Annotated in this window: 844 protein-coding genes, 16 tRNA genes, 3 rRNA genes, 1 other RNA gene, 14 pseudogenes and 2 riboswitches (2 of these 880 running past the window's edge); of the genes and pseudogenes, 459 read left to right on the top strand and 419 right to left on the bottom strand. The window is 70.6% G+C overall.

The genetic code is table 11. The annotated features are described in order from the left end of the window. A protein-coding gene (locus tag JOD64_RS12290; protein WP_204942352.1) for an ROK family protein crosses the window boundary here: on the top strand, positions 1-636 show its 3' portion. The gene continues 336 nt to the left of window position 1, outside the view; only the last 636 of its 972 coding nucleotides appear in the window; its start codon lies beyond the left edge, outside the window; its stop codon occupies positions 634-636. Further along, positions 633-1,742 (top strand): N-acetylglucosamine-6-phosphate deacetylase, encoded by a 1,110-nt coding sequence (gene nagA / locus JOD64_RS12295; RefSeq protein ID WP_204942353.1) that lies wholly within the window; start codon positions 633-635, stop codon positions 1,740-1,742. Before JOD64_RS12290 ends, nagA begins: the two co-directional genes overlap by 4 nt. A 731-nt stretch (positions 1,743-2,473) precedes the next feature. Here the strand turns inward: nagA and JOD64_RS12300 are convergent. Then, complete coding sequence (locus tag JOD64_RS12300) at positions 2,474-3,697, bottom strand: DUF4032 domain-containing protein (RefSeq protein ID WP_204942354.1); 1,224 nt, start codon at positions 3,695-3,697, stop codon at positions 2,474-2,476. A 90-nt stretch (positions 3,698-3,787) separates the two neighbouring features. Here JOD64_RS12300 and JOD64_RS12305 point away from each other — a divergent pair, with 90 nt between their 5' ends. Both JOD64_RS12305 and JOD64_RS12310 read left to right on the top strand, forming a co-directional pair. Further along, positions 3,788-4,534: a phosphatase PAP2 family protein gene (locus tag JOD64_RS12305; protein WP_307813350.1), complete on the top strand. Its 747-nt coding sequence runs from the start codon at positions 3,788-3,790 to the stop codon at positions 4,532-4,534. An 11-nt stretch (positions 4,535-4,545) separates the two neighbouring features. Beyond that, positions 4,546-5,781: an APC family permease gene (locus JOD64_RS12310; RefSeq protein WP_204942355.1), complete on the top strand. Its 1,236-nt coding sequence runs from the start codon at positions 4,546-4,548 to the stop codon at positions 5,779-5,781. 19 nt (positions 5,782-5,800) lie between these two features. Here the strand turns inward: JOD64_RS12310 and JOD64_RS12315 are convergent, their stop codons facing one another. From JOD64_RS12315 to JOD64_RS12330, 4 genes are all read right to left on the bottom strand, one after another. Next, a complete protein-coding gene (locus JOD64_RS12315; protein ID WP_204942356.1) occupies positions 5,801-6,586 on the bottom strand; it encodes an ABC transporter permease in 786 nt (261 codons plus the stop codon). Then, entirely contained in the window at positions 6,583-7,572 is a 990-nt protein-coding gene (locus JOD64_RS12320; RefSeq protein WP_204942357.1) for an ATP-binding cassette domain-containing protein, read from the bottom strand. Before JOD64_RS12320 ends, JOD64_RS12315 begins: the two co-directional genes overlap by 4 nt. A gap of 30 nt (positions 7,573-7,602) precedes the next feature. Further along, positions 7,603-10,455, bottom strand: coding sequence for an AfsR/SARP family transcriptional regulator (locus JOD64_RS12325; protein ID WP_204942358.1), 2,853 nt, complete (start codon positions 10,453-10,455; stop codon positions 7,603-7,605). A gap of 85 nt (positions 10,456-10,540) precedes the next feature. After that, positions 10,541-12,526 (bottom strand): potassium channel family protein, encoded by a 1,986-nt coding sequence (locus JOD64_RS12330; RefSeq protein ID WP_239559489.1) that lies wholly within the window; start codon positions 12,524-12,526, stop codon positions 10,541-10,543. Between the two features lie 95 nt (positions 12,527-12,621). Between JOD64_RS12330 and JOD64_RS12335 the strand changes: the two genes are divergently transcribed. The 3 genes from JOD64_RS12335 to JOD64_RS12345 all read left to right on the top strand — a co-directional run bounded on the left by JOD64_RS12335 (position 12,622) and on the right by JOD64_RS12345 (position 15,968). Then, a complete protein-coding gene (locus JOD64_RS12335) occupies positions 12,622-13,110 on the top strand; it encodes an MSMEG_6728 family protein (RefSeq protein ID WP_204942359.1) in 489 nt (162 codons plus the stop codon). A 26-nt stretch (positions 13,111-13,136) separates the two neighbouring features. Continuing rightward, positions 13,137-14,690: an FAD-dependent oxidoreductase gene (locus tag JOD64_RS12340; RefSeq protein ID WP_204942360.1), complete on the top strand. Its 1,554-nt coding sequence runs from the start codon at positions 13,137-13,139 to the stop codon at positions 14,688-14,690. A gap of 66 nt (positions 14,691-14,756) precedes the next feature. After that, positions 14,757-15,968 (top strand): hypothetical protein, encoded by a 1,212-nt coding sequence (locus JOD64_RS12345; protein ID WP_204942361.1) that lies wholly within the window; start codon positions 14,757-14,759, stop codon positions 15,966-15,968. 27 nt (positions 15,969-15,995) lie between these two features. On the opposite strand, the gene JOD64_RS12350 is transcribed toward JOD64_RS12345, so the two are convergent. Together JOD64_RS12350 and JOD64_RS12355 are read right to left on the bottom strand one after the other, a co-directional pair. Further along, a complete protein-coding gene (locus tag JOD64_RS12350; RefSeq protein ID WP_204942362.1) occupies positions 15,996-17,576 on the bottom strand; it encodes a serine/threonine-protein kinase in 1,581 nt (526 codons plus the stop codon). Positions 17,577-17,716: 140 nt separating this feature from the next. Further along, a complete protein-coding gene (locus JOD64_RS12355) occupies positions 17,717-18,484 on the bottom strand; it encodes an enoyl-CoA hydratase/isomerase family protein (protein WP_204942363.1) in 768 nt (255 codons plus the stop codon). A 163-nt stretch (positions 18,485-18,647) separates the two neighbouring features. On the opposite strand from JOD64_RS12355, the gene JOD64_RS12360 reads away from it, so the two are divergent. Beyond that, positions 18,648-19,217 carry a hypothetical protein gene (locus tag JOD64_RS12360; RefSeq protein WP_204942364.1) on the top strand — a complete coding sequence of 190 codons (570 nt, stop codon included), beginning with the start codon at positions 18,648-18,650 and terminating at the stop codon, positions 19,215-19,217. A gap of 27 nt (positions 19,218-19,244) precedes the next feature. Here JOD64_RS12360 and JOD64_RS12365 read toward each other — a convergent pair whose 3' ends face one another. The 3 genes from JOD64_RS12365 to JOD64_RS12375 all read right to left on the bottom strand — a co-directional run bounded on the left by JOD64_RS12365 (position 19,245) and on the right by JOD64_RS12375 (position 20,729). Then, the gene (locus tag JOD64_RS12365) at positions 19,245-19,667 is read right to left on the bottom strand and encodes a VOC family protein (RefSeq protein WP_204942365.1); all 423 of its coding nucleotides are present in this window, start codon (positions 19,665-19,667) and stop codon (positions 19,245-19,247) included. A gap of 34 nt (positions 19,668-19,701) precedes the next feature. Beyond that, positions 19,702-20,103: a helix-turn-helix domain-containing protein gene (locus JOD64_RS12370; RefSeq protein WP_204942366.1), complete on the bottom strand. Its 402-nt coding sequence runs from the start codon at positions 20,101-20,103 to the stop codon at positions 19,702-19,704. 122 nt (positions 20,104-20,225) lie between these two features. After that, positions 20,226-20,729 carry an SRPBCC family protein gene (locus JOD64_RS12375; RefSeq protein WP_204942367.1) on the bottom strand — a complete coding sequence of 168 codons (504 nt, stop codon included), beginning with the start codon at positions 20,727-20,729 and terminating at the stop codon, positions 20,226-20,228. A gap of 395 nt (positions 20,730-21,124) precedes the next feature. Between JOD64_RS12375 and JOD64_RS12380 the strand changes: the two genes are divergently transcribed. Both JOD64_RS12380 and JOD64_RS12385 read left to right on the top strand, forming a co-directional pair. Next, entirely contained in the window at positions 21,125-21,643 is a 519-nt protein-coding gene (locus JOD64_RS12380) for a TetR/AcrR family transcriptional regulator (protein ID WP_307813352.1), read from the top strand. A gap of 9 nt (positions 21,644-21,652) precedes the next feature. Beyond that, complete coding sequence (locus JOD64_RS12385; protein ID WP_204942369.1) at positions 21,653-22,015, top strand: hypothetical protein; 363 nt, start codon at positions 21,653-21,655, stop codon at positions 22,013-22,015. A 75-nt stretch (positions 22,016-22,090) separates the two neighbouring features. Here the strand turns inward: JOD64_RS12385 and JOD64_RS12390 are convergent. Further along, positions 22,091-22,167: transfer RNA gene (locus JOD64_RS12390), tRNA-Thr, on the bottom strand. A gap of 341 nt (positions 22,168-22,508) precedes the next feature. Between JOD64_RS12390 and JOD64_RS12395 the strand changes: the two genes are divergently transcribed. Together JOD64_RS12395 and JOD64_RS12400 are read left to right on the top strand one after the other, a co-directional pair. Beyond that, positions 22,509-23,600, top strand: a complete 1,092-nt coding sequence (locus JOD64_RS12395) for an ABC transporter ATP-binding protein (RefSeq protein WP_204942370.1) — start codon at positions 22,509-22,511, stop codon at positions 23,598-23,600. Between the two features lie 167 nt (positions 23,601-23,767). After that, positions 23,768-24,373: a hypothetical protein gene (locus JOD64_RS12400; protein ID WP_204942371.1), complete on the top strand. Its 606-nt coding sequence runs from the start codon at positions 23,768-23,770 to the stop codon at positions 24,371-24,373. A 49-nt stretch (positions 24,374-24,422) separates the two neighbouring features. Here the strand turns inward: JOD64_RS12400 and rlmB are convergent, their stop codons facing one another. Further along, complete coding sequence (rlmB, locus tag JOD64_RS12405) at positions 24,423-25,586, bottom strand: 23S rRNA (guanosine(2251)-2'-O)-methyltransferase RlmB (protein ID WP_204942372.1); 1,164 nt, start codon at positions 25,584-25,586, stop codon at positions 24,423-24,425. Further along, the gene (gene cysS, locus JOD64_RS12410) at positions 25,586-27,001 is read right to left on the bottom strand and encodes a cysteine--tRNA ligase (protein ID WP_204942373.1); all 1,416 of its coding nucleotides are present in this window, start codon (positions 26,999-27,001) and stop codon (positions 25,586-25,588) included. The genes rlmB and cysS overlap by 1 nt, the downstream gene beginning before the upstream one ends. Positions 27,002-27,250: 249 nt before the next feature. Between cysS and JOD64_RS12415 the strand changes: the two genes are divergently transcribed. Next, a complete protein-coding gene (locus JOD64_RS12415; RefSeq protein WP_204946029.1) occupies positions 27,251-27,871 on the top strand; it encodes an IclR family transcriptional regulator in 621 nt (206 codons plus the stop codon). 311 nt (positions 27,872-28,182) lie between these two features. Beyond that, positions 28,183-29,142: a DUF559 domain-containing protein gene (locus JOD64_RS12420; RefSeq protein WP_204942374.1), complete on the top strand. Its 960-nt coding sequence runs from the start codon at positions 28,183-28,185 to the stop codon at positions 29,140-29,142. 201 nt (positions 29,143-29,343) lie between these two features. Here JOD64_RS12420 and JOD64_RS12425 read toward each other — a convergent pair whose 3' ends face one another. Beyond that, on the bottom strand, positions 29,344-30,309 hold the full coding sequence (locus JOD64_RS12425) for an EamA family transporter (RefSeq protein WP_204942375.1): 966 nt from the start codon (positions 30,307-30,309) through the stop codon (positions 29,344-29,346). An 85-nt stretch (positions 30,310-30,394) separates the two neighbouring features. On the opposite strand from JOD64_RS12425, the gene JOD64_RS12430 reads away from it, so the two are divergent. Further along, entirely contained in the window at positions 30,395-30,940 is a 546-nt protein-coding gene (locus tag JOD64_RS12430; RefSeq protein WP_204942376.1) for a CGNR zinc finger domain-containing protein, read from the top strand. Here the strand turns inward: JOD64_RS12430 and JOD64_RS12435 are convergent. From JOD64_RS12435 to JOD64_RS12460, 6 genes are all read right to left on the bottom strand, one after another. Then, positions 30,907-31,500, bottom strand: coding sequence for a GNAT family N-acetyltransferase (locus JOD64_RS12435; protein ID WP_204942377.1), 594 nt, complete (start codon positions 31,498-31,500; stop codon positions 30,907-30,909). The two genes, JOD64_RS12430 and JOD64_RS12435, sit on opposite strands and share 34 nt — an antisense overlap. A gap of 255 nt (positions 31,501-31,755) precedes the next feature. After that, positions 31,756-33,165, bottom strand: coding sequence for a class II fumarate hydratase (locus JOD64_RS12440; RefSeq protein WP_204942378.1), 1,410 nt, complete (start codon positions 33,163-33,165; stop codon positions 31,756-31,758). Positions 33,166-33,200: 35 nt separating this feature from the next. Next, entirely contained in the window at positions 33,201-36,179 is a 2,979-nt protein-coding gene (locus JOD64_RS12445; RefSeq protein ID WP_204942379.1) for an AfsR/SARP family transcriptional regulator, read from the bottom strand. A gap of 262 nt (positions 36,180-36,441) precedes the next feature. Further along, positions 36,442-38,109 carry a fumarate hydratase gene (locus tag JOD64_RS12450; protein WP_204942380.1) on the bottom strand — a complete coding sequence of 556 codons (1,668 nt, stop codon included), beginning with the start codon at positions 38,107-38,109 and terminating at the stop codon, positions 36,442-36,444. Between the two features lie 199 nt (positions 38,110-38,308). Then, entirely contained in the window at positions 38,309-39,757 is a 1,449-nt protein-coding gene (locus JOD64_RS12455; RefSeq protein WP_372434241.1) for an outer membrane protein assembly factor BamB family protein, read from the bottom strand. A 70-nt stretch (positions 39,758-39,827) separates the two neighbouring features. Further along, positions 39,828-40,331: an Lrp/AsnC family transcriptional regulator gene (locus JOD64_RS12460; protein ID WP_204942381.1), complete on the bottom strand. Its 504-nt coding sequence runs from the start codon at positions 40,329-40,331 to the stop codon at positions 39,828-39,830. A gap of 139 nt (positions 40,332-40,470) precedes the next feature. On the opposite strand from JOD64_RS12460, the gene hppD reads away from it, so the two are divergent. From hppD to JOD64_RS12490, 6 genes are all read left to right on the top strand, one after another. Further along, positions 40,471-41,676 carry a 4-hydroxyphenylpyruvate dioxygenase gene (gene hppD, locus JOD64_RS12465; RefSeq protein WP_204942382.1) on the top strand — a complete coding sequence of 402 codons (1,206 nt, stop codon included), beginning with the start codon at positions 40,471-40,473 and terminating at the stop codon, positions 41,674-41,676. Between the two features lie 11 nt (positions 41,677-41,687). Then, the gene (locus JOD64_RS32960) at positions 41,688-42,395 is read left to right on the top strand and encodes an RDD family protein (RefSeq protein WP_204942383.1); all 708 of its coding nucleotides are present in this window, start codon (positions 41,688-41,690) and stop codon (positions 42,393-42,395) included. A 67-nt stretch (positions 42,396-42,462) separates the two neighbouring features. Beyond that, the gene (locus JOD64_RS12475) at positions 42,463-43,536 is read left to right on the top strand and encodes an RDD family protein (RefSeq protein ID WP_204942384.1); all 1,074 of its coding nucleotides are present in this window, start codon (positions 42,463-42,465) and stop codon (positions 43,534-43,536) included. Then, entirely contained in the window at positions 43,533-44,636 is a 1,104-nt protein-coding gene (gene hisC, locus JOD64_RS12480; protein WP_204942385.1) for a histidinol-phosphate transaminase, read from the top strand. The genes JOD64_RS12475 and hisC overlap by 4 nt, the downstream gene beginning before the upstream one ends. 140 nt (positions 44,637-44,776) lie before the next feature. Beyond that, positions 44,777-45,340 (top strand): hypothetical protein, encoded by a 564-nt coding sequence (locus tag JOD64_RS12485; protein WP_307813355.1) that lies wholly within the window; start codon positions 44,777-44,779, stop codon positions 45,338-45,340. Between the two features lie 160 nt (positions 45,341-45,500). Then, entirely contained in the window at positions 45,501-46,400 is a 900-nt protein-coding gene (locus tag JOD64_RS12490; protein WP_204942386.1) for a hypothetical protein, read from the top strand. A gap of 407 nt (positions 46,401-46,807) precedes the next feature. On the opposite strand, the gene JOD64_RS12495 is transcribed toward JOD64_RS12490, so the two are convergent. The 5 genes from JOD64_RS12495 to JOD64_RS12515 all read right to left on the bottom strand — a co-directional run bounded on the left by JOD64_RS12495 (position 46,808) and on the right by JOD64_RS12515 (position 51,238). Next, positions 46,808-48,064 (bottom strand): outer membrane protein assembly factor BamB family protein, encoded by a 1,257-nt coding sequence (locus JOD64_RS12495; protein WP_204942387.1) that lies wholly within the window; start codon positions 48,062-48,064, stop codon positions 46,808-46,810. A gap of 101 nt (positions 48,065-48,165) precedes the next feature. Continuing rightward, positions 48,166-48,648, bottom strand: coding sequence for an SRPBCC family protein (locus tag JOD64_RS12500; protein WP_204942388.1), 483 nt, complete (start codon positions 48,646-48,648; stop codon positions 48,166-48,168). A gap of 142 nt (positions 48,649-48,790) precedes the next feature. Next, positions 48,791-49,000, bottom strand: coding sequence for a DUF397 domain-containing protein (locus JOD64_RS12505; protein ID WP_204942389.1), 210 nt, complete (start codon positions 48,998-49,000; stop codon positions 48,791-48,793). A 175-nt stretch (positions 49,001-49,175) separates the two neighbouring features. Continuing rightward, positions 49,176-50,372, bottom strand: coding sequence for a fumarylacetoacetase (gene fahA, locus JOD64_RS12510; protein ID WP_204942390.1), 1,197 nt, complete (start codon positions 50,370-50,372; stop codon positions 49,176-49,178). After that, the gene (locus JOD64_RS12515) at positions 50,369-51,238 is read right to left on the bottom strand and encodes a hypothetical protein (RefSeq protein WP_204942391.1); all 870 of its coding nucleotides are present in this window, start codon (positions 51,236-51,238) and stop codon (positions 50,369-50,371) included. Before JOD64_RS12515 ends, fahA begins: the two co-directional genes overlap by 4 nt. Before the next feature lie 94 nt (positions 51,239-51,332). Here JOD64_RS12515 and JOD64_RS12520 point away from each other — a divergent pair, with 94 nt between their 5' ends. Next, entirely contained in the window at positions 51,333-52,499 is a 1,167-nt protein-coding gene (locus JOD64_RS12520; protein WP_204942392.1) for a homogentisate 1,2-dioxygenase, read from the top strand. Positions 52,500-52,654: 155 nt separating this feature from the next. On the opposite strand, the gene JOD64_RS12525 is transcribed toward JOD64_RS12520, so the two are convergent. Genes JOD64_RS12525 through JOD64_RS12540 form a run of 4 tightly spaced genes read right to left on the bottom strand, consistent with a single transcriptional unit; the run spans position 52,655 to position 55,430 of the window. After that, the gene (locus JOD64_RS12525) at positions 52,655-53,683 is read right to left on the bottom strand and encodes a tetratricopeptide repeat protein (protein ID WP_204942393.1); all 1,029 of its coding nucleotides are present in this window, start codon (positions 53,681-53,683) and stop codon (positions 52,655-52,657) included. Between the two features lie 10 nt (positions 53,684-53,693). Next, the gene (ispF, locus tag JOD64_RS12530; RefSeq protein WP_204946032.1) at positions 53,694-54,179 is read right to left on the bottom strand and encodes a 2-C-methyl-D-erythritol 2,4-cyclodiphosphate synthase; all 486 of its coding nucleotides are present in this window, start codon (positions 54,177-54,179) and stop codon (positions 53,694-53,696) included. 13 nt (positions 54,180-54,192) lie between these two features. Beyond that, a complete protein-coding gene (gene ispD, locus JOD64_RS12535; RefSeq protein ID WP_204942394.1) occupies positions 54,193-54,888 on the bottom strand; it encodes a 2-C-methyl-D-erythritol 4-phosphate cytidylyltransferase in 696 nt (231 codons plus the stop codon). Positions 54,889-54,944: 56 nt separating this feature from the next. Further along, entirely contained in the window at positions 54,945-55,430 is a 486-nt protein-coding gene (locus JOD64_RS12540) for a CarD family transcriptional regulator (RefSeq protein ID WP_007073334.1), read from the bottom strand. A 327-nt stretch (positions 55,431-55,757) separates the two neighbouring features. On the opposite strand from JOD64_RS12540, the gene JOD64_RS12545 reads away from it, so the two are divergent. Then, positions 55,758-56,450 (top strand): hypothetical protein, encoded by a 693-nt coding sequence (locus tag JOD64_RS12545; protein WP_204942395.1) that lies wholly within the window; start codon positions 55,758-55,760, stop codon positions 56,448-56,450. Positions 56,451-56,634: 184 nt separating this feature from the next. On the opposite strand, the gene JOD64_RS12550 is transcribed toward JOD64_RS12545, so the two are convergent. The 4 genes from JOD64_RS12550 to JOD64_RS12565 all read right to left on the bottom strand — a co-directional run bounded on the left by JOD64_RS12550 (position 56,635) and on the right by JOD64_RS12565 (position 60,402). After that, a complete protein-coding gene (locus tag JOD64_RS12550; RefSeq protein WP_204942396.1) occupies positions 56,635-57,255 on the bottom strand; it encodes a hypothetical protein in 621 nt (206 codons plus the stop codon). 24 nt (positions 57,256-57,279) lie between these two features. Beyond that, the gene (locus tag JOD64_RS12555; protein WP_204942397.1) at positions 57,280-58,329 is read right to left on the bottom strand and encodes a type III polyketide synthase; all 1,050 of its coding nucleotides are present in this window, start codon (positions 58,327-58,329) and stop codon (positions 57,280-57,282) included. 94 nt (positions 58,330-58,423) lie between these two features. After that, positions 58,424-59,590, bottom strand: coding sequence for an acyl-CoA dehydrogenase family protein (locus JOD64_RS12560; RefSeq protein ID WP_204942398.1), 1,167 nt, complete (start codon positions 59,588-59,590; stop codon positions 58,424-58,426). 41 nt (positions 59,591-59,631) lie between these two features. Further along, on the bottom strand, positions 59,632-60,402 hold the full coding sequence (locus tag JOD64_RS12565; RefSeq protein ID WP_204942399.1) for a methyltransferase domain-containing protein: 771 nt from the start codon (positions 60,400-60,402) through the stop codon (positions 59,632-59,634). A gap of 46 nt (positions 60,403-60,448) precedes the next feature. On the opposite strand from JOD64_RS12565, the gene JOD64_RS12570 reads away from it, so the two are divergent. The 4 genes from JOD64_RS12570 to disA all read left to right on the top strand — a co-directional run bounded on the left by JOD64_RS12570 (position 60,449) and on the right by disA (position 65,057). After that, positions 60,449-61,288, top strand: a complete 840-nt coding sequence (locus JOD64_RS12570; protein ID WP_239559491.1) for a UbiA family prenyltransferase — start codon at positions 60,449-60,451, stop codon at positions 61,286-61,288. Positions 61,289-61,429: 141 nt separating this feature from the next. Then, a complete protein-coding gene (locus tag JOD64_RS12575; RefSeq protein WP_204942401.1) occupies positions 61,430-62,197 on the top strand; it encodes a hypothetical protein in 768 nt (255 codons plus the stop codon). 85 nt (positions 62,198-62,282) lie between these two features. After that, a complete protein-coding gene (gene radA / locus JOD64_RS12580) occupies positions 62,283-63,740 on the top strand; it encodes a DNA repair protein RadA (protein ID WP_204942402.1) in 1,458 nt (485 codons plus the stop codon). Between the two features lie 132 nt (positions 63,741-63,872). Continuing rightward, on the top strand, positions 63,873-65,057 hold the full coding sequence (gene disA, locus JOD64_RS12585) for a DNA integrity scanning diadenylate cyclase DisA (RefSeq protein ID WP_184179279.1): 1,185 nt from the start codon (positions 63,873-63,875) through the stop codon (positions 65,055-65,057). Positions 65,058-65,064: 7 nt separating this feature from the next. On the opposite strand, the gene JOD64_RS12590 is transcribed toward disA, so the two are convergent. The 3 genes from JOD64_RS12590 to JOD64_RS12600 form a co-directional block, all read right to left on the bottom strand. Next, positions 65,065-65,790 carry a hypothetical protein gene (locus JOD64_RS12590; RefSeq protein WP_204942403.1) on the bottom strand — a complete coding sequence of 242 codons (726 nt, stop codon included), beginning with the start codon at positions 65,788-65,790 and terminating at the stop codon, positions 65,065-65,067. A 106-nt stretch (positions 65,791-65,896) separates the two neighbouring features. Next, complete coding sequence (locus JOD64_RS12595) at positions 65,897-66,481, bottom strand: peptide deformylase (RefSeq protein ID WP_204942404.1); 585 nt, start codon at positions 66,479-66,481, stop codon at positions 65,897-65,899. Then, a complete protein-coding gene (locus JOD64_RS12600; RefSeq protein ID WP_204942405.1) occupies positions 66,478-66,990 on the bottom strand; it encodes a glycine cleavage system transcriptional repressor in 513 nt (170 codons plus the stop codon). The genes JOD64_RS12595 and JOD64_RS12600 overlap by 4 nt, the downstream gene beginning before the upstream one ends. A gap of 96 nt (positions 66,991-67,086) precedes the next feature. Between JOD64_RS12600 and JOD64_RS12605 the strand changes: the two genes are divergently transcribed. Beyond that, a complete protein-coding gene (locus JOD64_RS12605) occupies positions 67,087-68,004 on the top strand; it encodes an iron-sulfur binding domain-containing protein (protein ID WP_204942406.1) in 918 nt (305 codons plus the stop codon). Between the two features lie 229 nt (positions 68,005-68,233). Here JOD64_RS12605 and JOD64_RS12610 read toward each other — a convergent pair whose 3' ends face one another. The 3 genes from JOD64_RS12610 to lysS form a co-directional block, all read right to left on the bottom strand. Then, a complete protein-coding gene (locus JOD64_RS12610; protein ID WP_204942407.1) occupies positions 68,234-70,777 on the bottom strand; it encodes an ATP-dependent Clp protease ATP-binding subunit in 2,544 nt (847 codons plus the stop codon). Between the two features lie 548 nt (positions 70,778-71,325). Then, positions 71,326-71,670 (bottom strand): histone-like nucleoid-structuring protein Lsr2, encoded by a 345-nt coding sequence (locus tag JOD64_RS12615; protein ID WP_110563841.1) that lies wholly within the window; start codon positions 71,668-71,670, stop codon positions 71,326-71,328. Between the two features lie 111 nt (positions 71,671-71,781). Beyond that, entirely contained in the window at positions 71,782-73,290 is a 1,509-nt protein-coding gene (lysS, locus tag JOD64_RS12620; protein WP_204942408.1) for a lysine--tRNA ligase, read from the bottom strand. Positions 73,291-73,379: 89 nt separating this feature from the next. Between lysS and JOD64_RS12625 the strand changes: the two genes are divergently transcribed. Beyond that, positions 73,380-74,123 (top strand): class I SAM-dependent methyltransferase, encoded by a 744-nt coding sequence (locus JOD64_RS12625; protein ID WP_204942409.1) that lies wholly within the window; start codon positions 73,380-73,382, stop codon positions 74,121-74,123. A gap of 36 nt (positions 74,124-74,159) precedes the next feature. Here JOD64_RS12625 and JOD64_RS12630 read toward each other — a convergent pair whose 3' ends face one another. Next, on the bottom strand, positions 74,160-74,918 hold the full coding sequence (locus tag JOD64_RS12630) for a type III pantothenate kinase (RefSeq protein ID WP_204942410.1): 759 nt from the start codon (positions 74,916-74,918) through the stop codon (positions 74,160-74,162). 118 nt (positions 74,919-75,036) lie between these two features. Here JOD64_RS12630 and JOD64_RS12635 point away from each other — a divergent pair, with 118 nt between their 5' ends. After that, positions 75,037-76,128, top strand: coding sequence for a hypothetical protein (locus JOD64_RS12635; protein WP_204942411.1), 1,092 nt, complete (start codon positions 75,037-75,039; stop codon positions 76,126-76,128). 16 nt (positions 76,129-76,144) lie between these two features. On the opposite strand, the gene nadC is transcribed toward JOD64_RS12635, so the two are convergent. The 6 genes from nadC to JOD64_RS12665 all read right to left on the bottom strand — a co-directional run bounded on the left by nadC (position 76,145) and on the right by JOD64_RS12665 (position 82,110). Beyond that, positions 76,145-77,041 (bottom strand): carboxylating nicotinate-nucleotide diphosphorylase, encoded by an 897-nt coding sequence (gene nadC, locus JOD64_RS12640; RefSeq protein ID WP_204942412.1) that lies wholly within the window; start codon positions 77,039-77,041, stop codon positions 76,145-76,147. Beyond that, positions 77,038-78,735, bottom strand: a complete 1,698-nt coding sequence (locus JOD64_RS12645; protein WP_204942413.1) for an L-aspartate oxidase — start codon at positions 78,733-78,735, stop codon at positions 77,038-77,040. Before JOD64_RS12645 ends, nadC begins: the two co-directional genes overlap by 4 nt. Positions 78,736-78,843: 108 nt before the next feature. Continuing rightward, a complete protein-coding gene (locus JOD64_RS12650) occupies positions 78,844-79,740 on the bottom strand; it encodes a septum formation family protein (protein ID WP_204942414.1) in 897 nt (298 codons plus the stop codon). 95 nt (positions 79,741-79,835) lie between these two features. Continuing rightward, positions 79,836-80,264, bottom strand: a complete 429-nt coding sequence (gene panD / locus JOD64_RS12655; RefSeq protein ID WP_204942415.1) for an aspartate 1-decarboxylase — start codon at positions 80,262-80,264, stop codon at positions 79,836-79,838. A 44-nt stretch (positions 80,265-80,308) separates the two neighbouring features. Continuing rightward, a complete protein-coding gene (gene panC, locus JOD64_RS12660; RefSeq protein ID WP_204942416.1) occupies positions 80,309-81,157 on the bottom strand; it encodes a pantoate--beta-alanine ligase in 849 nt (282 codons plus the stop codon). Next, positions 81,154-82,110: a Rossmann-like and DUF2520 domain-containing protein gene (locus JOD64_RS12665; RefSeq protein ID WP_204942417.1), complete on the bottom strand. Its 957-nt coding sequence runs from the start codon at positions 82,108-82,110 to the stop codon at positions 81,154-81,156. The genes panC and JOD64_RS12665 overlap by 4 nt, the downstream gene beginning before the upstream one ends. A gap of 327 nt (positions 82,111-82,437) precedes the next feature. Between JOD64_RS12665 and JOD64_RS12675 the strand changes: the two genes are divergently transcribed. After that, on the top strand, positions 82,438-83,724 hold the full coding sequence (locus JOD64_RS12675) for an SAM-dependent methyltransferase (protein ID WP_239559493.1): 1,287 nt from the start codon (positions 82,438-82,440) through the stop codon (positions 83,722-83,724). Continuing rightward, positions 83,721-84,908, top strand: coding sequence for an NADH-quinone oxidoreductase subunit D (locus JOD64_RS12680; RefSeq protein WP_204942418.1), 1,188 nt, complete (start codon positions 83,721-83,723; stop codon positions 84,906-84,908). The genes JOD64_RS12675 and JOD64_RS12680 overlap by 4 nt, the downstream gene beginning before the upstream one ends. Positions 84,909-84,926: 18 nt before the next feature. On the opposite strand, the gene JOD64_RS12685 is transcribed toward JOD64_RS12680, so the two are convergent. The 4 genes from JOD64_RS12685 to JOD64_RS12700 all read right to left on the bottom strand — a co-directional run bounded on the left by JOD64_RS12685 (position 84,927) and on the right by JOD64_RS12700 (position 89,373). Further along, positions 84,927-86,639, bottom strand: coding sequence for a hypothetical protein (locus JOD64_RS12685; protein WP_204942419.1), 1,713 nt, complete (start codon positions 86,637-86,639; stop codon positions 84,927-84,929). 105 nt (positions 86,640-86,744) lie between these two features. Next, positions 86,745-87,749: a glycine betaine ABC transporter substrate-binding protein gene (locus JOD64_RS12690; protein WP_204942420.1), complete on the bottom strand. Its 1,005-nt coding sequence runs from the start codon at positions 87,747-87,749 to the stop codon at positions 86,745-86,747. 200 nt (positions 87,750-87,949) lie between these two features. Beyond that, entirely contained in the window at positions 87,950-88,690 is a 741-nt protein-coding gene (locus tag JOD64_RS12695; RefSeq protein ID WP_184179316.1) for an ABC transporter permease, read from the bottom strand. Further along, positions 88,687-89,373: an ABC transporter permease gene (locus JOD64_RS12700; protein ID WP_204942421.1), complete on the bottom strand. Its 687-nt coding sequence runs from the start codon at positions 89,371-89,373 to the stop codon at positions 88,687-88,689. The genes JOD64_RS12695 and JOD64_RS12700 overlap by 4 nt, the downstream gene beginning before the upstream one ends. Positions 89,374-89,375: 2 nt before the next feature. Between JOD64_RS12700 and JOD64_RS12705 the strand changes: the two genes are divergently transcribed. Beyond that, complete coding sequence (locus JOD64_RS12705; protein ID WP_204942422.1) at positions 89,376-90,380, top strand: ABC transporter ATP-binding protein; 1,005 nt, start codon at positions 89,376-89,378, stop codon at positions 90,378-90,380. A 15-nt stretch (positions 90,381-90,395) separates the two neighbouring features. Here the strand turns inward: JOD64_RS12705 and JOD64_RS12710 are convergent, their stop codons facing one another. The 7 genes from JOD64_RS12710 to folP all read right to left on the bottom strand — a co-directional run bounded on the left by JOD64_RS12710 (position 90,396) and on the right by folP (position 94,990). Then, positions 90,396-90,887, bottom strand: coding sequence for a hypothetical protein (locus JOD64_RS12710; protein ID WP_204942423.1), 492 nt, complete (start codon positions 90,885-90,887; stop codon positions 90,396-90,398). 65 nt (positions 90,888-90,952) lie between these two features. Beyond that, complete coding sequence (locus JOD64_RS12715; protein WP_204942424.1) at positions 90,953-91,261, bottom strand: hypothetical protein; 309 nt, start codon at positions 91,259-91,261, stop codon at positions 90,953-90,955. Between the two features lie 53 nt (positions 91,262-91,314). After that, positions 91,315-92,529, bottom strand: coding sequence for an ABC transporter permease (locus JOD64_RS12720; protein WP_204942425.1), 1,215 nt, complete (start codon positions 92,527-92,529; stop codon positions 91,315-91,317). A gap of 119 nt (positions 92,530-92,648) precedes the next feature. Continuing rightward, positions 92,649-93,188 (bottom strand): DUF3180 domain-containing protein, encoded by a 540-nt coding sequence (locus JOD64_RS12725; RefSeq protein ID WP_204942426.1) that lies wholly within the window; start codon positions 93,186-93,188, stop codon positions 92,649-92,651. A gap of 16 nt (positions 93,189-93,204) precedes the next feature. Next, positions 93,205-93,732 (bottom strand): 2-amino-4-hydroxy-6-hydroxymethyldihydropteridine diphosphokinase, encoded by a 528-nt coding sequence (gene folK, locus JOD64_RS12730; protein WP_204942427.1) that lies wholly within the window; start codon positions 93,730-93,732, stop codon positions 93,205-93,207. Continuing rightward, on the bottom strand, positions 93,729-94,097 hold the full coding sequence (gene folB / locus JOD64_RS12735; RefSeq protein ID WP_204942428.1) for a dihydroneopterin aldolase: 369 nt from the start codon (positions 94,095-94,097) through the stop codon (positions 93,729-93,731). The genes folK and folB overlap by 4 nt, the downstream gene beginning before the upstream one ends. Further along, the gene (folP, locus tag JOD64_RS12740) at positions 94,094-94,990 is read right to left on the bottom strand and encodes a dihydropteroate synthase (protein ID WP_204942429.1); all 897 of its coding nucleotides are present in this window, start codon (positions 94,988-94,990) and stop codon (positions 94,094-94,096) included. The genes folB and folP overlap by 4 nt, the downstream gene beginning before the upstream one ends. A gap of 357 nt (positions 94,991-95,347) precedes the next feature. On the opposite strand from folP, the gene JOD64_RS12745 reads away from it, so the two are divergent. The 7 genes from JOD64_RS12745 (at position 95,348) to JOD64_RS12775 (ending at position 103,947) form a co-directional block, all read left to right on the top strand. Beyond that, a complete protein-coding gene (locus JOD64_RS12745) occupies positions 95,348-95,662 on the top strand; it encodes a hypothetical protein (RefSeq protein ID WP_074315118.1) in 315 nt (104 codons plus the stop codon). Positions 95,663-95,675: 13 nt separating this feature from the next. Beyond that, the gene (locus tag JOD64_RS12750; RefSeq protein ID WP_204942430.1) at positions 95,676-96,038 is read left to right on the top strand and encodes a hypothetical protein; all 363 of its coding nucleotides are present in this window, start codon (positions 95,676-95,678) and stop codon (positions 96,036-96,038) included. Positions 96,039-96,108: 70 nt separating this feature from the next. Further along, on the top strand, positions 96,109-99,558 hold the full coding sequence (locus tag JOD64_RS12755; protein ID WP_204942431.1) for an ATP-binding protein: 3,450 nt from the start codon (positions 96,109-96,111) through the stop codon (positions 99,556-99,558). Position 99,559: 1 nt separating this feature from the next. Then, positions 99,560-101,608: an MFS transporter gene (locus tag JOD64_RS12760; RefSeq protein ID WP_239559494.1), complete on the top strand. Its 2,049-nt coding sequence runs from the start codon at positions 99,560-99,562 to the stop codon at positions 101,606-101,608. Further along, a complete protein-coding gene (locus JOD64_RS12765; protein ID WP_204942432.1) occupies positions 101,605-102,162 on the top strand; it encodes a hypothetical protein in 558 nt (185 codons plus the stop codon). Before JOD64_RS12760 ends, JOD64_RS12765 begins: the two co-directional genes overlap by 4 nt. A gap of 71 nt (positions 102,163-102,233) precedes the next feature. Next, positions 102,234-103,334 carry a M23 family metallopeptidase gene (locus tag JOD64_RS12770; protein ID WP_239560735.1) on the top strand — a complete coding sequence of 367 codons (1,101 nt, stop codon included), beginning with the start codon at positions 102,234-102,236 and terminating at the stop codon, positions 103,332-103,334. 13 nt (positions 103,335-103,347) lie between these two features. Further along, positions 103,348-103,947, top strand: a complete 600-nt coding sequence (locus tag JOD64_RS12775) for a hypothetical protein (protein WP_204942433.1) — start codon at positions 103,348-103,350, stop codon at positions 103,945-103,947. A gap of 6 nt (positions 103,948-103,953) precedes the next feature. Here JOD64_RS12775 and JOD64_RS12780 read toward each other — a convergent pair whose 3' ends face one another. Next, a complete protein-coding gene (locus tag JOD64_RS12780) occupies positions 103,954-104,508 on the bottom strand; it encodes a hypothetical protein (protein ID WP_307813931.1) in 555 nt (184 codons plus the stop codon). 192 nt (positions 104,509-104,700) lie between these two features. Here JOD64_RS12780 and JOD64_RS12785 point away from each other — a divergent pair, with 192 nt between their 5' ends. Both JOD64_RS12785 and JOD64_RS12790 read left to right on the top strand, forming a co-directional pair. Further along, positions 104,701-107,262, top strand: a complete 2,562-nt coding sequence (locus JOD64_RS12785) for an FtsK/SpoIIIE domain-containing protein (protein ID WP_204942435.1) — start codon at positions 104,701-104,703, stop codon at positions 107,260-107,262. 28 nt (positions 107,263-107,290) lie between these two features. Continuing rightward, on the top strand, positions 107,291-108,010 hold the full coding sequence (locus tag JOD64_RS12790) for a hypothetical protein (protein WP_204942436.1): 720 nt from the start codon (positions 107,291-107,293) through the stop codon (positions 108,008-108,010). A gap of 87 nt (positions 108,011-108,097) precedes the next feature. Here the strand turns inward: JOD64_RS12790 and folE are convergent, their stop codons facing one another. The 4 genes from folE to JOD64_RS12810 all read right to left on the bottom strand — a co-directional run bounded on the left by folE (position 108,098) and on the right by JOD64_RS12810 (position 112,266). Next, positions 108,098-108,763, bottom strand: a complete 666-nt coding sequence (gene folE, locus JOD64_RS12795) for a GTP cyclohydrolase I FolE (RefSeq protein ID WP_110563700.1) — start codon at positions 108,761-108,763, stop codon at positions 108,098-108,100. Between the two features lie 35 nt (positions 108,764-108,798). Continuing rightward, positions 108,799-110,814, bottom strand: coding sequence for an ATP-dependent zinc metalloprotease FtsH (gene ftsH, locus JOD64_RS12800; protein ID WP_204942437.1), 2,016 nt, complete (start codon positions 110,812-110,814; stop codon positions 108,799-108,801). Between the two features lie 530 nt (positions 110,815-111,344). Continuing rightward, positions 111,345-111,920 carry a hypoxanthine phosphoribosyltransferase gene (gene hpt, locus JOD64_RS12805; protein ID WP_204942438.1) on the bottom strand — a complete coding sequence of 192 codons (576 nt, stop codon included), beginning with the start codon at positions 111,918-111,920 and terminating at the stop codon, positions 111,345-111,347. Between the two features lie 100 nt (positions 111,921-112,020). After that, the gene (locus JOD64_RS12810; protein ID WP_204946373.1) at positions 112,021-112,266 is read right to left on the bottom strand and encodes a hypothetical protein; all 246 of its coding nucleotides are present in this window, start codon (positions 112,264-112,266) and stop codon (positions 112,021-112,023) included. A 42-nt stretch (positions 112,267-112,308) separates the two neighbouring features. Here JOD64_RS12810 and JOD64_RS12815 point away from each other — a divergent pair, with 42 nt between their 5' ends. Then, on the top strand, positions 112,309-113,271 hold the full coding sequence (locus JOD64_RS12815; protein ID WP_204942439.1) for a GlxA family transcriptional regulator: 963 nt from the start codon (positions 112,309-112,311) through the stop codon (positions 113,269-113,271). Between the two features lie 23 nt (positions 113,272-113,294). On the opposite strand, the gene tilS is transcribed toward JOD64_RS12815, so the two are convergent. The 3 genes from tilS to dacB form a co-directional block, all read right to left on the bottom strand. Beyond that, positions 113,295-114,287: a tRNA lysidine(34) synthetase TilS gene (gene tilS / locus JOD64_RS12820; protein WP_204942440.1), complete on the bottom strand. Its 993-nt coding sequence runs from the start codon at positions 114,285-114,287 to the stop codon at positions 113,295-113,297. A gap of 10 nt (positions 114,288-114,297) precedes the next feature. Then, entirely contained in the window at positions 114,298-115,368 is a 1,071-nt protein-coding gene (locus JOD64_RS12825) for an Rv3626c family coenzyme F420 biosynthesis-associated protein (protein WP_204942441.1), read from the bottom strand. An 81-nt stretch (positions 115,369-115,449) separates the two neighbouring features. Then, positions 115,450-116,928: a D-alanyl-D-alanine carboxypeptidase/D-alanyl-D-alanine endopeptidase gene (dacB, locus tag JOD64_RS12830; RefSeq protein ID WP_372434242.1), complete on the bottom strand. Its 1,479-nt coding sequence runs from the start codon at positions 116,926-116,928 to the stop codon at positions 115,450-115,452. Positions 116,929-117,540: 612 nt separating this feature from the next. Between dacB and JOD64_RS12835 the strand changes: the two genes are divergently transcribed. After that, a complete protein-coding gene (locus JOD64_RS12835) occupies positions 117,541-118,047 on the top strand; it encodes an inorganic diphosphatase (protein WP_109816465.1) in 507 nt (168 codons plus the stop codon). 31 nt (positions 118,048-118,078) lie between these two features. On the opposite strand, the gene eccD is transcribed toward JOD64_RS12835, so the two are convergent. Then, positions 118,079-119,482: a type VII secretion integral membrane protein EccD gene (eccD, locus tag JOD64_RS12840; protein ID WP_204942442.1), complete on the bottom strand. Its 1,404-nt coding sequence runs from the start codon at positions 119,480-119,482 to the stop codon at positions 118,079-118,081. 100 nt (positions 119,483-119,582) lie between these two features. Between eccD and eccCa the strand changes: the two genes are divergently transcribed. The 4 genes from eccCa (at position 119,583) to JOD64_RS12860 (ending at position 126,567) form a co-directional block, all read left to right on the top strand. Beyond that, positions 119,583-123,566 carry a type VII secretion protein EccCa gene (gene eccCa, locus JOD64_RS12845; protein ID WP_204942443.1) on the top strand — a complete coding sequence of 1,328 codons (3,984 nt, stop codon included), beginning with the start codon at positions 119,583-119,585 and terminating at the stop codon, positions 123,564-123,566. Positions 123,567-123,640: 74 nt separating this feature from the next. Next, positions 123,641-124,981: a type VII secretion-associated serine protease mycosin gene (gene mycP / locus JOD64_RS12850; RefSeq protein ID WP_204942444.1), complete on the top strand. Its 1,341-nt coding sequence runs from the start codon at positions 123,641-123,643 to the stop codon at positions 124,979-124,981. Between the two features lie 52 nt (positions 124,982-125,033). After that, positions 125,034-125,825 carry a phosphatase PAP2 family protein gene (locus tag JOD64_RS12855; protein ID WP_204942445.1) on the top strand — a complete coding sequence of 264 codons (792 nt, stop codon included), beginning with the start codon at positions 125,034-125,036 and terminating at the stop codon, positions 125,823-125,825. Between the two features lie 37 nt (positions 125,826-125,862). Then, positions 125,863-126,567, top strand: coding sequence for a phosphatase PAP2 family protein (locus tag JOD64_RS12860; protein ID WP_204942446.1), 705 nt, complete (start codon positions 125,863-125,865; stop codon positions 126,565-126,567). 15 nt (positions 126,568-126,582) lie between these two features. Here JOD64_RS12860 and JOD64_RS12865 read toward each other — a convergent pair whose 3' ends face one another. The 6 genes from JOD64_RS12865 to JOD64_RS12890 all read right to left on the bottom strand — a co-directional run bounded on the left by JOD64_RS12865 (position 126,583) and on the right by JOD64_RS12890 (position 131,867). After that, complete coding sequence (locus JOD64_RS12865) at positions 126,583-127,761, bottom strand: MarP family serine protease (RefSeq protein ID WP_204942447.1); 1,179 nt, start codon at positions 127,759-127,761, stop codon at positions 126,583-126,585. Positions 127,762-127,824: 63 nt separating this feature from the next. Further along, positions 127,825-128,517, bottom strand: coding sequence for an NUDIX hydrolase (locus JOD64_RS12870; protein WP_204942448.1), 693 nt, complete (start codon positions 128,515-128,517; stop codon positions 127,825-127,827). Then, positions 128,514-129,143: a TlpA family protein disulfide reductase gene (locus tag JOD64_RS12875; RefSeq protein WP_204942449.1), complete on the bottom strand. Its 630-nt coding sequence runs from the start codon at positions 129,141-129,143 to the stop codon at positions 128,514-128,516. The genes JOD64_RS12870 and JOD64_RS12875 overlap by 4 nt, the downstream gene beginning before the upstream one ends. Then, positions 129,140-129,928: an endonuclease III gene (nth, locus tag JOD64_RS12880; protein WP_204942450.1), complete on the bottom strand. Its 789-nt coding sequence runs from the start codon at positions 129,926-129,928 to the stop codon at positions 129,140-129,142. Before nth ends, JOD64_RS12875 begins: the two co-directional genes overlap by 4 nt. Positions 129,929-129,969: 41 nt before the next feature. Further along, positions 129,970-131,148: a CapA family protein gene (locus JOD64_RS12885; RefSeq protein ID WP_204942451.1), complete on the bottom strand. Its 1,179-nt coding sequence runs from the start codon at positions 131,146-131,148 to the stop codon at positions 129,970-129,972. 56 nt (positions 131,149-131,204) lie between these two features. Then, positions 131,205-131,867 (bottom strand): adenosylcobinamide amidohydrolase, encoded by a 663-nt coding sequence (locus JOD64_RS12890; RefSeq protein ID WP_204942452.1) that lies wholly within the window; start codon positions 131,865-131,867, stop codon positions 131,205-131,207. 143 nt (positions 131,868-132,010) lie between these two features. Here JOD64_RS12890 and JOD64_RS12895 point away from each other — a divergent pair, with 143 nt between their 5' ends. The 9 genes from JOD64_RS12895 (at position 132,011) to JOD64_RS12935 (ending at position 143,155) form a co-directional block, all read left to right on the top strand. Continuing rightward, positions 132,011-132,688, top strand: a complete 678-nt coding sequence (locus JOD64_RS12895) for a Crp/Fnr family transcriptional regulator (protein WP_110563686.1) — start codon at positions 132,011-132,013, stop codon at positions 132,686-132,688. Positions 132,689-132,797: 109 nt separating this feature from the next. Beyond that, complete coding sequence (locus JOD64_RS12900) at positions 132,798-133,541, top strand: metallophosphoesterase family protein (RefSeq protein WP_204942453.1); 744 nt, start codon at positions 132,798-132,800, stop codon at positions 133,539-133,541. 453 nt (positions 133,542-133,994) lie between these two features. Beyond that, the gene (locus JOD64_RS12905) at positions 133,995-134,600 is read left to right on the top strand and encodes a TetR/AcrR family transcriptional regulator (protein WP_204942454.1); all 606 of its coding nucleotides are present in this window, start codon (positions 133,995-133,997) and stop codon (positions 134,598-134,600) included. 37 nt (positions 134,601-134,637) lie between these two features. Then, positions 134,638-135,435: a TIGR03084 family metal-binding protein gene (locus JOD64_RS12910; protein ID WP_204942455.1), complete on the top strand. Its 798-nt coding sequence runs from the start codon at positions 134,638-134,640 to the stop codon at positions 135,433-135,435. Further along, the gene (locus JOD64_RS12915; RefSeq protein ID WP_204942456.1) at positions 135,432-137,144 is read left to right on the top strand and encodes an acyclic terpene utilization AtuA family protein; all 1,713 of its coding nucleotides are present in this window, start codon (positions 135,432-135,434) and stop codon (positions 137,142-137,144) included. The genes JOD64_RS12910 and JOD64_RS12915 overlap by 4 nt, the downstream gene beginning before the upstream one ends. Further along, complete coding sequence (locus JOD64_RS12920; protein ID WP_204942457.1) at positions 137,141-138,337, top strand: acyl-CoA dehydrogenase family protein; 1,197 nt, start codon at positions 137,141-137,143, stop codon at positions 138,335-138,337. Before JOD64_RS12915 ends, JOD64_RS12920 begins: the two co-directional genes overlap by 4 nt. Then, the gene (locus JOD64_RS12925; RefSeq protein ID WP_204942458.1) at positions 138,334-139,935 is read left to right on the top strand and encodes an acyl-CoA carboxylase subunit beta; all 1,602 of its coding nucleotides are present in this window, start codon (positions 138,334-138,336) and stop codon (positions 139,933-139,935) included. The genes JOD64_RS12920 and JOD64_RS12925 overlap by 4 nt, the downstream gene beginning before the upstream one ends. A gap of 68 nt (positions 139,936-140,003) precedes the next feature. Then, positions 140,004-141,995, top strand: coding sequence for an ATP-binding protein (locus JOD64_RS12930; RefSeq protein ID WP_204942459.1), 1,992 nt, complete (start codon positions 140,004-140,006; stop codon positions 141,993-141,995). Then, positions 141,992-143,155 carry an acyl-CoA dehydrogenase family protein gene (locus JOD64_RS12935; protein WP_204942460.1) on the top strand — a complete coding sequence of 388 codons (1,164 nt, stop codon included), beginning with the start codon at positions 141,992-141,994 and terminating at the stop codon, positions 143,153-143,155. The genes JOD64_RS12930 and JOD64_RS12935 overlap by 4 nt, the downstream gene beginning before the upstream one ends. A 45-nt stretch (positions 143,156-143,200) precedes the next feature. Here JOD64_RS12935 and JOD64_RS12940 read toward each other — a convergent pair whose 3' ends face one another. Together JOD64_RS12940 and JOD64_RS12945 are read right to left on the bottom strand one after the other, a co-directional pair. Beyond that, positions 143,201-144,214 (bottom strand): hypothetical protein, encoded by a 1,014-nt coding sequence (locus tag JOD64_RS12940; RefSeq protein ID WP_204942461.1) that lies wholly within the window; start codon positions 144,212-144,214, stop codon positions 143,201-143,203. Beyond that, positions 144,211-144,558 carry a PadR family transcriptional regulator gene (locus JOD64_RS12945; protein WP_204942462.1) on the bottom strand — a complete coding sequence of 116 codons (348 nt, stop codon included), beginning with the start codon at positions 144,556-144,558 and terminating at the stop codon, positions 144,211-144,213. The genes JOD64_RS12940 and JOD64_RS12945 overlap by 4 nt, the downstream gene beginning before the upstream one ends. Positions 144,559-144,645: 87 nt before the next feature. On the opposite strand from JOD64_RS12945, the gene JOD64_RS12950 reads away from it, so the two are divergent. From JOD64_RS12950 to JOD64_RS12975, 6 genes are all read left to right on the top strand, one after another. Next, a complete protein-coding gene (locus tag JOD64_RS12950; protein WP_204942463.1) occupies positions 144,646-145,338 on the top strand; it encodes a hypothetical protein in 693 nt (230 codons plus the stop codon). Between the two features lie 83 nt (positions 145,339-145,421). After that, a complete protein-coding gene (locus JOD64_RS12955) occupies positions 145,422-146,174 on the top strand; it encodes an ABC transporter ATP-binding protein (protein ID WP_204942464.1) in 753 nt (250 codons plus the stop codon). After that, positions 146,171-148,708 carry an ABC transporter permease gene (locus tag JOD64_RS12960; protein WP_204942465.1) on the top strand — a complete coding sequence of 846 codons (2,538 nt, stop codon included), beginning with the start codon at positions 146,171-146,173 and terminating at the stop codon, positions 148,706-148,708. The genes JOD64_RS12955 and JOD64_RS12960 overlap by 4 nt, the downstream gene beginning before the upstream one ends. Before the next feature lie 110 nt (positions 148,709-148,818). Then, positions 148,819-150,036 (top strand): sensor histidine kinase, encoded by a 1,218-nt coding sequence (locus tag JOD64_RS12965; RefSeq protein WP_204942466.1) that lies wholly within the window; start codon positions 148,819-148,821, stop codon positions 150,034-150,036. Continuing rightward, a complete protein-coding gene (locus tag JOD64_RS12970) occupies positions 150,036-150,680 on the top strand; it encodes a response regulator transcription factor (RefSeq protein ID WP_204942467.1) in 645 nt (214 codons plus the stop codon). The genes JOD64_RS12965 and JOD64_RS12970 overlap by 1 nt, the downstream gene beginning before the upstream one ends. A 111-nt stretch (positions 150,681-150,791) precedes the next feature. Further along, positions 150,792-151,124, top strand: a complete 333-nt coding sequence (locus tag JOD64_RS12975; protein WP_204942468.1) for a hypothetical protein — start codon at positions 150,792-150,794, stop codon at positions 151,122-151,124. Here the strand turns inward: JOD64_RS12975 and JOD64_RS12980 are convergent. The 8 genes and pseudogenes from JOD64_RS12980 to JOD64_RS13010 all read right to left on the bottom strand — a co-directional run bounded on the left by JOD64_RS12980 (position 151,111) and on the right by JOD64_RS13010 (position 159,158). Then, positions 151,111-152,610: a serine/threonine-protein kinase gene (locus JOD64_RS12980; RefSeq protein WP_204942469.1), complete on the bottom strand. Its 1,500-nt coding sequence runs from the start codon at positions 152,608-152,610 to the stop codon at positions 151,111-151,113. The genes JOD64_RS12975 and JOD64_RS12980 overlap by 14 nt on opposite strands. A 30-nt stretch (positions 152,611-152,640) precedes the next feature. Next, a complete protein-coding gene (locus JOD64_RS12985) occupies positions 152,641-153,144 on the bottom strand; it encodes a hypothetical protein (protein WP_204942470.1) in 504 nt (167 codons plus the stop codon). A 177-nt stretch (positions 153,145-153,321) separates the two neighbouring features. Next, positions 153,322-155,325, bottom strand: a pseudogene (locus tag JOD64_RS33940) (ATP-binding protein); the annotation flags it as partial. 95 nt (positions 155,326-155,420) lie between these two features. Beyond that, positions 155,421-156,990 (bottom strand): annotated as a pseudogene (locus JOD64_RS33945) (adenylate/guanylate cyclase domain-containing protein); the annotation flags it as partial. Further along, complete coding sequence (locus tag JOD64_RS12995) at positions 156,987-157,823, bottom strand: MBL fold metallo-hydrolase (RefSeq protein WP_204942472.1); 837 nt, start codon at positions 157,821-157,823, stop codon at positions 156,987-156,989. The gene JOD64_RS12995 and the pseudogene JOD64_RS33945, both read right to left, overlap by 4 nt. A gap of 135 nt (positions 157,824-157,958) precedes the next feature. Continuing rightward, on the bottom strand, positions 157,959-158,420 hold the full coding sequence (locus JOD64_RS13000) for a RidA family protein (protein ID WP_110563671.1): 462 nt from the start codon (positions 158,418-158,420) through the stop codon (positions 157,959-157,961). A 55-nt stretch (positions 158,421-158,475) separates the two neighbouring features. Further along, on the bottom strand, positions 158,476-158,631 hold the full coding sequence (sp36, locus tag JOD64_RS13005; protein ID WP_007466198.1) for a Sp36 family protein: 156 nt from the start codon (positions 158,629-158,631) through the stop codon (positions 158,476-158,478). Between the two features lie 44 nt (positions 158,632-158,675). Beyond that, positions 158,676-159,158 carry a hypothetical protein gene (locus JOD64_RS13010; protein ID WP_204942473.1) on the bottom strand — a complete coding sequence of 161 codons (483 nt, stop codon included), beginning with the start codon at positions 159,156-159,158 and terminating at the stop codon, positions 158,676-158,678. A gap of 605 nt (positions 159,159-159,763) precedes the next feature. Between JOD64_RS13010 and JOD64_RS13015 the strand changes: the two genes are divergently transcribed. From JOD64_RS13015 to bagB, 3 genes are read left to right on the top strand one after another with little or no spacing between them, the layout of a single operon-like run. Next, positions 159,764-160,303: an Rv0361 family membrane protein gene (locus JOD64_RS13015; protein WP_239560766.1), complete on the top strand. Its 540-nt coding sequence runs from the start codon at positions 159,764-159,766 to the stop codon at positions 160,301-160,303. Positions 160,304-160,329: 26 nt separating this feature from the next. After that, positions 160,330-161,307, top strand: a complete 978-nt coding sequence (bagA, locus tag JOD64_RS13020) for an ATPase BagA (RefSeq protein ID WP_204942475.1) — start codon at positions 160,330-160,332, stop codon at positions 161,305-161,307. A 54-nt stretch (positions 161,308-161,361) separates the two neighbouring features. Then, the gene (gene bagB, locus JOD64_RS13025) at positions 161,362-162,513 is read left to right on the top strand and encodes an ArsA family ATPase (protein ID WP_204942476.1); all 1,152 of its coding nucleotides are present in this window, start codon (positions 161,362-161,364) and stop codon (positions 162,511-162,513) included. A gap of 6 nt (positions 162,514-162,519) precedes the next feature. Here the strand turns inward: bagB and JOD64_RS13030 are convergent, their stop codons facing one another. Beyond that, on the bottom strand, positions 162,520-162,840 hold the full coding sequence (locus JOD64_RS13030; RefSeq protein ID WP_204942477.1) for a WhiB family transcriptional regulator: 321 nt from the start codon (positions 162,838-162,840) through the stop codon (positions 162,520-162,522). A 406-nt stretch (positions 162,841-163,246) separates the two neighbouring features. Here JOD64_RS13030 and JOD64_RS13035 point away from each other — a divergent pair, with 406 nt between their 5' ends. Then, complete coding sequence (locus JOD64_RS13035) at positions 163,247-165,679, top strand: penicillin-binding protein (protein ID WP_204942478.1); 2,433 nt, start codon at positions 163,247-163,249, stop codon at positions 165,677-165,679. Positions 165,680-165,820: 141 nt separating this feature from the next. Here JOD64_RS13035 and JOD64_RS13040 read toward each other — a convergent pair whose 3' ends face one another. After that, positions 165,821-166,276, bottom strand: a complete 456-nt coding sequence (locus JOD64_RS13040; RefSeq protein WP_184179445.1) for a GatB/YqeY domain-containing protein — start codon at positions 166,274-166,276, stop codon at positions 165,821-165,823. A gap of 25 nt (positions 166,277-166,301) precedes the next feature. On the opposite strand from JOD64_RS13040, the gene JOD64_RS13045 reads away from it, so the two are divergent. The 3 genes from JOD64_RS13045 to JOD64_RS13055 all read left to right on the top strand — a co-directional run bounded on the left by JOD64_RS13045 (position 166,302) and on the right by JOD64_RS13055 (position 168,346). Then, entirely contained in the window at positions 166,302-167,195 is an 894-nt protein-coding gene (locus JOD64_RS13045; protein ID WP_204942479.1) for a metallophosphoesterase, read from the top strand. 253 nt (positions 167,196-167,448) lie between these two features. Further along, a tRNA-Pro gene (locus JOD64_RS13050) sits at positions 167,449-167,522 on the top strand. 209 nt (positions 167,523-167,731) lie between these two features. Further along, positions 167,732-168,346, top strand: coding sequence for a DUF6058 family natural product biosynthesis protein (locus tag JOD64_RS13055; RefSeq protein WP_204942480.1), 615 nt, complete (start codon positions 167,732-167,734; stop codon positions 168,344-168,346). A 28-nt stretch (positions 168,347-168,374) separates the two neighbouring features. Here JOD64_RS13055 and JOD64_RS13060 read toward each other — a convergent pair whose 3' ends face one another. Further along, positions 168,375-168,797 (bottom strand): nuclear transport factor 2 family protein, encoded by a 423-nt coding sequence (locus JOD64_RS13060; protein ID WP_204942481.1) that lies wholly within the window; start codon positions 168,795-168,797, stop codon positions 168,375-168,377. A 327-nt stretch (positions 168,798-169,124) separates the two neighbouring features. Here JOD64_RS13060 and JOD64_RS13065 point away from each other — a divergent pair, with 327 nt between their 5' ends. From JOD64_RS13065 to JOD64_RS13080, 4 genes are all read left to right on the top strand, one after another. Next, positions 169,125-169,691, top strand: coding sequence for a SigE family RNA polymerase sigma factor (locus JOD64_RS13065; RefSeq protein ID WP_204942482.1), 567 nt, complete (start codon positions 169,125-169,127; stop codon positions 169,689-169,691). Then, on the top strand, positions 169,688-171,142 hold the full coding sequence (locus JOD64_RS13070) for a hypothetical protein (protein ID WP_204942483.1): 1,455 nt from the start codon (positions 169,688-169,690) through the stop codon (positions 171,140-171,142). The genes JOD64_RS13065 and JOD64_RS13070 overlap by 4 nt, the downstream gene beginning before the upstream one ends. A 54-nt stretch (positions 171,143-171,196) precedes the next feature. Further along, entirely contained in the window at positions 171,197-173,779 is a 2,583-nt protein-coding gene (locus tag JOD64_RS13075; RefSeq protein WP_204942484.1) for an ATP-binding protein, read from the top strand. Positions 173,780-173,855: 76 nt separating this feature from the next. Further along, the gene (locus JOD64_RS13080; RefSeq protein WP_204942485.1) at positions 173,856-174,680 is read left to right on the top strand and encodes a class I SAM-dependent methyltransferase; all 825 of its coding nucleotides are present in this window, start codon (positions 173,856-173,858) and stop codon (positions 174,678-174,680) included. A 79-nt stretch (positions 174,681-174,759) separates the two neighbouring features. Here the strand turns inward: JOD64_RS13080 and JOD64_RS13085 are convergent, their stop codons facing one another. Then, on the bottom strand, positions 174,760-175,233 hold the full coding sequence (locus tag JOD64_RS13085) for a hypothetical protein (protein WP_204942486.1): 474 nt from the start codon (positions 175,231-175,233) through the stop codon (positions 174,760-174,762). Positions 175,234-175,424: 191 nt separating this feature from the next. Between JOD64_RS13085 and JOD64_RS13090 the strand changes: the two genes are divergently transcribed. After that, on the top strand, positions 175,425-176,708 hold the full coding sequence (locus JOD64_RS13090) for an MFS transporter (RefSeq protein ID WP_239559497.1): 1,284 nt from the start codon (positions 175,425-175,427) through the stop codon (positions 176,706-176,708). A 551-nt stretch (positions 176,709-177,259) separates the two neighbouring features. On the opposite strand, the gene JOD64_RS13095 is transcribed toward JOD64_RS13090, so the two are convergent. Then, positions 177,260-178,966 carry a bifunctional metallophosphatase/5'-nucleotidase gene (locus tag JOD64_RS13095; RefSeq protein ID WP_204942488.1) on the bottom strand — a complete coding sequence of 569 codons (1,707 nt, stop codon included), beginning with the start codon at positions 178,964-178,966 and terminating at the stop codon, positions 177,260-177,262. A 279-nt stretch (positions 178,967-179,245) separates the two neighbouring features. On the opposite strand from JOD64_RS13095, the gene JOD64_RS13100 reads away from it, so the two are divergent. Further along, positions 179,246-180,043, top strand: a complete 798-nt coding sequence (locus JOD64_RS13100) for an alpha/beta fold hydrolase (protein ID WP_204942489.1) — start codon at positions 179,246-179,248, stop codon at positions 180,041-180,043. Between the two features lie 37 nt (positions 180,044-180,080). Here JOD64_RS13100 and JOD64_RS13105 read toward each other — a convergent pair whose 3' ends face one another. Then, positions 180,081-180,860, bottom strand: a complete 780-nt coding sequence (locus JOD64_RS13105; RefSeq protein WP_204942490.1) for a phosphodiesterase — start codon at positions 180,858-180,860, stop codon at positions 180,081-180,083. A 196-nt stretch (positions 180,861-181,056) separates the two neighbouring features. Between JOD64_RS13105 and JOD64_RS13110 the strand changes: the two genes are divergently transcribed. Further along, positions 181,057-182,466 carry a sensor domain-containing diguanylate cyclase gene (locus JOD64_RS13110; protein ID WP_204942491.1) on the top strand — a complete coding sequence of 470 codons (1,410 nt, stop codon included), beginning with the start codon at positions 181,057-181,059 and terminating at the stop codon, positions 182,464-182,466. A 354-nt stretch (positions 182,467-182,820) separates the two neighbouring features. Here JOD64_RS13110 and JOD64_RS13115 read toward each other — a convergent pair whose 3' ends face one another. Together JOD64_RS13115 and JOD64_RS13120 are read right to left on the bottom strand one after the other, a co-directional pair. Beyond that, positions 182,821-183,882, bottom strand: a complete 1,062-nt coding sequence (locus JOD64_RS13115; protein ID WP_204942492.1) for an aspartate-semialdehyde dehydrogenase — start codon at positions 183,880-183,882, stop codon at positions 182,821-182,823. Between the two features lie 5 nt (positions 183,883-183,887). After that, positions 183,888-185,153 (bottom strand): aspartate kinase, encoded by a 1,266-nt coding sequence (locus JOD64_RS13120; RefSeq protein ID WP_204942493.1) that lies wholly within the window; start codon positions 185,151-185,153, stop codon positions 183,888-183,890. Positions 185,154-185,413: 260 nt separating this feature from the next. Here JOD64_RS13120 and JOD64_RS13125 point away from each other — a divergent pair, with 260 nt between their 5' ends. Both JOD64_RS13125 and JOD64_RS13130 read left to right on the top strand, forming a co-directional pair. Beyond that, positions 185,414-186,202, top strand: coding sequence for a hypothetical protein (locus JOD64_RS13125; protein ID WP_307813368.1), 789 nt, complete (start codon positions 185,414-185,416; stop codon positions 186,200-186,202). Positions 186,203-186,287: 85 nt separating this feature from the next. Further along, positions 186,288-186,818, top strand: a complete 531-nt coding sequence (locus JOD64_RS13130) for a nitroreductase family protein (RefSeq protein WP_204942494.1) — start codon at positions 186,288-186,290, stop codon at positions 186,816-186,818. Between the two features lie 13 nt (positions 186,819-186,831). On the opposite strand, the gene JOD64_RS13135 is transcribed toward JOD64_RS13130, so the two are convergent. Beyond that, entirely contained in the window at positions 186,832-187,824 is a 993-nt protein-coding gene (locus tag JOD64_RS13135; protein WP_204942495.1) for an ArsR/SmtB family transcription factor, read from the bottom strand. A 71-nt stretch (positions 187,825-187,895) separates the two neighbouring features. On the opposite strand from JOD64_RS13135, the gene JOD64_RS13140 reads away from it, so the two are divergent. Then, positions 187,896-189,167 (top strand): MFS transporter, encoded by a 1,272-nt coding sequence (locus JOD64_RS13140; protein ID WP_204942496.1) that lies wholly within the window; start codon positions 187,896-187,898, stop codon positions 189,165-189,167. A gap of 238 nt (positions 189,168-189,405) precedes the next feature. Beyond that, positions 189,406-191,157 carry a 2-isopropylmalate synthase gene (gene leuA / locus JOD64_RS13145; protein WP_204942497.1) on the top strand — a complete coding sequence of 584 codons (1,752 nt, stop codon included), beginning with the start codon at positions 189,406-189,408 and terminating at the stop codon, positions 191,155-191,157. A 25-nt stretch (positions 191,158-191,182) separates the two neighbouring features. On the opposite strand, the gene JOD64_RS13150 is transcribed toward leuA, so the two are convergent. After that, positions 191,183-192,676: an MFS transporter gene (locus JOD64_RS13150; protein WP_204942498.1), complete on the bottom strand. Its 1,494-nt coding sequence runs from the start codon at positions 192,674-192,676 to the stop codon at positions 191,183-191,185. Positions 192,677-192,783: 107 nt separating this feature from the next. On the opposite strand from JOD64_RS13150, the gene JOD64_RS13155 reads away from it, so the two are divergent. Next, complete coding sequence (locus JOD64_RS13155) at positions 192,784-193,440, top strand: HNH endonuclease family protein (protein WP_204942499.1); 657 nt, start codon at positions 192,784-192,786, stop codon at positions 193,438-193,440. After that, entirely contained in the window at positions 193,416-193,805 is a 390-nt protein-coding gene (locus JOD64_RS13160; protein WP_204946038.1) for a hypothetical protein, read from the top strand. The genes JOD64_RS13155 and JOD64_RS13160 overlap by 25 nt, the downstream gene beginning before the upstream one ends. A gap of 78 nt (positions 193,806-193,883) precedes the next feature. On the opposite strand, the gene JOD64_RS13165 is transcribed toward JOD64_RS13160, so the two are convergent. From JOD64_RS13165 to JOD64_RS13200, 8 genes are all read right to left on the bottom strand, one after another. Continuing rightward, entirely contained in the window at positions 193,884-194,984 is a 1,101-nt protein-coding gene (locus JOD64_RS13165) for an ABC transporter ATP-binding protein (protein WP_204942500.1), read from the bottom strand. Beyond that, on the bottom strand, positions 194,981-195,967 hold the full coding sequence (locus JOD64_RS13170) for an ABC transporter ATP-binding protein (RefSeq protein WP_110563644.1): 987 nt from the start codon (positions 195,965-195,967) through the stop codon (positions 194,981-194,983). The genes JOD64_RS13165 and JOD64_RS13170 overlap by 4 nt, the downstream gene beginning before the upstream one ends. 112 nt (positions 195,968-196,079) lie before the next feature. Further along, entirely contained in the window at positions 196,080-197,039 is a 960-nt protein-coding gene (locus tag JOD64_RS13175; protein ID WP_204946039.1) for an ABC transporter permease, read from the bottom strand. 65 nt (positions 197,040-197,104) lie between these two features. Further along, on the bottom strand, positions 197,105-198,112 hold the full coding sequence (locus JOD64_RS13180) for an ABC transporter permease (RefSeq protein ID WP_204942501.1): 1,008 nt from the start codon (positions 198,110-198,112) through the stop codon (positions 197,105-197,107). A 98-nt stretch (positions 198,113-198,210) separates the two neighbouring features. Then, positions 198,211-199,884 carry an ABC transporter substrate-binding protein gene (locus JOD64_RS13185; protein ID WP_204942502.1) on the bottom strand — a complete coding sequence of 558 codons (1,674 nt, stop codon included), beginning with the start codon at positions 199,882-199,884 and terminating at the stop codon, positions 198,211-198,213. Between the two features lie 245 nt (positions 199,885-200,129). After that, a complete protein-coding gene (gene recR, locus JOD64_RS13190) occupies positions 200,130-200,723 on the bottom strand; it encodes a recombination mediator RecR (RefSeq protein WP_030328135.1) in 594 nt (197 codons plus the stop codon). 8 nt (positions 200,724-200,731) lie between these two features. Beyond that, a complete protein-coding gene (locus JOD64_RS13195; RefSeq protein WP_239560778.1) occupies positions 200,732-201,040 on the bottom strand; it encodes a YbaB/EbfC family nucleoid-associated protein in 309 nt (102 codons plus the stop codon). A gap of 133 nt (positions 201,041-201,173) precedes the next feature. Continuing rightward, positions 201,174-202,379 (bottom strand): hypothetical protein, encoded by a 1,206-nt coding sequence (locus JOD64_RS13200; protein WP_204942504.1) that lies wholly within the window; start codon positions 202,377-202,379, stop codon positions 201,174-201,176. A gap of 127 nt (positions 202,380-202,506) precedes the next feature. On the opposite strand from JOD64_RS13200, the gene JOD64_RS13205 reads away from it, so the two are divergent. Further along, the gene (locus JOD64_RS13205; RefSeq protein WP_239559498.1) at positions 202,507-203,208 is read left to right on the top strand and encodes a DUF998 domain-containing protein; all 702 of its coding nucleotides are present in this window, start codon (positions 202,507-202,509) and stop codon (positions 203,206-203,208) included. Here JOD64_RS13205 and JOD64_RS13210 read toward each other — a convergent pair. Both JOD64_RS13210 and ffs read right to left on the bottom strand, forming a co-directional pair. Then, positions 203,205-206,357, bottom strand: a complete 3,153-nt coding sequence (locus JOD64_RS13210; protein WP_204946041.1) for a DNA polymerase III subunit gamma and tau — start codon at positions 206,355-206,357, stop codon at positions 203,205-203,207. The genes JOD64_RS13205 and JOD64_RS13210 overlap by 4 nt on opposite strands. 199 nt (positions 206,358-206,556) lie before the next feature. Continuing rightward, positions 206,557-206,646: signal recognition particle sRNA small type (gene ffs, locus JOD64_RS13215), an RNA gene on the bottom strand. 82 nt (positions 206,647-206,728) lie between these two features. Between ffs and JOD64_RS13220 the strand changes: the two genes are divergently transcribed. Beyond that, a tRNA-Ser gene (locus JOD64_RS13220) sits at positions 206,729-206,813 on the top strand. A gap of 219 nt (positions 206,814-207,032) precedes the next feature. Then, entirely contained in the window at positions 207,033-207,626 is a 594-nt protein-coding gene (locus JOD64_RS13225; protein WP_204942505.1) for a hypothetical protein, read from the top strand. An 18-nt stretch (positions 207,627-207,644) separates the two neighbouring features. Here the strand turns inward: JOD64_RS13225 and JOD64_RS13230 are convergent, their stop codons facing one another. Then, positions 207,645-207,932 carry a pentapeptide repeat-containing protein gene (locus tag JOD64_RS13230; protein WP_204942506.1) on the bottom strand — a complete coding sequence of 96 codons (288 nt, stop codon included), beginning with the start codon at positions 207,930-207,932 and terminating at the stop codon, positions 207,645-207,647. Positions 207,933-207,971: 39 nt separating this feature from the next. On the opposite strand from JOD64_RS13230, the gene JOD64_RS13235 reads away from it, so the two are divergent. Further along, positions 207,972-208,808 carry a class I SAM-dependent methyltransferase gene (locus tag JOD64_RS13235; protein WP_204942507.1) on the top strand — a complete coding sequence of 279 codons (837 nt, stop codon included), beginning with the start codon at positions 207,972-207,974 and terminating at the stop codon, positions 208,806-208,808. A 36-nt stretch (positions 208,809-208,844) separates the two neighbouring features. Here JOD64_RS13235 and JOD64_RS13240 read toward each other — a convergent pair whose 3' ends face one another. Beyond that, a complete protein-coding gene (locus tag JOD64_RS13240; protein ID WP_204942508.1) occupies positions 208,845-209,087 on the bottom strand; it encodes a flavin reductase in 243 nt (80 codons plus the stop codon). Between the two features lie 199 nt (positions 209,088-209,286). Between JOD64_RS13240 and JOD64_RS13245 the strand changes: the two genes are divergently transcribed. From JOD64_RS13245 to JOD64_RS13260, 4 genes are all read left to right on the top strand, one after another. Then, on the top strand, positions 209,287-210,054 hold the full coding sequence (locus JOD64_RS13245) for a helix-turn-helix domain-containing protein (protein WP_204942509.1): 768 nt from the start codon (positions 209,287-209,289) through the stop codon (positions 210,052-210,054). Beyond that, on the top strand, positions 210,045-210,236 hold the full coding sequence (locus JOD64_RS13250; RefSeq protein ID WP_204942510.1) for a DUF397 domain-containing protein: 192 nt from the start codon (positions 210,045-210,047) through the stop codon (positions 210,234-210,236). The genes JOD64_RS13245 and JOD64_RS13250 overlap by 10 nt, the downstream gene beginning before the upstream one ends. 211 nt (positions 210,237-210,447) lie before the next feature. Continuing rightward, on the top strand, positions 210,448-211,002 hold the full coding sequence (locus JOD64_RS13255; protein ID WP_204942511.1) for a hypothetical protein: 555 nt from the start codon (positions 210,448-210,450) through the stop codon (positions 211,000-211,002). 92 nt (positions 211,003-211,094) lie between these two features. Continuing rightward, complete coding sequence (locus JOD64_RS13260; protein WP_204942512.1) at positions 211,095-211,589, top strand: hypothetical protein; 495 nt, start codon at positions 211,095-211,097, stop codon at positions 211,587-211,589. Positions 211,590-211,684: 95 nt separating this feature from the next. On the opposite strand, the gene JOD64_RS13265 is transcribed toward JOD64_RS13260, so the two are convergent. Then, positions 211,685-212,851 (bottom strand): NYN domain-containing protein, encoded by a 1,167-nt coding sequence (locus JOD64_RS13265; protein ID WP_239560784.1) that lies wholly within the window; start codon positions 212,849-212,851, stop codon positions 211,685-211,687. Positions 212,852-212,853: 2 nt separating this feature from the next. After that, a complete protein-coding gene (locus JOD64_RS13270; protein ID WP_204942513.1) occupies positions 212,854-213,465 on the bottom strand; it encodes a hypothetical protein in 612 nt (203 codons plus the stop codon). Positions 213,466-213,691: 226 nt separating this feature from the next. Between JOD64_RS13270 and JOD64_RS13275 the strand changes: the two genes are divergently transcribed. Both JOD64_RS13275 and JOD64_RS13280 read left to right on the top strand, forming a co-directional pair. Then, positions 213,692-214,165 carry an SUKH-4 family immunity protein gene (locus JOD64_RS13275; RefSeq protein ID WP_204942514.1) on the top strand — a complete coding sequence of 158 codons (474 nt, stop codon included), beginning with the start codon at positions 213,692-213,694 and terminating at the stop codon, positions 214,163-214,165. 207 nt (positions 214,166-214,372) lie between these two features. Next, on the top strand, positions 214,373-216,292 hold the full coding sequence (locus JOD64_RS13280; protein ID WP_204942515.1) for a hypothetical protein: 1,920 nt from the start codon (positions 214,373-214,375) through the stop codon (positions 216,290-216,292). A gap of 124 nt (positions 216,293-216,416) precedes the next feature. On the opposite strand, the gene JOD64_RS13285 is transcribed toward JOD64_RS13280, so the two are convergent. Further along, complete coding sequence (locus JOD64_RS13285; RefSeq protein ID WP_307813371.1) at positions 216,417-217,145, bottom strand: TetR/AcrR family transcriptional regulator; 729 nt, start codon at positions 217,143-217,145, stop codon at positions 216,417-216,419. On the opposite strand from JOD64_RS13285, the gene JOD64_RS13290 reads away from it, so the two are divergent. Then, positions 217,087-218,418, top strand: a complete 1,332-nt coding sequence (locus tag JOD64_RS13290; protein ID WP_204942516.1) for an alpha/beta hydrolase — start codon at positions 217,087-217,089, stop codon at positions 218,416-218,418. The genes JOD64_RS13285 and JOD64_RS13290 overlap by 59 nt on opposite strands. A gap of 358 nt (positions 218,419-218,776) precedes the next feature. On the opposite strand, the gene JOD64_RS13295 is transcribed toward JOD64_RS13290, so the two are convergent. Next, entirely contained in the window at positions 218,777-220,177 is a 1,401-nt protein-coding gene (locus tag JOD64_RS13295) for an alkaline phosphatase family protein (RefSeq protein ID WP_239559500.1), read from the bottom strand. A 222-nt stretch (positions 220,178-220,399) separates the two neighbouring features. Here JOD64_RS13295 and JOD64_RS13300 point away from each other — a divergent pair. Continuing rightward, positions 220,400-220,719: pseudogene (locus tag JOD64_RS13300) on the top strand (tyrosine-type recombinase/integrase); the annotation flags it as partial. A gap of 907 nt (positions 220,720-221,626) precedes the next feature. Here JOD64_RS13300 and JOD64_RS13305 read toward each other — a convergent pair. After that, entirely contained in the window at positions 221,627-223,591 is a 1,965-nt protein-coding gene (locus JOD64_RS13305; RefSeq protein WP_204942518.1) for a hypothetical protein, read from the bottom strand. Between the two features lie 897 nt (positions 223,592-224,488). Here JOD64_RS13305 and JOD64_RS13310 point away from each other — a divergent pair. Continuing rightward, positions 224,489-224,626 carry a hypothetical protein gene (locus JOD64_RS13310; protein WP_204942519.1) on the top strand — a complete coding sequence of 46 codons (138 nt, stop codon included), beginning with the start codon at positions 224,489-224,491 and terminating at the stop codon, positions 224,624-224,626. 83 nt (positions 224,627-224,709) lie between these two features. Here the strand turns inward: JOD64_RS13310 and JOD64_RS13315 are convergent. Next, positions 224,710-224,796 (bottom strand) — tRNA-Ser (locus JOD64_RS13315). 75 nt (positions 224,797-224,871) lie between these two features. Between JOD64_RS13315 and deoD the strand changes: the two genes are divergently transcribed. The 3 genes from deoD to JOD64_RS13330 all read left to right on the top strand — a co-directional run bounded on the left by deoD (position 224,872) and on the right by JOD64_RS13330 (position 226,802). Beyond that, positions 224,872-225,579: a purine-nucleoside phosphorylase gene (deoD, locus tag JOD64_RS13320; RefSeq protein ID WP_074315244.1), complete on the top strand. Its 708-nt coding sequence runs from the start codon at positions 224,872-224,874 to the stop codon at positions 225,577-225,579. A 132-nt stretch (positions 225,580-225,711) separates the two neighbouring features. Further along, complete coding sequence (locus JOD64_RS13325) at positions 225,712-226,350, top strand: TetR family transcriptional regulator C-terminal domain-containing protein (RefSeq protein WP_204942520.1); 639 nt, start codon at positions 225,712-225,714, stop codon at positions 226,348-226,350. Then, positions 226,347-226,802 carry an acyl-CoA thioesterase gene (locus JOD64_RS13330; protein ID WP_204942521.1) on the top strand — a complete coding sequence of 152 codons (456 nt, stop codon included), beginning with the start codon at positions 226,347-226,349 and terminating at the stop codon, positions 226,800-226,802. The genes JOD64_RS13325 and JOD64_RS13330 overlap by 4 nt, the downstream gene beginning before the upstream one ends. 90 nt (positions 226,803-226,892) lie before the next feature. On the opposite strand, the gene JOD64_RS13335 is transcribed toward JOD64_RS13330, so the two are convergent. From JOD64_RS13335 to JOD64_RS13350, 4 genes are all read right to left on the bottom strand, one after another. Continuing rightward, on the bottom strand, positions 226,893-227,339 hold the full coding sequence (locus tag JOD64_RS13335; RefSeq protein ID WP_204946043.1) for a nucleoside deaminase: 447 nt from the start codon (positions 227,337-227,339) through the stop codon (positions 226,893-226,895). 145 nt (positions 227,340-227,484) lie between these two features. Next, a complete protein-coding gene (locus JOD64_RS13340; RefSeq protein ID WP_204942522.1) occupies positions 227,485-228,012 on the bottom strand; it encodes a tRNA adenosine deaminase-associated protein in 528 nt (175 codons plus the stop codon). A gap of 117 nt (positions 228,013-228,129) precedes the next feature. Next, the gene (locus tag JOD64_RS13345; protein ID WP_204942523.1) at positions 228,130-228,297 is read right to left on the bottom strand and encodes a hypothetical protein; all 168 of its coding nucleotides are present in this window, start codon (positions 228,295-228,297) and stop codon (positions 228,130-228,132) included. Between the two features lie 123 nt (positions 228,298-228,420). Further along, a complete protein-coding gene (locus tag JOD64_RS13350) occupies positions 228,421-228,759 on the bottom strand; it encodes a hypothetical protein (RefSeq protein ID WP_204946044.1) in 339 nt (112 codons plus the stop codon). 118 nt (positions 228,760-228,877) lie between these two features. Here JOD64_RS13350 and JOD64_RS13355 point away from each other — a divergent pair, with 118 nt between their 5' ends. Both JOD64_RS13355 and JOD64_RS13360 read left to right on the top strand, forming a co-directional pair. After that, positions 228,878-229,639 carry a M23 family metallopeptidase gene (locus JOD64_RS13355; protein WP_204942524.1) on the top strand — a complete coding sequence of 254 codons (762 nt, stop codon included), beginning with the start codon at positions 228,878-228,880 and terminating at the stop codon, positions 229,637-229,639. 1 nt (position 229,640) lies between these two features. Next, positions 229,641-230,714: a PHP domain-containing protein gene (locus JOD64_RS13360; RefSeq protein WP_204942525.1), complete on the top strand. Its 1,074-nt coding sequence runs from the start codon at positions 229,641-229,643 to the stop codon at positions 230,712-230,714. 12 nt (positions 230,715-230,726) lie between these two features. On the opposite strand, the gene JOD64_RS13365 is transcribed toward JOD64_RS13360, so the two are convergent. Then, positions 230,727-231,707: a DMT family transporter gene (locus JOD64_RS13365; protein ID WP_204942526.1), complete on the bottom strand. Its 981-nt coding sequence runs from the start codon at positions 231,705-231,707 to the stop codon at positions 230,727-230,729. 130 nt (positions 231,708-231,837) lie between these two features. On the opposite strand from JOD64_RS13365, the gene JOD64_RS13370 reads away from it, so the two are divergent. Further along, complete coding sequence (locus JOD64_RS13370; protein WP_204942527.1) at positions 231,838-233,508, top strand: DUF885 domain-containing protein; 1,671 nt, start codon at positions 231,838-231,840, stop codon at positions 233,506-233,508. A 72-nt stretch (positions 233,509-233,580) separates the two neighbouring features. Here the strand turns inward: JOD64_RS13370 and JOD64_RS13375 are convergent, their stop codons facing one another. The 3 genes from JOD64_RS13375 to nudC form a co-directional block, all read right to left on the bottom strand. Then, on the bottom strand, positions 233,581-235,149 hold the full coding sequence (locus JOD64_RS13375; RefSeq protein WP_204942528.1) for a DUF6114 domain-containing protein: 1,569 nt from the start codon (positions 235,147-235,149) through the stop codon (positions 233,581-233,583). Positions 235,150-235,567: 418 nt separating this feature from the next. After that, the gene (locus tag JOD64_RS13380) at positions 235,568-236,191 is read right to left on the bottom strand and encodes a DUF6230 family protein (RefSeq protein WP_204942529.1); all 624 of its coding nucleotides are present in this window, start codon (positions 236,189-236,191) and stop codon (positions 235,568-235,570) included. Between the two features lie 423 nt (positions 236,192-236,614). Beyond that, positions 236,615-237,535: an NAD(+) diphosphatase gene (nudC, locus tag JOD64_RS13385; RefSeq protein ID WP_204942530.1), complete on the bottom strand. Its 921-nt coding sequence runs from the start codon at positions 237,533-237,535 to the stop codon at positions 236,615-236,617. 182 nt (positions 237,536-237,717) lie between these two features. Between nudC and JOD64_RS13390 the strand changes: the two genes are divergently transcribed. Next, a complete protein-coding gene (locus JOD64_RS13390; RefSeq protein WP_204942531.1) occupies positions 237,718-239,538 on the top strand; it encodes a VanW family protein in 1,821 nt (606 codons plus the stop codon). On the opposite strand, the gene JOD64_RS13395 is transcribed toward JOD64_RS13390, so the two are convergent. The 5 genes from JOD64_RS13395 to JOD64_RS13415 form a co-directional block, all read right to left on the bottom strand. After that, positions 239,511-240,137 (bottom strand): hypothetical protein, encoded by a 627-nt coding sequence (locus JOD64_RS13395; protein ID WP_204942532.1) that lies wholly within the window; start codon positions 240,135-240,137, stop codon positions 239,511-239,513. The two genes, JOD64_RS13390 and JOD64_RS13395, sit on opposite strands and share 28 nt — an antisense overlap. Before the next feature lie 137 nt (positions 240,138-240,274). Next, positions 240,275-240,391: ribosomal RNA gene (gene rrf / locus JOD64_RS13400) — 5S ribosomal RNA — on the bottom strand. An 86-nt stretch (positions 240,392-240,477) separates the two neighbouring features. Then, positions 240,478-243,586, bottom strand: a 23S ribosomal RNA gene (locus JOD64_RS13405). Positions 243,587-243,970: 384 nt separating this feature from the next. Then, a 16S ribosomal RNA gene (locus tag JOD64_RS13410) occupies positions 243,971-245,487 on the bottom strand. The 16S, 23S and 5S rRNA genes sit together here, the layout of an rRNA operon. An 892-nt stretch (positions 245,488-246,379) precedes the next feature. Then, on the bottom strand, positions 246,380-246,634 hold the full coding sequence (locus tag JOD64_RS13415; RefSeq protein ID WP_204942533.1) for an SCO4848 family membrane protein: 255 nt from the start codon (positions 246,632-246,634) through the stop codon (positions 246,380-246,382). Positions 246,635-247,067: 433 nt separating this feature from the next. Between JOD64_RS13415 and JOD64_RS13420 the strand changes: the two genes are divergently transcribed. After that, positions 247,068-247,538, top strand: coding sequence for a PRC-barrel domain-containing protein (locus JOD64_RS13420; protein ID WP_204942534.1), 471 nt, complete (start codon positions 247,068-247,070; stop codon positions 247,536-247,538). A gap of 271 nt (positions 247,539-247,809) precedes the next feature. After that, positions 247,810-248,868 carry a tryptophan--tRNA ligase gene (gene trpS / locus JOD64_RS13425; RefSeq protein WP_204942535.1) on the top strand — a complete coding sequence of 353 codons (1,059 nt, stop codon included), beginning with the start codon at positions 247,810-247,812 and terminating at the stop codon, positions 248,866-248,868. Positions 248,869-248,924: 56 nt separating this feature from the next. Here trpS and JOD64_RS33475 read toward each other — a convergent pair whose 3' ends face one another. Continuing rightward, entirely contained in the window at positions 248,925-249,059 is a 135-nt protein-coding gene (locus tag JOD64_RS33475) for a hypothetical protein (protein ID WP_275581444.1), read from the bottom strand. A 25-nt stretch (positions 249,060-249,084) separates the two neighbouring features. Between JOD64_RS33475 and JOD64_RS13430 the strand changes: the two genes are divergently transcribed. Both JOD64_RS13430 and JOD64_RS13435 read left to right on the top strand, forming a co-directional pair. Next, entirely contained in the window at positions 249,085-250,284 is a 1,200-nt protein-coding gene (locus JOD64_RS13430) for a low temperature requirement protein A (RefSeq protein WP_204942536.1), read from the top strand. 119 nt (positions 250,285-250,403) lie between these two features. Beyond that, positions 250,404-250,994, top strand: a complete 591-nt coding sequence (locus tag JOD64_RS13435; RefSeq protein ID WP_204942537.1) for an HAD family hydrolase — start codon at positions 250,404-250,406, stop codon at positions 250,992-250,994. A 3-nt stretch (positions 250,995-250,997) separates the two neighbouring features. Here JOD64_RS13435 and JOD64_RS13440 read toward each other — a convergent pair whose 3' ends face one another. Then, a complete protein-coding gene (locus JOD64_RS13440) occupies positions 250,998-251,969 on the bottom strand; it encodes a quinone oxidoreductase family protein (protein ID WP_204942538.1) in 972 nt (323 codons plus the stop codon). 222 nt (positions 251,970-252,191) lie between these two features. Between JOD64_RS13440 and JOD64_RS13445 the strand changes: the two genes are divergently transcribed. Then, complete coding sequence (locus tag JOD64_RS13445; protein WP_204942539.1) at positions 252,192-252,887, top strand: YoaK family protein; 696 nt, start codon at positions 252,192-252,194, stop codon at positions 252,885-252,887. Between the two features lie 12 nt (positions 252,888-252,899). On the opposite strand, the gene JOD64_RS13450 is transcribed toward JOD64_RS13445, so the two are convergent. The 3 genes from JOD64_RS13450 to JOD64_RS13460 form a co-directional block, all read right to left on the bottom strand. Then, the gene (locus JOD64_RS13450; RefSeq protein ID WP_204942540.1) at positions 252,900-253,979 is read right to left on the bottom strand and encodes a WxL protein peptidoglycan domain-containing protein; all 1,080 of its coding nucleotides are present in this window, start codon (positions 253,977-253,979) and stop codon (positions 252,900-252,902) included. 91 nt (positions 253,980-254,070) lie between these two features. After that, a complete protein-coding gene (locus JOD64_RS13455; protein WP_239559502.1) occupies positions 254,071-255,936 on the bottom strand; it encodes a purple acid phosphatase family protein in 1,866 nt (621 codons plus the stop codon). Positions 255,937-256,187: 251 nt separating this feature from the next. Then, complete coding sequence (locus tag JOD64_RS13460) at positions 256,188-257,465, bottom strand: HupE/UreJ family protein (protein ID WP_307813373.1); 1,278 nt, start codon at positions 257,463-257,465, stop codon at positions 256,188-256,190. 122 nt (positions 257,466-257,587) lie between these two features. Between JOD64_RS13460 and JOD64_RS13465 the strand changes: the two genes are divergently transcribed. Then, positions 257,588-258,250, top strand: coding sequence for a type 1 periplasmic-binding domain-containing protein (locus tag JOD64_RS13465; RefSeq protein WP_204942542.1), 663 nt, complete (start codon positions 257,588-257,590; stop codon positions 258,248-258,250). A 74-nt stretch (positions 258,251-258,324) separates the two neighbouring features. On the opposite strand, the gene JOD64_RS32965 is transcribed toward JOD64_RS13465, so the two are convergent. From JOD64_RS32965 to JOD64_RS13480, 3 genes are all read right to left on the bottom strand, one after another. Beyond that, positions 258,325-260,001, bottom strand: a complete 1,677-nt coding sequence (locus tag JOD64_RS32965; RefSeq protein ID WP_307813374.1) for a glucuronyl esterase domain-containing protein — start codon at positions 259,999-260,001, stop codon at positions 258,325-258,327. A 298-nt stretch (positions 260,002-260,299) separates the two neighbouring features. Further along, entirely contained in the window at positions 260,300-261,004 is a 705-nt protein-coding gene (locus JOD64_RS13475) for a hypothetical protein (protein ID WP_204942543.1), read from the bottom strand. Further along, entirely contained in the window at positions 260,997-261,497 is a 501-nt protein-coding gene (locus JOD64_RS13480; protein ID WP_204942544.1) for a sigma-70 family RNA polymerase sigma factor, read from the bottom strand. The genes JOD64_RS13475 and JOD64_RS13480 overlap by 8 nt, the downstream gene beginning before the upstream one ends. Before the next feature lie 181 nt (positions 261,498-261,678). On the opposite strand from JOD64_RS13480, the gene JOD64_RS13485 reads away from it, so the two are divergent. Both JOD64_RS13485 and JOD64_RS13490 read left to right on the top strand, forming a co-directional pair. Further along, positions 261,679-264,909, top strand: a complete 3,231-nt coding sequence (locus tag JOD64_RS13485; protein WP_204942545.1) for a S8 family peptidase — start codon at positions 261,679-261,681, stop codon at positions 264,907-264,909. Between the two features lie 338 nt (positions 264,910-265,247). After that, positions 265,248-265,880 (top strand): class I SAM-dependent methyltransferase, encoded by a 633-nt coding sequence (locus JOD64_RS13490; RefSeq protein ID WP_204942546.1) that lies wholly within the window; start codon positions 265,248-265,250, stop codon positions 265,878-265,880. A 141-nt stretch (positions 265,881-266,021) separates the two neighbouring features. Here JOD64_RS13490 and JOD64_RS13495 read toward each other — a convergent pair whose 3' ends face one another. Beyond that, a complete protein-coding gene (locus tag JOD64_RS13495) occupies positions 266,022-267,560 on the bottom strand; it encodes a non-reducing end alpha-L-arabinofuranosidase family hydrolase (protein ID WP_204942547.1) in 1,539 nt (512 codons plus the stop codon). A 633-nt stretch (positions 267,561-268,193) separates the two neighbouring features. Between JOD64_RS13495 and JOD64_RS13500 the strand changes: the two genes are divergently transcribed. From JOD64_RS13500 to JOD64_RS13525, 6 genes are all read left to right on the top strand, one after another. Then, positions 268,194-270,842, top strand: a complete 2,649-nt coding sequence (locus tag JOD64_RS13500; protein WP_204942548.1) for an ATP-binding protein — start codon at positions 268,194-268,196, stop codon at positions 270,840-270,842. A 42-nt stretch (positions 270,843-270,884) separates the two neighbouring features. After that, positions 270,885-272,039: a sensor histidine kinase gene (locus JOD64_RS32970; protein ID WP_443673902.1), complete on the top strand. Its 1,155-nt coding sequence runs from the start codon at positions 270,885-270,887 to the stop codon at positions 272,037-272,039. After that, on the top strand, positions 272,036-272,698 hold the full coding sequence (locus JOD64_RS13510) for a response regulator (RefSeq protein ID WP_307813376.1): 663 nt from the start codon (positions 272,036-272,038) through the stop codon (positions 272,696-272,698). The genes JOD64_RS32970 and JOD64_RS13510 overlap by 4 nt, the downstream gene beginning before the upstream one ends. A gap of 100 nt (positions 272,699-272,798) precedes the next feature. After that, entirely contained in the window at positions 272,799-274,172 is a 1,374-nt protein-coding gene (locus tag JOD64_RS13515; RefSeq protein WP_204942550.1) for an alpha/beta hydrolase family protein, read from the top strand. 48 nt (positions 274,173-274,220) lie between these two features. Next, a complete protein-coding gene (locus tag JOD64_RS13520) occupies positions 274,221-274,859 on the top strand; it encodes a hypothetical protein (protein WP_204942551.1) in 639 nt (212 codons plus the stop codon). A 114-nt stretch (positions 274,860-274,973) separates the two neighbouring features. Then, the gene (locus tag JOD64_RS13525; protein ID WP_204942552.1) at positions 274,974-275,507 is read left to right on the top strand and encodes a hypothetical protein; all 534 of its coding nucleotides are present in this window, start codon (positions 274,974-274,976) and stop codon (positions 275,505-275,507) included. Positions 275,508-275,591: 84 nt separating this feature from the next. Here JOD64_RS13525 and ileS read toward each other — a convergent pair. Then, positions 275,592-278,713, bottom strand: a pseudogene (ileS, locus tag JOD64_RS13530) (isoleucine--tRNA ligase). A gap of 352 nt (positions 278,714-279,065) precedes the next feature. On the opposite strand from ileS, the gene JOD64_RS13535 reads away from it, so the two are divergent. After that, positions 279,066-280,433 (top strand): FAD-dependent monooxygenase, encoded by a 1,368-nt coding sequence (locus JOD64_RS13535; protein ID WP_204942553.1) that lies wholly within the window; start codon positions 279,066-279,068, stop codon positions 280,431-280,433. A 561-nt stretch (positions 280,434-280,994) separates the two neighbouring features. Here JOD64_RS13535 and JOD64_RS13540 read toward each other — a convergent pair. Together JOD64_RS13540 and JOD64_RS13545 are read right to left on the bottom strand one after the other, a co-directional pair. After that, positions 280,995-281,067 (bottom strand) — tRNA-Arg (locus JOD64_RS13540). A 35-nt stretch (positions 281,068-281,102) separates the two neighbouring features. Beyond that, positions 281,103-281,193 (bottom strand) — tRNA-Ser (locus tag JOD64_RS13545). Positions 281,194-281,956: 763 nt separating this feature from the next. Between JOD64_RS13545 and JOD64_RS13550 the strand changes: the two genes are divergently transcribed. Continuing rightward, positions 281,957-282,703, top strand: a complete 747-nt coding sequence (locus JOD64_RS13550) for a hypothetical protein (RefSeq protein WP_204942554.1) — start codon at positions 281,957-281,959, stop codon at positions 282,701-282,703. Here JOD64_RS13550 and JOD64_RS13555 read toward each other — a convergent pair. Continuing rightward, positions 282,664-283,434, bottom strand: a complete 771-nt coding sequence (locus JOD64_RS13555) for a CPBP family intramembrane glutamic endopeptidase (protein WP_204942555.1) — start codon at positions 283,432-283,434, stop codon at positions 282,664-282,666. The genes JOD64_RS13550 and JOD64_RS13555 overlap by 40 nt on opposite strands. 145 nt (positions 283,435-283,579) lie before the next feature. Between JOD64_RS13555 and JOD64_RS13560 the strand changes: the two genes are divergently transcribed. Beyond that, on the top strand, positions 283,580-284,695 hold the full coding sequence (locus JOD64_RS13560) for a globin domain-containing protein (RefSeq protein WP_204942556.1): 1,116 nt from the start codon (positions 283,580-283,582) through the stop codon (positions 284,693-284,695). A 69-nt stretch (positions 284,696-284,764) separates the two neighbouring features. Here JOD64_RS13560 and JOD64_RS13565 read toward each other — a convergent pair whose 3' ends face one another. Beyond that, positions 284,765-286,294 carry a peptide deformylase gene (locus JOD64_RS13565; protein WP_204942558.1) on the bottom strand — a complete coding sequence of 510 codons (1,530 nt, stop codon included), beginning with the start codon at positions 286,292-286,294 and terminating at the stop codon, positions 284,765-284,767. A 331-nt stretch (positions 286,295-286,625) separates the two neighbouring features. On the opposite strand from JOD64_RS13565, the gene JOD64_RS13570 reads away from it, so the two are divergent. Next, a complete protein-coding gene (locus JOD64_RS13570) occupies positions 286,626-287,402 on the top strand; it encodes an IucA/IucC family C-terminal-domain containing protein (protein WP_204942560.1) in 777 nt (258 codons plus the stop codon). A gap of 24 nt (positions 287,403-287,426) precedes the next feature. Here the strand turns inward: JOD64_RS13570 and JOD64_RS13575 are convergent, their stop codons facing one another. Further along, positions 287,427-289,262, bottom strand: a complete 1,836-nt coding sequence (locus tag JOD64_RS13575) for a DUF6311 domain-containing protein (protein ID WP_239559503.1) — start codon at positions 289,260-289,262, stop codon at positions 287,427-287,429. Between the two features lie 213 nt (positions 289,263-289,475). Here JOD64_RS13575 and JOD64_RS13580 point away from each other — a divergent pair, with 213 nt between their 5' ends. Continuing rightward, entirely contained in the window at positions 289,476-290,186 is a 711-nt protein-coding gene (locus JOD64_RS13580) for a class I SAM-dependent methyltransferase (RefSeq protein WP_204942561.1), read from the top strand. 55 nt (positions 290,187-290,241) lie between these two features. Here the strand turns inward: JOD64_RS13580 and JOD64_RS13585 are convergent, their stop codons facing one another. Further along, the gene (locus JOD64_RS13585) at positions 290,242-290,784 is read right to left on the bottom strand and encodes a YbhB/YbcL family Raf kinase inhibitor-like protein (protein WP_204942562.1); all 543 of its coding nucleotides are present in this window, start codon (positions 290,782-290,784) and stop codon (positions 290,242-290,244) included. 140 nt (positions 290,785-290,924) lie between these two features. On the opposite strand from JOD64_RS13585, the gene JOD64_RS13590 reads away from it, so the two are divergent. Next, positions 290,925-291,080 (top strand): hypothetical protein, encoded by a 156-nt coding sequence (locus JOD64_RS13590; protein WP_204942563.1) that lies wholly within the window; start codon positions 290,925-290,927, stop codon positions 291,078-291,080. 29 nt (positions 291,081-291,109) lie between these two features. Here JOD64_RS13590 and JOD64_RS13595 read toward each other — a convergent pair whose 3' ends face one another. Further along, positions 291,110-291,526, bottom strand: coding sequence for a hypothetical protein (locus JOD64_RS13595; protein WP_204942564.1), 417 nt, complete (start codon positions 291,524-291,526; stop codon positions 291,110-291,112). Positions 291,527-291,619: 93 nt separating this feature from the next. Between JOD64_RS13595 and JOD64_RS13600 the strand changes: the two genes are divergently transcribed. Further along, positions 291,620-292,303, top strand: coding sequence for a MerR family transcriptional regulator (locus tag JOD64_RS13600; protein WP_204942566.1), 684 nt, complete (start codon positions 291,620-291,622; stop codon positions 292,301-292,303). Positions 292,304-292,313: 10 nt separating this feature from the next. Beyond that, on the top strand, positions 292,314-293,057 hold the full coding sequence (locus JOD64_RS13605) for a class I SAM-dependent methyltransferase (RefSeq protein WP_204942567.1): 744 nt from the start codon (positions 292,314-292,316) through the stop codon (positions 293,055-293,057). A gap of 45 nt (positions 293,058-293,102) precedes the next feature. Here JOD64_RS13605 and JOD64_RS13610 read toward each other — a convergent pair. Continuing rightward, positions 293,103-293,189: transfer RNA gene (locus tag JOD64_RS13610), tRNA-Ser, on the bottom strand. A 161-nt stretch (positions 293,190-293,350) separates the two neighbouring features. On the opposite strand from JOD64_RS13610, the gene JOD64_RS13615 reads away from it, so the two are divergent. Next, positions 293,351-294,325 carry an NAD(P)H-quinone oxidoreductase gene (locus JOD64_RS13615; RefSeq protein ID WP_204942568.1) on the top strand — a complete coding sequence of 325 codons (975 nt, stop codon included), beginning with the start codon at positions 293,351-293,353 and terminating at the stop codon, positions 294,323-294,325. A gap of 10 nt (positions 294,326-294,335) precedes the next feature. Here the strand turns inward: JOD64_RS13615 and soxR are convergent, their stop codons facing one another. Together soxR and JOD64_RS13625 are read right to left on the bottom strand one after the other, a co-directional pair. After that, positions 294,336-294,809 (bottom strand): redox-sensitive transcriptional activator SoxR, encoded by a 474-nt coding sequence (gene soxR / locus JOD64_RS13620; RefSeq protein WP_204942569.1) that lies wholly within the window; start codon positions 294,807-294,809, stop codon positions 294,336-294,338. A 122-nt stretch (positions 294,810-294,931) separates the two neighbouring features. After that, entirely contained in the window at positions 294,932-295,639 is a 708-nt protein-coding gene (locus JOD64_RS13625; protein ID WP_184179714.1) for a glycosyltransferase family 2 protein, read from the bottom strand. 124 nt (positions 295,640-295,763) lie between these two features. Between JOD64_RS13625 and JOD64_RS13630 the strand changes: the two genes are divergently transcribed. Then, complete coding sequence (locus JOD64_RS13630) at positions 295,764-298,025, top strand: glycosyltransferase family 39 protein (RefSeq protein WP_204942570.1); 2,262 nt, start codon at positions 295,764-295,766, stop codon at positions 298,023-298,025. A gap of 162 nt (positions 298,026-298,187) precedes the next feature. Continuing rightward, positions 298,188-299,789 (top strand): ricin-type beta-trefoil lectin domain protein, encoded by a 1,602-nt coding sequence (locus JOD64_RS13635; protein WP_204942571.1) that lies wholly within the window; start codon positions 298,188-298,190, stop codon positions 299,787-299,789. A 69-nt stretch (positions 299,790-299,858) separates the two neighbouring features. Here the strand turns inward: JOD64_RS13635 and JOD64_RS13640 are convergent, their stop codons facing one another. The 6 genes from JOD64_RS13640 to JOD64_RS13665 all read right to left on the bottom strand — a co-directional run bounded on the left by JOD64_RS13640 (position 299,859) and on the right by JOD64_RS13665 (position 305,620). Continuing rightward, positions 299,859-300,458 (bottom strand): hypothetical protein, encoded by a 600-nt coding sequence (locus JOD64_RS13640; RefSeq protein WP_204942572.1) that lies wholly within the window; start codon positions 300,456-300,458, stop codon positions 299,859-299,861. Between the two features lie 56 nt (positions 300,459-300,514). Next, positions 300,515-301,981 (bottom strand): sensor histidine kinase, encoded by a 1,467-nt coding sequence (locus JOD64_RS13645; RefSeq protein ID WP_204942573.1) that lies wholly within the window; start codon positions 301,979-301,981, stop codon positions 300,515-300,517. Further along, entirely contained in the window at positions 301,974-302,666 is a 693-nt protein-coding gene (locus tag JOD64_RS13650) for a response regulator transcription factor (protein ID WP_204942575.1), read from the bottom strand. Before JOD64_RS13650 ends, JOD64_RS13645 begins: the two co-directional genes overlap by 8 nt. Before the next feature lie 85 nt (positions 302,667-302,751). Beyond that, complete coding sequence (locus JOD64_RS13655) at positions 302,752-303,264, bottom strand: hypothetical protein (RefSeq protein WP_204946049.1); 513 nt, start codon at positions 303,262-303,264, stop codon at positions 302,752-302,754. A 106-nt stretch (positions 303,265-303,370) separates the two neighbouring features. Further along, positions 303,371-304,390 (bottom strand): phosphotransferase family protein, encoded by a 1,020-nt coding sequence (locus JOD64_RS13660; RefSeq protein WP_204942576.1) that lies wholly within the window; start codon positions 304,388-304,390, stop codon positions 303,371-303,373. 57 nt (positions 304,391-304,447) lie between these two features. Beyond that, entirely contained in the window at positions 304,448-305,620 is a 1,173-nt protein-coding gene (locus tag JOD64_RS13665) for a thiolase family protein (RefSeq protein ID WP_204942577.1), read from the bottom strand. Between the two features lie 98 nt (positions 305,621-305,718). On the opposite strand from JOD64_RS13665, the gene JOD64_RS13670 reads away from it, so the two are divergent. After that, positions 305,719-306,153 carry a PH domain-containing protein gene (locus JOD64_RS13670; protein WP_204942578.1) on the top strand — a complete coding sequence of 145 codons (435 nt, stop codon included), beginning with the start codon at positions 305,719-305,721 and terminating at the stop codon, positions 306,151-306,153. Between the two features lie 12 nt (positions 306,154-306,165). Here JOD64_RS13670 and JOD64_RS13675 read toward each other — a convergent pair whose 3' ends face one another. Together JOD64_RS13675 and JOD64_RS13680 are read right to left on the bottom strand one after the other, a co-directional pair. Next, positions 306,166-307,077, bottom strand: a complete 912-nt coding sequence (locus JOD64_RS13675; protein WP_204942579.1) for a rhomboid family intramembrane serine protease — start codon at positions 307,075-307,077, stop codon at positions 306,166-306,168. Between the two features lie 100 nt (positions 307,078-307,177). Next, a complete protein-coding gene (locus JOD64_RS13680; RefSeq protein WP_204942580.1) occupies positions 307,178-307,708 on the bottom strand; it encodes a peptidylprolyl isomerase in 531 nt (176 codons plus the stop codon). An 84-nt stretch (positions 307,709-307,792) separates the two neighbouring features. Here JOD64_RS13680 and JOD64_RS13685 point away from each other — a divergent pair, with 84 nt between their 5' ends. Continuing rightward, positions 307,793-308,569 carry a hypothetical protein gene (locus JOD64_RS13685; RefSeq protein WP_204942582.1) on the top strand — a complete coding sequence of 259 codons (777 nt, stop codon included), beginning with the start codon at positions 307,793-307,795 and terminating at the stop codon, positions 308,567-308,569. A gap of 117 nt (positions 308,570-308,686) precedes the next feature. Here JOD64_RS13685 and corA read toward each other — a convergent pair whose 3' ends face one another. The 4 genes from corA to JOD64_RS13705 all read right to left on the bottom strand — a co-directional run bounded on the left by corA (position 308,687) and on the right by JOD64_RS13705 (position 312,325). After that, the gene (gene corA, locus JOD64_RS13690) at positions 308,687-309,835 is read right to left on the bottom strand and encodes a magnesium/cobalt transporter CorA (protein WP_204942583.1); all 1,149 of its coding nucleotides are present in this window, start codon (positions 309,833-309,835) and stop codon (positions 308,687-308,689) included. 331 nt (positions 309,836-310,166) lie between these two features. After that, positions 310,167-311,261, bottom strand: a complete 1,095-nt coding sequence (locus JOD64_RS13695) for an aminotransferase-like domain-containing protein (RefSeq protein ID WP_204942584.1) — start codon at positions 311,259-311,261, stop codon at positions 310,167-310,169. Positions 311,262-311,367: 106 nt separating this feature from the next. Beyond that, positions 311,368-311,826, bottom strand: coding sequence for an ester cyclase (locus JOD64_RS13700; RefSeq protein WP_204942585.1), 459 nt, complete (start codon positions 311,824-311,826; stop codon positions 311,368-311,370). 103 nt (positions 311,827-311,929) lie between these two features. Continuing rightward, a complete protein-coding gene (locus JOD64_RS13705) occupies positions 311,930-312,325 on the bottom strand; it encodes a CBS domain-containing protein (protein WP_204942586.1) in 396 nt (131 codons plus the stop codon). Between the two features lie 112 nt (positions 312,326-312,437). Here JOD64_RS13705 and JOD64_RS13710 point away from each other — a divergent pair, with 112 nt between their 5' ends. The 4 genes from JOD64_RS13710 (at position 312,438) to JOD64_RS13725 (ending at position 315,819) form a co-directional block, all read left to right on the top strand. Further along, the gene (locus tag JOD64_RS13710) at positions 312,438-313,256 is read left to right on the top strand and encodes a hypothetical protein (protein WP_307813378.1); all 819 of its coding nucleotides are present in this window, start codon (positions 312,438-312,440) and stop codon (positions 313,254-313,256) included. A 79-nt stretch (positions 313,257-313,335) separates the two neighbouring features. Next, entirely contained in the window at positions 313,336-314,067 is a 732-nt protein-coding gene (locus JOD64_RS13715) for a phosphocholine cytidylyltransferase family protein (RefSeq protein ID WP_204942587.1), read from the top strand. Continuing rightward, the gene (locus JOD64_RS13720) at positions 314,055-315,122 is read left to right on the top strand and encodes an iron-containing alcohol dehydrogenase family protein (RefSeq protein ID WP_204942588.1); all 1,068 of its coding nucleotides are present in this window, start codon (positions 314,055-314,057) and stop codon (positions 315,120-315,122) included. Before JOD64_RS13715 ends, JOD64_RS13720 begins: the two co-directional genes overlap by 13 nt. Next, a complete protein-coding gene (locus JOD64_RS13725; protein WP_204942589.1) occupies positions 315,097-315,819 on the top strand; it encodes a CDP-alcohol phosphatidyltransferase family protein in 723 nt (240 codons plus the stop codon). The genes JOD64_RS13720 and JOD64_RS13725 overlap by 26 nt, the downstream gene beginning before the upstream one ends. A 58-nt stretch (positions 315,820-315,877) precedes the next feature. Here the strand turns inward: JOD64_RS13725 and JOD64_RS13730 are convergent, their stop codons facing one another. Then, positions 315,878-317,146: a glycosyltransferase gene (locus tag JOD64_RS13730; protein ID WP_204942590.1), complete on the bottom strand. Its 1,269-nt coding sequence runs from the start codon at positions 317,144-317,146 to the stop codon at positions 315,878-315,880. A gap of 136 nt (positions 317,147-317,282) precedes the next feature. On the opposite strand from JOD64_RS13730, the gene JOD64_RS13735 reads away from it, so the two are divergent. From JOD64_RS13735 to JOD64_RS13760, 6 genes are all read left to right on the top strand, one after another. Beyond that, complete coding sequence (locus tag JOD64_RS13735; RefSeq protein WP_204942591.1) at positions 317,283-318,143, top strand: Fpg/Nei family DNA glycosylase; 861 nt, start codon at positions 317,283-317,285, stop codon at positions 318,141-318,143. Between the two features lie 263 nt (positions 318,144-318,406). Next, the gene (locus JOD64_RS13740; RefSeq protein WP_204946051.1) at positions 318,407-319,978 is read left to right on the top strand and encodes a sugar transferase; all 1,572 of its coding nucleotides are present in this window, start codon (positions 318,407-318,409) and stop codon (positions 319,976-319,978) included. Positions 319,979-320,017: 39 nt separating this feature from the next. Beyond that, positions 320,018-321,244 (top strand): sensor histidine kinase, encoded by a 1,227-nt coding sequence (locus tag JOD64_RS13745; RefSeq protein WP_204942592.1) that lies wholly within the window; start codon positions 320,018-320,020, stop codon positions 321,242-321,244. A 64-nt stretch (positions 321,245-321,308) separates the two neighbouring features. Then, positions 321,309-322,070: a LytR/AlgR family response regulator transcription factor gene (locus JOD64_RS13750; protein ID WP_204942593.1), complete on the top strand. Its 762-nt coding sequence runs from the start codon at positions 321,309-321,311 to the stop codon at positions 322,068-322,070. 65 nt (positions 322,071-322,135) lie between these two features. Beyond that, a complete protein-coding gene (locus tag JOD64_RS13755; RefSeq protein ID WP_307813380.1) occupies positions 322,136-322,798 on the top strand; it encodes a DUF5701 family protein in 663 nt (220 codons plus the stop codon). 163 nt (positions 322,799-322,961) lie between these two features. Then, complete coding sequence (locus JOD64_RS13760) at positions 322,962-325,031, top strand: carboxypeptidase-like regulatory domain-containing protein (RefSeq protein ID WP_204942595.1); 2,070 nt, start codon at positions 322,962-322,964, stop codon at positions 325,029-325,031. Between the two features lie 57 nt (positions 325,032-325,088). Here JOD64_RS13760 and JOD64_RS13765 read toward each other — a convergent pair whose 3' ends face one another. Continuing rightward, positions 325,089-325,640, bottom strand: a complete 552-nt coding sequence (locus tag JOD64_RS13765) for a Uma2 family endonuclease (RefSeq protein WP_204942596.1) — start codon at positions 325,638-325,640, stop codon at positions 325,089-325,091. A 183-nt stretch (positions 325,641-325,823) separates the two neighbouring features. On the opposite strand from JOD64_RS13765, the gene JOD64_RS13770 reads away from it, so the two are divergent. The 18 genes from JOD64_RS13770 to JOD64_RS13855 all read left to right on the top strand — a co-directional run bounded on the left by JOD64_RS13770 (position 325,824) and on the right by JOD64_RS13855 (position 344,932). Further along, positions 325,824-326,501 (top strand): response regulator transcription factor, encoded by a 678-nt coding sequence (locus JOD64_RS13770; RefSeq protein WP_204942597.1) that lies wholly within the window; start codon positions 325,824-325,826, stop codon positions 326,499-326,501. Continuing rightward, positions 326,498-327,580: a sensor histidine kinase gene (locus JOD64_RS13775; protein WP_204942598.1), complete on the top strand. Its 1,083-nt coding sequence runs from the start codon at positions 326,498-326,500 to the stop codon at positions 327,578-327,580. Before JOD64_RS13770 ends, JOD64_RS13775 begins: the two co-directional genes overlap by 4 nt. Continuing rightward, complete coding sequence (locus tag JOD64_RS13780) at positions 327,577-329,361, top strand: DUF4153 domain-containing protein (RefSeq protein WP_204942599.1); 1,785 nt, start codon at positions 327,577-327,579, stop codon at positions 329,359-329,361. Before JOD64_RS13775 ends, JOD64_RS13780 begins: the two co-directional genes overlap by 4 nt. Positions 329,362-329,405: 44 nt before the next feature. After that, positions 329,406-329,819: a DUF485 domain-containing protein gene (locus tag JOD64_RS13785; protein ID WP_307813382.1), complete on the top strand. Its 414-nt coding sequence runs from the start codon at positions 329,406-329,408 to the stop codon at positions 329,817-329,819. Between the two features lies 1 nt (position 329,820). Then, the gene (locus JOD64_RS13790) at positions 329,821-331,461 is read left to right on the top strand and encodes a sodium/solute symporter (protein ID WP_204942600.1); all 1,641 of its coding nucleotides are present in this window, start codon (positions 329,821-329,823) and stop codon (positions 331,459-331,461) included. Positions 331,462-331,563: 102 nt separating this feature from the next. Then, entirely contained in the window at positions 331,564-332,328 is a 765-nt protein-coding gene (locus JOD64_RS13795; protein ID WP_204942601.1) for an ABC transporter ATP-binding protein, read from the top strand. Beyond that, positions 332,313-334,016 (top strand): ABC transporter permease, encoded by a 1,704-nt coding sequence (locus JOD64_RS13800; RefSeq protein ID WP_204942602.1) that lies wholly within the window; start codon positions 332,313-332,315, stop codon positions 334,014-334,016. The genes JOD64_RS13795 and JOD64_RS13800 overlap by 16 nt, the downstream gene beginning before the upstream one ends. Further along, the gene (locus JOD64_RS13805) at positions 334,013-334,597 is read left to right on the top strand and encodes a flavin reductase family protein (RefSeq protein ID WP_372434243.1); all 585 of its coding nucleotides are present in this window, start codon (positions 334,013-334,015) and stop codon (positions 334,595-334,597) included. The genes JOD64_RS13800 and JOD64_RS13805 overlap by 4 nt, the downstream gene beginning before the upstream one ends. Before the next feature lie 164 nt (positions 334,598-334,761). Continuing rightward, positions 334,762-335,127 (top strand): DUF485 domain-containing protein, encoded by a 366-nt coding sequence (locus JOD64_RS13810; protein WP_110564755.1) that lies wholly within the window; start codon positions 334,762-334,764, stop codon positions 335,125-335,127. Then, complete coding sequence (locus tag JOD64_RS13815; protein WP_204942604.1) at positions 335,105-336,796, top strand: monocarboxylic acid transporter; 1,692 nt, start codon at positions 335,105-335,107, stop codon at positions 336,794-336,796. Before JOD64_RS13810 ends, JOD64_RS13815 begins: the two co-directional genes overlap by 23 nt. A gap of 91 nt (positions 336,797-336,887) precedes the next feature. Then, complete coding sequence (locus tag JOD64_RS13820; protein WP_204942605.1) at positions 336,888-337,865, top strand: NAD-dependent epimerase/dehydratase family protein; 978 nt, start codon at positions 336,888-336,890, stop codon at positions 337,863-337,865. A 76-nt stretch (positions 337,866-337,941) separates the two neighbouring features. Next, positions 337,942-339,168, top strand: coding sequence for an LCP family protein (locus tag JOD64_RS13825; protein WP_204942606.1), 1,227 nt, complete (start codon positions 337,942-337,944; stop codon positions 339,166-339,168). A gap of 194 nt (positions 339,169-339,362) precedes the next feature. Continuing rightward, on the top strand, positions 339,363-340,625 hold the full coding sequence (locus JOD64_RS13830) for an LCP family protein (protein WP_204942607.1): 1,263 nt from the start codon (positions 339,363-339,365) through the stop codon (positions 340,623-340,625). Positions 340,626-340,857: 232 nt separating this feature from the next. Then, positions 340,858-341,766 (top strand): LCP family protein, encoded by a 909-nt coding sequence (locus tag JOD64_RS13835; protein WP_204942608.1) that lies wholly within the window; start codon positions 340,858-340,860, stop codon positions 341,764-341,766. A gap of 58 nt (positions 341,767-341,824) precedes the next feature. Continuing rightward, positions 341,825-342,160, top strand: coding sequence for a rhodanese-like domain-containing protein (locus tag JOD64_RS13840; protein ID WP_110564760.1), 336 nt, complete (start codon positions 341,825-341,827; stop codon positions 342,158-342,160). A gap of 10 nt (positions 342,161-342,170) precedes the next feature. Beyond that, complete coding sequence (locus JOD64_RS13845; protein WP_204942609.1) at positions 342,171-342,959, top strand: glycerophosphodiester phosphodiesterase; 789 nt, start codon at positions 342,171-342,173, stop codon at positions 342,957-342,959. Positions 342,960-343,005: 46 nt separating this feature from the next. Next, positions 343,006-344,460: a PAS domain-containing sensor histidine kinase gene (locus JOD64_RS13850; RefSeq protein WP_204942610.1), complete on the top strand. Its 1,455-nt coding sequence runs from the start codon at positions 343,006-343,008 to the stop codon at positions 344,458-344,460. Positions 344,461-344,515: 55 nt separating this feature from the next. Continuing rightward, positions 344,516-344,932: an ATP-binding protein gene (locus JOD64_RS13855; protein ID WP_307813933.1), complete on the top strand. Its 417-nt coding sequence runs from the start codon at positions 344,516-344,518 to the stop codon at positions 344,930-344,932. A 42-nt stretch (positions 344,933-344,974) separates the two neighbouring features. Here JOD64_RS13855 and JOD64_RS13860 read toward each other — a convergent pair whose 3' ends face one another. Next, positions 344,975-345,619 carry a hypothetical protein gene (locus JOD64_RS13860; RefSeq protein ID WP_204942612.1) on the bottom strand — a complete coding sequence of 215 codons (645 nt, stop codon included), beginning with the start codon at positions 345,617-345,619 and terminating at the stop codon, positions 344,975-344,977. A 158-nt stretch (positions 345,620-345,777) separates the two neighbouring features. On the opposite strand from JOD64_RS13860, the gene JOD64_RS13865 reads away from it, so the two are divergent. Further along, positions 345,778-346,665: a DUF5926 family protein gene (locus JOD64_RS13865; RefSeq protein WP_204942613.1), complete on the top strand. Its 888-nt coding sequence runs from the start codon at positions 345,778-345,780 to the stop codon at positions 346,663-346,665. Positions 346,666-346,667: 2 nt separating this feature from the next. On the opposite strand, the gene JOD64_RS13870 is transcribed toward JOD64_RS13865, so the two are convergent. Then, positions 346,668-347,909 (bottom strand): arginine deiminase, encoded by a 1,242-nt coding sequence (locus JOD64_RS13870; RefSeq protein WP_204942614.1) that lies wholly within the window; start codon positions 347,907-347,909, stop codon positions 346,668-346,670. A 163-nt stretch (positions 347,910-348,072) separates the two neighbouring features. Between JOD64_RS13870 and JOD64_RS13875 the strand changes: the two genes are divergently transcribed. From JOD64_RS13875 to pheA, 5 genes are all read left to right on the top strand, one after another. Beyond that, positions 348,073-348,810, top strand: a complete 738-nt coding sequence (locus JOD64_RS13875; RefSeq protein WP_204942615.1) for a hypothetical protein — start codon at positions 348,073-348,075, stop codon at positions 348,808-348,810. A 169-nt stretch (positions 348,811-348,979) separates the two neighbouring features. Beyond that, positions 348,980-349,438 carry a hypothetical protein gene (locus JOD64_RS13880; protein WP_204942616.1) on the top strand — a complete coding sequence of 153 codons (459 nt, stop codon included), beginning with the start codon at positions 348,980-348,982 and terminating at the stop codon, positions 349,436-349,438. 66 nt (positions 349,439-349,504) lie between these two features. Beyond that, positions 349,505-349,894, top strand: coding sequence for an ACT domain-containing protein (locus JOD64_RS13885; protein ID WP_204942617.1), 390 nt, complete (start codon positions 349,505-349,507; stop codon positions 349,892-349,894). A gap of 84 nt (positions 349,895-349,978) precedes the next feature. Then, positions 349,979-350,602 carry a hypothetical protein gene (locus tag JOD64_RS13890; RefSeq protein ID WP_372434138.1) on the top strand — a complete coding sequence of 208 codons (624 nt, stop codon included), beginning with the start codon at positions 349,979-349,981 and terminating at the stop codon, positions 350,600-350,602. Positions 350,603-350,612: 10 nt separating this feature from the next. Beyond that, positions 350,613-351,569: a prephenate dehydratase gene (gene pheA, locus JOD64_RS13895; protein ID WP_204942618.1), complete on the top strand. Its 957-nt coding sequence runs from the start codon at positions 350,613-350,615 to the stop codon at positions 351,567-351,569. A gap of 46 nt (positions 351,570-351,615) precedes the next feature. Here the strand turns inward: pheA and JOD64_RS13900 are convergent, their stop codons facing one another. The 3 genes from JOD64_RS13900 to JOD64_RS13910 all read right to left on the bottom strand — a co-directional run bounded on the left by JOD64_RS13900 (position 351,616) and on the right by JOD64_RS13910 (position 353,415). After that, complete coding sequence (locus JOD64_RS13900) at positions 351,616-352,338, bottom strand: AIM24 family protein (protein ID WP_204942619.1); 723 nt, start codon at positions 352,336-352,338, stop codon at positions 351,616-351,618. A gap of 117 nt (positions 352,339-352,455) precedes the next feature. Then, positions 352,456-352,803: a metallopeptidase family protein gene (locus JOD64_RS13905; protein WP_204946054.1), complete on the bottom strand. Its 348-nt coding sequence runs from the start codon at positions 352,801-352,803 to the stop codon at positions 352,456-352,458. 180 nt (positions 352,804-352,983) lie between these two features. Further along, positions 352,984-353,415: an OsmC family protein gene (locus JOD64_RS13910; RefSeq protein ID WP_204942620.1), complete on the bottom strand. Its 432-nt coding sequence runs from the start codon at positions 353,413-353,415 to the stop codon at positions 352,984-352,986. A gap of 131 nt (positions 353,416-353,546) precedes the next feature. On the opposite strand from JOD64_RS13910, the gene JOD64_RS13915 reads away from it, so the two are divergent. The 3 genes from JOD64_RS13915 to JOD64_RS13925 all read left to right on the top strand — a co-directional run bounded on the left by JOD64_RS13915 (position 353,547) and on the right by JOD64_RS13925 (position 356,183). Then, positions 353,547-354,284: a hypothetical protein gene (locus tag JOD64_RS13915; RefSeq protein ID WP_204942621.1), complete on the top strand. Its 738-nt coding sequence runs from the start codon at positions 353,547-353,549 to the stop codon at positions 354,282-354,284. Between the two features lie 265 nt (positions 354,285-354,549). Then, entirely contained in the window at positions 354,550-355,371 is an 822-nt protein-coding gene (locus JOD64_RS13920; RefSeq protein WP_204942622.1) for an HAD family hydrolase, read from the top strand. Further along, positions 355,371-356,183, top strand: coding sequence for a Cof-type HAD-IIB family hydrolase (locus tag JOD64_RS13925; protein WP_204942623.1), 813 nt, complete (start codon positions 355,371-355,373; stop codon positions 356,181-356,183). Before JOD64_RS13920 ends, JOD64_RS13925 begins: the two co-directional genes overlap by 1 nt. A gap of 2 nt (positions 356,184-356,185) precedes the next feature. Here the strand turns inward: JOD64_RS13925 and JOD64_RS13930 are convergent, their stop codons facing one another. Further along, positions 356,186-356,788, bottom strand: a complete 603-nt coding sequence (locus tag JOD64_RS13930; protein ID WP_204942624.1) for a bacterial proteasome activator family protein — start codon at positions 356,786-356,788, stop codon at positions 356,186-356,188. Positions 356,789-356,871: 83 nt separating this feature from the next. On the opposite strand from JOD64_RS13930, the gene JOD64_RS13935 reads away from it, so the two are divergent. Both JOD64_RS13935 and JOD64_RS13940 read left to right on the top strand, forming a co-directional pair. Next, complete coding sequence (locus JOD64_RS13935) at positions 356,872-357,669, top strand: alpha/beta hydrolase family protein (protein WP_204942625.1); 798 nt, start codon at positions 356,872-356,874, stop codon at positions 357,667-357,669. Between the two features lie 80 nt (positions 357,670-357,749). Continuing rightward, positions 357,750-358,937: an ABC transporter substrate-binding protein gene (locus JOD64_RS13940; RefSeq protein ID WP_204942626.1), complete on the top strand. Its 1,188-nt coding sequence runs from the start codon at positions 357,750-357,752 to the stop codon at positions 358,935-358,937. 76 nt (positions 358,938-359,013) lie between these two features. Here JOD64_RS13940 and ddaH read toward each other — a convergent pair whose 3' ends face one another. Then, complete coding sequence (ddaH, locus tag JOD64_RS13945; RefSeq protein ID WP_355385473.1) at positions 359,014-359,847, bottom strand: dimethylargininase; 834 nt, start codon at positions 359,845-359,847, stop codon at positions 359,014-359,016. Positions 359,848-359,906: 59 nt separating this feature from the next. Here ddaH and JOD64_RS13950 point away from each other — a divergent pair, with 59 nt between their 5' ends. Together JOD64_RS13950 and JOD64_RS13955 are read left to right on the top strand one after the other, a co-directional pair. Beyond that, a complete protein-coding gene (locus tag JOD64_RS13950; RefSeq protein ID WP_204942628.1) occupies positions 359,907-360,371 on the top strand; it encodes an Lrp/AsnC family transcriptional regulator in 465 nt (154 codons plus the stop codon). Positions 360,372-360,414: 43 nt separating this feature from the next. Beyond that, a complete protein-coding gene (locus JOD64_RS13955; RefSeq protein WP_307813388.1) occupies positions 360,415-361,398 on the top strand; it encodes a zinc-binding dehydrogenase in 984 nt (327 codons plus the stop codon). Between the two features lie 161 nt (positions 361,399-361,559). Here the strand turns inward: JOD64_RS13955 and JOD64_RS13960 are convergent, their stop codons facing one another. From JOD64_RS13960 to mobA, 3 genes are all read right to left on the bottom strand, one after another. Continuing rightward, on the bottom strand, positions 361,560-362,666 hold the full coding sequence (locus tag JOD64_RS13960) for a T3SS (YopN, CesT) and YbjN peptide-binding chaperone 1 (RefSeq protein ID WP_204942629.1): 1,107 nt from the start codon (positions 362,664-362,666) through the stop codon (positions 361,560-361,562). 81 nt (positions 362,667-362,747) lie between these two features. Further along, positions 362,748-363,014: a DUF6457 domain-containing protein gene (locus JOD64_RS13965; protein WP_204942630.1), complete on the bottom strand. Its 267-nt coding sequence runs from the start codon at positions 363,012-363,014 to the stop codon at positions 362,748-362,750. Then, positions 363,011-363,637 (bottom strand): molybdenum cofactor guanylyltransferase, encoded by a 627-nt coding sequence (mobA, locus tag JOD64_RS13970; RefSeq protein ID WP_204942631.1) that lies wholly within the window; start codon positions 363,635-363,637, stop codon positions 363,011-363,013. The genes JOD64_RS13965 and mobA overlap by 4 nt, the downstream gene beginning before the upstream one ends. A gap of 101 nt (positions 363,638-363,738) precedes the next feature. On the opposite strand from mobA, the gene fdhD reads away from it, so the two are divergent. Next, positions 363,739-364,605, top strand: coding sequence for a formate dehydrogenase accessory sulfurtransferase FdhD (fdhD, locus tag JOD64_RS13975; protein ID WP_204942632.1), 867 nt, complete (start codon positions 363,739-363,741; stop codon positions 364,603-364,605). Between the two features lie 15 nt (positions 364,606-364,620). Here fdhD and JOD64_RS13980 read toward each other — a convergent pair whose 3' ends face one another. From JOD64_RS13980 to JOD64_RS13995, 4 genes are all read right to left on the bottom strand, one after another. After that, positions 364,621-365,328 (bottom strand): GAP family protein, encoded by a 708-nt coding sequence (locus JOD64_RS13980; protein ID WP_204942633.1) that lies wholly within the window; start codon positions 365,326-365,328, stop codon positions 364,621-364,623. Positions 365,329-365,559: 231 nt separating this feature from the next. After that, entirely contained in the window at positions 365,560-365,958 is a 399-nt protein-coding gene (locus JOD64_RS13985) for a hypothetical protein (protein ID WP_204942634.1), read from the bottom strand. Further along, a complete protein-coding gene (locus JOD64_RS13990) occupies positions 365,955-366,206 on the bottom strand; it encodes a hypothetical protein (RefSeq protein WP_204942635.1) in 252 nt (83 codons plus the stop codon). Before JOD64_RS13990 ends, JOD64_RS13985 begins: the two co-directional genes overlap by 4 nt. Positions 366,207-366,267: 61 nt before the next feature. Beyond that, positions 366,268-367,314, bottom strand: a complete 1,047-nt coding sequence (locus JOD64_RS13995; protein ID WP_204942636.1) for a DUF4192 domain-containing protein — start codon at positions 367,312-367,314, stop codon at positions 366,268-366,270. Positions 367,315-367,487: 173 nt separating this feature from the next. Here JOD64_RS13995 and JOD64_RS14000 point away from each other — a divergent pair, with 173 nt between their 5' ends. The 5 genes from JOD64_RS14000 to JOD64_RS14020 all read left to right on the top strand — a co-directional run bounded on the left by JOD64_RS14000 (position 367,488) and on the right by JOD64_RS14020 (position 374,182). Then, positions 367,488-368,402 carry a fructosamine kinase family protein gene (locus tag JOD64_RS14000; protein WP_204942637.1) on the top strand — a complete coding sequence of 305 codons (915 nt, stop codon included), beginning with the start codon at positions 367,488-367,490 and terminating at the stop codon, positions 368,400-368,402. Next, the gene (moaA, locus tag JOD64_RS14005; RefSeq protein ID WP_204942638.1) at positions 368,399-369,412 is read left to right on the top strand and encodes a GTP 3',8-cyclase MoaA; all 1,014 of its coding nucleotides are present in this window, start codon (positions 368,399-368,401) and stop codon (positions 369,410-369,412) included. Before JOD64_RS14000 ends, moaA begins: the two co-directional genes overlap by 4 nt. Positions 369,413-369,415: 3 nt before the next feature. Then, entirely contained in the window at positions 369,416-369,670 is a 255-nt protein-coding gene (locus tag JOD64_RS14010) for a MoaD/ThiS family protein (protein WP_204942639.1), read from the top strand. 11 nt (positions 369,671-369,681) lie between these two features. Then, entirely contained in the window at positions 369,682-370,929 is a 1,248-nt protein-coding gene (locus tag JOD64_RS14015; protein WP_204942640.1) for a metallophosphoesterase, read from the top strand. A gap of 61 nt (positions 370,930-370,990) precedes the next feature. Next, positions 370,991-374,182: a UvrD-helicase domain-containing protein gene (locus JOD64_RS14020; RefSeq protein WP_204942641.1), complete on the top strand. Its 3,192-nt coding sequence runs from the start codon at positions 370,991-370,993 to the stop codon at positions 374,180-374,182. A 48-nt stretch (positions 374,183-374,230) separates the two neighbouring features. Here JOD64_RS14020 and JOD64_RS14025 read toward each other — a convergent pair whose 3' ends face one another. Both JOD64_RS14025 and JOD64_RS14030 read right to left on the bottom strand, forming a co-directional pair. After that, on the bottom strand, positions 374,231-374,884 hold the full coding sequence (locus JOD64_RS14025; RefSeq protein WP_204942642.1) for a prepilin peptidase: 654 nt from the start codon (positions 374,882-374,884) through the stop codon (positions 374,231-374,233). A gap of 10 nt (positions 374,885-374,894) precedes the next feature. Continuing rightward, positions 374,895-375,899: an EamA family transporter gene (locus JOD64_RS14030; RefSeq protein ID WP_204942643.1), complete on the bottom strand. Its 1,005-nt coding sequence runs from the start codon at positions 375,897-375,899 to the stop codon at positions 374,895-374,897. Positions 375,900-376,286: 387 nt separating this feature from the next. Between JOD64_RS14030 and JOD64_RS32975 the strand changes: the two are divergent. The 3 genes and pseudogenes from JOD64_RS32975 to JOD64_RS14045 all read left to right on the top strand — a co-directional run. After that, a pseudogene (locus JOD64_RS32975) lies at positions 376,287-376,784 on the top strand (LppU/SCO3897 family protein); the annotation flags it as partial. Positions 376,785-376,807: 23 nt separating this feature from the next. Continuing rightward, a complete protein-coding gene (locus JOD64_RS33950) occupies positions 376,808-377,584 on the top strand; it encodes an LppU/SCO3897 family protein (protein ID WP_239562046.1) in 777 nt (258 codons plus the stop codon). 136 nt (positions 377,585-377,720) lie between these two features. Then, positions 377,721-378,962, top strand: coding sequence for an ATP-binding protein (locus JOD64_RS14045; protein WP_204942645.1), 1,242 nt, complete (start codon positions 377,721-377,723; stop codon positions 378,960-378,962). A 24-nt stretch (positions 378,963-378,986) separates the two neighbouring features. On the opposite strand, the gene JOD64_RS14050 is transcribed toward JOD64_RS14045, so the two are convergent. Further along, positions 378,987-379,535, bottom strand: a complete 549-nt coding sequence (locus JOD64_RS14050; protein ID WP_204942646.1) for a GNAT family N-acetyltransferase — start codon at positions 379,533-379,535, stop codon at positions 378,987-378,989. A gap of 134 nt (positions 379,536-379,669) precedes the next feature. Between JOD64_RS14050 and JOD64_RS14055 the strand changes: the two genes are divergently transcribed. Together JOD64_RS14055 and JOD64_RS14060 are read left to right on the top strand one after the other, a co-directional pair. Next, positions 379,670-380,215 (top strand): DoxX family protein, encoded by a 546-nt coding sequence (locus tag JOD64_RS14055; RefSeq protein ID WP_204942647.1) that lies wholly within the window; start codon positions 379,670-379,672, stop codon positions 380,213-380,215. Positions 380,216-380,430: 215 nt separating this feature from the next. Further along, positions 380,431-381,876, top strand: coding sequence for a glycosyltransferase 87 family protein (locus tag JOD64_RS14060; RefSeq protein WP_204942648.1), 1,446 nt, complete (start codon positions 380,431-380,433; stop codon positions 381,874-381,876). Positions 381,877-381,882: 6 nt separating this feature from the next. On the opposite strand, the gene JOD64_RS14065 is transcribed toward JOD64_RS14060, so the two are convergent. From JOD64_RS14065 to JOD64_RS14085, 5 genes are all read right to left on the bottom strand, one after another. Beyond that, positions 381,883-382,311, bottom strand: a complete 429-nt coding sequence (locus tag JOD64_RS14065) for a molybdenum cofactor biosynthesis protein MoaE (protein WP_204942649.1) — start codon at positions 382,309-382,311, stop codon at positions 381,883-381,885. After that, complete coding sequence (locus JOD64_RS14070; RefSeq protein ID WP_204942650.1) at positions 382,308-383,567, bottom strand: molybdopterin molybdotransferase MoeA; 1,260 nt, start codon at positions 383,565-383,567, stop codon at positions 382,308-382,310. Before JOD64_RS14070 ends, JOD64_RS14065 begins: the two co-directional genes overlap by 4 nt. 53 nt (positions 383,568-383,620) lie before the next feature. Beyond that, on the bottom strand, positions 383,621-384,091 hold the full coding sequence (locus tag JOD64_RS14075) for a MogA/MoaB family molybdenum cofactor biosynthesis protein (protein WP_204942651.1): 471 nt from the start codon (positions 384,089-384,091) through the stop codon (positions 383,621-383,623). Further along, positions 384,088-384,579, bottom strand: coding sequence for a cyclic pyranopterin monophosphate synthase MoaC (moaC, locus tag JOD64_RS14080; protein ID WP_204942652.1), 492 nt, complete (start codon positions 384,577-384,579; stop codon positions 384,088-384,090). Before moaC ends, JOD64_RS14075 begins: the two co-directional genes overlap by 4 nt. Before the next feature lie 263 nt (positions 384,580-384,842). After that, positions 384,843-387,698, bottom strand: coding sequence for an AfsR/SARP family transcriptional regulator (locus JOD64_RS14085; RefSeq protein ID WP_204942653.1), 2,856 nt, complete (start codon positions 387,696-387,698; stop codon positions 384,843-384,845). A gap of 858 nt (positions 387,699-388,556) precedes the next feature. On the opposite strand from JOD64_RS14085, the gene JOD64_RS14090 reads away from it, so the two are divergent. The 5 genes from JOD64_RS14090 to JOD64_RS14110 all read left to right on the top strand — a co-directional run bounded on the left by JOD64_RS14090 (position 388,557) and on the right by JOD64_RS14110 (position 394,371). Next, complete coding sequence (locus JOD64_RS14090) at positions 388,557-391,076, top strand: putative bifunctional diguanylate cyclase/phosphodiesterase (protein ID WP_372434139.1); 2,520 nt, start codon at positions 388,557-388,559, stop codon at positions 391,074-391,076. 68 nt (positions 391,077-391,144) lie between these two features. After that, positions 391,145-392,515 carry a glycosyltransferase 87 family protein gene (locus JOD64_RS14095; RefSeq protein WP_204942654.1) on the top strand — a complete coding sequence of 457 codons (1,371 nt, stop codon included), beginning with the start codon at positions 391,145-391,147 and terminating at the stop codon, positions 392,513-392,515. A 41-nt stretch (positions 392,516-392,556) separates the two neighbouring features. Next, positions 392,557-393,189: a phosphoribosyltransferase gene (locus tag JOD64_RS14100; RefSeq protein WP_204942655.1), complete on the top strand. Its 633-nt coding sequence runs from the start codon at positions 392,557-392,559 to the stop codon at positions 393,187-393,189. Between the two features lie 22 nt (positions 393,190-393,211). After that, the gene (locus tag JOD64_RS14105; protein ID WP_204942656.1) at positions 393,212-393,586 is read left to right on the top strand and encodes a TFIIB-type zinc ribbon-containing protein; all 375 of its coding nucleotides are present in this window, start codon (positions 393,212-393,214) and stop codon (positions 393,584-393,586) included. A 104-nt stretch (positions 393,587-393,690) separates the two neighbouring features. Further along, a complete protein-coding gene (locus tag JOD64_RS14110) occupies positions 393,691-394,371 on the top strand; it encodes a maleylpyruvate isomerase N-terminal domain-containing protein (RefSeq protein ID WP_204942657.1) in 681 nt (226 codons plus the stop codon). 22 nt (positions 394,372-394,393) lie between these two features. On the opposite strand, the gene dnaB is transcribed toward JOD64_RS14110, so the two are convergent. Then, complete coding sequence (gene dnaB, locus JOD64_RS14115) at positions 394,394-395,797, bottom strand: replicative DNA helicase (RefSeq protein ID WP_204942658.1); 1,404 nt, start codon at positions 395,795-395,797, stop codon at positions 394,394-394,396. Positions 395,798-396,194: 397 nt separating this feature from the next. Here dnaB and JOD64_RS14120 point away from each other — a divergent pair, with 397 nt between their 5' ends. After that, a complete protein-coding gene (locus JOD64_RS14120) occupies positions 396,195-397,745 on the top strand; it encodes a hypothetical protein (protein ID WP_204942659.1) in 1,551 nt (516 codons plus the stop codon). A 212-nt stretch (positions 397,746-397,957) separates the two neighbouring features. Here the strand turns inward: JOD64_RS14120 and JOD64_RS33480 are convergent, their stop codons facing one another. The 5 genes from JOD64_RS33480 to rpsF form a co-directional block, all read right to left on the bottom strand. After that, positions 397,958-398,083 (bottom strand): hypothetical protein, encoded by a 126-nt coding sequence (locus JOD64_RS33480; RefSeq protein ID WP_275581447.1) that lies wholly within the window; start codon positions 398,081-398,083, stop codon positions 397,958-397,960. Positions 398,084-398,123: 40 nt separating this feature from the next. Then, a complete protein-coding gene (rplI, locus tag JOD64_RS14125; RefSeq protein WP_204942660.1) occupies positions 398,124-398,570 on the bottom strand; it encodes a 50S ribosomal protein L9 in 447 nt (148 codons plus the stop codon). A gap of 14 nt (positions 398,571-398,584) precedes the next feature. After that, the gene (gene rpsR, locus JOD64_RS14130) at positions 398,585-398,866 is read right to left on the bottom strand and encodes a 30S ribosomal protein S18 (protein ID WP_051723758.1); all 282 of its coding nucleotides are present in this window, start codon (positions 398,864-398,866) and stop codon (positions 398,585-398,587) included. Further along, on the bottom strand, positions 398,866-399,402 hold the full coding sequence (locus JOD64_RS14135) for a single-stranded DNA-binding protein (RefSeq protein ID WP_184179965.1): 537 nt from the start codon (positions 399,400-399,402) through the stop codon (positions 398,866-398,868). The genes rpsR and JOD64_RS14135 overlap by 1 nt, the downstream gene beginning before the upstream one ends. A gap of 91 nt (positions 399,403-399,493) precedes the next feature. Further along, entirely contained in the window at positions 399,494-399,784 is a 291-nt protein-coding gene (gene rpsF, locus JOD64_RS14140) for a 30S ribosomal protein S6 (RefSeq protein ID WP_007073791.1), read from the bottom strand. Positions 399,785-400,422: 638 nt separating this feature from the next. Here rpsF and JOD64_RS14145 point away from each other — a divergent pair. Next, positions 400,423-401,214: a deoxyribonuclease IV gene (locus JOD64_RS14145; RefSeq protein ID WP_204942661.1), complete on the top strand. Its 792-nt coding sequence runs from the start codon at positions 400,423-400,425 to the stop codon at positions 401,212-401,214. After that, positions 401,211-403,805: a putative glycosyltransferase family protein gene (locus tag JOD64_RS14150; RefSeq protein WP_239559512.1), complete on the top strand. Its 2,595-nt coding sequence runs from the start codon at positions 401,211-401,213 to the stop codon at positions 403,803-403,805. The genes JOD64_RS14145 and JOD64_RS14150 overlap by 4 nt, the downstream gene beginning before the upstream one ends. 280 nt (positions 403,806-404,085) lie before the next feature. Here the strand turns inward: JOD64_RS14150 and JOD64_RS14155 are convergent, their stop codons facing one another. The 3 genes from JOD64_RS14155 to JOD64_RS14165 form a co-directional block, all read right to left on the bottom strand. Further along, positions 404,086-405,594, bottom strand: a complete 1,509-nt coding sequence (locus JOD64_RS14155; RefSeq protein ID WP_204942662.1) for a glycosyltransferase family 87 protein — start codon at positions 405,592-405,594, stop codon at positions 404,086-404,088. A gap of 126 nt (positions 405,595-405,720) precedes the next feature. Continuing rightward, the gene (locus tag JOD64_RS14160) at positions 405,721-408,588 is read right to left on the bottom strand and encodes a transglycosylase domain-containing protein (protein WP_204942663.1); all 2,868 of its coding nucleotides are present in this window, start codon (positions 408,586-408,588) and stop codon (positions 405,721-405,723) included. A gap of 197 nt (positions 408,589-408,785) precedes the next feature. Continuing rightward, the gene (locus JOD64_RS14165; RefSeq protein WP_204942664.1) at positions 408,786-409,235 is read right to left on the bottom strand and encodes a DUF5318 domain-containing protein; all 450 of its coding nucleotides are present in this window, start codon (positions 409,233-409,235) and stop codon (positions 408,786-408,788) included. Between the two features lie 175 nt (positions 409,236-409,410). On the opposite strand from JOD64_RS14165, the gene JOD64_RS14170 reads away from it, so the two are divergent. Then, on the top strand, positions 409,411-410,049 hold the full coding sequence (locus JOD64_RS14170; RefSeq protein WP_110564821.1) for a PadR family transcriptional regulator: 639 nt from the start codon (positions 409,411-409,413) through the stop codon (positions 410,047-410,049). A 23-nt stretch (positions 410,050-410,072) separates the two neighbouring features. Continuing rightward, entirely contained in the window at positions 410,073-411,152 is a 1,080-nt protein-coding gene (locus JOD64_RS14175; RefSeq protein WP_184179985.1) for an inositol-3-phosphate synthase, read from the top strand. 231 nt (positions 411,153-411,383) lie between these two features. Here the strand turns inward: JOD64_RS14175 and JOD64_RS14180 are convergent, their stop codons facing one another. Next, complete coding sequence (locus tag JOD64_RS14180) at positions 411,384-411,863, bottom strand: methylated-DNA--[protein]-cysteine S-methyltransferase (RefSeq protein ID WP_204942665.1); 480 nt, start codon at positions 411,861-411,863, stop codon at positions 411,384-411,386. Between the two features lie 34 nt (positions 411,864-411,897). Further along, the gene (locus JOD64_RS14185; RefSeq protein ID WP_204942666.1) at positions 411,898-412,248 is read right to left on the bottom strand and encodes a hypothetical protein; all 351 of its coding nucleotides are present in this window, start codon (positions 412,246-412,248) and stop codon (positions 411,898-411,900) included. 137 nt (positions 412,249-412,385) lie between these two features. On the opposite strand from JOD64_RS14185, the gene JOD64_RS14190 reads away from it, so the two are divergent. Together JOD64_RS14190 and JOD64_RS14195 are read left to right on the top strand one after the other, a co-directional pair. Then, positions 412,386-412,928, top strand: a complete 543-nt coding sequence (locus tag JOD64_RS14190) for an NfeD C-terminal domain-containing protein (RefSeq protein WP_204942667.1) — start codon at positions 412,386-412,388, stop codon at positions 412,926-412,928. Between the two features lie 27 nt (positions 412,929-412,955). After that, the gene (locus JOD64_RS14195; RefSeq protein WP_204942668.1) at positions 412,956-414,491 is read left to right on the top strand and encodes a flotillin family protein; all 1,536 of its coding nucleotides are present in this window, start codon (positions 412,956-412,958) and stop codon (positions 414,489-414,491) included. A 49-nt stretch (positions 414,492-414,540) separates the two neighbouring features. On the opposite strand, the gene JOD64_RS14200 is transcribed toward JOD64_RS14195, so the two are convergent. After that, positions 414,541-416,001, bottom strand: coding sequence for a CCA tRNA nucleotidyltransferase (locus JOD64_RS14200; RefSeq protein WP_204942669.1), 1,461 nt, complete (start codon positions 415,999-416,001; stop codon positions 414,541-414,543). A gap of 127 nt (positions 416,002-416,128) precedes the next feature. Here JOD64_RS14200 and murJ point away from each other — a divergent pair, with 127 nt between their 5' ends. From murJ to JOD64_RS14235, 7 genes are all read left to right on the top strand, one after another. Then, a complete protein-coding gene (gene murJ, locus JOD64_RS14205) occupies positions 416,129-417,883 on the top strand; it encodes a murein biosynthesis integral membrane protein MurJ (protein WP_204942670.1) in 1,755 nt (584 codons plus the stop codon). 444 nt (positions 417,884-418,327) lie between these two features. Beyond that, positions 418,328-419,935 carry a protein kinase family protein gene (locus JOD64_RS14210; protein ID WP_204942671.1) on the top strand — a complete coding sequence of 536 codons (1,608 nt, stop codon included), beginning with the start codon at positions 418,328-418,330 and terminating at the stop codon, positions 419,933-419,935. Between the two features lie 43 nt (positions 419,936-419,978). Next, positions 419,979-420,695: an RNA polymerase sigma factor SigM gene (gene sigM / locus JOD64_RS14215; RefSeq protein ID WP_204946058.1), complete on the top strand. Its 717-nt coding sequence runs from the start codon at positions 419,979-419,981 to the stop codon at positions 420,693-420,695. After that, positions 420,692-421,708: an RsmA family anti-sigma factor gene (locus tag JOD64_RS14220; RefSeq protein ID WP_204942672.1), complete on the top strand. Its 1,017-nt coding sequence runs from the start codon at positions 420,692-420,694 to the stop codon at positions 421,706-421,708. The genes sigM and JOD64_RS14220 overlap by 4 nt, the downstream gene beginning before the upstream one ends. 183 nt (positions 421,709-421,891) lie before the next feature. After that, a complete protein-coding gene (trxB, locus tag JOD64_RS14225) occupies positions 421,892-422,842 on the top strand; it encodes a thioredoxin-disulfide reductase (protein WP_204942673.1) in 951 nt (316 codons plus the stop codon). A gap of 32 nt (positions 422,843-422,874) precedes the next feature. Further along, the gene (gene trxA, locus JOD64_RS14230; RefSeq protein WP_204942674.1) at positions 422,875-423,198 is read left to right on the top strand and encodes a thioredoxin; all 324 of its coding nucleotides are present in this window, start codon (positions 422,875-422,877) and stop codon (positions 423,196-423,198) included. Between the two features lie 161 nt (positions 423,199-423,359). Next, the gene (locus tag JOD64_RS14235; protein ID WP_204942675.1) at positions 423,360-424,523 is read left to right on the top strand and encodes an N-acetylmuramoyl-L-alanine amidase; all 1,164 of its coding nucleotides are present in this window, start codon (positions 423,360-423,362) and stop codon (positions 424,521-424,523) included. 37 nt (positions 424,524-424,560) lie between these two features. On the opposite strand, the gene JOD64_RS14240 is transcribed toward JOD64_RS14235, so the two are convergent. Continuing rightward, positions 424,561-425,226 (bottom strand): GNAT family N-acetyltransferase, encoded by a 666-nt coding sequence (locus JOD64_RS14240; protein WP_110564833.1) that lies wholly within the window; start codon positions 425,224-425,226, stop codon positions 424,561-424,563. A 296-nt stretch (positions 425,227-425,522) separates the two neighbouring features. On the opposite strand from JOD64_RS14240, the gene JOD64_RS14245 reads away from it, so the two are divergent. Together JOD64_RS14245 and JOD64_RS14250 are read left to right on the top strand one after the other, a co-directional pair. Next, positions 425,523-426,836 (top strand): aminotransferase-like domain-containing protein, encoded by a 1,314-nt coding sequence (locus tag JOD64_RS14245; protein ID WP_204942676.1) that lies wholly within the window; start codon positions 425,523-425,525, stop codon positions 426,834-426,836. A 7-nt stretch (positions 426,837-426,843) separates the two neighbouring features. Further along, positions 426,844-427,848, top strand: a complete 1,005-nt coding sequence (locus JOD64_RS14250; RefSeq protein WP_204942677.1) for a D-alanine--D-alanine ligase family protein — start codon at positions 426,844-426,846, stop codon at positions 427,846-427,848. Positions 427,849-427,945: 97 nt separating this feature from the next. Here JOD64_RS14250 and JOD64_RS32990 read toward each other — a convergent pair whose 3' ends face one another. The 9 genes from JOD64_RS32990 to rpmH form a co-directional block, all read right to left on the bottom strand. After that, positions 427,946-428,914 (bottom strand): hypothetical protein, encoded by a 969-nt coding sequence (locus JOD64_RS32990; RefSeq protein ID WP_239560899.1) that lies wholly within the window; start codon positions 428,912-428,914, stop codon positions 427,946-427,948. 1,669 nt (positions 428,915-430,583) lie between these two features. Next, a complete protein-coding gene (locus JOD64_RS14260) occupies positions 430,584-431,597 on the bottom strand; it encodes a ParB/RepB/Spo0J family partition protein (RefSeq protein ID WP_204942678.1) in 1,014 nt (337 codons plus the stop codon). A gap of 27 nt (positions 431,598-431,624) precedes the next feature. Beyond that, on the bottom strand, positions 431,625-432,938 hold the full coding sequence (locus JOD64_RS14265) for a ParA family protein (protein WP_307813401.1): 1,314 nt from the start codon (positions 432,936-432,938) through the stop codon (positions 431,625-431,627). Between the two features lie 256 nt (positions 432,939-433,194). Beyond that, positions 433,195-434,049: a 16S rRNA (guanine(527)-N(7))-methyltransferase RsmG gene (gene rsmG / locus JOD64_RS14270; RefSeq protein ID WP_204942679.1), complete on the bottom strand. Its 855-nt coding sequence runs from the start codon at positions 434,047-434,049 to the stop codon at positions 433,195-433,197. Between the two features lie 4 nt (positions 434,050-434,053). Next, positions 434,054-434,671: a Jag family protein gene (locus tag JOD64_RS14275; protein WP_204942680.1), complete on the bottom strand. Its 618-nt coding sequence runs from the start codon at positions 434,669-434,671 to the stop codon at positions 434,054-434,056. A 212-nt stretch (positions 434,672-434,883) separates the two neighbouring features. Beyond that, positions 434,884-435,879, bottom strand: a complete 996-nt coding sequence (gene yidC / locus JOD64_RS14280; protein ID WP_204946059.1) for a membrane protein insertase YidC — start codon at positions 435,877-435,879, stop codon at positions 434,884-434,886. Between the two features lie 2 nt (positions 435,880-435,881). Beyond that, on the bottom strand, positions 435,882-436,178 hold the full coding sequence (gene yidD / locus JOD64_RS14285; RefSeq protein WP_204942681.1) for a membrane protein insertion efficiency factor YidD: 297 nt from the start codon (positions 436,176-436,178) through the stop codon (positions 435,882-435,884). Continuing rightward, positions 436,175-436,591 carry a ribonuclease P protein component gene (gene rnpA, locus JOD64_RS14290; protein ID WP_204942682.1) on the bottom strand — a complete coding sequence of 139 codons (417 nt, stop codon included), beginning with the start codon at positions 436,589-436,591 and terminating at the stop codon, positions 436,175-436,177. The genes yidD and rnpA overlap by 4 nt, the downstream gene beginning before the upstream one ends. Before the next feature lie 34 nt (positions 436,592-436,625). Beyond that, a complete protein-coding gene (rpmH, locus tag JOD64_RS14295; protein ID WP_007453904.1) occupies positions 436,626-436,763 on the bottom strand; it encodes a 50S ribosomal protein L34 in 138 nt (45 codons plus the stop codon). Positions 436,764-437,398: 635 nt separating this feature from the next. Here rpmH and dnaA point away from each other — a divergent pair. The 5 genes from dnaA to JOD64_RS14320 all read left to right on the top strand — a co-directional run bounded on the left by dnaA (position 437,399) and on the right by JOD64_RS14320 (position 443,805). Beyond that, complete coding sequence (gene dnaA, locus JOD64_RS14300; RefSeq protein WP_204942683.1) at positions 437,399-439,228, top strand: chromosomal replication initiator protein DnaA; 1,830 nt, start codon at positions 437,399-437,401, stop codon at positions 439,226-439,228. A 776-nt stretch (positions 439,229-440,004) separates the two neighbouring features. Further along, the gene (gene dnaN / locus JOD64_RS14305) at positions 440,005-441,138 is read left to right on the top strand and encodes a DNA polymerase III subunit beta (protein WP_110564842.1); all 1,134 of its coding nucleotides are present in this window, start codon (positions 440,005-440,007) and stop codon (positions 441,136-441,138) included. 40 nt (positions 441,139-441,178) lie between these two features. Further along, positions 441,179-442,051 (top strand): phosphogluconate dehydrogenase (NAD(+)-dependent, decarboxylating), encoded by an 873-nt coding sequence (gnd, locus tag JOD64_RS14310; protein WP_204942684.1) that lies wholly within the window; start codon positions 441,179-441,181, stop codon positions 442,049-442,051. Positions 442,052-442,067: 16 nt separating this feature from the next. Continuing rightward, positions 442,068-443,201 carry a DNA replication/repair protein RecF gene (recF, locus tag JOD64_RS14315; RefSeq protein ID WP_184180044.1) on the top strand — a complete coding sequence of 378 codons (1,134 nt, stop codon included), beginning with the start codon at positions 442,068-442,070 and terminating at the stop codon, positions 443,199-443,201. Then, positions 443,191-443,805 carry a DciA family protein gene (locus JOD64_RS14320; protein ID WP_372434141.1) on the top strand — a complete coding sequence of 205 codons (615 nt, stop codon included), beginning with the start codon at positions 443,191-443,193 and terminating at the stop codon, positions 443,803-443,805. The genes recF and JOD64_RS14320 overlap by 11 nt, the downstream gene beginning before the upstream one ends. Positions 443,806-443,815: 10 nt before the next feature. Here JOD64_RS14320 and JOD64_RS14325 read toward each other — a convergent pair whose 3' ends face one another. Continuing rightward, positions 443,816-444,043, bottom strand: coding sequence for a hypothetical protein (locus JOD64_RS14325; protein WP_204942685.1), 228 nt, complete (start codon positions 444,041-444,043; stop codon positions 443,816-443,818). Positions 444,044-444,165: 122 nt separating this feature from the next. Between JOD64_RS14325 and JOD64_RS14330 the strand changes: the two genes are divergently transcribed. After that, a complete protein-coding gene (locus JOD64_RS14330) occupies positions 444,166-444,666 on the top strand; it encodes a MarR family winged helix-turn-helix transcriptional regulator (RefSeq protein WP_204942686.1) in 501 nt (166 codons plus the stop codon). On the opposite strand, the gene JOD64_RS14335 is transcribed toward JOD64_RS14330, so the two are convergent. Next, positions 444,651-445,205, bottom strand: a complete 555-nt coding sequence (locus tag JOD64_RS14335; protein ID WP_184180053.1) for a hypothetical protein — start codon at positions 445,203-445,205, stop codon at positions 444,651-444,653. The genes JOD64_RS14330 and JOD64_RS14335 overlap by 16 nt on opposite strands. A gap of 522 nt (positions 445,206-445,727) precedes the next feature. On the opposite strand from JOD64_RS14335, the gene gyrB reads away from it, so the two are divergent. The 6 genes from gyrB (at position 445,728) to JOD64_RS14360 (ending at position 451,755) form a co-directional block, all read left to right on the top strand. Next, positions 445,728-447,674, top strand: coding sequence for a DNA topoisomerase (ATP-hydrolyzing) subunit B (gyrB, locus tag JOD64_RS14340; protein ID WP_204942687.1), 1,947 nt, complete (start codon positions 445,728-445,730; stop codon positions 447,672-447,674). 130 nt (positions 447,675-447,804) lie between these two features. Beyond that, on the top strand, positions 447,805-450,327 hold the full coding sequence (gene gyrA, locus JOD64_RS14345) for a DNA gyrase subunit A (protein ID WP_204942688.1): 2,523 nt from the start codon (positions 447,805-447,807) through the stop codon (positions 450,325-450,327). A 4-nt stretch (positions 450,328-450,331) separates the two neighbouring features. Next, positions 450,332-451,243, top strand: coding sequence for a DUF3566 domain-containing protein (locus JOD64_RS14350; RefSeq protein WP_204942689.1), 912 nt, complete (start codon positions 450,332-450,334; stop codon positions 451,241-451,243). A gap of 149 nt (positions 451,244-451,392) precedes the next feature. Continuing rightward, a tRNA-Ile gene (locus JOD64_RS14355) sits at positions 451,393-451,466 on the top strand. Positions 451,467-451,509: 43 nt separating this feature from the next. Then, positions 451,510-451,638 carry a DLW-39 family protein gene (locus JOD64_RS32995; protein ID WP_239559515.1) on the top strand — a complete coding sequence of 43 codons (129 nt, stop codon included), beginning with the start codon at positions 451,510-451,512 and terminating at the stop codon, positions 451,636-451,638. A 41-nt stretch (positions 451,639-451,679) separates the two neighbouring features. Next, positions 451,680-451,755, top strand: a tRNA-Ala gene (locus tag JOD64_RS14360). Positions 451,756-452,322: 567 nt separating this feature from the next. Here JOD64_RS14360 and JOD64_RS14365 read toward each other — a convergent pair. Further along, entirely contained in the window at positions 452,323-452,643 is a 321-nt protein-coding gene (locus tag JOD64_RS14365; RefSeq protein ID WP_204942690.1) for a hypothetical protein, read from the bottom strand. Between the two features lie 500 nt (positions 452,644-453,143). Then, on the bottom strand, positions 453,144-453,464 hold the full coding sequence (locus JOD64_RS14370; protein WP_204942691.1) for a hypothetical protein: 321 nt from the start codon (positions 453,462-453,464) through the stop codon (positions 453,144-453,146). A 594-nt stretch (positions 453,465-454,058) separates the two neighbouring features. On the opposite strand from JOD64_RS14370, the gene JOD64_RS14375 reads away from it, so the two are divergent. Next, the gene (locus JOD64_RS14375) at positions 454,059-454,622 is read left to right on the top strand and encodes a DUF6228 family protein (protein WP_204942692.1); all 564 of its coding nucleotides are present in this window, start codon (positions 454,059-454,061) and stop codon (positions 454,620-454,622) included. Between the two features lie 90 nt (positions 454,623-454,712). Here JOD64_RS14375 and JOD64_RS14380 read toward each other — a convergent pair whose 3' ends face one another. The 4 genes from JOD64_RS14380 to JOD64_RS14395 all read right to left on the bottom strand — a co-directional run bounded on the left by JOD64_RS14380 (position 454,713) and on the right by JOD64_RS14395 (position 458,005). Beyond that, positions 454,713-454,961, bottom strand: coding sequence for a hypothetical protein (locus JOD64_RS14380; RefSeq protein ID WP_204942693.1), 249 nt, complete (start codon positions 454,959-454,961; stop codon positions 454,713-454,715). A 195-nt stretch (positions 454,962-455,156) separates the two neighbouring features. Continuing rightward, positions 455,157-456,332, bottom strand: a complete 1,176-nt coding sequence (locus JOD64_RS14385) for an epoxide hydrolase family protein (protein ID WP_204946061.1) — start codon at positions 456,330-456,332, stop codon at positions 455,157-455,159. 260 nt (positions 456,333-456,592) lie between these two features. Continuing rightward, positions 456,593-456,973: a VOC family protein gene (locus JOD64_RS14390; RefSeq protein WP_204942694.1), complete on the bottom strand. Its 381-nt coding sequence runs from the start codon at positions 456,971-456,973 to the stop codon at positions 456,593-456,595. 243 nt (positions 456,974-457,216) lie between these two features. Beyond that, entirely contained in the window at positions 457,217-458,005 is a 789-nt protein-coding gene (locus JOD64_RS14395) for a GNAT family N-acetyltransferase (RefSeq protein WP_204942695.1), read from the bottom strand. A gap of 105 nt (positions 458,006-458,110) precedes the next feature. On the opposite strand from JOD64_RS14395, the gene JOD64_RS14400 reads away from it, so the two are divergent. Beyond that, complete coding sequence (locus tag JOD64_RS14400; protein WP_239559517.1) at positions 458,111-458,419, top strand: hypothetical protein; 309 nt, start codon at positions 458,111-458,113, stop codon at positions 458,417-458,419. A gap of 81 nt (positions 458,420-458,500) precedes the next feature. Further along, positions 458,501-458,920, top strand: a complete 420-nt coding sequence (locus JOD64_RS14405) for a CBS domain-containing protein (RefSeq protein WP_204942696.1) — start codon at positions 458,501-458,503, stop codon at positions 458,918-458,920. A gap of 110 nt (positions 458,921-459,030) precedes the next feature. Here JOD64_RS14405 and JOD64_RS14410 read toward each other — a convergent pair whose 3' ends face one another. Further along, on the bottom strand, positions 459,031-459,831 hold the full coding sequence (locus JOD64_RS14410; protein ID WP_204942697.1) for an MBL fold metallo-hydrolase: 801 nt from the start codon (positions 459,829-459,831) through the stop codon (positions 459,031-459,033). A 51-nt stretch (positions 459,832-459,882) separates the two neighbouring features. Beyond that, on the bottom strand, positions 459,883-464,334 hold the full coding sequence (locus JOD64_RS14415) for a cation-translocating P-type ATPase (RefSeq protein WP_204942698.1): 4,452 nt from the start codon (positions 464,332-464,334) through the stop codon (positions 459,883-459,885). A gap of 217 nt (positions 464,335-464,551) precedes the next feature. Here JOD64_RS14415 and JOD64_RS14420 point away from each other — a divergent pair, with 217 nt between their 5' ends. The 5 genes from JOD64_RS14420 to JOD64_RS14440 all read left to right on the top strand — a co-directional run bounded on the left by JOD64_RS14420 (position 464,552) and on the right by JOD64_RS14440 (position 467,905). After that, positions 464,552-464,812, top strand: a complete 261-nt coding sequence (locus JOD64_RS14420) for a hypothetical protein (protein WP_204942699.1) — start codon at positions 464,552-464,554, stop codon at positions 464,810-464,812. A 58-nt stretch (positions 464,813-464,870) separates the two neighbouring features. Beyond that, positions 464,871-466,262 carry an MFS transporter gene (locus JOD64_RS14425; protein ID WP_204942700.1) on the top strand — a complete coding sequence of 464 codons (1,392 nt, stop codon included), beginning with the start codon at positions 464,871-464,873 and terminating at the stop codon, positions 466,260-466,262. A gap of 51 nt (positions 466,263-466,313) precedes the next feature. Continuing rightward, positions 466,314-466,967 (top strand): GAP family protein, encoded by a 654-nt coding sequence (locus JOD64_RS14430; RefSeq protein WP_204942701.1) that lies wholly within the window; start codon positions 466,314-466,316, stop codon positions 466,965-466,967. Positions 466,968-467,066: 99 nt separating this feature from the next. After that, positions 467,067-467,261 carry a hypothetical protein gene (locus tag JOD64_RS14435; RefSeq protein WP_204942702.1) on the top strand — a complete coding sequence of 65 codons (195 nt, stop codon included), beginning with the start codon at positions 467,067-467,069 and terminating at the stop codon, positions 467,259-467,261. 95 nt (positions 467,262-467,356) lie between these two features. Continuing rightward, the gene (locus tag JOD64_RS14440) at positions 467,357-467,905 is read left to right on the top strand and encodes a YbaK/EbsC family protein (protein WP_204942703.1); all 549 of its coding nucleotides are present in this window, start codon (positions 467,357-467,359) and stop codon (positions 467,903-467,905) included. Positions 467,906-467,978: 73 nt separating this feature from the next. Here JOD64_RS14440 and JOD64_RS14445 read toward each other — a convergent pair whose 3' ends face one another. The 4 genes from JOD64_RS14445 to JOD64_RS14460 are packed head-to-tail and all read right to left on the bottom strand — an operon-like array spanning position 467,979 to position 471,354. Continuing rightward, a complete protein-coding gene (locus tag JOD64_RS14445; RefSeq protein ID WP_204942704.1) occupies positions 467,979-468,620 on the bottom strand; it encodes a DsbA family oxidoreductase in 642 nt (213 codons plus the stop codon). Positions 468,621-468,640: 20 nt separating this feature from the next. Continuing rightward, positions 468,641-469,069, bottom strand: a complete 429-nt coding sequence (locus tag JOD64_RS14450) for a SufE family protein (RefSeq protein ID WP_204942705.1) — start codon at positions 469,067-469,069, stop codon at positions 468,641-468,643. A gap of 32 nt (positions 469,070-469,101) precedes the next feature. Continuing rightward, the gene (locus JOD64_RS14455; RefSeq protein WP_204942706.1) at positions 469,102-469,527 is read right to left on the bottom strand and encodes a CBS domain-containing protein; all 426 of its coding nucleotides are present in this window, start codon (positions 469,525-469,527) and stop codon (positions 469,102-469,104) included. Positions 469,528-469,584: 57 nt separating this feature from the next. Then, a complete protein-coding gene (locus tag JOD64_RS14460) occupies positions 469,585-471,354 on the bottom strand; it encodes a proline--tRNA ligase (RefSeq protein WP_204942707.1) in 1,770 nt (589 codons plus the stop codon). Between the two features lie 226 nt (positions 471,355-471,580). Here JOD64_RS14460 and JOD64_RS14465 point away from each other — a divergent pair, with 226 nt between their 5' ends. From JOD64_RS14465 to JOD64_RS14475, 3 genes are all read left to right on the top strand, one after another. After that, positions 471,581-472,348, top strand: coding sequence for an SGNH/GDSL hydrolase family protein (locus JOD64_RS14465; protein WP_204942708.1), 768 nt, complete (start codon positions 471,581-471,583; stop codon positions 472,346-472,348). A 2-nt stretch (positions 472,349-472,350) separates the two neighbouring features. Next, positions 472,351-472,797 (top strand): imidazolonepropionase-like domain-containing protein, encoded by a 447-nt coding sequence (locus JOD64_RS14470; RefSeq protein ID WP_204942709.1) that lies wholly within the window; start codon positions 472,351-472,353, stop codon positions 472,795-472,797. 73 nt (positions 472,798-472,870) lie between these two features. Then, positions 472,871-473,773, top strand: coding sequence for a sulfurtransferase (locus tag JOD64_RS14475; protein ID WP_204942710.1), 903 nt, complete (start codon positions 472,871-472,873; stop codon positions 473,771-473,773). Positions 473,774-473,894: 121 nt separating this feature from the next. On the opposite strand, the gene JOD64_RS14480 is transcribed toward JOD64_RS14475, so the two are convergent. The 3 genes from JOD64_RS14480 to JOD64_RS14490 all read right to left on the bottom strand — a co-directional run bounded on the left by JOD64_RS14480 (position 473,895) and on the right by JOD64_RS14490 (position 476,277). After that, the gene (locus tag JOD64_RS14480; RefSeq protein WP_204942711.1) at positions 473,895-475,082 is read right to left on the bottom strand and encodes a hypothetical protein; all 1,188 of its coding nucleotides are present in this window, start codon (positions 475,080-475,082) and stop codon (positions 473,895-473,897) included. Further along, positions 475,079-475,627, bottom strand: a complete 549-nt coding sequence (locus tag JOD64_RS14485) for a SigE family RNA polymerase sigma factor (RefSeq protein ID WP_204942712.1) — start codon at positions 475,625-475,627, stop codon at positions 475,079-475,081. The genes JOD64_RS14480 and JOD64_RS14485 overlap by 4 nt, the downstream gene beginning before the upstream one ends. Positions 475,628-475,695: 68 nt before the next feature. Then, positions 475,696-476,277: a TetR/AcrR family transcriptional regulator gene (locus tag JOD64_RS14490; RefSeq protein WP_204942713.1), complete on the bottom strand. Its 582-nt coding sequence runs from the start codon at positions 476,275-476,277 to the stop codon at positions 475,696-475,698. Between the two features lie 103 nt (positions 476,278-476,380). On the opposite strand from JOD64_RS14490, the gene JOD64_RS14495 reads away from it, so the two are divergent. Further along, positions 476,381-477,544 carry an FAD-dependent oxidoreductase gene (locus JOD64_RS14495; protein ID WP_204942714.1) on the top strand — a complete coding sequence of 388 codons (1,164 nt, stop codon included), beginning with the start codon at positions 476,381-476,383 and terminating at the stop codon, positions 477,542-477,544. A 38-nt stretch (positions 477,545-477,582) separates the two neighbouring features. On the opposite strand, the gene JOD64_RS14500 is transcribed toward JOD64_RS14495, so the two are convergent. After that, a complete protein-coding gene (locus tag JOD64_RS14500; RefSeq protein ID WP_204942715.1) occupies positions 477,583-478,812 on the bottom strand; it encodes an MFS transporter in 1,230 nt (409 codons plus the stop codon). A 96-nt stretch (positions 478,813-478,908) separates the two neighbouring features. Between JOD64_RS14500 and JOD64_RS14505 the strand changes: the two genes are divergently transcribed. The 3 genes from JOD64_RS14505 (at position 478,909) to JOD64_RS14515 (ending at position 481,991) form a co-directional block, all read left to right on the top strand. Continuing rightward, positions 478,909-479,508 carry a TetR/AcrR family transcriptional regulator gene (locus tag JOD64_RS14505; RefSeq protein ID WP_204942716.1) on the top strand — a complete coding sequence of 200 codons (600 nt, stop codon included), beginning with the start codon at positions 478,909-478,911 and terminating at the stop codon, positions 479,506-479,508. A gap of 74 nt (positions 479,509-479,582) precedes the next feature. Continuing rightward, on the top strand, positions 479,583-480,920 hold the full coding sequence (locus JOD64_RS14510; RefSeq protein WP_204942717.1) for an acetyl-CoA carboxylase biotin carboxylase subunit: 1,338 nt from the start codon (positions 479,583-479,585) through the stop codon (positions 480,918-480,920). 150 nt (positions 480,921-481,070) lie between these two features. Then, positions 481,071-481,991: a hydroxymethylglutaryl-CoA lyase gene (locus JOD64_RS14515; protein WP_204942718.1), complete on the top strand. Its 921-nt coding sequence runs from the start codon at positions 481,071-481,073 to the stop codon at positions 481,989-481,991. Positions 481,992-482,052: 61 nt separating this feature from the next. Here JOD64_RS14515 and JOD64_RS14520 read toward each other — a convergent pair whose 3' ends face one another. Beyond that, on the bottom strand, positions 482,053-482,628 hold the full coding sequence (locus JOD64_RS14520; RefSeq protein ID WP_204942719.1) for a snapalysin family zinc-dependent metalloprotease: 576 nt from the start codon (positions 482,626-482,628) through the stop codon (positions 482,053-482,055). Positions 482,629-482,797: 169 nt separating this feature from the next. Here JOD64_RS14520 and JOD64_RS14525 point away from each other — a divergent pair, with 169 nt between their 5' ends. From JOD64_RS14525 to JOD64_RS14535, 3 genes are all read left to right on the top strand, one after another. Next, on the top strand, positions 482,798-484,330 hold the full coding sequence (locus JOD64_RS14525) for an acyl-CoA carboxylase subunit beta (protein ID WP_204942720.1): 1,533 nt from the start codon (positions 482,798-482,800) through the stop codon (positions 484,328-484,330). 77 nt (positions 484,331-484,407) lie between these two features. Further along, the gene (locus tag JOD64_RS14530) at positions 484,408-485,556 is read left to right on the top strand and encodes an acyl-CoA dehydrogenase family protein (RefSeq protein ID WP_204942721.1); all 1,149 of its coding nucleotides are present in this window, start codon (positions 484,408-484,410) and stop codon (positions 485,554-485,556) included. Between the two features lie 133 nt (positions 485,557-485,689). Continuing rightward, the gene (locus JOD64_RS14535) at positions 485,690-488,404 is read left to right on the top strand and encodes an ATP-binding protein (RefSeq protein WP_204942722.1); all 2,715 of its coding nucleotides are present in this window, start codon (positions 485,690-485,692) and stop codon (positions 488,402-488,404) included. A gap of 216 nt (positions 488,405-488,620) precedes the next feature. Here the strand turns inward: JOD64_RS14535 and JOD64_RS14540 are convergent, their stop codons facing one another. Then, positions 488,621-489,139, bottom strand: a complete 519-nt coding sequence (locus JOD64_RS14540) for a MarR family winged helix-turn-helix transcriptional regulator (protein ID WP_204942723.1) — start codon at positions 489,137-489,139, stop codon at positions 488,621-488,623. A 99-nt stretch (positions 489,140-489,238) separates the two neighbouring features. Between JOD64_RS14540 and JOD64_RS14545 the strand changes: the two genes are divergently transcribed. Then, positions 489,239-489,820, top strand: a complete 582-nt coding sequence (locus JOD64_RS14545; RefSeq protein WP_204942724.1) for a YceI family protein — start codon at positions 489,239-489,241, stop codon at positions 489,818-489,820. Positions 489,821-490,115: 295 nt separating this feature from the next. Next, positions 490,116-491,594 (top strand): glutamate-cysteine ligase family protein, encoded by a 1,479-nt coding sequence (locus tag JOD64_RS14550; protein ID WP_204942725.1) that lies wholly within the window; start codon positions 490,116-490,118, stop codon positions 491,592-491,594. Positions 491,595-491,778: 184 nt separating this feature from the next. On the opposite strand, the gene JOD64_RS14555 is transcribed toward JOD64_RS14550, so the two are convergent. Beyond that, the gene (locus JOD64_RS14555; RefSeq protein WP_204942726.1) at positions 491,779-493,293 is read right to left on the bottom strand and encodes a hypothetical protein; all 1,515 of its coding nucleotides are present in this window, start codon (positions 493,291-493,293) and stop codon (positions 491,779-491,781) included. A gap of 122 nt (positions 493,294-493,415) precedes the next feature. On the opposite strand from JOD64_RS14555, the gene JOD64_RS33000 reads away from it, so the two are divergent. The 3 genes from JOD64_RS33000 (at position 493,416) to JOD64_RS14565 (ending at position 495,137) form a co-directional block, all read left to right on the top strand. Further along, a complete protein-coding gene (locus tag JOD64_RS33000; protein WP_239559518.1) occupies positions 493,416-493,784 on the top strand; it encodes a hypothetical protein in 369 nt (122 codons plus the stop codon). Positions 493,785-493,868: 84 nt separating this feature from the next. Beyond that, positions 493,869-494,114 carry a PASTA domain-containing protein gene (locus JOD64_RS33005; protein ID WP_307813404.1) on the top strand — a complete coding sequence of 82 codons (246 nt, stop codon included), beginning with the start codon at positions 493,869-493,871 and terminating at the stop codon, positions 494,112-494,114. 183 nt (positions 494,115-494,297) lie between these two features. Continuing rightward, positions 494,298-495,137: a PASTA domain-containing protein gene (locus JOD64_RS14565; protein WP_204942727.1), complete on the top strand. Its 840-nt coding sequence runs from the start codon at positions 494,298-494,300 to the stop codon at positions 495,135-495,137. A 9-nt stretch (positions 495,138-495,146) separates the two neighbouring features. Here the strand turns inward: JOD64_RS14565 and JOD64_RS14570 are convergent, their stop codons facing one another. Together JOD64_RS14570 and JOD64_RS14575 are read right to left on the bottom strand one after the other, a co-directional pair. Continuing rightward, positions 495,147-495,608 carry a hypothetical protein gene (locus JOD64_RS14570; RefSeq protein ID WP_204942728.1) on the bottom strand — a complete coding sequence of 154 codons (462 nt, stop codon included), beginning with the start codon at positions 495,606-495,608 and terminating at the stop codon, positions 495,147-495,149. A 98-nt stretch (positions 495,609-495,706) separates the two neighbouring features. Then, on the bottom strand, positions 495,707-495,991 hold the full coding sequence (locus tag JOD64_RS14575; RefSeq protein WP_204942729.1) for a hypothetical protein: 285 nt from the start codon (positions 495,989-495,991) through the stop codon (positions 495,707-495,709). 627 nt (positions 495,992-496,618) lie between these two features. Between JOD64_RS14575 and JOD64_RS14580 the strand changes: the two genes are divergently transcribed. The 3 genes from JOD64_RS14580 (at position 496,619) to JOD64_RS14590 (ending at position 498,308) form a co-directional block, all read left to right on the top strand. After that, positions 496,619-497,500: a helix-turn-helix domain-containing protein gene (locus tag JOD64_RS14580; RefSeq protein WP_110562910.1), complete on the top strand. Its 882-nt coding sequence runs from the start codon at positions 496,619-496,621 to the stop codon at positions 497,498-497,500. After that, positions 497,470-497,691: a DUF397 domain-containing protein gene (locus tag JOD64_RS14585; RefSeq protein ID WP_204942730.1), complete on the top strand. Its 222-nt coding sequence runs from the start codon at positions 497,470-497,472 to the stop codon at positions 497,689-497,691. Before JOD64_RS14580 ends, JOD64_RS14585 begins: the two co-directional genes overlap by 31 nt. A 215-nt stretch (positions 497,692-497,906) precedes the next feature. Continuing rightward, positions 497,907-498,308 (top strand): hypothetical protein, encoded by a 402-nt coding sequence (locus JOD64_RS14590; protein WP_204942731.1) that lies wholly within the window; start codon positions 497,907-497,909, stop codon positions 498,306-498,308. On the opposite strand, the gene JOD64_RS14595 is transcribed toward JOD64_RS14590, so the two are convergent. Continuing rightward, the gene (locus tag JOD64_RS14595; RefSeq protein WP_204942732.1) at positions 498,276-498,875 is read right to left on the bottom strand and encodes a hypothetical protein; all 600 of its coding nucleotides are present in this window, start codon (positions 498,873-498,875) and stop codon (positions 498,276-498,278) included. The genes JOD64_RS14590 and JOD64_RS14595 overlap by 33 nt on opposite strands. Before the next feature lie 217 nt (positions 498,876-499,092). On the opposite strand from JOD64_RS14595, the gene JOD64_RS14600 reads away from it, so the two are divergent. Then, on the top strand, positions 499,093-500,964 hold the full coding sequence (locus JOD64_RS14600; RefSeq protein WP_204942733.1) for a S8 family peptidase: 1,872 nt from the start codon (positions 499,093-499,095) through the stop codon (positions 500,962-500,964). A 66-nt stretch (positions 500,965-501,030) separates the two neighbouring features. On the opposite strand, the gene JOD64_RS14605 is transcribed toward JOD64_RS14600, so the two are convergent. The 3 genes from JOD64_RS14605 to JOD64_RS14615 form a co-directional block, all read right to left on the bottom strand. Further along, the gene (locus JOD64_RS14605; RefSeq protein ID WP_204942734.1) at positions 501,031-501,852 is read right to left on the bottom strand and encodes a WecB/TagA/CpsF family glycosyltransferase; all 822 of its coding nucleotides are present in this window, start codon (positions 501,850-501,852) and stop codon (positions 501,031-501,033) included. After that, positions 501,834-502,949, bottom strand: coding sequence for an NAD-dependent epimerase/dehydratase family protein (locus tag JOD64_RS14610; protein WP_204942735.1), 1,116 nt, complete (start codon positions 502,947-502,949; stop codon positions 501,834-501,836). The genes JOD64_RS14605 and JOD64_RS14610 overlap by 19 nt, the downstream gene beginning before the upstream one ends. Positions 502,950-503,013: 64 nt before the next feature. Beyond that, positions 503,014-503,099, bottom strand: a tRNA-Leu gene (locus JOD64_RS14615). A gap of 206 nt (positions 503,100-503,305) precedes the next feature. Here JOD64_RS14615 and JOD64_RS14620 point away from each other — a divergent pair. The 8 genes from JOD64_RS14620 to JOD64_RS14655 all read left to right on the top strand — a co-directional run bounded on the left by JOD64_RS14620 (position 503,306) and on the right by JOD64_RS14655 (position 513,011). Continuing rightward, positions 503,306-504,094, top strand: a complete 789-nt coding sequence (locus JOD64_RS14620) for an FHA domain-containing protein (RefSeq protein WP_007454122.1) — start codon at positions 503,306-503,308, stop codon at positions 504,092-504,094. A gap of 6 nt (positions 504,095-504,100) precedes the next feature. After that, the gene (locus JOD64_RS14625) at positions 504,101-504,586 is read left to right on the top strand and encodes an FHA domain-containing protein FhaB/FipA (protein ID WP_110562905.1); all 486 of its coding nucleotides are present in this window, start codon (positions 504,101-504,103) and stop codon (positions 504,584-504,586) included. After that, positions 504,583-506,049 carry a PP2C family protein-serine/threonine phosphatase gene (locus JOD64_RS14630; protein ID WP_204942736.1) on the top strand — a complete coding sequence of 489 codons (1,467 nt, stop codon included), beginning with the start codon at positions 504,583-504,585 and terminating at the stop codon, positions 506,047-506,049. The genes JOD64_RS14625 and JOD64_RS14630 overlap by 4 nt, the downstream gene beginning before the upstream one ends. Before the next feature lie 30 nt (positions 506,050-506,079). Further along, positions 506,080-507,570, top strand: a complete 1,491-nt coding sequence (locus JOD64_RS14635) for an FtsW/RodA/SpoVE family cell cycle protein (protein WP_204942737.1) — start codon at positions 506,080-506,082, stop codon at positions 507,568-507,570. Next, entirely contained in the window at positions 507,567-509,072 is a 1,506-nt protein-coding gene (locus tag JOD64_RS14640; RefSeq protein WP_204942738.1) for a peptidoglycan D,D-transpeptidase FtsI family protein, read from the top strand. Before JOD64_RS14635 ends, JOD64_RS14640 begins: the two co-directional genes overlap by 4 nt. 1 nt (position 509,073) lies before the next feature. Then, complete coding sequence (locus JOD64_RS14645) at positions 509,074-510,471, top strand: serine/threonine-protein kinase (RefSeq protein ID WP_204942739.1); 1,398 nt, start codon at positions 509,074-509,076, stop codon at positions 510,469-510,471. Next, on the top strand, positions 510,468-512,285 hold the full coding sequence (gene pknB, locus JOD64_RS14650; RefSeq protein ID WP_204942740.1) for a Stk1 family PASTA domain-containing Ser/Thr kinase: 1,818 nt from the start codon (positions 510,468-510,470) through the stop codon (positions 512,283-512,285). Before JOD64_RS14645 ends, pknB begins: the two co-directional genes overlap by 4 nt. Before the next feature lie 93 nt (positions 512,286-512,378). After that, entirely contained in the window at positions 512,379-513,011 is a 633-nt protein-coding gene (locus JOD64_RS14655) for a SanA/YdcF family protein (protein WP_307813407.1), read from the top strand. Positions 513,012-513,057: 46 nt separating this feature from the next. Here JOD64_RS14655 and JOD64_RS14660 read toward each other — a convergent pair whose 3' ends face one another. From JOD64_RS14660 to JOD64_RS14675, 4 genes are read right to left on the bottom strand one after another with little or no spacing between them, the layout of a single operon-like run. Beyond that, positions 513,058-513,708 carry an aminodeoxychorismate/anthranilate synthase component II gene (locus tag JOD64_RS14660; protein ID WP_204942742.1) on the bottom strand — a complete coding sequence of 217 codons (651 nt, stop codon included), beginning with the start codon at positions 513,706-513,708 and terminating at the stop codon, positions 513,058-513,060. Between the two features lie 2 nt (positions 513,709-513,710). Continuing rightward, a complete protein-coding gene (locus JOD64_RS14665) occupies positions 513,711-513,989 on the bottom strand; it encodes a hypothetical protein (RefSeq protein WP_204942743.1) in 279 nt (92 codons plus the stop codon). 4 nt (positions 513,990-513,993) lie between these two features. After that, positions 513,994-515,553, bottom strand: coding sequence for a class E sortase (locus tag JOD64_RS14670; RefSeq protein ID WP_204942744.1), 1,560 nt, complete (start codon positions 515,551-515,553; stop codon positions 513,994-513,996). Continuing rightward, positions 515,550-516,350 (bottom strand): DUF881 domain-containing protein, encoded by an 801-nt coding sequence (locus JOD64_RS14675; protein WP_204942745.1) that lies wholly within the window; start codon positions 516,348-516,350, stop codon positions 515,550-515,552. Before JOD64_RS14675 ends, JOD64_RS14670 begins: the two co-directional genes overlap by 4 nt. Positions 516,351-516,571: 221 nt before the next feature. On the opposite strand from JOD64_RS14675, the gene JOD64_RS14680 reads away from it, so the two are divergent. The 5 genes from JOD64_RS14680 to JOD64_RS14700 all read left to right on the top strand — a co-directional run bounded on the left by JOD64_RS14680 (position 516,572) and on the right by JOD64_RS14700 (position 522,844). After that, positions 516,572-516,835 (top strand): cell division protein CrgA, encoded by a 264-nt coding sequence (locus tag JOD64_RS14680; RefSeq protein ID WP_030331997.1) that lies wholly within the window; start codon positions 516,572-516,574, stop codon positions 516,833-516,835. A gap of 206 nt (positions 516,836-517,041) precedes the next feature. Continuing rightward, on the top strand, positions 517,042-519,240 hold the full coding sequence (locus JOD64_RS14685; RefSeq protein WP_204946063.1) for a (Fe-S)-binding protein: 2,199 nt from the start codon (positions 517,042-517,044) through the stop codon (positions 519,238-519,240). Between the two features lie 103 nt (positions 519,241-519,343). Beyond that, positions 519,344-520,669 (top strand): hemolysin family protein, encoded by a 1,326-nt coding sequence (locus JOD64_RS14690; protein ID WP_239559519.1) that lies wholly within the window; start codon positions 519,344-519,346, stop codon positions 520,667-520,669. Further along, positions 520,662-521,663 carry a hemolysin family protein gene (locus JOD64_RS14695; RefSeq protein WP_204942746.1) on the top strand — a complete coding sequence of 334 codons (1,002 nt, stop codon included), beginning with the start codon at positions 520,662-520,664 and terminating at the stop codon, positions 521,661-521,663. The genes JOD64_RS14690 and JOD64_RS14695 overlap by 8 nt, the downstream gene beginning before the upstream one ends. 167 nt (positions 521,664-521,830) lie before the next feature. Further along, positions 521,831-522,844: a C40 family peptidase gene (locus JOD64_RS14700; RefSeq protein ID WP_204942747.1), complete on the top strand. Its 1,014-nt coding sequence runs from the start codon at positions 521,831-521,833 to the stop codon at positions 522,842-522,844. A gap of 54 nt (positions 522,845-522,898) precedes the next feature. Here the strand turns inward: JOD64_RS14700 and JOD64_RS14705 are convergent, their stop codons facing one another. Continuing rightward, positions 522,899-524,878 (bottom strand): N-acetylmuramoyl-L-alanine amidase, encoded by a 1,980-nt coding sequence (locus JOD64_RS14705; protein ID WP_204942748.1) that lies wholly within the window; start codon positions 524,876-524,878, stop codon positions 522,899-522,901. A gap of 234 nt (positions 524,879-525,112) precedes the next feature. Continuing rightward, positions 525,113-525,248, top strand: a riboswitch (cyclic di-AMP (ydaO/yuaA leader). 12 nt (positions 525,249-525,260) lie between these two features. Here JOD64_RS14705 and JOD64_RS33775 point away from each other — a divergent pair. After that, positions 525,261-526,301, top strand: a complete 1,041-nt coding sequence (locus JOD64_RS33775; RefSeq protein ID WP_204942749.1) for a C40 family peptidase — start codon at positions 525,261-525,263, stop codon at positions 526,299-526,301. Between the two features lie 59 nt (positions 526,302-526,360). Here JOD64_RS33775 and dcd read toward each other — a convergent pair whose 3' ends face one another. Continuing rightward, positions 526,361-526,939: a dCTP deaminase gene (dcd, locus tag JOD64_RS14715; RefSeq protein ID WP_030332009.1), complete on the bottom strand. Its 579-nt coding sequence runs from the start codon at positions 526,937-526,939 to the stop codon at positions 526,361-526,363. A gap of 99 nt (positions 526,940-527,038) precedes the next feature. Here dcd and JOD64_RS14720 point away from each other — a divergent pair, with 99 nt between their 5' ends. Continuing rightward, positions 527,039-527,599: a pyridoxamine 5'-phosphate oxidase family protein gene (locus JOD64_RS14720; protein WP_204942750.1), complete on the top strand. Its 561-nt coding sequence runs from the start codon at positions 527,039-527,041 to the stop codon at positions 527,597-527,599. A gap of 138 nt (positions 527,600-527,737) precedes the next feature. Next, a tRNA-Gly gene (locus tag JOD64_RS14725) sits at positions 527,738-527,811 on the top strand. An 89-nt stretch (positions 527,812-527,900) separates the two neighbouring features. Here the strand turns inward: JOD64_RS14725 and JOD64_RS14730 are convergent. Beyond that, positions 527,901-528,239: pseudogene (locus JOD64_RS14730) on the bottom strand (tyrosine-type recombinase/integrase); the annotation flags it as partial. Positions 528,240-529,133: 894 nt separating this feature from the next. On the opposite strand from JOD64_RS14730, the gene JOD64_RS14735 reads away from it, so the two are divergent. Continuing rightward, complete coding sequence (locus tag JOD64_RS14735) at positions 529,134-529,595, top strand: hypothetical protein (RefSeq protein WP_204942751.1); 462 nt, start codon at positions 529,134-529,136, stop codon at positions 529,593-529,595. A gap of 614 nt (positions 529,596-530,209) precedes the next feature. Then, entirely contained in the window at positions 530,210-531,352 is a 1,143-nt protein-coding gene (locus JOD64_RS14740) for a carboxypeptidase-like regulatory domain-containing protein (protein WP_204942752.1), read from the top strand. 401 nt (positions 531,353-531,753) lie between these two features. Here JOD64_RS14740 and JOD64_RS14745 read toward each other — a convergent pair whose 3' ends face one another. Next, positions 531,754-532,698, bottom strand: a complete 945-nt coding sequence (locus JOD64_RS14745) for an AraC family transcriptional regulator (protein WP_204942753.1) — start codon at positions 532,696-532,698, stop codon at positions 531,754-531,756. A gap of 73 nt (positions 532,699-532,771) precedes the next feature. Here JOD64_RS14745 and JOD64_RS14750 point away from each other — a divergent pair, with 73 nt between their 5' ends. Next, positions 532,772-533,806, top strand: coding sequence for an SDR family NAD(P)-dependent oxidoreductase (locus JOD64_RS14750; RefSeq protein ID WP_239559522.1), 1,035 nt, complete (start codon positions 532,772-532,774; stop codon positions 533,804-533,806). A 67-nt stretch (positions 533,807-533,873) separates the two neighbouring features. Here the strand turns inward: JOD64_RS14750 and JOD64_RS14755 are convergent, their stop codons facing one another. After that, entirely contained in the window at positions 533,874-534,485 is a 612-nt protein-coding gene (locus tag JOD64_RS14755; protein ID WP_204942754.1) for a maleylpyruvate isomerase family mycothiol-dependent enzyme, read from the bottom strand. Between the two features lie 162 nt (positions 534,486-534,647). Continuing rightward, positions 534,648-535,535, bottom strand: coding sequence for a DUF1963 domain-containing protein (locus JOD64_RS14760; RefSeq protein ID WP_204942755.1), 888 nt, complete (start codon positions 535,533-535,535; stop codon positions 534,648-534,650). Positions 535,536-535,754: 219 nt separating this feature from the next. On the opposite strand from JOD64_RS14760, the gene JOD64_RS14765 reads away from it, so the two are divergent. Next, a complete protein-coding gene (locus JOD64_RS14765; RefSeq protein WP_307813408.1) occupies positions 535,755-536,279 on the top strand; it encodes an RNA polymerase sigma factor in 525 nt (174 codons plus the stop codon). Beyond that, a complete protein-coding gene (locus JOD64_RS14770) occupies positions 536,276-537,079 on the top strand; it encodes a hypothetical protein (protein WP_204942757.1) in 804 nt (267 codons plus the stop codon). Before JOD64_RS14765 ends, JOD64_RS14770 begins: the two co-directional genes overlap by 4 nt. Before the next feature lie 26 nt (positions 537,080-537,105). Here JOD64_RS14770 and JOD64_RS14775 read toward each other — a convergent pair whose 3' ends face one another. The 3 genes from JOD64_RS14775 to JOD64_RS14785 are packed head-to-tail and all read right to left on the bottom strand — an operon-like array spanning position 537,106 to position 538,713. Then, on the bottom strand, positions 537,106-537,543 hold the full coding sequence (locus JOD64_RS14775) for a GyrI-like domain-containing protein (RefSeq protein ID WP_204942758.1): 438 nt from the start codon (positions 537,541-537,543) through the stop codon (positions 537,106-537,108). Positions 537,544-537,574: 31 nt separating this feature from the next. Further along, on the bottom strand, positions 537,575-537,961 hold the full coding sequence (locus JOD64_RS14780) for a transcriptional regulator (protein WP_204942759.1): 387 nt from the start codon (positions 537,959-537,961) through the stop codon (positions 537,575-537,577). Then, positions 537,958-538,713 (bottom strand): hypothetical protein, encoded by a 756-nt coding sequence (locus JOD64_RS14785; RefSeq protein WP_307813410.1) that lies wholly within the window; start codon positions 538,711-538,713, stop codon positions 537,958-537,960. Before JOD64_RS14785 ends, JOD64_RS14780 begins: the two co-directional genes overlap by 4 nt. A gap of 178 nt (positions 538,714-538,891) precedes the next feature. Here JOD64_RS14785 and JOD64_RS14790 point away from each other — a divergent pair, with 178 nt between their 5' ends. Next, positions 538,892-539,233 carry a VOC family protein gene (locus JOD64_RS14790; RefSeq protein ID WP_307813411.1) on the top strand — a complete coding sequence of 114 codons (342 nt, stop codon included), beginning with the start codon at positions 538,892-538,894 and terminating at the stop codon, positions 539,231-539,233. A 25-nt stretch (positions 539,234-539,258) separates the two neighbouring features. On the opposite strand, the gene JOD64_RS14795 is transcribed toward JOD64_RS14790, so the two are convergent. The 3 genes from JOD64_RS14795 to JOD64_RS14805 all read right to left on the bottom strand — a co-directional run bounded on the left by JOD64_RS14795 (position 539,259) and on the right by JOD64_RS14805 (position 541,001). After that, positions 539,259-539,903, bottom strand: coding sequence for a dihydrofolate reductase family protein (locus JOD64_RS14795; RefSeq protein WP_204942761.1), 645 nt, complete (start codon positions 539,901-539,903; stop codon positions 539,259-539,261). Positions 539,904-539,935: 32 nt separating this feature from the next. Continuing rightward, positions 539,936-540,640 (bottom strand): dihydrofolate reductase family protein, encoded by a 705-nt coding sequence (locus tag JOD64_RS14800; protein ID WP_204942762.1) that lies wholly within the window; start codon positions 540,638-540,640, stop codon positions 539,936-539,938. A gap of 166 nt (positions 540,641-540,806) precedes the next feature. Continuing rightward, the gene (locus JOD64_RS14805; RefSeq protein WP_204946374.1) at positions 540,807-541,001 is read right to left on the bottom strand and encodes a hypothetical protein; all 195 of its coding nucleotides are present in this window, start codon (positions 540,999-541,001) and stop codon (positions 540,807-540,809) included. A gap of 56 nt (positions 541,002-541,057) precedes the next feature. On the opposite strand from JOD64_RS14805, the gene JOD64_RS14810 reads away from it, so the two are divergent. After that, positions 541,058-541,939: an LLM class flavin-dependent oxidoreductase gene (locus JOD64_RS14810; RefSeq protein WP_204942763.1), complete on the top strand. Its 882-nt coding sequence runs from the start codon at positions 541,058-541,060 to the stop codon at positions 541,937-541,939. Positions 541,940-541,970: 31 nt separating this feature from the next. On the opposite strand, the gene JOD64_RS14815 is transcribed toward JOD64_RS14810, so the two are convergent. The 3 genes from JOD64_RS14815 to JOD64_RS14825 are packed head-to-tail and all read right to left on the bottom strand — an operon-like array spanning position 541,971 to position 544,103. Next, on the bottom strand, positions 541,971-542,402 hold the full coding sequence (locus tag JOD64_RS14815; protein WP_204942764.1) for an ASCH domain-containing protein: 432 nt from the start codon (positions 542,400-542,402) through the stop codon (positions 541,971-541,973). A 57-nt stretch (positions 542,403-542,459) separates the two neighbouring features. After that, complete coding sequence (locus tag JOD64_RS14820; protein WP_204942765.1) at positions 542,460-543,518, bottom strand: questin oxidase family protein; 1,059 nt, start codon at positions 543,516-543,518, stop codon at positions 542,460-542,462. A 33-nt stretch (positions 543,519-543,551) separates the two neighbouring features. Next, positions 543,552-544,103, bottom strand: a complete 552-nt coding sequence (locus tag JOD64_RS14825) for a phosphoribosyltransferase family protein (RefSeq protein WP_204942766.1) — start codon at positions 544,101-544,103, stop codon at positions 543,552-543,554. A 188-nt stretch (positions 544,104-544,291) separates the two neighbouring features. Between JOD64_RS14825 and JOD64_RS14830 the strand changes: the two genes are divergently transcribed. The 4 genes from JOD64_RS14830 (at position 544,292) to JOD64_RS14845 (ending at position 548,652) form a co-directional block, all read left to right on the top strand. Further along, positions 544,292-544,924 (top strand): septal ring lytic transglycosylase RlpA family protein, encoded by a 633-nt coding sequence (locus JOD64_RS14830; protein WP_204942767.1) that lies wholly within the window; start codon positions 544,292-544,294, stop codon positions 544,922-544,924. A gap of 104 nt (positions 544,925-545,028) precedes the next feature. Next, entirely contained in the window at positions 545,029-546,153 is a 1,125-nt protein-coding gene (locus JOD64_RS14835; RefSeq protein ID WP_204946068.1) for a PP2C family protein-serine/threonine phosphatase, read from the top strand. A 129-nt stretch (positions 546,154-546,282) separates the two neighbouring features. Then, the gene (locus JOD64_RS14840; RefSeq protein WP_204946069.1) at positions 546,283-548,139 is read left to right on the top strand and encodes an acyl-CoA dehydrogenase; all 1,857 of its coding nucleotides are present in this window, start codon (positions 546,283-546,285) and stop codon (positions 548,137-548,139) included. Positions 548,140-548,382: 243 nt separating this feature from the next. Next, the gene (locus tag JOD64_RS14845) at positions 548,383-548,652 is read left to right on the top strand and encodes a DUF6458 family protein (protein WP_030332052.1); all 270 of its coding nucleotides are present in this window, start codon (positions 548,383-548,385) and stop codon (positions 548,650-548,652) included. Positions 548,653-548,709: 57 nt separating this feature from the next. On the opposite strand, the gene JOD64_RS14850 is transcribed toward JOD64_RS14845, so the two are convergent. Further along, entirely contained in the window at positions 548,710-549,249 is a 540-nt protein-coding gene (locus JOD64_RS14850; protein ID WP_204942768.1) for a SixA phosphatase family protein, read from the bottom strand. Between the two features lie 112 nt (positions 549,250-549,361). On the opposite strand from JOD64_RS14850, the gene JOD64_RS14855 reads away from it, so the two are divergent. Then, positions 549,362-549,649 carry a DUF6458 family protein gene (locus tag JOD64_RS14855; protein ID WP_204942769.1) on the top strand — a complete coding sequence of 96 codons (288 nt, stop codon included), beginning with the start codon at positions 549,362-549,364 and terminating at the stop codon, positions 549,647-549,649. Between the two features lie 103 nt (positions 549,650-549,752). Here JOD64_RS14855 and trhA read toward each other — a convergent pair whose 3' ends face one another. Next, a complete protein-coding gene (gene trhA, locus JOD64_RS14860; RefSeq protein ID WP_204942770.1) occupies positions 549,753-550,430 on the bottom strand; it encodes a PAQR family membrane homeostasis protein TrhA in 678 nt (225 codons plus the stop codon). A 107-nt stretch (positions 550,431-550,537) separates the two neighbouring features. Here trhA and JOD64_RS14865 point away from each other — a divergent pair, with 107 nt between their 5' ends. From JOD64_RS14865 to JOD64_RS14875, 3 genes are read left to right on the top strand one after another with little or no spacing between them, the layout of a single operon-like run. Further along, on the top strand, positions 550,538-551,194 hold the full coding sequence (locus JOD64_RS14865) for a 5-oxoprolinase subunit B family protein (RefSeq protein WP_204942771.1): 657 nt from the start codon (positions 550,538-550,540) through the stop codon (positions 551,192-551,194). Then, on the top strand, positions 551,191-552,054 hold the full coding sequence (locus tag JOD64_RS14870) for a 5-oxoprolinase subunit C family protein (RefSeq protein WP_204942772.1): 864 nt from the start codon (positions 551,191-551,193) through the stop codon (positions 552,052-552,054). The genes JOD64_RS14865 and JOD64_RS14870 overlap by 4 nt, the downstream gene beginning before the upstream one ends. Beyond that, positions 552,038-552,787, top strand: a complete 750-nt coding sequence (locus tag JOD64_RS14875; RefSeq protein WP_204942773.1) for a LamB/YcsF family protein — start codon at positions 552,038-552,040, stop codon at positions 552,785-552,787. The genes JOD64_RS14870 and JOD64_RS14875 overlap by 17 nt, the downstream gene beginning before the upstream one ends. A 33-nt stretch (positions 552,788-552,820) precedes the next feature. Here the strand turns inward: JOD64_RS14875 and JOD64_RS14880 are convergent, their stop codons facing one another. From JOD64_RS14880 to JOD64_RS14915, 8 genes are all read right to left on the bottom strand, one after another. Continuing rightward, complete coding sequence (locus tag JOD64_RS14880) at positions 552,821-554,659, bottom strand: NHL domain-containing thioredoxin family protein (RefSeq protein WP_204942774.1); 1,839 nt, start codon at positions 554,657-554,659, stop codon at positions 552,821-552,823. Between the two features lie 302 nt (positions 554,660-554,961). Then, positions 554,962-555,348, bottom strand: coding sequence for a hypothetical protein (locus tag JOD64_RS14885; protein WP_204942775.1), 387 nt, complete (start codon positions 555,346-555,348; stop codon positions 554,962-554,964). Between the two features lie 85 nt (positions 555,349-555,433). After that, entirely contained in the window at positions 555,434-558,178 is a 2,745-nt protein-coding gene (locus JOD64_RS14890; RefSeq protein WP_204942776.1) for an LppU/SCO3897 family protein, read from the bottom strand. A 343-nt stretch (positions 558,179-558,521) separates the two neighbouring features. Beyond that, a complete protein-coding gene (locus tag JOD64_RS14895; protein WP_167454674.1) occupies positions 558,522-558,659 on the bottom strand; it encodes a hypothetical protein in 138 nt (45 codons plus the stop codon). A 218-nt stretch (positions 558,660-558,877) separates the two neighbouring features. Continuing rightward, complete coding sequence (locus JOD64_RS14900) at positions 558,878-560,344, bottom strand: dihydrolipoamide acetyltransferase family protein (protein ID WP_204942777.1); 1,467 nt, start codon at positions 560,342-560,344, stop codon at positions 558,878-558,880. Then, positions 560,341-561,330, bottom strand: a complete 990-nt coding sequence (locus JOD64_RS14905; protein WP_204942778.1) for an alpha-ketoacid dehydrogenase subunit beta — start codon at positions 561,328-561,330, stop codon at positions 560,341-560,343. Before JOD64_RS14905 ends, JOD64_RS14900 begins: the two co-directional genes overlap by 4 nt. Beyond that, the gene (gene pdhA / locus JOD64_RS14910) at positions 561,330-562,505 is read right to left on the bottom strand and encodes a pyruvate dehydrogenase (acetyl-transferring) E1 component subunit alpha (protein ID WP_204942779.1); all 1,176 of its coding nucleotides are present in this window, start codon (positions 562,503-562,505) and stop codon (positions 561,330-561,332) included. The genes JOD64_RS14905 and pdhA overlap by 1 nt, the downstream gene beginning before the upstream one ends. 453 nt (positions 562,506-562,958) lie before the next feature. Beyond that, a complete protein-coding gene (locus JOD64_RS14915; protein WP_204942780.1) occupies positions 562,959-563,114 on the bottom strand; it encodes a hypothetical protein in 156 nt (51 codons plus the stop codon). A gap of 963 nt (positions 563,115-564,077) precedes the next feature. Here JOD64_RS14915 and JOD64_RS14920 point away from each other — a divergent pair. Beyond that, positions 564,078-564,701 (top strand): phosphatase PAP2 family protein, encoded by a 624-nt coding sequence (locus tag JOD64_RS14920; RefSeq protein WP_204942781.1) that lies wholly within the window; start codon positions 564,078-564,080, stop codon positions 564,699-564,701. Positions 564,702-564,783: 82 nt separating this feature from the next. Here JOD64_RS14920 and JOD64_RS14925 read toward each other — a convergent pair whose 3' ends face one another. Genes JOD64_RS14925 through JOD64_RS14935 form a run of 3 tightly spaced genes read right to left on the bottom strand, consistent with a single transcriptional unit; the run spans position 564,784 to position 569,585 of the window. Next, positions 564,784-566,007, bottom strand: coding sequence for a hypothetical protein (locus JOD64_RS14925; protein ID WP_204942782.1), 1,224 nt, complete (start codon positions 566,005-566,007; stop codon positions 564,784-564,786). 54 nt (positions 566,008-566,061) lie between these two features. Next, entirely contained in the window at positions 566,062-567,747 is a 1,686-nt protein-coding gene (locus JOD64_RS14930; protein ID WP_204942783.1) for a GTPase, read from the bottom strand. Then, entirely contained in the window at positions 567,744-569,585 is a 1,842-nt protein-coding gene (locus JOD64_RS14935; protein WP_204942784.1) for a GTPase family protein, read from the bottom strand. The genes JOD64_RS14930 and JOD64_RS14935 overlap by 4 nt, the downstream gene beginning before the upstream one ends. A gap of 219 nt (positions 569,586-569,804) precedes the next feature. Here JOD64_RS14935 and dnaK point away from each other — a divergent pair, with 219 nt between their 5' ends. The 5 genes from dnaK (at position 569,805) to JOD64_RS14960 (ending at position 574,540) form a co-directional block, all read left to right on the top strand. Then, positions 569,805-571,667 carry a molecular chaperone DnaK gene (gene dnaK, locus JOD64_RS14940; RefSeq protein WP_204942785.1) on the top strand — a complete coding sequence of 621 codons (1,863 nt, stop codon included), beginning with the start codon at positions 569,805-569,807 and terminating at the stop codon, positions 571,665-571,667. Between the two features lie 48 nt (positions 571,668-571,715). Next, a complete protein-coding gene (grpE, locus tag JOD64_RS14945; RefSeq protein ID WP_204942786.1) occupies positions 571,716-572,474 on the top strand; it encodes a nucleotide exchange factor GrpE in 759 nt (252 codons plus the stop codon). A gap of 85 nt (positions 572,475-572,559) precedes the next feature. After that, the gene (gene dnaJ, locus JOD64_RS14950) at positions 572,560-573,738 is read left to right on the top strand and encodes a molecular chaperone DnaJ (RefSeq protein ID WP_204942787.1); all 1,179 of its coding nucleotides are present in this window, start codon (positions 572,560-572,562) and stop codon (positions 573,736-573,738) included. 30 nt (positions 573,739-573,768) lie between these two features. Then, positions 573,769-574,209 carry a heat shock protein transcriptional repressor HspR gene (locus tag JOD64_RS14955; RefSeq protein WP_030332087.1) on the top strand — a complete coding sequence of 147 codons (441 nt, stop codon included), beginning with the start codon at positions 573,769-573,771 and terminating at the stop codon, positions 574,207-574,209. Between the two features lie 136 nt (positions 574,210-574,345). Continuing rightward, positions 574,346-574,540 (top strand): hypothetical protein, encoded by a 195-nt coding sequence (locus JOD64_RS14960; RefSeq protein WP_204942788.1) that lies wholly within the window; start codon positions 574,346-574,348, stop codon positions 574,538-574,540. A 106-nt stretch (positions 574,541-574,646) separates the two neighbouring features. Here JOD64_RS14960 and JOD64_RS14965 read toward each other — a convergent pair whose 3' ends face one another. From JOD64_RS14965 to JOD64_RS14975, 3 genes are all read right to left on the bottom strand, one after another. Further along, positions 574,647-575,078 carry a hypothetical protein gene (locus tag JOD64_RS14965; protein ID WP_204942789.1) on the bottom strand — a complete coding sequence of 144 codons (432 nt, stop codon included), beginning with the start codon at positions 575,076-575,078 and terminating at the stop codon, positions 574,647-574,649. 141 nt (positions 575,079-575,219) lie between these two features. Beyond that, the gene (locus JOD64_RS14970) at positions 575,220-576,425 is read right to left on the bottom strand and encodes a cation:proton antiporter (protein ID WP_204942790.1); all 1,206 of its coding nucleotides are present in this window, start codon (positions 576,423-576,425) and stop codon (positions 575,220-575,222) included. Between the two features lie 5 nt (positions 576,426-576,430). Continuing rightward, positions 576,431-576,931, bottom strand: a complete 501-nt coding sequence (locus JOD64_RS14975; RefSeq protein ID WP_124815967.1) for a cation:proton antiporter regulatory subunit — start codon at positions 576,929-576,931, stop codon at positions 576,431-576,433. 363 nt (positions 576,932-577,294) lie between these two features. On the opposite strand from JOD64_RS14975, the gene JOD64_RS14980 reads away from it, so the two are divergent. Continuing rightward, complete coding sequence (locus tag JOD64_RS14980; RefSeq protein WP_204942791.1) at positions 577,295-577,831, top strand: hypothetical protein; 537 nt, start codon at positions 577,295-577,297, stop codon at positions 577,829-577,831. Between the two features lie 108 nt (positions 577,832-577,939). Then, positions 577,940-578,464, top strand: coding sequence for an SRPBCC family protein (locus JOD64_RS14985; RefSeq protein ID WP_204942792.1), 525 nt, complete (start codon positions 577,940-577,942; stop codon positions 578,462-578,464). 60 nt (positions 578,465-578,524) lie between these two features. On the opposite strand, the gene JOD64_RS14990 is transcribed toward JOD64_RS14985, so the two are convergent. Then, positions 578,525-579,232 (bottom strand): DUF2786 domain-containing protein, encoded by a 708-nt coding sequence (locus JOD64_RS14990; RefSeq protein ID WP_204942793.1) that lies wholly within the window; start codon positions 579,230-579,232, stop codon positions 578,525-578,527. 126 nt (positions 579,233-579,358) lie between these two features. Between JOD64_RS14990 and JOD64_RS14995 the strand changes: the two genes are divergently transcribed. Beyond that, positions 579,359-579,799 carry a hypothetical protein gene (locus tag JOD64_RS14995; RefSeq protein WP_204942794.1) on the top strand — a complete coding sequence of 147 codons (441 nt, stop codon included), beginning with the start codon at positions 579,359-579,361 and terminating at the stop codon, positions 579,797-579,799. A 57-nt stretch (positions 579,800-579,856) separates the two neighbouring features. Here the strand turns inward: JOD64_RS14995 and JOD64_RS15000 are convergent, their stop codons facing one another. Then, a complete protein-coding gene (locus JOD64_RS15000) occupies positions 579,857-580,246 on the bottom strand; it encodes a hypothetical protein (protein ID WP_184180434.1) in 390 nt (129 codons plus the stop codon). A 156-nt stretch (positions 580,247-580,402) separates the two neighbouring features. Between JOD64_RS15000 and JOD64_RS15005 the strand changes: the two genes are divergently transcribed. Continuing rightward, positions 580,403-581,746 carry an ABC transporter substrate-binding protein gene (locus JOD64_RS15005; protein WP_204942795.1) on the top strand — a complete coding sequence of 448 codons (1,344 nt, stop codon included), beginning with the start codon at positions 580,403-580,405 and terminating at the stop codon, positions 581,744-581,746. A 64-nt stretch (positions 581,747-581,810) separates the two neighbouring features. On the opposite strand, the gene JOD64_RS15010 is transcribed toward JOD64_RS15005, so the two are convergent. Then, positions 581,811-582,563 carry an enoyl-CoA hydratase/isomerase family protein gene (locus JOD64_RS15010; protein WP_204942796.1) on the bottom strand — a complete coding sequence of 251 codons (753 nt, stop codon included), beginning with the start codon at positions 582,561-582,563 and terminating at the stop codon, positions 581,811-581,813. After that, positions 582,560-583,417: a 3-hydroxyacyl-CoA dehydrogenase family protein gene (locus JOD64_RS15015; RefSeq protein WP_204942797.1), complete on the bottom strand. Its 858-nt coding sequence runs from the start codon at positions 583,415-583,417 to the stop codon at positions 582,560-582,562. The genes JOD64_RS15010 and JOD64_RS15015 overlap by 4 nt, the downstream gene beginning before the upstream one ends. Positions 583,418-583,592: 175 nt before the next feature. Between JOD64_RS15015 and JOD64_RS15020 the strand changes: the two genes are divergently transcribed. Further along, positions 583,593-583,880: a hypothetical protein gene (locus JOD64_RS15020; protein WP_091396025.1), complete on the top strand. Its 288-nt coding sequence runs from the start codon at positions 583,593-583,595 to the stop codon at positions 583,878-583,880. Positions 583,881-583,930: 50 nt separating this feature from the next. Here the strand turns inward: JOD64_RS15020 and JOD64_RS15025 are convergent, their stop codons facing one another. Then, positions 583,931-584,710 (bottom strand): class I SAM-dependent methyltransferase, encoded by a 780-nt coding sequence (locus JOD64_RS15025; protein ID WP_204942798.1) that lies wholly within the window; start codon positions 584,708-584,710, stop codon positions 583,931-583,933. 54 nt (positions 584,711-584,764) lie between these two features. Here JOD64_RS15025 and JOD64_RS15030 point away from each other — a divergent pair, with 54 nt between their 5' ends. Beyond that, positions 584,765-585,154 (top strand): PPOX class F420-dependent oxidoreductase, encoded by a 390-nt coding sequence (locus JOD64_RS15030; RefSeq protein ID WP_204942799.1) that lies wholly within the window; start codon positions 584,765-584,767, stop codon positions 585,152-585,154. A 107-nt stretch (positions 585,155-585,261) separates the two neighbouring features. On the opposite strand, the gene JOD64_RS15035 is transcribed toward JOD64_RS15030, so the two are convergent. Further along, on the bottom strand, positions 585,262-585,471 hold the full coding sequence (locus JOD64_RS15035; protein ID WP_007073996.1) for a BldC family transcriptional regulator: 210 nt from the start codon (positions 585,469-585,471) through the stop codon (positions 585,262-585,264). Between the two features lie 251 nt (positions 585,472-585,722). Beyond that, positions 585,723-586,562 (bottom strand): DUF8083 family protein, encoded by an 840-nt coding sequence (locus JOD64_RS15040; RefSeq protein WP_204946070.1) that lies wholly within the window; start codon positions 586,560-586,562, stop codon positions 585,723-585,725. 193 nt (positions 586,563-586,755) lie between these two features. Between JOD64_RS15040 and JOD64_RS15045 the strand changes: the two genes are divergently transcribed. Continuing rightward, entirely contained in the window at positions 586,756-587,838 is a 1,083-nt protein-coding gene (locus JOD64_RS15045) for a Glu/Leu/Phe/Val family dehydrogenase (RefSeq protein WP_204942800.1), read from the top strand. Between the two features lie 300 nt (positions 587,839-588,138). Next, positions 588,139-588,354, top strand: a complete 216-nt coding sequence (locus JOD64_RS15050; RefSeq protein ID WP_030332207.1) for a DUF3073 domain-containing protein — start codon at positions 588,139-588,141, stop codon at positions 588,352-588,354. 134 nt (positions 588,355-588,488) lie between these two features. Here the strand turns inward: JOD64_RS15050 and amcA are convergent, their stop codons facing one another. The 5 genes from amcA to JOD64_RS15075 all read right to left on the bottom strand — a co-directional run bounded on the left by amcA (position 588,489) and on the right by JOD64_RS15075 (position 593,191). Further along, positions 588,489-588,716, bottom strand: coding sequence for a multiple cyclophane-containing RiPP AmcA (gene amcA, locus JOD64_RS15055; RefSeq protein ID WP_204942801.1), 228 nt, complete (start codon positions 588,714-588,716; stop codon positions 588,489-588,491). Beyond that, positions 588,685-589,791, bottom strand: a complete 1,107-nt coding sequence (gene amcB / locus JOD64_RS15060; protein ID WP_307813939.1) for a cyclophane-forming radical SAM peptide maturase AmcB — start codon at positions 589,789-589,791, stop codon at positions 588,685-588,687. The genes amcA and amcB overlap by 32 nt, the downstream gene beginning before the upstream one ends. A 126-nt stretch (positions 589,792-589,917) precedes the next feature. Next, on the bottom strand, positions 589,918-591,072 hold the full coding sequence (gene purM / locus JOD64_RS15065; protein ID WP_204942803.1) for a phosphoribosylformylglycinamidine cyclo-ligase: 1,155 nt from the start codon (positions 591,070-591,072) through the stop codon (positions 589,918-589,920). A gap of 59 nt (positions 591,073-591,131) precedes the next feature. Beyond that, entirely contained in the window at positions 591,132-592,670 is a 1,539-nt protein-coding gene (gene purF, locus JOD64_RS15070) for an amidophosphoribosyltransferase (RefSeq protein WP_204942804.1), read from the bottom strand. Positions 592,671-592,837: 167 nt separating this feature from the next. Beyond that, positions 592,838-593,191, bottom strand: a complete 354-nt coding sequence (locus JOD64_RS15075) for a sterol carrier family protein (protein ID WP_307813419.1) — start codon at positions 593,189-593,191, stop codon at positions 592,838-592,840. Between the two features lie 160 nt (positions 593,192-593,351). On the opposite strand from JOD64_RS15075, the gene JOD64_RS15080 reads away from it, so the two are divergent. Beyond that, entirely contained in the window at positions 593,352-595,454 is a 2,103-nt protein-coding gene (locus JOD64_RS15080) for a hypothetical protein (protein WP_307813420.1), read from the top strand. Positions 595,455-595,592: 138 nt separating this feature from the next. Here the strand turns inward: JOD64_RS15080 and JOD64_RS15085 are convergent, their stop codons facing one another. Genes JOD64_RS15085 through purS form a run of 4 tightly spaced genes read right to left on the bottom strand, consistent with a single transcriptional unit; the run spans position 595,593 to position 599,994 of the window. Further along, positions 595,593-596,384, bottom strand: a complete 792-nt coding sequence (locus JOD64_RS15085; protein ID WP_372434144.1) for a 2-phosphosulfolactate phosphatase — start codon at positions 596,382-596,384, stop codon at positions 595,593-595,595. Then, positions 596,353-599,028, bottom strand: a complete 2,676-nt coding sequence (gene purL / locus JOD64_RS15090) for a phosphoribosylformylglycinamidine synthase subunit PurL (RefSeq protein WP_204942807.1) — start codon at positions 599,026-599,028, stop codon at positions 596,353-596,355. Before purL ends, JOD64_RS15085 begins: the two co-directional genes overlap by 32 nt. A gap of 22 nt (positions 599,029-599,050) precedes the next feature. Then, positions 599,051-599,734: a phosphoribosylformylglycinamidine synthase subunit PurQ gene (gene purQ / locus JOD64_RS15095; protein ID WP_184180402.1), complete on the bottom strand. Its 684-nt coding sequence runs from the start codon at positions 599,732-599,734 to the stop codon at positions 599,051-599,053. Next, complete coding sequence (purS, locus tag JOD64_RS15100; protein ID WP_204942808.1) at positions 599,731-599,994, bottom strand: phosphoribosylformylglycinamidine synthase subunit PurS; 264 nt, start codon at positions 599,992-599,994, stop codon at positions 599,731-599,733. Before purS ends, purQ begins: the two co-directional genes overlap by 4 nt. 355 nt (positions 599,995-600,349) lie before the next feature. Between purS and JOD64_RS15105 the strand changes: the two genes are divergently transcribed. Both JOD64_RS15105 and JOD64_RS15110 read left to right on the top strand, forming a co-directional pair. Further along, positions 600,350-601,033 carry a S1 family peptidase gene (locus JOD64_RS15105; protein WP_204942809.1) on the top strand — a complete coding sequence of 228 codons (684 nt, stop codon included), beginning with the start codon at positions 600,350-600,352 and terminating at the stop codon, positions 601,031-601,033. A 36-nt stretch (positions 601,034-601,069) separates the two neighbouring features. Then, positions 601,070-601,621 carry a YbjQ family protein gene (locus JOD64_RS15110; RefSeq protein ID WP_307813422.1) on the top strand — a complete coding sequence of 184 codons (552 nt, stop codon included), beginning with the start codon at positions 601,070-601,072 and terminating at the stop codon, positions 601,619-601,621. Between the two features lie 152 nt (positions 601,622-601,773). On the opposite strand, the gene purB is transcribed toward JOD64_RS15110, so the two are convergent. From purB to JOD64_RS15130, 4 genes and pseudogenes are all read right to left on the bottom strand, one after another. After that, a complete protein-coding gene (gene purB / locus JOD64_RS15115) occupies positions 601,774-603,198 on the bottom strand; it encodes an adenylosuccinate lyase (RefSeq protein ID WP_204942811.1) in 1,425 nt (474 codons plus the stop codon). Between the two features lie 60 nt (positions 603,199-603,258). After that, positions 603,259-605,634 carry a hypothetical protein gene (locus JOD64_RS15120; RefSeq protein ID WP_204942812.1) on the bottom strand — a complete coding sequence of 792 codons (2,376 nt, stop codon included), beginning with the start codon at positions 605,632-605,634 and terminating at the stop codon, positions 603,259-603,261. Further along, positions 605,627-606,643 carry a glycosyltransferase family 2 protein gene (locus JOD64_RS15125; protein WP_239559525.1) on the bottom strand — a complete coding sequence of 339 codons (1,017 nt, stop codon included), beginning with the start codon at positions 606,641-606,643 and terminating at the stop codon, positions 605,627-605,629. The genes JOD64_RS15120 and JOD64_RS15125 overlap by 8 nt, the downstream gene beginning before the upstream one ends. A 179-nt stretch (positions 606,644-606,822) precedes the next feature. Then, positions 606,823-608,114 (bottom strand): annotated as a pseudogene (locus tag JOD64_RS15130) (acetyl-CoA C-acetyltransferase). A gap of 55 nt (positions 608,115-608,169) precedes the next feature. Between JOD64_RS15130 and JOD64_RS15135 the strand changes: the two are divergent. The 6 genes from JOD64_RS15135 to JOD64_RS15160 all read left to right on the top strand — a co-directional run bounded on the left by JOD64_RS15135 (position 608,170) and on the right by JOD64_RS15160 (position 614,518). Beyond that, a complete protein-coding gene (locus tag JOD64_RS15135; RefSeq protein ID WP_204942814.1) occupies positions 608,170-609,534 on the top strand; it encodes a 3-oxoacyl-ACP reductase in 1,365 nt (454 codons plus the stop codon). Positions 609,535-609,674: 140 nt separating this feature from the next. Further along, positions 609,675-610,490 carry a MaoC/PaaZ C-terminal domain-containing protein gene (locus JOD64_RS15140; RefSeq protein WP_239560983.1) on the top strand — a complete coding sequence of 272 codons (816 nt, stop codon included), beginning with the start codon at positions 609,675-609,677 and terminating at the stop codon, positions 610,488-610,490. 76 nt (positions 610,491-610,566) lie between these two features. After that, positions 610,567-611,319, top strand: coding sequence for an NUDIX hydrolase (locus JOD64_RS15145; protein ID WP_204942816.1), 753 nt, complete (start codon positions 610,567-610,569; stop codon positions 611,317-611,319). Beyond that, positions 611,316-612,290, top strand: a complete 975-nt coding sequence (locus tag JOD64_RS15150) for a BUD32 family EKC/KEOPS complex subunit (RefSeq protein ID WP_204942817.1) — start codon at positions 611,316-611,318, stop codon at positions 612,288-612,290. The genes JOD64_RS15145 and JOD64_RS15150 overlap by 4 nt, the downstream gene beginning before the upstream one ends. Positions 612,291-612,299: 9 nt before the next feature. Next, on the top strand, positions 612,300-613,259 hold the full coding sequence (locus JOD64_RS15155; protein WP_204942818.1) for a hypothetical protein: 960 nt from the start codon (positions 612,300-612,302) through the stop codon (positions 613,257-613,259). Further along, positions 613,256-614,518 carry an adenylosuccinate synthetase gene (locus JOD64_RS15160; protein WP_204942819.1) on the top strand — a complete coding sequence of 421 codons (1,263 nt, stop codon included), beginning with the start codon at positions 613,256-613,258 and terminating at the stop codon, positions 614,516-614,518. Before JOD64_RS15155 ends, JOD64_RS15160 begins: the two co-directional genes overlap by 4 nt. Positions 614,519-614,529: 11 nt before the next feature. Here the strand turns inward: JOD64_RS15160 and JOD64_RS15165 are convergent, their stop codons facing one another. Continuing rightward, the gene (locus JOD64_RS15165) at positions 614,530-615,024 is read right to left on the bottom strand and encodes an Lrp/AsnC family transcriptional regulator (protein WP_204942820.1); all 495 of its coding nucleotides are present in this window, start codon (positions 615,022-615,024) and stop codon (positions 614,530-614,532) included. A 104-nt stretch (positions 615,025-615,128) separates the two neighbouring features. Between JOD64_RS15165 and JOD64_RS15170 the strand changes: the two genes are divergently transcribed. Beyond that, the gene (locus JOD64_RS15170; RefSeq protein ID WP_204942821.1) at positions 615,129-616,052 is read left to right on the top strand and encodes an SMP-30/gluconolactonase/LRE family protein; all 924 of its coding nucleotides are present in this window, start codon (positions 615,129-615,131) and stop codon (positions 616,050-616,052) included. Between the two features lie 61 nt (positions 616,053-616,113). Further along, complete coding sequence (locus JOD64_RS15175; protein ID WP_204942822.1) at positions 616,114-616,734, top strand: DedA family protein; 621 nt, start codon at positions 616,114-616,116, stop codon at positions 616,732-616,734. Positions 616,735-616,754: 20 nt separating this feature from the next. Here the strand turns inward: JOD64_RS15175 and JOD64_RS15180 are convergent, their stop codons facing one another. Further along, positions 616,755-617,396, bottom strand: a complete 642-nt coding sequence (locus JOD64_RS15180) for a response regulator (RefSeq protein ID WP_204942823.1) — start codon at positions 617,394-617,396, stop codon at positions 616,755-616,757. Continuing rightward, positions 617,393-618,544, bottom strand: coding sequence for a sensor histidine kinase (locus tag JOD64_RS33780; RefSeq protein WP_204942824.1), 1,152 nt, complete (start codon positions 618,542-618,544; stop codon positions 617,393-617,395). The genes JOD64_RS15180 and JOD64_RS33780 overlap by 4 nt, the downstream gene beginning before the upstream one ends. A gap of 170 nt (positions 618,545-618,714) precedes the next feature. On the opposite strand from JOD64_RS33780, the gene JOD64_RS15190 reads away from it, so the two are divergent. Next, positions 618,715-619,374 carry a DedA family protein gene (locus JOD64_RS15190; RefSeq protein ID WP_204942825.1) on the top strand — a complete coding sequence of 220 codons (660 nt, stop codon included), beginning with the start codon at positions 618,715-618,717 and terminating at the stop codon, positions 619,372-619,374. Here the strand turns inward: JOD64_RS15190 and JOD64_RS15195 are convergent. Continuing rightward, entirely contained in the window at positions 619,349-619,933 is a 585-nt protein-coding gene (locus JOD64_RS15195) for a TetR/AcrR family transcriptional regulator (RefSeq protein WP_239560997.1), read from the bottom strand. The genes JOD64_RS15190 and JOD64_RS15195 overlap by 26 nt on opposite strands. A 121-nt stretch (positions 619,934-620,054) precedes the next feature. Between JOD64_RS15195 and JOD64_RS15200 the strand changes: the two genes are divergently transcribed. The 3 genes from JOD64_RS15200 to JOD64_RS15210 all read left to right on the top strand — a co-directional run bounded on the left by JOD64_RS15200 (position 620,055) and on the right by JOD64_RS15210 (position 623,463). Beyond that, a complete protein-coding gene (locus JOD64_RS15200; RefSeq protein WP_204942827.1) occupies positions 620,055-620,507 on the top strand; it encodes an SCP2 sterol-binding domain-containing protein in 453 nt (150 codons plus the stop codon). Position 620,508: 1 nt separating this feature from the next. Then, the gene (locus JOD64_RS15205; protein WP_204942828.1) at positions 620,509-621,723 is read left to right on the top strand and encodes an acyl-CoA dehydrogenase family protein; all 1,215 of its coding nucleotides are present in this window, start codon (positions 620,509-620,511) and stop codon (positions 621,721-621,723) included. Positions 621,724-621,900: 177 nt separating this feature from the next. Next, the gene (locus JOD64_RS15210; protein ID WP_204942829.1) at positions 621,901-623,463 is read left to right on the top strand and encodes an AMP-binding protein; all 1,563 of its coding nucleotides are present in this window, start codon (positions 621,901-621,903) and stop codon (positions 623,461-623,463) included. Between the two features lie 24 nt (positions 623,464-623,487). Here JOD64_RS15210 and JOD64_RS15215 read toward each other — a convergent pair whose 3' ends face one another. Next, a complete protein-coding gene (locus tag JOD64_RS15215) occupies positions 623,488-623,865 on the bottom strand; it encodes an alpha/beta fold hydrolase (protein ID WP_204942830.1) in 378 nt (125 codons plus the stop codon). A gap of 152 nt (positions 623,866-624,017) precedes the next feature. On the opposite strand from JOD64_RS15215, the pseudogene JOD64_RS33020 reads away from it, so the two are divergent. After that, positions 624,018-624,243 (top strand): annotated as a pseudogene (locus JOD64_RS33020) (IS630 family transposase); the annotation flags it as partial. A 48-nt stretch (positions 624,244-624,291) separates the two neighbouring features. Here the strand turns inward: JOD64_RS33020 and JOD64_RS15220 are convergent. From JOD64_RS15220 to JOD64_RS15245, 7 genes and pseudogenes are all read right to left on the bottom strand, one after another. After that, positions 624,292-624,611 (bottom strand): annotated as a pseudogene (locus JOD64_RS15220) (phosphoribosylglycinamide synthetase C domain-containing protein); the annotation flags it as partial. 59 nt (positions 624,612-624,670) lie between these two features. Then, entirely contained in the window at positions 624,671-625,870 is a 1,200-nt protein-coding gene (locus tag JOD64_RS15225; protein WP_204942831.1) for a hypothetical protein, read from the bottom strand. Positions 625,871-625,872: 2 nt separating this feature from the next. Then, positions 625,873-626,457 carry a SigE family RNA polymerase sigma factor gene (locus tag JOD64_RS15230; RefSeq protein ID WP_204942832.1) on the bottom strand — a complete coding sequence of 195 codons (585 nt, stop codon included), beginning with the start codon at positions 626,455-626,457 and terminating at the stop codon, positions 625,873-625,875. Between the two features lie 411 nt (positions 626,458-626,868). Then, on the bottom strand, positions 626,869-628,119 hold the full coding sequence (gene purD / locus JOD64_RS15235) for a phosphoribosylamine--glycine ligase (protein ID WP_204942833.1): 1,251 nt from the start codon (positions 628,117-628,119) through the stop codon (positions 626,869-626,871). A 126-nt stretch (positions 628,120-628,245) separates the two neighbouring features. Continuing rightward, on the bottom strand, positions 628,246-628,434 hold the full coding sequence (locus tag JOD64_RS33025; protein ID WP_307813941.1) for a putative endonuclease domain-containing protein: 189 nt from the start codon (positions 628,432-628,434) through the stop codon (positions 628,246-628,248). A gap of 12 nt (positions 628,435-628,446) precedes the next feature. Continuing rightward, complete coding sequence (locus JOD64_RS15240) at positions 628,447-629,175, bottom strand: type IV toxin-antitoxin system AbiEi family antitoxin domain-containing protein (protein ID WP_307813423.1); 729 nt, start codon at positions 629,173-629,175, stop codon at positions 628,447-628,449. 199 nt (positions 629,176-629,374) lie between these two features. Beyond that, complete coding sequence (locus tag JOD64_RS15245) at positions 629,375-630,664, bottom strand: adenylosuccinate synthase (RefSeq protein ID WP_204942834.1); 1,290 nt, start codon at positions 630,662-630,664, stop codon at positions 629,375-629,377. Between the two features lie 124 nt (positions 630,665-630,788). Between JOD64_RS15245 and JOD64_RS15250 the strand changes: the two genes are divergently transcribed. After that, complete coding sequence (locus JOD64_RS15250) at positions 630,789-631,844, top strand: diacylglycerol kinase family protein (RefSeq protein WP_204942835.1); 1,056 nt, start codon at positions 630,789-630,791, stop codon at positions 631,842-631,844. Positions 631,845-631,941: 97 nt separating this feature from the next. Then, entirely contained in the window at positions 631,942-634,182 is a 2,241-nt protein-coding gene (locus JOD64_RS15255; RefSeq protein WP_204942836.1) for a MinD/ParA family ATP-binding protein, read from the top strand. A gap of 45 nt (positions 634,183-634,227) precedes the next feature. Here JOD64_RS15255 and JOD64_RS15260 read toward each other — a convergent pair whose 3' ends face one another. Next, positions 634,228-634,656 carry a DUF3151 domain-containing protein gene (locus JOD64_RS15260; RefSeq protein WP_204942837.1) on the bottom strand — a complete coding sequence of 143 codons (429 nt, stop codon included), beginning with the start codon at positions 634,654-634,656 and terminating at the stop codon, positions 634,228-634,230. Positions 634,657-634,904: 248 nt separating this feature from the next. On the opposite strand from JOD64_RS15260, the gene JOD64_RS15265 reads away from it, so the two are divergent. Beyond that, entirely contained in the window at positions 634,905-636,098 is a 1,194-nt protein-coding gene (locus JOD64_RS15265; protein ID WP_204942838.1) for an LOG family protein, read from the top strand. Positions 636,099-636,152: 54 nt separating this feature from the next. On the opposite strand, the gene fbaA is transcribed toward JOD64_RS15265, so the two are convergent. Further along, positions 636,153-637,178, bottom strand: coding sequence for a class II fructose-bisphosphate aldolase (gene fbaA, locus JOD64_RS15270; RefSeq protein ID WP_112668513.1), 1,026 nt, complete (start codon positions 637,176-637,178; stop codon positions 636,153-636,155). 143 nt (positions 637,179-637,321) lie between these two features. Then, positions 637,322-637,696: a phage holin family protein gene (locus JOD64_RS15275; protein WP_204942839.1), complete on the bottom strand. Its 375-nt coding sequence runs from the start codon at positions 637,694-637,696 to the stop codon at positions 637,322-637,324. Between the two features lie 124 nt (positions 637,697-637,820). Here JOD64_RS15275 and JOD64_RS15280 point away from each other — a divergent pair, with 124 nt between their 5' ends. Continuing rightward, positions 637,821-638,033, top strand: coding sequence for a hypothetical protein (locus tag JOD64_RS15280; protein WP_204942840.1), 213 nt, complete (start codon positions 637,821-637,823; stop codon positions 638,031-638,033). Between the two features lie 33 nt (positions 638,034-638,066). On the opposite strand, the gene JOD64_RS15285 is transcribed toward JOD64_RS15280, so the two are convergent. Beyond that, a complete protein-coding gene (locus JOD64_RS15285) occupies positions 638,067-639,140 on the bottom strand; it encodes an LCP family protein (protein WP_204942841.1) in 1,074 nt (357 codons plus the stop codon). A gap of 2 nt (positions 639,141-639,142) precedes the next feature. Next, on the bottom strand, positions 639,143-639,622 hold the full coding sequence (locus JOD64_RS15290) for a SigE family RNA polymerase sigma factor (protein ID WP_204942842.1): 480 nt from the start codon (positions 639,620-639,622) through the stop codon (positions 639,143-639,145). A 161-nt stretch (positions 639,623-639,783) separates the two neighbouring features. Between JOD64_RS15290 and JOD64_RS15295 the strand changes: the two genes are divergently transcribed. Next, positions 639,784-640,569 carry a DedA family protein gene (locus tag JOD64_RS15295; RefSeq protein WP_204946072.1) on the top strand — a complete coding sequence of 262 codons (786 nt, stop codon included), beginning with the start codon at positions 639,784-639,786 and terminating at the stop codon, positions 640,567-640,569. Between the two features lie 169 nt (positions 640,570-640,738). On the opposite strand, the gene JOD64_RS15300 is transcribed toward JOD64_RS15295, so the two are convergent. From JOD64_RS15300 to JOD64_RS15370, 15 genes are all read right to left on the bottom strand, one after another. Then, a complete protein-coding gene (locus tag JOD64_RS15300) occupies positions 640,739-641,116 on the bottom strand; it encodes an ArsR/SmtB family transcription factor (RefSeq protein ID WP_030332125.1) in 378 nt (125 codons plus the stop codon). A 57-nt stretch (positions 641,117-641,173) separates the two neighbouring features. Then, a complete protein-coding gene (gene pyrE / locus JOD64_RS15305) occupies positions 641,174-641,713 on the bottom strand; it encodes an orotate phosphoribosyltransferase (RefSeq protein WP_204942843.1) in 540 nt (179 codons plus the stop codon). A gap of 169 nt (positions 641,714-641,882) precedes the next feature. Then, positions 641,883-642,692 carry an SDR family NAD(P)-dependent oxidoreductase gene (locus tag JOD64_RS15310; RefSeq protein ID WP_204942844.1) on the bottom strand — a complete coding sequence of 270 codons (810 nt, stop codon included), beginning with the start codon at positions 642,690-642,692 and terminating at the stop codon, positions 641,883-641,885. Between the two features lie 10 nt (positions 642,693-642,702). Further along, entirely contained in the window at positions 642,703-643,368 is a 666-nt protein-coding gene (locus JOD64_RS15315; protein ID WP_204942845.1) for a hypothetical protein, read from the bottom strand. Between the two features lie 72 nt (positions 643,369-643,440). Next, a complete protein-coding gene (locus JOD64_RS15320; protein ID WP_204942846.1) occupies positions 643,441-644,211 on the bottom strand; it encodes a hypothetical protein in 771 nt (256 codons plus the stop codon). A 93-nt stretch (positions 644,212-644,304) separates the two neighbouring features. Beyond that, complete coding sequence (locus JOD64_RS15325) at positions 644,305-644,889, bottom strand: DUF4178 domain-containing protein (protein ID WP_204942847.1); 585 nt, start codon at positions 644,887-644,889, stop codon at positions 644,305-644,307. Between the two features lie 82 nt (positions 644,890-644,971). Then, the gene (locus JOD64_RS15330; RefSeq protein ID WP_204942848.1) at positions 644,972-645,826 is read right to left on the bottom strand and encodes a hypothetical protein; all 855 of its coding nucleotides are present in this window, start codon (positions 645,824-645,826) and stop codon (positions 644,972-644,974) included. A gap of 69 nt (positions 645,827-645,895) precedes the next feature. Further along, positions 645,896-646,267, bottom strand: a complete 372-nt coding sequence (locus JOD64_RS15335) for a hypothetical protein (protein ID WP_239559527.1) — start codon at positions 646,265-646,267, stop codon at positions 645,896-645,898. A 122-nt stretch (positions 646,268-646,389) separates the two neighbouring features. Continuing rightward, the gene (locus JOD64_RS15340) at positions 646,390-647,982 is read right to left on the bottom strand and encodes a polyamine aminopropyltransferase (protein WP_204942850.1); all 1,593 of its coding nucleotides are present in this window, start codon (positions 647,980-647,982) and stop codon (positions 646,390-646,392) included. 52 nt (positions 647,983-648,034) lie between these two features. Further along, positions 648,035-648,457: a DUF350 domain-containing protein gene (locus JOD64_RS15345; protein WP_124815985.1), complete on the bottom strand. Its 423-nt coding sequence runs from the start codon at positions 648,455-648,457 to the stop codon at positions 648,035-648,037. 33 nt (positions 648,458-648,490) lie between these two features. Next, the gene (locus tag JOD64_RS15350) at positions 648,491-648,916 is read right to left on the bottom strand and encodes a DUF4247 domain-containing protein (RefSeq protein ID WP_204942851.1); all 426 of its coding nucleotides are present in this window, start codon (positions 648,914-648,916) and stop codon (positions 648,491-648,493) included. Next, positions 648,913-649,425, bottom strand: coding sequence for a DUF2617 family protein (locus tag JOD64_RS15355; protein WP_204942852.1), 513 nt, complete (start codon positions 649,423-649,425; stop codon positions 648,913-648,915). The genes JOD64_RS15350 and JOD64_RS15355 overlap by 4 nt, the downstream gene beginning before the upstream one ends. 1 nt (position 649,426) lies before the next feature. Next, entirely contained in the window at positions 649,427-650,053 is a 627-nt protein-coding gene (locus JOD64_RS15360; protein WP_204942853.1) for a DUF4178 domain-containing protein, read from the bottom strand. A 177-nt stretch (positions 650,054-650,230) separates the two neighbouring features. After that, positions 650,231-652,822 (bottom strand): ATP-dependent chaperone ClpB, encoded by a 2,592-nt coding sequence (gene clpB, locus JOD64_RS15365; protein WP_204942854.1) that lies wholly within the window; start codon positions 652,820-652,822, stop codon positions 650,231-650,233. Between the two features lie 85 nt (positions 652,823-652,907). Beyond that, on the bottom strand, positions 652,908-653,552 hold the full coding sequence (locus tag JOD64_RS15370) for a TetR/AcrR family transcriptional regulator (RefSeq protein WP_204942855.1): 645 nt from the start codon (positions 653,550-653,552) through the stop codon (positions 652,908-652,910). Between the two features lie 84 nt (positions 653,553-653,636). On the opposite strand from JOD64_RS15370, the gene JOD64_RS15375 reads away from it, so the two are divergent. Then, positions 653,637-654,770 carry an epoxide hydrolase family protein gene (locus JOD64_RS15375; protein WP_204942856.1) on the top strand — a complete coding sequence of 378 codons (1,134 nt, stop codon included), beginning with the start codon at positions 653,637-653,639 and terminating at the stop codon, positions 654,768-654,770. A 675-nt stretch (positions 654,771-655,445) separates the two neighbouring features. Here JOD64_RS15375 and JOD64_RS15380 read toward each other — a convergent pair. From JOD64_RS15380 to JOD64_RS15415, 8 genes are all read right to left on the bottom strand, one after another. Next, positions 655,446-655,519: transfer RNA gene (locus JOD64_RS15380), tRNA-Phe, on the bottom strand. A 99-nt stretch (positions 655,520-655,618) separates the two neighbouring features. Then, positions 655,619-655,692: transfer RNA gene (locus JOD64_RS15385), tRNA-Asp, on the bottom strand. A 73-nt stretch (positions 655,693-655,765) separates the two neighbouring features. After that, positions 655,766-655,838 (bottom strand) — tRNA-Glu (locus JOD64_RS15390). A 153-nt stretch (positions 655,839-655,991) separates the two neighbouring features. After that, positions 655,992-656,771 carry a polysaccharide deacetylase family protein gene (locus tag JOD64_RS15395; protein WP_204942857.1) on the bottom strand — a complete coding sequence of 260 codons (780 nt, stop codon included), beginning with the start codon at positions 656,769-656,771 and terminating at the stop codon, positions 655,992-655,994. Positions 656,772-656,844: 73 nt separating this feature from the next. Next, positions 656,845-657,789 (bottom strand): MerR family transcriptional regulator, encoded by a 945-nt coding sequence (locus JOD64_RS15400; RefSeq protein ID WP_204946073.1) that lies wholly within the window; start codon positions 657,787-657,789, stop codon positions 656,845-656,847. Further along, positions 657,779-658,399: an isopentenyl-diphosphate Delta-isomerase gene (idi, locus tag JOD64_RS15405; protein WP_204942858.1), complete on the bottom strand. Its 621-nt coding sequence runs from the start codon at positions 658,397-658,399 to the stop codon at positions 657,779-657,781. The genes JOD64_RS15400 and idi overlap by 11 nt, the downstream gene beginning before the upstream one ends. Then, on the bottom strand, positions 658,396-659,877 hold the full coding sequence (gene crtI, locus JOD64_RS15410) for a phytoene desaturase family protein (protein WP_204942859.1): 1,482 nt from the start codon (positions 659,875-659,877) through the stop codon (positions 658,396-658,398). The genes idi and crtI overlap by 4 nt, the downstream gene beginning before the upstream one ends. A gap of 28 nt (positions 659,878-659,905) precedes the next feature. Beyond that, positions 659,906-661,048, bottom strand: coding sequence for a polyprenyl synthetase family protein (locus tag JOD64_RS15415; RefSeq protein ID WP_204942860.1), 1,143 nt, complete (start codon positions 661,046-661,048; stop codon positions 659,906-659,908). A 64-nt stretch (positions 661,049-661,112) separates the two neighbouring features. Between JOD64_RS15415 and JOD64_RS15420 the strand changes: the two genes are divergently transcribed. Then, positions 661,113-662,036 (top strand): phytoene/squalene synthase family protein, encoded by a 924-nt coding sequence (locus JOD64_RS15420; RefSeq protein ID WP_204942861.1) that lies wholly within the window; start codon positions 661,113-661,115, stop codon positions 662,034-662,036. Next, positions 662,033-662,185: pseudogene (locus tag JOD64_RS15425) on the top strand (deoxyribodipyrimidine photo-lyase); the annotation flags it as partial. The gene JOD64_RS15420 and the pseudogene JOD64_RS15425, both read left to right, overlap by 4 nt. Positions 662,186-662,297: 112 nt before the next feature. On the opposite strand, the gene JOD64_RS15430 reads toward JOD64_RS15425, so the two are convergent. Continuing rightward, positions 662,298-663,374, bottom strand: coding sequence for a serine hydrolase domain-containing protein (locus JOD64_RS15430; protein WP_204942862.1), 1,077 nt, complete (start codon positions 663,372-663,374; stop codon positions 662,298-662,300). 92 nt (positions 663,375-663,466) lie between these two features. Between JOD64_RS15430 and JOD64_RS15435 the strand changes: the two genes are divergently transcribed. From JOD64_RS15435 to JOD64_RS15470, 8 genes are all read left to right on the top strand, one after another. After that, complete coding sequence (locus tag JOD64_RS15435; protein WP_204942863.1) at positions 663,467-664,942, top strand: dihydrolipoyl dehydrogenase family protein; 1,476 nt, start codon at positions 663,467-663,469, stop codon at positions 664,940-664,942. Between the two features lie 92 nt (positions 664,943-665,034). Beyond that, on the top strand, positions 665,035-666,039 hold the full coding sequence (locus JOD64_RS15440; protein WP_204942864.1) for a LacI family DNA-binding transcriptional regulator: 1,005 nt from the start codon (positions 665,035-665,037) through the stop codon (positions 666,037-666,039). A gap of 332 nt (positions 666,040-666,371) precedes the next feature. Beyond that, on the top strand, positions 666,372-667,751 hold the full coding sequence (locus JOD64_RS15445) for an ABC transporter substrate-binding protein (RefSeq protein ID WP_204942865.1): 1,380 nt from the start codon (positions 666,372-666,374) through the stop codon (positions 667,749-667,751). 84 nt (positions 667,752-667,835) lie between these two features. Further along, the gene (locus tag JOD64_RS15450) at positions 667,836-668,792 is read left to right on the top strand and encodes a carbohydrate ABC transporter permease (RefSeq protein ID WP_204942866.1); all 957 of its coding nucleotides are present in this window, start codon (positions 667,836-667,838) and stop codon (positions 668,790-668,792) included. Between the two features lie 11 nt (positions 668,793-668,803). Beyond that, entirely contained in the window at positions 668,804-669,691 is an 888-nt protein-coding gene (locus JOD64_RS15455; RefSeq protein ID WP_204942867.1) for a carbohydrate ABC transporter permease, read from the top strand. Positions 669,692-669,790: 99 nt separating this feature from the next. Continuing rightward, the gene (locus JOD64_RS15460) at positions 669,791-671,452 is read left to right on the top strand and encodes a glycoside hydrolase family 13 protein (protein ID WP_204942868.1); all 1,662 of its coding nucleotides are present in this window, start codon (positions 669,791-669,793) and stop codon (positions 671,450-671,452) included. A 141-nt stretch (positions 671,453-671,593) separates the two neighbouring features. Next, a complete protein-coding gene (locus JOD64_RS15465) occupies positions 671,594-674,494 on the top strand; it encodes a galactose-binding domain-containing protein (protein ID WP_204942869.1) in 2,901 nt (966 codons plus the stop codon). A 187-nt stretch (positions 674,495-674,681) separates the two neighbouring features. Continuing rightward, positions 674,682-678,383 (top strand): discoidin domain-containing protein, encoded by a 3,702-nt coding sequence (locus JOD64_RS15470; RefSeq protein ID WP_204942870.1) that lies wholly within the window; start codon positions 674,682-674,684, stop codon positions 678,381-678,383. Between the two features lies 1 nt (position 678,384). Here the strand turns inward: JOD64_RS15470 and JOD64_RS15475 are convergent, their stop codons facing one another. Next, entirely contained in the window at positions 678,385-679,185 is an 801-nt protein-coding gene (locus JOD64_RS15475) for a crotonase/enoyl-CoA hydratase family protein (RefSeq protein ID WP_204942871.1), read from the bottom strand. A 190-nt stretch (positions 679,186-679,375) separates the two neighbouring features. Between JOD64_RS15475 and JOD64_RS15480 the strand changes: the two genes are divergently transcribed. Next, positions 679,376-680,230, top strand: a complete 855-nt coding sequence (locus JOD64_RS15480) for a Rieske (2Fe-2S) protein (protein ID WP_204942872.1) — start codon at positions 679,376-679,378, stop codon at positions 680,228-680,230. Positions 680,231-680,536: 306 nt separating this feature from the next. Here the strand turns inward: JOD64_RS15480 and JOD64_RS15485 are convergent, their stop codons facing one another. From JOD64_RS15485 to JOD64_RS15540, 12 genes are read right to left on the bottom strand one after another with little or no spacing between them, the layout of a single operon-like run. Next, entirely contained in the window at positions 680,537-682,000 is a 1,464-nt protein-coding gene (locus JOD64_RS15485) for a LysM peptidoglycan-binding domain-containing protein (RefSeq protein WP_239559530.1), read from the bottom strand. A gap of 14 nt (positions 682,001-682,014) precedes the next feature. Further along, on the bottom strand, positions 682,015-682,473 hold the full coding sequence (locus JOD64_RS15490) for a pilus assembly protein TadG-related protein (RefSeq protein WP_204942873.1): 459 nt from the start codon (positions 682,471-682,473) through the stop codon (positions 682,015-682,017). Beyond that, positions 682,470-682,937: a TadE/TadG family type IV pilus assembly protein gene (locus JOD64_RS15495; RefSeq protein ID WP_204942874.1), complete on the bottom strand. Its 468-nt coding sequence runs from the start codon at positions 682,935-682,937 to the stop codon at positions 682,470-682,472. The genes JOD64_RS15490 and JOD64_RS15495 overlap by 4 nt, the downstream gene beginning before the upstream one ends. After that, positions 682,934-683,377, bottom strand: a complete 444-nt coding sequence (locus JOD64_RS15500; protein ID WP_204942875.1) for a TadE family protein — start codon at positions 683,375-683,377, stop codon at positions 682,934-682,936. Before JOD64_RS15500 ends, JOD64_RS15495 begins: the two co-directional genes overlap by 4 nt. Before the next feature lie 8 nt (positions 683,378-683,385). Continuing rightward, on the bottom strand, positions 683,386-683,592 hold the full coding sequence (locus tag JOD64_RS15505) for a hypothetical protein (RefSeq protein WP_204942876.1): 207 nt from the start codon (positions 683,590-683,592) through the stop codon (positions 683,386-683,388). A gap of 24 nt (positions 683,593-683,616) precedes the next feature. Further along, on the bottom strand, positions 683,617-684,489 hold the full coding sequence (locus JOD64_RS15510; RefSeq protein ID WP_372434244.1) for a type II secretion system F family protein: 873 nt from the start codon (positions 684,487-684,489) through the stop codon (positions 683,617-683,619). A gap of 58 nt (positions 684,490-684,547) precedes the next feature. Further along, positions 684,548-685,450: a type II secretion system F family protein gene (locus tag JOD64_RS15515; protein WP_204942878.1), complete on the bottom strand. Its 903-nt coding sequence runs from the start codon at positions 685,448-685,450 to the stop codon at positions 684,548-684,550. 4 nt (positions 685,451-685,454) lie between these two features. Continuing rightward, a complete protein-coding gene (locus JOD64_RS15520; protein ID WP_204942879.1) occupies positions 685,455-686,996 on the bottom strand; it encodes a TadA family conjugal transfer-associated ATPase in 1,542 nt (513 codons plus the stop codon). Further along, positions 686,986-687,786, bottom strand: coding sequence for a CpaE/TadZ family protein (locus JOD64_RS15525; RefSeq protein ID WP_204942880.1), 801 nt, complete (start codon positions 687,784-687,786; stop codon positions 686,986-686,988). The genes JOD64_RS15520 and JOD64_RS15525 overlap by 11 nt, the downstream gene beginning before the upstream one ends. A gap of 2 nt (positions 687,787-687,788) precedes the next feature. Beyond that, a complete protein-coding gene (locus JOD64_RS15530; protein ID WP_204942881.1) occupies positions 687,789-688,448 on the bottom strand; it encodes an SAF domain-containing protein in 660 nt (219 codons plus the stop codon). After that, on the bottom strand, positions 688,445-689,407 hold the full coding sequence (locus JOD64_RS15535; protein WP_204942882.1) for a hypothetical protein: 963 nt from the start codon (positions 689,405-689,407) through the stop codon (positions 688,445-688,447). The genes JOD64_RS15530 and JOD64_RS15535 overlap by 4 nt, the downstream gene beginning before the upstream one ends. Next, the gene (locus tag JOD64_RS15540; protein WP_204942883.1) at positions 689,401-689,967 is read right to left on the bottom strand and encodes a hypothetical protein; all 567 of its coding nucleotides are present in this window, start codon (positions 689,965-689,967) and stop codon (positions 689,401-689,403) included. Before JOD64_RS15540 ends, JOD64_RS15535 begins: the two co-directional genes overlap by 7 nt. A 797-nt stretch (positions 689,968-690,764) precedes the next feature. Between JOD64_RS15540 and JOD64_RS15545 the strand changes: the two genes are divergently transcribed. Continuing rightward, positions 690,765-691,442, top strand: coding sequence for a prepilin peptidase (locus tag JOD64_RS15545; RefSeq protein ID WP_239561042.1), 678 nt, complete (start codon positions 690,765-690,767; stop codon positions 691,440-691,442). A 46-nt stretch (positions 691,443-691,488) separates the two neighbouring features. On the opposite strand, the gene JOD64_RS15550 is transcribed toward JOD64_RS15545, so the two are convergent. Continuing rightward, positions 691,489-692,124, bottom strand: a complete 636-nt coding sequence (locus JOD64_RS15550) for a phosphatase PAP2 family protein (RefSeq protein ID WP_204942885.1) — start codon at positions 692,122-692,124, stop codon at positions 691,489-691,491. A 131-nt stretch (positions 692,125-692,255) separates the two neighbouring features. Continuing rightward, entirely contained in the window at positions 692,256-692,729 is a 474-nt protein-coding gene (locus JOD64_RS15555) for a DUF8243 domain-containing protein (protein ID WP_204942886.1), read from the bottom strand. 227 nt (positions 692,730-692,956) lie between these two features. Here JOD64_RS15555 and JOD64_RS15560 point away from each other — a divergent pair, with 227 nt between their 5' ends. Together JOD64_RS15560 and JOD64_RS15565 are read left to right on the top strand one after the other, a co-directional pair. Next, complete coding sequence (locus tag JOD64_RS15560; protein ID WP_204942887.1) at positions 692,957-694,117, top strand: low temperature requirement protein A; 1,161 nt, start codon at positions 692,957-692,959, stop codon at positions 694,115-694,117. A gap of 14 nt (positions 694,118-694,131) precedes the next feature. After that, on the top strand, positions 694,132-695,049 hold the full coding sequence (locus tag JOD64_RS15565; protein ID WP_204942888.1) for a bifunctional helix-turn-helix transcriptional regulator/GNAT family N-acetyltransferase: 918 nt from the start codon (positions 694,132-694,134) through the stop codon (positions 695,047-695,049). Between the two features lie 65 nt (positions 695,050-695,114). On the opposite strand, the gene JOD64_RS15570 is transcribed toward JOD64_RS15565, so the two are convergent. From JOD64_RS15570 to JOD64_RS15580, 3 genes are all read right to left on the bottom strand, one after another. After that, on the bottom strand, positions 695,115-696,239 hold the full coding sequence (locus JOD64_RS15570; RefSeq protein WP_204942889.1) for a hypothetical protein: 1,125 nt from the start codon (positions 696,237-696,239) through the stop codon (positions 695,115-695,117). 150 nt (positions 696,240-696,389) lie between these two features. Next, the gene (locus JOD64_RS15575) at positions 696,390-697,571 is read right to left on the bottom strand and encodes a low temperature requirement protein A (RefSeq protein WP_204942890.1); all 1,182 of its coding nucleotides are present in this window, start codon (positions 697,569-697,571) and stop codon (positions 696,390-696,392) included. Positions 697,572-697,710: 139 nt separating this feature from the next. After that, positions 697,711-698,613, bottom strand: a complete 903-nt coding sequence (locus JOD64_RS15580) for a LysR family transcriptional regulator (RefSeq protein ID WP_239559531.1) — start codon at positions 698,611-698,613, stop codon at positions 697,711-697,713. Positions 698,614-698,730: 117 nt separating this feature from the next. Between JOD64_RS15580 and JOD64_RS15585 the strand changes: the two genes are divergently transcribed. The 7 genes from JOD64_RS15585 to JOD64_RS15615 all read left to right on the top strand — a co-directional run bounded on the left by JOD64_RS15585 (position 698,731) and on the right by JOD64_RS15615 (position 704,124). Beyond that, on the top strand, positions 698,731-699,342 hold the full coding sequence (locus JOD64_RS15585; RefSeq protein WP_204942891.1) for a dihydrofolate reductase family protein: 612 nt from the start codon (positions 698,731-698,733) through the stop codon (positions 699,340-699,342). Continuing rightward, positions 699,339-700,292, top strand: a complete 954-nt coding sequence (locus JOD64_RS15590; protein ID WP_204942892.1) for a GNAT family N-acetyltransferase — start codon at positions 699,339-699,341, stop codon at positions 700,290-700,292. The genes JOD64_RS15585 and JOD64_RS15590 overlap by 4 nt, the downstream gene beginning before the upstream one ends. Positions 700,293-700,443: 151 nt before the next feature. Beyond that, positions 700,444-701,001 carry a GNAT family N-acetyltransferase gene (locus JOD64_RS15595; protein WP_204942893.1) on the top strand — a complete coding sequence of 186 codons (558 nt, stop codon included), beginning with the start codon at positions 700,444-700,446 and terminating at the stop codon, positions 700,999-701,001. A gap of 211 nt (positions 701,002-701,212) precedes the next feature. Beyond that, on the top strand, positions 701,213-701,653 hold the full coding sequence (locus JOD64_RS15600; protein WP_204942894.1) for a YbaB/EbfC family nucleoid-associated protein: 441 nt from the start codon (positions 701,213-701,215) through the stop codon (positions 701,651-701,653). Further along, positions 701,640-701,960 carry a hypothetical protein gene (locus JOD64_RS15605; RefSeq protein ID WP_204942895.1) on the top strand — a complete coding sequence of 107 codons (321 nt, stop codon included), beginning with the start codon at positions 701,640-701,642 and terminating at the stop codon, positions 701,958-701,960. The genes JOD64_RS15600 and JOD64_RS15605 overlap by 14 nt, the downstream gene beginning before the upstream one ends. Continuing rightward, complete coding sequence (locus tag JOD64_RS33490; RefSeq protein ID WP_204942896.1) at positions 701,957-703,720, top strand: ADP-ribosyltransferase; 1,764 nt, start codon at positions 701,957-701,959, stop codon at positions 703,718-703,720. The genes JOD64_RS15605 and JOD64_RS33490 overlap by 4 nt, the downstream gene beginning before the upstream one ends. 23 nt (positions 703,721-703,743) lie before the next feature. Continuing rightward, positions 703,744-704,124: a hypothetical protein gene (locus JOD64_RS15615; RefSeq protein WP_204942897.1), complete on the top strand. Its 381-nt coding sequence runs from the start codon at positions 703,744-703,746 to the stop codon at positions 704,122-704,124. 84 nt (positions 704,125-704,208) lie between these two features. On the opposite strand, the gene JOD64_RS15620 is transcribed toward JOD64_RS15615, so the two are convergent. From JOD64_RS15620 to JOD64_RS15635, 4 genes are all read right to left on the bottom strand, one after another. Continuing rightward, the gene (locus JOD64_RS15620; RefSeq protein ID WP_204942898.1) at positions 704,209-705,135 is read right to left on the bottom strand and encodes a peptidase inhibitor family I36 protein; all 927 of its coding nucleotides are present in this window, start codon (positions 705,133-705,135) and stop codon (positions 704,209-704,211) included. A gap of 6 nt (positions 705,136-705,141) precedes the next feature. Beyond that, positions 705,142-706,026 carry a peptidase inhibitor family I36 protein gene (locus JOD64_RS15625; protein ID WP_204942899.1) on the bottom strand — a complete coding sequence of 295 codons (885 nt, stop codon included), beginning with the start codon at positions 706,024-706,026 and terminating at the stop codon, positions 705,142-705,144. 53 nt (positions 706,027-706,079) lie between these two features. Beyond that, on the bottom strand, positions 706,080-706,943 hold the full coding sequence (locus tag JOD64_RS15630) for a peptidoglycan-binding domain-containing protein (protein ID WP_204942900.1): 864 nt from the start codon (positions 706,941-706,943) through the stop codon (positions 706,080-706,082). Positions 706,944-707,203: 260 nt separating this feature from the next. Beyond that, positions 707,204-708,214, bottom strand: a complete 1,011-nt coding sequence (locus tag JOD64_RS15635) for an NBR1-Ig-like domain-containing protein (RefSeq protein ID WP_204942901.1) — start codon at positions 708,212-708,214, stop codon at positions 707,204-707,206. 136 nt (positions 708,215-708,350) lie between these two features. On the opposite strand from JOD64_RS15635, the gene JOD64_RS15640 reads away from it, so the two are divergent. After that, positions 708,351-708,767, top strand: a complete 417-nt coding sequence (locus JOD64_RS15640) for a hypothetical protein (protein ID WP_204942902.1) — start codon at positions 708,351-708,353, stop codon at positions 708,765-708,767. 166 nt (positions 708,768-708,933) lie between these two features. Here JOD64_RS15640 and JOD64_RS15645 read toward each other — a convergent pair whose 3' ends face one another. Continuing rightward, positions 708,934-709,491: a hypothetical protein gene (locus JOD64_RS15645; RefSeq protein WP_204942903.1), complete on the bottom strand. Its 558-nt coding sequence runs from the start codon at positions 709,489-709,491 to the stop codon at positions 708,934-708,936. A 258-nt stretch (positions 709,492-709,749) separates the two neighbouring features. Between JOD64_RS15645 and JOD64_RS15650 the strand changes: the two genes are divergently transcribed. The 3 genes from JOD64_RS15650 to JOD64_RS15660 all read left to right on the top strand — a co-directional run bounded on the left by JOD64_RS15650 (position 709,750) and on the right by JOD64_RS15660 (position 712,377). Then, the gene (locus tag JOD64_RS15650) at positions 709,750-710,097 is read left to right on the top strand and encodes a hypothetical protein (protein WP_204942904.1); all 348 of its coding nucleotides are present in this window, start codon (positions 709,750-709,752) and stop codon (positions 710,095-710,097) included. Between the two features lie 529 nt (positions 710,098-710,626). Further along, positions 710,627-711,355, top strand: a complete 729-nt coding sequence (locus tag JOD64_RS33495) for a DUF4396 domain-containing protein (protein WP_204942905.1) — start codon at positions 710,627-710,629, stop codon at positions 711,353-711,355. Between the two features lie 383 nt (positions 711,356-711,738). Beyond that, positions 711,739-712,377 (top strand): hypothetical protein, encoded by a 639-nt coding sequence (locus JOD64_RS15660; protein ID WP_204942906.1) that lies wholly within the window; start codon positions 711,739-711,741, stop codon positions 712,375-712,377. Between the two features lie 809 nt (positions 712,378-713,186). Here the strand turns inward: JOD64_RS15660 and JOD64_RS15665 are convergent. After that, positions 713,187-713,360 (bottom strand): hypothetical protein, encoded by a 174-nt coding sequence (locus JOD64_RS15665; RefSeq protein ID WP_204942907.1) that lies wholly within the window; start codon positions 713,358-713,360, stop codon positions 713,187-713,189. After that, positions 713,357-713,575, bottom strand: coding sequence for a flavin reductase (locus tag JOD64_RS33785; protein WP_204942908.1), 219 nt, complete (start codon positions 713,573-713,575; stop codon positions 713,357-713,359). Before JOD64_RS33785 ends, JOD64_RS15665 begins: the two co-directional genes overlap by 4 nt. Before the next feature lie 499 nt (positions 713,576-714,074). Between JOD64_RS33785 and JOD64_RS15675 the strand changes: the two genes are divergently transcribed. Next, complete coding sequence (locus JOD64_RS15675; protein WP_204942909.1) at positions 714,075-714,299, top strand: winged helix-turn-helix domain-containing protein; 225 nt, start codon at positions 714,075-714,077, stop codon at positions 714,297-714,299. Positions 714,300-714,817: 518 nt separating this feature from the next. Continuing rightward, positions 714,818-716,035: a DNA sulfur modification protein DndB gene (locus tag JOD64_RS15680; RefSeq protein WP_204942910.1), complete on the top strand. Its 1,218-nt coding sequence runs from the start codon at positions 714,818-714,820 to the stop codon at positions 716,033-716,035. Between the two features lie 650 nt (positions 716,036-716,685). Here the strand turns inward: JOD64_RS15680 and JOD64_RS15685 are convergent. Further along, positions 716,686-717,561, bottom strand: coding sequence for a hypothetical protein (locus tag JOD64_RS15685; RefSeq protein ID WP_204942911.1), 876 nt, complete (start codon positions 717,559-717,561; stop codon positions 716,686-716,688). 306 nt (positions 717,562-717,867) lie between these two features. On the opposite strand from JOD64_RS15685, the pseudogene JOD64_RS33790 reads away from it, so the two are divergent. After that, positions 717,868-718,022: pseudogene (locus JOD64_RS33790) on the top strand (excisionase family DNA-binding protein); the annotation flags it as partial. 179 nt (positions 718,023-718,201) lie between these two features. Here JOD64_RS33790 and JOD64_RS15690 read toward each other — a convergent pair. Further along, a complete protein-coding gene (locus JOD64_RS15690) occupies positions 718,202-719,035 on the bottom strand; it encodes a hypothetical protein (RefSeq protein ID WP_204942912.1) in 834 nt (277 codons plus the stop codon). Positions 719,036-720,081: 1,046 nt separating this feature from the next. On the opposite strand from JOD64_RS15690, the gene JOD64_RS15695 reads away from it, so the two are divergent. Next, positions 720,082-720,279 carry an excisionase family DNA-binding protein gene (locus tag JOD64_RS15695; RefSeq protein WP_110562740.1) on the top strand — a complete coding sequence of 66 codons (198 nt, stop codon included), beginning with the start codon at positions 720,082-720,084 and terminating at the stop codon, positions 720,277-720,279. Continuing rightward, a complete protein-coding gene (locus JOD64_RS15700; protein ID WP_204942913.1) occupies positions 720,279-721,499 on the top strand; it encodes a tyrosine-type recombinase/integrase in 1,221 nt (406 codons plus the stop codon). The genes JOD64_RS15695 and JOD64_RS15700 overlap by 1 nt, the downstream gene beginning before the upstream one ends. Positions 721,500-721,583: 84 nt before the next feature. On the opposite strand, the gene JOD64_RS15705 is transcribed toward JOD64_RS15700, so the two are convergent. Beyond that, positions 721,584-721,655: transfer RNA gene (locus JOD64_RS15705), tRNA-Lys, on the bottom strand. 93 nt (positions 721,656-721,748) lie between these two features. Further along, positions 721,749-722,237: a MarR family transcriptional regulator gene (locus tag JOD64_RS15710; RefSeq protein WP_204942914.1), complete on the bottom strand. Its 489-nt coding sequence runs from the start codon at positions 722,235-722,237 to the stop codon at positions 721,749-721,751. Positions 722,238-722,359: 122 nt separating this feature from the next. Between JOD64_RS15710 and JOD64_RS15715 the strand changes: the two genes are divergently transcribed. Both JOD64_RS15715 and JOD64_RS15720 read left to right on the top strand, forming a co-directional pair. Beyond that, on the top strand, positions 722,360-723,799 hold the full coding sequence (locus JOD64_RS15715; protein WP_204942915.1) for an MFS transporter: 1,440 nt from the start codon (positions 722,360-722,362) through the stop codon (positions 723,797-723,799). A gap of 407 nt (positions 723,800-724,206) precedes the next feature. Then, positions 724,207-725,289: an NAD-dependent epimerase/dehydratase family protein gene (locus JOD64_RS15720; protein ID WP_204942916.1), complete on the top strand. Its 1,083-nt coding sequence runs from the start codon at positions 724,207-724,209 to the stop codon at positions 725,287-725,289. A gap of 11 nt (positions 725,290-725,300) precedes the next feature. Here JOD64_RS15720 and JOD64_RS15725 read toward each other — a convergent pair whose 3' ends face one another. The 6 genes from JOD64_RS15725 to JOD64_RS33500 all read right to left on the bottom strand — a co-directional run bounded on the left by JOD64_RS15725 (position 725,301) and on the right by JOD64_RS33500 (position 730,695). Continuing rightward, positions 725,301-726,500 carry a hypothetical protein gene (locus JOD64_RS15725; RefSeq protein WP_204946075.1) on the bottom strand — a complete coding sequence of 400 codons (1,200 nt, stop codon included), beginning with the start codon at positions 726,498-726,500 and terminating at the stop codon, positions 725,301-725,303. An 87-nt stretch (positions 726,501-726,587) separates the two neighbouring features. Then, a complete protein-coding gene (locus JOD64_RS15730; RefSeq protein WP_204942917.1) occupies positions 726,588-727,334 on the bottom strand; it encodes a ZIP family metal transporter in 747 nt (248 codons plus the stop codon). A 49-nt stretch (positions 727,335-727,383) separates the two neighbouring features. Further along, positions 727,384-728,574: a GNAT family N-acetyltransferase gene (locus JOD64_RS15735; protein ID WP_204942918.1), complete on the bottom strand. Its 1,191-nt coding sequence runs from the start codon at positions 728,572-728,574 to the stop codon at positions 727,384-727,386. A 284-nt stretch (positions 728,575-728,858) separates the two neighbouring features. Beyond that, complete coding sequence (locus tag JOD64_RS15740; protein ID WP_204942919.1) at positions 728,859-729,197, bottom strand: PadR family transcriptional regulator; 339 nt, start codon at positions 729,195-729,197, stop codon at positions 728,859-728,861. A gap of 101 nt (positions 729,198-729,298) precedes the next feature. Beyond that, a complete protein-coding gene (locus tag JOD64_RS15745; protein ID WP_204942920.1) occupies positions 729,299-730,018 on the bottom strand; it encodes a PP2C family protein-serine/threonine phosphatase in 720 nt (239 codons plus the stop codon). A 116-nt stretch (positions 730,019-730,134) separates the two neighbouring features. Then, a complete protein-coding gene (locus JOD64_RS33500) occupies positions 730,135-730,695 on the bottom strand; it encodes a helix-turn-helix domain-containing protein (RefSeq protein ID WP_307813426.1) in 561 nt (186 codons plus the stop codon). A 56-nt stretch (positions 730,696-730,751) separates the two neighbouring features. Between JOD64_RS33500 and JOD64_RS15755 the strand changes: the two genes are divergently transcribed. Then, positions 730,752-731,993, top strand: coding sequence for a benzoate/H(+) symporter BenE family transporter (locus tag JOD64_RS15755; protein WP_239559533.1), 1,242 nt, complete (start codon positions 730,752-730,754; stop codon positions 731,991-731,993). 237 nt (positions 731,994-732,230) lie between these two features. Here JOD64_RS15755 and JOD64_RS15760 read toward each other — a convergent pair whose 3' ends face one another. From JOD64_RS15760 to JOD64_RS15775, 4 genes are all read right to left on the bottom strand, one after another. Continuing rightward, positions 732,231-732,602 carry a hypothetical protein gene (locus JOD64_RS15760; RefSeq protein ID WP_204942921.1) on the bottom strand — a complete coding sequence of 124 codons (372 nt, stop codon included), beginning with the start codon at positions 732,600-732,602 and terminating at the stop codon, positions 732,231-732,233. Positions 732,603-732,786: 184 nt separating this feature from the next. After that, the gene (locus JOD64_RS15765) at positions 732,787-733,038 is read right to left on the bottom strand and encodes a hypothetical protein (RefSeq protein ID WP_088951051.1); all 252 of its coding nucleotides are present in this window, start codon (positions 733,036-733,038) and stop codon (positions 732,787-732,789) included. 80 nt (positions 733,039-733,118) lie between these two features. Then, positions 733,119-733,592: a large conductance mechanosensitive channel protein MscL gene (gene mscL, locus JOD64_RS15770; protein WP_204942922.1), complete on the bottom strand. Its 474-nt coding sequence runs from the start codon at positions 733,590-733,592 to the stop codon at positions 733,119-733,121. A gap of 39 nt (positions 733,593-733,631) precedes the next feature. Continuing rightward, the gene (locus tag JOD64_RS15775; protein WP_204942923.1) at positions 733,632-734,324 is read right to left on the bottom strand and encodes a FadR/GntR family transcriptional regulator; all 693 of its coding nucleotides are present in this window, start codon (positions 734,322-734,324) and stop codon (positions 733,632-733,634) included. Between the two features lie 50 nt (positions 734,325-734,374). Here JOD64_RS15775 and JOD64_RS15780 point away from each other — a divergent pair, with 50 nt between their 5' ends. Then, on the top strand, positions 734,375-735,655 hold the full coding sequence (locus tag JOD64_RS15780; RefSeq protein WP_204942924.1) for an MFS transporter: 1,281 nt from the start codon (positions 734,375-734,377) through the stop codon (positions 735,653-735,655). 13 nt (positions 735,656-735,668) lie between these two features. Here JOD64_RS15780 and JOD64_RS15785 read toward each other — a convergent pair whose 3' ends face one another. Beyond that, positions 735,669-736,025: an STAS domain-containing protein gene (locus JOD64_RS15785; protein WP_007454464.1), complete on the bottom strand. Its 357-nt coding sequence runs from the start codon at positions 736,023-736,025 to the stop codon at positions 735,669-735,671. A gap of 163 nt (positions 736,026-736,188) precedes the next feature. Here JOD64_RS15785 and JOD64_RS15790 point away from each other — a divergent pair, with 163 nt between their 5' ends. The 6 genes from JOD64_RS15790 to JOD64_RS15815 are packed head-to-tail and all read left to right on the top strand — an operon-like array spanning position 736,189 to position 741,786. Next, on the top strand, positions 736,189-737,049 hold the full coding sequence (locus tag JOD64_RS15790; RefSeq protein ID WP_204942925.1) for an STAS domain-containing protein: 861 nt from the start codon (positions 736,189-736,191) through the stop codon (positions 737,047-737,049). Beyond that, complete coding sequence (locus JOD64_RS15795; protein ID WP_204942926.1) at positions 737,049-737,459, top strand: STAS domain-containing protein; 411 nt, start codon at positions 737,049-737,051, stop codon at positions 737,457-737,459. Before JOD64_RS15790 ends, JOD64_RS15795 begins: the two co-directional genes overlap by 1 nt. Continuing rightward, entirely contained in the window at positions 737,456-737,875 is a 420-nt protein-coding gene (locus JOD64_RS15800) for an anti-sigma regulatory factor (protein WP_204942927.1), read from the top strand. The genes JOD64_RS15795 and JOD64_RS15800 overlap by 4 nt, the downstream gene beginning before the upstream one ends. Next, entirely contained in the window at positions 737,872-738,885 is a 1,014-nt protein-coding gene (locus tag JOD64_RS15805) for a SpoIIE family protein phosphatase (RefSeq protein ID WP_204942928.1), read from the top strand. Before JOD64_RS15800 ends, JOD64_RS15805 begins: the two co-directional genes overlap by 4 nt. Beyond that, positions 738,882-740,243 (top strand): ATP-binding protein, encoded by a 1,362-nt coding sequence (locus JOD64_RS15810; RefSeq protein ID WP_204942929.1) that lies wholly within the window; start codon positions 738,882-738,884, stop codon positions 740,241-740,243. The genes JOD64_RS15805 and JOD64_RS15810 overlap by 4 nt, the downstream gene beginning before the upstream one ends. 13 nt (positions 740,244-740,256) lie before the next feature. Then, the gene (locus tag JOD64_RS15815) at positions 740,257-741,786 is read left to right on the top strand and encodes a SpoIIE family protein phosphatase (RefSeq protein ID WP_204942930.1); all 1,530 of its coding nucleotides are present in this window, start codon (positions 740,257-740,259) and stop codon (positions 741,784-741,786) included. 100 nt (positions 741,787-741,886) lie between these two features. On the opposite strand, the gene JOD64_RS15820 is transcribed toward JOD64_RS15815, so the two are convergent. Next, positions 741,887-742,684 carry a helix-turn-helix domain-containing protein gene (locus JOD64_RS15820; RefSeq protein WP_204942931.1) on the bottom strand — a complete coding sequence of 266 codons (798 nt, stop codon included), beginning with the start codon at positions 742,682-742,684 and terminating at the stop codon, positions 741,887-741,889. A 31-nt stretch (positions 742,685-742,715) separates the two neighbouring features. On the opposite strand from JOD64_RS15820, the gene JOD64_RS15825 reads away from it, so the two are divergent. From JOD64_RS15825 to JOD64_RS15835, 3 genes are all read left to right on the top strand, one after another. Next, positions 742,716-743,300 carry a TIGR03086 family metal-binding protein gene (locus JOD64_RS15825; protein ID WP_204942932.1) on the top strand — a complete coding sequence of 195 codons (585 nt, stop codon included), beginning with the start codon at positions 742,716-742,718 and terminating at the stop codon, positions 743,298-743,300. Between the two features lie 210 nt (positions 743,301-743,510). Then, on the top strand, positions 743,511-743,939 hold the full coding sequence (locus tag JOD64_RS15830; RefSeq protein WP_204942933.1) for a hypothetical protein: 429 nt from the start codon (positions 743,511-743,513) through the stop codon (positions 743,937-743,939). After that, positions 743,939-746,065, top strand: coding sequence for a bifunctional polysaccharide deacetylase/glycosyltransferase family 2 protein (locus JOD64_RS15835; protein ID WP_239559534.1), 2,127 nt, complete (start codon positions 743,939-743,941; stop codon positions 746,063-746,065). Before JOD64_RS15830 ends, JOD64_RS15835 begins: the two co-directional genes overlap by 1 nt. 32 nt (positions 746,066-746,097) lie before the next feature. Here the strand turns inward: JOD64_RS15835 and JOD64_RS15840 are convergent, their stop codons facing one another. Beyond that, positions 746,098-746,250: a hypothetical protein gene (locus JOD64_RS15840; RefSeq protein WP_204942934.1), complete on the bottom strand. Its 153-nt coding sequence runs from the start codon at positions 746,248-746,250 to the stop codon at positions 746,098-746,100. A gap of 19 nt (positions 746,251-746,269) precedes the next feature. Continuing rightward, positions 746,270-748,366 carry a S9 family peptidase gene (locus tag JOD64_RS15845; RefSeq protein WP_204942935.1) on the bottom strand — a complete coding sequence of 699 codons (2,097 nt, stop codon included), beginning with the start codon at positions 748,364-748,366 and terminating at the stop codon, positions 746,270-746,272. Between the two features lie 95 nt (positions 748,367-748,461). Between JOD64_RS15845 and JOD64_RS15850 the strand changes: the two genes are divergently transcribed. Further along, the gene (locus JOD64_RS15850) at positions 748,462-749,820 is read left to right on the top strand and encodes an FAD-binding oxidoreductase (RefSeq protein WP_204942936.1); all 1,359 of its coding nucleotides are present in this window, start codon (positions 748,462-748,464) and stop codon (positions 749,818-749,820) included. Between the two features lie 168 nt (positions 749,821-749,988). On the opposite strand, the gene JOD64_RS15855 is transcribed toward JOD64_RS15850, so the two are convergent. After that, entirely contained in the window at positions 749,989-752,043 is a 2,055-nt protein-coding gene (locus tag JOD64_RS15855; RefSeq protein WP_204942937.1) for a SpoIIE family protein phosphatase, read from the bottom strand. Between the two features lie 304 nt (positions 752,044-752,347). Here JOD64_RS15855 and JOD64_RS15860 point away from each other — a divergent pair, with 304 nt between their 5' ends. Both JOD64_RS15860 and JOD64_RS15865 read left to right on the top strand, forming a co-directional pair. Continuing rightward, positions 752,348-756,715 carry a HAMP domain-containing protein gene (locus tag JOD64_RS15860; RefSeq protein ID WP_204942938.1) on the top strand — a complete coding sequence of 1,456 codons (4,368 nt, stop codon included), beginning with the start codon at positions 752,348-752,350 and terminating at the stop codon, positions 756,713-756,715. Next, on the top strand, positions 756,712-757,266 hold the full coding sequence (locus JOD64_RS15865) for a response regulator (protein WP_110568316.1): 555 nt from the start codon (positions 756,712-756,714) through the stop codon (positions 757,264-757,266). The genes JOD64_RS15860 and JOD64_RS15865 overlap by 4 nt, the downstream gene beginning before the upstream one ends. A gap of 3 nt (positions 757,267-757,269) precedes the next feature. Here the strand turns inward: JOD64_RS15865 and JOD64_RS15870 are convergent, their stop codons facing one another. Continuing rightward, on the bottom strand, positions 757,270-757,764 hold the full coding sequence (locus tag JOD64_RS15870; RefSeq protein WP_204942939.1) for a GbsR/MarR family transcriptional regulator: 495 nt from the start codon (positions 757,762-757,764) through the stop codon (positions 757,270-757,272). A gap of 91 nt (positions 757,765-757,855) precedes the next feature. Here JOD64_RS15870 and JOD64_RS15875 point away from each other — a divergent pair, with 91 nt between their 5' ends. Together JOD64_RS15875 and JOD64_RS15880 are read left to right on the top strand one after the other, a co-directional pair. After that, positions 757,856-758,755: an ABC transporter ATP-binding protein gene (locus JOD64_RS15875; RefSeq protein WP_204942940.1), complete on the top strand. Its 900-nt coding sequence runs from the start codon at positions 757,856-757,858 to the stop codon at positions 758,753-758,755. Between the two features lie 86 nt (positions 758,756-758,841). After that, positions 758,842-760,425, top strand: a complete 1,584-nt coding sequence (locus JOD64_RS15880; protein ID WP_204942941.1) for an ABC transporter permease — start codon at positions 758,842-758,844, stop codon at positions 760,423-760,425. Between the two features lie 152 nt (positions 760,426-760,577). Here the strand turns inward: JOD64_RS15880 and JOD64_RS15885 are convergent, their stop codons facing one another. After that, the gene (locus JOD64_RS15885; RefSeq protein ID WP_088951070.1) at positions 760,578-760,913 is read right to left on the bottom strand and encodes an STAS domain-containing protein; all 336 of its coding nucleotides are present in this window, start codon (positions 760,911-760,913) and stop codon (positions 760,578-760,580) included. A gap of 211 nt (positions 760,914-761,124) precedes the next feature. On the opposite strand from JOD64_RS15885, the gene hemL reads away from it, so the two are divergent. The 6 genes from hemL to ccsB are packed head-to-tail and all read left to right on the top strand — an operon-like array spanning position 761,125 to position 767,144. Further along, the gene (hemL, locus tag JOD64_RS15890) at positions 761,125-762,462 is read left to right on the top strand and encodes a glutamate-1-semialdehyde 2,1-aminomutase (protein ID WP_204942942.1); all 1,338 of its coding nucleotides are present in this window, start codon (positions 761,125-761,127) and stop codon (positions 762,460-762,462) included. Between the two features lie 6 nt (positions 762,463-762,468). Further along, on the top strand, positions 762,469-763,116 hold the full coding sequence (locus JOD64_RS15895; protein WP_239559536.1) for a histidine phosphatase family protein: 648 nt from the start codon (positions 762,469-762,471) through the stop codon (positions 763,114-763,116). Further along, the gene (locus JOD64_RS15900; protein ID WP_204942943.1) at positions 763,116-763,682 is read left to right on the top strand and encodes a TlpA family protein disulfide reductase; all 567 of its coding nucleotides are present in this window, start codon (positions 763,116-763,118) and stop codon (positions 763,680-763,682) included. The genes JOD64_RS15895 and JOD64_RS15900 overlap by 1 nt, the downstream gene beginning before the upstream one ends. Continuing rightward, positions 763,682-764,533, top strand: coding sequence for a cytochrome c biogenesis CcdA family protein (locus tag JOD64_RS15905; protein WP_204942944.1), 852 nt, complete (start codon positions 763,682-763,684; stop codon positions 764,531-764,533). The genes JOD64_RS15900 and JOD64_RS15905 overlap by 1 nt, the downstream gene beginning before the upstream one ends. Next, positions 764,533-766,176: a cytochrome c biogenesis protein ResB gene (resB, locus tag JOD64_RS15910; protein WP_204942945.1), complete on the top strand. Its 1,644-nt coding sequence runs from the start codon at positions 764,533-764,535 to the stop codon at positions 766,174-766,176. Before JOD64_RS15905 ends, resB begins: the two co-directional genes overlap by 1 nt. Then, positions 766,176-767,144 carry a c-type cytochrome biogenesis protein CcsB gene (gene ccsB, locus JOD64_RS15915; RefSeq protein ID WP_204942946.1) on the top strand — a complete coding sequence of 323 codons (969 nt, stop codon included), beginning with the start codon at positions 766,176-766,178 and terminating at the stop codon, positions 767,142-767,144. Before resB ends, ccsB begins: the two co-directional genes overlap by 1 nt. A 185-nt stretch (positions 767,145-767,329) precedes the next feature. Here the strand turns inward: ccsB and JOD64_RS15920 are convergent, their stop codons facing one another. Beyond that, positions 767,330-767,806 carry a MarR family winged helix-turn-helix transcriptional regulator gene (locus JOD64_RS15920; protein WP_204942947.1) on the bottom strand — a complete coding sequence of 159 codons (477 nt, stop codon included), beginning with the start codon at positions 767,804-767,806 and terminating at the stop codon, positions 767,330-767,332. A gap of 88 nt (positions 767,807-767,894) precedes the next feature. Between JOD64_RS15920 and JOD64_RS15925 the strand changes: the two genes are divergently transcribed. Beyond that, a complete protein-coding gene (locus JOD64_RS15925) occupies positions 767,895-768,449 on the top strand; it encodes a carboxymuconolactone decarboxylase family protein (protein WP_204942948.1) in 555 nt (184 codons plus the stop codon). Positions 768,450-768,479: 30 nt separating this feature from the next. Here JOD64_RS15925 and JOD64_RS15930 read toward each other — a convergent pair whose 3' ends face one another. Further along, positions 768,480-769,355: an alpha/beta fold hydrolase gene (locus JOD64_RS15930; protein WP_204942949.1), complete on the bottom strand. Its 876-nt coding sequence runs from the start codon at positions 769,353-769,355 to the stop codon at positions 768,480-768,482. A gap of 140 nt (positions 769,356-769,495) precedes the next feature. Here JOD64_RS15930 and JOD64_RS15935 point away from each other — a divergent pair, with 140 nt between their 5' ends. Both JOD64_RS15935 and mqnP read left to right on the top strand, forming a co-directional pair. After that, positions 769,496-770,956: a menaquinone biosynthesis decarboxylase gene (locus JOD64_RS15935; RefSeq protein ID WP_204942950.1), complete on the top strand. Its 1,461-nt coding sequence runs from the start codon at positions 769,496-769,498 to the stop codon at positions 770,954-770,956. After that, positions 770,956-771,930, top strand: coding sequence for a menaquinone biosynthesis prenyltransferase MqnP (gene mqnP, locus JOD64_RS15940; RefSeq protein WP_204942951.1), 975 nt, complete (start codon positions 770,956-770,958; stop codon positions 771,928-771,930). The genes JOD64_RS15935 and mqnP overlap by 1 nt, the downstream gene beginning before the upstream one ends. On the opposite strand, the gene JOD64_RS15945 is transcribed toward mqnP, so the two are convergent. Next, positions 771,919-772,902 carry a terpene synthase family protein gene (locus JOD64_RS15945; RefSeq protein ID WP_204942952.1) on the bottom strand — a complete coding sequence of 328 codons (984 nt, stop codon included), beginning with the start codon at positions 772,900-772,902 and terminating at the stop codon, positions 771,919-771,921. The two genes, mqnP and JOD64_RS15945, sit on opposite strands and share 12 nt — an antisense overlap. Before the next feature lie 149 nt (positions 772,903-773,051). On the opposite strand from JOD64_RS15945, the gene JOD64_RS15950 reads away from it, so the two are divergent. Next, positions 773,052-773,681 (top strand): UbiX family flavin prenyltransferase, encoded by a 630-nt coding sequence (locus JOD64_RS15950; RefSeq protein ID WP_204942953.1) that lies wholly within the window; start codon positions 773,052-773,054, stop codon positions 773,679-773,681. Positions 773,682-773,805: 124 nt separating this feature from the next. Here JOD64_RS15950 and JOD64_RS15955 read toward each other — a convergent pair whose 3' ends face one another. Continuing rightward, positions 773,806-774,072 carry a BldC family transcriptional regulator gene (locus JOD64_RS15955; protein ID WP_204942954.1) on the bottom strand — a complete coding sequence of 89 codons (267 nt, stop codon included), beginning with the start codon at positions 774,070-774,072 and terminating at the stop codon, positions 773,806-773,808. A gap of 269 nt (positions 774,073-774,341) precedes the next feature. Here JOD64_RS15955 and JOD64_RS15960 point away from each other — a divergent pair, with 269 nt between their 5' ends. The 3 genes from JOD64_RS15960 to cds1 are packed head-to-tail and all read left to right on the top strand — an operon-like array spanning position 774,342 to position 776,804. Further along, a complete protein-coding gene (locus JOD64_RS15960; RefSeq protein ID WP_110566671.1) occupies positions 774,342-774,800 on the top strand; it encodes an Lrp/AsnC family transcriptional regulator in 459 nt (152 codons plus the stop codon). A gap of 50 nt (positions 774,801-774,850) precedes the next feature. Then, the gene (locus JOD64_RS15965; protein ID WP_204942955.1) at positions 774,851-775,681 is read left to right on the top strand and encodes an SDR family oxidoreductase; all 831 of its coding nucleotides are present in this window, start codon (positions 774,851-774,853) and stop codon (positions 775,679-775,681) included. Between the two features lie 31 nt (positions 775,682-775,712). Further along, a complete protein-coding gene (gene cds1 / locus JOD64_RS15970) occupies positions 775,713-776,804 on the top strand; it encodes an L-cysteine desulfhydrase Cds1 (protein ID WP_204942956.1) in 1,092 nt (363 codons plus the stop codon). A 16-nt stretch (positions 776,805-776,820) separates the two neighbouring features. On the opposite strand, the gene JOD64_RS15975 is transcribed toward cds1, so the two are convergent. The 4 genes from JOD64_RS15975 to JOD64_RS15990 all read right to left on the bottom strand — a co-directional run bounded on the left by JOD64_RS15975 (position 776,821) and on the right by JOD64_RS15990 (position 783,131). After that, positions 776,821-777,441 carry a putative glycolipid-binding domain-containing protein gene (locus JOD64_RS15975; RefSeq protein WP_204946079.1) on the bottom strand — a complete coding sequence of 207 codons (621 nt, stop codon included), beginning with the start codon at positions 777,439-777,441 and terminating at the stop codon, positions 776,821-776,823. 114 nt (positions 777,442-777,555) lie between these two features. Then, positions 777,556-779,403 (bottom strand): DEAD/DEAH box helicase, encoded by a 1,848-nt coding sequence (locus tag JOD64_RS15980; protein ID WP_204946080.1) that lies wholly within the window; start codon positions 779,401-779,403, stop codon positions 777,556-777,558. Between the two features lie 365 nt (positions 779,404-779,768). Next, positions 779,769-781,454, bottom strand: a complete 1,686-nt coding sequence (locus JOD64_RS33050) for a hypothetical protein (RefSeq protein ID WP_239562047.1) — start codon at positions 781,452-781,454, stop codon at positions 779,769-779,771. A 96-nt stretch (positions 781,455-781,550) separates the two neighbouring features. After that, positions 781,551-783,131, bottom strand: a complete 1,581-nt coding sequence (locus JOD64_RS15990) for a C40 family peptidase (RefSeq protein ID WP_204942957.1) — start codon at positions 783,129-783,131, stop codon at positions 781,551-781,553. A gap of 239 nt (positions 783,132-783,370) precedes the next feature. Here JOD64_RS15990 and mqnE point away from each other — a divergent pair, with 239 nt between their 5' ends. The 3 genes from mqnE (at position 783,371) to JOD64_RS16005 (ending at position 785,371) form a co-directional block, all read left to right on the top strand. Next, the gene (gene mqnE / locus JOD64_RS15995; RefSeq protein ID WP_204942958.1) at positions 783,371-784,540 is read left to right on the top strand and encodes an aminofutalosine synthase MqnE; all 1,170 of its coding nucleotides are present in this window, start codon (positions 783,371-783,373) and stop codon (positions 784,538-784,540) included. A gap of 23 nt (positions 784,541-784,563) precedes the next feature. Beyond that, positions 784,564-785,001 carry a hypothetical protein gene (locus tag JOD64_RS16000; protein WP_204942959.1) on the top strand — a complete coding sequence of 146 codons (438 nt, stop codon included), beginning with the start codon at positions 784,564-784,566 and terminating at the stop codon, positions 784,999-785,001. Positions 785,002-785,074: 73 nt separating this feature from the next. Then, positions 785,075-785,371, top strand: a complete 297-nt coding sequence (locus JOD64_RS16005; RefSeq protein WP_204942960.1) for a DUF4229 domain-containing protein — start codon at positions 785,075-785,077, stop codon at positions 785,369-785,371. Between the two features lie 102 nt (positions 785,372-785,473). Here JOD64_RS16005 and JOD64_RS16010 read toward each other — a convergent pair whose 3' ends face one another. After that, the gene (locus tag JOD64_RS16010; protein WP_204942961.1) at positions 785,474-786,811 is read right to left on the bottom strand and encodes a C39 family peptidase; all 1,338 of its coding nucleotides are present in this window, start codon (positions 786,809-786,811) and stop codon (positions 785,474-785,476) included. 211 nt (positions 786,812-787,022) lie between these two features. On the opposite strand from JOD64_RS16010, the gene JOD64_RS16015 reads away from it, so the two are divergent. The 4 genes from JOD64_RS16015 to JOD64_RS16030 all read left to right on the top strand — a co-directional run bounded on the left by JOD64_RS16015 (position 787,023) and on the right by JOD64_RS16030 (position 792,271). Then, complete coding sequence (locus JOD64_RS16015) at positions 787,023-788,903, top strand: M14 family metallopeptidase (protein WP_204942962.1); 1,881 nt, start codon at positions 787,023-787,025, stop codon at positions 788,901-788,903. 187 nt (positions 788,904-789,090) lie between these two features. After that, positions 789,091-789,156, top strand: a riboswitch (cobalamin riboswitch). A gap of 111 nt (positions 789,157-789,267) precedes the next feature. Then, the gene (locus JOD64_RS16020) at positions 789,268-790,197 is read left to right on the top strand and encodes an ABC transporter substrate-binding protein (protein WP_204942963.1); all 930 of its coding nucleotides are present in this window, start codon (positions 789,268-789,270) and stop codon (positions 790,195-790,197) included. Positions 790,198-790,352: 155 nt separating this feature from the next. Continuing rightward, positions 790,353-791,432 carry a FecCD family ABC transporter permease gene (locus JOD64_RS16025; protein WP_204946082.1) on the top strand — a complete coding sequence of 360 codons (1,080 nt, stop codon included), beginning with the start codon at positions 790,353-790,355 and terminating at the stop codon, positions 791,430-791,432. Continuing rightward, positions 791,429-792,271, top strand: coding sequence for an ABC transporter ATP-binding protein (locus JOD64_RS16030; RefSeq protein WP_204942964.1), 843 nt, complete (start codon positions 791,429-791,431; stop codon positions 792,269-792,271). Before JOD64_RS16025 ends, JOD64_RS16030 begins: the two co-directional genes overlap by 4 nt. Positions 792,272-792,308: 37 nt before the next feature. Here the strand turns inward: JOD64_RS16030 and JOD64_RS16035 are convergent, their stop codons facing one another. The 5 genes from JOD64_RS16035 to JOD64_RS16055 form a co-directional block, all read right to left on the bottom strand. Next, complete coding sequence (locus JOD64_RS16035; protein ID WP_204942965.1) at positions 792,309-793,073, bottom strand: VOC family protein; 765 nt, start codon at positions 793,071-793,073, stop codon at positions 792,309-792,311. A gap of 95 nt (positions 793,074-793,168) precedes the next feature. Next, on the bottom strand, positions 793,169-793,906 hold the full coding sequence (locus JOD64_RS16040) for an ABC transporter permease (protein WP_204942966.1): 738 nt from the start codon (positions 793,904-793,906) through the stop codon (positions 793,169-793,171). A 10-nt stretch (positions 793,907-793,916) separates the two neighbouring features. Next, complete coding sequence (locus JOD64_RS16045) at positions 793,917-794,855, bottom strand: ABC transporter ATP-binding protein (RefSeq protein WP_204942967.1); 939 nt, start codon at positions 794,853-794,855, stop codon at positions 793,917-793,919. 2 nt (positions 794,856-794,857) lie between these two features. Further along, the gene (locus JOD64_RS16050) at positions 794,858-795,163 is read right to left on the bottom strand and encodes a transcriptional regulator (protein ID WP_204942968.1); all 306 of its coding nucleotides are present in this window, start codon (positions 795,161-795,163) and stop codon (positions 794,858-794,860) included. Next, positions 795,160-795,798, bottom strand: a complete 639-nt coding sequence (locus JOD64_RS16055) for a transporter (protein ID WP_204942969.1) — start codon at positions 795,796-795,798, stop codon at positions 795,160-795,162. Before JOD64_RS16055 ends, JOD64_RS16050 begins: the two co-directional genes overlap by 4 nt. 135 nt (positions 795,799-795,933) lie before the next feature. On the opposite strand from JOD64_RS16055, the gene JOD64_RS16060 reads away from it, so the two are divergent. Genes JOD64_RS16060 through JOD64_RS16075 form a run of 4 tightly spaced genes read left to right on the top strand, consistent with a single transcriptional unit; the run spans position 795,934 to position 798,260 of the window. Then, positions 795,934-796,329 (top strand): WXG100 family type VII secretion target, encoded by a 396-nt coding sequence (locus JOD64_RS16060; RefSeq protein WP_204942970.1) that lies wholly within the window; start codon positions 795,934-795,936, stop codon positions 796,327-796,329. Then, positions 796,326-797,252, top strand: a complete 927-nt coding sequence (locus tag JOD64_RS16065) for a WXG100 family type VII secretion target (RefSeq protein WP_204942971.1) — start codon at positions 796,326-796,328, stop codon at positions 797,250-797,252. The genes JOD64_RS16060 and JOD64_RS16065 overlap by 4 nt, the downstream gene beginning before the upstream one ends. Positions 797,253-797,263: 11 nt before the next feature. Beyond that, on the top strand, positions 797,264-797,644 hold the full coding sequence (locus tag JOD64_RS16070; RefSeq protein WP_204942972.1) for a YbaB/EbfC family nucleoid-associated protein: 381 nt from the start codon (positions 797,264-797,266) through the stop codon (positions 797,642-797,644). A gap of 4 nt (positions 797,645-797,648) precedes the next feature. Further along, positions 797,649-798,260, top strand: a complete 612-nt coding sequence (locus tag JOD64_RS16075; RefSeq protein ID WP_204942973.1) for a hypothetical protein — start codon at positions 797,649-797,651, stop codon at positions 798,258-798,260. On the opposite strand, the gene JOD64_RS16080 is transcribed toward JOD64_RS16075, so the two are convergent. Together JOD64_RS16080 and JOD64_RS16085 are read right to left on the bottom strand one after the other, a co-directional pair. Further along, the gene (locus JOD64_RS16080; RefSeq protein ID WP_204942974.1) at positions 798,257-800,422 is read right to left on the bottom strand and encodes a HelD family protein; all 2,166 of its coding nucleotides are present in this window, start codon (positions 800,420-800,422) and stop codon (positions 798,257-798,259) included. The two genes, JOD64_RS16075 and JOD64_RS16080, sit on opposite strands and share 4 nt — an antisense overlap. A 270-nt stretch (positions 800,423-800,692) precedes the next feature. Continuing rightward, entirely contained in the window at positions 800,693-801,943 is a 1,251-nt protein-coding gene (locus JOD64_RS16085) for an HNH endonuclease signature motif containing protein (protein ID WP_204942975.1), read from the bottom strand. A 170-nt stretch (positions 801,944-802,113) separates the two neighbouring features. Between JOD64_RS16085 and JOD64_RS16090 the strand changes: the two genes are divergently transcribed. Genes JOD64_RS16090 through JOD64_RS16100 form a run of 3 tightly spaced genes read left to right on the top strand, consistent with a single transcriptional unit; the run spans position 802,114 to position 804,987 of the window. Further along, positions 802,114-802,698 carry a winged helix-turn-helix domain-containing protein gene (locus JOD64_RS16090; protein ID WP_204942976.1) on the top strand — a complete coding sequence of 195 codons (585 nt, stop codon included), beginning with the start codon at positions 802,114-802,116 and terminating at the stop codon, positions 802,696-802,698. A 43-nt stretch (positions 802,699-802,741) separates the two neighbouring features. Then, the gene (locus tag JOD64_RS16095) at positions 802,742-804,184 is read left to right on the top strand and encodes an MFS transporter (RefSeq protein WP_204942977.1); all 1,443 of its coding nucleotides are present in this window, start codon (positions 802,742-802,744) and stop codon (positions 804,182-804,184) included. Then, positions 804,136-804,987, top strand: a complete 852-nt coding sequence (locus tag JOD64_RS16100) for a menaquinone biosynthetic enzyme MqnA/MqnD family protein (RefSeq protein WP_204942978.1) — start codon at positions 804,136-804,138, stop codon at positions 804,985-804,987. The genes JOD64_RS16095 and JOD64_RS16100 overlap by 49 nt, the downstream gene beginning before the upstream one ends. 53 nt (positions 804,988-805,040) lie before the next feature. On the opposite strand, the gene JOD64_RS16105 is transcribed toward JOD64_RS16100, so the two are convergent. After that, positions 805,041-806,003 carry a serine hydrolase gene (locus JOD64_RS16105; protein ID WP_204942979.1) on the bottom strand — a complete coding sequence of 321 codons (963 nt, stop codon included), beginning with the start codon at positions 806,001-806,003 and terminating at the stop codon, positions 805,041-805,043. After that, positions 806,003-806,992, bottom strand: coding sequence for a hypothetical protein (locus tag JOD64_RS16110; RefSeq protein WP_204942980.1), 990 nt, complete (start codon positions 806,990-806,992; stop codon positions 806,003-806,005). Before JOD64_RS16110 ends, JOD64_RS16105 begins: the two co-directional genes overlap by 1 nt. A 367-nt stretch (positions 806,993-807,359) precedes the next feature. Here JOD64_RS16110 and paaA point away from each other — a divergent pair, with 367 nt between their 5' ends. The 28 genes and pseudogenes from paaA to JOD64_RS16250 all read left to right on the top strand — a co-directional run bounded on the left by paaA (position 807,360) and on the right by JOD64_RS16250 (position 837,126). Beyond that, positions 807,360-808,430, top strand: coding sequence for a 1,2-phenylacetyl-CoA epoxidase subunit PaaA (gene paaA / locus JOD64_RS16115; protein WP_204942981.1), 1,071 nt, complete (start codon positions 807,360-807,362; stop codon positions 808,428-808,430). Then, positions 808,427-808,714, top strand: coding sequence for a 1,2-phenylacetyl-CoA epoxidase subunit PaaB (gene paaB / locus JOD64_RS16120; RefSeq protein WP_184180661.1), 288 nt, complete (start codon positions 808,427-808,429; stop codon positions 808,712-808,714). Before paaA ends, paaB begins: the two co-directional genes overlap by 4 nt. Next, positions 808,711-809,436, top strand: coding sequence for a 1,2-phenylacetyl-CoA epoxidase subunit PaaC (gene paaC / locus JOD64_RS16125; protein WP_204942982.1), 726 nt, complete (start codon positions 808,711-808,713; stop codon positions 809,434-809,436). The genes paaB and paaC overlap by 4 nt, the downstream gene beginning before the upstream one ends. A 98-nt stretch (positions 809,437-809,534) precedes the next feature. After that, a complete protein-coding gene (gene paaD, locus JOD64_RS16130) occupies positions 809,535-810,008 on the top strand; it encodes a 1,2-phenylacetyl-CoA epoxidase subunit PaaD (protein ID WP_204946083.1) in 474 nt (157 codons plus the stop codon). Beyond that, on the top strand, positions 810,005-811,141 hold the full coding sequence (paaE, locus tag JOD64_RS16135) for a 1,2-phenylacetyl-CoA epoxidase subunit PaaE (RefSeq protein WP_204942983.1): 1,137 nt from the start codon (positions 810,005-810,007) through the stop codon (positions 811,139-811,141). Before paaD ends, paaE begins: the two co-directional genes overlap by 4 nt. Before the next feature lie 133 nt (positions 811,142-811,274). Next, positions 811,275-811,442, top strand: a pseudogene (locus JOD64_RS16140) (transposase family protein); the annotation flags it as partial. Positions 811,443-811,676: 234 nt separating this feature from the next. Next, a complete protein-coding gene (locus JOD64_RS16145) occupies positions 811,677-812,249 on the top strand; it encodes an RNA polymerase sigma factor (RefSeq protein WP_204942984.1) in 573 nt (190 codons plus the stop codon). Beyond that, the gene (locus JOD64_RS16150; RefSeq protein WP_204942985.1) at positions 812,246-813,391 is read left to right on the top strand and encodes a hypothetical protein; all 1,146 of its coding nucleotides are present in this window, start codon (positions 812,246-812,248) and stop codon (positions 813,389-813,391) included. The genes JOD64_RS16145 and JOD64_RS16150 overlap by 4 nt, the downstream gene beginning before the upstream one ends. A gap of 306 nt (positions 813,392-813,697) precedes the next feature. Continuing rightward, positions 813,698-814,888 carry a cyclic dehypoxanthinyl futalosine synthase gene (gene mqnC / locus JOD64_RS16155; protein WP_204942986.1) on the top strand — a complete coding sequence of 397 codons (1,191 nt, stop codon included), beginning with the start codon at positions 813,698-813,700 and terminating at the stop codon, positions 814,886-814,888. Positions 814,889-815,315: 427 nt separating this feature from the next. Then, the gene (locus JOD64_RS16160; protein ID WP_204942987.1) at positions 815,316-816,653 is read left to right on the top strand and encodes a cell wall anchor protein; all 1,338 of its coding nucleotides are present in this window, start codon (positions 815,316-815,318) and stop codon (positions 816,651-816,653) included. Between the two features lie 114 nt (positions 816,654-816,767). Then, positions 816,768-817,478, top strand: coding sequence for a demethylmenaquinone methyltransferase (locus JOD64_RS16165; protein ID WP_204942988.1), 711 nt, complete (start codon positions 816,768-816,770; stop codon positions 817,476-817,478). Positions 817,479-817,570: 92 nt separating this feature from the next. Next, complete coding sequence (locus tag JOD64_RS16170; protein ID WP_110565035.1) at positions 817,571-817,795, top strand: hypothetical protein; 225 nt, start codon at positions 817,571-817,573, stop codon at positions 817,793-817,795. Between the two features lie 139 nt (positions 817,796-817,934). Next, a complete protein-coding gene (locus JOD64_RS16175; RefSeq protein WP_204942989.1) occupies positions 817,935-819,212 on the top strand; it encodes a geranylgeranyl reductase family protein in 1,278 nt (425 codons plus the stop codon). A gap of 190 nt (positions 819,213-819,402) precedes the next feature. Further along, positions 819,403-819,768 carry an NADH-quinone oxidoreductase subunit A gene (locus JOD64_RS16180; RefSeq protein ID WP_007454588.1) on the top strand — a complete coding sequence of 122 codons (366 nt, stop codon included), beginning with the start codon at positions 819,403-819,405 and terminating at the stop codon, positions 819,766-819,768. 14 nt (positions 819,769-819,782) lie between these two features. Further along, positions 819,783-820,460 (top strand): NuoB/complex I 20 kDa subunit family protein, encoded by a 678-nt coding sequence (locus JOD64_RS16185; RefSeq protein ID WP_030486262.1) that lies wholly within the window; start codon positions 819,783-819,785, stop codon positions 820,458-820,460. Beyond that, positions 820,457-821,185 carry an NADH-quinone oxidoreductase subunit C gene (locus JOD64_RS16190; protein WP_204942990.1) on the top strand — a complete coding sequence of 243 codons (729 nt, stop codon included), beginning with the start codon at positions 820,457-820,459 and terminating at the stop codon, positions 821,183-821,185. Before JOD64_RS16185 ends, JOD64_RS16190 begins: the two co-directional genes overlap by 4 nt. A 55-nt stretch (positions 821,186-821,240) precedes the next feature. Beyond that, complete coding sequence (locus tag JOD64_RS16195) at positions 821,241-822,566, top strand: NADH-quinone oxidoreductase subunit D (protein WP_204942991.1); 1,326 nt, start codon at positions 821,241-821,243, stop codon at positions 822,564-822,566. Positions 822,567-822,619: 53 nt separating this feature from the next. Next, on the top strand, positions 822,620-823,843 hold the full coding sequence (gene nuoE / locus JOD64_RS16200; RefSeq protein ID WP_204942992.1) for an NADH-quinone oxidoreductase subunit NuoE: 1,224 nt from the start codon (positions 822,620-822,622) through the stop codon (positions 823,841-823,843). After that, positions 823,840-825,156, top strand: a complete 1,317-nt coding sequence (gene nuoF, locus JOD64_RS16205) for an NADH-quinone oxidoreductase subunit NuoF (RefSeq protein WP_204942993.1) — start codon at positions 823,840-823,842, stop codon at positions 825,154-825,156. The genes nuoE and nuoF overlap by 4 nt, the downstream gene beginning before the upstream one ends. Further along, entirely contained in the window at positions 825,156-827,663 is a 2,508-nt protein-coding gene (locus tag JOD64_RS16210) for an NADH-quinone oxidoreductase subunit G (protein WP_204942994.1), read from the top strand. The genes nuoF and JOD64_RS16210 overlap by 1 nt, the downstream gene beginning before the upstream one ends. A gap of 61 nt (positions 827,664-827,724) precedes the next feature. Further along, on the top strand, positions 827,725-829,077 hold the full coding sequence (gene nuoH, locus JOD64_RS16215; RefSeq protein WP_204942995.1) for an NADH-quinone oxidoreductase subunit NuoH: 1,353 nt from the start codon (positions 827,725-827,727) through the stop codon (positions 829,075-829,077). A gap of 1 nt (position 829,078) precedes the next feature. Then, on the top strand, positions 829,079-829,720 hold the full coding sequence (nuoI, locus tag JOD64_RS16220) for an NADH-quinone oxidoreductase subunit NuoI (RefSeq protein ID WP_204942996.1): 642 nt from the start codon (positions 829,079-829,081) through the stop codon (positions 829,718-829,720). Further along, entirely contained in the window at positions 829,717-830,487 is a 771-nt protein-coding gene (locus JOD64_RS16225; RefSeq protein ID WP_204942997.1) for an NADH-quinone oxidoreductase subunit J, read from the top strand. The genes nuoI and JOD64_RS16225 overlap by 4 nt, the downstream gene beginning before the upstream one ends. Then, positions 830,487-830,804 carry an NADH-quinone oxidoreductase subunit NuoK gene (gene nuoK, locus JOD64_RS16230; protein ID WP_204942998.1) on the top strand — a complete coding sequence of 106 codons (318 nt, stop codon included), beginning with the start codon at positions 830,487-830,489 and terminating at the stop codon, positions 830,802-830,804. The genes JOD64_RS16225 and nuoK overlap by 1 nt, the downstream gene beginning before the upstream one ends. 11 nt (positions 830,805-830,815) lie before the next feature. Further along, positions 830,816-832,744: an NADH-quinone oxidoreductase subunit L gene (gene nuoL / locus JOD64_RS16235; protein ID WP_204942999.1), complete on the top strand. Its 1,929-nt coding sequence runs from the start codon at positions 830,816-830,818 to the stop codon at positions 832,742-832,744. A gap of 64 nt (positions 832,745-832,808) precedes the next feature. After that, complete coding sequence (locus JOD64_RS16240; protein ID WP_204943000.1) at positions 832,809-834,344, top strand: NADH-quinone oxidoreductase subunit M; 1,536 nt, start codon at positions 832,809-832,811, stop codon at positions 834,342-834,344. A gap of 52 nt (positions 834,345-834,396) precedes the next feature. Beyond that, complete coding sequence (nuoN, locus tag JOD64_RS16245) at positions 834,397-835,950, top strand: NADH-quinone oxidoreductase subunit NuoN (RefSeq protein WP_204943001.1); 1,554 nt, start codon at positions 834,397-834,399, stop codon at positions 835,948-835,950. A gap of 90 nt (positions 835,951-836,040) precedes the next feature. After that, a complete protein-coding gene (locus tag JOD64_RS16250; protein WP_204943002.1) occupies positions 836,041-837,126 on the top strand; it encodes a polyprenyl synthetase family protein in 1,086 nt (361 codons plus the stop codon). On the opposite strand, the gene JOD64_RS16255 is transcribed toward JOD64_RS16250, so the two are convergent. After that, positions 837,102-838,331: an MFS transporter gene (locus JOD64_RS16255; RefSeq protein WP_204943003.1), complete on the bottom strand. Its 1,230-nt coding sequence runs from the start codon at positions 838,329-838,331 to the stop codon at positions 837,102-837,104. The two genes, JOD64_RS16250 and JOD64_RS16255, sit on opposite strands and share 25 nt — an antisense overlap. A gap of 154 nt (positions 838,332-838,485) precedes the next feature. Here JOD64_RS16255 and JOD64_RS16260 point away from each other — a divergent pair, with 154 nt between their 5' ends. Next, on the top strand, positions 838,486-839,268 hold the full coding sequence (locus JOD64_RS16260) for an IclR family transcriptional regulator (RefSeq protein WP_204943004.1): 783 nt from the start codon (positions 838,486-838,488) through the stop codon (positions 839,266-839,268). A gap of 139 nt (positions 839,269-839,407) precedes the next feature. Here JOD64_RS16260 and JOD64_RS16265 read toward each other — a convergent pair whose 3' ends face one another. Continuing rightward, positions 839,408-841,534 carry a PhoX family protein gene (locus JOD64_RS16265; protein ID WP_204943005.1) on the bottom strand — a complete coding sequence of 709 codons (2,127 nt, stop codon included), beginning with the start codon at positions 841,532-841,534 and terminating at the stop codon, positions 839,408-839,410. Positions 841,535-841,761: 227 nt separating this feature from the next. Between JOD64_RS16265 and JOD64_RS16270 the strand changes: the two genes are divergently transcribed. Both JOD64_RS16270 and JOD64_RS16275 read left to right on the top strand, forming a co-directional pair. Further along, positions 841,762-842,277 (top strand): sigma-70 family RNA polymerase sigma factor, encoded by a 516-nt coding sequence (locus JOD64_RS16270; protein ID WP_051708644.1) that lies wholly within the window; start codon positions 841,762-841,764, stop codon positions 842,275-842,277. Next, a complete protein-coding gene (locus tag JOD64_RS16275; RefSeq protein ID WP_204943006.1) occupies positions 842,274-842,993 on the top strand; it encodes an anti-sigma factor family protein in 720 nt (239 codons plus the stop codon). The genes JOD64_RS16270 and JOD64_RS16275 overlap by 4 nt, the downstream gene beginning before the upstream one ends. A 142-nt stretch (positions 842,994-843,135) precedes the next feature. On the opposite strand, the gene rarD is transcribed toward JOD64_RS16275, so the two are convergent. The 4 genes and pseudogenes from rarD to eccE all read right to left on the bottom strand — a co-directional run bounded on the left by rarD (position 843,136) and on the right by eccE (position 846,955). Continuing rightward, positions 843,136-844,074, bottom strand: a complete 939-nt coding sequence (rarD, locus tag JOD64_RS16280; protein WP_372434148.1) for an EamA family transporter RarD — start codon at positions 844,072-844,074, stop codon at positions 843,136-843,138. Positions 844,075-844,083: 9 nt separating this feature from the next. Next, positions 844,084-844,403 (bottom strand): annotated as a pseudogene (locus JOD64_RS16285) (GNAT family N-acetyltransferase). Between the two features lie 128 nt (positions 844,404-844,531). After that, a complete protein-coding gene (locus tag JOD64_RS16290) occupies positions 844,532-844,918 on the bottom strand; it encodes a phage holin family protein (RefSeq protein ID WP_110565056.1) in 387 nt (128 codons plus the stop codon). A gap of 63 nt (positions 844,919-844,981) precedes the next feature. Continuing rightward, positions 844,982-846,955: a type VII secretion protein EccE gene (gene eccE / locus JOD64_RS16295; protein WP_204946084.1), complete on the bottom strand. Its 1,974-nt coding sequence runs from the start codon at positions 846,953-846,955 to the stop codon at positions 844,982-844,984. A gap of 256 nt (positions 846,956-847,211) precedes the next feature. Between eccE and JOD64_RS16300 the strand changes: the two genes are divergently transcribed. Both JOD64_RS16300 and JOD64_RS16305 read left to right on the top strand, forming a co-directional pair. After that, positions 847,212-847,532 (top strand): WXG100 family type VII secretion target, encoded by a 321-nt coding sequence (locus tag JOD64_RS16300; RefSeq protein WP_110565058.1) that lies wholly within the window; start codon positions 847,212-847,214, stop codon positions 847,530-847,532. 22 nt (positions 847,533-847,554) lie between these two features. Continuing rightward, complete coding sequence (locus JOD64_RS16305; protein ID WP_204943008.1) at positions 847,555-847,848, top strand: WXG100 family type VII secretion target; 294 nt, start codon at positions 847,555-847,557, stop codon at positions 847,846-847,848. 85 nt (positions 847,849-847,933) lie between these two features. Here the strand turns inward: JOD64_RS16305 and mycP (JOD64_RS16310) are convergent, their stop codons facing one another. Next, positions 847,934-849,157 carry a type VII secretion-associated serine protease mycosin gene (gene mycP, locus JOD64_RS16310; RefSeq protein WP_204943009.1) on the bottom strand — a complete coding sequence of 408 codons (1,224 nt, stop codon included), beginning with the start codon at positions 849,155-849,157 and terminating at the stop codon, positions 847,934-847,936. 152 nt (positions 849,158-849,309) lie between these two features. On the opposite strand from mycP (JOD64_RS16310), the gene JOD64_RS16315 reads away from it, so the two are divergent. Further along, the gene (locus JOD64_RS16315; protein WP_204943010.1) at positions 849,310-852,351 is read left to right on the top strand and encodes an SseB family protein; all 3,042 of its coding nucleotides are present in this window, start codon (positions 849,310-849,312) and stop codon (positions 852,349-852,351) included. Next, positions 852,348-852,713 (top strand): UCP033725 family protein, encoded by a 366-nt coding sequence (locus JOD64_RS16320; protein ID WP_204943011.1) that lies wholly within the window; start codon positions 852,348-852,350, stop codon positions 852,711-852,713. Before JOD64_RS16315 ends, JOD64_RS16320 begins: the two co-directional genes overlap by 4 nt. A gap of 4 nt (positions 852,714-852,717) precedes the next feature. Here the strand turns inward: JOD64_RS16320 and JOD64_RS16325 are convergent, their stop codons facing one another. The 6 genes from JOD64_RS16325 to acs all read right to left on the bottom strand — a co-directional run bounded on the left by JOD64_RS16325 (position 852,718) and on the right by acs (position 864,759). Further along, positions 852,718-853,650: an alpha/beta fold hydrolase gene (locus JOD64_RS16325; protein ID WP_204943012.1), complete on the bottom strand. Its 933-nt coding sequence runs from the start codon at positions 853,648-853,650 to the stop codon at positions 852,718-852,720. A gap of 76 nt (positions 853,651-853,726) precedes the next feature. Continuing rightward, positions 853,727-854,221, bottom strand: coding sequence for a hypothetical protein (locus tag JOD64_RS16330; RefSeq protein ID WP_239559539.1), 495 nt, complete (start codon positions 854,219-854,221; stop codon positions 853,727-853,729). Positions 854,222-854,327: 106 nt separating this feature from the next. After that, a complete protein-coding gene (locus tag JOD64_RS16335; RefSeq protein ID WP_204946086.1) occupies positions 854,328-856,772 on the bottom strand; it encodes an immune inhibitor A domain-containing protein in 2,445 nt (814 codons plus the stop codon). 321 nt (positions 856,773-857,093) lie between these two features. Then, the gene (locus JOD64_RS16340; RefSeq protein WP_239559540.1) at positions 857,094-859,400 is read right to left on the bottom strand and encodes an immune inhibitor A domain-containing protein; all 2,307 of its coding nucleotides are present in this window, start codon (positions 859,398-859,400) and stop codon (positions 857,094-857,096) included. A 374-nt stretch (positions 859,401-859,774) separates the two neighbouring features. Then, positions 859,775-862,570 carry an immune inhibitor A domain-containing protein gene (locus JOD64_RS16345; RefSeq protein WP_204943013.1) on the bottom strand — a complete coding sequence of 932 codons (2,796 nt, stop codon included), beginning with the start codon at positions 862,568-862,570 and terminating at the stop codon, positions 859,775-859,777. Between the two features lie 224 nt (positions 862,571-862,794). Continuing rightward, positions 862,795-864,759 (bottom strand): acetate--CoA ligase, encoded by a 1,965-nt coding sequence (acs, locus tag JOD64_RS16350; RefSeq protein WP_204943014.1) that lies wholly within the window; start codon positions 864,757-864,759, stop codon positions 862,795-862,797. Positions 864,760-865,237: 478 nt separating this feature from the next. On the opposite strand from acs, the gene JOD64_RS16355 reads away from it, so the two are divergent. After that, on the top strand, positions 865,238-865,984 hold the full coding sequence (locus JOD64_RS16355) for a Fic family protein (RefSeq protein WP_204943015.1): 747 nt from the start codon (positions 865,238-865,240) through the stop codon (positions 865,982-865,984). 9 nt (positions 865,985-865,993) lie between these two features. Here JOD64_RS16355 and JOD64_RS16360 read toward each other — a convergent pair whose 3' ends face one another. Then, complete coding sequence (locus tag JOD64_RS16360; protein ID WP_110565067.1) at positions 865,994-866,797, bottom strand: HAD family hydrolase; 804 nt, start codon at positions 866,795-866,797, stop codon at positions 865,994-865,996. Positions 866,798-867,147: 350 nt separating this feature from the next. Then, positions 867,148-867,396, bottom strand: coding sequence for a tyrosine-type recombinase/integrase (locus JOD64_RS33055; protein WP_239559541.1), 249 nt, complete (start codon positions 867,394-867,396; stop codon positions 867,148-867,150). 274 nt (positions 867,397-867,670) lie between these two features. On the opposite strand from JOD64_RS33055, the gene JOD64_RS16370 reads away from it, so the two are divergent. Next, positions 867,671-868,303: a hypothetical protein gene (locus tag JOD64_RS16370; RefSeq protein WP_204943016.1), complete on the top strand. Its 633-nt coding sequence runs from the start codon at positions 867,671-867,673 to the stop codon at positions 868,301-868,303. Positions 868,304-868,313: 10 nt separating this feature from the next. Here the strand turns inward: JOD64_RS16370 and JOD64_RS16375 are convergent, their stop codons facing one another. Both JOD64_RS16375 and JOD64_RS16380 read right to left on the bottom strand, forming a co-directional pair. Further along, positions 868,314-869,012, bottom strand: coding sequence for an AAA family ATPase (locus tag JOD64_RS16375; RefSeq protein WP_307813432.1), 699 nt, complete (start codon positions 869,010-869,012; stop codon positions 868,314-868,316). Positions 869,013-869,703: 691 nt separating this feature from the next. Then, positions 869,704-870,177, bottom strand: a complete 474-nt coding sequence (locus JOD64_RS16380; protein WP_204943017.1) for a hypothetical protein — start codon at positions 870,175-870,177, stop codon at positions 869,704-869,706. Between the two features lie 188 nt (positions 870,178-870,365). Here JOD64_RS16380 and JOD64_RS16385 point away from each other — a divergent pair, with 188 nt between their 5' ends. The 9 genes from JOD64_RS16385 (at position 870,366) to JOD64_RS16425 (ending at position 877,474) form a co-directional block, all read left to right on the top strand. After that, positions 870,366-870,917, top strand: coding sequence for an RNA polymerase sigma factor (locus tag JOD64_RS16385; RefSeq protein WP_307813433.1), 552 nt, complete (start codon positions 870,366-870,368; stop codon positions 870,915-870,917). Beyond that, positions 870,917-871,927 (top strand): CU044_5270 family protein, encoded by a 1,011-nt coding sequence (locus tag JOD64_RS16390; RefSeq protein WP_204943019.1) that lies wholly within the window; start codon positions 870,917-870,919, stop codon positions 871,925-871,927. Before JOD64_RS16385 ends, JOD64_RS16390 begins: the two co-directional genes overlap by 1 nt. Positions 871,928-872,147: 220 nt before the next feature. Beyond that, complete coding sequence (ssd, locus tag JOD64_RS16395) at positions 872,148-873,251, top strand: septum site-determining protein Ssd (RefSeq protein ID WP_204943020.1); 1,104 nt, start codon at positions 872,148-872,150, stop codon at positions 873,249-873,251. Next, a complete protein-coding gene (locus JOD64_RS16400; RefSeq protein WP_204943021.1) occupies positions 873,248-874,459 on the top strand; it encodes a TadA family conjugal transfer-associated ATPase in 1,212 nt (403 codons plus the stop codon). Before ssd ends, JOD64_RS16400 begins: the two co-directional genes overlap by 4 nt. Beyond that, positions 874,456-875,700, top strand: coding sequence for a hypothetical protein (locus tag JOD64_RS33795; RefSeq protein ID WP_307813435.1), 1,245 nt, complete (start codon positions 874,456-874,458; stop codon positions 875,698-875,700). Before JOD64_RS16400 ends, JOD64_RS33795 begins: the two co-directional genes overlap by 4 nt. Further along, positions 875,697-876,338 (top strand): type II secretion system F family protein, encoded by a 642-nt coding sequence (locus tag JOD64_RS16410; protein WP_204943022.1) that lies wholly within the window; start codon positions 875,697-875,699, stop codon positions 876,336-876,338. The genes JOD64_RS33795 and JOD64_RS16410 overlap by 4 nt, the downstream gene beginning before the upstream one ends. A gap of 22 nt (positions 876,339-876,360) precedes the next feature. After that, positions 876,361-876,528: a DUF4244 domain-containing protein gene (locus JOD64_RS16415; RefSeq protein ID WP_081883916.1), complete on the top strand. Its 168-nt coding sequence runs from the start codon at positions 876,361-876,363 to the stop codon at positions 876,526-876,528. Between the two features lie 89 nt (positions 876,529-876,617). Beyond that, positions 876,618-877,025 carry a TadE family type IV pilus minor pilin gene (locus tag JOD64_RS16420; RefSeq protein ID WP_204946089.1) on the top strand — a complete coding sequence of 136 codons (408 nt, stop codon included), beginning with the start codon at positions 876,618-876,620 and terminating at the stop codon, positions 877,023-877,025. Continuing rightward, positions 877,025-877,474 carry an Rv3654c family TadE-like protein gene (locus JOD64_RS16425; protein WP_204943023.1) on the top strand — a complete coding sequence of 150 codons (450 nt, stop codon included), beginning with the start codon at positions 877,025-877,027 and terminating at the stop codon, positions 877,472-877,474. The genes JOD64_RS16420 and JOD64_RS16425 overlap by 1 nt, the downstream gene beginning before the upstream one ends. A gap of 19 nt (positions 877,475-877,493) precedes the next feature. Here JOD64_RS16425 and JOD64_RS16430 read toward each other — a convergent pair whose 3' ends face one another. From JOD64_RS16430 to sftH, 4 genes are all read right to left on the bottom strand, one after another. Continuing rightward, complete coding sequence (locus JOD64_RS16430) at positions 877,494-878,342, bottom strand: phosphotransferase (protein ID WP_204943024.1); 849 nt, start codon at positions 878,340-878,342, stop codon at positions 877,494-877,496. Positions 878,343-878,602: 260 nt separating this feature from the next. After that, complete coding sequence (locus tag JOD64_RS16435; protein ID WP_204943025.1) at positions 878,603-879,181, bottom strand: LURP-one-related family protein; 579 nt, start codon at positions 879,179-879,181, stop codon at positions 878,603-878,605. Positions 879,182-879,270: 89 nt separating this feature from the next. Continuing rightward, positions 879,271-879,474, bottom strand: a complete 204-nt coding sequence (locus JOD64_RS16440; RefSeq protein ID WP_204943026.1) for a hypothetical protein — start codon at positions 879,472-879,474, stop codon at positions 879,271-879,273. A 99-nt stretch (positions 879,475-879,573) separates the two neighbouring features. Continuing rightward, positions 879,574-881,883 carry a DEAD/DEAH box helicase gene (gene sftH / locus JOD64_RS16445; protein WP_239561190.1) on the bottom strand — a complete coding sequence of 770 codons (2,310 nt, stop codon included), beginning with the start codon at positions 881,881-881,883 and terminating at the stop codon, positions 879,574-879,576. 316 nt (positions 881,884-882,199) lie between these two features. Between sftH and JOD64_RS16450 the strand changes: the two genes are divergently transcribed. The 10 genes from JOD64_RS16450 (at position 882,200) to JOD64_RS16495 (ending at position 892,555) form a co-directional block, all read left to right on the top strand. After that, on the top strand, positions 882,200-882,556 hold the full coding sequence (locus JOD64_RS16450) for an STAS domain-containing protein (RefSeq protein WP_088986718.1): 357 nt from the start codon (positions 882,200-882,202) through the stop codon (positions 882,554-882,556). After that, positions 882,553-882,990: an ATP-binding protein gene (locus JOD64_RS16455; RefSeq protein ID WP_204943028.1), complete on the top strand. Its 438-nt coding sequence runs from the start codon at positions 882,553-882,555 to the stop codon at positions 882,988-882,990. Before JOD64_RS16450 ends, JOD64_RS16455 begins: the two co-directional genes overlap by 4 nt. 317 nt (positions 882,991-883,307) lie before the next feature. Further along, the gene (locus JOD64_RS16460) at positions 883,308-885,668 is read left to right on the top strand and encodes a sodium-translocating pyrophosphatase (RefSeq protein WP_204943029.1); all 2,361 of its coding nucleotides are present in this window, start codon (positions 883,308-883,310) and stop codon (positions 885,666-885,668) included. A gap of 101 nt (positions 885,669-885,769) precedes the next feature. Then, positions 885,770-886,312, top strand: coding sequence for a hypothetical protein (locus JOD64_RS16465; RefSeq protein ID WP_204943030.1), 543 nt, complete (start codon positions 885,770-885,772; stop codon positions 886,310-886,312). Then, positions 886,303-887,043 carry a hypothetical protein gene (locus JOD64_RS16470; protein ID WP_204943031.1) on the top strand — a complete coding sequence of 247 codons (741 nt, stop codon included), beginning with the start codon at positions 886,303-886,305 and terminating at the stop codon, positions 887,041-887,043. The genes JOD64_RS16465 and JOD64_RS16470 overlap by 10 nt, the downstream gene beginning before the upstream one ends. A 361-nt stretch (positions 887,044-887,404) precedes the next feature. Continuing rightward, on the top strand, positions 887,405-890,248 hold the full coding sequence (topA, locus tag JOD64_RS16475; RefSeq protein ID WP_204943032.1) for a type I DNA topoisomerase: 2,844 nt from the start codon (positions 887,405-887,407) through the stop codon (positions 890,246-890,248). A gap of 143 nt (positions 890,249-890,391) precedes the next feature. After that, positions 890,392-890,535 (top strand): hypothetical protein, encoded by a 144-nt coding sequence (locus JOD64_RS16480; RefSeq protein ID WP_204943033.1) that lies wholly within the window; start codon positions 890,392-890,394, stop codon positions 890,533-890,535. Continuing rightward, the gene (locus JOD64_RS16485) at positions 890,529-891,152 is read left to right on the top strand and encodes a TetR/AcrR family transcriptional regulator (RefSeq protein ID WP_204943034.1); all 624 of its coding nucleotides are present in this window, start codon (positions 890,529-890,531) and stop codon (positions 891,150-891,152) included. Before JOD64_RS16480 ends, JOD64_RS16485 begins: the two co-directional genes overlap by 7 nt. Before the next feature lie 6 nt (positions 891,153-891,158). Next, positions 891,159-891,458 (top strand): antibiotic biosynthesis monooxygenase family protein, encoded by a 300-nt coding sequence (locus JOD64_RS16490; RefSeq protein WP_204943035.1) that lies wholly within the window; start codon positions 891,159-891,161, stop codon positions 891,456-891,458. Between the two features lie 26 nt (positions 891,459-891,484). Then, positions 891,485-892,555 (top strand): SGNH/GDSL hydrolase family protein, encoded by a 1,071-nt coding sequence (locus JOD64_RS16495; RefSeq protein WP_204943036.1) that lies wholly within the window; start codon positions 891,485-891,487, stop codon positions 892,553-892,555. Between the two features lie 61 nt (positions 892,556-892,616). Here JOD64_RS16495 and JOD64_RS16500 read toward each other — a convergent pair whose 3' ends face one another. Next, a complete protein-coding gene (locus JOD64_RS16500; protein ID WP_204943037.1) occupies positions 892,617-893,933 on the bottom strand; it encodes a D-arabinono-1,4-lactone oxidase in 1,317 nt (438 codons plus the stop codon). Positions 893,934-894,160: 227 nt separating this feature from the next. On the opposite strand from JOD64_RS16500, the gene JOD64_RS16505 reads away from it, so the two are divergent. Next, positions 894,161-894,763, top strand: coding sequence for a TetR/AcrR family transcriptional regulator (locus JOD64_RS16505; RefSeq protein ID WP_204946090.1), 603 nt, complete (start codon positions 894,161-894,163; stop codon positions 894,761-894,763). A gap of 31 nt (positions 894,764-894,794) precedes the next feature. Here JOD64_RS16505 and JOD64_RS16510 read toward each other — a convergent pair whose 3' ends face one another. After that, on the bottom strand, positions 894,795-896,003 hold the full coding sequence (locus JOD64_RS16510) for an amino acid deaminase/aldolase (RefSeq protein ID WP_204943038.1): 1,209 nt from the start codon (positions 896,001-896,003) through the stop codon (positions 894,795-894,797). A gap of 344 nt (positions 896,004-896,347) precedes the next feature. Between JOD64_RS16510 and tmk the strand changes: the two genes are divergently transcribed. From tmk to JOD64_RS16540, 6 genes are all read left to right on the top strand, one after another. Then, a complete protein-coding gene (gene tmk / locus JOD64_RS16515; protein WP_372434245.1) occupies positions 896,348-898,411 on the top strand; it encodes a dTMP kinase in 2,064 nt (687 codons plus the stop codon). Further along, on the top strand, positions 898,411-899,676 hold the full coding sequence (locus JOD64_RS16520) for a DNA polymerase III subunit delta' (RefSeq protein WP_204943039.1): 1,266 nt from the start codon (positions 898,411-898,413) through the stop codon (positions 899,674-899,676). Before tmk ends, JOD64_RS16520 begins: the two co-directional genes overlap by 1 nt. A 123-nt stretch (positions 899,677-899,799) precedes the next feature. Further along, a complete protein-coding gene (locus JOD64_RS16525; protein WP_007454690.1) occupies positions 899,800-900,129 on the top strand; it encodes a YbaB/EbfC family nucleoid-associated protein in 330 nt (109 codons plus the stop codon). 1 nt (position 900,130) lies between these two features. Continuing rightward, positions 900,131-900,436, top strand: coding sequence for a type VII secretion target (locus JOD64_RS16530; protein WP_204943040.1), 306 nt, complete (start codon positions 900,131-900,133; stop codon positions 900,434-900,436). Next, positions 900,436-901,116 (top strand): hypothetical protein, encoded by a 681-nt coding sequence (locus JOD64_RS16535; RefSeq protein WP_204943041.1) that lies wholly within the window; start codon positions 900,436-900,438, stop codon positions 901,114-901,116. Before JOD64_RS16530 ends, JOD64_RS16535 begins: the two co-directional genes overlap by 1 nt. Before the next feature lie 362 nt (positions 901,117-901,478). Beyond that, positions 901,479-902,318 (top strand): PSP1 domain-containing protein, encoded by an 840-nt coding sequence (locus JOD64_RS16540; protein WP_204943042.1) that lies wholly within the window; start codon positions 901,479-901,481, stop codon positions 902,316-902,318. Positions 902,319-902,478: 160 nt separating this feature from the next. Here the strand turns inward: JOD64_RS16540 and JOD64_RS16545 are convergent, their stop codons facing one another. Next, positions 902,479-904,173 (bottom strand): metallophosphoesterase family protein, encoded by a 1,695-nt coding sequence (locus tag JOD64_RS16545; RefSeq protein ID WP_307813947.1) that lies wholly within the window; start codon positions 904,171-904,173, stop codon positions 902,479-902,481. 194 nt (positions 904,174-904,367) lie between these two features. Here JOD64_RS16545 and JOD64_RS16550 point away from each other — a divergent pair. Next, a tRNA-Thr gene (locus tag JOD64_RS16550) sits at positions 904,368-904,441 on the top strand. Positions 904,442-904,513: 72 nt separating this feature from the next. Here JOD64_RS16550 and JOD64_RS33505 read toward each other — a convergent pair. Beyond that, positions 904,514-904,636 carry a hypothetical protein gene (locus tag JOD64_RS33505; protein WP_275581467.1) on the bottom strand — a complete coding sequence of 41 codons (123 nt, stop codon included), beginning with the start codon at positions 904,634-904,636 and terminating at the stop codon, positions 904,514-904,516. Between the two features lie 69 nt (positions 904,637-904,705). Here JOD64_RS33505 and JOD64_RS16555 point away from each other — a divergent pair, with 69 nt between their 5' ends. The 3 genes from JOD64_RS16555 to JOD64_RS16565 all read left to right on the top strand — a co-directional run bounded on the left by JOD64_RS16555 (position 904,706) and on the right by JOD64_RS16565 (position 905,906). After that, a complete protein-coding gene (locus tag JOD64_RS16555; protein WP_204943044.1) occupies positions 904,706-905,218 on the top strand; it encodes a hypothetical protein in 513 nt (170 codons plus the stop codon). Between the two features lie 63 nt (positions 905,219-905,281). Then, positions 905,282-905,614: a hypothetical protein gene (locus JOD64_RS33060; RefSeq protein ID WP_239559544.1), complete on the top strand. Its 333-nt coding sequence runs from the start codon at positions 905,282-905,284 to the stop codon at positions 905,612-905,614. A 4-nt stretch (positions 905,615-905,618) separates the two neighbouring features. Continuing rightward, positions 905,619-905,906, top strand: a complete 288-nt coding sequence (locus tag JOD64_RS16565; protein ID WP_204943045.1) for a hypothetical protein — start codon at positions 905,619-905,621, stop codon at positions 905,904-905,906. Positions 905,907-906,080: 174 nt separating this feature from the next. Here the strand turns inward: JOD64_RS16565 and JOD64_RS33065 are convergent. From JOD64_RS33065 to JOD64_RS16590, 5 genes and pseudogenes are all read right to left on the bottom strand, one after another. Next, a pseudogene (locus tag JOD64_RS33065) lies at positions 906,081-906,296 on the bottom strand (LPXTG cell wall anchor domain-containing protein); the annotation flags it as partial. 1 nt (position 906,297) lies between these two features. After that, positions 906,298-906,765, bottom strand: coding sequence for a pantetheine-phosphate adenylyltransferase (gene coaD / locus JOD64_RS16575; RefSeq protein WP_307813437.1), 468 nt, complete (start codon positions 906,763-906,765; stop codon positions 906,298-906,300). Next, positions 906,762-907,295, bottom strand: a complete 534-nt coding sequence (locus tag JOD64_RS16580; RefSeq protein ID WP_204943046.1) for a DUF6817 domain-containing protein — start codon at positions 907,293-907,295, stop codon at positions 906,762-906,764. Before JOD64_RS16580 ends, coaD begins: the two co-directional genes overlap by 4 nt. 90 nt (positions 907,296-907,385) lie before the next feature. Next, complete coding sequence (locus JOD64_RS16585; protein WP_307813439.1) at positions 907,386-907,949, bottom strand: GNAT family N-acetyltransferase; 564 nt, start codon at positions 907,947-907,949, stop codon at positions 907,386-907,388. 38 nt (positions 907,950-907,987) lie between these two features. Continuing rightward, positions 907,988-908,383: a helix-turn-helix domain-containing protein gene (locus JOD64_RS16590; RefSeq protein ID WP_204943047.1), complete on the bottom strand. Its 396-nt coding sequence runs from the start codon at positions 908,381-908,383 to the stop codon at positions 907,988-907,990. A 220-nt stretch (positions 908,384-908,603) separates the two neighbouring features. Between JOD64_RS16590 and JOD64_RS16595 the strand changes: the two genes are divergently transcribed. From JOD64_RS16595 to JOD64_RS16615, 5 genes are all read left to right on the top strand, one after another. After that, on the top strand, positions 908,604-908,798 hold the full coding sequence (locus JOD64_RS16595) for a hypothetical protein (protein WP_204943048.1): 195 nt from the start codon (positions 908,604-908,606) through the stop codon (positions 908,796-908,798). 11 nt (positions 908,799-908,809) lie between these two features. Next, positions 908,810-909,640, top strand: coding sequence for an SGNH/GDSL hydrolase family protein (locus JOD64_RS16600; RefSeq protein ID WP_204943049.1), 831 nt, complete (start codon positions 908,810-908,812; stop codon positions 909,638-909,640). 271 nt (positions 909,641-909,911) lie between these two features. Then, complete coding sequence (locus JOD64_RS16605; protein ID WP_204943050.1) at positions 909,912-910,076, top strand: hypothetical protein; 165 nt, start codon at positions 909,912-909,914, stop codon at positions 910,074-910,076. A 158-nt stretch (positions 910,077-910,234) separates the two neighbouring features. Next, the gene (locus JOD64_RS16610) at positions 910,235-910,567 is read left to right on the top strand and encodes a hypothetical protein (RefSeq protein WP_204943051.1); all 333 of its coding nucleotides are present in this window, start codon (positions 910,235-910,237) and stop codon (positions 910,565-910,567) included. A 46-nt stretch (positions 910,568-910,613) separates the two neighbouring features. After that, the gene (locus tag JOD64_RS16615) at positions 910,614-911,198 is read left to right on the top strand and encodes a DUF4240 domain-containing protein (protein WP_307813440.1); all 585 of its coding nucleotides are present in this window, start codon (positions 910,614-910,616) and stop codon (positions 911,196-911,198) included. On the opposite strand, the gene JOD64_RS16620 is transcribed toward JOD64_RS16615, so the two are convergent. Further along, on the bottom strand, positions 911,189-911,806 hold the full coding sequence (locus JOD64_RS16620) for a pyridoxamine 5'-phosphate oxidase family protein (RefSeq protein ID WP_204943052.1): 618 nt from the start codon (positions 911,804-911,806) through the stop codon (positions 911,189-911,191). The genes JOD64_RS16615 and JOD64_RS16620 overlap by 10 nt on opposite strands. 167 nt (positions 911,807-911,973) lie before the next feature. Between JOD64_RS16620 and JOD64_RS16625 the strand changes: the two genes are divergently transcribed. The 3 genes in view from JOD64_RS16625 to JOD64_RS16635 are tightly spaced (at most 8 nt apart) and all read left to right on the top strand, a layout consistent with a single transcriptional unit that may run on beyond the window. After that, complete coding sequence (locus JOD64_RS16625) at positions 911,974-912,477, top strand: DUF2231 domain-containing protein (protein ID WP_204943053.1); 504 nt, start codon at positions 911,974-911,976, stop codon at positions 912,475-912,477. Beyond that, positions 912,477-913,028, top strand: coding sequence for an Hsp20/alpha crystallin family protein (locus tag JOD64_RS16630; RefSeq protein WP_204943054.1), 552 nt, complete (start codon positions 912,477-912,479; stop codon positions 913,026-913,028). Before JOD64_RS16625 ends, JOD64_RS16630 begins: the two co-directional genes overlap by 1 nt. Positions 913,029-913,036: 8 nt before the next feature. Further along, positions 913,037-913,092, top strand: partial view of a glycosyltransferase family 9 protein gene (locus JOD64_RS16635; RefSeq protein WP_204943055.1) — the 5' portion only. Its footprint extends 1,054 nt past the window's final position; only the first 56 of its 1,110 coding nucleotides appear in the window; it begins with the start codon at positions 913,037-913,039; the stop codon falls past the right edge of the window.

Consider the following 913,092-nt stretch of genomic DNA (forward strand, 5'->3'; position numbering starts at 1 on the left):
GGTCTGCCGACGGCGATCGGCCACGACGTGCGCGTGGGTGGTCTGGCCGAGGCCCGTCTCGGCGCCGGCCGCGGCGCCGGGCACGTGTTGTTCGTGGCGATCGGCACCGGCATCGCCGCCGCGCACGTCGTCGACGGCACGGCCGCCGTGGGTGCCCACGGCGCCGCCGGGGAGATCGGCCACATCCTGGTGCGGCCCGACGGCCCGCGCTGCGGGTGCGGTCGACCCGGCTGCCTGGAGGCGGTCGCCTCGGCCGCCGCGATCGGCCGCCGCTACGCCGAACTTTCCGGCGTGACAGCCGACCCTCCGGTGACAGCGGCCGAGGTGGCCGAGCGGGCCGCGGCCGGCGAGGCGCTCGCCAACCAGGTTTGGCAGGAGGCGGTCGAGGCCCTCGCCGACGGCCTCGCCACCGGGCAGGCGCTGTTCGACGTGGCGACGATCGTGCTCGGTGGCGGCCTGGCCCAGGCCGGGGACCGGCTGCTGATCCCACTGCGGGCAGCACTGCACGAACGGATGACCTTCCACCGGGAGCCGCAGCTGGTCGCGGCGGCCCTCGGCGACGAGGCCGGATGCCTCGGCGCCGCCCTGCTCGCCCTGGACGCGGTACGCGTCCGTGACCTTCAGGAGAAACGATGACCGCGCGGGTGAACGGCCGAGTGGTGACCCCGAACGGTGTCATCCGACAGGGCTGCGTCGAGTGGGACGGGGACCGCATCACCGCGGTCGCCGAGTACCCGTCGGTCCGCGACGGGCACTGGATCCTGCCCGGCTTCGTCGACATGCACACACACGGTGGTGGTGGGCACACCTTCACCACCGGGGACGCCGACGAAGCCCGGGCGGCGGCCGACTTCCACCTCGCGCACGGCACGACCACCCTGCTGGCCAGCCTGGTCAGCGCGCCCTTCCCGCTGATGCGCGCGGCCACCGAGGCGTTCGCCCCGCTGGTCGACGAGGGTGTGCTGGCGGGAGTCCACTTCGAAGGGCCCTACCTTTCCGCTGCCCGGTGTGGGGCGCAGAACCCGGAGTACCTGCGCGACCCGTCGACCGACGAGCTTTCCGAGCTGATCGAGCTGGGTCGGGGCGCGATCCGGATGGTCACCCTCGCTCCGGAGCGCGACGGCGCACTGGAGGCGATCAAGCTGCTCACCGCGCAGCGGGTGGTGGCTGCGGTGGGCCACACCGACGCGACGTACGAGCAGACCCGCGCCGCGGTCGCCGCCGGCGCCAGTGTCGGCACTCACCTGTTCAACGGCATGCGGCCTGTGCACCACCGCGAGCCGGGCCCGGTGGTGGCTCTGCTCGACGCGCCGACCGTGATCTGCGAGTTGGTCGCCGACGGGGTGCACCTGCACGACGGCATGCTGACCTTCGTCGCCGCGACCGCGGGCCCGGACCGCGCGGCGCTGATCACCGACGCGATGGCCGCCGCGGGCATGGCCGACGGCGAGTACGAGTTGGGCGGCCAGGCCGTCACCGTGACCGACGGGGTGGCCCGGCTCGCCCGCGACGGCGCGATCGCCGGCAGCACGCTGACCATGGACGCCGCGCTGCGGCACGCCGTCGGTGTCGGGATCCCGATCGCCGACGCGGCGCGGATGGTGGCCACCACCCCGGCGCGGGCCATCGGCCTGGGCAACCGGGTGGGTTCCCTCCAGGTGGGCCTCCGCGCCGACCTGGTGGTGCTCGACGCCGACCTGAACGTGGTCCGGGTCCTCCGCAACGGCTCCTGGAGGGAGTGAAGCCGGCCCGGCCGCGCCTGCCCCGCGCCCCCGACCCTGCGCCCCAAGCCTGCCCGCGCCCGACCTTGCCGCACGCCCGAGCCTGCCCCGCCCCGCGACGACCCGCGACGACCCGCGCCCCGCCCCGCCCCGCCCCGCAGCCGAGCCTGCCGCACCCCCGCGCCCAGCAGCCAGCAGCCAGCAGCCAGCAGCCAGCAGCCGAGCCTGCCGCGCAGCCTGTAGACCTGCCCCAGATTTGGGGCAGGCAAGTCGGGCTGCGCACGGTCGATGGCCACACAGGGCTCGTCGTCGCGGCGCGCGGGGCGACGCGGGGCGACGCGGGGCGACGCGGGGCGACGCGGGGCGACGCGGGGCGACGCGGGGCGACGCGGGGCGACGCGGGGCGACGCGGGGCGACGCGGGGCGACGCGGGGCGACGCGGGGCGACGCGGGGCGACGCGGGGCGACGCGGGGCGACGCGGGGCGACGCGGCGACGCGGGGCGACGCGGGGCGACGCGGGGCGACGCGGGGCGACGCGGGGCGACGCGGGGCGACGCGGGGCGACGCGGGGCGACGCGGGGCGACGCGGGCGACGCGGGGCGACGCGGCGACGCGGTTCAGAAGTCGGCACACAAGGTGGCAGGCGGGGCTGCCCCACATCTGGGGCAGCTCTACAGGGCGCCAACAACGACCTGCCATCTCCAGCGCGCCTCGTGAGAACGCAGGTCAGGCCGTTCGGTGGGGCGGAAGGTCAGCTGAGGGTGGGGACTTCCACACCGAGCACAGCCTGCTCGTCGGGGCGGTGCACGAGCACGTCGACCAGGTACGACTGGACCGCGTGGCGCATCCCGACGTCCCGGCCGGCCTGCTCGGAGAGCAGCCACTTGTGCTCGATGATCTGCGCGAACAGCTCCTGCGGCTCCAGCTTCTGACGAAGGTGCGCGGGAACGGCCCGGACCACCGGCTCGAAGACCTCGGTGAGCCAGCGGTGCGCGGCCTGCTGCTCGTCGACCAGGTCACTTTCCGCCCGGTAGGCGTCCAGGTCGTTGAGCAACTTGCGGGCCTGGTTCTCCTCAGCGTCCAACCCGGTAAGCCGCAGCAGCCGCCGGGTGTGGTACCCGGCGTCGACCACCTTCGGCCGAACCAGGTAACGCCCATCGTCGATCGATGACATGGCAACCTCGGCCACGTCGAAGCCCAGTTCGTTGAGGCGGCGGATCCGGCCCTCGATGTCGTGCCGGGCCTCCCTCTCGACGGCCTGCTCGTAGGTGATCTCGTGCCAGAGCCGCTCGTAGCGCTGCACGACCTCCTCGCAGACCACCTCCGGGTCGATGGACTCGTGCAGCAGGCCGGCGGCCTGCAGGTCCAGCGCCTCGCCGAAGATGTTCACCCGGGCGATCTCCAGGTCCTCACCGCGCTGCCCATTGGAGAGTGAGTTGTGCAGCGCGCCCGTCTCCGCGTCCACCAGGTAGGCGGCGAAGGCACCCGCGTCCCGCCGGAACAGGGTGTTCGACAGCGAGCAGTCGCCCCAGAAGAAGCCGGTCAGGTGCATCCGCACGATCAGGGCGGCGAGCGCGTCGAGCAGCCGGCTCATCGTCTCCGGACGCAGGGTGTGCGAGAAGAGCGCCCGGTACGGCAGCGAGAACTGCAGGTGCCGCGTGATCAGCACCGATTCGAGGGGCTCCCCGTCCTCGGTCTGCCGGTCGGCGACGACCGCCACCGCCTCGACCGACGGAAAGTCGATCCGTTCCAGGGCCCGGAGCAGGTCGTACTCGCGCTCGGCGATCCGCTCGCGGGTCTCCTTGAACGCGTACACGTAGTCGCCCAACCGGACGAACCGGACGATGTGCCGGGAGATGCCCTGCGGCAACGCCACCAGATGTTGGGCAGGCCACTCCTCCAGCGGTGTCGACCAGGGAAGGTCGAGCAGCGCCGGGTCCACGAGGGCAGACGTGATCCGCACGGGCACAAGCATGACTGGTCGTCCCCCGTATCCGCCCCTGATCGTGGTTGGGCCCACAGCGCCGCACACCCCGGCCTCGCGCCGGGCCGGTAGCGTGGTCGCGTGCTCAAACCCACAGCGGTACGACGTGACCTGCGGCTACGGCCCGTCCGCCCGGCCGGCTGGTGGTTCGACGCGCTCCTGCTGGTCGGGTTCGGCGCGTTGACCCTCGCCCTCGCCGGGGGTGCGTTGCTCGGTCTGGACCTCGCGGTCCGGGAGTGGGCCTACGCCCATCACCCAGCGCCGATCTACTGGACGGCCCGGGTGTTCAACTTCCTCGGGCAGGGTGGTTGGCTGCTGATGCCGCTCGCCGGGGCGCTCGCCGTCGCGGTGGCCTGGCGGAGCCGCACCGTCCGGCCACTGCTGCTGCTGGCGGGGGCGTTCGTCCTCCTTTATCTGACGGTCGGGCCGCTCAAGGTCCTGACCGACCGGGCCGCGCCCAGCTCCGACCTGCCGCCGACCCAGTCGGTTCGGATCTTCAACAACCTGCCGCCCACCGAGTACGACCTGTCCTACCCGTCCGGGCATGTCGCCAACGCGATCGTTTGGTACGGGGTGATGGCCGTCCTGCTGACCGCGCTGACGGCGGGGCGACTGCACCCGAACGTGCACCGACTGATCCGATTCGCTCCGCCGGCGATCCTGCTCGTCACCACGACCTACCTGAACTTCCACTGGCTCACCGACGGCGTGGCGGCCCTGCTGCTCGGGGTCTTCCTGGACCGGCTGCTGCACCGGGTGCCCTGGGACGACATCCCGCTCCCCCGACGGCTACGCGATTGGGACCGGCCGTTCACCTCGTACCCCTAGGGTTTCAGTCCGTGAATCAACTGGCGCGGCGGCTGGGCGTACCCGATGCGGTTGTCATCGGGTTGGGCTCGATGCTCGGCGCGGGCGTCTTCGTGGTCTTCGGCCCGGCGGTGGCGGCGGCCGGCGGCGCCGGCCTGCTGCCCGCGCTGGTGCTGGCCGGCTTCGTCGCCTTCTGCAACGCGACCAGCTCGGCGCGGCTCGCGGCCCGTTACCCGGAGTCCGGCGGCACCTACGTCTACGGCCGGGAGCGCCTCGGGCCGTTCGCCGGGTTCCTGGCCGGCTGGGGCTTCGTGGTCGGGAAGACGGCGAGCTGCGCGGCGATGGCGTTGACCATCGGGGCGTACCTCTGGCCGGGCCAGGCCCGGCTGCTCGCCGCCGGCGCGGTGCTCGCGGTGACCGCGGTGAACCTGCGCGGCATCGGCAAGACCGCCACCGTGACCAGGGCGTTGGTCGCGCTGGTGCTCGCGGTCCTCGTCCTCGTCACGGTTGTCGGCGTGGTGGGCGGGCCGGTGCACCTGGACCGGCTCGGCGCACCCGGCGGTTCGGCGCGGGGCGTGCTCACCGCTGCCGGGTTGCTGTTCTTCGCCTTCGCCGGGTACGCCCGGATCGCCACGCTCGGCGAGGAGGTCCGCGACCCGCAGCGGACCATCCCGCGTGCGGTGCCGCTGGCGCTCGGGGTGGTGCTCGTGATCTATCTGGTGCTGGCCGTGGTCGCCCTCGGCGTGCTCGGTGCCGACCGGCTGGCCGACTCCGCCGCGCCCCTGGTCGACGTGGTGACCGCCGCCGGGCTCCCCGGCCTGGCGTGGGTGGTCCGCGCCGGTGCCACCATCGCGGTCGTCGGGGTGCTGCTGTCCCTGGTCGCCGGGGTCGGCCGGACCACCCTCGCGATGGCCCGCCGCCGTGATCTGCCCAGCGCGCTGGCCGTCGTGCACCCCGTGCACCAGGTGCCGCACCGCGCCGAAGTGGCGGTCGCCGCCGTGGTGATCGTGGTGGTGCTGCTCGGCGACGTACGCGACGCGATCGGCTTCTCCAGCTGCACGGTGCTCGTCTACTACGCGATCACCAACGCGGCGGCGCTCACCCTGGGCCGAGACCCGGACCGGCGGTTGCCGGTCCGGGTGCTCGCCGGTCTGGGGCTGGTCGGCTGCCTGCTACTGGCGGTCAACCTGCCGCTGGGCAGCGTTCTCGCCGGCTTCGGTGTGCTCGCCGTCGGTGCCGCCTTCTACGCCCTGCGGGCTCGCCACTGACCCTGGCAGGCGGCCGGAGTCAGCGACTCAGCCGCCGGTAGCGGCGCACCGCCAACGGGGCGAACGTCGCGATCAGCAGCACCGGCCACAGGACCGCCAACAGCATCGCGTGCTCCGCCGGCCAGGAGGTGCCACCGAGGCCCGGATTGCCGAACAGTTCGCGGATCGCCGCGACGGTGGCCGACAACGGATTCCACTCCGAGATCGTCCCGATGACCGACGGCATCAGCTCGGGCGACACGAAGACATTGGAGATCGCGGTGAACGGGAACGCCGCCGGAAAGACGATCACACCGACCGTGTCCGGGTTGCGGACCAGTAACGCCAGGTAGATCCCGACCCAGGTGATCGCGATTCGCAGCAGCAGGAGGAGACCGACGGCGAGCAACGCCTTGCCGACACCCTGTCGCCACTGCCACCCGACGAGCAGGCCACAGATCAAGAGGGTGGACATCTCCAGCAGGGCACGCAGCAGGTCGGCGGCACTGCGACCGGTCATCAGGGCGGACCGTGCCATCGGCATCGACCGGAACCGGTCGACCACGCCCCGGCTGAGGTCCAGCGCCACGCCGGTCGCGGTGGCCCCCAGCCCGTACAGCATCGTCATCACGAACACCCCCGGCAGCAGGAACTCGCGGTAGCTGCCGCCACCGGACACCTGCATACCGCTGCCGAACACGTACCCGAAGACCAGCACGAACATGATCGGCAGTGAGAAGTAGAGGATCAGCTCCTCCGGCGCGCGTACCACGTGGGTCATGTTCCGCCTGGTCATCGTCCAGCCGTCAGCGATCACAGCGGTCATGCCACGTCCGCCTTTCGTCCCGCGGCGACGGGCTCGCGGGCCTCGTCCGGCCGGTGTCCGGTCAGGTGCAGAAACGCCTCGTCCAACGTTGCGCGCCGCAGACCGATGTCCTCGACCGCGATCCCGGCGTCGTCCAGCGCGCGTACCACGTCGACCAGGCCAGCGACGCGATCGACCACCGGCACGCTGAGCCGGCGGAGCTCCGGGTCGAGTTCGGGCTCCGCGCCGCAGATCGGCGCGACGAGGCGGGCAGCGCGGCTCAGCTCGGCCGCGTCGCGTACCACCACCTCGATCCGGTCGCCACCGGTCATCGACTTCAGCTCGTCCGGCGTGCCCTCGGCCACCACCCGGCCGGCGTCGATCACCGAGATCCGGTCGGCGAGCTGATCGGCCTCCTCCAGGTACTGCGTGGTGAGCAGCACCGTGGTCCCGTCCGCGACGAGACCACGGACCAGGTCCCACACCTGGTTGCGGCTGCGCGGGTCCAGGCCGGTCGTCGGCTCGTCCAGGAAGAGCACGCGCGGCGTACGGATCAGGCTGGCGGCGAGGTCCAGTCGTCGGCGCATCCCACCCGAGTACTCACCGGCGGACCGGCTCGCCGCCTCGTCGAGCCCGAACCGTTCCAGCAGGTCGCCAGCGCGTCGACGGGCCTCCCGTCGATCGAGCCGGAACAGTCGGCCGAACAACTCCAGGTTCTGCCGGCCGCTGAGGATCTCGTCGACCGCTGCGTACTGCCCGGTCAGCCCGATCCGGGCGCGCACCTCGTCCGGCTGGCGCAGCACGTCGTACCCGGCCACCGTGGCCCTTCCCGTGTCGAAGCGCAGCAGCGTGGTGAGGATCCGTACGGCCGTCGTCTTGCCCGCGCCGTTCGGTCCCAGCAATCCGTGGACCGTGCCGGTCGGCACGGCCAGGTCAAATGCCTCCAGCGCGCGGGTCGGGCCGTACCGCTTGCCCAGACCCTCGGCGACCACCTCGAATGTCGTCATGCCCCCACGGTGCGGTGCGACGCTGACGGATCACGCACCGTCCGCTGACGGCGGCGCACCGGCCTTCTCCGCCTCGGTGATCTCCTCAAGTGCGAGAAGGATCTCCGCGCGGGCGGCCTCACCGACGTACCAGCCGGTGAGCCCGCCGGCCAACGCCTCCTCGCAGAACCGTCTCGCGGCGGCCAGGTCCCCGCGCAGCCGGGCCACCTGGGCGAGACCGAGCCGGGCGCTGGCCACGAACTCGGGCGCGCCGCTGCGCTGCGCGAGGAGCAGCGCACCGGCGAAGTCGTCGTGCGCCGCCGCGAGGTCACCGGCGCGCAGCCTTATCTCGCCCCGGGTACGCAGCATGTCGGCCTGGTCGACGGCCGAGCCGAGCGCCTCGACCAATCCCATGGCCTCATCCATGTGGGTGCCCGCCGTCTCCGGGTCGCCCTGCCAGGCAGCCAGTTCGCCCAGTGCACCGAGGGTGATCATGCAACCCCACCGGTCCCCGGCACTCCGGAAGCCCTCGAGTCCGGAGGCCAGCGCCGCCCTGGCCTGGTCCCACTGGCCGCCCCACATCAACGCCGAGCCGCTCCCCATCGCGCCGAGCGCGTTGATCCACACGTCCGGGCCGACCAGCCGCCGCAACTCCCGCATCAGTTCGTCGACGTGCTCGGCGCCGCCGGACGGTGGCCCGGTCGAGATCCCCGACAGATACAGCAGGAACGGTTGTCGAGGCGGCCGGTCGAGGCTACGGATCACGGACCGTTGCGTTCCGAGAGAGGGCAGCGGACCGGAGCCAGCGAGCGAGGCGTTGTAGACGCAGAGGGCGAATTCCTCGGTCAGCCCCGGCGGTGCTTCGGGGCCGAGTAGTTCGAGGACGTCGGCGGCCAGCCGGGCACCTTCCCCGCGCATACCGCGCAGCCACCAGTAGAACGACAGGGCCGCCACCAGCCCAGCCGCATCGGACGCGTCACCGGCGGCCGTGGCTCGGCGCAACGCCGCGTGCAGGTTGTCCCGCTCCGCGTCGAGCAGCCGCAACCAGTGCAGCTGTTCGGCGCGTCGGAGGTGGTCGCTGGCGGTCCAGGCGAACTCCAGGAAGTACTCGGTGTGCGCGCGACGTAGCCGGTCGGCCTCGTCGGCCTCGGCGAGACGCTCGGCGCAGAAGGCCCGCACCGTTTCGAGCATCCGGTACCGGCCACCGGTCATCTCCACGAAGGACTTGTCGACCAGACCGGTGAGCGCGTCGACGAACTCGGAGGCGGGCAGGCCGCAGACCCGCCCGGCCGCCTCCAGCGTGGCCCCACCGGCGAAGACGGTCAGCCGTCGGGCCACTCTCCGTTCGGCGTCGTCGAGCAGATCCCAGCTCCACTCGACCACGGCCCGGAGGGTGCGGTGTCGCGGCGACACGGCCCGACTGCCCGTGGACAGCAGCCGGAACCGGTCGTCGAGACGGGCGGCCACCTCGGCGACGGACAGCGCCCGCAGTCGCGCGGCGGCCAACTCGATCGCCAACGGCAGGCCGTCGAGGCTGCGGCAGATCCGCAGCACCATCTCGACGTTGCTCGGCGTGACGGTGAAGTCGGGCGCCACGTCGACGGCCCGCTGGGCGAAGAGCCCGACCGCCGCGTACTCGTCGGTGTCCAGCGCGGACGCGCCGAGCGGCGGCAGGGTGAGCCCGGACAGCGGGCACAACGCCTCACCGGCCAACCCGAGCGGCTCCCGACTCGTGGCCAGGACGCGCAATGCCGGGCACGCGCTCAGCAACCGGGCAGCCAGCCGGGCCGCGTCGACGAGGACGTGCTCGCAGTTGTCGAGCACCAGCAGCAGTCGCCGCTCGGCGAGCGCCTCGACCAACCGGTCGGTGGTCAGCCGGCCCGGCTCGGCCGGGGCGCGCAGGCCCGCGTCGCGCAGCCCGAGCGCGCTCAGCACCGCCTGCGGTACGTCCGATCCGTCGGCCAGCCCCGCCAGCTCGACGAAACGAACCTCCCCGTCGACGTGGCCGGCAGCCTCGATCGCCAGGCGGGTCTTACCCGCACCTCCGGGGCCGGTGAGGGTGACGAGCCGGCGCTCGCCGAGCAGGTCGCCGACACGCTTGAGCTCCTCCTCGCGCCCGACGAACGTGGTGAGTTGACTCGGCAGCGCCGGTTCGGCCGACCCGCGTTCCTCACCACGCAGCACCGCCAGGTGAATCGCGGCCAGCTCCGCCGATGGATCAACGCCGAGTTGCTCGGCCAACGTGTGCCGGGCGTCCTCGAACTCGGCCAGCGCCTCCGCCGACCGCCCCAGGGCGGCCAGGGCGCGCATGAGCTGGCCGCGCAAGCGCTCCCGCAACGGATGCGCGGCGACCAACTCCCGTAGCTCCGCGATCAGCGCGCCGTGTGCGCCCAACGCCAGGTCCGCCTCGACCCGATCCGCGATGGCGGCCAGCCGCAGTTCGTCCAGCCGGGCCGCCTGCGCGAGCGCATCGGCTGCGCCGAGGGCGTCGGCCAGGGCAGGACCACGCCACAACTCCAGCGCCTCGCGCAACACCGCCGCCGCCCGGGTCCAGTCTCCATCGACGAGCGCCCGGCGTCCCGCCTCGGCGAGCCGTTCAAACCGGTACGCGTCGACGTCGTCGGGATCCACAGCGAGGCGATAACCGGCCGGGTGGAACTCGACCGGGTTGTGCTCGGCGGGCAGCGCCTGGCGCAGCCGCGACACCTGGGACTGGAGCGCGTTTGCCGCGCCCCGCGGCGGATGCTCCCCGTACAGACCATCGATCAGCCGCTCGGCGGAGACCACCCGACCCGCGTCGATCAGCAGGAGCGCCAGCAGCGCGCGCAGCCGCGGACCGCCCACGGGGACCTCACGCCCGTCGGCCAGCAACACCTGGGTCGGCCCCAGGATGCGGAAACGCATGACATGGATTGTCGCTCAGTGCCGGCCGGTTCCTGCTCACCGATCCGCCGGCGTTGCTGATCTTCACCGGCTGTGCCGGGTGGCGTCAGCTCACCTTGCCGGTCCCGTCATGCCGACGCGTCAGCTCGAATTCGTCAGGTGGGCCGCCTGTGGTCGTCGAAGAAGCGCCCTCGGTGGGGGGAACGGGATGCGCCGCGCCGGGCGCAGCCGCGGCGACCCTGGAGTCAGTCGGGCCCGGCACCGAGGAGGGCACCACCGTCGGGATGTGCACCCCGCTGTGGACCGCCCCGGCCGGCTGGGGGACTGGGCCCGGTCGGGCCGGCGGGGCGCACTGCCGCGTCAGCCAGTCCAACCCGCGCCGCCGGGCGACCACGGTCAGCCGGTCACCGGGGAAGATCACCTGTCGGGGGTCGAGATCCTTCCACCAGATCGTCTTGGCGCCGCCGGCCGGGGTACGGGCGATCAGCCGGACCTGCCCGTCCCGGTTGACCACCTCCAGCGGTCGGCCGTCCAGCTCGGAGCCGGCGGCCACCGGCACCTCGGCGACCGGCAGCGCGTGCCGGTCGACCGGAATGGTGGTGATCACCGCGCGTTCGGTGAGCGCGCCGATGAAGGCCGGGGCGGCCAGGTAGGAGACCGACCGGGACACCCCGAGGGCGAAGGTCTCCTCCACCCGTTCAGCGAGGTCACCGTCGAAGAGCCGCAGCACCACCCGCAGGTCGGGGTTGAGGTCACGGGCGGCGAGCGCCGCCTCCAGGTTGGCCACGTCGTCGGTGGATGCCACCACCAGCGCCTGGCAGTCGGCCACCGACGCGGCGACAAGCGTCTCGGACAGCGCGGCGTCGCCGACGATCACCGGCACCTCCAACTGACGGGCGAGGGCACCGCCGCGCGGCTCCGGATCCTTGTCGATCGCCACCACCTCGACGTCGTACTCGCGCAGCTGCGCCATGACGCGGGTGCCGACGTTGCCCAGGCCGATCAGCACGACGTGCCCGACCCGCGCGGGTTGCAACTGGCCGGTGTGCAGGGCCAGTCGTGCGTTGACGATGCCGTCCACCACGACGGCGGTGATCAGCGGAATCAGCGCCAACCCGGCCAGGTTGAGCACCACCTGCATGATCTGGGCGCCGGCTGGCTTGGTGGTGTCCGGGTCGGCGCCGCTGAGCGTGGTGACCAGCGTCAGGTACAGGGCTTCCAGTGGGGAGGCGCTCTCGGTGCGGGAGATCAGCGCCCCCAACACCGCGATCACCGCGAGCACCAGCATCACCGCGACGCCGATCTTGCGGGTCGCGAAGCCGCGTACCGCTCCCAGCAGCACCGTGACCGGGCGACGTCGCCGGCGGGCCCGGACCAACCGACGGGCGGCGACCTCGGTGCCCGGCGGCTGCCCGGTCGCCTCGGCCAGCACCAGGTCCGCGCCAGCCTGCTCGGCCGGAAGCAGCTCCACCCCCTGCGCCTCGGTGAGGTGGGCCAGGGCGCAGACCACGTCCTGCGGGCGGACGTCGACCCGCCGCGCCACCCGCAGCGTCTTGTCCCGATGCTGGAAGGAACTCGGGTCGACCTCGCCGAGCGCGGCGGCCACGAAGGCCGGCGCGGCCATCTCGGCGTCGGAGAGCACCTCGACCGGCGCCTTGAGCAGCTTGCGCACGCCGTCGGCGAGGGTGCCGTTGAACATCCGCAGCACCTGACGGACCCGCTGATCCACGGCCTGCGCGCAGAGCGCCGCGTGCAGGTTGCCGACGTCGTCCTGGTGCAGCAGGGCCAGCCCGGTCGCCCCGGCCAGGCCGGCGGCCTCGAAGGTGGCCACGTCCAGCCGATCCGAGCGGACCACCCGAACACCGCGCAGCCCCGCCACGTCCGGGCCGTTGCTGCGGTAACGCTCCGGCACCACGACTGTCACCCGGGCCCCACCCGCCGGCAGTTCGGATTCGAGCATCGCCCGGGCCACGTAGTAGGCGAGCGCGTCCTTCCCACAGATCACGTAGTGCGGGCGCGGATCACCGACGGACCGCAGCCGCCAGTTCCACTCGACCGCCCGTCGCGCCCGGTCCCGCCACGGCTCCGCCATGCCCGGATCGTAATCAGCACGACCATGATGGGCGACCCCGTCCGGATCATCCCAGCGCCAGGCATGCCCGCCCGGGCGACGGGTAGAGCAGCGGCATGCAGACGTTCCTCCCGTACCCGGACTTCCTGGCCAGCGCCCGCACGCTGGACCAGAAGCGGCTGGGCAAGCAGCGGGTGGAGGCCATCCAGGTGCTGCGCGGGCTCACCCGACCCGGGTACGGCTGGCGCAATCATCCGGCGGTGAAGATGTGGGCTGGTTACGAGGAGGCGCTCACCCGCTACGGGCTGGACATGTGCGCGGTCTGGACCGAACCGGGGCGGGCGGACACCTGCGCCACCACGATGACCGTCGACCTCGCCGCCGCCTGCGGGGCCGGCGTCGTACGGACCCAGGACGAGCTGGCCCAGGCTGGTGAGCTGCCACCGTGGCTGGGGCGCGACGACCTGCACCTGAGCCACCGCTCGTCGCTGCTGCGCAAGGACCCCACGCACTACCGCCCCATCTTCGGTGACGACGTGCCCGGGGACCTGGAGTACGTCTGGCCCGCCTCGGACCGCCCCCGCCGCTGCTTACCGCCCGACTGAGCCGCAGGTGCGGCAGACTGGTGCCCATGGCGCTGTCGCAAGTGGCGGGTCGACTCATCGGCGTACGCCGACATGAGGTGGACCCGGGCGGCGGTGGCGCCGACCGCGTGCCGCGACCGACCGCGGCGGTGGTGGTGGGTGGCGGCATCGCCGGCATGTCGGCGGCGGTGGTGCTGGCCGAGCGGGGTGTGACGGTCACGGTGCTGGAGGCTGCGCCGACGCTCGGCGGCCGACTGGGTGCCTGGCCGGAGGCGCTCGCCGATGGGCACCAGCAGAACGAGCACGGCTTCCACGCGTTCTTCCGGCAGTACTACAACTGGCGGTCGATCCTCCGCCGGGTCGATCCTGACCTGGGCTTCCTCAGGCCCATTGCGGGGTACCCGATCCTCAGTGCACAGTGGCCGACCGAGGAGTTCGGCAGGCTGCCGCCCGCCCCACCGGCGAACCTGCTGGCGCTGCTGTTGCGCAGCCCCAGCCTGCGCCTTTCCGACCTGCGACTGATGGACCGCGACGCCGCGTTGCCGTTGCTCAGCTACGACCCGGTGCGGACCTACGCCGAGCTGGACGACACCACCGCCGACGAGCTGTTGGCGTCGCTGCGGCTGCCGGACCGGGCGCGGGCGATGCTGTTCGAGGTCTTCTCGCACTCGTTCTTCAACCACGAGGCGGAGATGTCGGCCGCGGAGATGGTCGCCCAGTTCCATTTCTATTTGCTCGGCAACCCGGAGGGGTTGGCGTTCGACTGCCCGGACGAGGACTACGCGACGGCGATCTGGGAGCCGTTGACCCGGCACGTGGAGAAGCACGGCGGCCGGGTGCGCACCGGCTCCGCCGCGACCGGGGTGCACCGCGACGCCGACGGGTGGCGGGTGACGACCGCCGACGGCGGCAGCCACCCGGCGGGCCACGTCGTGCTTGCCGTGGATCCGCCGGCACTCGCCGCTCTGGTCGCGGCCTCCCACGACCTGGCCGAGCAGGCACCCGAGCTGGCGGCACGGATGCCGGCCTTCGGCGTTCCCGGCCCGCCGTACGCGGTGGCGCGGTACTGGTGCGACGGAGACGTGGGCGCCGAGCGGGCGGTGTTCAACGGCGTGTCCCGGCAGCCCACTCTGGACTCGGTGACGCTCTACCACCGGTTGGAGAACGAGCCGCGGCGTTGGGCTCGGCAGACCGGTGGATCGGTCATCGAGCTGCACGCGTACGCCTGCGATCCCGGCGTGCCGGCCGAGGAGCTGGCCGAGCGGATGCGCCGCGAGTTGGTCGCGCTCTGGCCGGAGGTCGGCGACCTGCGGGTCCGCGAGCTGCGGGCCCGCGTCCAGGCGCAGGCGCCGGCGTTCACGCCGGGCAGCCACGCCTGGCGACCGGGGGTATGCACCGACGCGACCGGCCTCTACCTGGCCGGCGACGGCATCACCACGGACTTTCCGAGCGCGCTGATGGAACGCTCCGCGGCGACGGGGATCATCGCCGCGAACCACATCCTGCGCGCCGAGGGCGGCGCGGCCGAGCCGGTGCGCTCGATCCGGCCGCGTGGGCTGCTGGCCGGTCGCGGCCGTTCAAACCGACAAAACACAACATAAGCATCGGTACGCGCCGTACGCTTGATTGATCAACCGTCGATCGGCCGGGCGGGAGGGCAGCGGGGGATGTCACCACTGCACCGCGCCGGCGCGGAGAACGCTCCACCAATCGGCGAGATCGGCCGCGACGACGCGTACCCACTGATCCGCGACGAACGCGCCTGCATCGTCACGGCGCTGCGGCTGGGCTGGTGGATGGCGGACGCCTATCACCACGGGCAGCACGCCGAACTCGGCGTCCCGGTCGAGGCGCGACCAGCCGTACCGCCAGCCAAGCTCTCCAACCTCACCGAGATGTCCCCCCACCGGCGGATGCGGATGTACCTCGACGGCGTGGACGTCGCCCTGGCTCAGATCGCCGAACTCACCCGGCACACCGGGCCGGTGCCGGACACGTCTGCCGCCCGGGCGCTGCTGCCCGACCTGGCCCAGCCCGACCCCGCCGACCCGGTGCCGCTGCTGCTCGCCCTCGACGAACTCAACGTGGAGGTGCTGCGCTGGGCGATGGCCACCAACCACCGGGTCGGGCTGGCCTACCGGCTGGGCCGATCAGTGGCCGACACCGTCCGAGCCGGTGACTCCGCCCAGTTGCTGCGACAGTTCGGCGGCCGGCAGATCCAGATCAGCCGGTGGCTGGACGAGTTGGCCAGCGTGCTGCCGCCGTACTCGGCTGCGGTGGTGCGCCGGTCGCTGGCCACCTGGGCGACCGCGGTCGAACGGGCCGGCCACGGGGACCCGACCGAGCCGGCGCCCGCCGAGCTGAGCCGGGCACTGCGTGGCCAGGGTGACCTCTGGCGGGACGTGCTGACCGGCGGCCTGCACCCGCGCGACCTGCTCGACGAGGAGGACTACGCGGTGATCGCCAGAAATCTGATCATCCGGGACCGGCGACTGGTGGCGCAGGCGGCACGGGGCATCTTCTGGCCGGTGCTCGTACCCCTGCTGTTGGTGCTCTTCGCGGTGGTCGGGGTGAGCGCCGCCGCGGCCGCCGGATCACCCACCACCCGGGCCACCGTCGCCCTGGTGGGCCTCGGCGCCGGGCTGGCCGCGATCTGGCGGTCGGTGTCCGGGCCGGCACTCGCGGTCGCCGGCGAGGTCAACCGGCCCCTGCTGGACAGCGAACTCACCGCGCGGATGGCGCTGCGGCTGAACCGGCCGCTGACCAACGCCCGGCGCTCGACGGTCGTCGCTCCCCGGACCCGCCGTCAGCGCCGTCCGGAACCGCCGGGCGGTCGATCGAAATACGTTGCCCCTCTCTCCCGCCCCGACCTACCGTGATCGCGCAAGGTCAACCACCGGCCCCGGTCAGCCGGCACGTTCCTTGACCTTCGGCATCGGACGCCCGTTCGGGCAGTGCACCCGGAACTCACTGCGGTGCTCGACCGAGGTCAACTCGACCTGGACCTGCTTCGCGGGGCCGGGGTCGTACGCCTCGGCCAGAAAGCCGGGCGCGAGCGTCACCGCGAGCACCTCGGCCGACTTTCCGACGCAGCGAACGGTGATCGTCCCGCCCCGCGCGTCCACCCGTACGCCCGAGGAAGGAGAGGGCGTCGGCGCGCCCCTGGTCGGGGTCGGTCCCGGGGCGTCAGCGGTTGGGCTCGCGGCAGCCGGATCACTCGGAGCGGTCCGAGGGCCGCTCTGCGGGTTAACCGAGGTGTACCTGGCCGACGGCGCAGCGGGCGGTGCGGAGTCGACCGCAGCGAGCGACGTGGCCGTGCCCGGCAGCCCCACCGTGGTGGCGTCATCCGGCCCGATACGGGTCGACGGCGCCCCCTGCACCGGTCGGCGATTGGCTGAGTCGCCGAGCGACCCGGCCATCGCCACGACAGCGATCACCGCGCCGCCGACCGTCAGCATGACCCGCCGCCGACGCCACTGCCCCCGCTGCGAGGTCGGCCCCGCCTCCGTACCGCGCGTCGGCCCTACGGCCGCCGCGTCGGCCTGGCCCGCGTCGCTCTGGCCCACGTCGCTCTGGCCCACGTCGCTCTGGTTCGCGTCGGTCTGGTTCGCGTCGGCTGCCGCTGGTCCTGCAACTGGGGCGGCCGGCCCGGCGGTGGCACCGCTGACGGCAGCCGTTGCGCCGGAGGCGGCGAGCAGGATGCGGGCCGCCTCGGCGGCCGGTGGCCGGTCGGCGGGTTCGGGGGACAGGCACCAGCGGTAGAGCCGGTGGACCTCGGGCGGTACGCCGTCGATCCGGGGCAGCGGCTGCGGCTCGCCATGCGTGTGAGCGCGGGACATGTCGGTCTGCGCCTCGGCGTGCCACGGCAACCGACCGGTGAGCACCCGGTACAGGAGCAGGCCGAGGGCATACACGTCGCTGGCCGGCAACACCTCGCCGGCCTCCAGCCGTTCCGGGGCGAGATAGGCAGGGGTGCCCAGCAGCCGTCCCTCGAAGTCGACTTCGGACGCACCGGCGACCGCCGCGATGCCGAAGTCGAGCACCTTGGCACCGGTGGGGGCGAGCATCACATTTCCCGGCTTGATGTCGCGGTGCACCAGGTCTTCGGCGTGCGCGGCCGCGAGGGCGGCAGCCACCTCGGCGCAGACCCGCAAACCCGCGCGGGGCGGCAACGGCCCGGCCGCCAGCCGTTGTTCGAGAGTGTGACCGCCGAGCAACTCCATCACCACGAACGGGACCGGGGAACCGTCCAGCGACGACTCGCCGTAGTCGTACACGCTTGTGACATGCGGGTGCGACAAGCGCGCAGCGGCCTTGGCCTCGGCCCGGATCCGCTGCCGAGCGTTGGCGTCCGAGGCGACCAGCACCTTCACCGCGACATCCCGTTCGAGCACCTCGTCGTACGCCCGGTGCACCCTCGACATGCCGCCACTGCCAAGGCGCTCCAGGAGCCGGTAGCGGCCCGCAAGCAACCGATCACGCTGCATGACCGACAGCCTGCCCTACCGACCCGGCGTGAACCACCCCGGATCGAGGTACCGCAATGCTTGCTGCGCCGACGCCACCGCCCGGTCGGGTCACAGTGAAGGCGCAGAAGGCACCCAGCGGCGGCGACGGTCGAAGATGGTCAGTCGCCGACCGGGCGCTGCCAGGCGAAGTGGGGCGTACGCCGTTCGGCGATCGCCGCGACCCCTTCCCGGGCCTCGCCGGTGATCACCACTTTTCGGTGCCACCAGGCGATCCGGGCAGGCCCGGCCCGGTCGTCGATGATTTCCTTGGCGGCGGCGACGCTCAGCGACGACCGCTGGGCAATCGTTGCCGTCAGTTCGTCCACCCGCGCGGCGAGCCGACCGGACGGCAGCACCTCGTCGACCAGACCGATCCGCAGGGCGCGCTCGACATCGATCAGCTCCGCGGTGAACAGCAGATGCTTGGCGGCGGACGGGCCGATCAGCCGGGCCAGCCGACGGGTCGTCGGCGCCGGGTAGACCAGTCCGAGCCGGGCCGGAGGTACGCCGAAACGGGCGTCGTCCGCGGCGATCCGCAGGTCGCAGGCGACGGCGAGTTGAGCTCCACCACCGACGCAGGCACCCCGGATCGCCGCGACGGTCGGCTTGGCGAAGCGGGCCAGCCGTTCCTCGGCGGCCACCGCGATGCTGGTGTCACCGGCGTCCAACAGCTCCGCCAGATCACCGAGATCCGCACCTGCGCAGAAGGCGTCGCCCGCGCCGGTGAGCACCAACGCCCGTACGTCGGGGTCGGGCTCCAGCCGATCGAGCAGCTCGGGGAGCTGACGCCACATGGCGGCGGTCATCGCATTGCGCCGAGCCGGGTTGTGGATCACCACGGTCGCGACCGGTCCGGCCACCTCGACGGTCAACTTCGCGTCCGACACGTCCGCTCCCTCCCGCGCCAACCGTCCTGGGCCGCCGATCTGGTCCCTCGGCGTCGCCCACCCATGCGGCGACCATAACGGCGCGAGCGGGACGGCCACCGGCGAGGGGTGAACCGTGGGCGTGGCAGTGGAACCGGCGGACCGGGCCGAGCGTCCGACGGACATGAGACCCGCATCGACGGCCGCCGTCACGATCGCACTCCTGGTCGCGTCGCTGACCGGCTGCACCAGCGTCGACCGAGCCCCGATCACCTCGGACCAGCCTCAGGTCACCACGTCCACGGGACCAGCCGGCACCGCCACCGGACCGGCCGGCGCGACCACCGGCATCCCGCAGCCGACCATCATCGCCACCGTCGCCCCGAAGACCGGAGGCGTGGCCGCCCGGGTGATGTTGCGAACCTCCGGCGGCTTCACCGGCCGCGGTGACGCCGTGACCGTCGAGCCGGACGGTAAGTGGACCGCGGTGGACCAGGCCGGCAGCCGGCGCGACGGCCGGCTCACCCCCGCCGATCTCGGCCGCCTGACGGGACTGGCCGCGGACCCCCGGCTGGCCGTCGAGGCGCGGCAGCCGACCAGCCCGACCGTCTGCGCGGACGCGTTCCGCTACCGGCTCACCGTGGGCAGCATCGAAACCGGGTACGTCGACTGTCCGGCCGACGGGCCGCCGCCGCCGACCACGCAAGCGCTGGTCAAACTGCTGCTGCGGGCCACCGCCACGCACACCAGGTAGTCCGGGCCTGGCTCGTCGTCGGCTCCCTTACGCCGTCCGCGGGAACATCTGGCCGATGCGGATCCGGTTGCCGAACGGGTCCCGGATGCCGAAGTCGATCCCGTACGGACGCTCCGTCGGCTCGTCGGTGATCTCGACGCCCTTCGCCACGAGATCCTCGTGCGTCTTGTGGGCGTCGTCGGTGGTCATGAAGAGGTATCCACCCAGGGCACCCTTGGTGAGCAGCTCGCGGACCTGCTCGGCGGTGGCCGGGTCCAGCGCCGGTGCGCCCGGCTTCTCCAGCAGGATCTCCCGCTCCGGGTCGCCGGGCAGGTTGACCGTCAGCCACCGCATGAAGCCGAGATCCTGGTCGGTGTTGACCTCCATGCCGAGCTTGTTCACGTAGAAATCGAGCGCCTCGTCCTGGTCGAGGACGTAGATCTGGGAGCGGCTGATCGCGTTCATCGTCATGCCGACAACGGTAGAGGGCGGCGTGACCTGCTGCTTATCCAAAACTGCTGGGTCGCGTCCAGGCTTTGGTGAAGCACGACGGCACATTGGTCGGCGCGACGCGGTGACGGCGGAAATCCGAGGGCGACTCCCCGACGATCTGCCGAAATGTCCGGCTGAACGTACCCAGACTGCCGAAGCCGACGGCGTAGCAGATGTCGGTCACGTCCCGGGCGGTCTCCACCAGCAACGACATCGCCCGCTCCACACGGCGGCGTTGCAGGTAGCGGTGCGGGGTCTCACCGAACGTGGCCCGGAAGGTACGGATGAAGTGCGCCTCGGAGACGTGCGCGATCCGGGCCAGCGCGGGGATGTCCAAAGGCTCGGCGTACGCCCGGTCCATGGCGTCCCGGGCACGCAGCATCGCCCGGTTCGACTCCTCCACCGCGCGACTCATCGGCCCCCGTCCCGCTCCGCTCGCTAACCGGGCCCCAGGCTACCGCCGGGCACTCGTCGTCCGGTCGCGCGCTTCCCGGGTACGTCGTGGTCCACCACATGCCGGCACCATCCAGATGACCGTTACGCCGGAAATTTTCCGGCCACGGCGTGCCTGTCGTACGTCACCTTTCCCTCTTCCAGCAACTCCTTCAGCCTTTGCAGATTTGACTGCACCTCGTCGGCCGGGGGTTTCCCGATCAGCGCGAGACCGGTGCGGCCCAGCCTGCCGAAGGGCGTCGTCATCACCTCACGAACCTCCGTCTGCCCAGCCTCAGGTCCAGGCCGGAAGAAGACCTCCCAGCAGGTGCTCAGACCGGTCGCTGCCACCGTCTCGTAGCGAATCAGCTCGTTCGCGCGCTCCTCGGTCAGCCGCACCGTCCACCTGATGTGCATACCCAGCGGGCCCTGAATCGTCCACCGCGAGGTCTCCGGCCCGATCTGCTCCACAGCCATCACGTCGCCCAGGAAACGCGGCATGTTCGTGAAGTCTCGATAGAACCTGAAGGTGTCCGCAACGGTGCGGTTGATCGTGATGCACGCATCGACGGCATCGAGGCGCCGCAGTAGACGCCGGCTCCCATGCATAGTGGTCTCCGGTTGGCTGGAGTGACTCGGTCGGGTGGCTGACGCCCCGCCTCCCCGTCGGAATGCGTCGCGCCAGCCCCAGGCAGACGGCCGCCGGTCATCGTGCTGCCAGTCGTCCCTGTGCCGAAGGGGCGAGTACCCCGCGTGTTGCTGTCGACCCTCCCGCTGCCCCGGTCTTTCTCATGCTCGCGCACCCTCGCTACGAGGTTGGCAAAGGGCTGTCCGTCGACCAGGTACGAAAGATCCTGGCCGCGCCGCCAGGGCTCGTGCTGCCAACGCTGCTGCCGTCCGGCTGACCGCCATCCAGGATTCAGGAACGATTGTTCTTGACTGGACGTTCCTTTTGAAATTACGGTACTGCCATGGGCCGACCGAGAGCATTCGACGAGGCCGAGGTGATCAAGACGGCGGCGGGCCTTTTCGCAGGCCGAGCCTACGACGGCATCTCCGTCGACGACCTTGTCTCACACCTCGGCGTGCACCGCAACAGTCTGTACAAAGTCTTCGGCAGCAAGCGGGGGCTTTACCTTGCCGCCCTGCGCTGGCACTTGGAGCATCAGGTCCGGCCTCTGCTCACCAAGGTGAGCACGGCGCCTGATCCGGCACAGATGTTGCGGGACACGCTCGTGGCTGACGACGCAAATTCCGAGCTGGACCTGCTGCTGATGGCTGCGGTCGAACGCGCCCCGGTGGATCCCGAGGTGGCCGATGAGATCGCCCGCACTTTGCGGGGCTGCGACGCCGCCGTGGATCTCGCCCTGCGTGGGGCGGCGATCGGCGGCGACGCACCATCTGAACTGGCCTACACGCTCGTCGCCACGATCCTCGGCCTGCGCCTGCGGTCCCGGACCAGCGCCGACCTCAGCGGTGCCGGCATCGCTCTCTTCAACCACCTTCACCAAACCCGACGCTAAGGAACTCCCATGGCTCAGGTAAGCATCCACCGCGACACTCTGGTCGTCGAAATCGAAGGACTCGACAAGCTCTGGGCGCTCAAGAGCCGCCTGGAGATCCCAATGGTCAACGTCCGTGGCGCTACCGACGACCCCGGCGTAATCAAGGAACCGAAGGGCATCCGCTCGCCCGGCGCGCATGTGCCCGGCGTCATCACCGCCGGCACCTTTCGCATCGACGGCGAGCGCATTTTCTGGGACGTCCGCGACGCGGCGAAGGCCATCGTCATCGAACTACGCGACGAACGCTACGCCCGGCTCATCGTCGAAGTCGCCGACCCCCGGGCCACCGTCGCACTCATCGAGCACGCAATCGTCCGCTCGACCAACTGATCTCCATCGGACCGAAGGAGATGCTGTCAGCCGGTCGACTCGCGGCAGAGCCGATCGGGAAAAGCCTGGTGGATATGGAGCCCCCGGCCGGGATCGAACCGGCGACATCTCGCTTACAAGGCGAGTGCTCTGGCCAGCTGAGCTACAGGGGCGCGTGCGTCGACGTCAGCATAGCGAGTGACGTCCGGATATCCCGCTCGCGAGGCCTCCCGAGCACGGGAAACGTCAACAACCCGACGCGCGCCGCGTCGGTGGGGCGCCGATTGATGTCTGAGCGTGCCCGAGTGCCCGGAATGAGTAGGCCGTGGGCCAGGTTAGGCGGTCCCCCGCCTTGGCAGCGCGGGGAAACCCGTTTACGGTTCAGTCACACGGACGACCAACTCGGCGCCCCCGCGATCGAGTCGCCGTCCGCTGACCGGCACGGACACGTGCCGGTCGCTCCTTCACTCGGATCGTCCGGCACGTTCCTGCCGGTGAAAGGAAGCGCTTCACCATGGCTACGGTCACTTATTCCAAGGCGTCCCGGGTCTACCCGGGCCAAGAGCGTCCCGCCGTCAACGAGCTGGACCTCGAGATCGGCGACGGCGAGTTCCTCGTCCTGGTCGGCCCCTCCGGTTGTGGCAAGTCCACCAGCCTGCGGATGCTCGCCGGCCTGGAGGACGTGGACGCCGGCTCGATCTACATCGACCAGCGTGACGTGACCCACCTTCCTCCGAAGGCCCGCGACATCGCGATGGTCTTCCAGAACTACGCGCTCTACCCGCACATGACGGTGTACGAGAACATGGCGTTCGCCCTCAAGCTGCGTAAGACCTCGAAGTCGGAGATCGACCGGCGGGTCAAGGAGGCGGCTGGGCTGCTCCAGCTGGAGGAATACCTCAGCCGCAAGCCGAAGGCGCTCTCCGGTGGTCAGCGTCAGCGTGTCGCGATGGGCCGGGCGATCGTCCGCGAGCCGCAGGTCTTCCTCATGGACGAGCCGCTGTCGAACCTCGACGCCAAGCTGCGTGTGCAGACCCGTACCCAGATCGCGTCCCTGCAGGCCAAGCTGGGCGTCACCACGGTCTACGTCACGCACGACCAGGTCGAGGCCATGACCATGGGTCACCGGGTCGCGGTGCTGCTCGACGGTGTCCTGCAGCAGGTGGACACCCCGCGGGCGCTCTACGACACCCCGGCCAACGTGTTCGTCGCCGGCTTCATGGGCTCTCCCGCCATGAACATCAAGACCGTTCCGCTGAACGAGAAGGGCGCCGAGTTCGCCGAGCTGCACATCCCGCTGACCCGGGAGCAGGTCGAGGCGGCCCGCGCCGAGGGTGGCGACGGCAAGGTCACCGTGGGCTTCCGCCCGGAGGACTGCGACCTGGTCAGCCCGACCGAGGGCGGCATGCCGGTCGTGGTCGAGCTCGTCGAGGACCTCGGCTCGGACGCCAACGTCTACGGCCACGCCGCTCTGGGTGGCAACTCGGAGCGCTTCGTCGTCCGCACCGACCGGCGCAACATGCCGAACATGGGTGACACCGTGTTCGTCCGGCCGAGTGCCGGTCGCAGCCACGTCTTCCACGCCGCCACCGGCAGCCGGATCTGACGTAACGCGCAACTGACAGGGGCGGTCCGCTTCGGCGGGCCGCCCCTGTCGGCGTACCCCGGCGGGTGTCTCACCCCTCGGAGCCAGCGCGGGGATGGCTCTCCGGGGTGACTCGGCACGGCGGGCCGCGCTCGTACGGTCACGGTGACCCGAACCGAGGAGACGCCGTGCCAGCCGTTACCGCCACCCCCGCCAATTCCGCCGCCCAGTCGACCGGGCGCTCGCTGCCGTACCGGATGGGTCGCCGGGCGGGCCGTAGCCTCGCCTACTGCGCGACGCTGATCCCGGTCGCCCTGCTCGCGCTGATGACGGCCCCGGTGGGCGGGGCCGGTGCGGCCGCCGCCCGTTGGCGGGCCCTGCGCACCGGTCTGCTCGGGGCCGCACCGACCGCCACGCCCAGCCGGCGACCCGGCCCGCTCGCGGTGCTCGGCCACGCGCTGCTCAGCCTGCTCCTCGGAGCCGTGGCCCTGCTCCCGCTCGGCGTCGAACTGCTGATGGTGCTACGCGGCGTGCTGTACGGCGTGGTGGACTCCGGGCCGTACAACCATTCTTGGGGTGGTCCGACCCGGGCCGGCGCGTGGCTGGCGCACTTCCTCGTCGGCCTGCCGTTGTCCGCCGCCGGGCTGGCCGCGCTGATCGGCATCGCGGCCGTGCACCAGCGGCTGACCCGACGTCTCGACGGGGAGCGGGGTCCGCTCTGGCTGATCCCGACCGCCCTGCTGATGGCGCTGGCCGGTGCGTTGCTCTTCGTCGCCTGGACCCACCAGATCTAGACACACGACGAGGCCCCCCCGGAGCCGGGAAGGGGCCTCGTCGACGTGGTTACAGCTCGACGGCGCGCCGGCGGGCGACCTCGGCCAGGGTGACCGCGGCAGCCACGCTGGCGTTGAGCGACTCCACCTCGGAGATCATCGGAATGCTGACGGTCAGGTCGCAGGTCTCCCCGACCAGGCGGGACAGCCCACGCCCCTCGGAACCGACCACCACCACCAGCGGACCGACCGCGGCCTCCAGGTCGTAGAGGTCGGTGTCGCCGTCGGCGTCCAGGCCGACCACCATGAAGCCGGCGTCCCGGCACGCCTTCAGCGACCGGGTCAGGTTGGTCACCTGCGCCACCGGCACCCGCGCGGCCGCGCCGGCACTGGTCCGCCAGGCGGTCGCGGTGATCCCGGCGGCCCTCCGCTCGGGTACGAAGACACCCTGCGCGCCGAACGCGGCAGCCGACCGGATCACGGCACCCAGGTTGCGGGGGTCGGTGACACCGTCCAGCGCGACCAGCAGCGGGGCCTGCTGCTCCAGGGCAGCGGCGACCAGGTCCTCGAACGGCTGGTACGCGAATGGCGGCACCTGCAGCCCGACACCCTGGTGCAGCACCCCACCGGTCATCCGGTCCAGCTCGGCCCGGCTGATCTCCAGGTTGGCGATGCCCCGGTCGGCGGCGGTCCGGATGATCTCGTTGATCCGGTCGTCCATGTCGATGCCCTGGGCGACGTAGAGCGCCGTCGCCGGCACCTGGGCGCGCAGCGCCTCCAGCACGGGGTTGCGCCCGACCAGCAGCTCCGGGGTGTCCTTGCTCGGGTTGGACTTGCGCCCCGGCGAGACCCGAGGGCCGCCCCGGCCGCCCGTGGCACCCCGGCCGCCGGTGGCACCCCGGCCGCCGGTCGCGCCCCTACCGGCGGCGGCACCCCGGCCGCCCGGCACGCCCCGACCGCCGCCCCGACCCCAGGTGGTGTCCTTGCTGCCGGGCTCACCGATCTTGGGGGCGCGCCCCTCCTCGGCCGCCGCGCGGCGCTCCTTGTCCTGCTTCCAGGCGGTGCGCTGGGGCAGCTTCTCGGTGCCCGAGTAGCCCTTGTGCCACGGCCGCTCGTCCGCGGGCAGGGTGCGCCCCCGCCCGGCCAACGAGTCCTTGTTCTTGCCGCCGGTGCCCTTGGGGGCGCCTGCCTTCGACGTCAGTCGCCGGCCACGGCGCTGCGAGTTGCCGGCCATCAGTCCTGCTCTCCAATAGTCCAACGGGGCCCCTGGGGGGTGTCCTCGACCACCACACCGGCCAGCTTGAGCTGGTCACGTACCGCATCGGCGGCAGCCCAGTCCTTCCGGCCCCGGGCCTGCGCGCGCTGCTCCAGGGCCAGCGCGATCAGGGAGTCCACCACGGCACGCAGATCATCCGAGCGGCCGCCACCGGTCCAGGCCGGGCTGAGGGGGTCGATCCCGAGGATATCCAGCATCGCCCGCACCACGGCCAGAGTGGTGCGGACGGTCACATCGTCGCCGGCGCTCAGCGCGGTGTTGCCGTCCCGTAGGTGCTGTTGCAGCACAGCCAGCGCGGCGGACGTGTTGAGGTCGTCGTTCATCGCCGCGACGAAGCCGGCGGGCAGCTCACCGACCTGCCCGGCACCGACCCGCTCGGCCGCCCGCTGCACGAAACCCTCGATCCGGCGGTACGCGGTCGCCGCGTCGCGCAGCGAATCCTCCGAGTAGTCGATCACCGAGCGGTAGTGCGCGGCGGCGTAGTAGTAACGCAGCTCCACCGGCCGCACACCGAGCGAGGCCACGTACGCCAGGTCGAGGGCGTTGCCGGCGGACTTGCCCATCTTGGCCCCGCCGATGCTGAGCAGCCCGTGATGCACCCAGAAGCGGGCGAACGGCAACCCGGCCGCCTGGGACTGGGCGATCTCGTTCTCGTGGTGCGGGAACGTCAGATCCAGCCCTCCGCCGTGGATGTCGAACTCCGGGCCGAGATACCGCCAGCACATCGCCGAGCACTCGATGTGCCAACCCGGGCGACCCAGCCCCCACGGCGACGGCCAGTAGGCGTCCGCAGGCTCGTCCGATTTGGCGCCCTTCCAGAGGGCGAAGTCGCGCGGGTCCCGCTTGCCCCGGTCGGGCGCGTCCCCGGCGGACTGCATCGCGTCCGGGGACTGACCCGACAGCGACCCGTACGCCGGCCAGGACGCCACATCGAAGTAGACGTCGCCGGAACCGTCGGTGGCCGGGTACGCGTGCCCGTCGGCGATCAACTTCGTGATCAGCTCGTGCATCTCCGGGATGTGCCCGGTGGCGCGCGGCTCATAGGTGGGGGGCAGCACGTTCAATGCCCGGTAGGACTCGGCGAGCAGCAACTCGTTGGCGTACGCGATCGACCAGAACGGTCGGCCCTGCTCGCCTGCCTTGACCAGAATCTTGTCGTCGATGTCGGTCAGGTTGCGAATGAAGGTGACCTCGTAGCCGGCGGCCAGCAGCCAGCGACGCAGGACGTCATAGTTGACGCCGGAGCGAAGGTGACCGATGTGCGGCGGTGACTGGAGGGTGAGACCACACAGGTAGACCCCCACCTTGCCGGTTTCCCGCGGGACGAAGTCCCGCACCGATCGGGTGGCAGTGTCATACAGGCGAAGCGTCACCGTACCAGGGTAGCTGTCCGTGCCTGTCCGAGTCGGCCGGTGCCGGGTCGTACGCTGCCAGGCGTGGACGCGACCGCACATGCCGGTGAGCCGCCGGCCAGCCCCCGAGCCCCCGCGGACGGGGTTGCCGGGCGGGGTGACGCCGTCGCCGGGCAGCCCGACGGGGTTACCGGGCAAGCCGACCCGGTCGCCGGGCGGGCCGACGCCGCCGCCGGGCAGGGTGACTTCGTCGCGGGGCGGGGCGCGGAGATGTCGCAGACCCTCGACCGGGGGTTGCGGCTGCTGCACCTGGTTGCCGACGCCTCGGCCGGTCTGACCGTCACCGAGGCCGCGAACCGCCTCGGCATCGGCCGGGCCGCCGTCTACCGGCTGGTCGGCCCGCTGACCGGGCACGGCATGCTGCGCCGCGACGGCGACGGCCGGCTGCGCCTCGGCGCCGGGCTGCTGCACCTGGCCCGACGCGCCCAGCCGTTACTCGCCGAAGGTGCGCTGCCCGCACTACGCCGCCTCGCCGAGCAGGCCGGCGCGACCGCGCACCTGACCGTCGTCGAGGGTGGCGAGGGCGTCGCCCTGGCCGTGGTCGAGCCGAGCTGGACGTCGTTCCACGTCGCGTACCGGGCCGGGGCGCGGCACCCGCTGGACCGGGGGGCGGCGGGCCGAGCCATCCTGGCTGGTCGAGCCGGGGTGGCGGAGCCGATAAGCAGCAGCGGCGAGTTGCAGGCCGGAGCGTACGGGGTGGCCGCACCGGTGCTCGGCGTACCTGGCCTGGAGGCCAGCGTCGGCGTGGTCGCGCTCGCCCCGCTGGACGTCGACACGATCGGCCCTCAGGTGCTGGCCGCCGCCACAGCCATCACCACCGCCCTCAGCTGACCCCCAGCCTGCCCACCCGACCAGAGTCGACCGCCTACCCCGACCCGCGACCGCCCACCCCGAGGCGCCACCGCCCACCGGCCCGCGACCGAACGCCCCACCTCGGCGTGCGGCGGCTTGATCAAAACCAGATCGGCGATGTTGCGGCATCCTCGTCGATTGATAGCGCCATATCGCCGACATGGTGATGATCTCGCTGTATAGCACTCTGATTCGGCGGCTGGCGGTCATCCACAGGCGCGCGCCGAGTGCTCTCCCGGCGCTGTCCACAGGGGTATCGGTCGCCCCGCCGGGAGTCCGAGTCTGGGCGCATGCCTCCTCACCCCCACCGACCTCCTGCCCTGGCCTGGCAGGTCTTCCGCGGTTCCGACGTGATCCGACGAGGCCTGGTCACCAGACATCAGCTACGCGGATCGTCCTGGGTCCGCCTTCGGCACGACGTGTACGCCGACGCCCGCCTCGATCGTGACCACGAGCTTGCCTGCCGCGCCGCGATGTTGCGGCTGCCGCCCGGAGCGATGATCGCTGGGCCTTCGTCGGCCTACCTGCACGGCATCGAGCACGCCGCAGACTTCGACGATGACGTGCACGTTCTGGTGCCGAGGGTCGGCCGCGTCGACTCGCAACGCGGCCTGCGCGTACACCTGGCGGGAGCCGACACCCCTACACCGACCCCTGGGGTGGTTGCCGACGCGCAGCCATCTGCCTCGATCACTGCTCAGCCGAGCATGCGGAGCAGCCCTCCGCTTCGCCGAACGGACCCGTCCTCGGCGGCTTGGGAGGCAGCAGCCTGGTTGGACCCGCTCCGCGCCGTCCCGATCGTCGACTCGCTGCTCGCGAGCGGTTTGACCACCCGGGCGGCGCTGGCCAGCGTCCGCACCGCCTACGCGGACCGGCCGGGTGGTCGGCGAGCGTGCTGGATCTTCGATCTGGCCGATCCGGGGGCGCAATCGCCGCCCGAGTCGCAGCTACGGGTACGTCTGGTGCTGGGCGGGCTACCTCGGCCGGTTGCCCAGCACCCGATCCAGTTGGCCGGCGGGCTCGTGCTCCACCCCGATCTGGCCTGGCCCGAGTTTCGGGTGGCCGTGGAGTACGACGGCCGATGGCATTCTGACCCTGAGCAACTGCACCGGGACCGTCGAAGGCTCAACCTCCTCGTCGGTGCGGGCTGGCTGGTGCTGCACGTGACCAGCCGACGGCTGCAGAACGACTTCCCGGCCGTACTGAGCGAGGTCCGGGCGGCCCTGATCTCTCGCGGCTGGCGCCGTTGATCACCGCCAGCCTTGATCGACACCAGTTCGCCGACATGGGGGCATCCGCCGAACCGGAAACCACCACATCGGCGACCTGGAGTCGATCAAAGCCGCGCACGAAAAAGATCCGGCCCGCCACAAGACCCGGGCACGCCGGGAGCCCACGAACGCCACAAGACCGCCCAGGCGCCGATAGGGCACCGACCATCCGGCACCAGCTCATCGACCGTCGAGCGCCAGCGCGGGCTCGGGCGAAACCGGTGCGGACGTCGACGGAGTCCCGCGCAGTTCGTCGAGGCGCACCAGCGCGACCCCGGCGATGATCATCGCGCCGCCGAACAGCTGCCAGCCCGTGGGCAGTTCGTCCAGGAACAGCCAGGCGATCAGCACCGCGAAGAGCACCTCGGTCAGCCCGACGAACGACGACAGCCGGGGGCCGAGGATCCGCGTGCCGGCGATCCCGGCCAGATACGCGATGACGGCGGCCACCAGCGAGAGCCCGGCGATGGGCAACAGCCAGGTGGTGGGCTGCCCGGCGAAGGTGACCTCGCCGAAGGTGGCGTGCAGCGGCAGCAGGCCGGTCAGCCCGATGAGGAGCAGTACGGCGGCGCCGACGGCCATTCCCCCGCTGGCCAGGGCGACCGAGGGCAGCCGGGGATCGACCCGGCCGGCGAGCACGAAGTAGCCGGCCAGGCCGAATGCCGCGCCCAGCCCCCAGAGCACGCCGACCGGGTGGAAGTCGGCGGTCCCGGCGAGATCCAGCACGAACGTGAGCCCGGCCAGGGCGGCTACCGATCCGGCCACGGTGAGTCGACGGGGGCGCTGCCCGTGCCGCAGCCACATCCAACCCACGACGAGGATGATGCCGAGGTATTCCAGCAGCAGCGCGACACCGACCGGCAGGTAGCGCACGGCGTTGAAGAAGCAGACCTGGGCCAGCGCCACTCCGAGGAGCCCGAAGAGCCCGATGGCCGTGGCGTTGCTCCGCAGCACCTGCCACCTGCCCCGCAGCGACAGCAGGGCGGGGATCGCCAGCACCAGGGCGGCGATGCCGACCCGGGCGATCACTGCGGCCTCCGCCGACCAGCCAGCGTCGATGAGCGACCGCGCGAAGGTGCCCGAGGTGGCGAAGGTGACTGCGGAGAGCAGTGCCAACGCGGCGCCGGCGGCAGGTCGTGAGTGCATGTCGCGCTCCTCGGGACGGCACCGTGTCATGAGCAAACTATCCTTGTACCGATGACGGTAGGCGGCACCTGTGACAGGAGTCAAGTTGCTATTCGCTCATGACACCGAATGCTCGCTGATCGCCGCCGCCGCACTGGTCAACACGGCGGGGCGGGACGGCGAGTTGCTGCCCGACATCGCGGCGCTGGACGCGTTCTTCGTCCGGCACGCCTACAGCGGGCGGCACGAACACACCGACGCCGAGTTGCGCGACGTCCGGGAGTTGCGGCCCCAACTGCGCCGCATCTGGTACGGCGAGCCACCCGAGATCGTCGCGCTGGTAAACGGTCTGCTGCTCGAACACCGGGCGCTGCCTCAGCTCATCGAACACGACGACGAGCCGTACCACCTGCATGCCGTGCCCCGCGACGCACCGCTGGCCACCCGGATCGCGGTGGAGACGGCCATGGCCATGGCCGACCTTGTCCGTGCGGGTGAGCTGAGCCGGCTGCGGATCTGCGAGTACCCGAACTGCGACAACGTGGTCGTCGACCTGTCTCGCAACCGGTCACGACGGTTCTGCGAGGCCGGCTGCGGCAACCGCGCAGCGGTGACCGCCTACCGCGCCCGTCGGGCGGCCGGCCGCTCCTGACCGGCTGCCCACTCCTCGGCCCGCAACTCGTACTCCACCTCGCCGTGCTCGGTGCCCGGGATCGGGTCGTCCCACTGCAGGTGGAAGGTACGCACGTGGTGCAGCCCGGCCTTGGCCATCACCCGCCGGGAGCGTTCGTTGACCGCCATCGTCTCGGCCCAGACCCGACGCACCCCGACACTGTCGAAGGCGTAGCGGACCAGCGCCCGGGAACCCTCGGTGGCCAGGCCCCGCCCCCACGTCGAGCGGCGCAGCCGGTAACCCAGCTCGGCCTCGGTGCCGTCCGCCGACGGGTCGAGCGCGAACCAGCCCAGGAATTCGCCGGTCTCCCGGTCGAGCGCTGCCCAGCGGCCCAGCGCGGGGTGCCGGTCGTACCCGGCCAGCAGCCTCGGCATCTGCTCATCGCGGACCGTGGCGAGCGGGGTGGCGACACCACCGCTGAGGAAACGCATCACCTCGGGATCGCTGTCCAGCTCGACCAGCGCGCCCACGTCACCCATGGTCAGCCGCCGCAACCGCAACCGCCGCGTCGAAGGCAGGCCGATGTCATCCACCCCCATGACCGGATGATCCCGCCCCCACACACCACCGTCGAGCCGTTTACCGCGCGGCCAACAGTGAAGATCGCGGACGAGGCAGCGGGTTGATCCACTCCAGTTAGGCGATGTGGAAGTAACCCGGCGGGTGCGATACCGCCATGTCGCCGACCCGGTGTCGATCAACCGGGCCGTGCCCGGTCGGCCGGCTCGACCCGCTCGACGGCCCCGCCCCTCCCCCGGCGCTCTTCACCCGCTGCCTCGGCTGGGCGGCACCGGTCAGGGGTGGGTCATCCGGAGCAGGTCCAGCGTCTCGTCGAGCTGGGTCTCGGTGAGCTTTCCGGAGTCGACGTGGCCCCGGGAGATCACCACCTCGCGGATGGAGGCCTGCTTGGCCAGCGCCTCCTTGGCGATCGACGCGGCCTCGTCGTACCCCAGGTAGCGGTTCAGCGGGGTGACGATCGACGGCGAACCTTCGGCGTACGCCAGGCAGACCTCGGCGTCCGCGACCAGGCCGACCACCAGCCGGTCGGCGAACAGCCGGCTCGCCGCGGAGAGCAGCCGGATCGACTCCAGCAGGTTGCGGCCCATCACGGGGAGCATGACGTTCAGCTCGAAGTCGCCCTGCGAACCGGCGAAACCGACTGTCGCGTCGTTGCCGATCACCTGTGCGCACACCTGCCGCATCGCCTCGGCGACCACCGGGTTGACCTTGCCCGGCATGATCGACGAGCCGGGTTGCAGGTCTGGGATGCGCAGCTCGCGTAGACCGGCGCGGGGGCCGGAACCCATCCAGCGGATGTCGTTGGCGATCTTGTAGAGGCCGACGGCCACGGTACGCAACTGCCCTGAGGTCTCCACCAGCGCGTCCCGGGCGCCCTGCGCCTCGAAGTGGTTGCGCGCCTCGGACAACGGCAGCCCGGTCGATTCACGCAGCTTGCCGATCACTGCGGCGGCGAAACCGAGCGGGGTGTTGATCCCGGTGCCCACGGCGGTGCCGCCCAGTGGCAGTTCGGCCAGCCGGGGCAGCGCGCCCTCCAGCCGGTCCACGCCGTAGCGGACCTGGGCCGCGTACCCGCCGAACTCCTGCCCGAGGGTGACCGGGGTGGCGTCCATCAGGTGGGTACGCCCGGCCTTGACCACCGTCTCGAACTCGGCTGATTTGGCCTCCAACGCCGACGCCAGGTGGGCGAGCGACGGCAGCAGGTCTTCCACGATGAACTGGGTGGCAGCCAGGTGGATCGAGGACGGGAAGATGTCGTTGCTGGACTGGGAGGCGTTGACGTGATCGTTGGGGTGCACGTCCTGGCCCAGTTCCCGGGTCGCCAGGGTGGCGATCACCTCGTTGGCGTTCATGTTCGACGACGTGCCCGAACCCGTCTGGAAGACGTCCACCGGAAACTGGTCGTCGTAGCCGCCGTCGGCCACGTGTGCGGCGGCGGCGGCGATGGCGGCGGCCACGTTGGCGTCGATCACGCCCAGCTCACCGTTGACCTCGGCCGCAGCGCCCTTGATCTGTGCGAGAGCCTTGATCTGGGCCGGCTCGAGGCCTCGGCCGGAGATCGGGAAATTCTGTACCGCACGCTGGGTCTGTGCCCGCCACAGCGCCTCGGCGGGCACCTCCACCTCGCCCATCGAGTCACGTTCGATGCGGTAACCGGTCGCCTCTGGAGTCGTCACGCGTACCATCCTGCCGCGCCCGCCGCCGCCTCGCAGATGATCCGTCAGCCCAAATCGGCGAGCAGGCGTTCCACCTCGTGCTGGTCCGGCGACTCGACCTGGCGAAACAGGAACAGCGCCCGGGTCAGGTGAGTGCGCGCCGCTGCCGGGTCGGTGGGGCGCAGGCAGCGGGCGAGGCCCAGCAGGGCCTGGGCCTGCTCGTAGCGGGCACCCAACCGGTCGGCGTCGGCGAGCACCCGGCGATGCAGGTCGAGCGCGCTGGTCACGTCCCCCTGATCGAGGATCGCCCGGGCCAGCAGGTTGCGCGACCTGCACTGCGCCATGCGGTCCCCCACCTCGGTCATCACGACGAGCGCCGCGCGGTGCAGGTCGGCGGCCCGTTCCGGACGGCCATCCTCCCGCTCCATCGTCGCGATCTCGTTGAGCACCTCGCCCTCGCCGAAGCGGGTGCCTACCTGTTGCTTGAAGCGCAATGCCACCCGCAGCAACCGGCGGGCCGGGCCCACGTCACCCATCCGGTGCCGAACCATGCCCAGGTGCCCGAGGGCGTTGCCGATCCGGCGTGGATCGCCGATCTCCCGGGCGAGCCCCAGGTGCCGCCGGGCGGTGCGCAGCGCCTCGTCGTGCCGTCCCCAGAGAAGGAAGGTGATCGACAGGTTGTTGAGGACGTTCGCGAGTGCCTCCTTGTCGCGCACCTGCCTCGCCAGGGCTGCACCGGCGTCGTAGCACTCCTGGGCACGGCGGAATTCGAAGTTGGCGGCGTACGAGGTGCCCAGGTTGCCCAGCGTGTTGCGGATGTCGTTGCGCAGCCCGAGACGGCGGACGATGTCGAGCGACCTCTCCATCAGCCGGATCGACTCGGGAAAATTGCCCAGCCGGTAGTGGGCCGAGGCGAGATAGTTGAGCATCGTCGCCACCGCCCGGTCGTCGCCCAACTCCTCGGCGGCGCGCAGGCCGACGGTGTGCGTCTCGATCAACTCGTCCAGGCGACCGCCCTCGAACTGGGCGTGCCAGCAGGCCCTCGCCAACTGCCAGCTCTGACTGAGGAACCCCTCGGCCTCCGCCAGACGCACCAGGTTGGTCCACACCGCCAGGTTCTCGTCGAGCCAGGCGCGACCCTGCTGAGCGACGAGGGTGACCAGTTCAGGGCGGACCGGCTCCGTCGTCACGATCAGTGAGTGGCCCGAGGAGAGCTCCGTCGTCCGGGCGATCGCCGTGGCGACGTGCAGGTGGTGGTCGAGCAGGCGCCCGATGGCATCCCGCCGCTCGGCTGCTCGCTCCGGCTCGGCAACCAACGTCCGCGCGTACTCCCGGACCAGGTCGTGCAGCCGGTACCGGCCCGGCTCCGCCTCCTCCACCAGGTGCGCGTCGACCAACTCGTCCAGCAGGTCCTGCGCCTCGGGTAGGGGCAGCTCGGCGAGCACGGCGGCGACCGAGTTGTCGAAGCGTACCCCCGGGTGCAGGCCCAGCAGCCGGAACGTGCGCTGCGCGGTCGGCGACACCTGGGCGTACGACAGGGCGAAGGCCCGGCCGACGGACCGCTCGCCCGCTTCGAACTCGGCCAACGGATCAGGTCGGGTGCTCAGCCGCTCGGCCAGGTCGGCGATTCGCCAACGGGGTCGGTGCGCCAGCCGGGCACCGGCCAACCGGATGGCGAGGGGCAGGTGCCCACAGCGACGGACCACCTCGGTGGCCGCCTCCGGCTCCGCCGCCACCCGGCTGACACCGGCCACCCGCCCGAGCAGCTCGATCGCCTCGTCGGTGTCGAGCACGGGCAGCGACGACGGGCGCCCTTCGTCGACACCGACCAGCCGGCGACGGCTGGTGATCAGGATCAGGCAGTGCGAGCCATTGGGCAGCAGCGGTGTCACCTGATCGGCGCTGGCGGCGTTGTCCAGCACCACCACAGCTCGCCGGCCGGCCAACTCGGTGCGCCAGAGCGCCAACCGGTCGTCCTGGTTCGTCGGCACCCGCTCGGCGGGCACACCGAGCTGCCGCAGCAGCGTGGCCACCGCCGCGGCCGGCGTCAATGGTGTGCGCTCGCTGTGCCCGTGCAGATCGATGTAGAGCTGGGCGTCGGGGTAGTTGCTCGCGAGGGCGGTGGCGACGTGCACCGCGAGCGCGGTCTTGCCGCTGCCGGCCATTCCGTCGATGAGCTGGATCCGCGCTCCGGCCTCCACCTCCTTGACGAGGCGGGCCAGCGTCTGCTGCCGACCGGTGAAGTCGCCAATCGCCCGAGGCAGGGAGCGGACCGGGGCGATCGGCCCGGACTCCCGACCCGCCAGAGCGAGGTCGCCGGCGAGGACCCGCTGGTGCAGCTCCTGCAACTCGACACCCGGTTCGATGCCCAACTCCTCGGCGTAGAGCCGCCGGCCCTCCCGATAGGCCCTGAGCGCGTCCGCCTGCCGACCCGTCGAGGAGAGGGCGAGCATCAGTTGGCCGCGTAGCCGCTCCCGCAACGGGTGCTGGTCGACGCTCTCGGCGAGCTCGTCGATCAACTCGACGGCCGGCCCGAGGCGCAGCTCGACGTCGACGCACTCCTCCAGCGCGGTGAGGCGCTGCTCGTCGAGTGCGTGCGCCCGACGGCGGACGCTGCGGCTGGAAATTCCGGCGAGCGCCGGCCCTCGCCAGAGCGCCAGGGCGGCGCGGAATTCCGCACGCGCGTCGATCAGGCGACCGGTCGCGACGGCGGCACGAGCCGCCTCCACACCCCGGGCGAAGACCTCGGCGTCCAGGTCGGTCGGTGCGATGCGGACGCCGTACCCCGCCGGGTCGGTGACGATGGTCTCCGCTACCAGCCCGAACTCGGCCAACCTGCGACGTAACCGCGACACGCAGGTCTGCAACTGGGCCCGGGCGGTGGCCGGAGGGCGTTCCTCCCACACCGCGTCGACCAGCTCGTCGACCGGCACGAGCCGGCCGGCCCGCAACAGCAGCATGGCGAGCACGACCCGGTCCCGACCAGCGGTGACAGTGGACTCGCCACCGCCGACCCGCAGGGGCCCCAGGATCCCGAACCGCATCTACTCCCCCGCATCAGTGCCGCAACTTCCAGCAGAGTAGTCCGACGGTCACAGATCGCCTCAGTCAGGCGATAGTGATGTGAGAGCGGATCGACAGCGGTGCACCCGACACTCGCTCCGGGTTGTCGGTGACGGCATCCGACGGGGGCGGTGCGCCCGTCCCCCAGCGGGGCGGGGCGCACCGATGTCGGTGTAACACAGACGACAGAAGAAGGGGTGCCGGGCGGATTCGCCCGGCACCCCTTCTCGTGTACGCGTCGAGTCAGCGGCGGCCGACGGTGAGCACCGGCTTGGTGACCTCGGCGAAGAAGTCGTTGCCCTTGTCGTCGACCACGATGAAGGCGGGGAAGTCCTCCACCTCGATCTTCCAGACCGCCTCCATGCCGAGCTCCGCGTATTCGAGCACCTCGACGTGCTTGATGCAGTCCTGGGCGAGGCGGGCCGCCGGGCCGCCGATCGAGCCGAGGTAGAAGCCGCCGTGCTGCTGGCAGGACCGGGTCACCTGACCGGAGCGGTTGCCCTTGGCGAGCATCACCTGCGAGCCACCAGCGGCTTGGAACTTCTCCACGTAGGCGTCCATCCGGCCGGCGGTGGTCGGGCCGAAGGAGCCGGAAGCGTACCCCTCGGGGGTCTTCGCCGGGCCGGCGTAGTAGACCGCGTGGTCGCGCAGGTACTGCGGCATCGGCTCGCCCGCGTCCAGCCGCTCAGCGATCTTGGCGTGCGCGATGTCCCGGGCCACCACCAGCGGGCCGGACAGCGAGAGGCGCGTCTTCACCGGGTACTTGGACAGCTCAGCGCGGATCTCGGCCATCGGCCGGTTCAGGTCGACCCGGACGACCAGCTCGGCGTCGAGCGAATCGTCGGTGACGTCCGGCAGGAAGCGCGCCGGGTCGGTCTCCAGTCGCTCCAGCCACACGCCCGACGGGGTGATCTTGGCGACCGCCTGCCGGTCCGCGGAACAGGAGACGGCGATCGCCACCGGGCAGGACGCCCCGTGCCGGGGCAACCGGACCACCCGCACGTCGTGGCAGAAGTACCGGCCGCCGAACTGCGCTCCGATGCCGAAGTTGCGGGTCAGCTCCAGCACCTCCGCCTCCAGCTCCAGGTCACGGAAGCCGTGCGCGCTCATCGAACCCGAGGTGGGCAGCGCGTCAAGATACTTGGCGCTGGCGTACTTCGCGGTCTTCAGGGCGTACTCGGCGGAGGTGCCGCCGATGACGATGGCCAGGTGGTACGGCGGGCAGGCTGCGGTGCCGATCAGCCGCAGCTTCTCCTCCAGGAACTGCATCATCCGCGTCGGGTTGAGCAGCGCCTTGGTCTCCTGGTAGAGGTACGACTTGTTGGCCGAGCCCCCACCCTTGGCCATGAACAGGAACTTGTACGCGTCGGGGTGCCCGTCCGGGTCCTCGGCGTACAACTCGACCTGAGCCGGCAGGTTGCTGCCGGTGTTCCGCTCGTCCCACATGGTCAGCGGGGCGAGCTGGGAGTAGCGCAGGTTGAGTTTGGTGTACGCCTGGTAGACGCCGCGGGAGATGGCCTCGGCGTCCGCGCCGTCGGTGAGCACGTGCCGACCGCGTTTGCCCATCACGATCGCGGTGCCGGTGTCCTGGCACATCGGCAGCACCCCACCGGCGGCGATGTTGGCGTTGCGCAGCAGGTCCAGCGCGACGAACCGATCGTTCGGCGAGGCGGCCGGGTCGTCGATGATCGCTCGGAGTTGAGCCAGATGCGCGGGGCGTAGGAAGTGCGCGATGTCGTGCATCGCCTCGGCGGTCAGCGCGGTGAGCGCGGCCGGCTCCACGGTGAGGAACCGGCGGCCTCCCGGCCCGTGTACGACGTCCACACCCTCGTCGGTGACCAGGCGATAGTCAGTCTGGTCGGGGCCGGTCGGCAACAGGGGGGCGTAGGAGAATGCGGCGGCACTGCTCATGAGCGGCAAGCCTAGGGCAGACCGGTCGATCACTCCCACCCGCCGGGCTGCTCCTGGGACGCCGCTCTCATCGCCTGGACACGCCGCCCTCCGCCGTCAACTCGTTCCGCGGGCGTCCTGGCCGCTCAGCCGTCCCGGTCCCGGCCGCTCAGCCGTCCCGGCCGCTCAGCAGCCCCGGCCGCTCAGCAGCCCCGGCCGCTCAGCCATCCTTGCCGCCGTCCGGGTCGGGGCAGAGCTCCCCCTTCGGCCCACAGTCGCCGTTGTTCTGCCCGCCACCCGGGCCGGTGCCGCCCGGTCTGGGATTTCCGCCGTCGCCGGGCGGCCGGGTGGGCGACCCTCCGGTAGCGCCGAAGCGGACATACCCGATCTCGCGTCCCTCGCCGATGATCATGCCCTGCGACCCGACCGCGAGGGCGTTCGCCGAGGTCCGCAGCGCGGCCAGCTCCCGGCCGGTGCGCGGATCCACCGCGGCCAACCGGGACGGCTTCTCGTCGGCGACCACCGCCGCGTACGGGGTGAGCGCGGCACCCGCCTTGCCGCTGGCGGGCCGTGTCCACAGCACTCGATCGGTGCCCAGCTCACGGGCGACCACCGAGCGCTTGTCGGCGGCCCGGAACACCGCGTAGCGGTCGTCGACCGCGACCAGTTTGGTGCCCGAGTCACCGACCCAGAGCAGTCGTCCGTCGTACCCGTCGATGACCGCCTCGCGACCGTCCGGGCCGACGCCGATCAGCACGTTGCGCGCACCCTGCGGGTCTTCACGTTGCACGCAGCCGGCGGTGTCAGCGGTCCGCAGGTTGACTCCGGCCCGCTGCCAGGCCTCCTGCCCGGTCGCCGGGTCCCGTGCGGAGATGGCGAAGTAGCAGGTGCCGTCCTGGGAGCGGGCGGCGATCCGCAGCATCCGCCCACCCACCACGGAGAGCCGCTCGTCCCGGCCGGGCTCGACGTTCTGCAGCACTCGGCCGGTGGCGGTGTCGACCACGTGCACACGGCCGTCGACCGGGAAGCCGAGCAGCGGTGGTGCGGGCTCCGCCCCGGCCACGCCGTCGTCGATCCGGGTGGCGGTGAGCCGGCGGGTGCCGCGCAGGCCCGGGTTGTCGGCGAGCAGGCCGCTGTGCACCCCGGGCAGGAAGGCCGTCCAGAGTGGTGCGGTGCCGCGCGGGTCCCAGGCGCTCAGGGTGCAGTCGGTGGCATCCGTGCAACGGGCGTCGAGGAGCAGGTTGCGGTACGTCCATACGGCCACCGCGTCGTCGTCGCGTCGCCGGGTCGCCCCGGTGGCCGGGTCGAGCAGCTCGTACCCCTTGACCAGGAGCTTGCCCACGGCGACGACCGGGTCCCGGTCGCCGCCGGCGACCGCCGACCAGTCCGCCTTGCGCTCCCAGAGCTGCGTGCCGGTCGCCAGGCTGCGGGCCTCGACCCGGGTGCGCTGCTCGACCACGACGGCGTCACCGGCGATGGTCACGCTACGCGGTGTGCCGCCGACCCGTTGCTGCCAGACCACGTCGGGTTCGGAGATGGGTTCGCTGCGGTCCACCCACTCCCACAGGCCGGGGAACGGGTTCCACACGCCGGTCGCGGCGAGCGCGACGACCACGGCGAGGCCGAGCAGCAGCCCACCACGCACGCTCCCCTTCGCCACACCGCACACGGTAGCCACGATCACGGATCTTCCGTACGCCCGCGCCGCCGTGTCGCCGCGCTTTCTGGGCTCGGAGGTGTTACAGCGCCCTTGGGTCGGCCCGTACGGCGCTGCGCACCAGCGGCAGCGTGCGGTAGGGGATCTGCTCGGCCAGCGCGATGATCGTCGAGGCCCGGGTGATGCCGGCCGACGAGACGATCTGGTCGATGACCCGTTGCAGGTCGGTGTTGGAGCGGGCCACGATCCGGCAGAGCAGGTCGCTGGAGCCGGTGATGGTGTGCGCCTCCAGCACCTCGGGGATGGCTGCGAGGTGGGCGGTGACCGGGTCGTGACCGTGCCGCTGACTGATCTCCAGGGTGACGAAGCTGGTCACCCCGAACCCGATCGCGGCCGGTGAGATCTCGGGGCCGAAGCCCTCGATGACTCGACGCTCGATCAGCTTGTCCAGCCGGGCCTGCACGGTGCCCCGGGCCACCCCGAGCCGACGGGAGCACTCCAGGACCCCGACCCGCGGCTCCTCGGCGAGCAGTTCGATCAAGCGCACGTCGAGCTCATCGAGCTGTACATTCTGCTCACCATTCATGGGTTAAGACCATACCGAATGCGCAACCTGACCAGCATTTCTGTCAACAGTTGCCCAGCCGGTGCCGGGGCAGCGATCCTCGCCACAAGAACCGACAACGGCGGCCCACCAGGCCGGCCGGTACGCGAGGGAGCCCACCATGACCCAGGCGATCGACCGACCCCAGTCGACCGAGGACGTCGACGTCGACCGGCTCATCGGCGCCGTCGACCACGACATCAGCCACGACCCGTTCCCGGTCCGGGGCCTCGACCACGTGCACTTCCTGGTCGGCAACGCCAAGCAGGCCGCCCACTACTACTCCACCGCGTTCGGCATGACCTGCGTGGCGTACCGCGGCCCCGAGCAGGGCTACCGCGACCACGCCCAGTACGTGCTGACCAGCGGCTCGGCCCGGTTCGTGCTGACCGGCGCGGTACGCCCGGACGCCGACGGCGCCGAGCACGTGGCCCGGCACAGCGACGGGGTGAGCGACATCGCGCTCGAGGTGCCGGACGTGGACAGCGCGTACGCGCACGCCATCGCCCAGGGCGCCACGAGCGTCGTGGAGCCGCACGAGGTGACCGACGAGCACGGCACGGTCCGGATGGCCGCCATCGCCGCGTACGGCGACACCCGGCACACGCTTGTCGACCGGTCCCGCTACACCGGCCCGTTCCTGCCCGGCTTCGTGGCCCGTGGCCCGATCGTGGACCGGCAGCCGATGATCGCCGCCGGCATCCAGCCGAAGCGCTTCTTCCAGGCCGTCGACCACGTGGTCGGCAACGTGGAGCTGGGCCGGATGGACGAGTGGGTCGAGTTCTACAAGCGGGTCATGGGCTTCTCCAACATGGCCGAGTTCATCGGCGACGACATCGCCACCGACTACTCGGCGCTGATGAGCAAGGTCGTGGCGAACGGCACCCGCAAGGTGAAGTTCCCGCTCAACGAGCCGGCGATCGCCCGCAAGAAGTCGCAGATCGACGAGTACCTGGAGTTCTACCAGGGCCCGGGCGCCCAGCACATCGCGGTCGCCACCAACGACATCCTGGCCAGCGTCGACGCGATGCGGGCCGCCGGGGTGGAGTTCCTGGACACCCCGGACTCCTACTACGAGGACCCGGAACTGCGCGCCCGGATCGGCAACGTGCGGGTGCCGATCGAGGAGCTGAAGGCCCGCAAGATCCTGGTCGACCGGGACGAGGACGGCTACCTCCTCCAGATCTTCACCAAGCCGGTGCAGGACCGCCCCACCGTCTTCTTCGAACTGATCGAGCGGCACGGCTCGCTGGGCTTCGGCAAGGGCAACTTCAAGGCGCTCTTCCAGGCCATCGAACGGGAGCAGGAAGCCCGCGGCAACCTGTAACACTTGCAGGCGTGACGCAGCCTCCGTCGTACCCGACGCCGCCGGTCGGTGGGCCTCAGCCCGCCGCCGGCGGCGTCGCGCCGCCGCCCGGACCACACCCGCAGGGGTACGCCGCGCCGCCGCAGTACGCCCCACCCGGGTACGCCCCGCCGCAGTGGCACGCCGGACCACCCGGCCCGCCGCCCCCGCCGCTGAGCCCGGGTGGTCAGGTGCTGGCCAGCTTCACCGACCGGCTGCTGGCCTGGCTGATCGACTCGGCGCTGGCGGCTGCGGTGTCGCTGGCGCTGTTCAGCCCGTTCTTCGTCATCCTGTGGTGGCGGATGTTCAGCGAGATGACCCGGACCAACCCGGACGGGACATTCGTGGAACCCGACCCGGGCACCTTCCTCGTGGACTTCTTCCTGCCGATGATCTTGCTCCAGTTCGGGCTCCTCGTGGTGATGCTCGGGCTCTACTGGATCTACCACGTGGAATACCTCAAGCGCGGCGGTCAGACGCTCGGCAAGAAGGTCATGAAGCTGAGGGTCGTGCCGCTCGACCCGACCCGCACGCTCAACCGGGGGATGGCCGGCCGACGGTGGGTGGTGCAGTACCTGGCGGGCTCGCTGGTCCCCGGGAGCAGCTACCTCGACGGGTTCTGGCAGCTCTGGGACAAGCCGTGGCAGCAGTGCCTCCACGACAAGTTTGCCGAAACGGTCGTCGTTAAGGTGTCCTCGTGAGCGAGCACAGGGAACGGACCAGCAGTGTGGCGCCTCGCGCCGTCGTGCAGGGAAGCGGAGCGACGGCGTGAGTGTGCAACCCGGCTGGTACGTCGACCCCGCCGACACTGAGACCCGGCGTTACTGGGACGGCGAGGGTTGGCTCGGCGCACCCATTCCTATCGACGCCACCCCGCCCGACGGCCCACCACCGGTCGAGCCACCGCCCGCGCCGGTCACTCCGGCCGCGCCCGCCGCGTCGGGCACCCCCGGCCCGACGACCGGCGCGCCCGGCTGGCCACCACAGCAGGGCCCACCACCGGGGTACGGCCCGCAACCGGGACACGGCCCAGGCTGGGGAGCACCTGGCGGCCAGCCCGGCTGGGGACCGCAAGGTGGCCAACCCGGCTGGGGACCGCAGGGCGGTCAGCCCGGCTGGGGACCGCAGGGCGGTCAGCCCGGCTGGGGACCGCAGGGCGGTCAGCCCGGCTGGGGACCGCAGGGCGGTCAACCCTCCTGGGCGCCTCCGGCCGGTCACCACGGCTGGCCCATGCGAGCGCCGGAGCCGCGCCCGCATGGCTTCGCGCTGGCCGGCTATGGCCGCCGGCTCACTGCGCGGCTGATCGACTTCGGCCTCGTCCTCGCGCTGAACGTGGTGGCCAACGGCTGGTTCGTCTGGCGCTGGCTGCAGGAGTGGGCACCGTACTGGCAGGAGGTCTTCCAGCGAGCCTCGCGGGGCGAGACCTCCGCCGAAGGCCTACCGGTGCCCAACGCGCAGGCCGAGTCTCTCCTGCTGGTGATCCTGCTGATCGCCACCGCACTCTGGCTGGCGTACGAGGTGCCCGCCATGGCCGCTGGTGGGCAGACCGTCGGCAAGCGGGTGATGCGGATCCGAGCGGTGCCGATCGCCGCCGACCAGCCGCTGGGCTTCGGTCGGTCGTTGAGCCGCTGGAGCACGCTGGGCCTGCCGACCCTGCTCTGGTACTGCGCGGGGATCGGCCTTGTGCTGCAACTGGTCGATGCGCTCTCCCCGCTCTTCAACCACCCGCTGCGCCAGGCGCTGCACGACAAGCGCGCGCAGACGGTAGTCGTCGAAGTTCCCCCACACACCGGCCCCACCCCCTCGAACGACCGCAACCAGCCCACGGGAGACAACCCATGACCGACTCCGGACGTCACCAGCCGGCGCTGCGGCTGACCCGCGCCGACCTGGACGCGCTCCCCAACTACGTGCCCGGGCGCAGCCCCGCCGACCTGGCTCGCGAGCTGGGCCTGCCGGAGGCCATCAAGCTGGCCAGCAACGAGGTTCCGTACGGGCCACTGCCCGGCGTGGTGGAGGCGGTCACCGAGGCGATCACCGCCTCGCACCGCTACCCGGACATGGGCGTGGTCGCGCTGCGCGACGCGTTGGCCCAGCAGTACGGGGTGGATGCCGACCGGATCGCCACCGGCTGCGGTTCGGTGGCGCTCGCCGAGCACCTGGTCCGGGCGACCTGTCTGCCCGGCGACGAGGTGCTCTACGCGTGGCGGTCCTTCGAGGCGTACCCGATCATCGCGGCGACCAGTGGCGCGACCAGCGTGCGGGTGCCCAACGACGCCGGGCACGGGCACGATCTGGCGGCGATGGCCGCCGCCGTGACCGACCGGACCCGGGTGATCCTGGTCTGCAACCCGAACAACCCGACCGGCAGCGCGGTGCGCCGGGCCGAGTTGGACCGGTTCCTCGACGCGGTGCCGGACGACGTGCTGGTGGTCATCGACGAGGCGTACCGGGAGTTCGTCACCGACCCGGAGGTGCCGGACGGTCTCGACTACCTGGACCGGCCCAACGTGGCGGTGTTGCGGACCCTGTCGAAGGCGTGGGGTCTGGCCGGGCTGCGGATCGGTTGGCTGGTCGCTCAGCCGGTGGTGGCCGCCGCGATCCGCAAGGTGGCGACCCCGTTCTCCACCAGCATGGCAGCCCAGGCCGGGGCGATCGCGGCACTGAGCCAGGTTCCGGAGATGGAGCGCCGCTGCGCTCTGGTGGTCGCGGAGCGGGACCGCGTCACCGAGGCGCTGCGCAAGCTCGTGCCCGACGTGCCGACGAGCCAGGCCAACTTCGTCTGGCTGCCGCTGGGCGAGCAGGCGGTGGCGTTCGGCAAGGCGTGTGAGGCGCGCGGAGTGATCGTGCGGCCGTTCGCCGGGGACGGCGTGCGGGTCACCATCGGCACTCCGGCCGAGAACGACGCGTTCCTGACCGCTGCCGGGTTGGCGCTGACCTGAACCACCAGTCCCACCCGATGGCCATGATCGTACCATAAGTTCTGTTTGTCCAATTTTGCGCCTTAACTGCCCTATCTTCCGAAGTAGCCGGATGTGCCGAGGACTCACGCCGGCTCACTTCGAGAAAACGGGGTAACAAAGTGCGTACTGCCAAGATCTGCCTGGCCGGAGCGGCCGCCGCCGCGATGGTGGGCTTCCTCGCTGCGCCGGCCTCCGCCGCGCCCACCGACACCACCACCGTCACCTTCGAGGTGCTCGTCGGCACCCTCGACATCGACGCGCCGGCCACCGCCAACCTGGGCAGCGGCGCGCCCGGTGGCATCATCACCGGCCAGCTCGGCACGGTCACGGTCACCGATTCCCGGGGTGCGGCGAACGCCTCCTGGGTCGCCACGGTGACCGCGAGCGTCTTCCAGACCGGCGGTGGCAGTCCCCCCGAGACGGTCCTCCCGGAGGAGATCGCCTACTGGTCCGGCCCCGCCGTGGGGACCCCCCCGACCACCGGCGACGGCACCTTCACGGCCGGACAGCCGACGGCCGGCGACGCCGCGCTGCTCAGCAGCGTCACCCCGCTCACGGCGTTCACCCACTCGGGTGGCACCGGCGGCAACAGCGCCAACTGGAACCCCAGCCTGATCGTCAACGTGCCGCTGGACAGCATCGCGGGCACTTACACGGGGACGGTGACGCATTCGGTGGCCTAGCCGCCACGGCCGGTCGACCGTCGCGGTCGCACTGGCGCTGCTCTCCCTCGCCGGTCCGGGTCTGTCGACCCGGGCCGGCGCGGCCGAGCCAGACGCCGACGACCGCCTCGGAATCCGGCTGCTGGAGGCACCCACCAACCGCCGCGACGACCCTCGGGCGTTGCGCTACATCGTCGATCACCTACCGCCGGGCACCACCATCAAGCGGCAACTTCTGGTCACCAACCGCACCGACGAGACCCGGCGCATCGACGTGTACCCGGCGGCGGCGACCGTGGAGGGTTCGGAGTTCAAGTTCGGCGAAGGCCACGCGGCCAACGAGCTGACCTCATGGATCACCCTCGACAAGTCAGCTGTCGAAGTGGAAGCGGGGGGCGAAGCCCGGGTCCTGGCGACCATCACGGTGCCGCCGCCCGCCTCGCGCGGCGAGCGGTACGGGGTGATCTGGGCGTCCGCCACCTCCGCACCCCGGCCCGGAGGGGAGATCACCCAGATCCACCGGGTCGGCGTCCGGATCTACCTCGACATCGGGCCCGGTGGCGAACCGGTCTCCGACTTCTCGATCGGTGAGCTTCGCCCGGCCCGCGGCCCAGAGGGCGTGCCGTCGGTCACCGCCCAGGTCACCAACACCGGCGGTCGTGCCATCGACCTGACCGGCACGGTCGCCCTGACCGACGGACCAGCCGGCAGCCGCGCCGGCCCGTTCCCGGTGGGGCAGGGCGTCACGCTACCGCCGGGCGGCTCCGGGCAGGTCATCGCCCGGCTACCGGCCGAGTTGCCGAACGGGCCCTGGAAGATCGAGGTGAACCTGGAGAGCGGGTTGGTGAAGCGCAGCATCACCGCGCAGATCCAGTTCCCCGAGGCGGGTCAGGTCGGAAAGCGCGGCAGCGTCATCTCCCGGATGACGTCCGCCTGGACCGTGGGGGCGGCCATCGCCGGCCTGCTGCTTCTCACCGGCCTCGCGGTGTTGGTCCGCCGATCCCGGCAGCACGTCAGACCGTCCGCCTGCGGCGGGCGGCGAGCCCACCGACGACCAGCAGGGTCACACCCAGTCCGGTGAGCATCAACGTCGACCCCCCGGGACCGGTGACCGGCAACTCCCCACCATGGCTGGGCGTGGGTTGGGGTGGCCCCGGCGTGGGTTGCGTCGGCGTGGGAGTGGGTGGCGCGGGCTGCGTCGGCGTGGGCGTCGGCGTCGCGGGCAAGATCTCGAAGGTGACGCCGGTGCCCGCCGACGGCATGGCCCGGACGGCGCTGAACCCCCGCGCCGACGCGGGATCCGCGGCAAGCACCGGCGGAACCGCAAGTGCGAGGCTCGCGGCGGCTAGTGCACCACCCACGAGGTAGTTGGCTGCTGTCCTGCCCACGCGCCGACCCCTTCCAACGGAAACCTGAACCGTGAAAAACATACCCTTTACGGACAAAGGGCATGGAAGGTTCAACTCTCGTGTGCCGGAGACGCCACGATCAGGTGGCGGCCAGGATCACCGTTTCCGCCGTCAGGAAGTAGCGCTTGTCGTCGCCATCCGGGTCAACCGGACTACGGAGCCGTTCCACCGCGACGTAGCCGCCCTCGGCTGCCACCGCTCCGGGCGCCCAGCCCGTCCCATCCCGGCCGACCTTGAGCGAGAAGCGGGACAGTTGCGTACCGGTCGCCGGGTCCAGCGTCACCAGGTCGTTCGCCTCGGTCAGCAGATGCACCCGGCCGGGCTGCGCGGCCAGAACGCGTGCCGTGCCCAGATCCGCGGACCGCCACAGCTCGGTGCCGGTACGCGCCGACCGACCCACCGCCACCCCGTCGCGCACCACGACGACCTGCGCACCCACGACGATGGCGCCGGTGGGATCCAGCGCGGGGGCGGCGACCGGCTCGCCGGCACCCACCAGCCAACCCCGGCCGCCCGCGTCGCCCGGCCCAGCGGTCCGCAGAGCCGAGCAGGACGACCGACCGGGACGGCAACCGAGCGGAGTGACCACCAACTCGTCCGGACCACCTGGCGGTCGCCAACGTTCGCGCACCGCCCCGGTCGCCGCATCCCGGAACTCGACCGTCGCAGGCCCGGCGCAGGTGTCCAGACCGATCAGTTGCCCGGAATCGGTGGTGCCGACGTCGCTGCGGCAAGCGCCGGGCAGGTCAGCCCGCCACAACTCCCGACCGGCGCTCAGGTCGACCCCGCGCGCCTGGGCGTCTCCACTGACCACCACCACCGTGCGGCCGTCCGGAAGGTTGGTGAGGTGAAGCCCGCGCGGGTCCCAGACGGTGGCCGCACCGGTACGCCGCACCGGCGCTCCACCCTCGACGGGCTTCGGCCCCTCGGTCTTCCAGCGCACCCGGCCGGTCGGCGCGTCGAGCGCGACCAGTTGACCGTCGGACCAACGGCTGACCACCACGCTGCCGCTGGCCACCACCCCGGTCAACTCCGCCGGCCAACGTCGGTACGACCAGAACGGGCTGCTCCGGTACCGCCCGTCGACCGGCTGGTCGGCATAGACCTGACGGTGCGCCGCGTACACCCGCAGCCTCCCGTCCACGATCAACGGGGCGGCCGGTAGCCGGCCGGCCACACCGGTGGCGGGTCGGGCTGCGGCCGGATAGTCGCCCCGGGCCACCGTGCTCACCTCGGCCGGCGCGAGCACCCGGTAGACGATGACCACGACGACCACGGTCACGAGCAGCGCCGCGACCGCCATCGCGAGCCATCGCCGGCCCCTCGGGATCCCCATGCCGCACCTCCGCCCGGCACCCTACCCAGCGGCACCGGCCGAACCCCGCCCAGGTCGCGGCGGCCACGGCCGGGCACAGCGCGGAGGTGACCGGCTCGCTTTCAGGCGGCTTCGACGGAGCCGGTGGCAGCGGTCGCCACGGCCAGGTCGGCGAGGTCACGCCGGAGTGCCACCTCGACCGCCCGCGCGGCAAGGCCGCCGAGCAGCAGCGCCACCACCCGACCGTACGGAGCGGTCGGCACCGCCTCCTGGGTGACGGTGACCGCCGTGCAACCCCGGCGGCGACGTCGGACCGGCCGCAGACTCCAGGTGATCCGGTAATCCACGCCGGCACCGGAGGAACAGAGCACCAGCCGGTGTGGGGCGAGTGTCTCCACGACCAGGAACTCCTCGGTCAGCGTGCCGCCGCCCGGTTGGGCGCGCTCCTCACGCCAGGCGGTGCCCGGCCCGAACGGCCCCGGTGTGAGCACCTCGATCGGGCCGGCCGCGGTGAGTCGGGCCGAACGGCCGGGCAGGTCGGTCAACAGACACCAGACATCGACAGCGTGCGCCTCGATGAACCTGGTAACCGCCACCGTCGACATGCCACCCTCCCGTGTCCCCGACGGTACGCGGAGTAAGGGCCGGACGGGGCCTCCGGGACGGAATTTCCACCCCCGGAGGCCGCACTGTCCGATTAGGCCGTCGCTCGGCACCGGTCAGCGTCGACCGGTGCCGGAGCACCGGTCAGCGTTCGAACCGACCGACCCGAATCGCGCCGATGAACGCTGTCCACCCAGGCGGGCTGACCGCGAGTGTGGGCCCGGCCTGATCCTTGGAGTCGCGGACAGCGACCAGACCATGGACGTCGACCAGGTTGTCCGCTACCTCCACGCAGAGCCCCTGGTCGTTCGAGCGGCTACTGGTACGCCAGACCGCGCCCGTGAGATCGTGCATCGTCGTTACCTCCGTGTGCGATGGGATGCCCCACCGCTGGCAGCCGGGCATGGCCCGGCCCGGATCGCGCGGCGAGGCGACGGAATCCGGACGATCAACGGGTTAACGAGGGCGGATGATCGCACAGCCGGTGCGATCACGGGTCCCATGGACGAGACGACTGGAACGAGTCCGCTCAGCGAGCCGGATGAACCGTGCCGGTGACCTCGCCCAGGGCGATGGTGGTGCCGTCCGGGCCGGGAGCCGTGGCGGTGATGGTCACCGTGTCTCCGTCGGCGAGGAAGGTGCGGCTCTCGTCGCCCAACTTGACCGGCTCCGCCCCGCCCCAGGTCAGCTCCAGGAACGAGCCGACCTGCGACCGGTCCGGGCCGGAGACGGTGCCAGAGGCGTACAGGTCGCCGGTGCGCAGTGACGCGCCGTTGACGGTGAGGTGCGCCAACTGCTGCGCGGGCGTCCAGTACATGGTGGCGAACGGCGGCTCGCTGACCTGCTCGCCGTTCCACTCGACCGCCAGCCGGAGGTCCAGGCCCAGGTGCGGCACGGCACGCAGGTAGTCGGCGACCGGTGGGTCCTGGTCGGGGGCTGGCACGAAGGCGTCGCCGAGCGCGTCCAGCGGCGTGACCCAGGCCGAGACCGAGGTGGCGAACGACTTGCCGAGGAACGGGCCGAGTGGCTGGTACTCCCAGGCCTGGATGTCCCGCGCGGACCAGTCGTTGACCAGCACCACCCCGAAGACGTGGTCGGTGAAGTCGTCGACGGAAACCCGGTCGCCCAACGCACTGGGTACGCCCACCACGAAGCCGACCTCGGCCTCGATGTCGAGGCGTACCGATGGGCCGGTGACCGGACCCTCGGCGGAGGCGCGCTGCCCGGTCGGCCGGATCACCGGCGTGCCGGAGACGACCACCGTGCCGGCCCGCCCGTGGTAGCCGATCGGCAGGTGCTTCCAGTTGGGCAGCAGCGGTGGCTGGCCGGGGCGGAAGATCTGCCCGACGTTTGCCGCGTGGTGCTCGGACGAGTAGAAGTCGACGTAGTCGGCCACCTCGATGGGGAGCAGCAGCTCCACGTCGTCGAGAGGCACCAGCATCGGCTCCACCGCAGGCCGGTGCGCCGGGTCGGTCAGCAGCTCGGTGATCCGCTGCCGCACCGAGGTCCACTGCGGACGGCCGAGCGACATGAACTCGTTGAGGGTGGGTCGGAGCAGCGCACCGGCGGCCAGCACCAGCTCCGCGGCCTCCGCCGCGGCCAGGTCGAAGACCCATGACCCGATTCGTACGCCGATCCGTGGCTGCCCCCCGTCGGTCCGAAACACTCCGTACGGGAGGTTCGTCACCCCGTACGGGGAACCATCGGCGCCGGTCACCCAGGTCATGCGTCGTAGCCCCCGTTCACCAGCCCAAGCCGGATCAGATCGGTCAGTGGTTCCAGGATGCTGCACGAGCCGAAACCGACCCACAGTGGGCGGGGTTCGGCCAGTCGTGCCGTCGCGCGTTCCACCAGGGGGCGCGGGTCGACCACGGTCAGCAGCTCGGCGACCGCCCGCGCACCCTCACCATCAGCGGCTGCCAGGGTCGCGGCCAGCACGTTCGCGTAGCCGTGGTGGGTGAACCCGGTCTCCGGGTCCAGGTGTCGGACGGCCTGGTGCAGCCCGGCGGTGAGCTTGAACGGCAGGCCACGGTCGCGGCACGCGCAGATGACCGCGGCCAACTCGGTCGGCGTGGGGAACAGTTCGGCGGCCAGGCCACCGGTGCGGAACTTGGCCGCGATCGGTACCCCGTCATCCCGGGCGGCGGCCAGGGCATCCAGCGCGCTCATCAGCCCGAAGGTCAGCGGCAGCTCGGCGTAGACGGCCTCGACGTCCGGCATGGCACCGGTCAGTCGCACCAGCTCGGCGACGCCGGGCAGCGGATCCTCTCCCCGTTTGGCGACGGCCACCTCAACCTGGCGGGCGGTGACGCCGTCCGGGGCCAGGAACGACAGCGCGAACGGGAGGTGCCCGATCCCGGTGTCACCGATCACGCCGACGACCAGGCCGTTGCCGGGGTCGACGAGACCGCTCAAGTCGCCGCGCGCCACGGTCGAGGCCGGGACCAGCAGCGGGCCGACGAGGTCGGCGTACCAGGCGGTGCGGTGCCGGCGATGGGCGGTCAGGGCGTCGGGCAGCGCGGCGCTGCCCGGTGGGAAGACGGCGGCGTCGTCCACCAGGCCGTCGAGGAGTGCGGGCACCTGCGTTGACACGGAACAAGAATGTACGGGACGCTACGAGGAACGGACAACAGCGTCCGATTATCGGACACACCTGGCCGGTGGACGGGACATATCGGGAGGCGAGATGCCGTATTACCGCAGCGTCGGCGAGGTGCCACGCAAACGCCACACCCAGTTCCGTCAGCCCGACGGGCGCCTCTACGCCGAGGAATTGATGGGCCAGGAGGGGTTCTCCTCCGACTCGTCCCTGCTCTACCACCGGCACGCGCCCACCGCGATCCTGGCCGCCGACGAGTTCACCGCACCCGCGTTCACCCGGGCACCGAACCTGCCGCTCAAGCCCCGCCACCTGCGCACCCACAAGCTGGACACCGGCGGCGTCGACCCGATCCTCGGGCGGCAGTACCTGCTCGCCAACGACGACGTTCGGATCGGGTACGTGCTCGCCGACCAGCCCTCGCCGCTGTTCCGCGACGCCACCGGTGACCACTGCCTCTACGTCGAGTCGGGCACCCTGCGCGTCGAGTCCCCGTTCGGGGTGCTGGACGCGGTCGCCGGCGACTACGTCATCATCCCCACCTCGACCATCCACCGCCTGGTGCCCACCGGCGACCAGCCCGTCCGGCTGCTCACCGTCGAGGCGTCCGGGCACATCGGCCCGCCCAAGCGCTACCTCTCGGTCCGTGGCCAGTTCCTGGAGCACTCGCCGTACTGCGAGCGCGACGTCCGCGGCCCCGACGCCCCGCTGCTCGTCGACGACGAGGAGGTCGAGGTGCTGGTCCGCCACCGCCGTGGATGGACCCGCTACGTCTACGCCAACCACCCGTTCGACGTGGTCGGCTGGGACGGGCACCTCTACCCGTGGGCGTTCTCCATCCACGACTTCGAGCCGATCACCGGCCGCATCCACCAGCCCCCACCGGTGCACCAGACCTTCCAGGGCCCCAACTTCGTCATCTGCTCATTCGTGCCCCGCAAGGTCGACTACCACCCGCAGTCGATCCCGGTGCCGTACAACCACCACAACGTCGACTCCGACGAGATGCTCTTCTACACCGGCGGCAACTACGAGGCCCGGCGTGGCTCCGGCATCGAGCAGGGCTCGATCTCGCTGCACCCGTCCGGTTTCACGCACGGCCCTCAGCCGGGTGCCGCCGAGCGTTCGATCGGTGCGGACTACTTCGACGAGTTGGCCGTCATGGTCGACACGTTCCGCCCCCTGGATCTCTGCGACGCCGCCAGCAACTGTGAGGACGAGGGGTACGCCTGGACTTGGGCGCGTTCTGTTTAGTCGCCCTTTTGGTTTTCGCCGGAGCCCGACCCGCTCCGGGCGGTCAGGCTTGATCCCTGCGCGGGTCGGGCTCCGGCGAAAACCTGACCTGGTCGAGCTAACCGACGCTAGGTGATCTTCTGGATGCGGCCGCGGTCGGGTGGCCGGAGGGTGGGTCAGCGGAGGGCTGTTCTGGTGAAGACGGTGAACTCGGCTACCGCCGTGACCGCGATGGCCAACACCAGGGGCCACGGGGAGCCGACCACCGCGTACACCAGCAGCAGCACCGGCGCGGAGGCCACGGCGTAGATCGCCAGCGCCATCGCCCGGTCCGAGTGCAGCATGGTGGGCAGGACGGTCCGGGTCAGCCCCGGCAACCGGGCCGCCAGCTGCCAGACGACGATCCCCCCGGTGAGCGCGGCGAGCACCGCCAGGATGCGGGAGAAACCGTCGTTCGCCGAGGCCGCGAACGCCACCAGCACCGCCGCCGCCAGCGTCCAACCCGCGCCGTAGAGCACCAGGCGGTGCAGGCCGTGCGCCAGGGTCCGCGGCGAGTCGATTCGGCTCGGGGTGATCGTCACGGCCTCGGCGATGTGTTCCAACGCCTCCGACCAGCGGCGCTGCTCCAGTCGCATGACACCCACATCGTGCCCGGCCTCGGCGATGCGCGGGTCGAGCCGCAACGCCTCCCGGTAGGCCCGCTCAGCCAGGTCGAACAGGTCCAGTCGGGCGGCGACCAGACTGAGCACCAGGTGCGCCTGTGGCTCCTCCGGGGCCAGTTCGACCCCACGCCAGGCCGCGTTCAGCGCCGGCTGACCGTTGCGGGCGCCGGCCAGGATCGCCGCCGCGCTCCGCTGGGCGTACGCGTCGGCCGGGCCCAGGGCGAGGATCCGGTCGGCGGTGGCGGCCGACTCGGAATAGCGCTCCAGGTCGGACAACGCCATGCCCCTGGCGACCAACGGCGGGAGGGTCTCCGGTGCGACCGCCACGGCCGTGTCCGCAGCGGTGAGCGCCTCGGCCGGACGGTCGGCGGCCAGGTGCACCCGGGCCAACATGGTGAGGGCGTCCACGTCATCCGGTTGCAGGGCCAGCCCGTAGGTCAGCTCCCCGGCCGCCTCGTCGTGGCGGCCGAGCTCGGCCAGGAGTTGGGCCCGCTGGACGTAGCCGTCGGCGGCGGACCGGTCGGGGGCGGGATCGCTGGACATCGCGGCGAGCTTAGGCGGCCGGCGCGTCGTACACCAGGGCAACCGCGACGCCCGCCAACCCTTCCTCGCGGCCGGTGAAGCCGAGCCCGTCGGTGGTCGCGGCGGAGACGGTGACCGGGGCGCCGACGGCGGCGGACAGTACCTGCTGTGCCTCCGCCCGGCGGCGGCCGATCTTGGGCCGGTTGCCAACGACCTGCACGGACACGTTGCCGATCTCCAGGCCGGCGGCCCGCACCCGGCGGGCCGTCTCGGTCAGCAGGGCCACCCCGGACGCACCGGCCCACTCCGGCTCGCCCACCCCGAAGGCGGAGCCGAGATCACCGAGGCCGGCGGCGGAGAGCAGCGCGTTGCAGGCGGCGTGCGCGGCCACATCGGCGTCCGAGTGCCCGGCGAGGCCGTCCTGGTCGGGCCAGAACAGGCCCGCCACCCAGCACGGCCGGCCGGGCTCGAACGCGTGCACGTCGGTGCCGATAGCCACCCGGGGAACGATCATGATCAGAGGGTACGCGTCAACCGGAGGCGGCGAGCAGATGCTCCGCGAGGGCCAGGTCGAACGGTCGGGTGATTTTCAGGGCGTACTCCGAGCCCGGCACACAGCTCACCGTGACGCCCTGCTTCTCGACGAGCCCGGCGTCGTCGGTGAGGGGGTCACCGGCGACGGCGTGCGCGGCGCTGAGGACGGCCCGGCGGAAACCCTGCGGGGTCTGCACCGCGCGCAGGGCGGAACGGTCGACGGTGCCGAGCACCACCTCGCCGGCACCGACCTCCTTGATCGTGTCGACGACCGGCAGAACCGGGATCACCGCGTCATGCCCGTCCCGGACCGCCGCCGCGACGGATTCGACGAGCTCGGGAGGGGTGAGCGCGCGGGCGGCGTCATGCACCAGGACGATCGTCGGGCCGGCGGGCACCGCAGCCAGCGCGGCGGCTACCGACGCCTGCCGTTCCGCACCGCCTGCCACCACGATCACCGGCGCGATCGGGGCCAGCAGCTCACGGACGGCCTGCACCTCGGCGACCGGCGCGGCCACCACGATCGTGTGCACCGACGGTGCGGCGGCAAGTCGACGCACGGCGTGCACCAGCAGCGGCTCGCCGGCGAGCAGGCGCAGCGCCTTGGGTCGGCCGGGGCCGAGCCGTACGCCAGCACCCGCCGCAGGCACGAGGACCGCGACGTCACCGCGCGGATTGAGCTGCGCGGTCACGTCGCGGTCCTCGGTGGTTTCTCTGCTACGAATCGGGTACGACGATGCTGTGCGGACTAGGCCTCGGTAAGGACCTTGTCGAGCAGCGTCTCCGCCTCGTCCTTGGTGCTCTTCTCGGCCAGCGCAACCTCGCCGACGAGAATGTCCCGGGCCTTGGCAAGCATTCGCTTCTCGCCTGCGGAGAGGCCCCGCTCCCGCTCCCGGCGCCACAGGTCACGCACGACCTCGGCGACCTTCAGCGGATTGCCGGAAGCCAGCTTTTCCAGGTTGGCCTTGTAACGCCGCGACCAGTTGGTCGGCTCCTCGGTGTGCGGAGCCCGCAGAACGTCGAAGACCTTACCGAGGCCCTCTTCGCCGACCACCTCGCGAACGCCCACGATCTCGGCGTTCTCGGCGGGCACCCGGACCGTCAGGTCACCCTGCGCGACCCTCAGGACGAGGTATTGCTTAGGCTCGCCCTTGATGACCCGAGTCTCGATTGCCTCGATGAGTGCGGCCCCGTGGTGGGGGTAAACAACGGTCTCGCCGACACTGAAAACCATAGGTTCGAAACCCCTTTCGCTGTGTCTAGGGTAACACGGTCAGGCAGCGATGTCTCACCGATGTCCTGACCGTTGGCGCAGCTCAGGGGCCCTGTGAGAGGTCTTGCTTCAGCTTGACAGGCGGTCAAACCAATGGTTCGAACACGCTCCGTAACGTGCGGATGACTGCCCGGCACGGGTGAACAGAACGTCGAGATCAAGGGCTATGCGCTCCTCCCATGGTATCCCGCCCGGCGCAACTGCGCCCAGATGTAGCGGGAGGTGCCCCTGGTGCGGGACCCTGGAGACCGAGCCGCACTCCGCTCTCGAGCCCCTTCAGGAGGTCCGATGGGCAAGCCCGATGCAGAGGGCCAGGGGCCAACCGACGGTCTGCCTGGCCTGCCGCCCGAATGGGGCCGGGTCGTGGTCCCCGACGACGCCTCCGCGCTTGCCGCCGAGGCCGCCCAGGTCCGCCGCGAGCTGCGCCGGGCCACCGGTCTGTCCGGCGACCCCCGGGCTCTGGGCCTGCCGCTGCTGGTCCTGCTGGTCGCGGTCCTCACCACGCTGGGCGGCCTGCTAGCGGTCACCTGGCCACGGGCCAACCGTGGCAACGACCGACCGACCCCGGCCCCCTACTCGCCACCCGCGACCCTCACCGGGCGGGCACTGCCCGCACTGGACCTGGTCGACGCGAGCAATGCGCCGGTGCCACTGCGCGGCCTGCTGCCCGCCATGATCATCCTGGTGGACGGCTGTCCCTGCCCGGAGCGTGTCGCCGACGCCCTGGCGGCCGCGCCCGCCGGTGTCTCCGTGGTCACCGTCACCGGCGGGCGGACGGTCTCGGCCCCGCCAGCCAACCAGCGGCAGGTCCGGGCACTCGCCGACCCCGCCGGCGGGCTGCGCTCGTTCCTGGGCCAGCCAGCCAGCCCAGGAGGCCTGACCGCGTTGCTGGTCGACCGCGGTGGAGTGGTCACCCGGGTGCTGCCCGACCTGGGGCCGGTCGAGACGTACCGGCAGGACCTGACAGCCCTCGCCGCCTGACCCGACGAGGCCCGAGGTAGATCGACTCCGTGTCGGCGATGTGGCGATTTCCCGGCACGGTGGATGCCGCGACGCCGGCGATGTGGAGTTGATCTGCGGCCGGACGGTCGGCTGGCTTCGGTGGCTGGTCGGCCGCGGGCCGGTGGGGGCCCGTGGGTACGGGAACGGCCGGCAGACCCCAGACTCAGGGCATCACGAAAAGTTGCGCCTCGGCATCGATGGGGTGATCGCCCAGGGCCGTCAGGGACACCCGGATCGGCCCGCCAGCGGGCAGCACCTCGGCGGTGGCCATCGTGCCGTCGCAATCGATGTGCGACGGACCGGCGATCGCGGCCCCGGTGCTCGTCACCATCATCGCGCCGGGCCGGGTGCACCGGTATTGGAGCAGGTAGCGCGCGCCGTCGTTGGTCGACTGTCTGGTCACGTCCTGACCGGGGATCAGCTCCCCCTGCTGCCGCCAGATCGTCCCTTCGAACACGGGCAGATCACCCGGGGCGTCACCGGTGCCAAGGGTCGCGCCCACCTGCGGGTCGAACGTCCTCGTGGGGCGTCTGATCTCGAGGACCTCACCCGTCTCGGGGTCAACTCGAAAGGTCACCGAGTCGTCGGGCTCCGTCGACGGCAGGAGGCGTTCCAGTGAGCTGACGGTCGGCTCGACGCTCGGCGTGGCCGCTGGCGGACGAGCCGAACTGGCCGCCGGGGTGGGAGCGGCGGCCCGCCACCACCAGCCGCCGGCCACCAGGGCAGCCACGGTCACCCCGACCAGCACCACCGACCGCAGCCGGTCGTCCGTCGTTGGATCCATCCGGTGAGCGTACCGGCGGGATGTTCAGTCCTGTCGATCGAGCAGAGCGGCGTAGAGGGTCAGACCCGGGCCGAAGGCCAGCATGACGACACGTCGAGCCGCCGGTGTCGAGCGGCCCAGCCGGTCCAGGATCAGCAGCACCGTCGGCGACGAGCAGTTGCCATGCTCGTCGAGCGTCGCCCGGGACGCCGCCAACCCCTGCGGAGGAAGGGCCAACTCCCGCTCGACCACGTTGAGGATCCGCGGCCCGCCCGGGTGCACCGCCCAACCGTCCACCTCGGAGCTGCTGACCCCGTGCCGAGCCAACAGGTCGTCGATCAGCCCGCGGACATGCCTCGAGAGCACCTGCGGCACCTTCGGTGACAACCCCATCCGGAAGCCCGCGTCGGTGACGTCCCAGGTCATGTGGTCGGCGGTCGAGGTATCGGTGACGGCGGTGACCTCGCGTAAGGCGTACCCCCGGCCCCCCGGCACGACCACGGCGGCGACCGCGGCGTCCGAGAAGAGCGCGTGGGAGACGATCTGCTGGGTGTCCACCCGGGCGCTGGACGGCTGGATGTGCAGGCTGGTCAGCTCCGCGCAGAGCAGCAGCGCCGGTCGCCCCCGCGCGGTGACGAAATCACTCGCCGCACCGAGCCCCGGCAACGCCGCGTAGCAGCCCATGTGGCCGATGAACATCCGCTGGGTGTCCGCAGCCATACCGAGATCCCGAGCGAGCAGGATGTCCAGCCCGGGGGTGGCGTACCCGGTGCAGGAGCAGACGATGAAAAGCCCGATGTCGCCGGCGCCCAGCCCGGCGGCGGTCAACGCACGACCCACCGCCTCCTTGCCCAGCGGCAGAGCCTCCACCTGGTACCGGCGCATCCGGCGCTCGGTCGGCCAGTCCGAGACGTCCTCCAACAGGGGGTTGACCGAGGCCTGCCGCCGGGTCACCCCCGAGTTCGCGAAGATCCGCTGGGCCAACGACCGGGTGGTGCCGGAGAAGTGCCGAGCGAAGAAGCCCTCCCACAACTCGTCCTGCAATGCCGACGGCGGCTGTGCAATCCCGAGCCCTGCGATCACTGGTACGGACACGATCCCCACCTCTCGTCAGACGCTGTCCTCCCCCTGACCGACCCACCAGCCACCTCGGCCGGCGTACCTCCCGCGCGCGTCCCGCACGACCCGCTCACCAACGTGGTGCCGATGCGTCGCGATCCGGGTCGCCTCCCAGCGCGGCAATGCCGAGCCAGTCGGCGCAGACATCCGACGTGGCCGGGTGCAGGGAGCCGCAGCGGGCATCCCGGTAGAGCCGCTCCAACGGATGACCACGGCGGGTCGCCGAGGTGCCCGCCGCCTCCAGCACCGACGCCGCCACCTCGGCGGCGGTGGTGCCGGCGAGCAGCTTCGCCCGCCACACCCAGCGGTTGGTCTCCTCGTCGCCCGGTGCCTCGTCCACTCGACGGGCCGCCTCGGCGACCACCAGCTGCGCCGCCGCCGTCGCCGCGTCGGCCCGACCCAGCCGGGCACGCACCGCCGGCAGACCGGCCAGCTTGCGCGCGTTGAGATGCTCGGCCGCCGCGTCGATCGCAGCCCGGGCGACCCCGACGTAGACAGCGGCGTAACTCGCCACCAGCCAGTGCGGCATCAGCTGGGCGACCACCAACGCCAGACCCTCGACCCCGCCGAGCAGTCGACCGGCGGGCACCGTGACGTCCAGGTGCAGGTCGTGTGAGGAGGTGGCGCGCATGCCGAGCGAGTCCCAGGTCGGCTCCACGGTCAGGCCATCGCCGGCCGGCACCAGAAACTGCGAGACCACCGACTGGTCGGCCGCGCTGCGCGCCGCCACCAGGTAGCCGTCGGCGTGCCCGGCACCGGAACAGAAGGTCTTGCTGCCCTTGAGATGCCAGCCCTCTTCGGTCGCCTCGTAGACCGTGCTCAACTGGGACAACCGCGCGCCGGCACCACGCTCGCTCATCGCCACCGCGTACCAGGAACCCTGCGCGGCGGCGGTGAGCAGGCGGTCCCTGGCGGCCAACGCCTCGTCCGGTACGCCCAACGCCTCGGCCAGCTCCTCGGTGACGGCGCCCAACGCGCCGGTCACCGAGGCGTGCATGTTGAACACCAGGGCGGTCGCGCCGTTGCCCCGGGCAAGCTCAGTTGCCACTGCGGTGTATTCGGCGAAGGAGGCTTCCATGCCTCCCAACGCGCGGGGCACCATCAACCCGAAGAGGCCGGCCTCCCGCAGGTCACGGAAGTCGTCCACCGGAAAGGAACCGTCCTGGTCGTGCTCCGCCGCCCGCGCGGCGAAACGTGGCGCCAACCGGCGGGCCGCCTCAAGCGCCTGCACCGTCATATCGCCTCCTCCTCGGATTGCCGTACCCCGCCACGGCCCGACTATCCGCTTCGGACCCCCCGGCCCTGGTAGAGCACGGCGGTGGAACGCGTCGGCACGATGCGCGGCACGCGGCCAGCCGACGTCGCACCCGTACGGGCCGCGCGGGCCCGCCGCAGCAGCCAGGCGACCAGACCCCCGGCCTGCGGACGGATGCCGCGCAGCCGTAGGTCGACGCCATGCCGTGCGCATTCGGCCACCAGCGCCCGAGCGTCCACGAACAACCGTGGGTCGTGAATGCCCCGCGGCACCGTCGGCAGCCGCTCGGCGAGCCGTACCGCAACGAGCCGGGCCAACGCCGTGTCGTTCAGGGTGTCCAGCACCAGCAGGCCACCCGGGCGCAACAGCCGGCACGCCTCGGCCACCACCCGCGGCCAGGCCGGCACATGCTCCAGCAACTCACCCGCCGAGACCACGTCGGCGCAGCCGTCCGGGAGCGGAACCGCGGTGGCGTCGCCCTGGACGACGCACACGCCGTGCTCGGCTGCCTGGACCAGCGCCGAGCGGGTCAGATCCACCCCGACGTGGCGGTAGCCCTTGCCGGCCAGGTGCGGCGCGAGCAGGCCCGCACCGCAACCCAGATCGACAAGCAGGGCGTCCGGACGGGTGGCCGGCGGCACCAGCGCGGCACGGGCCTCAGCCAGCCAGTGCAGCATCGCGAACACGCCATCCGGCCGCCACCACTCACCGGCCAGATCGTCATACTGGCGCGGGTCGTTACGCGGCAGCACCCGGGGGCCGGAGGACGCCGCGGCCGCAGCCACGTCTCGCATGGAACCGAGCGTGGCACGACTGCTCGGTAACGACCAGACTTCCCTTATGTCGTCGAGGGTGTTAGGGCTGGTCAGAGCGAGCCATCCGGAACCGGCCGCAGCGGTGACCACGGTGGCCGGTCTGCTGGCCTGGGGAGTGGGCCACCGGCCGGCCGGAATCGTCTCGGTGGTGCTCGCCGTGCTGGCCAGCCAGCTCGCCGTCGGCTGGACCAACGACGCGCTGGACGCCGAGCGGGACGCCACTGTGGGGCGTACCGACAAACCGGTCGCCGCCGGCGCGGTCGGTCGGCGCACCACGGCCTGGGCCGCGACGGCAGCCGCGGTGGCATGTCCGTTGCTGGCGCTGACCACGAACCCGACGGCGGCCTTCTGGCTGACCGTCGCCCTGGTCTCCGCGCTGCTCTACGACTGGCCGCTCAAGGCCACCGCGTTCTCGGTGCTGCCGTACGCCGTCTCGTTCGGCGCGCTACCCGCCTTCGTGGTGCTGGCGCTGCCCGGTCAGCCGACTCCGCCGGTCTGGCTGCTGGCGGCCGCGGCGTGCCTGGGTGCCGGCGCGCACTTCGCCAACGTGCTGCCCGACCTGGCCGACGACGCTCGGACCGGGGTGCGCGGCCTGCCACATCGGCTGGGCGCCGCCGGGAGCCGGGCCGCGGCTGCCGGACTACTCCTCGCGGCGACCGCGGCCCTGGTCATCGGGCCGCCCGGGCCGCCGTCGGCGATCGGGTTGGCGGCGGTCGGCACGGCCGCCGTGGTGCCGCCGCTGAGCTGGTACGCCGGACGCTCGGCGGTCCGGTCCGGCCGGCGGCCGGTGGCGGCCTTCCGGGCGGTGATGCTGGTGGCCCTGATCGACGTGGTCCTGCTGGTCGCGAGCGGTCGGGTGGTGTGAACGGCACCCGGGTAGGTGGCATTGCCGGGTCCGCGTGCGGGCCTCGATCAGTCCCAACTACCCTGGAGCGCGGTCTGCGCGGGTATGGCCACCGTGCCCGGGCGTGCGGCCTGGGTGGGGATTGTGACGAGGAGGACCGACGTGACGCGCTCGATCAGGGGATCCCGGCGGGCGGCCCTGCTGCTGTCCGGGATTGCGGCGGCCAGCCTGCTGGCTTCCGGATGCGGCACCGGTCAGATCGCCGAGACCGCGTTGAAGGAGGCGTCGGTCCAGGGCGTCAGCCTCACCACCAACAACGGTTCCTTCTCCGTGCGGGGCCTGCTCGTGGACTACCCGGGCACCGAGGGCTACAAGGCCGGCCAGGACGCTGGGCTCAGCGCCGTGATCTACAACGACTCGAAGGAGACGGTGACGGTCACCGTCACCACGGAGAGCGCCCGCGAGGTGCTGATCAGTGACGGCTCGGCGAACCCGTCACCGTCCGCCTCTACGAGCCCGTCGCCCTCCGGTTCGGCCAGCCCGTCGACCTCCGCGTCCGGCTCGGCCCGCCCGTCGGCGACACCGTCCGAGACCGGGTCGTCCTCGGCCACCCCGTCCGCCCCGGAGTCGGCGCGGGCGTCGGGTTCGGCCAGCCCGGCCGCCCCTGGTCAGCCGGCCCGGGTCGAGCTGGCCCCACTGAGCTACATCCAGCTCAACTCCGAGGCCACCACGCAGCTCCGGCTGATCGGCCTGGCCGAGGCGCTGCGCTCCGGCCAGAACGTCGTCGTGACCTTCGATTTCGGTAACGGCAACACGGTCACCGGGCAGGCACCGATCGCGGTGCCGCTCACCCCGGCGGCCCCTCCGTCGCCGATCATCGAGCGCGAGGGCGGCTACGAGGGCAACGAGGGCGGCACGACCCACGAGTGACCCGACCCGCACATCGACAGACGCCCCGGCGTGGTGACCACCACGCCGGGGTGTTTTCGTCGTACGCGAGGGCTAGCGTCCTGATGTGACCACCTCCCGATCGACCCCTCCACGCGGCGGCACGGCCGGTGCCTCCCGTGGGCGGTCCGCCGCCCGCGACCCGCGTCCGGCCTACCAGTGCGACGCGTGCGGGCACCAGCCACCCAAGTGGGTGGGGCGCTGCCCCGAGTGCGGCGAGTGGGGCGCGGTGGTCGAGAGCACGGTGACCGGCCCGACCGTGGCCGGTCGGGTGGTCAGCTCCCGGCTACCGTCCGAGCCGGCCCGGCCGATCGCCACCATCAGCGCCGCCCCGGCCCGCGCCGTGCCCACCGGGGTGAGCGAGCTCGACCGGGTGCTCGGCGGCGGTCTCGTGCCCGGTGCCGTGGTGCTGCTCGCCGGCGAGCCCGGCGTCGGCAAGTCGACCCTGCTACTGGACGTGGCCCAGCAGTGGGCGGCCGGCGCCGGCAGCCCTTCGCTGGTGGTCAGTGGCGAAGAGTCGGTCAGTCAGGTGCGCCTGCGCGCCGAGCGGATGGGCACCCTGCACGACAAGCTCTACCTTGCAGCCGAGAGCGACCTCGGGTCGGTCCTCGGGCATCTCGACGCGGTCAAGCCGGGCCTGCTGGTGCTCGACTCGGTGCAGACCATCTCGACCACCGGCACCGAGGGGGTGCCCGGTGGGGTGACCCAGGTGCGCGCGGTCACCGCCGCGCTGGTCTCGGTCGCCAAGGAGCGGGGCATCGCCACCGTCCTGGTCGGGCACGTCACCAAGGACGGCCAGGTGGCCGGGCCCCGGGTGCTGGAGCACCTGGTCGACGTGGTGCTGCACTTCGAGGGCGACAAGCACTCCTCGCTGCGTCTGGTGCGCGGCGTGAAGAACCGGTTCGGCGCGGCCGACGAGGTCGGCTGTTTCGAGATGCACGAGGGCGGCATCAGCAGCCTGGCCGACCCGTCCGGGCTGTTCCTGACCCGCTACGCGGAGCCGGTTCCGGGCACCTGCGTGACAGTGGCGATGGAGGGGCGACGGGCCCTGGTCACCGAGGTGCAGGCCCTGATCGGCGCGACGGTGGCCGGCTCTCCCCGGCGCACCGTCTCCGGCCTCGACTCGGCGCGTCTGGCGATGGTGCTCGCGGTGCTGCAACGGCGCACCGAGCGGCTGACCCTGCACGACCGGGAGGTGTTCGCCGCCACGGTGGGCGGCATCCGGGTGGTGGAGCCTGCCGCCGACCTGGCGGTCGCATTGGCGGTCGCCTCCGGCGGGCTCAACCTGGCCATCGCGCCACACCTGGTCGCAATTGGCGAGGTGGGGCTGACGGGCGAGGTGCGCCGGGTCGGGGCGGTGCCGCGTCGGCTGGCCGAGGCTGCGCGGCTGGGGTTCAAGGTGGCCCTCGTGCCGCCCGGTTGCGGCCCGGCCAGCACCGGTGCCGGCCCCGAGCAGATGCGCGTGACCGAGGTCACGGATGTCCGTTCGGCGCTGCATCATGCGGCCCGGGCGTCCGCCGAGTGACTCACCGTGCCGACGAGGACGGCGAAACCGGACAGCACGTCGCAAGCGGGAAACGGGTTGGAAGGGCCGCATCGTGACACATCACAGTAACCACGACAGCACCCACCGCACGGCAGTCCGTAGACTGTGCCCGTGCCGATCGACCGCGATACCACCAAGCCAGCCGGCGCGCCGCCCCAGGCCCGCACCGGCGCCGTGGGCTCGCCCGCCCGCCCGATCAGCGTGAGCGTGACCGCGGGAGCCACCGGGAGCGCCGGGGATCCGCTGCGCGCCAACCTCGCCCTGATGGCCCCCGGCACCGCCCTGCGCGACGGTCTGGAACGCATCCTGCGTGGCCGCACCGGCGCGCTCATCGTGCTGGGCTACGACAAGGTCGTCGAGGGCCTGTGCACCGGCGGCTTCCCGCTGGATGTGGAGTTCTCCGCGACGCGGGTCCGGGAGCTGTGCAAGATGGACGGCGCCGTCGTGCTCTCCAGCGACGGCACCAGGATCGTCCGGGCGGCCGTGCACCTGATGCCCGACCCGTCCATCCCGACCGAAGAGTCCGGCACCCGGCACCGCACCGCCGAGCGGGTGGCCCGGCAGACCGGCTACCCGGTCATCTCGGTCAGCCAGTCCATGCGCATCATCAGCCTCTACGTCAACGGCCAGCGGCACGTGCTCGACGACTCCGCGGCGATCCTCTCCCGGGCCAACCAGGCGCTCGCCACCCTGGAGCGCTACAAGCTCCGGCTGGACGAGGTCTCCGGCACGCTCTCCGCACTGGAGATCGAGGATCTCGTCACCGTGCGGGACGCGGTGGCCGTGGTGCAGCGACTGGAGATGGTTCGCCGGATCGCCGACGAGATCGCCGGGTACGTGGTGGAGCTGGGCACCGACGGTCGCCTGCTCGCCCTGCAGCTCGACGAGCTGATGGCCGGCGTGGACGCCGACCGGACACTGGTCATCCGGGACTACCTCCCGGTCGGCCGCAAGTCGCGCACCCTGGACGAGGCCCTGGTCGAGCTGGATCTGCTCGGCGCCACCGAGCTGATCGACCTGGTGTCGGTGGCCAAGGCGATCGGCTACCCGGCCGCGTCCGACGCGCTGGACGCCGCCGTCAGCCCTCGCGGCTTCCGCCTGCTGGCCAAGGTGCCACGGCTGCCGGTGGCGGTGGTCGACCGCCTGGTGGTGCACTTCGGCAGCCTCCAGCGGCTGCTGGGCGCGACCGTGGAGGACCTGCAGGCTGTCGAGGGGGTCGGTGACGCCCGGGCTCGCGGCGTCCGTGAGGGGCTGTCCCGGCTCGCCGAGGCATCGATCCTCGAACGCTACGTCTGACCCCGGCTCAGCCAGTGATGGTGAGCTTCACCGGGGCGCTGAGCTTCGTGCCGACCCGGGCGAACACCTCGTACGCCCCGAGCGGCGGGAACGGCCCGGCGGCCAGCCCGCTGCCGTCGCACCGACTGGTGTCCCGCCCGTTCCAGGTCACCTCGTAGTAACGCTCGAAGGTCGGCGTGAAGGACTGCACGTCCGAGCCCTGGACCTTGCCGCAGGTGTCCGATGACCAGACCTTCTCGGCACCGGACTTGATGAAGATCTCCTGCAGATCGGCACCGACGTTCCGGCTGCACGTCCGGTCGGACGTGTTCTTGATCTTGAGTTGCAGGTCGACCATCGCCCCGCGCTGAACCGAGGTGGGACTCGCCACCGAGACCACGCGAATCTCCGCGTCGGTGCAGGTGCCGTCGTCCACCGAACCGGCCGCCGCGCCCAGCTGAGGCTCGTTGCTGGTGATCGCGGGGCTCGGGTTGGACGTCCCACCCGCATCGGCGGACGTCGGCGGAGCACCGGTCTGCGGTGTCAGCACCGGCCCGCCCGAGCCTGACCCGGGAGACTCGGCGGACGTCGGCGCCGAGTTCGGAGTCGCCCCCGCCTTCGGGTCTCCGTCGGAACGACCCGAGCCGGTGCAGGAGTAGAGCAGGACAATCAGGAAGAGAAGCCCCGCTCCAAGTACGACGACGCGACGCCGCCAGTACACGGCGGGTGGCAGGGGGCCGACCGTCAGACGCATGATGCCCCCCACCGTAGCCGCGCTGTGCCCGCCAGCGCGGCGCGACGCGCCGGAGCGGCTCCGAGCCGTACCCTCCACTGTCCACTCAGGATGGACACGTAACCGATCAGAGGTAGACCTTGCGCTGATAGACGGCGTGCGCACCGGCCACCCGATCCAGGAAGAGCAGCCCCGCGCAGTGGTCGATCTCGTGCTGCAAGGCCCGCGCCTCGAACCCGTCGGTCACCAACCGGACCGGCTCGCCGGTGCCCGGCAGATCACCCTCCACCACCAGCCGGCTGGCCCGCTTCACATCCCCGGTCAGGTCCGGCACCGACATGCACCCCTCCCGGCCCGCCTTCCAGCGGGTCGCCTCGACCACCCGGGCATTACACAACACGAAGGTGCCATGCACCGTGACCGCCTTCGGGTGCCCGGTCACATCGACCGCGAAGACCCGAGCGCCCACCCCGAGCTGCGGCGCGGCCAGCCCAACGCAGCCCGGCGAGACCCGCATCGTCGCGACCAGGTCGGCCGCGAGCTGGACCGTCTCCTTCGCCGTGGGATCGACCTCGTCAGCGGCCCGGCTCAGCACCAGATGGGGGGCGGACACCACCGCCCGCACCTCACCCGACACGACCAGCGACTCCGGTGTCCAATCGCCCAGACCGGCGTACGCCTCGGCGTCCGGCCCGCTCCCCGGGCCCGTCACAACAGATCCGGGTCCGCCGGCCGGAGCGTGACCTCGACGCCCAGCTCGGCAGCCGTCCGGTGCAGCCGGTCGACAAGCGTGTCAGCCACACCCGCCGGCAACTCCACCTCGGCCAACACGACATAGAGCGAACCAGCCAACCGGGTGCTCAGGTCAGTGACATTCCCACCCCCGTCGACCAGCACCCGGGTCATCGCAGCGACGATGCCCATTCGGTCCGAACCGTGCACCGCCATCACGTACGGCTCACCCGCGGGAGGCACCTCACCGTCGGGGGTGACCGCGCGTACCGTCGCCAGCAGTTGACCCTCGGCGGCCAGCGGCGCCAGCGCGGCCTCAACCTCGGCGGCGGCCGGGCCGGTGCAGATCAGGGTCATCGCGAAATGCCCCCGCAGCCGCGTCATCGTGCTGTCGGTGAGGTTCGCGCCCAGTTGGGCCAGCACCTCGGCGACATCGGCCACGATGCCCGGCCGGTCCCGACCGATGACGGTGATCGCGAGCTCGTTCATCCGCGCATTCTCTCCGATCCGTCGGCCGCCGCCGTGACACCCCGCCCGAGCCGCCCACCCAGCGGGACCAGACCGCGTGACATCATCGACGGCGCCATGACTCAACCCGATTTCGCCACCCTGGTCAGCCGGTGGTTCCAACAACACGCCCGTGACCTCCCGTGGCGTGAACCCGGGACCACCCCCTGGGCCATCCTGGTCAGCGAGGTCATGCTCCAGCAGACACCCGTGGTCCGAGTGGTGCCGGCATGGCAGGCATGGCTGGCCCGCTGGCCCGAGCCGGCCGCGTTGGCGGCGGACACCCCAGCCGAGGCGATCCGGATGTGGGGACGTCTCGGCTACCCCCGTCGAGCCGTCCGACTGCGGGAGTGCGCGGTCACGATCGTGGACCGGCACGGCGGCCAGGTGCCGGACCGGCTGGAGCAACTGCTGGCACTGCCCGGAGTCGGCACCTACACGGCCCGGGCGGTGGCGGCATTCGCGTACGGGCAGCGGCACCCGGTCGTCGACACCAACGTACGTCGGGTGGTTTCCCGCGCCGTGGCCGGCGAGCCCGACGCCGGGCCGGTCACCCGACCAGCCGACCTGGTCGCCACCGAGGAACTGCTCCCGGCGGCACCGGCCGCAGCGGCACTGGCCAGCGCCGCGTTCATGGAACTGGGTGCGGTGATCTGCACGGCCCGGTCACCACGCTGTGCGGCCTGCCCGGTCGAGTCGGTCTGCGCGTGGCGTGCCTCGGGCCAGGAAGCCCCGGCCGGACCGACCCGTCGACCCCAGCGGTACGCAGGCACCGACCGACAGGTACGCGGCCTGCTGCTCGGGGTGCTCCGAGAAACCGCCGGGCCAGTCCCACACCAACGGCTGGACCAGGTCTGGACCGATGACGCGCAGCGTGCCCGAGCCCTGGCCGGCCTGGTGCAGGACGGGCTGGTCGAACCGGCCGGCACCGGTTCCTTCCGCCTCGTCGGCGACGGCCCGCCCCAACCCACCACCAACCTCACCAGCTCGCCATGATCGACACCAGGTCGGCGATGTGGGGTTATCCAAGCCGCGGGACACCCCCACATCGGCGACCTGGTGACGATCACGCTCGCCTCTCCCGGCCCGGCGGTCGGTCCTTGCGGGTGGTGCCAAGAAGGCGCACCAAAGGCGGCGCCCAGAACGCGGCACCAAAGAAGAGCGGCACTGACAAAGCGGGCCCGACGGCGCTTGCGCCATCGGGCCCGCTTTGTTGCAGGTTGTGCTACTCGTCGGCGCCCGCCACGGCGGTGCCAGCGGCAGTGCCACCGAGGTCGGCCGGTACGGCGTCCGGAACTTCCACCGGCTTCTCCGCGCCCCGGAATACGAGCTTGGACTTGTCGATGTCGTTCGGGTCGCCTTCGCAGTCCACCACGACGATCTGACCCGGGGTCAGCTCGTTGAACAGGATCCGCTCGGAGAGGTTGTCCTCGATGTCGCGCTGGATCGTGCGACGAAGCGGACGGGCACCGAGCACCGGGTCGAAGCCCTTCGCGGCCAGGTACTTCTTGGCGTTGTCGGTGAGCTCCAGGCCCATGTCCTTGTTGCGCAGCTGGCCTTCGATCCGCTGGATCATGATGTCCACGATCGAGAGGATCTCGCTCTGGCGCAGCTGGTGGAAGACGATGGTGTCGTCGATCCGGTTGAGGAACTCAGGCCGGAAGTGCTGCTTGAGCTCGTCGTTGACCTTCTGCTTCATCCGGTCGTAGTTGGACTCGGAGTCCTCCGACTGCTGGAAGCCCAGCGACACCGCCTTGGCGACGTCACGGGTGCCCAGGTTGGTGGTCAGGATGATGACCGTGTTCTTGAAGTCCACGATCCGACCCTGACCGTCGGTGAGCCGACCGTCCTCGAGGATCTGCAGGAGCGTGTTGAACACGTCCGGGTGGGCCTTCTCGATCTCGTCGAAGAGGACCACCGAGAACGGCCGACGCCGCACCTTCTCGGTCAGCTGCCCGCCCTCGTCGTAACCGACGTAGCCGGGAGGTGCACCAACGAGCCGGGAGACCGTGTAGCGGTCGTGGAACTCGGACATGTCCAGCTGGATGAGGGCATCCTCGCTGCCGAAGAGGAACTCGGCGAGCGCCTTGGACAGCTCGGTCTTACCGACACCGGACGGGCCGGCGAAGATGAACGAGCCCGACGGGCGCTTCGGGTCCTTCAGGCCGGCCCGGGTACGCCGGATCGCCTTCGAAACCGCCTTGACCGCGTCCTCCTGGCCGATGACGCGCTTGTGCAGCTCGTCCTCCATGCGCAGCAGGCGCGAGGTCTCCTCCTCGGTCAGCTTGTAGACCGGGATGCCGGTCCAGTTGCCGAGCACCTCGGCGATCTGCTCGTCGTCGACCTCGCTGACGACGTCCAGGTCACCGGCCTTCCACTCCTTCTCCCGCTGAGCCTTCTGGCCAAGGAGCTGCTTCTCCTTGTCCCGCAGCTGGGCGGCGCGCTCGAAGTCCTGAGCGTCGATCGCGGACTCCTTGTCGCGACGCACCTGGGCGATGCGCTCGTCGAAGTCACGCAGGTCTGGCGGCGCGGTCATCCGACGGATCCGCATCCGGGCACCGGCCTCGTCGATCAGGTCGATCGCCTTGTCCGGCAGGAAGCGGTCGGAGATGTACCGGTCAGCCAGCGTCGCGGCTGCCACGAGGGCGGCGTCGGTGATGCTCACCCGGTGGTGCGCCTCGTAGCGGTCACGCAGGCCCTTGAGGATCTCGATGGTGTGCGCCAGCGACGGCTCCCCCACCTGGATCGGCTGGAACCGGCGCTCGAGAGCCGCGTCCTTCTCGAGGTGCTTGCGGTACTCGTCAAGGGTGGTGGCACCGATGGTCTGCAGCTCACCACGGGCCAGCATCGGCTTGAGGATGCTCGCCGCGTCGATCGCGCCCTCGGCGGCACCCGCACCCACCAGGGTGTGGATCTCGTCGATGAACAGGATGATGTCGCCGCGAGTGCGAATCTCCTTGAGCACCTTCTTGAGGCGCTCCTCGAAGTCACCGCGGTAGCGGGAACCAGCGACGAGCGCACCGAGGTCGAGCGTGTAGAGCTGCTTGTCCTTGAGAGTCTCGGGCACCTCGCCCTTGATGATCTTCTGGGACAGCCCCTCCACCACGGCGGTCTTACCGACGCCGGGCTCACCGATCAGGACCGGGTTGTTCTTGGTACGGCGGGAGAGCACCTGCATGACCCGCTCGATTTCCTTCTCGCGCCCGATGACCGGGTCGAGCTTGCCCTCGCGGGCGGCCTGAGTCAGGTTGCGGCCGAACTGGTCCAGCACCAGGCTGGTCGACGGCGCGGCCTCACCCGGCGCGGCACCCGCCGCGGCGGGCTCCTTGCCCTGGTAGCCGGAGAGCAGCTGGATCACCTGCTGGCGGACCCGGTTGAGGTCGGCGCCGAGCTTGACCAGCACCTGGGCGGCGACGCCCTCGCCCTCACGGATCAGCCCGAGCAGGATGTGCTCGGTGCCGATGTAGTTGTGGCCGAGCTGCAGCGCCTCGCGCAGCGACAGCTCCAGCACCTTCTTGGCCCGCGGCGTGAACGGGATGTGCCCGCTCGGCGCCTGCTGGCCCTGGCCGATGATCTCCTCGACCTGCTGGCGGACGCCCTCCAAGGAGATGCCGAGGCTCTCCAGGGCCTTTGCCGCGACGCCTTCACCTTCGTGGATCAGGCCCAGCAGGATGTGTTCCGTACCGATGTAGTTGTGGTTGAGCATCCGGGCCTCTTCTTGGGCCAGGACGACAACCCGTCGCGCTCGGTCGGTGAACCGCTCGAACATGCCCTCGTGCTCCTCACGTGCCGTGCGCCTTGATGGTCAATCTTGGCGGGGCCGGTGCACGAACGTCCGGGACGGGCGTCCGTGCCTCCTTACTCTATCGTCGCTGACCGACTCAGCTGAGGTCGTGTGTCTCTGGTCCGGGTCGGTTGCACCTCGTTTTGGACAACCGTCCGCGCTCAGGAGGTGTTCCGGTAGTCCTGTCGCTACGCGCAGAGCGAAATCCGACTGGCGCGACGCGGGCCCGATCCCGGCTCTGAGAGCGTTTCGGGAGGCCCTGGGAGGGCGGACCGACGGTCTCGACGAACGCCGCGCCCAACCCTGGGGATGGTTGTCCACAGGTTGTGGATAATTGGTCCACTGGTTGTGGATAACGCCGGTGCGCACGGAATGCTTCCCGGCCCCGGAGGCGGTCAGTCGACCGAGGGCCCGCCAGCGACCCGCTTCCGACCGGAGCCGGCCGCCAGACACGGCGACGCCGGCCCGGAGAACTACTCCGGCCCGGCGTCGGTGTCGCCCGCGGTGACGCTAGCCACCCAGCTGCTGACGGATCAGCGCTTCGCGTGGTACTCGTCAACGATCTCCTGCGGGATACGACCCCGGTCCGAGATGTCCTTGCCGGCCTTCTTGGCCCACTCCCGGATCGCCTTGTTCTGTTCCCGATCGGCGGTCGCGCCACCCCGACCGCGGGCAGCACGCCCACCGATCACCACGCCGCCCCGGCCGACCTTCGTGCCGGCACCCACGTACGAGGCGAAAGCGTCGCGCAATTTCGCGGCGTTGGCACTCGACAGGTCGATCTCATACTGAACGCCGTCGAGGGCGAACTTGACGGTCTCGTCAGCGTCCCCGCCGTCCAGGTCATCGACCAGCTTGTGAATGATCTGCTTGGCCACGTCCCACATTCCTTTCGAGCAGGGTGCTCCTGCTAAGAAGAGCACAATAACCCGCGTGCTGCTCGCCGCGTCAATAGGATGCCGTTACAACTCGGCGCGAGCCGCTCTGGACTACTCCGGGCGGACCAACGGGAAGAGGATCGTTTCCCGAATTCCGAGCCCGGTCAGGGCCATCAACAGCCGGTCGATTCCCATTCCCATACCGCCCGCCGGCGGCATTCCGTACTCCATCGCCCGGAGAAAGTCCTCGTCGAGACGCATCGCCTCGTCGTCGCCACGGGCCGCCAGCTGCGCCTGGGCCACCAGCCGCTCGCGCTGCACGACCGGGTCGACCAGCTCGGAGTACGCGGTGCCCAGCTCGAAGCCGAGCACGTAGAGGTCCCACTTCTCGGCCAGCCCCGGCTCACTGCGGTGCGCCCGGGTGAGCGGGCTGGTCTCCTCCGGGTAGTCCCGCACGAAGGTGGGTGCCTGCAAACCGGGGACGACCAGTTCCTCGAACAGTTCCTCGGCCAGCTTGCCCGGGCCCCACTTCGGGTCCACGGCCAATCCGACCTTGTCCGCGTACTCCACCAGGCGGGATCGGTCGGTGCGGACCGTGACCTCCTCGCCGAGTGCTTCGGAAAGCACGCCGAACAGAGTCACGGACCGCCACTCGCCGCCCAGGTCGAACTCCTGCCCGTCGGCGTGGGTCACCACCATCGAGCCGCTGACCGCGATCGCGGCCTGTTGCACGAGATTGCGGGTCAACTCGGCCATCGTGTCGTAGTCGCCGTACGCCTGGTACGTCTCCAACATCGCGAACTCCGGCGAGTGCGAAGAGTCGACACCCTCATTACGGAAGTTGCGGTTGATCTCGAAGACGCGGTCGACACCGCCGACCACGGCGCGCTTGAGAAACAGTTCCGGGGCGATTCGCAGATACAGATCGGTGTTCAACGCATTGCTGTGGGTCACGAACGGTCGGGCCGCCGCACCACCGTGCAGCAGTTGCAACATCGGCGTTTCCACCTCGATGAAACCCTGCCCGTGCAATGAATCGCGCAGACTGCGTACCGCGGCGGCTCGGGTACGGACCATCTCCCGTGCCTGCGGCCGGACGATCAGGTCGACGTAACGCTGCCGGACGCGGGCCTCCTCGGAGAGGGGCTTGTGCGCCACCGGCAACGGTCGCAGCGCCTTGGCGGTCATCTCCCACTGCTGAGCCAGCACCGACAGCTCACCCCGGCGGCTGGTGATCACCTCACCGGTGACGCCGACGTGGTCGCCCAGGTCGACGAGGCGCTTCCACGCCTCCAACCGCTCCGGCCCGACCCGGTCCAGGGAGAGCATCGCCTGCAACTCGGTGCCGTCGCCGTCGCGCAGAGTCGCGAAGCAGAGCTTGCCCGTGTTGCGTACGAAGATCACTCGGCCGGTGACGGCCACCTGGTCGCCGGTGGCGGTGTCGGTCGGCAGGTCGGCGTAGCCCGCCCGGACCTGCGCCAGGGTGGTCGTGCGGGGGAAGCCGACCGGGTAGGGCTCGACGCCCTCGGCGAGCATCCGGTCCCGCTTCTCCCGGCGGACCTTCATCTGCTCGGGAAGGTCGTCGGCGGGGTCCACTGGCACGGCGTTCTGCTCGCTCACGGCACGCTTCCTCGTCACGGGAGATACAGGGGGTCAGGCCCGAGCGTACTCAAGCGTCCCGGGGGCTGTTAGCGGATAACCTGCCCGTTATGGTCGATCACACTCGGGCCCTCTCCTTCGGCGCTGCAGCGAACGATTACGACCGGTTCCGACCCAGCTATCCCGAAGAGGCGGTCCGCTGGGCGCTTGACGGTCTGGACGACAGCGCCCGGGTGGTCGACCTCGCCGCCGGCACCGGGATCCTGACCCGGGTCGTGCGGACCATCGGGCACCAGGTGCTGCCGGTGGAGCCCGACCCCGGCATGCGCGCCCAACTGGACAGCACCACCCCGGATCTCACCGCCCAGGCCGGCAGCGCCGAGTCGATGCCGTTGCCGGACGGCAGCGCCGACGCGGTGCTGGTCGGGCAGGCCTACCACTGGTTCGACAAGGAACCCGCACACGCCGAGATCGCCCGCGTACTCCGGTCGGGCGGGACGTTCGCCCCGATCTGGAACATTCGTGACGAGCGGGCGGCCAGTTGGATGCTGGAGCTGACCCGGATCGCCGACCTCCGGGACAACGCCCCCGATCTGCGCAGGCAGGTCGCCGGCTTCGGGCCGGCCTTCGGGCCGGTGGAGGTGGCCCAGTTCGTGCACCGGACGCTGCTCACCCCGGACGAGCTGCTCGGCATGCTGCACACCCGCTCCTACTGGCTGACCGCCAGCAGTCAGGGGCGGGCCGAGGTCGACCGGAACGTACTCGACCTCCTCGCCCGCCACCCGGACCTGGCCGGCCGGGAGACCATCGAGATGGCGTACCGGACCGTGGTCTATCGCGCCCGACGGCGGTGAAGCCCCGCGCGACGACCGACCCGGCGGCGACCCGGGTCACACGTTGCGGTCGTAGACCATCCGCAGGCCGATCAGCGTGATCATCGGCTCGTGGTGGGTGATGGTGCGGCATTCGTTGATCACCAGGGACGCCAGGCCCCCGGTGGCGATCACCGCCTTCACCTCACCCAACTCCTCGGTCATCCGCTCGACGATGCGGTCCACCTGGCCGGCAAAGCCGAAGTACAGGCCGGCCTGGAGGCACTCCACGGTGTTCTTCCCGATCACCGAGCGGGGCTTGGTGGCCTCGACCTTGCGCAGCTGGGCGGCCCGGGCGGCCAACGCGTCGAAGGAGATCTCGATGCCCGGGGCGAACGCCCCGCCGAGGAACTCACCCCGCCCGCTGATGACGTCGAAGTTGGTGGTGGTGCCGAAGTCCACCACGATCGACGGGCCGCCGTAGAGGGTGTACGCGGCGAGCGTGTTCACCACCCGGTCCGCGCCCACCTCCTTCGGGTTGTCGATCGCCAACTGCACCCCGGTCCGCACGCCCGGTTCGACGATGACGCTCGGCAGGTCGGCGTAGTAGCGGCCGAGCATGGTGCGCAGTGACCGCAGTGCGGCCGGCACCGTGGAGCAGGCGGCCACACCGGTGATCTCGACGTTGTCGCCGGCCAGCAGACCCCGGAACATCAGGCCCAACTCGTCCGCCGTCGAGCGGGCATCGGTCTTGATCCGCCAGGAGTGCACCAGCTTGTCGCCGTCGAAGGTCGCCAGCACGGTGTTGGTGTTTCCGATGTCGATGCAGAGCAGCACGCACGCAGCCTAGACAACGACCGTACGGGCGGGTGCGGACCGGCCGGCGGACCGTATCCTGCTTGTATCGCTACATGAGCATGGGTCAATCCACCGCGCGACCGGACGGGGAGCGGACATGTCGGGGACGTGGTGGGTTCGGGGTCGTAACACCCTGCGCCGACGCCGACGACACGTGCTGGTGCTGGTCGCCTTGGCCGGCGGCGCGATCTGGATGATCGTGCAGGCGTGGCGGGCGTCCGTTCGGGAGAGCGGCAGCTTCACCGGCGACCTCTACCTCAACATCGGCGCCGCTCTGATCATGACGCTGCTGACCTACGTGGTGCTCAACCCGCTCTTCCGCGAACTTCAGACGGTCAGCATCATCGAGCACCCCCGACTGGACCGGGACGCCCTGATCGAACGGGTCGCCCAGTCCCGGGAGATCGTGGCCATCCTGGAAACCTGGACCAGCATGCTGGAGGGCCCGTACGCGGCCCGGTTCGTGGCCGCGCTGCGCTCCGCGCTCGTCAACGGCGCCGCCGTCAAGGTGCTCCTGCTCGACCCGGACTCACCGGCGGTCCGACTGCGCGGCGAGGAGTTACGCCGACGGGACGCCTCGGTCGCCATCCTCAACAACCTGTGGCACCTTGCGCGGCTCAGCGAGGAGTTGCCCGAGTCGGCCCGCGCCCGACTTCAGGTCCGGGTCTACAGCGCCGCCCCCTCCGTGCAGATGTACCGCTGGGACGGCAAGGCGTTCATCTCGTTCTTCCCCGTGCAGGGCAGCACCTTCGACACCCAGCAGATCGAGGCGTTCGTCTCGACCCCGTTGGGCGAGTTCGTCGACGACCGGTTCGCCGAACTGTGGGACACCGCTCCCCTGGAGGACCTGGCGGCCTGCCTCACGCTGCGGCTCTGCCTGCGGCAAGCTGGTCGGGACCTGGAGACCTGCGACGCGCTCTACGTACGCTCCGACGGCGAGTGGTACATCGCCGGCACCGACCTGGTACGCAACGTGGCCCGGCACGGCCTGGCCGGGCTGACCGTCGTGCTGGACCGGCCCGAGGCGGCCGGCGAGATCTTCGCCATCGGCGAGGCCGACGAGTTGCCGCCCGAGATCTACAACCGGGTGCTGGAGCTCTTCCGAGCCAAGTACGGCCTGGACGGCCGACAGGACACCGAGAACCGGGTGATCTTCAATCTGGCGACCAGCTCCCTGACCACCGTCTGAGTCGCCGACGCGCCCGCTACTCAATCCGCAGGTCCAGCGCGATGTCCAGGATCGGCGACGAGTGGGTCAACGCGCCCACCGAGAGGAAGTCGACGCCGGTGGCCGCGTACCGGCCCGCCACCTCCAGGGTCAGCCCGCCGGTCGCCTCCAACTCCGCCCGGTCACCCACCGCGGCCACCGCCTCGGCCAGCACCTCCGGCGTCATGTTGTCGCAGAGCAGGAAATCCGCCCCGGCCTCCACCGCCTCCACCGCCTCGTCGACCGTGGTCACCTCGACCTGCACCGGCACCTCCGGGAACGCCTCCCGGACCCGCCGGTAGGCCGGCGTGATGCCCCCGGCCGCCAGCTTGTGGTTGTCCTTGATCATGGCCACGTCGTAGAGGCCCATCCGCTTGTTGGTGCCGCCGCCGGCCCGCACCGCGTACTTCTCCAGCGCCCGCAGGCCCGGCGTCGTCTTGCGGGTGTCCAGCACCATCGCCTTCGTGCCAGCCAACGCGTCCGCCCAGGCGCGGGTGTGGGTGGCCACCCCGGACATCCGGCAGAGCAGGTTGAGCGCCGTCCGTTCGGCCGTCAGCAGCAGCCGGGTCGGGCCGGTCACCGTCGCCAGCACCGCACCGCGGGCCACCCGCTCGCCGTCGCGGGCCACCACCGACACCTCGACGGTACGACCGAAGCCCGTCACCTCGCCGACCAACTCGAACACGGCGGCGGCCACAGCCATCCCGGCCAGCACACCGTCCGCACGGGCCACCAGATCGGCGGTGTCGGTCTGCTCCGCCGGAATGGTGGCCACGCTCGTGACGTCCAGGAAATCCGGGCCCAGATCCTCGATCAGCGCGGTCTCGATCACCTGCCGCACCTGCGCCGGATCCAACCCTGCCGCCTGCAAAGCCGCCTGCGTCGACTCCGTCATGAAGATCGCCCCTCCCAGTGCTGCCCTATCCGGCCCTGCGCCCCAACCGACCCGACCAGGTGGCCCAGCCACCGCTCGTCGGCCGTCGGAAAATCCTCCCGCCAGTGGCAACCCCGAGTCTCGCCGCGCGCGTACGCGGCAGCAACCAGCGTGGACGCCACGGTGAGCAGGTTGGTCGCCTCCCAGTCGGCGGTCCGCGGCCGGCCCCGGGCAGCGCCCAGCTCGGTCAGCGTTCCGGCTGTCTCGGCCAGCGTCGCCGCGGATCGGAGCACCCCGGCCCCCCGCGTCATCGCCCGTTGCAGGGTCGGCGTCACCTCCGCGGGCAGCACCCAGCCGGCGCCCCCGCGCCAGGCACCGGTGTCCGCCGGCTGAACCTGCTCGGGCAGACCGGCCGCAATGTCCTCAGCGATCCGCCGGGAGAAGACCAGACCCTCCAGCAGCGAATTGCTGGCCAGCCGATTCGCGCCGTGCACACCCGTGCAGGCCACCTCGCCGCAGGCGTACAGGCCCGGGATGGAGGTGCGGCCGCGCAGATCGGTGCGGACGCCGCCGGATGCGTAGTGGGCGGCCGGTGCCACCGGAATCAGGTCGGTCGCCGGGTCCACGCCGATCGCCAGGCAGGACGCCACGATGGTGGGGAACCGCCCGGCCAGGAAGTCCCCACCCAGGTGCCGCGCGTCGAGGAAGACGTGGTCCGCGCCGGTGGCCAGCAACACCCGGTGGATGCCCTTGGCCACCACGTCCCGGGGTGCCAGCTCGGCCAACTCGTGCTGGCCCACCATGAACCGCTTGCCGTCGGCATCCACCAGGTACGCGCCCTCACCGCGCAACGCCTCGGAGACCAGCGGCTGCTGCGCGTGCCCGGCACCGGGGACTCCCGCGCCGGGTGGAGTGATCAGGGCGGTCGGGTGGAACTGGACGAACTCCACGTCGGTCACCGCCGCGCCGGCCCGCATCGCCAGCGCCACCCCGTCGCCGGTGGAGACCGCCGGGTTGGTGGTGGCCGCGAAGATCTGCCCCATCCCGCCGGTGGCGAGCACCACCGCCCGGGCCAGCAGGGCACCGACGCCGTCCTCGCTGCCCTCGCCGAGCACGTGCAGGGTGATCCCGCAGGCCGGCCCGAGCCCGTCCGGGCCGTCGCCGGGCGCGCGCAGCAGGTCGAGCACCAGGGCGTGTTCGACCAGCCGGATCCACGGGTCGCGCTGCACCGCGGCGTGCAGGGCCCGCTGCACCTCCGCACCGGTAGCGTCGCCGCCCGCGTGCACGATCCGGTCCGCCCGGTGCCCGCCCTCACGGGTCAGCATCAAGGAGCCGTCCGGGTGACGATCGAACTCCGCCCCGATGCGCATCAGCTCCCGCAGCCGGGTCGGGCCCTCCTCGACCAGCACCCGGACCGCCGCCGGGTCGCAGAGCCCAACCCCGGCGACCTCGGTGTCACGGGCATGCGCCGCCGGGGTGTCCGTCGGGTCGAGCACCGCGGCGATGCCGCCCTGCGCCCATCGGGTCGAACCATCATCGATGTTGACCTTGGTGACCACCGTGACGTGCAGACCCGCCTCACGCAGGTGCAGCGCCGCGGTCAACCCGGCCACCCCGGAACCCACCACGATCACGTCGGTGGTCTCCACCCAGCCGGGCGCGGGCGCGGCCAGCAACGCGGGCAGGGCCGGCAGGTCGATGGTGGGAAGGTCCATCCCCTCAGTCAACCCGAACCGTCCTCGTCCGGGGCGGCGGGGGCGGGACGAGTGTTTTCGGCGACCCCGTCCGGCGTCGCCCGCGCGGTGCCGACCGTCAGGCCGTGGTCACTTCGTCCGGACCGGTAGGCCAGCCGGGCCCGCGCCCTTCAGCGAAACAGTCACCGTACGGTCGCTGAGCCACAGGTAGCAGCGGACGCCCCGGTCACCGACCCGCCAGCGTCCCGCACCCGGAGGGCGGACCACCACACCGCTGCGGAAGTTCAGCCTGGCGTCGTCCGGCACACCCACGAACCGGGCGAGGGCGCTCCGGCAGCCGGTGTAGAGCGGAGCCCAGTCGGAGTCACGGCTCGGGTACGCCATGTCCGGTGCACGCCACACCCCGACGAACTCGGCGTCGTGCTGTTGTGCGCACTCCACCGGGGCCAGCGTCTGCACGGCCCGACCGGCCGCCTTGCGGGTCTGCTGACAGCCGAGCCGCAGCCCGGCGGCCCCCTTCAACGCGTCCCGCAGGCTGCCCGATCGAACCACCACGGTGGCCCCAGCCTCGACCGTGTTCAGCTCGGTGAGGTCGCACCGGAACCAACGGGAGCCCGCCGCCCAGCCGGGCCCGGAGGGCAGCGCCACCGACAGTCGCAGTCGGCCGGCCCGCCAGTCGTCGCCCACGTAGCCGGTCGCCCGGGTGTCGCACTCGGCGAACGCGCCCCGCAACTCCGCCGAGCCACCCGCCGGGGCGCTCGACCGCTCGACCGGGAACGCCCCCACATGCACGGTCTCCACCCGGTGCGGGCCGGCGCAGTCCACCGGCTCGTAGCTGGCCAGGGTGACCACATCGAGGAAGTCGGCGGCCTGACACACACCGGCGGCCGGGGTGAACGCCGACGGCGGCGGCAGCGCCGCCCAGTCGTCGGTCAGGTCACCATCCAGGCCACCGGAGCCGGCGCAGCCCACCAGCAGCACCGCCGCCACGGCAGCGGCGAACAGGGTCGTCGTGGCTCTGCGCATAGCGGCCTCCCCCAGCCACCGCCGGCTTCCGCCAGCGCGCCAAGGGTAACCGGAAATGACCTTCCGGTAACAGACCGGAATCGCGTCGCGGGAGATCAGACTCCGGACAGGGCCAGCGGGCTGGGCACCGGATCACCGACCATGCCGGGCGCCACAGCGGCGGGGTCAGCGCCCAACTCGATCACCCGATTGTCGGCGTTCACGTGGACCACCCGCGGCCGGTACGACCGGGCCTCGGCGTCGTCCATCTGCCCGTACGAAATCAGGATGACCAGGTCACCGGGGTGCACCAGGTGCGCGGCGGCACCGTTGATACCGATCACACCGCTGCCCCGCTCGCCCGGGATCACGTACGTCTCCAGCCGGGCACCGTTGGTGATGTCCACGATCGCCACCTGCTCGCCGGGGAGCAGGTCGGCGGCGTCGAGCAGGTCCTCGTCCACCGTCACCGAACCGACGTAGTGCAGGTCGGCCTGCGTCACCGTGGCCCGGTGGATCTTCGACTTGAGCATCGTCCGCAGCATTGGGGTGGCCTTTCACGAAAGTGGTGGAGGGTGGTGCGGCCAGGTCAGGGGCGAGGTGCGAGGTGGATCGCCGCGTTGTCGATCAACCGGGTGGCACCCACCCACGCGGCGATCACCAGCCGGGCCGGCCCGGACACCAACCCCGGCTCCAACTCGGGATCGGTGAGCACCAGGTAGTCGAGGCGGGCACCCGGCGCACCTGCACCGAACGCGGCGTGTGCGGCGGTCAGCACCGCACCCGCGTCCAGGCCCTCGTCGGCGGCCTGCCCACCGGCCCGCAGCGCGGCGGACAAACTCAGCGCGGCGTCCCGCTCCGGCTCGCTCAGGTAGCGGTTGCGGCTGGACAGCGCCAACCCGTCCGGCTCCCGAACGGTCGGCACGCCCACCACCTCGACCGGCACGTCCAGGTCCCGGGTCATCCGACGGACCAGGGTGAGCTGCTGGTAGTCCTTCTCGCCGAAGAACGCCAGGTCCGGCTGGGTGAGTTGGAGCAGCTTCAGCACCACCGTGAGTACGCCGTGGAAGAAGCCGGGGCGGCTCGCCCCCTCCAACTCCGCGCCGAGCGGGCCCGGGTCGAGGCGTACGCGGGGCTGGCCGTCCGGGTACATGTCGGCCACCGACGGGGCAAAGACGAGATCCGCACCCGCCCGCCGGCACACCTCCAGATCCGCGTCGAGGGTGCGCGGGTAGCGGTCGAAGTCCTCGTTCGGCCCGAACTGCAGCGGGTTCACGAAGATCGTCACCAGCACGTGGTCGGCCTGCTCCCGGGCCGCACGCAGCAACGTCTCATGCCCGGAGTGCAACGCACCCATGGTCATCACCACACCGACCGTGCCCGTCAGCCCAGCCCGGGCCTCGGCCAACTCGGCGCGCGTGTGCACAACCTGCGTCATGCCGTCACCTCCCTGTTGCTGTCGGCCAGCACACCGAGCAGCGACTGCGCGTCGACCGGCCGCAGTCGGCCGGCGGCGATCGCCCGGTCGGCGGTCCGGCGGGCCAGCGCACGGTACGCGGGAACAGACTCCGGTGCGGTGGCGGCCAACCGGTCCAGGTGCCGCTGGACGGTGCCCGCGTCGCCACGGGAGACCGGGCCGGTCAGCGCGTCGTCACCGAGCCGCAGCGCGTTCTCCAGGGCGGCCCGCAGCAGTGGGGCGAGCACCTTCTCCGGCCGGGCCACCCCGGCGTCGCGCAGCCGGTCGGTCGCCTCGTTGACCAGGGTCACCAGGTGGTTCGCGCCGTGGGCCAGCGCGGCGTGGTAGAGCGGGCGGTCCGACTCGGCCACCCACTCGGGCACGCCGCCCAGGTCGGCGACCAGCCGGGCAGCGAGCGGGCGCAACTCCGCCGGGGCGGTCACCCCGTACGAGATGCCGGCCAGCCGGGCCAGGTCGTCTGGCGTACCGGTGAAGGTCATCGCCGGGTGCAGGGCGAGCGGCCGGGCACCGACCTCGGCGGCCGGCCCCAGCACGGCCAGTCCGTGCGCTCCCGAGGTGTGCGCGACGATCTGGCCCGGGTGCAGCGCGCCCCGCTCCGCGAGGTCGGTCACCACACCGGCCAGCTCGTCGTCCGGCACCGCGATCAGCAGCAGGTCGGCGGCGGCGTGGGCCACGGCGGCGACCGGGCGGCGGGGCACCTCGGGCAACAGCAGGGCGAGGCGGGCGCGGCTGGCTCCGGAACTGCCGGAGACGGCGACCACCCGATGCCCGGCGGCGGCGAGCGCGGCGCCCAGCACGGCGCCGACCCGACCGGCGCCAACGACACCGACGGTGAGCAGACGGGAGGTGGCGGGGGTGCCGAGAACGGCGGGCCCGCGCGGGGCGGCCGGACGCGGGCGCAGCGGTGCGCTCATGACGACGATCCAGTCCTCGAGAAGGGGTACCGGTCGATCGCAAGTATGCGCCCGGCCTACCGAACCCGGACAAGCATGTGTGAAAACCTTCACCACCGCCGGAAGTGCCCTTCGCCACCGTCCCCGACCGCCCCAGGAGCGCTGCCCACCAGCGCGTTCCCGCAACATCTTGATCAATTGATGAAAAATAGGCACCCGGAGCGTTTCTGACCTACTTTTCATCACCTGATCACCGCACGGCCCTCCGGCGTCGAGCCGGCCACTGCGGGTGATCACGGCGCACGAGAGACTCGGAGTGAGCTGATGCCGATCGCCTGGGGAGACGCGATGAGCCGGGCCCTCTACGGGCCGGGCGGCTTCTTCGTCGCCGACACCGGGCCGGCCGACCACTTCCGCACCAGCGTCCACGCGTCCCCAGCCTTCGCCGCCGCGCTCCTACGCCTCATCACAGAGGTGGACACCGCCCTGGGCCACCCGTCGCGGCTCGACGTGGTCGATGTCGGAGCCGGGCGCGGTGAACTCCTGCATGGCCTGCTCAGGCTCGTCGCGTCGACACCCGCCGTCGGGGGTGCGGTGGGGGTTTCCGGGGAGCCCACCCGCTCCGGGCGGTCAGGCTTGATCCCTCCGCGGGCGGGCTCCCCGGAAACCCTGACTCCCACGGCCTCCGCCGGGGCGTCGGCCGAGGCTGCGCCGATGGTCGCCGCCCGTCCGTCGCTTGCGCAGCGGGTGCGGTTCACAGCAGTCGAGTACGCGGCCCGCCCCGAGAACCTGCCCGAAGAGATCAACTGGACATCCGAGATCCCCGCCGGGATCACAGGAGTGCTGCTGGCCACCGAGTGGCTGGACAACGTCCCGTTGGACGTAGCGGTGCACACCGAAGACGGCTGGCGGTACGTGCTGGTCGACCCCGAGAGCGGCGCCGAGTCGATCGGCGAGCCGGCAAGCCCCGACGATCTTGATTGGCTGAAGACCTGGTGGCCCAGCCCCACAAGCCCGACCAGTACGAACAGTGCCCCGGACTGGACCTCGGCCTTGACCTCAGCAGACGCGACAAGCGAAAGCGAGTCGGGTTTCGGGGCAGCCCGGCCGGCGCAGGGATCAAGCCTGACCGCCCGGAGCCGGCCGGGCTGCCCCGAAACCCCCCACAGCGCCCACCGCGCAGAGATCGGAAGAAGCAGGGACGAAGCCTGGGCCAACGCAGTCCAGAAGATCAGCCGAGGGCTGGCGGTGGCAGTCGACTACGGGCACCTGCGGGAAACCAGGCCGGTCGACGGGACGTTGACCGGGTACCGGGATGGGCGGCAGGTGCCTCCGGTGCCCGACGGGTCGAGTGATGTCACCGCGCACGTGGCCATGGACTCGGTCGCCTCCGCTGGTGCGGCGGTCGCCCGGTGTGCGTACTCCCTGGTCCTGCAGCGGGAGGCGCTGCGCGCGCTCGGGGCCGACGGCGGCCGACCGCCGCTGAGCATGGCCGGCACCGACCCGGCGGGTTACGTGCGGGCGTTGGCCGCCGCGTCGCAGGTGGCGGAGCTGACCGACCCGGTTGGGCTCGGTGGGCACTGGTGGTTGCGCCAACCGGTCGGCATCCCGCTCGGCCGGGCCGTGGCACGATGACGGGCATGACCACCGACGCCGGGGACCTCCGTGAACTGACCGTCGGCACCGGAGCCGGCCTGGTCGCCGGCACCGGCGATCAGCAGCTCGGCACCGACATGGTGCTGAACATCGGCCCGCAGCATCCCTCCACGCACGGAGTGCTGCGGCTGAAGCTGGTGCTCGACGGCGAGCGGGTGGTCGCCTGCGAACCCATCATCGGCTACATGCACCGGGGCGCGGAGAAGCTCTTCGAGGTGCGCGACTACCGGCAGATCATCGTGCTGGCGAACCGGCACGACTGGCTCTCGGCGTTCTCGAACGAGCTGGGTGTGGTGCTCGCGGTGGAACGCCTGATGGGCATGGAGGTGCCGGAGCGCGCCACCTGGCTGCGGATGGCGCTCGCCGAGCTGAACCGGGTGCTCAACCACCTGATGTTCCTCGGCTCATACCCGCTGGAGATCGGGGCGATCACGCCGATCTTCTATGCCTTCCGGGAACGGGAAACCATCCAGGCGGTGATGGAGGAGGTCTCCGGCGGCCGGATCCACTACATGTTCAACCGGGTGGGTGGCCTCAAGGAGGAGGTGCCGTACGGGTGGACGGGCCGCGCCCGCGCGGCGATCGGCGAAGTACGCCGGCGGTTGCCCGACCTGGACCACCTGATCCGACGCAACGAGATCTTCCTCGCCCGGACCGTGGGCGTGGGCGTGCTCTCCGCCGCTGACGCCGCCGCGTTCGGCGCGTCCGGGCCCGTGGCCCGCGCTTCCGGGCTCGACCTGGACCTACGGCGCGACGACCCCTACCTGGCGTACAACGAGCTGGACGTACCGGTGGTCACACGGACCGCCGGGGACTGCCACGCCCGTTTCGAGGTGCTGCTGGACCAGGTGTACGCGTCGCTGGACCTCGCCGAGCAGTGCCTGGACCGGGTGGACCAACTGACCGGGCCGATCAACACCCGCCTGCCGAAGGTGCTCAAGGCGCCGGAGGGGCACACCTACGCCTGGACGGAGAACCCGCTCGGCATCAACGGCTACTACCTGGTGTCCCGGGGGGAGAAGACGCCGTGGCGGTTGAAGTTGCGCACCGCCTCGTACGCGAATGTGCAGGCACTGGCCACCCTGCTCCCCGGCTGCCTGGTACCGGATCTGATCGCGATCCTCGGCTCGATGTTCTTCGTGGTCGGCGACATCGACAAATGACGTCAGCCGCCTGACCTGTCAGCGCCAGCGGTCGCCGGGCGGGGTGCCACCGGCACGCGGTACGTCGTCCTGGGGTGGGTAGCCGTAGCGCTCGTCGACTCGGCGCCGACCGGGCCGCTCGGGTGCGGGTTCCGACTGGTGACCACGCTGGCGCGGCGGGCGCCACTCGTCGGGCACCGGGACACCGCCCACCGGCAGCGCCGGCCGGTCCGCCGGCTCGGCCCGCCAGCCGCCGTCGCGATCGGTTCGAGGCGCCGGCTCGTCCCGGTGGTACGACTCGAACTCGTCATGACGGCGCGGCTCCTCGTGGCGGCGCGGCTCCTCCTGACGGCGCGGCTCCTCATGACGGACTGCGGCCCAGCGGTCGGCCATCCGGTACTCGGTGCCGGCGGCGTCGGCGTGCATCTCGGCTCGGCGCTCGCCGACCCGCAGCTCACGGCCGTTCTCGTCGTCGCGTACGGCGGCCCACCGGTCACCGGCCCGCAACTGCGACCAGTACTCGCCCGTGTCGTCGGCCCGCAGGGGTGGCCCGGTCTGCGGAGCGGCTGCACTCGCCCGATCGCGCTGCTCCGACCAGCCGCGATCGTCCGGGCTGTCCCAGGAGTCCGCGGCCGGCCTCTCCGGTGAGCGGTGCGACCGGGCAGCCGAGCCGGGTTCGTCAGGCTGGGCGTACGCGTCGCGCGGATCAATCCACTCGGGCTCGCCCCGGGACACGGCCGGCGCACCCCAGGAGCGGTCGTCGCCGGGGCGGGCCCGGTCGTCGCCGGATCGCCGGTCGTCGCCGTACCCGGCTCGGGGGCGTTCCTCCGGCTCATTTCTCCCTCGGCCGGCTGAGCGGGGACGTTCATCCGCATCGCCGCCCCGGGTCCACTCCTGTGCTGGCGAGGTCCACTGGCCGGCGTACCCGCCGCCGTAGCGCCCAGCCGGTTCGGCCGGCCCGCCGTCCACCACGGTGTGTCGGGTGGTGACATGCACGGTTTCGGTGTGCCGGACCACGCCGACCGGCCGGTGCGCCGGCTCGGGGCGGTCGTGCTCTCGGGGGCGGGCCGAGCCGTACGCGGTGGCAGCCGGCCGCTCCGCGCTGTACGTCCCTGCGGTTGCCGGTGACTCGACGGCCTCTCGCGGGTACGCCGGCTCGCCGTCGTCGGCGTGCTCGGAGCGACCCCAGCGGGCCGCGTCGTCCGGGCCGGACACCCGGGCCCGGCCCGGCGGTGCGTCACCCGGCACCGGAACCCGGCTACGGGCCACCGGTACGTTGTCCACCGGCGGCTCGACCGCCGACACCCGCGCCCGGCCAGGATTCGCCGGCTCCCCGGGCGGCGCGGCGGCACCGACCGGAGCGGCACCGGCGAGCGCGGCACCGCTGGCGTCGAGACGGCGGCGGATCGCGACGAGCCCCTCCTGGGCCCGGTGCGCCTGGTCGAGCGCCTGGTTGCCGCGCTGCGCGACAGCCACGATCTCAGCGCGCAACTCCCGGCGGAGCTCCTCGATCTCGTCCAGCAGCTCGTCGGCTCGCACCGACGCGTCCTCACCGTCGGGCCGCAGCGCGATGGAGAGACCGATCAGCACCACCGCGAGGATGGCGAGCACCGCGGCGAAGCGCAACGGGCCGTTACCGTCGGCAACCAGGAGGATCAGCGCCGCCACCGGCGCGAGAGCGACGCCCGCCCAGAAGAGCATGGTCAGCAGCGGTGGTTGACGCCGCGCGTCAGGGGTGGCCGGGGCTGGCATGGATGTGCAGCCTACCGAGGTTCTCCACCGGAGGGAACGGGTCCCGGGACGCGCGGACGCCCCCGCCAGGTTGGGGCGGGGGCGTCCTCAGCACGCAGGAGAGGGTCAGCTGGTGGCGAAGGCGCCGTCCGAGGAGAAGATCAGGCCCACGCTGATCGAACCGTCGCGCAGCCCGCTCTTGGTCAGCGGCCCACCCTGGTCCAGCGAGGAGAACCTGCCCACCGACAACCCGTACGTCTTCTCCAGGCCCGGCTTGCAGAACGGACGCTGCTCGCACTCCGGCGGGCCACCCAGCACGGTCGCACTGCCGGAGCACTTCGCGGCGAACTCGGAGAGGGTCCGCACGCCGTGCTTGTCGGCGAAGGCCTGGGTGACGGCGAAGGCGTTCTGGTCCTGTGCGGCGGCCGGAGCACCGAAGGTGATGCCGGCCTTGTCGCCCTCGGCCTTGAGCGCGGTCACCGTCGTGTTGATGTCGGGCGAGGACACCGGCGGAGGAGTGCCGCCCTTGTCCTTGGTGTTGAGGAACTCGGCCATGGTCGCCGCGTACTCCGGGACGACCTGGATCTCGCCCTTCACCAGCGCCGGCTCGTAGAGCTCGCGGTTGCCGATCTGCTGCACCTTGACCTGGTAGCCGGCGGCCGTGAGCGCGATCCGGTACAGCTCGCCCAGAATCTGACTCTCGGCGAAGTTGGCGGCGCCCACCACGATGTCGCCGCCCGGCCCCTTGGCGATGCCCGCGGTGACGTTGTTGGCGGAGGCGAACTCCTCCGCCGCCACCTTGGGCGTCTTACGATCTTCGTTCACGGCCTTGTTGAGCTGGATCAACTTCGGCGTGTCGAGCGCCGCGGAGACCTTGTCCAGAGCGGCGATCAACTGCGGGTTGGCCGCCTTGCTGTTGACCGCGGGAATGATGTTGTCGGAGTTCTGAAGCTTCTTGTCGTCCTGCAGAGCGATGAGCTGCTGACCGGCGACCGGGGCGCACCCGGCACCGGAGGCGCCCTCCTTGGGCGCGTCGGTGCCGGAGGAACCGGCGCCACCGCAGCCGGTGAGAAGCGCTGCCCCGGCGACAGCGCCGACAGCGCCGATCGCCAGACGTGTACGTGCGCGCATGTGCCCGCCTTCCGTGTCCCGGCGCGGCCCGTTCCGGGCCGGCCGCGTGTCCGACGGGCGATCCTGACTGTCGGTCGCCCGCGAATATCCACCCAACATGCTCCGCAACCGACCGACAACCTGGGGTGGACTTCGTCACCGCATCGTCACCGATCGGCCACCGTTGGCCGCGGCCTCGACGGAAGGCTCACCCGGACGGGTCAGGCGCTCCCGGTGGCATCAGCGGGCCGGGGCCGGCCCGCGCGCTGACGTCCGCGCCGCAGCGGTCGGGGGGTGACCAGCCGTTCGACGCCGCCGAGGACCACCTCGGCCAGCAGCGCGAGCCCGGCCACCAGCACACCACCGGCGACGATCTGCCCCCCGCCGGCCGCGATACCGATGCCGAAACCGGTCCGGATGATCTGGCCGAGGCCGCCGCCGTTGACGAACGAGGCCAGCGCGGCGGTCGCGATCACCTGGACCGCAGCGGTCCGGAACCCGGCCGCCAGGTAGGGCACCGCGAGGGGCAACTCCACGCGGCGCAGCAGCTGCCCGCCGGACAGGCCCATCCCCCGGGCCGCGTCAAGCGCTTCCGGGTCCACCTGCCGCACCCCGGTGTACGCGTTGGCCAGCAGTGGTGGGACGGCGAAGACGGCCAGCGCCACCACGACCGGCGTCCGCCCGAAGCCGCTGGCGAAGACCACCGGCAGGATGGTCAGCAGTGCCAGGGTGGGAATGGCCAGGGTGGCGTTGGACACCAGCACCACCAGGCCACCGCCCCGGCCCAGGTGCCCCAGCCAGAGACCCAACGGCCAGGCCACCAGGCAGCCGAGCGCCACCGCCAGGGCGGAGATCGTCAGGTGCTCGCCGAGGCGGTCCAGCATGCCTCCGGGGTTGGTCCAGTTCAGTGGGTCGTTGATCCAGACGACCGCCTGGCCGATCGGGTTCGTCGCGACGGTCACCGTGCCCTCCGGGTGGACCAGGGGGTCACCAGGCGGGCGACCAGGACGAGCAGCAGGTCGAGCACGACCGCGATCGCCACGCAGAGCAGAGCGGCCGTCATGATCTCGGCTTTGTAGAGGTTGTTCTGGAAGCCCGCGAAGATCAACTGCCCGAGGCCGCCGTGCCCGACCAGCACCCCGACCGTGACCAACGCCACCGTGGAGACGGTCGCCAAGCGCACGCCGGTCACGATGCCCGGCAGGGCCAGCGGCAGGTCGATCCGGAACAGCCGCCCCCACCGGCCGTACCCCATCCCCTGGGCGGCCTCGCCGACCTCCGGAGGCACCTGGTTGAGCCCGGCCACCACGTTGCGCACGATCAGCAGCAGCGCGTAGAGGACCAGCCCGACCAGCACGGTGGTGGTCCCGGTGCCCAGGTAGGGCGCGATGAACGCGAAGAGCGCCAGCGACGGAATGGTGTAGACGACCCCGCTGACGGCGAGGATCGGACCGGCGAGCGGCCGGAACCAGTACGCCAGCACGGACAACGGCAGGGCGATCAACACCGCGATCAACACCGCGCGCCCGGTGAGGGAGGCGTGTTCGCGCACGGCGGCGAGGATCGTGTCAGAGTTGTCCCGCACGTACTGCCAGGAGAACCAGGGGTTACCCGGGTCGGCCCGGTAGCTCAGGCGGAAGGACATACGTGGACGTTACCCCGGAGGCTGCCGACGTGGCCCGATCCCCTCGCGCAGCGTCGATCTCCCTGCAGGGCATCCAGAAGCGCTACCCGGATGGCACCGAGGCCGTCCGGAAGCTCAGCCTGGACGTCCGGGCCGGTGAACTCGTGGTGCTGATCGGCCCGTCCGGCTGCGGCAAGTCCACCGTGCTGCGCATGATCAATCGCCTGATCGAACCGACCGGCGGCCGGATCACCCTCGGCGACGAGGACGTCACCGACGTCGACCCGGTGCAGCTGCGCCGTCGGATCGGGTACGTGATCCAGAACGTCGGCCTTTTTCCACACCAGACGGTACGGGCCAACGTGGCCACCGTGCCCGGCCTGCTCCGGTGGTCCAAGAGTCAGACCCGGGCCCGGGTCGACGAGCTGCTCGACCTCGTCGGACTGGACCCGGCCCAGTTCGGCGCCCGCTATCCGCACGAGCTGTCCGGCGGCCAGCGGCAGCGGGTCGGGGTGGCCCGCGCGCTCGCCGCCGACCCGGTGGTGCTGCTGATGGACGAGCCGTTCTCGGCCGTCGACCCGATCGTGCGGGCCCGCCTCCAGGAGGAGTTCCTGCGCCTGCAGGCCGAAGTCCGCAAGACGATCGTCCTGGTCACGCACGACCTGGACGAGGCGGTCCGGCTCGGCGACCGGATCGCGGTGCTCTCCGAAGGCGGGCACCTGGAGCAGTACGACACGCCGGCCGCTCTTCTCGGCGCACCCGCCACCCCGTTCGTACGCGAATTCGTCGGTGCCGACCGGGGCATCCGTCGGCTGGCGGTCACCCCACTCGACCGGGAGTCGCTGGAACCAGTACCCGGGGACGCCCCGGCGGACCTGCCCACCGTGGCACTGGACAGCTCCGCGTACGACGCGCTGGCGGTGCTGCTCACCTCGGGACGGGACCAGCTCGTGGTGACCGACGCCGGCCGACCGGTGGGTGCGCTCAGCCGACAGCGACTGCTCGACCTCGGCCGCCCGACGAACTGACCTGCCCCGGTCGGGTCAGGCGCGACCGCCGAGGCTGGCGGTGCCGATGATCCACCCGGTGAGGAAGCCGTAGCCGGCGCCGGCGCTGGCGTCCTGCAGGGCACCCAGCAGCGAAGGGGCCGGGCCGAGCAGCGCCGCCAGCACGGCGGCGAGCCCGCCGGCCAGCACGTACGCGGCCCAGCCGGAGAAGAACTGGCTGACCGGGCCGGGCACCCGGGCCACCTGCGCGGCGGGCAACAGGTAGAGCAGGGCCACCGCCAGGACCACCAGCAGCACGGCCCGCAGGTCGGCGGCGAACAGGCCGCCGGCCTGCCCGTCCGCGTCGAGGCGCCAGGCCGGCCATGCGAGCAGGCGCACGTAGAAGGCACCCGCCGACTCCGGGTCGGTCTGGGTGGCGGCCCAACCGGTGTACGCCGGACTGCCACAGATGCCGACCAGCAACAGCACAGCGAGCGCGCCCGTGCCGGCGGCCGTACCGTAGCGGCCGACCGGGCCGGAACGGTGCATGAACGATGCGATCCGCCCAGGCCCCGAACCGGTCGCTCGGGCGGACCTGGGTTGCCCCGAGCGGTTCAGTGCTTCATCAGGTAGTCGATGAAGGCGGCCCGCAGCAACGGCGCGGACTCCTCATAACCGTGACCGGTCAGCTCCCGCCACAACGCGTTGGCCTCGTCGATGGTCGGGCCGATCGAGTTCGGTGCGCCGTCCAGCACCGTGGCCTCGTCCGCGTTCGGCAGGTGCCGCAGCACCGACCAGTAGAACCCCACGTCGCGGTGCTCCCGAGCCAGGGCGAACGCCCGCTCCCGCAACTCCTCGGTGGACAGCGCGTCAAGCTCCTCGAACGAGGCTCCGCCCGGGGTGGCGGCAGGTGTGTCGGTCATGTCGCCGAGCCTAACGGTCGAGATCAGCTCCGGCTCGGCGGACGCGACGTCGGTCACCGCTCGTCGGTGTCCCACCGACGCGGGCTGTCCTCCCAGCGGGGATCCCGCCACGGGTCGACGGGTTGGGGTGCGGCCGGCGTCGGCAACGTCGGGGGCCAGTTGTCGACCGACTGCGACTGCGGCATGGTCCAACCCGTGCTGATCGTGCCGTCGCCGACCGGCTCGGGCTTGTCGGTACTGCCCGGTCGGGGCCGACCGAACGTCTCGACCAGCCGGGTGACCAGCAATCCGACGCCCAGCGCGGTGCCGCCGACCACCCAGTTGCTGAATGTCCAGCCGCGCTCCGGCGCGTACACCTGGAAGACGGTGACCAGGCTGACCGCCAGCAACGTGCCGAACACACCGCCCCGACGGCCGTACGCGCTGGTGCCGGCGAGCATGGCCACCCCGACCGCCAGCACCGTCAGGTCCAGCCCCGGCGTGGGCGTGACCACCCCCGGGCCGTTGGCGGCGAGCAGCACCCCGGCGAGAGCGGCCAGCACGGTCGAGCCGACCAGTGCGAGCGCGGTCACCACGGCGGCAACCGCACCCCGCCGTTGGGCCGGATCGGCGATCGGCCGGTACCGGCCGACCAGCCGGCGAATCGCCCGGATCGCGCCGAACAACCCGCCGAGGACGGCCACCGCGGCGAACCCGGCGAAGAGGTATCCGGCGTTGCGCCCGGGGTCGTAGTCGCTCTGCACCAGCACGGGCGCCGAACGGCGTTCGATGAACACCACCACACCGGCCGCGCCGGCCAGACTGGCAGCCCAGCCCGGCACGTGCAGCACCACCACGGCCAGCCCCAGCGCGAGCCCGCCCAGCGCGGCGACCGCCACGGCCGGCCCGACCGACGCTGGTAGACCCCGATCGCCCTGCTCGGCGTAGTGCAGGGCGGTGGCGACCGCGACCGGCCCGACGGCCAGGTTTGGTGCGGCCGTACGCAGGCTCAACCCGGCAGCCAGGGCGAGCAGCCCCAGCCCCACCGCGTCGATGAGCAACGTGCGCAGGTTGTCGGCGCGCAGGGCGGCCGGGTCTTCCTGCCAGAGCAGCCAGCCCAGGGTCGCCAGCCCAGCCAGCAGCACAAACTCCCAGCCCAGATGCACCCCGACCCGATCTCGGCCGGGCTCACCGTGGCTGGGGTCGTCGAAGACGTTCTCCAAGACGGCGACGGGCACCCCGGATGAGGGCTCGACCGCGCGGTCCCGGCCCGTTTCTTCGTACCCCATGACGCCGCCTCCCCAGTGGCCGGCCGTCCCCGGTCCGGCGTGCGGACGATCGGTGGGCGGCCATTGCTCCCCGATCGCAGGCACCGTACCCGCGACCGGAGCCGGGCGTAACCCCATGCTCAGCGCTGGCCGGGGCGGCTCTCCCGCGGGTCCTGCTCGCGCTCGTCGTCGGGGCGCTCCGGCACCCGGCAGGAGCGCTCAAGCCACAACGCGGCGCCGACCAGAGCCAGCGAGGCGAGCAGACCCCCGCCGGCAGCCGGTCGATCGTCCAGGGCGGCACGGGTGGTCTCCACGAAGAGCCAGCCGGTGAGCCCCGCGTAGAAACCGGCGAAGATCGCCGCAGCCAGCGCCGACGCCTTGGCCAGCACCACGAAGCGGGCAACCAACAGCGGGTCGACCGCGTCCCGGCCGGGTCTGCGCGCGATCCGGCCACGGGTGTTGATCGCGGCGTACGCCTCGAGCAGGGCCAACCCGGCCAACGTCACCACCGGCAGCCAGGGCAGTCGGGGGATGCCGCTGTAGTAGAGGGTGCTGATCAACAGCCAGGCCACCGCCGCCGCAGCCAGTGCGGCCACGACCAGGGTCGAGATCCGGGTGGGGCCCATCCGTGACCGATCCGGGCCCGACCCGCCCGGTGGTGGGGACTTCGCCTGCGTCATGCCCGGCTCCGCTCGGTCATGTCGTCGACTCTAACGCCAACTCCGGCCGGGGACGCAGTTCCAGCGCGTCGTCGGCCGCGGGGCCGGTGGTGAGCAGATCGGTCAGCCAGCCGTGACCGGGCAGCCGCCCGTACGGCTGGATGTCGATCCACGGCCGCAGCACGAAGGCGCGCAGGTGCGCCCGGGGGTGCGGCAGCGTCAGCTCCGGGTCGTCGCTGAGCACCGGCGTGTCGTCGTCGTCCCAGACCGCGATCACGTCCACGTCGAGGGTGCGCGGCCCGAACCGCCGCTGCGGGTCACGGACCCGACCGGCCGCGCGCTCCGCGCCGCGAGCCCGCTCCAGCCAGTCGCGCGGGGTCGCGGTCCCGTCCTGGGCCAGCAACACCGCGTTGAGGTACGCGGGCTGGTCGGCGTCGCCCCACGGTGGAGTCTCGTACACCCCGGAGAGCACCAGCACGGCGTCGCCGAACGTGGCGACGGCCGTGCGCAGGTGACCCAGCCGGTCACCCAGGTTGCTGCCGAGCGACAGCACGGCCCTGGTCACCGGCCGCGCGTCCGGGTCATGGTGACGGCCACGTCGGTGAAGGTGTGCGGCACCGGGGCCTCCGGCTTGTGCACGGTGATCGTGGCGGCGGCGACCCGCTCGTCGGCCAGACAGACCGCGAGGAGTCGGTCCGCGAGGGTCTCGATCAGGTTGACCGGCTCGCCGGTCACCACCGCGACAAGTCGTTCGGCCAGCTCGCCGTAGTGGACGGTGTCGGTGACGTCGTCGCTGGCGGCGGCCGGAGCCAGGTCCAGTTCGAGGACGGCGTCGACCACGAAGTCCTGCCCCTGCGCCCGCTCGAAGTCGTACACCCCGTGCCGGCCGCGGGCCCGCAGGCCGGTCAGGTGGATCCGGTCCGTCGTCATCGCCGTACCCCATGCTCGTGATCGTGTTGCGTGCGCTTCTTGTCGTGCGGCCGTACGGCCAGGCGGGGGCTGCCGGTCGCGGCCCAGACGGCGAGCGCGTCGGCGGTGGCCTGTACGTCGTGCACGCGTACGCCCCAGGCGCCCGCGGCGACCGCCAGCACGCTGGTGGCCACGGTGGCCGCCTCCCGTTGGGCGGTCGGTCGCGGCGCGCCGTCCGGGGCGGCGAGCAGCCTGCCGAGGTACGACTTGCGGCTGGCCCCGAAGAGCAGCGGGTAGCCGAGGTCCAGCAGCTCCGGCAGGCGGGCGCTGAGCTCCCAGTTGTGCGCCGCGGTCTTGGCGAAGCCGAGTCCAGGGTCGACGATGAGGCGGTCGGCGGCCACCCCGGCGGCCAGCGCCGCGTCGATCCGTTGGGCCAACTCGGTCCGGACGTCGGCCACCACGTCGGTGTAGTTGGCCAGCTCCCGCATCTCCCGGGAGTGGCCACGCCAGTGCATCAACACCCAGGGGCATTGCGCGTCGCGGACCACGCGGGCCATGTCCGGGTCGGCCAGCCCGCCGGAGACGTCGTTGACCACCGCCGCCCCGGCGGCCAGGGCGGCCTCCGCCACCCGTGCGCGGCTGGTGTCGATGCTGACCGCCACCCCGGCGGCGGTCAGCTCGCGGATGACCGGCAACACCCGGGCGACCTCGGTCGCGGCGTCGATCCGCTCGGCGCCCGGACGGGTCGACTCGCCGCCGATGTCAATCAGGTGCGCACCGGCGTCGCGGAGACGGACGCCATGTCCGACGGCCGAGTCGAGGTCGGCGTACCGTCCGCCGTCGGAGAAGGAGTCCGGTGTGACGTTGAGGACGCCCATCACCACCGGGCCCGGAGCCCGCACCAGATCGGTCACGACTAGACGGTACCGGTCGCGCCGGCGGCGCCCACCGACCCGGGTCGGCTCGCAATCACCAGCGCTGACGTGCATGTTAGAACAGGTGTACGATCGGTCATCCGGGCAGCATCGGGCAGTCCCTTCGCGGCTTGTCGCAATCCGGGGCGGCCCGTACGCTCTGGAATTGGCCAGCATCGAGATGGCGAAGCTTGGAGGGAGGGCCGAAGCGGGGAAAATCCGCCCAAACCTCGCCACGCTCCGTGGTGAGTAACGAACACAGGGTCAAGATCGCTGTGCCCTGTGGAGCACTTTTCCCGCCAGGCTCGCCTATTGCACCGCCGCGGCACCGCCGGCCGCGCTATGGGGAGGTTTCCAGTGATCGCCTTCGAGCTCATGGAGACGGCGTCGTCCGGCGTCGCCCACGCGCTCTCCACCCTGGCGTCGACTCCGCTCGCCGAGCCGGCACCGAAGGGGATCGACACCAACAGTGTCGTCACCTTCTTCGCCAGCAAGATCGCACCGATCCTGCTCGCCGTCCTGGGCGTCATCTTCATCGGCCGTGCCAGCCGGGGCGAGATCTCCAAGGTGCTGACCAGCTCCGCGATCGCCATCGTCGGGCTCGCCTTCATCGCCGGCGCGGCAACACTCTTCTTCGTCGGCGATTACCTGATCGACCTGATCTTCGAATAGGCGCGTTCACCAAATGCGGCTGCGCACCGACGACGACATCTACCGGGCCCGCCTGGTCTACCTCGGGCCGCCCGGTTACACCCTTCCGGTCCACCTGCCCTACGCCCAGTACGGGCTCTTCATTCTGCTGGTCCCCCTCTACATGTTCATCCACTGGCTGTTCACGTTGACGGTCGACCTCTTCCCCGCCTGGGAGATCGCGCTCGCCATCGTGACCACGTCGTTCATCTTCCGGCACGTCGACCCCGATCGGCCGGCGCGGGTGGTCATCCGCACCGCGCTGACCGACTGGCGACGCACCCGGGAGCCGGCGATCGAGCAGCGCGACCCGCGCCTGGTCGGCAGCCGGATCAGGATCCGGGAGGAGCTGGCATGACCGGGCGTACGCCGATCGGTCCTTCGCACGACGCAGGCAACAGCCTGCGGCCAGTCGCTGAGGCGGTCGCATGAGTCGCTCTTCCACGCCGGGCTCCCCGGCCGGCCACCCGGCCGTACCGGCAAGTCACCGTGCGCAGTCATACGACTACACCGGAGCCGAGGATGAGGACGAGGTGGCGCTCGATCCCGCGTTGGTGACGTCGCCCGGCCACGGTGCGGTCGGCGTGTTCCAGGCACCCAGGCCGGTCCCCCGCCGGACGCCGCCCGCTGAGCCCACCGCGGTGTCGGCCGGCGAGAACGCCGACATCGACTCCCCCTTCCTGGACCTCTTCGGCGGTGCACGGCCCGGCGCGCCCCGAGCCCTTTCGGCCGGTCCGAGCACCCGGGAGCAGCCGGCGATCCCACAGCAGCCGCCACCTGGGGCCGGCCCGGCCCCAGCCCGCCCGATTCCCGAACTGGAACCACCGTGGACGCCCGACGACCAGCCCGGCAGTGGTCGCCGGCCCGTCGAGCCACGACACGGGGGCGGCCACCCGACCGGCGAGTCCCGGGTGCCGCATCAGGTTGGTGATCGGCTGCCGATGCTCCGTCCACCGGCTGAGCCCGGCCCGACCGCCGCCGCACCGCCGCCGACGACCGCCGGTCCCGTCAGCCGCCCCGCCAGCACCGGGCCGGGCAGCGGCTCCGCGGCTACGGCGGCCGGCCGACCGACGGCTCAAGCGAGCCGCCCAACAACTCAGACGGCTCGGCCGACAGCGTCGGCGGAGCAGTTGGCCAGCACCGCGCCCCCGCAGCGGCCGGCTCTGGAGCGCACCGCGCGCCGGACCACCAACACGGAACGGCCCCGGGGCGTCGACACCGAGCCGGCCGGGCGGGAAGTCGCCCCGCCCCGCCAGCGTGCCGCGAGCCGACCGGACCGGCCGACCAAACCAACGCGGGTCCGCGCCCCGAAGTTCAAATTTGGGGATCGGGACCCATCGGTCGAGCTGGCCATCACCGAGATCGCCGGGCACCTGACCTTCACCCCGAACACCGTCACCGCCTGGTACTGGCTGCCCGAGGTCCGCTGGGCATTCCGTCCGGACGCGGAACGCGAAGCACTGCTGTCGGCAATCTCCGAGCAGTACGCCGGCCTGGCCGGCTTCCGGCTGCACCTGCGCCGCACCACCCGGCCGTTCCCCGCCGACGAGTGGGCACGCACCATCGACGCACACACCTCGGCACCGCTACCCGACGTACCCGGCACCACCGGCTGGGCCGATCACCTGGTCGCCGCCCAACGGCACCTGATGGCGGTCAACCACGCTGAGGGCCAGACCTACCTGGGTGTCACCTTCGCCCGCCGGTCCCTCGGCGACTCGCTCACCGAACGGTTGCTGCGCAGCTTCGGTCGGGGCACCGCCGAGGGTGAACGCCGCAAGCTGGGCCGCACCGTGGAACAGTTCGACGAGGTGCTCGGCGCGTTCGGCATGCGCGGCCGGCGGGTCACCGCCCAGGAGCTGGAGTGGCTGCTCTACCGCTCGGTGGCGCTGTGCATGTCACCGCCGAGCACCCTCTCCCCCGTCACCGACGGGCGCTGGGAACGCGGCGACCTGCTCGCCATGACCGAGCAGGTGGAGCGCTACCGCACCCCGTACGGCTCGACGGTGAAGCTGGTCAACCGGATGACCGGCGAGGAGCGGCACGTGGCCGTACTCGCCGTCGGCCGGATGGAGCCGCTGGAGATCCCGGAACGGCACGAGCCCTGGCTGCACTTCCACGAGCGGCTGCCCTGGCCGATGGAAATCTCCACCCGCGTCGACATCCTCGGCTCCAACGACTCCTTCCGAAACCTCGAACACCGGCTGCGGATGATCCGCTCGCAACAGCTCGACTATGCCGAGCACGGCATCGACGCACCCCCGGAGTTGGAGCGACTGGCCAAGCGCGCACTCGTCATCGGCGACGAAATGACCACCGGCCTGCCGGTCGACTCGGCCCGTGCACACGGCTGGCACCGAATCGCCGTCGGCGGCCGGACCAGGGAGGAATGCCTGGAGCGGGCACGCCGGCTCATCCAGCTCTACTCCCGGGAGCTGCGCATCTCGCTGCAGCACCCGAAGAACCAGGACTGGCTGGCCCGCGAGTTCATCCCCGGCGAACCGATCGCCAACACCGGCTACGTCCGCCGCATGCCGGTGCCGTTGCTCGCAGCCGCGCTTCCCCAGGCCGCATCGAACGTGGGCGACCGGCGAGGCGACCTGATCGGCCGGACCGCCGGCACCTGCCGCCGTCCGGTCTTCCTCGACCTGCACTTCCCCATGGAGGTCCGGGAGCGCTCCGGGCTTGCGGTCTTCGTTGCCGAACCGGGCGGTGGCAAGTCGACCCTGCTCGGCGCACTGGGCTACCTGGCGGCCCGCAGAGGTGTCCAGGTGACCCTGCTCGACCCGTCCGGGCCGCTGGCGCGACTCTGCGCGATGCCGGAGCTGCGACCGTACTCCCGGGTGTTGAACCTGACCGGCTCGGAGCACGGCACGCTGGCGCCCTACTCGCTCATTCCCACGCCACTGCGTACCGAATTCGCTGCCGGGGCGTCCGGTGACCGCGAGTTCGAGATCGCGGTCTCCAACGCGCGGGCCGAGCGGCGGATGCTGGTCCAGGACATCTGCATGATGCTCGTTCCTCCGCAGGTGGCCCGGGAGGCGTCTACCGCCACCCTGTTCCGGCACGCGGTCCGCCAGGTCCCCGCCGAGGAGACATCCACGTTGGACGACGTGGTGAGCTGCCTCGGTCGTCTCGACGACGACGCCGGCAAGGAGCTCGCCAACCTCCTGTTGGACACCGCCGAGATGCCACTGGCGATGCTCTTCTTCGGGCGGCCACCGGAAGGGCTGCTCGGCGCCGACGCCGCACTCACCGTGATCACCATGGCCGGGCTGCGGTTGCCCGACCTCAAGATCGAACGGGAGTACTGGTCGGCCGAGGAGGCACTGGCCCTGCCGATGCTGCACACCGCGCACCGGCTCGCCGTCCGCCGGTGCTACGGCGGCTCGATGTCGTCCCGAAAACTGGTGGGCCTGGACGAGGCGCACTTCATGGAGGGCTGGCGGTCCGGGCGCTCGTTCCTGGTCCGACTCGCTCGCGACTCCCGCAAATGGAACCTTGCCGCGCTGGTCGCCTCACAGAACCCCCGCGACATCCTCGGTCTCGACGTGCAAAACCTGGTCTCCACCGTCTTCGTCGGCCGGATCGCCGAAGACGCCGAGATCGCCTCCGAAGCACTACGGCTGCTACGGGTGCCCGTCAACGACGGATACGAGGCCACACTCGCCTCGCTCTCCGCCGCCGACACCAACTCGGCCACCCGCCTCGGCTTCCGCGAGTTCGTGATGCGCGACGTCGACGGCCGCGTGCAGAAGGTCCGAGTCGACGTCTCGTACGTCGAAGGGCTGCTGGACCACCTCGACACGACGCCCGCCGCGATCGCCGCAGCGGCCGGAGTGCTGCCGAGCATCCCCCTGCCGGATCTGGAGGCGTGACATGGCTAGGGCCTGGGTCAGGGTCCTCGGTCGAGCCGAGGCGGAGTCCAGGCGGCGTCCGCCAAGGCGCAGGCCGGCCGAGGGCCGTGACCCAGGCCCCGGGGCCCGGGCAAGGATCACGTCGTTCCTGCTCACCCTCGGCGTACTGGCCGTGGCCACCCTCAGCTGGCCGCTGATCGGTGCAGAGGCCGCAGCCGCCGCACCTCCCGCCGCGCAGGCCCGCGCCGACCTCTGCACAACCGCAGAGTGGCAGGCCGACTTCCGGGCCTGCGTAGGAAAGCTCAAGAAGGTGAGCGAGGCGGAAATTGACTGCCGAAAGCCGCCCGTGCCGTCCACCCCGGATTCCGGCCTAGCCGGCTGGTTCGCCTCCCGCCCGGAATCTTCCAAGTTGCCTGGGCCAAAAGGCATCTACAGCGACTACGGCTATGGCGGTTACAGCTTCAACACGTACGACGTGGAGGGTGGTTGTGCCTCCACCGTTCTTCACCCGGACTACAAGTTCACCACCACAGTCGCCAACGGCGAGCTCATGATGGCCACGGCGGTGGTGGGCGCCTCGAACGCGATGCGGGAGCGGGCTTGGGATCCCCGCTCGATGTGGGACTGGGCCGACCCGTTGGTCGAGAAAGCCACAAAAGCCGTATACCAGAAGGTATTCAGTGTGTTCGGCATCATCACGCTTTGCGTGGTGGGCCTTTACCTGCTTTGGCGCTCGCGCCAGTCGGACATGAGCAATGCGATGACCACGGCCGGTTGGGCGTTGCTGGTGATGGTGGCCGTCACCGCGCTGGCCGCCTGGCCGGTTAAGTCGGCGAACATCGCCGACGGCACCCTGATCACCTCTCTCGGCGTCGTGCACGACGCCATAGGCCCGGCGTCCAGGGACATCCCAAGCGACAAGTGCGTACTCCCTAATCCGGATGCCTGTGTCGACAAGCGACCACCGGCGGTCCGGGCCAGTGACACCGCGACCGAATCAATGCTCTACCGCAACTGGCTCCGCGGTGTGCTCGGCTCAGCCGACAGCGAGACCGCCAAGAAGTACGGCCGGGCACTTTACGACGCTAAGTCACTTAGCTGGGGTGAGGCAGAATCAATCCGCTCCAATCCCGCCACTCGTGATGTAGTCATCAAGGCTAAGCAGCAGCAGTGGATGACGGTTGCAGAGCAGATTGAGACCGAGGACCCGGAGGCGTATGAGTTTCTGGTGGGCACCCGCGACATGGACCGAATCGGCTCTGGGTTCATCGCGGTGCTCGCGGCCGTGCTCTTCGCAATGTTCGACCTCACCGCGTCGGTGTTGGTGCTGCTCGGCTTCCTGATCTTCCGGTGGGCGGTGATCGCGGCACCCATCCTGGGTACGGTCGGTCTGCTCCGGCCGGCCAGCGCCGGGCTGCGGCGGTTGGCGAATGCCGTGGTCGCCGCAGTCTTCAACATCGCCATCTTCGGCACCGGGGCGGCCATCTACCTGTTCGCGGTCGACCTGATCATGAGCACCCCCACCCTGGCCGGTTGGCTCCAGGTGGTGCTGGTCTGGCTGTGCGGTGTGGTCGGCTGGCTGCTGCTACGGCCGTACCGGCGGATCACCCAGCTTGGCGGCAAGGACAGCAGCGAGGCGGTCAGCTCGGCCGGGTCCTGGCACCGCCGGTTCTTCCGTGACATGCGGACCGCCGCACGACTCGATGTGGCGGAGCCGGGTGGCACGGCAGAGCCGGTAGGCGGACGTCGCCGGTCGCCGGACGCGGAGCAGACCCGGCTGCGCCCGGAGGCGCGTAGGGAAGATCCGGTTTCGACACGGACCGCACCGGTCGAGGGCGGACGCACCGACAGCGGCCGACCAGACGGCCGGGAACGCACCGATGAGACGCCGACGGAGAAGACGCGCGGCCGTGGTCGCCCGGTCGCTCCCCAGCCCCGGCGGCGACAGCCGGCGACGTGGACCGAGCCAGACGTGCCGGCTGAGAACCCGTCGTTCGTGGTGTACCGGCCGGGCTCCACCGAGCGTGCGCCGGACCGCACCGGACCACGGGTGCGCTCAGAGGCTCGGTGACGGCATTGCGACGGGCCCTGGAGTTCCTCTTCACCCGGGCACTGCGGTCCCGGCTGGGGGTGGCGCTGGTGATCGCGGTGCTCATCTTCGGCGTAATCGGGGCGGCTCGGCTGGTCTCCGATCCGGCAGACCCGGGGGACGGGTTGAGCAGCCGGCCGAACCGGCCGATCACCACCGTGGACCCTACAGCCGGCGACGACGGCGTGCTTTCCAGCGAGGCCGCCCCCTCACCGGTGACGTCGCCCGGTGCTCGCACGCCTGAGCAGACCGCCGAACAATTCGCTGCAGCCTGGCTCGGCCGCCCCGGAATCACCGCCAAGGAGTGGCAGGCAGGCCTGCGGCCGTTGTCCACGCCGGCCCTTACGGAGAAACTGATTGGTGCCGACCCAGCAGGAGTGCCAGCCAAGAAGCTCACCGGTCCCCTGACGATGCGGGAGCGGACTGAAGCGTTCGTCGAACTGGAGATTCCCCTCGACGCCGGCCGACTCCGGCTTGAGCTGGTGGCCTCCAGTGAAGGATGGCTGGTCGACGTGTTGGACTGGGAGCGGCCGTGAACGACGTTGGTAGCGCCACAGCCCCCCGCCGGTCCCTCCGGCTCGGTGTAATCGCCACAGCGCTCACCGGGATGCTGTTCCTGTTGTGCTGCACCGGCGGCACCGCAGCGTTCTTCCTCACTGGGCTCGGTGGCGACGGCGAGGACGGGGACTCCTTGGCAGGCATGGGCTGCGGCCCGATTCGTCCGGTGGACATCGCTGGCGAGCTACCACGGTTCACCGAGTACGGCGACGCGCAGGTCCGCAACGCGGCGATCATCATCAAGGTCGGCCAGGACCTGGGAGTACCCACGCGCGGCTGGGTGATCGCCCTGGCCACCGCGATGCAGGAGTCCGCCCTGCGCAACCTGGCGAATAGCAGGGTCCCGGAGTCTCTGGCCCTGCCGCATGAGGGCGTCGGCGCCGACCACGACTCCCTGGGTCTGTTCCAGCAGCGACCGGGATGGGGCTCGATCGCCGAGCGATTGACCCCCGCCTACACGGCCCGGAAGTTCTACGAGAAGCTGGTCAAGGTGCCGAGCTGGCAGCGTCGTCCGCTGAGTGTGGTGGCGCAGCAGGTTCAGATCAGCGCGTACCCGGATGCGTACGCCAAGCACGAGGAGTTGGCGAGCAAGCTCGTGGACGCGCTGGCCGGCGGTGCGGCCCGCACCGTCGAGATCAACGGTAAGGCGGTGTGCAATGCGGCCGAGCGTGGTGAGATCGCCGCGTCCGGCTGGACCGCGCCAATCTCCGGCGACGTCGGCTCCGGATTCCGGACCGCTGACCGGCCCAGCCACAACGGGGTGGACATCGGCGCGGCCAAGGGCACCGAGATCCGTGCCGCGGCCGCCGGTCGGGTGCTGGTCGCCCGTTGCGACCCGGACGACCGTGGGCGGCGGGACTGCGACGTGGACGGGTACCCCGGCAAGGGCGGCTGCGGCTGGTTCGTCGACCTGCTGCACGCCGGCGGCTACATCACCCGCTACTGCCACATGGTGGTCCAGCCCCGGGTGACACCCAATCAGATCGTGCCCGCCGGCGAGGTGATCGGGCAGGTCGGTAGTAGCGGCAACTCGTCCGGCCCACACCTGCACTTCGAGGTACACCTGCGCAACGACCGGTCCAGCCGGGGCGCGATAGACCCGATTCCGTTCATGCGCGAGCGGGGCGCCCCGCTGCGCGCCGCGGAGTGAGACCGCCACCGATATGACCGGACCGATGCCGGACCCGTTCGCCGACCAACCCGACTGGGCACCTCGGCCACCCCGCCCGTTGGCCATCGTTCCCGCCACCGAGCGCGTGGAGTTGCGCGGGCGACGCGTACTGGTCGGTCTGCCCGGGCTGGGTTGGCGGGGTGACCTGCGCGCGGACGACCGGGTGGTGCAGGGCGCCCGGACCTACGTGCCGGTGATCCCCGAGCACGAGTGGTACCGGGCCGAGGCCGACCAGGTCGAGGTTTTCGCGCCGCTGGTGCCGGTGGAGCGGGTCTGGGTGGAGACGGTCGGCAGTCGGTCAGGGTCGGAGGGCAACCGCGAGACCGGCATCCGGTTGGTCTCGCTGGACGGTCCGGCACACCGGACCCCCACACCCGTCTTCGAGGCGGACGCCGTCACCGGGCGCCGGGTGGTGCACGTCGAGGGCGGTCTGGAGCACCGCGACCTACGAGCCGTCACCGAGACCTACTCGGGTGCCGAAGGGGACATCTGCGTGCGGATCACGCCCGAGGTGGAGTGGTATCGGTGGGCCTGGCGCGGCCAGTCACCCACCACGTTGGAGGTCCCGGTCCACCTGCTTTGGATCGAGTGAATCCGCTCAAGATCGCTCGGCTTTACACACCCGCCAGCCGTCTTGGTGCCGCGCCTCAAAGCGCCAACGCTGGCGATCGCTCTGCGATATGCCATCGACAAAGGCCGAGAGGATGAGGTCGACTTCAACGTTGGCGCGGTCGCCCTGCCGCTGAACATCGAAACTCTCCCAACTCGTTGAGATCTTCGTGCTGAAGCGTTTTTCACGCGCTACCAGATCGTCTCGAAGAAGCCGCATTTCGTTGAAATCTGCACCGCTCTGACAGACGAACTCGTTCGCTCTCGCGTCGTTGCGGTCCGATAGGAAGGACTGGATGTAACTAGCCACCGCCACATCCGGAGTGCTGCGGTCCGGGGCGGCGGCGCGGTTGTACAGCACATAGCCCGCGATGAAACCGCCGAGGCAGAGCACTGCGAGCACCCCGGCGACGACCGTGAGCACCGTCCTCATTCGGCGGCGTGGCGGCTGTGGCTCCGGCGTTACCGGGGCCGGCGGCAGTTGCTCGGACGGTGTCCGTTGGGCCGGTACGCGGGAGACCTGGGAACCGGCGGGGGGCTGCACTGATTCCACCTCCTGAAGTTATCGGCTGGACGCCTCGGAGCCAATGCCTCAGATCGAGCGGATCGTGACGGACCCCTCCCCACTGGTGAGATCCACGACATCACCGACGCACCGCCGTGGCACCTCCCGGAGGAGCAGCCTCGGCTGGGATACCGTTCTGCTCGGGGAGGGGTTGCCAACCTCGCAGAGGGGGTGGATGCGGTGGCCGGGCCGAAGGCACGCACGAACCGCGCCGCAGCCCTGCATCGCCGGGCAGCTGCCGTCGCGACCGCTGCCACCACGATCCTGGACGAGACCCGACCGGTGCCGGCCGACCAGCGCCGCCAGTACGAGTTGGCCGATCGCCTCCGGGCGGTTGCGGCACGGCTGGCCCCGGGCTGGTCGGGCGCCGCATTGGACTCGCTCACCGTGGACTCTCCGGCGGGCGACGGCCCGCCGCCGTTCGTCCGGGTCGGCACGGCGGCACCGTTGGACGACGCCCGCTTTCCCGCGTTGGTGCCGCTGGTGGGCACCGGTCATCTGAGCGTGGACGCCGACGCCCGGGAGCCGCGGGTGGCGGGGTTGCTTCGGGCCGTACTTCTGCGGTTGCTGGGTGCGGCACCGGCGGGTGCCCTGCTGATCCGCGCGGTCGATGCCACCGGCGCGGCGCTGGCCCCGTTCGGGGCGCTCGCTGATGCGGGCCTGCTGCCGCCGCCGGCGGTGGACGTGGCGGGTCTGCGGGCGGTGCTGACGGAGGCGGAGCAATGGGTCACGCCGGGGGCGAGTGGGCGACGCCGCCACGATCGCACGCTGTTGCTGGTGGTCGCCGCGCTACCGGAGTCGACTGGCTCGACCGATCTGGCGCGGATCGAGGCGCTGGCCGAGCAGGGGCCGGCCGCGGGGCTGCACCTGGTGGTGGCCGGGTGGCCGCCCGCCGGCCCGTACGCGGCCCGGGCGCCGCTGCCGCACACGACGCCGTTGGCGTTGCGCAACGCGTACGCGTTGCTCGGTGATCCGCCCGGGGCGTCCTTCGCCAGCCCGGGCGCGGATCCGCCGGGTGGATTGAACTCACCGGTCTTCGTTGAGGCGGATCCGCCGGCCGAGCTGGTCGACGCGGTCTGTCGGCGGCTCGCCGAGCAGGTGGAGGCTGGCTCACGGTTGGGGTTGGCGGCTCTGCTGCCGCCGACGGGTGAGCGGCTGTGGGAATCGGATTCCGCAGGCGGGCTGACCACCACGGTCGGTGATGCCGGAGGCCGGTCGGTGCCGCTGGGCTTCACCGAGCTGACCCCGCACTGGCTGGTCAGTGGTCGGTCCGCGGGTGGTCGCGCGGCGTTCCTGACCACCGCGCTGCTCGGCCTGGCCGCCCGGTACGGCCCGGACGACCTGGCGCTCTACCTGGTGGACCTCGGTGACGGTGAGTCGTTCGTTGAGTTCCTGCAGACCGAGCGGGACCGGTCGTGGATCCCGCAGGTGCGTGCGGCCGCGATGGCAGCCGACCGGGAGTACGTCCGGGACCTGCTCGACGAGTTGACGGCCGAGGTGCAGCGCCGGGCGGAGGCAGGAGCGCGGGCTGGCGGGCAACGCTTCGCGGAGTTGCGTCAGCACCAGCCGCTGCCCCGGATCGTCTGTGTGTTGGACAATGTGCCGCTGCTCTTCGCGGAGCGGGACCGGCTGGCCACTGAGGTGGCCGCCCAGTTGGACGGGCTGGCTCGGGCCGGGCGGGCGTACGGCGTGCACCTGGTGTTGGCGGGCGCGGGCGAGTTGGGGTTGAGTGCCCGCGCGGATGCCGGTCATCGGGATTCGGTGCTGGGGCAGTTTCCGGTGCGGGTGGCGCTGCCGGGCGGCAGTCCGGTCCTGGAGCCGACGAACGACTCGGCTGCGGGCCTGCCGGTGGGCAGCGCGGTGGTGAACACCGCCGGCGGCCTCGGCGGCCCACGGGGTGCGACCCGAGGCCACGAACGGTTGATCCGGCACCCCGACCCGCAGGACCACCCGACGGTGGTGGAGGAGTTGCGGCACGAGCTGTGGGCGGCCCGGCCGGCCGGGTCGGTGCCGCCGGTGGTCTTCGCCGGGTACGCCCGCCCTCTGCTGGGCAACGATCCGCGGCACCGGGCCGCCTTGGCGGGGCAGGCGCACGGGCCGGCGGCCCTGCTGGGTCGCGCGGTGGACGTGGCCCGATCGACGGTCGCCGTACCGTTGGGGCCTGCGGCGGGCCGCAACCTGGCGGTGCTCGGGTCGGGTGCGGCGGCGGGTGGGCTGCTGGCAACGGCAGCCCGGAGCACCGCGGACCACCATGCGCCGGGCACCGCCCGCTTCCTGTTGGCCGCACCGGACCCGGGGGCCCGACCGTTGGCCGAGGCGTTGACGGCCGAGTTGGCGACCCGGCATCCGGCCGAGATGGTGGATTTGCCGACGCTGCTCGCGGACGGCGACGACGAACTACCGACGTATCTGGTGGTCTTCGGACTGGACCGGCCGGGCCCTCGCGAGCTGCCGGTGGACCGGCTGCGTGCGCTGCTGCGGGACGGACCACCGGCGGGCAGGCACCTGCTGGGTTGGTGGCGTGCGGTGCCGCCGTTCGCCGCGCTGCTGGAGCCGGAGGGCGAGGTCGACAAGCTGGCCGCCGTGGCCGTGCTGGACGTGCCGGTCGCGCAGCTGGCTGCGGTCTTCGGCCGGTCGATGGAGTGGCGGGCTCGCCCCGATCGGGCGGTGCTCTGGGACGGTCCGGACGAGCGGGGCACGGTTCTGGTGCCGTTCGCCGATGAGGCCGGGTGATCTGGTGACGCGGGCGGGGGGTGTCGAGATGGTTCCGAAGGCGACGGTGACCGGGCCGGGTCGACAGCGGCCCGCCGCGGCGAGCGGGGACACCACGCCAGCGGCGGTCGAGCCCAGCACGGTCTGGGCGGAATACCTGGCCGCAGCCCGCCAGCTCGACGGGGTGCGCCGCAGCGCGGCTGCCGCCGCCGGTGAGCAGGCCCGGTCTGCGGAGGCTGCCCGGGAGGAGCTGACGGTGGTCCGGACCGGGCTGGCGAGCCAGCAGGAACGGCTGCGTGAGTTGGGCGTACCGGCGATTTCCCTGGTGCCGTCGCCACCGGAGCTGACTGAGGCGTCCCGGTCGATGGCGGGCGGCCCGGCAGCGGTGCTGGCGGCGCTGCGGGTCGCGCGGGGCCGGGCCGAGGCGGCGGACGCGGCCCTGGCCGCGCGCCGCCGGTTCCGGCCGGGGTCCTGGCCCGCGCGGGCGCGCAACCTTCTGGTGTACGGGCCGTTGGCGCTGCTGGTGCCGTTGATCCAGGTCGTGGTGTACGCGACTACGGGGGTGGGGCCGGCCAGCGTGGCGGCGCTGATCTGCGGGCTGCCGATGCCGGCGGTCGCGTTCGTGGCCGGCTGGGTGGGTGTTGGGCGGTTGTTCCGCGTCAGCCCCGTTGAGCGGCTGGACCGTACGGTGCGTTTCGGCGCTCTGGTGTGCCTGGTGCCGGCGGTGCTGGTCACGGCAGGTCTGCTGCTGGCCCTGCTCGCCGGCTGACCCGCCCCGGCTGTTCGAAAGTGCCGGTCGGAACGGAACGGCCGGCCGCCCCGCGAGGGAGTCGACCGGCCGTGGTGCAGCGGGATGTCAGCGGGGGATGATCAACGCCATCGCCTCGGAGCGGGACTTCGAGTCCGTCTGAAGGATGCCGCGTACCGCTGAGGTGATGGTCTTGGCACCGGATTTCTGGATGCCGCGCATGGCCATGCACATGTGCTCGCACTCCAGCACGACGACGACGCCGCGTGGGGCGAGTTTGCTCATCAGCAGGTCGGCGACCTGCGAGGTGAGCCGCTCCTGCACCTGGGGCCGGCGGGCGAAGACCTCGACCAGTCGGGCCAGCTTGGACAGGCCGGTGATCCGTCCGTCCGGGCCGGGGATGTAGCCGATGTGCGCGCTGCCTCGGAACGGCAGCAGGTGGTGCTCACAGAGGCTCATCACGTCGATGTCCCGGACGATCACCAGCTCTTCGTGGTTGGCCTCGAAGGTGGTGCTGAGCACCTGCGCCGGGTCGACCCGCAGGCCGGCGAACAGCTCGGCGTACGCGCGGGCCACCCGGGCCGGGGTCTGCTGGAGCCCGTCGCGGTCCGGGTCCTCGCCGACCGCGATGAGGATCTCCCGGACGGCCTTCTCGATCCGGCCCAGGTCGACGGCATCCTCGACCGGGCGGCCGGTCAGTTTGCCGCTGATCAGCCGAGCGGCCACGTAGTCCAGTTCGTCGTCGCCGTCGGGCTCTGTCGCGGAGACGGCCAGCTCCCGGTGCGGGGAGCTGGCCGTCGGGTCGTTGCTCAGTGTGCGCCGTCCGAGTTGTTGGACGGCGCCCCGCCGACCGACGCCTGCGCGCCGTCAGCCTGGGCCTGCGCCTTGAGCTTGTCCTTCTCCGTAGGGGTGAGCACGGGCGGCTCGGTGGAGGGCTGCCGCTTGCCGAAGCCGTTGTACGGTGCCAGCGGCGGGCGCTTGACCACCCGGGAGCAGATCCGCGCCATGTCGGCGGTGGAGAGGGTCTCCTTCTCCATCAGCTCGAGCACGATGTTGTCCAGGACGTCCCGGTATTCCACCAGGATCTCCCAGGCCTCGTCGTGCGCCAGCTCGACCAGTGCCCGCATCTCGCCGTCGATCTCGGCGGCGACCGAGTCCGAGTAGTCCCGCTCGTGGCCCATGTTGCGGCCGAGGAACGGCTCGTCCCCGCTGGTGCCGTACTTGATCGCGCCGAGCTTGGAGCTCATGCCGTACTGGGTGATCATCGCGCGGGCCAGTTGGGTGGCCTTCTCGATGTCGTTGCCGGCACCGGTGGTGGGCTCGTGGAAGACCAGCTCCTCGGCGGCCCGACCACCCAGCGCGTACGCCAGGGTGTCGATCATCTCGGCGCGGGTCTGGGTGTACTTGTCCTCGGTCGGGAGCACCAGGGTGTGGCCCAGTGAACGGCCACGGGACAGGATCGTCACCTTGTGCACCGGCGCGGCGTGCGGCAGCGCCCAGGCGACCAGCGCGTGCCCACCCTCGTGGTACGCGGTGATCTTCTTTTCCTGGTCGCTCATCACGCGGGTCCGTCGCTGCGGACCTGCGATCACCCGGTCGATCGACTCTTCCAGCGAGTCGTTGGAGATCGCCCGCTGGTCCTTACGGGCGGTGAGCAGGGCCGACTCGTTGATCACGTTGGCCAGGTCCGCGCCGCTGAAGCCCGGGGTGCGCCGTGCCACCGCGTCGAGGTCGACGTCGGGGGTGAACGGCTTGCCCTTGGCGTGCACCCGCAGGACGGCCTTGCGGCCCTCCATGTCGGGGGCGTCCACCGGGATCTGCCGGTCGAACCGGCCCGGGCGCAGCAGCGCCGGGTCGAGGATGTCCGGCCGGTTGGTGGCGGCGATCAGGATGACCCCGCCCTTGGTGTCGAAGCCGTCCATCTCGACGAGCAGCTGGTTGAGCGTCTGCTCGCGCTCGTCGTGACCGCCGCCCATGCCGGCGCCGCGGTGGCGACCGACGGCGTCGATCTCGTCGACGAAGACGATCGCCGGGGCGTTCGTCTTGGCCTGCTCGAAGAGGTCGCGGACCCGGCTGGCGCCGACACCGACGAACATCTCCACGAAATCGGAGCCGGAGATGGAGTAGAACGGCACCCCGGCCTCGCCGGCGACCGCGCGGGCCAGCAGCGTCTTGCCGGTGCCGGGCGGGCCGAACAGCAGCACGCCCTTCGGGATCTTGGCGCCCAGGGCCTGGTACTTCGCGGGGTTCTGCAGGAAGTCCTTGATCTCGTGCAGTTCCTCGACGGCCTCATCGGCACCCGCGACGTCCTCGAAGGTCGTCTTCGGAGTGTCCTTGGTGATCATCTTCGCCTTGGACTTGCCGAAGTTGAGCACCCGGGAGCCGCCACCCTGCATCTGCGACATGAAGAACAGCAGCAGGAGGACGAGCAACGCGATCGGCAGCAGGTTGACCAGCAGGCTCACCCAGATGCTGTCCGACGAAACCTTGGCGTCGGCCGGGCCGGTGACCCGGTTGGCCGACTTGGCGTCCAGCACCTCGTTCCAGATCTGGTCGCCGACCTGGTACGGGAACTGAGCCTCGATCTTGTTGGTTTCGGTCTTACCGAACTTGGTCTTCTGCGCCAGGTCCAGCTGGAGCGTCTGCTCCTTGTCCTGGAAGACCACCTTGTTGATCTTGGCGGTGTGGAGCTGATCGAGCGCAACGGAAGTGTCCACGCGGTGGTAGCTGGGACCAGCGGTGAACAGCTGACTGAGCACAACGGCGCCGAGGATGACCAGGATGATCCAGACCACCGGTCGGCGGAAGAAACGCGTACGTTCCATACTGTTGTCGAGCGCCGGAGCGCCCGCATCCTCCTGATCGACGTCCTGACCGTCTGATGGTGTTGCCGCGTGAGCGGCGGCCGGAGCCGCCGTGCGGGCCGGCCTCGACCCCGAAGCGCGAAAACTGCCGCGCCGCGGTCATTCGACGGTACACCGTGTACGCGAGGAGTGAGCTTGCGAGCCCCGCAGTCGTGCACCATCAAAATCACCATGTACGCGAGGCGTGAGCTTGCGAGCCCCGCACTCGGCACGCCTTGGAGATCGACGGCACGCACCGTGGGCAGGCCCACCAGCCCCGCAACGAACGTACGACGGGTCCGGGTAGAAGCCGGCGTGGCGGGGAGTCCGGCCCGGCCACCTGTTCGCCCGGTCACGCGGTCGAGGGGGTCGGGCGCGGAGTTTCCTCCACGTCACCGGGGTCCACGGTAACCGCAACACCTGAGAGCGCGCTGAACGTCGGCTTGATGGATGCCGATGCGAGTCGACCTCACGCCGCCCGCCGGGCCCACCCCGACCGAGCGGGTCGGGCGTCAGGAGCGGGCGTAGACCTCGGGCTTGAGCACCCCGACGTAGGGCAACTCCCGGTAGCGCTCATCGAAGTCCAGGCCGTAGCCGACCACGAACTCGGTGGGGATGTCGAAGCCGACGTACTTCACCGGAACCGGCACCTTGACCGCGTCCGGCTTGCGGAACAACGCGACGACCTCGACGCTCGCCGCCGAACGAGACTCGAGGTAGCGCAGCAGCCAGGAGAGCGTGAGCCCGGAGTCGACGATGTCCTCGATGACCACCACGTGCCGGCCGGCGATGTCCCGATCGAGGTCCTTGAGGATGCGGACCACACCGGAGGAGGTGGTGCCCTGGCCGTAGGACGAGATGGCCATGAAGTCAAGCTCGGCCGGCGGGCCGTTGCGGCCCAACGCCCGGGCGAAGTCCGCCATGAACATCACCGCACCCTTGAGTACGCATACCAGCAGCAAACCGTCGCCCACGTGGGCGTAGTCGGCGGAGACCTGCTTGGCCAGCTCCGCCGTCTTCTCGCGGATCTGCGCCTCGGAGATGATCACGTGGTCGATGTCGGCGTCGTACCAGGAGCCGTCAGCCATGACTCCTAGCCTGCCGTACGTCGGATGGCCCCCGTCGGCGGGGCCGCACCTTTTGGCGCGGTCCCGCCAGGGATTTTCCGGGCAAATAATGCTAATCACATCAATTGGTGCAGGACCGCCAGCGGCGGCCGTCGTCGCTGGGCTTCCAGTCGGCCGAATCGTGACTGTCGGCGGTGAGGCCAGCAGCCGAAGCGGCGATGAGCAGGGCGAGGAAGAGAAGGAAGAGCAGGAACTCCATGGCGGCGCTCGCTTTCGCATGATTGCTGTCGGTTTCGCCGCCGGTGCGCACCGGACTGAACCCAGTCTGCGACCACTCGCATCGACCGGACAGTGGCAGGAATGCCATTGGGCATCGATTTACTGCCACCTGTCGGGTTACCCTCGTCACATGCTCCGGTCCGTCGCCGTCCTCGCCCTCGACCAGGTCGCTCCGTTCGAGCTCGGCGTGCTCGCCGAGGTGTTCGGCACCGACCGGACCGCCGACGGCTTCCCCGGCTACCGCTTCCAGGTGTGCAGCCCCGACGGCGCTCCCGTGCGTACCTCGTCCGGCTTCCACCTCACCCCGAACGCCGACCTCGGCCCGGTCGACGAGGCCGACCTGGTGGCCATCCCCGCGCACAGCCAGGGCACCACAGTTCCGGGCCCGGTGCTCGACGCGCTGCGCCGGGCCGACGCGCGCGGCGCGTACCTGTTCAGCGTCTGCTCCGGCGCCTTCCTGCTCGGCGAGGCCGGGCTGCTCGACGACCGGGAATGCACGACCCACTGGCGGTACGTGGACGAGTTGCAACGCCGCCACCCGCGTGCCCGGGTGCGCTGCAACTCGCTCTACGTCCAGGACGGGCGGCTGCTCACCAGTGCCGGCACGGCGGCCGGCATCGACGCCTGCCTGCACCTGATCCGCCAGGAGCACGGCTCGGCCACGGCGACCAGGCTGGCCCGGCGGATGGTGGTCCCGCCACACCGCGACGGCGGCCAGTCCCAGTACGTCGAGGCGCCCATCCCGAAGGCACCCGAGGCGCCCACCCTGGAGCCGGTGCTGGAGTGGCTGATGGGTCACCTGGACCGGACGATCACGGTGGAGGAGTTGGCCGCGCGCGCCGGCATGGCACCGCGTACGTTCGCCCGCCGGTTCCGGGCCGAGACCGGGACCACCCCGCACGACTGGCTCACCAACCAGCGGGTGCTGCTCGCCCGGCGGCTGCTCGAGGAGACCCCGTTGAGCGTGGAGGCGGTCGCCGACCAGGCCGGCTTCGGCGACGCCGCGGCGCTACGCCACCACTTCAGCCGCCGAGTCGGCGCCACCCCACACAGTTACCGGACCACATTCCGGGACCGGGCGCACAGCGGCTGAGACCAGCAGACCCGACGGGACGCTCAGGTGGGCTCCACCGGCGTCAACCGGTCAGCTCGACGAAGCACCCGGACACCCCCGGGCAGATCGGTCGGGCCCTGACCACGCCAATCGGCGACCAGGGCGTCCAGGGCAGTGACGTGTCGGTGCGACAGCGCGCCCGGCACCGCGCCCAACTCCCGCGCCCAGCTGTGCAGCACCCGGCCGCGCACCGCGGGAACCAGGCCGACCAGCCCCGACACGGAGAGCCCTCCGCCGGGACACCGAGCCGCCGCCAGCGCCGTCGCGGCCAACTCGTCGAGCGCGGCGTTGTCGGCCGCCACCAGCCGGGCGGTACGCGCGAGGTTGTCCACCACGCCGGGGCCCAGCGCCCGCACCAGCGCCGGCAGCAGGTCGGCTCGTACCCGGGAGCGCGCGTACGACGGATCGGTGTTGTGGGGGTCCTGCCACGGGCTCAGCCCGAGCGCGGCACACGCGGCGCGCGTCTGCTCCCGACCGATCTCCAGCAATGGCCGCAGCAGCGGCACCCCGTCCAGGTCCCGGCGGGCCGGCATCCCGGCCAGCCCGCGGGGGCCGGCACCGCGGGCAAGCGCGAGCAGCACCGTCTCCGCCTGGTCGTCGCGGGTGTGCCCGGTGAGCACCGCGACCGCGTCCTGCTGCCGGGCCACCTCGGTCAACGCCTCGTAGCGGGCCTCCCGGGCGGCCGCCTCCGGACCTCCCGGACGCCCGGCCACCTGCACCCGCACCACGGTCGCCGACGCGAACCCGGCCCCACCGGCCCACCTGGCCACCGCCTCGGCGCGCTCCGCGGAGCCGTCCTGCAGGCCGTGGTCGACTGTGACGAGCGCCGCGGCGCGGCCCAGCCGAGGCGCCACGAACACGGTGGCTGCGGCGAGGGCGAGCGAATCGGCGCCACCGGAGCAGGCGACCAGCACCGGCCCGTCGGACGGCACACCGGTCAGTGCACGGCGGACCGCGACCCGGATCGCGGCCACCGGCGGGGCGAGCGCGGCCACCGGCGGGTGGTCAGCCAGCGGCCGGGATGGTGCCGGCCGGGCCGTGCACCCGGGCCACCCAGGCATCCGGGTCACCCAACTCCGACAGCCTGGGGAGGGTGAGCGGCGAGTTGAAGATCGAGTTGAACCCGTCCATACCGACCCGCTCGACCACACCGTGCACGAACTTGCGCCCCTCGGCGTACTGACGCATCTTGACGTCCACCCCGAGCAACCGGCGGATCGCCTTCTCCAGCGGGTTACCCGCCTCCCGGCGACGGTTGAACGACGCCCGGATCCGCTCCACGCTCGGAATCACCTGCGGGCCGACGCCGTCCATGACGAACTCGGCGTGCCCCTCCAGCAGGGTCATCAACGCGGTGAGCCGGTCGAGCACGGCCCGCTGCGCCGGGGTCTGCACGATGTCCAGCACGCTGGTGCGGCTGTCCGGGTCACGGATCGCGTCGGAGAGCGTCGCCACCCCGCGCCGCAGCCGCTCGATGAGATGCTCGCTCCCGCTGGACGAGGCGTCGACGAAGGCCTGCACCTCGCTGAGGAAGTACGCCCGCATCCACGGGACGGCGGTGAACTGGGTCCGGTGGGTGACCTCGTGCAGGCACACCCAGAGCCGGAAGTCCCGCGGGTCGGCGCCGAGCTTGCGCTCCACCTCGACGATGTTCGGTGCGACAAGCAGCAGCTGGCCCGGCTCAGCCGAGAAGACCTCGTACTGGCCGAGCACCCGGCCGGAAAGGTAGGCCAGCACGGTCCCGGCCTGCACCCCGGTCAGCCGAGACCCGATCGCCTCGGTCAACGCGCCCGGCTGCTTGTCGCCGGAGAGCCGGCTCACCAGCGGGGTGATCACCTCGCGAAGACCGGCGATGTTGGTCGCGGCCCAGTCGCGCCGATCGACCACCCGGACCGGCGGATGCGCCACCTGCGCCCGCAACCCCGTGTAGTCGGCCACGTGCCCGGCCGCCTCGTCGGTCAGCCGACGCAGGTCGCCGACCACGTCGGTGGCCTCGGCGTACGACACCCGAGGGCCCGACTTGCTCAACGCCCCCGCGGTGGCGGCGGCCAGATCCCAGTCCACGAACTGCGCCATGGACCCACCGTACCCGCGCCGCGACACCCCGACCCGGGCTCGCGCCGCCGATCGACGCCGGTGGGGAGCCGGGAGCCCTCGTCAGCGGCAGCCGCAGCCGGCCAACGCGGCGGCGATCCGGTCCAGTGCGGGCTGGGCCGTTTCCTTCCCGCCCGGCACCTGGTCGGTGAGCACCGCGAAGGTGAGCAGCCGACCATCAGCGGTGGTGACCAGGCCCGCAATGGCATGCACGGCGGTCAGTGTGCCGGTCTTGGCCCGGACGCTGCCGGCACCGGCGGCGGTGCCGGGGGTGTTGCGGTAACGCTCGTTCAGGGTCCCGGACCAGGCGCCCACCGGCAGGCCACCGAAGACGCCGGCCAACTCCGGATGGTCCGGGCTGGCCGCCAGTCGGATCAGGTCGGTCAGCAACGACGGGCTGATCCGGTTACGGCGGGACAGCCCGCTGCCGTCGGAGAGGGTGATCTCGTCGGCGGGCAGGCCCAGCTCGGCCACCTCGGCGTCCATCGCGGCGGCACCCCCGTCGAACGAGGCCGGCTGGTTGCGCGCCAGCGCGACCTGACGGGCCAGCGCCTCGGCCACCAGGTTGTCACTCTCGCTGATCATGATGTCGACCATCCGGATCATCGGCGGAGACTGCACAACGCCCAGTTCGGTGCCCGGTGCCGGGGTGCCACCGGCTGCGGCCGGCGCCGGGGCCGTGCCACGCTTCACAGCGTTGGCCGGCACGCCGAGCAGCCGGGCGAACGACCGACCGGCCGCCAGGTCCGGCTCGCTGAACCGATCCGCGGCCCCGTGCTCGACGCCCGGGTCCCTGCGCGCGCCGTCGGTCATCAACGCGGTCACCGCGCCGCCAGATCCACCGGTGGGGATGTCGGGGTCCCAGCCCGGGCCGTAGACCGGGCCGGAGTAGACCGAGCCGTCGACGGTGACACTGGTCGGGGCGGTGCCGCCGAGCGCGGTACGTACCTGGGCGGCCAGATCGTCGAGACGCGCCGCCCCCGGGTAGTAGCCCTTCTTGTCGATCGCGACGGTGGGATCGCCGCCCCCGATGATCACCACCTCGCCGGCCTTCGCGCCGGCCACCGCGCGAGTCGGGATCCGGTAGCCAGGTCCACGGGCTGCCAACACGGTCACCGCGGTCGCCAACTTGGTCACCGAGGCGGGCACGGTGCCGTCGTCAGCGCCCTTGTCGAACAATGTCTGGCCGGTGATCACATCGGCCACCGAGACGTTCACCCGGTCACCCAGGGCGGAGACCCCGACCAGCGGGTCGAGCACCGCACGAACCCCGTCCGGGGTGGGCAACGCGGCGTTCGGGTCCGGGCCGGGCAGCACGTCCGACGGGTTGGGCTCCGGGGCCACGCCAACCGCATTCGGCGCGGAACCGGCGTCGTCGCCCAGCCAGCCGGCGACCGGACCGGGCCGGGTGACGACGACTCCTACGCCGGCGAGCACCAGCAGCAGGACGACGGCCAACACCACCGGCAGCCGCCGCCGACGGCGCGGTGTGACGGGCGCGGGTGCCGGCCCGGCGTCGCCGGGCGCGGGCAGTGCGGAGATCGGCGGACCCAGCGGTGGAACCCGGCCGGGGTCGCCCGGACCGGGGCCCGACGGGCCGGTCGGTGCCGGGCTGACCGGAACCGAAGCGCTGCCGCGCGACGGACCGCCCGAGGCGGGGCCGACCGGAACCGAAGCGCTCCCACGCGACGGACCGCCCGGGGCGGGGCCGACCGGAACGGAGGCGCTGCTGCGCGACGGACCGCTCACCGGCCGGTCGCCACCGACCACCGGAAAGCGACCCGGGTTCGGGCTGGGCGGGGGCGACCCGGTCGGCGGGCGCCAGGGCAGCGGCGGGGGCCTCTCGGGCGTCCTCCCCGAGGCTGGGTTCACTGGCTCGGGGCCCCGTGGGAGGTGGGCGTCGGGCACCGGGACCCGCCCCGTCGCACCGCCGGTTCCGGATCGTCCGGTACCGTGCGCGGAGCCCCCGTCCGGGCGGTAGTGTGAATCTTCCCTCCCCACGACCCCCTCCTCCCCCAGCAAAAATCGGCTTGGGTGACACTACTTCGGTCCGAAGACTATGCGGTGGCCGGAGTCGGCGGGTGGGCATTCACCTGTCCGGAGGGGCCGCCAGTGGTTCCGTTAGCCAGCGTGGGCAGACGAGGGAGCGTGCACATGGATTTCGACGTGACGGTTGAGATCCCCAAGGGTCACCGGAACAAGTACGAGGTGGACCACAAGACCGGCCGGATCCGGCTGGATCGCACCCTCTTCACCTCCACCCAGTACCCGGCCGACTACGGGTTCATCGAGGGCACCCTGGGCGAGGACGGCGACCCGCTGGACGCGCTGGTGCTGGTCCCCGAACCGACCTTCCCGGGCTGTCTGATCCGCTGCCGCACCATCGGCATGTTCCGGATGACGGACGAGAAGGGCGGGGACGACAAGGTCCTCTGCGTGCCCTACGAGGACCCGCGCCAGGAGCACCTGCGCGACATCCACCACCTGGGCGAGTTCGACCGCCTGGAGATCCAGCACTTCTTCGAGGTGTACAAGGACCTGGAGCCCGGCAAGTCGGTGGAGGGCGCCACCTGGGTCGGCCGCACCGAGGCCGAGGCCGAGATCCACGCCTCCTACCAGCGGGCCAGGGACGCCGAGGCGCGCGGCGAATCCGCCCACTGACAACCGCTGACGCACCGGGCCCGAGGGCCGCTCAACCGAGCAGCCCTCGGGCCCGGTCGTACAGGTCGAGCACCGCGCAGGCGATCGGCACCACGGCGACCACCAGGGCCGTGTCGGTCAGATCCGCGACCCTCCCGAGGTACGGCGAGACCGGCCGGCGGGCGTATGCGGTGCCGCTGGCCGCAGCAACCAGGGCCAGCGCCGCACCACCCAGGACCAGCGCCAGGCGTCCCGCGTCGTCGGCCCGGCCGACCAGCACCGCGCCCAGCACCGCGTAACCGGCCAGCCCGGCGAGCACCGTCGGCACCCGGTGTCGCAGCGCCACGAAGAGCCGCGACCGCAGCAGAAGCACCGCCGAGGTCACCGCGACCAGCACCCGACCGGCCGTTCCACCAGCAATCCCGAGTACGACCGTCGAGGCCACCACCAGCAGGGCGTGCCCGATCAACATCCCGGTGAGCATCTCCTCGGTGCGGGTCACCGCGGCGTGTACCCGGCTTCGGTCCGGCAGATCCCGGGCCCGCTCCGGCTCTTCCGCGGATGTCGAGGCCGGCAGGGTGATGGGCGGCAAGGGCAACTTGCCCAGCCGGATGGCCAGCAGCGGGATCACGCCGACCGCGAAGGCCAGTGCGCTGAGCAGCACCGCGGCCGTGCCGGCGGAGGTCAGCAGCAGCCCACCGAGCGCTGCCCCGGCGCCGATCAGGCCGACCGTGACACCAGCCACGAAGACCCGCAGCCGGCTGGCCACCCCGAGCAGGCCGATCAGCGCCACCAGCAGCAGCGCCACCGAGCCGGCCAGCAGCTCGGGCGCCCCCACCCAGCGGGCCGGCCCGAACGGCCCGACCGGGTCGCCGGAGCCGACCGCGAGGGCGCCGGCCGTGAACGCGTACGGCAGCGCGTAACCGCCGAGCGTCGCCCCGGCGGCACCGTCGCCGTTGGCGCGGGAGGCCACCGTGCCGGCCACGGTGAGCACCAGCGCCACCACAGCAGCCGCCAGCCAGCCGGCGCGGTGCGTCGGGCCGCCGGCGAGCAGGGCGAGCAGCCCGACGAAGAGCGGCACGGCGGCGCCGGCCAGACCGGCGGCCCGGGTGGCGGTGGGCGACCAGGCGCCACCGCGGCGGCGGGCACCGTCGGCGATCGCCTCGACCACGTCGTCGTACTCCAGCTCGGGCCAGTGCGCGCGGGCCGGCACAAGGTGCAGCACCTCACCGTCGCGGACCCCCTGCGGCAGCAGCGCCTGAGCGGTCACCAACAGTGCGCCGTCGGTGCGGCGGAGCACCCAACCGCCGTGCTGCTCGCCGTCGTCGGCCAGCCCGACACCGGCGTGCCGGAGCACGTCGGGCAGCAGCTCGGCCAGGGGCACCTGCTCCGGCAGGGCGACGTCCACCCGTCGTTGCGGCGCGCTGATGGTGACGCGGGCCAGCCCGGTTGTCATCGACTGATCTCCATATCGAAGGGATCGGAGGCTGCGCGGACGACAGGACTTTACCTACCATGAGCCAGGCTCGGGTTACCCAGCGCTGTCAGGAGGCCGAGTGTCCACCGTCGTCATCAAGCGCCCGCCGCGTCGACCGGCGCCGGAGATCCCCGCCGGCGAACTGCCGGTCGAGGCGCCGCCGGAGATCCCCGTGGTGACCGGCGGGCGGTGGCAGCAGATGCTCATGCTGCTGCCGATGCTCGGGGGCACGGTGGCGATGGCGATGATGTTCGGCCGGGGCGGCGGTGCCTACTCGTACGTGGTGGGCGGAATGTTCGGGCTCTCCTCGTTGGCGATGCTGGTGACGTCGTGGGGCAGCGCCTCCGGCACCCCGAAGAAGTCCGAGATGATGGCCGCCCGCAGGGAGTACCTGCGCCACCTGGCCACGCTGCGGCGCAGGGTCCGCCGGACCGCTGGACAGCAGCGGGCCGGGCTCTACTACCGGCACCCGGACCCGGGCGGGCTCTGGTCGACCGTGGACAGCCACCGGGTCTGGGAGCGGCGCCCCGCCGACCCCGATTTCGCGGTGGTGCGGGTCGCCGTCGGGCCACAGACCCTGGCCACCCCGCTCGTTCCACCGGTCACCCGGCCACTGGAGGAGCTGGAGCCGATGACCGCCGGGGCGCTGCGCCGCTTCCTGGACGCGTACTCCGTGGTGCCGGACCTGCCGGTGGCCCTGTCGCTGCGCAGCTTCGCCCGCGTGCACGTGCGGCCGGCCGGCCGGACCGGGAGCGGCACCCCGACCAGCGCCGGGCCACCCACCGGCGACCCGGCCGCGCAGGCGCTGGCCCGGGCGGTGCTGACCCAACTGGCGGTCTTCCATGCCCCCGACGAGCTGCTCGTCGCGGTCTGCGCCGGCCCGGAACGCCGGGCCTGCTGGGAGTGGGTGAAATGGCTCCCGCACGCCCACCACCCCGGCCGCACCGACGCGCTCGGCCCGGTACGCCTGGTCACCAGCTCCGCCGCCGAGTTGGAGCGGCTGCTGGGCGACGTGCTGGCCAGCCGGTCCCGGTTCAGCCCGGCCGGCCCCGCCACCGACGGCCCGCACGTGGTGGTGGTCCTCGACGGCGGCGACCTGACCGGTGCCAGCGACCTGACTGGTGACGGCGGTATCGACGCGGTCACCGTGCTGGACCTGGACACCCCGGCGCCACGGCTGCTCGACCGGTACGCGCTGCTGCTCGAGTTGCACGGCCGGCGGCTGCACTCCTGGTCGTCCGAGGGGCACGCCGAGGTGGGCATCGCCGACCAGCTCGACCTCGCCGACGCCGAGGCGGTCGCCCGACGGTTGGCGCCGCTGCGGCTCGCCGGCGCGGCCCGCGGACCCGACGCCCCGCTCCAGACCGACCTGGGCCTGCCCGAGCTGCTGGGTCTCGGTGACCCGGAGGGCTACACGGCCGAACAGGGCTGGCTCCCGCGCTCGGCACGCGACCGGCTGCGGGTGCCGATCGGGGTGGGCGCGGACGGCGGTGCCATCGAGCTGGACCTCAAGGAGTCCGCCCAGGACGGGATGGGCCCGCACGGCCTGCTCATCGGGGCGACCGGTTCCGGCAAGTCCGAGCTGCTCCGCACGCTGGTGCTGGGGCTGGCCGTCACGCACAGCTCCGAGCAGCTCAACTTCGTGCTTGTCGACTTCAAGGGTGGCGCCACCTTCGCCTCGTTCGACAAACTGCCGCACACCGCAGCCGTGATCACCAACCTGGCCGACGCGTTGCCCCTGGTCGACCGGATGGTCGACGCGATCAACGGGGAACTCGTCCGCCGCCAGGAGCTGCTGCGACGCGCCGGCAACTTCGCCAGCGTGCGGGACTACGAACGGGCCCGGGCGGCCGGCAGCCCACTGGCCCCGCTGCCGTCGCTGCTGCTGATCTGCGACGAATTCTCCGAACTGCTCTCCGCCAAGCCCGACTTCATCGACCTGTTCGTGCAGATCGGCCGGCTGGGTCGGTCCCTCGGTGTGCACCTGCTCCTCGCCAGCCAACGGCTGGAGGAGGGACGACTCCGTGGGCTGGACACCCACCTGTCGTACCGGATCGGTCTGCGAACCTTCTCCGCGCTGGAGTCCCGCACCGTGCTCGGGGTGGCGGACGCGCACGAGCTGCCCCGCTCGCCGGGCCACGGCTACCTGCGCGCCGGCACCGACCCACTGGCCCGGTTCAAGGCCGCGTACGTCTCGGGTGCCGTCCGACGTCGGGCCGCGACGACCGGCGTGAGCGCCGAGGGAGGCGCGCGACTGCTCACCTTCACCACCCACGTCGTGCCGGTGCCCGAGCCGGCGATCCCGGTCGCGCCCGTCGTGGCGGAGGACGAGGGCCGAGAGACACTGCTCGACCTGTTGGTGGACCGGCTCGTCGGGCAGGGCCCGCCAGCGCACCAGGTCTGGCTCCCGCCGCTCGGTCAACCACCGGCCCTGGACGAGTTGCTCGGCCCGGTGGAGGTGGACCCGAAGCGCGGGCTCACCGTGGGCAACCCGGAATTGCACGGCGCGCTCGGAGTGCCACTCGCCATCGTGGACAAGCCGTTGGAGCAGCGCCGGGACCTGCTCTGGCTGGCGCTGGACGGCGCCGCCGGGCACGTCGCGGTGGTCGGTGCGCCGCAGAGCGGCAAATCCACCGCGCTGCGTACGCTGATCTGCGCACTGGCACTCACCCACACCCCGGCCGAGGTGCAGGTCTACTGTCTCGACTTCGGTGGCGGCGGGCTGGCCGCCCTGCGCGACCTCCCGCACGTCGGCGGGGTGACCGGTCGGGCCGACCCGACCGCCGTACGACGCACCGTCGGCGAGATGACCACCCTGCTGGCGGATCGGGAACGCCGCTTCGCGGAGCTGGGCGTGGAGTCGATGGCCGCGTACCGGCAGCGACGGAACGCGGCGGCGACGACCAACCAGCCGGGCCACGATCCGTTCGGTGACGTGTTCCTGGTGATCGACGGTTGGAGCACGGTCCGCGGCGAGTACGACGACCTGGAGCCGCTGGTCACCGACCTGGCCACCCGAGGGCTGTCGTACGGGCTGCACGTGGTCGCCGCGGCGCTGCGTTGGCTGGACTTCCGTCCGGCGATCCGGGACCTGTTCGGCTCGCGGTTGGAGTTGCGCCTCGGCGACCCGTCCGACTCGCTGGTGGCCCGTCGTGCGGCCGCGAACGTGCCGGAGCGCTCCGGCCGAGGGGTGACCGCGGAGGGGCTGCACTTCCTCACCGCGTTGCCCCAACTCGCCGCCGCCAGCGGGGACACCGCCGACCTGGTCAAACGAGCCGCCGACGGGTGGGCGGGTCATCCGGCGCCCCGGGTCCGGCTGCTCCCGCCGGTGCTGCCGTACGCCGATCTGGACCTCGCCGCGACGACCGGGCTGCGGTTGCCGATCGGGATCGCGGAGGCGGACCTGCGCCCGGTGCTGCTCGACTTCGCCAGCGAGCCACACTTCGTGGTCTTCGGGGACTCGGAGTGCGGCAAGTCCTCGTTCCTGCGTGCGCTGGCCACGTCGATCGTCACCCGGTTCACGCCCGAGCAGGCCCGGGTGATCCTGGTCGACTACCGGCGCAGCCTGCTCGGCGCCATCGAGACGCCACACCTGATCGGGTACGGCACCGCCGCGGCGCGCACCGCCGACCTGGTCGAGTCGGCCGCCGGTTATCTGGAGCGGCGCGCACCCGGGCCGGAGGTCACCCCGCAACAGTTGCGGGAGCGGTCCTGGTGGACCGGACCGGAGCTGTTCGTACTGGTGGACGACTACGACCTGGTGGCGGCCGGGCCGGCGAACCCGTTGCGTGCGCTGGAGGAGCACCTGCCGCATGCTCGGGACGTCGGGCTGCACCTGGTGCTGGCCCGCCGGTCCGGCGGCGCGGGCCGCGCCCAGTACGAGCCGATCGTGCAGCGGCTGCGGGAGTTGTCCACCGCCGGTCTGGTGATGGCGGGCAGCCCGGAGGAGGGCGCACTCGTCGGTCCGGTGCGGCCTGGGCCGCTGCCGCCGGGTCGCGGTCGGCTGGTCACCCGACGCGAGGGCGTACGCCTCGTTCAGCTCGCACAACTGCCGCCACAATGACCTGACTCGCCGGTTCTTCCCGTGACGGGTGGGGAAACCGGTAATCTCCGATCGTCATGGTTCCGTCGGGATGAATGGCTGGGGATGTGACAGGGGTGCGGCACAGCGGTCCGTCGGCGGACCGACGGGCGACCGTCCGGGCGCTGCTCGGTGTGGCCGCGGCGCTCGCTGTCGTGGCGCCGACCGCGGCGGCCGTGCCGGTCTCGGCGCCCACCCACGGCGGGCAGGTCGCTGGCGCGTCGATGGCGATCGCCCCCGGCGACACTGTCGCCCGCACCGACCAGGTCCGCGACGAGCAGTGGCAGCTCGACGAGTTGCAGGCCGCCACGGCCTGGCGCACCTCGACCGGCCGGGGCGTGACCGTCGCGGTGGTCGACTCCGGAGTGGACGGCACCCATCCCGACCTGGTCGGTCAGGTGCTGCCCGGTCAGGATCTGGTCGGCCCCGACGGGGGTGCGGGCCCGGATCCGGTGGGGCACGGCACCACGGTCGCCGGCCTGATCGCCGGGCGCAGCGACGACAAGCGGGGCGCGGTGGGCCTCGCACCGGACGCCCGGATCCTGCCGGTCCGGGTGCTCGACGAGGACAACCGCTACGACGACGCGCTGATCGTCGCCCAGGGGGTCCGCTGGGCGGTCGACCACGGCGCCCGCGTGATCAACCTGTCGTTGGGCGGCAGCGGCGACAGCCCGGCCCTGGCCGCGGCCCTGGACTACGCGTTCGTCCGGGACGTGGTCGTGGTCGCCTGCACCGGCAACCTGGCCACCTCCAGCAGCACCAAGGTGTGGTACCCGGCCCGCGAACCGGGCGTGATCGCGGTCGCCGGCCTCGAACGCAGCAGCGACAACCTGTGGTCCGGGTCGATCACCGGCCGGGCGACGGTGCTCACCGCCCCCGCCACCGGGCTGGTCGGCGCCAAACCGCCGGACGGCTACTGGCGGGTGCAGGGCACCAGCTTCGCCGCACCACTGGTGGCGGCCACCGCCGCGCTGGTCCGGTCCCGCTATCCGCTGATGCCCGCGGGTGAGGTGGTCAACCGGTTGCTGGCCACCGCTCGGGATCTGGGCCCGACCGGGCGGGACGACCGTTTCGGGTACGGGATGGTCGACCCGGTGGCGGCGCTGACCGCTCAGGTGCCGCCGGTGGCCGCCAACCCGCTGGATGATCAGACTTCGCCGGGCGTGACCGGTTTCGGCCCGGCTCCGGGCTCGGCGGATGACGAGCCGGTGGCCGGTGCCGGCAGCGATCCGCTCGGCTTCGCCGCGCCCCGTCGACAGACCCAGTGGACGGCGCGGGCGGCGGGTGGCGAGGACACCTCGGCACCGGAGCAACTGTGGACCGGGGTCGTGCTGCTCGTCGTCCTGGCCGGCGGCGCCGCCCTGTTGGTGCGCCGGCTCCGTCGGCGGGCTCCTTGATCGCGGCCCACCGGCAGGCCTGACCAGCCGCCCGGTCGGGTAGAACCGACCCATGAGTACGCATCGGCCGCCCAGCCTCGTCTCCTCCGCACAGCCGTCCTGGCGGCGCCGCCGGCTCGACCCGGACCATGCGCTGGGTCTGCGCCTGACCCTTGCCGCGACGGCGGCGTTCCTGGTGCTGGTGCCTTTCGCGTTGCTCGCGCTGCTGGTGCTCGGCGCCTGGGCGCCGCTGCACCGGCTGGACACGGCGGTCACCCACGCGCTGCACGGCTACGCGGTCGACCACCCGGCCTGGGTCGCGCTGATGCGAATCTGGAGCGACGTGTTCGCGCCGATGCCGTTGCGGGCCGTCGCCCTGGTTCTGGTGATCTGGCTGCTGCGCCGGGGAGCCCGCCGGCTGGCCCTCTGGGCGGCCACCACCATGGTCGTCGGTGGGTTGATCGGTCCGCTGCTCAAGCTGCTCGTCGGTCGGGACCGGCCGGAACTGCTGGACCCGGTGGCACGGGCCGCCGGCTACTCGTTCCCCTCGGGTCACGCGCTGAACGCCACCCTGGCCGCCGGGGTGCTGCTGCTGGTGCTCCTGCCGTACGCCGGGCGGGGGGTGGCGCGGGTCGCGCTCTGGGTCGCCGCCGTGCTGCTCACCGTCGTGACCGGGCTGAGCAGGGTGGCGCTCGGTGTGCACTTCACCAGCGACGTGCTGGGCGGTTGGCTGCTCGGTGTGGCGGTGGTCGCGGCGACCACCGCCGCGTTCACCAGTTGGCGCGCACAGGCCGGCCTTCGGCCCGTCCAGCCGGCCCGCGACGGCGTCGCTCCGGAGGTCGAACGGCACCCCGGAGCGGCCTGAGGCGTGCCGAGGAGCCCAATCGGGTACTGGCCCACCCATGTCCGACACCGTGGTCCAGATCGTCCGGCGGGTGCTGCTGCCGGTGTCCCTCCTGCTCGGCGTCATGGTGCTGCTCGGGGTGCTGATCACCCGGGTGTTCGCCCGGACCTGGCCGTTCACTGTCGAAGACGCGGTGAACCGGGAACTCGCCGGCGACCGCACCAGCGGCTGGAACGGCGTCTCGCTGGTGTTCAGCACGCTGGCCAGCACCCAGATGATCGTCGTGGTCACCGTTCTGGTGGCGCTGGCGCTGCGCCTCTGGCTGAAGCGCTGGCGGGAGCCGCTGTTCTTGTGCACGGCGGTGACCGCCCAGGCGCTGGTGTTCCTGCTGACCACGATGGCGATCGACCGACACCGGCCGGCGGTGGAGCACATGGATGTGTCGCCACCCACGTCGAGCTTCCCGTCCGGGCACACCTCCGCGGCAGTGGCGCTCTATGTCGGCACTGCCGTGCTGATGGCGCTGCGGGTGCGGAGCACCGGGGCGAAGGTTGCCTGGTGGGCACTGCTGCTGATGGTGCCGCTGGGTGTGGCGGCAACCCGGCTGTATCGGGGGATGCATCACCCGAGCGACGTGCTGGCGTCCTTCCTCAACGGCGGCACCTGCGTCGCGATCATGGCCCGCGCCGTGCTGGACCGGGGGCTGCGGTGGGGGCGGGCGAAGCTGCCGGTCGGGCGACCCACGGTGGCGGCCCGGAGCTGACCCGGGGCGCGGCGCTCAGGTGCACTCGCCGGTGACGACCTGCCGGTTGCGTTCGGCACCGGCCAACGCGACCGGACGGGCCTCGGCCGCGGTCACCGCGAAGCCGGTGTTCGGGTCGTCGGCCGCCGCCGCGAAGATCACGCCGAGCACCAGGCCGTTGGCGGAGAGCAGCGGGCCACCGGAGTTGCCGCTGCGGACCAGCGCTCGGATCGTGTAGATCTCCCGGGTCACGTCGCCGGCGGAGTAGATGTCCGGTCCTTTGATCCGGTCGACGTCGCGGACCCGCGCCGACTGCGCGTTGTAGGGGCCGTCGAGCGGGAAGCCGAGCACGATGGCGTCGGAGCCGCTGCCGGCGTTACCCGCGGCGAACCGCAGGGACGGACCAGGCAAACCGGGCACGAGCAACACGGCCAGGTCCCGGTCCGGGTCGTAGACCACCACCTTGCCGTCGTACCGTTCGCCACCCAACTCCACCGCCACCGACCGGGTGCCGGCGACGACGTGCGCGTTCGTCATCACCCGGTCGTCGGCGTACACGAAGCCGGAACCCTCGATTCGGCGCGAGCAACTGGGTGCGGAACCGAGGACCTTGACGACCGACCGCTGGCCGCTGACCACGAGCGGCGAACCGGCCAGCGCCGGGTCGGGTGGCTCGACCTGCCGGGCGCGGGTGGGTGCGAGACCACCGAAGACGTCCGGGAACCCGTCGGTGTCGACGGTGTCCTCCAGTGCGGTGGACAGCTGGTGAGCCCGCTCCGGCAGGACCCGGTTGACCACCGTGATCAGCGCACTGTTGCGCACCGAGGCGGCGAGCCAGGGCACCGAGGACGAACCGAGCGGCACGGCGACCAGCCAGGCGAGCAGGAGCACGGCGAAGAGCGAGACGAACGCCCCGCCGACGTCGTCGATCCGTTTGCCCACGTCGCTGGTGATCGTCTTGCGCAGGTGTGAGCCGAGCCAGCCGGCGAGCGCCTGCCCGATCACGGCCAGCCCGAAGATCGCCACCAGAGAGATCAACACCCGGGTGCCGGCGTCCACGAACTGCCGGGCGAACAGCGGCCCGAGCTGGAGGCCCAGCAACAGACCCAGGAAGAAGCCGGTCAGCGACGTGATGCCGATGACGAAGCCCTGGCGGTATCCGCTGATCGCGAACACGAGCATGAGCAACAGGAGGGCGAGATCCACGACGGACACGGGTCAAGCGTACGGGCAGCGCGCCCGCCAGATGACCATCGCTTGCGGAAGGTGACCGCGCGGTCAGCGCACTGCGGTCTCGTCGACCTCGTCGGTGCCGGCCGACGGTGCCGGAGTCATCCCGGATGGCGGCAGCTCGACCACCCGGTCGTCCCGCCAAGGGCCGGCCCAGCCCCCCATCTCCAGCAGAGTGGCCAGCACCCCGGCGGTGAAGCCCCAGACGAGCATCCCGCGCGCTGAGAAGGCCGGCCCGATCCAGCCGCTGGGGTGGCGGACCCGCAGCCGGTTGGCCGGGTCGACCAGCTCGCTGACCGGCAGCCGGGCGACGTGCGCCACCTCGGCCGGCTCCCGGGGATGCACCGGGTGCGGATCGTGCCACCAGGCCAGCACCGGCGTGACCACGAAGTCGCTGACCGGGATCCACAGCTTCGGCAACTCGGCCAGCACCGTCACGCTGGTCGGGTCGAGGCCGACCTCCTCGTTCGCCTCGCGCAGCGCGGTGGCGCGGACGTCGGCGTCCTCCGGGTCGGCCGCACCGCCGGGGAAGGCCGGCTGGCCGGCGTGGTTGCGCAGGGTGGCGGCGCGTTGCAGCACCAGCACGTCCGGGCCGGCACCGGGTTGCTCACCGAGCAGCACCAGCACGGCGCTCTCCCGACCGCCCTCGGACGGGGTGGTCAGCCGGGTGAAGTCCTCGGCGCGGGCGGTGCCCAGCCGGGTCAACAAGGGCTCGGTCCACTCGGGTGGTCGACGGATCACGCCGGCACCGCCAGGCCGAGGTGTTGGCGGACCAGCTTCACGAGCTGGGCGTCGTCGAGCGCGCCGGTGGCGTCGATGTGCCGGATCCGACCGTCGGCGTCGACGAAGAGGGTGAGCGGGAAGGCGTTGCGCTTCAGCTCCCGTTGCAGCGCGTCGCCCTGGTCGACCAGGATCGGGAACCGTACGCCGAAGTCCTCGCCGATGGACTGGGCACCGCCCCGGCTGTCGCGGGTGTTCACCCCGACCACCTGGAGTTGGCCGGCGGTCCGTTCGCTCAGCCGTTGGAAGGCGGGCAGTTCCTTACGGCACGGCCCGCACCAGGACGCCCAGACGTTGATCACGGCCGGCCCGGCCAGGTCCCGCAGAGCGACGGGGGCGCCGCCGGTGAAGCAGGACAGCGTCAGCTCCGGCAGCGTCTGCCCACCGGCGGCGGCCGTCGTACCGGTCGTGGTGGGGGCCGTCGTCGCGGCCGTGGGCGCGGCGCCGAGCGTGGAACAGTCCCGGAACGGCGACGGCCGCTCAGCGGCGGCCGGCCGGGGGGCCGGCTCGTCGTCAGCCTTGCCCGCGGTGCAGCCGCCGACGACCAGCAGCAGCGGCAGGACGAGCAGGGCGAGGCAGCGGTTCACGGCACCTCCGCGGCGATCGCCTGTGCGGGCACCAGCTCCGGGTCGACCCCGGCCGCCACCGCGAGGTCGCGTGCCCGGGGGCCCTTGAGCAGCTTGGCGGCAGCGGCGGGCTCGGTCGGGCCGGTGCCGTACGAAGGGCAGAGCTTCGCGAGTGTGCACGCCCCGCAGGCCGGCTTACGGGCGTGGCAGACCCGTCGCCCGTGGAAGATGATCCGGTGCGACAGCATGGTCCAGTCGCGCTTCGGGTAGAGAGCGCCGACCGCGTGCTCGATCTTGACCGGGTCGGTCTCGGTGGTCAGCCGCCACCGGTGGACCAGCCGCTGGAAGTGCGTGTCGACGGTGATGCCCGGGACGTCGAAGGCGTTGCCGAGGATCACGTTGGCGGTCTTGCGACCGATGCCGGGCAACGTCACCAGGTCGGCAAGCCGGCCGGGGACGTTGCCGTCGTACCGGTCGAGGAGCGCCTGGCCGAGCTTGAGCAGTGAGTCGGTCTTGTTGCGGTAGAAGCCGGTCGGCCGGATCAGCTCCTCCATCTCGCCCCGGTCGGCCCCGGCGTACGCGGCGGCGCTCGGGTAGCGGGCGAAGAGCTTGGGGGTGACCTCGTTGACCTTCTTGTCCGTGCATTGCGCGGAGAGAATGGTGGCGACGGCCAGCTCCAGGGCGTTGGAATGGTCCAGCTCACAATGCGCGTCGGGGTGCGTTTCGGTCAGCACCCGACCGATCTTGCGGGCACGGCGGGTGCGCCCGAGGTCGGTCTCGCTGGCGCCGGGAGGACTATCGGTCACGACGGCCAGCCTACGTCGCGCGCCGGACGTTCCCGGTCGGGTCAACCACCGGTCGGGGACGAGATCTTGCCCTGCCCGTCGAGCCGGGCACCGCTCTTCGGGAAGTCGCTGCGGCTCAGCTCGGTGACCAGACCCAGACCCCGGTCGTCCCGGTCCATGGTCGGCTTGCCGGCGTCGTTCATGTACGTCGAGGTGAACGAGCCGCCGACCCAGGTGCCGTCCGGCTTGAGCGACACCTTCAGCACTCCACCCCAGCCGAGGCGGCCGTCGTTGTTCAGCGAGTTGCCGCCGCCGGCGAAGTTACCCAGGCTGTACGCGATCAGTCGGCCCTTGTAGAACTCCATGCCGCGCAGCACGTGCGGCCCGTGCCCGACGATCAGATCGGCGCCGGCGTCGATCATGGCGTGCGAGAACTTGATCGGGTCGCCCCGGTTTTCACCGAGGAACATCTCCGTGCCCGGCTTGACCCGGGTCTGGGCGACACCCTCGCCACCCATGTGCACCTGCACCACGACCACATCGGCCATGGTGGCGGCCTTGGCGATCACCGTCTTCGCCTTGTCGATGTCGACCAGGCTGTTCGACCAGACGTACGACGAGAAGCCGGCCACCGCGACCTTGACGCCCTTGACGTCGACCACGGTGATCTGGTCCGGCGCGCCCGTGTGCTCCAGGTCGTACTTCTCCAGCGCCTTCTGGGTGTTCTCGTAGCCCTTCGGCCCGTAGTCGTAGCCGTGGTTGTTGGCCTGGTTGAGCACGTCGAAGCCGGCGTCGCGCAGGTGTGCGGCGTACTCCGGTGGGGCCCGGAACTGGTAGCAGCGGGTGGAGTTGGCCCCGCACTTGCCGGTGCCGGTGTCCACGGTCAGCGGCTCCTCCAGGTTGCCCATCACCAGGTCGGCCTTGAGCGCCTCGGTGATCGAGGTGAAGAAGCCCTTGCCGCCGGCGGCGGGCAGCCGGCTCGGCGCGTTGCCCATGATGATGTCGCCGGTGGCGGAGAGCGAGATCGCGCCGCCCTCCTCGGAGGCCGCTGGCTCGGTCGCCTTCGGGTCTGTCGTGCCCACCGGCGCGCCGGTGCCACCGCCGCCGGCGCCGGGCTGCCAGACGGGGGCGTCACCGCCGGAGTCGGCACAGCCGGCGGCGAGCAGGGTGGCCAGCAGCGCGGCGAGGCCGAGGGCCACACGGCGGCGCGGGCGGGACACGAGGGAGGCGGGAGAATACATCGCTCGCGACCCTACCGGGCCGTCAACGCGCCGACGACAGCCGATCGGTTGAAAGTTCAGCCGTTGAGCTGCTCTGACCAGGGCACGACCGCCCGGGTGCCCCCGGCGAGCACCGCGGCGTGCACCGCTCGGGCGAGCGGTGCGCCCCAGGTGGAGCGAGGCCCGCCGTACGCGGCTTCCGGCCCGTCCACCGGGCAGAGCACGGTGACCGCGTCGGTCGGGGTGCCGGTCCCTGGCAACCCCAGCTCGGTGATCGCCTGGGTCTTCGCCTCGGTCGCCGTGGCCACGGCGTTGACCAGTGCCGAGTCGGCGAGCCGGGCGGGCACGTACACCACGATGTTGACCGTGCCGACGCGCTCGGCGAGCGCGGCCGGAGCGTGCGCGGCCGCGAGCACCGGCGTCCCGAGCCCGACCGTCGCCCAGGCCCGCACGCCGGTGTCGGTCCGCGCCACCACCTCGGCCACATCGACGCCGGTCAGCAGACCCACCCCGGACCCGTCGAGGGCGAGGTCGGCGGCGAGTGCCGCCAGATGCGCGGCGGGGTCGTCCCGGTCGTACGACATGGGTACGGTCGCGTTCAGCACCCAGCGTCGAGCGCCGATACCGCCGCCCAGCGGGCCGCTGCTGATCGCCCGCAGGGGAACGTCCGCGCGCCAGACGAGCAGCGGAATGTGCCGCCCATCCTCGGCGCGGCTGGTCAGAATCGGCTCGCTCAGCACGTCGGGCAGGTTACGCCCACCGATCAAGATTCCAGGGGCGACCTCTGATTCATGCTCACGTGCGCCTAGACTTGGCGGCGCGCGAGGGGATCAGCGGACGGCGGACCCGGCCGACGGACGGCACGCGTAAGCGGAGGTGCGCGATGGACGAGGTACTGGCCCGCAGCGGGATCTTCCAGGGTGTTGACCCGGAAGCTGCCGAGGCGCTTGCCAAGGAGATGGAGACGATCGAGGTCCGTAAGGGCGAGATCGTTTTCAATGAGGGCGAGCCCGGTGACAGCCTCTATATCCTGCTGTCCGGGAAGATCAAGGTTGGTCGCCGCGCTGCGGACGGCCGGCAGAACCTGATCGCGGTGATGGGGCCGTCGGACATGGTTGGTGAGCTGTCGCTCTTCGACCCTGGCCCGCGTACGGCGACCGCCACCGCGGTGACCGACACTCGGCTCGTACGTCTGCGCAAGCAGGCTCTGCGGCCATGGCTGGCCAACCGCCCGGAGATCGCCGAGCAGTTGCTCCGGGTGCTCGCCCGGCGGCTGCGCCGGACCAACGACTCGCTCGCCGACCTGATCTTCACGGACGTGCCGGGCCGGGTCGCGAAGAACCTGCTCCAGATGGCTGGCCGGTTCGGCACCCGCGACGGCGGCGTCCTGCGGGTGACCCACGACCTCACCCAGGAGGAGATCGCCCAGCTCGTCGGCGCCTCCCGGGAGACGGTCAACAAGGCACTGGCCGACTTCGCCTCGCGCGGCTGGCTGCGCCTGGACGGCAAGAGCATCATCATCCTGGACCCGGAGCGCCTGGCCCGTCGCGCCCGCGTCTGAGTAGCACGTCCCGTCCCCGCCTTCCGTCACCGACGGACGGCGGGGACGTTTCGTCTGCCCGGCGCAGAAAATGCTGGCTCGGGGCGGCCGGAGCGGTGAGGGTGGGGCCATGGTGAACAGCGTTGCGGTCCTCTCCGACATCCACGGCGTACTCCCCGCTCTGGAGGCCGTGTTGGCCGAGCCGGACGTCACCGCCGCCGACCTGATCGTGCTGACCGGCGACATCGCGGCCGGCCCGCAGCCGGTCGAGGTGCTGGACGTGCTCGCCGGCCTCGGTGACCGGGTCTGCTGGGTGGGCGGCAACTGCGAGCGGGAGCTGGTCGAGGCGCGGGCCGGCAAGCCGGCGTCGATCGAGGTGTCGAACTGGGCCGCCGGGCAGCTCCGCGACGACCAGGTGGCCCGCCTCGCGGCCCTGCCGGCGACGGTGACATTCAATATCGACGGCCTCGGGCCGACGCTGTTCTGTCACGCGACCCCCCGTGACGACGAGGAGTTCGTGCTCGTCGACTCCCGGATGTCGCGCTGGGCGGAAGTGTTCGCGGGCCTCCCGGCCGAGGTCTCGACGGTGGTCTGCGGCCACACCCACATGCCCTTCACCCGGCTGGTCGATCGACGTCTGGTGGTCAACCCGGGCAGCATCGGCATGCCGTACGGCGGCGCGGGCGCGTGGTGGGCACTGCTCGGGCCGGGCGTCCAGCTGCGCCGCACCGCCTTCGACGTGGACGCGGCGTGCGCCCGGGTGGCGGCGGAGTCCACCTTCCCGGATGCCGCCGCGTGGGCCGACGAGTACCTGCGCTCCCAGCACAGCGACGCCGACGCGCTGGCCGTGTTCGGCCCTCGCGACGGCCGCTGAGCGAGGGCTGCGGATCGGGGCCGGGATACGCGCAGCGGGTCAGCGGGCGCGGGCCGGGCAGGGGGAAGGTCCCTACTCGGTGCCTGTAGAGCTGCCCCAGATCTGGGGCAACCCGGTCGGGCCACCCGGTCCGACCATCCCAGTCCAACCACCCCCGTCCGACCATGTGGGTCGGCCCGGCACGCAGGGCCGGCCTGCACCCAGCGCCGGCACCCAAGGCCGGCATGCAGCCAGGGCCGGGTTGCCCCATTGGCGGGGCAGCTCTACAGGGACTGCTACACATTGGTGCCGGCGCGTCCGGTCCCGGTGCGGGCCGCCACTGACGACGGAGGCCCAAGCACCCGCCTCGCCGTCCCGCCCCCGGCCAAGACCAAGGCCAAGACCAAGGCCAAGACCAAGGTCCTAGAAAAAGTCAGGCTTGACTGTTTGTTTCTCAGGCCGCAGGCTGTTCCCGTGCCGACCGCATCGACGCGCGTCCCTCAGCAGGAGCGCAGCCGCGCCACCCAGACCCGGCTGCTGGAGGCGACCGTCGACTGCCTGATCGAGCACGGCTGGTCCGGCACCACGACCACCGTCGTCGCCGCACGGGCCGGTGTCTCCCGCGGCGCTCAACTGCACCATTACCCGACGAAGGCGGCACTGGTGACGGCCGCCGTGGCCCATCTGGCCGAGCGGCGGGCCGCCGAGTTGCGCACCGAGGCCGAGGCCCTGCCGGCTGGCCCACAGCGGTTGGACCGGGTTGTCGATCTGCTCGCCGTGGCGTTCACCGGGCCGCTGTTCGTGGCCGCGTTGGAGCTCTGGGTCGCCGCCCGCACCGATCGGGAGCTTCGGGACGCCCTGGTGCCGCTGGAGGCGACCGTCGGCCGGGAGATGCACCGGCTCACCGTTGCCCTGCTCGGCGTCGACGAGCGTCGACCCGGTGTCCGCGAAGCGGTGCAGGCCACCCTCGACCTGCTCCGCGGGCTCGGGGTGGCCAACCTGCTCAGCGACGACTCCGCACGCCGTACGGCCCTGTTGACCACCTGGAAGCGCCAGCTCGCCACCCTGCTCACGCCCTGACCGCCGGCCGCACCGGCCACCACCAACCGGAGGCACCATGGTCGACCTCAGCAACCTGCTCACCGACCTGGCCGACGAGTCCGCCCAACTGGACGCCCTGGTGGCCCCACTGCCCACCGCCGACTGGGCGAGGCCGACCTCCGCACCTGGCTGGAGCATCGGGCACCAGATCGCCCACCTCGCGTGGACCGACCACGTCGCGCTGCTGGCCGCGACCGATCCCGAGGCGTTCTACGCGACGGTCACCGCCGCACCGGACCCGACCCGAATGGTCGACGCCGGGGCCGAAGAGTTCCTCGCCCCGCCGGCCGAACTGCTCGCCCGCTGGCGGGCCGGCCGGACCGCGCTCGTCGACGCACTGGCCGCCGTTCCGGCCGGTGGGAAGCTGCCCTGGTACGGCACCCGGATGTCCGCCACCTCGATGGCGACCGCCCGGATCATGGAGACCTGGGCCCACGGCGCGGACGTGGCCGACGCACTCGGCGTCGTCCGCCCCGACAGCGACCGACTCCGGCACGTGGCGCACCTCGGTGTGCGTACCCTCGGGCACGGCTTCGCCGCGCACGGCCGGGCGGCACCGACGGCGCCGGTCCGGGTTGAGCTGGTCGGGCCCGGCGGCGACATCTGGAGCTGGGGCCCGGCGGACGCCGCCGACCGGCTCACCGGCCCGGCTCGGGACTTCTGCCTGCTGGTCACCCAGCGCCGACACCGCGCGGACCTCGCCCTGGTCGCCACCGGGCCGGTCGCCGACGAGTGGCTCGACGTGGCGCAGGCGTTCGCCGGCCCCCCGGGTGCCGGTCGCGAGCCGGCAGGCGGAGACGGAGTACGAGCATGATCCGCATCGGCAACGCCTCCGGTTTCTACGGCGACCGGTTCACCGCCTGGCGGGAGATGCTCGACGGCGGCGAGTTGGATGTGCTGACCGGCGACTACCTGGCCGAGTTGACGATGCTGATCCTCGCCCGGGATCGGCTGCGCGACCCCGACCTGGGCTACGCGAAGACGTTCCTGCGTCAACTGGAGACGTGCCTCGGCACCGCCCTCGACCGGGGAGTGCGGATCGTGACCAACGCCGGCGGGTTGAACCCGGCCGGCCTGGCCGCCGCCATCGACAAGCTCGCCAACCGGCTCGGCCTGCCAGCCCGGGTGGGGTACGTCGAGGGCGACACGATCCAGCGGCCGGACGCGTTGAGCGCGAACGCCTACCTCGGCGCGTTCGGGATCGCCGCCTGTCTCGACGGCGGTGCGGACGTGGTGGTCACCGGCCGGGTCACCGACGCCTCGCTGGTGGTCGGCCCGGCCATCGCCCGGTACGGGTGGGGCCGCGACGACCTCGACGAGCTGGCCGGGGCGACCGTCGCGGGGCACCTGATCGAGTGCGGTGCACAGGTCACCGGCGGCAACTTCAGCTTCTTCACCGAACTGCCCGACGGCGGGCACCGGCCCGGTTTCCCGATCGCCGAGGTGCACGCCGATGGTTCAACGGTGCTCACCAAGCACGTGGGCACCGGCGGCGCGGTCACCGTGGAGACGGTCACCGCCCAACTGCTCTACGAGATCGGTGGGCCGGCGTACCTGGGGCCGGACGTGGTCGCCCGACTGGACACGGTGACGTTGCGGGCCGACGGGCCGGACCGGGTCCAGGTCTCCGGGGTCCGCGGTACGCCACCGCCGGCCACGCTCAAGGTGGGCGTCAACAACCTCGGCGGCTTCCGCAACTCGATGACGTTCGTCCTCTGTGGTCTGGACATCGAGGCGAAGGCCGCTCTGGTCCGGGGGCAGGTCGAGCAGGCGGTGGGCAAGGACGGGCTGGAGTTCGTGCTGGCCCGGACCGACCACCCCGATGCCGCCGACACCGAGGCGGCCAGCGCCCTGCTCCACGTCCACCTTCGCGACGGCGACAAGGCGCGAGCCGGGCGGGCCTTCTCGGCGGCGGCGGTGGAGTTGGCGCTGGCGTCGTACCCGGGGTGCACGCTGACCACCCTGCCGGGCGACGCGACCCCGTACGGTGTCTTCACCGCCGACGCGATACCGCAGGACGCGGTGGCGCACGTCGCGGTGCTGCCGCGCGGCGAGCGGGTGCCGATCGCCCCGCCGCTCCGCACCGCCTCCGCCCCCACAGCAGCCGCCGCCGCCGAGACAGTTTCGGGTGGCGAAGCGGCGGTCGACGGCCCGACCCGACGCGGAGCGCTCGGCGAGTTGGTCGGCGCGCGCTCGGGGGACAAGGGTGGGGATGCCAACCTGGGTGTCTGGGCACGAACCGAAGCCGGGTACGCGTGGCTGCGCGCCTGGTTGACCGTCGAGCGGCTGGCCGAGCTGTTGCCGGAGACCGCGCCGCTGACGGTGCGGCGCTACGAACTGCCGAACCTGCGCGCGGTCAACTTCGTGATCGAGGGCCTGCTCGGGGCAGGGGTGGCCGCGTCAACCCGGTTCGACCCGCAGGCCAAGGCGCTCGGCGAGTTGCTGCGCGCCCGGATCGTCGACCTGCCGGCTGACGTGCCACCGGGGCCAGACCCGCGGTCGCGAACAGAGGTGACGCCGTGAGCATCGTGGACACCCCGGAGCGGCGACAACTGCGCGAGCTGACCCGCGCATTCGTGACGCGCGAGGTGCTGCCGCACCTGGACGACTGGGAACGGGCCGGTGAGGTGCCCCGGGCGCTGCACGCCACCGCGGCGAAGCTCGGCCTGCTCGGCATCGGTTTCCCCGAGTCGGTTGGTGGCAGCGGCGGTGACCTGCTCGACTCGATCATCGTGACCGAGGAGCTGATCCGCTCCGGCGGCTCGTCCGGGCTGGTGGCGGCCCTGTTCACGCATGGCATCGCGTTGCCGCACATGGTTGCGGCGGCGGGTGCCCGTAGCGGCGGTTCGCTGAGTGGCCGACTCGGCGTCGCGGCGACGCCCGGTGACGATGACCTGATCGATCGGTACGTCCGGCCCACCCTGGCTGGCACGATGATTGGCGCGTTGGCGATCACCGAACCGGACGGTGGCTCCGACGTGGCCGGCATCCGCACCACCGCTCGTCGGGACGGCGACCACTACGTGGTGAACGGGTCGAAGGCCTACATCACCAGCGGGCACCGGGCCGACTTCGTGACCACGGCGGTCTGCACCGACTTCCCCGGCAGCGGTGAGCTGACCCTGCTGGTCATCGACAAGGGACTGCCCGGGTTCACGGTGGGGCGGCGGTTGGAGAAGTTGGGCTGGCACTGTTCGGACACCGCCGAGCTGTCGTTCGTCGACGTGCGGGTGCCGGTGGCCAACCGGATCGGCGCGGAGAACACCGGCTTCCTGGCGATCATGCAGCATTTCGCGGCGGAGCGGCTCTCGTTGGCGACGCAGGCGTACGCCACCGCTCAGCGTTGTGTCGAACTGGCGACGCGCTGGTGCCGGGACCGGGAGACCTTCGGCCGTCCGCTGGCCAGTCGGCAGCTGGTCCGGCACCGGTTGGCCGAAATGCACACCCGGGCAGAGGCGGCCCGGTCGTACGTGCACGAGGTGGCCCTCCGTGTGACGGCGGGCGAGCCGGTGGTGACCGAGGTGGCGATGGCCAAGAACGTGGCGGTGGCCGCCTGTGACCAGGTCGTCGACCAGGCGTTGCAGTTGCATGGCGGCTTCGGCTACCTGCGCGACGCCGAGGTGGAGCGGCACTACCGCGATGCCCGGCTCCTCGGCATCGGCGGCGGCACCACCGAGATCATGAATGAGATCATCGCGAAGGGCATGGGGCTGTGAGCATCCTGAACAGCGCGGTCGAGGTGTCCACACCCGGGCACGCGGCGAACCGGGCGGCCCTGCTGGACCGACTGGCCGAGTTGGACGCCGCGCTGGACCAGGCTCGGGCCGGCGGCGGTGCGAAGTACGTGACCCGGCACCACGCGCGCGGCAAACTGCTCCCCCGCGAGCGGATCGAGCTGCTGGTGGACGCGGACAGCCCGTTCCTGGAGTTGTCGCCGGTCGCCGCGTACGGCACGGACTTTCCGGTCGGGGCCAGCGTGGTCACCGGCATCGGGGTGGTCGAGGGCGTGGAGTGTCTGATCGTCGCCAACGATCCGACGGTACGCGGCGGCGCGGTCAATCCGTGGTCGCTGGCGAAGACCCGGCGGGCCGGCGAGATCGCCCTGGCCAACCGGCTGCCGATGGTCAACCTGGTCGAGTCGGCCGGGGCGGACCTGCCCACGCAGGCGGAGATCTTCATTCCGGGTGGTCGGGTGTTCCGTGACCTGACCCGGCTCTCGGCGGCGGGCATCCCCACGGTCAGCGTGGTCTTCGGCAACGCGACGGCCGGTGGCGCGTACGTGCCGGGGATGTCCGATCACGTAATCATGATTCGGGACCGGTCGCAGGTCTACCTGGCCGGGCCGCCGCTGGTGAAGATGGCGACCGGCGAGGTCACCGACGACGAGTCGCTGGGCGGTGCGGCGATGCACGCGGCCACGTCCGGGCTCGCCGACTATCTGGCCTCCGACGAGCGGGACGGCATCCGGTTGGCCCGGCAGTGCGTACGCCGGTTGAACTGGCACAAGCAGGGCCCGCCGCCGCGTACGGCCGTGCCACAGCCACCGAAGTACGACCCGGAGGAGCTGCTCGGCATCACCAGCGCGGACCTGAAGGTGCCGTTCGACCCGCGTGAGGTGCTGGCCCGGATCCTGGACGGCAGCGACTTCGACGAGTTCAAGCCCGCGTACGGGGACGCGCTGGTCACCGGCTGGGGTGAGCTGCACGGGTACCCGGTTGGCGTGCTGGCCAACGCCCGCGGGGTGTTGTTCAGCGAGGAGGCGCAGAAGGCGGCCCAGTTCATCCAGCTCGCGAACGCCGCGCACACCCCGCTGATCTTTCTGCAGAACACCACCGGCTACATGGTCGGCACGGAGTACGAGCAGCGCGGCATCATCAAGCACGGCGCACTGATGATCAATGCGGTGTCCAACTCGACGGTGCCGCACCTGACGGTGAACCTCGGTGCCTCGTACGGGGCCGGCAACTACGGCATGTGTGGCCGGGCGTACGAGCCGAGGTTCCTGTTCACCTGGCCGAACGCGAAGTCGGCGGTGATGGGTCCCGCTCAGCTCGCCGGGGTGCTCTCCATCGTGGCGCGGCAGGCTGCCGCCGCCCGTGGGCGCGATTACGACGACGAGTCCGACGCCGCGATGCGGATGATGGTCGAGCAACAGATCGAGTCGCAGTCGGGTGCGCTGTTCCTCTCCGGCCGGCTCTACGACGACGGGGTGATCGACCCTCGGGACACGCGTACGGTCCTCGGGCTCTGCCTCTCGGCGATCCACAGCGGACCGGTGAAGGGCGCCGATGGCTTCGGCGTCTTCCGGATGTAGCCCGTGAGCGCGAGGAACGCAGCGAAGCGGAGTCCCGCAGTCGCGAACGAAAGGCAGGTCCAGCGCTGATGATCAGCAGATTGCTCGTCGCCAATCGGGGGGAGATCGCCCGCCGGGTCTTCGCGACCTGCCGGGCGCTCGGTGTGGAGACGGTCGCGGTGCATTCGGACGCGGACGCCGCCGAGCCGTTCGTCGCCGAGGCCGACCACGCGGTCCGGCTGCCCGGTGCCGCTGCGGCCGAGACGTACCTGCGGGTCGAGCTGATCCTGGACGCGGCGCGGCGCAGCGGCGCGGACGCCGTCCATCCGGGCTACGGGTTCCTCGCCGAGAACGCCGAGTTCGCGGCGGCGGTGACCGACGCGGGGCTGATCTGGGTCGGGCCGCCGGCCAAGGTGATCGCCGCGATGGGCGACAAGCTGGCGGCGAAGGCGCTGCTCGCCGAGGCGGGTGTGCCGATGTTGCCGAGCTGGTCCGACACCGATGCGATCTCCGATTTTCCGGTGCTCGTCAAGGCGTCCGCCGGTGGCGGCGGGCGCGGGATGCGGATCGTCCGGGATGGGGGTGGGCTGGCCGAGGCCGTCGCCTCGGCGCGCCGCGAGGCGGCTGCCGCGTTCGGTGACGGCACGGTCTTCATTGAGCGGTACGTGGAACGCGGCCGGCACGTCGAGGTGCAGATCTTCGGCGACGCGCACGGTCGGGTGGTGGCCCTCGGTGACCGGGAGTGTTCGATCCAGCGCCGGCACCAGAAGATCGTCGAGGAGGCGCCGGCGGTCGTTCCGGAGCGGGTGCGGACGGCGTTGCACGAGGCGGCGGTGGCCGCTGGCCGCGCGGTCGACTACCTGGGTGCGGGCACGGTGGAGTTCCTGCTCGCCCCGGGTGGGGAGTTCTTCTTCCTGGAGATGAACACCCGGCTCCAGGTGGAGCACCCCGTCACCGAGCTGTGCACGGGGCTGGACCTGGTGGGGTTGCAACTGCTCGTGGCCGAGGGTGAGCCACTGCCGGCGACCCTGCCGGTCAGCACCGGCCATGCGATCGAGGTACGCCTGTGCGCCGAGGACGCGACCGCGGGTTGGCGACCGGCGACCGGCACTCTGCACCGGTTCGCGGTCCCTCAGGTGGCGGCCGAGTTCGGCGGGCTGGCCGGGCCGGGCCTGCGGCTCGACTCGGGTGTGGTGGCCGGCTCGGTGGTCGGGGTGCACTACGACTCGATGCTGGCGAAGCTGGTCGCCTGGGGCCGCACCCGCCCGGAGGCGATCCGACTGCTGTCCACCGCGCTGGCCCGGGCGCAGTTGCACGGGGTGACCACCAACCGGGACCTGCTGGTCCGGGTGCTGCGCAGCCCCGCGTTCGCGGCCGTCGAGATCGACACCGGGTTCCTGGACCGGCACGCGGAGGTCTTCGCCCCTCTGCTCCCCGCCGACCGGTTCCCGCTGGCCGCGCTGGCGGCGGCACTCGCCTCCGCCGCTGGTCGCCGCGCCGAGGCGCCGGTGCTGGCCGGGCTGCCGTCGGGCTGGCGTAACGTGCCGGCCGTCCCGCAGGTGACCCGGTTCAGCGGGCCGGACGGTGCGGTCGAGGTCCGCTACCGGCTGGACCGCACGGGCGGGCTCGCCGAGTGGTCCACCGAACCCGGCGCTGATGCCACCGTCGAACGGCCGGACGTGGCGCTGGTCGAGGCCACCCCGGGCCGGGTGGTGCTCGACGTCGACGGGGTGCGGCACGCGTACCTCGTACACCGGGTGGGGTCGGCGGTGTTCGTGGACGGCCCGGACGGGGCGGCGAGCCTGGTCGAGCTGCCGCGTCTCCCGCTGCCCACCGCGGCGGTGGCCGCCGGTTCGCTGCTCGCGCCGCTGCCTGGCGCGGTGGCTCGGGTGCACGTCCAGGTCGGCCAGCGGGTCTCGGCCGGCGATCCGCTGCTCACCCTGGAGGCGATGAAGCTGGAACATCCCGTCGTCGCCCCGACCGACGGCGTGGTCGCCGAACTGCCGGTGCCGGCCGGCGGTCAGGTGCGCGCCGGCGCGGTGCTGGCCGTCATCGACACCACGGAGGAGAACCCGCGATGACCTTCGACCTCACCCCTGAGCAGGACCAGCTGCGCGACGCCGTGCGGGCGTTGGGCCGCCGTTACGGCCACGGTTACTTCGTCGAGAAGGCGAAGGCCGGCGAGCACACCACCGAACTCTGGGCCGAGGCCGGCCGGCTCGGCTACCTGGGGGTCAACATCCCCACCGAGTACGGCGGTGGGGGCGGCGGCATCACCGACCTGGCCATCGTCTGCGAGGAGTTGGCGGCCGCCGGCTGCCCGCTACTGCTGCTGGTGGTCTCCCCCGCGATCGCGGCCACGGTGCTCAACCGGCATGGCACCGAGGAGCAGCGCAAGCGGCACCTGCCCGGCCTCGCCGACGGCTCCCAGAAGATCGTCTTCGCGATCACCGAACCGGAGGCCGGTTCCAACTTTCACCGGCTCGGCACGGTCGCCCGCCGCGACGGCGACGGTTGGCTGCTCTCCGGTCGCAAGTGCTACATCTCCGGTGTCGACGAGGCGGGCCATGTGCTGGTGGTGGCACGAACCGAGGACTCGTCCACCGGGAAGCTGAAGCCGGCGCTGTTCCTGGTGCCGACCGACGCGGCTGGGCTGACCAGGTCCAAGCTGGACATGGAGATCGTGTCCCCGGAGAACCAGTTCCTGCTCTACCTGGATGACGTGCGACTCCCCGGCGACGCGTTGCTCGGTGAGTCGCTGGACGCCGGGTTGCCGGCGCTCTTCGCCGGGCTCAACCCGGAACGGATCACGGTGGCCGCGATGGGTGCCGGCACCGGCCGGTACGCCATCGAGCGGGCCAGTGAGTACACCGCCACCCGCAAGGTCTGGGGCGGCCGGACCATCGGCTCGCACCAGGGCGTCTCACATCCGCTGGCACACGCCGCGGTGCAGGTGGAGCTGGCCCGCCTCATGATCCAGAAGGCGGCCACCCTGTACGACGCAGGCCGCGACCTGGAGGCCGGGGTGGCCAGCAACATGGCCAAGTACGCGGCCGGGGAGGCGGCGGCGCTCGCCGTGGACACCGCCGTCCAGGTGCTCGGCGGGGCCGGCATGACCACCGAGTACGGGGTGGCGACCCTGCTCGGCGCGGTCCGGGCTGGCCGGATCGCCCCGGTCAGTCGAGAGATGATCCTCAACTTCGTGGCCCAACACGTCCTCGGTCAGGACAAGTCCTACTGAGCCGCCCAGTGCCGCGCTCACGTGAGCGCGGCACTGGCTTCGTGCTCACACGTGTCGCGGGCCCGGCCGCTCCCGGTGGTGCAGGATGGCCACGGCCACCGCGAAGAGCAACGCGGGCGCCAGCAGCAGTGTCGTCCACTGCGCCGAGGTGAGCGCAGCGAGCACACCGTCGTCGGTGGACCGCTCGAAGAAGGTCCCCGTGGTCCCGAGCAGCACTCGGGTGAGCACCAGCGTGACGCCCACCGGGACCAGCAGCGCGAGCACGCGCCGCCGGAGCACCGCCGGCGTCGACAGGACGGCGAGAGCGAAGAGCAGGTATCCCACGGTCAGCAGGATCGCCTCGATCTGGCCGACGCCGACGGTGAATATCCAGGTGCCTCGAACGGGTTCCGTCCGGCGATCAGCTGACGTGACGGTGGCGATGCTCGGAGCGGCGACGCCGACCAGCGTGGCAGTCGTCAGCAGGCCGAGCCGCCAGTGTGCGACGACCGCCCCGGCCGAGCGGGGAGCGCGAACGGCGAGCGCCACCGGGACCATCGCGGCGAGCACGGCGGGCCAGAGATTGAACACCGTGGAATATTGCGCGTAATCCTGGGCGACACGCACCACCTCGAAGGCCGCGGCGCAGACGGCGATCGCGGCTGCCGTCCGGCTCCACCCGAACGCGGCCAACATCGCCACGAGAAGCCACACCACCGACACGAGCCAAACCGGCCACGAGACGACCTCCTGACCGAGCCCATCGGGATAGCCGTCCGCGAGCAGGGCCAGGTGCAGCACCGGAAGGCGCGCTGCGCGCACGAACAACACCAGCGCGGCGATCAGGCCCAGCACCTGCGCCGCTTCCCGCCAGGCGTCGACCGAGAGTCGAGCGCCAACCTGGCGTACGTGTGCACGAAACGCCCCGCCGAGCAGGGCGAGCACGTCTCGTGCGGCGGGTCGGCGCTGGCCCGGCGTCGCGTCGTCCAGCAACACCCCGATCATCTCGTCCTCGTACTGCCGCCGGTACGCACGGGGATAGCACCCCAACAGCCACCGGTATGCCTGCTCCAACGTCACGCCGCACCGCCTTCGAAGATGAGGCCGGCACGGCGCAGTCGCACGCTCGCCGCGTCGGCGTTGCTCCGCAGACGCGCCGACTCCTCGGCCAGGCGCTGCACCCCGGAGGCGGTGAGTCGGTAGTACCGGCGCAACCTGGACTGCACCTGCTCCTCGCGCTCAATGTCGATGAGACCCTCGGTTCGTAGCCGGTCCAGGGCTGCGTAAAGGGTGCCCGCGCGCAGGTCGACGCGTCCGTCGGAGATCCGGCGGACCTCGTCGAGGACGGCGTAGCCGTGCCGCGGGGCCTCGACGAGCGCGGTGAGAATCAGATAGGTCGACTCTTGCATGGAAGCCTTCGCCATCACCGCAGCATATACCGATGGACTGTATATACGGGTGCCGTCCCGGGCGCGTGAATTCGCATTGACCCCCGTTGAAATACTGGGCGGGTGCCCAACGATGTCGAGTTCGAGCGGGTCGTGGAGCGGCTCTACGCCGCCTTCGCCCACCACCCGATGCCCGCCGACATGGCCGCCTGCGAGCACTGTGTGGACCGGGCCGACGTGGCACTCTTCGCCCGCACTCCGCTGCGGAAGCTGACCGTGGACCAACTCGATGCCTACCTGTCGAACCGGAGCACGTGGGGGGACGGGACGGAGGTACCGCACCTGCTGCCCCGGCTGTTCGAGGCGTTCGCCAGTGGCGAGATGCGGCACCGGCATGCAGACGCCGTCATCGACCGGATGGCGGACCAGTGGCAGGACTGGCCGGCCGCCGAGCGCGCGGCCGTCGAGCGGTTCCTCAAGTGCTGGTGGCAACGGACCCTCGTGGAGTTTCCGTCCACCACCTCGGCCTGGGACCTGCTGGAGGCGGTCGCGGGGCTGGAGGTCGACCTCGGGCCGTACCTGGCGGAGTTCGCGGCCGTTCCGGGCGAGCCCACCGCGCGGCACCTGGCCGGTGTCGTCGCCGGCTGGTCGTACCACGGCCCCCTGCCCGACGGGGCGCAGGAGACGATGCGGCGCTGGATGGCCGGCGCGACGCCGACCGACGTGCTGTGGACCGCCGCGATCAACTCGGCCAACCCGCAGGTCGCCGACGAACTGGCCGACGCCGCCGAAGCGGCACTACGCCCACCGTACTGATCGGACCGGTAGGGGTTTCCCCACCAAGGAGATCATGGGCCGCCGTGTGTTCCGGAAACGCCGTCTCGACCAGGCTTTCCGCTATGCGAAACAGCGATGTGACCCCCGGTCGAGGGCCGGTCGTCGAAGTGCTCGACGTGACGAAGACCTATGCCGGCGGGGGCGGTGTCCGGGCGCTGGACGGCGTGTCGGTCGCCTTCGAGGCCGGTTCGTTCTGCGCCGTGATGGGACCCTCGGGCTCGGGCAAGTCCACGCTTCTGCACTGTGCGGCGGGCCTGGATCGGCCGGACAGCGGACGGGTGCTCCTCGCCGGTCAGGACATTGGCGGGCTGCGTGAACCGCAGCTCACCGAGGCACGGCGGCAGCGGGTCGGCTTCGTCTTCCAGTCGTACAACCTGATGGATTCGCTGTCGGTCTGGCACAACATCCTGCTGCCACAACGGCTGGCCGGAGTACGACCGGACCGCAAGTGGGCGCAGGAGGTGATTCGCCGCGTCGGGCTCACCGGACGGGAAAGCGCTCGGCCCAGCCAACTGTCCGGAGGTCAGCGGCAGCGGGTCGCCCTCGCCCGCGCCCTGGCCAGCCGACCGGAGGTCATCTTCGCCGACGAGCCGACCGGGGCGCTGGACCTGTCGACCGGCCGCGAGGTACTCCAACTGCTGCGCGAAGCGGTGGACGGCGTCGGCACGACGATCGTCATGGTCACGCACGACCCGGCTGCGGCGGCGTGGGCCGACCGCGCGGTGTTTCTCGCCGACGGGCGGATCGTCACGGAGCTCGCCGACCCCACCGCCGAGAAGATCGCGGCACAGATGATGGCGGTGACCGTCCGATGATCCGGCTCGCTCTCGGCACGCTGCGCCAGCACCGCGGTGCCTACGCGGGCACGTTCTTCGCCGCGCTGCTCGCCGTGGCCCTACTCGCCGGCGGCGGTCTGCTGCTCGCCTCGGTGCTCACCGCGAAGCCGCCGGCCGACCGGTTCGCGGCAGCGTCGATCGTCGTGTCGGGCGACCGCGACGTGACCCTTGAGAAGGTCACCACCAAACACAAGAAGGACAAGGTCAAGCGCAAGGTCAAGGTCAAGTCCGAGCAGCTCACCGGTGCCGGCTCGCTGCCGGCGGACCTCGTCGGTCGGCTGGGCAACCTTCCGGGCGTCGCGGCCGCGACCGCGGACGTCGCCTTCCCGGTCCAGGCCGGCACGCCGGACGGACTGCTCCTGCACGGTGCCGACGACGCTCCCGTGATCGGACACGGGTGGGGCTCCGCACGGCTGACTCCGTACTCGCTGCGCACCGGCGAGGCGCCCGGTCCGGGCCAGGCCGTCATCGACGCCGACCTTGCCAACCGCTCGGGCACCACTGTTGGTGGACGGCTCGTCGTCACCACGAAGACCGGCGTCCGCACCCTGGTCGTGTCCGGTATCGCCGCGCCGGCCGGGCGGGACGGATTGCCCGCCCAGGGCGCCCTGTTCGTCGCCGATTCCGACGTAACGTCGGTGTCGGGGCTGCCCGGGCCGACCGCAGTGGCCGTCCTGGCCAGACCCGACACCGACTTGGTCGCGCTCCGCCAAGCCGTCGAAGAGGTCGCTGGGGACGCGCCCGTGCTCACCGGTGACGATCGAGTCCGGGCCGACCTGCCCGGCGCCCTGCCCGACTACATCGGGCCGATCTCGATCTTCGGTTTCGTCATCGGTATCACGGCGTTCGCGGCCGTCTTCGTCCTCACGGGCACGGTCACGCTCGGGGTACGTCAACGTCTGCGCGAGCTGGCCCTGCTGCGCACTGCCGGCGCGACCCCCGCCCAGCTGCGCCGCCTCCTCGGTGTGGAAAGCCTCCTGCTCGCCGGGGTCGCCGCACTGCCGGGCATACCGTTGGGTGTGGTGATCGCCCACGTGGTGGCTGCCCGGTTCGAGAAACTGGGCGCGGTGCCGGCCCAGTTCGTCGTACAGACCAACGTGATCGTGCTCATCGCCGCCGCGGCGGCCGGGATGCTGGTGACCTTCATCGGTGCCTGGATCGCCAGCCGCCGAGCGGTGCGCATCGCACCGACGCAGGCACTCGCCGAGACCGCGAACGCGCCGACCGGTGGTCTCGTCCTGCGGACCGCCCTCGCGGTGGTGACCGCCGCCGGCGCAATCGCCCTGCTCATCTTCATTCCGCTCGACGGACCGCTCGGAATGGGCATGAGCTTCGTGTCGTCCGCCCTGTTTATGTGCGCGGTCGCGGCCCTGGGACCGCGGCTGGTCGGGGTCCTGACCACACCGGTATCCCGTCTCATCGGCATCGGCGGCGCGACCGGCTGGCTGGCCGGCCTGGTCACCCGGGCCGAGCGGCGAAGGGTCGCGGCGGTCGCGGTCCCGCTCGTGCTGATGTTCACGATCAATGCCACCATGCTGCTCAACAGCGCGCTGCTGGACAAACTGACCGGGCAGGAGCAGGCGGCCCGGACGGCAGCCGCGACAGCGCAGGTGACCGCACCGGGCGGGCTGCCGCTCAGTACCGTCAGAGAACTCCTCGCACTCAACGGGGTGACCGGCGCGGCAGCGACGTTGCCGACGCGGGCGATCGTCGAGCAGGGTGGCAAGCCCGAGGACTACGCGACGCAGGGTCTGCTGGTCGCCGGCACCGAGGCGGCGCTCGACCTCGATCTACGAGCCGGGACGCTGCCGGGCGATGGCACGTTCGCCGCCAGCGAGTACGTGACCAAGCAGTACGGCTGGCGGGTGGGCGACGACGTGCCGGTCTGGCTCGCCGACGGCTACCAGGTCCAACTGCGCCTCGCCGGGGTGTACGCCCGAGCCCGGGGGTTCGGCGACCTGGCACTGCCCGCAGACCTGGTGGCGGCGCACGATCCACGCGGACTTGTCAGCGCGGTCGGGCTGCGTTACAGCGGCGACGTACCGGAGCGGATCGCCGCCTCGTGGCCCAGCCTTCGGCTGACCCCCACGCTCGGTGCGGCACCCGCCGGTGACATCCAGAACCAGGGTGCCTGGGAGCTCATGGTGGTCATCTCCCTCGGCTTCACGGCGATCGCGGTCGTCAACACCTTCGCCATCGCCACCGCCGCGCGCCGCCGCGAATTCGCCGACCTGCGCCTGGCAGGGGCGACGACCAGGCAGCTCCACCGGATCGTCGGACGCGAGGCGATGATCACGGTCACTGTCGGGATGGCGCTGGGTGTCCTGGTCACCGCGATCGTGGTCGGCGCGTTCAGCACCGCCCAGGACGGCACGATGCGGGTGTTCGTCGACGCTGCCAGGTACGCGGGGATGTTCGGCGGTGTCGCGGCCCTGGGATTGGTCGCGGGTGCCGTACCGGCGCGGGTTCTGCTGCGACGGCGCAGTCTGCCGGCACTGAGCGACGGGCGCTGACGGTGCCCACGACCGGAACGCCGTTCGGACCCATCCCCCGGATCGTCGGGGGCCGGGTCCGGCCGGCGGCCGTCCTCCGGTGTCGGCTCGCCGTCGGTAGGATCGCCGCGATGATACGCACAACGGCGTCGGCGATGGCGTACCTGGTCAGCAGCATCGTCGCCGGCTTTGTCGGTCTCCTTTGGAGTTTGGCGATCATCCTCGGCGTCGGCCTACTGTCGATCACGCTGGCCGGCGGCCCGGCGTTCCTCGGCACCGCCTGGGTGACCCGGCGCCTCGCGGACCTGGAGCGGCACCGGGCCGGTTGGGTGCTCGGCAGCGCGATCCCCGCGCCGTACCTGCCGATCGAAGGCGCAACCGTCCAGCAGCGGGTCAGCGCGGTCGCCACGCAACCGGCCACCTGGCGAGACCTGGCCTGGCTGGTCGTGCTGTTTCCGCTGGGCCTGGCGGGCGGGATCGCCGCCATCGTGGCCACTGTCGTCGACCTCGCCGCCGTCGTGGCGCCGGCCTGGGCGTGGGCGGTGCCGAACCCGCGCGCACCATTTCCGATGGATCCCCTCATGACGACGATGCCGGGCCGGTTCGGCCTGACCATCCTCGGCGTGCTGCTGTTGCCGGTCACCGCGTGGTTCCTGCGGACCGCCGGGCTGGCCCAGGCCCGGACGGCCCGGGTCCTCCTGGCACCTGGCGCGCACCGGTGCCTGGTCGAGGAAACTACCCGCCTCGTACAGACCCGCCGTCGGGTCGTCGATGCCCAGGCGGCAGAGCTGCGTCGAATCGAGCGGGACCTGCACGACGGTGCCCAGGCCCGGATCGTGGCCGCCGGCATGACCCTGGCACTGGCTGCTCGCAAGCTGCCAGCCGATGCGACCGCCGCATCCGACGTCGACCTCGCCCGTCGACAGCTCGACGACGCCCTCACCGAGCTGCGCCGGCTGGTACGTGGCATCCATCCGCCGATCCTCACCGACCGAGGGCTGCACGCCGCTGTCGCCGCCCTGGCCGGCGACAGCCCACTGGCCGTCGAGGTTCGGGGCGACCCGGACGATCGCTACCCGCCGGCGGTCGAGTCGGCGGCCTACTTCGTCATCGCCGAGGGTCTCGCCAATGCGGGCAAACACGCCGACGCCCGGACCTGTGTCGTCACTCTCGCCCGCACCGCCGTCACCGTCACCGTCACGCTCGTCGACGACGGACAGGGCGGCGCCGACCCGTCCGGCTCCGGGCTCGACGGTCTGCGCCGCCGCGTCGAGGCACTCGACGGCCAACTCACCATCACCAGTCCACCCGGCGGTCCCACCGTCCTGTCCGCGGAGCTGCCCCACTGATGCGCATCGTAATCGCCGAGGACCTGCTGCTGCTCCGGGACGGCATGGTGCGGCTGCTGACCGACACCGGCCACACCGTCGCCGCCGCCGTCGACACCGCACCCGCCCTGCTGGCGGCCGTCGCCGAACACCGACCTGACCTGTCCATCGTCGATGTTCGACTGCCACCCGGCTTCCGCGACGAGGGACTCCGCGCCGCGCTGACGCTGCGTGCCACGGACCCGGACACCAAGGTGCTCATCGTCTCCCAGTACGTCGAACGGGCCTACGCGGTGGAACTACTCGCCGACGGTCGGGGCGGTGTCGGCTACCTCCTCAAGGACCGCGTAACGGCCCTCGACGATTTCCTCGACGCGGTGGAGCGGGTCGCCAACGGGGGAACGGCCCTGGACCCGGAAGTGGTACGGCAACTGTTCACCCGCAACAGCCACAACCACGGGGTCGACGGGCTCACCCCACGGGAACGGGAGGTGCTCGGCCTCATGGCCCAGGGCCTGTCCAACGCGGCCATCTGCGCCGCACTCGTCCTGGCACCGGTGTCGGTGGAGAAGCACATCACCAACATCTTCGCCAAGCTCGACCTGCCGCCGGCCGACGACGCCAACCGGCGTGTTCTCGCAGTCCTCACCTACCTCAACCACTGAGATGGCCAACTAACGGGGCGGGTCACGTCGAACGGACCGGTCGACCGGCGTGGCGTTCCGCTCTGCGGTTGACAGCCGCCGATGTCACGACATGCTGGACAGGTGAGTCGATTGTCCAGGCCCGATGCGCGGACGGTGGCGGTGCTCGCGGCACTGGGAGCCCTCGCACCGCTGGTCATGCTGCTCCTATGGCGCCGACAAGACCTTCTCGGCGTGGTCCTCGCGCTGCTCTGCGTCCTGCTGACCATGGTCGCCGGGGTCGCCGCCTCCGCTGCCCGTCAGGTCGACGACCCGGAGCCGGTGGACCGGTCGACGACCGCCGGGCCGGCGGACCTGATGCCGTACGGGATCGACGCGGACACCCTCGACGCCCTGGACAGTCGGGACGCGTTGCGTGCGGTGCGTGACCGGCGGCGCGGGTCGAACGGCTTCAGCGGCCGGTGAGGGTGGGCGCGGCGAGCGCGTCCACGCCCCGCCCGGCCAGACACCGGTAGACCCGGTCGATGCTGCCGTCGACCGGCGGGAGCACCTCCAGGTGCCAGCCGCTCGGCTCGGCGATCCCGGTGGTCAACCGGAACGTCGTCACACTGCAGACCTGCCGCACCGGCTGGGCGGCGATCACCTCGTCGTAGTCGGCGCCGACCAGCGACACCGGCAGGATGCCCTCGGCGTACGTCTCCCAGGTATGCCGGTCGGCGCAGGACAGCCGGGTCGCCTCGGCGCGGCTGCCACGGATCCGCACCGGGCCGAAGCATTCCAGCTCGGGCATGCACCGGGCACCCTCGGGCAGGGCGGTGGGCGGACCGGTGCCGGTCACGCAGCCGGGCAGCGGCCCGGTCGCCGGTGCGGCGATCTGGGTGGCCGACGGGTTCGGGGAGGGCGGTGGCGCCCGATCGGCGATCCAGGCACCGGCGGTGGCGGAGCCGGCGAGCGCGAGCACCCCGGCACCTCCGAGGAACCAGCGCCGCCAACGCGGCCAGCCACCGGGGACCGTCTGCTGGGTGTCCTCGATGGGCGGCCGGGGCACCGGCTGACTGGCCGCGTACGGGCCGGAGCGGGTTGCGCCACCGCTGGTCGGGGCGCCGCTGACCGGCGCCGACGGTGGGCCGAGGGGCAGGCTGGCGAGCAGGTCGTGCAGTTCGAGAGCGGAGGGGCGCTCGGCCGGGTCGTTGGCCATGCCGGCGCGCAACACGTCGATCAGCTCGTCCGGTACGCCGGGCAGGGCCGGGAGCGGCTGGTTGAACATCTCCAACACGGTGACCAGGCTGGGGTTGCGCTCGGACTGCCAGCGTGGCGGCCGACCGTGCATCACCGCGTAGAGGGTGGCGCAGAGCGCGTACACGTCGACGGCCGGCGACGGCGGGCTGTGGCTGAACATCTCCGGCGGCGCGTACGCCGGGGTGAGCACCTCCAGGGTGACCGAGGCGTCCCGGTGTTCGGCGAGCACGGCCAGCCCGAAGTCGGCGAGCACGGCCGAGTTGAAGCCCGAGTAGAGGATGTTGGCCGGTTTCACGTCCCGGTGCAGCACCCCGGCCGCGTGGGAGTGGGCCAGCGCGTCAGCGATCTTGATGCCGAGGTCCCGGGCCTCCACCGGGTCCAGCGGTGAACTCCGCATCCGTTCGGCGTACGAGCCGTCGCAGAGCTCCATGATCAGGTATGGGTGCTGGTCGACGGTGACCCCGACGTCGAAGAGGTCCACCACGTGCGGGTGCGACGACATCCGGCCGGCTGCCCGCGCCTCGCGCAGGAAACGGGCCTGATCCCGCTCGCTGTCCAGCGTCCGGTTCTCGACCTTGACGGCGACCTCACGACCCACGGAGATCTGGGTGGCCTGGTAGACGGTCGCGTACCCGCCCCGGGCAAAGACCCGCAAATCAGTCAGACCAGGCACAATCGGCACCGGCAGGCCGCCGGTCGGGGTGTCGGTCACCGCTCGAAAATACCCAACCCGGCCAGTGCCTCAGCGCACCGCATCCGCCGGAGCGGCACCGGACGGACCGGTACCCTCCTCGGCGGGCGCAGCGGACCCGGAACCATCGGGCTCGGCGACTTCGCCGGCGGGCGCGCCCCGGCGGGCATCCAGACGCAGGCCAACGGCGGTGGCCACAGCCCCCAGCCCTTCCCAGGCCGCCACGCCGAAGAACCGGTCGGGGGCGATGTCGGCCAGCACGGCGATGGTGAACACGGTGAACGTAACCAGCCGGAAAACCACGGTGAACCGGTAGAACGCCCGCCACTCGGTGACCGTGGCGAGGAGGTAGTAGACGCCCATGTTGAACGCCGCCATCGAGGACGCCAGCAGGAACGTGCCGGTGTGGTCACCGACGGCACGCGTCTCCGGCACCTCTAACCCGAGCATGCGCAACTGCGCCTCCGGCCAGAGCAGCCCGACCGTGCCCATCACCAGCGCCAACACGCCGAAGACCGCGATGGTCCAGCCCGCGATGGAACGCGGCAGCTTCATGAAGAGCCTCCCCAGGCACGGCGACGGTTACCAATGTGGACCGGCACGCGGTGCTGACACGCTAGCCCTTCACCCCGACAACCACATCCCCAGAACCGACAAAACCCAACCCCACCCCAACAGGTTGATCAAGAATTTCGATCACCGGAAGCCGGCTTGCTGACGCAAACCTCTTGATCAACCCTGTAGGGCGAGGGGGGCCAGGCGGGCTCGGAGGGCATTGGCCGCGTCGCGTTCGCTGCGCTGCTCGGTCGAGTACGCCAGGCGGACCGCCTCGTCCGCGTAGGACAGAGCCTCCTGCGGCTCACCACAGGCGGCGAGCGCCTCGGCGAGCACGCTGGCCGCGAGCACCTGGCTGCGCACGTCCTCGGCCGGCGCGGTGACCGCCCGCCGAGCCCAGTCCAACGCCTGCTCACGCTGACCATGGGCGAGCAACGCCGACGCGTACTGGGCCATCGTCTGTCGGCGGGAGAAGAGCAGCGACGGTGCGTTCGCGGCGACCGTGGCCACCGGGGCGAGCAGCCCGACCGCGGTCGCCGAGTCACCGGCGGCCAGACGCGCCGTCGCCAGCAGCACCCGGGGGGCTACCTGCGCCGGGGCCTGCGGGTTGTGCGGCTCCACAGCGGTCAGCACCGCGCGGGCGACCCGCTCGGCCGTCTCGCAGTCACCCATGTCCATCGCGACGAAGCCGCGCAGCGTGCCGGCCATCCCGGTGAGCAGCGGGTGCGAGGTGCGCTCCGCGTACGCCAGAGCGTCGGTGAGCAGGTCCGCAGCGTGCTCCGGCTCGCCCAGCCCGCGCGCCACCACCGCCCGGACGACCAGCGCGAACCCGCGCCCCCAGTCGTCCGACGCGGCGGCGAACTCCCGGTACGCCCTCCGGGCCTCCCGGTCCGCCTCGGCCAGGTCACCCAACTCGGCGGTGGCGAACGCCGCGACCGCCCGCAGCGTGCCCACCGCCCACGCCTCACCGACCCGCTCGCCGAAGGGCAGGAACACCTGCGCCATCCGACACGCCTCGCGCAGCCGGCCGGCGAGCAGCCGGGCGAATGCCGTCGTGCCGCGCAGCCAGGCCCGCCCGTACGGGTCCTTCAGCTCGGCGAAGAGCCGGGCCGCCCGCCCGAGCACCGCATCGGTGCCGGCGAAGTCACCCCGGGTGGTGGTCACCCAGGCCAGGTTCTGCAGGGACCAGGCCTGCCCGCGCCGGTCCTGCGCACCGAGGCTGACCTGGTACGCGGCAGCCAACCGGCTACTCGCCTGACCCAGCCGGCCGGCCACGAAGTCGGCCATGCCGAGCCGGCGCATCGCCGTGGCACGCTGCACGGGCAGCCCGCCCGCCGTGGCCACCTGCAACGCCTCCTGCCAGGCGGTGACCGCCCGACCCTGATCCCCCAGAGTCTCCTGGGCCTGCCCCGCGAGCAGCAGGGCATTGACCCGGGTTGCCTCGTCGCCCGCGTTCGCGGCGATCTTCTCGGCGTACGCGAGCGCGTCGGCGACGCGACCGACCTGGAGCAGCGCCCGTGCGTGCACCACCCGATCGGCCGCCGGCACCCCGTCGCGAGCCAGCTCGGTGGCGCGTTCGGCGTACTCGACGGCCAGCACCGGCTCACCGGCGGACAGCGACCGGCGGGCGGCCCGGCCGAGCGCGGCGACGCCGAGCGGGACCACCGTTCGGGCTGGCGCGTCCGGACGCAGCTTGACCGCGTCGGCGAGCCTGGCGGCCCGCTCGACGTGCGTCGCCACGAAGTCGTCCCGGGCCTCGTCGGTGAACCCGCCCACGGTGCTGGTCGTGGCCTCGTCCGCCGGTGCCGCCCAACGGGCCAACGCCGCGTGCCGCTCGGCCAACTCGGCCTTGCTCACCCCGGCGTACGCGGCCTCCCGCATCAGCGGGGTCGCGAACGAGTAACCGGTACGGGAGCGGTGCAGCATCCGGCGTTGCAGCAGTTCCTCGACAGCCCGGTCGAGCTCCACCGCGACCACTGCCGACGGCCGACCATCGCGGCCGGCACGCTGCTCACGCATCGCCTCCAGCGCACCGGTCGGCACCGTGTCACCGATCACCGCGGCATCACGCAGCACCGAACGGGCGTCCGGCGGCAACGCGTCGATCCGGGCGGCCAGCACTGCGGCGAGGTCCCGGGAGAGCAGCCTGCTGCCCAGCGAACCCGGCACCAACCGCCAACCGGCCGACGTGCTCTGCTCCCGCTCACCCGGCGCGGGCCGCTCCACCGCGGCGCGGACACCGGGCGCAGACTCGGGGGCGCGGACACCGGGCGCTGATTCCGTGAGCGCCCCGCGCTCGATGAGCAGGGTGACCAGCTCAGCCAGGTAGAAGGGGTTGCCCTGAGCGGTGGCGAGCAGCCGGTCGGCGTCGGCCGGTGGCAACTTGCCGCCACCGAGGTAACTCGTCAGCAGCCGCGCCGCGTCGGCACCGCGCAGCGGCGGCAGGGAGTGCACCTCGGCGTCCGCGACCCGGGTCAGCGCGCCCGCGGTACGCACCAACTCGGGACGGCCGAGCAGCAGCACCAGCACCGGGCCGGTGAGCCTGGACAGGGCCAGCCCGAGTGCATTGATCGTCTCGGCGGTGGCGTCGTGCAGGTCGTCCACCACGATCACCAGTGGCGCCTCCGAGGCGAGCCCACTGAGCAGGTCGGCGACCGCGTTCGGCACCACCTCGGCATCCGCGGCCGGGGTGGTGGACCCGCCCCACTCGCCGGTGTCCGTGCCTGCGTGTGCCGGGAGTTCGGCGTAGCCGAGCAGGGCGAGCAGCTGCTCGATGGCGATCGGCGCGGCATCACCGCCGGAGCGGGCGAGCCGCTGCCCGAGCCGCCGCAGCCTCTCCTCCACCGCTGGGCGGGTCAGCGCGGTGGAGGCGTCACTGGGCAGGCCGACGGCGGCACGCACCAGGTCGGCGAGGGGCGCCAGCCGGCGCCGCTCACCAAACGCGGCGCAGCGCACCGAGAGCACCCGTGCACCCGTGTGCGCCGCGTACCGGCCTGCGCCCACGTCGTACCCGGCGGCGAGGCGCTCCACCTCCGCGGCGAACCGGGACTTGCCGATGCCCGCCTCGGCGGTCATCAGCAGCACCCGCGGGTCCCCCTGGTCGATCACCTCGGCGAGCCGACCCGCGATCCGGCCGATCTCTGTCTCCCGGCCCACGTACGGCGCTTCGTCGCCGAGCCCCGACCGGGTGCCCGGCGCGTCCAGCAGACCCAGCAGCTCGTACGCCTCGACCGGCTCACGCTTGCCCTTGAGCCGCAGCGGGCGCAACGCCCGCCAGGAGGACACGTGCCGGGTGGCGGTGACGGTGCGCCCACCGGCATAGACCGCGCCCACCGCGGCGGCGTCGGCCAGCCGGGCCGCAGTGTTCACCGTGTCGCCGATGACCGTGTATTCGATGGCGGCCTGGATGCCCGCGATGACGTCGCCGGTGTTCAGCCCGACCCGCAGCCCGAGCGGCGCTCCGCCGCCCCGCTCGTCGTCGAGCACCCGACGGACGGCCCGCTGCATGGACAGGGCGGCCCGGACAGCACGTTCGGCGTCGTCCTCGTGCGCCACCGGCGCACCGAAGACCGCCATGATCCCGTCACCGGTCAACTTGTCGACGTGCCCGCCGAAGGTTTTCACCGCACCGGCGAGGGCGGCGAGCACCCGGTCGGTGACGGCGCCGACGCGTTCCGGGTCGAGATCCTCCGACCAGGAGGTGAACTCGGAGAGGTCGCCGAAGAGCACGGTGACCACCCGGCGCTCGGCCGCCGGCAACGTGGCGGCGGCCGGCAGCGCGGCACCGCAGTTGTGGCAGAACCGCGCACCGGGAACGGCAACGGTTCCACACACGGGGCAGGTCACATGTGCTCCAACCCACTGACCCCGGGTGCGGATTCCCCGGTGCCGACACCCAGATACTCCAACTGCGCCCGGACCGACCATTCGGCCGCCCACCAGAGCGAGCGGTCCACGTCCGCGTAGACCACCGCCACCACGTCGGCGGGCGTACTGGCGCCGGCGGCGACCGCCGCCCGGACCTGGTCGAGCCGGGCCCGGCGGTGGGCGAGATAGAAGTCGGCGGCCGCGGCGCAGTCGGCCAGCGCCGGGCCGTGCCCGGGCAGCGCCGGGATCCCCCGGTACGCGGACAGCAGCTCCAGGCTGGCCAGGTAGTCACCGAGGTGCCCGTCCGGATGGGCGACCACGGTGGTGCCCCGGCCGAGGATGGTGTCACCGGTGAGCACCACCCGCTCACCACCGTGCTCGACGAGGAAGCAGACCGAGTCGGCGGTGTGCCCCGGAGTGTCCAGCAGACGGATGTCCAGGCCGAAGCCGCCGAACTGCTCACCCGGCTCGGTCAGCGGATCACCGCCGATGGTGTGCGCCGGGTCGACCGCGAGGACGTGCACCCCGCCGAGCAGTTCACTCAGCCGGGCCGCGCCCTCGGTGTGGTCCGGGTGGCCGTGGGTGATCAGGATCAGACCGACGGGGCCGTGCTCGGCGATCCGGGTCAGATGCCCCTCGTCCGCCGGCCCCGGGTCGACCACGACGCCGGACTCGGCTGCCGGGGCGCGCAGCACCCAGGTGTTGGTGCCGTCGAGGGTCATCGGCCCGGGATTCGGCGCACGCAGCAGTGTCACCCAGGTCGGCAGCTCGTCGGCGAGGGCCGCCGCCGGCGCCGTCACGTGCCCGCTCATGGCTGCGATCGTACGACCCCGCCCACCACACCCCACGATCTTGCCCACCCAACCCGATGGAAGGGCCCCTTGCTAACGCGTGATTGGCGGGAAGGGGACCCTTCCGGACGGGCTGCGGATCGCGGTGGCGACGCGTCAGGCGACCTCGACGATCAGTTCGACCTCCACCGGGGCGTCGAGGGGCAGCTCGGCCACCCCTACGGCGCTGCGGGCGTGGCGGCCGGCCTCGCCGAAGACAGTGCCGAAGAGGTCGGAGGCACCGTTGATCACTGCGGGCTGACCGGTGAAGCCGGGAGCCGAGGCCACGAAACCGGTCACCTTGACCACCTTGACCACGTTCTCCAGGCCGACCAGCGAGTCGACCGCGGCCAACGCGTTGAGCGCGCACCGCTGGGCCAGATCCTTCGCCTGCTCGGCGGAGATCCCGGCGCCGACCTTGCCGGTCGCGAGCAGCTTGCCCTCGGCGATCGGCAGCTGACCGGAAACGTAGACGTGCTGCCCGGACTGCACGGCCGGCACGTAGCTGGCCACCGGCGGCACGACCTCGGGCAGTTCGAGACCCAGCTCGGCAAGCTTCGCGTGCGGTCCGTTACTCACGGGGCCACCTCGATGTTCGCGACTGCGGGGCTCCGCTTCGCTGCACTCCTCGCGCTCACGCCTTAGGCCGCTTCAGGTAGGCGACCAGCTGGTCCGGGTTCGGCCCGGGGACCACGGCGACGAGCTCCCACCCGTCCTCGCCCCAGTTGTCGAGGATCTGCTTGGTCGCGTGGACCAGCAGCGGGACCGTGGAGTATTCCCACTTCTGCATCGCTGAAGGGCTCCCTCTCGGTGCGGAATTGTTCGAGGGACAGCCTACGGTCCGCCGGCCGGGCGGGACGCGGGACGCTGCTCCGGCGCGGCCGGTACCTCCCCGCAGAGCCCTTCGTGCTCGTACCCCTGCGGGCAGCGGGACCGGTCGGGCAGCAGCAGGTCGCAGAAGACCCGGTGGCGGTTGTTCTGATCGTCGGCGTTGGAAACGGTGGTCTCGCCGGCATCCAGTTCGGGGAGGAAGCCCAGGGACACCGCGACCCGGCCGGCCAGCACGGTCGCCGCCGCCAGGTTCGGCACCCGGATCGGCAGGTGGATGACGAAGCCCGGCTCGTCGTCGTCGCGCGCCCGCTCGGCCAGGTGGCTCGGTGCCCGAGCCACCTCCGCCTGCTCTGGCATTCGACGGTACGACCGTTCGTTGATCGACTGGCCGCCGATCTGCCCACCGGCCTCGAAGACGGACCCGGCCCGGCGCGGCCGGTCGTTGTTCGGGTACTGGGTGCGAGGGATGTTGTCCGCGTCGCGCATGCACTGCCTCCGGTCGTACCGCTCGGACCACGCTTCCGGTCCGGACCCATTCGTCCGTTCCGGCCCCCGCGCCGGGACGAAAGGTAGGTCCGTGGTCACAGTCCCGCCAACAGGACGCGCCCGATTGGTCACCTACAGTCACATATACGACACAAGCCAGCTGAGAAGCCCGACCGCGCATCGGACGCCGGTCCCGCCGGCCGGATCGCTGGGCAGCGCGGCGCGGCAGGGGCGACACCGATGCGGTCATCGACCGCTACCCTTCCGGTCGGACGGTCGCGCAGCGCCCGGCAGCCCGCTCGATCACGCTCGACGCCAGGGGTGGCGGCGGGCTCCGCACCCCCGGGGGAAAGACGATGACCCAACCACCCAACGGTGACCAGGCCGGCCCACCCGCCCTTCCGCCGGCTCAGCCGGAACCCAGCGTTCAGCCCGGCGCTGCGGTCGTCCCCGGTCAGCCGGCCCCCGCCGCGCCGTCCGGGCAGCTCGCGCTCCCCACGTCCCCCGCCCCGGCGGCGCTCCCCGCCCAGCCGACCGTTCCCCTCCAGCAGGCCTTCCCCAGGCCGACCAGCGGGGCTGGCGCTGCCGGCCCGCCGAGCGACCCCATGGCCGCGGCAGCGACGCAACCGGGCACCCCGGCCCCCTCGGGTATCCCGCCGTCCCCACCGGGATACCCGCCTTACCAGGGCACCGCCGAGCCGAAGAAGAAGCGCGGCCTGCTGATCGCCGCGATCGCACTGGTCGTGATCATGGTGCTCTGTGTGGGCGGCGGTGTGGTGGCGTTCCTGACCCTGCGCAACGCCGAGACCGGGGAGGGCGCCAATGAACCGGCGGTCGCCGTCGACGAGTTCCTGACCGCGGTCTACAAGGATCGCGATGCGACCAAGGCCGCCAGCCGCGTGTGCGCCGCCTCCCGCGACGACGAGAAGATCACCGCAAAGGTGGCCGAGGTGCAGAAATACGCCTCCGCGTACCAGAACCCGCGCTTCCGGTGGACCACCCCGAAGGTGGACAACCAGACCGGGGACCGAGCCACCGTCTCCACCCGGGTCACCATGACCACCTCTGACGAAAAGGTGGCCGACCAGGACCTGCGCTTCACGGTGGTGCAGAAGACGGGTTGGTGGGTCTGCGAGGTCGCATGATCACCAGGCGTGGATAGGCTCGACGGGTGTGTGCAGCTGAGCGGCCTGTCGACCCGGCCGGTACCGGATGGCCCGCCCGCCTCCACGTCGTGACCGGCAAGGGCGGCACCGGCAAGACCAGCGTGGCGGCGGCCCTGGCCCTCGCGCTCGCCGCAGGTGGTCGGCGCACCCTCCTGGTCGAGGTCGAGGGGCGGCAGGGCATCGCCCAACTCTTCGGCATCGACCCGCTGCCCTACGAGGAACGACACCTCGCCGAAGCGCCAGAGGGAGGGGAGGTGCGCGCCCTCGCGGTGGACGCGGAGGAGGCGCTGCTCGAATACCTCGACATGTTCTACAAGCTCGGCGCGGCGGGCCGGGCGCTGCGCAAGCTCGGCGCCATCGACTTCGCCACCACCATCGCGCCGGGTCTGCGGGACGTGCTCCTCACCGGGAAGGTGAAGGAGGCCACCACCCGCACCTCCGGGCAGCGGCGCGCGTACGACGCGGTGGTGCTGGACGCCCCACCGACCGGGCGGATCGGTCGGTTCCTCAACGTGACGGCGGAGACGGCCCGGCTGGCCAAGGTCGGCCCGATCAAGACCCAGAGCGAGGGGGTCGCCGCCCTGTTGCGTTCCCCGATGACCGCGGTGCACGTGGTCACGCTGTTGGAGGAGATGCCGGTACAGGAGACGGTGGACGCGATCGCCGACCTGACCGCACTCGGCTTCGGCATCGGGAAGGTGATCGTCAACGGCACGCGACCCCCGCTGCCCGCCGGCCAGGCGGTCACCGCGGCGGAGCTGAAGCGTGGGCTGGTCGCCGCCGGGCTGCCGGCCGATCGGGACATCGTGGCCGGGTTGCACGACGAGGCACGGGACCAGCTCATCCGGCGCGAATTGGAGGATTCGCTCCGCGCCGACCTGGTGGAGTTGGGGCTGCCGATGATCGAGCTTCCGTTGCTGCCCGATGGGGTGGACCGGGCGGGGCTCGCGGCACTGGCCCAGGCTCTCGTCCGCGCCGATTGACTCACACCTGAGCGCAGCACGGGGGCATGGACCCACCCGGCCCGATACGCTCGATTGGTGCCTTCCGAAGACGCGGCGCCGCAGCTGGACGTCGACCAGATCCTCGCCGACCCAGGCGTGAAGATCATCGTGTGCTGCGGTGCCGGCGGGGTGGGAAAGACGACCACAGCCGCGGCGCTGGCGCTGCGGGCCGCCGAGCACCACGGCCGGCGCACGGTGGTGCTCACCATCGACCCGGCCCGCCGGCTGGCGCAGTCGCTGGGCCTGACCGAGCTGGACAACACTCCTCGCCAGGTCAAGGGGATCGACGTCGAGGACAGCGGCGGCGAGCTGCACGCCATGATGCTGGACATGAAGCGCACCTTCGACGACGTGGTGCTGCAGCACACCGATCCGACGAAGGCCGCCGAGATCTTCGCGAACCCGTTCTACCAGGCGATGAGCTCGACGTTCGCCGGCACGCAGGAATACATGGCGATGGAGAAACTGGGTCAGCTGCACGCCCGGGGCGAATGGGACCTGATCGTGGTGGACACGCCACCGTCCCGCTCGGCACTGGATTTCCTGGACGCGCCGGCCCGGCTCTCCCGATTCCTCGACGGCCGGATGCTGCGACTGCTGCTGGCCCCGGCGCGCAGCGGTGGGCGGAGCATGTTCAGCCTGGTCACGGCCTCGTTCGGGATGTTCTCAAAGGTGGTGCAGAAGGTGCTCGGTGCGCAGCTGCTCACCGACCTGTCCGGCTTCGTGGCCGCTCTGGATTCGATGTTCGGCGGTTTCCGGCAGCGGGCCGAGCAGACGTACCGCATCCTGCAGGCGCGGGAGACGGCCTTCCTGCTGGTCGCGGCGCCGGAGCCGGACGCGGTCCGGGAGGCCGCATACTTCGCGGGCCGTTTGCGGGACGAACGGATGCCACTGGCCGGCCTCGTGCTCAACCGGGTGCACCGACCGGCGGTGCCGGAGCTGGACGCCGAGCAGAGCCGGGTCGCCGCCGAGCGGCTGACCGAGCTGGGTGGGCATGAGGCCACCGTCGATGTGCTGCGGGCGCACGCGGCACTGGCCCGTCAGGCGGTACGCGAACAGCAGGTGGCCGCGCGCTTCACCGAGGCGTTCCCGGCGGTGCCGGCGGTGTCGGTAACGGCGCAGCCCGCCGACGTGCATGACGTCGACGGGCTCCGGACGATCGGCGCGGCAATCAGCCGGCCGTGACCGACGTCAGTTGGCCGCGCTGACGAGGATCTTGTCCTTGGCGGCCTTCTCCTTGCTGTTCTTCTTCATCGCAGCCTCGAACATCTTGCGCCAGCTCGTCACCTGCGGGTGTCGACGCAGCAGCGCCCGCCGTTCGCGTTCGGTCATGCCGCCCCACACACCGAACTCGATCCGGTTGTCCAGCGCGTCGGCCAGGCACTCGTACCGAACAGGGCAGCTCCGGCAGATCCGCTTCGCCACGTTCTGTTCGGCGCCCTGTACGAACAACGCGTCCGGGTCCCCGTTCTGACATGCCGCAAGCGACGGCCAGTCAGTGATCATGCCCATGTGTACACGTCCCCCCTTGCAGTACCTACCGACCTCGTCGATACACGTCAGCCGGCAATTCCCCCCGATCGCCCGGCTCGCCTTCCCCAAGGCGGCACGGACGACATGTGGCGCTGTCGCCGCCCCCATCATGCTCTGTAGTCGACTGATTACGCAACGTTGTCGACGAAATCCATCATTCCGGACACTCCCGGCTTCCCGGGCTTTCGACCGCCGGTTACCCCGCCGAGGTCAGCGATAACGCTGCGCCGCCTCCCTGAATCGGAGGAGACTCACGCCAGGTCACACGCAACCAAGCACCGGGGGTCGTGCGTTTAGCACAACGAGGGCGGCGCGTGCAGGAAATGGGGAAAGAACACCCCAGCGCCCCCGTTCCCTACTCGCGTACCCTGTCGAGGTGAACTGGATGCGGAAACGTGACCACAATGTGCTGACCAACGCCGCATCGCTGCTCGTATGTGGCCTGTTGGCTGGCGTGGTGGTCGCTGCGGCGGCCTTCCCCGCAGTGGCGATGTCCGGCTTGGCCGCCAAGGCCGGCGCCGAGACATTCGGCGCCCTGCCCACGGAGCTGACGGTGGCCCGCGCGCCGCAGATCAGCTACCTGCTGGCCTCGGACGGCAAGACACCGCTCGCGACCATGTACGACGAGAACCGGCGCGACGTGAAGCTCGCCGACATCTCGCCGTACATGCAGAAGGCCATCATCGCGGCCGAGGACCATGACTTCTTCAAGCACAACGGCGTCGACATCAACGGTGTCGCGCGCGCGTTCGTCAACAACCAGAGCGAAGGCTCCGGCCGGCAGGGTGCTTCGACGCTGACCATGCAGTACGTCCGGCTGGCCATCGCCTACTCGGCCACCCACCCGGCCGACGTGGTCGCGGCGACCGAGGACACCAGCGCACGCAAGCTTCGCGAGATGCGGCTGGCCCTCCAGGTCGACAAGGAATTCTCCAAGGAGGAGATCCTCACCCGCTACCTCAACCTCGCCTCGTTCGGCAACGGCGCGTACGGCATCTACGCCGCCAGCCAGGTCTACTTCGGTAAGCCGCCGAGCAAGCTCAAGATTGAGGAGGCGGCGCTGCTGGCCGGCATGGTCAAGGCGCCCACGACGAACGACCCGACCACCGAGGGGGGTTACCCCCGCGCACTGGACCGACGCGACTACGTCATCCAGAACATGGTCGACATCAAGGCCATCACCCAGCAGGAAGCCGACACGGCCAAGGCCGTCCCGCTCAAGGTGCAGGACAAGCGCACCCCCAACGGCTGCGTCGCCGCGAACGTCAACAGTTGGGGCTTCTTCTGCGACTACTTCTACCGCTGGTGGATGCAGCAGGAGACGTTCGGTTCGACCACGTACGACCGGGAGCGGCGGCTGAAGAGCGGCGGCTACACCGTCGTGACCTCGATCGACGTCAACGCGCAGAGGGCCGCGGACAAGGCGGTCCGCAAGGCCAAGAGCGAGAACAGCAAGGAAGCCGCGATGGTCGCGGTGGTCGAGCCCGGCAGTGGCCGGGTCCGGGCGCTCGCGGTCAACCGGCAGTTCAAGCTCGACGACCCGAAGAAGCCGACCAACAAGCTCTCCAGTAATCCGGCGAAGAGCAGGAAGGGCATCCGGGGCAACTACCCGGCAACCGTCAACCCACTGCTCACCGGCGGCGACGGCATCACCGGTTATCAGGCCGGCTCGACCTTCAAGATCTTCACGATCGTGGCGGCGCTGGAGAAGGGCATCCCGCTCAGCTACTCCATCAACGCGCCGCAGAGGTTCACGTCGGAATACATCATCGACCCCAGCAGCGACGCGGCCTGCCCTGGCACCCACTTCTACTGCCCGACCAACTCGGGCAAGAAGGCCGGCGGCGTGCAGAACATGTGGACGGCGTTCGGCCAGTCGATCAACACCTACTTCGTGCCGCTTCAGCAGCAGGTCGGTGCGGAGAACGTGGTCAAGGCCGCCAAGCGGCTGGGCATCAACTTCCGTTCCGAGGAGGATCTGGGCCTGGAGAAGGGGGCGCACCAGTGGGGCGCCTTCACCCTGGGTGTCTCGCAGACCACCCCGCTGGATCTGGCCAACGCCTACGCCACACTGGCCGCCGACGGCACCTTCTGTGAGCCGATCCCGGTGCAGGAGATCCGCGACCCGGAGGGCAACAAGCTCGACATCGCCAACCCGCGTTGCGAGAAGCGGGTCAGCACCGAGGTGGCCCGCGCCGCGGTGGACGCGGCCCGATGCCCGGTCGGTGACAACTCCTCCACCAGCAAGTGCGGCAGCAGCCGCACTGCCGGCAACGTACGCAGCGACGTCGGTTATCCGGTGGCCGGCAAGTCCGGCACCACCGACTCGGAGAAGACCGCCGCCCTGGTCGCGATGACCAAGCAGTACGCGGTCGCCGGCATCATGGCCGACCCGGACTGGCCGCAGACCAACGTCGAGATGAAGCACGCGGAGCATGACGGCATCAACCCTCCGGTCTGGGAGACGCTGCGGGACGCGATGAAGGGCAAGAAGGCGATCCCGTTCGATCCGCCGGGCCAGAAGATCTCCGAGGGTGACCAGCGCAGCATCCCCGACGTGAAGTGCATTTCGGTGGAGCAGGCGAGGAACCGGCTCAAGGGTGCCAGCTTCGAGCCGGTCGTCTCCAGCACGAAGATCGCCTCACCCTGCAAGGCGGGCGAGGCGGCAGGCACCAGCCCGGACGGACGCACCATCAAGGGTGGCGTGGTCACCATCCAGGTCAGCAGCGGTGCCGGTGCGACCCTGCCGGGCAACCCCCCCACCGGGCAGCCCGGCGGTCGACCCGGTGGTCGCCCCGGTGGTCGCCCGGGCGGCTGAGCCGAACCAGTAGGACACAACGGGCGGGCACCCTCTGCGGGCGCCCGCCCGTTTCGTCTGTCCGGACTACGGCTGGCCGCGGCTACCGCCGCTGATCCAAGGCCGGCGATCTCGACGCCGCCGACCGGGGGTGCCGGCGAGTCAGAGGCCGAGCTGTCGGCGTACCTCGGCGGCCACCCGACCACCCTCGGCCTGGCCCGCCACCGCCGCCTGGGCCGCCTTCATGGCCGGGCCCATCTGGGCCTTACCGGTGAAGCCGCCCGCGGCGAGCGCCCCCGCCACCAGCTCGGTCAGCTCGGCGTCGGCGAGCTGCTTGGGCAGGTAGCGGTCCAACACCTCACCCTCGGCGCTCTCCTTCGCAGCCTGCTCGGCGCGGCCGGCGTCGGCGAAGGCGGTGGCTGCCTCCCGGCGCTTCTTGGCCTCCTTGGTCAGCACCGCGAGCACCTCGTCATCGGTGAGCTCGCGCTTGGCCTTGCCGGCGACCTCGGCGGTGCCGACGGCAGCCAGGGCCATCCGCAGCGTGGAGGTGGTCAGCTCGTCGCGCGCCTTGAGCGCGGAACGCATGTCGGCAGTGAGGCGGTCCTTCAGCGTGCTCATGGACGGTCAAACTACCCTGAACGCCATGCGAAAGCGCACACTATTCCGGCTTGCGGCCGGAACCGCCACGGTCGGCGCGGCCACCCTCGCGTACGCGTCGCTCATCGAGCGCAACATGTTCACCCTGCGGCGGTACGACGTGCCGGTGCTGCCGGCCGACGCGGAGCCGCTGCGCGTGCTGCACCTGTCGGACCTGCACATGATGCCCGACCAGGCGCGCAAGCAGCGCTGGGTGGCGTCGCTGGCCGCCCTCGACCCCGACCTGGTGGTGGTGACCGGCGACAACATGGCGCACCCGGACGCGGTTCCCGGAGTGCTGCGGGCTTTGCAACCGCTGCTGGACTACCCGGGCGCGTTCGTGTTCGGCTCCAACGACTACACCGGGCCGGTGTTGAAGAACCCGTTCACCTACTTCCTGCCCGACCGGGAGTACACCGAGGGCGTCGAGCTGCCCTACGAGGAACTGCGTCAGGTGTTCACCGGCGCCGGCTGGGTGGACCTCAACAACGCCCGGACCATGCTGAAGGCCGGCGGTCGGCAGCTCGACCTGGTCGGCGTGGACGACCCCCACATCGAGCGGGACGACTACCCGTCGGTCGCCGGCCCGGTCTCGTCCTCGGCCGACCTGTCGATCGCGCTGGCGCACTCCCCTGAGCCGCGGGTGCTGGACCAGATGGCCGCGGACAGCTTCGGGCTGCTGCTGGCCGGGCACACCCACGGCGGTCAGGTCTGCGTACCGGGCTTCGGGGCGCTGGTGACCAACTGCGGCCTGCCCCGCTCGATGGCGCGCGGTCTGCACCGGTGGCCGGGCTCGGACTCCTGGCTGCACGTCTCCGCCGGCCTCGGCACCCACCCGACGGCTCCGGTCCGCTTTGCCTGCCCCCCGGAGGCCAGCATCCTCACCCTCATCCCCCGCTGACCCAGGCTGCCCGCCGCCCCGCCGCCCCGCCGCCTCCCCCGCTCCCCCGCTCCCCCGCTCCCCCGCTCCCCCGCTTCCCCGCTTCCCCGCTTCAAGATCCGCGCACCATCGGGGATGTTGCTGCCTCGGCGCGTCGTGAGGCAGCAACATCCCGGAAGTTGTCCGGATCTTGACCACTCCGAGCAGGGTCGGGGCGGCGGGGGTACCGAGTTTGACCATCGGGTCGGGTGGGCTACTATTTGTCGGCACGCCTCGGGGTGTGGCGCAGCTTGGTAGCGCGCTTCGTTCGGGACGAAGAGGTCGTCGGTTCGAATCCGGCCACCCCGACCGAGATGGGCAGGGCCAGGTGAGAGGTCATCTCACCTGGCCCTTTGTCATATCCGGCGCGATCTGATTCGTCGACCTGCGCCGCTGCCGGCCCGCCCTCCTGTCACAGCGGCTCGACCAGATCGTTCGGTGCTGACCGCACTATCCGGCGGATAACTTGCGGGGCGTGTCGCGGGTGATGCCCGCGCCGGGCAGCTGGGAGGGCACGAATGCTGGGAACGGACCTGAGACGACAACTCGCCGACCGGTTCCGCGAGGTCAATGGTGAACATCCGATGACCGGGGCCGACGATGCGTACGTCAGCGGCCAGTTCGTCGTCTTGGAGGAATTGTGCGTGATCCAGGACCGCGACATCGACGAGGTTCGTCGGCTGATGTTGGAGCGCCGGCTGCCGCTTCCCGGGTACCTGCGCTCAGACGATGCCGAGATGGTGCCGTCTGACCTGTTCGTTCCAGCGCAGGAAGCAGGTGGCGTGGACCAGCTTGAGACCTGGTTCACTGCGCACTGGGCTGACTCGGCAACTGGCCGGGAGGAGTGGAATTCCTACCTCAGCGGACAGTACGTCTGCCTGCACTCCGTCACACCGACCACCATCCAGCGCAAGGATTACCTGACGGCGGCGATCAGCGCAGCTCCGAACGAGCCGGACGCCGGTTCAGCGCAGTGGTCCGAACGGCTGCACGCTTTCATCGACGAACTCGATGCGTTGGAGCCTGCATTCACTGCTTATGACCGTCTCCGCTTCGGTGGCCCCACCTCCCGCGACACCTGCATCGATGCGATGCGAGCACGGTTTCCCCGCCCGGTGCAGGCCAACAGGTAGGTGGAGCCGAGGGACCGCCCTCGACCGCTTACCGCGTGCGGCTGGTGAGCTGCTGGTAGACCTCGAGCGCGTTGCGCTCGACACGGTTCGACAGCAGCATGCCGTCCTCGCGTACGGCCCAGACGGCCGTGCCGAACATCTCGAGTGGCGCGCCGTCGGGGGTGGTTCCGAACACGCCGTTGTTGTTGCCGGTCAAGCGGAAGGTGGAGGCCACGCGCGAACCGTCGTGACTCTCGAACGAGTCGATGACGTTGAAATCGAGGTTGTCGATGACCGCGCTGAAGCCCCGCACCCACTCCTTGAAGCGAGCGCGCGACTCGATGCGCTTGCCGCCGGAGATGAGGACGAAATCCTCCACCACGAGTTCGTCGATGGCGTCGTAGTCCTGCGGCGCCTGCCAAACACGCGCCCAGAAGTTGTGCACGGCGTCGACACCGGAACGTTTGGTCACGCTGTTCAGCCCCTCACAAGCGGAAGGCCCGCAGACGGGTAACCCTGTGAATGATCTCGAAGGGGGCACCTTCCAGGGTTGTCGCTGTCAGGTATCGGGACCTTGCTTACAGTAGTCAACCCGGCGACGCCTTGAGCCCGGAATCCGGGGTTTGAGCAAGACCGGACGAGCAGCGCTGGGCACCGCTGACTGCTGTCCTGCAGAGCCCTAGGGATCAAGGAGCGGCGTCCCGCTGGCAGCAGGGCTCTCCTGACGCAACTGCTGCCGGCTTTCAACCTTTCGAGCCCCGACGGAGTCGTGATGGGTAACCAATCGAGGCGAGGGCTTATGGCAGCTGACGACGAGCATTTTCGCGAGTTCGTCGATACGCGCTACATCGATCTCTTGCGCGTGGCGTACCACCTCACCGGATCCGCGCAGGATGCCGAGGATCTGGTGCAGGCGGCGCTGGTGAAAGTGATGCGCCGGTGGCGAAGGGTCGACGATCCGATGGCCTACCTGCGGCGGGTCATGATCAACCAACACATCAGCACCTGGCGCCGCCACCGGATGCACGAGGTGGTGACGGCGATCCTGCCGGACCGGTCCACCCGGGACATGACAGATGCGGTGACGGAACGGCACGCCCTCTACGAGGCGATGCGGGCGCTGACGCCCCGCACCCGGGCCGTGATCGTGCTGCGGTACGTGGTTGATCTGCCGGAGGCGGAGGTTGCAGCCACCCTCGGCTGCTCCGTCGGATCGGTCAAGAGCCGCGCATCACGAGGACTGGCTCGCCTGCGTCTGGCCCTGGCGCCGGACGCGTCACCGTCGACACAGGTGCCGATCTCGACATCAGCGGCAGCTGATCCAGCGCCGACCGGTATGACGAAGATGACGGGGGCAACGCCGTGACTGTCGACAAGGAGCTGAGCCGGGCCCTGGCCGAGCTGACCAGGACCCTGACCCCACGACCCGATCCGTACGGTCGCGCCAGGGCGCGGTACCGACGGATGCGGCAACGACGCCTCGGCGGGCTGGCCCTGGCCCTCGTGGTCTCCGTGGGCGGCGCGGCCTTCGCCGTCGCCGGCCCAGGCCGGACCACCCAGCCGCCACCAGCCGACTCGACCGAGCCCTTCGCACACGTGCTGGCGTGGTCGGACAAACTGCTCCAGTCGCCGCCGCGCGGTGCAGTGGCCCAGGACAGCACCTATATCGGGCAACTCTCCGAACTCCTGTTGGCCACCCAGCGCAGGGGGGAACTCCCTCGACTGACGGTGCCGGTGAGCACGGTGAAGGTCCTCTTCGCCGACGACGTCGACGGCCAGCGGATCGCGCTCGCCGCGTTCGTCCGAGACCAGCCCGATCCGGCCACCGGCTGGCCGAGCGCAGCCGTGTGGTTGGTCGCCGAGGAGGGTGCCAGCGCCCAGAAGCTGGCCAGCACCGCCGCCGCCCGGGGTACGAGCGACGCGCTGGAACCCTACGAGAGCCTGGCCGTGGACGATCCGTCGAGTCCGGGGAAGGCGGTACACGTGGCGATCGCACCGGCCGGCTGTGCCTTCCTCAGCTCACCGCTGCCCACCGACGCGTTCCGGTGGACCCCGGAGGCGACCGGGTCCTACCTGATCCGCACGCCGCAGACCCAGCGACCCGAGTGGTGGCGGGTCGACTGCGGCACTGTCACTCGCAAGATGACCCCCGGGCCGGGTTCGCTGGGAGTTGAGCCGATCACCGACGCCCAGCTCGCGACCGCGATGTCCCGCGTACGCGGCAGTGCCACGGAGCAGCGTGCCCGAGAGTTGGTGGATCAGTACGCCCAGTCCGAGGGCTACCGACTGAGCGGCCTCCCGAAGGTGGTGTGGGGTGGGCACGTTGCTGGCATCCCGAGCGGCACGATCGACGGGTCGCCGAGCGCCGGGAAGCCGTCGACGGAGAGCGCCACGGTGACGGTCCTGGCTGCTCCCACCGTCGGTGGCGGCTGGGTCGGCGAGGTGACGATCGACCCCGATCAACCAAGGTCCGACGGCGCGGTCAGCACCAGCACCTATTTCACCGTGGCGACAGACCCGACCGATCCCGCAGGCCTGCTGGCCGTGTCGTTGGACGGTGACGCAGCCGGTGGCGAGGGCCCGCAGGCCCTGCTCGTGGTGGCGCCAGCCGCCGCCACCACGGTACGGGTCCGGTCAGCCGGGCGAGTGGCGGCGACTGCGGTCAGCGGCTCCGGGGCGCTGCTGACCGTGCCTCGCCCGACTGCGGGCCTCGTCGTGGAGGCGCTCGACGCGTCCGGCGGCACGCTCGCGACCGGACAGGTGGCCAAGGCGGGTGGACTGCAGACACTCAAAGTCGACGCCTGGAACCAGGAGTGAACTGCCGACACGGGTGACGTCGGCCGGGCCCCCCACTGACTAGCATCGACCTCGATGGAGCTGCTGGAGCGCACGGACGCGCTCGCCACCCTGGACGGGCTGCTGGCCTCCCCCGGCGGCGCGGTCGCGCTCGTCGCGGGCGAGGCGGGTGCCGGCAAGTCCGCCCTGGTCGGCGCGTTCGCCGCGACGACCAGGGCCAGGGTGCTCTGGGGCAGCTGCGACCCGTTGCTGACACCCCGGGCGCTCGGCCCGCTGCATGACGTCGCCCGCCAGGTGGGTGGCGTGCTCGCGGACCGACTGGCCGCGCTGCACGGGGCAGAGGCCGAACGCCGGGGTGCCGTGTTCGACACGCTCCTCGACGAGTTGACCGATTCGCGGCCCGGCCGTCGAACGGTGCTGGTGGTGGAGGACGCGCACTGGGCGGACGGGGCGACCCTGGACCTGATCGCGTACCTGGGGAGGCGACTGACCCGCCGCCCGGCGCTGCTCGTGCTGACCCTGCGCGACGACGAGGTCGGGGCGGAGCATCCACTGCACGCCGTACTCGCGGGCCTGCCCCGCCCGCTGGTCCGGCGGCTGCCACTGCCGGCGCTGTCGACCGACGCGGTCGCGGCGCTGGCCCGCGCGGCCGGCCGAGCCACAGACGGCTTGTACCAGGCCACCGGCGGCAACCCTCTGCTGGTCACCGAGGTGCTGGCTGCGACCGGTCCGGACGTGCCGCCGACCGTACGCGATCTGATGCTGGCCCGGCTGGCCGCGCTGCCGGCGGCGGCCCGGGAGGTCGCCGCCCTGGTTTCCGTGGTGCCTTCCCGGGCCGAGCCGTACCTGCTGGACGACCACCCGCCTGCCGCCGTCCAGGAGTGCCTGGACCGGGGCGTGCTGGTGTCGGTGGGCAACGCGGTGGCGTTCCGGCATGAGCTGCTGGGTCGGGCGGTACGCGAGTCGCTGTCCCCGGTCCAGCGGGTGGCACTGCACGCCGCCGTGCTGACCCGGCTCACACCACGCGCGGACGTGGACGCCGCCCGGCTGGTGCACCACTCGCACCACGCCGACGATCCGGAGGCCATGCTGCGCTGGGCGCCGGTGGCGGCCGAACGGGCCAGCCGGGCGGGCGCCCACCGGCAGGCGGCCGACCACTACGCCGTCGCGCTTCCGCACGCCGCGCGCCTGCCGGCAGCGAGCCGGGCGGAGCTGCTGGAGGCGTACGCGACGGCCGCGTACCTGGCCGGGCTGGCCGCGCAGGCGCTCGACGCCCGCCGGGCAGCGCTGACCCTGCGCGAGGCCGACGGCGACCCGCTGCGGATCGGTGAGGACCTGCGCTGGGTTTCCCGGTTGTGCTGGTGGACCGGGGACAGCCCGGCGGCCCGGACGGCGGGCACCCGTGCGGTCCAGGTGCTGGAGTCGGCAACACCCGGCCGGCAACTGGCGATGGCCTACAGCAACATGTCGCAACTGCTCATGCTCGCCGACGACACCGGCGGAGCTGTCGATTGGGGTGACCGGGCCCGGGAGCTGGCCCGCCGGCTCGGGGACGTCGAGACCGAGGCGCACGCCCTGGTCAACGTCGGCTCGGCACGCCTACAGGGCGGGGACGTCGCCGGCATCATCGAGCTGGAACGCGGGCACGCCCTGGCCGCCGCACACCACCTCGACGACCACGCCGCGCGTGCGTTGGTCAACATGGCCACCCTGACGGTGGACTGGCACCGGATCATGCCGGCCGCCGACGCCCTGGAACGGGCGCTGCTCTTCACCACCGGCCGGGACCTCGACGGGTACGCCCGGCACCTGCTCGCCTACCGGTCCCGACTGCGGTTGACCACCGGCGACTGGGCCGGCGCGCGCTCCGACGCCGAGCGGGCGCTGGCCGGCGCCGCGCAGCCCGGCGGCAGCCTGATCCCGGCCCTGGTCACACTGGGCCGGCTCGGTGCCCGCCGAGACGAGCCGACCCCGCACCTGGACACGGCGGCACGCTGGGCGGCGCAGAGCCGGGAACTCCAGTTCGTGGTGCCGGTCGCGGCGGCCCTGGCGGAACGGCACTGGCTGGCCGGCGATCCGGACCCGGCGGTCGCCGAGCTGCGGCGTGTGCACCGACTCGCCGCGGAGGCGTGCCAACCCTGGTTCGCCGGCGAGTTGGCGTACTGGCTGTGGCGGGTCGGCCAGCCGGTCGGCGACACCGGTGCGCTGGCCTCGCCGTACCGGCGACTGATCGAGGGCGACTGGGCAGGCGCGGCCGGAGAGTGGCAGCAGCTCGGCTGCCCGTACTCCCGGGCCGAGGCCCTGGCCTGCGGCGACGGCCCGGCGGCTGGCGAAGCGCTGCGGGTCCTGGACGGGCTTGGTGCGGTGGCCGTGACCCGACGGGTCCGGGCCGACCTGCGCGGACGTGGCATGACGCGGGTGCCGAGAGGGCCGCGACCGGCGACCGCCGCGCACCCGACGGGTCTGACCACGCGGCAACGGGAGGTGCTCGCGCTGCTCGTCGACGGGCTCAGCAACGCCGAGATCGCCGCCCGGCTGTCGCTCTCCACCCGGACCGTCGACCACCACGTGTCGGCGGTGCTGGGCAAGCTCGCGGTGCCCAGCCGGGGCCAGGCGGCCGCGACGGCTCGCCGACAGGGCCTGGTGCCGCCAACATAGGTGTTTTTGCCGATCCCCGGAGACGCCGCCACACCTAGCGTCAGTGGCACGACGAACAATCCGAGGGGGACCACCGATGACCACCGCACTCGATCTCGGCGCTGTGAAGGCACGTCAGCAGGTGACCTGGGCCAGCGGCGACTACGGCGCGGTCGCCGCGCTCATCCATCCGATCTCCGAGTTGCTGGTGACCTCGGCCGACCTGTCCGCAGGCGCCCGCGTCCTGGACGTGGCGACCGGCTCCGGCAACGCCGCCATCGCCGCCGCCCGCTGCGGCTGCATCGTGACCGGTGTCGACTACGTACCCGAACTGTTGGAACGGGGCCACGCGCGGGCCGCGGCGGAACGGCTCCCGGTCACGTTCGTGACCGGTGACGCGGAGCGCCTGGCGTACGCGGACGGCTCCTTCGACGCGGTCCTCTCCGTCGTCGGCGTGATGTTCGCGCCGGACCAGGAGCGGGCGGCGGCCGAGCTGGTCCGGGTCTGCCGGCCCGGCGGCACGGTGGCACTGGCGTCGTGGACGCCGCAGGGGTTCATCGGCGACCTGTTCCGCACGGTGGGTCGGCATGTGCCGCCGCCGGCAGGGCTGCGCCCGCCGGTCCAGTGGGGCGACGAGGCCCGGGTCCGCGAGTTGCTCGGCGGGGCCGTGGGCGACCTGCGGACGGTACGCCGGGAGTTCGTCTTCCGCTTCGGCACACCTGAGGAGTTCGCCGACTTCTTCCGGGCCAACTACGGGCCCACGTTGAAGGCGTTCGAGGCGCTGCCCGAGGAGCGGCGGCCGCAGCTCCACGCCGACCTGGTCGAGTTGGCCCGTACGCACAACCGGGCCACCGACGCCACGGTGCGGATCCCGGCGGAGTATCTGGAGGTGGTGGCGCGGCGAGGCCACGACCCGGCCTGACGCGCTCGCACTGGCGTTTCCCGCCGCAAAACTGAGGGGGCCGGGTCGACCACAGTGGTGCTGTGGTCGCCCCGGCCCTTCAGTCCTGCCGTTCGGTGCGCTCGATCTCAGCGAACGCGGCGGCCAGGTAGTCGTCAAACGGCACACTGGTCGCCGCCAGCAGGTCGGCCACGAGCAACGGGGCGTGCCGGGCCAGGGCGGACGCGTCCGGAGGTGACTCGTCACCCTCAGGGTCGTACACCCCCAGCGCACCGGCCAGCAGTACGAGCACCACGTGCGGGTCCACGTCCGAGCGCCACCGTGTCGCGCCCTGCACGCAGCGGGTCAACACTTGGCGGATGTCGTCGCCGGTCAGCCCATCCGGATGGCTCTCCTCCAGCAGCAGCCGGACCACCGCACCGAGCACCAGGCCGGACCGCTCGTCCGCGGCGAGCCCACCGACCGCGTCGTCGTAGGCCTGTCCGTCGCGTGCCTGGGCGGCGGCAACGGCCGCGGTGGCGGTCACCGCGATGGCGCGGGCGGTAGCGGGCAGATGTCGCCAGGTGCCGGTCATCGGGCCAGCATCGCAGACCCGGCGGCCTGCCGACCTTGGCGCCCATCCCCGCCACCGACGGGCCTCCACCGACGGGCCGCTGCCGAGCCGAGTGGATCATCGTGTGATTGGTCACGCGACGATCCCGAAGACAGCGGGACGGGGCCAAAACCCCTCGCGCGGCGTCACACCCGGCGAAGAGAATGCCGGACATGCTGCGTCGTGCCCTGCCCCGCCGTTCGGAAGCTCGCCGGATCATGCTCGGCACCCTGCTGTCGGCGATCGGACGCGGCCTGACCCTGCCGTTCCTGTTCATCTATTTGACCGACGTACGCGGGCTCACCGACACCCGCGCCGGGCTCGTGATCGGCTGGTACGGCGTCGTCACGCTGGCCCTGTCGCCGCTGGGCGGAACACTGATCGACCGGATCGGCGCCCGTCGGGTGGTGCTGCCCTGCCTGCTGATCGAGGCGGTCGGCACCGGCTCCCTCGCGCTGGTCCACTCCACCGGGTCGGCCCTGCTGGTGATGACGGTGATCGCCATCGGCAGCTCGGCGATCTGGTCCGGGCAGAACACGATCCTCGCGTCGCTGACCGACGACGGTGAGCGGCAACGCGTCTTCGGGCTGAACTTCGCCCTGCTCAACCTCGGTATCGGCATCGGTGGCATGACCTCCGGCGCGATCGTCGACACCGCCCGGCCCGGCACCTTCCAGACGATCTACCTGCTGGACGCGGTGACCTACCTGATGCCGGCGCTGATCCTGCTCACCCTGCCCACCGTGGGCCACCGACTCGGCAGCCGTCGAGGCACGGACGAGCCCTCACCCGGCGGCTACCTGACCGTGCTCCGCGACCGACCGTTCCGGCGGCTGGTGATCTTCGGGCTGGTCCTCACCACCTGCGGCTACGCGCAGATCGAGGTGGGCTTCGCCGCGTACGCGGTGCGGGTGGCCGAGGTCAACCCGCGGGTGGTGGCCTGGGCACTCGCGGCCAACACCGTGATGATCGTGCTCGCGCAACTGCTGGTGATCCGCCGAATCGAAGGGCGCAGCCGCACCCGGGCACTGGCCGTGGTCGGGGCGGTGTTCGCCGCCGCCTGGCTGGTCCTCGGCGCCGCCGGCCTGGTGAATGGTGAAAGCGCCCTGCTGGCCGCCCTGTGCGTGGTGGCCTGCTCGGCGATCTTCGGCTTCGGCGAGACGATGCTCTCGCCGGTGATGCCCGCGCTGACCAACGCGCTGGCCACAGACGAGCTACGCGGCCGATACAACGCAATGAGTTCGATGATCTTCGGCATCAGCGGTGTGATCGGCCCGGTGACCGCCGGCCCGCTCATCGGCGCCGCCGACGGCAAAGTCTGGGTGGCGACGGTGGTCGGCGGCTGCCTGGTCGCCTCGCTGGTCGCGCTCTCTCTGCGCCGCCTGCTCAGCCCCGAACAGGACGGCCTCGCAACCACCGCCCCGGCATCCCCCGCCCCCACGCCCGCCCCCGCCTGACGACCTCCGAGTCCCCCTCCCCCGCGCCACCCCGCGCCCTGCGCGCTGCGCCCGCACCCCGCGCTCTGCGCGCTGACCCCGCACCCCGCACCCCGCACCCCGCACCCCGCACCAACATCCGAGCAACTTCCCGGATGTTGCTGCCTCCGGCGCGCAGAAAACAGCAACATCCCTGATGTTGCGCGGATCTTCCTCGTTGATCTCGCCGCGCACCAGGATCGCGCTCGATCCGGGATGTAGTGGCATCCCCCGCGCGCTGATGCCACTACATCCATGTTCGAGCGCGATCTTGCCCGGCGCGGGCACGGACGCGGGCACGGACGCGGGCGCCGGCGCGGGCACGGACGCGGGCGCCGGCGCGGGCACGGACGCGGGTGGGCGCGGCAGACGCGGGTGGGCGCGGCAGACGCGGGTGGGCGCGGCAGACGCGGGTGGGCGCGGCAGACGCGGGTGGGCGCGGCAGACGCGGGTGGGCACGGCAGACGGGGAGATGGAACGGGTCGAGCCCCGGAGCGGATGCTCCGGGGCCCGACGTGGCGCGGGGTCGGCCGTCAGGCGGCGGGGACCTCGGCGGTGGTGCGGATCCGGTCCAGCGTCGGCGCGGAGACCGGCGACTGGGCGGTCAGGTAATCCACGAAGGCGTCCAGGTCGATCTGGGCGGTGACGAGGTTCGTCCCGCCGGTGAGGGCGCTGAAGCCGTCACCGCCGCCGGCCAGGAAGTTGTTCACCGTCACCCGGTAGGTGGCGGCGGTGTCGACGGCGGTGCCGCCGAGGGTGAGGCTGCCTCGGACCACGCGGGTGCCGGCGCACGGGTCGGCCACCGTGCCGGTGGTGCCGGACGGGTCGACCACGTAGCCCACCGTCGCTGACGGGTACAGCGTCCGGCCGGTGACGAACTGCTGCTCCAGTACGCAGTAGAGCTGTGCACCGGTCAGGTCCAGCGTCACCAGGTTGTTGGCGAACGGCTGCACCGTGAACGCCTCCTCGTAGGTGACCGGGCCGGCGTCGAGGTCGGCCCGGACCCCGCCCGGGTTCATGAAGGCGGCGACCGCCCCCTGTTCGTCGTCGGTGGCGGCGAGCTGAGCGTCGGCGATCAGGTTGCCCAGTGGCGATTCACCCAGACTCGTACCGAAGAGGGTTTCCTGGCTTCGGGTGATCGCCTGGGTGGTCTCACCGACCTGGCGGCCGGCGACCGGGCCGAGCACGGTCTTGTACCGGTCGATCAGCGCGGTCTGCTTCGGGTCCTTGGCGACGTCGCGGGTGACCACGACGTTCTCTGCCGCGGCGGAGATGACGTCACCGGATCGAGGGTCGATCTTGAGGTCGATGTTGGTGATCAACCGACCGAAGGAGCTGGCACTGGTGACCAGCTTGCCGTTGATGTCGCAGTTGTACGCCTGGTGGGTGTGCCCGCTGACCACCACGTCGATCGACGGGTCCATCCGGTTGGCGATGTCCACGATGGGCCCGGTCATGCCCACGCAGTCGTTGATCCCACCGGTCGCCGCCTGGGCACCACCCTCGTGCAGCAGCACGACGATCGACTCCACGCCCTTGCGGCGCAGCTCGCGAGCGTACCGGTTGGCGGTGTCCGCCTCGTCGGCGAAGCTGAGGCCGGCGACGCCCTGCTGGCTGACGATCTCCGGGGTGCCCTCCAGGGTCATGCCGATGAAGCCGACCTTGACGCCCTGCACCTTGTGGATCGCGTACGGCGCCATCAGCGGCGTGCCGGTCGCGGTCTTGAAGGCGTTCGCGGACAGGTACTGGAAGTCGGCGCCCCGGTACGGGGTGCCGTCGGCGCAGCCGTCGACCGGGTGGCAGCCACCGTTCTGAATCCGCAGCAGCTCGGCGGCCCCCTCGTCGAACTCGTGGTTGCCGACGCTGGCGTAGTCCAGCCCGGCCATGTTCAGCGCCTCGATGGTCGGCTCGTCGTGGAACGCGGCGGAGAGCAGCGGGGACGCGCCGATCAGGTCACCGGCGGCGACCGTGATGGTGTTCTTCTTCTTGGCGGCGGCGCGCAGCTCGGCCAGGTGGGTGGCCAGGAACTCGACGCCGCCCGCGGTCTGCCCGGCGATGGTGCCGCTGGACCCACTCGGCGGTTCGAGGTTGCCGTGGAAGTCGTTGAGGGCCAGCAGGCTGACGTCGACCGGCTTCGGCCGCGCGTCGGCTTGCTCAGGGCTGGTGGCGACCGCGCCGAACGCGGCCACCGCGAACGCGGTCAGGCCGACAGCGGCCCGACGCAATCCGGGTGTGGACATGAATCTCCTCGTGAGAATCGGCGCGTGCGGTGCCCGGCCTCTGGGTCGACCGGGCCGCCAACCGACGCCGTCGGAAGGGTCGTGGATGGCGGCGGATGGGGATGGCCGCCTGCACCGACAGCCTCTCATCCGGACGCCGGCCGGTCGAGCCAGGCAGCGCAGCAGAGCTGCGAGTAGGTCCGAACCCCCAACCGACGGGCGTTCGGCGTGATCTGCCAGACATCGTCGGACCCAGGGTCTAGAAAGGACGGGACAGCCAGCGTGGACGGAGGCGGCATCGTGAGCGGAACGACACCGGTGGTGGAGCAGGTGCGATCGGCGGACGGCACGCCCATCGCGTTCGAACGGTCCGGGACCGGGCCCGCGATCATCCTGGTCGGTGGCGCGTTGAGCGACCGCAACACGACCCGCGACATCGGTGCGGCGTTGGCACCGGATTTCACCGTGTTCAGCTACGACCGTCGAGGTCGGGGCTACAGCGGCGACACCGCACCGTACGAGATCGGCCGCGAGATCGACGACCTGGCCGCCCTGATCGCGGCGGCGGGTGGTTCCGCGGCTGTCTACGGGATCTCCTCCGGCGCCGTCCTGGCCGCTCTCGCCACGGCACAGGGCCTGCCGGTGACCGGGTTGGTCCTGTTCGAGCCACCGTTTCAGGTTGGGCCGCACGTCGGCGTCTGGAAGGACACCACCGCGCAGCTCATCGAGTTGATCGCCGCCGGCGACCGGGACGGCGCGGTGGAGACCTTCCTCAGCGCCTCGGTGGGGCTGCCGACCGAGGCCATCACGGGGATGAAGGCGCAACCGATGTGGGGTTCACTGACCGCGATCGCGCACACCCTGCCGTACGACGAGATCGTCACCGCGGGAGGTCGCATGCCCGCCGACCGCTTGGCGGCGATCACCGCGCCGACCCTCGCTGTGGACAGCACGGGCAGCCCGCAGTGGCTGCGCGACGGGAGCCGTGCCGCGGCCGAGGCGGTCCCGGGCGGCCGGTCTGTCAGCCTCGACGGTGGCTACCACGAGGTGCCGCCGCGGACGCTCGCTCCCGCATTGCGCGAGTTCCTGCTCGCTTGACAGCCCGGGGCGGGCAGCGAGTCACCGTCGGGTGCCCTCAGAAGCCGCAGGTCTGGCCGGCGGAGTGGCTGACCTGCACGGTGTGTGTCACGCAGCCGCCCGCCTCGATCAGGTGCAGCAGGAAGGCGGTCGGCTCGTCGACCCAACCGATCTGCTCGTCGGCGCTCATGGTGAGCGTGCTCTGCCTCCAGGTGCTGGGCGCCACGGTGAGCACCGTGCCCGCGTACGCCGTGGTGACCGGGCGGTGCAGGTGGCCGGCGGCGACCCGTACGACGTGCCGATGCCTGCCGATCACCTCGGCGAGCGCGTCACCGTCGGCGAGCCGGAGGGAGTCGCCCGCGGGAATGCCGACCGCGACCGGCGGATGGTGCAGGCAGACCACAGCGGGCACCTCGGGCCGCCCGGCCAGCACCCCGTCGAGCCAGCCGAGCTGCTCCTCGCCGAGCTGGCCGCTGTCGCTGCCGGCGACAAGCGAGTCGAGCACCACGACCGTCGCCGCCTCGTAATCGACGTGGTAGTAGGCGGAGAAGCCGCCACCGAGCCACGGCGTGCCCCCGAAAGCGTCGAGCAGCGACTCGCGGTCGTCGTGGTTGCCGGGGACCAGGTGCACCGGCAGCGGGAACTGGCCGATCAGCTCACGCAGCGCCGCATACTCGTCGGGCCGGCCGTGGTCGACCAGGTCACCGGTGATCACCACGCAGTCCGGTCGGGGCCGTAACGCCAGCACCCGGCCGAGCGCACGGTGCAGCCCGGCGGCCGGTTGAGCGGCGAGCAGGCCGGTCGTCAGGTGCGGGTCACTGAGCTGTGCGATGAGCATGAGCTCGCCTCCTCGGCGCCGGGAGTTCCACGCTATCGCCGGCCCCGGTGTCCTGGGGGGCACGCGCCCACAGGCTGTGTCCACAGCCTGTGGATAGCACGTGTGTACGAAGCCTGGCCGACCCCGCCGCCGTGAGTACGCTTGATCGTGCGGCTCGGCGCCGGCCGGCCTGTCCCCTACCTGGAACGACGTGCGAGTGGATCATCAGCGAGTCATCCGTGACGTGACCGTCCGCCTGCCGATGGCGTCGAGCGCGCCGGAGGCCTGCCGGTGGACGGTCACCGCGCTGTCCCGCCACACCACGGCGACCATCTCCGTGCTGCTCGCGGTCCACGACCGCCTGCGCTGCGTCGCGGCGACCGGGGCCTGGCAGGTCTTCGCGACCGTGCCGGCAAAGACCGGCATCGTCGGGCGGGTGTACGCCACCGGCACCCCCGCCGTCGTCCCGGACGTCACGGTCGACCCCGACTACCTACCGGTACGCCCGGACGTGACCGCCGAACTGTGCGTACCGGTGCTGGACCCGGCGGGCCGGGCGATCGGCGTACTCGACCTGCAGTGGAGTGAGCCGGTCGACCTGGAGCCGTGGCGGGAGACCACGCAGCGGTTGGCCGACCGGCTCGGTGCGCGGATCGCCGCGCTCGGCGGCCCACCGGCGGAGAGCCGCAGCGAGAAACTGCTCCGGCACACCGCCGCGCTCACCTCCGCGTCGACCGAGGGGGACGTGCTGGCTGTTGCGGCCCGCGCCGCCCAGGAGGTCTCCACCCTCTCCACCGCGGTGCTCCTGATCGCCGGCCAGCTCGGGCCGCCGCCGGTGGCGCCGAGCGACCTGGAAACCCGGATCCGCGCCGAACTGACCGAGGCGGGTCCGGCCGCCCTGGACCGGATGGTCGACCGGGCACACCGGTACGGCGCCGGGTACACGCTGGGCGAGGCGGGGCACCCCCCGACCGAGGCCTACCGGCCGCTGACCCGGGCGGGGGTGCACACGCTGGTCGCCGTTCCGGTCGGGCCACCGGACACCGGCGGGGTGCTGCTGGTCGCCGACGAACGCGCACTGCGCCCGGACCCGACCACGGTCAGCCTGATGGAACTGCTCGCCGGGCAGGCGTGGACGAGCCTGGACCGGCTCCGCACGCTGGCCCGACTGCGGGAGCAGGCCAGCTCCGACCCGCTGACCGGGTTACGGCACACCGGCCCGTTCGGGCAGCGGATCGCGGCGGCCACCCCGGGGCGTACGGCCCTGCTGGCGATCGACGTGGACGGCTTCAAGACCGTCAACGACACGTACGGCCACCAGGCCGGCGACCGGGTGCTGGTCGGGTTGGCCCGGGCGCTGGAGGGCGCACTTCGGCACGGCGACGAGCTGTACCGGATCGGCGGCGACGAGTTCGTCGCGGTGATCGAGGTGAGCCGTCCCGAGGAGGCGGTCCGGATTGCCGAACGGCTGACCGAGGCGGCCCGACGCATCGGTCGCACGATCAGCGTGGGCGTCGCACTGCCTCGCCCTGGCGAGTCCCCCGATCGCACCCTGCGGAGAGCCGACCAGGCCCTGTACGCGGTAAAACGCCAAGGCCGAGACGGCGTACACCTATCCGCGGCATAACCCCCCGCCCTTCCCGCCCTCCCGACCCCTCCCTGTCGGCGACTTTGAGCGAATCGTTTGGCCTGTCTGGTCGGCGCCGGGCAGTGCGGGGAGGGGTATCCCCGACGCGGGACATCCCCATAGCGGCGACCGGTGTGGGATCACAGCAAGACGACCACCGCTTCATGGGCATGATCGACTCCATGTCGCCGATGTGGCGGTATCTCCCCCGGCGGATACCGCCATGTCGCCGACATGGAGTCGATCACGGGTCCGCGCTCCCCAGGTCGATCACGGAGTTGGGGTGCCCCGCGAACACCGGGTCGGGCGAGCCCCGGGCAGGGCGGGTCAGGCCGAGCCCCGGGGCAGGGCGGGTCAGGGGTTTATTAGCTCCTTGGCGAGGAGTTCGGCGATCTGGGCCGTGTTGAGGGCAGCGCCCTTACGGAGGTTGTCGCCCGTGACGAAGAAGTCGAGGGCGCGGGGGTCGTCCAGGGCGCGGCGGATCCGGCCGACCCAGGACGGGTCGGTGCCGACCGCGTCGATCGGCATCGGGAACTCCCCGGCTGCGGGGTCGTCGACGAGGATCACCCCGGGTGCGTTGCGTAGTGCCTCGCGGGCGCCCTCGGCGTCCACCTCGGTGCCGAAGACGGCGTGCACGGCCACCGAGTGGGCGGTGACCACCGGCACCCGCACGCAGGTGGCGGACACCTTGAGGTCGGGCAGGCCAAGGATCTTCCGCGACTCGTTGCGGATCTTCATCTCCTCGGATGACCAGCCGTCGTCGGCCGGGGAGCCGGCCCAGGGCACCACGTTGAGCGCCAGCGGGGCCGGGAACGGTCCGAGGTCGTCGCCGACCGCCTGGCGGACGTCGCCGGTGCGCGAGCCGAGCGCGCGATCTCCGGCGACCTTGGTGAGCTGGTCGTGCAGGATGTCGACGCCGGACTGGCCGGCTCCGGAGACCGCCTGGTAGGAGGCGAGGACCAGCTCCCGCAGGCCGTACTCGCGGTGCAGCGGCGCAACGGCGACGATCATCGCGAGGGTGGTGCAGTTGGCGTTCGCGATGATGCCGCGGGACCGGTTGCGGACCTCTTCGGGGTTGATCTCCGGAACGACCAGCGGAACGTCCCGGTCCATCCGGAACGCGCCGGAGTTGTCGACCGCGATCGCGCCTCGGGAGACGGCGATCGGCGCCCACTCGGCGGAGACGTCGTCGGGCACGTCGAACATCGCCACGTCGACCCCGTCGAACGCCTCGGGGGTCAGTGCCTGGACGACGAGTTCTTCGCCCCGGCAGCGCACCCGGCGCCCGACCGAGCGTTCGGAGGCGAGCAGCCGAATCTCACCCCAGACGTTGCGGCGCCCGGTGAGCAGCTCACACATGACGGTGCCGACGGCACCGGTTGCTCCGACCACGGCGAGGGTGGGCAGCGCCGTCATCGGCGCTACCTACCCGTCCCCGCGTAGACCACGGCTTCGGTGTCGCCGCCCAGCTCGAACGCGTCGTGGATGGCGCGGACGGCGGCGTCGAGGTCGGTGTCCCGGCAGACCACGGAGACCCGGATCTCGGAGGTGGAGATCATCTCGATGTTGACCCCGGCCGCGCCGAGCGCGGCGAAGAAGCCCGCGGCCACACCGGGGTGCGAGCGCATGCCGGCGCCGATCAGGGAGACCTTGCCGACGTGGTCGTCGTAGAGCAGGCCCTTGAACTTGACCGGCTCCTGGATCTTGCTGAGCGCCGCCATCGCGGTCGGGCCGTCGGCCTTGGGCAGGGTGAACGAGATGTCCGTCCGGCCGGTGCCCTCGGTGGAGACGTTCTGCACGATCATGTCGATGTTGATCTCGGCGCCGGCGACGGTATCGAAGATCCGCGCGGCAGCACCCGGCTCGTCGGGCACCCCGACGATCGTGATCTTGGCCTCGCTGCGGTCGTGCGCGACCCCGGTGATCAGTGCCTGCTCCACGGAAAGGTCCTCCATCGATCCGGTGACCATCGTGCCGGTGTTGGTCGAGTATGACGAACGGACGTGGATCGGCAACCCCGCCCGCCGGGCGTACTCCACGCTACGCAGGTGCAGCACCTTCGCGCCGCACGCGGCCAGCTCCAGCGTCTCCTCGTAGGTGATGTTCTTGATGTGCCGGGCGTTGGGCACGATCCGCGGGTCGGCGGTGAAGATGCCGTCCACGTCGGTGTAGATCTCGCAGACGTCGGCGTGCAGGGCAGCGGCGAGCGCCACGGCGGTGGTGTCGGAACCACCCCGGCCCAGCGTCGTGACGTCCTTGGTGTCCTGCGAGACACCCTGGAAGCCAGCCACGATGACCACCGACCCCTCGTCGAGCGCGCCCTTGAGCCGCCCGGGGGTCACGTCGATGATCCGTGCGCGCCCGTGCACCGAGGTGGTGATCACGCCGGCCTGTGAGCCGGTGAACGAGCGGGCTTCGTACCCCAGGTTGTGGATGGCCATGGCGAGCAACGCCATGGAGATCCGCTCCCCGGCGGTGAGCAGCATGTCCAGCTCGCGGCCCGGCGGCAGCGGGCTGACCTGGTTGGCCAGGTCGAGCAGCTCGTCGGTGGTGTCCCCCATCGCGGAGACCACCACCACCACGTCGTCGCCGGCCTTGCGGGCGGCGACGATGCGCTCGGCCACCCGCTTGATCCGCTCGGCGTTGGCGACGGAGGACCCGCCGTACTTCTGCACCACGAGTGCCACGACGGTGCACTCCCTCCCAGCGACCCTGAGCGTGCCGACGCCGCCGGAACCGGGGCCGGCGGCGCGTGTCAGACCCCTTGAGGGTATCCGGCAGGTAACGACGCCGGGTCAGGTGATCCCACCATCCGGCCCGCGCGGGGCCGGCCGGGCCGCTCCGACCAGGTCCGACGGTACGCAGGGACGGGCCAAGCCCGACACGCCGGGACGCACCCGGTACGCGCCGGTCCCCACCGACCGCCCGCACCCACCAGAATGGGCCGGTGCCCGTCCTCATCCGCTCGGCCGGCCGCGTGCTCGGGCCGCTCGTGTTCGCCCTGCCGGCTCTCCTGGTCGCCTGCACCGGCGAGCAGCCTCCAGCCCCGCCGCCCGCCGATCCAGGACCGGTCGCGGTGGACGCCGCGCGGGACGAGCTGGCCGCCCTGGCCGCGGCTGCGCAGGACCGCCATCTGGTGGCGCAGTACGTGTACAGCCAGGCGGGTCGACCGGACCGCACGATCGCGTTCACCAGCGCGAACGACGGCAGCTGGCGGGTCGACGTGCCGGGGGGCGCGTGGGGTGGCGCCGCCGACATCTCGATGGCCGCCACGACCGACGGGCTGTTCCAGTGCGCCCTGCCGTCGGCCGGCCGACCGGAGTCGGCGAGCTGCGTACGCCTCGGTGAACGCGACGACGCCATCCCGCGCCGGTCGGACCCCTGGGTCCAGCATCCGCTCACCGACTGGCTGGACGTGCTCACCGACCGGCGCGCGCCGTTGGCGGTGGCCCCGGCCAGCCCGCCCAAGGGCCTGTCCGGCGCCTGTTACTCGGTGGACTCCACCTCGGCGTCGTTGAACGCTCCGTTGGAGGTGGGTATCTACTGCTACGACCGGGACGGCACGCCGACCGGTGTCCGGACCGGGGCCGGGACGCTGAGGTTGGCCGCACCACCCGGCCCGGCGCCGGCCACCGTGCAGCTCGCCGGCCCGGTGGTGGTCGACCGGGATCCGCTCGATACCGCAGCGCCACCGACCCCTGACCCGTCGGACAGCCCGAGCGCGGGAACGTCCTGATCTTCGTCCCGTTACGGGTGCTCTTGCCCACATTCAGGTCACCCGAGCAAGGTGGGCGAATCACCCATACGGAACACTTCATCGCATGGCCGATCTCACTCCTCTGCTCGCCTACCGCTGGAGCCCTCGGGCCTTCGACCCGAGCGCCGAGCTGACCCCGGCCGAGGCGGCCTCGCTGCTGGAAGCCGCACGCTGGGCACCCTCGACGGAGAACCGGCAACCCTGGCGGTTCGCCATCGGCCACCGGCACGACGAGACCTGGAAGCGGATCCTGATCAATCTCCCGGGCAGTGACCAGGGTTGGGCCCGACACGCCGCCACCCTGGTGGTCGGCGCACACACCGGCGGCGACGCCGAGCGGGCCGCGTACGACCTCGGTCAGGCGATTGCCCACCTGACGTTGCAGGCCACCGCACTCGGCCTGCACGTGCGCCAACTCACCCACTTCGACCAGACCGGCCTCGCCACCGAACTCGACCTGCCCGGCGGCATCCGCCCGCTGGTGGTCGCCGCCGTCGGCCGGCTCGGGGACCCGTTCACGCTCCCGGCCGATCTGCGCGCCCGGGAGACCGGCCTGCGTCACCGCCGCCCGGTCGCCGATCTGCTGCTCGCCTGATCACACCGTCGAGTCACCCGCCCCGGCTGGCTCGAAGCAGCACCTTCGCTGCGTCGGTGTTGCGGTAGAGGACGTGCCGACCCTGTCGGGACCGGGAAACCAGGCCGGCGGCGTGCAGCGCGGTCAGGTGCTGCGAGACGTTTCCGGCGGACATCCTGGCGAGTCGGGCCAGGTCGGTGGTGGTCACCGCTGTCTCGAGCAGGTGCAGCAGGGCGGCTCGGCCCGGGCCGATCACCCGTGCCAGCGGGTCGCCGGGCGGCGTCGCGGCCGTCTCCCAGAGCGTTCCCACCGCCCGGACCGGGTACACCCCGGCCGGCAGCGAGTCCTCCAACAGGTTCCACAGCACCCGACGGTCGGTGAATACGCCCGGATTCAGCGCCAGCCCACGACCGCGGAGGTCGAAGTCCCGCTCGAACGGGTCGTCGCTGACCACCCGGTCACCGTGCCAGCGCAGGCTCGGGTGGAGCTGCTCGAAGAACTGACCTGCTCCGCCCTCGGCGAGCTGAGCGGCGCGGTACGCCACATCGGCGTCGAGAAGCGCGCGCATCTGCGGCCAGTCCGGGGCGATCGCCTCGTCGTACCAGACCCGCACCGCGTCGACGACCTGCGGCAGCAGCCCGCGGGGATCGGTGAGCAGCGCCCGCCCGAACGCGCCCAACGGTCGGCGCGGGGTGGTCGCCAGCAGATCCCGGACCACCACGTCCGGAGGCGTCGCCGCGATCTGGTCGAGTTGCTCGGCCATCTCCACGTTCGGCCGGGCCGCCGGGGTGAGGAAGTCAGGCAGCCAGCAATGCGGCCGGGTCAGCTCCACCAGCGGTCGGACCCGGGCGGCCACCTCGGGACGACGCAGGGTCACCCGGGCACGGTCGATCCAGGGCAGGTGCACCGCGTAGTAAACCGGGCTGGCCAGCGCCCACATGCTCATGACCGTCTCGTTGGCCGGCGACACGGCGAGCCGCACCCCGGCGACGTCGGCCAGACTGAACCGCAACTCGGACACACGCATCCCCGGCGCAGGATTCGGCCCAGGCTAAAAGAATCGACCGGGACGATGGGGGCACGGTTCACTCACCGGCCATGGAAGCCAGAGAGACCATTCGTACCGTTGTCCGAAACATCGTACCGCCGGCAGGGTTGACCCGCGCCCTGGCCGTGCAGGCCATGGTCTACGCCGTCGGCAGCGGCCTGTTCCACGCCGGCAGCGCCGTCTTCTTCACCCGGGCACTCGGGCTCAGCGCCGCCCAGGTGGGGCTGGGGCTGTCCATCGCGGCGGGGGTGTCGTTGCTGGGCACGGTGCCGCTGGGCGGGCTCACCGACCGGTACGGACCGCAGCGGGTCTGGTTGGTCGGGCTGGTGCTGAACGCCGCGCTCTTCGCGACCTACCCGTTCGTGGGCGGCTTCGCCGGATTCCTCGCCGTGGTGGTGGCTCTGGCCGCCGTGGAAGCCGCGAGCGGCGTGGCCATTCAGGTCTATTCGATCAACGCGCTCGCCCCGGCCGAACGGGTCACGGCGATGGCCTACCAGCGCTCGTTGCTGAACGTCGGCTTCGGGCTCGGTGCGGTGCTCAGCGGCCTCGTGCTGGCGGTGGACACGATCGGGGCGTACCGGGCAATGGTCTGGTTCATCTCGACGGTGTTCCTGGTGACGGCCTTCTTCGTGCGGCGACTGCCCCGGCTGCCGCAGACGACCCGACCCGTGGAGCCGATGAGCCGGCTCGCCGTGCTCCGGGACCGCCCGTTCATGGCGGTGGCACTGCTTTCCGGGCTGCTCACCGCGCACCAGACGCTCTACCTGACGGTGCTGCCGCTCTGGATCCTCACCCACACCGACGCCCCGAAGACGGTGATCGCAGGGCTGGTGCTGCTCAACACGGTCCTGATCGTGCTGCTACAGGTACGCGCGAGCCGGGGCGCCGACACCGCTGCGGACGCGGCACGGGCTTCTCGCCGGGGCGGTTTGCTGATCGCCCTGTTCTGCCTGGTCCTGCCGATCTCCGGGGTCACCCGGGGCATGCTCACCGTGGTGGTGCTGGTGGCCGCCGCGACGGTACTGATCCTGGCCGAGCTGATCGAGTCGGCGGGCGCGTGGGGGCTCACCGCCGCCCTGCCGCCAGCCTCCCAACGTGGCGCGTACGTGGGGGCGTTCCGGCTCGGGACACAGGTGCAGTACCTGATCGCCCCGGCCGGACTGACCGCGCTCGGGGTGACCACCGGCGGGTGGGGATGGTTACCGGCCGCAGCGATCTTCGCGCTGGTCGGGCTGGCGATCGTGCCCGTGGTGGCCTGGGCCGGACGGACGCCGCGGCTGGTTGCCGATGACCCGGAGCCGGCCATGGCCCCGGTCCCATAGTCCGGACCTGCCTTCCCACCTCCCCCTCCATCACGTAGGGTGACTTGGTCATGTGGCGGGCGCTTCTTCTCCTTAGCCGCCGCGACGAGGCCTGACCGGCCGGCACCTCGTCGCGGAGTTGCATCGCGCCGTCCAGCACATCTGAGTTTTCCGATCGGCATCGCCGCGCATCGTCGCCTGGCATCTCGCCGACACCTTTCGATCTGCTGACGCCACATGTTCCAGGGAGCACTCTGAGATGGCTCAACCTGTCACCGACGCCGAGACTGATCCGATCGCCCGGCAACGCCCGAGCCGGATGCCGTACCACCGCTACCAGCCGTACCGGGAGGAGTTCCGGGTCGACCTGCCGGACCGCGCCTGGCCCACCCGGCACATCGACGCCGCCCCACGCTGGTGCGCGGTGGATCTCCGCGACGGCAACCAGGCGCTGATCGACCCGATGTCGCCCGAGCGCAAGCGCCGGATGTTCCAGCTGCTGGTCCAGATGGGCTACAAGGAGATCGAGGTCGGCTTCCCGTCGGCCAGCCAGACCGACTTCGACTTCGTCCGGCAGCTCATCGAGCAGGACATGATCCCGGACGACGTCACCATCCAGGTGCTCACCCAGTGTCGGGAGCACCTGATCGACCGGACGTTCGAGTCGCTGCGCGGTGCGAAGCGGGCCATCGTGCACTTCTACAACTCGACGTCCACCCTCCAGCGCCGGGTGGTCTTCGGCCTGGACAAGGACGGCATCGCCGACATCGCCACCACCGGGGCCCGGCTCTGCCAGAAGTACGCCGAGATCCACACCCCGGACACGGACATCTTCTACGAGTACTCGCCGGAGTCGTACACGGGCACCGAGCTGGAGTACGCGCTGGAGGTCTGTTCCCGGGTGATCGACGTGATCGACCCGACGCCCGACCGGCCGCTGATCATCAACCTGCCGGCCACGGTCGAGATGGCCACGCCCAACGTGTACGCCGACTCGATCGAGTGGATGCACCGGCACCTGCCGCGCCGGGACAGCGTGGTGTTGAGCCTGCACCCGCACAACGACCGGGGCACCGGGGTCGCCGCCGCCGAGCTGGGCCTGCTCGCGGGCGCGGACCGCATCGAGGGTTGCCTGTTCGGCAACGGCGAGCGCACCGGCAACGTGGACCTGGTGACGCTGGGCCTCAACATCTTCTCCCAGGGCATCGATCCGATGATCGACTTCTCGAACATCGACGAGATCCGGCGAGCCGTCGAGTACTGCAACCAACTGCCGGTGCACGAGCGCCACCCGTACGCGGGCGACCTCGTCTACACCGCCTTCTCCGGCTCCCACCAGGACGCCATCAAGAAGGGCTTCGACGCCCTCGCCGCCGACGCCAAGGCAGCCGGCGTACCGCTGGACGAGCACACCTGGGCCGTGCCGTATCTGCCGATCGACCCCAAGGACCTGGGCCGCACCTACGAGGCGGTCATCCGGGTCAACTCGCAGTCCGGCAAGGGCGGCGTCGCGTACATCATGAAGAGCGAGCACCAACTGGACCTGCCCCGCCGGCTCCAGATCGAGTTCTCCGGTGTGGTTCAGCACGTCACCGACCACGACGGCGGCGAGGTCGACCCGAGCGCCATGTGGGAGATCTTCGCGACGCACTACCTGCTCGACCACCAGCCCGACCCGGCGGTCCGGCTGGCCAGCTACTCGATCGGCACCACCGACGGCAAGGTCGAGATCGAGGCCCAGGTCGGCGTGGGCACCGAGCAGCGCTCGCTCGTCGCGGTCGGCAACGGCCCGATCGACGCGTACGTCAACGCGCTCCAGTCGATCGGGGTGGGCGTGCGGGTGCTCGACTACCACGAGCACGCGCTCTCCTCCGGCGGGGACGCGCAGGCAGCCGCGTACGTGGAGTGTGAGGTGGACGGGCGGACGGTCTGGGGTGTCGGCACCGACGCCAACATCGTCACCGCCTCGATCAAGGCGGTCACCAGCGCGGTCAACCGCGCCCGCCGCTGACCTACGCGCGACCCCCCCGGGGCAGCTACTTCGGGGGTGTCGCGGCGGGCAGCGAATGGCAGGGCTGGGACGGCGGGGCGTCCCGGGGCGGTCGGTGGACCAGCAGGAGGGCCAGCACCGCGCCCACCACGAGCAGGCCGGCGCACAGTTCCATCGCACCTCGGAACGCGTCGGTCAGCTCAGCCTTCTGCTCGTAGCCGCCCCCGGAGAGGCCGACCAGCAGCGGCAACGCCGCCACCGCGAGCAGGCTACCGGCGCGGGACGCGGCGTTGTTGAAACCGCTGGCCACCCCGGAGAACCGGTCCTGCACGGCAGCCAGCACCGACGCGGTCAGCGGTGCCACCACCAGGGTCAGCCCGATGCCGAAGAGCAGCACCCCGGGCAGCACGTCCGTCCAGTACGACGCACCCGGCCCGATGCCGCGCAGCAGCAGCAGACCGACCGCGGCGATCACCGGCCCGACGGTCAGCGGCAGTCGCGGCCCGATCCGTGCCGACAGGGCACCTGTCCGAGCAGACCCGATCAGCAGCAGCAGGGTCATCGGCAGCAACGCGATGCCGGTGCGGAAGGCCGACCATTCGACCACGTTCTGCAGATACACGGCGAAGAAGAAGGTGAAGCCGCCGAGCGCCGCGTACACGACCACGGTGAAGAGGTTCAGCACCGAGAAGAGTCGGCTGCTGAACAGCCCGGTGGGTAGCATCGCCCCGTCGCCGCGGCGCCGTTCGAGCAGCACGAAGGCCGCCGCGGAGAGCAGGCCGACGAGCGCGGCGATCAGCACCGGCGCCGAGTCGTAGCCGCGGGTCGGCGCGTCGATCAGGGCGTACGTGACGCCGGCGAGCGCGAGCGCTCCGAGCAGTGCTCCTCCGACGTCGAACCGCCGTCGCGTCCGTCCCGGCCCAGCGGTCCGCGAGGCGCTCTCGTCTCTGCTTTCGGGCACCCAGCGCATCGCGGCCAGCACCACCAGCACGGCGATCGGCAGGTTGAGAAAGAAGATCCAGCGCCAGGACAGCGCGTCGATCAGCCAGCCCCCGATGAACGGGCCCAGCGCGGTGGACACCCCGGACAGCCCGGCCCAGGCGCCGATGGCCCGGCCCCGGTCATCCGGGTGGAAACTGGCCTGCAGAACCGACAGCGATCCGGGCGTGAGCAGCGCACCGCCGGCACCCTGGATGAACCGGGCCGCGATCAGCCAACCGGTCCCCTGGGCCAACCCGCACAGCACGGAGGCGGCGGTGAACCAGACCACGCCGATGAGGAAGATGCGTCGCCGACCGAAGCGGTCCCCGAGTGCGCCGCCGAGCAGCACGAACGCAGCCAACATCAGCAGGTAGCCATTGATGGTCCACTGGAGATCGGATACGTTCGCGCCGAGGTCCTGCCCGAGCTTCGGCAACGCCACGTTGACGACAGTTGTGTCGAGGAAGACCATGCCGGAGGCGAGAACGGCGGCGAGCAACGTCCCCCGACCGGCGGCGGTCCCCATTCGGAGGGCGGGCGCCGGTACGGGTGCGGTCATCCCACCAATCTGCCTTGCACCATGTGGGAGACGCCACGAAACGCCGAAACCATCCCCGGGTACTGTGCGCAATCGCCGGGAGACCGCAAGCTGGAGAGGTGTCGTCTGTGCGTACCAGATCAGGACCGCGAGCGGCGGTGGCCGCGCTCGCCGCGGCGCTGGCGCTCAGCGTGGCCGGTTGCGTCCCGCAGGACGAGCCGGACACGCCGCCGCCGAGCGACGGCGGCAGCGCCATGGAGCAACTCGGTCAGCTCACCGTTGCCACCGCTGGCTCGATGAAGGGCTACAGCCGAGACCACTTCCCGCACTGGCGGGACACGGGCAAGAACTGCGACGTGCGGGACAGCATCCTCCAGCGTGACGGCAAGGAGGTGAAGCTCTCCGGCTGCAACGTGGTCGATGGTCGCTGGGAGAGCGTGTACGACGGCCGCAGCGCCGCCGATCCCTCCGAGGTGGACATCGACCACATGGTGCCGTTGGCCAATGCGTGGCGCTCGGGTGCCGACGAGTGGGACGACGCGAAGCGCGGTGACTTCGCCAACGACACCACCCGTCCGCAACTCCTCGCGGTTTCCGCGTCCTCAAACCGGTCAAAGGGTGACCAGGACCCTTCGCAGTGGAAGCCGGCTAACCGGTCGTACTGGTGCAAGTACGCTGAAAGTTGGGTAACGGTCAAGCACTACTGGCGGCTGACGGTGACCAGCGCCGAGAAGACCGCCCTGACCGAGATGTTGGAGGGCTGTTCAGTGGGGAGCGATTCGTGAGCACTGCCGGGGAGAGCGGCCCGTCCGCCGCCGGCATGACCGCGGACGGCACCGCCGAGGCTCCCGCCGCCGTGCCGGGTGCCGGCATGGTCGCCGATTCGGGCGGTTCGGCTGGCCCGCAGAGCCGCACCACCGACATCGTGCCCGGCCCTGGCGGCGTGATGACCGATGAGGTCGGCGTCGTCACCGGCGACCTGACCCTGCGCACCGAGTACGCGGACGGCAAGATCACCCTCCGGGTGCAGTACAAGGACGCGGACGAGTGGTACACGGTAACCGGCGCGTCGGTCGCGCTGGCCGACCCGGCAGGGCTGGACGCGGTACACGGTGTCGCGGTGGGCCTGCTGCACCGTCCCGAGGGTTGAGCCGCCGCGAGGGTTGAGCCGCCGCCAGACCGCATACCGGCTCAGGGGCCGTCCTGTTCGGGACGGCCCCTGGCGGCGTCACGGGGTCGGGATCAGCTCGCCCGGCGGGTCGACGGGGCCGGTGCCCTCGGCCGGGCGGACCAGTTCCACCTCGACCTCGTGCGGCCGGATCGTGCCGGCAGCGATGTCCTCGGCGAAGTGGCAGGCCACCCGATGCCCGCCGACCACGTCGCGCAACTGCGGCCGCTCGTCGGCGCACCGGGTCGGCTGCGCCCACGGGCACCGGGTGTGGAACCGGCAGCCCGACGGCGGGTTCGTCGGGGAGGGCAGGTCGCCGGCGAGCAGAATCCGCTCCCGGCGGTCCTCGACGAGCGGATCGGGCACCGGCACCGCGGACATCAGCGCTCGGGTGTACGGGTGCATCGGCTCGCGGTAGAGGTCGTCGCTGGACGCCTCCTCCACCAGCCCGCCGAGGTACATGACACCCACCGTGTCGGCGATGTGCCGGACCACCGCCAGGTCGTGGGCGATGATCAGGTACGTCAGGCCGCGCTCGTTCTGCAGGTCCTCCAGCAGGTTGAGCACCTGGGCCTGGATGGACACGTCCAGCGCGGAGACCGGCTCGTCGGCGACGATCAGGTCCGGGTTGAGCACCAGCGCCCGGGCGATGCCGATCCGCTGCCGCTGGCCGCCGGAGAACTCGTGCGGGTATTTGCTCAGGGACGACGCGGGGAGGCCGACCGCTTCCAGCGTCTCGCGCAGCCGCCGGTTCGTTTCGGCCTTGTCGTTGGCCAGCCCGTGCGCCTTGAGTCCTTCCACCAACAGCGACTCCACCGACTGCCGGGGGTCGAGGCTGGAGAGCGGGTCCTGGAAGATCATCTGCATCCGGCGGCGGGCGTGCCGCATCGCCTCACCCTTGAGGGCGCGGACGTCGGTGCCGTCGAAGATGATCTCGCCCTCGGTCGGCTCGACGAGCCGCAGCAGGCCGCGACCGAGCGTCGACTTGCCGCATCCCGACTCACCGACCAGGCCGTACGTCTCACCCTTGCGGATGCTCAGCGACACGCCGTCCACCGCGTAGACGTACCCGACGGTGCGATCGAAGAGCAGGCCGCTCTTGATCGGGAAGTGGACCTTGACGTCGCGCAGCTCGATCAGGGGTTCGGTCTGTTCGGTCATCGGACCGCCACCTCCTCGGAGACGGGGTTGTTGCAGCGGAGGTCACCGCCGGTGGCGGTGGGTTCGAGCGGCGGGGGCCCTTCCAGGCACGCGTCCACGACGTTGTCGCAGCGCGGCGCGAACGCGCAACCCTCGACCCACGGGATGTTGTCGGCGACCGACCCGCGGATCGCGTGCAGCCGCTCACCGCGCGGTGAGTCCAGCCGGGGCACCGAGTTGAGCAACCCGTGCGTGTACGGGTGCCGGGCATGCGCGAACAGCTCGTGCCGCCGCTCCCGCTCGACCACCTTGCCGCCGTAGAGCACGTTCACGGTGTCGCAGAGCCCGGCCACCACACCCAGATCGTGCGTGATCATGACGAGTGCGGTGCCGGTTTCGTCGACCAACTGCTTGAGCAGGGTGAGGATCTGCGCCTGGATGGTCACGTCGAGCGCGGTCGTCGGCTCATCGGCGATCAGCAGTCGAGGCTTGCAGGCCAGCGCGATGGCGATCAGCGCGCGCTGGCGCATTCCGCCGGAAATCTGGTGCGGGTATTCCGTGAGCCGCCGCTGCGGGTCGGGAATTCCGACCGCGTCGAGCAACTCCCGCGATTCGCGCAGCGCCTGCTTGCGGTCCCGGCCCTGGTGTCGCTCCAACACCTCGGCGACCTGGATCCCGATCGGGATGACGGGATTCAGCGAGGAGAGCGGGTCCTGGAAGATCATGCTGATCTCCCGACCGCGTCGGTCGCGCATGTCGTCCGGCCGCAGCTTCAGCAGGTCGGTGCCCTCGAAGAGCACCTCCCCGGTCACCTTGTTACCTCGCTTGGGCAACAGGCCCATGATGGCCAGGCTGGTCACGCTCTTACCGCAACCGGACTCGCCGACCAGGCCAACCGTCTGCCCCGGCTCCACCGTAAAGCTGACCTTGTCCACGGCGGTGAAGGGCCGCTCGCCTCGCCGCTGGAACACGACGCTCAGGTCACGGACGTCGAGCAGGCTCATCGAGTCACTTCCTCACTGCTTTGGTCCTTCGCTCGCGACTGCGGGGCTCGCAAGCTCACTCCTCGCGCTCGCCCGAGACGGGTGCCGGCCGTGCTGCTGGCGCTCACCGTCGTCACCGCCGGTTCTTCGGGTCGATCGCCTCACGCATCGCCTCACCCAGCAGGGTGAAGCCGAGCGCGACCACGATGATCGCGAGCGCGGGGAAGTACGCCAACTCCGGACGAACCTCGAAATAGCGCTGACCGTCCACGCCGAGCATCAGACCCCACTCCGCCCGGTTGATGTCCGGGTCGCCGAGGCCCAGGAAGGAAAGCGCCGCGGCGTCCAGAATGGCCACCGCGAAGGTCAGGGTGGCCTGCACGATCACCGCGGTCAACGAGTTGGGCAACATGTGCCGCAGCACGATGTTGCGCTCCTTGACGCCGAGCGCGCGGGCGGCGAGCACGTGGTCGCTCTCCCGCTGGGCCAGCATCGAGCCGCGCAGCAGCCGGGCGAAGATCGGCACGCTCACGATGGCCACCGCGAAGATGACCGTCCACTGGCTCGACCGGCTGGCCATCGCGACCAGGGTGATCGCGAGCAGCAGGCTGGGCAGGGCCAGCATCACGTCGGTGAGTCGCATCAGGACGACGTCGACCCAGCCGCCGAAGGCACCGGCGATCGCGCCGATCAGCACGCCGAGCGCGAGACCGATGAGGGTGGCGAGCACACCGACGAAGAGCGTCTGCCGGGCGCCGTAGATCATGCGGGACAGGAAGTCCCGGCCGAGCGGATCGGAGCCGAGCGGGAATTCGCCGCTGGCGCCCGGGATCGTGTCGACGGTGAGGTTCTTCGTCAGCTCGTCGAAGCGCTGCACCGGATCGTGTGGGGCGATCAGCGGAGCGAAGATCGCCACCAGGACGAACAGCCCCACGATGCCGGCTCCGAGGATGGCGACCGGGTTGCGCCGCAGTCGGCGTACGGCGTCGCGGACGAGGCTGACCCCGCCACGGTCGGCGGCGCTCGCCCGGGCCAACTCGTCGAGCCGGGCCTTCTTACGGTCGCCGAGCACGCCGATGCTGCGCTCGCTCATGCCGGGGCGTGGCTTGTCGTCCCCGCTGCGGGGAGCCGGCGTGCCGGCCTGGGTGATCGGGTCACTCATCGCACACGCACCCTCGGGTCGATGAAGGCGTAGGAGAGGTCAACCAGCAGGTTGACCACCACGAAGACCAGCGCGGCGAGCAGGATGATCGCCTGGAGCACCGGGTAGTCCCGGCCGCCGCTGATCGAGTCGGTGATCAGCGTGCCGATGCCGCCCCAGTTGTAGACCTTCTCGGTGAGCACCGCGCCGGAGAGCAGCGCGCCGGTCTGCAGACCGATTGTCGTGACCACCGGCAGCAGCGCGTTGCGCAGGATGTGCCGGCCACGAATCGTGCGGTGCCGCAAGCCCTTCGCCTCGGCGGTCCGCACGTAGTCCTCGTTCAGCACGTCGAGCACGCTGGCCCGGGTGATCCGCACGATCACCGCCAGCGGGATGGTGGCGAGCGTGATCGCCGGCAGGATCAGATGCCACAGCGCGTCGGCGCTGGCATCGAACTCCCGGGTCAGCAGGCCGTCGAGCACGAAGAACCCGGTGACATTGGTGTTGTCCAGGCCGGTGGTGAGCCGCCCGGACGGCGGGAACCAGTGGATGTTCTGCGTGAAGACGTCCTTGAGCAGGTAGCCCAGGAAGAAGATCGGGATCGAGATGCCGAGCAGGGTGCCGGCGATGGTGAGGTTGTCCAGCGAGCGTCCACGCCAACGCGCGGCGAGGTAGCCGAGCGGCACCCCGAGACCGACCGCGATGATCATCGCGGCGAGGGCCAGCTCGATGGTGGCCGGGAAGGCGCGGCTGATGACGTCGGTGACCGGGTCACCGGTCCGGATCGAGTTGCCGAAATCGCCGGTCACCACCCGCTGCATGAACTTGCCGTACTGCACCAGGATCGGCTGGTCGTAGCCGAGCGCCTTGGTCAGCAGGGCGCGGCGCTCGGGCGTGGCCCGCTCGCCGAGCAGCGCCTCGACCGGGCCTCCGGGCAGGTTCCGCAGCCAGATGAAGATCAGCGCCGACAGCGCTATGAGGGTCACCACCAACTGCAGCAGGCGGCGAACTATGACTCGCAACATCTCTCACACACCAGACTCTCGATGATCGCGGAATCGGCCCGGGCCGGGAGGAGCCCCGGACCCGGGCCGATCACGCCTACGACGTCAGCCGATGAACGTCACTTGCTGATGCTGACCGTGTTGAACCGCTCGTCGGTCAACGGGCTGGCAACCAGACCCTTGACGTCCTTGGTGACGACGATGGCCGGCGGGGCGTGCCAGAGCGGCACGGCCGGCAGCCACTTGGCGGCGATGTCCCGGTTGACCTGCTCCCAGGCCGCCTTCTTGCCGGCGTCGTCGACGGTGCCGTCGGCCTTGGCGATGGCGTCGAACATCTCGGTCATCGACTGGTCACCGAACTCGGCCTTGGCACGGCCGAAGAAGGTGCCGACGAAGTTGCCCGGGTCGTTGTAGTCACCGGTCCAGCCGAGGATGTGCAGGTCGTGCTTGCCGAACTGCTGCACGTCGTCCTTGAAGCCACCGTTCCACGGGCGAGGCACACCGTTGACCTTGATGCCGACGGCCTGCAGGTCGTTGGCGAGGACGGTGAAGATCTCCTGCGGGTTCGGCATGTACGGCCGGGTGACGTCCGGCGGGTAGTAGAAGTTCAGCGTCAGACCCTCGGCGCCGGCCTCCTTGAGGAGCTGCTTGGCCTTGTCCGGGTTGTACTCGTACTTCTGCACGTCCGGGGCGTAGCCGAGCACGGTGTCCGGCTGGAACTCGTCGGCGACCTTGGCGCCACCCGGGCCCTTGGTCTGCACCAGCTGCTGGCGGTTGAGCGCGTAGGCGATCGCCTGGCGCACCCGCAGGTCCTTGAGCTTCGGGTTCTTCTGGTTGAGGCCCAGGTAGAGGATGTTGAACGCCGGGCGGTTGACGACCTGGAAGCCCTCACCCTCAAGCGCCTTGCGGTCGGCCGGGGCCGGGAAGTCGATGCCCTGGACGGTGCCGGCACGGAGCTCCTGCTTGCGGGTGCTCTCGTCCTTGATGATCTTGATGATCACCTTGTCTACCTTGGCCTTGTCGCCGTAGTAGTCAGCGTTCCGGTTCAGGGTGATCTCGTTCTTGGCCTTGTCCCACCCACCGAAGGTGAACGGACCGGTGCCAACCGGGTGCTCGTTGGCGAACGCGCTGTACGAGAACGAGTCACCGTTCTGCGTGACCGTGTTGGCGTCGTACTTCTTGAGCGCCTCGGGGCTCGCGATCGACAGCGAGGTCAGCGCGAAGGCACCGGGGAAGGCGCCCTTGTACTTGTTCAGGGTCAGGACGGCGGTTCCGTCGTCCTTGGCCTCGCACTTGTTGTAGATCGACTCGCCGGCACCCTCGGCCTCGTTCTTGGCGAACCCGCCGAAGGTGTCCATGTAGTAGATCATCTGGGACTGGGCGGCAGCGCCCTTCATGTTGTACCAGCGGTCGAAGTTGAAGCAGACCGCGGCGGCGTTGAACGGCGTCCCGTCGTGGAACTTCACGCCCTGGCGGAGCTTGAACGTCCAGACCTTGCCGTCCGGGTCGTGCTCCCAGGTCTCGGCCAGCCCACCCTCGAGGTCCGCGGTGCCCGGCTTGTGGGTCACCAGGGTGTCGAACATCTGCCGGACCGGCCGGAACGACTCACCGTCATCGTTGAAGATCGGATCGAAGTTCTTCGGGTCACCGGCACCCGCGAAGATGAAGGTGCCGCCAGTCTTGGCCTCGCCACTGTCGCCGTCGCGCTCGCTCTTCGCGCAGCCGGCCGCGCCGACCGCCAGAGCGGCAACGGCCGCGATGGCCACGGCCGTTTTAAGCCTTCTCGCCTGCATCTCTCACCTCTGTCATGCGCATGACCACGCCGAGCTGTGGCTCGGTCCGTGTGCGGGAGGCTATGACATGTCACACGCGATGCGGAACGGCCGTCAGGCAATCGCTACCAAGCCGACACCTTCCGCCGGGGTCTGACAGTCGACGGCACGGTGAATACATGGAGCGACACATCGATCCACACGGGGCCCGGGCACCACGACGGGGGTGGCACCGTCGACGACGGCACCACCCCCGGGGGTACGACTCAGACGGCCCGGCGACCCTCGAAGGCCCGGCCGAGGGTGATCTCGTCGGCGTACTCCAGGTCGCCGCCGACCGGCAGCCCGCTGGCGAGCCGGGTCACCGAGATCCCCATCGGCTTCACCATCAGCGCCAGGTAGGTGGCGGTCGCCTCGCCCTCGGTGTTCGGGTCGGTGGCCAGGATCAACTCCCGCACCCCGCCACCACCGAGCCGGATCATCAGCTCCCGGATGCGCAGATTGTCCGGGCCGATCCCCTCCAGCGGATTGATCGCGCCACCCAGCACGTGGTAGCGACCGCGGAACTCACCGGTCCGCTCGATGGCCACCACGTCCTTGGGCTCCTCCACCACGCACAGCACCTCGTCGGTGCGGCGCGGGTCGCGGCAGATCCGGCACTGCTCGGACTCGGCCACGTTGTAGCAGGTCGTGCAGAACCGCACCAGCTCCTTGACCTTGCGCAGCGCGCCGGCCAGCCGGTTGACGTCGGCAGGATCCGCCGACAGGACGTGGAACGCGATCCGCTGAGCGCTCTTCGGGCCCACGCCCGGCAGCCGGCCCAGTTCGTCGATCAGATCCTGAATGGCACCTTCGTACATCTGCCGGCTCAGAAACCGGGCAGGCCGAGGCCGCCCATGCCACCGGTGACCGGGCCCATCTTGCGCTCGGTCAGCTCCCGTGCCGCCTCGGCGGCGTTGTGCACGGCCGCAACGACCAGGTCTTCCAGAGTCTCCACGTCGTCCGGGTCGACGGCCTTCGGGTCGATCTTGATGGCCTTGAGCTCACCGGCACCGGAGACGGTCGCGGTGACCAGCCCACCGCCGGCGGTGCCGGTCAGCTCGGCCTCGGCCAACTCGGCCTGAGCGGCGGCGATCTGCTGCTGCATCTTCTGCGCCTGCTTCAGCATCTGCTGCATGTTCGGCTGTCCACCTGGGCGCACGGATGGCTCCTTCTCGCACTCGTCTGATCGACCGCCGCCCAGCCTATCCGCTGGGACCGACCTCACCTCGCCCGGTGCGTCCGCCCACGCCGAGCCTTCCGGCCACTGCTCAGAGCCGGTCGTACTGGTTGCGAAGCAGGGACTCGACGACGGGCACGGTTTCCGACGGCCCGCCGACCACGCTGACGATCACGACGACCTTGGCCCGGCCCGCGACGGCCCACACGCCGGCCCGCTCGGCACCAACGAAGACCGCCGCCCCCGGCACGTCGGCGAGCGGGGTCGCCTCGCCGGGAGTTGCCTGCCGTAAGTCGGCGTAGGAACGCTGGAACTGGTCAGCCGACGCCGACGAACTGAACTGGACCAGGGTGATCGATACGGCAGCATCGTCCGGGCGCGTCCAGGCCGTGCCAGCCACGTGGACCACGTCGTCGCCCGCCTGCTCGGCGAGCAGGTTCGCCCGTGCCGGGGAGAGCGGCAGAATCCGGCCCAGGTCGACCCGGTCGTCCGCTGCGGCCGGCGCGGTGGGTGCCGAATCGGGCGGAGCCACCACCACCAACGCGCCGAGCTCGGCGGGCTGCTCATCCACCGAGTCATCTACCGAGTGGATCGCCCGCCAGGTAACCACGCCAAGGATGGTGGCCACACCGAGAACCGTCAGCACGCCGACGATCGGTCCCGGTCGCCGCCACCACGGCGCTGCCGATCGGGCGTTCCGCCGTGAACCCTGCCAAACGAAGGGGGTCGAGTCCGGCGCAGCCGACGGGTCTGTCGCGATGGGCTCATCGGCCGGTAGGGCGGGTGGTGCCTCCGGCGCGGCGGGGGTCGACAGCTCCGGCAGGGTCGTCACGGCGCGCATCAGCAACGCCACCCCGAGGAGGCCGAGCCACACACCGCCGAGGAATTCCGTACTGGGGTTGGCCTGCAGCGGAAAGCCGCTGACGTCGATGGCGGCCGTGCCGGGAAGGAGGGTGCCGACTGCCAGAACCACGCCGAGCAGCATCGCGGCCAGCCGCAGACCGAACCGCCACGGCGGGCGCAACCAGGCCACCACCAGCAGCACCAGCAGCGCGCCCCATCCGACGCACAGCGGTTGCCAGTAGCCCGCAAGGTCGGTCAACGCGAACGTCCGCACCTCGGTCGGCGGACGATGACCGAGAAGCCGATCAACGACGGCCTGACCGGGGCGCACCGCCACCCACGACATCGACCACGCCCACAACAGCGCGGCCAGACCAGCGACCGCCAGCACTGCGGCCTTGATATGGCGACGGCTGGTGTCGGCGACCCCCTGTGGAGCGGAGGTGATCTTCATGGCGCACATCATGACAGTGCCCGCAACACCTTCCACCCCGGCTTGAACTGCCTGCCGGGTACGGCTACCTCTACCCCGAACCAACCATCTGTCGGTAGTGCGCGAGAGCCGTCGCTCTGGTGTGCTCATGGACATGAATCTCAACCGCACCGGCCGGGTCGGCGCACTGTGCTGGGTCGCGGCCGCACCGATCTTCCTCATCGCCAGCCTGGTCACCGGCCTGCGCTGGCGCGAGCCGACCTACAGCTGGGCCATTCAGAACATCAGCGACCTCGGCAACGCCCACTGCGGCATGTGGGACAGCAGTCGACTCCGCTACGTCTGCTCGCCCTGGCACCCGCTGATGAACGCCGCGACGCTGGCCACCGCGCTGCTGCTCGCCGCCGGGCTCCTGCTGACCTGGCGGATCCTTGGTCGCGGCGCGGTGGTGCGCTCGGCCCAGACACTCCTGCTGTTGGCCACCGGCGGATACGCCCTGGCAGCCCTCTACCCCGCCGACGTCGACGAGAACCTGCACGTCCTCGGCGCATTCCTGATCATGGGCCTGGGCAACGTCGGTCTGCTCCTCGCCGGCTTCGCGCCGGGCACCACGACGCTCGGCAGGTGGCGACGAATCACCCTCACCGCCGGGCTCGTCGCGCTGGTCGGGACGGTGTTGTTCTTCGCCCAGCAGGGCGTCGGCATCGGGGTCGGCGGCATGGAACGGGTCGCCGTGCTGCCCTTCCCGCTCTGGGCCTGCTGCCTCGGCGTCCTGCTAGCCGAAACAGCAACCAACCGGGCTCGCTCCCCCAACCCCACCCACCACGACTCCATGATCGACGGACGTTAGCGAGCGTCGACCTCGTCGATCTTCTCGGCCCCGAACGTCTCGCGGAGCAGCCGTACCGCCTGCTCTTCACTTGACTCACGGGCGGTCTTCTCGTCGATGACCTCGTCCAACGGCTCGTCGCCCGGGTCGAACCCCTCGTAGGCCGGGGCCGCCGCTGGCGCCGCGCCTCCCGGCCGACCACCCCGCGAGGGGCCGTCGAAGTCCGGGTCGTAGGGCGGCTCGCCGGCCCATTCGGCGTCCGCGATGGGCCGGGCCGCCGATCCGGTACGCGGACCACGCCCCGCCGCCGCCGCGCGAGCTGCGGCGATGGCGCTGCTCACCGGCGCACCACCGGCTGTCGCCGGCTGCCGGGCCGCCGGTGTCGGGTTGCCCCGCGCGCCGGAGTTACCACCGGCCGCTGGGTCGGGGACACCCGAACCGCCCGGTCCGGTGCGGGTCCCGTTGCCGGCGTTGGAGCTACCGCCGTTGCTGCTGCCGCCGTGCGCGCCACCGCCGCTCGCACTGCCGCCGTGCGCGCCACCGCCGTTCGCGCCGGTGCCGTTCGCGCCGGTCGGTGTGGATGCCGAGCCGGGGCTGCCTGGTGCGGTGCCAGGGCCTACGTCGTTCCCGACCGACGCGCCACCCGGGCGGGCAGCCTCCGGCCAGTCCTCGTCATCGGTCGCCTCGGCAGTGAGGGCGCCACCGCCGGGACGGGCCGCCTCCGGCCAGTCGTCATCGCCGTCAGCGGATGCGGTGGGCGGCGTTCCCCGGCCCGCATCGCGGCCACCGGAGCCATCGCCACCGGAACCCTCCCCGCCGCGCGCCTCCGCTCCGCCAGACAGACCGCCACGGGCACCCGGGCCGGCGCCGCCGGTCGGATTCGCTGCGACAGGCCGCGCGTTGGTCGGGCCGGAAGCAGCGGTTGGGGTCGGCACGGCGGGCGGCGCGCTCATCGGGCCGGCAGTCGGGCTCGACGCGGCAGGCCCGGAAGTCGGGCTCGACGCGGCAGGCCCGGAAGTCGGGCTCGACGCGGCAGGCCCGGAAGTCGGGCTCGACGCGGCAGGCCCGGAAGTCGGGCTCGACGCGGCGGACCCGGCAGTCGGGCTCGGCGCGTTCACCACGGCACTCGGGTTCGGCGCGTTGAAGGCGGCAGGCCCAGCACTCGGGTTCGGCGCGCTCGGCGGGGTCGGCGGCCCGTCTGGCGCGGAGGGCGGGGCGGTGGGGCGGGCCGGCGCGGATTGCGAGCGCTGCGAGCCGGACAGCGACACGCCACCGCGCTCACCGGCCACCTCGCAGCGGATCTGCCAGCGCCCGCCCAACTCCTCGTAGAGCGCGTCGGTGAGCACCGCCGCGTGATCGGCCATCATCTTGGCCAGCACGGTGGACTTCACCGTCAGCACCAGCATGTCGCCGTCAAGTTCACGCACCACGGCGTCACGCATCAGGGCGGCGATCCGCTTGTTGGTCCGGTTGACCTTGCCGACCACGTCGGGCCAGACGCGGCGAACCGCTACCGCGTCCAGCGCCGCGGCCGGCGCACCCGGTCGAGGCGGCTCCGGCGTGGCCGGGTCGGGAAGCACCGCCGACGGTGGCACCACGCGACGTGGGGCCGGCGAGCCGGTGCCCGGCCCGGCAGGTGCGAACCGATCCTCGGGTGCCGACCCGGCGACGGCCGACGCGCCGGGTGACGCCGGGATCGGCGAGTCGGCGGCCGAGACGTACGAGGCAGGTGCGCCGGAGGTCGGGACGTGCGAAGCCGGTGCGCCGGAGACCGGAGCGTGCGAGGCAGGTGTGCCGGAGACCGAGGCAGCCGACGCGGGAGCGGCCGAGGTCGCAGCGCTCCGGGTCGGGGACGCTGCCGGGTCGACCGCCCACGGCGGTGCGGAGGTCGGGGCGTTGAGGGGTGCCGGGGTCGCGGCAGCCGGGACCGGGGTGCCCGGGTGTGGGCGTACTCCCGGGTGGGTGGCCGGAGCGGAGCCGGCGGGGGCCGACGGCGCGTCGGTGCCGCCCAGGGTGAGCCGGCGTTCCATCCGCTCCAGGCGCTGGAGGAGGCCACCGGTGGAGTCGTCCACGCCGGGCAGCAGCATCCGGGCGCAGATCAGCTCCAGCAGAAGGCGGGGCGCGGTGGTGCCGCGCATCTCCACCAGGCCGTCGTGCACGATGTCGGCGCAGCGGGAGAGCGTGGCCGGGCCGAGCTGGGAGGCCTGGGCGGCCATCCGCTCGATCTGGTCGGTCGGGCCGTCGATCAGGCCCTTCGCGGCGGCATCCGGCACCTGCTGGAGCACGATGAGGTCGCGTAGCCGTTCCAGCAGGTCGGCGGCGAACCGGCGCGGGTCGTGCCCGGCCTCGGCGACCCGGTCGACGGTGGCGTACGCGGCGGCGCCGTCCCCGGCGGCCAGCGCGTCGCACATCTCGTCGATCAACGCGGCGTCGGTGACCCCGAGCAGCGCGGCGGCCCGTGCGTAGGTGACGCCCTCCGGGCCGGCGCCGGCCATGAGCTGGTCGAGCACCGAGAGGCTGTCCCGGGCGCTACCGCCGCCGGCGCGGACCACCAGCGGGAAGACCGCCGGCTCGACGGCGACGCCCTCGGCCTGGGTGAGTTGTTCCAGGTACGGGCGGAGCACCTTCGGCGGGATCAGCCGGAACGGGTAGTGGTGGGTCCGCGAGCGGATCGTGCCGAGGACCTTCTCCGGCTCGGTGGTGGCGAAGATGAACTTGACGTACTCCGGAGGCTCCTCGACCAGCTTGAGCAGGGCGTTGAAGCCCTGGGTCGAGACCATGTGCGCCTCGTCGATCACGTAGATCTTGAAGCGGCTGCTGGCTGGCGCGAAGAAGGCGCGCTCACGCAGCTCACGGGCGTCGTCGACACCACCGTGGCTGGCCGCGTCGATCTCGATCACGTCGATCGAGCCGGCGCCGTCGGTGGCCAGCGAGCGGCAGGACTCACACTTGCCGCACGGCTCGGGGGTGGGGCCCTGCTCACAGTTGAGTGAGCGGGCCAGGATCCGGGCGCTGGAGGTCTTGCCGCAGCCGCGCGGCCCGGAGAAGAGGTAGGCGTGGTTGAGCCGTCCGCTGCGCAGCGCCTGCGACAGTGGCTCGGTCACGTGCTCCTGACCGATGACCTCAGCGAAGGTACGCGGCCGGTACTTGCGGTAGAGCGCCAGCGTCACTCGTCCCGCCTCCTCTCGACCGAGCCATTCTGCGCCGGTCGGGCGCGGGTGACCACCCACCCCGCCGCGCACCTTGGTTGCGGCGCGTTTGACCCGTTTGACCGGCTTGATCGACTCCATGTCGGCGACATGGCGGCATCCACGGCCCGGGAAAGCCCCACATCGGCGACCTGGAGTGGATCGAGGGCCCCGGAAACGAAAAGGCCTCCCGTGCACCCGGCAGAGCTCGCTTATCCTTGCTGCCTTCCGGCCCTGGGGAGGTTCACGAGATACCGCCGCACGGGAGGTGCCGCCAAGCCTACCCGACCGCCCGTCGATCTTCAGGGGGTGGTGGGGTGGCCCGGCCGACGCGGACCTGTATCCTGGCTCGCGGAGGATTCGCCTAGAGGCCTAGGGCGCACGCTTGGAAAGCGTGTTGGGTTTACACCCTCACGAGTTCGAATCTCGTATCCTCCGCTCGCTTGATCACAAACGCGAGGGTCGGCCCCACCGGGGACCGGCCCTTCGTCGTCTCTACGTCACTCCCGGGCCGCCCGGGCAGCCACCCGTGAGTGATCGGTACGTCGGGACGAAGCGTGGCCACCGCTCCCGGGTCCGGTCGCTTCGCTAATCCATGTTGCCGATCTCCCCTTCGGGAGGGAGGACTTGGCTGCGGGACTGCTGTTGACTACCGGGATGACAGCCGCTGCTCACGCAACCGATCGTCCCGAGGCCCCTGCGCGACCCGGCATCGGCATCACCGTGACCGGCCGTCTGATGGCCCTGTGCTGCGTCGGGTTCGCGGTCGTCAACATCGTTTTCGAGCTGACCGATCGCTTCGCCGACGGTCCCTATGCCGAATATTCCACCGGGATCGCCGTGATGAACTGGCTTGTCGTCGGGCTCAAGGCGGTGGGCGCGGCCGTGGCACTGTTGTCGGTCGCCAGCCGCCCGAGATTTCTTCCTCCGGTGTTTCTGGGCGTGTTGGTGTGGGGAGCGTTCGCGATGCTCGCCGTGTACGCCCTGGGCAGCGTGGTGCAAGCGATCGGCATGGCCTCGGGCCTGGCTGGTAGCGCCGACCAGATCGACCTGGCCGGGGTCGCTTACGTGCTCTTCTTCCTGTTGGTTGCGGCCGGCTTCGGCGTCCTGGCGATCTCATACTCGCGGCGCTTCAGACTCCGGAAGGGCGTCGTCGTCCTCGGCGCGCTCGGCGCACCCGTGGCGTTGGGCGTGATCCTGCTGGCCGTGCCCATGCTGCTGGCCGCCCTCGGCGTCATGCCCGCGCCCTGAGTCGTCTACGCGGTGGCTTTAGCCCACCACCTGGACGCTCTCCGCGCCCTGCGTCGAGAGCCACTCTTCGAGTTCGCCGCCGCCGAGGAACCGGGTCGCTTCCTCGTCGACGAAGACCGGACCGACGACGGCCCCCTTCGCGCCTTCGAACTGGCACCCGAACATCCTCGCGCCACTCAGCACCGCGGGCATGGTCGCGCCGCCGAGGGTGCACCAGCGCAGGCTGGCGAACTCAAGGTTGGCGCCGCGCAGATCGGTCTTGCAGAGCTTGAGCCAACCCGTACGACTGTCCAACTGAGACGGCATAACCCACCCGCTGCGCTGCCCTGTGGTCTGATCGACGTCGTGACTGAGGCGACGTGGCAGTGGGACAGGTCGTTGTACGCGGGCAGCGCCCGCCACTACAGCGTCGGCCGGCTGCCCTATCCATCCAGTCTCGCGGAGGCCATCGGCACCGCGCTCGGACTCGACGGCAGCGGCCGACTCCTCGACGTCGGCTGTGGGCCCGGGTCGTTGACGCTGCTGCTCGCGCCCCTGTTCGAGGTGGCGGTGGGCGTTGACGCTGACCAGGACATGCTCGTCGAGGGGCGGCGCCGAGCTGATGACATCGGGGCGACCAACGTCGAGTGGCGACACCTACGCGCCGAGGCCCTGCCGGCCGACCTGGGTACGTTCCGGGTGGCCACGTTCGCCCAGTCGTTCCACTGGATGGATCGCTCGCTCGTGGCTCGTCGCGTGCGCGAGATGCTCACGCCCGACGGGGCCTGGGTCCACGTGGCCGCCAGCACGCATCGCGGCCCGGCCGACGACGAGACGCTGCCCTACCCCCACCCGCCCTGGCGGGAGATCGACGAACTGGTCGCCAGCTACCTGGGGCCGGTCCGCCGGGCCGGGCAGGGGTTGTTGCCGGCGGGCACCCCTTCCGGGGAGCAGGAGATCATGTTGGAGGCTGGCTTCACCGGCCCCATCCGGATCGAGGTCGACGGGGGGATGATCGTGGAGCGTTCCGTGGAGGAGATCACCTCGGCGGTGTTCTCGCTGTCCAGCTCGGCGCCGCACCTGTTCGGTGACCGGCTCCCCGCGTTCGAGGCTGACCTGCGCGGTGTCCTGACCACGACGGCGCGAGATGGTCTCTTCGCCGAACGGCGACAAGAGGTCGCCGTGGTGATCTGGCGTCCGTGACACCCGTCGGCCGAGGGCCGGGGCCAGGAGCACCCGTTAGCCGCGGGCGCGGGCCCAGGTGAGAAAGCGTTCGGTCAGCCGCGCCGGGTCGACCTCGGTGAGCTGTTCGCCGGCCTCGGCCTGGAGCGTCGCCAGGTAGACGGTCAACGCCAGCCGGTCGTGCCGGTACTCGCCGAGCAATCGCAGCTTCGCCGCCGAGCAGGGCCAGGCGATGCCGCACGCCGCGCAGCGCCAGGTGGGGCGGGTCGGTAGGTGATCCCGGTGGCGGCGGCGGGACATGGGCGGGTCTCCTTCGGCGTTGGAGGGGTGCCGCCCCGCCTCCCCGTCGGGGCGGCACCCGAACTGACGCCGACCGCCGGGCTACTGCACCTCCACCGGCCGCGCCGTCTTCTGTGAACCACCCTCGGGCGGGTCACCGGACAGATACACCGCGTAGCGATATGGTCTTCAAATATTTGAGACATCCGATGGAGGGGCCGTGAACGACGCGCTTCGGGTGGCGCTCAGCGACACCGGGCACACCACCGAATCCCTCGCCGAAACCGTCGGCGTCGACCCGAAGACCGTGGGGCGTTGGTTGACCGAGGGGCGCATCCCGCATCCTCGGCACCGCCTGGCGGCGGCCGAGGCTCTCCACAAGGACGTGTCGGACATCTGGCCGGACACTTCAAGACGTCGTGACCCCATCTGGTTCCGTCCATGGCAGGAGATCGAGCGGGAGGCGGTGTCGCTGCGGTGGTTTGAGTCAACCGTTCTGCCGGGGTTGCTCCAGACCGAGGCGTACGCCCGCGCGGTGCTGAGCGGCGCAGGTCTGATCCCTCGCGACGACATCGACCGACACCTCACGGTTCGGCTCGGCCGGCAGGGCGTGCTCAAACGCGACGACCCGCCGCAGTTCACGGCGGTCATCGACGAGGCGATCCTCCATCGCCCGGTCGGCGGTCGGTCGACCATGCGCGAGCAACTGCTGGCCGTGGTGACGGCCTGCGCCGAGCCGCACATCCGGGTGCACGTCGTGCCCAGCACGGTCGGCGCCTACGCCGGCCTCAACGGGCCGTTCGTGATCGCCCACAGCCACGACCACCGGGTCGCCGGCTATCTCGACAACCAACTCCAGGGACAAGTGGCTAGCGACCCCGACGACATCGCCGCCATGATGGCGGCATGGGAGAACGTGCGCGGAGAGGCGCTGTCCCACTGGCAGTCAGTCGATCTCATCATGAAAGTGGCGGAGTCATGGAGCTGAATGGCGCCAGGTGGCGCAAGAGCAGCCGCAGCAGCGGCAACGGCGGCGCGTGTGTCGAGGTCGCCGACAATCTGCCCGGCGTCATCGGCGTACGGGATTCGAAAGACCCGACCGGCCCGGCGCTCACCTTCGCGCCGAAGTCCTGGCGCACGTTCGTCACGCACCTCACCCGCAGCGCCTAACGACACTCGCCGCCCCGACCTCAACAACTCGGCGATCTTGCGTTTGCTGTCCCGACGGATCAGGGCATTTACCCCGAACAAGCATCAGCAAGTGCAGGATCGCGGGGGTCGGAGGGGTGGTGGCGGACGGCGGGTACGGTCCGAGGGCGGGCGGACCGGGAAGCCGTCGTACACATGTTCTATCCACAGGCTGTGGACGACGGAGGGTTTGATGAGTTACCAGCTCAGCGCGGTCGTCGCGGACGCAGAGCTGCTCCGCGAGCAGACCGCCGAGCTGGATCACGCGGTTCTCGGCGAGCTACGGCAGGACTTTGCCCTGCTGCCGATCACCCCGCAGTTGGTGGTGGAGCTGACCGGGTCGCTGCCGGATTTCGCGACGGACGACCGGAGTGCAGAGCACCCGTTCGAGCTGGTGTTGACTCCAGCGCTGGTGGAACTGCTGGCCCGGTGGTCCCTGTCGGGGCCATTGGCATATCTGGAGGCGGAGTTCTGGGCCGGCGCGGGCCGCCAGTCGGCCGCGGTGTGGTTGGGTGGTTCGCTGTCCTGGGGTCCGCGCTTCGACGACGAGCTGGATGCACCGCGCGAGCAGTGGCCGATCAACGCGGCGCTCGTCCGGCTCGGCGTCGAGCCGGGCGCGTGGATCGACCCGTTCGCCGAACTGGGGTTGCATCTGGAGCGGAACACCGACGGCTGGCTGGCGCACGGGCGCCGTCGGCTCAGTGCCGACTACTGGGACGAGCTGGTCGAGCAGTGGGAAAATCAGTAATCCGGCTACCGGCAGCAACCTGAACGCCCCCGTTCCGTTGGGGACTGGGGGATTCCATGAAATTGCGACAATTTGCGTTTATTGCAACGCTGATGACGGCTGCCTCGATCGCTGGCAGCGGCGTACCGCCAACCGGGCCGATTCCGGACGGCCGACCCGCCGGCAGCGTGGAGATCATCGACCTGAACGGCCTCAGCAACATCGAGTTCGGTGACACCGAGGACGAGCTGACCCGACGCGGCATCCTGCTCACCGATCTGGATGCCTGCGGGCCGATGCTCGCCGGCCACGACACGGTCAGCCCGGTCTTCGTGGAGGACAAGCTGGTGCTGCTCTGGGTCGGCGATCCGATGCGGACACCGGAGGGCATTACAGCGGGCTCACCTGTCGAGGAGGTGTGGGCCCGCTATCCCCAGGTCACTCGGCTTCACGCTCCACAAGGGACACATCGGCTTGACGGACTGCTCGCCCGCAGCGGCGACCGCGCGTACCTCTTCCTGCACGACGGGCGCACGGTCCGAAAGACCATCGTGGGGTACGCCGACTGGGCCCGCCGCCTCTTCGACGAGGGTGCGGGCCCGTGCTGACCGGCGCAGGCTGATCAGGGCGACGAGGCGCCAACACAGTCGAGGTCGCTGGCCGGCCGTCCTGGCCACGACATCAGTGCAACGACCGCCAGAAGTCATACGAGTGGGCGGCCGCGAAGTCCGTCGTACCCAATTCGCCGGCGAGCACTGCGGTGAACCTGCAGCAGGGAGCCGAGGCGGAACAGGACACCGTCCTGGCCGTTGTCGCTGACGTGGCCCGAGCCGCAGCGGCGGCAGGCCCCGCGCCGACGCAGGTGGTAGGCGACGGTGGCGACGCCCAGCCCAATCCCCCAGGCAATCCAGAAGACGCTCGGAACGTAGAGAGCCCAGGTGCCCCGGACTTCGGGCGTCCACAGAAACATCAACCCGGCCGGAATGATCGTTACCGACACGATCGACGCTGGGACGACGGCGAGGGCGGGCGGGACCCGTTTACCGGCCTTGAACCAGATCCAGCGGGGGTACACCTCGCCCCACCGGCCGACCAGACCATGGGTGAGCACGCCACCCGCCGCTGACGCCACCGCGCAGCCGAGCCCGACCGCCAGCATCCCGGGCGTGTCCTGCATCATCCGCAGGAAGTCCGGGGTGACGCCGAGCGGGAAGCCGAGGGCCCAGGCGATCCTGGTGACCTCGTAGGGCAGCGGGGCGAGGCAGGCGACAAGGACCGCCCATCTGCCCCAGCGCAACAGTGTGTGCCGTGCTGGCCCGTCACCAGCCCCGTGGCGGCGGCCGCAGTGGCCACAGGCGGCCCGGACCCGCCGACGGTAGGCGAGAGTGGCAGCAGCCCACAGCAGGCCGCCGACAAAGATGATGATCAGGTTCGTCCGGTGCCAGTAGAGAATGTCACCGACACCGGCCTGGTCGCCGGGCACGCCGGTGAAGGCGAAGACCAGCAGCAGTGGCGCGAATGCCACCAGGGTGATCAGGGTGTAGTCGGGAACGATCAGAACCAGTGCGCCCGCCATCGCCCATCCGAAGGCAACCAACCCCACGGACAGGCGACCGGGCCGGGCCCGGCGCGTCATCACCAGCGCGACGATCGCGCCGAGCAGGCCGACTGCGGCGATGACCGGGGCCACCACCTCGACGCGGCTGCCTTCCAGAATGGACCCCGACGCGTGGTCCGGGTCGACCGGCGCGAACGGGAATCCGTCCCCACCGGCCCACCAGTACAGCCCCAACCCGCCGTACAGCAGCGAGAAGGCCGCAGCCGCGTAACCCGACCACGCCGGCCAGTACGCCCACCAACGCCAGATCATGGTCACGGCCGATCCCGGCGCTCTGGATCGGGAACCTCGGCACCCGCTCGGCTCTGCTCAGCGGCATGAACGGCATACCCGCCAGCGAGAATCGGGTAGCGGGGTCTCTGCGGTGAGCCCGGAGGAAGGTCCGTCTCGGGGTCGAAGCACCCGGTGGGCGGTCGCTCGCTCCCGTTCGTCGCCTGAGCGTCGACGATCTGATCCGCCCCTCTTCCACCGTCGATGATCTTCACGTAGAAACCATGGTTCCTCGCGGTGCCTTGGCCCTCCGGGACGATCGCGGTGAACACCGCGACGTTTCCGGTGACCTTCAGACACGTCACGTCGGCTCGCCCCTGTGCTGCCAGCGTGCCGTCCGCCTGCTCGTGCCGGTACAGAAACCGGCCGTGCGTCGACCCGTTGGGGGCCGTCACCGCGTAGACGCCGAACCAGATCCGGTGCCCGACCGTGTTGACCTCGTCGTACACGAAATGTCCCAACCCGGCGACGACCGACCGCCCGGCGGCGGCGCTTGCCGCCTCGGCCTGTCGGGCCTGCGCGACACCGGGCGACGCCGCGACCCCCACGGCCGCAACCGCCACCAACGCCGTCGTACGAAAACCAGACCTGAACATGTCGCTCCTCCTTCTGGCCACCCGTCGGCTGACGTGCTCCAGCATCGCCACGCGCCGACGTGACCGACTCCCACCGCCGGGCCAGCCACATCCCCTGGCCGAGGGAGCAATGCCGCGCCAGTGCAGGGGAGGAGGCGGCCCCGGTGCCAGGCGGCGCGCGAACGACCGGGCGTCCTGGCCGAGTTGATCCCCGCGCTGCTGGCCGGCGCTCGATAGATTGACCGCCATGTCTTCACTGATGGAGCTCGACGGGTGGGAGTCGCTGTCGCCGGCGTTGCGGGAACAGTTGGCCAGCGCGGACCTGCCGGAATCGCTGCGACTCGACGAGTACGACCTGTTTCTGCTCGGCCCGGATTTGATTTATCGGGATGGCATGTTGCGATTCGGTTACGCCACGGCCGGACTGAAGGGCGAATTCTGTCTTGATCTGGACACGGGTGCCGTGTTCCTCATCGACGGAAACCCGCCACCAACGTTCGTGAACTCGTCGCTCGGGTTGTTCGCCCGCTCGTTACGCCTTGTGGCGGGCCTTGCGCCCGCGATCGTCGGTGGCGACCCGGACCGCTGGGAAGACGCCAAGAACGAGGTGCGGCAGGTCATCGAGGAGTGGGATGCGCCGGCGATGATCGAGGAAAACTACTGGGAATTCCTCTCGTGGGAGATCCAAGCCGGCAACTACGCCGATCAATCGGACCTTTAGCAGAATTTCCGATATGTCGGTCGGGAACACCCATGTAACACTGACTGTCTAGCATCCCTCAAAGCCACGTGACATCGACGTTCACGTATGGCATAACTCGCATGTGACATGCGTACAAACAAAAGATCACCCGTGCCGACGCGCGATCTTGAATGCGCGTTGGGGGGCCTTTCTGTGTCGCGGGTGCGAAGGGGGACAGCGGATCTGATGGGCAACATCATCAAGGAACGTCCGCGGACAGGGGCGCTGACGCGACTCGCGACGGTCCTGGTCCTGATCTGGTCGGTGATCGGCGGTGTGCCAGCCGCCGCCCAGGCGGGATCGCGGGTCGTCGCGGATTGGCCGATCATCGATGCCAGGTGTCCGCCGGTCACGCCGGAAGGCCTGGTCGGTTATGGGTGCACCAAACTGAGCACGTACCTGCAACGGGCGCGACTGGATCTCCGGTACCACCGGCCGCCGAAGACCAAGGACTTGCTGTACACGAACGTCCGCGGCAACTACGCGATCGCTCAACTGCAGGACGGCAAGTACATCATCGGTTACAGCGGCGGTACGCAGCACGCCGAGGAACGGCTGCTCGATCAGATGCGGGGCAGGGCACCGCGCATCGAGTTCGACCCGCAGACCGGCAAGGTGTCCTACCAGCCGGCCAAGGCCTCGCCGATCAAGGAGGGTTACTCCGAGATCGAGCCCTGCAAGAAGACCTGCAACCCGGCCCTGGAGACCGCCAAGGTCCGGGACAAGTTCACGTACAGCTACCGGTGGAACCCCGGCCCGGGCGAGACCACCCAGGAGGTCCACGACAAGACCAACCACCCGAAGACGGGTGAGAAGCAGGTCGCGGTCAAGGCCCTGCTCAAGGAGAGGGCCCCAGGTCCCATCCTCCCCAAGTCGCCCGAGGAGTTGGCCAAGGGCAGCGCGGTCAGCAAGGCGGTCGGTAAACAACTGGGGCCGGTCCGGCCGGGTGGCATCGACTTCTCGTCGGTCCAACTGCGGTACGTCACGGACGGCGGATCGGGCGGCAACACGTACTCGTTCGAGACGGTGACCACCCCTGGCCAGGAGTCGAAGGACGGCACCGACCAGATCTACGACGCCGACGAGGCACTGAACACCTGGATGGTCGTGGAGCCGTCGCGGTTCTGGGTGAACCTCAACCCAAGTCAGCCGGACAAGGTGATCGACGAGTACCTCGGCCAGACCGCAGTCGGTCGCATCCTGCTCGATGCCGACCTCGAGTTGAAGCGGGCCTGGACGCGATCCCAGGACCCGAAGACGGTTGTCGGCCTGGAGTACTGGAACCGGATGACCGGCCTGGACGGGGCCTGCATCCGACAGTGGATCGTGCCGAAGGCGGCGACGATCCGCGAGGAGGGAAACCGCCTCTACATCCTCGACGCGCCGCTCGAGGTGAAGGCCGAGGCGTTCGACTTCACGATCCCCGGCGACCCGGACTTCACGTGCCCGGCCAATCCCGAACCGTCCATGGCCGTCTACCGGGACCTGCTTCTGCCCGAGTTGAACAAGGCCGTGAACGACGCACCCGAATTCAAGGACCTGCGCCGTGCCTACATCAGCCGGGTGGCTGCCGAGTGGTACCGCGACCGGATGACGGCCGACGGCCGGGCGGAAGAGGCCGGCATCGACACCAACGACGTCACCACCCTGGAGCGGGAGGACGACTGGAAACCGACCGACGTCTTCAACCAGTACCTGAAAGAGCTCTCCGCCACCAAGTACGAGTTGCCGAACGGCGTGACGGTGACCACGGGCGGCGTCGACTTCACCCAGCCGGTGAAGACGACCAAGGTGAGTGACACCACGTTCAAGGAGCAGCACGCGGCTCTGCCGACCACGGTCGACAAGTCGCTCACCGAGGTCACCAAGACCTCGGACGAAAAGCAGGCCTACCTGGGCGGCTCCGACGACATCCCCGTTTTCGTCGCCCTGAAGCAGCCGAGCGGCACCGAGGGCGGCGAGGACGGCGGAGGCGGCGGAGGCGGCGGCGGCCTGCCGATCACCGGTGCGCCCATCTTCGCCATCGCGGCGGCCGGCGTGCTGCTGATCCTGATCGGCATGGCGGTCCTCTGGCGCACCCGCCGGGTGCGGTGGATGGCCAACTGAGACCAGATACAGAAGCGCCCGGTCGGTCCTCGCGGATCGACCGGGCGTTTCTGCATTTCCTGAGCGATGGCAGCGGGACTCGAACCCTCGGAGGGCGTTAACTTGCCGCCCACCCTCATCCAATTTAGATACGGGGTGTCGTCGCCCAGCCGCGAAGAGTAGCAAGAATTGTCGATCGGAATGCGGACTCGGCCGTGGCTGCGTCAAGCGCCCCGGCCAGTTCGAGAGTCACGAGTCCGTGCAGGGTCACCCAGATCGAGAGGGCGATGGATGTCGCATCGCCAACAAGCGCGGACGCCGACAAGGCGCGACCTATCGCCTCCAGGAGCGGTCGGACGGGGTCGCCCGTACCGACCACGCCCGACGGGTCGAAGGACTGCACGCCACCGAACAACACCGTGTAGAGGTGGCGGTGCTCGCGCCCCCATTGCCGGTACGCGACAGCGAGCGCGTAGATGTCGGCGAGGGGCTCGTCGGAGGTTGGCACCGCCGACAGGTCCTGGAACAACCCGGCGACCGCCCTGTTGCGTACCTCACCGATCAGCGCGTCCTTGCTGCCGAACAGCGAGTACACCGCCGCGGTCGCGGCCCCTGCGGCAGCAGCCAGGGCGCGAACAGTGATCGAGTCTCGTGGATGGGTGGCGAACATTTCTGTCGCGGACGCTACAAGACGCTCTCTCACGGCGTCGTCGTTCGTCCTCGGCCTACCCATGGCAACCATCCTAGGCCTGCCTGATACGTTGTTTCGAAACAGCGTTTGGAAACAACGTTTGGAAACTATCGGAGCTGCCGTGATGCCACCCTCCATCCGCCTTGCCCGCTTCGCCGGTCGCCTGGGCCTGGCCCTGGCCATCGTCGTGGGACTGTTCGTCCTGTTTCTCGCACTGATCGTCCTGACGGACGGGGCAGGCTCGGGGCTCGCCGCATGGCTGACGACCCTCGGAGTTGGGACCGTGGCGACGCTGTGGCGGGGCCGCCGCCAGAGGTGGCCGATCCGACTCTTGCGGCTCCTGCCGGTGGTCGTCGCCTCGGCGCTGACGGCGTCGGTCTGCATCCCGACCGTACCCACGCAGCGGCGCTACCCGACCGATCTCCCGTTCGTGGCAACGCAGCATTGGAGCCTGGCCACAGGGAGCCGGGTCGCGGTTTACCACTACCCGCCCGCCCCCAACGCCACGGCTTACGCGACGCCCTTCGTGTACCTCAACGGCGGACCCGTCCGCAGCATCTCGCTGCTCGACCACCAGTTCCTGCAACTCCTGGCACGGCAGGGCTACGACGTCTACGCCTACGAGCAGGCCGGCGGCGGGCGAAGCGACCTACTGCCCATGGACCAATACACCGTCTCCAGGTCGGTCCGCGACCTCGACGCCTTCATCGACCACCTGGGCAAGGGTCCGGCCGACGTCCTCGGATTCTCCTCAGGCGCGGTCGTGCTCACCCGAGCCCTGGCCGACCCGGGCGTCGCCGCAAACATGCACCGAGCGATCATTGGCGAGCCTGGCCCGATGGACGGCCCCACCGCGCGGATCAACGGGCAACAGGGGCGACCGTCCGCACGCGGCCTCGCACCGGCCATGAGCGGACCACGATCGACATATGTCCCCAGGTATGGGGTCGCATTCGGCCTCATGCGCCTCGGGCTCCTCTCACCCGACACCGCCCTGATCGGACAGGCCGAAGGCGCTAACGCCTTCACGGCCGCCGATCTGGGCAGCGACACCGCGTCCGGCTACTGCGCGCGGGACGCGCACCGCATCCCCACTGAGGACACGGCGCAGAACTTCTCCTTCAGCGCCGCCGCGAGCCTGAACATCCAGCAGACGATCAAGGACTCGCCCTCCATTGCCCCGCAGCTCAGGCTCTCCCGCACCCCGGCAATGCTGATGATTGCTGAGTGCTCCGCACAGATCCGTCAATGGGCGACCACCGTTCTTGACAACGACCCCGCCATCCAGCGCACCCAGTACATGCCTGGCGTCGGACACCACATGTGGAACGGCCTCGATGACAACAACGAACGGGCCGCCGCCGTCATCACCGCGTTCCTTCAAGACAAGCCGGCACCCCTGCCGAATTACCCGGTCCGCGCCAACATCTCCACATTCCTTGATGACCACAAATGACAGCGACAAAACGCCCGCCGTTGCGGCCTTGTTGCCCGTACTGATTCGCGACGGGGCTTTCGAGGTCTGCGACACGACGGTCAGCTACAACCGACTAGGGCCATGAGCAGGGCGGGAAACCTGGTCCGACCTCCGATGGACGGTCTCGAACGTTGATGAAGGAGACCACAACACTTCAGCCGGGAGGAGGTAACGAACGTCTGGCAAATGCCCGGCGCGATCGGCACTCCCACCGCGAAGGTAGCGCCAGGCAAGTCGAAGTCGTCTGGATGATTGGTGTACCGGATGCCCTCGTAGAGGGTGAAGGCCCGGCCGGGAAGTGCTTCCCGGCCGGACCTTCGAAGAGCCTCGGTAGGTGTCAGCCGACGTGAGGCCGGTTGCCCTTCTCCTGCTTGGGCATCTGCTGCTTCGCCGGTGGCCCTTCCGGCATCGGCAGGTTCTTGATCGCGTACTGGGTGAAGTTGTAGTCGCCCACAGTGTCCGGCATCGTCGGGGCCTCGGCCCGCCGCTTGTTGAACCGGAACGCCGCGGTCAGGTCACCACAGGTTTCCCGGCGCCACGCGCTGATGTTGGTCTCCTTGACCCCGGTGATGTGCTCCAGGAACTGCAACTGCGAGGTGTGGTCGGAGACCTCGGAGCAGACGTAGCCGCCCGCGGTCCATGGCGACACGATGATGCACGGCACGCGGTAACCGAGGCCGTTGGGCCATCCCCGGCCCTGCTCACCAGTGTTGGAGGTCTTGAAGACGAACTCGTCCGGGGTGCCAGCCGGCGGGGTCGGCGGAACGACGTGGTCGAAGAGGCCGTCGTTCTCGTCGTAGGACAGGATGAAGACGGTCTTGGCCCACACCTCGGGGTTCGACGCGATGGCGTCGATCTTGCCCGCGATGAACTGCGCACCGGCCGCGGCCGAGCCTGGGGTGGAGGGGTGCTCGTCGTAACCGGACGGTGGCAGGATCCAGCTGACCGTCGGCAGCGAGTCGTTCAGGCAGTCGTACTCGAACTGACCCAGGGGCTGGGTCGCCACGCCGTTCTCGTAGAAGCCGTCGCCGGACTGGGCCTGGGCGAAGTCGGTGAACTTGCTGATCGCGGACGATCCGGTGAGACCGCCGGGCTGGCGGTAGACCTTCCAGCTCACGCCCGCTTCGCTGAGTCGCTTCGGGTAGGTCTTCCAGGAGAACTGGTTGGCCGGACCACCGGTGGTCAGCGAGGGGCCGCCGGCCAGACCGTCGACATCGATCGTGCCCGACATCCACATGTGCCGGTTCGGGCCGGTCGGGCCGATCACCGAGCAGTGGTAGTGGTCCAGGATGGTGAAGGACTCAGCCAGTGCGTAGTGGAACGGGATGTCCTCACGGGTCAGGTAGCCCATGGTGAACGGAGCGTTCTCGCCGTCGCTCGGAATGTGCGCCGGGATCCAGTTGTCCATCTTGCCGCCGTTCCACGCCTCGTGCTGGCCCTGCCAGCCGTGGTCGGTAGAGGGCAGCGCGTGGCCGGCGAGCTTCTTGGTGTCAAGGTGGAACGGCAGCACGTAACCGTCCGGGTGACCATCCCAGGGCTGGTGGAAGACGGAACGGCCGTTCCCCAGGATCAGCGCATTCGGGTCGTCGAAGCCGCGGACGCCCGACATCGTGCCGAAGTAGTGGTCGAAGCTGCGGTTCTCCTGCATCAACATCACGACGTGCTTGATGTCGCTGAGACGACCGGAGGTCGTCGGCGGCTTGGCAAGCGCCTTCTGCACGTTCGGCGGCAGCGCCAACGACGCAGCACCAAGGGCGGCGGCAGCAGCCCCGCTCCCGAGAAGTCGTCGACGGGTGAATCGGGATGGGCTCTCTGGCATGGGGGTGGAGTCCTCTGCTCTCCGGGCTGACTGCGGACTCGTTGATCATCTTCGAGAAGCGTGAACGGGACCCTAACCAGCACCTACGGCCCAGAAAGAAAGGCGGCGAACTGTCGGACTCGATACAGGTTCCATGGAGCGCTGGAGCGCTTCTACCGACGGATGCAGGAGAACGGCAGCGCCCCGGCAACCGCCCACCAGGCCCATCGCACGTTCCGGACCGCTCTCAACGAGGCGGTACGCCGCGGGCACCTGACAAAGAATCCGGCCGTCCTCGCCAAGCCCCCCGCCTGCCCGAGAGCGAAATTGAGCCGTACTCGGTCGCGGAGGTGCAACGACTTATGGCTGCCACCCGCGGACCGCGCAACAGCGCTCGTTGGGCGGTTGCGCTCGCCCTCGGCCTGCGTCAAGGGGAGGCGCTCGGCTTGCGCTGGTCGGATGTCGACCTGGACGCTGGGACGCCGGCGGGCTGCTCTGGGACAGCGCGACAGAGGACCCAGAAGCGGCCTCCTGAGCAGGAACTGAGAAATTGAGACCACAAGCAGAAACGCCCGGTCGATCCTCGCGGATAGACCGGGCGTTTCTGCGTTTCATGAGCGGTGGCGGAGGGATTTGAACCGTCGGAGGGCGTTAACCCTCACACGCTTTCGAGGTCTGCGACACGACGTTCAGCCTCAACCGGCTGGGGCCATGAGCAGGGCGGGAAACCTGGTCCGGCCTCCAACGGACGGCCTCGTATGTTGATGAAAGAGACCACAACTGAGACCAGCAGGGCCAGGGCCGGCGTGAGCAGCGCCCAGGCACGCTTTCCAAGTCTGCTCAGCCCCATACGCGCTTGGTCGGGCCGGTTCGCAACCTAGGCCAACGCGACCGGCCGTCCGTCCACAGCCGCCCCCGCACGCTAACGAACGAGACGACAAGTGAGACGAAGGCGGGAGTCCCCCGATCATTCTGATCTAAAGGTCGCCCTCGGTGGCCAGACGTAAAATCCGGGGCGGGCAGGCACGCCACCGGGGGGTAGCCCTGTCGGCTTGTGGGATGCCGTTGAGCGTGCGATTGGCCCGGGAGTTCCAGGGCTGGTCAGCCGTGTGGTCCTGTGCTCGACGTGGTTGCCGGCGTCCGTGCTCGTCCGCTGCTGCTCACCGGTTTGGCTGCTCGCTGGGCTGCTCGGCCTCCAGCCCGCTCCTGGAGCACATCGACTTCCCCGGCCAGGCTGCAGACGAGCTTTCCCCCGACGGAGTCAGGATCAGCCGGGCGAGGATCACTACCAGAAAGTGCGATTCCGACCCGCCCATGGCGATGGTGTCAGCGCTGCTGTCGACGTTTGCACCAGCCGAGGGCCCTGGCTGGGGTGCCCATGGCTCGCCGCTATGTCGATCTTGCCCCGATGAACCATCTACCCGCCTCAGCTGCCTGCTTACCGATCCCTTCTGTTAAACGATACGCCCCATCTCTCGTATCCCGATATGAAGAGGCGTAGAAGAACAGGTAGAAGACCGGCTGGATAAGGCAGAGCACAGCTACCGCGAGCAGTTGGTACAGCAGCAAATCTCCCTCGGCGACTCCTGACCAATGTGACGCGATGGTGAGCGAAAATCCCGAGAGCAGAACCACGCCCGAGATCAGGAACGGCAGGATCCCACCCCTCTGATGGAGCGGGAGAAGGACGGCCGCGGCCGCTATAAGTCCCCACTGCCACGGCACGAGCGGGGGAAGGCCGACGAGCGATCCTGCCGCGACGCTTATGCAGAGCACCCACAGGGCTGCCCCCAGCCGCCAAGCAGAAGGCATAGACCATCGGACCTCTTGAAGAAGCTTCAGGTCCGCGCCGTCAACTTCATGCCCGGCAAGCGGCTCTTGTACGCGAGTTCGAGCGCCAGAGACCTCTAGCAGCTTCAGCAAGTGAGGCTTCCTTCGTATCGCGTCCGCCGCTGTATACCGGCGATCCGGCCCGTCGACCACCGCCGAAGTTATGTAGCTCGCGCCCTCAAGCACCCACGTGAGAGTGACGACCCCGAGGCCCAGTCCGGCGAAAGCGATGACCGCCAGGACAAAATTCGTGCTCAGTATCGGCCCTCCGACGGCGGCCCAGCCCAGGCCGAATCTGAGGGGGTAGCCCAGGCTCACCAACAGGAGAAGCCATCTGAAATCGCGCGTGCCACTCTCCTCGGAGCGCCGCATGCGCGCGCGCACCCACTCGTACAGAACAGCGAGGATGTAGATCGCCGGAATGCTGATGAGCAGAATTTGGTCACTGAACGAAAAACGAGGGGCGGGACTCCAATGCAAGGAGATGATCCACAAGACGAGGTAAAGGCGTACAAGCATGATGATCAGGGAATACTTCACACTGGTGTTGATCGTGCTTTCGTCACCAGCAAGTCGCCGTCTGGCCTTCGCAAGCGGCGCGCTCCGGTCCTCGTATACTCCGCGTATGTCATTCCATTGGTAGCGCGACTGGTATACCAGCAGTTCGACGCCTACAACGAACATCGCGATTTCGGGCAGACTCGGTCCGTACGCGCGCGCGGGGGGCCCTGCGTTACTCGAAACCGCCAACCACCCGAAGAAGGCTCCCATGACTACGTATATAGCCTTCGCCAAATCGTCGGGCCGGGGCAGCGCCAGATATGTGCCCAAACGTCCAAGGTGGGCTCTCTTGCCGCCAATCTCCGTTGGATAGAGGTCCTTAGCCAGCCTTGATGCCGTCGCCTCGACGTAGCGCTTGAATATCTTCCTGCCGCCAAGGTTGGACCTTATCGTTTCCGAAAAAATGGCGATTGCGGCCGCCCCGTATACGAGCAACATGACCAGTCGCCATGGCAACGGAACATTGAGGCCGAGGAAAATGGTCAGACCACCAAAGACCAGGCAGAGAATCACGAAGACCATCACGGCCATGACTTGCTGGAAGGATGACGTCCTGCCCCCCCTTGCGCTGAGGCTGTTATAAGTGTTAAGGAGTTCAATATATGTGAACGGCTTCAGCCCCTTATACGCTGCGAGATCTTTGACGGCTCCCAGCCGCTGGCGAATCTCCCTCTCCAGGGCCCGGAGATAGAAACTTCTCATGACGGCCATTGTCCCTGCGGCCTGGAGGAACGCCAGGATGGCGATGACGGGCAGCGGGGCTGTTACGAGGACAGCTGAAGCAATCTTCGTGCCCTTTGCTACCTCGTTCACAAGGGCGCCTAGCAACGATAGTGCCCCGAGGCAGAGGGTCAGGACGGTGCCTTGGAGGATGGAGAAGTGGCGTTCCTCGTCTCGACCTTGTTGATAGTCAACGAGGAGCGATTCGAGATACTTCCCCTCAGGCGCGGTTGCCTCAGGCACGGATGTGCCAGGCAGGCGAGGAGGAGGCACGGGTGCATCGGGCACAGGAACCTCTCAGGGTCGGGTGCCGGCGGTGAGCAGTACGGATCCGAGGATGCGACCCACGGCGTGGATCAGGCGTGGCCAGATCGGCGTATCCCCTTCCCACTGCAGCCACACGAAGGCTGCTCGCAACCTTCGGGCCAACAGTCCGTCGAGTAGCAGCGAATCGCCGACTACGACAGGGCGATCGCCGAGAGGACCTATCCGGCGGCGACTAGTCCAGGGTTTTCGAGCCCGACCAACGTATGCGGTGGCGATTGCTGCGTTTTTGAACCTTCTCGAGTTGGTACAGAGCACGACGGCACTGCACTCTGGTGCCAGCCGTCTGAAGTCCGCTAACCGCTGTGCTAACCCATCGGACGGCGCGGTCCAGTGGATCAACCACGGTTCGATGTCGAGCACGATTGTTGTGGCGTTGATTGCGCAGACGTAGTCGAACACGGTTACCGAGTCCCTCGCCTTTATCACGGCAAGGTTATTGCCAGATCCCGACCAACGCCGCCAAGCCCAGATATCAGGCGCTTCGGACCGTCCGGCAGAACCAGAAGCTTCCTGGTTGTCCCATCCCTCAACGGGCCACTTCGCTCGCACAAGCACACTATGCGCTCTGGAGGCAAGACTTCGTCTCGTCCTGTCAGATCCACGACCAGAAGGGCGGCACCCCGGTCCCGGGAGTGGGCGCCCCGCCCATGGGCAGGATCAGGCGGAACTGGTCCTGGTCCGTCGTCCACAACGTTCAATGTCAGCCATGCATCTTGTCGATCAGGGAGAGAGGGGTGGCGGATGATGGCGGATCGCGGCGATAGGGCATGTTGGCTCCCGGGCCCTCGTCCGCACCCGGTCCTCCTTCTGGACATGGCGTCCCGCTCCGCGACCTCGGCCGTTGCCACCCGGTACCAACACCTGACCGCCCAGGTCCGTCGGGACATCGCCCAGCGCGTCGGCGGGCTGCTCTGGGACAGCGCGACAGAGGACCCAGAAGCGGCCTCCTGAGCAGGAACTGAGAAATTGAGACCACAAGCAGAAACGCCCGGTCGATCCTCGCGGATCGACCGGGCGTTTCTGCGTTTCATGAGCGGTGGCGGAGGGATTTGAACCCTCGGAGGGCGTTAACCCTCACACGCTTTCGAGGCGTGCTCCTTAGGCCGCTCGGACACGCCACCGCCGACGAGGGTACAGGACCGCTGGTTCCGACGCCGAACCGGTATCGCCCGGGCCGGCCTGGCAGGATCTTTGCCATGAGTACGCACATCGGCGCGAAGCCGGGCGAGATCGCCGAGCGGGTCCTGATGCCGGGCGACCCACTGCGGGCCAAGTGGATCGCGGAAACCTACCTCGAGGGCGCCACCTGCTACTCGACGGTTCGGGGCATGCTGGGCTTCACCGGCCGTTGGAACGGCGTCGAGGTCTCGGTCCAGGGCTCCGGCATGGGTATGCCGTCCGCCTCCATCTACGCCCACGAGCTGATCAACGAGTACGGCGTGAAGACGCTGATCCGGGTCGGTTCCTGCGGTGCCCTCAGCACCGACCTCCAGCTGCGCGACGTGGTCGCCGCGATCGGGTCGTCCACCGACTCGAACATGAACCGGATGCGCTTCGACGGGTTGATCGACTACGCGCCGGTGGCCGATTTCGGGCTGCTGCGTACGTCGGTGGAGGTGGCCGAGCGGCGCGGCATCACCATGCATGTCGGGCCGATTCTGGCGGCGGACGCCTTCTACACCGACCGGCCGGACCTCTACGACACCCTCGCCGACTATGGGGTGCTGGCGGTGGAGATGGAGTCGGCGGCGCTCTACACGATCGCCGCGCGGTTCAAGGCCCGTGCGCTGACCGTGCTGACCGTCAGCGACCACATCAAGACCGGCGAGAAGACCACGTCGGAGGAGAGGGAGCAGACCTTCAGCCAGATGGTCGAGATCGCTCTCGACACGATCATCGCCTGACCCTTCGTCGTACGCCGCCGCCCCGTCGTCCGTCCGGACGGCGGGGCGGCGTGCTGTCGGGGCAGGGTCGGGTGACGACGGTCACCCGATAAAACAATACGACCGGTCGTGCTGGTTCGTTACCGTGTCCGCATGACCGTCGACGGACGCCTCGCCCGGGGCGAACGCACCCGGAACGCCGCGCTGGACGCGGCCGTTGCGCTCGCCACCCAGGCCGGCCTGGACGGGCTCAGCCTCGCCCAGCTCGCCGACACGCTCGGGGTGAGCAAGTCGGGCCTCTTCGCGCACTGGCGGTCGAAGGAGGCGCTACAGCTCGCCGCGATCGACCGTGCCGTGACGCTCTGGCAGGAGCGGATCGTCGCGCCGGCGCACCTCGCCCCGCGGGGCGTGCGGCGGCTCCGCGCCCTGCATGACGCGCGGCTCGACTTCTACGCCACCCGGGTGCTGCCCGGCGGCTGCTTCTTCGCCAACACCCAGTTCGAGTTCAACGCCCGCCCCGGCCCGGTACGAGACCGGCTCGCCGAGGCGCACAGCCAGTGGATTGCGTACCTCGAACGCCTCGTCCAGCAGGCGGTCGACGCCGGCGAACTCACCGCCGACCTGAGCGTCCCGCAGCTGGCGTACGAAATCGACGCGCTCGGGATGGCAGCCGCGATGAACTCCCGGCTGCTCGACCCGGACGCCACCTACCGGTACGCCCGCGCCGGCCTGTTGGACCGCCTGCGGGCGCTCTGCCCCCGACCGACCCTGTTAACGGAAGGCCCCTCATGACCAACGCCGTCGCCGACCAGCCCACCGTCCAGTTCGGGCACGTCGAGCACGTCACGGTGCACTTCGACGACCTCGACGCGATGGGCATCCTGCACAACGCGCGGTACGCGGTGCTGCTGGAACGGGCCCTGACGCCGTACTGGACCGAGCGCGGGCTGGCCTACCGGGGCAGCGCCACCCCGCCTGACCTGTTCCACGCGGTCCGCGAGTTCACCATCACCTTCCGGGCGCCGATCGCCACCACCGGCCCGGTGGCGGTGCACTTCTGGCTCGAACACTTCGGCACCAGCAGCGCTGAGTACGCCTTCCAGTTCCGCTCCCTCGATGGCGACACGGTGCACGCCGAGGGACGGCGGGCGATCGTCCGCCTCGACCCGGCGACGCTGCGGCCCACGCCGTGGACGGAGGCTGCCCGGGCGGTGGCCAGCACCCTGCTCCGCCCCACCGCCTGACGCGCTCCGGCGACGCCAACGGGTGCGTCCGCTGTCCTGGCGACAACAGACGCACCCGAAGGAGGCCCGACCTGAGTTCGCCCCGGCGGGTCAGCGGAAGAAGGCGCGCAGAACCGCTGCGGTCTCTGCTTCCAGCACCCCGCCGTAGACCTCGGGGCGGTGGTTGAGCCGGCGGTCGCGCAGCACGTCCCAGAGCGATCCGGCCGCGCCGGTCTTGGGCTCCCACGCGCCGAACACGACGGTGGAGACCCGGGCGAGCACCAGGGCCCCCGCGCACATGGTGCACGGTTCGAGGGTGACCACCAGGGTGCAGCCGTCGAGCCGCCACCGGCCGGTCCGTTCGGCACCCCGCCGCAGGGCCAGCACCTCGGCGTGAGCGGTGGGGTCACCGGTCAGTTCCCGCTCGTTGCGCCCGATGGCCAACTCGGCGCCGTCCGGCCCGTAGAGAACCGCACCCACCGGCACGTCGTCGACGTCGGTGGCGTCCGTGTCGTCGACGGGTGGGCCGGTGACGGCGACCTCCAGCGCGCGGCGCATCCAGGACTCGTGCCGCTGCCGCCGGCCGACCTCACCCAGGTCAGCGAAGCTCTCGTGGGCGCCGGGCCCGGCCCGCTCGACCGCACCAGGGGTCGGCTGCCCCGGCCGGAGCCCTTCCAGCGCCGGGTCGGTGGCGTCGGCCGGCTCAGACCTCACGCAACTCCTCGACCTCGTCGGCACAGCCGAGCACCTGGCAGATCTCGGCGGTGACGTCCGCCGGCAGCATCCCCTCGTGCGTGCAGAGGGTCAGCAGCTTCTGCGCGGAGATGCCCAGGTTGGCCAGCAGGTCGGCGTCGCCGACCGGGTCGGCTTCCGGGTCGACGACGGGCTGCTCGCTCTCCTCGTCACCGGTGGTCGCCGCGCGTGGCTCCTCGTCGCCGTCGAGCCCGGTGACCGACGTCTTCAGGTCACCGACCAGCAGCGAACCCAGCTGAGACTCCTCGGCGTACGCGGAGTCCGAACCGAACACCCGCAGGTCCTCGCCCTCGTCGAGACGCAGCACCACCAGATAGGCGTCGTCGGCCTCGACGAAGAGCAGCGACACGTCGGCCTCCTGGTCGACGTCACGCAGCCGGTCCGCGACCTCGTCGATGTCAGTGGCGCCACGCAGGCTGACCTCGGCGGCGGTCCAGCCACTGTCGTCGCGCACAACGGCCGCAGCGAAGTACGACACGGTCCCCCCAATAGCCCTCGACACAGCGTCGACTCGTTACGCGTGCACGTTAGCCGGTCGGGTCGGCAGGCGACTCGTCAACGCCCCGAAGGGTCGGTCATTCCTGACAAAGTCGGGTCAGCTGGCTACCCGACGGCGGGTCGCAATGAGCTGGCGCAGCCGCTCGGTGCGCTGCCGCTGGGGTCGGCTGCGCTGGCGGACCGCGCGGGCACCCGCCAACTCGGCCAGCAACTGCAGGCGGCGGCGGCAGCGATCGGGGTCCTGTCGCGGGGTGGTCCAGGCCATAGTGCCGAGCGTGCCGAGTCTCGGCGGCCACGTCAAGACGGCGTTCGCTACGCAGCCAACCGGGCACTCGGCGCAGTCACCGGCAGCCGTCTCGGGGCCCGTCCCGGCCGTCTCAGCGGCAGATCACCACAGCGGCCAGTCACCACTGGTGGCCCAGCGGACCGCCACCACGGCGGCGGCGATGCTCCAGCCACCCGCCGTGACGATGGCGACGCCGGTGGCAACCCCGCGGTCGCCGTAGCGGACCAGCACCAGGGCAGTCGTCCACGCCAGCAGGCCGGCCACCACCGTCCACCACGCGTAGCTGGTCACATCGGTGCCAAGCAGGCCGAACAGCAGCAGCCAGGTGGCCGCCGCGCCACCACCTGCGGCGACACCACCGCCGGTGACCGGGTGCGGCTCACGGTAGGTGGGCCGGGACGGGGGCCCGGCGGGAAAGAGCCCCGAGGGGATACGCCCCATCGAGCGTGCGGCGGCACCGGGATCCGGGCCAGGGTCGGGTCGGGCAATGCTCACCGTCGCTGCCCTCCCTCACGCGCGCCACTCGTGCTCACGGTACCGGCTCTGCCAGGATGACCGGATGCCCTCGCCGACGATCAGCCGCCGGGTGCGTCCGGCGTACCCGATCCTGCTGCTGCTCGCCCCGGTCCTGGCCGCCGGCTGCGCGACCACCCGGCCTGGCGTGCCGGCCGACGGCACCGCACCGACGGCGCCGGCGGTCTGGGCGACCGCCGACCAGCCGGTGTCGCCGTCGGCCGCACCGCCGGTCGTCCCGGCCCGCCCCGCGCCGTCGTCGGCCAGACCGTCGGCGCCGGCACCCCGCGCCGGGCTGCGGCATGTCTTTCCGGTACGCGCCGACAACGTGGACTATCACCCCACGCACGGGGCATACCCGGCCACGGATCTTTTCGCCGATTGCGGTGAGTCGTTCGTCGCGGTGACCGACGGGAAGGTGCTGGAGGTGAGTCGCGTCGACAGGTACACGAAGCGTGGACCGCAGGGCCCGGAGAACGGCGGCCTGTCGGTCTCCCTGCTCGGCGACGACGGGGTGCGTTACTACGGCTCGCACCTGAGCGTCGTGTCCAGCGGTGTCGACGCCGGGGTCCGCGTCCGCGCCGGGCAGCAGCTCGGCAAGGTGGGACGCACCGGCAACGCCAACAACGTCTGCCATGTGCACTTCGGCATCTCGCCGCCGTGTCCGGGCAAGGACGGCTGGTGGATCCGACGCGGGGTGCTCTGGCCGGCGCGTTACCTGGATTCCTGGCGGAGTGGCGGCAATCGGGAACCGGCCACCGAGGTCGTCGCGTGGCAACGCAAAAACGGCTGCCCGAAGGCTCCCTGACGTGACGAGCGCCCGGGATCCCATCGCCGACCTGCGCCGGATCGCGTTCCTGTTGGAACGGGCGAACGAGGCCACCTATCGGGTACGCGCGTTCCGGTCGGCGGCGAAGGCGTTGGCCGGCCTGCCGGCTGAGGAGGTGGCCGAGCGGGCCGGCAACGGCACGCTCACCAAGCTGGCCGGGGTCGGTGACGTCACGGCCCGCTGCGTGGCGGAGTCGCTGGCCGGTGAGGAGCCGGTCTACCTGCGCCGGCTGGTGGCGACCGAGGGCAGCGATCTGGACGCCGAGGCGACGGCGCTGCGCGCCGCCCTGCGGGGCGACTGCCACACCCACTCGGACTGGTCCGACGGTGGCTCGCCAATCGAGGAGATGGCGCTGGCGGCGGTGGAGTTGGGCCACGAGTACATGGTGCTGACCGACCACTCGCCCCGGCTGACGGTGGCCCGAGGACTGACCGCGGAACGCCTACGCCGGCAGCTCGACCATGTGGCGCAGGTCAACGCCGCCCTGCCGGAGGGTTTCCGGATCCTCACGGGGATCGAGGTGGACATCCTCGCCGACGGCTCGTTGGATCAGGACGATGACCTGCTGGCCCGGCTGGACGTGGTGGTCGGGTCGGTGCACAGCGGCCTGAAGGACGAGCGGTCGAAGATGACCCGACGGATGGTGACCGCGGTCGCCAATCCGCACCTGGACATCCTCGGCCACGTCACCGGCCGGATGGTGTCGTCCCGCCCGGCCGGGGTGACCGGTCCGGGTGACCGGGGGCACCGCGCCCGGACCCGGGCGGAGAGCGACTTCGACGCGGACGCTGTCTTCGCCGCCTGCGCCGAGCACGACACCGCCGTCGAGATCAACTCCCGGCCGGAGCGGCAGGATCCGCCGAAGCGCCTGATCCGCCGCGCACTGGAGGCCGGCTGCCGGTTCGCCATCGACACGGACGCGCACGCGCCCGGCCAACTCGACTGGCAGCGGTTCGGCTGCGAGCGGGCCGCACGCTGCGGCGTCCCCGCCGACCGGGTGATCAACACCTGGTCGGCGGAGCAACTGGTGCAATGGACGCGCGACCGGGGCTGAACGACCCGGCTGTCAGCGGCTGGCGGGCTCGGCGGCGGGTGCGGTGGGGGCTCCGACCCCGACCACCGGGCGGACCTTCCGACGGCCGAACAGACCCTGCGCGACCGCGACCCCCAGCAGCACGATGAGCGCACCGACCGGTTGGTGCCAGTTGAGTCGCTCGTCGAGCGCCACGGCTCCGATCAGCACCGCGAAGATCGGGATCAGGTACGTGACGGTGGACGCGGTGCTCGCGCCAGCCAACCGGATGTTGCGCATGTTGATGACGAAGGCAAGCCCCGTGCCGAGCGCGCCGAGGGTCAGCACGCTGGCCACCACCCCCGGCGACAACTCGGTGGGCAGCGGCGGCAGGCCGGCGACGAACGGGGTGACGATGGCCAGCTGCCCGGCGGCGAGCAGCAGTTGCGCGGCGGAGAGCGACAGGCCGGAGTACGCGCTGCCGGCGACGAATTTCTTCTGGTACGGAATGGCAACGCCGTAGCAGGCAGCCGCGCCGAAGCACATCAACTGCCCGGTGAAGTGCGCCCCGCCGATGCCCTCCCAGACTCCCAACACGACCAGCACCCCGAGGAAGCCCAGCCCGAGCCCGACCGCGCGGCGCACGGTCAACCGCTCGGTGCGGAAGACCAGCACCGCCAACGGCAGCACGATCAGAGGCGTGGTCGCGTTCCAGATGCCAGCAAGCATCGACTCGACCCGCTGCTCGCCGTAGCCGAACAGGGTGAACGGAACGGCCACGCCGAACGCGGCGACGACAGTCAGGTGCGCCCAGACCCGGGGCTCGCGGGGCAGCCGGTCGCGTAGCACGGCGAGGACGACCAGCAGGGTGAGCGCGCCGGCGACCACCCGGTAGAGGGTGAGCTGGACCGGGTGCAACTCGGCCACCCCGATCTTGATGAACAGGAAGCTGGAACCCCAGATCGCGGCGAGGGCCAGGAAGCCCGGCAGCCAGGCGCGAGCCGGTGCCTTGTCAGGGGTGATATCGGCAGTCACCCCTGACACTCTGCCGGAACCCTCCGACAAAGTCGTGCGCCTTTCGGACCTCGCGCCCCCACCACGCCGGTGGCCTGAACACGACAAACGTCGTCGACACGGGGGCAGGGTGGTCACGTAGGGTCGCAGCGTGGGACGAATCGATGAAATTGCCAACCGTTACGTGGCCGAGTGGGCGCCGTTGAGCCCCACTGGCGCGACCTACGTCGGCATCGCCGGCCATGACGACCAGCTCGACGACCTCTCGCCCGAGGGTTACCAGGCGCGCGCGGACCTCACCCGCCGGACGCTCGCCGAACTGGAGGTGACCGAGCCGCAGACCGAGACGGAACGGACCGCCAAGGAGGCCATGCAGGAACGGCTCGGCCTGGACCTGGCCCGGTACGACGCGGGCGAGACGACAAGCGAAATCAGCGTGATCGAGAGCGGGCTCCACGAGATCCGCATGGTGTTCGACCTGATGCCGACCGCGACCAGCGACGAGCAGGCCAATATCGCCGCCCGGCTCAACGGCTTCGCCGGCGCGCTGGAGAGCTACAAGACCACGCTGCGCGAGGCGCTCGCCGCCGGCAAGGTCAGCTCGAAGGTGCAGTTGGTCGAGGTGGCCAAGCAGTGCGACATCTGGGTCGACCCGACCGGGGACAACTTCTTCCACGGGCTGGTCGAGCGGCTCGGCGCAGAGGGCACGCTCGGCGCCGAGCTGCGTCGGGGTGCGGCCGCGGCGACCGCGGCCACCGCCGAGTTCGGCCAGTTCCTACGTGCCGAGCTGGCCCCGCACGGGCGGGACAAGCAGGCCGCCGGCCGGGAGCGCTACGAGCTCGCCTCGCAGTACTTCCTCGGCGCCAAGGTCGACCTGGACGAGACGTACGCCTGGGGGTTTGCGGAGCTGGCCCGCCTGGAGGCGGAGATGCGGGTCGTCGCAGGACGCATCGCCCGCTCCGGTGCCACCGTCGACGAGGCTGTCGCCAAGTTGGACGCCGACCCGGCCCGGACCATCCAGGGCAAGGAGGCGTTCCGGGACTGGATGCAGGCGCTCGCCGACAAGGCGATCGCCGAGCTGCACGGCACCCACTTCGACATCCCGGAGCAGGTCCGCCGCATCGAGTGCTGCCTCGCCCCGACCAGCGACGGTGCCATCTACTACACCGGGCCGAGTGAGGACTTCTCCCGCCCGGGCCGGATGTGGTGGGCGGTGCCGCAGGGCGTCACCGACTTCTCCACCTGGCGAGAGGTGACCACGGTCTACCACGAGGGCGTGCCGGGTCACCACCTCCAGGTGGCGCAGACCGCCGTCCGGGCCGACCTGCTCAACCGCTGGCAGCGGCTGCTCTGCTGGGTCTCCGGGCACGGCGAGGGCTGGGCGCTCTACTCGGAGCGGCTGATGGACGAGCTGGGATACCTGGAGGACCCGGGCGACAAGCTGGGCATGCTCGACGGCCAGGCGATGCGCGCAGCACGGGTGATCGTCGACATCGGCATGCACCTGGAGCTGGAGATCCCCAAGGACAACCCGTTCGGCTTCCACCCGGGCGAGCGGTGGACGCCCGAGCTGGGCTGGGAGTTCATGCGGGCGCACTGCCGGGTGCCGGACGAGAACCTGCGCTTCGAGCTGAACCGCTACCTGGGCTGGCCGGGACAGGCGCCGTCGTACAAGGTGGGTGAGCGGATCTGGCTCCAGGCCCGGGATGACGCCAAGGCCCGCAAGGGTGCCGATTTCGACCTGCGCGAGTTCCACCGGCAGGCGTTGGACCTGGGTGCTCTCGGTCTCGACCCGCTGCGGAAGGCACTGGCCCGGCTCTGAGTCACAAACGGTTCCGGGCGTCGGCGGTACGACGAGCCGCCGGCGCCCGGGACCATCGGACCGGTGTGCCGCTCAGCCGAGGGTCAGCGCCAACGCCGGTCGGGCGGTCAGCGTGTCACTGGTGACGTACGCCAGATCCATGACCGGGTCGGTGAACGTGATCGGAACGGGCGAGGTGATCGGAATGCCGTACGGCAGCGGCAGATCGGGAGTTAGCGTGATCTTGATGCCGAGCAGCCGGCCGACGAACCGGGTGGCATAGAAGGCCACGTGCCCGCTAACGGTCAGTCGGTTGGTCGCGTACCGCTGGTTGCGCCCCTCGGGGCCGTCGGCGCGTAGCAGGAAGTCGTCGGTCACCGCCTCCCGCATGCTGAACTTCAGCACCTTGAGGTCGCCCTTCACGGTGCTCAGCTCGGTGATCCCCTCGAACCGCAACTCGGTCATCCGGACCGACGACCCGGTGAGCTTGGACGGCGTCTGAGCCACCATCGGCAGGCCCGGATCGGCGGCGATACGCGGCAGCGGTTTGCCCGGTTCCACCGTGGCCGGCTTGTCGGGGGCGGTCGTACCCGGCTCGCCGGGCGCCGTCGTGCCCGGCTTGGCTGGGGTCGTCGCGCCCGGCTCGCCTGGGGTAGGCGGCGGGCAGTTGGTGGAACCGGGGCGGGTCGTCGGCGTCGGGGTTGGGCTCGTTGATGGTGTCGGGGTCTCCCCGCCGGATCCACCAGCAAGCAGGTCGCCGATTCCGCCCAGGATGTCGGTGACCACATTGCCGCCCTGCTCCGGGCTCGGGGTCGGCGTAGGCGTGGCCGCGCTGGCGCTGGGCGACGGACTGCTGGACCGGGACGGGGTAGGGCAGGCCATCGCGGCGGGCCGGGCCGAGGCGGCCTGCACCGGTCGGGGTTGGAAGGCCAGTCCAGCGGCGGCTAGACCGAGCACCACGAGAACGATGCCGAAGGCCCGCGGGTCAGCGGAACGTCCCGGCCACGCTGGCGGCACGCCCTCGTCGGACGCCTGGGCCCCGGTGAGGTGATCGGCCGGCTCGACGTTGGCCGGCTCGACGTTGGCCTCCGTGACGTCGACCGGCGCAACGTCGACCCGCGTCACATCGGCCTGCCCGACGTCGGCCTGCGCGACGTCGGCCCGCGCGACGTCGGTCTCCGCGGCATCGGTCTCCGCAGCATCGGTCTCCGCAGCATCGGTGTCCGCCAGGGACGGCGCGACGTCGGCCCGCGGTGTGGTGGGAGGTGCTGGTCGGGTCGGCGTCCAGGCGAAGGCGAGGGCGCTGCCAACGATGCCGAGCAGCAGACCGACGAAGAAGCCGCCGAGGTTGAGCCCGATCAGCGAGTAGACCGCGGTCACCGCCGCGACGACCGAGTAGAACAGGCGCTGTGCCGGAGTGAACCAGAGCAGCAGGCCACAGGTCACCAGGATGACCGGGATCAGCAGCGAGAGCAGGCCGCTCGCCCCACTGTGGAAGCTGAGGCCGTTGAGGGTCACCCGGGTGGAAGCGAACATCTCCAGCCCGGCCAGAGCGGTGAGCAGACCGCCCCAGAACGGTCGGCTGCGCTGCCAGCGGCGGAAGAGCCGCCACGCCTGAGCCGGGCCGCCGGGCCGGGCGTGCGACGGGTTCGCGGTTGTCACGTACTCCTCCTGACGGAGCGGGGACGGGAACACGGGCCAGGCCCGCAACGGTGGGGCGTAGGCCCGATGATCCACTCCACTTCGACGATGTGGCGGCATCCAGCCTTCGGGACACCGCAACATCGGCGATCTGGAGTCGTTCATTGCCCAGCGCTGCCGCAGCCTGACGGCGGATGCCCTCGGCGTGCGCGTCGGGCGGTCACTGACCAAAGCGCCCTCGGCGGACGGCCCCAGACCAGCGGCGCCCTCGGCGTGCGGCCCTCGAGCAGCGGCCCTCCACCAGCGGCCCTCGACCAGCGGCACACTCGGCGGACGGCCCCAGACCAGCGACACCGTCGGCGGACGGCCACCGGTCAACAGCTAGTTCGACGAGGACACCGCGGGCCGCGGTGTGGGGCACCGCGAGCCACGGCTCACCTCAGAAGCACTCCTTGCCCTTGGCGTCTTCACCCACGTTGACCTTCAGCCGAAGGCCGACCAGGTTGAAGGTGGCTGCCGTGGTGTAGCGGGACACCTGCTGCAGGTTGGTGATGGTGACGTGTTCGGAGTTCTGCCCGAACGAGCCGGCCTGCGCCGTCGCGTTCAGGTCGGTGGCGTCCCGACCGATCTTGATGTTGGTGAAGGTCGCGTTGCCGTTCAACGAGTCCATTGCGATCAGCAGGTCCTTGGCCCGTGCGGGCTCCTTGCCCTCGCCGGCGTTGATGGTGAGCACCACCGGCAGGCCGGGCAGGTCGGCGCGGACGGACTGGCAGAGGCTGTACAACTCCGCGCTTCTGATCTCGGAGAGGGCGACCGGGTGGACCTGCCCGGATTTTCCGTCTTTGCCCTTCTCCCGGACGATGCCGCCGTACTGCTTGAAGCCGTCGCCCTCGAGGCGATCGGCTCCAATCTTGAACGTCTGCCCGGAGACCGTGATGTCGGACGCGATCGCGCCGGTCGACATTCCGAACAGGATGGCGCCTGCGGCGGCTGTGGCGGGCACCATCATGGCGACGAACCGCCACCACCGGGTACGGCCCTGATTGTCAAACCGATCCTGCACGGATTCCTCCTCGAGGTGGATGCGCGCGGGTCGCCGGTCCCGATCTGGCGGCCTGCGCCGGGCCCGTCATCTGTTACTGGCGGGTAACGATCGGGCTTGATGGTGCACCCACTGGGGCGCAGCTCACAACCCCCCCGATTACTCGGCGGTAGCAGGAGGGCGATCCAGCAGTAGCAGCACGGCGTCACACCGAGTTGGCTGGCCGGATACCGAAACAGTCAAATGCCTACGAAAGATGTCGCAATCAACAGAGTTGGATGCGCACCGTAACGGCGTATTGACTGATTACAATAATGTAACGAACGTAGAGCGTAAGGCTCCGTCCCGGCAAGCGTCCCCTGTCGCACGCGGACCGTCGGATCGATCGACCCATCCGAACATCCCGAATGACCGAGGAGTACCAGGTAGCACCAGCCCAACGGGTCAGGGTGCCGTGGCCAACCAGTCCTCCAGAAGGCGGTGGTCGATCGAGTCCACCCGCCCGAGCGTGCGACCGGCAGCCACCCGGTCCCGCAACTCCGCCCGGGTGAACCAGCGCGCCTCCAGCAGTTCGTCCCCGTCGACACGTACCTCGTCGGACGTGGCGGTGGCCCGGAAGCCCACCATCAGGCCGGCGGGAAACGGCCAGGCCTGCGACCCCTGGTAGGTCACGTTGGTGACGGTCACACCCGCCTCCTCGGCCATCTCCCGACGGACCGCGTCCTCCAGACTCTCACCGATCTCGACGAAGCCGGCCAGCGTCGAGTAGGCGTCCTCGGGTGCGCCCGCGTGCCGGGCCAGCAGGCAGCGCCCCGGCGGGCCGGGGGCCTCGACCAGCACGATGATCGCCGGTTCGATCCGAGGGAACAGGAGACGCCCGCACTCCCCGCCGGCGCAGGTCCGCACGTGCCCGCCGCCGTCGGCGACGGCCGGCGCACCGCACGTTCCGCAGAATCGCTGCTGGCGGTGCCAGTGCAGCAACCCCCTGGCGTACGCCTGGACGGCCGCGTCGCCCGGTTCGAGCCGCCCGACCAGTGCCCGTACGTCGACGGACCGCGCCGCGCCGGCCATTTCGGTGGCGGCCTGCTCGGTGAGTGTGGACAGGTCCGCGGCGAACACGGCAACGTCCCCGTCGAGCCCCAGGAAGACCGTCTCGCTGGCAGCGGACAAGATGAGAGACGCGCGCTCCGCGGTGAGCCGGACCGGGCCGTCCGCGTCGACGAGACAGCGGTCCCGCCACAGCGGCAGCACCACGGTGGACGATTCGGTGCGCAACGCGCTCAACCGGGTCGGATCGGTGCGCAGGGGGCCCGCCCGGTCCAACCACCCGCCGCCGTACGCCAACACCCGCTCCGCAGTGTCCACCCGGCCACCGTGCCACGTCTCTGGTCCGCCGCCGGCACCGCCCCCGGGCCCGTGTGACACGCCGGGCGACACGCGGTAGCAGCGCCTGGTGGGCGCAGCCCACAAGGACGGCCGTGCATTCGTTACCGTAGGTGCCTCCGGGAGGGGGGACCTCCCGCGGCACCCTGGCGATCGAGGTTGCAGTGACGCTGTACGGCGAAAAAACTCCACCCGCCGACGACCGGCCCACCGTGCAGGTCACTGCGGTCACCTGGCCGGACGACGGCCCGGACCCGGTGACGGCACCTGCCGCCGGTGACCCGGAGGCCGGCCCGAGCCGCCCCCGCCGGATGCGGATGCTGCTCGCCACCGGCGTCACCGGTGGCGTACTCGCCGCCGTGGCCGGTGCCGGTGCCTGGGCGTACGCCGGGGACGTGCCCCGCGGCACCAGCGTGCTCGGCACCGAACTGGGTGGCCGGAGCCGCGCGGACGCCGACCGGGAGTTGCGGGCGGAGCTGGACCGGCGCGCGGCGGCGCTCGCGGGTCCGTTGAAGGTCACCGTCGACGGGCGTAGCGCCGAGATCAACCCGGCCGACGTGGGGCTGGCCGTCGACGTGCCGGCGACCCTCGCGGCAGCGGCTGCGGCCGACGCGCACGCGGTCAGCCGGCTGGTCGGCTCCCGCACGGTCGATCCGGTGGTCACCGTCGACGTGGACCGGTTGGACGACGCGCTCCGCAAGGTGCTCGGCGAGAAGGCCCAGGGCATGACGATGCCAGCGATCACCTACCAGGGCACCACCCCGAAGGTCGTGCAGCCCAAGCCCGGGCTGGCCCTGGAGCCGCAGCGCTCCGCCGAGGTGGTCCGCGCCGGCTGGCTGGCGGGCACCCCGGTCACCGTGCCGCTGGTGGAGCGCCACCCGGCGACCACCCCGGAGGAGTTGGACCGCCTGGTCAACGAGTTGGCGAAGCCGGCGGTCGCCGCACCGGTCACCCTGCGTACCGGGAAGGGCTCGGTGAAGGTCCCGCCGGCTGCCATCGCGAAGAGCCTGCGATTCACCGCCGACAAGACCGGCAAGCTGACCCCGTCGGTGGACGTCAAGCAGCTGCGGGCTGCGCTCGGCGACAACCTGGCCAGCATCGAGGTGCCGCCGAAGAACGCCACGATGACGATCTCCGGTGGCCGGCCCACCACCACCGACGGGCGACCCGGTCAACAGCTGGATACCGCGACCCTGGGTCAAGACCTGCTGGCGGTGCTACCAAAGTCGGACGGCCGCGAGGTAACCGGCGAGTTGAAGCCGGCGCCGCCGGAGCTGACTGCGGAGAAGCTGTCCGGCCTGGGCATCAAGGAGCGGGTGTCCACCTTCACCACCCGCTTCACCGGTGGGATGGCCTCGTCGCGCAGCCAGAACATCGCGACCATCGCACGGCAGGTGGACGGCACAGTCGTCCTGCCCGGAAAGACGTTCTCGCTGAACGGTCACACCGGCGAGCGCGGCTACGCCCAGGGCTACCGGGACGCACCGGTCATCCTCGGCGGCAAACTGGTGCCGGGCGTCGGGGGCGGCACCTCGCAGTTCACCACCACCCTGTTCAACGCGACGTACTACGCCGGGCTGGAGGACGTCGAGCACAAGCCCCACTCGTACTGGTTCGACAGGTACCCGGCGGTCATCGAGTCGACGATCTTCTGGCCGGACCTGGACTTCAAGTTCCGCAACAACACCGAGTACGGCCTGCTCATCGACACGTCGTACACGTCGAGCACGATCACCGTGTCGATCTGGAGCACGAAGATCTACGACAGCGTGAAGACGGAGTACGGGACACGCCGCAACATCACCACGCCGAAGCAGATCCATCTTGCACCCGGCCCCTCGTGCATCTCGACCAACGGCATCAACGGCTTCACCCAGGACGCCTTCCGGATCATCAAGAAGGGTGGCGCGGTGGTCAAGCGGGAGAAGTTCACCTGGCGCTACGACGCGGAACCCCGCTACGTCTGCGGGCCGAAGCCCTCCTGAGCCTCGGCCGTCCGCCGCACGACTCGAACACTCAGGACCGCCGTGACCACGGCCAACGCCGTCCCGGCGGTCCAGAGCGGATAGGCCACCGGCCGGGTGTCCAGCGAGGTCTCGTGGAACCTGCCGCCGTCCGAGGTGGCCCAGCGGTACAGAAAGCTGAGCAGGTAGAGAACGACAGTGCCGAGAACGGTCGAACACCACGTTCTCATTGTTCGGGCCGGCGGCCACGGCACTGCGTCTCCCAGCCACTGCGCTGTGCGCCGCACGTAGTACTGCCAGGTGACGACGGCGGCGACTGCGGCAATCGAGGCGAGTATCCACAGCCAGTCCGCCGCGACTGTCACGAAGCCGTACGGCAACGGCTCACTCAGGATCGTGTACGCGTACCAGGCAGGCGCCACGTCGACGTTTCCGTGGGTTGCCACCTCGATGCGGGCCTCGTAGTGCCCCACTCTGAGGATTGCGCGAACCACGTCGACGACCCCCCACAGGGTCAGCGCGATCACTGCGAGCCGGGCGGTGCCCTGCAACCCGCGCCGCGGCTGCGGCGATGTACGCGGCGGCGTTTCACCGGATGATTCGGCGGTGGGTGGCGTCACGGTCACGTTCCCGCTTCGAGAGTCACACGAAAGTATTGACTGTCGTCAGGCGCTCGCGCGACCCCGTGAGTCCGGACGTCTGGGTCCGAGGACGCAGAAAGGGCCACCCCGTTGGGGGTGGCCCTTTCTGAAAGATTGTCCGGCGGCGTCCTACTCTCCCACACCCTCACGAGTGCAGTACCATCGGCGCTGGAGGGCTTAGCTTCCGGGTTCGGAATGTGACCGGGCGTTTCCCCTCCGCCATGACCGCCGTAACTCTATGAACATATCAAACAACCCCGGCACAAAAATCACGGGTGTTCGCTTGTTCAGAGTTGCACAGTGGACGCGTAGCAGCTTAGTAGTCAAGTCCTCGGCCTATTAGTACCGGTCAACTGAACCCGTTACCGGGCTTACATTTCCGGCCTATCAACCCAGTCGTCTAGCTGGGGGCCTTACCCCACAAAGTGGGTGGGATACCTCATCTTGAAGCAGGCTTCCCGCTTAGATGCTTTCAGCGGTTATCCCTTCCGAACGTAGCTAACCAGCCGTGCCCTTGGCAGGACAACTGGCACACCAGAGGTTCGTCCGTCCCGGTCCTCTCGTACTAGGGACAGCCCTTCTCAAGTATCCTACGCGCACGGCGGATAGGGACCGAACTGTCTCACGACGTTCTAAACCCAGCTCGCGTACCGCTTTAATGGGCGAACAGCCCAACCCTTGGGACCTGCTACAGCCCCAGGATGCGACGAGCCGACATCGAGGTGCCAAACCATCCCGTCGATATGGACTCTTGGGGAAGATCAGCCTGTTATCCCCGGGGTACCTTTTATCCGTTGAGCGACACCGCTTCCACTCGCAAGTGCCGGATCACTAGTCCCGACTTTCGTCCCTGCTCGACCTGTCAGTCTCACAGTCAAGCTCCCTTGTGTACTTGCACTCAACACCTGATTGCCAACCAGGCTGAGGGAACCTTTGGGCGCCTCCGTTACCTTTTAGGAGGCAACCGCCCCAGTTAAACTACCCACCAGACACTGTCCCTGAACCGGATAACGGTCCGAAGTTAGATACCCAAATCAACCAGAGTGGTATTTCAAGATTGCCTCCACCCATACTGGCGTATGGACTTCACCGGCTCCCACCTATCCTACACAAGCTAATTCGAGTACCAATGTCAAGCTATAGTAAAGGTCCCGGGGTCTTTCCGTCCTGCCGCGCGTAACGAGCATCTTTACTCGTACTGCAATTTCGCCGGGCCTGTGGTTGAGACAGTGGGGAAGTCGTTACGCCATTCGTGCAGGTCGGAACTTACCCGACAAGGAATTTCGCTACCTTAGGATGGTTATAGTTACCACCGCCGTTTACTGGCGCTTAAGTTCTCCGCTTCGCCCCGAAGAGCTAACAGGTCCCCTTAACGTTCCAGCACCGGGCAGGCGTCAGTCCATATACATCGAATTACTTCTTCGCATGGACCTGTGTTTTTAGTAAACAGTCGCTTCCCCCTGCTCTCTGCGGCCATACAACGCTCCACCCGCGCGGGGCTTCACGTCTCCGGCCCCCCTTCTCCCTAAGTTACGGGGGCAATTTGCCGAGTTCCTTAACCACAGTTCGCCCGATCGCCTCGGTATTCTCTACCTGACCACCTGTGTCGGTTTGGGGTACGGGCCGCTAAGAACTCGCTAGAGGCTTTTCTCGGCAGCATAGGATCACTGACTTCACCTGAATCGGCTCGGCATCACGTCTCAGCCTATATGTGTTGCGGATTTGCCTACAACACGGCCTACACGCTTACCCCGGCACAACCACCGGCCGGGCTCAGCTACCTTCCTGCGTCACCCCATCGCTTGACTACTACCCATCAGGTTCCCACGCTCCCTCAGCTCAGTCCGAAGACCTCACCAAGTTCGGGCGGTTAGCACAACGAGGTTCATCAGGGACGCTCTTTCGCGGGTACGGGAATATCAACCCGTTGTCCATCGACTACGCCTCTCGGCCTCGCCTTAGGTCCCGACTCACCCAGGGCGGATTAGCCTGGCCCTGGAACCCTTGGTCATCCGGCGGAAGGGTTTCTCACCCTTCTTTCGCTACTCATGCCTGCATTCTCACTCGTGCCGCGTCCACAACTGGGTCACCCCGCTGCTTCACTCGCGGCACGACGCTCCCCTACCCATCCACACACCTGCACAAGGAATCAAGTCCAAGCGAGGATAAAATGTGAATGCCACAGCTTCGGCGGTGTGCTTGAGCCCCGCTACATTGTCGGCGCGGAACCACTTGACCAGTGAGCTATTACGCACTCTTTAAAGGGTGGCTGCTTCTAAGCCAACCTCCTGGTTGTCTATGCGACCCCACATCCTTTTCCACTTAGCACACGCTTAGGGGCCTTAGCTGGTGATCTGGGCTGTTTCCCTCTCGACTACGAAGCTTATCCCCCGCAGTCTCACTGCCGCGCTCTCACTTACCGGCATTCGGAGTTTGGCTGATTTCGGTAAGCTTGTGGGCCCCCTAGACCATCCAGTGCTCTACCTCCGGCAAGAAACACGCGACGCTGCACCTAAATGCATTTCGGGGAGAACCAGCTATCACGGAGTTTGATTGGCCTTTCACCCCTAACCACAGGTCATCCCCCAATTTTTCAACATTGGTGGGTTCGGCCCTCCACGCGGTCTTACCCGCGCTTCAGCCTGCCCATGGCTAGATCACTCCGCTTCGGGTCTAGGACACGCGACTGAATCGCCCTATTCAGACTCGCTTTCGCTACGGCTCCCCCACACGGGTTAACCTCGCCACATGCCACTAACTCGCAGGCTCATTCTTCAAAAGGCACGCCGTCACCCCGCAAGGCTCCGACGGATTGTAGGCGAACGGTTTCAGGTACTATTTCACTCCCCTCCCGGGGTACTTTTCACCATTCCCTCACGGTACTTGTCCGCTATCGGTCACCAGGAAGTATTTAGGCTTACCAGGTGGTCCTGGCAGATTCACGGCAGATTTCAGGGGTCCGCCGCTACTCGGGAACACCCACAGAAGGTCAGCAACTTTCACCTACCGGACTTTCACCGTCTACGGTCAGCCATTCCAGACTGTTCGACTAGCCACTAACTTTGTAACTTCTCGAACAAGTGTCAGCTTGTTCAGCAGGGTCCCACAACCCCGACCACGCAACCCCTGACAGGTATCACACGCAGCCGGTTTAGCCTCGATCCGCTTTCGCTCGCCACTACTCACGGAATCACTAAATTGTTTTCTCTTCCTGCGGGTACTGAGATGTTTCACTTCCCCGCGTTCCCTCCACACACCCTATGTGTTCAGGTGTGGGTGACACCACATGACTGGTGCCAGGTTTCCCCATTCGGACACCCTGGGATCACAGCTTGGTTGACAGCTCCCCCAGGCCTATCGCGGCCTCCCACGTCCTTCATCGGCTCCTGGTGCCAAGGCATTCACCGTTCGCCCTTGACAACTTGACCACAAAGATGCTCGCGTCCACTGTGCAATTCTCAACAAACGACCAACCCACAACCCGATCCGCCCCACACCAAACCCGACAACCGCCGGCGGTATGTGGAGCCAGGCCATGCCTGGCAGACTTCCAGCCCCCACAAGGAGGCTGGCCAAGTCTCTGAAACAACAACCAATGGTTGTTCCTTCAGGACCCAACAGGGTGCTCACATTCTCCCCCAGCCGCACCAACGTCATCCGTTCCCACCACACCCCGAAGAGAGTGGCTGTACTAAGCGCCGCCGGCCGTTGCCAGGGTAAAACTTGCCAGTGTCTCCGCCATCTGAGCACCCCACCACCACATTCGGGTAGTGCGGGCTCCTTACCGACTTTCGTCGGAAGGTGCTCCTTAGAAAGGAGGTGATCCAGCCGCACCTTCCGGTACGGCTACCTTGTTACGACTTCGTCCCAATCGCCAGCCCCACCTTCGACGGCTCCCTCCCACAAGGGGTTGGGCCACCGGCTTCGGGTGTTGCCGACTTTCGTGACGTGACGGGCGGTGTGTACAAGGCCCGGGAACGTATTCACCGCAGCGTTGCTGATCTGCGATTACTAGCGACTCCGACTTCACGGGGTCGAGTTGCAGACCCCGATCCGAACTGAGACCGGCTTTTTGGGATTCGCTCCACCTCGCGGTATCGCAGCCCATTGTACCGGCCATTGTAGCATGCGTGAAGCCCTGGACATAAGGGGCATGATGACTTGACGTCATCCCCACCTTCCTCCGAGTTGACCCCGGCAGTCTTCGATGAGTCCCCGCCATAACGCGCTGGCAACATCGAACGAGGGTTGCGCTCGTTGCGGGACTTAACCCAACATCTCACGACACGAGCTGACGACAGCCATGCACCACCTGTGACCGCCCCCGAAGGACCTCACATCTCTGCGAGTTTTGCGGCCATGTCAAACCCAGGTAAGGTTCTTCGCGTTGCATCGAATTAATCCGCATGCTCCGCCGCTTGTGCGGGCCCCCGTCAATTCCTTTGAGTTTTAGCCTTGCGGCCGTACTCCCCAGGCGGGGCGCTTAATGCGTTAGCTGCGGCACAGGAAACCGGAGAGGCCCCCCACACCTAGCGCCCAACGTTTACAGCGTGGACTACCAGGGTATCTAATCCTGTTCGCTCCCCACGCTTTCGCTCCTCAGCGTCAGTATCGGCCCAGAGACCCGCCTTCGCCACCGGTGTTCCTCCTGATATCTGCGCATTTCACCGCTACACCAGGAATTCCAGTCTCCCCTACCGAACTCTAGCCTGCCCGTATCGACCGCAGGCTTGGGGTTGAGCCCCAAGTTTTCACGGTCGACGCGACAAGCCGCCTACGAGCTCTTTACGCCCAATAAATCCGGACAACGCTCGCACCCTACGTCTTACCGCGGCTGCTGGCACGTAGTTGGCCGGTGCTTCTTCTGCAGGTACCGTCACTCTCGCTTCGTCCCTGCTGAAAGAGGTTTACAACCCGAAGGCCGTCATCCCTCACGCGGCGTCGCTGCATCAGGCTTCCGCCCATTGTGCAATATTCCCCACTGCTGCCTCCCGTAGGAGTCTGGGCCGTGTCTCAGTCCCAGTGTGGCCGGTCGCCCTCTCAGGCCGGCTACCCGTCGTCGCCTTGGTAGGCCATCACCCCACCAACAAGCTGATAGGCCGCGAGCCCATCCCAAGCCGAAAAACTTTCCACCCCCGGCCATGCGGCCAAAGGTCCTATTCGGTATTAGCCCCGGTTTCCCGGGGTTATCCCAAAGCTTGGGGCAGGTTGCTCACGTGTTACTCACCCGTTCGCCGCTCGAGTACCCCGAAGGGCCTTTCCGCTCGACTTGCATGTGTTAAGCACGCCGCCAGCGTTCGTCCTGAGCCAGGATCAAACTCTCCAACAAAAAATTAGTTGAACAGCATCCTGACAACAAACAAATGTTGCCAAAGGAATCCCAACCAGCCAGAAAAACTGACCAGTCCGGGGTATAAATCATAATTGGCACTGGCTTTACAAGCACCCTGTTGAGTTCTCAAAGAACAACCACACACCGACCAGAAGCCCCACCTCAGCGGAACCCCAACCGGGGCTTTTCGTTCTGCGTGCCCCGCGCTCTCGCGCCGGGGCACTTTTACTACGTTACCTTACCGTCTCTGCCCTGTCAAACCGTGTGTCCCGGTCTGTCATGCTTCGTGCGGCTTGGCGCCGGCGCACTCACTCAGCGGCGAAGCCGCTGTGTCAGGTCGTCGGATTCGGCAGACCGGCCGCTGCGGTGTCCCGCAGTCGCGCCCGGTTCCCTGCCGGTCGTGAACCTTACCCGGCCGGCTTCGCTGCACCAAATCCGCCTCGCGGCCGATTCGGTGAGCCCCGCCCGGACCGTGTCTGGCAGAAGCGAACCCCTGTCTGACCCGGCTGTCAGCCCGTTCCGGTGCCTCAGGACTTCGTCCCGTTTGCCCCGTTCCGCGCTGGCAGAGAGAAAGTTACGCGTCTGCGGGTTTGATCGTCAAATCCGCAGGACGCGTCCCGCGTCACACTCCCGAGCAGGGGCGATTTCCCCAGGTCAGTCCGAATCCCCGACCCAGCCTCCGGAGCCGCCGGCGCCGCGAGGGATGAGGCCGGCGGCCCACATCCAGCGTCTCCAGGCCGTTGGTCCACTCCACTTCGGCGATGTGGGGGTGTCCCGGCGGGTGCGATACCGCGATGTCGCCGATCTGGTGTCGATCACTCGCGCACCCCCGCCTCAAGTAGGCAGACCGCCGACACCAGACCGTCGGGGAGTCTGGTCGGGCGGAAGGTCAGGACGCCTGCCGGCGGCGGGCGGCAATCCAGGCCCGGATACCGAGGACCCCGACGGTGGTGCCGATGGCCAGGGACGCGGCAATCAACAGCGCGTGCACCCACAAAAAGCTGGTGGCCGCGCCCTCCGCCACGACGCCGGAGGCCCAGGACCGCGGGTCCTGCCAGATGGCGACCGCAAACCTCGGCCAGATCACCCAGGTCCAGACCCCGACGCCGACCAGGAAGACAGACCACCCGCGCGAAAGCACCATGGCAGCCGAGTATGCCAGCGCGTCCGTTCACCAGAACCGGTTGCCGACGCGCGGCCCCCTGTTCACCAGGCCTGATGCCCACGCCAACCCGCCTGGGCCACCAGGCCTGGTGCGGAGGTGAACCCCGCCTGGGCACCCAGGGCCGGACAGGCGCCAAGGGCCGGATACACATCCGCGGGCACCGAGGGTCGGATGCGAGAACCAACCCACCAATCCCGCGCACCAACCCCGCCGGCCACCAAGCCCTCACACGCGGCCCTCACACGGGCGACGCACCCGCCTGGACGCCAGGGCTGGTCAGGCACGCGAACCAATGGTCGACGCCTGGACCGGAGTTTCGGCACGGGAGCTGAGCTGGATCGATCTGTTTCCGGCGCCAGCGGGGCGGGCACTGCGAGACAGGACAGCTGAGGACCGTCCCCGGAGGTGCCCCGTGCAACCCTCGATGTTCAATCCCTGGGCCTGGCGCGATCCGTCCGCCCTCGCTGGTGGGTACACACAGACCACGCCGTCGACCACACCGCCGGATGGTCCGGACGGTGGCCACGACGCGCCGGACGCCCCCGGGCCCGGCACGCCGGTTGACCTGGTGGGCTATCACGTGCAGGCGAACGACGGGCGCATCGGCACCATCGACGAGGCGAGCAACGACGCGGATGCCGGGTACGTGGTCGTGGACACCGGTCCGTGGGTCTTCGGCCAGAAGGTGCTGCTGCCGGCCGGCACGGTGGCTCACGTGGATCACCAGGAACGCGTCGTGCACGTCGACCGCACTCGGCAGGAGATCAAGGACGCGCCGCCGTTCGATCCGGAGTCGGCCGACCCGGAGTACCGGGAGCGCGTGGGCAACTACTACGCCGACAAGTACCTACCGCCCCCGGGAGCCATGCCGCGGGTAATGTGAGGCCGTGGTCCGGACAGGCATCTGCACATCGGAGGCGGTCGACATGGTTGTCGGCGCCCCGCTCGGTGCGGTGCCCGGGGTCTTGACCAGCTCCGGCGATGGCCGTGAGCAACTCCTGAGCGTCCTCCGTGCCGGTGGTCTGCGGTACCGCGCCGGCGCGCGATGGCGGACGGCTCGCTGAGCCGATCCCGCTGACCGAGAGGGCTGAACCGGCCCTGCTCGGCGCGCGCCAACGCGTTACCCAATTCTCCCGCACGAAAGGCGCATCACCATGTCCGTCGCACGAATGCTCACCGGCGACCGGCCGACCGGCCGCCTGCACCTCGGCCACTACGTCGGCAGCATCGCCAACCGGGTGCGGTTGCACCGGAGCTACGAGAGCTTCTTCATCATCGCCGACCTGCACATGCTCACCACCCGTAACCGTCGGGAGGACATCGACCAGGTCTCCGGCAACGCCCGCGAGATGGTGACCGACATCCTCGCCGCCGGCGTCGACCCGCAACGGGCCACCTTCTATCTCCAGTCGGCGATCCCCGAGGTTGGCGACCTCAACACCCTCCTGCAGAACCTGGTGACGGTTCCCCGGCTGGAGCGGGTGCCGTCGCTGAAGGACATGGCGCGTGACGCCGGCAAGGAGGAGATGCCGTACGGGCTGCTGGGTTATCCGGTGCTCCAGGCGGCGGACATCCTCTGCGTCAAGGGGGAGGTGGTCCCGGTCGGGCGGGACAACGCCGCGCACGTCGAGGTGACGCGGGAGATCGCGCGGCGTTTCAACCATCTGTACGGCCCGGTCTTCCCGGTTCCCGAGCTGATCTCGGCCGACACGCCGAGCCTGGTGGGCACCGATGGCGCGGCCAAGATGAGCAAGAGCCGCGGCAACACGATCGCTCTCTCCGACGATGCGGCCACGGTGCGTCGCAAGGTGCTCGGCATGTACACCGATCCGAACCGGGTGCGCGCCGATGTGCCGGGCACGGTGGAGGGCAACCCGGTCTTCGCGTACCACGAGGTTTTCAATCCTGATCGGGATGAGGTGGCCGAGCTGGCCCGGCGTTACCGGGCCGGGCGGGTCGGTGACGTGGAGGTCAAGGAGCGGCTGGTCGTCGCGTTGGAGGGGTTCCTGGCGCCGATTCGGGAGCGCCGGGCCGAGATCGAAGCCGACCGGGGGTTCGTCGACCGGCTGATCGTCGAGGGCACTGAACGGACCCGCCAGGAGGTACGCCAGACCCTGGTCGAGGTGCGGCGGGCGATGGGGCTGACCGGCGCGTACCAACAGGTGCGGCGGCGGGCCGAGCGAAGTCGGCGCCGGACGGACGCCTCGGCCTGAGGCCGGGGCGTCGGTCACCGACGTGTCGCCGGGTCCGCTGCCGCACCACCGGTGGTTCAGCGGATGCGGACGTCCGCCAGGTCCAGCATGATCGGTGTCCAGGAGAGGTCCGGAGTGCGGTCCTCCTGGCTGATGTGGATCCGGCGTCGCGTCGGTACGACCAGGCCGTTGACCTCGGTCGCCCCTGACATGCCCCCGATTGTGCAGAATGCGAGGATGAAGGGGATTTTCGGCGTTCGTCCGGTGCCGGCTGCGGAGACGCACCGGACCACGATGTTCGAGATCTTCTTCGACCTGGTCTTCGTCTTCGCGCTCACCCGGGTCATCACGTTCATGGCGGAGTCGCCGAGCGCGCTCACCCTGGCCCAGGGGCTGCTGCTCCTGCTCCTGCTGCTCTACTCCTGGTCGCCGTACATCTGGGTGGGAAACCTGGTCCGCCCGGATGTCGGCCTGGTCCGCGCGGCCACCCTGGTCGCGATGGCGGCGATCTTCGTGGCCGCGCTGGTGCTGCCGGGTGCGTGGCAGCAGGGTCCGGAACTCTTCGACGCGCCGCTCACCCTCGCCCTCGCCTACGTGGTCGGCCGGGCAGTGCAGCTCGTGATCCTGTTCTGGGCGAGCGCGACGGACCCCCCACTGCGCTCGACGCTGCGGTTCTTCACCGTGCCGGTGATGCTGGGTTGGCTCCCGCTGATCATCGGCGCGCTGCTCGGCGGCACAGCCCAGACGGTGCTCTGGACGGTCGCCTTCCTGCTGAATGTCGGTGGTGCCCGGATCGCATCCACCTTCCGGCCGTGGCAACTGCGCAGCGTGGACCACTTCACCGAGCGGTTCGGCCTGGTGCTCATCATCGCGCTGGGTGAGTCGCTGATCTCTGCCGGCGCAGGACCACGGACGATGGCTCCGATCGGCTCCGCCGTGCTGGCCGCACTGCTCGGCCTCACCAGCACGGTCTGCCTGTGGTGGCTCTACTTCGATCGACTGGCGCCCGCCGCACGGCGGGCCGTCAGCGAGGTGCCGGATGAGCGGCGGGCCGACGTGGCGGGTGACGCGTACGGCCTCGGGCACTCCACTCTGATCATCGGTGCCATCTACGTCGCGCTCGGGATCGAAGAGGTGATCGGTCAGCTCACCGAGGAGTCGGCCCATCCCCACGGGCTGGGCTGGGAAGCCGCGACGGCGCTCTACGGCGGCACCGCCCTCTACCTGCTCAGCAGGTTGGTCTTTCGTCGGCTGACCATTCGCTCGGTGTACCCGACGCAGGTCGTCGCCGCGCTGCTGCCGCTGCCCCTGCTGCCGATCGGCCGGTCCCTGCCCCCGTTGGCGGCGCTCGCCCTGCTGACCGTCTTCCTGATCGGCGTGACCTGGTACGAGGGACGGATGGACCGGACCGACCCAACGCAGCCACTCGTCCCGTGAGGCCCGAGGCCCGAGGCCAGGGCCGAAGACCACCTGTACACCTGCTGCGCCGGCTGGCATCCGTCACCGCCGACTGAGTGGATGCGCCGGTCCCGGCCCGCCCGCTGTACCCTGCTCGGGTGAGTCTGCCCCTGCCATCCGGTGAGTTCGCGGCGTACCTGTTCGACTGCGACGGCACCATCGTCGACTCGATGCCGCTGCACTATCTGGCCTGGCAGCGGGCCCTGGACGAGTGGGGCTGCGAGTTCCCCGAGGACCTCTTCTACGCCTGGGGTGGGCGGCCGACCGCCGACATCATCGTCGACCTGAACGAGCAGCACGGCCTGGCCATGCCGGTGGAGACCGTCGTCGAGCGCCGGGAGAGCTACTACCAGGAGCTGCTGCCGCAACTCGCCGCCGTACCCGACGTGCTGGCGCACATCCACGACGCGCACCGACGGGTCCCGTTCGCCGTCGTCTCCGGCAGCACCCGAGCCTCGGTCACCGCCTCCCTCGACGCACTCGGTCTGCTGGACCGGTTCGACGTGCTGGTCTGCGCCGACGACTACACCCGCGCCAAGCCCGACCCGGAGGCGTTCCTGCTCGCGGCGCAGCACCTCGGCGTACCCCCGGCGGACTGCCTGGTCTTCGAGGACACCGACCTGGGCATCCAGGCCGCGACGGCGGCCGGCATGGCATCGGTACGCGTGCCGCAACAGCGTTCGCGCTGAGTCTCAGCCGACCGTCAGCAGCAGCTTGCCCGAGTAGGACGTCTGCAGGCGCTTGTGCGCCTCCCGTACCTTGCCGAGCGGGAACTTCTCCGCGACGTGCACCACGAACGGGCCTGCCTCGATGAGTTCGTTGAGGCGCTGCAACTGTCGAGGGTTCGATACGCCGTCGTACGCCCGGACCACGACGCCCGGCCGCTCGCGCGGCTCCGGCTGCACACCGTGGGCGTACGCGACAACGCCGCCGTCGACGAGCGCTTCGGTGAGCCGTTCCAACGTCGCGCCGGCGGCCATCGCCAGGATGGCGGCCACCCCGGCCGGTGCCGCGTCCCGGATCCGCGCGAGTGCGTCGGTCAGATCGCCGTGGCCGTCGAGGGACACGTCGGCACCGAGGCGGGTCACCAACGCGACGCCGTCGGCACCGGAGGCGACGGCGATCACGTTCAGCCCCTGCCGCTTGGCCAACTGCACGGCCAGGTGACCCTGACCGCCGCTCGCCCCGAAGATCAGCAACCAGTCGCCGGCCGACAGGCTGAGGGTGTCGAGCCCGGCCAGCGCGGTCAGCGCGTCGGTCGGCATGGCCCCCGCGTGCTCCGCCGGCACGCCGTCGGGCAGCTTCGCCGCGTACTGCGCCTTGACGGCCGCGTACTCGGCGTACAAGCCGCCCTTCGGTCGGGCGGTGGCGGAGACGTAGACAAGATCGCCCACCACGAGGTCGGTCACCTTGCTGCCGGCCGCGATGACGGTCCCGGCACCGTCGGAGCCGGGCACGATCGGGAGGGTCGAGCCCTCCGGCACCAGCACACCCTGCCGCTCGTACGCGTCCCACACCCCCACGCCGGCGCTCAGGACCTTGATCAGCACCTCGTCGGCGGCGACCTGCGGGATCGGCAGTTTCCGCAGGGTGATCACCTCCGGCCCGCCGAACTCGTCGAAGGCCGCGGCCTGCATCCGCTCTGGCACATCCCCGTCAACCATGTGGATTCCCCCTCCGTGCCGGCGTCACCGTCGCAGCATGCCGGCTCGGGGACAGGCGTGGTCCGGGGCCGAGTGCCGTTCACCCACAAGGGCGACGCCAGCGCCCGGTGCGCCCCGACGGGGCGTAGCCGGTGCCAGCACGGGAATGGCTGCCACCCGGGTCGGGCGGCTCCGGGCGATCGCGGCGGTCACGCCGCCAGCGGGGACCGACGGGAGGGCACGGTGCGCGCCCCCTCGACACGGGCCACGGCCTGGCTCCTGGTCGCCTTGGCCGCGGCCTCCGGCTGCATCGACGTGATCTGCCTGACCAGGCTCAACGCGTACTTCGCCAGCGTGATCACCGGCAACCTGGTGCACTTCGGCCACGCGATCGCCACTGCCGACGCCCGCTCGCTCGCGGGTGCGGTGGTGGCGGTTGGTGGGTACGCCGTGGGGGTGGCCGCTGCCACGGTGCCGTTGCGCCACACCCCGCCGGGGTGGAACGTCCGTACCGCGGTGGTGACGTCCGCCGAGGCGGTGCTGCTGCTCGGGTTCACGGTGGGCTGGTTGGCCTGTTCGGCACGTCCCGGGTACGGCTTCGGCCTGGTGCTGCTCGGGATGGCGGCAGCGGCGAGCGGCATACAGAGCGTGATCACCGTTGGTGCCGGCGTACGCGGTGCGTCGACCACCTATCTGACGGGTTCACTGACCGAGCTGGTCCGGCGTCGCGTCGTTGACCCGCACCGGTTCGCCGACGTGGGCGGTGTCGGTCGGCTGGCGGGGTTGGTGGTCGGCGCCGTGCTCGGCACGGTGGTACTGCGCACGGCCCCGACCTGGGCATCCGTGCCGGCGGCGGTGTTGGTGATAGCCGTGATCGTGGTCGCGGACGGCCTGACCCGCCGTGCGGCCACCGCCGCCGACCACGACCAGCGGCGCTGACCGGGGCCGCGATCAGGACGTCGGCGGCTCCTGACCACGCAGCGCCTGCTCGACGGCGTCGCGTACGCGGGCGTCCTCACGCGCCTTGCGCTGCGTCCGGTTGCGGCGCCGGTACAGGAACGCCCCGACGAGCACGGCGATCAGCACGACGAGCACCAGCACCAACAGCCACGGCAGGGCCCAGCCGTGCGCGGTGACCTGGACCGGCTTGAGCGGGGTGGTAGAGCCCGAGGCGTCAGTGAGCAGGGGCGTGAGGGTCGCGGTCGCGGCCAGCGAGACGACGGGAGCCACACCGTGCAGGGGCACCGTCACCTTCCAGCTCTCGCCCGGAAGCAGCTCCGGCGGCGCGGCGATGTCCTTGGCTCGCACTCGCAGCAGCCCGAACGGGCCCGAGACCGACACCGCCTGCTGCCCGGACAGGGCGGCGTTGCCGACGTTGTGGACCGTGTAGGTGATGGTGGCGTCACCCTTGCTGAACGGATTGGACGGGCCGGCGTACTTCACGTGGAGGTCCTCGATCGCGAGGTTCGGCTTCAGGTCACCGCCCACCCGCATCTTGATCCGGATACCGAGGCGCCGGTCGACGTTGACGCCCTCGGCCTGGTCGGACTGGGTCAGCGTGGTGAGGATGCCGCCGACGTAGTCGCCGGGCGTGGCGTTGTCCGGGACGCTGATCTTGAAGGGGACCTGCGCGGTCTTTCCGGGCTGGACCACCACACTGCCGGCGTTCGGCTTCGCCCAGGCACCGATCGCGACGGACTTCTTGTCCTTGGTCAGGAGATCGAGCTGGCCCGCGCCGGTCGTGAAGCCGTCGGCGGCGTACACGGACAGGGTCAGCGGAGCCGGGCCACGGTTGGCCACGACCATGGCGTCCTCGACGGAGCCACCGGGGTTGACGTTGTAGCTGTAACTGGACCGAGCTTCGCCGTAGCTGTTGGAGGCCGTCCGGACCGTCCAGGCGACGTTGCCGTCTGCCGCCAGGGCGGGGCCGGCACCGACGCCGGCGGCCGCGACGGCGGCGAGCAGGGACAGCGCGGTCGTACGAAGGAGGATGGCGGTCGTGGTCTTCCAGCGCGTTACGGACGGTTGCATTTCAGATCCTTGAGGTGATCTTGGGAGGATGACAAATGGGTGGCGGGGTAGGCACCCGAAGGTGCCTACCCCGCCCGATGGAGCTGTTCGGTCAGCTGCTCAGCGCAGTGATCGTGAGGGTGGTGCGGTAGCTACCCACCGCGATGCTGTCCGGGATCTTCAGATCCAGGTCAGCACCGAGCCGGGCGTCGCCCCGCGGGTGACCCTGCACGGCCGCGGCGAGGCCGCTGGAGACCGAGAGGCCCTTGCCCTGGTCGTCGAAGGACGACAGGACCGGGGCACCAGCCTCGGCGCCCGCGCCGCCGTCGAGCACGTACGGGTTCCAGCCCAGGTAGGAGCCGGAGAACTTCTTGTCGGCGTCCTGGAAGTCGCCGACGTTGGCCGAGATCGACCACGGGGCGAGCGTGCGGCGGCTGTCCGACACGAGGATCGGGTTGATCTTGCCGGCCGCCTCGAAGGAGGTGCCGTTGCGCTCCTGGGCGGTGCCCAGGTTGACCAGGCCGTTGTAGCCGTCGATCGTCCAGCCGAACTCGCCCGGAGCCGGGTTCGGCACGTTGACCTGGATGGCCTGACCGTCACCGTGGTACGGGTGGATGGTCGTGCTGTCGACGATCGAGCCGACCGGCTGACCCTCGGCGGTGTTGACGCAGGAGAGGCCCTTCTCGACGGCCGCGTTCGGCGCCGCGCAGGTGCCGCTGCGGATGTTCTCGAGCACCAGCTTGTCGGCCTTGACCGACACCTTGACGTAGCTGCGGACGTGCTCCTGGTTCTCCACCGAGTTGAACCAGTAGTTGCTCGGGTTCAGCGGGTCCGGGCCGAGGCCGTCGGGACCGGTGCCGGTGGTGCCCGGCTTCTTGATGTCGTAGTACTTCGAGCCAGAGGCGGAGTTGGCCGTCGCGTAGATGACGCCGCCCGGGCCGGGGAACACGTCGGCAGCGCCAGGCTGCTCGGCCGGGTTCTCCTTCTGACCGTTCTTGATCGAGTAGCTACGGGTGTAGACGTGGTCGTGCCCCTGCAACACCATGTCGATGCCGAGGTCGGAGAACGCCGTCGTGAAGTCCTTCCGACGGGCCGCGTTGTCCCCGTCGGTGGAGTGGGTCGCCGCCGAGTAGATGGAGTGGTGGTAGACCAGCACCTTCCACTTGGCCTCGGACCCGTGCTTGTTGACGACGTCGGTGACGTACGAGACGTGCGCCGCGTCGCCGCCGGCGGAGCCATCGGCCGGGTTGACGTAGCTGTTGCTGTTCAGGTCGATGAACAGCACGTCCTTGTAGATGTACCAGAAGTCACCGCCGGAGCGGGTCGCCTGGTCCCCGGTGTAGTACTGGGCCGAGCGGTCGGTGTTCGGCGTGAAGTGGTGCTGCTCCCAGGACTTGCCGCCGACATCGTGGTTACCGATGGTGGCACCGAGGGGGTACTGACGCAGCTGGTCGGGGGCCAGGAACGAGTCCCACTGACCCTCGTCGTTGGCGCTCTCGACGTGGTCACCAGCGGAGACCAGCAGCTCGGTGTTCGGGTTGGCCGCGGTGGCGACCTTCAGGGTCTCCTCCCAGCCGGCCTGGTCCTTCAGCCGGTCACCGGAGGAGCCGATCTGCGGGTCCCCGAAGAACAGGAAGTCGTAGTCGCCCTCGAACGCCCGCGTCTTGAAGGAGTACGCCGGGGACCAGTTGCCCTCGGCGCCGACCCGGTACGAGTACGTCATGTTCTCGCGCAGGTCACTGATCGTGGCGTGCCGGTTGAAGCCGGTGGTGGAGGTGTTCGCCGCACCAACGGCTTCGAAGCTGACCGCGCTGGCCGGGAACTCGCCGTTGACGATCTCGGCGGTCGGGGCGAGCTGGATCTTCTGCGCGGTGTCGGCAGAGGAGTACCAGGTCACGATGCGCTGGGTCTCGTTGGCGCCGACGCCGAGGACCACACCGGTGATCGTGGTGGACGCGGCTGCACTCGCAGTGGCCATGAGACCACTGCCGAGGGCCGCGCCCATTCCCAGGAACCCGGCTGCGACCCCGGCGACCACGCGCCGCCGCACGAGCCCGGGGGCCCGTGTCGAGGTGCTCAATGTCATCGACATTGTTCCCTTTTCAAATAGAGAAATGGATTGTGCCTTCCCCGACGCTGGGGAAGTAAATCCACGCTTTCGCTGCCTGATGAACCAACCATGAACGTGATCTTGCGAAAGCCTGCACTTCGCGAACTACTTAGCCCTACTCAGGACCCAGAAACGCGCTGCACAAACCAGATGAGGCCCATGACGGACACGGCTGCGGAAACAACGCCGGTCGCCCAGATGCCGGCTTTGGGCGCACGGCGGCGCAGGACGAGCAGCAGCGGGAAGACAAGAGCGATAATCGTCAACTGAACGACCTCGATGCCGATGTTGAACACCAGCAGCGACCAGAGCAGAGTCCACGACCAGGCCTCGTCGATGCCCAGCGCGCCCGCGAAACCCAGGCCGTGCACCAGGCCGAAGCAGAACACCACACCGAGGCGGATCCAGCCGGCCCGATCCAGGCTGAAGTGACCCTGCCCGGTCGTCTCCAGGTCGGACGCGTGCTCACCGCGCCGCCAGATCCCCCACAGGTGCCAGCCGGCGACCACGGCGATCGACAACGCGATGACCGGCTCCACGATCGCCCCCGGCACCTTGACCAGGCCGAGTGCCGCGAGCATGAACGTCACCGAGTGGGCCAGGGTGAAACTGGTGGCCGCGAGCACGATCTCGCGAAGGCGTCGCGACCCGGCGATGAGCGCGAGCAGGAACAGGATGTGGTCGATCCCGGAGAGCAGGTGCTCGGCGCCCAGCAGGAAGAACTCGCCGAACCGCTCGTACCATGCCTGACCGGTCGAGAAGGAGGGGTTGGCGGCGTCGAGCGCCGCGCTGCCCGAACGGCCGTCGATCTCGTAGGTGACGATCGTCTTGGTGCCCTTGACGTAACCCTCGTCATCAGGGAAGAGACCGCTGCGCACCTCGTGCTCGGCAACCCGCTCGGGGCAGGTCCAGTCCAGCAGCAGAGTCGCGTGCGGGACGCCATCGCGCTCGCCGATCGTCGCGTCGCCCACCTGGGTCGGCCGGCAGTCCGCGCTGCGCGCACGCACCGAGAACCGGTCGGAGACATACGTGAGAACCGTCGACGCATGGCTCTTCAACGCCGCGGCCTGAGCGTCGGCGTCACCCGCCTCAAATGCGGCCGTTCCCGTCTGGAAGAGCGGATCATCGTCGCCGGAATCAGCGGCGGACACGATGAGGAGGTCGTATTCGAGCTCCAACGCCGTGCGGATGTGACCCTCGTCTCCCGCGGTGATTTTCGCGTACACGGTCGACGAAAAGCCGTGCGCGGACGCCGTTCCGGCACCCAGAAATGGAATCACCGCCGCGGCGATCCCGACAGCGATGACGATAACGGTACGGCGGATGCGCCCTAACATGCGGCTCCCTCGGTTGGCCAGTGCACGTTGCACGTCTCGGGTGAACACCAACCCCCGCACCGACGAACCGCTGGAAAACAAAGGCCTCGCCCGGCCGCCCACAGCTAATCGGCGACCGGAATTGAGATAGGAATACGAAGAACCACGCCGACCTTCCGCCACCACTCGAAAGGACGACCGCCTTGCGCCCCCCGCTTCGGGCCGTTGCCATGCTGGCCGTGACCGCCGCGCTGGTCACCGCTTGCAGTTCCGGCGACGACTGGTCACAGCCGCACCCCACGCCCAGCGCCGTCGGCGCACTCGGCCCCGGGTTCGTCGACCCCTCCACGACGCCCGCCCCGGAGGCGACCATCACGCCGGCGCCCGGCTCGTGGGCCGATGTCCACCCGCCGAAGGACTACCGGGTGGTGCTGCTCACCGTCGGCGACGACAACCCGACGAAGGCGCTCGTGACGGCGGTCAAGGACTGGGCCGACGACGAGCACGTCGCCCTCAGGACGATCGTCGTCGGCGACGCGCACGACGCCCTTCCCAGCATCACCAAGGCGAGAGAGATGGGCCCGGACCTCATCGTCAGTGCGGGCAACGACCTCATCGACCCCCTCGCACTGGTGACCCCGAACCACCTGGACGAGAACTTTCTCGTGGTGGGCGCGGAACTGGCCGAACCCACCCACAACGTCACCTCGGTCGACTGGGACGGCGCGTCGTTCCGCGGGGAAGGGCTCGGCATGTCCTCGACGTACGACCCGAACTCGTTCACCGCCGAACGCTGCGGGGCGGCGATCAGGGCCGGCGTGGCGGCGGTCCTCAACGACCTGACCGGGATCGTGGTCTGGCTCTGACGATCGGGGCCGTCCGGGCAGAACCGGCAGGACCCGGTGCGGAGGCTTGCGACCTCCACACCGGGCCTGAGGGGTTATGCGGCCGAGCAGGTGGGGCTCGTCCCCGCTCCGGTGCCCGTGCCCTGGTAGCCGAATTCGGTCGACTGACCAGGTCCGATGGAGCCGTTGTAGGCGACATTGGTGAACTGCACGGTGCCGGTGGTGCCGCTCCGGTTGGCACTCCAGATGTTGGTGATGCCGGCTCCTGACGGCAGGGTCATGGTGACCGTCCAGCCGTTGATCGGTGTGGTGCCAGCGGTCACCCGGACCGCGGCGACGAAACCACCCGCCCACTGGTTGACCGACACGGTCGCCGTACATCCACCACCGGTGGGCGGCGGCGTGGTCGGCGGCGGCGTGGTCGGTGGTGGCGTCGTGGGCGGTGGCGTCGTCGGCGGCGGGGTCGTCGGCGGCGGGGTCGTCGGCGGCGGGGTCGTCGGCGGCGGGGTCGTCGGCGGCGGGGTCGTCGGGCCGTCAGCCAGGGCCGGCGTCTGCCAGTCCCGCCAGTCGGCCAACCGGCCGAGCGCCTTGCTGTGAATCCGGATCGCTCCCGGCTCGTTGCCCGTCTTCAACAGGAACTTCCGGATGTTGTTCTGCAGCGGGGTACGCCACTCGGGGCGGTTGGCGCAGTGGCTGCCGTCCTGGACGTCGGACCAGTAGGTGATGTTGTCGCCAGCGCCGAGCGCCTTGTAGACCTCCGCGCCGCCCAGCGCCGCCACGCTCGCCGACCGTGGTCCAAGGTTGGCGATGTGCGGGTTGTCCATGATGAACAGCCCTCGCGGTGCCACCATGGCGACCATCTCGTGCGTGTCCACCGGGAGTCGGTTCGGGCTGCCGGTGAAGGAGCCGAACTCGTCACCCAACCATGGCTGCTCGCCGTACGCGCTGCTCAGGCTCTGGGCGCCCTCCCCGGGGATGCCCCGGAAGATGGGAACTCCCGCGCTGCCCGACTCGATCGGCATGGTCAGAGCGATGCGCTGGTCGAACACACCGATCGCGAAGGCGCCCTTGCCGTAGCGCGAGCATCCGGTGACGCCCATCGCGTCGGACTTGAGGATCGTGGTGCCGGACTGCTCGATGACGTCGATGATCCGGCTCACGCCCCAACCCCAGGCCGCGAGCAGCCCGGTGCTGCTCGATGAGCCGTAGATGCTGTAGAACGCGCCCTGCTTGTTGTTTCGGGGTGTGCCCTCGCGACCAACGGCCAACGGGTCGTAGCTGATGACGGCAGCACCAGCGGCCCTGATGGTGGCCGTGTCCGCGCCGAACCCACCCACGACCACGACGGCCGGGAACGGACCGGTGCCGCTGGGCAGCTCGACCCGTGCCGAGAAGCTGGAGCTCCTGCCGTTGTGCGACACGTTCACGGTGATGTTGGTGGTCGAGACCGTCCCCGTGACGGTGGCCGGCTTGGCCGGCTTCTCGCCGAAGACGAATTTCTCGGCCAACTCCTTGATTTCCGCCCGACGGCAACGCCAGTCGGATTTGGCGGTGATGGTCGCACCGTTCAGTTTCTTGAAGGGATCGGGAAGCTTGGCGTTGGTGGGCAGCGAACCGAGGTCCGGCAGACCGGACACCGCGCAGTCGGCGCCCTCGTCCTCCACCGCCGCGGCCGCCAGGACGTCCGCGGCGGCCTGCGCGGTTGTCGTTCTTGCTACTACCGATACCGATCCGGCGACGGTGAGCGCGGCTACCGCCAGCGCGACGAGCACAGAGCGGGTCCTTGAACGGCCCGAGCGGATGATCACCAGGGCTCTCCTTCCGAGGGTGATGGTGGGAAGGAACGAAACGTGATCGATGATCACGAATGCCAGCCGTGTCAAGTCTGAGCAAAACCATCGTGAGGTGTCAATTACTTTCCGAAACTTTCGGTGCCGCTCGTCGTCACCCAGCGAGCAACCACCCAGGGCGAGATGCCAGCACCATGCCGAGCAACTGCGGGTGCGCCGGTGGTCCCACCGTCCGTTTCGGAAACCTTTCGACAACCGGCGAGCGTCGACGTCGCACGGCTCAGCGCGGGACGGGCCCGCGATCCTCGAACTCGTACGTGGTGGTCAGCCCCTCGGGCAGGTCGGGGACCAGCGCGTTGGTGCCGTCGACCACCTGGACGTAGCGCTTGCCCTGAAAGATCGAGTAGCTGCCGTCAGCGACCTGGTCGATCCGGAAGAGCTGTGTCGCGGCAGCCGGATCGCACACCCGTCCGCGTACGCTGCCCGGCGCGGTGTCGTGCACGACGGTCATGCAGACCGCGCTGCCGCCGGAAGGCGCGGCCAGGGTGATCCGGTAGCTGTTCCCCTCGGGACGCAGAACCCACAGCGCCCCGTCGCCCACCCCCCGCTCGATGGTGGCCTTCACCTGGTCGGTGCCACGGCCGATCGCCAACGTGGCCCCGGCCACACCTGGCACCGCGATCTCGACCTGCCGCTTGCCGCCGAGGATCTCCTGAGGCCCGGCTGCGGACGTCACGGACGGGACGACAGATGGTGGGACCTGGCTCGCTGGGCCGGCGACACCCGGCGTCTCGACGTTGGCTCGTACCTGCATCAGGGTTGTGCCAGCGGCAACGGCCACGACGGCCAGCCCCGCTGCGCTGACGGCCGCCCGACGCCGTCGTCGCCGGTCGCTGCGGTCGCGCAGCGTCTGCGCCCCCGGCAGCGTGGTGACTCGCCGAACCTCGTCGACGATCGCCGTGAGGTCATCGCGCGGATCAGCCATGGGGGGTCTCCTCCTGGTGCACATCGGTCAGCAACCCGGCCATTGCTCTCCGACCCCGGGCGAGGTACGTCTTCACGGTCCCGACGGGCGCCTGCATTTCGGCTGCCACGTCTGCGACGCTGAGATCGTTCAGATGGTGCAGCACGACGGCTCGGCGCTCGTTGGCACTCAGCCGCTGCAGCGCCTGCAACAGGGCGACGTGGTCCTCGTTCAGTCCGGGCACGCCCTGGTCGACGGCGGCCCGACGATGAGCGCGCATCCGATTGAACGTCTTGCGCCAACTGCTCACCGCGATCCGGGACGCGACGCGGCGGACCCACGCCTCCGGGCTGTCCGCCTCCCGCACCGTCCGCCACCGCTGCCAGGCCCGCATGAACGCCTCGGCCACGGCATCCTCCGCCTCGGCACGGTTTCCGGTCAGCGCGTACACGTGACCCACGACCCGGCCGGCACAGGCCGCGTAGAGGGCGTCGAACTCCTCGGCATCACGCATCCGACCGGTGCCCTCCAATGCCTCGTCCCCTGGTCACCGCCGCATGGAACCCGCCTGGGTCAATCGGACACCTCGGCGCGGGGCAAGATTGTGACCGCCGTCACCACAGGGTGATCAACCTAACGCTCCGGCCAGGCGTCATCGTGCCGTCCCGGGAGACGCCCGTGGCGGAGAGGACGATGTGCGACGACGGCAACGACGGGCGCTGACAGCGGGCGTACTCGCGACCGCGCTGGTAGCGGCGGGCCTGACGGCCACCCCGGCGAATGCGCAGGTGCAGCCGGTGGCCACGGCCAAGGGCAGGCCCGGCGCCTTCACGCTGATCACGGGCGACCGGGTTTCGGTGGACGCGGACGGCCAGCCGCAGATCCAGCGCGGGCCGGGGCGGGCCGACATGCGGTTCGTGACCAGCCGCGAGGGCGGCCACCAGTTCGTGATCCCGGTGGACGCGATGCCACTGCTGCGGGACGGACGCCTCGACCGCCGGCTGTTCGACCTCACCACGCTCGGCGAGTTCGGCTACGACGACCGGGCGGCCGACCTGCCGCTGCTGGTCGCGTACCCCGAGAACATGGCGACGCAGGCACGGGCCGCGACCGTCGGGGGTGACGGACGGGTGCGGGCCGACCTGCCCGCCGCCCACGCGTTGGCCGTACGGGCGAACCGGGACGACCGGGTCACGCTCTGGACGTCGCTCACCCGGGGAACGACGTCGGCGCGCACCCTCGCCGCCGGGATCGACCACATCTGGCTGGACGGCAAGCGCGAGGTCTCCCTTGATCGCAGCGTGCCGCAGATCGGTGCCCCGGCCGCCTGGCAGGCCGGCTTCGACGGCACCGGCATCACCGTTGGCGTGCTGGACACCGGGATCGACGCCGCCCACCCCGACTTCGCCGGGCGCCTCACCGAGGTCCGGGACTTCACCGGTGGCAACGACCCCGCCGACACGGTCGGCCACGGCACCCACGTGGCGTCGACCATCGTCGGCAGCGGCGCCGCCTCCGGCGGCCGGTACCGAGGTGTGGCGCCGGGAGCGAAGCTGCTCGTCGGCAAGGTCTGCGCCACCACCGAATGCCAGGACTCGGACATCATCACCGGCATGCAGTGGCTCGCGCCGCAGACGCGGGTGGTCAACCTGAGCGTGGGCGGCGACGACACGCCCCGCCTCGACCCGCTGGAGACGGCGGTCCAGGAGCTCAGCCACCAGTACGGCACCCTCTTCGTGATCGCGGCCGGCAACGAGGGCAAGCCGAAGTCGGTCTCCTCGCCGGCCTCCGCCGACGACGCCCTCGCCGTCGCCGCGGTCGACGCCGACGACCAGCGGGCCTACTTCTCCAGCCGGGGTCCGCGCATCGGCGACAACCACATCAAGCCCGAGATCAGCGCACCCGGTGTCGACATCGTGGCCGCTGCCCCCGGCGGCGACTACGCGACCATGTCGGGCACGTCGATGGCCACCCCGCACGTGGCCGGAACTGCCGCGATCCTCGCCGGGCAGCACCCGGACTGGACCGGCCCGCAGCTCAAGGCCGCCCTGATGGACTCCGCCAAGCCGACCGGCGAGGACACCCTCTACGAGCTGGGCGCAGGTCGGGTCGACATCGCCCGCGCGGTAGCCCAGCCGGTCGCCGCCGACATCGCCGCCATCGACTTTCCGGTCCAGCGCTGGCCGCACGCCGACGACACCCCGATCACCCAGGTCGTCGGCTACCGCAACACCGGCAGCGCGCCGGTCACCCTGAACCTGACCATCGCCCCGGCTCCGGCCGGCATGATCACCGTCAGCCCGACCACGCTGGTGGTGCCGGCCGGCGGCCACGCCGAGGCGACGATCACCGTCGACACCCGGGTGAACGCCACCGACGGCGTCTACCAGGGTGCGCTGACCGCGACCGGTGCCAACGACCTGCGGGTACGCACACCGTTCGCGCTGAACCGCGAGATCGAGAGCTACGACGTACGGGTCAACCACACCGGACGTGACGGCAAACCGGCCACGGAGTACACGACCGTGGCGGCGAACCTGAGCACCGGCGAGTTCACCACCCTCGACGGGGAATTGGACGGCAGCATTCTGCGGCTGCCCAAGGGCCGTTACGGGCTCTACAGCACCATTCACGAGGGCAACGCGTCGACGCTGCTCGTCCAGCCCATGTTGGACGTACGCGGACCGGTCACCGAGGCCGTCGACGCCCGTACCGCCAAGCCGGTCGCGCTGACGGTGCCTCAGCGCGACGCCGCGCCCCTCTCCATCAACGTGAGCGCGAACTGGAACGACGGCCTGCGCTACCCGGGTGTCCAGCTCAGCGGGGTGTCCTTCGCCGACGTCTTCTTCGGTCGGATCGGGCCCGCCGTCGCGGCACCCGAGTTCACCGCGACGCTGGGTGTCGGGCTTGCCCGCCCCGGCAAGGACGGAACCTTCCGGAACAGCCCCTACACGTACGACCTGGCGTACGTCAGCCCAGGCGACATGTTCACGGGTCTGACCAGGAAGCTGTCGGCGAAGAACCTCGCCACGGTCAAGGCGACCTACCGCAGCCAGTCCACGGCCGCGACGGCCGTCCGGTTCCACCGTGCGTCGGCGCCCGGTGGCTCGGGCCCGATCGGTTCGAGTACGCCTGTCGACCTGCCGTTCCACGGCACCGAGTACTACAACACCGACGGCGGCATCGTCTGGACGTCCACGTTCGTCGAGGGCGACAACTTCAGCACGCAGGAGTCGACCTTCAAGCCCGGTCGGACGTACCCCCAGATTTGGAACGCGGCGCCCTTCGGGCCCTCAGTGACCCAGGCACCGACCCTGTCGCCCCTGGGGTACGCGGGCCGCGACGGCGACACCATCTCCCTCTCGTCGTTGCCGCTGTTCGGTGACGCCGCCGGTCGCCCCGCGAGTCGCGACGACCGGCCGGTGCAGTTCCGGCTGTTGCGCAACGGCACGGAGATCGGCACCTCGGACAATCCGTGGGCCGAGTTCGCGGTGCCCGCCGAGAAGGCCACCTACCGTCTGGAGGCGACCGTCACCCGCGCCGCCCCGGACACCCTGTCGACCTCGGTCTCGGTGGCCTGGACCTTCACTTCGGCGCACACGACGGCTCCGCAACGGCTGCCCCTGACGACAGCCCGAGCGACGCCGGTGCTCGACGACACCAACACGGCCCGCGCGGGCCGGACCATGACCATTCCGGTGGCCCTGGACCGCCAGGCTGGCTCCACGGCCGCGCCCAACCGAACGCTGGACGTCTCGGCGTCGTTCGACGACGGCAGGACGTGGGTCGCGCTGCCGGTGCTCCGGGACGTCGCCCGCATCAGTCACCCCCGGCAGGCCGGCTTCGTCTCGCTCCGACTGACGGCGACCGACACCGCCGGCAACATGGTCACCCAGACGATCCAGCGCGCCTACCGGATCGCCTGATCCCCCAGTGAGTCCGGGGCGGCGTCTGCTCGACGCGCCGCCCCGGACCACGAGGCGGGCGTGGCCCTGGTGCCGGTGACGGTCACCACGCTGGGCCTACTCTCCCCGCACGGAAGAGTAGGGTCGGACGCCCGAGTGGAACTACGAGGACGCCGGCACCACCCGCGTCACCGCCCTGCGTGACCAGCTGACCATGGCCGAGGGCTTCGCCGGCACGCTGCGCGACAGACTCGACCACCACGGCGGCGCCACGGCCAAGGCGGCGCAATTGCCGCAGAGCACCGCACCGGTGACAGAGGACACGGTGCACTGACTCGCCCGGCAGGGTGGAATCAGAGATGTGCGTAGAGCAGGCACCGGCGAGTGACGTCGTGAAGTTCACCCTGCCGACCGGCGATCCGGGTTTCTCCACCGCCGACACCGTCTCCGCACCCGACGAACCGGTGCCGACGACGGCAGCCCATCGGCAGCGATGGGCGGTGGACAGGATGGCTGTCGCAGCCGACGACCAGGTGTTGGAGATCGGCTGCGGTCGGGGCGTGGCCGTCTCCCTGGTCGCCAGCCGACTCACGACCGGCCGAATCGTCGCCATCGACCGAGCAGCGACGATGGTGCGGCTCGCGACCGAACGGAACCTGAGCCACATCAACGCCGGCAGAGCTGAGATTCGATGTGCCGGACTCGAGTCGGCCGACCTTCCGGCCCACCGTTTCACCAAGATCTTCGCGGTGAACGTCAGCCTGTTCTGGCTGGGCGACGCGGTTCAGCCGATCGACCGGATGCGGAGCCTGCTGGCCCCCGGCGGGCAGCTCTACGTGTTCGGCGAGCGGCCCACAGCCGCACACGCCACGGCGAACCTCACCGCAACCAAGCTGCTACTCGAAGCCCGCGGGTTCACCACGGCCAGATCGAGCGCCATTCGCGGTCAGGGCCAGGTGCTCACCTGCGTCAGCGGCACACCAATCGGGTGATGCTGGCTGCTGGCATCGTGCACTTTCTTCGTGAGTCGGGCGGGCTCGGCTTGACGCCGAGCCCGCCCGTTCAGTTCCGCTCGATCCTTGTCTCACCCATTTCGGTGTACGGATCGTCTGGCTCGGAGCTGGGTCACGCCTTCATCGTTGCAGGGTCAGCAGACCCGGCCGGTACGGCAGGAGCCCGTAGTCGACGCCGTTGGAGCTGGGCGAACGGCCCTGGTAGAGCAACTGCAGGTTGCAGGCGTTGACCGTCATCGTCTGGTCGGCGCTGGTGCGCAGCAGCTCACCGTGGCTGATGTCGTTGGTCCAGGTGGCACCGCTGTTGGCCTTACCCGCGAACGGGTTGCTCTCGGTCGCGGCCTGCGGCGTCCACGAACCGTTCAGGCTGGTCGCCGTGAACGAACGGAAGTAGCGTCCCTGCGAGCCGATCGCCTCGACGATCATGAGGTACTTGTTCAGACCCTGCAGCTTGTAGACCTGCGGGGCCTCGAACAGGTTGTTCGTGGTGTCGCTCATGATGGTCGTGTAGCTGCTGCCGAAGTTGCCGGGGAAGTTCCCGATCGGCATGCTGGCCCGGTAGATCTTGCCGTTGTCACCGGCGAAGAAGAGGTACATGTTCGTACCGTCACCGATGATCGTCTGGTCGATCGGCCCGGTGCCCGAGCCGGTGATGCTTCCGCTGAACAGCGGCTGCGCCGCCGACCAGCCATTCGCGTTGGTCGGGTTACTCGAGGTCCGGTAGGAGAAGGCAGTTGCACCCCACTGGTAGGTGAGCACCCAGATGTTCTTCGGCGCGAAGTAGAACAACGACGGCGCGACGGTCCCCGAGTTCATCCCGGTCTGGGTTGCCGAGGCCATCTGCGAGTAGTTCGAGAAGAGGCTGAAGTTCATCGAGCCCCAACTGCTCCCGAAGTCGTGCGTGGTGGCGTAGACCAACTGCTGGCCGTTGTAGGGGGCCACGGTGAAGTCCTTGAGCGACACCCACCCCGACTTCGGGGTCGCCAACACGCCCGTCGACGACCAGCGGTACGTCGAGGGCAGATCGCAGGTGCCGCCCGGCGGCGGGGTCGTCGGAGGCGGCGTGGTGGGGTTGCCGCCACCGTCGACGCGGACGAGCTGCCACTGCTGGTTGGTGCCGTTCCAGTCGTCGTACTGCACGATGTTGCCGCCGTCGGCGGTCGAGGCGCCCTGCACCTCCATCACCTTGTTGCTGTTGCGGTTGATCAGCCGGACGTAGCCGCTGTCCGAGTCGGCCAACCGGAACTGCTGGTTGGTGCTGTTGTTGTCGCTCCACTGCACGATGCTGGCGCCGTTGGCGGTCGAGAAGCCCGAGACGTCCAGCACCTTGCCGGACAGCCGTGACTTCACCCGGTAGTTGCCACTCCCGGAGTCGACGAACTGCCACTGCTGCTGGTTGCCGTTGTTGCGGGTCCACTGGGTGATCCGGGCGCCGTCATTCGTGGCCAGGTTGTACACGTCCAGGGCCTTGCCGCTGTTGCGGTTGACCAACACGTACCAGGCGCTCGTGTCGACAGTCGCCGCTGCGGCCGGCGACGACACCACCGCTGCGGCGGCACCGCCGACCGTCACCGCCATCACGCCAGCGGCGAAAACCCGCAGCAACCACCCGCGCCGCCGCGGCGGTGCGATCGATGGAGACCTATCGAGGGCAGACATGATCCTCCTTCAGAGACCAAGAGCCGAACGGTCTGCCCGAACATGGGCACACCGCGACGCGTGGCCAGGAGCATGCTTCGAACGTTAGCGCTAACAACACGTTGCATGCCCTGGCGCACGCCCTGATTCGAGGTCGACGAAGCAGGCTCGCCCGGTAAGCCAAAGGTGTCGTCGTCCTTAGCCATCGACTGTGAGCGATAACATGGCGTTCGTCAAGACGTAACGTGCTGGGAACATCAGCCGGTGGCATGCCGCGACCCATGGCACGACCCCTCCGCACCGCACAACCCGCAGGCCATCACCCCGGCCACCCGCGCCGGACCCCGCCGGACGCTTGAGGACCACTGTTCGTGGACGCTAACATCGACGATTGCCCATGATCATCGTCCGGTTACCAATTCGCAGCCCAGAAGACGTAGACCACGCCGTACGGCCTCCACCCGACCACCTGCCACTGATCTTCCGGATCGCCGCGCTCTCCGGAGATGGATAATGATGATGGTGTAGCCATCGCATCGCCGACGGGGGAAGCACGATGATTCGAGGCATCCGAGACTGTGCCGGTCAGCTTCAACCGCCGTCCGCGCTGGACGGCCTGGTGACGGCGCACCTCGTTCGAAGGTCGATGGTGTCGTGGCTGTGCCGGTAGTCCCGCCGCCGAATCCGGACGAGGCCCGTAGCACCCCGGAGTTCCTCGCCGCCCTGCGCCGGCTGAGAGCCTGGTCGACGCAGACCTATCGACAACTCGCGCGGCAGGCCGAGGCTGCCGGTGACAGCATGCCCGCGAGCACCACGGCGACGATGCTCAGCCGTTCCAGCCTGCCCAGAGGCGAGTTGGTCTCGACGTTCGTCCAGGCGTGCGGGCTCGACGCCGCCGCCGCCGTGCGCTGGGTGGCCGTACGTGACGCCCTCGCCTCCACCAACACCGTCGGTGACGACACAACCCCCGCGCTGCCCGCAGGCCCGTGGCAGGCTCCTGCCCGCAACCTCGTGCCCGCCATGCTGCCCACGGACATCGCCGACTTCACCGGCCGAGAAGAGCACGTGACGACGCTGTACCAGCACCTGACCGGGCTGGACCACGGCAACCGGCACCACAATGCCACGCCCATCGCGGTCATCAGCGGCATGGGCGGCGTCGGCAAGACAACCCTCGCAGTGCATGTCGCACATCGACTGGCCGTCGCGTACCCGGACGGCCGGCTGTACGTGAACCTGCGTGGAGCCGAGACGTCACCAATGCCCGCCAGCGACGTCCTGGCGAGGTTCCTACGCGCCCTGGGCCTGGACAGCCGGATGATTCCTCCCGACGAGACCGAGCGTGCCGAACTCTTCCGCACCCACCTCGCGGATCGCCGAGTGCTGCTGCTGCTGGACGACGTTGCCAGCGAGGCGCAGGTCAGACCCATCCTTCCGGCAACGGCGACGTGCGCGGTGTTGATCACCAGCCGATCGCGTCTGACCGGCATCGAGGGAACCCACCGCCTCGACCTGGACGTGTTTCCAGCCGTCATCGCGCTGCGGTTGCTGGCCAGTGTCGCCGGCGCCGACCGGGTCAGGGCCGAGCACGTCGAGGCGACACAGATCGTCAGGCTGTGCGGCGGTCTACCGCTCGCGATCCGGGTAGCCGGCGCCCGCCTGGCCGGGCGACCAACATGGCGACTCGGCCAGCTGGCGACGATGCTCGGCGACGAGCGCCGACGCCTGGACCATCTGGCGGCCGGTGACCTGGCCGTCCGCCCCTCACTCACACTCAGCTACCAAGCGCTCGATCCGGAAGCGCGCCGACTGCTCCTCCTGCTCAGCGTCTTCGACCTTCCGGACTTCCCGGCATGGTTCGCCGCGGTCGTGCTCGGGACCACGCTGGAAGACGGCATGGCGCACGCCGAAACGCTTGTGGACGCGCAACTGCTCACCGCCGTCGGCACCGATGTCTGCGGTCAGCACCGCTACCGCTTCCACGACCTGGTGCGGCTGTTCGCCAGAGAACGCGCCGCCCTGGAGGAGCCTCGCGAGGCGACAGCGGACGCCCTGCGCCGCGGGCTCGGTGGCTGGCTCGCCGTCGCCGAGCGGATGGCCAGGCACATCCCGGGTCCCTGCTACGCGGCGATCAGCGGACCTGCCACGCGTCCGGAGATGGACTGGTCCCACCCGTACCTGTCGCAACCTGACCCGGCACGGTGGTTCGACGCCGAGAAGGCGACGCTGCTCTCGGCAATCCGGCAAGCCTGCGCGCTCGGTTATGACGACCTGGCGTTCGACCTGGCCGGATGCATGGAGAAATACTTCGACGTGCGCGGCATGTACCGCGACTGGGCCGACATCAACACCGAGGTTCTGTCCGTCTGCAGGGCCGCCGGCAACCGCCTCGGTGAGGCCGTCATGCTGCGCGGGCTCATCGATGTGACGACGTGGATCGACGACCATCCCCGCGGCGACGCCATGTCCCGTCACCACGACGGAGCGCAGCGGCTACTGGCCATGTTCACCAAGCTGCGACACGAGCCGGGCATGTGCGACGCCGCGGTGATGTGCGCGTGGGCACTCGCAGCCGCCGGCGACCACTCCGGGGCGGCTGCCTATGCCACTCAAGCCCTGCAACTCGCCGACCGGTCGGATCACCGAGGCGGTCGGATTCGAGCCCGGCTCGCACTGTCGATCGTCAGCTACGAACAGGGACGCTTCGCGGATGCCGCGTCGCTCATCGAAATGTTGGACGAGGCGCGCGCGTTGAACAACCCGCGCTGGGTCGCGACCGTGCTGCAGTTCGCCGGCATCGCCCACGCTGACCTCGGTGACTTCCCGCGCAGCCAACAGATGCTGTACGAGTCGATGAGCATCGCCCTACGCCACGGCGACACATACACCCACGTCTTCACGCTCATCGCGCTGGCCCGCCTGGAGATGCGACATGGCGCCTCTACCGCGCGGGCGACCGCCGAAGCGGCGGTGATACTCAGCCGCGAGTACAACATGGCCCACCACCTGGCCGAAGCGCTCATGGTGCTGGGCGAGATCGAGTTGGCGGAGGATCGCCCCACAGACGCGATCGAGCACCTTGAGGAGTCCGTCGCGCTGTGGAGGACACGTGGCTGGCACTCCATGCATGTCGCGGCACTGGCAAGCCTCAGCCACGCCTACGCGCGCACCAATTCGCCGGCCGCCCGACGAGCACTCGAAGAGGCCAACGCGATCTCCGCCCGCCTCGGTGCCACCGCCAACGAGGCTCCGCCACCCGCTCGCCTACCCACAAACGACAGGCATCGATATCTGAGCATCTGAGCCGCATTTTGCCCGACGACAGACGTCTTGTACGTTGATCTTGTGTTTGAGCAGGTCCAGCGCTGGCGGCAACTTCCACCCTGGGTGACCGACGCCGCGCTGACCACGGCGGTGCTGTTGGCACAGCTTGCGCCGTTCGTCTCGAACGACCCGCCGCCCGGCCATGCCGGCTGGGAGCCCTTGGTGTTCCTGCCGATGCTGGTAACGGTAGTTCCATTGCTGTGGCGGCGCCGGGCACCATTCGTGGTCCTGATCGTCATCGAGCTCGGCGCCGGCGCGTACGCCCTGCTTCCCGAGGGTGCGCCACAACCGGTCTGGTACGGCGCGCTCGTGGCGATGTTCACCCTCGCCGCGCAGGCGCCCCGATGGCAGCGCGTCAGCGCCCTGGTCTTTATCGGCTGGGGCGCGCTGCTGGTCACCGGTTCGCTGGACACCGCGGCCCGCGGCGTGCTGCTGTGGCTCGCCGCCTACATGCTCGGTCGGGCCTGGGCAGCCCGCGGCACGCAGACGGCCGCTTTGCAGGAACGCACCCGGCACCTCGAGCGGGCGCGGGAACTGGAAGCCGCCCACGAGCGAGCCCGGATCGCCCGGGAGATGCACGACATCCTCGGTCATGGGATGAGCGTGATGATCGCCCAAGCGGAGGCCGGACCGGTGTTCGTGGGGCGCGACGATGCCAGGACGACGGCCTCGTTCGAGGTGATCGCGTCCACCGGACGTGAGGCCATGGCGCAGCTGCGCCGCATCCTCGGCGTACTGGGGCAGGGACCCGACGATCTGGCGCCGGCACCGACACTGAGCGGCTTGCCAGACCTGGTGGCCCGGGTCGGGCGCTCTGGCGTCGACGTGCAGCTGATCCGGTCCGGTGAGCCGGGCATGCTGGGGCCGGACGGAGAGGCGGCCGCCTACCGCATTGTGCAGGAAGGGTTGACGAACGTGCTCAAGCACGCCAGACGTGAGGGCGGCGCGGTCCGGGCCGACGTGACGCTCGACTGGCACGACGACGGCCTGCGGCTGCGGGTCGTCGACAACGGCGACGGCGGGCCGCCGGACGCCGAGGGACGCGGTCTCGTCGGCATCGCCGAGCGCGCCGCCGCCTGTGGCGGGACCGCGACATGGGGACCTCGCCAGGAAAACACCGGATTTGAGCTGTCGGTCCACCTGTCGTACGTCGCCGTCCCGGGGGCGACACGGTGAGCGCCCCAACGACCGTGGTCGTCGCCGATGACCAGGAACTCATTCGCGGTGCGTTCGCTGCGATCCTCGACGCCGAGCCCGACCTCACAGTGGTCGCCGAGGCAGCCGACGGCGCGGAGGCCGTCGAAGCCGTCCGCCGCCACCGTCCGCATCTGCTTGTCGTCGACATCAGGATGCCCCAGATGGACGGTGTGGAAGCCACCCGCATCGTCTGCGCCGAGACCGACACCCGCGTACTCGTCCTCACCACCTTCGACCAGGACGAGTACGTGTACGGGGCGCTGCGCGCGGGTGCCAGCGGGTTCCTGCTCAAGGATGTACGCCGGGCGGAGCTGCTAGCGGCGGTACGGGTGGTCGCGGCCGGCGAGTCCCTCCTCGCACCCTCGGTCACCACCCGCCTGATTGACGACGTGGTCCGCCAACGGCGGCCAAAGCCGACGGAAACGGCGGCGCTGACGCAGCTGAGTGGCCGCGAGCGGGAGATCCTCGGGTTGGTCGGCCTCGGGCTGTCCAACGCCGAAATTGCCGGCCGGCTCACGCTCAGCGAACACACCGTCAAGACTCATGTCAGCAGCGTGTTGAGCAAGCTCCATCTACGCGACCGGGTGCAGGCCGTGGTGCTGGCCTACGAGTCGGGCCTCATCCTGCCGGGTGAGTGACGCTCACCGCCGCGAGTGAGAGGCCACCGCCGTGCGTGGTGATCATGGTTGGTGCCGCAGCGCGATGTGTCGACCCACGCCGGCAACGAAGATCAACGGCATGTTTCGACGCGCCCTGCTCACCATCACCGCAGCCCTGGCCGCAGTCCTGCTACCGGCTCTTCCTGCCGGCGCCGTACGGGCCACGCAGGCTCAGGACCTGACGACAACCGACCTGACCGTCACCACCGGCGACGGTCAGCACCTCGCCGCGACTCTGTACGCCCCGCGGCAGAACGTCGGGCGGCTGCCCGGTCTCGTCCTCATCGCCGGATCGGGCGCAGCTCCCCGGGAGGAACTCGTGCCGGAGGCGGCGGCCTTCGCTCGCCAGGGCATGGCCGTGCTGGCCTACGACAAGCGGTACACCGGCTACACCAAGACCCATCGCGACTACAGCCAACTGGCTGACGACGCCGTACGCGCGTACGAGGTGCTCCGGGACCGGCCCGAGGTCGACCCGACGCAGGTCGGCTTCTGGGGCATCAGCGAAGGCGGCTGGGTCTCGCCGATGGCGGCCGGCCGCGCCGGTGCCGCCTTCCTGGTCGCGGCGTCTGCACCGGGGTTGGCACCACTGCGTACGCAGAACTGGAACATGCGCAACAAGGTGGCCCGAGCGGGCGTCACCGGCTCGCTGATGACCACCCTCGCTGATCGGGCACACCGACTGTCCGCCGACGCCGGACTCTTCGCGGAGCCGTACTACGATCCGCGTCCGGCGCTGCGCCTTCTTCACCAGCCGGTGCTGGCCGTCTACGGCGGTGCCGACGAGCAGGTGCCCGCCGCCGAGAGCATGGGCGTCCTCCGACAGAGCGTCCCCGGCCCGCTCACCGTGCGCGTCCTGCCCGGTGCCGGTCACGCCCTCCACGTCCGTGACACCGCTGGCGGGTACACCGAGGCCCTTGTCCCTGGCTACGCCGACCTGGTCGGGACCTGGGTGCGCGCGGTGGCCGCCGGTCACCCGCCGACGCCCACCGCCGACCCGATGCCGGCCCAGCCCACGCGCAGCACCGCACTCCAGGCGTCGGCGTGGTGGGAAGGCTGGCCGATGCAGGCTGCCGCCCTGATCGCGCTGCTACTGGCGTTCGCGACGTACCCCGTCATCGGCGGTGTCCGCAGGTTGCAGCGCCGGCCCGGCACGGCGCACCGCCCGGCGGCTGTCCTGAGCACAGCCGGTCTACTCAGCGTGATCGGGTTCGCCGGCTACCTACTCGTCGTCGAGTCCAGTGCCGATTCGAGAGGCATCACGGTCGGGCCGATCGTCGGGGGCCGGCCGGCCATCTGGCTGGCGCTGCAGGGCGCCGCCCTCGTCGCTGTCATCGCCGCCGCAATGACCGTTCCGGCCTGGCGCCGCGACCGGGTCAGGCTCGGCGTCCTCATCGCCGGCGCGGTCGTCTACCTGCCCTGGGCCCTGTACTGGGGCCTACTGCTTCCCTGACCAGCTGATCCACTCGTCGGCACCCCCACGACCCGCACAGGAGCCATCATGTCCCCGCGCCGTCCCCGCACCAGCCTGGTCCTCGCCGCCGTCCTCGCCGCCACGACCCTCGCCGCCTGCGGGCAGAACACCACCACGACCACCACCAGCCACGAGATCGCCAGCCCCATGACCAGCCTTCAAGTGACCAGCGGCGGTGGCGACATCACGCTGGTGCCCACCGGCGGCGCCCTGCGGATCATCGAGACCGCCACCTACACCGGCCGGGTGCCGCAGGGCACGCCGCAGGTTCACGACGGCGCGGTCACCGTCACCACCAGCGGCTGCGGCGGCCAGCACGGCGCCTGCGGCATCAGCTACCGCGTGGAGATCCCAGCCGGTCTCACCGTCCGTCTCGCCAGCGGTGGCGGGGCGATCGACGCGCAGGGCAACGTCGAAAACCTGGACGTACGCTCGGGCGGCGGGTCCGCCACGTTGCGCCTCTCCGCCCCGCCGCGCCAAGTTGACGTGGACAGCGCCGGCGGCCAAACCACGATGGAACTGCCGGCAGGCCCGTACGCGGTGACCACCAACACCGGCGGCGGCCTCCTCACCACCGCCATCGACACCGACCCGGCCGCCGTGCGTCGCGTCACCGTCACCACCGGCGGCGGCGACCTCGCCATCACCCGCCTCAAGGCCGCATGAGCGGAGCCTCCCTGAGAACCCCTCTCTGCGATACGAACCACCGCCCGTAACCGGGCATGCGACAGTGGCAGTGTGGCTCCCAGGTAGCCTCGCGGCATGAATTCAACTTGGCCGATGATCAAGCGGCTCGGTCTGTTGTGGATTCTTGCGGTGCTGCTCCTTGTGCTATTTGCGCACGGACTACGCGCCGAGTACCTGCCGATCGAGGCGCTCACCGCCACCGTCTGGGCGGCGCTCCTCGGCATGGGCGCAATCCTGGCCAGTCGGCTGGCGAGGTCAGGACACGCCAAAAGTGCCGTCGTGCTGCTGGGCGTCGCGGCCCTGGTGGCCTGCGATGTGGCGGTGGTCGTTGACAGTGCGTTGATCTACGACGCGGCCGGATACTGGACGCTCAACGGTGGTGTGGGCCTGCCGTACTCGTACGCGCCGCTGTGGTATCCGACCTCGCTGCTGCCGTCGATGGATGTCTTCGGCGTCGATCAAACAACTATCACCGCAGGCGATTTCGAGTGGCAGGCGGAGCACATCGCTCCGGTGGCCGTGGTGCTGACCATCGCGTCGGCCGTCTTCATCGCTTCCATGGTGCGGGCGCTGTTCGGACGTCGGCAGGCCAGCCCGGAGTTCGGGCCGGGACGGGCCTACTCATAACGCCAGGACCGCCACCGCGAATCCGGGGGCGCACCTCGGCCGCTGGGCGGGCCGCCGCACGGTCAGTACACGATCTCCTGTTCGTCAGGCCCGGCGCAGCCAGAAGGTCAGACCGAGCGAATCATCGTTGAACGGCTCGGGGTCCGGCCAGGACGGCTCACCCTCCGCGCAATCGACGGCGAGCACCTCCTCCGCTACCACGTTCCGGTGCTCGACCAGTGCGAGCGCCGTGTCCTCCCGCGTGGCCACGTACCGCAGCACGACCCGGTCGGTTACCTCCAGCCCGCTGGACTTCCGGGCCTCCTGGATCTGCCGGATCGCGTCGCGCGCGACGCCGGCCCTGCGCAGCTCGGGCGTGAGCTGCAGGTCGAGCGCCAGGGTCGCGCCAGCGTCGCTGGCGACCGTCCAGCCCTCGCGGGGCGTCTCGACGACAACGACCTCGTCCGGGCCCAGCAGCACCGGCTCGCCGCCCACCAGGACGGTCGCCGACCCCGATTCCCTGAGCGAATCCTTCAACGCGGCGGCGTCGGCCGCCGCGATGGCCGACGCCACCTGCTGCACGGTCTTCCCGAACCGTTTCCCCAGGGTACGGAAATTGGCCTTCACCGTGGTGTCGACCAGCGAGCCGCTCGTGTCGCCAACCGCGGCGATCGAGCCGACGTTCAACTCGGCCGCGATCTCGGCCAGCAGGTCGGCGGGAAGATCCCCGAAGCCGCTGGCCGAGACCAGTGCCCGGTCCAGCGGCTGGCGTACCTTCACGCCGGAATCCGCCCGCGCCGCTCGGCCCAACTCGACCAACCGCCGGGTGAGCGCCATCTGGCCGGACAGCGCGGGTTCGATCAGCGACTCGTCGGCGGACGGGTACGCGGCCAGGTGCACGGACTGCGGGGCCTCCGGGTCCACCGCGACGACCAGGTCCTGCCAGACCCGCTCGGAGATGAACGGGGTGAGCGGCGCCAGCAGCAAGGTGAGCGTGGAGAGCGCCTCGTGCAGGGTGGCGAGCGCCGCCCGGTCGCCCCGCCAGAAGCGCCTCCGGCTACGTCGGACGTACCAGTTCGACAGGTCGTCGACGAACGCCGCCAGCAGCCGCCCGGCCTGGTGGGTGTCGAACGCGGCCATTGCGGCATCGACCTGCCGCACCAGCATGTTCAGCTCGGAGAGCACCCACCGATCGAGGACCGGCCGATCCGCCGGCGCCGGGTCGTCACCAGACGGCGACCAACCTGCGGTCCGGCCGTACAGGGTCTGGAAAGCGACGGTGTTCCAGTAGGTCATCAGGACCTTGCGGACCACCTCCTGGAGCGCGCTGTGCCCCACCCGGCGGGCCGCCCAGGGCGAGCCGACGGCAGCCATGAACCAGCGGACGGCGTCCGCGCCGTGCTGGTCCATCAGCGGGATCGGTTCCAGGATGTTGCCCAGATGCTTGGACATCTTCCGACCGTCCTCGGCCAGGATGTGGCCCAGACAGACCACATTCTCGTAGGGCGAGCGGTCGAAGACCAGCGTGCCGATCGCCATCAGGGTGTAGAACCAGCCGCGGGTCTGGTCGATGGCCTCCGAGATGAACTGAGCCGGGTAGCGTTCGGCAAACAGTTCCTGGTTGCGGTGCGGGTAGCCGAACTGCGCGAAGGGCATGGAACCCGAGTCGTACCAGGCGTCGATCACCTCGGGCACCCGGGTGGCCGTCTCACCGCAATGACAGGTGAACGTCACCTCGTCGATGAACGGGCGGTGCGGGTCGAGGCCGCTCAGGTCTGCCCCGGTCAGTTCGCTCAGCTCGGTCAGCGAACCCACGCAGGTCAGGTGCCCGTTCTCGCAACGCCAGATCGGCAGTGGGGTGCCCCAGTAGCGCCGCCGGGAGAGCGCCCAGTCGACGTTGTTGTTCAGCCAGTCGCCGTACCGACCGTGCTTCACCGTGGCGGGTTGCCAGTTGGTGCGCTCGTTCTCGCGCAACAGGGCGTCACGGACCGCAGTGGTCCGGACGTACCAGGAGGGCTGCGCGTAGTAGATCAGCGCGGTGTGGCAGCGCCAGCAGTGCGGGTAGCTGTGCTCGTACGCGACGTGGCGGAAAAGTAGCCCGCGGGCGGTCAGATCCTCCACCAGAGGGCGGTCCGCCTCCTTGAAGAAGAGGCCACCGACGAGGGGGAGTTCCGGGAAGAAGCGGCCGTTGGGGTGCACCGGGTTCACCATCGGCAGGCCGTACGCGCGGCAGCTGACGAGGTCGTCCGCGCCGAAGGCGGGCGCCTGGTGAACCAGTCCGGTCCCGCTGTCGGTGGTGACGAACGGCGCGAGGATGACGATGTGCGCGTCACTGACGTCGACCAGGTCGAACGGGGCTTGGTAGCCCCACCGCTCAAGCGCCTTGCCCTTGAACGATTCCCCGGTCAGATCCCAACCCTCGCCGAGCGCCTGCGCCAACAGTGGCTCGGCGACGACGACCTGCTCGTTGCCGTCCGACGCCACCACGTACGTCACGTCGGGGTGTACGGCCACCGCGACGTTCGACGGCAACGTCCACGGCGTGGTGGTCCAGACCAGCAGCGACGCCCGTCCGGCCAATGGGCCGGAGGTGAGCGGGAAGCGGACATACACCGACGGGTCGACGACCGTCTCGTACCCCTGGGCCAGTTCGTGGTCGGACAGGGCCGTCTCGTCCTTCGGACACCACGGCGCGACCCGGAAGTCCTCGACCAGCAGCCCCTTGTCGAAGATCTGTTTCAACGACCACCAGACGGACTCGATGTACTCCGGGTCCATGGTCCGGTAGGCGTCGTCCATGTCGACCCAGTAGCCCATTCGCTCGGTGAGCAGGGCAAACGCGTCGGTGTGCCGGGTCACCGACTCGCGGCAGCGAGCGTTGAACTCGGCAATGCCGAACTTCTCAATGTCCTGCTTGACGGAAAAGCCCAGTTCCTTCTCGACGGCGAGCTCGACCGGGAGCCCGTGGCAGTCCCAGCCCGCCTTCCGGGCGACGTGGAAACCCTCATCGTCTTGTAGCGCGGGAACACGTCCTTGAACACCCGTGCCTCGATGTGATGGGCACCGGGCATTCCATTGGCGGTTGGGGGCCCCTCGTAGAACACCCACTCGGGGCGGCCAAGGGACTGCTCCAGGCTGCGCCGGAAGACGCTGTTGGCATGCCAGAAGTGCAGGATCTCCTGGTCGAGAGCAGGTAGGTCGACCTGCGTCGGTATCGCGCGGTACATGGTTCCTCCGTCGGCCAATGGTGCTCCGGCGGAGGGACGAGGCTGAGGCCCCGCGGTACCACCCTCCTTGACCGCGAACGGCCCTCTCATTTGAAATGCGGTCGGTTCTACTCGGCCTCCGGGCCTTTCTTCCGACAGCTCTGGGGTGATCTTCCCGCCGCGCACACCCCCGGGCTCGCACCAACCCCGGGTCGCTCCTGGCTGCGTTCGGCGGTACTCGTCCCCTTCGACGCCTCGCCTGCGGATGGTAACGCACCGCCTGGGTCCCCGAGCTGCGGACCGATGCCGGGTGCTCCTGGTTGGCGACCCTCAAGCCTTGCCCAACGTGAGCGTTGGCAAAGAACATTGACCCATGGACGCGGATGTGGTGATTGCCGGATGCGGACCGGTCGGAGCGGTGCTCGCCGCACTGCTCGGCGACCGTGGCATCCGCGTCATCGTCGTGGACCCGGCGTCCGACGCCCGGTCTGGGCCGCACGCCCACCCGCGGGCAGCGGTCCTCGACTCGCACGTGCAGCGGATCCTCCGCCGCATTGACGGCCTGGACGACTGGGACGAGTGGGCGACGCCGTTGCGCCGTTCGCAACTGCTCGGCCCCGACCGCCGTCCGCTGTTGACGCTTCGCCTGGCGGATGACGTCCCGGCTGGCGTCATGCTCGACCAGCCCCGCCTGGAGCGGGCACTACGCGACCGACTGGCGCGGATGCCCACGGTGCACCTACACACCGGTCGGTCGGTGACGGCGCTCGAGCAGTCGGGCGACATCGTCGCCGTCACGCTCGACGACGGCTCGACGCTGACCGCCTCGTGGCTCGTCGGCTGCGACGGGGCGCCGAGCACCGTGCGGGGCCTCATCGGGGCCTCCTATGACGGCGTCAGCTACCCGGAGCCGTGGCTGGTGGTCGACGCCCGCACCGATGAGCCCAGCACTGCCGAGCCGACGTTCTCCCAAGTGCTCGACCCGGCCCGGCCGATGGTGACGTTCGAGCGACCCGGCGGCCGGCGGTGGGAGTGGATGCTGCTGCCCGACGAGGACCCGGTCGGCATGGTGGCGCGGATCGACCAACTGATCCAGCCCTGGGCGGACCCTGCGGCGCTGCAGGTCGAGCGGGCCGCGGTGTTCACGTTCCATGCCCGTACGGCCTCGGCATGGCGCCGCGGCCGCGTGCTGCTCGCCGGCGACGCGGCGCACTCGATGCCACCGTTCACCGGTCAGGGCCTCGGCGCCGGCCTACGCGACGTCGCGACCCTGTCCTGGCTGCTGGCCGACGCGCCCGGCGACGTGGACCGCTACGAGCGCGAGCGGCGGCCGGCCGTGGCGCGGATGACCCGCATGGCGTTACTCAGCGGCCGGGTCATGCTCGGCCGCAACCGTTTCACGGCAGCCGCGCTGCGCGCGTTGGTGCGGACCGCCGGGATGCTCCCAGGCCTCGACGCGCGCGTGGCCAGGGCAGCCGCAGCGCCTGAACGCCTCCCCGACGGCACCCGACAACTGCCCGATGCCCCGCTCGTCGTCGACGGCCGGCGCACCAACCTCGACGCGTTGCTGGGCAACCGGTGGGGCGTTGTCGGCGGCGAGGCCGACAGCCTCGACCCCGGCACCAGGGGGTGGCTCACCACACACGGCGCCGTCTTCGCCGACGTGGACAGGTTCGCAAAAGGGCAAGCGACGATCGTGCGCCCCGACCGTTTCGTCGCGACCACCGTCCCGTTCGCCTGAGGGGCATCGTCACCTCAGGTCGTCACGCACGACTGTCGGTCGACGCCGGCCATTGCCGTCGACCGTCGGGCTTTGTATCGTCCCGCCCGTGACGCGCTCCGACTGGTCAGAAGTACGCGAACGGCTTGCGCGGCTGGCCGCTGCGCCCGCTGCCCCTGATGCCCTTGGTTCTTCGGCTCACCGTTGGGAGCTTGAGCCGCCATTGAGTGCCGAGGAACTGGCTGAGGCGGAGACACAGCTCCAACCGCAACTGCCCAGCGAGTACCGCTCCTTCTTGCTGGAGGCGGGGTCCAGATCGTGATGAGCTCGCCGCGACGCTCGCTCAGGGCACCGCGCTGCATGTGGTGCCGGAAGTCCTCGGGCATACGTCGATCGCGATCACCAAGGATGTCTACGGTCACCGAATGGAAGGCGACGTCGTTCTGCTGCGGAGGCCATGTCCGGTGCGCTGTTCGGGCAAGAAAGACCCTGGCTCCCACCGCCGCTCGAAGCCTGATTCTGCGGACATGAAAAACCCCCGACCTTGCCGTTTTGGCTGGTCGGGGGCTTCCTCTTGCTCTGTGCGCCCGAAGGGACTCGAACCCCTAACCTTCTGATCCGTAGTCAGATGCTCTATCCATTGAGCTACGGGCGCTCGTGCTCAGCCAGTCTACACACCCGGCTTTCGCGCGGAGACTCCGGGATTCGAACCCGGGAGGGGCTTTAAGACCCCAACCGCATTAGCAGTGCGGCGCCATAGACCAGACTAGGCGAAGTCTCCCAGGTGGCCCGCAGACCACCGCGCCCGAGAATACAGGTCGCTACCCACCGGGAGCAAAACGACTTCCCCGGTACGCCTGCCGTGGCCCCCCGGACCCGTGTTTTGACGCTGTGCGGCAGCGTGATCGGGACTACGCTCCATCGATATGCAGGAGCAGCCGCCCAGCGAGTCGACCCGTCGAGAGCCTGCTGAGAGAGCGCGTCGGCGCTCCCCGCGGGCCACCTTCACGCCGCCGGTTGCCGCCGAGCAGCCCACGGAGACGGCGGCACCGCCGGCAGCCGCTCCGGCGAGCCAGCGTCCTCGACGGGCCAAGGCCGCCCCGGCGGTGCTCTTCCAACCACCGGAGCCGGACCGCCCCCTGCCCCGACAGCCGAGCCGCCCGTCGACCGGCCCGACCGGCCCGACCGGCCCGACCGGCCCGACCGGCGAGCAGCCAAGCCGGCCGAGCAGCGACCAGCCAGACCCGCCGACCCACGAGCAACCAGGCCCGCCGGCCGGCGAGCAGCCAGACTCACCGACCGCCACCGGGGGTAGCAGCCAGCCAGGCCCGTCGGCAGGCGTCGAGCCGGCGACCCGGCCGTCGAAGGCCCGGACCACCCCCGTTCGCAAGGCAGCCGCCAGGAAGGCAGCCGCCACGTCAGCCGATGTGACCCCGAGCACGCCGCCGCCGGCACCCTCCCCGCGCAAGCGCGCACCGAGCCCCACCAAACGGACGGCGCCCCCTCGAAAGAGCACGACGCCGAAAGAGTCCGCACCCGAACCCGTGGCCGAGCCGCACAAGGCACTGGCAACCCCCACCGGGGCGCAGACCGCGCCGGCTCTGGGGCGTACCCCGGAATCGGAGCTGCGGGCGGTCGCCGCGCGCGTGCTCGACCACCCGGGCTTCGCGCCGGAGCTGTTGGCTCTGGCTGCGGTGCGGGCACTCGGGCCCGGCGCGGCCGACTGGGCCGAGCGCCTGCGAGCGCGCTACCCGGATGCGTCGGCGGACGGCCTGGCCCGGTTGGCCACCCAGCGGTTCGTCCGCTCGGCGGGCGCGGGCGGGGCGACCGCGGCGCTGGCCGGTCTCTTCGCGCCGCTGGCCGAGTTGGCCTCGGTGCTGTGGACGCATGCGAATCTGGTGCTGCACCTGGCTGCGGCGTACGGCAAGGATCCGGCTGATCCTGCCCGGGCCGTCGAGTTGCTGGTGCTCACCCAGGTGCATCCGGATTCGGCGAGCGCGCAGGCGGCCCTGGCTGCCGCACAGACGGCGGGCGATCCGGTCGAGGGGGCCTGGCCACGGGCGGCAGAGGCCGCCTGGCGGTTGGCCGCGCCGCTCACCGCACAGGCAGGCGGCTGGGTTGCGTTGCGGCTGGTGGCGCGGCTGCTACCGGGCGCGGCGGTGCTCGCGGCGGCGCTGGGTGACGCGGCTGCGGCCGACCGGCTCGCGGCCCGAACGGTGGCCGCCTACCGACCCCACCGGGCGCTGACCGGTCAGAGCCAGTCGAACCACTCCCGGGGCAGCAGCGCGTAGCCGACGAAGGCGACCACGTCGAGCAGGGTGTGCGCGATGACCAGCGGCAGCACCCGCCGGGTGCGCAGGTAGAAGAGGCTGAACACGACGCCCATCACCGCGTTGCCGACGAACGCGCCGAAGCCCTGGTAGAGGTGGTACGAGCCGCGTAGCAGCGCGCTGGTCGCGATGATCGCGCCGAGCCGCCACTGGAGCTGGCGCAGCCGGGTGACCAGGTACCCGACCACGATCACCTCCTCCAGCACGGCGTTCTGCACGGCGGCGAGGATCAGCACCGGGACCGCCCACCAGACGTCCGGCAGCGCGGCCGGCACGAGCGTGGCGTTGAGGCCGAGCTGAGCCGCCACCCAGACCAGGGCCAGCCCGGGCAGGCCGATCAGCGCGGCCAAACCAGCGCCGCGGGCCAGGTCCTGGCCGGGCCGCCGGGCGTCCAGGCCGAGGGTCCGCGCAGGGTCGCCGGGGTCGCGGCTGAGCAGGTGTACGGCGAGCAGCACCGGCAGCAGCGCGAACACGATGCCGAGCAGTTGGTACGTCAGGTCCAGCCATTGTCGGGCCGACGCCGAGGTGTTCAGTGCGGCGGTCTGCTTGGAGAGCGGCCCCTCCGCGGTCAGCTTCGCGATGATCGAGACCACCGCGTAGACCGCGGACTGGCCGAGGGAGAGGCCGAGGACCAGCAGCGTCTCGGTGCCCAGCAGTCGGCGGGACACCGGGCGGGTCAGCTCAACGGTCACCGCACCACTCTGCCCGACGGCTGGCGCCGCTGACACGGCCGACCGGCCAGCATGAGCCGATCGCACATTCTGTGCGACCAGCCGACACTCTCCGTGGACATTCTATGGGCGCCCGTTCCGCTGCCGACTGGAGGAGGAGCGCCCCATGGACAACCTCGCGCGGTTGCTGAAGGAGAGCTGGACCCTCGTCGAGGACGACCGGGCCCGGCTGAGCGGCCACTTCTACGCCCGGCTGTTCCTGCTCGACCCCGCCCTGCGGCAACTCTTCCCGGTGCAGATGGCCGACCAGGGCGACCGCCTCCTGGAGGCGATCATCACGGCGGTCCACACCGTGGATGATCCGGAGAGCTTCGACGAGTTTCTCCGGGCGCTGGGCCGCGACCACCGCAAGTACCACGTCGACGACCGGCACTACGCGACGATGGGAGTTGCGCTGTTGGATGCGCTGCGCAGCACCGCTGGCGACGGCTGGAACCTGGAGTACGACCAGGCGTGGCGAGAGTCGTACGCGGCGATCGCCGCCCTGATGATCGCCGGAGCCGCGGACGACGAGGACCCTCCGTTCTGGCACGCCGAGGTGCTGACCCACCAGCGGTACGGCCCGGACACCGCCGTGCTGACCTGTCAGGCGTTGCAGCATCCGCTGCGCTGGCGGGCTGGGCAGTACGTCAGCCTGGAGGTCCCGCGCCACCACCCCCGGGTGTGGCGGAACTACTCGGTGGCGAACGCCCCGAAGAGCGACAACGTGCTGGAGTTCCACGTGCGGTCGCCGGGGGCCGGCTGGGTGTCCGGTGCGCTGGTGCGTCGGGTGCAGCCGGGTGAGCTGCTCCGCCTGGCGGCGCCGATGGGGTCGATGACCCTGGACCGCGCCTCGGAACGGGACATTCTCTGCGTCGCCGGCGGGGTCGGCCTGGCGCCGATCAAGGCCCTGGTGGAGGAGTTGGCCACCTACAACCGGACCCGGTGGGTGCACGTCTTCTACGGTGCCCGGCATTCGGCGGACCTGTACGGCCTCGCCGGGTTGCAGGAGTTGGTCGCCGTACACCCGTGGTTGTCCGTCACCGCGGCCTGTAGTGACGACCCGGACTTCGACGGTGAGCTGGGCGACATCCCGGACGTGGTGGCCCGGTTCGGCCCGTGGACCACGCACGACTGCTACGTCTCCGGCTCCGCCCGGATGGTCCGGTCCACGCTGCGGGTGCTCGCCGCGGACGAGGTGCCGCCGCCGAACATCCGCTACGACACCTTCGGTGACCTCTAGACGTTCCTCCCCCCATACCGGGGCGCGTGCCCCTGCCCCCTGGGGCACGCGCCCCGGTCCCCCCTCTGCTCAGTAGCGCCAGGGGCGCCCGGTTTCGCGGTATTCCTCCACCGGCACCAACGGCACCCCGGGTGCCATCCGGTCGACGTAGAGCTTGCCCTCCAGGTGGTCGATCTCGTGTGCGACCAGCCGAGCCATGCCGAACTCGAACGACGTGATGATGCGACTGCCGTCCCACTGGGCATGTTCCACGTCCAGTCGCAGCGGTCGGGGCACCAGACCTCGGTGATCGAAGAAGGACAGGCAGCCCTCGTACTGCTCGTCGGTGTCCGGGTCGGCGTCGACCACCCGGGGGTTGAGCAGCACGACCGGTTCGGCCGACCGGTCGGGGGGCCGCAGTACGGCCGCCGCCCGGCCGACACCGAGCTGCGGGGCGGCAACGCCGACTCCCTTGCTGAACGGGTGCAACTCGTCGAGCCGGGCCAGTGCCCTGGTGAGCCGGTCGACCACGTCCCGGGCGATCTGCTCCTCGCCGGGCAGGTCGAACGGGCGGGCACGCTGGCGGAGCAGGTCGGCGCCGCGTTGCACGATGCCGAGGCCGCGCATCCGGTCGCTGGGCCGGACCCGGACCCCGTTGGGCACGCTCTCCTGATCGGTCTCCGGGCGGGCACGGAAGCGCCACTGCATCCGGTAGCGGGCGTTCAGCGGTGGGTCGTCGGTCTGCCAGTCGTAGATTGCCCGGTCGCCCTCGTCGTGGCGCTGCGGGGCCGTCCGCAGCGGGCCCTCCTCCGCCGAGAGCGAGGTCTCCTCGCCCCAGACCTGCGGGTCGAGCGCCGCCGGTAGGTCGAGGCGTACGGCCAACTGCCGGGTGGGTAGCCGGACGGCCCGCTGGAACCAGGGACCCCACTTGTCGTGCCCGACGCTGTACGCGTACTCGATGGTGGCCCGGTCGCCGGGGTAGAGCGGGAAGCGCCGCTCTTCGTTCTCGAAGAGCAGCCAGATTTCCTTGAACGCGTCCCGATCGTGTTTGGCTCGCCAGTGCATCGGCTCCGCGTCGCCACCGCCGTCGTCTCGACGGGCCTGTAATTGCAGCTCGGCGAACGTGAGTTGGTGCTCCCGGTGGTGCCGGTTGGAGCGGCCGGGGTCGTTCGGGTAGCGGTCGACGGCGACCCGGACCAGGTAGCGGGTGACCGGCTCGGTGCCGGCGTTGTACAGCTCGCGGTGGATGACGCACCGGTAGCCCTCGTCGGTGTGGGTGAGGGTGGCGAGTTCCCGTTCCACGACGAGGCCGGTGCCGGGAGGCAGCCACTGTCCGGGCAGGTACGGCTCACGGTGCGACTGACCCGCACGGGCGTGCCGTAGGTCGTCGTACTCCCGGAAGCGCTGCCAGATCGCGCCGCTGGCCTCCAGGACGGCCTCGGCGCGGCGGGCGAAGTCTTCGGTCGGGCGGTGCCGGCGCCCTTCGACGTGGCTCACGTAGGACGGGTCGAACCCCATCAGGACGGCCAGTTGTTTCTTGGACAGCCCTCGCCCGGTCCGTTGTCGGGCGAGCTCGGCCGCGAATGAGTCGGCAGCCCGTTCGAGGGGTGAGGTCGTCATCAGCTTCCTCGTGGCCGGGGCTATAAGTTTCACTTTCTGTGCGCGAGCACACACGCATCTGGCATCTTTTCGACACACCGCTTGACAAGTCGCGGACGATCACCGATCGCGCCGTCGTTTCTCGCCGCTCACGCCGGGTAGTACGCGGAACACGCCGCGCTGCTTTCGCCGGGAGCGGGCGTGACCTGGGCCTCCCGATCAGACCAAGGTGAGGCTTCCCTTAGACCCGACGACCTGGTTAGGCTAGCCTTAGCTCAGGACGGCACTGGTCGTCCGCCGAGGGCACACTCCTCGGTCACGCGAACGGGGGACGACTCAGGTGACAGCGGTGATGCCCAGGCGGGACACCATCGCCACGCCGCTCGCCCCCGTCACCGCGGCGCTACGGGCCATGTTCGGCACCGACGACGTTCCCGGGCTCGCCCGGGGCCTGCTGGTCGACGACGAGTTCGGCTGGACGCCCGCCACCACCCTGATCGACGGCAGTCGGCTGCCCGACCTGCTGCGCGGCGCCGCCGCCCGCTGGGGCGGCACCCCGCACGCCTGCGCAGCGCTGGCCTGGAAGTCGTACAGCTATTGGACCGCGCTGCCGGTCGTGCTCGGCTGGGCCTCGGCCCGACGGGTGCCGCTGGTCGACCCGGCCGACGTGCTGATCCACTTCGAGGACCACCGGCAGCTGTTCACCTTGGGCCTGCGCCGCGGCACCACCGTGGCGGTGCTGCCGAGCGACCCGCTGGCGCTCGCCGGCCTGCCGGAGGTGCGGGTCGTCGCCGACGAGGCGGAGCTCCTGGCCGCGCTGCGCGCCGCACTGCTCGACGCTCACCTGGCGCCGCTCATCACGGCGATCCAGTCGGAGGTCCGGGTGGGCACCCGGACGCTGCTCGGCTCGGTCGCCTCCGGCATCGCCCACGGCATCCTGCGGGCCGCGGACGGTCTGCCCGGCTCGACGGTGGAGAGCATCGACACCCTGCTCGGCGCGCTCGACCTGGATGACCTGATCGAGTTGGTGCCGGGGCCGACCGGTGAGCCGAGCGTGCAGCGGCGCACCTGCTGCCTCGCCTTCACCCTGCCCCGCCCGAAGGTCTGCCAAGGCTGCTGCGTCCGCTAGGTGTTCTGCCCTGGGCCTCGCCGCTCAGTCGGTCAACGATCGGACGTCCCACACCCACACACCGCCGGTGAAGACCGGTTTGATCCCGGTCAGCTCCGTCATCCCCCGGCGCAGCGCGGTCTCGTGCTCGTGCGGCCCGAGGACGACCACACCGGCCCGCCAGAAACGCAGGTCGTCGACCGCCTCGACCCGAGCCTGCGGGGTGATCGGCGGCACTGCCCCGGTGCGCCGGATGGTGGCGAAGAAGCTGCTGGTGGGGCGGGGCGGCGCACCGAACAACGCGACCCGCGGGGGCTCGGCGTTGGGGCGGGTGTCCGGGCCCAGGAAGTAGCCACGGGCCAGCGGCATGTCGAGCCGGGTTTGCGCAGACCACCGCAGCGGCTCGGCGTAGGTGGTGTCCGGCAACGGCAGGGCCACCACGCTGCGCCCACCGGTCACGTACGGACGCCAGGCCCCACTTGTCACGAAGGTGGGGACCGGGTTGAGGTGGGTCACGGGCAGCGGAGTGGGGACGATCGGCAACAGGGCCATCGTGAGCACGGTTGCGGTGACGAACCGGACCTGTCCCCTCGCGGCCGGGTGCGAGCTGGCCAGTTCGCGGGCGCGTTCGGCAGCGTAGGCGAGCAGCAGCCCGATGATCGGGGTGATCGCCAACGCCCACCGCGTCGGCACCACCGAGTGCAGGATCGGCAGGTTCTCCAGCGCCGCCCAGGGCCCCGGCACACCGGTACCCCGGTTGTCGAAGCGAACCTCGCGGCCCAGCGAGAGCACCGCGAAGAGGAGCCCGAGCGCGGCCAGCGCGAGCACCACGACCGAGCGGCGTAACCACCAGACCAGGGCGATCACCAGGACCACCAGCGCCCAGCCGAAGAAGCTGTTCTCCTCGGTCGGATTCTTGGCCAGCCCGGCGGCGGTACGCGGGCTACCGGCAAGCGCCTCCCGGGAGTACGCGACGAACGAGGCCAGGTCGCTGGAGTAGCCGCGGATCAACCGGGACAACCCGGAGTACGCGTCCGGCCCGAAGAACTGCACGTACAGGGGGTACGCCAGCAGCAGCCCGGCGACCCCGGCCGCGACGGCGAGACCGGCGACGAAGGGCCGGGCCCGTGCTCGCAGATCGGCACGACCGAGGGCGAGCACGCCGATGATCACGCCGAGCCCGATCGCGGTCATCAGCAGGATCTCCAGGTTGAGGAAGGCCTGCCAGACGATCACGAGCGCGAGAAGGACTCCGTTGCGCAGCCAACGGCCCGCCTCAGCGAGTCGCAGCGTGCGCCAAATGATCAACGGGACGACGAACTGCGACACGATGTTCGGGTGCCCATTGGCGTGCGACACCATGGCCGGCGCGAACGCGCAGAAACCACCGCCCAGCCACGCCGGCCCGCGGGCGCCGATCAGGACCCGGGAGAGCAGGAAATACCAGGCAGTGGCGGTGGCAATCATGCCGGCGGTGAGAAAGACCAGGAATGCCACCCGCGGCCCCAGGAGCAGGGTGACCGGCGTCAGTGGCAATGAAATGGATAATACGGACGTATTGGCCATCAGATTCACGCCGTCGGGAACGTTCATCTGATTGGAGTGGAACGGATAGGCAAAATGCGTAACAACTCGCGCACCGTGCGCCATCATCCATTCGAACTGCGACTGATCGGACTGGTTGTCCCGCACGCCACTGCCGGGCTCCAACCAGAGGCGAGCAGTCACCCACAGACCGAGCACCACGAAGCTCAGCACGGCGGCCAGGTCGACCCACTTCCCCTTGCGGGAAGGCCGAACGCCACCAGAGGCCCCCTGCACCGACGACGCAGCGGCCGGACCGCCACTGTCGCTGGGTACGTCCGGTTCAGGAGTAGTCATGACAATTCATAGGGTAGTCAGGGCATGGCGCTGCCGTGACATGTTTCGGGGTACTGCCGTACTATGTGCCGGGTTCGCCGACCGCCGATCACGAACCCACCCCCCGACCACAATTCGGCCACCCCCGATGCCCCGATTCTTCTGCCATCCCAGCGGATGATTCACTCTGTCGGTCCAGGCACGGGTCGAGTTCATATCGTGAGGAATCGACGCATGGCAGAAATCACTGGGGATCAGCGCGTGCAGTCCGAGGTGCTGGAAGGCCTGGCGACCGCTGTCAACCACCGTCGCTGGTTCATCGAACTGGCCCTGCCCTACCTCGGCGACGATCCGATCGAGATCGGCAGCGGTCTCGGTGACTACGCGCTGGAATGGTCGGAGCTGCTGCCCCGCTTCACCGCCACCGAGGCCGACCCGGACCGGCTGGTGCAGCTCAAGGAGCGCCTCGCCGACCGGCCGAACATCGACGTCCGGCAGATGCTGCTGCCGCACAACGACCGCGGCGACCACAGTGCCGCGGTCTCGTACAACGTCCTGGAGCACATCGAGGACCACGTGGGCGCGCTGAGCAGCATGCGCGACCTGGTCCGCCCCGGTGGCAACGTGATCATCATCGTGCCGGCGTTCCAGTTCGCGATGAGCCCGGCCGACATCGCCACCGGGCACGTCCGGCGCTACACGAAGAAGACGCTCGAGGCGGCGATGACCGAGGCCGGCCTGACCGTCGAGAAGATCCACTACGCCAACGCGCTCGGGTTGATCGGCTACTTCATGGCCACCAAGGTCTTCCGGCTGATGCCGAAGGAGGGCCCGATGGTCAAGGTCTACGACACCGTCGTCCTGCCCGCCACCAAGGCCGCCGAACAGCGCCTCCGCCCCCCGTTCGGCCAGTCAGTCTTCGCCGTAGCCCGCGTCCCGTCCTAAACCCCCACCCCACCCCGCGCGGCCCCGCCCGCCGGGGTGGGGTGGGGGGAGGCGGTTAGCTCTTGATTTGGTACGTCGGGCGGATCACCGCTCGGGCCAGGGTGTGGAACGCGAGGTTGAAGCCGACGTAGGCGGGACTGGCGTCCGGGGTCACGTCCAGGTGGTCGACATCCACGGCGTGCACCGCGAAGACGTACCGGTGCGGGCGGTCGCCGGGCGGCGGAGCCGCCCCGCCGTAAGCCTGCTCGCCGTAGTCGTTGCGAACCGAGAACGCCCCCCCGAGGTCGGTGCCCGCCGCGCCGCCGGCGCCGCTGGGCAACTGCGTGACCTCGACCGGCACGTTCACGAGCACCCAGTGCCAGAAGCCGCTGCCGGTCGGCGCGTCGGGGTCGAAGCAGGTCACCGTGAAGCTCTTCGTCTCAGCGGGGAAATCCGACCAGGTCAGCTGCGGAGAGACGTTGTCACCCCCGGTGCTGCCATGCGCGTGCCGGGCATCCATCGGCTCGCCGTTCTGCACATCGTCACTCGTCAGCGTGAACGAGGGCAGCGTCGGCAGCAGCTCGTACGGGTCCGGGGCGATCGGTCGTTCCAGGGTCATCGGGACGCGTCCTTCCGGTGTGCGGAGATATCAGCCCCTTCTTACCCCGTTCGGCGGCGGTCGACGACCGGTTGGCCGGTGTCCGGGAGGCACCCGACAAAATTATAGTTGTCGCCGCAACGTTCCACGAGGGGAACTCCTTGGCAGGCATCTGGCGTGACTTCCTGATCGGCGTCGTCTCCGCCGTGCGGAAGCCCAACGTGCGGTCGCTCGTCCGGGAACGCCGACGCGCGGTCGAGCGGCTGGCCGAGGAGACGATTCGCGAGGACCGGCGGGCCGCGAACCCGCCGGAGTGACCGGGCGCGTCACGACGCTGCTCAACACCTCAAGCGGTCAGCAGCCCGACACCGAGGCTCACCACCCCTGCGGCGAGACAGAATGCGCCCAGCCACAGCACCCAGACGAACCGGTTCGGCGCGGTGACGTTCCTGCCGGCGGACGACGCGAAGAATCCCGCCGACATCAGGATCGCGGCGAGCGGCACGCCAAGCCTCGCGGTCCAGAGCAGAACGCCGCTGAGCCCGGTGGCGTCCACATAGAGCAGGGCGATCAGGCTCAGGAGGACCAGCACGCCGGCGTGACCATGTCCGGCGCGTGCGAATGACTTCTGGAAGTCCGTCATCGGAACCTGACCGCGGGCGATCCGCGTCAGGAACCAGCCGCCCACCTGGATGGTGACGATGGTGAGCAGCACCGCTCCGGCAAGGATCCGCGACTCGGTGCTGAGGGCCAGGGTCTGCACGGCAGTCTCCGTTCGGGTGTGAAGATGCAGACGGATAGCAGCGCTATCCGCTTACGGATAGCGCTACTATCCATCCCGATGAGAGGAAACGCAATGCGTATCGCGGAGCTGAGTCGCCGGTCGGGGGTGCCCGTGCCGACCATCAAGTACTACCTGCGGGAAGGCCTGCTGCCACCGGGCGAGTTGACCAGCCCCAACCAGGCAAGGTACGAGGAGCGCCACCTGCGCCGGCTGCGCCTGATCCGCGCCCTGATCGAGCTGGCGCAGCTACCCGTAGCCAGCGTGAAGATCGTCCTGGAGGGGTTCGACTCCGACGCCCGCCCGCTGCACGAACGGATCGGGGCGGTGCACCGCGCCATCACGCCCCACCACCAGGTGACCGCCGACGACGACGTACGTGCCGCCGCCGCAGCGCAGGTACGGGAACTTGTAGAGCGGCGCGGATGGGCGGTCGAGCCGGACGCGCCCGCCATCACGACGCTCATCGAGACCATCACCGCCATGCGCGCGCTCGGCCAGGACCGCCTCACCGGCCACCTCGACGCGTACGCGGAAGCCGTCGAGCGGTTCACCGATCTGGAACTCGCGGCGGTCACCTCGTACGCCGAGCCTGACCAGGTCGCCGAGAGCGTGGTGATCGGCACCATCCTCGGCGAGACGCTCATCGCGGCGCTACGGCTGCTGGCCCAGGAGAGCATCTCCGCCCGCCTGCTGGGCCCAGCGTCCACGTCCGAGGGGCGTGGAAATCCGTTGGACGGTCGCGGCCAGGCAGGGTGATCGTGGGCGAATGCGCCAGGACGAGATCTGGGACACCGAAACCGCGAGCCGCTACGACACCCCGGGCACCGGCATGTTCGCGCCGGAAGTGCTCGACCCGACGGTGGAGCGGCTCAGTCACCTCGCCGGCACCGGACGGGCGCTCGAATTCGCGATCGGAACCGGCCGGGTGGCGATCCCGCTGGCCGAGCGCGGCGTGCCGGTCACCGGCATCGAGCTGTCCGCGGCGATGCTCGCCGTGCTTCGCCAGAAGGTGGACGAGACGCGGATCCCGGTGATCGCCGGTGACATGGCCACCGCCACCGCACCGGGTGAGTTCGCCCTGGTCTACCTGGTGTTCAACACGATCTCGAACCTGCTCACCCAGGCCGAGCAGGTGGAATGCTTCCGCAACGCGGCCCGGCACCTGACGCCGGGCGGCCGTTTCGTCATCGAGCTGTGGGTGCCCGAGCTGCGCAAGCTGCCGCCGGGCCAGGCCGCGACAGTGTTCGCCTGCGAGCCGGGCTACATCGGCCTGGACACCTACGACACCCTGCTCCAGCACGTCGTGTCACACCACTTCGAGTTCGGTCCAGGGCGAGACGCGCGGGTGGGTCGGTCGCCGCACCGCTACATCTGGCCTGCCGAGCTGGATCTGATGGCGCAGCTCGCCGGCTTCGAGCTGGAGAGCCGGCACGCGGACTGGTCCGGAGCCGAGTTCACCGCCGACTCCCGCTCGCACGTCTCGGTCTATCGCCTGCCCAGTCACTCCTGACCAGCGTTCGCGCTGGTCAGGAGGAATTTTTGCGGTCCAGAGGGGCGGAGGGTGTGGGATTCGAACCCACGAAGACATCGCTGCCTTACCGGTTTTCAAGACCAGCGCCATCGGCCACTAGGCGAACCCTCCTGGGCCGCAACCCGCAGGTGTACGGCCACGCATAGTCTGCCACGGCCCTCGCCGGTCGGCCCGGCGTCCCTCCCCGGTGCGCCGGCCAGGAGTCTTGGCGCGTCCACAGTGGGCTGGAGGGTGCGCCTGCGGCACCCGGTGAGATCGGGAAGACTGAGCCCATGCGAGCCATCACCATTCCGCAGCCCGGTGGACCCGACGCGCTGGTCTGGGCCGAGGTGCCCGACCCTGAGCCAGGGCCCGGCGAGGTGATCGTGGATGTGCGGGCCAGCGGGGTCAACCGCGCTGACCTGCTGCAACGGCAGGGGCACTACCCTCCGCCGCCGGGCGCGCCCGCGTACCCCGGCTTGGAATGCTCTGGGGTGATCACCGTGGTCGGCCCGGAGGCCGCCGGGTGGGCGGTCGGGCAGCAGGTCTGCGCGTTGCTGGCCGGCGGGGGGTACGCCGAGCGGGTCGCGGTCCCCGCCGAGCAACTGCTGCCGGTGCCGGCCTGCGACCCGGTCGACGCGGCGGCGCTGCCTGAGGTGGCCTGCACGGTCTGGTCGAACCTGGTCATGGTGGCGCGGCTCGGCAAGGGCGAAACGCTGCTGGTGCACGGCGGGGGCAGCGGGATAGGCACCTTCGCGATCCAGCTCGGGGCGGCGCTCGGCGCCACCGTCCTGACCACCGCGCGGGAGACCAAGCACTCCAGGCTGCGCGAGCTGGGCGCGGCACACACGATCGACTACCGGGAGCAGGACTTCGTCGAGGAGGTCCGGCGAGCCACCGATGGTCGTGGCGTCGACGTCATCCTGGACATCATGGGCGCGTCCTACCTGGGCCGGAACGTCTCCGCGCTGGCGACCGGCGGCCGGCTGGTGACGATCGGGTTGCAGGGTGGGCGCACAGCCGAGTTGGATCTCGGAGCGTTGTTGACCAAACGGGCGAGCATCGCCGCGACGTCGCTACGCTCCCGCCCGCTCGCGGAGAAGGCGAAGATCGTCCAGGGCGTACGGGACGAGGTGTGGCCGTTGATCGAGGCTGGCATGGTCCGACCGGTGGTGGACCGGCGGCTGCCGATTACCGAAGCCGCGCAGGCGCACCGGCTCGTCGAGTCGAACGATCACTTCGGCAAGGTGCTGCTCCTGCGGGTGTGATGCGGCGGCGTCAGGCGAGCGAGTCCGCCGGGGTCGACTCCTCCGGCGCCCGGGGCAGCATCAGACGGGCGCCCGGCCCCTCGCCGGCCAGCGCGTCCCCGGGGTTGTTGAGCGTGCACCGCTGCAGGGAGAGGCAGCCACAGCCGATGCAGCCGTCCAGGTCGTCGCGGAGGTTGGTGAGCAGCCGGATCTTCTCGTCCAACCGGCCCCGCCAGCTCGCGGAGAGCCGCGCCCAGTCCTGCGGGCTGGGCGTGCGGGCTTCGGGGAGTGACTCCAACGCGGCCCGGATCTCGTCAAGCGAGACGCCGACCTGCTGGGAGATCCGGATGAAGGCGACCCGCCGCAACTCGGCGCGGGCGTACCGGCGCTGGTTACCGCCGGTACGGTCGGCGCGGATCAGCCCGAGTCGCTCGTAGTAGCGCAGCGCCGACGGTGCGACGCCGGAGCGGACGGACAGCTCGCCGATCGTCAGTAGATCCTGCATCACCGGGTCCTTGAGTTGAAGTGCACTTCAACTCACACAGTAATGGCACAGCCACCGTACCGACCACCGAGACCGGCGCCCGGCTTCCCGGGCTGCTCCGACGACCTGGCGCGTTCCTGGGATCAGCGCGCGGACGAGGCCGCGGGGCGGCGGCGGGCGCGTTCGCGACCGAGGATCCAGATCGCCTCGACGCCGTCCTTCCAGGTGATCTTCTTGCCCTCTTCCCGGCCACGCGCCCGGTAACTGATCGGCACCTCGTACGGGCGGATCCGTTGCCGCAGCAGCTTGCCGGTCACCTCGGCCTCCATGCCGAAGCCGCGCGAACGCACGTCGAGCGACCGGTAGAGCGCCACCGGCATCAGCTTGAAGCAGGTCTCAAGATCGCCAATGTACGAGTTGAACAGCACGTTGGCCGCCATCGTGACGCCCTTGTTGCCCATCACATACCAGAAGCTGTAGGCGCTGTGGCTGCCGAAGGTGCGATTGCCGTAGACGACGGTCGCTCGCCCGTCGAGCACCGGGGCGAGCAGCTTGGGGATGTCCTGCGGGTCGTACTCCAGGTCGGCGTCGAGGATGACCATGTAGTCGCCCTCGGCGCTGTCGACCGCCGTCTTGATGGCGGCACCCTTGCCGGCGTTGCGCTGGTGGGTGATGACCCGCAGGCGTGCGTCGTCCGCGCGACCGAGGACCTCGCCGGTGCCGTCCCGACTACCGTCGTCGACGACGACCAACTCGATCTCGCACGGATAGTCCACCGCCAATGCCTGCTTGAGGGCATCCGCGATGCGTTCTTCCTCGTTGAAGACCGGCATGAGGATCGAGAGCTTCACGGGAATCTCCACGGTGGTGACGACACGTCGGACATAGCCTAGCCTGGCTGGTCAGCCCGACGTCTGCCACCACCATCGGGCAGTCGGCGTGGCGGGCTCAACCCGATGGTGTTTACTTCCCGCCATGTCGGCTGCCGGCTCCCTGCTCGCGGCGGTTCCTGTCGCCGCGGTGCTCCTGCTCACCGTCGCGACGAGGCCGCGCGAGGCCGGCGCGGTCGCACCGCTGCGGCTCGCCGTGGTGCGCGCCGCGCTGCTCAGCGGGGCGTACGCGGTGCTCGTCGTCGAGGTGCTCGGCGCGTTGCACGTGCTGACCCGGCCGGCGTTCGTCGCCGCCTGGCTGCTCTTCCTGGCCGCCGCCGCGACAGCAGTCGGGGTGCGGCGGCGACGGGAGACTCCTCGCGCGCAGCCGCGTAGCGCCGCACCGCGACCGGTGCAGGTCGGCGCCGCGCTGTCCGGTGGCAGCCCCGAGGCCTCCGCCCCGGCCGTCGACCCCGGTGTGGCCGAGTCCGGCCCCACGCCGACCCAGACCGGCCGGGCACCCTCCGGCCTGCTCGCCGTGGCGGTCGACGCCTGGCGTACGGCAGGTCGGGGCGAGCGGTTGCTCGCCGGCACGGTCGCCGGGCTGGTCCTGGTGGAGTTGCTGGTCGCGCTGCTGGCCGAGCCGAACAACTTCGACTCGCAGACGTACCACCTGCCGAAGGTGGAGCACTGGGTGGCCCAGGGCGACCTGGACTTCTGGCCCACCGCGATCCACCGGCAGGTGACCATCCCGCCGGGAGCCGAGTATCTGCTGCTGCACCTGCGTCTGCTCACCGGCGGGGACCAGCTGTACAACCTGGTGCAGTGGGCGGCCGGTGTGGTCTGCCTGTTGGTGGCCGCACGGATCACCGCGCAGCTCGGCGGCGGCCGGAGGGCCCAGTTGCTCACCGCGTTCGTGCTGGCGACCACGCCGATGGCGGTGCTCCAGGCGACCAGCACGCAGACCGACCTGGTCTGCGCGGCGTGGGTGGCCTGCGCGGCGACCCTGGTGCTGGACGGGCTGCGGCGGCGGACCGGCTGGGGCACGATCCTCGGGTTGGGCGCGGCCACCGGGCTGACCGCGGTGACCAAGACCAGTGGCCTGATCGCGGTCGGCCCACTGCTGGTGCTCTGGGGGCTGGCCCAGCTGCGGCTGGCCCTGACCGCGAACGCGGCGACGACCGGCACGGCATCGCCCGGAGCGACGACGCCCGGCCCGACGACGGCAGGCACGGCGACGAGCGGCGCGGCGACGACCGGCGGAGGTCAGCGGCCTCGGCCGGTTGGCGGGCTGGCCCGCACGGTCGGTGGCTCAGTGCTCATCCTGCTGGTCGCGGCCGTGGTGGTCGGCCCGTTCCTGGCTCGGGTGACCGCCGAGTTCGGGCACCCGCTGGGGCCGCCCCGGCTACGCGAATCGATCCCGATGGAGCGGCACGATCCGCCGTCGATCCTGGTCAACGCTCTGCGGATCGGGCACACCGCGTTCGACACGCCGCTGGCGCCCCTGCGCCGGGCCGGAGCCGAGGCGATCATCGACGGCGCTGGCGCGATCGGGGTCGACCCGCAGGACCGCGCGATCACCTTCGGTCGGGAGATCTTTCCGGAGCCGGCCTGGTATCCGGACGAGGATCGGGTGGCGTTCCCCCTGGCCGGGGCGCTGGTGTTGATCGGTGCGGTCGTCGCGCTCACTCGTCCGCGCCGGATCGGCCCCGAGCGGGCCGGGCCGCTGCGCGCGTACGCGGTGGTGGTGCTGACCGCCGTCCTGCTGCACACCTCAATGATCAAGTGGCAGCCGTGGGGAAACCGGCTGATCCTCTACGCCCTGGTGCTCGCGGTGCCGTTGGCCGGGCTCTGGCTCGACGCGCTTTTGCGCCGCCATACGCACCCGAGCAGGGTGGGGGCGCGGCGGTCGGTGGCCACGCTGGCGGCCGTCACCGTGCTGGCCGCCTCGGCGCTGGCCGGGGTGCTCGCGGTGTCGTACGGCTTCCCCCGGCGGCTGGTCGGCACCGGCTCGGTCTTCACCACCTCGGACTGGGACACCCGGTTCGTGCGTCGCCCCGAGTGGGCTGACGAGTTCCGCTGGGCCGCGGCGGCGGTCCGCGACAGCGGTGCCGGTCGGATCGGGCTGGTGCAGCAGAACGACAACTGGGAGTACCCGTGGTGGCTGCTGCTGCGGCAGCCGGACGGACGCTCGCCGGAGTTGGTGTCGCTGCAGTCGGTGCTGCCGGAACGACCGCCCGCGGACCCCGCATCGGTGGACGCGATCGTGTGCACCGGCAGCAAGCCGGCCTGCGCCAAGCTCGTCCCGGCGGGCTGGCGGCTGGAGTTCCGCGGCTACGTCGGCTACGCGCTGCCGCCGGGTCGCTGATCCGGCGGTCCGCTGCCGCGCACCCGCCGCCCAGATAGTCCGTTCCGGGCGGTTCTGCAGCTCGCGCGCAAGGATCCGAGGCGCATTCACATCCATGGATCGGCACGTTACCGTCTGGTAACTCAATCGACGTCCCGCGATTGAGCCGAAAGGAGTGCGTCGATGCCTGCAAACCCCGCCAGGCCCGGACGCGCGACCCGACGACGGGCCTGCACCGTCGCCGTCGCCGTCGCCGCTCTCGTCCTACCGATGCTCGCCGGACCCGCCGCCCCCGCCACCGCCGCCGACCGGCCAACCGTCCAACCACTCCCCGCCAACCTCGAAGCCATCCGGGCCGCCGAAGCCACCGCCCTCTACGGCAGCCCGCAGATCCGCCCGATCGACCAACGCCACACCGCACTCATCACCATGGGCGACAGTGAGATCTCCGGCGAAGGAGTCGGCAATTACGTCCCCGGCACCCACCAGGACGGCAACTGGTGCGACCGCTCGTACGACCAGGCGGTGTTCCGCACCGGCATCACGTCGGACGCGCAATACAACCTGGCCTGCTCCGGTGCCACCCCGTGGAACCTCATCGCTGGCGGCCCGACCCAGCACAACGAGCTGAACCAGGGCGACTACCTGGGCATCAAGGCGCGCAACACGCACGTGAAGCTGATCTGGGTGGTGGTCGGCGCGAACGGTGACGGGACCATCCAGTTCGGTCCGGTCGCCACCGACTGCGCCGTCCGCCGGGTCTTCTTCCAGGGGGCCTGCTACCCCACCTACACCGACCAGTGGACGATCCGCACCGACGGCAGCCGGCAAGCGGTCGAATCGGCACTCACCGACATCCGGCAGACCATGACCAACGCCGGCTACCTGCGCTCGGACTACGAACTGGTGCTCATGTCGTACCCGAGCCCGGGCAGCCCCGACGTCGAGGACAACCCGAACTTCCCCGGCTGGTACTCCGGTGGCTGCCTGCTCTATCTGGCCGACGCGGCGTTCGCCCGGAACAAGGCGGTGCCGATGTTCGAGTCGGCGCTACGGTCGGCTGCGGCGAACACCGGCACCCGCTACCTGGACGCCAGCCGGCTCTTCCACGGCCACGAGGTGTGCACCGACAACACCTCGGTGCGCGGCCTCTACATCGAGGTCGGGATCTGGAACGAGAACGCTGCCCGGCAGTCGTTCCACCCCAACGCTCGTGGGCACGGCATGTTCGCCCAGTGCATCACCCAGTTCTGGAACTCCGGCCAGGACCGGGCCAGCTGCGTCGACCCGGCCAGCACCGGCAGCGGCGTGCTCTACCCGGGGTTGCTGGAGTTCAAGCAACTGCGCAACCTGGCCACCGGCACCTGCGTCGACGGCAAGGGGTACGACTCCCGCAACGGCACCGCACAGCAGCCGTACTCCTGTCACGGTGGGCGTAACCAGGGCTTCTGGTACGACCAGAACCGGCGGTCGCTGCACTCGGAGCTCTCCCACGACCGCTGCCTCGACGTCGCCAACAGCTCGATGACCTCCGGCACGGCGGTCAACATCTACGACTGCAACGGCACCGGCGCGCAGCAGTTCGTCTTCGTGGGTAACCAGATCAGGCCGGCGAGCGCCAACAACCTCTGCGTGGCGTTCGACAACCCGCTGCTGGGCAGCTCTCGCCTGCGGTTGGCGAGTTGCTCCAGCAACACCCGGCAGCAGTGGTCGTTCGAGGCCCGTACCGCCGCCAACCCGGTCGGCTACGGTCACGACGACTTCATCGGCTCCCGCGTCTACTGAGACGACTTCATCGGCTCCCGCGTCTACTGATGAGGGCAGGGGCCCTGGCGTCGACCAGGGCCCCTTCGTTCACTTCGCGCGGGGAATGAGGATGAGGCGGGCCACGGCCTTGTCGCCGTCCTTCGCGCCCGCGACGCCGAGCGTCGCGCCGACCTTCACCTCGCTCGGCTGCACGGTGGCGCGCCGCTCGACGACCCGCAGGTCGTCGCCGAAGGCCCAGGTCATGGAGAAGCCGTCGGTGGACTTGACGGTCATGGAGTCGCCGTCGATCGCGGTCACCTCGCCGCGCTGCACGGCGACGGTCTGCGTACCGCTCTCCTTGGTCTGCACCACCGCCTCACCGTGCAGGGTGTTCTTGCGCAACTGCACGCGGGCCTGGCGGCGCTTGCGCCACTCCTCGCCGCGCTTCTCCCGGGCCTTCTCCCGCGCCGTGGGGGACGCGCCCGGCGTCGGGGTGGCCGGGGCGGCGACGGTCTGCACGTCCAGGTCGTCGGCGTCGAAGCCCATCGCGGCCAGCGCCTGGCCCTCCACCCCCATCGCGGCGGCGACCTCGACAGCGGCCTCCCGGGCGGGTTGGCTGGCCACCTCGGCCGCACCGCAGCCGGTGAGGCCGAGCGCAACCGCCGCGAGCAGTGCCGTGGTGCCGGTGGCGAATCCCCAACGTGGCATGGCTGTTCCTCTCGTCCGTGGAGCCCTCAGCATTCCCTCCGACGACGAGCGGACCGTCAGGCCGATGTTCGGGCCAGGTAAGGATCACCGGGTAGTCGGACCGTGAAGGCGGCACCGCCCTCCGGTGCGTGCCCCGCGGCGATCTCCCCGCCCAACCGACGGACCAGCCCGGCGGCCAGCGCCAACCCCAGCCCGCTGCCCACCTTGCGCACTCCCCGGTAACGCTGGTGCAGCGCACCGCGTTCGAACGCCACCGCCAGGTCGTCGTCGGTGAAGCCGGGCCCGCCGTCCCGGACCTCCAGCACACCGCCGCAGGCCGGGTCCGTGTCGGCCGGCCGGACCGCGAGCACCACCGGCGACCCCGGGGGTACGACCCGCAGCGCGTTCTCCAGCAGCCCGTCCAGCACCTGCCGGATGCGCCCCGGATCGGTGTACGCGGGCACCGGCTGACCCGGCGTGTCCACCCGGAACGACACGCCCACCGCCGCGCACCGGCCGGACCAGGTCGGCTCCGCGTCCATGGCCAGCTGGGTCAGGTCCACCGGCACCGGTTCGAGGGGGAAGTCGGCGGCCTCCAGGCGGGCCAACGCCAGCAGATCGCCGATCAGCCGGTCCAGGTGTTGGGCTTCGGCCAGCATCGTCCTGCCGGTGTCGACCGTGTCGTCCGCGCCGAGCACCCCGTCGGCGAGCGCCTCGGCGTACCCCCGGATCGCGGTCAGCGGGGTGCGCAGCTCGTGCGAGACGGACAGCAGGAACTCCCGTTGCCGACCCTCACTGGTGGCCAGCGCGGCGGCCAACCCGTTCAACGCCTCGGCCAGGTCGGCGACCTCGTCCGGCGACTCGACCGGCACCCGGACCGCACGGTCACCGGCGCGCAGCCGGGCGGCGGCGGTGGCCGCGACGCGGATCGGCCGGGCCAGCCGTCGGGCCAGCAGCAGCCCGGCCACCACACCGGCGGTCAACCCGGCCAGCAGCGGCAGCCACAGACTGAGCAACACCTTGGCCCAGAGCCCGTTTGCCGCAGGACGGGAGAGCACCACCCCGTTGCCGTTGGGGAGGGCCCGGCCCTCGACCAGGGCGCGCTCGCCGTTGACCGGGCGGCGGACCGACACGTTTCCGCCCTGCTCGATCCGCTGCACCACCCGGGGCGGCAGGCCCGGCCGGTCGACCGTCCCGCGCCGGATCAGGTACGCGTCGATGCCCTGGTTGCGCAGTTGCTGGATGAGTCGCTCCTCGTCGGCGCTGCGACCCCGGTCCAGTCGGGTCCTCAGCACCTCGGCGGCGAGCCGGGCCTGTGCGGCGAGCGCCTCCTGATCGCGGCGCTCCGCACCCCGGATTGCCAACGGCACGGCGACGATCGCGGTGACCAGCACCGACACCAGCGACACCGCGCAGGTGACCAGCACCGCCCGGGCGGTCAGCGTGCGGCCGAACCGGCCACGTCGGGGCGCGGCCGGCGGGCCGGCGCCGACCACCGGCAGGGCCATGGTCGGCGATTCGGCGCGCCCGGGGTGGTCAGGCATCGACCGCGTACCCCACGCCGCGGTGGGTGCGGATCACGCTGGCCGGTCCGAGCTTCGCCCGCACCTGGGCGACGTGCACGTCCACCGTCCGGGTGCCGGCGTGGGCCGCGTAACCCCAGACCCCGGCCAGCAACTCCTCCCGGGTGAAGACCCGACCGGGCCGGGCCATCAGGTGGGCCAGCAGGTCGAACTCGGTGGAGGTGAGCTGCACCGGGGCACCCGCGACGGTCACCGTCCGGCGGGCCGGGTCGAGCGTCACCGGGCCGACGACGCGCGGCCGGTCCGCGCCCTCCGGGCCGCCGGCGGAACGGCGCAGCACCGCGCGCACCCGGGCAACCAACTCCCGGGGGCTGAACGGCTTGGTGACGTAGTCGTCGGCACCCAACTCCAGGCCGACGATCCGATCCACCTCGTCGTCCCGGGCGGTGAGGAAGATGACCGGGGTCCAGTCACCGGCCTCGCGCATCCGGCGGCAGATCTCAGTGCCGGGCAGGCCCGGCAGCGCGATGTCCAGGACGCAGGCCACCGGGCGCAGTCGGCGGGCGGCGCTCAGGCCGGCCGCACCGTCCCGCTCCAGGTGGACACCGAACCCGTCCCGGGTGAGGTACAGCCTGACCAGGTCGGCGATGGCCGGCTCGTCCTCGACCACGAGGACGAGCCCGCGGTGCGGCGGTTCGACGGTCACCGGCCCAATGATTCCCGACCCGGAGGGCTCGACGCGATCGACGCGTGTTCGAGTTCGGTAAAGGCGAGGCGGAGCCGGAGAGGCGTCAGCTCACCACGGCGGGACGGAACACGCTGGGACGTGCGGCGGCCGGCGCGTCACCGATGGTGGCGACGATCCGCTCCCGGGGCGCCCGCAGGCGGGTCCGGAACGCGTGGTTGAGCAACGCGTCGAGCTGCCACACCCGCTTCGGTTGACTCGTACGGATCAGGAACCGCTCACGGATCCCGTCGATCGCGGTGGCCGCCAACTCGACCGAGTGCAGCCGCGGGTCCGGGCTCCAGGTCACGTTGCTCAGTTCACGCAACTCGGTGTTGAGGTGCAGGCGCAGTCGGTGCAGCAGCCGGGTCTGTTGGGTCACCACAAGCCGGCGGTGGGTGAGCAGGATCAGGTAGTCGCCGGTGACCGGGCGGTCGGGGCGGCTGCAACGGGTGACCAGGATGGTGGCGTCACCGGAGCCGACGCAGCGCCGGAAGACCGGCATGTGCCGGCTCACGGTCTGCACGGCCAGGCCAGCCTCGGCGGCGGCCGGAAGGAACGTTCGGGAGAAGACGTCCATGACCTGCCCAACGACCTCCCTTAGTGGGGTGACGTGGGTCACGCGCCTTTTTTGGAAGTTCCACGCGGCGTGTCGCACTCCCTGTCCGATTTCCGTCTTGGACGGATCATGGTCGGGAATCGGGCTGGAGCGGACTTGCGGCGAACAGCTCCTCCAGCCAGCCGGGCACCGCGTCGGCGTACTCGGCGCGCGACTCCTCGGCGGTGTCCAGAGCGCGACGCCAGGACAGCGACCGGCTCACCGCCCCCAGGTTTATCGCGAGGTCGGCCGCCTCGACGAGGGTCCGACGGTCGTACCGGTCGGTCCACGCTTCCAGGTAGGCGTCGCGCAGCCGCACCAGCCGGGCGTCGTCGGCTGCCAGCTCCATGCCGTACCGGATGGAGCGCAGGGTCACCAGCAGCGTGCCGAACGGGTGCGCCACCGAGGCGTCGCCCCAGTCGAAGTAGCGATAGCCGTCCCGGCCCGCGAAGACGTTGCCGTCGTGCAGGTCGTCGTGTTGCACAGTGGCCGGGATGCCGATGTCGGCGAGCCGGCGGCACCGCTCGGCGTACGACGGCAGCTCGGCCCGCAGCCGCTCGTACATGTCCGGGCTGAGCCCGCCCTCGGCACCGATCAGCAGTGACTCGCGATCGTCGAGCAACTCGGCGAAGAGCCCGGCCAGCGCCTCGGGGCGGTGATCCGGCACGCCCAGGGAGACCAACTCGTCGGCACCCGGCGCGGTGGCCAGTTGAAGCGCGGCGTACCCGGGCAGCGCCCGCTCCCAGTGCGCCAGATCGGGATCGCGCGCCAGCACGTCGCGCAACGACTCGCCGCCGTCGGGCAGCAGCGACCAGCCCTGCACCGGGTCGACCGCGATCGGTGTCAGCACCCGCTCAGGCGTCAGCTGGGCGAGCGTCGCGATCAGGACGGCCTCGTGCACCGTGCCCCGGTTGTTGGCCTTGAACCAGACCGAGCCGTCGTCGGTCGGCACGCGCCACACCAGCGACCAGGGACGAACCCGGGGCTCCACCAGCCCGGTCACCCGCCGACCGGCCTGACTCAGCTGCGTCTCGACCCAGGACCGGGCCCACAACTGCCACTGCTCGCTGGACCAGTCGAGGCCGCGCCCATTCGCGTTCGTCGTCACGCTGGGCACCATAGGCGGCCCTCCCAGGCCGGGCCATACGTTTTCCGGGCCGAGCCGTCAGACCAGCTCGACGATGGTGGCGTTGGCCATTCCGCCGCCCTCGCACATGGTCTGCAGGCCGTAGCGGATCCCGTTGTCCCGCATGTGCTGGAGCATCGTGGTCATGATCCGGGCACCGGAGCCGCCGAGCGGGTGACCGAGGGCGATCGCCCCGCCGCGCGGGTTGAGCCGCTCCGGGTCCGCCTCGGTCTCGGCCAACCAGGCCAGCGGCACCGGGGCGAACGCCTCGTTCACCTCGTACACCCCGATCTCCTCGATGCCCAGCCCCGCGCGGCGCAGCGCCTTCGCGGTGGCCGGGATGGGGGCGGTGAGCATGGTGACCGGGTCGTCGGCGGCGACCACGGCGGTGTGGATCCGGGCAAGCGGCCGAAGGCCGTGCCGGCTGGCCCACTCGGAGGTCGTCACCGCGAGGGCCGCGGCGCCGTCGGAGATCTGGGACGCCGACCCGGCGGTCACCACGCCGTCGGCACGGAACGGCGTGGCCAGCTCGCCGAGCTTGGCCAAGGTCGTGTCCCGGCGGATGCCCTCGTCGGCGGCGAACTTGCCGCCATCGCCGAGCGGCACCGCTGCCAACTCCGGGTCGAAGGCGCCCGCATCCTGTGCAGCGGCTGCCTTCTCGTGGCTGGCCAGCGCGAACTCGTCGAGCTGGGTACGGGAGAGGCGCCACCGCTGGGCGATCAGCTCAGCCCCGACGCCCTGGTTGAACGGCAGGGGCGCGTCGTCGGCGAAGCCCTCGACACCCCGGTAACGGTCCCGGAGCTGGTCACTGAACGGCATGCCGCCAGCCACACTGGAGCCCATCGGCACCCGGGTCATCGACTCCACCCCGCCGGCGACCACCAGGTCGGCCTGGCCGGACAGCACCGTCGCGGCGGCGAAGTGCAGTGCCTGCTGGCTGGAGCCGCACTGCCGGTCCAGCGTCGTGCCGGGCACCGTCTCGGGCCAGCCGGCGGCGAGGACGCCGTTGCGGGCGATGTTCCACGACTGCTCGCCGACCTGGGACACGCAGCCCCAGAAGACGTCGTCGACCTGCGCCGGGTCGAGCCCGGTGCGCTCGGCGAGGGCACGCAGCACGTGCGCCGACAGATCGACCGGGTGGACGCCGGCGAGACTGCCCCTGCGCCGCCCGACCGGGGTGCGCACCGCGCCGACGATGACCGCGTCACTCATGTTTACTCCCCGGTAACTTGGGCTGCCCCGATCCTACGTCGTCCCCGGACCGACCGTCCGATCAGGCGTCATCCGGATGCCGCTGGCATGCTGGGCGGGTGGATGACATCCCCCCGGTGCGGCAGTGGCGAGTGCCGACGAGCCTGCCCGTGGCGAAGCTGGTAGGCGCCGTCCTGCTGGTCGCGCTCGGGCTGCTCTTCGCCGACGGCGACCCGGTCCGCCTGGCGCTGGCCGTCCTGGCCGCCGCCGCGCTGGCCGGCTGGGCGGTACGCGACCTGGTCGCGCCGGTCCGGTTGGCGGTGGACGCCGCAGGCCTCACCGTGATCCAGGGGTTCGCGGGCCGGCGGCGGCTGCCCTGGTCGGCTATCGAGGCGATCACCGTGGACCGCCGGCAACGGTTGGGGACGACAAGCGAAACCTTGGAGATCGACGCGGGCGACTCGCTGCACCTGTTCGGTCGGTACGACCTGAGCGCCACCCCGGAGGAGGTGGCCGCCGAGGTGCGTGCCGCCCGCCCGAACACCGCCGGCTGACCCCTCGCTCGCTCAGCCGAGCAGGTAGGCGCTGCGGAAGAGGGCCAGGGCGAGCAGGACCAGCAGGATGACCGCACCGCCGGCGACCTGCACCAACGTGCGCCGGCCACGCGGTGCGTACGCGAGCACCAGCGCCATCAGCGCACCGACCACCAGGCCACCGAAGTGCCCGGGGATCGAGATGCCCCGCACGGTCAGCGTGAACACCAGGTTGATCACCAGGACCGGGATGATCTGGGAGATGTCCCGGCCCATCTTGCGCTCGACGATGAGCAATGCGGCGAAGAGCCCGAAGATCGCCGTCGACGCGCCGGCAGTGGTCGCTCGCGGGTCACTGAACAGGTAGGCCGCCACGTTGCCGCCGAAGCCCGCGATCAGGTAGAGGGCGGCGAAACGCACCCGCCCGAGGCTGGCCTCCAGCGACCGGCCGAGCACCCACAGGGCCCACATGTTGAGCAGCAGGTGAATCACGCCGTAGTGCAGGAACATCGCGGTGACCAGCCGGTACCACTGGCCGTCGGCGATTCCGCCGATTGTGCCGTCGGGGAACATCGCCCGACCGAGCACCGACCCCCAGTCGGTCAGCGGCGTGTCGCCGCCCATCAGGCCGCCGAAGCCGGCACCACCCACCGCCGCGTCCCCGCCCCGATCGGAGGCGATGGAGAGCAGCATGAACAGCACGTTCACCGCGATCAGCGCCTTGGTGACATAGCCGTGCCGGCCGGCCGTACCACCACCGAAGGCGGTACGCGCCGGCCGGACACTGCGACGTCCCTCGTTGACGCACTCCGGGCACTGGTGCCCGACGGACGCCTCCCGCATGCAGTCCGGGCAGATCGGCCGGTCGCAGCGGGTGCACCGCACGTAGGTCTCCCGACCGGGATGCCGGTAGCAGACCGGGGCGGTCGGCGGAGACTCGCTCACCGGGCCGACCCTCCGTCCACCGCTACACGATCCACCGGCACCGGCCGGTGCGGTGCTCCGGAGCGCTCAATCATGCGAGCAAAGGTACCTCGCCGGTCGGTCAGGCAGCAGACCGCTCGATCTCGACCCGCTCGATGACGACGTCCTGGAGCGGACGGTCGCTCGGGCCGGTCGGGGTGCTCGCGATCGAGTCGACGATCTTCACCGACTGCTCGTCGGCAACCTGGCCGAAGATCGTGTGCCGGTTGTTGAGGTGCGGCGTCGGGGACACGGTGATGAAGAACTGCGAACCGTTGGTGCCCGGTCCGGCGTTCGCCATCGCCAGCAGGTAAGGCCGGTCGAACCGAAGCTCCGGGTGGAACTCGTCGGCGAACTTGTAGCCCGGCCCGCCCCGACCGGTACCGGTCGGGTCGCCCATCTGGACCATGAAGCCGCTGATGACGCGGTGCGAGATGGTGCCGTCGTAGTACGGACCACTGCCCGGCTGACCCGTGCGCGGGTCGGTGTACTCCCGGTTGCCCTCAGCCAGGTCGACGAAGTTACGGACGGTCTTCGGCGCGTGGTTCGGGAAGAGCTCCAGCCGGATCGGGCCGGCGTTGGTGTGCAGGGTGGCGTAGACAGCCTCGGCCACGGGTACTCCTCACTCGATGGTCAGTTCCATGCGGATCCTCCCATGTGCCCGATCTGGCATCGCGGAGGCATCCGAAGGTGGAGGATGACGAAGGAACAACTCCCAGGAGGTAGGACCGTGTTTGGATTCGGGCGGCGTAAGTCCCAGGGGCAGCTGGCCAAGGCCGAGCTGAACCAGAGCATCAGCCACCTGATGCAGGCGGCCAACCACGCCGCGAAGGGCGCCGGTGCGACCGTCGGTCCGCGGGTCCAGGTGGCCCGGGGCTACGTCGGACCGGCCGCGGCGAAGGTTCGCGACCAGGCGTCGACCGGCTGGGGGACGACACTCACCACGCTGGCACCGCTGGCCGCGGCGGCCCGTGACGGCGCCGCGCAGGCAGGGCCGCTGACCAGGAAGGCCAAGTCGAAGACCATGCGGATCACCGGTAAGAAGAAGCAGCCGCGCCGTCGCGGCTCGATGATGACCGGCCTGCTGGCAGCAGGCGTCGTAGCCGGCCTGGCCGGCGCAGTGGCCATGCGCCGCCGCCGGGAGCAGCAGGAATGGGCCGAGTACGACCCGGCTCGCAGCCTCGATCCGATGCGCGACGAAGTCGACTCGATCGAGGTGCGGACGCCGTCCACCGCCAAGGGGACCGACGGGGCCGCCATGACCGGCGCGGCCGGGATGACCGGCGCCGGCAGCTCGGCGGTGGCCGGCGGCACCAGCGCGAGCACCACCGGCACGGCCAAGCAGAGCGGTATCCGACCGACCGACAAGGTCCCGTCGGTCGCCGAGGGTGCCACGGACGTCTCCGGTCGGCCGACCGACGACCTCACCAAGGCGCTGGGCAAGGACACGGCCCGCACCAACGGCCGCCGCTGACTCGACGACAGCGCGGCGAGCGCCGGCGACGCGGGGTCACCCCGCTCGTCGGCGCTCCCGCATGCCGGTGCGCCCCCGCGTGCCGGTGCCGTCGCCTGCCGGTGCCCGGCTTCGCGGTCAGAGCCAGCCGTTGCGGCGGAACCAGCGGTAGAGGGCCAGCGAGACGCCGAGCATGAGGGCGAGGGCCACCGGGTAGCCGTACGTCATCTTCAGCTCGGGCATGTTGTCGAAGTTCATCCCCTCGACGCCGGCGATGGAGGTCCAGACCGCCGCGATGGCCGCCCAAGCGGCGATCTTGCGCATGTCGTTGTTCTGGTCGACGGTGACCTGGGCCAACCGCGCCTGGAGGATCGAGTTCAGCAGGTCGTCGTAGGAGTTCACCTGCTCCACGGTGCGGCTCAGGTGATCCTGGACGTCCCGGAAATAGCGCCGGATCTCCTTGGGCACCTCGCGGTTGACCTGGGAAGTCAGCGTCATCAGCGGCCGCTGCAACGGCACCACCGCCCGCTTGAACTCCACCAACTCCCGCTTCATCTGATAGATCCGCTGGATCCGCCCGTGGCCGTGGCGGTCGAAGACCTCCGCCTCCAGCACGTCCAGGTCGTCCTCGATCTGCTCGGCGACCTCCAGGTAGAGGTCGACCACCCGGTCGGTCACCCCGTACGCCACCGCCCACGGGCCCTGGAGCAGCAACTCCTGCTTGGTCTCCAGATCGGCACGGATCGGGGCGAGCCGGCAGGCGTCCCCGTGCCGGACACTGATCACGAAGTTCGGGCCGATGAAGAGCATCACCTGCCCGGTCTCCACGACCTCGGAGTTCTCGGTCAGCTCGGCGTGCTCGCAGTACCGGGCGGTGCGCAGCACCAGGAAGACGACGTCGCCGAACCGCTCCAGCTTGGGGCGCTGCTCGGCCTTCACCGCGTCCTCGACGGCGAGCTCGTGCAGGCCGTAGGTCTCCGCGATGGCGGTCATCTCGGCCAGCTCCGGCTCGTGCAGACCGATCCAGACGAAGCCGTGCTCCTCACGACGGGCAGCGGCCAGCGCGTCCGCGTACGTCCAGTCGCCGGGTTGCCGCTTGCCGTCGACGTAGAGCGCGCAGTCGACCACGGCGCTGCGGCCGGTGCCGGTGGGGGTCGGCACGGGGGGCGAGCCGTCGGCGTTGAGCATCCGGGTCATCGCCCGGACCGGGGACGGCCACGCCCGAGGTCGCAGCACCCGACCGGTGGCAGACGGTGCCGTCCGGTCCCGCTCTGTCCGATCCGTCATCGCGTCACCTCCCACGCTCAGCTGCGGCTTGCAGGCTACGCCGACGGCGGTCGAGGAAACGTGTGACGGCGGTCGCCCAGGGCCCCCTTGGGGCGGCGCCGGGCGGGCCGGGCCGCATCGGGGGGGTGCGGGGACGACACGGCCCACCCGGCGCCAGTGGGGGCGGGAGGTTGTGCTGCCGCATCACCCGGGCCGCAGCCGGCCCGAACGTCGGCGGTGATCTCCGCTACGTCTGACGGGTGACGCTCGCAGCATTGTGAGCCGCCGGCCGCCCGGACGGGAGTCCCGGGACGGCCGGCATCGTCGTTCTGTCGGGAACCCGACAGTTGCCTCAGCTGCGGACAGCCTCGACGGCCTCCGCGAGCCGACGGACGCCCTCGTCGATCCGATCGACGGTCACCGCCGAGAAGGCCAGTCGCAGGGCGTGCCGCCCGCCGTCCAGCACGAAGTCGCTGCCCTTGACCACGGCGACCCCGCGCTCGGCCGCCGCCGGGGCGAGCCGGTCGACCAGCACATCCTCGGGGAACTCCACCCAGAGGAAGTAGCCGCCGTCGGGCTCCACGAACCGGGCCTGCGGCAGGTGCCTGCGCAACGACTCGGCGAGCACCCGGGCTCGCTCGCCCAGCGCCGCACGTACCGTCTCGATCGAGCGGTCGATGTCGCCGGAGACGCAGAACTGGTGCACGATCGCCTGGGACACCATCCCGGGCGAGATGTAGAGGCTTGTCGCGTTCTTGGCGATGTCGGCGATCAGATCCGCCGAACCGACCAGATACCCGACCCGCACACCCGGGCAGACCGTCTTGGTGAAGCTCGACGCGTGCACCACCACGTTGCGGGTGTCCAGCGAGAGCATCGACGGCAGCGCCTCACCGCGGAAGCGGATGTCCGCGTACGGGTCGTCCTCGAAAATGATGAACTCGTACTCGGCGGCAAGGTCGAGCAACTCTCGACGCTTCTCCAGGGAGAGCGTCATGCCGGCCGGGTTCTGGTAGTTCGGAATGACGTGGGCGAGCCGGGGTCGAACCCCGGACTCCAGCAGCTTGCGCAGCTCGGCGGTGTCGAGGCCATCCGGCTGGACCGAGATGCCGTGCAACTCACTGCCCATCCGCTGGAGGTTGAGCAGCGTCCGGTCGTACGTCGGGCGTTCCACCACCACCGCGTCGCCCGGACGGACCAGGTGCTCGAAGAGGAACGCGTCGGCCTGGAGTGATCCGTTGGTGACCAGCACCTGGTCGGCCTGGACTCCGTGCTTCTCGGCGATCCACTTTCGCAGCGGAAGGTAACCGACGGAGGTGCCATACGCCGTGACCCCCGCAGGGTCGGCGTCGAAGGCACGGACGGCGGCGGCCTTGAGCCCCTCGACATCGACGATGTCCAGCGAGGGAGCCCCACGGGCAAAGGAGATCAACTGCTCGGCGGTCATGGATGTTGAGCGTACGGGCGGCAGCGGGGGACGCGCGGACGGCACGGCGATGTCCGCATCCTGAGCCACCGGGTCGGGTGACCCCACTCCACCGGTCGGCGACAGATCAGACCGGAAGGGCGAGCGCGTCGTGCTGCGCAGCCCGGGAAAGTCCCTCCAGCTGCACGCCGAGCGCGTCGAGGAGCTGGCTCCAGTCGAAGTAGGAGCGCCAGGCGACGATCCGGCCCTTGCGGGCCCGGACCACGTCGGCCACCTCCCAGGTCACCGTCCGGCCGGTGGGCGCGACGGTGCCGTACGGCGAATGCAGCGTGCCGGTGTGGGTGCCGGTCAGGCGCAGCTCGACCGCCGCGCCTCCACCCGTGCGGACCGCGCCGATCGGGTCGACCCGTAGGTCCGGAAAAGCACCGGTCCAGGTGCGCAGGAGCGCGGGCAGCTCGATCGGACGGACCGTCACACCCGGCATGGCGTAGAACGCCTCCGGGGCGTAGAGATCCGGTAGGCGGGCCACGTCCCGACTCAGGAGCATGGCGTACTGCTGCTCGACCAGGCGCTCCGCGTCACGCATCGGGCCCTCCCTTGCGAACCACGGCATCTCCGCGCCCGCAAGGGATCCCTACCCGTCTATTCGGCCCGGCACACCTGCGCCCACCGGGAATCCGCCCGCCTGATCAGGTGGGGACGGTGGCTGCCTGGCTCTCCGCCCAGACCCGCATGATGTCCCGGACCGAGATCACCCCGGCCACCTCCCGGCCGTCCAGCACCACCAGGTGCCGGAACCCGCCCCGGGCCATCGCGGCGGCAGCCTCGGCCACCGTCCACTCCGGGCCCGCGTAGACCACGTCCCATGTCAGGTGGGCGCCGGTGCGTTCCACGTCGCAGTCGAGGCCAGCGCCGATGGCCTTCAACACGTCACGTTCGGTCATGATCCCGACCCCCTCGGAATCCGGGTCGATCACGACCGCCGACCCGACACCGCGGGCCGACATCATCCGGGCCGCCTGGCGAAGCGTGTGCTCCGGACCGACGACGAGGACCTCGCTGGACATGGCATCCCGTACCTGCATCACCCATCACTCCTTCGGGACGGTGGCATTCGGTACGGACATGGTGGTCCGTGGATGTTTCCGGGACAAGAGCGGCATCGCAGTTGCAGCGGGCGCTCGCTACTGTCGGACGGTGTCCACCGAGCCTCTGCGCAGCGCCGGTCCGCTGATCGTCGATCGGTCCGTGCACACCGTCGAGCTGGTGCCGCACCGCATCGCCGGGCTGCTCGCCCCGGCCGTGGACCGGGTCTTCCGCGCCGGCATGCTGGCCGGCCGCGACGGTGGCGGCGCCGAACTGAGCCAGCGGTACGGCGGAGTGGCCGCAACCGGCTTCCTGGTGGACCTGCGCACCCGGCTGGCCGCACCGGGCGGCACGGTCGACGGACCGGGATTCGCGGCGATCACCCGGTACGGCGATCCGCTCGTCAGCCGCCGGATCGTGGACAAGCAGGTGGCGTACGGCATGCTCCACCGGCACCCGAACGGTGGACTCTCCGCCACCGAACGGGGTGCCGCTTTCCTCACCGAGCTGTACCAGGTGCACGCCGAGGTCACCGAGGAGCTGTGGGCCGGGCAGGACGAGCGAGTACTGCGGCTGGTGGCGGCGCTCGGCCGGGTGCTGGCGTACGCCCTGGTGTTGGCCGACGAGGAGGGCGACCAGACCGGCTCCGCGTTCACCGCGCTGGCGCCCCCGTACGAGCCGGACGGCACCGGATCCGGCGTGCTGCTGCTCAACCGGCTCGGCACGCTGCGATACCACCGGGCCGACGCGCACGCCGCCGCCTGGACCGCCGCCGGGCACACCGCGTCGAGCATCGCCGCCCTACCGCCCGGCCCCGAGCGGTTCGCCATCGAGTTGGAGACGGACCGCCGGGCGGCCGGACCGTACGCCGCGCTCGGCGCGGACGAACGGCTGACCATGCTCGCCGACCTGGCAGCCCTCCCCGGCTGACCCGGTTGACCGGAGGGGCCCGGCCAACCGGCGCTATCCTCCAGCGGTGACGGGGAGCAGGACTAGGGAGGATGTCGCGATGATCGGAATGGTGCTCGCGGCCGGAGCGGGACGGCGGCTGCGCCCGTACACCGACACCCTGCCCAAGGCGTTGGTGCCGGTGGACGGCGAGATCACGATCCTGGACATCGCGCTGGGCAACCTCGCCGAGGTCGGGCTCACCGACATCGTGATCGTGGTCGGCTACGCCGCGGACGCGGTCCGCGAGCGGCAGGCCGACCTGGAGAAGAAGTACGGGGTCACGCTCACCCTCGTCCACAACGACAAGGCCGAGGAGTGGAACAACGCCTACTCGCTCTGGCTGGCCCGGGAGTACTTCGCGCGCGGGGTGCTGCTGGTCAACGGGGACACCGTGCACCCGGTGAGCATCGAGAAGACCCTGCTGGCCGAGCGTGGCCCGGGCATCCTGCTCGCGGTGGACACCCTCAAGCCGCTGGCCGAGGAGGAGATGAAGACCACCTTCGACGCCGCCGGCCAGCTCACCCGCATCACCAAGATCATGGACCCGGGCGAGGCGTACGGGGAGTACATCGGCGCCACGCTCATCGAGCCACAGGTCGCCGACGCGCTCGCCGACGCCCTGGAGGCGACCTGGCGGCGTGACCCGAACCTCTACTACGAGGACGGCTACCAGGAGTTCGCCGACCGGGGCGGGGAGGTGCGGGCGGCGCCGATCGGTGACGTCCCATGGGTCGAGGTCGACAACCACGCCGACCTGGCCCGCGCGCGGGAGATCGCGTGCCGCTACTAGCTCGCAGCGTCCTCACCCCGCTGCACATCGACGTACGACGCGGGGCGGTCGCCGACCTGGGCGCGATCCTGGCCGACGGGCGGATCTCCTCCGGGGGCGACGTCGCGGTGGTGGTCGGTCCGGGTCAGGGCGCGCAGATCGCGGAGCTGATCCGACCGTCGCTGCGCTCGGCGGACGTGTTCACCGTCGCCGGGGCGACCCTGGACGCCGCCGACGACCTGGGCGGCAAACTCCGCGCCCGGTCGTACGACGCGGTCGTCGGCATCGGCGGCGGCAAGACCATCGACGTGGCCAAGTACGCGGCGACCCGTCGGGGCCTCCCGATGGTGTCGGTGGCGACCAGCCTCGCCAACGACGGGATCGCCTCCCCGGTGGCCAGCCTGATCACCGACGGGATCAAGGGCTCCTACGGGGTCCACATCCCGATCGGGGTGATCGTCGACCTGGACTTCGTGGAGAGCGGCCCGGACCGGCACAACCGGGCCGGCATCGGCGACGTGATCAGCAACATCAGCGCGCTGGCCGACTGGGAGCTGTCCCGGCAGGTACGCGGCGAACCCGTCGACGGGCTGGCCGCGTCGCTCGCCCGGGCGGGCGCCGAGGCGGTGCTCAACCACCCGGGCGACATGAGCGACGACGCCTTCGTGATCGTCCTCGCCGAGGCGTTGATCTCCAGCGGCCTGGCCATGGCGGTCTGCGGCACCAGCCGCCCGTCCAGCGGCGGCTGCCACGAGATCATGCACGCGGTCGACGCGCTCTTTCCGGGCACCGCCTCGCACGGCGAACTGGCCGGGCTGGGTGCGCTGTTCTGCACCTGGCTGCGCGGCGACCTGCGCCGCTTCGGGGAGATGTCGGCCTGCCTGGCCCGACACGGTCTGCCCCGGCTCCCCGCCGAGGTGGCGCTCACCGACGACCAGTTCATCGAGGCGGTGCAGTTCGCGCCGCGTACCCGACCGGACCGGTACACGATCCTCGAGCACCTGGCCTTGTCGCCTACCGAGACGCGGGAGCGGCTGGCAGACTACGCCGGTGCAATCCGCGACCAGCTTGGCTGACCCCCGTCCCTCAGTCGCCGACTTCCACCGGGTGAACCGGGGCGGCGGCCTGTTCAGCGAGTCGATCAGCCAGTGGCTGGGGGCCGTGTTCGCGCTGGTCGCGCAACGCCTCGGGCTGCGTCCGACCGCGTTGACCATCACCAACCTGGTGCTCGGGCTGGCCACCTCGGTCACCGTCGTGGCGCTCGCCGGGCCGGTCGCCGACGGCGACATACCGGCCTGGGTGGTCGGCCTGCTCGCCCTGATCGGCTGGCAGGTGGCGTACTCCCTGGACTGCGCCGACGGGCAGCTCGCCCGGGTGACCGGCCAGGGCAGCGCGGCCGGCGCCCGCGTCGACGTGCTCTGCGACGTGGCCGCGCAGATCGCCCTGGTGGCCGCGCTGGCCGCCACCTCCGTGGCGCAGGAACCGTCCACCCCGACCTGGCTGGTGGCGACCTTCGCGGGCACCTGGATGGTCAACCTGGTCACCTCGGTGATGCAGGCCGGCCCGAACGCGGCCAGCATGGTCACCTCGACCTCGCTACCGGTCCGCCTGGTCAAGTTGATCCGGGACTACGGCGCGGTGATCTTCGTGGCCGCCCTGGTGCTGGCCGTGGCCCCCGCGCTGGTCCTCTGGGTGATGGTCGCGTTCACCCTCGTCAACGGCGGCTTCCTGCTCGCCAGCATCGCCTTCTCCGCTCGCGCCTCGCTCCGCTGACCGGTCACCCGAGCCCCGCTGCACCCTCGCAAGATCAGCGCGGGCAAGGGCGGGCGGTTCAGGCGCGGCTTGGGGTGCGGGCCATGCCCGCGTAGATGTCGATGAGCTGCTTGGTGACGACGTCGGGGTGGAACATGCGCTCGTAGCGGGCGCGGGCCGCCAGAGCCAGCCCGGCCGCACCAGCGCGGGCGACCGGCAGGGCGGCTGCGAGCGCGGCCGGCTCCGGCGCGACCACCCACCCGGCCTCGCCCAGGCCGATCCCCGCGGGCATGGGCGGCCCGCCACCCCCGGCGACCGCGGAGGCGACCTCGGCTGGGCCGGTGCCGGCTGGTTCGTGCGGGGCATCCGCTCCGAGCAGGTACGGAATGCCGCCCAACGCCGTGCCGAGCACCGGCCGGCCGCTCGCCAGCGCCTCGATGATCACGGTCGGCAGCACGTCGTGCCACATGGAGGCGGCGATCACCACCGCGCTCGCCTCGACCGCCGCCCGCACACCGGCCCGGTCGAGCTGACCGAGGTAGACCACGTCGGGTCGCTCGGCGGCGGCCGCCTCCACGAGCGGGCGCAGCTCGCCGTCGCCCGCCATGCGCAACGTGCCCAGCGCACCCACCGGGTGTCGACGCCAGGCGTCCAGCAGCAGGTCGACGCCCTTCTCCGGGGAGAGCCGGGCCATGTAGAGGAACCCATCACCGAGCGGGGTCGGCCGACCCGGGTCGGGCACCGAGTTCGGCTTCACCACGACGCGTTCGTCCGGAATGCCGTAATCGTGGAGGTGATCGGCGATTGCCGAGGTGAGCGCGACGTACCGATCCACCGAGCGCCAGGTGCCCCGGTGCACGGCCAGCGTGGTCGCCATCAACGCGCTCTGCGCCGCCGAGTCGCGGTAGCAGCGGTGCTTGATCGCCGGCACGCCCAGCGCCCGGCCCTTGCAGTCCTGACAGATCACGCCGTCCCGGAAGTAGATCCCCGACGAGCAGACCTGCCGGTAGTTGTGCACCGTCTGCACCACCGGCACGCCGTGACGGTGCGCGGTCCGAACCACCCAGGGCGACAGCAGAGGGTACGGATTGTGCAGGTGCAGAACGTCCGGTCGATGCTCGGTGAGCAGCCGGCTCAGGTCGTGCTGGGCACGCGGCGCCCAGATCGGGGAGATCGGCAGCAGCGCCTTCGCCGCCTTCGACATCGACGGGATCTCGTCGGAACTCCGGATGAAGGGAAGCACCTCGACGCCAGCGGCGGTGAGCTGAGCGATCTCCGCGTCGACGATCGTGTTCTCGCCGGAGGGCTGAGCTTCCCGGTACCGGTTGTGCGCCACCACGATTTTCACGGAGCTTGCCCTTCGTTCGCGGCTGTGCCGACTGTTGCTCGCGACTGTGGGGCTCGCAAGCTCACTCCTCGCGCTCGCGGCGGGGAGTCGCGAGCTCATTCCTCACGCTCACGGGAAAGAAGGCTACCGTTGGCTGGTGCCCGAACTACCGGAGGTTGAGGCGCTCGCGGGTTACCTGCGACAGCGCGCGGTGGGGCGGCGCGTCGATCGGCTGGAGATCGCCGCGATCAGCGCCCTGAAGACGTACGAACCGGCACCTACCGCAGTCGCCGGTCGGGCCGTGATCGACGCCGGCCGCCACGGCAAGTTCCTCGACGTGCTCTTCGAGGGCGACCTGCACCTGGTGGTGCACCTGGCCCGGGCGGGTTGGCTGCACTACCGGGAGGCGTTTCCCGCCACCACCCCGCTGCGCCCGGGCAAGGGCCCGATCGCGGTGCGCGTACGCCTGGACGACGGCTCCGGCTTCGACCTGACCGAGGCCGGCACCCAGAAGAAGTTGGCCGCGTACCTGGTCACCGACCTGACGGCGGTGCCCGGAGTGGCCAAGTTGGGCCCGGACGCGCTCGCGGCCGACCTGCCCACCTTCGCCGAGCGGCTGCGTAGCCGGCGGGGGCAGGTCAAGGGGGTGCTGACCGATCAGTCGGTGCTGTCCGGGGTGGGCAACGCGTACTCCGATGAGATCTTGCACGCCGCGAAGCTGTCCCCGTTCGCGATCACCGACCGGCTCACCGACGACCAGATGGCCACCCTGCACGCGGCCACGCGGCAGGTCCTCGGCGACGCCGTCGAGCGGTCTCTGGGTCAGCGGGCGGCGGAGCTGAAGGGCGAGAAGCGCTCCGGGTTGAAGGTGCACGCCCGCACGGGGCTGCCCTGCCCGGTCTGCGGAGACACGGTGCGCGAGGTTTCGTTCGCCGATTCCAGCCTTCAGTACTGCCCAACGTGCCAGACCGGTGGAAAACCCCTCGCTGACCGACGGTTGTCCCGCCTCGTACGGTGAGTAATTCCACTCGTCGACTACGGAGCGGAATCGGCCCGACTGAGCGGAAGCTCCGGTCCGCCGCTCTCGCCTCGCGCGCATCCATCGGTATAGTGGCCCGGTCCCCGGCTTCTGAAATGGTGCGGAGCCGGCCAGATCCCGCCGGCACCATCGGTCGCCAATCTCCTTCGGGCGGCGACCGGTCGGAGCCCGCGTGGGAGACTGGGACGGTGGGCGACCCGGGCCCTCACGCCGAGTGAGCGGCCCGTGTCATGCGGGAGGACATGGGTGAGGTGACGGCAAGCCTCCAGCGCCCGGTAACCGACGAAGGCCGGAGCAAACTCGTGCGGCACGTGGACAGCTTTGAGATCCAGCCGCCGACGCCGCCGTCACACAACGGCGTCCCTCGGTCGGCGTGGACCAGGGCGCGACGTCGTGTCTCCCGCTGGCACCGGCCCTACATCGCGATCCTGTTGTTCCTCGATTTCGCCGCGGCCGCGTTCGCCAGTTGGATCGCGATCCAGCTCTTCGACCAGGCGCCGTCCGGCTTCTCCGGAACGCACAAGGACCTCACCTGGTTCCACACCGTCTCCTACCTGCTGCTCCCGCTCGGGTGGGTGGTCATCCTCTGGAGCAACCGGGCCTACGACCGGCGCTACCTGGGCCTCGGGCCCGACGAGTTCAAACGCGTGATCCGGGGCGCGGTGACAGTCACCGCCACCCTCTCCTTCCTCGTCTTCTCCACCAAGACCGCGCCGTCCCGGTGGACGGTGGGCACGGCGCTGCTCGGGGCGCTTCTGCTGATCCTCTGGTGCCGTTTCGTGGCCCGTTGGGCGCTGCACTACATCCGTCGGCGGGCCGGTCAGGCCGCGCATCGGATGGTGCTGGTCGGCACCCTGCCGGAGTGCCTGGAGGTCTACGCGGCGGTCACCCGCAACCCGAACGCCGGGCTGGTGCCCGTCGCCATCCACATCACCGACGGCTACGCGGCGGCCCGGGGAATGCCGACCCCGGTGCCGGTGTACGCCGGGCGGGACGTCCTGGCCCTGGTCCGTGAGGTCGGCGGGGACACCATCGCCGTCTGCGGGTCCGCCAGCGCCGAGCCCGGTGAGCTGCGCCGGCTGGCCTGGCAGCTCGAAGGCTCCGGCGTCGACCTGGTGGTCGCCCCACAGCTCACCGACATCGCCGGCCCTCGGGTGCACATCCGGCCGATCGAGGGCCTGCCGCTGCTGTACGTCGAGGAGCCGACCCTCTCCGGGCCGGCGCTGCTGGCCAAGAACCTGATGGACCGGGTGGCCGCCGGCCTCGGCCTGTTGCTGCTGATCCCGCTCTTCCTGGTCATCGCCGTGGCGATCCAGATCTCCGACCGCGGGCCGGTCTTCTTCCGCCAGCCTCGGGTGGGGCATGAGGGGCGCACGTTCCGGGTGTGGAAGTTCCGGACCATGTACGTCGACGCCGAGGACCGACTGGCCAGCCTGGTCGACCGGAACGAGACCGACGGCATGCTGTTCAAGATGAAGCAGGACCCCCGGGTCTTCCCGGTGGGCGGCTTCCTGCGGGCCTCGTCGCTGGACGAGCTGCCGCAGCTGATCAACGTGCTCTGGGGCGAGATGTCGTTGGTCGGGCCGCGCCCGCTGCCGGCCGACGACGGCGACTTCCTGGGTGATGTGCGCCGTCGGCTGCTCGTCCGCCCCGGCATGACCGGCCTGTGGCAGGTGTCCGGCCGTTCCGACCTGTCCTGGGACGAGTCGGTCCGCCTGGACCTCTACTACGTCGACAACTGGTCGTTGGCGTACGACCTGAGCATCCTGTGGCGCACCGTCGGGGTGGTGCTCGCCCGCAAGGGCGCGTACTAGGGGGTTGGCGCGCCGGCTCGCAACGGCAAGGATCGCTGCGTGGGTGCCAACCTCTCCGCCGTGGTCGGTGTCGTATCACTCGTCACCGCGCTGACCGCTGCCCTGTTGGCGGTGCTGCGGCTACGGGCCCGCCGGGGCATCGCCACCGCTACCCAGCGGGCCACCTACGAGGTGCTGCACACCGCCGGCCTGGCCGCCGAGCCGCTGCGGGCGGGGCTGAGCGAGGCGGGGGCGGCGAAGGCCGTACGTCATCTGCGGGCCCTGGTTGGCGCGGCCGGGCTGGCGCTCACCGACGCCGACCGGGTGCTGGCCCTCGACGGGCGCGGCACCCACCACGGCGAGCAGCTGCTCTCGGCCGCCCGGCGGACGGTGGACACCGGCCGCTCGACGGTGCTCGGTGAGCAGGAGCTGCACTGCGACCGGGTCGACTGCCCGATCCGAGGGGCGGTGGTCGCGCCGCTGCAGGGGGCGGACGGTCGGGTGGTTGGCGCGCTCGTCGCCATCGCCGACAGCCCGCCGGCCCCAGGCTTGGTGCAGGCCACCCTGGAGACCGCGCACTGGGCCGGCAACCAGCTTGCCCTGGCCGAGCTCGACTCGTCGCGGGAGCGGCTGGCCCGGGCCGAGGTCCGGGCGTTGCGGGCGCAGATCAGCCCGCATTTCATCTACAACGCGCTGACCGCGATCGGCTCGTTCGTCCGCACCGATCCGGAGCGGGCCCGGGAGCTGATCCTGGAGTTCGCGGAGTTCACCCGGTACTCGTTCCGGGCGCACGGGGAGTTCACCACGCTCGCCGAGGAGCTGCGGTCGATCGACCGGTACCTGACCATCGAACGGGCCCGGTTCGGCGACCGGTTGCAGGTGCGGTTGCAGATCGCCCCGGAGGTGCTGCCGGTGATGCTGCCGTTCCTCTGCCTGCAGCCACTGGTGGAGAACGCCGTCCGCCACGGGTTGTCCCGCAAGCCGGGCACGGGCATGGTGAGCATCGAGGCCCGGGACGCGGGTGCCGAATGCCACATCACGGTGGAGGACGACGGAGTGGGAATGGACCCGACCACGCTGACCGCCGGCATCGCCGAGCTGGCCCGCGGCACCGGCGATCCGGGCGACGACACGGGCCAGCACGTCGGCCTCTCCAACGTCGACGAGCGTCTCCGGTCGGTCTTCGGGGACCGGTTCGGCCTGGTCGTGGAGACCGGGCTGGGCTCGGGCACGAAGGTGAGCATGCGGATCCCGAAGTTCCACGCTGGCGTACGGGCAGGGTCGTGAGCGGGCGCAGCGAGCGAACCAGGGTGGTCGTGAGCGGGCGCAGCGAGCGAACCGGGGCGGCGCGGTGAGCACGTCCGGCTTTCTCCGGGTGTTGGCGGTGGACGATGAGCCGCCCGCGCTCGACGAGCTGGCGTACCACCTGCGGGCCGACCCCCGGGTGGCTCGGCTGAACACGGCCGGGGACGCGACCGAGGCGCTGCGACTGCTCCGTGACGGTGACGTGGACGTGGTCTTCCTGGACATCCGGATGCCCGGGCTGGACGGGATGGAGCTGGCCCGGGTGCTGCGGCGGTTCGCCCGGCCACCGGCGATCGTCTTCGTCACCGCGTACGACGACGGCGCGGTGGACGCCTTCGATCTGGGTGCCACCGACTACGTACGTAAACCGGTCCGCGCCGACCGGCTGGCCGAGTCGTTGCGCCGGGTGATCGGTTCCCGGGTGGTGCCGTCGCACCCGGCGGCGCTGGCCCGCGCGGAGGAGGACCCGACCATCCCCATCGAGCTGGCCGGCACCACCCGGATGCTGCCCCGCTCGGCGGTGCGGTGGGTGGAGGCGCAGGGGGACTACGCCCGGTTGCACACCGCGGAGGGGTCACACCTGGTGCGGGTTTCGCTGGCCACGCTGGCGGAGCGGTGGGCCGATGCCGGTTTCGTCCGGGTGCACCGGTCGTATCTGGTGCAGTTGAAGCTGATCGCGGAGCTGCGGCTGGTCAACTCCGGCTATGTCGTGGTGATCGACGGTACCGAGCTGCCGGTGAGTCGGCGACACACCAGGGAGCTGAAGGACAAGCTGGTCCGGGCCGCGAAGCAGGATTGGAGTCGCTGAGCCGGGAATGGGACGACCACCGCCGTACGTTGTACGATAGGCCGTACGACTTCCGGGAGGCCGCCGTGACCGAAACTCCGTTCGACGCCGAGACCGAGTTCGACCGCCAACTCGACCGACTGGTGCAATTGGGTTACCCCGCCCTGGCCGGTCTGCCCGAGACCGCGTTCCGCGACCTGGTCGCACCCTTGCGGGTCAGGGCGGTCGAGGGCAGCGCCGGCCTCCCCGCCTCGACGGACGCCCGGGTGCCATTCCTGCTGGTCATCACTCGGGACCTGATCGGGGTGGTGGAGCGGCTGGAGCTGACCACCCTGGCCGGCAAGCGCAAGCCCGGCTTCCTGGACCGCAACTACGCCGAGGCCGACCTGCCGCGCTTCGATCCGATCAAGGAGTTGGAGGTGCCGACCGGGCCGGCGTACCTGCTCTTCGACGTCGACCGGGGAGAGGAGTTCCGCAACCTGCCCCCGGTCACCGCCGTGGAAGGGATGACCGCCCAGGGTCGGCTGCCGCTCAGCATCGACGAGGGGCTCGCCTTCGTCACGCTGCACCCGGCCGCGCTGGCGAGCAACCGGTGCTTCTCGCTTGTCGGTTCCCGGTGCGGCGACAAGCGGGTGCCGGCGCTCTGGATCAGCCAGGGCGCACCGAAGCTGGGCTGGTGCTGGTACGGCAATCCGCACACCTGGCTCGGCTCCGCGTCGGCCCGACCGGAGCGTGTCGGCCTGGAGTGAGCACCAGGTCATGCCTGATCCACGTCGGACGGTGGCCGGTCGGGCAGTTCCTACGGCATCGCCGGCCACCTATTCTTCGGATACCGATTCCCGTACGGGGCGCAGGGTCGGTGTGGGCGAAGTCTGCTCGGGGCCGCCCCACCACCCTCACAAGGGGACATCGATGCAGCTAATCACAGCTCACCGCACCCTCCTGGCCAGTGCCGTCGTGGCGGCACTCGTGCTGCCCGGGGCCACCCCGGCCCAGGCCGCGGCAACCGGCGCGGTCGGCGGACGCCTGACCACCAGCACCGGTGCCGCCGCCGCCGAGGTCCAGGTGCAGGTCTACGAGGCCGACAGTTACAACTACGTCGACAACACCAGCACCGACGCCGACGGCAACTACACCATCGCCGGGCTGCCCACAGGCTCGTACCTGGTGGGCTACTTCCCCCTCGAGCAGCCTGGGCAGTACTACCGCCAGCACCCCACGATCTGGGACGCCAACCCGGTTACCGTCACCGCCGGTGGCACCGCCAGGGCCGACGATCAGCTCTTCGGCACCGGCACCATCACCGGCCAGCTCGTCAACACCGCGGGCGACCCGGTGCCGGACCTGTACATCGAAGCCCGCGAGGTCGAGACGGACGGTGCGTCCGGGGGTCGCACGGACGACCAGGGTCGATTCACCTTCACCACACGACCGGGCCGCTACATCCTGAGTTTCCAGCCGATCGAGGGCTCCTACCAGGTGCAGTACGTACCCGGAAAGACCGACCGGGACAGCGCCACCGTCTTCGAGGTGAAGGCGGACGAGGCGACCGTGGTCAACGAGACGGCGCTGCCGGTGGGCGGCCTCAGCGGCCGGTTCACCACCGCCACCGGTGCCCCCCTCGCCGACGCCCAGGTCGTCGTCAGCGCCGGCAACTCCAGCGGGGCGTACACGGATACCGACGCGAACGGTGAGTTCTCCGTGCAACTACTCCCGGGCTCCTACATCGTCGGCCTGTACGCCGGTGACCGGCAGCAGTACTACCGCGGCAAGTTGACCTCCGAGGAAGCCGACCACGTCGAGGTGCGGGGCGGGCGGCAGACCCGGATCACGGACAGCCTGCTCGGCACCGGTTCGGTCACCGTGCAGGCGGTCGACTCGGTCACCGGCGCGCCCATCGCCAACTTCTGCGCCCAGTCGGTGTGCAGCAAGGGCACCGGCACGGTGACCGTCACCGGCCTGCCGCAGGGCGGCCACACCATCTACCTGGACACACCGGACCGGCTTCACTTCTCCCGCGAGCGGGCCGGGGTGAAGGTGAAGGCGAACCGCGACACCAAGCTGACCGTGAAGCTGCGGCCCGGCGCGGTCATCAGCACCACCATCGTGGATAGGCAGAGCGGCGCGCCGCTGGCGGACGTCTGCCTGGACACGTTCCTGCCCAAGCAGGCCTCGCTCCAGGACGGTTACGGCGACTGCAGCGACCGCAACGGCCGGATCCAGGTCGGGCCGCTCACCGCCGGCAGCTACAAGCTCTTCGCGGTGCCGCTCAGCGACACCTACGGCCGCCAGTGGGTGGGCGCCAACGGCGGCACCGGCGACGAGCGGGAGGCGCTCGCCGTCACCGCGACCGCGGGCCAGGTCGTCACCGGGCCGCAGGTCAGGCTGGACCGGGCCGGCACGGTCACGGGCACGGTTACCGACCCGACGGGCAAGCCGGTGCCGAACGCCGGCGTGTCGGTGCTGACCGGCCACCCCGGGGTCGGGGCCCAGGACGCCACCACCGACGAGCACGGCGTCTACACCCTTGAGCGGCTCGGCCCGTACGCCTGGCCGCTGGTGGTCAACGCCAACCCGTACGCAAGTGTTTGGTCCGGCGACAAGACCAGCCGGTTCACCGCCACGCCGGTGACGGTCACCGCCGGGGCGGCTGCCACCCACAACGTCCAACTCGACCAGGGCGTCGAGCTGACCGGCACCTTCCGTACGCCCGACGGCACCCCCTTCACCAGTGGGTTCGTCATCGCCCGCAGCGCCGACACCGGCGACATCGCGGGCAACGGCTGGATGACCGACGGACAGTTCAGGATGCGTCTCAAGGGACCGCAAAGAATCTTCTTCACCTACAACACCTCGCTCGGTGAGAAGCAGTTCGACGGTCGCTACCTGGTGACCCGGCCGGACGGCACCCGCAAGCTGGGGCTGTTCTCCGTCCCGGCCAGCGGCAGCATGTCCGTGGAGCTGGTCGTACCGACCCGCTGACGGTTCGGCGAAGCGGGGCCGGTGGCACTGCCACCGGCCCCGCTTCACGTTCTCCGGTCAGAAGATGTCAGCGAGCGTCAGGGCGAGGGGGAACGGCTGCTCGGTGCGGTAGACCTCACCGACCGAAAGCAGTGCCTGCTCGCGGTAACCGCCCGCGCCGTTCGCCAGCACGGTCAGGGTCTGCTTTCGCGGCTCCACCAGCCAGTAGAGGGGGATGCCGGCAGCCGCGTACTCGTGGCGTTTGAGCACCAGGTCGCGGCCAGCGTTGCTCGGCGAGATCACCTCGACGACGAGGAGCACGTCGGCCGGGTCGAGCGCCGCGCCGCCCCGGTCCACCGCGCTCTCGCGGGCGACGAAGAGATCCGGCACGAAGTAGGAGGAGCGTTTGGCGCTCACCCCGATGTCCTGACCGACGAGCACGCCGGTGGGGGCCTGCCGGTCGAGGAGCCGGCGGAGGCGGTTCGCGACCGCGCCGTGGAAGACGTCCGCATGGGGGGACACGAGCAGGCTCCCATCGAAGATCTCGTAGACCTGGTCGTCCTCCGGAAGACTCTGGAGGTCGTCCACCGTCCAAGCGGCCCCGTGGCCGGGCCGAGCAGGATTGGTCACCGTCACACCCCCTCTCTACCGGACCACCCTGACAGCTCCGCCGATCGTCCACAACGAGCCACGGGTCTTCGCACAGGCCAGCCAGCACGTCCGCCGAGTTATCCACAGGCGTGAACCGTTCTCCACAGGTTATTCACAACGCGACCCACTGATCTCCACGGCGGCTCCCTACAGTCAGGAGCCATGAAGGAACGCCGGGTACTGGTGGTCGAGGACGAACGAACCATTGCCGAGTCCATCGCCGCCCGATTGCGGGCAGAGGGTTTCGCGGTGCAGATCGCGGCGGACGGGCCGAGCGCGGTCGCGCAGTTCCACGCCGGGCAGCCGGATCTCGTCGTCCTCGACGTGATGCTGCCCGGCTTCGACGGCCTGGAGGTGTGCCGCCGGATCCAGGCCGACCGGCCGGTGCCGGTGCTGATGCTCACGGCCCGCGACGACGAGAACGACCTGCTGGTTGGGCTCGCGGTCGGCGCGGACGACTACCTCACGAAGCCGTTTTCGATGCGGGAACTGGCGGCTCGGGTGCACGTCCTGCTGCGGCGGGTGGAGCGGGCCGCCACTCCGACGCCGCCCGCCATCCGCCTCGGCGACATCGAGATCAACGAGGCCGAGCGGCGGGTCCGCCGCGACGGCACGGACGTGCACCTCACGCCGACCGAGTTCGACCTGCTGGTCCACCTCGCCGGGCGACCGCGCACGGTGCTCCCCCGGGAACGGCTGCTCGCCGACGTGTGGGGATGGGTCGACGGAAGCGGCACCCGCACGGTGGACAGCCACATCAAGGCACTGCGTCGCAAGTTGGGTGCGGGTCTCATCCGTACCGTGCACGGTGTCGGCTACGCCCTGGAGCTGCCGTCATGACCGCCACCGTGCTCGCCCGACTGGACCGGGTGCTGGAGCTGCTGCCCCGCCCCCTGGATCCGGTGCGGTCCATCAAGCTGAAACTCGGCGTGCTGCTGGTGGCCAGCGGTGCGGCCGGGCTGGCCTACTTCTCGTACGGCATCGGCTGGCCGCCACCGGTGACCTCGGCGACCGCCATCGCCGTCGCCCTGCTGACGTCGCAGGTGCTCGCCCATGGCATGACCTCGCCGCTGCGGGACATGACGGCGGCCGCCGGTGCGATGGCCCGCGGCGACTACACCAGGCGGGTACGTGCCACCTCCCGCGACGAGGTCGGCGAGCTGGCTCAGGCGTTCAACAAGATGGCCGAGGATCTGCACGCCGCCGACCAGCGCCGACGCGAGCTGATCGCCAACGTCTCGCACGAGCTGCGTACGCCGATCACCGCACTTCAGGGCGTGTTGGAGAACATGGTGGACGGGGTGGCCGATCCGGAACCGGCGGCGCTGCGATCGGCGCTGGCCCAGACCGAACGGCTCGGGCACCTCGTCGCTGACCTGCTCGACCTGTCCCGCCTCGACGCCGGGGTGGTGCCGCTGCGGCGGGTACGCATCGACGTGGGGGACTTCCTCGACGAGGCGGTGGAGCACGCCACCGCCAGCGCGTCCGGCGCCGGACTGGACGTGACGTTCCAGCTCCGCGAGCTGCCGACGCCGCTGACCATCCACGGGGACCCGTGGCGGCTGCACCAGGTGTTCGCGAACCTGCTCGACAACGCGGCGCGACACAGCCCACCCGGCGGCACCGTCCGACTCAGCGCAGAGGAACACGCCGACCAACTCCGCTTCGAGGTGAGCGACGAGGGCCAGGGCATTCCGCCCGGCGAGCGTCTACGGGTCTTCGAGCGGTTCACCCGCGGCGATCGCTCGGCTGGCGGCGGGACCGGGCTCGGCCTCGCCATCGCCCGCTGGGTCGTCGAACTGCACGGCGGTCGGATCGCTGTCCTCGATCCCGCCAAACCGCACCGGGGTGACCGGCCCGGCTGCCGCATCCAGGTCACCATCCCGAGCGACGGGCCAGACCGGAGAGAGATCGCATGACCACCCCTGGCACCAACCCCCTTCCAAGCAGCGGTCCGGCCGGACCGCAGGTCCCCCCGACCGCCAAACCCGGCCCCGCCGGACCGCAGGTTCCCACGGCTGTCAGGCCTGGCCCGGCCGTCCCACCTGCCGCCGGTCAGCCCCAACCATGGCCGGCCGCACCCGCTCTGCCGCGGCCACCGTCGCTGATCGAGCGGCGCTGGCCAGGCCCGTCCGGGTCGGCCCGCCCGCTGATCCTGGCGGCACTGACCGCGGCGGCGGTCATCGGCACCTCGGCGCTCACGACGGTCCGTCCCGGCCTCGGCTGGCTGGTGGCCGCGCTGGCCGGCACCGCCGCCCTCGTCACCGCCAGCATCCTCCGAGCCGCGGCACCGTCCCCGACGGCGAGCGTCCCCACGCCGCGCACAGCCACCGCCGACGTCGTCCGGGCTCCGGCGCCGTCCCCGACGGCGGGCGTCACCACGCCGCGCACAGCCACCGCCCGTCCCGGTGCCACGGGGGCACCGGGGCGGGCGGCACAGGTCGCCTGGGCCGCCGCGACGGTCGCCCTGGTCGCCGTCGGCACGGTCCGGGCCGCCGGCTGGCTCTTCGCTCTCTGCCTGATCGCGGCGGCGGTGACCGGGACACTCGCCGTGACCGGTGGGCGAAGCCCGCTCGGGATGCTGGTCGCCGCGACACTGCCGCCGGCCGCGACGGTACGGGCGCTCCCCTGGGCGGTACGCGGACTGCGCGACACCCGCCCGGCCGGGTCGGGGATCGGGCTCGGGCGCATCCTGACCAGCTTGACTATCTCCGCCGGCCTGCTGTTGCTCTTCGGTCTGCTCTTCTCCTCCGCCGACGCGGTCTTCGCCGATCTGGTCACGGGGCTGCTGCCCGACATCTCAGCAGCCGGTGTGATCGGGTGGCTGCTGCGTCTGCTGTTGATCGGCTGTGGGCTGCTCGGTGCCGCGTACCTGGTCAGCCGTCCACCCGACTTGGAAGGCCTGCGTCCGGGGCCGTCCCGGCCGGCTCACCGGCTGGAGTGGACCCTCCCACTGGTGTTGCTCGACGCCCTGTTCGCCGCGTTCGTGCTGGTCCAGTTGACGGTGTTGTTCGGCGGGGCGGGGCACGTGCTGGAGACGGCCGGGCTCACCTACGCCGAGTACGCCCGCGGCGGGTTCTGGCAGTTGCTCGCCGTCAGCGCGCTCACCCTGCTGGTCATCGCGGTCGCCGCCCGCCGGGCACCGAAGGCCACCCGGGCCGGCCGGCTGCTGGTCCGCGTACTGCTCGGCACGCTCGCCGCGCTCAGCCTGGTGGTTGTCGCCTCCGCGCTCTACCGGATGCAGGTCTACACCGACGCGTACGGCGCCACCCGTCTCAGGCTCTTCGTGACGACCGTCGAACTCTGGCTCGGGCTGCTCTTCGTCCTGGTCGGGGTGGCCGTGGTGCGGCTGCGGGCCGCCTGGCTGCCCCGGCTGGTGATCGGAACGGCGGTCCTGGCGTTGCTCGGGTTGGCCCTGGTCAACCCGGACCGGTTGATCGCCGAGCGGAACGTCGACCGGTACCTGCAGACCGGCCGGTTGGACGTCGGCTACCTGTCCGGGCTGTCGGCTGACGCCGTACCGGCCCTGGCCCGACTGCCGGAGCCGATGCGCGTCTGCGCCCTGGGGCAGATCGCCGCCGAGCTGCCCCGGGACGGAGTCTGGGCGACGAACCTCGGCCGGGAGCAGGCTCGCCGGAAGCTCGACACGATCCCGCTGACCGGCAGCGCGACGGACTGTCTCGGTCTGCGGGGATGGTGATCGGGAACGCTTGACAATCCCGCACGGCGGGCAAGACTGCCGGGGTGGCCAAGCAACTCCCTGACGTGGGGTCGGGCGGTGCGGTACCGCCGCCCCGGCGGGCCCGGATCGTGCTGGCCGAGATCACCCGGCAGGACACGCGCGCCGAGCGGACCCGCGCCGAGTTGGCCCAGCAGACGCAGGTCGGCGAAGCGCTGGTCCGTGGCCTGGTCCGGGCTCAACTCGCGCTGGCGTTGCGGCTGTCCATGGTGGTGGTCATCGGGTTGGGCGGGCTGCCCTGGCTGTTCGCCATCGCACCGTCGCTCGGCCGGACCACCGTGGCCGGCGTCAACCTGCCGTGGCTGCTGCTCGGGGTGGCCTCCTTCCCGTTCCTGATCGCGGTGGGCTGGGCGTACGTGCGGCTGGCCGAGCGCAACGAACAGGACTTCACCGATCTGGTGCAGCGGCCGGAGCGCTGAGGTGGGCAACGACTTCGTGGTCCCGGCCATCGTCGCGGTCACCCTGGTCACCGTCGGGATCGGCTTCTACGGGTTGCGGCTGGCCCGGACCACCTCCGATTTCCTGGTCGCGTCCCGGGCGGTCAGTCCGACGTGGAACGCCGCCGCCATCGGCGGGGAGTACCTGTCGGCGGCGAGCTTCCTCGGCATCGCCGGGCTGGTCCTCAAGTACGGCGTGGACGTGCTCTGGTATCCGGTCGGGTTCGCCGCCGGCTACCTGGCTCTGCTGCTCTTCGTGGCGGCGCCGCTGCGCCGCTCCGGCGCGTTCACCCTGCCCGACTTCTGTGAGCTGCGGCTGGGGTCCCGCCGGCTCCGCATCCTGGCCACCGCCTTCGTGATCTTCATCGGTTGGCTGTACCTGGTGCCGCAACTCCAGGGCGCCGGTCTCACCCTGGCCACGGTGGCCGGCTCCCCGTACCCGCTCGGTGCCCTCCTGGTCGCCGCCGTGGTCACCGCCAACGTGGCGCTGGGCGGGATGCGGGCCATCACCTTCGTGCAGGCGTTCCAGTACTGGCTCAAGCTGACCGCGCTCGCCGTACCGGTGATCTTCCTGGCGCTGCAGTGGCAGGCCGACGGCCGCCCGGCGGTGACTCCGCCCGACGGGCCGACGTTCCGGGCCGCGACCACCGTCGTGGTCGAGCACCGCGCGACCCTCACCCTGCCCGACGGCGACATCCGGGAGGTACGCCCCGGCGACGAATTGACCTTCGCTGCCGGTGATCCGGTGCCGGAAGTATCCGGAGTGGCCACCGACGCCAGCGATTGGCTGCTGCCCAGCGCCGCGGGCAACGACGACCGGGGGCTGTTCGCCACGTACTCGCTGATCCTGGCCACGTTCCTGGGCACCATGGGCCTGCCGCACGTGCTGGTCCGCTTCTACACCAACCCGGACGGCGCGGCGGCACGCCGGACCACCCTGGTCGTGCTGGCCCTGGTCGGAGTCTTCTATCTGCTGCCCACCCTGTACGGGGTGCTCGGCCGGATCTACACCCCACAACTGCTGGTCAGCGGGCAGACCGACGCGGTGGTGGTGCTGTTGCCCGGTGCGGCCCTCGGCGACGGGACACTTGGGCGACTGCTCGCGGCACTGGTCTCGGCGGGCGCGTTCGCGGCCTTCCTCTCCACCTCGTCCGGGCTGTTGACCAGCGTCGCCGGCGTGATCTCGACGGATGTGCTCGGTCGGGGCTCGGTACGCGGCTTCCGGCTCGCCACGGTGATCGCCGGAGCTGTGCCGACGGTCCTGGCGCTGCACGTCTCCGGGCTGGACGTCTCGCAGGTCGTCGGGTTGGCCTTCGCGGTCGCCGCGTCGAGTTTCTGCCCGCTGCTGGTGCTCGGCATCTGGTGGCGTGGGCTGACCGACGTGGGCGCCGCCGCCGGCGTGGTGGTCGGCGGCGGGGCGGCGATCGGGGCGGTGCTGGTCACCGTGCTCGGTCCGCCGCTGTCCGGCTGGCCGGCCACGCTCACCACCCAGCCGGCCGCCTGGACGGTGCCGCTGGCCTTCACCGTGATGGTCGCGGTGTCGATGGCGACCCGGCGTCGGGCACCGGCCGACGTCGCGGCCATCATGCTCCGCCTGCACACTCCCGAGGCGCTCCGCCTGTAGCTGTTCCACGGCTGAGCCGACGGGCCGTCCGCCTCGCGGATGATCGCGAATCCACCCGTGGCCTGACGGCGCAAGCGGCGACCGGCGGTTAACGTTCGGTTCATGACTGTTGAGCACCCCGCGCTCGCACTGCGTGGCCTGGCCAAGCGGTTCGACGGCACGATCGCGGTGGCCGGCGTCGACCTCGACGTTCCCGCCGGCTCCTTCTACGGCCTGCTCGGGCCGAACGGCGCCGGCAAGACCACCACCCTGTCGATGGCGGTCGGGCTGCTGCGGCCGGACGCTGGTTCGGCCTGGGTGCTCGGGCACGACGTGTGGCAGGACCCGCTCACCGCGAAGCGACTGCTCGGTGTGATGCCCGACGGTGTCCGGCTGTTCGACCGGCTGACCGGGGCGGAACTGCTGGCGTACAACGGGTTGTTGCGCGGGATGGACCCGGCGGTGGTCGACCAGCGGGCCGCGGAGCTGCTCGACGTGCTGGCGCTCGGCGACGCCGGTCGGACGCTGGTGGTGGACTACTCGGCCGGCATGAAGAAGAAGATCGGCCTGGCCTGCGCGCTGCTGCACGGCCCCCGGCTGTTGGTGCTGGACGAGCCGTTCGAGGCGGTCGACCCGGTGTCCGCCGCGCTGATCCGGGACATCCTCACCCGGTACGCGGCGGGCGGCGGCACGGTGGTCTTCTCCAGTCACGTGATGGAGGTCGTCGAACGCCTCTGCTCGCACGTGGCGATTCTGGCCGGCGGCACCATCAAGCGGGTCGGCACGCTTTCCGAGGTGCGCGGGGACCGCTCGCTGGAGCAGGTCTTCGTCGAGGTGGTCGGCGGGCGCACGGCAACCGGTGAGGAGCTGTCGTGGCTCTCCCAGTGAGCACGGACGCCGCGCCCGGCGCGCCGGTACGCGTCGTCACCGCGCGGCACTTCGTGCGGCTCAAGCTGCGGGTAATGGGCAACAGTTTCCGGGGCCAGGGCTGGCGGATCGCCATGTTCATCGGTGGCGGGGTGCTCGGGCTCTGGTTCGCCGTCAGTGGCTTCTTCCTCTTCGCCGCGCCCGGGCTGGCGGGCGACGGCCAGTACGCCGTGCTGGCCGCCGCGGGCGGCGGCGGGCTTCTGGTGCTCGCCTGGCTGCTGCTGCCGCTGATCTTCTTCGGGGTCGACGAGACACTCGATCCGGCCCGGTTCGCGCTGCTACCGCTGTCGCGACGGACCCTGGTGACCGGTCTGTTCGTCGCGGCCCTGATCAGCGTGCCCGCGCTGGCGGTGCTGGTTGCGTCGTTCGGGATGGTGTTCACCGCCTGGGCGTTGGGCGGTTGGACCGCCGGCCTGGTGGCCGTCGTCGGCGTGGTGGGCGGGCTGCTGCTCTGCGTGGCCGCGAGCCGGGCGGTGACCAGCGCCTTCGCCACCATGTTGCGGTCCCGACGGGTCCGGGACCTGGCGGCCGTGCTGCTGGCGGTGACGGCCGCACTGCTCGGGCCGTTGCAGTTGTTCGGCCTCGCCGCGCTACGGGAGGCGGACTGGACCCGGCTGGCCGGTGTGGCGACGGTTCTCGGTTGGACGCCGTTGGGCGCTCCGTGGACCGCCGGCATCGACGTGGCCCAGGGTCGGGTGTGGGCGGCACCGGTCAAGTTGCTGATCACGGTGGTGGCGCTCGGTGTTCTGTTGGCGTGGTGGTCGCGGTCGCTGGAGTCGGCGATGGTGGGCGCGGTGAGTGCCGGCAAGGCTCCGGTGCAGCGCGGTGCCACCGGCGGCGCGGTCAGCCAACTGTTTCCCTGGATCGCCGGCTGGGCCCGTCGGGACCGGTTCGGCACGTTGGTCGCCCGGGAGGCCCGCTACTGGTGGCGGGACGCTCGCCGCCGGGCCAACCTGATCACAATCGCGGTGGTCGGCATCTTCGTGCCGGTGTTGATCAACGTTACGGGCGGGGATTTCGCGTCCATGAACGACGAAGGGTTCACGGCGGCTGCCAGTGACAGCTCGCCTGTCGTGGTCACCATCTCGATGGTCTTCGTGGGCGTGCTCGCCGCGGTCACCCTCGCCAACCAGTTCGGCTTCGACGGCAGCGCGTACGCCGCGAACGTGGTGGCCGGCGTGCCGGGCCGGGTGGAGCTGCGCGCACGGATGACGGCCTTCTCGCTGTACGTGCTGCCAATGCTGGCGATCGTCGCGGTGGTGCTGTCGGTGGTGCTCGGTCGGCCCGAATGGATCGGGTTGACGGCAGGCAGCCTCGCGGCCACCTACGGCGCGGGATTGGCGGTGAACAGCTTCGTCTCGGTGCTCGGGGCGTACTCGCTGCCGGAGACGAGCAACCCGTTCGCGATGAACAGCGGCGCCGGCCTGGCGAAGGGACTGCTCACCCTGCTGTCCATGGTCATCTCTGCGGTCGTCGCGGTGCCGATGGTGGTGGCAGCGGGGCTGCTCGGTGACGCCTGGCTCTGGCTGGCCCTGCCGGTGGGCATCGCGTACGGGCTGGGCACGGCTCTGCTGGGCGCGTACCTGGCCGGTGACGTGCTGGACCGGCGTCAGCCGGAGCTGCTGGCCACGGTCACGCCGCGCCGCTGAGCGCGGCCCGTCCGTCCGGGTCCGCGAGGAGGGCGGGCGGGGTCACAATGTTTCACGTGAATCATGAGCCGGGTGCCGAGATCCATTCCACCGACCCGTTCGCGGTGCCGAGCGGGCAGCGATCGCCGGTACGTCGACTGCGTGGTCGGCTCGCCGCCCCGGTGACCCTCTGGACGGCCCCCGGCCCGGCCGGGCTCACGGTGTCGTCCACCCTGGTCGCCGAGGGGGAGCCGGACCGGCTGCTCGGGCTGATCGACCCGGAGTCCGACTTCTGGGCGGCAGCCGAGGATGCGGGCCAGTTCGCGGTCACGCCGCTCGGTCCGCCGCACCGGCAGCTCGCCGACCGGTTCGCCGGCCTGTTCCCCTCCCCGGGCGGGCTCTTCGCCGCGGACGCGTGGATCGAGACGCCCTACGGGCCGGTGCCGGCGGACGCGGGCGGTTGGGCCGGGTGCCGGCTGGACACCGCCCGGGAGTACGGCTGGGGCCTGCTGGTGGAGGCCACCATCGAGGCGGTCGACCTGGCCGAGGATGCCTCTCCGCTGCTGCACTATCGCGGCCGGTACCACGAGCTGCCGTCCTGAACCCGGACCGACCGATCACCGCAGTGACCTGAGTCACTTGGCGCAGCCAGCCAACCGCTCGGCGCACTCGCCGACCGGCGTCGATCTCGGCCTTCCCTGTCGGGGAGTGCGCTCTTTACGGTGCGCGAAACTCCTCTGACGCCTGTGAAGGTGGTGATCCACAGATGTCCACGGACACACCCGCTCCGGCCGCTTCCCAGTCGGACAAGTACCTGGCCGTACAACGGTCGGACGAGTTCGCCGGGCTGCGGCGTGCGCTGCGCGGCTTCGTCTTCCCGATGACCGTCGCGTTCTTCCTGTGGTATGCGCTCTACGTCATTCTCTCCGCGTACGCCCGGGACTTCATGGGCACGAAGCTGTTCGGCAGCAACATCAACGTCGCGCTCGTCTTCGGCCTGCTCCAGTTCGTCTCCACGTTCCTGATCGCCTGGCTCTACTCCCGGTACGCGGACCGGAAGATCGACCCAATCGCCGACCGGATCCGCGAAGAGATCGGGGAGGTGACCCATGAGCAAGGTCCACGCGGTTGAGACGTTCCTGGCTGCTGAGGCGGGCAATCACACCGCCCGCAACCTGACCATCACGCTCTTCCTGGTCTTCGTGGCGGTGACCCTGGCCATCACCATCTGGGCCAGCCGCCAGACCAAGACGGCGACCGACTTCTACGCCGGCGGCCGGTCCTTCAGCGGATTCCAGAACGGCATGGCGATCGGTGGCGACTACATGTCGGCCGCCTCGTTCCTCGGTATCGCCGGCATCATCGCGCTCTACGGCTACGACGGCTTCCTCTACTCGATCGGCTTCCTGGTCGCGTGGCTGGTGGCCCTGCTGCTGGTCGCGGAGCTGCTGCGGAACTCGGGCCGGTACACGATGGCCGACGTGCTGGCCTTCCGGATGCGCCAGCGTCCGGTGCGTACGGCGGCAGCGGTCTCCACCATCACGGTGTCGATCTTCTATCTGCTCGCGCAGATGGTGGGTGCCGGCGCGCTGGTCGCGCTGCTGCTCGGCATCCGGCCGGGGACGACCTTCCTCGGCATGGACGCGTCCACCGCGAAGATCGCCACCATCATCATGGTCGGCGCACTGATGATCATCTACGTCACCGTGGGTGGCATGAAGGGCACCACCTACGTGCAGATCGTCAAGGCGTTCCTGCTCATGGGCGGCGCGCTGCTGATGACGATCCTGGTGCTGGCGAAGTTCAACTTCAACCTGTCGGCCCTCCTGGGCCAGGCCGCCGAGGCGTCCGGCAAGGGCAGCGCGTTCCTCGAACCCGGGCTGCGGTACGGCGTCGAGGTCGCCGGCAACTCGACGCAGACCTTCTACAACAAGGTGGACCTGCTGTCCCTGGGTATCGCCCTGGTGCTCGGCACCGCCGGTCTGCCGCACATCCTGATCCGCTTCTACACGGTGCCGACCGCGAAGGCGGCCCGCAAGAGCGTGCTCTGGGCGATCGGCATCATCGGCACCTTCTACCTGCTCACCCTGGCCCTCGGCTTCGGTGCGGCGGCGTTGGTGGGCAGCGCGGCGATCACGGCGCAGGACAAGGCCGGCAACACCGCGGCGCCGCAGCTGGCCGAAGCGCTCGGCATCGAGTTCTTCGGCGGCGAACTAGGTGGAGCGGCTCTGCTGGCGATCATCGCGGCGGTCGCCTTCGCCACCATCCTGGCGGTGGTCGCCGGGTTGACGTTGGCCTCGTCGTCCAGCCTGGCGCACGACTTCTACGCCAACGTCATCAAGAAGGGCGACACGTCGGAGCGGCAGGAGGTACGGGTCGCCCGGATCTCCGCCCTGGTGATCGGCGCGGTGTCGATCGCCCTGTCGATCTACGCGCAGAACCTCAACGTGGCGTTCCTGGTCGCGCTGGCCTTCGCGGTCGCCGCCTCGGGCAACCTGCCGGCGATCCTCTACAGCCTGTTCTGGAAGCGGTTCAACACTTCCGGCGCGGTCTGGGCGATCTACGGCGGTCTGCTCTCGGCCGTACTGCTGGTGTTCTTCTCGCCAGTGGTCTCCGGTGCGGCGACCTCGATGTTCCCGGATCACGACTGGCAGTGGTTCCCGCTGTCCAACCCGGGCATCCTCTCCATCCCGTTCGGTTTCCTGTGCGGGTGGATCGGCACTGTCATCTCCAAGGAGCACGACGAGGACAAGTACGCGGAGCTGGAGGTGCGCGCCCTCACCGGCGCTGGCGCCCACTGATCGTTGCGCACTGTCAGGACGGGACTCCTGTTGACGCCACGCGTCAGCAGGGGTCCCTTTCCTCCAGTTGGGGGTCGGTAGGCTGAGCGTCATGAAGGTTGCTGAGCGCTTCGGGTCCGGTCACCGCGTCCTCGTGACCGGCGGAGCTGGTTTCGTCCCGTCGCACCTGGTGGACGTCCTGATCGCCCGTGGTTGCACGGTGGTGGCGCTGGACAATTTCGTCACCGGCTCCAAGGAAAATGTCGCCCACCTGCTGGACCGGCCAACCTTCACCCTGGTCGAGGCGGACCTCTCCGACGGCCTGCCGACCCACCATCCGGCGCTGGCCGAGCGGTTCGACGCGATCCTGCACATGGCCTCACCGGCCAGCCCCACCGACTTCGCCCAACTGCCGGTGGAGATCCTCCGGGTCGGCTCGGTCGGCACCCTGCACCTGTTGGAGCGCGCGGTCGCCGACGGCGCCCGGTTCCTGATGGCCTCCACCTCCGAGGCGTACGGGGACCCGAAGGAGCACCCGCAGCGCGAGACCTACTGGGGCAACGTCAACCCGATCGGGGTCCGCAGCGTCTACGACGAGGCGAAGCGCTTCTCCGAGGCGGCCACCATGGCGTACCACCGCTACCGCGGGCTCGACGCGGCGATCGTCCGGATCTTCAACACGTACGGCCCGCGGATGCGCCCGGACGACGGCCGCGCCATCCCCACCTTCATCTCCCAGGCGCTGCGCGGCGAGCCGATCACCGTGCACGGCACCGGCAACCAGACCCGGTCGATCTGTTTCGTCGAGGACCTGGTGCGGGGCATCCTGCTGCTGCTCGACTCGACCGAGACCGGCCCGGTCAACTGCGGCACCGAGCACGAGCTGACCATGCGGCAACTCGCTGAATTGATCGTGTCGCTCTCCGACAGCAGCTCGCCGGTGACCTATGTCACGCGCAGCTCGGACGACCCCGAGATGCGTCGGCCCGATCTCACGCTCGCCCGCGAACTGCTCGGATACGAGCCGACGGTGGCGCCCGAAGATGGCCTGCGACGCACGATCGAGTACTTCCGGGCGCGGCTAGGGTAACCGGTTGGTTGGCCATCGACTGTCTCTGAGTGTCGCCTGAAGGCGGCGGTGGCTCCCGCTACGTACCCTGAGTTACATGTCAGCGACTTCGCCTGCCGGCGTCCCGCGTCCGCATCTGCACCGCAGCGCCGGGCGCGCGTCGGTCCCCGGCCCCGATCGGGGCGCCTCCGGGCGTGCCCGACCGACCGAGGCGCGCTTCTACCCGTCGTATGCCGAGGAGCAGCCCAGGCCCGGCGGACCGGCCGGGCCGAGAGGGCCCGGCGGACCGGGTGGCACCGGCGGTTCGGGGCGGCGTGGCCCGCGACCGCGCTGGGGTCGGATCGCCCTCGTGGCGGGGATCGCGGTGTTGGTGCTGGCGCTGCTCGGCAGCGTGGGTGCGTGGCTGTACGCGCGCAACCTCAACGGCGATCTGGCCCGCACCGACCCGTTCGCGGAGATCACCGGTGGCAGGCCGACCAAGACCGTTGATGGGGCGCTGAACATCCTGCTCGTCGGTAGCGACTCGCGAGACCCGGACGCGCCGGTCGACAGCAAGAGTCAGTGGCGCGCCGACACGATCATCGTGATGCACATCCCGGCGGACCACCAGGAGGCTTACCTGGTCTCCATCCCGCGGGACCTCTACGTGCCGATCCCGGAGAGCGCCGGCGCGGACTGCGACTCCGGCAAGCGCGCGAAGATCAACGCGGCGTTCGCGTTCGGCGGGCTGCCGCTGGCGGTGCGTACGGTGGAGTGCTTCAGCGACGTCCGGATCGACCACGTGATGGCGATCGACTTCGGCGGTTTCAAGGAGGTCACCGACGCCCTCGACGGGGTGGACCTCAAGGTGGAGCGGACGATCACCTCGATCCACAAGCCGTACCGGACGTTCACCAAGGGCACCAACCACATGGACGGCGCCGAGGCGCTGGACTGGATCCGTCAGCGCAAGCAGTTCCCGGACGGAGACTTCGCCCGGATGCGGCACCAGCAGGATTTCCTCCGGGCGCTGATGGACAAGGCCGCGAGCACCGGCACGCTGGCGAACCCGGCGAAGCTCAACAATTTCCTCCAATCGGTCACCGCGGCCGTAACCGTCGACCAGGGTTTCTCGGTTACAGACATGGCGCTGCAGTTCCGCAACCTGCGCGGCCAGAACCTCACCTTTGTGACCAGCCCGAACTCGGGCAGCGACACGATCAACGGCGAGTCGGTGGTGGTCTCGGACCGGGAGAAGGCGCTCGCCATGTACCGGGCCATGTCGGCGGACACCATGGCGGACTGGGTCAAGGCCAACCCGCCGAAGAGCAACGACGGCGGCTGACCGCATCCAGGGGGTGGCCTGCCGGTACGACCGTCGGCGGCCCGACGGCCACCCCGCCGTTCGGGTCATCGAGCGGCGACGATCGACTGAGCACGAGAAAACAGACGTCCGGATTGACCCGGGATGAACTCGCCAAGTCGAATTGATGTACGTACAGTGGTGCCGCCCCCTCCTGATCACGAGCTGGAGCACGCATGCCGGTTCAGGCCAGTCGTCGCCCTTCGTCCCCCGGGCCCGCCGCCCCCAGCGGCCGGGTCGCCGCAGCCATACCTGTACAGGCCAGCCCCTCGCGCGGTGGGCCGGGCGATCGCCCGCCCGGCGGTGGCGATGACGGCCGGGCGGGTGGCGGTGGATCGGCGCGGAAGCGGACCAAGCGCAAGGACCCGCTCTGGGCGCGACTGACCGTGGTGTTCGGGGCGGTGCTGATGCTCAGCAGCGGGGCGGTCGTCGTCGGCAGCAAGGTGCTGATCGGTCAGGCGACCGGTGACATCGCCCAGCGCAACCTCCTGGGTGGGGCCGGCAAGACCGACGCCGAGGGCGGGGCGAGCCTGGACGGGCCGATCGACATGCTGCTGCTCGGCGTGGACGCACGGGAGCGCTGGGCAGCCGACAACGTCCGCTCGGACAGCATCATCATCCTGCACATTCCGGCCACGCACGACCAGGCGTACCTGATCTCCATCCCCCGGGACACCGAGGCGCACATCCCGGCCCGCCCGAAGAACGGTTGGGCCGGCGGCAACGGGAAGATCAATGCAGCCTTCGAGGTGGGTGCCCGCAACGGCGGCGGGTGGGAGGGCGGCGCTCAGCTGATGGCCGAGACGATCCAGCAACTCACCGACGTCAGCTTCGACGGCGCGGCAATCATCAACTTCGGCGGCTTCAAGAGCGTCATCGACACCCTCGGCACGGTGAAGATCTGCGTGAGCCACGAGGTCAAGTCGAAGCACATGTCGTACGTCGACGGCAAGCCGTTGTGGAACGCCGACGCCAAGAAGACCGGCAAGAAGATGACCCCGGTGCTGCACAAGAAGGGCTGCCAGGAGATGGAGGGCTGGGCGGCCCTGGACTACTCCCGGCAGCGCTACGGACTGCCCGGCGGCGACTACGACCGGCAGCAGAACCAGCAGCAGCTGATCAAGGCGATGGCCCGGAAGGCGACCGACGGCGGCATGCTGACCAAGCCCGCCAAGCTCCAGCAGCTGGTCAAGACGGCGGGTAAGGCGCTCGTGTTGGACACCGGCGGCGTGCCGATCGAGAAGTTCATCTTCACCATGCGCGGGGTCACCGCGAACGAGCTGACCATGCTCAAGACCAACAACGGCACGTTCAACGGCAACGGCAACGGCAACGAGGCCCTGAGCGAAGAGACGCTGGCCATGTTCCAAGCGGTCAAGCAGGACAAGCTCGCCGAATTCGTCTTCACCCACCCCGAGGTGATCTCCACTCGCAAGTGAGGGCGGTGGCCGGAAGTCACGAAACCCGGCGACGGCACCGTCACCGCCCGTAGCCTTACGTGAGCAGGTTTCACGTATCGGCGGGGAGGCTGTCACGTCCAGGTGGGGACGGAACGCGGCGGGCCGGGCCGGAGGGGCCCCGACCGCCCGACCACGCCGCGCCCGAGGGTCGCGGATCCTGCTCGGCATCGGCCTGGTCCTCGTCCTGCTGGCCGGGCTCACCCTGGTCGGGATGAAGACGCTCAGCCACCGGTACGACCGCACGGTGGCCAAGGAGCAACTGCTCGACCCCGACGCCCGCACCGACCGGACCGACCTGGACGGGCCACTCAACTACCTCCTGGTCGGCTCCGACCGGCGACCCGGCGACAGCGGACCGGACCAACGCTCGGACACCATCCTCATCGTGCACGTGCCCGCCGGCCAGCGGGAGGCCTACCTGGTCTCCATCCCGCGCGACCTACTGGTCACCATTCCGCCCGCGAACGGCTTCGGTGGCGGGCAGGACAAGATCAATGCCGCGTACGAGCACGGCGGTGGCGGGCAGGCCGGGGCCCAACTGCTCTCCGCCACCCTGAACCGGCTCACCGGAATCCGGTTCGACGGTGCCGCACTGATCGACTTCTCCGGCTTCCGGAAGGTCATCGACCTGCTCGGCGGGGTGGAGATGTGCGTGGACACCGAGGTCCGCTCGATCCACACCAATCGGGTCTTCCCCACCGGGTGCCAACAGATGGACGGGGCACAGGCGCTCGACTACGTACGACAGCGCTACGACCTGCCCGGCGGCGACTACGACCGGCAGCACCACCAGCAGCAACTGCTCCGGGCGATGCTGGACAGCGCCGGCAAGGCCGACCTGCGGAGCAACCCGGTCAAGTTCGACCAGGTGCTCCGGGCGGTGGGCGGCTCGTTGACCGTCGACACCAACGGCGTACCCCTGGAGGATCTGCTCCTCGCGCTGCGCGCGCTGCCGCCCGACGGGATGCGCGGCATCCAGGTGCCGTCGTCCCCACAGACCATCGACGAGGTCTCGTACGTGGTGCTGGACAACGGGGGCGACGGGCTGTTCGAGGCGGTTCGCGGCCGACAGATGCCGACCTGGGCGCTGGCCAACCCGCGCTGGGTGACCCGGTTGTGACGGTGCTGACGGCCAGGTCGGTGCCGAACCGGTCGATGAGGATCTAGTGTTGCTTCCTGTGTTCGGACCCCAGGTTCCCACCGTGCCCGTGACCGAGATCGCCGACGAGACCTACCTGCTGGATGTGCGGGAGGACGACGAATGGGCGGCCGGCCACGCTCCCCATGCCCACCACCTGCCGATGATGGAGCTGCCGGCTCGGCTCGCGGAGGTGCCCACCGACCGGGACGTGGCGGTCGTCTGCCGCTCCGGGGGGCGTTCCGCCCAGGTCGTCGCCTACCTGATCAACAACGGCTGGGAGCAGGTGCGTAACGCCGACGGCGGGATGCGCCAGTGGGCTGCCGTCGGCCGACCGGTGGTCGACGCGAACGGGCAGCCCGGCCAGGTCATCTGAGGCGGCCGGGATGGCTGGACCACTGGTCTTCGCGCACCGCGGCGCCTCGTACGACCTTCCCGAGCACACCCTCGCCGCGTACCTGCGCGCTCTCGACGAGGGCGCCGACGGCCTGGAGTGCGACGTCCGGCTGACCCGGGACGGGCACCTGGTCTGCGTGCACGACCGACGACTCGACCGCACCAGCAACGGTCGCGGTCTGGTCAGCGCGCGTACGCTCGCCGAACTGGACGCGCTGGACTTCGGCTCGTGGCATCCGGGGAGCGCGCCGAGCGGGGACCTGCCGCCGGACGAGTCGCACACCCGGCTGCTGACCCTGGCCCGGCTGCTGGACGCGGTGCTTGCCGCCGGCCGGCCGGTCCGGCTGCTGGTGGAGACGAAACATCCGTCCCGCTATGGCTCGAACGTGGAACGGCGACTGGTCGGTCTGTTGCGTCGGTACGGGCTGGCCGATCCGGCGCCGGACGACCCCGTGCAGGTCACCGTCATGTCGTTCTCCCCGCTGGCGGTCCGCCGGGTACGCGAGCTCGCTCCGAAGCTGCCCACGGTGCTGTTGCTGGAGGTGTTGCCGCCCTGGCTGCGGCTGGGTCGGCTGCCGTTCGGCACCCGTATCGCGGCACCGGGCATCGGCCTGGTCCGGGCCCGTCCGAAACTGCTGCCCGCACTTCGCATGGCCGGCAACCAGGTGTACGTCTGGACGGTCAACGAACCGACCGACCTGGAGCTGGTGCTGGCCGCGGGCGCGGACGGGATCATCACTGATCGGCCGGCGTACGCCCTCGCCCGGCTGGACCGCTGACCCGGCAGGGGTGCCCAAATCCGCAGCGGCGGGGCAGACTCGGCACATGCTGGAGCGTATCGATTTTCCCGCTCTCCTCGCTGGCCACTCCATCGTGATCGAGATGATCAACTCGGGGGAAGCGGGCCTTCCGGTCCTCACCCAGCTGCTCCGAGTGGCTCAGCCAGCCCTCGGCGCGACAGGTATGGCGTTCGTCGAGTTCGGTCCGACCGGCGGTCGCGTGATCGCCGCGACCGGCGCGGCGGAGTGGGCCCTCGGCCGTCCACTGGCCGCCGACGACCCGGACACCGTCTGCCTGCTCGCCGGGCCACGCGTGCAACAGGTGCGGGTGGGCCACCTCAACGGCAAGTTGGCCAGCGAGCTGGCCGGCAGTGGCCTGCGCCAGATGGTGGTCTCCCGGGCCGAGATCGGCGGCCACACGGTCGGCAGTTTGCACGCCCTCTATTCGAGCGATGAGGAGCCGGGCGCCGAACGGCAGGGGGTGGTCGCCTACCTAGCGTCCTGCGTCGGGCACATGTACGGCGACCAGACCGGCCTGCCCGTACACGGCGACGGCCCGGTGGTGGCGGCACTCGCCGACGGGCTGGCCGTCGTCGACCGCGACGGGCACGTCCGACTGTGGAACCCGGCAGCCGCCCAGGTCACCGGCCGGCCGGTCGAGCAGGCGCTGAGCCGCCCACTGCCGTTTCCACTGCCACCCTCCGGTCAGGTTCGAGACCACCGGATGCCGGACGGTCGCTGGCTGCGGATCACCTCCGGTGACCTACCCGGCCCGGGCACACTGCGGGTGGTCACCTTCCGCGACATCACCGACCAGCAGCGCCGCGACCACGACCGGGAGCTGTTCGTCGCGGTGACCAGCCACGAGCTGCGCACCCCGGTCACGGTGATCAAGGGGTACGCGGACACCCTCACCGACCATTGGGAGTCGCTGACCGAGGCCGACCGGCGGCAGGCTGCCCGGGTGATCGGGCAACGTGCCAACGAGTTGGCCCGGCTGGTCGACCGTCTCCTCAGCTCGGCGGCCGAGGCAGGGCCGGGGGACGAACCGCCCACCCTGTTCGACCTCGGCGACGCGCTGCGTTCCGCCGTCGCGGACCTGCCGGCGGAGTTGCGCCGCCGGCTGACGCTCCTCCTCCCGCCCGACCTGCCCAAGGCGCTCGGCCACCGGCCCAGCCTGACCACCGTGCTGACCGAGTTGACGACCAATGCCGGCAAGTACTCCGCTCCGGACACTCCGATCGAGATCACCGCCTCGGCCGACGGCCACCTGGTGGCGTTCCGGGTCAGCGACCGGGGCATCGGCATCCGTCCGGAGCACGTGGAGCGGGCGTTCGACCGGTTCTGGCAGGGCGAGTCCGGCGACCGGCGCGGCTACCCGGGGGCGGGGCTCGGCCTCTATCTCGTCCGCCGAATCGTTGAACAGCAGAATGGATGGGTATCCCTACGTCCGAGGACCGGCGGCGGTACGGTCGCAGAGGTGCGGCTACCGCGCGGTTGATCGAGGGTGACGCGACGTGGAGGCGACGGTGGCAGCGAGGGATCGGGCGTGGTGCGTGGTGGTTCCCCACCACCCGGCCGGGGCACGGCTGGCCCGGCACCGGCTCGCCGGTGAGTTGGCGGACGTCGTACCCCCGACGCTCTTGGCGGATCTGATCGCGGTGCTCGCGGAGCTGGTGGGCAACGCGGTGCGGCACGCCCGACCGCTGCCCGGCGGAGTGGTCCGGGTGGCCTGGCGGTTGCGATCCTCGGCGGAGGGCGCAGTGATCCAGTTGGGGGTCACCGACGGCGGCGCGAGCACCGGGCCCCGGCTCCGCACGGCCAGCGCCGACGCCGCGGACGGGCGAGGGCTGCACATCGTGGCGGGTCTGGCCACCCGCTGGGGCGTCGAGCGGGACGGCATGGGCCAGCGCGTCTGGGCCGAGTTCGACCCGGTGCCCACACACCGACCGGACCTGGTGCCAGCGGGCTGAGCGCGGCTCGGTCGGGCGGCTCCCGCCCACCAACGCGGCCGGTCAGTCGGTGTGGCCCTCCCCGCCGCTCTGCCCGGTGAGGTAGGCGTGCTGGTGCCCGAGGCCGGCGTCGACGTTGATCTGATCCAGTTGGTCCGCCGCCACCGACCAGGCGGCCGCGGCGGCGGTCCGGGACCGCTTCACGATCTCGATCAGGCCAGCGCGCTGCGCCTCCGGGCCGGCCTGCGCGGCGGCGAACAGGTCGACGGTGACGGCGAAATCGTTGACCGCGCCACGGAATCCGCCACGGGCCACATTGGTCGCCGTCGTCCCGGACGGGCTCTCGGCGTGTTTGGCGACGAGTTGCCTGATCGTCGTCTGCCAGCCCTGGACCGTGGCGGCGTCGGCAGGCTGACCCTTCTCCAGTGCCCCGTCGAACGCGGCCAGCAGGGTGTCGAGCGCCTTCTGCGAATCGCCGACGACGACGGTCAGCTCCTGAATCTGCTGCTTGTCGCGCACGGCCTCCTGGGCCCGCAACTCCTCGACCGCACGGGTGGTGCTGTCGGGACGGCCGATGAGGAAGCCGCCGAGGCCACCGGCGAGCACGGCCATGACGACGAGCACGATGACGACGGTCAGCGGCATCCGGCGGGTCTGCTCCGCCTGGGCCTGACGCACGTACGAGGGCTTCCCGGTCTTACGTGACACCGGCACTCCATGCGAATCCGTCAATAAAGGATCTGACCTTATTACGGGTACGCCCACACCTTCAAGGGCACCCGGCTCTGCCTGGTCCGCCCCTCCGCCGACTCGGTCCGCTCCAACCCCCGAAGACCCGACCCGGCACTGCACTAGGCTGTGACGCCGTGAGCAAGCGTCGAAAGAGCCAGCGCCCCGCCGCCGACACCGCCCCCCGCCGAGACAAGGTGCGGGACGTCTTCGTGCCGCGTCCGTTCGACGGGCTGGTCGACGAGCCCGAGTGGATCGCGTTGCGCGAGTTGGTGCCCGCCGCCTCCGCACCGCTGCGGTTGGCACCCGCCCTCGTCGAGGAGTTCGGGGACCGGCCGGCGACGCTCGCCACGGTGCTGCCGATGGCCGCCCCGGCGATCACGAAGCCGGACGGCCGGGTGCTCATCGGTCTCCAGCGCCACCAGCAGTCCGGTGATGTTTCCCGGGACCTGGCCGAGGCGCTGCTCAGCGCGCTGCGGACGGAGCCGGGTGGCCAGGTGGCCGTGCCGCCGTTGCCCGGCCCCGGCCCTCGCCTGCAGGACATCCTCGTCGACGGCCCGCTGGAGATCACCATGCATGAGGGGTTCGAGTTCTGGCTCGACCCCGGGGCCGCCGACGATCCGACCGTCCAGGCGTCGCTGGAGCGGGCGAACGCGGCCATCTACCCGACGGTGCGGCTGACCGCGGCGAAGGCCGCGTACTGGTGCCAGGTCCCGGAGAAGGCACACGTGCGCTGGGTGCTGCCGGACGACGAGGACGCCGCCCTGGACGCGCTGGCCCGCCTCGGCGCGGCCGGTTCGCTGACGCTCGGCGAGCAGACGAAGTTCGCCGGCATGTTCCGCGCGCACGGTCGGCTGGTGCCGGTCTGGGACCTGCCGGAGGAGACTCCGGCGTCCGAGTGGGAGGAGCCGGTGGCGCAGTTCGCCAAGCGGTACGCCGAAGCGCTCAGCTCCACCGACCCGCTCGACGCCGCCGGCCGGCGCTCCCGACAGGGTCTGCTCGGCCGCCAACTCACCCTTCGCTGACGTCAGGAAGGGTCCCCTGGTCCAGGGGGCCCTTCCGCACGGAGCGGGTCGCGGGTGATCGGGCAGGACATGCAGCGCGGCCCGCCGCGGCCGGAGCCCAACTCGGAGCCGGCGATCGGGATCACCTCGATCCCGGCTCGCTCCAGTTGGGCGTTGGTCTCGGTGTTGCGCTCGTAGCCGACGCAGAGCCGCGGCGCCAGTGCGAGGGTGTTGTTGCCGTCGTCCCACTGTTCGCGTTCCGCGGTGACCGGGTCCAGCCCGGTGTCGATGACCCGGAGCAGGTCCAGGTCCATCGCGTCGGCGGCGGCTCGCAGGAACGGCGCGGGTCCGTCCACGCGCGGGTCCTCGCCGTCCGCGCCGGCGATCACCGTGTACGCGGACAGCGTGCTCGCGATGTTGGGGTACATCAGTACGGCGTCGACGTCGACCATCGTGCAGACCGTGTCGAGGTGCATGGTGGCGCGCTCCTGGGCGATCGGCACCACCAGGATGGTGTGGGCCAGGCCGGCGGCGAAGACCTGCCGGCCGAGGCGTTCGGCACCGGCCGGCGTCGTCCGCTCGCCCACCCCGACCGCCAGCACCCCGGGTGCGAGCAGCAGCACGTCCCCGCCCTCCAGGTGCTCAAGGTCGGGGCGGTAGACGAACTCGGTGCCGGCGAAGCGTGGGTGGTGGCGGTAGATGGCGTCGGTCAGGGTGGTCTCGCGGCTGCGGGCCGGCATGGCCAGGCTGGTGACACCGACCCGATCGCCGATCCAGAGCGACGAGTCGCGGGTGAACAGCAGGTTGGGCAGCGGGTCGATGACGAAGTCGTGACGGTCCATCAGTGTGTAGACCAGCCCACCCGGCCGCTCTGAGCTGATCCGCAACTCCTCGTGGGCCAGCCCGGCGGTGAGCACGTCGGCGAGGGCGGCCGGGTCCAGGTAGGAGAGGTGGTCGGCGACGCGGGCCCGCAGGGTGTCACCGAGCCGCCGGGAGCGCAGCACCTCCTCGGTGAGCTCGGCACGGGCGTCCGCGACGGCCAGCGTCTCGGTCAGCAGGGTGGCCAGGTAGAGCACCTCGACCCCACGCTCGCGCAGGGCGGCGGCGAACGCGTCGTGCTCCTCCTGGGCGCGTCCCACCCAGGGGATCGCGTCGAACAGGAGCGAGTCGTTGTTGCGTGGGGTGAGCCGGGCCAGTTCGGGCCCGGGCCGGTGCAGCAGTACGGTGCCGAGCCGGCCGACTTCGCTGTCGACGTAGTGGGTCACTACCGCAGCGTAGGGCAGGGTTTGGCGGCATCCGAGAAAAGAACTGTGGATGAATATGGCATTCATCCGCACTCACTCTGGCGCTCCGGCTTGCCGAACACCGGTAGTAGCAACGTAGGGTAGTGAGGACATAACTTCGAGGGACCTTTTGCCGGAGGTCGCGATGACTGTCTTTCCCGCACGACGAGCCGTACCGTCCGCTCGGGCACTGCCGCCCGTCGCGGTGCCACACCCCCGCGTCGAGTCGCCGGGGGTTCTCGAACCGGCCCGTCCGACACCGCTCGAATGGGCCCGTCGCCGTCGAGCCGAACGGGGTGCGCGCCGCCTGGAGGCGGCCGGGGCGCGGGCGCTTGGTCAACTCGACCACCTCGGGCCCGCCTGGCACGTCATCGAGTGGCCACGCACCGACGTGACCGACGTCCTCGACCGCGGTCAGGACGACCGCGCCGGGTTCCTCGCCATCGGGCCGAGCGGCCTCTTCGCCGTGACCATCGCCGACCACGGCCGGGCGAGGGTGCTCGTCGCCGGGGACGTCGTGCAGATCAACGGCAAGCGTCCACCGTACGTGGCCGAGTCCCGCCGGGACGCCAAGCGGGCCAGCAAGGCCCTCTCCGACGCGGTGGGGTTGACCGTTCCGGTGACGCCGGTGCTGACCTTCGTCGGCTCCGGCGTGATCAGCGTCTACGGCCTTCCAAAGGACTGCCTGATGGCCACCCATCGGGAGTTGGACCGGCTCCTCGTGGCTGGCGGCAGCCGGATCAGCCCGGCTACCGCCGAGAAGCTTTCCCGGGTTGCGCAGCACCCCGGGACCTGGCTGAACGGCACGTACCGTCCAACAGCCGACTACCGGTGGTATGACGAGGGCCGAACGGCCGCTGACAAGCCGGCTCACCGCCGGTAACGTCACCAGCGACGCCACGCGGCTCCGGTCCCCCCGTCCACCTCACCGGTTCTCGCGCCGTCACTGGCCGCCCCCCTTCAGGCTGCGCGGCTCGGTGACCCGGTGCGCTCGGTGATTCCGTCGGCGACCCGCTAGCGTGGACAGTCGATCGGTGCACATAGGAGGCGCGGTGGCCCACGTCGAACTTTCGCTCTCGGAAGCGTTCGTGCCGGCGGCACGGGCTTCGACAGAGCCGGAGTCCGACAATGTCGGCCAATGGTCCTCGACGGTGTCCCGAGCCGATGAGCCCTGCGTCCTGATCGATGCCGACACCAGGGTGGTGGCGATCTCCACGGCCGGCTGCGAGTTGCTCTGCCTGGGCGAGCCGGACGGCCTGATCGGGCGACCGCTGCTCGACGGAGGGTTACGCCTCCTCGACTTCACCGCCAACCGGGGCGAGTTGACCGAGGCCGAGATCGACAAGATTCCGCCCCTACTGGCGCTCTCTTCCGGCCGACTCGCCCGCGGGCTACTCCGTGTGCAGGCCGCCTCGGCGAACAGCTCCGACGCGACCGTCGACGCGATCTCCACCCCGGTGCTCACCGACGGCACCGTCGCCGGTTCGCTCACTTTCTTCTCCGAGGTCTGACCTGCGGCAGAGCCGCACTCGGCGTTGCTGGGGTGGGCTCACCCGCGCAGGCCGTAAGGTGCCCTCATGCTCGATATCGCGCTGCTGCCAGGGGAATACGCTGTGTGGCGGCTGGCCGCTGGCGCCGCCCTGCCGTACGCACTGTCGAGCGGGCTGCGGGGCACCGACGTGGTGACGGTGAGCTGGACCTCCGACGGGATCTCCGTGATCTGTCCGGCGGACCGGGCCCCGGCGCAGGCCGTGGTGGAGACCGTTTGGCGCTGTCTGCGGGTCACCGCCCCGGTGGAACTGGCCGGCACCGGCAGCCTGGCCGCACTCGTCGACCCGCTCGCCGAGGCACGGGTCAGCGTGGTCGCGTTCTCCACCTTCGACACCGACTATCTGCTGGTCCCGGCCGTCCGGCTGGCCGAGGGCACGGCCGCGCTGCAGCGCGCCGGGCATCGCGTCACCGGCTGACCTTCACCCGATCGGCCGCTCACCCTACGATGGGCTCGGCCATCCCGGCCGCGAAGAATTCTCCGGTGTCCCGAGGATCGACCCGTGCCGTTCACCCCACCCCGCCCCGCGTCTTCCCCCGCGCGGGCGACGGTCGTCCACATCCCACCGGTGACCCGCGACCGGGCGGCTGACCGCGTTTCTGCGCGGACCGCGCTCCTGCCGGTTGCGCTCGCGACGCTCACCGTCGCCGCGATGGCCGGCTGTGGCGCCCCACCCGAGTTGCGGGAGCCGTCTGCCGCGCCCACCCGCACCGCGGCCCCGACGACACCCGGCGTGAGCACCACACCCGCCACCCCACCGGCCACCGCACCGTCACTCGGTGGGGCCACACCCACTCCGGACGCCGGCCTGGTCGCGACGGCCTGCCGGAACGGGCCGACCGCGGAGCGGGTGGTGCAACTGCTGCGCGGCCGGGCAGGGGTGCTTCCGGCCAACGTCCGGGTCCAGGTCCACACCGGGCCGCTCTGCGCCGCCGACTGGCAGTTCACCCTTGTGGAGGTGACCGGGCACGAGGAACTCCAGGTGGTCACCCGGGGCCAGCCCACCGCACCGGCGCTGGTCACCGCCGGCACCGACGTCTGCACCATCGAGGTACGCGCCACCGCCCCGGCCGGGATTCGAACCCTCGCCTGCGACGCGGGTCCGGTCACCCGGCCGAGTGCGTAGGCTGACCGGCATGCCGGGAACACCGCCGACACGCTTCGTCTACCTCGGGCCGGAGGGCACCTTCTCCGAGCAGGCACTGCGCTCCGTCCCCGCCGCCGAACGCGGCGCCCTCACCCCTGCCCGCAGCGTCGGGGAGGCACTGGACAGCGTCCGCGTCGGCGATGCCGACGCCGCGCTGGTGCCGCTGGAAAACTCGATCGGCGGCGCGGTGGGCGTGACGCTGGACGAGATGGCCGAGGGCGACCCGCTGGTGATCACCCGGGAGGTGATCCTGCCGGTGGAGTTCGTGCTCGGCGCCCGACCCGACACTGCGCTGACCTCGATCCGCACCGTGGCGGCCCATCCGCAGGCGTCCACCCAGTGCCGAGGTTGGCTGCGTGACCATCTGCCCGACGCCGTGGTGGTCGATGTGCTCTCCAACGGCGCGGCCGCGGCCGGTGCCGGTTCCGGCGAGTACGACGCCGCGATCTGCGCGCCGATCGGGGCGGCCCGACACCGGCTCGCGACACTCGCGGAGAAGATCGCCGATCACCCGGACGCGGTGACCCGGTTCGTGTTGGTGTCCCGCCCCGGGCCGCCCCCGCCGTCGACCGGCGACGATCTGACCTCACTCGCGGTCTACATCGCGCACGACCGCGTTGGAGCGCTGCTGTCCGTGCTGATGGAGTTGGCCGTCCGTGGGGTCAACCTGACCCGGATCGAGTCCCGCCCGACCGGCGAGGCGCTGGGCCGGTATGTCTTCTTCCTGGACTGCACCGGGCACGTGGCCGACGTACGGCTGGGTGAGGCGTTGCAGGGGCTGCGCCGGGTCTGCGCCGACGTCCGTTTCCTGGGCTCGTACCCCCGACACCGGTGGGCCGAGGCGGCGGGCGAGCGGCCGGTGCCCGCGCCAGCGGGCCTCTCCGACGCCGACTACGTCGACGCGGCGGCCTGGCTGGCCCGACTGCGCACGGGTGAGTTGACCTGACCGGGCAGGGCGCCCCCACAGACCGGGAGCGCCCGCACCGAGGTGGTCAGCTCAGCAGACCGCCGAGCAGACCGCCCTCCTGCTGCTGCTGGCCACTGCCCATGACCGGCGGCTCCTCGGACGGCTGCACCACCACGAACCCCTGGCCGGCGAAGCTCATCGTGAACGACTCACCGGTCCGCCGACCCAGCAGCGTGCCGAGGCCCATCTGCTCGGCCCGGTGGTAGCCGGTCTGGAGGTTGGCCGACCAGCAGACCGCGGCCTGCGGGTCGACGTACGTCGGCGCGTCCACGTTGAGCACGACCGGGGTGCCCTTGGTGGTGATGGCGATCCGTCCGTGGCCACTGAAGACACAGTTGAACAGGCCGGACGAGGAGGCCATCCCGGCACCGCCGACCATCCTGATGTCGTACTGGAGGGTCGAGTCGAAGGCGAGCACGCTGGAGCCGTTGATGGAGAGCGCGTCACCCGGCTCCAGGTCGATGATGTGCACGTCCTTGGCCAACTCGGCGAGGAAGACGTCACCATGGCCGGAGACCTTCATCAGCGGGACACCCTCGCCGGTGAGCTTCTGCTTGAGGAACTTGCCGAGCCCGCCCGAACCCAGCGCCTGGAACTGCACATTCCCCTGGTAGGCGACCATCGACCCGACCCGGGCCATCGCCTCGCCGTTGAGCTCGATCTTCAACATCTTGGAGTTTTGCAGCCGCATGCCGGGCTGCGCGGACTCCTTCTCCAGGTTCTCCGAGGAGAACAGCTCACTGCGCATGAAAGGGTGCCTCCTGACAGGGTTTGCGGTCGCTGCACCGACGGTAGGCGACCAGGGCAACCACGGGCCATCGGCCGAGGGGCGTGCCGTGCTCTGACCGGCGGCTGCCGGTGGGGCTCAGCCCCAGCCCAGCGAGTGCAGCCGCTCGTCGTCGATGCCGAAGTGGTGGGCGATCTCGTGCACGACGGTCACCGCCACCTCATCGATGACATCGTCGTCGTTGTTGCAGATCCGCAGGATCGGGTGTCGGTAGATGAAGATCCGGTCCGGCAGCACGCCCGAGTAGTCCCAGCCGCGGGCGGTGAGCGCGTGGCCTTCGTAGAGGCCGAGCAGGTCGGGCTCGCCCTGCGGCGGGTCATCCTCGACGAGGATCACCACGTTGCTCATCAGGCCGAGCAGTTCCTCGGGCACCTCGTCGAGGGCATCGGCGACCAGCTCCTCGAAGCGCTCGCGGGTCATCTCCACCGGCACCTCACCCATTCTGCCCGATGCCGGATCGGTTGGCCCGGTCGCAGCGTGCGGCCGACCGGATCCAGGCCCGGTCGCGGTGTGCCGTCGAGCGGACCCGCGGGTTCACGGAGAGAGTGACCGCCCTGGGTCGGGCGGAGACTCTGTCCGTGAACGAGCGGTTGTGGGTCGACCGGCTCAGGAAGCCAGGCGCGCGCTGAGGGTGATCTCGGCGCCCGGCGAGAGCAGGCGGGAGATCGGGCAGTTGGCCTTGGCGGCCTCGGCGAGCTTCTGGAACTCGGCGTCGTCGATCCCGGGGACCTGGCCGACGGTCTCCAGGTCGATCCGGGTCACGGTCATCCCGGCGTCGGTCTTGTCCAGGTGGACCTTGGCGGTGGTCTCGACCGAGGTGGCCGTCGAGCCGGCGTCGGCGAGCGCCTTCGAGAACGCCATCGAGAAGCAGCCAGCGTGCGCGGCGGCGATCAGCTCCTCGGGGTTGGTGCCCTCGCCCTCCTCGAAGCGCGACTTGAAGGAGTAGGTGCCCGACAGGCCGCCCTTACCGGTGCGGACCGTGCCGGCGCCCTCGGTGAGATTGCCCTGCCATTGTGCTGAAGCGGTACGGATAGGCATGAGGAGAACGCTAGCGGAAAGGTGACCGCCGAGCGACCGACCGGCACGGACGCGAGCCCTGCGATCCCTGTCACTACCAGTTGGCTGTGCCATGATGCGAACCAGGTCCGTGACCGGCGGAGGGATGGCCGATGTCCGACGAGCTTCCAGTCCCACGGCAGAGCGACCGGTCGGAGGGGCCGGCCGTGATCGAGTGGGGTGCGGTCGACCCGGCTCCGCGGCGCCGCTTCGGCATGTCTCTGGCCGGTTTCACACAGGACCCTCGGCTGCCCCTGCTGCTCGCCGGTCTGGGCGCGGTGGCCGGGGTCGCCTCGCTGGTCGGTGAATGGCTGGTGATGAACCTGCCGAACGACGGGCCTGACGGGGAGGGCACGATCGAGGTGCCCGCCAGGGTGTCCGACGTCGGGGGCTTCGGGGTCGCCTACCTGGTCGGGCTGCTCGGCCTCGTCTGCATCGTGTCGCTGGCGCTGCGGGGCACGGCGGCCGTGCGGCCGAACGCCCGGCTGGCCGGTCTCACGCTGGCCGGCACCCTGTTGGGGCTGCTGATCGCCGCCGCGGCCACCCTCGACGACCCCGGTCAGCGAAACTTCTTCTACTCGCCTCAGGACGGCTTCCGGACCGAATACGGTCGCGGTCTGGTGATGGCGTTCGCCGCCTGTGTGCTGTTCGGCGCGGCGCTTTGGCTGGCTCCGGCCGCGCTACCCGCCGCACTGGGCGGCCTACCGGAGGACGAACGGTCCGGCGATGTGCCAGCGCCCAGGTGGCGGCGCCGGCACCGAGACCGGGTCCAGGAGGACGGCCTGCCCGCACCAGCCGACCTGACCGTCACCCCGGCCGCCCCGTTCGCCCGCCCCGAAAACCCCACCTGAACGCCCACCCCGCCCTCTCCGCTCCGCCGATCTTGCACTTGCTGTCCCAACAAAAGGCGCATTTCACGCATCAGGGCGACCGAAAGTGCAAGATCACGCGAAGGGTTGGGGGGACACCACACGGGCACCGCTCGTTGGCGCCCGATTCGCCTGGAAGCCATGGATGCGACCCGTTCCGCGAGGTACGGTTGCTGCCCGCCGTCACGCCGGGGCCTCGGTTTCCTTGGCCGTGGCAGGTACGACGGCGGCGGGCGAAGGAGGAACGATGACCCGCCCGGGACTACCCAAGCTGATCGCGACCGACCTCGACGGGACGCTGGTCCGCAGCGATGACACCGTCTCCGCGTACACCCATGGGGTGCTCGACCGGGTGCGGGCCGCCGGAATTCCGGTGGTCGGCGCGACCGGTCGCGGCCCTCGGCTGACCGAGTTGACCCGCAACGACATCCGCGCCGCCGATTTCCTGGTGATGGCCGGCGGCGGACGGGTGGTGGACCAGAGCGACCCGACCGGTCCGCTGGTGCTGCGCGACGAGCGGCTGCCCGCCGAGGTGCTGGCCGGGCTGCTGGCGGACCTGGAGGCCGAGGTCGGCCCGCTGACCGTGATGGTGGAGGCGTCCGACGAGCACGACGCCCCGCTCTGGGGCGACTACCACGAGAGCTGGCCCTACCAGGACCGGTTCGAGGCGCGCAGCCGCGCGGAGTGCCTCTCCTGCGACGTGATCAAGGCGTTCGCCCGGACCGCCGACCACCACGTGGACGAGCTGCTGGCGGTGGCCCGCCGGATCGTCCCGCCGCAGGTCGCCACCCTCACCCAGGCCGGGCTCGGCTTCATCGAGATCTGCCCGCCGGGTGTGGACAAGGCAACCGGACTGGCAGTGGTGGCGCAGAGCCTCGGGGTGGACCCGGCCGACGTTCTGGTCTTCGGTGACATGCCCAACGACCTGCCGATGTTCGAGTGGGCCGGCTGGTCCCGGGTGGCGGTGGCCAACGCGCACCCCACCCTGCGGGCCGCCGCCGACGAGGTGACCCTGCGCAACGACGACGACGGGGTGGCGGTGTACCTAAACCGGCTACTGTCCCGGTGATGCAAGAGACACCCCGCCTGATCGCCACCGACATCGACGGCAGGCTGATCCGCGACGACCACACCGTCAGCCCACGCACCGCCGACGTGCTCGCGCGGATCTCCGCGCGAGGCACGCCGGTCGTCCTCGTCACCGGCCGTCCGGTCCGCTGGCTCAAGATGGTGTACGACCAGCTCGCCCAGCCGCTGCCGGCGGTCTGCGCCAACGGGGCCGTGGTCTACGACCCGTTCTCCGATGAGGTGCTGCGGGCCGACCCGCTCGCGCCGCACCACCTGGCCGAGGTGGCCCGGAGGTTGCGCGCCGAGGTGCCCGACATCAGCTTCGCCGTGGAGATCCTGGACAGCCGGGAGATGCGGCACGAGGCGCACTACCCGCTGCGCTGGGACGTCGACCCCGACGGCATCCGGCCGATCGAGACGCCGGAGGAGTTGCTGTCGGTGCCGGCGGTGAAGCTGCTCGCGCGGGCCGGCGAGCAGGACCCGGATGCGTTCGTCGAGCTGATCTCCGCAGCGGTGGCGGGGCTGGCCGAGGCCACCCACTCGTCCTCCTCCGGCCTGGTGGAGATCTCGGCGGCCGGGGTGACCAAAGCGGCTGGGTTGGCCTGGTACTGCGACCGGCTCGGGGTCAGCGCGGCGGACGTGCTGGCCTTCGGCGACATGCCCAACGACGTGCCGATGCTGAGCTGGGCCGGGCGCGGTGTGGCGGTCGCCAACGCGCACCCCGCCGTCCTGGCGGTCGCCGACGAGGTGACGACGACGAACTCCGAGGACGGCGTGGCGGCGTACCTGGAGAAGGTTTTCGGGGTGGACTGAGGTCAGAGGTACTGACCGGTGTTGTGGCCCTCGCCACCGCCCGGCTGGCCGATGCCCGGCATTCCGGGCGCCATCCCGCCGGGGCCGCTGGGCAGCGCCTGCCGGCCACCGCGCATCTGCTCCAGCTGCACCCGTGCCGCCATCTGCTGGGCCACCAGGGCCGCCTGGATGCCGTGGAACAGGCCCTCCAGCCAACCGACGAGCTGGGCGTGCGCGATCCGCAACTCGCTCTCGCTGGGGGCCTTGTCCTCGGCGAAGGGCAGCGAGATGCGCTCCAGCTCGTCGCGCAGCTCGGGGGCAAGGCCCTCCTTGAGCTCGACGATCGACCGCTCGTGGATCTCCCGCATCCGGTTACGGCTGGCGTCGTCGAGGGGTGCGGCCTTCACCTCCTCCAGCAGCTGCTTGATCATGCTGCCGATCCGCATCACCTTGGCCGGCTGTTCGACCAGGCGGGTCGGGTCCTCACCCTGGCCCTCGTCGGTCTGCATCGTCCCGATCGGCCGGCCGTCCGGGCCGACCACCACAACCGTGCCGGGGTGGCCGGAGTCGTCAGGGCCGTGCTCGTCGGTCTGTCCAGCTGAGCGCGCTTCGGTCATGAGGTCCATTTTTACTCAGCGGGCTCGACCCGTGGCGTCCGGGACCGACTACCGGGGCCGAAACACCCGGGCGGGCGCGCTACCGTCGCGCCATGTCTGCCGACCCGCGCGCCGTGTTGACCCGGCCCGCACCGGAGCCCGACCGGACCGTCGCGTACGGCGACCACCCGGATCAGGTGGCCGATCTGCGGCTCCCGGCGGGCACTGGCCCCGCGCGGCCACTGGTCGTCGTCCTGCACGGCGGTTTCTGGCGGGCCGAGTACGACCGGCGGCACACCGGCCCGCTGGCCGCCGCGCTCGCCGCGGCCGGCTACCCGGTGGCGCAGTTGGAATACCGGCGGACGGGTCAGCCGGGAGGTGGTTGGCCGGGCACGTTGACCGATGTGCTGACCGGGGTGGCCGAGCTGCCCGTGCTGGCCGCCGAGGCACTGCCCGGCCGGGTGACCCTGGCCCCGCCGATTCTGATCGGGCATTCCGCCGGGGGCCACCTGGCGCTGTATGTGGCGGCCACCGCCCCGACGACGGTGGGCGGAGTGCTCGCTCTGGCCCCGGTTGCGGACCTGGGCGAGGCGTACCGGCGGGATCTGGACTCGGGTGCGGTGGCCGCGTTGCTCGGTGGCGGTCCGGCCGAGGTCCCGGACCGGTACGCGGCAGCGGATCCACGCGAATTGGTGCCCATTCAGACACGGACCGTAGTTTTGCACGGCTCGGAGGACCAGCAGGTTCCGGCGGAGATGAGCCGGGACTTCGTCGCGGAGGCGACTGCCGCAGGTTCCGATATTTCCCTTGTTGAACTGCCCGGATGTGAGCATTTCGGGCTGATCGACCCGGAGTCTGCCGCGTGGCCCCGAGTCCTTGCTGTGTTGCGGTCGTTGCACGATGATCACTAGCCATTGACGCAGCGTCGCCGACCAGGTAGAACGCCGGAGGGGCGGTGTTCGGCCCTGCAACGCTCCTTGGAAGGAACTCGGTGTCACAGATGAATCGCAGACGAGCGCTCCAACTGTTGGCCGCGCTCGGTACCACCGGTTTCGTCGCCGGATGTGGCTCCGACACCGACCCCCAACCGACCACCAACCGGAGCCCGATCAAGATCGGGATGATCACGCCCCAGGCCGGTGGTTTCAAGAGCATCGGCGACGAGATCACCAACGGCTTCCAACTCTTCCTCGACCTGCACGACAAGCGGCTGGGCGGCCACCCGGTGGAGTTGCTGACCGCCGACGAGGGTGACACCGCGAAGACCGGCAAGGCAGCCGTCGACGGCCTGCTCAAGCAGGGCGTGCTGGCGCTCACCGGGGTGGTCAACTCAGCGGTGATGGTCGGCATCCGAGACACCGTGGAGCAGGCCCGGGTCCCGCTGATCGGCTCCAACGCCTCGCCGAGCAGCCTGCAGAGCGTCTTCTACATCTGGCGCACGTCGTACGTGCTGGATGAGGCCGGCCGGGCGCTGGGCGGCTACCTGCGTGACCAACTGCCGGCGAACGGCCGCGTGGCGATCATCATGCCGGAGAACGTCGGCAGCCCCGACGTGGTGCGCGGCTTCCGGCAGGCGTTCGGCGCGAGCGACCCGCGCATCGGTGACCCGGTGACCTACACCAACGCCACCGCCACCCCCGGCAAGACGACCTACTCCGCGGACATCAGCAAGGCACTGGCCAAGAAGCCCACGGCGGTCTTCTGCTTCTTCGCCGGGGCGGCCGCAGTGGAGTTCATCAAGCAGTTGCGGGAGAAGTTCTCCGGGCCGGTCTACGCACCCGGCTTCCTCACCGAGGGCACCGTGCTGGAGAACCTGAAGGAAAGCGCTCTGGGCATCCAGACCGCACTGAACTACTCGGCCGACCTGAACAACACGTCCAACCGGGTCTTCGCCTCGGCCTATCGGAAGAAGTACCAGATCACGCCCACCACCTACGCCATGGCGTCGTACGACGCGGCGCAGGTGCTCGACCAGGCGATCCAGCTTGCCGGCGGCTCGCCCAACCCGCAGCAGGTAAACCTGGCCCTCGGCAAGCTCGGTCAGATCGACAGCCCGCGCGGCATCTGGCAGTTCAACCAGCCGCGTACCCCGCAGCAGAAGTGGTACCTGCGGGAGGTGCAGCGCGATGGCCAGGTCATGTCGAACGTGCTGATCAACGAGCTGGCCACGCTGGGCTGAACGCCCACCGGAGCAACGTCAGGGGCCGGTCTCCCGAACGGGAGGCCGGCCCCTGACGTACGCGGCAGTCTCGGGGTCAGTGCCGCAGTTCGGCGATGCAGCACTTCACACTGCCGCCGCCCTTCTTCAGCTCGGCCAGGTCGACGGGGACCGGGGTGTAGCCGGCGGCCTTGAGCTTGCCGGCCAACCGGGCGGCCTCGCTGTTGAGCACCACGTTCGCGCCGTCGCTGACCAGGTTGAGCCCGAAGGCCAGAGCGTCCTCGTCGTCGGCGATCACCGCGTCGGGGAAGAGTTGGGTGAGCACCCGCTGGCTGGCTGCGGAGAACGCGCCCGGGAAGTAGACGACGTTCGAGTCGTCGATGGCCGCCAACGCCACGTCCAGGTGGTAGAAGCGGGGGTCGACCAGACGCAGCGACACCACCGGCCGCCCCAACGCCTCCTGCGCCTCGGCGTGTGCCGGGATCTCGGTGCGGAATCCGTGGCCGGCCAGGATGAGCCCGCCGTGCGCCTCCGGGACGTACGCGAAGTCGCCCTCACCCTCGTTGGTCTCGCTCGGCGCGATGAACCGCCAGCCCTGCGACTCGTAGAAGGCGTGGTGGGCGGCGGCCTCGGCGGCCCGCTGCTCGTGCTTGAACCGTGCGCCGTACGCGCTGCCGTCCACCACGAAGGCGCCGTTGGCGGCGTAGACCATGTCGGGCAGGCCCTGCTCGGGGGTGAGCAGGTGCACCTCGTGGCCGAGGCCGACAAGCGTCTCGCGCAGCCGGTCCCACTGTTTGACGGCCAGGTCCCGGTCGACCGGGGTGGTCACGTCCATCCACGGGTTGATCGCATACTCGACCGCGAAGTGCTCAGGCGAGCACATGAGATATGTCCGCTTTCGCGGGACTCGCTGCTGGTTCACGGTCACCAAGAGTAGGTACCGTGGAACTTTGGTAACAGCCACAACCGTTGCTTCCCAGAGGCGGAACGTTGCAGATAGACGCGGTAGACCAGCGGATCATTGCGTTACTCGTTGCCGACGCCCGTGCGTCGTACGCCGACATCGGTACCCGGGTGTCACTCTCCGCCCCGGCCGTCAAGCGTCGCGTCGACCGGCTGCGGGCCACCGGCGTGATCAGGGGATTCACCGCCGTGGTTGATCCGGCCGCCGTCGGCTGGACCACCGAGGCGTTCGTCGAGCTGTTCTGCGCCGGCCGGACCACCCCGGCGCAGATCGGTGTGGCCACCCGGCGACACCCGGAGGTGGTCGGCGCGTACACCGTCTCCGGGGAGGCGGACGCGCTCGTGCACCTGCGCGCCGCCGACATCGCCCACCTGGAGGCGGCGCTGGAGCGGCTACGTGGCGAGTCCTTCGTGACCTCCACCCGCAGCACTATCGTGCTGTCCCGGCTGGTCGAGTCCCCCGGTGTGGGCCCGTCCAGCCGCACCCCTTGACCTCAACCCCGGTTGAGGAGATGGACTGACCAACAGCGTGGGCATGCCACCCACCACGGTCGAGGGGGATGTCATGCGGGCGGTCTGGTTACGTGAGTTCGGTGGACCCGAGGCGCTGGTGCCCGGCCCGGCACCCGAGCCGACACCGGGCCCGGGCCAGGTGCTGATCGACGTCGCGCACGCGAACATCACCTTCGTCGAGACGCAGCAGCGCTCCGGTCGCCCCGGACCGTTCCGGGTCACCCCACCGCTGATCCCCGGCAACGGCGTGGGCGGGCTGATCGTCGCCGTCGGGCCGGGCGTCGACCCGGCACTGATCGGGCGGCGAGTGGTCAGCGCCACCGGCGGATCCGGCGGATACGCCGAACGCGCCGCGGTGGACGCTGCCGCGCCGATCGAGGTGCCCGACGGGTTGGCGCTGGACGAGGCGGTGGCGCTGTTGGCCGACGGGCGTACGGCCACCATGCTGGTCCAGGCAGTCGGCGTCCGCCCCGGTGACCGGGTGCTGGTGGAGGCCGCCGCGGGCGGCGTGGGCAGCCTGTTGGTGCAGCTCGCCGATCAGGCCGGCGCCCAGGTGGTCGGCGTCGCCGGTGGGCCGCGCAAGGTGGATCTGCTCCCCGGCCTCGGTGCCGACCTCGCGGTCGACTACCTCCTGCCCGACTGGGCCGACCGCGTCCGGGCCGCGCTGGGCGGGATCGACGTGGTGCTCGACGGCGTCGGCGGAACGGTGGCGCGGGCGGCCTTCGACCTGCTCGCCCCGGGCGGGCGCATGGTCAGCTTCGGGTTGGCGAGCGGGCAGTGGTCCCCGGTGTCGCCCGAGGCCGCCACGGCACGGCAGGTCACCCTGGTCCGACCGGACGTGCCACCCGCGCAACTGCGGGCGTACACCGAGCAGGTCCTGGCGGACGCGGCAGCCGGCCGCCTGCGACCGCTCATCGGCCAGCGTTTCCCGCTGGAGCGCGCCGCCGACGCGCACGCCGCCATCGAGACTCGCGCGACGGTCGGAAAGACCCTGCTCGACGTCTAAGGCCTGTTTCATAAGGGCGGTCGAGCCGAGGCGGAGTCCGGACGGCGGTCCGGCAAGGCGCAGTTTCGTCCGGATACCGGTGTTGTATCCGGACGAAACCGCAACGCCGCCGGTCGTCGTCCGGGCCCGCCGCAGGCCGGCCAGTTCTTATGAAACAGGCCTTAGAGGTACATGCCGGTGCGGTGCTGCGACTCGTCGCGCCGAACCGGCTTGTCGCCCTCGCCGAAGAACCGCTTGCCACCGAACTCGCCGTGCAGACGGTCGTCCAACTCGTCGGCGAGACCGGTCATCACCTGCACCGCCAGCATCAGGTGAGTGGCCTGGAAGTTGCGGCCGAAGACCGGAATGGACGCCCAGACCGTGTCATCGGCGCAGTAGAGGCGGCCGATCGGCATCCGGTTCGTCAGTTCGGAAAGCTTGACGTAGAGCCGTTCGGTCGGCTCGACCTCCGTGAGCACCGGGGAGAAGACGTCCACCAGCGGCGGGTTGTCCCGCACCCGCACGAAGACCATCGCCGAGCCCGCGCGGATGGTGATGTCGCCGTCCGAGTCGATCTGCAACCGGTCGTTGTCCGACTTCAGCATCGTGGAGACCACGGTCCGAACCCGATCCGCCAGGTCGAGCACGTCGTCCCGCTCGACCTGCGCGGCAGCCGCCTCGGCCAGCGCCTCCTCCAGGTCGGCCTCGACGTCGGCGTCCGGGCCGAACTCGCTGCGCGCGGTGCCCAACGGGTCCACGGCCAGCGGCTCGCCCTCGGTGTCCTGCACCAGGTAGACGAGGAACGCCGGGTGCGGAGCGCCGTAGACGTCACGCAGCGTCCTGGAGAGCAGCGCGGCGATCCGGGCCGACTCGGTCGTCGTACCGTCCAGGCCGAAGGAACCACCGGAGCCGGCGACCACCCCGGGCGGCGACCAGCCGAGCGCGATCATGTCCGCCACCGCGCTGCGGTCCAGCCGGTAGCCCGCCGGCAGGGCGGCGTTTCCGACCGCGCGGGCCGACAGCCCGCCGTCGTCGTTCACGTCCACGCTGATCGAATAGACGGCGTCCCCGGTCCCGGAGGCGGTGGGGTCCAGGGTCACCTCCAGGTGCGTGCCGACCGGAAGTTCCCGCAGCCGCACGGCGAGCGCCCGGGCGAACTCCCGCCACGCCTCGGTCACCTTCGCCCGCAGGTCGGTGGTGCTGGGTTCGTCGAGCAGGATCGATTCTGCCGGCTCAGCCGTAGCGCCGGGCAGCTCATCGTGCGGCGCCGAGGGGTGGTCAGCCGTCATGATCGCCTCCGTCCGTCACGATCACCCTACCCACGCCTCGCCGGGGCCCGATCAGCCCGGACCGGGATCGGACAACGGTGGTCAGGGGGCCGTCGGGTCCGCCGGGTCCGCGCCCAACTCGACCGGCCAGGTACCCGCCAGGGCGCTGAGCCGGGCCGCGGCGTCCGCCGGGTCGGCACCCCGGCCGACCGCCAGCCCAAGCAGGTACGCGGTGACCGGCGCACCCGGCCGAAGCACCTGGTGGGCGACGTCGCGGGCCAGGTCCAGCACCGCCGGGACGGGCACCCCGGCCGGATCCAGATCCAACTCGGCGCACACCGCCGTGACCCAGTCGTCCAGCACCGTCATCGCGCCCACTCCTCTGCCCGGCGTACGTCCTCGTCAGTGTCGCAGTCGAACCAGGGCGGCGGGCCGTCGCCGGACCACGGGACCTCCCGCACGACGAGGCCGGCCAGCAGCGCCCGGACCGGTGCCCCGGCCAGGTTGCCACCCCGGTCGACCGCCAGCCGGTCCAGCCCGGCCCGCAGCGCCGCGACCCGCCAGACACCGCAGAGCGACTGCCGCCGCCCGTCCCCGTCGGCGAAGCACGCACCGTCTGGTGGCTGCTCCGACGTTGCCGCTGGGCGGCCCTCCGGGGCGAGGTGGGTCAACAACTCGCCGATCGCCGCGCGGGTGAGCAGCGGCAGGTCCGCGGCGAGCAGCGCGACCAGTGCCGTGTCGGGATCGAGCAGCGCCAGCCCGGCAGCCGCCGCGGCGACCGGACCCCCGCCGGGCGGGTCCTCCCGGGTGACCCGCACGCCCGCCGGGACGACCTCAGCCGGACCGACCAACACCCGTGGCCTGGCATCACCTACCGCGGCCAGCACCCGGTCACGCATCGGCCGGCCACCGACCGGAAGCGCGGGCTTGTCCACCCCACCCATCCGTCGGGCGGACCCACCAGCGAGCACCACGGCGGCGTATGTCCCCACCCGGCCACCGTAGCCGGGTCGACGCCCGTTGACTGTCGCAGCCGGGTGCCCGATGCCCGGTGGCCGTGCGCACGTGTCGACGCGAGGTGGAGGATGGCGGGATGGGACGGGCAACTGATCGACGGGGCGTACTCCGGATCGACCTGGACGCTGTGACTGCCGGGCGCGGGTCCATTCGTCGGCCGGACACCCTGGCGGTGGAGGAACCGCTGGAGATCCGGGTCGGCGCGGCCGGTCCCGGCCGCCGACGGCCGCTCGCCGTCACCATGCGCACCCCCGGGGACGACCTGGACCTGGCCATCGGTTTCCTGCTGACCGAGGGGCTGATCAGGTCGACCGACGACGTGCTGACCGCGCAGCTCTGTGCGGGCGCGGAGACACCGAACACGTACAACGTGGTGGACGTGGTGCTCGCCCCCGGCGTGCCTGAACCGACCACCGACCCGTCCCGCAACTTCTACACGACCAGCTCCTGCGGGGTCTGCGGCAAGGCCAGCATCGACGCGGTCCGCACCCGGTCACTGTTCCCGGTCTCGACCGACCCGCTCAGCGTGCCGGCCGCGCTCCTCGCCGAACTGCCCGACCGGCTGCGCGCCGCCCAGCGCGGCTTCGACCGGACCGGTGGGCTGCACGCGGCGGGTCTGTTCACCCCCGACGGGGAGCTGGTGGTGCTCCGGGAGGACGTCGGTCGGCACAACGCGGTGGACAAGGTGATCGGCTGGGCGGTGCGGGAACGTCGTCTGCCACTGGCCGGGCACCTGCTGCTGGTCTCGGGCCGGGCCAGCTTCGAGCTGACCCAGAAGGCGTGGATGGCCGGGTTGCCGCTGCTGGCGGCGGTGTCCGCCCCGAGCACCCTCGCCGCCGAGTTGGCCGACGAGGCGGGGATGACGCTTGTCGGTTTCCTGCGCGGCCGGACCATGAACGTCTACACCGGGCCGCACCGGATCACGATGGAACTGCCGGCCTGACACCCGGGCGGACGTTCACCGACCGATCAGGTCGATCAGCTCCAGCCGCGCGGCGGCGTCACGGGCGATCAGGAAACCGGCGATGCCGAGGATCCAGCCCAGAGCGCTGCCCGCCTTCGTGACGATCCAGGTGTTCAGGCGGGCCAGCACCGGCTCGACGAGTGTCGGGCGGGCCACCCTGGCACCCAGCAACACCACCGCCGGCAACACCATGACCAGGCAGTATCCGGCGAGCAGCGCCACCACGGTCGCCGGTCCCACCCCGGAGGTGGCCAACAGACCCACCGCGCCGAGGTACGGCAGCATGGTCGCCACCTCGGCAAGTGCGGCGAGCAACGCGAGCCCGACCAACCAGCGGGCCGAGGAGTCGCCGGCGGTGGCCCGGTCCCGCCACCGCAACACGCCACCGGTGCGGGGACGCCGTTTGCCGTCGTAGCGGAAGCTGAGCGCCAGCATCGCGACACCCAGGACGAGTTGCGCCCAGAGCACACCCCGGTTGTCCAGGGCGCCGCCCAGCGCGTCCGCCAACCTGCTGCCGCCCCAGACCAGCAACAGCCCCACCGCGAGGTAGAACGCCGCGATCGTGGCGAGGTAGCCAAGGATCCGTCGGGCGTTGACCGGCCCGGGAGCGAGCAACAACCAGACCGGGATGAAGAGGGTGCCGATGCTGGTGCTGTCGATCAACGCCAGCCCAGCCAGCGACAGCAGCAACGCGATGGTCATGTCGTACCGGTACGAAGACGGGACACGCAATCAGTGTCCGGCCTCCACCACAGCGCCGAGTCGGCCGCGATCAGGAGAGACGTGTACATCGTTCGACGGAGGCTTTCATGATCCAGTCATGCCAGACGAGTCCGACGCGGGCACCGCTTCCGCCAGCGGTCCGCCTACCGCTGCCGACATCCTGAGTCACCCAACCGGCGACGGTGTCGGCGGCGACCGCCCTGCCGCACGTCAGTCCAGGGCGAGGATGCTCCAGTTGGTCGGCAGCATCTTCGCCGCCAACCTGGGCTGCGCGGTCGCGTAGTGCGCCTCGTGGGTGAGTGCCGCACTGGCGGCCTGACCGAGCGAGATGTCCCCGCCGACGGCGCGGGCCAGGGTGCCCGTGTCTCGCACGCCGTCGGCATCGAGCGGCAGCACGCATATCATCGGGGCGCTCACCATCAGGGCCAGCAGCGCGGCGCCAACCTCGTCGCCCGCGCCCGCGATGGCGACCGCCAGACAGGCCGCCGGAACGGCCACCTGCCGGCCCTCCTCGGCGACCTCCAGCATCAACTCCCCCACCGAGACGTTGCCCTCGACGTAGGCGGTCAACGCCGACGCGTCGAACACCGCCGCGATCCGATCGCTCATCCGGCACGGCCCAACATCCGCCGACCCTCAGCCAGGGCGTCCGCCGGAATGGGCGTCGCCAGCCGCTCCCGCCACCGCGCCCGCCCCGCCTCGGTCACCTCGATGCCAGCTCGCCGCAGCACCTCCTGGAGGTGCACGGCGGCCATCTGGGCCCGGACCGCCTCGGTGATCGCGGCCGACACGTTGGGCTGCTGGTCGAGCCACTCCGCGACGTCGTCGGGGAGGCTCACGGAGCGTTTCACGGTCATGTCCACCAGCCTACCAATTCCGGTAGCACCAACGGTATTACCGCGTGACTGGTGGGGCCGGTCAGCGGCGGCCACGTCGACTCCGTTTGCGCGGCCGGACCACTCCGGGCATCCCCACCGACGGCCACCCGTCCAGCTCGGACGGGGGCACGCCGCGCCGGAGCAGGTCGTCCAACAGCATGGCGAGGGAGTAGTCAGGGTGCAGGCTCAGCGTGCGCTCCAGTGCGACCGCCGCCAACGCCCCCTGCCCCGCGCGCCAGGCCGCGAACGCCAGCAGCGCCCCCGGCGCGGCGGCCAACCTCGGCTCGGTCCGGCGCAGCACGTCGGTCCAGAGGGCGATGTCCCGGTCCCGACCGTCGGTGCGTTCCCAGGCGTGATCGCGGATCGGCAGGTGGGTCATCAGCAGGGTCAACCAGGCCACCTCGTCGTCGTCCAGCCGCTCACCGCGGCGCTGCCGGCGCTGGGCCTCGCGGACCGCGGCGACCCCGGCGGAGCGCATCGTCCGGCTGCCGAGCAGATCCTCCGCGGGCGCCTGATCCAGCAACTCGGTCAGTCGTAGCTCAGCGCGGACGGTTGCCGCGCGCACCGCCTCCCGGGCCGGGCCATCCACCGGTGACACCTGCGCCACCAGAGCGGCCCGGTCGGGCAGCGCGACCTGGCCGGCGAAGACCGCCGAGGCGGTCACCGGGTTGGCGGCCGGGTCGTAGCGCCGACCCTCGGGCGGGCAACAGTCGGGCTCGGTGCAGAGGTAGGACCACCACCGGCCGTCGGTCACCCGCAGCGCGTCGAGCACCTCCAGACCGGCGGCGCCCAGTGCGGCACGCACCGCGTCGACGGCCGGAGTGACACGGTCGGGTGGCCCGTAACCGACCACGGTGGCGGCCTCCGCGCCCTGTCGGCGAATCACGGCGGCCAGGTGCCGGGCCCGCTCGACCAGATCGGTCGACGGGTCGGGCAGGTCCGCGCGGGCGGCGAAGATGATCTGCCGGCCGAGCAACGCCACGGCGACCACGCTGTCGGTGGGGTGGAAGCCGAGCAGGTACGGCACAGCGGCGATCAGGTCGGCGGGCGAGCGGACGGCGAGCTGAGGGCGATCGGTCGAGGTCATGGCGGAAGCCTGCGGCGGGCGTACCGGGCTCCGCCGCCCCTGTGGACGACACGCGGCTTATCCACAGCTACTTAGCGTGTTTTCCCTGCTCATCCCGCACCCACGGGTGCCGAAAGAGACCCGATGTCTCCGGGCGGCGCCGTGGTGTCGTGGGGAGCGGTTACCGTGCGCTGATGGACCTGGCGTACCTGCGCGCACACCCGGCACACCTGCCGACCTTCCGGACCCACCAGCGGATCCGGGAGACGCCGGTGGCCGGTGGGCACATCTGCGCCGCCGCTCGGCTCACCCTGGACGACGGCCACTCGGTCTTCGCCAAGTCCTGGCCCGAGGGGGCCGGCGGGCCGGCGCCGGAGGGTTTCTTCGCCGCCGAGGCGGCCGGATTGCGTTGGCTGCGGGAGGCCGGCGCGATCGGCGTACCCGAGGTGATCGTGGCATTGCCGGACCTGATCGCGCTCGACTGGGTGGAGCCCGGCGAGCCGACGCCGGAGGCCGCGGAACGCTTCGGCCGCGAGTTGGCCGGCCTGCACCGAGCGGGCTCAGCCGCCTTCGGTGCGACCTGGCCGGGTTTCATCGGGCCACTTCCGCAGGACAACACCCCCGCCGACGGTCCCTGGTCGACGTGGTTCGCCGAGCGACGCCTCGCCCCCTACCTGCGCCGCTCGGTCGACGGTGGTGCGTTGACCAGCGCCGACGCCTTACTGGTCGAGCAGGTGATCGGTCAGGTCGGCGGGCTCGGCGGCGACGAGCCACCCGCGCGCATCCACGGCGACCTGTGGCCGGGCAACGTGCTGTGGGGCTTTGACGATCGGGTCTGGCTGGTCGACCCAGCGGCGCACGGCGGGCACCGGGAGACCGATCTGGCCCAGCTCGCTCTCTTCGGCGGCATTCCCCATCTGGATCGGGTGCTGGCCGCCTATCAGGAGAGTTGGCCGCTGCCGGACGGCTGGCGCGACCGGGTGCCACTGCATCAACTGCATCTGCTGCTCGTGCACACCGCGCTCTTCGGCGGCGGTTACCGAGATGCGGTCGTCCAATCTGCCCGCGCCGTCCTGGCCCGGGCCGAGCGCGCTACGGTCGACAGGTGAGCGCCGCCCTGGGGACCGACGGCGTCCTCGTCGACCGGTACGGCCGCGTCGCTCGGGACCTGCGCGTGTCCCTCACTGACAAGTGCAACCTGCGCTGCACCTACTGCATGCCGGCGGAAGGGCTGCCCTGGCTGGCCGGCCCGGAGTTGCTGACCGACGAGGAAGTCGTCCGGTTGGTCCGGGTGGCCGTCGAGCGGCTCGGCGTGACCGAGGTGCGGTTCACCGGCGGTGAGCCGCTGATCCGGCCCGGGTTGCTCGGCATCGTGGCCGCGGTCGCCGCGCTCGCACCCCGCCCACGCATCTCGCTCACCACGAACGGCATCGGCCTGGACCGGCTGGCACCCGCGTTGCGAGAGGCCGGCCTGGACCGGGTGAACGTCTCACTGGACACCCTCGATCCGGCCCGGTTCACCACGCTCACCCGTCGTCCTCGCCTGGACGCGGTGCTGGCTGGGCTCGCCGGGGCGGCGGCCGCCGGGCTCAGTCCGGTGAAGATCAATTCGGTGCTGATGCGCGGCGTCAACGAGGACGAGGCACCGGCCCTGCTCCGCTTCGCCGTCGACCACGACTACCAGCTGCGGATCATCGAGCAGATGCCACTGGACGCCCAGCACGGCTGGGACCGCGCCACCATGGTCACCGCCGAAGAGATCCTGACCTCCCTGCGCACGGTCTTCGATCTCAGCCCCGACCCGGCGGAGCGCGGCGCGGCACCGGCGGAGACGTGGCTGGTCGACGGTGGCCCCGCGCGGGTCGGTGTGATCGCCAGCGTCACCCGCCCGTTCTGTGGCGACTGCGACCGCACCCGTCTCACCGCGGACGGCCAGGTCCGCGCCTGCCTCTTCGCCACCGAGGAGTCCGACCTGCGCGCCGCGCTACGCACCGGCACGGACGACGAAGAGTTGGCCCGGCGTTGGCGGACCGCGATGTGGGGCAAGCGCGCCGGGCACGGCATCGACGACCCGACCTTCCTCCAGCCGACCCGACCGATGTCCGCGATCGGGGGTTGAGGCGTGGAACCGACACCGCTGACCGTCCGCTACTTCGCCGGCGCCCGCGCCGCCGCCGGGCACCGCGAGGAGGTCCTGCCCGCCGGCCGGTCACTCGACGACCTCACGGGCGAGTTGGTGCGGCGACACGGCGACCGACTCGGCGCGGTGCTGCGGGTGGCGAGTTTCCTGGTGGACGGCGTCACCTGTCATGATCGTCAGGCACCCCTGCCGGCCGGGGCCACGATCGATGTCCTGCCCCCGTTCGCGGGCGGCTGAGGGAGGCGCACATGTTGGCGGTTCTGGGGTTCGTGGCCGTCCTGGCGCTGATCACCGGCCTCATCCATCTCTACCTGTGGAAGCGGCTCGTTCGGGACACCACCACACCGGGCCGCTGGCGGCGGGTCGGTGCGATCGCCGCACTGGTGCTGGCCCTGCTCGTGCCGGTCACTCTCGCCGGGACGCAGGCCGGGCTCTACTGGCTCGCCTGGCCGGGCTACCTGTGGCTCGCGCTGATGTTCTACCTGCTGGTCGTGCTGGTCGTGCTCGAAGTGCCGATGCTGGTCACCCGGCTGGTGCTGCGCCGCCGGCTGACCGCCGCCGAGCCGACCACCGCCGCACCCGAACCGGTGCTGGTCGGCGCCGCCGGGCCGCCCGAGCCGCCGGCCGCCGGCGCCGTCGCGGCCCCGGATCACGACCCGGCCCGCCGGCTGCTGCTGGCCCGCGGGGCGGCCATCTTCGCCGGCCTCACCGCCACCGGCATCACGGGGTACGGCGTGCGCACCGCACTCGGCCCGCCGCGCCTCGACCGGGTGCAGATCCCGCTCGCCAAGCTCCCGCGCAGCATGGACGGCATGCGCATCGCGACCGTCTCCGACATCCACCTCGGCCCGTTGCGCGGGCGGGCACACACCGAGCGGATCGTCGCCGCGATCAATCGGCTCGACGCGGACCTGGTCGCGGTCGTCGGTGACCTGGTCGACGGTTCGGTCGCCGAGCTCGGCTCGGCGGCGGCACCGCTGCGCGACCTGCGATCCCGGTACGGCAGCTTCTTCGTCACGGGCAACCACGAGTACTACTCCGGGGTGGAGGAGTGGGTCCAGGAGGTCGACCGGCTCGGCCTGCGGGTGTTGCAGAACCGGCGGCAGGAGATCCAGGCCCGGGGCGGCGTGCTCGACCTGGCCGGTGTGAACGACCTGGACGCCACCGGAGACAGCGGCCTGGCGGCCGGGCCGGACTTCGCCGCCGCCCTCGGTGACCGCGACCCCAGCCGTCCCGTGGTGCTCCTCGCCCACCAGCCGCTGGCGGCGGTGGAGGCGGCCAGGTACGGCGTCGATCTGCAACTGTCCGGGCACACCCACGGTGGGCAGATGGTGCCGTTCAACCTGGCGGTTCGGCTGGAGCAGCCGGTGGTCAGTGGCCTCGGCGAGGTCGACGGCACCAAGGTCTACGTGACCAACGGCGCCGGCTTCTGGGGGCCGCCGGTCCGGGTCGGGGCGGAGCCGCAGATCAGTCTGGTCGAGTTGCGCTCGGCATAGCGGACGTCACGTCCGCGCGTGGCGGCGGGCGACCGGCGCGGCGGGCGTGACAGGATGCGGCGTGCCCCCGTTCAGCGCCGTACCCCCCGGTGGCCTCCCGCCATTCGTCGCGGACCTGCACATCCACTCGAAATACTCGCGCGCGTGCAGCCGCGACCTCACCCTGCCGAACCTCGCGTGGTGGGCCCGTCGTAAGGGCATCGGTCTGCTCGGCACCGGCGACTTCACTCACCCCGCCTGGTACGACCATCTGCGGGAGACCCTGCGCCCGGCCGAGCCGGGGCTGTACCGGCTCGGCGCTGAGGCGGAACGGGACATCGCCCGCCGGCTGCCGCCGCGACTCGCCGGGACGGCGGACGCGGACCCGGTCCGGTTCATGCTGAGTGTGGAGATCTCCACCATCTACAAGCGGGACGACCGGACCCGCAAGGTGCACCACCTGATCTACCTGCCGGATCTCGACGCGGTGGCCCGGTTCAACGCCGCCCTCTGTCGGATCGGCAACCTCGGTTCGGACGGCCGGCCGATCCTCGGTCTGGACTCCCGCGACCTGCTGGAGATCACCCTGGAGGCCAGCCCGGACGGTTTCCTGGTGCCGGCGCACATCTGGACGCCGTGGTTCTCCGCGCTGGGCTCGAAATCCGGCTTCGACGCGATCGCGGACTGCTACGCCGACCTGGCCGGACACATCTTCGCCGTGGAGACCGGCCTCTCGTCCGACCCGGCGATGAACTGGCGGGTCGGCAGCCTGGACGGCTACCAACTGGTCTCCAACTCGGACGCGCATTCGCCGCCGGCCCTGGGCCGGGAGGCGACCGTGCTGACCACCGAACGGGACTACTTCGCCGTCCGGGAGGCGCTGCGGACCGGTGACGGCCTCGCCGGCACCATCGAATTCTTCCCCGAGGAGGGCAAGTACCACGCGGACGGGCACCGGCTCTGCGGGGTCAACTGGTCCCCGGAGCGGACCCGGTCCGCCGGCGGGCGCTGTCCCGAGTGCGGCAAGCCGCTCACCGTGGGTGTCCTGAGCCGGATCGAGGAACTGGCCGACCGCCCGGCAGGGCACCGACCGGCACACGCCCGGGACGTCACCCACCTGGTCCCGCTGGCCGAGGTCCTCGGCGAGATCAACAAGGTGGGCGCCCGGTCGAAGAAGGTCGAGGGACGACTCAACGAACTGATCGCCGCGCTCGGCCCCGAGCTGGAGATCCTGACCACGACGCCGTTGGCCGACATCGCACAGGCCGGCGGTGAGCTGCTCGCCGAGGGCATCGGGCGGCTACGACGAGGCGAGGTGCGCCGGGTGCCGGGTTACGACGGCGAGTACGGGGTGATCACGCTCTTCGAGCCGGCGGAGTTGGGCGCCAACTCCGGGTCGGCACAGGAGACGCTGTTCGACGTACCGGTGCCGGCGCAGCGCCGCCCCGCGGAGCCGCCGGCCCGCTCGACGGCCAAGCGCCCGGCGGCGGCGAAGGCCGAGCCGAAGCGTAAGCCGGCCCCGGCCCCCGCACCGCCGATCGCGCCGCCGCCGTCTCCCCACGAGCCGTTCGAGCCGATGCTCTCCGGCATGGAGGAGGTCGGCACCGGCCTGCTGGACCGGCTGGACGCGATGCAACGGGTGGCCGCGTCCGCGCCCGGCGGCCCGCTGCTCATCGTGGCCGGCCCGGGCACCGGCAAGACCAGGACGCTCACCCACCGGATCGCGTACCTCTGCGCGGAGCTGAACGTCTTTCCCGAGCACTGCCTCGCGATCACGTTCACCCGCCGGGCGGCCGAGGAGCTGCGACACCGCCTTGACGGCCTGCTCGGCCCGGTCGCCGAGGACGTCACCGTGGGGACGTTCCACGCGCTGGGGTTGACCATCCTGCGGGAGAACGCCGACGCGGCGGGCCTTCCGGCCGACTTCCGCATCGCCGACGACGGCGAACGGGCGGCGGCCCGGTCCGAGGCCGGCGACGACCTCGCCAGCTATACGGCGCTGCTGCGCAAGCAGGACCTGGTCGACCTGGACGAGCTGGTCACCCTGCCGGTGGAGCTGCTGCGGGCCGACCGGAAGTTGGTCGAACAGTACCGGGACCGCTGGCGGTGGATCTTCGTCGACGAGTACCAGGACGTCGACGCGATGCAGTACGAGCTGCTGCGGCTGCTCAGCCCGGCGGACGGCAACCTGTGCGCGATCGGCGACCCGGACCAGGCGATCTACTCGTTCCGGGGTGCCGACGTCGGCTACTTCCTGCGCTTCTCCGAGGACTTCACGGACGCCCGGTTGGTCCGGCTCAACCGCAACTACCGCTCGTCTGCGCCCATCCTGGCCGCCGCCGTGCAGGCCATCGCACCGTCCTCGCTGGTTCGTGGCCGGCGGCTGGACCCGGCCCGACTCGACCCGGAGGCCCCGCTGGTGGGGCGCTATCCGGCGGCGTCCGTCGCCGAGGAGGCCGACTTCGTGGTCCGTACCGTCGACGAACTGGTCGGCGGACTGTCCCACCGTTCGCTGGATTCGGGCCGCATCGACGGCCGGTCGACCTCGCTGTCGTTCTCCGACATCGCCGTGTTGTACCGGACGGACGCGCAGGCCGCGCCGGTGGTGGACGCCCTGAGCCGGGCCAACATTCCGGTGCAGAAGCGCTCGCACGACCGGCTGCGGGACCGGCCCGGGGTGGCGGCCATCGCCCGCGAGTTGCGACACGCGGACGGGTTGGCCGGTTCGCTTGCCGCCCGGGTGCGGCTGGCCGGCCAGGTGGTCGCTGAGCGGTTCGCCGTGCCCACCCTTGACGGCACCGGCACGGTACGCCCCGAGGCCGTCCGTTCGGCCGTGGACCTGCTGACCCCGCTGGCCCGACGCTGCGGTGACGACCTGGAGGCGTTCCTGTCGCAACTGGCCACCGGCGCGGAGGTGGATGCGCTCGATCCGCGTGCGGAGGCGGTCACGCTGCTCACCCTGCACGCCGCAAAGGGCCTGGAGTTCCCGGTGGTCTTCCTGATCGGTGTCGAGGACGGTCTGCTGCCGTTGCGCTGGCCGGGCTCGACGCCCGACGAGGACGCGGTCGCCGAGGAGCGCCGACTTTTCTTCGTCGGCCTGACCCGGGCCCAGGACCGGCTGTACGTCAGTCACGCCGCCCGCCGCACCCGGCAAGGCGCGGAGCGCGACTGTGCTCCGTCGCCGTTCCTCGGCGCCATCGACCCGGGCCTGTTCGAGCGGTTCGGCGAGACGGAGCCGCGTCGCCCGAAGGACCGCCAACTCCGGTTGATCTGAACCGCCCGGGGCCTACGAGCCACCGGCGTGTTGCGGTTTCCGGCCGCGTCAGCCGAGGAGAACACCGAGCCAGGCACCGGCGAGCAGAGCCGGCCCGAGTGGCAGCAGGGTGTCGCGGCGTACGCGTCGCGTGGCGAGCAGCCCGAGCACCAGCCCGCCGTGCAGCAGATGAGGCAGGAGCAGCCCGGCCAACAGGGCGTCCCGCCCCAGCCAGCCGAGCGGTGCGCCGAGGACGGCGGCCAGCTTCACGTCCCCGAAGCCCAGCCGGGACCCGGGCAGCAGGGCCAGCAGCACGTGCGCTGCGCCGGCCACAACCGCGCCGGCCGACGCGTCGAGCATCCGGCCGGGAGTGCCGGCCAGCATTGCCGCACCGGTCAGGCCACCGAGGGCCAGCGCCCCGGCGGCGAGGACCAACGGGTCAGGCAGTCGCAGGCAGGCCAGGTCCACCCCGGCCAGCACCAGCCCCACCGCTGCCACCGCGAGGAAGACCGGCAGCGCCGGGTCGTCCGCCCGTGCGACCGCGAGCCCGGCGAACACCACGGCCGCCACCGCAGGGCTGAGCCACGTCGACGGGCCGGGGCGCGGTCGCGGATCGCCCCACGACCCGACCGGCGGGGTGGTGAAACGCCGGGCCAAACGGGGTACGACGAGGCCGACCAGCGCGCCGAGCAGCCCGATCAGCAGCAGTGCGGCGGCCGACATGGGCCGGACGTTACCGCCGGCTGCTCACCGGCGAGGCCCCCGACCGTGATCTGGCGCCCGCCCGGCGAGGCCGTTCGGTAGTCACCACCAGAGCCACCCCGGCGACGATGACCGCGCCACCGAGCAGCACCTGCGGAGTGATCGGCTCGGCCACGATCAGCGCGCCGAGCGCCACCGCGACGGCCGGGTTGACGTAGGCGTACGTCGACACCAGCGAGATGGGCGCGTTGTGCAGGAGCCAGACGTACGCGGTGAAGGCCACCAGCGAGCCCGCCACCATGAGGTAGCCCAGCGCCAGCCACGATCGGGTGCTGACCGCCGACGGATGGAAGTCGCTCAGCTCGCCCCGACCGGCGGCGATGACGGCCAGCACCAGCGCGCCGGCCAACATCTCGTACACCGTGGCCACGAAGGGATCGGCGGGCATCCGGATCCGACCGGACAGGAACGACCCGACCGACCAGGAAATTGCCCCCGCCACCACGGTCAACGCTCCGACCAGCGGTACCGCGTCCGAACTGCCGGCGGGCAGCACCAGCAGGATCAGGCCGACGAAGCCCAGGGTGACTCCGGCGAACGTCCAGATCGGCGGGCGGTCCCCGGTGCCGGCGCGCAACAACACCACGAGCAACGGCACGGTCGCCACCAGCAGCGCGGCGATCCCGGACGGGAGCGCCACTCCGGGCGGCCCGGATTCGGCGAGCACCACCAGGCCGTTGCCGCCGGCGAGCAGGAGCACCCCGACCAGCGCGGCCGAGGCGAGCTGCCGCCGATCCACCCGCAGTGCGCCGGGGCCTCGGCGCAGCCGCAGCACCACCGCCAGAATCAGGCCGGCGACGGCGAATCGGAGGGCGGCCGACAGCAGCGGAGGCAGCGTCTCCACGGTGATCCGGATGGCCAGATAGGTGGACCCCCAGAGGAGGTAGACCACGATCAACGCGGTCCAGATCAGGGTCGGGGCTATGTCAGCGCGGCGGCCGACGGCGGCTGCGGCGCTCGGTGGAGGTGAGCTCATCAGTCGACCACGCTACGGTGACGTCGGAGTCGGCGTCGCGCTTTGGTGGCCGGCCTCTCACCACTTGTGCAGGAGGGTGGCATGACGAACTACGGACCACCCGGGGGCGGCAACCCGGGACCGTGGCGTGGGCAACGACCTGACGAGACGCCCGGACGGCCGGTGCAGCAGCCCTACCCGCCCGCCCCCCAGGGACGACCCGGGACGTACGGTGGCCCACCCGCCACGCCCTACGGAGGTGGTTCGGGGTCGCCCTACGGCGGTGCGCCCGGTTCTCCGTACGGCGACGGGACGGAGAGTCCCTACGGCCGTGAGCCCGCAGCACCCTACGGCGGCGCGTACCAGCCGACCGGGGCGAACCCGGCCTACGGTGGGCAGCCGTACCGGCCCGACGACGACCGGTACGGCGGCGGGGACCCGGCACCGGCACCCGGCCGGCGCGGTCGAGGACCGCTGATCGCTGTACTGGCCGTCGTACTGCTGGTGGTGGCCGCCGGCGGTGCGTTCTGGTTCCTGCGCGGGCAGGACGACCCGGCGCCGGTGGCCGCGCCGACCGGTTCGGCCGTTGCTGGTGAGCCCAGCGCGGACGCGGACGCAACCGAGCCCGTCCAGAGTGCCCCGGCACCGGAATCATCGGCCGATCCGCGGTTCGCCAAGGTCGGCCAGTGCGTCCGCAATGACGGCGCGGCGGGCGGCAAGCCCAAGTTGCTGATCAGCGGCTGCGCCGCGAAGTCGTACGAGGTGCTGAGTCGGATCGACGGCGCGACCAGCGGCGAGCGCGATGCCGAGGCCAAGTGCGGCAAGGTCGAGGGTTACACCAACTGGTACTTCTTCGACAGTGAGCTGGACACCCTCGACTTCGTCCTCTGCCTCAAGCAGCGCTGAGACCACCCACCCCCAGGGATGACATGACGACCTACGGACCAGCGGGTTCCGACCAACCGGACGACCCCTATCAGCGCCCGCCCGCCGAGGATCCGACCCGGCAACAGTGGGGTCCGCCGCCGAGCGATGCCGAGCCGCCGACCGCACCGATGTGGGCAGCGCCGCCGACCCAACCGGAGCCGCCGACCGCACCGATGTGGGCACCGCCGCCCACCTCGGGCCCGGGTTACCCGCCGCCCGGGCCCTTCCCGCCGGCCGGGCCGATGCCGCCCGCCGGGCCGATGCCGCCGCCCGGGCCGATGCCGGGTCAGCCGCCCTCACCGTGGGGCCAGCTGCCTCCTGGCGGCTACGGGATGCCGCCCGTCGCGCCGGTGAAGAAGACCGGCCGCAACGTCGCTCTCATCATCGCGCTGGTGGTGCTGCTCGTGCTCTGCCCGTGCCTCGGCCTGGCCGGTTGGGCGGTCTGGAGGGTCGCCGACATCGGCGACGCGGCGCGTACGCCGTCGACGAGCGCGCCGGTCGTCCCGCCCGACCTGCCCAGGGACATGCCGAGGTCGGCCCCGCCGACCCAGGACGAGGAGTTCGCCACGGGCGACTGCCTGGTGAACGAGGGCAGCGAGGACGACGCCGAGCTGCGCAAGGTGCCGTGCGGCCCGAACACGTATCAGGTGCTGATGCGGATTCCGGCGACCACCGACGGGGACCGGTGCGAGCTGCTCGCGCCGGAGGCGACCGCGAACTACGTGCACGACAACTCGGTCGACCTGTTCGACTACGTGCTCTGCCTGAAGGAGCGGTAGTCCCGATTGCCAAAACTAGGGCTGTCTAGCGTCCAGGCTAGACAGCCCTAGTTTTCTGTCGACAGCCGCGACACGCCGGTAGCCCCATCTATCCATGTCTAGCCTCGCAGCTAGATGCCCCGATACTCTGCGATGCGTGGATCCGGTCCGCAACCCGTACGCGCCGGGCGCCGGCCAGCGTCCGCCCGAACTCGCCGGGCGGGGGCGGGAGCTGGACGTCTTCGACATCGTGCTCGAACGCATCGCACGAGGGCGACCCGAACGCAGCCTGATGCTCACCGGGCTGCGCGGCGTCGGCAAGACGGTTCTGCTCAACACCCTCCGGTCGCAGGCGATCAATCGGCTCTGGGGCAGCGGCAAGATCGAGGCACGACCGGACCAGTCGTTGCGTCGTCCGGTCGCCGCCGCCCTGCACATGGCGGTCCGGGAGTTGGCCCCCCGACATCGCGCGCCCGATCGGATCGACGCGTTCCTCGGCGTCCTCAAGGCGTTCGCCCAACGGTCCGCCCCGACCGGCCGGGCCGGTGCCGCCCCGAAGCTGCGCGACCGGTGGCAGCCCGGGATCGACGTGCCCGCGGCCAGCGGCCGGGCCGACTCCGGCGACATCGAAATCGACCTGGTCGAGCTGTTCAGTGACGCCGCCGCGGTGGCCAGTGACGTCGGCACCGGCATCGCCATCTTCATCGACGAGATGCAGGATCTCGGCCCGGAGGACGTGTCGGCGCTCTGCGCCGCCTGCCATGAGCTGTCCCAGCTCGGCGCGCCACTGATCGTCGTCGGCGCCGGCCTTCCGCACCTGCCGGCGGTGCTCAGCGCCGCCAAGTCGTACTCCGAACGGTTGTTCCGCTACCAACGCATCGACCGGCTCGACCGGATCGCCGCCGACCACGCACTCTGCGCGCCCGCCGAGCGCGAGGAGGTCGAGTACGAGCAGAAGGCACTCGACCTGCTCTACGAGAAGTCCGGTGGCTACCCCTACTTCGTCCAGGCGTACGGCAAGGCGACCTGGGACCACGCGCCGCGCTCGCCGATCACCGCGGCTGATGTGCGGGTAGCCGCGCCCGAGGCGGAAGCCGAGCTGGCGGTCGGGTTCTTCGGCTCCCGGTTCGAACGGGCCACCCCCGCCGAACGCGAGTACATGCGGGCGATGGCCACGATGTCCGCGGTCGGGGACGACTCCGGAGCGGTGGTCCGCGACGACATGGACGCGGCGGTGCCCACCGCGGAGATCGCCCGCGCCCTCGGCCGCAAACCCGCCAGCCTCTCCCCGGCCCGGGACGCGCTGATCAAGAAGGGGCTGATCTACTCCGGTGAGCGGGGCACCGTCGCCTTCACGGTCCCGCACTTCGGCCGGTACCTGCGCACCCAGCCGGCCTGACCGGCACACACCTGTCGGGCGCGGTCAGACCTTCGACCAGGGCGCCGGAAAGAGCACCTCGCCACGTGGCGGAGGCCCCTCCTCGCTGGTGGACGGTGGCAGCACCAACGCCTGCCAGGGCTCACCGAGACCGGCCCATGGGCCGGTCAGGCCCAGCTCGGTCGCAGGGCTGAAGCCGAACCGGCGGTAGAAGGCCGGGTCACCGAGGACCACGACCAGCCGCTCACCCAGCTCGGTGCAGGCGTCCAGGGCGGCCTGCACGACCGCCGTGCCATGCCCGACGCGCTGTCGGTGCGGCGCGACCGCCACCGGGCCGAGTGCCAGGACAGGCACGTCCGAGCCCTGCTCCGGCCGCACCCGCACCCGGGTGAGCAGCGCGTACCCGACCACCTCGCCGCCGTACTCGGCGACCATGGCCAGCTCCGGCAGCCAGGCGGCCGTGCCGCGCAGCTCGTCGACCAGGCTCACCTCCGGCGGCGTCGCCACGTCTGGGCGGGCGAAGGCGGCGGCCAGCACGCGACGTAGCGGGCCGGCATCGGCCGGGTCCTCAGGGCGTAGCCGCAGCGTGGTCACCCGCGCGACCTTACCCGCCACGGCCCGGCCATCCGTGACGATCACTCGATTCGGCGTGGCGCGGGCGCACGATCACCGATCCGGATCCGGCGGTTGCCGGGGTAGCAAACCCCGCGACGGGGTATGACTGATCCATGACGCCCGTACGTTCCCTCGCCCGCGCCATGCTGAGCGGCATCTTCGTGGTCAGCGGGTATCGCAACCTCCGTAACCCGGCTCGGCTGGCGGTGGCCGCAAGGCCGGTGACCGAAAAGGTCGCACCGATGCTGAAGAAGGCACATCCGAGCTTCCCGACCGAGACCGAGACGTTGATCCGGCTCAACTCGGCGGTGCAGGTCACCGCTGGGCTGATGATGGCCACCGGGCGGTTCAGCCGACCCGCTGCGCTGGTGCTCGCCGGCACGCTGGTGCCGGTGACCCTCGCTGGGCACCCCTTCTGGAAGAACGACGACCCGATGGCCAAGAACAACAACCAGATCCACGCGTTGAAGAACCTCGGCCTGCTCGGCGGTCTCCTGCTGGCCGCGACCGACACCGGTGGCAAGCCGGGTCTGCGCTGGCGGACGGGGCATCGCATCGGCCACTCTCGACGTTCGGTGCAGCGCGCCGTCCGTACCGCCCGACGCGAGGCCCGCATAGCCGTCCGATCCGCGTCCACCGCACGTCGACTCCCCGGCTGAACTGCGTCGATGCGTTTCTGTGCCAGACCCACCCCCCGCTAAGGCCGCGAATTACCTGAACCACCCGGTAGGCGTTAACGCGGTGGAAATGTCAAAAACTTGTGTGGGATCGGACACGGTCGCATAACGCGGGAGGCACTGACGTGAGGCGCCGCTCTAGGCTCCGTGCAGGACCTGGACGGGTAGGACGACCTTGGTATGGGGGTGGCCACGCCATGCCGACGGCTGTCGGTAGTCGGGCGGACCGCCTCGCCCAAATCCAACGCGTGACGCGGCGGATCGATCGCAGGAACGTCGTACGGGGTGCCATCGTGGCCGCCGTCGCCTACGCCGCATGGCTCGCCATCGGTGCTTTCGGGCGGCCGTACAACTTCTTCGACATGAAGATCTACCACGGTGCCGTGGTGTGGTGGGCGAGCGGTCATGAGCTCTACGAGTTCATCGCGCCCGGGACGACCCTCGGTTTCACCTACCCGCCGTTCGGCGGGCTGGTCATGTTGCCGATGGCGCAGCTTCCGATCGGTGTGGCCGGCCTGGTCAACGCCTTCGCCAGCATCGCCGCGTTGGCGCTGGTGCTGGCCGGGCTGCTCCGACCCATCGTGGACCGGCTGGGGTGGCCACTGTGGTTCACGGTGGCCGTGGCGGTGCCGCTCGCGGTCGCCATCGAGCCAGGTCGGGAGACTCTCGGCTACGGCCAGGTCAACATCCTGCTGTTCGCGTTGATCATGGCTGACCTGATCGGCCTTCGGTGGCGCTCCCGCCGGGGCACCCACTACGCCGCGACCGACGGCCCTCTGCTGCGTTTCCTCTACGGCGGAGCCTGGGCCGGCACCGGCATCGGCCTGGCCACCGCGGTCAAGCTCACCCCGGCACTGTTCATCGCCTACCTGCTGATCACCCGCCAGTGGCGGGTGGCGGCCACCGCCATCGGCACCACGATCGGCGTGACGGTGGCGACCTTCGCGATCGTCGGCGACGAGTCGCGGACGTACTTCGGCAGCGTGCTGTGGCAGACCGAGCGGGTCGGCGCTGCGGACATGACACCCAACCAGTCACTCGCCGGCCTGCTCGCCCGCCTGTACGACTCGATCGAGACCCCCGGGCTGCTCTGGCTCGCCTTCTCGGTGCTGGTCCTGGCGCTGGGCCTGTCCCGAGCGGCCAGTTCCCGCGCCGATGGCGACGAGCTGACGGCGTTCACACTTGTCGGTCTGACCGCGAACGTGATCAGCCCGATCTCCTGGACGCACCACCTGGTCTGGGTGATCCCGGCGATCATCGTGCTGGCCGACGCCGCCGTGCGCCGCCGGGAGGCGAGCCGGGGGATTCCACAGCGCACCGGCCAGGGCCCGGCGTTCGGCGGGCTGCCCGGGGTCAACGGGCTCCGCCCGCCGATCTGGTACCCCACGCTGACCGGGCTCCGCCACGGCGTCGCCGCGATCGGGCTCTACCTGCTCTTCCTGATCTCACCGATCTGGCCGTACGAGCACCAACTGCCGGAGATGTCCCACTATCAGGACGGTCTCTTCGGAGCCCTGATGGAAAACTCGCTCGCACTCGCGCTGATCGTGCTGGTCGCCGCACTGCCGTGGCGCCCAGGTGCGGAGCCGGCGTTCTACGGCGACCGGCTCGCCAGGGCTGTGGCGGTCAACGGCCGCCGCTGAGCACGATCAGGGGCAGTTGACCCATTCTTCGGTGCCATCGGTGAAGACCTGCCGCTTCCAGATCGGCAGGCGCGCCTTGACCTCGTCGACGAGCCGGGCGCACGCCGCGAAGGCCGCCGCCCGGTGCGCAGTGCTCACTGCGGCGACCAGCGCCACGTCACCGATCTCCAGCGGGCCGATCCGGTGCGAGACCGCCACCGCGTAGACGTCGGGCTGGGCGGCGATCTCGACGGCCACCTCGCGAAGCACCTGCGCGGCGCTCGGGTGCCCTTCGTACTCCAGGCTCGTGACCTGACGCCCGTGGTCGTGGTCGCGGACCACGCCCTGGAAGGAGACCACGGCGCCGGCCCGTCGGTCGGCGACCGCCGCCTCGTGCGTGGCGAGGTCGAGCGGCTGGTCGGTGATCTCGCCGAAGGTGATGGCCGGGGCGGTCATGACGCACGCTCCCCGGGAAGCAACGGCAACGGCACGATCGGCACCCGGTCGCCCGGCTCGCCCCTGGTGCCGGGCCGGATGACGGCGAACCCGTCCGCGCCGGCCAGGCCACGCAGCATCGCCGAACCGACGTGTCGCACCGGGAACGCGGTGCCGGCGACCCGGTCGAGCCGGACCAACGCCAGGTGGGTGTGGTCGCCCCGGCCGGGCACCGCCTCGGCCAGCGTGGCGTGCGGCAACACCGGCATCGAGCGGCCCTGCAGGCCGGCGAGCAGCGGAGCGACGAGCGACACCAGCGCGACGATGGCGGACTGCGGGTTGCCCGGGAGCCCTGCCACGAACCGGATCCGCCCGTCGTCGCCGGCCACCCGGGCCAGCAGCATCGGGAAGCCCGGACGGACCGCCACCGTGTTGACCACGTAGTCGGCGCCGAGCGCTTCCAGGGTCGGGTGCAGGTGGTCGACCGGGCCGTTCATCGTCCCGCCGGTGGTGCAGACGAGGTCGGCACTGGCAAGCGCCGAGCGCAGGGCCGCCACATGCGCGGGCAGCGTGTCGGCCACCGGGCCGACCACGTCGGACGAGCGGACCTGGCAGCCGTACCGCCGCAGCCACGCCGGCACCGCGGGGCCGAGCGCGTCCCGGACTCGACCGGCCCCGGGCGGACCCGCGGTCAGCAGCTCGTCGCCGAAGACCAGCAGCGCGGCGCGCGGCGCCCGCCGGACCCGCAGCGTGTCGTGCCCGCAGGAGGCGGCCAGGCCGATCACCGCCGGGTCGACCGGCGTGCCGACCGGCAGCAGCTCCTCTCCGGCGTACGCCTCCTCGCCCGGCTGCCGCCACTCGGGCGCCTGTCGGGGAGTGCCGCTGATCAGGCCGGTGGTGGATGCGGCGGACTCCTCGACCCGGAGCACGGCGGTGGCACCCTCGGGCACCATGGCCCCGGTCGCGATCTCGACGGTCGTGCCGTCCTCGGCGAGCGGCGCGGGGGTGCTGCCCGCCAACACCCGGCCGACGACCCGCCACGGGCCGTCGCCGCGCACCGCCCAGCCGTCCACGCTGGAGGTCGGGAAGGCGGGCAGGTCGGTGCGGGTGGTCAACGGCTCGGCCAGGGTCGCCCCGTCGGAGTCGAGCAGTGCTCGGGCGACGGCGGGCAGCGCGGCGGCCAGGCCGACGGCGTAGACCCGCGAACGCGCCTCCTCCCAGCCGGCTGGCGGGGGTGCGTCGACCCGATCCGCGGTGGGTGCGGTTTCCGTGCTCACCGGCCGAGCCTATCGGCATGGACCGACACCCGCCGGGGCCTGGCCTGGACCGGTCAGTGGTCCCCACCGCGAAGCTGATCGACGGTGTGCCCGAGGATCGGCCCGAGCACCGCCAGCCCGTCCCGGGCGCCGCCGGTCGAGCCAGGCAGGTTGACCACCAGCATCCGGCCGGCGACACCAGCCAGGCCCCGGGACAGCACCGAGGTGGGCACGCGGTCGCGGCTGTGCGCGCGGATCGCCTCGGCGATGCCGGGAATCTCGTAATCCAGCAGGCCCCGGGTCACGTCCGGGGTCCGATCCGACGGGGTCACCCCGGTGCCACCGCTGGTCAGCACCACATCGACACCGTCGGCGCGGGCGGCCTCAAGGGCCACGCCGACCGGCTCACCGTCGGGCACCACCACCGGCTCGTCGACCTCGCACCCCAGCTCGCGCAGGCCGGCGACGAGCAGCGGACCGCTGGTGTCGGCATAGACACCGGCCGCGGCGCGGTTGGACGCGACGATCACCCGGGCCCGGATCACGGCCGGTCCTCCGGCCGGATCCACTCGCCGGTCTTGCCGCCTTCCTTGCGCAGCACCCGGACCGCCTCCACCGAGGCCGCCGGGTCGACCGCCTTGACCATGTCGATCAGAGCGAGGCCGGCAACGGCGACCGCCGTGAGTGCCTCCATCTCCACCCCCGTCCGGTCCGCCGTGCGGGCGGTGGCCGTGATCTCCACGGTGTCGGCGGTCAACCGCAGGTCGACGGTGACGCCGTGCAGGGCGATCGGGTGGCAGAGCGGAATCAGGTCAGGGGTGCGCTTGGCCCCCATGATCCCGGCCAGGCGGCCGACCGCCAACGCGTCGCCCTTGGGCAACCCGTCACGATGCAGCAGGTCGATGACCTCGGGCGTGGTCCGCAGACGGCCGGCCGCGACGGCCAGCCGGCCCGTCACCGCCTTGGCGGAGACGTCGACCATGCGGGCCGCGCCGGCGCGGTCGACGTGGCTGAGCTGCGCGGGTTCGGTCACGACCGTGAGCCTATCGGTGCGGTACGACGATGCTCGGAAGGAGCGGCGTCGGACCACCTGCCGCGCCGGGTGCTGACGGCGCGTGCCAGCAGGACACCGCCCCTTCCTCGCCGACCCGCCGCCGAGGTCGCTGGGGGGACCTGACAGCGGGTGCATGTCGACGACCTGGTTCTGCCCGAGGGCAGAACCTCCCCCGTTCGCCGATACGGCCGAGAAGTTACCGGACCCGGCGATAAGAAATCGATAAGCGCCGTTTGGGCTGGTCAGCGCCCGGCGTCCGCGACTCTGTCGCCCAACTCGGCAAGACGGCGTTCGGCTTCGAGACGCTCCGGTACGCCCATCCGCCGGAAGATCGCCAACGCTCGCTCCCAGTACCGCCTGGCCTCCGCCGGGTCCAGGGGGACGAAGTGTTCGGCAAGACCTGCCAGAGCGCGCCCCTGCTCGTACGGATGTGAGATCCGAGCCGCCAACCGCAACGCCTCCTGGTGCCTCTCGAACGCCTCGCCACCTCGTCCCTGCGCCAGCAGGGTGCGGCCGAGTTCGTTCAGCGCAGCCGCCTCGACGTGTCGTTCCCCCGAGCTGATCGACAGCTTTCGGGCCACCTCATGTTCCTGCTCGGCCTCGACCAGACGACCAAGACCGCGGTAGGCGATCCCGAGGTCGTTGCGCACCTCGGCCTCGGCGTACCGGTGGCCGGTGCGATCCCGCAGAGCCAACGAGGCCCGGAGGATGCGGATCGCCTGCGGAAGGTCGCCCATTCGGACTCGTACGGCGCCGATGTGGCTGAGAGCGTTGAGCACGTGGAAGTCATTGGAGTTCGTCCGCGCCCAGGTCAAGTGCTGACGGTGCATCCGCAGCGCCTCCTGGTACCGACCCAAGCCCGTCAAGGCCAAGCCAAGATTCGGCAGCAGCATCGGCACCCCGACATTCCCGTACACCTTGTAATCCCGCAGACAGTCGAAACCCAGCGTCACCGCCTCGGTTAGCTGACCGCTCCACCAGTAGACGGCGGCGAGGTTGGCGCGGTACCGCGCGGCGTTCAGCACGTCCGGCGAATTGCGGGAGAGCTCGACCGCACGGGTCAGATGGTCGAGCGCCCCCCGGTTGTTCCCGGTACGGACGTAGGCGGAGGCCAGGTAGTTGTTCGTCAGCGCCATCGCATCGACATCTCCCGTCGCCTCCGCCGCGCGGAGCGCGTGACGGTGGGTCAGGATGATGTCCTCGAAGTATCCACGGATGTAGTAGAACCGCCAGATGGCACGGGCCAACCGCCACGAGTACTCGCGAAAACCTGACTCGCTCGCCGACAGCACCATTCTCACCAGGTCCGCTCGCTCCGTTTCCAACCAGTCGGCGGTGGGCTCGCCGATGGCCTCGACCAGTTCGGGCCGCCCGAACGGGAGTTGAGTGACCTGGGACCTTATGACGCCGGGCTCCAGCGTTTCGGCGACCCGCAGAGCGGCCTCCAGCGTGAAGCCGAACAACTGGGACAGTCCGCGCCTCCGGTCGCTCTGGGAGTCGATGCGCGAACACAGGTCGACGGAGTACTCGCGCATGAGGTCGTGCAGTCCGTACCGCGTCGAGTCGAGGTCCTCGACCAGGTTCCGGTCGACGAGGTCATCGAGCGCCGAGTGAGCCTCCGCAACGGTCAGACCGGTCAGCGCAGCGACCGCCAGGGAACTGAATCGATCACCCGGGTACAGGCCCACGAACCGGAAGACCCGTTTGGTCACCTCCGGTAGCGGCTCGTAGGAGGCGGCGAAGGCACCGACGACAGTGCTCTCTTCCTGGCCCAGGTGTTGCAGCAACGGATCGCCGCCGGCCATCTGGGCGGCGAGGTCCGCCAACCGCCAGCCGCGCCGATGAGCCAGTCTGGCACCGGCCAGCCGGATCGCCAGCGGAAGATGACCGCACCGGCGGACCACCTCGGCGGCCGCCTGCGGCTCGGCTTCGACCCTGTCCGGACCCACGCTGAGGCTGAGGAGCTCCACGCTCTCCTGGGAGCTCATGACCGGAAGCGTCTGCGACGGTGCGACATCCGGGTGTGACAGTCGCCGCCGTGAGGTCACCAGGACCACTGCGGTCGGCTCGGCCGGCAGGAGGGGCATGATCTGCTCACTGCTCGCGGCGTTGTCGAGAACTATCACCGACCGCCGCCGGGCCAACTCCCGTCGCCACAGGTCCACCCGGTCGTCAACCTCGACCGGAACCTGTTCGGCCGGCACCCCGAGCTGACGAAGCAGGGTTACCAGGGCGCTCGCCGGCTCCACCCGGTTCTTCTCGCCATGCCCACACAGGTCGATGAACAACGCGGCGTCCGGGTATCGATCGGACAGCCGTCGGGCCAGGTGCACAGCGAGGGTCGTCTTGCCGCTGCCCGCCATGCCATCGATGATGTGGACGGCCGGCACCCGCGACTCGACCCTCCGGGTCTCCGCCAGCAGCCGCGACACCACTTCTTCCCGTCCGACAAAGTCGGTAACCGCCCGGGGAAGGTGATCCACCGGGCTGACCCCACTCGTCCGTCCGGATGCCGTATCAACCGCCACGTCAGCCGCCATCGCCGTCGAACGAGCTGGGCCGGTTTCCCGCTGGGAGGCGCCGGGACGCGCCGGGACGCGCCGCGACGCTGCCGCGACGATCGAGCGGCGCAGGTCCTGCAGGTGATCCCCGGGGCCCACGCCCAAGTCCACGAGCAGCCTTGTTCGAATCTCGTCGTACGTTGCCAGCGCCTCCGCGTTGTCCCCGCGCTGGTGCAGAGCCCGCATGAGAAGGAGGTGGGCCGGCTCGCGGAGGGGATGTCGAGCCGCCACTTCACGCAGCTGCGGAATCGCAAGGTCGTCGCGGCCCGACCTGAGCTGAACGTCGGCGAGAAGTTCGGTCGCCAACAGCCGCTCCTCTTCGGCGGCGACGGTTCGGGCGGCGAGGACGGGGCCGAGCGGGAGGCCGGCGAGCATCGGGCCCCGCCACCGCGCCACGGCGCGGCCCAGCAGTTTCCCCGCCTGGTCCAGATCGCCGTCCGCCAGGGCGTCCCGACCGGCGCGGCGCTCCATCTCGAAGCGGAAGACATCTATCAGATCGGGCCGCAGAACCAACCGATAGCCGTTGGGTTGCCGCACGACCGCCCCACGGCCAGGCTGCGAAGCCTCGAAGCCTCGGCGCAGATTGGCGGCGTAGGTCCGTACATTCGCAACCGCAGATCGCGGAGGGCAGTCGGGCCATAACTCATCGACGAGATCTTCGATAGTCACGAGCTGGCCGGGCTGAACTGCGAGCATCGCGAAGACGACCTGTTGTTTTGGCGTACCCAGCCGCAAAGTGCGGGCGGGCAGTTGCACCGAGAGGCCGCCAAGAACTCGAATCTCCACCCGTCCCCCCTACCTCAACGGCAGCAGTGATGTATCCAGTCGATCACCCAACGAAGCCTACGGTCACCAACCCCACCCTGACGGCGTCACCACCCTTAGCATCAGCTGGAATGATCTGCTCAGATGCTTGCCCACGAACGATCCGATTCGCCTACGTGGCGGCCCGAACCGCGGATCGACTCGTGCACAGACTCCGCGACACTGAATACGCCTTGCCGGCCACCGCACCAATGGTCGATTCGTCCCGACCGTCCGGCGAGAAGGTTGAGCGCTCCGCTCAGGAGTGCGGACAGAAAGTGACATACCCGCTTCAGCTTGGCTAATGTTGCGCATACCGACATTAATTGTTCCTTCCTGCGCATCAACTCTCCTACTCTCAGCCCTACGAACGAATGGCGCCCAACGCGGCGCTCCGTGGTGGCAAGGGGGGTCGAACGATGCGCAACAGCACCGAGTGGGACTAGTTCACCTGCGGCCCGACGCAAATCCTCGACGCTGAAGGGGTGTCAGATGCGTAGCACCGAATGGGACTGAATCCTTATCACCGTGGCGACACAGCGGTACGCTGCCCGTCAGCGGACACCGACGGTGGGTTACGGGTGAGGTTGAGTGAGCCGGACGACGCGTCGTCACAGGGGAGCCGACCCACGCCTGCTGGGCCTCGTCGGGCTGATGGTGACGCTGGCATCCGTCGTCGCCGTGACAGCAGCGATCGCAACGACACGCAACGTGCCAGACAGCGCGGGGGACGTCTCGACGATCTCGGCGCTCGTCCTGATGATCGCCTTAGGGGCGGTCGTCAAAACGCGCCTCCGGATCAGGTCGACGACATTCTCGTTCGCCTGGGTGGAGACGGCCATCGTCCTCGGACTCGCGCTGGCCCCGCCACCCTGGGTGATCCTGTCCACGGGCCTCGGCATCGCCTGCGTGTCACTCGTCAACCGGCTGACCGCGATCAAGGCAGCCTTCGCTATCGCCAAGCACACCCTCGTGGCCGGCGGCGCCACTCTAGTGATCATGCTTCTCGGCCCGCGCTGGCCGCCAGACGACCTCTGGAATCACCTCATACTGCTCGGGACGGTCTACCTCGTCGCCGCAGTACTCGATGACCTGTTGGCCGTTCCGGTCATCGCCCTGGCGTCGGGCACGCGGATCGTCCGGCAGTTCCGTACCCACTTCGACCTGCGGCTGGCCGGATTCGCCGTCCGGTTCGTGGTGGCCGCCCTCACCTTGATCATCCTTCAGGCGGATCAGCGTCTGCTGCTCGCCGTTCCGCCCCTGGTCCTGAGTCTCCACCTGGCCTACTCCGCGCGCATCCGCGGCCGCACCGAACAGCAGGCGTGGCAGCGGCTCGCCCGCACCACCGACGCGCTCAACGTGGTCGACCTGGACACCGTCCTCACCACCGCCATCACCCAGGCCGCCGAGTTGTTCTCCGCCGACGAGGTCGAGATCGAGTTGCGCGACGGCAACCGCGCCGTGCGCGGCGGCACCGGCGGCATCACCTTCGACGGCCCGACCGGCACGCCCACCGACGTGGACGGCACGATCGTCCCCACACCGCTCGAAGGACATGACCGGACCGTCGACGTCGGCGTGTTACGACTGCGCTTCCGTGGCCCGGTGCAGCTCTCCGAACGGGAGCAGTACACCCTGCGCACCTTCGCCTCCGCGCTCTGCACAGCGGTGCGCAACGCCCAGGCGTACGCCGAACTGGCCCGGGTGGCCAACGAGCACGCGTACGCCGCCGCGCACGACGCGCTGACCGGGCTGGCCAACCGCCGGCACCTCCTCGACCAGGGCACCGAGCAGTTGAGCAGCCGCCACGCCGACGGGGTCACGGCGCTCGTGCTGATCGACCTCAACCACTTCAAGGAGGTCAACGACACGCTTGGGCACGCCGCCGGCGATCAGGTGCTGGTGCAGGTCGCCGACCGGTTGCGGGAAGCGGCCCAGGCGAGTGACCTGGTGGCCCGCCTCGGCGGTGACGAGTTCGCCGTACTCCTGCGCGGGTTGCCGGCCCCGGCGGTGGCCGCCCACCGGGCCGAGACGCTGCTCGCCGCCCTGCACGAGCCGTTCGACCTGGACGGCATGCGGATCAGCGTCGAGGCCAGCGGCGGCATCTCCGTCGCACCGTCGACCGGCGGCATGGCCGAGCTGCTGCGCCGCGCCGACGTGGCCATGTACCAGGCGAAACGCGCCGGGCAACGGATCTCCTCGTACGCCCCGACCCGGGACACCGCAGACCTGGGCCGCCTCACCCTCGGCGGTGACCTGCCACGCGCGGTCGCCGACCACGAGTTCGTCGTCAACTTCCAACCGATCGTCGACCTGGGCACCGGCGAGGTGACCAGCGCGGAAGCGCTCGCCCGCTGGCGCCACCCCACCCACGGCATGATCGACCCACTGCGTTTCCTGGAGGCGGTGGAGCGTTCGGGCCTGCTGCCAGCCTTCGCCGAAGCGATCCTCGACCAGGCGCTGATCGCAGCCGGCAACTGGCGTGACGCCGGCTTCGACGTACCGGTCGCGGTCAACGTGTCCCCCCGCAGCCTGCTCGACGCACGGTTCCCCGGCTCGGTGCTGGCCCGCCTGCGCGCCCACGACCTCCCCCCGGACCGGCTGGTGCTGGAGCTGACCGAGACCCTCACGCTCAGCCAACTCGACGTGGTCGACCGGGTGCTCAGCCGGCTGCGCGACGAGGGTGTCCGGCTCGCGTTGGACGACTTCGGCACCGGCTACTCCTCGCTCTCCCTGCTCTCCCGGATCCCGGTACACGAGTTGAAGATCGACCGGAGCTTCGTGACGACGATGGAGAGTTCGGCGGAGGCCGCCGCGGTCATCCGCTCCACCCTCGACCTGGGCCGCAGCCTCAACCTGGACGTGGTGGCCGAAGGGGTGGAGAGCGAGCCGCAGCGGCGGGCCCTCTGGGAGTTGGGCTGCGTCGCCGGCCAGGGCCACCTGTTCGCGCGGCCGGTGCCGGCCGGCACCCTGCTCGCGGCGATGCAGCGCGGCTCGGGCGGGCGCCCCGGCGCCCTCGCCGCGCCACTGCACGACGCCGGCGCGGTGATCCGGTTGAGCCAGAACCGCCGCCAAACCGGCCGCAACCGCCTCCCGCACCTACCCGCCTGACCGGGCACCGACCGACCAGCACGACACGGTCCGGTGCAGGTGCGGCCCGGTCTGCCAGACTGGCCCGCGTGATCGCCGACGCCCCGACCGCCCGCCGCCGTCGCTGGCACTGGCACTGGCGGACGCTCGACACCGCCGCCGGCGGACTCGCCCTCGACCTCGGCCTCTACGCCGTCTCGGCCATCTTCGCCGCGATCACCGCGGTCACGTCGACCCTGCTGCCGCACCGGGCCTGGGGCACGGTCGCCGCCGTCGGGTACCTGATCGCGACGCTGGTGGTGATCGCTCAACTCCTGTTACGTCGGCGCTCCCCGACCACACGGCTGGCCGGTCTGCCTGCCCGCTGGGCGGTCACCGGATTCGCCTGGGCCAGCGCCGCGCTGCTGCCCCTGCTCTGGCAGAGCATCGAGCGGGCCAGCGGGCGCACCGATCGGGCCCAGGAGGAAGTACTTGTCGTGGAGCAGGCCGGCACCCGCCTCCTGGAGCACGGCACGCCATACCTCGGACCCGACGCGATAGCCGCCCTCCCACCCGGGGAGCAACTGCTCGGCTACACCCCGTACCAACCCGGAATGGCGATGTTCGGCCTGCCCAGAGCACTGGCCGACACCTGGTGGACCGACTCCCGGGTCTGGTTCGCGGTGGGCACCGTGCTGGCGCTCGCCCTGGCCGTGACCGCCCTGCGCAGAACACCGACCACCGCCACCACCAGGACGGATCGCCAGCGAGACGCCGCGATGCCTCACCGGCGAGACGCCGCGCTGCTGCGAGGCGTGCAGGCCGCCACCGTCCTGCCAATCTGCGCCCTCACCCTCGCCACCGGCGGCGACGACCTACCCGTACTCGCGCTCTGCCTGCTGGCCCTCGCGCTCGCCGCCGCCGACCGGCCCGGCCAGGCCGGCCTCGCGGTCGGGCTCGCCGGCGCGCTGAAGCTGTTCGCCTGGCCGGTGGCCCTGGTCCTGATCGTCTGGGGCCTGACCCGCCGCGCCGGCACCCGCGTCGCCGCCGGGGCAATCGGCCTGCCCGTCGCGGCCCTCCTGCCGGCGATGCTTGTCGACCACGACGCGCTGACCGAGAACGTGCTGCGCTTCCCCCTCGGCCACGGCCTGGTCACCAGCCCGGCCCAGTCCCCGTTCCCCGGCTACCTGATCGCCACTGCGATGCCCGCCGGCCGGCTGATCGCCGCCGCGCTGCTGGTCGCCGTCGGCGTGGCCATCGCCGTCCGGCTCGCCCGCCGCCCGCCGCGCACCGCTGTCGCCACCGCGCTGATCTGCGGGTACGGGCTGCTCGCCGCCATCGCCCTGATGCCCTCGACCCGCTTCGGCTACCTGCTGTACCCGTTGGCCCTGCTCACCTGGGCACCCGCCCTGCACCGCCGGGTCGACACGCCGACCGCCCCGGCGCCCGACGAGCTGTCCGGTCGGACCACTTCGGCGTAACTGCCGGGCGAAACGGCGCGACAGGGCGTAGACCTGAAGGCATGACGACGTACCGCGATCGGGCCGAGGCGGGCCGGGTGCTCTCCAAGCGACTCACCGCACTCATCGGCGAACCGGACGTCATCGTCCTCGGCCTCGTCCGTGGCGGCGTGCCGGTCGCCCGGGTCGTCGCCGAACGGCTCGGCGCACCCCTGGACGTGCTGGTCATCCGCAAACTCGGCATGCCGTGGGCCCGGGAGGTCGCCTTCGGCGCGCTCGGGCCGGGCAATGTCCAGGTGCTCAACGACGCGGTGGCCAGCCGACTCAGCAGCGACGACATCGCCGAGGTCAGTCAGCGGGAGCAGACCGAGTTGGAACGCCGGGAGCGGCTCTACCGGGGCGGTCGCCCACAGCTGGACCTCACCGGCCGGACCGCGGTGATCGTCGACGACGGCCTGGCCACCGGCGCGACCGCCCGCGCGGCCGTGGAGGTCGTCCGTCAACTCGGGGCACGCCGGGTCGTGGTCGCGGTCCCAGTCGGCGCGCAGGAAGCATTCGAACTGCTCGCCGCCGAAGCCGACCAGGTCGTCTGTGCCCAACGCCCACCGGACTTCGGCGCGGTGAGCGTCTACTACGACGATTTCCACGAGGTGTCCGACGAAGAAGTCACCGAGGCGCTCACAGCAACTGCATAGGTCCACCAGGTACCGTCAGGCGATGAGTAGCCTCACCTGTCCCAAGTGTCACGGAGAAATGCGCCAGTACGAGCGCAGCGGCGTCGTCATCGACCAGTGCGGGGAGTGCCGAGGCATCTTCCTGGACCGCGGCGAGCTGGAGAAGCTGTTCGAGGCGGAGGCCAACTGGAGCCGCCAACAGACCGGCGGCGCGCCAGGGCAGCCCGCGCAGCAGCCGGCCGGCTACCCGCCCCCGCCGCCCCCGCCGCACCAGCCCGGTTACGGTGCCGTCCCGCCGCCGCCCGCACACGGCTACCCGCCGGCGCCGGCCTACGGCCACCAGCAGCAGCACCACGGCTACCACGGTCACTACCGGCAGAAGAAGCGCAAGGGCTTCCTCGACGAGATGTTCGGCTGAGCCAGCCTGACATCCCGCCCGGGTCGATCACGCATCGGCCCGGGCACACTGCCCACGCCGTCGACGGTTGGCGGGAGGGGCTGGTCCGTGCGAGGCTGGTTCGCGTGAGCACGGGCCGATCCCACGCCGCGCTGGCCCAGGCCTACGACGGGATCACCGCGGTGGTCGGCGACCTGGACGACGCCGGCCTGCAACAGGCCACCCGCTGCCAGGGCTGGCTCGTCGCGGACCTGCTCCTGCACGTGCTCGGCGACGCCCAGCGGGCACTGGTCACACTGGCCAGCCAGGTCGACGGCCCCGCCGACACCGACGACGTGAGCTACTGGCGCGACTTCCCCGCCGGCGGCGAAGAGGCCGCCCGGCACGCCTGGTGGGTCCGCCGGTCGGCCGCCGCGTTCGACCGTCCGACCGGCATCGTCCAGCTGTGGCGAGAGACCGCCCCGGCGGCGGTCCGCGCTGCCGCGTCAGCCAACCCCGAGGGGTACGTGACCACGCAGGGGCACGTACTGCGCGTACCGGATTTCCTCGCCACCCTGACCACCGAGGCCGTCGTCCATCACCTGGACCTGCTGACACCGGCACTGCCCGACGCGCCGCCGCCCGACCCACTGGCCGTACGCGTCGCGGTGGCCACCATGGATGGCCTGCTCAGCGACGACACGGTCCGCCCGGCCGCCTGGGACGACCACGATTTCCTGCTGAAGGCCACCGGCCGCGTCCCGCTCACCGACCGCGACCGGTTGGAGTTGGGTGAGTCGGCGGGCTGGTTTCCGCTGCTCGGCTGATCCCCGGCGCGTGTCGTGCGGGTCAGCCGATGGCCATGTCCACGAAGCGGGACAGGTGTAGCTGGGCCGCGACGGTCACCGTGTCGGTCGGGCCATTTCGATGCTTGGCAACAATAAAATCCGCCTCCCCCGCCCGCGGCGACTCCTTGTCGTAGTAGTCGTCGCGGTGGAGAAGGATGACGACGTCGGCGTCCTGCTCAATGGAGCCCGACTCACGCAAATCGGACAGCTGGGGTCGCTTGTCGGTGCGCTGCTCGGGGCCACGGTTCAGCTGGCTGACCGCGATGACCGGGCACTCGACCTCCTTGGCCAGGAGCTTCAGGCCACGGGACAGGTCAGCGACCTCCTGCTGGCGACTCTCGGTGCGCTTCGGTGAGGTCATCAGCTGGAGATAGTCGACCACGATCATTTTGAGATCGTGCCGCTGCTTGAGCCGCCGAGCCTTGGCCCGGATCTCCATCAGGTTCATGCTCGGCGTGTCGTCGACGAAGAGCGGCGCTTCGCTGATCTCGCCCATGCACCGGGCCAGTTTGGTCCAGTCGTCGTCGGAGAGCTGACCGCTACGCAGCACGTGCAGCGGCACCCGCGCCTCGGCGGAGAGCAGCCGCATGACGATCTCGACCTTGCTCATTTCCAGCGAGAAGATCGCGGCCGCCTGGTTGGCGCGAATGGCGGCATTTCGGGCAAAGTCCATGCTAGCGGTCGATTTTCCGAGACCGGGCCTGCCCGCCACGATGATCAACTGCCCGGCGTGCAGGCCGTTGAGCAGCCGGTCCAGGTCGCTGAAGCCGGTCGGCACGCCGGTCATCATGCCGCCCGTCGCCCCGACCGCCTCGATCTCGTCGAGCGTCGGCTGCAACATGTCGGCGAGGATCGCGAAGTCCTCGCTGACCCGACGTTCGGTGACGTCGTAGACGGCCTGCTGGGCGAGGTCCACGACGTCGTCGACATCGCGGCTGCCGCCGCTGGCGGTGCCGTAGCCCAGTTGCACGATCTTGGTGCCGGCCTCGACCAGCCGCCGCAGCACCGCGCGTTCGCTGACGATGCGCGCGTAGTAGGCCGCGTTCGCCGCGGTCGGCACGCTGGCGATGAGGGTGTGCAGGTAGGGCGCGCCGCCGATGCGTACCAGATCGCCGGAGTCGGCGAGCGCCGCCGCGACCGTGATCGAGTCGGCGGGCTCACCCCGGCCGTAGATGTCGAGGATGATGTCGAAGATGGTGGCGTGCACCGGCCGGTAGAAGTCGTTGGTCTTGAGGATCTCGACGACGTCGGCGATGGCGTCCTTGGAGAGCAGCATGCCGCCGAGGACGCACTGCTCGGCAGCAACGTCCTGGGGCGGGGTCTTGTCGAACTGGCCGTCCCGCTGTGCGGGTGGCTGACCACCACCGGAGCGTGGCTCTGCCCGCATGTCGTCAGTGACCGACACGGGTCCCCCCTCCACTGCGCCGGATCCGATTCCAGCTCTACCGCTGGGGTGCGACACTTCCGTCCGACCGGGCCGGTCGATCGGGGGCCATCGCGCCGGCGGTCGAGGGCCAACCATACGGACCCCGAGGTCAGAGACTCAACAACGCCGGTGGACGAGCCTCGGGACAACCTGTGGATGCCGGTGGACATGATGTGCGCAGCGTGTGCACAGCCTGTGGACAACTGTTGGGGAATTCTTGGCCTTACGTCGTTGACCTGCGGAAACATGCTCCCCAGCCTGTGGAGGAGAATATTTCGGTCGGGCCTGTGACACGATCGTCCCGTACTATCTCCAGCGAACGGCTACACCTGGACAGCGGATTCCGCTTTCGGTTCAGAAGGGTCACACTCCGGCCGTGAGTTACCGGGACTGGGGACGCGGGGATGGCAGCCCGCGCGAGCGCCAGCCGATCGCCTCGTGGAGTGAGCGCGCGGCGTCTCTTCCGGTCGATCCGTACGACGAGGACGGTCGCTACCGCACCTCCAGCCGGCGGCGTGCACTGGATCGCGGCCAGGACGAGCCCGTCGATGCCTACCTGCCCCGCTGGGCGCTGGAGTCGGGGGTCCGGCACGCTGACGGCGGCGGTCGCCACGCGGCACCGGACGAGGACGCGGACGACCCTGAACGCGAGCCCGAGCGCCCGAGCGCCGCAGCCGGTCGGCGGTCCATCGAGTCGCCGGGCAGCCGACGGCGGGGCAGCGAGCCGAGTTGGCGGGAGCAAGCGGCCATCGGCGCGGCCCCCGAGTCGGACCACACCCGGGAGTGGACGCTCGACCGTCCGCAGGAGCAGGGGTATGCCGGCCGCCGACGCGCGGACGCGGGGGAGGACGAGCCGGTTTCCGGCGCTGTCCCGGACCGCCGCCCCCGCCGCGCACCCGCTGGCCGTCCGCAGGTGATCTGGTCGGGTGGGGATCTGGAGCCGACTCCGAGCGAGCCGACACCGGGCCCGGACGTGAGCCGTCCCACCCGGCGCAGCCGCCGTGCGGCGGAGGAGTCCTGGTCCCGCCCGGCGGCCGACCCGTGGGCACGCGGGTCCGATCGGGTGGCTGAGCCCGAGCCTTCGTACCCGCCCGCGGTGGACCCGTGGGACGCCTCCGGAGTGCACGCGTGGCCGCCCGGCCCCGGTGCGGACGGCACGGATCTGAGCGAGCAGTGGTCGGCGGTGGAAGGCGTCGGTGGCTGGGAGCGATCCGACCGCACCGGCCAGTGGGAGCGGTCCGCGATCGAGGACGACCAGTGGGACCGTACGCTTCCGCCGCGCTCCGACCGGTCCGTTGCGGCGGAGGGTTGGCCGACCCGGGACGACGGGTTCTGGTCCGGCACTCGGCTCGCGGACGATGACCCGAGATGGACGGATCCGTCGACGTCAGCGCCCCGCTCGCCGGTGGTGGGCTACACGGCTCCGCGACCGCGCAGCGCACCTGTGCCCCCTGGGGGTACGCCACGGCGTCGGGCGGACCGGCCGGCGGCCGGGGCGGCGTCGGTGCGTCAGCGCGTCGAGTCGGCGGCGACGGGTGCCTGGGCTCGCCGCCTGGAAGACGATCTGCTCGACCCCGATCCGGGTGGGCCGTTCCGGCCGTTGCTGTACACGGCCGCCTGTTACCTGATGCCGGCGATGCTGATCTTCGTCTGGCTGTTGACCTTGGACAGTCAGGCGCCGGCCGGTTGTGTGACCGACATCAGCGGGGGCGGGTGCGACTCGCCCCGGTCACGCGCGTTGGAGTCGTTGCTCGCCGGCTCGCCGCGCTTCGGGTTGGCGCTCCTGAGCAGCCTGGTGGTGGCGGCGCTGCTGCGTCGGGTGGGCACGACCTGGCGCTCGGCCACCATCGCGGTCGCCGCGGCAGTGGTGGGCGGCGGCCTCTCCACGGTGCTGATCAGCGCGGTCACCGGTCAGCCGATCGGCTGACCAGCCTGCGGTCGTTCTGCCGGTCTGCCACCGCCGGGTCCGCCCGGTCCGCCGGTCCGCCTTTTCGCCGGTCCGCCTTTTCGCCGGTCCGCCTTTTCGCCGGTCCGCCCGGGGCGGGCGGGACGGGCGGACCGCGCTTGATCAACACCAGATCGCCGACATTGCGGCATCACACCCACCCCGACACCCCCACATCGCCGACCTGGAGTGGATCAACCCACCTCGACACCCTCGACCTCACCGCCAACCCCCACCCTCGCGTCATCACCAACCCCGAAGAGCCGGGCCAGGCCAGGCTCGTCGACCTTGCCGGACGACGTACGCACGAGGGCCCGCACCGATCGCTCGGTGCGGGCCCTCGTGGTGGTGTTGCGGACGTCAGCCCTGAACGACGTTCAGGTTGAACGACGCGGTCACCTCAGGGTGCAGCTTGATCTTCACCGGGTAGGTGCCGGTCGACTTGATGTGACCGGGCACCTCCAGCCGACGCCGGTCGAGGACCGGGCCACTGGCCGCCTTGACGGCGTCGACGATCTCGGTCGGGGTGACCGAGCCGAAGAGCCGTCCGCCGTCGCCGGCGCGGACCTTCAGGTTGACCTTGAGACCCTCGAGCTGAGCCTTGACCTCGTTGGCGTGGTCGAGGTCGCGGATCTCACGGGCCCCACGGGCCCGCTTGATGACCGTGACCTGCTTTTCCGCGCCCTTGGTCCAGGCGATCGCGAAGCCCTGCGGCAGCAGGTAGTTACGGCCGTAGCCGTTCTTGACCTCGACGATGTCGCCCGGGGCACCGAGGCCGGACACTTCCTGAGTCAGGATGATCTTCATATCGGTGCCTCCTCTCAGCGGGTGGTGGCCGTGTACGGCAGGAGCGCCATCTCACGGGCGTTCTTGACCGCACGGGCGATCTGCCGCTGCTGCTGCGAGGTCACGCCGGTCACCCGCCGAGCGCGGATCTTGCCGCGATCGGAGATGAACTTGCGCAGCAGCGCGGTGTCCTTGTAATCGATGTAGGCGATCCCGTCCTTGTCGAGCGGGTTCACCTTCTTCTTGGGCTTGCGCAGTGCCGCAGCCTTGGCCGTTGCACGTGCACCTGGTTTGCGATCGCGGGCGCTCGGCGCCATTAGAAAGGTGGCTCCTCGTCAAAATTGGCACCCGAACCGGCACGCGCGGGAGAGGGAGCAGCCGAAGCCCAGGGGTCGTCGAAGTTGCCTCCGCCGCCACCCTGGCTGCCACCGCCACCGCCGCCACCGAAGCCGCCGCCAGCGCCGCCGGAGCGGGACATCTTCTGCACCTTCGCCGTGGCGTAGCGCAGCGACGGGCCGATCTCGTCGACCTCAAGCTCGATGACTGTGCGCTTCTCACCCTCGCGGGTCTCGTAAGACCGCTGACGCAGCCGGCCTGACACGATCACCCGAGCGCCACGCTGCAGCGACTCGGCGACGTGCTCGGCGGCCTGCCGCCAGACGGTGCATGCGAGGAACAGCGGCTCGCCGTCCTTCCATTCGTTCGACGCCTTGTCCATGAATCGGGGCGTCGAAGCGACACGGAACTTGGCGACCGCAGCCCCAGAGGGGGTGAACCGCAACTCGGGGTCATCGGTCAGATTGCCGATGACCGTGATGGTGGTGTCTCCTGCCATGACCATCTCCTCGCGCACTCAGCGTCTCGTCGTACAGGCTCGCAGAGCCGTACGACAGAGTCGCGGAGGCTGATCCGGGCGAACCGGGTTGATTGCCGGACTGAAATGCTTAGCGCATCTCCGGCCGGATGACCTTGGTGCGCAGCACGGACTCGTTGAGCCGGAGCTGACGGTCCAGCTCGGCCACGGCAGCAGGCGTAGCCTGCAGGTCGACGACGGCGTAGATGCCCTCGGCCTTTTTGTTGATCTCGTACGCGAGGCGCCGGCGGCCCCACACATCGGTCTTCTCAACCGAGCCACCCGCAGTCCGAATCACGTTCAGGTACGTGTCGAGCGACGGGGCGACGGTGCGTTCCTCGAGGCTGGGATCAAGGATCACCATGATCTCGTAATGACGCAAGACGTGCTCACCTCCTGTGGGCTAAGCGGCCACGGTCCTTCCGTGGCAGGAGGTCGTGCGTCGCTGCCCGCACGTGCCGGGGGAACCCGGCCGGACGCGGACAACCTGACCAGGATACCCGGTCCGAACGATCACGCCCGGGGCGGTCGGGTCGGTACCCACACGTGGTGACGGGGGTCCACCGTCCGACCGTGTACCGGCCGGTGGTGGACCCCCGTCTACGAGGCCGCGGGGCGTCCCGTCCGCATTCCTTGGGTGGGACCTGGGGAGGAACGACCACACCGATGAGGTTGGACCGAAGACGCCCCGCGGAGCTTTATCGTGTTGTTATCTGACGATACAACGGCACTCGTACCTTGTCGGGGGAAAAGGCACAAATTTCCGAGATTCTTCATCGGCCGGAACCCGGTGTGCGAAGGGGCCGCCCCCGCCGCGCCGGGCCGCGTGGCGGAGGTGACCTCGCTGTCGTCCGTCGACCACCGGTCGCCGTACGCGGCGCTCACGCCGCCGGCTTACCGGGAACTGGTTGCCGGTTCAAACCCATCAACGATCGCCGGTCCGTCTGGTGACGTGAACCCCGAGCGACACCGCCCCGACCGTCGCTCCGGCGGTCAGGGTCGCGACGTAGGCTCGCTCGCATGCGTATCGGAGCCCACGTCGATTCGACCGACCCGCTGGCGGAGGCGGCCGACCGGTCCGCCGACACCGTGCAGTTCTTCCTCTCCGACCCACAGGGGTGGAAGGCGCCCAAGCCTCGGGAAGATGCCGAGCGGCTGCGCGCGGCCGAGGTCGACCTCTACGTGCATGCGCCGTACGTCATCAACGTGGCGACCCTCAACAACCGCATCCGGATCCCCAGCCGGAAGCTGCTGCTCGGGCACGCCAACGCGGCCGCCGACATCGGCGCCAAGGGCGTGATCGTTCACGGCGGGCACGTCAACGCCGGGGACGACCTGGCCGTAGGTTTCGACAACTGGCGCAAGACCTTCGCGTACGCAGCCGACTCCGGCGGCTTCGGCGTGGCGGTCCTGATCGAGAACACCGCTGGTGGCGACAACGCGTGCGCCCGGCGACTGGACGCGCTCGCGCGGCTCTGGGACGCCGTCGGCGACTACGAGGTGGGCTTCTGCCTGGACACCTGCCACGCGTTCGCGGGCGGCGAGGAACTGCTCGGCCTCGTCGACCGGGTCAAGGCGATCACCGGACGAATCGACCTGGTGCACGCCAACAACTCCAAGGGAGCGTTCAACTCCGGCCAGGACCGGCACGACAACCTGGACGGCGGGACGATCGACCCCGAGCTGGTGGTGGCGGTCATTCGGGCAGCGGGGGCACCGGTGGTCGTCGAGACACCAGGCGGTGCAGCCGGACAGGCCGCCGACATCGACTTTCTCCGTCAGCAGCTCGGGACGGAGAGCCAGACAGCATGACGACCGGACAACCCGGGACCGGTAAGGCCCGGCCCGCCCCCGCCCGCGCGGAGGCCGAGACCCAACCTGCCACCGCAGCCGCAGCCGCAACGAGCACCCCCGCCCAACCGGCCCGCACCTCCGACAAGGCATCCGCGGTGCCGACCCCGGAGAGCGGCGCGCACCGCCCGCGACCGACCGACGGTACGACGACCGGAGCCGCCACGAACGGCACGCCCCACGGCACCATTGGTGACAACCAGCCCCGCCCCGCGAAGAGCGATGTGGCCGAAGACGGCAACGCGGCAGAGGATGGTGCGACAGCCAAGGCCATCGACGCAGCCCTCGGCCGGCGTGACCGAGGTCGTGGCCGAGCATGGCGGTGGTGGGCCAAGGACACCGCCGCCACGGACGGCGCGAAGGGCAACGCGACCACGGACGGCACTCAGGGCGACACCGCCAACAACGGCGCGAAGGGCGACGCGGCAAAAGCTGGCGAGGCAGCCAAGAACGCTGAGGCAGCCAAAGACGGCGAAACGGCAGAGGCCGGTGCGGCAACAAAAGCCGGCGACACGGCAAAGACCGGCGACACGGCAAAGACCGCTGCGGCGGCCAAGAACAGCGACACGGCCAAGAACGACACAGCCAAGAACGACACAGCCAAGAACGACGCAGCCAAGGCCGGCAGCACCAAGGGCGACGCCGATGAGGTCGGTGACCCGGCCGAGGACGGTGGCACGAAGGACGCTGCGACCAAGGGCGGCGGCGCGGCCAAGGATGAAAAGGCGGGCGACGCCGACGGTCGGGTGAAGACCGACGGCGAGTCGAAGCCGGTGGCCGCTGATCGGTGGGAGGCGTTCGCTTCCGCTCCGGACCCGAAGCCGTCCATCTTTAGCCGGGCGGGCCGGGCCGTCGGCCGGTTCCTGATCCACGAATGGACCCTGGCAAGTCTCGGTGCGCTGGTACTGGCCGTACTGATGACCTGGCCGACGCTGCGCTACCCGCGTTACACACTCCCGCAGGACTACTGGGACCCGAGCCTGCAGGCCTGGCAGATGGCCTGGTCCGGGCACATCCTGCTGACCGACCCGGCGCACCTGTGGCAGTCCAACACGTTCTTCCCCGAGCTGTGGAGCTTCGCGTTCTCCGACACACTGCTCGGGTACGCCCCGGCCGGGATGCTCGGCAGCGGCCCCGAAGACGCGGTGCTGCGCTACAACATCATGTTCGTGCTGGCGCATGCGCTCGCCACGCTCGGGGCGTACGCGCTGGCTCGTCAGCTCGGGGCCGGCCGAATCGGCGCCGCCGTCGCTGGCGTCAGCTACACCTACGCGCCGTGGTTGCTGGCCCAGGCCGGGCACCTGCACGTGCTTTCCAACGGCGGGATTCCGCTGGCGCTGGCCATGTTGGCACGCGGACACGGGTGGTCACTGCGGCACGGTTACCGACCGGAGCGCCGGCACGACGGTTGGATCTACGCCGGCTGGTTGGTGGCGGCCTGGCAGCTCAGCCTCGGCTTCGGCATCGGGCTGCCGTTCGCGTACCTCCTGGGCGGCGCGGTCCTGGTCGCCGTCGTCCTCTTCTACGTGCGGCGGTTGCGCACCCGCCGGGCCATACCGTTCGGTCGCCGGTTGCTCGTCGCCGACCTGCTCGGCGGCTTGTTGTTCGCGGGTGTGGGTCTGCTGATGGCGATCCCGTTCTTCAAGGTGACCGAGCTGCACCCGTACGCCGAACGCACCATCCGCGACATCAGCATCTTCTCGCCGCCGGCGTCGGGTTTCGTGACGGCGCCCGCCGAGTCGCGGATCTGGGGTGGACTGCACGAGGGCGCCCGCGCGGCGCTGCCGTGGCACCCGGAGATGACCCTGTTGCCGGGCTTCGTGCTCTACGCGCTCGCTCTGGGTGGGCTGTTCTTCTCGGTCTGGCGGCTGCGGCACCGACTGCTGCTGCTCGCCGGGGTGCTGGTGACGATGGTCTTCGCGATGGGCACGCGCTTCTTCGACGGCACTTTCACCTACGTGCCGCTCTTCGAGCACGTGCCGGGCTGGAGTGCGCTGCGTACCCCTGGTCGGTTGATGCTCTGGACCACGTTGTTGCTCGGCCTGCTCGCGGCGGGCGCGGTCACCGCGCTCACCGACCGGGTCCGCGAGTTGACCGCGCAGCGGATCCCGTCGTGGCCGGGGCCGTGGCTGCGGACGGCCACCCTGCTGCCGCTGCTGTTGGTCACCCTGGAGGGCCTGAACACCACGCCGCACCCGGTGGTGCCGACCCAACCAGCCGCGATGCGCTCGGCGGAGGGGCCCCTGCTCGTGCTGCCCAGCAACCAGAGCCTGGACCAGCACGTGATGCTCTGGTCGACCAGTGGGTTCCCCGATGTGGTCAACGGCGGTAGCGGCTTCACCCCGCGCCAGCTCGACGACGTCCGTCGGGTGAGCCAGTCGTTCCCCAACCAGACCAGCGTCGACTACCTGCGCACGCTCGGCGTCCGCACCGTGGTGTTGTTGCGCGAGCAGGTGGCAGGCACCCCGTGGGAGATCAGCATCGACGCGCCGGTCGAGTCGCTCGGCATCACCCGTCAGGAAGTCGGCTCGGCCGTGGTTTTCCGGCTGTGAACGTGGTTGCTGGTTAGGGCGGGTTTGCGGGGGAGCCCACCCGGCTCCGGGCGGTCAGGCTTGATCCCTGCGCCGGGCGGGCTCCCCCGCAAACCCTCACGCCAGCAAGCCGCGCGAATCCTTGCGGGTCGCAGGCTTGATCCCTGCGCCGGGCGGGCTCCCCCGCAAACCCTGACGCCAGCAAGCCGCGCGAATCCTTGCGGATCGAAGGCTTGATCCCTGCGCCGGACCGGCTCCCCCGCAAACCCTCACGCCAGCAAGCCGCGCGAATCCTTGCGGATCAGGTGGTGGTGGCGGGCTCGCGTGCGGGTTCAAGGGTCGGTGCTTTGCGGCGCCATCGGTCCAGCCAGGGGGCGTCGGGGGCGCCGTCGAGCACGCCGCCGTCCGGGTCGTCCGGATAGGTGGCTCGCACCGCATCCCGCTCGGGGTGCAGGATCTCCCGGATGACCAGTACGCAGAGCACCACCACAGTGGTCAGCCGCAGCGTCGAGGCCAGCACGAACACGCCCTCCGGGAAGACCGGACGGCTGGTCGCCGCGCCGAGCAGCTCACCGTAGAAGGCGACGAAGTAGCAGACCTCGGCGATCTGCCAGGCCAGGAACGCACCCCACTTCGGTCGGGCCAGCACCACCAGCGGCAGCAGCCACAGCACGAACTGCTGCGACCAGACCTTGCTGAAGATGAGGAAGGCCGCGACCACCAGGAACGCGAGCTGACCCAGTCGCGGTCGGCGCGGCGCCCGCAACGCCAGCACGGCCACACCGAGACAGGCCAACCCGAACAGCGCGTACGAGAGGGTGTTGAGGGTGGGGATGTTGGCGTTCAGCCACTCGAACGGGCCAAGTCGGGCGGGGTCGTTGCCGACCTTGCCGTCCAGATAGCGCCCGATGTACCAGAGCGTGCCCCAGTCGATCGGCCGGGTGGTGTTCAGCTCGAAGAACCGGTCCCAGTTGTCCGGGTACGCCCGTGCGGCGGGCAGGTTCACCAGCACCACCGCGGCGATCGCCGTACCCGTGGCGACGAGCGCGGCGCGAAGCCGGTTGGCGCGAAGCGCCAGCACGAGGATCGGCCCGAGCAGGAACAGCGGCCACAGCTTCGCCGCACCGGCCAGTCCGAGCAGCACGCCGGCTGTCGCTGGTCGTTTTCGGGCCCAGGCCAGCAGGCCGAAGGCCGCCAGCCCGATGGCGAGCAGGTCCCAGTTGACGGTGGCGGTGAGCACCAGCGCCGGGGCGAGCGCGAACAACGCGGCGTCCCAGGGTCGTCGGCGGCGCAGCGCCAGGATCACCGCCACGGTGGCCACCGCGAGCGCGCCCAGCACCAGCGCGTTGAGGTTGTAGAACCACTGGCCCTGGTTGATGCTCGGGTCGCCGTCACCGACGGCGTGCACCGGCAGGCCCAGGGCGCCCATGAAGTAGCCGGTCAGCACCGGGTACTCGACCGGGTGGTCGCGATAGGGCACCTTGCCCTCGTTGAGTCCCTCGGCGTAGTAGAGGGCGAGGACGTCGGTGTAGCAGAACCGGGTGTACTGGGTGTTGTTCTGCCAGGCGCCGTCCTGGCAGGGCGACTTCTGCACCCAGTGCAGCGCGAGAGTGAGGCAGGCCAGCGCGAGCACGATCCGGACGGCGGTCCAGAAGCGCCGCTCCTGGCCGGCCGGCCGGTCCAACGCGGTCGCGTGGTCGCCCAGCGGGCCGCCGATCGCGCCAGAGATGCCGCGGACGAACCCATCCGAGCGGGACGGGTGGTCAGTGGTTCCGGCGTCGTCGATGCCGGGCGTCGACTGGGTGCTCATGAAGAGGCATCCTGCCGTACGACAGGGGTGTCCGTCCCGTCCCGGCGCGGAGATCCCGGTAGGAAAACGCCGCCGCCGGCCGGAATCGTTCGTCCGGCCGGCGGCGAGGTCATGCGGTGGTGCGGGTCAGTCCCGGTTGGGTGGCAGGCTCGGCAGCACTCCACCGCCGCCGCCACCACCGCCCCCGGGTCCACCGGGGTTACCCCCAGGATTTCCGCCGGGGTTGCCGCCAGGATTGCCGCCCGGGTTGCCGCCAGGGTTGCCGCCGGGGGTATCGCAGAACGGGGTGGTCAGCGGGTTACAGGTCGGCTGGCCGCCCGGGAAGATCGGCGGTGGCGGCGCCTGCGTCTCCACGCCGTTGCCCTTCGTGACGTCACCCTCGCCGGTGACGCTGGGCAGGGATATCTCCTCCTGGCCCTTCAGGGCGGCGTTCATGTACTTCTCCCAGATTGGTCCGGGGAGAGTGGAACCACCGATGTCCTTGCCGCCGGTGAGCCGGATCTGCGGCTTCTTCGGGTCCCGGCTGCCCACCCACACCGCGGTGGCGATCTGCGGGGTGTAGCCGACCGTCCAGGCGTGCGAGTTGTCGTCGTTGTCGTACTCCCAGGTGCCGGTCTTGGCGGCGGCCTGGCGGCCGTCTTCCAGGGAGATGTCGTTGGGGCGGGGGATCTGCTTCAGGACGCCGGTGACCTCGTCAGTGATCTTCTTGGGGATCCGCTGCTCGGGCTTGATGCGCTCGCTGCCGACCACCTTCCACTTACCGGTGTCCTTGTCCTGCTGCTCCACCTTGACGACGAAGTGGGCCTTGATGTATTTGCCGTCGTTGGCGAACGTGGCCATGGCGTTGGCGTGGTCGAACACGGTGATCGGGTACTTTCCGAAACCGGTGTAGTTGTCGAAGGGGTTCGGCCCCTTCTTCGACAGGTCGAAGGCCTGCGGCGGGTCGACGCCCCACATCGTGGTCACGCCGGCCTTCCTGGCCATGTCGACGACCTTGTCGGCGCCGATCGTGTCGGCGACCCAGTAGAAGGGCACGTTGTACGACTGGACCGTCGACTCTTCAAGGGTGCACCACTTGCCGCACTTGAGGTTGGTGCGGTTTGCGTTTCCGATCGCCACCGCAGAGCCCTTGGGCTTGTACGGCGTGGGGTCCCAGTGCGACTTGACCGAGATGCCGGCCTCGATCGCGGCGGCCAGGGTGTACACCTTCATCGACGAGCCCGGCTGGTGTCCGCCGGTCAGGTCGCCGTTCTTGTCGGTGTTCTTGCCGGCGTAGTCGAAGTCGGCGCCGCTGTCACCGCCGTAGTAGGCGAGCACGCGACCCTTCGACGGGTCGATCGAGACCACCGCAGCCATCAGGTTCTTCGGCTGCTCGTTGAGCAACGATCCCTTCTTCGACTGCATCGCGATGTTCTCGGCGGCGGTCTGCAACTTCGGGTCGATCGTGGTGGTGATCCGGTAGCCGTCGTCCCGCAGCGCGTCCACGCAGCTCTTCTTGCCCTCCGCGCCGTTGTCGGAGCAGAGCTTCATCTCGTCCATCTCTTGGCGGACGTAGTTGATGACGTTGCCGCGCGGGCTGTCGACACCGAACCCGTTCCCGCCCTTCTTCGGCGGCAGCACCTTCGGGTATTCCGTCGGCGACGCGGGCTTGTTGGGGGCGTCCACCCAGCCTTCCTTCTTCATGCCGGTGATGACGTAGTCCCACCGCGACTTAGCGTCCGGCAGGTTGACCGCCGGGTCGAAGCCCTTGTGGGTCTCGCTCGGCACCGGCTGCTTGATGACCGCCGCGAGCACCGCACCCTCGCCGACGCTCAGGTCCTTCGCCGCCTTGCCGAAGTAGGTCTGTGCCGCCGCTTCGATGCCGTAGGCGCCGCGTCCGAAGTAGATGACGTTGAGGTAGTGCTGCATGATCTCCGGCTTGCTGTACGCGTCGTTCAGCTTGGAGGCGAGGATGGCCTCCTTCACCTTCCGGCCGTACGTGTCGTCCTGGAGGTTCTCGAACGCGTTGCGGGCGTACTGCTGGGTGATGGTCGAGGCACCCTGCTTGTCGCCACCGGAGATGTTGTTCCATCCGGCTCGGACGATGCCCTTGTAGTCGACGCCCGAGTGCCGGTAGAAGTTCCGGTCCTCGGCCGCCGCCACGGCATGCTGCACGTGCTCCGGAATCTGGTTGATGGTGACGAAGGTGCGGTTCTCGCTGCCCAGCTTGGCCAACTGGGTCTTGCCGTCCTTGGCGTACACGGTGGTGGACAGCGGCAACGGCAACTCGTTGGGCATGACCACATTGGTCGAGTAGTAGGTGAACCCGACCACGCCGATACCGGCCAGCATGATGAAGACCGCGACCCCGGCGATCAGCAGGTTCATCCGCTTGCGCTTCTTGGATCGCGCCGCACCCGCGCCGCCCGCACCACGACCGCCCCGGCCCGGGCCGTTGGGCCCACCGGGACCGTTGGGCCCGCCGGGCCCACCCGACCCACCGGAGACCGGAGAGACGCTCGCCCGAGCGACCGCGGCCCGGCCACCCACCGACGCGGAGCCGACACTGGCCCGGCCCGCCGACGCGGTGCCGACAGAGGCGGCACCGACCACGGCCCGACCCGCCGGTGCACCCGGCGCCGGGGACACGGGCACCGATGCCCGGCCCGCTCCGGCGCGACCGGCGGCCACGCCCGGTGCCGGTGACACCGGCACCGATGCCCGCCCTGTTCGGCCCGGGGATGCCGAACCCACCGAGGCGGATCCAGCCGCCGCGGCGCCACGCGGTGGCACCGAGGCTGAACCGCCCACCGAGGCCCGCCCACCGGCGGCTCGTGGCGTCACCGAGGCGCGGCCCGGGGTTGCCGCGTCGCCTTCCGATGCCGACCAGCCACTCCCGCGGGAGTCACCGCCGGGTCGGCGGTACGCGTCGTCCGCTCCCGACCCGGGGTCGCCGTCCGCGCCCGGGTACTGGGCCCGTCCGCGCGCAGAACTGGGATCGCCGTACGAGTTCATTCCTCACACCCTGCCGGTCGCGGTGGGGCGCAACTGCGCCGCCACCGGGTTGCCGTGAGTTGCTTCACCCGGGACACCGGCACGGGGGTGCCGTATCACCGAGGTCATTGCCGTATCAATCGGGCCAATCGGACCAACGAGCGGTCGACCGTTCCGGGTTTCGTTGATGGCCCCGGGGCCGGTCCAACCAGCTGCGATCACCGTTGCGCCTCTCGCCTCCGCCGACCCGCACCTTCGGCGGACGCCACGTCCTGCTCGCCGGTGCCGTCGCTCTCGCCGATCAGACCATCCCGGCCGAGCAGGTACTGCTCGACGAGATGGTTCCAGTCACAGCCGAGGCACACCTCCACCACGAAGACCTGGAACTCACGCAGCGTCATCGCCAGCACGGGCAGCTCGGTCAGTGTCCGGGCCTGCCCGGCGGACTGCTTGAGCTCGTCACCGTAAATGTAGTGGACGAGCGTCAAGTTCTCACTGCGGCAGATCGGGCAGCGCCGGTCAGTTGGTTCTCCGTGGAACCGGGCGGCGTTCTTCAGGTACGGCGACGCGTCGCAGACGTCGTACGTGCCGACCCGACCGGCCAGGAGCTCACGCAGCACTGCTCGCTTCTGAAGCGAGTAGTCGACGACCTGGCGCTGCGTACGCATGCGGAGAAGGGTACGCGGTCCGGCCCGACCAGGCGACCACGCTCACGATCCGTGACGACAGCATCCCGGAACGGGGGTTTGCCCTGGCCCGCGCGACCCGCTAACGTGCGATGTATCGGTCCGATACATCGCGGCGGTTACCACTTCAAGCCGGAGGGTAAAGAGAGGGTGGCCAGTGCTTGAGTTCGCCATCCTCGGCCTCCTGCAGGAGTCTCCGATGCACGGCTATGAGCTGCGCAAGGAGTTGACCGCCAAACTCGGCGCGATCCGGGCGGCAATCAGCTACGGCTCGCTCTACCCGACCCTACGCAGGCTGCAGGCGGCGGGATGGATCACCGAAGCTGCTGAGACACCCGTCACCGCCGAGGAGGTTCCCGCGCTGACCAGCCGACGAGGTCGGGTGGTCTACAAAATCACCGCGGAAGGCAAGGAACGCTTCGGCCAGCTGATCGCACAGGCCGGGCCCGAGACGTATGACGACACGGGTTTCGGAGTGCACTTCGCGTTCTTCGCCCGGACCGACCAGGCGACCCGACTGCGCATTTTGGAGGGTCGCCGCCGCAAGATCGAGGAGCGTCGCGAAGGGCTTCGCGACGTGCTGGGCCGAGCGGCCGAGCGCCTCGACGCTTACACCCTGGAACTGCAGCGCCACGGCCTTGACGCCTGTGAGCGCGAGGTCCGCTGGCTGGAGGAGCTCATTGCCAACGAGCGCTCCGGCCGAGCCCCGACGGTCCCGAACATCGGGACAGCCGGCGGCCGACGAGAAGACAACAGCCCGCCTCCGCCTGGAGAGACCAGGAATGAGCGGCCGTGACAGAAAAGAAGGAGGCAGACGCTATGGGCTCCGTCCGCGTCGCCATCGTCGGTGTGGGTAACTGCGCCTCGTCCCTGGTTCAGGGCGTCGAGTACTACCGGAACGCCGACCCGAACGACCGCGTCCCGGGTCTCATGCACGTCACCTTCGGCGAGTACCACGTCTCTGACGTGCAGTTCGTCGCGGCGTTCGACGTGGACGCCAAGAAGGTGGGCATGGACCTCGCGGAGGCGATCGTCGCCAGCGAGAACAACACCATCAAGCTCTGCGACGTGCCGCCGACCGGCGTGTCCGTGCAGCGCGGCCCGACCTTCGATGGTCTGGGTGAGTACTACCGCGAGATCGTCGAGGAGTCCGACGCCACGCCGGTCGACGTGGCGCAGGCACTGCGTGACGCGCAGGTCGACGTGGTCGTCTCCTACCTGCCGGTGGGTTCCGAGCAGGCCGACAAGTTCTACGCGCAGGCTGCGATCGACGCCGGCTGCGCGTTCGTCAACGCCCTGCCGGTCTTCATCGCCTCCGACCCCGAGTGGGCCAAGAAGTTCGAGGACGCGGGCCTGCCGATCGTCGGTGACGACATCAAGAGCCAGGTCGGTGCCACCATCGTGCACCGCGCGCTCGCGAAGCTCTTCGAGGACCGCGGTGTCGAGCTGCTGCGCACGTACCAGCTCAACTTCGGCGGCAACATGGACTTCATGAACATGCTGGAGCGCAAGCGGCTGGTCTCGAAGAAGATCTCGAAGACCCAGTCGGTCACCTCGCAGATCCCGCACGAGATGAGCAAGAGCGACGTGCACATCGGCCCGTCGGACCACGTGCCGTGGCTGGACGACCGCAAGTGGGCGTACATCCGCCTGGAGGGCCGTTCGTTCGGTGACACCCCCCTGAACGCCGAGCTCAAGCTCGAGGTGTGGGACTCGCCGAACTCGGCCGGTGTCATCATCGACGCGGTCCGGGCCGCGAAGATCGCGCTGGACCGGAAGATCGCCGGCCCGATCCTGTCGGCCTCGTCGTACTTCATGAAGTCGCCGCCGGTGCAGTACGCCGACCACGACGCCCACCAGGCTGTCGAGGAGTTCATCGCCGGCGAGGTCGAGCGCTGACCCGCTGAGCAGCAAGCACGGCCGAGGGCCGGGTCCGAATGGGCCCGGCCCTCGCCGCGTTCAGCTCGCCATCTTCAGGTACGGCCGGGGCCGAGTCACCGGCGGCGGTGGCGGTGGCGGTGGCGTGGTCGACTCCATATCGCCGACATGGCGGTATCCGAGCGGCCTGACACCGCAACATCGGCGGTGTGGAGTCGATCATGCGCCGGGCCGGGCCGGCCGGGCTGGGGGTCAGGACCAGGCGTGTCGCAGGGCGACCCCGGCCTCCAACTCCAGCAGCTTGACCTTGCGCGGCAGACCTCCACCGAACCCGACCAGCTTGCCGCCCGCGCCGACGATCCGGTGACACGGCACGATCACCGGGACCGGGTTGCGGTTGCACGCCACTCCCACCGCCCGCGCCGCCCCGGGGTCGCCAACCAGGCGCGCCACCTCGCCGTACGTCAGCGTCTCCCCGTACGCGATCCGGGTCATCTCCCGCCAGACAGCGCGCTCGAAGTCGGAGCCGCGTGGCATCGACACCGGGACGGTGAACGCGGTCAACTCACCCGCGAAGTACGCCCGCAGCTCGGTCGCCACCTGCCGGGACAACGCGTCACCGGGCTCGTCGACCGCTGCCTCGACCCGTCCGAACGACGCGCCACACACGTTGGTGCCGTCCGTGGCGACGGAGAACTCACCGATCGGTGAGTCGAGCACGGTCCAGCGCATCAACCCATTCTCCCCGACGCCGCTGCCGGCAGGGCTACCAGCGTCGGGCCGAGCGCCACTCCTCGGCGGCCTGGATCGCCTCTTTCGCCGCGGCCCGTTCGGCGCGGGCCCGGTCGCGGTCGCGGAAACCCAGGTAGAGCTTGCGCCCGGCGTAGAAGGGGAGCAGCAGCGCCCCGTAGAAGATCGCGACGGTTTCGTCGTTCGAGCTGAGCAGGTAGTAGACATAGTAGCCGGCGAGGGCACCACCGATACCGGCCAGCACCCGGTCGACCCGGGAGGTGGTGGCGAACGAGGTGATCGCGACGCCCAGCAGCACGACCGCGGTCAACGCCAGGCTGACGATGTAGAAGACGACCACGACGTTCGGGATGATTGGGTCGGCCACGGGCAGGTCCTCTCGATGCGTGTTGACCGGGACGATCTGCCGGCGGCGCAGAAGATAACGCGCCCGAGCCGTCGGGCGCTGCCCCGTTTTCGATCTACACCAAAACAAGATCACCTTTGATCGAGCGCGATCGTCAGATGTTGCGCCACGTCGATACCGTGCAGGTCGTGGCAACGGGGACGCTCATCTTTCTGATCATCGGCGCAGCCGGCATCGGGGTGCTCGCGCTCGCGCTGCTCGGCACCGAGCTGTTCCAGTTCGGGCACGCCGACGTGGACGGTCCGATCTCGGTGGAGACGGTCGCCGGTTTCGCCGGGGCGTTCGGGTTCGGCGGGGCCATCGTCAACGAGCTGCTCGGTGCGCGTACCCCCGGCATGGTCCTCGGCGCGGCGGTCGGCGGCGTGCTCGCGGCCGTGCCGACCGGCTGGTTGGCGTCCCGGCTGAGCCGGGCGGCTCGGAACATGCGCACCGACCCCACCCCCACCCGCGACGACCTGGTCGGTGCGATCGGCCTCGTCGTCACCCCGGTGCCGGTCGACGGCTACGGCCAGGTCCGGGTACGCCTCGCCGGCCAACCGGTCAAACTCAGCGCCCGTGCCGATCAGCCGATACCGATCGGCACCCAGGTCTTCGTCGTGCAGGCGCTCAGCGAGACCAGCGTGCACGTCGAAACCTACTGACCTCCTCCTCGCAGAACGGGACTCCTTATGGCCCTGCTAATCGCCATCGGTGGCGCGGTCCTCCTCGCGCTCATCCTGGTGCTCTTCGTGCTCTCCCGGATCAAGGTGGCCGGGCCGAACGAGGCGTTCATCGTCACCGGCCGCAAGGGCCGCACCACCCAGACCGCCGACGGCGGCCGCTCCACCGACAACTCCGGGCAGAAGGTCGTGCTGGGCGCCTCGGTCTTCGTGCTGCCGGTGGTGCAGAAGCTCCAGTCGCTGGACCTGTCCAGTCGGCGCATCGACGTCGGCATCCGGGGCGCGGTGAGCAAGCAGGGCATCCGGGCCGACCTGCACGGTGTGGCGATCGTCAAGGTCGGCGGCACCGAGGACGCGATCCGGGCCGCCGCCCAGCGGTTCCTGCACCAGCAGGACGAGATCGACAACTTCACCCGGGAGGTGCTGGCCGGCGCGCTGCGCTCGATCGTCGGTCGGCTCACCGTGGAGGAGGTCATCCGGGACCGAGCCGCGTTCGCCAGCGCCGTCGCCGAGGAAGCCGAGCACTCGATGACCAACCAGGGCCTGGTGCTGGACACCTTCCAGCTGCAGGACATCCTCGCCGAGGGGTCCTACCTGCAGGACCTGGGCCGGCCCGAGGCCGCCCGGGTGCTCAAGGACGCGGCCATCGCCGAGGCTCGCGCCCGGCAGCAGGCCGAGCAGGAGCGGCTGCTCGCCGAGGAGGCCATCGCGGAGGCGAACCGGAACCTGGCCCTCAAGCAGGCCGGCATCCAGGCCGAGATCGACGCGGCGAAGGCGAAGTCCGCCGCCGCCGGGCCACTGGCCCAGGCCGAGCGGGACCAGGCGATCCTCTCCGAGCAGCAGAAGGTCGCCGAGCGCAACGCCGAACTCAAGCAGCGCCAACTGGACACCGAGGTGCGCAAGCCGGCCGACGCGGCCCGGTACAAGGTGGAGCAGGAGGCCGAGGCGTCCCGCAACGCGGCGGTGCTGCACGCGGACGCACAGCGGCAGGCGGTCATCGCCGCCGCGCAGGCCTCCGCCGAGCAGGCCCGACTCACCGGTGAGGGCGAGCGGGCCCGGCGTGCCGCGCTCGCCGAGGCGAACGCGATCGAGGGTGCCAAGGAAGGTGAGGCCGAGCAGCGTCGACGCTCCGCGATCGCCGAGGCGGTGGAGCGGGAAGGTCAGGCCGAGGCCGCGGCCATCCTCGCCAAGGGTGAGGCCGAAGCCGACGCGATGGCGCGCAAGGCCGAGGCGTTCGCCGCCTACGGCGAGGCGGCGGTGCTGGACCTGCTGGTCAAGGTGCTGCCGCAGGTGGTCGAGGCGGCCAGCGCGCCCATCGGGGCGATCGACAAGATGACGGTCATCTCCACCGACGGTGCCTCGTCGCTGACGAAGTCGGTGGCCGGAAACGTCGCCCAGGGGCTCCAGCTCGGCAGTGACCTCACCGGGATCGATCTGGCCGGTCTGCTGGGCCGGCTCGGTTCGGCGTCCAGCCTGGGCGGCAACAACACCTCGGGCGGCAACGGCACCACCGCCGTGGACGGAACGGCCGTCGAGACGCGCTGACCCGCCGTACGCCGACGGGCGCTGCTCCCAGTCTGGGGGGCGGCGCCCGTCAGTCGATCAGGCCCTCGGCACGGGCCCAGCGCAGCAGCTCGACCTCGGCGGCGTCCCGGTCCAGTGGGCCGTGCTCGAGGCGCTGCTCCTTGAGGTGCTTCCAGGCCCGCCCGACCACCGGCCCCGGCGGTACGCCGAGCAGCTCCATGATCGCGTTGCCGTCCAGGTCGGGGCGGACCCGGGCCAGGTCCTCCTCGGCCTCGATCCGGGCGATCCGCTCCTCCAGCGCGTCGTAGTCCGCGGCGAGCTGGGCGGCCTTGCGCCGGTTACGGGTCGTGCAGTCCGAGCGGGTCAGCTTGTGCAGTCGGGGCAGCAGGTCGCCGGCATCGGCGACATAGCGGCGCACCGCCGAGTCGGTCCACTCGCCCCGTCCGTACCCGTAGAAGCGCAGATGCAGCGCGACCAGCGCGGTCACCTTGGCGGTGACGTCCTTCGGGTACCGCATCGCCTTCATCCGAGCCTTGGTCAGCCGGGCGCCGACCACCTCGTGGTGGTGGAAGCTGACCCGGCCGTCGGACCCGACCGCCTTCGTCGCCGGCTTGCCCGCGTCGTGCAGGAGGGCGGCCATCCGCAGGATGAAGTCGCAGCCCTCCTCCTCGTAGGAGACGGCATTCTCGACGACCGTCAGCGTGTGCTCGTAGACGTCCTTGTGCTGGGCGTGCTCGTCGATCTCCAGCTTGAGGCCGGTCAGCTCCGGCAGGAACCGCTCGGCCAGCCCGGTGTCGACAAGCAGCCGCAGCCCGGTGATCGGGTCGGCGCCGCAGAGCAGCTTGGTGAACTCGTCGCGGATCCGCTCGGCGGTGATCCGATCCAGGTCGGCGGCCATCTCGGTCATCGCCGTATGCACGTCCGGGTGCACGGCAAAGCGCAACTGCGCGGCGAACCGGGCGGCCCGCAGCATCCGCAACGGGTCGTCGCCGAACGACTCACCGGGCGTGCTCGGGGTGCGGATCACCTTGGCCGAGAGGTCGTCCAGCCCGCCGTGCGGGTCGGTGAAGCGGTGCTCCGGCAGGCTCACCGCCATCGCGTTGATCGTGAAGTCGCGCCTCTTGAGGTCCTCGTCGAGGCTGGTGCCGTACACCACCACGGGGTTGCGGCTGACCTGGTCGTACGACTCCGCGCGGAAAGTGGTGATCTCCAACTGGAGGCCGTCGCGCTGAGCGCCGATGGTGCCGAACTCCCGACCGGTCTCCCAGATCGACTCGGCCCAGCCCTTGAGGATCCGCAGGGTCTCGTCCGGGTGCGCGTCGGTGCAGAAGTCGAGGTCGTCGCCGAGTCGGCCGAGCAGGGCATCCCGCACCGAACCGCCCACCAGGTGCAATTCGTGGCCGGCACGGACGAACCGGCGGCCCAACTCGTCCGCGACCGGGGAGACCCGGAGCAGTTCGGCAACGGCGTTGCGCTGCGCGGCGGTGAGTTCGCGGCGGTCGGCGGCGTGGGGAGCGGAGGCTTCGGACATGGGATCGCCAGCCTATCGGGCCGAGGTGTGATCGGATCCGCCGGGCGCGGGTAACGGGTGGCGGTTGACTAAGGTCTGTGGCGTGCGGGTCGGTGCCCGACTCGACATACCCCCTGGGAGGCTGGAGATGAGCGGCGGGCTCTACCGCAGCGCCAACGCCACGGAGGGTGGTGCGGGCGCTGGCTTCCGGCCCGGCGACGGCGCCACCTTCATCTCCGCGGAGCCGCTCAACCAGCCGTCGATGGAGTCGACCGCACCTCCGCAGGAGCAGGTGGGCGAGGCTAGCGCCGCGACCAACAGTGCGGTGATGGCGGTCGGCAGCCTGGTCAGCCGGGGTACGGGCTTCCTCCGCAACCTGGTGATCGGGGCGGCGCTCGGTGGCGGGTTCGTCGGCAACGCGTACACCACGGCGCAGATCCTGCCCGGGATGGTCTACGAGTTCCTGCTGGGCGGCGTCCTCACCAGCGTGCTAATCCCGGTGCTGGTGCGCCGACGCAAGATCGATGCCGACGGCGGCCAGGCGTACGCCCAGCGGCTGCTGACCCTCGCGGTGCTGGCGCTCGGCGCGGCTGCCGTCCTGGCGGTGGCCCTGGCGTCGCCGCTGACCTGGCTGTATGGCGGCCACGAGTCGACCAACGGGTATTCGGGCCTGGTCACCAGCCTGTCGTACCTGACACTGCCAATGATCTTCTTCTCCGGGTTGAGCGCGCTCATCAGCGCGGTGCTCAACACCCGGGGTCACTTCGCCGCGCCGATGTGGGCGCCGATCCTCAACAACCTGGTGGTCATCGGCACTGCCGGCCTCTACATCGCCGTGTTCGGGGCGAAGATCGTCCGGCCGGATGACATGACCCCCGGGCGGGTCTTCCTCATCGGTGGCGGCACCCTGCTCGGCGTCGCGGTCCAGGCAATCGGTCTGCTGCCGGCGCTGCGCAAGGTCGGGTTCCGCTGGAAGCTGCGCTTCGACTTCCGGGCGCTCGGCCTGCGGGAACTGGGTCGACTCGGGGCCTGGATGATCTGCTACGTCGCGGTGAGCCAGGTCGGCCTGATCGTGCTCTTCAACCTGCTGAACCGGGTGCGCGAGGAGAACGCCGCCGGGCCACTGATCTACAACAACGTCTTCCTGCTGCTGATGACCGCACACGGCATCATCGCCGTCTCGATCATCACGGCGCTGATGCCCCGGATGAGCGCGGCCGCCGCCGACGGCCGGTACGCCGACCTCGCCGCCGACCTTTCCCGGGGCACCCGCACGGTCACCGCGGTGCTCGCGCCGATCGCGGTCTGCTACGCCGTCCTCGCCACGCCGATCGCGTTCACTCTGTTCCGGTTCGGCGCCTTCAACGAGGACAACGCCACCGCCACCTCCGTCGTGCTGCTCGCCGCAGCGGTGGCGCTGGTTCCGTTCGCGGTGAGCCAGCTCTTCACCTTCGCCTTCTACGCGCTGCCGGACACCCGCACCCCCGCGCTGATCAACATCCCAGTGGTGGCGCTGCGGGTCGGCGTGCAGATCGTGCTCTTCGTGGCCTTCTCGGCGACCTTCGCCGGCGCCGGGATGATGATCGGTAACGCGGTCTCCTATCTGGCGGCGGCAATCGGGTCCGCCTGGCTGCTCCGTCCCCGGGTCGGCCGTATCGGCCTCGGCGAGATCACTCGCACCGCCGGCCGGGTCCTGCTCGCGGCACTCGGCGCAGCGCTGGTCGGCCTGCTCGTGGTCAAGCTGCTCCCCGGCGACGCCACGCCGACCCGTCTCGAGGCCATCGTGCAACTCCTCATCGGCGGCGCGGTGATCGGCGGGACCTACCTGGGTCTGGCCATGCTGCTGCGGATCGGAGAGATCACCGAGGTGGTCGGCATGGTCCGCCGCCGCCTCGGTCGCTGACCGGCAGCGGTCGGTCACAAAATTTGCCAACCACACGGACCGTGACGGCGGATCACCAGGCTGGGGACACGCCTGTGGATAACTCCGCGATTCGCCGGTCACCCACCGCATCAGCCTGTGGATAACCAACCGTACGGCTGAGCGTGGCAAGCCGATCGGCGGGAACATGCCTGTTGGCGGGAGTGTCCCAACAGCCCAGCCCCGGCGTCGGTCACTTGCGGTGAAGCCGTAGATTAGCTAGTACATGTGCCAGCAACGTGGCTGACAACGGTCGTAACCGGACGAGTTCTTCGACTGCCGGAAGCCCGCCGGTTACGGCGGGAAGATGACATGTCGGGGAGACGGGCAACCCAGGTAAGGTCGCTCTCGACGGGTACGGCAGGGGCCGACGCTGCGCGTCGACACCGGTCGGCCGGTTCCTTCAACGGCAGAGCGGGAAGCCACATGCCCAGCAGTGCGGGTCCATCGATCGACACGATCACCGAGGGAGGACGGGTGACTCAGGTCGGCGAGGGTCAGGAGGCGGACGAAAGCGCTCCTCCGGTCATGACCTTCGGTGCTCCCACGGCCGGTGAAGTCCTCGCCGAGCGTTACGAGCTGGTCGAGCACATCAACAACGACAGCGCGGGTCGACTGGTCTGGCGCGGGGTCGATGTCATCCTGCGCCGTCCCGTCGCGGTGGTGCTGCGCTACCCGGGTGGCGACTCCGCCACCGAAATGCTTCAAGCCGCCGTCGCGGCCAGCCGCGTCATCCACCCCAACCTGGTCGGCGTGTACGACGCGATCGACGAGGCCGACCGGGCGTACGTGGTGCGCGAGTGGGTCGACGGGCAGTCCCTGCGTGACCTGGCGACCGATGGTCCGCTGGATCCGGCCCGCGCAACCTCGATCGGCAACGCCGTCGCGAGCGCACTCGCCGCAGTGCACGCCACCGGCATGGTGCACGGCAACGTCCACCCCGGCACCGTCATGATCAGTGACGAGGGCCGCGTGGTCCTGGCCGACGCGCGCACCGATGGCGCCGACAGCCAGGAGAACGACATCCGGGCAGTCGGCGGCGTCCTCTACTTCGCCCTGACCGGCTACTGGCCGCACGCCGAGGCACCGCTGCACGGCGCCACCGCCGGCCATGGCCGTGCCGCCATCCCGGACGCCGTTCGGGATGCCGGGGGCGCCCTCGCGGCGCCCCGTCAGGTCCGGGCGGGTGTGCCCGCGTACCTCGACGACCTGACCATGGATCTGCTCGACGCCGAGATCGCGCCGCCGTCCTCCGATGTGCTCGCCGCCGAGTTGGCCCGACTGGACGTGCCGGCCGAGGAGGAGCACTACCTCGAAAACAGCGGCCCGCTGCGGTTCGCTGCCGACACCGGGGAAGAGCCGTCGCCGTTGGCCGCGGCAGGTGGTCGCAAGGTCGCCGTGGGCATCGCCGGTCTGCTGGCGGTCGCCCTGGTCGGTCTGCTGATCGGGATCAGCACGCTGGGCGACAAGGACCCGCAGGCCGGCCAGAGCCCCGCTCCGTCCGCGACCGCCCCGGCCGGCGATGCCACCCCGGCCGCCGCCACTGTCCGCAAGCTGCCCGTGAAGGACGTCCGGATCATCGACCCGGACAGCCAGAAGCGCGATGAGCTGGGCGGCGCCGACAAGGTGATCGACGGCGACGCGGACAAGGGCTGGGGCACCGATACGTACACGGCCGCCAAGTTCGGCAACCGGAAGTCGGGCATGGGGATCTGGCTGGATCTCGGCGAGCCGCACACCGTCAAGTCGGTGCAGGCGGTGCTCTCGGCCCGCGGCGCCTCCGCCCAACTCCTCACCGGCACCATCAACCCGCCGTCGACCTCCAACGGCGACAAGCAGCTGATGGCCAACTACAAGACCGACAAGACCGCCATTGGGCAGCCGTTCGTGGACCACGATGGCACGACCATGGCGTTCGACGGCTTCGACGCCGACGCGAAATACCAGTACCTGCTGTTCTGGATCACCGAGTTGCCGGCCAGCGAGCGGGGCTTCCAGGTCGACGTCCAGGAGATCACGGTCCAGGGGTCGTGAGCCCGGCACCTACCCCGTGGCACCGCATCCGCAGGGCGTGGTGATGGACGGGCACGCCGCCGCTTCAGATCTGGAGTTGCTGCGTGCCCACGTCGATGGTGACCAGCACGCTTTCGCCGAGCTGTTCCACCGGCACCGCGACCGGCTCTGGGCGGTCGCCCTGCGTACGCTCGGTGACCGTGAGGAGGCCGCCGACGCACTCCAGGACGCGCTGCTCTCCGCGCACCGGGCGGCCGGCCGGTTCCGAGGTGACTCAGCCGTCACGACCTGGCTGCACCGCATCGTGGTGAACGCCTGCCTGGACCGGATCCGTCGTCGGCAGGCGCACCCGACCGTGCCGCTTCCGGACGGCAACCGTGCGGAGGCCGGCTCGGGCATCGGCGGTGTGGAGCCGACCGCACCCGCGCAGGACCACGACACCGCGCTGGTGGTCCGCGAGGCGCTCGCCACGCTGCCCATCGAGCAACGTGCCGCGCTGGTGCTGGTGGACGTACAGGGCTACCCGGTCGCCGAGGTCGCCCGGATCCTCGGTGTCGCCGAGGGGACGGTGAAGAGCCGATGTGCCCGGGGGCGGGCCCGGCTCGCGGCGCTGCTCGGGCATCTTCGCCCTGCCGTCGCCACGACGCCTTCAGCCCGACCGGACCCGACCGGCTCGACCAGAGAGGTGCCGGGCGTCACGCCGGGGAACCCAGGCCCGGCCGAGGGCGTCGGATCGGGGTCGGGCCGGTATCGGCGGGACGCCAACCAGGAGGACACGTGACGACCGAGGGGTTCCGGGAGGTCGACGACGACCTCCTCGCTGACTACCTCGGCGGGGCGTTGGACGGCACCCCGCAGCAGGAGGAGGTCGCCCGGCTGGTGTCCACGGACCCGGCCTGGGCCGAGGCGTACGCGCTGCTCGCTCCCGCGCTGACGGAGGTCCGCGCGGACCTGGCCCGTTGGGCCGAGCCGTCGCCCGAGATGCCGCAGGCGACCGCCGACCGTCTCTTCGCCGCGCTGGCCGCCGCAGGAGCGATGCCGAAGGACGCCTCGACCGACGAGGACACCGACGCTCCCGAGGTCGACCGGCACGGCGACGACGCCACGCCGCCGGTCGTTCCGGTGCAAGGCGGAGCTGGTCGCCGGCCAGCCGTCCCCACACCCGCCGGGTCGAGTCGCTGGGCGCCCACCGGCCCGGGTCGTCGCCGGCGCGGCTGGGTCCGCCGAGGCGCGCCGGTGGCCGCCGCGGCGATCGCCGTCGTCGCGGTCGCGCTCGGCCTCAACCAGCTCTCGATGAACGCGGCGGACACCGCCGGCAGCGCCCTGAACCACCCGGCCAGCGCACCCGAGGCCGCCGCGGCGGCGGGGGCGGCCCGCACCACCGGGCCGGCACTGCGCAGCGGTACGGACTACACCCCGCAAACCCTCGGCGACGCGCAGGGCGCTGACGCGCAGAGCAGACCGGTCCCCACCCGGGCCACCGGCAGCACGCCTGGCACCCAGCCGGGGGTGGACGCCGAGGAGGATCGACGTCCCTCGCCCGACGGGCGGGACCAACTGGCCCGGCTGACCGCAGAGGCCGCGCTGACGACCTGCCTGGCCGAGGTGGCGGCGGAGCACGGATCCGCCCCGCTGGTGGTCGAGGTGATCGACTACGCGCGGTTCCAGGGCGAGCAGGCGCTAATCATCCGTTTCACCGACGCGACCGGGGCCCGCTGGGCCTGGGTGAGCGGCCCGGAGTGCGGCGTGCCTGGGTCCGGCTCGGACAGCCGGTATTCAGCGCGGGTAGGGTGAATCCACGGTCAACGGCACGTAGACCGCCCACGTGACCTGACCCACCGGATGCCCGGCTCGGGAATCCCCGGTTCGTACGATGACGTTCTGGAAGTCAGCTGCCGGCCCCACCCAGGCGTCGGCAACTCGGATCAGCATCGGTGCTCGCGCCGACGCCGAACACACACAACTCGGGAGACGGCAGTGGACGAGGTCCGCAACCTGATCATCATCGGCTCCGGGCCGGCCGGCTACACGGCGGCGGTCTACGCCGCACGCGCCAACCTGAAGCCGCTGATCATTGAGGGCGTGCAGTCCGGTGGCGCGCTGATGACCACGACCGAGGTGGAAAACTTCCCCGGCTTCGCGGACGGCATCCTCGGCCCCGAGCTGATGGACAACATGCGCAAGCAGGCCGAGCGGTTCGGTGCGGAGTTCCTCACCGACGACGTGACCCGTGTCGAGCTGGTGGACACCGGCGACGCCGGCTCCGGTGCGGTGAGCACCGTCTGGGTCGGCGAGACCGCCTACCGCGCCCGAGCGGTCATCCTTTCCACCGGTTCGGCCTGGCGTCCGCTGGGCGTGCCTGGTGAGCAGGAGTTCCTCGGCCACGGCGTCTCCGCGTGCGCCACCTGTGACGGCTTCTTCTTCCGCAACCAGCAGATCGTGGTCGTCGGTGGCGGTGACTCGGCGATGGAGGAGGCCACCTTCCTCACCCGCTTCGCCGAATCGGTCACCATCATCCACCGGCGCGACTCGTTCCGGGCCAGCAAGATCATGGCCGACCGGGCGCTGAGCAACGAGAAGATCAAGGTCGAGTGGAACAGCACCGTCGAGGAGATCCTCGGCGATGACGGCAAGGTCACCGGCGTACGGGTCCGAAACGTGCACACCGGCGAAACCAAGGTGCTGGACGTCACCGGAGTCTTCGTGGCCATCGGTCACGACCCGCGCAGCGAACTCTTCCGTGGCCAGGTCGAGCTGGACGACGAGGGCTACGTGAAGGTCCAGGCCCCCGGCACCAGCACCAACGTGCCCGGCGTCTTCGCCGCCGGCGACGTGGTCGACCACACCTACCGTCAGGCGATCACCGCGGCCGGCACCGGTTGTGCCGCCGCGCTCGACGCCGAGCGGTTCATCGCGACGCTCAGCTGAAGCAACGCAACACATCCCGGAGGAGGGGCATAGTGGGAAAGACCAAGGCGGTCACCGACGCGAGTTTCATCGCCGACGTGCTGCAGGCCGACAAGCCGGTTCTGGTGGACTTCTGGGCCGAGTGGTGCGGGCCGTGCCGCAAGGTGTCGCCGCTGCTCGAGGAGATCGCCGGCGAGATGGGTGACCAGGTCACCATCGTCAAGCTCAACATCGACGAGAACCCCGAGACCGCCCGGGCCTACCGGGTGATGTCGGTGCCGACGCTCACCGTCTTCAAGAACGGCGAGCCGGTGCAGTCGATCGCCGGTGCCAAGCCGAAGGGTGAGCTGGTCCGACTCATCGAATCGGCTCTCTGACCAGCAGAAACATCCACTGAACCCCGTACCCGCTCGCCGGGTGCGGGGTTCAGTGTCTTCCCGGCCGCGTTTTTCCCGCCCAAGCCACCTCGCCGCCTCGGAACGCATAGCCTCAAGCCTGGGCCGCCCGGCCAGCCAGCGTCGTGCAGAGGGGGTCGTGCGTGCGTCCGATCCGACCCGGTGACCGGGGACCCGCGGTCACCGAGATCCGCAGCATCCTGACCGGCCTCGACCTGCTCACCGTCGCCGGGCCGCACACCGACGAGTTCAACCTCGACACCGAGCGAGCGGTCCGCGCTTTCCAGCAGTCCCGAGGGCTCAGCGTGGACGGCCGGGTCGGGGCGGAGACCTGGCGCGCCCTGGACGCCGCCCGCTGGCGGCTCGGCGCCCGCACCCTCTACCACGCGGTCCCCGATCCACTCAGCGGCGAGGACGTCCGGTCGCTGCAGGAGCGACTGCTGGAGATGGGGTACGACGTGGGCCGGGCGGACGCCATCTACGGCATCCGCACCTCCCGGGCCGTGGCCCAGTTCCAACGCGAGGTGGGCCTCACCCCCGACGGCTCCTGCGGCCCCCACACCATGAACGCGCTGCGCCGGATCGGCCGCAAGGTGGTCGGCGGCCGCCCGCAGTGGCTACGCGAATCTGACGCTATCCGGCAGTCCGGGCCGGCGTTGGTCGGCAAGACGGTGGTCATCGACCCCGGGCACGGGGGCACCGACCCTGGCATGGTGGTGCCCGACGGGTCGCTGCGCTGGACGGAAGCGGACCTGATGCATGACCTGGCCAGCCGGCTGGAGGGGCGACTCGCCGCAACCGGGGTGCGGGTGCAACTCACCCGGGGCCCGTCGCCCGACAGATGCCTGCCGGATGCCGACCGTGCCCTGCTGGCCAATTCGCTGGGCGCCGACGTGTTCATCTCGCTGCACGTGGACGGTCACGCCAACCCGGCCGCGGAGGGCGTCGCGACCTACCACTACGGCACCGACAACGGGGTGACGTCCGCGACGGGTGAACGCCTGGCCGGGCTGGTGCAGCGGGAGATCGTCGCCCGGACCGGGCTACGGGACTGCCGCACCCATGCCAAGACCTGGGACCTTCTGCGACTGACGCGGATGCCCGCCGTCCGGGTCGAGGTCGGCTACCTCACCTCGCCCACGGACCGCGCCCACCTGGTCGACCCCCGCTTCCGGGACCGGGTGGTGGAAGCGATCGTGGCCGCGGTGCAACGGATGTACTACCCGATCGAACGGGACGTTCCCACCGGCTCGCTGGACGTCAGCGAACTACGGGCCGTCGTCACCGCCGGCACGGTGCTCGACTGATCCGCTGCGCGGTGGGCAGTCGCCGCGGGTTCAGTCGTCAGCCGTTGGTCGAGCGGGTGGCCGGGGCGGGACGGACCGGGCGGAGCAGGGTCTCCGGGCTCATCGAGCCGAGCAGCTTTTCCAGCGCGTACTCGACGTCGGACTTCCAGCTCAGCGCGGTCCGCAGCTCAAGGCGCAGCCGGGGGAAACGCGGATGCGGACGTACGGTCTTGAACCCCACTGAGAGGAAGAAGTCGACGGGTGCCACGCAGCCACCGGCAGGGTCGTCCGCGTCGCCGAACTTCGCGTCGCCGAACGCCTCGATGGCCTTGATCCCCCGCTTGGTCAGGTCCCGGGCGACGCCCTGCACCAGCATCCGGCCCAGCCCGCCACCGGCGAACGCGGCGACCACGTTGGCGGTCATCAGCAGTGCCGCGTCAGCGGAGACCGGCGAGGTCGGGAACGCCATCGAGCGGGGCACGTAGGCAGGCGGGGCGTACATCACGAAGCCCGCCGGCATGCCGTCGACGTACGCGAGCTTGCCGCAGGAGCCCCACTCCAGCAACGTCTGGGAGACCCACGCCTCTTTCTCCAGACCCGGGTCGCCGGCGGCGCAGGCCCGGTCCGCGGAGACCGGATCAAGCTCCCAGTAGACGCACTGCCGGCACGGGCGAGGAAGGTCTTCCAACGTGTCGAGGGTCAGGCTGACCAGACGTCGCGACATATGGCGCATCCCCACAATAGGCTCGGTGGTAAGACCGGCATGGAACGACAGCGCCGCCTTCCTGCCCCCCCGACGAGCGATCGTACGCCGCGCATCGGCGCTGCGGGAGGGGACGCGCAGATGCCCACCACACCGGGGGACGCCCAGGACGGTCCGCCATGTGGTCGATCCGTCTCGGCACGCCGTCAGCGTGGCGCTGGCGGACTAGGATCGACAATTGGTGTCCCGCCGCCATGGTCAGCGGTGGATGGGGTACCCGGGGCGGGAGCCACCCGAGCAGCGATCGAGGTGAGGTCATGACCGGCACGACGCTCGACGACTACACCGACCGGTACGCCCGGCGGGTACGCGGGATGACCGCCTCCGAGATTCGAGCATTGTTCGCGGTGGCCAGTCGTCCGGAGGTCGTCTCGCTCGCCGGTGGCGCACCGTACATCGCCGCGCTTCCTCTGGACGCGGTCGGTGAGATGCTCGGCCGGCTCGGCTCCGAACATGGCGTGACCACCCTGCAGTACGGCATCGGTCAAGGCACCCTCGAGCTGCGCGAACGGATCTGCGAGGTGATGTCGCTTTCCGGGATCGACGCCGCGTGTGGCGCCTCACCGGAGGACGTCGTGGTCACCGTCGGCGGGCAGCAGGCACTGGACCTGGTGGCCCGACTCTTCCTCGACCCGGGTGACGTGGTGCTCGCCGAGGGGCCGACGTACGTCGGTGCGCTCGGAGTGTTCCAGGCAGCCCAGGCGCAGGTCGCGCACGTCGCGATGGATGCGGACGGGCTGATCCCGGAGGCATTGGAGACGGCCATCGCCGACCTGGCCCGCGCGGGTCGACGGGTGAAGTTCCTCTACACGATCCCCACCTACCAGAACCCCACCGGCGTGACGCTCAGCGAGGAGCGCCGGGAGCGGGTGCTCGACATCTGCGAACGCGCCGGCCTGCTCGTCGTCGAGGACGACCCGTACGGTCAGTTGGGGTTCGAGGGTGAGGCGCCAGCGCCGCTGCGGGCCCGCCGCCGGGACGGCGTCTTCTACCTCAGCACCTTCTCCAAGACCTTTGCCCCGGGGCTGCGGGTCGGCTGGATCCTGGCGCCGCACGCGGTACGCGACAAACTGGTCATCGCCAGCGAGGCGCAGATCCTCTGCCCCAGTGGCTACGCCCAGGCCGCAGTGGCCACCTATCTGGGCACCATGCCGTGGCGGCAGCAGCTCAAGGTCTATCGGGAGGTCTACCGGGAACGCCGGGACGCCCTGCTCGACGCGATGGCCGACCTGATGCCCGAAGGCACCAGCTGGACCACCCCGGCCGGCGGTCTCTTCGTGTGGGCCACCCTGCCCGACGGGCTCGACTCGAAGGCCATGATGCCGCGGGCGATCGCCGCCCGAGTCGCTTACGTGCCCGGCACCGGCTTCTACGCCGACGGCACCGGCACCGGTGCCATGCGGTTGAATTTCAGCTTTCCGCCGCCGGAGCGGATCCGTGAGGGCGTCCGCCGACTCGCCGGTGTGATGGAGCAGGAGACCGCGATGCGCCGGGTCTTCGGTGCCGTGGGCGGTGCCGCCGGCCGGCGCGGCCAGGCCGGCTCCGACGTGCCAGGGCCCGACTTGGCATGATGCCGGCATGGGTACGACCGCCGCCGAGCGCCTCCTCGTGACCAATTCCGCCGTCTCGGCCGACCTCCACGTTGTGGTGCTCGCGGGTGGGCTTTCCTACGAACGGGACGTCTCACTGCGCTCCGGTCGCCGGGTGCTCGACGCACTGCGCGCCGTTGGGGTGGAAGCCGAACTGCGGGACGCCGACGTGGCCCTGCTGCCGGTGCTGGCCGCCGACCCACCGGACGCGGTGGTCATCGCGCTGCACGGTGCCACCGGCGAGGACGGCTCGCTGCGCGGCGTGCTGGACCTGTGCGACATCCCGTACGTCGGCTGCGACGCCCGTGCCTCCCGAGTCGCCTGGGACAAGCCGTCGGCCAAGGCGGTGCTCCGCGAGGCTGGCATCCCCACCCCGGACTGGGTGGCCCTCCCGCACGATCGCTTCTCCGAGCTTGGCGCGGTCGCCGTACTGGACCGGATCGTCGACCGACTGGGCCTACCCCTGATGGTCAAGCCGGCACAGGGCGGTTCGGGGCTGGGTGGTGCGGTGGTCCGGGACGCCGCGGCGCTGCCCGCCGCGATGGTGGGTTGCTTCGCGTACGACTCCACGGCCCTGGTGGAGCGGTACGTGCCCGGCATGGACGTGGCGGTTTCCGTGGTCGATCTCGGCGACGGGCCACAGGCGCTGCCACCGGTGGAGATCGTGCCGCGTAACGGCGTGTACGACTATGCCGCCCGCTACACGGCTGGACGGACCACCTGGCACGCTCCGGCCCGCCTGGCGCCGGAGGTGGCCGCCACCGTCGCTGACGTGGCCCTCGCCGCGCACACCGCGCTCGGTCTGCGGGACCTCTCTCGCGTCGACGTGATCGTGGATGCCACCGGCCAACCGCACGTGCTGGAGGTCAACGTCTCGCCCGGCATGACGGAGACGTCGCTGCTGCCGCTCGCCGTGCAGGCGGCGGGGCTGGACTTTGGCCGACTCCTCGGCACCCTGGTCGCCCGAGCGGCGGCACGCCTCACCACTTCCTGACCTACTCGCGCATCGGTTGGGGCGCAGCGCTGCCCAGGGCCGACCAAGAGGGTGCGGCCCGTCTGCCGGTGCCACCCCTCATGGTCGGCCCGCAGTGTCAGCGGGTGGTGCCGTTCGTGTGTGGGGTTGCGGCAGGTGCCACACCCGAGGTGCCGCTGTCCGAGGTGCCGCCATCCCGGGTGCCGCCGGGCTTGGCGGCCTGGTTGGTGGCTCCGTTGGCCGCGTCGGTGGCGGCCTCGTCATCGGTACCGCCCGACCGCTGACGAGGGATTGCGGGTCCGCCGGTGGGTTCCACCGGGGCGTCGGTGCGGAACGCTTGAGCGGCGGACGCCGCCGCACTGGACGCTGAGGCGGTGGACGCTGAAGTGGTGGGAGCGTCGGTCGCCACCTTCGTCGTGGCGGCCGGCTGAGTGGATCCACCCGGCGGATCGTTGACGGCGGCCGTGGCATCGGCATCGGGGTCGGCGTCGGCGTCGGCGTCGGCGTCGGCATCCGGGTGCACGGGATCGGCTGAGGACGCCACGTCGCCGCCGGTCTGCTCCGCACCGCCGGCCTGCTCCGCACCGGGAGTCGGCTCGGGCGCCGGTTCCGGAATCTCATCTGCCGCCTCGATGACCGAGACTGCCTCCGCGACAGCAGCTTCCGCAACGGCTGCGGCCGCTGCGGCAGCGGCATCCGCAGCGGCGGACTGAGCCAGCAGGCTGGACGGCGCCTGCCACTGGATGCGGGGCGGCTCAGCGAGCGGACGGCCACCGAATTCGGCGAGCCAGGCGGCGACGAGCGCCAGATTCTCTCGCCACTGCGCCTCGGAGATTGGCGGCAGAATCGAGTCCCACAGTGACAGGAACGTGCCCCGCAACTGAAGGCGGCCGTACGGTCGGGCGAGGAACCACATGTGCAGGTGGGCTGAGCCGTCGCCCCACCGATTGACGTGCACCCGCGCCACACCGTCGAGAGACCGGATGGCCCGCTCCAGCCGTACGGTCATCACACCCAACTCGGCGGCGAGCAGGTTCGGCAGGTCACCGAGATCGAGGTGCGTCCGCGATTCCAGGATGAGCACCATGGGCAGGCCCGTGGGCCGGTCCATCGCGCGTACCCGCCACCTCTCACCCACCCAGATATAGGCGTCGTCGGGTGCGTTGCAGGCGGTGCATTCCCGGAGACCCTCGCCCTTCCGAGGCGGTTCGACCGGGACCGGATCATCGAGTTGCTTCACGTGGAGGTCACCCTCGAAGGGGAACGACGGCCACTGGGTGAAGTCCGGAACTGAGGGAGGGGTGTCGTGCACGACGCTGACCCTAACCGAGTCTGGCACCGCTGTCCCTACCTGTTTGACCGGCCTGGACCGACCGGATCATCGCCCTCCGTCGACCAGGTACGCCGAGTCACCACTAGCACCAAGAAGCGATATCCACAGGCTGCCGAGATCCTGAACACACGCCGTCATCCACAGGCTTGCACCCGCTCCCACGCGCTGTTTCACGTGAAACAGGGGGTGCCTGTGGACAACGGGTGTGGATAACTTTTTGGCTCCACGGTCGTTGTCCGCGGACCGCAGAATCGCTCGACGGCGACCCACCTGGGCGCCGCTGCCGGAACGGTGCGGCCCTGACCTCGTTCTTCCTCAGTGAATGCCCCTCCAGATGAGACGGGCTGCGCCGCCGGGGGCCGGCGCCCACGCCGGCACGATTGCCGACACGCTCGCTGGAAGGCTCGACGCGCATGGGCTCACGGGGCGGCGTCCCAGAGATGTTGGCCGGAGCTGCGTGCTCACACGATGGGAGAGGTATGGCGGCCATCGTGCGGTCAGCGAGGCCGCTGTCCCAAAGCTGGTCGAAAAGGCACCACCACGCGAGCCCGCACGAGGCACATGATCGCGGCGCGGCGCGGCGCGGCGCGGCACGCCACGGCGCGGCACGCCACGGCGCGGCACGGCACGGCGCACGGTCGGGTCGGGGCGGGCACAAGACCGACTCCATATCGCCGATATTGCTGCGTCCCGGGCGCTGGGATACCGCAATATCGCGGACATGGAGTCGGTCACGATCGCTTGATTGGCTCGGGGCGGCACGGCCCCACGGCGCACAGCGGCTTACCGGCGCGCGGTGGACCGCGCAGGGCGGCGCACGGTGCACGCCGCACTGCCACAGCACACAACGCTCGGGGCGCGAGCCGGAACGGAGCGCGAGCCGGAACGGAGCGCGAGCCGGGGGGCTCAAGGCACGAGGCACAGGCACAGGCACAAGACTGGCGGCGGGGCACGAGCCAAAAGCGCGGGCGCGAGGCGGGGGCGCGAGCCGGGGCACGGACCGGGGCGAGGACCGGGGCGAAGGCGAGCGGGGGTAGGAACACGCACGGCACGATCCACCCCCGCACGAGCACTGAGATGACCGTGGACAGCCCAGGCCGCCCAGAGCCACCCCCAGCGGCATGCAGTGCGGCAGTGGGCCGCTCAGCGGCCCGCAGGGGCACTGCATGCTCACTCCCGTGAGCCGCGCAGCGTCCTGACGGTCCACAGCGACTCCGTTTCACGTGAAACAGAGCTACGCGTTGCCCCTGCACGAGCCGCGACGAGTGGCCAGAGCGCGGAAACCAGGGACAGTCGGTCGCCTTGAGCCTCTACCCCGCCAGAGGGACGGGAAGCCGCCCCCGTTTCACGTGAAACGCACGAGTCGGATGCAGAACGGCCGCGCCCCCTCCGGGTAGCGCGGCCGTGGGCGAGAAGGGTGGACTCAGTCCCCGCTCTCCTCCTGCTGAACTCCGATGATCCCGACGATCCGCTCAAGGTCGTCCACCGTGGCGAACTCAATAGTGATCTTGCCCTTGCTCCGGCCGATGTCCACCTTTACCCGGGTGTCGAACCGGTCGGAAAGCCGATCGGCGAGATCGGTCAGCGCCGGCGCGTGCGCCTTCGGTCGCCGTTTCGCGGCTTGACCCTTCGCCGGTCCGTCATTGAGTGCCAGGGCCACAATTTCCTCGGTCGCTCGAACCGACAGGCCCTCGGCCACGATCCGCAACGCCAGCTGCTCCTGCGCCTCGGCCTCGTCGAGACTCAGCAGGGCGCGGGCGTGGCCTGCCGACAGGATCCCCGCAGCAACGCGGCGCTGCACCTGGGCTGGCAGGTTCAGCAGCCGGATGGTGTTGGAGATCTGCGGGCGACTCCGGCCAATCCGGCGGGCCAACTCCTCGTGAGTGGCCCCGAACTCCTCCAGCAGTTGCTGGTAGGCGGCGGCCTCTTCGAGAGGGTTCAGGTTGGCCCGGTGGATGTTCTCCAACAGGGCGTCACGGAGCATGGCGTCGTCACGGGTGTCCCGGATGATCGCGGGGATGCTCTCCCGCCCCACCGCCTGGGCGGCCCGCCAGCGCCGCTCGCCCATCACCAGCTCGTACTTCTCGTCGTCGAGCTGACGCACCACGATGGGCTGGAGGAAGCCGACCTCCTGGATCGAGGTCTTGAGCTCCTCCAGTGCCTCCTCGTCGAAGACCTGGCGGGGCTGCTTCGGGTTGGGCAGGATCGCGTCGACCGAAATCTCGGCGAATCGAGCTCCGGGTACCGGGCTGAGCGTGGGCTCCGGTTCGTGAACCGGCGCCACGGCGGGCACCGTGGGGACGGCTACGGCACCCGCATCGTCCGGGAGCTCGTTCTCCGGCTCAGCCGTCGCGGTGCCGGCGGCGGTGGGCGCCGGCCCGGTCGGGATCAGCGCCCCCAGGCCCCTACCCAGACCGCCCCGAGGACGGTTCTTCATGCCACGCCTCCCAGCGACTCGTGCGCACTACGCATTCCGGCCCACCGGCTCCTTGACGCCCCGCTCGGCGATTTCCTGAGCGGCTTCGAAGTAACTCGTGGCCCCCCGCGATCCGGGATCGTAGGTCATCACCGACTGCCCGTAGCTGGGTGCCTCGGAAACCCGGACGTTACGGGGGATGACCGCCTGGAGAACCTTGTCTCCGAAGTGGTTCCGGACGTCCTGCTCGACTGCGTCGGCCAGCCGGGTACGCCGGTCGTACATCGTCAGCAGGATGGTGGAGACGTCGAGCTTCGGGTTGAGGTGTTGGCGCACCAGGTTGATGTTGTTGATCAGCTGGTTGAGCCCCTCCAGCGCGTAGTACTCACACTGGATCGGGATCAGCACTTCCTGCGCGGCAACCAGGGCGTTGACCGTGAGCAGACCGAGCGAGGGCGGGCAGTCGATGAAGACGTAGTCGAACTCGCCCGGGTAGGCGGCGATCGCCCGGTCCAGGCGCGACTCCCGCGCCACCACCGACACCAACTCGATCTCCGCGCCGGCCAGGTCGATGGTCGCGGGCACGCACCACAGGTTGGGGATGCCCTCGACCGCCTGCGCCACCTCGGCCAGCGGCACGCTGTTGATGAGGCAGTCGTAGACGTCCGGGATCCCGGTGTGGTGCGGGACGTTGAGCCCGGTCGAGGCATTGCCCTGCGGATCGAGGTCCACCACGAGCACCCGGTTGCCGTGCAGGGCGAGCGCCACCGCAAGGTTGACGGTGGTCGTGGTCTTGCCCACGCCGCCCTTCTGGTTGGCGACGCACATGACCCGGGTCCGGTCCGGCCGAGGCATGGTCACCTCGCCACTGGGATTCAGGATCTGCACGGCGCGCATCGCCTCCATAGCCAACGGTGGGTCATCCTCTTCGCGCGTCGGGGTTTCACGTGAAACGTACGTGGGATCGGCCGCCACGGCAGCCAACGACTCGGTCGAAGCGACCGGGGCGTCGGCGACCACCGGCGCGGCGTCCCGAACAACCGCCGCGCCGGGTTGGTGCGGGACCGCCGGCTCGAAGCGAACGGCTGCTGCGGTGTTCCGCCGACCCAGCGTCTGCCGCACCTCGGCGGCATTGGCCGGTCGGGTTGACCCTTCCGTTGTCCGTCGGACAACCGTCGGGTCCGCGCCTTCTGGCCCGGTCGAGTGATCTGCCGGACCTCCGCGCGGCGGCTCGCTGTCCGCGGATTGGGCCGATGGCGCGGTCGCGCCGGGCGACCAGCTCGGGTAGTCGGTTTCACGTGAAACGGGATCGCTGGTCGACCCGGTCACGCGTGGATCGTCGTACCTGCCGTCGTCATGCACCTGTCATCCCTGCCCGCTTCGGATGGTCGGTCCGCGCCCCGGTCAACTTCGCCATACCCACGCTCGCAACCCGGAGCGTACGGCCCTCGGGAGCGGTCGGAGACCCACGGCGTCCGTCGCCCGCTCCACACTATCGACGCGCGGTCAGCCTACGGCGGACGGGCGCGGCCGGTCCACGTCGGGTTCTCATCCCCTCGTCCATCCGTACCGGTACAACGAGGCAACCCACCGGCCGGAAGCCCGATGGCGCGAAGTGTCAACGTCGGCGGGAACGTCCGCTCCGGGAGTGCTTGCTGGCCGCCACCCGCGGGGGGCCGATCATCTTCTCGCGCACGATCTCCACGACGGTCGTCGGCGGATCGATCACCCCGACGCCGCAGAGGAGTACGGAGGGCTCCCCGCCGCCGAGTCGCGCCACCACCCCAGCGTGTTCCTCGATCTCAGCTGCGGCGGATGAGCCTTTGAGTGCCAGCAGACGGCCACCACGGACTGCCAGAGGAAGGCTCCACCCTGCCAGGCGATCCAGCGGCGCGACCGCGCGAGCAGTCACCACGTCTCCGCTGATCGGTTCCCGGCCACTTGATCCGGTGGCCGCCTCGTCGGCTCGACCACGGAACACCCGCACCGACTTGGCCAGGCCGAGCCGCTCGACGACCTCAATCAGGAAGGACGTACGTCGAGCGAGGGGCTCGATCAGGGTGACCGTGAGGTCGGGGCGTGCGATGGCCAGGACCAGACCCGGCAGACCAGCACCGGACCCAACGTCGAGCACCGTGGCGCCGGACGGGATCCGCTCGGCGACCGCCGCACAGTTGAGCAGGTGCCGATCCCAGATCCGCGGCGCCTCCCGGGGGCCGATCAGACCGCGGACGACCCCGTCGGTGGCCAACAGCTCGGCGTACGCGGCGGCCAGATCGAGTCGGTCGCCGAAGAGGGTCAACGCGGCCGGAGCCAACTCGGGCGGCAGCGCCGCGTCATCCGGCGACGGGGTGGTGTCGCGCCGAGTCGAATCGGCGTCGACGTCAGGAGTGGCGGGCTGGACAGCGGACGGCCCGGGCGGCGTGCCGCCCGGGCCCGTCACGGCGTCGGCCGTGAAGTCGTCGTGGGTCACTCGGTCAGTCCGCCGGCCGTACGACGATGCGCCGGTTCGGCTCGACACCCTCGGACTCGCTCGCCACGCCAGACATGGCGTTGACCACGTCGTGCACGCACTTGCGCTCGAACGCGGACATCGCGTCCAGTCGGACCGGCTCGCCGTACTCCTTGACCTTCTCGACGGCGTTCTTGGCGACCGCGGCGAGTTCCTTGCGGCGGTTCGTCCGGTAGCCGCCGACGTCGAGCAGCAGGCGGCTCGGGGTCCCGGTCTGCCGGAAAACGGCGAGGCGGGTCAGCTCCTGGAGCGCCTCCAGCGTGGCTCCTCGCTGACCAACCAGATTCTGCAGCCGCTCGCCGACCACCTCGACCATCGGGCGGCCGGCGGAAACCAGCTCGTCGATGTCGCCGTCGTAGTCGAGGATGTCGAGCAGCCCTTCGACGTAGTCGGCCGCGATCTCGCTCTGCCGGAACAGGTCGCCCTCGCTCACAGCCTTCTTCACCCGGCCGCCAGCGGCGGTCTCGGTATCGTCGTCGGCCTCGGTGTCGTCGGCTTCGGTGTCGTCGCCGTCCACCGCGAGCGTCGCGGTCTCCTCCTCGTCCAGGGACTGCTCGGCGCGGGGGATGCTGGTCTCGGTCACGGTCTCATCTCCGTACTCGCTCGGCCGGACCGCAGGGTCCGACTGGTTTCCCGGGGCCGGCTGGAGGTCGCCGGTGCCCACGGGCACGTCTGTACGGGCAGTGTCGCCCGCGGCCGCGCGATGCGCGGCCGGTTCCGCCCGGCGCCGACCGTACGGCGGCTGCGCGGTGCGGAACGGGCCGCCGCCGGTCACCCGGCGACGGCCCTTGGAGGTCAGCCCTGCCGCTTGGCGGGACGGCTCTTCTTCGAGTTGTTCACCGGCTTGGCACCCGGCTTCGGCCCGGCAACCTTGGGGGCGGTCGCCTTGACCGGTGCCGGCGGGGCCGACTTGCCACGACCGAACAGGCCACCGGACTTGGCGGGCTGCACCGGGCTACGGGTGGCGGAGGGGGCCACGGCCTTCTTGGCGGTCACCGGCGGCGGGAACTTCCGCAGCACCCACTGCTGCTGGCCGAGGGTGAAGAGGTTGTTGGTGACCCAGTAGATGATCACACCGATCGGGAAGATCGCGCCGGAGATCAGCAGCGACGCGGGGATGCCGTAGAGCATCAGTCGCTGGATCATCCGCTGCTGCGGGTCTTCCGCCCAGCCGGTCTTGAGGATCATCTGACGGCTGGTCAGGTAGGTGGTGCCGATCATGACCAGAACCAGGAGACCGGCGATGACCTTCACGGTGGTGCCGTTGGCGCCGAGGCGGGCCAACTCGTCGGCCGTGGAGCCGAACTTGCCTGACAGCGGTGCGGTGAAGAGCTTCGCGTGCGAAGCGCTGTTGAACTGGTCGACGGACCAGCCGTAGATCGTCTTCTTGTCTTCGCCCTTGAACGGGTCCAGTCGCCGCAGCACGTGGAAGAGACCGAGGAAGACCGGGATCTGAAGGAACATCGGAAGGCAACCCATCAGCGGGTTGGCCTTCTCCTTCTTGTAGAGCTCCATCATTTCTTTCTGGAGCGTCTCCCGGTCACCCTTGTGCTTCTCCTGCAGCTCCTTGACCTTGGGCTGAAGCGCTTGCATCGCCCGCTGGGACTTGATCTGCTTGACGAAGACCGGGAACAGGATCACCCGGACGGTGACCACCAGGAAGATGATGGCCAGGATCCAGGCGAAGTTGGTGCCGATCACCGCGCCGACCGGCACCCCGATGGCGTCCCAGGCAGAGTGCCAGGTCAGCAGGATCCACGAAATCGCGTAGTAGATCCAGTCGAGACTCAGACTCAATTCGGGGCTCCAGTCACATCAGCACGGCGGCGGCCGCCCGGCTCCGGCACCGGGTCATATCCACCAGGGTGAAAGGGGTGGCAGCGCAACAACCGCCGGACCGCCAGCGCGGCTCCCCGGAGCGCGCCGTGCTGAGCGAGCGCCTCCTGGGCGTACGCGCTGCACGACGGGTAGAACCGACAGCGGGCCGGCAGTGCCGGACTTATCCACCGACGGTACGCGATGATGGGCGCGATCAGCACCTTGGCACCGGTTGTCGAGGGGCGTGGGCTGGTCTGCTCTGTTCCGGTCATCGGGATCGCCGCTCGCGGGGCGACCGAGCGACCGCGATGGCGGCGTCCAGGTCGGTGGCGAGCCGAGGGTACGACGCCTGCGCCGCTGCGGGGAGCGCCCGGACGACCAGGGTGCTGCCGGCCGGCAGGGTGGTCATCCGCTCCCGGACCAGTGCCCGCAGTCGACGCCGGACCCGGTTGCGGGTTACCGCGTTGCCGACAGCTTTGGACACGACGAAGCCGGCGCGGGACGGCACGGATGTCTGCTCCGCACTGTTGTCCCGCACCGGCTCCGGCAAGGTCGGTGTGCTGGGGTCGATGGCCGCCGGCACGGTCAGGTGGACCACGACGGCGCCACGTCCGGCGCGTCGGCCACCACGAACCGCTGCGGCGAAGTCAGTGCTGCGCCGCAGTCGCTGCGCGGCGGCCAGCACGACTGCCCACGTCCCCTGGACCGGCCCGGTCGGCTCAGGCCGACAGGGTGGTGCGACCCTTGGCGCGACGGCTCGAGAGGATGGCACGGCCGGCACGGGTGCGCATGCGCAGCCGGAAGCCGTGGGTCTTCGCGCGCCGGCGGTTGTTCGGCTGGTAGGTGCGCTTGCTCACGTCAGGCTCTCCGTTTTCGTACGCGCCCCGCGCGACGGGATCGCCGGGGTCGTGGGGTGGTCCAGGCCACCTCGACGGTGGCCCCCGATCGGTGCTGTCCGGTGGTGCGGGACCTCGACGAGGCGGGGATGCGACCGCGGACAGCAAGCACCCATCACCCTAGCAGAGGGCGAGAAAGCAGCCGTTCCAGCCTACGCAGGGGGGCAATGACCGTCAAACACCCCGAGTAGCGGACAACAGGACGCGCCCGAGGCCGAAGGGCGGTTTTCGCTGATGCCGACAACGGTGTCGCCACGTCGCCGGTTGATGGCGCAGGGACAACGCTGTTACCGTGCCCGATTGCGGTGAGCGTCGAAAGGCTCCGGTCGTCGCGCAGGCAAGACCGGACAAGGTAGTGAATCGTTCGGCACGGTGAACCCGCTTCAACGCCCGGCCAGGCAGGGGGCAGGTCCCCACCCGCGTCCGGCGGCGGCCACAATCGGTCGGTACACACAGGGTGTGGATAACTTGTGGATGACCACCGGTCGACCGTCCGGGTGGGTGTTGTTCCACCCCGCGAACGCGGCGGGCCCGGGACGGCCGGCTGGTCAGACAGCGGCGGCCGGGAGCAGCAGAGGCGAGGGGGTGGCACGACGGTGGCCGGTAAGACCGACCTTGCCGCAGTGTGGTTAGCGGCGACCGACGAGCTCGCCGACGAGATCATCTCCGCTCAGCAGCGTGCCTATCTCCGACTGACCCGGCTGCGGGCGATCGTCGAGGACACCGCGCTGCTGTCCGTGCCGGACGCGTTCACGCGCGACGTGATCGAGTCACGACTGCGCCCGGCCATCACCGAGGCGCTCACCCGCCGGCTGGGCCGGCCGATCCAGGTCGCTGTCACCGTTCGGGTGGCCGAGGACGCCGCCGGCCGACCGGCCGGCACCGTCTACCGCAGCGCCCCGGAGACCGGGCCGCTCGACGTCGAGGGCCCGGCCGCCGCACCACTCGGTGACGACCATGGTGTTCGACCGGTTGCCGACGCGCTGATCCCGGAGCAGTCACACGGGGCACATGCGCCCGAGCCCAGCGGGCCGCCCGCACCGGCGGGTCCGCCGCTCGCGCCGGCCGTCGACGGGCACCGTTCCGGGCTGATCCCGGCCAGCAGAGACGGGCAGGAGGCGCTGTTCAGCGCCGCGTTCGCGGAGCCGATGCGGCCGTCCCGACCCGGGCCGGACCGGCGCGGCTACGACGAGCAGACCGCTCGCCTGGAACCGCCGGGCCCGGACACCCGGCCCTACGAGCCGCGTTACCGGGACGACTCGGCGTCGCCGCGCGACCAGCACGTGATCCGCGCGCTGCCCCGGGACAACGGGACGGACAGCGGCCCGGGTCGCAGCGGGGTGGACCATCGGGCGGGTGGCCGCGACGACCGCCGGCTGCCCGGTGCCGACACCGGCGGCAACCGGCTCAACCCGAAGTACATGTTCGAGACGTTCGTCATCGGCTCGTCCAACCGGTTCGCACACGCGGCGAGCGTGGCGGTGGCGGAGTCACCGGCGAAGGCGTACAACCCGCTGTTCATCTACGGTCACTCGGGGCTGGGCAAGACCCACCTGCTGCATGCCATCGGGCACTACGCCACGACGCTCGGCAACGCCCGCTCGGTCCGGTACGTGTCGACCGAGGAGTTCACCAACGACTTCATCAACTCGCTCCGGGACGACAAGACCAGTGCGTTCCAGCGGCGCTACCGCGACGTCGACATCCTGCTGATCGACGACATCCAGTTCCTGGAGAACCGCGAGCGCACGCAGGAGGAGTTCTTCCACACCTTCAACACCCTGCACAACGCCAACAAGCAGATCGTGATCACCTCCGACCGGTCGCCGCGCCAGCTCGCCACTCTCGAGGACCGGATGCGAACCCGGTTCGAGTGGGGGTTGCTGGCCGACATCCAGCCTCCGGACCTGGAGACCCGGATCGCGATCCTGCAGAAGAAGGCGGCGCAGGAGCGGATGTACGCCCCGCCGGACGTGTTGGAGTTCATCGCCTCCCGGGTGTCGAACTCGATCCGGGAACTGGAGGGTGCGCTGATCCGGGTGACGGCGTTCGCCAGCCTGACCCGATCGACCGTCGAGCTGTCACTGGCCGAGGAGGTGCTCCGGGACTTCATGCCCGACGGCGCCGGGCCAGAGATCAACGCCGACCAGATCATGGCATCGACCGCCGACTATTTCGGAGTGAGTCTGGAGGACCTCCGCGGTCAGTCCAGGTCTCGGGTGCTGGTCAACGCACGGCAGGTGGCCATGTACCTGTGTCGGGAGTTGACCGAGCTGTCGCTGCCGAGGATCGGGCAGGCCTTCGGTGGCCGGGACCACACCACGGTGATGCACGCCGACCGGAAGATCCGTCAGCAGATGGCCGAGCGCCGCTCGCTCTACAACCAGATCGCCGAGCTGACCAACCGGATCAAGCAGAACAGCTGAGGCGTACGCCAGCCGTCGCGACGGCACACAGCTCGGGACACGCCCGGCCGGATCTCCGGCCGGGCGTCCTTTTTCTCGTCCTCAGCTGGACTCTCGACATGGTCTAGACCACATCATCGGGGCCGTGACCGCTTCGACGCCCAATCGTTGTCCACAGCTCGTTGTCCACCGTCGGTGGACAACTACGGTCCGTCCTCCGCCGGTTACCCACAGGCTGTGGAGAAACCCTGTGTACGGAGCTGTGGACGCCTGGGGACAACCGTCACGTTATCCACCGATGACCGTCGACCTGTGTACGAGCTGTTGAAGGTTCTGGGGATGACGGCAATGGTGATCTTCACCGTGATCCACAGGCTTGGGGAGAAAGTCGGTGGATTACCGGTGGACAACCGGTGGACAACGGTGGACAACCGGCCGTCCGGATCGGCCTGTGGACACGCAAGCCGGTTGTACCCCCGGTTCTCCACAGCTAAATCACCGGTGGATAACCTGTCTGAGCTGGGCAGACCCGGGTTTTCCACAGTTTGCACAGGTGCGATGAAGACGATGAGTTATCTCTTCTAAGAGAACAAAAACCAATCATCACCGTTGGGCTTTCTGTGGATCGTGCCGAGAGCTGCCGGATCAGCCCGTCAGCACCGACACGATCCATGGGGTCGGACGCACAGCCGATGCCCCCGCGCCCTAAGGTGCGATGGGTACCCGCACGGTCGGGCGGGACGGTAGGCAGCGGTCGGCATGAGAGAGTTGTCGCTGACGTCGACGCGGAGGCATTAATGAAGTTCCGAGTGGAGCGCGACGCGCTCGCCGAGGCTGTGGCGTGGACCGCGAAGAGCCTGCCCAACCGGCCATCCGTTCCGGTGCTCGCCGGGGTGATGCTCCGGGTCACCGACGGCAACCTGCGGGTTTCCGGGTTCGACTACGAGGTCTCCAGCCAGGTGACCGTTGAGGTGCAGGGTGACGCCGACGGCGCCGCGCTCGTCTCCGGCCGCCTGCTCGCCGAGATCACCAAGGCGTTGCCGGCCAAGCCGGTCGACATCGCCGCGGTCGGTGCCCACCTCGAGCTGGTCTGCGGCAGTGCCCGGTTCACCCTGCCCACCATGCCGGTGGAGGACTACCCCGCGTTGCCGGAGATGCCGCAGAGCGCCGGCACGGTCGACGCGGCCGCGTTCGCCACCGCGGTCTCCCAGGTGGCCATCGCGGCCGGGCGGGACGAGACGTTGCCGATGATGACCGGCGTCCGCGTCGAGCTCTCCGGCAACACGCTGTCGATGCTCGCCACCGACCGTTACCGGCTGGCGCTGCGCGAGATCCAGTGGCAGCCGGACGACCCCGAGGTGAGCATCAACGCCCTGGTGCCGGCCCGCACCCTGAACGACACCGCCAAGGCCCTCGGCCCGCTGGGTGGCGAGGTCACGCTCGCCCTCGCCCAGGGCGCTGCTGGCGAGGGCATGGTCGGCCTGGCCGGCGGCACCCGACGCACCACCAGCCGCCTGCTCGACGGTGCCAACTACCCGCCGGTGCGTTCGCTCTTCCCGGCCACCCACAACGCCGCTGCCCGGGTGCCGGTGAGCACCCTGATCGAGGTGGTCAAGCGGGTCGCGCTGGTCGCCGAGCGGGCCACTCCGGTGCTGCTCAGCTTCAGCGCCGACGGCCTGGTGGTCGAGGCCGGCGGTTCCGAGGAGGCGCGGGCCAGCGAGGCGATGGAGGCCACCTTCACCGGCGATGCGCTGACCATCGGGTTCAACCCGCAGTACCTCATCGACGGCCTGGCCAACCTGGGGTCCCAGACCGCCGTGCTCTCGTTCGTCGACGCCTTCAAGCCCGCGGTGATCTCTCCCGCCGGCGAGGATGGCGAGGTCATTCCGGGGTACCGGTACCTCATCATGCCGATCCGCGTTTCCCGCTGATCGCGCCCAGCAACACCCAGATCCACGGAGGTAGAAACACATGCAGCTCGGCCTTGTAGGACTCGGCCGTATGGGCGGCAACATGCGGGAGCGGTTGCGTGCCGCTGGTCACGAGGTTGTCGGTTTCGACCACAACGCGCAGATCAGCGACGTTGCGACCATCGCCGGCCTGGCAGAGAAGCTTGAGTCGCCCCGTGCGGTCTGGGTCATGGTGCCCGCCGGTGTCACCGACGCCACCATCGACGAGCTCGCCGCGGTGCTCGGCGAGGGCGACATCATCATCGACGGCGGCAACTCCCGCTTCAGCGACGACGCTCCCCGGGCCGAACGGCTCAACGAGCTGGGCATCGGCTACCTCGACGTCGGCGTCTCCGGCGGCGTCTGGGGCCGGCAGAACGGCTACGGCCTGATGGTCGGCGGTGCTCAGGAGCACGTCGACCGGCTGATGCCGATCTTCAACGCTCTCAAGCCGGAGGGCGAGTTCGGCTTCGTGCACGCCGGGCCGGTCGGTGCCGGGCACTACTCGAAGATGGTGCACAACGGCATCGAGTACGGCCTGATGCACGCCTACGCCGAGGGCTACGAGCTGATGGCCGCCTCCGAGCTGGTGACCAACGTGCCGGGGGTCATCAAGTCCTGGCGGGAGGGCACCGTCGTCCGTTCCTGGCTGCTCGACCTGTTGGACCGCGCGCTCGACGAGGACCCGGAGCTGGCCGACCTGAGCGGCTACACGGAGGACACCGGCGAGGGCCGGTGGACCGTCGACGAGGCGGTCCGCCTGGCGGTGCCGCTGAACGTCATCACCGCTTCGCTGTTCGCCCGGTTCGCCTCGCGGCAGGACGACTCGCCCGCCATGAAGGCCGTTGCCGCGCTGCGCCAGCAGTTCGGCGGCCACGCCGTCCACAAGCGCTGAGCGGTATCCACAACCTGTGTATGTTCACCGGCTGGAACTGGTCGACTTCCGCTCGTACGAGCGGGTGGCCGTCGACCTCCAGCCGGGGGCGAACGTCCTGATCGGCGCCAACGGCGTCGGCAAGACCAACCTCGTCGAGGCGCTGGGCTACGTGGCGACCCTGGATTCGCACCGGGTCGCCACCGATGCGCCGCTGGTCCGGATGGGCGCCGCGTCCGCGGTGATCCGCTGCGCTGTGGTCCACGACGGGCGGGAGCTCCTGGTCGAGCTGGAGATCGTGCCCGGCAAGGCCAACCGGGCCCGGCTGGGCCGGTCACCGGCTCGGCGGGCGCGGGACGTGCTCGGCGCTCTGCGACTCGTGCTCTTCGCTCCGGAAGACCTCGAGTTGGTCCGGGGTGATCCGGCCGAGCGCCGCCGCTACCTGGACGACCTGCTGGTCAACAGACAGCCCCGGTTCGCGGGTGTGCGGGCCGACTACGAGCGGGTGGTCAAGCAACGCAACGCGCTGCTGCGGACCGCGTACCTGGCGCGTAAGACCGGCGGGTCGCGGGGCGGGGATCTCGGCACCCTCGCCGTCTGGGACACCCACCTGGCCCAGCACGGCGCGGAGTTGCTCGCCGGCCGACTGGAACTCGTCGCCGCCCTCACCCCGCACGTCGCCAAGGCGTACGACGCGGTGGCTGCCGGTCGGGGTGCGGCGAGCATCGCCTACCGGCCCTCGATCGAGCTGGCCGAGCCGACCACCGACCGGGCCGCGCTGGCCGACGCGCTGACCGCCGCCCTGGCCGCGTCCCGCTCCGCCGAGATCGAACGGGGCACCACCCTGGTCGGCCCACACCGTGACGAACTGGCGCTGACCCTCGGCCCACTGCCCGCCAAGGGGTACGCCAGCCACGGCGAGTCGTGGTCGTTCGCGCTGGCGCTGCGACTGGCCGGGTACGACCTGTTGCGCGCCGACGGCATCGAGCCGGTGCTGGTGCTCGACGATGTCTTCGCCGAGTTGGACACCGGCCGTCGGGAGCGGTTGGCGGAGCTGGTCGGCGGGGCGAGTCAGCTGCTGGTCACCTGTGCGGTGGACGACGATGTGCCGGCGGCTCTGCGCGGCACCCGCTACCAGGTTGGCGAAGGGACGGTACGCCGTGTCGGATGAGCCACGCTCCAAACGACCCGAGAGCGCCGGAGGCGACGCTGCGGCCGCGCGTACCCCTGGGGTGCAAGCGGCGGGCGGTGCGGCGGCTGCGGCCGCCAGCGGGCCGGAGTTGGCCCGTGCGGTGCTCGATGCGGCGCTGTCCCGGCGGCAGGCGGCGGCTCGCGCCCGGCGTACCCCTGGCGGCGCAGGAGGCGACGCCGGCGGCTCGGGGCGGCGGTTGCGTGGCTACTCCGGCCCGGGCCCTGACCCGCGCGATCCGCAGCCGCTCAGCGCCGTGCTGAACCGGTTGGTGAAGGCACGTGGCTGGCAGCAGCCGGCGGCGGAGGCCACCGTGTTCGGTGCCTGGGAGCGGGTCGTCGGCGCGGAGGTCGCCCAGCACAGTCGCCCGGTCAAGCTGGAGAACGGCGAGCTGACCGTCGAGGCGCGCTCGACCGCCTGGGCGACCCAGCTGCGGCTGCTGGCGGGCTCGCTGCTCAAGCAGATCGCCAGCGAGGTCGGCCACAACGTGGTGCGCAAGCTGCACATCCACGGCCCGGCCGCGCCCTCCTGGGGGAAGGGGCCACGCCGGGTGCGCGGTCGGGGCCCACGCGACACGTACGGCTGAGCCGGCTCGCTCAGCTGCGCCGGCCGGCCTCGCGGGCGGCCCGCTTCTGTTCGCGCTGTTCCCGGGTGTAGCGCTTGCGCTCGGCCAGGTCGCGTTTCCACGCCTCGCGGGCCTCGGCCGAGCCGCCCTGCACCGCACCCTGCACACCCTCGGCCGGGCCGGCGAGGTTCCGGAAGGCCCAACGCATCAATCGGCCACCCTCGCCCGGGGCCCTGGTGATCGCGCCGTCGTCGCTCATCTGCCGCCCTCTTCCCCGCGTCGCCTCGCCGGTTCTCGCCGTCGCACGAGCACCTTTGGGGCACCAATGGTTTGTGTACCAATGATCGGTACGATAGCCACCGTGCTGGGGAAGGGCAACAGATGAGCGAACAACCTGAAGGCGTCGACCCGCTGGCGCTGGAGCAGCAGGTCTGCTTCGCCCTTTCGGTGGCCGCGCGCAGCGTGGTGGCTGTCTACCGGCCACTCCTGGAACCGATGGGGCTGACCCACCCGCAGTACCTGGTCATGCTGGCGCTCTGGCAGCACGCGCCGTTGTCCGGCCGTGATCTCAGCCGCCTGTTGCAGCTCGACCCGGGCACACTGTCACCCCTGCTCAAGCGGCTTGAAGCGGCGGGCTACCTGCGCCGGGAGCGCGACCCCAGCGACGAGCGCAGCCTCGCCGTCACCCTCACCGCCAGCGGTGCGGCCCTGCGCGGCCAGGCAGAGCTGATCCCGGCCGCGATCGTGCAGCGACTCGGGCTGCCCGTCGAGGACCTGCAACACCTGCACGCGGTGCTCACGCAGGTGATCGCGGCAGCCAACCGGCCGGGCGGCGACCAGACCGCGCCGGAGGCCGACGCGTCGGCTCAGGCGTCGGCGTAGACGGCGAACCCACGCTCGGCGCAGCGCCGGTAGAACGCCGCCAGCACGCCCAGCTCGGCGCAGGTGAAATTCCACTGCGGCGGGTCGCCGCGCTCGTCACGCAGCGCGTCGAGTCGGCTCTCCAACCACCGCAGCTGCTGCTCGGCCAACCTGCCGTCGCCGAGTAGCGAGCGCAACACGGTGCTCACCGACTCGAACGTGACCGACTCACCGAACGGCCGGTGCCCGGCCACGAACCTCTCGATGCCGCTGGCGATCCAGGAACAGCCGTCCGGATCGATCACCGGGTCCTCGTCCTCGGCGGCGGCGTCTGTGGCATACAACACACCTTCGAGGCCGAGGAGCAGGTCCACCAACTCGGTGTACGCGGTCGCCCGGATGGTGCCGGTCTTCGCGATCAGCTCGGCCAGGGCGGCCGTGGGCGCGGAGATTCGCGGCAGGTCGACGATCTCGCCGAAGTCGACGAACTCGGCCGGAGCGACCGGGTCGTAGAAGCGGCCGGTCCGCGGCCAGTGCACCGCGACGTTGTCCAGCCCCATCTGTCACCTCTTAAAGAGCACGTGTCGGGTCGATCGGGTCGATCGTCCCGGTTCCGGCGGGTAAAGATCAAGGCAGGTTCCCGGGGCGCCGCAAACGTACGGCACGGACGCTTCGGCCGCGACCCCCGACCCGCCCGGCCGCGGGTCAACCCGTTCGGGGACGGCGCGTGCGATCGGAGCCTGGCGTGTGGGGGGAGTCGCGGGCAACGGGGTTCTGCCCGCTACGGACTTCTCAGCCGCCTCTCTGAGGGTGCCGAGTGGTGGTTCTGTCCTCCACGCACAGTAGGATTGACAGCGAGACGAAGACCCGGTGCGGGAGAGGGACGGGGCCGGTGGCCCCAAGTTCATTCTCCACGTCGGGTCGAGCCGATCGCGATCCGCGGGCAACCGCGGCGACCGGCGCGTTCGACCCGTTGTCCGGAGCTCTCCGGCACCGGTCCGCGCGCCGACGTCGCGTCCTGTCCGCCGAACCCGCGCCCGCCGCGCCCTACCGGCGCGGCTGACGCGAGAAAGTGGCCGAGGGTGGCAGCGCAGGACAAGCAGGAGTACGGCGCAGAGTCGATCACCGTTCTTGAGGGGCTGGAGGCGGTTCGCAAGCGGCCCGGTATGTACATCGGGTCCACCGGCGAGCGCGGTCTGCACCACCTCGTCTGGGAGGTCGTCGACAACGCGGTCGACGAGGCGCTGGCTGGATACTGCGACACCATCGACGTGGTGCTGCTCGCCGACGGTGGCGTCCGGGTCACCGACAACGGCCGTGGTTTCCCGGTCGACCTCCACCCGAAGCTCAAGAAGCCGGGTGTCGAGGTCGCGCTGACCGTGCTGCACGCGGGTGGCAAGTTCGACGGCAAGGCGTACGCGGTCTCCGGTGGTCTGCACGGCGTCGGCGTCTCCGTGGTGAACGCGCTCTCCACCCGGATGGCCGTGGAGATCCACAAGTCCGGCTTCGTCTGGCGGCAGCAGTACAACAACTCCAAGCCCGGCCCACTGGACAAGGGCGAGGCCACCGACAGCACCGGCTCGGCCGTCTCCTTCTGGCCCGATTCGGACGTCTTCGAGACCGTCGAATTCGACTTCCAGACCATCTACCGGCGCCTGCAGGAGATGGCCTTCCTCAACCGTGCCCTCCGCATCCACCTGCTCGACGAGCGGGTGGCCGAGGAGGAGGACGGCCGGCAGCGCGAGGTCACCTTCTTCTACGAGGGCGGCATCGCGGACTTCGTCCGGCACCTCAACGCCTCGAAGAGCCCGATCCACAAGACCGTGGTCGAGTTCGAGGCCGAGGAGGAGGGCATGTCACTCGAGATCGCCATGCAGTGGAACGAGTCGTACGGCGAGTCGGTCTACACCTTCGCCAACACGATCAACACCCACGAGGGCGGCACCCACGAGGAGGGCTTCCGGTCCGCGCTGACCAGCGTGGTAAACCGGTACGGCACCGACAAGAAGCTGCTCAAGGGCGACGAGAAGCTCTCCGGCGAGGACATCCGCGAAGGGCTCGCGGCGATCATCTCGGTCAAGCTGGCCAACCCGCAGTTCGAGGGCCAGACCAAGACCAAGCTCGGCAACACCCCGGTGAAGAGCTTCGTGCAGCGGGTCTGCAACGACCGGCTGGTCGACTGGTTCGACCGCAATCCGGCCGAGGCCAAGATGATCATCACGAAGGCGTCGCAGGCGGCTCGGGCCCGGATCGCGGCGCAGCAGGCGCGCAAGCTGGCCCGACGCAAGTCGCTGCTGGAGTCCGGCTCGATGCCGGGCAAGCTGGCCGACTGCCAGTCCACCGACCCGCGCGAGTCCGAGGTGTTCATCGTCGAGGGCGACTCGGCCGGTGGTTCGGCCAAGCAGGGCCGCGACCCGCGGACCCAGGCGATCCTGCCGATCCGCGGCAAGATCCTCAACGTGGAGAAGGCCCGGATCGACCGGGTGCTGAAGAACAACGAGGTCCAGGCGCTGATCACCGCCCTGGGCACCGGCATCCACGACGACTTCGACATGGAGAAGCTGCGGTACCACAAGGTGGTGCTGATGGCCGACGCGGACGTCGACGGCCAGCACATCCAGACGCTGCTGCTCACCCTGCTGTTCCGCTTCATGCGTCCACTGGTCGAGATGGGCAACGTCTACCTGGCCGCCCCGCCTCTCTACAAGATCAAGTGGAACAAGAAGGGCGACGACGCCCAGTACGCGTACTCCGACCGCGAACGGGACGGTCTGATCGCGCTGCGCCAGCAGAAGAAGCCGAACGCCAAGCCGGACGACATTCAGCGCTTCAAGGGCCTCGGCGAGATGAACTACCCCGAGCTGTGGGAAACCACGATGAACCCGGCGACGCGTACCCTGCGTCAGGTCACTCTCGACGACGCGGCGACCGCCGACGAGTTGTTCAGTGTGCTGATGGGTGAGGACGTCGAGGCGCGCCGGTCGTTCATCCAGCGCAACGCCAAGGACGTGCGATTCCTGGACATCTGACGGACCGCGGTGGAGCGGCCGGGCAGCGCTCGGCCGCTCCAGCGGTCCACAGAGTTATCCACAGCTTGGCCGGTATCCACAGCGGTTATCCACAGCACGAAAACGACTCTGAGTCTGATAAGGGTATACAGTGACCGATTCTCCCGAGTCCACACCGAACGAGCCCGAGGTCCCCGCCGACGCCATCGCCGCCGTGGTCGCACACGACCGGATCGAGCCGGTCGGGCTCGAGGTGGAGATGCAGCGCTCCTACCTCGACTACGCGATGAGCGTCATCGTCGGGCGCGCGCTGCCGGACGTCCGGGACGGGCTCAAGCCGGTCCACCGCAAGATCCTCTACGCCATGTTCGACTCCGGCTACCGGCCGGACCGCGGCTACGTGAAGTGCTCCCGTGTCGTCGGTGACGTGATGGGTCAGTTCCACCCGCACGGCGACTCGGCGATCTACGACGCGCTCGTCCGGATGGCGCAGTCCTGGTCGCTGCGCTACCCGCTGGTCGACGGCAACGGCAACTTCGGCTCGCCCGGTAACGACCCGGCTGCCGCGATGCGCTACACCGAGTGCAAACTCGACCCGCTGGCCATGGAGATGCTGCGGGACATCGACGAGGACACCGTCGACATGCAGGACAACTACGACGGTCGGGCCAAGGAGCCCACGATCCTGCCGTCGCGGATCCCCAACCTGCTGGTGAACGGCTCCGAGGGCATCGCGGTCGGCATGGCCACCAAGATCCCGCCGCACAATCTGCGCGAGATCGGCGCGGCGGTGCAGTGGTGCCTGGAGCACCCGGAGGAGGACGAGGAGACCACCCTCGAGGCGCTGCTCGGCATCGTCAAGGGCCCGGACTTCCCGACCCACGGTCTGATCGTCGGCACGACCGCGATTCAGGACGCGTACCGCACGGGCCGTGGCTCGATCCGGATGCGGGCCGTGGTGGAGGTCGAGGAGGACAAGCGGGGCCGCCCCTGCCTGGTCGTCAGCGAGCTGCCCTACCAGGTCAACCCGGACAACCTCGCCGAGCGCATCGCCGAGCTGATCAAGGAGGGCAAGCTCGCCGGGATCGCCGACATCCGCGACGAGTCCTCCGGCCGTACCGGCATGCGGATCGTGCTGGTGCTCAAGCGCGACGCGGTCGCGAAGGTCGTGCTGAACAACCTCTACAAGCACACCCAGCTCCAGGAGACCTTCGGCGCCAACATGCTGGCCCTGGTCGACGGGGTGCCGCGCACGCTCAACCTGGCGCAGTTCATCCGGTACTACGTCGAGCACCAGATCGACGTGATCCGCCGGCGGACCGCGTTCCGGCTGCGCAAGGCCGAGGAGCGGGCGCACATCCTGCGCGGTCTGGGTAAGGCGCTGGACGCGCTGGACGAAGTGATCGCGCTGATCCGGCGTTCGCCGACCGTGGACGACGCCCGGCAGGGCCTGATCCGGTTGCTGGATATCGACGAGATCCAGGCGACTGCGATCCTGGACATGCAGCTGCGCCGCCTCGCCGCGTTGGAGCGGCAGCGGATCGTGGACGACCTGGCCAAGCTTGAGATCGAGATCGCCGATCTCAAGGACATCCTGGCCAAGCCGGAGCGGCAGCGGAAGATCGTCTCGGAGGAGCTCGGCGAGATCGTCGCCAAGTGGGGCGACGACCGGCGCACGCAGATCATTCCGTTCGACGGCGAGGTCTCGATGGAGGACCTCATCGCCCGCGAGGATGTGGTCGTCACGATCACCCGAACGGGGTACGCCAAGCGGACCAAGGTCGATCTCTACCGCTCCCAGCGGCGCGGCGGTAAGGGCGTCAGTGGCGCTACGCTGCGGCAGGACGACATCGTCAGCCACTTCTTTGTCTGCTCGACCCACGACTGGATCCTGTTCCTGACGAACAAGGGTCGCGTCTACCGGGCCAAGGCGTACGAGTTGCCGGAGGCCAGTAGGGTAGCCAAGGGCCAACACGTGGCCAACCTGCTCGCCTTCCAACCCGACGAGCAGATCGCGCAGATCATCGAAATCCCGAATTACCAGGTAGCCCCCTATCTGGTACTGGCCACGAAGAACGGCCTGGTGAAGAAGACGCGGCTCGAGGAGTTCGACTCCAACCGTTCCGGCGGAATCATCGCGATCAACCTGCGCGACGAGGACGAGCTGGTCGGTGCTGCGCTGGTTGCACCGGAGAACGACCTGCTGCTGGTCTCCAAGAAGGCACAGGCGATCCGGTTCAACGCCTCGGACGAGGCGTTGCGGCCGATGGGGCGGGCAACCTCGGGCGTGATCGGCATGCGCTTCACGGACGACGACGTCCTGCTCGCCATGGAGGTCGTTCGGGAGGGCCTGGACGTTCTGGTGGCCACGAACGGGGGATACGCGAAGCGGACCCCGATCGAGGAATACCCGGTGCAGGGCCGGGGAGGTAAGGGCGTGTTGACTGCGAAGATCACCGAACGGCGCGGTGGTCTGGTTGGCGCGGTGGTGATCGATCCGGACGACGAGCTCTTCGCGATCACCAGCAACGGTGGTGTCATTCGGACTCCGGTGAAGCCTGTACGCCGTACGCGTGACCGGAACACAATGGGGGTCAAGCTGATGGACCTCCCGGACGGCGTGACTATCGTGGCGATTGCTCGCAATGCCGACGAGCCTGACGAACAGGACTAGTTGAATGACGGAGACACAGGCGAAGTCGGGGAACACGGGGACCTCGGCCAACCCGGTCGACGAGGAGGCCGCCAAGGGCGGCACACCATCGACCGGCCGCGCGGCCGTGGGCCGGGCGACGGTCCCCGCTGACGCGCCTGCGCCGAAATTCACGAGGGCCCCGGGCATGACACCCCCACCGGAGCCGTCCGGCGATGATGCCGGCACCGGCGACAAGACCGAGGCGTCCGCCGCCGAGGCGCCGACGTCTGCTGCCGCCACGCCTCCGGGTGCGGCGGCGGCACCCTCGGCCCGGCCGGCGACCACCCAGCCGATCAACGTCCGACCCGGCCAGGCGGCGTCGACCGGGGCCACCGGCACCCAGCCACGGATCACACCCGGCATGACCCAGCCGCAGCCGGACACGGCGCGTACCTCTGCTGCAGGCCGCCCGGCCAGCGGTGGCGGCCTGCCGCCGGGCATCGGCAACGCCTCCGCCGTCGGGGCTGCCCGGGTCGGCGACGCGGTACGCGCGGCGCGGACCTCGGTCAGCTCGGCGGCGTCCCGCGGGCCGCGCCGGGCACGGCTGAACCTGAAGCGGATCGACCCGTGGTCTGTGATGAAGTTCGCGTTCGCCGTCTCGGTGGTGCTCTTCATCGTCGTGGTGGTCGCCACCTCGGTGCTCTACCTGGCGCTGGACGCGATGGGTGTGTTCCAAAGCGTCAACGACAGCCTGAGCGACCTGGTCAACGCCGGCGGTGGGCAGGGCACCAGCGGCTTCCAGATCACCGCCAAGGGCGTGATCCTCAGCTCGGCGCTGATCGGCCTGGTCAACGTGGTGCTGTTCACCGCGCTGGCCACGCTGGGAGCGTTCGTCTACAACGTCTGCGCCGACCTGGTCGGCGGGATCGAGCTGACGCTCGCCGAGCGGGACTGAACGACCGGGACGCCGGGGCACCGTGAAAAGCGGTCGCTCCGGCGTCCCGTACCCAGATAGGTTTTGCGGGCGTCGATGGCCCGGCTCATGGTCCGGACCCCGATTTGGGGCCGGCGGAGCGGATGGGTTAATCTTGCTCGTCGCAACGCGGGGCTATAGCTCAGTCGGTTAGAGCGCAGAGCTGATAACTCTGAGGTCGATGGTTCGATTCCATCTAGCCCCACCGCATTGTCGTCCGACGGTAGTCGAGCTTGAGGGGTCGCCCCATGTTCAAGAAGCTGCTGATTCTGGCTGGCGTCGTCGGCGTGGCCGCCGTCGTGTTCAACAAGATCAAGGCGTCGAACGACGAGCGCGCCCTGTGGCACGAGGCGACCACCGCGACCGACCTGCGCTGACTTCCGGCCGGCGACGAGCGATCGACGCCACGGCCACCCGCGGGGCCCTAGCTCAACTGGCAGAGCACTGCCTTTGCAAGGCAGGGGTTAGGGGTTCGAGTCCCCTGGGCTCCACCAGCACTTTCCTCGGATGATCTCGGTCCGAGTACAGCCATCCGTACAGCCAAGCCGGTCACGCCGTCTCCTCCTGGCCGAGAATCCGGTCAATGGCCGAGGCAGCCTGACGAGCCCGCGCCGGAGCACGATCAAGCCCGACGCGAGTACATCGAAACTCTGCGTGCCCACCGCAACCAGCCCGGCGGCTTCTGGGTAGCCGCGGGCGACGCTCAGGCAGCATCCGAAGCCCTCATCGGAAGCCGACCAATCCAGGGCCTCACCAGCGCCGTCCTGCTCAGTGATGGGGCAAGCCGCATCGCGGATCGCTTCGCACTCGCGGACTGGCCGGAAGTTCTCGCCCTCGTCACTAAGTCGGGACCAGCCGAAGTCATCAGGCAAGTCCGAGCAGCGGAAGGCAGCGATCCGCAGGTAGGAAGTGGCCGCGTGGCAAGACCCACGACGACGCCACCCTGACCTACTGCACTCAGCTTGGCGAGCCGGTTTGTCTAGTCCCACCACATGCTTGACAGATCTGTCCCAGCACATGCTTGCCAGATGGCCTAGTGCCGGCCGGCAGAATCTTCGCGGTCAGTCTCCGTTGAACAGGAGCTGTCGGTGGTGGGGGCGTCGAGGCGCGATCTCTAGGAGCGATGCGAGCTGAAGTATCGCCTGGCCGGCTGCTCGCACTCTGTCATCCTTGGATCGCTCGATGATCGACTGAAGTTCGATTGCCAGCCTGGCCGTCTGGCGGCTGTTGAACCAGGTGTTGTCGTAGGGATCGACTCCGGAGAGCAACGGGTAACGGGACGGCTCCGATGCAGCCAAGGAGCAGAGAGACTCGATGCTCGCGTCCGTAAGTTGCTCTACGACGACACCGGTGTACTCCCAGACCTCCACACTCATTCCCACGGCCTCATTGTGCCGGACCGGGTGATCGCCGGGTGAGCCTGGTCCTCGCCGAAAGCGCCCCGATCATGTCAAGCATCTGGTGGGACGCCAGTGTCAAGCATGTCCCGTGACGGGACAGCTTGGCGAGCCGGTTTCACTGCCGAATTGACCTCTTAAGAATCAAGGCGGCCCGCAAGCGGGCCGCGCCGGCCCGGCCCCGGCCTGCTGGCGACCTCCGGCCGGCATCGGCCGGGCCGGCCGGCCACGCTGAGGGACGACCAGGATCTAGAAGACCTCGGGGCTCCGCCCCGAACCCCGACGCTCCTCAGAGATGCCGCCGCAGATCTCCTCGCCGGGCACCACAAGGGCTACCGGCCTCCCCGGACGGGGACAAGGTGGAGCGCCCTACCGGACGAACGACCTTGGCCCCGTCCGGGGAGGCCGGAAGATCGGAGACTGCCCGACGAGGAGATCCGCTCTATCGCTCGCCGTTGGTGTTACTGCCAGAACCAGCGCGGCCCTTAGTCAGCTGCCGGATCTGGTGCGTCGGTGCATCTGTCGACAGGTTCCACCGATGAAAGAGCCTTCCTGTCGAAGCGAACTCGCCAGGTGGTCCCGTCCTTGGCGGACAGCGCGATCTCGTCGTTGTCAACGAAGCTGGCCCGGCCGAAGAGCCATTCCGGGCCGGCGCCAGAGCTTTCCTCAATGAAGCAGGCCAGACTCTCGCTACCCTCGCGGCTGGCAATGCCCTCCCGGCTTTGCAGCCTCAGCAATACGCTACCGGAGCTGAAGAAGCCGGGAGATCGATACGACACGAGCCTGAAATCGGGAGACGCTGCCACGACGGCCTCCCTGGACGCCTCGAACCGGGGACCGAGGGAATCGAGCAGACCGAGAAGCAGGGCTGCGACACCTACGACCGCCGCGACTGCCTGTGAGGCGACACGTGAAACGCGGTGCCTAACAGCGAGGTGAGCGGCTGCCGCACCTAGGCCGGCGGCGAGCGCGATACCCAGAAGCGGATGGGCCAATGGCCGCAGGTAGATGTGCCCCCCTCGCTTGGGGCTCATGCATAGCAGCCCATCTCCCTCGCACCAGGCCAGCCCTCCGACCCCGTCGACGTTCGCGAGGACCGTCACAGCAACTGCCATTGAAGCGACAGCCAGAAGTCCTACTGCGAGCCAACGGCGAAGGGTCAGTTTCACGGCCGGCAGTATGCCAGGGGGGGGCGCTGCCCATGGTTGCCCGTAGGCCGCCGTGCCATCCACGTGCCAGTAGCCGGTACCCGGCACGGTCACCCGGGGGCACGAACGGTCACACGTCTCTTGCCTTGATCTGGCCCACCAGGTCCTCGCTGGCGATGATCTTCGTCCTTCCAAACTGACGGTGCGGTAATTGCCGTCGACACCCACCAGCTTTCGACCATCATGTTGACCATGGAAGAGCCCTTCGTGCTGCGACCGCTCGAAACGAGTTGCAGTTGGGTACTGCACCCTCCAACCGACCCGTACGGCGACGGCTACATCTGGGCTGTGCGGTCAGAGATCTCTGACGAGGGCATGACGGCGGAGACGAGCGCCACGATGGCGGGTCGCTGGGCGCCCGAGAACGAGTCTCTTGGGTGGTTCTTTCAGTCTCTGGCAGACGACTGGCGGGGATGGGAAGGCGGACGAGAGTGGCGTTCGCTTGAAGGTGAGATGGAGATCGATGCGCACCACGACGGGCGAGGCCACGTAGCCGTCGGCGTGACGTTGAGGCGTGCCCGGCAGGCGTATGCCGACGATGCTTGGTCGGCTCGGATGGTCTTCATGGTGGAGGCCGGCGAGGAGATGACCAGACTGGCGGCCGACCTCCGTGATTTCCTAGGCCGAAAGGCCCTATCCGGCTGTCCAGCCATCCGTACAGCCAAGCCCGCCGACAGACACGGTCCGGCGTCGACGGTAGGCGACCCGGCGAGCAGGTCAGCGGCAGTGACCGACGCCGACCGACAGGAGTCTTGATCTTTGCAAGGCAGGGGTTAGGGGTTCGAGTCCCCTGGGCTCCACCAGCACTTTCACCGGTTGATCTCGGTCCCGAGTACAGCCAAGCAGTCACACCGTCCCCTCCTCGCCCAACACGCGATCAATGGCCGAGGCAGCCTGACGAACCCGCGCCAGGACGAGCAGCGGCTCCAACCGGTCCCCGGCCCAACCCGACAGAAGCGTCTTGCATTCCTCAGGAGTCAGAGCACGCCGCTCGGCCCGACTGAGGGCCGGAGGCTTGGCTGCCTTGGCCGCGTTGCGTGGCACCAGGTCCATCCGCTCAGCGTCGGCCAGGGCGACGCGCAGCACGGCGTGCACCTTGATGATGCTGGCCGGTGCGAGCCTGCCCCGCAGCCCGGAAGGAACCGCTGCACGTCACGAGGCGTCAGCCGATCAAAGCGGCTCGCAAAGCGGGCCGCGCCGGCCTGGCCTCGGCCTGCTGGCGACCTCCGGCCGGCTACGGCCGGGCAGACCGGCCGTAGCGATGGATCGCCCTTGGTGGCGTTGGCCGCGTCAGTTGGTGGCCTCGCGGAGTTTCCGGAAGAACGCCCTCATGTCCTCGACCAGGAGCTCCGGTTCCTCCATTGCCGCGAAGTGCCCGCCCCGGTCGTACTCCGTCCACTGCACGATGTGGTTCGTGCGGTCCGCAATGTGTCGTAGGGGAATGAAGTTGTCCTGCGGGAAGACGGCCAGCGCGGTTGGTGCCGTCGACGGTTCGGGGGGCTTGCCCCAGTGGTCGGCGTGCGCGCGTTCGTAGTAGATGCGGGCGGACGAGCCGGCCGTGCCGGTCAGCCAGTAGAGCATCACGTTTGTGAGCATCTGGTCGCGATCGACCGCGTCCTCGGGGCGGTCCTCGGAGTCCGTCCACTCCTTGAACTTTTCGACGATCCAGGCCAGTTGGCCAACCGGCGAGTCGGTCAAGCCGTACGCCAGCGTCTGTGGCCGTGTGGCCTGGATGTCGGCGTATCCCTGACGCTCGCGGGTCCAGGCCTTGATGCGTTCCCAGGAGGCCAACGTGCGCTCGCGCTCGTTCGGGCTCATAGCCTCCAACTCGTGCCGGTCGGGCTCTTGGGCCTGGAATGAGTTGGGCAGCAGGTTGAGATGCACGCCGATGACCTGGTCGGTTCGGGTGCGGCCGAGTTCTCGGGAGATGATTGATCCCCAGTCACCGCCCTGCACCCCATACCGCTCGTAGCCAAGACGTTCCATCAGCACGGCGAACGCAGCGGCCACCCGCTTGAACTCCCAGCCTGTCTGCGTCGTCGGCCCGGACAGGCCGAATCCCGGGATGCTCGGGAGCACCAGGTGAAACGCGTCGGCGGGGTCGCCGCCGTGCGCACGGGGGTCAGTGAGCAGGCCGACGACTCCGGCGAACTCGACAATCGATCCCGGCCAGCCGTGCGTCATGAGCAGTGGAGTCGCGTCCGGTTCGGGCGACCGGAGGTGGGCGAAGTGAATGTTCGCACCGTCGATCGTGGTGACGAACTGCGGCCATTGGTTCAGCTTGGCCTCTGCGGCCCGCCAGTCATACCCGTGGCGCCAGTAATGCACGAGCTCCCTGAGGTAGTCCAGCGGGACGCCGTACGCCCAACCCACACCCGGCAGTTCGTCGGGCCAGCGCGTGCGGTCGAGACGTTCGTGCAGATCGTCCAGATCGCTTTGGGGCATGTCGATACGGAATGGATAGATGCCCTCGTCGGCGGTCCCCTTGGTCACTCCGCGCATGTTACGTCCAGGCACCCACAACCACGAGTTCGTTACGGGTACCCAGCCAACCGAAGGGGCTCCGCCCCGAACCTCGGCCTTCCCTCAGAGATCCGCGACGGACGTGCCGCCCAACCGGACGTGCGAGTCGGGCATCCACCCGGCCCCCAGGCTATTGATGGGGTCGCCAGATATTGTCGGCGGCTGCGGGGTGGCGGCTGCGTCGATCGTTTGGGCAAGGGCCGTCAGAGTGGGTCGAGGCGGCGCTTGAGCAGGCAGAACTCGTTGCCTTCTGGATCGGCGAGGACGTGCCAGGACGCATCCGCAGGCTGACCGATGTCGACGAGTTTGGCCCCGGCGGCCAGGAGGCGCTCGAGCTCGGCGTCCTGATCGCGGTCGGTGGGGTTGACGTCGATGTGCAGGCGGGCATGCCCGTTCTTCGGCTCGTCGTTGCGAATGAGGAAGATCGTTGGCTGCGGGCCGCCGAACCCTTCGCGCGGGCCTATCTCGATGTAGACCCCTTCTTCGCGATCGAGCTCTATGAAGTCCAGGACCTCGCACCAGAACCGCGCCAGCACCTCGAGGTCGCGGCACTTGAGCACGAGCTCACTGATACGGCATGCCATTGACGAAACCTACTCTCAGCATGGGAACTCTCGGGGCGGCCGCACGCGGACCTCATGGGCTCCCTGCAGTGCGAACAAGCTCGCGACCATACCGGGCGAGGCGAGCGGGGCTGGACGAGGGTGCCCGTCGGGCTGAGCCCTGACGGCCGTCAGTCGGCAGGAAGTCAGCGAGACGCGCGACAACAGCCGTCAACCGTTGGTACGAGACAGCAAAGTCCCGGACGACAACACCAGAAGGGCGGCTCACCGCTGCCAGTTGTAGGGCGTCGTCGTCGACACCTTGATCAGGCCGTAGCGCTCAAGGATCGGGCGCGAGTACTCGGTCGAGTCGCTGTTGATGAGTGTCTTGCCCATACGGAGTGCTGAGCGGGCCCGCGCCGCGGTCAACGCGCGGTAGATCCCACGGCCGCGCCACTCCGCAAGGGTCGCGCCACCCCAGATCCCGGCGAAGTCGGTCCCGGGCACGGGCTCCAGCCGGCCGGCACTGACGATCCGTCCCCCCGCCTCTGCAACCCACAACTCCATTCCGTCATCGCGGGCCAGGCGGCGCAGGAGGGCATTCGCCATGTCATCGCTTACCGGGTTCTCAAAGGCTTCGTCTTGCATCGCACTCATCGCGCGAACGTCCGCCTCCTCGCTGACCCGACGCAGTGTCACGCCTTCGGGCAGCGGAACGTCAACGGCTAGCAGCCGCGCCTCGCCAATCATGATCGACTCAGGCTCATCCGCAGTGAACCCATTCTCTAGCAACGCCTCGTGCAACCCCGGCGCATGGTCGTGCCCACGCGCCTTCCACTTGACCCGCTCGATCTCGGGGTCTGCCTGATAGTGAGCGAGCGTCTCTGGGACGAGCCGACGAATCGTATCGGCGTCCGCCCCGCCGAGATCGCGGTACGTGACAAAACCACGACCACCCGCGAAGGTCACGAGACGCAGTGGCCCGTGTCGGGTGACTGAGACCGCGCTCGGCGTCTCGGCGTCAGTTCGAAGCTGTTCGTCGTAGGCCGCAAGCAGTCCAACCGAATTGATCATGTCCGTACGCTGTAACAACGGGTCCGGAGAAGCAACTGGTTTCGAGCCACCCCCACGCTGGAGCCCGGTCTTCCCCGCCCTGCCGCGTCCGGCCAAGGTGTGTGTATGGACGAACAGTCAGCACCCGTCACCATGCACATCTACTGCCGGGTTGAGGTGCTCGTCACCGACCCGGCGGCGGTCACCGGTCACGCGGTCGCCGACCTACGTGCGGCCGACATCGACTGGTCCACCGAGGAAGACGACCTGGAGACGGCGGTAGAGGAGCTTCGCTCGGACCTCGCCACCTCTCTGGCGAACATGGTGGACATCAGCCAACTTGCCGACGATGTTCCGGGGGTGGAGTTCCGTGGCGGCCTCTGTTGGGCCGAACAGGGACCGGCTCGGGACCCTTTCCGCTCCGACGAGCCGTGACGACACGGCGGGCGGCATGGCAGGAGCCGACCGGGGTAGGAGAAACGGCAACAACCCCCCGGGAAGTGAGGTGTCTTACCAATGCCTACGGCACGCGAGATCATGACGAACGACGTGACCTGTGTCCGCGAGCAGGACGACCTGAAGTCGGCCGCGAAGCGGATGGCGGAGCTGGGGGTCGGCGCCCTGCCGATCTGTGGCGACGACAACCGGCTCAAGGGCATGCTGACCGACCGCGACATCGTGGTGAAGGTGCTGGCCGAGGGCCGTGACCCGGCCAACGTGACCGCTGGTGAGCTGGCCCAGGGCGAGGCGGTGACCATCGGCGCGGACGACGAGGCGGCCGAGATCCTGCGCACCATGGGCCAGCACAAGGTACGCCGACTGCCGGTGATCGATGGCCACGAGCTGGTGGGCATCGTGGCCGTCGCCGACGTGGCCCGGTCCCTGCCGGAACGCCCCGTGGGCGACCTCATCGAGGCCATCTCCGAGCGCAGCTGACCGACCGTCGTACCTGTCAATGATCGCCGCCGCCGGTTCGCCGGTCGGCGGCGATTCGCGTAGTCCGGCGACCTGTGCCGGCAGTTCGGCTGCCGGGACTGGCAGTGCGGTCAGGCGGGCGGAGTGAGCGGGACGGTCTCACCGCGCGCGATGGTGCGGACCTGTTGGACCCAGCCACGGCGGCGGGCCTCGTCGACGAAGTGCGCCAGTGGGGAGCGGAAGACCGGGTAGTCGTCGTAGTGGATCGGGACGGTCAGCTGCGGACGGATCAGCTCCACCAGGTCCGCACCCTGGTGGGCGTCCATGGTGAGCAGGATCCCGGCGACCTTCGTGCCGCCGAGGTGGATCAGCATCGCGTCGATGTCCGGGTAGCGTTCGGGGATGGCGGTGAGCAGCGGCCGGTTGAGGGTGTCACCGGTGACGTAGAGGCGGAACTCCCGCCGCCCGGAGCGCTCCACGTCGATCATCGTGCCCATCACGTCGGGCATCAGCCGGTCCAGCGCGCCCGGGCCGTGCTGGCCGGGCATCGAGGTCAGACGCAGGGTCGTACCGTCGCGGTGCAGCTCCCGGGACGACCAGGTCGGCAGGCCCTGGGCGGCCCGGAAGCCCCAGCGAGTCAGCTTTCGTTCCGCTGCGGGGGTGGTGACGATGGGCAGCTCGCGGTCCAGTTCCCGGCGGGCCACCCGGTCGAAGTGGTCGCCGTGCAGGTGGGAGAGGACCACCGCGTCCAGCTCTGGGAGCTGGGCGATCCGCAGCGCCGGGTCCGTGCGTCGGCGCGACCACAACCCCTTGCCGAGGTACGCCCGCTGACCCCGGTGCAGGAAGTTGGGGTCGGTCAGCAGGGTGAAGCCGCCGATCCGCAGCACCGTCGTCGCGGTACCAATGAACGTCACCTGCGGTTGCTCCGCCATCGTGCCCACCTCCTCCGGCTCCGGTACCCCGGTGAGGCGTCGGCATGCGGGTCAGCCCTCGGCGACCGCACCCGTGGAGTTGGGCGGACGGGCCTCCGGGAGATGTTCCATCAGCTTGGTCAGCGCTCCGTTGGCGAAGGTGGCGCCGAGCGCCGACCCGGCCCCGATGGTCCAGCCGACCGGCCCGAGCGGGGTGCAGCCGAAGAACTGGCTCACGCCCGGCGTCTGCACCACCACGACGAGCACGCCCAGTGACGCCGCCGTGGAGGCCAGCACGGCCGGGCTGGTGCCACCGGCCAGGATGGTCTGCCCGAGTTGGGTGCCGACCAGGGAGACCAGAGCGACCGTTCCGGCCCGCTGGCGACGTCCGGTGTACCGGGCCAACGTCCAGCCCGCGGTCGCGCCCAGCGTGGTGGCTGCCGCCCGCAGCCCGATCTCCCGGGTGAGGCTCTCGCCGAGCGCCGTGTCCGGGCCCTCGCGGAGCAGCGCGTCGGTGCGGTCGGACGCGGGGGGCCGGACCGCGATGGCCAGCGCCGGCGCCAGGTCGGTGAGCAGGTTGACCAGCAGCAGTTGTCGTCCGGTGAGCGCGGAGCGGCCGGTCGCCGCGGCGGTGAGCACACTGAACGCGATCTCGCCGAGGTTGCCGCCGACCAGGATGCTGAGCGCGTGCCGCACCGACGACCACATCGCCCGCCCTTCGATCAGGGTCGCGATGATGGTTTCCAGCCGGTCGTCGGTGACCACCAGGTCGGCTGCGGCGCGCGCGGCCGGGGTGCCCCGTTGGCCGAGGGCGATGCCGACATCGGCCAGCCGGATCGCCGGGGCGTCGTTGGCACCGTCGCCGGTCATCGCCACGGTCCGCCCGCACTTCTGCAACGCCTGGATGATCCGCACCTTGTGGGCTGGGGTGCAGCGGGCCACCACGTCGGTGTTGGCCAACCGCTCGGCGAGCGCGTCGTCGTCCAGTTGGTCGAGCTCCCCGGCGGTGACCACCCGCTGCTCGTCGTGCTCACTGATGGTGGCGGCAATCGCCTCGGCGGTCGCCGGATGATCGCCGGTGATCATGATGGTGTGCACACCGGCCTGCCGGATCCGGCGTACCGCTGGAGCAGCGCTCTCCCGGACCCCGTCCGCGAGGGCCAGGAAACCAACGAAGGTCAGCCCACGCACGTCCGAGTCGGTCACCTTCGGGTCGTCCACCTGGCACTCGGCGACCGCCAGGATCCGGTTGCCCGCCCCGGCCCGATCGGAGAGCATCCGCTCCAACTCCGCGCGGCCGGCGTCGTCCAGTGGCTCCTGAATGCCGTCGGTGCGCCGGGCCGAACAGCGCGGCAGCACGGTCTCCGGGGCACCCTTGACACTCAACAACAGGTGACCGTCGGTCTCTCCGATGCTCGCGTGATAGCCGCGGGACGGCTCGAACGGCAGCCCGCCCGCAGCCCGCCAACCGGCGGCACCGGTCTGCTCCACCACCCCGGCCACTCCAGCACCCCGCCGGACCGCCCGGTCGGTCTGCAACGCCAACTCCTCCGGGTCGGCCGCGGCGGGAGTGGCCCGCAGGGCAGCGGCCAGCGTCAACTGGAGGCGGTCATCCAGCCGGTCCACCGGGGCGTACCGGTCGCCGACGCTGTCGCCGACCCCGGCGAGCAGCAACTTGCCCTCGGTGAGGGTGCCGGTCTTGTCGAAGCAGAGCACATCCACCCGACCCAGCGCCTCGATGGTTCGCGGGTTGCGGACCAACGCGCCGTGCTCGGCCAGCCGCCGGGCGGCGGCCAACTGCGCCGCACTGACCAGGAACGGCAGCCCCTCCGGCACCGACGCCACGGCGAGGTTCGCGGCGGTCGCCGCCGTTTCGGCCAGGGGTACGCCCCGAAGCAGACCCGCCCCGGCCACCGCCACCGCAGAACCGGCGGCCAACGGGATGGCCGCGCTGGTCAATGAGCCGAGCCGGGCTTCCACCCCACTGGTTGGTGGGGCCTGCCGAACCAGCGCAAGGCTGCGTCCCGCCTCGGTGTCGCTGCCGGTCGCCACCACCACGGCAGTGCCGTGCCCGGCGGCGACGGTGGTGCCGTCGTACAACATCGAGTGCCGGTCGGCGATGGCGGCGGCCACCACCGGTCGGTTGGACTTGGCAACCGGCAGCGACTCGCCGGTCAACGATGATTCGTCCGCCTCCAGACCCACCGACTCGAGTACGCGGCAGTCGGCGGGCACCGAGTCACCTGGTTCGAGGGCGATGACGTCCCCGACGACCAGGTCCTCGGCGGCGAGAACCTGCTCGGCGCTGTCCCGGCGGACCCGCGCGGTCACCGCCGAACGGGACAACAACTCCGCCAGGGACCTTTCCGTGTTGCGCTCGTGCACCGCCCCGATCAGGGCAGACCCACCAACCACGCTGCCCACCAGCGCGGCGTCGACGAGCGAACCGAACGACGCGGAGAGCACCGCCCCGGCGGCCAGCACCGGGGTCAGCGGGTTGGACAACTCCTCCACGAAGGCACGCAGCAGACCACCACGTCCGGCGCCGGCATCACCGTTCCCCCCGGCGCTGTGCTGCCGGCGCTGCGCCTCCGTGCTGGCCAGACCGTCCGGCGTGGTGCGCAGCTGGTCCAGCACGGTGCTGACGGGCATCAGGTGCCAGGCGGTCGCCACGGGCGCCGGGGTGTCCGACTGGTCGTGCAGTCGACGGGCCTGCCACACCCCGTTCGCGAAGGCCAGGCCGGCCGCTCCGTTGACCGCGACGAGCGCCCGGTGGGGCAACTCGGTCGGTGGGGCGGTGAACGCGCCAAGCGCCCCGAGACCGGTACCCGCCATGGCCAGGCGGATGTTCTGCTGGGCCGTCCGCCGGGCAACCCCGGTCGCCTCGATCACCAAGGCCACGACCCGCAGGTCGGCACCGACCAGCAGATGTGCCCCCCACGGCGGCAGCTCCTCCGGCGCGGCGAACCCGAGACCGCAGTCGGACGCGCCCAACGCCTTCCGGTCCGCGGAAACCAGCATCACCACCGCGCCGTCGCGCTGCAGAGTGCGCACCGACTCGGCCAGCCGGTCCCCGCCGGGCAGCATCGCGTCGGCGAAGCCGTACCGCTGCTCGTCACCGCCGGCCACGACGAGCCGCAGGCCGGCGTGTCGGGCGGCGGCCGGCAGGCCATCGACGCCCGGTGCGGGTTCCGGCTCGACCCGCAGCAGTGCGGCGAGTCGGTCACCGTGGGCGAGGCCGAGTAGCTGGCCGCCGGCGGACTGCAGCCGGTCACCCTCCGGGACGGCGCCCGGGTCACTCGCGGGCAGCTGATCCAACGGTCCGAGCTGCCAGCCGTCCGCGCTACGGAACGCGGTCGGATCGTCCGGGTCGAACAGCGCGAAGGCACGCTCCGCCACCTGGTCGACGTCGGCTCCGGGCGCCGGTGCCAGATCGGCCAGCACGCCCCGGTCCGACCCGAGCACTGCGGCGTCCAGCACGAGCGTGTCGATCCGGTCCAGCTCCCGCAGCACACCGCGGTCCATCGCGATCACTCCGCGCCGGGCCAGCATCCGGCCGAGCTGGGCGGCGTACCCCTCGCGTCCGCTGCCGGGAGCCTTGGGCAGCGTGGACAGGCCCAACGCGGTGGCCCGTTTCGGCCCGGCGAACGGCATCGCCGCCACACCGGCGGCCGCACCGGCGGCGAGCATGCGGTTGACGTACCGCTCGACCGGGCCGTCCGGCTTCGGCAGGGGACGTTCGATCACCGGCCAGCGGGCGGTGGCCCGTTCGGCGTCGCCGGTCAGCCGTGGCTCGGCCTTTTCCCAGGCGGAGAGTTGGGCCCGATCCTCACCCCACTGCACGATCCGTTGTGCGCCGTCCAGGACGATCCCCGTCCAGCGGCCGGTCAAGCCCTGCACCACCGCCTCGGCCAGCGGAAAGAGGATGTCGGCGCGCGGGTCTGAGCGCAGTCGTTTCCCGATGAATTTGTGCAGCTTCGGTTGCAGATCCACCGCGGAGAGCACGCCGGCCACCTCACCGGGCAGAGGCGCGAACGGCAGGATCCGGGTGGCCGCCGAGATGGTCAGGCCCAGCGCGTCCGAGGCGAGTGCGCCGAGGGTGCGAGGGGTGCGCGGCCCCTCCTCCGGCGGGTGCGGTGGTGGGATCTCCGGATCGGGTTCGTGGTCGCAGGTCCCCTCGATGCGGCTGATCGTGGCAATCAGGTCGCGCAGCGGCGGCTCGGGGGTCTGGACGGCAACCACCACCCGGCCGGATGGGGCGTTGACCCGGGCCCAGGCCACCCCGGGCATCCGCTCCAGCGCGCCCTCCACCTGACGTGCCAGCTGGTTTCCGCCGTCCTGGCAGACGCCGTGTACCTCGATGTGATGCCGGCCCGGCCGGGACCAGACCCGACGCCGTGTCAGCCCGGCCGTCCGGGCCAGCCGGGTCGCGGCCGAGCCGACGGTCCGGGACGCCTCACCGAGCAGGTGTGGCACGCCGAAGGACGGCAGGATGCGGCCGGCCGCGCGACCCGCCGCCGTCATCGAGGCGTACGGCTGGACGGACGCTGGCCCGGCTCCCGGTTGCTGCTGGTTCTGACCTTGGCCATCTCGTCCCTCCCACCGCTCACGTCCGGCGGCCTGGCTTCCCGACCTGTCGTCCGTTATGCCCCTCCAGTGGAGGAACTTTCGGTCGCTGGAGACGCATGGACGAGGTGGGCTGTGGAATCCGACGACCATCACCGGACATGGGGAGGCCGGATTGAGCACGCTGACGCGACATCTCAACGGATCGCACGAGAACGTCCGGATGTACAACCGGCGGGTGGATCTACCGGTGCTGGGCGAGGTGGCGGTGCCGCCACCGGACAAGGTCGTCTACTACGCCGGGCTGGGGGTGCTCGCCGCACTCCAGGTCATCGAGTGGCCGATCGCTCTCGTGATCACCGCTGGTCACCTGCTGGCAGACCAACATTTTTCCGGACTGGTGCGCGGGGTCGGGGAGGCGCTGCAGGACGCGTGACGAGAGCCGGGTCACCGGCGATTGACATGAATCCGGGTTGAGGTCGCATGCTCGGCGCATGCCGAGCACAGTCGCCGCCACCGCCGTACCGGCCCCACCGGGGCTGTTCGCACCCCGCTTGCGAGCGATGACGGTGGGCAGCGTCGCGTTGATCTCGTTGCTCGCGTTCGAGGCGTTGGCGGTCGGTACGGCGATGCCGACCGTTGCCCGCAACCTGGACGGGCTCGCGCTGTACGGGATCGCGTTCGGTGGCCCGTTCGCCACGGGCGTGCTGGCCATGGTGGTCTCGGGTATCTGGTGCGACGCCCGTGGGCCTCGGGGGCCGATGTGGCACGGGGTCGCCTGGTTCGTGGTCGGGTTGTTGATCGCCGGGACCGCCCAGGTGATGGGTGTGTTGGTCGTCGGGCGGGTGGTGCAGGGGTTCGGCTCCGGGCTGCTCTCGGTGGCGCTCTACGTGATCGTCGGGCAGGCGTACCCGCAGGAGCTGCATCGGCGGATCTTCGCGGCTTTCGCGGCGGCGTGGGTCGTACCGTCGCTGGTCGGGCCGGCGGTGGCCGGGCTGATCGTGGAGCACCTGGGCTGGCGGTGGGTTTTCCTCGCGGTGCCGGCGGTGGCCGTGCCGGCGGTGCTGCTGATCCATCCCGGCCTGCGGTCGCTGGGGCGGAGCGCGGCGACCCGGCCGCCAGCCGGCGCGGCAGGCCGGATCGCCTGGGCGTGCGGGGCCGCGGCGAGCGCCGCACTGCTGCACATCGGGGGACAGCAGCGTGGCGGCTTCGGCCTGGTGCTGGTCGTGCTCGCCGTGGTCGGCCTGCTGGTCTGTGCCCCGCGCCTGCTGCCGGCCGGGTTTCTGCGGGCGGCCCGGGGGCTCCCCACCGTGGTCGGGTTGCGCGGTCTGGCCTCGGCGGCGTTCGTCGGCGCCGAGGTGGTCATTCCGTTGATGCTCTCCCGGGAGCGGGGCCTCTCGCCGACCGCTGCCGGGCTGGTCCTCACGGTCGGGGCGCTGGCCTGGTCGGTGGGCTCCTGGGTGCAGGGCCGGATCCCGGTGCCGGCCTCCCGGGCCAGCCTGCCGCGCGTCGGGCTGAGCTGCATCACGGTGGGCACCGCCACGGTGGCGTTGGCCATCCGGCCCGAGTTGCCGGTGACCGTCGCCGTGGTCGGTTGGGCGGTCGCAGGTCTCGGCATGGGGCTGCTGTATCCGTCGCTGTCGGTGCTCACCCTGGAGTTGTCCGCACCCGGTGAGCAGGGCCGCAACAGCTCTTCGTTGCAACTGGGTGATTCCCTCTTCGCGGCGACCGTGCTCGCGTTGACCGGTGCCGTGCTGGCCGCGGGGAGCGCGCCTGGCCCGGCCAGTTACGCGCTGACTCTGGTGGTGGCCGCGGGCCTGGCACTGCTCGGGGCGCTGCTGGCCGGCCGTGTCGTGGTGGGCGCCGGGGTGCGACCGGGCGGGTGATCCGGAGATTCGGCCGCGTTCGACCTGGTGGGGCCGGGAGGATGGCGGGCGATGAACTTCCTGACCATCCTGCCGCTCGCCGTGGTGATGGTCGCCGGCACCCAATTGGTCGTGGCGGTCTTCCTCGCCTCGTCGGACCGGCCCCGAGCGGCGTCGCTGGGCTTCCTGGCCGGTGCCGGGCTGGTGGTCGGTGCCGGGGTGACGGTGAGTTGGGTGCTGACCCGGTTGGTGGGCGGCCTGGCCACCGACGCCAGCGACGTGGCCGGCCGGGTCGATCGCGGTCCCGCCATCGACCTGGTGGTGCTCGCGCTGCTGGTCAGCCTGGCCGTGGTGGTCTGGGTACGGCGGAATCGGGCCGGGCCGCCGAGATGGCTGGGGAGCATCGAGCACGCTGATCCGCGTGCGGCGCTGCGCCTGGGTGCGCTGCTCTTCGTGGTGACGCCCACCGATGACCTGACCATGGCGGCCGTCGGGGCGAGCGTGGCCCGACACGACCTGCCGTGGTGGCATCTGGCGCCGTTCGTGCTGCTCACCGTGCTTCTGCTCGCCCTGCCCCTGCTGGCGTTGCTGCTGCTCGGGGGAAAAGCGGCCCGGGCGCTGACCCGGATGCGGGAATGGGCCGAGGGGCACGCCTGGATCGTCAACGAGATCGTGATCGCGTTCTTCGCGCTGCTGACCGTGTTGGACCTGCTGCGGTCCGGATGAGCCGTTGCCGGACACGCCCGCACGGAACCGTCGACACGTACGGGGGAACCGGGCAGAAATGAGAGCAACAACGGTTCACGTTCGTCTTACCGTGACGGCATGTTCGCTGTCGTCACCACGGTGATCCTCTACGTCTTCGGTTTCGTCTTCCTCTACGGCGTGATCCGGCTGGGTGTCCGGCACGCGTTGGAGGACCTGGAGCTGCAACGCGCCAAGGCCCAGCGCGAAGAGGAGGTGGCGGCCGCCCGGGACCGCTCCTTCATGCGCGACAACGCCTTCCTCGCCGGCAGTTGAGCACCGCGTCGGCCCGACCCGGGCCGGTGGCGTCCGGGGGTGTTCCGGGAGCCGCCGAGCGGTTGAGCGTGGCGGATGCGAGGATCGCACCCGTGATGGGAACGCTGAAGACCGAACCGGCCCGCGCTCGCCTCGACCTGCTCGCCCCGCCGGTGGCGGAAGCCATCACGCAGTGGCCCGCCGATGCGCCGGTGGACGTCAACGATGTGCTGGTTGCGCCGATCGACGCCGAGCTCGCCGACACCGCGGCGTTCTGCGCGGCGTACGAGGTGGGGTTGGACGTGTCGGCCAACTGTGTCGTGGTGGCCGGCAAGCGTGAGGGTGTGGTCCGCTACGCGGCCTGCATCGTCCTGGCCACCACCCGGGCCGACGTGAACGGGGTGGCCCGCCGGGCGCTGGACGTTCGCAAGGCGAGCTTCGCCCCGATGACCGATGCGGTCGAGTTGACCGGCATGGAGTACGGCGGCATCACCCCGATCGGGCTGCCGGCGCAGTGGCCGATCCTGGTGGACGCTCGGGTCATCGCCACACCGCACGTGATCATCGGGTCCGGCGTGCGGCACAGCAAGATCGCGTTGCCGGGGCCGGCGCTGGGCGCACTGCCTGGCGCGCAGGTGGTGGAAGGCCTGGCCAGGCCGGCGTGACCAGCCACCGGCATCGATGCCGTTGCACGTGAAACATTACGGTCGTCGATGCCGGTGCCAGCTGGTCAGTGACTCAGTGTGAGTGTGCTGCCGCCTCGCGCTGCTCGACCTCGGTGAGCGCGGCAAGCAGCGTCTGCGTGTCCTGAGCACCGGAGACCGCGTACTTCCCGGCCAGGATGAAGGTCGGCACGCTGCTGATGCCCAGGTCTCGCGCGGTGGCCAACTGGGCGGCGACGTCGGCCGAGCGTTCGTCGGAATCGAGGAATCGGCGCGCGTCGGCCGCGTCCAGGCCGATCTCGCCGGCGATGGTGGCCAGAGCTTCCCGGGAGCCCACGTCGACGCCCTGGGTGAAGTGCGCCTGGTAGAGCGCCTCCACCATCTCGGCGGCCCGCCCGTGGTCGCTGGCGTAGGAGACCAGCCGGTGCGCGTCGAAGGTGTTGGCGATCACCGCGCGGCCGTAGTCCAACTGCAGGCCGTCACTCGCCGCGACCTGGGTCACGTGGTCGACCATCTGCCGGGCGCGCTCGGGGCCGCCGAACTTCGCGGCCAGCGCCTCCACCAGTGGGAGGGGCTCGGGCACCGGCGAGGGGTCGAGCTGGAACGGCCGGTAGCGGACCGTCACCTCGCCCGGATAGGTGGCGAGGGCCGCATCCAGGCGGCGCTTACCGATGTAGCACCACGGGCAGATGACGTCCGCGTAGATCTCGATCTCCATGATCGGTGCCAACCCCGCGGTCAGCCGAGTTGTTCCCGCACCTGACGCTTGAGCCGGCGCAGGATCGCCGTGCCACCGCGTATCCGCAGCGGGCTGATCGCCTGCGCCAGACCCATCCGCTGGTAGAGGTCGTCCGGAACGGCCAGCACCTCCTCCGGGCTCGCCAAGGCCAGCCCTTCGGCGAGGATCCCGGCGAACGCCCGGGTGGTGGGCGCCTCCGGCGGGCAGTCGAAGATCGTCGCCACGGTGCCCTCCGGGGTCACCTTGGCGCGCAGGAAGAACGACGTCTGACACTCCGGCACCTGCTCCATGCCCTCGCGTTCGACGGTGCCCTCCGGCAGCGCCGGGATGACGTCGGCGTACTCCAGGAGCATCTCCAACACCAGGTCGCGCGGCGCGGCAGCGAACTCGTCGACGATCTCGGCCAGTCGGGCCGGCATATCAGCCATGCGTCGAGGCTACCGCTGCCGTGCGGGGCTCCTCAGACGGTGGGCGACTGCTCGCTGATCTCGCTGAGGGCGCTGGTGGGGTCGAGCTGCATGGCCAGGTCGCCGAGCGAGACGATGCCGACCAGCTTGCGATCAGTGTCACAGACCAGCACCCGCCGGATGCCCCGGTCCCGCATCAGCGCCGCCGCCTCACCCGCCGTGCAGTGCTGCTCGATCATGACGACCTCACGGGTGACGATCGAGCCGATGGTGGTGGCCGCAGGGGAACGGTTCTCCGCCACGGCCCGCACCACGATGTCCCGATCGGTCAGCATGCCGGCGAGGCTGGCGCCGTCGGTGACCACCACGTCACCGATGTCGGCCTCCTTCATCACCCTGGCCGCCTCGTCCAGGGTGGTCTCCGCCGGCAGATACACGACTTGCTTGGTCATCACGTCGCTGACCCGGTAATCGGTCATGAAAGCCTCCACGAACGTCTTCGGTCGATCCGACTGCACTACCCCGTGACGTGGCAGCTACACCAGGTTTCCACGTTCCTCGCGCACCTGATGGACAAGTCGGTCGACCAGGCCGTCCAGCGGTAGTTCGGTGCGCGCGTCGCCGGCCCGCTCACGCAGTTCGACGTACCCGTCGGCGAGTCGGCGGCCGACCACGACGGCCCGGGGGATGCCGATCAGCTCGGCGTCGGTGAACTTGACCCCGGCCGAGACGTGCGTGCGGTCGTCGACCAGCACCCGCAGGCCGGCGGCGTCGAGGCGCCCGCCGAGCTCCAGGGCCGCGTCTAGCTGCGGACCCTTGCCCGCAACCACCAGGTGTACGTCGCACGGCGCGATCGCCGCCGGCCAGATCAGCCCCCGATCGTCGTGGTGCTGCTCGGCGATCGCCGCGACCGCCCGGGAGACCCCGATGCCATAGCAGCCCATGGTCGGCCGGACCGGCTTCCCGGCCGGCCCGAGCACGTCGACCGCGAACGCATCGGTGAACCGGCGCCCGAGCTGGAAGATGTGCCCGATCTCGATGCCCCGCCGGATCGTCAGTTCGCCCGCGTCGCAGTCGGGGCAGGGGTCGCCGGCGCGTACGTCGGCCGCCTCGATGGTGCCGTCGGGCGTGAAGTCCCGTCCGCACACCACGTCGGTCGCGTGTCGGCCCGGCTCGTTCGCCCCGGTCAACCAGGCCGAGCCGGCCACCACCCGCGGATCGACCAGGTAACGGATGCCCAGCTTGTCGAGCAGCTGCGGTCCGATGTACCCGCGTACCAGCTCGGGATGGTCGGCCCACTCCTCGAAGACGGCCACCTGGGCCGGGTGCAGGGCGGCACCGACCCGCTTGAGGTCGACCTCCCGGTCACCCGGAAGCCCGATCACCAGAGGCTCAGCCCGGTCCGCGCCCGGTTGCCGAACCGACAGCACGACGTTCTTCAGGGTGTCGGCGGCGGTCCAGCCGTCCCGACCACCCAACCGGCGGGCGTTGGCCAGCTCCACCAGGCCGGCGATCGTCGGAGTCTCCGGCGTGTCGTGCACCATGGCGGCCGGCTGCGCGGCCGGGTCACCGGCAACCGGCGCCCGGGTGATCACCGCCTCGGTGTTGGCCGCGTAGGCGCAGGAGGTGCAGCCCACGAAGGTGTCCTCGCCGACCGGCGTCGCCGCCAGGAACTCCTCCGACGCCGACCCGCCCATCGCGCCGGACATCGCCCGCACCACCGTGTAGTCCAGGCCCAACCGGTCGAAGATCCGCCGGTACGCCGCCCGATGCCGTGCGTACGCGTCCCGCAGCCCCGCATCGTCCAGGTCGAAGGAGTACGCGTCCTTCATCAGGAACTCCCGACCGCGCAGCAGACCGGCCCGGGGCCGGGCCTCGTCGCGGAACTTCGTCTGCACCTGGAACAGCGTCACCGGGAAGTCCCGGTACGAGGTGAACAGGTCCTTGACCAGCAGCGCCGCCATTTCCTCGTGGGTGGGCGCCAACAGGTGCTCGGCACCACGCCGGTCGGCGAGGGTGAAGATGTCGTCGCCGTACTCCGCCCAGCGGCCGCTCGTCCGATAGGGATCGGCGGGCAGCAACGCCGGAAAGTGCACCTCCTGGTCACCGATGGCGAACAGCTCGCCACGCACCACGTCGGTGATCCGGTCCAGCACCAGCTTGCCCAACGGCAGCCACGTGTAGCCGCCCGGTGCGGCGCGACGGATGTAACCGGCGCGCAGGAGGAGCCGGTGGCTCGGCACCTCCGCGTCGGCCGGGTCCTCGCGCAGGGTTCGCAGCAACAGGGTCGACATGCGCAGCAGCATGGGTGCAGCGTAGGGCTGCGCCGATCGGACGAGCGAACCATTTCGTCGCGCGATCCATTGACGGCGGTGCGGGGTCACCCCACACCGGGAAGCCGCCTCTCGCCGCGTGTCAGCGCGCGTCGCCGGCCAATGACCTCCGCCACGTCGCACGATCGGGGCACTGTTCGCCCTGCCTCCGGTGACAGACTGGTCGCCGCAGGCAACGAACGGCGTAAGGGGAACGCGGGTGGGCTGGCGCAGTTTTGTCGCGGTCGGGGACAGTTTCACCGAGGGCATGGACGACGCGTACCCGGACGGCACCTACCGGGGTTGGGCGGACCTGGTGGCGACCCGGCTCGCCGCCGAGGCGGGCCCTGAGTTCCGGTACGCGAACCTGGCCATCCGGGGCCGGCTCTTCCCCGGGGTGGTCGCCGAGCAGGTGCCGGCGGCGGTGGCGATGAAGCCCGACCTGATCAGCTTCGCGGCCGGCGGCAACGACGTGCTGCGCCGCACCTTTGACCCGGACGCGCTGGTTGCCCGCTTCGACGAGGTGGTCCGGCAGCTCCGCTCGGGCGGTGCGGACGTGCTGCTCTTCCGGTTCGCCGACGTGATGGCCCGACTGCCCGGCCAGCGCCTCGTCGCCCCTCGGGTGCAGTTGCTCAACCAGGCGGTCGGCGAGACCGCGGAGCGGCACGGCGCGATCATGGTCGACCTGTACGCAGACGACACGTTCCTCAACCCGATGCTCTGGAGCACCGATCGGTTGCATCTGTCCGCGGCCGGCCACCGACGGGTTGCGGGGCAGGTGTTGAACGCCCTCGGGGTCGGGTGCGACGAGGAGTGGCTGATGGTCCCGCCGCACCCGGCGCCGTCGCCGTGGTTGGCCGCGCGTGCCGCCGACGTGCGCTGGGCCGGTCAGCACCTCGCCCCCTGGGTGAAGCGGCGGCTGACCGGTCGGTCGTCCGGTGACACGGTGACGGCGAAGCGTCCGCTGCTCGGGCCGATCGTCGACTGAGCGTGCTCACCCTGCACACGGCGCCACTGCTGCGGCGCACCCCTGGCGGCGAGCCGGTGCCGGAGCACGCCGTGCTGGTCGGCGGCGACCGGATCCAGGCTGTCGGCCCGCTGGCCGAGTTGGTTGAGGCGTACGCGGGCGTCCGGGTGCGCCGCTGGCCCGGCACGCTGGGGCCGGGTCTGCTGCACGACGGGCCGCTGCCGGCAGCGCCCACCCCGCGCGAGCGGGTGCACGCGCTGCTGCGCAACGGGGTGACGGCGGTGTTGGTGGAGCACCTGGCCGAGCCGGCGCTGCGGGCTGCCGCCGACAGGGGTGACCTGCTGGCGCTGTCCGCCGCCGTGCCGCCGACGTTGCTCGTGGGTGGACGTGCCGACCTCGCGGTTCACGGAGTCGACGGCGCGTGTCTGGTGACGGTGGTCGCCGGCCGGATCGCCCACCGCCGCGCCTGAGGACAACTCGCGTGCGCCCCGTCGCACCCCGATGGCCGGTCACCGGACACGGTTGCGGCGTAGTTTGGGGATCATGTCTGTGCCGAACGATCCTGATCCCCGCCTTCAGTCGTACGCGGACCCGCAACGGCTGGTCACCACCGAGTGGCTGGCCGAGCACCTGGGCGACGAGGGCCTCGTCGTCGTCGAGTCCGACGAGGACGTGTTGCTCTACGAATCCGGTCACATCCCCGGTGCCGTCAAGGTCGACTGGCACCTGGAGCTGAACGACCAGGTGACCCGGGACTACCTGGACGCGAAGAGCTTCGCCGAGTTGTGCGCTGCGAAGGGCATCGGTCGCGGCGACACGGTCGTCTTCTACGGCGACAACTTCAACTGGTGGGCCGCGTACGCCCTCTGGGTGTTCTCGCTCTTCGGCCACGCCGACGTGCGACTGCTCGACGGTGGTCGGCAGAAGTGGATCGCCGAGGGCCGCGAGGTGACCCGCGACAAGCCTGCTCGCCCCCGCGCCGACTACCCGGTGCCGCAGCGGGACGACGCGCCGCTTCGCGCCTACCGTGAGCAGGTCATGGCGCACATCGCCGCCGGCCGGCCGTTGGTCGACGTTAGGTCGCCGAGTGAGTACACCGGCGAGACGCTGCACATGCCGGACTACCCGCAGGAGGGCGCGCTGCGTGGCGGGCACATCCCGGGTGCGGTCAGCAAGCCGTGGAAGTCCGCCGCCAACGAGGACGGCACGTTCAAGGCGTTCGACGAGCTGCGGGCGATCTACGCCGACCAGCTCGGGCTCAGCCCGGACGACGACGTGATCGCGTACTGCCGGATCGGTGAGCGGTCCAGTCACACCTGGTTCGTGTTGCGGTACCTGCTGGGCTACCCGCAGGTGCGCAACTACGACGGCTCGTGGACCGAGTGGGGCAACCTGGTCCGGGCCCCCGTCGTCAAGGGTGACCAGCCCGGCGGCCTCGCCGCCTGACCGCTCTGCGGCCTAGCCGCCTGACCGCTCTGCGGCCTAGCCGCCTGACCGCTCTAGGGCCTCGCCGCCTGAGCGGCCTCGACCGTTCCCGCGTGACCACGACGGTCGCGCGGGAACGGGCTCAACTGGCCAGGGAAATCACGCCGGTCAGGTCGCGGATCACGCCGGTGATCTCGCCGGTCTCCGGGTTCCATCGCGCCACGACGCCCGGGTCCAGCCGGAGCAGCACGGCACCCCTGTTGTCCCAGCCCAGCACGGGGCAGCAGCCTTTGCTCCGGTCCCGACCCAGGTCGAGCATGTGTGCCACCGCGCCGGTGCGGGAGTCCAACACTGCCACTCCCTCGGCACCGTCGAGCTCACCGCTGGTGATCCACGCCGCGCTGACCACCCGAGCGCCGTGCAGCCAGCCCCGGCCGTAGAACTCGTTGACCTGGTAGGGCGAGGGCAGCGCCGAGCTGGTGACCGGTTGTTCGGAGCGAACCGTGCCCTCGCGGGCGTCCCGACTGCGCAACTTCAGGCCGCCCCGCTCGCCGACCATCTCGATCAGGGGTGCCTCGCGGCCGGCCGCTGGGTCGGGTGCGACCACGTCCCAGGCCGAGACGTCGATGGTGCTCGCCGCGTCGGAGTCCCGCTCCACCGCGTACGTCCGGTTGTCACCGCCGACCAGCACCCGGTCGCCCGACCAGACCACCAGCTCCAGGTAGCCGTCGAGCGGGATCCGGCGTACGCCCGGTCTGACCAGGTCGACCATGACGAGCTCGTTGGTCTGCGCGAAGGCCGCCCATCGGCCGTCCGGCGACAGCACTCCCGGCTTCACGGCGGATGCCTCGTTGCCGCCCGCTTCCCTCGTGGGCGCCAGGGTCACCACGTCGAGACTGCGCACCACGCCGTCATTGCCGAGCACCCGAACTGGCCCGTTGGCGTGGGACTCCTCGTCCAACGGCTGGTACAGCGCGAGCGCCCGCTCGACCGGTCGCTCGGAGAGCCGCACGGTCGCCGGGCCGCTGAGCCGGGCCAGCGGATCGGGTGGGAAGGTCAGCTCGGCGGGTGGCCGCTGCACGGGACCGGCGTGGGTGGGCTCGGCGGTCGGGGTCGGCGCCACCGGGCTGTCCGGGGGTGAACCGGCGGGCGGTCGCAGAACCGCCACCGTGCCACCGCCGACCAGCGCCACGGCCAGGGCGACCGCGCCGACGGCCCGTCGGGTACGCCGGGTCCGTCGAGCCCGATCCCAACCGGCGGTGGCCGGCTGGCTGGGCAGGACGTCCTCGACGCTGACGGTCAACAGTTGGCGCAGCTCCTGCTCGTTCACGGGTTCACCTCCACGCCGGTGGCCAGATCGGCCGAGCCCTGGCCCGGTCGGGCGTCGCGGGTGAGATCCGGCGCCACCTCACGGAGTCGGCGCAGCGCGGCATGACACTGGCTCTTCACGGTGCCGACGGTCACCCCGAGCGCCTCGGCGGTGGCGACCTCGGTCAGGTCCTCGTAGTAGCGCAGCACCAGCACTGCCCGCTGCCGGGGCGGCAGCAGACCCAAGGCGTCGTGCAGTGTCAGCCGCAACGCGCCGTCCCGGTCGTGGACCACCTGCTCCGGCGGTGCGGCGCTGAGCCATTCCCGTCGGCGGCGACGCCACCACGACACCGCGTCCCGGTAGAGGATGGCCCGCACGTACGCGGAGGGGTCGCCGTCCCGGACCGACGTCCAGCGCAGCGCCAGCTTGAGCAGGGCGTCCTGGAGAAGATCCTCGGCCTGGTGCCGATTGCCGCAGATCAGGTAGGCCGCGCGGAGCAGCCGGTGTTGGTGGCTTTCCACGAAGGCGAGGTAGCCGTCGCGGCCGTCGTTCCCCGTCGGTGCCATCCGCCCCCCTCCCGGCCGTCGCGGTGCGCGTCACCTGGCAGACGCACGGGGAGGGCCAAAAGGTTGGTTCAGCTCGCCGGCATCCCGGTGAGGTAGCGCTGGAGGGTCGGTGCGATCCAGGAGACCAGTTCCTCGGGTGGCGTGTCCACCATGGGTGGCAGGCGGACGATGTACCGGGTGAAGGCGAGGCCGAGGATCTGGCTGGCCACCAGGCCGGCACGTCGGGCGGTCATCGCCGGATCGGTGCCGAACACGGCCACCGCTGCGGTGAGCTGGTCGGCGAAGATGCCGCGCATGCGTTCGGCCGCGCCCGGATTGGTGCTGGCGGCGCGAAGCAGCGCCACGAGCGTCTCGTCGCCCTCCCATCGGGCGAGGAAATGCCGGATCAGCACCGCGCCGAGGTGAGCGGGCGGCACCGCGTTCAGATCGGGCAGTCGTAGGTCGAATTCGGCGGCTGCGGCGAAGAGCCCCTCCTTGCTGCCGTAGTAGCGCATGACCATCGACGGGTCGATCTGGGCGTCGGCGGCGATGGCCCGGATCGTGGCGCGCTCGTATCCGTCCGCCGCGAACCGTTCCCGGGCAGCTCGCAGGATCGCCGCCCGGGTGGCGTCGGAGCGGCGCGGATGGGTCGGCTGGGCGGACGCTGTCATGTCGACGACCGTATGCCAACAACTGTTGACACACAATCAGCAGCGCCTTAGCGTTGCCAACAAGTGTTTGCCAACAACTGTTGGCATCGGTCTGGAGGTGGACATGCTGCCCACGAGCACCGACGTCCTGGTGGTGGGCGCCGGCCCCACCGGTCTCGCCACCGCGCTGACGCTGGCCCGGCGCGGGGTCGAGGTGACGGTGCTGGACCAGCTGGCCGAGCCGCCGACGACCTCCCGTGCGGCGGTCGTGCACGCGTACACCCTGGAGGTGCTGGACCGGATCGGCGCCGCGGCGCCGCTGGTCGCCCAGGGGGTGCGGTCGCCGCGCTTCACCGTCCGCGACCGGGACCGGATGTTGCTGTCGGTGCCGTTCCACGAGCTGCCGTCCCGCTTCCCCTACGCGCTGCTGGTCTCCCAGTCGGTCACCGAGGCGGTGCTCACCGAGCGGTTGGCCGACCTCGGCGTCCGGGTGCGGCGGCCGTGCCGGCTGACCGGGCTGGATCTGACCGCTGACGGGGTGCTCGCGCAGGTCGACGGGGAGGCGTTGCGCGCCCGCTACGTGGTCGGTGCCGACGGCTTGCACAGCACCGTGCGGCAGGCGGCCGGCATCGAGTTCAACGGACTCAGCGACGCGGAGTCCTTCGTGCTCGCCGACGTGCGGGTGGACAGCGCCCTACCCCGTGAGGAGGTGGCGCTCTTCCTTGCCCGCTCCGGGCCACTGGTCTGGGCGCCGCTCCCCGACGGAGTGGTCCGGCTGGTAGCCGCCGTGGAGACAGCCCCGGCCGCACCGGACGTGGCCTACCTCCAGGCGCTGCTCGACGAGCGCGGCCCGACGCGACGGCCCAGCCGGGTGACCGAGGTGCTCTGGGGCTCCCGGTTCCGGGTGCACCACCGGCTCGCCGACACCTTCCGAGCCGGGCCGGTCCTGCTGGCCGGGGATGCCGGGCACGTGCACAGCCCGGCCGGCGGGCAGGGCATGAACCTCGGCATCTGCGACGCGGTTGCCCTCGGCACCGCGGTGGCGGACGTGCTCCACGGGGGTCCGGAATCGCTGCTCGACGACTACACCGCCCAGCAGCGGCCGATGGCCGAGGACGTGCTGAGCTTCGCCGCCGGGCTGACCCGGCTGGCCGCCGTGTCCCCGGCCCGCCGCCCGGCCCGGGACGTGCTGTTCCGGCTGCTCGGCGCACTGCCGCCAGCCCGCCGGAAGGTCGCGCTGCGCCTGTCCGGGCTGTCCCATCGGGAACGGACACCGGGCTACCGCTAGGCCGCGCCGGTGGGGCTCAGCACGCCGGGCTCAGACCACTAGGCCGCGCCGGTGGGGGTCAGCACGCCGGGCTCAGCCGGCCGCAGTGTCCGCCAGGCGGCCAGGGTGACCAGCGCGAACGTGCCCGCCGCCGCGCCCGCAACCGGCACCGTGCCGTACGCCGCGGCGGCCAGCCCGGCGACCGCCGCCCCGACCGGTGCGGTGAGCAGACCGACCATCCGCTGGGCCGCACCCACCCGGCCGAGCAGCCCGGCCGGCACGTGCCGCTGCCCGTACGACGCACAAAGGCTGTTCCACACCACGGTGCCGGCCGCGAAGACGGCCAGCGCGAAGCCGCCCGGCACCGGACCCCGGGCAAGCGCGAAACCGGCCAGCGCCACGGTCTCCACGGCGAGCACCGCGCGCAGCGCCGGCACCGTGCCGAGCCGGGCGGCGAGCCGACTCGCGCCGAGAGCCCCCGCCACACCGCCGACGATGGCAGCGGCGGCGAACAGCCCGTACCCGGCGGGCGGCACCCGCAGCACGTCCAGTGCGTAGAGCACCAGCACCGCCATGATTCCGCTGATCGCCAGGTTGCTCGCGGCGGCCAGCAGGGTCACCCGCCACAGGACCCGGTGCGCGCGCAACCAGCGCAGCCCTTCGACGATCTCGCTCCACACCGACCCGCGCCGCACGGCCGGCCGCGGATGCGCGCTCGGGACGGGAGCCAGGGCCAGCACGAGCAGGGCGGCCGCGGCGAAGGTGAGGGCGTCGACCGCGAACGGGAGAGCCGGGGCGACGGCGAAGAGGACACCGGCGGCGGGTGCGCCGAGGAAACCCCCGGCCACCGCAGCGCCCGCCTGAAGTCGACCGTTCGCCCGGGGCAGCGCGTCCGGCAGCACCAGCGCGGGCAGCAGCGCGAACGAGGCGGAGTCGAAGAGGGTGCCCAGCGCGGCGAGCAGGAACGCCGCCACCAGCAGCACCGCAACGCTGATCCGGTCCAGGGCGACCGTCACGGCCAGCGCCGCCACCACGATGGCGCGTACCCCGTCGACCAGGGCCATCGTCCGACGACGGTCCCAGCGGTCCGCGTACACGCCACCGAGCAGGCCGAAGAGCAACGGCGGCAGTTGGCCGGCCACGGTGATCGCCGCGATGATCCGGGGGTCGCGGGTCACCGCCGCGGCCAACAGGGCCAGTGCCGGCGTACGCAGCGCGTCCCCGAACCGCGACGACACGGCCGCGGACCAGAGCAGCCGGAAGTCCCGGCCGAGAGGGGAGGAGGTCATCCGGTGACCGTGCGGGTTCGACCGGGTCGAGGGTCAAGCCGGGCGCTGCGCCAACCGCCACTCCATCGCGGGCAATTCGCGGTCTACGCTTGCCCGGTGACGGTGGAGCAGCAGGCACGGGGTGCGGCGGGTGCGGGCCGGCGCAGATCCCGCAAGGACGAAATCCTGGAGATCGCGGTCGGTCTGTTCGCCGCCCGCGGCTATCACGGCGTGTCGATGGATGACATCGGCGCGGCGGCCGGTGTCACCGGTCCGGCGCTCTACCACCACTTCGCCGGCAAGGAGGCGATGCTGGCCGCCGCGCTGATCCCGGTGAGCGAGGGTTTGCTGGCCGGCGGGCGGGAACGCGCCGCCGGGCGCCCGGACGACCCGCGTGGTGTGTTGGAGTCGCTGATCGACTTTCACGTCGAGTTCGCGCTGGCCAACCCGGCGGTGATCGCGTTGCACCTGCACGAGCTGGACCGCCTGCCGGAGGAGCCGCGGCGGCGGATCCGTCGCCTGCAACGGCTCTACGTCGAGGAGTGGGTCACCGTGCTGACCGCGCTGCATCCGGGTATGCCCGATGGTGAGGCGCGGGTGCTCGCGCACGCCGCGTTCGGCCTGATGAATTCGACCCCGTTCCTCGGTGGCGAGGTGGACCGGCGACGCCGCGCCGAGTTGCTGCGCGACGCCACCCTGGCCGCTCTGCTCGCCTGAGCCCGACTCGTCAGAAGTCCACCGGTCGTGATTCCCTAACCATCGTCCCAACATCCGGACGCTGGGGAGGAAACATGATCGAGTCACTGCTGGTCGCCAATCGGGGTGAGATCGCCCGCCGGATCATCCGTACCGCCAAGCGGCTCGGCATCCGCGCGATCGCGGTGTACTCGGAGGCCGACGCCGACCTGCCGTTCGTCGCCGAGGCGGACGAGGCGGTCCTGATCGGCCCGCCGAACCCGGCGCAGAGCTACCGCAACACCGAGGCGATCATCGCCGCCGCGAAGTCGACAGGTGCGCAGGCCATCCACCCCGGGTACGGCTTCCTGTCGGAGAACGCCGAGTTCGCCCGTACCGTCGAATCGAGCGGCCTGATCTGGGTCGGGCCCGGCGCGGACGCGATCAGCGCGATGGGCGACAAGATCAATGCCCGGAACCTGATGGCCGCGGCCGGCGTTCCGGTCGCGGCCGGCACCGCCGACCCGGCCGCCGACCTGTCTGCGGCCGTGACGGCCGCTGCCGAGATCGGCTACCCGGTGATGGTCAAGGCCGCGGCCGGTGGCGGCGGCATGGGCATGGGCGTGGCCGTCGACGAGGCCGCACTGCGCACCGAGTACGACAAGGTGCGCACGTTCGCCGAGCGGATGTTCGGCGACGGCTCGGTGCTGATCGAGCGGTACTTCCCCCGGGTGCGCCACGTCGAGGTGCAGATCCTCGGCCTGGCCGACGGACGGGTGGTGGCGCTCGGCGAGCGGGAGTGCTCGGTGCAGCGGCGCAACCAGAAGTTGGTCGAGGAGTCCCCGTCGCCGGCGGTGTCGCCGGAGCTGCGGTCCCGCCTCCTCGCGGCGGCGGTGCGTGCTGGTGAGGCGGTCGGCTACCGCAACGCGGGCACCGTGGAGTGCCTGCTCGACCCAGCCTCCGGTGAGTTCTTCTTCCTGGAGATGAACACGCGACTGCAGGTGGAGCACCCGGTGACCGAGTACGTCTACGGCGTCGACCTGGTCGAGGAGCAGTTGCGGGTGGCGGCCGGGTTGGCCCCGACCTTCGACCCGGACGCGCTGGTTGCGCGTGGGCACGCGATCGAGATGCGGATCAACGCGGAGGACCCGAAGCGCTTCTTCCCCGGCCCCGGCGTGATCAGGACCTGGGTGGAACCGACGGGTGACGGTGTCCGGGTGGACTCCGGCTACACCGAGGGCAACACCGTCACCCAGTTCTACGACAGCCTGTTGGCCAAGCTGATCATCAGCGGCGCCACCCGGGACGAGGTGCTCGAGCGCGCGAAGGCAGCGGTCGCCCAGTTCCAGATCGAGGGCCCGAAGAACAACGTCCCCTTCTTCGCCGAGCTGCTGGACAACGCCGAGTTCCGCTCCGGCACCTACGACACAGGCATCGTCTCCCGAATGCGCTAACCCCACCCCCCCACCCGCCCCCGCGCCGGTGATCAAGAGGCTTGCGTCAGGATTCCGGCTGCGGATGACGCAAACCTCTTGATCAACAGGTGGGGTGGCATGCTGGGAGGACCCCCAGCACAGCACTACGTCACAGTGAGGTGACCCCTTATGGCGGACCTGCCGGATTTCGTCTCCATTCGCGAGGTCGGGCCGCGCGACGGCTTGCAGAACGAGGACCCGATCCCGGCCGACGCCAAGGTGCGGCTGCTCGACGCGCTCTCCGCCACCGGCGTACGCCGGATCGAGGCGGTGTCGTTCGTGCATCCGCTGGCGATTCCGCAGATGGCCGACGCCGACGACGTGTGGCAGCGAGCGGCGAAGGCCGACGGCGTGCGTTATTCGGCACTGGTGCCGAACACCCGGGGTGCCCAGCGGGCTCTCGCCGCCGGGTTCACCGAGATCGAAGTGGTCGTCTCGGCCAGCGACACGCACAACCGGCGCAACGTCAAGCGGTCCACCGACGAGTCACTCGACGACATCGCGGAGCTGATCGACCTGTTGCACGGCGCTTCCGCGCGGGTCGAAGTGATCGTGGCGACCAGCTTCGGCTGCCCGTACGAGGGGGACATCGACCCACAGCGGGTGGCCGGGATCGTGGACCGGGTGGTCCGCGACGGCGCCGACCGGGTCGCGTTCGGCGACACCACCGGCATGGGCACGCCGCGCCGGGTCCGTGAGCTGCTGACCGCGGTCCGCGACCGCAACGCGCACGTCCCGGTCCTGCTGCACTTCCACAACACGCGGGGTACGGCGCTGGCCAACCTGTTGACCGCGCTGGAGTTGGGGGTGACCGAGTTCGACGCCAGCGTCGGTGGTCTGGGCGGCTGCCCGTACGCGCCGGGGGCGAGCGGCAACCTGGCCACCGAGGAGGCCGTGCACATGCTGCACGACATGGGCGTCGACACCGGCATCGACCTGGCGGCCCTCATCGAGGTGGCGGAGCTGGCCGAGGAGTTGCTCGGCAAGAAGCTCCCGTCCGGCGTGCTGCGCGCCGGCCCGCGGACCCGACTGACGCCGATGCCGAGCTGACCGCTGGGCAGACACGGGGAGGGGCCGGCGCCATGCCGGCCCCTCCGACGTACCCGGTCGATCAGCTCACGGAGGTGAGCATGCTCGGCCAGCTGTCGCGGAAGATGTCAGCCCCGGCGCGGTCCGTGCCACGCTCGGTGGCGATGCGGGTGCCGGCGAAGAGGTTGCTCACCCGGTTCGCCTCGGCGGTGCTCGGGTACGGGTTGGTGCAGCTGGTGCCGGCGCTGCCACCGGACATCAGCAGCGAGCAGTTTCCGTTGTAGTTGTCCGGCAGGCCGAGGATGTGCCCGATCTCGTGGGTCACGATCCGCAGCGGGCTGTACTGCGCCGCCTGCTGGGTGTCGATGTAGACCCGGCCGTTGCCGAGGCTGGTCCGCACGGCGTACGAGCCGCCGCCGGTGATCTGGTAGATCCGCAGGTTGGAGCCGCAGTTGGCGGAGAGCGTCAGGTTGCTGGTGGCGTTGTTCCAGATCGAGGCGGCCTGGCTGGCGGTGCCGGCGTAGCTGCCGGCCTGGCTGGTGTTGTAGCAGATGGTCATCGCGGCGGACGCGGGCGAGGGGTTGGCGACCGTGACGCCGAGGGTGGCACCTGCCGTCGCCACCAGGGCGACCGCGAACCGACTGAGTCGTGAGGTCATCGCTGACTCCAATCCGGGAGGAGGGGGTGCCAGGAGCCTAGCGACAAGCATTCACGTTTTTCAATGTCTTGCCCTGGGCTTCACCGTCTGGTTCGCTCATGGGTCGCCGACAGTCGCGCCGATGCGCTAGCCTAACGATCGTTCAGGTCAGTATGGCGAGGGAGTCGGCGTGACGCTCGACAGTGAGGCGCTGGAGCAGCTGCGCAAGCGGGCCCGGTCCGGCGGCGCGGACAAGTACCACGCGGCCAACGCGGCCAAGGGCAAGCTCTTCGCCCGTGAGCGGGTCGCGCTCCTGGTCGACGAGGGCTCGTTCGTCGAGGACGGCCTCTACGCGAACGCGCTGGCCGAAGGGCTGCCCGCCGACGGGGTCGTCACCGGCACCGCCACGATCGACGGCCGCCAGGTCTGCCTGATGGCCAACGACTCCACCGTCAAGGCCGGCAGCTGGGGCGCTCGCACCGTCGAGAAGATCATCCGCATCATCGAGCGCGCGTACGGCGCCGGTGTGCCCATGGTCTACCTGGTCGACTCGGCCGGCGCCCGGATCACCGACCAGGTCGACCTCTTCCCCGGCCGGCGTGGCGCCGGAAAGATCTTCTGGAACCAGGTGCGCGCCTCGGGTTCCATTCCGCAGGTCTGCGCGTTGTTCGGTCCGAGCGCCGCCGGTGGGGCGTACATTCCGGCGTTCTGCGACGTGGTGGCCCTGGTCGACGGCAACGCCAGCATGTACCTCGGGTCCGACCGGATGGTCGAGATGGTCACCGGCGAGAAGACCACCCTGGAGGCGATGGGCGGGGCCAAGGTGCACACCGCCGAATCGGGCGTCGGGCACTTCCTCTGCAAGACCGAGGCCGACGCGCTCGACGTGGTGAAGACCTACCTGTCGTACCTGCCGGCGAACTGGACGCAAGCGCCGCCGACCGCGCCGGCGGTCGCCGCGCCCGCGAAGGCCGACCTGGCCGCGCTGGTGCCGGCCAGCGAGCGGCAGGCGTTCGACATGCGACGGTACGTCAAGGGCCTGCTCGACGAGGGTTCGTTCTTCGAGATCCAGGCGCTCTGGGCCAAGGAGTTGACCATCGGCTTCGGCCGACTCGACGGCCAGGTCGTCGGTGTCATCGGCAACAACTCGATGTTCAAGGGTGGCGTGCTCTTCGTCGACTCGGCCGACAAGGCGACCCGGTTCGTGCAGCTGTGCGACGCGTTCAACGTGCCGCTGCTGTTCCTCAGCGACGTACCCGGCTTCATGGTCGGCAGCGCCGTGGAGAAGCAGGGCATCATCCGGCACGGCGCCAAGATGATCACCGCGATCTCCGAGGCGACGGTGCCGAAGATCTGCGTTGTGGTGCGCAAGGCGTACGGCGCCGGCCTCTACGCGATGGCCGGCCCGGGCTTCGAGCCGGACGCCACCATCGCGCTGCCCACCGCGAAGATCGCGGTGATGGGGGCCGAGGCTGCCGTGAACGCGGTCTACGCCAACAAGATCGCCGCCATTCCGGACGAAGCCGAGCGGGCCGCCTTCGTCGCCGCCAAGCGGGCCGAGTACGAGCAGGACATCGACGTGGTCCGGCTCGCCAGCGAGCTGGTGGTGGACGCCATCGTCGAGCCGCACGACCTGCGCACCGAGTTGGTCCGTCGCTTCGCGGCCGCGCGTACGAAGGATCGGCACTTCTCCCGCCGTCGGCACGGCGTCACCCCGGTCTGACCCTCGACCCCGGCCCCCACAGCGACCCGTCCCGACGTCACGAGCGCCGGGCGGGACCGTCCTTACAGGAGGATGAGATGGACTTCCGGCTCACCGACGAACAAGCGGCGCTGCGGGACAGCGTGCGGGACTTCGCGCGCGAGGTGGTCGCCCCGGTCATCGCCGAGCACTACGAGCAGCACACGTTCCCGTACGAGGTGATCCGGCAGATGGGCAAGATGGGCCTGTTCGGCCTGCCCTTCGGCGAGGAGCACGGCGGCATGGGCGGTGACTACTTCGCGCTCTGCCTGGCCCTGGAGGAGTTGGCCCGGGTCGACTCCAGCGTGGCCATCACGCTCGAGGCGGCGGTCTCGCTGGGCGCGATGCCGATCTACCGCTTCGGCACCGAGGAGCAGAAGGCAACGTGGCTGCCCAAGCTGCTCAGCGGTGAGGCGCTGGCCGGGTTCGGTCTCACCGAGCCGGGCACCGGCTCGGACGCCGCCGGCACCCAGACGCGGGCGGTGCTCGACGGCGACGAGTGGGTGATCAACGGGTCGAAGGCGTTCATCACCAACTCGGGGACCGACATCACGGCCATGGTGACCGTCACCGCGGTGACCGGCACCAACCCGGACGGCTCCAAGGAGTTGTCGACCATCATCGTGCCGACCGGCACGCCCGGCTTCACCGTGGCGCCCGGCTACTCCAAGGTGGGGTGGACCGCTTCGGACACCCACGAGTTGACCTTCGACGACTGCCGGGTGCCGGCGGCCAACCTGCTCGGCGAGCGGGGCCGTGGCTTCGCCCAGTTCCTGCGGATCCTCGACGAGGGTCGGATCGCCATCGCCGCACTGGCCGTCGGCCTCGCCCAGGGCTGCGTCGACGAGTCGATCAAATACGCGAAGGAGCGGCACGCCTTCGGCCGGCCGATCGGTGCCAACCAGGCCATCCAGTTCAAGATCGCGGACATGGAGCTGAAGGCACACACCGCCCGGTTGGCCTACTACGACGCTGCCGCCCGGATGCTGGCCGGCGAGCCGTTCAAGCGGCAGGCCGCCATCGCCAAGCTGCACGCCAGCACGATCGCGGTGGACAACGCCCGGGAGGCCACCCAGATCCACGGTGGGTACGGCTTCATGAACGAGTACCCGGTGGCCCGGTTCTGGCGGGATTCCAAGATCCTGGAGATCGGCGAGGGCACCAGCGAAGTGCAGCGCATGATCATCGCTCGTGATCTGGGCCTCTGAAGGTTCCGCCGAGCAAGCTGACTGACCGGCCCCGGCGGGGCTGTCCAGACGGCTGTCGGGTTTCGGCGAGCAGGCGTCGGTAGCCCGACGTTCGGCTGCCGTCGGTCGTAGTCGATCCGTACTCTTCGTGCCCATGACTCCGGATCATGATCGGTCGCGGAGCCCGGCTGGTCGTACCGCCCTGCCGGAGCTGCTCCGCGGGCATCGACGCGCCGCGGGCCTGACCCAGGCCGAGCTGGCGTCGCGGGCCGGGGTGGGTGTGCGAACGGTGCGTGACCTGGAGCGTGGTCGGTCGGTCCGGCCGCAACGCACCACTGTCGAGTTGCTGGCCGCGGCGTTGGCGTTGACCGGCACCAAACGGGCGGTATTCCTGGCTGCAGCCCGCGGCTCGGCCGGTGCCGATTCATCCTGGCCGGACGCCACCTCGACGACGGCGCTCCCGGTCAGCGGCGCAACCGCGTCGGAATCCGCACCCGCCGATCCGCCGGTCGTCCTTCCGCCGCCGGTCACGCTGGTCGGCCGAGATCGCGACCTCGCCGAGTTGGCCGGAATGCTGACCGCGGAGCGCGGGCCTCGTCTGGTGAGCCTGGTCGGCTTGGCCGGGGTCGGCAAGACCGCGCTGGCGCACGCGGTGGCGCACACGGTGGCCTTCGCCCATCCGGCCGGCGTCGCGGGGGTGCTGGTCGGCGAGGGCTCGGACGGTCCGGACGTGCTCGCTGCCTCGATGTCCGTACTCGGCGCGGCGCGGCTGCCGGACCTGGCGGCTCGGCTCGCCGGGCGGCCGGCGCTGCTGGTGATCGACGCCGTGGACCGCGCCCCCGTCCCGGCGGCCGCGGCGCTGCACCGCCTGACCGGTGCGCTGCCCTCGCTGCGGGTGTTGGTCACCGGGCGGCATCCGGTCGGGATAACCGGTGAGAGGGTCTGGCCGGTCGCGCCACTCGACGTGCCCCCGCCGGGCGCCGAAGGCTCCGGGGCGGCCACGCTCGAATCGTGGCCGGCGGTCGCGTTGTTCACCTCCCGGCTCGCCCAGATCCGCCGCGAGCCGCCCACCCCCGAGGAGCTGCCAGCGCTCGCCGCGCTGGTTCGCCGGCTGGGAGGGTTGCCGCTGGCCATCGAGCTGATGGCCGCCCGGGGCCGACTCCTCGACCTCACCCAACTGCTCGACCGGTACGGCGACCGGGTGCTCGACCTCGCCACTACCGCCGATCCAGCGGTCCGCCTCGGTTGGGAAGCACCGGACGCGCTCACCCGTCGGGCGAGCGGCCCCGACACCACACCTGCGCCGGCGGCGGTCACGATCACCCTGCGTGAAGCGGTGGCGACCAGCTACCGATTGCTGGCACCGGAAGAGCGGGCCGCGCTGCGCCGGCTCGCCGTGTTCGGCAATCGCTGGTCGGTGGAGTTGGCCGAGGAGATGCTCGCCGACGAGGCGGACCGGGACGGCACGGTGGTGATCGACCCTGTTCCGCTGTTGGACCGGTTCGTCGAGCTCGGGCTGCTGAGCGTACGTGGCGCCGGCTCGTTCCGATTCCGGCTGCTCGACGCGGTCCGTGACTATGCCGTCGAGCAGGCGGCCGGCGGGGGCGAGTCGACCCGCATCCGACGTCGGCACGCGGAGGTGATCGCGCGCCTGGCGGCGCGGACCGCGACCGAACTGGTCGGCCCCCGGTCGTCTGAGGCGGTGCAACGGCTGGACGAGATGAGCAGTGACATCAGCTCGTCGCTGGTGCACGCGGCCACGGACGACCCGCTGATCGCGCTGCGGCTGGCAGCCTGCCTGACCCGCTGGTGGCGGTTCCGTGGGCGCGACGTCGCCGGGCGGCAGTGGCTGCGGCGGCTGTTGGCGGACCCGCGGACCGCCGACGCCGATCCGGTCCTGCGTGGCTGGGCCGCTCTCGGGATTGCCCGGCTCGCGGTCGAGCACGGTGCGGGCGCCGAGGAACTGCCGGCGGCGCGTACGGCGTTGGATATTTTCCGGCAGGCCGGCGATGTCACCGGGGAGCTGGAGGCACGAGACGTACTCGGCACCCTGCTGCTCTCCGTCGGCCAGCAGGACGAGGCTCGCGAGCAGGCCGAGACGGTGCTGCGGATGGCCGCCCGCAATGGTCGAACCAGGGACCTGGCGGTGGCCCAGAACAGTCTCGCCTGGCATGAGATCCGGGTTGGCGACCTGGCGGCAGCCCGCCGCCGGCTCGCTGCGGCGGACCGGCTCGCTGCCGAGAGTGGGGAGCAGCGGCTCCGAGTGCTGGCCTGGGCCAATCGGGCCGAGGTCGCCCGCCTGGAGGGCTGGTACGCGGACGCCGTGGACCACGGCCGACGGGTCGTTGCGGCGTTGTCCGAGCTGGGTGATCCGGGGCTCCGCCGGCGGGTGCTCGGCAAACTCGGGTTGGCGCTCGCTCAGGACGGGCGTGGTGCCGAGGCCGCCGAGGTGCTCACCGAGCTGCGCGCGGGGGCCGCCGAGGCCGTATCGGTGCGAGCGCCGGCTCGGCCGGCCGTCGCACCGCGACCGCGCTCGGAGGACGTCGCGCTGTCCTCGGGTGGGGCGGAGGCAGGGCTCTGTGCGTTGATTGAGGGGAATCTGGCGCTGCACCAGGGTGACCGGGAGTTGGCCGCCGAGTGGTTCGCCGCCGCCGCCGACGACGCGGGTCAGGATCGCAGAGACGTGGTGGAGGCCCTGGTGGGACTGGCCGCGAGCACCGCGAACCCGGCCGTCCTCGACCGGCTGGAGCGGGTCTGTCAGGAGAACGACATTCGGCTGCTGCCGCAGGAGTCGGGGCTGCTCTACGCGTTGACCGCCGCTCGGGGTGGGCCGGAAGGACGGCAGCCGCGACAGGCTGGGGTGTCGTGAACGACCCTGGGGATGTCGGCGTCGGGGAGAGTGGCGCGGGCGAAGAGCCCCCTTGGTGCTACCCCTCGCTGTCCGCCCGCGCCGTCACCCCCCGGTGATCCCCGGTGAAGGAAGCCTGCCACCGCTACGGCGGCAGGAAGTCGGGTTAGACCGAATCCTCCGGCTTGGCCGGGCCAGTTCTGCCGGTCTTTCTGCCGGTCCTGCCACGTACGGCGCTCAGCGTTGTCTGCCGCTGCCGGTGGCGGCGGTTTGCTGCTCAGGGCCGACGTCGTCGCTGCCAGCGGTGGCGCATGGATGCGCGGCGTCACGGACTCGACGCAGCCCGTCCAGAAGAGCCGCCAGCGCCTCCGGGTCGAGTTGGCCGGTGAACCACTGCTCGATCATCTGCAGATGCCCGGGTAGCGTCTCGTTCAGTCGGGACATCCCGGCGGCGGTGACCACCGCGTACGAGCTGCGTCGGTCACTCGGACAGGCTCGGCGGGTGAGTAGACCGTCCCGTTCCATCCGGTCCACGACGCGCGTCACGCCGCTGGTCGACAGCGAGGTTTGCGCCGCGAGGTCGGTCATGCGCAGTTGGTTGCCCGGCGAGCGGGCGAGTCGGGTGATGACCTCGAACTCGACCGCGGAGAGGCCGTGCTCCTCGAATTGGGCGTTGAACCGGGCTGACAGCCCGGCGTGTGCCTCGAAGAGCAGGCCGACGGCGGTGATCCGAGGATCGTCGAACACGTTGGTCACGGGTTCACCCTACCAGTACTTGACACGGGGAATGTTGTTGCGGTTGTATTTGCTTCAGCAGTCGTTGGGCTACTAAACATTCTTCTGGAGGACAGCAGCATGACCAGCAGCATCGATGCGGTTACCCGCGACTGGGACGGCCTCACCATCCCGACGGCCGGCACCTACGCGCTCGACGTGGCACACAAGCGTGTCGGCTTCGTTGCCCGGCACATGATGGTCAGCAAGGTTCGTGGTGAGTTCAAGGAGGCGACCGCCACCATCACCGTTGCCGAGGACCCGCTGCAGTCGTCGGTCGTCGCGACCATTCAGGCCGCCAGCATCGACACCACCCAGGCCGACCGGGACGCACACCTGCGCAGCCCCGAGTTCCTGGAATCCGAGAATTTCCCGACGATCGAGTTCCGCAGCACCGGGGTCAAGTCCCGTCGTGGCAGCGAGTTCGTGCTCACCGGCGAGCTGAGCATCAAGGACGTCACCCAGCCGGTCGAGCTGAAGGTGGAGTTCGAGGGTGTCGGCCGCAGCCCGTTCGGTCAGGACATCTTCGGTTTCTCCGCGAGCACCGAGATCGACCGCGAGGAGTTCGGCCTGACCTGGAACGTCGCCCTGGAGACCGGCGGCGTGCTGGTCAGCCGCAAGATCAAGATCGAGATCGAGGGCGAGGCCGTCCGCCAGGCCTGATCCACCCCGGATCGTCAGTACGCAGGGCCCGCGCCGCACGTTGGCGCGGGCCCTGCGTCGTCTCCGTACCCGACGCCGATGCCGTGGTAATTGTCACGAGTTGTTCGTACCGCCATCCGGTCCGGTCGGTCGACGACGGGGTACAGATGGCGCCACGAGCGCGCCCGCTCCGGTCGATGTCGGATCACCGCTGTCGGCCTCTGGCCCGGTCAGGTGGGCGCTCTTAACGTGGAGGGTTCACAATGCGCTTTCCGGGACGGCAGGATCCCGACCGCGCCGGCCGTCGGGAGGACACATGGGCAGGGACGTCTCGCAGGGCGCCTTCACCCGGGACGATCGCGTCCGCTACCGGCAGAAGGTGCGGCGCTGCCTGGACGTCTTCGCCCTGATGCTGGACGACTTCGGGTTCGACGCCGACCGGCCAATGACCGGCCTGGAGATCGAGCTCAACCTGGTCGACTCGGCCGCCGAGCCGGCGATGCGCAACGAGGAGATCCTCGCCGACATCGCCGACCCGCTGTTCCAGACCGAGCTGGGGCAGTTCAACCTCGAACTCAACGCCGAGCCCCGACTGATCGAAGGCACCGGCTTCGCCGACTACGAGCACGACCTGCGCGGCAGCCTCTCCCGGGCCGACGAGCGCGCGGCCAAGTCCGACGCGAAGATCGTCCTGGTCGGGATCCTGCCCACCCTCACCGAGGGGCACCTGGTCGAGGACAACCTCTCCACCAACGAGCGTTACCGAGTGCTCAACGACCAGATCGTCGGCGCCCGCGGCGAGGACATCGAGCTGGACATCCGTGGCGTCGAGCAGTTGCAGACGCACACCGACTCGATCGCCCCCGAGGCCGCCTGCACCAGCCTCCAGTTCCACCTCCAGGTGGCACCGGACAGCTTCGCCGACTACTGGAACGCGTCCCAGGCCATCGCCGGTGTGCAGGTGGCGATCGGGGCGAACAGCCCCTTCCTGTACGGACGCCAGCTCTGGGCCGAAACTCGGATCGCCCTGTTCGAGCAGGCCACCGACACTCGACCGGATGAGCTCAAGGCCCAGGGCGTACGACCCCGGGTGTGGTTCGGCGAGCGCTGGATCACCTCGATCTTCGACCTGTTCGAGGAGAACGTCCGGTATTTTCCGCCGCTGCTGCCAATCTGCGAAGACGAGGACCCGGTGGAGGTGCTGCACGCCGGCGGTGTGCCGCAACTCGGCGAGCTGAGGCTGCACAACGGCACGGTCTACCGGTGGAATCGCCCGGTCTACGACATCATGAACGGCCGACCGCACCTGCGGGTGGAGAACCGGGTGCTGCCGGCCGGTCCGACGGTGGTGGACATGCTCGCCAACGCGGCCTTCTACTTCGGGCTGGCACGAGGGCTGGCGGAGGCGGACCGCCCGATCTGGAGTCAACTCACCTTCAGCTCCGCCGAGGAAAACTTCCACGCCGCCGCCCGACGTGGCCTCGACGCCTCGCTGCACTGGCCCGGCCTCGGCGACGTGCCGGTCTCCAGGCTGGTGCTGGAGCGGTTGCTGCCGACCGCCGCGGCCGGCCTGGACGGGTTCGGTGTGGCCCCGGCGCAACGGGACCGCCTGCTCGGCATCATCGAGCAGCGCTGCCGGACCGGCCGTAACGGTGCCGTCTGGCAGACCGAGGCAGTGTGGGCCGCGGAGCGCCACCACGGCATGGACCGCACGGCAGCCCTGCACCACATGGTCCAGCGCTACGCCGAACTCCAGCGCGCCAACGAACCCGTCCACACCTGGCCAGTCAACTAACCCAGAACCCCCACCCACCGCACCCGGCCGCCCGCCCCCTGCCGCCAGCCCCCGTCGATCATGAGGTTGTTGCCACGACACGCCGGGTGGGGTGGCAATAACCTCATGATCGACGATGTGGGTCGGGTCCGGAGGGCCCGGAGGGTCCGGAGGGTTGGGCCCGGAGGGCCCGGTGGGTCGGGGTTTAGTCGGTGGTGGGGCGGGTGGGTCGGCGGGTTGCGCGGGTGCGCCGACCGCTGGCCGTCGGATCCTCCGCTGTTCCTGTTTCGGCAGGGTGGGCTGGACCGGAGAGGTTCGGTTCGGTACGCGGCGCGGGCACCCGCGGTGCGGCGGTGGCCTCGCCCGGTAGAGGGCCCGTCCCGGTTGTCCGCGGTGCGGCGTCGGCCCTGCCGCGCCGAGGCGCGGTGCCGATCGACGAGGCGGAAGTCGACGGCCCGGAGTCGCCCCTGTCGACCGGAGCCGGGTTGGCCCGAGCGGTCGGGGTCGGCCCGCCGCCGCCGGTGGCCGAGGTCGAGTCGCTGCGAGTTGCCGAGGTCGAGTCGCCGCGAGTTGCCGAGGTCGAGTCGCCGCGAGTTGCCGAGGTCGAGTCGCCGCGAGTTGCCGGGGCTGAGTCGCCCTGAGTTGCCGGGGTCGAGCCGGTTTGAGTTGCCGGGGCCGGGGCGGTCTTCGTGGCCGACGCAGCCGCACTCCGGTCGGCCCGCTCGGCCAGGACGGCGGCCAGCACCGATCCGCCGATACCGGCCAGCACCGCATACGGGGCGATCAGCTGGGTGGACAGCTGCGCGGGGCCCAGCGTCGACCAGTGCGGCAGAGTGGTCAGGTAGGCGAGCGCGACGAGCACCGGACCGGCAGCGCCGGAGGCCGCGGCGCCGACGCGGTGCCCGGCCGATCGGGCGGCCCGCCGGGCGGCCAGCGCGCCGATCAGCAGCGCGGGCACGAGTGCCAACAGCGCGCCGGGCCAGTAGAGCTGGTCGGATATCCAGTAGCGCGGGTGGTCCGGGTCGAGCTGCCAGGTGCCGAGCTGGGCGCCGGTCAGCCCTCGTCCGACGCGTACCCCGTCGATCACCGAGACCACCGCGAGCAGCCAGAGCCAGGCGGCGGTGGCGGTCACGTTGATCGCCGCAACCCGGGAGCGAAGCGCCCAGATCGCGACGAGCACGCCAATCAGGATGCCAAGCGTCGCCTGCACCGCGGCCGTCCGTTGTGGTGCTCCGGTGTCTGCTCCGGTGGCGACCCGCGCGGGTACGGCGATCAGCAGCACGGTGACCAGCCCGCCGATCCCGGCGCCGAGCGCAAGGGCCACCCGCCGCAACAGGTCGCCTCGGCCACGGGTCGGGGCCTCGACCACCGGTGCTGAGCGCGTGACGGTCGCCGCGGCGCCGGTGACGTGCCCGCCCTGGGTCGGCTGCTCCGGCGAGGTCGCGGCGTCAGGACCCTCCTCGGATTGCGGCTCGGCCGGCGCTGGTGCGTTGCGTTGGTGTAGCCGCTGCGCGCAGACTGCCCCGAGGACCGTCGAACTGGCGGCGAGCCAGGTGGCCCAGGCGAGGCCGTCGGCCCAGGCTGTATCGGTGGCACCGGCATCGGTGGGCGTCCACGTGAGAACGCCCAGCCCGTAGCCGAAGCCCAGTTGCGCGGCGCCCGCGCCGGCAGCGACCCCGATCGCGGTCGCGATCGACACTCCCCAGCCCTGTCTGGCCATGCCGGGCAGCGTAACGTCCCGTCGTCGGTGCGGCGAGTCGCAACGACCCGCCGGTATGAACCGCCGGCGCAGCGGATTGGGCGACGGGCGGTACGGTCGCCGGTGATGAGGCGGTGGGCGGCATGACGGACACGAACATGGGCCAGCAGGATGCCGTTGGCGGCTGGGACGGCGGCGGGCCGGGGCGGGCCAACGTACTGCTCGGTGGTGGGTTGGTCGCTGTGCTGCTCGCCGCGATCGGTGCGACCGGCGGGTGGCTGCTGGCCGGCGACGGCGACAACCCCTCGGGGGATCCGCTGGCGGTCGCGACCACGGCCGGTCCGCCGACCGGCCGGGCCACCGCGCCCCGGCCGAGCACCGGCCGGACCACGCCATCGCCCGTCCGGACCTCCGCCACGGCCACCAAGGGGGCCGGCCTGACCGTGCCTCCGGTGGTCGGCACCGACTTTGTGCAGGCCCGGGACATGCTGCGCAAGCAGCGGCTGGGCTGACAGCTGATCTTCGGTAGCGGCGCGGGTCGTACGGTCGAGAGCGCCGCACCGGAGGTGGGCGCCGAGGTCGCCCGGGGTACGACCGTGCAACTGCAGGTGGCTGGGCCAGCGCCAGACGCGGAGGTGCCGGACGTGGTCGGAAAGGACTGCGCAAAGGCCGTCGACGATTTGATCGACGAGGGTCTGTACCCGCGTTACATCAGTGGCCGCAGCGGAAAGGTCGCCAAGCAGGAGCCGGCCGAGGACGGCCCTGCCCGATGGAACGACGAGGTCAGCATCTGGTGTGGGGCGGGCGCCCCGGACCAGCCGACCACGAAACCCACTTCCTGATCTCGCCCCGCGAGCCGATCCTCGCGACGACCCCGGAAGGCCGCACCAGCCGGATATCGGAGCACCACGTCAGTGCTGGCGTCCGGCGCGGCTCGGCACGCTGATCCCCACCGATGGCGGTGCGGGCGGCTAGGTTGACGGTCGAGGGCCATGACGCCCGTCCGGTTCGGGAAAGGACGTGCGATGAGCGACGACCGCCAGGAGCCGCCCACCGGCGAGCACGACGATGACCGGACCCGCCCCCTGCCACCCGCCAGCGACCGCCCGGAGCCACCGCAACCGGCCCGACCCGCCGCCGAGCCGGATGAAACGGCACCGATCGGCCGAGATGTCTCGGCTCGCCCCGCCGTGTCCCCCGACGAGACCATGCCGATCGATCGTTCCGCCGCCACTCGACCGGGCCCGCCGGTCGACCGGACGGCGCGGATACCCGCGGAGCCGTCGGCCTCGCCGTCGTGGTCCGGGCGGGCCGAGGTCCGACCGCCCCGGTCGGCTGAACCCGCCGGGGATTGGTACGTCGAGGAGCAGGGCGGCCGGCGATGGTGGCTGCCGATCCTCTGGGGTGTTCTCGCGCTGCTGCTCGCCGCACTGCTCGGGGGTGCGCTCTGGTTGGTGCTCTCGACGCGGGATGACGACCGGGACGGTCCGGCTTCCACTCCGTCACTCCCGCCAGCCAGCGCCACCAGCGCCGCACCGACCAGCGCATCCCCCTCCTCGGCCGCGCCGACCAGCGCGACGCCGAGCAGCCCGGCGGCCACCAGCGCGTCGGTCGAGGTGCCGGTGCCACCGCTCGCCGGCCTGCCGCAGGCCACCGCCGAGGGTCTGCTGGACCGGCTCGGCATTGCCTACCGGGTGGTGTACCGCCCGTCGGAGTTGCCGCCGGGGACTGTGGTGGGCACCGAGCCTCAGACGGGCACGCCGGTGTCGACCGATGACGAGGTGCTGCTGATCATCTCGCAGGCCCGGCCCTCGACCGGGGTGAGCCCGACCGCGCCGAGCCCGACGTCGTCGAGTACGCCGTGACACCGGCGGTCACCACATCCGGCGGCGGGTACCGACCAGGCCGAGGCCGGCCAGCGAGATAGCGAGCCCGAAGATCCCGGACCAGAACAGGGAGCGGCGGGCGTCCGGCGCGTTGCGCCCCACCGGAGCTGCTTCGGTGAGTTCCTGACTGCCGTCGGACTGGCCGCCGGCACCGCGGCCGGCCACCGGCTCGGTCGGGTCGGTGACACCAGCGTGGCTGCTCGGGCCGTCGGCGCCGATCCAGTCGGGTTCTTCGTGCACCGATGGACCGTCGTCCGTCGGCGGGTCGGCGTCGACCACGGTGATCTCCGGTGCGGGCACCGGTGTGGCCAGCCGGGTGGATGACATCGCCGGGTCGTGGACGAGGACCAGGAGTGTGGCCATCGCCCCGAGGAGGGCGAGCAGTCCAAATGCGTAGGCGATACGGGAGCGGTGGTGCCGCCGCAGGGCGGGCTGATTGACCATGACCATCCCAGGGTCAGGGTCCTGGACGCGCGGGTGGAACAGTGCCGGGGTGGGCGTACCGATTCTATGGCGACGGCACGCCCACCGGCGGCGGATCGGGTCGGTCAGCCGACCCGGAGTGGTGTGCGGGTCACCGGACGTCGGGCCCGTACGGTGTGGGGGCGGGGCTCGGAGGCTGCCTGCAGTTGCTGCAGCCCGTCCCGCTGGACGAAGATCGACCGTCGGTTGACCGCGTCGCCCGCGGCGTTCAACTCGTAGCCGTCGAGCCAGAGCCAGCCGTCATAGGTAGGCCAGTCGAGCACCCGGATGACCCGGAACTTGATGGGCCTGAGGAACTGGACACTCGCCGCGCGAGTCACGTGCAGTACGTCACCGGTGCGGGGAAGCACATGGGCTCCTGGGGAGGGTCGGCCGGCAGCTGCGCCGGCGGTGCCTGAACGGGGGACGTCTCGGCCGGCGACGGGGTCGTGCCTCGTGAACCGGTGGTGCGGATGGTGGTGGTCGGGCCGTACCCCGCTGGTGGCGTGCCGCCACCCGACCACCACCCGGCTGCTTCCGGGAACCGCGCCCGCCGCCGCAGCTTGCCGGCTTGCAGCGGCGAGGTCATTACCCCGGAGCAGGTCTCGGTGTCGATGGCCGGGCCCGCGCCGTGCCCGGCTTCCCCGGATCGGTGGGGTCACCACTCCGAGGGAGCGGACGGAGACGCTGAGTGATCCGTGCCATACGGACAGAGTGCATCAGCGACGTGCTTCATGCAAGTTGCACGTCGACTTTTGCCGATACGTGAACGTGTCGCGCGAAAGGCCTATTGAAGCCTTCCGCGTATGGACGGCACACTGGGAGCCGGTTTCGCCCGTCGCGGCCGGCCGAGGACCGGCACCACCCCCATCGTCGCGAACGCTCGCCGGTCGACGGTCGCGCCCCCGGCGGGTGTCACCCAGTGGCGCGTCGACCGGAGGTAGCCCGAGTGGGGTCGAGCAGCCAGCGGCGGGGACCAGTGGCTCACAGGTTGCGCGATGAGTGAGCGGCGCAGTCCCACCATCAGACGGCGGCGGCTCGGAGCCGAGCTGCGCCGCCAACGGGAGTCCGCCGGGATCACGATCGAGGTGGTCGCCGAGCAGCTCGAGTGTTCGGCGTCGAAGGTCTCCCGGATCGAGACCGGGCACACCACGGCCACCCCTCGCGACGTGCGGGACATGCTGCGGATCTACGGCGTGGTCGGTGCCGAGAGCGACGAGCTCGTGCAGATCGCCCGGGAGGCCCGACAGAAGGGCTGGTGGCATCCGTACAGCACGGTGCTCGTCGGCGCGTACGTCGGGCTGGAGGCGGCCGCGAGTTCGATTCGGGCGTACGAACAGCAGGTCGTGCCGGGTCTCCTGGAGACCGAGGAGTACGCCGGGGCGATGATCCGCGCCGCTCGTCCGGACTTCACCGCCGATCAGGTGCACCAAAGGGTGCGTGTCCGTCTGGGCCGTCAGTCGTTGTTGACCCAGGACGATCCGGTCGATCTGTGGGTGGTACTCGATGAGGCGGTGGTGCGTCGGCCGGTAGGCGGGGACGAGGTGATGCGTGGCCAACTCAAGCGGTTGGTCGAGGTGGCCGAGTTACCGAACGTGACGCTGCAGATCCTGCCCTTCGAGGTGGGTGCACACGCTGGCATGGACGGCACTTTCACGATCCTCAGCTTCCCCGAACCCGGTGATCCGGATGTTGTGTACGCGGAGAACGCCACGGGTGGGCTTTTCCTCGAGAAGAGCGACGAACTGCAGAAGTACAGCTTCATCTTCGATCACATCCGCGCCGCGGCCATACGTCCAGAGGAGTCCGTCGCACACATCGCAAAACTGGCAGAGGAGCCGTTGTGGAAATGGCGACCAAAAGGTTCCCCGTGGACCTGACGCAGGCAGCATGGTTCAAGAGCTCGAAGAGCGGGCCGAACTGTGACAACTGCGTCGAGGTGGCGTACGTGACGGGGGCGGTCGGAGTGCGGGACTCGAAGGACAAGGCGGGCCCAGCCCTGGTCTTCGCCCCGAGTGACTGGCACGCCTTCGTCGGCGGCACCCGAGGCGGTGCGTTCGGCGCGGTCTGACCGAGTGGTCAACTGAGGTCCCCGTCCGGGTCAGACCGGACGGGGGCCTTGTCGTGTCCAGGGAGGCCGGGCAGCGCCCGCGTCGCGACGGCGGTCGGCGAGGTTCCGCCGGGATTCCCGTCGCCACAGCGGGCTCGTCTCGTTGAACTGGTCGGTGCGGCGCAGGTCGACGACCCGCCGTACCGATCGGCAACCGAGCGAGGTAGGCGAGACGGATGACGACGATCGGGTCAGACAATCTCACCAACGGTCCGGGCAAACCGGAGCGGTTCGGTGGCAAGTACCGCGGAGCGCGTCGGGACACCGTGCTGACCGAGGTGGTTTCGACCGACCAGGACATGAGCGGGCGGGATGCGTCCGCCTCCGAGTCGGCGGACCCTCCGCTCTCGCTGCCTTCGCTGGACCCGAACCCGCTGGTCGAGCCGTCGTTTCCGCCGAGCGGCTGGCCGATGGAGTCCAGCGGGTCGCTGGCCGACCACCCTCTGCTGCGCGGCCTGTTGATGGAGCTGCCGCCGCGGGGCAGCGTGCCACCGCCGGGCTGGCTGGACCGCTGGTTCGAGGCGACCAGGGCGATCCTTGAGTTGCTATACGTGCAGGGGGCCGGCCGTCCGCGCTGATCGCGGAGCGTCGGGCTGGGCCCGTTCGGCGAACCGGCTGTGCCGTAGCGCGTGTCGGACACCGATGGCGAGCACCGTGAGCGCGCCGAGGGTGATCGCCGGCCCGGTGACACCGGGGTCGGCTCCGAGGTCGGTGCCCGCCGCCGCGATCAACGCCGGCACCGTGGCCAGGGCGGTCACCTGCAGTGGCAGGCCGACGAGCGGGTGGGCCGCGGCGGCGCGCAGCCCGTGCGGCGCAGGCGTGGCGGGGGCACTGGCGAACGCGCCCGCCCCGGCCCACAGCCGGCGGATCCGCCGTAGGGAGCAGACCGCAGCCACGAGCGCCGGGCCGGCGACCAGGGTGAGCCCGGCGGCGGCCCGGTCGACCGGCGCGGTGCCGGCACTGAACAGGCCGCCGCCGAGCACGGTCGCGGTGAGCGCCACGCCGGTGAGGGCCAGCACCAGCAACCATCCGGTACGCCGGCGCAGCATGCGGGTGTTGTGCAGCCGGGGAAGCCCGTCGGCGACGACGCCAGCGGCCAGCCAGACGGCGGCAATCGGAAGCAGGATGGTGAGCTGACTCTCCATGTTCGAGAGTCTTTCCCGAATCGTGGCGGGGCGAATCGGGGCCGGTCCCCCGTTCACCCCGGACGCCAGGCCCGTAGGGGGCCATCCCACCGAGGTTATGGACGTTTCGACATGTCCAACTGCCGAGTCACTGACTTACCCTCAGCTAGATCGGCAATTGTCGATTGATGTTGGGGCCGGTGGACACGTTCCGCCGCCGGTCAGAGGGAGGTAGGAGATGGGTCTTCCACGAAGGTCCGTACTGGTCGGGGTGGCCATGGCGACCGTGCTGGCCGTCGGCACCCCGGCCCTGGCCGCCGAACCCGCCGGTGCGGTCAGGGCGGCCGGCGGAGCCACTGCCGTGCCGGACAGCTACATCGTCGTTCTCAAGGACAGCGCGGTGGCCCGCGACCGCGTCGGCGACACCGCGAAGCGACTCTCCGGCCGGCACGGCGGCAAGGTGGCCCGCACCTACAGCGCGGCGCTGCGCGGTTTCGAGGTCACGGTGAGCGCGGCCGCAGCCGCGCGGATCGCCGCCGACCCGGCGGTGGCGTACGTCGAGCAGAACCACACCGTGTCCATCTTCGGGACGCAGACCAACCCACCCTCCTGGGGTCTGGACCGGATCGACCAGCGGAACCTGCCCCTGAACAGCTCGTACACCTACCCGAACACGGCATCCAACGTTCGCGCCTACATCATCGACACCGGCGTGCTGTACGGGCACAACGACTTCGGCGGTCGGGCCGTCTCGGGCTTCGACGCGGTGGACGGCGGCTCCGCCGACGACTGCAACGGCCACGGCACACACGTGGCGGGCACGGTCGGCGGCTCGTCGTACGGTGTGGCCAAGGGCGTCCAGATCGTCGGCGTCCGGGTGCTCAACTGCCAGGGCAGCGGCACCAACGCCCAGGTGGTGGCCGGCATCGACTGGGTGACCGCGAACGCGGTCAAGCCGGCGGTGGCGAACATGAGCCTCGGTGGTGGCGCCAACAGTTCGATCGACACGGCCGTCAGCAACTCGATCAACTCCGGCATCACGTACGCGGTCGCCGCCGGCAACGGCAACACCCTCGGCGTCCGGCAGAACGCCTGCAACTACTCCCCGGCGCGAGTCGCCTCCGCGATCACCGTGGGTGCGACGCAGAACAACGACGCCGCCGCGAGCTTCTCCAACTTCGGCACCTGCGTGGACATCCTGGCCCCGGGCGTCAACATCACCTCGGCCTGGTACACCAGCAGCAGCGCGACGAACACCATCAGCGGCACCTCGATGGCATCGCCGCACGTCGCCGGCGTGGCGGCGCTGGCGCTGTCGGGGAATCCGTCCTGGAGCCCGCAGCAGGTGCGGGACTACCTGGTCAACAACTCCACCCCGAACGTGGTGACCAACGTCGGGACCGGCACCCCGAACCAGCTGCTCTACGTCGTGAACGGCACCCCGCCGGCCAACGACTTCTCGGTGTCGGTGTCGCCGACCTCCGGCTCCACCGCACCTGGTGGCTCGGTGACGGCCACCGTCGGCACGGCCACCACCGCTGGCTCCGCGCAGTCGGTCAGCCTCTCCGCCAGCGGCCTGCCGGCCGGCGCGACCGCGTCGTTCAGCCCGTCGACGGTGACGTCGGGCGGCTCGTCGACCCTCACCATCGCCACCTCGGCGAGCACCCCCGCCGGCAGCTACCCGGTCACGATCACCGGCAGCGGCGCGGCGGGCACCCGCACGGCCACCTACACGTTGACCGTGACCGGGTCGGGTGGCGGCGGATGCTCCGGCACCAACGGCACCGACGTCGCGATCCCGGACACCGGCGCCACGGTGAGCAGCTCGATCACGATCGCCGGCTGCAACCGCAACGCCTCGTCGAGCTCGACGATCGCGGTGAACATCGTGCACACCTTCCGCGGCGACCTGGTGATCGACCTGATCGCTCCGGACGGCTCGGCGTACCGGCTGAAGAACAGCAGCTACTTCGACAGCGCCGACAACGTGAACACGACCTACACCGCCAACGTCTCCAGTGAGGCGGCGAACGGCACCTGGCGACTGCAGGCGCGGGACGTCTACGCCGGTGACACCGGCTACATCAACACCTGGACCCTGACCCTCTGACCGGCCGCCGACGACCGAGGCCCCACTCGGCTTGCCGGGTGGGGCCTCGTGTCGTACGGATCGGGATCAGACCGTGAAGGTGGCCGGCCGCTCGGTGGCCGGGGCCGGCGGGCGAGCCTTCCACAGGCCGACCTTCTGGGCGGCGAGCCGGCTCAGGTAGGCCGGGTTGAGGATGACGTAGCGGCGCCAGAGCCTCTTCGGCTCCAGACCAAGACGCCAGAACCACTCCAGGCCAGCACGCTGCATCCACGGCGGGGGCTGGCGCAGCAGCCCGGCGTGGTAGTCGAAGGCCGCACCGACCGCCATCAGCGGCATGTCGAGCAGCGGTCGCATGGCGTACGCGAAGACCTCCTGGCGCGGGCAGCCGAGCCCGACCAGGACCAGCCGGGCACCGCTGGACCGGATCCGGTCGGCGATCTCGGCGTCCTCACCTGGCTGGACGGCACGAAACTTGGACGGCTCCACCCCGGCGATCTTCAGTGCGGGGAACATCCGCTCCAGGGCCGGGATCAACCTGGCGAGGGTCTCCTCGGTCGAGCCGTACAGGTAGACCGGCAGCCCCTCGTCGGCGAAGCGCGACAGCACGTGCAGGGTCAGCGTCGGCCCGTAGACCCGGTCGGTGAGCCCGGCGTGGTGCAGCAGGTTGAGCGCCCAGCGCACCGGCTGCCCGTCCGGCGTGACCACGTCGAAGGAGTTGAGCCGCGCGTTGTGCGCCCGGTCCAACACCCCGGTCATCACGCCGTGCACGGCCAGCGCGGTCAGCGCGAACGGGCGCCGCTCGTGTGCCGCGGTCACCACCGCATCGGTCGCGGTCGCGTAGTCGGTGGCGTCGACCAGGACGCCGAGCACGTTGCGCTTGGTCCGCGTGGTCATGCCGTGGGCACCCATTTGTCGACGTTGGCCTCGTAGATCTCCTGCAGGATCATCGGCACGTCGTATGTGATCTTCCAGTCCGGGTACTGCGCCTCGAACCGGGCCATGCTGCTGACGTACCACTGGTGGTCGCCGGTGCGGTTCTGCTCGACGTAGTTGATCCGCGCCTCGCGGCCGGTGATCCCCTCCGCGATCCGGAACGCCTCGATGTGGGAGGTGTTGGAGTGCCGGCCGCCACCGAGGTTGTAGACCTCCGCGGATCGCGGAGCCCGGAAGAACGCCTCGAACGCGGTCAGCACGTCGCGCGAGTGGATCGCGTCCCGGACCATCTTGCCCTTGTAGCCGAACAGGTTGTATGTCCGGCCTTCCATGACACAGCGCATCAGGTAGGCCAGGAACCCGTGCAGCTCGGCCGCCGAGTGCGCCGGACCGGTCAGCGTGCCGCCCCGGAAGCAGGCGGTCTTCATGTCGAAGTAGCGGCCGTACTCCTGGACCATCACGTCTGCGGCGACCTTGGAGGCGCCGAAGACCGAGTGCAGCGAGTGGTCGATCGACATCTCTTCGGTGATGCCCTCGTACCAGCGGTGGTCCTCGGGCAGTTCGTACCGTGTCTCCAGCTCGATCAGCGGCAGGCTGTTGGGCCGGTCGCCGTAGACCTTGTTGGTCGAGCAGTGGATGAACGGCGCGTCGATCGCGTGCCGGCGGGTGTTCTCCAGGATGTTGAGCGTGCCGCCAGCGTTCACGTCGAAGTCCGTGTACGGCTCCTTGGCTGCCCAGTCGTGGCTCGGCTGGGCAGCGCTGTGGATCACCACGGCGATGTCCTTGCCGTACTTCTTGAACACCTGCTCCAGGCCGTCCCGGTCCCGGATGTCCACCGCGAAATGGGTGTACGCGTTGCCCAGGTCGCGCCCGAGCCGCTCAAGGCTCCAGGATGTGGAGCCGTCCTCGCCGAAGAAATACCGGCGCATGTCGTTGTCGATGCCGACGACGTCCAGACCGAGGCCGGCAAAGTGCCGGACCGCCTCGGAGCCGATCAGGCCACCCGACCCTGTCACCAACGCGACACTCACACGCCACTCCCGGTCCATCGGAGGCAGAATCCATCGCAGCATAGCGTGACGCCCGGCACGCCCCGATATGACGGAAGGGCCCCGCGTAGTGCGGAGCCCTCGTCGTTGGTGGGGATGGGGGGAGTTGAACCCCCACGCCCTTTCGGGCACACGGACCTGAACCGTGCGCGTCTGCCATTCCGCCACATCCCCGTGGCACGACCCGGAACACTGTAGCCGCCCGGGCCCGCTGTCTCCAGCGGGCCCCGGGAATACTACGCTGTCCCAGGCGCTCGCCACGAGCGATTACCGTTCGTGGCGGACGAAAGATTAGCACGACAGACCCGGCCCTTCCGAACGGGTCGAGAGCAGGCGGCCGAGCGGCGTGTGAGCTGCGCGCGCGCCGGCCGGATACCATCATGTCCTCGGGACCCGAGGAGGAGCCGGTGAGCGTGCTGCAACGCTTCGAGAAGCGTCTGGAAGGCCTGGTCGAAGGGGCCTTCGCCAAGGTCTTCAAAGGGGTGGTCCACCCCGTGGAGATCCTCAACGCCATGCAGCGGGAGGCCGAGGCGCACAAGGCGATCCTGGCCGGTGGGCGCACGTTGGTGCCCAACCGCTACGTGATCGATCTCTCGCCGTTCGACCACAGTCGGCTGGCGCCGTACGCCGCTGCCCTGGCCCAGGAGTTGGCCCAGTCGCAGGCGGAGTTCATCGGCGAGCAGGCGTGGACGGTCTATGGCGACGTGATCGTCGAGATCGAGCGAGGCGAGGGCCTGGACACGGGCATGTTCCGTGTCACGGCCGAGGTCTACACCGGTGGCGAGGTCGCCCCGGTGTCGGCACCCGGCTACGACGCCGGCCCGCCCGCCTACCCCGCGTACGACCAGGGTGGTGGCTACGGCCCGCCGCCAGGGCACGGCGGCGGTCGCAACGTGCGGCTGGTTTCCGGTGACGGTCGCACCTACCCCCTCCAGATGGGGTCGACGGTGATCGGTCGCGGCGACCAGGCCAATCTGCGCCTGCCGGACGTCGGCATCTCCCGGCGACACGCCCGGTTGGATTTCGACGGGGGGCAGGTCGTGCTGACCGACCTGGGGTCGACCAACGGCACCATGGTCAACGGGCAGCGGGTCTCCGCCGTCGCACTCAACCCCGGTGACATGGTCCAGCTCGGCACCACGACGCTGACCTTCCGCGTGGACGGCTGACCCGCCTTGCCGGAACTGGTCATCACCGTTGCCCGGTTCGGATTCCTGATCCTGCTGTGGATCTTCGTGTTCACGGTGGTCGGCGTGATCCGTCGGGATCTCTTCGCGGGCGCCCGGTCCGGTCGCCTGGTGGCCGCACCGCGCGCGGTGGGCGCCTCGACGGGGCAGGCGGCGAAGCCGGCGAAGGTGAAGCGGGGTAGGGCGGCACACCAGATGGTGGTGACAGCCGGTCAGCTGGCCGGCACCAGGATCACTCTCGGTGAAGCGCAGATCACCATTGGTCGGGCTGAGGACTCCACCCTGGTCATCACCGACGACTACGCCTCCGCGCGACACGCCCGGCTCGTGCCGCGCGACGGGCAGTGGTACGTCGAGGACCTCGGCTCGACTAACGGCACGTACCTAGATCGCGCTAAGGTCACCGGACCAACCCCCGTCCCCCTCGGCGTGCCGATCCGGATCGGCCGCACTTCCCTCGAATTACGGCCATGACTCTGACCCTGCGCTATGCGGCCCACAGCGACCGCGGTCTGATCCGAGACGGCAATCAAGACTCCGTCTACGCCGGGCCGCGGCTACTCGCCGTTGCCGACGGCATGGGCGGCATGGCCGCCGGTGACGTCGCCAGCAACATCGTCATCGGTGCCATGGCGCCGCTCGACGAGGACGTCCCGGGGGACGCCCTCGTCGATGCGTTGCGTTCGGCCGTGGGCACCGCCAACCAACAACTCCGCGACACGGTGGACGCCAACCCGCAGTTGGAGGGGATGGGCACCACGCTGACGGCGACCCTCTTCACCGGCAGCAAACTGGGCATGGTCCACATCGGCGACTCGCGGGCCTACCTGCTGCGCAACGGCGAATTCGCGCAGATCACCAAGGACGACACGTACGTCCAGATGCTCGTCGACGAAGGCCGGATCAGCGCCGAGGAGGCGAGCAGCCACCCGCAGCGGTCACTGCTCACCCGGGCCCTGGACGGCCGGGACATCGACCCGGAGTACTCGGTGCGCCAGGTGCTCCCCGGCGACCGGTACCTGATCTGCAGCGATGGCCTGTCGGGTGTGGTCAGCGCCGAAACCATCGGCGACACGCTGCGGGAGTACACCGACCCGCAGCAGTGTGTCGAGCGACTGGTGCAGCTCGCGCTGCGCGGCGGTGGACCGGACAACATCACGGTGATCATCGCCGATGCCACGGATCAGGACATCGTCGAGGCCAGCCCGATCGTGGGCGGTGCCGCCGCGCGGGACCGGGGCATGGCAACCTCCGCCGACGACTCCACTCCGGCCGCCCGGGCCTCGGCGCTCGCCGCGCCGCGCCCGGCCGCGCCCGAGGAGCCGGCGGCCTCGGACGACGAACCGGACCGGCCGAAGCGCCGCCCGGTGCGGACCGCCGCCATGGCGCTGGCACTGCTGGTGATCATCGGCGGAGGCGCCTTCGCGGGCTGGACGTACACCCAGCGGCAGTACTACGTGGGAGCCACCGAGGAGGGGCAGGTCGCCGTCTTCCGTGGCGTCCAGGGTCAGATCGCCGGCATGGACCTCTCCACCGTGCACCGCCGCAGCGGCACCCGACTGGACGACCTCACGGTCGCTGCTCAGGACACGGTCAAGGTCGGCATTCGGGCCAAGAGTGAGCCGGACGCCGAGCGTCAGCTCGCCGAGCTGACCAGCGACACCCCGAGCAACCCCAACCTGAAGCCGCTCTGCCCGCTCGACCCGACCGCCGCGGTGGGTGGCACGCCCACGCCCACGCCCGTGCCGACCGATACGACGCCGACCCCGAACGGCAGCCCGAGCGCCAACGTGTCGGCGACCCCCAACGGGGTTGTCAGCGCGAGCCCGACCGACGCTGCCAGCGCCGCTGTCGGCCCGACCACCACACCCGACGTCACGCCCTCCGACTCGGCCACGCCGGCGCTCGACCCGGCCGGCTGCCGGTCTCCTGAGTGAGCGTCGGCTGAGATCCCGAGGACTCCACCCGTGACCGTAGCGGCCACACCGGCATCCTCGCCCGCGACCGCGGGCGAGCAGTCCGGCGTACGCCTGGCGCGGTCGCGCCGCAACGCCGAACTGTCCCTGCTGCTGCTCGCCATGGCGTTGGTGGCCGCGTACGGCGCGACCGTCGAGGCGAACCTGCTGGACACGGTCACCCCGGACTTCTGGATGCCCGCCGCCGCGCTCGGTGTGGTCTTCCTCGGTCTGCACCTGGTCATCCGGTTCCTGGCCCCGTTCGCCGACCCGGCCCTGCTGCCGGCGGTGGCCCTGCTCAACGGGCTCGGGGTGGGCTTCCTCCGCCGGATCGACCTGGGCGAAGCCCCGGTCGCCGACCGGGAGAGCCTGGCCACCTTCGCGGGGCAGGGCGGGCGTCAGTTGGCCTGGACGCTCGCCTCGGTGATCCTCGCCGCCGTCCTGCTCGCCGTCATGCGTGACCACCGATCGATCTCCCGGTACGCGTACACCCTGGGGTTGGCCGGCATCGTGCTGGTGATGCTCCCGGCGGTGCTGCCGCCCAGCATCTCCGAGCGAAACGGTGCCAGGCTGTGGATCCAGGTCGCCGGTTTCTCCATTCAGCCGGGTGAGTTCGCCAAGTTGGCGCTGCTGGTCTTCTTCGCCTACTACCTGGTCCGCAAGCGCGAGGTGCTGTCGCTGGCCAGCCGGCGATTCCTCGGCATCGACTTCCCGCGCGGGCGCGACCTCGGCCCGGTGGTCGGGGTCTGGCTGATCAGCGTCCTGGTGCTGGTCTTCGAGAAGGACCTGGGCACCTCGCTGCTCTACTTCGGCATGTTCGTGGTGACGCTCTACATCGCCACCGAACGGGTCAGCTGGCTGCTGATCGGCCTGGTGCTCTTCTTCGGTGGCGCGTACCTCGCCTACGTCCTCGGCGAGACGGTCGGCGGTCCGTTCGCCAACTTCTACCTGCGCGCCGAGATCTGGCTCGACCCGTTCGCCGATCCGACCGACAAGGGCTACCAGTTGGTGCAGGGGCTGCTCGCGCTCGGCACCGGCGGCCTCTTCGGTGCCGGCCCGGGCGGCGGGCAGCCCGGGCTTCTGCCCGAGGTGCAGAACGACTTCATCTTCGCCGGCATCGGTGAGGAGCTCGGCCTCTTCGGGCTCTCCGCGCTGCTGGTCGTCTACCTGCTGATCGTGGAGCGAGGGCTGCGTGCCGCGCTCGCGGTGCGGGACTCGTTCGGCAAGCTGCTCGCCGGTGGTCTCGCGTTCACCCTCGGCCTGCAGGTCTTCGTGATCGTCGGCGGGATCAGCAAGCTCATCCCGCTGACCGGTCAGACCACCCCGTTCCTGTCCGCCGGTGGTTCGTCACTGATGGCGAACTGGCTGCTCATCGCGGTGTTGCTGCGGGTCTCCGACGGAGCCCGTCGGCCGGTCACGGGGGCCGGCGGCAAAGCGCCCCGGCCCGCCGCCGGCCCGCCCGAGCAGCTGCACGGTGCTCCCACGGAGGTGATCAAGCCGTGAACGCACCCCTGCGCCGTGTCGGCGTCGTCGTCATGGTCCTGTTCGGTCTGCTCTTCGCGAACCTCAACTGGATCCAGGCCTACAAGGCCGACGAATACCGCACCAGTGACTACAACGACCGGGTTCAGGTTGCCGACTACAAGCGCAAGCGCGGCAACATCGAGGCTGGCGGCACGGCAGTGGCCACCAGCAAGGAGACCACTGGCACCCTGAAGTTCCTCCGCACCTACCCGGGCGGCGCCGAGTACGCCCACGTGCTCGGCTACAAGCCGGTCAACCTTTCGGACCAGGGCATCGAGCGGGTGGAGAACGACTTCCTGGCCGGCACCAGCGACCAGTTGATCGGCGACCGGTTGAAGGACATGTTCACCGGCGACGACAGCGGTGGTGGCAACGTGCTGCTCACGCTCTCCAAGAAGGCTCAGGACGCGGCGTACAACCAGCTGCGCAACAACCAGGTGGGGGCGAAGAAGGGCGCGGCGATCGCCATCGACCCGCGTACCGGCGCGGTGCAGGCGCTCGTCTCCATGCCCAGCTTCGACCCGAACCCGCTGGCCAGCCACGACACCACCGAGGCGGCTGCGGCGTTCAACAAGTTGGAACAGGACCCGGCCGGTCCGCTGAAGAACCGCGCGCTCTCCGAGACGCTGCCCCCGGGCTCCACCTTCAAGATCGTGGTGGCCGCGGCAGCACTGGAGAACGGCATCACCAAGACGACCCAGATCCCGGCCGGTCCCAGTTGGACCCCGCCCACCTCGGGCAGCCCGATTCGCAACGCCGAGGCGTCGATCTGCCCGGAGCCGAAGGTCACCCTGCTGGCAGCGGTCACCGAATCCTGCAACACCGGCTTCGCCCAGCTCGGCGTGCAGCTCGGCGCCAACGTCATCAAGGAGAAGGCCCGACAGTTCGGCTTCGAACAGGAGGACCTGACCGTCGGTGAGCTCGGTGAGGGCGGCCTGCCCACGGCGGCCAGCCGGACCGGCACCATCCAGAACGCCGACGGCGGGGACGACCCGGCCGCGCTCGCCCAGTCCTCGATCGGGCAGCGGGACGTCCGGATGACCCCGCTGGAAGGCGCCATGATCGCTGCCTCGGTCGCCCACAACGGCAGCCAGATGCGGCCGTACCTGGTGCGGCAGTTGCTCGCGCCGGATCGGACCACCAGCTACTACACCGCCAAGGCACGGGAGCTGCGCCAGCCGGTCAGCCCGCAGGTCGCCTCCGACCTGCGCGACATGATGGTCAGCGTTGTCCAGAACGGCACCGGCAAGAAGGCCGCGATCAGCGGCTACACGGTCGGCGGCAAGACCGGCACCGCTCAGTCCGCTCCGGACCGGCCCGACCACGGCTGGTTCATCGGCTTCGCGCTGGACAAGAACGGCACGCCGATCTCGGCGGTCTGCGTGATGCTCGAACAGGCCGGCCCCGGCGGCAGCGCCGAGGCAGCTCGGATCGCCGGCCAGATCATGAAAGCCGCGATCGCCGACCCCGGGGGTCGCTGACATGCTCAGCCCCGGTGTCCAGCTCGGCAACCGCTACCGCCTCGACGAGCGGATCGCCAGCGGCGGCATGGGCGACGTCTGGCGCGGCACCGATCAGGTGCTCGGCCGGACGGTCGCGGTGAAGAGCTTGCTCCCCGCGCTGCTCGACGACCCGGACTTTGCCGAGCGGTTCCGCGGCGAGGCCCGCACCATGGCCACCATCAACCACCCCGGCGTGGTGGACGTCTACGACTTCGGCAACGACCAGCAGATCGCGTTCCTGGTCATGGAGTACGTCGAGGGTGACGCCCTGTCGTCCACGCTGAGCCGGGTCGGCCGGCTCACCCCGGCCCGGACGATGGCCCTCGTCGCGCAGGCCGCGGACGCGTTGCACGCTGCGCACGAGAAGGGCATCGTGCACCGCGACGTTAAGCCGGGCAACCTCCTCGTCCGGCCGAATGGCACGCTGGTGCTGACCGACTTCGGCATCGCCCGCTCCGACCTGGTCGGCCAGCTCACCGCAGCCGGCTCGGTGCTCGGCACCGCCTCGTACATCTCGCCCGAGCAGGCCACCGGTGGCGTGGCCACCCCCGCGTCGGACGTCTACGCGCTGGGCGTGGTCGCCTACCAGTGCCTCGCCGGGCGGCGCCCGTTCGAGGGCGACAACCCGCTCGACATCGCGATGCGGCACGTCCGGGAAGCTCCCCGGCCGCTGCCCGCCGACATCCCCCCGCAGGTGCGCGCGGTGGTGGAACGGGCGTTGGCCAAGGACCCGGCCGCCCGTTGGCCGAGCGCCGCCGCGCTCGCCGGGGTCGCCCGCCAACTCAAGGCCGCGCTCTCCCAGCAGGCCAGGGCCGCCGGCAACTCCGGGCCCGTCTCCGCGGCGCCGGCATCGCCTGCGGCGCCCGGTCGGGCCCAGGTGCCGCAGGCGCACCAAATGCGCCCGCCAGGTGCCCGCCCGCCAGCCGCCGGGTTGAGGCCGACCGCGGTCGCGCCGGCCCAGCAGCCGCGCCCCACCGCCGTCGCGCCGGCCGCCCGGCCGCCGGTCGCACCGAACGGATACCCACGCGGTGCCGCAGCGGTGCCGTCAGCACCGCCCCACCAGCAACCGGCGGCGTACGCCCGGCCGGCCGGCCCGTCGGTGCCGTCACCCGAGCCCCGCCGGTCCCGGCCCGGGATGGTGCTTCTCGCCATCCTGTTGGCCGTGCTGGTCCTGCTCTGCTCCGGCGTGATTTCCTACAACCTGCGGAAGCAGTCGCAGGCCGGTGAACGCGCCGGGTTGACTCCGCGCGCCGTGACGTCCGGCGCGCTACGACTCGACGGACGCGACGATCCGGCCCGGACGTCGTACCGTCGGGAGATACGACTCCAGCCGGGCGACGGCGGGACGACGACGAGCGAAGGACGACAGACGCGATGACAGCGCAGGCCCGCCTGCTCGGTGGCAGGTACCAGGTCGGCGAGCTGCTCGGCTACGGCGGCATGGCCGAGGTGCACCGCGGTCGCGATCTCCGGCTCGGTCGGGACGTCGCGATCAAGATGCTCCGTACCGACCTGGCCCGGGACGCGACGTTCCAGATGCGGTTTCGTCGGGAGGCGCAGAACGCCGCCTCGCTCAACCACCCGGCGATCGTGGCGGTCTACGACACCGGTGAGGAAACAGCACCGACCGGCGAGACGCTGCCGTTCATCGTGATGGAGTTCGTCAACGGTCGGACCTTGAAGGAGGTTCTCGGCGCCGAGGGTCGCTTGCAGCCGCGCCGGGCGTTGGAGATCTGCGCCGACATGTGCGCCGCGCTGGAGTTCAGCCACCGGCACGGCATCATCCACCGGGACATCAAGCCCGGCAACGTGATGCTCACCCAGACCGGCCAGGTCAAGGTGATGGACTTCGGTATCGCCCGGGCGCTGGCCAGCGGCGCGACCACCATGACGCAGACCAGCGCGGTGATCGGTACCGCGCAGTACCTCTCCCCGGAGCAGGCGCGCGGCGAGGCCGTCGATGCCCGCTCCGACGTGTACGCGGCCGGCTGCGTGCTCTTCGAGTTGGTCTGCGGGCACCCGCCGTTCGTCGGGGACAGCCCGGTCAGCGTCGCCTACCAGCACGTCCGGGAGACGCCGCCGACGCCGAGCGACATCAACCCGGACGTCACCCCGGCCGTCGACGCGATCGTCTTGAAGGCGCTGTCGAAGAACCCGCTCAACCGCTACCAGAGCGCCGGCGAGATGCGTGCCGACCTGCTCCGCGCTGCCGCCGGCCGGCCCGTGTTGGCCACCCCGGTGCTGCGCGAGGCGGAGACGGTGGCGATGGCACCGGCCGCCGGCCGGGGCGGCTATCCGGCTCCCGCCGGTGGGCCGCAGACCGGGCAGATGGCCCGGGTGGGCGATCCGCGCCAGCGCAAGGCGTCCTCCTGGTTGATCGCGACGTTCAGCGCGGTGGGTGTGCTGGCGGTGATCGCCCTGGTCGCCGCCCTGCTCTGGAGCCAACAGCAGAACAAGGCCAACCAGGCGGTGCCCACCCTTGTCGGTAAGAGTCAGGCCGCCGCGGTCACCGAGATCCGTAACGCCAAACTTCAGCCGCAGGTGGGCGACTCTGTCCTGGCCAACGACTGCACGAAGGGCACCGTCGCCCAGCAGAATCCTCCGCCGGGCACTCGGCTGAAGCAGGCCAGCACGGTGACCATCCAGCTCTGTGGCGGCAAGCCCGACGTGAAGATCCCTCCTCGCCTGGTCAACTCCCAGTTCGAGAACGTCAAGCCCCAGCTCGAGGATCTGGGGTTGGTGGTCCAGCCGAAGGAAGTGGACAACCCGGCACAGAAGGGCATCGTCCTCAAGCTGACCCCGCCGTCGGGGACCACCGTTGCGCAGGACACTACGGTGATCGTCGAGGTTTCCAAGGGCAACGTCAGCAAGGTGCCCAACGTGATCAACTCGACGCAGGACGAGGCCGCCCAGGAGCTTCGCGAGGCGGGCTACGATGTCGAGATCCGCGACGGTGACGAGGTGCCGGCCGACCAGGCCGGCCGGGTCCAGAAGCAGAGTCCGAATGCGGGCACCGAACTGGCCAAGGGCAGGAAAGTGACCATCGAGGTCGGCATTCCGGAGAAGGTCGTCGAACCGTCGCCCACCGGCACGCCGACCAGCACGCCGTCGGGCACGCCAACTACGCCCGGCGGCGGTGGCGGCATCGGTCTGCCGTTCCCGCCCCAACCGACCCGGCTTCCCGAGGACTAGGCCGGCACCCCGGTCCCGGACCTCGGTATGAGTGACGCGGAAGCTACCGGTGTCGAGTCGGTGGTGAGCCGACCGCCTCGACGCCTCAGGCGCGTGGCCATCCTGGGTGCCGTCGTGCTGCTGCTCGTCAGTCTTCCGTGGCTGTGGACGACGCTCACCGCCCGCGGTCACGTGTACGCCGAGGCCGAAGCTCCGGCCGCCGAAGTGGTGATCGTTCTCGGCACGGCCGTGGCGGCTGATCGGCAACGGCCGGGGGACCGGCTGGCCGGCCGCCTGGAGACCGCCGCCGAGTTGGTGACGAGCGGGCGGGCCAAGGTCGTGCTCGTGTCGGGCGATGGTGGTGGCACGTCAGGTGACGAGCCGGCGGTCATGACGTCGTACCTCACCAAGCTTGGCGTCGACGCACGTCGGGTGGTATCCGACCCGTTCGGCCTGGACACGTACGACAGCTGCGCCCGAGCGCGCGAGGTGTACGGCGTCGAGCGGGCCCTGATCGTGACCCAGTCCTACCACCTGTCGCGAGCGGTGACGTTGTGCCGGCATCTGGGCCTCGACGTCGACGGAGTCACCGCACGCTGCGACGGTTGCGGGTCCTTCCTGCTCGCCGAGAAGTCCGTCCGGGACTACTTCGCCAGTGGCAAAGCGGCGTTGGACGCGGTCCGGGACCGCGCGCCGGCCGTCCGCTCGCCTGCGGATCCGGCGGTTCAGGACGCGCTGCGGGGCTGATCCGGCGGCGTGCCGTCCCTGGGACCGGTGAACGAGCGGCGGGGCCTCAGGTGGTGGCGAAGGCGGCCCGGCGACGGGCGTCGACCTCGGCGGCGAGCGCGGGTGCGCGCTCCAGCGCCTCCTGGTGACCGCAACTGGCCAGCCAGTTGGCCAACATCAGGTGGCCGCCCTCGGTCAGCACCGACTCCGGGTGGAACTGGACGCCCTCGATGGGCAGCGTCCGGTGCCGCATCGCCATCACCACGCCGGAGCCGGTCCAACCGGTGACCTCCAGCTCGTCCGGAAGCGTCTCGGGCAACACCGCGAGCGAGTGGTACCGGGTGGCGGTGAACGGATCGGGCAGGCCGGCGAGCACACCGACCGCGTTGTGCCGTACCTCGGAGGTCTTGCCGTGCAGCAGCTCGGGGGCCCGCGTCACGGTCGCCCCGAAAGCCTCGCCGATCGCCTGGTGGCCGAGGCAGACGCCGAAGATCGGCAACTCGCCCGCGTACTTCCGGATGACGTCCAGACAGATGCCGGCCCGGTCGGGGCTGCCCGGCCCCGGTGAGAGCAGGATGCCGGCGGCGCCAACCTTGCCCACCTCGGCGATGTCGATCTCATCGTTGCGGCGGACCTCGCAGTCCACGCCGAGTTGGCCCAGATATTGCACGAGGTTGAAGACGAACGAGTCGTAGTTGTCGATCACCAGGACGCGCATGGTCACCTGCTCGGGGAGGACGGCGCGGGGTTGTTCTGGTCGGTGTCGTACGGCAGCTCGTGCTCATCGCCCGCCGGGGTCTCCCCGGTCACCGGGCCGCCGTCGCCCGGCTCTGCGGGGACACCGGACTCGACCTGCACGTCGTCGAACGGCAGCAGCGGCTCGGCCCACGGGAAGGCGACATACCAGAGCAGGGCCACCGTGGCGGCCACCAGAAGCACCGAGCCGATCAGCTTTCCGGCCAGGCCGAACGGCAGCTTGCGCCAGATGAACGCGTACATCGGGTCAGCCTCCCAGCTCGGCCGGGCGGCCCGCCGACTTGGGTTGGCTGCGGTCCAGCTCGGCGTGGATGATCAGACGCTGGTAGTTGTCGAACTTCGGGTTGCACGTGGTCAGGGTGAGCATCCGCTTGGTCGGCTTCTTGTCCGGTTCGCCGGGCACCGGCGCCACCACTTCGACCTGGGTCGGCTTGACGATCCGTGACCGCGACACCCGGTAGACGTACCAGTCGGTCTTGCTCTCGACCACGATCGCGTCGCCCTCGTCGAGCTCGTCCAGCCGCCAGAAGGTGGCCCGGTTGCGGTGGCCGGCGACCGAGAAGTTGCCGACCTGGCCGGGCAGTGCGCTGGCCGGGTAGTGGCCCGGGGCGTAGCGGATGTCGGCCTGGGTGACTCCCTCGACCACGACCCAGTTCTTGTCGAGCTTGGGGATGTGGAGGCCTGCGAGCGGCTTGCCGCGTACCGGTGGCGACGGTTTGACGCTCGGGCCGGCCGCCGTCGGGGCGACCGTCGGGTCGTCGGTCGGGCCCCAGGCCTGGTTCAGCTGGTTGTTGAGGTCGTTCTGGTGGGCGTCGACGATGGCCGACTTGCCCCAGACCTCGTAGCCGGCGAAGAGCAGCACCACCAGGCCAAAGGTGATCAGGACCTCGCCGGTGACGCGGATGCCGGTGCGCAGCCGGGAGCCGAGCGACGGGCGGGTGAGCTCGGAGTAGACGCTCTTGTAGCCCTCGCCGGTCTGGTGCGGCCGGAGTTGGACCACCCGCTCACCGCGCCTCGGCCGAGGAGGCTCGGCGGGGTTGTCGCCGCCACCGGTCGGCCCGTCGGGGACCGCCGAGCGGGGGACGGCACCCATCAGCGCGGTCGAGTCCATGGTTGGCGGCCGGGTGGTGGGTGTGGCGGGCACGGCCGGAATCAACGCGGTGGCGGCAGGGTCGGCGACCCGGTCCGGCCCACTGGGAGGGCCAGCGCCCGGCGCAGTGGGAGGGACACGGCCGGGCCCGGCCGGAGAGAGGCTGTCCTGCCCGGTCGCCGGCACGGCGTGGGGGGCGGCCGGTGAGACCGGAGCGGCCGGGGAGCCGGTCGGCCGGGTGGGCCGGGCGGCGATCTGGGGGATGAACGCGGTCGGCGAGTCAGCAAGCGGCGGCGTCGGAGGACCGGCCGGCTGACTCGGCGTGCCGGAGGTCGCCGGCCGGGTCGGCATCCCACCGGGCGTACCCGAAGGGGTCGGGGTGGCGCCCGGCGTGTCGCCGGTGGCTGGCGGCCGACTGGACGCTGCCGGTCGGGTGGACGCGGCCCCGGGCGCGGCCGGGTTGCCCGGCCACGGCGGTGGGGCGTCGCCACCCGGGCGGCCCGGGGTGTGGGTCGGGTCGGCGGTGCGCGGAGGCTCCGGCGTGGCTGGCGGGCGCGACGCACCGGGACGGGCGGGCAGCACCGGCTCGGGCCAGTTGCCGGCCGGGCTCGACCGACCAGGTGCCGGCTCAGGCCGGTCGACCTTGGGCAGGAATGCGGTCGGATCGTCGGTCTGGTCCCGGTGCCGTCCGTCGCGACGCTCGTCCGGGCCGCTCACTTGAGCACCTTCGCGGAGCGGAGGGCGGTCGAGTCTTCGAATGCGGGAACTCGCACCGTGGAGGCCGTCTCCTCGTAACCGAGCTGGTAGTCGTCGACCGCGTCCTTGAACAACCGGACTCCCTCAGAGCTGGCGAGGGCCTGCTGAAGGGCAGCGGGATCGCCGATTGCCACGATCTTGAACGGTGGGGAGTACACCCGGCCATGAAGCAGCAGGGTGTTACCGACGCAGCGTACCGCGCTGGTCGTGAGCACGCGGACGTTCATGATTGACATGGCCTCCGCTCTGCCGGCCCAGAGCGCGTTGACCACTGCCTGCACGTCCGCCTGATGCACCACCAGGTCGTCGTTGCTGGCGTCCGACTGGGTCCGGTCAAGTTGGGGCGCGTCGTTCAGCTCGACCGTGACTCCGGGCCCGCCGAGGGCGGTGAACCCGGCGGTCTGGAGGCTGCCCTGGGCGCGCTCCTGCTGATCCTTGATCGGGGCGTCCGAGTCGGCCAGCGTGTCGGTCCGTTGCTCGACCTCGCCGCGGAGGGTGGCGGCGCGGCGTTCGCTCGCGGCCACCTGCTCGCGCCGGTCCTCGATGAGTTGGTTGAGCTGGGGCCGTCGGTCCTCGCGCAGAGCGGTGCCGTCGGCGGTGGTCGCGCTGGTGGTGAAGAGCAGCCCTGCCGCGGCGGCGATCAGGGGCACCCCGATCGACCAGCCCGGTCGGCGTTGACGCGGTCGCCGGGGCAGCAGCCCGGCGGCGGCCCGTCGGAGGACCTTCTGCCAGGAGGTTGCGCCGGATGTGTACTCCACCGAGCGTTCCTTCCGCGTGTCAGGGATCGGTCCGTGCCGGCCGGGCCGGTGATGCGAACAGTCCCGCCTGTTTCGGTCACTCCGTGCACCGGCCTGACCCCATTCGTGGTCCGGGCGGCCAATCGGGACTACGCTAGCTCTCGAACATTATTGGCCATGGACCGTCGCCCCCGCGCCCGGTTGTCAGGCCGGACGAGGTCGTCACCCCTCTGGAGAGCGCCGTGCCCAAGTCTCAGGTCCGTAAGAAGAAGGTGTACACCCCGCCGACGGACGTCCGTCCGACGACGACGGCGTCGTCGCGCAAGCCTAGCCCGGTGTGGTTGCCGGTCACCGCGGTCGCCTTGATCGTCGTCGGGATCGGCTGGCTGGTGCTCTACTACCTGTCCGAGCAGGAGTACCCGGTCATGGCCTGGGGCTACTGGAACCTCGCCGTCGGCTTCGGCGCGATGGTCGCCTCGCTGGCGTTGCTCTCCCGCTGGCGCTGACGCGAGCGGACCGTCGCATCGGCGGTGCTACGTCACCCCGTCGAGCCCCTGCCCGGCAGGATCGGGCGGGGGCCCCTATGGTGTGCGCAGGCAGCGTGGCCTACTGCGAGATGACTCACGTTACTGCTGGGTAACCTTCGCGTAGGCTGCACTGCATGACCGAGCAGAGCGAGGTCATCAGGCAGCAGACCGGGGAGGCCAACTCGATGGGCAGCGTCCAGATCGTCACCACGATCCTCGCGGCCGCCATCACCGCCGTGGCGGTGTGGCTTGCGGTGCGTGCGGTCCTGAAGATGGTGGCAGTCATCCGGCTCGGGCAGCCCGCACCGGAACGCTTCACCGACAAGGTCGCTCGCGCCAGGACCATGCTGGTGGAGACCGCCGGCCACACCCGGATGCTCAAGTGGGGCGTGGTGGGCGCCGCGCACTGGTTCGTGATGGTCGGCTTCATCGTGCTGTCGCTGCTGGTGCTCGAGGCGTACTTCGAGGTGGTCACCCCGACCGGCGGGCTGCCGATCATCGGGCACTGGACGATCTTCGGTCTGGTCACCGAGGTCATCACCGTGCTGGGCCTGGTCGGCATCCTGGTGCTGATGGCGATCCGGCTGCGCAACCGGCCGACCCGGCCGGGCGGGCGGTCCCGGTTCACCGGCTCGACGATGTGGCAGGGCTACTTCGTCGAGTGGATCGTGCTGCTGGTCCTGATCTTCGGGTTGGTGATCCGCGGCTTCAAGGTCGCCACCGACCACTTCGAGTACCCGTTCTGGGCCACCCCGGTCAGCCACGCCGTCGGCGCGGTGCTGCCCGACTGGCAGGACGGTACGAGCGTTGCCGCGATCATCAAGATCATCATCTCGATGACCTGGCTGATCGTCATCTCGCTGAACGTCACCATGGGTGTCGCCTGGCACCGCTTCCTGGCGTTCCCCAACATCTTCTTCAAGCGTGAGCCGGCCAAGCCGGCCGGCTCCGGCCTCGGTGCGCTGCGCCCGATGACGAGCCAGGGCAAGCCGCTCGACTTCGAGGAGGCCGACCCGGAGTCCGACCAGTTCGGCGTCGCCCAGGTCGAGCAGTTCAGCTGGAAGGGTCTGCTGGACTTCAGCACCTGCACCGAGTGCGGTCGCTGCCAGTCGCAGTGCCCGGCCTGGAACACCGGCAAGCCGCTGTCGCCGAAGCTGCTCATCCTGAGCCTGCGCGACCACGCGTACGCCAAGGCGCCCTACCTGCTGGCCGGTGGCGGCAAGGACCTGACCGGCGAGGAGAAGGCCACCGCCGCGCAGCTCGCCCACATGGACGTGCTGGCGTTGGCCGAGGCCGACCGCCCGCTGATCGGCACCGCCGAGGAGGGCGGGATCATCGACCCGGACGTGCTGTGGTCGTGCACCACCTGCGGCGCCTGCGTCGAGCAGTGCCCGGTGGACATCGAGCACGTCGACCACATCGTCGACATGCGCCGCTACCAGGTGCTGATCGAGTCGAGCTTCCCCTCCGAGGCCGGCGTGATGCTGCGCAACCTGGAGAACAAGGGAAACCCGTGGGGCGCACCGCAGAACACCCGTGAGGACTGGACCAAGGGCCTGGACTTCGAGGTGCCCCGGGTCGGCGAGGTGGACGACTTCGAGTACCTGTTCTGGGTCGGCTGCGCCGGTGCGTTCGAGGACCGGGCCAAGAAGACCACCCGTGCGGTGGCCACGCTGCTCAACGAGGCGGGCGTGAAGTTCGCGATCCTGGGCGAGGGCGAGACCTGCTCCGGCGACCCGGCGCGGCGGATCGGCAACGAGTTCGTCTTCCAGATGCTCGCCCAGCAGAACGTCGAGACGCTGAACGAGGCGTTCGAGGGCCGGGAGAAGGCCAAGCGCAAGATCGTCGCGACCTGCCCGCACTGCTTCAACACCCTGGGCAACGAGTACGGCCAGCTCGGCGGCGAGTTCGAGGTGGTCCACCACACCCAACTGCTGGCCCACCTGGTCGCCACCGGCAAGCTCGTCCCGGTGCAGCCCGTCGACGGCGGCGTCACCTACCACGACCCCTGCTACCTGGGTCGGCACAACCGGATCTTCGCGGCTCCCCGCGAGGTTCTTGGTGACTCCGTAGCGGGTGAGCTCACCGAGATGCCGCGCAACAGCGAGCGCTCCTTCTGCTGCGGTGCCGGCGGTGCCCGGATGTGGATGGAAGAGAAGATCGGCAAGCGGATCAACGTGGACCGGGTCGAGGAGGCCATGGCCACCGGGGCCAGGACGGTCGCGGTCGGCTGCCCCTTCTGCTCGACGATGCTCAGCGACGGGGTCAACGGCAAGGGCGCCGGCGAGCAGGTCGAGGTGATCGACGTGGCGAGCGTGCTGCTCCGTTCGGTGAAGCCGGAGCAGCCGCAGGGCAGCAAGGAGACCGCGCCGATCGGCGGCTGAGCGCGTACACCTGGAATGTGAACAACGACGGCGGCGGCCCGGTGCGGGCCGCCGCCGTCGTGCAAGAATCTCGCCGAGGTGAGGCGACATCGACGGCCTACTCTTGACGACGCTGTTGCCCCTGGTCGGGTTCGTTGCGCTGACCGCGGGCAACGCGTTCTTCGTCGCGGCCGAGTTCGCCTTGGTCACGGTCGACCGCGCGGAGATCGACCGGCGGGCCGCCGCGGGCGACCAGGCCGCTCTGACGGTACGAACGGCGCTGCGCGAACTCTCCTTCCAGCTTTCGGGTGCCCAGCTCGGGATCACCATCACCGCGCTGCTCACCGGCTACCTGGCCGAGCCGGCCCTGGCCCGGCTCTTCGCCCCGCTGTTGCGCCCGATCGGCTCCGACGCCACCGAGCGGTTCACTCCGTTCCTCGCGCTGGCCCTGGCCACGCTGCTCTCCATGCTCTTCGGTGAGTTGGTGCCGAAGAACGCGGCGCTGGCCCGGCCCATGCCGGCGGCGCTCGCCACGGCCGGTCCGATGCACACCTTCTCCCGGACGTTCGGCTGGTTGATCCGGGGTTTGAACGGCTCGGCGAACCGACTGGTCCGGGCGCTCGGCGTGGAACCGCAGGAGGAGTTGGCCAGTGCCCGCTCGCCGGAGGAGCTGGGCCTGCTGGCGGCCATCTCGGCCCGGGCCGGTGCGTTGCCGACCGACACCGCGATGCTGCTGCGCCGCACCATCCGGTTCGGTGACAAGCGGGCCGCCGAGGCGATGACCCCCCGGGTGGACGTGGTCGCGCTGCGAGTCACGGCCACCGTGGCCGAGTTGCTGGAGCAGTCCCGGCAGACCGGACGGACCCGCTTCCCGGTGTACGAGGAGACCGTGGACCTGGTGACCGGCGTGGCCGGTGTGCCCGACGCGCTGGGCGTCCCGCTGGCCGACCGGGCGTCGACCATGGTCGGTTCGGTGGCCCGCGAGCCGGTGTACGTACCGGAGAGCCTCAACCTCGACGGCGTGCTGGCGGCGTTGAAGGCGGCCGGGGCCGACCTGGCCATCGTCGTCGACGAGTACGGCGGCACGGACGGCGTGGTGACGATCGAGGACCTCGTCGAGGAGTTGGTCGGGGAGATCGCCGACGAGTTCGATCCGGCGAGCGTGGACGACGCCGGCCTGGTCGAGCTGACCGTGCCCGGCGGTGAGCGCACCGTGCTGGTCGACGGGGTGCTCCGCTCCGACGAGTTGGCCGAGCAGACCGGCTTCCGGTTGCCCGAGGGGCCGTACGAGACGCTGGCCGGCTTCCTGATGGCTCAGCTCGGGCACATCCCGCTGGCCGGCGAGACGGTCGAGGCGGGCGGCTGGGAGTTCACCGTGGTGGAGGTGGAGCGGCACCGGATCGAGCAGGTCCGGGTGGTGCGCCCGGCGGAGCCGGACGACGATGACTGAGCTGCTGGTGACCGTGCTGTTGCTGCTCGGCAACGGGTTCTTCGTGGGCAGTGAGTTCGCGCTCATCGCGTCCCGCCGGACGGTGATCGAGCCGCTGGCCGCCGGGTCGAAGCGTGCCCGGTGGGCGTTGTCGGCGATGAACCAGATCCCGTTGATGATCGCCGGCGCGCAACTGGGCATCACGGTCTGCTCGCTGGGCCTGGGCGCGATCGCCGAGCCGGCGTTGGCGCACCTGCTGGAGCCGCCGTTCCACGTGGCCGGCCTGCCCGAGCGGGCGGTGCACCCGGTGGCGTTCGTGCTGGCCCTGGGCGTGGTGGTCTTCCTGCACACGGTCGTCGGTGAGATGGTTCCGAAGAACATCACGCTGGCTGGTCCGGAGGTCTCCGCACTCTGGCTCGGCCCGGCGATGCTGGCGTTCTGTGTGGCCACCAAGCCGCTGCTGCTCGCGATGAAGTGGGCGGCCCGCCGGGTGCTCGCGTTGTGGCGGATCGAGGCGTCCGAGGCGGTGAAGACGGTGTTCACCGCCGAGGAGTTGGCCGGGCTGGTCTCGCAGGCGCGCACCGAGGGGTTGCTCGACGAGGAGCAGCACGCTCGGATCACCGGTGCTCTGGCCCTGCACAGCCGCACCGCGGCGGACGCGTTGCAGCCGTGGTCGACGGTGGTGACGGTGGCCGAGGACGTTTCGCCGGCGTCGTTGGAGGTGTTGGCGACCCGGACCGGCCGGTCCCGTTTTCCGGTGGTGCAGCGGTCGACCCGTCGGGTGCTCGGTTTCGTGCACGTCAAGGACGTGCTCGGGTACGCCGGGCAGGGTCGCCGGTCGCCGGTGCCGGCGGAGGTCTATCGGCCGCTGGCGGTGGTGCCGCCGGAGCGTACGCTGGCTGACCTGCTGCTGGCCATGCGCCGCGAACGGCGGCACATGGTGCTGGTCAGCGACGGCCGGCGCCCTCTCGGGGTGGTCACTCTTGATGATGTATTGACCGCAATCGTTGGGTGAGGCGCGAATACCCTTGGTGTGCAAGCGGTTGCACGACAGTGATGGTGATGGCGCTCGCCTTGATAACCGTCCCGACCTTCCCTAATGTGAGGCACCGACCGCTGTAGGTCGTCTGCCTCGGCCCTTCCCTCACGCGAGGCGCCCGGCGGTCGGTTGCAAAGGAGTCGGTGCCGGTGGCAACCATGCCCCCTCATCGTCACGACCTGAAAGTGTCTGCTCGGCCGGGTGGCCTGCGCCGCGCTGCCCACCGTCTGCTCGTCCTGGTCGCCGCCGCGGCGCTTGGCGCCGGTCTGCTGGCCGCGCCGGCACACGCCGCGCCCACGGTCGACGAGCTCGAGGCGCAGATCGACAAGAAGTGGGAGCAGTTGGAGCCCACCATCGAGCAGTACAACAAGGTCAGGGCGCAGCTGAAGGTCAATCGGCAGAAGTCGACGGACCTGCAGAAGAAGATCGAGCCGTTGTCGCTGCAGAGCGAGCTGGCGCTCAACCGGGTCGGCGACCTCGCCTCCCGCTACTACATGTCGGGCCCGTCGCACGACATCGGCGCGCTGCTGGTCAGCGCCAAGCCGGACACGCTCACCGAGCAGCTCACCGTCCTCGACCGGCTGGCCGCGCAGGAGCGCAAGCAGGTCGAGGGTGTGCTGGCCGTGCGGGCCAAGTACGACGGCGAGAAGCAGAAGCTCGACGCGCTGATCGTCACCCAGACCAGGCAGCAGAACGAGCTGGCCGCCAAGAAGAAGCAGATCGACGCCGAGATCAAGCAGCTCGAGGCGTCGATGCCCAAGACCACGGTCGTGACCGCGGCCTGCCCGACCATCAACGGGGTGGTGAGCGCGGCCGCCCGTACCGCGATCAGGACCGCCTGCGGCAAGGTCGGCAAGCCGTACGTCTGGGGTGCCACCGGCCCGAACTCGTTCGACTGCTCGGGGCTGACCCAGTACGCCTACAAGGCGGCCGGGATCAGCCTCACCCACCACACCGGTGACCAGTGGAACGAGGGCAAGGCCGTCTCACGAGCCGATGCCCGCCCCGGTGACCTGGTCTTCTTCTTCTCCGGCCTGAGTCATGTCGGGCTGTATCTGGGCAACAACCAGATGGTGCACGCTCCCCGAGCCGGTAAACCGGTGCAGGTGTCGAGCATCAACACGATGCCGGTCGCCGGGTTCCGCAGACCCGGCTGATCTCCCAGGCACGACGACGGCCCCCGGTCACCGACCGGGGGCCGTCGTGGTTTCTCAGCGGGGCGCGCCCAGCGGGGACGGCAGCAACTGCACGTCGGCCAGGTCGACGTACATGATGCGGTGGCCGAACTGGATCTGCGCGTACCGGTTCTTGCCGCGGATCACCGTCCAGTCGCCGGGCGAGGAGCCGTCGACCGTGCTGGCCCGGTAGTACTCGCCGGCCAGCACCGCGCCGACGGCGTACCGCTGCCCGGCGGCCAGGGTGTACTGCAGCGGCGAGATCGCCTGGTAGGGCACGCCGGCCGGGTAGGCCGCCTGCTCCGGGTACGCCCGCCCGTACACCGGGATGGTGGCCCGTCCCGGCTTCGGGGTGGCCACCAGGCCGACGGTCCAACTGGCGGTCGGCGCGGACGCCGGGTTGTGGAACCACGCCCGCTGCCCGAGATACCAGATGGCCGTCCAGTCACCCTCGCGGCCGGCGAGCGCGTACGTCTGGCCGGCGGAGGCCCGGGCGCCGTGATCCGACACCTCCATCGTGTTCGGGGTGCCTTCGGGGCGCAGCGCGATGTCGTTGACCAGTGGCGCGTCCGCGGACGGTGCGGAGCGCAGCACCACCGCCGACGAGCCGCGCGGCGCGCAGGGCACACCGGCGGTGACGCAGCCGATGAACGCCGGCTGGTTGGTGGCGAAGTCCGGGTCGATCCGGACCAGACCGGTGGCCGGGGTGCCGGTGTCCAACCGTGGCGCGTGCAGCAGCTCGAAGTAGTGCGTCCAGTCCCAGTACGGGCCGGTGTCCCAGTGCATCCCGCGTACGGTCGCTGCGGTGGTGCCGGGCACGTTGTCGTGGCCGATGATGTGCTGGCGGTCCAGCGGAATGCCCAGCCGCAGCGCGAGGTGCCGGACCAGCTTCGCCGAGGTCCGATACATCGCCTCGGTGTACCAGGTGCCCTGCGCCGCGAAGCCCTCGTGCTCCAGCCCGACCGACTTGGCGTTGACGTACCAGTTGCCGGCGTGCCAGGCGACGTCCTTGGTCTTCACGTGCTGGGCGACGTGCCCGTCCACGGAACGCAGCGAGTAGTGCCAGCTCACGTAGGTCGGGTCCTGGACGAGCTTCAGGGTGGTGGCCCAGCTCGCCTCGGTGTCGTGGATGACGATGTACTCGATCTTCTGCCGGTCGGGCCGGTCGGAGAGGTCGTGGTTGCCGTAGTCCCCGTCGCCGAACGCCGCGTAGGGCGCCGGAATCCATTCGCAGGAAATGGTGCTGGGGCACTCCAGCCCGTCCGGGCGGGCGAGGCGGCGCAGGCCCAGCCGGTCCAGCCAGGAACGCTCGGGCCGGATCGCCCGGGCCGGCAGCGTGATCCGCTGGCCGTCGTCGGTCACCCGCGACTCGCCGGTGCCGATGGTGGTGAAGACCTCGTCGGCGAAGGCCGCCGCGGCGTCGGCACTGTCCGCGCCGGCGTAGCGGGCCACCGCGCCGTACCAGGTGGCCGGGTCGGTGCCGGCACCGACGGGGGCGCCCAACTCCCGCTGGTACGAGGCCAGCAGCGCCGCCCCGCCTCGGATGTTGACGTCGGCGTCGGTGCGTAGTGCGTCGGGAGCGGCACCGGTCAGTGCCGCGGCGGCGTCCACGGTCTGCAACGCGGCGGCGGGCGGCGCGGGGTCGTCGGCCGGCCGGGGAGCGGGTGCGAGCGTGGGGCGGGATTCGTCGCCGCGCGGGTCCTCGGTGCCGGCGTCGTGGTGGCCGCCGACCGGCAGAGCCGCCACATGTCGGGCGTCAGTCAGGTGCATCGGGCCGTAGCCGCCGCTGGTGCTCGGTGTGCCGGCGTTGCTGTCCCAGCGGGACTCCAGGTAGGAGACGCCGAGCAGCACGTCGGTCGGTACGCCGTATTCGGCCGCTGCGGCGGCGTACTGCTGCTGGCGGTCGGCGGTGGGTGCGGCGGCCGCGCTGGCGGGTAGCGGTACCGCGGTCGCGGCGGCGACCACGGCGGCGGCGAGCAGTGTGCGCCGGCAGGCGGACAGGGTTGGATGGTGCATCGAACCCCCTAGATTCCACGAATGAAGGTGAGGTCACCTTCGCGCCGGCCGGGAGTCCGCGTCAATACCTTTCCATGTCTCGACGCGTCGAGAAAGAAATCTTCGCGTACGGGCAGTGACCCTCCCTGATCGGTACGGAGTGTCACGGCCGTGCGGGTTGCGGATCGGTAACGGGCGTCTCTACTCTGGTCATTCGTCGGCCCGATAGCAGCTCCGCCCAACCCGGGCGGTAACGGACCGACACCGCCGAGTCGTTTCCGAACGAACCGGGGACCCAGGTCCCCCGGGGTGAATCCGCAGCAAATGCGGTAGGGCGCCGACTTCCCGCCCGAACCCGTCAGCTAACCCGGTAGGCGGTCAGGAAGAAGGAGTACGGAACCCGGTGGCACTCCATGCCCCGCGGCCGTCGTCCGGGCGGCCGGCATCAGCCGGCCCGACGTCGATCGTGCCGCGCCCACGCAGTTCCCGCTTCACCACCGCTCTCGCCGCACTGATCGGCGTCGCCGTCGTCCTGACGGGCAGCGCCACAGCGGCCCACGCCGACCCGAGCGTCGCCGAGATCGAGCGCCAGATCGACGCCGACTGGAACAAGCTCGAACCGATCATCGAGCAGCACAACGCCACCCGGGCCGACCTCGCCGCGAAGCGCAAGCAGGCCGACGCGGTGGCCGCCCGGATCGCCCCGCTGGAGCGTCAGGTCGACGCCGCGATGAACAAGGTCAGCGCCCTGGCCGTGCGCGCGTACAAGGGCGAGAACGTCGCGACCGTCAATGCGGTGCTGGGCAGCCGGTCACCCGGCGAGGTTGTTGGCCAGCTCGAGATGCTCGACCGCTTCGCGCACAACCAGCAGCAGGACGTGCGCGAGGTGGCGGATCTGCGCGACGATCTGGCCGCGCAGAAGGCGCCACTCGACGAGATGGTGGCCCAGCTGACCCGCACCGAGGCCCAGTTGGCTGCGAAGAAGAAGCAGATCAACGATGAGATCGACAAGCTGCAGAAGCTGCGTCTCAAGGTGTACGGCAGTGGTGGCGGCGGCCCGTTGCGTCCGGCGCCGTGCCCGGGCAGCTATCCCGGCGGTGCCGCGGGCACGGCGGTCAAGTTCGCCTGCGCCCAGATCGGCAAGCCCTACGTCTGGGGTGCCGAGGGTCCGAACTCGTACGACTGCTCCGGTCTGATGCTGGCGGCCTGGGCGAAGGCCGGCGTGTCGCTGCCACACAATGCCGCCGCGCAGAGCCGCGCCACCAAGGATGTCAGCAGGGCCAACCTGCGCCCCGGCGATCTGGTCTTCTACTACAGCGACATCCACCACGTCGGCATGTACGTCGGCGGCGGCTGGGTGGTGCACGCCTCGCAGGCCGGTCAACCGGTCAAGATGAAGAAGGTCGACGACGGCCCGATCCACAGCTATGGCCGCCCAGGCTGATCGAGGGTGACCGAAGGGCCCGTCGCGATTCGTCGCGGCGGGCCCTCGTCGTTACCGGTTCAGCGGGTGGGCCAGGTGCGCCAGTGCTGCCAGGCGCGGCTCGGCGTCGGCCCTCGCTGGCCCTGGTACCGCGAGCCGTAGACCACCGAGCCGTACGGGTGCTCGGCCGGCGAGGACAGCCGGAAGATGCAGAGCTGCCCGATCTTCATGCCCGGCCAGAGGGTGATCGGCAGGTTAGCCACGTTGGACAGCTCCAGCGTCACGTGACCGGAGAAACCCGGGTCGATGAAGCCGGCGGTCGAGTGCGTGAGCAGCCCGAGGCGACCCAGCGAGCTCTTCCCCTCCAGCCGGCCGGCGAGCTGGTCACCGAGCGAGATGACCTCCAGCGTCGAGGCGAGCACGAACTCCCCCGGGTGCAGCACGAACGGCTCGCCGTCGGGCACCTCGACCGCCGAGGTCAGGTCGTCCTGCTGCATCGCCGGGTCGATGTGTGTGTAGAGGTGGTTGTTGAAGACCCGGAACAACCGGTCGAGCCGCACGTCGATGCTGGAAGGTTGAACCAGGGTGGGCTCGAACGGCTCCAGGCCCAGCGTGCCGGCCTTGATCTCGGAGACCAGGTCGCGGTCGGAGAGCAGCATCGGACCACCATAGCCGCGCCGCCCAAAGCCGTCGGATTCGGTGGCGGTGACCAGCGCGTCGAGGTCGCTGCTCGTACATTTGTTCGATAGAATGTCCGCATGGCTTCCTGGTCCGAATTCGCCGCCGACGAGCCCCGACTCGCCGACGGGATCCGCGTTCTCCTCCAGCAGTACGGGCCGGGCTTCGGCTACCTGGCTACGGTCCGCGCCGACGGCGGGCCCCGGGTCCATCCGGTCTCGCCGGTCATCACCGACGAGGGTCTGTTCTGCTTCATCATCGACTCCCCGAAGCGCCGTGACCTCGAACGCGACGGCCGATACGCGCTGCACTCGTTCCCCCCGGAGGAGAGCGACGACGAGGCGTACGTGGCCGGCCGTGCCCGTCCGGTCACCGATCCGGCGCGGGTGGCCCGCTTGGCGCAGGGCGCCCGCGCGGAGCCGCAGGTCGACTGGCTGTTGTTCGAGTTCACCGTCGACGTGGCGATGCTGACCCGCCGCGAGCAGCACATCGCCGGCGTCCCGGGCCTCACGCCGGGTCGGCCGGCCGTCCGGGTGTGGCTCGACCCGCACGCCCCGTCGGCGGCGACCGCTCCGCTCGCCGTACCGCAGGCGCGCCCGACCCGTCTCAGCCGCGACGTCCAGTGCACGGCCGCCGCCTGACCGCGGCCGGGCCATGAGCCGAGACCCCGGTGCCGACTCCGTCGTGACGGGGCGGCACCGGGTGTACGCGGAAGTGCCACACCGCGCGGGGGTGCCTGGGTGCACAGGCCGGATGACTCGGGTACAGTGGTGCCGCTTGCGGGTGTAGTTCAATGGCAGAACATCAGCTTCCCAAGCTGACAGTGCGGGTTCGATTCCCGTCACCCGCTCCACACGAAAGGCCCTGGTCAGGACGCGAGTCCCAGCCAGGGCCTTCGACGTTCCAAGGTCAACGATCATGCCGCGTGCCATTGGCGTGCCATTAGCCCCGGTCATCCCCGGCCCCGTCCGGGTTCGCTGCCCGCTTCTTGCCCTTCTTGTCGCCCGACTTCTTGCCGGGCTTGTCCTTGGCTTTGCCCGAGCCGTCGGCCGACTTCTTGGCCTTCTTCCGGTGGACCCGCATTGCCTCGTGCAGCGCCTGAGCGATGGCCCGATCCGCCTCAGCCGTGGCGTGCTGGTAGATCAACGCGGCCTGGGATGAGTCGTGCCCCATCCGCGCCATCAGGTCGCGGGTGCTCGCCCCGGTCCGCGCGGCGAGAGTGTTACCGGTGTGTCGCAGATCGTGGAAGTGCAGATGCGGTTGCCCGATCCGCCCGACGGCCGCCTTCAAGACGGCCCGCAAGCGGGCCGCGCCGGCCCGGCCCCGGCCTGCTGGCGACCTTCGGCCGGCATCGGCCGGGCCGGCCGGCCACGCTGGTGGTGACCGAGGACATGAGGGCTGAGGCGGGACGATCGCCGTCGGGGTTGCTCGCCATCGAGGGCGGGGCGATCGCTGCCGCGCAGCAGAGCTGCTTGCCCCTGAATCTCGGGGACACTGACCGCGTTCGGACGACGACGAGGACCGGGGTGTGACCCATCCCCGGGTACCCGATTCTCTACGCCGCCCAGCCGGCGTCAAGGGTGCTGCGCGTCGGCACGCCGATGGCCTGCGGCCACCCGTGACACCGACCGGGCGCCGCAGTCCTTGGCACCTATCCGGGGATGGGGGCAGACTGGCGACCCCCTTCTGCCTGGGAGGCTGGACGGTCTACGACTTGCCCGAAGAGGAGATCCGCACACGGGGCCCAGTGCGCGAGGCTTCGCTTGTGCCCGCAGGATCCGATGTACGTCGATCTGGGTTCGAGGTCTGGCACGGGGCCGGCGGTGGGGGTGACGGCGGTCTTGCTTATCGGATCACCGCCGTACAGTCGGTCTCGTCGGGCAACAACGGCCGGAGAGCCATCGTGTAAAGGTGCATGCCGCTGCGCCATCGCGTGTCAGGTGAGGCTGAGTCGGCGAGTCGCGCAGCGGCTTCAGCGTCGGTTCCCCTCAGAAGAGTGCAACTTGGCTGCTGGTCTGCCGCGATCGGCGAGAGTGGCCATGGCGTGACCTGGGTCCGCCCGTTGGGTGAGCTTTCGGACGAGTTCTCCCCGGCTTGCCACGCCACGATCGCCATCCGCGTCGGCCTGTAGGTTACTGGCGGGCGTACGAGGTCGCTTCGTGGCAGGGACCGCAGGTGATCGGCAAGCCGTTTGATCAGCCAGACGCGCGTGCCGCTGGCGCCTGGTTCCAGGGTGGAGACGCGCTGCCCATCGCCGGCCAGGAGCGTTACCACGGTGGGACCGGCGTCAGGCCACTGCGCGTCGCTTTCGAAGGTACGGGATTTGGACAGCCCGGCAAGGTGGGCGTCGCGGTAGACCCGGCGGTACGCCAGACGGGTGAGCTGCTGATCCTTGACGACTTCCCGGAAGCGGAACTCGGCGAACTCGGTCGCCGTGGTCAGTACGCGCCCGTCCCCGTATACAGAAATGTCGGGGACCGGGCGAATGGACTGGGGCCCCATGCCCTGGACGAACTGGATCCGCAGTACGAGCGCGTCCGGATCGCGTGGTGGCTCGGGTCCCCACCAAACGTAGTGACGACCTGTGGCGAGGATCCCCACCGCCACGAAAGCGGCAAGGGCACCCGAGATGAGTAGGCGTCGCGTCCGGGACTTCACGAAAGGCTATGACGGCCCAGGCGCCTGCCCGGTTCCTCGGGTCCATCAGATCGCCGGATCGCCGGATCGACGGCCCGGCCCCGATCCGATCGTGTTCAAAGCGCAAGCTGATCATGCGGTGCATCGGCGAGGACCACACATGTCCCGTCACCCGCTCCACGATCAAGGCCCTGGCCAGGGCCTTCGACGTTCCAGGGGCCACGAGCGCCGGGCGGGCCATCCACGGGCCACTAGCCACGCTTCTTACCCTTCCTCTTGGGCCTGCCCGAGGCGCCAGCCGCGGGCTTGCTGGCCTTCCCTCGCTCGGCCTTTACCGCGTCGCTCACCGCCCGGGCGATGGCCCGATCCGCCTCCGAGGTGGCGTGCTGGTAGATCATGGGCCGAGGAGGAGGCTGACCCTCATGAGGACGTAGCCGTCGGCCTGCCAGAAATACGGCAATCACGAGGCTGCATATCAAGCAGCGCCCGGCGCGAGGTCCCCCTGCGAGAGGCCGTGTAGGGGCCCGCGAGTCGCGCAACCCATCCCCGACAGGGCATAGTGTCCCGCGGCGTCATCGGCCGATGACGCCTGCCCGTCGAGAGGGTGGTAGGGAGTGACGACGCGCCTACGTGCCCGATGGGCCCGGGCCGCCGCATTGATCGCGCTGACCGGGGGGACGCTCGCGGTGTCCGCGGCACCCGTGGCGGGCGCCCCGGCACCCATCAGCATCCTGAGCGTGTCGGCGGAAAACGTGAATCCCGGCGACAAGGTTCGCGTTCAGATCCGCGTCACGAACAACGGGAGCGGGGCCGAAACGGCCATCGTGGTGGTCAGTGGCGGCCTGCAATGCACCACCGGCTGCCGGGCGGAGCCGAACCTCAAACCCGGCCAGAGCCAGGACTTCCAGGCCACCGTCGTCGCGCCCCAGGTGAACGCGGGCGAGACCCTCGGTCTCAACATCTCGGTCGCCGTACGGCTCGGCGGGCAGAACAGCTTCGCCTACAAGATGGTCTACATTCACGGCCCAGGCACGTCGCAACCCGGCCCAGGCACGTCGCAACCCGGTGCGGACAAGCCGTCGTCCGAGGTGGGCGGGGTGTCCGGCCAGGTCCGCGACACCAACGGCAAGGCGATCGGCGGCGTGGCCCTGACCGTCCGGGACAGCGCCGGGCACGAACACCGTACAACGAGCGACCGGAGCGGTCGGTTCTCGATCAAGTCGGGCGCCGGCAAGACGATCGCCGAGGGCCGGATCACGGTCGTCGCGGCCCTGGACGGCTATCGCACCACCCGCACGACCGTACAGGGCTCCGCCGGTGATACCGCGAGCGTGCGGCTGACCTTGGCCGCCGTGGCCGCGCCCGCCAAGACCCCGCCGTCGCCCACCGCAACGGCGGCAGCGGACGAGGCTCCCGAGCCGGAGACCAGCGTAGCCGCGGCGGCACCCCCCGCCCTCGAAGCTGTCAGCGACGACGGCAGCGGTTCGCTGCCGTTCATCCTGGGTGGCCTGCTGGTCGCCGCCGGCCTGGGCGCACTGGCTCTGATGGCGAACCGCCGCCGGAACACGCCGGACAAGCCGGCTCCGCACGCGGCGACTCAGCTGACGGTGCCGGCCGGAGCGGGCATGAGCGACGCACCGACCGCGGTGCTGCACACGATGCCGCCGGCCGACGGGTTCCCCGGCCCGTACAGCGGGCCCCCGCAGGGCGGCATCCAGCAGCTCAGCCACGACCCATACGGCGGGCCGGCCCGCTAATACTGTTGCGGCGGTTCGTAGCGTCGAGGAGGGCCTGATTTCGCTGACCGTCAACGAGAAGTGGTAGCGGTCGGCGACACGCGTTTTAGGTTCGCTGAGGCAGTCGAACGTGCGCAGGGCGAGGGGTCGACGCCGCTGCTCGCGGATCGTACGCATCGCGTTGCCAACCGCCGACTTACTCAACTGCCGCGATCCGCGCGTTGACCGGCAGAGGCAATCACGCACGGTAGCTGGCCTCTGAGTCGAGCGGCTTCCGGATCTGAGAACAGCGCGCTCAACGACGTTGCGTTTGCAATGCCCTGGTGTGGGCGGTGTTCGTTGTAGAACTGTTCGGACTCGCGTAGGGCCTGGAGGAGCGGTTGGTTCCAGATCAGGGTACGGCTCAGGATCACGCGTCCGTGTCAGACGACGACTGTCACGTTCCCCTGCTCCTCGCGCACCCTGTACCGGTAGCGCAGTGGTGACACGCCCACCTCGCGCTTGAACGCAGTGCTGAAGGCGCTCTCGGACGCGTATCCCAGGTGGGAGGCAAGCGACCCGACGCGGACGTCGCTGTCGCGGAGGGCGCGTTGCGCGAGCAGCATCCGCCACCGGTTGAGATAGGTGACCGGCGGCATCCCCGCAACGGTCCGGAAGCGGTCGGCGAACGACGTGCGCGACATCGCCGCGGCACGCGCCAGCTCCTGCAGGCCCCAGGGTTTTCCGGGTTCGGTGTGCATGAGGGTGATCGCCGGGCGCAGCCGTTCGTCGGTCAGCGCCCGTAGCCAGCCTGGAGGCAGCTCGGCTTGGTCGACGTAGGCGCGCAGCACCTCCAGCAGAAGGAGCTGGCCATGCTGCCGGATCGCGAACGCCGAGCCGAGCCGACCGCCCGTCACCTCGTCGAACAGGCGGTCGAGGGTTGTACGCAGGCTGCTGGCCGCTGCGGCCGATGCCCGCACGTGCGCCACCGGAGGGAGCGCCTGCAGCAGCAGTGTCCGACCAGCCTGGTTCAGGTCCACGCGTACACCGATGACGACGTCGTCGGTGTGACGGTCGGCACCGGCGAGGCCGGCGTGGGGGTCGGTCTCCTCCGGGACGATTACGCGGGGCGGACCGTCACCGGTGCCGCCTTCGACCTCCAGCCACGACCGGTTGTTCACGATCGCAATGTCGCCCGGCTCGAGGTCGATCGAACCGCCGACGCCGTCGGTGGTCAGCCGGGCGCTACCGCTCACCATCGCGAAGAACTTCAGGAGATCCTGCACCGGCGCGCGCGACACCCACCGGCCCCTCGCTGCCAACCCGCCGGTCAGGAGCCCGCGCACCTCGACGAGGTCCAACACCTCGGACAACTGATCGCTCGCCATCCTCGTACTCTCGCGCAAGAAATTCGGACCGACAACCATTCAGAGTACGAGGGTGCGGGCGCACAGTGGTGCCATGACACAGAACATGACCCACAGGCAGCACCCCATCGGATCCGGCTTCACCGCGGCGTCGACGGCCGACGAGGTGCTCGCGGGGATCGAGCTGTCCGGCATCAACGTCGTCATCACCGGCGGCCACCAGGGACTCGGCCTGGAGGCGACCCGGGCGCTGAGCAAGGCGGGCGCATCCGTGACGGTGGCTACGCGTAACCCAAGCCGGGCGGCAGCCAGGTTGACGGGCATCGAGCGCGTCGACACCGGCCGGCTCGACCTTCTCGACCCAGGCTCGATCGACGCCTTTGTTGCCCAGTACCGCGACTCAGGGCGCCCGCTGCACATCCTGATCAACAACGCGGGCATCATGGGTGGTCCCCTGGTTCGGGACGCCCGCGGGTACGAATCGCAGTTCGCCACCAACCACCTCGGACACTTCCAGCTGACCCACGGTCTGCTGCCCGCCCTGCGGGCCGCGAACGGTGCCCGGGTGGTCAACCTCACCTCCGGGGGGCACCGTGTGTCTGACATCCGCTGGGACGACCCGCACTTCACCAGTGGGTACGACCGCATGGGGATGCTCGGATACGGTCAGTCGAAGACTGCCAACGTGCTGTTCGCCGTCGAGCTGGACCGCCGATGGGCCGCAGACGGAATCCGGGGCTACGCCGTGCACCCGGGCATCATCTACGGCACGAATCTGGGTCCCCACATCGCCGAGGGGATGGCGCGCACGGACACGTTGAGCGACGAGCAGCTGCGGGCGATGGGGCTGATCGACGAGTCGGGCCAGCCGGTCATCGACCCCGACCGCGAGCACAAGACGCCGCAACAGGGCTCCAGCACCAGCGTCTTCGCCGCGACCAGCCCGCTGCTGGCCGACATCGGCGGCGTCTACCTGAAGGACAACGACATCTCACCACTGGACGAGAACCCACAGGCCATCACCTTCGGCTCCGGGAAGCTACCCCCCGCCACCGTCGTGCCGCATGCCATCGACCCACAGTCCGCACAGCGCCTTTGGGACCTGAGTGAGGAGCTGCTCAAGGCGTAACCAGGCGCAACGAGCGGCTCGGGGCTCTGGACCCGGCAACGAGCCTGCCCGGAGCTCCGCCGATGGTCTAGATGCGGGCGCTCACCGTCTCGACGCCGTCGCCGGTGACGTCCGCGAGGTAGTCACGCCGGCCCGCGAGAACCATCACCAAAGCTTCCGTCGTTCCCCGGACGATCGGACCGTCACCGCTGTAGAACGGCCCGTCGACGGCCTCCCATCGCAGGCCTATGGCCACGTTTCGGCTGTTGACGGCGAAGTTCTTGGACACGAAGAACCTGGCGACCGTGGTGGCCGCTTCGACCGATGGCCCGCCATATAGTCCGAGCGGGCGGCGGATGTCCTGGCCATGCACGACTATTTCGCCCAGCCATGCGGCGGGGTGTCCCGAGGGCGCGGTGGTGGAGGAGATGGCTGCCCGGAACTTTGCAAGCGTTTCAGTGGGCGTCACACCGAGCTGCTCGTTCAAGCGGCGCCGGTTGTGCACGTCCGGGCGGAACCCGGCCGCGGCCATGCTGCGGATCCAGCGGAACGGAGTCATGCGCGCGGCCGAGGTCAGGTGCGCCAGCGCCTCCTCTACGGTCCAGGATTCGCAGAGCGAGGGGGCGGCCCACTGGGCCTCGGTCAGGTCGGCGAGATCGTCGGCCAGCTCCTTACGGGCGGCGATGATCTGGTCGGTCATCCGAGTCGGACCGACGGAATCGGCGGAGCTCATGGCTCAGTAGTTTAGTAACGGCAGAACATAATCGAGAACACTCTTCTCGGCTACTTAGCGGATGCCCGGCATCTGACGTCGGCATCGCCGGCAATGCAGATCGTGGCCGTATCCGGCGCCGCCGGTGTTCTATGGGATCAACTCAGCCACGGAAAATGCCTCGTCCAGCCGACCAGCGGCCAGGTCGTCGTGACGGATCACGAAACTCCCGTCACTGCGGTAATAGAGCTCGTGGTCCACGGGAAAGTGGGCGAGCGACACCCACTCACTCGTCAGCCGGTGCGTTTCCTTCTCCACATGGGAATACCATTTCGCGACCGGGATGACGATCTCGCCGGTCTTCTCGCGCCACGCGAGGGTCTGCTCCGCAAAACTCTTGATTACCTCCTCGTCGGCATACCCGCCGATATAGGCGCTGGCGTACCCGTTGTCAGGCGGCCAGAGATCGTTGGCCAGAGCACAGAGTTCATCAAGGTGCGGCAGGTCACGCTCGAGGTCACGGGCCAACTGCTGCTGGAAGGCCGACAGGTCGTCCTCGTCCTCGTCCTCGTCGTCCTCGTCCGCGCCGAACCAACCGGGGAACTCCGCGCGCAAGGTGGCGTCGACGTCGTACTGCTCGCCGACGAACGCGTCGTCGGTGGATCCTGTCGCCACCTCGGTATCGGTACCGGCCGGCACATACACAACTCGCCCGTACCTTCGCTCCCCGGTGGCAGCGGCCTGCTCGTGGTTCAGGAAGAACAGCAGCGAGCCGTCTGCCGGCAGGCCGAAGCCATCGACTCTTGGCAGCGCCGCACAGTCGACCGAGAAGATGAACGGCAACGGACTGACCCCGTCGGACGGCCAGTCCATGCCCACCGGCAGCCGGGGCAACCCACCGAACTGCCCGACCGGAACACCGCTGGATCCTCCGCTCAACCGGATCGACAAACGGAGGTGCTGGATGAACCGGCTGACCTCGTCGTCCGGGATGCCCAATGCGAGCGCTGCACGACGAAGCTGCCCCTGATGATCCATAGCGGAACATGGTGCCACGAGGGCGAGCCCGGCGACCGGTTACCCCACGGCCCGCACGCGCTGTCGTACGTACATGACGTGGACCGCCTTCGATCTCCAGCACCTGGGGTGAAAGCCGGTGTGCAACAGGTTCGCCCCGGCCGGCAATAGTCAGGTGTGACGAGCCAGATACAACCGTCTGACCAAGATCTGTGGTCGACCATCGCAGCCGGTGACGAGGTGGCCTTCGGCCGGCTCTTCGACAGGTACGCCCGGGCGGTCTACAACCACGTGTTCCGGCTCACCGGCTCGTGGACGCTCGCGGAAGACGTGACGCAGTCGACCTTCCTGGTCGCGTGGCGAAGACGCGGTGAGGCGGCGGTCCTGGTCGACGGGTTGGTGTTGCCGTGGCTGCTGGTGGTCGCCACCAATACGACCCGCACCGAGTGGCGCTCGGCCCGTCGGTGGTTGGCGGCCCTGCGGAGGTTGCCACCGGAGCGGGAGGCGGGCGCGGACCCGGCCGGCGACATAGTCGCGCGGCTCGATGACGAACGGCAGATGACCGAGATTTTGGCGGTCTTACGCCGATTACCCCGCGCTGAACGCGAAGCGGTTGCCCTGTGTCTGTGGTCCGGCGTGCCGTACGGCGAGGCGGCGGCGGTCCTCGGCATCAGCGAAGGGGCGCTCCGTTCGCGGGTGAGTCGCGCACGAGCCCGGCTGGCACGACTGGTCCCGGACGGCAACAAGCAGGAGGAGAAGCGATGAAGAACATTCTCGATACGCCTGTCGAGCGGGATCTGCCGCCCGGCGCGGCGGCGCGCATGCGCGCGGACCTGATGACGTCGATCCGCCGGCCTCGGCGCCGCAGCGCGGTACGTCTCGGGATCGCCACCATGGCGACGGCTGCGGCGGTGGTGGCCGGTGTGGCGATGGTGCCGAACGGAGACGGTGTGCGGAACCTGGCGATGGGTTCGAGCGAACTGTCGCCGACGCTGCACCGGGCAGTGGAGCAGTGCCTGGAGTGGAACTCGCAGATGGAGCGGCTTCCACTGTCGATGGACGATCTGGCCGTGGCTGCCGAGCAGGACCACCACGGCGTGGCGCTGTTCATGACGGACACCGGATATTTCACCTGCGAGGTCTCCATGCAGCCGCACAGGGAGATCAGTGGGGGTGCCACCGGTGAACGCGTCTGGCCGCAACGGGACTGGTTGCCCGGCCCGATCCAGCGGCTCCTGCTCATGTCGACCGAAGCCGACGGGGGTGACGTCGCGGTGACCGGCCGGGTCAGCGCTCGGGTGCAACGGCTGGTGCTGGAACACGGCGACGGGCAGACGACCACGGCGCGGTTGGCCAACGGGGTGTTCGGCCTGCTCACCGATGATGCCAACGTCACCAGGGACGCCGAATTGGTCAGCTATGACTCCACCGGAGCTGAGCTCGACCGCCGCCTGCTGTTTCGTTCGTCCCACGAGTTCGATCACTGTTACGTGGACTCCGCCGGCACCCTCGTCTACGGCGAGCCGGGAGCTGACTGCCGACCCGCCGAACCCTGGGGACGATAGGCAGGTCCGGTGAACCGCCCGCGTTTCTATCGGGCGTTCACCGGGATCAGCAGGTCGATCTCATCGCGGCGGCGATAGAACTCGATGCTGGGACGCGTCGAATCGTGGTCGGCGACCTGCTTCAGCTCCGCGTACCGGGTGGGGATGTGCGCGTAGATCTCCGGCGGCTCACCATGAACTGTCGTCGACAGGTAGTGGCCGCCGGGGATCGACCCGGACTCAAGCCCGCTCAACGCGGCATCGTCGTCGTCCTGGGCCTGCACGCAGACCCGGTACGCCCCATCGGGCGGGCCGAACACCCCGAAGAACTTCCGCCCATGAAGTGACCCGACGATTTTCTCCAGGCGATCCCACGCCTCGGTGATCGCGTCCTGCTCGTCGGCCGTCGAGATGAACATGACGGGTGTTTCCTGGCGCTCGACGCGCCGGGTGATCGGATCGGGTGCTGGCATCGACGCATTCATGACCGGCAACCTACGTCGCCCGTGCGACAGGTCACTGCTCGTGCCCGCCTGGCCGCGAAGCACTGCCCAACTGTTGGTGGCGTTGGAGGAGTTGCCGCAGCGCGTTGATCTCGGCAGTCAACGCGGTCTGCCCTTGCTGGGTGATCCTGATCCAGGTCTTGGGCCTGCGGCCGTGGTAGCCCCTCTCGACCTGGATCAGGTCGGCCTCCTCCAGCACGGCGAGGTGTCGGGAGAGGTTGCCGGCGGTGAGTTCGAGCGCGTCGCGCAGGTAGGCGACCTCCACCCGCTCGGCCTCCGCGGCGATGGTGAGGATGCCGAGCCGGTTGCGCTGGTGGACGGTGTCGCTGAGCCCGTTCGTCGGGTGTCCGCCGTTGGCAGGGCCGGTGGCTGCTTCGTTGGCGCCATCGGCACTGCTCATGACGGCTTCCTGTTCGTGGCGACGAGGGCGATGGTGCCGCCGACCAGCAGGATCGGTGCCGGCAGCAGGGCCGCCAGCATGAAGCTGAAGCGGCTCAGGTCCCCCGGTTCGAAGTCCGTGGTCTGGAAGTAGATGTTCACGAAAACGAGCGCGGCGGTGTAGCACACGGCCACGGCCGCGAGGCCGCGACTGCGTTCCAGGCGGGCGAGGACCAGCAGACCCACCGCGATGACCAGGTGCGGCAACATGCCGCGACTGGAGATGCCCAACAGCGGTGTGGTCGCCCAACTGGTCCCGTTCGAGATCACCGTCGCCGTGTTGAGCAACAGGAACCGCAGCGCGATCGGCAGCACGATTCCGATCAGGGTGCCCGCGATGCCGGCGATGACGTACGCCCGGGTCGGGGTCTGCACACCCACCCGCGCGCCGTACCACCGATACCACCAGAGGCTGAGCAGGTAGCCGCCGAGAAGCGCCACCAGCCAGTACCAGCCGAGGGCCGCCGAGCGTTCGAGGAAGTCCCCGCCGAGGCCGGTCAGTGCGGGGTTGTCCTGCGTGGTGCGCAGGGCGGGCGATTCGACCGACTCGACGTAGAGGGGCGCGGCCGCCGCTGTCAGGAGACCGAACAGCAGGAGCGGCAGCCAGTAGGCGTTTCGGGCGACCCGGGTGCGTCGCCGGAGCGCGGCCACCGACGCCAGGAGCTCTCCGGGCGTGTGCTCGCTGCTCGGCGCGGTGCTCGGTTGTTCCGACACGATGCCCTCCAGTATTGATGCTGCGCTACCAATAGGTTTGCATCGCAAATCAATCTGCGCAAGGGATTCGGTGAAACGATGAGGTCCGCAGGATCGATCGTGGTGGTTCCTGCGGGGCCTCGGCACCGGCTAAGGTCCGGCCTGGAGGTGGTCCGTGTTCATCGAAGCCTTTCCCATCGTGACGACACCTGACCTGCCACGACTGATCGCGTTCTATCGGGGAGTGGTCGGCTTCGAGCTGACCTACCGGTTCCCCGAGGACGGCGACCCGGAGTTCGTCGCACTACGACTGGGCAACAGCGAGCTCGGCCTGGCCGCCGACCCGAAGGCCGGCGGCCCCGCTCTCGTCCACCGTTGGGAGTTGTGTGTCTACGCCGACGACTGCGACGCGGCCGTTGACACGCTGCGCTCGGGTGGCGCGACGGTCACCGAGGAGCCGGTCGACCAGCCGTGGGGTGAGCGATCCGCGCGGGTGACCGACCCGGACGGCAACCGGTTGCTGGTGCTGTCCCGCCGGTAGACGTCCGTGCCGGCGCGGGGTGCGGTCACCGTCTCCAGAACAGGAGGTGGGTGACTCCGCTGGGGCTGGACACCGACTCGAGGTGGAAGCGGTCGAGCAGGTCGGTGGGGCTGTCCCACAAGCGCTCGCCCCGCTCGAGGTCGACGGGCGCGACGGCGATGTGCATCGTGTCGACCAGGTCGGCCTCGATGAACTCGCGGATGGTCGCCACCCCACCACCGAGGCGTACGTCCCGACCGGCGGCTGCCTGCTTCGCCCGGGCCAGCGCCTCGGCCGGGGTGGCGTCGAGAAAGTGGAACGTGGTGTCGGCCAGGGTGAACGACGGCCGTTCGTGGTGGGTGAGCACGAAGACCGGCGTGTGGAACGGCGGGTTGTCCCCCCACCATCCCTTCCACTCGTGATCCTCCCAGGGACCACGCTGGGGGCCGAACTTGTTCCGACCCATGATCTCCGCGCCGATGTTGTACTCGGCGTCGCGGGTCAGGTAGTCGTCCAGGCCGCGAGTGCCGCCCCGCTCGGTGCGATAGACGAAGCTGGCGGTGGCGGCACGCCAGGAGAACAGCGGGGTGGGGTCCGCGTGGCCGAAGGGCCGTTCCAGGCTCTGCCCCTCTCCGGTGCCGAACCCGTCGCGCGAAACGTTGAAGCACTGCACCCGCAACAGCTGCGGCATGGTGTCGCCCCTTTCCTTCGATGGGCCGTGAGTCAGTTCCTGGTCACCGTCGGGCCGCCGCCACGGCCCCGGTCGTCGAGCACGAGCGGCGCGCGACCGCCGACCTCGTACCGGATGTGGGTGACCTGCGGTGTGTGGAGGACGCGGGTCGGCGTCAGCTCGATCGCCTCCTTGTCGCCGAGGTCGAGGTCCGCGTCGAGCAGCCGGAGCCCGGTGCCGAGCACGACCGGTACGACGTGCAGCTCCAGCTCGTCGAGCAGACCGGCCTTGAGCACCTGACGCACCAGGCTGCCGCCTCCGGCCACGGCGACGTTCTTGCCGCCGGCCGCGGCGCGCGCCTGCTCGACGGCGCTGGCCACGCCATCGGTGACGTAGGTGAAGCTGGTTCCTCCTCCCCGCAGCAGACGCTGGCGGGGTCGGTGGGTGACGACGAAGACCGGCGCGCGGAACGGCGGCTCCTCGCCCCAGGGCACCTCACCCCCGTCGGCCATCCGGCGCCCCATCACGTACGCGCCAGCCGCGGCGAACGTTTCGGCGATCACGTCGGAGTTGGTGTCCTGCTCCCCGCCGGTGAAGCCCTGTCGCTCGCGCCAGGCCATCGCTTCGGTCGCCCAGCGGGTGACTCGGAAGAAGCCGGCGCTCTCGGCCGAGTCCATCCAGTCGCCGTCGCCGTCGAACTGCGGGCCGGCGTAGAACCCGTCGACCGAAACCGACATCTGCGCGGTCACCTTGGTCATCTCGCGTTTTTCCTCTCCTCGGGCGGCACCCACCGGATGCCTGCTCATGGAGGAGTCGGACCTGAACGCGATGGCCCTACCGGGGTTCAATGTGATGCGCATCACACGTTGGCAGGACCGGCGACGGGGTCGGCCAGCACTTCCGCCTACCCGAAGGTGAGCCCAGCTACTGCGTACGGTCGAGGATCGCCGCTTCGATCCGCAGACCGATGCCGGTCAGGATGAGGAAGGCGGCGAGGATCTGCGGCCTGAACCCGTCGTAATCGGACGAATTGGTGAGCAGGCAGGTCATGAAGCCGGCCACCAGCGAGATGGTGCCAAAGGCTCGTACCGTGGCGGCTCGCCCCGTAGGTAGGTCCACAGCGGAACGGTAGCTAAAGCCAGGGGTCGGTGGTGCCCCCGGCTAGGCTGGCGATCATGCGGATTGGCATCGTGATCCTGCCGGACCAGCGTTGGGCGGAGTCGCAGCGGCGCTGGCGGCAGGTCGACGAGTGGGGCTTCGACCATGCCTGGACCTACGACCACCTGGGCTGGCGGGATCTGGTCGACGGCCCCTGGTTCGACTCGATGACCACGCTGACCGCCGCCGCCACGGTGACGTCCCGGATCCGGTTGGGCACCCTCGTCGCGTCGCCGAACTTCCGGCACCCGGCGGCGTTCGCCCGACAGATCACCACGGTGGACGACGTCTCGGACGGTCGTCTGCTGCTCGGCCTGGGCGCGGGCGGCATCGGGTTCGACTCGGCCGTGCTGGGCGGTGAGACGCTCCCGCCGCGTCAGCGGGTCGACCGGTTCGCCGAGTTCACCGAGTTGCTGGATCTGATCCTGCGGGAGGACGGCACCACCTGGCGCGGTGACTGGTTCACCGCGGTGGACGCCCGCAACAACCCCGGCTGCGTGCAGCAGCCGCGGGTGCCGTTCGTGGTGGCCGCCAACGGGCCACGGTCGATGCGGCTGGTGGCCCGCTTCGGTCAGGGATGGGTGACCACCGGCACCGGTGACGACAATGACCTGGCGAGCTGGTGGGACAGCGTGTCGACGCTGTCCGCGCGGATGGACCGGACGCTGGACGAGGCCGGCCGCGACCCGGCCACTCTGGACCGTTACCTCTCGCTGGACGCGGCGCCGGTGTTCTCGCTCAGCAGCGCGCAGTTCTTCGCCGATCAGGTCGCCCGGGCCGCCGACCTCGGCTTCACCGACGTGGTGACGCACTGGCCGCGCGCCAGCAGCTGGTACGCCGGCGACGAGGCCGTCCTGGTGGACGTGGCGACCCGGTTGCTGCCGGAGCTCCGCGGCTGAACCGGCACCGCGGCCCAGCCGGCCAATCGGATCAGGTGCCGAGGTCGCCGCTGGCCACGCCGCCCTCGCCGGCGGAGACCAGCCGCAGGCGGAGGCAGACGATCGGGGTGTCGCCGTCGACCGGGGTGCCGAGCCGCGCCCAGTAGGCCGAGTGCCCGGCCCGCCACTCCTCGATCGAGCGGTCACCCTCTCCCTCGGCGCGGGCGAAGTCCCACGGCACGTCGGCGAAGCGGACGATCTCGACTCCGGTGATCTCCACGACGCCGGCCAGGGCGTTGTCGTCGTCGACCAGGGCCAGCCGTTCGCCGACGTGCTCCAACTCCTCGCCCTCTTCCGCGTACTCGGCGAGCCGCCCGGCCGTCGCGGTCTTCACACCGGCGAGCACCAGGGTGTTGAGGGTTTCCCGTAGCTCGCCGGGGGTGCCGAGGGCGAGGGCGCGCAGTTCACCGATCCGAGGCCACATCCTGCCGAGGCTAGGCCAGGGCGGCCCACGCCGCCGCTGCAATACGCCGGGCTCCGCTCAGATCAACTGCCCGGCGTAGCCGGCGGCGGTGAGTAGTCGGTCGTCGCCGGTGGCCGCGTGCGCGTCGAGCACCGCGTCGGCGAGCTTGACCACGTGCTCGTCGCCGTGCCGGGCCGCGCGGGCGAAGACCTCCGCCGGGGGCGCGGCGGTCACGGTCGGTGGCGCGAGGCCGTCGGCCGGGGCGTACACCGAGGTCATGGCCGCCGTCGCGGCCCAGGCCGCGGCGAGGCTCGGCGCCCACAGCGCCTTGTCGAGCGCCGGCAGGGTACGCAGCACTGCGGTCGGCGCGGTGACCGCGTGCACCAGCATGACCGGCGCGACGTGCCCGAAGCGCAGGTAGTCGAGCCCGGCCCGGTGCACCAGCGCGGTGAGCCCTCGCTCCGCCTCGGCCGGCGTGCGCGCGGGCCGCAACGCCGCGAGCGCCGGCTCCCATCGGGGTACGCCTGGAAGTCGGCCCAGTCGATCGCGGACGCCCCCGGTCTGTTCGTCGATCCGGGGCAGCCCGGCCAGTGCGGCGTCCACGTCGAGGTCACCGGCGCTCCGTCCACCCGACTCGCCTGCGGAGGTGCCGTGGAGCAGCCGGTCGACGCCGGGGACCGGCTGCCAGCGGGCCGCCCAGTAGCCGAGGGCCTGGCCCAGCTCGGTGCGCCGCTGACGGTTCACGTCGTCGGAGTCGAGTGCGCGTACGGCGTGCCCGACTCGAATCACCCCGTGGGTGGCGCCGGCGGCGATGCCCGGCAGCAGCCGGGGCCACCAGGTGCCGAGGACGTCGCGCCACGGGCGTTCGCGCAGTTGCCGGTCGAAGTACGCCAACCAGTCGCCGGCCCGCTTCGCATCGCCGAGCGCCGCCCGCCAGTCGTCGATCGGGTGCAGCCCTCGGGGTAACTCGTCGAGTCGGTCGAGGTAGCTGTCGAGCCAGCGGTGCACCTGCCGCTGGTGCCCGTGTCGGGCCAGCGCCTCGACGGCCATCGGCCCGTGGTTGGAGAGCCAGCCCTGGTATTCGGGGCCGGTGCGGTGCAGTCGCTCGTACGCCTCGTCGAGGATGTCGTCACTCATGCGTCGATCGTCGAAGCTGAAGCATGGTTCAAGTCAACCCGGTAGATCCGCCGCGTTGATCAGGCCGGTGATCCGGAGGTCGGCCGCGACCTCGGGCGGGCAGTCGACGGCCACGACGGCGGTGCCCAGCACCTCGGCGCCCCGTGTGGCGCAGATCTCGTAGAGAGCGTGGAGTTGTGCGCCGGTGCGCACCCAGTCGTCCACGACCAGGACTCGGTCGCCGGGGCCTAGGTGCCGGTCCCGGACGGCCAGGTCGACCCGCCGGCCCCGGTAGTCCGGTGGGCTCTGCGCCCAGGTGAGCGCCCCGGCTGGCAGCCGACCGTCGCCGGGTTTGTGGGCGGCCACGAAGCCGACCCCGAGGGCGGTGGCCGCCAACGGCCCGAGCAGCAGCCCGGTGACCGCCGGGGCGAGCACCACCGTTGGCCGGGCGGCCCGGTGCGGCGCCACCAGGGCCGGCCCCAGCTCGGCCAGCACGGTCGGGTCCCGCCACCAACCGGAGATGTCGCTGACCAGGTGACTGGTGCCCGGACCGGGGTCGATCCACTGGAACAGGGCGGCCAGGCGTTCGGTCAGGTCAGCGGGCATCCGCCCATCCTGCGGCACGGCGGGGTCGCGGGTCGGCACCTGGGCCGGCCGGCCCACCCCGGATCGGATGATCGGCTACACGTACCTGTGCAAATACGGGCATACCACAATGATCACGTTGACTTCGGAAGTGCTTCTCTCGTTACGGTCCGACCCGGTTTGTTCAGACGACGAAAGGACCCGGGCCGGTGGCAGCCAAGCACTCCCGTACCCGCATCTTCTCCTCCCCGGCGGGCATCGTGGCCACCGCGGCGGTCGGCGTCGCCCTCGCCGTCGGGGGTACGGTCGGTGCCGTGCAGCTGACCTCCGGCTCCGGCCAGTCGGGGCCGGTGACCCTCGACCTCACCCCGACCACCGCCGCGAGCAGCCTCACCCCCAGCTCCCCGGCCGTCACCCCGAGCGTCAGCGCCTCGCCCAGCGTGACCGCCAGCCCGTCGGCGACCCGGTCGCAGCAGGCCGCCTCACGGGGCAAGGAGCGCACCGCGTCGCCGAAGCCGAAGCCGACCGTCAAGAAGACCACGGCTGCGGCGAAGGTGCTGGAGAGCGGTTCGTGCGGTGCCTCGTTCTACTCCGACGGGCAGCTCACCGCCAACGGTGAGTCGTTCAACCCGAACGCGCTGACAGCCGCGCACAAGACGCTGCCGTTCAACACCAAGGTCCGGGTGACCAACCCGGCCAACGGCAAGTCGGTCGTGGTGCGGATCAACGACCGCGGCCCGTTCATCGACGGCCGTTGCCTGGACCTCTCCCGGGCCGCGTTCGCCACCATCACCTCGGTCGACGTGGGCGCGCTCACTGTCCGCTACGAGGTCCTCGGCTGACCAGGGCGGGTTACGCCGATTCGGCCGCTCGACCGGACCGGCCGGCCAGAACCTTCTCGGACGACGGGTCAGGTTCATTCACCGGTTCACGCGGATCAGGCAAACTGTCCCTCGTATCCACGCGACTCCTCCAGCCGGGCCGTCGCCCGCTGAGCCCCGGATCCCGCGCCGGCCTCGGCGCGGCCCTTGTCCTGCTCGCGGTCGTGTCGGCGGTGGAGGCGGCGGACGGCCTGCTGGCGCACTACGTCGCGCTGTTGGCAGCCGTGCCCTTCCTGGCCGCCGCCGTGGCGTCCTGGCCGGTGGTGCTCGGGGTAGGAGTCGCGGCGACCCTGACCGGGGCCGGCTTCGCCCTGATCGAGCCGGAGATGTCGCTGGTCACCTCGGTCAACGTGGTCGCGATCGCGCTCGCCACCGGACTGGCGGTCGCGGTGGCGTCGGTCCGGCAGCGGCAGGCAGAGCGGATCGTCGAGCTGACCAAGCTCGCCTCGGTGGCCCAGCAGGCGGTGCTGCGTCCGCTCGGGCCGCAGGTCGGGACCCTCTCGGTCGCAGGACGTTACATCTCCTCCACCGCCAGGGCCGAGATCGGCGGTGACCTGTACGAGGCGATCGACACGCCCTACGGCGTACGCATGATCATCGGCGATGTGCGCGGCAAGGGCCTGGACGCGGTCCGGCTGGCGAGCATCGTCCTCGGCTCCTACCGGCACGTGGCGTACGAGCGGGCCGATCTGCGTGCCGTCGTCGCCGACCTGGACCGCGCGGTGGCCCGCAACGTCGGTGACGAGGATTTCGTGACCGCCGCCCTGGTCGAGGAGCGCGGCGGCACGCTCACGATCGTCAACTGCGGCCATCCGCCACCGCTGCTGCTGCGGCGGGGTGCGGTGATCCCGCTGGAGCCACCAGCGCCGGCGCCTCCGCTCGGGTTCATGCCGGTGGTCCGGCCCCGGGTGGAACGTCTGGAGCCGGGGGACCGGCTGCTGCTGTTCACCGACGGCCTCGGCGAGGCGCGGCGGGACGGCGAGTTCTTTCCCACCGCCGACCGCGCCTGGCGACTGCTCGGCCACGGCACGGTCGCCGACGGGCTGGCCTCGCTGGAGACCGCCCTGATCGAGTGGGTCCACGGGCGGCTCGACGACGACATCGCCCTGGTCCTGATGGAGTACGTCGGTGCCCGTACCGGCACGGCGGCGGCCGTCCCGAGTTGGGAAGTCGGCGCCGCCGAGAGTTGATCCGGGCTCTGTCGCGAGCGTGTGTGTAATCGCCGTCACTTGGGTGATCCGCTTGTCGCTGCCTACCCGTGAGTAATACAGTCGGGGTTACTGATCGGTAACACCTGTCCGGAAGCGGGGCTAGTGAGCATGACCCACTACAAGAGCAACCTCCGGGATCTCGAATTCAATCTGTTCGAGGTCTTCGGGGCGGACCGGGCGTTCGGCCAGGAGCCGTACTCGGAGCTCGACACCGACACCGCCCGCAGCTTCCTCGCTGAGGTCGACCGCCTCGCCCGCGAGGACCTGGCCGCCAGCTACACGGACAGTGACCGCAACCCACCGGTCTTCAACCCGGCCACGCACACCGCGCCGCTGCCGGAGTCGTTCAAGAAGTCCTACCAGGCATTCATGGACTCCGAGTTCTGGCGACTGGACCTGCCGCCGGCGCTGGGCGGCACCAATGCGCCCCGCGCACTCTGGTGGGCACTCGCCGAACTGGTGCTCGGCTCGAACGCCCCGGTCTGGATGTACGCCTCCGGCCCGTCCTTCGCGCACGTCCTGCACGTCGAGGGCACCGAGCGGCAGAAGCAGTGGGCCAAGCTCTTCATCGACAAGCAGTGGGGCTCCACGATGGTGCTCACCGAGCCGGACGCCGGCTCGGACGTGGGTGCCGGCCGGACCCGGGCGATCCAGCAGCCGGACGGTTCCTGGCACATCGAGGGCGTCAAGCGCTTCATCACCTCGGGCGAGCACGACCTCAGCGACAACATCGTGCACTACGTGCTGGCCCGCCCGGTGGGCGTGGAGGGCGTCGGCGGCCCCGGCACCAAGGGCCTGTCGCTGTTCGTGGTGCCGAAGTTCCACTTCGACGAGACCACCGGCGAGCTGGGCGAGCGCAACGGTGTCTACGCCACGAACGTCGAGCACAAGATGGGCCTGAAGGTCTCCAATACCTGCGAGGTGACCTTTGGTGAGCACGGCGTGCCGGCCAAGGGTTGGCTGCTCGGCGAGAAGCACGACGGCATCCGGCAGATGTTCATGATCATCGAGTACGCCCGGATGATGGTCGGCACCAAGGCGATCGCCACCCTCTCCACCGGCTACCTCAACGCCCTCGAATACGCGAAGAACCGGGTGCAGGGCGCCGACCTGATCCAGCAGGCGGACAAGACCGCCCCGCGGGTCACCATCACCCACCACCCGGACGTGCGCCGATCGCTGCTGCTGCAGAAGTCGTACGCCGAGGGTCTTCGTGCGCTCGTCCTCTACACCGCCACCTGGCAGGACAAGGTCGCCATCGCCGAGGCGGCCGGCGACGAGAAGGCCATCAAGCTGGCCAAGCGGGTCAACGACCTGCTGCTGCCACTGGTCAAGGGTGTCGGCTCGGAGCGGGCCTACGAGATGCTCGGGCACGAGGCACTGCAGACCTTCGGTGGCTCGGGGTTCCTCCAGGACTACCCGCTTGAGCAGTACGTCCGGGACGCCAAGATCGACACTCTGTACGAGGGCACCACCGCCATCCAGAGTCTCGACCTGATCTTCCGCAAGATCGTCCGGGACAATGGCAAGGCCTTGCTGGCAGTCTCCGGTGAGATCCAGGAATTCATCTCCTCCGAGGCGGGCAACGGCCAGCTCAAGGAGGAGCGGCAGGCGCTCGGCAAGGCGCTGGGCGAGATCCAGAACATCCTCGGCGTGCTGACCGGCTGGCTGGGCGAGGCCCAGAATGGCGACACCCGCGCGCTCTACAAGGTTGGGCTGAGCAGCCGGCGGTTCCTCCTGGCGATCGGCGACCTGGTCGTCGGCTGGCTGCTCCAGCGGCAGGCTGACGTGGCGCTGAAGGCGCTGGCCGGCGAGGTATCCGCCAGCGACAAGGCGTTCTACACCGGCAAGGTGGCAGCTGCCCGCTTCTTCGCCCGCGAGGTGCTGCCCCGCATCGGCGCCGACCGGCGGATCATCGAGGCTGCCGACCTCGACATCATGGACCTCCCGGAGGAAGCCTTCTGACCGTGCCACGGCACGCCTGACAGGTTCCGGATCGCAGCACCGGAGCACCGGCGGCCGGCGAGGGGACCTGCCCCGCCGGCCGTCGCCGTATCCGGCGGAGCACGGTCGGCCCGGGGGCCGGGCCGCGAGGGGTGAGCACGTATTCGGCGAGCCCGGCCGGGTATGCCGGCGGCGTGGCGGGTAACCGTCGCGTGACCTCGAAAGGGAACGCCCAGAGCCACCGCACGGGGGAGTGCAGCGCACATGGGTGTAGGAAGCGGCATTTTTCTCATCGCGATTGGCGCGATCCTGACCTTCGCACTGAGAGCCAACGTCTGGTGGATCGACGTGCGGGCGGTCGGCTGGGTGTTCATCCTGGCCGGGCTGGCCGTACTGCTGACCACGCTCTGGTTCTGGCAGGACCGGCGCAAGCGGGCCCGGACCCTCATCGTCGAGGAGAACCGGCTCTCTCATCCGACGGCGATGATGCCGCCACCGCCCGACCCGCCACCACCGACCGCACCGCCGTCCTGAGCCCCGCGCGGGTTCGGTGCCTACCCCTGAGCCACCCGTCGACGATCGACGGGTGGCTCAGCCGCGTGCGGCATGCCGTGCCGTGAGCGGCGCTCCCGAACGACCCAACTCCGCCCAGCCGAGCGGGCCACGGTGCACCGCCAGCTCGGCGGTGCGCAAACCCCCCTCGTCCACCCCCTCCGGGTCGAGGAGGGCGGACAGCAGCGAGATGCCCGGATTGTGGGCGATCAGCAAAGCCGTGCGGGCCGTCGGGTCGACCGTGCGGACCAGCGCCAACAACTCCTCGGGGTGGGCGTCATACGCGCCGGGCTCGTAACGCACGGTCGGGCGAGGCCCGGCCGGGCCGCCCTCCGGCGGCGAACCGGTCATCCCCATCGCCACCTGATGCCAGGTCTGGCGGGTACGTCTGGCCGTCGAACAGATCACCACGTCGGGTAGCAACCCGTGGTGCGCCAGCCAGGCACCAGCCGCTGCCGCGTCGGCGCTTCCGCGTGCGCTCAGTGGCCGCTCGGCATCGTCCGCCGCGTCGCTGCCCTGCTCCGCCTTCGCGTGCCGCAGCAACACCAGTGTCCGGGTCTCGAGGTCGGCGTCCGTCATGTCCCCAGCTTGCCCGATTGGCGATCTCCGTGCCGGGGTAAGTCGATGGATGCCGCACCCCTACCGACGGCCGCGGCGCGTGGTACGCCAGGTTAGAGCCGAGGAGCGAGACATGGGCATTGGTGGCAGCATCTTCTTGATCGCGCTGGGCGCGATCTTCGCATTCGCCGTGGAGGCCGACCTGGGCTGGCTGGACCTGTCCGTGGTCGGCTGGGTGCTGATGCTGGCCGGCGTCGCCGGTCTGATCACCACCCTCTACTTCTGGAACAGCCGTCGCCGCACGGTGGTCGCCGCGCCGGTCCGTGAGGAGCGCGTGGTGGCCGACCGCGTTGTGCCGGTCCAGGAAAACCAGGTCATGCGGGAGTACCGCGAGGTGCGTCGGCCGGGACCGCCGGCCTGATCCTCGTGCACAGGCTCCGGGGTCCCGCAGCGTCGCGGGGCCCCGGCTCGCATCTGCCCTCCGAAACAGGACCCACCTTGTGCCCCGTGCCTGCCCGCAGGGCTCAGGCGAACAGCGCGAAGTAGATCGCGATGTGGTGGCAGAGCGCCGCCAGGAGCGTGCAGGCGTGGAAGAACTCGTGGTGACCGAAGACGGTCGGCCACGGATTGGGTCGGCGCAACGCGTAGAAGACCGCACCGACGCTGTACATCGCCCCACCGGCGATCAGCAGCGCCAGTGCCGCGACTCCGCCCCCGTGCAGGATCTGCGGCAGCATGGCCACCGCGACCCAGCCCAGCGCCAGGTAGAGCGGCGCGGACACCCAGCGCGGCGCATGTGGCCAGGCCACCTTGATCGCGACGCCGGCGAGAGCGCCGCCCCAGACCAGGGCCAGCATCACCGTGGCCGGCCGGGGCGCGAGCAGCAGCACGCAGAGCGGTGTGTACGTGCCGGCGATGAACACGAAGATCATCGAGTGGTCCATCCGGCGCATCACCTGGTAGCCGCGCTCCGACCACACCCGACGGTGGTAGAGCGCGCTCGTGCCGAAGAGCCCGCACACTGTGAGGCTGTAGATGAGGCAGCTGACCAGAGGTGCCCATCCCGGCCGGCTGGCGGCGATCGAGCAGAGCACGATGCCGCAGACCAGGGCGACAAAGAAGGCGTACGTGTGTAGCCAGCCGCGCATCCGGGGCTTACCGATGTCGACCGGCTTCAGGCGAAGCGGGGCGGAGGTGCTCACCCAGTCAGGTTACGGCACCGTAGGTTACTTGGAAGTAGTGGCGTTGGTGACACCTGGCACCGTCCTCGTGAACGTCAGACCGGCACGACATCGGCGAGGATGAGCGGATGCGGATCCGACCCGTCGGGGCGCAAGCCCTGCTTCTCGACCTCACCGCCCCCACCGACGTTCCCGAAGCCGTGCTGGTCGAGGCATGGCGGGCCGAGCTGTGGCGGCGTCGCGAGCAGGGCGAACTGGTCGCCGTCGAGATCGTGCCGGCAGCCGGCACCGTCCTGCTCGACGGCCTGCCCGACCCGATCGCCACGGCCGAGCGGCTGACCCAGTGGGCGTCCGTGGTCCCGAACGCCGCCACCGTCCGTCACGGCGAAGGCGAGCGCGGCAACGGTACGGAGGTGGCCGTTCCGGTCGAGTTCGACGGGCCGGACCTGCCGGCGGTGGCCGAACACTGGGGCGTGGACGTGCCAGCCGTGCTGCGTCGGCTGACCAGCACGCGGTTCCGGGTGGCGTTCTGCGGCTTCGCCCCCGGGTTCCCCTACCTGACCGGGCTGCCCGCCGAGTTGGCGCTGCCCCGGCTGGCCACCCCTCGTCCCCGGGTGCCGGCCGGCTCGGTCGCCCTGGCCGGCCCGTACGCCGGCATCTACCCGGGCGCGTCCCCCGGCGGCTGGCTACTGGTCGGCCGGACCGACCTGGTCCTCTTCGACGTGCACGCCGACCCACCGTCCCGACTCGGTCCGGGCACCTCGGTCCGGATGGCGGCGGCATGACCCACCCGGCCGCTGTCGAGGTGCTCCGCGCCGGCGCGCTCACCACCGTGCAGGATCTGGGTCGGCCCGGCTGGGCACACCTGGGCGTACCCCGGTCCGGCGCTCTCGACCCGGCAGCACTGCGGCTGGCCAACCGGCTGGTCGGCAATCCGGAGCACGCCGCCGGCCTGGAGATCACCCTGTCCGGCTGCACACTGCGGCTGACCAGGGCCACCACGGTGGCGGTCACCAGGGCCGAGGTGACGGTCCAGGCCGGTGTCCGACCCGGCGACACCGGACGCCCGCTCAGCGTGCCCGCCGGGACGGTGCTGCGGATCGGTCCCGCCCGACGCGGCGTACGGAGTTGGCTGGCAGTGGCGGGCGGCATCGACGTGCCGCCGGTGCTCGGCAGTCGCGCCACCGACACCCTGTCCGGGCTCGGCCCGTCCCCGCTGCGCGACGGCGACCGGCTACCGCTCGGCGAACCGTCCGGCACACCCGCGCCAGTCGACCTGACCATCTGCCCCGCACCCCCGCCGGAGCTGCACCTGATGCTGCGCCCCGGCCCTCGCGACGACTGGTTCACGCCGACCGCCCTCGACCGGCTGTTCGGCACCGCGTACACCGTCAGCCCGGTGAGCAACCGGGTCGGCGCCCGGCTCGCCGGCGCGACCCTGCCCCGCGCGGTCACCGGCGAACTGCCCAGCGAGGGCATCGTGCTCGGCGCGGTGCAGGTGCCCGCGGACGGACAACCCCTGATCTTCCTCGCCGACCATCCGACCACCGGCGGATACCCCGTCATCGGGGTGGTCACCGACGTGACCCCGCTCGCGCAGGCCCGGCCAGGGACTACCGTCAGATTCCATGGACCTCAACGCTGACCTGGGCGAGGGATTCGGCATCTGGCGGCTCGGCGACGACGAGGCGCTGCTGGGCCTCGTCACCTCCGCCAACGTCGCCTGCGGCTTCCACGGCGGCGACCCGTCCACGATGCGACGGGTCTGCGAGGGCGCCGCGCGACGTGGGGTCGCCGTGGGCGCGCAGGTCGGCTACCGGGACCTGGCCGGCTTCGGCCGGCGGCACATCGACTACGAGTTCGGCGTACTACGCGACGAGGTGACCTACCAGTTGGGGGCCCTGGAGGCGTTCTGCCGGCTGTTCGGCACCCGGGTCCGCTACCTCAAGCCGCACGGTGCGCTCTACCACGCGGCCAGCACCGACGAATCCCAGGCGGCGGCGGTGGTCGCCGCGGTCGCCGGCTACGACCCCGAGCTGCCCATACTCTGTCTACCCGGCTCGACGCTCGCCCAGCTCGCCGTCGGCGCGGGCCTGTCGGTCGTCGCCGAGGCCTTCGCCGACCGTGCCTACCTGCCCAACGGGGCGCTGGTGCCGCGCGGCACCCCCGGAGCGGTGATAACCGACCCGGAGCAGGTGGCCAGACGGGCGGGGCGGATGGCCACCGAACGGAGCGTGGTGGCGGTGGACGGCACCGTCATCCCCTGCTCGGTCGACTCGATCTGCCTGCACGGCGACACCCCCAGCGCCGTCTCGGCCGCCGAACTCGTCCGCGCAACCCTGATCGACGCCGACATCCCTTTGGCCCCGTTCGCATGACCCCAGGGGCCCTTGCGGGCCCCTGGGAGACAGTCAGGCGTCCAGGCCGCGGAGGACCAGCGGGAGACGAGTCACGGCGCCGTCGACCACCCGCACCGGTACGCCCCAGTCCTGCCGGGTCAGGTGGCACGCCGCGTGCTCGACGTCCGCGTCGCAGGTCGCCGCTTGGGCGGTCACCTGCAACACCCCGGCAGAGACCTCGCCGTTGAGCACCAGACGGCGGGACAGCTCGGTGCCCGTGCCGGCACCATCCACCAGCAGCTCCGGCGGAGACGCGGAGACCACCAACCGGGTCGACGGCCCGTACGTCTCGTCCAGCTTCTGCCCCGGTGCCGGGGTGAAGACGATGTCCAGGGTGACCTCACCGGCCGCGACGTCGGTCGGCTTGCGCTCGGTGCGGTGCCGGGGGCCGTCCACCGTGCTGGCGCCTGCCGCTGACAGGGCACCCGGGGCGAGCCGCGTCAACCGGTGGGCTGCGGACTCCACCACCAGCACCTCACCAGCCGGGGTGAGCACCAGGTCGCTCGGCTCCGCCAACCCGTCGGCCACGGTGGAGACCTGGTTGCTGGCCGGGTCGAAGCGGCGCACCGCGCCGTTGTAGGTGTCCGCGATCAGCACCGAGCCGTCCGGAAGCGCGCACACGCCCAACGGGTGCTGCAACAGCGCCGACTCCGCCGGACCGTCCACGTGCCCGAAGTCGAACAGGCCCTGCCCCACAGCAGTGCCCAGCACGCCGTTCTCGACGTACCGGATGGCGCTGGTCTCGCTGTCGGCGATCCAGAGCCGAGTGCCGTCGGCAGAGACGGAGAGCCCCGACGGCTGCGCCATCCACGCCTCGGCCAGCGGGCCGTCCCGCAGCGCCTCGACCGTGGTGCCGGCGTACATGCCGGCGGTCCGCTTGATCGGGTCGAACCACCAGAGCTGGTGGATGCCGGCCATCGCGATGATCAGCTTGTCGTCGTACCAGGCCAGGTCCCACGGGGAGGAGAGATCCACGGCGAGCGCGTCGTGTGCGTGGTCGTCGACCTCGGCGCGCCACTGCCGACCGCTGCCGGCCACGGTGACCACCTCGCCCGACTCCAGCCGTACACCGCGCAGCAGGTGGTTGACCGTGTCGGCCACCACCAGGTCGTAGCCGGCGACCTCGGCGACCTGGGTGGGCAGCAGGCACACCCCCTGCGGCTCGGAGAACGTCGCGGCACCGCCCGGCCCGTCGGCGCGGCCCCGCTCGCCCGAGCCGATCCGGCGCACCGGCGTCTCGCCGTCCGCCGCCACCTCGACCAGGGAGTGCCGGGCCGAGTCCGAGACCAGCAGGTTGCCGTTCGGCAGCAGCGCTGCCTTGCCCGGGAAACGCAGCGCGGTCTCCGGAGCCGGCGGCGGGACGTACGGGCCGTCACCCCGGTGCAGGGTGCCCTTGGCCTCGTGGGTGACGATCAGCTCGTCGATCAACCGGGCCAACCCCTCGGCATGGCCCTCGCCGGCCATGGTGGCCACCACGTAACCCTCGGGATCGATCACCGACAGGGTCGGCCAGGCCCGGGCCGCATACTGCTGCCACATGTCCATCTCAGCATCGTCGAGCACGGGGTGGTGCACCCCGTACCGCTCGACGGCGGCGGCGAGGGCCTCGGGGTCCTTCTCGTGCTCGAACTTCGGTGAGTGCACACCGATCACGACGAGCACGTCGCCGTACTTCTCCTCCAGCGGTCGCAGCTCATCGAGCACGTGCAGGCAGTTGATACAGCAGAAAGTCCAAAAATCGGCCAGAACGATCTTGCCGCGAAGGTCCTGCAAGGTCAGATTCTTGCCGCCTGTGTTGAGCCACTGTCGGCCGCGTAGCTCGGGCGCACGTACACGCGCTGTCGTTCCCATGCCTGCCAGCCTGCCACGCCCCGAGGTCCCGACCGCCGTGACCCGGACGACAGCCAAAGAGGGAGAGTTCTAGCCCGCGCCGCCTTCGTTGCGCTCCCGGCGCTTGGCGGCGTACGCGCAGACCTCGGCGGCGTCCCAGATTCGGCCGACGGTCAGCGTCTCCAGGCGATCGTTGGCAGCTCAGCAGTGTGGTGCTCGGCGTGTCGAGTTGCTCAGCTGCCAACGATCAAGGGGGGCGAGTCACGACGCCGGACCGACATCTGGACTCTGCCTCTGCTCGACCGAGGACTCGGAGACAGGCCCTAGCAAGCTAACGTCCCAATCTCGCTGATCTCGGTCCCAAGGGTGGGACAGGCCCAGACCGCTCGGCCGGCGCGCACCACCGCTGCCAGGGGGTGGCTCTCGGGATGCTGGGGACAGGGCGGCCAGTTGGTGGCACGGCCCAGTGACCACAGTGCCTCCACCGCCCAGTCCTGAACCTGGTCGGCGAGCGCGACGACCTGTGTCACGGCGGGTAGTCCGAGGTCGATCGAGATCCCCTGGCCGGAACCGTCGGAAGCGTAGAGGAAGGCGCTGGCGATCTGTGGGTCCTCTCGCCACGGTTCATCGCGAAGATCGGGCTCCACCCCGCCAGGCTTCCCAAGATCGAACAAGATCGGCTCCAACGCCGCCGCTAACTCACGTTCCACAACTGGATTCTGCCCGAGATGCTGATGTTCGAGTGGTACGACGACGGCGGGGCCACGGTTGCCCGTGACCCCGCCGTCGGTGAAGCTACTTCGTGGCCGGCTTGAGGCAGAGCACCCGGTTGGTGCCGTCACCCGGCAGCACCACGTGGGGCTGCGTCGTGTCGGTGCACTTCTCCTTCGCGTCCACCTTCGAGACGATCGTGAAAGCGTCCGCCTCGCCGCAGTCAGCCGCCGTGGCGCCAGCCTCGCCGGCCTTCTTCACGCAGCTGCCGACCGCCGGGTCGAAGGCCGGCGAGTCGTTTCCGCCGAACTTGCCGAGCAGCATCAGCAGGCCGAGCGGCACCGCCAGGATGAGCACCGCGGCGATCAGCACCGCGGCCAGCACCCGGCCGTTGCGTACCTTCGGCGTCGGTGGCTCCGCCTTCGGCTCGTCGGCGTCCGGCTTGAACGCGTCGAACCGTCCGTGGTCCGACTGCCCAGCCTCCTGGCCCCAGGACGGCGCGGGCTGCTGCGCTGGTGGGAAGGCCGGCGGGAAGCCACCGCCCGGCACCGACTCGGTTGCCGGCCCGCCGAAGCCTGACCCGCTGGGACCGGGCCCGCCGAAGCTGGGCCCGCCGAACGCCGACGTCCCGTTCACCGCGGCGGCACCGGCGGCCGGCGACCCCGGGCTGCCGAACTGGTCGCCCGGTCGCTCGGCACCGGCGTGCGGCCGAACGCCGTTCATCGGCCGGTTGTTGCCGGGGGCGTCGACGAAGGACGGCACGCCCGGCGGGAACGCCGGAGGCGCCGACGGGGCCTCATTGAACGCACTCGGCGCGGGCTGGCGGTCGTCGAAGCGCGGCTCGGCTGGAGGCTCGCCGCCCCAGCCGGGGCCAACCTGGCGCTGCGGGTCGTTCTGCCAGTCAGGTGCACCCGCCTGGCGGGGCGGCTCGTTCTGCCAGTCGGGTGCGACCTGACGGGGCGAGTCGTTCTGCCACTCCGGCGCACCCTGACGCGGCGGATCGTTCTGCCACTCCGGTGCACCCTGACGATCGGCACCCGGGTCGGGCTGGAACGCCTCCGGTTCCGGCTCGTTCTCCGGCTCGGGTCGAGCCGGGCGGCCGTACACCCGGGGTTGAGGGGTGGCCGTGCCGGTCGACTGGATGGCCTGGTCGGTCGGGGGCATCACCCGGCTGGCCAGCGGCACCGAAGCACTGGCCGTGGCCCGGGCCACCGCGCCGGCTGCCGACTCGGCCTCGGACACCGGCACCACCGCGCGGCCCGCTCCGGACTCCGGAGAGGTACGCGGGGCGGGCACCAGCGCGCCACTCGCGGGAGCCTCCTCGGCCCGGCCCCAGCCGGGCGCGTCCGCCTCGAACTGCGCCGCGGCCTCCGGGGTCTCCCGCTCGGCGTACGCGGACTGCTCGGGGATCGGAGCGAACTGGGCCTGGGGCGCGTAGTCGGCCGGCGGGGCAGCAGCCAGGCTGGCACCTGGCACACGCTGCTCCTGCGGCGGCAGTGGCACCGCGTTGGCCGGCGAGATGCCCGGTGCGGGCCCGGGCTGGTAGGCCGGTGCCTCGTCGCCCCGGTCTGCCTCCCAGCCACCGCGGGACTGTGCGGAAGCTTCCGCTTCGGCACGACCCCACACCTCGCCGGGAGCCCACGGCTCGACCTCCGGCACGCCGGAGTTGCCCTGCGCCGCGTTGTCCGGGCCGGCGGCCCAGCCGGGCGCGCCGTCGTTGCCGGGCACGCTGACGCTGGCACGGGCGGGGAGACCGCTCTGCTCCGCCGCGTTCCAGCCAGCCGGCTCCGGCCGTTCGGTGGGCTGGTCCTGCGGCGAGAGCACCCAGTCGGGCTGCTGCGGACGGCCCTCGGCGTCGCCCCAGGCGGCCGGCCGCGCGGCCTGGTCCTGTCGCGCGTCGCCATCGCCCCACCCGGCGGGCTGCGCCTGCTGCTGCTGTGCGGCCCACCCGCCGGAGCGGGCCGGGTCGTCCTGCGCGGGCCAGTTCGTCGTCGGTGCCGGCACCTGGGCCGCGCCACGGGCGGCGTTGGGCTGGGCGGCCTGCCCCCACCCGGGGGCGGGCTGCTCGGCCGATTCGGCCGGCTGGCCCCACGTCGGCGGAGACTGCTCCGCCGGGGTCCACACGGGTTGGTCATCGCGGGCGGCGCTGGCGGGCCAGTTGCCGTTGCCGGACGCGTCGTCCTGCTGAGCGCCGCCGGACCAGTTGGCGGCCTGCTGCTGCTCGGGCTGCTGCGACTCGGCCCCGCGCCAGTCACCGGCGGGCGGGTCGGCCTGCGCCGCGCCACCCCAGCCGCCGGAGCGGGCCGGGTCGTCCTGGGCGGGCCAGGCGGCGGTGGCCGGAGGCACCTGCGCGGCGCCCCGTGCCGCCGGCTGAGCCTGCACCCAGTCGGGCTGCTCAGTGGCGCTCGGGGTCCAGGTGGGGGCGGGCGCACTCTGCTCGGCCGGTGTCCAGCCCTGCTGCTGTGCGGCCCAGGCCGGCTGCGCCGGAGCCGGTGCGCCATCGTTGCCGGGCCAGGTGCCGGGCTGCTGCTGCGGCGGCTCGCTCGCGCCACCGCCAGCGGCCCAGGCGGGCTGCGCCGGGTCGTTGGGCTGTGGGGTAGCGGCGGCACCCCAGGCAGGAGCCGGCGGTTGCTCGGACTGAGTCGCCCATGCCGGCGTCGACGGGTTGGGTCGCGCCGGCGGTGCGGGCGCCCAGCCCAGGTCGGGGCCAGCGGCGTTGTGGCCATTGTCCGGCTGCGCCGGGCGGTCGCCGTACGGCGCCGGTCCGCCGGCGCCCGGTGACACCTCGTCCGGCTCTTGGCCGGTGCGGTGCGGGCCCTCGGACGTCATGGGTGCGCCTCCTCCATCACATGTCGGCTCGCCGGTGCCGATCGGTCTCCTCGGCATGGCTGCCGGCGTCGCCGGCGTACCGCTGTGCCGGCTCCCCGCACGGTATCGGGTGGTGGCACGGCACGTCCAAGGAGCACTGGTCGTCACTCCCCGTGGCCGGTCGGTGTCGAGCAGCTTGTGTCGGCTCGGCCTCTGCCGGGTCGGCGGGCGGCGACCGAAGCCCACCGTACCGGGCGCTGCGGCAGGGCGGAATCCCGGTGGCGGGTGGCCGGGAAACGCTGATGGCCCGCCCGGCGGGCCGGGTGGGCCATCGATCTGGAGGAGGTGAGGAAGTTGTGGAGCGTCAGCTCATGTGACGCTGGGCGATGACGAGGAGTTCCTCGCGAACTGCCGGCGAGTTCGCCGAGCGCAGCGCGTGCTCGATGGCACGGGCGCGGCGGGTGGCGTCGCGGTGGTTGCGGATTCGCTCGATCATGCTCATTGGTGGGTCCCCCTAGCTATTCGGTTGTCAGCCCCTGATGCATCTATTCAACCGCAGAACCCGGCCAACTTCCATCGATTATTAGGTGAGCTGAGACACCTGCCTAACAATCAAAGGTCAACGGGGCTTCTCGCCGACGCTTCCGTCGCCTAAACGACACGGCCGGTGTGCCGGGCGTTAACCCGTGGCACACCGGCCGTGGCTGGCGTCTCGAACGGTCAGGTCCAGGCGAGCAGCGCCGCCTCCGGATCGGTGAGGAAGTCGCCGATGTCGCGCAGGAACTTCGAGCCCAGCTCGCCATCGATGATCCGGTGGTCGAAGCTCAGCCCCAGCGTGGTGACCTGACGCACCTTGACCTTGCCCTTGTGCACCCAGGGCATCTCCCGCACCGCGCCGAAGGCCAGGATCGCCGACTCGCCGGGCGGCAGGATCGGCGTCCCCGTGTCCACCCCGAACACGCCGACGTTGGTGATGGTCAACGTGCCGCCGGACATGGCCGCCGGCGACGTACGGCCGGACTTCGCCGTCTGCACCAGATCGGTCAGCGAGTCCGCCAGCTCCCGTAGCGAGAGTCGACCGGCGTCCTTGACGTTCGGCACGATCAGGCCGCGCTCGGTGGCCGCCGCGATGCCGAGGTTGACGTAGTCCTTCACCACGATCTCGTCGCCGGCCCAGGTCGAGTTGACCATCGGGTGACGCTGCACCGCCAGCAGTACCGCCTTCGCCACCAGGAGCAGTGGCGAGACCCGTACGTCGCGCCACTCCCGCCGGCCGCGCAGTCGGTCCAGTGCCTTCATCGCCCGGGTCACGTCGACGGTCAGGAACTCCGTCACGTGCGGGGCGGTGAACGCCGAGCGGGACATGTTCTCGGCGGTGAGCTTGCGGACGCCCTTGACCGGGATGCGCTGCTCCCGGTCCGCACCGAAGCTGGGGGCGGCCGCCGCCACGATCGGCTCGGCCACCGCCACGGCACCGCTCGCCGCCTGCTGCACGTCCTCCCGGGTAATCGAGCCAAGCGGCCCCGACCCGGTCAACGTGCTGAGGTCGACCCCGAGGTCCTTGGCGAGCTTGCGCACCGGCGGCTTGGCCAGCACCAGACCGCCGGTCGCCGTCGCGGCCTGCCCGTTACGAGCCGGAGCCGCCACGGGCGCGACCACCGGCTGCGGGGCCGGTGCCGCCGGAGCAGGTGCCGCCGCGGCCTGCGCCGGGACGGCACCCTTGCGCGGGCGGCGCTTCGCGGCGGTCGTACGCGGGCCGTAGCCAACCAGCACCGCCGTCCGACCACCCGGGGCCGCGCCGCCGATCAGGCCAGGCTCGATCATGCCCTCGGCCGGTGCCACCTCCACCGCCGCCAGCGAGGCCGCCGACGGGGTGGGCAGGTCACCGCTGGGCGTGGCCGTGGTCGACGGCGCCTCCAGCGGGCCGGCACCCGGGTCCGTGTCGATCGCGATGATCGGCACACCGACCTCGACCGTGGTGCCCTCCGAATGGAAGATCGCCTGCACCTGCCCGGCCCACTTCGCCGGGATCTCCACCGCCGCCTTGGCCGTCTCGACCTCGACGATCGGCTGGTTCAGCTCGATCGTGTCACCGACCTTGACCAGCCAGGCCAGGATCTCGCCCTCGGTCAGCCCCTCGCCCAGGTCGGGCAGGTTGAACGTCTTGATCCGGGACATGTCGCTCACCAGCCGAAGGTGCGGTCGACGGCGTCGAGCACCCGGTCGAGGTCGGGCAGGTACTCCTCCTCCACCCGGGCGGCCGGGTAGGGGGTGTCGAACCCGGTCACCCGCAGCACGGGCGATTCAAGGGAGTAGAAGCACTTCTCGGTGATCCGGGCGGCCAGCTCAGCGCCGAGGCCGATGTTCGACGGCGCCTCGTGCACCACCACCGCGCGGCCGGTGCGCTGCACCGACTCGTACGCCGCCGTCAGGTCCAGCGGGGAGAGTGAGCGCAGATCGATGACCTCCAGCTCCCGGCCGTCCTCGGCGGCCGCGGTCGCCGCCTCCAGGCAGGTCCGCACCATCGGGCCGTAGGCCAGCACGGTGACGTCCGTGCCGGGCCGCACCACACGAGCCGAGTGCAGGGGGTACGCCTCGGACAGCGGCGCGTCCAGGTCGACCTGCCCCTTCTCCCAGTAGCGCCGCTTGGGCTCCAGGAAGACGATCGGGTCGTCCGAGGCGATGGCCTGCTGGATCATGACGTAGGCGTCCTGCGGGTTGGCGCAGGTCACCACCTTCAGGCCGGCCGTGTGCGCGAAGTACGCCTCGGGCGACTCGGAGTGGTGCTCGACCGCGCCGATGCCGCCGCCGTACGGGATCCGGATCACCATGGGGATGCTGAGCCGGCCGCCCGAGCGGTAGTGCATCTTTGCCACCTGCGACACGATCTGGTCGTACGCGGGGTAGACGAAGCCGTCGAACTGGATCTCGCAGATCGGCCGGTAGCCACGGATGGCAAGACCGACCGCGGTGCCGATGATGCCGGACTCGGCCAGCGGGGTGTCGATCACCCGTTGGTCGCCGAAGTCCTTCTGGAGCCCGTCGGTGATCCGGAAGACGCCGCCGAGCTTGCCGACGTCCTCGCCCATGATGATGACCTTGGGGTCGTTCTCCAGGGCGCGACGCAGGCCGGTGTTGAGGGCCTTGCCGAGGGTGAGCGTCTCCGTGGCCATCAGTGGGCGCTCCCTTCGAAGGACTCCATGTAGCGGGTGAACTGGGCGCGCTGCTCGTCGAGCAACGGAGAACCGTTCGGGTAGACGTGGTCGAACATCGTCACCGGCTCGGGGTTGGGCATGTCGAGCACCCGCTCGCGCAGGTGCACCGACTCGCGGCGGGCCTGCTCGTCGACCTCGGCGAAGAAGGCCGCATCGGCGATCTGCTGCTTCTCCAGGAAGGCCTTGACCCGGGTGATCGGGTCCTTGGCCTGCCACGCCTCGACCTCACTGGCGATTCGGTAGCGGGTCGGGTCGTCGGAGGTGGTGTGCGCGCCCATCCGGTAGGTGTACGCCTCGATCAGGCTCGGGCCCTGCCCGTGGCGGGCGTTGTCCAGCGCAGTGCGGGTGACCGCGTACGAGGCGAGCACGTCGTTGCCGTCCACCCGTACGCCGGGGAAGCCGAAGCCGGCGGCCCGCTGGTAGAGCGGGACGCGGGTCTGCCGCTCAAGCGGCTCGGAGATCGCGTACTGGTTGTTCTGGCAGAAGAAGACCAGTGGGGCGTTGAACACGCTTGCCCAGACGAACGCCTCGTTCACGTCGCCCTGGCTGGTGGCCCCGTCGCCGAAGTAGGCGATCGCCGCTTCGCCATCGTCGGTGCCGGTCTTGCCGTCCATGGTGATACCCATGGCGTAGCCGGTCGCGTGGAGGGTCTGCGCACCGATGACGATCGTGTACATGTTGAACTTGAACTCGTTCGGGTCCCAGCCGCCCTGGTCGACACCCCGGAACAGGCCGAGCGGCATGATCGGGTCGATGCCCCGGCAGTAGAGGACGCCGTGTTCCCGGTAGGTCGGGAAGGCCATGTCCTGCGCCCGCAGCGCCCGACCCGACCCGACCTGCGCGGCCTCCTGGCCGAGCAGGCTGGCCCAGAGGCCCAGCTCGCCCTGGCGTTGCAGAGCGGTCGCCTCGGCGTCGAGCTTGCGGACCAGCACCAGGTCGCGGTACAGGCCGCGGTACTCCTCGTCGGTGAAGTCGACGCGGTATTCGGTGCCGTCCGGGCTGGTGTGGCTCTCGATCCGCTCGCCGTCGGGGGTGAGTAGCTGTACCAGTTCGGGGTCGCCGGCCGCGCCCTTCTTGGAGCGGGGTGCCGCCCGCCTGCTGCGGGTGGTGCCCCCGGGGTCGCCCTTTGCCATCGGTCTCTCCCTGTCGTGTCTGCGTCGGCACCGGGGGGTCACCCGGCCACGCAACTCGTGCGCCTGTCCGGCTGCTGCCGGACCGGTTCCTGGCGGCCGCGCCTAGCCCCGGTGGGGGTTGCCGCACGGCGTGAGCCGGGTTCTGGCCGAACCCGGATCGGGGAGCGCCGGCGCGCAACCGCGCCTGCCGCGAGGGTGCGCGGAGGTCACGGCTGCGTTGCCGTCGTGGTCCATATTCGCAGAGCAGGTGAGCGCGCCCACAGTACGCCTGCCCCGCATTCCGACCGCTCACCCTTTGACGCCGTTTGTCGCCATCATGCCGGCCTGAGTGCTGAGGCGTTCGGGCGGCGGATCGTCACCATTCGGTCACCTCCGCGTGTCGACACGCGGTGGAGGTTGGCTGACGCAAGGTGACTGAGCCAGGCTGATTCCCGCAGGATCGCGCCTATCAGGTCATATGCCGGCTTTCTGGCTGGCGGCGTCCATCCATGTCCTCCAGCGGCCGACGACAAGGGGTGTGCGGTGCACGAGCCAGGTGATGGTCCCGGCCCGCCAACCCTCGGCCGGCACCGGTCGGCCGGTGGTTACCGCCGCGTGGTCGGTGTCCACCGTGCCTCCGGCGCGGCGGGTCCCGCCCGGGGTTACCTGCTCACCGTCGCACTGCTGGCCGGCACCGCGTCGATGCCCATCCTCGCCGCGATCAGCGCGGGTTCGGCCACCCCGGGCAGCTCCGCACTGCCGGACAGCAGCACCCCTTTCATCCCGACCCCGTCGGTCGGGCCGGTCGTGATTCCGCTGCCGGTGACCAGTCAGCCGTCGCTACCGCCACCCGGCACTCCCAGCGTCGGCCCGACCAGCGGCTGGCTGCCTGCCGCTCCTCGGCGTACCCACGAAGGGCCGGCGTCGGGGCCGACCGTGACGGACCGGGGCCCTGCCCGGCCGGCGACCTACCCGCCGCCGGCGTCGAGGCCCACCCGGGGCACCTTGCCGACCATCCCGCCGCCACCGACCGGTACGCCGACCGACCCTCCGGACCCTGATCCGACGGATCCCGACCCGACGGACCCCGGTCCGACGCACCCCGACCCGACGGACCCCGGTCCGACGCACCCCGACCCGACGGACCCCGGTCCGACGGACCCCGACCCGACGGACCCCGGTCCGACGGACCCCGACCCGACGGACCCCGGTCCGACGCACCCCGACCCGACGGACCCCGGTCCGACGCACCCCGGTCCGACAGATCCCGACCCGACCCCGACTCTGACACTGGATCCGACACCCACGCTGGATCCGACGCCCTCGCCGACGGACGCCCCGACTGCGACCGCCGTGCCGACCGGTGTCCTGTCCGTGCCGGCCACCGCACCCGCGCCGCCCGCCACCACCGCTGCCCCGACCAGTCGACCCACCCCGTCGCCCCCGACCGATCCTTCGACGCCCTCCGTCAGCCCGCCTCCGGTGGGCGGACCGAGGCACCCCACGGTGTCGCCGACGGTACGGTGACGATCAGGCGCCGCCCATCCGGTGCCCGTGGTGTTCCGGCGGTAGGCGCGTACCGGAGGGGGTGGCGTGGGCGGCGGTGCGAAACTCCGCCCGGTCACCACCCGGCCCGGCCCTGGGCTGCGGATCGCCCGGCTGGTCACCGAGGTGACCGCGCCGGCCGTCCTCGTGTCACTGCTGATCCTCACGGTGAGCTGGCACAGCGCACGCCGCCCGGGTCAGGGACTCGTCTGGGGTCTGCTCGCCACGCTCTTCGTCACCGGCATTCCGTTCGCCTACATCGTCGGCGGAGTACGCCGTGGCCGGCTCACCGATCATCACGTCGGCCGACGGGAGCAGCGCCGCGCGCCGCTGCTGGTCGGTCTGGGTTCGGTGGCGGCAGCGCTCGCCCTCCTCGCCGTGCTCGGCGCGCCCCGTCCGGTGCTGGCGCTGGCGGTGGCCGGGCTCGTCGGTCTCGTGGTCACCGTGTCGGTGAGCCACTGGTGGAAAGTATCGATCCACTCGGCGGTGGCCGCCGGCACGCTTGTCATCCTGACGCTGACCTTCGGGGCCCGGCTGATCGTCGCCGCACCGCTGCTGGCGTTGGTCGGCTGGTCGAGGGTGCGGCTGAGGGACCACACGGTGCCGCAGGTGCTCGCCGGTGGTGTGCTCGGCGCGCTGATCGCCGCGGTGGTCTTCGGCGCGCTGCGCTGACGAAGGTCACCTCCCTACCGAGGCGCGCTGCCTCGGGCGGGCCCTGGGGTGGGCGGCGCGGTGCCGCCCACCCGGGACACCGTCAGGCGCCGTCGTCGGCGAGGCGGTGCCGGTTTGCCTCGATCCAGGCGTCCAGGGCGGCCGGGTCGTCCGGGTCCACCCCGTCGGCCATCAGCTGCGCGACCGCAGCGGTCGCCGGGCTACGCCGCTCACCCGTCGAGTAGAGGCGGGCGAACTCCGGCACCATCTCCTCGATCGCCTCGTCGGTGCGGGTCGCCGCCGCCTCGGGCAGCCCGCGCTGGCGCGACGCGTACCGCGCCCAGGCGCGCAGCACCCGGGGCAGCATCGCCGCGTCGTCCATGTCCAGCACCGCGCGGCGGTGCACCCAGTCCAGCAGGAAGAGCCCGGACACCGCGGGGCTCCAGCGCATCGGGTCGCCGTCCGGGAAGCTCGCCGAGTGGTCCAGCACCAGGCTCAGGCAGAAGTGCAGGGAGGCCAACTCCGGGCCGTCGACGGTGTCCAGCCCGAAACGGGCGGCCTCCGGCGCGGCGAGGAACCGCCGGACCAGGTCGGTGCGCTCGGCAGCGGAGAGCGGCTCGACCTCGGCCGGGCCGGTCGGGTCGGCCGCGGTGGGCAGCATCGCCAGCCGGGCACCGACCAGCGCCCGGTCGGTTGCGAGGGAACCCTCGCCGGGCAGTTCGCTCAGGTCGTCGGTGACCGCGAGGTGGCGGGCCACCTCGCCACGGAGCCGGGCCGGATTCTCGGAACGGAACCAGGTCAACTCGTCGTCGGCGCACATCTGTCGGACCTGGTCCAGGATCCGTTCGGCCGGCCCGCCGACGAAGATGTCCTTGGTGATCCCGATGTTGTGGTCCACGAGGGCCACCAACGCGTGTTCGGCGCCGCCGGACGCGTCGTCGTAGGCGAAGGTGGCGAGGTAGGAGGTCTGGTCGCCGTACACGTCGCCGTATGCCCAGGTGCCGGTTAGGTGCACCCGGCCGAGCTGCCCGGACCAGGCCGGCGCCTGGCTGCCCGGACGAACCCGCTCGGTGCCCGCGGCGTTCGGGACCAGTGCGGCGAAGACCTGCCGGATGGTGGTCGCCGCTGCGACCCGGCGTCGAGCGGTTGCGGCGAGGAACCCGGTGACGAACTCCCGTACGGCGGTGTCGCGGTCGGTCTCCGCGATCGCGTAGACACTGCCCAGCAGTGCGCTGCCGAGCATCTCGGCGTCGAGGGCGGACTCCAGCTTGGTCACGTCGCGTGCGGCGTGCAGCACCGCGTCGTAGGGGGTCTCAGGCGTGGCCATGCTTCGACCCTACGCCGCCCGGGGCGTACGGAGAGCGGTAGCGAGTCGTGGGCGTCAGCGGTGGGCGGCGTCCCGCAGCGCGCCGCGCGCCTGCGCGTACGAGCCGAGCACGGTCCGCACCGGTGTCAGCACGTACTCCTCACCCACCCGGGCGACCTTCGCCGTCAACCGCTGCTCGGCGCGGGCCCGGGCGCGCCGAGCAGCCCAGCGCACCACCGGCCGGGTCAGCGCTGCCACCAGCAGCCCGGCCAGCAGGCCGCCGAGCAGCAGCAGGGTGGGCAGCGGCACCTGACCGACCATCGGGTTGTCCAGTGCAGGCAGGCCGAGCGCCCGCAGCGCGTAGCCGAGCACCAGCCAGCCCAGCCCGACCACGGCGGCGAGGGTGACCAACCACTGCACACCGCCGACGATCCGCCACCACAGCGGTCGACGGCCGAGGCCGAGGTCGGTGCCGGCGATCGTGCGGTCCAGTGCGTCCGGCAGGTCGCCGAGGCAGGACCGGGCGGCGGAGGTCACCGCACCGGGCCAGGCGGCGGGTAGGTCGGTGGCGGCGCGGTCGGCCACCGCGCGGATCGCGAGACCCAGCGCCGAGCGTTGGGCGGCCGTCGGGTCCGGGACCGAGGTGGCCGCGACCAGGCTCTCCGCCGGGTCGGCCCGGTCGTCGGTCGGCCCGGGCAGGTGCAGCCGACGCAGCGGGTCGGGTCGCAGCCGCCGCCAGCCCCGGACCAGCGGCCAGCCGGTGGCAGCGCCAGCCCGGTGCCGGTACGCCTGCTCCACCGCCTCGGCGACCGCGGGCACGCCGGCAGCTCCGGCCAACGCCCGGTTCAGCCCGTCGACCGCCGTGTCGTCCGGCCCAGCCGCCGGTCGGGCCGAGCCGACCAACTCGTCCAACCCGGCGACGACCGTGTCGACGTCACCGGCGAGCCGGCGCAGCGCGGCCTGCCGCTCCGCGACCGTTCGCTCCAGCGCGCCGCGTAGCCCCACCATCCCGGCCGGGTCGATGGCGGTGGTGGACAGCAGCGGTACGCCGGTCAGCCCGTCCGTGTCGAGTAGCCGGCGCAGGTCGTCCAGGACCCGGGGCAACTCGGCCGAGGTGAGCCGGTCGGCCTGGTTGAGCACGACGACGGTGACGTCGCGGTGCCGGTGGAACTCGCGCAGGTAGCTGTCGTGGATGACCCGATCGGCGTACTTCTGCGGGTCGACCACCCAGACCACCTGGTCGACCAGGCCGAGGAGCCGGTCCACCTCGAGCCGGTGGGACCGCTGCACCGAGTCGAAGTCGGGCAGGTCGAGCAGGATCAGCCCGTGCAACGCCGTCTCGTCGTCCGCGTCCAGGGCGCTCTCCCGGACGAAGCGGTGTCGGGGAAGTACGCCGATCCAGTCGAGCAGCCGGTTGGCGCCCTCCAGTGGCCCCCAGACGCAGGCGTGGGTGACGCCGGTGGTCGGTCGGCGGACCCCGACCGGCGAGAGTTCCAGTTGGGCCAAGGCGTTGAAGAGGCTGGACTTGCCGCTGCCCGTCGCACCGGCCAGCGCGACCACGGTGTGGTCCCGGGACAGCGCGAGCCGGGTGCCGGCCCGCTCGACCAGGGTGTGCGCCGGCACCAGTTCGGCATCGGGCAGCAGGCCGTCCACCGCGGTCAGGAAGCGACGTACCGCGTCCAGTCGGGCGATCAACGCGTCGGCGTCGACCCGCTGGTCACCGCGGAACGCCTCGCGTACCCGGCCGGTGATGTTGGTCACCCGGAGCCCTCCTCGTCACCCGGCGGCCGGGCGTCGCCGCCGGCGGACAGGCCGCTGCGGTGTCGGGCCAGCTCGACCCGGCCGGCGGCCCGGCGCAGCCGGTCGCCGGCGTCCGCGGCGGTGCGGGCGTCGGCGGTGCGGCTGAGGAAGCGGTCGGCCTCCGCGTCGAGCAGCGTCCGCACCCGGTCCAGCAGGTCGGTGCGGGCCTTGGCGGCAAGGGTACGCACTGCCTGGTCACCAAAGATCGCCTGGAGTACGGCCTGCGCGGCGACGGTGGTGCCGGCCCCGGTGGCCACCTCCAACCCGGTCGGGATGAACGCGGTGGAGGCGAACACGGCGATCATCACCGCCAACCCGGTGGCGTTTACCGCGTAGGCGGCGGTGCGGGCCACGAACCGCTTGTCACCGCCCTCGACCCGGACCAGTTCCAGAACCCCGCGCTGCCAGTCCCGGACCATTCGTTCGGCGCGTTCGGGTAGGTCGTCGCTCGGGTGGGCGAGCGCCGGTTCGAGCAGCCCGGCGCCCGCCGGGTGCGCCTTCCACCCGGTGTACGCGGATTCGGCGGCCTCCGAGGCCACCCCGCGCAGCAGCGTGACCAGTTGCGACTCGATGGCGTTGCGCAGCTCGACGGCGGAGGCCGGTCGACCGGTGACAGCGGCGACGACCCGGTCCCGTAGGCGGCCGATCCGTGCCTCCAGAGTGCGGAAGAACTCCCCGGTGCCGACGAACTCCTGCCAGCGGGCGAGCACCTCCCCCCGGAGCAGCCGGCCGTCCTGAAGACCCTGTTCGACGGTGCGCTCGGCACCCAGGTACGCGGCCCGGACCCGTTCGTCCAGCCCGTCGGCGGCGGTGACCTGTTCGTCGGCGGCGTCGGCCAGCTCCTCCACGGCGGGGTGGAGCGCGGCCAGCGCGCCGTCCAGCGTCTGGCGGACCACCGCCGCCCGGGCGTCGGCGTCGGCGGCCAGCCGGGCGAACCAGTCGGCCAGCGACGCGGTCACGCCCTCGGGCAGCAGCCCTTGACCGTCGACCCAGGTCTCCGGCAACACGAACAGCGGTGCCCGGCCCAGGTCCTGTTCGGCGAGCATCTCGCCCAGGTGCGCGGCGATCTCGTCGGTGGCCTCTGCGGGCACCCGGTCCAGCACCATGGCGATCACCGCGCCGCGCGCCCGGGCGCTGCGCAGCAGCTCCCAGGGCACCGCGTCGGCGTACCGGGCGGCGGTGGTGACGAAGAGCCAGAGATCGGCGGCGGCCAGCAGTTGGGTGGCGAGCGCCCGGTTGGCGTCGACCACCGAGTCGATGTCGGGCGCGTCGAGGAACGCCAGCCCGGCGGGCAGGGCCGGGGCGGTGACGAGGTGCAGGGCGCGCGGATCGTCACTCGGCTCGGTGGTGCGGGTCAGCCCGGGCAGCAGGTCACCCTGCCGAAACCAGGCCGAGTCGGACGGGTTGCAGACCAGCACCGGGGACCGGGTGGTGGGTCGGAGCACGCCGGCGGCGCTGACCCGGGCCTTGACCAGGCTGTTGACCAGGGTCGACTTGCCCGCGCCGGTGGAGCCACCGACCACCACGAGCAGGGGGGCGTCCAGTCGGGCGAGCCGGGGCAGCAGGTAGTCGCCGAGCTGGTCGGTGAGGGCGGTCGCGGTGTGCCGGGCAGGGCCGGCGGAGGGCAGTGCGAGGGGGTACCGGGTCGCACCGATCGCCTCCCGGAGGCCCGACAGCGCGCCGGGGAGGCTGTCCTCCCCGGTGGTGGCGGGGGGCTCCTCCGCGGCGTCCGGCGGGCCGGTGCGGGCTGCGACGGCGGGCGCGCCGGAACGGGTGGCGGGATCGCCGTGCGTCGTCACCGCTAAAGCGTGCCCGACCGATGCAAGAGAAGACAACCGGACGGTAATAACGGCTGGGTTGCGTCGGGTTGACTCAACCCAACTTGACGATTCGCCAGCGCGTGGCACTATTGAGTCAAGTTCACTCAACTTGTGGTGGGGCCCGCTGCGGGCGGTGCTCGCCAGGCAGCACGGGCGATGCCCGTCACCTGCACAACCTTACGAAGCGAGGAAGCGAAGATGGCACGTGCGGTCGGTATCGACCTCGGCACGACGAACTCCTGCGTCAGCGTTCTCGAGGGCGGTGAACCCACCGTCATCGCCAACGCTGAGGGGTCGCGGACGACTCCGTCGATCGTCGCGTTCGCCCGTAACGGCGAGGTGCTCGTCGGTGAGGTCGCCAAGCGCCAAGCGGTGACCAACCCGGACCGGACGATCCGGTCGGTCAAGCGCGAGGTCGGCACGAACTGGTCCGTCGACATCGACGGCAAGAAGTACACCCCGCAGGAGATCTCGGCCCGGACGCTGATGAAGCTCAAGCGGGACGCCGAGGCGTACCTGGGCGAGCAGATCACCGACGCGGTGATCACCGTCCCGGCCTACTTCAACGACAGCCAGCGCCAGGCCACCAAGGAGGCCGGTGAGATCGCCGGCTTCAACGTGCTGCGGATCGTCAACGAGCCGACCGCGGCCGCCCTGGCGTACGGGCTGGACAAGGGCTCCAAGGAGCAGACCGTCCTGGTCTTCGACCTCGGCGGCGGCACCTTCGACGTGTCGCTGCTGGAGCTGGCCGAGGGCGTCATCGAGGTCAAGTCGACCAGCGGTGACAACCACCTCGGTGGCGACGACTGGGACCAGCGGATCATCGACCACCTGGTCAAGACGTTCCGCGGTGAGCACGGCATCGACCTCGGTCAGGACAAGATGGCCCTCCAGCGCCTCCGTGAGGCCGCCGAGAAGGCCAAGATCGAGCTGTCCGCCGCCACCACCACCAACATCAACCTGCCGTACATCACCGCCGGCGCGGCCGGCCCGCTGCACCTCGACGTGACGCTCACCCGCGCCGAGTTCCAGCGGATGTCGCAGGACCTGCTGGACCGCTGCAAGGGCCCGTTCGAGCAGGCTGTCAAGGACGCCGGGATCAAGATCTCCGACGTCGAGCACGTCATCCTGGTCGGCGGCTCGACCCGGATGCCCGCCGTGACCGACCTGGTCAAGCAGCTCACCGGTCGCGACCCCAACAAGGGCGTCAACCCGGACGAGGTGGTCGCCGTCGGCGCCGCCCTCCAGGCCGGCGTGCTCAAGGGCGAGGTCAAGGACGTCCTCCTGCTCGACGTGACCCCGCTGAGCCTGGGCATCGAGACCAAGGGCGGCATCTTCACCAAGCTGATCGAGCGCAACACCACCATCCCGACCAAGCGCTCCGAGGTCTTCACCACGGCGGACGACAACCAGCCGTCGGTGCTGATCCAGGTCTTCCAGGGTGAGCGGGAGATCGCGGCCTACAACAAGAAGCTCGGCACCTTCGAGCTGACCGGCCTCCCGCCGGCGCCGCGCGGTGTGCCGCAGATCGAGGTCGCCTTCGACATCGACGCCAACGGCATCGTCAACGTGCACGCCAAGGACCTGGGCACCGGCAAGGAACAGAAGATGACGATCACCGGCGGCTCCTCGCTGCCGAAGGACGACATCGAGCGGATGCGCCGGGACGCCGAGGAGCACGCGGAGGAGGACAAGCGCCGCCGCGACGACGCCGAGACCCGCAACGTGGCCGAGGCGCTCCAGTGGCAGACCGAGAAGTTCCTCGCCGAGAGCGGCGACAAGCTGCCCAGTGAGAACCGCGAGCAGCTCACCGAGGCGCTCGGCGAGCTGCGCGGCGCCCTCGGCGGTCAGGACATCGAGAAGATCAAGTCCGCGCACGAGAAGCTGGCGCAGGTCTCCCAGCAGGCCGGTTCGCTGCTCTACTCCCAGCAGGCCGAGCAGGGTCAGCAGCCGGGTGGCGAGGCTGGCCCGGGTGCGACCGGCCCGCAGGCCGGCGCGCAGACCGGCGGCGCCGACGACGTGGTCGACGCGGAGATCGTGGACGAGGACGGCAAGAAGTGACCGTCGGCCTCCGACACGTATCCACGGCGAATGGGATGAGGTAGCCGCATGACGCAGAAGCCACGAGCCGCCGACCCGGGCGACACCGGGTCGACGCCGGGTGGCTCCGCGCCCACGGAGCCGACCACCGGCGACGGGGAGCGGGTCGTCATCCGTAACAACCGCAAGCTCGTCGACACCTCCGAGCCGGAGGGGACGGCCGCCGACGCCGAGTCCGGGGTGCCGGCCGAGGGTCTGGTCGAGGACGCCGAGGTCGTGGTCGACGAAATCGAGATCGAGGTCAACTCCACCGACGGTCCGGAGCCGTCCGGTCCGCCGGTGGTGGACGCCCCGGCGCAGCCGGTGGACGGCGGCGGCGTCTCCAGCTCGTTCGGCGCTGAGCTGGAGGCGCTCCGGGCCGAGCTGGACGAACGGACCAGGGATCTGCAGCGGGTGTCGGCGGAGTACGCCAACTACCGCAAGCGGGTCGACCGGGACCGCAACCTGGTGCAGGAGCAGGCGACCGGTTCGGTGCTGGCCGCGCTGCTGCCGATCCTGGACGACCTGGACCGGGCGCGGGAACATGGCGACCTGGTCGGGCCGTTCGGCACGGTGGCGGAACAGCTCACCACCGCGCTGGGCAAGTTCGGCCTGAACGCCTTCGGCGAGCAGGGCGATCCGTTCGACCCGACCCGGCACGAGGCGGTCGCGCACCAGACCTCGGCCGACGTCAGCGAGCCGACCTGCGTTCAGGTGATGCGGCGCGGCTACCAGCTCGGTGAGCGGCTGCTGCGCCCCGCGCTGGTCGCGGTCGCGGATCCGGAATAGTGCGAGACAGTGACCGGGCCGTCCCACCCACCGCGCAGCGGTGGGTGGGACGGCTGGGCCGCGATGGTCGAAAGGGGGTGGACCGGTGAGTTCGAAGGACTGGATCGAGAAGGACTTCTACGCCGTGCTCGGCGTGGACAAGGCCGCCTCCGCGGATGACATCAAGAAGGCGTACCGCAAGGTGGCCCGGGAGTCGCACCCGGACCACAACCCGGGCGACCCCAAGGCCGAGGAGCGGTTCAAGGCCGCGTCCGAGGCGTACAACGTGCTGTCGGACTCCGGGCGCCGTCGCGAGTACGACGAGATGCGCTCCCTGTTCGGCTCAGGTGCGTTCCGACGCAACGCCCGGGGCGAGGGGCAGCCGGGCGGCATGCCGTTCGACGTCTCCGACATGTTCGGCGGCGGTGGCGGTGACCGTCGCTTCGGAGGCACCGGCTTCCAGGACCTGTTCAGTTCGATCTTCACCGGTGGCCAGGCCGGTGGGCAGGCGGCGCCGCGCGGTCCAGGTCGTGGTCGCGACGTGGAGACCGAGGTGGCGCTGGACTTCGGTGACGCGGTGCGCGGGGTGACGCTGCCCCTGACGCTGCGCGCGCCGGGCGTCTGCGAAACGTGTCACGGCAACGGGGCCAAGCCCGGCACCCAGCCGCGTACCTGCCCGGTCTGCCATGGTGCCGGCGTGACCACCCGCAACCAGGGGTCGTTCAGCTTCTCCGAGCCGTGCCGCAACTGCCAGGGTGTCGGCACGGTGGTCGAGGAGAAGTGCCCGGAGTGCCATGGCAGCGGCGGTGTCACCAAGACCCGCACCATGAACGTGCGCTTCCCGGCCGGGGTGGCCGACGGTCAGCGGATCCGGCTGGCCGGGCGCGGTGAGCCGGGCGAGCGCGGCGGCCCAGCTGGTGACCTGTTCGTACAGGTCAAGGTTCGGCCGGACGAGCTGTTCGGGCGTACCGGTGACGACCTGACGCTGAGCGTGCCGGTCACCTTCGCGGAGGCCGTGCTCGGCACGGACCTGCGGGTGCCCACGCTCGACGGCGCGGTGACCCTGCGGGTTCCGCCGGGGACACCGAGCGGGCGGGTGCTGCGCGCCCGGGGCAAGGGTGTGGTTCGCCGCGACGGGCAGGCCGGTGACCTGCTGGTCACGTTGGACGTGGTGGTGCCGGCCCGGTTGTCCGACGAGGCACGCACAGCGTTGGAGGCGTTCGCCGAGCAGAGTCCGCCGGCGGCCCGGGAACATCTCGACGCACGGGTGCGTCGAGTCGGTTAGTCCGGTGGAATGGACGCGGAGGTGAGCGGGATGTCGGGCGAGTTCCTCGGTTCAGGCGACCCTGCCTACGAGGCCAAGGTGCTGATGATCTCGGTCGCGGCTCGGATGGCGGGGATGCACCCACAGACCCTGCGCCAGTACGACCGGCTGGGGCTGGTGCAGCCTGGCCGGGCCGCTGGCGGCGGGCGTCGGTACAGCGTCCGCGACGTGGTGCTGCTGCGCGAGGTGCAGCGGCTCAGCCAGGACGACGGGATCAACCTGGCGGGCGTCAAGCGGATCATCGGGTTGGAGCGGCTGTTGGAGCAGGCGCAGCAGCGGGTGGCCCGACTGGAGGCGGAGTTGGACGCCGCGTACCGCCGGGTGGCCGAGCTGGAATCACTGGCCCGCTTCCCGGGCCGGGATCTGGTGCCGACAAATCGCACGTCCACCGCGCTGGTGGTCTGGCGACCTCGCCGTACGCCCGATCGCTGACCTGCCGCTCCTTCCGGATCTGTCTCCTCGGCCCGGACTGCGCCGGATTCCCGGCGCGGTCCGGGTCGCTTCGGTAGCCTGTGAATACGGGTCCAATCGGCTTAATTCGGACCCGCCGGCATGGCGAGGGGGAGCGATGGCGGAGCAAGCGAAGAACGTGGCACAGCAGACCGAGGATCGGCTGGAAGACCTGGCCGAGACCGTCCGCAAGAAGTTCGACAGGGTGACCGAGGGGACCTACCGGGACCGGGTGGTCGCGGGCCGGTTCGCCGAACAGGGCGACCGCGGCGGCGACAAGGGCCGAGCCGGGACTGAGCGCAAGCAGGACTGAGCGGTGACCGACGTGCGGGCCGGGACTCACGGGGGGTCCCGGCTCGTTCGCCGTCCTCGGTCGCGGCTGGGCGCGGTTACCGACACCGACCGCTGCCGTGACCGCCTCAGCCGAGGCGGCGGTTCTCGCGGACCAGGCCGCCCTCGCACCAGTCCCGGTAGGTGAACAGATCCGGTCGGGCCAGCAGCACCCGCCCGTTGTGCGCCCAGATCTTCATCAGCTCGTCGCCGTCCCGCTCGGCCTGCTCGACGAGCTTGCGGAAGCGACGCTTGGGGTGTGCGCGGAAGTTCGTCCGGATGCCGTCGGCCGCGTAGATGTAGAGACAGTGCAGCGCGAAACGCCGGGCCGGGCAGGTCGGATCCATCGCCAGCTCGAAGAGCGTCAGCACCAGTCGGTCGCCGGAGACCAGCAGGTCCCAGTCGGGTGGCATGGAAGCCAACGGCACCGAATCGGGCTGGTACGCCCAAGCTCGCAACTCCGCCGGGCTGGGATCGACGGGGTTGGCGAAGCCGTGGAACGTCGACTCCTGCACGCTCACCGGCCAACCTTCCGCTCTCGCCCGCAGTGGGTCCCGCCCACCCGCGAACGCTGGCTGCTGGGGCGAAACGGTAACCCGCCGTCGGGTGCTGCGGTAGTACCTGTGAGGAGCAATTCAACAACCGTTGGTCTGGTTGGATCGTCAGTCGTGGATCGGCACCGGCGCCGGCCGCTGGGCTGCCGCCCGGCTGCGCAGCCACCGCTTGAACCACGGGAAGTCCGGCAGCCGGGCGAGTATCGGCCCGGTGACCACGGTGATCAGGACGTACGTCGCGGCCAGTGCTGCCAACCGAGGCTCGACGCTGCCGGCGGCCACCGCGAGGCCGGCGATGACGATGGAGAATTCTCCTCGGGGTACGAGTGCCAGGCCGGCCCGCCATCGGCCGGGTTCGGCGATGCCGACCCGGCGGGCCGCCAGGTAGCCGGTGAGCGTCTTCGTCGCCATGGTGACGACGGCCAGGGCGAGCGCCGGCAGCAGCACCGGTGGGATGTCCCGTGGGTCGGTGACGAGGCCGAAGAACACGAAAAAGACCGCGGCGAACAGGTCCCGCAGCGGCGAGAGCAACTCGGTCGCGTGGTGCGCCACCGGACCGGAGAGCGCGATGCCGACCAGGAACGCGCCGACCGCCGCCGACACCTGCAGCTTCGCCGCGAGCCCAGCGATCAGCAAGGTCAGACCGAGTACGCCGAGTAGCAGCGCCTCCGGGTCCTTCGCCGACAGGGCGGACGAGATGAGGTGGCCGTAGCGGATGGCGACCACCAGCACGAGCAGCACCGTGCCCACCGCGACGGCGAGTGCGATGCCGCCGCCGAGCAGACCGGTGCCGGCCAACACGGCGGTGACCAGCGGCAGGTAGAGCGCCATCGCCAGATCCTCGATCACCAGGACCGAGAGGATCACGGGGGTTTCCCGGTTACCGAGTCGTCCCAGGTCGGCGAGGACCTTGGCGATCACGCCGGAGGAGGAGACCCAGGTGATGCCGCCGAGCACCAGGGCGGCGACCCAGTCCCAGCCGAGCAGCAGGGCGAATGCCGCGCCGGGCAGTGCGTTGAAGACGCCGTCGATCAGGCCGGCCGGGGCCGCCGAGCGGAGGTTGCCGACCAGTTCGTTGGCGGAGTATTCGAGGCCGAGCATCACCAGCAGCAGGATGACGCCGATCTCGGCGCCGACCGCGAAGAACTCCTCGCTGGCGGCGAGCGGAAGCAACCCGCCGTGCCCGAACGCCAGGCCGGCGAGCAGGTAGAGAGGAATGGGTGAGAGGCCTACCCGGCGGCTGAGCCGGCCGAGGACACCAAGCAGCAGCAGTAGCGCGCCGACTTCGACGAGCAGAGTGGTGGAATCGTGCATCCGCCTCAGCCGTCCGGGTCACTGTCGGCGAGGATGGCGGACACGCCGTCGAGACCCCGTCGGGTCCCGACAACGACCACCACGTCGCCGGCCGCGAAGCGGAAGGAGGGGAGTGGCGAAACGATCACTTCGCCTTCGCGCAGCACCGCCACGATGGAGGCGCTGGTGCGGGTACGCGCCTTGGTGTCACCGAGCTTCCGGTTGACGTACGGGGACCCGGCCGTGATGGCGATCTGCTCGGTGAGCAGGCCAGCGGCCTGCTCGCGAAGCCCGGAGAGTTGGCCGAGCATCAGCGACGCGCCGAGGATGTCGGCCAGCGCCTCAGCCTCGTCGTCGGTCAGCGGAATGTCTGCCTGGCAGGCGTCGGGATCGTCGGGGTCGTAGAGGACGAGATCACGACGGCCGTTGCGGTGGGAGACGACGCCCAGGCGGCGGCCGGACTCCGTCACCAGATCGTGACGCACTCCGATGCCCGGCAAGGCAGTTTGTTCAACGCGTACTCGCACCAGTCAAGGCTACCGCTTGGTGAACAAAGGCTAGATCTTGGATGGAAGCGCCCTTCTGGTTGACCCCGCCGGCCCCTCGGCGTCCCGGCCCGCCCCGGCCGCCCGCTGCCCCTCACCCGGGCCTGCGGGCCCCTGCCCGGCGGGCTGGTGCCGTTCCCCGTCCCGCCGACCTTCCGGGTGGGGGCCCTGCGTTCCACCGGACTCCGGTCGCTGCCGGTCGCTTGGCGCGGGGCCACCAGCTCGAGATCCAGGTCCCCCAGCGCTCGGTCCCGGACCTCCGGCATGAGGTCCAGGGCCCCCAGCAGGCGCTGCCGCGTTGCCGGGACCCGACGCTGGGCGACCCGGTCCCGGGCGAGCAGAACCTTGTCGAACACCGTCGGCGAACGTGCCCACCTGCTGGCCCGGTTCGTCGAGCACGCCACCGGAGCGCGCCCCGACGCCCGCAGCCAACTGCTGCGCGCCGCGCTGCCCGGCGTCAACCGCGTCGGCGGCCGTCCGAGCGAGCGCCTCGATGATCTGCGGGTTGTTGTCGAGCGTGTCGAGCGCTCGCCCCAGGATGTTGGCCAACTGCTCCAACCGCACCCGCAACTGCGCCTCGGCGTGCACCCCGTTGACGTCCAGCTCGCCACCGTTCAGGTGCACCCGAACGCCGGCGTCGACCTGCAGGAGGTTGGCCACCCGGGCCCGCAGCGAGAGGTCGGCGTCCAGCCCGTCGACCGCCAGCCGGATCGCGTCGACGGAGACCTTCGGAATGTCGAGCAGGACGTCCGGATCCACTCGGTCCGGCTCCCGCTGCTGCGCGTTCTCGCTCATGCTCTCCCGCCCCGCCTGCACACCGGCCCGGTCATCCGGGCCGTTCGGCGCGGTTACCCGCTTTCCGGCGGCACATCCCGTCCGTGACCGCTCTCGGCACCGCATTTCGGCGGTCACGGCTCGACAACCGAGTGTCCGGAACCGGGCACCGTGCGAAGCTGCGCACCCAGGCATCAGCCGGTATGGTCCGGGCCTATGGGACAGGAGATGACTGATCCGGCCGACATTCGACAGGACGCCGACCGGTTCTCCCTACGGTGCAGCTTCCTCGTCCCGGCCTCCGCAGAGCACGCGTTCAGGGTCTTCACCGACGAGCTGACCGACTGGTGGGTCACCGAGTACACCTGGTCCGGTCCCGATGCCCTCGCGGAGCTGGGCATGGAGCCGCGGGCCGGCGGCATGCTCTACGAGCTCGGCCCGTACGGCTTCCGCGCCGACTGGGGCCGGGTGCTCACCTGGGACCCGCCACGCCGACTGGTCTTCGTCTGGCAGATCGGCCCGGACCGGGTGCCGGTGCCGGACCCGGCCCGAGCCAGCGAGGTCGAGGTGCTGTTTCTGCCCGAGGGGTTGGAGCGCACCCGGGTCGAGCTGGAGCACCGGCACTTTGACCGGCACGGCGAAGCCGCCGAGGGATACCGCAAGGCGCTCACCGCCGGCTGGCATGAGCTGCTCACCCGCTACGTGACCGCAGTGTCGCGCCACCGCCCCACCCCCGCCTGACCGTCGCCGTCACGCGGTCGGTAAAGGCAGACCTGCCGACCGCCGGCCGTTGCGCGCTCGTCAGCGGCCGAGCTGCCGTTCCGGAGCGGTGGTGCCGCCGAGGTCCCGACCACCCAGGTCCGCGTGGCGACCTGCCTCTGCCCCGGAGCCGAAGCCGGTGCCGCCCAGCCTGCGTGGCGGCGCGGTGCGCAGCCGTGGGTATTCCTCGGCGAGCCGTCGCTGCACCCGGTCGGACCGGTCGGCCAGCACCAGCGCCACCGACGGTGCGCCCGACTCGCTGGCCGCCGCCGTCTCCGCCGCCCAGAGCCGGCCCCCGATCACCTGCGCGAAGCCGGCCAACCAGGACCGACGGAAGGCAGCGGGATGGTCGTCCGCAGGCACCGCGGTGGCGGCCAGGCCGTGCGCCGCCTGCACGAGCAGTGAGGTGAAGAGCAGGTCGACCCGCTCCAGGTCGCTGGCGAAGCCGAACAGGTGCAGTGCGAAGCCATTGCCCTGCCGGCGGCGTACGCAGCGGCAGCGCAGTGGTTCGGCGACCGCGGCGAGCAGGCCGACCTTGTCGCGGGCGTACGGGGCGACGATGTCGAGGACCCGGTCGCCCACTGGGTCGGTGGTCGGGTCACGAGCGGCGAGCAGCGCCCGGTCGACGCCGTAGCGGGCGATCAGCTCGGTCGCCTTGGCGGTGAACGCGGCCGACTCGGCGGGCGTACAGGCCGGGTCCTCGGCCTGGGCCAGCAGCTTGCGAACCTTGCTCAGCATGGCCTCGGACATGCCTACAGAGCTACCACATGGGCCGGACACCGCAGGGCGCACGCCGCAATCAATCGATGACTATCATCGTCACGGTCGGATGATCAGTCCAATACAGACGGTCCACCAACTCTTCCGGAGGCATGCATGTCATCCCCAACCGCTCGCCTGTTCGCCGTCGCCACGGCCACCGCGCTGCTCTTCGCCGGCACGCCCGCGCGGGCCGAACCGGTCACACCTGTCACACCGACCGCGAGCGGGGCGAACGCGTTCGCCCCGCTCGCCACCTGCTACGGCGGGGCGGTCCGGTCGTACTTCGAGACCGGCCGCTACGGCGGCTCGGCCGGCCAGTACCGCACCACGACCCGCTGTCGCGACATCAACGTCCGCAACGCGAGCGTGTACGCCACCGAGGCGTGCGTGATCTTCGTCGACAAGACGAGTGCCTGTAACTACTGGACCTACCTGCCGGCCAACTCGGGCTGGATCACGGTGGCGACCGACGTCCGGGACGGGGTCAACTTCCGGGTCCGCTTCGAGAACCTGCGCTACGAGTACGAGCCGCTGATCGCGTACCACGCCTTCTGAGTGGTTCGCGCGGTCGCGGCGTCCGCCCCCCGACGGACGCCGCGACCCGGCGGCCTGTCACCCGGCTCGGCTGCGCAGGGTGGCGATCGTCGAGCCAGCGAGCGTGAGCAGGCAGTCGGGGAGCAGCCCATCCGCTGCCGCGGCACCGAACAGCGCCTCGCCAGTTGGTTCGTCCCGATTGGCGTACGCGCTGACGAAGCGGGCCACCCAGCGGGTGTCGTACTCCGCCTGGTCGATGCCCGGGAAGTCCAGCGCCGCTCCGCTGGCCGCCGGGGCGTCACCGAGCATCGTCGCGGCCAGGCACCAGGCGACCCCGTACGCGCCACTCAGGCCGGCCCGGTCGACGACCGCGTCGAACGCTCCCACCACCGCGTCTCCATCGCCGGTCAGCGCCGAGCGGAGCACCGCGGCGGCGTCGTCGAACGTCTGCTGTGGTAGGTCCGTCACCCAGCGCACAGTAGGACGCGTGGTCAAGGCCTCAGGACGACCGTTACTCTCCGTGTTCAACGCGAGCTACCTGCGCTTTACGCCACCTCCACGGTCCCGCAGCGGGCCTGGGCACGCTAATGTGCGCAGCGGACCTTCGCCGGAGGAAGGACGACCATGCTCGTATCACGCCGCTCGCGGGTGGCCTCACTGGCAGCCTGCGCGACGATCCTGCTTGCCACAAGCGCCTGCGGGAATGACAAGGCCGAGGAGAAAAGCGCCCAACAGGTGCGCCTCTATGGCACGGACGGCAACATGCTCAACTCCTACCCTGCGGAGTTGAAGGAACGTGCCAGTCTCGTCGATGGGATGAAGGGAACCACGCCGCTCACCCCACTGCCCGAGGACTTCAAGAGCCGGCTACGGTCCGTCGATCCGGCGCTGACGGACTACCTCTACTCCGCGGAGACCTACGACGCTGTGGTGATCGGGGTACTCGCCGCCCAACTGGCCGGGAGCAACGACCCCGCAGCCATCGCGAAGCAGATCGTCGGCGTGACCAACGACGGTCAGCGCTGCGAGGACCCGGCGACCTGCCTGACGCTGGCCCGCGCAGGCCAGGACATCGAGTACCGCAGCGTGTCGCTGACCCGGGCGGGCTTCACCGACAAGGGTGAGCCGGCCACCGCGAGCTACGCCACGCTGACCTTCGACGGGCAGCAGATCAACGACGGCAAGACCGAGTTCGTCGGCGCGGGCACCGAGTCGGCGGCGAGCACCAAGACGCCGCCGAAGCCGAAGAAGCAGCCCTCGGGAGAGAACCCCGACCAGGAGCCGCTGGTTCTGGGCGGCCTGCTGCCGAAGACCGGTGACCTGGCGATCTCCTACGCGCCGATGGCGGCCGGCGCGGCGCTGGCGATCAGGGAGGTCAACGCCGCTGGCGGCGCGCTGGGCAAGCCGGTGGTCTGGAAGGACGGCGACGACGGCACCAGCCCGGCGGTGGCCAAGGCGACCGTGGCCAAGCACGTGGCGGACGACGTCAGCGTGATCATCGGCGCCGGCGCATCCGGTATCTCCCGGGAGGTGCTGCCGGATGTGGTGAAGGCCGGAAAGATCCTCTTCTCGCCGTGCAACACCGACGCCGGCCTGACCGACGTGGAGGACAAGGGCCTCTACTTCCGGACCGCCCCGCCGGACAGCCTCCAGGGCCGGGCGCTGGCCGACGTGATCCTCCGCGACGGGTCGCAGAAGATCGTCATCGTCGCCCGTAAGGACTCCTACGGCGAGGGCCTCCAGGCCACCGCCCGCGACGAGCTGCAGAAGGCCGGCATCGCCGCAGACCGCATCAAGCTGCTCACCTACGAGCCGCCGGCCGATGCCGAGGCTCCTCCGGTCGACTTCACCGGTGGTGCGAAGGAGATCAAGGACTTCGGCGCGGACGCCGTGCTGGTCATCGGCTTCGGCGAATCCGCCCAGGTGATCCGGGCGCTCGCCGACAGCGGGGTGCAGATCCGGCACTGAGCACCGACCGCCGACCTGGGACGGCCGCACCGGCATCGCCGGTGCGGCCGTTTCCGTCCGAGCGTCACCGGGGCCGACGGCGCTCCAGGAACTCGGTCATCCGCCGGTGCTTCTCCTCGTCCTCGAAGAGCACCGCCTGGCTGACCAGATCGAGCTGCGGGTGCGCGGCGGCGGGCGCGTCCACCGCCAGCTTGGTCAGCCGCAGCGCCAGCGACGAGCCCAGGGCGATCTCGTCGAGCAACGCGTGCGCCACCGTCAGCAGCTCATCGGGCTCGTCCACCACCCGGTTCACCAGACCGATCCGCAGCGCCTCGGCGGCGTCCACCCGCCGGCCGGTGAAGAGCAGCTCCTTGGCCCGGCCCTCACCGATCAACGCGGGCAGCCGGTGGGTCGCGCCAGCGCCGGCCAGGATGCCCAACCGCACCTCCGGCTGACCGAAGACCGCCCGCGCCGTGCACACCCGCAGATCGCAGGCGTACGCCAGCTCCGCGCCACCGCCCAGCGCCGGGCCGTCGACGGCGGCCACGGTGGGCAGCGGAAGCGCCCGGATCCGGGCGAAGGCGGCGGAGTTGATCGCGGCCAGGGCGTCCGTGCGACCCCGTTCGCGGAGCTGGCCGATGTCGGCGCCACCGGCGAAGATGCCGGCCGCCCCACCGGTGAGCAGCAGTAGCCGTGGGCGCGCCTCCAACTCGGCGCAGACCTGGTGCAGCTCGGCGATCAGGTCAGCGTCGATCGCGTTGCGCTTCTCCGGTCGGTCCAGGGTGACCACCAGCCGGTCCGGCCGCTCCTCGATCCGCAGCCCACTCGTCGCGCTCACTGCTTGACCCCGCCGCTCCACTGGTAGAAGCCGTGCCCGGACTTCTTACCCAGCCGCCCCGCGGCCACCATCTCCACCAGCAGCGGCGGCGGCGCGAAGCGATCCCCGTACGCGGCCTGGAGCGTGCGGGCGATGTCCAGCCGCACGTCGAGGCCGACCAGGTCGGTGAGCTCCAACGGGCCGATCGGGTGCCGGTAGCCCAGCACCATCGCCTTGTCGATGTCGGCCGGGCTGGCCACCCCGTCGGCGACCATCCGGATCGCCTCCAGCCCGAGGGTGACCCCGAGCCGGGAGGTGGCGAAACCGGGCAGGTCGCGTACGACGACGGGGTCCTTGCCCAACCGGCCAGCGAGCGCGATGGCCGCCTCGGTGGTCTCGTCGGCGGTGGCCGGGCCGACCACGATCTCGAGAAGCGCCATCGCCCAGACCGGGTTGAAGAAGTGCAGGCCGAGGAAGCGCTCGGGCGCGTCCAGCTCGGCGGCCAGCTCACCGATGGCGATGCTGGAGGTGTTGCTGCCCAGTAGCGCCGGGTGCAGCGCGGCGGCATCACGCAGCACCGCCCGCTTCAGGTCGAGCCGCTCCGGCACCGCCTCCACGATCACCTCGGGGGCGGGAGCCACCTCGGCGAGCGTTGGGCGCAGCGTGACCCGCTGCCGGTTCGCGGCGGCCTCGTCGGCGCTCAACTTCCCGCGCTGCACAGCCCGCTCCCACAGCTCGGCGAGCCGGTTCAGCGCGGTCGCGCCCCGCTCAGGGTCCACCTCGACCAGTTCGACGGCGTGCCCGGCCCCGGCCGCCACGTATGCGATGCCGAGCCCCATCGTGCCCGCACCGACGACCACGAAACGATCGCTCATCACGCCTCCCTGTCCCGCCTGCCGACGCGCGGGGTCCCCGCCGCGCCGACCGGGGTGTTCCGCCCGCTCCGCTCGCTCATGGTGCGACCCTAGACAGCTCGACGACCCCGCTCATGCGTGGGGGAGCGCGGGATCGGGTAATGACGGCCCGTCAACCGAGGGAAGGACCACCGACATGAGCCAGGCACCGGAGAGCGTCACTGACGGGGAGATCGTGGAGACCCGGGGCGACGAGCGGGTCGAGCTGCTGCGCGCCGACACCAACAACGACGGCAAGACCGACGTGTGGGTGGTGGACACCGACGGCGACGGCAAGGCCGACCTGTTCCAGTTCGACACCGACGGTGACGGCAAGGTGGACATCACCATGGTCGACATCGACGAGGACGGCCAGCCGGACGAGGTGGTCGACGGCGACGGCGGCCTGCCGCCCGAGCAGCTTCCCCCGACCGTCCAGGTCTGAGCCGTACGACGGCCCCTGCCCACCGCGATGCGGAGCGCGGGGGCCGTCGCTCAGTCGGCGAGCCGCAGGGTGGCCAGGTAGTAGGGGGCGTCCCGGTCGTCCACATCGGTCAACCGCCAGCCGGTGCCGTGCACCAGCGAGGCGAACTCCTCCGCCGAGCAGACCAGATAGTCGAACCACTCGGTGCCCAGCTCCCGGTAGCGCAGCCGGAGGCGGAGCTGACCGCCGAGCCGGCCCCGACGGCGGTTGCGCTCGTGGTAGCCGGTGTGCAGCGGGTCGCGGGTGCCGTACGGGTCGGTGCCGTGCGCGATGATCTGCGCCCCCGGTCGGGCCAGCGCGGCGAGCGCGGCCAGGAACCCGGGGGCACGTTCCCGGCCCTCGAACAGTCCGAGGTTGTTGCCGAGCAGCAGGAACGTGTCGTACTGCTGGCCGTCGGCGACGTGCGTGTCGACGGTGCCGTGCACCAACCGCCGGACGCCGCGACGCCGGCTCACCGCCAGCGCGCCCGCGGAGGTGTCCAGCCCGGTGACCGGCACACCGCGCTCCTGGAGCAGCAGCGCGATCCGGCCGGCGCCGGTGCCGATGTCGAGCGTCTCGCCGCGGACCCGGTCCACCGCCCGGTGGTCGTACGGCTGCCACTCCTGCGGCCCGTCCAGGTAGTGCGCGGCCGGCGCGCCATTGATGAGCCCGTCATCCCGTTCGATTATCTCGATGACCGGCCGAGGCAGTCGACCGCCGACCAACGGTCGGGGACCCACCCCGGTGGCCACGGCCAGCGTGTCCCGCAGCAGTTCACCGATCACGTCACCGATTAGAGGATCACCTGTCACGACGTTCACGCTATCCGGCCACTCAGTGGCCCGCGCCGGTCGTATCCTGACGGCGTGACCACGTTGGACCGGCTGTCGGCCGAGAAGTACCTCCTGCTCACGACCTTCCGCAAGGACGGTCGGGCGGTGCCGACCCCGGTCTGGGCGGTCCGCGACGGCGAGGCGCTGGCGGTCTGGACCCGGGCCGATTCGGGCAAGGTCAAGCGGATCCGCAACAACGGCGAGGTGACCGTGGCGCCCTGCGACGTACGGGGCCGACCACACGGGGCGGAGGTGTCAGCGCGCGCCACGATCTATGGGGGTCGGGACACCGGTCGGGTCCGCGACCTGCTCAAGCACAAGTACCGGCTGATCGGCCGGCTGAGCCTGCTGGGCAGCCGCTTACGCCGCGGCGAGGGCGGCACGGTCGGCATCCGTGTGACGCTGGCCGAGGGCCAGCGCTGAGGCCGGCCTGGCCGAGGGCCCGCTGAGGCCGGTCTGCCGTCGGCCGAGCATGGAAAGGGGCGGCGGATCGAGATCCACCGCCCCTGACCGGAAAAAACTGGTGCCGTTCAGTCGCCCTGCCGCTGCTGCGGGATCTGGCCCTGCAGCAGCGCCCTGACCTCCGACTCGCGGTATCGACGGTGGCCACCCAGGGTGCGGATGGCGCTGAGCTTGCCCGCCTTTGCCCACCGGGTCACCGTCTTCGGGTCGACACGGAACATCGACGCCACCTCGGCCGGCGTGAGTAGCGGCTCTGGTTCGTGCGTTCGCGATGCCATCGGTCACTCCTCCACATGTATAGACATCGGCCGGGGTCCCGCCGGCCGACGCGTCTCCCATGGTCCGGCTAGTCCCCGATGTCCGACATGGGCCGAACGGATGAAGGTCCCTAGACGGACGGATGAACCATGCCCGATTTTTACGACTTTTACACCGTAGAAACTACCTTATTCGGACTCATGATCACGGTTCGTGATGCGTCAATTACGAGCACCCCTCACCTTGGGAGCACTTCTTGGGCGATATTGCCCTAGTTGCACCGCTCCAACAGCTGCACCGCGCGCCACCGGGCCACCAGTTTGTCGTACGCGGCGGACGCCTCCTCGGCCTCGCCGCGCGACAGCCCCGCCAGGCCGGCGGCGACCAACTCCGGCGAGTCGTCCGCAGCGAGGGTGTCGTCGGAGAGCAGGTCGACCAGGCCGCCGTAGTCCAACTCGACCACCGATCGTGGATGGAACTCCTCCAGCCAGCGAGCCGCCTCCTCCACCGCCTCGGTGATCGGCGCCTCGCCCACCGACTTGCGCAGCACGGACAGCGCCCGTGACGAGCGGCGACGGGCCTTGGAGATCTCGGTGCGGTAGCGCAACGCCCGTCGGTCCGGCTGGGTGATCAGGTCCCGCTCGGCCGGGTCGAAGAGCACGAACCAGCGCAGCGGCACCCCCCAGGTGGCGATCTGCTCGTGCACCCGGGGCACCCCGTGCTCCAGAACCCGGGCGCCACTGCGCCAGTCGTCGACGACCGCCCTGGCCTGCCCCGCCAGCACCGGCGGCACGAAGGCGTCGGCCAGCACCGAGGGCACCCCGTCCCGGGCGCTGAGAGCCGCCTCAGCGACCCGGATCCGCAGGTTCCATGGGCAGACCAGCAGGCTGTCGTCCGTCTCCAGGACGTACGCCTCCTCCGGCAGGTCGGGCAGCCGGGTCCAGCCAGCGCCCAGCGCCTCGATCACCGCCGTCCGCTGCCGGCCGGGGCCCTCCACCGGGGCCACCGCCCGCCCTTCCGAGACATAGCGGCGCCAATAGCTCTGCCGGTCCCGGTCGAAGGCGGTCAACGGTTCGTACACGCGCAGGTAAGAAGCGAAGAGCGACGGCACGGCGCGATCCTCCCACGAACCGCCCCCGTACGCGGTCAGCGGCCGGACCACGCGCGCCGCAACGTGGGATGGCAGCGGCGCGTCGAGCGCCCTCACGGCGGCCGATACTAGGCTCGATCAGACCGGCAGTATCCCCGCCGGGGTCCAACAGGTCCGCGCCCCACAAGGACGCACACCACTCCAGGAGCCAACCATGGGTGTATTCGCGAGCACCGACGACTCGGTTTCGACCGGTCACGAACAGGTCGTGTTCTGCCAGGACAAGCAGAGCGGCCTGAAGGCGATCATCGGGATCTACTCCACCGCGCTGGGGCCGGCGCTCGGCGGCACCCGCTTCTACCCGTACGACAACGAGGACGCCGCCCTCGCCGACGTGCTCGACCTGTCGCGCGGGATGGCGTACAAGAACGCGCTCGCCGGGCTGGACCTGGGCGGTGGCAAGGCCGTCATCTGGGGCGACCCCGAGCAGATCAAGAGCGAGGCGTTGCTGCGAGCGTACGGCCGCTTCGTGGAGTCGCTGGGCGGCCGCTACTACACCGCCTGCGACGTCGGCACCTACGTGGCGGACATGGACGTCGTGGCCCGGGAGACCCGCTACGTGACCGGGCGCAGCGTGGAGCACGGCGGTGCCGGCGACTCGTCGATCCTCACCGCCTGGGGCGTCTTCCAGGGCATGCGGGCGGCCGCCGAGCATGTCTGGGGCACCCCGAGCCTGCGGGGCCGCCGGATCGGTGTGGCCGGGCTGGGCAAGGTTGGCAAATACCTCACCGGGCACCTGCTGGACGATGGCGCCGAGGTGGTCGCCACTGACGTCAACCCGAAGGCGCTGGCGTGGGTACGCGCCAACCACCCGCAGGTCACCCTGGTCGACGACGCGACCACGCTGGTCGCCGCGGACATCGACGTGTACGCGCCGTGCGCGCTGGGTGGCGCCCTGAACGACGACACCGTGCCGGCGCTGCGCGCCAAGGTGGTGGCCGGGGCGGCGAACAACCAGCTCGCCCACCCGGGCATCGAGAAGCTGCTGGCCGATCGGGGCATCCTCTACACCCCGGACTACGTGGTCAACGCGGGCGGTGTCATCCAGGTGGCCGACGAGATCGAGGGCTTCAACTTCGACCGGGCGAAGCTGCGGGCGACCCGGATCTACGACACCACCCGCGAGATCCTGCGCCTGGCTGACGCCGAGGGCGTGCCGCCGGCGGTGGCCGCCGACCGGCTCGCGGAACGGCGGATGGCGGATGTCGGCCGGCTGCGCGCGATCCACCTGCGCTGAGCGTCCCCGGAGGCGGATCGACGGGATCCGCCTCCGGGCACCTTTTGTCGGCGCAGGCCAGTAAGCTGAAGTCGGGTCAACTTTGATGCGGTTTGTCCGGTGTCACGGGTGCTAACCGTTCCGCCCCTTACCCGGTACACTGGGTCACGGCCGGATCGACGCGACGCGCAGAGCCGGCTGACGGTAACCCGAGGTGCCGAACGGTGGCATCCCCATGTACCGTAAGAGCCACGAGAGATGCCTGACGTCATCGGGGCCCGCCTTCGGGCTGCCCCGCATTCTGTGCGAGGGGGTCGAGCCATGGGGCGCGGCCGTGCTAAGGCCAAGCAGACAAAGGTGGCCCGGGAGTTGAAGTACCACTCCCCGAACACCGACCTCACCGCCTTGCAGCGAGAACTGGCGGGTGCTGGTAAGTCTGAGCACCACTTCGACGACGACTCTAAAGAGTTCGTCGACGACGATGATGAGGATCACGCGGACGACGATCCGGATCCCTGGGTCCGTCCGACCCGCTGACCTCTCGACGTAACTGAGCACGCGGTGAGTCCGCGTGCTCACGCACGTCCCGTGCAGGTGCAGCCGACGATCAGGGGGCCTGACCCGACCGGAGCCACTCCGGTCGCTCGACAGGCCCCCGATCGTGGCTTCCGTCAGCGCGGGCGGTTGTTCCAGTTGTAGAACGTCGGAATGTTCTCGAAGTGGTTCCAGGCGCAGACCGCGCTGGCGCCGTCGCTTCCCGACACCTCGGAACGCAGCCGCCGTGCGTCCTCGGCCTCCTGCAGCAGCTCGACGAGCGCAGGACCCGCCTCTCGCACCCGTTCGATGACGCCGTCGTCCGCTTCGCGCTCAGGCCGCCGGTGACTGGTGATCTCGGGCATGCTCCAACACTCCCTCCAATAGGCGGATCTTGCTGTTGCGGCAGTGCTCGGTCTCCGTGCCGTCAAAACGCCCCAGCTCGAAGTAACGGTTGGCGGCATGACCCCCGCCACAGAAGCCGAAGTACGGGCAGGACGCCCGGCACGCCTCCACCCCAGTCAGAAACTCTCCCACCCACGGCGTCGCCGCCGCCGCACCGTCGAGGATCTCCGCCAGTGGGGTCGTCAGCACGTTGCCGCTGCTGAAGTCGCCGTAGTGGGGGTCGGTGAAGCCGGCCAACTCCGGGGAGAGAACGGTCACCGAGCCGTCGTGCCCGATTGTCGGGATCGGGTCCAGTTGGCGCGGCAGCACCCCGTCCGCCGAGTTGTCGAGCACCGCCGCGGCGTAACGCAGCGACCACTCGATCTCGCGCAGGTGGATCCGGGGCTCCCGACGCCAGGCCGCGACCAACTCGGCCCAGAAGCCGGTCACCGCCGCCGGGTCGTGGCTGTTGTCGCGGGTGTTGACCCCTTCGGTCTCCTCGATGTTGATGCCCAACACGTCGCAGCCCAACTCGAGGAAGTAGTCGTACAGCTCGGTGGCGAGCCCCGGCTCCGGCCGGGACACCACGGCCAGCGCGGAGAAGGGCAGGCCATGCTGGCGCAGCGCGGCGACACCACGCAAAATCCGGTCGTACGCCGGCTGGCCGCCCCGGTTGACCCGGTCGCCGTTGCGCGCCCGGGGCCCGTCGACGCTCACGCTCACCCGCATCTCGTGTCGGGTGAAGAAGTCACACCAGTCGTCGTCGATCAGGGTGGCGTTGGTCTGCACGTGGTGCTCGACCTCGGGCCCGAACGGCGCGATCAGGTCGGCCAGATGCTCCCGGCCGGCCGCCAGTGGCTCGCCGCCGTGCCACACCACCGAGAATCGGCCGGCCGCCGCCCAGGGGTTGACCGACGCCGCGACCGCCTCGGCCACCGACACCGGCATCCGACGATCCGCGGCACGAAACGGCAGGTAGCAGTACGTGCAGTCGAGATTGCAGAGGGTGGTTGGCTGCATGACGACGTACGACGGGACGGCGGCCAGACCGCGCATCCCGCTGAACGACTGTCCCCGAGCAGCCATCGCCCTCCTCCGCCTAGCTTGAGCCCTTCAGGCTAGGCGGCACTGGCCACTCGGGTGAAGCCCTGATCAGGTGCCCGTACGATCACCAGAGCGTGATCAGCCCCGGGTGTGCTGACCGACCATCTGCACGTTGCCCGTGCCCTCGATGATCTCGCCGGCCTGCCACGCCTCGACCCCACGGCCGGTCAGCGTGGCCAGCGCCCGGTCAGCGTCCTCGGCCGACACGATCGCGAACATGCCGACGCCCATGTTGAAGGTCGACTCCATGTCCTGGTCGTCGATGCGACCCTTCGACTGAATCAGGTCGAAGATCGGCTGCGGCTTCCAGGTGGACCGGTTGACCACCGCGTCGACGTGCTCCGGCAGCACCCGGACCAGGTTGCCGGGGATACCGCCGCCGGTGATGTGCGACAACGCCCGCACCTCGGCTTCGGCGATCAGCTTGAGGCAGTCCTTGGCGTAGATCTTGGTCGGGGTGAGCAGCTCCTCACCCAGGGTCCGCTGCCGACCGAAGTCGTCGATCACGATGTCCAGTCGCATCCGGGCAGCACCGAGCAGCACGTGCCGGACCAACGAGTATCCGTTGGAGTGCAGGCCGGACGAGCGCATGGCGATCACCACGTCGCCCACCTCGACCCGCTCCGGGCTGAGGATGTCGGCTTCCTCGACCACGCCGACACCGGTCGCGGAGATGTCGTACTCGTCCGGGCGGAGCACGCCGGGGTGCTCGGCGGTCTCCCCGCCCAGCAGCGCGCAGCCGGCGTAGCGGCAGCCGTCGGCGATGCCCGCGCCGATCTCGGCGACCTTGTCCGGCACGACCTCGCCGGTGGCGATGTAGTCGAGCAGGAACAGCGGCTCGGCACCACAGGCCACCAGGTCGTCCACGACCATCGCGACCAGGTCGATGCCCACCGTGTCGTGAATGTCCATCTGCTGAGCGATCACCAGCTTGGTACCCACCCCGTCGGTGGACGACGCCAGGATCGGGCTCTTGTACTTCTTCGTGTCCAGTCGGAACAGGCCCGCGAAGCCACCGAGGTCACCGAGAACCTCCGGGCGGCGGGTCTGACGCACCTTCGACTTGAGCAGCTCCACCGCGCGGTCGCCCGCGTCGATGGAGACCCCGGCGTCGGCGTACGAGACCGAGCGTTTGCGCGCCTGACGGCCAGCGCCGGCCGTCCAGGGCTGGCGGTCGCCGCCAGCGCCGGTCGGGCTGCTTCCTGCGCCGCTGCGCTCGGACACGTGCGTCACGGTTCTCCCCTTTGGTTCTCGGTGCCGCGCCGGCGGTGGCCGGGCCGCGCCGGTTGGTGCTACGGGCGGTTTGCGGTCACGCCACCCGGAGTGGCGACGGACGAGCCGTTGATGTGCGGAGCTTCCGGCGCCGAGTTGGCGACCCGTCGGCCCACCCCTTCGAGCACGTGCTTGCCGATCAGGTTGCCGGCCGGCAGCTCGATCGGGTACTCCCCATCGAAACACGCGCGACACAGCCGGGTCTTCGGCTGCTCGGTCGCGGCGATCAGGCCAGTAAGCGAAACGTAACCCAGCGTGTCGGCGCCGATGGAACGCCGGATGCCGTCGTTGTCCAACCCGTTGGCCAGCAGTTCCGCCCGGGTGGCGAAGTCGATGCCGTAGAAGCACGGCCAGCTGACCGGCGGGGAGGAGATCCGGACGTGCACCTCCAGCGCCCCCGCCTCACGCAGCATCCGGACGATGGCGCGCTGGGTGTTGCCACGCACGATCGAGTCGTCCACGACCACCAACCGCTTGCCCCGGACGTTCTCCCGCAGCGGGTTGAGCTTGAGTCGGATGCCGAGCTGACGCAGGGTCTGCGACGGCTGGATGAAGGTGCGCCCCACGTACGGGTTCTTCATCAGGCCGGCACCGTAGGTGATGCCGGACGCCTCCGCGTAGCCGATCGCGGCCGGGGTGCCTGACTCGGGCACCGGGATCACCAGGTCGGCCTCGACCGGGTGCTCCTTGGCCAACTGCCGACCGATCTGCACCCGCGCCGCGTGGACGTTGCGCCCGGCGATCGTGGCATCCGGGCGGGCGATGTAGACGTACTCGAAGAGGCAGCCCTTCGGCTCCGGTGCCGCGAACCGGGTGGAACGCAGCCCGTTCTCGTCGATCGCGATCAGCTCGCCCGGCTCGACCTCGCGCACCACGCTGGCACCGACGATGTCCAGCGCGGCGGTCTCACTGGCCACCACCCAGCCGCGCTCCAGGCGGCCGAGCACCAGCGGGCGGACGCCGTGCGGATCACGGGCCGCGTAGAGGGTCGACTCGTCCATGAAGACGAAGCTGAACGCGCCACGCAGCTGCGGCAGCACCTCCAGCGCGGCCGCTTCGACCGACAGATCCGGTCGACCGGCGAGCAACATCGTCACCAGGGAGGTGTCGTTGGTCGAACCGTCGGCGATCAGGCCACGCTCGGCGACCTCCTTCTCCAGCTCGGCCGTGTTCACAAGGTTGCCGTTGTGGGCCAGCGCGATGGTCGTGCCGGAGGTGGTCGACCGGATCGTCGGCTGGGCGTTCTCCCAGTTCGATGCGCCGGTGGTGGAGTAACGGGCGTGCCCGATCGCCAGGTGGCCGCGAAGGCTCGCCAGGGTGGGCTCGTCGAAGACCTGAGCCACCAGGCCCAGGTCCTTGTAGACCACCACACCGGAGCCATCGCTCACCGCGATGCCCGCTGCCTCCTGGCCCCGGTGCTGCAGGGCGTAGAGGCCGAAGTAGGTCAGATTGGCAACCTCTTCGCCGGGGGCCCAGACGCCGAAGACACCACAGGCGTCTTGCGGGCCAGGTCGTTGGGGGTCAAGGTCGTGGCTCAGCCGGCCGTCGCCTCGGGGCACCTACCGCTCCCTCATGCTGGTCTGGACCGGCCGGGCGGGATCACGGGCGGATCCACACTCCCCTGCCGGGACCACTGTCATCGCCTGACAGTGTACGCGAAACGCCGTCAATACAGATAGTCACGATATCCCTGCTGAGCGTCACTCTGCGTGGGACGTCGGGGCGATTAGAGGGGCAGATAGGCCGAGAGGTCCGCACGGACACCACTCACCTGGACGCGACCCTCGGTGACCGCCTCCGCCCAGCCGATCCTCCCGGTTGCCAACTCCAACCAGGTGTCGGCAGCCATCTCGACCACGTTTGGCGGGTTTCCCCTGGTGTGTCGAGGTCCGGGTACGCACTGGATCGCACCGTATGGTGGGACACGCACCTCCACCGATCGGCCGGGGGCGCGCTCCGCGAGGACGGCCAACAACGACCGGACCGCCTCTCGAAACACCGGCCGTTCGGGCGTACGCCCCTCATCGAGCGCCAACAACACCGCCGTAACGGCAGCGGACTTACTGTGCGGAGAGGACACGACGGGACGATACGACCCGCAGGCCGGACACCTGACGCTGGCCCTGGGTCGCGCCGATCCAGTCGGACAAGGCATAGTTGCCGACGGCGTATTCGAACCGTGATGTCCCCGGCCCGGCGCCCCGCCGGTCAGAGGGAAGTCAGCCCGGAAGGCGGTGGACGTGTCAACACACCGACGTGCCTGGAAGCAGCGGGCCGGTGTGGTCGTAGCGCTGGTTGCCGGCGCTCTGCTCGCCGTCCCCGCCACACCAGCTTTAGCCGCTCCCGACGTCACGGACGTTTCGGCATCGCCGAGCAGCGTCGAGGCCGGCAAGACCACGAAGATCAGCTACAAACTCGCCTTCGAAGACGGTGCCGAGCCGGCTGACATCAGTTTCAGCTCGAGCAACCCGAAGCTGACCTGCGTTGACGGGTGCTCCCGCGGCCGGGTGACGTCGAGTGGCACCTACGACGCCACCTTCAAACTCGCGGATGATGCGGGCAACGGCAACGCCAACATCACCGTGAAGGCCACGGACTCCAACGGCGCGATCAAGCAGAGTCAGGAGGGGTCGACCAGCGTCACGTTGGTGGGCAAGGCCGCCGAGCCGCCGCCAAAGCAGACCGTGAAGTCGATCTCCGGCAAGGTGGTCGCACAGGCCGACAGCAAGGCAGTGCCGAACGCGGTTGTGATGCTGCTGGACAGCACCGGCAAGACCTTCGACACCACCAGCGACGGCAGCGGCAACTTCCGCTTCACCGGCACCACGGCCAACCCGATCGCACCGGGTCGGATCGACCTCGGTGCCACCTTTGACACCGTCGTGGCCAGGAAGACCATCAACGCCGCCGCCGGGCAGTCCATCACCGGGCAACGGATCAGCCTCGCGATCAAGGTCGAGGTGACGCCCAGCGCCACCCCGTCCACCACCCCCGAGGCCACTCCCACCGAGGAGACGACCGAGGAAGGCGCGGAGGACCAGGCCACCGACGAGGAAAGCCCAGGTGCTCCGGCGAACGCCGCGACCAGCGAGGACAGCGGTGGCGGCGTGGCCGCGTACCTGATCATTCTGCTCGGTGGCCTCCTGGTCGCCGCCGGTGTGGGCACGATCGTGCTGCTCTGGATCAAGCGCAAGGAGAGCGGCGGCGACGACGACGCTCCGGCGACGGGTGGTGGCGGCGGTGTGGTGCCGCCGGCGCGCGGCGGATTCCGCGGCGCGGACGACCAGACCCGGATGGTGGGCGGACGGCCCGGCGGCGGGGCGGACCCGACGATGGTCGGCGGTGCGGCGCTGAGCGAGGCGCCGACGATGATGCACCGCCCGGTGGTCGACGACGTTCCGCCGGACCCGTACGGTGCTCCGGCGCAGGCGTACGGCGGTGCGGGCCAGCAGGGTTGGGGCGGTGCCGGCTACGGCGAGGAGCCCGCACCCGGCGGGTACGGCGCCGGCGGCTACGGCAACGCCCCCGCGTCGGGTGGCGGCTACGGCAACGCGCCCGCCTCTGGCGGCGGCTACGGCGCTCCGGCAGGCGCCGAGGGCGGCTACGGTGACGGCTACGGTGCCGCCCCTGGTTCCGGCGCTGGCTACGGCGGCGCACCGGCCTCCGGTGGCTATGGCAACGCGCCCGCCTCCGGTGGCGGCTACGGGAGTCGTGACTACTCCGCCCCGGCCGGCACGGCGGCCTACCCGCCGGCTCCCGCTGGCGGCGCGGCCTACGGCGAGCGGTACGACGAGCCGACCGGCCGGTACACCGGCGACAGCACCCAGTACCCGGCTCCGGCCGACCCGTACGCCACCGGCGTCTACCAGCCGGAGCAGGGGCAGGGGTACGGCCAGCCCGACCCGGCCCCGTATGGCGGCCGGGCTGCCGAGCCGACCGCGGGATATGGCGGCCAGCAGGCCGGCGGGTACGACCAGGGCGGCTACGGCCAACCAGCCGGTGGGTACGAGCAGGGTGGCGGCTACGGCCAGGAACCCCCGCAACCGGCCGGTGGCTACGGCCAGGAGCCCCCGCAGCAACGCGGCGGCTACGACGAGCGGGGCTACGACCAGGGCGGCTACGGCCAACCAGCCGGGTACGAGCAGGGCGGCGGCTACGGCCAGGAGCCCCCGCAACCGGCCGGTGGCTACGGCCAGGAACCTCCGCAGCAACGCGGCGGCTACGACGAGCGAGGCTACGACCAGGGCGGCTACGGCCAACCAGCCGGCGGCCGGACCCGACCGGACACGCCGCCGCCGCCGACCGAGCGGGGCGGCCGACGCCTCGACTGGCTGGACGACTGACCGACCACAGCGCACGGAAACGGTCACCCGGAGATCCGGGTGACCGTTTCGCTGTCACGAGATGTGCTCGCGGTCGTTGGAGTTGGGGCGGGCTGGCGCCACAGGGCCGACCGGTGCCGGCGCTGCTGCCCGCGTTGCTCAAGCAGCGGAGAAGACACCCTGGTGGAGCACAGGTACGACGTCCGACACGGCGATCCGGACGGCGACGTCCACGTCCTCGGCGAAGCCGCTCTCGGTCAACTCCCGCCCGGAAACACTGCCGCGCACCGCAGCGGGCACATCCGGAGTGCTCGCCAACGCGGCAAGTGCCATGGCCGCCTCCACGGACAGCCCGCCCGGCACGCCGGAGAGAGCGTCCAGCACCGAGGCGGCACCGAGCTGGTCCTCCACCGATGGGCGCAACGATCCGTCCGGCCACCGTTCGCCCGAGGCGATCACGCCGATCGGAGCATCCACCGTGCCGTACCCCTGGCGGCGCAGCCAACGCCCGACGGCGCGGGCGTTGCGCAGGCACGCCGCGAACACCGGCAGGCCGGTGGCGCTGGCGGCGGCGCTGATGGCGGAGCCGTTCGGCGAGGGCAGCACCAGGTCCGCCACCACCGGTGCGCTGCTCAACGCCGCAGGTGAGAGTGACCACGGATGTTCCGCGGTCGTCCGCCGACGACCGACCGCGGCGACCGCGCCGACCCGCAGCGCGTAGTCGGCGGCCTGCTCACCCCACGGGAACGGGTGCACCCGCATGCCACGGGCGACCGCGACCTCCACGGCGGTGGTGAACGACAACACGTCCACCACCACCAGCGCCGCGCAGACCCGACCGAGCTCGGCCGCCCCGGTCAGCCCCCAGTCGAACCGGGCACCGGAACCGGGTTGGCCGTAGACGGCAGCCGCCAACGCCTCAGCGCTCGTCAGGCGACGGCTCGGTGCCACCGGAATCAGACCCGCCCTGGTCGGCGGTGGTCGGCTGCTCCGACTCGACCGGCTCGACCGCACCGGTCTGCGGGACCGGACCGGCCGAGGCGATCGGCTCGGAGACCACTGCCGCCACGTCAACGGGCTCGTCCTGTGCGACCGGCAGCGGGACGGCCTCGACCGCACCCGCCACGCCAGCGGCCGGCGCCGGCACCTCGACGGCCGCCGAACCCCCGAAGAGGCGAGGAAGCGTCTCGGTGTGCGCGGCGCGCAGCTCGTCCAGACCGATCCGGAACTGACCGTGCACCTCGAGTGCGCCGCCGGACGGGTCGGTGATGCCGATCAGCTCGAACGGCACCCCCCGCTCGGCGCAGAGCGCCGCGAACGCCTTGTCGTGGCCCCGGGGCACCGACACCAGCGCCCGCGTGGCGGACTCGCTGAACAGGTAGACGAACGGCATCGAGCCCTCGGCGAACTGCTCCGGCACCGCGACCCGGGCACCGACGCCGCGACGCAGGCAGGACTCGACGAGGCTCTGTGCGAGGCCGCCGTCGGAGAGGTCGTGTGCCGAGCTGAGGTGACCGACGCGGGCCGCCTCGGACAGCAGGTCGGCGAGCGTCTTCTCCCGCGCGAGATCGACCTGCGGCGGGATACCGCCGAGGTGCTCGTGCGTCACCCAGGCCCACTCCGAGCCGGACAGCTCCACGTTCGTCTCGCCGAGCAGGTAGAGCTGGTCGTGGTCGCCACCGGCGCGCGGGACGAAGCCCATCGGCACCCGGTCGGCGACGTTGTCCAGCACGCCCAGCACACCGACCACCGGGGTCGGGTGGATGGCCGCCGCGCCGGTCTGGTTGTAGAAGCTGACGTTGCCGCCGGTCACCGGGATGCCCAGCTCCAGGCAGCCGTCCGCCAGGCCGCGCACGGCCTCGGCGAACTGCCACATCACGCCCGGGTCCTCCGGCGAACCGAAGTTGAGGCAGTTGGTCACGGCGATCGGCTTCGCGCCGGTCACCGCCACGTTCCGGTACGCCTCGGCCAGGGCCAGCTTGGTGCCGTTGTACGGGTCGAGTCGGGCGTACCGACCGTTACCGTCCAACGACAGTGCCACGCCGAGACCGGTCCGCTCGTCGATCCGGATCACGCCGCCGTCCTCCGGCTGGGCGAGCACGGTGTTGCCCAGCACGTAGCGGTCGTACTGCTCGGTGACCCAGGTCTTGTCTGCCAGGTTGGGCGACGCGATCATGCGCAGCACGGTCTCCCGCAGCGCCTCCGGGTCGGCCGGGCGGGGCAGCGTCTCGGCCCGGTCGGCCTGGAGCAGGATCAGGTCAGCCGGCTCGCGCATCGGCCGGGCGTAGACCGGGCCGTCGTCCACGAGCGAACCCGGCGGCACGTCGACGACCAGGTGGTCCTGCCAGGTGATCGCCAGTCGACCGGGGCGGCCGTCCGGCTCCGGTGCGGTGACCTCACCGATCGCGGTGGCCAGCACGCCCCACTTCTCGCAGGTCTTGAGCACCGCGTCGAGCTTGTCCGGCTCGACGACCAGCAGCATCCGCTCCTGGGACTCGCTGGCCAGGATCTCGTGCGGGTCCATCGAGGGCTCGCGCAGCGGCACCCGCTCCAGCCAGACCCGCATGCCGGTGCCGGCAGCGGCGGCGGTCTCGGTGAGCGCGCAGGTCAGACCGGCGCCACCAAGGTCCTGGATGCCGACCACCAGTTGACCGTCGTACAGCTCGAGGCACGCCTCGATCAGCAGCTTCTCGGTGAACGGGTCACCGACCTGCACGGCGGGGCGGCGCGCCTCGCTGCCCTCGTCGAAGGTGGCGCTGGCCAGCACCGAGACGCCGCCGATGCCATCCCGGCCGGTCTTGGCGCCCATCAGCACGACAACGTTGCCCGGGCCGGCGGCGGCCTTGTTCTGCAGCCGGCTGACCGGCAGCACGCCCAGGCAGAGCGCGTTGAGCAGCGGGTTGCCCTGGTAAGAGGGGTCGAAGACCAACTCACCACCGATGTTGGGCAGGCCCAGGCAGTTGCCGTAGCCACCGACGCCGGCGACCACACCGGTGAGCACCCGGGCGGTGTCCGGGTGGTCCGCGGCACCGAAGCGCAGCGGGTCCATCACCGCGACCGGGCGGGCGCCCATGGCGAGAATGTCCCGGACGATGCCACCAACGCCGGTCGCCGCACCCTGGTACGGCTCGACGAAGCTCGGGTGGTTGTGCGACTCGACCTTGAAGGTGACCGCCAGCTCGTCGGAGACCTGCACGACACCGGCGTTCTCGCCGATACCGGCGAGCAGCCGGTCGCTGTGCGGGGCCTTCTCACCGAACTGGCGCAGGTGCACCTTGCTCGACTTGTAGGAGCAGTGCTCGCTCCACATGATCGAGTACATCGCGAGCTCGGACTGCGTGGGCCGGCGGCCGAGGATCTGCCGGATCCGGTCGTACTCGTCGTCGCGCAAACCCAGCTCGGTGTACGGCTGGAGCTCGCCCGGGGTCCCGCCGGCGCGCGGCACGGTGTCCACGCCCTCGGTCCAGACGGCGGCGGCCGGCTCGACGGGAGCGGTCGCCGGCGCGACGGACTGCGCCAGGCTCGACTCGGCCGGCTGCGCCGGGGCGGAGTACGCCTCCGGCGTGTCGCGTACCGGGTCCGGATGGGTGGTCATGACCTCTCCTCGCTGCTGGCGCTCACGCTGGCGCCCCCACCAGGTGCTTGAGGACCGACGTGAAGAACCCCAGGCCGTCCAACGACGGGCCGGTGAGCTCCTCCACCGCGTGCTCGGGGTGCGGCATGATGCCGACCACGTTGCCCGCGGCGTTGGTGATCGCGGCGATGTCGCGCTGCGACCCGTTGGGGTTGCCGCCGACATAGCGGGCAACCACTCGTCCTTCGGCTTCGAGCTGATCCAGCGTCGCGGTGTCCGCGACGTAGCAGCCCTCGCCGTTCTTGACCGGGATGAGCACCTCTTGGCCGGGCTGGAACGCGTTGGTCCACGCGGTGCCGGCCGACTCGATGCGCAGGACCTGGTCCCGGTTGCGGAAGTGCAGGTGCTGGTTGCGGGTGAGCGCCCCGGGCAGCAGGTGCGCCTCGCACAGGATCTGGAAGCCGTTGCAGATGCCGAGCACCGGCAGGCCACCCTGGGCGGCGTCCACGATCGTCTCCATCACCGGGGCAAACCGGGCGATGGCGCCGCAACGCAGGTAGTCACCGTAGGAGAAGCCGCCGGGCAGGACGACCGCGTCAACCCCGTGCAGATCCGGGTCACCGTGCCAGAGCCGGACCGGCTCAGCGCCGGCGATCCGGACGGCCCGGGCCGCGTCCCCGTCGTCGAGCGAGCCAGGGAAGGTGACCACACCGACCCGGGCGGTCACGAGCGGGCGTCCGCGGTCTCGTCGGCCTCGACCACGCGGATGGTGAAGTCCTCGATGACCGGGTTGGCGAGCAGTTTGTCGGCAATCTCCCGAGCACGGTCCAGGTCCGGTTCACCGGTGAACTCGATCTCGATCCGCCTGCCGATCCGAACCGAGGCGACATCACCGACGCCGAGCCGGGGCAGCGCGTTTGCGACGGCCTGGCCCTGCGGATCGAGGATCTCGGGCTTGAGCATGACGTCGACGACGACGCGAGGCACTGGGCACTCCTGACTGTGTACGCAGTTGGGTGCCGACCCACAACGGGCGAGCGCAGCCAGCGTACCTGGCAGATATCGCCGCGGGCGCACCGGCCGGGTGCAGTCCAGGCAGTGATCGACACTACCGACGCCCAGGGTGACCCAACAGGCGCGACAGGTGGCCTCAGCAGGACATACACGGCGCAACGGGTGGCCGAATCGTTACATTGGGCGATGTCGATCCGTATCTTGATAACGATGGCCTCGGGCCCTATCGTACATCGACGTAAGTCGATTTGAGCGCCGGCGGGAACCCCCGCTGCCGCCCTTCCGCACCCGGCGACCCCGGGTCCGCCCCGTCCAAGGAGTCCACCCGATGCGCATCCGCCCCCTGCTCGTCGTACTCAGCACCGCGTTGGTCGGCGCCCTCGGCGCCGCGTCCAGCGCGTCCGCCGCCCCACCCGGCCCGCAACCCATCATCGGCGGCAGCACCGTCTCGTCCGCGCCCTGGGCCGCCGCGGTGCTGAGCAACGGCTCGTTCACCTGCTCCGGCAGCGTCATCGCCTCGCAGTGGGTGCTCACCGCCCGGCACTGCATCAGCGGCACCATGTCGGTCCGGGTCGGCAGCGTCTACCGCGCCTCGGGCGGGGTCACCCGCACGGTCAGCGCCACCTACACCCGCAACGACCTCGCCCTCATGCGGCTCTCCAGCACCGTCAGCACCTCGACGGTGACCCTGGCCAGCAGCAACCCGCCCATCAACTCGACGAACTCGATCTACGGGTGGGGCATGACCTGCTACAGCGGCTGCTCCGCGTCCAGCCAACTGAAGACCGCCACGGTGCGGGTGACCAGCAACAGCGTCACCGACGCGTACGGGGGGCAGGCGATCCGCAGCACCGAGATCAGCGGTAACGCCTGGCGGGGCGACTCGGGTGGCCCGCAGTTCTACAACGGGCAGCAGGTCGGTGTCGCCTCCACCGCCGACGGCTACAGCATCCAGAACTACGGCAGCGTTGCGTACAACCGGGCCTGGATCACCTCGGTGGCCGGTGTCTGACGGTTAGCGCCTCACGCGGTGCGGATGGCCGGCTGAGTGCCGGCCGTCCGCGCCGCGTCGTTTTGCAGCATCCGATCAGGTGAACAATGCACCCGATCGGGTCGCGCCACTCCTGACAGCATCGGAACCGTGCTGGTCGTGACGACAGAGCAACTGCCCGGCTATGAGATCCGCCAGATTCTCGGTGAGGTGGTGTCATCGATGGCCAGGACGCGCAACCCGTACCGCGAGGGAGTCAAGAACCTGCGCGGTGGCGCGTACGACCCGCTGGCCCCGGACAACCTGACCCGCTGGCGCACCGACTCGGTGTCCCGGCTCGGCGAGGAGGCCCTGCGGCTCGGCGCGAACGCGGTGATCGGCATGCGGTTCGACAGCCGGGACTGCGGCGAGATGTGGATGGAGATCTGCGCGTACGGAACGGCAGTGGTCGCCGTACCCAAGATGCCCGAAGTCATGCCGGCCGACCAGCCGGCGGTCGCTGCGGGGACCGCGGAGGTCGCGGGCTTCACCGGGTCTCCCGGCGGCATCGCCGAACCAGCCAGCGCCCCCAACCTCAGAACCGCCGCAGAAACCCCAACCGGCGACTAACCACCCACCACCCCACCCACCACCCACCCCATCCCAGCCCCACCCCGACCTGGTTGATCATGAGGTTATTGCCCGACGTCTCGGCGTGTCGTGGCAATAACCTCATGATCAACAGGGGATAGGGGGGTGGGGGCCGGGGGGAGGGGGGCGGGTTAGAGGATGGGGGGTGGGGAGTAGGTGGCGGCGTTGGGGTGGGTTTGGACCACCTTGGTGATGCGGCGGGTTATCGCGGCCACCTGGGCGGGAGCGGCGCCGACGAATGCGCTGCGGTCGGCGACCAGGGTGTCGATGTCGGCGCGGGAGAGGCCGAGTCGGCCGTCCGCCGCCAACCGGTCGAACAGGTCGTTCTCCGGCGAGCCCTTCTCGCGCATCGCCAGGGCCACCGCGACCGCGTGCTCCTTGATCACCTCGTGGGCGACCTCGCGGCCGACGCCACGCCGGACCGCCGCCACCAGGATCTTCGTGGTGGCCAGGAACGGCAGGAACCGCTCCAGCTCCCGGTTGATCACTGCCGGGTACGCGCCGAACTCGTCGAGCACGGTGAGGAACGTCTGGAAAAGCCCGTCCGCAGCGAAGAACGCGTCCGGCAGGGCCACCCGGCGGACCACCGAGCAGGACACGTCCCCCTCGTTCCACTGGTCACCGGCCAGCTCGCCGACCATCGACAGGTAACCCCGGATGATCACCGCGAAACCGTTCACCCGCTCCGACGAGCGGGTGTTCATCTTGTGCGGCATCGCGCTGGAGCCGACCTGACCCGGCTTGAAGCCCTCGGTCGCCAACTCCTGGCCGACCATCAGCCGGATCGTGGTGGCCAGCGACGACGGCGCGGCGGCGGTCTGGGCCAGGGCGGCCAGCACGTCGAAGTCCAGCGAGCGCGGGTAGACCTGCCCGACGCTGTCCAGCACTCGGGAGAAGCCCAGGTGCTCGGCGACCCGCCGCTCCAACTCGGCCACCTTGTCGGCGTCGCCGTCGAAGAGGTCCAACTGGTCGGCGGCCGTGCCGACCGGCCCCTTGATCCCACGCAGCGGGTAGCGGGCGATCAACTCTTCCAGCCGCTCGTACGCGATCAGCAGCTCCTCCGCCGCCGACGCGAAGCGCTTGCCGAGCGTGGTGGCCTGCGCCGCCACGTTGTGCGAACGGCCGGTCATGACCAGCTCGGAGTGCTCGTGGGCCAGCCAGGCCAAGCGGGCGAGGGTGGCCACCACCCGGTCCCGGATCAGCTCCAGCGAGGCGCGCACCTGGAGCTGCTCGACGTTCTCGGTGAGGTCCCGCGAGGTCATCCCCTTGTGCACGTGCTCGTGCCCGGCGAGCGCGCTGAACTCCTCGATCCGGGCCTTCACGTCATGCCGGGTGACCCGTTCCCGCTCCGCGATCGAGGCAAGGTCGACCTGGTCGAGCACCCGCTCGTACGCCTCGACCACACCGTCCGGCACCGGCACGCCCAGGTCGCGCTGAGCGCGTAGCACGGCGAGCCAGAGCCGCCGCTCCATCCGGACCTTCTCCTCCGGAGACCAGAGGGCGACCAATTCGGGCGAGGCGTACCGGTTGGCCAGCACGTTGGGGATCGTCGTCACGTACCTCATTGTCCCGCACCCGCAGGCCTCCAGCCGAACCGGGCCGGGTTGCCGGGGCCGTCAGGGGCGACTGACCTCGTAGACCGTGACCGAGCCGGCGACCAGCCGAACCTCGACCAGCCGGGCCAGGTCCGGCGACACCACGCCCGCCCTGGCGTCGGCGAACAGCCACCGGACCCCGTGCTGCGTCCGGAGCCGCTCCAGGTCGGCGGTGGTCGGCGTGGTGAACACCCGGTCGTTGAACGCGAGCAGTTCCTGATCGGGGAAGTTCTGCCGGGCGTACCCCAGGTTGTCGACGCCGTGCGCGGCCACGACCGCGTCGGTGTAGCCCCAGCTCTCCACCACCGTGCGGTGGCCGCCCAGACCGGTCACCCAGAACGCCCGGGCATCGCAGTGCGGGGTGGTTCGCACCGGCCGGCAGTGCACGTTGGTGGCGACCACGTCGTCGTCGGCGGCGTGCTCGTCCAGCCACAACGCCGCGCGCAGCTCGTCGACGGTCAGCGCGTACGGCTGCGGCCCGGTCGCCGGCACCGGCTCGGTCAACACCGAGCGGACGACCCCGCCCACGGCGACGGCGCCGCTGGCACCGAGCATCGCGGCGGTGACCCCCGCCACCGCGATCGTCACCGCCCGCCGACGGCCGCCCGGTGCCGGGACGCGCCGCCGCCACAGGGCGGCCACCCCGACGGCGAGCGCGGCGGCCACCGCCACGAACAGCGCGTACCGGACCGCCGACGCACCGAGCACCCGGAGCCATCCCTCGATGGTCGAGGTGTAGGGGGTGCCGGGTCGGGCGATCTTCGGCCACGCGAAACCCACCACCGTGCCGGCGGTGGCCAGCGCCGCCACCGCGCCGGCCACGGCGGGCACCACCAGCACCGGCCAGGGTGCCCGGGCCACGGCGAGCGACCAGGCGGTCAACACCGCGCCGACCGGGATGACACCCATCCAGAAGTAGATCTGGCTGATCGACGGGTGCTGGAAAACCCAGGTGGTGGCAGCTCCGGCGAGCACCGTGCCGGCGAGCAGCCAGACGGCCGCGTCGGCCCGGTGCTCCCGCTCGACGAGCAGGCTCATGCCCACCCACCGTGGCGCCTGACCCAGCACCCACCAGGCGACCACGGAGAACGCCAGCAGCCAGCCGATGGCACCGCCGTCGTTGATGCCCGGCGGCAGCGGCGCATCCGGCCAGATTCCGTCGCCCCCACCGAGCGTTTCGGAGTACGGGCCGATGAAGTGCAGCAACGCCAACGCCTGCACGCGCAGCGTCGAGGCCCCACCACCGGCGAACAGCCGGAAACCGAGCGCCATCGCCGCCACCAGACAGGCCAACGCCACCAGGGCGGGCCGCGGCACCCGCCGCTCCCGCCACCAGAACACGACCGCGGTGAGACCCAGGCCGGCGATCAGCGGTGGCAACGCACTGGACTTCGCACCCGCACAGACCAGGCCGAGGACCGGCACCAGCGCCCAGGCCGGGCCGAGGGACCGCCCTCGCGCCACGTCGACACAGAGCCCGACGAGCAGCAGCAACGGCACCAGCACGTACGTCTGGGACGGGCTGGCGTACGACAGCGGCATCTCACCGGACGCGCCCACCGCCGAGCCGAGCGTGACCGTCGTCCCGACGAAGCCGGCGACGGCGACCACCGGGCCGGCCCAGACGGCACCACTCAGGTCGCGGGCGAGCCCGCCCGCGAGCACCGCCGCCGTACCGATCACCGGCACCAGCCAGAGTCGCAGCAGCACCGTTGTGGGCGCGATGTCGGTGATCATGCTGGCGCTGGCGATGTGCGCGTCGGAGAGGTAGTGGTAACGCAGCCCCTCCCCCGCGACGTGCGGCAACTCGAACGGCATCGCCCGGGTCAGCTCCTGCACCAGCCCCAGGTGGTAGAGCAGGTCCTGGTAGTAGCCGCCGTACACCGGGGGCAGCGGCACCATCCGCCACTGGACGTACCCCCAGGCCACCACCACCAGCAGCGCCGCACCCATCGCCCAGTGCCACAGGACCGGCAGCGGTCGGCGCTCGCGGACCCGCCAGTGCCGGCGTAGCCCGGGGACGGCGGCGAACGCGAGGATCACGGGCAGCGGCCACCAGCGCAGCAGGGACTGCTGGCCGGCCGCCGCGGCCAGCGCCCAGGCGACGATCTCGAGCAGCAGGCCGGTGGCCGCGCCGTAGGCGAGGTCCTCCGGCAGGTTGCCCCGGCTGCCGCGCAGTGCGCGGTGCACCAGGGTCCCGGGGAGCACCAGCGCGAACACCCAGTACGCGGAGAACCGGGCGAGGTCAGGGGTTGGCACGTCGCCGCGGGACCAGACCAGGAGCAGGGCGGCGATGACGAGCGCCCACGGGAGCGTGGTGAGTACCGGCAGGAGGGGGTTCCGACGCGTCACCGGTGCCGAGGTGTCGACCCGCTCGACCAGCAGGGTGTCAGCCACGGGCGCTGACCGCCGGTCCGAAGTTCGACGTACGCGCGTCGTCGTCGAACCGGCCCCGCGCGACCGTCTCGGCGGCCGGTGTCCCGTCGAGGGAGTCGAACCCGACGTGGAAGGCCGGCCGGTTCTGCACGGTGGCGTAGATCCGGCCGACGTATTCGCCCAGGAGGCCGAGGCAGACCAACTGCACCCCACTGAGCAGCAGCACCGCGACGAACATCGAGGTCCAGCCGGGGATCGTGGTGCCGGAGACGTGGGCGACCATGCCGAACACGATCAGCGCGAGACAGAGCAGGAAACTCGACATCCCCAACCAGGTGGCGATTCGCAGTGGCGCGGCCGAGAAGTTGGCCGTGCTCTCCCAGGCCAGGGCCACCATCCGGCGCAGCGGATACTTCGTCTCCCCGGCGGCCCGTGCCGCGCGGTCATAGCGCACCTCGGCGCTGGGGAAGCCGAGCGACGGCACCAGCAGCCGGTAGACCGGGGCGCGTTCGGGCAGCTGGCGCAGCACCTCGATCACGTCCCGGCTGAGCAACCGGAAGTCACCGGCCTGGGCGGGCAGCTCCGCCCCGACGAGCCGGCGCATCACCCAGTAGTAGCCCCGGGCGGTGTTGCGCTTGAAGATCGTGTCGGTGCTGCGGTCGGCGCGGACGCCGTAGACGACGTCCACACCGTCCTCGCGGGCCACCCGGAGCATCTCGGCGATGGTCTCCGGCGGATCCTGGAGGTCGGCGTCGAGGCTGACCACCCACTGGCCGACGGCACGGTGGAGGCCAGCGGTCAGCGCCGCCTGGTGGCCGCTGTTGCGCCGCAGCCGGAGCACCCGCAGTTGTGGCCAGTCCCGACCGTGGTCGAAGAGCACCGACACGGTGTCGTCCCGGCTGCCGTCGTCGACGGCGACCACCTCGTAGTCGACGGCGAGTGCGTCCAGCACCGGTCGCAGCCGGGCGACCAGGGCCGGGATGACCGCGGTCTCGTTGAACATTGGGATGACCACCGAGAGGGTGGTCATCCGTGGGACGACGGACTCCATCGTGTTACGGCCCCGTTCCGCACGCAGGAGCGATCGGTTCCGCACCCAGGGCGCGGCACCGATCACGATCGCGTGGTAAACCCTCCACCAGCGGGCCGACTCCTGAACGGGCCGTTAACGCCTACTGGCGGGCGCCCCCATAAGGGACGATCCGCCGGTCAGCGTTCCAGGATCGCTGTCACACCCTGGCCACCGGCCGCGCAGATCGAGATCAGTCCACGCCCGCTGCCCCGCTCGGCCAGCAGCTTGGCCAGGGTCGCCACGATCCGCCCGCCGGTGGCGGCGAACGGGTGACCGGCAGCCAGCGAGGAGCCGTTCACGTTGAGCCGGTCGGTGTCGATCGCGCCCAGCGGCGCGTCCAGGCCGAGGCGGTCCTTGCAGAACTCCGGCGACTCCCAGGCGGCGAGGGTGGCCAGCACCTGCGACGCGAACGCCTCGTGGATCTCGTAGTAGTCGAAATCCTGCAGCGTCAGCCCGGCCCGGGCCAGCATCCGTGGCACCGCGTACGCGGGGGCCATCAACAGCCCTTCGTCGCCGTGCACGAAGTCCACCGCCGCCGTCTCCGACCAGCTGAACCAGGCCAGCACCGGCAGGTTGTGCGCCGCCGCCCACTCCTCGCTGGCAAGCAGCACGGTGGACGCGCCGTCGGTGAGCGGTGAGGAGTTGCCGGCGGTCATCGTGGCGCGCTCGGCGTCCGAGCCGCGGGTCCGAAGACCGGCTTGAGCGAGCCGAGCTTTTCCAGGCTGGTGTCGGGGCGGAGGTTCGCATCGCGGGTCAGCCCCAGGTACGGCGTCATCAGGTCGTCGAAGAAGTTCCGCTCGTACGCGGCGGCCAGCCGCTGGTGGGAGCGCAGCGCCAACTCGTCCTGGGAGCGTCGGTCGATCTGCCAGTGCAGCGCGGTCCGGGCGGCATGGTCACCCATGGACAGGCCGGTACGCGGTTCGGCGTTGCGTGGGATCTCCGGCTTGAACGGCTGGAGTGGGCGCAGTTTCGCCGCGACCTTGAGCCGTTCGCCCAGCGTGCGGGCCGAGTTGAGCTTGAGCAGCGTGCGCCGCATCTCCTCGTTGACCGCGAGCGGCGCGTCGGAGGTGGTGTCGACACCGCCGGCGATGCCCACGTCGAGCTGACCGAGGGCGATCTTGTTGGCGACCAGGATCGCCGCCTCCAGGCCGGTGCCGCAGGCCTGCTGGATGTCGTACGCCGGGGTGTGCGGGTCGAGCCGGGAGCCGAGGATCACCTCGCGGGTGAGGTTGTAGTCGCGGGAGTGCTTGAGCACCGCCCCGGTGACGACCTCGCCGACCCGCTGCCCGGCCAGCCCGTACCTGGCGATCAGGCCGTCCAGTGCGGCGCCGAGCAGGTCCGAGTTGGACGCGTCCGCGTAGCGGGAGTTGGACCGGGCGAAGGGGATGCGGTTGCCCCCGATGATCCCGACCCGCCGGATGCTCTGCACGATCCGCCTCCTCGACGTGTGTTGCTCGAACCCTACTCGCCAGTAGGCTACGCCCATGACCGACAGGTACGCGAGCTTCGTCCAATCGGCCGCCGGCCGCGCGCTGGTCAAGCGCCTCGGGCTGCCGGACCCGCCCCGACTGCGCCGGCACCATCCCGGCGATCCGTTGCTGCCCGGGCCGGCCCTGCTCGGTGCGGCCACCGGCGGCCGGCTCGCCGAGCCCATCAGCAAGATCCTGACCAGCGCCGGGGTCGAGCTGGCCGACCCGGTCGCCGACACCGCCCCCGACGACAACCCGCGGCGGTACGGCGCACTGCTCTTCGACGCCACCGGGATCACCGATTCCACCGACCTGCGCCAGCTCTACGACTTCTTTCACCCGCAGGCCCGGGCGCTGCTGCCCAGCGGTCGGGTGATCGTGCTGGGCACACCTCCGCAGGAGTGCGGGTCGCCCCGCGAGGCGACCGCCCAACGTGCTCTGGAAGGCCTGGTCCGCAGCATCGGCAAGGAGTTCGGTCGGGGCACCACCGCGCAACTCGTCCACGTGACCCGCGCCGAGAGTGGCATCCTCACGAGCCTGGAGTCGACCCTCCGATTTCTCCTGTCCGGGCGCTCCGCGTACGTCTCGGGGCAGGTCATCCGGGTCGGCGCCGGCACGGCGAGTGCCCCGGCCGACTGGAACCGCCCACTCGACGGGCAGGTCGTGCTGGTGACCGGTGCCGCGCGCGGGATCGGTGCGGCGCTGGCGAAGGTGCTGGCCCGCGACGGCGCGCAGGTCGTAGCGCTGGACGTCCCAGCCGCCGGGGACGCACTCGCGGCAGTGGCGAACGACATCGGCGGCACGGCCGTGCAGCTCGACCTGACCGCACCGGACGCACCGACCCGGCTCGCCGACCACCTGGCCAGCCGACACGGCCGGGTCGACGTGGTGGTGCACAACGCCGGCATCACCCGGGACAAGACGCTCGGCCGGATGGACGCCGACCGGTGGGACCAGGTCATCGACGTCAACCTCTCCAGCCAGGAGCGGATCAACGACGTGCTGCTGGAGCGGGCGCTGATCCCGACCGGCGGACGGATCGTCTCGGTCTCCTCGATCGCCGGGATCGCCGGCAACCGGGGGCAGACCAACTACGCCACCAGCAAGGCCGGCGTGATCGGGTTGGTCGACTCACTCGCCCCGGCCCTGCGCGAGCGGGGAATCAGCGTCAACGCGGTGGCCCCCGGCTTCATCGAGACGCGGCTGACCGCGCGCATCCCGCTGGTGGTCCGCGAGGCTGGCCGGCGGATGAACAGCCTGGCCCAGGGCGGGTTGCCGGTGGACGTGGCCGAGACGATCGGCTGGTTGGCCTGGCCGGCCAGCGGTGCGGTCAGCGGAAACGTGGTCCGGGTCTGCGGCCAGAGCCTGCTGGGGGCGTGATGGGCACTCGGAGGCAGCCGGACGACGACCTCTCCCTGCACGAGCTGATCGACGGCCCGACGGAGACACTGTCGGCGGAGACGCGAGCCGCGGCACTCCGGCCGGAGCCCGGCGGTCGCGACCGGGTCGAACTGCCTCGGATGCCGGCGGCCGGGGCGCTCTACCGGCGGGCGTTGCTCGGCGCGCTGCCCGGCCTGGGCGGCGGGCGACGCGGACCCGGCCTGCCGGGCGTCGAGTTGGCCGTGGGCGGGGTGACCGTCGACCGGGCGCGGTTGGCCGACTACGACCGGGTCTGCGGGTTCCGGCTCACCGACCGTCTGCCGGGCACATTTCCGCACGTCATGGGCTTCCCGTTGGCGCTGCGCCTGATGACCGCGCCGGGCTTCCCCATCCCGCTGATCGGCCTGGTGCACGTCGGCAACCGGATCACCACACACCGCCCGATCACCGCCGACGAGACCCTCGACTTCACCACGTACGCGCAGAACCTGCGCCCGCACGACCGGGGGCGGCAGGTGGACGTGGTGCTGGTCGGCTCGGTCGACGGGGAGGAGGTGTGGCGCGGTGTCTCGACGTACCTCGGCCGGGAACGCAAGCCTGGCGGGGGCGACCGGAGTGGACGCCCCGAGGCGCCGGCCGGCACGTCCCGCTGGCGGGTGGAGCCCCGGGTCGGCACGGAGTACGCGCGGGTCTCCGGCGACCACAACCCGATCCACACGTCCCGGCTCGGGGCACGGCTGTTCGGCTTCCGCCGGCCGATCGCGCACGGGATGTGGAGCAAGGCGCGCTGCCTGGCCGCACTGGAGAACCGGTTGCCGGACGCCTACACCGTCGAGGTCGCCTTCAAGCTGCCCGTACCGCTACCGAGCACAGTGAGCTTCGCTCTCCTGCCGGACAGCGGCTTCGCCCTGCACGACTCGCACGGTCGACCGCACCTGGCGGGTCTGGTGCGCTGAGTCGCCCCTTGGCAGGTGCACACCTGTGCGCTAAGTTGTTCTCAGAGCGAGATATTCTCAGAATGAGAGAGACGCGATGAACGAGCAGGATTTCCTGGCCGCGTACGACCCCGGGGCCTACCCGTCGGTCGCCGTGACCGTCGACGTGGTGGCGCTGACCATCCGCGACGGCGCACTGCACCTGCTGCTGATCCAGCGCGGTCAGCCGCCCTTCGAGGGCCACTGGGCGCTGCCCGGCGGCTTCGTCCACCCCGACGAGGACCTGACCGCCGGCGCCCGACGGGAGCTGGCCGAGGAGACCGGGCTCGGGGGCGTTCGGCTGCGCCGCGTACACCTGGAGCAGTTGAGCAGCTATGGCGCCCCCGACCGCGACCCGCGGATGCGCGTCGTCTCGGTCGCCCACCTCGCGTTCGCCCCCGACCTGCCGGACCCGGCCGCCGGCACCGATGCCGACGCGGCGATCTGGCTGCCGGTGACCGCGCTGACCAGCCGGCAGCTCGCCTTCGACCACAGCCGGATCATCGACGACGGGTTGGAGCGAGCGCGGTCGAAGCTGGAATACACCCCGCTCGCCACGCGATTCCTCGCCGCCGAGTTCACGATCAGCGAGCTGCGCGCCGTCTACGAGACGGTCTGGGGTCACCCTCTGCACGCCGGCAACTTCCACCGCAAGGTGCTCTCGGTGCCGGGCTTCGTGGAGAGCACGGGCACCAGCACCGAGCGCGGTGGCGCCCGGGGCGGCCCCCGCGCCCGGCTCTACCGGGCCGGCGACGCCCGGCTGCTGCACCCGGCGCTGCTGCGCCCCGCCCGTGAGGAGACGGTGCGGTGAGGACAGCGGCGGCCATCGGCTTGGTCGCGGCGGCCCGCACCGACGCCGACCTGTTCGGCACGGACCAGCCGGCCCGGCGCTACCGCGAGCTGGTCGCGGCCCTGCACCCCGACCGCCTGCCGGCCGACCCGACGGTACGCGCCGAAGCCCTCGACGCGTTCATCCACGTCACCACCCGGTGGCAGGCCCGGCAGGTCACCGTCCTCGGCGACTACCGCCTCGGCACGCCGGCCCACTCGGGCGACCTGGCCGACCTCTACGACGTCGGTGCCGACCAACTGCTCAAGCTCCCCCGACGGCCCACCGATAACGACCTGATGGCCCGCGAGGCGCACGCCCTGCGCACCATCGCCGAGCGTGGCGACCCCCGCTACCTGCCGTACGTGCCCCGGCTGGTCGACGAATTCGCACACCGCGACACCGCGACCGGCGCCGAACGGCGGATCAACGTGCTCGCCACCGCGCCCGGCCTGCACGACCTCGACGAGGTGCGGCGCGCGTACCCCGACGGGTTGGACGCCCGGGACGTGGCCTGGATGTGGCGGCGGCTGCTGGTGGTGCTCGGCCTGGCCCACCGGGCGGGCGTGGTGCACGGCGCGGTCGTGCCCCGCCACGTGCTCATCGAACCGGACGCCCACGGCGTGGTGCTTGTCGACTGGTGCTTCTCCGCCCCTGTCGGGAGCACGGTCCCGGCGCTGGTGCCCGGCCACGACGCGGGGTGGTATCCGGAGGAGGTCCGCCGGAAGCGGCCCTGCGGGCCGGGCACCGACATCGCGATGGCCAGCCGCTGCATGAGCTGGCTGATGGGGCCGCGCGCACCCCGCGAGCTGCACGCCTTCGCGCAGGGCTGCTGGCAACTCTCCCTGGGCTCGCGGCCCGACGACGCCTGGCGCCTGCTGCGCGAACTCAACCAGGTGCTGGACCGGCTCTACGGGCCACGCACCTTCCGACCCTTCACCCTCACCCCCTAAGGAGCTGTCATGGGCAGTGGAATCTGGTCCACCGACGTGTACGACGCCGCCGACCGCTACCGGCGCTCCACCGGCCGCAGCGCGTTCTCCTACAGCGACAGTGGAGCGCGCACCGTGCACCCCGCGCTCGACCCGCGGGACGCGATGCGCGAGAGCCGCGACTCCGACGAGCACCCCCGGTCGACGCCCGTCGCGGTGCTGTTCGACGTGACCGGCTCGATGGGCAACGTGCCACGCGTCCTGCAGACCAAGCTGCCGCAGCTGCTCGGGCTGCTGCAACGGCAGGGCTACGCCAGCGACCCGCAGATCATGTTCGGAGCGATCGGTGACGCCACCTGCGACCGGGTGCCGTTGCAGGTGGGCCAGTTCGAGTCGGACAACCGAATGGACGACGACCTCGGCCGGATCGTGCTGGAGGGCGGTGGCGGCGGGCAGATGAGCGAGTCGTACGAGTTGGCCATGTACTTCATGGCCCGGCACACCCGCACCGACAGTTGGGAGAAGCGCGGTCGGCGCGGCTACCTGTTCATCATCGGCGACGAACTGGCGTACCTGCGCGTCAAGGCCCGCGAGGTGGCCGGCCTGATCGGCGACGATCTCTCCGAGGACGTGCCGCTGCGGCAGGTCGTCGACGAGGTGACCCGCTGCTGGGACACCTACTACCTGCTCCCCGCCGGCAGCCACTACGCCGGCAACGCCAAGGTGCTCGACTTCTGGCGGGACCTGCTCGGGCAGAACACCGTCGTGCTCGACGACCTCGACGCGGTCTGCGAGACCATCGCGCTCACCATCGGCCTCGGCGAGCAGGCCATCGACCTGGACGAGGGCCTACGCGACCTGGACCGCGCCGGCTCTGGTGCCACCGGCACCGTGTCGAAGGCGCTGGCGCGTCTCGACCGGGGGCGGCGGGCCGAGGTGTCCACGCTGCCGGCGTTCCGCGACACCGCCGGTGGGGTGACCCGGCTGTGAGGCACGTGGCGGTGGTCGACCTCGGCTACGGCGACGCCGGCAAGGGCACGGTGGTGGACTGGCTCTGCGCCACCCGCCCAGTGCACACGGTGGTGCGCTTCAACGGGGGCGCGCAGGCGGCGCACAACGTCGTGCTGCGCGATGGGCGGCACCACACGTTCGCGCAGTTCGGCGCCGGCACGTTCCATCCCGGTGTCCGTACGCACCTCTCGCGACACGTGGTGGTGGACCCGCTGGCACTGGCCGCCGAGGCCGACCACCTCGCCACCGTCGGGGTGCCCGACGCGCTCGACCGGCTGACCATCGACCGGGATGCGCTGCTCGCCACCCCGTACCACCGGGCCGCCAACCGGGCCCGGGAGATCGCCCGGGGAGCCGACCGGCACGGCTCCTGCGGGCTGGGGGTGGGCGAGACCGTCGCGTACGGTCTCGCTCACCCCGCCGACGCGCCCCGGGTCGGCGACTGCCGCCGCCCGGCGCTGCTGCGCCGCCGGCTGACCGCCCTGCGGGACCGGCTGACCGCCGAACTGGGCCCGCTGGACGCGCCACCGATCGAGGACTGCCTGCCCGCGTTCACCGGGTTCGCCGGGCGGGTCGCGATCGTCGATGAGAGCTGGCTGGTCGGGGCGTTGCACGCCGGGACCTGCGTCTTCGAGGGCGCGCAGGGGGTGCTGCTCGACGAGTGGCACGGCTTCCACCCGTACACCACCTGGAGCACCACCACGTTCGCCAACGTCGACAGCCTGCTCGCCGAGGCGGGCCGCCCCGGCGACGTGACCCGGATCGGGGTGCTCCGGGTGGTCACCACCCGGCACGGCCCCGGCCCGCTGGTGACCGAGGACCCGGCGCTGCCATTCGCCGACCCGCACAACCCGACGAACCCGTGGCAGGGCCGGTTCCGGTTCGGCCACTTTGACGCGGTCGCCCACCGGTACGCCCTCGCCGCAGCCGGCGGGGTCGACGGCCTGGCGCTGACCCACCTCGACCTCGCCGGCCCCGACCTGCGGATCTGCCGCCGCTACGACACCACCGACCGGCTCACCCCGGGCCCGCCCGGCGACCTCGACCGGCAGGCCGCGCTCACCGCCCGCCTGCTGCGCTCCCGCCCGGTGTACGACGACCCGCCGGCGGACTGGGCGGAGGCGGTCCGCACGGAGCTGGACACACCGGTGGTGCTGACCTCGCACGGCCCCACCGCCGACGACAAGAAGACGATCGGCCCGCTGCTCGCCCCACCGGCCCTGGTCCGCTCAGCCTGACTCCTGCGGTCCTACCGTGGTGGCGCGTCGACATCCGCCTGACGCGGTTCGCGGTCCTGGTCGAGCACGCTCACCGGACGTTCGAAGAACGTCTCCAGCACGACGATGGCCTGTGTGCCGGTTACCCCGTCGATGCCGAAGATGCGGCGCAGCGCCGCTTGCAGGTCTTCGGTGGTCGCGGTACGGATCTTCACCAGCAGTGCTGCCGCGCCAGCGATGACGTGCGCTTCCTGGATCTCGGGTATGGCCACAAGCACGTCACGGGTAGGGGCGTCCCCCATCCACGAGTTGGCGTTGACCATCACGAAGGCCGAGACGCCGCGGTCCACGGCGGCCGGATCGACGTCGATGGTGGTCCGGCGGATCACGCCGCGTTCGCGCAGCTTGCGCACCCGGTCGTGGGCCGAGCCGGCGGACAGGCCCACCGCCTTGCCCAGCGTCGCGTAGGACTGGGTCGCGTCGTGCTGCAGGTGTGCCAGCAGCGCCCGGTCGATGTCGTCCACCACTCGCGCATCCTCGAATGTGATTTAGCTATTAAACGTGTTGACCATATCAGGTTCGGCAGTCATATGCTTTTGCCGAATAATGATCCGAAGCCGGGAGGCACGCGATGGTCGACACTGTTCCGGCTGAGTTCCACCTGCTGGACGAGCGGTTCCGCAACTGCGACGGCGACTTCGTGGTCGAACGGCTGCACACCGGCGCACGTAAGACCGAAGGGCCGGCGTATTTCCCGGCTGGCCGCTATTTGGTGTGGAGCGACATCCCCAACGACCGGCTGCTGCGCTGGGACGAGACCACCGGCGCCGTCGGCGTCTACCGCCATGGCTCGGGCTACGCCAATGGCAACACCGTGGACCGCCAGGGCCGGCTTGTCACGTGCGAGCAGGGCAACCGGCGGGTCACTCGTACCGAGCACGACGGCACAGTCACAGTGCTCGCCGACCACTTCGATGGCAAGCGGCTCAACAGTCCCAACGACGTGGTCGTCCGCGCCGATGGGACGATCTGGTTCACCGATCCGAGTTACGGCATCCAGGGTGACTACGAGGGCAACAAGGGCGACAGCGAGTTCGGCGGCGCCTGTTACGTGTTCCGCCTGGACCCCGCCACGGGCGACATGCGCATCGTGGCGACCGACTTCTGCCGCCCCAACGGCCTGGCGTTCTCGGCGGACGAGCAGCAGCTCTACATCGTGGACACTCGGCAGGATCCCAGTCACATCCGCGTCTTCGATGTCCTGGCCGACGGCACCCTCGACAACGGGAAGATCTTCGCTGAGTGTGACTTCGGCCGCTTCGACGGCCTCCGTCTCGACGACGCCGGGCGAGTGTGGGTCGCGGCCTGGGACGGCGTGCACTGCTTCGACCCCGACGGCACCCTCATCGGCAAACTGCTGCTGCCCGAACCGGTAGCCAACCTCACGTTCGGTGGCCCGAAACGCAACCACCTGTTCATCACCGCCGGTGCCTCGGTGTACACGCTGCGAGTCACCTTCAACGGCGCCCACTACCCCGCGGCGGCGATTGGCTGACCGGTCGGCGCAAAGTCGGCGAAGCGCCACCGACCGTCGTCGAGCCGCCGAGCATGGGGGCATGGACGCCCTGCTCGACCTCCTCCGTGGGACGGTCACGTCGCCGTGGGTGTACCTGGTGATCTTCGGGCTCACCGCGGTCGACGCGTTCTTCCCGGCGGTGCCGGGCGAGGCCGCGGTGATCACCGCGGGGGTGCTCGCGGCGGACGGCGGGCACCCCGACCTGGTCCTGGTGATCGTGAGCGCCGCCGTCGGCGCGCTCGTCGGCGACCACGTCTCCTACGCCATCGGGCGGGGCGGAGGTGCCCGCCGGCTTTCCCGGCTGCCCGTCGGCAGCCGCCGACGGGCCAGCTCCGAGTGGGCCCGCCGGGCGGTGGACCGGCGCGGCGGGATCATCCTGACCACCAGCCGGTACGTGCCCGGCGGGCGGACCGCCGTCACCCTGACCATGGGCGCGGTGCGCTATCCCCGCCGGGCGTTCCTGCTGTACGACAGCATCGGGACGGTCACCTGGGCGGTGTACTGCGGGCTGCTCGGCTACTTCGGCGGGCTGGCCTTCGAACGTGACCCGGCGAAGGGGGTGCTGGTCGGCGTGGGGCTTGCGGTGGTCGTCACGTTCGGCCTGGAGGGGATCCGGTGGCTGCGTCGTCGAGCGCACCGCCGGGCCGCTTCCCGCCGCTGACCGGCGTGGCGGCGGGCACGTCACAGCAGGTCGGCGTCGTACACCAGGATGGCCAACTGCACCCGGTTGCCCACATGGAGTTTCGCCAGCGCCCGGCTGACGTGCGCCTTCACGGTGGACTCGCTCATCGTCAACCGCCGGGCGATCTCCGCGTTGCCGTGCCCGCGCGCCACCTCCCGGACGATCTGCAACTCCCGGACGGTGAGCGGTGCGAGCCGTTCGCGGGCCGCGTCCCGGCGGGCCGGACCACGCTCGGCGAAAGAGTCGATCAAACGCCGGGTGACCGTCGGGGCGAGCATGGCGTTCCCGGCGGCCACCGTGCGGACGGCGGCGGCCAGGTCGCGGGGCGGGGTGTCCTTGAGCAGGAAGCCGACCGCGCCGACCCGGAGCGCCCGGTGCACGTACTCGTCGAGGTCGAAGGTGGTCAACATGATCACCTTCGCGCCGGCGGCGATCACCTCCGGCGCGGCGGTCAGCCCGTCGACACCCGGCATCCGCACGTCGAGCAGCACCACGTCGGGACGTAACCGGTGGGCCTGCTCCAGCGCGCCGGCACCGTCCGCCGCCTCACCGACGACCGTGATGTCCTCCGCCGCCTCCAGGATCAGCCGCAACCCGGCGCGGACCAGTTGCTCGTCGTCGACCACCACCACCCGAATCACGCCACACCCGCCAGCGGGATCAGGGCCCGGACCAGGAAGCCGCCGTCCACGGACCTCGCCTCCAGCCGGCCGCCGAGCAGCTCCACCCGCTCCCGCAGCCCGAGCAGCCCCTGCCCGGCACCGGGCAGCGCCACCCCGCCCTCGGACGGTCCGTTACGGACCAGCACCTCCAGCCCATCGGGCAGGTAGCGCAGGCAGACGACAGTCTCGGCGTCGCCCGCATGCTTGCGCACGTTGGTCAACGCCTCCCGGACCACCCGGTACGCCGTGCGCCCCACCGTCGCCGGTAGCGCCGACGCGACACCCTCGTCCCGCCGGCACACCCGCAGCCCGGCGGTACGGGACTCCCCGATCAGCTCGTCGAGCGCGTCGAGCCCGCGCTCGGGCACCACGGCCGGACCGGCCTGTCGCAGCACGCCCAGCACCTCGCGCAGGTCGGTGAGCGCCTGCCGACCGGTGGTACGGATCAGCGCGGCTGCCTCGACGGTCGCCGGCTCCACGGCGGTCACCTCCAGCGCCCCGGCATGGACCACCATCAACGAGACCCGGTGCGCCACCACGTCGTGCATCTCCCGGGCGATCCGGGTCCGCTCCTCGGCACGGACCCGGTCGGCGCGGGCCTCCTGCTCACGTTCCAACCGCTCGGCCCGGTCCCGCAGGGCGGCGAGTGTGTCCCGGCGTGCCCGCACCCAGAGGCCGAAGACCAGCGGAAGCCCGACCAGTGAAACGCCGAGCATCAGCACGTTGCCGCTGGCCGCGGTGGTCATCCGGCGCACGCCGCCCACCTCCAGCCCGATCAGCACCCCGCCGGCCTGCACCACGGCCGCACCGGCGAGGAAGCCGGCGAGCCGCCGACCACGCAGCCGCAGACCCGCCTGGTAGGAGGCGACCACGCCGGCTGCTGCGGCGGCGAGCACCAGCCAGCCGACCGCCGCGGCCAGGAACAACGGCCAGCGGCGGGTCCGGAGCATGCCGGCAGCCCAACCGGAGAGCAGCGCGAGTACCAGTGCGACGGCACCCGGGAGCGGCGAGCGGACCCCGATGTCACCGGTCGCGCTGGCCCAGACCGCCGCCGCGACCGTTACGGCGAGCAGCAGCGGGCCGTACCGTTGGACGACTCGCCGCAGGGCGGCGGCGCTGGAGGCCACGCAGCGAGCGTAGGGCTCCACGGCCGGGTCGGCCCACCCCGCGCCGCCGGACCCGGGTGAGCTGGGGGAAGACCCCTACCCGTCGTCCGGGCCGGCCGATACCTAAGTAGTGGCGCCCGCCTGACCTCTGGGCGATGGCAGGAGTCGCCGCCCACATCAGCATCGGGACCATGGATCTACTCAACCTGCTGCACGAGACGATGTCCTCGCCCTGGGTGTACCTGGCGATCTTCGCGATCGCGGTGCTCGACGGTTTCTTTCCCGTGGTGCCGAGCGAGACGGCAGTGATCACGGCAGGGGTGTTCGCGGCTTCCGGCGCGCCGTACCTGCCCGCGGTGATCCTGGTGGCCGCCGCCGGGGCGCTGGTCGGCGACCACATCTCGTACGCCATCGGACGGGCCGGTGGAGCGCGACTGCTCGACCGGCTGCCGCCCGACGGTCGACGCCGGGCCGCCGCCGACTGGGCCCGCCGGGGGATCGCGACGCGCGGCGGCCTGATCCTCACCGTGGCCCGCTACGTGCCGGGCGGTCGGACGGCGGTCACCCTCACCATGGGCGCGGTGCACTATCCCCGGCGACGGTTCCTGGCGTTCGACGCGCTCGCCGCCGGATCGTGGGGGCTCTACTCCGCGCTGGTCGGATACGTCGGCGGGCTGGCCTTCGAGCAGGACCCGCTCCGCGGTCTCCTGCTGGGTCTGGGCCTCGCCCTGACGGTGACGTTGATCGTCGAGGTGGTTCGTTGGCTCCGCGGGCATCCGGAGCGGGCCGGCGAGCCGGGCACCGACGCGGTCTCCGCCGGGACCGTCAGTCGGCAGGCGGGCGCCAGGTGACGCCGTGCAGGAGTTGGGCGGCACCGAGCCAGGCCACGTTCATCATCCGGGTGGCGGTCTTCTCCGGGTCCGCCTCCGGGTGGTCCGCGAGCCAGTCGGCCAGCGACTCGGTCGCGCCGACCAGGGCGTACGCGACGACCTCAAGGTCGATGGCGGCGAGCTCGCGGCCCTCGGCGCGCAGTGCGTGATCGAGCATCCCGGCGACGACCTCGACCAGCCGGGCGCGCATGGTGGCCAACTCGCTGGCGAACGGCTGCTCGCCGCGGGCCTGCCGGTAGAGCACCGCCCAGCCGTCGCGGTGCGCGCCCACGAAGCCGAAGAACGCCCGCAGCCCCCGCCAGAGCCGAATGTCCGCCGGCAGGTCGGGTGCGGCCGCACCGGCGATGGCCTGCATCATCCGGGTGCCCTCCCGGTGCAGGCAGGCGACGAAGAGCTCCTCCTTGGTGCCGAGGTACGCGTACACCATGGGTTTGGAGATGCCGGCATCCTCCGCGATCTCGTCCATGCTGGCGGCGTGGAAGCCGCGCCGGGAGAAGACCTTCACGGCCGCATCGAGCATCTGCTGCTCGCGGACGGCACGTGGCAGGCGCTTGAAGGCGGGAACGGTGGGCACCTTGCGAGCATACCTACTCGTGCGTAGGGTTACGCGCGAGTAGCCAATCTTCCGGAAGGCACACCTGATGACTGACTTCGACCCGGCCAGCCTCTCCAATGTCGGCCCCAAGGAGTTCGCCCAGCTGGTCAAGTCCACCCCGGACGACAAAATCGCCCAGGTGATGTCCGGTGACCTGCGCGGCAAGATCCTGGGCGAGGTCTTCGGCCGGATGCCGTCGCTGTTCCGTGCGGACCGGGCCGGCTCCACCAACGCGGTCATCCACTGGGTCATCACCGGTCGTCCCGACGGCGGCAGCGACACCTACGAGGTGGTCATCGCCGACGGCAAGTGCGACGTGAACGAGACCCCACAGCACGACCCGAAGCTGAGCCTCACCATGGGCCCGGTCGAGTTCCTGAAGATCGTCTCCGGTGGCGCCAACCCGGTGATGATGTTCATGACCGGCAAGCTGAAGGCAAAGGGCGACCTCGGCCTCGCCGCCAACATCGCCAACCTGTTCGACATCCCCAAGGCCTGACATGGCTGAGTTCTCGCTCGACCTGAACGAGGAACAGCGGGATCTACGCGACTGGGTGCACGGCTTCGCCGCCGAGGTCGTGCGCCCAGCCGCCGCCGAGTGGGACGAACGCGAGGACACCCCGTGGCCGGTGATCCAGGAAGCCGCCAAGGTCGGCCTCTACGGCTTCGAATTCCTCGCCACCTGCTGGGCCGACCCGACCGGACTCTCCCTGCCGATCGCCAGCGAGGAGCTCTTCTGGGGTGACGCCGGCATCGGGCTGAGCATCTTCGGCACCTCACTCGCCGTCGCCGCCATCTACGGCGCCGGCACCCCCGATCAGATGATCGAGTGGGTGCCACAGTGCTTCGGCGACGTCGACTCGCCGGCCGTCGCCGCGTTCTGCACGAGTGAGCCGGAAGCCGGCTCGGACGTCGGCGCGATGCGCACCCGGGCCGTCTACGACGAGGCCACCGACGAGTGGGTGCTGAGCGGGCAGAAGGCGTACGCCACCAACGGCGGGATCGCCGGAGTGCAGGTGGTCACCGCCTCGGTCGACCCCACGCTCGGCTCCCGGGGCCAGGCGGCGTTCGTCGTACCACCGGGCACCCCCGGCCTGGCCGCGACCCGCAAGCTGCGCAAACTCGGCCTGCGCGCGTCACACACCGCCGATGTCTTCCTCGACGGGGTACGCGTGCCCGGCCGCTGCCTGCTCGGCGGGCGGGACGCCCTGCTGGAACGCCTCGACCGGGCCCGCTCCGGACAGCGGGCCACCGGGCAGGCCGCGATGCGTACCTTCGAGCTGTCTCGACCCACGGTCGGCGCGCAGGCACTCGGCGTGGCCCGGGCCGCCTACGAGTACGCCCTGGACTACGCGAAGGACCGCATCCAGTTCGGACGGCCGATCATCGAGAACCAGGCCGTCGCGTTCGCGCTGGCCGACATGCGGATGGAGATCGACGCGGCGCGGCTGCTCGTCTGGCGCGCGTCGTGGATGGGCCGCAACAACCGCCCGTTCACCGGGGGCGAGGGGTCGATGTCCAAGCTCAAGGCCGGTGAGGTGGCGGTGTCGGTCACCGAGAAGGCGGTGCAACTGCTCGGCGGAGCGGGCTTCGTGCGCGACCACCCGGTCGAACGCTGGTACCGCGACGCCAAGATCTACACCATCTTCGAGGGCACCTCGGAAATCCAGCGGCTGGTCATCTCCCGGGCGATCTCCGGGATGCAGATCCGGTGACCGCCGGCGCCCTGCGGCGCACCGTCGCCGGAGTCCACGATCTGTGCCGTCTTCGTCACCCCACGCCCTCGCGAACTGGGCCTTCAGCCGCACCCAGTGCATGATCAAGGGAAGAACGCCCTGATGGACGGGTCACCCAGTCGCCCGTCCGCGCACCGCCCGTAGGAGGTCTGCGGCATGGACCTGCCGTTCATCGTTGCCACGCTGACTCGTCGCGGGCTGCTCATGCCGGGCAGCCCGATCCGGATCGCCTCGCAGCTCAACGCGTTGCGCACCTGGGGGTGGAGCCTGGCCGGCGAGCTACGCCAGGCAGCTGCCCGGGACCCCGGCCGGCTGGCGGTCATCGACGAGGACGGCACCGAGCTGACCTACCAGGACCTCCTCGACCGGGCCGAACGGATGGCCCGGTCGATGCGGGCCGGGCTCGGCGTACAGGCCGGCGACCGGATCGGCGTGCTCTGCCGCAACCACCACGGGCTGATCGAGACGATCGTCGCGGCCACCCTGCTGGGTGTGGACGCGGTCCTGGTCAACACCGGGCTCTCCGCCGCCCAACTGGTCACCGTCGCCGAGGAGCAGCGGCTCCGACTGCTGGTGCACGACGACGAGTTCGCCGAGCGGGTCCTCGGCCTCCCCGCCGAACTGCCCCGCCTCGACGAACGCGCCCGCGAGGAGTTGGTCGCCGGGGCACTCCCGGGCGAGTTGCACCCTCCGGAGCGCGACGGCCGGATCATCGTGCTCACCTCGGGCACCACCGGGGCACCCAAGGGCGCCCGACGGCCCACACCCAGCGGTTTCGGCCCGCTGGTGTCCATCATCGATCGCATCCCGCTGCACACCCGCGACCGGGTGATGATCACGGCGCCGATCTTCCATACCTGGGGATTTGCCGCTCTCCAGGTCTGTTTCGCGCTACGGGCCACCATCGTGTTGCAGCGCCGCTTCGACCCGGCCGCCACGCTCGCCGCCCTGGTCGACCACCGGTGCGACGCGCTGTTCGCCGTACCGGTGATGGTGCAGCGGCTGCTGGAGGTACCCGCGCCAGACCCACGCCCGCCGCTCAAGGTCGTCGCGGTCAGCGGTTCGGCGCTGCCCGGTGGGCTTGCACCAAAGTTCATGGACGTCTACGGAGATGTCCTCTACAACCTCTACGGCTCCACCGAGGTCTCCTGGGCCTCCATCGCCGGTCCCCAGGATCTGCGCGAGGCACCCACGACGGCTGGTCGACCACCGCACGGGACCCGGCTCGAGATGCTCGACGACAACGGGCAGCCGGTGGCGGACGGACAGGTCGGGCGGATCTTCGTCGGCAACGAGATGCTGTTCGAGGGGTACACCTCCGGTGCCAGCCGGGAGATCCGCGACGGGTTGCTCGACACCGGTGACCTCGGCCGACTCAACCCCGACGGGCTGCTCTTCGTCGACGGCCGGGCCGACGACATGATCGTCTCCGGTGGTGAGAACGTCTTCCCGTCCGAGGTGGAGGACCTGCTCGCCCAGTTGCCACAGGTCCGCGAAGCGGCCGTGATCGGCGTGCCCGACCCCGAGTACGGCCAGCGACTGTCCGCGTTCCTCGCCCTGCATCCCAACGAGACCCTCGACCCCGAGGCGGTACGCGAGTACGTCCGGCACTACCTGGCCCGGTTCTCCGTCCCGCGGGACGTGATCTTCGTGAAATACCTGCCCCGTAACGCCACCGGCAAGGTGCTCAGCCGAGAGCTACGCCGCTACTACGGCTGAATGCGCCGATCAAGGCTGAAGCTGTCACCAGCTGGTGGCGTCAGGATGAGGTGGCTGCCACCGCCATTGGCTGATCTTAAAGTTGTCCCCAGAATTAGCGCCAAGATTGAAGACGCCAATGTGAACGCGGTCGATCGAATGGTGATCAGCCAACTGTTGGGCCGCTGCGTCGACTATCGCGGATCGGTCCTCGGGCGCATTCGGCAGGTGGTCCATGACGAGGGCAAGGTAACCTGCTTTGGCTAGTCGCTCCGCATGCAGTTGCAGTCGCGAACTGTCTACGCCAGAACCCGTGACGAGCACCGCCGTGATCGCAGCCGCGTTCCGCCTGTCGGAGGCCCAGAGGCGCCCCGACAGCGGGACGTCGCCTACCAGCAACTGCAACTGTTTCGAGTTGGCCATATCGTGCGACCTTTCACTAACCGACCACGGCACCATTCGGGCGAGCGCGGTGGCTGCTCAACATTTTTCAGTTGCGCCTCCAACACCCATATGTCGTGGCTGGAACAACGCGGGGTTGCCTCCTCGAGGGCACAACTTCACCTGACTGGCCCCGACGATTTCACGACTGCTACGTCATCGGCGACGACCAGCGACAGGGTGTCGCCCGCCGGCACCCGAGCGCGGCAAACACTCTGGCCGCGCTCACGCCGATCCGCTCGGACGGGGCACCGATCTACGCGATCCTGGACAACCTGCCCGCCCCACAAAGGCGCCACAATCCGGACCTGGGCGGCCCGGAACAGGGTCGAACTCTGCATCACCCCGGCCTACGCCAGCCTGACCCCAACAATGCGGATGTTCGTGGTCAAGGCACCAGCGCCTCTGTCAGCCCGGGATCGTGATCCGACCCTCGATCGCGGCGGCGGCGATGTCGATCCGGTGCTGCGAGCCGGCCAGGCCCACCCCGTCCACCAGCGCGTACGCGGCATCCCGCGCAGAGGCCAGGTCCGGGCCGGTGGCCGTACCGCAGAGGACCCGGCCGCCGGCGGACAGCAACGCGCCGTCGCTGGCCGGACGGGCGGTGCCGGCGTGGATGATGCCCAGGCGGTCCGCGCCGGTGATGACATCACCGGTGCGCGGTGCATCCGGGTAGCGCCCTCGGAGGCGAGCACCACGGTCACGGCGCTGCCGTCGCGCCAACGCAGCTGACCGCCCCGGAACCGTCGGCGAAAACCGGCGAGTCCCGGGGCGGTGACCGCGTCCGTCAGTCGACCATCAGCGAAGGCCGCCAGTCCGGCTTGGCCCCGGCGAGGTCGAGGCGCTGGAACAGACCCTTCGTGCCCTGCTCATCGAGCGTGCCGCGGTGCGCGTCGATGCGGACCACCATCCCCCGCACGTCGAGCACGTCCAGCCTCTCCATCCAGCTCGGATCAGCGGCAGCGTAGAAGGCCGCCTGATGACCGTCGATGGTGGTGTTCGGCGGCTCGTGTAACAGCTTCCCGTTCAACTCGGCCCGGATCTTGTCGGTCATCACGACGTACGGGGAGAAGCTGACGTCCAGCGTCTTCGCCCACTGCGTACCGGGGTTCGCGGTGGGGGGTTCGGCGCTGTAACTGACGCTGGCGTACCACCGCCAGCCGTCCGGGGTCAGCGGCCCGTTCACGGTGGCATAGATCAGCCGCAGGTTCTGCGGCACCCCCATCACCTGGGCCGGCATCTGCACCCGCTCGGTCGTACTGAACCTGAGCTTCTGCGCCACGTGCAGGGCGATCTCGCGGGCATCCTGCCCCGCCGCCCAGGGTGAGACATCGACTGCGGCCCAGCCGTCCGGGGCGTACTGCCAGCGGAGCGAGAGCCGGTCAGTGCCGTCGACGTCGTACAGGGTGAAGGTCGCCGCTGCGCCCCGCACATCGGGCGCGGGCGCCGTACTCACGGTGGGTGCCCGTTGGTCGATGCCCATGACCTGCGGCGCCGGCGGCGTCACCCCCTTCGGATAGAGATGGACCGAAACCCCTCCCCAGTTCTGCGGATCGCCGGCATGCCCGTTCAGAAAGACACCCAGGCCACCGGTCTGCGACAGACCCGCCCCGTACTGCAGACTGGCGAGGCCCGACGGCAACCAACCGAACCGAACGTACTGAACGGTCGGGTCGATCGTCTCCAACGCGGCCGGGATCCGGGACGCGTCGGGCGACGTCACCTCCCCGGTGTACGGCTCCAGCGGAGCCAGGGCGCCGACCATCTCCAGCGACGGCGGCGACGACCGGTCCGGCGCGACCAGACCCGGCACCGTGACAGCGCCGACGGCCACCGCGACCACCGCCAGCGCGGCACCCGCACTGCGCGCGTACCAGCGCTGCCGCCGCCCGGCGATCATCGCCCGTTCGATGTTCACAGCGGACGGCTTCTCGGCCGCCTCGACCTCGGCGCGCATCAACCGCGCCACATCCATGTCCTCGATCATCGTCAACTCCCGTGGGCCAACACGTTGGTCGGCGTGCCACTCGCCTTGCCGGTCGGCATGGTGGTCGGCACGTCAGTTCGGACGGGGGCGAGCAGTCCGCGCAGCGTCGCCAGCCCCTTGGCGGTCTGGCTCTTGACGGTGCCCGGCGCGCAGCCCAGCGCCTGCGCCGTCTCCTCCACCGTCAGGTCCTGGAAGAACCGCAGCACCAGGACGGCCCGCTGCCGCGGCGCGACCTGGCGCAGTGCCGCCACCAGATCGAGCCGGTCCGTGGCATCCGGGGCGGTCGGCGCGGGCCGCTCCGGCAACAGGTCGGTGAGCAGCACCCGAGCCCAGCCGCGTCGCCGCTCGTCGATCAATCGCCGCATCAGCATCGTCCGGACCAGTGCATTCAGGTTGTCGGCCCGCCGAGCCCGGGACCAGTTGCGGTACAACTCGGTGAGCACCCGCTGCACGATGTCGTCGCCCTGATGCCAGTCACCGCACATCAGGTACGCCGTCCGGCGCCACTGCGGCAGGCCAACGCGTACGCACTCGGTGTACTCGGCGTCGGCCGCAGACCGCTCGACCGATCTCCGGCTCAGCGGCATCCTCGGACCTGTCCTCCCACCGGCCACCAACAGCACGGTGATCGTCCGCAAACCCGCATCTCCACTCCTCCCGTCGCTGTGCCTCCGACACCGCTAAGTCGTGACCGGAGCAACGCCGGGTTGCCCCTCGGGGGCGACAACCTCACCAGACTGGCTCATCTTCGGCACGCACAGGCCCGCCACCCGTTCCGACGGCAGGCTCGACCAGGTCGGCGATGGATCGACACGCCATGCGGATTGTCGGCGGGCCGTCCGGCCGTGGCGGTGGCAGTTCGTGCACGGGTGCGGCTACGACGATGTACGTGATCGTGGACAACCTGCAAGGGTGGCCCGGAACCGGGTCCAATCCTCCATCAACCCGACCCACATCGGACGTTCGCGGTCGGCGCACCAGCCCACCGATGCGGAGACTCAGCTCGGGATCGTGATCCGGTTCTCGATCGCGGCGGCGGCGATGTCGATGCGGTGCTGCGAGCCAGCCAGCTCCACCCCATCCACCAGCGCGTACGCGGCGTCCCGAGCGGAGGCCAGGTCGGGGCCGGTGGCCGTACCGCAGAGGACCCGGCCGCCGGCGGAGAGCAACGCGCCGTCGCTGGCCCGCCGGGCGGTGCCGGCGTGGATGATGCCCGGGCGGTCCGCACCGGTGATGACGTCACCGGTGTGCGGTGCGGCCGGGTAGCCGGGAGAGGCGAGCACCACGGTGACCGCGCTGCCGTCGCGCCATTGCAGCGGCGGATGCTCGGCCAGCGTGCCGGTGGCCGCCGCATGCAGCAACCCACCCAGCGGGGTCTCCAGCAACGCGAGCACGACCTGGGTCTCCGGGTCACCGAAGCGCGCGTTGAACTCGATCACCCGAGGGCCGGCTGCGGTGATCGCGAGCCCGACGTAGAGCAGGCCAGCAAACGGGGTACCCCGACGGCGCAACTCGGCCAGAGTGGGGTGGACCACGTCACGCATGACGTCGTCGACCAGGCCGGACGGGGTCCAGGCCAGCGGTGCGTACGCTCCCATGCCGCCGGTGTTCGGCCCGGTGTCGCCGTCGCCGAGCCGCTTGAAGTCCTGAGCCGGCAGCAGCGGCAATGCCGCCTCCCCGTCGGTGACCACGAAGAGGCTGACCTCAGGGCCGTCGAGGAACTCCTCGACCACGACCCGCCCACACTCGGCGGCGTGCGCCAACGCGGCAGACCGGTCGTCAGTCACCAACACGCCCTTGCCGGCGGCAAGACCGTCGTCCTTCACCACGTACGGGGCACCGAACTCGTCCAACGCCCGGGCGGTGCTCTCCTCGTCCGTGCAGACGTACGCGCGGGCGGTCGGCACGCCGGCGGCGGTCATCACGTCCTTGGCGAACGCCTTGGAACCCTCCAGCCGAGCGGCCTCACCAGAAGGGCCGAACACGGCGATCCCCTTGGCGCGTACCGCGTCGGCGACCCCGGCGACAAGCGGCGCCTCAGGCCCGATCACCACCAGGTCGGCAGCGGTCTCCACGGCCAACGCCGCCACCGCGGCTGGATCGGAAGCGTTCACGGCCCGCAACTCGGCAAGGCCGGCGATTCCAGGGTTACCCGGCGCAGCAACGAGCGTCGAAACAGCCGGATCGCTTACCAACCCGAGCGCGAGCGCATGCTCCCGCCCGCCACCACCCACCAAAAGAACCCGCACGACCCCGCATCCTACTGCCCACCGCCCCAGCCCAGTTGATCATGAGGTTATTGCCCGCGCAGCCGGCGTGTCGCCGCAATAACCTCATGATCAACGGTGGGGTGGGGGGTGGGGTGGGGTGGGGTGTTAGCGGCGGCGGGGGGCGGTCATTGCTTGACGGACGGTCCATGGGATGTAGTCGGGCCGGAGGGTGTCCGACCAGGTGAAACGAAGGACGGTCCAGCCGGCGTTGACCAAGCGATTCTGACGGCGTCGGTCGGCGAAGACCGCTTCCGGAACAGCATGGGGGCCACGACCGTCGGCCTCGGCGATGATCCGGGGACCACGTCAACCGAGATCGCCGACACCGAGCAGAAAGCCATCGTCGTCGCGGATCTCGAGTTGCAGTGCGTCAGGCGGCACTCCGCCGTCGACACAGCGGAGCCGGGCGCGCGTCTCAAGCGGCGACTGCGCCCGCCCATCCGACTCGGCCAGATAGCCACGAGCCGCGATCGCGCCGCGCCGCCCGCGGATGAGACGCGGAACGGAGAGGAGGTCGTCGGTGGTTACGAGCCCACGATTCAACGCCGAGTCCAGCACGCTGACCGCCGAGAAACGATCAACTCGCAGGATCAGGTCGGCAAGGGTACGCAGCGGCTCGGTAGCGGTGATTCCGCCCACCCGGACAAGGTGCTCGGGCGGGATGACCAACTGATGGACCACCACCTCCGGATGGGCAAGGTGGGCCCGCCTGGCGATCGGACCAGGCACCGACAGTTCGATGACCTCGCTGCCCCGTAGCCCAGCCAGCCCGTGCAGTTCGGCGGCCGTCGCGAGCACTGCGGTGGCCGCAGGGCCGAAGGAAGCTACCGCCGCCCTGATCCGCGCTCGTCGGGGCACCCCGTCGTACAGGTCGGCGTCCACGAGATAACTGCCACGCGCCACGACCCGCCACCGACCAGCCCTGCAGAGCCGTTGCACCTCGTGCGTGCTGAGGCCGGCGGCTCGCGCCTGCCTGATCGTCACAATCCCGTCGCGGGCGGCCGCGACCCGCCGCACAACGTCCAAGGCATCCACCCGGCCACCCTGGCCGAACCCAAAGCCTGAAACCCCCCCCTGTGGACAACCACCCGGCGCCTGTGGATAACCCAGCGGACGGCACGCATCGATCATGGAGTTATAGCCACGACACGCCGCAGCGAGTGGCTATAACTCCATGATCAACGCGAGTGGGGGTGGGGTGGGGTGGGGTGGGGGTGGGGGTGGGGCAGCGGTGTTAGGGGAGGAGGGGGTGGAGGACTACGTTTTCGTCTCGGCCTGGGCCTACGCCTACCACGCTGATCTTGGTGTTGCAGAGTTCCTCGACCCGCGCGATGTAGCGGCGGGCGTTCTCCGGCAGGTCATCGGCGGTGCGGGCCTTGGTGATGTCCTCCCACCAGCCGTCGAGTTCCTCGTAGACGGGCTTGGCGTGGTGGAAGTCGGTCTGGCTCATCGGCATGTCGTCGACCCGGACACCGTTGATCTCGTAGCCCACGCAGATCGGCACCTTGGGCAGGCCGGTGAGCACGTCCAGCTTGGTGATGACCAGGTCGGTGACGCCGTTGAGGCGGCAGGCGTACCGGGCGACGACCGCGTCGAACCATCCACACCGGCGCTCTCGTCCAGTGGTGGTGCCGTACTCCGCACCGATCTTGCGCAGGTGCTCACCGCTGGCGTCGAACAGTTCGGTGGGGAACGGCCCCGCACCGACCCGGGTGGTGTACGCCTTGCTGACCGCGATCACCTTGTTGATCGCGGTTGGCGGGATGCCGGCGCCCACGCAGGCACCACCGGCGGTCGGGTTGGACGAGGTCACGAAGGGGTACGTGCCGTGGTCCATGTCGAGCATGGTGGCCTGCGCGCCCTCCAGCAGCACCGTGTCGCCCCGGTCCAGGGCGTCCCAGAGCATCGCCCGGGTCTCCGCGATGTACGGCTTGAGCCGCTCCGCGTACTCCAGGTACTCCTCGACGGTGGCCTCAAGGTCGATCGCCTTGCGGTTGTAGACCTTGAACAGGATCTGGTTCTTCTCGCGCAGTGCGAGTTCCAGCTTCTTGCGCAGGATGCCCGGGTCGAGCAGGTCCTGGAGCCGGATGCCGATCCGAGCGACCTTGTCGCCGTACGCCGGGCCGATGCCCCGGCCGGTCGTGCCGATCCGGGACGAGCCGAGGTAGCGCTCGATCACCCGGTCCAGCGCCCGGTGGTGCGGCATGATCAGGTGCGCGTCACCGGAGATCCGTAGCCGGGAGACGTCGACACCACGCTCGGCCAGGCCATCGATCTCGGCGAGCAGCACCTTCGGGTCGACCACCACGCCGTTACCGATGACGATCATCGCGTTCGGTGAGAGCGCGCCGGATGGCATCAGGTGCAGTGCGTACTTCTGGCCGTCTGGGGTGATCACCGTGTGGCCGGCGTTGTTGCCGCCGGAGTAGCGCACGACGTAGTCGACCCGCTCACCCAGCAGGTCGGTAACCTTGCCCTTGCCCTCGTCGCCCCACTGAGCGCCGATGAGCACGATCGCTGGCATCTTTTCCGCCTCCAGAAGGCTCGGGTGCCAGGTGGCGACCGGTTGGCGAGCCCGGGGTGTCAGGTTAACAAGTAATGACGGCGTGGCCGGCAGGGGTCGCGTCGAGAGGCAGGAGGCTCCTTCCGTGTACGACGTGGTGCTGCTCACCCTCGGTTCGGAGCGCGACGCTCCCGGGGGCTGTGGCAGCGGCGGGGCCTGCTGTGGCGGTGCGACCGAGGCCCAGACCGACCCGACCGGCCAGACCGACCCGACCGACCCGACAAGCCAGACGACCCAGGGCGACGGTGACAGCGACCGGTGCGCCACCGAGCGACCACGGGTGCCGGTGCTGGCCTGCGCCGATGCGCTGATCGCCCGGGGCGCCCGGGTGGAGACGGTCACCGCCCGCTCCGACGCGGAGATCGACGCGGTGTTGGCCCGGTTCGACGGTCCAGCCCGGCCGGACGGCCTCACCTGGCCGGATCTGGACGGCAAGACCCGGCTGGTCGTCGCCACGGCCAGCGACGGGCAGTTGCGCGCCGTGCTGCGCCGGCTGGTCCGGCGGTACGCGCCAGCGCCGAGCCGCCGCCCGGCGGATCTGCCCGGTAACCGGACCCTGCCCGATCTGCCGCCGGTGGCCGTACTCCCGCTCGATCCGGCCCGTGGTGGCACCCACCGGGATTTGGCGGCGCAGCTCGGGCTGCCGCGGGATCCGGCGGCGGTGGCCGCCGCGGTGTTGGATGGCACGGCACGCCGACTGGACCTGCTGCGCAACGACGGTGGTTCGGTGACCCTGGACGGCGCGCTGCTCGGCGCCGCCGACGACGCCGGCCGGCCGCTGCACTGGCGGGCCCGGGTGGAGGTGGACGACGCCATCCTCACCAACGGTGACGAACCGCTGCTGGCCTGCGCGGTCGGCAACGCTGGCGGGTACGCGACGCTCGACGACGTGACGTTGTTGACCGCGCCGGACCCGACCGACGGCCAGATCGAGGTCGCGGTGGCCGTTCCGGTGGTCGTCCGCTCGGCGTTCGGTCGCAAGCGGGTACGCCTCGAAGTTCGGCGGGCCCGTGGGCGAGCCGTTTCGGTGCTGCCCAGGGAGGGGAAGGTGCCCTACCTCGACGATGGTGTCGAGGGGGAGCTGACTCGGAAGCGTTCCTGGTGGATCGAGCCGGGGGCCTGGGCGGTCTGGTCGATCTGACCCCTGGGCTGCGCCGAGCGGGCGGGCCTCGTCTGCGCCGACAGCCCTTCGGGGGCGGATGGGGCCTATCCTCGCAGGAGGACTGGGGAGGGCCGTAATGGACGAGAACGCCGACCGGGCGCAGATGCACGGCCAGCAGCCGGTGCCAGAGCGGGACGTGGAGCCGCTGTGGCCACCGGATCCGGCCGACCGGGGCGCGGGTAACGCCGTACCGCCCTGGGCGGCGGTCGCCCATCAGCAGGGTGCGCCGTCGCCGGTATCGCCTGGGCCGGTGACACCGCCGGTGGCCGCGCCGTCGACTGGCCGACCGCCGGTTCCCGGGCAACCCGGGGCCCCGGCCCAGCCGCCGCCTTCTCCGTCCGACTACCCGTCGCTCACCGGTGCCGTCCCGCCGCCCGGGGGCTGGGGTGTCAGCGGCCCGTCCGGCAACGTGTCGGGCTGGGCGCCGCCGCAGCCGAGTTGGCCACCGCCGGCCGCGCCAGCCGCCGCCTCGACACCGCCCGCGCCACCGGCAACCGGCACGCCACCCGCGCCACCGGCAACGGGCACGCCACCGGCGAACGGCACGCCGCCCGCGCGGCCGGCGGTCGGTGCTCCCGAGAGCGCCGGCGGCCCAGGTGGCACCGGGATCCCCGCCTCGCCGACGAGCGCTGCGGCATCGAACACCGCCCCCGCGCCGACGGACCGTCAACCGGAGGCGGCACGCGGCGCGACAGGCACCGCGGCCGGGGCTGACCAGGTGCAGACCGGTGGTCGGGGTGCGAACGCCGTCCCACCGATCCCACCGGGTGGCGTCGACCTGGACCTGCCGTTCACCCTGGACCATCCCACCGCAGCCGACACGCCCGCCGACCGCCCGACCGGCGCGGGCGCTGCCTCGGCAGACTCCGCGACGGCCGGATCGGCGCCTCAGCCTGGCGGGACCGGGGAGGACGGGGCCGTCGGCGGAGCGGCGCGGCCGGCCAGCGAGTCGCCGTGGGCGCAGCCGCCGCAACGCCCCGCTGGGACGCCCGCACCGGCCCACGACGAGGCCGCCACCGCGACGCCCCCGCTCCCCGCCCCGCCCGGGCCCTTCCCGCCGCACGTCGGCCCTGGGCCTGTGCACCCCGGTCCGTCGTTCACCCCGATGATCCCTGGTCAGGCCGGCCCTGGGCACATCCCGCCCCCGCCAGACCTGACCCAGTTCAACAATCTGCCGCAGCAGCCTCCCGCGCAGGCCGGGCCGGCGACCCCACCGCCCGGGCCGTTTCCGCCGTCGCCGGGTTGGTACCCGCCGCCGTGGCAGCAGGGCCCGGCCGGTGTCCCGCCCGGGCAGCCTTATCCGGAGGCCGAGGGAGTGACCCGGGTGCCCGCCGCCGGGTATCCGGAGGCCCCCGCGTATCCGGACGCGAGTTGGACACCGGAGGCCCCAGCGGTACCGACGGCCGAGGACTTCAGCCGGCGTCGGCAGGTCCGACCCGCCGATCCGGTGGCCACCACGGGTGTTCGCGCGGTGGTCAACAAGATGGGCCTGCTGCGGCTCGCGCCCGGTCGGCACGAGCAGGAGCGCAAGCGGGACATCGAGATGGTGCGCCGCAACTTCGGCGGGCTGCGGCAGGTGACCGTGGTCAACCCGAAGGGCGGAGCCGGTAAGACGGTGGCCATCCTGCTGCTCGCGATGACGTTCGGCCAGAAGCGCGGTGGCTACGTGCTGGCCTGGGACAACAACGAGACCCAGGGCACCCTCGGGATGCGCGCCCAGCAGGATTTCCACTCCCGCACGGTGCGGGACATGCTGCGTGACCTCGGCCAGTTCCAGGGCGCGCAGGGCCGGGTCGGTGACCTGTCGCAGTACGTCCGCTCGCAGGGCGAGGGAATGTTCGACGTGTTGGCCTCGGACGAGTCGGCCACCGGTGGCGAGATGCTGACCGCCGCCGCGTTCGCCGAGATCCGCGAGGTGGTCAGCCGGTTCTACAAGTTGATTTTCGTGGACACCGGCAACAACGTCCGGGCGCAGAACTGGCAGGCCTCGATGGACGCCACCGATCAGTTGGTGGTCACCATGTCGGCTCGTAACGACTCGGCGGAGACCGCCGCCCGGATGCTCGACCATCTGGAGCAGAGCGGCCGGCAACGGCTGGTCCGCCAGGCCGTGACGGTGGTGTCGATGCCGCCGTCCCGTAAGGAGATCGACCTGCCGGCCATCCAGGAGCACTTCGCGGCCCGCACCCGGGCGGTGCTGCTGGCCCCGTACGAGCGGCTCATCGACAGTGGCGAGCCGATCCGGTACGGCGGGCTGTCCTCGGCCACCCGCGATGCCTGGCTGAAGATCGCCGCAGCAGTCGCCGAAGGGCTGTAACCCGCCGACGGCCGGCCCGGAGTCGGGCCGGCCGTCGGAGCGGGGTCAGTTGCTGGCCAGCGCGTCCGCGGCTTCCGGGTCGCAGTCACGCAGGAACTGGGCACAGCGGGCCGCCTCGTCGGCCTCGCCGATCTCGTCAGCGGCCCGGGACAGCACGTAGAGGCAGCGGAGGAAGCCCCGGTTGGGCTCGTGCGACCAGGGCACCGGCCCGTGCCCCTTCCAGCCGCTGCGGCGCAACTGGTCGAGGCCACGGTGGTAGCCAGTGCGTGCGTAGGCGTACGCCGTCACCACCTGGCCCTGGGCGAACGACCGGGCCGCGAGCTCGGCCCAGCCCGCGCTGTAGGTCGGGAAGCCGGCCGCCACGCTGGCGAACGCCTCATCGGTGCCAGCCTCGTCGGCGGCGGCCAGGGCGGCGTCGGCCTCGTCGTTCGCGGGCAGGCGGGTGGCCGGTGGCTCTGGCAAAAGGTTCTGCATCGCCCCATTCAACCCGCTGGACAGGGCGACACGCGAGCGGGTCGGCCGACGCGTCCGGCTGAACGGCTGAGGAGTTGGTCACGCCTGCGGCCTATGCCGCCGCCAGGTGTTTTCCACTACAACTAATGGTCCGGAGCCTCCCCAGGAACCGGTAAGCAGGAGCCCGGTGGCCATGGCCACCGGGCTCCTGTCGGTTGCACCCCAGGGCCGAGGTTTGACCGGCCCCGGCGGACGGGCAGGATGGCCCGGTGCCGACCCCACCTCCAGCGGATGTCATCGAGCCGCAGCTGCACACCGACGAGATCCAGACGCGCGACGAGTTCGATCGACAGTTGGCCACCGGCCGACTGACCGGGCTCACCGTGCAGGGCCTGCGCCTCGACCTGGCGCCGGTGCCCGACCTGACCGGCGTGGAGGTCGCCGGCACCCTCTTCGTGGGCTGCCGGTTCGCCTCCCGGGACGTCGGGGCCGACCTGGTCCGGCGTGGTGCGAACGTGGTGCCACCGTTCTCGGGGCTGCCGTACCCGACCCAGCCTGCGCACCTCTACACCCCGGAGGACCTGGCCGCCGGGTTCGCCGAGGGCGGGTTCACCGGGATGTACGACACCCGGGTGTACGACCACTACCGGGCGCACGGGGGTGCGCTGCCGGACGTCAAGGAGGCGCTGGGTCAGCGGCTGCACGACCACGGCGTGGACAACGCGCTGGCCGACGCCACCCGGGTCTGGCTGGCCCGACACGGGCCGCAGTCGGTGGTGGGCATCATGGGTGGGCACGCCGTGCGGCGCGGCAGCCCGGCGTACCGGATGGCCGCCGTGCTGGGTTGGGAGCTGGCGCGGGCCGACCGGCTGGTGGTGACCGGCGGCGGTCCCGGGGTGATGGAGGCGGCGAACCTCGGTGCCTACCTGGCGGATCGCTCGGCGACCGAGTTGACCGAGGCGATCGACCTACTGGCCACCGCGCCCGACTTCACCGACCACCACCGCTACACGGCCACCGCGCTGGAGGTGCGACAGCGGTACGCGGGCGTGCCCCGGCCGCGCGGCGCCGACCTCGGTTGGGCGCGGGCCGGCGGGCTGGCCATCCCGACCTGGCTGTACGGGCACGAACCGGCGAACCTGTTTGCCGGGCGGATCGCCAAGTACTTCTCGAACGCCATCCGGGAGGACACCATCCTGCGACTCGCCCGGGGCGGCATCGTCTTCGCCCCGGGTCGGGCGGGCACGGTGCAGGAGGTGTTCCAGGCGGCCACCAAGACCTATTACGGCACCGACGGCGCCAGCGGCGCGTACATCTTCCTGGACCGTGACTACTGGACCCGGGAGCTGCCGGTGGAGGCGTTGTTGCGTCCGCTGCTGGCCGCGTCCCCGTTCGGTGACCTGTCCTCGACGATCCACCTCACCGACGACGTACGCGAAGCCGTCCGCCTGCTGACGACCTGAACAACGACGACGGCCGGCTCCCCGTGCGGGGAACCGGCCGTCGGTGGGACGTTGTTACTTGGTCATCGTGGTGCCGGTGGAGCGCAGGTGCTCGCACGCCTCGACGACCCGGGCGGCCAGGCCAGCCTCGGCCGCCTTGCCCCAGGCACGCGGGTCGTACTGCTTCTTGTTGCCGACCTCGCCGTCGATCTTCAGCACGCCGTCGTAGTTGCGGAGCATGTGGTCCGCGACGGGCCGGGTGAAGGCGTACTGGGTGTCGGTGTCGATGTTCATCTTCACCACGCCGTAGTCCAGGGCTTCGCGGATCTCGCTCAGCAGGGAGCCCGAGCCGCCGTGGAAGACCAGGCTGAGCGGCTTGTCCTTGCCGTACTTGGCGCCGACCGCATCCTGGATCTGCTTGAGGATCTCCGGACGCAGCTTGACGTTGCCCGGCTTGTAGACGCCGTGCACGTTGCCGAAGGTCAGCGCCGCCATGTAGCGGCCCTTCTCGCCGAGGCCGAGCGCCTCGACCATGGCCAGGCCGTCATCGGTGGTGGTGTAGAGCTTGTCGTTGATGGCGTTCTCGACGCCGTCCTCCTCGCCACCGACGACGCCGACCTCGATCTCAAGGACGATCTTGGCCTTGGCGGCCTCGTCGAGCAGCTGCGCGGCGATCTGCAGGTTCTCCGCGACCGGCACGGCCGAGCCGTCCCACATGTGCGACTGGTACAGCGGCTCCTCGCCGCGCTTCACCCGCTCCTGCGAGATGCCCATCAGCGGACGGACGAACCCGTCCAGCTTGTCCTTCGGGCAGTGGTCGGTGTGCAGGGCGATGTTGACCGAGTACTTCTTGGCCACCTCGTGCGCGTACGCGGCGAACGCCACCGCGCCGGTGACCATGTCCTTGATCGAGGGGCCGGAAAGGTACTCGGCGCCACCGGTGGAGACCTGGATGATGCCGTCGCTCTCCGCGTCGGCAAAGCCCTTGAGCGCCGCGTTCAGCGTCTGCGAGGAGGTCACGTTGATCGCGGGGTACGCGTACCGGCCAGCCTTGGCGCGGTCCAGCATCTCCGCGTAGGCCTCGGGGGAAGCGATGGGCATGTGATGCGCTCCTTACTTACCACTCTCGGCCGTGCTGGCCGCTGTTGTTCATTCGTGCGCCGGACCGCTCTGTCCTCCGCCCGGCAGTATCCCGCAGGTGCGGTGCGCCGGAAAAACCGACCCGGGTGCTGGCCGGGATCCAGTCACCGGTCGTCCGGCACGATGACACTGATCAGCCAGGTGACCACAGTCATCACGATCGCTCCCCAGAACGCCGCCCAGAAACCGTCCACCTCGAACGGCAGGTCGAGCCCGCGGGCGATCCGGTCGGTCAGCAGGAACAGCAGAGCATTGACCACCAGTGCGAACAGACCCAGGGTCAGCAGGTAGAACACGCATCCGACGACTTTGATCACCGGCTTGAGCACCGCGTTGATCACACCGAAGATCAGTGCCACCACGATCAGGGTGAGGACGGTGTTTCCACCCGAGCGGCCGTGCACGTCGACCCCGGGCACGATGAGCGTGGTTATCCACAACGCGACCGCGGTGATCGCCAGTCGAATGAGGAAGCCCACGGCACCATCCTGGCATCGGGTTGCGTCGCCGAGGGCTGATTCCGCCCACTCCACTTCCGGGCGCGGTGCCGACCCAGCCCGTACGGTGGGTGGGAACCGTGCCCCGAGACCCCCGGGAGGAACCATGGGTCAGCCCGATGAGGAGTTCACCCCCGGCGACCACCTCGCCCCGGACGAACGTGACCCCGAGGCCGACCCGGCCGACGCTGCCGAGCAGGCCGCGGTGGCCGGCCCGGCCGACACCGACAGCGAGCCGCACCGCGGCCTGGAGGTCGACGACTGGGACGCCATGGAGCAGGCCCGGGTGGTCACCGTGGACGAGGACGACTACCGCTGACCCCGTCGCAGGGTCGACTGCCCGCCTCGTGCCTCATCGGACGGCGTTGACCTGCTCCGGGTGCTGCGCCACCCACTGCGCCAACCGATCCTCGCTCAGCGCGGCGAGGAACGCCGGGCCCTGCTTCGGGTCCAGCCGCAGCCGCCAGGCGCTGCCGGCCGGCGGACCGACCGGCGGACCGACCGGGAGGCTGAGCCCCACCGGGTCGACGCTCTTGAGCTCGGGGAGCACCCGCAGCAGCCTGGTCAGTGGCAGGCCATCGTCGTCGACCGTCAGGCCCTTGCCGGCGGCCGACAACAGCGCGGTGAGCCGGACCGGGTTGCTCAGCACGTCCTGCGCGACCGCTCGCCGGATCAGCCCGGCGACATAGCGCTGGGCGTTACGGTCCCGGTCGAACGCACCGTCGGGCAGGTACCGCCGTTGCCGCAGCAGGTCGACCGAGGCAGCCCCGTCGAGCCGCTGACAACCGGCTGGAAAGATCCGGCGACTGTGCGAGGACCGGACCTCGTTCGGTAGGCAGACCTCCACCCCGTCCACGGCCTCGGTGATCCGGCGCAGCCCCGCGAAGGTCAGCACCGCGCCAGCGTCGACGCGTACCCCGGTCAGGTCGGCGACCACCTGGCGGGTCCGGTCGTAGCCGGCGTCCAGGTCGGGCCGGGGTTGGCCGGCACCGTCGAAGAACGCCGTGTTGATTTTGTCGTTTCCCCGGCCGGGGACCGACACCTCCAAATCGCGGGGCAACGAGATGAGGTACGGCCGGCTCCGGTCCGCCGGAATGTGCACCAGCAGGATGGAGTCCGCCAACCGGGAGGGCGGGTCCTCGCCGAAGCCGTCCACGCCGACCAGCAGGATGTTCAGCGCCCCGGACTGCGCGCCAGCCGGTTGACCGAACAACAACGAGCCCTCTACCGGCCGATCGGGGCGCAGCTGCGGCACGCCGACTCCGAGCGCGGCGAGCAGGGCGAGCGTGACGCCAGCGACTTGGAACCGCTGCCGGCGGCGACGGCGGGTGGCGGCGAGCCGGTCGATCGCGGCCCGCAGCGCGCCGGTCGACGGGGCCAACGGCTCGTGCCGGACGAACGCGGCGCGCAGGTCGTCCTCAATCATGTTCACGCCTCCACGTACTCGGCCCGGAGCGTGGTCAGGGCCCGGGAGATGGATGAACGAACGGTTCCGACGGCACAGCCGAGGATGTCGGCGATCTCGACATCGGGCAGGTCTTCGTAGTAGCGCAGCACCAGGGCGGCCCGCTGCCGACGCGGCAGCCGGGACAGCCAGGACCAGATCTGGTCCCGGTCCACCGCGGACTGGGCGTGGTCGGTGGCCACCGGCACCGTCGCGTCGGGCTCCCCGCGCAACAGCACCCGGCGGACCCACGAGCCGCGCCGCCAGTCGACGTACTGGTTGGTGAGCATCCGGCGTACGTAACGCTCGGGTGAGTCCGCCCGGGCGACCCGGCGCCAGTTGAGCTGGACTCGGACCATGGTCTCCTGGACCAGATCCTGAGCCTGGTGCGGATCGCCGGTGAGCATCACCGCGTACCGCAGTAGCGGGGCCAGCCGCGTGTCCGCGAACTCCTCGTACGTCACTGCACCTCCAGGGGCTCCTGCCATTGATGACGGGAGCGGACCGACCGAACATTGCAGCGGCAGCGCGCCAGCGGGTGGTGAGGGTCGGTCCGGCGCGGCCGGGGCCCCGGGCTTCGGTACCCTTTGTGGCCGTGGACACAGCTGAGAAGACTCGCGCGCTCATGGAGAGCGTCGCCCTGAACCCGCTCGATCCCAAGGATCTGTTGCAGACCTTCGGGCTGATCGGCGTGTGGGTGATCCTCTTCGCCGAGACCGGCCTGCTGGTGGGCTTCTTCTTCCCTGGTGACTCGCTGCTGTTTCTCGCCGGTGTGGCCGCGTCGCCGGTGGCGGACGCGATCTTCGGCGACGGCACTCGCCTCTCCTTGGCTGGCCTGCTGATCGGCGGGCCGATCTGCGCGGTCGCCGGCGCCCAGCTGGGGCACTGGCTCGGCGGCCGGTACGGCCGGCCCATGTTCGAGCGGCCGAACTCCCGACTCTTCAAGAAGGAGTACGTGGAGAAGGCCGAGTACTACTTCGACAAGTTCGGCCCGGCGAAGGCCGTGGTGCTGGCGCGCTTCATTCCGATCGTCCGGACGTTCCTCAACCCGGTCGCCGGCGCGCTCGGCATGCCGGCCCGGAAGTTCCTGCTCTGGAACATCGTCGGTGCGGTGCTCTGGGTGGACGGCATCCTGCTGATCGGCTACCTGCTGGCCGAGCAGATCTATGACGCCATCGGCGACAAGATCGACCACTACATCCTGCCGGTGGTGGCCCTGATCATCGTGATCTCGGTGCTGCCGATCTTCTTCGAGTTCCTCCGCGACCGGCGGGCTCGTAAGCGCGGCGAAGCGGTCGCGGTGGTCGCGGCGGCCAGCGCCGCTGGCGCGGTGGAAGCGGCTCGCGAGACGTTCGACAACGACACGCACCAGCACGGCCGCCACCGCCCGGAGCACGGCCAGGACCACTGAACGCAGATACGACGACGGCCGGCCCCCTGGTGAGGGGGTCGGCCGTCGGCATGTCGAGCCCGACCTCCGGCGGTGCGGCCGGGGACGAGCAGGTGTTACCCACCGATGGCGCCACCCCTGGCTCGCCACCGGACGTCGTCCCGGCGCGGGACGACGTGCAGCGCCTACGTCAGCGGGCCTTCTTGGTGGCCCGCTTACGCGGCGGGGTCAGCAGGTCGGCGATCGTCGCGATCGCACTCGGGACCAGGCTGTAGTACGCCCAGACACCGCGCTTCTCCCGCTGCAGCAAGCCAGCCTCGGTGAGGATGCGCAGGTGATGACTGACCGTCGGCTGAGAGAGGCCGAGCGGCGCCGTCAGGTCACAGACGCACGCCTCACCCTCGGGGGCCGACTGGATCAGGCTGAGCAGCCGCAGCCGAGCAGGATCCGCAAGGGCCTTGAGGACCCCGGCAAGACGCTCGGCATCGGCACGTTCGATCGGCTCGCCGTTAAGCGGCGAGATCTGAGGCATAGTCATTTCGGCCAACGCAGTTCCCACGTATTCCATCCTTCCACCAGCAGCATCGATCCGCCTGCATATCAGCAGATCCGAATCGGCAAACTTTTACGCCACAAGGCCGAGGTCAGCCAACGTATAGGCCGCCCGGTAAGGCAATCCGGCGGCTCGCACCGCGTCGCCGGCGCCTCGATCAACAATAACCGCCACGCCCACGACTTCCGCCCCGGCCTCACGAAGCGCCTCGACAGCGGTCAACACACTTCCGCCCGTCGTGGACGTATCCTCCACCGCCAACACCCGGCGGCCGGCCACCTCCGGTCCCTCGATCCGCCGCTGCAGACCGTGCGCCTTGCCCGTTTTGCGCACCACAAAGGCGTCCAGGGCCCGGCCGGTCGGAGCGGCGGCGTGAAGCATCGAGAGCGCGACAGGGTCCGCGCCCAGGGTGAGGCCCCCGACGGCTTCGTACTCCCAGTCGGCGGTGAGGTCGAGCAACACCCGGCCGACCAAAGGAGCGGCCTGGTGATGGAGCGTGACGCGCCGCAGATCCACGTACCAATCTGCCTCCCGCCCCGAGGAGAGCACGACCCGTCCGTGGACCACAGCCAGGTCGGTAATGAATTTACGCAGGTCGTCGTGGTCCCCCATGGCGATAGAGGTTACTGCGCAAGTCTGAACGCCGCGTGCGGGGTCCACCCTGATCAGGCCAGCGAGGGACCGATGATTGGCGATGTTCGACTACGCTCAGCGACCGGCCTGACAGCGGGGTGCCAGCGGCGCACCGACGGCCCTCGGCGACCGGCGGGCCTGTCGCGGCTCAGTGCTCGTCGCGACCGATCCGGCCGCGGGTGTCCCGCGCGACCGCCTGGAGCAACCGGCGCGGCGCATGGCGCATGCCGGCGACGACCACCTTGTACTTCCATGCCGGGACGCTGACCATCTTGCCTTTTCGCAGGTCACGCAGGGCCTCGTCGACCACATCCTCGGCCCGCAGCCACAGCCACTCGGGCGTCTTGGACATGTTGATGCCGGCCCGTTGGTGAAACTCGGTGCGGGTGTAACCGGGACAGAGGGCCATCACCCGAACACCGAACGGCCGCGCCGACAGACCAACGGACTCGCTGAAGTTGGTGACCCACGCCTTGCTGGCCGAGTACGTCGATCCGGGCATCGCCGTGCCGAACCCGGCGACCGAAGAGACATTTATCACTGCCCCATTCCGCCGTTCGGTCATCGGTCGCAGTGCCGCCAGGGTCAGCCGCATGACCGCGTGCACGTTGAGTCGCAGCAGACGCGCCTCATCCTCCGCGGTGGAGCGCAGAAACGGTTTGTTCAGGCTGATCCCGGCGTTGTTGACCAGCAGGTGCACCGGGCTGCCGTCGGTGAGTCGCTGCTCCACGACGGCGCAGCCGTCGTCGGTGGACAGATCCGCCGGGATCGTCTCCACCTCGCGGCCGTACGTGGAACCCAACTCGCCGGCCAGCTCGGTCAAACGGGCCGCGTCGCGGGCGACCAGCACCAGCTGCCAACCGTCGGCGGCCAGCCGCCGGGTGAACGCCGCGCCGATGCCGGCGGTGGCTCCGGTGATCAGGGCTCGGCGCTCGGCAGTCGTGGGGTCGAGCGGCACGGGGCGGTCCTCACCTGGGCGGGTACGGGGGCGCGGGCGGCGCCGACGGGGGCTGGTGCGGGGCGGGCGTGAACGCGGGTGGTGCGGATGGCATGGTCGGCGCGGTCGAGCGGCGGTGACCGAACCAGGTGTTGGCCGCCGGCAGGACCAGCAGCGTAGCTACTACAAGGTAACCGAGCCCCTGCCCGACGGAAAGCCCGGCGTTGAGCGGGATCCACCACGAGGGGTACGAGTCGCCGATCAGGCCCAGCAACTCGGCGAGCGACTGGTCGTTCGCGCCCAGTTGCAGTGGCGCGGCCCGTTCACCGATGAGCACCGCGACGCTGCAGCAACCGCCCAGCAGGCCGAGCCCGCTGACCACCCAGGTGGCCACCCGAGCACCGTTGCGGCCGGCCAGCAGCCCGAGGGCCAGGCCGGCGAGCACCGGCGCGGAGAGCGCAGCCACCACCGCCGACAGCACGGCGGACGCGCGGAGCAGGGTCACCACGTCGTCGATCTGCTCCGAACTCGCCGTGGTGTCGTGGGCGGCGGAACGGAACGCGTCGGCCGTTCCGCCCAACACCACCAGGTCGACCACGGTGTACACGAGCGCACCGACCGCCATCACCAACAGCACGGACGCGGCCGACAGGACGACGGCGGGCCGGCGGGCCGGTGCCGATTCTGGGTTCGACACGACGAATCCCTCCGGTAGGCGTCGGGTTGCAACCTACTCGGAGGGATCGTCGGCGTCGTGCTTATCGAGCGGTCAACTCGTCGACGGCGGGGTCGACCCGGGCCGGTCCGCGGGCGGCGTGTCGTCCGGCCGGTTCGCGGCCGGTGGCGGCGGGTAGCTCGGCTCCCCACTCGACGGATAGCCCGGCTCACCGGGTGCCTGCGGATAGCCCGGCTGACCGGGGGCCTGCGGGTGTCCCGGGTAGCTGGCGCCCGGGGTCGGCGGCTCCCAGGCCGCGGTCGTCTTGCGGAAGAACGGGTTGGCCTTCGGCAGCGCCAGCAGGATCAGCGCCGTGACCAGAGCGATCAAGCTGATCACGCCCAGCAGGATGCTGACCGGGTTGACCCAGGAGGGCAGAGCCTCCTCCATCCGGCGCTGGAGCTCCTCGCCGCTCGGCCCGTTGCCGCCCGTCTCCCCGCCGGTGGTCATGCCACCGGCCGCCCCGCTGAGCAGGCCGGCACCGACGCAGCAGACCATGATGCCGCCGACGATCCAGGTGGTGATCCGGGCGCCGTTGCGGCCCTGGTTGTTGAAGATGGCCAGGACGGCCAGGACGACCGCGAACAGCAGCAGCAGCACGCTGCTGGCGAGACCGACGGCGAAGAAGACATCCGCCACCTGGTCGGCGTTGTCGACGGTGCTGGCCGCGTACGCGTCGCGGATGGCGTCACGCGTCTTACCGAGGGTGCTGAGCGTGATGATCAGGCTGATCACCTGGCACGCCAGGAACAGGTAGAGCAGGTAGCTGGAAATCGACACAATGGATGGCCGCTGACGCGCTGGCGTGTTCTGGGAATCGACCACGATTCTCCTTCCCTAAGATCGCGCCCACACCGTATCGACAACCGGCCACTTCGGCATGCCGTGGCAAGCCCGGCACGCGCACCCGGTCCGGGTTCAGCGCTCCCCAGGCGTTGGGCGGGTCGTCAGGTCAGCGCGGTCGAGCAGGTCACCACGGGCCACCCTCCAGCCCTCTTCGCCGTACGCCTCGAAGGAGAGCCGCGCGGAGCCACCGGACTGGTAGTCGTGGTAGCGCATGGTGCCGGCCGACGGCAGCCCGGTCTCTCCGATGGCGGTGTAGCGCGCCTGCCCGGTCTCGGCCCAGGTGTAGCGCAGTCCGCCGAGGTCGATGGTCGGGGCGCCGGGGGTGACGGTCGCGCCAGGCTGGGCCGTCCAGAGCACCAGTTCCACTTCGGGGCCGTCCTCCACGGAGAGCCGGTGGTGGGTGCCGGAGCCGTCGTCGAGCAGGTGCTGCACCCAACTCCAGTCCCCCTCGACCAGACGGATGGTGCCGCTGACCGCGTACTCCCGCTCGCGAATGCGCACACGGTCGCCCGGGGTCAGGCGGAGCGGGCCGCCGCGCGGCGTCTCCGCCGGCTGGCCGGTGGCCCGGCTCGTCGCCCGCCGCCGGGCCCGCACGACGACCACGGCCACCACGAGTACGACAACAGCCGCCACCAGGCACGTCACCAGCGCTTCCACCCGACCACCTCCCCAGGTACGTCGGCGCAGACGGTAACAACCCTCGGCACCAGGAAGGCCCGCGCTGTGGCCGACAGCTCAGCTAGCGAAGGTGGTCGGGTGCGTCCTCCGGAGGGGCCGCCGTCGGCCCGGTCGGCCCTGGCGAGGTGCCCGGCGCTCCCGGCGTCAGGTGCGCGGCCGGGTCGGGGCAGATCAGGTAGCCGGGTGGGAGCGGCTGACTCGGCGGCAGGAAGCCCGGCACGAGCGGAGCTGTCGGGTATCCGTAACCGGTCGGGACGTAGGTGGGCACGGGCATCACCCAGGCCGGGCCGGGCAGCGCCTCGTTCGCGGTGCGCGGCACGAACCAGCGGTTCGCCGGCGGCAGCGCCAGCAGCAGGACCACGGCCACGGAGAGGGTCAGAACGGTGAGCACGCCCAGGCCGGCCGCGGGGATGAACAGGGCGTCCCAGGACTCGTTGCCGGAGTAGAGCGTGTCGAAGAACGTCGAGGTTTCCCACTCTTCGTCCCAATCCGCTGGCGGCTCCGCCGAGGTCTCCGGAATGGTCAGCAGGGGCACGAGAAACCCTCCGGAGCAGCACTGCGCGACGCAGACCAGCAGTTGCGTGCCACTGGCGACGAAGACCAGGATCCGCGCGACGTTGCCGCCCCGCCGGACCGGGACGGCGGTGACCGCCAGCCATACCGCGAGCAGCACCGCCGGTACGCCGAGGATCAGCGCCATCGCCACGTTGCGCTGCCGCTCGCCTGTCACCTCGTCCGGGTCGGCGTCCGGCACCAGCCGCACCGCGCGGTCGATCTGGCCATCGAAGTGCACCGCATCGGCCACGGACAGCGCGGCCAGGCCGAGCAGCACCAGCACCGCGGCCAGTTGCAGCCAGAAGGCGATGGTCACGGTGGCCGGGCGGGGCGGACGCGGCGCGGTGGCGGGCGGGCTCATGACTCGCAACGTACGACGCGTTGTCGACGACCGGCAGCACCGATCGGGCAACACCGACCGGCGAATGGATCATGCTGCGGCGAGCCGCCGACTGGCGTACGTGCCCAGGGTTTCCCGGTCCATCACGCAGCCGACGAAGGTGGTGAACTCGCTCGGGTCGTCCCGCAGCGACGTCCAGGCCGCGCGGGCCGCCGCCGGGTCGACCCGCTCCAGCAGCGTGGCCGCGTACGCCCGGCCGGCGGGTGTGCCGTCGGCCAGCACCCGGTCGAGCTGGCGGCGTGTCTCCTCGGGGTGGTCGTCGAGGGCGGCGGAGACCCGCTCGTACGCCTCGGTCACCGGCAACAGCGTGCCCGCGATCCCCACCCCACCAAAGGCGAGCGTGTCCGCCGCCACCAACTCGTCGACGGCCGCGCCCAATTCGCGCTCCCAAGCCTTCCGCATGCCAAACATGTCTCCACCCTTTCCCCGTCCGCCCCCACTCCACCCTGTTAATCAAGAGGTTTGCGCCATGAGCGGACACTCTCCTGACACAGCCGCCTTGTTCAGGCGCCAGGTGGTGGGGGTCAGTAGCCGCGCCACTCTGTGCGGGCGTAGTCGAGGACCCTCGGTTGGAGGAGGGTGCTGGGGGGCATGTTCAGGCGGGCGCGGTCGGCGGGAAAGGCCGCTGCTGCCCGCAGCACGCCCGGGTCGAGGAAACGCAGCCGGGGCGCGTCGGCCGGAAGTTCCAGCACCGGCGGGACGGTTCCCGCCGTGGCGAGCAGGAAACCCCAGTCGCCGAAGGACGGCACGTCGACGTGGTACGGCACGGTGGCGAAGCCGGCTTCCCGCACCGACGCATCGATCGACCAATATGAGCGGGGCGCGAAGTACGGCGAGCCGGACTGCACCACCAGCCGTCCCTGCTCGGCGAGCACCGACCTGATCAGCGCGTAGAACTCGACGGTGTAGAGCTTGGCGGTGGCCGTCTCGTCCGGGTCGGGCAGGTCGGCGACCACCACGTCGAAGCGCTCGGCGGCGGTACGCAGCCAGCCGAACGCGTCAGTGTTCAGCATCCGTACGCGGGGGTCGTCGAGCGATCCACCGTTGAGCGCCCGCAGTTGCGGCACGTGCCTGGCCAGCGCCACCACCGCCGGGTCGAGGTCGACCACGGTCACCCGGCGAACGTCCGGGTACCGCAGGATCTCCCGGACGGCGAGGCCGTCGCCGGCACCGAGAACCAGTACGTCGCCACGCGGGCCGCGCATCGCCGGATGCACCAGCGCCTCGTGGTAGCGGTACTCGTCGACCGAGCTGAACTGGAGATCACCGTTGAGGAACAACCGCAGGTCGGTGTCGGAGTGGCCGACCTCCCGCACCGACCGGGTCAGCACGATCTCCTGGTAACGGGAGCGTTCGGCGTACACCACGGGGTCCCGGTAGAGCTGCTGCCGGGCGGTCACCTCGAAGTCGGCGGCGGTCACCCAGGCGTACCCCAGGCAGAGCGCGACCACGACAGCGCCGACGCCGAGGACGAGCCGGGCCCGGCGGCTCAGCTCCCTCCGGAACACCGTGCAGACCAGGGCGAGACCGGCCACCGCGTTCACCGCGCCGACCACCAGGGCACCCTTGAGCTGGCCGAAAACGGGGATCAACAGGAACGGAAAGGCGAGCCCGCCGAGCAGCGCGCCGACGTAGTCGGCGGCGAACAGGTCCGCCACCGCACTGCCGGCGGCCTGCTCGCGGATGCGCTGCAGCATCACCATCAGCAGCGGAATCTCCGCACCGATCAGCAGCCCCAGCACGAAGGCGGTGCCGACCAGCGCCGGGCCGTACAGGTCGAGCCAGGCGAAGGCGGCGTAGAGGCCGAGTACCGACAGACCACCGAGCAGGGCCAGGGTCAGTTCGATCACCGCGAACGCAGCCGCGGCCCGGGGCTGCAACGGCTTCGCGACCAGCGCGCCGACCCCCATCGCGAAGACCATCACGCCGAGCACGATCGACGCCTGCCCGACGGTGTCGCCGATCAGGTAGCTGCCAAGCGCGACCAGGGCCAGCTCGTAGACCAGCCCGCAGGCGGCGCAGACGAAGACCGCGACCAGCACCGCCGCGCGGGCCAGCCGCCAGTGCGGCCGGGCCTCGGTGCCGCCGTCGACCACCGGCAGCGCCCCGGTGCTCATGACTGCCCCGGGTACGGCAGGCCAGCAACACCCGGTCGCGGTCCCCCGGTCATCAGAGGATCGCGGCGGCGATGATCGCGCCGGTGGCCAGGTGCACCACGGCCGACACCCATACGGCGGGGTGCGGCTCCGGGTCGACCAGCAGTTCGCCGAGCCGGCCCGGGGTCACCGCGTCGAGCAGCAGGAACGCGGCGGCCATGATGACCAGGCCAACGATCCCGTACGCCGCCGCGCCTACCAGCCCCAGGGCGAGGTCGTCGTCGCTGGCGACGATCGCCGCGACCACGATGGTGCCGACGCCGAGCAGGTTGGACGCGAGCAGCAGCGCCGCGTTGCGGTTGCGCTCGGTCCAGATCAGTTCGTGGAGTTTGCCAGGAGTGGTCAGGTCGACCAGCCCGTAGCCGACGCCCATGAGGACGACGCCGACCGCGCCGAAGGCGAGGGTGGCCAGCAGATCGGTGACGAGGTTCTGCACGGGGGGCTCCAGGTGAAGGGGTCGGGCGTCGGACTACTTGCCGGTGCCGGGGCCGCCGCCCCGAACGCTGCTGCCGCGACCCCAGCCCCAGTACGACCCGACGGTCGAGTGGTAGCGGGGGTGAGCGGTATTCATGTTTTCGAGCAGGATCACCGAGCCAGCGGCGATCGGCAGGATCACCACGGAGTCGTCGTCGTAACGCAGGTAGACGCCGCTGCCGTCGGCGTACCGGTCGGACGGCTTCCACGCGTCGGTGAGTTCCTTGGCGACCCTGGTCGGTGACTTGGACGAGGTGTACGCGGTCGCTTCCCGGCCGATGTCCCGGCTGGCCGCTCGCGAGTACTTGTCCTGCACATAGGCGCGCGGGGAGAAGGTGCCGTTGGTGAGCGCGAAGGCCGCGACCAGCACGCCGACCACGGCCGCCGCCGCGCCCACCACGAACCAGCGTCGGTATGTCATCGCAGTGCCACCACCGTCTCGGTCAGGACCAGCTCATTGGTCTGGGGGTACGCGTGCCAGGTACGCCAGCCGACCGACCCGTGCGGTAGGTCGGTGCGCACGGCCAGCGCGGTGACCGCGTCCGGGTCACCGGGGAAGACTCCGACCAGGGCGTACGGGTCGTCGGCCAGGTCGGCGCGGAGCCCGGCGATCCGGGTGTGCAACTCACCGTCGGCGGGGCGCAGCACGCTGGCGGTGAAGCGGTAACCGCCTGCCTCGTCGTGCAGGGCGCCGGGCAGGTGCGGCGGCCGACCAGGCAGGCAGGCAACCGTCTCGGTGACTCCGGCCGCACCGCCCGGTTCGGCCAGCACGACCTGGTGGGACGCGCCGAGCAGGCGCAGCCGTAGCCGGACGTCCCCGGGCAGCGTGAGGTCCAGGACGTGCAGCGCGGGCCGCTCCGGGCCGCCGAGTGCCAGGCTCAGGTCCGCGGCGCAGGTGTCGACGTATGGGGTGTGAAGGCTCACCAACACGTCAGCTGGCCTCCGGCCCGGCCTGCGGGTACACCATCACGTCGGCGCGGTGCAACTGCTCGCCCCGGGCGACCTCCCAGCCGGCCTGGCCGTACGCCTCGAAGGAAAGCCGTTCGCCGCCCTGGGCCCGGTAGTCGTGGTATCGAAGGGTGCCACTGGGGTCGAGGCCGGTGCTGCCGGTGGCCGTGAAGCGGGCCTGACCGGACTCCTCTGCGGCGTAGTGGCGGCCGGCAAAGTCGAGGGTGGACGCACCGGGGGTGATCGTGGCGGCCGGCTCGGCGGTCCAGAGCACCAACTCCAGGTCCGGGTCCTCCTCCACGGAGAGCCAGCGCTTGTCGCCCTCGACGGTGTCCAGCAGGTGCTCGGCCCAGCTCCAGCCGCCCTCATTCAGATGCACCGAGCCCCGCACCGCGTACGACACCCGGCGGATCTCGACGATGTCGCCGGGCTTGAGCCTGCGCGGGTCGCCGTGGAGCGCGTCGCTGTCGGTGTCCCGGAACGGGTCTGCGGGTGCCGCCGGCCGGGCGGCCTTACGGCCCTTGCGCACCGCCACCACCGCCACCACGACCCCGGCGACTCCGATCAGACACCCCAGCGCCGTCACCAGGTACGCCACCGGACCGTTCATGCCGACCACCTCCCCAAGTGCGTCGGCGGGAACGGTAACAACCCCGCGCACCTGGAGAAACTCATCATTGACTGGTGATACGGCAGCTACGGAGCGTGCTGACGGGGTGGCATTGGGGGCGGAGAACGGGTCGGGCCGACCCCACCGGAAAGGCGGGGTCGGCCCGGGTGCGACGGATCAGGCGGCGGTGACGGCCAACCCTTCCTTCGCGTCGGCCAGGTCGACCTTGACGGTGTCACCGTCTCGGATCGTCCCGGAGAGCAGTGCCCTGGCCAGTTGGTCTCCGATTGCGGTCTGGACCAGGCGACGGAGCGGTCGCGCACCGTAGATCGGGTCGTAACCGTGCTCGGCCAGCCAGCCCCGGGCGGCATCGGTGATCTCCATGCCCAGTCTGCGGTCGGTCAACCGCCGCCGCATCCGGTCCAGCTGAATGTCGACGATGGAGCGCAGGTCGTCGCCCCGCAGCGAGGCGAAGACCACGATGTCGTCCAGCCGGTTGAGGAACTCCGGCTTGAAGTGTGACCGGACCACGGCCAGCACACCCTCCCGGCGCTGCTCGTCGGCCAGCGTCAGGTCACCGATCACCGACGACCCGAGGTTGGACGTGAGGACCAGGATCGCGTTGCGGAAATCCACCGTGCGGCCCTGACCGTCGGTGAGCCGACCGTCGTCGAGCACCTGGAGCAGCACGTCGAAGACGTCCGGGTGCGCCTTCTCGACCTCGTCCAACAGGATCACCGAGTACGGCCGGCGGCGCACCGCCTCGGTGAGCTGGCCACCCTCGTTGTAGCCGACGTAGCCGGGCGGGGCACCCACCAGGCGAGCGACCGAGTGCTTCTCGCCGTACTCGCTCATGTCGATGCGGACCATCGCCCGCTCGTCGTCGAAGAGGAACTCGGCGAGGGCCTTGGCCAGCTCCGTCTTGCCGACACCGGTGGGGCCGAGGAAGAGGAAGCTGCCCGTCGGGCGATCCGGGTCGGCGATACCGGCCCGGGCACGGCGTACCGCGTCGGAGACCGCGCCGACCGCCTCGGTCTGGCCGACCACCCGACCACCCAGCGACTCCTCCATTCGCAGCAGCTTGGCCGTCTCGCCCTCGAGGAGGCGGCCGGCGGGGATGCCGGTCCAGGAGGCGACCACCGCGGCGATGTCGTCGGCGCCGACCTCCTCCTTGAGCATCGCGCCGTCGGCCTGGAGCTGGGCCAGTTCCTCCTCGGCCTGCTTCAGCTCGACCCTCAGGGCGGGAATGCGGCCGTACCGCAGCTCGGCGGCGCGCTCCAACTCCCCGTCGCGCTCGGCCCGTTCGGCCTCGCCGCCGAGGCGCTCCAGCTCCTCCTTCGCGGTGGAGAGCTTGGTGATGTGGCTCTTCTCGGTCTGCCAGCGCTCGGAGAGGACGGTGAGCTGCTCGTGCTTGTCGGCCAACTCCTTACGAAGCCGCTCCAACCGCTCGGCGGAGGCGGCGTCCGGCTCCTTGGCCAGCGCCATCTCCTCGATCTCCAGCCGGCGAACCGCCCGCTCGATCTCGTCCACCTCGACCGGCCGGGAGTCGATCTCCATCCGGAGTCGGGACGCGGACTCGTCGACCAGGTCGATCGCCTTGTCCGGCAGGAACCGGTCGGTGATGTAGCGGTCCGACAGTGTCGCGGCGGCGACCAGCGCGGCGTCGGTGATCCGTACGCCGTGGTGCACCTCGTAGCGCTCCTTGAGCCCGCGCAGGATGCCGATGGTGTCCTCGATCGTCGGCTCGCCGACCAGCACCGGCTGGAACCGACGCTCCAGCGCCGGGTCCTTCTCGATGTGCTCGCGGTACTCGTCAAGCGTGGTGGCGCCCACCATCCGCAGCTCACCACGGGCCAGCATCGGCTTGAGCATGTTGCCGGCGTCCATCGAGCCCTCGCCCTTGCCGGCGCCGACGACGGTGTGCAACTCGTCGAGGAACGTGATGACCTGCCCGTTGGAGTTCTTGATCTCCTCCAGTACGGACTTCAGCCGCTCCTCGAACTGGCCGCGGTACTGCGCACCGGCGACCATCGCGCCGAGATCCAGCGAGATCAACTTCTTGTCGCGCAGCGACTCGGGCACATCACCGGTGACGATCCGCTGGGCCAGACCCTCGACGATCGCGGTCTTTCCGACGCCGGGTTCGCCGATCAGCACCGGGTTGTTCTTGGTACGCCGGGAGAGCACCTGGATGACGCGGCGGATCTCCGAGTCGCGGCCGATGACCGGGTCGATCTTGCCGTCCCGGGCGCTGGTGGTGAGGTCGACGCCGTACTTGGTCAGGGCCTGATAGGTCTGCTCCGGGTCGGCGGTGGTGACCCGACGGTCCCCACCGCGGACGGTCGGGAAGGCGGCGACCAGTGCCTCCTCGGTGGCACCTGCGGTCTTCAGCGCCCCGGACACCGCGCCGCCCACCCGGGCGAGGCCGGCGAGCAGGTGCTCGGTGGAGGTGTACTCGTCGCCCAACGGCCGGGCGATCTGCTCGGCGGCTCCGATGGCGTTGACGAACTCCCGGGCCAACGTCGGCTCGGCGATGCTCGAACCGCGGGCGGCCGGCAGGGCGTCGACCGCGCGCTCGGCGGCCCGGCGCAGCTCGGCGGGGTCCGCCCCGACGGCGCGCAGCAGACCGGTGGCGGTCGAGCCATCGGTGTCCAGGAGGGACAGCATCAGGTGCCACGGCTCCACGGTTGCGTGACCACGCTGGTTGGCCAGCGCGACAGCGCCCGTGATGGTTTCGCGGCTCTTGGTGGTGAGTCTTTCGGTGTTCATGGGCTCCCCCGGATCGGCGTTGTCCATTGGGTTGGACACAACCAGAGTTGAGCGTATTCCGCTCAACCTTAGCGCGTGACACCCATCACCCTCGGGGCCGCCACCGCCAGTCGAACTCCCCGGCCGCTGGCGGCGGTCCGGGCAGCGGGTCCGCGCCCGGCACCGTCGACAGGCCCGCCAGCAGCATCGCGAGCTGCCGGCGGCGCAACTTCCCGGTCCGCTTCGAATCGGGTACGCGCACCGCGGCGCACGCCTCCAGCAGCAGCCCCAGATCCTGGACGACCGCGTCGGGGCGCAGCCGCCCGCTGGTCCGGGCCCGGTCGAACAGTGCGGTCGCCAGCTCGTTGGCGCGCATCGCGTCCCGGCCCATCTCCTCGGTCGGCGTGAAGGTGCCGGCCAGGTGGACGGTGAGCGAGTGCACGTCGGCGTCGACCACCCCGGCCAGGAATCCGGTGAACGCGGCCCAGTCGTCCGGCTCGGCCAGGGCCGACTCGGCCTCGGCGATGTACCGACGCAGCCCGTCGTGGCAGAGCTGGCGCAGCAGGTCCTCCTTGCCCGCGTACCGCCGGTAGAGCGCGCTGATGCCGACGCCCGCACGTTCGGCGACGGCCGCGATCGGCGCCTTCGGATCGTCGAGGAAGACCGCGCGGGCGGCTTCGAGGATGACCTCGTCGTTGCGGGCGGCCTGGGCGCGGCGGCCGGCCATCGGCTTGCCGGGAGTCGTTGACATGACCTCAGACTAACAGTGGAACGGATCGTTCCGGTCTGCTACTGTGATTGCAGAACGAAACATTCCGTTCCGAAGGAGTTCGAGATGACCGGCACCGCGATCCGCCCGTTCCGCGTCGAGATCCCGCAGATCGCCCTCGACGACCTCGCCGCCCGACTGGGCCGCACGAGCTGGCCCGCCGAGCTGCCCGGCACCGGCGACACCTACGGGATGAGCACCGACCGGGTGCGCGCCCTCGTCGACCGGTGGCGCGACGGGTTCGACTGGCGGGCCGTCGAGGCCCAGTTGAACGCCCATCCGCAGTTCGTCACCGAGATCGACGGCGAGCAGATCCACTTCCTGCACGTCCGGTCGTCCCGGCCGGATGCCACCCCGCTGGTGCTCACCCACGGTTGGCCCGGCTCGGTCCTGGAATACCTGGACGTGATCGCCCCGCTCACGGAGCCGACCGACCCCAACGCGCCGGCGTTCCACGTGGTCATCCCGTCGCTGCCCGGGTTCGGGTTTTCCGGCCCGACGCGCAGCGCCGGCTGGAACCGGCACCGCACGGCCCGCGCCTGGGCCGAACTGATGAACCGACTGGGGTACGACAGCTACGGCGCGATCGGCAACGACGCCGGCTCGATGATCGCGCCCGAGTTGGGCCGGGTCGATCCGGAGCACGTGCTCGGCGTACACGTCACCCAGCTCTTCTCGTTCCCCTCGGGTGACCCGGCCGAGTTCGCCGACCTGTCCGAGGCGGATCAGGCGGCGCTCAAGCACCTGCAGTGGTTCTACGAGAACAAGTTCTCCTTCAACCAGGTGCACAGCCAGCAGCCGCAGACCCTGGCGTTCGCGCTGGCCGACTCCCCGGTCGGGCTGCTCGCCTGGAACGCCCAACTCTTCGACGAGAGCCTGGACACCGACTTCATCCTGGCCAACGTGGCGCTCTACTGGTTCACCGGGACGGCCGCCTCTGCGATCCGGCTCTACTGGGAGGACGCGCACGCCGAGTCACCGACGGCGCCGACCACCGCGCCGACCGCGCTGGCCATGTTCCCCGGCGACTTCCAGTCCATCCGCCGCTTCGCCGACCGGGACCACGCGAACATCGTCCGGTGGACGGCCTACGGGACGGACGTCGAGGGCCGCGGCGACGTCGGCGGTCACTACGCCGCCCACCAGGCCACCGACGTCCTGGTCGCCGACATCCGCGAGTTCTTCGCCAGTCTGCGCTGACGCAGGCTCGTGACCGACACGGCAGTGCCGATGTTGCGGCATCCATCAGCCTGGATGCCGCAACATCGGCAACATGGTGTGGATCAATCCTGGACGGGGCCACCGACCGGACAACCCCGCAACCGGCCCGATCAGTCTCCCGCCCCCGGTCCGGGCCCGTCCGGAAATGGTGACGGCGGCGGCGGTCTGCCGGGCGGGGCGCACGCTGCGGCGCAGAGTGCGGCTCACCTCGCCGAGCAGGCGGGGGAGACGCTGCGGCAGGCGGGGCGCAGCGTCTGGGAGGCGATCCAGGAAGGCATGGCGCAGCACCGCCAGCAGGGGCGCCGCGACCAATGAACCCCGCACAGCCGGTTCCGGCGTCGCCGGCACCGCCAGGTCTGGCGTAGCCCGCACAGCCGGGTCCGGCGTAGGCCGCAGTGCGGGAGACGCGCAGGCGCCGCCGCCACATGATCGACTCAGTTTCGGCGACATTGCGGTATCAGGGGCGATGTGATGCCGCCACATCCCGGAAGTCGAGTGGATCTCGCCGGTCCGTGTCCGCAACGGGAGCTGCGGACGATTGACCCAAGCGACCCGGAGTGGTCGATCAGGACTATCGGCGCACCGCCCGAAACAGCAAGATCCCCACCTGCGTTTCCGCTGGTGGGGACCTCTGTAGCCCGGCGAAAGGCTATGTGGCCAGGGGCGGGGTCGAACCGCCGACCTTCCGATTTTCAGTCGGACGCTCGTACCAACTGAGCTACCTGGCCGTATCGCTCGGCTCATGCTACCCGGCAACCGGACGAACCGGCGGCAGGGTGACCTGCTCCGATACGCAGAACGCCGCGCGAGGCGCGGCGTCAGCGCTGCGGTCCTGACGGGACTTGAACCCGCGACCTCCGCCTTGACAGGGCGGCGAGCACTCCAACTGCTCCACAGGACCTAGCTTGTGTTGCTCCGACTTGCGCCGGTCGTGCTCCGGCTTACGCCGGTGTTGCTCCGACTTGCGTCGGTCGTGCCCCCAACGGGATTCGAACCCGTGCTACCGCCTTGAAAGGGCGGCGTCCTGGGCCGCTAGACGATGAGGGCGGCCCCGCCATCATTGCACATTGCAACTTCAAGCGGACTTGCTCCCATCCGGCCCCGCCGGAGGCTTGGAAAGCATACGTGATGCCCGGTCGGTCGACAAAATCGGTATCGCCAAGGGCTTTGGTCGGGGCATAACCGCAGGTCAGGGCCGGTCTAGCTGAGTCGGGTGATTCCGAAGCGCTGCTTCAGGTCGGCGATCAGGTGGGGGCAGGCGGCGAGCGTCGCAGCCCGATTACCGCCCCCGTCATGCAGCAGCACGATGGCACCGGGACGGGCGGCGGTGTGGACTCGCTTGCCGATCGTGGCCGCGGTCGGCTTGTCCCAGTCCTGCGGGTCGACCGACCAGTGCAGGGGGCGCATGCCGAGATCCTTCGCCACCCCCAGCACCTCCGACGTCCACCGTCCTCCCGGCTGCCGGTAGAAGGACACCTTCGCGCCGGGCACCGCCGCCTGGATGGCCTTGTTGGTGCGGACCAGGTCGGCCCTGATCTCCGCGACAGGTCGCCGAGCCAGGTCGAGGTCGTGTCGCCAACTGTGATTGCAGAGCTGGTGGCCCTCGCGGACGATCCGGCGGACCAGCTCCGGGTGGCGCTGCACCTCGCGACCGACAACACAGAAGGTGGCGGTCACCTTGGCGGCCCGCAGTTGGTCGAGCACCTTGGGTGTCCAGGCTGGGCTGGGCCCGTCGTCGAAGGTCAGGACCACTGGGCGTACGCCGGTGTTGCGCCGCAGGCCGGTTGGGAGCTTGGCCGGCAGCGGTCGCAGCGGAGGCTTGGGCGGCTTGGTGAGGGTGGGGTGCGGCGACGGGGTGGGCGTGGTCGATTGCACCGGCTGCGGTGCGCCGGCGGGTGCAATGGTTCGCTCCGGTTGGGCACAGCCGGACAAGACCAGCGCCATGGCGAGGACGGACGCCAGGACGGCGCGGGCTTGCATCTGCTCGCTCCCGGGGGTCGGGGTACGCGGATCACCAGACGGTAGTTCACACCGTTGCCGGGCGACAGTGCGATCAGTCACGCATCGACTGGTCCAGCGAGTCACGGACCGCGACCGCGAGCGAGACCGCCTCGGCCAGGTCGACTGGCCGCACCACCCCCGCGGGGAGCGTGTCGGCTCGCCAGCCAGGGCCGGCGGCGAGCACCAACAGCGGGCGGCGGGGAGCCGCGAGCAGGGCGCTGAGCTGAGCCGGCTCGGCGGTGGCCCGGGTGTGCGACCAGAGCACCACGGCGGCCGGTCCGGTCCGGTTGACCGCCTCGAGAAGGGCGGCCACCGGCACCCGGGCGCCGAGCGACCGGTAGCTGACCCCGGCCTCCGCGAGAGCGGCGGCCAACGCCTCCAGCGGCAGTGTGTGCTGCTCCTCGTCGGCGCAGGAGAGCAGGATCCGCGCCGGCCCGGTGGGAACCTTGGCCCGACTGGCGGTCGCGAGAGCCTCCGAGACGCAGCGGGACACCAGATGTTCCACCTCGATCAGGCCGGAAGTGGCGGCGTGGCGGTCGCCGATGCCGGCGAGCACCGGGCGCAGCAGTCCCTCCCAGGTGGCGACGACGCCGTCAGCAGCTAGGGCGTGCGCGATCGTCTCGCTGATGGCTGCCGCGTCCAGCCGCATGGCGGCCCGGGCCAACCCGCGGGCGGCCGGGCCGGCGCGGCCCACCGGGATGGTTCCGCCGCCGTCCCGACCTGGTCGGTGGATCCGGCTGGGGGCGACAGCGCCGGTGGGCGTCGGATCCGGTGCCTGACGGGCCCAGCGGGCCGCCTCCGCGGGGCTCACCCCCTCTGCGGTGAGCCGTCGCATGATCTCGAGACGGGCCAAATCGTTGGGCGTGTATCGACGGTGGTGACCGGGGATGTGTTCGCTGGGCCCGAGCCCGTAGCGCTGGTGCCAGGTGCGCAGGGTCGTCACCGCGACCCCCAGCCTGCGTGCGACCGCGCCCGCGCTCAGCGCCTCATCGACCACCCGACCGCTCCGCCGTGTCATCCGCCGACGATCCGGGCGGGGTCACGGCCGAGCCGGGGGCGCCCGGTGTGGCCCCCGAGGGGTGTAACAGCCGGTTCACCACCCCGCCCAGCCAGGGCGCGTACGACCGGGGGTCGAGGTCCAGATCGGCCTCCAGTGCGGCAGGGTCGGCCCAACGCAACTCGGCCACCTCGTCCGGACTCGGCAGTAGCGGGGCCGCGGGCAGGAAGTCGCCCCGCAGCACGTGGTCGTACTCGAATTCGACCCGACCGGTCGCCGGATCCTCGGCGTAGTAGACGTAGACGCCGACCTCGGTCAGCTCGACCGGGCCGGTGCCCAACTCCTCGCGCAGCCGCCGGTTGGCCGCCTCGGCGAGGGACTCGCCCGGCCGGGGGTGGCCGCAGCAGGAGTTGGCCCAGCGCAGCGGGAACCGGGTCTTGATGGCTGCCCTGCGCTGCAGCAGCACCTGGCCGTCCGGGTCCACCAGCAGCACCGAGAACGCCCGGTGCAGTTGCCCCGGGGGCTGGTGTGCGGCCGCGACGGTCATCTCGCCGTGCGCCTTGCCGGTCTCATCGACCAGCTCGACCAGATGCTCCTCGCGGCTGCTCATCGGCCTTCCCCGGTGATCCGGCCGGCGGCGAGCTTGCCGGAGATGAGCACCATCGGTACGCCGACCCCGGGCTGGGTTCCGGAGCCGACGAAGACCACGTTCGACAGGTCGCGGTGCAGGTTCGAGGGGCGGAACGGGCCGGTCTGGAAGAATGTGTGGGCGGCGGCGAACGGGGTGCCCGCGGCCATTCCCTGCTCCTCCCACTCGGCCGGGGTGATCGCCCGCAGCACCTCGACCCCGGCACCGAAGCCGACGTAGCCGCGCTCCTCCAGGGTGCCGATCAGCTGGTCGCTGTAGCGCTGGGTCAGGTCGCCCCGCCACTCGAACGGGGCCCGCCGCAGGTTGGGCACCGGGGCGAGCACGTAGTAGGAGTGCCGGTCGGGTGGGGCCACCGAAGGGTCGGTCCGACTCGGGTTGGTCACCAGCAGGGACGGGTCGGTCATCAGTTCGCCTCGCCGGATGACCTCATCGAAGGTGCCCTTCCACGCGCGTCCGAAATGGATGTTGTGATGGGCGATCTTTGCATATGACTGTCGGGAGCCGACGTGCAGAACGACGCAGGACGGGGAGTAGGTGAGCCGGCGCTGCCGAGCGGCCGGGAGCAGGTCCCGGTAGGCGACCGGCAGGTCGGGGTTGAGCACGACCACATCGGCCGGCACCAGTTCGCCATCGGCGGTGAGCACGCCGGTGGCGCGGCCGTTCGCCGTCTCCACCCGGGTCACCGTCGTGTCGTACCGGATCTGCACGCCGTGCTTCTCGGCAGCGCCGGCCATCGCCTTCGAGACCGCGTGGATGCCGCCGCGCGGGAAGTAGACCCCGGCCACCGAGTCGAGGTACGCGATGACCGCGTAGATGGCGAGCGCGTCGTGCGGTGCGAGGCCGGCGTACATCGCCTGGAAGGAGAAGATCCGTTGGGTACGCGGGTCCCGGAAGAATTGGTTGATCTTCGTTTGGAGGCGGCGGAAGGCCCCACCGCTGAGCAGCTTGAGCAGGTTTCCGGTGATCAGGTCGGTCGGCGCGTCCAGGTTGCGTTCGATGAAGTCGGCCCGCTCCAGGCGCCACAGCTCCCGCGCGTAGTCGACGAAGCGCAGGTAGCCGTCGGCCTCGCGTGGCCCGCACACCCGGGAGATCTCGGCCGCCATCCGGGTGGGGTCGGTGAGCACGTCCAGGGTCGAGCCGTCCGGGTAGTACGCCCGGTAGGCAGGATCGAGCGGAGTCAGGTCGAGCCAGTCGCGCAACTCCTCACCGACCGCGCCGAGCGCCTCGGCGATCAGGTCGGGCATGGTGAGCACGGTCGGGCCGGTGTCGAATTCGTAGCCGTCCACGGCGAGCCGGCCGGCTCGCCCACCGGGCACCGGCTCGCGCTCCAACACGGTCACCTGTCGGCCGCTGCCCGCCAGGTGCAGCGCGCAGGCGAGGCCGCCCAGCCCTGCCCCGACGACCACCACCCGGTCCGTCCGTCCTGTCACCGTCCGCACGTGACCACCTCCTGGAAGAAGTCCAACATCAGGCTCGCCGGTTGGTGACGGCGGTGGCCAGCCCGGTCAGCGCGGTCCGCGCGGTCCGGTCGACGGGAGCGGCATCGAGTGCGACCAGCGCTTCGCTCACCCGCTCGGCGATCATCCGCTCCACCCGGGTCACCGCGCCGGTCTCGGCGACCAGTTCGGCGAGCCGTTCGACGGGTCCGTCGGCGGCCCGCTCCAACGCCCTGAACTGTGCCGGCGTGGCCAGCTCCTGAGCCAGCATGAGCAACGTCGTCGGTTTGCCGGCGCGAAGGTCGTCACCGGCCGGCTTGCCGGTGGCGGCCGGATCGCCGTAGACACCGAGCAGGTCGTCGCGGAGCTGGAACGCTTCGCCGACGGCCAGGCCGTAGCGGGTGTACGCGGAGGCCAGCGGATCGTCGGCGGGCACCCCGGCCAGGCAGGCGCCGAAGAGCAGCGGTCGCTGGACGGTGTAGCTGGCGGTCTTGTAGCGGGCGACCCGCAGTGCCCGGTCGACCGACCAGCTCACCGGGTCGTTCTCGCCGAGCACGTCGAGATATTGCCCGGCGACCGTCTCCACCCGCATCTGGTCGTAGCAGCGGCGGACTTCGAGCAGGCGGGCCGGTGGCACTGTGGCGCGGGCCAGCAGCCGATCGGCCCAGACCATGCAGAGGTCGCCGATGAGCACGGCGACGGCCTCGCCGAACCGTTCAGGATCACCCCGGTGGCCTGCGGCGATGTGCTGCTGCGCGAGCGCGATGTGCGCGGTGGGACGGCCGCGGCGGGTCTTGGACGCGTCCATCACGTCGTCGTGCACCAGCGCGAAGGTGTGCAGCAGCTCCAGCGCGGCCAACGCGGGCAGCACGGGCGGCAGTGGCTCGGCGCCGCCGACCGCTCCGCGCCAACCCCAGTAGGCGAACGTGGATCGGATCCGTTTGCCGCCGGTCAGCACGGCCTCTCGCGCGGCAGCGGCGAAGGCGCCCATCGATGTGTCGACTTCGGTGAGGGAGTTGACCTCGGCGGTGAGGAAGGTGGTCAGGGTCTCGTGGACCGCCGTGAGCAGATCCTGGGTGTACGCGGCCAGAACGGCACGGATCGGGTCGTCCCCGTCGCCCGGCACTGCCGCCGCCACACGAGTCGCATTGCCCGCAACTGCGTCGTTGGCCATGCGGCTGAGCGTACCCTAGGCTACGAGTTGCGTCGATTGGTGCGTCGATAAATGAGGAGGGCCGGTGGAAACGGATCTCACCGCTGCCTATGACCGGTGCCGCGAGCTGCACAAACGCCACGGCCGCACCTACTATCTCGCCACCCGACTGCTCCCTGCTTGGAAACGACGGCACGTGCACGCCCTCTACGGGTTCACCCGGTTCGCGGACGAGATCGTCGACCGCACCGAGGACCTGCCGTCGGCCGAGCGGGCCGCCCGCCTCGACGACTGGGCCGGCCAGTTCATGGCCGGCCTGCACGGTGCGCCGGTCGACGACCCGTTGCTGCCGGCCGTGCTGCACACGATCGCCGTCTTCGATCTCGACCGGGACGATTTTGCGTCGTTTCTGAAGAGCATGGCGATGGACCTGACCGTAACCGCGTACCCGACCTACGACCACCTGCTCGACTACATGGAGGGCTCGGCGGCGGTCATCGGCACCATGATGCTGCCGATCCTGGGCAGCTCCGATCCGGCAGCGGCACGGGAGCCGGCGCGGCAGCTCGGCTTCGCCTTCCAACTCACCAACTTCATCCGGGATGTCGCCGAGGACCTCGACCGGGGCCGCACCTACCTGCCGGACGAGGACCTGGCGAAGTTCGGGGTCACCCGCGACGAACTGGCCGAGGCCCGCGCCCGGGGCCGCGGCACGTCCCGGATCCGCGAGCTGATCGAGTACGAGGTGACCCGTGCTCAGGCGCACTACGCCGCCGCGGCACCGGGCATCACCATGCTGGCGCCGGCCTCGCAGGCCTGCATGCGCACCGCGTACGCCCTCTACGGAGGCATCCTCGACGAGGTGGCCGCACAGAACTACGACGTCTTCGTCCGGCGGGCCGTGGTGCCGCAGCGGCGACGGATGACGGTGGCCGCACGGGCTCTGCTCACCTCGACCGGTACGCCGGTCACTCTCCCCGGGCCGACGATCCACCCGGCGGCCCGGTGACCGCGCGCACCGCGATCGTGCTCCTCACCCGCGACCTGCGGGTGCACGACCACCCGGCGCTGGCCACCACCTGTGCGGCCTTCGACCGGGTGGTGCCGCTGTACGTGCTCGACCCGGAGGTGGCCGGCCTGTCGGCCAACCGTGCTCGGCACCGACCCGGTCTGGTTGCGTTGACGTGCGCCCTCAGAGCGCTGCGTTGACGTGCGCCCTCAGAGCGCTGCGCTGACGTGCGCCCTCAGAGCGCTGCGCAGACGTGCGCCCTCAGAGCACCGAGTGCAACGCCTCGACCAGCTCGTCCACCCGGTCGTGCTCGGCCAGGTGGGCTGTGGCGTACGCGAAGGTGTAGCCGCGTTCGGGGTCGGCCCACGCGCTGCTGCCGCCGATGCCACCCATGCCCCAACTGCCGTCCGGCTCCCGCTGCATACCCAGCGTCCACTGGACCGGGCGGTCCAGCACCAGGTCCGGCCCGTCGTGCTGGACCCGGGTCGCCTCGGCCACCAACTCCGGGCTGAACAGCCGAACGCCGTCCAGGACGCCGCCGGCCAGCAGGCCGGCGTAGAGCCGGGCCAGGCCGGCCGAGGTGGCGTGCAGGTTGACCGCGGGCATCTCGGCACCCCGCCAGAGCGGGCTGTTCAGCACGGCGACGTCCAGCCCGCCGGCCGGGTTGCCCATCGCTCGCGCTCGCAGTGATCCCGGCTCGCCGAGCTTCCGACTCGGCCACTGCGGGTCGCCGTAGCGCAGGTCCGCACAGCGCCGCTGGTCCGCCTCGGCCAGCCCGAAGCCGAGGTCGAGCTGCCACCGGCCGGCGATCTCCTCGGCGAGGAATCGGCCCACCGACCGTCCGTCGACCCGGCGGACCACCTCGCCCACCAGGTGCCCGTACGTCCAGGCGTGCTCCGCGGCGACCGATCCCGGCGGCCACTCGGGGTCGGCGGCGGCCAGGTCGCCGGCGAGCAGCGCCCAGTCGGCGACCGCGGCGGCCGGTCGGGACACCGGGAAGGCTGGCAACCCGGCGGTGTGCGACAACACCTGGCGCACGGTGGCGGGGGTGCGGAACTCCGGCCAGTACCGGGCGACGGGTACGTCGAGATCGACCTTCCCCTGGTCGACGAGCATCAGCAGGCAGAGCGCGGCCACCGGCTTGCCGGCCGAGTAGACGTTCACCAGCGTGTCCGGCCGCCACGGCTCGCCGTCGTGCCCAGCACCGGTCCGGGAGCCGTCGACCAGTTCGACGACCGGCTGCCCGTCGTACCAGATGGTCAGGCTGGCGCCGGTCTCCCGACCGGCCGTGAACAGGTCGTGGAAGCAGTCCCGGACCGGAGCGAAGCGTGCATGCATCCCGCCACGGTAAGCGGCCGGGGCTGGTGAGCGTGCCGACTTTTCCTCCGACCCCGGTGGTTGCGGTGTTGTCGCTGGGGGATGCTGTGTCGGTGGCGGAGCTGGAGCTGGTGGACGTGGTCGTGGTGGGGCTCGGCGTCGGCGGCGAGGAGGTGGCCGAGCGGCTCGCCGAGGCTGGCCTGAGCGTCGTCGGCATCGAACGGGATCTGGTCGGTGGGGAGTGCCCGTACTGGGGCTGTATCCCGAGCAAGATGATGATCAGGGCCGGCAACGCGCTCGCCGAGGCCCGCCGGGTCGATGGGCTGGCCGGGACGGCGCAGGTGCAGCCGGACTGGGCGCCGGTGGCGAAGCGGATCCGCGAGGAGGCCACCGACACCTGGGACGACACGGTCGCGGCGGAGCGGTTCACCAGCAAGGGCGGCCGGCTCGTCCGCGGTAGTGGCCGGTTCGACGGCCCGGGCCGGGTCCGGGCCGGTGACCAGGTGTTCCAGGCTCGGCACGGGGTCGTGCTGGGCACCGGCAGCCGTCCGTCGGTGCCACCGATCGACGGTCTGGCCGACACGCCGTACTGGACCAACCACCAGGCGATCGAGGTCGAGCAACTGCCGGAGTCGCTGCTGGTGCTCGGCGGCGGCGCGATCGGCCTGGAGCTTGCCCAGGTCTTCGCCCGCTTCGGAGTGCGGGTCACCGTGGTGGAGGCGTTCGACCGGGTGCTGGCCGTCGAGGAGCCGGAGGCGTCCGACGTCGCCGCTGCGGCGCTGCGCGCCGACGGCGTGGAGATCCACACCGGGGTACGCGCCGAGCGGGTCGAGCACGACGGGGCCCGGTTCACCCTGCACGGCGGCGGCGGGGTGGAGTTCACCGGTGACCGGCTGCTCGTGGTGACCGGGCGCAAGGCACACCTGGAAGAGTTGGGGTTGGACACGATCGGCGTGGACGCCAACCAGCGCTACCTGCCGGTCGACGACCGGTTGCACGTCACCGACCAGGTCTGGGCGGTCGGCGACCTGACCGGCGAGGGCGCCTTCACCCACATCGCCATGTACCAGGCGGGAATCGTGATCGCCGACGTGCTGGCCCGCGCCCGACAGGCCGAGGCGGGGGCGGACGCCAGCGGGACCTCCAGCGTGGTCGGCGGCGCGATGGGCGCGTCCAGCTCGCTGGCCGCCAGCGGGTCGAGCGGGTCGGCCGGCACCGTCCCGCGAGCCGACTACCGCGCGTTGCCCCGGGTGACCTTCACCGATCCCGAGATCGGCGCGGTCGGGCTCACCGAGCGGCAGGCCCGCGAGCGTGGCATCAACGTGCAGGTCGGTTTCACCAAACTCAGCAGCTCGACCCGGGGCTGGATCCACCAGGTCGGCGACGACGGTTTCATCAAGCTCGTGGCGGACGCCGACCAGGGCGTGCTGATCGGCGCGACCTCGGTCGGCCCGTCCGGTGGCGAGGTGCTCTCGGCGCTGGTGGTGGCGGTGCACGCGGCGGTGCCGCTGAGCCAGCTCCGCCACATGATCTACGCGTACCCGACCTTCCACCGAGCCATCGAGTCGGCGCTGCGCGACCTGTCCTGACGGAGGCGCCGGCCAGAACGCGACAGCGAGATGGCAAACGCTGCGCAGTTCGCTGTTCATTTCTTTCATAGCGGTGACGTACGATTGCGACCGTGACCAAGCGGTTGACTGAAGTTGCCAAGAAGGCGGGCGTCAGCGAGGCCACCGTCAGCCGGGTGCTCAACGGCCGCGACGGTGTCTCCGAGACGACCCGGACTGCCGTGCTGACCGCGCTGGACGTGCTCGGTTACGAGCGGCCGACGAAACTGCGCGGCGAACGCGCCCGGCTCGTCGGGCTGGTGCTGCCCGAGTTGCAGAACCCGATCTTCCCGGCGTTGGCCGAGGTGGTCACCGGGACCCTTGCCCAGCGTGGCTACACCCCGGCCCTCTGCGCCCGGACCATCGGCGGTGTGTCCGAGATGGACTACGTGGAGATGCTCCTCGACCACCAGGTCTCCGGGGTGATCTTCGCTGGTGGCTCGTACGCGCTCGCCGACGCCCGGCACGACCACTACCGTCGGCTGACCGACCGGGGTCTTCCGGTGGTGCTGGTCAACGCGGGCGTGGACGAGTTGGGCTTCCCCCGGGTCTCCACGGACGACGCGGTGGCGGTGGAGCAGGCGTACGGGCACCTGCGCTCGCTCGGGCACGAACGGATCGGCATGGTGCTCGGCCCGGAGGGGCATGTGCCGTCGCGGCGCAAGCTGAACGCGATGGTCCAGGCGGCGGGTTGGGGCGACGACGAGGCTGAGCGCGTCGAACGCTCCAGCTTCTCCATGGAGGGGGCTCGGGTCGCCGCGACCAAGTTGGTCGAGCGTGGGGTGACCGGCATCATCTGCGCCAGCGACGTACTGGCGTTGGGCACGATCCGTGCGGCCCGGCGGCTGGGTCGCTCGGTGCCGGCCGATGTGTCGGTGGTGGGCTTCGACGACTCCGCGTTCATGACGTGCACCGACCCGCCGTTGACGACGGTGCGGCAGCCGATCGAGACGATGGGGCAGGCTGCCGTGGACCTGCTGGTCACCCAGATCGAAGGTGCCGGCGTGCTGCACGACGAGTTGCTGTTCGAGCCCGAGTTGGTGGTACGCGGTTCAACCGCGCCTGCCCCCGGCCGCTAGGGACCGCACCGCACGACGCTTCGGCCGTCGACCGCTTCTCGCGGTCGGCGGCCGTTTTCGTCATTGCTCGCCACCACGGGGATCGACCGGGTCGAATGACCCTCCATAAGTGAGCAAAAGCTAACATGTCGGCCTGCTTTCACAGCCTTGCCAACATCTGTCGTAATCACGTCGTGTCCTTTCGGGATCGGGTCGATACCTTGCCGAAATGAGTCGGCCTCGCTACAGTGACTCCACTCACACCTGGCTCCGACGCAGCTACTGGGCGTCAGGTCGCATCACCGCAGATCAGCGAAGGTCATTGAGACACCCGTTCCCGAAGGGATGGACAGATGTCCGTACCGCAATACCGAAAGGCTGCGGCGGTTGCGCTCGTGGCCGGCCTGGGGCTCAGCCTCACGGCGTGCTCCACAAAGGGCGACGACAAGGACTCGACCGCCGGCGGCAAGGTCACCATCACGGTGGACTGCCAGCCGGTCGGCGCCCAGAAAGAGCTGTTGAAGAACTGGAACGACGACGTCGCCGAGTTCCAGAAGCAGAACCCGGACATCATCATCAAGAGCGTCAGCGTCGGCGAGCAGTGCAACAACCCGCCGGACTTCACCGCTCGCCTCGCCGGCGGCACCGTGACCGACGTGTTCTACGGGTACATGACCGACCTCCAGCAGGTGCTGGACTCGGGTCAGGCGATGGACATCACCCAGTACGCCAACAAGGACACGATCCCCACCTGGGACAGCGTCGACCCGGCGCTCAAGGAGGTCTTCACCGACGGCGGCAAGCTCTACGCCGTGCCGGTCAAGAACTACTCGATGGGTCTGGTCTACAACAAGGCCCTGTTCCAGCAGGCCGGGCTCGACGTCAACAACCCGCCGAAGACGTGGGCCGACGTTCGGACCGCCGCCAAGAAGATCTCCGCACTCGGCAACGGCATCGCGGGCTACTCGGAGTACAGCGCCGGCAACACCGGCGGCTGGCACTTCACCTCCCTGCTCTACTCGCAGGGCGGCCGCATGCTGACCGAGGACGGCAAGAAGGCCGACTTCAACAACGCCCAGGGCAAGCAGGTCCTGCAGAACATCAAGGACATGCGGTACGGCGACAACAGCATGGGCTCCCGCCAACTGCTGCAGTGGGGTGACCTGCTGACGAACGCCGGCGCGGGCAAGGTCGGCATGTTCATCGGTGCACCCGACGCCACCCAGGCGATCGTCAGCCAGTTCCAGGGCAAGTTCCAGGACTGGGCGATGAGCCCGCTGCCGGGCCAGGACGCCGCGGCGAAGGGGACGCTCGGTGGCGGCGAGGGCTACTTCTTCAAGAAGGACCTGACCCCCGAGCAGGTCAAGGCCGGTATGAAGTGGATCGCGTACCAGAAGCTGACGCCGGGCAAGGGCCAGTTCGACTACGTCCGGGCCAAGCCGCAGAACTACCCCGTTGGTCTGCCCCAGCCGCTGCTCTTCGCCAACGGCAGTGAGGCGCAGAAGCAGGAGCTGGAACTGCGCAAGGCGAACGCGAACGTCGACACGGCGAACTTCGCGCTCTTCGAGGCCACCCCGGTGCCGATCAAGGGTGAGCCGCGCAACGCGCAGGCCGTCTACGCGGTGCTCGACGCCGCGATGTCCGGCGTGCTGACCAACCCGAACTCGAACATCGACGCGCTGCTCAAGACCGCCGAGGAGAAGGTCAACCAACTCCTCGCCGCCGAGAGCTGACCGATCGTGTGGGGGCCGGGACGCCGACCCGGCCCCCACACCATCCGCACCGCATCGACGTCACCGACTCACCCAGGAGTTGCCTTGGCGATCACCACCGTCCCGGAGACCCCCAGGAAACCGGGCCGCCCGCCGTCGCCGTACTCGGCGAGGCCGCAGCGCACCAGCCTCGGCCGCAAGGTACGGGACAACCTCACCGGTCACACGTTCCTGATCGGCGCGGTGCTCTGCTTCGTCGTCTTCTCCTGGTACCCGATGATCCGCGGCATCATGATGAGCTTCCAGCGCACCCGGCGTGGCGAGACCACCTGGGTGGGCTGGGACAACTACTCGCGCATCATCGCCGACCCCAGCTTCTGGACGGCCTGGCAGAACACGTTCTACTTCACGGTGCTCGCCCTCGTCCTCGGGTACGCGGTGCCGTTCTTCGTGGCGATCATGCTCAACGAGTTCCGGCACGCCAAGGGATACCTGCGGATCCTGGTCTACCTACCGGTGATGCTGCCCCCGGCGTCCGCGTTGTTCCTCTTCAAGTTCTACGCGTACGACCCCAGTGAGGCCGGGCTCTTCAACGCGATCCTGAAGGCGCTGCACCTGCCCACCTCGCAGTGGATGCAGTCACCCGAGATGACGATGCCGGCGATGGTGGTCGCGTCCACCTGGATGAACATGGGCGGCGCGGTGCTGATCTACCTGGCGTCGTTGCAGAACATCCCTGGCGAGCTCTACGAGGCGGCCGAGCTCGACGGCGCCGGGATCTGGCGGCGCATCCGCCACGTGACGATCCCGCAGACCCGGCTGATCCTCGCGCTCCTGGCGATGCTCCAGATCGTCGCCACGATGCAGCTCTTCATCGAGCCACTGATCCTCGCCAACGGCGCGGGCGCGGAAGATTCCGCGACCTCGGTGGCGTACCTCATCTACCAGCACGGGTTCTTCCAGAACGACCTCAACGGCGCAGCCGCACTGGGCGTGATCATGCTCGTGGTGCTGGCCGGCTTCTCCGCCGTGTACGTGCGGCTGACTGCGAAACAGGACTAGGACGGCGAGGAATGGCACAGGACTCCGGAACCCGGACCCTCATCTCTCATGCCCAGCTCAGCCGAGGGCGCGGCAGGGTCATCTACTGGACGCTGCTCGCCGTCGTCGTCGCGGGCTTCACACTCGTCTTCCTCGGGCCGCTCTACTGGATGGTCACCGGCGCGCTCAAGTCCGGCCAGGAGATCGCGCAGACCCCGCCCACGCTGTTCCCGAAGGATCCCCAGCCGCAGAACTACATCGACGCCTGGAACAACCTGGCCCTCGCCAAGCTGCTGTTCAACACCTTCTACTACGCGGTCGGCGCGGTGCTGTTCCAACTGGTCTTCGACAGCGCCGCGGCGTACTCCCTGTCCAAGCTTCGCCCGATGTTCGGCAACGTGATCCTCGCCCTGATGCTGGGAACCCTGATGATCCCGGCGATGGTCCTCATCGTTCCGCAGTACGTGACCGTGCTCGACCTGCCGATCCTGCACATCAACCTGCTCGATTCGCCGTTCGCGATCTGGCTGCCGATGGTCGCGAACGCGTTCAACATCTTCCTGTTGAAACGGTTCTTCGACTCGATTCCCGAGGAGTTGATGGCCGCGGCCCTGATGGACGGGGCGACGCCGCTGCGGACGCTCTGGTCGATCATCCTGCCGCTGTCGCGCCCGATCCTCGGCGTGGTCTCGATCTTCGCCGTGACGGCGGTCTGGAAGGACTTCCTCTGGCCGAAGCTGGTCATGCCGTCGCCCGAGACCCGGACGGTCAGCGTCGGCATCTACACCTTCGCCGGTGGTACGCCGATGAACGTGGTCATCGCCGCGTCGGTCATCGCCGCGATCCCGACCGTCATCATCTTCCTGATCTTCCAACGGAACATCATGTCCGGCCTGACCGCGGGCAGCCTCAAGGGTTAGCCGGCAGCGTAACCTCCCGCGGCGAACAACGACCGTTCGCCCGACACACAACCAGGTCCGGCGAACCCGCCGACGTACTGACGCAGAAAGCAGGTGCTCGTGTCCACAGCTGACAGAAGTCCGTGGTGGCGTGGAGCGGTGATCTACCAGGTGTATCCCCGGAGCTTCGCGGATGGCAACGGCGACGGCATCGGCGACATCGCCGGCATCCGGTCGCGGCTGAATCACCTGTCCGCGCTCGGCATCGACGCGATCTGGTTCAGTCCCTGGTACCCCTCCCCGATGGCCGACGCCGGCTACGACGTGTCCGACTACCGCGACATCGACCCGGTCTTCGGCAGCCTCGGCGAGGCGGAGGCGCTGATCGCGGAGGCGCACGCGCTGGGCATCCGGACGATTGTCGACGTGGTGCCCAACCACTGCTCCGACGCGCACCCCTGGTTCCAGGCCGCGCTGGCCGGCGGCCCCGACGCGCCCGAACGGGACCTGTTCTGGTTCCGGCCCGGCCGGGGCCCGAACGGCGACCAGCGGCCCACCGACTGGGTCGGCGAGTTCGGTGGCGAGACGTGGACCCGCACCACCAACCCGGACGGCACCCCCGGCGACTGGTACCTGCACCTGTTCGCCCCGCAGCAGCCGGACTTCAACTGGGACCACCCCCGGGTACGGGCGGAATTCGAGGACATCCTGCGGTTCTGGTTCGACCGGGGCGTGGACGGCATCCGGATCGACTCGGCCGGTCTCCTGGTCAAGGACGGGGAGTTGCCCGAGGTCCGACCGGACCACCCGCACCCGTTCCACGACCTCGACGGGGTGCACGACATCTACCGGGGCTGGCGCCGGGTCGCCGACGAGTACGCCGACCGCGCGCTGATCGGTGAGGTGTGGCTGCCGGATCGGCAGCGGTTCGCCAACTACCTGCGCCCGGACGAGCTGCACGCGGCGTTCAACTTCGACTTCCTCGGCTGCGCATGGGACGCCGCGGCGCTGCGCGAGAGCATCGACGGGACGCTGAGCGCGCACGCGCCGGTCAACGCGCCGGCCACCTGGGTGCTCTCGAACCACGACGTCACCCGGCACGTCACCCGCTACGGGCGGGCGGACACCAGGTTCAGCTTCGCCGCCAAGCGCGAGGGGATCCCCACCGACCTGGAGCTGGGCACCCGCCGGGCCCGTGCCGCCGCGCTGCTGTCGCTGTCGCTGCCCGGCGCCGCCTACGTGTACCAGGGCGAGGAGTTGGGCCTCTACGAGGTCGAGGACATTCCGTACGCGCTGCGTCAGGACCCGATGTGGGAGCGTTCCGGCCGGATCGACCCCGGGCGGGACGGCTGCCGCGTACCGCTGCCCTGGGCCGGTGACGAGCCGCCGTTCGAGTTCAGCCCCGCCGGTGCCGCAGCGCCCTGGCTGCCCCAGCCGGCCGACTGGAAGGACCGGACCGCCCGTGCGCAGACCGGCGACCCGGCCTCGATGCTGGAGCTGTACCGGGCGGCGATCCAGGCCCGGCGGGCCGAGCCGACGCTCGGTGACGGCGAGCTGACCTGGCTGCCGGCACCGGAGGGGGTGCTCGCGTTCAGCCGCGGCGGTGGCTTCAACTGCCTGGTCAACCTCTCCGACATTCCGGTTTCGATGCCGGCCGGCGAGGTGCTGCTGGCCAGTGGGCCACTCGACGACGGGTTACTGCCGTCGGACACCGCAGTCTGGCTGCGTACCGCCGAATCGGCGGACGGGCCGCGCGCGGCGGACGGACCAGGCCTGACCTGACTCTGATCGCCCGTGGTGCCGGCGGCCCGTCCCGGCCGCCGGCACCACGCCACCCAGGAAAGGAGGAGCAAGGGGGGAACGCGTAACGCCGCACCGACACGGGGGGATCTGGCCTGCCTGACGAAAGGGAGAGCGCAGCTCATGGCCAACCACACCACCGGCACCCCGCACCATCTCCGACACCCGACCCGGGCAGGGTTGGCCGCCATCGCCGCCACTCTGCTCGCCGCCACCTCGTTGACCGCCCTCGCGGTCACCGGCACGGCAACCCCGGCCTCGGCGGCCGGGCTGTCCCCCTTCGACATCGCCGGCCGGGGCGCCACCGTCCCGTTCGTCGAACAGGAGGCGGAGGAGGCCGCCCACAACGGCACGAAGATCGGCCCGGACCGGCGCTACGGCACGCTGCCGTCCGAGGCGTCCGGTCGGGAGGCGGTCACCCTCGACGCAGTCGGCGAGTACGTCGAGTTCACCCTCAGCGCTCCGGCCAACGCGGTCACCTTCCGGTACAGCCTGCCGGACAACTCGGCGGGCACCGGCCGGGACGCCGCCATCGACCTGCGGGCCAACGGGACCCTGCTGAAGTCGGTCCCGGTGACGTCGAAGTACGGCTGGTACTACGGCGGATACCCGTTCAACAACAACCCGGGCGACACCAACCCGCACCACTTCTACGACGAGACCCGGGCGATCTTCGGCGGCACCCAACCCGCCGGCACGAAGATCCGGTTCCAGGTCTCCTCGACCGCCCAGTCGCCCTCGTTCACCATCGACCTGGCCGACTTCGAGCTGGTCGCCCCTGCGATCACCAAGCCCAGCGGTGTGCTCGACGTGGTCACCGACTTCGGCGCCGACCCGAGCGGCGCGACCGACTCGACCGCGAAGTTCCAGGCGGCGGTCGACGCCGGAAAGGCCCAGGGCAGGGCGGTCTGGATCCCGACCGGCACCTTCACCCTCTGGGATCACGTGGTGGTCGACGGGGTGACCCTGCGCGGCGCCGGCCCCTGGTACTCGGTGCTCGGCGGCCGGCACCCCACCGAGCGGAACAGATCCGTCGGCATCTACGGCAAGTACGTCCCCGGTGGCGGCTACACCGGCCCGGTCCGCTCGCACGAGGCGAACGGGCCGAGCCGCAACGTCACACTGCGGGACTTCGCCATCATCGGTGACATCCGCGAACGGGTCGACGACGACCAGGTCAACGCCCTGGGCGGGGCGATGACCAACTCGGTGGTCGACAACCTGTGGCTGGAGAACACCAAGGTCGGGGCGTGGATGGACGGCCCGATGGACAACTTCACCATCCGCAACAGCCGAATCCTGGACCAGACCGCGGACGGGGTGAACTTCCACACCGGCGTGACCAACTCGACGGTGACGAACACGTTCGTCCGCAACACCGGCGACGACGCGTTGGCGATGTGGGCGCAGAGCGTGCCGAACGTCAACAACTCCTTCACCCACAACACCATCGGCGTGACCCTGCTGGCGAACCACCTGGTCAGCTACGGCGGCCGGGACATCAAGATCACCGATAACGTCACGGCCGACTCGCTGACCAACGGCGGTGGCATCCACGTCGCCAACCGCTACCCGGGCGTGCAGGGTGCCACCGGAGTCCAGGGCACCTGGACGATCGCCCGGAACACGCTGATCCGCAACGGCAACTCGGACTACAACTGGAACTTCGGTGTCGGCGCGATCTGGTTCTCCGCCCTCAACGAGGCGTTCCAGAACCCCACCATCAACATCACCGACACCGACATCCTGGACAGCTCGTACGCGGCGCTGCACTGGATCGAGGGCCAGACCAACGGGATCAACCTCAACAACGTGCGGATCGACGGCGCCGGCACGTACGCGCTCCAGGTGCAGGCACCCAGCCAGGTGTCGTTCACGAACGTACGGGCCACCAACATCGCGCAGAGCAACCCGATCCACAACTGCGTCGGTGGTGGTTTCCAGATCACCCAGGGTGCCGGCAACTCCGGCTGGTACGTCCCGACCCCGTACTGCGGCCCGTGGCCGAACCCGCAGTGGGGCGGCGGACCCACCACGCCGCCGCCGACCACCCCGGCACCCACCACTCCGGCACCGACCACGCCGCCGCCCACCACCCCGCCGCCCACCAGCGGGGGAAACCTGGCGCTGAACCGGTCGGCGACGGCGACCAGCACCAACCAGAGCTACACGGCGGCCAACGCGGTGGACGGCAACGCGGCCAGCTACTGGGAGAGCGCCAACAACGCCTTCCCCCAGTCGCTCACCGTCGACCTGGGAGCGGCCCGGTCGGTCGACCGGGTGGTGCTCAAGCTGCCCACCGGTTGGGAGCAACGCACCCAGACCCTGTCGGTGCTCGGCTCCACCGACGGCTCGTCGTACAGCACGCTGGCGTCGTCCGCGGGTCGGGTCTTCGCCCCCGGCACGGGTAACACCGTGTCGATCGGGCTGCCCTCCGGTGACCGCCGCTACATCCGGGTCACCGTCACCGGCAACACCGGCTGGCCGGCCGCGCAACTCTCCGAGGTCGAGGTGTACGGCGGCACACAGACCACGCCACCGCCCACCACCCCACCCCCGACCACCGCGCCGCCAACCACGCCCCCGCCGACCACACCGCCGCCCAGCGGAAACCTGGCGGCCGGGCGGTCCGTCACCGAGACCAGCCACTCCGACGTGTACGCCGCCGCCAACACGGTGGACGGCAACCCGAACACGTACTGGGAGAGCGCCAACAACGCCTTCCCGCAGTCACTGACGGTGGACCTGGGCGCCAACCGGTCGGTGTCCCGGGTGGTGCTGAAGCTCCCACCGTCATCGGCCTGGCAGACGCGCACGCAGACGCTCTCGGTGCTCGGGTCCACCAACGGATCGACGTTCGCGACCCTGAAAGCGTCCGCCGGCTACACCTTCAACCCGGCCAGCGGCAACACGGCCACCGTGACCTTCACGGCGACCAGCCAGCGGTACCTGCGGCTGACCATCACCGGCAACACCGGCTGGCCGGCCGGCCAGCTCAGCGAGTTCGAGGTGTATTCCAGCTAGGCCGGGCGCCCCCGCCCACCCCGGGCGGGGGCCACCCGGTCCGGGCGTCCGGCGCAACGCAGCCCCGGCCGTCCGACCCCGTCCCCAACCCGCACCGTCCCCCACCTGTCGCGGAACGACGGGCGTACCCCTGCACCCGTCGCCGGGCAACGCACCCACACCCACCCCGAAAGAGGTGTAGCGACCCATGTCCAGCAACGGCACCAGACGAGGCACGCCGCCGACCGGCGCACCCAACCCCGTCCCCCGAACCACCCGCACGCGTGGCCGACGACTCCTCGCCGGTGCGCTCGCCGGAATGCTCCTCGCCACCGCCCCGGTCGTCACCCCCATGGCGAGCGCGGCACCGGCGGTCGACCCGTCCGCAGCCGCCGCCCGCGTGGCCATGCTCGCCGGGCTCTCCGCCACCATGACCGCCAGCAGCTACAACCAGAACTACGTGGCGGGCAACGCCAACGACGGCAACGCGTCGACCTACTGGGAGAGTGCCAACAACGCGTTCCCGCAGTGGATCCAGGCGGACCTGGGCGCCACAGTCAGCGTCGACCGGGTGGTGCTGAAGCTGCCCCCCTCGTCGGACTGGCAGGCGCGTACGCAGACGCTGTCGGTGCTGGGCTCGACCAACGGCTCGTCCTTCAGCACCCTGAAGGCGTCCGCCGGCTACACCTTCAACCCGAGCAGCGGCAACACCGCGACCGTCAGCTTCACCGCCGCCAGCACCCGCTACGTACGCGTGCAGGTCACCGGCAACACCGGCTGGCCGGCCGCGCAGTTCTCCGAGGTCGAGGTGTACGGCGCCACCGGCAGCACCGACACCCAGGCCCCCAGCGTCCCGGGCAACCTGGCCTACACCCAGCCGGCCAGCGGGCAGATCCGGCTCGCCTGGTCGGCGTCGACCGACAACATCGGGGTGACCGGCTACGACGTCTACGCCAACGGCGCGCTGCGTGGCAGCGTCAACGGCTCGACGCTCACGTACACCGACAACCAGGCGGACAGCGCCACGGTGTCGTACCACGTCCGGGCCAAGGACGCGGCCGGCAACCAGTCGGCGAACAGCAACACCGTGACCCGCACCGGCACCGGCAACCCGCCGACCGGGACCAACCTGGCGATCGGCAAGCCGATCAGCGCCTCCGGGTTCGTGCACACCTTCGTGGCCACCAACGCCAACGACAACAACGTGGCCACCTACTGGGAGGGCAACGGCAACCCGAGCACGTTGACTGTGCAGCTCGGCGCGAACGCCAGCCTCAGCCAGATCGTCGTGAAGCTCAACCCGGACTCGGCCTGGGGTGCGCGTACGCAGAACATCACAGTGCTCGGCCGGGACCAGGGCTCCTCGACGTTCACCACGCTGGTCGGCGCGGCGAACTACACCTTCAACCCGGGCAGCGGCAACACGGTGACCATCCCGGTCTCCGGTGCGGCCGCCGACGTGCGGCTCTCGATCGCCTCGAACACCGGCGCTCCGGCCGGGCAGGTGGCCGAGTTCCAGGTCATCGGCACCCCGGCGCCGAACCCGGACCTGACCGTCACCGGCATGTCGTTCAGCCCGTCCGCACCCGTGGAGACCAGCACCATCACGCTCTCCGCGACCGTGCGCAACGCCGGCTCGGCGGCCTCCGGGGCGACAAACGTCAACTTCTACCTGGGCTCCACCCGGGTCGGCACCGCGTCGGTCGGCGGCCTCGCGGCCGGCGCCTCGACCACGGTCAGCGCCAGCATCGGCACCCGGGACTCGGGCAGCTATCCGCTCAGCGCGAAGGTCGACGAGTCGAACACCGTCGTCGAGTCCGACGACACCAACAACAGCTACACCAACCCCAGCCCGCTGGTGGTCGGCGCGGTCGCCAGCTCCGACCTGGTCGCCTCCGCGGTCGACTGGTCACCGGGTAACCCGCCGCCCGGTAGCACTGTCACCTTCTCCGTGTCGATCCGCAACGCCGGCAACCAGGCGTCCGCGTCCGGCTCGCACGGCATCACCCTGACCGTGCTCAACGAGTCCGGCACCGCCGTCCGTACGCTGACCGGCTCGTACTCGGGCGTGATCAACGCCGGCGCGACGGTCGGCCCGATCAACCTGGGCACCTGGACCGCCGCGAACGGCAAGTACACCGTCCGGGTGGTGCTCGCCGTGGACGGCAACGAACTGCCGGTCAAGCAGACCAACAACACGAGTGACCGCCCGCTCTTCGTGGGACGTGGCGCCAACCTCGGCTACGACATGTACGAGGCCGAGGACGGCACGACCGGCGGGGGCGCCGGGCAGGTCGGGCCCAACCGGGAGATCGGCAACCTCGGCGGTGAGGCGTCAGGTCGTCGGGCGGTGACCCTGAACAGCACCGGCTCGTACGTCGAGTGGACCACCCGGGCAGCGACCAACACCCTGGTCACCCGCTTCTCCATCCCCGACTCGGCGGGCGGCGGAGGCATCGACTCGACGTTGAACATCTACGTCAACGGCACCCTGCACAAGCCGATCAACCTGACCTCCAAACACATCTGGCTCTACGGTGCGGAGGCCAGCCCGAGTGACTCGCCGAGCGCCGGCCCGCCCCGCCACCTGTACGACGAGGCCAACGTGATGTTGAACTCGACCGTCCCGGCCGGCAGCAAGATCAGGCTGCAGAAGGACCCGGCCAACACCACCACGTACGCGATCGACTTCATCAACCTGGAGCTGGTCGCACCTCGGGCCAACCCGGACCCGACCCGCTACCGCGTGCCGTCCGGCTTCAGCCACCAGGACGTCCAGAACGCGCTGGACGCGGTGCGGATGGACACCACCGGCAACCTGATCGGTGTCTACCTCCCGGCGGGCACGTACGAGACCGCACAGAAGCTCCAGGTGTACGGCAAGCCGATCACGGTGGTCGGCGCGGGTATGTGGTACACCCGCTTCCAGACGCCGACCGGTCAGCAGAACACCGACGCGGGCTTCCGGGTGGAGTCCTCGGCCAGCGGGTCGTCCTTCTCGCACCTGGCCTTCTTCGGCAACTACACCAACCGCATCGACGGGCCGGGCAAGGTCTGGGGTGAGTTGAAGGACGTCGACAACATGACCCTGGACAGCGTCTGGGTCGAGCACACCGTCTGCGCGTACTGGGGGGTGAGCGTCAGCGGGTTGACCATCCGCAACAGCCGCTTCCGGAACACCTTCGCCGACGGTGTGAACCTCACCAACGGCAGCACCAACAACCTGGTCACCAACACCGAGGGAAGGTCGAACGGGGATGACGCCTTCGCCCTCTTCTCGGCCACCGACCAGGGCGCGTCGACCGGCAACAACGGCAACGTGTTCGAGAACCTCTCGGCCACGCTGACCTGGCGGGCGGCCGGACTGGCGGTCTACGGCGGCTACAACAACATCTTCCGCAACCTGTACATCGCGGACATGTTGACGTACTCCGGGATCACCATCAGCTCGCTGGACTTCGGCTACCCGTTCATCGGGTTCGGGGCCAGCCCACCGACCCAGTTCCAGAACATCTCGCTGATCAGGGCGGGCGGGCATTTCTGGGGCTCCCAGACATTCCCCGCGATCTGGGTCTTCTCCGCCTCGAAGGAGTTCCGCGGCATCCGAGTGTCCGACGTGGACATCGTCGACCCGACGTACTCGGGAATCATGTTCCAGACCAAGTACAACGGGTCGCAGCCGGAGAACCCGATCACCGACACCGTCTTCACCAACATCTCGATCAGCGGTGCCCGCAAGAGCGGTGACGCGTTCGACGCGAAGTCCGGCTTCGCGGTCTGGGCCAACGAGATGCCGGAACCCGGTCAGGGCCCGGCGGTCGGCTCGGTCACCTTCAACAACCTGCGACTGACCAACAACGCGGTGGACATCCGCAACACCACGTCGACCTTCACCATCAACCGCAACTGATCTAGTCAGCACCAGATGCCGCCGGGAGGTGCACCCCTCCCGGCGGCATCGTGCCGTGCCGGCCCTCGCCCGCAGCGAACCGGGCCGCGCCGGCGAGCGCGTCCGTGGCCAGCGAGTTCATCCCGTACGCCAACTCGGTCGCCAGCGCCTCCGGCTCGGGTAGCCCGCTGCCGGCCAGTACGGCCGCCCGATCGTTGCGCAGGCAGGTCTGCGGGTGCCGGGCGATCTCCGCCGCCAGTTCCTCGGCCGCGGCCCGTGCCTGGCCGGGCGGCACCAACCGATTGACCAACCCCATCGAGTACGCCTCATCCGCCGGCACCGGACGCCCCGTGAGGATCAGGTCCATGGCGCGGCTCGCACCGATCAGCCGGGGGAGCCGGACAGTGCCGCCGTCGATCAGTGGCACTCCCCAGCGGCGGCAGAACACTCCGAGCGTCGCGTCGGACTCGGCGACCCGCAGGTCGCACCAGAGCGCCAACTCGAGCCCGCCGGCCACCGCGTACCCGGAGATCGCCGCGATCACCGGTTTGCTCAGCGTCATCCGGGTCGGACCCATCGGGCCGTCCCCTTCCGGCTCGACCCGGTTGCCGCTCGGCGTGCCGATCGTCTTGAGGTCGGCCCCGGCGCAGAACGTGCCGCCGGCACCCCAGAGCACGGCCACCGCTGCCTCCGGGTCGGCTTCGAAGGCCCGGAAGGCGTCCGCCAGCGCACGGGCCGTGGGCCCGTCAACGGCGTTCCGAACGTCCGCCCGGTCGAGCACCACGGTGGTAACCGCCCCGACCCGCTCCACCCGCACACCCATCCCGCCAGCATGCCCGCCCCGCCCCACCCCCACAATCCCCGTCGATCTTGCACTTCCGGTTGCCGGTCCGCGGCTTGTGCCCCGAATTCCCGGAGCAGAAACTGCAAGATCGGCGGCGAGGGCGGGGTGGGGCGGCAGGTTTGTCGTGGTCGACCGGTTTGCGACGGCGATCGCCGGGAAGTCGGTACCCGTGCGAGCACTTTTGACGAAAGTTGAGCAGGACGCGCGGCTGGACCGCGCGGGTGACCGGTTGCAGAAGGCGGTCCTGGGCACGCTGCGTCCGCGGCGGTTGCGAGACCTGTTGCATGGGGTGACCCTCGGGCATCCGCTGCATCCGGCGATGGTGCAGGTGCCGGTCGGCGCGTGGATCAGCGCCGCGGTGCTGGACCTCATGCCCGGGCAACGCCGACCCGCGACCATGCTTGTCGGCCTGGGCACCGCCAGCGCGGTGCCGGCGGCAATCGCCGGGCTGAACGACTGGGCGGCACTCGCCCGGGATCAGCGCCGGGTCGGCCTGGTGCACGCCGCCGCCAACACCGTCGGCTTGACGCTGTACGCCGGGTCACTGGCCGCGCGGCTGTCCGGTCGGCACGGCGTCGGCCGAGCCCTCGGGTTCCTCGGGCTCTCCACCGTCAGCCTGGGGGCGTACATCGGGGGGCACCTCGCGTACAAGCAGGGGGCGCAGGTCAACCAGAGCATCTCCGAGTTGCGTCGGATGACCGACGGCTGGCACTCGCTGGCCGACATGGCGACGCTGCCGCAGCGCACCCTGATCACCCGCGAGGTGGACGACGACATCTCGGTGATCCTCTACCGGCACGGTGACGAGGTCACCGTCATGCTGGAGCGCTGCCCGCACCAGAGCGGGCCGCTCGGCGAGGGCGAGGTGCAGGAGATCGACGGCCACGCGTGCGTGGTCTGCCCGTGGCACGGCAGCGCGTTCCGGCTGAACGGCGGCGAGGTCGTGCAGGGACCGTCCGGCAACGACCAGCAGATCCTGCCCACCAGAATCCAGAACGGCGTGCTCCAGACCCGCCTGCCCTGACACCCGTGCTCTGACACCCGTGCTCTGACGTCCGCGCTCTGATGGCTCGCGCTCTGATGCCCGCGCCTCATGGTCCGCGCGCCGGGTGCCATCGGCGTCGTGACCTGACCCGACGCCGGATGCCCGGCATTCGGAGGCGATGTTGCTGATGAGCGATATGACTGTGGGGAATATCTATACCTCAGAGTCATAACGCTCTCCGGGCACCTTGCCCCGGGGTCGCCTCCGCCGAGTCCGGTGCCGGAGCGGTTCAGCCGAGTCCGCCCCCGTGGGCGGCGGAGACCAGATCGAGCCGGGTGGCACGGATCAGCTGCGTCGGTGTCTGCCTACCGGCGGTCCGTCCGGTACCGAGTCCAGGCCATGCCCGCCGTCGAGCAGCCCGCCTTCAGCACTGTCGTCCGCCCAACTGTCGTCATCACCCCATCCCGAGGTCCCGGCCGGCACCATTCCGCCGCCGCCGGGGAATGCCATTCCGCCGCCGGGAGCCGCCAATCCGCCGCTGCCGGGGGTTGTCATTCCACCGCCGGTGGGCGCCGTGCCGCTACCGCTCGGTGCCGTGCCCGTGCCGGTCGGTGCCGTGCCGTCGGTGCCCCGGCTCGTGGTGCCGCCAGCCCGGCCGGTGTTCGCGCCAACCTGGCCGGTGTTCCCGCTGGTGCTCCAGGCCGTACCGCCCTGCGGCCTGCCAGAGGCAACTGCCAACCGGGGAGCTGCCGACCGGGGTGCCGCCCCGGCGGTTGCGGGGCGGCGGCGAAGCCCCAGCACAGCACCGATCTGGGCGCCGACAATGCTCGCCACGGCCAGCACGGCGGAGACCGCCAGCGGTCGGTTCACCCGGTCCTCCGTGCCTGCTCGGGCTGCGCCGACGGTCATTGCTGGTGGTTGGCCTGCTGGCTCCGTACCGCTGGGTGGTGCCGGGTCCACCCGCTCCGGTGCGGCCCGTTCGGGCGCCGGCCGGGGCGGCGGGGGCTTGGGCGCCGCCGGCCGGTCGACCAGCCGGCCGGTGGCGTGCCGCCGGGCCCCCTGGTCGGCCGCTTCCGTGGGCAGTCGGAGTAGCTGCCCGGGGCGGATCCGGTCCGGGTCGTCGAGCTGGTTCAGTTCGGCGAGCTGTCGGTAGTCGCCGAACTCGTCCAGGTAACGCTCGGCCACCTCGCCGAGGTAGTCACCCCGCGCCACCCGGTACACCGGTGCGGCCTCGTCGTTCGCTGCCGGGGAGCCACCGGGTGCGGCGAACTCCGTCCCGGCCAAGTCGAGTGGCCCGCTGTGGGCCAACGGGGCCGCCGTGTCGGGTGTCGTGCTCACGCGGTTCGGCGCGGCCAGGGTGGCGACGGCCGGTGCGCTCGGACTCGCGTACGCCGGGACGCCGTAGACCGCCGCGGCGCTGGCGGCGGCCGGGCTGGCGGCGAGGATCAGCGCGACCGAGCCGACCAGTGCGGCGGCGGCCTTCTGCTGGCGGCTCATCCCGGGCAGCTTCGGCGCCGGCCGGCGCAGGCTCTGTGCCCCCAACTCGACGAGGACGGAGAAGGCGAACGTGGCCCAGCCGAACCAGCCGGCCACGGCCAGTGCCCGCAGGAAGAGCTGACCGTCGTCCCGGCTGGTCAACGCGGTGCCCACCTCGCTGATCGTGGGCAGATGGTCAGGCAGCGGATTGCCAGCGAAGGCCAGCAGCGCGATCGGCGCGCCAACCAGCAGCGCGCACAGCACGGCCAGCGCGCCGATGCCGGTGAGGATCCGTCCGGTCCGCCGTACGACGGACCCACCAGAGACGGGCATGGCTGCCTTCCTTCCTACGGTGTTGCTGCTGCCGTGATGGCCCGCGCGGTCGCCTCGCCGGTGACGGTGACCGTCTCGGCTCGGACGAACGGCGCGAGCATCGAGCGGCGGTAGGTGATCTGGACGGTGACCCGGATCAGGGTTTCCCCGGCGACCTCGGGGAAGCTCACGGTGTGGCCGGCGGTGCCAGCGGCGGCGTCCAGGTAGTTGTCGACCGCCACGAGGGCGGCGGCCTCGTCGATCCGCGTCGGCCTGCCCTCGATCGCGGTGGCCCGGTCAATGGCCTGGCCACCGGCGCGGGCAGCCTCGGCGGCCAGATTCTCGGCACGTTGCAGGGTGCGTAGCTGCCCGGCGCCGTCGAAGGTGAGGCCCACGATGGCGAGTACGCCGATCATCGTTATCGCCAGGAAGATGCTCACCCGGCCGTGATCGCCCCGGTAGGGGCTCTGGACAGTCGGGATGGTGGCGGTCATTGCCGGCCCCGGTAGCGGTCCAGCGGTGAGGTGAATTCCGCGGTGATCTGCTTCTCGCTCGGCATACCGGGCAGGACGTCGAGTGCGATGTCCCTGAGCGACACCAGACAGGTGATCGTCACCGTCACCGTGGCGTCGTCGCCGACCTTGCTGCTGAACGCTTGGTCGAAGGTGGTGTCGACGCCGGCCACCGAGCCGGTCAACTCCGGTTCGAGGTCGTTGGTGCAGGCCAGTCCGCGCCAGTCCAACTGTTTCTGGGCGGCCTCCAGCGCCTCGTCTCGGGCCGTGCCCGAGTTGCGGGAGATCGAGGCGGCGCGAGCGGCGTCGTGGGCCGCGGTTTCGACCGCCTCCGCCGCCACCGCGGTACGCCCTACCACGCCGGCCAGCACCATCAGCGCGATGAACGCGGGCGCGAGCACAGCCACCTCGATGGAGACCGAGCCCCGCTCGGCGGTGCGCGTCATGGCGGGGTCAGCCTCTCCACCGTCCCGTGGGCGGTCTGCTGCACCGCGAAGTCCACGCCCGGAATCACCGACAGAGACCGGCCGCGCACGGTGCAGGTCACGTCGGTGTCGTCGATGGCGCAGGTGGGGCGCGTCGTCTGCCAGCCCACCAGCCAGCCGCCGGCGGCATTCAGGAACCGGGTGGCGCGGTCCACCCCGGCACCGTTGCGCGCCTGGTACGGCCGCTGTGCGTTGACGCCGCTCTGCGCGGCGTTCAACGCGGTCGAGCGGGCGAGGAAGACAGCCGCGATCTGGACCGAGGCGAAGAGCAGCACCAGGATCAGCGGCATCAGCACGGCCAACTCCACCGGGTTGGCACCTCGTTCCCGGTCGCCGCCCGCGAGGCGGCGCCGGGCGGCGCTGACCGTCCGGTGCCACCTCGGGTACGTGGCTCGGCTCATGCCGGCTGCTACGGGACCGGGTTCGTGAAGGTCGGGATGTTGGTCATCCAGCTGTTGGCCCGGTTCAGGGCCAGGCCGGTGACGACCGTCGCCACGAAGACCAGCCCGAAGATGATCACTGCGGTGGGTACCGGGCTGTCGCCACGCTCGCCGTCACGGCGCAGCTCGACCAGGCGCGTCGTCAGCACGACGTGCAGATAGCTGAGGATGGACATGGCGTGCTCCTTCAGGAGAGGGGGTCAGATGCGGGCGATGAACGGATAGACGACGAAGCCGAGCAGCACGAAGACGAGCAGTGCGCCCGGGATGTCGAGACGGCTGGTCACCCCCTCGGCGCGGGCGAGGTTGTCGGTGCGGATCTGGTCGCGTAGCGAGTCGGCCCGGCTGCGCAGGGTCTCGTGTACCTGCGCACCCTCGCTGCCGGAGGAGCGCATGATCGCGCCCACGTCGCCCAACTCCGGAATGCCGATCTTGTCGGCGAGGTCGCGCAGCTCGTCCCAGGGCGCGTGCATCTGCATCTGGGCGATCCGTAACGACTCCTGAAGCCGGTCGAACACCCAGCCGTCGCAGACCGCCGCGGCGCGCTCAAGTGACTGCACCGGTCCGTGTGCGGCGGAGAGCTGCAACGCCACCAGGTCGAGGTAGGTGCAGACGGCCTGACGGAACTCGTCCCGGGCGGCGTCGGCCTTGGTCAGCACGGCCCGGTGCGCCAGCAACCCGCCCATCAGCGCCAGGCCCAGGCTGCCGAGCACCGGCACGACGAGCGGGAACGAGATGCCGAGCGCCAGCAGCGCCACCCCGAGCAGGGTCGGCGTGGCCAGCCCGATCAGCGCGGAGAGCAGCACCGACAACGCGTACTGCTCGGGGGTCTGGCCGATCAGGGCGAGCTGCCGGTGCGGCGGACGCAGCCAGCGCGACAACCCGCTCAGCCAGTCCAGCCGGCGGGATGCGGAAGTGGCGACCCGACCGCCGATACCCGGCGGCTGGTGCAGTCGGCGCAGCGCCGGCCCGAGCGCCGGCGTCGCCGGCACCATCTCCCGGATCACCAGAAACACGCCGAACCCGATCCCGGCACCACCACAAACCGCGATCGCCAACTGCCAGTTCACGATCATGGGAGCCGCCTTTCGTTCGCGACTGCGGGGCTCCGCTGCGCTGCACTCCTCGCCCTCACGCGATCACCTCGTTGGGGTCGGGCGCCGGCAGGAACCGGGCCGGCCGCTGCGGCTGACTCATCGACCGCACCCAGGCCAGCAGGCCGATGAATGCGGCGCCGAGGGCGGCCATCACCACCTGACCCACCGGCGTTCCGTACGGCTTGATGTACTCGGTGTTGAGCAGCCCGTACGCCAGGGTCGCCAGGGTCATTCCGGTGAGGAAGCGGACCGCGAACCGGGGTTGTGTGCGTTTGGCCTCGATCTCCCGACGGGTGGCCACCTCGGCGGACGCCGCGCCAGCGATCGAGCCGAGCACGTCACCCAGCCGTTCACCCCGGTCCGAGAGGTGCAGGATCAGCGCCGCGACCACCTGGTCGCAGACCGGGTCGGCGATCTCGTCGGCGAACGCCAGCAGCGCGGAGCGGGCCGTCCAGCCGGCCTGCAGGCGGGCGGCGAGCAGGCGTACCTCGTCCTCGACGCCGGGTGGCACGCTGCCGATCGTGCCGATGATCGACTGTTGGAGGCCCTGCCCGGTGCCGGAGACGTCCTTGAGCCGGCGGGTCCACTCGCCCACCGCCTCGATCCGGGCGATCGCCTTCTGCTCGGCCTTGCCGACTCCGAACAGCCACGGGGCGCCGGGCACCGCCACCGCCACCAGCAGGCCCACCACCGGCAGCCCCGTCAGCAGGAAAGCCAACGCACCAGCGACCAGCGCGGCGACCAGCAGAGCCTGGTAGGCCCGCTGCTCCGCCGGGGTGGCGCCCGGCCCGCGCCACAGCCGACCAAGGCCCGGCCCGCGACCTGGGCGCGGCCCAGGAGGGCGTCGGGTGCCGACCAGCGCTACCAGGGCCAGCAGCAGCCCGGCCACACAGGCGGCCCCGGAGACCACCGCGATCAACTCCAGGCTGCCCAGCATCAGGTCACCGCCGGGCCAGTCGGGTCTGTCGGGGCCGCCGCCAGGCGCCGGTGCCGGCCTCGATCCACCGGGTCAGCAGCCGCGCGTCGTAACCCACTCTCATCAACTGGTCGCGGACCCGCTCCGGCAGGTGCCGGGGGACCGCACGACCGTCGGGGCCGGGCCCGAAGACCGTGGTGGTGGTGATGCGACCGGCTTCGCCGGCCCCGATCACCTCCTCCACATGCGACACGAACCGGTGTTTACGCCCACCGATGGCGGTCTCGTCCTCGACGGTGACGTAGACGATCAGGTCGAGGGCGTTGCCGGCCATGCGGCGGGCCTGGTCGACGGTCATCTCGCGGCCGTGCGCCAACGCCAGTTCGACGATCCGTTCACCCACCCCGGCAGCCGTGCGGGCGTGGATGGTGCACATCGAACCCCGGCTGGTGGTCATCGCTTGGAGCATCGGCACGATCTCCCGGGACCGCACCTCGCCCACGATGATCCGCAGTACGCCCATCCGTAGCGACAGGGGGATCAGGTCGGCGATGGTCACCTCGCCGGCTGGACGGCCGTCGAAGCCGCGTTCGCCGTGCCCCTCCCGGGCCTCGAAGCTCATCACCGCCCGGTGCCGCTCACGGCGACGGGCCGGCAGCAACTCCCGGCTCTCCTCCAGCAGCACGTACGGCTCGTCGGGCGGGATCTCGTTCATCAGCGCCCGGATGATCGTGGTCTTTCCGGCACCGGCCAGGCCGGCGACCATGATGTTCAGCCCGGCGCGCATCGCCGCGCGGAGAAAGTCGCGCAGCAGCGGGTCGATCATCTCGTCCAGGTCAGCCCGGGTGCCCGCGACGTCGTCGAGGCTCACGTCCAGGGTGTTGTGCTTCCGGATCACCGCGTACGGGCGGTGGCTGACCAGGAACACCGCAGCCAGTCGGCTGCCGTCGGGCAGTTGCAGGTCGAGGGTGGGCTTCACGGTCGACAGGGACCGCTCGGTCGCGCCCGCCCGCCGGGCCGCCGCCTGGAGGATCTCCACCAGTTCGGCGTCGCTGTCGGCGATCGGCTCGGCCCAGTCCACTCCGCCGCCGTGCCGGGTGATGCGTACCTGGTCGCAGCCGAGAATGTGCACCTCCTCGATGGTGTCGTCGACCAGCAGTGTCTGTAGCCGGCCGAGCCCGACCAGCTCGGCGGTCACCTGGTCGAGCAGCAGGCGTTCCTCACCGGAGGCCATCGGGGTGCCGGCCCGGCGTACCGCGTCCGCGTACTCGGCGACGACCGTGACGGCCAGGCGGGCCCGTTCGGTGTCCTCTTCGTCGACGGTGAACTCCCGGCCGCGCTGCCACAGGGTGAGCCGTTCGGTGAGTTCCCGGCGCAGCTCCCGCACCACCTGGAAGTCCATCCGGGGCCGGGGCGACGACTCCGACGGCGGCGTGGCCCAGGGTGTCGGGTGTGGCATCGGCACGGACTGGTCGTGCCGGCCGTTCGGCACGGCCAGTGGGGGCGAAGTCGAGGTGGCACTCGGGGGCTGTTGGCGCGGGTCCGTGGAGACCGGCTCAAACCGCATCCGGCACCCCCTGCTGCACAGGCCACGCCAGCCGGGCCTGCCGCCGCTCCAGCAGCGCCCCGAGCGGCACCTCCAGCGCGGCTGCCGCGCGCATCAGCGGCCGTCCGGTCCGCACGGTCCCACCCAGGGCGAGCACCCCGGCGGTACGCGGGTCGTGCGGCAGCCGTGCGATCACCGGCAGTTTCAGGGCACGACTGATCTCGGCTCGCCCGTGGCCGCCACCGACCAGCAGCAGCCGCAGTGTGCCCGGCGGCACCCGGTGCTCGGCGAAGTCCCGTTCGATCGCGGTGACCACCGCACGGGTGCCGGAGAGGTCCGGCAGTTGCGCCCGGGTCACCAGCAGCACCACGGAGGCGGCTCGCAGCAGCGGCCACGGTGGTCCGGTCACGTGCAGCCGGCCGCAGTCGACCAGCACGTCGTAGCCGGGGGTGCCGCGGTCCAGGGCGTTGAAGTAGTCGGCGAACCGCTGCCAGAGCGGGGTGACGCTGCCACCCTGGGTCGGGTCGACGAGCCCGGGCAGCAGCAGTCGTTCCCGGCGGGGTGCGTCCAGGTCGACGAGCTGCGACCAGAACGCGGTCTCCAGGTTGCCATCGCGTAGCTCCCCGACGGCCAGCTCGCCGATCCCGCGCGGGCCTTCCAACTGGCCGCCGAGGTAGCCGGCGAGGATCGAGCCGCCGGCCGGGTCGCATTCGGCGAGCACCAGTCGTCGGTGCCAGGCCAGCGCGCAGGCCAGCGCCGAGGTCGTGACGCCGGGCGAACCCTTCGCGGACACCAGCGCGATGATCGCCATGCTCAGGCCGCCTCGGTCAGCACGACGGCGATGCGCCCTTGCGCGGCGAGCGCCACCACCGCGGGCACGTCCCGGGCGGGGAGCGCCAGGTACAGCACCTTGTCGTCGTTGGCCGGGCTGACCATGTCGATCACGGTGGCGGCGAACCTGGTGCCGGTGGCGTCCACCGCCGCGGTGGTGCTGCGGTCCGGGGTGCTCACCAGCAGGACCTTGTCCCCGGGGTGCAGTTGGCGAGCTGGCACCTGGGCGGTCTTCAGGCCGAGCGCGATCTGCTGCTGGCCCGGGCCGAGCAGCGGGTTGTCGGTGATCTGCCCCAGGGTGAGCAGGGTGCCCGGGACGAGTGCCACCGCGGCTCGTTTGCCGACCACCTCGTCGAGCCGGCTGGCGGGCACCGGGCGCAGCCCCTGGCCGCCGGCGACCTGCACGGTGATCAGGTCGGAGGCGCTGATCTCCCGGCCCACCTCCACCTGCCGGGACACCGCGAGATAACTGCCGGTGGCCCGGACCGAGGTGACCGCGAACGCCGCGCCCAGCCCACCGAGGGCGATCAGGAGTACGGCGAGACCGAGCAGTCCTGGGCGGACCCGGCGCTGGCGGACCACCTTGGGAGGGTTGACCGGCGCGTCCACCGACCCGGTTCCGTTGCGCGTCGCGAGGCTCATCGGGTCACCACCTGGAGTTCGTTGATCTGGATCTGCACGACGCCGCTGTTCCGGGTCACCAGGATTTCTCCGCTCTCGCCGCCGCCGTTCCAGGTCACCGTCCAGTACGTGGTCGCGGTGATGTCGTAGGTGTCGGCCTTCTGGTAGCCGTCGTCGTAACCGCAGTTCGGGGAGGTGCTGCCGGCATGCGTCTTGTTCGTCGGGTCGTATTCGGTGCCGGCGTCGTAGCAGGTGACCTTCTCACCGTTGCCCATGTCCCAGACGATCTCTTTGACCTCCGCCGTGATCTCGACCCGCACGTCCCGGTCGGTCTCGTCGGCGTAGATCGGGCCGAAGTATCTGGTGTCCTGCTCGGACCACATCCACACCGGCAGGCCGACCAGGCCGGGGCCGTTTCTCTTGCGGGGTGCGACCGCCAGTGGGGCGGGCCACAGCTTGATCGACGCCAGGGCGCGACGGGCCAACTCCTCCGGGTCGGGCGGGGCGCCGAAGCCGGGTGGCGGCTCTCGCAGCACGTTGACCTGGTTGCCCACGTCTTCGACGCCGTTGCAGGTCTGCACGTACCACTGCTGACCCTCGGGTGCCTCGTCCTGCGGCGATGCCAGCCGGTAGTAGCAGCCGTCGCTGCTGTTGAACCAGCCCTTGATGTCGTCGTAGCAGGGGATGGTCCGCCCGTTCCACTGGCAGCCGCCACCACCACCGCCACCACCGTTGTCCCCGCCTCCGTTGTCCCCGCCGCCACCGGGATCGCCCGGGTTGCCGGGCTCGTCGTCCCAGACGTGGCAGTCGGGCTGGTCGGGCGGGCAGCTGGCCCCGGGGCCGGCGCGCTGCGCTCCGGCGGCGGGCTGGGGTGCACCGACCACCAGCAGGAGCGCGAGGCCGATCCCGGCGAGTGTGCGCCGAGACGTCGCGGCCCGGGGGGTACGGGTCGGAGCCCCCCTTCCTCCCGAGGTCAGCACGGCTGCTCCCGGTGCAGGGCGCCGGAGCTGATCAGCCAGCGACCGTCGGGATAGCGGGTCGCGGTGGCGGTGGAGATGTGCTTGCCGCCCCCGCTGCCCGGGACCACGCGTTTGTTCTTGGCGTAGACCAGCTGGTAGCCGGTCGTGTCCAGGCAGTCCTGGATCTCGACGGTGGCCGGCTTCGTGTCCAGGCTGACGACGGTCACGGTCGGGTCGGACTTCAACGTCCCGGTGCGCATGGCGCCGTGCTCCTTAGCGTCGCGAATGGACAATTGGACCCGGGTAAGAAGTGGATCAGCGATGAACCGGGACAGTTCCGGCGCGCGCGGATCACTGCGCCCACTCGCCGTCCGCGAGGCTTCGAGATAGCCGGAGTACGCGTCAAGGGCCGCCTTTTCGGCAGCTAGCCGTTCGACGTCGGGATCTGCCCGTTGGCCGTCGTCATGGGTCGCCGTTGGCCGTTCGACGGCCTCCTGCCCGCTGGCGCAGGCGGTGACCGGCGCTGCCGCCGCGACCGCCAGCAGGCAGATTGCCGCTCGTCTGAGCTGGCGTCCGCGCACCGTCGAGCCTCCTCGTGGTCACCCGACGTGGTGAGTGATCACCGCCGCCGGGCATGCGGAAGCGCGCCCGGATCAGCACATCCGGTGCCGTTCATTGCGCTTCTGCATTCACCGTTACGGATCTTCTGCAAATGCAAGGTCCTGTGTCGTCCGGTTGTGAAGGTGAGGCTTGCGTCACACCCAAGGGGCGAGCATAGGCTGACGTTCGCCGATGCAACAGAGGCAATTCAAGTGAACACTCTGCGTGATGACAGGTGGTGGTGGCGGGTGTCCGGGCTGCGTCCCGCGCAATGGCCGAGCGAGGGGTCGTCAATGATCGGGCGTCGTCGGGCGGGATGGGATCGCCCGGGCCTCGATGCTGGTCCCGGGAGTGGGACATCGTGGCCTCATCCCGGCATCCGAGCGGAGTCGTCGGCCGGTCGACGAGCCGTCCCGCCAGACGGGGTGTCCGGTCAGGCTTCCGCCGACAGTGCCCTCCGACGGCCGGGTCGACAGGTCGCTTTCTGCGCCATCCGCTACACCACCGCGATCCTTCCGTCACAATCCGTGTTCGCCCTCGCAGCGGACCGCTGTGGCGCGATGGAGGCGACATGGCGCTGACCGGCCCTCCCGCGCCCGTCCCCGGTCGGGAAAACCCATCCGATCGGAGCCCGGAACCCCCGGCGTCCGGTGGCACGATGCACCCCGCCCGCCCGGCGGTGCCACCTGGACATCGCGAACGGTCGGCGACGCTCGTCGGGGCGGGGACTCGCGCTCGGCTCTCGACCGTGTTCGCGATCCTCGCGATCAGCCCGCTGATGCGGATGGCTGCGCTGCGCTACTCCGTACCCCCGGGCATGCCGAGCCGGACCGGCTGCGACGCCTGCGGCGCGCCGGTCGGCCTGACCCGGCCCTGGCCGGCGCTGGGGCCGGCGGCCAGGTGCGGGCGCTGCCGGTCACCTGTCGGCCCACCGCCGGGAACTGTGGAGTTGGCCGGGTTCGCCGCGGTGCTGCTGCTGGCGCTGGCCGGCCCGTCGGCCGGAGCGCTGCCGGCGCTGGCCTGGTGGCTCGGCTGGACGATCCCAGCGGTCTTCGTCGACCTGGCCGTGCACCGGTTGCCGGATCGGCTCACCCTGCCGGCGGCGGCCGGGACCTGGCTACTGCTCGGCGTGGCAGCGCTCGACGCCGAGCCGGGGCACTGGCTGCGGGCCGCCCTCGGCGGCGCAGGGCTGGCGCTGCTCTTCGCCAGCAGCACGTTGCTGCTGGGCCGCCGCGGCTTCGGGTTGGGTGACGCCAAGCTGGCGCTCAGCGTGGGAGCGCTGCTCGGCTGGTACGGCTGGCCGGTGCTGCTTCTCGGGCTGCTGATTGCTTTCGGGCTCTCCGCCCTGGTGAGTGTGGGCCTGCTGGCCGCGCGTCGGGCCCGCTGGAGCACGCACCTGCCGTTCGGCCCGTTTCTACTGCTCGGCACGGTGGGCGCGCTCCTGCTGGCCGGTTGACGACGACGACCTTCGCCCGCCCTCAAGATCGCACTTGGTCCGGGCCCTAGCGGGTTCGGTCGCTCTGGAGACCACTACGACCAGGACCGAGCGCGACCTTGTCGGTTCGGCGGCGTAGCACCTCGGCGGCCGGGCGGGCCAGGAGAGGGGTTGCCACCACGGCGACCAGCGCACCGAACAGCACGCCCGCGATCACGTCGTGCGGGTAGTGCACGCCCACGAACACCCGGGAGAACGCAGCCAGTGCGGCCAGTGGCAGCGCGACCAGGCCGAGTCGGCGGGAGAGCAGCAGGATGGTCACCGCCAGCGCGCCGGCCACGGTGGAGTGGTTGCTGGGAAACGACCAGTCGCCCGGGGGTGGGCAGGCGCCCGCGATGATCGCCCGGCCGATCGTCCGGCAGGGGCGATCCTCGTCCACCACGGTCTTGAACCATTCGCTGCCCGCGTACGCCAGGAGGGCTGGCACCGGCGCGACCAGGGCGAGTGCCCGGTCGTGCGGACCGCCGGACCGGCGGCTCAGCGCGGCCAACAACAGCAACGCGCCGAGCAGCAGGATCACCCCCTCGGTGGCGTGCCCGACGAACCACTGCACCGGCTCTGGGCTGCTGGCGGCGGCGTCGACCACGTCGCGGTACCACTCAACACTGATCTCCGGAACGTCCATGCTGCCGTTGTCGGCCATGCATCACCTCACCTCACGTTCATACCTCGCTCACCTGTGCGACACCCTAGGAACACGCCAGAGGGCAGGGCAGCAGTCGAAGGTCAGGTGGGCACCACGACCTTCGTCTGCTGAGGTGGGCCCCCGACTGCTCAGTCCGCCGAGGTCAGCCCTGGACCGCCGGCCATCCGTTCGCGGACGGCCTCCAGCGCCTCGAAGGCGTACGCCCAGTTGTGGCACTTGAAGCTGCGCAGCCCGTCGATCGCGGTGTGGCAGTCGGCGCAGCGCACGCCGGCGATGGCATCCGGGATCTCGGTGTTGACGTACTTGCGCTCGCCGAGGATGACCGTGGCGATCATGGCCTTGTCGTGCAGGCCGGAGAGCGCCGACGAGACGATGTCGAACCAGGTGACCCGTCGGCCGCACTTCGGGCAGTCGGGTTCGTCGCCACTGACCCAGAGTGGGGCGCCGATGGTGCGCGCCGGCATGCCGAGGAGCTTCTCCAGCCGCCGGACGTCCGAGTCCGGGGTGGTCCAGCGGTGTCGGCCGGGCAGCGATGCGGGCGAGTCGTACACGGCGCGGAACAGGTCATGGTCGACCTGCACGGTCTCCCGTTGAGTGGTCATCGCGTCCCTCCTCGTTGAGTCGGTGCCCCCACCGTGGTCAGCGATGACCAAGGGCGCAGCCGGATCAACGACACGAGGGGCCAGCGGGTCGTCGGCAAAGCCGGCGACGGTGGATTCGCACGGGTACGCGGGGGTCGGCGTCCGCCGCTGACCCACTTCCGCCTCCAGTGGCCCTTCCCGGGTGGTACGACGGACGCAGGGCGTGCGTGCCACCGGGAGGAGCGCCGATGGCGAGCAGGCCCGAACGGCTGCTGCGGGGAAGCGACGCGCCGCTCAGCGCCTCGTTCCTGGAACTCTTCTTCGATCTGGCGTTCGTGCTCGCCCTCAGCCAGTTGGCCGGGCACCTGCTCCACGACCTCACCGTGGTCGGCGCGCTGCGTACCGCCGTGCTGTTGACCGGGATCTGGTGGATCTGGGTGACCACCACCTGGTTCGCCGACTGGTTCGACCCGGAGAGCCCGACCATCCGAGCGGTGCTGATCGTCGCCACGCTGGGCAGTCTGCTGGCCGGGGTGGCGGTCCCGCAGGCGCTGGACGGGCGGGGCCTGCTCTTCGCCGGCGCGTACGTCGCGGTCCACATCGCCCGGGGGACGGTCACCGCCTTCACGCTGCGCGGTCACCCGCGGCAGACCCGGGCGCTGCGCATCCTCTGCTGGTTCAGCGTCTCCGCCGTAGCGTGGCTGGCCGGCGGATTCCTGCCGGAGTGGCGGGTGCCGCTCTGGCTGCTCGGCCTCGCCATCGACCTCACCGGCCCACGGCTCGGCTGGCCCACTCCACGGCTGGGCCGGACGGGGCGAGAGGAGCTGCACCTCGCTGGCGAGCACTTCGCCGAGCGGTACCAGCAGATCATGATCATCGCCCTCGGCGAACTGGTTTTGGTCGCCGGCCTGACGTACGGCGGCACCCGCCTCGATGTTGCGGAGACCGCCGCCTTCCTGTTGGTCTTCGCCACCTCGTTGCTGATCGGTCTGCTCTACGTGACGCCCGCCGGCCTGCGGCTGGGTTCGGCCATCGAGCACGCCGACCCAGCCCGGCTCGGCGTCATCACCGGCTACCTGCACCTGATGATGATCGCCGGGCTGGTGGTCACCGCCGTCGGCGCGGAGTTGAGCATCGCCCACCCCACCCAGGTCGGCGACACGACCGCTGTCGTGGTCATCCTGGGTGGTCCGATGCTGTTCCTCCTCGGGCGGATCCTCCTCTCGTTGGCGATCCACCAACGGCTCTCCTGGCCACGGGTGGTCGCCCTGCTGCTGCTGGCCGGCGCTGCGGCCGTTCTGCGACTGCCACTGCTGGCGGTCAGCGCGGTCGCCACCGGGGTGGTGCTCGTGATCGTCGTGCTGGACCACGCCGGCATCCACTCCTACCGCAGCCCTCGACCTAGCTGACTAAAGTCAGGCTTATGGACTCCGCGCTCATCGCCGCCGTGCGAAGGTTCAACCGGACAGTCACGCAACGGGTAGGTGCGCTCGACGACGAGTACATGGCCCAGGGACGCCCCCTGGGGCAGGCGCGTCTGCTCTGGGAGATCGGCCCCGCCGGCGCCGAGGTCGCCGCGCTACGGGCCCGGCTCGGCCTGGACTCCGGACACCTGAGCCGGCTCCTGCGCACCCTGGAGAACGACGGGCTGGTCACCGTGGGACCGGCCGACCAGGCCGGCGGCGACGGTCGGGTCCGCATCGCCGCGCTGACCGACACCGGTCGCACCCAGTGGGACCAACTCGACAAGCGGTCCGACGACCTCGCCACCTCGATCCTCGAACCGCTCACCGAGCACCGCCGTGAACGACTCGTCGCCGCCATGGCCGAGGTCGAACGGCTCCTCATCGGCTCGATGGTCGTCATCGAGCCGTGCCCACCGAGCGACCCACGGGCCCGAGCATGTCTGCGGGCCTACGCCCGGGAGATCGCCCGACGATTCGACGACGGGTTCGACCCCGCACTGAGCAACCCGGTCCACGACGAGGCGCTCGTCCCGCCGGCCGGCGTGTTCCTGCTCGCCACCCTCAACACCGAACCGATCGGCTGCGGCGCCGTCAAACTCCACCGCGACGCACCCGCCGAGCTCAAACGCGTGTGGGTGGCCGACACCGTACGCGGGCTCGGCATCGGGCGGCGGCTGCTCGATGAGCTGGAACGCCATGCAGCCGAGCGTGGCGTGACCGCGGTGCGGCTGGACACCAACCGCAACCTCACCGAGGCGATCGCGATGTATCGCGCGGCGGGTTACGAGGAGGTCGAGCCGTACAACACCGAGCACTACGCCCACCACTGGTTCGAGAAGCAGTTGGGTGTCCAGGTACCTGTGGTGATCGACTGACGGTGACCGGAGGGCCGGTGGCGTCGGCGGTCATGCCGTAGCCCCGGGCCCTCCGGCCGTCGCGACTACTCGATGGCGGAGAGGGCGCCTTCGGTGAGCACATGCGCCGCCTTGATCCCGTCGGGCACACCGGGGGCCTCCAGCCACCTCGGCTCCAGCCGATCGGACCAGCTGACGATCTCCGTCGCGAGCGCGAGCGCCCGCTCGTCGCGACCGTGCACGAGCTCCAGGGCGAGCCGCAGGTACGCGCCCTGCTGCGTACCGTCGAGCTCGGCGGCCAGGGCGGCGATGCCGTCGGCGGCCCGCAACCCGTGACCGGGATGTTGCGCGGCCAGGATGGCGAGCACGAACCGGATTCCCTGCGGTTCGGCGTCCCACCGGTCCAACAGCACCGGAACCTGATCGCCGACGGTCCGAAAGACCTCCTCCGTCCAGGCACCCGGCTGGAGCGGCTCCCCCTCCCCCCGGGCGAGCTCCGCGAACCCGACCAGGTTGTCGTTGCGGCGCCCACCGGCAATCAGCAGCCACAGGTAGAGAGCGCGACGCTGCGGCGCCGGCACCACGTCCGCGACGATCAGCTCGGTCAGGAACGGCAGCGCCGGGGCGGTGGCCTCGTGGCAGTCGCCCTGGTGCAGCAGGTCGTCACCGAACAGTTCGCCGAGGACCTCGTCCCACTCCTGCGTCCCGCCCGCCAGCTCACGCAGCAGGTCGGGCACGTCGTCCGCAGGGCCGTGCGCGTGCTCCAGATCAGCCCACGGCACGTCGTCGAGCCCGGGCAACTCCGTGGTCCCGGGCGTGGACACATCCGGCGTGAGCGCCAAGGGCGCCAGCGGTGGCGCCGAGACGACGATGACCTCCGGGACCGGTGGACGGGACTTGGCGCCGATGACTTCGATCGGGGCGGTCGAGGTGCGAAATTCAGCGATCCGGCTGACGTCGAACCGGCTGCCCCCATCGGGCCGTCCGCCGTGCGCTCGCACGATCACCGCCGCATCGCGGCTCACCGCCTCGACCTGCCGGTGGCCCACGGTGTCGACCGGATAGGGGCCCTCGTCCAGCGCCATCACCACCCAGCCGCCGTCGGGGTGCGGCCGGGCGAAGACGCGCGGGAACCCGTGCGCCGCGAGTTCCTCAGCGGACGCCTGTGCGGACGCCTCGTCCGGCACGACGAAGTCGTGTGTCCCCGCCATCGCGCTCCAGCCCGCCACGTGCACGTCTCCATCCCGCCACCGATGCTTCTCCCCGCCAGCCTGTCAGGGCGGCCTTCCGGTACGCCCGGCAGCCCGTTGACAGCCCTTGCCGTACGCGTCCCCGCCCGGCCGATGAGGCACGTCGGTGGGCTAGCCGGGTGGCGACGGCGGCTCGGGTGGGCGACCTCTCGCGCGGGCGGCGTCCGAGATGGCGATCCCGGCCAGGACCGCGGTGACGGCGAGGGCGGCCACGAGCGGCGGTAGGAGGAGCATCAACGGCGCCACGGCGGCCAACGCGAGCAACCCGATCGGTCGATCAAGGGACACCCGGCTGAAGACCACGTACTCGAAGCGGGAGCGCCCGACCAGGAACAGTGCGGGTCCGCCGAGGATGACCGCGACCCAGGCCGGTTCGGGATGCCCGAACGGATGGGCAATGACGAGTTCGGCGCCGACCGCGGCGACGACGACGCCGGCCACCATGACCAGGTGGGCGTAGAACGCCGACAGGCCGAGGCGGGCCGGATCGCGGGAGCCGGCGATGGCCGACGCCGACAACTCGCCGGAACGATAGATGTAGATGCGCCAGAGCAGCACGGTGGTGGCGATCGACACCAGGAACGCCGCGGTCCGGTCGGGCGCGAAACCGCTGACGCCGAGGGTCGAGGCGGCGACCAGGATCAACTCGCCCAGCGCGATGATGAAGAACTGTCGGTGGCGCTCCGCCAGGTGCTCGGCCGCGCTCGGCAACTCCGACGGCGGCGAGCGGCCCAGGCCCGGTGTCAGGTAGCGAAGCTTTCCCGCCAGGTAGTCGATGACCACCGCGAGCGCCCACAGTGCCTCCCGGGCGGTGCCGTGCACCAGTGCCCCCGCGATCCACGGCACGGCAGACACGCAGAACCAGATGACCACCCGTAGGGCGCCGCGCTGCAACTCGTGGCCCCGCAGGACGATGAGAAGGCCGATGCTGCGACCGACCTGAACGGCGACGTACGCGCCCGCGAAGACCAGGCCCTGCGCGCCGAACACCGCCGGTAGCGCGACAGCCATCACCAGACTGCCGACCAGAGTCGCGATGACCAGCAGTTGGATCGTCGGCCGCTGCGGGTCGAACCGGTCCGGGACCGTCGCCGTGCTGCACCAGACCCACCACACCGCCAGCAGCAGCACCAGCGTGTGGAAGGCGCCCCGCCAGGTGAGGTCCTGGCTGAGCACCCGCGAGAGCTGGGTGAGCACGTAGACGAACGCCAGGTCGAAGAAGAGCTCCAGGAAGGTGGCCCGTTGCGGATCTTCCGGCTTCCGCAGGAGCCTGCCCGCCCTGCTCGTCGTCATCGGCTCGCCCGCCCTGTGGCCTTCCGCTCGCGTTGAGGCATTCGTACCATTCGTACCACGCCGCAGTGCTGCTGAACCCGGTCTGCGGCCGCACCGGCCTCGCACGCTCGGCCTGTAGCTCAGGCCCTTCCTCGCGGTGCTATTCGACCGAGTTGAGGTGATGCGCGGTGTCGGCGAACGAACGGATGAGCTCCGTCTCGTGACCGGTGCGCCAGATCAGACCCCACCGGCCCGGCGGAGCATCGCGGATCGGCACATAGGCGATGTCTGGTCGCGCGTAGTAGCGGGCGGCCTGAGCGTGCACGGGCGAGACTGCCTCGCCCGTGCTGAGGATCGGGATCATCTCCTGAAAATTGGAGACGGACGGACCGATGCGGATCAGACGTCCGCTGGGCGTGCGGAGGGGGACCAGGATTTCCCGCCAGTAGTCGGGCCGGGCGCCACCCATCACCGTCTCGTCCGCCAGATCCTCGTAGGAGACGGAATCATGGCTGGCCAGGCGGTGGGTTGTCCCAACTGCCAGCACGATGGGTTCGGTGTAGATGACCGGGCCGACGGTGAGGTCCGGCTCCCGGACGGGGAGCCAGACGATCTGCATGTCGATCTCCCCGGCGCGCAGTTGCGCGAAGGGGTCACCGAAGTCGACATGTCGTAGCTGCACCTCGCACGTGGGGTGGTCGTGCGCGAACGCGTCGAACAACCGGCGGAAGTCGTGCAGATTGACGGCGATGGAGCCGATCCTGAGCACGCCGGTCTTGCCGCGGGCTGCGAGCCTGGCCCGATCCATGCCCTCGTACAGGCCCCGGTACATGGGCTCGATGTCGTCGAAGAGTTGTTGACCGATCGGTGTCAGTGTCACATTCCGGTTGTTGCGCTCGAACAGGGCGCCGCCGACCCGACGTTCCTGCTTCTTGATCGCCTGGCTGACCCGGGCCTGGGTCACGTGCAGCCGCTCAGCAGTGCGGGTGAAGTGCAGTTCCTCCGCCAGGACGAGAAAGATCTCGATGTCCCGAAGCTCCACGATTTTTTCCGATCCGTGCATTAGCGAAGGGTTATGGCACATTACCAGGCGTGATCTTGTTGCCCGGCACGTCGGCGCGCACGCTGATGGGCGTCGGAGCGAGAGACAGCAACCGGCGCCGCAAGCAAGGAGATGTCCGTGCGCAAGCTCGTGTACTACATCGCCGTCACCCTGGACGGCTTCATCGCCGCTCCCGACGGCGCTGACCCCACCGGCCCCGGCGGGTTCTGGCCCATCCCGGACGACTACCTGCACCACCTCGTCGCCGAGTATCCGGAGACCCTGCCCGGCCCGGCCCGGCAGGCGTTCGGCATCACCGACGAGGGCAGCCGGTTCGACACCGTCCTGGAAGGGCGCAACTCCTACGAGGTGGGTCTGCGGGCCGGCGTGACCGACGCCTACCCACACCTGCGCCACCTGGTGTTCTCGCGCACGCTGGGTCGGAGCCCGGACCCGGCCGTCGAGGTCATGTCCACGGACCCGATCGCCACGGTGCGTGAGCTCAAGCGGCACGACGGCAGGGACATCTGGGTGATCGGCGGCGGCACTCTGGCTGGTGCCCTCTACCCCGAGATCGATCAGCTGGTCGTCAAGCTCGCACCGTTGACCATCGGCGCCGGCATTCCGCTGTTCGGTCGCGACGCCGTCTTCGCCCCACGCACCTGGCGCCTGATCGACCACACAGTCCTGGACAGTGGCGCGCTCTTCCTGACCTACACCCGCACCACGAAAGAAAACGAGCCCACATGAACAGCAGCATTTCCCCCGACGGCGTCACGATCCGCCCCATCACCGGCGCGGACGAGATCGACCTGTTCAACCGCCTGCCGTACACGATCAACCACGAACTCGCCGACGACCTGGTCGCTCAGCGCCGCCGACCGGAGTGGATGTGGGTGGCCCTGGATGGCGACCGTGTGCTGGCCAGGGTCGCCTGGTGGGGCCGCGGCGGCGACAGCACTCCGCTGCTACTGGACATCCTCGACATCGAAGACGGCGCCGAGGACCTGACCGAGGTGGCGCAGGCACTGTACGAGACGGCCGCGAAGCAGGTCCTGCCGTCCGGCACCACCCCACCCGAGTACGGTCGCTTCCTCCCGGCGGACTGGCGCGAGGACCCGGACACGTACCGGGCGGTGCGACGGAGGATGGGCGTCCTCGAGAACACCGGCGCACACCTGACGGTCGAACGGCTGCGCCTGGAATGGCGTCCCGGAGCCGACGTGCCCGCGCCCGACCAGCGCCTGGCCTTCCGCCCGGCCCTCGACACCGACGAGTTGGTAGCGCTGATGACCCGCACCCTGGACGGGACCCTGGACGCGCACAGCCGTGCCGACCTGGCAGAAATGTCTCCGCACGAGGCCGCCGTCAAGCACTACGAGCAGGAGTTCGCCACGTTCTCCAGCCCTCGTCAGTGGTGGCGCATCGGCACCTTGGGCGAAAACGGCGAGCCGGTCGGGTTCGTCGTCCCGGCGCGCAACACCTACCACCCGGTGATCGCCTATCTCGGCGTCGTGCCGGAACACCGGGGCCACGGCTATGTCGATGGTCTCCTCGCTGAAGGCACCCGGATCCTGGCCGCCGAGGACGTCCCACGCATCCGCGCCGCCACCGACCTGGGCAACGTCCCCATGGCAAACGCCTTCGCCCGCGCTGGCTATGTCAACTTCGAACGTGCCATCAACATGGCCTGGCAGTGAGCCACGCGCGCCGGCCCGAAGTTCAGGTCACCGGGCACTCCCGCCCGGTCTGACCGTCGATCTGACGGCCGGTCGCGCTGGGCTCTCCGCGAGTGCCACCACCGCGGATAATCCTGCGCGACGACTTGGGCGTGGCCCTACGCTCCCCACCATGTTCTCTCCAGTACAGATCACCTCCGGTGGTCTAGAGATTCGCGAGTTCGGGCCGCAGGATGCGTTCCAGGTGGCGGCATTCGTGACGAGCAGGGATCTGACGGCGCTGCCGCCGGGCCCCCCTCAGTCCGTCGCCGAGGTGGACGGGTGGCTGGCCGAGACGGTGCGCCGGCGGCTGGACGGCGTGGGTGTGCTCCTGGCCATGGTGGCGAAGGTCAGCGGCGAGATCGTCGGCAGCATCGGGTTGCGTGACACCGACTGGAAGGCCGGACGCAGCGAAGTCGGCTACGGGGTGCTGGCCAGCCAGCGCGGTCGAGGTCATGCGACCGAGGCGGCCCGCGCGGTCGGCCGATGGGCGCTCACCGACGGCGGGATGCGGCGAATCCAGTTGCACGCCCGCGTTGACAACGTCGCTTCCCTGCGGGTCGCCGAGAAAGCCGGATACCAGCGGGAAGGCACCCTGCGGATGGCCGAATGGGATGGCGAAAAGGACCATGACCTGGCCGTCTTCTCGATGATCGCGGCAGATCTCGGGTTCGCCGAAGCCGGTCGCTGACCCGACGCTCCCGTCTCCGGTCGGGTGGAACGCTGCTGTACATCGCTCTCACCGGTGCGCCAGGTCGGCCCTCATCGGGTTGGCAGGGGACGTCATCGCGGCCTGTCATGTCGTACGGTGTGTGCGCCGTGGCTGTCGGTTGCTGGACGGCCGGCGGCGCGGGTTGGGCGCGCGATCAGGCAGGGCGTGTCCGGCGACGGGGGAGGATGACATGACCCAGATGCCGATGGGCGACTACGGCGCGGCGACCGAACGATTCGTGGCTTCCTGGACGGCGGGTGTCTCGGAACGGGCGGCACAGGCGCAGGCGCTCTCCGAACGAGTGGCGGACATGTCCGCCACCGCCGATGGTGCCGATGGTGCGGTCCGGGTCACGGTGGCCGCGTCCGGCGTGCTGACCGACCTGCGCCTCGATGACCGGGTGCTGCGGTGGCGGCCGGCTGAAATCGCCGCCGAGGTGCTGACCGTGATGCGGCGCGCACAGGGACGGCTTGCCGCCCAGGTGGCCGAGGCTGCGGCCGAGACTGTCGGGTCCGACTCCGAAACCGCCCGGGCGGTCGTCTCCAGCTACGAACGCCGCTTCCCGGAGCAGCCCGAGGACGACAGGGACGACTCGGGGCCCGAGGCGGGAGGGCGCAGTGACCGCCGCTAAGGGCTTCGAGGTCACCAGTTCTGCACTGGTGCAGCACGCCCGCTCGGTGGACCGGATCGCCGGGGAGATGGAGCACGCCCACGCCGCGGCGGAGCATGTGGTGATGGGCTCCGACGCGTACGGGAAACTGCCTGTCTGCCAGATGATCCCGCTGTTTTTGAATCTGCTGCAGGATCGGGCCGTGGCCGCGCTGGCCGCCGCCGAGGAGTCCCTGCGCAGCGCCGTGGGCGGGCTGGAGTCCAACGCCCGTGCCTACGACGAGGCCGACTGCGGCATCTCCGCCGGCTTCAGCGGAATGTACCGGTGAGCGCTGACGCCGCCATCCCGCTGGTCGCGGCACGAGAGGACACCACCGGCTGGTACACCGGCATCGGCGTGGCCGAGGGCATCGCCGGCCTGCGTACCGGCATCGAGTCGGGCTCCTGGGTGGACGCCACGATCGGCGGTGTCGGCGCGTCGATGGAGGCATTGGCATTCTGCACCGACCCCCTCGGGTCGCTCGTCTCGTGGGGCGTGGCGTGGCTGATCGAGCACGTGGAGCCTCTCTCCGACGCGCTCGACTGGTTGGCCGGTGACCCGGACCAGATCACCGCTTACGCGCAGACCTGGCACAACGTCGCCCGTCACGTCGGCACGCAGGCAACGGCCTTCGGCGCCGCGGTGGGCAGCGACCTCGCCGACTGGGCGGGTGCGGCGTCGGACGCCTATCGGGCGTACGCGTCGCGGCACGAGGGCAGCCTGAACGACATCGCGTCGGCCGCCGACCTGATCGGCATGCTGGTCGAGGGTGCTGGCCTGCTGGTGGCACTGGTCCGCGAGCTGGTCCGGGACCTGATCGCCGACTTCGTCTCGGTGCTCGCGGTCCGGCTCTGGGAATGGCTTGCCGAAGCCGGCCTCACCCTGGGCCTCGCCACCCCGTGGGTTGCCGCGCAGGTGTCCGCTCTGGTCGCGAAGTGGGTCGCGAAGGTGGCCAAGGTCCTCACCGCTCTCGCGTCCAGCGTCAACCGGCTCCGTCCAATCCTCTCCCGCCTCGGCGAAATCGTCGAAACGTTGGAGGCGGTGCTGAAGAGCCTGCGGCGTTCCCCGGGCGGGGGCTCCACATCCCCGGACCTGCCGACCACCGGCCCCAGGGTCGACGGGCCGTCGACGACGGGGGCCGGCAATGGGCCCGGCGGCGCGACGGCGGCACCGCCCTGGGCGGTGGACAGCCCGCCCGGTGGCGGACCGACTGGTGCTTCCCCGGGCGGGGCCTCCCCGGACGGGACCTCGCCGGGAGGGACGTCGCCGGGCGGAGCTTCCCCGGGCGGCGCTTCCCCGGGAGGGGCCTCCCCGGACGGGGCCTCCCCAGACGGGACCGACCCGGACGGCTCAGCTCCGGACGGGACCGACCCGGACGGGACCGACCCGGACGGCTCAGCTCCGGACGGGACCGACCCGGACCTCGACCCGGCAGACGGGCCGGTACGGCCGGCCGATCAGCCGGACCCTAAGACGTTCGCCAGCAACCCCGACGGTGCCGCTTGGGGAAAGGAAACCTGGGCGCAGGCGCACGCCGACCTGACCCCCGACCAGACCGACGCGCTCAGGTGGTACACCGGTGAGAAGCCTCCCGGGGCAGATCCGTGGCCGCCGGACTACAAGGACATCAACGGTGCGCTGCGTGGACACTCGCCGACCAGCCCGGAGCTGTCCGAGGTCATCACCCGGATCGACGAGTCGATGAACCTCCGACCGGTGCCGGAGAACGTGATGGTCACCCGGGAAACCGGCCTGAACGCCTTCAACTGCGATCCCGCCGACCTGGTCGGCAGCACCCAGCATGAGCCGGCGTACCTGTCGACGGCACTCGGCCCGGACCCCGACTTCGCCCCGCACAAGCCGGTCGTCCTGCACCTGGAAGTGCCCGCCGGCACCCCCGCCATGTACGTTGACGGCGTCTCCGACTTCCCCGCCGAACGGGAGTTGTTGCTCGGTCGGGGGCAGACGTACGTCATCGACTCCGCCGACTACGACGCCGCCGGCCGCCTGCACGTCCGTGGCCGCATCGTCCCCGGCCCGAGTAACTGAGAGGTGCCATGATCCGCGGCCCCATGTCGGAGGATCCGGAGTTCCAGACCGTCTCCATGCCCGACAACTACCCGGGCACCACGGCGTCGCCGGTGCGGATTCTGCCGGTGCAGCTCGGCGGACGGACCATCGGTTACCTGTGGGCAGCCGTGACCGACGATGCGGCCGGCTTCGTGGAACGCCCCGATGCCGGCCACGTTGGGCTCAACGCGCGCATCGGCTGGGTGCAGCGCATTCGCTGGGCGAAGGCCAACCAGGTGCCCCCGCTGCAGGTGCTGCGGCAATGGGCCGGCAAGCCGGAGCACGCGAAGGCCGGGTTTGTGCCGGACGTGGCGGCGCAGGAAGCGCCGAGCCTCGCGGCACTGCAGGCCTACGCCCAGCAGCCCGAGGCGCAGCAGCCGTAACGGGCACGGTCTACTCGGCCAACTCGACCACGAACGCGCCGCCCGTCGCGGATCTGCGGCGGGCGGCGCGGGTGGTGCGTGACGTCAGGAAATGACCACGTCGCTGTAGTAGTAGTGCAGAATCGCCTGGTAGGTCTTGCCCGCGTTCGCTTGGTCACGCGAGCCGTACTGCGACATCCAGTTTCCGTCCACCCAACCGCCGCACGCGGTGGTGGTCGCACAGTAGTGCGCCCGCAGGATGTTGCCGCTCCGGGTCATCCGGGTCGACCAGGTGCGGTCCACCGCGGCTGACGTCGAGGCCACCGCGGACGACGGCCGGTACACCTGGTCGTTGGTGTTGTCAGCGACGTCGTAGCACTGCCCGGAGGGCGTCTTCCGGGTCGAGTGCAGCGCCCAGTACCAGCCGTAGCTCTTGACGGCCATCGCGCCGGCGTCCAGCGAAGCGGCCGGCCAACTCGTCACCCATTCGTTCGGGAGGACGTTCTTGACGTAGGTCTTGAAGTCAACCCGGTCGACTCGCCCGAGACTGACCCGGTAGACGAGGATGGTGGTCGGCAGCTTGCTGTTGGTGCCGTCGGTGCTGCAGCCCGTCACCCCGCCCGTCAGCAGCTCGTGCGATGCGTTGTTGTTCTTCAGCGTGGCGTTGAGGTTGCCCTTCGCCCCGGCAGCGAAGTCCTGGCTCGCACCGGCGAAGTTGCTGTTGAAGTAGACCCGCACCGTCTTGGAGGTGCGGTTCCACACCGACGCGGCGTTGTTCTTCACGCAGACGCCCTTGCCGCTGCCCGCGCCCTTGAACTCGTAGCACGACGGCTGGGTCGTGCCGTAGTCGTCCTGGGAGTCGGTGAAGTCGGAGACCGAGCCGGCCTGGTTGCTGTTGTAGTAGTAGCAGAACTCGCCGCTGTCGCAGACCCCGTCCCGGGCCGCCGCCTGCGCTGGCGAGGCGACGGTCAGGATGGAGGTGGTCATGGCGAGGACGGTGCCGACGACGGCGAGGCCCTTGCGAAGATTCATGGCGTCCTACTTCTCGTTGTAGCCCTGGGAGTTCCAGAACGCGGTCGGGTCGGCGTTGTCCAAGGTGGAGTCGCCGACGCTGACGGCCGCATGGGTCTGCCGGCCGGCCCGGACCTCGACGTGGGTGTGCGCGGCAGAGCTGGATGACACCCCGTGCCACGACTCATCAGCGATGATCTCGCCCTTGCTGATGGCATCGCCCACGCTCACGCCAGACTTCGGCGCGGTGTGCAGGTAGATCACCGACTTGTTGAGCGAGGAGTTGTAGACGGAAATCGTGGACAGGCCTCCGCTGCCGGTGCTGCCCGACGCGACGTAGATGACCGTTCCGGAGACCAAGGCGCGCACGTCCGAGCCGACGCTGCGGGCGATGTCGATGCCCTCGTGCCGGCCGGGCGTGGTGGTGTATCCGTCGAAGCCGCACGTGACCGAGCCGCCGCTGGCCTGGTACAGGGCGTACGACATGTTCGTGCGCGTCGACGGCGAGAACTGGTGCGAGGCGTTGTTGTTCTTCAGGGTGGCGTTGAGGTTGCCCTTCGCGCCGGCCGCGAAGTCCTGGTAAGAACCGGCGTAGCCGCTGTTGAAGTAGACGCGCACGGTCTTGGTGCTGCGGTTCCAGACCGAGGCGGCCTCGTTCTTGATGCACAGGCCCTTGCCGGCACCAGCGCCCTTGAAGTCGTAGCACGAGGGCTGCTCGGTGCCGTAGTCGTCGAGCGAACCGGTGAAGTCCGAGATCGAGCCAGCGTTGTTGCTGTTGTAGTAGTAGCAGAATTCACCGCTGTCGCAGACCCCGTCGCGGGCCGCCGCCTGCGCCGGTGAGGCGACGGTCAGGATGGAGGTGGTCATGGCGAGCGCGGCGCCGACGACGGCGAGGCTCTTGCGGATGTTCATGGTGTCCTTTCGGGGACAGTGAGCGATGGTTGGCGGATCGGATCGGGTGCGGGTCACTGCCCGCGCTGGTACTGCTCCCAGGTTTTGAACGGAACCTGGGGACCGTCGTCCGGGCCCTGGTTGGCCAGCCCGTTCATGCCGAGGTAGTAGTCGCCGACCTGGTGCTGAGCCTGACTGGACAGGTCGGTGTCGCTGGTCGCCACGGCGTGGATGTGCCACGGCCAGTCACCCTGATTCGGATTACGGACCCACGCGGCGAAGCCGACCTGGCGCAGAGCCCGGGCGACGGCCGTGCGCCTGGCCGCGGTCATCCCGGTGACCGCGATGTCCACCACACCCCCGCCGTCGTGCGTACCGGCCGAGGTCGGGTCGCCCCCAGGGTTGTACGAGCCCTGTTCGAGTACCAGGGTGTAACCGAGCAGACGCTGAGCCTCGGCCAACATCGCTTGCGTACGGGCGTCGACGACGTACCCGTCCCGCTGGACCTTCGCGCCAGGGCCGATCGTGTTGCTGACGGTGTACCGGTTCTGCCCGAGCTTCGTCAGCGAAGTCGTGCCGGGCAGCCCGTTCGCGGCCAGGCCGGTGTAGCCGAGCGAGCGCTGGTAGGCCGCGTACGCCGAGATGGTCACGGTGCCGAAGTAGCCATCGACCCACTGTGCGTCCAGCAGGCCTCGCGCCTGGAGCGCCTGCTCCACGGCCAGCACGGAGTTCTTCGCGCCCGGGGTCAGTGTGTTGTCTGCGCGACGGGGGTCGATCTGGGCAGCCAGAACGGTGGCCTCCATGGATACGACAGGCAGCGCGGCCGTGGTGACGCTCGGCTGGGCTGTGGCGCCGGATGTCGCGGCCCAGGCATGGGCCGGGACGCTGACGGCCCCGCAGAGCAAGGCGAGCCCGACGGCTATCCAGGGACGGCGCATAGACGATCCTCCTCGTAGGTGGTGAGTCACGTTGGGAACGGACTCACCCTGCGAGAAGGGGCCTACTGTTCGGTACCCCCTGGTCCTGTCAGATCCGCCAGACCCTCACGGACCTCGATGGATGCGGTGTTGTCAGCTTGGCTGGCTCCCGGAACTGACATCGAGCATTCGCGTCCTGACACCTGTGGTGGCCCCCGCGACCGGAAAACCGACCGGAGCGGCGGCTCGGCGGGCTTGACCGTCGCCGTCGGCAGGCGGGCTCAGGCCGTGACGTTGACCAAGAAGTAGACCGGCCGGCGGCTGGGGAAGAACTCCTGCCCGTGCTCGTCGACCATCTTCCAACTGACCCAGCACTTCCCGGGGTGGTTCGGTGCGGTGACCTGAACACTGATGTTCACCTGCTCGCCGGGCGGGGTGTCACCGACCGGCACCCGATCCGGCATCCGACAACCGTCCGCGTCGGCGGTAGGGTTCGTCCGCGCCAGGAAGCGGTTGTGCCAGTCGACCTTTCCCACGTTGGCGAGTGTCCACACCTTTACGAAGGTGGAGTTCACCGGCACCCGCGTACCGTCGGGGATGGTGGCGTCGACGACGAACTTGCTCGAATCCCCGGGAATCATCGAGTCCGAAAACGGTGTCGATGTCGGTGACGCCTTCGCGGCGCTGGAGCCGTCCGGCGACGACAGATTGCGGACGATGACGCCCAGGGCTGCGGCGACCACCACCAGCACCGCGGCGGCGGCGAGCCACGGCGACCGGCGTCGGCGCGCGCCCGTGGCTTTGTCCTCCACCGCCTGCGGGTCGTCCGCGCCCCGCAGTGCGAGCTGGCCCTCCGGCACGTGGGTCGAAGAAGCGGCCGATCCACCGGCCGCCGGGGTGTCCATGGAGTCTGACGTAGCGGCGCTCACGGCGTTGTCCACAGTGCCTTGTGCCTCGGCGTCGGTCGGAGGGTCACTGTCGACCGGCGCTGGTTCGCCAACCGGGACAGCGCGGACCGTCACCTGACGCTGAGCGGCCTCCCATTCGCGCCGCCACTGGACCTCGTCGGCTTCGCAGGCCCGGACGAACTCCCGCGTGGTCTCCCACGAGGGAAACCTGGTCCCGGCGGCAGCTTCGTGCAGCGTCGTGTGCGAGATCCGCCCCGACCGCCCAGCCATCTTCCGGAATGACGGGTTGCCCACGGTGCTTCGCAGTGTCCGCAAGTGTTCGGCGAATCTTTCGGCGGCCACCCGGTCCTGGATCGGTTCGGTGGCAGCACGCTGGTCTTCCATCCGTCCCCCATGTCAGACGTCGTCGTCAGGCGTTGTCAGGGCGTGTAAGAGGGTACCGAACGAACCTCGACGACGATCATCGTGATGGATGAAGACACCGGACGCGACGGATCCGGTGCATCGAAGGAGGTCACCGATGAAGAGCCTTTCCCGACGTAGCGTGCGCATCCTCGCGGCCGCCGGGCTGGCCATGCCCGCGGTGCTGGCGTTCTCCGGACCCGCGTACGCCGAGACCAACCCCCGCTGTGCGGGCTCGGTGCAGATCGGCGCGACCGCGTACGTCACCGTCGGCGGGCAGACCGCCGCATCCGTCAAGCAGTACAAGGGCTGCGGCAAGAACTACGCATACACGTACGTGTGGCAGCAGTACCGGGCGAGCCACGGCTCGTACCAGGTCTGCACCTCGATCGTGACCGGCAACACGCTGCGCGACCTGCAGTGCTCGAGTGGCCCGGAGGTCTGGTCCTTGGGCGCCAACACGCTGTCGGAGTGCACCCGGGCCCTCGGCGGGATCTCCGACGTGGCGCAGAAGGAGACCGGAGTGCGCTGCTGACCAACAGCTCCAGGTGCGGGGGGCGGCGGTGCAGGTGACCGCCGAGCGCGGCCGGCGGTCTTCCGCCGAGCCGCGCGACCTCGGCCACATTGAGTGCAGTCCCCGGACGGCCGATGACGGCAGGGTGGTGCAAAGTCGTCGCCGGCCTCTCGGTCGTGGTCACCAACTACCGCGACGCGGGCAGGTTATCCGCCTGACTGTCATCGGCCAGCAGCGCGACGCTTCCACTCGGCGCGTGCACTGGACCGGCGTTCCTTGCGAGATAACGCGACAGTGGCCGCCTGCCCAACTTCAAGGCAGCGCTGGTGACCACCTGGTCACGCTGTTGGGAAAGCTCGGCGAACCGGGCACGCACCTCAGGCAGCGGTTGGTGCAGCGCGCAGGTGGTACGGAAGGTCCTGGCCTGGTCGGCGAAGGCCTGGTTGGCCGCGGCCGAAACGAACGCCACCTCGCTGCGGCGGGCCGCCCCGGAACTGCTGGCGACCGAGGCGAGGACGGCGGCCATCAGGGCCGCGACCGCGGCTGCCGTAACCAGTTCCGCAGAGGCCAGCCCGGCGGCCCCGGAGGCGCCGGCGAGTACCGCTGAAGAGACAGTGGTCAGGGTGTTCCAACGTTGCCACCACGCGGCCTGCCGCAGTTGAAGTGCGGCCCACGTGACGTGGCGTTGTTCGAGAAACTCGGCTTCGGCGATGAACCCGGCCCGCTCAGCCCGCTCTCCATCCACGCACGACATTGTGTCAGCGTCCTGCCATCGTCATACCGATGTCCGCCTGAGTGTCGAGCTCTGGACAGTGGGCGAGGCGCGCGTGTCACCGGCGCCTCGACAGATCAGGCACCGACACCCACCAACCGCCGTGCCGAGGGCCTGCCGCTCGCGCGTCTGTCGGATAGCTTGTCCGGTATGGGCATTGATAATGATCGCCGTCGAGCTGCTACTGGCAGCTCTCCGGACGGGAGCGCTCGGGCCTCGTCCCGGCCACCCGTGCCGGTGCTCATCGCCGCACTGCTCGTTGCCGTGGGCGCGCTGGTGCCACTCGGGTTGCTCGTCCTGGTGCTGTCCGAGTTCGATGGCGACAAGGCCAACCTGCTGCCAGTGCTACTGCTCACCTTGGTAGGCGTGGCTGTCTGCGCGTCCACCGGGTATGGGCTGTGGCGCGGCTGGCGGGGGTCTCGGATCGTGGCCGTAGTGCTCGGTGGCCTGCTACTGCTATCGGGGCTGAACTCGCTCGGGTCCAGCGATTTCGGATTCCTGCCGATCGCGTACGGCGCATTGGTGGCGCTGCTCCTGCTGGTTCCCGCCTCCGCCCGAGCCTGGTTCCGTCCTTCCTGACGCGCCGCTCGTCACTCCGTTGGTCACTGATGGGCCAGCGGTAGTCGTAGCCGATCGCATCCCGGCACTGCCCTACCCATCGTCGCCCTGTTCGGCTCGCCGGCTGGTCGGGGTGGTCTGCTCGGCTGCCCGGGTCGATGGCGGGCGGGATGGATTACCGCGACCACCCACGGACCCGGCGGCTGCCGACGATATTGCGATTTTGGGCAGGTCCCGTTGGTCGACGGCCTCACCGGCTCGTACCTGGGGCTGCGGATTGTCTTGCGCCCACGACGAATCGCCCGCTTCGCACCGGGCGCGAGTGCAGCGATATGCGCCGCGGATCACGCCCCCGATGGCCTCGGCGAGTGGATCAGGGTCGAGTCGAGTGCCTGTCGATGAACTGAAATCGGTGCGTTTCGTCAACGGTGCGAGTAAAAGCTGAAAAGCTTGAGCGCGTCCACGTGGCTTCGTTGCCCCATGCTGCCTCACTCGTCCGCGCTGGCGTTGCGTCACCACCTCGTGCGCGGGAAGGAGAGCTATGCAACAAATGTTGCTGGTGTTGCTCTCGTGGATTTCACTTGGTGCGGGGATTGTTAGCTCAGCCTTGATCGCCGTAGACACCCGCGTTCGCGGGTACCGCCAGCCGATCAAGAGCGAGGAGTTTGTCTGGCCCATAACCGGGCTCTACCTCGGCCCAGCCGCCGTCGTGGCGTACCGGCGTTGGGTCAGGCCCCATTCCCGCAGGTGGCAACAGCAAAACGGCAGGCCGCCGAGAAGGCCACGTCAAATAGTCATCCTAACCGGGGTTTGTCAGTGCGGCGCCCACTGCGCTCTCGGCGTCATCCTCGGTGAGATGGTCGTCTTTGCGGGTGGCATCAGATTGGCGGGCGACACCCTGTGGGCCTCTTACATCAGCGATTATATTGGGGCGGTCGTCGTAGGGGTGGCGTTCCGATACTTCACCTCGGTTCGCAGGGGCCGGCTAAGGATGTGGGATGCATTAGTGACCGTCTGCAAGGCTGACCTGCTCGCGGTGACAGCCTTCGAGATAGCTCTGTTTGTCTGGTTGGCGTTCTCACACCATGTCATTGCCCCGGAGCCTCCATTGAACCCGACCACCCCGGCCTTCTGGTTCTTCATCCAGATCGGACTGGCCAGTGGCTTCGTCGCCGCATGGCCAGCAACCTCTTGGCTGGTCCGCCGTGGAATCAAAGTAATGCCATGGCCCGCGCCCGACGGAGACAAGTTGCGACGCCGCAGTCAACCTCAGTCGTGACGTGTGGTCCCCATGGACGCGGTGTGCAGTTCAACGTCGAGGCAGGCGCCGAAGACGGTTTCCGGGACTGCCTGGACGTCCGTAGGCAGCTCGATGCGCGGCACAGCGCCACCGTAGGCTTCTTAGTCGCATCGCGAGGCAGCAGGATGACCCCTTGACCCCCAGGCAACACCGACGCTTGACCTGCTCCCTCGCAACAGGGTGAGCTGCAAGAACAGTCCGGCGGCGTCCACGGTTGTCCGCCGACGTACGTCCCGGTCGTCACTCAGTTGGTCACCCGGTCCCACCGGGACCTGGTATGTCCAGCCTCCCGGGATGAACGTTTGGTAGAGGTCAGGCTGGCGATCTCGACAACCGGTGATCATGGTTGGCAGACTGCCGTAATGAACGCACCGCTGGCCCAACGACCGAACATTTACCGCGGCCGGCTACTGGCGGTGGGGGCGGGCTGGCTGGCGTTGGTCGGCTCGTACCTCGTCCTCCTGCCATTCTTCGGTGTGCTGTCGGTCGTCACCTCGTCGGTGAGCGCCCTCGGTTGGCTGTGGGTCGCCATCATGCCCACAATCGCCGCCGTGAGGCTCGCGGGCAACAGGGTGTGGTTGGCGACGGCGACCTTCAGCGTGCTGGCCGTGCTCGCCGGCGCAGGCTTTTGGGCGATCGGGTCGCCCCAGTTCACCGCAGAGGCCTACTTCCGACAGCATCGCCACGACCTGGCGCAACTGGCTTCCGATTTCCGCACAGGACGAATCAACGGCGACGCCGACCTGCCCTGGCGGTTGCGGTTTCTGACCATCGATGGCCAGGCTCACCGTCGGTGCGGCTTTACCGACCAGCAGACCGGGCACAAAACGTGCGCACTGTATCTGGCGATGTGGCAAGACTTCCATGCCGAGAGCGGCGGCGGAATCGCCTACTACCCGACGGCGCTACCGCCTGAGCCCTACTCAGCCATTGCCACCGCTTCCGGTGACGACGGGGTACCTGTTCGTGAGCTCGGTGAGGGCTGGTGGGTGGTGGAATAGCCGCGCCATAGAACAAGTCGACTCAGTGGCACTGTCAGCTTGGGAATCGGGTTGATTGACGTCCTCCCGCCGAAGTTGCGAACGCGATTGATTACGAGATTCCCAACACGTACTCGACACTTCAGGCTCTCGAGCGTGCAGGACTCGTTGAGATGATCTCGGGGGAGACGCCCCAGCGGTGGAGGCTAGCCCCGCGCTACCGCACTACTGCGGCCGTCTTCATGCGAGTTGCCTCCCGCGTCCGCAAGGGAGAGTGGACAACGTACGGGGGGATATCTCGATCGCCGTTCGGGGTGACACCAAAGCAGCCAGGGGCGTAGGTAGGGCGGCTGCAGCCCTTGCCGCTTCCCCCAACCCCGAGCGGATCTTGATGGACGGGGGAGTGGTGAACCCGAATTGGCATGACCGGCACGGCCACGGACCGGACCATTGCAGGCCATTGCTGGAGGACCAGGGCGTCAGGTTTGACGGCCGTGCCGACCCGAGCCAACGAGTCGCTTGGGATGAGTTGCGGCGGCGAGATGAGGACGAGCCGGTAGAGGCGTAGCGGTCTTCGGGCCAGCTGTCATAGCCAAGTGTGGCTGGAATGCCTTCGCTGCTGTGCCGGCCACACTCACGGCAACAGCGACCCCGATACGAGGCCGCTGACCTGCGGAAGAGTGGGCCGCCAGGGACTCGAAACCTGAACCTATGGATTGCCGGCGAGCCGGCCGGATCGGGAGCGATGCGAGGTCATTCGGCCTGCTGACGCGTTTCTCGGCCTGGTTCGGCTGGCACGGTTGCTGTACTTCGCTGCTGTACTGCTGGCATCAGACGAGGCGTCGGATGCGGACCTTGGGGTGCTCGTTCCTCAAGTGGCTGTGCTTGTGTTGGCGGACCTGTTCGTCCCAGACCTCTTGGTCGTAGTCGGGGTCCGGTGGGATCCACTTGTGGGAGCCGTCGCTGTAGTGGAACTTCTCGTCGCCGGGTCGCAGGATGCTCATCGGGTCCAGCCAAGGAAGCGGTGATGCAGGTGGCCGGCCGGGACGTGGGTCAGGTCCTGGGCGGCGTTGACGAGCTGCGCGGCCAGGTAAAGGGCCAGTGACACCGGTGCGCGGTCGTACTCCGCTCGCAGTTCCCGCCGCCGCGTCTGACAGGGCCAGTCGGCACCGCAGCCGCCGCACGTCCAAACCGGTGTCACCGGTAGGTGGGTCGTCATTGCGGGCCGTCCTGACTCGGCCAGTGACCGCGGTTGATTGGGATGAGGTGGCGGCTTCTGCATGGCAGGTCGGCTCCGCAGCGGCAGACGCGTCGCCAGTGCCGCCAGGACCAAATCGGCCGGTGGCGTCGGGCCAGGGTGAGCGCCGCTGCGATGACGTACTCGTCGTAGGTCACCCGCCGCCGACTGCTCTCCGACCTTCGCTGCCAATGTCCGGAATCCCCGGTCGCACGGCCGGCACCTGCGGTTGAGGCAGTTGCATCGTTTGGTCTGGTCACCCTGCCTCCCGCCGACGCTTGGGGGGTTCCGTGGGCACCCGGTCAGCCGTGTCCGGAGACAGGGCACCCACGGCGGGGCGACCCGGCCGCCAAGCTGGGTAACCCCACAAGCAACGTAGGACGCAATGTGCGCATAGTCAACGACTGGCAACACATAGCGTTGTAAGTCGAGCCTGGGGTGTGGTCTGCTTGCACCAGCCGCCAAGCTGGGAGCACCACCTATGTCTGAAGCTGCGTACCTACAGGTCGCCCGAGATATCCGCGAGCAGATCAGCTCCGGCCAGTTGAAGCCGGGCGACAAGCTGCCGTCCTTCGCTGCCTTGTGTGAGCACTACGAAGTCAGCAACACGGTGATCCGCGCCTCCATGCTCGTGCTCAAAGCTGAGGGCTTGATCGACGGGCGGCAGGGCAAGGGCGTCTACGTCGCCAACCCGCTTCCCAAGTAGGCCGCTGGCCGACCGGCGAATCCGGGGGCCTCGTTTACAAGCTTTGTGACAGCTCGTCCGCCGTCGGCCGCCCGCGTCCGCGACCTCGGGTGACTGTTCGCACCCGGCGCCCGACCGCTGTCCTTGTCCGGGCCAGTTGCTGTCAGCGCTGCCGCCAACGGGGCTAGGCGGCACGCAAGCTTTCGAGGTCAGCGACCCGGTGTCCAGCTACAACCGGCTGCATCAAGGAGCACAGCGCTACACCTGCTCCGACCCCCGGCGGACAACCTCGCACGCAGATGAACGAGACCATGAACGAGAGTGCCGAGCACCCCTGACTGCTCGCAGCGACGCGCTAAGGCGCGTTGCTCCCCTGCATGCTTCCAAGTCGCGCCCTGCATCACGGCGTTCGCGCGCCTCTCCGTGGCAGTACGCGCTTGGACTATTTCCTTACGTGCCCTTGTGCGCGTAAGACGTGCACGAGTACGGTGTGGACTGCCCGGCGCCCACTGACCGCACTCCAAAAGCGAGGTAAAACAATGGCCAGTCCACTGACAGCGACCACGGAGCACACCGATCTCAACGTCGCATCCGCTGCGGCAAACTTCGAAGCGACCGCAGTCGGGGGCCGCGTCTTCCCATGCGTGGTCTTCAAGCAGGGAAGCCGGACCATGGTATCGACCAGCTTCCCCTACTCCTTCATCGCCCGGAACGTGGTGACGAACTCGGCACTCAAGGGCGAGAGCCCGCGAGAGAGCCAGAACCGGCCGCTAATGCCCGAGCACGCCAAGTCCATCAAGGAGTACGTGGTCGCCAACGCGTCCGACTACATCCTGCCGCCGGTCACTCTCGCGGTGACCGAGCACCCCTCGCTACACGTGGTTGGTGCCCCCGGTGCTGCCATCCGCATGGGCTTCATGGTTGTGGATGACACGGTGCCGTTCACCGTGACCGACGGGCAACACCGCATCGCAGGCTTGGTCGGCTACCCCTCCGGGCGCTCGACGGCGCCCGGCGCACTGGACGCGGTCCCGGGGTTGAGCAAGGATGGCATGGCGGTTCTCATCGTGATCGAAACGGACAGGATCCGGATCCAGCAGGACTTCGCTGACGCCGCTCAAACCAAGCAGATCCCGCCGAGCCTGCTGGCGGTCTACAACACCCGCGAGCCGGTCAACCGAGTGCTCAGCCAAATCACAACGAAAGCCCGACTCTTTAAGGGTCGGATCGACGAGAGCTCGAAGACCCTGCCCAAGGCGTCGCAGCACGTCTTCCTACTCAACCAAGTCCGCGGCTTCGTCAAGGAGATGCTGTTCGGAGACTACGCGATGAGCGAGGACTCCCTTACCAAGCAGACCGCCCAGCGCCTCGCCACCGGCGACAAGCAGGAGGAGTTCATCAACGACACCCTAACGATGCTTGAGGTCCTCACCGAGCACATGGAGCCGTGGTCGACCATCGCCAGGATTCAGCCGGGCACTGGCGTAGCCAACCAGATTCCCGACTTCCGGGCTACCTACATCAACATGACCGCGACCGGCCTCAACATCATCGGGCGGATGGGCTACGAGATCGGCAAGGAACCGTCAGCGGAATTGCGCCGTGACCGCTACGCTGCGCTCGCAACTAAAATCGATTGGCGCCGTGATGCTCCCCTTTGGAAGGGCACGATCATCTCGGCCGAGAACAAGATTGCTACTCAGCGTGGCCCGGTCAACGCTGCCGCCGCCCGGGTCCGCGAGGCCCTCGGCTTCTGATCCTTACATCCCGATGGGTTATGGATGTCAAGCTCCGCCCGCAGTCTCGCTGGGCGGAGCTTGATCTCTTCGTCCCGAACGCTGGTACGGCGCAGTGTTTGGTGTCAGCCACTGCCGTCCTGCACTGTCGAGCAGGACCCCTCTGCTGCTTGGTGTCGTCTGCTGCCGGGCACTGCTGGGCGTCTCGCTGCCTATCGGCTGCTTCGCCCGCTTCGACGGACCACCGGATTAAGAGGCACAGACCGAGCGGGGAAGGTCGCCGCGCCGCCTCGGCTGTCGTGTCGGCCGACCCATGGCTCTGGTTAGTTGGGCTCGCCTCGGTTGCTGTCGCCGTTGCTGTTACCGCATTATGAGTCGATCGCAGCCTGCTGATCGTTGCGGCCCTGCTCCTCGTCGACCTGAGCCTCAGGTTTGCCAGCGGCCGCTGCTGCTCGGCGGCTTGGCAGCTCCGATGGCTGCTCGGCCGAAGTGCAGCCCGCTCCGCAACCGCACTGCGATCCTCTACGCGAACGGGCTGGCTCCGCTGAGCGATAAGGGCAGCGGAACAGATCCATCGTGGGCAACTTCAGAGAACCATGCTCCATCCCCTACTGACTTGCGGTGGCAACGGGCCCGGCGCACACGCTCACCTTTAAAGAGGGCGTCATAGGTTACTCGTCATCGTCTTCATCATACCAGTCCCCTGGTTCGACAAGCCCTTCCAAAGCTTCGCGCACTGCAGTGGGATCATCCAGTCGCAGGACGAAGAAACCGAAGTAGTTTTCCGCAGAATGCAGCAGCGTCGAGTCTACAACCTCGCATAGATAGGGAAAGGTCGGAGTCTTGCCCCGCACGCCAGAGCTCGGATAGAAGAGTTCGTTCGATATCACGGACAAGAAAGCGGTTACCCACCTGGCGAGGCGAAAGCAGTGGAGAGCCATCGCCACTGATTTAGGATGCAGGGGTACGTCGAACTGATCGATGTAGGGCTGCAGCAGGATCTCGGCATTCCATCCCCGTTGCGCCTCTGCCGCATGCGCGACTTTGTAGAGGGCGTGCGGTATGTACGAAGTCAAGGCCAGGTAAGGACCAAGCCAATCGGGCTCTTCGCACCCTCCGGCCAGGGCTATCCAATCTCTGTACAGCCCTGGCTCGACGTCACTACCGGAAAGGCTGTCGAGGTACTCGTACCGCCCTCCACCCTTCGCATATTTTTCAAGCAGCGGAACGAGCGTGGCCGGCACGTCTGGACGGCCAGCCTGGACATATTTCCCAGCTAGCCCTGGCCCGTCTGGGATGCTTGAGATATCCAGATCCTCGACCGCATCGAGCAATCGCGTCACAGCATGGCTGTATTTCGAAACTTTCGGATACTCGCCATGAAGCCTAAAGTGGTTGGCCGACACGGTCAGCTTAGCCAACCTTTCCAGACCGGTAGTGAAGCCAAGAAGCCCATTGTGGAGCTTATACCGCAGTTCGAGTCCACCGTCGGAAAAGAGGAGTTGCTCAGGGTCCGTCACATAGGCAAGCGTCCGAATGCCGTCCACCGTCTGATGGAGGGAGAACTGAGTCTCTGAAATAATGCTATGCCACTTTACTGCTAGGTTACTCACCGTCTACCACTCTCAATCAAGGCAGCTCTCACGTTGAGGATCTTCGACGCAGACCACGTTGGACTGTGGAAGGCTCATCGGCTACCGCTGCTTTGTGGGCTATCCAGCCGGCAGGAGCATCCGAGGGCCAACGCGGCCAACATTCATCCGTCCATGATGGCGGGAAACTCGAAGCCGGTCGACGGCTGTCCGCCTGACGGTACGTGCCTCAGGCTGGCCGCAGCCCTCGCCCTCAGCTGAATCTCCCCCGCCGAGGTCGCCGTCCTGCTCGGCTTCAGCATCTCCAAGGTCAAGATGAAGATCGCCACCGGCGAGCTGCGCTCCATCAAGGACGGCAAGTACCGCCGCGTCCTCCCCGATGGGTCGACGACTACATCCACGAACAGGTCGAACGCGTGGGCGGGGCCTGCGTTCCGGGATGGGGAGCGGCCGTGTGGTACGCTCTCTTCAGGTGCGCGGGATGTAGGTCCCGATGGTTCGCGACCAGGCGTTGCCACGGAAAAGGGAGATCCAGGTTCGAGTCCTGGCGGCCTAGCCGTAGCTTAATTGGTAAAGCCCCTTCTTTTAATTCCCGTCACGCTCTAGCGATGGCGTCTTGGAGTTCTTGCTCCGTCAACTGCAGCGCCCGGTAGTAGAAGCGCGCAATCCCTTTAACCTTCCGAAGGCGATCGTTAGCCTGACTGTTTCCGCCGTCAGCCTGGAATTCTCTGAGAACGTAGTCTGCCCACGTCTGTCGGCTAATCTTGCCGACAAGGGCCGAATTGCATTCCTCGGCTATTCTCTTGGTAACTGCTAGGCTGGCGATCAGGTCACCCTGTTTAAATGACACCTTTCGGCCGACCGTGACTGACCCCATGAGCGGATGACCGGTAAGGGTCTCCCAGCCTTGGATCGTAGGCGCATCGAGAGATGCAATATGACCAACTAGCGCTTGGTTTGCAGTGCCCGCAGCGTGGATGAGGCAATTTCGCATGAACCGAAGCAGGTGGAACTGTTTTACTGACGCTGCTGGAAGGGTGTGGCCTGTAACGCTCTCGAACGTTGAATGCATGTTGTGAGACTTGGCGTCGTCGGCGCGACGCATGGTCATGTGGCCGTCGCGAGCAAGCATCTTCAACGTCGTCATTAGCAGATCTTCATGAATGGCTAGTATGTAAGGTACCGCCATTGCGCAGAGGTGCTCCTCGGCCTCGCCGAGGAATTGCTGGGCTCGGTCCGTGCGGAGGTTGAACCTTTTGATGTGAGGTACGGCTGGAAAAATTTGAGAGAGCTGCATTTCCGAGCCGTGAGTTAGATGTAGAACGTGATTCGCGAGTTGGGAGCCGGCGAGCAATGCCATGATGGCGTTGTTCGCCTCTTGCCGATTCTGAGCATAATCGCGATACTCTCTAAATTGCACCAACGTCACGAGTGGTTCCCTTCCCTGCCTTTCAGTGGCAACAGTGGCAACAGTGGCAACACCCTACGGGAACAATCCACTGAGGAGCTACGGCGGCCGGTTGTCAGCTGACCGACTAGGCCGTGGTGGGGATGCGGCGCGTGTACCCCGGGCAGGCCCCTGGCCTGCCGGCAACGCCGGCCCGAGGGGTCGCAGAGGCTCCGGGGTAAAGGGCGGCCCGTAGGGCCGTCGCGCAGCGACGCGAAGCGCCCTTGACCTTGGAGGGGCGAACCCGCACACTCCGCGCCGCATCCCCACCACGACCGGCCGTGACTCGCCCAACGACGCGGCGGTGCGACGGCCGCCGCGCCCCGGCTGGCTGCCGGCCCACCAGCTGGTTACCCACGCCCTGTCGTCGCGCGGCAGCCCTCCGGGCTTCCCGCTGTCCGCGCCAGTCGCCGGGCGTCAGGCGTGACGGCCGCAGAGCGACAGCGGCAGGGGCCGGCGCGCGCCCAGGCGGCGGCGCGTACGGCCCGTCAAGGGCCGCCTTGACAGACGTACAGAAAGTCCTCCCACACCGGCCGTCCCGCCTCGGCGAGGGATCACGGCGGGTTGACGTGTCGGTACTCGGTGCTACTCTGGCGCTCGTCGAGCACGCCAGCGCGGCCTTCCTGCCGGATCGCTGGACTCGACGTCGGAGATGCTGAGCGGCCTTCCTGTCGCTGATGCGGGCCACGTCCCACCGGCTCTCGATCGCACCGGCCGCTATGCCGGTCCCCTGAATCCGCTTACCAGCCCAGCACGGTCTTGCCTGCCGTCCACGATGGCCCGGATTCGCACTGCTCCACGGGTGGGGGCAGCCTGCGGCAACCCGCCGGATGCCGATATCCCAGGCTCCCCACCCGTGCCGGCCCCAATTGCCAAGTCCACGAGCGTGAAAGGACATGATCCATCGGCGGGAAGTGGCACGACCACGACGCCCTGCTCGTCAACACCGCCGCGAGACAGCGACGGGAGAGCAGCCGTGTCGGCCGGGAAGAACTTGCCCACGAGGCCTGGCTTTTCGGAGCCGCCGCATGAACCAGGACCTCCGCCCCCGCTGGTACTCGCCGGCAGAAGTCGCCGTGCTGCTCGGCTTCGGGATCTCCAAGGTCAAGATGAAGATCGCCACCGGCGAGCTGCGCTCCATCAAGGACGGCAAGTACCGCCGCATCCTCCCCGAATGGGTCGACGACTACATCCGCGAGCAGGTCGAGCGTCAGGAGGCCGCCTGATGCCCGGACGTGCTCGCGCCAACGGCGAAGGGTCGATCTTCCCGTACCGGAATGGCTTTGCCGCGTACGTCTGGGTCGAGAAGCCCGACGGGAAGCGGGGCCGGAAGTGGGTCTATGGCAAGACCCGCGAGGAGGTCCACGACAAGTGGATCAAGCTGCACGGGCAGGCAAAGGCCGGCCCAGTGGCGACGCGCTCCCCGACGGTAGGGGAATACTCCGGCTACTGGCTGCGCGAGATCGTCAAGCCGAACCTCGCCCCGGGCAGCTACGTCACCTACGAGGTGGTAGTCCGGCTCTACCTCGTGCCAGGGCTGGGCCGGAAGCGGCTCGACAAGCTCCGGGTCAGCGACGTGCAGACCTGGATCAACGAGGTGGGGCGGACCTGCCAGTGCTGCGCCCAGGGCAAGGACGAGCGGCGCAAGCCCGCCCAGCGCCGCTGCTGTGCCCTCGGCCGCTGCTGCCGGGATCTGCCTTCGGCAACCAGCGTCACCCATCTGCGGACCGTGCTCAGGACGCTGCTGTCCCATGCGATTACCGAAGGGCTGATTTCCCGGAACGTCGCGTCCCTGGTGAAGCTGCCGCTGGTACGGAAGCGCAAGCGGAAGGCGTGGACGAGCGACGAGGCGCGGCGCTTCCTGGAGTCGGCCCGCGCCGACGACGACCCGCTCTACGCCGCGTACGTCCTGGTCCTGGTGCTCGGTCTGCGCAAGGGCGAGATGCTGGGGCTCACCTGGGCCGACATCGACCTCGACGCGGGGGAGCTGACCATCGACCGGCAGCTCCAGCGGGTCGGTGCCGAACTGCTGCACCGGGAGACGAAGACCGCCGCATCGGACGCCAGCCTGCCGCTGCCGGACATCTGCACCGTGGCCCTCAGCCGTCGCCGTGTCGCGCAGACTGCCGCTCGGGACGCCGCCGGCCCCGCCTGGCAGCCGTCGGACCTCATTTTCACCACCCGCTACGGCCGGCCGGTCGAGCCACGCAACTTCAACCGCTTCTGGGACCGCCGCTGCGGCGCGGCCGGGGTCCGGCGGATCACCGTGCGGGACGCCCGGCGTACCTGCGCCTCGCTCCTGGCCGACCTGGACGTCCACCCTCGGGTGGCGATGCAGACCCTCCGGCACGCTCAGTTCGCCATCACCATGGAGATCTACACGGTCGTCTCCTCGGCGGCGACCCGCGACGCGCTCAAGCGACTCGGCAGCGCACTGGACCGGTAACGCGCTACTGCTGTACTTCGCTGCTGTACCGGCCCGAATTACGGCAACAGCGGCCCCGCAAAGGGCCGCTGACCTGCGGAAGAGTGGGCCGCCAGGGACTCGAACCCTGAACCTATGGATTAAAAGTCCACAGCTCTGCCATTGAGCTAGCGGCCCGCGCGCTCAGGTTACCCGACCACCCGCGCCCGGGTTGATGTCCGCCCCGGTCCAGACGAGCGATGCTGATCTACGCCGGTGGCGGGCCAGTCGTCATGCCGGTAGCTGCTCGGCACCCTGCAACGTGGCGGTGTGCCGGTCGAGGATCGCAGTGGAACGGCGGGAGAACTCGGTGAGCAGACGCAGCTGCTCGTCGGAGTACTCCTCGATGAGGGCGAGGTAGTCGCGGCTGAACTCGTCGAGGGTCTGTTGCAGGCGCTCGTACGCCTCGCCGCGCACCAGCTCGATTGTCACTTTCCGCCGATCGCCGGGATCGCGCTGCCGGCGTAGGAAACCGGCCTGCTCCAGCCGGTCCAGCATTGCGGTGATGGCGCCGCCGCGGGTGAGGCCGATCTGCCGGGCGAGGCGGCCTGCGGGCATGGGCCCGTCCTTGTCGAGCACGCCGAGGCAGCTGATGTCGGTCATGGTGATGCTGGCCCGCGCGGCGAGGGCGCCATGGAACAGGACCGCGGCTTGGGCGGACGCGCGCTCCAGGTGGTACAGGTCGGCGACCAGCGACACCCGTGACAACGACGTTGACACCCGGCAGCCCTCCCCATAAAGTCTCGGAATTAGAGAGAATCTAAAACCGAGCAGATCGCCGCGCGAGAAGCTCCATCTCGTGCAGCTGCTCCGACCGTAGCAGAAGTCGGAGGACTGACATGATGACCGACGTCGCGCCCCAGCGGAGTGACACCCGCCCGTGGCTGGCCTTCGCCGTCGTACTCACCGCCGCCTTCATGGACCTGGTCGACGGCACGATCGTCAGCATCGCCCTGCCGCGGATCCAAGCCGACCTGGGCGCCGGCTACGCCGACGCGCAGTGGGTCCTGGTCGGCTACTCGGTCACGTTCGCCCTGGTCCTGATCCCGGGCGGCCGCCTCGGCGACATCTACGGCCGGCGCCGGGTCTTCCTGATCGGCATCGCGGCGTTCACCGTCGCCTCGATCGCCTGTGGGGCCGCTGCGACCGCCCCGGTCCTCATCGGCGCACGCCTGATCCAAGGCGTCGCCGCCGGCCTGATGGTCCCGCAGGTGATGTCCGTGGTGGTCATCCTGTTCCAGAACGCCGAACGGGCCAGGGCCTTCGCCCTGTACGGCGTCACGCTCAGCCTCGCCAACGTCAGCGGCCCGCTGCTCGGGGCACTGTTCACCGAGTACAGCCTCTTCGACCTGGGTTGGCGGGCGATCTTCTACGTCAACGTGCCGGTCGGCGTCCTCGCGCTGCTCGGCGCGCTGCGTTGGCTGCCGGAGTCGCGCTCGGAGACGCCGCTGCGCGTCGACGTGGCCGGCATCGTGCTGATCAGCCTCGCCTCGTTCGCCCTGATGTTCCCGGTGATCCAGGGACGGGAGGCGGGCTGGCCGATCGGCATGATCGTGCTGCTGGTCGCCGCGGTACCGCTGCTCTGGGCGTTCGGCGTGGTGGAACGGCGGCGGGACAGCCGCGACGCCTCCGCTCTGGTCCCGCCGGACCTGCTGCGGCAGCGCTCCTTCGTGGTCGGCCTGATCTTGCTTCTGATCGTCTTCTCCGCGCTGGCGTCGCTGTTCCTGGTGCTCAACTACACGCTGCTGACCGGCTACCGATGGAGCCCGATGCGTACCGCCCTGACCGGCCTCGGCTTCCCAGTCGGCATCTTCCTCACGACCGGTGTGGCCCAGCGGTTCGCCACGACCCATGGCCGCAGGCTCATCCAGATCGGGCTGACCGTCATGGCCACCGGCATGACCCTGCTCATTCTCATGTTCACCCGCGAGGGCATGACCGTCACCTTCTGGCAGCTCGCCGCACCGATCCTGGTGATGGGCCTGGGCATGGGCCTGTGCGTCTCCATCGTGACAACCGTCGTGCTCGCCGATGTTCCGCCGCGCAACGCCGGCGCTGGCTCCGGCGTGACCAACGCCGTGCTGCAACTGGGCGCGGCCGTCGGTGTCGCCATCGTCGGTGCCATCTTCTTCTCGCTGCTCGAGCCCCGGAACTTCCCGGACGCCGCAGGAACGGCGCTGTGGTGCAACGCGGCAGTCATCGTCCTTGCCGTCCTGCTCACACCCTTCCTACCCGCCGCCGCCCCCACGCCGCAGGCCGCAGCCCCCCAGGGACCACGCTGACAGTTGCCCTCGCCGGTCAGGCCGCACGACACCGGACCGTCCGGCGACGCGCGTACTCGACAGCCCTGCCCGACCTGCGGACACCGGCCGGAGGCGACAGCCGAGGCCTGACCCTCCCGCAAACCTCCGCGGCCGCTACGCCCGTGATCATCACCAGATCGGCGAGCCGGCGGTATCCGGAGCGCTGGATAGCCCCATGTCGGCGATATGGAGTGGATCAAGCCGCGAGGGCCGCGAGGTCCGCGTGCCGCGAGGTCCGCGTGCGGCCAGGCCCGTGCCGCGAGGCCTGCGTGCCGCGAGGCCCGGGTGGGGCGAGGGGTCCGCGTGCCGCGAGCAGGGCCGGGCCGTGGGCGCGGCGCAGGCTAGGTGGGTGGTTGAGCTGCTGCTGGGCGGGTACGGGGTCGAGCATGCGGATCGTGGTGGTGGGGGCGAGCGGCAATGTCGGTACGGCGTTGCTGCGGCGACTGCGCCGGGAGCGGGGCGTGGAACTGGCCGGAGTGGCCCGGCGGTTGCCCGGGCCGAATGCCGGTGAGCCGTACGACCAGGTGGAGTGGCACTCCTGCGACATTGGCGCGCCGGGCGCGGCGGGGCAGCTCACCGAGATGTTCGCGGGTGCGGACGCGGTGGTGCACCTGGCCTGGCAGATCCAGCCCAGCCACGATCAGCGGGTGTTGCGTCGGACCAACGTCGAGGGCAGTCGGGCGGTGTTCGACGCGGTGATCCGGGCCGGTGTGCCGGCGCTGGTGTACGCCTCGTCGGTCGGCGCCTACGCGCCCGGTCCGAAGGACCACCCGGTCAGCGAGCGGTGGCCGGCGACCGGTGTGTCCGGTTCGTCGTACAGCGAGCACAAAGCGGAGGTGGAGGCGCTGCTGGACGAGGTCGAGCGGGATCATCCGACGCTGCGGGTGGTGCGGATGCGCCCTGGGTTGATCTTTCAGCGGGCCGCCGGTGTGGAGATCACCCGCTACTTTCTCGGTCCGCTGGCGCCGGTGCGGCTGCTGCGCTTCGGTCGGATCCCGCTGGTGCCGACGAACCGCCGGTTGCGGATGCAGGCGGTGCACGCCGACGACGTGGCTGACGCGTACACCCGGGCGGTGTTGCGTGAGGTGCGCGGTGCTTTCAACGTCGCCGCGGACCCGGTGCTCACCCCGGAGCTGGTGGCTCGGCACTTCCACGGCTGGACGGTGCCGGTCGCCGCGCCGGTGCTGCGGGTGGCGGCGGCGCTGACCTGGCGGGCACGGTTGCAACCGGTCGACGCGGGCTGGGTGGAGCTGGCTCTGAACGCCCCGCTGCTGTCCAGCGAGCGGGCGGAGACCGAGCTGGGTTGGCACCCCAAGATCAGCGCTCTCGCCGCGCTCAAGGAGCTCTTCGACGGTATGGCCGGCGGCGACCACGCGGGAAGCCCACCGCTGTCCGGTGCACGCGACCTGCCCGGCCGCCCGGCGGCCCTCCTCCAGTCCCGCCCCCCAGGCCAGGGAAACCCCTACTGAGTACGCCTGCGTCAGCTCAGCTTGGAATTGGTGACCGTGGGGTTGCGGGCGCCGAGAAAGAAGATGCCGGGGAAGCCGCTGGTCTCGAACTTGCCGCTGGGATTGCGGCGCAGAGTCGAGTTTTCGATCTTCATCGTGCCGGTGCGGTTGTTGCTCACGAAGAAGACCGCGCCGCCGCCCTCGTTGGCCTTGTTGTTCTCGATGATCGTGCCGGCGATCCGTACGGTGAACTCGTTGCCGTCGCAGTAGATGGCACCACCGCTGCCGCCGCCGGGCGTGCCGGACTTGGCCGGGTTGGCGCCGTTGCCGATCGCCTCGTTGTGGCTGAGCACGCTGTTGAGCACCACCCAGGAGACGCCGATGCTGCTCAGCGCGCCTCCGTTCGAGCAGGAGCCACCCTGGCCGGAAGCGCCGCCGAAGGTGCTGCTCACGACGTACACCGGCTTGTTGTCGTGCTGGCTCAGCACCCGGATGGCCGCGCCGCCCAGGTCGGGACCGGTGCGGTCGCAGCGGTTGCGGACGAAGCGCGAGTTGACCACCTTGAACCGCCCACCGCGGACGAAGATCGCCCCACCGCCGCCGCCCTCGGCCTCGTCGCCTGTGGAGTTGCCGTCGGCGAAGGTCAGGTTCTGCACGGTGAGCTGCGGGTGGTCCTGGTTCTGGCAGTGCGAGGTGGTCCAGCCCTGGGCCTCGTCGCAGGTGTTCATGTAGAGGATGCGGCGTTGTCCCTGACCGCTCAGCGTGACCTTGCCGCCGCCGTCCAGCACGACCTTCGGCCCGTTGGCGTTGCGGACCTTCGCGGTGGCCGCCATCTTGATCGTCACCGGGGCCGGTCCACAGTTGAACGTGATGACACCGCCGGCCGCGACGGCCTTCACGACTGCCGCGGAGGTGCAGCTCGCCGGCGTGCCGGTGCCGATGGTCCGGGTCGGCTTCGAGGTGTCCACCGCCCGTGCCTCGGCCGGCACGGTGGCCTTGCCGTTCGGGTTGCCGGCCGCGAGCACCTTGTCGGCGGGCTTCGGGCTCTTGCTGGCACCTGGGCCACCGAGACCGTCGCGGCCCGTCGGCGCTTCGCCCTGGTTGCCCGTCGGCAGAGCCTCCGGCGTGGCGGACGAGCCGGGCTGGAAGGCGGGAGCCGGATCGTCGGACGCGCAGGCGGGCAGGGTCGCCGCGGCGACACCGAGGACGAGCAGAGCAGCAAGCGACGTCATGCGCACCCCGTGATGCTAGGAGCCCTGACGGCGTCACGACGAATTCGCCGTGCGGGCTTAACCCCTGGTTAAGGCTGGGCGGGGCACTCAGGCGTGGGACAGGGCGAAGGCGGCCAGGAAGCCGGCGACAGTGATGAGACCGACCAGCAGGTGCGCGTTCTCGAACGCCTCGGGAACCATGGTGTCGGTGATCATCGCGAGGATCGCGCCGGCGGCCAGCGCCGTGATTCCGGCCAGCACCTGCGGCGGGGCACCGCCCAGCAACGAGTTGCCGAGCAGCGCCGCCACCCCACTGATCAGCGCGATCCCGAGCCAGAGCAGAAAGACGAACCGCCGGGACCGGCCGGCCTGGCGCATGCCGGCCGCGCTGGACAGGCCCTCCGGAACGTTGCTCAGGAAGACCGCAGCCACCGTGACCAGGCTGACCGTGCCGCCGCTGAGCAGGCTCGCGCCGATCACCACCGATTCCGGTACGCCGTCCAGGAGCGCGCCGACCGCGATCGCCGACCCCGAGCCGGGTTGCTCACCCTCGGAGGGCTGGGCGCCCGAGCGTTTCCGGTTCCGCGCGCCGTGCCGGGCCAGTGCCAGGTTCGCCAGGGTGTAGACAACCGCACCGCCGCCCGCGCCGATCACGGTGGGCAGCATCCCGCCCTCGTCGTGCGCCTCGGCGATCATCTCGAACGACACGGCGGAGAGCAGCACCCCCGCCCCGAAAGCCATGATCGACGCGATGACGCGCTGCGGCACCCGGGCGAACCAGCCGGCTGCCGCCCCGACCAGCAGAGCCGATCCGGCCAGCAGCCCCCACCCACCCGCCTGCAACCACTCCGGCATTCACCGGACGGTACCCGCGGTCGGGGCGGCAAACCGCCCGTGAGAAGACTCAGAAGTCGGCGAAGAGGTACGGCATCCGGCGCGGGAAGATGCTGCGCAGCTCTGCGGCGGCGTCCGGCGGCACCTCGCCCAACCCGCGCAACGGCAGCTCGGCCGGGTCCAGCACCCCGTACGCCAGGGCGGAGAGCCCGGCCGCCGTGAGCGTGGCGGTCGGCGCGCGACCGGCGGTGTCGGCGACCAACTCCAACGCGCCTGTCGTGCCGTCCAACAGGTGCGCGCCGGCCAGCCACCGGTCCCCGGTCAACTCCACCCGTACCCGGCCGGGGCCGGCGGGCAGCCCACTCAACGCGTCCAGCGACAACAGTCGGGCCATCGGGGCGGACGAACCCGGCACCGCCGTCCGTGCCTCGACGTGCACGTCCAGGTCGGTCAACCACAGCTCCGGCATCTCGTCGGGTGGCACCTGGACGGTGATCCGCGCGATCTGGTCGACGTGCCGGGCGAAGAACTGCAACAGCAACGCCCGTGCGAGCGGGTCGGTGACCAGCAGTTCGTTGCCGTGCAGCGTGCCGCCGTGCTCGTCGATCCGGTACGTCACCGCGCCGGTGACCTCGCCGTCGACGCGGGCGGTGAGCAGCCAGTACTCGTCGCGGTCGCGCATCCCGACCGCCCGGTACTCCGGGAAGACGGAGAAGCCGTGCCGCTCCTGGAGGTTGCGCTCGGTGAACGCGCGCCACGTCGGATAGCCGGCAGCGATGCGTTCCCAGCCCACCTCGCCCGGCAGGTCCACGCGGAGCAGCGACCCCAGGTCGGCCGGGGCGAAGGTGACCTTGCGCGGCTTGGGCAGCCCGACGTAGCCGAACCGGGCGTAGAAGCTCGGCCGGAACGGGTAGAGCGCGCTGAGCGCATGCCCCTCGTCGCGCATCTCGTCGAGGAGTTGGTGCAGCAGCGTCCGGACGTGCCCCTGCCGGCGGGCCAACGGATGGGTGGCCACCCCGGCGACCCCGGCCATCGGCAGCACCACCCCGCGCAGATTCTGCCGCATCGGAATCGCCGAGGCGGCGGCCAGCGTGGTGCCGTCCTCCTCGACGATCAGCGTCCGGTTGCCCTGGTTGTAGGGCAGGTAGTCGCGGAACTCCTCGGTCCGGGCGGCACCGAGCGGCGACGACTCGAAGGCGTACGCGGCCAGCGGGAAGCTGGTGGTGAGACGGTCGTCGGCGGTCACCCGGCGGATGGTCATCCGCCCATCTCAACCTGCCGTGCGGATCGCAGCAACCGAATTGGTCAAAACCCTGGTACGGCTCGTCGAGCAGCAGCACGTCCGGCCACGGCGGCGATCTGTCCGGCGCGGACGGTCAACGTCGCGTCCCGCAGCACCGGCCGCCGGCCGTACCTTGGTGACGCCCGCCGCGTGCAGCCGGACCGGCCCGGGGCGTGGTCCCGGCGCGGTGCCGATGCTCTCGACGACTGCGCCCGCGTACTGCTGGGGTGGACCGAAGACGATTCGCAGCCAATCGTCGGCGTTCACCGGGCGACCCCCTTCGTGACGATGTCGTTCACCGGGCCGACGAAGGTGAGCCAGGCACTGCCGCCCTCGCGGAGGGCCGCGTACCCGTCATTGGTCAGCCGGTAGTACTTGCGGGCCGGCCCGCCGCTGCCCTCCCGCCACTGCGCGGTGACCAGGCCGGTCTTCTGCAGGCGCAGCAGCACGGGATAGAGCGTGCCGCCCTGGATCGGCCCGACGCCCCACCCGTCGAGCGCCTGGGCGAGCTGGTAGCCGTAGGACTCGCGCTCGGCCAGCATCGCCAGGACGCAGATGTCGAGCACCCCTCGCAGCCACTGCCCACGGCGGTCGGAATCCACCCGCCGGACACTAGCGGTGCAACCTAGATGGCACAACTACATAGTGAGCCCGGCGGAACCCACCCGGCCGGTCCGGTGGACCGTCGAGCAGGCCGTACGGGTCAGCGGGTGACGACGTCGGAGACCACGACTGTCACGTTGTCCGGTGCACCGGCGTGGTGGGCGAGCTTCACCAACTGCTCTCCACACTGCTGGCGGTCGGCGTACATGCCCAGCGCCGCCGCGATGGCGTCGTCCTCGACGTAGTCGGAGAGCCCGTCGCTGCAGAGCAGCAGTCGGTCACCAGGGCCCACGGTGAGCACACCGACCGCCGGTGGGGTGTCGGCCCCCTGCACGGCTCGGGTCACGAGAGACCGCTGCGGGTGGTGGCGGGCCTGCTCGGGGGAAAGGGTGCCCTGGTCGACCAGCGCCTGAACGAAGGTGTCGTCCCGGGTGAGCTGGGTCAACTCCCCGTCGCGCAGCAGGTAGCAGCGGGAGTCGCCGACCTGGGCCAGCACCAGCGTCTCGCCGGCCAGCAGCGCCGCGGTGAGCGTGGTGCCCATCCCGTCGCGGCTCGGGTCGACGGTGATGGCGGCGTGGATCCGCTGGTTGGCGGTGCTGACCACGGCACGCAGGGCGTCGGCGGCGCTGTCGGGCTCGGTGGGCGGAGCCAGCTCGTCCAGAATCCGGATCACGATCTCGCTCGCCACCTCGCCCGCGGGCAGCCCGCCCATGCCGTCGGCGACGGCGATCAGGCGGTCACCGGCGAGGGCGGAGTCCTCGTTGTTGGTGCGAACCAAGCCGATGTCGTTGAGGATGGCCGAGCGGAGGATCAGCGTCATGGGGTCAAGCTTGCCAAGAACAACCCGCATTCGTCTCTACGCCTACTGCGTAGGGTCGAGAAATGATTGCGATCTTCGTCGTAGGAGCTGGCGAACCGAGGCCGATCGGCCGGTACTCAGTGGCGGGGATAACGCAGTAGCAGGCTGGCGGCGACCTCCTCGTCACCCACCGCCGCGTACGAGTGCGGCACGTCCGAGACCCAACGGAGGTGACCGCCGGCCGGGGCGGTCAGCGGTGCGTCGGCCGGGCCGGCGCGCAGCACCCCGGCGAAGACGGTGACGTGCTCGGTGACCCCGGGCTGGTGGGCGGGGGAGAGTTGCCCCGGGCCGGGCGTGACCCGCATCCGGTACAGCTCGTAGGTCGCGTCGGTGTCGGTGAACACCTCCAGCAGGGTGGCGGTGACCGCGGTGCCGTGCACGGTGGGCTCGGCGGCTGGCTCGGCCAGCACGGCGGTCAGCGGTACGCCGAGCTGTGCGGTGACCGCCCAGAGCGTCTCCAGGGTCGGGTTGCGGGTGCCGTGCTCCAGGCCGGAGAGGGTGGCCTTTCCGATGCCGGCGAGCCGGGCCAGTGTGGACAGCGAGATCGCACGCTCCTCGCGCAGGGCACGGACCCGGCGGCCGACGACGGTGGGATCCACGTCGAGGCCCGGGCGGCGGGCTGGTGGTGGGTGCGGCACCCGGCTATCGTGCTACACACTGTCGTTCCGTAAACGGAACACTCGGGGAGGGTGGGATGGTCGGACGCGTCCAGCCGGTGCTGGCCGGCGCGGTGACCGCCCTGGTCGGCTTCGCCAGTTCGTTCACCGTCGTGCTGGCCGGGCTCCGGGCGGCCGGCGCATCGGACGCGCAGGCCGCCTCCGGCCTGCTCGCCCTCTGCGTGTCGTGCGGGCTCGCCGCCGCCTGGTTGGGCTGGCGGCACCGGATACCGATGAGCGTGGCCTGGTCCACGCCGGGCGCGGCTCTGCTGGTGGCGACCGGGCCACCGCCGGGCGGGTGGCCGGTCGCAGTGGGTGCCTTCCTCGTCTCCGGGGTGCTGATCGTGGCGGCCGGGCTGTTCCCGCCACTCGGCCGTGCGGTGGCTGCCATCCCCAAGCCGGTGGCCGGCGCGATGCTCGCCGGGGTGCTGCTGCCACTGTGCACCGCCCCGGTCCGCGCGCTTGTCGAGCTGCCCACGGTGGCTGGCCCGGTGGTGATCGGCTGGTTGCTGCTGCACCGGTTCGCCCGCCGCTGGGCGGTGCCCGGCGCGTTGCTGGTGGCGGTGATCGCGATCGCGCTGACCGCGCCGCCGACCGGCCTGACCGGTGCCGCGCTGGCCCCCTCGGTCACCCTGACCGCGCCGGCCTGGAACGCGTCCGCGCTGGTCGGCCTCGCCCTGCCGTTGTTCCTGGTCACCATGGCCGCGCAGAACGTGCCCGGCATGGCGGTGCTGGTCGGCTACGGCTACCGGCCGCCGTTCGGCGCGGCACTTCGGGCGACCGGCCTGGCCAGCCTGTTCGCCGCCCCGGCCGGCGGGCACGCGGTGAACCTCGCGGCGATCACCGCCGCGTTGGCCGCCGGCCCCGACGCCCACCCGGACCCGGAGCGCCGCTGGGTCGCCTCGGTCACCGCCGGCGTCGGGCTGGCCCTGCTCGGTCTGGGTGCCGGCGTGGCCACCGCGCTCGTCGCCGTCGCCCCGCCGATCCTCATCGAGGCGGTCGCCGGGCTGGCGCTACTGGGCGCCCTAGCCACCGCGCTCGCCTCGGCGGTGACCGACCCGGCGACCCGCGAGGCCGCCGTGGTCACCTTCGTGGTGACCGCCTCCGGGGTGACGCTGATCGGCGTGGGCGGCGCGTTCTGGGGTCTGGTCGCCGGCTGCCTGATGCTGCTGCTCTTCCACCGTCGCCCACCCGTCGCCCGGGCCGCCGCGCCCGAAAGCTCAATGCCGGAGCACGAAGATCGCGTCATCCCCACCGACCGGACACCCCAACACCACTGACCTGGTCCCCACCTCCGCCACCCGCACCAGGGCTGTCCGCTCCAGGCGATCCGGGCCAGGACCACGGCGTCCGCCAGCTGATCCACTCCAGATCGCCGACGTGGCGGTATCCGGGCCGGCGGATACCGCCACGTCGCCGACATGGAGCCGATCACCGGCCCGGCGCGGCCCGGCGCGGCGCGGCCCGGCCCGGCCCGGCGTGTCGCGTCGCGGGGTGGCACTCTGGATTGCGGTGGGCTATTCCTCCGGCGGTAGGTCAGCTACGCCCACGGCGAGGAGGACCCGGCCGTCGGCGACCGCGCCGATCCGGTCGGCCGGTACGTAGACCGCGCCGGTGCGGGTCAGATCGGTTGAGACCTTCAGGTAACCGCTGTGCAGCAACCGCGCCGCCAGATCGGCCGGCACGTCCGGCTCCTCGACCGCCGTGGCCTCGATCAGCTCGTCCAGGCTGCTGCCCGGGTCGGCGGTCGGTGCCTGGACGGTCACCGCGTTCGGGTCGGCCCGCTGAACGAGGTCCACCGTGCCGACCTCGGTGCCGGCTGAGTCGATCACCGGCATTCCGGTGGTGATCCGCGAGATGGGCGCCTGCTGCTCGTCCTGCTGATCCATCCCATTGCGGTTCCCGGGGCGGTACGCCGCTAAACGCCGCCAGTCCGGCAGCCGGCAGCAGGGGCCCGAGGCGATGGGGCCTGAGAGCGTTATGACTCTGAGGCATATTTATGCCACTGAGTCATAACCGACGAGAGCACTACCGCCTCCAGGCCCCGGAGTGACGGTGGACGGCGGCGACCGTTCAGCTGTTCGGAAGGGTCCAGCTGCCCGGCGGGCGCGGGGACAGTTCCCGCCAGGTGTCCGGGCCGTCGAGCAGCGCCCGGACGGTGTCCTCGGCCTCGTCCGCACTGCCGTACTCGTAGAACCGGGAGATGCCCTCGGCGCCGCCGGCCCGCTGCTCGACGTGCCACCGGTCGGCGTCCACGCGCAGGAAGACGTCCCGCCGGGCCAGCCGCCCCCACTTCCCGTTCCACCAGTGCTTTCGCTGCTCCATGGCGGGACTCTATCGAACACACGTACGAGAACGTGCGGCCCCTGCGGGAATCCCACAGGGGCCGATGTGCTTCCGTTCGGTCAGCGCTGCGTCGGCGGCTCGGTGCGACGGCCCAGCACGTCGTCCAGCGCCCCGCGCTGCTGGCCCGGGATGGTGTGGCCGGCGGAGACCAGCGCGTCCCGGATCTCGGTGAGCAGCTTGACCTCCTCGCTCGGCGCCGAGGGCGGCGGCTCCTCGCCCCGCTTGCGCCGCTCGGCCAGCCGGTTCATCGGGTAGACGACCAGGAAGTACAGCGCCAGCGCGGTCAACAGGAAGGTGATGGTCGCGTTGACGAACGCCACCCAGTCGAACGGGATCTTCCGGAACGTGGGAACCGAGCCGGTGAGGCCGTTCTTGTTGCCGGTGACCAGCACGATCATCACCCGAACGAGCGGTTCGAGGAACGACTTGGTGAGCTGGGTGACCACGCCGGTGAACGCGGCGCCGATGACGACACCGACCGCCAGATCGACGACGTTGCCGCGCATGATGAAGTCTTTGAAGCCTTTGAGCATCCGTACTCCCGAGGTGTCCGCTTTTCTGTCGGGGACAACCTATGCCCAGGGAGCGGGCTCCAGAAAAGCGCCGGCTTCGATCGCTGCCCGGCCCGGCTCACCGGCCCGGATCGCCTCGACCAGCCGGGTGTGGTCGACGTAGCGCTCAGGTGTGAGCGCGCCCCCCATCGCCTGGGCGACCGTGCTGCGCAGGGCGGCGCCGAACGAGGCGTACAGCTCGGCGAGCATGGCGTTGTGGGCGGCGGCGACCACCGCGATGTGCAGTGCGGCGTCGGCCTCGACGAACGCGTCGACCCGGCCGCCGTGCCAGGCGGCCTCGCGGGCGGCGAGCGCGCCGTCGAGCGCCGCCAGGTCCTCAGGTGTACGCCGTAGCGCGGCGAGTCGGGCGGCCTCCACCTCGAAGGCGCGACGCACCTCGATGACCTCGGTCATCCGGTCGTCGCCGAGTCGGCGGGCCACCACCGGGGCCAGTTCGTCGGTGGACACCACGTACGTGCCGGAGCCCTGCCGGCACTCCAGCACCCCGGCGTGCACCAGGGCGCGGACCGCCTCGCGGACCGTGTTGCGCCCCACGCCCAGTGCGGCGACCAGTTGCGGCTCGGTGGGGATGCGCCCGCCGACCGGCCATTCGCCGCCGAGGATCCGGGCCCGGAGCTGCTCGATGGTCTGCCGGACCCGGTGGCCCCGGGGCGGCACCGGCGGTGCGGAGGGGACATCAACCGACGGTGGCACTGGTTACATCACCGAGCCCAAATTCATCCCATGATTGTAGGTTGGATGCTATGACCCCGCCACCTGCCGCCGCTCCGGCGCTGCCCGCTCCCGTCGGCGTCGAGCCACGCTCAACGCGCGACCCCGGTGCGGGCCGACGGACGCACCCGGCAACCGGTGGCGCGCTCGTGCTGGTCGGGATGCTGCTGGTCGCGCTGAACCTGCGCGCCGTGGTGACGAGCCTCGGTGCCCTGCTCGACGAGGTACGCGACGGGCTCGGCCTCTCCGGCGCGACCGCCGGCCTGGTCACCACCCTGCCGACGATCGCGTTCGCCGGCCTCGGCGCGCTCACCCCGTGGCTGGTCCGCCGGGTGGCGCCGGCCCGGGTGCTGGTGGTCGCCATGCTCGCCCTCGCCGTCGGCCAGGTGCTCCGGGCCACCACCGACTCGGCCTGGATCTTCGTGCTCACCAGCGCGCTGGCGCTGGCCGGCATCGCGGTCGCCAACATCCTGCTGCCGATGCTGGTCAAGCAGCACTTCCCGCACCGCACCGGCCTGGTCACCGGGGCGTACACGATGGCGCTGACCCTGGGCACGACGGTGGCCGCGGCCTCCGCGGTGCCGATCGCGCACGCCTTCGGCTCCTGGCGGGCCGGTCTCGGCATCTGGGCGGCGATGGCCGCGGTGGCCGTACTCCCGTGGGTGCCGCTGGCGCTGCGGACCCGCGCCGCCGCACGGCGCGCGACCTCGACGGCGGCCGCCACCGCGCCGGTGCGGGTCCGGCCGGCGCGGACCCGGCTCGGCTGGGCCATGGCCGTCTACTTCGGGGCGCAGTCGCTGAGCGGGTACGCGATCATGGGCTGGCTGGCCCAGTTGTTCCGTGACGCCGGCTACCAGCCGGAGTCGGCCGGGCTGCTGCTCGCCGGGGTGACCGCGCTCGGCGTGCCCATCGCGCTGGTGATGCCCACCGTCGCCGGCCGGATGGCCACCCTGCGCCCGCTGGTGCTCGGGATGACCACCGCGTCGACGCTGGCCTACCTGGGGCTGGCGCTCGCCCCGCACGGCGCCGCGCTGCTCTGGGTGATCCTGCTGGCGATCGGCCAGGGCGCGTTCCCGATGATCCTGACCGCCATCGGCCTGCGCGCCCGCACGGCCGAGGGGACGGTCGCGCTCTCCGCGTTCGCGCAGAGCACCGGGTACGTGATCGCAGCCCTCGGCCCGCTGATGGTCGGCATCCTCTACGAGGTCACCGGCGGCTGGACCGCGCCGATCGGGTTCCTGCTGGGTGCGCTCGCCGTGCAGACGGCGGCGGGCATGGCGATCGCCCGCCCCCGCTACGTCGAGGACGAGTGAGAAACGACAGCGGTCAGGAGGAGGCCGGGGTCGGTTCGCCGGCCACTGCCTCATCCACCGTCGGGTAGGTGTGCAGAACCTCGACCAGCCCGCTCACCTCGAGGATGCGCAGCACACCCCGCTGCGGGGCGGCCAGCCGGACCACGCCACCGGCCTCGTCGCAGCTGTTCTTGGCGCGGACGAAGACCGACAGGCCGGTCGAGTCGCAGAACGAGACGTCCGCCAGGTCGAACACCAGCCGGTTGCGGCCCTTGTCGAGCAGGTCGGTGATCTGGTCCTGCAACTGCGGTGCGGTGGCCATGTCCAGCTCGCCCGCGACCGACACGACGACCACGTCGCCGCGCTGTTCCGTGTGCACCGTCAAGGACATTTGCCAGACCTCCTGTTATCGGGGGAACGGTATCCCACGACCGGGGTCGTACGCAGAACGGGAGGCGGGATCCGGTGGCCATCATCATTCCGTTGCTATGGGGCAAGTAGTCGGCCAGCCCCCGGTGATAGAGTCCGCCCGGTCCAGGTCAAGGGGGTTCCAAATGGCGTTGAGCACCGAAGAAAGTCGTCGGCTCGCCGAGCTGCTCAGCGGGCAGGCCGACCGGGTCACGTCCCGGTGGACAGAGATCGTCACCAGTTCGTTGCGGGGCCGGCTGAGCCAGGCCGAGCTGCGCCGGCAGGTTCAGGACCTGCACAGCGCCATCGTCTCCACCGCCGAACAGGGCGACATCGACCTGTCCGCCGACAACGCCGCCGAGTTGCGCGCCGCGCTTTCCGAGCTGTCCCGTGGCCGGGCCCGCCAGGGCTTCTCCGCCACCGAGACCACGGTCAGCATCTTCGCGCTCAAGGACGTGCTGGCCGAGCTGGTGCGGGAGACCGGTGGCACCAACGCGCTGAACGACTACGTCGCCTTCTCCAAGCTCGTCGACGAGATGGGTCTGTTCACCTTCGAAAGCTTCGTACGCACCCGGGAGAGCCTGATCGCCGACCAGGCCGAGCAGCTGCTCGAGCTCTCCACGCCGGTCGTCAAGCTCTGGGAGGGTGTGGTCGCCGTCCCACTGGTCGGCACCCTGGACTCGGCCCGCGCTCAGGTCGTGATGGAGCGGCTGCTGCAGACCCTGGTCGACACCAGCTCCCCGTACGCGATCATCGACATCACCGGCGTTCCGGCGGTGGACACCCAGGTCGCCCAGCACATCCTGAAGACCGTGGTGGCCGCCCGGCTGATGGGCGCCGACTGCATCATCTCCGGCATCCGCCCGCAGATCGCGCAGACCATCGTCGCGCTCGGCATCGAGTTCGGCGACATCGCCACCAAGGCGAGCCTCGCCGACGCGCTGCGCCACGTGCTGCGGCTCACCGGGGTGGAGACCGCCCGCCGCCAGCCGCGCCGGGGCGTCTGATGGAACGGGTGCCGATCCTCAAGATCGGCGACATCCTGCTCGTCTCCATCCAGGTGGACATGTCCGACCAGACGGCGGTCCAGCTCCAGGAGGACCTCGCCGAGCGGATCGTCGACACCGGCTGCCACGGCGTCATCATCGACATCACCGCGCTGGACATCGTCGACTCCTTCGTCGGGCGAATGCTCTCCACCATCGCGTCGATCTCCAAGGTGCTCGACGCGGAGACGGTGGTGGTCGGGATGCGCCCGGCCGTCGCCATCACCCTTGTCGAACTGGGGCTGTCGCTGAACGGCATCCGTACCGCGCTGAACGTCGAGCGCGGCATGGAGCTGATCGCGGCCGCCCACGCCGACGAGCTCGATCACCAGCTCGACGACGATCCGGACGCCGAGACGGCCACGCCGTGACCTCGGGCATCGACCTGGGCCACCCGCAGGCGCAGTCGGTCCGCAGCGACGAGGACGTGGTGCGCGTCCGGCAGTTGGTCCGCAGCGTGGCCGTGGCCGTCAAGCTCTCCCTCGTCGACCAGACCAAGGTGGTCACCGCGGCGAGCGAGTTGGCTCGCAACACCCTCGTGTACGGCGGCGGCGGGGCGGTCGAGGTGACGACCGTGGAGAACGGCCGACGTAAGGGCGTCCGGATCGTCTTCGCCGACTCCGGGCCGGGCATCGCCGACCTCGATCTGGCGCTGACCGACGGCTACACCACAGGCGGTGGCCTCGGCCTCGGGCTCAGCGGGTCCCGCCGACTGGTCGACGAATTCGAGATCGAGACGTCTCCGGAGGCTGGCACCCGGATCACGGTCACCAAGTGGTCCCGGTGAGCATCGATGCGGTTACCGACAGTGGCATCTGGTTCCGGGTGGAGGCCAGCAGCGCGGCGAGCGCCGTCCGGCGCGCCGCCGAACGCCTCGGTGCTCAGGTGGAGATGGGTGCGACACGCATCGCCGACCTGGCCATCGTCGCAGCCGAGCTGACCAGCAACCTGGTCAAGCACGCCGACGAGGGTGTCCTGCTGCTCCGGCCGGTGCGCCGCGCCGGACAGGCCGGCGTGGAGTTGATCGCCATCGACTCCGGGCCCGGCATGGCCGACCTGACCGTCTCGTCGCAGGACGGTCACTCCACCACCGGCACGCTCGGCATCGGCCTGGGTGCCATCGTCCGCCAGGCCAGCTGGTTCGACGGATACTCCCTGCCCGGCCGGGGCACCGTCCTCGCCGTGCACGTCTGGCCGGCGGAGCCGGCACGGCCGTCGTGGACCGGCGCCCTCGCCCGACCGCTGACCGGCGAGACGGTCAGCGGTGACGGGTACGCCGTCCGGGTCGCCGACGGGCGGCACCAGGTGCTGGTCAGCGACGGGCTGGGGCACGGCCCGCTGGCCGCCGCCGCCACCGACGCGGCGCTCGCCGCGTTCCGCGACGCCCCGGCCGGCCCACCGGCGGCGGTGGTCGGTCACCTGCACCGGAGCATGTCGCACACCCGGGGCGCGGCGCTCGCCGTCGCCGAGTTGGTTCCGGCGGCCGGAGTGCTGCGCTATGCCGGCCTTGGCAACATCTCCGGCGTCGTCGTCGAGGGTGATGGAAAACGCCGAGGGCTGGTGTCGCTGCCCGGCATCGCCGGGCACCAGCGGCCGACAATCCGGGAGTACGACTACCCGTTCGCTCCGGGCGCCCGACTGGTGATGCACAGCGACGGAGTTGTCGACCGCTGGCGGTTGACCGACTACCCGGGCCTGGCGGAGCGGTCCCCGCTCGTGATGGCGGCGACACTGCTGCGCGACGCCGGTGTGCGACGCGACGACGCCTGCGTACTGGTCGCGAGGTCGTGGGCATGACCGGCGAGCCGGCCGCGCTGCCGTTGTTGCAGATGGCGCTGCGGGTCGAGCAGGACATCTTCGTGATCCGCCAGCGGGGCCGCGAGGTGGCGGCGGTGGTCGGCCTCGAACACCAGGACCAGGTACGGATTGCCACCGCGCTCAGCGAGGTGGCCCGGGACCTGCTACGAACGACCGGCGGTGCGGACGTCTCCTTCCACATCGACGCGGGCGCCGACGGCCGGTTCCACCTGCGCGCCGACCTGGCCCCGGTGAGCCCGCTGCCCGGCGGCCGCTACGAGCCGCAGTCCGGCGCGGTGTCCCGACTGGTCGACACACTGAGCGTGTCGACCGTCGAGGGGGTTACGGTCGTGAGGATGTCCCGACGACTCCCGGCCAGCGCGCCCATGCCGACCCCGGCGCGGCTCGCCGAGTTCCGTACCGAACTCGGCCGCACCGGGCCGTCCAGCGCACTGGACGAGTTGACCGTGCAGAACGGGCAGCTCATCGCCGCACTCGACGAGGTGCGCAGTCAGCGCGACGAGCTGGCCGTGCTGAACGAGGAACTGGCCGAGACCAACCGCGGTGTGCTGGCGCTCTACAACCAGCTCACCGAGGAGTTGGAGGAGACCAACCGGGGTGTCGTCGCCCTCTACGCCGAGCTGGACGAGAAGTCCGCGCAGTTGCGCGCGGCGAGCGAGTCGAAGAGCCGGTTCCTGGCCAACGTCAGCCACGAACTGCGCGCCCCGGTCACCGCGATCATCGGGTTGGGGCGGCTGCTCACCGACTCCGCCTCCGACCCGCTCACCGCCGAACAGGGCCGCCAGGTCGACCTGATCCGCTCCTCCGCGGCGGACCTGCTCAACCTGGTCAACGAACTCCTCGATCTGGCCAAGGCGGAGTCCGGCCGGCTCGAACCCGACCTGGCCGACGTCGACCTGCGCCCGGTCTTCGGTCAACTGCGCGGCACGTTGCGCGCGCTGGCCACCCGCCCGGGAGTGGAGCTGGTGGTGGAGGAGCCGGCCGCGCCGGCCCTGCTGCGCACCGACGAGGTGCTGCTCGGGCAGGTGCTGCGCAACCTGCTGCACAACGGGTTGAAATTCACCGAGCGCGGCGAGGTGCGACTGCGGGCTCGCCAACTCGGCGACCGCTGGAACTTCGAGGTCAGCGACACCGGGCCGGGCATCGCGTCCGACCTGCACGACCGCATATTCGAGGAGTTCTACCAGGTGCCGGGTGCCACCCGGGTCGGCGGCACCGGCCTCGGCCTGCCGTACGCCCGGCGGTTGGTGACGCTGCTCGGCGGGACACTGGAGCTGACCAGCGCACCGGGCCGGGGCAGCACCTTCACCGTCTCCCTGCCCACCGGCGGGATGTGACGGCGTGGACGGCATGCCGGCAACCATCCTGGTGGTCGACGACAGTCGTACCAAGCGATACCTGCTGGTCAGTTGGCTGACCCGGGCCGGGTTCACCGTGCTTGAGGCCGAGAACGGCGCCGAGGCGTTGGCCCGGGTCGAGGTGGACCGGATCGACCTGGTGGTCCTCGACGTCCGGCTGCCCGACCTCAGCGGCTACGAGGTCTGCGAACAGATCAAGGCGCGGCACCCGGCGATGCCGGTGATCCACGTGTCGGCGCACGCCGTGGACGTGGCCGACCGGGCCCAAGGGCTGACCCGGGGCGCGGACGCGTATCTCACCGAGCCGATCGAGCCGGAAGAGCTGATCGCCACCACCCGGGCGGTGCTGCGCTACTACCAGGCCCGCAAGCGCGCCGAACTGCTCGCCGAGCGGCTGCTCGGGCTGGCCGACACGACCGTGACGGTGCACGCCGCGCCCACCTTCGTACGCCTGTTGGAGGCCGCCGCGGAGGGTGCCGCACAGATCTTCAAGAGCCCGGCGGCAGTGATCGCCGAGACGTTCGACGGTGACTGTCTCGCGGGGATCTGCGCCGGTCCGGGCGCGACCGCCGCCGTGGTGCCGTGGGTCGTCGACGACACCGGGGTGCCGACCGGTGCCACGGTCCGGGTGGAGACCCCGGCGAGTTGGGCGTTGGTCGACTGGCCGGCGGACGACTCGGTGACGGTCGCCGCCGCCAAGCTGCGCGAGGACCGTGCCCCGCTGTACGTGGTCGTCCCGACCGCCACCCAGACCGCCCGAACCCCGGTGCTGGTGCAGCTCGCCCAGGCGGTCGCCGCCGCCGTGGAGGCGCAACGCTCGTTCGACGAGGAGCACCGGATCGCCGTCACCCTCCAACGCAGCCTGCTCCCGCGCGGCCTGCCCACGGTTGCCGGACTGGACCTCGCGGTGCGCTACGAGCCGGCCAGTGCACAGACCGAGGTGGGCGGCGACTTCTACGAGCTGGTGATGCTCGACGGTCACCTGCTGTTGGCGATCGGTGACGTGGCCGGTCACTCGCTGCACGCGGCGACCGTGATGGCCGAGCTGCGGCACGCGGTGCGGGCGTACGCCGTGGAGGGGCACCAGCCCGGCGAGATCCTGCACCGGGTCAACGAGCTGATGCGGACACTGCTGCCGAACGAGATCGCCACGCTCTGCGTACTGCTGCTGCACCCGCCGACCGGACATGTCCGGCTGGCCAGCGCCGGACACCTTCCGCCGGTGCTCAGCAAGGACGGCAAGGTCGAGTTCGTGCAGCACTCCGCGCCGTTGCTCGGCGTTCGCGCGCCTCGCCCGGCCGACCTGGAGTTCGTGCTGCCGGCCGGGGCGACGCTGGTGTTCTACACCGACGGCCTGATCGAGCGACGGGACGCCACCATCGACGAAGGGCTGGCGGCGCTCGCCGCGGTCTGCGCCACGGTCGACGACGACCTGGAACGCTTCTGCGCCCGACTGCTGGTGGAACTGGCCCCACCGGAGATCCAGGACGACGTCGCCGTGGTCGTCCTGCGCCGACGCTGAGCCAGTTGCCGGGGGTCCTGGTGCGTTGTCGGCTCCCGTGCGTCGCCGGGTCTGGCGCTTGTCGGCTCCATGCGTCGCCGATTCTGGCGCGTTGCCGGCCTTACCGCACCGAGCGGGCGTACGCGGCGGGTGACACCCCGGCCACGGCGGTGAAGTCACGGACCAGGTGGGCCTGATCACTGTAACCGAGGTCGGCCGCGAGGTCCGCCCACTTCAGCGGGCCACCAGCGGCCTGCTCGACGGCCTCCTGAAGCCGGTAGCGGCGGATCACCCACTTCGGCCCGACCCCCACGTACTCCATGAAGAGCCGCTGCAACCGGCGGACCGGAAGGTCGTGCCGCGCGGCGAAATCGTCGACCCGCAGCGCCGTGCGGTCGGTGCGGATCGCCTCGGCCAGCCGGACGGCCTCCGCGGTCATCGGGTCCGGCTCCGGCTCCCAACCCGTGAGCAGTGCGTCCAATGCGTGGCAGCGCTCGTCGTCGGTGGCCCCGCACACCGCGATATCGGGGCGTGCCAGCCGACCGGCGGGCAACGGCACCCGGCGACCGGTCAGCTCGGCGACCGGTCGACGCCAGAACGCGTGGAAGCCGCCGGGACGGAACTGCACCCCGCACACCCGACCGGTGCCGGTGAGCGTGATCCGGAACAGGTCACGGCCCACCCCGGCCACCTCGCCGAACTCGGGCCTGTCGCCGTCCCGCCGGAACACCACGTTCACCGCCGGGTGCGGCACGATCCGCTGCTCGAACGGTTTGCTCAACGCCCAGTCGATCAGCCAGTAGTGCTCGACCCACGGGCGGAGCGACTCCACCGGCAGATGCCGACGGAAGCGCACCTCGCGCAGCATGCGACCCGGGTCGAGTATTCCCCGGCTGTCGCCACGCGGTCGATGTCGCATTTATTCAAGACCACCCTCATACGCTGGTCCTATGACCACTCAGACTAGCGATCTGCTGGCGGCTGCCGCGCCGCGAACCGTCGATGTGGTGCGCGGTATCGCCGACAATCAGTTCGACCTGCCCACGCCGTGCCGCGACTACGTGGTCCGCGACCTGCTCAACCACCTGTTCGAGGTGGTGATCAACTTCCAGGACCTGGCCCTCAAGCGGCAGGTGGAATGGGCCGAGAAGCCCGACCACCTGGTCGACGGCTGGCAGGACCGGTTCGAGGCGGAGACCGGACGTCTGGTCACCGCCTGGGCCGATCCCTCCACCCTGGAGGGTGTGTCGCCGGGCATGGGTATGCCGCAGACCGTCATCGGCGGCATGGCCCTGCTGGACCTGACCGTGCACGGCTGGGACCTCGCCGTTGCCACCGGTCAGCCGTACCAGCCGGCGCCGGAGGCAGTGGCCGAACTGCACGGGCTGGTCGAGCAGTTGGGCCCCACCGCCCGCAAGATGGGCGTCTTCGCCGAGCCGGTGTCGCCCCCCACCCCCACCCCCACCCCGATCCCCGACCTGGCCCACCTCCTGTCCCAGACCGGCCGCACGCCCACCTGGCCCTTGCCCCGTTGATCAAGAGGTTTGCGTCAGATTTCGCGGAAATCGTGACGCAAAGCTCTTGATCAACCAGGCCGGGTTGGGGGGCGGGGGGTCTGCGGGGGTTGGTTTGGGCTGATGTAACGCCGCTGGTGGCGGTGCCGCTGTGTGCATCGGTGGCCCGGACGATCGGGTCCCGGCGTCGGGACGGACGGTCCCGATGCGGTGACGGTGGGAGTTCGCCAGATGCACAGTCAACCGGGCCCTGTCCCGCCGGTGTTCGTCGACGGCACCGGGCGTCGCCGCCGGCTGACTGTCATTGCCGGCACCGCCATGGGTCTTGGCCTGCTCGCCAGCCTCGCCCTGATCGTCGCAGGGCTCTTCCCGGACACGTCGGTGCCGCTGCCCGGCTGGTCGGACGACCCGCGGGGGACCCGGCCGGTGGAGGCCGGCGTGGACGGAATCAACCAGCCACGGGTGGTCGAGTCGCCGTCGGCCTCGCCGGTGACCCGTACCTCGGCGCCGCTGCCGCGGGCCACCCCGACGGCCGCTGACCGAACCCCCACCGCGACCGCCACGCCCACCGGAACGCTGTCCGCCAGTGCGCAACCGGGACGTGGTCACGAGCACCGCAACACCCCCAAGCCGAGCAGGTCGCCCGGTAAGCCGCAGTGATGATGGCGAGACACGTGGCCCGGCGCGACCCTCGGGCACACTGGCTGCTGCTACTGCTCGGGCTGCTCCTGCTGCTGGCGGCGCTCACCGTCAACGGCCTGGTCAGCGGCCTTGGCGGTGGCTCGGGCACCCCCGCCGCCGACGGTCGGCCCGCGCCAGACGTTCCGGCTACCGTCGGCTCGGGCGGTCCGGTGCTGCGGCTGGATCGGGCCGAACCGGTCAGCCGGGCCCTGCCGGACCGCACCATCGCGCTGACCTTCGACGACGGGCCGGACCCGCGCTGGACCCCGCAGGTCCTCGACGTGTTGCGCCGGCACGGCGCGCACGCCACCTTCTTCGTGGTGGGTGCCCGGGTCAACGAGCATCCCGAGTTGGTCCGGCGGATCCTCGCCGAGGGCCACGAGATCGGGTCGCACACCTTCACACACGCCGACCTTGCCGAGGTGTCGCCGTGGCGGCGCGACCTCGAACTGTCGCTGACCCGCAAGGCGGTCGCCGCGGCCACCGGCCGGGAGGTCGCCCTGTTCCGCCCGCCGTTCTCCTCGGTGCCGACCGCGCTGACCGGCTCGGAGTACGCCGCCCTGCGCGCCGCCGCCGGTAGTGGGCACGTCGCGGTGCTCGCCGACCTGGACACCAGGGACTGGCAGCGCCCCGGCACCGATCAGATCGTGCGGGCGGCCACCCCGAAACGGGGACGGGGCGCGGTGGTGCTGATGCACGACGGTGGCGGTGACCGCACGCAGACTCTCGCCGCGCTGGACCGGCTCCTGCCCGCGCTCGGCGACCAGGGCTACCGGTTCACCACCGTCTCCGCCGGCATCGATGCCTCGCCGTCGATGGTCCCGGCGCGCGCTGGTGCCCGACTGAGCGGTACCGCGCTGCGCTGGACCCAGACCGGCGCGCGCTGGTCCGCCGACGTGATGAACCTGCTGCTGGCCACCGCGCTCGCGCTCGGGGTGGCACGTCTGGCGGTGCAGGTGTTCTGCGCCCAGCGGCACGTCCGCCGGGTCCGCCGGCCCCGCCGCGACAGGCCCGAGGTGCGGGTACCGGTCTCGGTGATTGTGCCCGCGTACAACGAGGCGGCGAACATTGCCGCCACGGTCCGTTCCCTGGTGGCCAGCGCGTACCCGGCGCTGGAGGTGATCGTGGTGGACGACGGCTCGGACGACGGGACCGCCGACATCGTGGAGCGGATGCGGCTGCGCGGGGTACGGGTGATCCGGCAGGCCAACGCCGGTAAGCCGGCGGCGCTGAACACCGGCATCCGGGCCGCCCGGGCGAATCTGCTGGTGCTGGTGGACGGGGACACCGTCTTCCAGTCGGACACCGTGCACCGGCTGGTCCAGGGCTTCGCTGATCCGTCGGTCGGCGCGATCAGCGGCAACACGAAGGTCGCCAACCGGCGTCGGCTGCTCGGCCGGTGGCAGCACCTGGAGTACGTGATCGGCTTCAACCTCGACCGGCGGATGTACGACGTGCTGGAGTGCATGCCGACCATCCCCGGCGCGATCGGCGCGTTCCGTCGCGAGGTGCTGCTGCGGGTGGGCGGGGTGCCGTCGGACACGCTGGCCGAGGACACCGATCTGACCATGAAGGTGCTCCGGGCCGGCTGGCGGGTGGTCTACGAGGAGTCGGCCATCGCCTGGACCGAAGCCCCGTCGTCGTTGCGCCAGCTCTGGCGGCAGCGCTACCGCTGGTGCTACGGCACGATGCAGGCGATGTGGAAGCACCGGCACGCGCTGCGCGAGTCGGGTGCCGGTGGCAAGCTGGGCCGACGCGGACTGCCGTACCTCACGGTGTTTCAGATCGTGTTGCCGCTGACCGCGCCGGCGGTCGACGTGTTCGCCGTCTACGGCCTGCTCTTCCTGCCCTGGTCGAGCCTCGCCCTGGCCTGGGCGGGGCTGCTGCTGCTCCAGGCGGCCACCGCCGGCTACGCGCTGCGCCTGGACCGGGAACGGTACGGCCCACTGTGGGCGTTGCCGTTGCAGCAACTGGTGTACCGGCAGCTGATGTACCTGGTGGTGGTGCAGTCGGTGGTCACCGCGCTGATCGGCAACCGGCTGCGCTGGCAGCGGATGGTGCGCACCGGCGAGGCGGCCGCGCTGGTCGGCGCCGGCCGCGGCTGACGTCGCACCGGCCCAGCGTCAACCACGGCCGGTCAGGTCGGGGTGTGGAAGAGGCCGGCCCACCAGGAGATCAGCAGGCCGACGACGGCGGAGCAGCCGCAGACCAGCAGGGCGGCGGCGACCACCGCGAGGATCATCCACGCGGAGACACGCCGGGCCGCCCCGCGCCCGCCCTCGTCGGCCATCGCCGCCGCCCCGTCGTCGTCAGGCGCGGCCGATGCGGTCCAGGATCCAGGCGTTGATGAACGCCTCCTCACGCCAGGCGTCGTAGCGGCCGCTCGGGCCACCGTGCCCGGCACCCATCTCGGTCTTGAGCAGGTAGTCGCCCTCCGGGGCGGTCGCCCGCAGCCGCGCGACCCACTTCGCCGGCTCCGAATAGAGCACCCGCGTGTCGTTGAGGCTGGTCACCGCGAGGATCGCCGGGTAGTCCACCGCTGCCACGTTCTCGTACGGCGTGTAGGACTTCATGTACGCGTACACCTCGGGGTCCTCCAGCGGGTTGCCCCACTCCTCCCACTCGGTGACGGTCAGCGGCAGCGACGGGTCGAGGATCGACGTGAGCGCGTCCACGAACGGCACCTGCGCGACGATGCCGGTGAACGCGTCCGGTGCCAGGTTGGCCACCGCGCCCATCAGCAGGCCGCCGGCCGAGGCCCCCCGGGCGACCAGCCGGTCGCTGGCCGTCCAGCCGGCCTTGACCAGGTGTCGGGCGCAGGCGACGAAGTCGGTGAAGGTGTTCTTCTTGGCCAGCAGCTTGCCCTGGTCGTACCAACGCCGACCCAGCTCACCGCCGCCCCGGGTGTGCGCCACGGCGAAGACCACGCCCCGGTCCAGCAGCGACAGTCGGGCCACCGAGAACCACGGGTCCATGCTGGCCTCGTACGAGCCGTAGCCGTAGAGCTCGCACGGCGCGGAGCCGTCCCGCGGTGTGCCGACCCGGGAGACCAATGAGATCGGCACTCGCGTGCCGTCGTCGGCGAGCGCCCAGTCACGGTGCTGCTCGTACTCGGACGGGTCGAACGGCCGCCCGTCCGGGCCGGGCAGCACCGGCTTCTGCTTGCGCAGCACCATCTGCCGGGTGACCAGGTCATAGTCGTAGACGGAGTCCGGGGTGATCAGCGAGGAGTAGCGCAGCCGGACCTGCCCGGTGCGGTATTCGGGATTGGCGTCCAGCCCGACGCTGTACAGCGGCTCGGGGAAGTCGATGTCGTGGCCGTCGTCGCTGCCCACCGGCAGCACGCGCAGCCCGGTGAGCCCTTCGGTGCGCAGCGACACCACCAGGTGGTTCGCGAAGGCGTCCACGGCCTCCAGTCGGGTGCCGGGGCTGTGCTCGATCAGCGGCACCCAGTCGCCCGGCGCGTCCGCCGAGGTGAACGCCAGTGCGAAGTCCTCGGCGCCGTCGTTGTGCAGGATCAGGAAGCGGTGGCCGTGGTGCTCCACGGCGTACTCGATGCCCTGCCGGCGCGGCGCGATCACGGCGGGCGCGCCGGTCGGGTTGCCGGCGGGGATCACCAGCACCTCACTGGTCACCTTGCTGTGGACGTCGATCAGGATGAACTTCTCCGACCGGGTCAGCTCCACGCCCACCCAGAACCGCTCGTCGTCCTCCTGGTGGACCACCACGTCCTCGGCGGCGGCCGAACCGAGGGTGTGCCGCCAGACCCGGTTCGGTCGCCAGGCGTCGTCCACCGTCACGTAGAACAGCACCGAGGCGTCGGTTGACCAGGCGGTCCCGTAGAACGTGTCCGGGACCTCGTCCGGCAGCAACTCGCCGGTGGTCAGGTCCTTCACGCGCAGGGTGAACCGCTCGTCGCCGGAGAAGTCGGTGGAGTACGCCAGCCAGCGACCGTCGGGGCTGACGTCGAACGCGCCGAGTGAGAAGAAGTCGTGCCCCTCGGCCAGCAGGTTGCCGTCGAGCAGCACCTCCTCGCCGTCGAGCGGGGCACCGTCCGCGCTGACCGGTGGGTCGGTCTCCCCGTCACGGACCGCGCGTCGGCACTGCACCCCGTACTGCTGGCCCTCGACCGTCCGGGTGTAGTACCAGTGACCGCCCTTGCGGGTCGGCACGGACAGGTCGGTCTCCCTGGTCCGTCGGCGGGTCTCCTCGAACAGCTCCTCGCGCAGCGTGGCCAGGTGCGCCGTACGCGCGTCGGTGTACTCGTTCTCGGCGGTCAGGTAGGCGATCGTCTCCGGGTCGTCCTTGGCGGCGAGCCACGCGTACTCGTCGATGACGGTGTCGCCGTGGTGGGTGCGCTCGCTGGGCACCCGCTTCGCCGCGGGCGGGGCAGTCTCGGTGGTCACGGCGCCACGTTACCGGCCGCCAGCTGCTGTGCGCCGGACCAGCGGCATCCCGATAGTCGCTACCACGGCTTTAGAACACATGTACGATGAGCGCCATGGCGGCAGCAGCGAGTTCCCTCGGCCGATCCGGAGCCCTCGAAATCACCAGGCGGTTGTCGGCGATCTGCGGCCCACCGTTCTCCCGGCTGGCCGGGCCTGCCGACGAGGTGGCGGGGCGGCCGGCGCGGTGGGTGGCGGTGCCGGGTGGCCCGCACGCCGCGGCCGAGGTGCTGCGGTTGGCCGCCGCGCATGACCTGGCGGTGGTGCCCCGGGGTGCCGGCACGAAGATCGACTGGGGTGCCACGCCCGTCCAGGTCGACATCCTGCTCGACACCGGCCGGCTGGCTGGCATCGGTCACGAGCCGGTCGGCGCCCCGGTGGCCGAGGTGGGTGCCGGCACCCCACTGCGGGCGGTGCAGGCCACGTTGGAGCGCACCGGTCAACGGCTGGCGCTGGACGCCCCGTCACCCGGCGCGACCGTGGGTGGGGTGCTCGCCGCCGGCGAGGCCGGCCCGCTGCGGCACCGGCACGGCAGCCCGTGCGACCAACTGCTCGGTCTCCGCTACCTCGCCGCCGACGGTGAGCTGGTCAGCGCCGGGGGTGGCGCACCCGGTCTCGACCTGGCCCGGTTGCTCTGTGGCTCCCAGGGTGCGCTCGGTGTGCTGGTCTCGGCGAGTCTGCGGGCGCAGCCGCTGCCGGCGAGCCGGCTCTGGGTGTCCCGTCCGGTGTGGACACCGCTGGAGGTGCACGACCTGGTCCGGACGATCATCGCCGCCCGCCTGGAGCCGGCGGCCATCGAGCTGGACCTGCCCGGGGGCACCCCTCGGCCCCGTTCGCCGTACCCGCCGGGCCACCCGGCTGCCACCGCCCGGGAACGCCACCCGTCGATGTCCGGGCGGGCCAGCATCCCGTCTCGGGCGGGCAGCCTGGTGGTGCTCCTGGAGGGTGGCCCCGCCGACGTCACCGAACGCGCCGAGCGCCTGGTCGGCCTGCTGCACGGGGAGGCGACGGTCGCCCGTTCCGCGCCGACGTGGTGGCGCCGCTACCCGTTCGCGCCGGGCGACACGGCGCTGCGCCTGGAGGTGCCGATCGGCGACCTGCACGCCGCCGTCTACGCGCTACGCGACGCCGCCGGCGCCCCGGTGCCGGTGCGCGGGTCCGCCGGGCTGGGCGTGGTGCACGCGGCACTGCCCGGCGCGCTGGCTCCCGGCCGGGTGGCGTCCATCCTGGCCGCAGTCCGAGGGGTGTTGCTGGCTCGGCAGGGCCGCTGCGTGGTGGTCTCCGCTCCTGCGGCGGTCCGTCAGGCCGTCGACCTCTGGGGCGAACTGGCCGGCCTGGCTCAGCTGCGGGCGGCCAGGGAGCACCTCGATCCGGAGCACCGACTCGCCCCTGGACGCCTCCCGGGCGGCCTCTGACAACGCCACCGTCGGTCGTCCGGGTTGGTCAGTCCAACCACCACCGGTGCATGTCCAGCAGCGGCGGGGTAAATCGGACCACCAACATCAGCAGGATGCCCGCCGCGCCGGCCAACAGCAGCACCCGGGTCGCCCGGGAGAGAGCCTTTCCTTGGCCGCGTGTGACGGTCAGATCGCGTCGTTGCGCAGCACCAGAATGGCGATGTCGTCCCGGGGCGGCTCGACCGAGAAGTTGATCGCGGCGGAGCGCAGCCTGGCAGCTACCACGTCGGCCGAATACCCGGCCAGGGGCGCGGCGGCGTCCCGCAGTCGGTCCGTGCCGAACAGCTCTCGGCCGCGCCGCCGCTCGGTGACGCCATCGGTGTAGAAGATCAGCGAATCGCCGGGAGAGAGCGCGATCTTCGCGGTCGGCGAGGTGATCGTGTCGAGCAGGCCGAGCGCGGTGCCACCGGTGCCGACGAACCCGGCGCCGCCGGCTCCGGCCAGCAGCACCGGCTGGTCGTGCCCGGCCAGATGCAGCGACACGTCCAGTTCGTCGCCCGGGCCCGGCCCGACCGCCGCGAGCGCCAGCGTGCAGTATCGCCCGCCACCCCGCTCGACAAGCGTCTCGTTGAGCCGCGCCAACACCTCCGGCAACGGTTTGCCGTCGCCGACCAGCACCCGGATCACGTCGCGGACCAGCCCGGTCACCGCGGCAGCCTGGACACCCTTGCCCGAGACGTCGCCGATCACCACCAGCCAACGCCCGTCGGGCAGCGGCACCACGTCGTAGAAGTCGCCCCCCACCTCCGCGTCGTCACCGGTCGGGACGTACTCGGCGGCGAAGCCGATCCCGTCCACGAGTGGCAGCACCGGCGGCAGCAGGGACTGCTGAAGCGTCTGCGCCACGCGGCGGCGCTCGGCGTGGATCCGGGCGTTCTCGATGGCCAGCGCGGCCCGCCGGGCCACGTCCTCCAGGACGGCCACCTCGTCCGGATCGTGCCGGTGCCGCTGGTGCCGCCCCACCGCCAGAGTGCCGAGCCGCTCCCCACGGGCGATCAGCGGGACCGCGAAACCCTCCATCGGCCCGCCGAGGGGGATCTGCGCCGCGCTGCGTGACGCCTCCCGGAGGCGGGCCTGGATCGAATCCTGCCCGGTTTCCGCCAGCACCTTGTGCAGTTGCGGAAGCATCGACTCGTCGGCGTGGCTGGCCGCCGCCAGCCGGAGCCGACCCCACTCGTCGGCGGTGTGCACCGCGCACCACTGGCCGAGCCGCGGCACCACCAACTGCGGGACCAGGGCCATGGTCAGGTCGACGTCCAACGACTGGGCGAGCAGTTCACTCGCCTCGGCCAGGAACGTCAGCCACACCTGCCGGCGGACGTCGGCTCTGCGCAGCCGGTCGTTCTCCAGATGCAGCGACAGTCGTTCGGCGGTGAGCACCGCCAACGGCCGGGCGTACGCCGACGGCGCGGCGTCCAACTCCAGCTCCCCGCCGTACGGGCGGTGCACCGTGAGTGGCACCCGGAGCAAGTCACTGTCCGGGCGGGGCGGCCGACCGAAACGGGCCAGCACCTGCCGGCCCTGCCCGTCGCCCCGGTCCAGGCGGATCGTGCCGCCGGCCGCGCCCACCATCTCGGCGACCCGGCTGAGCAGGCTGGTGGCGAAGTCGGGCAGCGGATCGTCCGCGTACAGGTCGGGGGCGGTTTGCATGAGTTCGCTCATCGCGCTGGCACTCGGCGCGGACCGGTCGGTGCTCACCTGCGGGTCGCCACCGTCGGTGCCTTCGGCTGGCGGGTCGGCACCGGGCCGGTCCAGCCGGAACCAGACGCCCTTCCCGGTGGGCAGGTACGTGGTGCCCCAGCGGCTGGCGAAGTGGTCGACGAGCAGCAGGCCTCGGCCCCGCTCCGAGACCTGGTCGATCTCGGTGGAGTCGTTGCGGGCACCGACGGTCAGCTCATCACCAGAGCCGGGCGCGAAGTCGGAGACGGTGACGGTCAGCCCGATCGCGTCGGCGACGACCTCGATGTCCAGTTCGGTGCGGGCGTGCTCGACGGCGTTGGTGGTCAACTCGGTGGTGAGCAGGAGGGCCTCGTTGGCCAGCTCATCCAGGTGTGACTCGGTCAACACCGAGCGGACCACGGCGCGGGCGGCGGCCGGCGTGCGGCGGTCGGCGGGCAGGCGGACGCGTCGGATCGCCCCGTCCGGGGCTCCGGCCGTCGCGGGCCCCGCCTCGGCTGACACCCTCGTATCCTCCACCGTCCCCCCATCAGGTGCCAAGCCGATCATCGTTGGCGCGTCCACTCAGCCGGGACGAGAGGAAGGGAACCCGGTGGGGCGACCGCCCTCGATGCGTCCGCTTGCCGGGTTGGGCGGACCTGCGAGGTGTGGAACGTGGCGTGCCGGACCGGCGCCGATCGGGCGGATCCGATGTCGAATCGGGGTCACCTGGCGGGTCGCGAGCCCTGGCACTACGGCGCGCGCGGGCACAATATGGGGTGCCGGTGTGTCCGCACGGACCGGCAGCCCCCAAGTTGAGCGAGGAATGATGACCACGGCGAAGCAGTCGGTGGCGGATCCGTCCGCAGCCGACCACGAGGCGCTCCTCGGTGAATTGACCGAGGCACTGCGACGGGTCCGTCGCGGCGACCTGAAGGTCCGGCTTCCCCGCCGCGCCGGCAAGGCCGGTGAGGTGGCGGACGCCTTCAACGAGGTGGTCTCGTCTCAGGAGCGGCAGTACCTGGACCTGCGGCGGATCAGCCGGATCGTCGGTCGCGACGGCCGGCTCACCGAGCGGCTCGACGACGAGGGGCTGGACGGCTCCTGGGCGGAGGGGCAGCGGGCCATCAACTCGCTGATCGACGACCTGGGTCGACCGACCACCGAGATCGCCCGGGTCATCGTGGCGGTCGCGGACGGCGATTTGTCCCAGCACATGGCGCTGGAGATCGATGGTCGGCCGCTGCGGGGTGAGTACCTGCGCATCGGGCGCACCGTGAACACGATGGTGGACCAGTTGTCGTCGTTCGCCGACGAGGTGACCCGGGTGGCCCGTGAGGTGGGCACCGAGGGCAAGTTGGGCGGCCAGGCCGACGTGCGGGGCGTCGCCGGCACCTGGAAGGACCTCACCGACTCGGTGAACACCATGGCGTCGAACCTCACTTACCAGGTGCGGTCGATCTCCCAGGTGTCGACGGCGGTGGCCAAGGGCGACCTGTCGCAGAAGATCACCGTGTCGGCCAAGGGTGAGGTCGCCGAGTTGGCGCACACCATCAACTACCTCACCGACACCCTGCGGCTCTTCGCCGAGCAGGTGACCCGGGTGGCTCGCGAGGTGGGCACCGAGGGCAAGCTGGGCGGCCAGGCCGAGGTGCCGAACGTGGCGGGCACCTGGAAGGACCTGACCGACAGCGTCAACTCGATGGCGTCGAACCTGACCGCGCAGGTCCGCAACATCGCGCAGGTCTCCACGGCGGTGGCGCGTGGTGACCTGTCGCAGAAGATCACGGTGGCGGCGCAGGGTGAGATCCTGGAGCTGAAGGACACCGTCAACACGATGGTGGACCAGTTGTCGTCGTTCGCCGACGAGGTGACCCGGGTGGCCCGTGAGGTGGGCATCGAGGGCAAGCTGGGCGGCCAGGCGCAGGTGCGCGGGGTCTCCGGCACCTGGCGCGACCTCACCGAGAACGTCAACCAGCTCGCCGGCAACCTGACCAGCCAGGTCCGCAACATCTCCCAGGTGTCGACGGCGGTGGCGAAGGGTGACCTGTCGCAGAAGATCACGGTGGACGCCCAGGGCGAGATCCTGGAGCTGAAGAACACCGTCAACACGATGGTCGACCAGTTGTCGTCGTTCGCCGACGAGGTGACCCGGGTGGCCCGCGAGGTGGGCACCGAGGGCAACCTGGGCGGTCAGGCCCAGGTCAAGGGCGTCAGCGGCACGTGGCGGGACCTGACCGACAACGTGAACTCGATGGCGTCGAACCTGACCAGCCAGGTCCGCAACATCGCCTCGGTGACCACGGCGGTGGCGAAGGGTGACCTGTCGCAGAAGATCACGGTGGACGCGCGGGGCGAGATCCTGGAGCTGAAGTCGACTGTCAACACGATGGTGGACCAGTTGTCGTCGTTCGCCGACGAGGTGACGCGGGTGGCCCGTGAGGTGGGCACCGAGGGCAAGTTGGGCGGTCAGGCGCAGGTGCGCGGGGTTGCCGGCACCTGGCGCGACCTGACCGACAACGTGAACTCGATGGCGTCGAACCTGACCGCGCAGGTCCGCAACATCGCGCAGGTCTCCACGGCGGTGGCGAAGGGTGACCTGTCGCAGAAGATCACGGTGGACGCGCGGGGCGAGATCCTGGAGCTGAAGTCGACTGTCAACACGATGGTGGACCAGTTGTCGTCGTTCGCCGACGAGGTGACGCGGGTGGCCCGCGAGGTGGGCACCGAAGGCAAGTTGGGCGGCCAGGCGCAGGTCAAGGGCGTCTCCGGCACCTGGCGGGACCTGACCGACAACGTGAACTCGATGGCGTCGAACCTGACCAGCCAGGTCCGCAACATCGCCTCGGTGACGACCGCGGTGGCGAAGGGTGACCTGAGCCAGAAGATCACGGTGGACGCCCAGGGCGAGATCCTGGAGCTGAAGTCGACCGTCAACACGATGGTCGACCAGCTGTCGTCGTTCGCCGACGAGGTGACCCGGGTGGCCCGTGAGGTCGGCATCGAGGGCAAGCTTGGCGGCCAGGCGCAGGTCAAGGGCGTCTCCGGCACCTGGCGGGACCTGACCGAGAACGTCAACCAGCTCGCCTCGACGCTGACCACGCAGCTGCGGGCCATCGCCCAGGTGTCCACCTCGGTGACCCGGGGCGACCTGACCCAGCGGATCGCGGTCAAGGCGCAGGGCGAGGTCGCCGAGCTGAAGGACAACATCAACCAGATGATCGTCACCCTCCGGGAGACGACCAAGAAGAACGCCGAGCAGGGCTGGCTGGACTCCAACCTGGCCCGCATCGGCGGCCTGTTGCAGGGCCAGCGCGACCTCGGCGAGGTCTGCCGCATGATCATGACGGAGGTGACTCCGCTGGTCGACGCCCAGCTCGGTGCCTTCTTCCTGGCCGACGACACCGACGGCAGCATGCGGCTGCGGCTGACCTCCTCCTACGGGTACGTGGCGCGGGGGCACGACGTCACCTTCGGGCCGGGCGAGGGGCTGGTCGGGCAGACCGCGCTGTCCCGCCGCACGATCCGGGTCAGCGCCTCCCCGAACAGCCGGCTCACCCTGCGTTCCGGTCTGGCCGAGACACCCCCGTCCGACCTGGTGGTGCTCCCCGTGCTGTTCGAGGGCGAGCTGCTCGGGGTGATCGAGTTCGCCAGTGTGTCGGCCTTCTCCGAACTGCATCTGTCGTTCCTGGAGCGGTTGGTGCTGACCATCGGCATCGCGGTCAACACCATCCAGGCCAACCGGCGTACGGAGGAGCTGCTGGCCCAGTCGCAGCGGCTGGCGCACGAGATGCAGGAGCAGTCGGCGGAGTTGCAGCGCACCAACGCCGAGCTGGAGGAGAAGGCCACTCTGCTGTCCGAGCAGAAGGGCAACATCGAGACGAAGAACCGGGAGATCGAGCTGGCTCGGCTGGGCCTGGAGGAGAAGGCGCAGCAGCTGACCCGGGCTTCGGCCTACAAGTCGGAGTTCCTGGCCAACATGAGCCACGAGCTGCGTACGCCGTTGAACTCGTTGTTGCTGCTGGCCCGCCTGCTGGCGGAGAATTCGGAGCAGAACCTCAGCCCGAAGCAGATCGAGTTCGCCAAGACCATTCACGGGTCCGGTTCGGACCTGCTGCGCCTGATCGACGACATCCTCGACCTGTCCAAGATCGAGGCGGGCCGGATGGACGTCGAGCCGACCGAGATCCGCTTCGCGGAGCTGCGCGGCTACGTCGAGCAGGCGTTCGCGCCGCAGGCCGAGGAGAAGAACCTGGACTTCCAGGTGCGGGTCAGCAAGGATCTGCCGCCGGCGCTGGTGACGGACGCGCAGCGGTTGCAGCAGATTCTGCGCAACCTGCTCTCCAACGCGGTGAAGTTCACCGACAACGGTGCGGTGACGCTGCGGATCGCTCCGGCCGCGGAGAACGCGGTCTTCGACGTGCCGGCGCTGACCAACGCCCAGCAGGTGATCGCGTTCACCGTGATCGACACCGGGATCGGCATCTCCGACGACAAGTTGTCGATCATCTTCGAGGCGTTCCAGCAGGCGGACGGCACAACCAGCCGCCGCTACGGCGGCACCGGCCTGGGCCTGTCCATCAGCCGCGATCTGGCCCGGCTGATCGGCGGCACGATCACCGTGTCGTCCGCGCCCGGCCAGGGTTCGACGTTCACCCTGTTCGTGCCGCAGGTGCTGGCCCCGGACGCCGTGGTCGCGCCCCAGCTCCCGTCTCCGCAGCGCGCCGGTCTGCCGTCGTCGCTGCTGATGCCGCCGCTGGAGTTGCTGACCGAACGCCCGGAGGCGCCGGCCACCCGTCAACTGGACGGCGCCACCGTGTTGATCGTGGACGACGACGTACGCAATGTCTTCGCCTTGACCAGCGCGTTGGAGCTGCACGGGATGACCGTGCTGTACTCGGACAACGGGGCGGACGGTGTCCGCCTGTTGGCTGAGCATCCGGAGGTGGACATCGTGCTGATGGACGCCATGATGCCCGACCAGGACGGCTACGAGACCACCCGTCAGATTCGCCGCAACCACCGGTTCGCCGACCTGCCGGTGGTCTTCCTGACCGCGAAGGCGATGCCGGGCGACCGGGAGTCGGCGCTCGCTGCCGGGGGCAGCGACTACATCACCAAGCCGGTCGACCTGGACGACCTGATCGAATTGATGTCGTCCTGGATCAACGGCAGCCGGACCGAGGAGACTTCGTGACCCAGATCGCCAAGGCGCTGCTCGTGGATGACCGGCGGCAGAATCTGACGGCCCTGGAGGCGATCCTCCAGGGCCTGCCGGTCCAGTCCGTGGCGGTGGAGAGCGGTGAGGCGGCGCTCAAGCAGCTCCTCGTGGACGACTTCGCGGTGATCCTGCTGGACGCGCAGATGCCGGACATGGACGGCTTCGAGACGGCGAGCCACATCAAGCGCCGGGAGCGGACCCGGCACGTGCCGATCATCTTCCTCACCGCCGCTGACCGGGATGCCCAACTCGCCCTCCGGGGTTACCAGGTGGGCGCGGTGGATTATCTGACCAAGCCGTTCGACCCGTGGGTGCTCCGGGCCAAGGTGTCGGTCTTCGTCGAGCTGTGGGTGAAGACCCGGCAGTTGGCCACCCAGTCGGATCTGGTCCGGGAGCGCGACACGCAGTGGCGGAGGCTCACCGACGCGGTCGACGAGGCGACCACCCTGCTCCGTTCCGACGACTCGGAGGCCCGCGACCGGGCGGTACGCATGCTCGAGCAGGCCCGCTGGGGCAACACCGCCTGACGCTCAGGCCTCGCCCGGTCTGATGTGCCCGGTGGCGGCCCGCCGGGCCCGCCAGCGCTCACCCAGTGAGTCGATTTCCTCCTGGACGAAAATGAAGAAGTCGCGCATCTCGGCCACCCGTTCACCGGCTTGCGTCTCGGCGCCGAGAGCGGCCACCCCGGCCTCGGCCACGTCGATGAACGTCTTGTAGATCCCGGTCTTGGTGATGGTGGCCTCGTACCAGGGATTGTCCGGCATCCGGTAGCGGTCCCGGCGGGACCGGGGGACCGGCTCGCGGATCAGCATGCCGAACTGGGTGAGGTAGCGGACCGCGCCGCTGACCGCCGCTGCGCTCACTCCGAGCCGCTCGCCGATCTCGGCGGCGGTGAGGGGGTCGTCCGAGCTCATCACGGTGAACAGCACCCGGGCGGCCATCCGCGGGGAACCCACCTCGGCGAAGGTCAACGCCATCCGTTCGACGAAGAGGTGCACCGGGTCGTGGCCGTCAGCGGCTGCCATGACGATCTCTCCTGTCTGCTCGTGTGGCCCCGATGGTGCCCCGGATCTCACAGTCTTCACAACTTTGTGAAACGAGTGTAGCTTCCGATATATGGAAACTCCCATTGAAGTGTCCGGCCTGGTCAAGACCTTCGGCCGGACCAGGGCGCTCGACGGTCTCGACCTGACCGTCCGTGCCGGCGAGGTGCACGGCTTCCTCGGCCCGAACGGCGCAGGCAAGTCGACCACCATCCGGGCACTGCTCGGACTGCTTCGGACGGACGCGGGGGCCGTCCGCCTGCTCGGTGGTGACCCGTGGCGCGACGCGGTGGCCCTGCATCGTCGGTTGGCGTACGTGCCGGGCGACGTGACGCTCTGGCCCAACCTCTCCGGCGGCGAGGTCATCGACCTGCTCGGCCGAATGCGCGGCGGCCTCGACCCAGGCCGGCGGGCCGAGCTGTTGGACTCCTTCGAGCTGGACCCGCGCAAGAAGGGGCGGGCCTACTCCAAGGGCAACCGGCAGAAGGTCGGCCTGGTGGCAGCTCTCGCCTCGGACGCCGAACTGCTCATCCTGGACGAGCCGACCTCCGGGCTGGACCCGCTGATGGAGGAGGTGTTCCAGCACTGGGTCCGTCGCGCGAAGACCGACGGTCGCACCGTGCTGCTCTCCAGCCACATCCTGGCCGAGGTCGAGGCGCTCTGCGACCGGGTGACGATCATCCGCAACGGGCGGGACGTGGAAACCGGCACTTTGACCGAGCTGCGCCACCTGCGCCGCACCTCGATCGAGGCCGAGCTGACCGGCAATGTGGACGGGCTGGGTCACCTCGCCGGTGTCCACGACCTGCGGGTGGACGGGCACCGGGTGCGCTTCGACGTGGACAACGTCGCGCTGGACGCGGCGCTGCGTCGGCTCACCGAGATCGGCGTACGAAGTCTGGTCAGCCAGCCGCCGACACTTGAGGAGCTGTTCCTGCGGCACTACCAGACCGAGACGGCGGTGCGGTCGTGAGCGTGCGGAGTGAGCCGGGCTTGCGAGCCCCGCAGTCGCGAACGAAAGGCAGCTCAGTTACCGCCTTCACCGGGACCCGGCATCTGATGCGCCTCATTCTGCGCCGGGACCGGGTGCTGCTGCCGATCTGGATCCTGCTGCTGGCCGTGCTGCCGGCCAGCTACGCCAGCACGTACGCCGGGCTGTACCCGACCGTCGCCGAGCGGGCTGCGTACCTGGCCGGCACAGCGAGCAACCCGTCGATCGTCGCCCTGCTCGGCCCGGTCTACGGCGACAGCGTCGGCGCCCTCACCGTCCAGCGGGCCGGCCTCCTGGCGCTGATCGTCGGGCTGATCGGCGTGCTCACCGTTGTCCGGCACACCCGCACCGAGGAGGAGGCCGGTCGGCGGGAGTTGCTCGGCGCGACCGTGCTGGGCCGGTACGCCGGGCTGACCGCCGCGCTGCTGGTGACGTACGCCGCGAATGTGCTGCTCGGCCTGCTCACCGCCGGCGGCCTGGTCGCCGCCGGCCTGCCCGGCGCGGGTTCGGTGCTCTTCGGCGCCGGCATGGCGCTCACCGGGATCGTCTTCGCCACGGTCGGCGGGCTGGCCGCGCAGCTCACCGAGAGCGCGAGTGGGGCCCGTGGGATCGGCCTGGGCGCGCTCGGGCTGGCCTTCGTGCTGCGGCTGGGCGGCGATGCCGGTGGTTCCGGCGGCACCGGCGGGAGCGCCGAATGGCTGAGCTGGCTCTCGCCCCTGGGCTGGGCGGCACGGGGTCGGGCCTACGCCGATGAGCGCTGGTGGGTGCTGCTGCTGCCGGTGCTGTTCAGCGCGGTGGTCGCGCTCGTCGCGTACCCCGTCTCGGTCCGCCGTGACCTCGGCGCGGGGGTGTTCCCGTCCCGGCTCGGCCCGGCCACCGCCGGTGCGGGGCTGGCCGGCCCGTTCGGCCTGGCCTGGCGGCTGCACCGGGGCCAACTGCTCGGCTGGACCGTCGGTTTCGGGCTGCTCGGCCTGGTGCTCGGCGGTGCGGCGGACGCCGCTGGTGACGCTGTGCAGGGCAACCAGCAGCTCGTCGAGATCCTTTCCCGGCTCGGTGGCAGCTCCGCGCTCGCCGAGGCGTACCTCGGTGGGACGTTGAGCTTGACCGCGTTGGCCGCCGCCGGTTACGGCATCCAGACGGCGCTGCGGGCGCGGGCGGAGGAGACCGCCGGACGGGTCGAACCGCTGCTGGCGACGGCGGTGAGTCGGGCCCGATGGCTGGCGGCGCATCTGGTCTTCGCGCTGTTCGGGCCGGCGGTGGTGCTGGCCGTTACCGGGCTCGCCACCGGGCTGGCCTACGGGCTCAGCGTCTCCGACGTCGGCGGCGAGCTGCCGCGGCTGCTCGGTGCCGGGCTGGCCCAGGTGCCTGCGGCCTGGGTGCTGGCCGGGCTGGCGGCGCTGCTGGTCGGCGGGCTGCCCCGCTTCTCCGCGGGCGCCTGGGCGGTGCTCGGCGGCTGTCTGCTGCTCGGTCAGCTCGGTGCGGTGTTGAAGTTGGACCAGTGGGCGCTGGATCTCTCCCCGTTCACCCACACCCCGCAGGTCCTCGGTCAGGACTGGTCCGTGACCCCGCTGGTCGCCCTGACCGTCGCGGCAGCCGCCCTCCTGGCTCTGGCCCTACTGACCTTCCAAAAACGCGACATCCCAACCCCCTGACCCCTCAACCCCCCCCAGGTGCCTGCCCCCCCGCCTGACCTCGTCGATCATGAGGTTATTGCCCTGACACGCCGAGGCGGATGGCAATAACCTCATGATCAACAAGCGCTGAGGTGGGGGCCGGGAGGGGGCGGGGCGGGGAGGGGGCGGGGTTAGCCGGTGGGCTGGTCGTTGCGGATCATCAGGGCGCTGCGGAGGCCGGTGATGTCCAGGACGCGGATCAGGAAATCACCCACGTGGGTCAGCATCAGCAGGCTCTGCGCGTGGCTGGCCTTGCGGCTGAGCACCACCAGCGTGCCCAGGCCCTGCGAGTCGCAGAAGGTGACGCCGCCAAGATCGAGCACGATCTTCGGTGGCGGGTCGGCCAGCACCTCGTTCACCACCGTGGAGAGCTGGGCGGCCGTGAGCATGTCGATCTCACCGGCCAGGCGCAGGACTGCTTCATCGCCCGTTCGGTGTAGCGTGATGGACAGTTCGGCACGATCCACCCGGCCAGCCTAGCGCGATCCGACCGACAGGGCCCGTTGAGGCGGCGAGCCGTCGCCGGGCCAAGTCGCGAGCCGCGCCCGCCGAGGTCACGAGCCGTCGCCTTGGTTTCGCGTCGCCGCTGCTGGCTGGCACCGACCGTGGGTGAGCCCGGTAACCCCGGCGCGGGGTGGGTGCTGGTTGACCGTCCGGCGCTGACACAATGGCGGCATCGTGACCGACATCTTTCCAGCCGGATCCGGCCGTTACCCGGCCGAAGCGCCGGCCTCCGAGGCCCTGTTCGACCGCGCCCGCGCCATCGTGCCGGGCGGGGTCAACTCCCCCGTGCGCGCCTTCCAGGCAGTCGGCGGCAGCCCACGCTTCATGGTTCGTGGCGAGGGTCCGTGGCTGTTCGACGCCGATGGCCGCCGCTACGTCGACCTGGTCTGCTCCTGGGGTCCGCTGATCCTCGGGCACGCCCACCCGGAGGTGGTGGACGCCGTTCAGGCCGCCGCCGCCCTGGGCACCAGCTTCGGCACTCCCACCCCGGGCGAGGTGGAGTTGGCCACCGAACTCGTTGCCCGGACCCCGATGGAGCAGGTCCGCCTGGTCAACTCCGGCACCGAGGCGACCATGTCGGCGATCCGGCTGGCCCGCGGCTTCACCGGCCGATCGAAGATCGTCAAGTTCGCCGGGTGCTACCACGGGCACGTCGACGCGCTGCTCGCCTCCGCCGGGTCCGGCGTGGCCACCCTGGGCCTGCCCGACTCGCCCGGCGTGACCGGGGCGGCGGCCAGCGAGACGATCGTGCTTCCGTACAACGACATCCGGGCCGTCGAGGAGGCCTTCGCCGCCGAGGGCCCGCACATCGCCGCGGTGATCACCGAAGCTGCCGCCGGCAACATGGGCGTGGTGGCACCCCGCGACGGTTTCAACCAGCAGCTCGCCCGGATCGCGCACGCGCACGGCGCCCTGCTGGTCGTGGACGAGGTGATGACCGGGTTCCGGGTCTCCCGCGCCGGGTGGCACGGCCTCGACCCCTCCGACGCCGACCTGTGGACGTACGGCAAGGTCATGGGCGGTGGCCTACCCGCCGCCGCGTTCGGCGGGCGTGCGGACATCATGGCGCGACTCGCCCCGGCCGGCCCGGTCTACCAGGCCGGCACGCTCTCCGGTAACCCGCTCGCCTGCGCCGCCGGCCTGGCCACACTTCGGCTCGCCGACGACGCGCTGTACCACCGCCTCGACTCCACGGCCGCCGCCGTGGGCAAGCTGGCGTCCGACGCGCTGGCCGCCGCCGGGGTCCCGCACCGACTGTCGTACGCGGGCAGCATGTTCTCGATCTTCTTCACCGACGCCGACGTGGTCGACTACGACAGCGCCCGCACCCAGCAGGTGCCGGCGTTCAAGGCGTTCTTCCACGCGATGCTCGCCGCTGGCGTCTACCTGCCGCCGAGCGCGTTCGAGTCGTGGTTCGTGTCGGCGGCGATCGACGACGCCGCTCTGGAGCACATCGCCGACGCGCTGCCCACGGCGGCGAACGCGGCGGCAGCGGCTGGTCACGGGGGGTAAAAAACCTTGAGTAAGACGGTGGTCCACGTGCTCCGGCACGGCGAGGTGTACAACCCCGGCCAGATTCTCTACGGTCGGCTGCCCGGTTTCCGCCTCTCCGAACTCGGCGTGCAGATGGCCAAGGCCGCCGCGCAGGGCCTGGCCGAGCGGGAGGTCGTGCACGTGGTGGCCAGCCCGTTGGAGCGCGCCCAGCAGACCGCCGAGCCCATTGCCGCCCAGTTCGGGTTGCCGGTCGGGGTGGACGAGCGGCTGATCGAGAGCGCCAACTGGTTCGAGGGCAAGAAGGTGTCCCCGGGTGACGGGTCGTTCCGCGACCCGCGTAACTGGTGGGTGCTGCGCGACCCGGTGACCCCGTCCTGGGGCGAGGCGTACCGGGTGATCGCCGAGCGGATGTTCGCGGCTGTGCACGCCGCACGGGTCGCCGCCGAGGGGCGCGAGGCGGTGCTGGTGTCGCACCAGCTCCCGATCTGGACGCTGCGCCGCTACGTCGAGCGCAAGCGGCTCTGGCACGACCCGCGCAAGCGGCAGTGCGGGCTGGCGAGCCTCACCTCGTTCCACTTCGACGGCGCGAAGGTGGTGGGCATCGGCTACAGCGAGCCGGCAGCGCACCTGATCGCTCTCTCCGCGACCGCCCGGACGGCCAAGGGGGCCTGATGAACGCCCGGAGGTGGACCGCCGGTCTGCTCGCCACCGTCGCCGCGGTGGCGCTGGCCGGCTGCACGTCGAAGGGGCAGGAGAAGACCTGCACGACCACCACCGACGGGATCTTCGAGTGCGCCCCGGACCAGCGCTCGGCACCCCCGAAGCTCGCGGGTGAGCTGCTCGCCGGCGGCACCTACGACGTCAGCCAGGCCCGGGGCCAGGTCGCGGTCGTCAACTTCTGGGGTTCCTGGTGCCCGCCCTGCCGGGCCGAGGCCGACGACCTGGAGGCCACCTACCAGGCCACCAAGGGCTCCGGGGTGAGCTTCCTCGGCATCAACGTCCAGGACTCACGGGACAAGGCCAAGGCGTTCGAGGAGGGCCGGGTCACCTATCCGAGCCTGTTCGACCCGTCCAGCCGGCTGGCGCTCGACCTGGACATCCCGCCGAACACCGTCCCGGCGACAGTGGTCCTCGACCGTGACGGTCGGATCGCCGTGGTGATCCGTCGCGCCGTGACGCAGGACGAGCTGAGGCCGATCGTCGAACGGATCGCGGCCGAGAAACCGGCGTCGAGCTGATGGGCGAGACCTTCAAGGAGCTGGCCCTGAGCGGGCCGCTGCTGCTCGCCATCGGCGCGGCGGTGCTCGCCGGCCTGGTCAGCTTCCTCTCCCCGTGCGTGCTCCCACTGGTTCCCGGCTACCTCTCGTACGTCACCGGCCTGGCCGGCGCCGACCTCGAAGGCAGTGCGAAAAAGGGTGTCTCGGCGACGCCGGGTGCGCCGCTCGACGCTGCCGCCCAGCGCGACGGTGGGGGCGTCGCCGTACGGGAGCGGATCGCTCGGGTCGGTGCCGTCAAGGGTCGGGTGCTCGCCGGGACGCTGCTCTTCATCGCCGGCTTCACAGTCGTCTTCGTCGCCACCGCGATCCTGTTCGCCGGCATCGGCCGGGTCTTCTTCGACTACAAGCGCGAGCTGCAGATCGGCGTCGGCGCGCTGATCATCGTGCTCGGTCTGGGCTACCTCGGGATGATTCCCGCCCTGCAACGCGAGTTCCGGATCTCCCGGCTGCCGTCGGCCGGGCTGCTCGGCGCACCGGTCTTCGGCGCGGTCTTCGCACTCAGTTGGGTGCCCTGCACCGGCCCCACGCTCGGCGCGGTGATGGGCATGGCCGCCACGAGCGGCCAGAGCGACCGCGCCGTGGTGCTCGCCGTGGCGTACTGCCTCGGGTTGGGGATACCGTTCGTCGTCTTCGGGCTGGGCTTCGAGCGCCTGCTCGGGGTCTTCCGCGCCGTCCGGCGCAACAGCCGCTGGGTCACCCGGGTCGGCGGCGCCCTGCTCATCCTGATCGGCCTGGCGCTGGTCACCGGCGGATGGCAGAGCTTCGTGATCTGGTTGCAGACCACCGTCGGGGTGGGCGAGGTGAGCATCTGATGACGGTTGTCGACGACCGGCCGGAGACCGTGGCCCCGGCGCCTCGGCGCCGACCCAACCGGCTGCTGGCGCTGCTGCGCAACTCGTGGCGGCAGCTCACCAGCATGCGTACGGCGCTGATCCTGCTCTTCCTGCTCGCGGTCGCCGCCATTCCCGGTTCGGTGCTGCCGCAGCGGGGGATCAGCCCGGAGAAGGTCAACCAGTACTTCGTCGACCACCCGGACTGGGCCCCCCGGCTGGACCGGATCGGCGCGTTCGAGGTCTTCGGCTCGGTCTGGTTCTCCGCGATCTACCTGCTGCTGTTCACGTCCCTGATCGGCTGCATCACGCCCCGGCTGCGCGATCACATCCGGGCGCTGCGGTCCCGTCCGCCGGCCGCGCCGAAGCGGATGGCACGGCTGCCGCAGCACACCGTGCTGCCCGCCCCGCCCGGTGGCGCGGCGGCGGTTGCCGAGGTGCTGCGCAAGCGCCGCTGGCGTGTCGAGGTGCGTGGCGACGAGGTCTCCGCCGAGAAGGGCTACCTCAAGGAGACCGGCAACCTGCTGTTCCACACCTCGCTCATCGCGGTGCTGATCGGCGTCGGGCTCGGCTCGTGGTACGGGTGGAGCGGCAACCGGCTGCTGGTGGCCGGCGCGGACAACTCGTTCTGCAACACCCGGCAGCAGTACGCCGAGGCGAAACTCGGCCCCCGGGTGGACAGCGCGGACCTGCCCCGCTTCTGCCTGCGGCTGGACGACTTCCAGGCCCGGTTCCTCGACAGCGGCCAGCCGGAGTTCTTCAATGCCACGGTCACCGTCGACGGCCCGGACGAGCCCACCCGCAGCGCGAACTTCTCGGTGAACGCGCCGCTGCGCCTGAACGACGCGAGCGTCTACCTGCTCGGCCACGGATACGCCCCGGTGATCCGCTACACCGACCGTTTCGGCAACAGCCAGATCAGTGACGAGCCGTTCCTGACGACCGGCGACATGGGCCTGACCAGCGAAGGGCTGGCGGCCTTCCCGGACGCCAACGTCGACCCGGCCACGGGTCAGCGGGCACCGGACCAGCAGATGGCGTTCACCGGCATCTACCTGCCCACGGCACCCGAGCAGCCGCCGATGGTCCGCTCGCAGTATCCGACCGAACGCAACCCGGTGCTGAACCTGGTCGCGTACCGGGGCAACCTGGGCCTGGACGCGGGCATCCCCACCTCGATCTACCAGCTCGACCAGCGGCAGGTGCGGACCGGGAAGGTCAAGGAGGTCGGCACCAAACTGCTCCGCAAGGGCGAGACCTGGACGCTGGACGACGGCACCACTGTCGAGTTCCTGGGCACCGAGCGGTACGTGACGCTCTCCATTCGGCACGACCCGGGCGCGACGCCGCTGTTGATCAGCTGTGGCTTCCTGCTGGTCGGGCTGATGGGCTCGCTGTTCGGGCGACGCCGTCGGGTGTGGTTCCGGGTGACCTCGCCCGACCCCACGGAAGAATCTCCGACGGGCGGTAGTAGCTTGATGGAGGCCGGTGGGTTGCCGCGCACCGACTATCCAGGGTTCGCCGAGGAGTTCGCCCAGCTCATCGCCGCGGTCAGCGGTGCCGATCGGTCTGGCGTGAGCGCTGACTCAGGTGACCGGGCTGGCGTGCGAGAAGGAGCCGAGTGATGTCCGCACTCTCCGACAATCTGGTGACCTTCGCGATCCTGGCGTACCTGGTCGCGATGATCGGTCATGCCGTGGAGTACGCGTTGGGCAACGCGCGTACCCGAACCGCCGTGGCGGCTCCGGTCCGTGAGCTGGTGGGTGCCGGCGGTCCCGTTCCGACGCCGTCCGCGCCGGTGCCGCCGTCGAAGGCGAACGGTCGGTCGAACGGGCGGGCCCGACTCGCGGGCCTGATCGCGGTGGGTGCCACCGCTGTCGCTGCCGTGCTGCACCTGGCGGCGCTGGTCACTCGGGGTCTCGCCGCGGACCGGATGCCCTGGGGCAACATGTACGAGTTCGTGCTCACGGTGACGTTCATCGGGGTCGCCGCGTGGCTGGTGGTGCTCTGGAAGCGGCCGTCGCTGCGTAAGCTCGGGCTGTTCCTGACCCTGGTGATGGTGCTGCTGGTCGCCACCGCCGAGCTGGTCCTGTACGTGCCGATCGTGCCGTTGGTGCCGGCACTGAACTCGTACTGGTTCGTCATCCACGTCTCGACCATCGTCTTCGCGTCCGGCATCTTCCTGCTCGGTGTGGTGCCGGCGGTCGGGTTCCTGCTGCGCAACGGGTACGAGCAGGGCAAGGGGAGCTTCCCGTACTCCCTGGCCAAGCGCCTGCCCGGTGCGGTCGGCCTGGAGCGGCTGACCTTCGCGCTGCACGCCTTCGCGTTCCCGATCTTCACCTTCGCGGTGATCGCCGGTGCCATCTGGGCCGAGGCGGCGTGGGGTCGGCCGTGGGGTTGGGACCCGAAGGAGACCTGGGCGTTCATCTCCTGGGTCGTGTACGCCGGTTACCTGCACGCCCGGGCCACGCCCAGCGTCAAGCGGAACGTGGCCACCTTGCTCGCGGTGCTCGGCTTCCTCACCATGCTGATGAACCTGTTCGGCGTGAACATCTTCTTCACCGGCCTGCACTCGTACGGCGGGCTGAGCTGACGTCGACGCCCGGCGTCAGCCGGGTGCGCAGCGTCCGCTCGCCCTGGACGGCTTGATCCACTCCAGGTCGGCGATGTGGCGGTATCCGGCGACCTGGAAACCGCCACATCGGCGACCTGGTGTCGATCAAGGCTCGACGCCGGTGGCAGGTGGCGCGGGCGACGGGGCGAGCGTTCGTGGCACGGTCAGCCGCCGAACCAGCCCGGCACGTCGAGGCGGAACCAGTTGGCGGCGGCCATCGTGCGCAGGTCGTCCTCAAGGGCGTCGACCCGTTCCGGGCCCAGGGTCTCGGCCCAGCGCTCGCGCAGCCGATCGAAGATCTCCGCCGAGCGGCGTAACCCGTCGGCGCCGCGCGGTGTCACCCGGACCAGTCGGCGGCGGGCGTCCCGGGGATCGTCGATCCGCTCCAGGTAGCCGACGGCGACCAGCCGGTCGACCGTCTTGCCGGCGGCCTGCTTGGAGATGCCCAGCCGCTGGCCCAGCTCGGTGGCGGTGGTGCCGTCCACCCCCACGGCCTGGAGCACGAAGCCGTGCAACGGTCGCAGCTCCGGATGACCCTCCCGGGCCAGCTCGGCGTGCAGGTCGTCGATCAGCGTCCGGAAGCCGGCCAGCAGCAGGAGCGGCAACTGGAAGCCGGGACGCGCGGGGTCAGCGCTTGCCACGTTCGACAACCACGTTTACTATTTGGTCAACCACGTTGACCATCCTACGGGGTGCGTCCCTCGATCGATGCTCCGAGAGTAGGTAACCGTGTCCGTCTTCACCGCACACACCGCCGACACCGCGCCCACCGCCGCCCGTCGCGCCATCGAGGGAGTGCGCGGGCGGTTCGGCTGGCTGCCCACCCCGGTGGCGCTGATGGCCGAATCGCCGCAGTTGCTCGCCGGCTTCCTCACCGCCAGCGCGGGCTTCGAGCAGACCGACCTGGCACCGCTGGAGCGGGAGGTGGTCATCCTGGCGGTCTCCACCAGTCACGAATGCCATTTCTGCGTCGCCCTGCACACCGGCAAGATCACCCAGCTCGGTGCGACCACCGAGCTGATCACCGCGTTGCGCGCCGGCGGGCCCCTGCCCGAGCCACGGCTGGAGGCGCTGCGCCGGTTCACGCTGGCCGTGCTGGAGCACCGGGGCGCGGTGCCCGACGACGAGTTGGATGACTTCCTGGCCGCGGGCTACCAGCCTCGGCACGCGCTGGACGTGGTGCTCGGTGTCGGGGCGTACACCATCTCGACCTTCGCCAACCGGCTCACCCGCGCCCCGCTCGACCCGCCCCTGGCCGCCCACGCCTGGGCACCCGCCGCCTGACCTGAGCCGTGCCGCCTCGGCGACCCGTCGTCATTCCGGCAGGAGGAAGTCACACAGCAGGGCGAGCATCTCCTCGGGCCGTTCCTCGTACAGCCAGTGCCCGCAGTCCTCGACCACTTCACCCCGAACCGTCTCGGCGTACCTGCCGACCTGCTCGGCCAGCTTCGCCCCGAGGCTGGCGGACGCGCCGATCGCCAGCACCGGCATGGTCAGCCTCGTGCCCCGGTACGCCACGTTGTCGGCGATGTCCTGTCCGAAAGCCCGGAAGTAGCCGAAGCTGGCCCGCAGGTGCGCCGGGTCACGCAGGTGGCTCGCGTACTCCTCGACGCCCGCTGCCGCGATGCTGCCCTTGCGCACCATCAGGGCGTCGGTGAACCTGTCCACCCAGAGCACCTCGCGTCCGGTGACCACCTGTTCCGGCAGGCCGTTGCCGAGCGAGAAGAAGCCGAAGTTCCACACCCCCGGCCCGGCGGAGGTGAGCGCCGGAAGCGTGTAGACGTCCTCGTCGGGGATCGGCGCCTCACTGAGCACCAGGCGGCGCACCCGGTCGGGGTGGGCGGCGGCGTACGCGTACGCCACCATCGTCCCCAGGTCGTGCCCGACCAGCCGGAGGTCCCCGGTCAGGCCGAGTTGGTCGAGCAGCCCGTGCAGGTCGGCGGCTACGGTCTTCTTGTCGTAGCCGCCGCCCGGGGCATCGCTGCCGCCGAAGCCGCGCAGGTCGGGCGCCACCACCTCGAAGTGCCGCGCGAGCGCCGGCAGCAGAGATCGCCACATGTACCAGCACTGCGGATAACCGTGCAGCAGCACGAGCGTCGGTCCCTGCCCGCCACGGACGTAGTTGATCATGACTTCACCGACCTGCGCCCGCTGTTCGGTGAAGCCCTCCGGAACCCGTGCCTCGCCCATCGCCGCCCCCGTCTCGCCGGCCGCACGACTACCCGATAACCCGGCCGCCATGACCGGGCGACGTGGCCAAACGGGGGGCTTCCTTACATCACAGCACCCGGCTTGGGTGGATGTAGGCCTGGTGCGGGAGACTGGGCGGCATGGCGGCTCGTGGCTTCCCGTACACCGATCTCAAGGACTTCCTCGCGGCGCTGGAGCGCGCGGGGGAGCTGCGCCGGGTCGACGTCCCGGTCGACCCCACCCTGGAGATCAGCGAGGTGGTCACCCGCACCGTGCGAGCCGGTGGCCCGGCGTTGCTCTTCGAACGTCCGACCCGGGGCGAGATGCCGTTGGCGATCAACCTGTTCGGCACCGAGAAGCGGATGGCGATGGCTCTCGGCGTCGACTCGCTCGACGAGATCGGTGCCCGGATCGGCGCGCTGATCAAGCCGGAGCTGCCGGTTGGCTGGTCCGGTATCCGGGAGGGCCTCGGCAAGGTCATGCAGCTCAAGTCGGTGCCGCCGCGCAAGGTGAAGACCGCGCCCTGCCAGGAGGTCGTCTACCGGGGCGACGACGTCGACCTGGACCGGCTGCCGGGGCTGCAGGTCTGGCCCGGCGACGGTGGGATCTTCCACAACTACGGGTTGACCCACACCAAGCACCCGGAGACCGGCAAGCGCAACCTGGGCCTGTACCGACTGCAGCAGCACGGCCGCAACACCCTGGGCATGCACTGGCAGATCCACAAGGACTCGACCGCCCACCACGCGGTCGCCGAGCGGCTCGGGCAGCGACTGCCGGTCGCGATCGCGATCGGTTGCGACCCGGTCGTCTCGTACGCGGCCAGCGCGCCGCTGCCCGGCGACATCGACGAATACCTGTTCGCCGGATTCCTGCGCGGCGAGCGGGTGGAGATGGTCGACTGCCTCACCGTGCCGTTGCAGGTGCCGGCGCACGCGCAGATCGTGCTGGAGGGCTACCTGGAGCCCGGTGAGCGGCTGCCCGAGGGCCCGTTCGGCGACCACACCGGGTTCTACACCCCGGTCGAGCCGTTCCCCGTGCTGCACATCGAGGCGATGACCATGCAGCGCAAGCCGGTCTACCACTCGATCGTCACCTCGCAGCCGCCGCAGGAGGACCACGGCCTCGGCAAGGCCACCGAGCGGATCTTCCAGCCGCTGCTCAAGCTCATGATCCCGGACATCGTCGACTACGACCTGCCGGCCGCCGGTGTCTTCCACAACTGCGCGATCGTGTCGATCCGCAAGCGCTACCCGAAGCACGCCCAGAAGGTGATGAACGCGATCTGGGGCGCACACCTGATGTCGCTCACCAAGCTGATCGTGATCGTCGACGAGGACTGCGACGTGCACAACTACAACGAGGTCGCCTTCCGCGCCTTCGGCAACGTCGACTACGCGCGCGACCTGCTGGTCACCGAGGGTCCGGTGGACCACCTCGACCACTCGTCGTACCAGCAGTTCTGGGGCGGCAAGGCGGGTGTCGACGCGACCCGCAAGCTACCCACCGAGGGCTACACCCGCGGTTGGCCGGAGGAGATGCGCATGAGTCCGGAGATCACCTCCCTGGTCGACAAGCGCTGGAAGGAGTACGGGATCTGATGGCCACCACCGACAACCCCCGCGATCTTGCACTTTCGGCCCCCGATCCGTCCCCTTCCTCCCCTTCCGTCGGCACCGAAAGTGCAAGATCGCCGGGGAAGGTGCGGGCCTTCCTGGACCTCGTCAAGATCGAGCACTCCGTGTTCGCGCTGCCGTTCGCGTTCCTCTCGGCGCTCGCCGCCATGCAGGTCAACGGCGGCCGGGTGGGCTGGCTGGACCTGCTGCTGATCACCGTCGCGATGGTCGGGGCGCGGACGTTCGCGATGGCCGCCAACCGGATTCTCGATCGGCAGATCGACGCGCGGAACCCGCGTACCGCCGGCCGGGAACTGGTGACCGGGGCGGTGAGCGTGCGGACGGCCTGGACCGGCGCGGCCGTCGCGTTGGTGGTCTTCCTGGTCGCCGCCGCCCTGCTCAACCCGCTCTGCCTGGTGCTCGCGCCGCTCGCCGTGGTGCCGCTGGTCGTCTACCCCTATGCCAAGCGGTTCACCAACTGGCCGCACGCCATCCTCGGGGTCGCCCAGGCGGTCGGCCCGGTCGGTGCGTGGGTGGCGGTCACCGGCACCCTGAACGGCTCCGGCCCGGCCTGGCTGCTCGGCGCCGCGGTCGGGCTGTGGATCGGCGGCTTCGACCTGATCTACGCCTGCCAGGATTCCGAGATCGACCGGGAGATCGGCGTGCACAGCGTGCCCGCCCGGTACGGTCGGCGCTTCGCGCTGCACGCCTCCACGGTCGCGCACGTGGTGACCTTCGCGCTGTTCGTCTGGTTCGGCGAGCTGATCGGCCTGGGCTGGCTCTGGTGGATCGGGCTCGCGTTGACCGCGGTCGCGTTCGGCTACCAGCACCTGGTGGTCACGCCGACCGACCTCAGCAAGGTCAACCGGGCGTTCTTCACCGCCAACGGGTTCGTCGGCATCGCGCTGTTCGTCTTCGCCCTGCTCGACCTGGTGATCCGGCTCGACCTACGACCCTGAGGCTGGCCGAGCGGCGCCAGCGGGGTAGCGGGCGCTCTCCAAGGTCCAGTCGATGGTGCCGCGGACGGCGTACGCGACCCCGTCGAGATGGTCGGTGACCGCCTCGTCCAACGCCGGGCCGAACGACGGCACCGCGGCCCGCAGCGCGACGAAACGCCGCATCGACTCCCGCCAGCGCTCGGCCGCCCGCTCGACCGCCTCCGTCGACGGCACGGCAAGCTCGTCCTGCATGGCCAGGACCAGGTTGTGCCCGCCGGCGGTGGCCCGGTCCCGCTCCAGCGAGGCCAGGTCGTTGTACCAGGAGAGCAGATCGTTGCCGACGTGGCCGATCTGGCGCAGCAGCGGGTGGTGGTAGACCGGGTCGGGCAACGGTCGACCGCTGACGAACTCCGCCAGCGAGTACGACACCTCCGCCGCCGAGGTCGCCCGTCGTAGTTCGACGTACTCGTCGACGGTGGGTCGGTGGCCGGCCTCCTTGTTGACCGCCTCCCGCCAGGTGCCGTCGAGGTGGCGGGCCACCGAGTCGGCGAAGCGCAGCCGCCACCGCGACGGCATCCGGCGGCGCGGTTGCCGCCAGGCCAGCACCAGCAGCCGCCGTAGCGGGCCGTTCAGTCCGGCCTGACGCAGCCGGGGGCCGTCGTTCAGCAGCGCCAACGTGCCGTTGCGCAGTGCCCGGATCTGCTCCGGGATGAGTCGGTCCGACCCGTCGCAGGCGTCATCGACCAGGAAGAACCAGGTGAACAGGGCAGTCATGACCCGCAGGTCGGCTTCGGTCGCCTCCGGGTAGAGCCGCCCGGCGTACCGGGCGAAAGCTCCCCGGGCCAGCCGGTGCAGCGCCGCGTCGTCCAGCGGGAGGCCAAGCTCGGGCAGCAAGCCGAGCAGCCACTCCTGCACACGGTCGGCGTGCGGTGAGAGCCGGGACGGGATCGGACATTCGGCACGCAGCGCCCAGAGGATCTCGTCGGTCGTCACCGATGCCTCCTGTGCGAGATGGTGCCGGTGCGAATCGCCAGCGGCAGCATGTCAGGTCGACGGGATGCCTAGCTACCCGCCGGACATGTCGGAAGGGTGATCCCGGGGGTGCTCACCGGCGGACCAGCCGGACCAGGCAGGCTGGGGGCATGCGGGAACCATGGGTGGTCGGGGTCTCCGGGGCATCCGGCACGCCGTACGCGGCGGCCGTCATCGGAGGGCTGCTCGACGCGGGCGAGCCGGTGGACCTGATCGTGTCCCGGGCAGCGCGACTCACCTTGCTCGACGAGACCGGTCGGCCGTTTCGCGACGGGCACTGGGCCGAGGACCTCACCGCCTGGCTCGGCCGCGACCTGACCGGGGCGGACGTGCGGCACTGGCCGGCTGGCGACCTGGCCGCCGGGCCGAGCAGCGGCTCCTACCGGGTACGGGGGATGGCCGTGGTCCCGGCCAGCACGGCAGCCTGCGCGGGGATCGCGATCGGGCTCTCCAAGGACCTGTTGCAGCGTGCCGCCGAGGTCAACCTCAAGGAACGGCGGCCCGTGGTGGTGGTCCCCCGGGAGACACCGGTGACCCGCAGCCACCTGGAGCACCTGATCGCGCTGCACGACGCCGGCGCGGTGGTGCTGCCGGCCAGCCCCGGCTTCTACGGGGCCGGGGCGACGGCCAGCGCCCAGCAGTTGGTCGACTTCGTGGCCGGCAAGGTGCTGGACGCGCTCGGCGTCCCGCACACCCTGTTCCGGAGGTGGTCCGGTCAGCTCGGCGCGGCCCGGAGCTGAGCCGTCCGCTCAGCGAGCGCGGGCCGCCTGCCCAACGCGCGTCGTGCTGCCGCCCGGCCGGTTGGCCGAAGTGGGACGCGGACCGGACTGCTGTCCGGCCCGCGTTGCGTTTGTCCGCACCAGTTCAGTACATGCCGGCGTTGGCCGGACCCGGCCCCGTGGATGCGCCCGGCCCCACATTGCGTGGCTTTCCGACCTCGTCCACTTCGTCCAGCATGCCCTCCCCCTCAAGCAGGGCTCGCACCTCGGATTCCCGAAACCGGCGATGCCCGCCTGGAGTCCGGATGCTTCCTATCCGGCCGGCCGCCGCCCATCTCGTCACAGTCTTCGGGTCCACCCGAAACAGCGCGGCGACCTCACCCGGTGTCAGCAGGCGATCTCCAGTGTCCACAGCCCCCTCCTCGCGTCGACGAAGCCCCTGGCTGAACACACTGCCCCCGGCTGGTGCGAGCCCAGAGCCGTCATGAGGGACGTATGGCAATTACAGCACCAGGGACCTGGCCTGTCCGCCAAACGCGAAAAATGCACTGACTGGGAAGTTAGTAAATGCTACTGGTGCAACCCCTGCCTTCACCGTCTGTTTGTGAACAGTTACTCACTGCTCAGTCCAACGGATGCCGAAGGCGTCGCGTTACGCCTAACCGGTTAAGGTCACTCTCCGTGGACGCCATCGACCTGAGCCTCGTCGACCTGCTGCGCAGCAACGCGCGCCTCTCGTACGCCGAGTTGGCCCGACAGGTGGGCCTCTCGGCCCCGGCCGTACACGAGCGGGTCGGCAAGCTGGAGAGCAGCGGCGTCGTCCGCGGCTACCGCGCGGACGTGGCCCCGGAGGCGATCGGGCTCGGCGTCACCGCGCTGATCGGCATCGTCGAGGACTCCGGTGCCGACAGCGACGACATGCTGGAGTCGCTGCGGGTGCTGCCCGAGATCGAATCCTGCTACTTCATGGCCGGCGTGGAGTCGTTCCTGCTCAAGGCGCGGGTCGGCACGATCGCCGAACTGGAGCAACTGATCGTGCGGCTGAACCGGACGCCCGGGGTCGCGTCCACGCGCACCGCCATCGCGCTCTCCACCAAGTGGGAGAACCGGCCCCAGCCGGTCGGTCCGCCCGCGGCCTGAGAGCCGCGTACCCCTGGTGTCGCCCGGTCGGCCGGCGGTAGCGTGCGCCGATGACCCCGCCGGGACGTCGAGTGGCCGTGGTGACCGGCGCTGCCGGAGGTCTGGGCCGCGCCATCGCCACCGCGTTGCACGCCGACGGTTGGTCGGTGCTGCTCACCGACCTTGACGCGGCGGCGGTGGCCACCGCCGCGGCACCGCTCGGCGGATGGTCGGCTGTCCTGGACGTCCGGGACGAGGACGCCTGCGCCGACATCGCCGCGAGCGCGGCAAGCCGGGGCGACCTGGCTCTCTGGGTCAACAACGCCGGCATCCTGATCACCGGACCGTCGTGGGAGCACGACGGCCCGACCCGCCGCCGGGTGCTCGACGTGAACGCCCTCGGCGCGATGAACGGCACCCTCGCCGCGCTGGCCGTCATGCGCCGGCAGGGCCACGGCCACGTGCTCAACGTCGTCTCGCTGGCCGGGCTGGTCGCCGCGCCCGGCGAGACGGTGTACGCCGCCAGCAAGCACGCCCTGCTGGCGTTCAGCCTCGGCACCCTGTCCGACCTGCGGATGGCCGGGTACCGGCGGGTGCACATCTCCTGCCTCTGCCCGGACGGCATCTGGACTCCCATGCTGCACGACCGACTGGACGACCCGGGGGCAGTGGCCTCGTTCACCGGATCGATGCTGACCGCGCAGCGGGTGGCTGCCCGGGCAGTCCGGCTGGCCCGTCGGCCTCGCCCGGTGGTCAGCCTGCCTCGCTGGCGAGGAGCGCAGGTGCGTCTGCTGGACGCCCTGCCCGGGCTGGCCGTCGCACTGACCCCGCTCGTCCAGGCCGCCGGCCGGGCCGGTCAACGCCGCCAGCGCCGCCGAGCCGCGTCGCCGGACCGACGCTGACCCCCGCTGGCCTCCTTGCTACGTTTCCGGCGTGACTCATCTCGACCGGTGCGACGCGGCCAGCCGGACCTGGGTGACGGAGGCGATCGCCTCCGTCGAGGCGGACGCGAACCGCTCGGCCGACACCCACCTGCTGCCGTTCCCGCTGCCCCGGGAATGGGGGATCGACCTCTACCTCAAGGACGAGTCGTCGCACCCCACCGGCTCGCTGAAGCACCGGCTGGCCCGCTCGCTGTTCCTCTACGGGCTCTGCAACGGCTGGATCGGCCCGCGCACCACGATCGTCGAAGCGTCGTCGGGCTCCACTGCGGTCTCCGAGGCGTACTTCGCCCGGATGCTCGGGCTGCCGTTCATCGCGGTGATGCCCGCCTCCACCTCGCCGGAGAAGATCGCGCAGATCGAGTTCCAGGGCGGCCGTTGCCACCTGGTGGACGACCCCGCGACCGTGGTGGTCGAGGCCCGCTGGCTCGCCGAGGACTCCGGCGGGCACTTCATGGACCAGTTCACCTACGCCGAGCGAGCGACCGACTGGCGGGGCAACAACAACATCGCCGAGTCGATCTACGCACAGTTGGAGTTGGAGCGGCACCCGATCCCGGCCTGGGTCGTGGTGGGTGCCGGCACCGGGGGCACCAGCGCGACCATCGGCCGGTACGCCCGGTATCGCCGGCTCCCCACCAAGCTCTGCGTCGTCGATCCGGAGAACTCGGCGTTCTACCCAGCGTGGCTGGCCGCCGACTGGTCGGTGCGGACCGGGAAGGGCTCCCGGATCGAGGGGATCGGTCGTCCCACCGTGGAGGCATCCTTCCTGCCCTCGGTGGTGGATCGGATGGTCCAGGTGCCGGACGCGGCGTCGCTGGCCGCCATGCGCGCTGGCTCGGCGGTGCTCGGCCGCCGGGTCGGCGGCTCCACCGGCACCAACCTGTGGGGCGCGTTCGGCCTGATCGCCGCGATGCTCGCCGAGGGCCGGACCGGCTCGGTGGTCACCCTGATCTGCGACCCGGGCGATCGGTACGCCGATACCTACTACGCCGACGACTGGGTGGCCGCCCAGGGCCTCGACCTGACACCGCACCTGGCCACGATCGAACGCTTCCTGACCAGCGGCGCCTGGCCCGCCTGAGCACCGTTCGCGCAGTTCAGCGTGGGTCGATCCGTTCGGACAGCCCGGGGTAGCGCACCACGTAGCCGCTGTCGTCCAGATCGATGTCGGCGGTGAAGGTGCCGCTGGCGAACCGCACCCGACCCGGCCCGAGCCCGGTGTAGATCTGCTCGGCCGGCACCACCTCCAGGCCGGGCAGCAGCACCCACGCGACGGTGATCCGGTGTGCCAGGTCGGCCGGTTCGGCGGCCAGCCGGAGCCGGTGGACCGGCAGGGTGTTGAACAGCGGCGAACCACTCAGGTCGACGTCGAGCGCGTCGGCCAGCCGGTCCGGGTCATCGGTGCCCGGCAGACCGGCCCGGGGGTGACCGGCCGCGACCAGCGCGGCGTCCAGGTCGCCCTGCTCGGCGGTGGTCACCCGCCACCGGTCCGCGGCCCGCTCCAGCGTCACTCTGCGCAGCCAGCCCAGCCCTTCGGCCTCGACCTCGACGCGGGCGGTGGTCCAGTCCGGCGTGGTGGTGAGCTGGTAGCGGGCGGTCCAGGGGATCGGATCCACGGCGAGCAGGGTGCCCCGGGCCGCCAACCCGTGGCCGTCGTCGAGCAGCACCTGCTCGCTGCCCGCAGTGTCCGTCCGGGACCAGAAGATCGACTTCGGCATGGTCGGCATGAGCCGGACGTTACGCGACCGGGTCGGCATAGGCAGCACATGCGCGAACGCCGCCGCGAAGCGTGGGCTTCGCGACGGCGTTCGGTGGATCAGTGGATCAGTGGATCAGTGGGTACGTGCCGGCGGTCGCCCGCCGAAACCACGCCGGTCGTCGCGCTGCCGGTCGTCGCGCGGTCGCTCGTCCCGCGGCCGGTCGTCCCGACCACGACTCTCCGGACGGAAGCCGCCCCGGGTGTCCCGGTCGCCGAAGCGCCGCTCGCCGGTCGGCCGGTCGGCGCGACCGTCCCGGTCACCGAACTGCGGCCGGTCACCGAACCGACGCTCACCCTGCGGCCGGTCGCCGTGGCCCCGGGTGTCCCGGTCGCCGTAGCCCCGCTCGCCGGTCGGCCGGTCGCCGTAGCGGCGCTCGCCCTGGGGGCGGTCGCCGTACTGCCGGTCGCCCTGCGGGCGGTCGCCGTAGCGCCGCTCACCTTGCGGCCGGTCGCCGTAGCCTCGCTCGCCGGTCGGCCGGTCGCCGTAGCGGCGCTCGCCCTGGGGGCGGTCGCCGTACTGCCGGTCGCCCTGCGGGCGGTCGCCGAAGCGGCGCTCACCTTGCGGGCGGTCGCCGTACTGCCGGTCGCCCTGCGGGCGGTCGCCGAAGCGGCGCTCACCGGTGGGTCGGTCGCCGTAGCGGCGCTCGCCGCCCGTGCGGTCGCCGAACCTACGCGGGCCCCCGGACCGGTCGTCGAATCGACGCGAACCGCCGGAACGGTCGCCGTAGCCCCGCGGCTCCGCCTCGACGCGAACCGGGACGCCGCTCGGCTCGCGGGCGCCGACCAGCTCGGCCAACGCCGGGTCGCCGACCCGGACCCGGGTCTCGGCCGGCGCGACGCCGGCCTTCTCCATCATCGCCAGGGTGGTGCGGCGCTGCTTGGGCAGCACCAGCGTGGCGACCGCGCCGGACTCGCCCGCTCGAGCGGTACGCCCTGCGCGGTGCAGGTAGTCCTTGGGGTCCTTCGGCGGATCGACGTGCAGCACCAGGGTGACCCCGTCGACGTGGATGCCCCGAGCAGCCACGTCCGTGGCGACCAGCACGTTCATCCGGCCCTCACGGAACTCGGCAAGCGTCTTGGTGCGCATCCGCTGGGTCTTGCCGCCATGCAGACCACCGGCGCGTACGCCGACCGCCGCGAGCTGCTCGACCAGTCGGTCCACTCCGAGCTGGGTGCGCGCGAAGACCATGGTCCGACCGTCACGGGCGGCGATCGAGGCCGCCACCGGGAACTTCTCGTGCGGCGGGATCAACAGCATGTGGTGGTCCATGGTGGACACCGACGCGGTGGACGGCGCCGTGGAGTGGGTCACCGGGTCGGTCATGAACCGCCTGACCAACGCGTCGACGTCACCGTCCAGGGTGGCCGAGAAGAGCAGGCGCTGACCGTTCGCGGGCGTCTTCGCCAGCAGGTCGGTCACCTCGGGCAGGAAGCCCATGTCGGCCATCTGGTCGGCCTCGTCGAGGACCGTGACCTCGACGTCGTCGAGCTGACAGATGCCCCGCTCGATCAGGTCACCGAGCCGGCCCGGGGTGGCCACGATGATCTCCACGCCGCGCCGCAGCGCGTCGATCTGACGGTCGTACGGAACACCGCCGACGGCGGTCTTGAGGAAGATGCCGACGGACTTGCCCAGCGGCAACAGCGCGTCGTTGACCTGCATGGCCAACTCGCGGGTGGGAACAAGCACCAGGGCGCGCGGGCGCATCGGCCGGGCCCGGTTGCGGTTGGCCAGCCGGGCGATCATCGGCAGACCGAAGGCCAGCGTCTTACCCGAACCCGTCTGCCCACGGCCGAGCACGTCACGGCCGGCCAGCGCATCCGGAACGGTGGCCCGCTGGATCTCGAACGGGCTGGTGATGCCCTGCTGGGCCAGCGCGCGGACCAGCGGCTCGGGCAGGCCGAGGGAGGCGAAGCTGATCGGATCGGCGGTCGCCGTCGGAGCGGGCTCGGCCGGCTGGGCGGCGGTCCCGGCCGGCGCGGTGCCGGTCTCGCTCGGGGAGGCAGCGAGCTGCTCCCGGGTGGCGTCGGTCGCCGGGGCAGAGTTGGAAACGGACGTAACGGTGCTGTGGTCAGCAGAGGTGGTCAACAAAAGCCTTTCGAGCGGGGCGCATCTTCGCGATGGCCTGCCGCGGCTGTGCCGCCGGATCGCCCGCAAGATCGCCCATGGGCGCGCACCACGCGCGCCGGGTCAGTGATCTCAGCCAGTGTACGGCGATCCGGCGGAGCCGCCAGCCGGTTGCCCGACGGTAGTGGGCGGACTCACCATCGTTCCCACTCGGCGGCTCACCCGTTGAGCACGCTGCCCACCAGACCGTTCAGGGCGTCCCCGGCGAGCAGTACGACCATGATGCTGATCGCCACCAGCAGCCCCAGAGCGGCGGCCAGAACAATCATCACCCGGGCGTTTCCGGACCGTTCGGCCGGCGTGTCCGACCAGCCCTGGGCCAGGATGTGCCCGGTCAGCGAGCCGGAATTCTCCACCGCGTTGGCGGGAATCGCGATCGTGGTGAAACCCGGCCCCTCGCCGCTGCCGTAGACGGTGCCGGCCAGGTCAGAGCCACCGTCGCGTCGCCCTCCACGGGCACCGGCTGCGCCCTTTCCGGCGGATCCACCCGAAGGGCTGCCCGTCGGCACGCTCTGGCGCGAGTTTCCGCCACCGCTCCCGGTCGACACGGGAGCGCCGGTGGTGGACGGCGGCCAACTGGGCAGCGCTGGCGCGGGCACCACCGGCGGCGCGGAGACGGGTGTCTCGGCCCGCCCGCCGCTGGAGGTCGGGCGTGCCGTCCCAGCGGTGGACGCCCATCCGGCCGGCGGTGCGGAAACCGACGCGGTGGCCCGTACGCCGGGCGTGTCGGTCATCGCCGGCGGCGGCGGAAACGGCGGTGCCGGCATCGGGCCGGGCGGACCGGGTGGCGTGGGCACCGGCGGGCCGGGTGGCGGCACGGGCGGGGTCGGGACGGGCGGTGTCGGCGGGCCAGGGATGGGCGGCACCGGCGAGGGCGGCGGTACGGGTGGACCCGGAACGGGCGGAACCGGACCCGGCGGTGGCGGCGTGGGTCGAGGCCCCGGCGTCGGCATCGGGCCGGGCGGGTACGGCCCCGGGGCCGGCGCGGGCTCCGGTTCGGGTGGTGACGGCTGGGTCGGCCCGGGCCCGGGTGGTGCGGGTGCCGGCTCCGGATCCGGGGTGGGTGGCGTCGGCGGCTGGGCCGGCTCGGGACTCACCGGCCCGGCTCGGTAGACGGCCGGCGTGCTCTCCCGGGGGGCCGGGTTGCCCATGGCGCCGGCAGTGACCCGGCTGCTGCCAGGAACCGTGGCACTGGCACTGGCGCGGGCCGGTGCGGTCGAGTTGTTGCGCTGCCCGGGCAACGAAACATCGGCCGAGCCGGTCGCACGGTAGGTGGTCGCGGTGACCGGGGCGCTGGCCGGGAGATCACTGCGAAGAGCCCCGGCGGTCGCGACGCTGGCTCGGGCCCGTACCGGCGCGGCAACCTGGTCCGGGTGATCGTCGGCGGGCGCCGCCTGTCCGGCGCCCGGGTCGACGGCAGCCGGCTGTCCGGCGGCCGCATCGTCAACCGCCGGTTCGTCAATGGCCACGTCGATGGCCGCCGGTTCGTCGGTCCGTGGGTCGCCTGCGGCCGGTTGCTGGGTGTCCGGCTCGGGACGGTCCGCGGCGACGTTGGTGCCGACGGAGGCAGAGTCGGCGGAGGCAACGTCGGCGGAGGCGTCGTCACCGGTGTCGATGGTGGCACCGCTGGTGACCGGGGTGCCGTCAGCGGCGGCCGAAGCCGTGCCCTTGGCAGCCGGGCGGGCGTTCGAGACCACAGCGCTGGTGCCGGTGGCAGCCGGGCCGGCGTCGGCGGGGGGCACCGGGTCGGCGGCGTCCGGCCCTGGCGGGCCGGTTTGGTCGACCACGGGGTCGACAGTCTCCGCCGGATCACTCTGCTCGGCCATCTCCGCCCTCCGCGCCATGCTCGCACCCGGACCCGTGACGTCGAGTCGGATGTGCCTCGTTGTCACGGTGCCACAGATCTTGCCGAGCGGACAGCCGGAGCGGGTCGTGGCGGATCAGCCTGTCGCGCTGGGGCTGCCCGTCGCGCTGCCACTGGCCGTCGCGCTCGTGCTGGCCTCCGGCGTGGTCGTCGGGTCGGTGCTGCCCGGCGCGCTGGGTGGCGGCGGGGGCGGCGTCCGCGGCGTGGTGTTCGGGCTGGCCGTCGGGCTCGGCGAGGTGCTTCCGGTCGGCGTTGGCGTGGGCTTGGGCGTCGGCGTGGCGCTGCCGGTGGGCGTCGGGGTGGCTGACCCCGTCGGCGTGGGCGTCGGCTTCGTGGTCGGCGTCGGCTTCGTGGTCGGCGTCGGCTTCGTGGTCGGCGTCGGCTTCGGAGTGGGCGTCGCGCTGGGCGGCCTGACCGGCAGCGTTGGGACGGTCACGATCGGCGGCGCCGGCACCGCGCCGATCACGCGGGTGGCCGCGTACAGCCGGGACCAGCCGACGACCGAGATCTTGACGACGTCGCCGGTGGTGGGCGCCTGCACCATCTTCCCGTTGCCGATGTACATGCCGACGTGGTGGATCGTCGTCCAACTGCTGCCGGACGCGAAGAAGAGCAGATCGCCGGGGAGCAGCGCACTCTGCGGCACGGTCCGGCTCCGGGTGGCGGCGTACTGGTCACGGGCGACCCGGGGCAGGTCGAAGTAGTTGGCGCCCGGGGACCGGTACGCCGCCCACATCAGGCCGGAGCAGTCGAACTCGTCCGGCCCCTCCTCGGACCACTTGTACGGGTCGCCGAGCTGAGCGAGCGCGTATCGGACCGCGGCCAGCGCCCGGGGGTGCGCGGCCATGCCGCTGATGTTCTGGTTGTTGACGTACCCGGCGCCGATCTGCTGCTCGGTGGCTTCCTGCAGCCGTTCGATGGCGATCAGCTGGGTGGCGTTGTCCCGGCGCAGCTTGAGCAGGCTCGCCTCGGCCGTGCGGAGCGCCGTCTCGCCTGAGGTGAACTCCGCCTCGGCAAGGGCGAGCAGTTCCTTGGCTTCGGTGTGCTTCTGGTAGGCGGTCTGCTCCGCGGCACGGGCCCGGGCCAGATCTCCGGCCACTCCGGTGGTGCCGCCGTCGACCTTCTCGCCACGGGTGATCTGCTGCAGGCGGCTCAGCCCACGGATGTCCTGGGCGAGGTCGCCGGGCGGTAGCGCGGCGGCTGCCTTGACGGCGTCCGCGGCGGCCGCGTCGGCCGCCTGCTGGGCCCGGAGCAGGGCGTCCTGGGTGGTCGCGAGCACCTTGCCGGCAGCTTCGAGCTGAGCCTGCGCGTCGGTGCGTTTCTGCCGGCTCTTCAGGAGTGCGTCGCCGAGTGCGCCGACCTGGGTCTCGCCGGCGTAGATCTGCGCGGCCAACGGGCCGGTGCCGATGTTGCCGACCGGTGAGGACGGGATGCCGGCGACGGGAGCGCCGCCGGGCAGTTGGAGCGCGCCGACCGCCGGCGGGCGGGCGCCGATGTCCGGCACCGTCGTGGGCACTGCGGGGTCGGCGTACGCGGGAGTGGACAGCACGGCGGCGGCGATCGCGCCGAGCAGGGCTGCCCAGAGCTTCGGACGCAGCACCGGCGAGATCACCGGGCTCCGTCGTCGCTGCCGTCGCCCGCGCTCGCTGTCGACCATGCCGCTCCCCGTCTCGCCGCTCGTCGCCGCGCTCGGTGGGCGCGGCCGTCGGGACGGTACCAGTGTGTGTGTTCCGCCCCACCTTGTTACTACCGCACCTCGCCACCCTTGTCGATGCGTGGTCGGGTTACGGGAGGCTGAGAGTTCGGTGAAGTAGGTCGCTGTCGTCGACCGTGCCGCCGGGGTCGTCGGCCCCCCGACGTACGCTCGATCGGGACCGTAGGTGGAAGGGACGTGCCATGGACGCCGGACTCAAGCGTGAGCTCGAAGCGAAGGTGTACGCCGGTGAACGGCTGACCCGCGAGGACGGGGTCGCCCTCTACGACAGCGACGACCTGAGCTGGTTGGGGCGGCTCGCCCACCACAAGCGCACCGAGCTCAACGGCGAACGGGTGATGTTCAACGTCAACCGGCACCTCAACCTGACCAACGTCTGCTCGGCGTCCTGTGCCTACTGCTCGTTCCAGCGCAAGCCGGGCGAGAAGGACGCGTACACGATGCGCATCGACGAGGCGGTCCGCAAGGCCAAGGAGATGGAGGATGAGCAGCTCACCGAGCTGCACATCGTCAACGGCCTGCACCCCACGCTGCCCTGGCGTTACTACCCGAAGGTGCTGCGTGAGCTGAAGGCCGCGCTGCCGAACGTCAAGCTCAAGTGCTTCACGGCGACCGAGGTGCAGTGGTTCGAGAAGATCAGCGGTCTGAGTGCCGACGAGATCCTCGACGAGCTGATGGACGCCGGCCTGGAGTCGCTGACCGGCGGTGGCGCGGAGATTTTCGACTGGGAGGTCCGGCAGCACATCGTCGACCACGCCTGCCACTGGGAGGACTGGTCCCGCATCCATGCCCTTGCGCACAGCAAGGGCATGAAGACCCCGGCGACGATGCTGTACGGCCACATCGAGGAGCCCCGGCACCGGGTGGACCACGTGCTCCGGCTGCGGGAGCTGCAGGACGAGACCGGTGGGTTCGCGGTCTTCATCCCGCTGCGCTACCAGCACGACTTCGTGGACTCGGCGGACGGCAAGATCCGTAATCGGATCCAGGCGCGCACCACGATGGCCTCGCCGGCCGAGTCGCTGAAGACGTTCGCCGTCTCCCGGCTGCTCTTCGACAATGTGCCGCACGTGAAGAACTTCTGGGTGATGCACGGGCTGTCGGTGGCCCAGCTCTCGCTCAACTTCGGCGTGGACGACCTGGACGGGTCCGTCGTCGAATACAAGATCACGCATGACGCCGACTCGTACGGCACCCCGAACACCATGCACCGCGAGGACCTGCTGAACCTGATCTGGGACGCCGGTTTCCAGCCAGTCGAACGGGACACCCGCTACAACGTGGTCCGGGAGTACGACAAGGCCCCGTCGCTGGCCGAGCGGCGCGCCGAGCCGCAGCAGGTCTGGGCCTGAGCCACCACGTACCCTCGCAGTCGATGACCGAGCAACGCAGTTCCGAGCAGCAGAGCGGGTTTCCCCAGCGGGACGCCGAGGGGCGCATCCGTACCCTGGGCGATCTGCTCGGGGTGTGCCTGGCCGGCCTGGTCATCGGCGTGCTGGCGTTGGTGCTGTTCGACTGGGGGTTCGCCTCTCTCGGCGCCGGCGATTTCGGGCACACCAACGGCTGGCTGGCGGTGATCCTGCCGGCCTGGCTGTTCTGGGACGATTTCCGGGCCTGGGGGTTCGGCGCGGCCCGGGTGGTGGCGGCGGTGGTCGCCGCTGCCGTCGGGGTGTTCGTCGGGCTGCTGATCGCCGGTCTGGGCGCCGGGTTGCCGCCGCTGCTCTCCGGCGCGTTGGCGGCGGGGGCGTTCACGGTGGCGTATGCGATGGTCTGGTTCCCAGGCGTCCGCTGGCTGGCCCGCCGGACCGGCTGACCGTGACCGCCCGCCGGGCGGATCGACATTTCCGCCGGCACCGGCGGTCGACGGAGAGAACGGAGTGGTGCAGGTGAGCGCCGCGCTGAAGTACACGCTGGGCCGGATCGGGCTGTTCGTCGCCGTCCTGGCGGCCCTCTGGCTGATCGACATGGACGTGTTCCTGAAGCTGATCCTGGCACTGGCCTTCTCTGCCGCGCTCTCCTTCCTGCTGCTGCGTGGCTGGCGGGACGAGATGGCCGAGGAGATGGCCAGCGCCGCCGAGCGCCGCCGCACCGAGAAGGAACGCCTCCGCTCCGCGTTGGCCGGCGAAGACAACCCCAACCCGAACCCCACCCGCCCCACCGAAGGCCCAGACGCTCCGCGTTGACCATGAAGTTATTGCCCGATCGCTCGGCGTGTCGGAGCAATAACTTCATGATCAACGGCGTGCCCCTGGCCCTGGGTGGGTTGGGGTGGTGGGGTTGGGTGGTTACCAGTTGGTGGAGCCGGGGACCTTGGGCCAGGGCTTTGAGGTGGGCTTGATCAGGTACGCGATGCCGCCGGAGCCGCCGGAGACGCCGCCGCTGGCGTTGGTGCGCTTGGTCCGCAGCCAGATCTGCTCGAACTGCGCACGCTTGTAGACGTTGCGCACCACGTCGTTGCTGGACGAGGCGGGGTCGTTGACGATCACGTCGCCGTCGGCGGTGAAGCCGACCACCACGAAGAGGTGCCCGGAGGTCCCGTAGTTCGCCCCGTCCAGCTCACTGGCGAGGAAGGACTGGCTGGTCACGACGGGGATGCCGGCGGCGATGAAACGCTCCAGCTCGTCCAGCGAGTGCAGTCGGGTCACCCGACTCTCCAGCCCGGGGAAGCTGGCCGCGTACGCGGTGTTGAACGGCCAGTTGCCGGCGCCGTCGTACGCGTAGTCGTAGGTCATCCGGGCCGCGTGGTTGACCGTAGGGTCGGGGTAGGTCGGGTCCACCCAGGAGGTGTCGGCCGCCGACGGCTTGCGACCCCAGTACTCGACCACCATTTCCGTTGAGGTGGGTGAGCACCAGGCCTCGCCGCCGCCGTCGTACTCGGGATAGTGCCCGGAGTGCACGTTCTGCGAGTAGCGCGGCACCGGCAGCTCGACACCCCAGGCGATGTGTCCGGCGCTCGGCGTCACGGTGAACCGGTCCGGCACGGTGGAGCTCATCGCGCCGAGCATCCGCACGACCGGCGCGGCGCTCTGCCCGGGTGCCCGGTAGAGGGTCAGCCGCAGCTGGTACGACCGCAGCAGCACCCCGGCGGCGGCGTCGTCGATGCTGAAGGTGTCGGTCCAGATCGTCGAGAAGGGATCACCCTGCCCGTTGACGGTGGTCCGCTTGATGTCGGCGTCGCCGGATGCCCAGCGACCCATGACGTACCACGGGGTCTGGTTGCCGCTGGTGTATTGGCCCTGCATCTCCACCTGGATCCAGGTGCCGGCGGGGGTCTCCGCGTTCCAGGAGGCGATCAGCTCGGTGGCGTCGAACCCGACCCGGGTCACCGGCGAGGTCCACGTGCCGTATTCCCAGGTGCGGGTGGTGCCGGTGTGCGGATCGGCGTACTCGGTGGTGCCGGCCGGGCGGGCCAGGGTGAGGCCCGCTCGGGCGCCGGGCACCACGCGGGTGCCGGCCTGGCTGCCCCGGTGCCAGTCGGCGGGCCCGGACCAGTCCTGGAAGGTGATCTGCTCGTCGTGAGTGGGGGCGGGCGGGCGGCCCGCCGTCGCGGGCGCGGTGGTGGCGAACAGGGTGAGTGCGGTGACGCCGGCGATGGCGGCCGCGCGTAAGCGGGATCTGGCCATGAGTGCTCCGCGGTGTCGAGAGGGGCATCGTCGCTGGTCAGTTTTCCGCTCGGAGAGAAGTTTCGCCATACGTTCACGCATGGAAAATCATTGCCGCAAGGATGGTCAGCTCGGGATGCAATAGGCAGCGATCAATATTGATATGACCATGTGACAGGTGGTGAAGTGTCCTTCACCGAGCGGGATATCCCGCCCATCGAGGAGGTAGTCCATGGCCCTCCGCACGCCCATCCCCCTCCGCCGCGTCCTGGTGCTCGCTGTCGTCACCGGGCTGGGAATCGTCACCGTCGCCGCGGGTCCGGTCGCCGCCCGTCCGGCACCGGACCGCACCGCCGAGCCGGCCGCCGCCAGCTACCGTGTGCTCGGACCTCGAACCCTCGCCGACCGCAACGCGGTGGCCCGCACCGGAGCCGCCATCGACTACTCCGAACACGGGGTGCTGCACATCTCGGCCACCGCGGTTGAGGCTGCCGCGATCGGCAAACTCGGTTTCCGACTCGAACCGCTCGCCGCACCGCCCAACGCCGAGCGCGGCGCCGACGGGGTGGGCACGCTGGCCTTTCCGCCCGCCGACTCCAACTACCACGACTACGCGGAACTGACCGCCGTCGTGAACCAGGTCGTCGCCGACCATCCGGCGATCGCGCGCAAGATCAGCATCGGTTCGTCGTACGAGGGCCGCGACCTGATGGCGGTGAAGATCTCCGACAACGTGGGCACCGACGAGGCTGAGCCGGAGATCCTGTTCAACTCCCAACAGCACGCCCGTGAACACCTGACCGTCGAGATGGCGATCTACCTGCTCAACCTCTTCACCGACAGCTACGGTGGCGACTCCCGGATCACCAACATCGTCAACAGCCGGGAGATCTGGATCGTCCCGACGGTCAACCCGGACGGCAGCGAGTACGACATCGCCACCGGGTCGTACCGGTCCTGGCGCAAGAACCGGCAGCCCAACAGCGGCTCGTCCAACGTGGGCACCGACCTGAACCGCAACTGGGGCTACAACTGGGGCTGCTGCGGCGGCTCCTCCGGCTCGACCTCGTCGGAGACCTACCGGGGCCCGTCGGCGTTCTCCGCTCCCGAGACGCAGGCGCTGCGCAACTTCGTCAACGGCCGAGTGGTCGGTGGGGTGCAGCAGATCAAGGCCAACATCGACTTCCACACGTACTCGCAGCTGGTGCTCTGGCCCTACGGCTACACCACCGCGAACACCGCGACAGGGATGAGCGCGGACCAGTACAACACCTTCGCCACCATCGGCCAGCAGATGGCGGCCACCAACAGCTACACCCCGGAGCAGTCCAGCGACCTCTACATCACCGACGGGGACAGCCTCGACTGGCTGTGGGCCACCCACAACATCTGGGCGTACACGTTCGAGATGTATCCCGGCTCGTCCGGCGGCGGCGGCTTCTACCCGCCCGACGAGGTGATTCCGGCGCAGACCTCGCGCAACCGGGAGGCGGTGCTGCTGCTCAGCGAGTACGCCGACTGCCCGTACCGGGCCATCGGCAAGCAGGCCCAGTACTGCGGGGGCGGTGGTGGTGGCACCACGGTCTGGTCGGACACCTTCGAGACCGCCACCGGCTGGACCATCAACCCGTCCGGCACCGACACCGCCACCCTGGGCGCGTTCGAGCGGGGCGCCGCCCAGGCGACCACGTCCTCCGGCGCCAAGCAGCTCACCCCGTACGCCGGTGCCAACGACCTGGTCACCGGCCGGCTCGCCGGTTCCGCGGCCGGTGACTACGACGTCGACGGCGGCACGACCAGCGCCCGGTCCCCGGCGGTGACCCTGCCGTCGTCCGGCACGTTGACCCTCTCGCTGGCCTGGTACCTCGCGCACGGCTCGAACGCCTCGTCGGCGGACTACCTGCGGGTGAGCGTGGTGCACAACGGCGGCACCACGGCGCTGCTCACCCAGGCCGGCGCGGCGACCAACCGCAACGGGACCTGGGCGCTGGCCAACCTCAACCTCACCCCGTACGCCGGCCAGTCGGTCCGCATCCTCGTCGAGGCGGCGGACGCCTCCGGTGCCAGCCTGGTGGAGGCGGCTGTGGACAACGTCACCATCACGTCCTCCTGATCGGGTGGGGCCCCGTCCCGCCCCGACGGGGCCCCACCACCCCTTTGCGAACGCCAGTATCCCGGACATATGCCCCTCAGCTCCCGCCCTGCGGCACTCCGGCGGATCGGCTCGCGCCGATCGACCCTTGATCGATCCGGCACGTCGTGGCGGTGCGCTACCGTCTTAGCGACCCGTCCGCAGCGAAGCCGGTGCGAAACCGGCGCTGTCCCGCAACTGTGATGCCCCACCTCGACGGTGGGGACGAGCCAGGTCGCCTCGGATCGGTCGCGATACGCGCTCTCGAGGAAGGGCGCCTCGTGGGCGGGCGTACGAAAGTCCCTGTCGGCGAAGCACCACACTCCTCGACCGACAGGAGGCCCCCATGTTCAGACGTACCCCCCGGCTCTTCGCCGCGACCCTCGCGGTCGCCGCGCTCGCCCTCGGCGCGTGCGCCGAGAAAGCCGACGACAAGCCGAGCACCGGCACGGCGGCCGCTGCCTACCCGGTCACGGTCGGTCCGCTCACCCTCGACAAGCGTCCCGAGAAGATCATTTCGCTGTCGCCGACCGCCACCGAGATGCTCTTCGCGATCGGTGCCGGCGCTCAGGTGACCGCCGTCGACGACCAGTCCAACTTCCCGGCCGACGCGCCCAAGACCGACCTCTCCGGCTTCCAGCCCAACGCCGAGGCGATCGCTGGCAAGAACCCCGACCTGGTGGTGCTCTCCGACGACCGGAACAAGGTCGTCGAGCAGCTCGGCAAGCTGAAGATCCCGGTCTACCGGACCCCGGCGGCGACCACGCTGGACGACTCGTACAAGCAGATCACCGAGCTGGGCACCCTGACCGGGCACGCCGACCAGGCCACCGACGTCGCCAACCGGATGAAGGACGACATCGCCAAGCTGGTCAAGGGCCTGCCGCAACGCGCCGAGAAGCTCACCTACTTCCATGAGCTGGGCCCCGAGTTGTACAGCGCTACCAGCAAGACCTTCATCGGTTCGCTGTACAGCCAGCTCGGCCTGGCCAACATCGCCGACCCGGCCGACGCGGACGGCAAGAACGCCGGCTACCCGCAGTTGTCCCAGGAGTTCATCGTCAACGCCAACCCGGACTTCGTCTTCCTGGCCGACGCGAAGTGCTGCCAGCAGAACCTCGACTCGGTGAAGGCGCGCAGCGGCTGGGCCGGGATCACCGCCGTGAAGAACAGCCAGGTGGTCGCGCTGGACGACGACATCGCCTCCCGCTGGGGCCCGCGCGTCGTGGACCTGCTCCGGGTCATCATCGACGCGGTGGCCAAGGTGCCCGCGTGACCCCCGTTCACCGGTGAGCGCGAGGAGTGAGCCGGTCTTGCGAGCCCCGCAGTCGCGATCGAAGGTGGCTCGGTGAGCGCGAGGAGTGAGCCGGTTTTGCGAGCCCCGCAGTCGCGATCGAAGGTGGCTCGGTGAGCGCGAGGAGTGAGCCGGGTTTGCGAGCCCCGCAGTCGCGATCGAAAGTAGCTCGGCCTGCGGGGCTGCGCACGCGGTGGCTGGTTGTCGGGGTGTTCGCGGTGCTCGTCGCGCTCGTCGCCGGGGTGTCGCTGGGCCCGGTGAGTCTGCCGCCGGGCAGTGTCGCGGCCGAGTTGCTCAACCTGATCCCGGGGGTGCATCTCGACAGCGGGCTGTCCGAGCGGGAGATCGCGATCGTCACCGAGCTGCGGCTGCCCCGGGTGGTGCTGGGCCTGCTCGTCGGCGGTCTGCTCGCCCTCGCCGGCGGCTGCTACCAGGGGGTGTTCCGCAACCCGCTGGCCGACCCGTACCTGCTCGGTGTGGCCGCTGGCGCGGGCCTCGCGGTCACCGCGGTGATCGCCCTGGGCGGTGCCGGCCGGGAGGGTGCGATCTCCGGGTTGCCGATGACCATCCCGCTGGCCGCGTTCGTCGGCTCGCTGTTCGCGGTGACGATGACCTATGTGCTCGGCGCTGCTGGCGGGCGCAGGGGGTCGCCGGCGATGCTGATCCTGGCCGGGGTGGCGGTCTCCGCGTTCCTCTCCGCCGGGCAGACGTACCTGCTGCAACGCAACTCCGACAGCATCCAGCCGGTCTACTCCTGGCTGCTCGGTCGGTTGGCGACCGCCGGCTGGCACGATGTGCTGCTGGTGTTGCCGTACGCGGCGTTGACCACCGTGGTGGTGCTGCTGCACCGGCGTGAGTTGGACGTCCTCGCGGTCGGTGACGACGAGGCGAGGAGTCTGGGCCTGCACCCGCAGCGCACCCGGTACCTGTTGATCGCCGCCGCGTCCCTGGGGACCGCGGCGGCGGTCTCGGCGACCGGGCTGATCGGCTTCGTCGGCATCATCGTGCCGCACACCGTCCGGCTGCTGGCCGGGTCGAGCTACCGAGTGATCCTGCCGATGTCACTGCTGTTCGGTGCTGCGTTCCTGGCGTTGACCGATGTGGTCGCCCGCACGGCCGCGGCACCGAGCGAGGTGCCGATCGGAGTGGTGACCGCCCTGCTGGGCGGCCCGTTTTTCGTGATCGTGTTGCGGACCGCCCGGCGGGTCCTCACGTGAGTCCCGAATCCACCGCTGGTCTCTCCGCTGCCGACCCGTCGGTCAAGGTTGACGTGCCCGCCGTCGAGGTGCGGGGGCTGCACGTCAGCCTGGACGGCTCGCCGATCCTGACCGGGGTCGACGTCGTCGTCGCCGTCGGCGAGTGGGTCACCGTGATCGGCCCGAACGGCGCCGGCAAGTCGACCCTGTTGCGCGCCGTCGGCGGCCTGCTGCCCGCGCCGGGGGCGATCACCCTGTTCGGTACGGCGAGCGGGTCGCTGCGCCGCCGGGATCGCGCCCGGATGGTGGCCACGGTGGCGCAGTCGCCGGTGGTGCCGCCCGGCATGTCGGTGCTGGATTATGTGCTGCTCGGCCGCACCCCGTACATCCCGACGCTGGGTCGGGAGTCGGCCGCCGACGTCGATGCGGTGCACGAGGTGCTGGGTCGGTTGGACCTCACCGGCTTGCACCGACGCGAGCTGGTCACCCTCTCCGGGGGCGAACGCCAGCGGGTGTTCCTCGCCCGGGCGCTCGCCCAGGGCGCGACGTTGCTGCTGCTCGACGAGCCGACCAGCGCTCTCGACATCGGCCACCAGCAGGAGGTGCTGGAGGTGGTCGACCAGTTGCGCCGCGAGCACGGCCTGACCGTCCTCGCCACGATGCACGATCTCTCCCTGGCCGGCGAGTACGCCGACCGCATGGTGCTGCTCGCCGACGGTCAGGTGGTGGCCGCGGGAACCCCGACCGAGGTGTTGACCGAGCACCTGCTCGCCACCCACTACCGGGCCAGCGTCCGAGTGGTTCCCGGCACCCACGGCCCCCTGGTGGTCCCCGTCCGACCGAGCCGCCCCACGCGTTGATCGTGCGGGTCGACGGACGGCAGGCAGGGTGGACCCGTCAGGGGCCCAGGTCGATGACGGAGAAGAGCGCGCCCTGAGGGTCGCGTAGGGCTGCGAAGCGGCCCGCCGGGATGTCACGGGGCGGCACGAGGATCGTCCCGCCCAGTTCGGCGGCGCGAGCCGCGGCGGCATCCGCGTCGGCCACCGCGAAGTAGACCGTCCAGTACGCGGGCAGGTCGGCCGGGAAGTCGTCGGCCAGCGGTGGCATCATCCCGGCGACGATCTGCGTCCCGAGCCGCCACCCGGTGTACGTCATTTCGCCGACCGGCTGGTCGTCGGGCTGCCAGCCGAACACCAACTCGTAGAAGACCTTCGCGCCCTCGGGGTCGGGGGTGACCAGCTCGTTCCAGCTCATCGCGCCCGGCACGTTGAACACTTCGGCACCGGCCATCGCCAGTGGCTGCCAGACGCTGAACGTCGCGCCGGCCGGGTCGGCGAAGACCGCCATCCAGCCTCGGTCGAAGACCTCGAAGGGTGGCACGACAACCTGCCCGCCGGCCCGTTCGACCCGGCCGGCGACCAGGGCCGCGTCGTCGGTGGCGAGGTACGTCGACCAGATGGGCACCTGGTCCGGGATCGCTGGCGGCCCGGCCCCGGCGACCGGCCTGCCGTCGAGCAGGAAGACGGTGTAGCCGCCCGCCTCGGGTTCCGGTGTGACCCGGCCGGTCCAACCGAACAACTCCGGGTAGAAGCGCCGCGCGTCGGTCAGGTCGGGGGTGGCCAGGTCGGCCCAGCAGGGCGTACCCGGCGGGACGGTGCTCACGGTCAAGACCCCTCTCGGCCCGGGCGGCCACGGCGGCCCCCTGCCGGAATCCTGGCACCGTCCCGCCTCGGTCCGGGGCGGAAACGGACGAATCGTCAGCTGAACCGGCGACCCTCGTCCCGCCGGTAGGCCCAGCCGGCGAGCGAGGCGAGCACCACCACCCAGACACCGAGCATGATCAGCGCCAGCGGCTGGACGCGGTAGCCCCCGACCGACGCCCACATCAGCTCCGCCGCGCCCCGGGTGGGCAGGTACGGCGCGATCGTCTCGATGAACCCCGGTGCCTCACCCGGTGCGGAGAGCAGACCGCCGCCGAACGCGAGTGGCAGGAAGACCACCTGCGCGATCACGATCGCCGCCTTGCTCGGCAGGGAGTAGCCGATGGCGAGCCCCATCAGCGTGAACGGCACCGAGATGACGGCCACGGTGCCGGCGGCCAGTAGGAACGCCGCCGGGCTGAGTTGGGCCGCGGTCAGCGTCGCGCCGATCACCACGACCGGGATCAGCGAGAGGTAGGTCAGCGCCAGGCCGGCGAGCACCCGGCCGGCGAACCGGGGCGCCGGCCCGGCCGGCAAGGTCCGGGTGTACGGGTTCCAGGGCTGGTCGCGATCCTCGGCGACGCCGATGCCGTACTGGAAGATGTTGGCGCTCATCACCGAGAAGGTGACCATCGACGCGGTGGCGAGGGTGGCGCCGGTCGCGTCGTCCCCCGCGAACGGGACCACGAAGAAGATCATGGCGGCGGCCGGGAAGAACGCGCTGCCGAAGACGGCCACCGGAATCCGGATGATCTCCAGGAGCTGGTAGCGGGCGTGGACCAGGGTCAGCTGCACGGTCGCCTCCTCAGACGGTGGTGGGTCGGCCGCCGACAGCGGCGGCGGCGGGCTGATCCCCGGTGGGCTGGCCTTCGGCGGGCTGGTTTTCGCTGGTGATCGCGAGGAAGGCCTCCTCCAGCGAGGTCGGCCGTACCTCCAGGTCGCTGAAGGTCGTTCCGGCCGTGACCAGCGCGCGGACCAACTCGTCGGCGTCGGTGGTGAGCAGGTGCAGCCGGCCGTCGATCCGCTCGGTGCGGACCAGGCCCGGCAGGTCGGGCAGTTGGTCGGCGACAAGGCTGACGCGGCGTACGCCGACGATGCCGCGCACGGCGTCCACCGTGTCGTCGACGAGCACCCGGCCCTGGCCGATCACCACCACGCGGTGGGCCAGCGCCTCCACCTCCTCCAGGTAGTGGCTGCTCAACAGCACGGTGCCGCCGTCTTCGTGGAACGCGCGGATCGCGTCCCAGAGGGTGTGCCGGGCGGCCACGTCCAGGCCGGTGGTCGGCTCGTCGAGCAGCACCAGCCGGGGCCGGCCGACGAACGCGAGCGCCACCGCCAAGCGGCGGCGCTGCCCGCCGGAAAGCCCACCGGTCTGCCGTTTGCCGAGATCGCCCAGACCGAAGCGGTCGAGCAATTCGCCCCGGGGCACCGGGTCGGGGTAGTGCGCGGAGACGAAGTCGACCACCTCACCGACCCGCAGCGTGCCCGGTAGGCCGGTCTCCTGCGGGGTGACCCCGATCTGTCGCCGGGTCGCCGGGTCGCGAGGGTCCCCGCCGAACAACTCGACCCGCCCCGAGCTGGGGCGGCGCAGACCTACCAGCAGGTTCATCAGGGTGCTCTTGCCGGCACCGTTCGGCCCGAGCAGGCCGACCAGCTCACCGGCCCGGACTTCCAGGTCGACGCGGTCGAGGGCGAGGACGTCGCCGTACCGGCGGCTGGCCTGGTCGGCGCGGGCGAGAGTCATGGTTACTCCTTCGGCAGGGAGGGGGCGAGCAGGGTCCGGATCGCTTCGGTGTACTCCTCGAACGCCAGCCGGCCCCGCCGGCTCAGCCGGACCAGGGTTGCCGGGGTACGTCCACGGTGGGTCTTGCTGATCTCCACGTAGCCGGCGTCCTCAAGCTTGCGCAGGTGCACGGAGAGGTTCCCGGCGGTCATCGCGAGCAGTTCCTGCAACCGGGGGAACGCGATCCGGTCGCCGTCGCCGAGAGCGGAGAGGCTGGCGACCACCCGGAGCCGGGCCTGCGCGTGAATGACCGGGTCCAGTTCGCTCACCGGCGGTCTCGCTGTCGCCGTCGGGCGATCGTGCCAGCGACCAGGATCCCGCCGCCGCCGGCCACCGCGATGACCAGCGCGTGCCAGCCGGGCCCGGCGATCACACCGGCCAGGTTGGCCACGCTGATCCAGACGCCCAGCCGGAACAGGTCCCGGTCCAGCCAGACCGCTCCGCCGGCCATGTGCAGCGCGCCGGTCAACCCGACCGCGGTCGCCGACCAGAGCAGCCCCGCCAGATCATCCGGCAGGTGCTCGGAGATCCGGCCGAGCCCCGCGTAGACGCTCACGGAACCGAGGGCCCAGGCGCACCCGTACCAACGCCCGCGCAGGGCGGAGTCACCGATCACCTGGCCGTAGGCCCGCGTGCTGACCACTGCCTGAATCGCTCCGGCGGCCAGGAGCAGCGCGAAGAGAACGGTCAGCGGCAGCCAACTCGGCAGCCGGAGCAGCTCCCGGTCGTCGGGGGAGAACCGTAGGAAGAACAGCCCGAACCCGACCAGCCAGGCGACGCCCCACGGCCAGTAGAGCAGGCGGGCATCGGGAACGAGCCGGCGTGTCGTCGCTGACCGCTGGTCCTCGATCAGCCGGAGCGCCGCTGCGGCGTCGGTGGGCGGCAGATCGTCGTCGGGGTTCACGCAAAGAACTTTACGTTACAAAGTCAAAGCTGGGTGACCCGCACGTTCCGTGTGGGGTAACCGATTGCGGTAGGGAGTGCCTATGGTGTGGAGGTGTCGCGGCTGAGTCGTCGCGCAGGACACAGGGGAGGGTCCGTGTCGAGCCCGAGCAATGAGCTGGAGGTCCAGCCGGAGGCGCTGAAGGCGTTCGCCAAGGCGTCCACCGACCGGGCGGCCCGCTTTCGCGAGCTGCACGGCTCGTTTGGCGAAGGGCACGTGCCCCGGCACGCGTTCGGGGTGATGCCGGCGTCGTTCAGCCTCGCGGCGTCGTACGCCGAGCAGTTCGAGGCGTGTCTGCAAGGGCTGGCCGACGGCGCGGAGGTCATGGCCGACATCGCCGAGGGGCTCGACGACACCGCCGACGCCTACACCGGCACCGACGTGGCCAACACCGACATGTTCGTGCCCGGCCGCCCGGCCGCTCCCGATGTCATCGCACCCGGCCCCCGGTCGCCGGGCCCCTCGACCCCGGGCGGGCAGGTGCCGGCGTGAGCACCGAGGCGTTGCACCGCAACAAGACCTACTTCGAGCAGATCGTGTCGGGCACCCCCGACCCGTTCAAGCCACTGTCCAATGCGGTGCTCTGGCCCTTCGAGCAACTGCTCGAACTGGTCGCGGGCGAGCCGGACGACCTGATGCGCGCCGCCCAGCTCTGCCTGACCACCGGCGAGGCGGTCCGCGAGATCGCCGGTGAGCAGGTCCAGCACCGGGCCCGGCTTCGAGGCGCCTGGTCGGGCGATGCCGCCGAGAGCTTCCACGCCTCCATGCAGTCGGTGGAGGAGGCGATCGAGGAGCTGGCCCAGGGGCTCGACGGCACCAAGGAGGTGCTGGTCGACGCGGCCAACGCGGCGGTCGACGCGTTCAACCTGCTGGTCGAGTTGATCCTTGAGTTCCTGCTCTGGTTCCTCACCGAGGTGATCATCGCGGCGGTGGCGGCGGCACTCAGCGCCGGCATCTCTCTCGCTGCGACCGTCGTCCGGGTGCTGGCGCGGCTCGCCACCACGGTCGGCCGGATGGTCAAGATCGTTGCGCGCTTCGCCGAGATCCTGACGAAGCTCGCCACCAAGATGCAGAAGGTCGCCGAGCTGCTGATGAAGTACCGTCGGGCGGTCCTGGAGATCCGCAAGGCGAAGAAGGCGTACCGGGCCTGGAACAAGTCCGGATGGACGGCCGAGGCCCGGGCGTTCCAGATCGAGAAGCTCAAGACACTCTTCCCGGGCAAGTTCCTGATCAACCACACGTCGCCGGTGAACGTCCCCGGCCTCGGTGGGGCACTACTGGACACCGGCGTCGGTCTGCATGACATTTCCGACGGCACCAAGGACCGCAACTACCTTGTGGACGGCACGTACCGCGAGGATCTGGGCCCCTACACCAAGGGCGTGCAGAATGTCTTCGACTCCATCCTGACCTGATAGGGGCCAACATGACCTTTCCTGGTCTGGACCGCATCGAGGCGCTGGCCCGCAACCTGGACGGTTGGCAGCGCGACCTGGCCGGCAAGATGGCCGAGTTGGAAGACAGCAGCGCCGAGGGCGTGAGCGACTCGGGCCTGGTCCGGGTCACCGCTGCGGCGGACGGCACGATCGTCTCGACCGACGTCAACGCCCGAGCGATGCGCTTCGACTCGTACACCCTGGCCGAGGAGTTCACCGCTGCGGCCAAGCGTGCCCAGGAGGCAGCCGCCGCCCGGGTACGCGAACTGGTCGGCGAGGTGATCGCCGACGCGCCCGGCGCCGGTCGACCGACGGGCGACAGCCGCAGGGGTGAAAGCCGCACCGCTGACGACCGCCCGGACTGGCACTGAGCCCATGGCGGACATCAGCTACCAGGAACGACTCAGCCAACTCGTCGAGCCGGGCGAACGAGTGCTCGCCGTCGCGAAGGCGGAGATCGCCCAGGGCGTCCATCCGGCAGATCCTCCGGTTGCGGAAAGCCCGCAGCCGTCCGGCAGCGGTCGCGGTGGCGTTGTCGCCGGGGTGCTGCTCAACCTGATCTCGCCGTTGATCTCCTTCCCGGCGGGGGACCGGGTCGTCGACCGCATCACCTACGGGGTCGCCGGGCGGGGAGTTCCGGGCTCGGCAGCATCCACTCTGCGATACTCCCGACGCCCGGTGCCCCCGGTGACCACGCTCTACGACACGATCCTCGCCGTCACCGACCGGCGGTTGCTGGCGTGTTCGTCCGGGCCAACGAAGCTCTGGTCGAGCCAGACCGATGACGCGCGGGCCATAGCCGAAACCCAGGTGGTCTGGTCGGCACCCCGGGCTGCCGTGGCGGACGCCCGGGTGGGCTGGCACCGACTCAACCCGAAACGGCTCCGGATCGAGTTCACCGACGGATCCTGGTTGGCGTTCACGGTGCCGATCGCCGAGCCCGGCAAGCCGCTGCGCGAGATCGCCTCGGCCCTCACGGGCCGCTAGCCCAGGGCGCTGGCTGACGCGGTCAGCCGTGGCGCGGTCAACAGCGGTGCAGGCAGTGGCTCGTGGTGCAGCACCGCCAGGCGGGACACCGCCCGAGTGAGCACCACGTACAGCCGGTGCAGCCCACGCGGTTCGGCGGCGACGATCGCGGCCGGCTCGACCACCACCACATGGTCGTACTCCAGGCCCTTGACCAGCGTCGCGGGCACCACGGTGACCCGCTCCGCGGCCGCCACGTCGTCGGCGGTCGCGGTCGCGACACCGGCGGCGGCCAGCGCCGCGCGCAGCCCGTCGACCGCGTCGTCCGTGACGATCACGCCGACCGAGCCGTCGTGCGCGAGCGCCGCGCGCACCTCGGCCACCGTGGCCGAGGTCAGGTCGCTGACGGTACGCACGTCCAGGCCACCGTCGTGGCGCAGCGATTCAGCTGGTGGTACGTCGACTGCGAGCGCCGGCAGCAGCAGGTTCGCGAACGCGACCACCGCGGCGGGCACCCGGAACCCGACCGTCAACGGGACCACCACGGCGTCCGGTTTGCCCAGGTGGGCGAGGGATTCCCTCCAGTCCGTCGCCGCCCACGGCGCGGTGCCCTGGGCGAGGTCACCGAGGAGGGTGACCGAGCCGTGCTCGCTGCGCCGGGCAATGGCCCGACATTGCATCGGGGAGAGGTCCTGCGCCTCGTCCACCACCACGTGCCCGAACCCGGAGATCCGTTCCACCAGCCCGGTCGCCTCGTCGATCAGCACCGCGTCGGCGGCGGTCCAGCGGGTCGCCTTCGCGGTACGAGCCGGCTTCGCCCAGATGAGCAGCGCCTGCTCGGTGTCGCTGAGCAGCCCGTCCGCCGCGACGGCGAGCCGGTCCGGGTCGGAGAGCAGGCCGTGTACCAGTCCTTCCGGGGTGAGTGCCGGCCAGACCGCGTCCAGGAAGTCGACCACCGGACGGCAGCGCCCCATCCGACGCAGCCAGGCATCGCTGGGCGACTCCGCCCGCCGCGCCTCCGCCTGCCGTTGCAGCAGACTCACCACCCGCGCCCGGACCCGCTCCCGGCCCGTGGCGTAGGGCAGCCCTTCCCCACGGGTTTCCTCGACGATGCGGTGCAACGGTTCCAGCCCGATCCGCCACCGGAACGAACCGTCCGACACAGTGATCGAGTCTGTCGGCGTACCGATCTGTGCCTGCACCGCGCGCTGCAGCACCCGCGCCATGCGCACGTCGTGCTTGAGCACCGCGACCGCCGATGCCTCGACCGCCCGGACCGGCACCCTGGAGATCAACTCCTCCACCGTGGCCTGTTCCACCTCGACCTCGCCGAGCGCCGGCAGCACCGCCGCGATGTACGACATGAACGCCCGGTTCGGCCCGACGATCAGCACACCCGCCCGCCGCAACCGCTCCCGGTGCAGATAGAGCAGGTACGCGGCCCGGTGCAGACCGACTGCAGTCTTCCCGGTGCCCGGCGCTCCCTGGACACAGATCGACTCGGAGAGGTCAGCCCTGACCAGCTCGTCCTGCTCCGGTTGAATGGTGGCGACGATGTCACGCATCGGCCCGACACGCGGTCGCTCGATTTCGGCGGCGAGGATCCGACTTGTCGTACCGAGTTCTTCGCCCCGATTCAGATGCTCATCTTCGAAGCTGGTCAGCACCCCATTGCTGAACCCGAACCGCCGCCGGACCGCCACGCCCTGCGGATCCCGCGCGCTGGCCTGGTAGAACGACCGGGAAACCGGCGCCCGCCAGTCCAGCACCAACGGCTCGCCGCGCTCATCGGCGACGTGCCGCCGCCCCACGTGATACCGCCGCCCGTCATGATCGCTGCTGCTCGCACCCGCGCCGGAGCCCTCGTCGATGGTCCTGCCCGCCACGGTGTCCCGGTCCGTGGTGGCGGGGTCCGTGGTGTCGGGGTCCGTGGACTCGGCGAAGTCGAGGCGGCCGAAGAAGAGTGGCGTGGTCGGGTCGTCGGCCAGCTCGGCCACCCGGCGGGCCAGGGTCCGGCCGAGCGTCTCCGCCGCGTACGCGTCGCCGGCCACCTGGTCACCGGTGGCGAAGAGGTCTTCGGCCCGCTCCCGCATCCGTCGCAGAGCCGCCCGAGACGTTGCCAGGTGTGCGCGTTCAGCCGACAGATCTGTGTCGAGGTGGGTGTCGAGATCAAGTGCGGGCATGCTGACGTCCCATCGTTCACATCTGCTGCGCGCTCGCGTGTCCGGGGGCGGATGGCCGGCCGTCCGGCGCGACGACGTCCGTTCCGGTGCAGCTCACCTCGGCCGTCAAGCGGCCTGCAACCCTACGCTCTTCTGCCAATCCTCACTACCGAATTACCCAGCCGACCACCTGTCAGAGTCGGCGTGTCGCCGGGCGAGTCGCTCGGGCGTCGGCGTGTCGGTGCTGGCCGGTGTTCCGGGTGCTGGCTGGTGTTTCGGTGCTTGCCGGTATCAGCAGCGCCGGTGGTAGAGGTTGCGCCGCGGCGTACGCAGCGGGTCGAGCCAGTCGGGCGGGAGGAAGTCGGGCCGACCGTCCGGCGCGACACGGACCGTCCAGTCGCCGCGGTGAACGAGCCGGTGGTGGTAGCCGCAGAGCAGCACGGCGTTGCCCAGTGCCGTCGCCCCACCGTCGGCCCAGTGTTGGACGTGGTGGCCGTCGCACCATCGGGATGGCCGATCACAGCCAGGAAAGGCGCAACCACCATCGCGCAGGACCAGGGCGCGCCGCAGCGGGCCGGTGAAGAGTCGGCGCTGGCGCCCCACGTCCAGAACCTGACCGTCGCCGCCCAGCACGGCGGGCAGCACGCCCGCGTCGCAGGCGAGCCGGCGGACCGCGCCCGGCGTGAGGTGCGCCCCGGTCTCCAGGGTGCCCGCGCGTACGCCGTTGACCAGCGCGTCCAGGGACACAGTCACCACGAGCTGGGACCGGTCACCGCCATTGTCGGGCAACTGACCGGTGCGTAACGCCAGCCGACAGACCTCGCCCAGCGCGTCGGCCCGGCGCTGGCCGGGACTGCGATCGTCGTGCTCACCGGCCGGGGCGCAGAGCGCATCGATCGCCTCACGTAGCAAACTCGCGGTCTCGGTGTCGAGGTTGCCGCTGAGGCGTACCTGCCCGTTCTGCTGCTCGGAGAGCGTGACGTGCCGACGAGCCTCGGCCCGCTCGGTGGCCCGTTCGAGGGCCGCCAGCTCAGCCTGGTCGGCCAGGTCCGGTGCGACGTGCGTGAGGACGCGCTCCCCGAGACGGCTCAGGATGGTCGGATCGAAACGGTCGGCCCAGGCGATCAGCAACTCGGTGGCCTTGTCTGCCACTGTGGGACCGGCCTCGACCGGCAGGGCCGCGATCGTCTCCGCGACCACCCGACCCTGCTCGACGGTGATGACACCGCTGAGCAGGGCCTCCCGCACCGCCGGTGGGGCGGCATCGACGGCGGCGGCGAGCTGGACGAGTTGGCGTGCGGAGCGGCCGGTGATCCGCAGTCGCTCCCGTAGCCAGACGGCGGTGGACGAGGCGCCCTGAGCGACCGCCAGGCCGCGAGCGTCCAACTCGCGCACCAGCCCGAGCTGGACCGTGGCCAGCCGCTGCGCCAACACGTGCGTCGCATCGAGGGAGGCCTGCAACTCGCCGTCGGAGAGCCCCCAGAGCGCGGCCTCGGCGCAGTCGTCGACGGTGCCGCCTGCCTGTGCCAACGCCCTCAACATGAAGACACATTAGAACGCCTGTACGACACTTTTCCGCCTGGACTGCCTACCCGAATGTGCCGCCGGCTCCCGCCCGCCGCCCGCGCCCCAAGCGCATCGCGCCCTGGCGTGGCTCGGCGCGGAACGTGGGGGTGATGGCGGGTCGGGAGGCCTGCCGGGATCATGGGTTCATGACCGAGGCTCGCCCCGATACGCCCCGGATGACGATCAGCGACCCGCAGGTGATGCGGGCGCTGGCCCATCCGGCCCGGATTGCCATCATGGAATACCTGAACAGCCGCGAGGGCGGTGCAACCGCCACCGAGTGCGCAGAGATCGTTGGGCTGTCGCCGAGCGCGACCAGTTACCACCTGCGTTCGCTGGCGAAGTTCGGCCTGGTCGAGCAGGCGCCGAGCCGGGGGGACGCGCGCGAGCGAGTGTGGCAGGTGGTCACTGTCAGTTTGGTGGTCGACGCGGGACGTGATGCGGGGCCTGCGGCGCGTGCGGCCGAGCAGGCGGTGGTGGAGGCGCACGCGGTCCGGGGGATGGAGCGGATTCGGGACTGGTCGCGCCGCGCCGGGGACGAGCCGGCCGAGTGGTACGACAAGGCGCTGTTCAACGACACGCTGCTGCTGCTCACGGCCGACGAGTTGGCCGGGCTGAACGAGGCGGTCCTGGCGCTGTTCCGGCCGTACCACGCGCGGCGGCGTGAGGCTGATCCGCCGCCGGGGGCGCGCACCGTCGCCGTGCACTATCGGACGCTGCCGTTGGCGTAATTGGGGGTTGCTTCGATCAGTTGTGAAGGTTTATTTTCGAAGTATGTCCTTCACAACTGTCGAGTCGCGCTGGTCGGATGTCTGGCTCGCTGCCACTGCTCGGGGCGTCACGATCTGCGGTGACTTCCTCGCCGCCACCGCGCTGGCGCTGGCCCTGCAGGGTGCCGGTGCCGGAGGGCTCGCCGTGTCGGGGCTGCTGCTGGCGGCCACCCTGCCCCTGGTGGTGCTCGCCCCGCTCGCTGGCCGGCTCGCCGACCGGGTGGACAGCCGTACCCTGCTGGTGACCATCGGGCTGCTCCAGGCCGCGATCTGCGCGCTGCTCGCCGTCGTCGATCACCCGGTCCTGGTGGTCGGGCTCGTCACCCTCCTGGCCTGCGGGCTCGCGGTGACCCAGCCCTGCCTGGCAGCGCTGTTGCCGGCGATGGTCCGTCCGGCCGACCTGCCGCGGGCGAGCGCGATCAGTCAGACCGCTGTCTCGCTCGGCGCGCTCGGCGGCCCGGTGCTGGCCGGCCTGTTGGTGGGGCAGTTCGGCACCCGCGTACCCCTGCTTCTCGATGCCGCGACCTACCTGGCGCTCGTGGTCGCCGGCCTGCTGCTGCGGACCCGGCGCGGCGGTCGGCGGCCCGCCGCCGCACCGCTTGGCCAGGCCGCGCTCGGCGGCGCGGCCAGCTCGGGCAGCGCGGCAAACCCCGGGGGTACGACCACCGCGTGGCGCCTGCGCCGTGACCCGCTGATGCTCGTCATGGTGGTGAGCACCGCCGTGGTGATCGCGGCGATCGGCGGCATCAACGTGATCGAGGTCTTCTTCATCCGGGAGACTCTGGGCGGCTCACCCACCACGTACGGCCTGGTCAGCGCCGCGTGGATGGCCGGCATGCTGCCCGGCGCCTGGCTCGCCGCGCGCGTCGCCAACCGGCTCCACGACGACGGTGCGCTGGTACGTGGAGTGCTGGTCACTCTGGGCGTGTGCAGCCTCATGGTGCTGCTCGCCGCGATGGTGCCGGCGGCGGGTCTCCTGGTGCCGCTCTGGCTGGTTGGCGGCGCGGCCAACGGCGGCGAGAACGTCTTCGCCAACCTGCTCACCACTCGTCGCGTGCCGGAGGCGGTTCGCGCTCGGGCGTACGCCAGCTACGGCGCCGCGGTGCAGGGTGGCTCGATGGCCGGCTTCCTGATCGGCGGGTCGTTGCTCGCGGCTGTCCGGCCACGCCCGCTGATCGCCGGCGCGGGCATCGCCGGGCTGCTGGTGGTGCTGGCCTTCGTGCCGGTCGTGACCCGAGCGGTACGACGCCCCCGGCCGGTGGCGGACCGGGCGGTGGACGGCCCGCGGCCGGTCGTCGACGGCGGACGAGACAGGCCGCCGGCCGCGGCAGATGCGGGGTTGGCCACTCCGGGCCGGCCCGCCGCGCCGGATCCGGACGCCGGGGATACGGTCGGGTCATGGTTGAGCGCATCGCACGCCCGCGGGTCGGGCACATCCAGTTCCTGAACTGCCTGCCGATCTACTGGGGTCTGATGCGCTCGGGCACCCTGATCGACGTGGACCTGCACAAGGACTCGCCAGACCGGTTGAGCGCGTCCCTGATCGCCGGCGACCTCGACATCGGCCCGATCACGCTGCTGGAGTACCTGAAGCACGCCGACGAACTTCTCCTGTTGCCGGACCTGGCGGTGGGCAGTGACGGGCCGGTGCTCTCGGTCAACATGGTCTCCACCCGACCCCTTGCCGAGTTGGACGGCGCCCGGGTGGCGCTCGGCTCAACCTCGCGGACCGGTGTGATGCTGGCGCAGCTGCTGCTCGCCGAGCAGTACAACGTGCGGCCGGAGTACTTCCGCTGCCCACCGGACCTGACCCAGATGCTGCTGGAGGCCGACGCCGGGGTGCTGATCGGGGACGTGGCGCTGCGGGCGTACTACGAGGCGCCGAAGCGGGGGCTCATCGTCACCGACCTCGGGCAGGCGTGGCGGGAGTGGACAGGTCTGCCGATGGTCTTCGCCGTCTGGGCGGTTCGTCGAGACTTCGCCGCCGCCCATCCGGGCCTGGTCAAGGAGGTGCACGAAGCGTTCCTGCGCTCCCGTGACCTCTGCCTCGCTGAACTTGACCAGGTCGCCGAGGCCGCCGCCCGCTGGGAGACGTTCGACGAGGCGACACTTGCCACGTACTTCCGGACCCTCGACTTCTCGCTCGGTGACCGGCAGGTCGCCGGGCTGCGCGAGTGGGCCCGGCGGGCCGCCGCGATCGGCGAGGCCCCGCCGCTGCCGGAAGGTGGCCCGGAGTTCTTCGCCGGCTGATCGACCGGCATTGGCCAGGGTCTGATCAGCCGGCACCGGCCAGAGCGAGCGGGTCAGACACCGGGGCGCAGTAGCGCCTCGGTGATCTTCTCGCAGTTCTTCATGCCGTAGTCGTAGCCCATGTTGATCGGGTACTTGACCATCACGCCCATCGTCCAGGTGTCGCCGATGGCCAGGCAGTTGATGTGCATCTCCTGCTCCTTGGTCCGGTCGATCCACCCGTTCTTGATGGCGATCTGCTTCTGCTCGGCGGCCGGGAAGGCCTTGCGGATGCCGAAGTCGCCCGCGCCGCGCACCAGCTTCATCTCGTTGAGCAGCCACTTGGTCCATTTCGGCCCAGCGGCGGTGCCGGTGGCGATGCAGTTGCCGAGGCGGGCGGTGTCCCGGGGGGAGAGCGCCGTCCGGGACCAGCCCTTGTCGGGGGCGACGCTGCTGTCGGTCAGCTTGCACATGGAGATCAGCCGCTTGATCGACGCATCCCGGCCAACCAGGTTGTAGAACTGCTCGGCCCGGGTGTTGTCGCTGTCCCGGATGATCCGCGTCGCGTCGGCGAGCTTCGCGTCGCTCGGCGTCTGGCCTGCGTCGGCGGTGCGACGCAGGTAGTCGGCGACGATCCAGGACTTGATCATGGAGGCGGTCGTGCTGGTCTCACCCATGTTCTTGGAGCCGATGATCGCGCCGGTCCGGCGGTCCAGCACGCTCCAGGAGTACCAGCCCTCGATGTCCAGGTTGAGGTCCTTCGCCACGAACGGCAGCGGCTCCAGCGACTGGCTCGGGCTCGGCGACGGTGCGGCTGGCTGACGGGCGCTGCGGTTGGTGGCCCCACTCGTGGACCGATCGCTGGCAGTCGTGCCGGCGTCGCCCCACCTGGCGGCGGCGGACGACTGGAATGGCGACCCGGGCAGCAGCCGCAGCGACACCAGTACCAGGCCGATCAGGACGACCGCGATGGCGACCAGCCGCAGCGGAGAGGCTTCACCGCCGCCACGCCGGTCGGCCCGACGATTCCCGGCCATCAGAGCTTCCCGACCGGCTGCTGCGGCACCTTGAGCGCGGCGCCCGGCTGCGGGGTGACCAGCTGGGTGGCCACGCTGGCGCAGACCTGCGCGCCGTAGTCCAGACTGTTCTTGATCGGGTAGCGCAGCATCACCGCGAGACTCCACTTGTCAGTGACGGCGAGGCAGTTGACATGCCAGTTGCCGTCATCGTAGATCCGCGTCCAGCCGTTCTTGATGCTGACCGGGCCCTGCGCGGTGATCGACTTGGGTAACCCGTCGATGATCCCCCAGTGCCCACCCCCGGACTTGGGCTTCTGGTCCTTGTCCGCGGTGGTGCCGCGTACCTGGCTCATCTCGCTGAGCACCCACTTGGTCCACTTCGGGCCGGCGGCCCTGCCGTCGGCGATGCAGCCGCCGAGGCGGACGGCGTCCCGCGGGGACATCCGGGTGAAGCTCCACCAGCCCTCGTATCCCGGAGTGTTGCCGCGTCTGGTGTCGGTCAGGCCGCAGGTGCTGATCGCGCGCTTGAGCACAGGCCCCGGCTGGCCACCGGCCGGCACGGCGTACGAACCGCCGGCGGCCCGGTAGACCAGGTTGGCGGCGTCGTCGTTGCTCTCCCGGATGGCGAGGCTGGCCGCTTTCTTCAGCGCCGCGGTCGGCTCCTTGTCCTTCAGCTGACGCAGGTAGTCGGAGACGATCCAGGCCTTGAGCATGGACTCCGTGGAACTGGTCGCGTTCATGTTCGGTGACCCGGCGATCTTGCCCGTCTGCTGATCCAGCAGTGCCCACGAGAAGAATTCACCCTTGAAGTTCACCGCCACCGGACCGGCCGCCAGCGTGGGCGGCGGCGGTGGCGTGGGTGCGGGCGCGGCGACGGTCGAGGCCGCACCGCCGCCGCCTCCGCTGCTGTCGCCGCTGGAGAGGCGGGCGTACGCGGCGGGGACCAGTAGGACGCCGCCGAGCAGGACCGCCGTGATGGCGAGCACCATGGTCACGCGGGATCGCATGAGTGGGTGAGCTCCAGGTGTCAGGGCCGGGGGGCCGGCTTGTTGTCTGGACAGGTCGGCCGATCGCCGAGGCCGGGGGAGATGACCTCTGTCTGGCGGCGATCAGCTGAAGCCGATCGGTGTGACGGCCGAAAGTCTACGTCCGGTTGGGTGACCCGCCAGGGCCCGACACTAAGCAGTCCGCGATAAAGGCGGGATATGCGACCGCTATGCGGTTCTTGCGGGGATTCACCTTCGTTTCGTGGTGTAAGTCACGGCGAAATCTGAGTGTCGAGGTGACGCAAAGCGCGCATTCCGTTACGGATGGGATTCCGGTTTCCTGTTACACGGTCTGGTTTCTTGGGTCGCAAGCTGTAACACTTGTCCCATGTATGGCAACGACTTCTCGACCCCGGCCGACGCGCCGGGCGGCGGCCTGCTGGGCGAGGTCGAGGCTGCCGAGGCGGAGCTGCGCGCGGCGGCGCAGCGCGGGCGGCGTGGCGGACCCGTGCCCGACGAGGACCTCGCGGCGTACTTCACCGAGGTGGTCGACGCCGAGCAGAAGATCGAGCCACGCGACTGGATGCCCGACGCGTACCGCCGGACGCTGATCCGGCAGATCGCCCAGCACGCCCACTCCGAGATCATCGGCATGCAGCCGGAGGGCAACTGGATCAGCCGGGCGCCGTCGCTCAAGCGCAAGGCGATCCTGCTGGCCAAGGTGCAGGACGAGGCGGGCCACGGCCTCTACCTCTACGCCGCCGCCGAGACCCTCGGCATCAGCCGCGACGAGCTGGTCCAGCTACTGCTCGACGGACGGCAGAAGTACAGCTCCATCTTCAACTACCCCACTCTGAGCTGGGCCGACGTGGGCGCGATCGGTTGGCTCGTGGATGGCGCGGCGATCGTCAACCAGGTGCCGCTGTGCCGCTGCTCGTACGGCCCGTACGCCCGCGCGATGATCCGGGTCTGCAAGGAGGAGTCGTTCCACCAGCGTCAGGGCTACGAGATCCTGCACACCCTGTCGCACGGCACCCCGGCGCAGCACGCGATGGCCCAGGACGCCGTGGACCGCTGGTGGTACCCGTCGCTGGCCATGTTCGGCCCGCCGGACGGCGACTCCACGCACTCCACCCAGTCGATGGCCTGGAAGATCAAGCGCTTCTCGAACGACGACCTGCGGCAACGCTTCGTCGACATGTGCGTCCAGCAGGCCGAGATCCTCGGGGTGCGCATCCCCGACGCGGACCTGCGCTGGAACGAGGAGCGGCAGGCGTACGACTACACCCAGCCGGACTACGACGAGCTGATGCGGGTGATCTCCGGCGACGGGCCGTGCAACCGGGAGCGGATCGCTCACCGCCGGGCCGCGCACGCCGACGGCGCATGGGTACGCGAGGCCGCCGCGGCGTACGCCGCCAAGCGGACCGAGAGCAGGGAAAAGGTGGCAGTCGCGTGAGTACCGAACATTCGCCGCTCTGGGAGGTCTTCGTGCGGGCCCGGCGTGGGTTGTCGCACACCCACGTCGGCAGCCTGCACGCCCCCGACGCGGAGCTGGCCCTGCGCAACGCCCGGGACCTCTACACCCGTCGCCAGGAGGGTGTGTCGATCTGGGTGGTGCCGGCCGCCGCGATCACCGCGTCCAGCCCGGACGAGAAGGACGCCTTCTTCGACCCGGCCGCGGACAAGGTCTACCGCCACCCCACGTTCTACGAGGTGCCGGACGGGGTGGCCCACCTGTGAACGGGCCCTTCGACTTCACCCTCGCCCTCGGTGACGACGCGTTGGTCGCCGCTCAACGCCTGGCCGAGTGGACGACGCGCGCGCCGGAGATGGAAGAGGACATCGCGCTGGCCAACATCGCCCTCGACCAGCTCGGCGCGGCGCGCCTGCTGCTGTCGTACGCGGGTGAGCTGGAGGGCGCTGGCCGCGACGAGGACGCGTTGGCGTACCTGCGCGACGACCGCGAGTTCCGCAACGCACTCCTGGTCGAGCTGCCCAACGGCGACTTCGCGGTGACGATGGCGAAACTGTTCTTCCTGGCGGCGTACCAGTTGCCGCTGTACACGGCGCTGGCCGGTTGCTCGGACGAGCGGTTGGCCGCGATCGGCGCGAAGGCGCGCAAGGAGTCGGCGTACCACCTGGACCACGGCGCGCTGTGGGTGAAGCGGCTCGGTGACGGCACCGAGGAGTCGCACCGTCGGATGCAGGCTGCCGTCGACGAGGTGTGGCCGTACACCCACGAGCTTTTCGCCGCGGACCCGGCGGCGCCGGTCGACCCGGCCACCCTGCGGCCGGCGTTCGACGAGACCGTCGGCTCGGTGCTGGCCGAGGCGACACTCACCCGGCCGGAGAGCGGCTGGGCCCCGGCCGGCGGGCGGGCCGGGGTGCACACCGAGCACCTGGCCTACCTGCTCGCCGAGATGCAGGTGCTGCACCGCGCCCATCCGGGGGCGAAGTGGTGAGCGCGAGGAGTGCAGCGCAGCGGAGCCCCGCAGCCGCGATCGCAGCCAGCACGGTGAGCGCGAGGAGCGCGAGCCCGGCGATCGCGAACGGCGGCACGCTGACCGCGCGGGCGGCCGCCGCCAGCGTCGTGGACCCGGAGATCCGGGTGATCACCATCGACGAGCTGGGCATCCTGCGGGAGGTCGAGGAGGACTCGACCACCGGCCGGGTCACCGTCACCATCACCCCGACCTACACCGGCTGCCCGGCCATGGACGTGATCCGGGCCGACATCCGCCGTGCGCTCGCGGTCGCCGGTCACCTCGACGCCGAGGTCCGCACCGTCTACAGCCCACCGTGGAGCACCGACTGGATCTCCGAGGGTGGGCGGGCCAAGCTCGCCGCCGCCGGGATCGCCCCGCCGGCCCCGGTGCCCGCCGCCGGTGTCGTGCCGTTGACCCTCGCGGTCCGCTGCCCGCAGTGCGGCTCACCGGAGACCGAACAGGTCAGCCGGTTCGGTTCCACCGCGTGCAAGGCGCTGTGGCGTTGCCGCTCCTGCTCCGAACCCTTCGACCACCTGAAGGCGCTGTGACTGTCACCATCACCCGCCCGGTCCGTCGCCGGCCGGTCTTCCGCCCGTTGTCCGTCGCTGCCGTCGACCGGCTCACCGACGATGCCGTGGCGGTGACCTTCGCCGTACCGGAGGATCTGCGGGAAACCTTCGCGTTCCGGGCGGGCCAACACCTCACCGTGCGTCTTCCCGGCGGAGCCGGGGCCACCAGCTCCGCTGGTGCGGACGGCACGGACGTGCGCCGGTCGTACTCGATCTGCTCCACCCCAGACGACCTGGCCCGGCACGGCCGGCTGCGGATCGGGGTGCGGGAGATTCCCGGCGGTGCCTTCTCGGCGTTTGCGTGTGGGGCACTGCGTCGCGGCGACCTGGTCGAGGTGTTGCCGCCGCTGGGCACCTTCACCACGGCGTTCGCGCCGGACCGGGTGCGGCATTACGGCGCGGTCGTCGCCGGCTCCGGGATCACCCCGGTGCTCGCGCTGGTCGCGACCGCACTGGCCGTCGAGCCGGCCAGCACCTTCACCCTGGTGTACGGCAACCGCACGGCGAACACGGTGATGTTCGCCGAGGAGTTGGCCGATCTGAAGGACCGCTATCCCACCCGGCTGCACCTGGTGCACGTGCTCTCCCGCGAACAGGGCGAGTCAGCGCTGCTCTCCGGGCGGATCGACGCCGATCGGCTGGGCCGGTTGCTGGGCACCATCGTGCCGGGCGACGTGATCGAGGAGTGGTTCCTCTGCGGCCCGTACGCCATGGTGGTCGACGTCCGGGACGTGCTGACCGCACGCGGGATGCCCGAGTCGGCGGTGCACACCGAGCTGTTCCATGTCGACGCGCCGCCGGAGCCGGTGCGCCGCCCGGTCGACCAGGCCGGTGCCGGGGCCGAGGTCACCATCGTGCTGGACGGCCGGTCGTCGAGCTTCACGATGGGCCGCGAGGAGCGGGTGCTGGACGCCGCGTTGAAGGTGCGTGGCGAACTGCCGTACGCCTGCAAGGGCGGTGTCTGCTCGACCTGCAAGGCGAAGGTGGTCGACGGGGCGGTCACGATGGCCCGCAACTACGCCCTGGAGCCCGACGAGTTGGCGGCCGGTTATGTCCTGACCTGCCAGTCCAGCCCCACCACCGACAGGCTCACCATCGACTACGACGCCTGACCCACTCAGACCCCGTCCAGGAGTTTCTGGCGGAGCGCCTGAAGTGGCTGATCGCTCCGGACGTGGGTCCACTGCCCCAAACCGTTGAGCCTTTTCCAACCGCCATGAAACGCACACGGCGGCTGGCCTAGCGATCCTGGACGGCACGCTGATCCCGATCGACCGCGTCGTCGACCAGAAGCCGTACTACTCCGGGAAGCACAAACGCCATGGCGTGAACGTCCAGGTCATCGCCGACACGGCCGGGCGTCTCGTCTGGGTTTCGGCCGCGCTGCCCGGCGCGGCCCACGACCTGAACGCCGTCCCCGCCGCTGCGCTGCCAAGGCATTTGACCAGCTCCCGAGGGGTTCGGAGCACATCAGGGCAGTCCTTTCGGGCGTCAACGCGACGCGGGGCGGCCTGAGATCGACTTCGACGGACAATCCGCGGAGCAGGTGCGGCGACAACACCGTTCGCCCTCGGACCTCGGGGCCTGAACACTTTCCCGCCCGATCGGCAATGACAGGTTGAAGCGCGGACTTTGCCGAGGAGGGCCATGGCTTCGGATGCGGATTTGATAGGCCGGTCGCTGGATGGCGATGTCGACGCCTTCGTGGAGGTGGTCGAGCGTCATGAGGCCGCCGTCGGCTCGTACCTCGTTCGCCGGGCGGGGCGCGATGCGGCTGAGGACCTGCTGGGCGAGGTTTGGGTTGCGGCGTTCGAGTCGCGGCGTTTGTACGACCGGTCGTACAACGATGCGCGGCCGTGGCTGTACGGGGTGGCATTGAATCGCTTGCGGCGCTACTGGCGGTCCCGGCCGGCCGAGGACCTGGTCGCGGACGTACCGGACGTGGCTACTGGATGGGATCCGTGGTCGGCGGTGGACCTCGGCGTGGACGCCCGGGCGGTGCTCCGGTCGGCCCTGACGCGGCTCAAACCCGAAGAGCGGGAGGTCCTGAGGCTCGTCGCCTGGGAGGACCTGACCGCAGCCGACGCCGCACGGGCACTCGGCATACCGGCCGGCACCGCGCGGCGGCTGCTGAGCCAGGCCAGGACGGCATTGCGCGACGCGCCGGGCGTGTCCGCGCTTCTGAAGGACCGCAACAGCACGAAGGAGAGACACCGATGACCGACGAGCTCGATCTGGTCGGTGCGTTGGGCAGCGCAGAACCACTGCGCCCGGAGGCGTATCAGCGGGCGCGGGCGGTGCTGCGGGCGGCTATGGCCGACCCCGGAACCGTGCGGCTGCTGGGCGCGGTATCAGCGGAGGACACGACTATGGAGGCGACTTCAACCATGGAAACGACGACAACCACGCGGGACCACGAATCCAGCCCGGTGATTCAGCGCCGCCGCCGGATCGGCATCGCGGGCCGATTGGGCATCGGCGCCGGGGTGGGGGTTGCCGCCGCGGCGGCAGTCGTCGCTGTGGTGCTCAACTCGCCGGCGACCGGGGGCATCGAGGCCGGCAAGGATTCGTCGGCCGCCACCTCGAGCTCGACCACCGTCGACGGGCCCGTCGAGAGCGCGCCGCTGATGACCCTGGCCGGGTCCATCAAGACGGTCACCCCGTCGGCGGGCGACGCGTGGCTGGTGAAGGCGACGCAGGTCCACGGCACCAAGACCATGCAGGTCGTCTACACGCTTTACACCGACGGTCACGCGATCTATACGGGCAACAGCGTGCAGGACATCAAGCGTGCGATCGCCCGTCACCAGGACCAGATGACCGACGGCGGCTACGCTCCGCTCCTCGAGGCAGCCGTCGCCGCGGCGGACAGCAGCCCGGCTGACGGCCGGACCCAGATGCTCAAGGCAGCCGAGGATCCGCTGGTGGGCCTCGACCCCGCAGCGCAGAAGGCGGTGTGGGACAAGCAGCAGGCGGCCGCCCAGGTGATTATCAAGCAGAAGGGCGGCAACGCCGAGCCGAAGCCGTACAGCCCCCAGGCCGTTGAGCGGCACTTCGACAACGCCCTGTGGACGTACAGCACCCAGGCGCTGTCCGCTGGCGACGGCAACACGCAGGTCCGGGCCGGTGTGCTGCGTCTGCTGTCCACCATCTCCGCGGTCAGCGTCAAGAACTCGACCACCCAGGGCAAGGCCACGCTGACGATCACCGCCGGCCCCGAGGTGTTCGGCGGCGTGGCCAGCGAGGTGCTGACCATCGACGCCGAGACCGGCATGCTGGTCAAGGACGTCTCCACCGTGCCGGGCACCCCCCAGGCCTCCACGACGTACGAATCCTCCCGCGTGACGACGGCCGACCTGTAGGCCGGGAACTCCCACCCGCCAGCAGTCCGGCAGACGGGCGTAACGCGCCCGGCGTTCGGTAACGGTGCGGGCCGCCTCCAGGCGGCCCGCACCGTCTTTTTGGCTGTTCGGCCCGCCCGCGCCGATCGTGCGGTTTCGGTCGCCGAGATGCGCGGAACGCCCCCTGTGCCGCCACAGCAAGTGCAAGATCGCGGAAAGGGCGCAGTTCGAGATCCTGGTACCAGCCGGATCAAGGGTGTGCGGAGCGAATCACAGCCCTGAGCACCCCTCCCGGAAGGGGCGCGTCGTCGGCGTAGGCTCGGGGGCGTGACGGTGAGCCGGGAGATCGACGACATCCTGCAGCGTGGCGCGGACGGCGGGCGGATCACGCCCGAGGAGGCCCTGCTGCTCTACACCGAGGCGCCCTTCCACGCCCTCGGTGAGGCGGCGGACGCGGTGCGCCGGCGGCGCTACCCGGACAACATCGTCACCTACCTGATCGACCGCAACATCAACTACACGAACGTCTGCGTGACGGCGTGCAAGTTCTGCGCCTTCTACCGGGCACCCAAGCACGCGGAAGGGTGGTCCCACCCGACCGAGGAGATCCTGCGTCGTTGCGGCGAGGCGGTCGAGCTGGGCGCCACCCAGGTGATGCTCCAGGGCGGGCACCACCCGGACTACGGCGTGGAGTACTACGAGGAGCTGTTCTCCTCGGTCAAGCAGGCGTACCCGCAGTTGGTCATCCACTCGATCGGCCCCAGCGAGATCCTGCACATGGCGAAGGTCTCCGGGGTGAGCCTGGACGAGGCCATCGCGCGGATCAAGACCGCCGGCCTGGACTCGATCGCCGGCGCCGGCGCGGAGATGCTGCCCGAGCGGCCGCGTAAGGCCATCGCGCCACTCAAGGAGTCGGGCGAGCGCTGGCTGGAGGTCATGGAGCTGGCCCACCGGCAGGGCATCGAGTCGACGGCCACCATGATGATGGGCACCGGCGAGACGCACGCTGAGCGGATCGAGCACTTGCGCATGATTCGCGACGTGCAGGACCGCACCCGCGGTTTCCGGTCCTTCATCCCGTGGACGTACCAGCCGGAGAACAACCACCTCAAGGGCCGCACCCAGGCGACCACGCTGGAATACCTGCGACTCGTCGCGGTGGCCCGGCTCTTCTTCGAGACCGTGCCGCACCTGCAGGCGTCCTGGCTGACCACCGGGAAGGACGTCGGGCAGCTCGCGCTGCACATGGGCGTGGACGACCTCGGATCGATCATGCTGGAGGAGAACGTGATCTCCTCCGCCGGTGCCCGGCACCGGTCCAACCTGCACGAGCTGATCGGCATGATCCGCTCGGCGGACCGGATCCCGGCGCAGCGCGACACCCTCTACAACCGGCTCGCCGTGCACCACACGCCGGCCGACGACCCGACCGACGATCGGGTGGTCTCGCACTTCTCCTCGATCGCCCTGCCCGGCGGTGGGGCGGGCAAGTCGCTGCCGCTGGTCGAGGTCAACTGACGCGGGTCGACGTCCGGCCGTTCGGCTGACCGGGGCTCATGCTCCCGCCGAAACGCGTCGGCGGTACGGGTGGTCCCCGCCGCCGCACCGTCAGGCTGCCCGTCGCGGGGGTGGTGGAGATGATCGTCGGCGGCTAGCGTCGCGGCTCGTATCCGTCGCCACGGTGAAACCTGTGAAACCAGCGTGGCCCTGCTGGTGGCGGGTGGTCTGATGGTCCTGCCCCGGGCTGTCCTCCATCGGCCCGCTGAGGGTCGTTCATATAACGCACGGCGGTACGGGCGGGATGGGTGACCATCCCGCCCGTACCGTCTGCCCACCTCGGGCCGGATGGTTGAAAAGAGACCTCCACCCTGGCGTGTGAGATCGACCTCCGATAACGTCCGCTCGTTCCACAACAATTCTTACTTTCCCTACCCCCGGGGGACTGATGACAGCGTTCCACCGCTCGGCCCTGGCCCGCGCTGGCGTCGTGGCCCTGCTCGCGGTTGGTGGCCTGGCCACCGTGGCCGCCCCGGCGCGGGCCGCCGACAAGGCCGATCTGGCGTTGGTGCCGCTCAGCTACGAGCTGGCCAAGGGCGTCAAGGCGGCCAAGGCCAAGCCGTTCAAGTTCGTGGTCGACAACACCCGGAGCACGGTCGCCGCCAAGGGCGTCAGCTACACCGTGGACACCAGCAAGCTGATGAAGCGCGTGGTCGGGTTCGTGGTGCCCGACGGCTGCCAGCTGAAGGGCAAGACGTTCACCTGCCAGCTCGGCGACGTGCCGGCCGGAACCAGCGAAGACTTCGGCATCCCGCTCTTCTCCACCGGTGCTCGCGGTGAGGCCGGCACGTTGGTGGTCACCATCAAGTCGGCCACCGCCGACCCCAACCGCGACGACAACACGGTCGAGCACGACATCACCGTCGCCAAGCCCGGCTACGACCTGACCAGCTGGGTGCAGGACGTCTACGCGAACGTCCTGGTGAACGGCGTCCAGGGCGATGATCCCAACCTCCGGCCGGTCATGCGCGGCGAGACGGTGCCGCTGGACTGGGCGGTCTACAACGACGGCAGCCGCAAGGCCACCGGCCTGTCCTACGTGCTCACGCTCCCGGCCGGCGTCACCTTCGCCACCCTGCCGGACACCTGCACGTCGCAGACCTCCGATGTCGCCCAGGCGTTCTGCCAGGACGACGGCGCGGTGATCCTGCCCGGTGAGTACTACACGGCGGACGTCAAGGTGACGGTCGGCGCGAACGTCACCGAGCCGGTGCTGCGGGTTGGTGAGCTGTTCGCGCAGGGTCTCGACGCTGCGGCCGGTCAGCCCGAGGAGCAGCCGGAGGCGGCAACCAGCGCCCAGCGGAAGACCTTCACCGAGGTCGACGAGACTGACAACCAGGCGATCTTCGACGTCTTCGTCGACCTGACCGCGCAGCCGACGCCGACGCCGACCCCGACTCCGACCGCCACCCCGACGCCCACCGCCACGCCGACCCCGGGCGGGACGGCCACCCCGACGCCGGACGGCACGCCGAGCCCGAGCGGTACGACGACGCCGGGCGGGACCACGTCGCCGGGCGGGACCACGTCGCCGGGCGGGACCACGTCGCCGACTGCCGGTGGTGGCGGCTCCGGTGGTGGCGGCCTTCCGGTGACCGGTGTGCAGGTCGGCCTGATCGGCGGCATCGGCGCGATCATCCTGCTCGTGGGCGGGGCGCTGCTGGTGCTCTCCCGCCGGCGCAAGGTCGTCCTGGTCGCCCCGGGCGACGAGACGTCGACCGACTGACACGAGGCGCGTTGTGAAAGGGCGGGGTGGGCGACCATCCCGCCCTTTCGCGTACCGGCCGGGTGCCGCCACCCAGCGAGCGCGGGTTGGTGGTCGGCTGGCAGAGTGGGAGGGGTGAGCCGTACCCCGAAGGGCCAGCGCGCCAGCCTGGACAAGCAGCCGCACGAGGTCGCCGCGATGTTCGACGGCGTGGCGGAGCGTTACGACCTGACCAACACGGTGCTCTCCTTCGGCCAGGACCGCTCCTGGCGCCGGGCCACCAGAGCGGCGCTCGGGCTGCGGCCGGGCGAGCGGGTGCTGGACGTGGGCGCGGGCACCGGCGTCTCGACGCGGGAGCTTGCGCAGTCCGGGGCGTACGCGGTCGGGGTCGACCTGTCGCTGGGCATGTTGCAGGTCGGCAAGCGGGCTCGTCCCGAGGTGCCGCTGCTGGCCGGAGACGCACTGCGGCTGCCGTTCGCCGACGCCAGCTTCGACGCGGTGACCATCTCCTTGGCCCTGCGCAACGTCAACGACACCGACGCGGCCCTGCGGGAGTTGGCGCGGGTGACCCGACCAGGTGGGCGGCTGGTGGTCTGCGAGTTCAGCACTCCGGTCAATCCGGCCTTCCGGACGGTCTACCTGTCGTACCTGATGCGGTCGCTGCCGGTGGTCGCCCGCGCGGTGTCGAGCAACCCCGAGGCGTACGTCTATCTCGCCGAGTCGGTCCGGGCCTGGCCGGCGCAGGCTGCGCTGGCCGGGCGGGTCGCGGCAGCCGGGTGGAAGCGGGTGGCGTGGCGCAACCTGACCGGTGGCGTGGTGGCTCTGCACCGGGGGATCCGCGAGTAGCAGCGGCACGCGTCGCGCGAGATGGGCACGAACATTATTCAGGTTTCGTGAATTTCGGGCTTTAGTCCACTTTGCCCCGTACGCTCGTTCGCATGACCGGAGCAGACCCGGCGGACCCGGTGGCCGCCACCGACGACGACGCGGCCGAACTCATCGCGCAGTTGCGCGCGTTGGCCGGGGCTGACCCGGTGGAGGTCCGGCAGGTGGTCGCCGAGGTGTTGGCGGCGCTGGATCGCGCGGCGGGCGGTGCCCTCCGTGAGCATCTGCCGGAGGCCATCCGCGTCGATGCGGGTCTCGACGCCTCCAGCCCGGCCTGACACCTGACCGCTGTGGACGGTCATGGGCTGTCACATCGGCGAGTTAGGTACCCCTGATCCTGCGCAGGTATGACGCCGGTCATACACTCGTCCCGTCTGGCTTGTGAAGCATTTCACGAGCGTGCGGGAGGAGGCGCGAATGACCGCGGTGGAACACGATGCCGACGTCATTGTCGTGGGCGCCGGTCCCGGTGGGTCAGCGACCGCGTACCACCTGGCCCGGCACGGCGTACGGGTGCTGTTGCTGGAGAAGACCGAGTTCCCACGTGAAAAGGTCTGCGGCGACGGGTTGACCCCGCGCGCGGTGCGCCAGCTCGTCCGGATGGGTGTCGACACCTCACCCGAGGCCGGCTGGCTGCACAACCGAGGCCTGCGGGTCATCGGCGGCGGCGTACGCCTCGAACTGGACTGGCCCGAGCTGGCCAGCTTCCCCAACTACGGCCTGGTGCGAACGAGGCTGGACTTCGACGACCTGCTCGCCCAGCGGGCGGTGGCAGCCGGTGCCAAGCTGCGGACCAGCGTCAACGTGCTGGGTCCGGTGCTCGACGGGGACGGTCGGGTCACCGGCGTCGAGGCGGAGGTCGGCCCCGGCAAGGAGCCCACCACCTTCCATGCCCCGTTGGTCGTCGCGGCGGACGGGGTCTCCGGCCGGTTCCCGCTCGCGCTCGGGCTGGCCAAGAGGGAGGACCGGCCGATCGGCGTGGCCGTCCGCCGCTACTACCGCTCCCCGGCCAAGGCCGACGACAACTACCTGGAGTCCTGGCTGGAGCTGCGCAGCAAGGACAGCGGCGACAACCTGCTGCCCGGGTACGGCTGGATCTTCGGCCTCGGTGACGGGCGGGTCAACGTCGGCCTCGGCGTGCTCAACTCGTCCTCCGCGTTCGGCAAGACCAACTACCGCCGGTTGCTCACCGACTGGCTCGCCAACACCCCCGAGGACTGGGGGATGACCGACGAAACCAACGCCGACGGCCCGATCCTCGGCGCCGCTCTGCCGATGGGCTTCAACCGGGTGCCCCACTACACCCGCGGGGTGCTGCTGGTCGGCGACTCGGGCGGCATGGTCAACCCGTTCAACGGCGAGGGCATCGCGTACGCGATGGAGTCCGGTGAGCTGGCCGCGGAGGTCATGGTCCAGGCCCTCGCCCGACCGGCCGGTCCGGAGCGGGAGCGGGCACTGATGGCGTACCCGAACGAGCTGAAGGCCCGGCTCGGCGGCTACTACCGGTTGGGCGGCATCTTCGTGAAACTGATCGGCCGTCCGGAGATCATGCGGATCGCCACCAAACACGGTATGCCGCACCCGACGCTGATGCGCTTCGTGCTCAAGCTGTTGGCCAACCTGACCGATCCGCGCGGCGGAGATGCGATGGACCGGGTCATCAATGCGATGACGAAGGCCGCGCCAGCCGTGTAGCGCGAGGAGTGAGCTTGCGAGCCCCGCAGTCGTGAACGAAAGCGGGAGCCGTATGAGTAGGACGGCATCGGGGCTGGTCACAGCCCTGAGCTGACAAAGATCGACCCCCGCCGACTGCCACTGCGAGGGACGTGAATAGTGTGATTTTCGTCAAGCACCGAGGGCAGGGAAGGACGAGCAGGAGAAAACGATGTCGCTCTCGCCTTACGCACCGATCATCGGGCTGTTCGCCCTCGCCGCGGCGTTCTCGCTGTTTTCCGTTGGCGCCGCCCGCTTCGCCGGTCCCCGTCGCTACAACAAGGCCAAACTCGAGGCTTACGAGTGCGGCATCGAGCCCAGCCCGCAGCCGGTCGGCGGCGGCCGGTTCCCGATCAAGTTCTACCTGACGGCGATGCTCTTCATCGTCTTCGACATCGAGATCATCTTCCTCTACCCCTGGGCGGTCTCGTTCGACGCTCTGCCGATCTTCGGCTTCGTGGAGATGGTCCTGTTCATCGTCGCGGTCTTCGTTGCGTACGCCTACGTCTGGCGGCGCGGCGGCCTGGACTGGGACTGAGGAAGGAACGTCAGATGGGCATCGAGGAGAAGCTTCCCGCCGGCGTCCTGCTCACCTCGGTGGAGAAGCTGGTCAACTGGTCCCGGAAGTCGTCCGTGTGGGGCGCTACCTTCGGCCTGGCCTGCTGCGCCATCGAGATGATGGCCGCCGGTGGTCCGCACTACGACATGGGCCGCTGGGGCATGGAGGTCTTCCGTGCGTCGCCCCGGCAGGCCGACCTGATGATCGTGGCGGGCCGGGTGAGCCAGAAGATGGCCCCGGTGCTGCGCCAGATCTACGACCAGATGGCCGAGCCCCGCTGGGTGCTGTCGATGGGCGTCTGCGCCAGCAGCGGCGGCATGTTCAACAACTACGCGATCGTGCAGGGCGTCGACCACGTCGTGCCGGTCGACATGTACCTGCCCGGCTGTCCGCCCCGGCCGGAGATGCTCATCGACGCGATCCTCAAGCTTCGCGAGAAGATCATGTATGAGCCGCTGGGCCCGAACGGCCGCAAGATGCTGGCTGCCCGCCAGGAGCGCGGCGACGTTCCGGTCGTGCCGTACGGCTCCATGCCCTCCTCGTACCGCAGCGACAAGGCACGGCGTGCCGAGTGGACCCGGGCGGTCCGCGAGGGCCGCGAGGAGCAGTTGCGGATCGAGAACTGGATGAACGCGCAGAACCACCTCCACCCGCAGGCAGGCCCCAAATGAGCGACAAGCCCAACGACGGCGGCGTACCGGTGCCGGTGGTGCCGGCCGGCGCCTCCAGCGGTGCCCCCGCCGAGTTGCCGCCGGCCAGCCCGGCCGGGCGCGGCATGTTCGGAAACCACGGCACCGGCGACGTGTCCGGCTACGGCGGCCTGGTCCGCCAGCGCCAGCCCATTGAGGAGACCCCCCGACCGTACGGGGGCTACTTCGACGAGGTCCGCGACGCGTTGGAGGAGGCGTACCCGGCCTTCGGCGACGCGATCGAGAAGGTTGTGGTCGACCGGGGTGAGCTGACCCTGCACGTTCGGCCCGAGCGGATCGCCGAGGTCTGCCAGGTGATGCGGGACGACCTGGCCCTGCGGTTCGAGCTGTGCTCCTCGGTGTCCGGTGCGGACTACCTGGGCGCCGACGAGCGTCGACTCCACGTGATCTACCAGCTCACGTCGATGACGTACCGGCGGCGGGTCCGACTGGAGGCCGCGGTCTCCGTCGAGGCGCCGCACCTGCCCAGCGTGACCGCCATCTACCCGACGGCGGACTGGCAGGAGCGGGAGGCGTACGACATGTTCGGCATCGTCTTCGACGGTCACCCCAACCTGACCCGGATCCTCATGCCGGACGACTGGGAGGGCCACCCGCAGCGCAAGGACTACCCGCTCGGCGGCGTTCCCGTCGAGTACAAGGGCGCGGAGATCCAGCCGCCGGACAAGCGGAGGTCGTACCAGTGAGCGCGAGGAGTGCAGCGGAGCGGAGCCCCGCAGTCGCGATCGGAGGGCCGGCACTGTGACGACGTCGAACTACGCCAGCGAGCGCGAGACCGACGAGGGTCGGGTCTTCACCGTCACCGGTGGGGACTGGGACACGATCGTCGCGGGCACCGACCCGATCAACGACGAGCGGATCGTGGTCAACATGGGTCCGCAGCACCCGTCCACGCACGGGGTGCTGCGGCTGATCCTGGAGCTGGAGGGCGAGACGGTCCGCGAGGCCCGCTCCGTCGTCGGCTACCTGCACACCGGCATCGAGAAGAACCTCGAATACCGCAACTGGGTCCAGGGTTCGACGTTCGTGACCCGGATGGACTACCTCGCCCCGATCTTCAACGAGACGGCGTACGCCCTCGCGGTCGAGAAGCTCCTGGGCATCACCGACGACATCACCGAGCGGGCCACCACCATCCGCGTGCTGATGATGGAACTCAACCGGATCTCGTCGCACCTGGTCTGGCTCGCCACCACCGGCATGGAGCTGGGCGCGATCTCGATCATGCTGTACGGCTTCCGCGAGCGGGAGTACATCCTCGACATCTTCGAGACCATCACCGGTCTGCGGATGAACCACGCGTACGTCCGGCCGGGCGGTGTGGCGCAGGACGTGCCGGACGAGGCGATCGTCAAGATCCGCGAGTTCCTCAAGATGATGCCGAAGAAGCTCAAGGAGTACGAGGACCTCCTCTCCGGCCAGCCGATCTGGACCGAGCGGACGAAGAACGTCGCGGTGCTGGACGTGACCGGCTGTGTCGCGCTCGGCATCACCGGGCCGGTGCTGCGCTCCGCTGGCCTCGCGTGGGACCTGCGCAAGACCATGCCGTACTGCGGTTACGAGACGTACGAGTTCGACGTGCCGACCCACCCCGACGGTGACGTGTGGGGCCGCTACCAGGTCCGGCTCGCCGAGATCCGGGAGTCGATGAAGCTGGTCGAGCAGGCACTGGACCGGCTCCGTCCGGGCCCGGTGATGGTCGCCGACCGCAAGATCGCCTGGCCGGCGCAACTGGCCATCGGTGTCGACGGCATGGGCAACTCGCTGGAGCACGTCGCGAAGATCATGGGTCAGTCGATGGAGTCGCTGATCCACCACTTCAAACTGGTGACCGAGGGCTTCCGGGTCCCGCCCGGCCAGGTGTACGTCGCGATCGAGGCGCCCCGCGGCGAGTTGGGCGTACACGCGGTCTCCGACGGTGGCACCCGGCCGTACCGGGTGCACTACCGCGAGCCCAGCTTCGTCAACCTCCAGGCCCTCCCGGCGATGGCCGAGGGTGGTCTGATCGCCGACGTGATCGCCGGCGGTGCCTCGTTGGACCCGGTGATGGGCGGGTGTGACAGGTGAGTGCGAGGAGTGAGCTTGCGAGCCCCGCGGTCGCGAACGGGAAGGCGACGCCGATGAGTGTTTTCACTGAGGAGACCCGGGAGCGGGCGCGCGAGATCATCGCCCGTTACCCGGCGGACCGGTCCCGCTCGGCGCTGCTGCCGCTGCTGCACCTGGTGCAGGCCGAAGAGGGGTACGTCTCCCCGGCCGGCGTCACGTTCTGCGCCGAGGTGCTGGGGCTGAACAAGGCCCAGGTCGGAGCGGTGGCCACCTTCTACACGATGTACAAGCGCAAGCCGACAGGTGACTTCCTGGTCAGCGTCTGCACCAACACCATGTGCAACGTGCTCGGTGGCCAGGAAATCTACGACACCCTCTCCGAGCACCTGGGCGTCGGGCACGACGAGACGACCGCCGACGGCACGATCACGCTGGAGCATGCCGAGTGCCTGGCCGCGTGTGACTACGGCCCGGTGATGACGGTCAACTACGACTTCTTCGACGGCGTGGACCCGTCCACCGCGGTCGGTGTGGTCGACGAGTTGCGGGCCGGCGGGCGGCCGATGCCGACCCGCGGCGCCCGGCTCTGCACCCTCAAGGAGATGGCGGTGCAGCTCGCCGGCTTCGCCGACGATCGCGACGGCGCGGTCGCCGACGGCGGTCCGGGTGAGCCGACCCTGCGCGGGCTGCGACTCGCGCAGCAGCACGGTGTCTCGGTGCCGGGCTTCGACCCGAACACCCCGATCCGCAGCAAGGCCGAGGCCGACAAGGCCGCCGCCGAGGCGAAGGCGAAGGCGGAGGCCGCCAAGCCGGCGCCCGTCGAGGCCAGCGCGGCGCCGGTCAAGGGTGGTGACGGGGCGTCCGCCCCGACGGGGGCGGCCGGGGTCGCCGAGCCGGCGAAGCCGGCAGTGGCCAGTGGGCCGGCGAAGCCGGCGGAGGCCACCGAGCCGGCGAAGCCGGCGGAGGCCACCGGCAGCACCACGCGGGACGTCAAGGCACCGGACGACAAGTCGCCGCAGGTGCGTACCGCCGAGACCCGGCAGCCGGACGCGGGCACGGCAGTGCCGGACGCCCCTGGCACGAAGGTCCCGACGGACGGCACCGGCACCGCGCCCGAGGCTGGCGACGCGCGGTCGGCCGAGGCCGCCGGCGTGGCGGCCAACGCGCCGGCCGGCGACGGCAAGCCTGCCGGCGACGAGGCCGGGGCGCAGGAGCGCAACCTCACCGAAGCGAAGGCTGGCACGGACGCCGACGGCGCCGGACCGGCGGACGCGAGCGAAACGGGGGCCCAGAAGTGACCACTCCCCGCCCGGAGACCGTGGCCAAGCTGACGCCGGTGCTGACCAAGCGCTGGCTGTCACCGGACGCCTGGCGTATCGGCACCTACGAGCAACTGGACGGCTACGCCGCACTGCGCAAGGCGCTCAAGGCCCACCCGGACGACCTGATCCAACTGATCAAGGACTCGGGGCTGCGCGGCCGAGGTGGTGCCGGCTTCCCCACCGGGCTCAAGTGGGGCTTCATCCCGCAGGGCGACGGCAAGCCGCACTACCTGGTGGTCAACGCCGACGAGGGCGAGCCGGGCACCTGCAAGGACCTGCCGCTGATGACCCACGACCCGCACGCGCTGGTCGAGGGCGTGATCATCGCCTCGTACGCGATCCGGGCCAACCGCGCCTACATCTACATCCGCGGCGAGGCGGTGCACGCCGCGCGCCGGCTGCGCAACGCCGTCCAGGAGGCGTACGACAAGGGTTATCTCGGCCGGAACATCCTGCGCACCGGCTACGACCTGGAGCTGGTGGTGCACTCCGGCGCCGGGGCGTACATCTGCGGCGAGGAGACGGCGCTGCTGGACTCGCTGGAGGGGTTCCGGGGTCAGCCCCGGCTGCGCCCGCCGTTCCCGGCCACCCACGGCCTGTACGCGAGCCCGACGGTGGTGAACAACGTCGGCACCATCGCCAGCGTGCCGCCGATCGTGCTCGGTGGGGCCGACTGGTGGAAGTCCATGGGCACCGAGAAGTCCTCCGGGCCGATGATCTACTCGCTGTCCGGCCGGATCGTCAACCCCGGCCAGTACGAATGCTCGATGGGCGTCACGCTGCGCGAGCTGCTGGAACTGGCCGGTGGGATGCAACCCGGACACAACCTGCGGTTCTGGACCCCGGGCGGATCGTCCACCCCGTTGCTCGCCGCCGAGCACCTGGACGTGCCACTGGACTTCGAGGGTGTGGCGGCGGCCGGCTCGATCCTGGGCACCACGGCCACCCAGATCTTCTCCGACCAGGACTGCCCGGTGTACGCGACGTACCGGTGGCTGGAGTTCTACCACCACGAGTCGTGCGGCAAGTGCACCCCGTGCCGCGAGGGCAACTACTGGATGGTCCGGGTCTACCGGCGGATCCTCGCCGGCCAGGGCACCCACGAGGACCTGGACACCCTGCTGGACACCTGCGACAACATCCTCGGTCGTTCGTTCTGTGGCCTGGGTGACGGCGCGACCAGCTCGGTGACCTCGTCGCTGAAGTACTTCAAGCAGGACTACCTCGACTACATCGAGGGACGGACCGCACCGAAGCTGTCAGAGAAGACCCTGGTAGGGGCGCACTGATGACTGATGTAGCCAAGCAGACCGATACCGTCACGCTCACCATCGACGGCGTCGAGGTCACCGCCCCCAAGGGGACGCTGCTGATCCGGGTCGCCGAGCAGATGGGCACCGAGATCCCCCGGTTCTGCGACCACCCGTTGCTGGCCCCGGCCGGCGCGTGCCGGCAGTGCCTGGTCGAGGTGGAGGGCCAGCGCAAGCCGGTCGCCTCCTGCACCCAGACCGTCGCCGACGGCATGGTCGTCCGTACCCAGATCACCTCCCCGGTCGCCAAGAAGGCGCAGGAGGGGGTGATGGAACTGCTGCTGCTCAACCACCCGCTGGACTGCCCGATGTGTGACAAGGGTGGCGAGTGTCCGCTGCAGAACCAGGCGATGTCCACCGGCCGCACCGACTCGCGCTTCCACGAGCACAAGCGGGAGTACGAGAAGCCGATGGCGATCAGCAGCCAGGTGCTGCTGGACCGCGAGCGCTGCGTGCTCTGCCAGCGGTGCACCCGGTTCTCCGAGGAGATCGCCGGCGACAAGTTCATCGACCTGATGGGCCGGTCGTCCGCCGAGGAGATCAACATCTACCGGGACGACGCGTACGGCGAAGAGGGCGACGCCGGGGATGTCCCGTTCAACTCCTACTTCTCCGGCAACACGGTGCAGATCTGCCCGGTGGGCGCTCTGACCGGCGCCCAGTACCGGTTCCGGGCCCGCCCGTTCGACCTGGTCTCCAGCCCGAGCGTCTGCGAGCACTGCTCGGCCGGTTGCGGGCAGCGCACCGACTGGCGGCGCGGCAAGGTGCTGCGGCGGCTGGCCGGCGACGAGCCGGCGGTGAACGAGGAGTGGAACTGCGACAAGGGCCGGTGGGGCTTCCAGTACACCCGGGCCACCGACCGGCTGACCACTCCGCTGGTCCGCGACGAGCACACCGGTGAGCTGCGCGAGGCCTCCTGGAGCGAGGCACTCACCGTGGCCGCCGAGGGGCTGCACGCGGCACGGGAGGGCGGGCAGGGCACGGCCGTGCTCACCGGCGGTCGGCTGACCGTCGAGGACGCGTACGCGTACGCGAAGTTCGCCCGGGTCGCGTTGAACACCAACGACATCGACTTCCGGGCCCGGCCGGTCTCCCGCGAGGAGGCCGACTTCCTGGCCAGCTCGGTCGCCGGGGTCACCGACGTCACCTACACCGACGTGGAGAACGCGCCGGCGGTCGTGCTGGTCGGCCTGGAGCCGGAGGAGGAGTGCCCGATCCTCTTCCTGCGGCTGCGCAAGGCGTACCTGAAGAAGACCCTGACGGTGTACGCGCTGGCGCCGTTCGCCACCCGCGGCCTGGAGAAGCTCGGTGCCAAGCTGGCCCGGGTCGTGCCGGGCGAGGAGGCCAGCGTGCTCGCCGAGCACGCCACGGTCGCCGAGGCGCTGAGCGCCCCGGGCGCGATCCTGATCGTCGGCGAGCGGCTGGCGAGTGTGCCGGGTGGCCTCTCCGCCGCGGCGGACGTGGCCCGACGTACCGGCGCGAAGCTTGCCTGGGTGCCGCGGCGCGCGGGTGACCGCGGCGCGGTCGACGCGGGCTGCCTGCCCAACCTGCTCCCCGGTGGACGGCTCGTCACCGAGCCGGCCGCCCGGGCCGAGCTGGGTGAGGCGTGGGACATTCCGGCCGGGGTGATCCCGAGCCAGGCCGGGCGGGACACCGACGGGATCCTCGCCGCGGCGGCCAACGGCCAGCTCGGCGCGTTGGTCGTCGGCGGTGTCGACCCGGCGGACCTGGCCGACCCGCGACTGGCCGAGTCCGCCCTGGACGCGGTGCCGTTCCTGGTCAGCCTGGAGCTGCGCAGCAGCGCGGTGACCCGGCGGGCGAACGTGGTGCTGCCGATCGCCCCGGTGGTCGAGAAGGCCGGCAGCTTCCTGGACTGGGAGGGCCGGCTGCGCCCGTTCGAGCCGGTGCTGAACACCGCGGCGATGACCGACGGTCGGGTGCTCGACGCGCTGGCCGCGCTGCTCGACGTGCGGCTCGGCACCGCGGATGTGCCGAGTGTGCGTCGGGAGCTGGGCACGTTGCCGGCGACGCGTACGTCTCGGCCGGCCGCGCCGTCGGTCGCGCCGGGCCGGGTGCCGCACGCGGGCGACGGGGAGGCCGTGCTGGCCACCTGGCACCAGCTGGTCGACCTCGGCACCCTGACCGAGGGCGACGAGAACCTCGCCGGCACCGCCCGTCCGCCGGTGGTCCGGCTGGGCAAGGGCACCGCCGAGGCGCTCGGTGTCGTCGACGGCGACGCGGTCACGGTCGGTACCGACCGGGGGGCGCTGACCCTGCCGGCCGAGCTCACCGAAATGCCGGACGGCGTGGTCTGGCTGCCCACCAACTCACCCGGCTCGACCGTGCGACGCAGCCTCGGGGCGACGTCCGGCGCGGTCGTCCGGATCTCCGTCCCCGCGGCGGGTGCGGCCATCCCGGCCGGACGTGTGGCGGCCGACGAGACCGGCCTCCCGGGTCCGCTCCTCAACTCCGGGGGTAACCAGTGAGTGCGAGGAGTGAACGAGCGCAGCGAGTGAGCCCCGCAGTCGCGAACGAAAGGTGGGCACAGTGAGTCCCTCCTACCTGGCCCAGGATCCGACGCTGGCCGACTTCGGCCGCGATCCGTGGTGGCTGGTTCTCGGCAAGATCGTCTTCGCGTTCGCCTTCGGTCTGCTGGCCACCCTGCTCGGTGTCTGGTTCGAGCGGCGCGTGGTCGGTTACATGCAGGTGCGGCCCGGCCCCAACCAGGTCGGTCCGTTCGGTCTGCTGCAGACCCTCGCCGACGGCCTGAAGATGGCCTTCAAGGAGGACATCCTGCCGAAGGCCGCCGACAAGGTCGTCTACTTCTTCGCACCGACCATCTCGGTGATCTGCGCGGTCACCGCCCTGTCGGTGGTGCCGTTCGGCCCGATGGTGAGCATCTTCGGCCACCACACGCCGTTGCAGGTCACCGACGTGCCGGTGGCGGTGCTGCTGCTGCTGGCCTGCTCCTCGATGGGCGTCTACGGCATCGTGCTGGGCGGTTGGGCCTCCGGCTCGACGTACCCGCTCCTCGGCGGTCTGCGGTCGAGTGCCCAGATGATCTCCTACGAGGTCGCCATGGGGCTGAGCATCGTGGCGGTCTTCATGACGGCCGGCACGATGAGCACCAGCGGGATCGTCGCCGCTCAGGGCGACGCCACGCAGTTGACCCTCTTCGGCACCGAGATTCCGGCGCCGGGCTGGTACGCGATCCTCCTGCTGCCCAGCTTCGTCATCTTCTTCATCGCCACCGTGGGTGAGACCAACCGGGCGCCGTTCGACCTGCCCGAGGCCGAGTCCGAGCTGGTCGCGGGCTTCATGACCGAGTACAGCTCGTTGAAGTTCGCGCTCTTCATGCTCAGCGAGTACGTCGCGATGGTGACCATGTCGGCGGTCACCACCACGCTGTTCCTCGGTGGCTGGCGGGCACCGTGGCCGATCACCATCTGGGAGGGCGCCAACTCCGGTTGGTGGCCGATGCTCTGGTTCTTCGGCAAGGTGATCGCGCTGGTCTTCGTCTTCGTGTGGCTGCGCGGCACGCTGCCCCGGCTGCGCTACGACCAGTTCATGCGCCTCGGTTGGAAGGTGCTGCTGCCGATCAACCTGGTCTGGATCCTGGTCCTGTCGGGCCTCCGGTCCATCGAGGACTGGGACACGCGCGGCAAGGTGATCGCCGTCGGCGTCCCCGCCGGCCTCCTGCTGATCGCCACGCTGTTCTGGCCCAACCGCCGGCCGCAGCCGAAGCCGACCGCACAGGAACAGGTCGACAACCGGCCGTACGGGAGTTTCCCGCTGCCACCGATGGATCTTCAGGTACCACCGAGCCCGCGCATCACGCGCGTGGTCGCCGAGCGGGAGCCGGCCAACATCGTTGCCGGCTCGGACTCCAGGGAGGTGTGACGTGGGCGCGATCACCGGAACGTTCAAGGGATTCGGTGTCACCTTCTCGCACATGTTCAGGAAGGTCGTCACGACCGACTACCCGTTCAAGCCGCCGGTGTCGGCGCCGCGCTACCACGGGCGGCACATCCTCAACCGGCACCCGGACGGCCTGGAGAAGTGCATCGGCTGCGAGCTGTGCGCATGGGCGTGCCCGGCGGACGCGATCTACGTCGAGGGTGGCGACAACACCGACGAGCAGCGCTTCTCGCCAGGTGAGCGGTACGCCAGCATCTACCAGATCAACTACGCCCGGTGCATCTTCTGCGGGCTGTGCATCGAGGCCTGCCCGACCCGTTCGCTCACCATGAGCAACGAGTACGAGTTGGCCCGGGACAACCGGCAGGACCTGATCTTCACCAAGGAGCAGTTGCTCGCGCCGCTGCTCGAGGGCATGGAGCAGCCGCCGCACCCGATGCGGCTGGGTGACAGCGAGAAGGACTACTACGTCGGCGCGCTGGACAACCCGGGCACCTCCGCCGGTGCGGAGAAGTCCCCGATGAGCCCCGGCGGCTACCAGGTCGAGGAGCACCCCGGCGTGACGTTCCCGGGCGCCGAGCAGGCCGCCCAGCGCGTGGCGGCCGGCAAGGGAGAGAAAGCATGACCACGTCTACGGTCCTCGCCGCGGCGGGTTCGGTGTCCGGCGGCGAGGCGGTCACCTTCTGGATCCTGGCTCCGCTCGCGTTGATCGGCGGGATCGGGATGGTGGCCGCACGCAACGCCGTGCACTCGGCGCTCTGGCTGGTGCTGACCATGCTCTGCCTGGGCGTGTTCTACGTGCTCCAGGCCGGTCCGTTCATCGGCATGGTGCAGATCATCGTCTACACCGGCGCGATCATGATGCTGTTCCTCTTCGTGCTGATGCTGGTCGGTCGGGACTCCACGGACTCGCTGATCGAGACGCTGCGCGGCCAGCGGGTCGCCGCGATCGTGCTCGGCGTGGGCTTCGCCGGCCTCGTCGGCACCGGCGTCTATCAGGCGCTGGAGAAGACCACCGCGGTCGGCCTGGAGCAGGTCAACGCGGAGGGCAACGTGCAGGGCATCGCCCGGCTGCTGTTCACCAAGTACGTCTTCGCGTTCGAGCTGACCTCGGCGCTGCTGATCACCGCGGCGGTCGGTGCCATGGTGCTGGCTCACGTCGAGCGGCGTAAGCAGGACAAGATCGACCAGCCGTCGACCATGCGGGCTCGCTTCGCCCCGGGCAACTACCCCGGCCCGAAGCCGGGCCCGGGCGTCTTCGCGACCTCATCCTCGGTGGCCACCCCGGCCCGGTTGCCCGACGGCCGCCTGACCGACCGCAGCACCCCGGCGATCCTTCCGCAGCGCGAGCTGACCGCCGAGGAGACCTCGCTGAAGGGGACGAACAACTGATGGATACGTTCTTCTCGGTCGAGCCGAACTACTACCTGGTCCTCGCCGCGGTGCTGTTCACCATCGGCGCGGCCGGGGTGCTGATCCGGCGCAACGCGATCGTGCTGTTCATGTGCGTGGAGCTGATGCTCAACGCGGCCAACCTGACGCTGGTCACCTTCAGCCGGATCAACGGTGACCTCAACGGCCAGATCATGGCGTTCTTCGTGATGGTGGTGGCGGCGGCCGAGGTCGTGGTCGGGCTCGCGATCATCATGTCCATCTTCCGGACGCGACGCTCGGCGAGTGTCGACGACGCCAACCTGCTCAAGTACTAAGGGGCCCACCGGTGGAAGAGACTGTGGAATACGCCCAGGCCACGGGGCTGCTCGGGGGCGTCTGGCTGCTGGTGGCGATCCCGCTGCTCAGCGCGGCCGTCCTGCTGCTGCTCGGCCGGCGCGCCGACCGCTGGGGGCACTGGTTGGGCGTCGCCGCCATCGGTGCCGCGTTCGTGCTCGGCCTCTCGTTCTTCTTCCAGTTGCGTGGCCTGGAGAACAAGTCGGTCGAGCTGAGCCTCTGGGACTTCATCGCGGTCGGTGACCTGCGCGTCGACTTCGGCCTGCTGTTCGATCCGCTGGCCGCGGTCTTCGTGCTGCTGATCACCGGGGTGGGCTTCCTGATCCACCTGTACGCGGTGGAGTACATGGCGCACGACGCGGGCCGCCGCCGGTTCTTCGCGTACTTCAACCTGTTCGTCGCGGCGATGCTGCTGCTGGTGCTGGGCAACAACTACGTGATGCTCTACGTCGGCTGGGAGGGCGTCGGTCTGGCGTCGTACCTGCTGATCTCCTTCTGGTACGAGCGGCCGAGTGCGGCCACCGCAGGCAAGAAGGCGTTCCTGATGAACCGGGTCGGCGACGCTGGCCTGGCCATCGCGATCTTCATCATGTTCGCCACCCTGGGCACCACCCAGTACGACGAGGTGTTCAACGGTGTCGGCGCGCTGACCGGCGCCACCGTGCTGATCCTCGGTCTGTTGCTGCTGCTGGGCGCGGCCGGGAAGTCCGGTCAGTTCCCGCTGCAGGCGTGGTTGCCGGACGCGATGGAGGGCCCGACCCCGGTGTCGGCGCTCATCCACGCGGCCACCATGGTCACCGCGGGTGTCTACCTGATCGCCCGGTCCAACCCGATCTTCTCCGCCAACTCGACGCTCCAGCTCGTGGTGCTCAGCGTCGGTGCACTCACCCTGCTGATGGGCTGCATCATCGGTGCGGCGAAGGACGACATCAAGCGGGTGCTCGCCTGGTCGACGGTGAGCCAGATCGGCTACATGTTCCTCGGCGTCGGCCTCGGCGGCGGCGCGTACGCGCTGGCGATCATCCACCTGCTGGCACACGGGTTCTTCAAGGCCAACATGTTCCTGGGCGCAGGCTCGGTCATGCACGGCATGAAGGACCAGGTGGACATCCGGCGGTTCGGTGGCCTCTGGAAGCACATGAAGATCACCTGGCTGACCTTCATGATGGGCTGGTTGGCGATCATCGGCTTCCCGGGCCTCTCCGGCTACTTCTCGAAGGAACCGATCATCGCGAGCGCCTTCGAGCGGGAGGACTGGACCGCCTGGCTCTTCGGCGGGGCGGCGCTGCTCGGCGCCGGGCTGACCGCGTTCTACATGACCAGGCTGTTCGTGCTCACGTTCCACGGCCCGAAGCGGTGGACCGAGGACATCGAGCACCCGCACGAGTCGCCGAAGCTGATGACCATCCCGCTGATCCTCCTGGCGGCCGGGTCGGTGGCGGCCGGCGGGCTGATGGTCATGAACGGCGGCGTCGCCTCCTGGTTGGCTCCGGTGCTCGGCGAGGAGGCCGCCGGTGAGGCGCACGGGGTGCTGTCCCACGAGGTGATCAACATCCTGTCGCTGCTGGTCACCGCGCTCGGCGCGGGGCTGGCCTGGTTCCTGTTCCGGGCCGGCACGGCCACCGCGCCGCAGCCGGCCGGGGTGCTGGTCACCGCCGCCCGGCGCAACCTGTACGCGGACGCGGTCAACGAGGCGGTCTTCGAGAAGCCGGGCATCTTCCTCACCCGGGCGCTGGTCTACCTCGACAACCGGGGCATCGACGGGCTGGTCAACGGGCTCGCCGCCGCGGTCGGCGGTGGCTCGGGTCGACTCCGGCGGATGCAGACCGGCTTCGTCCGCTCGTACGCCACCTCGATCCTGGCCGGTGCGCTGCTGGTGATGGCGGCGTTCCTGGCGGTGCAGGCGGGGTGGTTGGCGTGATCGACCTGTTTCCGGCCGCCCCTGCCGGCGGACCACGCAGTGACGACGGAGGTAAGGCCGCATAATGTCCAACTTCCCGTTCCTCTCGGTGCTCACCGTGGCGCCACTGGTGGGCGCCCTGGTGGTGGCCTTCCTGCCGCGCAGCCGGCCGGACCTGGCCAAGCAGGTGGCGTTCGCCTGGTCGCTGCTGGTGCTGGTGCTCTCGGTGGCGATGTGGGTCAGCTTCAACGCCGGCGGTGACCGGTTCCAGTTCCGCGAGTCGTACTCGTGGATCCCGAACTGGGGCGTCAGCTTCACCTTCGCCGCCGACGGCATCGCGCTGGTGATGCTGATGCTGATCGCGGTGCTGGTGCCGCTGGTGATCCTGGCGTCCTGGCACGACGCGGAGTCGTCGAAGCGGTCGGTGCCCGTCTACTTCGCACTGCTGCTGGTCCTCGAGTGCACGATGATCGGCGTCTTCGCCGCCGCCGACGTCTTCCTGTTCTACGTGTTCTTCGAGGTCATGCTGGTCCCGATGTACTTCCTCATCGGCAGCTACGGCGGACACCAGCGGCAGTACGCGGCGGTGAAGTTCTTCCTCTACTCCCTCGTCGGCGGCCTGTTCATGCTGGCCGCGGTGATCGGGCTGTGGGTGGTCGGCGGAAAGACTTTCGACTGGCAGGCGCTGTCGCAGGTCGACATCAGCACCGGCACCGAGCGGTGGCTGTTCCTCGGCTTCTTCCTCGCGTTCGCCATCAAGGCTCCGTTCTTCCCGTTCCACACCTGGCTGCCCGATGCCGGTGGCGCGGCCCCGGCGGGTGCCGCGGCGCTGCTCGTCGGTGTGCTCGACAAGGTCGGCACGTTCGGGATCCTGCGCTACTGCCTGCCGCTGTTCCCCGAGGCGTCGAAGTGGTTCGCACCGTGGGCGTTGGCGCTGGGCGTGATCGGCATCGTCTACGCCGCGCTGTTGGCGGTCGGTCAGAACGACCTCAAGCGTCTGGTGTCGTACACCTCGATCGCGCACTTCGGCTTCATCGGGGTGGGCATCTTCGCGTTCACCACGCAGGCCGGCACCGGTGCGGTCCTCTACATGCTCAACCACGGTCTGGCGACCGGCCTGCTGTTCCTGGTGGTCGGCATGCTGATCTCCCGGCGTGGCTCGTCGCTGATCAGTGACTTCGGTGGCGCCGGCAAGTTGGTTCCGGTGCTCGCCGGGGTGCTCTTCTTCGCCGGTCTCGCCTCGCTCGCGCTGCCCGGGACCGCGCCGTTCATCTCCGAGTTCCTGGTGCTGATCGGCACCTTCACGGTGAACAAGCCGGTGGCGGTCATCGCCACGCTCGGCATCATCCTGGCCGCGGCGTACGTGCTGTGGATGGTGCAGCGCACCACGCAGGGCACGCTCAACCCGGCGCTGACCGAGGTCGACGGCATGCGCCGGGACCTCAACCTGCGCGAGAAGGTCGTGGTCGCCCCGTTGATCGCACTGATCGTGCTGCTCGGCTTCTTCCCCAAGCCGGTCACTGACGTGATCAACCCGGCCGTCCAGGCGACCATGGACGACATCGGCAGAACCGACCCGGCCCCGTCCGTGGGCGGCACCGTCCAGGAGGCAGGCCGGTGAGCGCGAGGAGTGAGCTTGCGAGCCCCGCAGTCGCGAACGAAAGGTCGGCAAAGTGACCGAGTTGAAACTGCCGTCGATCGACTACGCGGCGATCGCTCCGATCCTGATCATGCTGGGCACCGCCCTGCTCGGCGTGCTGGTCGAGGCCCTCGTGCCCCGGCGCCTGCGGCACGTGGTGCAGTTGACGCTGGCTCTGCTGGCGGTGCTCGCGGCACTGACCATGGTGGTGCTCAACGCCGACGAGCGGATGATCACCGCCGGCCAGGCCCTCGCGGTTGACGGGCCGACGCTGTTCCTCCAGGGCGCGATCCTGGTGCTGGCCGCGATGGCGCTGCTGCTGATGGGCGACCGCACGGTCGAGCGGGGCGGGGCGTTCGTCGCCCAGGCCGCGGTGACCGCCGAGTCGGCCGACGACCGGCGGCAGGCCGAGGGGCGCAACGGCCTCACCGAGGTCTACCCGCTCGCCACCTTCGCGATCGGCGGCATGCTGATCTTCGTGGCGGCGAACGACCTGCTGACCATGTTCATCGCGCTGGAGGTCTTCTCCCTGCCGCTCTACCTGCTCTGCGCGCTGGCACGTCGCCGGCGCCTGCTGAGCCAGGAGGCGGCGATGAAGTACTTCCTGCTCGGCGCGTACTCCTCGGCGTTCTTCCTGTTCGGCGTGGCTTTGATCTACGGCTTCACCTCCGGCATTCCGGGCCGTACGGCCGGCGTCGACTTCGCCACCATCCACGCGGCGGTGAGCGAGTCTCCGGCCAGCAAGGTGCTGCTCTTCGCCGGCATGGCACTGCTCTCGATCGGCCTGCTCTTCAAGGCCGCGGCGGCACCGTTCCACGTCTGGACCCCCGACGTCTACCAGGGTGCGCCGACCCCGGTCACCGGCTTCATGGCGGCCTGCACCAAGGTCGCCGCGTTCGGTGCGCTGCTGCGCGTCTTCCACGTCGCGTTCGCCGACGCCGCCTGGGACTTCACGCCGGTTCTCGGCGCGGTGGCGGTACTGACCATGCTGGTCGGTGCGGTGCTCGCGGTCACCCAGACCGACATCAAGCGGCTGCTCGCGTACTCCTCGATCGCCAACGCCGGCTACCTGCTGGTCGGTGTGTTGGCACCGGGCCGGGACGGGCTCTCCGGCACGATGTTCTACCTGGTCGCGTACGGCTTCTCGGTGCTGGCCGCGTTCGCGGTGGTGACTCTGGTGCGCGACGCCGACGGGGAGGCCACCCACCTGTCCCGCTGGGCCGGGCTGGGCCGACGGTCGCCGTTCTTCGCCGGGCTGTTCACCTTCATCCTGCTCGCCTTCGCCGGTATCCCGCTGACCAGCGGCTTCACCAGCAAGTTCGCCATCTTCGGGCCGGCGCTGGACGGTGGTCAGGCCTGGCTGGTGATCGCCGGTGTGCTGACCAGCATGGTGCTGGCGTTCCCGTACCTGCGGGTCGTGGTGATGATGTGGCTCTCCGAGCCGGGCGAGTCCACCCCGACCGTCACGGTGCCCGGTGGACTCACCGCCGCCGCGCTGATGATCGGTGTGCTGGCCACTCTGGTGCTGGGCGTCGCCCCGGCACCGCTGCTCGATCTGGCCACCGGAGCTGCCGAATTCGTTCGTTGACCGAGGGAGCGATCACCGGGGGTCGGCGCGTGTTCACGTGCCGGCCCCCGGTGCGTATCCCCGGCCCGGAGCAGGTCGAACGCATGTGGCATGGTTGATAGCGTGGTGAATCCGGCGGGCGAGCGTTCAGGTGCCTCCGGCTCCGGCGGTCGGCGGGGTCGGGCGAGCACGAGTCAGTTTGGCGCGGTCGGTCTCAACCTCGTCGACCCTCGTGTCGAGGCGTCGGTGTTGGGTGTACTGGACACGGTCGAGGTCGAGTTGCGGGCCAGTGTGGCCAGCGCCGACCCGTTCGTCACCGAGGCTGCCCGGCACCTTGTCGAAGCCGGCGGGAAGCGCTTCCGGCCGCTGTTGGTGGCGCTCGGTGCCCAGTTCGGTGACCCCAGGGACCCGCAGGTTGTCCCGGCCGCCGTGGTGATGGAGCTCACTCACCTCGCCACCCTCTACCACGACGACGTGATGGACGAGGCTGCCGTCCGCCGGGGCGCCCCGAGCGCGAACTCCCGCTGGACCAACTCGGTCGCCATCCTGGTCGGCGACTACCTCTTCGCCCGCGCGGCGGACATCGCCGCCGATCTGGGCCCCGAAGCGGTCCGGTTGCAGGCGCGCACCTTCGCCCGGCTGGTGCACGGCCAGATCGCCGAGACCGTGGGTCCGCGCGTCGGCGACGACCCGGTGACCCACTACCTGAACGTGATCGCGGAGAAGACCGGCTCGCTGATCGCCACGTCCGCCCGCTTCGGGGGTATGTTCGGTGGCGCCCCCGCACAGCACGTCGAGGCCCTCGCCGGGTACGGCGAGACGATCGGGGTCGCCTTCCAGCTCTCCGACGACCTCCTGGACATCGCCTCGGAGTCGGTGCAGTCGGGCAAGACGCCCGGCACGGACCTGCGCGAGGGTGTTCCGACGCTGCCGGTGCTCTACGCCCGCGCGGCGGACGACGCCGATGCGTCCTCGACGCGTCTGCGGGAGATCCTGGCGACCGGCCCGCTGACCGACGACGCGCTGCACGCGGAGGCGTTGGGGCTGCTCCGGGAGAGCCCGGCGCTCAAGCGGGCCAGGGAGACCGTTCGCAGTTACGCCGAGGACGCCCGTGCGCGCCTGGCCCCGCTGCCGCAGGGCCCGTCCCGCCAGGCCCTCGAATCGCTCTGCGACTACATCGCCGACCGCACCAGCTGATCCACGCTCCGGCTCGCACCAGCGGCGACACGGGTCAACAGGCGGCTGCCGACGAGCATGAGAGCGGCGGCGAGCAGCATCGCCACCGCTGCGGTGGTCCACATGACCGGGTAGCCGAGGTGGGCGGCGAGTGGGCCGAGGCTCAGCGGGCCGAGACAGCCGCCCGCGTACACCCCGGTCTGGGTGATCGAGGTGGCGGCGGCCGGTGACTGTGGGTGGAGCCGGACCACGGCGAAGTTCATCAGGCCGGGCCAGGCCCAACCCAGGCCGAAGCCGAGCACCACGCCGACCATCAGCGGCACCGAGCCGGTCAACGCGAGCAGGCCCAGGCCGCCAGCGCCGACGACCAGCATTGCGGCGATGAGGGCGACGTGACCGGTGTCGCGACGATCGGCCACCCAGCCGGCACCCACCCGGGCCGCCACGCAGACCGCGCTGCCCAGCGTCAGGGTGAGGCCGGCGAGGCCCGGCGACAGGCCCCGGGCCGCGGCGGAGTCCACCAGGAAGGTGCCCAGCGCGTTGGCGGCGGCCGAGGCCAACGTCGCCGCCGCGCCGATCACCACCAGCGCCGCCGTCGCCCGGCCAACGCGCGTGGCGCCGGCCCGCCGCGCCAGGCCGGGCAACTGCCGGGGTACGGCGGGCAGCGTCGTCAACGCGGCGACGGCGGCGGCCACGAACGCCCAGCGCCAGCCGACGGTGAGCGCGATGGTGGGCACCGCCACGCCGGCCAGCAGGGTGGAGACCGGAATGGCGGCCTGCTTGATGCCGAACGAGAGCCCCTGCCGTCGGGCCGGCACGTGCTGGGCCAGCGCGGTGTTGCTGGCCAACTGGCCGAGCGCGTTCGCCGCGGCGCTGAGCGCCAGCAACCCGACCAGCACCGGGTACGACCGGGCGAGAGCGGCCACGGCCAGCATCGACCCGGCCGCCAGCACGATGCCGCAGCGGGCCACCAGGGCCGGCCCGTACCGCTCGACCAGCCGGCCGGAGGGCACCGAGGCCAGCGCGCTGACCCCGAAGTAGACGGCCACGGCCAGGCCCAGGCCGGCCGGGGAGAAGCCCAGGTCCCTGCCCATCTGCACGGCGAGACCACCGAGCAGGAAGACGGGCAGTACGCAGGCCACGGTGGTGACGACTGCGCCGGCGCTCGCCCTGATCGGCTGAGGCCGGGCGATGGTCGGCTCGGGGGTGGAGACGGTGTTGTTCATCGTCCGGCAAACTTACGCGAGCCCTGCTCAGAGCACTCATCGTGACCGACGGGGCACATCCTGTGGATGGTGATCTGGCATCCTCCACCCGAACAGGCATTTCGCACCGGGCCTGTTTTTCATATGGTGTAAGTCCCCGGCGGCGGAGGTGGTTGTGCGCGACCCCTTGGCAGAACCTTCGGACCTGATCCGCAGCGTGTCCCGAGCGCTGCGGGTGCTGGAGTCGGTCGGTCGCGCCCCGAAGGGCCTGACCGTCAAGCAGATCGCCCGGCGGTGCGAGCTGACCGTGGCCACCACCTACCACCTGGTCCGCACGCTCGCCTACGAGGGCTACGTGATCCGTCGCGAGGACGGCACGTACATCGTGGGGTTGGAGGTGGCCGACCGCTACCGGGAGCTGGTGACCGCGTTCCGAGGCCCGCCAGCGGTCGGTGAAACGCTGCGGCGGGCCGCCCTGGACACCGGCTACAGCCACTACCTTGGTCGCTTCGTCGGCGGCCAGGTGGCCCTCACCGCGGTCGCCGAGGGGCACCGCTCGCCCTACCTGGAGGACCTCGTCCCCGGCTTCGACGAGGGAGCCCACGCGACGGCCCTCGGCAAGTCGCTGCTCGCCACTCTCACCGCGGACCAGCGCCACCGCTATCTGCGCGAGTACGGGATGCGCCCGTTCACCACCGCCACGCTCACGACCACCGAGACGTTCGAGGCCGACCTGGCCGCCGGCGACCGGCGCGGCATGCAGTTGGAGATGGGGCAGTTCCGCCAGGGGGTGGCTTGCGCGGCGGTGCTCGTCGCGCCGGACAAGGACATGGAACGCCGCGTCGTGCTGGCCTGTGCGTTGCCGGCCAGCGAGATGATGACCTCCGCCCGGGTGGTACGAGCCAAGCTGCTCACCGTGGCCCGCAGCGTCGCCGACGGCATCGCCGCCGACGCCTGACCGCAGCAACGCCGAGAGGCCCTCTCCCGGGCTGGGAGAGGGCCTCTCGTGGCGGTCCAGCGCCGGACCGCCTGAGTAACGTCAGCGGCCCGTCGGCCGCGGGGGCAACGTCAGCGGCCCGTCGGCCGCGGGGGCAACGTCAGCTTCCCACCGGGCCGCCGTCGAGGCGCCAGGTGACCACCACGCCCGGCTTGGCGTAGTCGCCGTCGGGCCAGTTCGAGGCCGGGTTCTCCACCGAGGCGCCGGTGATCTCACCCGGGTGCTGTACCGCGACGAAGACCGAACGGTTGTCGCCGGTGATGAACGGCCCGCAGGTCTCCGCGCCGAGCGGCACGGTCAGGAACTGCTTGAGGTGACCCCGCTCCGGGCCCTCCACAGCGGTGGCGAACAAACCGTCGTTGCTGCCCAGCGCGTTGCCGTCGGTGGAGATCCACAGGTTGCCGGTGGCGTCGAAGGCGACGTTGTCCGGGCAGGAGATCGGGGAGACCCTGGTCTTGTCGTACCCGGCGAAGAAGGTCGACGGGTCGGTCGGGTCGCCGCAGACGATCGGCAGTGACCAGGCGAAGGTCTCGGCGGCGTTGTCGCCGCGGTCCTCGACCAGCTCCAGGATCTGCCCGTGCTTGTTGGCGTTGCGCGGGTTGGCCTCGTCGGCGGCTGCCTTGTCGGCCTTGCCCCGGTCGGTGTTGTTGGTCAGCGCCACGTACACCTTGCCGGTGAGCAGGCTCGGCTCGACGTCCTCAGGGCGATCCATCTTGGTCGCGCCGACCTTGTCACCGGCGAGCCGGGTGAAGGTGAGCACGTCCGCGGCGGTCATCCCGTCGACGAACGACCGGTTGCCGCTGACCAGCTTGATCCAGCGACCGCGGCCGTTGAACGCGCCGTCGGCGGGGAGCTTGCCCGAGCCGTCGATCTCGGCGGCGCTGGTCTGGTCGAGCTTCGCGACGTAGAGCGTGCCGGACTCCAGCAGGGTCAGGTTGTGCTTGCGGGCAGCCCAGGAGTTGCCCTTCATGAACTTCTTGTCCGAGACGAACTTGTAGAGGTAGTCGAACCGCTCGTCGTCGCCCATGTACGCGACCATGTGACCGTCCTTCGCGACGATCACGTTCGCGCCCTCGTGCTTGAACCGGCCCATCGCGGTGTGCTTGCGCGGGCGACTCTCCGGGTCGAACGGGTCGATCTCGACGATCCAACCGAACCGGTGCGCCTCGTTGGGGTGCTTGGCCAGATCGAAGCGCTCGTCGGCGCGCTCCCACTTGCGGCTGCCGCTGGGGTAGCGGCTGGCGGTGCTGATGCCGTAGCGGTCCAGCTTCGGCTTCAGCTCGGCCGGAGCGGCGTCCGCGCCGACGAAGTACTGGTTGAAGTTCTCCTCACCGGAGAGCACGGTGCCCCACGGGGTCACGCCACCGGCGCAGTTGTTCAGCGTGCCGACGACCGTACGACCCTTGGGGTCCGCGGCGGTCTTCACCCAGGCCGAGCCGGCCGCCGGGCCGGTCAGGTCGAACTTGGTGCTGAGCGCGGTGACCCGCCGGTTGTACGGCCGGCGGCCGTTGTCGACCGGCTTCCACTGCCCGGTGCCGGCGACCCGCTCCAACTCCACCACGGACATGCCGTGCGCGGCCATGGCGGTGCGCACCTGCTCCACGGAGAGCCCGTCCAGGCCGGGGAAGCCCGGGAACATCAGGTCCTCGTTGGTGTACTCGTGGTTGACCACGAGCAGCGCCCGCTTGCCCTGCTTGTCCAGCGGCAGCACGCCCACGAAGTCGTTGTTGTAACCGAACTGCTTGGACTGCGCCGCGGCGGTCTGGTGGTGCAGGTTGAACTCCGGCGCCCCCGGCAGCACCGGGTCACCCCACTTGATCACCACGGCGTGGTCGTAGCCGTTCGGAACGACAAGGGTGTCCAGCTTGTTCGGCGGGATCGGCTTGAAGGTCAGCGCGCCGTTGCCGACAGCGGTGCTGGGGCTACCGAAACTGAAGGCCTCCGGAACGTCCGGGGTGGTGGCGGCCGCCATGGCGGGCGTCGCCCCGGCCAGCGCTCCGGCCGCCGCGCCACCGAAGCCGAGGACCAACGCGCCGACCGCACCGGCCCGGACGACGCCCCGCCGCGAGACCTCCGCGTTCACCACGTCTCCGAAGTACGCGTTGTCGGAGGTGTTCGGGACCGGGTGGTCACAGGCGTTTCCGCAGCGGTACAGGCAGGTCATGGCGTCACGGGTGCCGTGACGGGCACCGGTCAGCAGGGGGAGCAGCCGGGGACGGTCGCTCATGAGAGAAGCCTCCAGAGAAGTCGGTGGCACGACAGGCGGCGTACCAGGCGGACGCTAGGAGGACGTGGTGAGCGCTCGTCGGCCTTGAGCTGAACCGGGCGTGAACACATCCACGGGCGGCAACCGACACGTGACCGGTGTGACCTCGCGCTGAACTGATTGGCGTGACGGCGCGTACTTCTGATCGAACGCACCGCCGGACGCGCGCCGGAAGCGAGGAGACCGCCATCAGCGACCACGACGCCCAACTGCTGCGCGCCCTGCACGACGAGCATGCAGAGGCGCTGTACGCCCATGCCCTGCGGCTGGTCAACGGGGACCGGCAGCGAGCCGAGGACCTGGTGCAGGAGACGCTGCTGCGGGCCTGGCGACACCCGGAATCACTGGACCCGCGACGCGGCTCGGTGCGGTCCTGGCTCTTCACCACCGCCCGCAACCTGGCCATCGACGCCTGGCGGCGGCGGTCCACCCGGGTCGGCGAGGTGTTCACCGACGACCTGCCCGAACCGCCGGAGGTGATCGACGAGGCCGAGCGGGCCGTGGAGGCGTGGACCGTCGCCGAGGCGCTGAACCGGCTCAGCCCGACCCACCGGGAAGTGCTCGTCGAGTGCTTCTACCAGGGACGGTCGGTGGCCGAAGCGGCGTCCCGCCTGGGCGTACCGCCAGGGACCGTGAAGTCCCGCACCCACTACGCGCTGCGGTCTCTACGGTTGGTCCTGGCTGAGATGGGAGTGACGGGATGACCCGGTGCGAGTTCGCGCACGACGACGGCGCGTACGTGCTGGGTGCCCTGGCCCCCGCCGAGCGGGCGGCCTACGAGCGGCACCTGGGCGACTGCGCCTCCTGCCGGGAGGCGGTCGCCGAGATCGCCGTCCTGCCCGGCTTGCTCGGGCGTCTCGACCCGGCGGGGTTGGAACAGATCCTCCCGCCGCCGGCCCCGCCCCGGGTGCCCGCACTGCTGGAGGAGGCCCAGCGTCGCCGGCGTCGGGAACGCGCCGCGGACCGGCGCCGGTACGCCCTGACCACGCTGGCTGCCGCCGGGCTGGCCCTGCTGGTCGGCGTGGGCACCGCCGTGGTGCTGCCCCGCCCTGCTGGCCCGTCCAGACCTCCGGTGGCGCAGGGCAGCACCCCCGCACCGCAGGTGTCGATGGTGTCCATGCGACCGGTGGCGGCCACCGGGCCGGTGCACGCCGACCTCGGGCTCACCGGCACCGAGTGGGGCACCGAGGTGGCCATGCGCTGCTCGTACGACGCGCGGACGAGCTACGGCAAGGCGTACCCGTTCCGGCTGGTGGCCCGCGGCCCGAACGGCGCCAGCGAGCAGATCGGCTCCTGGCTGGCCGCACCGGGCGACGCGGTCCAGTTCACCGGTATCACGAGGTTCACCGATGCGGAGCTGGTCAGCGTGGAACTCCAACGAGCCGATGGCACCCCCATCCTCACCTACGCCGTCCCCTGAACCCCACCCCCCCGCGCCCGTCCCCGCCCCTCCTCCTCCCGCGATCTTGCACTTTCGATCGCGCCATAAGGGGCATAGCACCAATATCGGCGACAGTAACTGCAAGATCGCGGGCGCGGGGCGGCGCGGGCGCGGTGGCGGGTTAGGGGATCAGGGCGGGTTGTCTGGGGGTTTGGGTTCGGCGGGTTCGGCGGGCGTTGCGGACGGCGTCGGCGGTGAAGACGACGAGGGCGAGCCAGACCAGCGCGAAGCCGGCGAGGCGGGCCGGCGGCATCGGCTCGTGGAAGATCAGCACGCCGCAGCCGAGCTGGAGGATCGGAGCCAGGTACTGGATCATGCCGAGGCTGCTCAGGGGCAGCCGGTTGGTCGCCCCGGCGAACAGGAGCAGCGGGATCGCCGTGGCCGCACCGGCGAGCACCAGCAGCGTGGTGTGCCCGGCCGAGACGTGCCCGAAGGTGGACTCGGCACGACTGCTCAGCCAGGCCAGGTAGCCCACCGCCGGCAGCGCCAGCACCGCCGACTCGACGAAGAGCCCCTCCGCCGGAGGCAACCCGAGCCGCTTCTTGACCAGGCCGTAGCCGGCGAAACTGAACGCCAGAGTCAGCGCCAACCAGGGCAACCGGCCGTAGTCCACCGTGAGCACCACGACCGCCGAGGCGCCGATTCCCAACGCCACCCACTGTGCCGGGCGTAGCCGCTCCCGCAGCACCGTCACCCCGAGCAGCACCACGACCAGCGGGTTGATGAAGTAGCCGAGTGCCGTCTCCACCACCCGGTCGGAGTTGACCCCGTAGATGTAGGCGCCCCAATTGACGGCGATCAGCGCGGCGGCGGCGACGATCCCGGCCACCGCCCAGGGGCGTCGCAGCAGCGCCCGCAGGAAGCCGACGTTGCGCAGCGCGGCCAGCAGCAGGGCCACGAAGAGTACGGACCAGACGATGCGGTGGGCCAGGATCTCCAGCGGGCCAGCCGGTCGCAACAGCTTGAGGTAGAGCGGAAAGAAACCCCAGAGCAGGTACGCGCCGAGGCCGTAGAGGTATCCCAGGCGGAGTGACGTCACGCCTCTTACCGTAAGGGGCATTCCTCCGCTTTACTCATGTCCGGTGACCGGGGTCACCGGTGGGCGCTGGTCGAGCTGCATCCACCGCTCCGGCGCGTCCAGAGGTGTGAATCCCACTCGCCCGTACACCTGGTGTGCGTCGTTGGTGCAGAGCAGGATCCGGCGTACGCCAAGCTCGGCCAGGTGGTCGCGGACCGCGCCGGCCAGCCACCCGCCCAGCCCGCGACCCGGGAGGCCCGGTCGAGCGCCCAGTACGCGTCAGTTGACAACCACAGGTGCACCAGGTCCAGATCGAGCCGGGCGGGATCGGTGCTGAGCAGATGGCCGTCGGTGCGAGTCAGCGAGAACACCCCGCGACGCTAACCGTCGGGGTGGGCTCCCGTACCGCCCAATTCCCGAACTCTGGTCATGGGCCCGCCGGGGCTCCGGCCATGGTCGGAGCCCCGGACGGGGCCGGTGGGTGCTGGCCGGTGGACGGTCAGTCCCGATCGAGGACGGCGCCGAGGATCCAGGTCACGATGCTCACGAAGAGGGCACCGAGCACGGCGGCCGGCCAGAAGCCGTCCACAGAGAACGGCAACCCGGCCTGATCGGCGATCCAGCTGGTGAGCAGGAACAGCAGCCCGTTCACCACCAGCGCGATGAGACCCAGGGTCAGCAGGTAGAAGCCACAGCCGACGGTCTTGATGATCGGCTGGAGAACCGCGTTGACCACGCCGAAGATCACCGCCACCAGGAGCAGCGTGGTCACCGTTTCGCCGGCGGAGTCGGACTCCAGAGAGATGCCTGGAATGAGGAATGTGGCAAGCCAGAAAGCCAGAGCCGTGCTGGCCAGCCGAATCAGCAGACCTTTCAGAAAACCCATGGCGGGGATCGTGCCACGGACCTGGCACCGACGTAACCCGGCGGATGACGCGAACCTGGTGGATCACCCTCGCGCTGGCCGCCCGATCAGTTGCGACTCGATCGGAGTGGGCGAGAGCAGCGCCCAGCGCAGCGCCCGCCGGTTGACCACGGCGACCATGTCGTCCCGGATCCGGGTCAGCCACTCGGCCGAGCCGCCCAGCCCGAGCGCAGCGCCGGCCAGCGCGGCCTCGGCCGCGTTCAGCGGTTGCAGCAACGCCAGATCGGCCCGGCTCAGGACGTCCACGTCCGCCGGGGTCAGCTCGTCCCGTACCACCAGGGTGGCCCGCCACGGCGGGCCCTGCTCGGCCTCCGCCGACACCGGCCCAGCGTCGACGATCAGCAGCAACGGACGCAGCGCGGTGCCCACCCCGTCGGCGACCGCCCGACCGGGTGTGATCAGCGGGATCATCCCGCCCGGCGCGCCCACTCCCACCCCCCGGACGAACGGCTCCCAGGCGCGCGGCCGAGCGGTCTGCACCACCACCAGGGCGCCGAGCGCCAAGGCTCGCAGGGCCACCAACTGGGCGGCGCGCACTCCGCCGACCAGCAGCACCCGAGTGCTCTCCGGCCGGAACAGGCGCACGGTGACGGCTCTGCCGTGCCGGTTCGTGCCGACCATCATTCCCGCGTCGCCCAGGGTCAACTCCCAGTCCTCGACTGCGGGACGGGCCTGCGCCCCGGGCGCGGTCAGCGCCAACGGCAGCGTTGCGGCCAACCCGAACAGGTGCCTGCCGTCGAGCCGTCGCAGCTCCCCACCCAGGTCGGTCACCAGGCGATTCAGCGCCTCGGTGGCCGCGGCCAGCTCGACCGCCGTCACGGCGGCCAGGCGTACGGTCAGCTCGGTCGGCACCCCGCCGGCCTCGGTGATCGGCGACGGCCCCGCGGTGATCGACACCGTCGTCGCGGTCGCCGGCAGCGCCAGCAGCCGGGGCACCAGCCGCCGTCCACCCGTACCGCCCTCGTCCGGCCACTGGACCAGCCGGAAGGTGGCCTGGAACAGGGCGCCGGTCCGGAGCGCCGGCCAGGACTCCCGAACCGGATGGCCGTCGTGGTGGGCCAGCTCGCCCAGGACACGCAGCGCCGCGGGCACGCCGAGCGGCCGCGCGGTCAGCGAGCCGAGCCGGCGGACGATGCGGCGTACCGTGCCGGCGAGTACGCGGCCCAGATCCTCCTCAGACCACCCGTCCACCCGCAGCACCCGGACCGCCACCACCGCCCGCTCCCGCCCGGTGAGCCGCCCGTCGGTGAGCTGCCGGTACGACGTGCCGACCGTGCCGACCGCGGCGGGCACCGGCGCCGGTGCACCGGCGAGCAGCAGTTGGACCCGCAGCGGCGGCACGTCCGGCCCAGCCGGGGGCAGCAACGTGGACGGCGCGGGAATCGCCCGGGACACGTCACCGAGCAGGTCACCGGGGTCGCCAAGCTCCAGCAGCGCCACCATGCCCGCGGTGTCCTCCAGAACAGCGGCCGGCCCGCCGGCCAGCTCCGTCGAGCGGACGACGGTGCCCGGGGCGACCAGGTCGAGCAGGTCGGCCGCTCCGGCGGGCCCGGCCAGCGCCCGGCGTCGGGTCAGGTGCCCGACGGCGGTGCCCAGCCACTCGAAGAGCCATCGGCCCCGCAGCCGGACCCCGGCGACCACCACCAGCAGCGCGGCGACGAGTGCGGTGGCGGCGATGACGGGAGCGGGCCGGCCGAGGGCGGTGAGGACGAGCGCGGCGGCGACCTGCGCGGTGACCAGTTGGCCGGCCCGCACCCCGGCGCCCGCCCGCCGACCGGGCGCGACCCAGCGAGTGACGGGGGACCGGCGACCGGGCGTGCGCTGCCCCGCGGAGCCGAGGCCGCCCGCCGCGGGTCGGCCCGACCCGGCCGGCTCGCCCGCTCCGATCGCTCCCGGCACGGCGCTCCGCCCCGACCGGACCGGGATCGCGGGGTTCGGTCCTCCGGTGGTGATCGCCGGCACCGTGCCTCCTCGACCAGTGGGGACCGTGGCGGGCAGGCGGCCACCCTCCGGCGGCCCGTCACACGCCGCGACGTGGCTGCCGCACATCGTAAGGGACCGATGGCTGCCGTGGTTGTCCACAGGGGATACGCAAGGGGTAGCAGAACCGCTATGAGGCCGCTACCGTCAGCCACGAAGTCCGTCGCTGACCCGCGTCTCCCAGTGCTCGACGACCGGGCCAAGCGAACGACGCGCCCCCAGGGCGGGCGCGTCGACGGCCAAGGTGCGAGCAGAGAGACGAGGTGACGTGGGGGTGTCCCAGACCCAGGCAGAAGCCGCGGTGATGCAGCAGACCGCCGCGAAGTTCGAGCAGGTGGACCAGTCTTTGCAGTCCATGCTGACCGGCCTGCTGGCCGAGCTGCAGGTGTTGCAGCAGGCCTGGCGTGGGGCCGGTGGCCGGTCGTTCGAGCAGGTCAAGCAGCAATGGTCACAGGACCAGGCGGCGCTGCACCGGGCCCTGCGGGAGACCGCTGGCGCGATCCGCACCGCCGGCCGGCAGTACGACGTGTCCGACGACGACGCGGCCAGCCGGGTGGCCGGCACCAACCGCGGCGGCATCCAGCTGCCGCTCTGATCCCACTCGGGAGGGGAATCCGATGGACCACGGTGTGCTGGTCGTCAACTTCGCCGCGCTTCAGCAGGCCGGCGCGGACATCCAGAAGGCGCTGAACACACTCGATTCGCAGCTCGGCCAACTCGAACGAGATGCGGCCCCGTTGGTGGCGAGCTGGACGGGTGAGGCGCGACAGGCCTACGAGCAGCGGCAGGCGCGGTGGCGGTCCGCCTCGCAGGACCTTCAGGCGATGCTGCGTGACATCAAGTTGGCGGTGAACGACTCCGCCAGCGACTACCTGGACACCGAGAAGAAGAACACCGGGCTGTTCCAGTGACCGCGGTGAGCCGGGAGCGCTGACCGTGTCCGAGTCAGCGCCCCGGCCGCTGCGGGTCAGCGGTCGGGGTGGTCGGCTCGCCGGGTCAGGCCGGGTCCGCCGGGCGCCAGCGGCGGCGGGCACCACGAGGCAACACCAGGGCCAGCAGCGCCACGGTGGCGGCGGTCATGCCGACCACCGCACCGACCAGCAGGGCCCGGTCCTGCGCAGTGGCTCGGCGGGCCTGGCGGGCGAGCAGCGCCGGGTCGGCCCGGTCGTCGGCGAGCACCGCGACCGGCTGTGGGTCGGCCGCGCGACCGCCGCCGGTCTCGGTGACCGCCCGGTACGGGTTCAGCACGCCGGCACCGTACCCGCCGCCGTGGCCTGCGCCGGGAGCTGGATCGGCGGTGGCGATTATGCGTTCCGCCACCTGGGCGGCGGTCAACTCGGGCCGGTATTCCCGCAGCAACGCAGCGGTGGCGGCCACGAAGGGCGCCGCGTAACTGGTCCCCTCGACCTGATGATGCCCTGCCCCGGGCGCTGCGGTCAGCACCTCGCTGCCCGGGGCGACCAGATCGACGTACGCGCCGGTCTGCGAGAAGGTCGCCCGCCCACCGTCCGCCCCGATCGCCCCCACGCCGAGCACCCCGTCATAGCCAGCGGGAAACGGTTGGGGGTCCCCGCTGTCGTGCAGGTTGCCAGCGGCGGCCACGAGCACCACGTCCCGGTCGACCGCGTACCGCACGGCCGACCGGACCTCCGGGTCGTCCGCGTACAGCACCACGGACAGGTTCACCACGTCGGCGTCGTGGTCGACGGCCCACCGGATGGCCCGGGCGAACTCGCCAGCGCTGACCGTACGCCCCGACTCCCGCCCCTGCACCACCTGCTGCTCACTCACCCGCACCGGCATGATCCGGGCACCCGGCGCCAGACCGCGGAAGGCGACTCCGGGCTGGGGTGCCGCCGCGATGATGCTCGCCACACCGGTGCCGTGTCCGGCGCAGTCCTGACTGCCGTCCCCGCCGGGGTCGAGCAGGTCGGTGCCGGCCAGCACACGCCCGGCCAGCTGAGGGTGGGCCCGATCCACCCCGGAGTCGACCACCGCCACGGTCACCCCGGCGCCGGTGGCCAGCGGCGCGAGCCGGGCGGGGTCGTACCGTTGCTGTGGCCACGGTGCGGCCGTGACCGGTTGGACGGGGGCGAGTGGGGTCGCGCACATCGGTGCCGTCCGGAGCCTGGCGGTGGCGGCGACGGTCGGGAGAGCCGGTACGGTCAGCAGGCTGGCGGCGAGACCTGCGAGGACCGGGCGCGTGATCGATCGAGACATCGACAGCCTCCGTATCGTGTCGGCTCCGGGACGGGATGTTATCGCCTTGCCCGCGCCCCGGCAGACCGCTGACGGCCAGCCATTGTGATCTTGGTACCACCTTGTAGGTTGTACGCGATACCTGTGGCCTGTTCTCGGAAGGAGAGGTGGCCGTGACCGAATGGGAGCCGGCCACGGAGGCCGAGGTGGCGATGCGTGACGCGCTGCGCGCCAACGACCAGGAGCTCTACTTCAGGCTGCTGTCCCGCAGCGACCTGTTGCTGCCGGTCTCCGCGCCGGCGCAGCCCGGCCAGGCACCCGCCGGCTGGGGCACCTGGACCACCGGTGGCCGGACCCACGTGCTGGCCTTCACGTCCGCTGCCGCTCTGCGGGCCTGTCTCGGCGAACACCCCGGGAGCAACCGCCGCATTCCCTTCGCGGACCTCGCGGTCGGCTGGCCCAACCAGGAATGGTGGCTTGCCGTCAACCCGGGTCTGCCGGTCGAGGGCTACCTACCGGCCTGGTTCGTGTCTCAACTCTCCCGGGGTGACGTGCGGCTGCCCGGTCGCGCCATGGGCGCTCGGGCTCGCCTGGAGCGGGCGGAGACCCTGGCCCGCACCCGGACCGGCGCGTCCGGCCGGGATACCGCGCCAGCCGCTGGCTCGCCTCCCGTGACGAGTGCTGCACAGCCCGGACTCGCCCCGGGTCCGCCGGCCCCGGTCCCACCTGCCCCGGTCCCACCTGCCCCGGTCCCACCTGCCCCGGTTCCGCCGGCCCCGGTTCCGCCGTCCCCGATCCCGTCTCGGAGGGCCGCGCGGGGTGCGATGCCCCGGGCGGCGGGCGCGCCGTCGGCGCCCGGCCCGGCATCGCGGATGCCCGGCCCCACTGAGCCGCCGCGCCGACCCGGTGAGGAAGACCTGCCCGCCGCCGGTCAGCGGTACCCGAGCGACCCACCCCGGCCCGGCGCGCCGGGCACCAGCGCCCTGCCCCGCACGGGCCGGCCGTCCCGGTTCACACCGTTGGCGCCCGCCGACCGTCCCGGTGTCGGTCCGGCCGATCAACCGGGCCCAGGCGTGGGCTGGCCGGCAGCGAACCGGCCGGGCGACGTCGATGGCCTGGCCGCGAGCAACGGCAACGGCGGGCCCCCGGCCGCTCGGCGCTCCTTCTTCGACCCCACCCCCGCGCGGGATCGGGTGTCCGACCCGACATCGAGCGGCGGTCGATCCGGTGACCGCGCGGCCCCACCAACCCGATTCGGGCGGGGCAGCCAGCCCTTCCCACGCCGCCGCCCGGCCGACGCGCCGGCCGAGGAGACCGCGACACGGGCCTTTCCGATGACGGATCCGGACGCCACCCGGCCGCTGCGGCAGCCGGCCGGTGACCTCGGTGCGTCCCGAGGGGTACGCGCACCGGCAGCCGGCGAGGAAGACACCCAGCCGTTGCCTCCGCGCCGGCCCGATCCGATGGCAGAGGAGCCCACCCGCGCCTTCCGGGTGACGGGCGAGCCGCCGCCGACCAGAGTCGCGCCGCGACCCAGCCCTCCGGCGGACGAGACCCAGGCGATCCCGCCCGGCCGGCCGAGCCGATTCGGGCCGGTCGAGGAGTTGTCGCCGTCCGTCGCGGAACCGGTCTCCGGTCCGCCCGCGCCGCGCCGTGGCTTCACGCCCATCGTCATCGAGGGCACCATCATCGAGTCCCGCGACCTCACCGACCCGGTCGAGACCGGCGGTCCGTTCGACGCGACCTCGCAGCCCCGCCCGGCCGAGGCAGCCCCGCCGCCGTTCGGCTCGACGCACTCCGGCCCGAGTCTGTTCAGTCCGTCGTCCTTCAGTCCCAACCGGTCCGGTCCCGCGTCGTTCAGCCCGAGTCAGCCCGGACCTGACCCATCCGCTCCGACCTTCACGGACCCGGCAGAGGCCGGCCCCGCCGACGCCGGCATGAGCGACGCCGGCATGAGTGGCGCAGGCTTGAGCGACGGCGGCATGAGTGGCGCCGGCCTGAGCGACGCCGGCCTGAGCGACGCCGGCCTGAGCGACGCCAGCATGAGTGGCGCAGGCTTGAGCGACGGCGGCTTTGGCGGTGTGCACACCGATCACCGTGGTGGCGTCCCGGTCGGTGGAGATCGCGCCGACATCGGCGGCTCGTCGGTCGGCGCGACCGGCTCGGACCAGACCGTCAGCGGCGAGAACACCATCGCGGACGGTGACGGGCAGCGCCCGTCCGCCGACGAACCGGCGCCGGTCGGGTTCGAGCCGGCCAACACCGTCGAGGAAGACCTGCTCGGCGCCGCCGGTGCCGGCAGCACCGACACGTTCCTGTCCACGCTGCTGCTGGCCCGGGTGTTGCTGCCGGCGGCACCGGACTCGGTGCGCGGAAGCCGCCCCGGTGACTCGGGCTTCGTCTGGCGTACGGCGCAGCTCGACGGCGAGACGTACGTGGTGGTCTACACGTCGCCGGAACGCCTCGCCGACCACGTCGAGGGCGAGGTCGACACGGTCCGGGTGAAGTTCGCCCAACTGATCCGGCGCTGGCCGGACGAGGACTGGTCGTTCGCCGTCAACCCGGGCACCCCGGTCGGTGCCAAGTTGCCCGGAGAGCAGATCGTCGCGTTGGCCAACTGGGCCGCCGAGGTGGGGCTCGGTGACGACCTGGAGGTGGACCCGGAGGAAGCGCCGGCCGTGGCGGAGCCCACCGCCCGCCCCCGGTACGCCCCAGCGGCGGTCGACCCGGCCCGCCCGACGGTCATGCAGAAGGCGATCGCACCCAGCCAACTCGCCTACTACCTGGATCGGGGATACGACCGGGTCTCCGGCTTCGTGCACCGGGCCGGTGAGTTGGCCCACCTGACCACGCCAGCTCAGGTGCACGACGCGCTCGGCCTCAGCTACCCCGGCTCGCCGTTCGCCCGCGACGCCGAGGAGATCTACGTGCTGCGGTGGCCGGCGCACCGGCCGAGCCTCTACCGGATCCCGTACGGCGGTCAGAACGAGCCGGCGATGCGGGCCATGGAGGGCTGGGTCATCGAGCGTCCACCGTTCCGGGGTAACGGCTTCGCCCCGGGTGAGAGCAGCGACGTGGTGGCGGAGTTCAAGGTGGACAGCGCGCGTCTTCCGCACGGCACGCAGTTGTGGCGGATCGGCGCGGACGGCACCGAGCGGGTGGTCGCGGAACTGGACACCGACGCGGTGGTCTGGCGACGGGTCGGTGAGGCGTGATGCGCGACGGTTACGTGGCCCGCTGGCAGGGCCGGGAATACCAGGCCAGCCCGGATGGCGACGACATCCGCCTCTACCAGCCCGAGCCGGGTGAGGGCTTCGAGGAGGTCCGCGCGGGCCGCTACGTCCGCGTGCTGCCGGCGAGTGAGATCGAGGATCTGGCGTACGTGCGGACCACCTGCACCTGGCAGGGGCAGCCCTTCATCGTGCTCGGCGAGCACGACGCCTGGCTGCGGGTGGAATACACCGGTGGCCGCTGGCCGGTGGCCGAGGCGATGCGGTTGGAGGTCTTCGACTTCGGCGTCTACCAGGGTTGGGCGCCGGCCTCCGAGATCACCGACCTGCGGGAGCAGCGGGTCTGAGCGGTCAGCTCTTGGCCCAGCGGAGGATTTCGCCGAGCACCAGCTCCGGTGCCTCCAGGTGCGGGAAGTGCCCCACCCCGTCGAGCAGCCGCCACTCGTAAGGGGCGACGACGTAGCGGCCGGAGCCCAGGGCGGTGCGCGGCAGGGAGGCGGTGTCCAGGGCGCCGTGCAGTTGCAGGGTCGGGGTGGCCAGCGGTTTCTGCATAAGGCGGACGAACCGGTAGCCGTGCAACCGCAGCAGCGAACGGAACGCCCAGCGGTACCCCTCCATGGCGCAGAACGCGGCCTGCGGAATGCACATCGCCTCCCGGCACCGCTCGGCGTACGCCTCGAAATCCGGCCCGGCGACCCAGCGTGGCCCGCCCCAGCGGCGCAGGATCTCGGTGACGGCCGCCGCGCCGTCCCGGGTCAGTACGTGCTCGTAGCGGGGTAGCTGGAACTTCAGCGCGGGGGTGGAGGCGGCGAACTGCCCGCGCGGGTCGGCGAAGATGCCGGCGCGCAGTCGCAGCGGGTGTGGCGCCCCCAGCACGACGAGACGGCGGACCAGGGCCGGGTGGAATGAGGCCACCGTCCAGCCCACCATGCCGCCGACGCCGCTGCCGACGATCGTCGTCGATCGTTCACCGAGGGCGCGGATCAACCCGGCGATGTCGGCGGCGAGGGTGTAGCCGTCGTACCCCCGGGGTGGTTTGTCGCTGGCGCCGTAGCCGCGCAGGTCGACGGCGACCGCCCGGAAGCCGGCGTCGGCTACCGCCGGCAGCATCTGGTGCCACGCCCACCAGTGCTCCGGGAAGCCGTGCAGGAAGAGCACCATCGGCCCGGTGCCGGCTTCGACCACGTGGAACCGGGTGCCGTTGGCTCCGACGAAGCGGTGCGTCCACGGCCCCTCGGTGAGGACGCAGGACTCGTCGACGGCTCCGCCGCGCTGGTCGGTCATGACTGACAGCCTAGGACCCCGTCGGTAACCAGCCTTTTCGCCGGCCCGCTGTGGGTCGGGAGCGCCGCGTTGGTGGTCAGCCCACCTTGTTGATCGTGACGATGGTGGCCGGTGTGCCGGGACCGCAATCGACGGTCTGGTCGGCTGGCCCCAGGGTCACCCGGACGGTCGTGCCGACGGCGAAGCTGCCCATGCCGGAGCCGTGCAGCGCGTAGTGCCGGCCGTCGTCGGTGACCAGGCCGTAGCAGGGGCCGGTGCCGCCCCGGGTGATCCGCCCGGCGAGCACATTGGCCTTGCGCGCGTCGGTCGGATGGCGCGGTGGTCCGGTCGGCGGGCGCAGGGTGGGCAGAGGGGTCCGCGCCCGCGCCGGGCGGCCGGCGGGGGACGACGGGGTGGGGTCGCTGGGGCTGGTCGGTGCGGCGGAGGGTGCTGCGTCGTCCGCGGGGATGCCGGACGGGGTCTGCTCGGCGGACACGGCGTCTCCTCCGTTGCGGGTTCCGGCGCAGCCGGTGAGGGTGAGCAGGGCGGCCAGGCCGGCCCCGGTCAGGGTGGTGCGGGTTCGCTGGTGCACGGGTGATCCGACGCGCCCATCGCCGTTCGGGTTCCGTGACGGGCGATGCCCGGGCAGGTGACCTGCCCGGGCATCGCGGTGGTGCGGGTGTCGCCTGATCGGAGGATCAGAAGAAGCGGACGTTGGTGTAGATGCCGTCCTGCGACTTGACCTCGATCTTCCTGCCGGTGGCGGGGAGCTTGACGCCGTGGTTCGGCAGCTCCTCGTACCAGTACTTCTTGGTGTCGTCGAACAGCGGCTGCGCAGCCTGGCCGCGGACGTACTGCGGCTGGCCGTCGATGTGCAGCGTGAACGAGTCCGCCTTCTTCAGACTGAACGGCGCGTCGTAGACCTGGACGCGGGACCGCCAGGGGTCACCGGTCAGGTTGTAGAGCGGCCGCGGGTGCGCGTCGATGATCATGTTTCGACCCTCGCCCGGGTGCTCGAACGTGTCGTTGTCCGCCCACCGGGTGTTCCAGTAGGAGATCAGCAGACCCTCCTGGTACGCGTAGTGGTCCACGTAGTCCGGGCGGGTGTTTCCGTAGCCGAAGTAGTACGGGCCGGTCTTCAGGTACTTGTCGTACGAGGTGTACGACCGGGTACCGGCGATGTAGTAGTTCGCGAACTTCTTGGTGTAGGTGGCCGCCGCGATTTCGAACTTCCCGGCGAACGTCCAGCCGTTGGCACCCGACTCGGCGCCGTCGGTGAACACGGTCTGACCGTCGGCGGTGACGGTGATGGCGTCACCGTAGAAGCCGCCCCGGGACAGGCCGCCGTCGGTCTGGTAGCGCAGCCGGAACTGCACGACCTTGCCCGCCGCCGCGTTCATCGGGATGTTGACGTCGACCCACTTGCCGGCGCTGCTGCCGTCCAGGGCGAAGCGCCCGGGGGAGATCTCCTTCAGCGGGTTGCCGCCGACGGTGCCGGGCAGGGTCGCCCAGGTCTTGCCGCCGTCGAGCGATGCCTCGAAGAACAGGTAGTCGAACCCGGCCTCGATGTTGTAGCGGCCCTTCATGGTCAGGGCGGCCGACGACTTCCCGGTCAGGTCGAGCGTCCGGGTCATCGTGCTGTTCAAGTTGTCCTCGTTGCCCGAGAAGAACTGCTTGCTGCCCTCGAACGGCGCGCCGTTCGAGAAGGTGTAATCACGCGGCGGAAGGTTGACCACCGCGGCCTGCGCCTCCGGCGAGTTGTACTCCTGCGGGCCGAGCTTCACGGTGCGCTTCTCGTTCGGCCCGATCGTGTCGTGGTCGAGCCAGCCGAGCTGGAGCTTGTTCCACGCGCCGAGGTCGCCACCGCGGTCACCGATGGCCGGGTCGTTCTTGGCACCCAGCCGGCTCTGGGCCATCAGGGTCCAGTGCTCGTTGTTGTTGTCCCCACCGTTGACGACGTTGTAGTCGTCCGGCAGGCCGAGGTCGTGACCGTACTCGTGGTAGAAGACGCTGCGGCCACCGTTCTCCGGCTGGATCGTGTAGTCGCCGATCCAGACCCCGGTGTCGCCGATCTCGGTGCCGCCGCCGGGGAAGGTGTCCGGCCCGGTGTTGCCCTGGTCGGACGCGTACGCGTACCAACGGTGGCTCCAGATGGAGTCCTCACCCTGGATCGGGTCACCGTCGGCCTGGTCGCCGCCGGAGTGGACGATCTGGAAGTGGTCGATGTAGCCGTCCGGCTCGTTGAAGTTGCCGTTGCCGTTGTAGTCGTACCGGTCGTACTCGTCCATCGACTTGACGTCGGCGGCGATCTCGGCGTCGGTGCGGCCCGCGGTCCTCTGGTCGGCGACCCACTGGTTGGCGGCGTCGCGGACCAGGTCCCACGTGTTGCTGCAGACGTTGCTGTCGCAGACCGCCGGGTCGTCGCGGGGATCCGCCGGCTCGTTCGGGTCCGGGTCCGGGATCGGGTCGTCGGAACGGCCGTACCGGGCCTCGTTGTACTTGACCTTGACCCAGTCGGTGACCTCGCCCTCGACGCTGTAGCGACCCGACGACTGGGCCTCGTAGTACTGCTTCAGCGACTCGTCACCGGGCTTGGTGCCGAAGTAGAGCTGCCGGTAGTGGTCCGCGTTGAAGTCCGGCTGCCAGACGGTGGAGTTGTCCACGGCCCGGTTGGGTGCCGGGATCTCGTTGTGCAGCGGGCCGTCGAACTTGGTCGGCCCCGCCGTGTTGGGGTCGATGTTCTTGTCCGGGTAGTCCGGGTGCCGCTCGTTGCCGAACTCGGCGAGGATCACGAAGATCTTGTCGGTCTGCTCGCGGGAGAGTTCGACGTACTGATCCTCGGTCTGGGCCGTGCCCGCCCCGGTCGTGCGGGCGGTGGCCCTGTCGGCCTGGGTCTTGCCGACCTTGACGACCGTGCTGCCGTTGATCTTCTCTGCCTTGGCCTTGCCGGACAGGACCCCGCTGAGGCCCTCCTGGCGCAGCGCGCGCCGCTTGTCCTCCAGCGGGTTCGGCAGATCGTGGTCCGCATGGGCGGGCTCGGCGACCGACGGAGCGGCTGTCGGCAACTTGGGCTGCGGTGCGGCACTGGCGGACGGTGCGAATGCCAGGCCCGTCGCCGTCAGTGAGAGCCCGAGCAGACCCACTGCGACTTTGCGCACGTGGTACCTCCGGTGTTAGGGAACCGGCCCAACGGGGGTACGGACCGGTGGGATATCGATCCCACTAGTGGGACCAAGGGTGAACATAGACACTGCTGCGACAGGTGGGAAGATGTGCGCGTCGATTTGTTGCAAGATTTTGTTTGGATTGCCTTCGGCCGTCACACCCGGGCCTTCATCTGGGGCGCTGACCAGGATGGATCGGCCGGCGGTGTTTCACAGTGACGCATTTCGATCAAAATGATCGGACGTACGACAGTGGGGCCGGCAGCGTTTCCGCCACCGGCCCCACTGTCCACTCAGTGATCAGTTCCTGATCTGCACGACCATGTCATCGGTCGGCTTCTTGCCCTGCTTGACGATCTCGATCCGGGTGCCGCTGCCCGCCACCTTCACCGAGTTCTGCTCGTTGCCGGCCGTCCAGTAGCGGTCCACCGCGCTGTCGTCGAAGACCGGGTTGGCCTTCAACTTCGGCAGGGTGACCGGCACCCCGTTGAGGTGGAAGGTCTGGGCGGGCTTGTCGTAGCGGCTGAACGTCGCGTCGAAGCCGCTACGGCGGTTGGTGATGGTGCCCTGGCCCTTGACCGTGATCGCGCCCGGGCGGACGTCGACCGGCAGGTCCAGGCCGTACCCCGGGTGCTCCGAGGTGTTGTTGTCGCCGTAGGCGTAGTTCACGTACCAGACCAGCATGCCGGGCTGGTTCGCGTACCGCTCCACCCAGTTCGGCCGGGTGTTGGTGAAGCCGTAGTTGTACCCACCGGTCCGCAGGGCGTCGTCGTACCCGACGTAGGTCCGGTTCTCCGCGATGTAGAAGCGGGGGTACGAGGCGGTCACCGAGCCGCCCATCCGGGTGAAGCCCTTGGCGGTCCACTCGGCAGCCAGCGTCTCGGCGTCGTCGGTCCACGCCGCCGTGCCGTTCTTGACCAGCGAAATGTTGTCCAGGAACACGCCCGCCAGGTGCTTGCCGCCGTCGCTCTGGTAGCGGTAGTGCAACTGGATGACCTTTCCGGCGTACGCCGCGAGGTCGTAGTTCAGGTCCACCCACTTGCCGCCCGACGACCCGTCGAGGCCGGTCTCCCCGACGTCGTTGAGCGGGCTGCTCAGCGACGTCCAGGTGGCACCGTTGTCGGTCGACACCTCGGCGTAGAAGAAGTCGTAGTCTTCCTCGGTGTCGTACCAGGCCTTGGCGTTGATCGAGGCCGAGCTGGCGCCGGTCAGGTCGAGTTGGCGGGTCAGGCTGTTGTTCAGGTTGTCCGCGCTGCCGCCCCACCACTCGTTCGATCCACCGAACGGCGTGTTGTAGGTGCTGGTCTGCTCCTGCGGCGGCAGATTGACGACGACCGCCTGGGCCTTCGGCCCATCGCTGTCACCGGCCGGCCCGAGCGTCACCTGGGAGGTGCCCTTGCCGTACTCCACCGTGGAGTGGTTCAGCCAACCGAGGAAGAGCTTCGACCACGGGTCCATGTAGCCCGGGGTCGTCCCGATGTCGTCCTTGCCGCGGCTCAGCCACGAACCGGAGGACATCAGGCTCCAGAACCCCACGCCGTTGTCGCCGCCGACCGTGTCGTACAGGTCCGGCAGGCCGAGGTCGTGGCCGTACTCGTGGGCGAACACGCCCAGGCCGCCGTTCTCCGGCTCCGTGGTGTAGTCGCGGATCCAGAGGCCGGTGTCGCCGATCTGCACTCCACCAGCCAGGTTGCCGGCCGGCCCGGCCTTGCCCGCCAGGTCGGTGAAGGCACCCCAGCGGTGCGACCAGATGGCGTCCTCGCCCTCGGCGCCACCGCCGGCCTCCTCGCCCTCACCGGCGTGCACCGCCTGGAAGTGGTCGATGTAGCCGTCGGGCTCGTTGAAGTCGCCGTCGCCGTCGAAGTCGTACCTGTCCCAGATGTCGAACTGGGAGAGGTACTGCTTGATCTGCTCCGGGGTCTTGCCCAGTCCGATCTGGGAGTCGTACCAGGACGTGGCGCTGTCCTTGACGAAGTTCCAGGAGCCGTCGCTCTCCGGGATGGCGTTGCTGCCGTACCGCGCCTCGTTGAACGGCACGGTGACCCAGTCGCTGACATCGCCACCGACGGTGTAGCGGCCGCCGGACTGCTTCAGGTAGAAGTCCCGCATCGACTCGCCGCCACTACCGTAGAACATGTCCAGGTAGTGCTGACGGTCGTAGTTCGACGACCACGAGGTGCTGTTGTCGTCGGTCGCGCCGCCGTCCCAGTTCCGGTCCGGCTCCTGGATCTGGCCGACCACCGGGCCGGCTGCCCCGCCGGTGCGCGGGTCGGTCTTGTCGCCGAAGTTCACCAGCATGGTGAAGATCGGGTCGACCTTCGGCGGCTGCTGGTACTCGACGAACCGGTCCTTGATCTTGATGACCTTCGAGCCGTTGCGGGTTTCCAGCTTGGCCTTGCCGGAGAGCAGGTCGGCGATGGCCTGCTTGCGGATCTCCCGCTGCTGATCCGCCTTCGGGTCGGGGAGGTTGTCCCGGCCGTGCTTCGCCTTGTTGGATGAGGGGGTCGGGTTTGCCGCCGGGGCGCCGGAAGCTGGCGTCGCCATGACTCCCGCTGCCAGCAGCGCGGCCGTGGCGGTGGCCAGACCGGCTGTGACTCGTCGCCTCAAAGGTCTCCTCCTTTGTGGACCTGTGTTACATGACAGCGATTGTCGAAGCAGTCACTGTCATGTCGTGCGACACACACCCTTACAGAGCGTCCGACCGGTTGTCACGAGTCGATCAAGTGGGCCGAAGGTGGTTTTGGATCGTTTCGGGGCGACAAATCATGATGAGATAGTCGTGGCCTGAGGCAACTATTTACATCACGGTTCTGTCAAGATCATTTATTCTGCGCGGGATTATGAGGTTCCCGATGTCTAGCGCCCGAGCCGACGGAAACGTCACGCCGTGCGGTGGGCCCGAACGCGGAACGGCCCGCCCGGAGCATGCTGCTCCGGGCGGGCCGCCGCGTTGATCCGTCAGACGACGGAGCTGTTGCGGGTCACTTCTTCGCCGGGGTGACGAAGATCGTGGCGGACGAGTTGTCCCGCGCCGCCTTCTTGATGGTGAGCGAGACGCCGTAGTTCACACCCTGGTCACCGGGGTTACCGGTGCCCAGGACGATCGCGCCACCGCTCAGGGTCACGCCGTAGAACTCCGGCGCGGGGCTGCCGTCCGGGTGGGTGACCCGGGTGGTGTACGGCGCGTTGTTCCGCGACGGCAGGACCACCGACGCGTCGTTGTCCCGGGCGTAGGGAGCGCCGTCGCGCATCTCGATGCCCGGGTACCAGCCCTTGGCGTCAGTGAACGACTTCACCGCCGGCTGCGCCTTGAACTTGGTGCAGTAAGCGCTGTACGGCTCGCCCGCCGCCTCCAGGCACTCGGTGAAGGGGTACGTCTTCTGCAGCGTGAATGCCGCGTTGGCCGACTGCGGACGGCTGGGCAGGTTGTCCGTCACCGACGGGTCCTTCGTGGCCGCCGCACCGGTGCGCCGGAGCGGGTCGAAGTGCGAGTCGACGATGAGCAGCCCGCCCTTCGCGCCGTAGCTGGGCAGCGCGGTCATCTGCCCGGTGACGTGGTTGACGTCGCCGAGCGCGGTGTCCCGGTACCAGACCAGCATGCCCGGCGCGTTGTACGAGATCCGGTCGACCTTCCACGCCTCGTGCGAGTAGATCGTGTCGTAGGCGTACTGCAGGCCCTTGTCGAAGCCGTCGAAGTTGCGCCACTCCGCCAGGTAGTACTGAGCGTGGACCTCGGTGCCGGAGGAGACTTTCCAGCCCCCGCCGGTGGTGTCCACGAACGTGCCCACGGTGGCCGTCCAGCCGTTGGCGCCGCCCTCGACGTCGTCACTCCAGGTGGTGGCACCGCCGCCGGTGACCGAGAAGTCGTCGGCGAACCAGTTGCGCTCCTGGAACGCCTCATCGGTGGCCTGGCGCAGCCGCAGCTGCACGGTCGTGCCCGCGTACGCCGACAGGTCGACGTAGTCGTGCCGCCAGCCGTCGGTGCTGCCGGTCAGGCCGTACTTCTTGCCGCCGAAGTCGTTCATCCGGCCGTTCGGGTCGGCGTAGCCGTCCGGCGTGGTGACCACGGTGCCGGCCTCGTCGTACACCTTCTGCTCGGTCCAGGTCGTCCCGCCGTCCGTCGAGAGCTCGACGAAGCCGTAGTCCCAGTCCTCCTCGATGATGTAGTTGTTCCACATCCAGAACTTCGAGTCGGCTGCGGCCGGCACGTCGACCGAGCGGCTCAGCGTGACGTCAGCCCACTCCTGGTCGTTGTTGCTGTGCCACATCTTCGTGCCGCTGTGCGGCGTGGCCAGCGTCGTCACCTTGTCCGGCAGGTCGACCTTGATGCCGTCCTCGGCGTCGATCGGCGTCCGCGACGTCTGCCCGAGCTTCACCTCGCGGGGGTTCGACCCGGGGCGGATGGCCAGCGGGTCGGCCCAACCGAGCACCCACTTGTCCCAGATGCCCATGTGCGTCGGCAGCGCCTGGAAGATCTCCCCGGAGTGCGAGCCCGAGGCCATCAGGTCCCAGAAGTCCACGTCGGAGTCGGCGTTGCCGGACGTGTCGTAGAGGTCCGGCAGGCCCAGGTCGTGACCGAACTCGTGGGCGAAGACACCGACACCGGCGTCCTCCGGCTGCACGATGTAGTTCGACACCTTGAGGTTGGTGCCCGGGATGCTGTAGCCACCGGCGACGGTGGAGGAGTGCGCCCACACGGCGTACACGCCCTCGGCGCCGCCGCCACGGGACTTGCCCTGGCCGGCGTGCACCAGCACGAGGTGGTCGATCACGCCGTCCGGCTCGAAGAGGTTGCCGTCGCCGTCCCGGTCGGCCTGGTCCTCGATGTCGTAGTCGGCCCAGGGGAAGCTCGGGTCCTTCGCGGCGAGCGAGTCGATCGCGTCGGTCGCCAGGCGGCCGGCGCCGGCCGGGTTGTCCGGGTGGCCGTTCATCGACTGCTCACGGCCGGGCACCCAGGCGCCGGTCTCGTCCTGGAAGCAGCGGTTGGCCGCGTACCAGCCCTCCGAGTGCGGCACGGTGATCCACGGGCTGGCCTGCCCGGCGACCGTGTACGCGTTCTTCGACATCTCCAGGTACATGTTGTGCATGGTGCGCCCGGACAGGTCGATGCCCTTCTTGTTGTCCGGGCCCTTCAGGTCCTTGCGGACCCGCTCGGTGATGCCCTCCTTGGTGTAGAGCATCTTGTTGTAGTGCGTCGGCGAGAAGTCCGGCACCCACATCGAGTTGTTGTCCTCGTACCCGAGGGTCGCCGGGTTCGGGATGTTGTTGTGCTTCGGGCCGTTCTGCACCGTGCCGGGGACGCAGGTCCGGTCCTCGAACACCGTCTTGGGGACCATCACCCCGGTGAAGTCGTCGTTCGCCGTGTCGTTGAACTCCACCAGCAGCGTGAGCAGCTTCGCCGTCTGGGTGGTCGGCGCCTTCTTGAACTGGCGGGGGTTCTTGCCCGTCTTCAGCGACGTGGCTTCGTCCTTGGCCAGCTGCCGCGCGGTGACCGGGTTGCCCCGGGCGTGCTTCTGGTCGAACGCGCGCGCGGACGCCGCGGCAGGGGTGTAGACGCCACCCTTGCCCTTGACCTCACGGCCGGTGGTGTCCGGCTGCACCTCGGGCTCGGCGTAGTTGATGTAGTACTCATCGGCGCCGATCACCGCCCGGGGGGTGCTGGACGACGACTGGGCGGCCGCGCTGCCAGTCACGGTCAGTGACGTGGCCGCGAGGGCGATGACGGGCAGCGCGACGAGTAGTCGTCGGCGCGACCCCGGATGGGAGTTTCTGTTCATGCCACTCCGTTCTCGGGCAGAGGACGTCGGTCGGCTCCGGGCGCGGTGAGGCGCATCGACACCGCCCGACGCGCGTGAAACTAAATGAGAATCAACGCGCGCGGCGGGATCGTGATCGATGCGTTATCCGTTCGGTCGGAGCGCCGCGGTGCGTACCTCCACACAAGACAACGGTGGGTGACGGTCCGCCCGGACCGCCACCCACCGCTGGAGTACGTCTGCCGTCAGTCCTCGTCGGACTTCGCGCCGGTCATCCCGGAGGAGATCAGGTCCATCACCGACGAGTCCTGCAACGTGGTCACGTCACCCAGTGACCGGTGCTCCGCCACGTCGCGCAGCAACCGGCGCATGATCTTGCCGGAGCGGGTCTTCGGCAACTCCGGCACCAGCATGATCTGCCGCGGCTTGGCGATCGGGCCGAGCGTCTTCGAGACATGGTTGCGCAGGTCGGCGATGAGTTGCTCGCCCGCCTCGCCAGCGATGTCCGTGCTGCCCCGGGGGATGGCGAACGCGACGATCGCCTGACCGGTGGTCGGGTCGGTCGCGCCCACCACGGCCGCCTCGGCGACCGACGGATGCGACACCAACGCCGACTCCACCTCGGTCGTCGAGATGTTGTGCCCCGACACCAACATCACGTCGTCGACCCGGCCGAGCAGCCAGATGTGCCCGTCGTCGTCCTTCTTCGCTCCGTCACCGGCGAAGTACATGCCCTCGAACCGAGACCAGTACGTGTCGATGAACCGCTCGTCGTCACCCCAGATGGTGCGCAGCATCGACGGCCACGGCTCACGCAGCACCAGGTAGCCGCCACCACCGTTCGGCACCGACTGGCCCTGGTCGTCCACCACGTCGGCCACGATGCCCGGCAGCGGGGTCATCGCCGAACCCGGCTTGGCCGCCGTCACACCCGGCAACGGGGAGATCATGATCGAGCCCGTCTCGGTCTGCCACCAGGTGTCCACGACGGGCAGCGCCCCGCCGCCGATGTGCTCCCTGTACCACATCCAGGCCTCGGGGTTGATCGGCTCACCAACGCTGCCGAGCAGCCGCAGCGACGAGAGGTCGTGGCCGGCCGGGATGTCCTCACCCCACTTCATCATCGTGCGGATCAACGTCGGCGCGGTGTAGAGGATGCTCACCCGGTACTTCTCGACGATGTCCCAGAAACGACCCCTGTGCGGGGTGTCCGGGGTGCCCTCGTACATCACCTGCGTGACCCCGTTGGAGAGCGGGCCGTACACGATGTAGGAGTGACCGGTGACCCAACCGATGTCGGCCGTGCACCAGTAGACGTCCGTCTCCGGCTTCAGGTCGAAGACCGCGTTCGCGGTGTACGACGTCTGCGTGAGGTAGCCGCCCGTGGTGTGCAGGATGCCCTTCGGTCGGGCCGTGGTGCCGCTGGTGTAGAGGATGAACAGCGGGTGCTCGGCGTCGAACGGCTGCGCGGTGTGCTCGGCCGACGCGGTCTCGACCGTCTCGTGCCACCAGAGGTCCTTCTCCGACCACGCCACCTCCTGGCCGGTGCGGCGCACCACCAGCACGTGGTCCACCGACGGGCAGTTCGCCACCGCCTCGTCGACGGTCGGCTTCAGCGCCGACGGCTTGCCCCTCCGGTAACCACCATCGGCCGTGATCACGACCTTGGCGCTGGCGTCCTGGATCCGGTTGCTCAGCGAGTCGGCCGAGAAGCCGCCGAAGACCACGCTGTGCGCGGCGCCGATCCGGGCGCACGCCAGCATGGCCACCGCCGCCTCGGGGATCATCGGCAGGTAGATGGCGACCCGGTCGCCGGCGGTCACGCCCAGGTCGGTGAGCGCGTTCGCCGCCCGACAGGTCAACTCGTGCAGATCGGCGTACGTGATGGTGCGGGTGTCGCCCGGCTCGCCCTCCCAGTGAATCGCCACCTTGTCGCCGCGGCCCGCCTCGACGTGCCGGTCCAGGCAGTTGTACGCCACGTTGAGCTGCCCGCCGACGAACCACTTCGCGAACGGTGGGTTCGACCAGTCGAGCACCTCGTCCCACTTCTTCGACCAGGCCAGACGATCGGCCTGCTTCGCCCAGAAGGCGAGCCGGTCGGCCTCAGCCTCGGCGTACGCGTCGACGGTGACGTTGGCGTGCGCGGCGAGCTCGGCCGGCGGCGGGAACTGGCGCGTCTCACTCAGCAGATTGGCCAATGCCTCGCTCATGCCGTGACTCCTCGTCCTCGGGGTGACCTGCGTCTCGATGGCACGAGGGTAGTCGCGGGGCCCTCGACCGGCGACGGCTGCCCACTCCGTCGCGCCGAGCGGCCCCCGCCACGCGCCCGACGGCCGTCCCAGCCCGTGCTGACGCCGCGCCCCCACCTGGAGCGCATGCCGTCGCGGGCCTGCCCGGCGCGCCTGCGCCACGCGCCTGCTTGCCTGCTTGGCTTGCGTGCGTTGCGCGCCTGGCCCGTCTGCGTCGTTGGCCTGCGCGCGCTTGATCGACACGAGGTCGGCGATGTGGCGGTATCGAGGCGGGCGGGACACCCCTACATCGCCGACCTTGTGTTGACCTTGCCCTGATCGTCGCTTGCTGCGGCTGCGGCTGCGGCTGCGGCTGCGTCGGTGGCTGCGGCCGGTGGCGGGAGCCGCGATGCGGGCGGGTGCGGCCCGGGCGGCCGGGGCGGGTCGCTAGCGTGGCGGGGTGACCACCGACCCGCTCGCACCCCTGCTCGCGCTCGCCGACATCTCCGCCACCGTCGAGCGTGCCCGCGAGCGGTTCGACCAGGCACTCGGGCACCGTGCGCTGCGCCGACACGGCGGACAGGTCGCGGCCGAGGTCAGCCTCCGCTCAGCGGTGGCCAGCGCCGCACTGGAGGGGGCCGTGCACGAACGCGAGGCGGTCCGTGCCGGCACCGTCACCGATCCGGTGCTCCAGGGGGCGCTGCGTGTCGCCGGGGCGCTGCCCGGCCTGACAGAACTCTGGCCGAAGGCCCCCCGGCAGGCGCTCGCGAAACTGCACGTGCTCGCCGCCCGGGACATGGTGCCGGAAGCCGAACTGGGCCGCCCGGTGGCCGACCCGGTGGTCGCGACCCGCCTGGATGGGCTGGCCGGGCTGGTCGCCGGTGGCACGAAGGTCTCCCCACTGGTGCTCGCCGCCGTCGTACACGGGGAGTTGCTGAACCTGCGCCCGTTCGCCGGGCCGTCCGGCGTGGTGGCCCGGGGGGCCGCCCGTCTGGTGCTGCTCGCCAGCGGCCTCGACCCGCGGGGCCTGCTCGCGGTCGACGTCGGCCACCGTGAGCGGGAGCCCGAGTACGTCGGCTCGGCCGGCGCCTTCGCCACCGGCACCCCGGACGGGCTGCGGTCCTGGCTGCGCCACTACATGGCCGCCGTCGAGGTGGGTGCCGACCAACTCACCCCCATCGGCGACGAGATCCTCGCCGCCGCCTGAGCGCTCAGGTCACGCGCTGGCGGCAGCGCGGGTGCGACGGTGCCGGCCGTACCACGCGATGCCGATGGCCACGCCCACCCCGACCCCGAGAGCGGCCGCGGCCACCGGGACGGCGGGCCGCTCCCGCAGGCGGCGGCCCAACGGGATCGGATGCCGGAACTCCAGCACCGGCCACGCGTTCTCCGAGGCCAGTTTGCGCAGCTGCCGGTCCGGGTTGACCACGCTCGGGTGGCCGACGCACTCCAAGAGCGGGCGATCGCTGTACGAGTCGGAGTAGGCGTACGAGTCGGCCAGGTCGTAGCCCCGGGCGGCAGCCAACTCGCCGACCGCCTCGACCTTGCTCGGACCGGCCGCGTAGAACTCGACCTCGCCGCTGTACCGGCCGTCCTGCACCGTCATCCGGGTGGCGATCACGTCGGTCACCCCGAGCAGCTCGCCGATCGGCCGGACCATCTCCTCGCCGGACGCCGAGACCAGCACCACGTCCCGCCCGGCCGCCTGGTGCTCCTCGATCAGGGCGGCGGCTTCGGCGTACACGTAGGGGTTGATCAGCTCGTGCAGTGTCTCCGCGACGATCTGGCGGACCTGCTCCACCTGCCAGCCCTTGCAGAGCGCGGCCAGGTAGTCCCGTGTTCGGGCCATGGTCTGCTCGTCGGTGCCGCCCAGCCGGAACATCAGCTGCGCGTACGCCGACTTGACCACGTCACGCCGGGTGATCAGCCCGTCCCGGTAGAACGGCCGACCAAACGCCAGGGCGCTCGACTTGGCGATGACGGTCTTGTCTAGATCGAAGAAAGCGGCACTTCGGCCCACGGCGCGAAAGTCTAGCCGGATGGTCTATCGTCGGCGGGTGCCCGGGGTCAGGCCACCCCTCAGACCTGCGGGCTGGCACCACCAACTCCGCTCCGCGTGATCGTGATCACACTCTGCGAGGAGATTTTCGCAGTGAGTGGAGTCGGCACCACTCGACGTGACGGGCCCGCTCAGGCAGACTTATCCGTACGACGAGCCTTCACATCCTCGAAAACAGGCAGACTCTCAGCGGTTGCACCCCCCGTGACCGCTGAGTGGTTCGGCTCGACCCCCCCGGAGCCGAACCTTCGACGACCCCCGTCTCCCCCCGACGGGGGTCGTCCCTTTCCGTGGGAGCGTGCCAACGCAGCTCACAGGTCGTCCTCCGGCCCGTCCAGACCGTCCACGGACTGTGTTTCTGCGGCCGGAGGCAGCAGAGAGGCAGCAGAGCCGTCGAACGCCTCCAGGACGCGGGCGGCGTAGTCGTCCGGGGTATGGGTGTACCGGTTGAGCGTCGTGGACGCCTGCCCGTGGCCCATGACCCGCTGCACCAGGTTGATCGGGACGCCGTCGGTGACCAGCCAGGTGGCGTAGGCGTGCCGTAGATCGTGGAACCGCATTCGGGTACGGACGCAGCACGATCCCGCCGTGCGTTTCCTCGGCCACCTGAACCACGCGTAGCGATGCTCGGTCGAGGTCGACCGAGGACCACGTCAGCCCGGCGCACTCACCCCAGCGCAGACCGGCTCCGGCGGCGGCCGCACAAGAGGGCGGGTCGGCGGCACACGGGATGGCAGCAGGTCGTCGAGTTGTTGGCTAAGGCAGTCCGAGGTCTTCCAGGTTCGTCGGCGGTGGAATCTGTGCCGCCGGCGGTGGGTCCTCAATAATCGGCGGATGGCTTGCGACTCCGCTAAGGGCGGGCACCATGGCTTCACAGCTGGTTGGTGGTTCGCAGCCGCCGCCGTGGCCCTGATAACGGTCATTGCTGCGCGGTTCAACGCCGGACTCGCCGATTTTGTCAACACGGATCCACAGGGCGCCGGTCAGGTACGAGAGGTGGAGCGTTTCGCGACCGGCCTTGTCTACACGTCGGGTCAGTCTGTTGGTCAGGCGATCGCGATGGTGTTTGGTGTCTTCGTGCCCGTTGGTCGGCATTCTCAAACGGCCTTGATGGAGCGGGAGGAATACTCGGGCAAGATTCGTAGCGCGCTGTGGGGCGGGGCGGGTCTAGCCCTGGCCAACCTCGCGACAGCATTGCTCATCGGCGTACTGGCCGGCGAGTGGTTGGTTCGTTCAGCAGTCCACCATGACTACTTCGACCCCGAACTGCTGGGAGACGTCGGCGTCATCATGATGGTCTTGCTCGGCTTCGTCGGTTTCTTGGTGTGGTCGCTGGTCGGTGCGGTTCTCAAGCCCATGGTCGGCGAGGGTCGCAGAGGTAAGGCCATTTTGATTCTCTCGACGCTGGTGGCGCTCGCCCTCAACGGATTCGTGAACATTCAGCTGACGTTGATGGTTCTGACTTGAGCCAAGAGCATCAAGGCGACCCGCGAGCGCGCCGCCCCCGGCCTGCTGGCGACCTTCGGCCGGCATCGGCCTGGCCAGCCGGCCCCGTGGGGAAGGGTGGCCCGGTGGTTCGGGCTTCCGCGGCCAGCAGGCACCACACCCTGCGGCACCCACTCAACCCGATTCCCAAGCTGAGGTTAGGCCCCTGAGCTTCCCCGGTAGCTCGGAGGACGATCTGCATGGCGGCTTGGGCGGGAGTCAGGTGCGTGGTGTCGACGACCTTGGCCTCGGCATGTAGCCACGTGCGGGCCGCCTCGGCGTAGGGCTCGAGGTACTTGAGACGGAACGGCGACGGAACGGGGTGTTCTCCCTCGATACGCCTGCGAAGGGTGTCTTGATCAGCGTGGATGACGAAGTGCCTTACCGGGATGGCGTGTTGGGCGAGGCCCGTACTGATCTCGCGCCAGTACTGCTCGACCAGGACAGTCATGGGTATTACCAAGGTGCCGCCGGTGTAGTCGAGCACGCGGCGGGCCGTCTCGACGACGAGCTGTCGCCACGGCGGCCAGTGCTGGAAGTTGTCCGTCTCGGGCAGCCCCGGCGTGATGTCCATGAGCGTCTCGCCGACCTTCTCGGCGTCGAACACCCGGGAATCCGGAATCAGTTGCTGCACGAGCGAGCTGGTCGTCGTCTTACCCGCGCCGTGTGTGCCGTTGAGCCATACGATCACGAGACACATTAACGCGCGTGAGCAACCGGACGATTTGCACAGGACTTGTAAGCGAGCGTCAGGCAGCGAGGCAGCAAGGAGGCAGCGCGAGCGCCGGTGCTGGTCGGCCTCGAATGGCAAGCGACGAGGGCCGGCACCTGCTCGTTGACGCGTGCCGCCACCGGTTGGTATCGGTCGACAGCGCGAGTCCGCATCCCCCCGACGGGGGTCGTCCCTTTCCCGTGGGAGCGTGCCACCGCAGCTCACAGGTCATCCTCCGGCCCGTCCAGACCATCCAGGGACGGTGATTCTGCGGCGGGAGGCAGCGCCTCCTGGGCCGCGGAGGTCGACCTCTCCGACGTCGTCCTGGTCGGGGTCAAGCACACAGATGACCGCGGTTGACATCTCGCTGCCGGTGACGGCGAGCGCAAGGGCGAGACGCTTGAGGACGAACTCGGCTACCCCAGAACTCGGTGGACAGGTAGGGACGCAGCGGAGAGGCGCGTGAGCCTCGGACCCGGGTCGACCTAGATGGTCAACGACCGGCGTCCGGCACCTGCTCGTCGACGCTGGTTTGGCGGCAGCCGCCAGCTTGGGACCGCAACCCGCAGCAGGTTCGGCGCGGCCCGCTGGCGACGGACGGTCGCCAGGCAGCAAGAAGTGCTGTACTAGCGAGAGTCTCCGGGCCCGCCGCGAACGAGTAGAGCACGAACTAGCGCGCCGAACTGGAAATACCCTGCGCGCCTCCGGTGGTCTTCTTGTGCGCGGCCAGCAGCTCGCGGGCCTCGGCCAGCAGCTCGCGCAGCTCGTCGCGGTCGCGTCGGGTGCGCATGCGGTTGCGGTCCTGCGGGGTGGTGCGTTCGAGCCCGAGAGCGTCGGCGGTCTCCTGCGGCACACGCGCGCGCACCAGGTTGCCGACGTGGTACCGGGTGGAGGTCTGGGTGAGCTTCCGCTCCTCGGGGCTGTAGCCGGCCTGGGCATACAGCTCGCGTACTGCGTACCGGTACACCCCGGTGCGGCCGGTCCAGTCAGGGTCGCCGGACGGGACCTGGTAGTGCTCGCGCAGGTCCACCATCTGCTCGGCGAGGTCACGCAGCAGGATCGTGCGGCGCTCACCCGTGGTTTGTCGTGCAGCACGGAGGATACGCACGATTTCGCGCTCGACGTGCTGCTTAGGGTCGGCCATGCCGCGAGAGTACGCGCGGGCGTGAGCGCAAAAGACAACGGATACCAGACGCAAATAGCTCCCACTGCGCGCCGGTGCGGCCGGGATGCGGGTACCGCCACTCAGGACAGCGCGTAGATCCATCGGTAATCATCGGCCCCGCCGTGACACAAGCCAGGGTGAGAGTCGCCGAGGCAATGGGGGTTCGGGTGGGTCCACCGGGGAAGCGGGACGAGGGCTGGTTCACCAGCCTCTACGCCGCCGAGTACGCGCACATCGTGAGGTATGGCCTGCGCCGGATGGCGGACGGGGACGCGTCGGCGGAGTTGGCCCAGGAGGTCTTCGTCGTTGCCTGGCGGCGTCGTGACGAGGTGCCGGACCGCAGCCTGCCCTGGCTGTACGGGGTAGCTCGGCGCCTGCTGGCGAATCAGTGGCGGTCGCGGCGTGGCGCCCCCGATGTCCTGCCGATCACCGACGTCGACCTGGCACGGGTGGCTGGCTCGTCCGGTGCTGACGTGACCGTCGGGGTCGCCGACGTCCGGGCCGCGCTGGCCATCCTGAGCGAGCTCGATCAGGAGATCCTCCGGCTGGTCGGCTGGGAGGAGTTGACGGTGTCCGAGGCGGCCAAGGTTCTCGGCTGCACCCGGGCGGCTGCGGCGGTTCGCCTGCACCGCGCCCGTCGGCGGCTCACCGAAGCGATGTCGGACCGACCCGTCCACGCCCGACGTCCGATGTTGGCGACTCTTCGAGAGGATCTGTGATGTTCGGAGCAGCGCGCACCCGTACTCTCCTCGGCCCGGTCGACCCGGCCCGGAACGCCGCCGTCGCGCCGCCGTTGGTCTCGGCACGCGAACTGATCGACAGCGCCGGCACCACCGACATGGTCGTCAGGCGTCGTCGCGTACACCCGACCCGTCGCATGGTCCTGGCTGCCGGGACGCTGGCGGTCGCGGCCGGTGCGGTGGCGGTCCTGCGGCCGTTCGACCGGCCCGCATCGGACGGCCCGGGCGGGCTCGGAGACGCGGCGGGGCTGGTGCTCGTGCCGGTCGCCTACCAGTTCGACGCGGACCCACCGGACGCCGGCCCGCAGCTCCGGGCCCTGGCCAGCAAGATCAAGGACGCGGCGTACGACCACCGCGGCGGGCGCTACATGTATCACCACACGAAGCTGTGGGGTGACCCGGTGATGTCCTCCGCCGACGGCCGTCACCACGTCGCCTACGCCGGGGAGTCGAAGGTCTGGCAGGCCGCAGACGGGACCGGCAGTCAGATCAACACCCAGTTGGAGCCGCAGTACCCGGACCAGGAATCCCAGGACTACTGGCGGCGCAGACTCGATTCGGGGCCGGCAGTCGCCGGCAACTCCGCGCCGGCCATGATCCCGCTGCCGCCCATGGAACTCACGCCACCGCCGCCCGACGCGTCGGGGCTGCGTGAACTGCTGAAGGTCGAGTACGGGCCGGGTGCGGCGAGCAAGGAGGTCAGCACGCTCTACTCGCGGTACGTGGTGTCGCGTGCGACCCGAGCGGAGATCCTGCGGGTCCTGGCCGACGTGCCGGGCTTCCGCTGGCGCGGGAAGGTCACGGACCGTGCCGGCCGGGACGGGGTCGCGGTCACGTTCGACGACCGCGAACACGACGCGCAGTCTCTCCTGATCTTCAACCCGACGACGGGTGAGCTGCTCGCCCACGAGCTTTTGACGCTGTCGCCGGTGCGGATCAGCTCGTACCAGGTGATCCTCGATGCCGCCTGGACCGATCGAGTCGGCTGACCGCCGACTCCCGGGGCCGCTCCTGTCGGGAGCGGCCCCGTTGCGTATCCAACCGGCCGGAGCTGTGGCGGACAGGCCGCGCGCGTAGCAGATCAATTGTCTCGGCGGGCGTTGTCCACAGCCCACCGAGTTGTCCACAGGTGGCGCGGTCGGGGCGGCTTGCGGGGCGGTTTCCGAGCAGGGTCGGCGGCATACCAGAGCCCGACCGCTGGAGGTCGCGATGCCATCCCGTACCTCGGTTCCGCCGATCCGCCGGCTTCCGCTGGTCGTCACCGGCGACGACGATCTGCTCGACGATGTGCTCCGACTCGCCGCTGCCGGCGGCACCGAGGTGGAGCTCGCCCCCGACCCAGCGGCCGCACGTACCCGCTGGCAGCCCGCGCCGCTGGTGCTGCTCGGCGCCGACCAGGCGCAGTCGTGTCTGCGTGCCCGGATGCCGCAACGTCCCCGGCTGGTGTTGGTCGGCCGAGTCGGTCAGTTCGACCCCGGATGGCAGATCGCCGAGCTGATCGGGGCTGAGCACGTCGCCATGCTGCCCGCCGCCGAGCCGTGGCTGGTGGACCGGTTCGCCGAGCACGGTCCAGACCGTTCGGCCGGCGGAGCCGCCCGGGTCGTCGCGGTGTTCGGTGGTCGGGGCGGTGCGGGCGCGAGTGTGCTCGCCGGCGGTCTTGCCGTGACCGCCGCGCGGGCCCGGTTGCGCACTCTGCTGGTCGACGCCGACCCGCTCGGTGGTGGCCTCGACCTCGTGCTGGGCTGGGAGCAGCTGGAAGGTTTGCGGTGGCCATCACTCACCGGTGCCGACGGGCGGGTGGACGCCCCGGCGCTGGTTCAGGCCCTACCCAGCCGGGGTGACCTGGTGGTCCTCTCCTGGGACCGCGGCGAGGTGCTGGCGCTGCCGGCGGCGGCGATGGCGGCAACGGTCGACGCAGCCCGGCGTGGGCGGGACTTCGTGGTGGTCGACCTGCCCCGCCAGTTGGACGACGCGGCAGTGGTGGCATTGCAGGCGGCCGACCAGGCGTTCGTTGTCGTCCCCGCCGAGCTGCGTGCCACCGCTGCGGCCGCCCGGGTGGTGGCGGCGGCCGCCCCGCACTGCGTTGCGCTCTCGGTCGTGGTGCGCGGGCCCGCCCCGGGCCGGCTGCGTGCCACCGAAGTGGCGCGGGCGCTCGGGCTTCCCCTGGCCGGCACGCTGCGCCCCGAGCCGGGGCTCTGCCGTGGGCTGGAACGAGGCGAGGCGCCGGCCGCCGCGGGCAAGGGCCCACTGGCGGCCCTCTGCCAACGGATCGTCACCGACCTGACCGGTGTGCCCGCGACCGGTGCGGCATGACCGGCCGTCCCGAGCACGACAACCTCGCCGCCCGGGTGCGGCAGCGGATCGCCGCCGCCACGACCCCGGTGACTCCGGCGGCGATCGTCTCCGCGGTACGGGCCGAGCCAACCGCCGCGGTGCTCGGTGACACCGCCGTCCTGCGGATCGCCGACCGGGTGCACGACGATCTCGTCGGCGCCGGGCCGCTGGCCCCGCTGCTCGCCGACCCGGAGGTCACCGACGTCCTCGTCAACGGGACCCGGGTCTGGGTCGACCGTGGTGCGGGGCTGCAGCAGGTCGCGGTCCCGGTGGGCTCGATGGAGGACGTGCGCCGGTTGGCGCAGCGACTGATCGCGAGCGCAGGCCGGCGGCTCGACGACGGCTCCCCGTACGCGGACGCCCGGCTCCCCGACGGCACCCGGCTGCACGCGGTGCTGCCGCCGGTGGCGACCGAGGGTCCCTACCTGTCCCTGCGGACCTTCCGGCACCGGCCGTTCACCCTCGACGAGTTGGTGCGTCACGGGACCGTGCCGCGACCGGTGGCACCGCTGCTCGCCGCGGTCGTCGCTGCCCGGCTGGCCTATCTGGTGACCGGGGGCACGGGGTCGGGCAAGACCACCCTGCTCAACACGCTGCTGGGGATGGTGCCAGCCACCGAGCGGATCGTGCTGGTGGAGGACGCGGCCGAGCTGCGTCCGGGACACCCGCACGTGGTGGGGCTCCAGGCGCGTACCGCCAATGTGGAGGGCTCGGGGGTGGTCAACCTCGGTGACCTGGTCCGGCAGGCACTGCGGATGCGCCCGGACCGGCTGGTGGTCGGGGAGTGCCGGGGCGGTGAGGTGGTCGACCTGCTGGCCGCGCTCAACACCGGCCACGACGGGGGTGCTGGCACGCTGCACGCCAACACGCCGTCCGACGTGCCGGCTCGGCTGGAGGCGTTGGGCATGCTGGGTGGGCTGCCTCGCGCCGCGCTGCACGCCCAGGTGGCCGCCGCGTTGCAGGTGCTGTTCCAGGTGCGACGTGGCGACCGGGGACGCGTCCTGGAGTCGGTCTGCCTGCTGTTACCCGAAGGGCCCGAACGGTTGGTGACCGTGGTGCCCGCCTGGGTACGCGGCACCGGGCTCGGGCTGGCCGCCCGTGCACTCGGGGCATTGCTACGCCAGCGGGGGGTGGCGGTGCCGCCGATCCTCAGCGAGCCGTGGCCCGGATCGGCAGGCCCGGCATGACCGGCGCGACGATGCTGGTGGCGGCGCTGCTCCTGGCCGCTGCCGCGCTGGTGGCTTGGCCGGTGCAGAGCGTCCGGGCCCGTCGACGTCGGGTGCTGGCTGCGGGACGTGCGGGCGGTGGGGCCGACCCCGACGACGCGTTGGTGGAGTGGATCCGGGACCTGAACCGCACGCCGGACGGACCGGTCGACGGGTCTGGGGACCTACCGACCCCGGGTCATCCGGCCGGCGTCGCGTACCAGCCGTCAACCGGTGCGGGTTCGGCCGGGAGTCGGACGGCGCTCGGCTGGCCCAGCCGGGACGTCACCGGCAGCCCGAGCTGGCTCGGGGTGGCGGGCGGGTCGGTGGGGTCTACCCGTCCGGCCGGCCCGACGCGCCCACCGATCCGTCGGGATCCCCGGCGCCCCGCCGGCACCACCCGGCCGGAGGCCACCACCATCGAGGCAACACCGCGCGGTGGCACATCCATGGCCGCGATCGACGGCGGCGATGTCGAGGTGGGCTGTCGGGGCGACACGTCCGGCGTGGCAACGGCCGAGACGTGCGGGGACGTCGTTTTCGGTGACGACCGGCCTGTCGGCGCGTCCGACCTGACGGCCACACGTCCGAGCGCCCGCTCGTCGCAACGGGTCCCGTGGTCGACGAGGCGCGTGCTGCCGCTGGTCGGTGTGCTGGGAGGCGGAGTCGGTGCCGTGGTCGGTGGGCCGGTCGCTGCGATCGCGGTAGGCGGGTACGGCGCCCTGGCCGTGCGGGCCGTGCTGCGCTGGCGACTGAACCGGACCGCCGAACGGAGCCGCCGAAGTGGGCTGGACCAACTGTGTGGCCTCGCGGCGGACCTCCGGGCCGGTCTGCCCGTCCAGCACGCGCTCGAGGCTGCCGCCGTTGGGCGGGACGGGTCGGACCGGCTGCGCCAGCTGACGTCGGCCGCGGTGCGACTGGCCGACCGGACCGGCGCACCGCTGGCCGAACTCGTCGAGCGGATCGAGGCGGACGCGCGGGCTACCGACCGGGGTCTGGCCGCCGCAGCGGCCCAGGCGGCCGGTGCCCGGGCCACGGCCTGGTTGCTGGCGGCGCTGCCGATCGGCGGGATCGGCCTCGGGTACGGGATCGGCGTCGACCCCGTGGCGGTGCTCCTGCACAGCACGGTTGGCGGAGCGTGCGCTGTTCTCGCGGTCGTCCTGCAGGTCGTGGGCCTCCTCTGGGCTGAACGGCTGGGCGCGACGCCGGGGCGGGCGGGATGATGCCGCAGCGTCCAGCGAGCCGGCGTAGTCCGGCCGGCGGGCGGCGGCCGGACGCGGTCCGGCTCGCCGCGGCGTTGGGCGGGCTCGCCGTGGCCGTGGTCGTCGAGGGCTGGCTCGGGCTGCTCGGTGCGATCCCGGCCGCGTTCCTGCTGGATTTCCTGCTCCGGCGGATCGAATCGCCGGCTGTCCGCCGACGGCGGCTTCAGGAGACCGTCGACCTGCCACTCGCCGTCGACCTGTTGGCCGCCGCGATGCGGGCGGGTGCCCCGGTGGATCGCTCGGTGCTGGCCGTCGCCGACGCGTTGGACGGGCCGCTCGCCGGCCGGTTGGCCCGGGTCGGCCGCACGCTGCTGCTCGGCGGTGGCCCGGCCGAGGCGTGGTCCGCACTGGACGGGGTGCCCGGCGCCGAGCGCTTGACCGCGGCGGCGTTGCGCTCGGCCAACAGTGGTGCCGCCCTGGCCGGTGCGCTGGCCCGGCTCGCTGACGACCTGCGCGCCGACCGGGCCACCGCTGCCGAGGCGTCGGCCCGCCGGGCGGGCGTGCTCATCGTCCTGCCGCTGGGGCTGTGCTTCCTGCCGGCGTTCATTCTCGCCGGCCTGGTGCCGGTGATCGTCGCCGTTCTCGGCGACGTGCTCTGATCCATCGAGAAGGGAAACAGCCATGCGCAAACTCATCGCCCGCCTGCGCGGCGACGCCGGAATGAACACGGCCGAGTACGCCGTCGGCACGCTCGCCGCAGTCGCCTTCGCCGGGATCCTGTTGAAGGTGCTGACCTCCGGCAACGTCCAGTCGGCGCTGACCGCCGTCATCGACCGGGCGCTGAAGTGATCGGGCGCCGGCAGGCCGGCCGTGGTCGGAGGTCCGAGTTCGCCGGACGTGCGTCCACCGGCAGGTGGGGGTTCCGTCTCGTCGACGCGGTGCCCGGCGACGGGCGGAGGCCCGGTCGGGCGTCCGGTCGCGGGCGGAAGACCCCCGCCGGTGGAGACCGGGGGTCCTTCACCGCCGAACTGGCGGCCGGCCTGCCGGCGCTGCTCCTGCTCCTGCTCGCCGGCCTGGCTGCGGTCAACGCCGTCAGCACCCGGGCGAGTTGCCTGCACGCGGCCCGGGAAGCGGCGCTGGCCGCCGCCCGGGGCGACGTCGACAAGGCGGATGGCGGGGGCGCGGCGCCGCCGGGCGCGGAAGTGTCGGTGTCGATCGACGGGGACCGCGCGCAGGCGACGGTACGGGCACCCGTGCGCACCCTGGGCGGCCGGTTACCACGGATCACCGTGGTCGCCACCGCCGTCGCGGCACTCGAACCCCGCGTCGGGGAGAGGGTCCCGTGATGCGACGACCTGACGCCCGACCGTCCCGCTACGGCCGCGAATCGAACACCGGGCACCCCCACGGCAGCCGGTCGGACGCCAAGTGCCCCGAGGGTGGCCGACCAGACAGCGAGCAAGGTGGGGCGACCGTCATTCTGCTGGCAGTGGGGATGGCGTTCGTGCTGGTAGGGACATTCGGTGCCGCTGTCGCCGGGGCTGCGATGGCGGCTCAGCGAGCGGCGGTCGCTGCTGACCTGGGAGCTTTGGCCGGGGCCAGCAGGGCGTTCGATGGCGACTCGACGGCCTGTACGTTCGCTGCCGACATCGCCGCCCGCAACGGTGGTCGGCTGGTCGACTGTCGTCTCGACGGGCTGGACCTGCTGGTGACCGTCGAGACGACAGTCACGCCACTGCCTGGCCTGACTCGGGTCGCGGCGTCAACGGCCCGCGCCGGGCCGGTGCGTGGCTGAGTAGGCAGCCCGGTGCGTGTTAGGACGGCCCGAGAACCTCAGCGATCATTCGGTGCCCTTGGGCTTCGAACGCTTCGTCGCCTACCCGGTAGGCCCAGGTTGCCGTGCCGATCGCCTCACGGACTCGACTGCGGTGCCACGCGGGCGTCTGGCGCGGATCCACCCCGTACCCGTCGAGGAACGCTCTCTCAAGCTTCGGGTCGCGGCGGAAATCCTGGGCGGACAGCCGGGTGAGGTCCGTGTAGGCGGGACGCATCGACGCCCGACCGAAGTCGATGATGCTGACGATGTTGTTGTGGATCAGCCAGTTCCGGGGCTGCCAGTCTCCGTGAGTCGGCACGAGCAGTGCTTCCGGCGTCGGCCAGCTGGTGATCTCGGCGCGCAGCCGTTCCACCGTGCTCGTAGCGATTCGGTGCGGTCCGCTGAGGCAGGCGAATGACTTCTCGTTCTCCCGCTCCTCGTAGTCCGCGTCGACGATGCGGGTCTGTGCGTGGAGCAGTGCGAGGAGTTCGCCTGCCTCCCGGTAGGTTGCGGGAACGTCAGCGTGTTCGCTGCCGAGCACCAGCTCACCCGGCAGGTATCTCGTGACGAGGAGCTTCGCCTTCGAGTCGCCGTACTCCAGCAGGGGTGCGCGGCCCAGGCTGGTCCAGGGACTCAGCCAGCTGAGATGGGCGCGCAGTTCGCGTTCGACGTGGTGGTCATCGTCGCCGCCGGCTTTGACGATGAATCGTGAACCGGCGTACGTCATCTCCAGAACCGTCGTCTGCACCAGGCCCCAGCTGTGGTCCTTCTCGGCGTTCGCGCCGGGAAGCCATTGATCCAACAGGGCTCGCTGCCGCGTCGACAGATTGGCGCGTCCGAGAGCCATGGCGGAGATCCTACGAGGGCAGCGAACCTAGTCGAGCGACTTCAGCCGCCCGACCGCCCCGCCCATCTCCTGATCCGCACAACATCAGGGAAAGTGCTGCCTCGGGCGTCCTGGAGACAGCACTTTCCCTGTAGTTGAGCGGATCCTGCACCAGGCCGTGGGCGGAGTAGACAGCTCACGGGCTGGCCGGGCCGGGACTGTTGCGGCTCGCCTGCAGCAGGCGGGGGTCCCGCCAGCGGCCTAGGGGTGGGGTCAGTTTGTCAGCGGGCCTGGAGCGCGTCGAGGGCGACGGCCATCGCGATGACCAGGCGGCGGTCGATCTGCGGGTGCTGCACCTCGACGATGTACTTGTCGCGCAGGCCCCACTTCTTCACCACCGTGAAGACCGGCTGGCCACCGGCGGTGAAGTCGAAGTGGTACGGCAGCCAGGACAGCGAGTCGACGAAGCGGCGCAGCAAAGCCACCGGCAGGCTTCGCTCCTGGCCCGTCACCTGCGGCAGGCCGTTCTGCTCGACGTGCCAGGTGGACCGGAGCAGCGACTGGGCGAAGTCCTTGCGGAACAGGCCGATCGGGTTACCGGCCGCGTCGGTCACGTCGTATGTGGCACCGAGGTCGAGGCGCTGGCGGGCCTTGAAGCCGAGCAGCGGCTGCTGCTTGGAGTCGTCCGTGTAGATCGTCACCTGCTCCTTGAAAGCGAGCCGCTTCTGCTGCGCGAACGCGAGCAGCTCACCCTCGGTGCCGTCCGGGGAGACCGCCCGGACCTCGTACTGGTTGACCATCATGCGCAGTCGCTGGCGGACGTGGAACTGGTGCTGGCTCTGCAAATTGTCGAACTGCATCTGAACTCCTCCGGGGGTTGGTCCGCCGGAGTCTCGCACAACCGGGCATTCGCTGCCGGCTCGCTCCAGCTCGCCTTCCCTGTCAGAGGTCAGCGGCCGTCGACTGTGGCGCGGAGCGCCCACGTGTTGAGGACCTGGTGGATGCCGCGTAGCTGCTCGTTGATCTGCTCCAGACGTTCCGCCTGGGCCAGGGCGGCCAGCGCGGACCCAAGCGCGATCTGCTGGTCGGGAGTGAGTTGATCCTGGTCGATGGTGTAGAGCAGGTCGACGGTCTCGGCGATGGTGTCGGCCACGGCTTCTCCTCGGGCGCGGGGGGCGAGCAGCAACAAAAGTATCGATGGAAGCGCTCCCACACCATTGTGCCCCGTGCCGTGCCGATTCATGCAACCTGCTCAGTCGGGCAGGTTCGCCAACACCACGTCGAGCACCCGGATCGCGTCCGGTTTGGAGAGCGGATGGTTGCCGTTGCCGCACTTCGGCGACTGCACGCACGACGGGCAACCGATCTCGCAGCCGCATTCGGCGATCGCGTCCCGGGTGGCCCGCAGCCATGCCGACGCCGTGCCGTACGCCCGCTCGGCGAACCCGGCGCCACCCGGGTGCCCGTCGTAGACGAAGACGGTCGGCGCCTCGGTGTCCGGGTGCACCGCGGTGGAGAGCCCGCCGATGTCCCACCGGTCGCAGGTGGCCATCAGCGGCAGCAGGCCGATCGCCGCGTGTTCGGCAGCGTGCAGCGCACCCGGCACGTCCGCCGACTGGACCCCGGCGGCAGCCAGCGACTGCGGCGACAGGGTGAACCAGACCGCCACCGTCCGCAGTTCCCGGGTGGGCAGGTCGAGCGGCCGGGTGTCGATCACCTCGCCGGTGGCGATCCGCCGCCGCTGGTACGACACCACCTGACTGGTCACATCCACCTCGCCGAGGAACATGCCGACCGGCCCGGCGTCCACGTAGGAACGCACCGACACCACCGACAGGTCGGTGACGTCACGGGCGTGGGTGGACCAGTCCGGTTCCTCGGCGTGCACCAGCGCGCAGCCGTCGGCGAGGTCGAGGTCGTCGACCACGTACGAGACTCCCTGGTGCAGGTAGACCGCGCCGGGATGGAGCAGGAAGTGCGAGGAGCCGCCGTCGACCGTGCCGAGCAGCCGGCCGGTCGACGACTCCACCACGCAGACCGGTGCGCCGCCCTCGCCGCGCAGGTCCACCTCGGGCCGCTCCCGATGCCGCCAGTACCAACCGGTGGGCCGCTGCCGCAGCGCCCCGGCCGCCACCAACTCGTCGACCGCCTCCTTCGCCCCGTCGCCGAAGAGCGCCAGGTCGGCCGGTGTGAGCGGCGCCTCGACGGCGGCGCAGGCGAGCTGCGGTGCCAGCACGTACGGGTTGGCCGGGTCGAGCACCGTCGCCTCGACCGGTGCGCCGAAGATCGCCTCCGGGTGGTGCACCAGGTAGGTGTCCAGTGGGTCGTCCCGGGCGACCAGCACGGCGAGGGCCTCCTGCCCGGACCGCCCGGCGCGGCCGGCCTGCTGCCACAGTGACGCCCGGGTGCCCGGGTAACCGCAGATCAGCACCGCGTCCAGCCCGACCAGGTCCACGCCCAGCTCCAGCGCGTTGGTGGAGGCCAGGCCGAGCAGGTCGCCGTGCAGCAGCGCCCGTTCCAGCTCACGTCGCTCCTCGCGCAGGTAGCCGCCCCGGTAGGCGGCGACCCGGTCGCCGAGCCCCGGCACCGCGTCGTCCAACGCCCGCCGGGCGTTGGCCGCCACGACCTCGGCGCCCTTGCGGGAGCGGACGAACGCGAGTGTGCGTACCCCCTCGGCGACCGTGTCGGCGAGCAGGTCCGCGGTCTCGCGCAGCGCCGACCGGCGGACCTGATGGAGATCGTCATGGTCGCCTGTCGCCTGCGGAGGCACCGGGGTGGAGGAGCCCGAGTCGGGCGGCAACAGCGGCGGCTCCCAGAGCGCGAAGGTCACCCCGCCGCGCGGTGACGCGTCCTCGGTGACCGCCGTCACCGGCAGGCCGGTCAGCCGCCCGGCCGCGGTCGCCGGGTCACCGGAGGTCGCCGAGGCGAGCACGAACACCGGGGTGGCGCCGAACCGTGCGCACTGCCGGCGCAGCCGACGCAGCACGTGCGCCACGTGCGAGCCGAACACCCCCCGGTAGGTGTGGCACTCGTCGATCACCACGTACGCGAGGCGGCGCAGGAAACCGGACCACTGGGCGTGCCCGGGCAGGATGCCGTGGTGCAGCATGTCGGGGTTGGTCAGCACGAACCGGGAGTGCCGGCGGATCCACTCCCGCTCGGCACGTGGAGTGTCACCGTCGTAGCAGGCTGGGCGTACCCCCTCCAGCTCCAGCGCGGCGACGGCCCGCAGCTGGTCGGCGGCGAGCGCCTTGGTCGGTGCCAGGTAGAGCACGGTGGCCCGGGGGTCGGCGAGCAGAGTGGCCAGGGCCGGGAGCTGGTACGCCAGTGACTTGCCGGACGCGGTGCCGGTGGCGACCACCACGTGCTCGCCCTCGTACGCCAGGTTGGCCGCCTCGGCCTGGTGCTGCCAGGGCGCGACCACGCCGCGTTGGGCGAACGCCGCGCGCAGCTCCGGCGGCGCCCACGACGGCCACGGCGCGGGCACCCCGGCGCGGGCCGGCACCCGTTCGACGTGGGTGACCGGGTCGCCGGCACCCCGGGCGCGCAGCCGGCGCAGCAGGTCCGTCGGCGATGGCCCGGGGCCGGGACCGAGTTCGGCTGGCGATGGCTCAGGGCCGGGGCCAAGGTCGGCTGGCGATGGCCCGGGGCCGGGACCAGCGGATACGGTTGCCGCGGGCGACGACTCCAGGTCTGGGCGCGGCGTGTGCCGGGCCGAGCTGAAGTCGTTGGTGGTCACGCCCTGCACTCTCGCACTGGTGTTCGGAGATGAAAAGTCGGGCCCGGGGGTAAGGGGAAGCTCCGCTGGCGTCCGCAGGCCGCACCGGCGGTAGTGGTTAGATGCCCACGAGAGTTTACGGCTCTGGCGAGGAGGACCGATGGAGCTGTCGCTGGCGACCCGCACTGTGGGCGAGCACACGGTGCTCGAGGTCGGTGGTGAGGTGGACGTCTACACCGCGCCCCGGCTCCGTGAACGACTCCTCGAGTTGATCGATGGTGGCGCCCGTCACGTGGTGGTCGACCTCGGTCGGGTGGACTTCCTCGACTCCACCGGGTTGGGCGTGCTGGTCGGCGCGCTCAAGCGGCTCCGTTCGGCCGGCGGTTCGTTCGCCCTGGTCTGCGACAAGGAGCCACTACTCAAGATCTTCCGGATCACCGCACTGGACCAGGTGTTCCCGTTGCACCCAACGGTCGACGCGGCGATCAGCGCCGACCCGGCGGGCGCCGGCGCGTGATGGCGACCGTCAGGCTCTCGTTCTCGCCCGCTCCGGTGCACGTTCGCACCGCGCGGCTGGTCGGCGTTGCCGTCGCCCGCCGTGCCGGGGTCCGGGAGGACCTGCTGGACGAGGTGCGCCTGGCCATCGGCGAGGCGTGCACGCGGGCGGTGGCCCTGCACCGGCAGTACGGCCTGGCCGACCCGGTGCTGGTGGAGATGTCCGACGGCGGTTCGTACGCGGTGCGGGTGGTGGACCGCGCGCCGATCGAGGCCGGCATCGGTCTGACCGCGCTGCCGCCGGACGAGCTGGCCAACGAGTCGCTCACCGATGAGGCGCTGACCACCGGCGTCGGGTTCGCGTTGCTCGCCGGCTTCGTCGAGGACCTGCAGGTGCGTCCGGTCGACGAGGGCGTCGGCACCGAGGTGCGGATGGTGTGGCCGGTCGGCCACTGACCCGAGTCGGTTCGTAGGCCGCATCCCCAGTGGGGGATGCGGCCTTGTTGCATGGATCGGGCCCTATATCAGATTTCGTTTCATAACACAGCGACGAAGATCATCGCGACACGGTGGCACCTGCGTGTGACCTCCGACACGGCGGAGGGCTACAGTACCCGGGTTGTCAGCAAGTGATCCATCCCGCAGCCAGCGGGTATGGGTGTTCATCGCTGGTCCGCTGGGGTGGGTTGGCGCGCGCTTGCGAGTCCGCATCCAGGCGTCGGTCGGTGCGTCTCCACTCACCGGCGCGATTGTTCGGTAACAGGAGGACACAGATGTCCGAGACCTTGGCCGCTGAGGGCGGCGGGCTTTCCCTTACCGGAAGCAATGTCACCTACGTCGTCATCGCCGCGGTTGTCGCGCTGGTGGCGCTCGGTTTCGCTGCCGCCCTGACAAAAACGGTGCTGGCCGCTGGTAAAGGCACCGACAAGATGCAGGAGATCTCGGGGGCGGTCCAGGAGGGCGCCTCGGCCTACCTGCTCCGCCAATTCCGCACCCTGGCGATCTTCGTCGTCGTCGCCGTGGTGCTGCTCTTCCTGCTCCCGGTGCACGACACCGATGGCAGCGAACTCGCGGTGAAGATCGGCCGCTCGGTCTTCTTCGTGGTGGGCGCACTGTTCAGCGCGTTCATCGGCGGCGCCGGCATGTGGCTGGCTACCCGCGCCAACCTGCGCGTGGCCGCCGCCGCGAGGGAGCGGGCCGGCGGCCGCGAGGCGGCCATGAAGATCGCGTTCCGGACCGGCGGCGTCGTCGGCTTCCTCACCGTCGGCCTCGGCCTCTTCGGTGCGGCGCTGGTCGTCCTGGTCTACCGGGGTGACGCGCCGACCGTGCTGGAGGGCTTCGGCTTCGGTGCCGCGCTGCTCGCGATGTTCATGCGGGTCGGCGGCGGCATCTTCACCAAGGCCGCCGACGTCGGCGCCGACCTGGTCGGAAAGGTCGAGCAGGGCATCCCCGAGGACGACCCCCGCAACGCCGCCACCATCGCCGACAACGTGGGCGACAACGTCGGTGACTGCGCCGGCATGGCCGCCGACCTGTTCGAGTCGTACGCGGTGACGCTGGTCGCCGCGCTGATCCTCGGCCGCGCCGCCTTCGGCGAAGAGGGCCTGGTCTTCCCGCTGATCATCTCCACCATCGGCGTGCTGATCGCGATCGTCGGCGTCTTCATCACCCGGCTGCGTGCGTCCGACCGTAGCGGCCTGACCGCGATCAACCGGGCGTTCTACCTCTCGGCCGTGCTCTCCGCGGTGCTGGTGGCGATCGCCGCCTACGCGTACCTGCCGGCGACCTTCGGCGAGTTCGACAACGGCCTCACCGACGCCACCGGCAACCCGCGGCTGGTGGCCATCGGCGCGGTCGTGATCGGCATCGTGCTGGCCGCCGCGATCCAGGCGCTGACCGGCTACTTCACCGAGACCAACCGGCGACCGGTGCAGGACATCGGCAAGAGCTCGCAGACCGGCGCGGCAACCGTGATCCTGGCCGGCATCAGCATCGGTCTGGAGTCGGCGGTCTACTCGGCGCTGCTGATCGGCGCTGGTGTCTTCGGGGCGTTCCTCCTCGGCGGCAGCTCCATCACGCTGTCGCTGTTCGCGGTGGCACTGGCCGGCACCGGTCTGCTCACCACGGTCGGCGTGATCGTCGCGATGGACACCTTCGGGCCGATCTCCGACAACGCCCAGGGCATCGCCGAGATGTCCGGCGACATCGACGAGCACGGCGCTCGTACGCTCACCGAGCTGGACGCGGTGGGCAACACCACCAAGGCGATCACCAAGGGCATCGCGATCGCCACGGCGGTGCTCGCCGCGACCGCGCTGTTCGGCTCCTACACCGACACGCTCACCAGCGCGTACGCGACGGCTGGCGTGAACGACGTCGGGAACGAGATCCTCAACGCGCTGAACGTGGCGAACCCACGCAACCTGGTCGGCCTGATCATCGGTGCGGCGGTGGTCTTCCTCTTCTCGGGGTTGGCCATCAACGCGGTGTCCCGTTCGGCCGGTGCCGTGGTGATGGAGGTCCGCCGGCAGTTCCGTGAGCTGCCCGGCATCATGGACGGCACCCAGCGCCCGGAGTACGGCAAGGTCGTCGACATCTGCACCCGGGACGCGCAGCGCGAGCTGATGACCCCCGGCCTGCTCGCCATCCTGGCGCCGATCGCGGTCGGCTTCGGCCTCGGGCCCGGCGCGCTCGCGGCGTACCTGGCCGGGGCGATCGGTGCCGGCACCCTGATGGCGGTCTTCCTGTCCAACTCCGGTGGGGCCTGGGACAACGCCAAGAAGCTGGTCGAGGACGGCGCGTACGGCGGCAAGGGCTCCGAGTCGCACGCGGCCACGGTCATCGGCGACACCGTCGGTGACCCGTTCAAGGACACCGCCGGTCCGGCGATCAACCCGCTGATCAAGGTGATGAACCTGGTCTCGCTGCTGATCGCACCCGCCGTGGTGGCCTGGAGCGTCGGCGACGACCGCAACGTCGGCCTGCGGGTCGGCATCGCCCTGGTCGCGACGCTGATCATCGTGGCGTCGGTGGTGTTCAGCAAGCGCAAGGGCATCGCGATGTCCGACTCCGACGCCGATGGCAACACCGGCGCGGGCAGCACCGACCACCGGCCGGAGACGGTCAACGCCTGACCCGGCACTGGCACAGGTCCCCGGTCGACGTCCGCGTCGACCGGGGACCCCGGCCGTCCGGACCGGTGCCACACCTGCCCAAAGGCCGTACGCTGCAACGCATGCGTACGTGCCGGGCGTCTGCCGCCGGAAAGCTCACGGTGGTCCTGGCCACGGTTGTCGTCGTCCTTGCCGGCTGCGGCGGAGGCCCCAGCCCACGGGCCTGGGCGGCCTCGGTCTGCGGGGCGCTCACCCCGTGGCGCTCCGAGATCAGCAAGTTGACCAGCAGCACCGATGAGCAGATGACCGCGCAGACCACGCCGGCGCAGGCCAAGGAGAACCTGGTGCGGCTCTTCGGTGGGGCGGAGCAGGCGAGCGAGACCGCCCGCCGCAAGGTGGAGCAGGCCGGCGTCCCGGAGACCGACAACGGCGAGGCCGTCTCCGCTGGTTTCCGCGGCTCGCTGGGGAAGATGCGGGATGCCTACGGCCGTGCCCGGGACACCATCGACGGCTTGGGCATCGGTGAGCCGACCGCCTTCTACGACGGCGTGCGGGCCGCGGTGGCGACCCTCAACACGGAGTACGACGCGAGCGCGCTGGACACCAGCAAGCTCAACTCCGAGGAGTTGAAACGGGCCTTCGACGAGGTGCCGGAGTGTCGCTGAGCGGTCTCGGCGATTCCCCGGCGGCGCAGCCACCGGCGCTGTTTCCCGCCCCCGAGCCCGGCGATCCGACATCAGGCTCATCGGCCTCCGGCCCGCCGCGCCGTCGCGGTGGCTCGGCTCAGCCCGGCCCGGCGCAGACCGAAGACGCGGGCCGGCAGCTTGTCTTCTTCGGCGCGGAGGCGGCCGAACCGACGGTCGCCGACCTGGCCGGGCTGCTCGCCGGGCCGGGCGAGGTGGTGCGCATGGGCGGCACCGCCCGCCTGTCGGTGCAGGTGGACGCCGCGTGGCGGGTGCACGTGCTCGTCGCCGAACTGGCCGCACGGGGGCTGGCGGCGAGCTGGGAGCCGATCGAGGGCGAGCGACACGCCGTGCGCACGTCGTACACCCGGGTCTTGAAACCGCTCGCGGCGGCCTGGCTGCACGGGCAGGCGTTACGCCCGCCAGCCACCTTCCACCTGACCGGCCGGCGGCTGCGGCTGTGGCTCGCCGCCGCCGGGACGCCGGAGCCACCCGGCGGCTTCCTGTTGCGACTCGGCGTGGACGACGCGGAGTGCTGGGAGCCGATCGGGGTTGCGCTGGCGGCGGCCGGGCTCGCTGGCACGCTGGTCAGCCCGGGTGAGGGCGGCCCGGCGTACCGGATCACCGGCCGCCGACGGTTGGGCCGGCTCGCCGAGTTGGTCGGCGAGGCACCTCCTGCGGCGCCTGCCGACGCCTGGCCGACGGGACCCTGAACCGGTCATTTCGCCCAGGTTGCCGACCCTGCCGGGGTCACGGCCGGGTGTCCGGTGCCGGACAACCGACGGGACGATCCAGGCGGAAAACGGGCGGGTCGGACCTCGGCCGTGGGTCCGCCATCGTCACAGTGACCCGCTTCGGGCCCTACCCACGGTGTACGGTGGCGCCGTCCGACACTGCCGAGCGCGGCGGGGTGAGAGTCGACCATCGCGCCGGAGCGGTTTGCGGCCCGCGAAACCCGAAACGCGGGCGGCGCGTTACGTTGGACATCCGAACCGCCGGTGCGACGGCGGGGTCGAAAGCGGTCGCTGTCCGGGCGCCGGCAGGCCACGAGCAGGAGTGAGGTCGGGGAGAGACGTGCCGAGCAACGCTGGAACCACCCGTCTGGTCATCGTCGAGTCACCGGCGAAGGCCAAGACGATCTCGGGCTACCTTGGCCCGGGGTACGTCGTGGAGGCCAGCTTCGGTCACGTCCGCGACCTGCCGCGCAACGCCGCCGACGTGCCGGCCAAATACAAGAAGGAACCCTGGGCCCGCCTCGGGGTGGACGTGGACAACGGCTTCCACGCGCTCTACGTCGTCTCCGCCGACCGTAAGCAGCAGATCAGCAAGCTGGTGAAGCTGGCCAAGGAGGTCGACGAGATCTTCCTGGCGACGGATGAGGACCGCGAGGGCGAGGCGATCGCCTGGCACCTGGTCGAGACGCTGAAGCCGAAGGTCCCCGTCAAGCGGATGGTCTTCCACGAGATCACCAAGCCGGCGATCCAGGCGGCCGTCGCCAACCCCCGGGAGATCGACCGCGACCTGGTCGACGCCCAGGAGGCCCGACGGATCCTCGACCGGCTCTACGGCTACGAGGTCTCCCCCGTGCTGTGGAAGAAGGTCATGCCGAGGCTCTCGGCAGGCCGGGTGCAGTCGGTGGCGACCCGCATCGTGGTCGAGCGGGAGCGGCAGCGGATGGCCTTCCGCACCGCTGAATACTGGGACATCCTGGCCACCCTCGCCGTGACCAACGCCGGCGAGGGCCCGCGGGCGTTCAACGCCACCCTGATCGCCCTGAACGGCGACCGGATCGCCACCGGTAAGGACTTCGAACCGACCACGGGCCGGGTGAAGCCCGGTGCCGGTGTGGTGCACCTGGACGAGAGCGGTGCCCGGGGTCTCGCGGCCCGACTCGAGGGACGACCGTTCACGGTCACCCGGGTCGAGGAGAAGCCCTACCGTCGCCGCCCGTACGCGCCGTTCATCACCTCGACCCTGCAGCAGGAGGCAGCCCGCAAGCTGCGCCTGTCGTCGCAGCAGACGATGCGCACCGCGCAGCGCCTGTACGAGAACGGCTACATCACCTATATGCGTACCGACTCGGTGAACCTGTCGGAAACCGCCATCTCGGCGGCCCGTCGGCAGATCGTCGAGCTGTACGGCGAGCGCAGCGTGCCGCCGGAGCCGCGTCGCTACACCGGCAAGGTGAAGAACGCGCAGGAGGCACACGAGGCGATCCGCCCGGCGGGGGACAACTTCCGCACCCCGGGCGAGGTGGCCAAGGAGTTGTCGGCCGAGGAGTTCAAGCTCTACGAGCTGATCTGGCGGCGCACCATCGCCTCGCAGATGACCGACGCGGTCGGCTCCAGCGTGTCGGTCCGCATCCGCGCGGTCTCCACCTCCGCGGAGGAAGCCGACTTCGGCGCCACCGGCAAGACCATCACCGACCCCGGCTTCCTGCGCGCGTACGTCGAGTCCAGCGACGACGAGAACGCCGAGGCCGAGGACGCCGAGCGCCGGCTGCCGACCCTGGTCAAGGACCAGCCGCTGACCGCCGACCAGCTGGCCGCGCAGGGGCACCACACCCAGCCGCCGTCGCGCTACACCGAAGCGTCGCTGGTCAAGGCTCTGGAAGAGCTGGGCATCGGCCGCCCGTCCACCTACGCGTCGATCATGCAGACGATCCAGGACCGGGGGTACGTCACCAAGCGCGGCCAGGCGATGATCCCCACCTTCCTGGCCTTCGCGGTGATCGGGCTGATGGAGCGGCACTACCCGCGCCTGATCGACTACGACTTCACCGCCACCATGGAGAACGAGCTGGACGAGATCGCCGGCGGTGACCACGCCGCGGTCGACTTCCTCACCGCGTTCTACTTCGGCAGCTCGAATGGTGCCGGCGACCAGGACATCGCCCGTTCCGGCGGGCTCAAGAAGCTGGTCACCGAGAACCTCAGCGACATCGACGCCCGCAGCGTCAACTCCATCCCGCTCTTCACCGACGACGATGGCCGCGAGGTCGTCGTGCGGGTCGGCCGGTACGGGCCGTACCTGCAGCGGGAGCTGCCCGGCGGCGAGCAGCCGGCACCGGCCGCGGCTTCGGGCGAGGGCGAGGAGGGCGGCACCCAGGGTGACCGGGCGCCGATCCCCGAGGGCCTTGCGCCGGACGAGTTGACCCCGGAGAAGGTGCACGAGCTGTTCCTCGGCGGCAGCGGCGAGCGCAAGCTCGGCGACGACCCCGCGACCGGCGAGCCGATCGTGCTCAAGTCCGGCCGGTTCGGCCCGTACGTGTCCAGCGGTGAGCGGAAGTCCTCGCTGCTGCGTACGCAGACACCGGACTCGCTGACCCTGGAGGAGGCGCTCAAGCTGCTCAGCCTCCCCCGGCTGATCGGTGTCGCGCCGGACGGCGTCGAGGTCTTCGCCAACAACGGCCGCTACGGCCCGTACGTCAAGCGTGGCGAGGAGTTCCGTTCGCTCGAGTCCGAAGATCAGATGTTCACGGTCGGCCTGGACGAGGCGCTGGCTCTGCTGGCCGCCCCGAAGGCCCGGGGACGGCGGGCCGCGGCACCGCCGCTGCGCGAGATGGGCGTCGACCCGGCGACCGAGAAGCCTCTGGTGATCAAGGATGGCCGGTTCGGCCCGTACGTCACCGACGGGGAGGTCAACGCGTCGCTGCGGCGCGGGCAGACCCCGGAGGCGTTGACCATCGAGGAAGCCTCCGAGATGTTGGCCGAGAAGCGGGCGAAGGGTCCGGCGCCGCGTAAGAAGGCGGCGGCGAAGAAGGCTCCCGCGAAGAAGGCCGCGGCCACGAAGAAGACGGCCGCTGCCACCAAGTCCACGGCCGCGAAGAAGACCGCGACGGCCAAGGCCACCACTGCGGCGAAGAAGGCCCCGGCCAAGAAGGCGGCCCCTCGCAAGGCGGCCACCAGCACGGAGTAACCCTGGCCACAAGATCCGGTAGGAAGAACGGTCCCCCTCGGGGGGCCGTTTTTCTTTTCTGGTCGGGGCCGAGTTGGGGTGTTCCGCGTCACGGCGGGCTGAGCGCCTTCTGGATCTGGTCGGTACCGCCGTACCGTAAGAGCATGCCGGCATTCTGCATCTTCCACCCGCTGCTGGGCCAGGACATCGACAGCGAGCAGCGGACCGTCCGGGTCGAGGCGGGCGTTACCAGAGGGCCGGCCGAAGAGGCCGCCGAAAATGGGCCTGCCCGGACAACGCCATGGTGATCCGAAAAAGGCGTGCGGGTGGGGAGAAGCGGACGCTCGTGCTCGACGCCGTGGCAGGTGTGCTCGCTGCCCGAGGCTTCGAGAACACCCGGTTCACGGACGTGTCGGCGGCCGGCGGTGTCGCGATCAGCACCTTGCAGACCTACTTCGGTTCCCGCGAGGACATGGTCATCGAGGCCATGCAGGTCTTCACCGACCGGGAGGTGGACGCCCTCCAGGCGGCGTCCGCCGTCGAGCCCGATCCGTGGCGACGGCTCGTCGCGCTGGTGGACCGAAGTCTGGACAACTCGGAGAGCACCCGGCAGATCCTCGTCGAATTCTGGCGATCCGCCATGCGCGACGACGAACTCCGCGACTACAGCGCCGAAGTGCAGACGCGTTACCGGGCGCCCTTCCTGGCCGCCGTGCGCGAAGGCGCCGAACGGGGCGACTTCACGCTGGCCCACGACGCCGAGGCGGTAACTGACCTTCTGCTCTCGGCGCTGGCCGGTCTGATCGTCTCTCGCGTCCAGCACCACCCCACACCGTCGCCCGCGGAGTTCCGCGATGTCCTGCTGACCCAGCTCAGACTGATGCTGGGCGTCAAGGGCTCGAAGCCCAGTACCCGAACGGACTGAGGAGCAATGGCCAGCGTCGAGATCACCCGTTTTCGCGTGCCCGCGGAGCGCGCCGACGCGCTGCTCGCCGCACGGCCGGCGATGCTGCACGACTTCCAGACCGATCGTGCCGGCTTCCTCGGCGCGCGACTGGTCCGGCTGACCACCGACGAATGGCTGGACATCGTCTTCTGGGCCTCGCCCGAGGACTTTGCTGAATCCCGCCAGCGGGGTGGGGACCGGCCCGGCATCCAGAAGTTCTTCTCCCTGATCGAAGCGGTGATCAGCGTCGAGGAGGGCACCACGACGAGTATGGATCTGCCGTGAGCTGGACAGCCGGGTTCCGTACTGCAGTGTTCAGTCCCTACGAGCAGCTCCAGTTCAGCGAACCCCGTGGCTTCGTCGACCAGACCATCCGTCAGGTGCTGCACCTGGCCGGCGGTGGGGAGGCCTTCCGCGTACGCCTGACGAACCGCTACGGTCGCACGCCCTTGACCATCGCGGCAGCCGTGGTCGCCGTCGGCCACCAGCAGGGCGCCCTCACCTTTGACGGCGCCGAGCAGTGCGTGATCCCTGCGGGCGAGGAGGCCGTCAGCGACCCGGTCGGCCTTCCCGTCGCTGCTGGAGCGGACGTGGTCCTGAGCCTCTACCTTCCGGAGAAGACCGGTCTGGCCACCCACTCCCACAAGCCAGCCGAGGTCGCCCGAATAGCCGGCGGCAACCACGTCGCGTCGCCCGTGCTGGCGGGAGCGGAGCAGGTCGAAGCCAGGTTCTACATCTCGGGTGTCGACGTGCTCGCCCCGCCGGACACCGCGATCGCGGTGGCCTTCGGCGACTCCTGGTTCGAGGGAGTTGGCACCACGACCAGCGCGAACCGTCGCTCCGTCGACTTCCTCAACCGCCGCCTCAAGCGCGGGTGGGTCGTCAACCAGGGCATCGCCGGAAACCGCCTCCTGCGCGACGGAGTCGGTGAACACGCGCTGGCACGCTTCGACCGAGATGTCCTCTCGATACCCGCCGTGACCCACGTCCTCGTCCACTTCGGCATCAACGACCTCGGCCTGCCCGGCATGCTGGGCGAACCTCCTGTCTCCGCGGATGCCCTCATCCAGGGCTTCGACGCGCTGGCCGACCGCGCCCACGGCGCCGGGCTGAGGATCCTCGCCGCCACCATCGGTCCGTTCGCGGGCGCCGGCCCGGAGATCAGCACGCCACAGGGCCTTGCCACCCGACGCAAGGTGAACGACTGGATCCGCACGTCCGACGCCTTCGACGCGGTCTTCGACGTGGCCCGTGCTGTCGCCGACCCGCAGGCCCCTGACCACATCCACCCGGCGCTGGACAGCGGCGACGGTATGCACCTGAACGACCGGGGCGCCGCAGCGATGGCTGACGCCGTCGACCTGAACGACCTCGCGCTTTAGGGCCGGGCCGCCCCGTCCAGGCCCTCGGCTCGACCGAGGGCCTGGACATCGGCGGGTGCCGTCAGGCGCCGAGGACGTGGGTCAGGTGGGGGTTGCTGAAGACACGATCGGGGTCCAGGCGGTCGCGGATGGCCTGGAAGTCCTCGAACCGTGGGTAGGCCGCGGCCAGCGACGCGGCATCGCGGTAGTGCAGCTTGCCCCAGTGCGGGCGGCCACCCAGTCCGGTGGCCACCTCCTCGAAGGCCCGGAAGTACGGCTCGTACGGCATGCCGACGTACTGGTGCACGGCGATGTAGACGTTGTCCCGCCCGTAGCCGTGCGAGAGCCAGATGTCGTCGGCGGCGGTGAATCGCACCTCCACCGGGAAGAGCACCTTGAACGGCAGCCCGTCCACGATCCGCTGGAGCGCGGCGAGCGCCTCGGGCAGCGCCTCGCGGGGCAGGCCGTACTCCATCTCCACGAAGCGGACCCGGCGCGGGGTGCAGAACACCCGGTCGGAGCGGCCGGTGTACTGACGCTCGGTGAGGGCGCGAGCGGAGATCGCACTGATCCGCGGGGCCAGCGCGGGCACGATCCGGCCGAGTCGGCAGGCGCCCGCGAAGACGGTGTTGGCGAGGAAGTCGTCGTCCAACCAGCCGCGCCAGCGGGACAGTGGCCGGTCGTTCGTGGGTACCTGGTCGTTGGTCTTGACCTGGACCCGCGTGGTGTAGGGGAACCAGTAGAACTCGACGTGGTCGTGCCCGTCGATCAGCGCGGGCAGGTCGCCAAGGACGTCGGCCAGCTCGGCCGGGCGTTCGTGGGCGTGCAGCACGAAGGCGGCCACGCAGCGCAGGGTCACCTCGACCAGGACGCCGAGAGCGCCGAGTGACACCTGGGCGGCGGCGAGGACGTCGGGATGCTCGTCGGCGGAGCAGCGCAGCACCTCGCCGGTGCCGGTGACCAGGGTGATCCCCGCGACGAACGTGGACAGGCATCCGTAGCCGGCGCCGGTGCCGTGGGTGCCTGTGGAGATCGCGCCGGCGACGGTCTGCGCGTCGATGTCGCCGAGGTTGGGCAGCGCGAGACCGTGTCGGGCGAGCAGGCCGTTGAGTGCGTGCAGGGTCATTCCCGCCGGTACGGTGACGAGTCGCTGCGCGACGTCGACGCTGACCATGGTGGTCAGATCGGACAGGTCCATCCGGCGGTCGTCGGCGAGTGCGACGGCGGTGAACGAGTGGCCGCTGCCGGTCACGCGGATCCGACCGCCGGCGGCTGCGGTCGATCGGACGGCTTGTGCGACGTCCGTCGGCGAGCCGGGGCGCAGGATCGCGGTGGCGCTGCCACGCTGGTTGCCGGCCCAGTTGGACCACCCGGGGGTGAGCGGTGCGGTGCCGGCCATGCGCGCTCCCTCATTCATGAATATGAACTGACTTCATATCAGGAACGTTCTAGCTGGTAAATACCGCAATTGCGATCCGCTCGTTGTACCGGTAGTCACGGACTCGTGACTTATAGATATGTTCATCCGTCGAAGGGGGGTGGCGCCGAGTGTCCACACCAGCCGCCACGACCGGGCCGCTGCGCCGCGTTCCGGTGCAGGGTCGAAGTGTCGCGCGGGTGCAGCGCATGTTGGATGCCTGCGCCGAACTCGTCGACGAGGTGGGGTACGAGGGGCTGACCACGACCCTGCTCGCCGAGCGAGCCGAAGTGGCGATCGGGTCGGTGTACCAGTTCTTTCCGGACAAGCGGGCAATCGTGCAGGCGTTGACCCTGCGCACGATGGAGTCCTACCTCCAGCGCCTCGACGAGCGGTTCGCCTCCGACGAGATGACCCACTGGTGGGACGGCGTCGACGCGGGGATCGACGAGTACATCACGATGCACCGCACCGTCCCCGGCTTCCGTACTCTGCACTTCGGCGACGTGGTCGACCTGCACCTGCTCGACGAGCAGCGGGACAACAACGGCGTGATCGCCGACCAGTTGGCCCAGGTGCTCACCGAGCGTTTCGGGCTCACCGACGTACCGAAGCTGCGGTTCGTCCTGGAGATCGCGGTCGAGGCGGCGGACGCGCTGATCAAGCTCGCGTTCCGACGGAAGTCCGACGGCGACGAGCGGGTGCTGCTCGAAGCGAAGGCACTGATCCGGGAGTACCTGCACCGCCAGGTCGACGGCCCGGACAGCGACCGGTCCACCGCCGGGCAGGCCGAGGCGACCCAGCCTGCCTGAGTCGCGCTCGCGGTCCGGGGTGGGTGGCGCGTCAGAGGAAGGCCTGCCCCTCACCCCGGTAGGTGGGGACGGTCGCCACGACCATGTCGCCATCGACCAGGTGCAGCTCGTTGACCCGTTCGCACAGCTCACCTGCCTTGGCGTGCCGGAACCACACCCGGTCGCCGACGCGCAGGGTGGCCGCCGCCGCGCCGGACAGCGGAGTCTGCACCTCACCGGCGCCCTCGGTGCCGACCAGCTTGAGCCCGGCCGGTAGCCACGGCCGGGGCAGTCGGCTGTCGGCCGCCGGACCGGAGGCGATCCAGCCGCCGCCGAGCACCGTCGCCAACTCCGGCGTCGGCCGGCGGACCACCGCGCAGGCGAAGAACGCCGCCGGGGTGGGCCGCCAGGCGCGGTACGCGTCGAACAGCGTCGGCCCGTACAGGCCCGATCCCGCGGTGACCTCGGTGACCGCGGGATCGGCGCTGGTCGCGGCCACGCTGCCGGTGCCACCGCCGTTGACGAACTCCAGGTCGGCGTGCTCGCGTACCGCGGTCACCGCCGCACCCCGGCGGGCCAGCAACTCGCGGTACGACCCGCGTTGGGTCAGCCTGATCGCGCCCGCCAGCAGCGTCTGCCCCGGCGGCGCGTCGCCCAGGCCGGCGATCTGAGCCTCGTACGACATGAGCCCGACCAGCCGGAAGCCGGCGCGGCCGGCGATGGTGGCGGCGAGCGCCCCGGCCGCCCGCGCGCTGTGCACCGGCGAGCGGCGGACGCCGACGTGCACCCGCCCGCGCAACGGTCGCCAGGAGGCGTCCAGATCCAGGCAGAGCCGCAGCTCGGCGCGCTGCCCGGGGGCGCGGACGTCGTCGATCAGGTCGAGTTGCCCGGTGCCGTCGACCATCAGGGTGATCGCGGTGGCGAGTGTCGGGTCGGCGGCCAGCTCGGCGAGCGCCGCACGGTCCACGCTCGGGTAGGCGACCAGCACGTCGTCGCTCACGCCGGCCCGGACCAGCCAGATCGCCTCCGGCAGAGTGAACGCCATCACGCCCTGCCAGCCCGGTCGGGCGAGGGCTCGGCTGATCAGCTCCCGGGCGCGGACCGACTTGCTCGCCAACCGGACCGGCTTGCCGGCGGCGCGATCGGCCAGGGCGGCCGAATTGGCGTCGAAGGCAGTGAGATCGACCACGGCGTACGGCGGGTCGAGGTGGGCGGTCGCCCGATCCAGGCGCTCGCGAAGTTTGTCGCTTTCGATGGCCACGTGTGCACGCTAACTGTCAGACGGAGAATGCGAAATACCCTCGCGTACGTCCGGGCTGCGGTCGGTAGCTCCGGCGGCCTAGGCTCAGCGAGCAGGAGAATGTCGCCCGTGGGGTGGCCCCCCACCGGGTCTAGAGTGTTCCACCGGAGGTGCCCAGCGATGGGCCGGCACGTGGAGGTACGGCCATCGAAAGCCAGAACAGCGGCGAGTCGCCCGGCGTGTCGCGCTCGGGAGACCAATTGGGCAACGCCGCCAAGCAGCCCAGCGGCGGCCAGGTTGATCCGTCCGGTTATGCCGCGATCCGCTCGGTGCTGCGCATCCGACCGTTCCGGCGGCTCTGGATCGTGCTCGGCGCGGCCTCCTTCGGTGACTGGCTCGGCCTGCTGGCCACCTCTGTCTTCGCCGCCTCCCAGGTGCAGGGCAGCACCGCCAAGGGTGCGGCCTTCGGTGGCGTCATCGCGATCCGGCTGCTGCCCGCGCTGGTGCTCGGGCCGATCGCCGGTGTGCTGGCCGACCGGTTCGACCGGCGCTGGACGATGGTCATTTGCGACCTGCTCCGGTTCGTGCTGTTCGCCTCGATCCCGATCGTGGCGCTGGCCGGCGCCAATGGCGGACTGGTGGTCCTGTGGGCGACCGTCGCCACCTTCCTGATCGAGTCGATCACCCTGATCTGGATCCCGGCCAAGGAGGCCGCGGTCCCCAACCTGATCCCGCGCGCCCGGCTGGAGGCGGCCAACCAGCTCACGCTGATCACCACGTACGGCCTCACCCCGATCCTCGCGGCGCTGGTGGCCGCGGCGCTCGACCGCAGCGTCCGGGCCATCGTCGCCGGCGGCGACCTCGGCTGGGCTGAGCCCGCCCAGCTCGCGCTCTGGGTCAACTCCTTCTCCCGGCTGGCCACCGCCCTCGTGGTGGCGTTCGGGATCAGGGAGATCAGCCAGGCGCAGACCGGCGAACGGCAGCGCACCGAGCAGGGCATGCGGCGCCAGTTCGCCGAGGGCTGGAAGTACATCGGCCAGACCCGGCTCGTCCGCGGCCTGGTGCTCGGCATCTTCGGCGCGTTCGCCGGCGGCGGCATCGTGATCGGCACGGCCAAGTTCTTCGCCGCCTCGCTCGGCGCCGGCGACGCCGCCTTCTTCCTGCTCTTCGGCGCCATCTTCATCGGCCTTGCCCTCGGCATCGGTCTCGGCCCGATGGTCGTCAAGGAGATGTCCCGGCGCCGGTGGTTCGGCATGAGCATCGTGCTGGCGAGCGCCGCGGTGATGACCCTCGCCTTCGCCATCCACCTGTCCATGGCGATCGTCGGCGCGATCCTGGTCGGTGCCGGTGCCGGAATGGCCTTCCTGGCCGGCACCACCCTGCTCGGCGGCGAGATCAAGGACGAGGTACGCGGTCGGGTCTTCGCGGTGGTGCAGATCGGTACCCGGCTGGTGCTGATCCTGGCCATCGGGCTGAGTAGCCTGCTGGTCGGCGTCGGCGGCTCCCGCAAGCTGACCATCGCCGACCTCGGCATCTCCGTCTCCTCAACCCGTCTGCTGCTGCTTGCCGCCGGCGCCGCCGGCATCTTCGCCGGGATCAGCGCCTTCGGCCAGATGGACGACAAGAAGGGCGTGCCGGTCCTGGCCGACCTATGGGGTTCCATCCGGGGCCGCCCGCTGATGCCGGCCGAGCCGTTCGTCTCCGCCGGGCTCTTCGTGGTCTTCGAGGGTGGCGAGGGCGCGGGCAAGTCCACCCAGCTCACCGCGCTCGCCGAGCGGCTGCGCGGTCACGGACGCGAGGTCGTGGTCACCCGCGAGCCGGGGGCGACCGGCGTCGGCCGACGGATTCGGTCGCTCGTGCTGGACACTTCCGGTGACGACGCGCCGTCACCGCGCGCCGAGGCGCTGCTCTACGCCGCCGACCGGGCACACCACGTGGCCACCGTCGTCCGGCCCGCGCTGGTCCGGGGCGGCGTGGTGATCAGCGACCGGTACGTCGACTCGTCCCTGGCGTACCAGGGCGCCGGGCGGACACTCCCGGTCGACGAGGTTTCCTGGCTCTCCTCGTGGGCCACCGGCGGGCTCAAGCCCGACCTGGTCGTGCTGCTGGACGTCGAGCCGCGCACCGGCCTGTCCCGGGTGGCCTCCCGCAACACCGGCACCGACCGGCTGGAGGCCGAGTCGGTCGCCTTCCACGAGCGGGTCCGGTACGCGTTCCTGGACCTCGCCGCCGCCGACCCGAAGCGCTACCTGGTGCTCGACGCGTCCCGGTCGGTCGAGGAGATCAACCGGCAGGTGATCCGCCGGGTCGAGGAGATGCTCGGCAAGCCGGGCGGCATCGTGCACCCCCGGCCGGCGCAGGGCCCGGACACGTCGGTGCAGCCCGAGTTATCCGACGCGGAGCTGGTGACGATGGAGCACAAGACCTGATGCCGGACGTCTTCGCCGACCTGGTCGGTCAGGACGAGGCGGTGACCGAGTTGCGCCGGGCCGCCGCCGCCGCGGCGGCCGTGCTGCGGGCTGGTGCGGCCGACCGGGCACCCGCGCTGATCGCCGCCGGCCCGACCAGCGCTGTCGAGCCCGCGAGCGCGCCCGCCGGGATGGACCCGTCCGCCGGGATGACGCACGCCTGGATCTTCACCGGGCCACCCGGCTCCGGCCGCTCTGTCGCCGCCCGGGCCTTCGCCGCCGCACTCCAGTGCGTCCACGGCACCGGCTGCGGCGAGTGCCCCGGCTGCCGTACCACGATGGGTGGCACCCACGCCGACGTCCGACTGGTGGTGCCGGAAGGCCTCTCCATCGGTGTCAGTGAGATGCGCGCGCTGGTGCTCCGGGCGGCCAGCACCCCGTCCGGCGGGCGCTGGCAGGTGGTGGTCATCGAGGACGCCGACCGGCTCACCGAGGCCGCCGGCAACGCGCTGCTCAAGGCGATCGAGGAGCCTCCGCCGCGCACGGTCTTCCTGCTCTGTGCCCCCTCCACCCACCCGGACGACATCTCGGTGACCATCCGGTCGCGCTGTCGGGTCGTACCCCTGCGGCAGCCGCCGGCCGACGCGGTGGCCGAGGTGCTGGTCCGTCGGGACGGCATCGCGCCCGACGTGGCGCAGTGGGCGGCGGCGGCCGCGCAGGGGCACGTGGGGCGGGCCCGCAGGCTGGCCCGCGACCCGGAGGCCCGCAAGCGGCGCGAGGCGGTGCTCGCGGTACCGCGCCGGCTGACCGGTGTCGGTGCGGCGTTCGACGCGGCGTCCGCGCTGATCGAGGCGGCCGAGGCGGAGGCCGAGGCGTCGGTCACCGAATCCGACACGACCGAGCGGGCGGCACTGGAGACCGCACTCGGCGCGGGTGGCACCGGCCGGGGCGCGGCCGGCGCGATGCGGGGTGCCGCCGGGCAGCTCAAGGAGCTGGAGAAGCGGCAGAAGTCCCGCGCCACCCGGGCCCAGCGGGACGCACTCGACCGGGCGCTGGTCGACCTGGCGGGCTTCTACCGGGACGCGCTCACCATGGCGCTGGGCGCGCCCGTCGCCCCGGTGCACACCGACACCGCCGCACTGGCCGGTGCCGGCGCCCAGAAGTGGGACGCCGAGGGGTCGCTGCGCCGACTGGAGGCCGTGCTCGCCTGCCGGGCGGCGATCGAGGCGAACGTCAAGCCGCGGATCGCGGTCGAGGCGATGATGCTCGCGCTCTGGAAGGGCTGACCCGCAGCTTCCGGCGGTTGTCCACAGCCATCGACAGGCCCGATTGCGGTGCGGTACGGTCCGGTGTGCCGTGGTGACGGCGACGGCACGCTCAGTGATGGCTCATCCGGGAGGAGTCGGCCGATGCCGCGGGGGGAGATCGACGAAGCCTGGATCGAGGAGGCGGTGCGGCGATACCGCCGGATCGAGTCGCTCCAGGCCGAGTTCGACCAGGCGGTGTCCACCGTGGAGGTGACCGTCCGGTCGCCGGACGGTCTGGTCGAGGTGGTGGTCACCGCCGGTGGACGGATCACCGACGTCCGGTTCCTCGGCCCGCTGCACACCCGCAGCCCACGGGACGTGGCCGGCTCCGTGCAGGCCGCGGTCACCGCGGCGGCCGACGCCGCCGAATGGGCTCGGGAGAAGCTGCACAACGAGACGTTCGCTGCCTACCGACCGCTCGCGGGGGCCTGAGATGGACACACTGCGCGTGCTCTCCGCCCGACTGGACGAGGCGAGCGCCACGCTCACCGCCATTGCCCACACCGTCACCGCCACCGATCCCGCGCAGGCCGCGTTCGGTGCCGACGCCCCGGGCCGTCCCGGCGAGATCGGTCGCGCGCTGCACCGGCAGTGGGCCACCGCCACCGACGACCGGGCCCGGGAGGCCCGCACGGCCGCCGGTCGGCTGGCCGCCGCCGCCTCGGCCGTGCGGGAGGCGTCCGACCGCTATGCCGAGGTCGACCGGGCGGCCCGCCGCAGGCTCGCCGGGGAGCCGTGATGGACGCGCTGGACCGGCTCGCCGAACCCGGCCTCGACCTGCTGCGCCGGGCGGACAGGCTGATCGCCGCCGGCGTCCCGGAAGGGCACCGGGTCTGGCCGCTGCTGCGCCGGATGCAGGTGCTGCCGGGCGACGCGGTCCGCGGTTTCCTCGACCTCCACCCCGCGCCGCTCGCCGACGCCGGGCACGCGGTGCGCCGGCTGGTCCGGGGGTACGACGACGTCTCCGCCGCGCTCACCGACTCGGTGCTCTGGTCCGGCCCGGCAGCCACGGCGTACGGGCAACAGCGGGCCGCGCTGCTGCGCCACCTCGACGAGGGGCCGGACAGCCTGGTCGGGCGGCTCGAATCCACCGCCGGTTACGCCGACGCGCTCGCCGACTGGGTGGAGGGCAGCCGCCTCGCGCTGGCCCGCACATTGGCCGACGTGCTCCGCTCGGCCGAGGCGGTAGCCGTGGTCGCCGCGACCGCCACCGGTGTGTCGACGCATCCCGGGCCGATCGGGCCCGGTGTCGCCGACGCGGCTGAGATCGGCGCGCGGGTGCTGGCGGTGCTCTGCGTCGCGTACGACGGTGCGGAGACGTTGCTGCGTCAGTGGGCGCCGAGCCTCGCCGAGACCGCGTGGCGGCCGCCGCTGGAGGGTCGACCCCGCTACGACCAGCCCACCCGAGTCGGCTGGTAACCCGTCGAAGCGTCTCCCGGCCGCAGTTGCGCCCTCTGCCGGTCGGAGTTGCCGCCCTCTGCCGGGGGTGGATGCCGCGCGGGCAGGCCACGGCGTCGCTCACGGGCGCCTGACCGGAGCCGGCACCCACGGCGACGCCGTGGTCTTCCCCCTGCACCCCCCGCAGGTCTGCCTTCACTCAACGCCGCCGGGCCGCACTTTGTCTCCCGTCCGAGCCCGGATTCAACCGTCCGGGCGAGGAGCAACGGCACGACGGGCTGCCCGGCAATAGGTCGAGTCGACGGTCATGGATGGCAGCGGGGCGTAGTCGTCCGACGACGGCCGACGCACCCCTCGGCCCCGGGTCGTCGTAGGGTGGGGGGATGGGGATGCTCTGTGCGGTCAGCTTCAACCGGTACGGGCGCCTCTACTACCTCGACCCGGGTGAGTTGCGTCCGCAGGTGGGCGACAAGGTGCTGGTGCCCACCGACGACGGGCCCGAGGTGGCGGAGTGCGTGTGGGCCGCGCAGTGGGTGACTGAGGAAACCGACGGCTTTCCCCGGCTGGTGGGGCTGGCCGGCGACGACGACCTGCACCGGGACGAGGCGCTGCGCCGCCGTAAGGCCGAGGCCAAGGTGGCCGCGAAACGGCTGATCCGCTCGCACGGCCTGCCGATGAAGGTGGTGGCCGTCGACCATGTGCTCGGCTCCGCCGACAGCGGGGGTGAACGCACCACCGTCTACTTCACCGCCCCGCACCGGGTGGACTTCCGCTCCCTGGTCCGTGACCTGGGTGCCACCCTGCACTGTCGGGTCGAGCTGCGCCAGCTGTCCGCGCGCGACTCGGCGCGCGTGCAGGGCGGCATCGGTTCCTGCGGTCGGGACCTGTGCTGCGCGACGTTCCTCACCGACTTCGAGCCGGTGACGATCCGGATGGCGAAGGACCAGGACCTTCCACTGAACCCGCTGCGCATCTCCGGTGCGTGCGGTCGGTTGATGTGTTGCCTGAAGTACGAGCATCCGCTGTACCAACGTTTTCAGGAGACCGCCCCGCCGGTCGGCAGCCGGGTCTCCACTCCCGAGGGCGACGGCCGGGTCGTCGGCCACAGCGTCCCCCGTGACGCGGTGACAGTCCGGCTGGACGCGGACGGCTCCCGCTGCTCCTGCTCCCGCGCCTCCGTCTGCGCCCCCCGCCAAGCCCACGACCAGCACTACACCCCCTGACCCCACCCCACCCCCACCCCGCCGCTGCTCCCACCCCACCCCGCGCGTCTTGCCCTCGTTGATCATGAAGTTATTGCCAGTCCGCCCGGCGTGTCGGGGCAATAACCTCATGATCAACGCGGTGATGGTGGGGCGCGTGGGCCGGCGCGCGGGGTGGGGGTTAGTGCAGGACTGTGGGGGGTTCGGGTAGGTGGGGGGTTGGGGTGGTTTTGGGGATCAGCCAGCTTGCCGTAGGGGACTGGTCGGGGTTGACCTGCCAGTCGCGGGATACCCGGTCCACTGCGATCGGGTAGATGGTCAGCGTTCCGTCCGGGTCGATGCGCAACCGGAGGAACGACTTGGAGTCCTCGATGCCCTGCCCGGCGAAGAGTTCGTTGACGTTCACCCCGAACGAGCCCGCCACCAGCAGGTACGCCGCCACCAGCTGGCTCGCGACCAAGCCGATCACCGGGCCGTAGAGCACCGCCGCGGCGACCACCGGCAGCGGCCACGGCCAGTGGTAGAACGGCAATGCCAACCACGCCCAGGTGCCGGCCGCAGCAAGGGCCACATGTGCCACGCCGTGGCCGACGCCGAGAATCCAGTGTCGTGCGTGCCGTTTGCCGCTCGCGCTGGGCGGCTTGGCGAACAGGGCCGCTGCCAGCACGGTCACGAGCACCATCAGCACCAACGGAACGCTGAACAGTCGCTGGTCGGTGCTGTCGGCCCAGTTTGCCGTCGCACCCGCCATCGCCAGCATCAGCAGGGTGTGCAGGGTGCCGAGCAGCGTGGTGAAGCCGGGGTTGCGCATCGGCAGCCGGGGGAAGATGCCCCAGCCGTAGCGCCGGGAGGCGGCCGCGTCGGGATAGCGGGCCACCAGGTCGTACGGCTCGGCACGGCTGGCCCGTCGGGCCAGCGTGTCCCGCGGTGGCACCTCGATGCGTTCCGGCAGCTTGTGGGTGGGGTAGAGGTACGCGCCACCGCCGCCGCAGGTGATGAGCTGCCGGTCGGCCCCGGCGTATCGGGCGTAGTGATGCAGGTCGCCGGAGAGCAGCAGCCGCACCTGCGCCCCGGTCGGGTCGATGATCGTCCGAATGAAGTAGTCGATCGAGTCGTACGCCGTCGGGTTGTCGGCCGCCTTGACCCAGGTGGGCGCCGGCGCTGCGATGATCACCTTTGCTTCCGGGCCGAGCCGCCGGGCCACCTCGTCGAAGTAGGTCAGCTGCGGGTCGTCCAGGTACGAGCCGGACTGGTCATCCACGCCGAGCAGCCACCACCCGGCCGGCAACTCCACGGCGAAGTACGACCTCGACTGGCCGGTGCCCCAGCCGGCGAAGTTGCGGTCCCGGGAGCGGACGAACAACCGAAGGAACGCTGTCAAACCGTCGTACCAGTCGTGGTTGCCCGGCACCGCGAAAAGCGTGGGTTTCTCCGGCGGCGCTGTCGGCAACGCGGCCTGGTAGGGGCCCTTGCACCGGTTCTCGTACTCCTCGTAGGCCGCCGACGGGTACACCTGGTCGCCGCCCATCACCAGGGTCTGCGCGCGAGGCAGCCGGTGCCCGTCCACCGTCAGCTCCGGTTGTGCCAGCAGGTACGCCACCGAGTACGTGGCGTTGAAGCCGTCACCCAGGTCGGCCACGTAGTCGAGCCACAGCCCGCCGTCCGGCCCGACCTGACGGAAGATGCCGTCGCCGAACGCGTTCTGCAACTCGCGCTTGTCCAGGTACGCCCCGAAGAGCATCGCCAGCAGCGTCCGGATGCCGGTGCTGATCAGCAGGAACGGCGCCAGCCACGGCACCGGCTTGCGCGGCGTGAAGCCCAACTCCAGCGGGTCGGTGCTGCGCGGCCGATGGGCGGCGCGAGCGCTGGCCGGCACACGGTCAGGACGCTCGTTCGACTCGTCCTGGCGGTCGGGGTCGTCGTGTTCGTCACTCACCCGCCGCAGCGTAGTCCCGCCCTAGAACGTCCGCTGTCCGGCAAACGGCCGGATGTCCGTTTCATTAGGGCGGACGGGCGGGGGGTATCCCGTTCGGTCGAGGGTCGTGGGGTGCCGTACACTTGCTGATCGTTGCCGCCTTAGCTCAGTCGGCTAGAGCGACGCACTCGTAATGCGTAGGTCGACGGTTCGATTCCGTCAGGCGGCTCGGTACAGAAGCCCAGGTCAAAGACCTGGGCTTCGCCGTTTTTCGAGGTCGACGACAGTGCGGCCGGACGTGCTAGTCCGCATCCCGCGCAGCGACCGCCTCGTCCAGCCGGTTGGCGACCGCCTCGTCCAGATCGTCACCGAAGAGTCCGGCGTACACGTCCAGCGTCATCGACGCCGAGGGGTGTCCGAGCATCCTGAGGTCCCGATCTGACGTCGCCTGCTGGCGACCTCCGGCCGGCCGGCCGTGCATTACTGTCGCGGCGTGGCTGAGTTTCGAGCGCACATCGGAGTGCACTACGGCTTCCTTGACATCGCTGATGATCAATCCTGGGGTCGGACCGATTGGGCTAAGGTCTTCTTCGGCAGGCGCCCGACCGGCCTCATCGCCACCTCTCCAGGCGAAGTTTTCCTCGTCACGGGTCGCCATACCGGCACCGTGGGATTCACGGTCAGGATCGACGGTGCCGACCCGGGGCCTGACCTTGAGGGGTTTGAAGACGTGGTGGAGGTGTCGTTCGAGGCGTTGCGGTCGGAGCTGAGGCTCATTCAATGGGCCGGAGAAATGTCCCATGCGCTGCCGCGACTCTCGGCCGGGCCCGGTTCGTACCGGATGCGCTACCACTGCCGGGGGATGGACGACGCTGGAAACAGCGGTTGGGATTATTGCGCGGTTGTTGACGAGTACCTGCTGCAGATCTGGCCGTCCCCCGCCGCGCCGCCTGCGACGCTCAAGGTCACCAGCCGAGAAGGGCATCGCCGGATCCTCGAAAGCTGACTGGCGCGCCTCCCAAGCTGATGCTCGGCACCTTCCAGAGTGATCGTGCGAGGATGTGCGGCCATGAGCCCGGACGCCTGGAGGTTGCTCGACGGCAGAGCCGAGCGAGCAAGGCGCTCGTGGTCGGAGACCCTGTCGGCACTGCCTGTGGGTGCACGAGTCCGGGTACGCGTGCTCGTGACGATGCCGTTTGGTGTCTTCGCCGACATCGAAGGTCAGCCCGATGCGCTGGCTCTGATGGAGATCACCACGCTTCCGAGCGGCAGCGAGCTTCCGGCTCGTGGTGTCTGGCTCGATGCGGTTGTCGTCGACCACACTGCTCACAACTGGCAGGTGAGGCTTCGGCCAGCCGAAACTCAAAACCTGGGCTGGATGACCATCGTGATCCGAGGTTGAAGACATGGCGGACTGGGCGGACTGGAGCGAGGACGAGTATGTCCAGTACCTGCAAGACGAGCGCCGACGCTTTGCGTGGGTGATGCAGCGTTACGGGGGCCTCAAGGCAATTCAAGCCGAGGCGGCGGCCGTGCAGCACTACCCCTTCGAGGCCAGCGACGCCCCGTACCGAGGGCTCGTCTTCCATGACGAAGCGTGGCACTGGGCGATGCTGAAGATCTACGGGGAGAGGTACTGGATTCAGCACCCGGAACTTGTTGAACCGCAGGCTGAGTACAGAGCGCTTGACTGAACCTCCACCGCACACACCCGCGTCGGCCCTTGCTGGGCGGCATTTCGGCGGAGCCGCCAGCGGAGCAGCCAAGCCGCCGAACAACAGCGGACGGCGCGAGTGTCCATGGGGGTGGCAATTGCATACGGGTCGCGCCCGGCTCGACGAAGCGCCGAGCCGGGCGCGTCGGGCGAGCTATGCCACGAAGCGGGAACGGCGTCGGCGTCCGATCAGGAAGCCCGCACCGCCGAGGAGCAGAAGGGCACCGCCGATGTTGGCCACGGTCGCGGTTTCGGCACCGGTCAGGGGCAGCCCGCCGCCCTCGCCGCCGGGGGCGCCCAGGCTGGCGGAGGAAGTAGGGGTCGGTGCAACGGTCGTCGTGGCGCTGGGCGTCGCGCTGGGCGAGGCGCTGTCACTTGTTGAGCGTGCGCACTGCGGTCGAAGACACCGCGGTCAGTTCGGGCTGCGCAGGCAAAAATACCGTGGGTACACCCAGCGACTGGTTCATCGCGGCGAGTTGGTACTCGGTCCGAAGGTCGGTGGTGTTACGCAGGCCGCGGACGATCACCGCTACTTCATGGCGACGGCAGTAGGTGGAGGTCAACCCGCTCCAGGCCGCAACGGTGACGGAGGTCCACGCGACCGGCAGAATCGCCCGGACGGCGGCCGCTCGTTCCTCTTCGTCGGTGCCCGGATGCTTGACGCTGTTGACCGCGACGAGCACGACCACTTCGTCGAAGAGGTCGCGTGCCCGGTTCACCACATTCAAGTGCCCGGGCGTGAAGGGATCAAAGCTGCCGGGGTAGAGGGCTCGCACTCGTACGCGGCCGGGGATGTGTGCTGTCGGACGTGGCCCGGCCGGTGGGGGGTCGGGTGTCACGGCCGCAAGACCCGCTGCGCATCGCGGATGACCTGCTCGGAGGCCAGTGGTGCCCAGGAGGCGAACAGTTCCCGGAAGTAGGCGCCGTGCCGGTCCGCCACCGCCGGATCGTGCTCGATGACGTCCAGTTCGTTGACGATGCTCAGGTCCATGAGCGACCGAAGTTGAGCAGCGTTCGGCGTTCTCACCTGACGTTCGAAGCGGTCGAACACCTGGCCGGTCTTTGCCAGCTCCGGCCAGCTGCGATCACGGTCGCAGGCGCCATGCAGATAGACAAGCTCCTCGGCCTCGGCGCCGACGAGATCCCGCAGCACAGCACGATCGGCCCGATCAAGCAGGACGAGGTCGAATCCGTCGGTGCCGTAGGTGGCGTGGGTAAGGCCCGCGGCTTGCACTTCATTGCCGCAGCCGAGCACGGCGAGTCGTTCGCGGACTCGACACAGGTGGGCGTACAGGTTGCCCCCGGGATGCGCGATCTGCTCAGCGCCCTGCCGGCGGAGCCAGACCCGCACGCCTTCGTCGGTGCTCATGGCCCGACTGTAGGTATCGGCTGTCGGATTCGCTGGCCCCTGCGGGTGGGCAATACGTCACAGCGCCGTGGATACGTCTGTGGGTGCCCTTCATGCACCTCTGTGTCGCGCATGCAGATGGCCGTCGAGAGGGAATGCGGGCGGCGCTGCGGGGAGCACTCTGTCGAAGTCGTATCGGCTTTTCTCCGCGACTCGACACGAGGCCGAGTTGTCCACCTGATGCAGGAGTTCAAGACGCCTCAGCCCGCCCGGCCCAAGCATGTCGAAGGCCCAGCCGGTGAGAGCTTCCAGAGCGCGGGGAGCTACGCCCTTTCCGCGAGCGCGCGCCGCCGTCCAATACCCGACCTCGGCCGACGGTTTGCCGGGGGCTGTCTCCTTCAGGACCACGTTGCCCACCAACTGCCCGGGTGAGTCCAGGCCCGTTTCGAGGACCGCGAAGCCAAACCGGTCTCCTGTTGCCCAGCCCTGCTGCTGGGTCCGCACCCACCGTTTCGCGTCGGCATCGCTCTGTATCGCGGGGCTCGCCCAGAGACGCATCGCGGGATCCTGGCACACCTCGACCAGTGCGGGAACGTCGTCCATGCACCAGGGGCGAAGCACGAGGGCAGGGGCGGGCGGCATCGCGACCTCGTGCAGTACGACGGTGTCATTCACCAGTCGAGCGTAGGGCGGCACCGTCACCGGACCCGCGGCTACCTCCGGCGGGCCAGGTGTTGCAGCGTCGCGCGGATGACGGTCTTCTCCTCCGGGGAGACGTTGGGGTCCATCAGGATCCGCGCGACTGCCCGTAGGTCCGGGTCGGTGCTGGGGTCAGGTGCGGGTGAGGGCGGCGCGCCGTCCCAGCCCAGTATCTGCGAGGCCACCGAACGCGGGATGCCAAGGCCGTCGCAGAACTGTTGGACCTGGGTGCGCTGCGGGTTGGCGATCTCGGCGCGGCGCCAACGGTAGATCGTCGACCGACCGATGCCGGTGCGGTGTTCGACGTCCTCGATGGACATGGCGCGTTCCCGTACGGCCTCGTCGAGGGCGCGTTTGATGAACCGCGCGAACGCGATGACGCGGGGGTCCTGGCTGGCACTCGCTGGCACCGGCTGATCGTAAGTGCCGTCTGTGGGACTCCGTTGCCGGACACGCGCTCAGTGCCAGGTATGGCTTCCGATCCTAGGCGGGCCGCGCCACCTCGAAGCCAGGAGAAAGCTTCCGTAGCCGGGCGGGCTCGTGCGCTGTACGGGACCAAACACCACGAGCTGAAAGTACGGCTCGTTGCCATACTTGGCACTGAGTGTTGAGCGCGGTACCGTCAGTGCCATGAACGGCAATCACAGTGCCAGACATGGTCCTCGCCGAGCCCTCGATCGGCTCGCCTGCCTACCGGCCGAGGGCGGCCCTGCTCGATACGGCCGCCTCGGGGTGCCCATCCACCCATCCCCTGCGGGAGTGCCCAGCATCACCGCGACCACCGACGAGCAAGCCGCCGGCTCGGTGGCCGAGGAGGCTCGATGAAACTCCGTCCCGTGCTGTTGGCTGCCATCGCCGTCGCTCTCGTGGCGGTCGGCCAGTCCGTCCCCGCGGCAGCTCCCGTCAACGCCAAGGCCGCGGCTCCCGCCTGTCCGCAACCGGGACGCCCCACACTGAAGATTCTGACCGTGGGCGATTCGATCACCGGCGGCGCGACGATGGCCGGATCGTTCACCGCCGGCTACCGCGCCGAGCTGGGGCGTCTGCTCAACCAGAGCTGCGTACCCCATGAGTTTGTCGTCGCGGCGGAAGGGGGCGTGACCTGCAACTACTGGTCGTCGCGGATGGCGGGCCTGGTCACCACGCATCGACCTGACCTGATCCTGCTGAACTGCGGGACCAACAACAACCTGTCGAACGCGACCGCGGCACAGATCGCCGCCTTCGAGGGCACCTACCGGGCCCTCTTCGACACTGCGCTGGATCTGGACCCGGACGTCATCATGTACCCGTCCTGGGTGCAGTACAGCTCCGGGCATGGCACCACTGGCTGTACAACCCCACCGGGTCCGAGTCCCGCCTGGCTCCCGGCAAGCGAGGCCAAGGTCAATGACGCGATCTATCGCAGCATGCTGGTCATCGACGAATACGGCGACCGCGTACCAACCTGGATCGACTACCAGTCCATCCCCGAGGGCTATCTGGACCAGTGCGGCGTGCATCCCACGCCCGGCGGCTACGACGTGATGGGCCGGCTGGCCTACAACACCATTGCTCCGCGGCTGGGCGTGCCTCTGGCACCGGTGCCGTGCGGGTTGGTGGGCCGTCGGCCGGGCTTCTCGGTCGGGCAATGGGTTCCCTGCGCAACGATGAACCTCAACCCGTGAGGTGTGTCCGGTCGCCGCGGTGATCCGACGCACGCTACCGGGCAGCAACCCCCTCCTGCCGGCTCCGCCCATCCTGGGTGGGGCCGGCTTCGTCGTCGTCGCAACCGGCGCTCGAAGGAGGGCGTGTGTCCGTAGTGGGCTCGCTTCAGATCGACGGGTGCGAGATCATGTTCATCTGCCGATCTCTCCACCGGCTCAACCCCGGCCGGTCAGCGCGGCAGCCCGAAACCGCTTGCGGATCGGGACGACGCCTACCGGGGGGAGGCTGCGTGTGGCGCAAGCAGGGCATCGCCCGCACCGCCCTCCGTTGCGTGGCGTCCTCGCGGCGGCCTGGTGCGCCCGGGCCGTGCCCACGCCGAGCATCCTCGCCGCCGCGTTCGTCCCGTTCTCTGACCAGCGCCTCTATCAACTGCTGCCCCGCTCCGACGTCCCGTAGGTGGCATGACCGGACCTGGGCTCCCGCCCGGCCTGATCTGGCTCACCGCCACCTGGCAGGTGGCAGGACCGATGCCAGTCGCCCGGTGTGCGCCCGGTTGGAGGTGACCCGACCTCAGATCTCCTCGTACCGCCGCCCCAGCGCAGATCGGAGCCCTCGTGGATACTCGGACTCACTCAAAGGCCGCGAATGTCATCATCGCAGCCGCCGGATTCTGCTGGCTGGCCACCGTGTTGGTCGCCGCGATCGACTGGGACGGCGCGGTGTCCGGCCGTGCCTTCGCCGTCGGCGCGATCGCCGCAGCCGTCTCGGTCGCCGCCCTGATCGTCAACAGCCGGCAGTTGGCCGGCGGCATCAAGGTCGTGGTCGTGTCGGTGGCCCGGGCACCGCAACAGGCGTACTGGCGTGGCTATCAGGACCGCGGCATCGACAGTCGGCCCGGTGGTGGCGGCGATGACGACACCCCTGACCTGATGAGCGTCGGCTACTGATGCCGCAGCGCGGAAAACCGTCGGTCGTGCTGGCTACGGTCTGGCGGTGACCGTGCCGATCGATGCCACTGGAACGTTGCCCACCCCCGCCGAGGAGGCCCGGTTCTGGGCGCTCATCGAGTCGGCGTGGGCCGAGATCGGCCCACAGCCGTTGGCGCTACGGCGGGCACTCATCGAGGGTGACCCCGACGGCAGTGGGGACGACCATGCCGAGTTGTACGCGATCGAGGCCTGGCTGGATCCGCTGCTGGATCGGCTCAGACGTCTCAGCGTTGAGCTGTCCGCCCAGGAGTTGACCGACCTCGACCGGGTGGTGGAGCGCAAGCTGCACGACATCGACCGGGAAGACATCCATGAGGTGACCGACGGCTCTGACGACGGCTTCCTCTACTGCCGGGGCTTCATCATCGCCCTTGGTCGGGAGTACTACGAAGCGGTTCGCGCCGATCCTGCCCGCGCCCTGATCGACGCCGAGTGCGAGGCCCTCTGCTACTTTTTCGCCCACCTGCACAACGAGCTGTTCGGCACCTGGCCGGAGACCGGCTCCGGCATCTCCCGGGAGTCGTGCGGCAATCCCGTCGGCTGGTCGGACTGGGCGGCCCGAGACGTCGAGGAGCGGGATCAGGCGTAGATGCTCTTGTCGTACTCCGGGCCGTAGTGCCGCTCCAGGTCTTCCAGGCTCTCCACCGGCGCCTCGACCTCCTTGATCAGGCGGGCCCGGGACGGCAGCAGCTCGGGCTGCCAGGTCTCCGGCTGCCACAGCGCGGACCGCAGGAACGCCTTCGCGCAGTGGTAGAAGATCTGCTCGATCTCCACCACCACGGCGAGCACCGGCCGGTGCCCCTTGACCACCATCTCGTCGAACCAGGGCGCGTCGCTCACCAGGCGGGCACGCCCGTTGATCCGCAGCGTGTCGGTCCTTCCGGGGACCATGAAGAGCAACCCGACGTGCGGGTTGTCGAGGATGTTGCGGTAGCCGTCGGCCCGCTTGTTGCCCGGCCGCTCCGGCAAGGCGATGGTCGTGTCGTCCAGCACGAGGGCGAAGCCGGCCGGGTCACCCTTGGGTGAGACGTCGCAGCTACCGTCCGCGCCGGCCGTGGCCAGCAGGCAGAACGGCGAGGCGGCAAGCCAGTCCCGGTCCCGTTCGTGCAGGCGGGGGCGGTCCTTGTTGGCGGCCCGTGCGGTCGGCACCCCGAGCAGATCGCGCAGCTCCTCGTGCGAGGTGATCTCTACCGTCACGTTGACCCTCCCTCAACCGTTGAGTCGGTGGCGGCACCACCGCTCGTGAGCCTAATCCGCGGTGACCAGCGCGAGGTTTGTGCCTGGTTCGTCGGGGGTACGGCCCCTCGACGCGCCCGCCGAGAACGAGACCATTCCGTAGGACGCCGACCAGTGGAGGCCGGGACATGGAAAGCCGACTCAAGGTGCTGGGTCATCCAGTCCATCCGATGCTGGTCATGTTCCCGGTGGCGTTGTTCGCAACGGCGGTGCTGTTCGACGTGATCGACACCGTCGGTGGTCCCGATTTCCTCGGCGAAGTCGCGTACTGGAACATCACGGTCGGCCTGATCGGCGGCCTTCTTGCGGCGGCGGCCGGCTCGTTCGATCTGCTGGCCATTCCGACCGGCACCCGCGCGAAGCGGGTGGGTCTGCTGCACGCGGGCGCCAACCTCGCGGTGATCCTGCTCTTCGCCGCCGTGTGGGCCGTCCGGCTCAACGCGGATTCCCGGGCCGCGGGCGGTGCCCTTCTCGCCATCGAGGTGGTCGCGGTGGCGATCCTCGGTATCAGCGCCTGGCTCGGCGGGGAGTTGGTCGACCGGCTCGGTGTGGGCGTCGACCGCGACGCCGGCCTGGACGCGCCCAGCTCGCTACGGCCACCCTCGGCCGCTCAGCGGATCGGAGAGGTGTGATGAGCGAGCAGCAGTCCGGTGGCTTCGGTCGGGGTTGGCGCGGGGGCCGGCAGCAGGGCTGGGACCCGATGGGGGAGTTGCAGTCGCTGCGCGCCGAGCTGAGCCGGTTGGTCGGTGGCCGGGCCGGGACGTCCGACGTCGATCTGACCGAGACCGAGGATGGCTGGGAGGTCGTCGTCCGACTGCCCGGGGTGGCACCGGAGGAGGTGGCGGTCGAGCTGGACGATCGCGAGTTGTGCGTGCGGGCGCGCTCCGAGGCGGAAGTCAACGCCGACCAGGGCATCCCCGGCGGTTTCGAGACGCGCGGCTTCGAGTACCGCATCAACCTGCCGTCGCGGGTCGACCCGGAGGCCATCGACGCGGTCATGGACCACGGCCTGCTCCGGGTCCGGTTGCCCCGGGCGACCCGGCCCGCGCCGCGCACCATCACCGTGGGCCGCACCGGGCCGCGCTCCGGCGACCTCTCCACGGGTACGCCGATGCCGGCCGATCCCGCTGCGGACCGGGAGTTGCACCGTCCGGACACCGTCGGCGAGATCGACCGACAGTAGCGGGCGGCGTGGTCACTGCGTCCGTGCTCGGCCCGACCGCCGAGCGCCTTCCCGACGTGCAGCG

The sequence above is a fragment of the Micromonospora luteifusca genome (assembly GCF_016907275.1).
GTDB classification, from domain to species: domain Bacteria; phylum Actinomycetota; class Actinomycetes; order Mycobacteriales; family Micromonosporaceae; genus Micromonospora; species Micromonospora luteifusca.

Bases quoted from the DNA above. Each gene is read 5' to 3' on its own strand.
- mscL (WP_204942922.1), bottom strand. From the start codon at position 733,592: ATGCTCAAAGGCTTCAAAGACTTCATCATGCGCGGCAACGTCGTCGAT.
- fbaA (WP_112668513.1), bottom strand. From the start codon at position 637,178: ATGCCCATCGCTTCCCCCGAGGCCTACGCGGAGATGCTGGACCGCGCC.
- JOD64_RS15780 (WP_204942924.1), top strand. From the start codon at position 734,375: ATGACCCCGCCACCTGCCGCCGCTCCGGCGCTGCCCGCTCCCGTCGGC.
- JOD64_RS15640 (WP_204942902.1), top strand. From the start codon at position 708,351: ATGAAGAGCCTTTCCCGACGTAGCGTGCGCATCCTCGCGGCCGCCGGG.
- JOD64_RS13450 (WP_204942540.1), bottom strand. From the start codon at position 253,979: ATGCAACCGTCCGTAACGCGCTGGAAGACCACGACCGCCATCCTCCTT.
- JOD64_RS16485 (WP_204943034.1), top strand. From the start codon at position 890,529: ATGGTGATCCGAAAAAGGCGTGCGGGTGGGGAGAAGCGGACGCTCGTG.
- JOD64_RS13180 (WP_204942501.1), bottom strand. From the start codon at position 198,112: ATGTTGCGAGTCATAGTTCGCCGCCTGCTGCAGTTGGTGGTGACCCTC.
- JOD64_RS12375 (WP_204942367.1), bottom strand. From the start codon at position 20,729: ATGCATGGGAGCCGGCGTCTACTGCGGCGCCTCGATGCCGTCGATGCG.
- JOD64_RS15700 (WP_204942913.1), top strand. From the start codon at position 720,279: ATGCCCGGACGTGCTCGCGCCAACGGCGAAGGGTCGATCTTCCCGTAC.
- JOD64_RS14520 (WP_204942719.1), bottom strand. From the start codon at position 482,628: ATGACCTCACGACTCAGTCGGTTCGCGGTCGCCCTGGTGGCGACGGCA.
- JOD64_RS12995 (WP_204942472.1), bottom strand. From the start codon at position 157,823: ATGAGCGGGCACGTGACGGCGCCGGCGGCGGCCCTCGCCGACGAGCTG.
- JOD64_RS12915 (WP_204942456.1), top strand. From the start codon at position 135,432: ATGATCCGCATCGGCAACGCCTCCGGTTTCTACGGCGACCGGTTCACC.
- JOD64_RS15515 (WP_204942878.1), bottom strand. From the start codon at position 685,450: ATGCTGGGCAGCCTGGAGTTGATCGCGGTGGTCTCCGGGGCCGCCTGT.
- JOD64_RS15295 (WP_204946072.1), top strand. From the start codon at position 639,784: ATGGAGAGCGTCGCCCTGAACCCGCTCGATCCCAAGGATCTGTTGCAG.
- JOD64_RS13165 (WP_204942500.1), bottom strand. From the start codon at position 194,984: ATGACCGAACAGACCGAACCCCTGATCGAGCTGCGCGACGTCAAGGTC.
- JOD64_RS15140 (WP_239560983.1), top strand. From the start codon at position 609,675: ATGCCGGCGGCCGGGGCGCTCTACCGGCGGGCGTTGCTCGGCGCGCTG.
- JOD64_RS16415 (WP_081883916.1), top strand. From the start codon at position 876,361: ATGCGCAAACTCATCGCCCGCCTGCGCGGCGACGCCGGAATGAACACG.
- JOD64_RS13455 (WP_239559502.1), bottom strand. From the start codon at position 255,936: ATGGCCACTGCGAGTGCAGCCGCGTCCACCACGATCACCGGTGTGGTC.
- JOD64_RS14245 (WP_204942676.1), top strand. From the start codon at position 425,523: ATGACCGGCACGACGCTCGACGACTACACCGACCGGTACGCCCGGCGG.
- mycP (WP_204943009.1), bottom strand. From the start codon at position 849,157: ATGTCTCGATCGATCACGCGCCCGGTCCTCGCAGGTCTCGCCGCCAGC.
- JOD64_RS12605 (WP_204942406.1), top strand. From the start codon at position 67,087: ATGACTCAACCCGATTTCGCCACCCTGGTCAGCCGGTGGTTCCAACAA.
- JOD64_RS15360 (WP_204942853.1), bottom strand. From the start codon at position 650,053: ATGAACGGTCCGGTGGCGTACCTGGTGACGGCGCTGGGGTGTCTGATC.
- JOD64_RS12960 (WP_204942465.1), top strand. From the start codon at position 146,171: ATGATCCGGCTCGCTCTCGGCACGCTGCGCCAGCACCGCGGTGCCTAC.
- JOD64_RS15565 (WP_204942888.1), top strand. From the start codon at position 694,132: ATGGACTCCGCGCTCATCGCCGCCGTGCGAAGGTTCAACCGGACAGTC.
- JOD64_RS13030 (WP_204942477.1), bottom strand. From the start codon at position 162,840: ATGGGCATGATCACTGACTGGCCGTCGCTTGCGGCATGTCAGAACGGG.
- JOD64_RS14890 (WP_204942776.1), bottom strand. From the start codon at position 558,178: ATGACGTCCGAGGGCCCGCACCGCACCGGCCAAGAGCCGGACGAGGTG.
- JOD64_RS13705 (WP_204942586.1), bottom strand. From the start codon at position 312,325: ATGCAGGTACGGGATGCCATGTCCAGCGAGGTCCTCGTCGTCGGTCCG.
- JOD64_RS14450 (WP_204942705.1), bottom strand. From the start codon at position 469,069: ATGGCTGATATGCCGGCCCGACTGGCCGAGATCGTCGACGAGTTCGCT.
- JOD64_RS14720 (WP_204942750.1), top strand. From the start codon at position 527,039: ATGGCTTCCTGGTCCGAATTCGCCGCCGACGAGCCCCGACTCGCCGAC.
- JOD64_RS12450 (WP_204942380.1), bottom strand. From the start codon at position 38,109: ATGAGCAGTGCCGCCGCATTCTCCTACGCCCCCCTGTTGCCGACCGGC.
- JOD64_RS13205 (WP_239559498.1), top strand. From the start codon at position 202,507: ATGGACATGAATCTCAACCGCACCGGCCGGGTCGGCGCACTGTGCTGG.
- JOD64_RS13260 (WP_204942512.1), top strand. From the start codon at position 211,095: ATGACGGCTGCCTCGATCGCTGGCAGCGGCGTACCGCCAACCGGGCCG.
- JOD64_RS14775 (WP_204942758.1), bottom strand. From the start codon at position 537,543: ATGAATGCGTCGATGCCAGCACCCGATCCGATCACCCGGCGCGTCGAG.
- JOD64_RS14630 (WP_204942736.1), top strand. From the start codon at position 504,583: ATGACTCTGACCCTGCGCTATGCGGCCCACAGCGACCGCGGTCTGATC.
- clpB (WP_204942854.1), bottom strand. From the start codon at position 652,822: ATGAACACCGAAAGACTCACCACCAAGAGCCGCGAAACCATCACGGGC.
- JOD64_RS13045 (WP_204942479.1), top strand. From the start codon at position 166,302: ATGCGAAAGCGCACACTATTCCGGCTTGCGGCCGGAACCGCCACGGTC.
- JOD64_RS15840 (WP_204942934.1), bottom strand. From the start codon at position 746,250: ATGGCCGACGAGGGCGGGCGCGGGGCGGCCCGGCGTGTCTCCGCGTGG.
- JOD64_RS15520 (WP_204942879.1), bottom strand. From the start codon at position 686,996: ATGCGGTTTGAGCCGGTCTCCACGGACCCGCGCCAACAGCCCCCGAGT.
- JOD64_RS13580 (WP_204942561.1), top strand. From the start codon at position 289,476: ATGGCAGAAATCACTGGGGATCAGCGCGTGCAGTCCGAGGTGCTGGAA.
- JOD64_RS15630 (WP_204942900.1), bottom strand. From the start codon at position 706,943: ATGCGCCGTCCCTGGATAGCCGTCGGGCTCGCCTTGCTCTGCGGGGCC.
- JOD64_RS15965 (WP_204942955.1), top strand. From the start codon at position 774,851: ATGACCCCGCCGGGACGTCGAGTGGCCGTGGTGACCGGCGCTGCCGGA.
- JOD64_RS14905 (WP_204942778.1), bottom strand. From the start codon at position 561,330: ATGGCCACGGAGACGCTCACCCTCGGCAAGGCCCTCAACACCGGCCTG.
- JOD64_RS13345 (WP_204942523.1), bottom strand. From the start codon at position 228,297: ATGGCCTGGACCACCCCGCGACAGGACCCCGATCGCTGCCGCCGCCGC.
- JOD64_RS13055 (WP_204942480.1), top strand. From the start codon at position 167,732: ATGCTGGGAACGGACCTGAGACGACAACTCGCCGACCGGTTCCGCGAG.
- amcB (WP_307813939.1), bottom strand. From the start codon at position 589,791: ATGCGCGGTCTGGCCGCCGTCCCGTCGTACGTCGTCATGCAGCCAACC.
- JOD64_RS14840 (WP_204946069.1), top strand. From the start codon at position 546,283: ATGACCCACTACAAGAGCAACCTCCGGGATCTCGAATTCAATCTGTTC.
- JOD64_RS14985 (WP_204942792.1), top strand. From the start codon at position 577,940: ATGGGACAGGAGATGACTGATCCGGCCGACATTCGACAGGACGCCGAC.
- JOD64_RS14960 (WP_204942788.1), top strand. From the start codon at position 574,346: ATGGCGGAGCAAGCGAAGAACGTGGCACAGCAGACCGAGGATCGGCTG.
- JOD64_RS15755 (WP_239559533.1), top strand. From the start codon at position 730,752: ATGGTCGGACGCGTCCAGCCGGTGCTGGCCGGCGCGGTGACCGCCCTG.
- JOD64_RS12810 (WP_204946373.1), bottom strand. From the start codon at position 112,266: ATGGCATTCCTGCCACTGTCCGGTCGATGCGAGTGGTCGCAGACTGGG.
- JOD64_RS14645 (WP_204942739.1), top strand. From the start codon at position 509,074: ATGCTCAGCCCCGGTGTCCAGCTCGGCAACCGCTACCGCCTCGACGAG.
- JOD64_RS13740 (WP_204946051.1), top strand. From the start codon at position 318,407: ATGGGTGAGGTGACGGCAAGCCTCCAGCGCCCGGTAACCGACGAAGGC.
- JOD64_RS12460 (WP_204942381.1), bottom strand. From the start codon at position 40,331: ATGAATGGTGAGCAGAATGTACAGCTCGATGAGCTCGACGTGCGCTTG.
- JOD64_RS12755 (WP_204942431.1), top strand. From the start codon at position 96,109: ATGAGTCGCTCTTCCACGCCGGGCTCCCCGGCCGGCCACCCGGCCGTA.
- JOD64_RS13035 (WP_204942478.1), top strand. From the start codon at position 163,247: ATGCGGAAACGTGACCACAATGTGCTGACCAACGCCGCATCGCTGCTC.
- eccD (WP_204942442.1), bottom strand. From the start codon at position 119,482: ATGACAACCGGGCTGGCCCGCGTCACCATCAGCGCGCCGCAACGACGG.
- JOD64_RS12625 (WP_204942409.1), top strand. From the start codon at position 73,380: ATGGTCGATCACACTCGGGCCCTCTCCTTCGGCGCTGCAGCGAACGAT.
- JOD64_RS14165 (WP_204942664.1), bottom strand. From the start codon at position 409,235: ATGCGTACGCAGCGCCAGGTCGTCGACTACTCGCTTCAGAAGCGAGCA.
- JOD64_RS13195 (WP_239560778.1), bottom strand. From the start codon at position 201,040: ATGCAGCAGATGCTGAAGCAGGCGCAGAAGATGCAGCAGCAGATCGCC.
- JOD64_RS15665 (WP_204942907.1), bottom strand. From the start codon at position 713,360: ATGAGCATCCTGCGACCCGGCGACGAGAAGTTCCACTACAGCGACGGC.
- JOD64_RS14350 (WP_204942689.1), top strand. From the start codon at position 450,332: ATGACGGAGACACAGGCGAAGTCGGGGAACACGGGGACCTCGGCCAAC.
- JOD64_RS13065 (WP_204942482.1), top strand. From the start codon at position 169,125: ATGGCAGCTGACGACGAGCATTTTCGCGAGTTCGTCGATACGCGCTAC.
- JOD64_RS12770 (WP_239560735.1), top strand. From the start codon at position 102,234: ATGCTGTTCCTGTTGTGCTGCACCGGCGGCACCGCAGCGTTCTTCCTC.
- JOD64_RS14155 (WP_204942662.1), bottom strand. From the start codon at position 405,594: ATGAGCACCCAGTCGACGCCCGGCATCGACGACGCCGGAACCACTGAC.
- JOD64_RS14055 (WP_204942647.1), top strand. From the start codon at position 379,670: ATGACGCCCGTACGTTCCCTCGCCCGCGCCATGCTGAGCGGCATCTTC.
- JOD64_RS13185 (WP_204942502.1), bottom strand. From the start codon at position 199,884: ATGCAGGCGAGAAGGCTTAAAACGGCCGTGGCCATCGCGGCCGTTGCC.
- JOD64_RS13310 (WP_204942519.1), top strand. From the start codon at position 224,489: ATGGCGTCCCGCTCCGCGACCTCGGCCGTTGCCACCCGGTACCAACAC.
- JOD64_RS13775 (WP_204942598.1), top strand. From the start codon at position 326,498: ATGACCGCCACCGTGCTCGCCCGACTGGACCGGGTGCTGGAGCTGCTG.
- JOD64_RS13965 (WP_204942630.1), bottom strand. From the start codon at position 363,014: ATGACGGTGCTGGACGACTGGGTCACGGCGGTGTGCGCCGAGTTGGAT.
- JOD64_RS14440 (WP_204942703.1), top strand. From the start codon at position 467,357: ATGGGAACGCTGAAGACCGAACCGGCCCGCGCTCGCCTCGACCTGCTC.
- pdhA (WP_204942779.1), bottom strand. From the start codon at position 562,505: ATGGCAAAGGGCGACCCCGGGGGCACCACCCGCAGCAGGCGGGCGGCA.
- JOD64_RS12895 (WP_110563686.1), top strand. From the start codon at position 132,011: ATGGACGAGGTACTGGCCCGCAGCGGGATCTTCCAGGGTGTTGACCCG.
- JOD64_RS15695 (WP_110562740.1), top strand. From the start codon at position 720,082: ATGAACCAGGACCTCCGCCCCCGCTGGTACTCGCCGGCAGAAGTCGCC.
- JOD64_RS15035 (WP_007073996.1), bottom strand. From the start codon at position 585,471: ATGGCATCGCGAACGCACGAACCAGAGCCGCTACTCACGCCGGCCGAG.
- JOD64_RS16100 (WP_204942978.1), top strand. From the start codon at position 804,136: ATGGTTGAGCGCATCGCACGCCCGCGGGTCGGGCACATCCAGTTCCTG.
- rarD (WP_372434148.1), bottom strand. From the start codon at position 844,074: ATGCCCCTTACGGTAAGAGGCGTGACGTCACTCCGCCTGGGATACCTC.
- JOD64_RS12955 (WP_204942464.1), top strand. From the start codon at position 145,422: ATGCGAAACAGCGATGTGACCCCCGGTCGAGGGCCGGTCGTCGAAGTG.
- JOD64_RS13130 (WP_204942494.1), top strand. From the start codon at position 186,288: ATGGCCGATCTCACTCCTCTGCTCGCCTACCGCTGGAGCCCTCGGGCC.
- JOD64_RS14425 (WP_204942700.1), top strand. From the start codon at position 464,871: ATGCCGAGCACAGTCGCCGCCACCGCCGTACCGGCCCCACCGGGGCTG.
- JOD64_RS12680 (WP_204942418.1), top strand. From the start codon at position 83,721: ATGACGGGCATGACCACCGACGCCGGGGACCTCCGTGAACTGACCGTC.
- JOD64_RS15745 (WP_204942920.1), bottom strand. From the start codon at position 730,018: ATGACGCTGATCCTCCGCTCGGCCATCCTCAACGACATCGGCTTGGTT.
- JOD64_RS14610 (WP_204942735.1), bottom strand. From the start codon at position 502,949: ATGCTGCGATGGATTCTGCCTCCGATGGACCGGGAGTGGCGTGTGAGT.
- JOD64_RS13695 (WP_204942584.1), bottom strand. From the start codon at position 311,261: ATGACCGCCGAGCAGTTGATCTCCTTTGCCCGTGGGGCTCCCTCGCTG.
- pyrE (WP_204942843.1), bottom strand. From the start codon at position 641,713: ATGGGGGACCACGACGACCTGCGTAAATTCATTACCGACCTGGCTGTG.
- JOD64_RS13995 (WP_204942636.1), bottom strand. From the start codon at position 367,314: ATGACCTCGACCGATCGCCCTCAGCTCGCCGTCCGCTCGCCCGCCGAC.
- JOD64_RS15720 (WP_204942916.1), top strand. From the start codon at position 724,207: ATGCGGATCGTGGTGGTGGGGGCGAGCGGCAATGTCGGTACGGCGTTG.
- JOD64_RS14195 (WP_204942668.1), top strand. From the start codon at position 412,956: ATGGCCCTGCTAATCGCCATCGGTGGCGCGGTCCTCCTCGCGCTCATC.
- JOD64_RS12710 (WP_204942423.1), bottom strand. From the start codon at position 90,887: ATGCACCGTTCCGGCCCGGTCGGCCGCTACGGTACGGCCGCCGGCACG.
- JOD64_RS15560 (WP_204942887.1), top strand. From the start codon at position 692,957: ATGGCGAGCAGGCCCGAACGGCTGCTGCGGGGAAGCGACGCGCCGCTC.
- JOD64_RS13440 (WP_204942538.1), bottom strand. From the start codon at position 251,969: ATGGTTGACGGGGATGTGCCAGAGCGGATGCAGGCCGCGGCCTTCGAC.
- JOD64_RS14435 (WP_204942702.1), top strand. From the start codon at position 467,067: ATGTTCGCTGTCGTCACCACGGTGATCCTCTACGTCTTCGGTTTCGTC.
- JOD64_RS15735 (WP_204942918.1), bottom strand. From the start codon at position 728,574: ATGACCATCCGCCGGGTGACCGCCGACGACCGTCTCACCACCAGCTTC.
- JOD64_RS16150 (WP_204942985.1), top strand. From the start codon at position 812,246: ATGACCGACGAGCTCGATCTGGTCGGTGCGTTGGGCAGCGCAGAACCA.
- JOD64_RS13415 (WP_204942533.1), bottom strand. From the start codon at position 246,634: ATGGTGCTTTCGCGCGGGTGGTCTGTCTTCCTGGTCGGCGTCGGGGTC.
- JOD64_RS15950 (WP_204942953.1), top strand. From the start codon at position 773,052: ATGCGGGAACCATGGGTGGTCGGGGTCTCCGGGGCATCCGGCACGCCG.
- JOD64_RS14100 (WP_204942655.1), top strand. From the start codon at position 392,557: ATGACGACGTACCGCGATCGGGCCGAGGCGGGCCGGGTGCTCTCCAAG.
- JOD64_RS13850 (WP_204942610.1), top strand. From the start codon at position 343,006: ATGCTGGAGCGTATCGATTTTCCCGCTCTCCTCGCTGGCCACTCCATC.
- JOD64_RS13095 (WP_204942488.1), bottom strand. From the start codon at position 178,966: ATGTCCACACCCGGATTGCGTCGGGCCGCTGTCGGCCTGACCGCGTTC.
- JOD64_RS14660 (WP_204942742.1), bottom strand. From the start codon at position 513,708: ATGCGCGTCCTGGTGATCGACAACTACGACTCGTTCGTCTTCAACCTC.
- JOD64_RS15465 (WP_204942869.1), top strand. From the start codon at position 671,594: ATGGCCAACCACACCACCGGCACCCCGCACCATCTCCGACACCCGACC.
- JOD64_RS12550 (WP_204942396.1), bottom strand. From the start codon at position 57,255: ATGGATCCAACGACGGACGACCGGCTGCGGTCGGTGGTGCTGGTCGGG.
- JOD64_RS13015 (WP_239560766.1), top strand. From the start codon at position 159,764: ATGGCCGCGGCAGCGACGCAACCGGGCACCCCGGCCCCCTCGGGTATC.
- JOD64_RS15215 (WP_204942830.1), bottom strand. From the start codon at position 623,865: ATGGCCAACTCGAAACAGTTGCAGTTGCTGGTAGGCGACGTCCCGCTG.
- JOD64_RS12600 (WP_204942405.1), bottom strand. From the start codon at position 66,990: ATGAACGAGCTCGCGATCACCGTCATCGGTCGGGACCGGCCGGGCATC.
- JOD64_RS14485 (WP_204942712.1), bottom strand. From the start codon at position 475,627: ATGGCACCGACGGGGAACGACGGCCGCGACGGCTACCTCGCCTTCGTG.
- leuA (WP_204942497.1), top strand. From the start codon at position 189,406: ATGGCTCAACCTGTCACCGACGCCGAGACTGATCCGATCGCCCGGCAA.
- JOD64_RS15875 (WP_204942940.1), top strand. From the start codon at position 757,856: ATGGAAACTCCCATTGAAGTGTCCGGCCTGGTCAAGACCTTCGGCCGG.
- JOD64_RS15975 (WP_204946079.1), bottom strand. From the start codon at position 777,441: ATGCCGAAGTCGATCTTCTGGTCCCGGACGGACACTGCGGGCAGCGAG.
- JOD64_RS13815 (WP_204942604.1), top strand. From the start codon at position 335,105: ATGAGCAAGGTCCACGCGGTTGAGACGTTCCTGGCTGCTGAGGCGGGC.
- JOD64_RS13115 (WP_204942492.1), bottom strand. From the start codon at position 183,882: ATGACGGCGCTGCCCACCCTCGCCGTGGTCGGAGCAACCGGTGCCGTC.
- JOD64_RS15760 (WP_204942921.1), bottom strand. From the start codon at position 732,602: ATGGATCAGCAGGACGAGCAGCAGGCGCCCATCTCGCGGATCACCACC.
- JOD64_RS14760 (WP_204942755.1), bottom strand. From the start codon at position 535,535: ATGGATCATCAGGGGCAGCTTCGTCGTGCAGCGCTCGCATTGGGCATC.
- JOD64_RS14955 (WP_030332087.1), top strand. From the start codon at position 573,769: ATGTCGGGCGAGTTCCTCGGTTCAGGCGACCCTGCCTACGAGGCCAAG.
- JOD64_RS12650 (WP_204942414.1), bottom strand. From the start codon at position 79,740: ATGCGCAGAGCCACGACGACCCTGTTCGCCGCTGCCGTGGCGGCGGTG.
- JOD64_RS16225 (WP_204942997.1), top strand. From the start codon at position 829,717: ATGACCACGTCTACGGTCCTCGCCGCGGCGGGTTCGGTGTCCGGCGGC.
- JOD64_RS16465 (WP_204943030.1), top strand. From the start codon at position 885,770: ATGCGTACGTGCCGGGCGTCTGCCGCCGGAAAGCTCACGGTGGTCCTG.
- JOD64_RS13430 (WP_204942536.1), top strand. From the start codon at position 249,085: ATGAAGGGGATTTTCGGCGTTCGTCCGGTGCCGGCTGCGGAGACGCAC.
- JOD64_RS13525 (WP_204942552.1), top strand. From the start codon at position 274,974: ATGATCAAGCGGCTCGGTCTGTTGTGGATTCTTGCGGTGCTGCTCCTT.
- JOD64_RS15225 (WP_204942831.1), bottom strand. From the start codon at position 625,870: ATGATCGAGGACATGGATGTGGCGCGGTTGATGCGCGCCGAGGTCGAG.
- JOD64_RS16305 (WP_204943008.1), top strand. From the start codon at position 847,555: ATGGACCACGGTGTGCTGGTCGTCAACTTCGCCGCGCTTCAGCAGGCC.
- JOD64_RS13240 (WP_204942508.1), bottom strand. From the start codon at position 209,087: ATGTCCCGCCGCCGCCACCGGGATCACCTACCGACCCGCCCCACCTGG.
- JOD64_RS14530 (WP_204942721.1), top strand. From the start codon at position 484,408: ATGGACTTCCGGCTCACCGACGAACAAGCGGCGCTGCGGGACAGCGTG.
- JOD64_RS13335 (WP_204946043.1), bottom strand. From the start codon at position 227,339: ATGCGCCGCGCGCTGGAGGTCGCCGTCACCGGCCCACCCGTCGACGAC.
- JOD64_RS15595 (WP_204942893.1), top strand. From the start codon at position 700,444: ATGTTCTCTCCAGTACAGATCACCTCCGGTGGTCTAGAGATTCGCGAG.
- JOD64_RS14535 (WP_204942722.1), top strand. From the start codon at position 485,690: ATGACTCCGGATCATGATCGGTCGCGGAGCCCGGCTGGTCGTACCGCC.
- JOD64_RS12685 (WP_204942419.1), bottom strand. From the start codon at position 86,639: ATGCCAGCCCCGGCCACCCCTGACGCGCGGCGTCAACCACCGCTGCTG.
- acs (WP_204943014.1), bottom strand. From the start codon at position 864,759: ATGAGCGAGGCATTGGCCAATCTGCTGAGTGAGACGCGCCAGTTCCCG.
- JOD64_RS12675 (WP_239559493.1), top strand. From the start codon at position 82,438: ATGAGCCGGGCCCTCTACGGGCCGGGCGGCTTCTTCGTCGCCGACACC.
- ccsB (WP_204942946.1), top strand. From the start codon at position 766,176: ATGTCCGCACTCTCCGACAATCTGGTGACCTTCGCGATCCTGGCGTAC.
- JOD64_RS13135 (WP_204942495.1), bottom strand. From the start codon at position 187,824: ATGCGTGTGTCCGAGTTGCGGTTCAGTCTGGCCGACGTCGCCGGGGTG.
- JOD64_RS16085 (WP_204942975.1), bottom strand. From the start codon at position 801,943: ATGTTGAGGGCGTTGGCACAGGCAGGCGGCACCGTCGACGACTGCGCC.
- JOD64_RS13280 (WP_204942515.1), top strand. From the start codon at position 214,373: ATGGGCAACATCATCAAGGAACGTCCGCGGACAGGGGCGCTGACGCGA.
- JOD64_RS15395 (WP_204942857.1), bottom strand. From the start codon at position 656,771: ATGCAAGCCCGCGCCGTCCTGGCGTCCGTCCTCGCCATGGCGCTGGTC.
- JOD64_RS15555 (WP_204942886.1), bottom strand. From the start codon at position 692,729: ATGACCACTCAACGGGAGACCGTGCAGGTCGACCATGACCTGTTCCGC.
- JOD64_RS15255 (WP_204942836.1), top strand. From the start codon at position 631,942: ATGGACGAGAACGCCGACCGGGCGCAGATGCACGGCCAGCAGCCGGTG.
- JOD64_RS14795 (WP_204942761.1), bottom strand. From the start codon at position 539,903: ATGCCGCAGCTGTTGCGGGTGCAGTGCTTCAACGTTTCGCGCGACGGG.
- JOD64_RS13655 (WP_204946049.1), bottom strand. From the start codon at position 303,264: ATGGACGTCTTCTCCCGAACGTTCCTTCCGGCCGCCGCCGAGGCTGGC.
- JOD64_RS14025 (WP_204942642.1), bottom strand. From the start codon at position 374,884: ATGTCGGCCGCCGCACTGCTGCTGATCGGGCTGCTCGGCGCGCTGGTC.
- JOD64_RS13635 (WP_204942571.1), top strand. From the start codon at position 298,188: ATGCCTGCAAACCCCGCCAGGCCCGGACGCGCGACCCGACGACGGGCC.
- JOD64_RS14605 (WP_204942734.1), bottom strand. From the start codon at position 501,852: ATGGGTGCCCACGGCATGACCACGCGGACCAAGCGCAACGTGCTCGGC.
- JOD64_RS12325 (WP_204942358.1), bottom strand. From the start codon at position 10,455: ATGCGTTTCCGCATCCTGGGGCCGACCCAGGTGTTGCTGGCCGACGGG.
- panC (WP_204942416.1), bottom strand. From the start codon at position 81,157: ATGACGCAGGTTGTGCACACGCGCGCCGAGTTGGCCGAGGCCCGGGCT.
- JOD64_RS13355 (WP_204942524.1), top strand. From the start codon at position 228,878: ATGCCCTCGCCGACGATCAGCCGCCGGGTGCGTCCGGCGTACCCGATC.
- JOD64_RS13255 (WP_204942511.1), top strand. From the start codon at position 210,448: ATGAGTTACCAGCTCAGCGCGGTCGTCGCGGACGCAGAGCTGCTCCGC.
- JOD64_RS14565 (WP_204942727.1), top strand. From the start codon at position 494,298: ATGAGCGACGACCGCCAGGAGCCGCCCACCGGCGAGCACGACGATGAC.
- JOD64_RS15300 (WP_030332125.1), bottom strand. From the start codon at position 641,116: ATGGAATACGTGGGAACTGCGTTGGCCGAAATGACTATGCCTCAGATC.
- JOD64_RS15455 (WP_204942867.1), top strand. From the start codon at position 668,804: ATGGCACAGGACTCCGGAACCCGGACCCTCATCTCTCATGCCCAGCTC.
- JOD64_RS16580 (WP_204943046.1), bottom strand. From the start codon at position 907,295: ATGAGCACCGACGAAGGCGTGCGGGTCTGGCTCCGCCGGCAGGGCGCT.
- JOD64_RS14160 (WP_204942663.1), bottom strand. From the start codon at position 408,588: ATGAACTCGTACGGCGATCCCAGTTCTGCGCGCGGACGGGCCCAGTAC.
- JOD64_RS15590 (WP_204942892.1), top strand. From the start codon at position 699,339: ATGAACAGCAGCATTTCCCCCGACGGCGTCACGATCCGCCCCATCACC.
- JOD64_RS16505 (WP_204946090.1), top strand. From the start codon at position 894,161: ATGTTGGATGCCTGCGCCGAACTCGTCGACGAGGTGGGGTACGAGGGG.
- JOD64_RS12445 (WP_204942379.1), bottom strand. From the start codon at position 36,179: ATGCGGTTCGGGATCCTGGGGCCCCTGCGGGTCGGCGGTGGCGAGTCC.
- JOD64_RS13910 (WP_204942620.1), bottom strand. From the start codon at position 353,415: ATGCCTATCCGTACCGCTTCAGCACAATGGCAGGGCAATCTCACCGAG.
- JOD64_RS16450 (WP_088986718.1), top strand. From the start codon at position 882,200: ATGGAGCTGTCGCTGGCGACCCGCACTGTGGGCGAGCACACGGTGCTC.
- JOD64_RS15155 (WP_204942818.1), top strand. From the start codon at position 612,300: ATGGGCAGTGGAATCTGGTCCACCGACGTGTACGACGCCGCCGACCGC.
- JOD64_RS15045 (WP_204942800.1), top strand. From the start codon at position 586,756: ATGGGTGTATTCGCGAGCACCGACGACTCGGTTTCGACCGGTCACGAA.
- JOD64_RS16020 (WP_204942963.1), top strand. From the start codon at position 789,268: ATGTTCAGACGTACCCCCCGGCTCTTCGCCGCGACCCTCGCGGTCGCC.
- JOD64_RS16160 (WP_204942987.1), top strand. From the start codon at position 815,316: ATGACAGCGTTCCACCGCTCGGCCCTGGCCCGCGCTGGCGTCGTGGCC.
- paaA (WP_204942981.1), top strand. From the start codon at position 807,360: ATGTATGGCAACGACTTCTCGACCCCGGCCGACGCGCCGGGCGGCGGC.
- JOD64_RS14590 (WP_204942731.1), top strand. From the start codon at position 497,907: ATGACGACGATCGGGTCAGACAATCTCACCAACGGTCCGGGCAAACCG.
- JOD64_RS14875 (WP_204942773.1), top strand. From the start codon at position 552,038: ATGGACCTCAACGCTGACCTGGGCGAGGGATTCGGCATCTGGCGGCTC.
- JOD64_RS12815 (WP_204942439.1), top strand. From the start codon at position 112,309: ATGCTCCGGTCCGTCGCCGTCCTCGCCCTCGACCAGGTCGCTCCGTTC.
- JOD64_RS14665 (WP_204942743.1), bottom strand. From the start codon at position 513,989: ATGTACGCGTTCATCTGGCGCAAGCTGCCGTTCGGCCTGGCCGGAAAG.
- JOD64_RS14585 (WP_204942730.1), top strand. From the start codon at position 497,470: ATGGCGACCAAAAGGTTCCCCGTGGACCTGACGCAGGCAGCATGGTTC.
- fahA (WP_204942390.1), bottom strand. From the start codon at position 50,372: ATGACCTGGGTGACCGGCGCCGATGGTTCCCCGTACGGGGTGACGAAC.
- JOD64_RS12860 (WP_204942446.1), top strand. From the start codon at position 125,863: ATGTCCGACACCGTGGTCCAGATCGTCCGGCGGGTGCTGCTGCCGGTG.
- trpS (WP_204942535.1), top strand. From the start codon at position 247,810: ATGTCCGTCGCACGAATGCTCACCGGCGACCGGCCGACCGGCCGCCTG.
- JOD64_RS15905 (WP_204942944.1), top strand. From the start codon at position 763,682: ATGGGCGAGACCTTCAAGGAGCTGGCCCTGAGCGGGCCGCTGCTGCTC.
- JOD64_RS14250 (WP_204942677.1), top strand. From the start codon at position 426,844: ATGGGTACGACCGCCGCCGAGCGCCTCCTCGTGACCAATTCCGCCGTC.
- JOD64_RS12720 (WP_204942425.1), bottom strand. From the start codon at position 92,529: ATGGGGTACGAAGAAACGGGCCGGGACCGCGCGGTCGAGCCCTCATCC.
- JOD64_RS33505 (WP_275581467.1), bottom strand. From the start codon at position 904,636: ATGCTCGGACACCCCTCGGCGTCGATGACGCTGGACGTGTACGCCGGA.
- JOD64_RS13955 (WP_307813388.1), top strand. From the start codon at position 360,415: ATGCCACCCACCACGGTCGAGGGGGATGTCATGCGGGCGGTCTGGTTA.
- JOD64_RS13480 (WP_204942544.1), bottom strand. From the start codon at position 261,497: ATGCGTGATGCCGAGGAGTTCGACGCCCTCTACGCGGCCTGTGCCGGC.
- JOD64_RS15660 (WP_204942906.1), top strand. From the start codon at position 711,739: ATGAACGCACCGCTGGCCCAACGACCGAACATTTACCGCGGCCGGCTA.
- JOD64_RS14580 (WP_110562910.1), top strand. From the start codon at position 496,619: ATGAGTGAGCGGCGCAGTCCCACCATCAGACGGCGGCGGCTCGGAGCC.
- JOD64_RS13985 (WP_204942634.1), bottom strand. From the start codon at position 365,958: ATGAGCGATCGGATCGCGGCGGTGTTCGACGCGTCGGCGTTGACCGCC.
- JOD64_RS16015 (WP_204942962.1), top strand. From the start codon at position 787,023: ATGGCCCTCCGCACGCCCATCCCCCTCCGCCGCGTCCTGGTGCTCGCT.
- gnd (WP_204942684.1), top strand. From the start codon at position 441,179: ATGCAGCTCGGCCTTGTAGGACTCGGCCGTATGGGCGGCAACATGCGG.
- JOD64_RS14400 (WP_239559517.1), top strand. From the start codon at position 458,111: ATGGACGAACAGTCAGCACCCGTCACCATGCACATCTACTGCCGGGTT.
- grpE (WP_204942786.1), top strand. From the start codon at position 571,716: ATGACGCAGAAGCCACGAGCCGCCGACCCGGGCGACACCGGGTCGACG.
- JOD64_RS12715 (WP_204942424.1), bottom strand. From the start codon at position 91,261: ATGACCGACACACCTGCCGCCACCCCGGGCGGAGCCTCGTTCGAGGAG.
- JOD64_RS14395 (WP_204942695.1), bottom strand. From the start codon at position 458,005: ATGATCAATTCGGTTGGACTGCTTGCGGCCTACGACGAACAGCTTCGA.
- JOD64_RS16540 (WP_204943042.1), top strand. From the start codon at position 901,479: ATGGGGATGCTCTGTGCGGTCAGCTTCAACCGGTACGGGCGCCTCTAC.
- sp36 (WP_007466198.1), bottom strand. From the start codon at position 158,631: ATGCAGAAGTGGGAATACTCCACGGTCCCGCTGCTGGTCCACGCGACC.
- pknB (WP_204942740.1), top strand. From the start codon at position 510,468: ATGACAGCGCAGGCCCGCCTGCTCGGTGGCAGGTACCAGGTCGGCGAG.
- JOD64_RS13665 (WP_204942577.1), bottom strand. From the start codon at position 305,620: ATGAGTGACGCGGTCATCGTCGGCGCGGTGCGCACCCCGGTCGGGCGG.
- hisC (WP_204942385.1), top strand. From the start codon at position 43,533: ATGACCGACTCCGGACGTCACCAGCCGGCGCTGCGGCTGACCCGCGCC.
- purL (WP_204942807.1), bottom strand. From the start codon at position 599,028: ATGACCACCCATCCGGACCCGGTACGCGACACGCCGGAGGCGTACTCC.
- JOD64_RS13150 (WP_204942498.1), bottom strand. From the start codon at position 192,676: ATGACCGCACCCGTACCGGCGCCCGCCCTCCGAATGGGGACCGCCGCC.
- JOD64_RS12545 (WP_204942395.1), top strand. From the start codon at position 55,758: ATGGGCAAGCCCGATGCAGAGGGCCAGGGGCCAACCGACGGTCTGCCT.
- JOD64_RS12945 (WP_204942462.1), bottom strand. From the start codon at position 144,558: ATGGCGAAGGCTTCCATGCAAGAGTCGACCTATCTGATTCTCACCGCG.
- JOD64_RS15990 (WP_204942957.1), bottom strand. From the start codon at position 783,131: ATGGTCGACAGCGAGCGCGGGCGACGGCAGCGACGACGGAGCCCGGTG.
- JOD64_RS14030 (WP_204942643.1), bottom strand. From the start codon at position 375,899: ATGAGCTCACCTCCACCGAGCGCCGCAGCCGCCGTCGGCCGCCGCGCT.
- JOD64_RS14810 (WP_204942763.1), top strand. From the start codon at position 541,058: ATGCGGATTGGCATCGTGATCCTGCCGGACCAGCGTTGGGCGGAGTCG.
- JOD64_RS16075 (WP_204942973.1), top strand. From the start codon at position 797,649: ATGGCGGACATCAGCTACCAGGAACGACTCAGCCAACTCGTCGAGCCG.
- JOD64_RS12395 (WP_204942370.1), top strand. From the start codon at position 22,509: ATGGCTACGGTCACTTATTCCAAGGCGTCCCGGGTCTACCCGGGCCAA.
- JOD64_RS13920 (WP_204942622.1), top strand. From the start codon at position 354,550: ATGACCCGCCCGGGACTACCCAAGCTGATCGCGACCGACCTCGACGGG.
- JOD64_RS15105 (WP_204942809.1), top strand. From the start codon at position 600,350: ATGCGCATCCGCCCCCTGCTCGTCGTACTCAGCACCGCGTTGGTCGGC.
- hppD (WP_204942382.1), top strand. From the start codon at position 40,471: ATGACCCAGGCGATCGACCGACCCCAGTCGACCGAGGACGTCGACGTC.
- JOD64_RS15260 (WP_204942837.1), bottom strand. From the start codon at position 634,656: ATGCAGAACCTTTTGCCAGAGCCACCGGCCACCCGCCTGCCCGCGAAC.
- JOD64_RS33795 (WP_307813435.1), top strand. From the start codon at position 874,456: ATGACCGGCGCGACGATGCTGGTGGCGGCGCTGCTCCTGGCCGCTGCC.
- JOD64_RS15935 (WP_204942950.1), top strand. From the start codon at position 769,496: ATGGCGGCTCGTGGCTTCCCGTACACCGATCTCAAGGACTTCCTCGCG.
- JOD64_RS15730 (WP_204942917.1), bottom strand. From the start codon at position 727,334: ATGCCGGAGTGGTTGCAGGCGGGTGGGTGGGGGCTGCTGGCCGGATCG.
- JOD64_RS16565 (WP_204943045.1), top strand. From the start codon at position 905,619: ATGGCGGACTGGGCGGACTGGAGCGAGGACGAGTATGTCCAGTACCTG.
- JOD64_RS12590 (WP_204942403.1), bottom strand. From the start codon at position 65,790: ATGCGTCTGACGGTCGGCCCCCTGCCACCCGCCGTGTACTGGCGGCGT.
- JOD64_RS13935 (WP_204942625.1), top strand. From the start codon at position 356,872: ATGTCTGCCGACCCGCGCGCCGTGTTGACCCGGCCCGCACCGGAGCCC.
- JOD64_RS13230 (WP_204942506.1), bottom strand. From the start codon at position 207,932: ATGCCGTCTCAGTTGGACAGTCGTACGGGTTGGCTCAAGCTCTGCAAG.
- JOD64_RS12525 (WP_204942393.1), bottom strand. From the start codon at position 53,683: ATGTCCAGCGATCCCGCCCCCGACCGGTCCGCCGCCGACGGCTACGTC.
- JOD64_RS15765 (WP_088951051.1), bottom strand. From the start codon at position 733,038: ATGGAGCAGCGAAAGCACTGGTGGAACGGGAAGTGGGGGCGGCTGGCC.
- JOD64_RS13200 (WP_204942504.1), bottom strand. From the start codon at position 202,379: ATGAAGATCACCTCCGCTCCACAGGGGGTCGCCGACACCAGCCGTCGC.
- JOD64_RS14375 (WP_204942692.1), top strand. From the start codon at position 454,059: ATGGAAGAGCCCTTCGTGCTGCGACCGCTCGAAACGAGTTGCAGTTGG.
- hpt (WP_204942438.1), bottom strand. From the start codon at position 111,920: ATGGCTGACGGCTCCTGGTACGACGCCGACATCGACCACGTGATCATC.
- JOD64_RS12320 (WP_204942357.1), bottom strand. From the start codon at position 7,572: ATGACGACATTCGAGGTGGTCGCCGAGGGTCTGGGCAAGCGGTACGGC.
- JOD64_RS33950 (WP_239562046.1), top strand. From the start codon at position 376,808: ATGACGACCTACGGACCAGCGGGTTCCGACCAACCGGACGACCCCTAT.
- JOD64_RS15880 (WP_204942941.1), top strand. From the start codon at position 758,842: ATGCGCCTCATTCTGCGCCGGGACCGGGTGCTGCTGCCGATCTGGATC.
- JOD64_RS12350 (WP_204942362.1), bottom strand. From the start codon at position 17,576: ATGCAGCGTGATCGGTTGCTTGCGGGCCGCTACCGGCTCCTGGAGCGC.
- mqnE (WP_204942958.1), top strand. From the start codon at position 783,371: ATGGACGCCGGACTCAAGCGTGAGCTCGAAGCGAAGGTGTACGCCGGT.
- JOD64_RS13770 (WP_204942597.1), top strand. From the start codon at position 325,824: ATGAAGGAACGCCGGGTACTGGTGGTCGAGGACGAACGAACCATTGCC.
- JOD64_RS12645 (WP_204942413.1), bottom strand. From the start codon at position 78,735: ATGGACCTTCCCACCATCGACCTGCCGGCCCTGCCCGCGTTGCTGGCC.
- JOD64_RS16180 (WP_007454588.1), top strand. From the start codon at position 819,403: ATGTCGCTCTCGCCTTACGCACCGATCATCGGGCTGTTCGCCCTCGCC.
- JOD64_RS14405 (WP_204942696.1), top strand. From the start codon at position 458,501: ATGCCTACGGCACGCGAGATCATGACGAACGACGTGACCTGTGTCCGC.
- JOD64_RS14800 (WP_204942762.1), bottom strand. From the start codon at position 540,640: ATGACCAAGGTGACCGCGCAGATGTCGGTTTCGGTCGACGGGTTCTAC.
- JOD64_RS16325 (WP_204943012.1), bottom strand. From the start codon at position 853,650: ATGACCGACCAGCGCGGCGGAGCCGTCGACGAGTCCTGCGTCCTCACC.
- JOD64_RS15830 (WP_204942933.1), top strand. From the start codon at position 743,511: ATGCACAGTCAACCGGGCCCTGTCCCGCCGGTGTTCGTCGACGGCACC.
- JOD64_RS13825 (WP_204942606.1), top strand. From the start codon at position 337,942: ATGTCAGCGACTTCGCCTGCCGGCGTCCCGCGTCCGCATCTGCACCGC.
- JOD64_RS16430 (WP_204943024.1), bottom strand. From the start codon at position 878,342: ATGGCTCTCGGACGCGCCAATCTGTCGACGCGGCAGCGAGCCCTGTTG.
- JOD64_RS14825 (WP_204942766.1), bottom strand. From the start codon at position 544,103: ATGCCCGCTGACCTGACCGAACGCCTGGCCGCCCTGTTCCAGTGGATC.
- JOD64_RS15470 (WP_204942870.1), top strand. From the start codon at position 674,682: ATGTCCAGCAACGGCACCAGACGAGGCACGCCGCCGACCGGCGCACCC.
- JOD64_RS12885 (WP_204942451.1), bottom strand. From the start codon at position 131,148: ATGTATTCTCCCGCCTCCCTCGTGTCCCGCCCGCGCCGCCGTGTGGCC.
- JOD64_RS12700 (WP_204942421.1), bottom strand. From the start codon at position 89,373: ATGTCCTTCCGCCTGAGCTACCGGGCCGACCCGGGTAACCCCTGGTTC.
- JOD64_RS16425 (WP_204943023.1), top strand. From the start codon at position 877,025: ATGCGACGACCTGACGCCCGACCGTCCCGCTACGGCCGCGAATCGAAC.
- JOD64_RS15860 (WP_204942938.1), top strand. From the start codon at position 752,348: ATGACCACGGCGAAGCAGTCGGTGGCGGATCCGTCCGCAGCCGACCAC.
- JOD64_RS15620 (WP_204942898.1), bottom strand. From the start codon at position 705,135: ATGAATCTTCGCAAGGGCCTCGCCGTCGTCGGCACCGTCCTCGCCATG.
- JOD64_RS12505 (WP_204942389.1), bottom strand. From the start codon at position 49,000: ATGCACGATCTCACGGGCGCGGTCTGGCGTACCAGTAGCCGCTCGAAC.
- JOD64_RS13835 (WP_204942608.1), top strand. From the start codon at position 340,858: ATGAAGACGCTCAGCCACCGGTACGACCGCACGGTGGCCAAGGAGCAA.
- JOD64_RS16255 (WP_204943003.1), bottom strand. From the start codon at position 838,331: ATGAACAACACCGTCTCCACCCCCGAGCCGACCATCGCCCGGCCTCAG.
- JOD64_RS33000 (WP_239559518.1), top strand. From the start codon at position 493,416: ATGACGGACACGAACATGGGCCAGCAGGATGCCGTTGGCGGCTGGGAC.
- fdhD (WP_204942632.1), top strand. From the start codon at position 363,739: ATGGGACGGGCAACTGATCGACGGGGCGTACTCCGGATCGACCTGGAC.
- JOD64_RS13760 (WP_204942595.1), top strand. From the start codon at position 322,962: ATGCAGCTAATCACAGCTCACCGCACCCTCCTGGCCAGTGCCGTCGTG.
- JOD64_RS13605 (WP_204942567.1), top strand. From the start codon at position 292,314: ATGCGCCAGGACGAGATCTGGGACACCGAAACCGCGAGCCGCTACGAC.
- JOD64_RS12440 (WP_204942378.1), bottom strand. From the start codon at position 33,165: ATGGTACGCGTGACGACTCCAGAGGCGACCGGTTACCGCATCGAACGT.
- JOD64_RS13085 (WP_204942486.1), bottom strand. From the start codon at position 175,233: ATGACCGGCACCTGGCGACATCTGCCCGCTACCGCCCGCGCCATCGCG.
- JOD64_RS13175 (WP_204946039.1), bottom strand. From the start codon at position 197,039: ATGAGCGAGCGCAGCATCGGCGTGCTCGGCGACCGTAAGAAGGCCCGG.
- JOD64_RS15330 (WP_204942848.1), bottom strand. From the start codon at position 645,826: ATGAGCCCGCCCGCCACCGCGCCGCGTCCGCCCCGCCCGGCCACCGTG.
- JOD64_RS12500 (WP_204942388.1), bottom strand. From the start codon at position 48,648: ATGTCGACGGTGGCGGTTACCAGGTTCATCGAGGCGCACGCTGTCGAT.
- JOD64_RS13495 (WP_204942547.1), bottom strand. From the start codon at position 267,560: ATGTCTGCCCTCGATAGGTCTCCATCGATCGCACCGCCGCGGCGGCGC.
- JOD64_RS15350 (WP_204942851.1), bottom strand. From the start codon at position 648,916: ATGACATACCGACGCTGGTTCGTGGTGGGCGCGGCGGCGGCCGTGGTC.
- JOD64_RS13630 (WP_204942570.1), top strand. From the start codon at position 295,764: ATGTCGGCTGCCGGCTCCCTGCTCGCGGCGGTTCCTGTCGCCGCGGTG.
- JOD64_RS12385 (WP_204942369.1), top strand. From the start codon at position 21,653: ATGGCTCAGGTAAGCATCCACCGCGACACTCTGGTCGTCGAAATCGAA.
- mqnP (WP_204942951.1), top strand. From the start codon at position 770,956: ATGGCCACCACCGACAACCCCCGCGATCTTGCACTTTCGGCCCCCGAT.
- JOD64_RS14190 (WP_204942667.1), top strand. From the start codon at position 412,386: ATGTTGCGCCACGTCGATACCGTGCAGGTCGTGGCAACGGGGACGCTC.
- JOD64_RS14555 (WP_204942726.1), bottom strand. From the start codon at position 493,293: ATGGCCAGACAGGGCTGGGGAGTGTCGATCGCGACCGCGATCGGGGTC.
- JOD64_RS13290 (WP_204942516.1), top strand. From the start codon at position 217,087: ATGCCACCCTCCATCCGCCTTGCCCGCTTCGCCGGTCGCCTGGGCCTG.
- JOD64_RS14820 (WP_204942765.1), bottom strand. From the start codon at position 543,518: ATGAGTGACGACATCCTCGACGAGGCGTACGAGCGACTGCACCGCACC.
- JOD64_RS14415 (WP_204942698.1), bottom strand. From the start codon at position 464,334: ATGACGGCGGCGGGTCGCGCGGCCGGCCGCATCCTGCCGTCCTTCGGC.
- JOD64_RS13090 (WP_239559497.1), top strand. From the start codon at position 175,425: ATGCTGCGTCGTGCCCTGCCCCGCCGTTCGGAAGCTCGCCGGATCATG.
- JOD64_RS14925 (WP_204942782.1), bottom strand. From the start codon at position 566,007: ATGGCCACGCCTGAGACCCCCTACGACGCGGTGCTGCACGCCGCACGC.
- JOD64_RS15680 (WP_204942910.1), top strand. From the start codon at position 714,818: ATGGCCAGTCCACTGACAGCGACCACGGAGCACACCGATCTCAACGTC.
- JOD64_RS12565 (WP_204942399.1), bottom strand. From the start codon at position 60,402: ATGCGAGACGTGGCTGCGGCCGCGGCGTCCTCCGGCCCCCGGGTGCTG.
- JOD64_RS33785 (WP_204942908.1), bottom strand. From the start codon at position 713,575: ATGACGACCCACCTACCGGTGACACCGGTTTGGACGTGCGGCGGCTGC.
- JOD64_RS16000 (WP_204942959.1), top strand. From the start codon at position 784,564: ATGACCGAGCAACGCAGTTCCGAGCAGCAGAGCGGGTTTCCCCAGCGG.
- resB (WP_204942945.1), top strand. From the start codon at position 764,533: ATGACGGTTGTCGACGACCGGCCGGAGACCGTGGCCCCGGCGCCTCGG.
- JOD64_RS15375 (WP_204942856.1), top strand. From the start codon at position 653,637: ATGACCGGCACCGCGATCCGCCCGTTCCGCGTCGAGATCCCGCAGATC.
- JOD64_RS15170 (WP_204942821.1), top strand. From the start codon at position 615,129: ATGGTCGACACTGTTCCGGCTGAGTTCCACCTGCTGGACGAGCGGTTC.
- JOD64_RS15900 (WP_204942943.1), top strand. From the start codon at position 763,116: ATGAACGCCCGGAGGTGGACCGCCGGTCTGCTCGCCACCGTCGCCGCG.
- JOD64_RS16070 (WP_204942972.1), top strand. From the start codon at position 797,264: ATGACCTTTCCTGGTCTGGACCGCATCGAGGCGCTGGCCCGCAACCTG.
- JOD64_RS14545 (WP_204942724.1), top strand. From the start codon at position 489,239: ATGACCAGCAGCATCGATGCGGTTACCCGCGACTGGGACGGCCTCACC.
- JOD64_RS13915 (WP_204942621.1), top strand. From the start codon at position 353,547: ATGTCCGACGAGCTTCCAGTCCCACGGCAGAGCGACCGGTCGGAGGGG.
- JOD64_RS15125 (WP_239559525.1), bottom strand. From the start codon at position 606,643: ATGACCACCCTCTCGGTGGTCATCCCAATGTTCAACGAGACCGCGGTC.
- JOD64_RS14330 (WP_204942686.1), top strand. From the start codon at position 444,166: ATGAGCGAACAACCTGAAGGCGTCGACCCGCTGGCGCTGGAGCAGCAG.
- JOD64_RS13615 (WP_204942568.1), top strand. From the start codon at position 293,351: ATGCGAGCCATCACCATTCCGCAGCCCGGTGGACCCGACGCGCTGGTC.
- JOD64_RS15795 (WP_204942926.1), top strand. From the start codon at position 737,049: ATGGAACGGGTGCCGATCCTCAAGATCGGCGACATCCTGCTCGTCTCC.
- JOD64_RS32990 (WP_239560899.1), bottom strand. From the start codon at position 428,914: ATGGTGCTCATCCTGGAATCGCGGACGCACCTCGATCTCGGTGACCTG.
- JOD64_RS15445 (WP_204942865.1), top strand. From the start codon at position 666,372: ATGTCCGTACCGCAATACCGAAAGGCTGCGGCGGTTGCGCTCGTGGCC.
- JOD64_RS33475 (WP_275581444.1), bottom strand. From the start codon at position 249,059: ATGTCAGGGGCGACCGAGGTCAACGGCCTGGTCGTACCGACGCGACGC.
- JOD64_RS16110 (WP_204942980.1), bottom strand. From the start codon at position 806,992: ATGCGATCCCGCGTGACCATGGTGCTCGCCATCACGGCGGTCCTGCTC.
- JOD64_RS16095 (WP_204942977.1), top strand. From the start codon at position 802,742: ATGTCCTTCACAACTGTCGAGTCGCGCTGGTCGGATGTCTGGCTCGCT.
- JOD64_RS16105 (WP_204942979.1), bottom strand. From the start codon at position 806,003: ATGGCCGGGAATCGTCGGGCCGACCGGCGTGGCGGCGGTGAAGCCTCT.
- JOD64_RS15550 (WP_204942885.1), bottom strand. From the start codon at position 692,124: ATGGCCGACAACGGCAGCATGGACGTTCCGGAGATCAGTGTTGAGTGG.
- JOD64_RS15575 (WP_204942890.1), bottom strand. From the start codon at position 697,571: ATGACGACGAGCAGGGCGGGCAGGCTCCTGCGGAAGCCGGAAGATCCG.
- JOD64_RS12690 (WP_204942420.1), bottom strand. From the start codon at position 87,749: ATGCGCGCACGTACACGTCTGGCGATCGGCGCTGTCGGCGCTGTCGCC.
- dnaN (WP_110564842.1), top strand. From the start codon at position 440,005: ATGAAGTTCCGAGTGGAGCGCGACGCGCTCGCCGAGGCTGTGGCGTGG.
- JOD64_RS15495 (WP_204942874.1), bottom strand. From the start codon at position 682,937: ATGACGCGCACCGCCGAGCGGGGCTCGGTCTCCATCGAGGTGGCTGTG.
- JOD64_RS14460 (WP_204942707.1), bottom strand. From the start codon at position 471,354: ATGCTGCTGCGCATGTCGACCCTGTTGCTGCGAACCCTGCGCGAGGAC.
- JOD64_RS14175 (WP_184179985.1), top strand. From the start codon at position 410,073: ATGGGCTCCGTCCGCGTCGCCATCGTCGGTGTGGGTAACTGCGCCTCG.
- JOD64_RS14500 (WP_204942715.1), bottom strand. From the start codon at position 478,812: ATGACCTCCTCCCCTCTCGGCCGGGACTTCCGGCTGCTCTGGTCCGCG.
- JOD64_RS12370 (WP_204942366.1), bottom strand. From the start codon at position 20,103: ATGAGTCGCGCGGTGGAGGAGTCGAACCGGGCGATGCTGCGTGCCCGG.
- JOD64_RS15370 (WP_204942855.1), bottom strand. From the start codon at position 653,552: ATGTCAACGACTCCCGGCAAGCCGATGGCCGGCCGCCGCGCCCAGGCC.
- JOD64_RS15825 (WP_204942932.1), top strand. From the start codon at position 742,716: ATGACCACTCAGACTAGCGATCTGCTGGCGGCTGCCGCGCCGCGAACC.
- JOD64_RS15635 (WP_204942901.1), bottom strand. From the start codon at position 708,214: ATGGAAGACCAGCGTGCTGCCACCGAACCGATCCAGGACCGGGTGGCC.
- JOD64_RS15205 (WP_204942828.1), top strand. From the start codon at position 620,509: ATGGCTGAGTTCTCGCTCGACCTGAACGAGGAACAGCGGGATCTACGC.
- pheA (WP_204942618.1), top strand. From the start codon at position 350,613: ATGCCGGGAACACCGCCGACACGCTTCGTCTACCTCGGGCCGGAGGGC.
- panD (WP_204942415.1), bottom strand. From the start codon at position 80,264: ATGCTGCGGACGATGCTCAAGTCGAAGATCCACCGGGCCACGGTGACG.
- nadC (WP_204942412.1), bottom strand. From the start codon at position 77,041: ATGACGGAGTCGACGCAGGCGGCTTTGCAGGCGGCAGGGTTGGATCCG.
- JOD64_RS13820 (WP_204942605.1), top strand. From the start codon at position 336,888: ATGAAGGTTGCTGAGCGCTTCGGGTCCGGTCACCGCGTCCTCGTGACC.
- JOD64_RS16010 (WP_204942961.1), bottom strand. From the start codon at position 786,811: ATGGCCAGATCCCGCTTACGCGCGGCCGCCATCGCCGGCGTCACCGCA.
- JOD64_RS13490 (WP_204942546.1), top strand. From the start codon at position 265,248: ATGTGCGTAGAGCAGGCACCGGCGAGTGACGTCGTGAAGTTCACCCTG.
- idi (WP_204942858.1), bottom strand. From the start codon at position 658,399: ATGAGCAGCCGCGAGGAGCATCTGGTCGAGCTGGTCGATGAGACCGGC.
- JOD64_RS15525 (WP_204942880.1), bottom strand. From the start codon at position 687,786: ATGGCGATCATCGCGCTGGTGTCCGCGAAGGGTTCGCCCGGCGTCACG.
- JOD64_RS14455 (WP_204942706.1), bottom strand. From the start codon at position 469,527: ATGACCGATTACCGGGTCAGCGACGTGATGACCAAGCAAGTCGTGTAT.
- JOD64_RS13515 (WP_204942550.1), top strand. From the start codon at position 272,799: ATGTTTCGACGCGCCCTGCTCACCATCACCGCAGCCCTGGCCGCAGTC.
- JOD64_RS14620 (WP_007454122.1), top strand. From the start codon at position 503,306: ATGTCCTCGGGACCCGAGGAGGAGCCGGTGAGCGTGCTGCAACGCTTC.
- JOD64_RS13535 (WP_204942553.1), top strand. From the start codon at position 279,066: ATGGACGCGGATGTGGTGATTGCCGGATGCGGACCGGTCGGAGCGGTG.
- JOD64_RS12420 (WP_204942374.1), top strand. From the start codon at position 28,183: ATGCCTCCTCACCCCCACCGACCTCCTGCCCTGGCCTGGCAGGTCTTC.
- JOD64_RS14750 (WP_239559522.1), top strand. From the start codon at position 532,772: ATGACACAGAACATGACCCACAGGCAGCACCCCATCGGATCCGGCTTC.
- JOD64_RS14445 (WP_204942704.1), bottom strand. From the start codon at position 468,620: ATGGAGATCGAGATCTACGCGGACGTCATCTGCCCGTGGTGCTACATC.
- rpsR (WP_051723758.1), bottom strand. From the start codon at position 398,866: ATGGCGCCGAGCGCCCGCGATCGCAAACCAGGTGCACGTGCAACGGCC.
- JOD64_RS12570 (WP_239559491.1), top strand. From the start codon at position 60,449: ATGTCGTCGAGGGTGTTAGGGCTGGTCAGAGCGAGCCATCCGGAACCG.
- JOD64_RS13930 (WP_204942624.1), bottom strand. From the start codon at position 356,788: ATGGACCTCATGACCGAAGCGCGCTCAGCTGGACAGACCGACGAGCAC.
- JOD64_RS33060 (WP_239559544.1), top strand. From the start codon at position 905,282: ATGAGCCCGGACGCCTGGAGGTTGCTCGACGGCAGAGCCGAGCGAGCA.
- JOD64_RS14410 (WP_204942697.1), bottom strand. From the start codon at position 459,831: ATGGCGGAGCAACCGCAGGTGACGTTCATTGGTACCGCGACGACGGTG.
- JOD64_RS13010 (WP_204942473.1), bottom strand. From the start codon at position 159,158: ATGCGCGACGCGGACAACATCCCTCGCACCCAGTACCCGAACAACGAC.
- JOD64_RS15785 (WP_007454464.1), bottom strand. From the start codon at position 736,025: ATGTCCTTGACGGTGCACACGGAACAGCGCGGCGACGTGGTCGTCGTG.
- JOD64_RS15815 (WP_204942930.1), top strand. From the start codon at position 740,257: ATGCCGGCAACCATCCTGGTGGTCGACGACAGTCGTACCAAGCGATAC.
- JOD64_RS13980 (WP_204942633.1), bottom strand. From the start codon at position 365,328: ATGACCATCGCGTTGCTGCTGTCGCTGGCTGGGCTGGCGTTGATCGAC.
- JOD64_RS14550 (WP_204942725.1), top strand. From the start codon at position 490,116: ATGGGCAGGGACGTCTCGCAGGGCGCCTTCACCCGGGACGATCGCGTC.
- JOD64_RS15195 (WP_239560997.1), bottom strand. From the start codon at position 619,933: ATGCTCGATGCGGCCGTGAAGGTCTTCTCCCGGCGCGGCTTCCACGCC.
- JOD64_RS12900 (WP_204942453.1), top strand. From the start codon at position 132,798: ATGGTGAACAGCGTTGCGGTCCTCTCCGACATCCACGGCGTACTCCCC.
- JOD64_RS14850 (WP_204942768.1), bottom strand. From the start codon at position 549,249: ATGACGGACGCCGACCTCGAGACCCGGACACTGGTGTTGCTGCGGCAC.
- JOD64_RS13960 (WP_204942629.1), bottom strand. From the start codon at position 362,666: ATGACGGCTGACCACCCCTCGGCGCCGCACGATGAGCTGCCCGGCGCT.
- JOD64_RS12315 (WP_204942356.1), bottom strand. From the start codon at position 6,586: ATGACCGCTGTGATCGCTGACGGCTGGACGATGACCAGGCGGAACATG.
- JOD64_RS15600 (WP_204942894.1), top strand. From the start codon at position 701,213: ATGACCCAGATGCCGATGGGCGACTACGGCGCGGCGACCGAACGATTC.
- recR (WP_030328135.1), bottom strand. From the start codon at position 200,723: ATGTACGAAGGTGCCATTCAGGATCTGATCGACGAACTGGGCCGGCTG.
- JOD64_RS14060 (WP_204942648.1), top strand. From the start codon at position 380,431: ATGCCGACGGCTGTCGGTAGTCGGGCGGACCGCCTCGCCCAAATCCAA.
- JOD64_RS14145 (WP_204942661.1), top strand. From the start codon at position 400,423: ATGCGTATCGGAGCCCACGTCGATTCGACCGACCCGCTGGCGGAGGCG.
- JOD64_RS14570 (WP_204942728.1), bottom strand. From the start codon at position 495,608: ATGGTCATGGTCAATCAGCCCGCCCTGCGGCGGCACCACCGCTCCCGT.
- JOD64_RS13265 (WP_239560784.1), bottom strand. From the start codon at position 212,851: ATGATCTGGCGTTGGTGGGCGTACTGGCCGGCGTGGTCGGGTTACGCG.
- JOD64_RS15005 (WP_204942795.1), top strand. From the start codon at position 580,403: ATGCTCGTATCACGCCGCTCGCGGGTGGCCTCACTGGCAGCCTGCGCG.
- JOD64_RS12520 (WP_204942392.1), top strand. From the start codon at position 51,333: ATGCCGTATTACCGCAGCGTCGGCGAGGTGCCACGCAAACGCCACACC.
- JOD64_RS12835 (WP_109816465.1), top strand. From the start codon at position 117,541: ATGGATTTCGACGTGACGGTTGAGATCCCCAAGGGTCACCGGAACAAG.
- corA (WP_204942583.1), bottom strand. From the start codon at position 309,835: ATGACGGATCGGACAGAGCGGGACCGGACGGCACCGTCTGCCACCGGT.
- JOD64_RS14180 (WP_204942665.1), bottom strand. From the start codon at position 411,863: ATGCGCTGGACCGTGCTCGACTCACCGATCGGTGAGTTCTCCGTCGCC.
- JOD64_RS12855 (WP_204942445.1), top strand. From the start codon at position 125,034: ATGAGTACGCATCGGCCGCCCAGCCTCGTCTCCTCCGCACAGCCGTCC.
- JOD64_RS12760 (WP_239559494.1), top strand. From the start codon at position 99,560: ATGGCTAGGGCCTGGGTCAGGGTCCTCGGTCGAGCCGAGGCGGAGTCC.
- JOD64_RS16170 (WP_110565035.1), top strand. From the start codon at position 817,571: ATGACCGGAGCAGACCCGGCGGACCCGGTGGCCGCCACCGACGACGAC.
- JOD64_RS16625 (WP_204943053.1), top strand. From the start codon at position 911,974: ATGGAAAGCCGACTCAAGGTGCTGGGTCATCCAGTCCATCCGATGCTG.
- JOD64_RS13075 (WP_204942484.1), top strand. From the start codon at position 171,197: ATGGAGCTGCTGGAGCGCACGGACGCGCTCGCCACCCTGGACGGGCTG.
- JOD64_RS16380 (WP_204943017.1), bottom strand. From the start codon at position 870,177: ATGGCCGACCCTAAGCAGCACGTCGAGCGCGAAATCGTGCGTATCCTC.
- JOD64_RS13275 (WP_204942514.1), top strand. From the start codon at position 213,692: ATGTCTTCACTGATGGAGCTCGACGGGTGGGAGTCGCTGTCGCCGGCG.
- JOD64_RS15835 (WP_239559534.1), top strand. From the start codon at position 743,939: ATGATGGCGAGACACGTGGCCCGGCGCGACCCTCGGGCACACTGGCTG.
- JOD64_RS14995 (WP_204942794.1), top strand. From the start codon at position 579,359: ATGTCATCCCCAACCGCTCGCCTGTTCGCCGTCGCCACGGCCACCGCG.
- JOD64_RS16435 (WP_204943025.1), bottom strand. From the start codon at position 879,181: ATGCAGTTCGACAATTTGCAGAGCCAGCACCAGTTCCACGTCCGCCAG.
- JOD64_RS14870 (WP_204942772.1), top strand. From the start codon at position 551,191: ATGACCCACCCGGCCGCTGTCGAGGTGCTCCGCGCCGGCGCGCTCACC.
- JOD64_RS12935 (WP_204942460.1), top strand. From the start codon at position 141,992: ATGACCTTCGACCTCACCCCTGAGCAGGACCAGCTGCGCGACGCCGTG.
- JOD64_RS13795 (WP_204942601.1), top strand. From the start codon at position 331,564: ATGACTGTTGAGCACCCCGCGCTCGCACTGCGTGGCCTGGCCAAGCGG.
- nuoK (WP_204942998.1), top strand. From the start codon at position 830,487: ATGGATACGTTCTTCTCGGTCGAGCCGAACTACTACCTGGTCCTCGCC.
- JOD64_RS12495 (WP_204942387.1), bottom strand. From the start codon at position 48,064: ATGGGGATCCCGAGGGGCCGGCGATGGCTCGCGATGGCGGTCGCGGCG.
- JOD64_RS16530 (WP_204943040.1), top strand. From the start codon at position 900,131: ATGGACACACTGCGCGTGCTCTCCGCCCGACTGGACGAGGCGAGCGCC.
- JOD64_RS13830 (WP_204942607.1), top strand. From the start codon at position 339,363: ATGCCGGTTCAGGCCAGTCGTCGCCCTTCGTCCCCCGGGCCCGCCGCC.
- JOD64_RS13575 (WP_239559503.1), bottom strand. From the start codon at position 289,262: ATGACTACTCCTGAACCGGACGTACCCAGCGACAGTGGCGGTCCGGCC.
- JOD64_RS15245 (WP_204942834.1), bottom strand. From the start codon at position 630,664: ATGCCAGCGATCGTGCTCATCGGCGCTCAGTGGGGCGACGAGGGCAAG.
- JOD64_RS16525 (WP_007454690.1), top strand. From the start codon at position 899,800: ATGCCGCGGGGGGAGATCGACGAAGCCTGGATCGAGGAGGCGGTGCGG.
- JOD64_RS15200 (WP_204942827.1), top strand. From the start codon at position 620,055: ATGACTGACTTCGACCCGGCCAGCCTCTCCAATGTCGGCCCCAAGGAG.
- JOD64_RS14210 (WP_204942671.1), top strand. From the start codon at position 418,328: ATGCCCAGCAGTGCGGGTCCATCGATCGACACGATCACCGAGGGAGGA.
- JOD64_RS15415 (WP_204942860.1), bottom strand. From the start codon at position 661,048: ATGGCCAACGACGCAGTTGCGGGCAATGCGACTCGTGTGGCGGCGGCA.
- JOD64_RS15490 (WP_204942873.1), bottom strand. From the start codon at position 682,473: ATGACCGCCACCATCCCGACTGTCCAGAGCCCCTACCGGGGCGATCAC.
- JOD64_RS15190 (WP_204942825.1), top strand. From the start codon at position 618,715: ATGGATCTACTCAACCTGCTGCACGAGACGATGTCCTCGCCCTGGGTG.
- soxR (WP_204942569.1), bottom strand. From the start codon at position 294,809: ATGCAGGATCTACTGACGATCGGCGAGCTGTCCGTCCGCTCCGGCGTC.
- JOD64_RS14000 (WP_204942637.1), top strand. From the start codon at position 367,488: ATGGACCTGGCGTACCTGCGCGCACACCCGGCACACCTGCCGACCTTC.
- JOD64_RS15175 (WP_204942822.1), top strand. From the start codon at position 616,114: ATGGACGCCCTGCTCGACCTCCTCCGTGGGACGGTCACGTCGCCGTGG.
- JOD64_RS14475 (WP_204942710.1), top strand. From the start codon at position 472,871: ATGTCTGTGCCGAACGATCCTGATCCCCGCCTTCAGTCGTACGCGGAC.
- JOD64_RS13925 (WP_204942623.1), top strand. From the start codon at position 355,371: ATGCAAGAGACACCCCGCCTGATCGCCACCGACATCGACGGCAGGCTG.
- JOD64_RS16145 (WP_204942984.1), top strand. From the start codon at position 811,677: ATGGCTTCGGATGCGGATTTGATAGGCCGGTCGCTGGATGGCGATGTC.
- JOD64_RS13885 (WP_204942617.1), top strand. From the start codon at position 349,505: ATGCTCGATATCGCGCTGCTGCCAGGGGAATACGCTGTGTGGCGGCTG.
- ftsH (WP_204942437.1), bottom strand. From the start codon at position 110,814: ATGGAACGTACGCGTTTCTTCCGCCGACCGGTGGTCTGGATCATCCTG.
- JOD64_RS14865 (WP_204942771.1), top strand. From the start codon at position 550,538: ATGCGGATCCGACCCGTCGGGGCGCAAGCCCTGCTTCTCGACCTCACC.
- JOD64_RS13845 (WP_204942609.1), top strand. From the start codon at position 342,171: ATGGCTGGACCACTGGTCTTCGCGCACCGCGGCGCCTCGTACGACCTT.
- JOD64_RS14695 (WP_204942746.1), top strand. From the start codon at position 520,662: ATGACTGAGCTGCTGGTGACCGTGCTGTTGCTGCTCGGCAACGGGTTC.
- JOD64_RS12365 (WP_204942365.1), bottom strand. From the start codon at position 19,667: ATGACGATGAACGCGATCAGCCGCTCCCAGATCTACGTCCTCGACCAG.
- JOD64_RS14855 (WP_204942769.1), top strand. From the start codon at position 549,362: ATGGGCATTGGTGGCAGCATCTTCTTGATCGCGCTGGGCGCGATCTTC.
- JOD64_RS13780 (WP_204942599.1), top strand. From the start codon at position 327,577: ATGACCACCCCTGGCACCAACCCCCTTCCAAGCAGCGGTCCGGCCGGA.
- dcd (WP_030332009.1), bottom strand. From the start codon at position 526,939: ATGCTGCTCTCCGACCGCGACCTGGTCTCCGAGATCAAGGCCGGCACG.
- rplI (WP_204942660.1), bottom strand. From the start codon at position 398,570: ATGAAGATCATCCTGACTCAGGAAGTGTCCGGCCTCGGTGCCCCGGGC.
- JOD64_RS15580 (WP_239559531.1), bottom strand. From the start codon at position 698,613: ATGCACGGATCGGAAAAAATCGTGGAGCTTCGGGACATCGAGATCTTT.
- JOD64_RS15530 (WP_204942881.1), bottom strand. From the start codon at position 688,448: ATGAGCCTCGCGACGCGCAACGGAACCGGGTCGGTGGACGCGCCGGTC.
- JOD64_RS14815 (WP_204942764.1), bottom strand. From the start codon at position 542,402: ATGTGGCCTCGGATCGGTGAACTGCGCGCCCTCGCCCTCGGCACCCCC.
- JOD64_RS16390 (WP_204943019.1), top strand. From the start codon at position 870,917: ATGTTCGGAGCAGCGCGCACCCGTACTCTCCTCGGCCCGGTCGACCCG.
- JOD64_RS15015 (WP_204942797.1), bottom strand. From the start codon at position 583,417: ATGAGCGATCGTTTCGTGGTCGTCGGTGCGGGCACGATGGGGCTCGGC.
- JOD64_RS15020 (WP_091396025.1), top strand. From the start codon at position 583,593: ATGAGCCAGGCACCGGAGAGCGTCACTGACGGGGAGATCGTGGAGACC.
- JOD64_RS15570 (WP_204942889.1), bottom strand. From the start codon at position 696,239: ATGGCGGGGACACACGACTTCGTCGTGCCGGACGAGGCGTCCGCACAG.
- JOD64_RS13080 (WP_204942485.1), top strand. From the start codon at position 173,856: ATGACCACCGCACTCGATCTCGGCGCTGTGAAGGCACGTCAGCAGGTG.
- JOD64_RS15335 (WP_239559527.1), bottom strand. From the start codon at position 646,267: ATGCGGAAGGCTTGGGAGCGCGAATTGGGCGCGGCCGTCGACGAGTTG.
- JOD64_RS14990 (WP_204942793.1), bottom strand. From the start codon at position 579,232: ATGTCCGAGGCCATGCTGAGCAAGGTTCGCAAGCTGCTGGCCCAGGCC.
- JOD64_RS15145 (WP_204942816.1), top strand. From the start codon at position 610,567: ATGAACGAGCAGGATTTCCTGGCCGCGTACGACCCCGGGGCCTACCCG.
- JOD64_RS14430 (WP_204942701.1), top strand. From the start codon at position 466,314: ATGAACTTCCTGACCATCCTGCCGCTCGCCGTGGTGATGGTCGCCGGC.
- JOD64_RS16520 (WP_204943039.1), top strand. From the start codon at position 898,411: ATGCCGGACGTCTTCGCCGACCTGGTCGGTCAGGACGAGGCGGTGACC.
- JOD64_RS14325 (WP_204942685.1), bottom strand. From the start codon at position 444,043: ATGAGCGACGACGGCGCGATCACCAGGGCCCCGGGCGAGGGTGGCCGA.
- JOD64_RS13285 (WP_307813371.1), bottom strand. From the start codon at position 217,145: ATGGCCAGGGCCAGGCCCAGGCGACCGGCGAAGCGGGCAAGGCGGATG.
- JOD64_RS15210 (WP_204942829.1), top strand. From the start codon at position 621,901: ATGGACCTGCCGTTCATCGTTGCCACGCTGACTCGTCGCGGGCTGCTC.
- JOD64_RS14065 (WP_204942649.1), bottom strand. From the start codon at position 382,311: ATGACCGCCCCGGCCATCACCTTCGGCGAGATCACCGACCAGCCGCTC.
- JOD64_RS15475 (WP_204942871.1), bottom strand. From the start codon at position 679,185: ATGGGTGTGCGGGTGGAGCGGGTCGGGGCGGTTACCACCGTGGTGCTC.
- JOD64_RS16630 (WP_204943054.1), top strand. From the start codon at position 912,477: ATGAGCGAGCAGCAGTCCGGTGGCTTCGGTCGGGGTTGGCGCGGGGGC.
- JOD64_RS14600 (WP_204942733.1), top strand. From the start codon at position 499,093: ATGGGTCTTCCACGAAGGTCCGTACTGGTCGGGGTGGCCATGGCGACC.
- JOD64_RS13715 (WP_204942587.1), top strand. From the start codon at position 313,336: ATGATCGGAATGGTGCTCGCGGCCGGAGCGGGACGGCGGCTGCGCCCG.
- JOD64_RS16240 (WP_204943000.1), top strand. From the start codon at position 832,809: ATGTCCAACTTCCCGTTCCTCTCGGTGCTCACCGTGGCGCCACTGGTG.
- JOD64_RS16175 (WP_204942989.1), top strand. From the start codon at position 817,935: ATGACCGCGGTGGAACACGATGCCGACGTCATTGTCGTGGGCGCCGGT.
- JOD64_RS12725 (WP_204942426.1), bottom strand. From the start codon at position 93,188: ATGACGCAGGCGAAGTCCCCACCACCGGGCGGGTCGGGCCCGGATCGG.
- JOD64_RS16500 (WP_204943037.1), bottom strand. From the start codon at position 893,933: ATGGCCGGCACCGCACCGCTCACCCCCGGGTGGTCCAACTGGGCCGGC.
- JOD64_RS33055 (WP_239559541.1), bottom strand. From the start codon at position 867,396: ATGCGGTTCCACGATCTACGGCACGCCTACGCCACCTGGCTGGTCACC.
- JOD64_RS13560 (WP_204942556.1), top strand. From the start codon at position 283,580: ATGGACAACCTCGCGCGGTTGCTGAAGGAGAGCTGGACCCTCGTCGAG.
- JOD64_RS16080 (WP_204942974.1), bottom strand. From the start codon at position 800,422: ATGCCCGCACTTGATCTCGACACCCACCTCGACACAGATCTGTCGGCT.
- JOD64_RS33050 (WP_239562047.1), bottom strand. From the start codon at position 781,454: ATGGCGCGGAGGGCGGAGATGGCCGAGCAGAGTGATCCGGCGGAGACT.
- JOD64_RS13565 (WP_204942558.1), bottom strand. From the start codon at position 286,294: ATGACGACCTCACCCCTCGAACGGGCTGCCGACTCATTCGCGGCCGAG.
- JOD64_RS13475 (WP_204942543.1), bottom strand. From the start codon at position 261,004: ATGGCTGATCCGCGCGATGACCTCACGGCGATCGTCGACGAGGTTCGG.
- JOD64_RS14745 (WP_204942753.1), bottom strand. From the start codon at position 532,698: ATGGCGAGCGATCAGTTGTCCGAGGTGTTGGACCTCGTCGAGGTGCGC.
- JOD64_RS13040 (WP_184179445.1), bottom strand. From the start codon at position 166,276: ATGAGCACGCTGAAGGACCGCCTCACTGCCGACATGCGTTCCGCGCTC.
- JOD64_RS13685 (WP_204942582.1), top strand. From the start codon at position 307,793: ATGACGAAGGAACAACTCCCAGGAGGTAGGACCGTGTTTGGATTCGGG.
- JOD64_RS14105 (WP_204942656.1), top strand. From the start codon at position 393,212: ATGAGTAGCCTCACCTGTCCCAAGTGTCACGGAGAAATGCGCCAGTAC.
- JOD64_RS16290 (WP_110565056.1), bottom strand. From the start codon at position 844,918: ATGGGTTTTCTGAAAGGTCTGCTGATTCGGCTGGCCAGCACGGCTCTG.
- JOD64_RS14335 (WP_184180053.1), bottom strand. From the start codon at position 445,205: ATGGGGCTGGACAACGTCGCGGTGCACTGGCCGCGGACCGGCCGCTTC.
- JOD64_RS12790 (WP_204942436.1), top strand. From the start codon at position 107,291: ATGGTTCCGAAGGCGACGGTGACCGGGCCGGGTCGACAGCGGCCCGCC.
- JOD64_RS15230 (WP_204942832.1), bottom strand. From the start codon at position 626,457: ATGCCGCTGAGCCGGAGATCGGTCGAGCGGTCTGCGGCCGACGCCGAG.
- JOD64_RS32995 (WP_239559515.1), top strand. From the start codon at position 451,510: ATGTTCAAGAAGCTGCTGATTCTGGCTGGCGTCGTCGGCGTGGCCGCC.
- JOD64_RS14490 (WP_204942713.1), bottom strand. From the start codon at position 476,277: ATGACAGCGTCCGCCCAGCCGACCCATCCGCGCCGCTCCGACGCCACC.
- JOD64_RS16490 (WP_204943035.1), top strand. From the start codon at position 891,159: ATGGCCAGCGTCGAGATCACCCGTTTTCGCGTGCCCGCGGAGCGCGCC.
- JOD64_RS14200 (WP_204942669.1), bottom strand. From the start codon at position 416,001: ATGTCCGAAGCCTCCGCTCCCCACGCCGCCGACCGCCGCGAACTCACC.
- JOD64_RS13640 (WP_204942572.1), bottom strand. From the start codon at position 300,458: ATGCCACGTTGGGGATTCGCCACCGGCACCACGGCACTGCTCGCGGCG.
- JOD64_RS15340 (WP_204942850.1), bottom strand. From the start codon at position 647,982: ATGAGCACCGGGGCGCTGCCGGTGGTCGACGGCGGCACCGAGGCCCGG.
- JOD64_RS15820 (WP_204942931.1), bottom strand. From the start codon at position 742,684: ATGCGACATCGACCGCGTGGCGACAGCCGGGGAATACTCGACCCGGGT.
- nagA (WP_204942353.1), top strand. From the start codon at position 633: ATGACCGCGCGGGTGAACGGCCGAGTGGTGACCCCGAACGGTGTCATC.
- JOD64_RS14390 (WP_204942694.1), bottom strand. From the start codon at position 456,973: ATGGCATGCCGTATCAGTGAGCTCGTGCTCAAGTGCCGCGACCTCGAG.
- JOD64_RS13270 (WP_204942513.1), bottom strand. From the start codon at position 213,465: ATGTTCAGGTCTGGTTTTCGTACGACGGCGTTGGTGGCGGTTGCGGCC.
- JOD64_RS12300 (WP_204942354.1), bottom strand. From the start codon at position 3,697: ATGCTTGTGCCCGTGCGGATCACGTCTGCCCTCGTGGACCCGGCGCTG.
- JOD64_RS12965 (WP_204942466.1), top strand. From the start codon at position 148,819: ATGATACGCACAACGGCGTCGGCGATGGCGTACCTGGTCAGCAGCATC.
- JOD64_RS14260 (WP_204942678.1), bottom strand. From the start codon at position 431,597: ATGAAGAACCGTCCTCGGGGCGGTCTGGGTAGGGGCCTGGGGGCGCTG.
- JOD64_RS12330 (WP_239559489.1), bottom strand. From the start codon at position 12,526: ATGGCGGAGCCGTGGCGGGACCGGGCGCGACGGGCGGTCGAGTGGAAC.
- JOD64_RS13350 (WP_204946044.1), bottom strand. From the start codon at position 228,759: ATGGGGCGTATCCCCTCGGGGCTCTTTCCCGCCGGGCCCCCGTCCCGG.
- JOD64_RS14595 (WP_204942732.1), bottom strand. From the start codon at position 498,875: ATGGAGAGTCAGCTCACCATCCTGCTTCCGATTGCCGCCGTCTGGCTG.
- deoD (WP_074315244.1), top strand. From the start codon at position 224,872: ATGAGTACGCACATCGGCGCGAAGCCGGGCGAGATCGCCGAGCGGGTC.
- JOD64_RS16210 (WP_204942994.1), top strand. From the start codon at position 825,156: ATGACTGATGTAGCCAAGCAGACCGATACCGTCACGCTCACCATCGAC.
- JOD64_RS14970 (WP_204942790.1), bottom strand. From the start codon at position 576,425: ATGCACGATTCCACCACTCTGCTCGTCGAAGTCGGCGCGCTACTGCTG.
- JOD64_RS16370 (WP_204943016.1), top strand. From the start codon at position 867,671: ATGGCTTGCGACTCCGCTAAGGGCGGGCACCATGGCTTCACAGCTGGT.
- JOD64_RS15930 (WP_204942949.1), bottom strand. From the start codon at position 769,355: ATGGGCGAGGCACGGGTTCCGGAGGGCTTCACCGAACAGCGGGCGCAG.
- JOD64_RS15545 (WP_239561042.1), top strand. From the start codon at position 690,765: ATGCGGATGGCTGCGCTGCGCTACTCCGTACCCCCGGGCATGCCGAGC.
- JOD64_RS33495 (WP_204942905.1), top strand. From the start codon at position 710,627: ATGTTGCTGGTGTTGCTCTCGTGGATTTCACTTGGTGCGGGGATTGTT.
- JOD64_RS15870 (WP_204942939.1), bottom strand. From the start codon at position 757,764: ATGGCAGCCGCTGACGGCCACGACCCGGTGCACCTCTTCGTCGAACGG.
- JOD64_RS14240 (WP_110564833.1), bottom strand. From the start codon at position 425,226: ATGTCGCGACGTCTGGTCAGCCTGACCCTCGACACGTTGGAAGACCTT.
- JOD64_RS13105 (WP_204942490.1), bottom strand. From the start codon at position 180,860: ATGCTCATCGCACAGCTCAGTGACCCGCACCTGACGACCGGCCTGCTC.
- sigM (WP_204946058.1), top strand. From the start codon at position 419,979: ATGGACGGGCACGCCGCCGCTTCAGATCTGGAGTTGCTGCGTGCCCAC.
- JOD64_RS13140 (WP_204942496.1), top strand. From the start codon at position 187,896: ATGGAAGCCAGAGAGACCATTCGTACCGTTGTCCGAAACATCGTACCG.
- JOD64_RS15810 (WP_204942929.1), top strand. From the start codon at position 738,882: ATGACCGGCGAGCCGGCCGCGCTGCCGTTGTTGCAGATGGCGCTGCGG.
- JOD64_RS15790 (WP_204942925.1), top strand. From the start codon at position 736,189: ATGGCGTTGAGCACCGAAGAAAGTCGTCGGCTCGCCGAGCTGCTCAGC.
- JOD64_RS12340 (WP_204942360.1), top strand. From the start codon at position 13,137: ATGGCGCTGTCGCAAGTGGCGGGTCGACTCATCGGCGTACGCCGACAT.
- JOD64_RS15615 (WP_204942897.1), top strand. From the start codon at position 703,744: ATGTCGGAGGATCCGGAGTTCCAGACCGTCTCCATGCCCGACAACTAC.
- JOD64_RS15135 (WP_204942814.1), top strand. From the start codon at position 608,170: ATGACCGACAGGTACGCGAGCTTCGTCCAATCGGCCGCCGGCCGCGCG.
- JOD64_RS12750 (WP_204942430.1), top strand. From the start codon at position 95,676: ATGCGGCTGCGCACCGACGACGACATCTACCGGGCCCGCCTGGTCTAC.
- JOD64_RS12435 (WP_204942377.1), bottom strand. From the start codon at position 31,500: ATGGGGGTGGATGACATCGGCCTGCCTTCGACGCGGCGGTTGCGGTTG.
- JOD64_RS12610 (WP_204942407.1), bottom strand. From the start codon at position 70,777: ATGTTCGAGCGGTTCACCGACCGAGCGCGACGGGTTGTCGTCCTGGCC.
- JOD64_RS15625 (WP_204942899.1), bottom strand. From the start codon at position 706,026: ATGAACATCCGCAAGAGCCTCGCCGTCGTCGGCGCCGCGCTCGCCATG.
- JOD64_RS13250 (WP_204942510.1), top strand. From the start codon at position 210,045: ATGGAGCTGAATGGCGCCAGGTGGCGCAAGAGCAGCCGCAGCAGCGGC.
- JOD64_RS12540 (WP_007073334.1), bottom strand. From the start codon at position 55,430: ATGGTTTTCAGTGTCGGCGAGACCGTTGTTTACCCCCACCACGGGGCC.
- JOD64_RS14755 (WP_204942754.1), bottom strand. From the start codon at position 534,485: ATGACCGACCAGATCATCGCCGCCCGTAAGGAGCTGGCCGACGATCTC.
- JOD64_RS16535 (WP_204943041.1), top strand. From the start codon at position 900,436: ATGGACGCGCTGGACCGGCTCGCCGAACCCGGCCTCGACCTGCTGCGC.
- JOD64_RS12985 (WP_204942470.1), bottom strand. From the start codon at position 153,144: ATGAAGCTGCCGCGTTCCATCGCGGGCTGGACCATCGCGGTCTTCGGC.
- JOD64_RS16460 (WP_204943029.1), top strand. From the start codon at position 883,308: ATGTCCGAGACCTTGGCCGCTGAGGGCGGCGGGCTTTCCCTTACCGGA.
- JOD64_RS13330 (WP_204942521.1), top strand. From the start codon at position 226,347: ATGACCAACGCCGTCGCCGACCAGCCCACCGTCCAGTTCGGGCACGTC.
- JOD64_RS15485 (WP_239559530.1), bottom strand. From the start codon at position 682,000: ATGCCCGTCTCTGGTGGGTCCGTCGTACGGCGGACCGGACGGATCCTC.
- JOD64_RS15715 (WP_204942915.1), top strand. From the start codon at position 722,360: ATGACCGACGTCGCGCCCCAGCGGAGTGACACCCGCCCGTGGCTGGCC.
- ssd (WP_204943020.1), top strand. From the start codon at position 872,148: ATGCCATCCCGTACCTCGGTTCCGCCGATCCGCCGGCTTCCGCTGGTC.
- JOD64_RS13520 (WP_204942551.1), top strand. From the start codon at position 274,221: ATGTCCCCGCGCCGTCCCCGCACCAGCCTGGTCCTCGCCGCCGTCCTC.
- JOD64_RS12970 (WP_204942467.1), top strand. From the start codon at position 150,036: ATGCGCATCGTAATCGCCGAGGACCTGCTGCTGCTCCGGGACGGCATG.
- JOD64_RS14895 (WP_167454674.1), bottom strand. From the start codon at position 558,659: ATGAGCATGATCGAGCGAATCCGCAACCACCGCGACGCCACCCGCCGC.
- dnaK (WP_204942785.1), top strand. From the start codon at position 569,805: ATGGCACGTGCGGTCGGTATCGACCTCGGCACGACGAACTCCTGCGTC.
- JOD64_RS16185 (WP_030486262.1), top strand. From the start codon at position 819,783: ATGGGCATCGAGGAGAAGCTTCCCGCCGGCGTCCTGCTCACCTCGGTG.
- JOD64_RS16410 (WP_204943022.1), top strand. From the start codon at position 875,697: ATGATGCCGCAGCGTCCAGCGAGCCGGCGTAGTCCGGCCGGCGGGCGG.
- JOD64_RS16190 (WP_204942990.1), top strand. From the start codon at position 820,457: ATGAGCGACAAGCCCAACGACGGCGGCGTACCGGTGCCGGTGGTGCCG.
- JOD64_RS12415 (WP_204946029.1), top strand. From the start codon at position 27,251: ATGTCGCAGACCCTCGACCGGGGGTTGCGGCTGCTGCACCTGGTTGCC.
- JOD64_RS13700 (WP_204942585.1), bottom strand. From the start codon at position 311,826: ATGCGTGACGCGGAGCGCCTGGTCGAGCAGCAGTACGCCATGCTCCTG.
- JOD64_RS15285 (WP_204942841.1), bottom strand. From the start codon at position 639,140: ATGATTGAGGACGACCTGCGCGCCGCGTTCGTCCGGCACGAGCCGTTG.
- JOD64_RS12825 (WP_204942441.1), bottom strand. From the start codon at position 115,368: ATGGCGCAGTTCGTGGACTGGGATCTGGCCGCCGCCACCGCGGGGGCG.
- JOD64_RS15850 (WP_204942936.1), top strand. From the start codon at position 748,462: ATGGCGGCAGCAGCGAGTTCCCTCGGCCGATCCGGAGCCCTCGAAATC.
- JOD64_RS16090 (WP_204942976.1), top strand. From the start codon at position 802,114: ATGACCGAGGCTCGCCCCGATACGCCCCGGATGACGATCAGCGACCCG.
- JOD64_RS15725 (WP_204946075.1), bottom strand. From the start codon at position 726,500: ATGACGTCGCTTGCTGCTCTGCTCGTCCTCGGTGTCGCCGCGGCGACC.
- JOD64_RS12560 (WP_204942398.1), bottom strand. From the start codon at position 59,590: ATGACGGTGCAGGCGCTTGAGGCGGCCCGCCGGTTGGCGCCACGTTTC.
- JOD64_RS13810 (WP_110564755.1), top strand. From the start codon at position 334,762: ATGTCCACGGACACACCCGCTCCGGCCGCTTCCCAGTCGGACAAGTAC.
- JOD64_RS13900 (WP_204942619.1), bottom strand. From the start codon at position 352,338: ATGCGCAGTGAGCTGTTCTCCTCGGAGAACCTGGAGAAGGAGTCCGCG.
- JOD64_RS12335 (WP_204942359.1), top strand. From the start codon at position 12,622: ATGCAGACGTTCCTCCCGTACCCGGACTTCCTGGCCAGCGCCCGCACG.
- JOD64_RS13645 (WP_204942573.1), bottom strand. From the start codon at position 301,981: ATGCCTGACCACCCCGGGCGCGCCGAATCGCCGACCATGGCCCTGCCG.
- JOD64_RS15280 (WP_204942840.1), top strand. From the start codon at position 637,821: ATGGGTCAGCCCGATGAGGAGTTCACCCCCGGCGACCACCTCGCCCCG.
- JOD64_RS14770 (WP_204942757.1), top strand. From the start codon at position 536,276: ATGAAGAACATTCTCGATACGCCTGTCGAGCGGGATCTGCCGCCCGGC.
- JOD64_RS13325 (WP_204942520.1), top strand. From the start codon at position 225,712: ATGACCGTCGACGGACGCCTCGCCCGGGGCGAACGCACCCGGAACGCC.
- murJ (WP_204942670.1), top strand. From the start codon at position 416,129: ATGAGCGGCGGGCTCTACCGCAGCGCCAACGCCACGGAGGGTGGTGCG.
- mycP (WP_204942444.1), top strand. From the start codon at position 123,641: ATGGCTGGGGATGTGACAGGGGTGCGGCACAGCGGTCCGTCGGCGGAC.
- JOD64_RS15505 (WP_204942876.1), bottom strand. From the start codon at position 683,592: ATGTCCATCCTCAGCTATCTGCACGTCGTGCTGACGACGCGCCTGGTC.
- JOD64_RS13875 (WP_204942615.1), top strand. From the start codon at position 348,073: ATGACTGTCTTTCCCGCACGACGAGCCGTACCGTCCGCTCGGGCACTG.
- JOD64_RS15430 (WP_204942862.1), bottom strand. From the start codon at position 663,374: ATGCATGCACGCTTCGCTCCGGTCCGGGACTGCTTCCACGACCTGTTC.
- JOD64_RS14515 (WP_204942718.1), top strand. From the start codon at position 481,071: ATGGCGGACCTGCCGGATTTCGTCTCCATTCGCGAGGTCGGGCCGCGC.
- JOD64_RS16595 (WP_204943048.1), top strand. From the start codon at position 908,604: ATGAACGGCAATCACAGTGCCAGACATGGTCCTCGCCGAGCCCTCGAT.
- JOD64_RS16250 (WP_204943002.1), top strand. From the start codon at position 836,041: ATGGTTGATAGCGTGGTGAATCCGGCGGGCGAGCGTTCAGGTGCCTCC.
- JOD64_RS13570 (WP_204942560.1), top strand. From the start codon at position 286,626: ATGCCCAGGCGGGACACCATCGCCACGCCGCTCGCCCCCGTCACCGCG.
- JOD64_RS12635 (WP_204942411.1), top strand. From the start codon at position 75,037: ATGTCGGGGACGTGGTGGGTTCGGGGTCGTAACACCCTGCGCCGACGC.
- JOD64_RS13990 (WP_204942635.1), bottom strand. From the start codon at position 366,206: ATGACCGTGAAACGCTCCGTGAGCCTCCCCGACGACGTCGCGGAGTGG.
- JOD64_RS14015 (WP_204942640.1), top strand. From the start codon at position 369,682: ATGTTGGCGGTTCTGGGGTTCGTGGCCGTCCTGGCGCTGATCACCGGC.
- JOD64_RS16275 (WP_204943006.1), top strand. From the start codon at position 842,274: ATGACCCGGTGCGAGTTCGCGCACGACGACGGCGCGTACGTGCTGGGT.
- JOD64_RS14510 (WP_204942717.1), top strand. From the start codon at position 479,583: ATGATCGAGTCACTGCTGGTCGCCAATCGGGGTGAGATCGCCCGCCGG.
- JOD64_RS13170 (WP_110563644.1), bottom strand. From the start codon at position 195,967: ATGAGCCTGCTCGACGTCCGTGACCTGAGCGTCGTGTTCCAGCGGCGA.
- JOD64_RS16345 (WP_204943013.1), bottom strand. From the start codon at position 862,570: ATGAACAGAAACTCCCATCCGGGGTCGCGCCGACGACTACTCGTCGCG.
- JOD64_RS14705 (WP_204942748.1), bottom strand. From the start codon at position 524,878: ATGCACCATCCAACCCTGTCCGCCTGCCGGCGCACACTGCTCGCCGCC.
- JOD64_RS16265 (WP_204943005.1), bottom strand. From the start codon at position 841,534: ATGAGCGACCGTCCCCGGCTGCTCCCCCTGCTGACCGGTGCCCGTCAC.
- rlmB (WP_204942372.1), bottom strand. From the start codon at position 25,586: ATGGCCGGCAACTCGCAGCGCCGTGGCCGGCGACTGACGTCGAAGGCA.
- JOD64_RS12360 (WP_204942364.1), top strand. From the start codon at position 18,648: ATGAGACCCGCATCGACGGCCGCCGTCACGATCGCACTCCTGGTCGCG.
- JOD64_RS12910 (WP_204942455.1), top strand. From the start codon at position 134,638: ATGGTCGACCTCAGCAACCTGCTCACCGACCTGGCCGACGAGTCCGCC.
- JOD64_RS12775 (WP_204942433.1), top strand. From the start codon at position 103,348: ATGACCGGACCGATGCCGGACCCGTTCGCCGACCAACCCGACTGGGCA.
- JOD64_RS12425 (WP_204942375.1), bottom strand. From the start codon at position 30,309: ATGCACTCACGACCTGCCGCCGGCGCCGCGTTGGCACTGCTCTCCGCA.
- folB (WP_204942428.1), bottom strand. From the start codon at position 94,097: ATGACGACGGACCGGATCCACCTGACCGGCCTGCGGGCCCGCGGCCGG.
- JOD64_RS13585 (WP_204942562.1), bottom strand. From the start codon at position 290,784: ATGACCCTGGAACGACCGATCGCCCCGGACCCGTACGAGCTGCTGCCG.
- JOD64_RS12665 (WP_204942417.1), bottom strand. From the start codon at position 82,110: ATGAGCGCACCGCTGCGCCCGCGTCCGGCCGCCCCGCGCGGGCCCGCC.
- JOD64_RS16480 (WP_204943033.1), top strand. From the start codon at position 890,392: ATGCCGGCATTCTGCATCTTCCACCCGCTGCTGGGCCAGGACATCGAC.
- yidD (WP_204942681.1), bottom strand. From the start codon at position 436,178: ATGACCGGAACAGAGCAGACCAGCCCACGCCCCTCGACAACCGGTGCC.
- JOD64_RS12930 (WP_204942459.1), top strand. From the start codon at position 140,004: ATGATCAGCAGATTGCTCGTCGCCAATCGGGGGGAGATCGCCCGCCGG.
- JOD64_RS14685 (WP_204946063.1), top strand. From the start codon at position 517,042: ATGGGCAGCGTCCAGATCGTCACCACGATCCTCGCGGCCGCCATCACC.
- JOD64_RS12345 (WP_204942361.1), top strand. From the start codon at position 14,757: ATGTCACCACTGCACCGCGCCGGCGCGGAGAACGCTCCACCAATCGGC.
- nuoE (WP_204942992.1), top strand. From the start codon at position 822,620: ATGAGTGTTTTCACTGAGGAGACCCGGGAGCGGGCGCGCGAGATCATC.
- JOD64_RS13600 (WP_204942566.1), top strand. From the start codon at position 291,620: ATGCGTATCGCGGAGCTGAGTCGCCGGTCGGGGGTGCCCGTGCCGACC.
- amcA (WP_204942801.1), bottom strand. From the start codon at position 588,716: ATGCCCGAGATCACCAGTCACCGGCGGCCTGAGCGCGAAGCGGACGAC.
- JOD64_RS14495 (WP_204942714.1), top strand. From the start codon at position 476,381: ATGCTGCCCACGAGCACCGACGTCCTGGTGGTGGGCGCCGGCCCCACC.
- JOD64_RS14780 (WP_204942759.1), bottom strand. From the start codon at position 537,961: ATGAGCAGTGCCGATGGCGCCAACGAAGCAGCCACCGGCCCTGCCAAC.
- JOD64_RS14845 (WP_030332052.1), top strand. From the start codon at position 548,383: ATGGGTGTAGGAAGCGGCATTTTTCTCATCGCGATTGGCGCGATCCTG.
- JOD64_RS15675 (WP_204942909.1), top strand. From the start codon at position 714,075: ATGTCTGAAGCTGCGTACCTACAGGTCGCCCGAGATATCCGCGAGCAG.
- JOD64_RS15500 (WP_204942875.1), bottom strand. From the start codon at position 683,377: ATGAGCCGAGCCACGTACCCGAGGTGGCACCGGACGGTCAGCGCCGCC.
- JOD64_RS16045 (WP_204942967.1), bottom strand. From the start codon at position 794,855: ATGACTCTCGCCCGCGCCGACCAGGCCAGCCGCCGGTACGGCGACGTC.
- JOD64_RS13225 (WP_204942505.1), top strand. From the start codon at position 207,033: ATGACAGCCGCTGCTCACGCAACCGATCGTCCCGAGGCCCCTGCGCGA.
- JOD64_RS16400 (WP_204943021.1), top strand. From the start codon at position 873,248: ATGACCGGCCGTCCCGAGCACGACAACCTCGCCGCCCGGGTGCGGCAG.
- JOD64_RS14880 (WP_204942774.1), bottom strand. From the start codon at position 554,659: ATGGGAACGACAGCGCGTGTACGTGCGCCCGAGCTACGCGGCCGACAG.
- JOD64_RS14150 (WP_239559512.1), top strand. From the start codon at position 401,211: ATGACGACCGGACAACCCGGGACCGGTAAGGCCCGGCCCGCCCCCGCC.
- JOD64_RS15050 (WP_030332207.1), top strand. From the start codon at position 588,139: ATGGGGCGCGGCCGTGCTAAGGCCAAGCAGACAAAGGTGGCCCGGGAG.